General features: G+C 31.3%; 849 protein-coding genes, 23 tRNA genes, 2 other RNA genes, 3 pseudogenes and 1 riboswitch (1 of these 878 only partly in view). Of the genes and pseudogenes, 429 read left to right on the top strand and 448 right to left on the bottom strand.

Annotated elements, in window-relative coordinates; all coding sequences use genetic code 11:
* From H0I30_RS09710 to H0I30_RS09695, 4 genes are all read left to right on the top strand, one after another.
* Nucleotides 1–1,535 carry the end of a class I tRNA ligase family protein gene (locus tag H0I30_RS09710; protein ID WP_218771665.1) on the top strand. It extends 1,780 nt beyond the left edge of the window, so only the last 1,535 of its 3,315 coding nucleotides appear in the window; its start codon lies beyond the left edge, outside the window; it ends in the stop codon at nucleotides 1,533–1,535.
* A gap of 104 nt (nucleotides 1,536–1,639) precedes the next feature.
* Nucleotides 1,640–2,599: a hypothetical protein gene (locus H0I30_RS09705; protein ID WP_218771664.1), complete on the top strand. Its 960-nt coding sequence runs from the start codon at nucleotides 1,640–1,642 to the stop codon at nucleotides 2,597–2,599.
* 49 nt (nucleotides 2,600–2,648) lie between these two features.
* Entirely contained in the window at nucleotides 2,649–3,839 is a 1,191-nt protein-coding gene (locus H0I30_RS09700) for a GNAT family N-acetyltransferase (protein ID WP_218771663.1), read from the top strand.
* Nucleotides 3,840–3,853: 14 nt separating this feature from the next.
* Nucleotides 3,854–4,720, top strand: coding sequence for an acyl-CoA thioesterase II (locus H0I30_RS09695; protein WP_218771662.1), 867 nt, complete (start codon nucleotides 3,854–3,856; stop codon nucleotides 4,718–4,720).
* A gap of 65 nt (nucleotides 4,721–4,785) precedes the next feature.
* Here the strand turns inward: H0I30_RS09695 and H0I30_RS09690 are convergent, their stop codons facing one another.
* The 5 genes from H0I30_RS09690 to H0I30_RS09670 form a co-directional block, all read right to left on the bottom strand.
* Nucleotides 4,786–7,035, bottom strand: coding sequence for an inorganic phosphate transporter (locus H0I30_RS09690; RefSeq protein WP_218771661.1), 2,250 nt, complete (start codon nucleotides 7,033–7,035; stop codon nucleotides 4,786–4,788).
* 73 nt (nucleotides 7,036–7,108) lie between these two features.
* On the bottom strand, nucleotides 7,109–8,311 hold the full coding sequence (locus H0I30_RS09685; RefSeq protein ID WP_218771660.1) for a porin: 1,203 nt from the start codon (nucleotides 8,309–8,311) through the stop codon (nucleotides 7,109–7,111).
* 235 nt (nucleotides 8,312–8,546) lie between these two features.
* Nucleotides 8,547–9,431 carry a metallophosphoesterase gene (locus H0I30_RS09680; protein WP_218771659.1) on the bottom strand — a complete coding sequence of 295 codons (885 nt, stop codon included), beginning with the start codon at nucleotides 9,429–9,431 and terminating at the stop codon, nucleotides 8,547–8,549.
* A gap of 73 nt (nucleotides 9,432–9,504) precedes the next feature.
* On the bottom strand, nucleotides 9,505–11,466 hold the full coding sequence (locus H0I30_RS09675; RefSeq protein WP_218771658.1) for a DUF5689 domain-containing protein: 1,962 nt from the start codon (nucleotides 11,464–11,466) through the stop codon (nucleotides 9,505–9,507).
* Nucleotides 11,467–11,478: 12 nt separating this feature from the next.
* A complete protein-coding gene (locus H0I30_RS09670) occupies nucleotides 11,479–14,262 on the bottom strand; it encodes a TonB-dependent receptor (RefSeq protein ID WP_218771657.1) in 2,784 nt (927 codons plus the stop codon).
* Nucleotides 14,263–14,416: 154 nt separating this feature from the next.
* On the opposite strand from H0I30_RS09670, the gene H0I30_RS09665 reads away from it, so the two are divergent.
* Nucleotides 14,417–15,463, top strand: a complete 1,047-nt coding sequence (locus tag H0I30_RS09665; protein WP_218771656.1) for an endonuclease/exonuclease/phosphatase family protein — start codon at nucleotides 14,417–14,419, stop codon at nucleotides 15,461–15,463.
* Nucleotides 15,464–15,472: 9 nt separating this feature from the next.
* On the opposite strand, the gene H0I30_RS09660 is transcribed toward H0I30_RS09665, so the two are convergent.
* The 3 genes from H0I30_RS09660 to H0I30_RS09650 all read right to left on the bottom strand — a co-directional run bounded on the left by H0I30_RS09660 (nucleotide 15,473) and on the right by H0I30_RS09650 (nucleotide 18,099).
* Entirely contained in the window at nucleotides 15,473–15,817 is a 345-nt protein-coding gene (locus H0I30_RS09660) for a hypothetical protein (RefSeq protein ID WP_218771655.1), read from the bottom strand.
* A gap of 56 nt (nucleotides 15,818–15,873) precedes the next feature.
* A complete protein-coding gene (gene recJ / locus H0I30_RS09655) occupies nucleotides 15,874–17,559 on the bottom strand; it encodes a single-stranded-DNA-specific exonuclease RecJ (protein WP_218771654.1) in 1,686 nt (561 codons plus the stop codon).
* Nucleotides 17,560–17,673: 114 nt separating this feature from the next.
* Nucleotides 17,674–18,099: an OsmC family protein gene (locus H0I30_RS09650; protein WP_218771653.1), complete on the bottom strand. Its 426-nt coding sequence runs from the start codon at nucleotides 18,097–18,099 to the stop codon at nucleotides 17,674–17,676.
* 108 nt (nucleotides 18,100–18,207) lie between these two features.
* Between H0I30_RS09650 and H0I30_RS09645 the strand changes: the two genes are divergently transcribed.
* Nucleotides 18,208–18,798 carry a carboxymuconolactone decarboxylase family protein gene (locus tag H0I30_RS09645; RefSeq protein WP_218771652.1) on the top strand — a complete coding sequence of 197 codons (591 nt, stop codon included), beginning with the start codon at nucleotides 18,208–18,210 and terminating at the stop codon, nucleotides 18,796–18,798.
* A gap of 67 nt (nucleotides 18,799–18,865) precedes the next feature.
* Here the strand turns inward: H0I30_RS09645 and mscL are convergent, their stop codons facing one another.
* From mscL to H0I30_RS09630, 3 genes are read right to left on the bottom strand one after another with little or no spacing between them, the layout of a single operon-like run.
* Nucleotides 18,866–19,276 carry a large-conductance mechanosensitive channel protein MscL gene (mscL, locus tag H0I30_RS09640; RefSeq protein WP_255554362.1) on the bottom strand — a complete coding sequence of 137 codons (411 nt, stop codon included), beginning with the start codon at nucleotides 19,274–19,276 and terminating at the stop codon, nucleotides 18,866–18,868.
* Between the two features lie 45 nt (nucleotides 19,277–19,321).
* On the bottom strand, nucleotides 19,322–20,422 hold the full coding sequence (gene alr, locus H0I30_RS09635) for an alanine racemase (protein ID WP_218771651.1): 1,101 nt from the start codon (nucleotides 20,420–20,422) through the stop codon (nucleotides 19,322–19,324).
* Nucleotides 20,415–21,026: a thymidine kinase gene (locus H0I30_RS09630; protein ID WP_218771650.1), complete on the bottom strand. Its 612-nt coding sequence runs from the start codon at nucleotides 21,024–21,026 to the stop codon at nucleotides 20,415–20,417. Before H0I30_RS09630 ends, alr begins: the two co-directional genes overlap by 8 nt.
* A 100-nt stretch (nucleotides 21,027–21,126) precedes the next feature.
* On the opposite strand from H0I30_RS09630, the gene H0I30_RS09625 reads away from it, so the two are divergent.
* The 6 genes from H0I30_RS09625 (at nucleotide 21,127) to H0I30_RS09600 (ending at nucleotide 28,598) form a co-directional block, all read left to right on the top strand.
* A complete protein-coding gene (locus H0I30_RS09625; protein WP_218771649.1) occupies nucleotides 21,127–22,032 on the top strand; it encodes a hypothetical protein in 906 nt (301 codons plus the stop codon).
* Nucleotides 22,033–22,117: 85 nt separating this feature from the next.
* Complete coding sequence (locus H0I30_RS09620; protein WP_218771648.1) at nucleotides 22,118–23,131, top strand: DUF3089 domain-containing protein; 1,014 nt, start codon at nucleotides 22,118–22,120, stop codon at nucleotides 23,129–23,131.
* A gap of 238 nt (nucleotides 23,132–23,369) precedes the next feature.
* Nucleotides 23,370–23,831 carry a ribosome assembly cofactor RimP gene (gene rimP / locus H0I30_RS09615; RefSeq protein ID WP_218771647.1) on the top strand — a complete coding sequence of 154 codons (462 nt, stop codon included), beginning with the start codon at nucleotides 23,370–23,372 and terminating at the stop codon, nucleotides 23,829–23,831.
* A gap of 12 nt (nucleotides 23,832–23,843) precedes the next feature.
* The gene (nusA, locus tag H0I30_RS09610) at nucleotides 23,844–25,100 is read left to right on the top strand and encodes a transcription termination factor NusA (RefSeq protein ID WP_218771646.1); all 1,257 of its coding nucleotides are present in this window, start codon (nucleotides 23,844–23,846) and stop codon (nucleotides 25,098–25,100) included.
* Nucleotides 25,101–25,231: 131 nt separating this feature from the next.
* On the top strand, nucleotides 25,232–28,093 hold the full coding sequence (gene infB, locus H0I30_RS09605; RefSeq protein WP_218771645.1) for a translation initiation factor IF-2: 2,862 nt from the start codon (nucleotides 25,232–25,234) through the stop codon (nucleotides 28,091–28,093).
* 85 nt (nucleotides 28,094–28,178) lie between these two features.
* Nucleotides 28,179–28,598 (top strand): hypothetical protein, encoded by a 420-nt coding sequence (locus H0I30_RS09600; RefSeq protein WP_218771644.1) that lies wholly within the window; start codon nucleotides 28,179–28,181, stop codon nucleotides 28,596–28,598.
* 51 nt (nucleotides 28,599–28,649) lie between these two features.
* Here the strand turns inward: H0I30_RS09600 and H0I30_RS09595 are convergent, their stop codons facing one another.
* The 3 genes from H0I30_RS09595 to H0I30_RS09585 form a co-directional block, all read right to left on the bottom strand.
* Nucleotides 28,650–29,846 carry a multidrug transporter gene (locus H0I30_RS09595; RefSeq protein WP_218771643.1) on the bottom strand — a complete coding sequence of 399 codons (1,197 nt, stop codon included), beginning with the start codon at nucleotides 29,844–29,846 and terminating at the stop codon, nucleotides 28,650–28,652.
* 35 nt (nucleotides 29,847–29,881) lie between these two features.
* Complete coding sequence (locus H0I30_RS09590; RefSeq protein WP_218771642.1) at nucleotides 29,882–32,698, bottom strand: TonB-dependent receptor; 2,817 nt, start codon at nucleotides 32,696–32,698, stop codon at nucleotides 29,882–29,884.
* A gap of 208 nt (nucleotides 32,699–32,906) precedes the next feature.
* Nucleotides 32,907–35,234 carry a TonB-dependent receptor gene (locus H0I30_RS09585; RefSeq protein WP_218771641.1) on the bottom strand — a complete coding sequence of 776 codons (2,328 nt, stop codon included), beginning with the start codon at nucleotides 35,232–35,234 and terminating at the stop codon, nucleotides 32,907–32,909.
* A 109-nt stretch (nucleotides 35,235–35,343) separates the two neighbouring features.
* On the opposite strand from H0I30_RS09585, the gene H0I30_RS09580 reads away from it, so the two are divergent.
* The 12 genes from H0I30_RS09580 (at nucleotide 35,344) to H0I30_RS09525 (ending at nucleotide 48,698) form a co-directional block, all read left to right on the top strand.
* Nucleotides 35,344–36,000 (top strand): metal-dependent transcriptional regulator, encoded by a 657-nt coding sequence (locus H0I30_RS09580; protein WP_218771640.1) that lies wholly within the window; start codon nucleotides 35,344–35,346, stop codon nucleotides 35,998–36,000.
* Between the two features lies 1 nt (nucleotide 36,001).
* On the top strand, nucleotides 36,002–36,913 hold the full coding sequence (locus H0I30_RS09575; protein ID WP_218771639.1) for a metal ABC transporter solute-binding protein, Zn/Mn family: 912 nt from the start codon (nucleotides 36,002–36,004) through the stop codon (nucleotides 36,911–36,913).
* 1 nt (nucleotide 36,914) lies between these two features.
* Nucleotides 36,915–37,652, top strand: coding sequence for a metal ABC transporter ATP-binding protein (locus H0I30_RS09570; RefSeq protein ID WP_218771638.1), 738 nt, complete (start codon nucleotides 36,915–36,917; stop codon nucleotides 37,650–37,652).
* A 47-nt stretch (nucleotides 37,653–37,699) separates the two neighbouring features.
* Nucleotides 37,700–38,077: a four helix bundle protein gene (locus H0I30_RS09565; RefSeq protein WP_218771637.1), complete on the top strand. Its 378-nt coding sequence runs from the start codon at nucleotides 37,700–37,702 to the stop codon at nucleotides 38,075–38,077.
* A gap of 12 nt (nucleotides 38,078–38,089) precedes the next feature.
* Nucleotides 38,090–39,214: a metal ABC transporter permease gene (locus H0I30_RS09560; protein WP_218773510.1), complete on the top strand. Its 1,125-nt coding sequence runs from the start codon at nucleotides 38,090–38,092 to the stop codon at nucleotides 39,212–39,214.
* Nucleotides 39,207–40,367 carry a metal ABC transporter permease gene (locus tag H0I30_RS09555; protein ID WP_218771636.1) on the top strand — a complete coding sequence of 387 codons (1,161 nt, stop codon included), beginning with the start codon at nucleotides 39,207–39,209 and terminating at the stop codon, nucleotides 40,365–40,367. The genes H0I30_RS09560 and H0I30_RS09555 overlap by 8 nt, the downstream gene beginning before the upstream one ends.
* Before the next feature lie 69 nt (nucleotides 40,368–40,436).
* A complete protein-coding gene (locus H0I30_RS09550; protein ID WP_218771635.1) occupies nucleotides 40,437–43,562 on the top strand; it encodes an exodeoxyribonuclease V subunit beta in 3,126 nt (1,041 codons plus the stop codon).
* 65 nt (nucleotides 43,563–43,627) lie between these two features.
* Nucleotides 43,628–44,821 (top strand): glycine C-acetyltransferase, encoded by a 1,194-nt coding sequence (gene kbl, locus H0I30_RS09545; RefSeq protein ID WP_218771634.1) that lies wholly within the window; start codon nucleotides 43,628–43,630, stop codon nucleotides 44,819–44,821.
* Nucleotides 44,822–44,940: 119 nt separating this feature from the next.
* Complete coding sequence (locus tag H0I30_RS09540) at nucleotides 44,941–46,299, top strand: OmpA family protein (protein ID WP_218771633.1); 1,359 nt, start codon at nucleotides 44,941–44,943, stop codon at nucleotides 46,297–46,299.
* Between the two features lie 181 nt (nucleotides 46,300–46,480).
* On the top strand, nucleotides 46,481–47,992 hold the full coding sequence (gene atpD / locus H0I30_RS09535) for a F0F1 ATP synthase subunit beta (protein ID WP_218771632.1): 1,512 nt from the start codon (nucleotides 46,481–46,483) through the stop codon (nucleotides 47,990–47,992).
* 39 nt (nucleotides 47,993–48,031) lie between these two features.
* Entirely contained in the window at nucleotides 48,032–48,325 is a 294-nt protein-coding gene (locus H0I30_RS09530) for a F0F1 ATP synthase subunit epsilon (protein WP_218771631.1), read from the top strand.
* A gap of 94 nt (nucleotides 48,326–48,419) precedes the next feature.
* Entirely contained in the window at nucleotides 48,420–48,698 is a 279-nt protein-coding gene (locus tag H0I30_RS09525) for a twin-arginine translocase TatA/TatE family subunit (protein WP_218771630.1), read from the top strand.
* 6 nt (nucleotides 48,699–48,704) lie between these two features.
* Here H0I30_RS09525 and H0I30_RS09520 read toward each other — a convergent pair whose 3' ends face one another.
* From H0I30_RS09520 to H0I30_RS09500, 5 genes are all read right to left on the bottom strand, one after another.
* A complete protein-coding gene (locus H0I30_RS09520) occupies nucleotides 48,705–49,346 on the bottom strand; it encodes an O-methyltransferase (protein ID WP_218771629.1) in 642 nt (213 codons plus the stop codon).
* An 82-nt stretch (nucleotides 49,347–49,428) separates the two neighbouring features.
* On the bottom strand, nucleotides 49,429–49,689 hold the full coding sequence (locus H0I30_RS09515; RefSeq protein ID WP_218771628.1) for a hypothetical protein: 261 nt from the start codon (nucleotides 49,687–49,689) through the stop codon (nucleotides 49,429–49,431).
* 6 nt (nucleotides 49,690–49,695) lie between these two features.
* Nucleotides 49,696–50,268 (bottom strand): sigma-70 family RNA polymerase sigma factor, encoded by a 573-nt coding sequence (locus H0I30_RS09510; RefSeq protein WP_218771627.1) that lies wholly within the window; start codon nucleotides 50,266–50,268, stop codon nucleotides 49,696–49,698.
* Nucleotides 50,269–50,283: 15 nt separating this feature from the next.
* Nucleotides 50,284–51,207, bottom strand: a complete 924-nt coding sequence (locus H0I30_RS09505) for a hypothetical protein (protein WP_218771626.1) — start codon at nucleotides 51,205–51,207, stop codon at nucleotides 50,284–50,286.
* A 1-nt stretch (nucleotide 51,208) separates the two neighbouring features.
* Nucleotides 51,209–51,682: a nuclear transport factor 2 family protein gene (locus H0I30_RS09500; RefSeq protein WP_218771625.1), complete on the bottom strand. Its 474-nt coding sequence runs from the start codon at nucleotides 51,680–51,682 to the stop codon at nucleotides 51,209–51,211.
* Between the two features lie 171 nt (nucleotides 51,683–51,853).
* Between H0I30_RS09500 and panB the strand changes: the two genes are divergently transcribed.
* Genes panB through H0I30_RS09475 form a run of 5 tightly spaced genes read left to right on the top strand, consistent with a single transcriptional unit; the run spans nucleotide 51,854 to nucleotide 54,873 of the window.
* Nucleotides 51,854–52,672, top strand: a complete 819-nt coding sequence (panB, locus tag H0I30_RS09495) for a 3-methyl-2-oxobutanoate hydroxymethyltransferase (RefSeq protein WP_218771624.1) — start codon at nucleotides 51,854–51,856, stop codon at nucleotides 52,670–52,672.
* 46 nt (nucleotides 52,673–52,718) lie between these two features.
* Complete coding sequence (locus H0I30_RS09490) at nucleotides 52,719–53,696, top strand: 2-hydroxyacid dehydrogenase (RefSeq protein ID WP_218771623.1); 978 nt, start codon at nucleotides 52,719–52,721, stop codon at nucleotides 53,694–53,696.
* A gap of 25 nt (nucleotides 53,697–53,721) precedes the next feature.
* On the top strand, nucleotides 53,722–54,180 hold the full coding sequence (locus tag H0I30_RS09485) for a DUF1801 domain-containing protein (protein WP_218771622.1): 459 nt from the start codon (nucleotides 53,722–53,724) through the stop codon (nucleotides 54,178–54,180).
* Nucleotides 54,180–54,569, top strand: a complete 390-nt coding sequence (locus tag H0I30_RS09480; RefSeq protein ID WP_218771621.1) for a VOC family protein — start codon at nucleotides 54,180–54,182, stop codon at nucleotides 54,567–54,569. The genes H0I30_RS09485 and H0I30_RS09480 overlap by 1 nt, the downstream gene beginning before the upstream one ends.
* 34 nt (nucleotides 54,570–54,603) lie before the next feature.
* Complete coding sequence (locus H0I30_RS09475) at nucleotides 54,604–54,873, top strand: TM2 domain-containing protein (protein WP_218771620.1); 270 nt, start codon at nucleotides 54,604–54,606, stop codon at nucleotides 54,871–54,873.
* 84 nt (nucleotides 54,874–54,957) lie between these two features.
* Here the strand turns inward: H0I30_RS09475 and bioB are convergent, their stop codons facing one another.
* From bioB to H0I30_RS09455, 4 genes are all read right to left on the bottom strand, one after another.
* Nucleotides 54,958–56,058 (bottom strand): biotin synthase BioB, encoded by a 1,101-nt coding sequence (bioB, locus tag H0I30_RS09470; RefSeq protein ID WP_218771619.1) that lies wholly within the window; start codon nucleotides 56,056–56,058, stop codon nucleotides 54,958–54,960.
* A gap of 507 nt (nucleotides 56,059–56,565) precedes the next feature.
* Nucleotides 56,566–57,984, bottom strand: a complete 1,419-nt coding sequence (locus tag H0I30_RS09465; protein WP_218771618.1) for a flotillin family protein — start codon at nucleotides 57,982–57,984, stop codon at nucleotides 56,566–56,568.
* A 9-nt stretch (nucleotides 57,985–57,993) separates the two neighbouring features.
* The gene (locus H0I30_RS09460) at nucleotides 57,994–58,566 is read right to left on the bottom strand and encodes a hypothetical protein (protein ID WP_218771617.1); all 573 of its coding nucleotides are present in this window, start codon (nucleotides 58,564–58,566) and stop codon (nucleotides 57,994–57,996) included.
* 57 nt (nucleotides 58,567–58,623) lie between these two features.
* Entirely contained in the window at nucleotides 58,624–59,766 is a 1,143-nt protein-coding gene (locus tag H0I30_RS09455; protein ID WP_218771616.1) for a beta-ketoacyl synthase N-terminal-like domain-containing protein, read from the bottom strand.
* Between the two features lie 66 nt (nucleotides 59,767–59,832).
* On the opposite strand from H0I30_RS09455, the gene H0I30_RS09450 reads away from it, so the two are divergent.
* Complete coding sequence (locus tag H0I30_RS09450) at nucleotides 59,833–60,300, top strand: cytochrome c oxidase assembly factor Coa1 family protein (protein ID WP_218771615.1); 468 nt, start codon at nucleotides 59,833–59,835, stop codon at nucleotides 60,298–60,300.
* On the opposite strand, the gene bioA is transcribed toward H0I30_RS09450, so the two are convergent.
* The 10 genes from bioA to H0I30_RS09400 form a co-directional block, all read right to left on the bottom strand.
* Nucleotides 60,286–61,551 (bottom strand): adenosylmethionine--8-amino-7-oxononanoate transaminase, encoded by a 1,266-nt coding sequence (gene bioA / locus H0I30_RS09445; RefSeq protein WP_218771614.1) that lies wholly within the window; start codon nucleotides 61,549–61,551, stop codon nucleotides 60,286–60,288. The two genes, H0I30_RS09450 and bioA, sit on opposite strands and share 15 nt — an antisense overlap.
* A 245-nt stretch (nucleotides 61,552–61,796) precedes the next feature.
* Entirely contained in the window at nucleotides 61,797–62,000 is a 204-nt protein-coding gene (locus H0I30_RS09440; RefSeq protein WP_370624092.1) for a GIY-YIG nuclease family protein, read from the bottom strand.
* Nucleotides 62,001–62,129: 129 nt separating this feature from the next.
* Nucleotides 62,130–62,747: a dethiobiotin synthase gene (gene bioD, locus H0I30_RS09435; protein ID WP_218771613.1), complete on the bottom strand. Its 618-nt coding sequence runs from the start codon at nucleotides 62,745–62,747 to the stop codon at nucleotides 62,130–62,132.
* Nucleotides 62,748–63,125, bottom strand: a complete 378-nt coding sequence (locus H0I30_RS09430; protein WP_218771612.1) for a DUF2007 domain-containing protein — start codon at nucleotides 63,123–63,125, stop codon at nucleotides 62,748–62,750.
* Between the two features lie 9 nt (nucleotides 63,126–63,134).
* Nucleotides 63,135–64,277: a pyridoxal phosphate-dependent aminotransferase family protein gene (locus H0I30_RS09425; RefSeq protein WP_218771611.1), complete on the bottom strand. Its 1,143-nt coding sequence runs from the start codon at nucleotides 64,275–64,277 to the stop codon at nucleotides 63,135–63,137.
* A gap of 431 nt (nucleotides 64,278–64,708) precedes the next feature.
* Nucleotides 64,709–65,401 carry a M48 family metallopeptidase gene (locus H0I30_RS09420; RefSeq protein WP_218771610.1) on the bottom strand — a complete coding sequence of 231 codons (693 nt, stop codon included), beginning with the start codon at nucleotides 65,399–65,401 and terminating at the stop codon, nucleotides 64,709–64,711.
* Nucleotides 65,394–68,570 (bottom strand): type I restriction endonuclease, encoded by a 3,177-nt coding sequence (locus H0I30_RS09415; protein ID WP_218771609.1) that lies wholly within the window; start codon nucleotides 68,568–68,570, stop codon nucleotides 65,394–65,396. Before H0I30_RS09415 ends, H0I30_RS09420 begins: the two co-directional genes overlap by 8 nt.
* 2 nt (nucleotides 68,571–68,572) lie before the next feature.
* Nucleotides 68,573–69,886 (bottom strand): restriction endonuclease subunit S, encoded by a 1,314-nt coding sequence (locus H0I30_RS09410; RefSeq protein ID WP_218771608.1) that lies wholly within the window; start codon nucleotides 69,884–69,886, stop codon nucleotides 68,573–68,575.
* Entirely contained in the window at nucleotides 69,883–71,445 is a 1,563-nt protein-coding gene (locus H0I30_RS09405) for a class I SAM-dependent DNA methyltransferase (RefSeq protein WP_218771607.1), read from the bottom strand. The genes H0I30_RS09410 and H0I30_RS09405 overlap by 4 nt, the downstream gene beginning before the upstream one ends.
* A gap of 7 nt (nucleotides 71,446–71,452) precedes the next feature.
* Nucleotides 71,453–71,653, bottom strand: coding sequence for a helix-turn-helix transcriptional regulator (locus H0I30_RS09400; protein WP_218771606.1), 201 nt, complete (start codon nucleotides 71,651–71,653; stop codon nucleotides 71,453–71,455).
* Nucleotides 71,654–72,012: 359 nt separating this feature from the next.
* On the opposite strand from H0I30_RS09400, the gene H0I30_RS09395 reads away from it, so the two are divergent.
* On the top strand, nucleotides 72,013–73,410 hold the full coding sequence (locus tag H0I30_RS09395) for a helix-turn-helix domain-containing protein (protein WP_218771605.1): 1,398 nt from the start codon (nucleotides 72,013–72,015) through the stop codon (nucleotides 73,408–73,410).
* A 345-nt stretch (nucleotides 73,411–73,755) separates the two neighbouring features.
* Nucleotides 73,756–73,965 (top strand): hypothetical protein, encoded by a 210-nt coding sequence (locus tag H0I30_RS09390; RefSeq protein ID WP_218771604.1) that lies wholly within the window; start codon nucleotides 73,756–73,758, stop codon nucleotides 73,963–73,965.
* Here the strand turns inward: H0I30_RS09390 and H0I30_RS09385 are convergent.
* From H0I30_RS09385 to H0I30_RS09375, 3 genes are all read right to left on the bottom strand, one after another.
* Entirely contained in the window at nucleotides 73,951–75,165 is a 1,215-nt protein-coding gene (locus tag H0I30_RS09385) for a site-specific integrase (RefSeq protein ID WP_218771603.1), read from the bottom strand. The genes H0I30_RS09390 and H0I30_RS09385 overlap by 15 nt on opposite strands.
* Nucleotides 75,166–75,428: 263 nt before the next feature.
* Nucleotides 75,429–75,502, bottom strand: a tRNA-Asn gene (locus H0I30_RS09380).
* 68 nt (nucleotides 75,503–75,570) lie between these two features.
* A tRNA-Asn gene (locus tag H0I30_RS09375) sits at nucleotides 75,571–75,644 on the bottom strand.
* A gap of 270 nt (nucleotides 75,645–75,914) precedes the next feature.
* On the opposite strand from H0I30_RS09375, the gene H0I30_RS09370 reads away from it, so the two are divergent.
* Nucleotides 75,915–78,641, top strand: coding sequence for a 2-oxoglutarate dehydrogenase E1 component (locus tag H0I30_RS09370; protein ID WP_218771602.1), 2,727 nt, complete (start codon nucleotides 75,915–75,917; stop codon nucleotides 78,639–78,641).
* 159 nt (nucleotides 78,642–78,800) lie between these two features.
* Complete coding sequence (odhB, locus tag H0I30_RS09365) at nucleotides 78,801–80,015, top strand: 2-oxoglutarate dehydrogenase complex dihydrolipoyllysine-residue succinyltransferase (protein WP_218771601.1); 1,215 nt, start codon at nucleotides 78,801–78,803, stop codon at nucleotides 80,013–80,015.
* A 545-nt stretch (nucleotides 80,016–80,560) separates the two neighbouring features.
* On the opposite strand, the gene H0I30_RS09360 is transcribed toward odhB, so the two are convergent.
* From H0I30_RS09360 to H0I30_RS09315, 10 genes are all read right to left on the bottom strand, one after another.
* Complete coding sequence (locus tag H0I30_RS09360; protein WP_218771600.1) at nucleotides 80,561–81,274, bottom strand: DUF547 domain-containing protein; 714 nt, start codon at nucleotides 81,272–81,274, stop codon at nucleotides 80,561–80,563.
* A 133-nt stretch (nucleotides 81,275–81,407) separates the two neighbouring features.
* Nucleotides 81,408–82,721 (bottom strand): Fe-S cluster assembly protein SufD, encoded by a 1,314-nt coding sequence (gene sufD / locus H0I30_RS09355; protein ID WP_218771599.1) that lies wholly within the window; start codon nucleotides 82,719–82,721, stop codon nucleotides 81,408–81,410.
* A gap of 5 nt (nucleotides 82,722–82,726) precedes the next feature.
* Nucleotides 82,727–83,479: a Fe-S cluster assembly ATPase SufC gene (gene sufC / locus H0I30_RS09350; RefSeq protein WP_218771598.1), complete on the bottom strand. Its 753-nt coding sequence runs from the start codon at nucleotides 83,477–83,479 to the stop codon at nucleotides 82,727–82,729.
* Between the two features lie 6 nt (nucleotides 83,480–83,485).
* Complete coding sequence (locus H0I30_RS09345; RefSeq protein WP_218771597.1) at nucleotides 83,486–84,337, bottom strand: N-acyl homoserine lactonase family protein; 852 nt, start codon at nucleotides 84,335–84,337, stop codon at nucleotides 83,486–83,488.
* Between the two features lie 16 nt (nucleotides 84,338–84,353).
* Entirely contained in the window at nucleotides 84,354–85,802 is a 1,449-nt protein-coding gene (gene sufB, locus H0I30_RS09340; protein WP_218771596.1) for a Fe-S cluster assembly protein SufB, read from the bottom strand.
* A gap of 15 nt (nucleotides 85,803–85,817) precedes the next feature.
* Entirely contained in the window at nucleotides 85,818–86,147 is a 330-nt protein-coding gene (locus H0I30_RS09335) for an iron-sulfur cluster assembly accessory protein (RefSeq protein WP_218771595.1), read from the bottom strand.
* 106 nt (nucleotides 86,148–86,253) lie between these two features.
* On the bottom strand, nucleotides 86,254–87,312 hold the full coding sequence (locus H0I30_RS09330) for a cytochrome-c peroxidase (RefSeq protein ID WP_255554360.1): 1,059 nt from the start codon (nucleotides 87,310–87,312) through the stop codon (nucleotides 86,254–86,256).
* Nucleotides 87,313–87,321: 9 nt separating this feature from the next.
* Nucleotides 87,322–88,080 (bottom strand): MbnP family protein, encoded by a 759-nt coding sequence (locus H0I30_RS09325; protein WP_218771594.1) that lies wholly within the window; start codon nucleotides 88,078–88,080, stop codon nucleotides 87,322–87,324.
* 2 nt (nucleotides 88,081–88,082) lie between these two features.
* Nucleotides 88,083–89,399, bottom strand: coding sequence for a hypothetical protein (locus H0I30_RS09320; protein ID WP_218771593.1), 1,317 nt, complete (start codon nucleotides 89,397–89,399; stop codon nucleotides 88,083–88,085).
* Complete coding sequence (locus H0I30_RS09315; RefSeq protein ID WP_218771592.1) at nucleotides 89,400–90,617, bottom strand: choice-of-anchor B family protein; 1,218 nt, start codon at nucleotides 90,615–90,617, stop codon at nucleotides 89,400–89,402. It abuts the gene before it with no gap.
* A 130-nt stretch (nucleotides 90,618–90,747) separates the two neighbouring features.
* On the opposite strand from H0I30_RS09315, the gene thiL reads away from it, so the two are divergent.
* The 12 genes from thiL (at nucleotide 90,748) to H0I30_RS09255 (ending at nucleotide 102,553) form a co-directional block, all read left to right on the top strand.
* Nucleotides 90,748–91,794 carry a thiamine-phosphate kinase gene (thiL, locus tag H0I30_RS09310; RefSeq protein WP_218771591.1) on the top strand — a complete coding sequence of 349 codons (1,047 nt, stop codon included), beginning with the start codon at nucleotides 90,748–90,750 and terminating at the stop codon, nucleotides 91,792–91,794.
* Between the two features lie 158 nt (nucleotides 91,795–91,952).
* A complete protein-coding gene (lysM, locus tag H0I30_RS09305) occupies nucleotides 91,953–92,423 on the top strand; it encodes a peptidoglycan-binding protein LysM (protein ID WP_218771590.1) in 471 nt (156 codons plus the stop codon).
* A gap of 163 nt (nucleotides 92,424–92,586) precedes the next feature.
* Nucleotides 92,587–93,483, top strand: a complete 897-nt coding sequence (locus H0I30_RS09300; RefSeq protein ID WP_218771589.1) for a DMT family transporter — start codon at nucleotides 92,587–92,589, stop codon at nucleotides 93,481–93,483.
* A gap of 33 nt (nucleotides 93,484–93,516) precedes the next feature.
* Entirely contained in the window at nucleotides 93,517–94,383 is an 867-nt protein-coding gene (locus H0I30_RS09295; protein ID WP_218771588.1) for a YicC/YloC family endoribonuclease, read from the top strand.
* Nucleotide 94,384: 1 nt separating this feature from the next.
* Complete coding sequence (gmk, locus tag H0I30_RS09290) at nucleotides 94,385–94,969, top strand: guanylate kinase (RefSeq protein WP_218771587.1); 585 nt, start codon at nucleotides 94,385–94,387, stop codon at nucleotides 94,967–94,969.
* Between the two features lie 31 nt (nucleotides 94,970–95,000).
* Nucleotides 95,001–95,585 (top strand): nicotinate (nicotinamide) nucleotide adenylyltransferase, encoded by a 585-nt coding sequence (nadD, locus tag H0I30_RS09285; RefSeq protein WP_218771586.1) that lies wholly within the window; start codon nucleotides 95,001–95,003, stop codon nucleotides 95,583–95,585.
* Nucleotides 95,586–95,632: 47 nt separating this feature from the next.
* Nucleotides 95,633–96,496, top strand: coding sequence for a M23 family metallopeptidase (locus H0I30_RS09280; RefSeq protein WP_218771585.1), 864 nt, complete (start codon nucleotides 95,633–95,635; stop codon nucleotides 96,494–96,496).
* Between the two features lie 78 nt (nucleotides 96,497–96,574).
* A complete protein-coding gene (locus H0I30_RS09275) occupies nucleotides 96,575–98,068 on the top strand; it encodes a GH3 auxin-responsive promoter family protein (protein ID WP_218771584.1) in 1,494 nt (497 codons plus the stop codon).
* Nucleotides 98,069–98,335: 267 nt separating this feature from the next.
* Nucleotides 98,336–98,815, top strand: a complete 480-nt coding sequence (locus H0I30_RS09270) for a hypothetical protein (RefSeq protein ID WP_218771583.1) — start codon at nucleotides 98,336–98,338, stop codon at nucleotides 98,813–98,815.
* A gap of 67 nt (nucleotides 98,816–98,882) precedes the next feature.
* Nucleotides 98,883–100,517, top strand: a complete 1,635-nt coding sequence (locus H0I30_RS09265; protein ID WP_218771582.1) for a sensor histidine kinase KdpD — start codon at nucleotides 98,883–98,885, stop codon at nucleotides 100,515–100,517.
* Nucleotides 100,518–100,784: 267 nt separating this feature from the next.
* Nucleotides 100,785–101,528 carry a LytTR family DNA-binding domain-containing protein gene (locus H0I30_RS09260; RefSeq protein ID WP_218771581.1) on the top strand — a complete coding sequence of 248 codons (744 nt, stop codon included), beginning with the start codon at nucleotides 100,785–100,787 and terminating at the stop codon, nucleotides 101,526–101,528.
* A gap of 467 nt (nucleotides 101,529–101,995) precedes the next feature.
* Nucleotides 101,996–102,553 carry an MOSC domain-containing protein gene (locus tag H0I30_RS09255; RefSeq protein WP_218771580.1) on the top strand — a complete coding sequence of 186 codons (558 nt, stop codon included), beginning with the start codon at nucleotides 101,996–101,998 and terminating at the stop codon, nucleotides 102,551–102,553.
* Here H0I30_RS09255 and H0I30_RS09250 read toward each other — a convergent pair.
* From H0I30_RS09250 to H0I30_RS09235, 4 genes are read right to left on the bottom strand one after another with little or no spacing between them, the layout of a single operon-like run.
* Nucleotides 102,550–104,115, bottom strand: coding sequence for a S41 family peptidase (locus tag H0I30_RS09250; RefSeq protein ID WP_218771579.1), 1,566 nt, complete (start codon nucleotides 104,113–104,115; stop codon nucleotides 102,550–102,552). The two genes, H0I30_RS09255 and H0I30_RS09250, sit on opposite strands and share 4 nt — an antisense overlap.
* Nucleotides 104,102–104,533: a dCMP deaminase family protein gene (locus H0I30_RS09245; RefSeq protein ID WP_218773508.1), complete on the bottom strand. Its 432-nt coding sequence runs from the start codon at nucleotides 104,531–104,533 to the stop codon at nucleotides 104,102–104,104. Before H0I30_RS09245 ends, H0I30_RS09250 begins: the two co-directional genes overlap by 14 nt.
* Nucleotides 104,534–104,589: 56 nt before the next feature.
* Nucleotides 104,590–105,171: a HupE/UreJ family protein gene (locus tag H0I30_RS09240; RefSeq protein ID WP_218771578.1), complete on the bottom strand. Its 582-nt coding sequence runs from the start codon at nucleotides 105,169–105,171 to the stop codon at nucleotides 104,590–104,592.
* A 9-nt stretch (nucleotides 105,172–105,180) separates the two neighbouring features.
* Nucleotides 105,181–105,642: an Lrp/AsnC ligand binding domain-containing protein gene (locus H0I30_RS09235; RefSeq protein ID WP_218771577.1), complete on the bottom strand. Its 462-nt coding sequence runs from the start codon at nucleotides 105,640–105,642 to the stop codon at nucleotides 105,181–105,183.
* Between the two features lie 236 nt (nucleotides 105,643–105,878).
* On the opposite strand from H0I30_RS09235, the gene H0I30_RS09230 reads away from it, so the two are divergent.
* The 6 genes and pseudogenes from H0I30_RS09230 (at nucleotide 105,879) to H0I30_RS09205 (ending at nucleotide 109,402) form a co-directional block, all read left to right on the top strand.
* Complete coding sequence (locus tag H0I30_RS09230; RefSeq protein ID WP_218771576.1) at nucleotides 105,879–106,394, top strand: DUF2975 domain-containing protein; 516 nt, start codon at nucleotides 105,879–105,881, stop codon at nucleotides 106,392–106,394.
* A gap of 194 nt (nucleotides 106,395–106,588) precedes the next feature.
* Nucleotides 106,589–106,900, top strand: a pseudogene (locus H0I30_RS09225) (DUF2975 domain-containing protein); the annotation flags it as partial.
* Between the two features lie 3 nt (nucleotides 106,901–106,903).
* Entirely contained in the window at nucleotides 106,904–107,467 is a 564-nt protein-coding gene (locus tag H0I30_RS09220) for a DUF2975 domain-containing protein (protein ID WP_218771574.1), read from the top strand.
* A gap of 2 nt (nucleotides 107,468–107,469) precedes the next feature.
* Nucleotides 107,470–107,676 (top strand): helix-turn-helix transcriptional regulator, encoded by a 207-nt coding sequence (locus H0I30_RS09215; protein ID WP_218771573.1) that lies wholly within the window; start codon nucleotides 107,470–107,472, stop codon nucleotides 107,674–107,676.
* 27 nt (nucleotides 107,677–107,703) lie between these two features.
* Complete coding sequence (locus H0I30_RS09210; RefSeq protein WP_218771572.1) at nucleotides 107,704–108,960, top strand: Y-family DNA polymerase; 1,257 nt, start codon at nucleotides 107,704–107,706, stop codon at nucleotides 108,958–108,960.
* Between the two features lie 4 nt (nucleotides 108,961–108,964).
* The gene (locus tag H0I30_RS09205; RefSeq protein ID WP_218771571.1) at nucleotides 108,965–109,402 is read left to right on the top strand and encodes a LexA family transcriptional regulator; all 438 of its coding nucleotides are present in this window, start codon (nucleotides 108,965–108,967) and stop codon (nucleotides 109,400–109,402) included.
* Between the two features lie 53 nt (nucleotides 109,403–109,455).
* Here H0I30_RS09205 and H0I30_RS09200 read toward each other — a convergent pair whose 3' ends face one another.
* The gene (locus H0I30_RS09200; RefSeq protein ID WP_218771570.1) at nucleotides 109,456–109,869 is read right to left on the bottom strand and encodes a BrxA/BrxB family bacilliredoxin; all 414 of its coding nucleotides are present in this window, start codon (nucleotides 109,867–109,869) and stop codon (nucleotides 109,456–109,458) included.
* A 117-nt stretch (nucleotides 109,870–109,986) separates the two neighbouring features.
* On the opposite strand from H0I30_RS09200, the gene H0I30_RS09195 reads away from it, so the two are divergent.
* From H0I30_RS09195 to H0I30_RS09170, 6 genes are all read left to right on the top strand, one after another.
* Nucleotides 109,987–110,745 (top strand): TerB family tellurite resistance protein, encoded by a 759-nt coding sequence (locus H0I30_RS09195; RefSeq protein WP_218771569.1) that lies wholly within the window; start codon nucleotides 109,987–109,989, stop codon nucleotides 110,743–110,745.
* A 111-nt stretch (nucleotides 110,746–110,856) separates the two neighbouring features.
* The gene (gene ileS, locus H0I30_RS09190) at nucleotides 110,857–114,255 is read left to right on the top strand and encodes an isoleucine--tRNA ligase (protein WP_218771568.1); all 3,399 of its coding nucleotides are present in this window, start codon (nucleotides 110,857–110,859) and stop codon (nucleotides 114,253–114,255) included.
* Nucleotides 114,256–114,259: 4 nt separating this feature from the next.
* Nucleotides 114,260–114,637 (top strand): TraR/DksA C4-type zinc finger protein, encoded by a 378-nt coding sequence (locus tag H0I30_RS09185; RefSeq protein WP_218771567.1) that lies wholly within the window; start codon nucleotides 114,260–114,262, stop codon nucleotides 114,635–114,637.
* Between the two features lie 82 nt (nucleotides 114,638–114,719).
* Entirely contained in the window at nucleotides 114,720–115,343 is a 624-nt protein-coding gene (locus tag H0I30_RS09180) for a hypothetical protein (protein WP_218771566.1), read from the top strand.
* Nucleotides 115,344–115,386: 43 nt separating this feature from the next.
* A complete protein-coding gene (locus H0I30_RS09175) occupies nucleotides 115,387–115,971 on the top strand; it encodes a lipoprotein signal peptidase (protein WP_218771565.1) in 585 nt (194 codons plus the stop codon).
* A 63-nt stretch (nucleotides 115,972–116,034) separates the two neighbouring features.
* Entirely contained in the window at nucleotides 116,035–116,637 is a 603-nt protein-coding gene (locus H0I30_RS09170; RefSeq protein ID WP_218771564.1) for a DUF4230 domain-containing protein, read from the top strand.
* On the opposite strand, the gene H0I30_RS09165 is transcribed toward H0I30_RS09170, so the two are convergent.
* Both H0I30_RS09165 and H0I30_RS09160 read right to left on the bottom strand, forming a co-directional pair.
* Nucleotides 116,634–117,047 (bottom strand): YeeE/YedE family protein, encoded by a 414-nt coding sequence (locus H0I30_RS09165; RefSeq protein WP_218771563.1) that lies wholly within the window; start codon nucleotides 117,045–117,047, stop codon nucleotides 116,634–116,636. The two genes, H0I30_RS09170 and H0I30_RS09165, sit on opposite strands and share 4 nt — an antisense overlap.
* A gap of 1 nt (nucleotide 117,048) precedes the next feature.
* Nucleotides 117,049–117,609 (bottom strand): YeeE/YedE family protein, encoded by a 561-nt coding sequence (locus H0I30_RS09160; RefSeq protein ID WP_218771562.1) that lies wholly within the window; start codon nucleotides 117,607–117,609, stop codon nucleotides 117,049–117,051.
* A gap of 343 nt (nucleotides 117,610–117,952) precedes the next feature.
* Between H0I30_RS09160 and H0I30_RS09155 the strand changes: the two genes are divergently transcribed.
* Nucleotides 117,953–118,945, top strand: coding sequence for a Stealth CR1 domain-containing protein (locus H0I30_RS09155; RefSeq protein ID WP_218771561.1), 993 nt, complete (start codon nucleotides 117,953–117,955; stop codon nucleotides 118,943–118,945).
* 77 nt (nucleotides 118,946–119,022) lie between these two features.
* Here the strand turns inward: H0I30_RS09155 and accC are convergent, their stop codons facing one another.
* The 6 genes from accC to pdxA all read right to left on the bottom strand — a co-directional run bounded on the left by accC (nucleotide 119,023) and on the right by pdxA (nucleotide 123,935).
* On the bottom strand, nucleotides 119,023–120,360 hold the full coding sequence (gene accC, locus H0I30_RS09150; protein WP_218771560.1) for an acetyl-CoA carboxylase biotin carboxylase subunit: 1,338 nt from the start codon (nucleotides 120,358–120,360) through the stop codon (nucleotides 119,023–119,025).
* A gap of 65 nt (nucleotides 120,361–120,425) precedes the next feature.
* Complete coding sequence (gene accB / locus H0I30_RS09145) at nucleotides 120,426–120,914, bottom strand: acetyl-CoA carboxylase biotin carboxyl carrier protein (RefSeq protein ID WP_218771559.1); 489 nt, start codon at nucleotides 120,912–120,914, stop codon at nucleotides 120,426–120,428.
* 27 nt (nucleotides 120,915–120,941) lie between these two features.
* The gene (locus H0I30_RS09140) at nucleotides 120,942–121,937 is read right to left on the bottom strand and encodes a beta-ketoacyl-ACP synthase III (protein WP_218771558.1); all 996 of its coding nucleotides are present in this window, start codon (nucleotides 121,935–121,937) and stop codon (nucleotides 120,942–120,944) included.
* A 151-nt stretch (nucleotides 121,938–122,088) separates the two neighbouring features.
* On the bottom strand, nucleotides 122,089–122,283 hold the full coding sequence (gene rpmF, locus H0I30_RS09135; protein ID WP_218771557.1) for a 50S ribosomal protein L32: 195 nt from the start codon (nucleotides 122,281–122,283) through the stop codon (nucleotides 122,089–122,091).
* Between the two features lie 8 nt (nucleotides 122,284–122,291).
* Entirely contained in the window at nucleotides 122,292–122,828 is a 537-nt protein-coding gene (locus H0I30_RS09130; protein ID WP_218771556.1) for a DUF177 domain-containing protein, read from the bottom strand.
* A 72-nt stretch (nucleotides 122,829–122,900) separates the two neighbouring features.
* Nucleotides 122,901–123,935, bottom strand: a complete 1,035-nt coding sequence (gene pdxA / locus H0I30_RS09125; RefSeq protein WP_218771555.1) for a 4-hydroxythreonine-4-phosphate dehydrogenase PdxA — start codon at nucleotides 123,933–123,935, stop codon at nucleotides 122,901–122,903.
* 63 nt (nucleotides 123,936–123,998) lie between these two features.
* On the opposite strand from pdxA, the gene H0I30_RS09120 reads away from it, so the two are divergent.
* Nucleotides 123,999–124,586 carry a riboflavin synthase gene (locus tag H0I30_RS09120; RefSeq protein ID WP_218771554.1) on the top strand — a complete coding sequence of 196 codons (588 nt, stop codon included), beginning with the start codon at nucleotides 123,999–124,001 and terminating at the stop codon, nucleotides 124,584–124,586.
* A gap of 41 nt (nucleotides 124,587–124,627) precedes the next feature.
* Here the strand turns inward: H0I30_RS09120 and H0I30_RS09115 are convergent.
* Together H0I30_RS09115 and H0I30_RS09110 are read right to left on the bottom strand one after the other, a co-directional pair.
* Nucleotides 124,628–124,701 (bottom strand) — tRNA-Ile (locus H0I30_RS09115).
* Nucleotides 124,702–124,753: 52 nt separating this feature from the next.
* Entirely contained in the window at nucleotides 124,754–125,725 is a 972-nt protein-coding gene (locus tag H0I30_RS09110; RefSeq protein ID WP_218771553.1) for a polyprenyl synthetase family protein, read from the bottom strand.
* A gap of 125 nt (nucleotides 125,726–125,850) precedes the next feature.
* On the opposite strand from H0I30_RS09110, the gene H0I30_RS09105 reads away from it, so the two are divergent.
* The 5 genes from H0I30_RS09105 to H0I30_RS09085 all read left to right on the top strand — a co-directional run bounded on the left by H0I30_RS09105 (nucleotide 125,851) and on the right by H0I30_RS09085 (nucleotide 133,006).
* A complete protein-coding gene (locus H0I30_RS09105) occupies nucleotides 125,851–126,459 on the top strand; it encodes a TetR/AcrR family transcriptional regulator (RefSeq protein ID WP_218771552.1) in 609 nt (202 codons plus the stop codon).
* Nucleotides 126,460–126,464: 5 nt separating this feature from the next.
* Complete coding sequence (locus tag H0I30_RS09100; RefSeq protein ID WP_218771551.1) at nucleotides 126,465–127,805, top strand: TolC family protein; 1,341 nt, start codon at nucleotides 126,465–126,467, stop codon at nucleotides 127,803–127,805.
* A gap of 11 nt (nucleotides 127,806–127,816) precedes the next feature.
* Nucleotides 127,817–128,983, top strand: coding sequence for an efflux RND transporter periplasmic adaptor subunit (locus H0I30_RS09095; RefSeq protein WP_218771550.1), 1,167 nt, complete (start codon nucleotides 127,817–127,819; stop codon nucleotides 128,981–128,983).
* A 21-nt stretch (nucleotides 128,984–129,004) separates the two neighbouring features.
* On the top strand, nucleotides 129,005–132,466 hold the full coding sequence (locus H0I30_RS09090; protein ID WP_218771549.1) for an efflux RND transporter permease subunit: 3,462 nt from the start codon (nucleotides 129,005–129,007) through the stop codon (nucleotides 132,464–132,466).
* Nucleotides 132,467–132,541: 75 nt separating this feature from the next.
* Nucleotides 132,542–133,006, top strand: a complete 465-nt coding sequence (locus H0I30_RS09085) for a regulatory protein RecX (RefSeq protein ID WP_218771548.1) — start codon at nucleotides 132,542–132,544, stop codon at nucleotides 133,004–133,006.
* Here H0I30_RS09085 and H0I30_RS09080 read toward each other — a convergent pair.
* Nucleotides 132,999–133,523 carry a hypothetical protein gene (locus H0I30_RS09080; RefSeq protein ID WP_218771547.1) on the bottom strand — a complete coding sequence of 175 codons (525 nt, stop codon included), beginning with the start codon at nucleotides 133,521–133,523 and terminating at the stop codon, nucleotides 132,999–133,001. The genes H0I30_RS09085 and H0I30_RS09080 overlap by 8 nt on opposite strands.
* Before the next feature lie 180 nt (nucleotides 133,524–133,703).
* On the opposite strand from H0I30_RS09080, the gene H0I30_RS09075 reads away from it, so the two are divergent.
* From H0I30_RS09075 to H0I30_RS09065, 3 genes are all read left to right on the top strand, one after another.
* Entirely contained in the window at nucleotides 133,704–134,672 is a 969-nt protein-coding gene (locus tag H0I30_RS09075; RefSeq protein WP_218771546.1) for an NAD-dependent epimerase/dehydratase family protein, read from the top strand.
* Nucleotides 134,673–134,778: 106 nt separating this feature from the next.
* Complete coding sequence (locus H0I30_RS09070) at nucleotides 134,779–135,369, top strand: thioredoxin family protein (protein ID WP_218771545.1); 591 nt, start codon at nucleotides 134,779–134,781, stop codon at nucleotides 135,367–135,369.
* Between the two features lie 90 nt (nucleotides 135,370–135,459).
* The gene (locus tag H0I30_RS09065; RefSeq protein WP_218771544.1) at nucleotides 135,460–135,954 is read left to right on the top strand and encodes an ABC transporter ATPase; all 495 of its coding nucleotides are present in this window, start codon (nucleotides 135,460–135,462) and stop codon (nucleotides 135,952–135,954) included.
* 102 nt (nucleotides 135,955–136,056) lie between these two features.
* On the opposite strand, the gene truB is transcribed toward H0I30_RS09065, so the two are convergent.
* The 5 genes from truB to mce all read right to left on the bottom strand — a co-directional run bounded on the left by truB (nucleotide 136,057) and on the right by mce (nucleotide 139,142).
* Nucleotides 136,057–136,752, bottom strand: coding sequence for a tRNA pseudouridine(55) synthase TruB (gene truB / locus H0I30_RS09060; protein WP_218771543.1), 696 nt, complete (start codon nucleotides 136,750–136,752; stop codon nucleotides 136,057–136,059).
* 1 nt (nucleotide 136,753) lies between these two features.
* Nucleotides 136,754–137,548, bottom strand: a complete 795-nt coding sequence (locus H0I30_RS09055) for an undecaprenyl-diphosphate phosphatase (protein ID WP_218771542.1) — start codon at nucleotides 137,546–137,548, stop codon at nucleotides 136,754–136,756.
* A 2-nt stretch (nucleotides 137,549–137,550) separates the two neighbouring features.
* On the bottom strand, nucleotides 137,551–137,793 hold the full coding sequence (locus H0I30_RS09050) for a DUF3098 domain-containing protein (RefSeq protein WP_218771541.1): 243 nt from the start codon (nucleotides 137,791–137,793) through the stop codon (nucleotides 137,551–137,553).
* Nucleotides 137,794–137,799: 6 nt separating this feature from the next.
* Nucleotides 137,800–138,678 (bottom strand): ABC transporter permease, encoded by an 879-nt coding sequence (locus H0I30_RS09045; RefSeq protein ID WP_218771540.1) that lies wholly within the window; start codon nucleotides 138,676–138,678, stop codon nucleotides 137,800–137,802.
* 62 nt (nucleotides 138,679–138,740) lie between these two features.
* Nucleotides 138,741–139,142 (bottom strand): methylmalonyl-CoA epimerase, encoded by a 402-nt coding sequence (gene mce / locus H0I30_RS09040; protein ID WP_218771539.1) that lies wholly within the window; start codon nucleotides 139,140–139,142, stop codon nucleotides 138,741–138,743.
* A gap of 236 nt (nucleotides 139,143–139,378) precedes the next feature.
* Between mce and H0I30_RS09035 the strand changes: the two genes are divergently transcribed.
* Genes H0I30_RS09035 through H0I30_RS09010 form a run of 6 tightly spaced genes read left to right on the top strand, consistent with a single transcriptional unit; the run spans nucleotide 139,379 to nucleotide 143,761 of the window.
* A complete protein-coding gene (locus H0I30_RS09035) occupies nucleotides 139,379–140,062 on the top strand; it encodes a hypothetical protein (protein ID WP_218771538.1) in 684 nt (227 codons plus the stop codon).
* A gap of 6 nt (nucleotides 140,063–140,068) precedes the next feature.
* A complete protein-coding gene (locus H0I30_RS09030; RefSeq protein ID WP_218771537.1) occupies nucleotides 140,069–140,683 on the top strand; it encodes a hypothetical protein in 615 nt (204 codons plus the stop codon).
* Complete coding sequence (locus tag H0I30_RS09025) at nucleotides 140,656–141,405, top strand: sensor histidine kinase (RefSeq protein WP_218771536.1); 750 nt, start codon at nucleotides 140,656–140,658, stop codon at nucleotides 141,403–141,405. Before H0I30_RS09030 ends, H0I30_RS09025 begins: the two co-directional genes overlap by 28 nt.
* Before the next feature lie 50 nt (nucleotides 141,406–141,455).
* Nucleotides 141,456–142,103, top strand: a complete 648-nt coding sequence (locus H0I30_RS09020) for a response regulator transcription factor (protein ID WP_218773507.1) — start codon at nucleotides 141,456–141,458, stop codon at nucleotides 142,101–142,103.
* A gap of 21 nt (nucleotides 142,104–142,124) precedes the next feature.
* Nucleotides 142,125–142,520 (top strand): 30S ribosome-binding factor RbfA, encoded by a 396-nt coding sequence (gene rbfA, locus H0I30_RS09015; RefSeq protein WP_218771535.1) that lies wholly within the window; start codon nucleotides 142,125–142,127, stop codon nucleotides 142,518–142,520.
* Between the two features lie 38 nt (nucleotides 142,521–142,558).
* Nucleotides 142,559–143,761, top strand: coding sequence for an ABC transporter permease (locus H0I30_RS09010; RefSeq protein ID WP_218771534.1), 1,203 nt, complete (start codon nucleotides 142,559–142,561; stop codon nucleotides 143,759–143,761).
* Nucleotides 143,762–143,763: 2 nt separating this feature from the next.
* Here H0I30_RS09010 and dusB read toward each other — a convergent pair whose 3' ends face one another.
* A complete protein-coding gene (dusB, locus tag H0I30_RS09005; RefSeq protein ID WP_218771533.1) occupies nucleotides 143,764–144,765 on the bottom strand; it encodes a tRNA dihydrouridine synthase DusB in 1,002 nt (333 codons plus the stop codon).
* Nucleotides 144,766–144,867: 102 nt separating this feature from the next.
* Here dusB and lepA point away from each other — a divergent pair, with 102 nt between their 5' ends.
* On the top strand, nucleotides 144,868–146,664 hold the full coding sequence (lepA, locus tag H0I30_RS09000; protein ID WP_218771532.1) for a translation elongation factor 4: 1,797 nt from the start codon (nucleotides 144,868–144,870) through the stop codon (nucleotides 146,662–146,664).
* Between the two features lie 92 nt (nucleotides 146,665–146,756).
* Here lepA and H0I30_RS08995 read toward each other — a convergent pair whose 3' ends face one another.
* A complete protein-coding gene (locus tag H0I30_RS08995; RefSeq protein ID WP_218771531.1) occupies nucleotides 146,757–147,455 on the bottom strand; it encodes a zinc metallopeptidase in 699 nt (232 codons plus the stop codon).
* Between the two features lie 96 nt (nucleotides 147,456–147,551).
* On the opposite strand from H0I30_RS08995, the gene H0I30_RS08990 reads away from it, so the two are divergent.
* The 6 genes from H0I30_RS08990 (at nucleotide 147,552) to H0I30_RS08965 (ending at nucleotide 151,866) form a co-directional block, all read left to right on the top strand.
* On the top strand, nucleotides 147,552–148,583 hold the full coding sequence (locus H0I30_RS08990) for an asparaginase (RefSeq protein WP_218771530.1): 1,032 nt from the start codon (nucleotides 147,552–147,554) through the stop codon (nucleotides 148,581–148,583).
* A gap of 242 nt (nucleotides 148,584–148,825) precedes the next feature.
* Complete coding sequence (locus tag H0I30_RS08985) at nucleotides 148,826–149,539, top strand: MotA/TolQ/ExbB proton channel family protein (RefSeq protein WP_218771529.1); 714 nt, start codon at nucleotides 148,826–148,828, stop codon at nucleotides 149,537–149,539.
* Nucleotides 149,540–149,547: 8 nt separating this feature from the next.
* Complete coding sequence (locus H0I30_RS08980; protein ID WP_218771528.1) at nucleotides 149,548–149,985, top strand: hypothetical protein; 438 nt, start codon at nucleotides 149,548–149,550, stop codon at nucleotides 149,983–149,985.
* 6 nt (nucleotides 149,986–149,991) lie between these two features.
* Nucleotides 149,992–150,618 carry a biopolymer transporter ExbD gene (locus tag H0I30_RS08975; RefSeq protein WP_218771527.1) on the top strand — a complete coding sequence of 209 codons (627 nt, stop codon included), beginning with the start codon at nucleotides 149,992–149,994 and terminating at the stop codon, nucleotides 150,616–150,618.
* 18 nt (nucleotides 150,619–150,636) lie between these two features.
* Nucleotides 150,637–151,107 (top strand): biopolymer transporter ExbD, encoded by a 471-nt coding sequence (locus H0I30_RS08970; protein WP_218771526.1) that lies wholly within the window; start codon nucleotides 150,637–150,639, stop codon nucleotides 151,105–151,107.
* 90 nt (nucleotides 151,108–151,197) lie between these two features.
* Nucleotides 151,198–151,866, top strand: coding sequence for a porin family protein (locus H0I30_RS08965; RefSeq protein WP_218771525.1), 669 nt, complete (start codon nucleotides 151,198–151,200; stop codon nucleotides 151,864–151,866).
* Here H0I30_RS08965 and H0I30_RS08960 read toward each other — a convergent pair.
* The 12 genes from H0I30_RS08960 to H0I30_RS08905 form a co-directional block, all read right to left on the bottom strand.
* Complete coding sequence (locus H0I30_RS08960; RefSeq protein ID WP_218771524.1) at nucleotides 151,861–152,460, bottom strand: hypothetical protein; 600 nt, start codon at nucleotides 152,458–152,460, stop codon at nucleotides 151,861–151,863. The two genes, H0I30_RS08965 and H0I30_RS08960, sit on opposite strands and share 6 nt — an antisense overlap.
* The gene (gene rpoN, locus H0I30_RS08955; protein WP_218771523.1) at nucleotides 152,460–153,920 is read right to left on the bottom strand and encodes an RNA polymerase factor sigma-54; all 1,461 of its coding nucleotides are present in this window, start codon (nucleotides 153,918–153,920) and stop codon (nucleotides 152,460–152,462) included. The genes H0I30_RS08960 and rpoN overlap by 1 nt, the downstream gene beginning before the upstream one ends.
* An 83-nt stretch (nucleotides 153,921–154,003) precedes the next feature.
* Nucleotides 154,004–155,437 (bottom strand): asparagine--tRNA ligase, encoded by a 1,434-nt coding sequence (gene asnS, locus H0I30_RS08950; RefSeq protein WP_218771522.1) that lies wholly within the window; start codon nucleotides 155,435–155,437, stop codon nucleotides 154,004–154,006.
* 78 nt (nucleotides 155,438–155,515) lie between these two features.
* Nucleotides 155,516–157,879 carry an RND family transporter gene (locus H0I30_RS08945; RefSeq protein WP_218771521.1) on the bottom strand — a complete coding sequence of 788 codons (2,364 nt, stop codon included), beginning with the start codon at nucleotides 157,877–157,879 and terminating at the stop codon, nucleotides 155,516–155,518.
* Nucleotides 157,880–157,975: 96 nt separating this feature from the next.
* Nucleotides 157,976–158,530 carry a ribosome recycling factor gene (frr, locus tag H0I30_RS08940; RefSeq protein WP_218771520.1) on the bottom strand — a complete coding sequence of 185 codons (555 nt, stop codon included), beginning with the start codon at nucleotides 158,528–158,530 and terminating at the stop codon, nucleotides 157,976–157,978.
* A gap of 42 nt (nucleotides 158,531–158,572) precedes the next feature.
* A complete protein-coding gene (gene pyrH, locus H0I30_RS08935; RefSeq protein WP_218771519.1) occupies nucleotides 158,573–159,283 on the bottom strand; it encodes a UMP kinase in 711 nt (236 codons plus the stop codon).
* Between the two features lie 115 nt (nucleotides 159,284–159,398).
* The gene (tsf, locus tag H0I30_RS08930; RefSeq protein ID WP_218771518.1) at nucleotides 159,399–160,367 is read right to left on the bottom strand and encodes a translation elongation factor Ts; all 969 of its coding nucleotides are present in this window, start codon (nucleotides 160,365–160,367) and stop codon (nucleotides 159,399–159,401) included.
* 80 nt (nucleotides 160,368–160,447) lie between these two features.
* Entirely contained in the window at nucleotides 160,448–161,233 is a 786-nt protein-coding gene (rpsB, locus tag H0I30_RS08925) for a 30S ribosomal protein S2 (RefSeq protein ID WP_218771517.1), read from the bottom strand.
* Nucleotides 161,234–161,385: 152 nt separating this feature from the next.
* Nucleotides 161,386–161,772, bottom strand: coding sequence for a 30S ribosomal protein S9 (rpsI, locus tag H0I30_RS08920; protein ID WP_028888420.1), 387 nt, complete (start codon nucleotides 161,770–161,772; stop codon nucleotides 161,386–161,388).
* Nucleotides 161,772–162,227, bottom strand: coding sequence for a 50S ribosomal protein L13 (gene rplM / locus H0I30_RS08915; RefSeq protein ID WP_028888421.1), 456 nt, complete (start codon nucleotides 162,225–162,227; stop codon nucleotides 161,772–161,774). Before rplM ends, rpsI begins: the two co-directional genes overlap by 1 nt.
* Before the next feature lie 100 nt (nucleotides 162,228–162,327).
* Nucleotides 162,328–164,289 (bottom strand): LTA synthase family protein, encoded by a 1,962-nt coding sequence (locus tag H0I30_RS08910; RefSeq protein ID WP_218771516.1) that lies wholly within the window; start codon nucleotides 164,287–164,289, stop codon nucleotides 162,328–162,330.
* Between the two features lie 97 nt (nucleotides 164,290–164,386).
* Nucleotides 164,387–165,235 carry a flagellar motor protein MotB gene (locus H0I30_RS08905; RefSeq protein ID WP_218771515.1) on the bottom strand — a complete coding sequence of 283 codons (849 nt, stop codon included), beginning with the start codon at nucleotides 165,233–165,235 and terminating at the stop codon, nucleotides 164,387–164,389.
* Between the two features lie 135 nt (nucleotides 165,236–165,370).
* On the opposite strand from H0I30_RS08905, the gene H0I30_RS08900 reads away from it, so the two are divergent.
* A complete protein-coding gene (locus tag H0I30_RS08900; RefSeq protein ID WP_218771514.1) occupies nucleotides 165,371–166,345 on the top strand; it encodes an FAD:protein FMN transferase in 975 nt (324 codons plus the stop codon).
* On the opposite strand, the gene H0I30_RS08895 is transcribed toward H0I30_RS08900, so the two are convergent.
* From H0I30_RS08895 to gpmI, 5 genes are read right to left on the bottom strand one after another with little or no spacing between them, the layout of a single operon-like run.
* Nucleotides 166,342–167,112 carry a class I SAM-dependent methyltransferase gene (locus tag H0I30_RS08895; RefSeq protein ID WP_218771513.1) on the bottom strand — a complete coding sequence of 257 codons (771 nt, stop codon included), beginning with the start codon at nucleotides 167,110–167,112 and terminating at the stop codon, nucleotides 166,342–166,344. The genes H0I30_RS08900 and H0I30_RS08895 overlap by 4 nt on opposite strands.
* The gene (locus H0I30_RS08890; protein WP_218771512.1) at nucleotides 167,113–167,310 is read right to left on the bottom strand and encodes a gliding motility protein GldL; all 198 of its coding nucleotides are present in this window, start codon (nucleotides 167,308–167,310) and stop codon (nucleotides 167,113–167,115) included. It abuts the gene before it with no gap.
* A 13-nt stretch (nucleotides 167,311–167,323) separates the two neighbouring features.
* Nucleotides 167,324–168,127, bottom strand: a complete 804-nt coding sequence (map, locus tag H0I30_RS08885; protein WP_218771511.1) for a type I methionyl aminopeptidase — start codon at nucleotides 168,125–168,127, stop codon at nucleotides 167,324–167,326.
* Between the two features lie 30 nt (nucleotides 168,128–168,157).
* A complete protein-coding gene (locus H0I30_RS08880; RefSeq protein ID WP_218771510.1) occupies nucleotides 168,158–168,688 on the bottom strand; it encodes a thioredoxin family protein in 531 nt (176 codons plus the stop codon).
* Between the two features lie 10 nt (nucleotides 168,689–168,698).
* Nucleotides 168,699–170,216, bottom strand: coding sequence for a 2,3-bisphosphoglycerate-independent phosphoglycerate mutase (gene gpmI, locus H0I30_RS08875; protein WP_218771509.1), 1,518 nt, complete (start codon nucleotides 170,214–170,216; stop codon nucleotides 168,699–168,701).
* A 145-nt stretch (nucleotides 170,217–170,361) separates the two neighbouring features.
* On the opposite strand from gpmI, the gene H0I30_RS08870 reads away from it, so the two are divergent.
* The gene (locus H0I30_RS08870) at nucleotides 170,362–170,856 is read left to right on the top strand and encodes a hypothetical protein (RefSeq protein ID WP_218771508.1); all 495 of its coding nucleotides are present in this window, start codon (nucleotides 170,362–170,364) and stop codon (nucleotides 170,854–170,856) included.
* Nucleotides 170,857–170,921: 65 nt separating this feature from the next.
* On the opposite strand, the gene H0I30_RS08865 is transcribed toward H0I30_RS08870, so the two are convergent.
* Both H0I30_RS08865 and H0I30_RS08860 read right to left on the bottom strand, forming a co-directional pair.
* A complete protein-coding gene (locus H0I30_RS08865) occupies nucleotides 170,922–171,176 on the bottom strand; it encodes a hypothetical protein (protein WP_218771507.1) in 255 nt (84 codons plus the stop codon).
* Nucleotides 171,177–171,331: 155 nt separating this feature from the next.
* Nucleotides 171,332–172,105 carry a M48 family metalloprotease gene (locus tag H0I30_RS08860; protein ID WP_218771506.1) on the bottom strand — a complete coding sequence of 258 codons (774 nt, stop codon included), beginning with the start codon at nucleotides 172,103–172,105 and terminating at the stop codon, nucleotides 171,332–171,334.
* Between the two features lie 109 nt (nucleotides 172,106–172,214).
* Here H0I30_RS08860 and H0I30_RS08855 point away from each other — a divergent pair, with 109 nt between their 5' ends.
* On the top strand, nucleotides 172,215–173,957 hold the full coding sequence (locus H0I30_RS08855) for an aromatic amino acid hydroxylase (protein ID WP_218771505.1): 1,743 nt from the start codon (nucleotides 172,215–172,217) through the stop codon (nucleotides 173,955–173,957).
* Nucleotides 173,958–173,971: 14 nt separating this feature from the next.
* The gene (locus H0I30_RS08850; RefSeq protein WP_255554359.1) at nucleotides 173,972–174,286 is read left to right on the top strand and encodes a rhodanese-like domain-containing protein; all 315 of its coding nucleotides are present in this window, start codon (nucleotides 173,972–173,974) and stop codon (nucleotides 174,284–174,286) included.
* Nucleotides 174,287–174,295: 9 nt separating this feature from the next.
* Here H0I30_RS08850 and H0I30_RS08845 read toward each other — a convergent pair whose 3' ends face one another.
* Nucleotides 174,296–175,252, bottom strand: a complete 957-nt coding sequence (locus H0I30_RS08845) for a GSCFA domain-containing protein (protein ID WP_218771504.1) — start codon at nucleotides 175,250–175,252, stop codon at nucleotides 174,296–174,298.
* 112 nt (nucleotides 175,253–175,364) lie between these two features.
* On the opposite strand from H0I30_RS08845, the gene H0I30_RS08840 reads away from it, so the two are divergent.
* The 15 genes from H0I30_RS08840 (at nucleotide 175,365) to H0I30_RS08770 (ending at nucleotide 187,848) form a co-directional block, all read left to right on the top strand.
* On the top strand, nucleotides 175,365–176,258 hold the full coding sequence (locus H0I30_RS08840; RefSeq protein WP_218771503.1) for a MerR family transcriptional regulator: 894 nt from the start codon (nucleotides 175,365–175,367) through the stop codon (nucleotides 176,256–176,258).
* A gap of 133 nt (nucleotides 176,259–176,391) precedes the next feature.
* Complete coding sequence (locus H0I30_RS08835) at nucleotides 176,392–177,855, top strand: NAD(P)/FAD-dependent oxidoreductase (protein WP_218771502.1); 1,464 nt, start codon at nucleotides 176,392–176,394, stop codon at nucleotides 177,853–177,855.
* 1 nt (nucleotide 177,856) lies between these two features.
* Complete coding sequence (locus H0I30_RS08830) at nucleotides 177,857–178,699, top strand: phytoene/squalene synthase family protein (RefSeq protein ID WP_218771501.1); 843 nt, start codon at nucleotides 177,857–177,859, stop codon at nucleotides 178,697–178,699.
* Nucleotides 178,699–179,145, top strand: coding sequence for a sterol desaturase family protein (locus H0I30_RS08825; RefSeq protein WP_218771500.1), 447 nt, complete (start codon nucleotides 178,699–178,701; stop codon nucleotides 179,143–179,145). Before H0I30_RS08830 ends, H0I30_RS08825 begins: the two co-directional genes overlap by 1 nt.
* Nucleotides 179,142–179,843 carry a lycopene cyclase domain-containing protein gene (locus H0I30_RS08820; RefSeq protein ID WP_218771499.1) on the top strand — a complete coding sequence of 234 codons (702 nt, stop codon included), beginning with the start codon at nucleotides 179,142–179,144 and terminating at the stop codon, nucleotides 179,841–179,843. The genes H0I30_RS08825 and H0I30_RS08820 overlap by 4 nt, the downstream gene beginning before the upstream one ends.
* A complete protein-coding gene (locus tag H0I30_RS08815; RefSeq protein WP_218771498.1) occupies nucleotides 179,830–180,303 on the top strand; it encodes a TspO/MBR family protein in 474 nt (157 codons plus the stop codon). Before H0I30_RS08820 ends, H0I30_RS08815 begins: the two co-directional genes overlap by 14 nt.
* 4 nt (nucleotides 180,304–180,307) lie before the next feature.
* Nucleotides 180,308–180,961, top strand: a complete 654-nt coding sequence (locus tag H0I30_RS08810) for a TetR family transcriptional regulator C-terminal domain-containing protein (protein ID WP_218771497.1) — start codon at nucleotides 180,308–180,310, stop codon at nucleotides 180,959–180,961.
* Complete coding sequence (locus H0I30_RS08805) at nucleotides 180,958–182,268, top strand: AarF/ABC1/UbiB kinase family protein (protein ID WP_218771496.1); 1,311 nt, start codon at nucleotides 180,958–180,960, stop codon at nucleotides 182,266–182,268. Before H0I30_RS08810 ends, H0I30_RS08805 begins: the two co-directional genes overlap by 4 nt.
* Nucleotides 182,268–182,879, top strand: coding sequence for a flavin reductase family protein (locus tag H0I30_RS08800; protein ID WP_218771495.1), 612 nt, complete (start codon nucleotides 182,268–182,270; stop codon nucleotides 182,877–182,879). Before H0I30_RS08805 ends, H0I30_RS08800 begins: the two co-directional genes overlap by 1 nt.
* A 1-nt stretch (nucleotide 182,880) precedes the next feature.
* A complete protein-coding gene (locus H0I30_RS08795; protein ID WP_218771494.1) occupies nucleotides 182,881–184,299 on the top strand; it encodes an SDR family oxidoreductase in 1,419 nt (472 codons plus the stop codon).
* A gap of 33 nt (nucleotides 184,300–184,332) precedes the next feature.
* The gene (locus H0I30_RS08790) at nucleotides 184,333–185,010 is read left to right on the top strand and encodes an SDR family NAD(P)-dependent oxidoreductase (protein WP_218771493.1); all 678 of its coding nucleotides are present in this window, start codon (nucleotides 184,333–184,335) and stop codon (nucleotides 185,008–185,010) included.
* A gap of 2 nt (nucleotides 185,011–185,012) precedes the next feature.
* The gene (locus H0I30_RS08785) at nucleotides 185,013–185,543 is read left to right on the top strand and encodes a CIA30 family protein (protein WP_255554358.1); all 531 of its coding nucleotides are present in this window, start codon (nucleotides 185,013–185,015) and stop codon (nucleotides 185,541–185,543) included.
* A gap of 27 nt (nucleotides 185,544–185,570) precedes the next feature.
* On the top strand, nucleotides 185,571–186,086 hold the full coding sequence (locus H0I30_RS08780; protein WP_255554357.1) for a glutathione peroxidase: 516 nt from the start codon (nucleotides 185,571–185,573) through the stop codon (nucleotides 186,084–186,086).
* Nucleotides 186,087–186,572, top strand: a complete 486-nt coding sequence (locus tag H0I30_RS08775; protein ID WP_218771491.1) for an SRPBCC family protein — start codon at nucleotides 186,087–186,089, stop codon at nucleotides 186,570–186,572.
* Nucleotides 186,562–187,848 carry a deoxyribodipyrimidine photo-lyase gene (locus H0I30_RS08770; protein WP_218771490.1) on the top strand — a complete coding sequence of 429 codons (1,287 nt, stop codon included), beginning with the start codon at nucleotides 186,562–186,564 and terminating at the stop codon, nucleotides 187,846–187,848. The genes H0I30_RS08775 and H0I30_RS08770 overlap by 11 nt, the downstream gene beginning before the upstream one ends.
* 52 nt (nucleotides 187,849–187,900) lie before the next feature.
* On the opposite strand, the gene H0I30_RS08765 is transcribed toward H0I30_RS08770, so the two are convergent.
* Nucleotides 187,901–188,266, bottom strand: a complete 366-nt coding sequence (locus H0I30_RS08765) for a TM2 domain-containing protein (protein WP_218771489.1) — start codon at nucleotides 188,264–188,266, stop codon at nucleotides 187,901–187,903.
* 48 nt (nucleotides 188,267–188,314) lie between these two features.
* On the opposite strand from H0I30_RS08765, the gene H0I30_RS08760 reads away from it, so the two are divergent.
* A complete protein-coding gene (locus H0I30_RS08760; RefSeq protein ID WP_218771488.1) occupies nucleotides 188,315–189,202 on the top strand; it encodes a hypothetical protein in 888 nt (295 codons plus the stop codon).
* A 100-nt stretch (nucleotides 189,203–189,302) separates the two neighbouring features.
* Here the strand turns inward: H0I30_RS08760 and alaS are convergent, their stop codons facing one another.
* Nucleotides 189,303–191,930: an alanine--tRNA ligase gene (alaS, locus tag H0I30_RS08755; RefSeq protein WP_218771487.1), complete on the bottom strand. Its 2,628-nt coding sequence runs from the start codon at nucleotides 191,928–191,930 to the stop codon at nucleotides 189,303–189,305.
* A 152-nt stretch (nucleotides 191,931–192,082) separates the two neighbouring features.
* Here alaS and H0I30_RS08750 point away from each other — a divergent pair, with 152 nt between their 5' ends.
* The 6 genes from H0I30_RS08750 to H0I30_RS08725 are packed head-to-tail and all read left to right on the top strand — an operon-like array spanning nucleotide 192,083 to nucleotide 196,142.
* The gene (locus H0I30_RS08750) at nucleotides 192,083–193,051 is read left to right on the top strand and encodes a M23 family metallopeptidase (RefSeq protein WP_218771486.1); all 969 of its coding nucleotides are present in this window, start codon (nucleotides 192,083–192,085) and stop codon (nucleotides 193,049–193,051) included.
* 18 nt (nucleotides 193,052–193,069) lie between these two features.
* On the top strand, nucleotides 193,070–193,399 hold the full coding sequence (locus H0I30_RS08745) for a MerR family transcriptional regulator (RefSeq protein ID WP_218771485.1): 330 nt from the start codon (nucleotides 193,070–193,072) through the stop codon (nucleotides 193,397–193,399).
* A 13-nt stretch (nucleotides 193,400–193,412) separates the two neighbouring features.
* Nucleotides 193,413–194,021: a LemA family protein gene (locus H0I30_RS08740; protein WP_218771484.1), complete on the top strand. Its 609-nt coding sequence runs from the start codon at nucleotides 193,413–193,415 to the stop codon at nucleotides 194,019–194,021.
* Nucleotides 194,022–194,023: 2 nt separating this feature from the next.
* On the top strand, nucleotides 194,024–194,464 hold the full coding sequence (locus H0I30_RS08735) for a TPM domain-containing protein (RefSeq protein ID WP_218771483.1): 441 nt from the start codon (nucleotides 194,024–194,026) through the stop codon (nucleotides 194,462–194,464).
* Between the two features lie 6 nt (nucleotides 194,465–194,470).
* Entirely contained in the window at nucleotides 194,471–195,280 is an 810-nt protein-coding gene (locus tag H0I30_RS08730; protein WP_218771482.1) for a YgcG family protein, read from the top strand.
* A 10-nt stretch (nucleotides 195,281–195,290) separates the two neighbouring features.
* Complete coding sequence (locus H0I30_RS08725; protein ID WP_255554356.1) at nucleotides 195,291–196,142, top strand: hypothetical protein; 852 nt, start codon at nucleotides 195,291–195,293, stop codon at nucleotides 196,140–196,142.
* Here H0I30_RS08725 and H0I30_RS08720 read toward each other — a convergent pair.
* The 13 genes from H0I30_RS08720 to msrB all read right to left on the bottom strand — a co-directional run bounded on the left by H0I30_RS08720 (nucleotide 196,135) and on the right by msrB (nucleotide 210,038).
* Nucleotides 196,135–196,500: a DUF423 domain-containing protein gene (locus tag H0I30_RS08720; protein WP_218771481.1), complete on the bottom strand. Its 366-nt coding sequence runs from the start codon at nucleotides 196,498–196,500 to the stop codon at nucleotides 196,135–196,137. The two genes, H0I30_RS08725 and H0I30_RS08720, sit on opposite strands and share 8 nt — an antisense overlap.
* A 16-nt stretch (nucleotides 196,501–196,516) precedes the next feature.
* Nucleotides 196,517–200,173, bottom strand: coding sequence for a metallophosphoesterase (locus tag H0I30_RS08715; protein ID WP_218771480.1), 3,657 nt, complete (start codon nucleotides 200,171–200,173; stop codon nucleotides 196,517–196,519).
* A 27-nt stretch (nucleotides 200,174–200,200) separates the two neighbouring features.
* A complete protein-coding gene (locus H0I30_RS08710) occupies nucleotides 200,201–200,782 on the bottom strand; it encodes an NTP transferase domain-containing protein (protein ID WP_218771479.1) in 582 nt (193 codons plus the stop codon).
* 116 nt (nucleotides 200,783–200,898) lie between these two features.
* Entirely contained in the window at nucleotides 200,899–201,918 is a 1,020-nt protein-coding gene (locus H0I30_RS08705; RefSeq protein WP_218771478.1) for an XdhC family protein, read from the bottom strand.
* A gap of 3 nt (nucleotides 201,919–201,921) precedes the next feature.
* Nucleotides 201,922–204,066, bottom strand: coding sequence for a molybdopterin cofactor-binding domain-containing protein (locus H0I30_RS08700; RefSeq protein ID WP_218771477.1), 2,145 nt, complete (start codon nucleotides 204,064–204,066; stop codon nucleotides 201,922–201,924).
* Nucleotides 204,067–204,069: 3 nt separating this feature from the next.
* The gene (locus H0I30_RS08695) at nucleotides 204,070–204,549 is read right to left on the bottom strand and encodes a (2Fe-2S)-binding protein (protein ID WP_218771476.1); all 480 of its coding nucleotides are present in this window, start codon (nucleotides 204,547–204,549) and stop codon (nucleotides 204,070–204,072) included.
* A 2-nt stretch (nucleotides 204,550–204,551) separates the two neighbouring features.
* Nucleotides 204,552–205,163 carry a hypothetical protein gene (locus H0I30_RS08690; protein ID WP_218771475.1) on the bottom strand — a complete coding sequence of 204 codons (612 nt, stop codon included), beginning with the start codon at nucleotides 205,161–205,163 and terminating at the stop codon, nucleotides 204,552–204,554.
* 36 nt (nucleotides 205,164–205,199) lie between these two features.
* On the bottom strand, nucleotides 205,200–206,765 hold the full coding sequence (locus H0I30_RS08685; RefSeq protein ID WP_218771474.1) for a YdiU family protein: 1,566 nt from the start codon (nucleotides 206,763–206,765) through the stop codon (nucleotides 205,200–205,202).
* Nucleotides 206,766–207,058: 293 nt separating this feature from the next.
* Complete coding sequence (locus H0I30_RS08680) at nucleotides 207,059–208,282, bottom strand: bifunctional alpha/beta hydrolase/OsmC family protein (RefSeq protein WP_218771473.1); 1,224 nt, start codon at nucleotides 208,280–208,282, stop codon at nucleotides 207,059–207,061.
* Nucleotides 208,283–208,284: 2 nt separating this feature from the next.
* Nucleotides 208,285–208,800 carry a peptide-methionine (S)-S-oxide reductase gene (locus H0I30_RS08675; RefSeq protein ID WP_218771472.1) on the bottom strand — a complete coding sequence of 172 codons (516 nt, stop codon included), beginning with the start codon at nucleotides 208,798–208,800 and terminating at the stop codon, nucleotides 208,285–208,287.
* Complete coding sequence (locus H0I30_RS08670) at nucleotides 208,779–209,021, bottom strand: glutaredoxin domain-containing protein (protein ID WP_218771471.1); 243 nt, start codon at nucleotides 209,019–209,021, stop codon at nucleotides 208,779–208,781. Before H0I30_RS08670 ends, H0I30_RS08675 begins: the two co-directional genes overlap by 22 nt.
* Nucleotide 209,022: 1 nt before the next feature.
* Nucleotides 209,023–209,562: a peptide-methionine (S)-S-oxide reductase MsrA gene (gene msrA, locus H0I30_RS08665; RefSeq protein ID WP_218771470.1), complete on the bottom strand. Its 540-nt coding sequence runs from the start codon at nucleotides 209,560–209,562 to the stop codon at nucleotides 209,023–209,025.
* A 29-nt stretch (nucleotides 209,563–209,591) separates the two neighbouring features.
* On the bottom strand, nucleotides 209,592–210,038 hold the full coding sequence (gene msrB, locus H0I30_RS08660; RefSeq protein WP_218771469.1) for a peptide-methionine (R)-S-oxide reductase MsrB: 447 nt from the start codon (nucleotides 210,036–210,038) through the stop codon (nucleotides 209,592–209,594).
* Between the two features lie 171 nt (nucleotides 210,039–210,209).
* Here msrB and H0I30_RS08655 point away from each other — a divergent pair, with 171 nt between their 5' ends.
* On the top strand, nucleotides 210,210–211,418 hold the full coding sequence (locus H0I30_RS08655; RefSeq protein ID WP_218771468.1) for a Pycsar system effector family protein: 1,209 nt from the start codon (nucleotides 210,210–210,212) through the stop codon (nucleotides 211,416–211,418).
* A 21-nt stretch (nucleotides 211,419–211,439) separates the two neighbouring features.
* Here the strand turns inward: H0I30_RS08655 and H0I30_RS08650 are convergent, their stop codons facing one another.
* The 3 genes from H0I30_RS08650 to der all read right to left on the bottom strand — a co-directional run bounded on the left by H0I30_RS08650 (nucleotide 211,440) and on the right by der (nucleotide 218,134).
* Nucleotides 211,440–213,833 carry a GAF domain-containing protein gene (locus H0I30_RS08650; protein ID WP_218771467.1) on the bottom strand — a complete coding sequence of 798 codons (2,394 nt, stop codon included), beginning with the start codon at nucleotides 213,831–213,833 and terminating at the stop codon, nucleotides 211,440–211,442.
* A gap of 138 nt (nucleotides 213,834–213,971) precedes the next feature.
* On the bottom strand, nucleotides 213,972–216,743 hold the full coding sequence (locus H0I30_RS08645) for a TonB-dependent receptor (RefSeq protein WP_218771466.1): 2,772 nt from the start codon (nucleotides 216,741–216,743) through the stop codon (nucleotides 213,972–213,974).
* 86 nt (nucleotides 216,744–216,829) lie between these two features.
* A complete protein-coding gene (gene der, locus H0I30_RS08640; RefSeq protein ID WP_218771465.1) occupies nucleotides 216,830–218,134 on the bottom strand; it encodes a ribosome biogenesis GTPase Der in 1,305 nt (434 codons plus the stop codon).
* Between the two features lie 101 nt (nucleotides 218,135–218,235).
* On the opposite strand from der, the gene H0I30_RS08635 reads away from it, so the two are divergent.
* Nucleotides 218,236–218,742, top strand: coding sequence for a GTP-binding protein (locus H0I30_RS08635; RefSeq protein WP_218771464.1), 507 nt, complete (start codon nucleotides 218,236–218,238; stop codon nucleotides 218,740–218,742).
* Here the strand turns inward: H0I30_RS08635 and era are convergent.
* Nucleotides 218,739–219,620, bottom strand: coding sequence for a GTPase Era (gene era, locus H0I30_RS08630; RefSeq protein ID WP_218771463.1), 882 nt, complete (start codon nucleotides 219,618–219,620; stop codon nucleotides 218,739–218,741). The two genes, H0I30_RS08635 and era, sit on opposite strands and share 4 nt — an antisense overlap.
* Before the next feature lie 138 nt (nucleotides 219,621–219,758).
* Between era and H0I30_RS08625 the strand changes: the two genes are divergently transcribed.
* Nucleotides 219,759–219,831, top strand: a tRNA-Met gene (locus tag H0I30_RS08625).
* Nucleotides 219,832–219,868: 37 nt separating this feature from the next.
* On the opposite strand, the gene H0I30_RS08620 is transcribed toward H0I30_RS08625, so the two are convergent.
* Genes H0I30_RS08620 through H0I30_RS08595 form a run of 6 tightly spaced genes read right to left on the bottom strand, consistent with a single transcriptional unit; the run spans nucleotide 219,869 to nucleotide 223,830 of the window.
* Nucleotides 219,869–221,350, bottom strand: a complete 1,482-nt coding sequence (locus H0I30_RS08620) for a cryptochrome/photolyase family protein (RefSeq protein ID WP_218771462.1) — start codon at nucleotides 221,348–221,350, stop codon at nucleotides 219,869–219,871.
* On the bottom strand, nucleotides 221,347–221,475 hold the full coding sequence (locus tag H0I30_RS08615) for a DUF2256 domain-containing protein (RefSeq protein ID WP_218771461.1): 129 nt from the start codon (nucleotides 221,473–221,475) through the stop codon (nucleotides 221,347–221,349). The genes H0I30_RS08620 and H0I30_RS08615 overlap by 4 nt, the downstream gene beginning before the upstream one ends.
* Before the next feature lie 8 nt (nucleotides 221,476–221,483).
* Nucleotides 221,484–222,953, bottom strand: coding sequence for a cryptochrome/deoxyribodipyrimidine photo-lyase family protein (locus H0I30_RS08610; protein WP_218771460.1), 1,470 nt, complete (start codon nucleotides 222,951–222,953; stop codon nucleotides 221,484–221,486).
* Nucleotides 222,954–222,956: 3 nt separating this feature from the next.
* Nucleotides 222,957–223,247, bottom strand: coding sequence for a TIGR03643 family protein (locus H0I30_RS08605; RefSeq protein WP_218771459.1), 291 nt, complete (start codon nucleotides 223,245–223,247; stop codon nucleotides 222,957–222,959).
* Between the two features lie 7 nt (nucleotides 223,248–223,254).
* Nucleotides 223,255–223,656: a DUF2452 domain-containing protein gene (locus H0I30_RS08600; protein ID WP_218771458.1), complete on the bottom strand. Its 402-nt coding sequence runs from the start codon at nucleotides 223,654–223,656 to the stop codon at nucleotides 223,255–223,257.
* Nucleotides 223,657–223,665: 9 nt separating this feature from the next.
* The gene (locus tag H0I30_RS08595; protein WP_218771457.1) at nucleotides 223,666–223,830 is read right to left on the bottom strand and encodes a Lacal_2735 family protein; all 165 of its coding nucleotides are present in this window, start codon (nucleotides 223,828–223,830) and stop codon (nucleotides 223,666–223,668) included.
* Between the two features lie 167 nt (nucleotides 223,831–223,997).
* Here H0I30_RS08595 and H0I30_RS08590 point away from each other — a divergent pair.
* The 3 genes from H0I30_RS08590 (at nucleotide 223,998) to H0I30_RS08580 (ending at nucleotide 226,660) form a co-directional block, all read left to right on the top strand.
* A tRNA-Met gene (locus tag H0I30_RS08590) sits at nucleotides 223,998–224,070 on the top strand.
* Between the two features lie 141 nt (nucleotides 224,071–224,211).
* Nucleotides 224,212–224,658, top strand: coding sequence for a protein-disulfide reductase DsbD domain-containing protein (locus H0I30_RS08585; RefSeq protein ID WP_218771456.1), 447 nt, complete (start codon nucleotides 224,212–224,214; stop codon nucleotides 224,656–224,658).
* Between the two features lie 22 nt (nucleotides 224,659–224,680).
* Nucleotides 224,681–226,660 carry a protein-disulfide reductase DsbD gene (locus H0I30_RS08580; protein WP_218771455.1) on the top strand — a complete coding sequence of 660 codons (1,980 nt, stop codon included), beginning with the start codon at nucleotides 224,681–224,683 and terminating at the stop codon, nucleotides 226,658–226,660.
* A 49-nt stretch (nucleotides 226,661–226,709) separates the two neighbouring features.
* Here H0I30_RS08580 and H0I30_RS13080 read toward each other — a convergent pair whose 3' ends face one another.
* On the bottom strand, nucleotides 226,710–226,913 hold the full coding sequence (locus tag H0I30_RS13080; protein WP_370624111.1) for a DUF3781 domain-containing protein: 204 nt from the start codon (nucleotides 226,911–226,913) through the stop codon (nucleotides 226,710–226,712).
* Between the two features lie 513 nt (nucleotides 226,914–227,426).
* On the opposite strand from H0I30_RS13080, the gene H0I30_RS08570 reads away from it, so the two are divergent.
* Complete coding sequence (locus H0I30_RS08570; RefSeq protein ID WP_218771453.1) at nucleotides 227,427–228,392, top strand: type IX secretion system membrane protein PorP/SprF; 966 nt, start codon at nucleotides 227,427–227,429, stop codon at nucleotides 228,390–228,392.
* Here H0I30_RS08570 and murI read toward each other — a convergent pair.
* From murI to H0I30_RS08530, 8 genes are all read right to left on the bottom strand, one after another.
* Nucleotides 228,389–229,183 carry a glutamate racemase gene (gene murI, locus H0I30_RS08565; protein WP_218771452.1) on the bottom strand — a complete coding sequence of 265 codons (795 nt, stop codon included), beginning with the start codon at nucleotides 229,181–229,183 and terminating at the stop codon, nucleotides 228,389–228,391. The two genes, H0I30_RS08570 and murI, sit on opposite strands and share 4 nt — an antisense overlap.
* Before the next feature lie 70 nt (nucleotides 229,184–229,253).
* The gene (locus H0I30_RS08560) at nucleotides 229,254–229,763 is read right to left on the bottom strand and encodes an OmpH family outer membrane protein (RefSeq protein ID WP_218771451.1); all 510 of its coding nucleotides are present in this window, start codon (nucleotides 229,761–229,763) and stop codon (nucleotides 229,254–229,256) included.
* Nucleotides 229,764–229,803: 40 nt separating this feature from the next.
* The gene (locus H0I30_RS08555) at nucleotides 229,804–230,601 is read right to left on the bottom strand and encodes an OmpH family outer membrane protein (RefSeq protein ID WP_218771450.1); all 798 of its coding nucleotides are present in this window, start codon (nucleotides 230,599–230,601) and stop codon (nucleotides 229,804–229,806) included.
* A gap of 60 nt (nucleotides 230,602–230,661) precedes the next feature.
* Nucleotides 230,662–233,214, bottom strand: coding sequence for an outer membrane protein assembly factor BamA (gene bamA / locus H0I30_RS08550; protein WP_218771449.1), 2,553 nt, complete (start codon nucleotides 233,212–233,214; stop codon nucleotides 230,662–230,664).
* Nucleotides 233,207–233,959, bottom strand: a complete 753-nt coding sequence (locus tag H0I30_RS08545; protein WP_218771448.1) for an isoprenyl transferase — start codon at nucleotides 233,957–233,959, stop codon at nucleotides 233,207–233,209. The genes bamA and H0I30_RS08545 overlap by 8 nt, the downstream gene beginning before the upstream one ends.
* Before the next feature lie 2 nt (nucleotides 233,960–233,961).
* Nucleotides 233,962–234,642, bottom strand: coding sequence for a DUF6089 family protein (locus H0I30_RS08540; RefSeq protein ID WP_218771447.1), 681 nt, complete (start codon nucleotides 234,640–234,642; stop codon nucleotides 233,962–233,964).
* Nucleotides 234,643–234,748: 106 nt separating this feature from the next.
* Complete coding sequence (locus H0I30_RS08535; protein ID WP_218771446.1) at nucleotides 234,749–235,645, bottom strand: NAD kinase; 897 nt, start codon at nucleotides 235,643–235,645, stop codon at nucleotides 234,749–234,751.
* A 33-nt stretch (nucleotides 235,646–235,678) separates the two neighbouring features.
* Nucleotides 235,679–236,338 carry a CBS domain-containing protein gene (locus tag H0I30_RS08530; RefSeq protein ID WP_218771445.1) on the bottom strand — a complete coding sequence of 220 codons (660 nt, stop codon included), beginning with the start codon at nucleotides 236,336–236,338 and terminating at the stop codon, nucleotides 235,679–235,681.
* A 58-nt stretch (nucleotides 236,339–236,396) separates the two neighbouring features.
* Between H0I30_RS08530 and H0I30_RS08525 the strand changes: the two genes are divergently transcribed.
* On the top strand, nucleotides 236,397–237,110 hold the full coding sequence (locus H0I30_RS08525; RefSeq protein WP_218771444.1) for a pyridoxine 5'-phosphate synthase: 714 nt from the start codon (nucleotides 236,397–236,399) through the stop codon (nucleotides 237,108–237,110).
* A 1-nt stretch (nucleotide 237,111) separates the two neighbouring features.
* The gene (locus H0I30_RS08520) at nucleotides 237,112–237,879 is read left to right on the top strand and encodes an alpha/beta fold hydrolase (RefSeq protein ID WP_218771443.1); all 768 of its coding nucleotides are present in this window, start codon (nucleotides 237,112–237,114) and stop codon (nucleotides 237,877–237,879) included.
* A gap of 29 nt (nucleotides 237,880–237,908) precedes the next feature.
* On the opposite strand, the gene truA is transcribed toward H0I30_RS08520, so the two are convergent.
* The gene (gene truA, locus H0I30_RS08515; RefSeq protein ID WP_218771442.1) at nucleotides 237,909–238,703 is read right to left on the bottom strand and encodes a tRNA pseudouridine(38-40) synthase TruA; all 795 of its coding nucleotides are present in this window, start codon (nucleotides 238,701–238,703) and stop codon (nucleotides 237,909–237,911) included.
* Between the two features lie 99 nt (nucleotides 238,704–238,802).
* A complete protein-coding gene (locus H0I30_RS08510) occupies nucleotides 238,803–239,384 on the bottom strand; it encodes a Crp/Fnr family transcriptional regulator (protein ID WP_218771441.1) in 582 nt (193 codons plus the stop codon).
* A 100-nt stretch (nucleotides 239,385–239,484) separates the two neighbouring features.
* Here H0I30_RS08510 and H0I30_RS08505 point away from each other — a divergent pair, with 100 nt between their 5' ends.
* The 4 genes from H0I30_RS08505 (at nucleotide 239,485) to clpX (ending at nucleotide 243,422) form a co-directional block, all read left to right on the top strand.
* Entirely contained in the window at nucleotides 239,485–239,832 is a 348-nt protein-coding gene (locus H0I30_RS08505) for a phage holin family protein (protein ID WP_218771440.1), read from the top strand.
* Nucleotides 239,833–239,916: 84 nt separating this feature from the next.
* Nucleotides 239,917–241,239: a trigger factor gene (gene tig, locus H0I30_RS08500; protein ID WP_218771439.1), complete on the top strand. Its 1,323-nt coding sequence runs from the start codon at nucleotides 239,917–239,919 to the stop codon at nucleotides 241,237–241,239.
* Between the two features lie 190 nt (nucleotides 241,240–241,429).
* Nucleotides 241,430–242,089: an ATP-dependent Clp endopeptidase proteolytic subunit ClpP gene (gene clpP / locus H0I30_RS08495; protein WP_218771438.1), complete on the top strand. Its 660-nt coding sequence runs from the start codon at nucleotides 241,430–241,432 to the stop codon at nucleotides 242,087–242,089.
* Between the two features lie 94 nt (nucleotides 242,090–242,183).
* Nucleotides 242,184–243,422, top strand: coding sequence for an ATP-dependent Clp protease ATP-binding subunit ClpX (gene clpX, locus H0I30_RS08490; protein WP_218771437.1), 1,239 nt, complete (start codon nucleotides 242,184–242,186; stop codon nucleotides 243,420–243,422).
* Between the two features lie 114 nt (nucleotides 243,423–243,536).
* Here the strand turns inward: clpX and H0I30_RS08485 are convergent, their stop codons facing one another.
* Nucleotides 243,537–244,877, bottom strand: coding sequence for a leucine-rich repeat domain-containing protein (locus tag H0I30_RS08485; protein ID WP_218771436.1), 1,341 nt, complete (start codon nucleotides 244,875–244,877; stop codon nucleotides 243,537–243,539).
* A 127-nt stretch (nucleotides 244,878–245,004) separates the two neighbouring features.
* Between H0I30_RS08485 and dnaG the strand changes: the two genes are divergently transcribed.
* Nucleotides 245,005–247,011, top strand: a complete 2,007-nt coding sequence (dnaG, locus tag H0I30_RS08480; protein ID WP_218771435.1) for a DNA primase — start codon at nucleotides 245,005–245,007, stop codon at nucleotides 247,009–247,011.
* Between the two features lie 204 nt (nucleotides 247,012–247,215).
* On the opposite strand, the gene nadE is transcribed toward dnaG, so the two are convergent.
* On the bottom strand, nucleotides 247,216–248,004 hold the full coding sequence (nadE, locus tag H0I30_RS08475; RefSeq protein WP_218771434.1) for an NAD(+) synthase: 789 nt from the start codon (nucleotides 248,002–248,004) through the stop codon (nucleotides 247,216–247,218).
* Between the two features lie 95 nt (nucleotides 248,005–248,099).
* Between nadE and gldB the strand changes: the two genes are divergently transcribed.
* The gene (gldB, locus tag H0I30_RS08470; RefSeq protein WP_218771433.1) at nucleotides 248,100–249,062 is read left to right on the top strand and encodes a gliding motility lipoprotein GldB; all 963 of its coding nucleotides are present in this window, start codon (nucleotides 248,100–248,102) and stop codon (nucleotides 249,060–249,062) included.
* Nucleotides 249,062–249,397 carry a gliding motility protein GldC gene (gldC, locus tag H0I30_RS08465; RefSeq protein WP_218771432.1) on the top strand — a complete coding sequence of 112 codons (336 nt, stop codon included), beginning with the start codon at nucleotides 249,062–249,064 and terminating at the stop codon, nucleotides 249,395–249,397. Before gldB ends, gldC begins: the two co-directional genes overlap by 1 nt.
* Nucleotides 249,398–249,428: 31 nt before the next feature.
* Here gldC and folK read toward each other — a convergent pair whose 3' ends face one another.
* The 6 genes from folK to H0I30_RS08435 all read right to left on the bottom strand — a co-directional run bounded on the left by folK (nucleotide 249,429) and on the right by H0I30_RS08435 (nucleotide 258,319).
* The gene (folK, locus tag H0I30_RS08460) at nucleotides 249,429–250,559 is read right to left on the bottom strand and encodes a 2-amino-4-hydroxy-6-hydroxymethyldihydropteridine diphosphokinase (RefSeq protein WP_218771431.1); all 1,131 of its coding nucleotides are present in this window, start codon (nucleotides 250,557–250,559) and stop codon (nucleotides 249,429–249,431) included.
* Between the two features lie 290 nt (nucleotides 250,560–250,849).
* Nucleotides 250,850–253,084, bottom strand: coding sequence for a polyribonucleotide nucleotidyltransferase (locus H0I30_RS08455; protein WP_218771430.1), 2,235 nt, complete (start codon nucleotides 253,082–253,084; stop codon nucleotides 250,850–250,852).
* Between the two features lie 185 nt (nucleotides 253,085–253,269).
* Nucleotides 253,270–253,539: a 30S ribosomal protein S15 gene (gene rpsO, locus H0I30_RS08450; protein ID WP_218771429.1), complete on the bottom strand. Its 270-nt coding sequence runs from the start codon at nucleotides 253,537–253,539 to the stop codon at nucleotides 253,270–253,272.
* 151 nt (nucleotides 253,540–253,690) lie between these two features.
* Nucleotides 253,691–254,548, bottom strand: a complete 858-nt coding sequence (accD, locus tag H0I30_RS08445; protein ID WP_218771428.1) for an acetyl-CoA carboxylase, carboxyltransferase subunit beta — start codon at nucleotides 254,546–254,548, stop codon at nucleotides 253,691–253,693.
* 160 nt (nucleotides 254,549–254,708) lie between these two features.
* Nucleotides 254,709–255,776: a class II fructose-bisphosphate aldolase gene (fbaA, locus tag H0I30_RS08440; protein WP_218771427.1), complete on the bottom strand. Its 1,068-nt coding sequence runs from the start codon at nucleotides 255,774–255,776 to the stop codon at nucleotides 254,709–254,711.
* 92 nt (nucleotides 255,777–255,868) lie between these two features.
* Nucleotides 255,869–258,319: a BamA/TamA family outer membrane protein gene (locus H0I30_RS08435; RefSeq protein WP_218771426.1), complete on the bottom strand. Its 2,451-nt coding sequence runs from the start codon at nucleotides 258,317–258,319 to the stop codon at nucleotides 255,869–255,871.
* A gap of 73 nt (nucleotides 258,320–258,392) precedes the next feature.
* On the opposite strand from H0I30_RS08435, the gene H0I30_RS08430 reads away from it, so the two are divergent.
* Complete coding sequence (locus H0I30_RS08430) at nucleotides 258,393–259,127, top strand: RNA methyltransferase (RefSeq protein WP_218771425.1); 735 nt, start codon at nucleotides 258,393–258,395, stop codon at nucleotides 259,125–259,127.
* Here H0I30_RS08430 and H0I30_RS08425 read toward each other — a convergent pair.
* The 3 genes from H0I30_RS08425 to H0I30_RS08415 are packed head-to-tail and all read right to left on the bottom strand — an operon-like array spanning nucleotide 259,119 to nucleotide 262,061.
* Nucleotides 259,119–259,733 (bottom strand): deoxynucleoside kinase, encoded by a 615-nt coding sequence (locus H0I30_RS08425; protein ID WP_218771424.1) that lies wholly within the window; start codon nucleotides 259,731–259,733, stop codon nucleotides 259,119–259,121. The genes H0I30_RS08430 and H0I30_RS08425 overlap by 9 nt on opposite strands.
* A 56-nt stretch (nucleotides 259,734–259,789) precedes the next feature.
* Nucleotides 259,790–260,470 carry a response regulator transcription factor gene (locus H0I30_RS08420; protein WP_218771423.1) on the bottom strand — a complete coding sequence of 227 codons (681 nt, stop codon included), beginning with the start codon at nucleotides 260,468–260,470 and terminating at the stop codon, nucleotides 259,790–259,792.
* Nucleotides 260,463–262,061 carry a sensor histidine kinase KdpD gene (locus tag H0I30_RS08415; protein WP_218771422.1) on the bottom strand — a complete coding sequence of 533 codons (1,599 nt, stop codon included), beginning with the start codon at nucleotides 262,059–262,061 and terminating at the stop codon, nucleotides 260,463–260,465. Before H0I30_RS08415 ends, H0I30_RS08420 begins: the two co-directional genes overlap by 8 nt.
* Before the next feature lie 122 nt (nucleotides 262,062–262,183).
* Between H0I30_RS08415 and H0I30_RS08410 the strand changes: the two genes are divergently transcribed.
* The 4 genes from H0I30_RS08410 to H0I30_RS08395 all read left to right on the top strand — a co-directional run bounded on the left by H0I30_RS08410 (nucleotide 262,184) and on the right by H0I30_RS08395 (nucleotide 267,065).
* On the top strand, nucleotides 262,184–262,531 hold the full coding sequence (locus H0I30_RS08410; protein ID WP_218771421.1) for a hypothetical protein: 348 nt from the start codon (nucleotides 262,184–262,186) through the stop codon (nucleotides 262,529–262,531).
* Nucleotides 262,532–262,533: 2 nt separating this feature from the next.
* Entirely contained in the window at nucleotides 262,534–263,364 is an 831-nt protein-coding gene (locus H0I30_RS08405; RefSeq protein WP_218771420.1) for a GLPGLI family protein, read from the top strand.
* Nucleotides 263,365–263,436: 72 nt separating this feature from the next.
* Nucleotides 263,437–264,276 (top strand): GLPGLI family protein, encoded by an 840-nt coding sequence (locus H0I30_RS08400; protein ID WP_218771419.1) that lies wholly within the window; start codon nucleotides 263,437–263,439, stop codon nucleotides 264,274–264,276.
* Between the two features lie 20 nt (nucleotides 264,277–264,296).
* Nucleotides 264,297–267,065: a TonB-dependent receptor gene (locus H0I30_RS08395; protein WP_218771418.1), complete on the top strand. Its 2,769-nt coding sequence runs from the start codon at nucleotides 264,297–264,299 to the stop codon at nucleotides 267,063–267,065.
* Between the two features lie 64 nt (nucleotides 267,066–267,129).
* On the opposite strand, the gene H0I30_RS08390 is transcribed toward H0I30_RS08395, so the two are convergent.
* Complete coding sequence (locus tag H0I30_RS08390; protein ID WP_218771417.1) at nucleotides 267,130–271,911, bottom strand: GEVED domain-containing protein; 4,782 nt, start codon at nucleotides 271,909–271,911, stop codon at nucleotides 267,130–267,132.
* A gap of 81 nt (nucleotides 271,912–271,992) precedes the next feature.
* On the opposite strand from H0I30_RS08390, the gene lipB reads away from it, so the two are divergent.
* The gene (gene lipB, locus H0I30_RS08385; protein ID WP_218771416.1) at nucleotides 271,993–272,697 is read left to right on the top strand and encodes a lipoyl(octanoyl) transferase LipB; all 705 of its coding nucleotides are present in this window, start codon (nucleotides 271,993–271,995) and stop codon (nucleotides 272,695–272,697) included.
* A gap of 47 nt (nucleotides 272,698–272,744) precedes the next feature.
* Here lipB and H0I30_RS08380 read toward each other — a convergent pair whose 3' ends face one another.
* The 14 genes from H0I30_RS08380 to trxA all read right to left on the bottom strand — a co-directional run bounded on the left by H0I30_RS08380 (nucleotide 272,745) and on the right by trxA (nucleotide 285,665).
* A complete protein-coding gene (locus H0I30_RS08380; RefSeq protein ID WP_218771415.1) occupies nucleotides 272,745–273,389 on the bottom strand; it encodes a YceI family protein in 645 nt (214 codons plus the stop codon).
* Between the two features lie 67 nt (nucleotides 273,390–273,456).
* Nucleotides 273,457–274,173, bottom strand: a complete 717-nt coding sequence (locus H0I30_RS08375; protein WP_218771414.1) for a ThiF family adenylyltransferase — start codon at nucleotides 274,171–274,173, stop codon at nucleotides 273,457–273,459.
* Nucleotides 274,170–274,814 (bottom strand): TatD family hydrolase, encoded by a 645-nt coding sequence (locus H0I30_RS08370; RefSeq protein WP_218771413.1) that lies wholly within the window; start codon nucleotides 274,812–274,814, stop codon nucleotides 274,170–274,172. The genes H0I30_RS08375 and H0I30_RS08370 overlap by 4 nt, the downstream gene beginning before the upstream one ends.
* Before the next feature lie 11 nt (nucleotides 274,815–274,825).
* Nucleotides 274,826–275,278, bottom strand: coding sequence for a D-aminoacyl-tRNA deacylase (gene dtd, locus H0I30_RS08365; RefSeq protein ID WP_218771412.1), 453 nt, complete (start codon nucleotides 275,276–275,278; stop codon nucleotides 274,826–274,828).
* A complete protein-coding gene (rsgA, locus tag H0I30_RS08360; protein ID WP_218771411.1) occupies nucleotides 275,279–276,244 on the bottom strand; it encodes a ribosome small subunit-dependent GTPase A in 966 nt (321 codons plus the stop codon).
* A gap of 425 nt (nucleotides 276,245–276,669) precedes the next feature.
* Entirely contained in the window at nucleotides 276,670–277,752 is a 1,083-nt protein-coding gene (locus H0I30_RS08355) for a bifunctional 3-deoxy-7-phosphoheptulonate synthase/chorismate mutase type II (protein ID WP_218771410.1), read from the bottom strand.
* A 102-nt stretch (nucleotides 277,753–277,854) separates the two neighbouring features.
* Nucleotides 277,855–278,703, bottom strand: coding sequence for a prephenate dehydrogenase (locus H0I30_RS08350; RefSeq protein WP_218771409.1), 849 nt, complete (start codon nucleotides 278,701–278,703; stop codon nucleotides 277,855–277,857).
* A gap of 67 nt (nucleotides 278,704–278,770) precedes the next feature.
* Nucleotides 278,771–279,913, bottom strand: a complete 1,143-nt coding sequence (locus tag H0I30_RS08345) for a pyridoxal phosphate-dependent aminotransferase (protein ID WP_218771408.1) — start codon at nucleotides 279,911–279,913, stop codon at nucleotides 278,771–278,773.
* The gene (locus tag H0I30_RS08340; protein ID WP_218771407.1) at nucleotides 279,910–280,737 is read right to left on the bottom strand and encodes a prephenate dehydratase; all 828 of its coding nucleotides are present in this window, start codon (nucleotides 280,735–280,737) and stop codon (nucleotides 279,910–279,912) included. The genes H0I30_RS08345 and H0I30_RS08340 overlap by 4 nt, the downstream gene beginning before the upstream one ends.
* Nucleotides 280,738–281,084: 347 nt before the next feature.
* Nucleotides 281,085–283,889: a pitrilysin family protein gene (locus H0I30_RS08335; protein ID WP_218771406.1), complete on the bottom strand. Its 2,805-nt coding sequence runs from the start codon at nucleotides 283,887–283,889 to the stop codon at nucleotides 281,085–281,087.
* 214 nt (nucleotides 283,890–284,103) lie between these two features.
* A tRNA-Asp gene (locus H0I30_RS08330) sits at nucleotides 284,104–284,177 on the bottom strand.
* A 44-nt stretch (nucleotides 284,178–284,221) separates the two neighbouring features.
* Nucleotides 284,222–284,295 (bottom strand) — tRNA-Asp (locus H0I30_RS08325).
* A 58-nt stretch (nucleotides 284,296–284,353) separates the two neighbouring features.
* Complete coding sequence (locus tag H0I30_RS08320) at nucleotides 284,354–285,277, bottom strand: DUF58 domain-containing protein (RefSeq protein WP_218771405.1); 924 nt, start codon at nucleotides 285,275–285,277, stop codon at nucleotides 284,354–284,356.
* Nucleotides 285,278–285,347: 70 nt separating this feature from the next.
* Entirely contained in the window at nucleotides 285,348–285,665 is a 318-nt protein-coding gene (gene trxA / locus H0I30_RS08315; protein WP_218771404.1) for a thioredoxin, read from the bottom strand.
* Nucleotides 285,666–285,979: 314 nt separating this feature from the next.
* Here trxA and metK point away from each other — a divergent pair, with 314 nt between their 5' ends.
* Nucleotides 285,980–287,236: a methionine adenosyltransferase gene (gene metK, locus H0I30_RS08310; RefSeq protein ID WP_218771403.1), complete on the top strand. Its 1,257-nt coding sequence runs from the start codon at nucleotides 285,980–285,982 to the stop codon at nucleotides 287,234–287,236.
* Between the two features lie 64 nt (nucleotides 287,237–287,300).
* Here metK and sppA read toward each other — a convergent pair whose 3' ends face one another.
* On the bottom strand, nucleotides 287,301–289,046 hold the full coding sequence (gene sppA, locus H0I30_RS08305) for a signal peptide peptidase SppA (RefSeq protein ID WP_218771402.1): 1,746 nt from the start codon (nucleotides 289,044–289,046) through the stop codon (nucleotides 287,301–287,303).
* 53 nt (nucleotides 289,047–289,099) lie between these two features.
* A complete protein-coding gene (locus tag H0I30_RS08300) occupies nucleotides 289,100–289,507 on the bottom strand; it encodes a DUF6146 family protein (RefSeq protein ID WP_218771401.1) in 408 nt (135 codons plus the stop codon).
* Between the two features lie 99 nt (nucleotides 289,508–289,606).
* Between H0I30_RS08300 and H0I30_RS08295 the strand changes: the two genes are divergently transcribed.
* The 3 genes from H0I30_RS08295 (at nucleotide 289,607) to H0I30_RS08285 (ending at nucleotide 293,258) form a co-directional block, all read left to right on the top strand.
* On the top strand, nucleotides 289,607–290,167 hold the full coding sequence (locus H0I30_RS08295) for a DNA-3-methyladenine glycosylase I (protein WP_218771400.1): 561 nt from the start codon (nucleotides 289,607–289,609) through the stop codon (nucleotides 290,165–290,167).
* 45 nt (nucleotides 290,168–290,212) lie between these two features.
* On the top strand, nucleotides 290,213–292,255 hold the full coding sequence (locus tag H0I30_RS08290; RefSeq protein WP_218771399.1) for a dipeptidyl peptidase 3: 2,043 nt from the start codon (nucleotides 290,213–290,215) through the stop codon (nucleotides 292,253–292,255).
* A gap of 82 nt (nucleotides 292,256–292,337) precedes the next feature.
* Entirely contained in the window at nucleotides 292,338–293,258 is a 921-nt protein-coding gene (locus H0I30_RS08285; RefSeq protein WP_218771398.1) for an ion channel, read from the top strand.
* Here the strand turns inward: H0I30_RS08285 and H0I30_RS08280 are convergent.
* Entirely contained in the window at nucleotides 293,255–293,470 is a 216-nt protein-coding gene (locus tag H0I30_RS08280; protein WP_255554355.1) for a hypothetical protein, read from the bottom strand. The two genes, H0I30_RS08285 and H0I30_RS08280, sit on opposite strands and share 4 nt — an antisense overlap.
* 103 nt (nucleotides 293,471–293,573) lie before the next feature.
* Here H0I30_RS08280 and H0I30_RS08275 point away from each other — a divergent pair, with 103 nt between their 5' ends.
* Entirely contained in the window at nucleotides 293,574–293,954 is a 381-nt protein-coding gene (locus tag H0I30_RS08275) for a nucleoside triphosphate pyrophosphohydrolase family protein (RefSeq protein WP_218771397.1), read from the top strand.
* A gap of 60 nt (nucleotides 293,955–294,014) precedes the next feature.
* Here H0I30_RS08275 and H0I30_RS08270 read toward each other — a convergent pair whose 3' ends face one another.
* Together H0I30_RS08270 and H0I30_RS08265 are read right to left on the bottom strand one after the other, a co-directional pair.
* Nucleotides 294,015–295,049: a TlpA disulfide reductase family protein gene (locus H0I30_RS08270; RefSeq protein WP_218771396.1), complete on the bottom strand. Its 1,035-nt coding sequence runs from the start codon at nucleotides 295,047–295,049 to the stop codon at nucleotides 294,015–294,017.
* 56 nt (nucleotides 295,050–295,105) lie between these two features.
* On the bottom strand, nucleotides 295,106–296,155 hold the full coding sequence (locus H0I30_RS08265) for a branched-chain amino acid aminotransferase (protein ID WP_218771395.1): 1,050 nt from the start codon (nucleotides 296,153–296,155) through the stop codon (nucleotides 295,106–295,108).
* A gap of 119 nt (nucleotides 296,156–296,274) precedes the next feature.
* On the opposite strand from H0I30_RS08265, the gene H0I30_RS08260 reads away from it, so the two are divergent.
* The 4 genes from H0I30_RS08260 to H0I30_RS08250 all read left to right on the top strand — a co-directional run bounded on the left by H0I30_RS08260 (nucleotide 296,275) and on the right by H0I30_RS08250 (nucleotide 298,362).
* Nucleotides 296,275–296,772 (top strand): DUF4920 domain-containing protein, encoded by a 498-nt coding sequence (locus tag H0I30_RS08260; protein WP_218771394.1) that lies wholly within the window; start codon nucleotides 296,275–296,277, stop codon nucleotides 296,770–296,772.
* A 10-nt stretch (nucleotides 296,773–296,782) separates the two neighbouring features.
* Entirely contained in the window at nucleotides 296,783–297,442 is a 660-nt protein-coding gene (gene mnmD / locus H0I30_RS08255) for a tRNA (5-methylaminomethyl-2-thiouridine)(34)-methyltransferase MnmD (RefSeq protein ID WP_218773502.1), read from the top strand.
* A 68-nt stretch (nucleotides 297,443–297,510) separates the two neighbouring features.
* Nucleotides 297,511–297,642: a hypothetical protein gene (locus tag H0I30_RS13040; protein ID WP_255555814.1), complete on the top strand. Its 132-nt coding sequence runs from the start codon at nucleotides 297,511–297,513 to the stop codon at nucleotides 297,640–297,642.
* A complete protein-coding gene (locus H0I30_RS08250) occupies nucleotides 297,643–298,362 on the top strand; it encodes a tRNA1(Val) (adenine(37)-N6)-methyltransferase (protein ID WP_218771393.1) in 720 nt (239 codons plus the stop codon). It abuts the gene before it with no gap.
* A gap of 9 nt (nucleotides 298,363–298,371) precedes the next feature.
* Here H0I30_RS08250 and H0I30_RS08245 read toward each other — a convergent pair whose 3' ends face one another.
* The 3 genes from H0I30_RS08245 to H0I30_RS08235 all read right to left on the bottom strand — a co-directional run bounded on the left by H0I30_RS08245 (nucleotide 298,372) and on the right by H0I30_RS08235 (nucleotide 302,054).
* Nucleotides 298,372–299,223, bottom strand: coding sequence for an alpha/beta fold hydrolase (locus tag H0I30_RS08245; protein ID WP_218771392.1), 852 nt, complete (start codon nucleotides 299,221–299,223; stop codon nucleotides 298,372–298,374).
* Between the two features lie 249 nt (nucleotides 299,224–299,472).
* The gene (locus tag H0I30_RS08240; RefSeq protein WP_218771391.1) at nucleotides 299,473–300,576 is read right to left on the bottom strand and encodes a DUF748 domain-containing protein; all 1,104 of its coding nucleotides are present in this window, start codon (nucleotides 300,574–300,576) and stop codon (nucleotides 299,473–299,475) included.
* Between the two features lie 107 nt (nucleotides 300,577–300,683).
* Nucleotides 300,684–302,054 carry a saccharopine dehydrogenase family protein gene (locus tag H0I30_RS08235; RefSeq protein ID WP_218771390.1) on the bottom strand — a complete coding sequence of 457 codons (1,371 nt, stop codon included), beginning with the start codon at nucleotides 302,052–302,054 and terminating at the stop codon, nucleotides 300,684–300,686.
* Between the two features lie 81 nt (nucleotides 302,055–302,135).
* On the opposite strand from H0I30_RS08235, the gene H0I30_RS08230 reads away from it, so the two are divergent.
* The 15 genes from H0I30_RS08230 to H0I30_RS08160 all read left to right on the top strand — a co-directional run bounded on the left by H0I30_RS08230 (nucleotide 302,136) and on the right by H0I30_RS08160 (nucleotide 316,308).
* The gene (locus tag H0I30_RS08230; RefSeq protein WP_218771389.1) at nucleotides 302,136–302,510 is read left to right on the top strand and encodes a DUF423 domain-containing protein; all 375 of its coding nucleotides are present in this window, start codon (nucleotides 302,136–302,138) and stop codon (nucleotides 302,508–302,510) included.
* Nucleotides 302,511–302,604: 94 nt separating this feature from the next.
* Nucleotides 302,605–304,215: a phosphoenolpyruvate carboxykinase (ATP) gene (gene pckA / locus H0I30_RS08225; protein ID WP_218771388.1), complete on the top strand. Its 1,611-nt coding sequence runs from the start codon at nucleotides 302,605–302,607 to the stop codon at nucleotides 304,213–304,215.
* 76 nt (nucleotides 304,216–304,291) lie between these two features.
* Nucleotides 304,292–305,911, top strand: a complete 1,620-nt coding sequence (ade, locus tag H0I30_RS08220; protein ID WP_218771387.1) for an adenine deaminase — start codon at nucleotides 304,292–304,294, stop codon at nucleotides 305,909–305,911.
* 103 nt (nucleotides 305,912–306,014) lie between these two features.
* Entirely contained in the window at nucleotides 306,015–306,569 is a 555-nt protein-coding gene (gene ruvC / locus H0I30_RS08215) for a crossover junction endodeoxyribonuclease RuvC (RefSeq protein WP_218771386.1), read from the top strand.
* Between the two features lie 6 nt (nucleotides 306,570–306,575).
* Entirely contained in the window at nucleotides 306,576–307,778 is a 1,203-nt protein-coding gene (hemW, locus tag H0I30_RS08210; RefSeq protein ID WP_218771385.1) for a radical SAM family heme chaperone HemW, read from the top strand.
* A 7-nt stretch (nucleotides 307,779–307,785) separates the two neighbouring features.
* Entirely contained in the window at nucleotides 307,786–308,535 is a 750-nt protein-coding gene (locus H0I30_RS08205; protein WP_218771384.1) for a cyclase family protein, read from the top strand.
* A 342-nt stretch (nucleotides 308,536–308,877) separates the two neighbouring features.
* A complete protein-coding gene (locus H0I30_RS08200; RefSeq protein ID WP_218771383.1) occupies nucleotides 308,878–310,095 on the top strand; it encodes an MFS transporter in 1,218 nt (405 codons plus the stop codon).
* 93 nt (nucleotides 310,096–310,188) lie between these two features.
* On the top strand, nucleotides 310,189–310,515 hold the full coding sequence (locus H0I30_RS08195) for a nucleotide pyrophosphohydrolase (RefSeq protein WP_218771382.1): 327 nt from the start codon (nucleotides 310,189–310,191) through the stop codon (nucleotides 310,513–310,515).
* Nucleotides 310,516–310,764 carry a hypothetical protein gene (locus tag H0I30_RS08190; RefSeq protein WP_218771381.1) on the top strand — a complete coding sequence of 83 codons (249 nt, stop codon included), beginning with the start codon at nucleotides 310,516–310,518 and terminating at the stop codon, nucleotides 310,762–310,764.
* 3 nt (nucleotides 310,765–310,767) lie between these two features.
* Nucleotides 310,768–311,040 (top strand): hypothetical protein, encoded by a 273-nt coding sequence (locus tag H0I30_RS08185; protein WP_218771380.1) that lies wholly within the window; start codon nucleotides 310,768–310,770, stop codon nucleotides 311,038–311,040.
* 65 nt (nucleotides 311,041–311,105) lie between these two features.
* Entirely contained in the window at nucleotides 311,106–312,338 is a 1,233-nt protein-coding gene (locus H0I30_RS08180; RefSeq protein ID WP_218771379.1) for a 3-phosphoshikimate 1-carboxyvinyltransferase, read from the top strand.
* Between the two features lie 64 nt (nucleotides 312,339–312,402).
* The gene (gene queA, locus H0I30_RS08175) at nucleotides 312,403–313,452 is read left to right on the top strand and encodes a tRNA preQ1(34) S-adenosylmethionine ribosyltransferase-isomerase QueA (RefSeq protein ID WP_218771378.1); all 1,050 of its coding nucleotides are present in this window, start codon (nucleotides 312,403–312,405) and stop codon (nucleotides 313,450–313,452) included.
* A 70-nt stretch (nucleotides 313,453–313,522) separates the two neighbouring features.
* Nucleotides 313,523–314,563, top strand: a complete 1,041-nt coding sequence (gene rlmN / locus H0I30_RS08170; protein WP_218771377.1) for a 23S rRNA (adenine(2503)-C(2))-methyltransferase RlmN — start codon at nucleotides 313,523–313,525, stop codon at nucleotides 314,561–314,563.
* Nucleotides 314,563–315,306 carry a hypothetical protein gene (locus tag H0I30_RS08165; RefSeq protein ID WP_218771376.1) on the top strand — a complete coding sequence of 248 codons (744 nt, stop codon included), beginning with the start codon at nucleotides 314,563–314,565 and terminating at the stop codon, nucleotides 315,304–315,306. The genes rlmN and H0I30_RS08165 overlap by 1 nt, the downstream gene beginning before the upstream one ends.
* Before the next feature lie 24 nt (nucleotides 315,307–315,330).
* The gene (locus H0I30_RS08160; RefSeq protein WP_218771375.1) at nucleotides 315,331–316,308 is read left to right on the top strand and encodes a polyprenyl synthetase family protein; all 978 of its coding nucleotides are present in this window, start codon (nucleotides 315,331–315,333) and stop codon (nucleotides 316,306–316,308) included.
* Nucleotides 316,309–316,334: 26 nt separating this feature from the next.
* Here the strand turns inward: H0I30_RS08160 and H0I30_RS08155 are convergent, their stop codons facing one another.
* From H0I30_RS08155 to miaB, 8 genes are all read right to left on the bottom strand, one after another.
* On the bottom strand, nucleotides 316,335–318,716 hold the full coding sequence (locus tag H0I30_RS08155; protein WP_218771374.1) for a hypothetical protein: 2,382 nt from the start codon (nucleotides 318,714–318,716) through the stop codon (nucleotides 316,335–316,337).
* Between the two features lie 443 nt (nucleotides 318,717–319,159).
* A complete protein-coding gene (gene groL / locus H0I30_RS08150; RefSeq protein WP_218771373.1) occupies nucleotides 319,160–320,788 on the bottom strand; it encodes a chaperonin GroEL in 1,629 nt (542 codons plus the stop codon).
* A 42-nt stretch (nucleotides 320,789–320,830) separates the two neighbouring features.
* Nucleotides 320,831–321,106 (bottom strand): co-chaperone GroES, encoded by a 276-nt coding sequence (gene groES, locus H0I30_RS08145; protein ID WP_218771372.1) that lies wholly within the window; start codon nucleotides 321,104–321,106, stop codon nucleotides 320,831–320,833.
* 164 nt (nucleotides 321,107–321,270) lie between these two features.
* Nucleotides 321,271–321,615, bottom strand: coding sequence for a preprotein translocase subunit SecG (secG, locus tag H0I30_RS08140; protein ID WP_218771371.1), 345 nt, complete (start codon nucleotides 321,613–321,615; stop codon nucleotides 321,271–321,273).
* A complete protein-coding gene (locus H0I30_RS08135; protein WP_218771370.1) occupies nucleotides 321,615–322,346 on the bottom strand; it encodes a hypothetical protein in 732 nt (243 codons plus the stop codon). The genes secG and H0I30_RS08135 overlap by 1 nt, the downstream gene beginning before the upstream one ends.
* A gap of 4 nt (nucleotides 322,347–322,350) precedes the next feature.
* A complete protein-coding gene (locus H0I30_RS08130; RefSeq protein WP_218771369.1) occupies nucleotides 322,351–322,857 on the bottom strand; it encodes an LptE family protein in 507 nt (168 codons plus the stop codon).
* A gap of 46 nt (nucleotides 322,858–322,903) precedes the next feature.
* On the bottom strand, nucleotides 322,904–324,133 hold the full coding sequence (locus H0I30_RS08125) for a sigma 54-interacting transcriptional regulator (protein ID WP_218771368.1): 1,230 nt from the start codon (nucleotides 324,131–324,133) through the stop codon (nucleotides 322,904–322,906).
* A gap of 75 nt (nucleotides 324,134–324,208) precedes the next feature.
* Nucleotides 324,209–325,663, bottom strand: a complete 1,455-nt coding sequence (gene miaB, locus H0I30_RS08120; RefSeq protein WP_218773501.1) for a tRNA (N6-isopentenyl adenosine(37)-C2)-methylthiotransferase MiaB — start codon at nucleotides 325,661–325,663, stop codon at nucleotides 324,209–324,211.
* A 198-nt stretch (nucleotides 325,664–325,861) separates the two neighbouring features.
* On the opposite strand from miaB, the gene topA reads away from it, so the two are divergent.
* The 7 genes from topA (at nucleotide 325,862) to H0I30_RS08085 (ending at nucleotide 335,323) form a co-directional block, all read left to right on the top strand.
* Complete coding sequence (topA, locus tag H0I30_RS08115; RefSeq protein ID WP_218771367.1) at nucleotides 325,862–328,360, top strand: type I DNA topoisomerase; 2,499 nt, start codon at nucleotides 325,862–325,864, stop codon at nucleotides 328,358–328,360.
* 38 nt (nucleotides 328,361–328,398) lie between these two features.
* Nucleotides 328,399–329,559 carry a formimidoylglutamase gene (locus H0I30_RS08110; protein WP_218771366.1) on the top strand — a complete coding sequence of 387 codons (1,161 nt, stop codon included), beginning with the start codon at nucleotides 328,399–328,401 and terminating at the stop codon, nucleotides 329,557–329,559.
* 99 nt (nucleotides 329,560–329,658) lie between these two features.
* The gene (gene gldK, locus H0I30_RS08105) at nucleotides 329,659–331,038 is read left to right on the top strand and encodes a gliding motility lipoprotein GldK (protein WP_218771365.1); all 1,380 of its coding nucleotides are present in this window, start codon (nucleotides 329,659–329,661) and stop codon (nucleotides 331,036–331,038) included.
* A 46-nt stretch (nucleotides 331,039–331,084) separates the two neighbouring features.
* Nucleotides 331,085–331,735 (top strand): gliding motility protein GldL, encoded by a 651-nt coding sequence (gene gldL, locus H0I30_RS08100; RefSeq protein WP_218771364.1) that lies wholly within the window; start codon nucleotides 331,085–331,087, stop codon nucleotides 331,733–331,735.
* A 48-nt stretch (nucleotides 331,736–331,783) separates the two neighbouring features.
* Nucleotides 331,784–333,313: a gliding motility protein GldM gene (gene gldM / locus H0I30_RS08095; protein ID WP_218771363.1), complete on the top strand. Its 1,530-nt coding sequence runs from the start codon at nucleotides 331,784–331,786 to the stop codon at nucleotides 333,311–333,313.
* Nucleotides 333,314–333,331: 18 nt separating this feature from the next.
* Entirely contained in the window at nucleotides 333,332–334,195 is an 864-nt protein-coding gene (gene gldN / locus H0I30_RS08090) for a gliding motility protein GldN (protein ID WP_218771362.1), read from the top strand.
* Between the two features lie 78 nt (nucleotides 334,196–334,273).
* Nucleotides 334,274–335,323, top strand: coding sequence for an NAD(P)/FAD-dependent oxidoreductase (locus H0I30_RS08085; protein ID WP_370624086.1), 1,050 nt, complete (start codon nucleotides 334,274–334,276; stop codon nucleotides 335,321–335,323).
* Here the strand turns inward: H0I30_RS08085 and H0I30_RS08080 are convergent, their stop codons facing one another.
* The gene (locus tag H0I30_RS08080; protein WP_218771361.1) at nucleotides 335,324–335,719 is read right to left on the bottom strand and encodes a DUF983 domain-containing protein; all 396 of its coding nucleotides are present in this window, start codon (nucleotides 335,717–335,719) and stop codon (nucleotides 335,324–335,326) included.
* A 41-nt stretch (nucleotides 335,720–335,760) separates the two neighbouring features.
* On the opposite strand from H0I30_RS08080, the gene H0I30_RS08075 reads away from it, so the two are divergent.
* The 3 genes from H0I30_RS08075 to H0I30_RS08065 all read left to right on the top strand — a co-directional run bounded on the left by H0I30_RS08075 (nucleotide 335,761) and on the right by H0I30_RS08065 (nucleotide 339,674).
* Nucleotides 335,761–337,677, top strand: a complete 1,917-nt coding sequence (locus H0I30_RS08075; RefSeq protein WP_218771360.1) for an ABC-F family ATP-binding cassette domain-containing protein — start codon at nucleotides 335,761–335,763, stop codon at nucleotides 337,675–337,677.
* 255 nt (nucleotides 337,678–337,932) lie between these two features.
* On the top strand, nucleotides 337,933–338,880 hold the full coding sequence (locus H0I30_RS08070) for a 1-aminocyclopropane-1-carboxylate deaminase/D-cysteine desulfhydrase (RefSeq protein WP_218773499.1): 948 nt from the start codon (nucleotides 337,933–337,935) through the stop codon (nucleotides 338,878–338,880).
* Nucleotides 338,880–339,674: a glucosaminidase domain-containing protein gene (locus H0I30_RS08065; protein ID WP_218771359.1), complete on the top strand. Its 795-nt coding sequence runs from the start codon at nucleotides 338,880–338,882 to the stop codon at nucleotides 339,672–339,674. The genes H0I30_RS08070 and H0I30_RS08065 overlap by 1 nt, the downstream gene beginning before the upstream one ends.
* Nucleotides 339,675–339,750: 76 nt before the next feature.
* Here the strand turns inward: H0I30_RS08065 and H0I30_RS08060 are convergent, their stop codons facing one another.
* Nucleotides 339,751–340,875, bottom strand: coding sequence for a vWA domain-containing protein (locus H0I30_RS08060; protein WP_218771358.1), 1,125 nt, complete (start codon nucleotides 340,873–340,875; stop codon nucleotides 339,751–339,753).
* Between the two features lie 257 nt (nucleotides 340,876–341,132).
* Between H0I30_RS08060 and H0I30_RS08055 the strand changes: the two genes are divergently transcribed.
* Genes H0I30_RS08055 through H0I30_RS08045 form a run of 3 tightly spaced genes read left to right on the top strand, consistent with a single transcriptional unit; the run spans nucleotide 341,133 to nucleotide 344,575 of the window.
* Entirely contained in the window at nucleotides 341,133–343,319 is a 2,187-nt protein-coding gene (locus tag H0I30_RS08055; RefSeq protein ID WP_218771357.1) for a histidine kinase, read from the top strand.
* A gap of 2 nt (nucleotides 343,320–343,321) precedes the next feature.
* Nucleotides 343,322–344,053: a LytTR family DNA-binding domain-containing protein gene (locus H0I30_RS08050; protein WP_218771356.1), complete on the top strand. Its 732-nt coding sequence runs from the start codon at nucleotides 343,322–343,324 to the stop codon at nucleotides 344,051–344,053.
* A gap of 6 nt (nucleotides 344,054–344,059) precedes the next feature.
* The gene (locus tag H0I30_RS08045) at nucleotides 344,060–344,575 is read left to right on the top strand and encodes a gamma carbonic anhydrase family protein (protein WP_218771355.1); all 516 of its coding nucleotides are present in this window, start codon (nucleotides 344,060–344,062) and stop codon (nucleotides 344,573–344,575) included.
* Nucleotides 344,576–344,750: 175 nt separating this feature from the next.
* Here H0I30_RS08045 and H0I30_RS08040 read toward each other — a convergent pair whose 3' ends face one another.
* Complete coding sequence (locus H0I30_RS08040; RefSeq protein WP_218771354.1) at nucleotides 344,751–345,218, bottom strand: hypothetical protein; 468 nt, start codon at nucleotides 345,216–345,218, stop codon at nucleotides 344,751–344,753.
* A 100-nt stretch (nucleotides 345,219–345,318) separates the two neighbouring features.
* Between H0I30_RS08040 and H0I30_RS08035 the strand changes: the two genes are divergently transcribed.
* Nucleotides 345,319–346,296 (top strand): endonuclease/exonuclease/phosphatase family protein, encoded by a 978-nt coding sequence (locus tag H0I30_RS08035; protein ID WP_218771353.1) that lies wholly within the window; start codon nucleotides 345,319–345,321, stop codon nucleotides 346,294–346,296.
* An 82-nt stretch (nucleotides 346,297–346,378) separates the two neighbouring features.
* Here the strand turns inward: H0I30_RS08035 and H0I30_RS08030 are convergent.
* A tRNA-Phe gene (locus tag H0I30_RS08030) sits at nucleotides 346,379–346,451 on the bottom strand.
* 58 nt (nucleotides 346,452–346,509) lie between these two features.
* A tRNA-Phe gene (locus H0I30_RS08025) sits at nucleotides 346,510–346,582 on the bottom strand.
* Nucleotides 346,583–346,692: 110 nt separating this feature from the next.
* Here H0I30_RS08025 and H0I30_RS08020 point away from each other — a divergent pair.
* From H0I30_RS08020 to H0I30_RS07990, 7 genes are all read left to right on the top strand, one after another.
* A complete protein-coding gene (locus H0I30_RS08020) occupies nucleotides 346,693–347,424 on the top strand; it encodes a type III pantothenate kinase (protein WP_218771352.1) in 732 nt (243 codons plus the stop codon).
* Complete coding sequence (locus tag H0I30_RS08015) at nucleotides 347,417–348,673, top strand: hypothetical protein (RefSeq protein WP_218771351.1); 1,257 nt, start codon at nucleotides 347,417–347,419, stop codon at nucleotides 348,671–348,673. The genes H0I30_RS08020 and H0I30_RS08015 overlap by 8 nt, the downstream gene beginning before the upstream one ends.
* Before the next feature lie 19 nt (nucleotides 348,674–348,692).
* Nucleotides 348,693–350,003, top strand: a complete 1,311-nt coding sequence (locus tag H0I30_RS08010) for a hypothetical protein (protein ID WP_218771350.1) — start codon at nucleotides 348,693–348,695, stop codon at nucleotides 350,001–350,003.
* 9 nt (nucleotides 350,004–350,012) lie between these two features.
* Complete coding sequence (lptC, locus tag H0I30_RS08005; protein WP_218771349.1) at nucleotides 350,013–350,579, top strand: LPS export ABC transporter periplasmic protein LptC; 567 nt, start codon at nucleotides 350,013–350,015, stop codon at nucleotides 350,577–350,579.
* Between the two features lie 5 nt (nucleotides 350,580–350,584).
* On the top strand, nucleotides 350,585–350,782 hold the full coding sequence (locus tag H0I30_RS08000; RefSeq protein WP_218771348.1) for a hypothetical protein: 198 nt from the start codon (nucleotides 350,585–350,587) through the stop codon (nucleotides 350,780–350,782).
* Nucleotides 350,782–352,074 (top strand): hemolysin family protein, encoded by a 1,293-nt coding sequence (locus H0I30_RS07995; protein WP_218771347.1) that lies wholly within the window; start codon nucleotides 350,782–350,784, stop codon nucleotides 352,072–352,074. Before H0I30_RS08000 ends, H0I30_RS07995 begins: the two co-directional genes overlap by 1 nt.
* A 110-nt stretch (nucleotides 352,075–352,184) precedes the next feature.
* A complete protein-coding gene (locus H0I30_RS07990) occupies nucleotides 352,185–354,305 on the top strand; it encodes a peptidylprolyl isomerase (RefSeq protein WP_218771346.1) in 2,121 nt (706 codons plus the stop codon).
* A gap of 359 nt (nucleotides 354,306–354,664) precedes the next feature.
* Here H0I30_RS07990 and lpdA read toward each other — a convergent pair whose 3' ends face one another.
* Entirely contained in the window at nucleotides 354,665–356,065 is a 1,401-nt protein-coding gene (gene lpdA / locus H0I30_RS07985; RefSeq protein ID WP_218771345.1) for a dihydrolipoyl dehydrogenase, read from the bottom strand.
* A gap of 175 nt (nucleotides 356,066–356,240) precedes the next feature.
* Here lpdA and H0I30_RS07980 point away from each other — a divergent pair, with 175 nt between their 5' ends.
* A complete protein-coding gene (locus H0I30_RS07980) occupies nucleotides 356,241–357,470 on the top strand; it encodes a glycosyltransferase (protein ID WP_218771344.1) in 1,230 nt (409 codons plus the stop codon).
* Between the two features lie 86 nt (nucleotides 357,471–357,556).
* Here H0I30_RS07980 and H0I30_RS07975 read toward each other — a convergent pair whose 3' ends face one another.
* The 4 genes from H0I30_RS07975 to H0I30_RS07960 form a co-directional block, all read right to left on the bottom strand.
* On the bottom strand, nucleotides 357,557–359,578 hold the full coding sequence (locus H0I30_RS07975; protein WP_218771343.1) for a M3 family metallopeptidase: 2,022 nt from the start codon (nucleotides 359,576–359,578) through the stop codon (nucleotides 357,557–357,559).
* Nucleotides 359,579–359,655: 77 nt separating this feature from the next.
* Nucleotides 359,656–360,135: a 5-(carboxyamino)imidazole ribonucleotide mutase gene (gene purE / locus H0I30_RS07970; RefSeq protein WP_218771342.1), complete on the bottom strand. Its 480-nt coding sequence runs from the start codon at nucleotides 360,133–360,135 to the stop codon at nucleotides 359,656–359,658.
* Nucleotides 360,136–360,226: 91 nt separating this feature from the next.
* Complete coding sequence (locus H0I30_RS07965; RefSeq protein ID WP_218771341.1) at nucleotides 360,227–361,384, bottom strand: 5-(carboxyamino)imidazole ribonucleotide synthase; 1,158 nt, start codon at nucleotides 361,382–361,384, stop codon at nucleotides 360,227–360,229.
* Between the two features lie 65 nt (nucleotides 361,385–361,449).
* Nucleotides 361,450–361,860, bottom strand: a complete 411-nt coding sequence (locus H0I30_RS07960) for a Rieske 2Fe-2S domain-containing protein (RefSeq protein ID WP_218771340.1) — start codon at nucleotides 361,858–361,860, stop codon at nucleotides 361,450–361,452.
* Between the two features lie 109 nt (nucleotides 361,861–361,969).
* On the opposite strand from H0I30_RS07960, the gene greA reads away from it, so the two are divergent.
* From greA to H0I30_RS07945, 3 genes are all read left to right on the top strand, one after another.
* Entirely contained in the window at nucleotides 361,970–362,443 is a 474-nt protein-coding gene (gene greA, locus H0I30_RS07955) for a transcription elongation factor GreA (protein WP_218771339.1), read from the top strand.
* Between the two features lie 138 nt (nucleotides 362,444–362,581).
* Nucleotides 362,582–362,974, top strand: a complete 393-nt coding sequence (locus H0I30_RS07950) for an HIT family protein (RefSeq protein WP_218771338.1) — start codon at nucleotides 362,582–362,584, stop codon at nucleotides 362,972–362,974.
* A gap of 1 nt (nucleotide 362,975) precedes the next feature.
* A complete protein-coding gene (locus H0I30_RS07945; protein ID WP_218771337.1) occupies nucleotides 362,976–363,173 on the top strand; it encodes a hypothetical protein in 198 nt (65 codons plus the stop codon).
* Between the two features lie 86 nt (nucleotides 363,174–363,259).
* Here H0I30_RS07945 and H0I30_RS07940 read toward each other — a convergent pair whose 3' ends face one another.
* Nucleotides 363,260–364,408, bottom strand: a complete 1,149-nt coding sequence (locus H0I30_RS07940) for a HAMP domain-containing sensor histidine kinase (RefSeq protein WP_218771336.1) — start codon at nucleotides 364,406–364,408, stop codon at nucleotides 363,260–363,262.
* A gap of 76 nt (nucleotides 364,409–364,484) precedes the next feature.
* Here H0I30_RS07940 and H0I30_RS07935 point away from each other — a divergent pair, with 76 nt between their 5' ends.
* Entirely contained in the window at nucleotides 364,485–365,345 is an 861-nt protein-coding gene (locus H0I30_RS07935) for a flavin reductase family protein (protein WP_218771335.1), read from the top strand.
* Nucleotides 365,346–365,353: 8 nt separating this feature from the next.
* Nucleotides 365,354–365,719 carry a DUF3127 domain-containing protein gene (locus H0I30_RS07930; protein ID WP_218771334.1) on the top strand — a complete coding sequence of 122 codons (366 nt, stop codon included), beginning with the start codon at nucleotides 365,354–365,356 and terminating at the stop codon, nucleotides 365,717–365,719.
* Nucleotides 365,720–365,938: 219 nt separating this feature from the next.
* Here the strand turns inward: H0I30_RS07930 and H0I30_RS07925 are convergent, their stop codons facing one another.
* From H0I30_RS07925 to H0I30_RS07915, 3 genes are all read right to left on the bottom strand, one after another.
* A complete protein-coding gene (locus H0I30_RS07925; RefSeq protein WP_218771333.1) occupies nucleotides 365,939–366,178 on the bottom strand; it encodes a DUF1456 family protein in 240 nt (79 codons plus the stop codon).
* Between the two features lie 22 nt (nucleotides 366,179–366,200).
* The gene (locus tag H0I30_RS07920) at nucleotides 366,201–366,830 is read right to left on the bottom strand and encodes a YqaA family protein (protein WP_218771332.1); all 630 of its coding nucleotides are present in this window, start codon (nucleotides 366,828–366,830) and stop codon (nucleotides 366,201–366,203) included.
* 77 nt (nucleotides 366,831–366,907) lie between these two features.
* The gene (locus H0I30_RS07915; RefSeq protein WP_218771331.1) at nucleotides 366,908–368,464 is read right to left on the bottom strand and encodes an NAD(P)/FAD-dependent oxidoreductase; all 1,557 of its coding nucleotides are present in this window, start codon (nucleotides 368,462–368,464) and stop codon (nucleotides 366,908–366,910) included.
* A gap of 999 nt (nucleotides 368,465–369,463) precedes the next feature.
* Between H0I30_RS07915 and aat the strand changes: the two genes are divergently transcribed.
* Entirely contained in the window at nucleotides 369,464–370,087 is a 624-nt protein-coding gene (gene aat / locus H0I30_RS07910; protein ID WP_218771330.1) for a leucyl/phenylalanyl-tRNA--protein transferase, read from the top strand.
* Between the two features lie 102 nt (nucleotides 370,088–370,189).
* On the opposite strand, the gene H0I30_RS07905 is transcribed toward aat, so the two are convergent.
* The 4 genes from H0I30_RS07905 to H0I30_RS07890 all read right to left on the bottom strand — a co-directional run bounded on the left by H0I30_RS07905 (nucleotide 370,190) and on the right by H0I30_RS07890 (nucleotide 377,192).
* Complete coding sequence (locus tag H0I30_RS07905) at nucleotides 370,190–370,897, bottom strand: hypothetical protein (protein ID WP_218771329.1); 708 nt, start codon at nucleotides 370,895–370,897, stop codon at nucleotides 370,190–370,192.
* Between the two features lie 295 nt (nucleotides 370,898–371,192).
* Nucleotides 371,193–372,641, bottom strand: coding sequence for an NAD(P)/FAD-dependent oxidoreductase (locus H0I30_RS07900; RefSeq protein WP_218771328.1), 1,449 nt, complete (start codon nucleotides 372,639–372,641; stop codon nucleotides 371,193–371,195).
* Nucleotides 372,642–372,643: 2 nt separating this feature from the next.
* A complete protein-coding gene (locus H0I30_RS07895) occupies nucleotides 372,644–374,569 on the bottom strand; it encodes a CocE/NonD family hydrolase (RefSeq protein ID WP_218771327.1) in 1,926 nt (641 codons plus the stop codon).
* Between the two features lie 115 nt (nucleotides 374,570–374,684).
* Nucleotides 374,685–377,192 carry a zinc-dependent metalloprotease gene (locus H0I30_RS07890; RefSeq protein ID WP_218771326.1) on the bottom strand — a complete coding sequence of 836 codons (2,508 nt, stop codon included), beginning with the start codon at nucleotides 377,190–377,192 and terminating at the stop codon, nucleotides 374,685–374,687.
* Between the two features lie 184 nt (nucleotides 377,193–377,376).
* On the opposite strand from H0I30_RS07890, the gene H0I30_RS07885 reads away from it, so the two are divergent.
* A complete protein-coding gene (locus H0I30_RS07885; RefSeq protein ID WP_218773498.1) occupies nucleotides 377,377–379,344 on the top strand; it encodes a YgiQ family radical SAM protein in 1,968 nt (655 codons plus the stop codon).
* A gap of 101 nt (nucleotides 379,345–379,445) precedes the next feature.
* Here the strand turns inward: H0I30_RS07885 and H0I30_RS07880 are convergent, their stop codons facing one another.
* The 8 genes from H0I30_RS07880 to H0I30_RS07845 all read right to left on the bottom strand — a co-directional run bounded on the left by H0I30_RS07880 (nucleotide 379,446) and on the right by H0I30_RS07845 (nucleotide 389,859).
* Complete coding sequence (locus tag H0I30_RS07880) at nucleotides 379,446–379,955, bottom strand: DUF3124 domain-containing protein (protein ID WP_218771325.1); 510 nt, start codon at nucleotides 379,953–379,955, stop codon at nucleotides 379,446–379,448.
* A gap of 94 nt (nucleotides 379,956–380,049) precedes the next feature.
* Nucleotides 380,050–380,589, bottom strand: a complete 540-nt coding sequence (locus tag H0I30_RS07875; protein ID WP_218771324.1) for a sigma-70 family RNA polymerase sigma factor — start codon at nucleotides 380,587–380,589, stop codon at nucleotides 380,050–380,052.
* 386 nt (nucleotides 380,590–380,975) lie between these two features.
* Nucleotides 380,976–381,425, bottom strand: coding sequence for an FKBP-type peptidyl-prolyl cis-trans isomerase (locus H0I30_RS07870; protein ID WP_218771323.1), 450 nt, complete (start codon nucleotides 381,423–381,425; stop codon nucleotides 380,976–380,978).
* A 28-nt stretch (nucleotides 381,426–381,453) separates the two neighbouring features.
* Nucleotides 381,454–383,067 carry an amidohydrolase gene (locus H0I30_RS07865; RefSeq protein ID WP_218771322.1) on the bottom strand — a complete coding sequence of 538 codons (1,614 nt, stop codon included), beginning with the start codon at nucleotides 383,065–383,067 and terminating at the stop codon, nucleotides 381,454–381,456.
* Nucleotides 383,064–383,426 carry a DoxX family membrane protein gene (locus H0I30_RS07860; protein WP_218771321.1) on the bottom strand — a complete coding sequence of 121 codons (363 nt, stop codon included), beginning with the start codon at nucleotides 383,424–383,426 and terminating at the stop codon, nucleotides 383,064–383,066. The genes H0I30_RS07865 and H0I30_RS07860 overlap by 4 nt, the downstream gene beginning before the upstream one ends.
* A gap of 3 nt (nucleotides 383,427–383,429) precedes the next feature.
* Nucleotides 383,430–384,866, bottom strand: a complete 1,437-nt coding sequence (locus H0I30_RS07855) for a M20/M25/M40 family metallo-hydrolase (RefSeq protein ID WP_218771320.1) — start codon at nucleotides 384,864–384,866, stop codon at nucleotides 383,430–383,432.
* 151 nt (nucleotides 384,867–385,017) lie between these two features.
* Complete coding sequence (locus H0I30_RS07850) at nucleotides 385,018–386,799, bottom strand: hypothetical protein (RefSeq protein ID WP_218771319.1); 1,782 nt, start codon at nucleotides 386,797–386,799, stop codon at nucleotides 385,018–385,020.
* Nucleotides 386,800–386,838: 39 nt separating this feature from the next.
* Entirely contained in the window at nucleotides 386,839–389,859 is a 3,021-nt protein-coding gene (locus tag H0I30_RS07845; RefSeq protein ID WP_218771318.1) for a tetratricopeptide repeat protein, read from the bottom strand.
* 125 nt (nucleotides 389,860–389,984) lie between these two features.
* On the opposite strand from H0I30_RS07845, the gene H0I30_RS07840 reads away from it, so the two are divergent.
* The gene (locus H0I30_RS07840; RefSeq protein WP_218771317.1) at nucleotides 389,985–390,671 is read left to right on the top strand and encodes a cell division ATP-binding protein FtsE; all 687 of its coding nucleotides are present in this window, start codon (nucleotides 389,985–389,987) and stop codon (nucleotides 390,669–390,671) included.
* A gap of 211 nt (nucleotides 390,672–390,882) precedes the next feature.
* On the opposite strand, the gene mdh is transcribed toward H0I30_RS07840, so the two are convergent.
* The 7 genes from mdh to asnB form a co-directional block, all read right to left on the bottom strand.
* Nucleotides 390,883–391,809, bottom strand: a complete 927-nt coding sequence (gene mdh / locus H0I30_RS07835; RefSeq protein WP_218771316.1) for a malate dehydrogenase — start codon at nucleotides 391,807–391,809, stop codon at nucleotides 390,883–390,885.
* Between the two features lie 123 nt (nucleotides 391,810–391,932).
* Nucleotides 391,933–392,685, bottom strand: a complete 753-nt coding sequence (locus H0I30_RS07830) for a hypothetical protein (RefSeq protein ID WP_218771315.1) — start codon at nucleotides 392,683–392,685, stop codon at nucleotides 391,933–391,935.
* Between the two features lie 104 nt (nucleotides 392,686–392,789).
* Nucleotides 392,790–393,830, bottom strand: a complete 1,041-nt coding sequence (locus tag H0I30_RS07825) for a DUF6588 family protein (RefSeq protein ID WP_218771314.1) — start codon at nucleotides 393,828–393,830, stop codon at nucleotides 392,790–392,792.
* Nucleotides 393,831–393,922: 92 nt separating this feature from the next.
* On the bottom strand, nucleotides 393,923–395,860 hold the full coding sequence (gene gyrB, locus H0I30_RS07820) for a DNA topoisomerase (ATP-hydrolyzing) subunit B (RefSeq protein WP_218771313.1): 1,938 nt from the start codon (nucleotides 395,858–395,860) through the stop codon (nucleotides 393,923–393,925).
* A 279-nt stretch (nucleotides 395,861–396,139) separates the two neighbouring features.
* Nucleotides 396,140–396,901 (bottom strand): hypothetical protein, encoded by a 762-nt coding sequence (locus H0I30_RS07815; protein ID WP_218771312.1) that lies wholly within the window; start codon nucleotides 396,899–396,901, stop codon nucleotides 396,140–396,142.
* 198 nt (nucleotides 396,902–397,099) lie between these two features.
* Nucleotides 397,100–400,552: a pyruvate carboxylase gene (locus H0I30_RS07810; protein ID WP_218771311.1), complete on the bottom strand. Its 3,453-nt coding sequence runs from the start codon at nucleotides 400,550–400,552 to the stop codon at nucleotides 397,100–397,102.
* Nucleotides 400,553–400,682: 130 nt separating this feature from the next.
* Complete coding sequence (gene asnB / locus H0I30_RS07805) at nucleotides 400,683–402,347, bottom strand: asparagine synthase B (protein ID WP_218771310.1); 1,665 nt, start codon at nucleotides 402,345–402,347, stop codon at nucleotides 400,683–400,685.
* Nucleotides 402,348–402,688: 341 nt separating this feature from the next.
* Here asnB and H0I30_RS07800 point away from each other — a divergent pair, with 341 nt between their 5' ends.
* From H0I30_RS07800 to trpA, 8 genes are all read left to right on the top strand, one after another.
* Nucleotides 402,689–403,957 (top strand): aryl-sulfate sulfotransferase, encoded by a 1,269-nt coding sequence (locus tag H0I30_RS07800; RefSeq protein ID WP_218771309.1) that lies wholly within the window; start codon nucleotides 402,689–402,691, stop codon nucleotides 403,955–403,957.
* A gap of 254 nt (nucleotides 403,958–404,211) precedes the next feature.
* Complete coding sequence (locus H0I30_RS07795; RefSeq protein ID WP_218771308.1) at nucleotides 404,212–405,603, top strand: anthranilate synthase component I family protein; 1,392 nt, start codon at nucleotides 404,212–404,214, stop codon at nucleotides 405,601–405,603.
* A 180-nt stretch (nucleotides 405,604–405,783) separates the two neighbouring features.
* Complete coding sequence (locus tag H0I30_RS07790; RefSeq protein WP_218771307.1) at nucleotides 405,784–406,362, top strand: aminodeoxychorismate/anthranilate synthase component II; 579 nt, start codon at nucleotides 405,784–405,786, stop codon at nucleotides 406,360–406,362.
* A 94-nt stretch (nucleotides 406,363–406,456) separates the two neighbouring features.
* Nucleotides 406,457–407,446, top strand: a complete 990-nt coding sequence (gene trpD / locus H0I30_RS07785) for an anthranilate phosphoribosyltransferase (RefSeq protein ID WP_218771306.1) — start codon at nucleotides 406,457–406,459, stop codon at nucleotides 407,444–407,446.
* Nucleotides 407,447–407,515: 69 nt separating this feature from the next.
* Nucleotides 407,516–408,304 (top strand): indole-3-glycerol phosphate synthase TrpC, encoded by a 789-nt coding sequence (gene trpC / locus H0I30_RS07780; protein WP_218771305.1) that lies wholly within the window; start codon nucleotides 407,516–407,518, stop codon nucleotides 408,302–408,304.
* Nucleotides 408,305–408,306: 2 nt separating this feature from the next.
* Complete coding sequence (locus tag H0I30_RS07775) at nucleotides 408,307–408,975, top strand: phosphoribosylanthranilate isomerase (protein ID WP_218771304.1); 669 nt, start codon at nucleotides 408,307–408,309, stop codon at nucleotides 408,973–408,975.
* A gap of 16 nt (nucleotides 408,976–408,991) precedes the next feature.
* Complete coding sequence (gene trpB / locus H0I30_RS07770) at nucleotides 408,992–410,176, top strand: tryptophan synthase subunit beta (RefSeq protein WP_218771303.1); 1,185 nt, start codon at nucleotides 408,992–408,994, stop codon at nucleotides 410,174–410,176.
* A gap of 93 nt (nucleotides 410,177–410,269) precedes the next feature.
* A complete protein-coding gene (gene trpA, locus H0I30_RS07765; RefSeq protein ID WP_218771302.1) occupies nucleotides 410,270–411,037 on the top strand; it encodes a tryptophan synthase subunit alpha in 768 nt (255 codons plus the stop codon).
* 77 nt (nucleotides 411,038–411,114) lie between these two features.
* On the opposite strand, the gene H0I30_RS07760 is transcribed toward trpA, so the two are convergent.
* Together H0I30_RS07760 and H0I30_RS07755 are read right to left on the bottom strand one after the other, a co-directional pair.
* Nucleotides 411,115–411,543 carry a peptidylprolyl isomerase gene (locus H0I30_RS07760; RefSeq protein ID WP_218771301.1) on the bottom strand — a complete coding sequence of 143 codons (429 nt, stop codon included), beginning with the start codon at nucleotides 411,541–411,543 and terminating at the stop codon, nucleotides 411,115–411,117.
* 210 nt (nucleotides 411,544–411,753) lie between these two features.
* Nucleotides 411,754–412,374 (bottom strand): TonB-dependent receptor plug domain-containing protein, encoded by a 621-nt coding sequence (locus H0I30_RS07755; protein ID WP_218771300.1) that lies wholly within the window; start codon nucleotides 412,372–412,374, stop codon nucleotides 411,754–411,756.
* Nucleotides 412,375–412,496: 122 nt separating this feature from the next.
* On the opposite strand from H0I30_RS07755, the gene H0I30_RS07750 reads away from it, so the two are divergent.
* Both H0I30_RS07750 and recQ read left to right on the top strand, forming a co-directional pair.
* Nucleotides 412,497–415,667, top strand: coding sequence for a S41 family peptidase (locus H0I30_RS07750; protein ID WP_218771299.1), 3,171 nt, complete (start codon nucleotides 412,497–412,499; stop codon nucleotides 415,665–415,667).
* 99 nt (nucleotides 415,668–415,766) lie between these two features.
* Nucleotides 415,767–417,881, top strand: coding sequence for a DNA helicase RecQ (gene recQ / locus H0I30_RS07745; protein WP_255554354.1), 2,115 nt, complete (start codon nucleotides 415,767–415,769; stop codon nucleotides 417,879–417,881).
* 675 nt (nucleotides 417,882–418,556) lie between these two features.
* Here recQ and H0I30_RS07740 read toward each other — a convergent pair.
* Nucleotides 418,557–419,180 (bottom strand): hypothetical protein, encoded by a 624-nt coding sequence (locus H0I30_RS07740; protein WP_218771298.1) that lies wholly within the window; start codon nucleotides 419,178–419,180, stop codon nucleotides 418,557–418,559.
* Nucleotides 419,164–419,646 carry an RNA polymerase sigma factor gene (locus H0I30_RS07735; RefSeq protein ID WP_218771297.1) on the bottom strand — a complete coding sequence of 161 codons (483 nt, stop codon included), beginning with the start codon at nucleotides 419,644–419,646 and terminating at the stop codon, nucleotides 419,164–419,166. The genes H0I30_RS07740 and H0I30_RS07735 overlap by 17 nt, the downstream gene beginning before the upstream one ends.
* Nucleotides 419,647–419,766: 120 nt before the next feature.
* Between H0I30_RS07735 and H0I30_RS07730 the strand changes: the two genes are divergently transcribed.
* Genes H0I30_RS07730 through H0I30_RS07715 form a run of 4 tightly spaced genes read left to right on the top strand, consistent with a single transcriptional unit; the run spans nucleotide 419,767 to nucleotide 421,401 of the window.
* Nucleotides 419,767–420,273 (top strand): GbsR/MarR family transcriptional regulator, encoded by a 507-nt coding sequence (locus H0I30_RS07730; protein ID WP_218771296.1) that lies wholly within the window; start codon nucleotides 419,767–419,769, stop codon nucleotides 420,271–420,273.
* Nucleotides 420,274–420,311: 38 nt separating this feature from the next.
* Nucleotides 420,312–420,683, top strand: coding sequence for a hypothetical protein (locus tag H0I30_RS07725; protein WP_218771295.1), 372 nt, complete (start codon nucleotides 420,312–420,314; stop codon nucleotides 420,681–420,683).
* Nucleotides 420,680–421,024 (top strand): hypothetical protein, encoded by a 345-nt coding sequence (locus H0I30_RS07720; protein WP_218771294.1) that lies wholly within the window; start codon nucleotides 420,680–420,682, stop codon nucleotides 421,022–421,024. The genes H0I30_RS07725 and H0I30_RS07720 overlap by 4 nt, the downstream gene beginning before the upstream one ends.
* Nucleotides 421,025–421,026: 2 nt before the next feature.
* A complete protein-coding gene (locus H0I30_RS07715; RefSeq protein ID WP_218771293.1) occupies nucleotides 421,027–421,401 on the top strand; it encodes a hypothetical protein in 375 nt (124 codons plus the stop codon).
* Between the two features lie 68 nt (nucleotides 421,402–421,469).
* On the opposite strand, the gene H0I30_RS07710 is transcribed toward H0I30_RS07715, so the two are convergent.
* The 4 genes from H0I30_RS07710 to H0I30_RS07695 all read right to left on the bottom strand — a co-directional run bounded on the left by H0I30_RS07710 (nucleotide 421,470) and on the right by H0I30_RS07695 (nucleotide 427,005).
* Complete coding sequence (locus H0I30_RS07710; protein ID WP_218771292.1) at nucleotides 421,470–422,105, bottom strand: peroxiredoxin-like family protein; 636 nt, start codon at nucleotides 422,103–422,105, stop codon at nucleotides 421,470–421,472.
* A 134-nt stretch (nucleotides 422,106–422,239) separates the two neighbouring features.
* Nucleotides 422,240–425,674, bottom strand: coding sequence for a methylmalonyl-CoA mutase family protein (locus H0I30_RS07705; RefSeq protein WP_218771291.1), 3,435 nt, complete (start codon nucleotides 425,672–425,674; stop codon nucleotides 422,240–422,242).
* A 70-nt stretch (nucleotides 425,675–425,744) separates the two neighbouring features.
* Nucleotides 425,745–426,068, bottom strand: coding sequence for a hypothetical protein (locus H0I30_RS07700; RefSeq protein ID WP_218771290.1), 324 nt, complete (start codon nucleotides 426,066–426,068; stop codon nucleotides 425,745–425,747).
* A 52-nt stretch (nucleotides 426,069–426,120) separates the two neighbouring features.
* Nucleotides 426,121–427,005, bottom strand: a complete 885-nt coding sequence (locus H0I30_RS07695) for a LysR family transcriptional regulator (RefSeq protein ID WP_218771289.1) — start codon at nucleotides 427,003–427,005, stop codon at nucleotides 426,121–426,123.
* 79 nt (nucleotides 427,006–427,084) lie between these two features.
* Here H0I30_RS07695 and hutH point away from each other — a divergent pair, with 79 nt between their 5' ends.
* The 6 genes from hutH (at nucleotide 427,085) to H0I30_RS07665 (ending at nucleotide 432,529) form a co-directional block, all read left to right on the top strand.
* A complete protein-coding gene (gene hutH, locus H0I30_RS07690) occupies nucleotides 427,085–428,572 on the top strand; it encodes a histidine ammonia-lyase (RefSeq protein ID WP_218771288.1) in 1,488 nt (495 codons plus the stop codon).
* 14 nt (nucleotides 428,573–428,586) lie between these two features.
* Nucleotides 428,587–430,611, top strand: a complete 2,025-nt coding sequence (locus H0I30_RS07685) for a urocanate hydratase (protein WP_218773496.1) — start codon at nucleotides 428,587–428,589, stop codon at nucleotides 430,609–430,611.
* An 11-nt stretch (nucleotides 430,612–430,622) separates the two neighbouring features.
* Nucleotides 430,623–431,153, top strand: a complete 531-nt coding sequence (locus H0I30_RS07680; protein ID WP_218771287.1) for a DUF4136 domain-containing protein — start codon at nucleotides 430,623–430,625, stop codon at nucleotides 431,151–431,153.
* Between the two features lie 87 nt (nucleotides 431,154–431,240).
* The gene (locus H0I30_RS07675) at nucleotides 431,241–431,405 is read left to right on the top strand and encodes a DUF5522 domain-containing protein (protein ID WP_218771286.1); all 165 of its coding nucleotides are present in this window, start codon (nucleotides 431,241–431,243) and stop codon (nucleotides 431,403–431,405) included.
* A 64-nt stretch (nucleotides 431,406–431,469) separates the two neighbouring features.
* Nucleotides 431,470–432,171, top strand: a complete 702-nt coding sequence (locus H0I30_RS07670) for a DUF4197 domain-containing protein (RefSeq protein WP_218771285.1) — start codon at nucleotides 431,470–431,472, stop codon at nucleotides 432,169–432,171.
* A 160-nt stretch (nucleotides 432,172–432,331) separates the two neighbouring features.
* Nucleotides 432,332–432,529 (top strand): Lacal_2735 family protein, encoded by a 198-nt coding sequence (locus H0I30_RS07665; protein ID WP_218771284.1) that lies wholly within the window; start codon nucleotides 432,332–432,334, stop codon nucleotides 432,527–432,529.
* Here H0I30_RS07665 and H0I30_RS07660 read toward each other — a convergent pair.
* The gene (locus tag H0I30_RS07660) at nucleotides 432,512–433,303 is read right to left on the bottom strand and encodes an ABC transporter substrate-binding protein (protein WP_218771283.1); all 792 of its coding nucleotides are present in this window, start codon (nucleotides 433,301–433,303) and stop codon (nucleotides 432,512–432,514) included. The two genes, H0I30_RS07665 and H0I30_RS07660, sit on opposite strands and share 18 nt — an antisense overlap.
* 4 nt (nucleotides 433,304–433,307) lie before the next feature.
* Nucleotides 433,308–434,120, bottom strand: coding sequence for an orotidine-5'-phosphate decarboxylase (gene pyrF / locus H0I30_RS07655; protein WP_218771282.1), 813 nt, complete (start codon nucleotides 434,118–434,120; stop codon nucleotides 433,308–433,310).
* Nucleotides 434,121–434,183: 63 nt separating this feature from the next.
* On the opposite strand from pyrF, the gene H0I30_RS07650 reads away from it, so the two are divergent.
* The 11 genes from H0I30_RS07650 (at nucleotide 434,184) to H0I30_RS07600 (ending at nucleotide 458,979) form a co-directional block, all read left to right on the top strand.
* On the top strand, nucleotides 434,184–435,260 hold the full coding sequence (locus H0I30_RS07650) for an ABC transporter permease (RefSeq protein ID WP_218771281.1): 1,077 nt from the start codon (nucleotides 434,184–434,186) through the stop codon (nucleotides 435,258–435,260).
* A 1-nt stretch (nucleotide 435,261) separates the two neighbouring features.
* Nucleotides 435,262–435,744 (top strand): thioredoxin-like domain-containing protein, encoded by a 483-nt coding sequence (locus H0I30_RS07645; protein WP_218771280.1) that lies wholly within the window; start codon nucleotides 435,262–435,264, stop codon nucleotides 435,742–435,744.
* Nucleotide 435,745: 1 nt separating this feature from the next.
* Nucleotides 435,746–436,237, top strand: a complete 492-nt coding sequence (locus H0I30_RS07640; RefSeq protein ID WP_255554352.1) for a TlpA family protein disulfide reductase — start codon at nucleotides 435,746–435,748, stop codon at nucleotides 436,235–436,237.
* A 44-nt stretch (nucleotides 436,238–436,281) separates the two neighbouring features.
* On the top strand, nucleotides 436,282–436,773 hold the full coding sequence (locus H0I30_RS07635; protein WP_218771279.1) for a thioredoxin-like domain-containing protein: 492 nt from the start codon (nucleotides 436,282–436,284) through the stop codon (nucleotides 436,771–436,773).
* Between the two features lie 25 nt (nucleotides 436,774–436,798).
* A complete protein-coding gene (gene tpiA, locus H0I30_RS07630; RefSeq protein WP_218771278.1) occupies nucleotides 436,799–437,557 on the top strand; it encodes a triose-phosphate isomerase in 759 nt (252 codons plus the stop codon).
* A complete protein-coding gene (prmA, locus tag H0I30_RS07625; RefSeq protein WP_218771277.1) occupies nucleotides 437,557–438,390 on the top strand; it encodes a 50S ribosomal protein L11 methyltransferase in 834 nt (277 codons plus the stop codon). The genes tpiA and prmA overlap by 1 nt, the downstream gene beginning before the upstream one ends.
* Before the next feature lie 5 nt (nucleotides 438,391–438,395).
* Nucleotides 438,396–438,671, top strand: coding sequence for an ATP-dependent Clp protease adaptor ClpS (locus H0I30_RS07620; RefSeq protein ID WP_218771276.1), 276 nt, complete (start codon nucleotides 438,396–438,398; stop codon nucleotides 438,669–438,671).
* 1 nt (nucleotide 438,672) lies between these two features.
* Complete coding sequence (locus tag H0I30_RS07615; RefSeq protein ID WP_218771275.1) at nucleotides 438,673–438,945, top strand: hypothetical protein; 273 nt, start codon at nucleotides 438,673–438,675, stop codon at nucleotides 438,943–438,945.
* Nucleotides 438,946–439,392: 447 nt separating this feature from the next.
* Nucleotides 439,393–456,060 (top strand): gliding motility-associated C-terminal domain-containing protein, encoded by a 16,668-nt coding sequence (locus H0I30_RS07610; protein WP_218771274.1) that lies wholly within the window; start codon nucleotides 439,393–439,395, stop codon nucleotides 456,058–456,060.
* 33 nt (nucleotides 456,061–456,093) lie between these two features.
* Entirely contained in the window at nucleotides 456,094–457,020 is a 927-nt protein-coding gene (locus H0I30_RS07605; protein ID WP_315945330.1) for a type IX secretion system membrane protein PorP/SprF, read from the top strand.
* 12 nt (nucleotides 457,021–457,032) lie between these two features.
* A complete protein-coding gene (locus H0I30_RS07600; protein ID WP_218771273.1) occupies nucleotides 457,033–458,979 on the top strand; it encodes an OmpA family protein in 1,947 nt (648 codons plus the stop codon).
* Between the two features lie 119 nt (nucleotides 458,980–459,098).
* On the opposite strand, the gene H0I30_RS07595 is transcribed toward H0I30_RS07600, so the two are convergent.
* The 4 genes from H0I30_RS07595 to H0I30_RS07580 all read right to left on the bottom strand — a co-directional run bounded on the left by H0I30_RS07595 (nucleotide 459,099) and on the right by H0I30_RS07580 (nucleotide 461,078).
* Nucleotides 459,099–459,172 (bottom strand) — tRNA-Arg (locus tag H0I30_RS07595).
* Nucleotides 459,173–459,252: 80 nt separating this feature from the next.
* Nucleotides 459,253–459,477, bottom strand: a complete 225-nt coding sequence (locus H0I30_RS07590) for a putative signal transducing protein (RefSeq protein ID WP_218771272.1) — start codon at nucleotides 459,475–459,477, stop codon at nucleotides 459,253–459,255.
* A gap of 13 nt (nucleotides 459,478–459,490) precedes the next feature.
* Nucleotides 459,491–459,643 (bottom strand): SsrA-binding protein, encoded by a 153-nt coding sequence (locus H0I30_RS07585; protein WP_218771271.1) that lies wholly within the window; start codon nucleotides 459,641–459,643, stop codon nucleotides 459,491–459,493.
* Nucleotides 459,644–459,740: 97 nt separating this feature from the next.
* Entirely contained in the window at nucleotides 459,741–461,078 is a 1,338-nt protein-coding gene (locus H0I30_RS07580; RefSeq protein WP_218771270.1) for an SPFH domain-containing protein, read from the bottom strand.
* A gap of 521 nt (nucleotides 461,079–461,599) precedes the next feature.
* Between H0I30_RS07580 and H0I30_RS07575 the strand changes: the two genes are divergently transcribed.
* Nucleotides 461,600–462,538, top strand: coding sequence for a calcium/sodium antiporter (locus H0I30_RS07575; RefSeq protein WP_218771269.1), 939 nt, complete (start codon nucleotides 461,600–461,602; stop codon nucleotides 462,536–462,538).
* A 224-nt stretch (nucleotides 462,539–462,762) separates the two neighbouring features.
* On the opposite strand, the gene H0I30_RS07570 is transcribed toward H0I30_RS07575, so the two are convergent.
* Nucleotides 462,763–463,788: a glutamine synthetase beta-grasp domain-containing protein gene (locus H0I30_RS07570; protein WP_218771268.1), complete on the bottom strand. Its 1,026-nt coding sequence runs from the start codon at nucleotides 463,786–463,788 to the stop codon at nucleotides 462,763–462,765.
* A gap of 188 nt (nucleotides 463,789–463,976) precedes the next feature.
* Here H0I30_RS07570 and H0I30_RS07565 point away from each other — a divergent pair, with 188 nt between their 5' ends.
* A complete protein-coding gene (locus tag H0I30_RS07565; protein ID WP_218771267.1) occupies nucleotides 463,977–466,160 on the top strand; it encodes a glutamine synthetase III in 2,184 nt (727 codons plus the stop codon).
* Between the two features lie 219 nt (nucleotides 466,161–466,379).
* Here H0I30_RS07565 and H0I30_RS07560 read toward each other — a convergent pair whose 3' ends face one another.
* From H0I30_RS07560 to H0I30_RS07550, 3 genes are all read right to left on the bottom strand, one after another.
* The gene (locus tag H0I30_RS07560; protein WP_218771266.1) at nucleotides 466,380–466,649 is read right to left on the bottom strand and encodes an STAS domain-containing protein; all 270 of its coding nucleotides are present in this window, start codon (nucleotides 466,647–466,649) and stop codon (nucleotides 466,380–466,382) included.
* A 146-nt stretch (nucleotides 466,650–466,795) separates the two neighbouring features.
* Nucleotides 466,796–466,960: a hypothetical protein gene (locus tag H0I30_RS07555; protein WP_218771265.1), complete on the bottom strand. Its 165-nt coding sequence runs from the start codon at nucleotides 466,958–466,960 to the stop codon at nucleotides 466,796–466,798.
* A 735-nt stretch (nucleotides 466,961–467,695) separates the two neighbouring features.
* Nucleotides 467,696–468,037, bottom strand: coding sequence for a hypothetical protein (locus tag H0I30_RS07550; protein WP_218771264.1), 342 nt, complete (start codon nucleotides 468,035–468,037; stop codon nucleotides 467,696–467,698).
* Nucleotides 468,038–469,865: 1,828 nt separating this feature from the next.
* On the opposite strand from H0I30_RS07550, the gene H0I30_RS07545 reads away from it, so the two are divergent.
* Nucleotides 469,866–470,042: a hypothetical protein gene (locus H0I30_RS07545; RefSeq protein WP_218771263.1), complete on the top strand. Its 177-nt coding sequence runs from the start codon at nucleotides 469,866–469,868 to the stop codon at nucleotides 470,040–470,042.
* Nucleotides 470,043–471,688: 1,646 nt separating this feature from the next.
* Here the strand turns inward: H0I30_RS07545 and H0I30_RS07540 are convergent.
* Nucleotides 471,689–471,892, bottom strand: a complete 204-nt coding sequence (locus H0I30_RS07540; protein ID WP_218771262.1) for a hypothetical protein — start codon at nucleotides 471,890–471,892, stop codon at nucleotides 471,689–471,691.
* Between the two features lie 433 nt (nucleotides 471,893–472,325).
* On the opposite strand from H0I30_RS07540, the gene H0I30_RS07535 reads away from it, so the two are divergent.
* The gene (locus tag H0I30_RS07535; protein WP_218771261.1) at nucleotides 472,326–473,504 is read left to right on the top strand and encodes an AIR synthase related protein; all 1,179 of its coding nucleotides are present in this window, start codon (nucleotides 472,326–472,328) and stop codon (nucleotides 473,502–473,504) included.
* A gap of 55 nt (nucleotides 473,505–473,559) precedes the next feature.
* On the opposite strand, the gene H0I30_RS07530 is transcribed toward H0I30_RS07535, so the two are convergent.
* Together H0I30_RS07530 and H0I30_RS07525 are read right to left on the bottom strand one after the other, a co-directional pair.
* Nucleotides 473,560–474,141, bottom strand: coding sequence for a hypothetical protein (locus H0I30_RS07530; protein WP_218771260.1), 582 nt, complete (start codon nucleotides 474,139–474,141; stop codon nucleotides 473,560–473,562).
* Nucleotides 474,142–474,196: 55 nt separating this feature from the next.
* A complete protein-coding gene (locus tag H0I30_RS07525) occupies nucleotides 474,197–474,775 on the bottom strand; it encodes a hypothetical protein (RefSeq protein ID WP_218771259.1) in 579 nt (192 codons plus the stop codon).
* A 158-nt stretch (nucleotides 474,776–474,933) separates the two neighbouring features.
* Here H0I30_RS07525 and H0I30_RS07520 point away from each other — a divergent pair, with 158 nt between their 5' ends.
* Nucleotides 474,934–475,797 carry a winged helix-turn-helix domain-containing protein gene (locus H0I30_RS07520; protein WP_255554351.1) on the top strand — a complete coding sequence of 288 codons (864 nt, stop codon included), beginning with the start codon at nucleotides 474,934–474,936 and terminating at the stop codon, nucleotides 475,795–475,797.
* Here H0I30_RS07520 and H0I30_RS07515 read toward each other — a convergent pair.
* From H0I30_RS07515 to H0I30_RS07505, 3 genes are all read right to left on the bottom strand, one after another.
* Nucleotides 475,783–476,943: a DUF3095 family protein gene (locus H0I30_RS07515; RefSeq protein WP_218771257.1), complete on the bottom strand. Its 1,161-nt coding sequence runs from the start codon at nucleotides 476,941–476,943 to the stop codon at nucleotides 475,783–475,785. The two genes, H0I30_RS07520 and H0I30_RS07515, sit on opposite strands and share 15 nt — an antisense overlap.
* A gap of 98 nt (nucleotides 476,944–477,041) precedes the next feature.
* The gene (locus tag H0I30_RS07510) at nucleotides 477,042–477,467 is read right to left on the bottom strand and encodes a hypothetical protein (RefSeq protein ID WP_218771256.1); all 426 of its coding nucleotides are present in this window, start codon (nucleotides 477,465–477,467) and stop codon (nucleotides 477,042–477,044) included.
* Between the two features lie 12 nt (nucleotides 477,468–477,479).
* Nucleotides 477,480–478,136: an ATP-binding cassette domain-containing protein gene (locus tag H0I30_RS07505; protein WP_218771255.1), complete on the bottom strand. Its 657-nt coding sequence runs from the start codon at nucleotides 478,134–478,136 to the stop codon at nucleotides 477,480–477,482.
* A gap of 376 nt (nucleotides 478,137–478,512) precedes the next feature.
* Here H0I30_RS07505 and prfA point away from each other — a divergent pair, with 376 nt between their 5' ends.
* Nucleotides 478,513–479,589 (top strand): peptide chain release factor 1, encoded by a 1,077-nt coding sequence (gene prfA, locus H0I30_RS07500; RefSeq protein ID WP_218771254.1) that lies wholly within the window; start codon nucleotides 478,513–478,515, stop codon nucleotides 479,587–479,589.
* 88 nt (nucleotides 479,590–479,677) lie between these two features.
* Here prfA and H0I30_RS07495 read toward each other — a convergent pair whose 3' ends face one another.
* The 5 genes from H0I30_RS07495 to H0I30_RS07475 all read right to left on the bottom strand — a co-directional run bounded on the left by H0I30_RS07495 (nucleotide 479,678) and on the right by H0I30_RS07475 (nucleotide 484,866).
* Nucleotides 479,678–479,941, bottom strand: a complete 264-nt coding sequence (locus H0I30_RS07495; RefSeq protein ID WP_218771253.1) for a hypothetical protein — start codon at nucleotides 479,939–479,941, stop codon at nucleotides 479,678–479,680.
* Between the two features lie 4 nt (nucleotides 479,942–479,945).
* Nucleotides 479,946–480,914, bottom strand: coding sequence for a deoxyhypusine synthase family protein (locus tag H0I30_RS07490; RefSeq protein ID WP_218771252.1), 969 nt, complete (start codon nucleotides 480,912–480,914; stop codon nucleotides 479,946–479,948).
* A gap of 67 nt (nucleotides 480,915–480,981) precedes the next feature.
* Nucleotides 480,982–482,514, bottom strand: a complete 1,533-nt coding sequence (locus H0I30_RS07485; RefSeq protein ID WP_218771251.1) for a bifunctional GNAT family N-acetyltransferase/carbon-nitrogen hydrolase family protein — start codon at nucleotides 482,512–482,514, stop codon at nucleotides 480,982–480,984.
* Nucleotides 482,515–482,523: 9 nt separating this feature from the next.
* The gene (gene speB, locus H0I30_RS07480; protein WP_218771250.1) at nucleotides 482,524–483,462 is read right to left on the bottom strand and encodes an agmatinase; all 939 of its coding nucleotides are present in this window, start codon (nucleotides 483,460–483,462) and stop codon (nucleotides 482,524–482,526) included.
* 12 nt (nucleotides 483,463–483,474) lie between these two features.
* Nucleotides 483,475–484,866: an arginine decarboxylase gene (locus H0I30_RS07475; protein ID WP_218771249.1), complete on the bottom strand. Its 1,392-nt coding sequence runs from the start codon at nucleotides 484,864–484,866 to the stop codon at nucleotides 483,475–483,477.
* Between the two features lie 661 nt (nucleotides 484,867–485,527).
* Here H0I30_RS07475 and H0I30_RS07470 point away from each other — a divergent pair.
* Nucleotides 485,528–486,796, top strand: a complete 1,269-nt coding sequence (locus H0I30_RS07470; RefSeq protein WP_218771248.1) for a phage integrase SAM-like domain-containing protein — start codon at nucleotides 485,528–485,530, stop codon at nucleotides 486,794–486,796.
* 169 nt (nucleotides 486,797–486,965) lie between these two features.
* Here H0I30_RS07470 and H0I30_RS07465 read toward each other — a convergent pair whose 3' ends face one another.
* Nucleotides 486,966–487,385: a prepilin-type N-terminal cleavage/methylation domain-containing protein gene (locus tag H0I30_RS07465; protein WP_218771247.1), complete on the bottom strand. Its 420-nt coding sequence runs from the start codon at nucleotides 487,383–487,385 to the stop codon at nucleotides 486,966–486,968.
* Between the two features lie 87 nt (nucleotides 487,386–487,472).
* Here H0I30_RS07465 and H0I30_RS07460 point away from each other — a divergent pair, with 87 nt between their 5' ends.
* Genes H0I30_RS07460 through H0I30_RS07440 form a run of 5 tightly spaced genes read left to right on the top strand, consistent with a single transcriptional unit; the run spans nucleotide 487,473 to nucleotide 492,394 of the window.
* Complete coding sequence (locus H0I30_RS07460; protein WP_218771246.1) at nucleotides 487,473–488,195, top strand: hypothetical protein; 723 nt, start codon at nucleotides 487,473–487,475, stop codon at nucleotides 488,193–488,195.
* Between the two features lie 2 nt (nucleotides 488,196–488,197).
* Complete coding sequence (locus H0I30_RS07455; protein ID WP_218771245.1) at nucleotides 488,198–488,554, top strand: hypothetical protein; 357 nt, start codon at nucleotides 488,198–488,200, stop codon at nucleotides 488,552–488,554.
* Nucleotides 488,555–488,560: 6 nt separating this feature from the next.
* A complete protein-coding gene (locus H0I30_RS07450; protein WP_218771244.1) occupies nucleotides 488,561–490,693 on the top strand; it encodes a type II secretion system protein GspD in 2,133 nt (710 codons plus the stop codon).
* Nucleotides 490,693–491,883 carry a PilN domain-containing protein gene (locus H0I30_RS07445; protein ID WP_218771243.1) on the top strand — a complete coding sequence of 397 codons (1,191 nt, stop codon included), beginning with the start codon at nucleotides 490,693–490,695 and terminating at the stop codon, nucleotides 491,881–491,883. The genes H0I30_RS07450 and H0I30_RS07445 overlap by 1 nt, the downstream gene beginning before the upstream one ends.
* Nucleotides 491,876–492,394, top strand: coding sequence for a hypothetical protein (locus tag H0I30_RS07440; protein WP_218771242.1), 519 nt, complete (start codon nucleotides 491,876–491,878; stop codon nucleotides 492,392–492,394). Before H0I30_RS07445 ends, H0I30_RS07440 begins: the two co-directional genes overlap by 8 nt.
* Here H0I30_RS07440 and H0I30_RS07435 read toward each other — a convergent pair.
* Genes H0I30_RS07435 through H0I30_RS07405 form a run of 7 tightly spaced genes read right to left on the bottom strand, consistent with a single transcriptional unit; the run spans nucleotide 492,391 to nucleotide 497,918 of the window.
* On the bottom strand, nucleotides 492,391–493,524 hold the full coding sequence (locus H0I30_RS07435; RefSeq protein WP_218771241.1) for a type II secretion system F family protein: 1,134 nt from the start codon (nucleotides 493,522–493,524) through the stop codon (nucleotides 492,391–492,393). The two genes, H0I30_RS07440 and H0I30_RS07435, sit on opposite strands and share 4 nt — an antisense overlap.
* Complete coding sequence (locus tag H0I30_RS07430) at nucleotides 493,524–493,988, bottom strand: type II secretion system protein J (RefSeq protein WP_218771240.1); 465 nt, start codon at nucleotides 493,986–493,988, stop codon at nucleotides 493,524–493,526. Before H0I30_RS07430 ends, H0I30_RS07435 begins: the two co-directional genes overlap by 1 nt.
* Nucleotides 493,975–494,331 carry a hypothetical protein gene (locus tag H0I30_RS07425; protein WP_218771239.1) on the bottom strand — a complete coding sequence of 119 codons (357 nt, stop codon included), beginning with the start codon at nucleotides 494,329–494,331 and terminating at the stop codon, nucleotides 493,975–493,977. The genes H0I30_RS07430 and H0I30_RS07425 overlap by 14 nt, the downstream gene beginning before the upstream one ends.
* Nucleotides 494,319–495,560: a hypothetical protein gene (locus tag H0I30_RS07420; RefSeq protein WP_218771238.1), complete on the bottom strand. Its 1,242-nt coding sequence runs from the start codon at nucleotides 495,558–495,560 to the stop codon at nucleotides 494,319–494,321. Before H0I30_RS07420 ends, H0I30_RS07425 begins: the two co-directional genes overlap by 13 nt.
* Nucleotides 495,560–496,015: a hypothetical protein gene (locus H0I30_RS07415; RefSeq protein ID WP_218771237.1), complete on the bottom strand. Its 456-nt coding sequence runs from the start codon at nucleotides 496,013–496,015 to the stop codon at nucleotides 495,560–495,562. The genes H0I30_RS07420 and H0I30_RS07415 overlap by 1 nt, the downstream gene beginning before the upstream one ends.
* Nucleotide 496,016: 1 nt before the next feature.
* Complete coding sequence (locus H0I30_RS07410) at nucleotides 496,017–497,435, bottom strand: GspE/PulE family protein (protein ID WP_218771236.1); 1,419 nt, start codon at nucleotides 497,433–497,435, stop codon at nucleotides 496,017–496,019.
* Complete coding sequence (locus tag H0I30_RS07405; RefSeq protein WP_218771235.1) at nucleotides 497,436–497,918, bottom strand: hypothetical protein; 483 nt, start codon at nucleotides 497,916–497,918, stop codon at nucleotides 497,436–497,438.
* 334 nt (nucleotides 497,919–498,252) lie between these two features.
* Here H0I30_RS07405 and H0I30_RS07400 point away from each other — a divergent pair, with 334 nt between their 5' ends.
* The 3 genes from H0I30_RS07400 to H0I30_RS07390 are packed head-to-tail and all read left to right on the top strand — an operon-like array spanning nucleotide 498,253 to nucleotide 506,436.
* Nucleotides 498,253–501,510 carry a hypothetical protein gene (locus H0I30_RS07400; RefSeq protein WP_218771234.1) on the top strand — a complete coding sequence of 1,086 codons (3,258 nt, stop codon included), beginning with the start codon at nucleotides 498,253–498,255 and terminating at the stop codon, nucleotides 501,508–501,510.
* 5 nt (nucleotides 501,511–501,515) lie between these two features.
* Nucleotides 501,516–505,991: a DUF6443 domain-containing protein gene (locus H0I30_RS07395; RefSeq protein WP_218771233.1), complete on the top strand. Its 4,476-nt coding sequence runs from the start codon at nucleotides 501,516–501,518 to the stop codon at nucleotides 505,989–505,991.
* A 7-nt stretch (nucleotides 505,992–505,998) separates the two neighbouring features.
* Nucleotides 505,999–506,436 (top strand): hypothetical protein, encoded by a 438-nt coding sequence (locus H0I30_RS07390; RefSeq protein WP_218771232.1) that lies wholly within the window; start codon nucleotides 505,999–506,001, stop codon nucleotides 506,434–506,436.
* A gap of 220 nt (nucleotides 506,437–506,656) precedes the next feature.
* Here the strand turns inward: H0I30_RS07390 and H0I30_RS07385 are convergent, their stop codons facing one another.
* On the bottom strand, nucleotides 506,657–507,142 hold the full coding sequence (locus tag H0I30_RS07385; RefSeq protein WP_218771231.1) for a hypothetical protein: 486 nt from the start codon (nucleotides 507,140–507,142) through the stop codon (nucleotides 506,657–506,659).
* An 80-nt stretch (nucleotides 507,143–507,222) separates the two neighbouring features.
* On the opposite strand from H0I30_RS07385, the pseudogene H0I30_RS07380 reads away from it, so the two are divergent.
* Nucleotides 507,223–507,347: pseudogene (locus H0I30_RS07380) on the top strand (YegP family protein); the annotation flags it as partial.
* A gap of 524 nt (nucleotides 507,348–507,871) precedes the next feature.
* Nucleotides 507,872–508,225: a hypothetical protein gene (locus H0I30_RS07375; RefSeq protein ID WP_218771230.1), complete on the top strand. Its 354-nt coding sequence runs from the start codon at nucleotides 507,872–507,874 to the stop codon at nucleotides 508,223–508,225.
* Between the two features lie 92 nt (nucleotides 508,226–508,317).
* On the opposite strand, the gene H0I30_RS07370 is transcribed toward H0I30_RS07375, so the two are convergent.
* From H0I30_RS07370 to H0I30_RS07360, 3 genes are all read right to left on the bottom strand, one after another.
* A complete protein-coding gene (locus H0I30_RS07370; RefSeq protein ID WP_218771229.1) occupies nucleotides 508,318–513,120 on the bottom strand; it encodes a BT4734/BF3469 family protein in 4,803 nt (1,600 codons plus the stop codon).
* A 177-nt stretch (nucleotides 513,121–513,297) separates the two neighbouring features.
* The gene (locus H0I30_RS07365; protein WP_218771228.1) at nucleotides 513,298–513,573 is read right to left on the bottom strand and encodes a helix-turn-helix domain-containing protein; all 276 of its coding nucleotides are present in this window, start codon (nucleotides 513,571–513,573) and stop codon (nucleotides 513,298–513,300) included.
* A gap of 80 nt (nucleotides 513,574–513,653) precedes the next feature.
* On the bottom strand, nucleotides 513,654–514,757 hold the full coding sequence (locus H0I30_RS07360) for an RteC domain-containing protein (RefSeq protein ID WP_218771227.1): 1,104 nt from the start codon (nucleotides 514,755–514,757) through the stop codon (nucleotides 513,654–513,656).
* Between the two features lie 623 nt (nucleotides 514,758–515,380).
* Here H0I30_RS07360 and H0I30_RS07355 point away from each other — a divergent pair.
* Entirely contained in the window at nucleotides 515,381–516,148 is a 768-nt protein-coding gene (locus tag H0I30_RS07355) for a helix-turn-helix domain-containing protein (protein WP_218771226.1), read from the top strand.
* Nucleotides 516,149–516,237: 89 nt separating this feature from the next.
* Here H0I30_RS07355 and ssrA read toward each other — a convergent pair.
* Nucleotides 516,238–516,633, bottom strand: a transfer-messenger RNA (tmRNA) gene (ssrA, locus tag H0I30_RS07350).
* Nucleotides 516,634–516,828: 195 nt separating this feature from the next.
* On the opposite strand from ssrA, the gene H0I30_RS07345 reads away from it, so the two are divergent.
* The 4 genes from H0I30_RS07345 (at nucleotide 516,829) to H0I30_RS07330 (ending at nucleotide 519,988) form a co-directional block, all read left to right on the top strand.
* Nucleotides 516,829–518,037, top strand: a complete 1,209-nt coding sequence (locus H0I30_RS07345) for an NAD(P)-dependent oxidoreductase (protein WP_218771225.1) — start codon at nucleotides 516,829–516,831, stop codon at nucleotides 518,035–518,037.
* Nucleotides 518,038–518,152: 115 nt separating this feature from the next.
* Entirely contained in the window at nucleotides 518,153–519,364 is a 1,212-nt protein-coding gene (locus H0I30_RS07340; RefSeq protein WP_218771224.1) for a mechanosensitive ion channel family protein, read from the top strand.
* Nucleotides 519,365–519,396: 32 nt separating this feature from the next.
* Complete coding sequence (locus H0I30_RS07335) at nucleotides 519,397–519,618, top strand: DUF3820 family protein (protein WP_218771223.1); 222 nt, start codon at nucleotides 519,397–519,399, stop codon at nucleotides 519,616–519,618.
* Between the two features lie 19 nt (nucleotides 519,619–519,637).
* Nucleotides 519,638–519,988: a DUF1801 domain-containing protein gene (locus H0I30_RS07330; protein WP_218771222.1), complete on the top strand. Its 351-nt coding sequence runs from the start codon at nucleotides 519,638–519,640 to the stop codon at nucleotides 519,986–519,988.
* A gap of 1 nt (nucleotide 519,989) precedes the next feature.
* On the opposite strand, the gene H0I30_RS07325 is transcribed toward H0I30_RS07330, so the two are convergent.
* Nucleotides 519,990–520,943, bottom strand: a complete 954-nt coding sequence (locus H0I30_RS07325; protein ID WP_218771221.1) for a transglutaminase domain-containing protein — start codon at nucleotides 520,941–520,943, stop codon at nucleotides 519,990–519,992.
* A gap of 153 nt (nucleotides 520,944–521,096) precedes the next feature.
* Between H0I30_RS07325 and H0I30_RS07320 the strand changes: the two genes are divergently transcribed.
* The 3 genes from H0I30_RS07320 (at nucleotide 521,097) to H0I30_RS07310 (ending at nucleotide 524,338) form a co-directional block, all read left to right on the top strand.
* A complete protein-coding gene (locus H0I30_RS07320) occupies nucleotides 521,097–522,077 on the top strand; it encodes a M20/M25/M40 family metallo-hydrolase (protein ID WP_255555796.1) in 981 nt (326 codons plus the stop codon).
* Between the two features lie 177 nt (nucleotides 522,078–522,254).
* Nucleotides 522,255–523,733, top strand: a complete 1,479-nt coding sequence (locus tag H0I30_RS07315; RefSeq protein WP_218771219.1) for a S8/S53 family peptidase — start codon at nucleotides 522,255–522,257, stop codon at nucleotides 523,731–523,733.
* Nucleotides 523,734–523,822: 89 nt separating this feature from the next.
* On the top strand, nucleotides 523,823–524,338 hold the full coding sequence (locus H0I30_RS07310) for a DUF4136 domain-containing protein (RefSeq protein WP_218771218.1): 516 nt from the start codon (nucleotides 523,823–523,825) through the stop codon (nucleotides 524,336–524,338).
* A gap of 55 nt (nucleotides 524,339–524,393) precedes the next feature.
* On the opposite strand, the gene H0I30_RS07305 is transcribed toward H0I30_RS07310, so the two are convergent.
* Together H0I30_RS07305 and H0I30_RS07300 are read right to left on the bottom strand one after the other, a co-directional pair.
* Nucleotides 524,394–524,840, bottom strand: coding sequence for a hypothetical protein (locus H0I30_RS07305; protein ID WP_218771217.1), 447 nt, complete (start codon nucleotides 524,838–524,840; stop codon nucleotides 524,394–524,396).
* 54 nt (nucleotides 524,841–524,894) lie between these two features.
* Complete coding sequence (locus H0I30_RS07300) at nucleotides 524,895–531,317, bottom strand: alpha-2-macroglobulin (RefSeq protein WP_218771216.1); 6,423 nt, start codon at nucleotides 531,315–531,317, stop codon at nucleotides 524,895–524,897.
* Between the two features lie 175 nt (nucleotides 531,318–531,492).
* Here H0I30_RS07300 and murC point away from each other — a divergent pair, with 175 nt between their 5' ends.
* Nucleotides 531,493–532,848, top strand: coding sequence for a UDP-N-acetylmuramate--L-alanine ligase (murC, locus tag H0I30_RS07295; protein WP_218771215.1), 1,356 nt, complete (start codon nucleotides 531,493–531,495; stop codon nucleotides 532,846–532,848).
* On the opposite strand, the gene H0I30_RS07290 is transcribed toward murC, so the two are convergent.
* The 8 genes from H0I30_RS07290 to trkA all read right to left on the bottom strand — a co-directional run bounded on the left by H0I30_RS07290 (nucleotide 532,841) and on the right by trkA (nucleotide 542,655).
* A complete protein-coding gene (locus H0I30_RS07290; protein ID WP_218771214.1) occupies nucleotides 532,841–533,896 on the bottom strand; it encodes a nucleotidyltransferase family protein in 1,056 nt (351 codons plus the stop codon). The genes murC and H0I30_RS07290 overlap by 8 nt on opposite strands.
* Nucleotides 533,886–534,995 carry a hypothetical protein gene (locus H0I30_RS07285; RefSeq protein WP_218771213.1) on the bottom strand — a complete coding sequence of 370 codons (1,110 nt, stop codon included), beginning with the start codon at nucleotides 534,993–534,995 and terminating at the stop codon, nucleotides 533,886–533,888. The genes H0I30_RS07290 and H0I30_RS07285 overlap by 11 nt, the downstream gene beginning before the upstream one ends.
* A 64-nt stretch (nucleotides 534,996–535,059) precedes the next feature.
* A complete protein-coding gene (locus H0I30_RS07280) occupies nucleotides 535,060–535,230 on the bottom strand; it encodes a hypothetical protein (protein WP_218771212.1) in 171 nt (56 codons plus the stop codon).
* A gap of 11 nt (nucleotides 535,231–535,241) precedes the next feature.
* Nucleotides 535,242–538,748, bottom strand: coding sequence for a T9SS type A sorting domain-containing protein (locus H0I30_RS07275; protein WP_218771211.1), 3,507 nt, complete (start codon nucleotides 538,746–538,748; stop codon nucleotides 535,242–535,244).
* A 144-nt stretch (nucleotides 538,749–538,892) separates the two neighbouring features.
* Complete coding sequence (locus H0I30_RS07270) at nucleotides 538,893–539,480, bottom strand: phage tail protein (protein ID WP_218773493.1); 588 nt, start codon at nucleotides 539,478–539,480, stop codon at nucleotides 538,893–538,895.
* Nucleotides 539,481–539,541: 61 nt separating this feature from the next.
* Entirely contained in the window at nucleotides 539,542–539,730 is a 189-nt protein-coding gene (locus H0I30_RS07265) for a hypothetical protein (protein WP_218771210.1), read from the bottom strand.
* A 79-nt stretch (nucleotides 539,731–539,809) separates the two neighbouring features.
* Nucleotides 539,810–541,309 (bottom strand): TrkH family potassium uptake protein, encoded by a 1,500-nt coding sequence (locus tag H0I30_RS07260; protein WP_218771209.1) that lies wholly within the window; start codon nucleotides 541,307–541,309, stop codon nucleotides 539,810–539,812.
* Nucleotides 541,309–542,655, bottom strand: coding sequence for a Trk system potassium transporter TrkA (gene trkA / locus H0I30_RS07255; protein ID WP_218771208.1), 1,347 nt, complete (start codon nucleotides 542,653–542,655; stop codon nucleotides 541,309–541,311). Before trkA ends, H0I30_RS07260 begins: the two co-directional genes overlap by 1 nt.
* Before the next feature lie 98 nt (nucleotides 542,656–542,753).
* Between trkA and radC the strand changes: the two genes are divergently transcribed.
* The 4 genes from radC to H0I30_RS07235 are packed head-to-tail and all read left to right on the top strand — an operon-like array spanning nucleotide 542,754 to nucleotide 546,248.
* A complete protein-coding gene (gene radC, locus H0I30_RS07250) occupies nucleotides 542,754–543,440 on the top strand; it encodes a DNA repair protein RadC (RefSeq protein ID WP_218771207.1) in 687 nt (228 codons plus the stop codon).
* 24 nt (nucleotides 543,441–543,464) lie between these two features.
* The gene (locus H0I30_RS07245; RefSeq protein WP_218771206.1) at nucleotides 543,465–544,769 is read left to right on the top strand and encodes a polysaccharide deacetylase family protein; all 1,305 of its coding nucleotides are present in this window, start codon (nucleotides 543,465–543,467) and stop codon (nucleotides 544,767–544,769) included.
* 29 nt (nucleotides 544,770–544,798) lie between these two features.
* Entirely contained in the window at nucleotides 544,799–545,476 is a 678-nt protein-coding gene (locus tag H0I30_RS07240; RefSeq protein ID WP_218771205.1) for a YjjG family noncanonical pyrimidine nucleotidase, read from the top strand.
* Nucleotides 545,477–545,504: 28 nt separating this feature from the next.
* Nucleotides 545,505–546,248: a hypothetical protein gene (locus tag H0I30_RS07235; RefSeq protein ID WP_218771204.1), complete on the top strand. Its 744-nt coding sequence runs from the start codon at nucleotides 545,505–545,507 to the stop codon at nucleotides 546,246–546,248.
* 49 nt (nucleotides 546,249–546,297) lie between these two features.
* On the opposite strand, the gene H0I30_RS07230 is transcribed toward H0I30_RS07235, so the two are convergent.
* The gene (locus tag H0I30_RS07230; RefSeq protein ID WP_218773492.1) at nucleotides 546,298–547,569 is read right to left on the bottom strand and encodes a replication-associated recombination protein A; all 1,272 of its coding nucleotides are present in this window, start codon (nucleotides 547,567–547,569) and stop codon (nucleotides 546,298–546,300) included.
* A gap of 76 nt (nucleotides 547,570–547,645) precedes the next feature.
* On the opposite strand from H0I30_RS07230, the gene H0I30_RS07225 reads away from it, so the two are divergent.
* Nucleotides 547,646–548,356 (top strand): rhomboid family intramembrane serine protease, encoded by a 711-nt coding sequence (locus H0I30_RS07225; protein ID WP_218771203.1) that lies wholly within the window; start codon nucleotides 547,646–547,648, stop codon nucleotides 548,354–548,356.
* Nucleotides 548,357–548,391: 35 nt separating this feature from the next.
* On the opposite strand, the gene rlmB is transcribed toward H0I30_RS07225, so the two are convergent.
* The 6 genes from rlmB to H0I30_RS07195 form a co-directional block, all read right to left on the bottom strand.
* Entirely contained in the window at nucleotides 548,392–549,129 is a 738-nt protein-coding gene (gene rlmB, locus H0I30_RS07220) for a 23S rRNA (guanosine(2251)-2'-O)-methyltransferase RlmB (RefSeq protein WP_218771202.1), read from the bottom strand.
* Nucleotides 549,130–549,207: 78 nt separating this feature from the next.
* Nucleotides 549,208–549,942 carry a hypothetical protein gene (locus H0I30_RS07215; protein WP_218771201.1) on the bottom strand — a complete coding sequence of 245 codons (735 nt, stop codon included), beginning with the start codon at nucleotides 549,940–549,942 and terminating at the stop codon, nucleotides 549,208–549,210.
* Nucleotides 549,943–550,015: 73 nt separating this feature from the next.
* Nucleotides 550,016–551,482 (bottom strand): RagB/SusD family nutrient uptake outer membrane protein, encoded by a 1,467-nt coding sequence (locus H0I30_RS07210; protein ID WP_218771200.1) that lies wholly within the window; start codon nucleotides 551,480–551,482, stop codon nucleotides 550,016–550,018.
* Between the two features lie 17 nt (nucleotides 551,483–551,499).
* The gene (locus H0I30_RS07205; protein WP_218771199.1) at nucleotides 551,500–554,706 is read right to left on the bottom strand and encodes a SusC/RagA family TonB-linked outer membrane protein; all 3,207 of its coding nucleotides are present in this window, start codon (nucleotides 554,704–554,706) and stop codon (nucleotides 551,500–551,502) included.
* Nucleotides 554,707–554,898: 192 nt separating this feature from the next.
* Nucleotides 554,899–556,386, bottom strand: coding sequence for a SusD/RagB family nutrient-binding outer membrane lipoprotein (locus H0I30_RS07200; RefSeq protein WP_218771198.1), 1,488 nt, complete (start codon nucleotides 556,384–556,386; stop codon nucleotides 554,899–554,901).
* A gap of 17 nt (nucleotides 556,387–556,403) precedes the next feature.
* The gene (locus H0I30_RS07195; RefSeq protein WP_218771197.1) at nucleotides 556,404–559,571 is read right to left on the bottom strand and encodes a SusC/RagA family TonB-linked outer membrane protein; all 3,168 of its coding nucleotides are present in this window, start codon (nucleotides 559,569–559,571) and stop codon (nucleotides 556,404–556,406) included.
* A gap of 303 nt (nucleotides 559,572–559,874) precedes the next feature.
* Here H0I30_RS07195 and rpsL point away from each other — a divergent pair, with 303 nt between their 5' ends.
* The 37 genes from rpsL (at nucleotide 559,875) to H0I30_RS07010 (ending at nucleotide 583,424) form a co-directional block, all read left to right on the top strand.
* Complete coding sequence (rpsL, locus tag H0I30_RS07190) at nucleotides 559,875–560,249, top strand: 30S ribosomal protein S12 (RefSeq protein WP_028887479.1); 375 nt, start codon at nucleotides 559,875–559,877, stop codon at nucleotides 560,247–560,249.
* A 32-nt stretch (nucleotides 560,250–560,281) separates the two neighbouring features.
* Nucleotides 560,282–560,758, top strand: coding sequence for a 30S ribosomal protein S7 (rpsG, locus tag H0I30_RS07185; protein ID WP_218771196.1), 477 nt, complete (start codon nucleotides 560,282–560,284; stop codon nucleotides 560,756–560,758).
* 3 nt (nucleotides 560,759–560,761) lie between these two features.
* The gene (gene fusA, locus H0I30_RS07180; RefSeq protein ID WP_218771195.1) at nucleotides 560,762–562,879 is read left to right on the top strand and encodes an elongation factor G; all 2,118 of its coding nucleotides are present in this window, start codon (nucleotides 560,762–560,764) and stop codon (nucleotides 562,877–562,879) included.
* A gap of 12 nt (nucleotides 562,880–562,891) precedes the next feature.
* On the top strand, nucleotides 562,892–563,197 hold the full coding sequence (rpsJ, locus tag H0I30_RS07175; RefSeq protein WP_024740605.1) for a 30S ribosomal protein S10: 306 nt from the start codon (nucleotides 562,892–562,894) through the stop codon (nucleotides 563,195–563,197).
* Between the two features lie 286 nt (nucleotides 563,198–563,483).
* Entirely contained in the window at nucleotides 563,484–564,101 is a 618-nt protein-coding gene (gene rplC / locus H0I30_RS07170) for a 50S ribosomal protein L3 (RefSeq protein ID WP_218771194.1), read from the top strand.
* On the top strand, nucleotides 564,101–564,730 hold the full coding sequence (gene rplD, locus H0I30_RS07165) for a 50S ribosomal protein L4 (protein WP_218771193.1): 630 nt from the start codon (nucleotides 564,101–564,103) through the stop codon (nucleotides 564,728–564,730). Before rplC ends, rplD begins: the two co-directional genes overlap by 1 nt.
* Nucleotides 564,731–564,738: 8 nt before the next feature.
* On the top strand, nucleotides 564,739–565,029 hold the full coding sequence (gene rplW, locus H0I30_RS07160) for a 50S ribosomal protein L23 (protein ID WP_218771192.1): 291 nt from the start codon (nucleotides 564,739–564,741) through the stop codon (nucleotides 565,027–565,029).
* 11 nt (nucleotides 565,030–565,040) lie between these two features.
* Nucleotides 565,041–565,865: a 50S ribosomal protein L2 gene (gene rplB / locus H0I30_RS07155; protein WP_218771191.1), complete on the top strand. Its 825-nt coding sequence runs from the start codon at nucleotides 565,041–565,043 to the stop codon at nucleotides 565,863–565,865.
* 3 nt (nucleotides 565,866–565,868) lie between these two features.
* Nucleotides 565,869–566,147 (top strand): 30S ribosomal protein S19, encoded by a 279-nt coding sequence (rpsS, locus tag H0I30_RS07150; RefSeq protein WP_028887472.1) that lies wholly within the window; start codon nucleotides 565,869–565,871, stop codon nucleotides 566,145–566,147.
* Nucleotides 566,148–566,156: 9 nt separating this feature from the next.
* The gene (rplV, locus tag H0I30_RS07145; RefSeq protein WP_218771190.1) at nucleotides 566,157–566,561 is read left to right on the top strand and encodes a 50S ribosomal protein L22; all 405 of its coding nucleotides are present in this window, start codon (nucleotides 566,157–566,159) and stop codon (nucleotides 566,559–566,561) included.
* Between the two features lie 11 nt (nucleotides 566,562–566,572).
* Nucleotides 566,573–567,295, top strand: coding sequence for a 30S ribosomal protein S3 (rpsC, locus tag H0I30_RS07140; protein WP_218771189.1), 723 nt, complete (start codon nucleotides 566,573–566,575; stop codon nucleotides 567,293–567,295).
* Nucleotides 567,296–567,317: 22 nt separating this feature from the next.
* Nucleotides 567,318–567,749, top strand: coding sequence for a 50S ribosomal protein L16 (gene rplP, locus H0I30_RS07135; RefSeq protein WP_218771188.1), 432 nt, complete (start codon nucleotides 567,318–567,320; stop codon nucleotides 567,747–567,749).
* A gap of 11 nt (nucleotides 567,750–567,760) precedes the next feature.
* Entirely contained in the window at nucleotides 567,761–567,952 is a 192-nt protein-coding gene (gene rpmC / locus H0I30_RS07130) for a 50S ribosomal protein L29 (RefSeq protein WP_218771187.1), read from the top strand.
* Nucleotides 567,953–567,970: 18 nt separating this feature from the next.
* On the top strand, nucleotides 567,971–568,228 hold the full coding sequence (gene rpsQ / locus H0I30_RS07125; RefSeq protein ID WP_068703444.1) for a 30S ribosomal protein S17: 258 nt from the start codon (nucleotides 567,971–567,973) through the stop codon (nucleotides 568,226–568,228).
* A 1-nt stretch (nucleotide 568,229) separates the two neighbouring features.
* Entirely contained in the window at nucleotides 568,230–568,598 is a 369-nt protein-coding gene (gene rplN / locus H0I30_RS07120) for a 50S ribosomal protein L14 (RefSeq protein ID WP_218771186.1), read from the top strand.
* Between the two features lie 12 nt (nucleotides 568,599–568,610).
* Nucleotides 568,611–568,919 (top strand): 50S ribosomal protein L24, encoded by a 309-nt coding sequence (gene rplX, locus H0I30_RS07115; protein WP_218771185.1) that lies wholly within the window; start codon nucleotides 568,611–568,613, stop codon nucleotides 568,917–568,919.
* Nucleotides 568,920–568,921: 2 nt separating this feature from the next.
* On the top strand, nucleotides 568,922–569,473 hold the full coding sequence (gene rplE / locus H0I30_RS07110; RefSeq protein WP_058885425.1) for a 50S ribosomal protein L5: 552 nt from the start codon (nucleotides 568,922–568,924) through the stop codon (nucleotides 569,471–569,473).
* A gap of 3 nt (nucleotides 569,474–569,476) precedes the next feature.
* Nucleotides 569,477–569,746: a 30S ribosomal protein S14 gene (gene rpsN, locus H0I30_RS07105; protein WP_218771184.1), complete on the top strand. Its 270-nt coding sequence runs from the start codon at nucleotides 569,477–569,479 to the stop codon at nucleotides 569,744–569,746.
* Nucleotides 569,747–570,109: 363 nt separating this feature from the next.
* Nucleotides 570,110–570,508 carry a 30S ribosomal protein S8 gene (rpsH, locus tag H0I30_RS07100; protein ID WP_218771183.1) on the top strand — a complete coding sequence of 133 codons (399 nt, stop codon included), beginning with the start codon at nucleotides 570,110–570,112 and terminating at the stop codon, nucleotides 570,506–570,508.
* A 12-nt stretch (nucleotides 570,509–570,520) separates the two neighbouring features.
* Nucleotides 570,521–571,066: a 50S ribosomal protein L6 gene (gene rplF / locus H0I30_RS07095; protein WP_218771182.1), complete on the top strand. Its 546-nt coding sequence runs from the start codon at nucleotides 570,521–570,523 to the stop codon at nucleotides 571,064–571,066.
* 18 nt (nucleotides 571,067–571,084) lie between these two features.
* Nucleotides 571,085–571,435 (top strand): 50S ribosomal protein L18, encoded by a 351-nt coding sequence (rplR, locus tag H0I30_RS07090; protein ID WP_218771181.1) that lies wholly within the window; start codon nucleotides 571,085–571,087, stop codon nucleotides 571,433–571,435.
* Between the two features lie 8 nt (nucleotides 571,436–571,443).
* Nucleotides 571,444–571,968 (top strand): 30S ribosomal protein S5, encoded by a 525-nt coding sequence (gene rpsE, locus H0I30_RS07085; protein ID WP_275315300.1) that lies wholly within the window; start codon nucleotides 571,444–571,446, stop codon nucleotides 571,966–571,968.
* A gap of 11 nt (nucleotides 571,969–571,979) precedes the next feature.
* Nucleotides 571,980–572,162: a 50S ribosomal protein L30 gene (gene rpmD, locus H0I30_RS07080; protein WP_218771179.1), complete on the top strand. Its 183-nt coding sequence runs from the start codon at nucleotides 571,980–571,982 to the stop codon at nucleotides 572,160–572,162.
* Nucleotides 572,163–572,173: 11 nt separating this feature from the next.
* Nucleotides 572,174–572,623: a 50S ribosomal protein L15 gene (gene rplO, locus H0I30_RS07075; RefSeq protein ID WP_218771178.1), complete on the top strand. Its 450-nt coding sequence runs from the start codon at nucleotides 572,174–572,176 to the stop codon at nucleotides 572,621–572,623.
* A 14-nt stretch (nucleotides 572,624–572,637) separates the two neighbouring features.
* On the top strand, nucleotides 572,638–573,957 hold the full coding sequence (gene secY / locus H0I30_RS07070; RefSeq protein ID WP_218773491.1) for a preprotein translocase subunit SecY: 1,320 nt from the start codon (nucleotides 572,638–572,640) through the stop codon (nucleotides 573,955–573,957).
* A gap of 1 nt (nucleotide 573,958) precedes the next feature.
* Entirely contained in the window at nucleotides 573,959–574,174 is a 216-nt protein-coding gene (infA, locus tag H0I30_RS07065; RefSeq protein WP_104808455.1) for a translation initiation factor IF-1, read from the top strand.
* 12 nt (nucleotides 574,175–574,186) lie between these two features.
* Nucleotides 574,187–574,303: a type B 50S ribosomal protein L36 gene (gene ykgO, locus H0I30_RS07060; protein WP_073316873.1), complete on the top strand. Its 117-nt coding sequence runs from the start codon at nucleotides 574,187–574,189 to the stop codon at nucleotides 574,301–574,303.
* Entirely contained in the window at nucleotides 574,303–574,668 is a 366-nt protein-coding gene (gene rpsM, locus H0I30_RS07055; RefSeq protein WP_218771177.1) for a 30S ribosomal protein S13, read from the top strand. Before ykgO ends, rpsM begins: the two co-directional genes overlap by 1 nt.
* Nucleotides 574,669–574,747: 79 nt before the next feature.
* Nucleotides 574,748–575,134: a 30S ribosomal protein S11 gene (gene rpsK / locus H0I30_RS07050; protein ID WP_028887452.1), complete on the top strand. Its 387-nt coding sequence runs from the start codon at nucleotides 574,748–574,750 to the stop codon at nucleotides 575,132–575,134.
* A gap of 137 nt (nucleotides 575,135–575,271) precedes the next feature.
* Nucleotides 575,272–575,877 carry a 30S ribosomal protein S4 gene (gene rpsD, locus H0I30_RS07045; protein WP_218771176.1) on the top strand — a complete coding sequence of 202 codons (606 nt, stop codon included), beginning with the start codon at nucleotides 575,272–575,274 and terminating at the stop codon, nucleotides 575,875–575,877.
* 95 nt (nucleotides 575,878–575,972) lie between these two features.
* A complete protein-coding gene (locus H0I30_RS07040; protein ID WP_218771175.1) occupies nucleotides 575,973–576,965 on the top strand; it encodes a DNA-directed RNA polymerase subunit alpha in 993 nt (330 codons plus the stop codon).
* Between the two features lie 60 nt (nucleotides 576,966–577,025).
* Nucleotides 577,026–577,499, top strand: a complete 474-nt coding sequence (gene rplQ, locus H0I30_RS07035) for a 50S ribosomal protein L17 (RefSeq protein ID WP_218771174.1) — start codon at nucleotides 577,026–577,028, stop codon at nucleotides 577,497–577,499.
* Nucleotides 577,500–577,598: 99 nt separating this feature from the next.
* Nucleotides 577,599–578,714 carry a glutamine-hydrolyzing carbamoyl-phosphate synthase small subunit gene (carA, locus tag H0I30_RS07030; protein WP_218771173.1) on the top strand — a complete coding sequence of 372 codons (1,116 nt, stop codon included), beginning with the start codon at nucleotides 577,599–577,601 and terminating at the stop codon, nucleotides 578,712–578,714.
* Nucleotides 578,715–578,828: 114 nt separating this feature from the next.
* Nucleotides 578,829–580,118, top strand: coding sequence for a phosphopyruvate hydratase (eno, locus tag H0I30_RS07025; protein ID WP_218771172.1), 1,290 nt, complete (start codon nucleotides 578,829–578,831; stop codon nucleotides 580,116–580,118).
* An 88-nt stretch (nucleotides 580,119–580,206) separates the two neighbouring features.
* Nucleotides 580,207–580,791, top strand: a complete 585-nt coding sequence (locus tag H0I30_RS07020) for a hypothetical protein (protein ID WP_218771171.1) — start codon at nucleotides 580,207–580,209, stop codon at nucleotides 580,789–580,791.
* A gap of 333 nt (nucleotides 580,792–581,124) precedes the next feature.
* Nucleotides 581,125–582,411, top strand: coding sequence for a citrate synthase (locus H0I30_RS07015; RefSeq protein WP_218771170.1), 1,287 nt, complete (start codon nucleotides 581,125–581,127; stop codon nucleotides 582,409–582,411).
* Between the two features lie 56 nt (nucleotides 582,412–582,467).
* Nucleotides 582,468–583,424 (top strand): arginase, encoded by a 957-nt coding sequence (locus H0I30_RS07010; RefSeq protein ID WP_218771169.1) that lies wholly within the window; start codon nucleotides 582,468–582,470, stop codon nucleotides 583,422–583,424.
* 59 nt (nucleotides 583,425–583,483) lie between these two features.
* On the opposite strand, the gene H0I30_RS07005 is transcribed toward H0I30_RS07010, so the two are convergent.
* A complete protein-coding gene (locus H0I30_RS07005; protein WP_218771168.1) occupies nucleotides 583,484–583,768 on the bottom strand; it encodes a hypothetical protein in 285 nt (94 codons plus the stop codon).
* 271 nt (nucleotides 583,769–584,039) lie between these two features.
* Nucleotides 584,040–584,134, top strand: a riboswitch (TPP riboswitch).
* Nucleotides 584,135–584,179: 45 nt separating this feature from the next.
* On the opposite strand from H0I30_RS07005, the gene thiS reads away from it, so the two are divergent.
* The 8 genes from thiS (at nucleotide 584,180) to moeB (ending at nucleotide 592,335) form a co-directional block, all read left to right on the top strand.
* On the top strand, nucleotides 584,180–584,383 hold the full coding sequence (thiS, locus tag H0I30_RS07000) for a sulfur carrier protein ThiS (protein ID WP_218771167.1): 204 nt from the start codon (nucleotides 584,180–584,182) through the stop codon (nucleotides 584,381–584,383).
* A 33-nt stretch (nucleotides 584,384–584,416) separates the two neighbouring features.
* Nucleotides 584,417–586,276 carry a phosphomethylpyrimidine synthase ThiC gene (gene thiC, locus H0I30_RS06995; RefSeq protein WP_218771166.1) on the top strand — a complete coding sequence of 620 codons (1,860 nt, stop codon included), beginning with the start codon at nucleotides 584,417–584,419 and terminating at the stop codon, nucleotides 586,274–586,276.
* Between the two features lie 292 nt (nucleotides 586,277–586,568).
* Complete coding sequence (locus H0I30_RS06990; protein ID WP_218771165.1) at nucleotides 586,569–587,171, top strand: thiamine phosphate synthase; 603 nt, start codon at nucleotides 586,569–586,571, stop codon at nucleotides 587,169–587,171.
* Nucleotides 587,172–587,859: 688 nt separating this feature from the next.
* Nucleotides 587,860–588,615, top strand: a complete 756-nt coding sequence (locus H0I30_RS06985; protein WP_218771164.1) for a hydroxymethylpyrimidine/phosphomethylpyrimidine kinase — start codon at nucleotides 587,860–587,862, stop codon at nucleotides 588,613–588,615.
* 1 nt (nucleotide 588,616) lies between these two features.
* Nucleotides 588,617–589,264, top strand: coding sequence for a thiamine phosphate synthase (thiE, locus tag H0I30_RS06980; RefSeq protein WP_218771163.1), 648 nt, complete (start codon nucleotides 588,617–588,619; stop codon nucleotides 589,262–589,264).
* A 14-nt stretch (nucleotides 589,265–589,278) separates the two neighbouring features.
* The gene (locus H0I30_RS06975) at nucleotides 589,279–590,049 is read left to right on the top strand and encodes a thiazole synthase (protein WP_304650865.1); all 771 of its coding nucleotides are present in this window, start codon (nucleotides 589,279–589,281) and stop codon (nucleotides 590,047–590,049) included.
* Nucleotides 590,050–590,158: 109 nt separating this feature from the next.
* Complete coding sequence (gene thiH / locus H0I30_RS06970) at nucleotides 590,159–591,280, top strand: 2-iminoacetate synthase ThiH (RefSeq protein ID WP_218771162.1); 1,122 nt, start codon at nucleotides 590,159–590,161, stop codon at nucleotides 591,278–591,280.
* Nucleotides 591,280–592,335: a molybdopterin-synthase adenylyltransferase MoeB gene (moeB, locus tag H0I30_RS06965; protein ID WP_218771161.1), complete on the top strand. Its 1,056-nt coding sequence runs from the start codon at nucleotides 591,280–591,282 to the stop codon at nucleotides 592,333–592,335. The genes thiH and moeB overlap by 1 nt, the downstream gene beginning before the upstream one ends.
* An 84-nt stretch (nucleotides 592,336–592,419) precedes the next feature.
* Here the strand turns inward: moeB and H0I30_RS06960 are convergent, their stop codons facing one another.
* From H0I30_RS06960 to H0I30_RS06945, 4 genes are all read right to left on the bottom strand, one after another.
* The gene (locus H0I30_RS06960) at nucleotides 592,420–593,466 is read right to left on the bottom strand and encodes a M28 family metallopeptidase (protein WP_218771160.1); all 1,047 of its coding nucleotides are present in this window, start codon (nucleotides 593,464–593,466) and stop codon (nucleotides 592,420–592,422) included.
* 67 nt (nucleotides 593,467–593,533) lie between these two features.
* Nucleotides 593,534–594,331, bottom strand: coding sequence for an ABC transporter ATP-binding protein (locus H0I30_RS06955; protein WP_218771159.1), 798 nt, complete (start codon nucleotides 594,329–594,331; stop codon nucleotides 593,534–593,536).
* A gap of 2 nt (nucleotides 594,332–594,333) precedes the next feature.
* Nucleotides 594,334–595,365: a FecCD family ABC transporter permease gene (locus H0I30_RS06950; RefSeq protein ID WP_370624080.1), complete on the bottom strand. Its 1,032-nt coding sequence runs from the start codon at nucleotides 595,363–595,365 to the stop codon at nucleotides 594,334–594,336.
* Complete coding sequence (locus H0I30_RS06945) at nucleotides 595,366–595,944, bottom strand: non-canonical purine NTP diphosphatase (RefSeq protein WP_218771158.1); 579 nt, start codon at nucleotides 595,942–595,944, stop codon at nucleotides 595,366–595,368.
* A 201-nt stretch (nucleotides 595,945–596,145) separates the two neighbouring features.
* Between H0I30_RS06945 and H0I30_RS06940 the strand changes: the two genes are divergently transcribed.
* Nucleotides 596,146–596,907, top strand: a complete 762-nt coding sequence (locus tag H0I30_RS06940) for a helix-turn-helix domain-containing protein (protein WP_218771157.1) — start codon at nucleotides 596,146–596,148, stop codon at nucleotides 596,905–596,907.
* Nucleotides 596,908–596,984: 77 nt separating this feature from the next.
* On the opposite strand, the gene H0I30_RS06935 is transcribed toward H0I30_RS06940, so the two are convergent.
* Together H0I30_RS06935 and rlmH are read right to left on the bottom strand one after the other, a co-directional pair.
* Entirely contained in the window at nucleotides 596,985–597,827 is an 843-nt protein-coding gene (locus H0I30_RS06935; protein ID WP_218771156.1) for a hypothetical protein, read from the bottom strand.
* Nucleotides 597,828–597,944: 117 nt separating this feature from the next.
* On the bottom strand, nucleotides 597,945–598,418 hold the full coding sequence (gene rlmH, locus H0I30_RS06930) for a 23S rRNA (pseudouridine(1915)-N(3))-methyltransferase RlmH (protein WP_218771155.1): 474 nt from the start codon (nucleotides 598,416–598,418) through the stop codon (nucleotides 597,945–597,947).
* Nucleotides 598,419–598,479: 61 nt separating this feature from the next.
* On the opposite strand from rlmH, the gene nadC reads away from it, so the two are divergent.
* The 10 genes from nadC to H0I30_RS06880 all read left to right on the top strand — a co-directional run bounded on the left by nadC (nucleotide 598,480) and on the right by H0I30_RS06880 (nucleotide 611,787).
* Nucleotides 598,480–599,340 (top strand): carboxylating nicotinate-nucleotide diphosphorylase, encoded by an 861-nt coding sequence (gene nadC / locus H0I30_RS06925; RefSeq protein WP_218771154.1) that lies wholly within the window; start codon nucleotides 598,480–598,482, stop codon nucleotides 599,338–599,340.
* Between the two features lie 15 nt (nucleotides 599,341–599,355).
* Nucleotides 599,356–601,461: a M3 family metallopeptidase gene (locus H0I30_RS06920; RefSeq protein ID WP_218771153.1), complete on the top strand. Its 2,106-nt coding sequence runs from the start codon at nucleotides 599,356–599,358 to the stop codon at nucleotides 601,459–601,461.
* A gap of 184 nt (nucleotides 601,462–601,645) precedes the next feature.
* Nucleotides 601,646–602,215: a pentapeptide repeat-containing protein gene (locus H0I30_RS06915; RefSeq protein ID WP_218771152.1), complete on the top strand. Its 570-nt coding sequence runs from the start codon at nucleotides 601,646–601,648 to the stop codon at nucleotides 602,213–602,215.
* Nucleotides 602,216–602,386: 171 nt separating this feature from the next.
* The gene (locus tag H0I30_RS06910) at nucleotides 602,387–603,316 is read left to right on the top strand and encodes a YihY/virulence factor BrkB family protein (RefSeq protein ID WP_218771151.1); all 930 of its coding nucleotides are present in this window, start codon (nucleotides 602,387–602,389) and stop codon (nucleotides 603,314–603,316) included.
* Nucleotides 603,317–603,474: 158 nt separating this feature from the next.
* A complete protein-coding gene (gene hisS / locus H0I30_RS06905; protein WP_218771150.1) occupies nucleotides 603,475–604,839 on the top strand; it encodes a histidine--tRNA ligase in 1,365 nt (454 codons plus the stop codon).
* Nucleotides 604,840–604,907: 68 nt separating this feature from the next.
* Nucleotides 604,908–605,576, top strand: coding sequence for a GTP cyclohydrolase I FolE (folE, locus tag H0I30_RS06900; RefSeq protein WP_255554347.1), 669 nt, complete (start codon nucleotides 604,908–604,910; stop codon nucleotides 605,574–605,576).
* Between the two features lie 188 nt (nucleotides 605,577–605,764).
* A complete protein-coding gene (locus tag H0I30_RS06895) occupies nucleotides 605,765–608,617 on the top strand; it encodes a TonB-dependent receptor (protein ID WP_218771148.1) in 2,853 nt (950 codons plus the stop codon).
* Nucleotides 608,618–608,688: 71 nt separating this feature from the next.
* Nucleotides 608,689–609,951 carry a DUF5690 family protein gene (locus H0I30_RS06890; protein ID WP_218771147.1) on the top strand — a complete coding sequence of 421 codons (1,263 nt, stop codon included), beginning with the start codon at nucleotides 608,689–608,691 and terminating at the stop codon, nucleotides 609,949–609,951.
* Nucleotides 609,941–611,098 carry a TIGR03364 family FAD-dependent oxidoreductase gene (locus H0I30_RS06885; RefSeq protein ID WP_218771146.1) on the top strand — a complete coding sequence of 386 codons (1,158 nt, stop codon included), beginning with the start codon at nucleotides 609,941–609,943 and terminating at the stop codon, nucleotides 611,096–611,098. Before H0I30_RS06890 ends, H0I30_RS06885 begins: the two co-directional genes overlap by 11 nt.
* A gap of 5 nt (nucleotides 611,099–611,103) precedes the next feature.
* Nucleotides 611,104–611,787: a phosphonatase-like hydrolase gene (locus H0I30_RS06880; RefSeq protein ID WP_218771145.1), complete on the top strand. Its 684-nt coding sequence runs from the start codon at nucleotides 611,104–611,106 to the stop codon at nucleotides 611,785–611,787.
* A 5-nt stretch (nucleotides 611,788–611,792) separates the two neighbouring features.
* Here the strand turns inward: H0I30_RS06880 and H0I30_RS06875 are convergent, their stop codons facing one another.
* Nucleotides 611,793–612,368, bottom strand: coding sequence for a helix-turn-helix domain-containing protein (locus H0I30_RS06875; protein WP_218771144.1), 576 nt, complete (start codon nucleotides 612,366–612,368; stop codon nucleotides 611,793–611,795).
* A gap of 172 nt (nucleotides 612,369–612,540) precedes the next feature.
* Here H0I30_RS06875 and H0I30_RS06870 point away from each other — a divergent pair, with 172 nt between their 5' ends.
* The 4 genes from H0I30_RS06870 to H0I30_RS06855 all read left to right on the top strand — a co-directional run bounded on the left by H0I30_RS06870 (nucleotide 612,541) and on the right by H0I30_RS06855 (nucleotide 613,840).
* Nucleotides 612,541–612,732: a cold-shock protein gene (locus H0I30_RS06870; RefSeq protein ID WP_218771143.1), complete on the top strand. Its 192-nt coding sequence runs from the start codon at nucleotides 612,541–612,543 to the stop codon at nucleotides 612,730–612,732.
* 243 nt (nucleotides 612,733–612,975) lie between these two features.
* The gene (locus H0I30_RS06865; protein WP_218771142.1) at nucleotides 612,976–613,167 is read left to right on the top strand and encodes a cold-shock protein; all 192 of its coding nucleotides are present in this window, start codon (nucleotides 612,976–612,978) and stop codon (nucleotides 613,165–613,167) included.
* Between the two features lie 195 nt (nucleotides 613,168–613,362).
* Nucleotides 613,363–613,554, top strand: a complete 192-nt coding sequence (locus H0I30_RS06860; protein ID WP_218771141.1) for a cold-shock protein — start codon at nucleotides 613,363–613,365, stop codon at nucleotides 613,552–613,554.
* Nucleotides 613,555–613,639: 85 nt separating this feature from the next.
* On the top strand, nucleotides 613,640–613,840 hold the full coding sequence (locus tag H0I30_RS06855) for a YwbE family protein (RefSeq protein WP_218771140.1): 201 nt from the start codon (nucleotides 613,640–613,642) through the stop codon (nucleotides 613,838–613,840).
* 221 nt (nucleotides 613,841–614,061) lie between these two features.
* Here H0I30_RS06855 and H0I30_RS06850 read toward each other — a convergent pair whose 3' ends face one another.
* Genes H0I30_RS06850 through mtaB form a run of 4 tightly spaced genes read right to left on the bottom strand, consistent with a single transcriptional unit; the run spans nucleotide 614,062 to nucleotide 617,558 of the window.
* Nucleotides 614,062–614,961 carry a lytic transglycosylase domain-containing protein gene (locus tag H0I30_RS06850; protein ID WP_218771139.1) on the bottom strand — a complete coding sequence of 300 codons (900 nt, stop codon included), beginning with the start codon at nucleotides 614,959–614,961 and terminating at the stop codon, nucleotides 614,062–614,064.
* A gap of 37 nt (nucleotides 614,962–614,998) precedes the next feature.
* Nucleotides 614,999–615,664: an alpha/beta hydrolase gene (locus H0I30_RS06845; protein WP_218771138.1), complete on the bottom strand. Its 666-nt coding sequence runs from the start codon at nucleotides 615,662–615,664 to the stop codon at nucleotides 614,999–615,001.
* Nucleotides 615,664–616,185, bottom strand: a complete 522-nt coding sequence (locus tag H0I30_RS06840; RefSeq protein ID WP_218771137.1) for a DUF6438 domain-containing protein — start codon at nucleotides 616,183–616,185, stop codon at nucleotides 615,664–615,666. Before H0I30_RS06840 ends, H0I30_RS06845 begins: the two co-directional genes overlap by 1 nt.
* 38 nt (nucleotides 616,186–616,223) lie before the next feature.
* Complete coding sequence (gene mtaB / locus H0I30_RS06835) at nucleotides 616,224–617,558, bottom strand: tRNA (N(6)-L-threonylcarbamoyladenosine(37)-C(2))-methylthiotransferase MtaB (protein WP_218771136.1); 1,335 nt, start codon at nucleotides 617,556–617,558, stop codon at nucleotides 616,224–616,226.
* 127 nt (nucleotides 617,559–617,685) lie between these two features.
* On the opposite strand from mtaB, the gene H0I30_RS06830 reads away from it, so the two are divergent.
* Genes H0I30_RS06830 through H0I30_RS06815 form a run of 4 tightly spaced genes read left to right on the top strand, consistent with a single transcriptional unit; the run spans nucleotide 617,686 to nucleotide 620,611 of the window.
* Nucleotides 617,686–618,183 (top strand): GNAT family N-acetyltransferase, encoded by a 498-nt coding sequence (locus tag H0I30_RS06830; protein WP_218771135.1) that lies wholly within the window; start codon nucleotides 617,686–617,688, stop codon nucleotides 618,181–618,183.
* Nucleotides 618,180–618,497: an antibiotic biosynthesis monooxygenase gene (locus H0I30_RS06825; protein ID WP_218771134.1), complete on the top strand. Its 318-nt coding sequence runs from the start codon at nucleotides 618,180–618,182 to the stop codon at nucleotides 618,495–618,497. The genes H0I30_RS06830 and H0I30_RS06825 overlap by 4 nt, the downstream gene beginning before the upstream one ends.
* Before the next feature lie 10 nt (nucleotides 618,498–618,507).
* Nucleotides 618,508–619,020 carry a DUF4442 domain-containing protein gene (locus H0I30_RS06820; protein ID WP_218771133.1) on the top strand — a complete coding sequence of 171 codons (513 nt, stop codon included), beginning with the start codon at nucleotides 618,508–618,510 and terminating at the stop codon, nucleotides 619,018–619,020.
* A complete protein-coding gene (locus H0I30_RS06815) occupies nucleotides 618,983–620,611 on the top strand; it encodes an ABC transporter substrate-binding protein (protein WP_370624097.1) in 1,629 nt (542 codons plus the stop codon). Before H0I30_RS06820 ends, H0I30_RS06815 begins: the two co-directional genes overlap by 38 nt.
* Nucleotides 620,612–620,681: 70 nt before the next feature.
* Here H0I30_RS06815 and H0I30_RS06810 read toward each other — a convergent pair whose 3' ends face one another.
* Nucleotides 620,682–621,821: a geranylgeranyl reductase family protein gene (locus H0I30_RS06810; protein WP_218771131.1), complete on the bottom strand. Its 1,140-nt coding sequence runs from the start codon at nucleotides 621,819–621,821 to the stop codon at nucleotides 620,682–620,684.
* A 155-nt stretch (nucleotides 621,822–621,976) separates the two neighbouring features.
* Between H0I30_RS06810 and H0I30_RS06805 the strand changes: the two genes are divergently transcribed.
* Complete coding sequence (locus H0I30_RS06805; RefSeq protein ID WP_218771130.1) at nucleotides 621,977–624,481, top strand: M14 family metallopeptidase; 2,505 nt, start codon at nucleotides 621,977–621,979, stop codon at nucleotides 624,479–624,481.
* Between the two features lie 71 nt (nucleotides 624,482–624,552).
* Here the strand turns inward: H0I30_RS06805 and H0I30_RS06800 are convergent, their stop codons facing one another.
* On the bottom strand, nucleotides 624,553–627,327 hold the full coding sequence (locus tag H0I30_RS06800; protein ID WP_218771129.1) for a T9SS type B sorting domain-containing protein: 2,775 nt from the start codon (nucleotides 627,325–627,327) through the stop codon (nucleotides 624,553–624,555).
* 134 nt (nucleotides 627,328–627,461) lie between these two features.
* Here H0I30_RS06800 and H0I30_RS06795 point away from each other — a divergent pair, with 134 nt between their 5' ends.
* Nucleotides 627,462–627,617, top strand: a complete 156-nt coding sequence (locus tag H0I30_RS06795; RefSeq protein ID WP_218771128.1) for a YqaE/Pmp3 family membrane protein — start codon at nucleotides 627,462–627,464, stop codon at nucleotides 627,615–627,617.
* A gap of 261 nt (nucleotides 627,618–627,878) precedes the next feature.
* On the opposite strand, the gene pafA is transcribed toward H0I30_RS06795, so the two are convergent.
* Nucleotides 627,879–629,525 (bottom strand): alkaline phosphatase PafA, encoded by a 1,647-nt coding sequence (pafA, locus tag H0I30_RS06790; protein ID WP_218771127.1) that lies wholly within the window; start codon nucleotides 629,523–629,525, stop codon nucleotides 627,879–627,881.
* Nucleotides 629,526–629,641: 116 nt separating this feature from the next.
* Between pafA and H0I30_RS06785 the strand changes: the two genes are divergently transcribed.
* The 9 genes from H0I30_RS06785 (at nucleotide 629,642) to H0I30_RS06745 (ending at nucleotide 637,416) form a co-directional block, all read left to right on the top strand.
* Nucleotides 629,642–630,382, top strand: coding sequence for an ABC transporter permease (locus tag H0I30_RS06785; RefSeq protein ID WP_218771126.1), 741 nt, complete (start codon nucleotides 629,642–629,644; stop codon nucleotides 630,380–630,382).
* Nucleotides 630,382–631,146, top strand: a complete 765-nt coding sequence (locus H0I30_RS06780; protein WP_218771125.1) for an ABC transporter ATP-binding protein — start codon at nucleotides 630,382–630,384, stop codon at nucleotides 631,144–631,146. The genes H0I30_RS06785 and H0I30_RS06780 overlap by 1 nt, the downstream gene beginning before the upstream one ends.
* A gap of 131 nt (nucleotides 631,147–631,277) precedes the next feature.
* Nucleotides 631,278–631,350: transfer RNA gene (locus H0I30_RS06775), tRNA-Lys, on the top strand.
* 50 nt (nucleotides 631,351–631,400) lie between these two features.
* Nucleotides 631,401–631,483, top strand: a tRNA-Tyr gene (locus H0I30_RS06770).
* Nucleotides 631,484–631,960: 477 nt separating this feature from the next.
* Nucleotides 631,961–632,033, top strand: a tRNA-Lys gene (locus H0I30_RS06765).
* A 51-nt stretch (nucleotides 632,034–632,084) separates the two neighbouring features.
* Nucleotides 632,085–632,167: transfer RNA gene (locus H0I30_RS06760), tRNA-Tyr, on the top strand.
* Between the two features lie 118 nt (nucleotides 632,168–632,285).
* Nucleotides 632,286–634,679 (top strand): TonB-dependent receptor, encoded by a 2,394-nt coding sequence (locus tag H0I30_RS06755; RefSeq protein WP_218771124.1) that lies wholly within the window; start codon nucleotides 632,286–632,288, stop codon nucleotides 634,677–634,679.
* A 62-nt stretch (nucleotides 634,680–634,741) separates the two neighbouring features.
* Complete coding sequence (locus H0I30_RS06750; protein ID WP_218771123.1) at nucleotides 634,742–635,857, top strand: C1 family peptidase; 1,116 nt, start codon at nucleotides 634,742–634,744, stop codon at nucleotides 635,855–635,857.
* A 113-nt stretch (nucleotides 635,858–635,970) separates the two neighbouring features.
* Nucleotides 635,971–637,416 (top strand): DUF389 domain-containing protein, encoded by a 1,446-nt coding sequence (locus H0I30_RS06745; RefSeq protein ID WP_218771122.1) that lies wholly within the window; start codon nucleotides 635,971–635,973, stop codon nucleotides 637,414–637,416.
* A 68-nt stretch (nucleotides 637,417–637,484) separates the two neighbouring features.
* Here the strand turns inward: H0I30_RS06745 and H0I30_RS06740 are convergent, their stop codons facing one another.
* From H0I30_RS06740 to pdxH, 3 genes are read right to left on the bottom strand one after another with little or no spacing between them, the layout of a single operon-like run.
* Nucleotides 637,485–638,378 carry a Ppx/GppA phosphatase family protein gene (locus tag H0I30_RS06740; RefSeq protein WP_218771121.1) on the bottom strand — a complete coding sequence of 298 codons (894 nt, stop codon included), beginning with the start codon at nucleotides 638,376–638,378 and terminating at the stop codon, nucleotides 637,485–637,487.
* 11 nt (nucleotides 638,379–638,389) lie between these two features.
* Nucleotides 638,390–638,878 carry a histidine phosphatase family protein gene (locus H0I30_RS06735; RefSeq protein ID WP_218771120.1) on the bottom strand — a complete coding sequence of 163 codons (489 nt, stop codon included), beginning with the start codon at nucleotides 638,876–638,878 and terminating at the stop codon, nucleotides 638,390–638,392.
* Nucleotides 638,879–638,908: 30 nt separating this feature from the next.
* On the bottom strand, nucleotides 638,909–639,556 hold the full coding sequence (gene pdxH, locus H0I30_RS06730) for a pyridoxamine 5'-phosphate oxidase (protein WP_218771119.1): 648 nt from the start codon (nucleotides 639,554–639,556) through the stop codon (nucleotides 638,909–638,911).
* Nucleotides 639,557–639,780: 224 nt separating this feature from the next.
* Between pdxH and H0I30_RS06725 the strand changes: the two genes are divergently transcribed.
* The 7 genes from H0I30_RS06725 to proC all read left to right on the top strand — a co-directional run bounded on the left by H0I30_RS06725 (nucleotide 639,781) and on the right by proC (nucleotide 646,286).
* The gene (locus tag H0I30_RS06725) at nucleotides 639,781–641,937 is read left to right on the top strand and encodes a TonB-dependent receptor (RefSeq protein ID WP_218771118.1); all 2,157 of its coding nucleotides are present in this window, start codon (nucleotides 639,781–639,783) and stop codon (nucleotides 641,935–641,937) included.
* Between the two features lie 123 nt (nucleotides 641,938–642,060).
* The gene (locus H0I30_RS06720) at nucleotides 642,061–642,858 is read left to right on the top strand and encodes an alpha/beta hydrolase (protein WP_218771117.1); all 798 of its coding nucleotides are present in this window, start codon (nucleotides 642,061–642,063) and stop codon (nucleotides 642,856–642,858) included.
* A gap of 83 nt (nucleotides 642,859–642,941) precedes the next feature.
* A complete protein-coding gene (locus tag H0I30_RS06715) occupies nucleotides 642,942–643,361 on the top strand; it encodes a DUF2141 domain-containing protein (RefSeq protein WP_218771116.1) in 420 nt (139 codons plus the stop codon).
* Between the two features lie 6 nt (nucleotides 643,362–643,367).
* A complete protein-coding gene (locus H0I30_RS06710; RefSeq protein ID WP_218771115.1) occupies nucleotides 643,368–643,994 on the top strand; it encodes a M48 family metallopeptidase in 627 nt (208 codons plus the stop codon).
* Between the two features lie 55 nt (nucleotides 643,995–644,049).
* Entirely contained in the window at nucleotides 644,050–644,712 is a 663-nt protein-coding gene (locus H0I30_RS06705; protein ID WP_218771114.1) for an HAD family phosphatase, read from the top strand.
* A gap of 527 nt (nucleotides 644,713–645,239) precedes the next feature.
* Complete coding sequence (locus H0I30_RS06700; RefSeq protein ID WP_218771113.1) at nucleotides 645,240–645,431, top strand: hypothetical protein; 192 nt, start codon at nucleotides 645,240–645,242, stop codon at nucleotides 645,429–645,431.
* 48 nt (nucleotides 645,432–645,479) lie between these two features.
* Complete coding sequence (gene proC, locus H0I30_RS06695; protein WP_218771112.1) at nucleotides 645,480–646,286, top strand: pyrroline-5-carboxylate reductase; 807 nt, start codon at nucleotides 645,480–645,482, stop codon at nucleotides 646,284–646,286.
* Nucleotides 646,287–646,312: 26 nt separating this feature from the next.
* Here proC and H0I30_RS06690 read toward each other — a convergent pair whose 3' ends face one another.
* From H0I30_RS06690 to H0I30_RS06640, 11 genes are all read right to left on the bottom strand, one after another.
* Complete coding sequence (locus H0I30_RS06690) at nucleotides 646,313–647,263, bottom strand: XdhC family protein (protein WP_218771111.1); 951 nt, start codon at nucleotides 647,261–647,263, stop codon at nucleotides 646,313–646,315.
* Nucleotides 647,264–647,346: 83 nt separating this feature from the next.
* Nucleotides 647,347–647,721 (bottom strand): hypothetical protein, encoded by a 375-nt coding sequence (locus tag H0I30_RS06685; RefSeq protein ID WP_218771110.1) that lies wholly within the window; start codon nucleotides 647,719–647,721, stop codon nucleotides 647,347–647,349.
* Nucleotides 647,722–647,891: 170 nt separating this feature from the next.
* The gene (locus H0I30_RS06680; RefSeq protein ID WP_218771109.1) at nucleotides 647,892–650,147 is read right to left on the bottom strand and encodes a xanthine dehydrogenase molybdopterin binding subunit; all 2,256 of its coding nucleotides are present in this window, start codon (nucleotides 650,145–650,147) and stop codon (nucleotides 647,892–647,894) included.
* Nucleotides 650,147–651,547 (bottom strand): FAD binding domain-containing protein, encoded by a 1,401-nt coding sequence (locus H0I30_RS06675; protein ID WP_218771108.1) that lies wholly within the window; start codon nucleotides 651,545–651,547, stop codon nucleotides 650,147–650,149. Before H0I30_RS06675 ends, H0I30_RS06680 begins: the two co-directional genes overlap by 1 nt.
* Nucleotides 651,548–651,630: 83 nt before the next feature.
* Nucleotides 651,631–652,644 (bottom strand): endonuclease/exonuclease/phosphatase family protein, encoded by a 1,014-nt coding sequence (locus H0I30_RS06670; protein WP_218771107.1) that lies wholly within the window; start codon nucleotides 652,642–652,644, stop codon nucleotides 651,631–651,633.
* Between the two features lie 4 nt (nucleotides 652,645–652,648).
* On the bottom strand, nucleotides 652,649–653,506 hold the full coding sequence (locus tag H0I30_RS06665) for a rhomboid family intramembrane serine protease (RefSeq protein WP_218771106.1): 858 nt from the start codon (nucleotides 653,504–653,506) through the stop codon (nucleotides 652,649–652,651).
* Between the two features lie 38 nt (nucleotides 653,507–653,544).
* A complete protein-coding gene (locus tag H0I30_RS06660; protein WP_218771105.1) occupies nucleotides 653,545–654,270 on the bottom strand; it encodes a rhomboid family intramembrane serine protease in 726 nt (241 codons plus the stop codon).
* Nucleotides 654,271–654,279: 9 nt separating this feature from the next.
* Nucleotides 654,280–656,139 carry a DNA mismatch repair endonuclease MutL gene (mutL, locus tag H0I30_RS06655; RefSeq protein ID WP_218771104.1) on the bottom strand — a complete coding sequence of 620 codons (1,860 nt, stop codon included), beginning with the start codon at nucleotides 656,137–656,139 and terminating at the stop codon, nucleotides 654,280–654,282.
* Nucleotides 656,139–656,423, bottom strand: a complete 285-nt coding sequence (locus H0I30_RS06650; RefSeq protein ID WP_218771103.1) for a riboflavin synthase subunit beta — start codon at nucleotides 656,421–656,423, stop codon at nucleotides 656,139–656,141. The genes mutL and H0I30_RS06650 overlap by 1 nt, the downstream gene beginning before the upstream one ends.
* Nucleotides 656,424–656,601: 178 nt before the next feature.
* Entirely contained in the window at nucleotides 656,602–657,108 is a 507-nt protein-coding gene (gene ribH / locus H0I30_RS06645) for a 6,7-dimethyl-8-ribityllumazine synthase (RefSeq protein ID WP_218771102.1), read from the bottom strand.
* Nucleotides 657,108–657,890: a tol-pal system YbgF family protein gene (locus tag H0I30_RS06640; protein ID WP_218771101.1), complete on the bottom strand. Its 783-nt coding sequence runs from the start codon at nucleotides 657,888–657,890 to the stop codon at nucleotides 657,108–657,110. Before H0I30_RS06640 ends, ribH begins: the two co-directional genes overlap by 1 nt.
* A 114-nt stretch (nucleotides 657,891–658,004) precedes the next feature.
* On the opposite strand from H0I30_RS06640, the gene H0I30_RS06635 reads away from it, so the two are divergent.
* Nucleotides 658,005–659,084 carry a DNA replication/repair protein RecF gene (locus tag H0I30_RS06635; RefSeq protein WP_218771100.1) on the top strand — a complete coding sequence of 360 codons (1,080 nt, stop codon included), beginning with the start codon at nucleotides 658,005–658,007 and terminating at the stop codon, nucleotides 659,082–659,084.
* A gap of 82 nt (nucleotides 659,085–659,166) precedes the next feature.
* The gene (locus tag H0I30_RS06630) at nucleotides 659,167–659,466 is read left to right on the top strand and encodes a DUF721 domain-containing protein (RefSeq protein ID WP_218771099.1); all 300 of its coding nucleotides are present in this window, start codon (nucleotides 659,167–659,169) and stop codon (nucleotides 659,464–659,466) included.
* A gap of 80 nt (nucleotides 659,467–659,546) precedes the next feature.
* On the opposite strand, the gene H0I30_RS06625 is transcribed toward H0I30_RS06630, so the two are convergent.
* Nucleotides 659,547–659,966, bottom strand: a complete 420-nt coding sequence (locus H0I30_RS06625; protein ID WP_218771098.1) for a nucleoside-diphosphate kinase — start codon at nucleotides 659,964–659,966, stop codon at nucleotides 659,547–659,549.
* Between the two features lie 93 nt (nucleotides 659,967–660,059).
* On the opposite strand from H0I30_RS06625, the gene H0I30_RS06620 reads away from it, so the two are divergent.
* The 5 genes from H0I30_RS06620 (at nucleotide 660,060) to H0I30_RS06600 (ending at nucleotide 664,037) form a co-directional block, all read left to right on the top strand.
* A complete protein-coding gene (locus H0I30_RS06620) occupies nucleotides 660,060–661,088 on the top strand; it encodes a bifunctional oligoribonuclease/PAP phosphatase NrnA (protein WP_218771097.1) in 1,029 nt (342 codons plus the stop codon).
* On the top strand, nucleotides 661,078–661,602 hold the full coding sequence (gene gldI / locus H0I30_RS06615) for a gliding motility-associated peptidyl-prolyl isomerase GldI (protein WP_218771096.1): 525 nt from the start codon (nucleotides 661,078–661,080) through the stop codon (nucleotides 661,600–661,602). Before H0I30_RS06620 ends, gldI begins: the two co-directional genes overlap by 11 nt.
* 13 nt (nucleotides 661,603–661,615) lie before the next feature.
* Complete coding sequence (locus H0I30_RS06610; protein ID WP_218771095.1) at nucleotides 661,616–662,341, top strand: FKBP-type peptidyl-prolyl cis-trans isomerase; 726 nt, start codon at nucleotides 661,616–661,618, stop codon at nucleotides 662,339–662,341.
* A gap of 89 nt (nucleotides 662,342–662,430) precedes the next feature.
* Nucleotides 662,431–663,474 carry a peptidylprolyl isomerase gene (locus tag H0I30_RS06605; RefSeq protein ID WP_218771094.1) on the top strand — a complete coding sequence of 348 codons (1,044 nt, stop codon included), beginning with the start codon at nucleotides 662,431–662,433 and terminating at the stop codon, nucleotides 663,472–663,474.
* A gap of 2 nt (nucleotides 663,475–663,476) precedes the next feature.
* Entirely contained in the window at nucleotides 663,477–664,037 is a 561-nt protein-coding gene (locus H0I30_RS06600) for a phosphatase PAP2 family protein (protein WP_255554345.1), read from the top strand.
* A gap of 180 nt (nucleotides 664,038–664,217) precedes the next feature.
* Here H0I30_RS06600 and H0I30_RS06595 read toward each other — a convergent pair.
* Nucleotides 664,218–664,302, bottom strand: a tRNA-Ser gene (locus H0I30_RS06595).
* 334 nt (nucleotides 664,303–664,636) lie between these two features.
* On the opposite strand from H0I30_RS06595, the gene aroC reads away from it, so the two are divergent.
* A complete protein-coding gene (gene aroC, locus H0I30_RS06590) occupies nucleotides 664,637–665,698 on the top strand; it encodes a chorismate synthase (RefSeq protein ID WP_218771093.1) in 1,062 nt (353 codons plus the stop codon).
* A 793-nt stretch (nucleotides 665,699–666,491) separates the two neighbouring features.
* Here aroC and H0I30_RS06585 read toward each other — a convergent pair.
* From H0I30_RS06585 to H0I30_RS06570, 4 genes are all read right to left on the bottom strand, one after another.
* Nucleotides 666,492–668,126 (bottom strand): pyruvate dehydrogenase complex dihydrolipoamide acetyltransferase, encoded by a 1,635-nt coding sequence (locus H0I30_RS06585; protein WP_218771092.1) that lies wholly within the window; start codon nucleotides 668,124–668,126, stop codon nucleotides 666,492–666,494.
* 3 nt (nucleotides 668,127–668,129) lie between these two features.
* Complete coding sequence (gene pdhA, locus H0I30_RS06580; RefSeq protein ID WP_218771091.1) at nucleotides 668,130–669,125, bottom strand: pyruvate dehydrogenase (acetyl-transferring) E1 component subunit alpha; 996 nt, start codon at nucleotides 669,123–669,125, stop codon at nucleotides 668,130–668,132.
* 141 nt (nucleotides 669,126–669,266) lie between these two features.
* A complete protein-coding gene (locus tag H0I30_RS06575; RefSeq protein WP_218771090.1) occupies nucleotides 669,267–669,947 on the bottom strand; it encodes a hypothetical protein in 681 nt (226 codons plus the stop codon).
* Between the two features lie 129 nt (nucleotides 669,948–670,076).
* Complete coding sequence (locus H0I30_RS06570) at nucleotides 670,077–670,739, bottom strand: M15 family metallopeptidase (RefSeq protein WP_218771089.1); 663 nt, start codon at nucleotides 670,737–670,739, stop codon at nucleotides 670,077–670,079.
* Between the two features lie 185 nt (nucleotides 670,740–670,924).
* On the opposite strand from H0I30_RS06570, the gene H0I30_RS06565 reads away from it, so the two are divergent.
* A complete protein-coding gene (locus H0I30_RS06565; protein WP_218771088.1) occupies nucleotides 670,925–671,212 on the top strand; it encodes a hypothetical protein in 288 nt (95 codons plus the stop codon).
* Between the two features lie 86 nt (nucleotides 671,213–671,298).
* Here H0I30_RS06565 and H0I30_RS06560 read toward each other — a convergent pair whose 3' ends face one another.
* The 5 genes from H0I30_RS06560 to H0I30_RS06540 all read right to left on the bottom strand — a co-directional run bounded on the left by H0I30_RS06560 (nucleotide 671,299) and on the right by H0I30_RS06540 (nucleotide 675,294).
* Nucleotides 671,299–671,820, bottom strand: a complete 522-nt coding sequence (locus tag H0I30_RS06560) for a hypothetical protein (RefSeq protein ID WP_218771087.1) — start codon at nucleotides 671,818–671,820, stop codon at nucleotides 671,299–671,301.
* Nucleotides 671,821–672,014: 194 nt separating this feature from the next.
* Nucleotides 672,015–672,521 (bottom strand): nuclear transport factor 2 family protein, encoded by a 507-nt coding sequence (locus H0I30_RS06555; protein ID WP_218771086.1) that lies wholly within the window; start codon nucleotides 672,519–672,521, stop codon nucleotides 672,015–672,017.
* Nucleotides 672,522–672,536: 15 nt separating this feature from the next.
* A complete protein-coding gene (locus H0I30_RS06550; RefSeq protein WP_218771085.1) occupies nucleotides 672,537–674,510 on the bottom strand; it encodes a PspC domain-containing protein in 1,974 nt (657 codons plus the stop codon).
* Complete coding sequence (locus H0I30_RS06545; RefSeq protein WP_218771084.1) at nucleotides 674,503–674,847, bottom strand: PadR family transcriptional regulator; 345 nt, start codon at nucleotides 674,845–674,847, stop codon at nucleotides 674,503–674,505. Before H0I30_RS06545 ends, H0I30_RS06550 begins: the two co-directional genes overlap by 8 nt.
* An 18-nt stretch (nucleotides 674,848–674,865) precedes the next feature.
* On the bottom strand, nucleotides 674,866–675,294 hold the full coding sequence (locus tag H0I30_RS06540) for a DUF4870 domain-containing protein (protein ID WP_218771083.1): 429 nt from the start codon (nucleotides 675,292–675,294) through the stop codon (nucleotides 674,866–674,868).
* Between the two features lie 237 nt (nucleotides 675,295–675,531).
* Between H0I30_RS06540 and H0I30_RS06535 the strand changes: the two genes are divergently transcribed.
* From H0I30_RS06535 to H0I30_RS06525, 3 genes are all read left to right on the top strand, one after another.
* Nucleotides 675,532–676,806: a pentapeptide repeat-containing protein gene (locus tag H0I30_RS06535; protein ID WP_218771082.1), complete on the top strand. Its 1,275-nt coding sequence runs from the start codon at nucleotides 675,532–675,534 to the stop codon at nucleotides 676,804–676,806.
* A 281-nt stretch (nucleotides 676,807–677,087) separates the two neighbouring features.
* Nucleotides 677,088–677,543: a DUF4442 domain-containing protein gene (locus H0I30_RS06530; protein WP_218771081.1), complete on the top strand. Its 456-nt coding sequence runs from the start codon at nucleotides 677,088–677,090 to the stop codon at nucleotides 677,541–677,543.
* A gap of 62 nt (nucleotides 677,544–677,605) precedes the next feature.
* Entirely contained in the window at nucleotides 677,606–678,406 is an 801-nt protein-coding gene (locus H0I30_RS06525) for a TIGR00266 family protein (protein WP_218771080.1), read from the top strand.
* Nucleotides 678,407–678,471: 65 nt separating this feature from the next.
* On the opposite strand, the gene H0I30_RS06520 is transcribed toward H0I30_RS06525, so the two are convergent.
* From H0I30_RS06520 to H0I30_RS06510, 3 genes are all read right to left on the bottom strand, one after another.
* A complete protein-coding gene (locus tag H0I30_RS06520; protein WP_218771079.1) occupies nucleotides 678,472–679,863 on the bottom strand; it encodes a TlpA disulfide reductase family protein in 1,392 nt (463 codons plus the stop codon).
* A gap of 140 nt (nucleotides 679,864–680,003) precedes the next feature.
* Nucleotides 680,004–681,389, bottom strand: coding sequence for a TlpA disulfide reductase family protein (locus H0I30_RS06515; RefSeq protein WP_218771078.1), 1,386 nt, complete (start codon nucleotides 681,387–681,389; stop codon nucleotides 680,004–680,006).
* Between the two features lie 183 nt (nucleotides 681,390–681,572).
* Nucleotides 681,573–684,125: an ATP-dependent Clp protease ATP-binding subunit gene (locus H0I30_RS06510; protein ID WP_218771077.1), complete on the bottom strand. Its 2,553-nt coding sequence runs from the start codon at nucleotides 684,123–684,125 to the stop codon at nucleotides 681,573–681,575.
* Nucleotides 684,126–684,422: 297 nt separating this feature from the next.
* Between H0I30_RS06510 and gyrA the strand changes: the two genes are divergently transcribed.
* Both gyrA and H0I30_RS06500 read left to right on the top strand, forming a co-directional pair.
* A complete protein-coding gene (gene gyrA, locus H0I30_RS06505) occupies nucleotides 684,423–686,945 on the top strand; it encodes a DNA gyrase subunit A (RefSeq protein WP_218771076.1) in 2,523 nt (840 codons plus the stop codon).
* Nucleotides 686,946–686,962: 17 nt separating this feature from the next.
* A complete protein-coding gene (locus H0I30_RS06500) occupies nucleotides 686,963–688,198 on the top strand; it encodes a tetratricopeptide repeat protein (protein WP_218771075.1) in 1,236 nt (411 codons plus the stop codon).
* A gap of 74 nt (nucleotides 688,199–688,272) precedes the next feature.
* On the opposite strand, the gene H0I30_RS06495 is transcribed toward H0I30_RS06500, so the two are convergent.
* Together H0I30_RS06495 and H0I30_RS06490 are read right to left on the bottom strand one after the other, a co-directional pair.
* The gene (locus tag H0I30_RS06495; protein WP_218771074.1) at nucleotides 688,273–689,043 is read right to left on the bottom strand and encodes a C40 family peptidase; all 771 of its coding nucleotides are present in this window, start codon (nucleotides 689,041–689,043) and stop codon (nucleotides 688,273–688,275) included.
* 18 nt (nucleotides 689,044–689,061) lie between these two features.
* Nucleotides 689,062–690,237, bottom strand: coding sequence for an acetyl-CoA C-acyltransferase (locus H0I30_RS06490; protein ID WP_218773439.1), 1,176 nt, complete (start codon nucleotides 690,235–690,237; stop codon nucleotides 689,062–689,064).
* Between the two features lie 105 nt (nucleotides 690,238–690,342).
* Here H0I30_RS06490 and H0I30_RS06485 point away from each other — a divergent pair, with 105 nt between their 5' ends.
* The 4 genes from H0I30_RS06485 to H0I30_RS06470 all read left to right on the top strand — a co-directional run bounded on the left by H0I30_RS06485 (nucleotide 690,343) and on the right by H0I30_RS06470 (nucleotide 692,770).
* On the top strand, nucleotides 690,343–692,394 hold the full coding sequence (locus H0I30_RS06485; protein ID WP_218773438.1) for an HD family phosphohydrolase: 2,052 nt from the start codon (nucleotides 690,343–690,345) through the stop codon (nucleotides 692,392–692,394).
* 99 nt (nucleotides 692,395–692,493) lie between these two features.
* Nucleotides 692,494–692,577, top strand: a tRNA-Ser gene (locus H0I30_RS06480).
* A gap of 15 nt (nucleotides 692,578–692,592) precedes the next feature.
* A tRNA-Pro gene (locus H0I30_RS06475) sits at nucleotides 692,593–692,667 on the top strand.
* Nucleotides 692,668–692,696: 29 nt separating this feature from the next.
* Nucleotides 692,697–692,770 (top strand) — tRNA-Arg (locus H0I30_RS06470).
* Nucleotides 692,771–692,949: 179 nt separating this feature from the next.
* Here the strand turns inward: H0I30_RS06470 and H0I30_RS06465 are convergent.
* The 4 genes from H0I30_RS06465 to H0I30_RS06450 all read right to left on the bottom strand — a co-directional run bounded on the left by H0I30_RS06465 (nucleotide 692,950) and on the right by H0I30_RS06450 (nucleotide 696,000).
* Complete coding sequence (locus tag H0I30_RS06465; RefSeq protein ID WP_218773437.1) at nucleotides 692,950–693,828, bottom strand: metalloprotease; 879 nt, start codon at nucleotides 693,826–693,828, stop codon at nucleotides 692,950–692,952.
* Nucleotides 693,829–694,259: 431 nt separating this feature from the next.
* Nucleotides 694,260–694,682 carry a DUF2147 domain-containing protein gene (locus H0I30_RS06460; RefSeq protein WP_218773436.1) on the bottom strand — a complete coding sequence of 141 codons (423 nt, stop codon included), beginning with the start codon at nucleotides 694,680–694,682 and terminating at the stop codon, nucleotides 694,260–694,262.
* Nucleotides 694,683–694,730: 48 nt separating this feature from the next.
* Nucleotides 694,731–695,258 carry an HAD family hydrolase gene (locus tag H0I30_RS06455; protein ID WP_218773435.1) on the bottom strand — a complete coding sequence of 176 codons (528 nt, stop codon included), beginning with the start codon at nucleotides 695,256–695,258 and terminating at the stop codon, nucleotides 694,731–694,733.
* Nucleotides 695,242–696,000 carry a Rossmann-like and DUF2520 domain-containing protein gene (locus tag H0I30_RS06450; RefSeq protein ID WP_218773434.1) on the bottom strand — a complete coding sequence of 253 codons (759 nt, stop codon included), beginning with the start codon at nucleotides 695,998–696,000 and terminating at the stop codon, nucleotides 695,242–695,244. Before H0I30_RS06450 ends, H0I30_RS06455 begins: the two co-directional genes overlap by 17 nt.
* 73 nt (nucleotides 696,001–696,073) lie before the next feature.
* Here H0I30_RS06450 and H0I30_RS06445 point away from each other — a divergent pair, with 73 nt between their 5' ends.
* The 3 genes from H0I30_RS06445 (at nucleotide 696,074) to H0I30_RS06435 (ending at nucleotide 698,075) form a co-directional block, all read left to right on the top strand.
* Nucleotides 696,074–697,219: a PLP-dependent aspartate aminotransferase family protein gene (locus H0I30_RS06445; protein ID WP_218773433.1), complete on the top strand. Its 1,146-nt coding sequence runs from the start codon at nucleotides 696,074–696,076 to the stop codon at nucleotides 697,217–697,219.
* 8 nt (nucleotides 697,220–697,227) lie between these two features.
* On the top strand, nucleotides 697,228–697,944 hold the full coding sequence (gene bshB1, locus H0I30_RS06440) for a bacillithiol biosynthesis deacetylase BshB1 (protein ID WP_218773432.1): 717 nt from the start codon (nucleotides 697,228–697,230) through the stop codon (nucleotides 697,942–697,944).
* A gap of 55 nt (nucleotides 697,945–697,999) precedes the next feature.
* A tRNA-His gene (locus H0I30_RS06435) sits at nucleotides 698,000–698,075 on the top strand.
* A gap of 58 nt (nucleotides 698,076–698,133) precedes the next feature.
* On the opposite strand, the gene H0I30_RS06430 is transcribed toward H0I30_RS06435, so the two are convergent.
* On the bottom strand, nucleotides 698,134–699,045 hold the full coding sequence (locus H0I30_RS06430; protein ID WP_218773431.1) for a lysophospholipid acyltransferase family protein: 912 nt from the start codon (nucleotides 699,043–699,045) through the stop codon (nucleotides 698,134–698,136).
* Nucleotides 699,046–699,136: 91 nt separating this feature from the next.
* Here H0I30_RS06430 and H0I30_RS06425 point away from each other — a divergent pair, with 91 nt between their 5' ends.
* Entirely contained in the window at nucleotides 699,137–699,778 is a 642-nt protein-coding gene (locus H0I30_RS06425; RefSeq protein ID WP_218773430.1) for a rhomboid family intramembrane serine protease, read from the top strand.
* 36 nt (nucleotides 699,779–699,814) lie between these two features.
* On the opposite strand, the gene H0I30_RS06420 is transcribed toward H0I30_RS06425, so the two are convergent.
* The 4 genes from H0I30_RS06420 to H0I30_RS06405 all read right to left on the bottom strand — a co-directional run bounded on the left by H0I30_RS06420 (nucleotide 699,815) and on the right by H0I30_RS06405 (nucleotide 700,628).
* Nucleotides 699,815–699,887 (bottom strand) — tRNA-Gly (locus H0I30_RS06420).
* A gap of 43 nt (nucleotides 699,888–699,930) precedes the next feature.
* Nucleotides 699,931–700,003: transfer RNA gene (locus H0I30_RS06415), tRNA-Gly, on the bottom strand.
* Between the two features lie 40 nt (nucleotides 700,004–700,043).
* Nucleotides 700,044–700,119: transfer RNA gene (locus H0I30_RS06410), tRNA-Gly, on the bottom strand.
* 116 nt (nucleotides 700,120–700,235) lie between these two features.
* Nucleotides 700,236–700,628 (bottom strand): GNAT family N-acetyltransferase, encoded by a 393-nt coding sequence (locus H0I30_RS06405; protein ID WP_255554344.1) that lies wholly within the window; start codon nucleotides 700,626–700,628, stop codon nucleotides 700,236–700,238.
* 138 nt (nucleotides 700,629–700,766) lie between these two features.
* On the opposite strand from H0I30_RS06405, the gene H0I30_RS06400 reads away from it, so the two are divergent.
* Nucleotides 700,767–701,660: an MBL fold metallo-hydrolase gene (locus H0I30_RS06400; protein ID WP_218773429.1), complete on the top strand. Its 894-nt coding sequence runs from the start codon at nucleotides 700,767–700,769 to the stop codon at nucleotides 701,658–701,660.
* Nucleotides 701,657–702,088, top strand: a complete 432-nt coding sequence (locus H0I30_RS06395) for a GNAT family N-acetyltransferase (RefSeq protein WP_218773428.1) — start codon at nucleotides 701,657–701,659, stop codon at nucleotides 702,086–702,088. Before H0I30_RS06400 ends, H0I30_RS06395 begins: the two co-directional genes overlap by 4 nt.
* Nucleotides 702,089–702,124: 36 nt before the next feature.
* Here the strand turns inward: H0I30_RS06395 and H0I30_RS06390 are convergent.
* A tRNA-Met gene (locus tag H0I30_RS06390) sits at nucleotides 702,125–702,198 on the bottom strand.
* A gap of 102 nt (nucleotides 702,199–702,300) precedes the next feature.
* Here H0I30_RS06390 and H0I30_RS06385 point away from each other — a divergent pair.
* Both H0I30_RS06385 and H0I30_RS06380 read left to right on the top strand, forming a co-directional pair.
* Nucleotides 702,301–702,684 (top strand): START-like domain-containing protein, encoded by a 384-nt coding sequence (locus H0I30_RS06385; RefSeq protein ID WP_218773427.1) that lies wholly within the window; start codon nucleotides 702,301–702,303, stop codon nucleotides 702,682–702,684.
* Between the two features lie 97 nt (nucleotides 702,685–702,781).
* The gene (locus H0I30_RS06380; RefSeq protein ID WP_218773426.1) at nucleotides 702,782–703,612 is read left to right on the top strand and encodes an aminotransferase class IV; all 831 of its coding nucleotides are present in this window, start codon (nucleotides 702,782–702,784) and stop codon (nucleotides 703,610–703,612) included.
* Here the strand turns inward: H0I30_RS06380 and H0I30_RS06375 are convergent.
* From H0I30_RS06375 to H0I30_RS06335, 9 genes are all read right to left on the bottom strand, one after another.
* The gene (locus tag H0I30_RS06375; RefSeq protein WP_218773425.1) at nucleotides 703,609–704,166 is read right to left on the bottom strand and encodes a YqgE/AlgH family protein; all 558 of its coding nucleotides are present in this window, start codon (nucleotides 704,164–704,166) and stop codon (nucleotides 703,609–703,611) included. The genes H0I30_RS06380 and H0I30_RS06375 overlap by 4 nt on opposite strands.
* A gap of 90 nt (nucleotides 704,167–704,256) precedes the next feature.
* A complete protein-coding gene (locus tag H0I30_RS06370) occupies nucleotides 704,257–705,006 on the bottom strand; it encodes a LytTR family DNA-binding domain-containing protein (RefSeq protein ID WP_218773424.1) in 750 nt (249 codons plus the stop codon).
* A 1-nt stretch (nucleotide 705,007) separates the two neighbouring features.
* Nucleotides 705,008–706,999, bottom strand: a complete 1,992-nt coding sequence (locus H0I30_RS06365; RefSeq protein ID WP_218773423.1) for a histidine kinase — start codon at nucleotides 706,997–706,999, stop codon at nucleotides 705,008–705,010.
* Nucleotides 707,000–707,107: 108 nt separating this feature from the next.
* The gene (locus H0I30_RS06360) at nucleotides 707,108–708,193 is read right to left on the bottom strand and encodes a hypothetical protein (protein WP_218773422.1); all 1,086 of its coding nucleotides are present in this window, start codon (nucleotides 708,191–708,193) and stop codon (nucleotides 707,108–707,110) included.
* 28 nt (nucleotides 708,194–708,221) lie between these two features.
* Entirely contained in the window at nucleotides 708,222–708,437 is a 216-nt protein-coding gene (locus H0I30_RS06355; RefSeq protein WP_218773421.1) for a hypothetical protein, read from the bottom strand.
* Nucleotides 708,438–708,585: 148 nt separating this feature from the next.
* Nucleotides 708,586–710,760 (bottom strand): PepSY domain-containing protein, encoded by a 2,175-nt coding sequence (locus H0I30_RS06350; protein ID WP_218773420.1) that lies wholly within the window; start codon nucleotides 710,758–710,760, stop codon nucleotides 708,586–708,588.
* Between the two features lie 18 nt (nucleotides 710,761–710,778).
* On the bottom strand, nucleotides 710,779–711,210 hold the full coding sequence (locus tag H0I30_RS06345; protein WP_255554386.1) for a DUF2271 domain-containing protein: 432 nt from the start codon (nucleotides 711,208–711,210) through the stop codon (nucleotides 710,779–710,781).
* Between the two features lie 67 nt (nucleotides 711,211–711,277).
* Nucleotides 711,278–712,762 carry an ankyrin repeat domain-containing protein gene (locus H0I30_RS06340; RefSeq protein ID WP_218773419.1) on the bottom strand — a complete coding sequence of 495 codons (1,485 nt, stop codon included), beginning with the start codon at nucleotides 712,760–712,762 and terminating at the stop codon, nucleotides 711,278–711,280.
* Nucleotides 712,763–712,771: 9 nt separating this feature from the next.
* Complete coding sequence (locus tag H0I30_RS06335) at nucleotides 712,772–713,674, bottom strand: DUF6607 family protein (RefSeq protein WP_218773418.1); 903 nt, start codon at nucleotides 713,672–713,674, stop codon at nucleotides 712,772–712,774.
* Between the two features lie 100 nt (nucleotides 713,675–713,774).
* On the opposite strand from H0I30_RS06335, the gene H0I30_RS06330 reads away from it, so the two are divergent.
* Genes H0I30_RS06330 through H0I30_RS06320 form a run of 3 tightly spaced genes read left to right on the top strand, consistent with a single transcriptional unit; the run spans nucleotide 713,775 to nucleotide 718,039 of the window.
* Nucleotides 713,775–715,829, top strand: a complete 2,055-nt coding sequence (locus H0I30_RS06330; RefSeq protein WP_218773417.1) for a TonB-dependent siderophore receptor — start codon at nucleotides 713,775–713,777, stop codon at nucleotides 715,827–715,829.
* Between the two features lie 32 nt (nucleotides 715,830–715,861).
* Complete coding sequence (locus tag H0I30_RS06325; RefSeq protein WP_218773416.1) at nucleotides 715,862–716,488, top strand: HmuY family protein; 627 nt, start codon at nucleotides 715,862–715,864, stop codon at nucleotides 716,486–716,488.
* Nucleotides 716,489–716,521: 33 nt separating this feature from the next.
* Entirely contained in the window at nucleotides 716,522–718,039 is a 1,518-nt protein-coding gene (locus H0I30_RS06320) for a hypothetical protein (RefSeq protein ID WP_218773415.1), read from the top strand.
* 105 nt (nucleotides 718,040–718,144) lie between these two features.
* Here H0I30_RS06320 and uvrA read toward each other — a convergent pair whose 3' ends face one another.
* Nucleotides 718,145–720,931 carry an excinuclease ABC subunit UvrA gene (gene uvrA / locus H0I30_RS06315; RefSeq protein WP_218773414.1) on the bottom strand — a complete coding sequence of 929 codons (2,787 nt, stop codon included), beginning with the start codon at nucleotides 720,929–720,931 and terminating at the stop codon, nucleotides 718,145–718,147.
* A 236-nt stretch (nucleotides 720,932–721,167) separates the two neighbouring features.
* On the opposite strand from uvrA, the gene H0I30_RS06310 reads away from it, so the two are divergent.
* Nucleotides 721,168–721,755 (top strand): RNA polymerase sigma factor, encoded by a 588-nt coding sequence (locus tag H0I30_RS06310; RefSeq protein WP_370624079.1) that lies wholly within the window; start codon nucleotides 721,168–721,170, stop codon nucleotides 721,753–721,755.
* A gap of 237 nt (nucleotides 721,756–721,992) precedes the next feature.
* On the opposite strand, the gene nth is transcribed toward H0I30_RS06310, so the two are convergent.
* On the bottom strand, nucleotides 721,993–722,649 hold the full coding sequence (gene nth, locus H0I30_RS06305) for an endonuclease III (protein WP_218773413.1): 657 nt from the start codon (nucleotides 722,647–722,649) through the stop codon (nucleotides 721,993–721,995).
* A 34-nt stretch (nucleotides 722,650–722,683) separates the two neighbouring features.
* On the opposite strand from nth, the gene bcp reads away from it, so the two are divergent.
* Complete coding sequence (gene bcp / locus H0I30_RS06300) at nucleotides 722,684–723,136, top strand: thioredoxin-dependent thiol peroxidase (RefSeq protein ID WP_218773412.1); 453 nt, start codon at nucleotides 722,684–722,686, stop codon at nucleotides 723,134–723,136.
* 29 nt (nucleotides 723,137–723,165) lie between these two features.
* Here the strand turns inward: bcp and H0I30_RS06295 are convergent, their stop codons facing one another.
* Genes H0I30_RS06295 through H0I30_RS06280 form a run of 4 tightly spaced genes read right to left on the bottom strand, consistent with a single transcriptional unit; the run spans nucleotide 723,166 to nucleotide 727,961 of the window.
* A complete protein-coding gene (locus H0I30_RS06295) occupies nucleotides 723,166–724,077 on the bottom strand; it encodes a sterol desaturase family protein (RefSeq protein ID WP_218773411.1) in 912 nt (303 codons plus the stop codon).
* A gap of 56 nt (nucleotides 724,078–724,133) precedes the next feature.
* Nucleotides 724,134–724,772, bottom strand: coding sequence for an alpha/beta hydrolase (locus tag H0I30_RS06290; RefSeq protein WP_218773410.1), 639 nt, complete (start codon nucleotides 724,770–724,772; stop codon nucleotides 724,134–724,136).
* A gap of 1 nt (nucleotide 724,773) precedes the next feature.
* Nucleotides 724,774–726,033 (bottom strand): dihydroorotase family protein, encoded by a 1,260-nt coding sequence (locus tag H0I30_RS06285; protein WP_218773409.1) that lies wholly within the window; start codon nucleotides 726,031–726,033, stop codon nucleotides 724,774–724,776.
* Complete coding sequence (locus H0I30_RS06280; RefSeq protein WP_218773408.1) at nucleotides 726,030–727,961, bottom strand: BatA domain-containing protein; 1,932 nt, start codon at nucleotides 727,959–727,961, stop codon at nucleotides 726,030–726,032. Before H0I30_RS06280 ends, H0I30_RS06285 begins: the two co-directional genes overlap by 4 nt.
* Nucleotides 727,962–728,144: 183 nt before the next feature.
* On the opposite strand from H0I30_RS06280, the gene H0I30_RS06275 reads away from it, so the two are divergent.
* The 3 genes from H0I30_RS06275 (at nucleotide 728,145) to rlmF (ending at nucleotide 731,559) form a co-directional block, all read left to right on the top strand.
* Complete coding sequence (locus H0I30_RS06275; protein ID WP_218773407.1) at nucleotides 728,145–728,810, top strand: class I SAM-dependent methyltransferase; 666 nt, start codon at nucleotides 728,145–728,147, stop codon at nucleotides 728,808–728,810.
* On the top strand, nucleotides 728,811–730,397 hold the full coding sequence (bshC, locus tag H0I30_RS06270) for a bacillithiol biosynthesis cysteine-adding enzyme BshC (RefSeq protein ID WP_218773406.1): 1,587 nt from the start codon (nucleotides 728,811–728,813) through the stop codon (nucleotides 730,395–730,397).
* Between the two features lie 304 nt (nucleotides 730,398–730,701).
* Entirely contained in the window at nucleotides 730,702–731,559 is an 858-nt protein-coding gene (rlmF, locus tag H0I30_RS06265) for a 23S rRNA (adenine(1618)-N(6))-methyltransferase RlmF (RefSeq protein ID WP_218773405.1), read from the top strand.
* 90 nt (nucleotides 731,560–731,649) lie between these two features.
* Here the strand turns inward: rlmF and H0I30_RS06260 are convergent, their stop codons facing one another.
* The 4 genes from H0I30_RS06260 to H0I30_RS06245 form a co-directional block, all read right to left on the bottom strand.
* Nucleotides 731,650–732,729, bottom strand: coding sequence for an NADH:flavin oxidoreductase (locus tag H0I30_RS06260; protein ID WP_218773404.1), 1,080 nt, complete (start codon nucleotides 732,727–732,729; stop codon nucleotides 731,650–731,652).
* 86 nt (nucleotides 732,730–732,815) lie between these two features.
* Nucleotides 732,816–733,475: a DsbA family oxidoreductase gene (locus H0I30_RS06255; RefSeq protein ID WP_218773403.1), complete on the bottom strand. Its 660-nt coding sequence runs from the start codon at nucleotides 733,473–733,475 to the stop codon at nucleotides 732,816–732,818.
* A gap of 85 nt (nucleotides 733,476–733,560) precedes the next feature.
* The gene (locus H0I30_RS06250; RefSeq protein ID WP_218773402.1) at nucleotides 733,561–734,124 is read right to left on the bottom strand and encodes a carboxymuconolactone decarboxylase family protein; all 564 of its coding nucleotides are present in this window, start codon (nucleotides 734,122–734,124) and stop codon (nucleotides 733,561–733,563) included.
* Nucleotides 734,125–734,207: 83 nt separating this feature from the next.
* On the bottom strand, nucleotides 734,208–734,771 hold the full coding sequence (locus H0I30_RS06245; protein ID WP_218773401.1) for a TetR/AcrR family transcriptional regulator: 564 nt from the start codon (nucleotides 734,769–734,771) through the stop codon (nucleotides 734,208–734,210).
* A 493-nt stretch (nucleotides 734,772–735,264) separates the two neighbouring features.
* Between H0I30_RS06245 and H0I30_RS06240 the strand changes: the two genes are divergently transcribed.
* Nucleotides 735,265–736,233: an IS110 family transposase gene (locus tag H0I30_RS06240; protein WP_218772907.1), complete on the top strand. Its 969-nt coding sequence runs from the start codon at nucleotides 735,265–735,267 to the stop codon at nucleotides 736,231–736,233.
* A 76-nt stretch (nucleotides 736,234–736,309) separates the two neighbouring features.
* On the opposite strand, the gene H0I30_RS06235 is transcribed toward H0I30_RS06240, so the two are convergent.
* The 48 genes from H0I30_RS06235 to H0I30_RS06000 all read right to left on the bottom strand — a co-directional run bounded on the left by H0I30_RS06235 (nucleotide 736,310) and on the right by H0I30_RS06000 (nucleotide 782,392).
* Complete coding sequence (locus tag H0I30_RS06235) at nucleotides 736,310–737,191, bottom strand: hypothetical protein (RefSeq protein ID WP_218773400.1); 882 nt, start codon at nucleotides 737,189–737,191, stop codon at nucleotides 736,310–736,312.
* 163 nt (nucleotides 737,192–737,354) lie between these two features.
* Complete coding sequence (locus tag H0I30_RS06230; protein WP_218773399.1) at nucleotides 737,355–737,858, bottom strand: hypothetical protein; 504 nt, start codon at nucleotides 737,856–737,858, stop codon at nucleotides 737,355–737,357.
* 653 nt (nucleotides 737,859–738,511) lie between these two features.
* Nucleotides 738,512–739,054 carry a hypothetical protein gene (locus tag H0I30_RS06225; protein ID WP_218773398.1) on the bottom strand — a complete coding sequence of 181 codons (543 nt, stop codon included), beginning with the start codon at nucleotides 739,052–739,054 and terminating at the stop codon, nucleotides 738,512–738,514.
* A gap of 3 nt (nucleotides 739,055–739,057) precedes the next feature.
* A complete protein-coding gene (locus tag H0I30_RS06220; protein WP_218773397.1) occupies nucleotides 739,058–739,351 on the bottom strand; it encodes a barstar family protein in 294 nt (97 codons plus the stop codon).
* Between the two features lie 331 nt (nucleotides 739,352–739,682).
* Nucleotides 739,683–739,874 carry a PLDc N-terminal domain-containing protein gene (locus H0I30_RS13075; RefSeq protein WP_218773396.1) on the bottom strand — a complete coding sequence of 64 codons (192 nt, stop codon included), beginning with the start codon at nucleotides 739,872–739,874 and terminating at the stop codon, nucleotides 739,683–739,685.
* 173 nt (nucleotides 739,875–740,047) lie between these two features.
* Entirely contained in the window at nucleotides 740,048–740,554 is a 507-nt protein-coding gene (locus tag H0I30_RS06210) for a hypothetical protein (protein ID WP_218773395.1), read from the bottom strand.
* A 723-nt stretch (nucleotides 740,555–741,277) separates the two neighbouring features.
* Nucleotides 741,278–741,907, bottom strand: a complete 630-nt coding sequence (locus H0I30_RS06205; protein ID WP_218773394.1) for a hypothetical protein — start codon at nucleotides 741,905–741,907, stop codon at nucleotides 741,278–741,280.
* Nucleotides 741,908–742,527: 620 nt separating this feature from the next.
* Nucleotides 742,528–742,965: a hypothetical protein gene (locus H0I30_RS06200; protein WP_218773393.1), complete on the bottom strand. Its 438-nt coding sequence runs from the start codon at nucleotides 742,963–742,965 to the stop codon at nucleotides 742,528–742,530.
* 164 nt (nucleotides 742,966–743,129) lie between these two features.
* Entirely contained in the window at nucleotides 743,130–744,149 is a 1,020-nt protein-coding gene (locus H0I30_RS06195; protein ID WP_218773392.1) for an FRG domain-containing protein, read from the bottom strand.
* A gap of 153 nt (nucleotides 744,150–744,302) precedes the next feature.
* The gene (locus tag H0I30_RS06190) at nucleotides 744,303–744,998 is read right to left on the bottom strand and encodes a hypothetical protein (protein ID WP_218773391.1); all 696 of its coding nucleotides are present in this window, start codon (nucleotides 744,996–744,998) and stop codon (nucleotides 744,303–744,305) included.
* 1,036 nt (nucleotides 744,999–746,034) lie between these two features.
* Nucleotides 746,035–747,012: a putative phage abortive infection protein gene (locus tag H0I30_RS06185; protein ID WP_218773390.1), complete on the bottom strand. Its 978-nt coding sequence runs from the start codon at nucleotides 747,010–747,012 to the stop codon at nucleotides 746,035–746,037.
* The gene (locus H0I30_RS06180) at nucleotides 747,002–748,033 is read right to left on the bottom strand and encodes a hypothetical protein (RefSeq protein ID WP_218773389.1); all 1,032 of its coding nucleotides are present in this window, start codon (nucleotides 748,031–748,033) and stop codon (nucleotides 747,002–747,004) included. The genes H0I30_RS06185 and H0I30_RS06180 overlap by 11 nt, the downstream gene beginning before the upstream one ends.
* Before the next feature lie 209 nt (nucleotides 748,034–748,242).
* Nucleotides 748,243–748,854, bottom strand: a complete 612-nt coding sequence (locus tag H0I30_RS06175; RefSeq protein ID WP_218773374.1) for an AbiV family abortive infection protein — start codon at nucleotides 748,852–748,854, stop codon at nucleotides 748,243–748,245.
* A 176-nt stretch (nucleotides 748,855–749,030) separates the two neighbouring features.
* A complete protein-coding gene (locus H0I30_RS06170; RefSeq protein ID WP_218773373.1) occupies nucleotides 749,031–749,489 on the bottom strand; it encodes an RDD family protein in 459 nt (152 codons plus the stop codon).
* A gap of 160 nt (nucleotides 749,490–749,649) precedes the next feature.
* The gene (locus tag H0I30_RS06165) at nucleotides 749,650–750,804 is read right to left on the bottom strand and encodes a hypothetical protein (RefSeq protein ID WP_054851014.1); all 1,155 of its coding nucleotides are present in this window, start codon (nucleotides 750,802–750,804) and stop codon (nucleotides 749,650–749,652) included.
* A 231-nt stretch (nucleotides 750,805–751,035) separates the two neighbouring features.
* Nucleotides 751,036–752,304, bottom strand: coding sequence for a Shedu immune nuclease family protein (locus H0I30_RS06160; protein WP_218773388.1), 1,269 nt, complete (start codon nucleotides 752,302–752,304; stop codon nucleotides 751,036–751,038).
* 1,956 nt (nucleotides 752,305–754,260) lie between these two features.
* Complete coding sequence (locus H0I30_RS06155) at nucleotides 754,261–755,070, bottom strand: HNH endonuclease (RefSeq protein ID WP_218773387.1); 810 nt, start codon at nucleotides 755,068–755,070, stop codon at nucleotides 754,261–754,263.
* 562 nt (nucleotides 755,071–755,632) lie between these two features.
* Nucleotides 755,633–756,103 (bottom strand): hypothetical protein, encoded by a 471-nt coding sequence (locus H0I30_RS06150; RefSeq protein ID WP_218773386.1) that lies wholly within the window; start codon nucleotides 756,101–756,103, stop codon nucleotides 755,633–755,635.
* A gap of 147 nt (nucleotides 756,104–756,250) precedes the next feature.
* Nucleotides 756,251–756,784 (bottom strand): hypothetical protein, encoded by a 534-nt coding sequence (locus H0I30_RS06145; RefSeq protein ID WP_218773385.1) that lies wholly within the window; start codon nucleotides 756,782–756,784, stop codon nucleotides 756,251–756,253.
* A 635-nt stretch (nucleotides 756,785–757,419) separates the two neighbouring features.
* Entirely contained in the window at nucleotides 757,420–758,100 is a 681-nt protein-coding gene (locus H0I30_RS06140) for a hypothetical protein (protein ID WP_218773384.1), read from the bottom strand.
* 153 nt (nucleotides 758,101–758,253) lie between these two features.
* Nucleotides 758,254–758,988: a hypothetical protein gene (locus tag H0I30_RS06135; RefSeq protein WP_218773383.1), complete on the bottom strand. Its 735-nt coding sequence runs from the start codon at nucleotides 758,986–758,988 to the stop codon at nucleotides 758,254–758,256.
* 137 nt (nucleotides 758,989–759,125) lie between these two features.
* Nucleotides 759,126–759,641 (bottom strand): hypothetical protein, encoded by a 516-nt coding sequence (locus H0I30_RS06130; RefSeq protein WP_218773346.1) that lies wholly within the window; start codon nucleotides 759,639–759,641, stop codon nucleotides 759,126–759,128.
* Between the two features lie 172 nt (nucleotides 759,642–759,813).
* Entirely contained in the window at nucleotides 759,814–760,290 is a 477-nt protein-coding gene (locus H0I30_RS06125; protein ID WP_218773382.1) for an SRPBCC family protein, read from the bottom strand.
* A gap of 154 nt (nucleotides 760,291–760,444) precedes the next feature.
* Entirely contained in the window at nucleotides 760,445–760,900 is a 456-nt protein-coding gene (locus tag H0I30_RS06120) for a hypothetical protein (protein ID WP_218773381.1), read from the bottom strand.
* A 169-nt stretch (nucleotides 760,901–761,069) separates the two neighbouring features.
* A complete protein-coding gene (locus tag H0I30_RS06115; protein ID WP_218773380.1) occupies nucleotides 761,070–761,681 on the bottom strand; it encodes an outer membrane beta-barrel protein in 612 nt (203 codons plus the stop codon).
* A 189-nt stretch (nucleotides 761,682–761,870) separates the two neighbouring features.
* Entirely contained in the window at nucleotides 761,871–762,155 is a 285-nt protein-coding gene (locus tag H0I30_RS06110; RefSeq protein ID WP_218773379.1) for a hypothetical protein, read from the bottom strand.
* The gene (locus H0I30_RS06105) at nucleotides 762,155–762,622 is read right to left on the bottom strand and encodes a type II secretion system protein GspG (protein ID WP_218773378.1); all 468 of its coding nucleotides are present in this window, start codon (nucleotides 762,620–762,622) and stop codon (nucleotides 762,155–762,157) included. The genes H0I30_RS06110 and H0I30_RS06105 overlap by 1 nt, the downstream gene beginning before the upstream one ends.
* A gap of 226 nt (nucleotides 762,623–762,848) precedes the next feature.
* Nucleotides 762,849–763,934, bottom strand: coding sequence for a hypothetical protein (locus H0I30_RS06100; protein WP_218773377.1), 1,086 nt, complete (start codon nucleotides 763,932–763,934; stop codon nucleotides 762,849–762,851).
* Between the two features lie 710 nt (nucleotides 763,935–764,644).
* Nucleotides 764,645–764,788, bottom strand: coding sequence for a hypothetical protein (locus H0I30_RS06095; RefSeq protein ID WP_218773376.1), 144 nt, complete (start codon nucleotides 764,786–764,788; stop codon nucleotides 764,645–764,647).
* Between the two features lie 53 nt (nucleotides 764,789–764,841).
* Entirely contained in the window at nucleotides 764,842–765,087 is a 246-nt protein-coding gene (locus H0I30_RS06090) for a hypothetical protein (protein ID WP_218773375.1), read from the bottom strand.
* Nucleotides 765,088–765,448: 361 nt separating this feature from the next.
* A complete protein-coding gene (locus H0I30_RS06085) occupies nucleotides 765,449–766,060 on the bottom strand; it encodes an AbiV family abortive infection protein (RefSeq protein ID WP_218773374.1) in 612 nt (203 codons plus the stop codon).
* 176 nt (nucleotides 766,061–766,236) lie between these two features.
* Nucleotides 766,237–766,695, bottom strand: coding sequence for an RDD family protein (locus tag H0I30_RS06080; RefSeq protein WP_218773373.1), 459 nt, complete (start codon nucleotides 766,693–766,695; stop codon nucleotides 766,237–766,239).
* 610 nt (nucleotides 766,696–767,305) lie between these two features.
* Nucleotides 767,306–768,844 carry a leucine-rich repeat domain-containing protein gene (locus H0I30_RS06075; protein ID WP_218773372.1) on the bottom strand — a complete coding sequence of 513 codons (1,539 nt, stop codon included), beginning with the start codon at nucleotides 768,842–768,844 and terminating at the stop codon, nucleotides 767,306–767,308.
* Between the two features lie 292 nt (nucleotides 768,845–769,136).
* On the bottom strand, nucleotides 769,137–770,870 hold the full coding sequence (gene merA, locus H0I30_RS06070; protein ID WP_188604425.1) for a mercury(II) reductase: 1,734 nt from the start codon (nucleotides 770,868–770,870) through the stop codon (nucleotides 769,137–769,139).
* Between the two features lie 52 nt (nucleotides 770,871–770,922).
* Nucleotides 770,923–771,531, bottom strand: coding sequence for an organomercurial lyase (merB, locus tag H0I30_RS06065; RefSeq protein WP_026775753.1), 609 nt, complete (start codon nucleotides 771,529–771,531; stop codon nucleotides 770,923–770,925).
* Nucleotides 771,532–771,591: 60 nt separating this feature from the next.
* Complete coding sequence (locus tag H0I30_RS06060; RefSeq protein WP_051931089.1) at nucleotides 771,592–772,221, bottom strand: DUF2652 domain-containing protein; 630 nt, start codon at nucleotides 772,219–772,221, stop codon at nucleotides 771,592–771,594.
* A gap of 117 nt (nucleotides 772,222–772,338) precedes the next feature.
* Entirely contained in the window at nucleotides 772,339–773,307 is a 969-nt protein-coding gene (locus H0I30_RS06055; RefSeq protein ID WP_218773371.1) for a hypothetical protein, read from the bottom strand.
* 20 nt (nucleotides 773,308–773,327) lie between these two features.
* Complete coding sequence (locus H0I30_RS06050; RefSeq protein ID WP_218773370.1) at nucleotides 773,328–773,729, bottom strand: hypothetical protein; 402 nt, start codon at nucleotides 773,727–773,729, stop codon at nucleotides 773,328–773,330.
* Nucleotides 773,730–773,751: 22 nt separating this feature from the next.
* Nucleotides 773,752–773,979, bottom strand: a complete 228-nt coding sequence (locus H0I30_RS06045) for a hypothetical protein (protein ID WP_218773369.1) — start codon at nucleotides 773,977–773,979, stop codon at nucleotides 773,752–773,754.
* A gap of 87 nt (nucleotides 773,980–774,066) precedes the next feature.
* Nucleotides 774,067–774,417: a heavy-metal-associated domain-containing protein gene (locus H0I30_RS06040; protein ID WP_009780796.1), complete on the bottom strand. Its 351-nt coding sequence runs from the start codon at nucleotides 774,415–774,417 to the stop codon at nucleotides 774,067–774,069.
* Nucleotides 774,418–774,428: 11 nt separating this feature from the next.
* Nucleotides 774,429–775,025, bottom strand: a complete 597-nt coding sequence (gene merTP / locus H0I30_RS06035) for a mercuric transport protein MerTP (RefSeq protein ID WP_009780795.1) — start codon at nucleotides 775,023–775,025, stop codon at nucleotides 774,429–774,431.
* Nucleotides 775,026–775,036: 11 nt separating this feature from the next.
* On the bottom strand, nucleotides 775,037–775,408 hold the full coding sequence (locus H0I30_RS06030; RefSeq protein WP_009780794.1) for a metalloregulator ArsR/SmtB family transcription factor: 372 nt from the start codon (nucleotides 775,406–775,408) through the stop codon (nucleotides 775,037–775,039).
* A 334-nt stretch (nucleotides 775,409–775,742) separates the two neighbouring features.
* Nucleotides 775,743–776,438: a hypothetical protein gene (locus H0I30_RS06025; protein WP_218773368.1), complete on the bottom strand. Its 696-nt coding sequence runs from the start codon at nucleotides 776,436–776,438 to the stop codon at nucleotides 775,743–775,745.
* Nucleotides 776,439–777,514: 1,076 nt separating this feature from the next.
* Nucleotides 777,515–778,390, bottom strand: a complete 876-nt coding sequence (locus H0I30_RS06020) for a bacteriophage abortive infection AbiH family protein (protein WP_218773367.1) — start codon at nucleotides 778,388–778,390, stop codon at nucleotides 777,515–777,517.
* A gap of 250 nt (nucleotides 778,391–778,640) precedes the next feature.
* A complete protein-coding gene (locus tag H0I30_RS06015) occupies nucleotides 778,641–780,119 on the bottom strand; it encodes a protein kinase (RefSeq protein WP_218773366.1) in 1,479 nt (492 codons plus the stop codon).
* Nucleotides 780,120–780,171: 52 nt separating this feature from the next.
* On the bottom strand, nucleotides 780,172–781,023 hold the full coding sequence (locus H0I30_RS06010) for an IS3 family transposase (protein WP_218773467.1): 852 nt from the start codon (nucleotides 781,021–781,023) through the stop codon (nucleotides 780,172–780,174).
* Nucleotides 781,023–781,394, bottom strand: coding sequence for a transposase (locus H0I30_RS06005; protein ID WP_218773020.1), 372 nt, complete (start codon nucleotides 781,392–781,394; stop codon nucleotides 781,023–781,025). The genes H0I30_RS06010 and H0I30_RS06005 overlap by 1 nt, the downstream gene beginning before the upstream one ends.
* Nucleotides 781,395–781,582: 188 nt before the next feature.
* Complete coding sequence (locus tag H0I30_RS06000; RefSeq protein ID WP_218773365.1) at nucleotides 781,583–782,392, bottom strand: hypothetical protein; 810 nt, start codon at nucleotides 782,390–782,392, stop codon at nucleotides 781,583–781,585.
* A 953-nt stretch (nucleotides 782,393–783,345) separates the two neighbouring features.
* Here H0I30_RS06000 and H0I30_RS05995 point away from each other — a divergent pair.
* From H0I30_RS05995 to H0I30_RS05935, 13 genes are all read left to right on the top strand, one after another.
* Nucleotides 783,346–784,563, top strand: a complete 1,218-nt coding sequence (locus tag H0I30_RS05995; RefSeq protein WP_218773364.1) for a site-specific integrase — start codon at nucleotides 783,346–783,348, stop codon at nucleotides 784,561–784,563.
* A gap of 3 nt (nucleotides 784,564–784,566) precedes the next feature.
* Nucleotides 784,567–786,615, top strand: a complete 2,049-nt coding sequence (locus H0I30_RS05990) for a hypothetical protein (RefSeq protein ID WP_218773363.1) — start codon at nucleotides 784,567–784,569, stop codon at nucleotides 786,613–786,615.
* Between the two features lie 101 nt (nucleotides 786,616–786,716).
* A complete protein-coding gene (locus tag H0I30_RS05985; RefSeq protein WP_115840001.1) occupies nucleotides 786,717–787,001 on the top strand; it encodes a helix-turn-helix domain-containing protein in 285 nt (94 codons plus the stop codon).
* A 5-nt stretch (nucleotides 787,002–787,006) separates the two neighbouring features.
* A complete protein-coding gene (locus tag H0I30_RS05980; RefSeq protein WP_218773362.1) occupies nucleotides 787,007–787,900 on the top strand; it encodes a hypothetical protein in 894 nt (297 codons plus the stop codon).
* 109 nt (nucleotides 787,901–788,009) lie between these two features.
* Nucleotides 788,010–789,611, top strand: a complete 1,602-nt coding sequence (locus H0I30_RS05975; RefSeq protein ID WP_218773361.1) for a type I restriction-modification system subunit M — start codon at nucleotides 788,010–788,012, stop codon at nucleotides 789,609–789,611.
* Nucleotides 789,612–789,614: 3 nt separating this feature from the next.
* A complete protein-coding gene (locus H0I30_RS05970; protein WP_218773360.1) occupies nucleotides 789,615–790,829 on the top strand; it encodes a restriction endonuclease subunit S in 1,215 nt (404 codons plus the stop codon).
* Between the two features lie 34 nt (nucleotides 790,830–790,863).
* Complete coding sequence (locus H0I30_RS05965) at nucleotides 790,864–791,445, top strand: hypothetical protein (protein ID WP_218773359.1); 582 nt, start codon at nucleotides 790,864–790,866, stop codon at nucleotides 791,443–791,445.
* Nucleotides 791,432–791,932, top strand: coding sequence for a helix-turn-helix transcriptional regulator (locus H0I30_RS05960; protein WP_218773358.1), 501 nt, complete (start codon nucleotides 791,432–791,434; stop codon nucleotides 791,930–791,932). Before H0I30_RS05965 ends, H0I30_RS05960 begins: the two co-directional genes overlap by 14 nt.
* Nucleotides 791,929–792,366, top strand: coding sequence for a hypothetical protein (locus tag H0I30_RS05955; RefSeq protein WP_218773357.1), 438 nt, complete (start codon nucleotides 791,929–791,931; stop codon nucleotides 792,364–792,366). The genes H0I30_RS05960 and H0I30_RS05955 overlap by 4 nt, the downstream gene beginning before the upstream one ends.
* Complete coding sequence (locus H0I30_RS05950) at nucleotides 792,367–795,219, top strand: type I restriction endonuclease subunit R (RefSeq protein ID WP_218773356.1); 2,853 nt, start codon at nucleotides 792,367–792,369, stop codon at nucleotides 795,217–795,219.
* Nucleotides 795,220–795,311: 92 nt separating this feature from the next.
* Nucleotides 795,312–796,244 (top strand): Abi family protein, encoded by a 933-nt coding sequence (locus tag H0I30_RS05945; protein WP_218773355.1) that lies wholly within the window; start codon nucleotides 795,312–795,314, stop codon nucleotides 796,242–796,244.
* A gap of 1,019 nt (nucleotides 796,245–797,263) precedes the next feature.
* On the top strand, nucleotides 797,264–797,719 hold the full coding sequence (locus H0I30_RS05940; RefSeq protein ID WP_218773354.1) for a hypothetical protein: 456 nt from the start codon (nucleotides 797,264–797,266) through the stop codon (nucleotides 797,717–797,719).
* A 122-nt stretch (nucleotides 797,720–797,841) separates the two neighbouring features.
* On the top strand, nucleotides 797,842–798,483 hold the full coding sequence (locus H0I30_RS05935; RefSeq protein WP_218773353.1) for a DUF6266 family protein: 642 nt from the start codon (nucleotides 797,842–797,844) through the stop codon (nucleotides 798,481–798,483).
* A gap of 214 nt (nucleotides 798,484–798,697) precedes the next feature.
* On the opposite strand, the gene H0I30_RS05930 is transcribed toward H0I30_RS05935, so the two are convergent.
* The 16 genes from H0I30_RS05930 to H0I30_RS05855 all read right to left on the bottom strand — a co-directional run bounded on the left by H0I30_RS05930 (nucleotide 798,698) and on the right by H0I30_RS05855 (nucleotide 818,572).
* A complete protein-coding gene (locus H0I30_RS05930; RefSeq protein ID WP_218773352.1) occupies nucleotides 798,698–798,967 on the bottom strand; it encodes a hypothetical protein in 270 nt (89 codons plus the stop codon).
* A gap of 277 nt (nucleotides 798,968–799,244) precedes the next feature.
* Nucleotides 799,245–800,054 (bottom strand): HNH endonuclease, encoded by an 810-nt coding sequence (locus H0I30_RS05925; RefSeq protein WP_218773347.1) that lies wholly within the window; start codon nucleotides 800,052–800,054, stop codon nucleotides 799,245–799,247.
* A gap of 252 nt (nucleotides 800,055–800,306) precedes the next feature.
* Nucleotides 800,307–802,946 carry a DEAD/DEAH box helicase gene (locus H0I30_RS05920; RefSeq protein WP_218773351.1) on the bottom strand — a complete coding sequence of 880 codons (2,640 nt, stop codon included), beginning with the start codon at nucleotides 802,944–802,946 and terminating at the stop codon, nucleotides 800,307–800,309.
* Nucleotides 802,947–802,949: 3 nt separating this feature from the next.
* Nucleotides 802,950–804,593: a site-specific DNA-methyltransferase gene (locus tag H0I30_RS05915; RefSeq protein WP_218773350.1), complete on the bottom strand. Its 1,644-nt coding sequence runs from the start codon at nucleotides 804,591–804,593 to the stop codon at nucleotides 802,950–802,952.
* A gap of 1 nt (nucleotide 804,594) precedes the next feature.
* Nucleotides 804,595–805,563, bottom strand: a complete 969-nt coding sequence (locus H0I30_RS05910) for a 5'-nucleotidase (protein ID WP_218773349.1) — start codon at nucleotides 805,561–805,563, stop codon at nucleotides 804,595–804,597.
* On the bottom strand, nucleotides 805,564–805,761 hold the full coding sequence (locus tag H0I30_RS05905; RefSeq protein ID WP_218773348.1) for a helix-turn-helix domain-containing protein: 198 nt from the start codon (nucleotides 805,759–805,761) through the stop codon (nucleotides 805,564–805,566).
* Between the two features lie 300 nt (nucleotides 805,762–806,061).
* On the bottom strand, nucleotides 806,062–807,015 hold the full coding sequence (locus tag H0I30_RS05900; protein ID WP_121052018.1) for a Fic family protein: 954 nt from the start codon (nucleotides 807,013–807,015) through the stop codon (nucleotides 806,062–806,064).
* A 227-nt stretch (nucleotides 807,016–807,242) separates the two neighbouring features.
* Nucleotides 807,243–808,037 (bottom strand): cation transporter, encoded by a 795-nt coding sequence (locus tag H0I30_RS05895; RefSeq protein WP_167919739.1) that lies wholly within the window; start codon nucleotides 808,035–808,037, stop codon nucleotides 807,243–807,245.
* Between the two features lie 152 nt (nucleotides 808,038–808,189).
* Entirely contained in the window at nucleotides 808,190–808,762 is a 573-nt protein-coding gene (locus H0I30_RS05890; protein WP_218773535.1) for a hypothetical protein, read from the bottom strand.
* A 159-nt stretch (nucleotides 808,763–808,921) separates the two neighbouring features.
* On the bottom strand, nucleotides 808,922–809,584 hold the full coding sequence (locus tag H0I30_RS05885) for a hypothetical protein (RefSeq protein ID WP_218773345.1): 663 nt from the start codon (nucleotides 809,582–809,584) through the stop codon (nucleotides 808,922–808,924).
* 1,058 nt (nucleotides 809,585–810,642) lie between these two features.
* Nucleotides 810,643–811,452, bottom strand: coding sequence for an HNH endonuclease (locus tag H0I30_RS05880; RefSeq protein WP_218773347.1), 810 nt, complete (start codon nucleotides 811,450–811,452; stop codon nucleotides 810,643–810,645).
* A 149-nt stretch (nucleotides 811,453–811,601) separates the two neighbouring features.
* Entirely contained in the window at nucleotides 811,602–812,117 is a 516-nt protein-coding gene (locus tag H0I30_RS05875; protein WP_218773346.1) for a hypothetical protein, read from the bottom strand.
* 175 nt (nucleotides 812,118–812,292) lie between these two features.
* Nucleotides 812,293–812,955 (bottom strand): hypothetical protein, encoded by a 663-nt coding sequence (locus H0I30_RS05870; RefSeq protein WP_218773345.1) that lies wholly within the window; start codon nucleotides 812,953–812,955, stop codon nucleotides 812,293–812,295.
* 178 nt (nucleotides 812,956–813,133) lie between these two features.
* On the bottom strand, nucleotides 813,134–814,321 hold the full coding sequence (locus tag H0I30_RS05865; protein ID WP_218773344.1) for a tyrosine-type recombinase/integrase: 1,188 nt from the start codon (nucleotides 814,319–814,321) through the stop codon (nucleotides 813,134–813,136).
* Between the two features lie 102 nt (nucleotides 814,322–814,423).
* The gene (locus H0I30_RS05860; protein ID WP_218773343.1) at nucleotides 814,424–816,868 is read right to left on the bottom strand and encodes a carboxypeptidase-like regulatory domain-containing protein; all 2,445 of its coding nucleotides are present in this window, start codon (nucleotides 816,866–816,868) and stop codon (nucleotides 814,424–814,426) included.
* Nucleotides 816,869–816,880: 12 nt separating this feature from the next.
* The gene (locus tag H0I30_RS05855; protein ID WP_255554343.1) at nucleotides 816,881–818,572 is read right to left on the bottom strand and encodes a M23 family metallopeptidase; all 1,692 of its coding nucleotides are present in this window, start codon (nucleotides 818,570–818,572) and stop codon (nucleotides 816,881–816,883) included.
* Between the two features lie 151 nt (nucleotides 818,573–818,723).
* On the opposite strand from H0I30_RS05855, the gene H0I30_RS05850 reads away from it, so the two are divergent.
* The 4 genes from H0I30_RS05850 (at nucleotide 818,724) to rny (ending at nucleotide 821,093) form a co-directional block, all read left to right on the top strand.
* Nucleotides 818,724–819,014, top strand: coding sequence for a hypothetical protein (locus tag H0I30_RS05850; protein ID WP_218773342.1), 291 nt, complete (start codon nucleotides 818,724–818,726; stop codon nucleotides 819,012–819,014).
* A gap of 12 nt (nucleotides 819,015–819,026) precedes the next feature.
* Nucleotides 819,027–819,314, top strand: coding sequence for a cell division protein ZapA (locus H0I30_RS05845; protein ID WP_218773341.1), 288 nt, complete (start codon nucleotides 819,027–819,029; stop codon nucleotides 819,312–819,314).
* 55 nt (nucleotides 819,315–819,369) lie between these two features.
* A non-coding RNA gene (ssrS, locus tag H0I30_RS05840) (6S RNA) lies at nucleotides 819,370–819,478 on the top strand.
* Between the two features lie 49 nt (nucleotides 819,479–819,527).
* On the top strand, nucleotides 819,528–821,093 hold the full coding sequence (gene rny / locus H0I30_RS05835) for a ribonuclease Y (protein WP_218773340.1): 1,566 nt from the start codon (nucleotides 819,528–819,530) through the stop codon (nucleotides 821,091–821,093).
* A gap of 55 nt (nucleotides 821,094–821,148) precedes the next feature.
* Here rny and H0I30_RS05830 read toward each other — a convergent pair whose 3' ends face one another.
* On the bottom strand, nucleotides 821,149–821,847 hold the full coding sequence (locus H0I30_RS05830; RefSeq protein WP_218773339.1) for a hypothetical protein: 699 nt from the start codon (nucleotides 821,845–821,847) through the stop codon (nucleotides 821,149–821,151).
* 238 nt (nucleotides 821,848–822,085) lie between these two features.
* Here H0I30_RS05830 and H0I30_RS05825 point away from each other — a divergent pair, with 238 nt between their 5' ends.
* Nucleotides 822,086–822,580 carry a DinB family protein gene (locus H0I30_RS05825; RefSeq protein ID WP_218773338.1) on the top strand — a complete coding sequence of 165 codons (495 nt, stop codon included), beginning with the start codon at nucleotides 822,086–822,088 and terminating at the stop codon, nucleotides 822,578–822,580.
* 5 nt (nucleotides 822,581–822,585) lie between these two features.
* On the opposite strand, the gene H0I30_RS05820 is transcribed toward H0I30_RS05825, so the two are convergent.
* The 17 genes from H0I30_RS05820 to H0I30_RS05740 all read right to left on the bottom strand — a co-directional run bounded on the left by H0I30_RS05820 (nucleotide 822,586) and on the right by H0I30_RS05740 (nucleotide 840,504).
* The gene (locus H0I30_RS05820) at nucleotides 822,586–823,698 is read right to left on the bottom strand and encodes a gliding motility-associated C-terminal domain-containing protein (protein WP_218773337.1); all 1,113 of its coding nucleotides are present in this window, start codon (nucleotides 823,696–823,698) and stop codon (nucleotides 822,586–822,588) included.
* Between the two features lie 47 nt (nucleotides 823,699–823,745).
* Nucleotides 823,746–824,939: a hypothetical protein gene (locus tag H0I30_RS05815; protein WP_218773336.1), complete on the bottom strand. Its 1,194-nt coding sequence runs from the start codon at nucleotides 824,937–824,939 to the stop codon at nucleotides 823,746–823,748.
* Nucleotides 824,940–825,063: 124 nt separating this feature from the next.
* Complete coding sequence (locus H0I30_RS05810) at nucleotides 825,064–825,768, bottom strand: hypothetical protein (RefSeq protein ID WP_218773335.1); 705 nt, start codon at nucleotides 825,766–825,768, stop codon at nucleotides 825,064–825,066.
* A 34-nt stretch (nucleotides 825,769–825,802) separates the two neighbouring features.
* The gene (locus H0I30_RS05805; protein WP_218773334.1) at nucleotides 825,803–826,738 is read right to left on the bottom strand and encodes a hypothetical protein; all 936 of its coding nucleotides are present in this window, start codon (nucleotides 826,736–826,738) and stop codon (nucleotides 825,803–825,805) included.
* Nucleotides 826,739–826,854: 116 nt separating this feature from the next.
* Nucleotides 826,855–827,910: a D-alanine--D-alanine ligase gene (locus H0I30_RS05800; protein ID WP_218773333.1), complete on the bottom strand. Its 1,056-nt coding sequence runs from the start codon at nucleotides 827,908–827,910 to the stop codon at nucleotides 826,855–826,857.
* Between the two features lies 1 nt (nucleotide 827,911).
* The gene (locus H0I30_RS05795; protein WP_218773332.1) at nucleotides 827,912–828,151 is read right to left on the bottom strand and encodes a DUF6095 family protein; all 240 of its coding nucleotides are present in this window, start codon (nucleotides 828,149–828,151) and stop codon (nucleotides 827,912–827,914) included.
* Nucleotides 828,144–828,959 carry an N-acetylmuramic acid 6-phosphate etherase gene (murQ, locus tag H0I30_RS05790; RefSeq protein ID WP_218773331.1) on the bottom strand — a complete coding sequence of 272 codons (816 nt, stop codon included), beginning with the start codon at nucleotides 828,957–828,959 and terminating at the stop codon, nucleotides 828,144–828,146. The genes H0I30_RS05795 and murQ overlap by 8 nt, the downstream gene beginning before the upstream one ends.
* Before the next feature lie 86 nt (nucleotides 828,960–829,045).
* Nucleotides 829,046–831,271, bottom strand: a complete 2,226-nt coding sequence (locus H0I30_RS05785; RefSeq protein ID WP_218773330.1) for an NADP-dependent isocitrate dehydrogenase — start codon at nucleotides 831,269–831,271, stop codon at nucleotides 829,046–829,048.
* Nucleotides 831,272–831,966: 695 nt separating this feature from the next.
* Nucleotides 831,967–832,314 (bottom strand): 50S ribosomal protein L19, encoded by a 348-nt coding sequence (rplS, locus tag H0I30_RS05780; protein ID WP_218773329.1) that lies wholly within the window; start codon nucleotides 832,312–832,314, stop codon nucleotides 831,967–831,969.
* 146 nt (nucleotides 832,315–832,460) lie between these two features.
* A complete protein-coding gene (locus H0I30_RS05775; RefSeq protein ID WP_218773328.1) occupies nucleotides 832,461–833,870 on the bottom strand; it encodes a glycosyltransferase family 39 protein in 1,410 nt (469 codons plus the stop codon).
* Between the two features lie 4 nt (nucleotides 833,871–833,874).
* Nucleotides 833,875–834,624, bottom strand: coding sequence for a glycosyltransferase (locus H0I30_RS05770; protein WP_218773327.1), 750 nt, complete (start codon nucleotides 834,622–834,624; stop codon nucleotides 833,875–833,877).
* Nucleotides 834,617–835,294, bottom strand: coding sequence for a tRNA (guanosine(37)-N1)-methyltransferase TrmD (gene trmD, locus H0I30_RS05765; RefSeq protein ID WP_218773326.1), 678 nt, complete (start codon nucleotides 835,292–835,294; stop codon nucleotides 834,617–834,619). Before trmD ends, H0I30_RS05770 begins: the two co-directional genes overlap by 8 nt.
* 30 nt (nucleotides 835,295–835,324) lie before the next feature.
* Nucleotides 835,325–836,185, bottom strand: a complete 861-nt coding sequence (locus tag H0I30_RS05760) for an RluA family pseudouridine synthase (protein ID WP_218773325.1) — start codon at nucleotides 836,183–836,185, stop codon at nucleotides 835,325–835,327.
* On the bottom strand, nucleotides 836,186–836,608 hold the full coding sequence (locus tag H0I30_RS05755; RefSeq protein WP_218773324.1) for a VOC family protein: 423 nt from the start codon (nucleotides 836,606–836,608) through the stop codon (nucleotides 836,186–836,188). It abuts the gene before it with no gap.
* A gap of 81 nt (nucleotides 836,609–836,689) precedes the next feature.
* Nucleotides 836,690–838,381, bottom strand: coding sequence for a gamma-glutamyltransferase (ggt, locus tag H0I30_RS05750; RefSeq protein ID WP_218773323.1), 1,692 nt, complete (start codon nucleotides 838,379–838,381; stop codon nucleotides 836,690–836,692).
* A 4-nt stretch (nucleotides 838,382–838,385) separates the two neighbouring features.
* On the bottom strand, nucleotides 838,386–838,973 hold the full coding sequence (locus H0I30_RS05745) for an ACP phosphodiesterase (protein WP_218773322.1): 588 nt from the start codon (nucleotides 838,971–838,973) through the stop codon (nucleotides 838,386–838,388).
* A 67-nt stretch (nucleotides 838,974–839,040) separates the two neighbouring features.
* A complete protein-coding gene (locus H0I30_RS05740; RefSeq protein WP_218773321.1) occupies nucleotides 839,041–840,504 on the bottom strand; it encodes an aminoacyl-histidine dipeptidase in 1,464 nt (487 codons plus the stop codon).
* A 93-nt stretch (nucleotides 840,505–840,597) separates the two neighbouring features.
* On the opposite strand from H0I30_RS05740, the gene recR reads away from it, so the two are divergent.
* Nucleotides 840,598–841,215 carry a recombination mediator RecR gene (gene recR, locus H0I30_RS05735; protein WP_218773320.1) on the top strand — a complete coding sequence of 206 codons (618 nt, stop codon included), beginning with the start codon at nucleotides 840,598–840,600 and terminating at the stop codon, nucleotides 841,213–841,215.
* Nucleotides 841,216–841,247: 32 nt separating this feature from the next.
* On the opposite strand, the gene H0I30_RS05730 is transcribed toward recR, so the two are convergent.
* The 4 genes from H0I30_RS05730 to H0I30_RS05715 form a co-directional block, all read right to left on the bottom strand.
* Nucleotides 841,248–841,838, bottom strand: a complete 591-nt coding sequence (locus H0I30_RS05730) for a CopD family protein (protein ID WP_218773319.1) — start codon at nucleotides 841,836–841,838, stop codon at nucleotides 841,248–841,250.
* Between the two features lie 93 nt (nucleotides 841,839–841,931).
* Nucleotides 841,932–842,951: a ferrochelatase gene (gene hemH, locus H0I30_RS05725; protein WP_218773318.1), complete on the bottom strand. Its 1,020-nt coding sequence runs from the start codon at nucleotides 842,949–842,951 to the stop codon at nucleotides 841,932–841,934.
* A 2-nt stretch (nucleotides 842,952–842,953) separates the two neighbouring features.
* Entirely contained in the window at nucleotides 842,954–843,475 is a 522-nt protein-coding gene (locus H0I30_RS05720) for a TrmH family RNA methyltransferase (protein ID WP_218773317.1), read from the bottom strand.
* Nucleotides 843,476–844,363, bottom strand: a complete 888-nt coding sequence (locus H0I30_RS05715) for an AraC family transcriptional regulator (RefSeq protein ID WP_218773316.1) — start codon at nucleotides 844,361–844,363, stop codon at nucleotides 843,476–843,478. It lies immediately after the preceding gene.
* Between the two features lie 209 nt (nucleotides 844,364–844,572).
* Here H0I30_RS05715 and hemA point away from each other — a divergent pair, with 209 nt between their 5' ends.
* From hemA to hemF, 9 genes are all read left to right on the top strand, one after another.
* Nucleotides 844,573–845,841 (top strand): glutamyl-tRNA reductase, encoded by a 1,269-nt coding sequence (gene hemA, locus H0I30_RS05710; protein WP_218773315.1) that lies wholly within the window; start codon nucleotides 844,573–844,575, stop codon nucleotides 845,839–845,841.
* Nucleotides 845,825–847,411, top strand: a complete 1,587-nt coding sequence (hemC, locus tag H0I30_RS05705; protein ID WP_218773314.1) for a hydroxymethylbilane synthase — start codon at nucleotides 845,825–845,827, stop codon at nucleotides 847,409–847,411. The genes hemA and hemC overlap by 17 nt, the downstream gene beginning before the upstream one ends.
* Before the next feature lie 122 nt (nucleotides 847,412–847,533).
* A complete protein-coding gene (hemB, locus tag H0I30_RS05700) occupies nucleotides 847,534–848,502 on the top strand; it encodes a porphobilinogen synthase (RefSeq protein WP_218773313.1) in 969 nt (322 codons plus the stop codon).
* Between the two features lie 138 nt (nucleotides 848,503–848,640).
* Nucleotides 848,641–849,930 carry a glutamate-1-semialdehyde 2,1-aminomutase gene (gene hemL / locus H0I30_RS05695; RefSeq protein ID WP_218773312.1) on the top strand — a complete coding sequence of 430 codons (1,290 nt, stop codon included), beginning with the start codon at nucleotides 848,641–848,643 and terminating at the stop codon, nucleotides 849,928–849,930.
* Between the two features lie 11 nt (nucleotides 849,931–849,941).
* The gene (locus H0I30_RS05690; RefSeq protein WP_218773311.1) at nucleotides 849,942–850,385 is read left to right on the top strand and encodes a protease complex subunit PrcB family protein; all 444 of its coding nucleotides are present in this window, start codon (nucleotides 849,942–849,944) and stop codon (nucleotides 850,383–850,385) included.
* A gap of 1 nt (nucleotide 850,386) precedes the next feature.
* A complete protein-coding gene (gene hemE, locus H0I30_RS05685; RefSeq protein ID WP_218773310.1) occupies nucleotides 850,387–851,412 on the top strand; it encodes a uroporphyrinogen decarboxylase in 1,026 nt (341 codons plus the stop codon).
* A 26-nt stretch (nucleotides 851,413–851,438) separates the two neighbouring features.
* Entirely contained in the window at nucleotides 851,439–852,056 is a 618-nt protein-coding gene (locus H0I30_RS05680; RefSeq protein ID WP_218773309.1) for a thioredoxin family protein, read from the top strand.
* Nucleotides 852,057–852,129: 73 nt separating this feature from the next.
* Entirely contained in the window at nucleotides 852,130–852,876 is a 747-nt protein-coding gene (locus H0I30_RS05675; RefSeq protein ID WP_218773308.1) for an EI24 domain-containing protein, read from the top strand.
* A 28-nt stretch (nucleotides 852,877–852,904) separates the two neighbouring features.
* Complete coding sequence (gene hemF, locus H0I30_RS05670; RefSeq protein ID WP_218773307.1) at nucleotides 852,905–853,807, top strand: oxygen-dependent coproporphyrinogen oxidase; 903 nt, start codon at nucleotides 852,905–852,907, stop codon at nucleotides 853,805–853,807.
* 19 nt (nucleotides 853,808–853,826) lie between these two features.
* On the opposite strand, the gene H0I30_RS05665 is transcribed toward hemF, so the two are convergent.
* Nucleotides 853,827–856,463 (bottom strand): DEAD/DEAH box helicase family protein, encoded by a 2,637-nt coding sequence (locus tag H0I30_RS05665; RefSeq protein ID WP_218773306.1) that lies wholly within the window; start codon nucleotides 856,461–856,463, stop codon nucleotides 853,827–853,829.
* 323 nt (nucleotides 856,464–856,786) lie between these two features.
* Here H0I30_RS05665 and H0I30_RS05660 point away from each other — a divergent pair, with 323 nt between their 5' ends.
* On the top strand, nucleotides 856,787–858,085 hold the full coding sequence (locus H0I30_RS05660) for a dihydrolipoamide acetyltransferase family protein (protein ID WP_218773305.1): 1,299 nt from the start codon (nucleotides 856,787–856,789) through the stop codon (nucleotides 858,083–858,085).
* A 104-nt stretch (nucleotides 858,086–858,189) separates the two neighbouring features.
* Nucleotides 858,190–858,927, top strand: a complete 738-nt coding sequence (locus H0I30_RS05655; RefSeq protein WP_218773304.1) for a DUF6263 family protein — start codon at nucleotides 858,190–858,192, stop codon at nucleotides 858,925–858,927.
* Nucleotides 858,928–858,974: 47 nt separating this feature from the next.
* On the opposite strand, the gene H0I30_RS05650 is transcribed toward H0I30_RS05655, so the two are convergent.
* Genes H0I30_RS05650 through H0I30_RS05640 form a run of 3 tightly spaced genes read right to left on the bottom strand, consistent with a single transcriptional unit; the run spans nucleotide 858,975 to nucleotide 861,527 of the window.
* Nucleotides 858,975–859,652: a GNAT family N-acetyltransferase gene (locus H0I30_RS05650; protein WP_218773303.1), complete on the bottom strand. Its 678-nt coding sequence runs from the start codon at nucleotides 859,650–859,652 to the stop codon at nucleotides 858,975–858,977.
* Nucleotides 859,645–860,535 carry a TIGR01777 family oxidoreductase gene (locus tag H0I30_RS05645; protein WP_218773302.1) on the bottom strand — a complete coding sequence of 297 codons (891 nt, stop codon included), beginning with the start codon at nucleotides 860,533–860,535 and terminating at the stop codon, nucleotides 859,645–859,647. The genes H0I30_RS05650 and H0I30_RS05645 overlap by 8 nt, the downstream gene beginning before the upstream one ends.
* Complete coding sequence (locus H0I30_RS05640) at nucleotides 860,532–861,527, bottom strand: carboxylesterase (RefSeq protein WP_218773301.1); 996 nt, start codon at nucleotides 861,525–861,527, stop codon at nucleotides 860,532–860,534. The genes H0I30_RS05645 and H0I30_RS05640 overlap by 4 nt, the downstream gene beginning before the upstream one ends.
* Before the next feature lie 201 nt (nucleotides 861,528–861,728).
* Between H0I30_RS05640 and H0I30_RS05635 the strand changes: the two genes are divergently transcribed.
* The 4 genes from H0I30_RS05635 to H0I30_RS05620 all read left to right on the top strand — a co-directional run bounded on the left by H0I30_RS05635 (nucleotide 861,729) and on the right by H0I30_RS05620 (nucleotide 866,686).
* Nucleotides 861,729–862,379, top strand: coding sequence for a DUF4331 family protein (locus tag H0I30_RS05635; protein ID WP_218773300.1), 651 nt, complete (start codon nucleotides 861,729–861,731; stop codon nucleotides 862,377–862,379).
* A gap of 101 nt (nucleotides 862,380–862,480) precedes the next feature.
* Nucleotides 862,481–863,050 carry a DUF4331 family protein gene (locus H0I30_RS05630; protein WP_370624096.1) on the top strand — a complete coding sequence of 190 codons (570 nt, stop codon included), beginning with the start codon at nucleotides 862,481–862,483 and terminating at the stop codon, nucleotides 863,048–863,050.
* A 95-nt stretch (nucleotides 863,051–863,145) separates the two neighbouring features.
* Nucleotides 863,146–864,441, top strand: coding sequence for a lipopolysaccharide assembly protein LapB (locus tag H0I30_RS05625; protein ID WP_218773298.1), 1,296 nt, complete (start codon nucleotides 863,146–863,148; stop codon nucleotides 864,439–864,441).
* A gap of 16 nt (nucleotides 864,442–864,457) precedes the next feature.
* On the top strand, nucleotides 864,458–866,686 hold the full coding sequence (locus tag H0I30_RS05620) for a TonB-dependent receptor (RefSeq protein WP_370624107.1): 2,229 nt from the start codon (nucleotides 864,458–864,460) through the stop codon (nucleotides 866,684–866,686).
* A 434-nt stretch (nucleotides 866,687–867,120) separates the two neighbouring features.
* Here H0I30_RS05620 and H0I30_RS05615 read toward each other — a convergent pair whose 3' ends face one another.
* The 4 genes from H0I30_RS05615 to H0I30_RS05600 all read right to left on the bottom strand — a co-directional run bounded on the left by H0I30_RS05615 (nucleotide 867,121) and on the right by H0I30_RS05600 (nucleotide 870,300).
* Nucleotides 867,121–867,918, bottom strand: coding sequence for an anti-sigma factor domain-containing protein (locus tag H0I30_RS05615; protein ID WP_218773297.1), 798 nt, complete (start codon nucleotides 867,916–867,918; stop codon nucleotides 867,121–867,123).
* On the bottom strand, nucleotides 867,918–868,445 hold the full coding sequence (locus tag H0I30_RS05610; protein WP_218773296.1) for an RNA polymerase sigma factor: 528 nt from the start codon (nucleotides 868,443–868,445) through the stop codon (nucleotides 867,918–867,920). The genes H0I30_RS05615 and H0I30_RS05610 overlap by 1 nt, the downstream gene beginning before the upstream one ends.
* Nucleotides 868,446–868,531: 86 nt before the next feature.
* Nucleotides 868,532–869,857, bottom strand: coding sequence for a M28 family peptidase (locus H0I30_RS05605; RefSeq protein WP_218773295.1), 1,326 nt, complete (start codon nucleotides 869,855–869,857; stop codon nucleotides 868,532–868,534).
* Between the two features lie 95 nt (nucleotides 869,858–869,952).
* Nucleotides 869,953–870,300, bottom strand: a complete 348-nt coding sequence (locus H0I30_RS05600) for a DUF6249 domain-containing protein (protein ID WP_218773294.1) — start codon at nucleotides 870,298–870,300, stop codon at nucleotides 869,953–869,955.
* 135 nt (nucleotides 870,301–870,435) lie between these two features.
* Here H0I30_RS05600 and H0I30_RS05595 point away from each other — a divergent pair, with 135 nt between their 5' ends.
* Nucleotides 870,436–871,020 (top strand): RNA polymerase sigma factor, encoded by a 585-nt coding sequence (locus tag H0I30_RS05595; protein ID WP_218773293.1) that lies wholly within the window; start codon nucleotides 870,436–870,438, stop codon nucleotides 871,018–871,020.
* Entirely contained in the window at nucleotides 871,007–871,414 is a 408-nt protein-coding gene (locus tag H0I30_RS05590; RefSeq protein WP_218773292.1) for a hypothetical protein, read from the top strand. Before H0I30_RS05595 ends, H0I30_RS05590 begins: the two co-directional genes overlap by 14 nt.
* A gap of 70 nt (nucleotides 871,415–871,484) precedes the next feature.
* Here the strand turns inward: H0I30_RS05590 and H0I30_RS05585 are convergent, their stop codons facing one another.
* From H0I30_RS05585 to htpG, 4 genes are all read right to left on the bottom strand, one after another.
* On the bottom strand, nucleotides 871,485–873,275 hold the full coding sequence (locus tag H0I30_RS05585) for a DUF885 family protein (protein ID WP_218773291.1): 1,791 nt from the start codon (nucleotides 873,273–873,275) through the stop codon (nucleotides 871,485–871,487).
* Between the two features lie 101 nt (nucleotides 873,276–873,376).
* Nucleotides 873,377–873,787 carry a GNAT family N-acetyltransferase gene (locus H0I30_RS05580; protein WP_255554341.1) on the bottom strand — a complete coding sequence of 137 codons (411 nt, stop codon included), beginning with the start codon at nucleotides 873,785–873,787 and terminating at the stop codon, nucleotides 873,377–873,379.
* Nucleotides 873,788–873,911: 124 nt separating this feature from the next.
* A complete protein-coding gene (locus tag H0I30_RS05575; protein ID WP_370624074.1) occupies nucleotides 873,912–874,271 on the bottom strand; it encodes a VF530 family DNA-binding protein in 360 nt (119 codons plus the stop codon).
* Nucleotides 874,272–874,476: 205 nt separating this feature from the next.
* Nucleotides 874,477–876,390 (bottom strand): molecular chaperone HtpG, encoded by a 1,914-nt coding sequence (gene htpG / locus H0I30_RS05570; protein ID WP_218773290.1) that lies wholly within the window; start codon nucleotides 876,388–876,390, stop codon nucleotides 874,477–874,479.
* A gap of 193 nt (nucleotides 876,391–876,583) precedes the next feature.
* Here htpG and H0I30_RS05565 point away from each other — a divergent pair, with 193 nt between their 5' ends.
* Together H0I30_RS05565 and H0I30_RS05560 are read left to right on the top strand one after the other, a co-directional pair.
* On the top strand, nucleotides 876,584–877,591 hold the full coding sequence (locus tag H0I30_RS05565; protein ID WP_218773289.1) for a 3-oxoacyl-ACP synthase III family protein: 1,008 nt from the start codon (nucleotides 876,584–876,586) through the stop codon (nucleotides 877,589–877,591).
* A 373-nt stretch (nucleotides 877,592–877,964) separates the two neighbouring features.
* Entirely contained in the window at nucleotides 877,965–878,327 is a 363-nt protein-coding gene (locus tag H0I30_RS05560; RefSeq protein WP_218773288.1) for a CoA-binding protein, read from the top strand.
* Here the strand turns inward: H0I30_RS05560 and H0I30_RS05555 are convergent.
* From H0I30_RS05555 to pyrR, 5 genes are read right to left on the bottom strand one after another with little or no spacing between them, the layout of a single operon-like run.
* The gene (locus H0I30_RS05555; protein ID WP_218773287.1) at nucleotides 878,324–879,265 is read right to left on the bottom strand and encodes a ribonuclease Z; all 942 of its coding nucleotides are present in this window, start codon (nucleotides 879,263–879,265) and stop codon (nucleotides 878,324–878,326) included. The two genes, H0I30_RS05560 and H0I30_RS05555, sit on opposite strands and share 4 nt — an antisense overlap.
* A complete protein-coding gene (locus H0I30_RS05550; protein WP_218773286.1) occupies nucleotides 879,266–879,583 on the bottom strand; it encodes a T9SS type A sorting domain-containing protein in 318 nt (105 codons plus the stop codon).
* A gap of 32 nt (nucleotides 879,584–879,615) precedes the next feature.
* A complete protein-coding gene (locus H0I30_RS05545) occupies nucleotides 879,616–879,948 on the bottom strand; it encodes a hypothetical protein (protein WP_218773285.1) in 333 nt (110 codons plus the stop codon).
* Between the two features lie 2 nt (nucleotides 879,949–879,950).
* A complete protein-coding gene (locus tag H0I30_RS05540; protein ID WP_218773284.1) occupies nucleotides 879,951–880,883 on the bottom strand; it encodes an aspartate carbamoyltransferase catalytic subunit in 933 nt (310 codons plus the stop codon).
* Between the two features lie 24 nt (nucleotides 880,884–880,907).
* Nucleotides 880,908–881,465 carry a bifunctional pyr operon transcriptional regulator/uracil phosphoribosyltransferase PyrR gene (pyrR, locus tag H0I30_RS05535; protein ID WP_218773283.1) on the bottom strand — a complete coding sequence of 186 codons (558 nt, stop codon included), beginning with the start codon at nucleotides 881,463–881,465 and terminating at the stop codon, nucleotides 880,908–880,910.
* A 145-nt stretch (nucleotides 881,466–881,610) separates the two neighbouring features.
* On the opposite strand from pyrR, the gene H0I30_RS05530 reads away from it, so the two are divergent.
* Entirely contained in the window at nucleotides 881,611–883,503 is a 1,893-nt protein-coding gene (locus tag H0I30_RS05530; protein ID WP_218773282.1) for a SulP family inorganic anion transporter, read from the top strand.
* A gap of 35 nt (nucleotides 883,504–883,538) precedes the next feature.
* Here H0I30_RS05530 and H0I30_RS05525 read toward each other — a convergent pair whose 3' ends face one another.
* Entirely contained in the window at nucleotides 883,539–884,480 is a 942-nt protein-coding gene (locus tag H0I30_RS05525; RefSeq protein WP_218773281.1) for a LysR family transcriptional regulator, read from the bottom strand.
* A gap of 116 nt (nucleotides 884,481–884,596) precedes the next feature.
* Between H0I30_RS05525 and H0I30_RS05520 the strand changes: the two genes are divergently transcribed.
* The 3 genes from H0I30_RS05520 (at nucleotide 884,597) to H0I30_RS05510 (ending at nucleotide 888,562) form a co-directional block, all read left to right on the top strand.
* A complete protein-coding gene (locus H0I30_RS05520) occupies nucleotides 884,597–885,067 on the top strand; it encodes a Dps family protein (RefSeq protein WP_218773280.1) in 471 nt (156 codons plus the stop codon).
* 186 nt (nucleotides 885,068–885,253) lie between these two features.
* Nucleotides 885,254–886,774 carry a PhoX family protein gene (locus H0I30_RS05515; protein ID WP_218773279.1) on the top strand — a complete coding sequence of 507 codons (1,521 nt, stop codon included), beginning with the start codon at nucleotides 885,254–885,256 and terminating at the stop codon, nucleotides 886,772–886,774.
* Nucleotides 886,775–886,948: 174 nt separating this feature from the next.
* Nucleotides 886,949–888,562, top strand: a complete 1,614-nt coding sequence (locus H0I30_RS05510; RefSeq protein WP_255554340.1) for a cytochrome-c peroxidase — start codon at nucleotides 886,949–886,951, stop codon at nucleotides 888,560–888,562.
* Nucleotides 888,563–888,566: 4 nt separating this feature from the next.
* Here the strand turns inward: H0I30_RS05510 and H0I30_RS05505 are convergent, their stop codons facing one another.
* From H0I30_RS05505 to H0I30_RS13035, 3 genes are read right to left on the bottom strand one after another with little or no spacing between them, the layout of a single operon-like run.
* Nucleotides 888,567–889,337 carry a sulfite exporter TauE/SafE family protein gene (locus tag H0I30_RS05505; protein WP_255554339.1) on the bottom strand — a complete coding sequence of 257 codons (771 nt, stop codon included), beginning with the start codon at nucleotides 889,335–889,337 and terminating at the stop codon, nucleotides 888,567–888,569.
* Between the two features lie 13 nt (nucleotides 889,338–889,350).
* Complete coding sequence (locus H0I30_RS05500) at nucleotides 889,351–890,085, bottom strand: helix-turn-helix domain-containing protein (protein ID WP_255554338.1); 735 nt, start codon at nucleotides 890,083–890,085, stop codon at nucleotides 889,351–889,353.
* Nucleotides 890,075–890,269 (bottom strand): hypothetical protein, encoded by a 195-nt coding sequence (locus tag H0I30_RS13035; protein ID WP_255554337.1) that lies wholly within the window; start codon nucleotides 890,267–890,269, stop codon nucleotides 890,075–890,077. Before H0I30_RS13035 ends, H0I30_RS05500 begins: the two co-directional genes overlap by 11 nt.
* Nucleotides 890,270–890,752: 483 nt before the next feature.
* Here H0I30_RS13035 and H0I30_RS05495 point away from each other — a divergent pair, with 483 nt between their 5' ends.
* The 11 genes from H0I30_RS05495 to H0I30_RS05445 all read left to right on the top strand — a co-directional run bounded on the left by H0I30_RS05495 (nucleotide 890,753) and on the right by H0I30_RS05445 (nucleotide 901,855).
* Nucleotides 890,753–891,853, top strand: coding sequence for a sensor histidine kinase (locus tag H0I30_RS05495; RefSeq protein ID WP_218773277.1), 1,101 nt, complete (start codon nucleotides 890,753–890,755; stop codon nucleotides 891,851–891,853).
* Nucleotides 891,854–891,856: 3 nt separating this feature from the next.
* Nucleotides 891,857–893,182: a sigma-54 dependent transcriptional regulator gene (locus tag H0I30_RS05490; protein WP_218773276.1), complete on the top strand. Its 1,326-nt coding sequence runs from the start codon at nucleotides 891,857–891,859 to the stop codon at nucleotides 893,180–893,182.
* A 174-nt stretch (nucleotides 893,183–893,356) separates the two neighbouring features.
* Complete coding sequence (locus H0I30_RS05485) at nucleotides 893,357–893,548, top strand: hypothetical protein (protein WP_218773275.1); 192 nt, start codon at nucleotides 893,357–893,359, stop codon at nucleotides 893,546–893,548.
* An 8-nt stretch (nucleotides 893,549–893,556) separates the two neighbouring features.
* A complete protein-coding gene (locus H0I30_RS05480) occupies nucleotides 893,557–894,852 on the top strand; it encodes a Glu/Leu/Phe/Val dehydrogenase (RefSeq protein ID WP_218773274.1) in 1,296 nt (431 codons plus the stop codon).
* 55 nt (nucleotides 894,853–894,907) lie between these two features.
* On the top strand, nucleotides 894,908–895,288 hold the full coding sequence (locus H0I30_RS05475) for a hypothetical protein (protein ID WP_218773273.1): 381 nt from the start codon (nucleotides 894,908–894,910) through the stop codon (nucleotides 895,286–895,288).
* 235 nt (nucleotides 895,289–895,523) lie between these two features.
* Nucleotides 895,524–896,096 carry a Crp/Fnr family transcriptional regulator gene (locus H0I30_RS05470; RefSeq protein ID WP_218773479.1) on the top strand — a complete coding sequence of 191 codons (573 nt, stop codon included), beginning with the start codon at nucleotides 895,524–895,526 and terminating at the stop codon, nucleotides 896,094–896,096.
* A 59-nt stretch (nucleotides 896,097–896,155) separates the two neighbouring features.
* Nucleotides 896,156–896,881: an acyl-CoA desaturase gene (locus H0I30_RS05465; RefSeq protein WP_218773272.1), complete on the top strand. Its 726-nt coding sequence runs from the start codon at nucleotides 896,156–896,158 to the stop codon at nucleotides 896,879–896,881.
* Between the two features lie 90 nt (nucleotides 896,882–896,971).
* The gene (locus H0I30_RS05460) at nucleotides 896,972–898,738 is read left to right on the top strand and encodes an ABC transporter ATP-binding protein (RefSeq protein WP_218773271.1); all 1,767 of its coding nucleotides are present in this window, start codon (nucleotides 896,972–896,974) and stop codon (nucleotides 898,736–898,738) included.
* A gap of 136 nt (nucleotides 898,739–898,874) precedes the next feature.
* Nucleotides 898,875–899,627, top strand: coding sequence for a DUF6503 family protein (locus tag H0I30_RS05455; RefSeq protein ID WP_218773270.1), 753 nt, complete (start codon nucleotides 898,875–898,877; stop codon nucleotides 899,625–899,627).
* A gap of 111 nt (nucleotides 899,628–899,738) precedes the next feature.
* Nucleotides 899,739–901,394 carry a sodium:solute symporter gene (locus H0I30_RS05450; protein WP_218773269.1) on the top strand — a complete coding sequence of 552 codons (1,656 nt, stop codon included), beginning with the start codon at nucleotides 899,739–899,741 and terminating at the stop codon, nucleotides 901,392–901,394.
* Between the two features lie 2 nt (nucleotides 901,395–901,396).
* Complete coding sequence (locus tag H0I30_RS05445; RefSeq protein WP_218773268.1) at nucleotides 901,397–901,855, top strand: GNAT family N-acetyltransferase; 459 nt, start codon at nucleotides 901,397–901,399, stop codon at nucleotides 901,853–901,855.
* A 5-nt stretch (nucleotides 901,856–901,860) separates the two neighbouring features.
* Here H0I30_RS05445 and H0I30_RS05440 read toward each other — a convergent pair whose 3' ends face one another.
* Nucleotides 901,861–903,048: an NAD(P)-dependent oxidoreductase gene (locus H0I30_RS05440; RefSeq protein WP_218773267.1), complete on the bottom strand. Its 1,188-nt coding sequence runs from the start codon at nucleotides 903,046–903,048 to the stop codon at nucleotides 901,861–901,863.
* A 115-nt stretch (nucleotides 903,049–903,163) separates the two neighbouring features.
* The gene (locus tag H0I30_RS05435; protein ID WP_218773266.1) at nucleotides 903,164–904,003 is read right to left on the bottom strand and encodes a DUF2911 domain-containing protein; all 840 of its coding nucleotides are present in this window, start codon (nucleotides 904,001–904,003) and stop codon (nucleotides 903,164–903,166) included.
* A gap of 107 nt (nucleotides 904,004–904,110) precedes the next feature.
* On the opposite strand from H0I30_RS05435, the gene H0I30_RS05430 reads away from it, so the two are divergent.
* Nucleotides 904,111–904,770 (top strand): aquaporin, encoded by a 660-nt coding sequence (locus H0I30_RS05430; RefSeq protein WP_218773265.1) that lies wholly within the window; start codon nucleotides 904,111–904,113, stop codon nucleotides 904,768–904,770.
* Entirely contained in the window at nucleotides 904,760–905,524 is a 765-nt protein-coding gene (locus tag H0I30_RS05425; protein WP_255554336.1) for an NAD(P)-binding domain-containing protein, read from the top strand. The genes H0I30_RS05430 and H0I30_RS05425 overlap by 11 nt, the downstream gene beginning before the upstream one ends.
* A 131-nt stretch (nucleotides 905,525–905,655) precedes the next feature.
* Here H0I30_RS05425 and gldG read toward each other — a convergent pair whose 3' ends face one another.
* Genes gldG through H0I30_RS05400 form a run of 5 tightly spaced genes read right to left on the bottom strand, consistent with a single transcriptional unit; the run spans nucleotide 905,656 to nucleotide 909,690 of the window.
* On the bottom strand, nucleotides 905,656–907,299 hold the full coding sequence (gene gldG / locus H0I30_RS05420; protein WP_218773264.1) for a gliding motility-associated ABC transporter substrate-binding protein GldG: 1,644 nt from the start codon (nucleotides 907,297–907,299) through the stop codon (nucleotides 905,656–905,658).
* On the bottom strand, nucleotides 907,292–908,002 hold the full coding sequence (gldF, locus tag H0I30_RS05415; protein ID WP_218773263.1) for a gliding motility-associated ABC transporter permease subunit GldF: 711 nt from the start codon (nucleotides 908,000–908,002) through the stop codon (nucleotides 907,292–907,294). Before gldF ends, gldG begins: the two co-directional genes overlap by 8 nt.
* Nucleotides 908,002–908,526, bottom strand: coding sequence for a GNAT family N-acetyltransferase (locus H0I30_RS05410; protein WP_218773262.1), 525 nt, complete (start codon nucleotides 908,524–908,526; stop codon nucleotides 908,002–908,004). Before H0I30_RS05410 ends, gldF begins: the two co-directional genes overlap by 1 nt.
* Nucleotides 908,526–908,822, bottom strand: coding sequence for a putative quinol monooxygenase (locus tag H0I30_RS05405; RefSeq protein WP_218773261.1), 297 nt, complete (start codon nucleotides 908,820–908,822; stop codon nucleotides 908,526–908,528). The genes H0I30_RS05410 and H0I30_RS05405 overlap by 1 nt, the downstream gene beginning before the upstream one ends.
* Before the next feature lie 4 nt (nucleotides 908,823–908,826).
* Nucleotides 908,827–909,690 (bottom strand): S-adenosyl-l-methionine hydroxide adenosyltransferase family protein, encoded by an 864-nt coding sequence (locus tag H0I30_RS05400; protein ID WP_218773260.1) that lies wholly within the window; start codon nucleotides 909,688–909,690, stop codon nucleotides 908,827–908,829.
* A gap of 119 nt (nucleotides 909,691–909,809) precedes the next feature.
* On the opposite strand from H0I30_RS05400, the gene H0I30_RS05395 reads away from it, so the two are divergent.
* From H0I30_RS05395 to H0I30_RS05340, 12 genes and pseudogenes are all read left to right on the top strand, one after another.
* On the top strand, nucleotides 909,810–910,763 hold the full coding sequence (locus H0I30_RS05395; RefSeq protein WP_218773259.1) for a PhoH family protein: 954 nt from the start codon (nucleotides 909,810–909,812) through the stop codon (nucleotides 910,761–910,763).
* A 1-nt stretch (nucleotide 910,764) separates the two neighbouring features.
* Complete coding sequence (locus H0I30_RS05390; RefSeq protein ID WP_218773258.1) at nucleotides 910,765–910,950, top strand: hypothetical protein; 186 nt, start codon at nucleotides 910,765–910,767, stop codon at nucleotides 910,948–910,950.
* 54 nt (nucleotides 910,951–911,004) lie between these two features.
* Nucleotides 911,005–912,456 (top strand): bifunctional UDP-sugar hydrolase/5'-nucleotidase, encoded by a 1,452-nt coding sequence (locus tag H0I30_RS05385; protein WP_218773257.1) that lies wholly within the window; start codon nucleotides 911,005–911,007, stop codon nucleotides 912,454–912,456.
* A gap of 100 nt (nucleotides 912,457–912,556) precedes the next feature.
* The gene (locus H0I30_RS05380; protein ID WP_218773256.1) at nucleotides 912,557–913,504 is read left to right on the top strand and encodes a phosphoribosylaminoimidazolesuccinocarboxamide synthase; all 948 of its coding nucleotides are present in this window, start codon (nucleotides 912,557–912,559) and stop codon (nucleotides 913,502–913,504) included.
* Entirely contained in the window at nucleotides 913,497–913,907 is a 411-nt protein-coding gene (locus H0I30_RS05375; RefSeq protein ID WP_218773255.1) for a glyoxalase, read from the top strand. The genes H0I30_RS05380 and H0I30_RS05375 overlap by 8 nt, the downstream gene beginning before the upstream one ends.
* Nucleotides 913,885–915,072: an enoyl-ACP reductase FabV gene (gene fabV, locus H0I30_RS05370; protein ID WP_218773254.1), complete on the top strand. Its 1,188-nt coding sequence runs from the start codon at nucleotides 913,885–913,887 to the stop codon at nucleotides 915,070–915,072. Before H0I30_RS05375 ends, fabV begins: the two co-directional genes overlap by 23 nt.
* An 82-nt stretch (nucleotides 915,073–915,154) precedes the next feature.
* The gene (locus tag H0I30_RS05365) at nucleotides 915,155–915,625 is read left to right on the top strand and encodes a hypothetical protein (protein WP_218773253.1); all 471 of its coding nucleotides are present in this window, start codon (nucleotides 915,155–915,157) and stop codon (nucleotides 915,623–915,625) included.
* 143 nt (nucleotides 915,626–915,768) lie between these two features.
* Nucleotides 915,769–917,682: pseudogene (gene acs / locus H0I30_RS05360) on the top strand (acetate--CoA ligase); the annotation flags it as partial.
* A 65-nt stretch (nucleotides 917,683–917,747) separates the two neighbouring features.
* Nucleotides 917,748–918,209 carry a (2Fe-2S)-binding protein gene (locus tag H0I30_RS05355; RefSeq protein ID WP_218773251.1) on the top strand — a complete coding sequence of 154 codons (462 nt, stop codon included), beginning with the start codon at nucleotides 917,748–917,750 and terminating at the stop codon, nucleotides 918,207–918,209.
* 10 nt (nucleotides 918,210–918,219) lie between these two features.
* Nucleotides 918,220–920,439, top strand: a complete 2,220-nt coding sequence (locus H0I30_RS05350; protein ID WP_218773250.1) for a xanthine dehydrogenase family protein molybdopterin-binding subunit — start codon at nucleotides 918,220–918,222, stop codon at nucleotides 920,437–920,439.
* Nucleotides 920,440–920,576: 137 nt separating this feature from the next.
* Nucleotides 920,577–921,827: an aminotransferase class I/II-fold pyridoxal phosphate-dependent enzyme gene (locus tag H0I30_RS05345; RefSeq protein WP_218773477.1), complete on the top strand. Its 1,251-nt coding sequence runs from the start codon at nucleotides 920,577–920,579 to the stop codon at nucleotides 921,825–921,827.
* A 103-nt stretch (nucleotides 921,828–921,930) separates the two neighbouring features.
* On the top strand, nucleotides 921,931–922,668 hold the full coding sequence (locus tag H0I30_RS05340; RefSeq protein ID WP_218773249.1) for a DUF4294 domain-containing protein: 738 nt from the start codon (nucleotides 921,931–921,933) through the stop codon (nucleotides 922,666–922,668).
* Nucleotides 922,669–922,746 lie beyond the last annotated feature (78 nt).

Genomic DNA, 922,746 nt, shown 5'->3' with positions numbered 1-922,746 from the left:
TTGGTTTTGGTAAAATAAACTACCGTTTACGCGATGCTGTATTTAGCCGTCAGCGTTATTGGGGAGAACCTTTTCCGGTGTATTATAAAGACGGAATGCCACAAATGATTGATGCTAAACACTTACCAATCGTTTTACCAGAAGTAGAAAAATATTTACCTACAGAAGATGGGAAACCACCTTTAGGAAATGCTACTGAATGGGCTTGGGATTCTCGCGCAAAGAAAGTTGTATCGAATGATAAGTTAAAAAATAAAACAGTATATCCGTTAGAGCTAAATACAATGCCAGGTTGGGCAGGTAGCTCATGGTATTTTAACCGTTATATGGATGCTACTAACGATGGTGAATTTGTAAGCAAAGAAGCTGCTGATTATTGGAAACAAGTAGATTTATATATTGGTGGTTCTGAGCATGCAACAGGGCACTTATTATATGCTCGTTTTTGGCAAAAATTCTTGTTTGATAAAGGAATTGTTCCTGTTGATGAGTTTGCAAAAAAGCTAATCAACCAAGGAATGATTTTAGGAACATCAGCACTTGTTTATGAAGCATTGTTTGACGGAAAAAAGAATAACTTATATATTTCATCTGATTATTTTCAAGGACATGATGCTATAACGGGTGTAGATGAGAAATTATGGTCTAGATTACAAAAGAAACAGAAGGAAGCCGGTCTTACTGAAGAAAATGAAACAACTTTATCTTACAGACCTATTCATATTAGTCTAAGTGCAATTGAAGGGGATACAAATGTAAATATTGATAAATTAAAAGAGTGGAGAGATGAATTTAAAACGGCTGAATTTGTTTTTGGAAGAGATAATAAATTTTTATGCCATCGAGAAGTCGAAAAAATGTCGAAGTCTAAGCACAATGTTGTTAATCCAGATTTAATTTGTGAAGAATTTGGTGCAGATGCATTGCGTTTATTCGAAATGTTTTTAGGGCCTTTAGAACAAACAAAACCTTGGAAAACTTCAGGTATTTCAGGCGTATATTCTTTCTTAAAGAAATTATGGAAGTTATATGTTGGCCAAGAAGGTGTACTTGTTACTGATGCTGAACCAGCAAAAGAGGAGTTAAAAGTTTTACATAAAACCATTAAAAAAGTAGAAGAAGATATTGAGAATTTCTCATTTAACACATCGGTTTCTACCTTTATGATTGCGGTAAACGAACTAACTGCTTTAAAGTGTACTAAACGTGCAATCTTAGAACCTTTATTAACATTAATTTCACCATATGCACCGCATATCGCAGAAGAGTTATGGAGTCAGTTAGGACATGAAGGTTCAATAGCAACTATTGATTTCCCTAAGTTTGAAGCTTCTCATTTAGTAGAAAGCTCTAAAACGTACCCAGTTTCTTTTAATGGAAAAATGCGTTTTACGCTAGAGTTGTCTTTAGATTTAAGTAAAGATGAAATCGAAAAAATAGTAATGGCAGATGAACGTACAATTGCACAATTAAAAGGGCAAGAGCCTAAAAAGGTAATTATTGTACCAGGAAAAATTATTAATATTGTAGGATAGTTTTTTATCAATTATATAATTAATACCCTTGTTTATTGTAAATAAATAAGGGTGTTTTTTTGGTTAAAAATCAAAAAAAAACGCAAATTTGTAATAAAAAGAATATGAAAAAATTACCTTTTAAAAGCTTCTGGCTTTTTCTATTAATTCCTTTCGGTGTTGTGTTTTTTGTGGTAATACCAGAAATTGAAAAAAACTATGAGCGATATAATAATCACCAGATTACACTTCAAAAAGATATTCATACTTTAGATTCTTTAAAGCAATCAGAAAAACTAAGCTCAAAAGGGAAACATTTACTTCAAAAATTAGAAATCACAGTGCCAATTCATACAAAGGTTTATGGTGGTGAGAAATTTATGTTCTATAAAACAGGTGGAATGCTTGTTGTTTTAGTATTTATGGGTGTTGGTATGGTTGCAACAAATTATATATCTAATAAAAAGAAAACTTCACCAAAAAATAAACAAGTAGATTTTGTTTTTGAAGATCCAACAACTGATGTAATTGGGCAAAAAATATCTTGGGGAGCTCTAGAGAATTCTGCGAGTAATTTTGCAAGCGAAGTTTTAAAAAAAACAGCACAAGGTTACAAAATAACGGCTAGCTCGTTAACCAAAGTATTTGCTTGGAGTTTTTTCTTAATGGGCTTAAATTATGTAGTAATTTCATTTTACGAATACTATCAAGTTTATGATATTCCACTTACTTTTATGAAAGGAGGAAAGTTGTTTTTTACTTCTGGAGGACCTTTTTTATTAATAGGATTGGTTTTATTATTTGTGTTTTCTCCTAAAGTATTTATACATGTTCGAAAAAGAAAAATTATTATTGGCGGTGAAACTTTGCAATATCAGCAAGTATATGCTTTGCAGGTATTAGAAAAGTTTTCGTCGGGAGGCAGTTCTTCAAGCGGATATTTTTCATATGAGTTAAATTTGATAACAAATAAAGGAGATCGATTCAATTTACTAAACCATGGAGATAAGATGTATATTTTAAGTGATATGATGAAAATAAGTAAAATATTAAAAGTGCCAGTTTGGAATAACGGAGTTGTATAATTACGTTTACATAAACTTTTAGTAATTTAGACCCAAAATAAAAGGGAATTTGGTTTTTTCATCTTGCAATAAACATACTTTAAAGGTTACATATTTTAATACGGTTAGTGAAATATCAAATGATGTTTGGCAACAGTTAAATTGTACACATAATTTGTATTTCCATCCGCAGTATTTAGAAGCACTGCAGCAAAATAATCCGAAGATACAATTTTCTTATATCGTTTTGTTTAATGAGAAGGATGAAGCAGTGGCTTTGGCAACAATTCAAATAGTCGATTTTTATTTAGATAGTGTTCAGAATGAAATGCAATCTGTTGTAGAATGGGTAAAGTGTTTGGGAAGAAAACTACGAGTTATAACACCAGAAAAAGTGTTTAAAGTACTTACTTGTGGAAACACTTTTGTTAGTGGCGAACATGGAATTTTTATCAGTAAAAATCAAAATAAGAAGTTAATTTTAGCTAGAATTACTAAAGCTGTAGTGGATTTATCGAACTCGATAAATGATGTAGATGCATTTATGTTAAAAGATTTTGAAAACGAATCATTATTCATAACCAATAAACTTTATGAAGAAGGTTATAATTCATTTAATGTAGAACCTAATATGGTGTTACATTTAGAGAGTGATTGGTATAGTTTAGATGATTATTTAGCTGCTTTAAAAACAAAGTTTAGAGTAAAAGCAAGAAAAGCTCTAAAGCTTAGTGCAGTCTTACAGGTAGAGAATATTACAGCGAGTAGACTTAAAGATTTATTGCCAGAAATGACAGCTCTTTACAAAACTGTATCAGCAAAATCGAGTTTTAATTTAGGGGATTTTAATTTACAAACCTATAAATCGTTGAAAGATAATTTAGGGGATGCTTATTTTTTAAAAGCATATTGGTTAGAAGATAAGTTGGTAGGTTTTTTATCAGGTATTTTTAATCAAGAATCGTTAGATGCTCATTTTGTAGGTATAGATTATGTACACAATAGAGATTACGCAATATATCAGCGTATGTTATATGATTATATAGCTTTAGGGATACAAAAGAAAGTAAAAACAATAAACTTTGGAAGAACAGCAAGTGAAATAAAAAGTTCGGTTGGCGCCAATCCAGAGAATTTAACTATTTATTTACGCCATAAGAAGACAATACCAAACCGTATTTTAAGTTTGTTTTTAAAGCGAATTCAACCATCAGAGTTTAAACAAAAACATCCGTTTAAAAATAAAAAATTAATAGCATAAGTTAATTTGTAATAATGAAAAACACTCAAGAATTATTAAATATACTAACCTTAGAAGATTTAGGTAATAATAACTTTAACGGCGTTAGTAAAGATATTGGAAGTCCGAATGTATTTGGGGGCCAAGTTTTAGCGCAATCTTTAAATGCAGCTTATAGAACTATATCAAACAATAGAATTTTACATTCGCTACATTCTTATTTTTTAGAAGCAGGAGATTTAGATTTGCCCATAACCTATAATGTACAGGTTATTCGTGACGGAGGTAGTTTTTCTACGCGTAGAGTAACGGCGCATCAAAATGATAAAAATATTTTTATTTTATCGTGTTCTTTTCATAAGGAAGAGGAAGGGCATGAGCATCAAATACCTATTAAAAAGCATATAAAACAACCAGAAGAGTTATTTAGTTGGACGGATATGTTAGTTCAGTTTGGCGATTTTTTACCTAAAAAGTTAAAAGCTTTTTTAAGTGTGGAGCGACCAATAGAGTTTAAACCTGTTGAAATTGTAAACCCTTTAGAAAAAAAGGATGTACAACCGTTTGTAGATGTATGGTTTCGACTAAAAGGTGATCCTGTTGATTTATCTTTAGCGTTAAAACAGCAAATTCTTACGTATATATCTGATTACAATATTTTAACAGCCTGTTTAAATCCAAATGCGAGCGTTGCTAATTTTGGCAATACTCAAATGGCAAGTTTAGATCACTCAATGTGGTTTTACCGTGATTTTGATTTTAACGATTGGATGTTATTCTCTATAGAGAGCCCGAATACCTTTGGTGCACGTGGCTTTGCTTGTGGTAATATTTATACGAGAGAAGGTAAGTTAATAGCTTCAGTAGCACAAGAAGGATTAATGCGCCCAATGAAAAAGTAAATTAATTATTATAAATAAAAAACCCCAAGTGAATTTCACTTGGGGTTTTGTTTTGTTAAGTAATGTTACGCATTTTTACTACTTATATGAAACTCTTCATAAGTTTCTAGTAAACTCATAAGAGCCGAAACTAAATCTTGTGTTTCAATTAGTACACTAAAGTATAAAGTAGTGTTTTTAGGGCTTGTTTCGTCTGTTCTAATACGAGCAACTTGTTTTTCGATAGAAGTAGCAACATCTTTTAATAACTCTTTCTTTTCGTTAATAATAGGTGTTAAATTATCAAAACTTCTGTTTTCGAAAGTACTACTAATATCATCTAACAATTTAGAAAGTGTGTTGTCAATATGTTTTAAATCTTTTAACTGACCTTTCTTTAAATTCTTATGATTGTTATTTACGTGCTTAAAACTTGCTCTAGATATATAACTAATAGATTGTGCTACATCTTGTAAGTATCCTAAAACTAAAATATAAAATCTACTTGCTTGTACCGAAGTATCATCTAAAGATTTAATAAAGTAGAAAACACCATCTTTTAAGCCGTCAATTTCATCATTTAACTTTCCTACGTGTTTATCTGTTTTACGTAATTTATTTAAATCATGATTAGCTAAATCGTTAACAACACTTGTGTATAATTTATTTACACGCGTTGCAACTTCTGCAATATGATCTGCACTTTCTTCAATTACTCCATTAATCGTAATTAATTCAGCTCTTTCGAAATGCATTTGTTTTTTAACTTCTTTTGATTTTTTTCTATGGATTAATGTATTTCTTCCTATTAAAAGTGCAACCACTAATAATAAAACAGGAATCATAACCATGTTAAAGCTAATTAAGTAAGCTACTACTGCAGAAGCTAAAAATGCCGTTAAGGCAGTTAAAAACCATCCACCAATAACATTAATTACACCAGCTACTCTATAAACAGCGCTTTCACGTCCCCAAGCTCTATCTGCTAAAGAGGTACCCATAGCAACCATAAACGTTACATAAGTTGTTGATAAAGGCAATTTCATAGATGTTGCAATAGATATTAAGATACCAGCAACAATTAAGTTAACGGCTGCTCTTACTAAATCGAAAGCAGGCATTTCATAGGTTTTGTCTTTTGGTAATTCAATTACAGGTTTCTGAAACTTAGCATCTACAAAAGCCAATGTTTTTGCAGGGAAAACTTTACGAATACCAACATTAATTCCCATGGCAGTTCTTACTACGATTCTAGATAAAGGATTTGGTTGAAATTTTTCATGTCCTTCACCTTGTCTAGATAAATCAATACCTGTTTTAATTACGTTCTGGGCTTTACTAGAAGTCCATAAGGTAACTACCATAATAGCACCTGCGAATAATAATAAATAAACATTTGAAGGTACTTTTTTAGCTAAAATACCCATAGAAAAAGCATCGGCAGAAACACCTGATACTTCCCATGCTTGGTAAGAATTCCATGCAGCAATTGGTACACCAACAAAATTTACTAAATCGTTACCAGAAAAGGCCATTGCTAAAGAGAATGTACCAACCCCAATAATTAATTTTAAAACATTTACTTTAAAAGCACTTATTAATACTTGAGAAATTAAACTCCAAGCAACAAAACTACCTGCAATAATTAATAATGTATTTCCTTCAATTAAGTGTTTAATATCTTTATAAAAAGGAGTTCCTTTCATTCCTTTTATAATAATAAAATATGTAATTGCTGTAATAGCAAAGCCACCAAATAAAGCATTGATATAAGTAGCTCTTTTTTCGAAATTAAAAGAATAAATTAATCTAGATACAAACTGAACGAGTGCACCTACAGAGAACGCAACGACTACAGAGAGTAGTATTCCGTTTATAATTTGAATTGCTTTTTTATGATTGATGTAATTCCAAATATCTGAAATTGATTGCGTATCACTAGAAGAGATCTTAATTAAAGAGATACAAACAGCAGCTCCTAATAATTCAAATACAATTGAAACTGTGGTAGAGGTTGGCATACCTAATGAGTTAAAGATATCTAATAATAAAATATCAGTAATCATTACTGCCATAAATATGAACATGATGTCTTGAAACATAAACATATTTGGATTAAAAATACCTTTACGCGCAACTTCCATCATTCCACTAGAGGTAATGGCTCCAAAGAACACACCTACACTCGCAATAATCATAATGTTTCTAACCTTAATTGCTTTAGAACCAATAGCCGAGTTTAAGAAGTTAACAGCGTCATTACTAACACCAACAACTAAATCTACAACAGCTAAAATAGCTAAGGCAACAAGCATTAAAATATATGGATCTCCCATTTTATTGTTTTTTAATTTTTTGCAAATCTACAAACACTATTCTAGTGTTCATGTTAGGTTTACGTTATTTTTTTTAAAAGTGAATATCAACTTGCAAACGATACATTAATTCATTAGTGCCACCAACTAATTCTAAGTAACTTACATCGGTTTGTACTTTTAATTTATGCCCCACAATGTATTTTGATAATCCTAAAGTGTATTGATTTTCTCTTGATTTATTTGTTATTTCTTTATCTAAGTTGATGTTTGTAAAACGGCCAGAAACTTCCCAGCTTTTACCTAATAAATAACCTGTTTGTAGGTTTAATCCGTTACCAACTTGCACAACGTCTCCTGTTAAAGTTCCATCAGAATTTTTTGCGATAGGGTCTTTAGCATCTCTATATGCGTATTCTACCATAAAAGAAAATCCTTTATATTTAAACATCGCGTCTACAAAAAGGGTGGTAATATTTGTTTGATAAAAGCCAGTATCATTTTTCATGTAAGAACCCTGATTACTTCTGTTTTTAACAGCATTATTGTTAAAATCATAACTAGTACCAATGGCTAATTTTGGTGTTTGTTCCTTTTTTAAATCACTTCCCTTATAATCACCCTTACTTGTAAAGTTACCAAAAGGTAAAAATTCTATTCGGGCTGTATATTCGTGACCTCCAAGATTTCCTGTAGTTACATTTCTTCCTTCACCTTGCGCAATTGATAAAGCTTCACGAACAATAAAATTATCAGATATATTAAAATGGTGTCTTAATTGTAAGCCCATATCTCTATCGATATTAAATCTACTATTCAATAAAGATCTATCTACCATTTGAAGGTTACCTGAAGAAATTACTCGTTCTCTGTTTCCTGGTAGTTTAGTTTGCCCTACCCATAATTCGAAGTTTTCGTGAAAATTCCATTTTATAACGGCATCTAAAATATACCTAGGAGCATTGTTTGTAAATTCTGAAGCACCACCAATATCTCTATTCGTTAAGCCTAGTTCTAATTTGTATTTTAATTTAGGAGAATACGCAAAACCGCTAAATTTTAAACGAGCTCTTCGTACTAAAAATGAAGTTTCTGGGTTAGAAAGCCCGTCACTATTAGAATCCCATTGGTGAGTACCTAAAAATTGCATTCTAGCGCTAATATTCATAGCCCAAGTACTGTCTTGTCCTACTAAGTTAAATAATCCTTTACCGAATTTAGGAGCATTTGTTTGCTGTGCGTATGTATAGCATAGCACAGACATACTTACAATTGTAAGTGCAGTTTTAAGATTCATTAGTTGTTATTTATTAGTTTTTGTCGCTGCAAATAACCAACACTAATGTTAATTTATTGTTAATAGTATGTTAAGTTAGAAAAACTACCTCGTAAAGAGGTAGTTAGCCTAATAAAATAGTTGACAAAAACTAATAGTTATCTAATGGCTTTACTTCTCATGATAATATTTATCAAAAGTATTCATTGATGTTTATTTTAATATTAAGAACGTTTTAATAAACTGTTATATAAACTTAAATAAATAAAGACAGAGGTTTTGGTCCTTCTAAGATAGTACGAGTAATTTGCATTGTTCCATCTTCCTTTGTAACAACGTGCCATTTAATAAGAGTAATTTCATTACTTTGTATTTCAAGACCTGTAATGCAGCGAGGATGCACACAGCTACCATCATTAAAGTGAGGTAATTCGTTTTCAGAAGGAAACCTTGGTCGATGTGTATGACCTGTAACCATCATTTGATTTTTATTTGCTTTTATCCACTTTTCAAGACGGCTTTCGACTTTTATAAACTCTTTAAAATTTTGAGCAGGACTTGTTGGATCATCTATGCCTATTAGTTGTAACGGACGCCATAAAATTCTCACTAAAAACCTACTTAATTTCCAAAAAGTGTAATTAAACCAATCTGCTTGATGGCCGTGTAAAAGAAAAATAGATTTCCCGTTTTCTTGCTCTAATTTAATCGCTTCAGAAAAAGAAATATTTATCATGAACTCTTTTTCTTTACCATCGGTAACATCATAATAGTAATTTAAGTTTTTACATACTTTTTTTTGGTTTCGATAATCCATATCGTGATTTCCCCATATTAAATGTAGTCGATTTTTATCATGAAATTGCTTTAAAAGAAGATACACGTCTTTATTTGCGTTAAAAATATTTACAAATTTGTTTTCCCATAATTCATCTCCATCACCTAGTTCGATATATGTAAAGTCTTTTTGTAAATACTGTGACAAAGCATAATGAAACACCTTGCGGTTGTGAGAAAAATCATCAGCAAAACTATTGTCTCCTCTATGGCAATCGGAAAATAAGATATATTTAGAATCCTGATTTAAAGGTAGTTTTTTAGCTTGATTAAAAGCCCTAGTAATTCTACTGTTTGACGACATATATGCTATTTATAGGATAAATATGCGTAAAAAAACCGAGCTTATAAAACTCGGTTCTTCATAAAGAAATAATTTATCGATTTCCTACGGATGAAAAATCATCTTTGTCTTTAACTTCCCATTCCGAATTAGAAGTATTTGTACCTACGCTTACTGTCCAATCGGTATTTCCTTTTATAATGGCTGATTTTCTAATTAAGGTATGATCTTTAGTTGCTTCAGTAGTACCTGCAACTTCCCAACCAACTCCGGGATCTTCACCAATTTTACCAACAACATCTATTATCATATCATTTTTTAATAGTGCAATAGCATCATCACCATTAAAAAAAATAACACCAGAGGCAAAATCACCTTCATTTTTAATAACATCATTCGCGCTAGCATTATATATGACCAATATTTCGCCGTTAGCTAAAGTTGTATTTGGAAGTGTACTTAAAGCTAAATTTCTAGTGGCTGTAACAGAACCGTTACCATACAATTCAATTTTATATGTAGATAAATCTACCGATACACCAGTTCCGTTATATATTTCTATGTACTTATTATTACTAGAACCTTCTGCATATTCAGAAAAAAACAAATCATTGCCAGAACCACCTCCGCCAGTAGGAGAACAAGCGTAGGTTTCAGTAAAGTATACATCAGTCTCGCCTCTAATGTAAAGATAAATTCCGTTTGCTTGTGTCATAACACCTGTAATTGTTCCTTTTTTATCGCTTACTTGATTGTTTGCAAATGTAGCTTCTGGTTTAACGGGAAGTATTTTTAGTTCATTCGCACAATCCGAGGTTAACGTATTGGCACCAACATACACTTTTGTAATATCTTTAAACTGAACGTCTTCAATTTGCACCAATTTACTTTCATAGTCGCCCGATAATGCTTGAGAAAGAGAAACTATTTCTGGAGCAGGTAACGTACCAGTTGTTGTGTTTAATATATTTGAAGCAGCTAAGTTTAATTGTAGTAATCCGTTGTTTTCATTTAGTTTTAATCCGCCTACTGCAATTTCTATTTCATCCCCTAAGTTTAAATTGTGTGTATCGCTAAAGTTTAACGATATGCCAGCCAAATTGTCTTGAGCAAAAACATTTTGATTAGAAATGTTTCCTTTAGAAAGATCGGAAGTAACAATTACTTTTATTTTTGAATTTTGAGTAATCGTAGTTTCACTTTCAGTAAACAACGCTTTAATATCAGTTAAAGATGTTTCTGTTGGATTTTGATAACAGCCATATTCTTCTGTTAAATCAACATCATTTGTACCTCTAATAAATAGTTGATAATCATTTTCTAATTTATTTAAAATAGCAGTTATGCTTCCTTTTTTATTTGGAATAGGCAACGCTTTAAAATCAGCAAAACCACTTGTTGTTAACGTTATTGTTTCGAAAGAATCACAGCTAGTAAAAATTCTATCTACAGGATCGGTATTAGAAGAATTCGCGTAGGTTAATCCTTGTGTTTCTGATTGTAGGTTGTTAATTTTTATTAAGGTATTAATATGTGCGTCTGTTAATTGAGTTGTTTTTAATTCGGTTGGAATAACAGTTGCAATTTCAGAAGACCTATCAATAAAATAAACATAATCGTTTGGCCCGATTTGCGTAACGCCATTTCGAAAAGTGTTTTCAGCGCCGATTTGATAAGCTCCGTTCTTTCTATTTAAAAACAAACCTTTTAGTTTGATAAAAATTTTTCTACCTACAGTATACCTTGCATTTAAGTTAAAATCATCTATTAAAACTTCAAATCCTATAGATGGATTTTCTGGTGAGTCCTGAATAATAATACTTTTATAGAAGTTACCTTCTTTATCATTAGAAACCACATATCCGAAGGTTGTAATGTCTTCTTCAAAATCAACTAAGCTGCCTTGGTATAAATCAGCAATTTCTGTTAACGGTTTTATAGTTGCATATTCTTTATCGTATCCCAATGTAGGGATCGTAAAATCGCCATCTTCTACACATGCATAAAAAGAGAAGAAGATAAAAAGTATTGCTCCGAATTTAAATATATTTTTCATTTTCAATGTTTTTTAGAATCTATAATTAACGTTTAAGAAATAGGTAGCACCTCTACCGTACCAATATTTACTGCCAAAATTTGGAGTTCCGTTTGCGTTATCTTCACTTTCTAATCCGTAATTAGCAGTTCGTCCTTGCTCGTATCCTCCAGTTTTATATTCTTTATTAAGTAAATTACTTGCACTAGCAAAGAAGCCTATGTATTTGTTTTTGCCAATCCGCCAGGTTTTACCGCCAATAGCATTTAAGGTGAAATAACCATCAAATTTTTCTTGAGTTAATAATTGTCGCGCTACATCGGGATCGAAATTTGGGAAAAGCTGGCCATCATCAGAAATAAAAGAAGTTGTTCTTTTTATAGGGGAAGGATCAACATAAGCATTGTCTAAATAATTTCCCGTTACACTTACAAACCAATAATCAGGATCTCGATATTCAAAACCAAAGGAATAGGCTGTTTGTGGTCCTGAAGCTATTTTATAATTTTTAAGATTTGCTGTGCCGTAATCTTTTATTCCTCTTTCATCAAATCCAGCATTATTAGATTCGGTACTAATTTCTGAAGCCAATGATATATTAGGATTATTATCATACGTATATTGCCCGACGTTAGCTGCAGCTTTTAATTTACATGTTGATAATACTTGTGCTTCGATACCTAATTCTGCACCAAAGTGTTTTTTAGCGATTCCTGTTACAATTTCTTGGATAAAAAGGTTGTCTGCACCCGTAAAATAAAAAGCAATATCTGTAGCATCTTGTATTTTTGTGAAATACCCTGATAATTTTGCCATTACAAAAGGTGTTCTTAAAATATAGCTAGCATCAAAAGACATCATTTTTTCATTCAATAAGCTACTTACATCAGCAACAGTTAAGTTGTTAGATCTTGAGTTGGCAAAAGAATTACGAATAAAAGGCGCTTTGCTAATATAGCCTGCGTTAAAATCGATTAAATGCCGACCGGTAACTTTATAAGTAAGTCCTCCTTTAACACCATAACCTAAAAATGATAATTTTTTAGATTTCCCAAAAGAATTAGGTATTTCAGAATTAGAATCATCACCAGGGAAAATTCCGTTTTTATAGAGGCCTTCTCTTTGGTGTGTGGTGTTATTTACAGAAGCACTAATGTGGTAATCTATTTTATTGTACTTAAATAATAATTGCCCAAAACCACCGTAAACACTCGATGTTAATTTGTAGTTATATTTAAATCTATCTCCTTTTTTTGCGATGCTATTAGGATTTAATAAATCGTTTTGAAAATCATCTTCAAGCGGATTACCAAACTTATTAATATCTAAATAGCCAGTAGCGCCCAATAAATCTATTACACTAGCAAAATTTTCTGAAGCCAATGTTTTGTACTCTAAATTACCACTTAAAGTAATGTTTTCGGTTAACTGAGAATTTAAAATAGTGTTCATACTTATTTGTTTATCGTCATTACGATCTTCATATAAAACAAACAAACCATTGTCGCCTCTATTTTCATTAGCGATATATAAATCGAGCCAATTTAATTGTCCGTCGTTTTGAAAATTGGTTAAGGCTTTATAGGCATTTTCATAATCGGGACCGTAGGAATCGTTTAGAAAAAAATTAGGCAATTTTCTGTAATAAGTTGGGCTAGGATCACTACCGCCATTAAAATCAATTCTACTATTACCTATTTTACCAAACTGATAAGTAATACCTGTATTTAAAGTAGTTTTATCACTTATATTCCAATAATGATTTAACATAATTATGGGTTCGTCGACTCTTTTTATACGGGAATTTCTGATTTTTCCATTTTGATACCCCCAATAAGGATTGTATTTAATTCCCTTAATATCATAAACTTCTTGGGTATTTGCGGCAGATTTACCTCTATTATTTTCAGCTTTAATAGCTGTAATATTTAAGCTGTGTTTTTCGTTAAGTTGTTTTTCTATAGAGAGAAACATCGAGAATGCATTATAAGAAGCCCCTTCTGTAAAACCTTCATCGGCATACCTTTTGCTTACAGAACCTGTAAACGCCCAACCGTTTTTTATGAGTCCAGTTGCATACATCGCCATTAAACGGTGAGAGTAACTTCTGTTAGATGAAGCGTAGGATACTCTTGCCCCTTTTCTATATTCTGAAGCACGTGTATTCATATTTGTAGACCCTAAAACGCCTCCAAAAGTAAAATTAGAAGGAGCTAAACCGTTACTAAACTCCTGATTTCTTAAGGCGTCATTTAAACCATCCCAATTACTCCATTGTGGACGACCGTTGTAGAGCTTGTTCATTTCAATTCCGTTAATTAGTATTTTTCCGTTATCAGAATCCAGTCCTTTAATTCTGTAAAAGGAGGAACTCCATTCAAAGGCTGCAGCACGCAAATACGTGTCTTTGGCGGATTGTAATAATCCAGAAATATTATCAGCGCTGTTAGATTCATCATTTAATTCATCATCAGTAAGTGTAATAATACTTAAGTCTTGGTATTCAGAAATAGCTTCATACATTAATATAGTGCCTAAATCGATGGTAGACCCAGTCAGATTAACAGGGAAACTTTGAGTTACAAATCCTTTTAATGAAACAATTACAACTTGCTTTCCTGCAGGTAGGTTATTTAATAAAAAAGCACCAGTAACATTGGTTGAGTTATAAGTATTAATTCCTTTTACATTTACTAAAACGTTTTTTAGGGGCTTTTCTGAGTTACTGTTAATTATGGTTCCTTTTACACTGTTTTGAGCATTTATAGCAAAGAAACTACAAAGCACCAACAACATTGTTATTGTGATTTTTTTCATAGAATTTTAGTTAAAAAATAGGGTAACTATCTTTATTTTAGCATTTTATATAAAGTTAGTGTTTTTATTTTAAATCAATATTTAGTTTTTTTTTTCTTCGGATACTATTTTTAGGTATAGAATTTGTTTTACTTTTACCAACAAATATTGTAAAATGAAAAAAGTAGCAACTCTTATATTTATAGTACTTATTACAGCATCTTCATATGCACAAAAAACATATAAAATAAGAACGATTGGTTTTTATAATCTAGAAAACCTTTTTGATACGGTTGACGATGTTGAGAAGAATGATGAAGCTAGTCCTATGATGGAAATTAAAGAAAATAGGGGAGAAGTATATAAAGATAAATTAGAAAAATTATCTGATGTTATTTTACAATTAGGCTCAGAAAAAACAAAAACGAGTCCGGCTATTATTGGTGTTGCTGAGGTTGAGAATAAAAAAGTATTGGAAGATTTAATACATACGGATAAATTAAAAAACAAAGATTACGGAATTATCCATTTCGATTCCCCTGATAAAAGAGGTATTGATGTCGCTTTATTATATCAAAAAAAATATTTTAAACCAATTCATTTCGAAGTGTTTAATCCGAATATTTATAAGGAAAATAAAAAGGTGTATACGCGAGATATCTTATGGGTATCTGGTTATTTAGATGATGAATTAATTCATGTAATCGTAAATCATTGGCCATCGCGAAGAGGCGGTGAGAAAAAAAGTAGACCATTACGAGAAAAAGCAGCTTATAAAGTAACTCAGATTATTAAAAACATTAAAGAAAACGATCCGAACCCGAAGATATTAGTTCTTGGTGATTTTAATGATGATCCTATAAATTCGAGTTTTAAAACGGTTTTAAAAACTAAAGCGAAAAAGAGTGATGTTACAAAAGATGATCTTTACAATCCGTATGAAAATATGTTTCGTCGCGGATTTAACACATTAATGTACCGGGATAATATTAATTTATTTGATCAAATTGTAATAACTTCATCGCTGTTAGATAAAGGGAAAAAAGAGTATTCTTCTTTTAAAATGTTTAAAGCAGCAATTTTTAATAAACAGTTTTTAACGGAGAAAAAAGGACGCTATAAAGGATATCCTTTTCGTAGTTTCTCTTACGGAAAATATACGGGTGGTTATAGCGATCATTATCCCGTTTATATGTATTTGATAAAAGAAAAACTAAATTAAAAAATAGTTTTAATTTTTACATAAATCATCTAAATAGTTATTCATGCGCATTTGAAACAGCGTTCCCTTAAGTAAATCATCTATTTGAGACAATTCTACCATTGATACAGCCATGCTTACTTTGTTAGAGGGTGTTTGTAATAAAATAGATTTACAATTTTCTCCTTCGATGCAGGTAGGGCAATTTTTTTGACTTTTTGAGTCAATTACTTTTTCTAAAAAACTTTCAATTTCGTTTTCATTTAAATGAAAACCTGTATCTCGAAATATAATCTGAATTAAATTAGTACTTGTGTCTTTCCAGCAAAATGAAACACCAATTTTGTTGTCGTATATTTTAATAATATTTTCCATATTCAATTGTATTATGGAAACAAATATATAATTTATTTAGAATAGTTCTAAATAAATTATTTTAAATCTTTTAGCATTAATTGAATTGTAGTATTACCGTTCCAAGTATTTTCATCTAATGCATAAACAATATCAAATTCATTCTGAACAACAGCTAATTTTTTACCTAAATTAAAACCAATAGCATTGTATGTTCTTTTATCTGAACCGTAAATAATATTTAGTTTTAAATGTGTTTTATCTGCTCCAACTTGTTTTCCGTAGCCATTATCTCTAACTGATGAGGTTGAAAAAGTAGGTTTCATATTTAACGGACCAAAAGGCGCCATTTGCTGTAATATTCTATAAAATTTTGGAGAAATTTCAGATAAATCTAATTCAGCATCGATACTAATTTCAGGAATCAATAAATTTTTATCGATAGTTGCTGCAACAACTTCTTCAAATTTATTTTTAAAACCTTCATATTGTTCGGGCAATAAAGTTAAGCCCGCGGCATATTTATGGCCACCAAATTGTTCAATAAACTCCGCACATTGTTCTAGCGCATTATATACATCAAACCCTTTTACCGATCTAGCAGAAGCAGCTAATTTATCGCCACTTTTAGTAAAAACTAAGGTTGGTCTGTAATAAGTTTCTATTAAGCGAGAAGCTACAATCCCGATAACACCTTTGTGCCAACTTTCATCAAAAACAACAGAAGTAAATTTTTCAGTTTCTTCGTTTTTTTCAATTTGAAGTAAGGCTTCTTGCGTAATTTTTTTATCGAGTTCTTTTCTGTCTGAATTGTATTTTTCTATAGAGGAGGCAAAATCAACAGCAGTCTCAAAATCCATTTCAGTTAAGAGTTCAACAGCATGATTACCGTGCTTCATTCTACCCGCAGCATTTATCCGCGGAGCGATAATAAAAACAACATCGGTAATGGTTAATACTTTTTTATCTAATTGATGAATAATTGCTTTAATTCCGTTTCTTGGCTGCGAATTAATTACCTGCAAACCCCAATAAGCTAGCGTTCTGTTTTCGCCCGTCATCGGAACGATATCTGCTGCAATTGCGGTGGCTACCAAATCTAAATAACCTACTAAATCATCAATAGTTTGATTTCTTTTTGATGCCAATGCTTGAATCAATTTAAAACCAACTCCGCAACCACATAATTCATCATACGGATACGAACAATCTACTTGCTTCGGATTTAAAATGGCAACAGCTTTTGGCACTTCTGCTCCTGGTTTATGGTGGTCACAAATAATAAAATCGATATTTTTTTTAGACGCATACGCAACCTTATCGATGGCTTTTATTCCGCAATCTAAAGCAATAATTAACGAGAAATCATTGTCTTGTGCAAAATCAATTCCCATGTAGGAAACACCATAACCTTCGGCATATCTATCGGGAATATAAGTGGCAATATTTGGGTGAATTGTTTTTAAATAAGACGACATTAAAGAAACGGCAGTGGTTCCGTCAACATCATAATCGCCAAAAACTAAAATATTTTCGTTGTTGGCAATTGCTTTTTCAATTCGTTCAACCGCTATTTGCATGTCTTTCATTAAGAACGGATCGTGTAAATCGTTTAATGAAGGTCTAAAAAACTGTTTTGCTTTATCAAAAGTGTCAATATTTCGTTGCACAAGAATTTTAGCCAAAGTTTTATCGACAGATAATTCTTTAGCTAATTGATTTACTTTTTTAGAATCGGGTGCTGGTTTTAAAGTCCAACGCATATTTTTAATTTAAAACGAAAGGATTACATGAATTAATCCTCAGTTGTTTATTGTAAGTATTTGATTATGAAATAAATTCAGAATCACGTAAAGATTATAAATTAAAGCGAATGTTTATTGCTTATGAAAGTGATTTGTAGTTTTTACATCCGCAAATTTTCTAAACATTTCCATAACACCACAATATTTATCTACTGATAATTTTACTGCTTTATTAATTTTTTCTTCATCTAAATCTGTTCCGTAAAAGTGATAATCAACCGAAACTTTATTATAATACTTAGGGTGTTCTTCTGTTAACTCGCCAGTAACTTCCATTTTAAAATCGACCACAGAAGTTCTCATTTTATTTAATAAAGAAATCACATCTAAACCAGAACAACCTGCTAAAGACGATAACATCATTGCCTTTGGTCCTAAACCAGAATTGTTTCCTCCGTTTTCTTCAGAAGTATCAATTAAAACTTTATGTCCGCTTGGATTATCAGTTTCGAATTGCATATTTTCTTTCCAAACTGTTGTAACTGTATGTGATGCCATAATTTGATTATTTTTTTGTTTATTGCGTATGCAAATTTAAAAAAGAAGCAACGAGATGTTGCGCTCTTTTACAAAACTACAGTAAAAAATCATCAAAAAATAAAACATATGCCATTAGTAACACCATTATCTGCCGATCATGATAAAGAAACAAAAGAATTAGCCGAATTTTTTAATGAAACACTTGGGTTTTGTCCGAATTCGGTTTTAACAATGCAAAGGCGTCCTGCCATTTCAAAAGCTTTTATCAACTTAAATAAAGCAGTTATGGCAAATGAGGGTAAGGTAACATCAGCTTTAAAAAGAATGATTGCTTGGGTTTCTAGTAACGCTACAGGTTGTAGGTATTGCCAAGCGCATGCTATTAGAGCTGCTGAACGTTATGGAGCAGAACAAGAGCAATTAGATAATATTTGGGAATATAAAACGCACGCTGCTTTTTCTGAAGCAGAACGAGCTGCGTTAGATTTTTCATTAGCTGCTTCTATGGTTCCGAATATGGTTGATGATAAGATAAAAGCCGAATTGTATAAATATTGGGATGAAGGAGAGATTGTAGAAATGTTAGGTGTTATTTCTCTCTTCGGATATTTAAATAGGTGGAACGACTCTATGGGAACTTCGATCGAAGAAGGAGCAGTAGAAAGCGGAGATCAATATTTAGGAAAACATGGTTGGGAAAAAGGGAAACATATTTAAAAGATAGCACAATAAAAAGCCGGTAAAAATTAAATTTTACCGGCTTTTTTGTATTTGTAATTAGCTGTTATTTATTTTTTAATAAATCTCTAATTTCACCTAATAAATCTTCCTGACTCGGTCCTTTTGGAGCAGCAGGAGCTGGTTCTTCCTTCTTTTTCATTGCGTTTATCGCTTTTACCACCATAAACATTACAAAAGCTACGATAATAAAGTCGATAACATTGGTTAGAAACTCACCATATAAAATAGCAACTTCACCTGTTATTTTTCCGGCTTCGTCTGCGACTCCTTCTTTAGCAATGTATTTTAAATCTTTAAAATCGGCATTAAATAATAAGCCAATTAAAGGAGATACAATACCGCCTGTAAAAGAAGTTACTACTTGTTTAAAAGCTGCACCCATAACAAAACCAACAGCAATGTCGACTAAGTTACCTTTCATTGCAAACTCTTTAAATTCTTTAAGCATTCCCATATTTTTGAGTTTTAATAGTTAATTGAGTAGAAAAGTAAATAAAATTTAGCTTTTAACCAATCTTTTTATACGTTGAGATATTGCGGTAAGTATTTCATACGAAATAGTTTCGCACTTATGAGCAATATATTGAATGTGTTTTTGATGGTTAAAAATAATAACTTCATCACCTTCTTTACAGTCAATTTTTGTAACATCAACCATAATCATATCCATACAAACATTTCCGATGATAGGAGCAGGTTGATTATTGATAAATACAAAGCCTTCTTTATTTCCTAGTTTTCGCGAAATACCATCTGCATGTCCGATAGGAATAGTTGCGCTACGAGTTAGTTTACTAGCAACAAAAGCCCTACTGTAACCTACAGTTTCGCCAGGCTGAACTATATGTATTTGCGATATAATAGATTTTAAGGTATGGGTATTTTTTAATTGAGAAGTTTCATATTCGTTGTTTCCAAAACCATACAAGCCGATGCCTATACGAACCATATCAAACTGAGCTTGTGGGTAATTAACAACGCCAGAAGTGTTTAGGATATGAATCATAGGTTTGTAACCTAAATGCTGATATATTTCTTTTATAATATAAGCAAAGTTGTTTATTTGCCCAATTGTAAAATCTTGCTCATTGGCATCTTCACTCGCGGCTAAATGAGAAAAAATTGATGCAACTTTTATATTGTTAGATTTTTTTAATTGAGTAATAAGCATCGGAGTATCGGTGTGCCAAAAACCTAATCTGTTTAAACCTGTGTTAAATTTAATGTGAATAGGGTAATTCATTAGTGGCTTTTTATCCGCTAATTGTAAAAAAGCCTCTAATATTTTAAAGTTATACAGGTTTGGTTCTAGTCGGTATTTTGCAATATCCTCTAAATTCTGAATCTGTGGATGTAAAACTAAAATAGGTGTTTTAATACCAGCATCACGTAAAATAATTCCTTCGTTAGAATAAGCAACCGCAAAATAATCTATTTTATCTTGAAGTGTTTTTGCTATCTCTGTAGCTTCACTACCGTAACCAAAAGCTTTTACAACAGCTAAAATTTTGGTTTTTGGATTTAATTTTTGCTTAAAATAAGCAAGATTATGATGCACAGACGCTGCATCAATTTCTAAAACAGTAACATGATTATTCATCCGATAGGTTTTCTTTCTTTTTGTTTTGCACTTGCATTGCTTTGTAATAGGCGGCTCTACTTAATGGTTCGTATTCTTGGGTTTCGCCAAGTAAAACCAAATCGTCATTTAACGCTTTTCTATAGCTATAGTGAGCTAAGTTACCTGTATGAGTACAAACGGCATGTACTTTTGTTACATATTCGGCAGTTGCCATTAGTGCAGGCATCGGTCCGAAAGGGTTTCCTTTAAAATCCATATCTAAACCCGCAACAATAACTCGCACGCCTCTGTTGGCTAAATCGTTACAAACAGCAACGATTTCATCGTCGAAAAACTGTGCTTCATCAATACCAACAACATCAACATTATTAGCTAATATTCTAATATTTGATGAGGACGGAACTGGTGTTGATCTAATTTTGGTGGCATTATGAGATACCACTTCTTCATCATCGTAACGAGTATCTACTGAGGGTTTAAAAATCTCTACGCGTTGCTTTGCAAATTGCGCACGTTTAAGTCTGCGAATTAATTCTTCGGTTTTACCCGAAAACATTGAGCCGCAAATTACCTCAATCCAACCAAATTGTTCTATATGATTTACTGTATTTTCAAGAAACATTTTGTAATTTTAAGCGCTATTATTGATTTTTGTGTTACTTTCGACTAAGCAACAAATTTATTAAAATTTAACAGCAAAAATTAAAATCAAAGAACAACTTATGCACAAAAAACTAGCATCAGATTTAACCAGTTTAGCACACAGCATTTTACGAATGAAAAATAAAGATGATGTGTTTGAGTTAAAACAGAAGGCTCATGAGGTTTATGAAAAACTTTCGGTTTTAGCATATATAGAAGAATATATAAATAATACCCATAATCCTTTAAAGACAAAAGAAGAATTATTAAGTGATATTTTGTTGGCAGAAGAAAAGAAAAGCAAAGAAAGTAACGCTGAAGATTCTTTTAAAACAACAAATAAAGTTATACACCAACTAGAAGAAGAGGCTGAAGAAAAAATTACAGAAGTAGAAGTCGTCGCTGAAGTTACAAGCGAACCTGTTGCAGAAATAGTAGAGGTTGTTGAAGTTACTGAAATTGAATCTGTTAAAGAGGTCGTTGAAATTACCAAGGTTGAAGCTGTTGAGGAAGTTACTGTAGAAATTGAAGAGGAAATAATAAGTTTAGAAGAGGTAAAAGAGATTGTAGAACAACCTTTTGATGAGATTGAGAATTTATTATTTACAGAAGAAGAGATAGTTGAAGATGATGAAGAAGAGATTAAAGATGTGAAAAAAGGCACTCTTGAAGATGAGTTAGAAGGAACAATTTCAGTTGACGTTATGGCTGATTTATTTGAAAAAGTTGATTTAAGAAAGTCATTAAATGATCAACTGCAAAATACTATTCAAATAGATTTAAACGATAGAATTGTTTTTGTAAAGCATTTGTTTGATGGAAATCAAAGTGATTTTAATAGAGTAGTTTCTCAGTTAAATACATTTAAAACAGAGAAAGAGGCTAAAAAATTCATTAATAAAATGATTAAACCAGATTATGATTGGTCTAATAAAGAAGAATACGAAGCGCGCCTATTTTCAATAATTGAAAGAAGATTTGTTTAAAATGAATTCAGACCTAATAGTTATATATACGCATTTTGGAATGAAGTGTTCAAAAAAAAATGATTTACTAAGAAAAATGTAAAAAATGAAAAGTGTTAAGATTGTAATAGGTGTGTTTTTGTTAGTCATTTTTGGTAGTTGTAAATCAACTTACAATACACAAATGTTTAGCGATAAAAATAGTCCTTCAAAGCCAAATTATGAGTTAGAAAGCTCATGGGCAGTTTTACCATCTACATACCCAAAAGGTTTTGCTAAATACTTACCTTCTCAAAACACCACTTTAAAAGCAGATGTTTTTTATATATATCCAACTTTAAATACGAGTAAAAAAGATGATCGATGGAATGTTCCTATAACCGATAAAGAACAGAATGATAAAGTGTTAAACAAAGTTGTTTTATATCAGGCTTCAGCCTTTGCAACATCTGGGCAAATGTATGTGCCTTTTTATAGACAAGCACATTACCGGTCTTTTAATAAAAAGCATAAAAAAGGAGGCAATAAGGCTTTAGGTTTAGCGTATGAAGATGTGAAAAATGCTTTTCAAGTATATTTAAAAAAGTATAACAATGATCGACCTATTATAATTGCAGGTCATAGTCAGGGTTCTAGGCACGCAATTCGATTATTAAAAGATTTTTTTGATGAAAAACCACTCCGAAACAGGTTAGTAGCAGCTTATATTCCTGGGATGCGCGTAGCACCTAACGAGTTTAAAACAATTAAGCCGATGGATTCTCCAGAAGAAATAGGAGGTTTTGTTTCTTGGAATACTTTTAAGAAAGGGAATTTCCCTAAAAATAAAGATTGGTATAAAGGAAGCGTAACAACAAACCCAATAAATTGGGATGCATCTAAAACTACAGCGTTAAAAGAGCATAAAGGTTTTTTATATAGCAATGGTAATTTATATTGTCAAGCATTAAAAATTGAAATTACAGACGGTTTAGTTTGGTCTACAAATCCTAAATTTCCATTGCGTTTTTTTATGTCATTTCTTAAGAATTATCACGCAGGAGATATTAATTTATTTTGGTTAGATGTAAAAAAGAATAGCGAATTAAGAGTGCAAAATTGGCTAGATACTAACCAATAAGTATATTAAGTGTTTTAGCTTTTGATTTTTAAGGAACAATAAAACGCATCGTAATTTATAAAACTGAGTCTTTTTATCATGATAGCGGTATATTTAAGTAGATAATTCTTTCTGTTTACGTGAAGTATTTTGAAGAAGAAGATATTTGCGTGTTAATGAATAACTTACTATCTTTGCAGCAAATTTATTAATTAGATGGATGGAAGGGGACGAGAGTCCCCTCTTTTTATACCTCAGGATGAATCAAGAAAAAGTAAAAGAATTATTACAGGAAGCTTTGCAAGAGAACGAATCGTTATATTTAATCGATTTGCAATTTTTAGCGAACAGTAAAATAAAAGTGATTGTTGATGGTGATTCAGGAGTACCTTTAAATGAATGTATGCGTATTAGTAGAAAAATAGAGCATAATTTAGATAGAGAAGAAGAAGATTTTTCTTTAGAGGTTACAACACCAGATATTGCACATGCGCTTACAGTGAAGCGTCAGTATAAAAAGAATATTAGTAGAATTCTAAAAGTTAAAACAGCAACAGAAGAATTTGAAGGAACGTTAACCGAAGCAACTGAAGATACTATTACATTGTTTTGGAAAGCGAGAGAACCTAAACCAATTGGTAAAGGAAAACATACGGTAGAGAAAACAATGGTTTTATTGTATGAAGAGATTAAAGAAGCAAAAGTGAAGATCATATTTTAATAAGAGAATGAAATGGAAAATATTGCGTTAATTGAATCATTTTCAGAGTTTAAAGATAATAAAAGTATAGACAGGGTAACACTAATGTCTATCTTAGAAGAAGTATTTCGTGCAGCATTAAAACGTAGGTTTGGATCTGATGATAACTTTGATATAATTATTAATCCAGATAAAGGGGATTTAGAAATTTGGAGAAACCGTGTAGTAGTTGCTGATGGTTTTTCAGAAGATGATAATGAAGAAATAGAGCTTGCAGAAGCAAGAAGAATTGAACCAGATTTTGAAATCGGTGAAGATGTATCAGAAGAAGTAAAGTTAATCGATTTAGGAAGACGTGCTATTTTAGCATTACGCCAAAATTTAATTTCTAAAATACACGAGCACGATAGTACAAACATCTTTAAGCAATTTAAAGAGTTAGAAGGTGAAATTTATAGTGCTGAAGTGCACCATATCCGACATAATGCAGTAATTTTGTTAGACGATGAAGGAAACGAAATCGTTTTACCAAAAAGTGAGCAAATTCGTTCAGATTTTTTCAGAAAAGGAGATGCTGTTCGTGGAGTTATAAAGACGGTAGAATTAAGAGGTAATAAACCTGCTATTATATTATCAAGAACTTCACCAGCTTTCTTAGTAAAATTATTTGAACAAGAAATACCAGAAGTTTTTGACGGATTAATTACTATTGAAGGTGTTGCAAGAATACCTGGTGATAAAGCAAAAGTAGCGGTAGATTCTTATGATGATAGAATTGATCCTGTAGGAGCTTGTGTTGGTGTAAAAGGATCTCGTATTCACGGTATTGTTCGTGAATTAGGAAACGAAAACATCGATGTAATCAATTACACTAAAAACGAGCCGTTATTTATAGCAAGAGCATTAAGCCCTGCAAAAGTAACATCGGTAGATATTAAGCCTTACGAGGAAGAGAAAAATGGTAAGAAAGGACGTGTAAGTGTTCTATTAAAGCCAGAAGAAGTATCTAAAGCAATTGGGCGATCAGGAGTAAATATTCGTTTAGCTAGTGAATTAACAGGCTACGAAATAGATGTGCAGCGTGAAGGTTTAGAAGAAGAAGATGTTGAGTTAACAGAGTTTTCTGATGAAATTGAAGCTTGGGTAATTGCAGAATTCAAAAAAATAGGTTTAGATACAGCAAAGAGTGTTCTTGAGAAAGACGTTTCGATGTTAGTACAAAGAACCGATTTAGAAGAAGAAACAATATTAGATGTTCAGAGAGTTTTAAGAGAAGAATTCGAAGAATAAAAGAAAGTAAAGGAAGTCAGTCTCCTGCAAAATTGATGATAATCAATACAAAATCTGACATTAAAAGAAAAAGAACGTAACTATACGAAAGTATAAAGTGTGTTTTTTGAATATAAAGTATAAAATAATTTATGGCTGAAGGCAACAAATTAAGACTCAATAAAGTATTAAGAGAATTAAACATTTCTTTAGATAGAGCTGTAGAACACTTAGCTAAAAGTGGTCATGAAATAGAAGCTCGTCCTACTACTAAAATTTCTGATAAAGAATATCAAATATTATTTGATGGTTTTCAAACAGATAAATCTAAGAAAGTAGCCTCTAAGGAAGTAAGCGAAGAAAAGCGTAAAGAAAAGGAAGCTATTCGTCTACAAGTAGAAGAAGAGCAAGAGAAGAAGAGGGTAGAAGACGAAGCTAAAAAGCAAGAAGTTTTAAAAGCTAAAGCTAAAAAATTAGAGCTTAAAACTGTAGGTAAGATTGATGTGAAAACTGGTAAAGCAGTTGAAGAAAAGCCATCACCTACAAAAGAAGCTCCGAAAAAGGTTGAAGAAACACCTAAAGAAGAAACTCCTGTTCAAGAAGCTAAAAAGGTTGAGAAATCAACTGAAAAAGTGGTTGAAAAGAAAACTAAAGCACCTACAGCTAAGATTGAAAGAAAAGAGCCAGTAAAAGCAAAGTTTAAAATAGTAAAGGAGGCTCCGAAAAAGGTTGAAGAAAAACCAACTGAAAAAGTAGCAGAGAAAAAAGTGGAAGAAGTGAAAGAAGAGAAACCAGTAGAGGTTACTCCAGAAAACGCTGAGAAACTTAAAACTCAGTATAAAAAACTTGACGGTCCTAGAATTACAGGTCAAAAAATTGACTTAAAGCAATTTGAAAGACCTAAGAAGAAAAAACCAGATGCTAAATCTGACGCTGATAAAAAGAAGCGTAAAAGAATTAGTAAGCCGGGAACTGCAAAACCAGGAACATCAGCAAGACCTTCTACAAGAGGTGGTGGTGTTGGTCGTCCAACAGGAAGAGGTGGTGTTGGTCGTCCAGGAGGAAGAGGAAGACCAGGACAAAGATCGGCAGTTGTTAAAAAAGAAGAACCTACAGAAGCAGAAGTACAAAAACAAGTACGTGAAACTTTAGAAAGACTTCAAGGTAAATCTAAAAAAGGTAAAGGAGCTAAATACCGTAGAAATAAAAGGGATGCACACAGAGAGCATACTGAAGCGGAATTAGAAGCTCAAGCATTAGACAATAAGATCTTAAAAGTAACTGAATTTGTTACTGTAAGTGAAGTTGCTACAATGATGGATGTTCCTGTAACAAACATTATTTCTTCATGTATGATGTTAGGAATGATGGTAACAATGAATCAGCGTTTAGATGCTGAAACATTAGTTATTGTTGCTGAAGAATTTAATCATAAAGTAGAATTTGTTGGCGCTGAGGTAGAAGAATCTATTGAAGAAGTTATAGACAAGCCAGAAGATTTAATAACACGTGCACCAATTATTACGGTAATGGGTCACGTAGATCACGGTAAAACATCATTGTTAGATTACATCCGTAAGGCGAATGTAATTGAAGGTGAATCAGGAGGTATTACTCAGCATATTGGTGCATATTCAGTGAACGTTGGAGATCAACAAATAGCATTTTTAGATACACCAGGTCACGAGGCCTTTACAGCAATGCGTGCGCGTGGAGCTCAAGTAACAGATTTAGTAATTATTGTAGCTGCAGCAGATGATGATGTAATGCCACAAACAAAAGAAGCTATTTCTCATGCTCAGGCAGCAGGTGTGCCAATTATTTTTGCTATTAACAAGATTGATAAACCAAATGCAAATCCAGATAATGTGAAAACACAATTATCGCAGATGAATTTATTGATTGAAGAATGGGGAGGTAATATTCAGTCTCAAGATATTTCAGCTAAAACAGGGGAAGGAATTCCTGAGTTATTAGAAAAGGTATTACTTGAAGCAGAAATTTTAGAATTAAAAGCAAATCCAAATAGAACTGCAACAGGAGCAGTTGTTGAAGCATTACTAGATAAAGGTAGAGGATATGTATCTACAATTTTAGTACAAACAGGTTCATTAAAAATTGGAGATTATATTTTAGCAGGTAAGCATAGTGGTAAAGTAAGAGCTATGTTTGATGATAAAGGAAACAAAGTTTCAGTTGCCGGACCATCTACACCTGTATCAATATTAGGATTAGACGGTGCACCACAAGCAGGTGATAAGTTTAATGTGTTTGAAGATGAGCGTGAAGCAAAACAAATTGCAGCAAAACGTTCTCAATTACAAAGAGAGCAATCTGTAAGAACTCAAAAAACATTAACATTAGCAGAAATTGGTCGTCGTATTGCGTTAGGAGATTTCAAAGAATTAAACATTATCTTAAAAGGAGATGTAGATGGTTCGGTAGAAGCCTTAACAGATTCATTCCAGAAATTATCTACTGAAGAAATTCAAGTAAATATTTTACATAAAGGAGTTGGAGCAATTACAGAATCTGATGTATTATTAGCAACAGCATCTGATGCCATTATTGTAGGATTTAATGTACGTCCGCAAGGAAATGCACGTGTAGTAGCAGATAGAGAAGAAGTAGATATTAGAACATATTCTATTATTTATGATGCTATTAACGATCTTAAAGATGCCATGGAAGGAATGTTATCTCCTGATATGAAAGAAGAAATTCTTGGAAATATTGAAATTAGAGAAGTTTATAAAATTTCTAAAGTTGGTAACATTGCAGGTTGTATGGTAATGAGTGGTAAAATAACAAGAGATTCTAAAATACGTATTATTAGAGACGGAATTGTTGTTCACGATGGTGTATTAACTGCATTAAAACGTTTCAAAGATGATGTTAAAGAAGTAACAAAAGGGTATGATTGTGGTGTTCAAATAAAAGGATACAATGATATTGCTGAAGGAGATGTAATTGAAGCTTATACTGAAATAGCAGTTAAGAAGAAGTTGAAGTAAATTTAAACCTACTATATAATTTTAAAAGACACCTTATTTAAGGTGTCTTTTTTTATATTTACATGTGGCCTTAAAATTTAAACAAATGAAATATTTAAAAATAATTATACCTTTTTTTATGCTATTAACCATGAGTTGTGCCTCACAAAATATAGATAAGAGTTTTGATAGTATTAAGTATGAAGCTCGAACAAGAGGAAGTATGACATTAATTAATGTTGATGCTAAAGAGGTGTCTTATAAATTACCCAAAAAAGAAGGTGTATATGAGCTTTCTAAGAAACAATTAAGGAGTTTAAATGAGTTGGTAAGTTTAATAAAGCTAGCTGAAATAGCCGATTTAAAAGCACCAACCAATAATAGAGCTACTGATATGGCTTTAATAGGTAAAATGACTATAGTACTAAAAGGTAAGGAATATGTATCATCAAGTTTTGATGCTGGTAACCCACCTAAAGAATTAAAAAAACTAGAAGATTTATTATACAGTTTGATAAAAAATTAAAAGCATAAAAAAACCGAGCAATTGCTCGGTTTTTTTTATTAAAAATAAAAATTATTTTCTAGTCCAACCTGCTCCCCATGTAGCATAATCTGTACCTGTAGCAGCTGCGTTTTCAGTCATAAAGTCTGCTGTCGTAAAAGCAACACCTGTATCATTTTTTACTTTAACAGTAATATCCTCAAATTTTACATCAGTAGCTTTTAAATTACCTTCTGTAACTCCTTTACCAGTTGGGTTATCTGTGTTATCACCATCAAGATCAAATCCTTCAGCAAAACCTACTAATAAAACATTGTTAAATATACCTTGTGTACCAGCTCTTAAACGGATAGCTTCATTTTCAGTACCAGAGCCTAAACCTTCAATAGTTACGTTTGTTACAGTAGGCTTAGAAAAGAAGTTAGTGCTAGATAAGTTTCCTATATCTGTATTATAACCATCGCATTCAAATCCTTTATCATGATCAGTTCCGTGCTTTACATAAGCATTTGTAATGGTTCCTGAATATCCTTCTGTCCAGTCGATAGAATCATCTTCTGCATTTACTACAGAAACATTACTTACGTTTACAGTACCACCAAAGAATTCAACTCCATCATCTTTTCCCTCAAACATTTGAATATATTCTACAGTAGTTGCATTACCGACTCCATAAAAAGAGAATCCGTTGTTTTCTGAAGACCCATCAGCTTTACCACCAGAATATTCTACTCTTACATAACTTAATTTTCCAGAGTTATCATCAGCAATATTTCCACCGTAAGGTAAACTTGCAATTTCTGAAGTAGAAGTAGCAGTACCACCAACTACAGAGTTTATAGGAGCCTTTCCTAATAAAATTAAACCACCCCAATCACCGGCATTTGGTGTATTTGCACTTGATGTAAAAATAATTGGTTGACTAGAAGTACCTTCGGCCATTATTTTAGCTCCTTGTGCAATTGCTAAATATACATCAGCACCTGTAGCAGCTGCTTTTATAACTGTACCAGCTGGTATTGTTAATGTTGTACCATCTTCAAAAATTGTTGGTCCTGTTATCGTATAGTTTTTAGAAGCATCTAAAGTTAAATCATTTGTATAGTTTCCTCTTAATTCAACATTTTCACCGGTTGTAGGGTTTGTACCACCGTTGTTGTTGTTTGTTATGCTGTTGTCGTTTATAACGATGTCAGCAGTACCATCCTCACCACATGATGTTAATAATGTAGTTGCAATTGCTAATCCTAATAAAAAATTGTTTTTCATTTTTTTAAAGTTTAATAAGTGTTTTTATTTAGTTGTTAAAATTTGTATTTAAGACCTAAGCCTATATTCGTTCCTCTTTTATATTCAGATAAAATAACATCTCCTATAGAAGTGTTTTCTCTAACTCTTTTTATTGATGGGTCTAATAAGTTTTTAGCTTTTAAGTTTACTTCCCATTTTTCACCAATTTTATTCTTCCAAACAAAATCTAAAGTTGGTACTCCTTTTTCGATAATGTTTCCTAATGCACCAGCTCCTAAAGCGTCTATTCTGTCTGAAAAATAAGAGAAAACGATCGAGGTAATTGGCTTGTAGTTTTTAAAACTTATCGGACTATAATTAATGTTTGCGTTTATTAAGAAAGGAGATGCACCCTGAAGCTCATCACTATCTCTATTAAAGGTTGTGCTGTAGCGAGAAAGACCTGAGATGTTTTGTTTTAAATCTTGTTTTGTGTGCATGTAAGTAAAGTTAAAACCAGTAGAAATTACTGTTTCATCATCTTCATTTTTTATTAAGTTTTTACGTACCTCTAGCTCTACACCTAAAACAGTAGCTTTATCTCCTGTTCTAAAATAACGTTGGTTACCTGCTGCACTATTCGCTATTACAAGGTTTACAGGGTTGTTAATTTGTTTTCCGAATGCAGCGATAGATACTATTTCATCTCTAGAAATAAACCATTCATATTTTAAATCGATGTTAAATACTTTAGAAAATGATGGGTCGTCTAATAAATCAGGATTACCACCAACTCTTTGTCCAATACCTTCGTATATAAAAGGAGCTACTTCTTTAAACTCTGGAACAGATACAGTTTGACTAAAGTTAAAACGTAAGTTTTGATCTTCGTTTAATGCGTATTTAAGGTTTAAACTTGGTAAGAAAAACGTTTCAGAAGCGCTTCTGTAACCAGGGTCATTCGGGTTAATATTAATAACATTATAATTAATATTTTGATTGAAAGATTCAAGTCTAATACCAGGTACAATCACCCATTTTTCTCCTGCGCTTATTTCAGCAGAAACATAACCTGCATGTATTTTTAATTGACCATCATAGGTGTTTTCGTTTAAACCAGGTAAACTAGCAATGTTACCATTTTCATATCCAGGGATGTTTCTAAAAGCATCTAGTTTAAATATTTTACCTGTTTGGTCTTTAAATATTTGGGCATTATTTATGTTAAAAATAGCATTAAGATTATTAACATCTGTTACTTCAAATTGTTTGTTTAAAATGTCGTAGCCATATCTAATATTTTCAAAACTTCTTTCTTTAATTCTTCCGTTATACCCAAAGTTTAAAGCTAGGTTTTCTGAAGTTTTATAAGTTAAGTTTATTCTACTATTTAATTCCTCATCAATAATTTTTTGAAAATAACGTTGGTTATCAAAAGAGTTATTAGTAAAGAAAACAGGGTTTGTATTAGGGTCATTGTCTAGAGAATATTGAAAGTTCTCTAAGCTTATTCTTTTTCTATCTGGTTCGTGAGCAAAAACATTATTGTAACCAATACCCCAGGTTAATTTTAGTTTGTCATCCTCAAATTTATGATCACCGGTTACTTGATTTACAAAAACAAGATCTTGGTTATATTGCACATTCATTTGATAAAAACCTTCATCAGTATTTCTTAAAGCATCTCTGTTTTCACCTAAACCTTTATAACCATAGTAACCAACTTCATCACCAGAATTGTTTAAGAAAAGAGAGGTGAATTTTAATTTATGGTCGCTATTAATTTTATAAAAAGCACTTAACATTGCTGTTGTAGAAGTTGAGTAAGAGTATTCTTGTGCGTTAGGATATTTCTTTTTAAATACATTAGAAAAATCTACAACAGGTCCTTCTCTATATTCAAAATTTCTACTAAATGATGCGGTTCCAAAAAGGCTTAATCTAGATTCGTCATTAAAATCAAAAGATTTACCAGCATTAATACCAATAGAATTGTTAATAGGGCTGCTAGCATTTATAGGATCTACACCATGAGAAAGCACAACTGCATACGGATTGTGTTTAAACCTATTATAATAACCAAAATCACCAGTTCCTTCGCTCTTTTTAAAATCTTGCCCCATTGCTCTAGAGTTTACACCAGAACTAAGATTTACCTCTACAAATCCGTTACCTTTATATTCTTTTGAAGAAACATCGATATTACCTGCAGCAAAATCTCCATAAAAAGTAGAAGAATAAGCTTTACTGATAGATACGTTTTGGATAATATCAGAAGGAAATAAATTTAAATCGATGTTTTTCTTAGCAATGTTGTTTGATGGTAATGATAAACCATTCATTGTGGTATTTAAATAACGATCTCCTAAACCCCGAACATATACATTGCTTGAACCTTCTTGCTTAGAAACTCCAGAAATTTTAGAAACCGCTCCTGCCGCATCAGATATTCCTTTTGATGATAGCTCTTCAGCGCCAATACTTTCTTTAATAACAACGGCCTTTTTTTGTTCAAGTAATAAAGCACTTGCTTTATCTTTACTTGTGCTACCTTTAATTTCAATTTCATCTAAAGCAACACCTTCGTTTGCTCCTAATTGTTGGTTAACGGTTATTGTTTGATTGGCTTTAACAATAATTTGTTTTTCTATGGTTTGATAACCAACAAAACTAAAAACTATTATTTGATTTCCGACAGGAGCATTAAGTGTATACTTACCATCAAAATCTGTAGTTCCTCCAACAGTTGTTCCTTTAATAAAAACATTGGCAAATGGCAATGCTTCATTGTTCATCTCTTTATCTGTAACAAGACCACTAACGGTTCCTTTATCTTGTGAATAAACAAAACTGCAAAGGCCTAAAAGAGCTATTAATATTAAATTTTTCATTCTAATTAACTTACGTTTTAAATACAATGCAAATCTGACGTTATATTGTAAAGCGAATGTTACAGGTAAATTATCCTTGTTTTATTAGAATGTTTCTTAAATGTTAATAAAGGCTTGTTTTGTTACGAGAATATTAACTGTAGATTATGAAAAAGCCGAAAAGCTTACATAAGCTTCCCGGTTTCAGTATATTGTATGTGTTAATAGGTTATTTAAATATTTTAAAGCCTAATGTGTAAGTTCTTGGGTTTGCAGGACCATAAATAAAGTTACTATCACGTTCCTTGCCTACGTCGAAATTTGTTTGATAAGCATCAAAAAGGTTTTTAACACCTACAAAAAATTCGATATTACTATCTAACTTTTCTAATTCAAAATTATAGCTTGTTTTAATTCCTAGATTAAAGAAGTTTGGTGATTTAAAATATTCGTCATTCGCTAAGTTTAAATCAGAAGCTAAGTGTAATACATCCATTTTACCTGTATACACTAAATTTAAAGCGGTCTTAAATTTCTGATTAGGAGTGTATGTTGCTGTTGCATATCCGTAAGTAGTTGGAGTGCGTAAAAATTCTTTTTTCGGATTTAAAGCATCGGAATTATTAACGGCAGTATTGTATTTACTCGATTGATATGTGAAACCAGCGTCAAACTGAAAAATTCCATCGTAGTTCAATCTTGTTTCTAAAGTTATTCCTTTTACAATAGCGCCATTACCATTTCTTTTTTCAAAAACTTCACCAAATTCATCTTCACCTATCGCTTCTAAAAAGAAAGCATCTTTTAAGTTGGTATAAAAGCTTTCAACCGTAAAGCCGTATATATAATGTTCGGTTGGTTGATCGTAATTAAAAGAAACGGTATAACTATTAGAGCGTTCTCTTTTTAAATCATTAGCAAGTTGTACTCTCGATATTCCACCACCTGCAAAAGCAATGTGTAAATCGGTATCAAAAGCTTGTGGTGCTCTAAATCCTGTTCCCCAAGTGGCTCTTATTTGTGTTTTCTCAAAAGGTTTAAAAAGTAAAGAAACTCGTGGACTTGCCACGTTGTTGGTGATTAATTTTTTGGTTCCGTCTCTTTTTAAAGCATCTAATTTATGATGATCGTAACGAACACCTGCAAGTAAATTCCACTTTTCGTTTATTTCCCAATCACTCTGAAAAAAAAAACCGTAGTTTTTAGTAATCTGATCAACAACATATTTGTAAGCAACAATTTCGTCATACACATCATCTTGTACAAATTCACCACCAATAGTTAATACATTATTTCCTTGTAAGAAATCTTCTAGTTTATGATTAAACTGAATTCCACCTTGAAACGTAGTAGTTTCTGAATTTCCATAAGGCGGATTTGCTAAATGAACTGTATCTTCTTGAGTTCCTATTTCTGGGCGAATACCTGTGTAATGATCTCTGGCGGTGTATTGAGAAGCAAAATAGGTAATTAATGAGCTTTTATCTTCATTAAAATTAATTTGATAATCAATATTACCAACATATACATCATGTGTTCTTTCTTCGGATTGTAATGCAAAATGCGGTGCGTTTTTAATCATTTCGCCGCCATAACGATATTCATTCATTTTACTGAAGTTAATTTCTAACTTCTGATTTTCTGTTGGTAAGAAAAACAAATTAGTACCAAATGAGTTGTTTTTTAATTGTGGTAATTCAGAGAAGTTATCGCCATTATGATCGTAAATTTCTCGAGCTCTATTATTTATGAAAAAAGAAATTCCAGCATTTTTAGCATCATTAACAACGGTTGCATTACCAGCAATGATATGATCTGAAGCGCCTTTAAAATTTTGATAAGTGTATTGAATACTATAATCGTCTTTTTTAGGAACATTAGTAATCACATTAACAGTACCACCAATAGCGCTCGATCCGTATAATGCAGAGCCGCCACCGCGAACAACTTCAATACGATCTATCATATTGGTAGGTATTTGCTCTAAACCATATAAACCGGTTAGTGGACTAAAAATTGGTCGTCCATTTATTAATATTTGAGAATAACCACCTGCCAATCCGTTCATACGTAATTGCGTGTAATTACAAGTTTGGCAGTCAGTTTCTACACGTAAGCCGGTCTGAAATTTTAAACCTTCAGATAAGTTGCATGCTTGTACGTCTGCTAAAGTTTCACTGTTAATTACGTTTACAATTACAGGGTTTTTAGTACTTCGCCTATCCGTTCTTGTTCCTGTTACAGTAACTTGATCTAAAATCTCAGCAGTTTCAGTTAAAATAAAATCTACTTTTTTTTCTTCTGATGATTTTAAGTTGATGTTTTTTCTTTCTGATAAAAACCCAATAGAAGAAGTAATTAAAACAAATTTATTTTTTGATGTTTCTATCGTGTAATTTCCGTTTTCATCAGTTGTTGTTCCAATGTTTGTTCCTTTTACGAGAATGTTTACAAAAGGGATTGTCTCTCCCTTTAGGTTGGTTGTTTTTCCTGTAATTATTTGTGCTTTTATAAAGGTGGTTGCAAATAGAATAATTAAAAAAACAGCATTTTTCATGGGTACTTTATTTATTATTTTTCTACAAAGGTAAAATAATTTTTAGATAAGACTAAAAATTATTTTATATAAATGAAAATTTATATATTTGTAAAGTCAAAAAAATACAATGTTTAGTCAGTCAGAAGAAAATTATATAAAAACCATTTATCACCTAGCAGCAATATCTGATAAAGGAATTAGCACAAATGCTATTGCTAAGCGGTTAAAAACAAAAGCTTCTTCGGTAACAGATATGATTAAAAAGCTATCTGATAAAGAAGTGGTTGTTTATAAAAAGTATCAAGGTGTTACGTTAACCGAGCTCGGAAAAAAAACTGCGGCTAGCATTATTCGTAAACATCGATTGTGGGAGGTTTTTTTGGTAGAAAAACTTAATTTTTCTTGGGATGAAGTGCATGAAGTAGCAGAGCAATTAGAGCATATAAAATCGCCAAAACTAATAGACGAGTTAGATGCCTTTTTAGGACATCCTAAAAGAGATCCACATGGAGATCCAATTCCTGATAAGGATGGGAATTTACCTCAAATAAAAAAAAGCTTGTTAGCTACATTGCAAAAAAACGAAAAAGGAGTTTGTGTAGGTGTAAATGATACTTCTTCTGAGTTTTTGCGTTTTTTAGACAAGCAAGAAATCGGATTAGGACTCAATATACAAGTGTTAGATAAAGAACCTTTTGATGACTCTTTTTTAGTGAAAATCAACGAGAAAGAAATGACGATTTCAAATAAAGTAGCAAACAATATTTATATACAAAAAAATTAAGATGAAAAGAATAGCATTATTATTTGTAATCTTATTAGCAGTAAGTTGTGGTAAAAAAGCAAAAAACGAAAACGGTAAATTAAAAGTAGTTACAACCACTACGATGATTACCGATTTAGTAAAGAATATTGGAGGCGATAAATTAGAGGTTAAAGGTTTAATGGGTGCAGGAGTAGATCCGCATTTGTATAAAGCTAGTGAAGGTGATGTTTCAAAATTATTTAATGCTGATGTTGTTATTTATAACGGATTACATTTAGAAGGGAAATTAGAAGAGGTTTTTGAGAAAATGCAACATCAAAATAAAAAAACGGTTGTTGTTTCTGATGTAATTAATAAGAAGAACTTGATAAGCTCAGCGTTATTCGCTTCAAATTACGATCCTCATATTTGGTTTGATCTTAATAACTGGAGGAAGATAACATCGTATGTAACAGAAAAATTAGCAGCAATTGATGCCAAAAACGCTGCTTTTTATCAGCAAAACGCGAAAGAATATTTAGAGAAACTAGTAGCTCTAAGCAAAGAGGTTGAAAGCAAAATAAACGAATTGCCAATAGAAAAAAGAATTTTGGTAACTGCACACGATGCTTTTAATTATTTTGGAAATCAGCATCAATTTAATGTTGTAGGCTTACAAGGATTATCAACAGCAACAGAAGCTGGTGTTCAGGATGTTCAGAAGTTAGCAAAATTTATCATAGCAAATAATGTAAAAGCAATTTTTGTAGAAAGTTCTGTTCCAAAACGAACTATTGAAGCTTTACAGGAAGCTGTAAAATCTAAAGGACAAGATGTTGTAATTGGCGGAACATTATATTCTGATGCATTAGGAAATGCAGGAACAAAAGAAGGAACTTATATAGGTATGTATAAAGCAAACGTGAATACGATTGTTAACGCATTAAAATAATATGGAAACAAAATACGCAGTAACGGTAGATGATTTAACAGTTGCTTATAATTACAAGCCAGTACTTTGGGATATTGATTTAGCCATTCCTGAAGGAGTTTTAATGGCGATTGTTGGGCCAAATGGCGCAGGAAAATCTACCTTAATAAAATCTATTTTAGGAATTATAAATCCCATTGCAGGAAGTGTTTCTATTTATGGGAAACCATATGATAAACAACGAAAATTAGTTGCTTATGTTCCGCAAAAAGGAAGTGTAGATTGGGATTTCCCTACCACAGCTTTAGATGTTGTTATGATGGGAACCTATGGAAGTTTAGGTTGGATAAAACGCCCAGGGAAATCACAAAAAAAAACAGCATTAGAAGCACTTGAAAAAGTGGGGATGTTAGCTTTTAAAAGCAGGCAAATCTCTCAGCTTTCAGGAGGTCAACAACAACGTGTTTTTTTAGCCAGAGCATTGGCACAAGACGCATCCATCTATTTTATGGATGAACCTTTTCAGGGAGTAGATGCAACTACAGAAATCACCATTATCAATATTTTAAAAGAATTACGAAAAGCAGGAAAAACAGTGGTTGTAGTGCATCACGATTTGCAAACCGTTCCTGAATATTTCGATTGGGTAACTTTTTTAAATGTAAAGAAGATTGCAACAGGTCCTGTAAAAGAAATTTTTAACGATGATAATCTAACGAAAACTTACGGAATTAACTATAAAGTAAGTGTACAGCAATAAGTTTTTTGGATTTTAGTGAATAGAGGTTAGAAAAAAAATCAATAAAAATGAGAGAAATAAAATTCAAGTTTGAAGATTTGAAAGTGTATCAAAAAGCACTTGAATTTGTCGATTTTTCTTATGAAACATCAAATAATTTTCCAGATACAGAACGTTATGGGTTGAAATCTCAATTTAATAGAGCAGCTGTTTCTATTGTATTAAATATTGCTGAAGGTTCAGCAGATACAGACAAACAGTTTAATAGATTTTTGCAAATAGCATTAGGTTCTACAAATGAATGTGTTGTTTGTGTTTCTATTGCAAAACGACAAAATTTTATTTCTGAAGAATCTGAAAATGAAATTCGTGAAAAATTAGTAGAACTTTCAAAGATGATTATAGGTCTACAAAAATATTTGCGTAACAAAAATACTAACCTCTAAAAACTAACTACTATCGACTTTTCTGAATATTTTAGACTCGTTTTTACAGATTATACACTTCGAACAATTACTATTGGTACTGCAATTTTAGGCGCTATTTGTGGTATGCTAGGTAGTTTTGCAGTGTTAAGAAAACAAAGTTTATTGGGCGATGCAATTTCACACGCATCATTACCTGGTATTGCCATTGCATTTTTAATTACAGGCACAAAAGATACTAATATTTTGTTACTAGGAGCTTTGATAAGTGGATTAATAGGAGCTTTTTGGATACGCGGAATTGTAAAAAACACACACTTAAAAACAGATACTGCTTTAGGTCTTATTCTTTCTGTTTTCTTCGGATTCGGAATGTTACTTTTAACTTTTATTCAGAAATTACCAAACGCAAATCAATCAGGTTTAGATAAATTTCTATTTGGTCAGGCAGCAACATTGTTAATTAAAGATGTTTGGTTTATGGCTATAGTAACGGCTATTTGTTTAGTGGTATTATTACTTTTTTGGAAAGAATTTAAACTCTTATTATTTGATGCAGATTATGCAAAAACCTTAGGTTTTAATATAAAATTTATTGATGCTTTAATAACCTGTTTCATCGTATTAGCAATTGTTTTAGGATTGCAAACAGTAGGTGTTGTTTTAATGAGTGCTATGTTGTTGGCGCCAGCAGCAGCAGCGCGTCAATGGACAAATAGTTTAAGCACGATGGTGGTTTTAGCAGCTGTTTTTGGTTTGCTTGCTGGAGTTATTGGTACAGGAATTAGTGCAAGTGAATCTAATTTATCTACAGGACCTGTAATTGTGTTAGTTGCCGCAGTATTTGTAGTGTTTTCATTTATATTTTCACCTTCAAGAGGATTGCTTTTTCGTCAAATTCGTTTTTTAAAAAATAGAAGAGATTTACAATTACATAAAACCCTGTCTTTTATGTTTGATTTGGTAAAAACACACGAAGATAAATCGCATCCGCATGCGGTGAAAATATTAAACAACTTTCAAGGGTATACCAGAGGTACTTTAAAAGAATTAGAAGAAAAAAAATATATAAAAGTGCAAGGTAAAATGTGGTCGATGACGGAGGAAGGATACCAGTTTGCAGGTAATTTGTATAATCAACATGTAGAAAATGAGTAGTGCTCAGATAGAAATACAATTAATAGCAAGTTTAGTAGCAGTAGCTTGTGCAATACCTGGTGTGTTTTTGGTATTACGGAAAATGGCCTTAATTAGCGATGCTATTAGTCACTCGATTTTACCTGGTTTGGTAATCGGTTTTTTTATTACACACGATTTAAATTCTCCTTTATTGATTTTAATGGGAGCCTTATCAGGAATTTTAACCGTGGTATTGGTTGAGTATATTCAGAAAACAAAATTGGTAAAAGAAGATACGGCAATTGGTTTAGTTTTTCCGGCATTGTTTAGTATTGGTGTACTTTTAATAGCCAAAAACGCAAACGATGTTCATTTAGATGTAGACGCTGTTTTATTGGGTGAATTGGCTTTCGCACCGTTTGATAGATTAATAATTAACGGAACAGATATCGGACCTAAATCATTATGGATCATAGGAACAATATTGGTAATTACCTTAGGCCTTTTAATCGCTTTTTTTAAAGAGCTAAAAATAAGCACGTTCGATGCTGGTTTAGCAACTGCCTTGGGCTTTTCGCCAATTGTAATTCACTACGGGTTAATGAGCGTGGCATCTATAACAACCGTCGGAGCTTTTGATGCAGTCGGAGCAATATTAGTTGTAGCTTTAATGATTGCGCCAGCGGCAACCGCTTATTTATTAACGAATGATTTAAAGAAAATGTTAGTTTTTTCAGGGTTATTTGGCGTGTTTTCGGCTATTTCGGGTTATTGGGTAGCGCATTGGCTAGATGCTTCAATATCTGGATCTATGATTAGCATGCTTGGTTTAGTTTTCTTCTTTGTGTATTTATTGGCTCCCAAAAGAGGGTTGATTTCAGTAATTTACAGAAACAGGCAACAACAAAAAGAAGTGCAATTGCTTACTTTTTTGTTGCACTTAAATAATCATACTGAAAAAAGAGAAAGACATATTAATCATTTAAATGAGCATATAAATTGGCATAAAATAAAAGCAAAATCCGTAGTAGATTTAGCTAGAAAAAATAATATGATTGTTATAGAAAATCAAATTATATCACTTACCAAAAAAGGGAGGGCTTTTACCGAAAAGGCAATAGATTATATTATAACAAACGACGATTCTAAGATCGAATCAATGAAAAAAGATTTCTTTTTATTTAGAGGGTAAGTAACAATATTTCTGTTCTCTTCTTTCTTTTTTTCTTTAAATAGGTTACTTTGCATAAAAAAATAACCTGTGCAAAATTCTTCTAATTTTGAGGTGTACAATGCTTCTGCTGGTAGCGGAAAAACGTTTACACTTGTAAAAGAATATCTAAAAGTTTTATTGAGTTCTGATGATATTTTTACTTTTCAGAAAATATTAGCGATTACATTTACCAACAAAGCAGCTGGTGAAATGAAAGAGCGTGTGTTAGAAAATTTGCAAGAATTCTCTGAAGGAAAAGAAAACGATTTGTTTGAAATTATTATCAATGAAATTAAAATTGATAAACAAACTGTTATAAGTAGAAGTAAAAAAATATTAGATGCTGTTTTACAAAACTACTCCGCTTTTTCAATTACTACGATTGATAGTTTTACCCATAAAATAATTAAAAGTTTTGCGTACGATTTAGGATTGTCGCTAAATTTTGAGGTTGAAATGGATGCTGTTTCTTTATTAAATGAAGCTGTTGATGTATTGATTTCTAAAATTGGAACTGATAAAGATTTAACGAAATTATTAATTGATTTTTCACTTGATAAAGCAGATGATGATAAATCGTGGGATATTTCGTTGGAGCTTAATGAGTTTTCTAGAATTTTATTAAATGAAGACGATACGAATCATTTTAGAAAGCTGGCGGATAAAAAGCTAGCTGATTTTACCAACTTAAAAACTAAACTTTCTAAATATCAAAAAGAGATAAAAAAGCGATTTATAGAAATTGGGAGTCAGGGAATAGCGATTATAGAAACGGAACAAATAAATCATAAAGATTTTTATCGCTCTATGTTGCCGAATCATTTTTTGGCGTTGTCTCAAAATCCAGAGAAAGCAAAGTTTTTCGAAGATTCAAAGCTTCGCGAACGTATCGAAGAAAATAATTTTTATGCAAAGTCAAAATCAGACGATATAAAAAATGCCATTGAAAGCATTTTGCCTGAATTGTTGAATTTATACAGTCAATCAGAGGAATTGTATCAGCAATTTTTAATGAACAAATTGGCATTAAAAAGTATCATTCCGTTAGCTGTTTTAAATCATATTAATTTAGAGTTAACACATATAAAAGAAGAAAATAATATTCGATTAAATGCTGAGTTTAATCAATTAATTTCTGACAATATTAAAGATCAACCAGCGCCGTTTATCTATGAAAGAATTGGGCAACGGTTTATGCATTATTTTATTGATGAAATGCAAGATACATCAGTGTTACAATGGCAAAATATAATTCCGTTAATCGACAATGCATTAGCACAAGAAAAAAGTAATTTATTGTTGGTAGGTGATGGTAAACAAGCTATTTATCGCTGGCGTGGCGGTAAAGCAGAGCAGTTTATTTCTTTAGGATCGGATGTTGAGAATCCGTTTCATGTTCCGAAAGAAATAAAAACACTAGAGACTAATTATAGAAGTTATACAGAGGTAATTGATTTTAATAATCAATTTTTTCAGCACACGTCAAATTTTCTTCAAAATGAAAATTACAAACAATTATTTATTGAAGGAAATAAGCAGTTAACAACTGCAAAGAAAGGCGGATACGTTTCGTTGTCTTTTTTAGATAAGGAAGAAGAAAAAGAGGATGAGGCTTTAAAATATCCGAAGAAAATATTAGAAACCATTAAAAGTTTAGAAGCCGATTTTTCTTTAAATGAAATTTGTGTATTAGTCCGTAAGAAAAAAGACGGAATTGCAGTGGCAAATTATTTATCTGAAAACGGAATTAACATTATTTCTTCAGAAACGTTGTTGTTGCAAAATAGCTCGAAAGTAAATTTTATTGTTGCTGTTTTACAGGTAATTCAGCATCCGAATGATAAAGAAGCATTGTTAGAGGTTTTGTATTTCTTACACGATCATTTAGAGCTGAAAACGGAAAAACATGCTTTTATATCAGCAATGATTCATCAGCCGAATGATGCAATTTTTAAAGAGTTATTAAGTTATCAAGTGTCTTTTGAGTTGACACATTTTCATCAATTACCGTTTTATGAAAAAGTAGAGGAAATCATCCGAAGTTTTAAATTGATAAATTCTTCAGATGCCTATGTGCAATTCTTTTTAGATGTGGTTTTAGAGCAACAACGAAAAGGAACGAGTATTCAGGAGTTTTTAGATTTTTGGGAAGATAAAAAAGCAAATTTAAGCATTGTGGCTCCCGAAAGTGGAAACGCCGTTCAGGTTATGACGATTCATAAATCGAAAGGACTAGAATTTCCGGTGGTTATTTTTCCGTACGATTTAGAAATTTATCGACAAATAAATCCGAAAATTTGGTTAGATGATTTACCTGCCGACTTTGAAAATTTTAAGGAATTATTAGTGCCGTTTAATAAAGATTTAAAAGCTATAAACGATCGAAGTTTAGAAATATACGATCAACAAAGAGAAGAATTAGAATTAGATAATTTTAATCTTTTGTATGTTGCTTTAACGCGTTCTGTAGAGCAGTTGCATATAATTACCGAATATAAAATTACGGCTAAAGGAGAAGAGAATGTTAATTTTTATTCAGGAATATTTATCAATTATCTAAAAGAAAAAAATCTATGGAATAATGATCAGTTAGAATACTCTTTTGGAAATTTAACAAGAATAAGTGAACGTAAAGAAATCACTTCTTTAGCAGCGATTCAGGAAGAATTTATATCTACGCCTTGGCAAGAGCACAATATTCATATGTTGGCAAGTGCTTCAAAACTGTGGAATACCGAGCAAGGAAAAGCAATTGAGTTTGGAAACTTGATTCACGAAATGATGGCGAAAATTACAACCCAGCGCGATGTAGAAAAAATAGTGAATCAATACGAGCAACAAGGTGTAATAGATAAAGAACAAGCAAAAACGATTAAAACAGATATTAATAAAATAGTAAATCATTCAGAATTGCAGCATTATTATTCACAAGAAGTAACTATATATAATGAGCGTGAAATTGTTGATGTTGATAATCAGATTTTAATTCCCGATCGATTGGTGCTTGATACGAATAATGCAGTAACTATTATCGATTATAAAACAGGAAAACCATCCAAGAGTTATCATCAGCAATTATTACGATACGAACGTGTGTTAAAATCGATGAATTTTAAGGTTGATAAAAAACTACTTATATATATTAATGAAGAAATTTTGGTTGAAGAAGTTTAACAATTAACTTTGACCTTTTAAATATAAATACCACATCGATTGTAGATGTAAATAAAATATAAATTATGTACGGAAAAATAAAAGAACAACTACAACAAGAAATTCAAGAGATTAAAGACGCCGGATTGTATAAATCAGAACGTATTATTACATCTTCTCAAGATGCTGCTATAAAAATAGCCACAGGGGAAGAAGTAATTAATTTTTGTGCAAATAATTATTTAGGATTGTCAAATAACCCAGAAGTAATTCAAGCAGCAAAAGACACTATGGATACGCATGGTTTCGGAATGTCATCTGTTCGTTTTATTTGTGGAACACAAGATATTCATAAGGAGCTTGAAGCAAAAATTGCAGAATTTTATACAACAGAAGACACTATATTGTATGCTGCTGCTTTTGATGCAAATGGTGGAGTTTTCGAACCGTTGTTAACAAAAGAAGATGCTATTATTTCAGATAGTTTAAACCACGCCTCTATTATAGACGGAGTTCGTTTGTGTAAAGCAGCTCGTTACCGTTATGATAATAATGATATGAGTTCTTTAGAAGCACAGTTGATTGAAGCAAATAAACAAGAACACCGCTTTAAGATTATTGTTACTGACGGAGTTTTCTCTATGGATGGAATTGTAGCAAAGCTTGATGAAATTTGTGATTTGGCCGATAAATACGATGCAATGGTAATGGTCGATGAATGTCATGCTACAGGTTTTATCGGTAAAACAGGTCGTGGTACTGTTGAACTTAAAAATGTAATGGATCGTGTTGATATTGTAACTGGTACTTTAGGAAAAGCACTTGGTGGTGCAATGGGAGGTTACACAACAGGAAAAAAAGAAATTATAGAAATATTACGTCAGCGTTCACGTCCGTATTTATTCTCAAACTCATTAGCGCCATCTTTAGTAGGAGGTGCATTAAAAGTTTTTGATCTAATATCAAACGATACTTCTTTAAGAGATAAGTTAGAGTGGAATACCAATTACTTTAGAACAGAAATGGAGAAAGCAGGTTTTGATTTGGTTGGAGCAGACGCGGCAATTGTTCCAGTGATGTTATACGATGCAAAACTTTCTCAGAATATGGCAAATAAATTATTAGAAGAGGGTATTTATGTGATAGGTTTTTTCTTTCCGGTTGTGCCGAAGGAAAAAGCAAGAATACGCGTGCAATTGTCCGCAGCACATGAAAAAGAACACCTAGATAAAGCTATAAAAGCTTTTATAAAAGTAGGGAAAGAGCTGGGAGTGATTTAAATATCTTAAACGAAATCTTGCACTTATTGTAAGTTTTTGTAGATTTGCTTTTGTAAATAAGTTTTAACAACTTACATTTGCTAAATATATAAACGAACTTTTAATTTAAATTTTTTATAATGAAACAAATCAAATTAGCTGTGATAGCTTTGTTTACGTTCGCTACTTTAGGGACGGTAAACGCACAAGATTCTGACAACCCATGGGCTGTAGGATTTGGAGTTAACGCTGTAGACGTTAGAATTCCTTCTGAATTTTCAGATTATGCAAAAGATTACATTGGTACTAGTGACTGGAATGTACTTCCATCAATATCTAGAATTACTGTAGGAAAATACTTAAACGAAGGTTTTACTTTAGAATTAGCAGGATCTATAAACAAGATTGAAACATTCGCTAGTGAAAATGATATGGATGAACTTTACTGGGCTATTGATGCTAACGTAAAGTATGACTTAAATAACTTAGTAGGTGAAACTTCTTGGTTTGATCCTTATGTATATTTAGGGGGTGGTTACACTTCTTTAGCTGATCAAGGTGAAGGGATGTTAAATGCAGGTTTTGGTTTCAATACTTGGTTTAACGATAACTTAGGTTTAAACTTTCAAACTGGTGGTAAAAAAGAATTTAGTGATAATGTACAAGACCATTTCCAACATTCAGTTGGTTTAGTGTTTAAATTTGGTGGTACTGATACTGATGGTGACGGTGTTTTCGATAAAGATGATGCTTGTCCAGAGGTTGCAGGATTAAAAGAATTTAACGGATGTCCTGATACTGATAATGACGGAATTAAGGATGCAGATGATGCATGTCCAGAAGTTGCTGGTTTAGCAGCTTTAAACGGATGTCCTGATACTGATGGTGATGGTATTGCTGATAAAGACGATGCTTGTCCTACAGAAAAAGGAACTAAAGCTAACAACGGATGTCCTGATACTGATGGTGACGGTGTAGTTGATGGTAAGGATAAGTGTCCTGCAGTAGCAGGTCCTGCAGCAAACGCAGGTTGTCCTTGGCCAGATACTGATGGTGATAGCGTTTTAGATAAAGACGATAAATGTCCTAATGTAGCAGGTGTTGCTTCTAACAACGGATGTCCAGAAGTATTAATTACTAAGGAAGCTGAAAAGAAATTAAATGATTTCGCAAGAGCTATTTACTTTAACTCAGGAAAAACATCTTTTAGAGCTGGAGTTTCTGGTAAATTAGATTTAATTGCTGCGATCATGAAAGAATATTCTAAAGCTAAATTTAGTATTCAAGGTCACACAGATAGTCAAGGTAGAGCTGCTAGTAACAAAAAATTATCAGAAAGAAGAGCTAAGGCTGTTTTAGATTATTTAGTTGTGAAAGCTGGTATTTCTGCTGATAGATTAGTGTCTGCTGGATTTGGTGAGGACTATCCAATCGCTGATAACAAAACAAGAGCTGGAAGAGCTCAAAACAGACGTGTTGAAATTAAATTAACAAAATAATTTAGTTAAAACGTAAGTTTTATAAAATGCCTCACAAATGTGAGGCATTTTTTTTGTTCAATATTTTTAGTAAAAATAGCGTGAAACGTTTTTTAAATTCCACTAAAAAAATTACCTTTGCACTTTGAAAAATGAGCTAAAGCTTACATAGCAAATTAAATAACTTTAATTACATATAGTAATGTCTACAATAACAGGTAAAGTTTCTCAAATTATTGGTCCAGTTATCGATGTTGAGTTTAATACAGAAAATGCTGAATTACCAAAAATTTACGATTCATTAGAAATTAAAAAAGCTGATGGTTCAATTTTAGTATTAGAGGTTCAACAACATATAGGTGAAGATACAGTTCGTACCATTTCGATGGATGCGACAGATGGTTTAAGTAGAGGTACAGAGGTGATCGCTACAGGAAGCCCAATTCAAATGCCTATAGGAAGCGATATTTATGGTCGTTTGTTTAACGTAACAGGTGAAGCTATTGACGGATTAGGTAATTTACCTAAAACTGGTGATGCAGGATTATCAATTCACCGTCAAGCACCAAAATTTGAAGACTTATCAGTGTCAACAGAAGTGTTGTTTACAGGTATTAAGGTAATTGATTTAATTGAACCGTATGCAAAAGGAGGTAAAATTGGATTATTTGGTGGAGCAGGAGTAGGTAAAACCGTATTAATTCAGGAGTTAATTAACAACATCGCAAAAGGGCACGGAGGTTTATCTGTATTCGCTGGTGTAGGCGAAAGAACTCGTGAAGGAAACGATTTACTAAGAGAGATGTTAGAGTCAGGAATTATCAAGTATGGTGATGACTTTATGCACTCTATGGAAGAAGGAGGATGGGATTTATCTAAAGTAGATAAGCCAGGAATGAGAGACTCTAAAGCTACTTTCGTATTCGGACAAATGAATGAGCCGCCTGGAGCACGTGCACGTGTTGCTTTATCTGGTTTAACAATTGCAGAATATTTCCGTGATGGAGCAGGAGAAGCACAAGGAAAGGACGTTCTTTTCTTCGTAGATAATATCTTCCGTTTTACACAAGCAGGTTCTGAGGTATCGGCATTATTAGGTCGTATGCCATCAGCAGTAGGATACCAACCAACATTAGCTACAGAAATGGGAGCAATGCAAGAACGTATTACTTCTACTAAGAAAGGTTCTATTACATCTGTACAAGCAGTTTATGTGCCTGCAGATGATTTAACAGATCCAGCACCAGCAACAACGTTTGCTCACTTAGATGCAACGACAGTATTATCTCGTAAAATTGCAGAATTAGGTATTTATCCTGCAGTAGATCCATTAGATTCTACTTCAAGAATTTTATCTGCTGAAGTTTTAGGAGCTGAGCATTATGATACAGCAACAAACGTAAAAGAAATTTTACAACGATATAAAGAATTGCAAGATATTATTGCGATTTTAGGTATGGAAGAATTGTCTGAAGAAGATAAATTAGTAGTTCACAGAGCACGTCGTGTACAACGTTTCTTATCTCAGCCTTTCCACGTAGCTGAACAGTTTACAGGTATTCCAGGATGTTTAGTAGACATTAAAGATACTATTAAAGGGTTTAACATGATTATGGATGGAGAATTAGATAAATATCCTGAAGCAGCGTTTAACTTAAAAGGATCAATTCAAGAAGCAATTGATGCGGGAGAGAAAATGTTAGCTGAAGCATAATTCAAGTAACAATTAACAATAATTAATTCTATTGAAATTATGTTTTTAGAAATTGTAACTCCAGAAGCTATCTTGTTTTCATCAGAAGTAGATTCTGTTACTGTACCAGGTATTGACGGTGAATTTCAGATGTTAAATAATCACGCACCAGTTGTGTCTATTTTAAATAAAGGAACCGTAAAAGTACACGTACATACGCAAAATCACTTAGTTTTTGATGATTTACATGGCAGTATAGTAAGTTTACCAGAAGATGATAAAGTGTTAACTTTAGCTATCAAATCTGGAACTTTAGAGATGAAAGATAATAAAGTAATTATCCTAGCAGATTAATTACTTAAACATCATAAAAAAAAGCCAAACGTAAAGTTTGGCTTTTTTTGTTTTATAAAGAATTTTACTATCTATTTTAATTACCTTTGTACTAATGAATACAGTATTTTTATTTATAGGAGGTCCAGAGATTTTTGTAATCTTGTTATTAGTCGTTATGTTATTCGGAGCAGACAAAATTCCAGAAATAGCTAGAGGATTAGGAAAAGGTATACGTCAAGTTAAAGACGCTACAAATGATATAAAAAAGGAAATAAACAACAGTGCCAAAAATCAAGGTATAGATACCGACTTCGTAAAAGATATTAATAAAGAAGTTAATAAAGTTAAAGACAATATTGATGATTTTACGGGACCTATAAAGCGTAGGTAGTAAAAATTATTTAACTCTACTTATTGTTAAGCCATCTCTTATCGGCAATAAAACAGTTTCTAAGCGGCTATCTTCATTAAGCTTCTTATTATATTCTAAAAGAATTTTAGTGTCAATATCTTTGGGGTTTAATTCTTCAACTACCTTTCCACTCCAAAGTACATTGTCAGATAAAATAACACCACCGCTATTCATTTTCTCAATAATTAAATCGAAATAATTTAGATAATTTGATTTATCAGCGTCAATAAAAACCAAATCGAATTTAGTGTCTAAAGTCGGGATAATATCAATTGCATTTCCAATATATTGATGGATCTGATTTTTGTAATCTGATTTTTGAAAATAAGTAGTTTGTAGCTCTTCTAATTCTTCATTCTTATCAATAGTATAAAGATTTCCATTTTTTGCTAAACCTTCAGCTAAAGACAGTGCAGAATAGCCCGTGTAAGTACCAATTTCTAAAATAGACTTCGGGTTAATTAATTTTGAAATCATCGATAATACTCTTCCTTGAAAAGCACCGCTTAACATTCTAGGGTTTAATACTTTTTGCCAAGTTTCTTTAGTTAATTCTTGTAATATTTTTGGCTCTTGCTGTGAGTGATTAACAACATAAGTATCAATTTTTTCAGGAAGAAAATGCATGCTTTTATTTTTTAGTTCAAAGGTATAAAAAAACGGAACTCATTATAAAATAAATTCCGTTTCAATCTTAAAAAGAATTGTATCAATTTAACTGACGTAATTTTTCTTTAAGTATGTCTTTATCTTGGTTTGATAAACACTTTGTTTCACTTTTACAATTAGCAGCTTTCATTTTAAAAAGATCTGACATTTTACTATTTTGCGTAGTATATGTTTTGCATATTTTACAAACTATTAGGTGCCAATTAAGCTGTATTTTTTCATAAAATGATGCTTCTCCATATTGTGCTTTATCACAAATTGTAGTTGCTTCATTACATGTTAATTTAAATTTTTTAAACATTACCTCTTACTTGTTAAACCAATTTGTTTCCATACAGCTCCTTAACTGCGTTCTTGCTCTGTGGATGATTACCCATAAATTTGACGGAGTGATATTTAGTTCCTTACAAATTTCCTCAGTCTCAAATTCTTGTATGGTTTTCATTCTGAAAACCATAGCATATTTTTCCGGTAATTTATCTATACAGCTATCTAATTGAGATTTCAATTCAACGTTTTCAATACTTTTATCAATCTCATTATCCCAAGATTGTGGTACACGTTCTTCAATCCAATCTCCTTCATTTTCACCATTTTCATAAAAATTCATCCTAACTTCAGCTTGTCCTTTTTTAGAATTTATTTTTCGATAATGATCTATTACCTTTCTTTTTAATATAGAAACCAACCAAGTTCTTTCACTAGCTTTACCTTGAAAGTTTTTAGCAGATTTAAGTCCAGCAAAAAATGTTTCTTGAACTAAATCTTTAGCGATATTAGAATCATTTACACGTGCAACAGCATAATTAAATAAATAATCAGCATAAGCATCTACCCAGTTATTTGGAGATAAAGTGTTGGATTTGTTTGTTTGGTTCATTGCCCCAAATATAAGTTATTTTTTATTTAATGAAACCTCATATATTCTGCTTAATCCATTAGCGTTACTATTTATAAAATTAATGGTTTCTTTCATCGTTTTTCTTGATTTAAAGCTTTTTGGGATCGTACTTTTACTTGTAGTGTAGTATAGCATATTAGTGTTTGAGTCAACAAACGGACAGTAATCTAATTTTTTACTATTAATTTCTTTTCCTAAATGTTTTGCAGGCAACCAATTGTTATTATTATCTTTTCTACTGATGTATAAATCGCCTTGACCTAAATCGTCTTTTCTTCCGTACGATGTAAATATAATATAGCTTTCATCTGGAGCTACAAAAGCATTGAATTCATATTTTTCTGAATTTACATTAGTACTTAATGAAACAGGTGTTGTATATTTATTATCAATAAACCTACTTACATAAATGTCTTCTTTTCCTTTTGAGCTAGCGTAAGAAGCAGTAAAAAACAAATCACCATTATTTGTAACCGACGGATAAAATTCATCCGCTACAGTATTAATTACTTCGCCAACGTTTATAGGTTTAGACCAGTCATCAGTTATTGATTTCCTTACAACATACCAAATATCAATATCTTTTTTAATTTCATTTGAAGTATTATTTTTTCTGTTGGAAGCAAAAAATAATCTTAATCCATCTGGTGATAAAAAAGGTTCTAAATCTTTATATTTCCCTGAAAAAGCTACCGTTTCAGGTTCAGTCCACAAATGATTTATTTTTTTTGAAAATGCTATAAATGAGTATTCTTTGGTATAGCTTTCTACAGTAAAATAAAATTCATCACCAGTATTATTTAGAGAAAAATCCCTAACATTAGGTAATCCGTTAAATAATTTAGGTAAGAACATTTTAGCTTCTTGAGCATTGATGTTTTGAAAAAGTAATAGAAAGATAATTAATATTTTTTTCATTTTATTTTTTTAAAGATTTGCAGTCGGTTTTTCGTCTCATATCTACCAAGTAAATTATCTTCCATTTTCCGTTATCATTGAATAATTGAAAAGAGTTTGCGCCACAATGGCTAAATTTATCATTTAAATAAAATTCATAATTAATCCAAACAGAAGCTAAATTACCATCAATATGAATTTGCCAAGAAAGAATTTTTTCTAAATAAGTATGTTCACTTTTTTTATTCGCAATTCCTATTAGTAATTTTTCTCTACTATTGGTTACTAATTTTTTATTTTCCTCTTTATCCGTAAAAGTAGTCTGTATTTTAATTGTTGAATGTAAGGTTGAACTAACTAAAGTACTATCACCCTGATGAAGTCCGTCAAAAAAAGTTTCAATAGTCTTTTTTATAGCGATGTTTTCTGTGGTGTTTTGGGCGTTAACAACGGTAGTAAGAATAAAAATAATAAATAGTGTAATTATCTTAGGCATGATAGTTTGGCTTTTAAAAAAGTGAAATTATTAAAAACGAACTCAGTTATAATATAATTAACAGAAGATTAACGACTTCAGTAAATATTATCTAATCTCTTAGGAACTTAAATTTAAGAGATAATTCAAGCGAATAATTGCGTATTTTTACAATCAAGAAAATTTAAAACAATGTCAGTAGCTAAAAAACAATATAAAAGAGTAACAACGAAGTCTTTAGTGGATATGAAAGCAAACGGAGAAAAAATCTCTATGCTAACTGCTTATGATTATACGATGGCAAAAATTGTAGACGGAGCGGGAATTGACGTTATTTTGGTAGGTGATTCGGCATCAAACGTAATGGCGGGACATGAAACAACCTTGCCTATCACTTTAGATCAAATGATTTATCATGCAAGTTCTGTGGTAAGAGCTATTGAGCGTTGTTTAGTGGTGGTAGATTTACCTTTTGGTAGTTACCAATCAGATCCTAAAGAAGCATTGCGTTCTGCCATTAGAATCATGAAAGAGTCGGGAGGGCATTCAATAAAATTAGAAGGTGGTAAAGAGGTAAAAGATTCTATCAAACGTATTTTAAATGCTGGTATTCCGGTAATGGGACATTTAGGATTAACACCTCAATCTATCTATAAATTCGGAACCTATACAGTAAGAGCAAAAGAAGAGGAAGAAGCAGAACAATTAATAAAAGATGCTTTAATGTTAGAAAGAATAGGGTGCTTTGCGCTTGTTTTAGAGAAAGTGCCAGCTGGTTTGGCTAAAAAAGTAGCGGATGCGCTTACAATACCTGTTATTGGTATTGGAGCCGGAGCAGACGTAGATGGACAAGTATTAGTTACTCATGATATGATTGGAATGACACATGAATTTAATCCGCGTTTTTTACGTAGGTATTTAGATTTATACTCAGAAATGACAGGCGCTTTTCAAAATTATATAGCCGATGTGAAATCGCAAGATTTCCCTAGCGAAAAAGAACAATATTAAACTGAAAAGCCTTCTGAAAAGAAGGCTTTTTTTTATCAGATAAAAAATGAAAATACTTCACTTAGATTCAAATCACCCTTTGTTATTAGAGCAGTTAAGTAATGCAGGTTTTACGAATGAAGAAGATTATAAGTCTACAAAATCAGAAATTGAAGCCAAAATTCATCGCTATGACGGAATCATCATCCGAAGTAGATTTTCTATTGATGCCACTTTTTTAGATAAAGCAACCAATCTTAAGTTTATTGGTAGAGTAGGTGCTGGTTTAGAAAATATAGATTGTGACTATGCCGAGAAAAAAGGCGTGTATTTAATTTCGGCTCCCGAAGGAAACAGAAATGCCGTTGGTGAGCATACTTTGGGAATGTTATTATCACTTTTTAATAAGTTGAATAAAGCAGATAAAGAAGTTAGAAATGGTAAATGGTTGCGAGAAGAAAATCGCGGAATTGAACTCGACGGAAAAACAGTTGGTTTAATTGGCTATGGTAATATGGGGAAGTCTTTTGCAAAAAAACTTCGTGGTTTTGATGTAGATGTAATCTGTTACGATATTAAACCCAATGTTGGTGATGAAAATTGTAAGCAAGTTTCATTAAAAGAATTGCAAGAAAAAGCAACTGTTTTGAGTTTGCATACTCCACAAACAGCTTTAACGATGAACATGGTTAATGCTGATTTTATCAATGCTTTTTCGAATCCTTTTTGGTTATTAAATACGGCAAGAGGAAAATCGGTAGTTACAGCCGATTTAGTGGATGCTTTAAAATCTGGTAAAATATTAGGTGCAGGCTTAGATGTTTTAGAATACGAAAAAAAGTCATTCGAAAATTTATTTCAAAAAAATGTAATAACTAATAGGTCATCTCGAGCGGAGTCGAGAGACGAGATGCCAGAAGCATTTAAATATTTAATAAAATCAGAAAATGTATTGCTTTCTCCACATGTAGCAGGTTGGACAGTTGAAAGTAAAGAAAAACTAGCACAAACAATTGTAGATAAAATAAAATCAAAATTTTGTTAACTTGTAGCTTTTAAAATCAGATAGCATGAAATACGAAGCCAATTCACCTGAAGAATATATTGCACAAGTTCCTGAAGAGCGACAAGCAGTTCTAGAAAAATTACGAAGCACTATTAAAAACAGTCTTCCCAAAGGTTTTGAAGAAGGTATGAGTTATAACATGATTGGCTATTATGTACCGCATGCCCTATATCCAGATGGTTATCATTGTGACCCTAAATTACCACTGCCGTTTATAAGTATTGCTTCACAGAAAAATTCAATCAATTTATATCATATGGGTTTGTATGCTAAACAGGAATTATACGATTGGTTTGTTGCTGAATATCCGAAGCATTGTAAACGTAAATTAGATATGGGTAAAAGTTGTATTCGATTCAAGAAAATAGAAGAAATTCCGTTTGATTTAATCAAAGAACTCTGTACAAAAATGACCGTTAAAGAATGGATTGCTATTTATGAATCAGCTATAAAAAAGAAATAATGAAAAAAGGTAAAGTTTTAGGAATAGGCGGTGTGTTTTTTAAAACCGAAAACGTATCAGAAACCAAAGATTGGTATAAAAACAACTTAGGTTTTAATACAGATGATTGGGGTTGTACTTTTTGGTGGAAAGATAACGAAGGAAAAAAAGCATCTACACAATGGAGTCCGTTTACAAAAGACACTAAACATTTTCAGCCATCAGATAAAGATTTTATGTTCAACTATCGCGTAGAAAATTTAGTAGAATTATTAGAAGAGCTAAAAACAAAAGGAGTGCAGGTTTTAGGCAAGATAGAAGAGTATGATTATGGTAAGTTTGGTTGGATTATAGATTTAGACGGAAATAAAATTGAACTTTGGGAGCCAAAAGACGAAGCTTTTTTATAAATTCGGCATCAACTAATTATTAAAAACAAAAAAAATGAATGTAATTGATGAAAATGGAAAACCAGTTCCAACTCAAGAAAGTAAACGAATTTTAGCAGGTATTCTAGCAATAGTAATTGGATCATTAGGTATTCATAAATTTATCTTAGGGTATACAAAAGAAGGTATTATTCAAGTTGTATTAACGTTTGTAACTTGTGGTTTTGCTTCTTTAGTGCCTTTTATAGAAGGAATTATCTATTTAACAAAATCTGATGAAGAGTTTATTCAAACATACCAAGTAAACCAAAAAGGTTGGTTTTAATCTAAAAAAGAAACACTTTATTTAGATTATAAAAAATAAAAAGCGCCAATATTGGCGCTTTTTTATGTTTAATGAAAATTGTAATTATTTTTTTCTAAAAGCTAATGCTTCTTGCTTTTTTTCTTCATTACGCTCAATTTTATGGTCAGGTCTTGTCCATTTAGGTTTTTCACCTAAGTTTTCAAATTTAGAATCTTTTGCTTCAACCGATTGTGGTTGTACTTTTTTAGTAAATGGTTTTTGAGGATTCATTCCTAGCATTTCAAACATTTTCATGTCTTCATTTACATCAGGATTCGGTGTAGTAAGTAACTTGTCACCTGCAAAAATAGAATTTGCTCCTGCAAAGAAACACATTGCTTGTCCTTCTCTACTCATTTGTGTTCTTCCTGCCGATAAACGTACTTGCGTTTCTGGTAAAACAATACGTGTAGTAGCTACCATACGCACCATATCCCAAATTTCTACAGGCTTTTCATCTTCTAACGGAGTTCCTTCAACAGCAACTAATGCGTTAATTGGTGTAGATTCTGGTTGCGGATCTAAAGTAGATAAAGCAACTAACATTCCTGCTCTATCTGCTGCGTTTTCTCCCATTCCAATAATTCCACCCGAACAAACCGTTACGTTTGTTTTACGAACATTACTAATTGTATCTAAACGATCTTGGTAACCACGTGTAGAAATTACTTCCTTATAATATTCTTCCGATGAATCTAAATTGTGATTATAGGCATATAAACCAGCTTCTGCCAAACGTTGTGCCTGATTTTCGGTAACCATACCTAAAGTACAACAAACCTCCATATCTAGCTTGTTAATGGTTCTTACCATGTCTAAAACTTGGTCAAATTCTGGTCCGTCTTTTACGTTTCTCCAAGCAGCTCCCATACAAACACGAGAACTTCCGCCTGATTTTGCTCTTAAAGCCTGTGCTTTTACTTGTTGAACCGACATTAAATCGTTTCCGTCAACATTGGTGTGGTAACGTGCCGCTTGCGGACAGTATCCACAATCTTCAGAACAGCCACCAGTTTTTATAGATAACAGTGTAGAAACCTGCACCACATTAGGATCATGACTTTTTCTATGCACCGTTGCAGCTTCATATAAAAGCTCCATCATCGGTTTGTTATATATCTCAAGAACTTCTTCTTTCGTCCAATTATGTCTTACTTCACTCATAAATTCAAGTTGTTTGTGTTGTCAAAAATAAAAAAACTAATTGGCTTTTTATTTCTTTTTAGAAGCTATTTCCTGCTTTCGCTACTCGCTTTTTTTAAAAAAATAAAAAAGAGCTCAAACAAACCGCTCTATCAGGGCTAAACTTGTTTGTAAAGAGAGAGTAATTTCTATGTCTTAATAGTTAACCTCCATTCTTTATTGTCAAATTTAGCGGAGTCGAAATTGTTTTAAGCTTAACGAGTTCTCGACTCCGCTCGAACAGACAATTAATAGATCGTGTTTTGATAATAATATCTAAGTCAACGAACTTGTTTTAGGTTCTCATAATGAGTCAACACTGTTTGTTGTAAAGATGCGATTCTGAAATAAATTCAGAATGACGCGCTTGTATCGAGTTCTGAATCAAAACAGTTATTTATTAACTATTTTTATCCGTAGAAAGTAAAGAATTGCTAAAAACAAAAATTCCGCTATGAAAGCGGAATTTTATATTTATTATTTTAAAGTTTAAGAAGGCGAATTATCTTCTTTAGCTTCTTCAATATTTGTAGTCGGTAATTCTTTACCTTTTAAATACTCAGGCAATTCCATACCAGCCATATTAAACATTTCTTGTAAAGGTGGTACTGCTTTGTACATTCCAGAAATAAAGTTAGACGTTGATGATTTACCGTCTTTTCCGCCACCGTTTTCCCAAACAGTAATTTTATCAATCTTAATATTTTTAATAGCTTCGGCTTGTGTTTTAACCAGTTCTGGTAATTTATCAGCAATTAAAAGTAAAACCGCGTCTTTAGAGCTATTACCAGCTGCTTTTACAACCTGATCTAAACCAGCTGCTTGCTTTGTTAAAACTTCATATAAACCTTGTGCTTCTGCTTGTGCTTTAAATAAAATGGCATCGGCTTCACCTTTTGCAATTCTTCTAATATTTTCAGCTTTTGCTTCCGCATCAATTTCAACTTTTCTTTTATCAATTTCGGCAGGAACAATAATATCTGCTAATTGAGAAGAGCGTTCTCTTTCTGCCCTAGCAACTTCTGCATCTTGCTCTGCAGCATACGATTCTTTTAATGCGTTTGCTGTTTGTACTTTTTCTGATGCAATTGCGGTACGTTCTGCTTCTGCTTCACGCTGTCTACGTAAAGAATCTGAATTAGCTACGGCAATCTTTGCTGTGTTTTCTCCTTCTACAGCTTTTGCATTTGCAGCAGCTACCTGACTTCTTTCGTCTTGTACAGCATTTGCTTCACCAATAGAACCATCTCTTGTTTTTTCGGCAACAGATTTACGAGCGGCGTTAATTGCATGTGCAGCGGCTTCTTTACCTAAAGCTTCAATATAGCCAGATTCATCAACAATATCTGTAATATTTACGTTGATTAATTTTAATCCTACTTTCTTTAATTCTGTTTCTACAGACTGAGAAATATTGGTTAAAAACTTATCTCTATCATTGTTAATTTCTTCTATATCCATAGAAGCAACAACTAAACGTAACTGACCAAAAATAATTTCTTGCGCCAAATCTTGAATACTATCTTGATCTAAACCTAACAATCTTTCTGCAGCATTCTGCATAATTCCTGGCTCTGTAGAAACTCCAATTGTAAATCTACTTGGTACATTTACACGAATATTTTGTTTAGAAAGTGCGTTTACTAAATTTACTTCTATCGAAATAGGTGTTAAATCTAAAAATTGATAATCTTGAATTACCGGAAAAATAAATGCGGCTCCACCATGAATACATTTTGCCGATTGGCCACCACCAACTTTACCATAAACTACTAAAATTCTGTCTGAAGGACATCTTTTATAGCGTTTAATTAGAGTGATAAATAAGATAAAAATAAATAGAATCGCAATAATGATTCCGATAGGTCCTGCAAACCCATCAATTTGTAATAATGTTCCTTTTAGCATAGTCAATTTTTATTTTTGAGGTTCAATAATTAATAATCCGTTTGGTGTTACTTCAATTACTTTTATCACAGTTCCCTGTGTTAAATCTGTATCGCAATTTGTAAGCGCCTCTAATTCTCTTAATGAGTTTTGTACTTTAACGTGTACTTTTCCTATTTTAGATTTTTTAGCTCCTACGGTTAAATACACTTCGCCAATAGCGTTTAGCGCATTTTCCATTTTTAAAGTTCCGCTAGAAGTTAATTTACTGATGTAGTAAAATAATGCTGCCATTGCTGTCATCATTAATAATCCACAGAAAATAGAAATAAATAAGGTAATACCTTTTGAGTTTCCTGCATCGATACTTGCAATTCCGCTCCATCCAAAAATGGTGAAAAAAGCAACCATGTTTTTAAAGGTGAAAAATTGAAATCCGGCACCAGTATCGGCATCTATTTCAGCATCAACATCACCTATATCATCAGTATCAGCTCCCACAAAAGTACTTATAAGAACTAATAAAAATATTATGGTTGAACCAATTGTAACAACCCAATACATTTTCTGAAAAGAAGTTAATTCAATAAACCATTCCATCATAAAGCAATTATTTTAATAAGTTACTAAAAGTAAATAAATTGACTGAAAGAAGCACTATTATTTCGTCAATAAAACAGAAACGGCATTCCCGCCAAAACCAACTGCATTTACTAATACTTTAGTTATTTTTTTTGGTTGATTTTGTTTTTTTGCAAACGGAACTTCAATTGCTTTTTGATATTGCAATATAAAGACGGCTAATTCTAAACTAAGTAAGCCAGAAGTACCGAAAGTATGCCCTACTTTCCACTTATTAGTAGTTAAGAAAGGTGTTTTGTTACTAAAAACTTTTTGGATGGCGTTAATTTCTGATGAATCTCCTTTAATAGTTCCTGGTGCGTGCATTACAATAACATCAATTTCATCAGGAGAAATTGTACCTAAAGCCATTTTCATAGATTTCTGAAAACAATCTGCATTTGCGGTAACCGAAGTGTTGTGTTTTAAAACTTCTGTAGCATAACCTACACCTTTAATAAGTGCAACTGCATTTTCTTGAACTCCTTTTTCTAAACAAAAAACGGCTGCAGCTTCTCCTAAAACCATCGTGTTTCGTTTCTTTTCTAAATCAAAAGCTTTACACGGATATTCATCAGTTTCTTTCGAGTACACTTTTAACGCTTGCATTTGGGCAATCGTAAAATTAGTTAAAGAAGCTTCACTAGCACCAATCATAAATTTTTCTGACATGCCTGATTGTAACCAAGCAACGCCGTTTAACAAAGAGTGCAATCCTGTAGAGCAGGTTATTGAATGCGAAATTTCAGGTCCGTTACTTTGTAAATCATGTGCAATCCAAGAAGAAATATTTCCTAATGTAGTGGTTGGCGAACTTAAGGTTGAAGATTTACCGGTTTCTAAAAATTCTTTGTGATATTTCTCAAATAAAGAAGTTGCTCCTCTCGACGAACCAATATTAATTCCGAAGTTATCTTCAGAATTCCAATTTGTTTTTTCAATAGCCTTTCTTGCTACATATAAAGTGTATATAACCGAATCGTCTAAGTTTTTATATTTATTATCTGAATTTCTTATTGCTGTAATAGCAAGTTTATCTTGTTGATTCAAGCTACCTGTCCAAACATTTTCTCTTAGCGTTAAGAAATGTTTTGTATTTAAATAGTTTTCCCAAATTTGCTCAGGAGTACTTCCTAAAGCAGAAATGGAAGCAAAAGAGGTAATAGAAATTGGTTCTTTCAACGTATTAAAGTTTTCACAAAAATAATGGTAAAATCAAGCATTACGAAATAAATAAATATTTATATTGTGAAAAAAAGAGAACAAATGGAAGTGCAAGAACAAAAAAGTTGGTTTGGTAGAAATTGGGGGTGGGTAGTGCCTGTTGGTGGTTGTGGCTGTGGATGTATCGGACTTATTTTATTATTTGTTTTTGGTATTGGCGCTGCGTTTTTTGGTATATCAGAAATGATTACAAATGCTACGCCTGTAGAGTATGCTATAGAACAAGCTTCTAAGAATAAAGAAGTACTTCGTTATTTAGGAGAACCAATTGAAAAATACGGAATTCCATCAGGAAATATATCTATAAACAATGATGAAGGAGATGTTGATTTCTCAATTCCGATTTCGGGACCAAACGGAAAAGGAACATTAATTATTCGCGGAATAAGAACTAATGGCGAATGGATTTATGAAGATTTATATGTGCGTATTAAAGAAACACAAGAAGAAATTAATTTATTAGTTAAAGAAAAGGTTTTAGAAGATATCTAAAACCTTTTCGATAGTGGTGTATACTTTTTGTAACTGCTCTTTTGTAATTACATAAGGCGGTTGAATATAAATGGTATTTCCTAACGGACGTAAAAACACGCCGTCATTCATAAAGTGTTTTAATAATTGGTCTCGTAAAGTACCGTAACGATTCGCATTGGTTTTTAAATCGATTGCTAAAATTACACCTTTAGTTCTTGTAGTTGTTACTTTTGGGTGCTTTTTAATACGTTCTTCAAACGTTTTGTGAGAAGTTATAATAGTTTGAATGCTTTCTTGAATTTCTTTAGATTGTAGTAATTCGATACTAGCCAAAGCAGCGCTACAAGCAATAGGATTTGCTGAATAGGTGTGGCAATGAAAAAAACCTTTTGCAATATCATTGCTTAAAAAAGTACTATAAATTTCTTCAGTACAAGAGGTAATTGCCATTGGCACTAAACCAGCAGTTAAAGCTTTACTTAAACAAATAATATCTGGTTTTGTAGCAACTTCATCCGAAGCAAAATGATTTCCTGTTTTTCCGAAGCCAGTCATCACTTCATCAGCAATCATTAAAATATTATTTTCTTTGCAGAAATTTAAAATCTCGTTTAAATCTTCTGCTTCATGAATTTTCATTCCGGCAGCACCTTGCACTAAAGGTTCGTAAATAAAGCCGGCGATATCATTTTTGACAACGATTTTTTCTAACTGATTTAAAATTTCTTGATTGTTTTTCCCGTTCGGAACAGGAATACGCTCAATATCCATTAAAAAATCTTCAAACGGCCCGTTGTAAGCCGATAAGCCAGAAACCGACATGGCACCGAAAGTATCACCATGAAAACCATCTTCAAAAGCAATGAAAGTAGTTCGTTTTTCGCCTTTATTAAAATAGTATTGCAATGCCATTTTAATAGCCGCTTCTACAGCTGTTGATCCGTTATCGTTAAAGAAAATTCTATTTTGATTATCAGGAAGAATTTTAATCAGTTCTTCGGATAATTTCACAGCAGGTTCGTGTGTAAAATCACTAAACATTATTTGATCTAATGTTTGCATTTGCTGGTAAACACGACTCGTAATAAAATCGTTACAATGCCCAAACATACAAGTATACCAAGATGAAATAGCATCGATATATTCATTGCCATTTTCATCAGTTAAAATACATCCTTTGGCTTTTACAATTCCTAAACTATCTGGATGTGTTTGGTGTTGTTTTAACGGATGCCACAAATGCTTTTTATCTCTTTCTTGAAGTGTCATTTTTTATTTTTTCTTTATACTGATAATAAGTTTAATACTAAATTAGCAAGTATACTTCTTTTTATTATACGACCCTGAAACAAGTTCAGGGTGACGTTATGTTGGTATTTGTGTCTAATTTATTATATGTTTCGTCATGCTGAACTTGTTTCAGCATCGCATCAAAAGTAGTTAATAATCTAATGTTTTTAAAGTAGGATTTAATTCTTTAATTAAATTAAGTTTCCATTCTTTATGCCAATTTTTTAAATGTTTTCTCTAGCAATAGCTTGATTGATATCAGAAAATTCTTCGAAATAAATTAAATCAATAACGTTATATTTTTTAGTAAATTTTGATGCTACGCTTTCTTTATGTTCAATGATTCTTTTAGATAAATTTACTGTAACTCCAATATAAAATGTAGTTCGATATTTATTCGCTAATATGTAAATATAACTTTGTTTCATTGTATTGTGTGACCCTGAAACAAGTTCAGGGTGACGTTACGTTGGTGTTTTTGTCTCGTTTATTGTGTGTTTCGTCATGCTGAATTTATTTCAGCATCGCATGATATTGAAATAAGTTCAGTGTGGCGTTTATAAATTCAATAGCTTTTCTTTAAAAAGCTCGGCGTATTCTCTAACTACATTTTTATCAAAATAAGGTTCTTCATCAATGCGCCCGATTACAGAAACGTTTGTCATTTTTGTGATAATGTCTTCTGTGGTTTTATGTTCATTTCCAGAGAAAATAATAGCAATATCAAAACCTTTTTCTTTTAATAGATTCACTGTTAATAAAGTATGGTTAATGCTCCCTAAATAATGACGAGAAACAATAATTACTTTATAATCGGGTTTGATAATATCTAAAATGGTATCCGAATTATTTAACGGAACTAATAATCCACCAGCGCCTTCTATAACTAAATTGTTATCAGTTTTAGGAGCTGTTATTTTTGATAATTCAACAGTAATTCCGTCTATTTCTGCAGCTGCATGCGGACTCATAGGCGTGTTTAATGCATAGGAGTTTGGGTGAATTATAGTAGCTGAATTAGAAATTAGCTGTTTTATTTTGTGTGAATCTGAAGTTTCTAATTCTCCTGCTTGTATCGGTTTCCAGTAATCGGCTTTTAATGCTTCGGTTATAATTGCAGAAGCAATGGTTTTTCCTACTTCAGTAGAAATTCCGGTAATAAAATATTTTTTCATTTAAAAGATTGTTTTACAATCATTACAAATTAATTTTCTGCTTTCAAAAAAAGGAAACAACATATAGAAAAAGCTTTTTCGTTGTGGTGGAGCAACTAGTATTTTAGAAGAATTGCAGTTTGCACAGTGAATAGTATTACCGTTTTTATCTTTTTCATATACTCTAATTTCATTATAAATAGTTAATGCTTTTTCTAAATCATCATTATGTACTAATAGTTTTACTCCGCCTATTGCTTGACTTATTAAAGGATCAGAATCAATCGTTTTTTCATCCATCAATAAAGTTCTGATGTTATCTGAGTCTAATTTAGATTTAACAAGATGAGCTTCAGTAGAATATTCAAAAACAGTTAAAATAGTGTAATTATCGCGCATAATGTTTTTTTAAACAAAAATAGCAAGATGTTCTAAAACATTGGTGATTTCTAGCCTAGAATTATAAGCATGTAAACAGAAACGTAATCTTTCTTCTCCTTTTGTTACTGTGGGAGATAAAATTGGCTTTACCTCGAATCCTTTTTCTTTAAGCTGTTTAGCTACATATTTTACTTTTTCATTACTAGGTATTATGCAGCAATGAATTGCAGAGTCACTATTTATAAACTTTAAATTAAGTCGTTTTGTTTCTGATATAAAATGCTGAATATTTTGATGTAATACTTTTGAGTTCTCTATTCCGTTAGAACTCTCAAGCTCCTCGTAAACACAATGTACGGTTGCCAATGAATGTGGCGGTAAGCCTGTGGTATAAATAAAACTTCTAGCAAAATTAATTAAGTATTGTTTCAGTTCACCGCTCCCTAAAATTACGGCCCCGTGACAACCTAATGCTTTACCGAAAGTTATAATTCTAGCAAAAACATCATTTTCTAAATTCAGTTTTTCAACAAGTCCATTGTTAAATACACCAACAGCGTGTGCTTCATCTACAATTAAATAAACGTTGTGTTTTTTACAAGTTTCAACTATGGCAATTAAATCAGGCGAGTCGCCATCCATAGAAAAAACAGTTTCGGTAACAACATAAATTTCTGATTCTTGATTTTTAGATTCCGCTTTAATACCTAGGATTCTATTCTCTAGGTTTTCTATATCATTATGCTTAAACTTATAGCTTTTTGCGTTTGATAATTGAACACCATCGCGAATAGAAGCATGAATAAATTCATCATATAAAATAATGTCACCTCGTTGAGGTACAGATGAAAAGAAACCAATATTGGCATCGTAGCCAGAATTGAAAATTAAAGCAGCCTCTGTATTATGGAATTCAGTGATTTTTTTTTCAACGCTGATATATAGTTTGTGATTTCCAGAAAGTAAACGAGAACCAGTTGCTCCGTTCTGCTTTATGTTTTTATCAATTAAAAATTGATGTGTTTTATCGAAAATTAAACCAGATTTAGCGTAGCCTAAGTAATCATTTGAAGAGAAATCTATTAAATGAGTTCCAGTACCAAGTGACCTGAGAGAAGTATCTTCTTTACGTGATGATATTTTTTGGATAAGTTTTTTAGGAAATCGCATAGTGTAAAAATACAAAAAGACTTACACGAATGTAAGCCTTTTTTGCTCCTCCTTTAGGACTCGAACCTAAGACCCTCTGATTAACAGTCAGAAGGCGCACCATGCAAAAGGTGAGTAAAATAAGACGTTACAGCGTTTTGATGAAATCACGTGCAAGTTATATGCAAGTTTTTAGCTGATTTTCAAATTATCTAATTATAAGAACAAAGATATCATTTTCGAGCAGTTCTACCTACTACGTAATATTTATAATAAAAGAAATTATGACTGTTCAAGACCTCAACGATAAAATAAATTTAAAAAATACCGAATTACGAATGACTGACGACTCTACCAAAAGGCAGAAGCTTCAAAATGATATAAGAGTATTGCAATACCGAAAAGAAATTGAAGTAATAAAAGAGAAAATACGATTGTTATCTTGAGCTGGTTTACAGTTTCATTCCATACATGCGTTCGTCCAATTCTTTCCAGTTCTGAATGTGTTTTGATAGTTCCGCCCAAAATTCCTTCGAGTGGCTTTTTACTTTGGTATGTACTAATTCGTGCACAATTAAATAATCTATCAATGAAAAAGGCAACTTTATAGCATCAACATTAATAATAATATTATTGGATGGTGTACAGCTTCCCCAGCGTTTTTCGAGCTGCCTAAATTTCAGCTCGTTAAACTCCAATCCCGTTTTTTTAGACCATTTTCGTATTCGTGGTGCTATTTTTTCTTTGGCTTTGACAATTATAAAATCATTGAATGCTTTTTTAATAGCTTGCTGGTTATTTAAATGCTGAGGTATATATACTTTAAATTTCGATTCCGTAAAATCTATCGTAATTACCTCAGCATCTTCTTTTTTTATAACCTCAACATAATACTTACGACCTAAATATTGAATTCGAGTTCCAGTTACGATATCTTCATCACCAATTGAGCTGACCAACTCCAATTTATCTAAAATCCACTTGGCTTTTTTTAGAATGAGTTGCTCGGCAGAAATTTCGGATATCAGTTTACCTTTCAACACTACACCAGCAGCTTTTTCTACGGTAATATAATGCGATTTTAGCTGTTCTTTTTCAAGAATAGTATAATCAATGGTTTTATGTCCGTAGGTAACGCTAGGCATCTTTATTTTTTATTAATACGTCCACCATTTCTTTGGCTTTTGTCTTTGCTTCGTTGCGCTCTAATTTTATTTTTAGAAAACGCATAATTTTATTTTCAATATCTTTTTGTACTCTACCTTTAGCTTGCCAGCCTACAATATCCAATTCACCTTTAATTAAATCGAACAATGTTTTTGTAGCATCTTCGGCATCTTCATTAAACAACACTTTCATAGAGTTGTAAACTGCTCGTTGCTGCTCGGTATAAAAACCTTTAGCTTCACCCTCAGTTTGTTCTTCAATAATTTCATCTTGCATTGATGTCATTGCTATAAGAAATTCTGTTTGCGTGATACGCTCATCTTTTTTCATCTTTAGTAATTCATCTAAGCGCTGTGCTAATGGCTTGTAAAAATCGGGATTCTTATCCATTCCAACTTTAATAGTATGCTTTAAATTATTTCGCATTTTCAGCTCTTTAGTTGCTGGTGATGCGTTCATAATTTCTTCCTTAAACTTTTCTTTGTCAATAATAGAAATTGGTTCTTCTAGTAAATTTTCAACACCTTCGGCTTTTAAATGGGTGTCAATCATACCTTGCAGCATCTTACTTTCGTCTTTGCTAATTTTTAGCTCATCATCATCTGGAAACGCATTTTTAGCTCGTAGTTTTATTTCATTGTACAGCTTAAAATCACCTTGGTATTTCATTGCTTTTGTGTTTGGTAACACAATGTTAATCGACTTGTTAAAGTCTTTTAAAAGGGCTTTAAAATCGTCACGTTTATTAATAGGTTCAATGAAACGAACCGCAGCATCAATATAAGAATCACGCTTGTAGTTTCTATCAATTTTCATTGGTTTAAAGAAATCTACCAACTTGGTATGATTCATTGCTAGCTTTGGTAATTCTTCGTTGAGGTTCTTTAAAATATCGTCTGGGCGAATATCACCAGAAAATATTTCTAAGGCTTGTACTAAGTAGGCAGTAATACCATTATAATCAACAATAAAACCGCCACTTTTACCTTCTTTTGAGCGATTTACACGTGCAATGGCTTGCAGTAAATTATGTTCTTTTAACGGTTTATCTAAATATAAACACGATGTAATTGGTGCATCCCAACCCGTAAGCAACATATCACTTACAATAATAAAAGCGGTATTATCGTATTGTTTCTTTCCCGATTTTTCGGTATCATTTTCATTACCAAAAGGCAATTTAAAATTGTCGGTTGCATCTTTAATATCTTCTGGTGGTACTACCCAAACTGGCTTTTTGTTTGTTGGGTTGTTTTTGTTCCATTCTAAAGTTTCGTAGTATTCTTTTGCAATGGCATCACTTTTTGGTGAGCCAATACTTACCACTACTTTCGATTCGAAATTATGTAAACCTTCCTCTTTTAATTTGTGTAATACTTGCTGGTATTTTATAGCTGCTTCACGACCGCTACAAACTATCATTGCCTTATGGCCGTCTGGATAAATTTTATCGCTGTAATGATTTACCATGTGCTTACCAATGGCGTTGATACGCTCGGCAGATAGTTGGTATTTGCGCAGTGCTTCTTTTTTTAGCTTGTCTTTTTTATCTTCATGAGCATCACCAAACTTTTCTTCAAACTCTTTGTCTAATGCTTCTTTTTTAACATCTAGCTTGGCAATACCTTCATCATAATATAATTCTACAGTTGCACCATCGGCAACGGCCTCGGTAATAGTATAAACATCTATATATTCGCCACCGTAAAATTCGCCTAATGTAGATTTATCTTCTTTAGATATTGGTGTTCCCGTAAAGGCTACAAATTTAGCGTTTGGTAATACGGTACGCATAAACGAAGCTAAAAATCCGTAGTGACTTCGGTGTGCTTCATCTACTAAAATGTATAAATTTTCTTTTTTAGATAGTTCTTCTAGTTCAATTTCTTGTCGTTCAACCTCAACCCACTTTCCTTTTTGAAGCTCTTTAATTATTTTAATAAGCTTCTTATCTTCCAAGTGTTTTTCAATAAGCAAATTACCACGTTCTTCCAGTTCGGTTTGGTCACTCGTTGCTGTGGTTTCTTTATCGGTTTCTTGAAACTTTTGTAAAGTGGTGGTTATAATACCACCGTAATCGTTGCGTAGTAATTTATCTAAATGCACTACCGAACTGGCTTGGTTTACATTTTTTAAACCTACGTTTCTAAAGGTTGTGGTTATCTGACGGTCCAAATCTTTACGGTCGGTCATAACCATAACGGTAGGATTGTTAAATCCGAATTCTTGGGCTTGCAACTTTCTGGTTACATAGGCCATCGTTAAACTTTTACCGCTTCCTTGTGTATGCCAAACTACACCACCTTCGCCCGCTTGTAAGCGTTCTATAGTTTTATTGGTAGCTCTTATTTGCTGGTATCTTGGTAGCTTTTTAATAGTTCGGCCTTCATCTAATTCAAACAGTACAAAGTGCCTAATAATATCTAGTAAGCGCTCTTTTTTAAATAAGGCAAGTAATAATTTATCTTGTTCACGTTTGGCTTGTGCTAGTATTTCGGTATCATCTTTTGATGTTTTAAATACCGAATAAAATTGCTGAGGTGCATTGATAGCGCCATACTTACCACCAACATCCCAAAGACCAGCGTTTATTTGATTGAAATGAAATAGTTTTTCTGAATTCTTCTGGTAATATTCTAAATCACTAAATGCTTTATCCCATGCGTTTTGAGCTGTAGGCGATTTACACTCGATAACCGAAATTGGTAAACCATTTAGATACACTACCAAATCTGGAATAGAATTCTGGTATTTACCGTGGTATTTCATCTGGTTTACCACCAAAAAATCGTTGTTTGTTGGATTGCTGTAATCTATAAAATGTACGGGTTTAAATACCTCAACACCGTTTATCATTTGTTTTACAACATAATTACCACCATGTAATAGCTCCCAAATTTTTTGGTTTATTTCCATGAGTGAAGCACCATTAACAGTAGTAAGCTCTAAAAATGCTTTGTTTAGGTTGTTGTCGTTTATCCACGGATTAATACGCTTAATAGCTGCTAATAATCTGTTTTTTAAAACTACTTCGGTAATAGCTTCACGTTCGTCTTGTTTGCTAGCATCGTAATACTGGTAGCCTAATTGTTGTAACAATTGTATGGCTGGTAACTCGCTATGTATATACTCTGGTGACTGGCTCATAACTACACAACTTCTTTAATTAAACCCGTTACCCGAACCTTACCTGTTAATAACTGCTGCATAAGGCCTTTTTTAAGTTCTTGGTAGTGTATTTTCTTGTTTTGTAAAACATCTAGTTTACTATCTACCGTACTTAATATGTTGGCGATTTGGGTTTGTTCTTCTTTTGGTGGTATGGCAATTGGAATTAATTTCAAATCTTTTAGACCAATCCTAGCTCTTGTCGTTCCAGTGCTTTTAGCTTCTGCTTCATTTCGAAATTTTCTAGAGTTTAAAGCTTGATAAATGAATTCATTATCATATTTACTTTTATCTACAGATAATCTAATTCCATCAGACCCCATTACATATCTTTTATCTAAGAATGGCATTTTACAACATCTTGCAACTGGTGCCATTTTTGCCAAAATTATATCATTAGGATATATATTACATGAAACTAATTCATCCGCTTTTTCATATGAGGTGTAAATTTTTGCCTTATCAACGAAAACACCTTCACCAATATTTTGAAGTTGGATGATTCTAACGCCAGTTTCAGTATAATGCTCAGACTTCAAGTCAGAACCAAAAGGACCTCCAGTAAATGAATATCTATCAGTTTTATTCCTTAATTCATAAATAGGTGTCACCTCCCAACTTTTAGGAATTTCCCCAAGCGGTGACTCTTTAAAGGCGATATGCCCAATGCCTTTGGTTAACAAACGCTGCATGAGCCCTTTTTTAAGGTCTTGGGTTTGGGCAATGCGTTGGGTAATGAGGTTTATTTTAGCATCTACCGTGCTTAATATGTCTGCTATTTTTTGTTGTTCTGGTAGGGGTGGGAGTGCTAAAACAACTTTTTTTAAGTGAACTGGACCGAAATTAGGTTGTGCTCCTCCAGTTATCATAAAGTCTATTTGCTCTTTAAATAATTGTGATTTTAAAAATTGATTTAAATAGTTGTAGTTAATTGAAGAGAGTGGTTTGAAACGAATTACGCTCGTATTCATAACTAATGGCAAATCTTGTTTCCTCACAATTGCATGTTTACAATATGAATTTCCACTACTAGCAATTACAATATCGTTCTCTTGGCATTCAAAATGAGTGTAGGTCGAGTTAAATTCCTCCAAACTGATATGTCTAGTTGTTTTAGATAAATCTAAAACACCATTAACCATATTTGTAATATTAATAACTTTAATACCTTCGTCTTTGAATTGCCATTTTCTTAACCCTGGTCCTTCTTGAAACCACGAAAAGTCTGGCATTTTTTTCTCAGACCAACCTTTTGGAATACTCCCAAGTTTCTTGATTAAATATCCTTCTTTCATATCCCCAACTCCTTTAAAAATTCGTTCAATTTGGCATCAATATCAGCTTCTTGTTGTTCTAAATCAGCTAAAACAGCTTGTACCGCTTTTACATCAATAATGGGTTCGGGTTCGCTGGTGTCTATATAGCGGCTAATGTTTAGGTTGTAATCGTTTTCGGCAATTTCATCTAAAGTAACAATACGCATGTATTTGTCTACTTCAGTATTGGCATCATACGCAGCTACAATTTTAGAAACATGTGCTGGTAATAACTCGTTTTGGTTTTTGCCTTCTTTAAAATCGCTGCTGGCATCAATAATAGTCACCTTTCCTTTTTGGGCTTCGGTTTTATTTTTGTTTATCAACCAAATAGCAGCGGGTATGCCCGTATTGTAAAATAAACCACTTGGTAGGCCTATAATCCCTTCCACCAAATCGGCTTCTAACAGTGCTTGCCTAATTTTACCTTCGGTAGAGCCTCTAAACAGTGTACCGTGTGGTAAAACCACGCCCGCTTTTCCGTTTTCTTTTAAAACGGCAATCATGTGTTGTATAAAAGCTAAATCGGCATAGCCACGTGGCGCAATTCCGTATTGAAAACGTCCGTACGGGTCGCTCACTTCTTTTTTATAGTTGGGAGTTACTTTTTTCTCTTTTCCGTTTTTATCGAGCTTTACAACAATATTAGCTTCTGCTGGGCTCCACCAACCATCCATAGAAAAAGGTGGGTTTGCAATAACACGGTCAAACAATTGCAGTTCGTTGTCGTTATTGCGGTGTTTTGGGTCGGTTAGGGTATCACCTTTGCGTATATCGGCATCTGTAAAATTATGCAGTAACATGTTTAATTTACCAATGGCCCACGTACCTAAGTTTTTTTCTTGTCCGTTTAAGCTTACATTAATGTTGTTACCCACTTTTCCGTTGGGTTGTTGTGCTATATAACGTGCCGATTCTATTAACATACCACCAGAACCACAAGTGGGGTCGTAAATACTATGTTTTGATTGCGGCTTTATAAGATTTACAATAAGCTGCACTACGCCACGAGGGGTGTAAAATTCGCCTCCTTTTTTACCAGCATCGTCTGCAAATTGTTTGATGAGGTACTCGTAGGCGTCCCCTAAAAGGTCGTTAGATTTTAAATGTGCATTGGCTAACGAATGTTGGTTAAAATGGCGTAATAAACGCTGTAATAGCTCGTCACTTAGTTTTTCTTTATCACCAAACTTGGTGGCAGTCATTACGCCTTCTAAACTGGTGTTTTCTCGCTCAATGGCTGCAAAGGCCTTGTCTAATACGATACCAATATTCTCGGTTTGGCTTTTTATGATTTCCCAGCGAGCTTCTGCTGGTAGTTGAAAATACGTTTCATCTTCGGCATCTTCACGAGAAATACCATCACGTTGTATAATAGCTTCTACTTCTTCTAAAAATACATCGTTAGAACGCTTTAAGAATAGGAGTCCGAATATGTAATTTTTAAAATCGGAAGAATCGATACTTCCACGTAATATGTTTGCCGAATCCCATAGCCAAGATTCGAGTGTTTCTAAAGTTAGTTTATTTTCGGTCATTTTATTTTTAAGCAGTTTTTTTATTATCAATCAGTAAATCCTTCACGCTGATGTTTAAAATATCAGCAATTTTGTATAAGGTTTCTACACTTGGTTGTCGCCTATTGGTACTATAAGAAAGCACCATATTATAGCTTTTTCCCAGTTCTTTAGAGAGCCAAATTTGTTTTAATCCCTTCTGGACCAACACCTCTTTTATTCGATTCATAATTATGTGAATTTTGCTTTTCGAATATAGTTAAAAACTATCATTAAACGATAGTTGGTTTACGTATAAAAAACAGCGGTGAAGAAGATTTAAAACAAAAAATTATAACTGATTGGTTTTTGGGTGATTACGGTGGTTTTTACTTGACAATACGGAAAAAAAATGCGATATTTGGGTATATAACCTTACCAGTAGTGTTGTGTTCTGTATTTTCTAAAGAACACGAACAACAAACAAACCATACATAAAATTCGGCCGATTTTTTCGGTTGTAACAACAATACACCTTCGGAAAGTCCGAAGGTTCTTTAGTTGTGGTCCATACCGCAGCTATGGATTAATTAGATAAAAAAGAAAATTATGGAAAAGAAAAAAGGGCTTGAGTTTTACAAGTTATTTCACCCTCTAGCCGAGGATAATAGGTTAACTGATTTAGAAAAAATTGTAGCGATGTATATTTTTACGCTGCATAGTTTTAATATGAAATGTTTTGCCAGTAATAAGTACATGGCTAGCGTTTTAAAAGTGTCATCGAGCGGAGTAGATACAGCGATTAAAAAATTGCAATGCGTTGGTTATATTGAAGATTTACGTAGTGAACCTTCGGTTAAACATTTAAAAATATGTGCTACTAATGTGACTAATGCTAATTTTTATAAATTTTATAAAGTGTTATTGGTGTCTAAATTAAAATATAGTACTAAATTTTTACTGACGTATATTTTATCGTACACCAATAGCAATAGAAGGTTTTACGATACGAATGCGAATATTTTAAGGAAAATTGGGCTTGGCAAAGAGGCTGTTGCAACAGCTAAACGAGAGCTAAGAGTACAAGGTTGGTTAACTATTAAAAGTCCACGAAGCAAATGGCGAGAGTTTTTAATTACAGCGAATAGAAACCCAATTGCAGAGCTTACAGCGATTGAAGCTAAACAATTAGCTGCTGCTTTGCGCCCAGAAACAAGCATTGCTAGCACAAATAACGGTAACGCTAGCCCAAAATTAAGCGTTGTTAGCCCAGAAAGCAGCCACAATAAGATAATAAATAATAAAATTAAAAAAGAAAATAGTAATAATAGAATATATAATAATGTAAGTGAAAATATGGTTACTGCTTCGCAGTTAGAAACTTTTTTAGATTTAGATTATTCATTTAATTTTTATGATATACCAATTGAAAGTTTAGATATTTTAGAAAGTTCAACCAGCGTAAACGCTGACCAACTTGAAATTTATTTAGATGCTGGTTTAACTTTAGATGAGTGGCTAGCGTTAAATATATCACCAACTGCTGGTAACAGCACAGATGAAATTGTAGAAACTGATAATCTACCAACTAGCGCAAGCGTTAAAGAAATTAGTACTGAAACGGTAGCAATAGAAACAGTAACCACCAACATAGCGGAAGCTACAGAACCAAGTATGGCCGAGTCGTTGGCCGAAGCTGTTAGCATGAACAAAATATTTACCAAGGAAGGGCAACCCATTCTAGAAGTGTTAACGTACATAAAACGGAACGATACGGTAAGCGTAACCGATTTTTTAATGCAGTTATATTTTGAGGTAGGTGCAGATTTAAACGTTGCCAACATCGTGAACATTCAGCATCATATAAATCAAAGTCATTGCAGCGTTGCCATTATAATAAAAGGGCTAACTCGTATTTATAAAGAAAACTTGTATATTAATAAAAGGTATAAAGATGTTGAGGTTCCCAGAAGCATGCTGACGTACCTCAGCGATATTCATAAATAAAAAACATTGGTAATGGTGGCTTTCGGGCTGCCAATAACCAGTTTATATATACCAAAAGGGCTTTTATTAGCACGTATTCGTTGGGAAGGTTTTTCTAAAAAACGGTTAAATGGATGCGTAAGGGGGCCTCTCTATAAGGTGCTTCACACACTACCTATGAAATTTTATTTTCTATTTACTGTGACCTTTCTTTTATATAGCAATAACATCAATTTTAAAATTGGTATTGATGTGCTTCGCTAAAATTTTTTATAATTTTTTTTGATATTAGTTTTAGAAACACTTTACTTTTTTGGTTTTGATAGTATATTCTATTTATAATAAAACTTTAAAAATCATATAATTATGAACGAAGAATATCAACATTTATTTACCGAAGGACCACTAAGTGAGGCAATGGCAGAATACCTATCAGTTAATTACGAGGAAGCCGCAGATTACAGTGAAGATGCTATGATTAGCGAATACATATACCTCAAAGATAACGGTCAGTTGAACCTCATCTTTGAAGCAGTACAGCTACATAATAAAACCAAGACGCTAGCTATTAGCTAAATTGATTAATCGCTCGTTAGCGTGGTCAATAGTTTTGTTACCATAGCTTTCTAGGTAAATGCCAGTTACGGCATTACCGTAGTTGTGGCCCAGTGCTTCGGCAATTAAATCTTTACTGTAGCCATTTGCTTTGGCAATGTTGGCCCAGCTATAGCGAGCCACGTAAGTGGTTAGCGGTATGTCTAATTGCAATTGATACCCAAGTTGTTTAAGATACCTATTTGTAGATTTTAATCCTAAGTTTACATGGTGTCTTATCTTGGCTTCGGGTGCATTATCTAAACCAAATTGTGGTAATAAATAAGAACTGTTAGTGGTTTTATAATGATTTAAAATATCTTGAACCGTTGGTGATAATTTAATGCTATATAATTTTCCAGTTTTGCGTCTTTTATAAATAACCCGCCCATTTTTAATGTTGCTCTTTTTAAGAAGTATAAGGTCCATGAAAGAAATGCCAATCATCCCAAAAATCAGCATGAACATATTTTTAGCATGAAAGTGTTTAGAATCTTTATCTAGTTCAATTTGTGCAATTTTTCTAATAGATTCTAAAGGTATCGCTCTTGATATTGTTTTTTGCGACCTAATTTTAAAGCTTCGGAACGGGTATTGTGCCATGTTATATACATCAAGCTTTCCAGCACGATTTAATAAAGCACGCAGCGCCCGCATATATACCGCAGCGCCATTTACACTTACACCAGAAGCTGATAAATGGGCGTCATATTCTAATACAAATGCATAATTTATATCCGATAACTTTAGTTTCTTATTTCTGTAGTTGATAATACTGTTGGTGGCTGTTTTGTAGGATTGTGCATTGCCGTGGCGACCTTGAATATTTAGTTTTTTAATTTGTTCAATGGCAAAATCATAAAACAGCATTTCGTTAACATCATACGATACGGTTAAGGCGTATTTTATATCGGCTAAACTTGCGTTGGGTTTGTATGATAAAATAGCCAGAAGTTTCTTCTCATAATGCAATATTGTCTTCTTTAAATGAAGATTTAGCTCCAAGTAACTTGCACGCTTTTTATTTACACGTAGTTTTTTTTCATCCCATTCGTTCGGTGAAATCTTAATTCCAAGATGAATTGATGTTGTTTTTTTATTGGCTGTAAGCCTTAATATTAAAGGGATTCTCCCATCTGCATAACTTCTTCTTTTGTCTAATGTAAGTTTTAAAGTACTCATGTTTTTTAGTGTTGCGCTAAAAACATTTTTATGCACGTGCACTTTTTGGCCTAAAAAGGGGTTCGTGCAAGTTATGTGCAAGTTTTTGACCTATGACTTCCGTTTTTCGGGCACAAAATTCAGCTGCTTTATGCAGTAATTTTGATGCTTTCAAAGAATGTTGATTTTTTTTATTCCTCCCTTAGCCCAGTTGGGTAGAGGATTTGACCCGCATTACTGCATAAAAAAAGTCCAACATTGCTGTTGAACTTCTTCTTTTATTGCTCCTCCTTTAGGACTCGAACCTAAGACCCTCTGATTAACAGTCAGATGCTCTAACCAACTGAGCTAAGGAGGAATGTTCATGTAGAACAAATATATGTGTTGTAGCAATTATCGGCTGCTACGATGCCTTCGTTTGTTTTGCTCCTCCTTTAGGACTCGAACCTAAGACCCTCTGATTAACAGTCAGATGCTCTAACCAACTGAGCTAAGGAGGAATTTAAAGCGGACTTGCTTTAAAAGCGAGTGCAAATTTAAGGGCTTTTTTCATATTTGCAAACATTTTTTGATAAAAAATAAAATAAAAAATGCTTACACCTGATTGTCAGTAGTTTGTTTTAGGTTTGGATTGGTTTGTGTGGAGGCTTGTTTACCTTTCTAGTATAATTGTTTGGCTGAAATTTAGCATAAAAAAAAGTCTTGTTTTTAGTAAAAGTTGTATTTTTGTCATCATTATTCTTATTGATAGAAAAGCATAGTAAATATATATGGACAAGTTTTCGTTCTTGAACGCAGCACATACAAGTTTTATAGGAGATTTATACGAACAGTATCAAAAAAACCCAGATGCAGTAGAACCAAGTTGGAGAAGTTTTTTTCAAGGATACGATTTAGCAAACGAAGATTATTCGTTGACTGATGAAGAAGTTTCTGTTGAAATCCCAGAGAAAGTACATAAAGAGTTTTTAGTAATTGATTTAATAAACGGTTACCGAACTAGAGGGCATCTTTTTACAGAGACAAACCCAGTTCGTGAGCGTAGAAAATATTCTCCGACATTAGATGTTGAGAACTTCGGGTTAAATCAATCAGACTTATCTACCGTTTTTAACGCAGGAGGCGTTTTAGGTATTGGAGCAAAAACATTAGAGGAAATTATTAAACACCTAAAAGCTATTTTTTGTGATAGTATTGGTGTTGAATATATGTACTTACGCAACCCCGATGAATTAAAGTGGTGGCAAAGTCGTTTAAATAAAAATGATAATCAATCTAATTACAGCGTTGAATCAAAAAAATATATTCTTACAAAACTAAATCAAGCTTCAGTTTTCGAAAGTTTTTTACAGACAAAATACGTAGGTCAAAAGCGTTTTTCTGTAGAAGGTGGAGAAACTTTAATACCAGGAGTAAGTGTTGCACTTCGTGATGCGGCTGAAAAATATGGTGTTGAAGAGTGTGTTTTAGGAATGGCCCATCGTGGTCGTTTAAACACGTTAGTAAATATCTTTAAAAAACCTGTTCGTGATTTGTTTAGCGAATTTGAAGGTAAAGACTTTGAAGATCAGGATATTGGTGGTGATGTAAAGTATCACTTAGGGTTAACCTTAAGTAAAGCATACAAAGGCGGACAGAAAATGAAGATGAATTTGGTTCCAAATCCATCACATTTAGAAACTGTTGGAGCAGTAGCAGAAGGTATTGTTCGTGCAAAAGTAGATTTAGATTATAACGGAGACGACAGTAAAATATTACCAATTTTAGTGCACGGTGATGCTGCAATTGCAGGTCAGGGAATCGTGTATGAAATTGCGCAAATGATGACCTTAAATGGGTATAAAACAGGTGGTACAATTCATATTGTAGTAAATAATCAAGTTGGTTTTACAACGAATTACTTAGATGCTCGTTCTAGTACTTATTGTACAGATGTAGCCAAAGTAACATTGTCGCCAGTATTACATGTAAATGCAGATGATGCAGAAGCTGTATGTCATGCAATGGAAATGGCTGTTGAATATCGAATGAAATTCAAAAAAGACATTTATATTGATTTATTAGGATATCGTAAATATGGTCATAACGAAGGTGATGAACCTCGTTTTACACAGCCAAAATTATATAAAGCAATTTCTAAGCATAAAAATGCAAAAGAAATTTATACAGAAAAACTAATTAAAGAAGGTAGTGTTTCAGCAGAGTATGTACAGCAAATAACGGACGATTTTAAAGCGCATTTAGAAACTGAGTTTACAGAATCTAAAAAGAACTCAACTTCTAAAATTCAAGAATTCATGCCAGCGGTATGGGAAGGGTTTGTTCGTAAGCAATTACAAGATATGTTAAAACCGGTAGATACTACCTACCCGGTTGAAGCATTAAAAGGTATTGCTAAAGTGATTTCTAATACTCCTAAAGGTCATAAGTTTGTTCGTAAAGCAGAGCGTATTTTAAAAGGTCGTGAAAAAATGGTCTTTGAAGATAATACTTTAGATTGGGGTACGGCAGAGAATTTAGCATACGGAACTTTACTTGAAGAAGGATTTAATATTCGTATTTCAGGAGAAGATGTAGAAAGAGGAACTTTCTCTCACCGTCATGCTATTATGCGAGATGAAGAAACTTTAGAACGTGTAAATTTATTAAACACGAATCCGAATAATAAAGGAGAAATGACAATTTTTAATTCTCATTTATCTGAATACGGTGTTTTAGGCTTCGATTATGGTTATGCAATGGCAGCACCAAATACATTAACTATTTGGGAAGCTCAGTTTGGAGATTTTGCAAACGGAGCACAAATTGTATTTGATCAATATATATCTTCAGCAGAAGATAAATGGAAATTGCAGAACGGATTGGTAATGTTATTACCTCACGGATATGAAGGGCAAGGACCAGAGCATTCATCAGGTAGAATTGAGCGTTTCTTACAATCGTCTGCAATAGATAATTGGACGATTGCAAATTGCTCTACACCTGCAAATATATATCACATATTACGTCGTCAGATGAAGCGTGATTTTAGAAAGCCATTGGTTATTTTTACACCTAAAAGCTTGTTGCGTTTACCAAAAGCAGTAAATACTATTGAAGATTTAGGTAACGGTGCTTTTAAAGAGGTAATTGACGATACTGTTGATACAGCTAAAGTGAAAAAAATGGTGTTTTGTTCAGGTAAATTCTACTATGATTTATTAGCAGAGCGTGAACAATTAGATAGAGAAGATATTGCTTTGGTAAGGATAGAACAATTATTTCCGTTACACAACGAGCAAATAAAAGAAGTGATGGATAGATATCCAAATGTAGAGCGTTATGTTTGGGCACAAGAAGAACCTAAAAATATGGGGTCTTGGAGTTACATGTTAGAACGTTTTGAATTAGCGAAGTTAGAATGTGCATCGAGAGATTACCATTCGGCACCAGCTGCAGGTTCAAGTGCACGTTTTAAACGTCGTCACCAAAGAGTATTAGATATGGTTTTTGATTAATATCAATTACTAAAAAGTATATGCGTTAGGGATTGAAACGACATCCTTTTAATTTGTTTCTTCGAGCGAAGTCGAGAAGTAGTCAAATTAAAAGATATAGTGAAAAGCCCGCTCGAACGCCCAAAAAAATAAAATATTTCCGAATAAAAATAAAGAAACATGAGTGTTTTAGAAATGAAAGTTCCTTCTCCGGGAGAATCAATTACAGAAGTAGAAATAGCAACTTGGTTAGTTGAAGATGGTGATTATGTTGAAAAAGATCAGCCTATCGCCGAAGTAGATTCTGACAAAGCAACGTTAGAATTGCCTGCGGAAGAAAGCGGAATTATTACTTTAAAAGCAGAAGAAGGTGATGCTGTAGAGGTTGGAGCGGTTGTTTGTCTTATAGACATGAGCGCCGAAAAACCAGCAGGAGGATCGGCTACTGAAACAAAAAAAGAAGAAGCTCCTAAAAAGGAGGCTCCTAAAAAAGAAGAACCCAAAGCTGCAACTTATGCAACTGGTACTGCTTCTCCTTCAGCTAAGAAAGTTTTAGCTGAGAAAGGAATCGATGCTGGTTCGGTAAAAGGAACTGGAAAAGATGGTCGTGTAACAAAAGATGATGCCGTAAATGCTGTGCCTTCTATGGGAACGCAACCAACAAATGGTTCTCGTGGTACAGAGCGTAAAAAAATGTCGATGTTACGTCGTAAAGTAGCACAACGTTTAGTTGCTGTTAAAAGCGAAACTGCAATGTTAACTACGTTTAACGAAGTGAACATGCAACCAATTTTCGATTTACGTAAGCAGTATAAAGAAGATTTTAAAGCAAAACACGGTGTTGGATTAGGTTTTATGTCTTTCTTTACTTTAGCGGTTGTTAGAGCTTTAGAAATGTATCCTGATGTAAACTCTATGATTGATGGAGATTATCAAATAAAAAATCATTTTCAAGATATTTCTATTGCAGTTTCTGGTCCTAAAGGATTAATGGTACCTGTAATTAGAAATGCCGAAGATTTATCTTTTAGAGGTGTTGAAAGTGAAGTGAAACGTTTAGCTTTACGTGCTCGTGACGGACAAATAACTGTTGATGAAATGACAGGTGGAACATTTACAATCACAAACGGTGGTGTATTTGGATCTATGTTATCTACACCAATTTTAAATCCACCACAAAGCGGTATTTTAGGAATGCACAATATTGTTAATCGTCCGATGGCTGTTAATGGTGAAGTGGTAATTCAGCCAATTATGTACGTTGCGTTATCTTATGATCATAGGGTTATTGATGGTCGTGAATCTGTTGGATTCTTAGTAGCCGTTAAAGAAGCGTTAGAAAATCCAGAAGAATTATTAATGGGTAATAACATTAAGAAAGCATTAGAAATGTAGGTAACAATGTTGCCGTATAAATATAAAAATCCTATGCGAAAGCATGGGGTTTTTTGTTTGTAACTGTTTCCTGATTTCTACTATATCTTTTTCTGTTTGTCTTTACCAGTTTTTTTGTTTTTATGTAAATACTGGTAATATTTAGCGCTTTAAATGAGTCAGAAAAAGGATGTCGTTATAATCAGGGCTATATTTGTTTCTTGTTTTTCTTGTAAGCTTACCTTTTTTCTTTAAAAGGGTATTATAAAAATAAAGGAATTAAAAAGTCTTATGAACAAATTAGAATTATAGATGTGTTGCGATCTTAAATCCTGCCTGAGTAAATCTAGATCTAAATTATTAAAAAAATGAAAGATAGTAAGTAGGTAAATTGAGTTATGGGTTAACTCAATAATTATCATATTTTTAAAAGCTAGTAGATGAATTAACTAAATGAAGAGAAATAAAAAAGTTATGAATATTAAATCGATAAATTAGGTATTAATATTATAAGCAGGTGATAAAAAAAAAGGGGGATTGGGGGGATTAAGTGATAGATATAGAAGTTACTGTAAGCCGTTTAAATGCCAATCATATTCTAGGAAAGTTACCTCGGCGTTATCATTTACTTTTACAGTAGAATATTTATTTATATACTCTATTAAAGTGCTTTTTTCTGTAAAATCTCCTTTATACCATTCAAACATCTTAGAAACTTCAATTTTAGTAATTGTTATTTTATTTTTAGAAGAATCGTTTATAAAGTTCTTCATCAATAACTCTAACGTACTATTTAAATTCTTTGCAGTAAAAGCGTAGTTAGGGAATCTAGGACCAGATTTAGAGGCAGCATTTATTCCAACATGAACTCTAGGGTCATTATGCCATCTACGTAGTATTTTGTGCTCTATATAATCTAAAGAGTAGGTTTCTTTACCAACTACTGCAAAAGGGATTTTCCAAGCATTTCTACCTTTTCTTTTTATATCAGTAATCTTTTTTAAAGGATAACTGTCTAATATTAGTTTAATAGTATAGGCATTGTATGCATTCATCCAAAAAGCCTTTGCTTTATTCTGAGACCAGTTTCTACCAGGAATTTGATTCTCTAAATGATTTAAGTAGATATCTAGTAAAGCTCTGTTTTTTCTTAGGCCTTTATAATCGATATTTCCTTCAGTATCAACATAGGTTTTTAAAAGGGCATTAAATACATCGGTTTGTGAATAAGATTGAACGCTAATAAATAACAGAACAAGTAGTGTAATTGTTTTTTTCATTTGTTTATAGTTTTTACATTTCTCTATTTTTGACGAATATTTTTATGAATCATTACAAATAACAATTTTTTTTAATAACAAAGGTCATTCAATATTGAACGACCTTTGTTATATTTGTGTGAAAATAAGTGTTTTACAAATCAAAACCTATATTTATACCTAATTTATTTGCGATTAACTTGTTAATTCGTGTCTTTACTTCTGGTATTTTTACACTTTCTAATACCGTATTTGCAAAGGCATACATTAGTAATGCTTTCGCTTCTTTCTTCGGAATTCCACGTTGTTGCATATAAAATAAAGCATCTTCATCTAATTGACCAATCGTACAACCGTGAGAACACTTTACATCATCAGCAAAAATCTCTAACTGAGGTTTTGCGTTGATGGTTGCTTTATCGCTTATTAGAATGTTGTTGTTTTGTTGATACGCATTTGTTTTCTGAGCTTCTTTTTCAACAACTACCTTTCCGTTAAAAACTGCTGTAGAGCGGTCACTATAAATACCTTTGTAATCTTGATGAGATTCACAGTTTGGCTCAATATGATGCACCAATGTATGGTGATCTACATGTTGCTTTCCTTCAGTAATAGTAATTCCTTTTAAGATAGAATCGATGTGTTCTCCTCTTTGATAAAAGTTTAGATTGTTACGTGTAATATTTCCTCCGAAAGAAAAAGTATGCACAGAAACAATACTATTTGATTTTTGCTCTATGTAAGAATTATCTACTAAAGAAGCATTTTCATGATCATTCTGAATCTTATAAATATCTACCGTTGCATCTTTTGCAGCATACACTTCTGTTACGGCATTTGTTAAAACCGAATTAGAAGTTAAACTTTGATGACGCTCTATAATTTGAACATGTGCATTTTGTTCTGCAACAATTAAATTACGAGGTTGTGTCATGATAGCCTCTTCAGTACCTGTAGTAAAATAGATAACCTGAATTGGTTTATCTACTTCTACATTCTTAGGAATGTTAATGTAAGCTCCCTCTTTTGCAAATGCAGTATTTAACGATGTTAAATTATCTTGCTTTGCAATTTTATTGAAGTAGTTTTCAATAACAGCTTTGTATTTTGGTTTTGTTAATGCCGATGACATTAAACAAACATCAATTTTATCATGTGTAGTTTCAGATAAGAAAGAACTATATTTTCCGTCGATAAATACAATTTTATAAGTATCTATATCGTGGATGAAATATTTCTTAACATCTGCTAATTCTATAGCGTTTTCCGAAGTAGGAAAAATACTATAGTCTTGTTTCAATACAGCATTTAAAGAGGTGTATTTCCAAGCTTCTAATTTCTTAGTAGGAAAACCTAATTCTTCAAAATTCTGTAGCGCTTTTGTTCTAATATCGTGTATATCCGAATTGATATCCACTCCATTTTCAAAAGCGACGTACGACGTGGTTAATTTATCTTTTAATTCCATTTTTCTTAAGAATTAACTTCTTCCTTAATCCAATCATATCCTTTTGCTTCTAACTCTAAAGCTAAAGAAGCATCACCTGTTTTTACGATTTTACCATCGTATAATACGTGTACAAAATCAGGAACTATATAATCTAATAAACGTTGGTAGTGTGTAATTACAACTACAGCATTGTCTTTAGATTTTAATTTATTTACACCGTTAGCTACAATACGTAACGCATCGATATCTAAACCAGAATCTGTTTCGTCTAAAATAGCTAATTTAGGCTCTAACATAGCCATTTGAAAAATCTCGTTACGTTTCTTTTCTCCTCCAGAAAAACCTTCGTTTAAAGAACGCGATAAGAATTTACGGTCTATCTCTAATAATTCAGATTTCTCACGAATCATTTTTAACATGTCTTTTGCAGGCATGTCTTCTAAACCTTTAGCTTTACGATTTTCGTTAATAGCTGTTTTGATAAAGTTAGTTACCGAAACACCAGGAATTTCTACAGGGTACTGAAAAGATAAAAATACACCGTTGTGTGCTCTTTCATCAGGACCTAATTCGCTAATATCTTCGTTATTTAACTCTATTGAGCCATCTGTAACTTCGTACTCTTCTTTTCCTGCAATTACGTTCGCTAACGTACTTTTACCAGCACCGTTAGGACCCATTATTGCATGAATTTCACCTGCTTTAACCTCTAAATTCAATCCTTTTAAGATTGATTTATCTTCTATGTTAGCGTGTAAGTTTTCTATTTTTAACATTACTAGTTACTTTTTTAATAGATTTTGTAATTTCTTGAAAGCTTTTGGTGAGTGTTGAATGATCACCTCAGCATTTTTTTCTTTAGCGAAAGCTTCAAATTTTTGCATGCTTTCTATAGTTTGCTCAACATTATAGTTGAATGAAGGAACACCTTTGTTGGCTCTGTTCTCTTCAAAATGATATAAATCACCCGTTAATAAAACTGGTTTTTCAATACCTGATACTTTTACATATAAAGCTTGATGGCCAACTGTATGACCTGGCATGTATTTTATAACAACAGTATTGTCGCCAAAAACATCGTAATCACCATTTATTTTTTTGACATTTTTTAATGCTGCTACCGCAGGATTTTTCTGTTTTAAAGAGTCTCCAGCAACCGAATTATATTCGTTTTCTTGTACCAACCAAGTTGCATCTTTCATGTAGTTTGCATGCCCTGTATGATCAAAATGAGAATGAGACATTGCAAAATATTTAAAATCTTCAATTTTAAAACCAATTGTTGCTAATTGATTCGCTAATGAGTCTGCTCTTTGTACTGTAAATGTTCCGTCACCAGGAGTTACAGCTTCTGGTAATACTAAGTTTTCTGGTAAGCCAGCATCCCACATTAAGTTTCCTTTCGGGTGAGAGATTACATAGTATGCATCACTAAATTGTTTTGTTTGTCCTGTATACGTAGTGTCTTGAGAAAAAACTTCTAATTTGTTAACCAATATCGATCCACCATTTAAAACATATAGTTTTACGGCCGTTTCTTCAGTAGTCGTTTTATCAGCATTCTCTTTTTTATCAGTGTTTTTACAACTAATAACTGTAATTGCGATAAGTGTAAGCAAAAATATTTTTTTCATCATTTTATGATTTAAATTATCCAACACTTCCTTCTAAACTAATTTCCAATAGTTTTTGTGCCTCTACAGCAAATTCCATTGGTAACTTATTTAATACTTCTTTACTAAAACCATTAACAATTAACGCAATTGCTTTTTCAGTATCAATACCACGTTGGTTACAGTAAAATAATTGGTCTTCACCAATTTTACTCGTTGTAGCTTCGTGTTCTATTTGTGCTGATTTGTTTTTAGTCTCGATGTACGGAAACGTGTGTGCGCCACATTCGTTACCCATTAATAAAGAATCACACTGAGAGAAGTTACGAGCATTTTCTGCACGTGGTCCTATATGAACCAATCCTCTGTATGAATTTTGTGATTTACCTGCAGAAATTCCTTTCGAAATAATAGTCGACTTGGTGTTTTTACCTAAGTGAATCATTTTCGTTCCGGTATCAGCTTGCTGGTAATTATTAGTTACAGCAATTGAGTAAAATTCTCCAACAGAGTTGTTTCCTTTTAAAATACAACTTGGGTATTTCCAAGTAACTGCAGATCCTGTTTCAACTTGTGTCCAAGAAACTTTTGCATTGGTTTCGCAAATAGCTCTTTTGGTTACGAAGTTGTAAACACCACCTTTTCCTTCTGCGTTTCCAGGATACCAGTTTTGTACTGTTGAGTATTTAATTTCAGCATCATCTAATGCAATTAACTCAACAACTGCGGCGTGTAATTGATTTTCATCTCTACTTGGTGCAGTACAACCTTCTAAATAAGAAACGTAACTACCTTTATCGGCAACAACTAAAGTTCTTTCAAACTGACCGGTTCCTCCTTCGTTAATTCTGAAGTAAGTTGATAATTCCATTGGGCAACGAACGCCTTTCGGAATGTAACAGAAAGATCCATCAGAAAAAACTGCCGAATTTAATGCTGCATAAAAATTATCGGTAGTAGGAACTACGGTTCCTAAGTGTTTTCTTACTAATTCTGGATGTTCTTGAATAGCTTCAGAAATAGGCATAAAAATAATACCTTTTTCTCCTAGTGTTTCTTTAAAAGTTGTAGCAACAGAAACTGAATCCATTACAATATCAACAGCAACATTAGCTAGTTTTTTTTGCTCATCTAAAGAAATACCTAAACGCTTAAAAGTATCCAATAATTCTGGGTCAACTTCATCTAAACTGTTTAATTTTGGCTTTTCTTTTGGTGCAGAATAGTAAGCAATTTCTTGAAAGTTAGGTTTCTCGTAATGAACATTTGCCCATTCTGGTTCTTCCATTGTTTGCCAAACTCTAAACGCTTCTAAACGCCATTCAGTCATCCATTCTGGTTCGTTTTTCTTTTTAGAAATTGCACGAACCACGTCTTCATTCAAACCTTTAGGAAAGGTTTCGCTTTCTATTTCAGTATAAAAACCATATTCATATTCTTTGGTTTTTAACTCTTCTCTTAAATCATCTTCTGTATACTTGCTCATAATTGAGTTGTAATATTATAGTGAAAAACTTTCGCCACATCCACAGGTACGGTTTGCATTCGGATTGTTAAATACAAATCCTTTACCGTTTAAACCTCCAGAATATTCTAATGTTGTTCCTACTAAGTATAAAAAACTTTTTTTATCAACAACGATTTTAACGTTGTTCTCTTCGAAAATTTTATCGTTTTCTTGTGTGCTTTTGTCAAAAGTTAGGTCGTAAGATAAACCTGAACAACCTCCGCTTTTTACACCAACACGTACAAAATCTACTGTAGCATCAAAACCGTCATCAGTCATTAACTCGATAACTTTGTTTTTTGCTGTGTCTGAAACTTTTATCATTACTTAAGTGGATTAACTCTAAATAGTTTGCAAATATACAATATAAGTATCAGTTTAGTACATAACTTGGCATTGTGTTTTTCGATAGGTTTATTTGATTTTCTGATTACTCTTGAAAATCTAAATTATTAACAAAATCATTATCAGATAGTGAGAGTAAAAATGCTTTTAAGTCAGATTTATCCTTTTCTGAAAGATTAACACCACCTTCATTTACTTTTTTCATCAAAGGATCAATCGTTGATGAAGTTTTTAAACCTGTTGAATAATGATTAATAACTTCATCTAAAGTAACAAAACGACCGTCGTGCATATAAGGGGCAGTAAATTTTAAATTACGAAGAGAGGGAGATTTAAATTTACCATTGTCATTTGGATCGCCAGTAACTTTAGCTAATCCTAAATCAGATAAAACAGCATCTAAACCGTTGTTGTGAAATTTATTATCGGTCCAAAGTGGATTGTTATTACTTCCATGGCAATGAAAACAATCGCCGCGAGCTTCATCCATAAAAACATCAAATCCGTTTTGTTCTTGCGGAGTTAATGTTGTTTTTCCGAGTAAAAATTGATCGAATTTAGAATTTCCAGAAATGAGTGTTCTTTCGAATTGAGCGATTGCTTTGGTAATTAAAATAGAATCTATTTTGGTGTTTCCGAAAGCTTGTTGAAATAATGTAGGATATGCTGGGTGGTTTTTAATGCGTTCTGCAACATTCGTCCATTTGCTATGCATTTCTATTGGGTTTCGAACAGGTTCTAATGCTTGTCGTTCTAAACTAAGTTCTTTCCCGTCCCAAGTAAAACGCTCATCGAAATTCCAAGCTAAATTGAATAAAGGCATCGAGTTTCTCTTACCAAGTAATCCATCTACACCTTCACTAAATTGCGTGTTATCTGTAAAGGCTTTTGCAGGATTATGGCAAGTTGCACATGATTGTGAGTTATTTTGTGATAATATTTTATCGAAAAACAATTTTTTACCTAAAGCAATTCCTTCTTCGGTTAACGGATTGTTTGTGGGGATTACTGGTGCAATTATTTTTTGTTGAAATAATTCGGGAATTTCTAAATTTACGGGTACAGGAGTATATATATTATTTTCTTCTTTTGATGAGCAACTCATTAAAAGTAATAGTAATAAAATGTATATACTTTTTTCCATTATTTAGTTTTATTGTGAAATTTTCCCTAAACTAAAAACGCCACTTTGTACATTTTCATGCATTTGTTTTTGAGCTCCATAATCCATCATTAAATTAATGTTTTTATCATTTAAATCCCAATCATTCGGAGATTTAAACCAACCTGCAATATTCATTTTAACCTCTATATTAGCATTTTTTTTAATGTTTACGCTTCCTAAATTTACAAGGAAAGAAGTATCTTCGGGTATTGATGTTGTTGTGTTGTAAGCCCTAATTACATGAAAGTTGTAAGGGTTTTCATTAGGAACATCATCTTTGTATTTTCCATCTAATTGCATAAAATGATAACCGCCACCTAACATCATTGGAACATTCCAAGAAGCGGTATTTAAATCGGCATACTCCCCGTCTATATTATCATCGTTATTAAAACCAAAAGTTATGGCTAAACTATAATTTCCTTCAGTTATTTTTAATGACGGATTAAACACTAAGCTTTCTTCATCGCTTAAATCGATTAATTTATAACCTTCAAAAATAGTAGCTTTATCGGCTGCATCTGTTAAAGTGATTTTTGATACTAAATAACGTAATTTATCAATAGTAAGTTTAGTCCCTAATTTATTGGTGAGTTCTGTGTTGCTTAAATCTGATTTCTCAAAAGAAGCACCATCCCAATTTTGGGTAAAATTTATTTTAACACTAACTTCTTTTATAGGTTCGTCACTGTCTGAACTACATGAGAAAAGTAATATGCTTAAGAAAAGGACTATATATTGTTTCATTTTTATTTTAGTTTGATAATCAATAGGTCAGAAAAACCTTTGTTTGTTGCTATATCTTGATTGTTACTACTGCTTTCGCCTACAGCGATAATATTTCCGTTAGTAAGCTCTATTGCATCGTAACAAAAATCTATTTCGGTGCCACCAATAGTTTTTTGCCATTGCTGATTTCCGTTTGCATCAATTTTAAGAATTAAAGCATCGTTTTGCCCTTTGTTGGTAAATCCGTTATCAGCACTTCTTGAGCTTCCTGAAATAAGAAAACCTCCATCAATGGTTTTGCGAATAGAACGGCCAACATCAAAACTAGTACCGCCGTAATTTTTTTGCCATATCAAATCACCATCCGAAGTTATTTTTATCGCCCATAAATCTGCTCCTCCATTGTTTTGTGTTACATCTTTGTTAGCGCTACGTGTGTCTCCAATAATTATAAAATTACCATCATCGGTTGTTGTAATTGCTCTAGCTTCGTCAATTTCATCACCGCCAAATGATTTCTCCCAAAGTAAGGTTCCAGCTTTATCAGTTTTTACGACCCAAAAATCATAACCACCCTTGTTATTTGTAATGTCAACATCATCACTATCAGAAGAACCAACCATTAAATAACCGTCAGAAGTTTCTGTTATATCGTAACAAGTATCGGTATTTGTGCCACCAAAATATTTACGCCATTCAATTGTGCCGTTGGTATCTAATTTTATTCCCCAATAATCGCCACCAGCATGTTTTGCGGCTGTTTTTACGTTTCCTAAACCTCCGGATGCTGTTACGTCTAATATGCTTGCAATAAAATAACCATTGTCTGAGGTTTGAATTAAGCTAAAACCTTGATCTGTGCCTGAAAATCCTGTGCTTGTTTTCCAAAGAATATTTCCTGATGCGTTTAACTTTAAAATCCAAACATCTTCAAATCCTTGGTTAGAATTTAAATCTCCATCATCACTTTTGCTGTAGCCAATAACAGCAAATCCGTTATCGTTGGTTTGAATAATTTTGTAGGCTTTCTCATCGTTTGAACCTCCGTATGTTTTTTGCCATTGCAATTCGTCATTTGCATCGAACTTTAACAACCAATAATCATATTGAACAGTCGTTTTTGTTGTGATAATATCTCCATCAATACTTTGTGTGAAACCTAAAACAATATAGCCGCCATCAGAAGTTTCAACAACGCTTCTTCCGCTTTCATTTTTTGTGCCACCATAAGTTTTTACAAAATCAACTTGTGCTGTTTTTATAGGTAATTGTATGCTAGTATCATTGCTACAACCATACATCACTATGAGTAATATAAAGAAGGTTTTTTTTAGCATTTACTGTTTTTTTATAATGAATAAGCCTTTGTTGATGTCACTTACTACTATTTTACCACTGCTAAAATAAGGGTATACATTCCAAACACCATTAAAATTAGCGCCGTTATTACTTGGGTAAGTGTCGAAAAAACCAGTTTCTGTGATGTTTTTACTTTCTATGTTAGAAATATCAATAAAACGTACGCCTGCCGTGTAATTAGCAAGATAAAAAGTATTGTCTTTAACATATCCGTTATGATCTATTGCAGCAGTTGGACCTGTGTAAGTAAAATGTTCTTTAGGGTTTTCTAAATCAGTGAAATCAAAAATAATATTTCTTGTTTTGTTTCCAAAACGTTGTTCATCTAATTCATCTCCTAAAATAAAATATTTTGCATCTTCAGTAAACCAACCTTGGTGTGTGTAACCTACGTTTGCGTATGATATTCTAGAAATATTTACGGGGTTTGCTTTGTCACTTATATCAACTATAACAACTTCATTTTCATTGCTTCCTATTAAAATTTCTTTACCAATATACCTAGCATCCGGACCGTTGTAGTTGATTACTTGCGCATCGTGACTGTAATTATCGGTTCCCCATCCGCCTTCGCTTTTAGGGTTTTTAGGATCTTGTATGTTGATAAATAGAGGGCCTCCTTTATAAGTTCCTGTTTTACTAGTTCCTACAGGGTAAGCGTAACCAGAATCTTCATTGATAACGATGTTGTGTGCGCTACCAAATTCAGTAAAATGTGTGTCTGCAGTAAAATTAGCAGGAGGATTTGCAACATTTCTTAGTTTTGCTAAATCAAAAACTTGCATTCCGTGATTTGTTGCTTCGCTTACAATAAAAGCATGGTCTTTGTAAACTTTTATATCATGCCAAGGACTACTTACGGTTGCTGTAGATAATTTACCTAAATATACAGGGTTGTTAGTGTTTGTTATATCTATAAAAACAGTTCCGTTTTCTACGCCCATTATTGCGTACTCTTTATTGTTTGTAGGATCTGTCCATCCCCAAGAATCATTGCCTTCTGTAGCTCCAAAAGTACTGAGTGGTATGTTTAAAAGTAAATCGTAATTATTACAAGGATATATTCCTGCCATACCAGATACACAAGGTATTTTGTTTCCCATAGGAGGTTCTTTGTCAATATTCTCATTTGAAGTACAAGAAAATAATAGTAATAAAAAAGAGAATAAAAGAACAGGTTTAATCTTATTAATCATAATGAATTTTTTTTTAAAAGTATAAAGTTAAAGAATAACTACTTATAAAACAGTAATAAATAGTTAAACCCTATATTAATTTAAAAATTGTTTGGTTTTGTTTAAAAACTATGTTTAGTACCTTTGCAAAATGTTAGAAGATAAAAATCAAGAAAGAACATCATTAGCTGAACTAGGAGAGTTCGGATTAATAAACCATTTAACGGAACATTTTAAAATATACCATTCATCAACTCAAAAAGGAATTGGTGATGATGCAGCAGTTATAAGTTCGTCAGATAAAGAACTATTAATAACGACTGATTTGTTAATAGAAGGTGTGCATTTCGATTTAAGCTATATGCCTTTAAAACATTTAGGTTATAAAGCTGTAATGGTAAATTTATCAGATGTATATGCTATGAATGGTGTTGCAGAGCAAATTACCGTATCAATAGCTGTTTCTAATCGCTTTCCGTTAGAAGCATTAGAGGAATTATATGCAGGAGTGCAATTAGCTTGCGATAGCTATAAAGTAGATTTAATTGGAGGGGATACAACATCTTCAACTAAAGGAATGTTAATTTCTGTTACAGCAATAGGAGCTGCAAAAAAAGAGGATATTGTATATAGAAACGGCGCAAAAGCTACTGATTTAATAGTTGTGTCGGGAGATTTAGGAGCTGCATACTTAGGCTTGCAAGTTTTAGAAAGAGAAAAACAAGTATTTCAGGTAGATCCTCAAAATCAACCAGATTTAGATAAATACACCTATTTAATTGAGCGTCAGTTAAAACCAGAAGCACGTAAAGATATTTCTGAATTGTTAAAAGAATTAGATGTAAAACCAACAGCAATGATTGATATTTCTGATGGATTGTCATCTGAAATAATGCATATCTGTTCACAAAGTAAATTAGGGTGTAAAATTTATGAAGAAAAATTACCCTTAGATCCACAAGTTATTTCTACTTCAGAAGAATTTAATATGGATAGTACCATGATTGCTTTAAGTGGAGGTGAAGATTATGAATTGTTATTTACAGTGCCACTTGCTGATTTTGATAAAATAAAGGCAAATCCTAATTTATCAATAATCGGTCATATGGTTGAAGAGAATCAAGGTGTCAATTTAGTAACTAGAGCAGATCAAGAAATAGCATTAAAAGCACAAGGTTGGAATTCTTTTGAAGAATAAATTTTATACTTAATATTATTTTAAAAAACCATATTTCATTGAAGTATGGTCTTTTTTTGAATAAAAATTAATGATTACAATAAAGGTTAAAATCATATAATATTGTATATTAGTAATCAGAAAGTGAATTTATTAATTAACGAAAAATCAAAAGAATAATGGGAATTTTTTCATTTATTAAAAATGCAGGTGCTAAAGTATTTGGTATCGGAAAAACAACAGAGGAGGAAGCTTCTGAAAAATCAGCTAAACTTATAGACGCAGTAAATAAATTAGAGTTTTCTGTAAAAAATTTATCAATAGATATTGAAGAAGATAAAGCAACGGTTTCTGGAGAAGCCTCTGATTTAGCTACTAAAGAAAAAGTAGTTTTAGTTGTGGGTAATACAAATGGTATTGCATCTGTAGAAGATAATATGACTATTACCGAGGTTGAAGAGATTGATGTCGAAGCAATGGCTAAGTTTCATACTGTAGTAAGTGGTGATACTTTAGGTAAAATAGCAAAAGAATTTTATGGCGATGCAATGAAGTATCCTGTAATTTTTGAAGCAAACACACCAATGTTATCACATCCAGATAAGATTTATCCTGGGCAAGTATTAAGAATACCACCATTAGTAGACTAATTACTCGTAAAAAACACTTTAAAAAGCACTGCAAACGCAGTGCTTTTTTTATGAAAATTATACATTTTACTTTAATCGGTTAAACATTTTTACTTAACTAAAAAATAACCAAAAAGAAGCAGAATATTTTTCATCTTTGCTGTTTAATTATAGTAAATAAAAGATGAGTCAAAGAACGCTAGCATTAATAGCAACGTCAATAGCTACACTTATTTATGGTGTTACATTTACAGTTGCAAAAGAGGTAATGCCTCTATATATAAAGCCGTCTGGTTTTATCTTAATTCGTGTAGGATGTGCGGCTATGGTTTTTTGGTTATTAGGTGTTTTTGTAAAAGCAAAGCCAATAGAGAAGTCAGATTATAAGAATATTATGATAGCTGCTTTTTTTGGAGTAGGGTTTAATATGCTTACCTTTTTTAAAGGACTTAGTTATACAACGCCAATTAGTGCTTCTGTAATGATGGTTACATCGCCTATTTTAGTGCTAATATTTGCAAGTATTCTCTTAAAAGAAAAGTTAATTTTCAGAAAAATAGCAGGAGTGATTATTGGCTTAATAGGAGCCGTAGTCTTAATAGCTTATGGTAGTTCGCCTAATGTAGATGCTAAAAATATGATGTTAGGTAATTTTTTGGTGTTTATTAATGCTGCTTCTTACGGAATGTACTTAGTAAAAGCAAAGAAGTTAATAGAAAAATACAATCCAATAGTATTTGTAAAGTGGTTGTATTTGTTTGGTTTGCTTTTCGTAATTCCTTTTGGTTTTTCAGAATTAACTGAAGTTCAGTGGCACTTAATGCCAACATCAATTTATTTAAAAGTTGGGTTTGTTGTTTTGTTTACAACTTGTATAACCTATCTTTTTAATTTATTTGCATTGTCTAAATTAAAGCCAACAACGGTAAGTGTTTTTATTTATTTACAACCCGTTATTGCATCAATTTATGCTTTAATTGTAGGTAGCGATAGTTTAAGTATGGTAAAAATAGCAGCTACTCTTTTGATCTTTTTAGGTGTCTTTTTGGTAACTAAACAAGTAGTAGCTAAAAATAAATAAATGTATCTTTGCTTTTTCTTTTAAATTGACAATATGATACAGTCTATGACGGGTTATGGAAAATCCGTATTACATTTACCTTCTAAAAAAGTAACCATTGAAATCAAATCTCTTAATAGTAAGAATTTAGATTTAAATACAAGAATGCCATCTTATTATAAAGAAAAAGAATTAGCTGTTCGTAAGAAGCTAGCTAGTAACTTGGTAAGAGGTAAAATAGATTTCTCTATCTATGTCGAAACAACAGCAGAAGTAACTTCAACAAAAGTAAATAAAGCAGTTGTTGAAAATTATGTAGCTCAGTTAAGAAATGCAATGGCTATCGATGCTGCTGCTGATATTGAGTTGTTGAAAATGGCAATAAAAATGCCAGATGCTTTAAAAACTGAGCGTGAAGAGTTAGATGAAAATGAATGGACTCAAATTGATACTCATATTGATGAAGCTTTAAAGGAAATTATAGCTTACAGAACAGATGAAGCTAAATCTTTAGAAGACGACTTTAAATTAAGAATAACAAATATTGAAGTTGCTTTAGAAGAAGTTAAAAAGCTAGACGGAGAAAGAATAGAAAACGTAAAAGAACGTTTGCAAAAAGCTTTAACAGAATTAAAGGTCGAAATTGATGAAAATCGTTTCGAACAAGAGCTTATTTACTACTTAGAAAAGTTAGATATAAACGAAGAAAAAGTTCGTTTAGGAAATCATTTAGTATATTTCTTAGAGCAATTAGATACTGCCGATTCTAACGGAAAAAAATTAGGTTTTATCGTTCAGGAAATTGGTAGAGAAGTAAATACCATGGGGTCTAAAGCTAATTTTGCCGTGATGCAAAAAATCGTGATCCAAATGAAAGATGAGTTAGAAAAAATAAAAGAACAAATTTTAAACGTTTTATAAAATGTCTAAAGATTTTAAAGGAAAATTATTTGTGTTTTCAGCACCTTCAGGATCAGGGAAAACAACTATTGTTCGTCATTTACTAAAAGAGCAAAAATTTAATTTGGAATTCTCTATATCAGCAACATCAAGAGAGGCAAGAGGTTTTGAGGTTGATGGTGAAGATTACTATTTTATATCTACAAGAGATTTTAAAGATAAAATTAAAGCAGATGAGTTTTTAGAGTGGGAAGAAGTATATAGAGACAACTTCTACGGAACTTTAAAAACAGAAGTAGAGCGTATTTGGGCTTTAAATAAACACGTTATTTTTGATATTGATGTAGTTGGCGGTTTGCGTATAAAGCATAAATTTCCAGAAGAAACATTAGCTGTTTTTGTAAAGCCACCTAGTGTTGATGAACTTAAAATTCGCTTGAAGAAAAGAAGTACCGAAAGTGAAGATAAAATTAACATGCGTATTGCTAAAGCATCTGTAGAGTTGGCAACAGCACCTCAGTTTGATAAAATTATAAAAAATTACGAATTAGAAGTTGCTTTAAAAGAAGCTGAAGATTTAGTAAGTAATTTCTTAGAATTAAGTTAAGCAATTTTTCAAAAAACGTTTTTAAAAAGGTATGAAAAATATCGGATTGTATTTCGGAACTTTTAATCCTGTTCATATAGGGCATTTGATTATTGCAAATCATATGGTTGAAAATTCGGATTTGGACGAAATATGGATGATTGTTACACCTCATAATCCGTTTAAAAAGAAAAGTTCTTTGTTAGATAATCACCACCGGTTAGAAATGGTGTATTTGGCAACGAAAGAATATCCGAAGATTAAACCATCTGATATTGAGTTTAATTTACCACAACCGAATTATACTATAAATACATTAGCGCATATTTCAGAAAAACATCCAGATTATAATTTCAATTTAATTATGGGTGAAGACAATTTAAAAAGTTTTCATAAATGGCGAAACTTCGAAGCTATTTTAGAAGACTATAATATTTATGTGTATCCGCGAATATCAGAAGGAATCGTTGACAATCAATTTAAAGAACACGCTAAAATTAATAGAGTAGCAGCTCCAATCGTACAAATATCATCTACTATGATTAGAAAAGGAGTAAAAAATCAAAAAAACATACAGCCGTTGTTGTCTGCAAATGTTTGGACTTATATTGATGAGATGAATTTCTATAAAAAATAGTTTCGAAATTTTTTCGTTGTATATTTGAATCTCAAATTAGTATTAAGGTGGCTAAAATTCAAAATAAGCGAAAGCTTAAACAAAAACTTATTGATAAATACCGATTGGTAATTTTAAATGAAAACACTTTTCAAGAAAAGTTTTCATTAAAATTATCGCGATTAAATGTGTTTGTTTTCGGAGGTTTGTTTTCTGTATTACTTATTGTATTAACATCATTATTAATAGCCTTTACAGGTTTACGAGAATACATACCGGGTTATTCATCTACAGCGTTAAAAAAGAAAGCAACTAGATTAATCTATGAAGCAGATTCTTTAAAAACAAGACTAGCAATTATAGAGCGTTATACCGAAGCATTAAGACCTGTTTTAACGGGTGAAATAGCTCCTGAAAAAATCGATTCGATAAGAACAGATGCTCAGAGTTTTGTAATTGATGAGAGTAAGTTAGAAGCCACAAAACAAGATTCTTTATTTAGAGCAAAAGTTGATAGTAAAGATCGATTTCCTTTGTTAGAAGGTGGTATAGGAAGAGCCAAAGTTGTGTTTTTCTCTCCATTAACAGGTAGCGTTTCACAAAGCTTTAGTATGGATGATAAACATTACGCAATAGATATTGTTGCCCAAACAGGTATTCCTGTAAAGGCAATTGCAGACGGAACTGTAATTTTAGCAGAATGGACAGCTGAAACAGGTTATGTAATAACCATACAACATCCTAATAATTTTATATCAGTATACAAGCATAACGGAACATTGTTAAAGCAACAAGGTGATATTGTAGAATCAGGAGAGGCAATTGCAAGTGTTGGTTCCACGGGAGAGTTAACAACAGGTCCGCATTTACACTTCGAATTATGGAACAACGGGTTTCCTGTTGATCCAACAGATTATGTAGATTTTCAATAGTAAAAATAGAGGAGGTTAAGCGATTATTTTTAATGTAGATAATTGAATTTATTGAACCTAAAATATTAAAAAATTAAGATGAGTATCAAATCTATCCTAGCAATTCCTTTTGCAAAACAAGTACGAAGGCAAGTTTATAAATGGGCCAATAAACCTCATGAAACGCAAGAAAAAGTTTTTCAGTACTTGGTAACAGAAGGTTGTAAAACAGCCTTTGGTCAAGATCATGATTTTATTTCTATCAATAATTATGAAGATTTTAAAAAACGCATTCCAATAAACGATTATGAAGGGTTGCGTACTTATGTAGATAGAATGGTTGCTGGAGAGGAAAATATATTATGGAAAGGAAAACCGTTGTATTTTGCTAAAACTTCAGGAACAACATCTGGTGCTAAATACATTCCTATTACAAAAGAATCTATGCCAACGCATATTAAAGCTGCACGAAATGCTTTGTTGTTTTATGCAGCAGAAAAAAACGATGCTAGTTTTGTAAACGGAAAGATGATTTTCTTACAAGGAAGTCCGGTTTTAGAAGATATGAACGGTATAAAATTAGGTCGCTTAAGCGGAATTGCAGCGCATTATGTACCTAATTATTTATTAAAAAACCGCCTGCCAAGTTGGGAAACTAATTGTATTGAAGATTGGGATACGAAGGTTGATAAAGTTGTTGAAGAAACAATAAATGAAGACATGTCTGTAATTAGCGGAATTCCGTCTTGGGTACAAATGTATTTTGAGAAATTAATTGATAAAACAGGAAAAACGATATCAGAGTTGTTTCCGAATTTTAATTTCTTCGTATATGGTGGTGTAAATTTCGAGCCTTATAAAAATAAATTTGAAGCTTTAATCGGAAAAAAGATTGATTATATAGAACTGTATCCAGCATCCGAAGGTTTTATAGCTTATCAAGATTCACAAACTGAAAAGGGAATGTTATTACAGTTAAACTCGGGTATTTTTTATGAGTTTATACCGGCAACTGAGTTTTTTGATGAAAATCCAACACGTATTTCTTTAAAGGATGTAAAATTAGGTGTTAATTATGCCATTATTTTAAATACATCTGCAGGTCTTTGGGGATATAATATTGGCGATACTGTTGAGTTTACCTCTTTAAAACCATATAGGATTAAAGTAACCGGTCGTATAAAGCATTTTATTTCTGCCTTTGGCGAACATGTAATTGGTAAAGAAGTAGAAACAGCATTAAACGATGCAATTGTAGGAACTAATGTAAATATAAGTGAGTTTACAGTTGCACCACAAGTAAATCCGGAAAGCGGATTGCCATATCACGAATGGTTTATTGAGTTTGAAAATGAACCTGATAACCTAAAAGAATTAGCGGCTAAAATAGATGCTTCTATGCAAAGCCAAAATGTATATTATTTCGATTTAATCTCTGGTAAAATATTACAACCGTTAATTATTAGAAAGGTTAAGAAAGGCGGATTTCATGAATACATGAAATCGATAGGGAAATTTGGAGGACAGAATAAAATTCCGCAATTATCCGATAATCGTAAAATTGCTGATGTTTTAAAAGAGTTTTTAATTTAAACGTTATTGTGAACGAAGCGAAGCAATCTGTCTAAGGTTATTTCTAAGGCTAGAAATAGATAACTTGGTCGTTTCTTCTCGTAATGACGTGTTATTTGTCATTACGAGGTACGAAGTAATTTGCCTAATGTTATTTCTGCTCTGCAAAGAGATTACTTCGTCATTCTTCCTCGTAATGACGTTTGTATTTTTATTAAATTTAATAAAGAAAACTTTATTCTATTATTTTTTGTTGTAGATTTAAACCCTAACCAAACAAAAAATAAAATGAGTACAACAACTAACGGGGTAACATTAAACTTAGTTCAATTTTTAGAATTTGATACGAATATTCCTGCTGCAAATAAGCCATCAGGACCATTAGTAAATATTTCAGATGTTGAAGGTGGTAACGATACACCATACATGATGACAATATTAGCTTACTTACCAAGTAATACATTAAATCCATTAACAAATACAAATGGTTTGCAATTAAAAGGGGATATCATTTATTTAAATTATTATGGTATTACAGCTACATCTATCTTAAAGAAAGATGGGACTACTGGAACTATAGATTGTAGAGATTTTTGTGTAGAATTTAATTGCACAGAAGAAACTACCGAATATGATTTATATTATGTGCAGTTTACCTATCAAATTAATGATGGAACTTCTGCGGATGCAATTTTAGTAAGAGATGAAGATGAAGATCCAGAAACTGATAGAGGTACTGTAACTATACCAGCGAATGGAGGTCAATAGATTTTTACTTTTTTGTTTTTTTTTAATAAGAATCGTTAGTTTTTCACAAGAAATAAAAACTAACGATTTGGATGCCTTATATAAAAAAGGAAAGGAAATATCTAGTTTAACAGAAAATAAGGCTTTTGTTAAAGCATATAAATATTATAGAGAAAAGAAATATGACTCATGTTATTCGTACAGTAGCAAAGCTTTTTTGAGTTTTCATTCAAAAGATGAAAAGAATATTTTAAATTATATACAAGGTGTTAGTGCAATAGAAAAGTCACTATATAAGAAGGCGTTAGGGAATATGTTGCTTGTTTCTGATAAAAGATATGAAAATTTAAAACAACAAAAGTTAGGAAGAATTTACCTTAGTTTAAAAGAATACGATAAAGCGATATTTCATTATAAAACATGGAATAAGAATTCTATAAATGAAACTTTAGATTTAAAAATAGCAGCATATCATAATTTAGGTTTATGTTATATTCATAAAAAAAAATATAAAAAAGCTAAAGAATATTTTAAAAAAGAAATTTCATTAATCTCGGCTATTGATACATTGGCTATAGTGAGAGCTAAGACCGAGTTAGCAAATGTATATTACAATCAATATTTAGATGATGATGCTATTCCTTTATTTAAAGAGGCATATAGTTTAGCAAAATCCTTTTCAAATATTGAATTAAAACAATATGCAGCCAAGAATATGGCTGTAGTAGAAAAGAATAGAAAACGCTTTAAAGAGAGTGTCGATTATTATATAGAATATGGTAAATGGAAAGATTCTATTTGGAGTAGAGATCGAATTTGGGAGCTTACCGAGAAAGATAAAAAAATAGCAGTTGCACAAAAACAACAAGAAATAGCAGTGCAAGATGAGCAAATAAAACGTCAGAAAGTAGTTCAAAAAGGGTTGCTTTTAGGAGCTTCTGGCCTGTTAGTGTTCTTGGGAGGGCTGGCTTTTTTTTATAGGAAATTACAAAGTAAAAATAGGCTTATTACCCAACAGAAAGAGGCTTTAAATGTAGCTAATAATACTAAGAATTATTTATTTTCAGTGGTATCACACGATTTACGTTCGCCTATAAATAGTATAAAAAGGCAGCATCAAAAACTAGCGAAACATATTGTTAATAACGATTTGCCTGCAATTAAGGAAGCTACGAAATCGGCTATTGCAGTTACCGAAAGTACGAGTCATCTATTAAATAATGTATTGCATTGGTCGTTAGAACAAAGTAATATGTTGAATTTCTCTGAAGAAGAACATGTGTTACAACCTGTTATAGAGCATGTGTTGTTCGATTATGAAGATTTAGCAGAAGCGAAAGATATTTTAATTTCTAGTAATTTAGAAAGTGATATTGTTGTTTTGACAGACAAAGAATCATTGAAAATAGTAATTCGGAATTTAATTGACAATTCAATAAAATATATGGATGGTTCTGGGGGTATTTCTGTGAAAACGGAGAAACATTCAGCAACTCATGCATGTATTGAAATTAAAGATTCAGGTATTGGAATATCTGAAGAAAAACTTCAAAAAATTAATGCGTTAAAAGATTTATCTATCGATAAGATAGATCGTTCTAAAGGAATCGGATTAGGTTTGCTTTTATGTCAAACACTAATTAAGAAAAATAACGGAACGTTATTCTTTAAGAGTAAAGAGGGAGCAAGTACCACAGCGATTATATTGTTGCCTTTAGTTTAATTTTATTGTAATACACGTGGTGAAAAAATCATTAGTATTTTTTCACACCTTTTTTGAATTATTTCGTCATTTAAGATGAACCATCCGTCATTGCGAGGCACGAAGCAATCTGTATTTTGGGAGTTCTAAATATTAAGATTGCTTTGTAATTCTTCCTCGTAATGAGCTGACGCTAGTTATTGTGAGCGGAACGAAGTATTATTTTTAGTGAAAATTTAGCATCAGAATAAGTATCTTCGTAAGCGAATACTTTAAACATAAAAACTGATGACTAATTTACGGTTACTACTTTTAGAAGATTTAGATGAGGAGGCTACAGAGATTATTGATTTTTTAGAAGATAATAATTACGAAGTTATTCATGTTAAAAATGCTACTGAAGCTGAAAAAGAAATAAAAAACAGGTTTTTTGACGTTATTCTTCTTGATATTATGATTGACGGAAAACCGGAAGGAATTTCGTTAGGACATCGCTTGAATAAGCAAGGTATAGAAGCCCCTTTTTTATTTTTAACAAGTATGCAAAGTAAATTAGTGTTTGATGAAGCTAAACTTACTAAGCCATATACCTATTTATTAAAACCATTTAACAAATTAGAGTTGTTATATTCATTGGAGTTAGCTCTAGAGAAGTTTCATGAACAGTCAAGTAGTATTAGTTTAAATGATAAAAATGCGATTATAAGTCCGTCTTTTTTATTCGTAAAAAAGAAACGAAGTATTATGAAGGTTGATATACAATCTATTATTTATATAGAAGTAAAAGAAAAATACTGTAAACTGGTTTGTGATGAAGATGATTATCTAATAAAATTATCGTTAACCAAAATTAAAGAATTACTTGGTGATATCGATTTTGCGCAAACTCACAGAAACTATTTGGTGAACACAGCAAAGATTAAAGAGATTTATTTTGAAGATAATTTATTGGTTTTACAAAATAATCACAAAATATTATTTAGTGAACGCTTCAAGAATCAGTTTATAAAGAATAATACTATTTTTAGATAAGAAAGCAGTAAAAAACACAATGTATTTCTCCCCGAAATTAGTTATGTTAATTACCGCTTTTAACTATTTCAAAAGTATACTTCTATTAAGTTTTTTTGTAAAGTAAATCTTTAAATGAATACTATTTAAGTATAAGCGTGTATAGAAATGATATAAACGTTTTTGTTTAAATAATAGTAGAGAAATAAAAAAAAGGAGGTGTAAAATATAATCTCCCCTTTATGGATTATATCTTAAAGCTCCTTTTTTTGAACGTTTTTATTAAGAATGTCACCCCTACGTGTATTCTTAATTAGTCAGTTAAAATAATCCCCTTATTATATCTTAACTGATGTAAATATAATTAGTTATAGTTATTTGTTTGAAACATAATTCTTTAGTGGGTTTAAATAGGGGCGTAACGTGTGATAAAAAGGTATGAGTGTTTTGAGGGGAGAAAAGCTTTTTTTAAATAAAAATGACATTAAATGAAAATTGTATCTACAAATATCGGCGATAAAAAGGAAGTTAATTGGAAAGGAGAAATCATTACTACAGGGATTTTTAAATACCCAGTAACTGCACCTATTTTTTTAGATATAGAAGACGTTGTTGGCGATACTGTATGCGATAGAGAAAACCATGGTGGAATCGATCAGGCGGTCTACGCATATTCTTTAAAGCATTATGAGTATTGGAAAACAATACACCCAAATTTAGATTGGCAATTAGGAATGTTTGGCGAGAACCTAACGATTGATGATTTAGATGAATCGAAACTTCATGTAGGCGATATCTTTAAGGTTGGTGAAACTATTTTAGAGGTAACAAAACCACGCTTGCCTTGTTTAAAATTAGGCGTTCGATTTAATGATATGAAAATGGTAAAACAATTTTGGAAACAAAATTTTCCAGGTCTTTATTTTAAAATAATACAAACTGGTTTTGTGAAAATAGGAGATAAATTTGTGCAAATAAAATCTTTTCCTGAGAATTTAACAATTACGGCTGTTTATCAAAATAAAAGAGTAGAAAAAGAAGTTTAATTCTCTTTTTCTAATTCAAATACTTTTTGAAGCATTTTGTCATCTATCTCGTTTACCTTATATAAACCTTCGTCGCTAAAAAGTTCGCGAGCAATTAATGTTTTTAAGTTTCTTTTAAGTTGATTTTTTGTTTTTTCAGAAAGTCGATAGCTTTTAAGTTTGGCTAAAAATTCATTAGACACTTCATTATTTGTGTCAAAATTATCAATAAAATCGCTAACAGTTGTGTTCTCTAGCTTTTTGCGATTTGTATCTACGTAGGTAAATGCGAAATTATTTAAAGGTCTAAAAAATATGGTAGGAACATAAGTAGAGGTGTCAACAGCAACAAAATGATCGGGAATTATTCCGCCTCCACCAAATACTATTTTACCTTTCGGAGTTGTAAATTTTAAGCTATCAATAGTTTTTATACTATCTCTGTTAAATAATTCACCGTTAGAATACCTATTCTCTAAATCGTTTGCATAAATAGAAGAAGGTGCTTCTTTTGTGTATGGTTTCTGAATAGATCTACCAGTTGGAGTGTAATAGCGAGCCGTTGTTAAACGAACAGCAGAACCATCACCTAAATCCATTTCTTGTTGCACTAATCCTTTACCAAAAGAACGACGCCCGATGATAATTCCTTTATCGTTGTCTTGTAAAGCACCCGCAACAATTTCTGAAGCCGAAGCAGAGTTTTCATCAATTAAAACATACAAACCACCTTTTTCAAAATCACCTTTATTGGTAGCAAAAGATTCATTAATGTCTCCTTTATTATTTTTTGTGAAAACGATTAATTTATCATCTTCTAAAAACTCATCAACAATACTATTAGCAATATCAATAAATCCACCACCATTTCCACGAAGATCGAGTACTAAATCGGTCATTCCGGTTTCTTTAAGAGCATCTAAAGATGTTTTAAATTCTCGGTAAGAATTACGTGCAAAACGGTTTAACTTTATGTAGCCAACACTGTCGTTTAGCATGTAGGCAATATCAACACTTTTAATATTTACTTTGCCTCTGTTTATGGTTACATTAAAAATACTATCAGTTGTTTTTCTATAAATCTGAACGTCTACTTTCGTATTTGGTTTGCCTTTTAGGGCTTTCATTATTTGAGGAGTTTGTAGGTTTTTACCATACAAAGTATCTTTATTTGCCATTAAAATCCTGTCACCAGCTTTAACACCTTCTTTAATACTTGGTCCTCCTTTAATTGGTGAAATAACGGTAATAGTATCGCCAATTACACGAAATTGCACACCGATTCCTACAAAATTACCTTGCATGTTTTCGGTAATTAGCTGTAGATTTTCTTTTGGAATATATACTGAATGCGGATCTAACTTGCCTAGCATTTCGGTAATTGCTCCGTCTAGTAATTCATCAGTATTTACATTATCAACATAATCACTCTGAATATAATCAATGAGTCGTTTTATCTTTTTTTCGCTGGATGAGCTTTTGCCAATAAAATTAGTTGAGCTTCCGTTGCTAAAAAAAGTTCCGATAAGAATACCGAAAACTACGGCGATTGAAAAATATATAGGGAGGTTATTCTTGTTCATAAGGTAAATTGGTTAAATCAACACCTGCTTTTTCTAAAAAATCGACTCCAGAAGAATCTTTGTAAGCTTCAGCATATACAACACGTTTTATACCTGCTTGGTGTATTAATTTGCTGCATTGTTGGCAAGGAGAAAGTGTAATGTATAAAGTAGCTCCTTTGCATGATTGTGTAGAGGCAGCAACTTTTAAAATAGCATTGGCTTCGGCATGTAAAACATACCATTTTGTATAGCCTTCTTCGTCTTCACAATAATTTTCAAATCCTGATGGCGTACCGTTGTATCCGTCAGAAATTATCATACGATCTTTAACAATTATGGCACCTACTTGTTTACGTTTACAATGCGATAATTTACCCCATTCTTGCGCCATTTTTAAATAGGCTTTGTCGTATTTTAATTGTTTTTTGCTCAAAATTAAAGTTGTGTGAAGTGCTAATATAGGTAGATTAAAAAAGGTGTATGGTTAAACTTTTACCAAAAAACGCGGTTTACCATCATTTGAAAAGCAAAACCAATAACGATTGATGAGATAATTAAAATCCAATCGCGACGATTTACACCAAATATAGATTGCGCTAAGGTTCCTATCAATAAAATGATTAAAACGATAATAATCTGTGCAGCTTCTACACCAATTGCGAACTCTAATAAAGGTACAAGTTTATCGGAAGTTTTACCTATCATTATTTTAAAGTAATTCGAGAAACCGAGCCCGTGAATTAATCCGAAGAAAAGGGCAAAAAATAAATTCTGATTTTCTTTTCCTACAGATGCTTTTTTAGCGGTTAATACGTTCATTAAACCGGTTATAAAAATGGTTAACGGAATTAAAAACTCCACCAAATTACTATTCACATTTAAAATTCCGTAAGCCGATAAAGCTAAGGTTATAGAATGCCCAATGGTAAATAATGTGATAAGCCATAATACTTTTGTCCATTGTTTAAATAAGTATACAACGGCAAGTACTATTAAAAATAAAATATGATCGTAAGCTCTAATATCAAGTACATGAAATAAGCCCATTTTAAAGTAGAAAATAAATTCGTTCATTCGGGGTTTTTAAATTTTTATTTGTCGGTCTATTTGTTGGTCTAAAGATATAAAAGTTTCTGTTCTTGAAACCCCTTTTATGTTCTGAATATCTTTATTTAACAAATGCATTAAATCTTCGTTGTTTTTACATAGTATTTTAATAAAAATAGCATAGTTACCAGTTGTATAGTGGCTTTCAACAATTTCAGGAATTTCTTTTAAACGTTTTATTGCTGATGAATACATGCTAGATGAATCTAAAAAAACACCTACAAAAGCAGTTGTGTTATAACCTAAAGCTTTAGGATTTAGCACCATTTTATAACCGTCGATTAAATCGGAAGCTTCTAGTTTTCGTAAACGTTGATGAATTGCAGCTCCTGAAATTCCTACTTCACGAGCAATGCTTAAAATAGGCGTACGAGCATCTGCAACCAATCGTTTGATAATGATTTTATCAATTCCGTCAATCTTTAATTTCTTAATCATACGGCAAAAATAAGAAAAGTTTAATTATCAATAAAAAACAATAAATTATTGTTTTTCGATAATTTTATTATATTTGCAGTGTAAATGAATTTAGGACTAAATGTTAATCCGTCATTCTGAATTTATTTCAGAATCACATTCTTATAGTAAACTGTAGTTTTGATGTGAACCTGAAACAAGTTCAGGTTGACGTAATCTAAATTATTAAAACGGATATAGAATCAAAAAAATATAAAATGAAAACAAATCAATTATTAAAAGCGATGAAATTTATTTCTTGGGCAGTATTTATCGGCTTATTGATAAAAGCCGGAACTATGCTGTTTTTATACTTTTTAAGTATTGGTACTCCTGAGGTGTCAAGAAATTTATTTGAAGGACTAAACTTAAACGAATACTACAATTATAGTTTTTGGCAATACACGCTTATTGTAAGTTATAAAGTATTGTTGTTTGCAACCGAAGCTTACATCGCGTTTTTAGTGATTAAATTATTGAGTAGTTTAAATTTACAAAACCCTTTTAACGTAGCGGTTTTAATGTTGATGAACAGAATTAGTTATACCATTTTTGGCTTATGGATTTTAGCAATAATACACAATACACATGTTCAGTTTTTAGCAAAACGCTATGATTTTACGATGGACTTATTTTCGAGTGATTTTATCTTTTTAGCAGGAATCATTTTCATTTTTGCACAAATTGTGAAAAGAGGAATTGAAATTCAATCAGAAAACGATTTAACAATATAAATTATGAGAAAATTATACATTCTAAAAAGCTTGGTTGACTTTCTTTTTATTAGCAGAAGTTGCGTAGTTCCTTTTTTAATTTTAGGAATTCCAGCGGTTTTTATACTGTCAGAAAATATTACAAGTGATTTTTTAAAGATAGATATCGCCGAAAGTGTAACGATACTACACAAAGTTTTTCTTGCTATTTTTTACTTTCTTATCTGTTGATTTATTACACAGTTTATAAATTCAGATTGGTGTTAAATGAATTTGTTTGCGCTCGAATTTTTACAGAAAAAGTAATTGCAAACTTAAAATCAGCAGGAAATATTTTAATGATAGCAGGTTTATTAATGATTATAAGTGAAGTTGGGTTAAAACTAGTTATTGAATCTAGAATAAGTTTTGATTTCGGAATTAGCGCACATTATTTATGTATTTGCTTCGGGTTGTTTTTTGTGGTGCTTTCAGAAATTTTTAAAGTATCTAAAAACATGAAACAAGAAAACGACCTAACCATATAAATTATGAAAACGACATTAAATATTTTAAAGGTTTTTTGTACCTTATTAGTAATAAGCGCATTTTTAGATTTTGTAAAAAGATTACATAAAGTGCTGTATTATTTTTTTAATAATGATAGTGAACGATTGTTATTATTCAATATGCAAATACCCGAAAATTGGTCTGATACTGTTTATAATATTTTAGCGGTTATTTCTTTAGGTTTAATAACTTATATGGTGCTGCTATTAGTTGATTTTAGACACGTAATTTTTAATTTTTCAAAAGCAAAAGTGTTTACAGAAGAAAACAGTAAAAAACTTAGAGCAATAGGAAAAGGATTAATTATTTACGGAATCGTAATTGCAAGTTTAGATATTATATTAGGTGTGTTAATTTCCGATTCGTCATATAGTTTAACACCAGGTAATTCTCCTTCTAACTCAGGCTATGAGTTCGGGCATATTATAGGAGTAACAATAAGTAAGCGTTTACCTATATTTTTAGTAGCATTATTTATTCAGTTTATTTCTTTTATTTTAGTTAAAGGAAATGAGTTGCAAGATGAAAACGATTTAACAATATAAGTATGCCAATAATTGTAAACTTAGATGTAATGCTTGCTAAACGCAAGATGAAAAGTAAGGATTTGGCAGAAATTGTGGGAATTACTACGGCAAATTTATCCATCTTAAAATCAGGAAAAGCTAAGGCAATTCGGTTTTCAACTTTAGAAGCAATTTGTAAAGCTTTAGAATGTCAACCAGCAGATATTTTAGAATTTGTAGAAGACTAAAACCACAGATGTATTACTTTTACAAACATGTATGCACTTGTAGATTGTAATAATTTTTATGCCTCTTGCGAACGGGTTTTTAATCCGAATCTGAAAGGAAAACCAGTTGCTGTTTTAAGTAATAACGATGGCTGTGTAATTGCGATGAGCGACGAAGCTAAAAAATTACAACTTCCGTTTGGTGCGCCAATTTTTAAATGGAATCAGTTTTGTAAGAATAATAATATTACCGTATTATCGTCTAATTATCCGTTATACGGAGATATGAGTGCGCGGGTTATGAAAACACTCGAGCAGTTTTCTCCAGATATCGAAGTATATTCTATCGATGAAGCTTTTTTGCAGTTTAAAGGTTTTGAGAATTATAATCTACAAGAATACGGAACGCAAATTAGAAGTAGAGTTTTACAATGGACGGGTATTCCGACCTGTGTAGGTATTGCACCAACCAAAGCACTAACTAAAATAGCGAATAAGATTGCGCGTAAATATCCGAAGGAAACAAAGGGAGTGTATGTAATAGATTCTGATGAAAAAAGGATAAAAGCGTTAAAATGGACGGCGATAGAAAACGTTTGGGGAATAGGAAGTCGCTTAGCAAAAAAACTACAAGCAAAAGGTTGTATAAAAGCCTATGATTTTACACAGTTAGATGATAATTGGGTACGCAAAAACTTATCAGTTACGGTTTGGAAATTGAAAAAAGATTTAGAAGGTATTTCTAAAATAATATTAGATGAACCGGTTACCAAAAAAGCAATTGCGACCACCCGAAGTTTCGAGTATACTTTTTCGGACATTGATAATATAAAAGAACGAATTTCTACGTTTGCAACAAGTTGTGCCGAGAAATTACGAAAACAAAATTCAAGTTGCCACATGGTTATGGTTGTGTTGCACAGCGATCGTCATAAAAAAGATAGCGAACAACATCGTGCAAGTAGAACGGTTGTTTTTTCATATCCAACAGATTCCACTTTAACTATCAGTAAAAGTGCGGTAGAAGCCGTAAAAACTATTTTTAAAAAAGGCGTAAAGTATAAGCGAGCAGGAGTTATTGTAACAGGATTAGTGCCTTCAGATAATTATCAAATAAATATGTTTGAAACTGAAAATCCGAAGCATAAACCACTAATGCAAGCTATTGATAAAATAAATCAGACTTTTAAGTCAGATAAGGTTAAATTAGCAAATCAAGATTTACAACGAACTTGGAAAATGCGCCAAGAGCGATTGTCGCCAAAATACACCACAAATATTAACGATATTATTACGGTAAAATAAATTTATGAACACATCAGAAACATTAACTTTTTTTTCACCTAAAGAAATGGGTAAAACAGCAGGTACAATTTTTAAGGATATTGGTATTTCTGCTGGATTTCCTTCTCCTGCGGATGATTTTAGAGAAACGCGTATTTCGTTAGATGAAGAGTTGATACGAAATAAAGAAGCTACTTTTTTTGCAAAAGTTAGTGGCCAATCTATGATTGGTGCCGGATTAGATGATAATGATTTATTGGTAATTGATAGAAGTATAGCGCCAGAAAATAATAAAATAGCAGTCTGCTTTTTAGATGGCGAGTTTACTGTAAAGCGATTAAGAGTAGAAAAAGATGAGGTTTGGTTACAACCCGAAAATCCGAATTACCCAATAATTAAAATAACAGCAGAGAATAATTTTGTTATTTGGGGAATTGTTACCAGCGTAATAAAAAAAGTATAACAAAAAAATCCAGCAAATTTGCTGGATTTTTTTATTGACTCTAGTGCGAATTATTATTCACAAAATTCATCATAAGCACCTGCTAAGTTCTGAGCAATAGCTTGTGCTGAGTGTCCTTCGATATGGTGACGCTCTAACATGTGTACTAAGTTACCATCTTTAAACAAGGCAATTGCAGGAGATGACGGAGGAAAAGGAACCATAAGTTCTCTTGCTCTAGCAGTAGATTCTTTTTCTACACCTGCAAAAACAGTTGTTAAGTTAGTAGGAGTTTTATCAGCTCCTAAAGAAGCAATTGCTCCTGGTCTTGCAGTACCTGCTGCACAACCACAAACAGAGTTTACCATTACTAAAGTTGTTCCTTTTTTTGCTAAAGCTGTATCAACATCTTCGGCAGTATATAAAGCGTCAAAACCAGCATCGATTAATTGGTCACGCATCGGTTTTACTAATTCTTCTGGGTACATAATTTTTTATTAAATAATTTAAGCAAAGATACTTTATTTAAAAGCAAGAGTCAAGCCTAAACAAATCGGCTTTTTTGTAAGTAGTTAATAGTATATTTACATCTTTAAAATTTAAGAATGGGAAAGTTTGCAAAGTGGCTTGGAGCCGGAGCAGGATTTACAATGGGTGGTCCGATAGGAGCGATTATAGGATTTGCTGTAGGTAGTTTTATTGATGGTGTATCTGTTGAAGACTTTATGCAGGAACAACAAGAATACCAAAAACAATCTAAACCACAACAAAGAGGAAGGGCGACGTCTGGTGATTTTGAAATTACATTGCTAATTTTAGCATCTGTTGTTATTAAAGCAGATGGTAAAGTTGATAAGCGAGAGTTAGATTATGTGCGCATGCATTTCGTAAAAATGTACGGAAAAGAACGTGCAAATCATGCGTTTAAATTGTTTAACGGAATTATTAAAAGGAAAATATCAACGCGTCAGGTGTGTATGCAAATCCGTCAACACATGTCGCATTCTTCACGTTTACAATTATTGCACTTTTTATTCGGAATTGCTAAAGCAGACGGACAAGTAACAGCATCCGAAGAAGAAGAAATAAGAAAGATAGGAAGTTATTTGTATATTAACGATCATGATTATTCATCAATAAAAGCAATGTTTTATGATGAAACAGATAGTGCTTACAAGATTTTAGAAATAACTAAAGAAGCGACTAATGATGAGTTGAAAAAGGCTTATAGAAAAATGGCTAAAAAATACCATCCAGATAAGTTAGAAGGCTTAGGAGAAGAACATAAAGAAGGGGCAAATGAAAAATTTCAAAAAATTCAGGCAGCCTACGAACAAATTAAAAATGAAAGAGGAATTTCTTAAAAGGATTGCGCTAAATTTTAAACCCTATATTAATAGGCTTTTTTTAAGTGTCAACTACTACAATTACAAGAAAATACGTAATTTCGCGAATTCAATTAATACAATTACAAAATGAGTACGAAGTTTACTGAATACAAAGGGCTTAACTTGCCAAATGTTGCTGATGAAATCCTTAATTATTGGAAAGAAAACAACATTTTTGAAAAAAGTATAACTACCCGTGATGATAACAAACCGTTTATCTTTTTTGAAGGACCACCTTCAGCAAATGGTTTACCGGGTATTCACCACGCAATGGGACGTACGATTAAAGATATTTTTTGCCGTTACAAAACCTTAAAAGGATTTCAAGTAAAGCGTAAAGCTGGTTGGGATACCCATGGTTTACCTGTTGAGTTAGGGGTAGAAAAAGAATTAGGAATTACCAAAGAAGATATCGGAACGAAGATTACGATAGAAGAATACAATATTGCTTGTAAAAAAGCAGTAATGAAGTATACTGATATTTGGAATACACTTACCGAAAAAATGGGGTATTGGGTAGATATGGAAGATCCGTATGTTACTTATAAACCAAAATATATGGAAACCGTTTGGTGGTTGTTAAAACAAATCTATAACAAAGATTTGATGTATAAGGGATATACAGTTCAGCCTTATTCACCAAAAGCAGGTACTGGTTTAAGTTCTCACGAAGTAAATCAGCCAGGAGCATATCAAGATGTTACAGATACAACGGTAGTTGCACAATTTAAAGCAATTACTAAAACCTTACCAAATGTTTTACAAAACGGAAGTGATGTTCATATTTTAGCATGGACAACAACTCCTTGGACGCTACCAAGTAATACAGCTTTAACAGTAGGGCCAAAAATTGAGTATGTGTTGGTAAAAACATTCAATCAATATACATTCGAACCTACACAAGTTCTTTTAGGAAAAGCTTTATTGGGTAAACAGTTTGCAGGAAAAAAGTTTAAAGCGGTTGAAAATGAAGCTGATTTAGCTTCTTATAAAGCAAATGATAAACAAATTCCTTATTTGGTAGTTGCCGAATGTAAAGGAGCCGATTTAGTAGGTGTTAAATACGAGCAATTATTACCGTACGCATTACCATACGAAAACCCAGAAGAAGCTTTTAGAGTAATTCCTGGAGATTTTGTTACTACGGAAGACGGAACAGGAATTGTACACACAGCACCAACTTTCGGAGCAGATGATGCGTTGGTTTGTAAAGATGCAGGTATACCGCCAATGTTGGTAAAAGACGAAAATGATAATTTAGTACCTTTAGTAGATTTACAAGGTAAATTCACCAAAGAAATGGGTGAGTTTGCAGGAATGTATGTAAAGAATGAATATTATGCTGATGGTGAAGCGCCAGAAAGATCAGCAGATGTTCAGATTGCAATTAAATTAAAAGAAGAAAATAAAGCCTTTAAGGTAGAGAAATATGTGCACAGTTATCCGCATTGTTGGAGAACAGATAAGCCTATTTTATATTACCCATTAGATTCTTGGTTTATAAAAGTAACAGACGTTAAAGAACGTATGCACTCTTTAAACGAAGAAATTAATTGGAAACCTGAATCAACAGGTACGGGTCGTTTCGGAAATTGGTTAAAAAATGCCAATGATTGGAACTTATCTCGTTCTCGTTTTTGGGGAATTCCATTACCAGTTTGGAGAACCGAAGATGGTAAGGAAATCAAAGTAATGGGTTCTGTAGCTGAGTTAAAAGAAGAAATGGCATTAGCTGTAAAAGCTGGTGTAATGGCTGAAGATATTTTTGCTGATTTCGTATCAGGAGATATGTCAGACGAAAATTACGATACGGTTGATTTACATAAAAATGTAGTTGATAAAATTACATTAGTATCAGCATCAGGAGAACCGATGAAACGTGAAGCAGATTTAATTGATGTTTGGTTCGATTCGGGTTCTATGCCATATGCACAATGGCATTATCCGTTTGAAAATAAAGAATTAGTAGAAGAAGGTTGGAAAACAGCCGATTTTATTGCCGAAGGTGTAGATCAAACTCGTGGTTGGTTTTATACATTGCATGCTATTGCAACCATGGTTTTTGATGATAAAGCCTATAAAAACGTTGTTTCTAATGGATTGGTGTTAGATAAAAACGGACAAAAAATGTCGAAGCGTTTAGGAAATGGAGTAGATCCGTTTACTACGTTAGATAAGTATGGGCCAGATGCTACGCGTTGGTACATGATATCGAACGCAAATCCTTGGGATAATTTAAAGTTCGATTTAGACGGAATAACAGAGGTTAGTAGAAAGTTTTTCGGAACACTTTACAACACTTATTCATTCTTTAGTTTGTACGCAAACTTAGATAATTTCAATTATAGCGAAGCTGAGGTTCCTTTAACCGAAAGACCAGAAATTGATCGTTGGATTTTATCAGAATTAAATACTTTGGTTCAGAAAGTAGATGTTTTTTATGCAGAATATGAACCAACAAAAGCAACGAGAGCAATCTCTGATTTTGTGCAAGACCATTTAAGTAACTGGTATGTGCGTTTATGTAGAAGACGTTTTTGGAAAGGAGAATATGCACAAGATAAAATATCAGCATATCAAACCTTATATACTTGTATGTTAACGGTTGCTAAATTAGCATCGCCAGTAGCACCATTTTTTATGGATAAGTTATATAAAGATTTAATTAGCACAACGAATATCGAAGGATTTGAAAGTGTGCACTTAGCAGAATTTCCAAAATACGATGCTAATTTAATTGATAAGTCTTTAGAGCGTAAAATGGAAAATGCGCAAACAATATCTTCATTAGTTTTATCGTTAAGAGCTAAAGAAAAGATAAAAGTACGTCAGCCATTACAAAAAATCATGATTCCGGTTTTAGATGCGACTCAAAAAGAAGAAATTTTAGCAGTTGCTGATTTAATAAAATCAGAAGTAAATGTTAAAGAAATAGAGTTGTTAGATGATGCTTCAGGTATTTTAGTAAAACAAATAAAACCAAACTTTAAAGCTTTAGGGCCAAAGTTTGGTAAAGATATGAAGTTGATTGCGAATGAGATACAGAAATTTACGCAAGAAGATATCATAAAAATAGAAAAAGAAGGAACTATTTCTGTTGAGATTAATGATAAAATGATTAATTTAGAAACCGCAGATGTAGAGATTTTATCGAAAGATATTGAAGGTTGGTTAGTAGCAAATGCAGAGGGTTTAACCGTTGCTTTAGATGTTACAATAAACGAAGATTTACGTAAAGAAGGTGTTGCAAGAGAATTGATAAATAGAATTCAGAATGCACGTAAAGAAACCGGTTTAGAAGTAACAGATAAAATAAAATTAACCATTTTAAAATCTAATGATTTACAAGAATCTGTAACTGCAAATGAAAATTATATAAAAGCAGAAACATTAACAAATGAGCTATTATTTGTTGATGACTTAAAAGATGGTATAGAAATTGAGTTTGATACCATAAAAAGTAAAATGTTAATAGAAAAAGCATAACATTATGGACGAGGTTAAAATGAAATTTTCGGATAGTGATTTACAAGAGTTTAAAGAAATCATATTAAAGAAAATACAACATTCAGAAGAAGATTTAAAACTAATTCAATCTTCTTACAAAAATGGTTCAGATAACGGTACGGATGATACTTCACCATCATTTAAATCGTTTGATGACGGTTCAGATACGATGGCAAAAGAAGCAAATACGCAATTAGCTATTCGTCAAGAGAAATTTATACGAGATTTAAAAAACGCACTAGTTCGTATCGAAAATAAAACATATGGAATTTGTAGAGTTACGGGTAAATTAATTCAGAAAGAACGTTTAAAATTAGTTCCTCATGCTACATTAAGTATTGAGGCGAAACGTAAACAATAACGTTTTGTATAATTATAACAATAATAGGAAACCTCTTTTTAGAGGTTTCTTTTGCTTTAGACCTTTTTGTGTAATTATTTTCTTGTTCGCCAATTTAACTTTCTTCGCACAAGAAAAATTACTTAAAAAAAGCACTTTTCAATCAGAAGAAATAGAAATAATTACGGATGGACTGGATGATGTAACTATAGAGAATTCATTAAGCAATCAGATAGAAGTTGTTTTGTTAGATGAAAACCCGAATACGCATACCATTTTTATAAACGAACAAAGTGGCGTTTTAAAAGTAAGTTTTAAGCTTAATTTTAATATATTTAAGGAACCTGTTTTTAGAAAGTATATTACGCAACGACTGCAAAGAGCTACTACTATAATTAAAATTCCGAATCATAAAACCGTAAATATCTACGGAAAAACAATTGATATTACTTCTAAGGATTATAAAGGGGATTTAAAAATTTACATAGACAACGGAAACGTGAAGCTAAACGAAATAAAGGGAAATACTGCTGTTAAATTGTTTTCAGGTAACGTTTACGGTAGGATAAAAAAAGCCACTGCTATAAATATAGAAACGAATAATGGAGAAATTCATGTAAATAAAAATAACTATAACAAGCAATTTTATTCTAAAAGTAATCCAAAAGCTATTCGTAAACTCAATGTGCGTTCTATTAACGCTAATGTTATCTTAATAACAGAATAAAAACGAATACTTTTCTTATTTTAGCTGCTGTTAAATTTATAAAATGTCTAAAAAAAATATCGCAATACTTACTGTAGTTTTGGCAATTTTAATTGATCAAATTAGTAAAATATATGTTAAAACTCATTTTCAATTAGGCGAAGAGGTAGTAGTTTTTGGTGATTGGTTTAAAATCCATTTTACTGAAAATAATGGTATGGCTTGGGGTTTTGAGTTTGGAGGTAGAGCAGGTAAATTATTTTTAACATTGTTTAGAGTTGTTGCGGTTTCTGGTATTATCTACTGGTTATGGCAAACTATTAAAAGGCAGGCTCATACAGGTGTTGTTATCGCTATTGGTTTGGTTTTAGCAGGTGCAATAGGTAATATTATAGATTCAGTTTTTTACGGAGTAATTTTTGATAGCTCGTATCATAATGTAGCAACATTATTTTCAGACAAACCTTACGGCGATTTGTTTTATGGAAAAGTTGTAGATATGCTATATTTTCCGATGTATGAAGGAGAAAGTTTTACTTTCTTTAATGCAATTTTTAACGGTGCCGATTCTTGGATAACTATTGGCGTTGTGTTGTTGTTTATATTTAATAAAGAGGCTTTTCCGAAAGAAGAAGAAACTACTGCCTAAATTAAAACGCTACAAATCTTTCGTTTAATATACTTTTTTCTATATTTATGAAAAAAGAAAATTATGCGTCTTCTTAAATACATTGCTGTTTTTTTATTGGGTTTTTTGATTGCCAAGTTATGGTATGAAAAGAAAGAAGAGAAGCATCAAAAAGAAGAAATAAAAGTAGTTTTAAGTGGCATACAAAATTTAAGTAAATTAGTAGTTTCGGAAGGTGTTTTTTCTGAAATGTATAGTTTTTCTGACACCAAGAAGTATTTATACAATTACCTTTCTTTCGAAAAAAAAGCGATACTATCGGTTAGTGCCAAGGTTGAGGTTGGTTATGATTTATCTAAATTAGAAATACAAATAGACAGTATAGGTAAACAAATAATTATTAATAAAATTCCTAAAGAAGAAGTTTTAATTTCGCCAGATATTAAATATTTCGATTTACAACAAAGTCAATTCAATGCCTTTTCGAGATCAGAATTAAATATGCTTAATGGTAGAGCTATCGAAAAGATAAAAGCGACTATCACTGTTTCAGACCTTCAAAAAGACGCTAAGAAACGTCTATTTGAAGAGCTGTCTAAAATATACCAACTCTCTAAAATTTATAATTGGAAAGTGGTTGATAATACGAATTCAAACTTATTAGAAACTATTTTATTGCAGAATTAATTAGGTAATTTTTTACTTAATAATCCGTAAATAAAAGCACCTAACATAGCGCCAAGTAAAACAATAATTATTGGTAATATACCATGGCCAATTAAAACAAAAATAGGTGCGGGGCATGCACCTGCAAGAGCCCATCCTAATCCGAAAATGGTTCCACCAACAAGTGTTCTTATAAAGCCTTTTTTCTTTTCTTTAATGTTTATTTGATTTCCTAAGTAATCTTTAATTTTTCCGTTTTTAAAGAAATGCATTAATACCATAGAAATTACTACCGCCGATCCTATAATACCATACATGTGAAACGATTGAAATTTAAACATTTCGTATATTCTATACCACGAAATAGCTTCAGATTTTGTCATGATAATTCCGAAGAAAATACCTAATACTAAAAATTTTATATTTTTCATCTTATCCGAAAATTAAAGGAAATATTATCCAAGTCATTACTAAACCACCTATAAAAAAGCCAATTACCGCAATTAATGATGGTAATTGTAAACTACTTAAACCAGTAATTGCGTGTCCAGAAGTACATCCGCCTGCGTATCTGGTTCCGAAACCAATAAAAATTCCTGCAATTAGTAAAATAGAAAACCCTTTAAGAGTAAGCATGTTTTCTAAGCTAAAAATTTCATTTGGCACGAAATAATTACCTGCATTGGCAAAACCTAACTCAGCTAGTTCTTGTACAGTTTTAGGGTTTAAATCAATAGTGTTTGTTGCTGATAAATAATTAATGGTTATAAACCCACCGATAATTAATCCCGCTAAGAATACAAGCGCCCAATCGCGTTCTTTCCAATCTTTTTTAAAATAATCAGAAACTTTACCGGCACCTGCAATAGTACACATTGTTTCTAGGTTTGTAGATACACCAAAGTTTTTTCCGAAGTAAAAAAACAAGAAAAGTACAAAGGCGATCAATGGGCCAGATATGTACCAAGGCCAAGGCTGTAATATGATATCCATTATAAAGTTTTTTTTATATAATCTATTATAATTTTAGTTGCACCAACGTTTTTTGCTATATATTTTTGGTTTGTGCTTCCTAATTTATTTCTTAAAATACGGTTGTTTTTAAGTATGGTAAAAGTACTCGAAAATTCCTCATTATTTGTAACAATTGTAACACTACCTAAATCTAGTAAATCAGTAGGTTATATATATTTATTCAGAATCTAATTTTTCACCATATTCTAATGATATTGAATTAATAGATATCCTTTAATTCTTAAGTAATTTCACTATATTTATATTGAAAATAACTTACTTTTGAAGCTTAAAAGGATTCGTTTAATTTTATATATAAGAGATGGGAATAGATTTTGTTGTTACTTGGGTTGATATGGATGATCCTAAATGGATTAAAGAGTTTTCAAAGTATTCTAACAAAATAGACAATTCTGTAAATGAACTTTCAGAGGCGCGTTTTCGTGATCATGGGTTCTTAAAATATTGGTTTCGGGGTATTGAAAAATTCGCTCCTTGGGTTCGAAAAATTCATTTTGTTACAAGTGGTCAAAAACCAGATTGGCTTGATGAAAATCATCCGAAAATAAATTTAGTAAATCATTCAGATTATATTCCAAGCGAATTTTTGCCTGTTTTCAACTCTAATTTAATAGAGATATATATGCACAAAATACCAGACTTGTCTGAGAAATTTGTGTATTTTAATGATGATTTTTTCATTATAAATAATGTTTCTGAAAATAGATTTTTTGAAAACGGATTACCTAAAGATATAGCTACTTTTAGGAAAAACACAGGTATTTCTCAATTCGAAAAAATGCTTAAAAATAATATACGGCTTATTAACAAGCATTTTGATAAGAAGGAAGTTTTTAAAAGAGATCATGATAAATGGTATCATCCCTCTTACGGTAAAAGAGGAAGGTTAACCAAATTATTAAAATATTATAATGAATTTATAACACTTCGCACGCCTCACAACGCGCAACCTTTTTTAAAATCTACTTTTGTAGATGTTTGGAAGCATTGCAATGAAGAGCTTACAGAAATGTCTAAGCACAGGTTTAGAAGTAATGATGATTATACTCCTGAATTATTTAAAACATGGCAAATATGCAGTTCTAATTTTGTGCCTTACAACACCTATCAAGACACTAAAATGTTTCCATTGCTAATTAAGTCAAAGAAAGCAATAAAAGCTGTAAGAGAACAGTCGTATAAACTAGTTTGCTTAAACGATAACATACATATTAGAAACTATAATAAAGTTATGCAAGATATAAGTGATGCATTTGATAGTATATTACCAGAAAAATCAAGTTTCGAAAAGTAACTAATTATACTACTAATATTGTTAGAAATAAAAAAACCTAATATGCTTTAAAACATATTAGGTTTTTTAATTCAATATTATTTCATTTCAAAATCTTCCATGAATTTCGTGGTATAGTTACCAGCAATATAATCAGGGTGATCCATTAATTGCCTATGAAAAGGAATTGTTGTTTTTATTCCTTCAATAATATATTCATCTAATGCACGTTTCATTTTATTAATTGCTTCTTCACGTGTTTGTGCAGTAACAATTAGCTTAGAAATCATAGAATCGTAATTAGGCGGAATCATATAACCTGCATATACATGCGTATCTATACGAACTCCGTGGCCTCCTGGTGCGTGGTAAGATGTAATTTTACCTGGTGAAGGTCTAAAGCCATTATAAGGGTCTTCAGCGTTAATTCTACATTCGATAGAGTGTAATTGAGGTAAATAATTTTTACCTGAAATAGGTACACCTGCTGCTACTAAAATTTGTTCACGAATTAAATCGTAATCCACTACTTCTTCAGTAATAGGGTGTTCTACCTGAATACGCGTATTCATCTCCATAAAGAAGAAATTACGGTGTTTATCTACTAAAAACTCAACAGTTCCTGCTCCTTCATACTTAATAAATTCAGCAGCTTTTACAGCAGCATCTCCCATTCTAGTACGTAATTCATCCGTCATAAACGGAGAAGGTGTTTCTTCTGTTAATTTTTGGTGACGACGTTGAACTGAACAATCTCTTTCTGATAAATGACATGCTTTACCGTAAGAATCTCCAATAATTTGAATTTCGATATGACGAGGCTCTTCAATTAGCTTCTCCATATACATATCATCATTACCAAAGGCAGCTTTAGATTCTTGACGAGCAGAATCCCACGCGTCTTTTAAATCTTCTTCTTTCCATACAGCACGCATTCCTTTTCCACCACCACCTGCAGATGCTTTTAACATAACAGGATAACCAGTTTCTATAGCTGTTTTTTCACAATCTTCAAAAGTTTCGATAACCCCTTCACTACCTGGTACACAAGGTACACCAGCAGAAATCATGGTAGATTTAGCATTTGCTTTATCTCCCATACGGTCAATCATATCAGGTGACGCTCCAATAAATTTTATGTCGTGTTCTTGACATAATTTAGAGAATTTAGCATTCTCTGATAAGAAACCATAACCAGGATGAATTGCATCTGCATTTGTAATTTCTGCAGCAGCAATAATACGATCCATTTTTAAATAAGATTCACTACTTGCAGCTGGTCCAATACAAACAGCTTCATCAGCAAACCTTACGTGTAAACTTTCAGTATCTGCTTTAGAGTATACAGCCACTGTTTTTATTCCCATTTCTTTACAGGTTCTAATTACGCGTAGCGCAATTTCACCTCTATTGGCAATTAATATCTTTTTAAACATACGTTCTAAAAATTTTAAAACTCCAAATAAAGAAGTATATACTTTTATTTGGAGTTATATGTTACTTAAGATGGATCTACTAAAAATAAAGGTTGATCAAATTCTACCGGAGAAGAATCATCTACTAATACTTTAACTACTTTACCTGAAATTTCAGATTCAATTTCGTTAAATAATTTCATTGCTTCAATAATACAAACTGTATCACCTACTTTTACTTCTGTACCTACTTCTGCAAAGTTTGGTTTGTCAGGAGAAGGCTTTCTGTAAAAAGTTCCGATTATTGGAGACTTAATTGTAATATATTTAGAATCTTCTTCTGTATTCGAAGCTTCATTAGAAGGTGCTGCTTGTGCTGCTGGTTGAGCAACAGGAGCTTGTGCCATCATTTGAGGAGCTACACCCATTGGGTTTGCTGCTTGAATAAATGTAGTTTCAGGAGTTTCGCTTCCAGTTTTAATGGTGATTTTGATATCTTCCATTTCTAACTTTACTTCACTTGCACCTGATTTTGCTACAAATTTTATAAGACTTTGAATTTCTTTAATATCCATATTCCTAATTTTAGTTGTTTGGTTTTTTTATGAATTGTATGCCCATTTTAAATAGATAGCTCCCCATGTGAAGCCTCCACCAAATGCTGCAAAAATTAAATTATTTCCTTTTTTTAGATCCTTTTCATAATCTGCAATTAATAAAGGTAAAGTAGCAGAAGTGGTATTCCCATATTTATGGATGTTTACCATTACTTTTTCTGACTCTAACCCAACTCTATTTGCTGTAGCTTCAATAATTCTGTTATTCGCTTGATGTGGAACTAACCAATCAATATCATCTTTAGAGAGATTGTTTCGTTGTAGTATTTTTTCAGAAACATCAGCCATATTAGAAACAGCGTATTTAAATACGGTTTTTCCTTCTTGATGCACAAAGTGCTGACCATTTTTAAGTGTTTGCTCTGAAGTTGGTAAAATAGAACCACCAGCTTCAATTTTAAGAAATTCTCTACCAATCCCGTCACTTCTTAAATATTCGTCTTGTAAACCAAGTCCATCAGTGTTTGGTTCAAATAATACAGCACCAGCCCCATCACCAAAAATGATACATGTAGCTCTGTCTGTATAGTCAATAATTGAAGACATTTTATCGGCTCCTATTAACAATACTTTCTTATAGCGACCACTTTCTATATACTTAGCAGCTGTAGACATTCCGAATAAAAAACTAGAACATGCAGCTTGTAAGTCGTAAGAAAATGCATTTGTAGCTCCGATTTGAGAAGCGGTATATGCAGCAGTAGATGCAACAAGCATATCTGGAGTTGCTGTGGCAACAATTACCAAGTCAATATCTTTAGGATCTATATTTGATTTTTTAAGTAAATCTTTAGCAGCTTTAATAGCCATAAAAGAGGTTCCTTTACCCTCTCCTTTTAAGATTCTTCTTTCCTTGATACCGGTTCTACTAGTGATCCATTCATCATTAGTGTCTACCATTGTTGCGAGCTCCTTATTGGTTAAAATATACTCAGGAACAAATTTTCCTACTGCGGAAATCGCTGCAGTTATTTTAGTCATAATTGTTTGTTTTGTAATAAAACTAGTTGTCAAAAGTAATGAAAATTAGTTGACCTTTTTAAAGAAAAAACATCAAAAAAGTTATTTTTTAACAAAAAAACATAAAAAAACCCTCAAAAAGAGGGTTTTTTTATGTTGTAAAAACTAGTGTTTATGCCTCAGCAACTGCATTTTCTAATACTACTTGACCTCTGTAGTATAATTTTCCTTCATGCCAGTGAGCTCTGTGGTATAAATGAGCTTCTCCAGTTGTAGGATCAACAGCTATTTGAGGTACAGAAGCTTTATAGTGAGTTCTTCTTTTATCTCTTCTAGTTTTCGATATTTTTCTCTTTGGATGTGCCATTTTATGTTTTATTTATCTGTTAGTAAATCCTTTAATTTATCCCACCTTGGGTCTGCTGACGTTTGTTCAACAGTTTTTTCTTCGTTTATTCTTAATTCGTTTAATCTATCTAAAGCGTCAGATTTCATCGTGCCGTTTAAAACATCTGGATGAATTCTTTTACTAGGAACTGATAAAACAATTAACTCATATATATATTGAGCAACGTTCATTTCGTATACTTCGTGTGGAAGTATTAAAATTTCATCATGTTCGTCGTTATATTCAGGTCCAAATTTAACTATTAAATCTAAAACACCATCAATTTTTAAGTCGAATGGTTCCCCGGTGCTATCACAAGGTACGTTTACGGTACCTTTTATTGTAAAAGTAAGCTCAAATAATGTGCTTTTTTTTACAAAATTAATATCTGCGGTTAGGTTTGCGTCGTTAAATTCATCAAACTGAAATGCTTCAAAGAACTTTTCTCCAATTTGATACTGAAATAAATGACTTCCTTCTTTTAAACCTACAAAAGGTATATTGAATTCTTTTATGTCTTTCATCTGTAAGATCAATTTGAGCGTGCAAAGATATAAAAAATGTTTATATTTTTATATTTTACCTAAAAAAAAATACTATTTAACTTTTAAAGTATTTTTTGTTAGTTCTGCATGCTGTTTTCTATTCTTAAATATTTGTAATGAGGTAAATAAAGCTTCTTTAAATGATGATGGATTTGCTATGTTTTTACCTGCAATATCAAAACCAGTTCCGTGATCAGGAGAGGTTCTTACTTTGTTTAGGCCGGCTGTAAAATTTACACCGTTACCAAAAGAAAGTGCTTTAAAAGGAGCAAGTCCTTGATCGTGATACATTGCTAAAACACCATCGAATTGCTTATAGGTTTCAGAACCGAAAAACCCGTCAGCAGCATAAGGGCCAAAAACTAATTTCCCAGATTCTTTAATTTCTGCAATTACAGGGCGGGTAATTTCATCATCTTCTTTTCCTATAATTCCGTTATCACCACAGTGAGGATTTAATCCTAATATGGCAATTTTTGGTTTATTAATGCTAAAATCTTGTTTTAAAGAAGTATGCATGATTTCAACTTTTTCCTTAATTAATTCAGGAGTAATTGTTGCTGCTACTTCAGAAATAGGAATATGACCCGTAATTAAACCGATTCGTAATTCATCAGTCATTAAAACCATTAAACTTTTACCTTCTAAGTTTTCTTCTAAATACTCTGTGTGCCCTGGAAAGTTAAAGTCTTCAGATTGAATATTTTCTTTACTTATTGGTGCGGTAAGTAAAACATCAATATGGTTACTTTTTAAAGCATTTGTAGCTGATTCAAGTGACTTGTAGGCGAATTTACCACCTGTTTCAGTAGTTTTTCCTATTTCAATCTTAACTTCATCAGTCCATGAATTCATTAAGTTGATTTTATCGTGCGAAATTTTATCAATAGAATTAATACCATAAATATTAGTGTTTAGCTTTAAGTTTTTCTTGTGATAAGAAATCAGCCTAGTTGAAGCAAATAAAACAGGAGTGCAAAACTCAAGCATACGTTTGTCTTCAAAAGTCTTTAAAATAATTTCAATCCCAATTCCGTTTATATCTCCAACTGAAATTCCAACAATAATTTTGTTTGTAGTATCCATAGTTACTTTCGTACGTAAAAGTTGTATTTTTGATGTTAACAAAAGTAACTAAAATTTAGGAGAATGTTTACGGGAATAATTGAAACTCTTGGAATTGTTAAGAGATTAGAGCAAGATAAAGAGAATTTACATATTACTGTTTTAAGTAATATTACAAATGAGTTAAAGATCGATCAGAGTGTAGCTCACAACGGTGTTTGCTTAACTGTGGTTGGTATTTTTAATGATGAATATACTGTTACGGCTATTAAGGAAACACTAGATAAAACCAATATTGGTGATTTAAAAGAAGGAGATGAAGTAAATTTAGAAAGAGCAATGAAGTTAGGCGCTCGTTTAGATGGTCATATTGTACAAGGACATGTTGATAGAACGGGAGTTTGTAAGGAGGTTAAGGATCAGGACGGAAGTACGGTTTTTACTTTTTCTTATGATTTTGAAGGAGATAATGTAACTATAGAAAAAGGGTCTATTACGGTGAATGGAGTAAGTTTAACAGTTGTAAACTCTAAAAAAGATGAATTTAGTGTAGCTATTATACCATATACCTTAGCGCATACCACTTTTAAAAACTTTAAGGTTGGTAGTAAAATTAATTTAGAATTTGATGTGATTGGTAAATATGTAGCAAGATTAACCCAATTAAAATAAAAAAAACCACTTACATTTCTGTAAGTGGTTGAATTTAAACGTGGTCCCACCAGGACTCGAACCTGGGACCACCTGATTATGAGTCAGGTGCTCTAACCAACTGAGCTATAAGACCGGTTAAATTAGGACTGCAAAAATAGTAACTTTTTTAAATAAAAAAACTTTTTTTACACTTTTCTGCTCATTAAATTTTCACCGAACAAACGTAAGCCCTCTTTGGCTTCGTTAGAAATGTTTAGGTATGCTAAACTCTCGAAAGACTTATTAGTGTAGTACTCAATAAGTTCGTGTGTAAATTTAGGGATGTCATTTTTCGAAAATATAGCAGAAACAGTACTTATTTTGGTTGAAATATTTTCTTGTTTTTCGTTGTAAAGAATACTTAATTTCTCCTTATCGTCGTCATTTGCGACTTCTAAAGCTTTTAAATAAAGAAAAGTTTTCTTGTTTTCGATGATGTCACCACCAACTTGTTTCCCAAAAGTTTCAGGGTTACCGTAGGTATCTAAATAATCATCCTGTAATTGAAAGGCAATTCCTAAATTTAATCCGTAATTATATAAATGTTGTGCTTGGTCATCGTTAACTTCGGCAACAATGGCACCCATTTTTAAAGCAGCGGCAACTAAAACAGATGTTTTTAGGGTAATCATTTTAATGTACTCTTCGATAGTAACATCATTTCTTGTTTCAAAATCAACATCTAGCTGTTGACCGTCACAAACCTCAAGAGCAGTTTTACTAAATAACTGTGCTAGTTTTTGAAAAACAACAGGGTTGTAGTTCTCGAAATGTTGATAAGCGAGTATAAGCATTGCATCTCCCGATAAAATACCTGTATTAATATCCCATTTTTCATGAACAGTTTTGTGTCCTCTTCTTAAAGGAGCGTCATCCATGATATCATCATGCACTAGTGTAAAGTTGTGAAAAACTTCAACGGCTAAAGCTGCAGGCATTGCTTTTTTATAATCTCCAGAAAAAATATCTGAAGCGATAAGGGTTAGTATTGGTCGAATTCTTTTACCACCTATTTGAAGGATATAGTCTATCGGTTCATAGAGGTTTTTGGGTTCTCTTATTATCTTTTTAGATTCTAAGTATGATAAAAAGTCTGACTGATATTGTAATATGTCCAAATCTTAATTTTTTTGTAAAAATAAGATAATGAATAATTTTATTGTCAATAGAATTAAAAAAATAATAAATACTTAGGAAACTTTTTTTGTTTCTAAAGTTTCCTAAGTATCTTTGTGCCCGAATTATGAGAGATAAAATAATAAATAAAGCAGGAGAGATGTTTTTAAGCCTTGGGTTTAAAAGTATTACTATGGATGATATAGCTAAAGAACTGGGTATATCTAAGAAGACGTTGTATAAGTACTTTTCAAATAAAGCAGCTTTGGTTGATGCTAGTACCGAGGCAGTTCATAACACTATAAATGATACAATTAATAAAATTAAAGAGCATGGTTATAATGCGATAGAAGAAGAATTTGCTGTAAAAGCTATTTTTAAAGAAATGTTTAAAAATGCAAAAACGTCACCAATGTTTCAGTTAAAAAAATATTATCCAGAAACGTATACAAGTTTAATTGAGCGTGAGGTATGTATGTTTAGAGATTGTAATGTAGATAATCTTAAAAAAGGAATTGCACAAGGGTTTTATCGAGGTGGTTTAAATATTGATTTGATAGTAAACTTCTACTTTACCTTAATATTTGGTGTTTTTGATAGTGAAATGTATGGTGGTGAAATGCAAGAATTAATAAAAATTGAATATCAAATTTTAGAGTATCATATAAGAGCAATAGCAACAGATAAAGGATTAGAAGAGTTAGAAAAACAATTAAAAATAATAAATCAAAATTAATAACAATGAGAAAATACATATATAGTGTATTTATATTCTTTTGTACAAGCTTTCTGTTTGCGCAAGAAGAACTTAAAATATCAATGCAAGAAGCTATTGATTATGCAATAAAAAATAATTACGACAATAAGGTTGCTGTAAATAATATTGAAGCAGCTAAAGAAAGAAAATGGGAAACAACAACAATAGGTTTGCCTCAAATAAGTGGTAAAGTAGATTATCAAAATTGGTTGAAACAGCAAGTGTCTTTATTACCTGCTGAGCTTTCAGGAGGAACTCCAGGTACTTTTACTCCGGTTAAATTTGGAACAAAACAAACCATGGATGCTTCTGTAACTTTAAAACAATTAATTTTTGATGGGTCTTATTTAGTGGGATTGCAATCGGCTAAAACTTATTTAAAGATATCTGAACAGGCTAAAGAAAAAACTGAGTTAGCAACAAGAGAAGCTGTTATTAATTCTTACGGAAACGTATTAGTTGTTGAAAGAAATATCGAAATATTAGAGAATAACAGAGATGTTCTTAAAAAGAATTTAGAAGAAACTCAGAAAATTTATAAAAACGGATTAACAGAGTTAGAAGATGTAGAGCAGTTACAAATTACTCTTGGTACTATTGAAAATAATTATAACAATGCTAGAAGAATGAAAAGCATAGCTTATAAAATGTTAAATGTAGCATTAGGTAATTCTATAGAGAAGAAAATTGTTTTAACTGATAATTTAGATAATTTAGTTTTAGCAAACACCGATTTAAGTTTGCTTATAAAATCCTTTAATGTAAAGAGCCATATAGATTTTAAAATGGCTGAAAACGATAAGGAAAGTAAAGCGTTGTTAATGAAATTAGAGCAAAGTAAAGCATTACCAACATTATCAGCCTTTGTAAATTATGGGGCAAACGCAAATGCAAATGACTTTGATTTCTTAAAAGGATCACAAGAATGGTTTGATTATTCATTGTTAGGAGTAAGTTTAAACGTGCCAATATTTAGTAGTTTCGGAAGACGCTCTAAAACAGCAATGGCAAGGATAGAGTTTGAAAATGCGGAGATTAAAAGTGAAAACGTTAGGCAAAATTTAATGTTACAATCAGAAACTGCAAAAAGTGATTATCAATTAAGTATTGAAAGCTTTCAAACGGCAAAGAAAAATTTATCATTAGCAGAAAGAATAGAAAAGAAACAACAGATTAAGTTTTTTGAAGGACTTTCATCAAGTTTCGATTTATTACAAGCGCAAAATCAATTATACACACAACAAAATAATTATGTGCAATCAATGCTTAACGTAATAGCAAGAAAAGCACAGTTAGAAAACGCATTAAACATTCCAATAAAATAAAGTAATAAATAATGAAAAATATATATTCAATTCTTGCAATAACACTTTTCTTAGTTTCTTGCGGAGGTAGTAAAAAGCAATCACTAGAAGACGTAATAGCCTCTAATGATTTAGAGAAAATGCGCGCTAAGAAAACAACATTAAGCGCAGAGGTAAAAGCGTTATCAGAAGATATTAAAACCTTAGATGATAAAATAGCTACCTTAGATAAAACTAAAAAAGTACCTCTAATAACTGTTTTGTCGGCAAAACAAACGGTATTTAATCATTATTTAGAACTACAAGGAGATGTTAAAACAAAACAAAATGTTTTAATATATCCTGAAATGGCAGGGCAACTGACAAAAATTTACGTAAAAGAAGGACAATACGTAAAAGAAGGGCAGGTATTAGCTAAAATTGATGACGGAGGATTGTCTAGTCAATTAGCTCAGATAGAAGTAGAAACTGAATTAGCAAAAACTACTTTTCAGCGTCAACAACGATTATGGGATCAAAAAATAGGTTCAGAAATACAGTTTTTGCAAGCTAAAACTAAATACGAAGCGCAACAAAATGCTGTAAGTCAGTTAAAAAAACAATTAGGTAAATCAATAATAAAAGCACCTTTTACCGGTGTTATAGATGATGTTATAAAAGAACAAGGAGTTGTTGTATCTCCAGGAATGGGAGCAGAGGTTTTTAGAATTGTAAACCTTTCTAATATGTATATAGAAACAGCTGTACCAGAAACGTATATAACATCTATTAAAAAAGGAAAAAGTGTTGATATCGAGTTTCCAATTTTAGGAGAAAAAATCAAATCAAAAGTTCGCCAAGCGGGTAACTTTATAAACCCTGCGAACCGTACTTTTAAAGTAGAAATTGCTGTAGATAATAAAGCAGGTAATATAAAGCCAAACTTAAGTGCTAAACTAAAAATTAACGATTATACGAATGAAGAAGCATTATTGGTTCCTCAAAGCATTATTTCAGAAAATGCAAAAGGTGAACAGTATGTGTATGTTGTTACAGGTTTAAAAGATAAAAGAGGTAAAGCAAAGCAAGTAATTATTGTTACAGGAAAAACACAGGGAGATGTTGTAGAGGTTTTAGAAGGTATTAAAGCCGGTGACCAAATTATTAAAGAAGGAGCTCGTAGTGTTCAAAACGGTCAAGAAGTACAGGTTTTAAACTAATTCACCCATAAAATTATAAATATGTCTAAAAAGAACAAACAGGTGGATAAAGAATTTGGATTATCCTCTTGGGCAATTAATAACAAAACTACAATGTATGTAGTAATGGCTGTTATATTTTACTTAGGTGTTTCTGCTTTTTTTGAAATGCCACGTGAAAGTTTCCCAGAAATTAAAGAAACAAAAATATATATAAGTACTCCGTTTTTTGGAAACACAGCTGAAGATATTGAAAAACTGATTACAGATCCGTTAGAAGAAAAATTAAAAACGGTAAGTAATGTTGTAGAAATAACATCAACATCGCAAGAAGATTACTCGATGGTAATTGTTGAGTTTGATGAAAATATTGAGGTAAAAGACGCCAAACAAAAGGTAAAAGATGAAATAGATTCGGAAACATCTGGTGAAGATTGGCCAACATTTAACGGAGCTAAGGTAGAACCAAATGTTTTTGCTTTAAGTATGAGTGAAGAAATGCCAATACTTAATATTAATATTTCTGGTGATTATCCTATAGGAAAGTTAAAAGAATTTGGTGAATATCTTCAGGATGAAATAGAAGGGTTGCAAGAAATTAAACAAGTAGATATTCGTGGTGTACAAGACAAAGAAGTTGAAGTTGCTGTAGATATTTATAAAATGCAAGCAGCAAAAGTTAGCTTTAGTGATATCATAAATACAATTAACGGTGGTAACTCTACAATGTCTGCAGGTAACTTAATTACTAGTGGGCAGCGCCGTACGATTCGTATTCTAGGAGAAATAGATAAACCATCTGATTTAGAAGACTTTGTTGTAAAATCAGAAAAAGGGAACCCTATTTATTTAAAAGACGTTGCTGAGGTGTTTTTTAAAGAAAAAGACGTTACAACCTATGCAAGACAGTATGGGGAGCAAGTTATTATGCTAGATGTTAAAAAGCGTGCTGGTTCTAATATGGTTGCTGCTGCAGAGCAGATTCAAAAAATGGTAGAAGATGCTAAAGAGAATGTATTTCCTAAAGATTTGGAGGTTGCTATTGCTAATGATCAATCTTCGGTAACAATTGCTGCAGTTGATGACTTGGTGAATAATATTATTTTCGGAGTTATTTTGGTGGTAATCGTCTTAATGTTTTTCTTAGGATTTAAAAACGCCATTTTCGTAGGTTTTGCAATTCCGATGTCGATGTTTATGTCGCTTATGATTTTAAATATGTTAGGCTATACATTAAATACCATGATTCTTTTCGGATTGATTATGGGATTAGGAATGCTAGTAGATAACGGTATTGTAGTTGTAGAAAACGTATATCGTTTAATGGATGAGGAAGGAATGAGTAGAACCGAAGCAGCTAAAAAAGGTATCGGAGAAATTGCTTTTCCTATTATTATATCAACAGCAACAACGGTAGCCGCTTTTATTCCTTTAGGTTTATGGCCAGGAGTAATGGGAGAGTTCATGAAACTTTTACCAATAACCTTGGCAGTTGTATTAACTTCATCATTAGTAGTAGCCATCTTTTTTAACTCTGTTTTAGTTTCTAACTTTATGAGTACAGAAGATAAAGATATGCCACTAAAGAAAATAATTACAATGACAGTAATTATAGCTGTAATTGGAATTTTAGTATTCATTATAGGGGGAACGTATAGAGGTTTAGGAACATTAATGTTTTTTACAGCAATAATGCTTTGGGCATATAGATTGTTTTTACGTAATTGGGCAAACTCTTTTCAAACAAAGGTTTTACCGCGTTTAGAAAATTGGTATGAACGTCAGTTGCGTAGAGCTTTATCTAAATCGGCACCATATTGGCTAATAGGAGGTACGTTTGCATTGCTTATTATCTCTTTTATTGCTTTCGGAGCTTCATTAGCTTCGCAACGTACTAAAGTTGAGTTTTTTCCTGATAATAAGCCAAATCAAATTATTGTTTATATCGAATATCCGCAAGGAACAGATATCGAAAAGACAAATAAAATTACCAAGCAAATAGAAAAAAAGGTTGCCGTTGTTTTAAATGATTCGCAATATACAGATGGTGATTATAACTTTCTAGTAGAAAGTACCGTTTCCCAAGTTGGTGAAGGTGCCGGAAACCCAGCAGTTGATGCCGGTTCTAGTGGAGAGTTGCCTCATAAAGGAAAAATAACAGCTTCTATGCGAGAATTTAAATATCGTAGAGGAGCCGATAGTGAATTGTTACGTCAAAAAGTGCAAGAAGCGCTAGTAGGTATTTATCCAGGGGTTTTAATTTCTGTAGAAAAAGATGCTAATGGGCCACCAGCAGGGGCGCCAATAAATATTGAAATTGAAGGAAATGATTATAGCGAGTTAATTGCTGTTGCAGAAAGAATGAGAGATTTTATAACTTCTAAAAATATTCCAGGAGTAGATGAAATTAAGATAGATGTAAATAAAGATAAACCAGGAATGCAAGTTCTTGTAGATCGAAAAAAAGCTGGTGAATTAGGTGTAAGTGCATCACAAGTAGGGCAGCAAATTCGTAATTCTATTTTTGGATCTAAGGCAGGTATTTATAAAGAAGATGGTGAAGATTATGACATATATGTGCGTTTTAATGAAGCAAACAGGTATAACACAAGCGCTATCTTTAATCAAAAAATTACATTTAGAGATAATACGGGTGGTTTAAAAGAAATTCCAATATCTGCAGTAGCAGAACATAGTAATAACTCTGGATTTAGCGCTATTAAGCACAAAGATTTAAAGCGAGTTGTAACTGTTTATTCTCAGTTGTCACCTGGTTTTACAGATGCAGGTGCAATTGTAAACCAAGTGCAAAACGAAATGAAGTCTTTTGAAGGAATGCCAAAAGGTATTAAAATAGATTATACAGGGCAAATTGAAGAGCAAAACAAGCAAATGGCTTTTTTAATGGGGGCATTATTAACAGGTTTAGGTTTAATTTTCTTCATATTAATTTTCCAGTTTAACTCAATTTCAAGACCAACCATTATTATGATTTCAATATTGTTAAGTCTTATCGGTGTATTTGGAGGAATGGTAATTACAGGATCGGCATTTGTTATTATGATGACCATGATGGGAATTATTTCGTTAGCAGGTATTGTAGTAAATAACGGAGTGGTATTATTGGATTATGCACAGTTATTAATTGATAGAAAGAAAAATGTTTTAGGTTTGGATGAAGATTCTTACCTAGAAAAAGAGGATTTATTTGAAGCAATTGTTAAAGCGGGTAAAGCACGTTTACGTCCGGTGTTATTAACGGCAATTACAACTGTTTTAGGTTTAATTCCGTTAGCAATCGGACTTAACATTAATTTTTTCTCGTTGTTTGCAGAATTTGACCCTAAGATATATATGGGAGGAGATAACGTTGTTTTCTGGGGCCCATTAGCATGGACTGTAATATATGGTTTGTTAATAGCTACTTTTTTAACGCTAATTGCAGTACCAATATTATTATTCTTAATTATCCAATTTAAAATGTGGACAAAGAGAAATATATAACTTGTTTTTTAGTTTTTGTTAATCAAAAAGAGATGAAAGTATTTATACTTTCATCTCTTTTTTTATTTTTGAGCTATGGATAAAAAAGTTTTTACTGTTGATGAGGTTAAGCGAAAAATGGAACATTATTGCGCCTACCAAGATCGCTGTCATAAAGAAGTAGAAAATAAATTAAGAGAATACAGTATAATTCCAGAAGCCATAGAAATGATTCTTTTAAGTTTGTTAAAAGATAATTTTTTAAATGAAGAACGCTTTTCTAAAAGCTATGCGAGAGGGAAGTTCAGAATTAAAAAATGGGGAAAACAACGAATTGTTAGAGAGTTAAAATATAGAAACATATCAGCATACAATATAAAAACAGCATTAAAAGAAATCAATGAACAAGAGTATATTACAACTTTATACAGTTTATTAGATAAAAAAAATGATTTAGTAACTGAAGCGAATGAGTTTAAGAGAAAAAAGAAAATAGCAGATTACTTATTGTATAGAGGTTTTGAAAGTAACTTAGTATATGAGGCTTTAAAAACTATTTAAAATTAAATAAGCTATCTAATTTTATAGCTTTATCGAATCTTTGTTTTGCGTAAACAGTATTTATTTTGGTATTCATACTACCATAAAGCGAAAACACTTTTGCTAGTTGCGTATTTATTTCAGTAGCTGTAATCGCCGGAATATAAGTCATATCAGCCAATCTTAAAACTTCATTTTCAAAAACATTCACACGGGCTTTAAAAGCAGGTGTTTTAAGTGTTTTTATATTTAAGCTATCCTTTAGTTGCTTTGTTAGTTTTTTTAATTCAATAGCATTGTTTAATGCTTCAACAGGAGTTGTTTTTTCTAGTTTCTGCAGGAAATCAGCAGTTATAAAATATTCTTTCCATAACTTTATTTCTTTCGAAGAAGCATCATCTAAACGTGCGTATTTAGAGTTATTAATAACAACATCCATTGTTGGTTTTTTAACAGCTTCATTTTTTTTAATATCTTTTTTCTGGCAAGAAAAAGAGATTAAAAAAAAAGAAAAGAAAATAAATAAAAAGTATCTCATCACTAAAAATTGAAGTGATAAAAGTACATATTTTACTTGGTTTATGAATAAGAACAAAATTATAAGTTTGTAATCAGAAGTTTATGTTGTTATTTTGTTGATAATTAAAAAAGTAGAAATATTTTTTACGAATTATGAAATTTAATAACTTTGCAATCCTATATTTTTGAACTTTTAAGAATGAATGATACTATATTAATTTTAGGTGCTTGCGGGCAAATCGGAACAGAACTAACGCAAAAGCTACGCGCTCTTTACGGAAGAGACAATGTAATAGCTTCTGATATTAGAGAAGGAAACCAAGAAATGATGAGTTCTGGACCTTTCGAAATTATTGATGCTACAAGCAAAGAACGAATTTTTGAAGTCGTTGAAAAATATAAAGTAACGCAAGTGTATTTAATGGCAGCAATGCTATCTGCAACTGCAGAGAAACATCCTTTAAAAGGATGGGATTTAAATATGACGTCTTTATTAGCTGTTTTAGAGCTGGCAAGAGAAAAACATATTCAAAAAGTATATTGGCCAAGCTCAATGGCTTCATTTGGTCCTACATCACCAAAAATTAATACGCCTCAGCAAACAATTATGGAGCCGTCAACAGTTTACGGAATCAGTAAAGTGGCTGGTGAACATTGGTGTAATTACTACCATGAAAAATATGGAGTAGATGTTCGTAGTATCCGTTATCCTGGTATTATTAGTTGGAAAACGTTGCCTGGAGGAGGAACAACAGATTATGCAGTTGATATTTATTTTGATGCCATAAAAAACGGAACTTATGAATGTTTTTTATCAGAAAATACACGTTTACCAATGATGTATATGGATGATGCTATTAACGCAACCGTTCAAATTATGCAAGCTGATGCAGATAAGATAAAAACAAGAACATCTTATAATTTAGCCGCAATTAGTTTTACGCCAAAAGAAATTGCCGCTGAAATTAAAAAACACATTCCTGAGTTTGAAATTAGTTATAAACCAGATTTTAGACAAGCAATTGCTGATAGCTGGCCTCAAATTATAGACGATTCTCACGCAAGAAAAGATTGGGGATGGCAGCATAAGTTCGATTTAACTTCTATGACAAATGATATTGTTACGAGTTTAAAAACGCTAGAAAAACAAAAGCTAGAGGAAGTGTAAGTTTTTAAAGTTAAGAGCGTCTATAATATCGCTCTTTTAAGTATTGTAATCTAGGTTGCAAGGTCTTTAAAAGAGAACAAAGCATTTATATTATAAGATAAGCAAGATGAAAGAAATTATAGAAAATAGTTTAGAAAAAGCCATTTCATATTCAGAATATAGAGTTTTAGTAAAAAACTTATTAGATGAAGGTAAATCAACAGGACCAAAACAGTCTGACGATTTATTAAATTATAGTTTGTTAAACGATAAACGAATGAAGCGTTTAGATAAAACTATAAAAATTTCTGAGAATACCGCAGCTAAGCTTAAGGAAATTAAAGAGCCTCAAACTTGGTTGGTTTTAACAGAAGGTTGGTGTGGTGATGCTGCTCAAAACTTACCTGTTATCAATAAAATTGCTGAAGAAAATTCAAATATTCAATTAAAACTTGTTTTAAGGGATGAAAATCTTGAGCTGATGGATGAGTTTTTAACCAACGGCGGTAGATCGATACCTAAATTAATAGCTTTAAATAAGAATAATGAAGTTATTGATACTTGGGGTCCAAGACCAGTTATTGCTACTAAAATGGTAGCTGATTATAAGGCGAAACATGGTAGTTTAGATGCTGATTTTAAAAAAGACTTACAGGTTTGGTATAATAAAAATAAGGGTGAAGATGTTCAGGAAAATCTTGTTTCATTTTTAAAATAACAATCGTTTTTTATAAATAATAAATCTCCTTTTTGATTCTCAAGAAGGAGGTTTTGTTTTCTGTATATTTGTGGTTTAGAAAAAATAAATATGTTAGTAGATTTTAATAGTTTATCAGAAGATGCAAAGGTTTGGATTTATCCTTGTAGTAGAAAATTTTATCCGAAGGAAATAGATGGATTAAATGAGCAGTTAAAAACTTTTACTGAAAACTGGAAATCAGATGATGAGAATTTTAAAGCCTCATTTGATGTAAAATATAATCGTTTTATTATTTTTTCTGCGGAAGAAGATGTAGACTTGTCTAATGCAGATATTGATACACAAGTTGGTTTTATATTGCAATTACAACAACAATACGAGGTTGAATTGTTAGATAGAATGAATGTGTGTTTTAAGCAAGGTGAATATACGCAGTATAAAGAGCTGAAAGACTTTAAAAAGTTGATTAAAAATAGAGCGGTAACAGAAAAAACAATTGTTTTTGATAATTTAATTCAAACAAAACAAGAGTTAGAGAGCCATTGGGAAGTGCCAATTTTAGAAAGTTGGTATAATCGATTTTTAAAGAAGAAGAAGTCATAATACACTTTTATCTATCTTAATTAATTGAAAAAAGACTTGAATATCAATTTAATAAATATTGATATTCAAGTCTTTTTTTATGATGTTAATTTGGTGCGAGCTCTATTCAGCTTCTAAAGACTTAATAAAAGCATCTACACTTACTGCGTTTTCAACATGAAAATCACCAATTTTAGTTCTTCTTAATGCTGATAAATGAGCTCCTGAATTTAATGCAACTCCAAAATCGTATGCTAAAGAACGAATATAGGTTCCTTTACTACAAACAACTCTAAAATCAAGATTGTTAGCATTAATATTTGTTATTTCAAATACAGGGATCGTAACTTCTCTCGATTTTATTTCGGTAGTTTCACCTTTTCTTGCTAGCTCGTATAAACGTTTTCCTTCTTTTTTTATTGCAGAAAAAATAGGTGGTTTTTGCTGAATTACTCCTGTAAACTGTTTAGTTGTTTCGTGAATTAATTCATCAGTAATATGATCGGTAGCAAAGGTTTCATTTATCTCAGTTTCTAAATCATAACTTGGTGTTGTTCCGCCCAAAGTGATAGTGCCTGTATATTCTTTTATTTGACCTTGATACGTATCAATTATCTTCGTTTTTTTACCTGTACAAATAATTAGTAAACCAGTTGCTAATGGATCTAAAGTACCTGCGTGCCCAACTTTTATTTTTTTGATATTATATCGTTGTCTTATTTCCCAACGCAGTTTATTAACCACCTGAAAAGAAGTCCATTTTAATGGTTTATCAATCAATAAAACTTGTCCGTTTTTGTAATCTTCTTCCGTTTTCATATTAGTTTAATAAAGAGTATCCGATAGCGATTAATCCTACAATCGCACAGTAAATAGAAAAGTATGATAATTTGCTTTTTTTAACGAGTGCAATCATCCAATTACAAGCAACTAAACCTGCTAAAAAAGCAGCGATAAACCCTGCTGATATTGGAGCGATTTCAGAAGATTGAAAATTAATATCTCCGCTAAGTAAGTCTTTTGCTATTTTACCGAAGATAAGTGGCACTACCATTAAAAATGAAAATCGAGCTGCTTTACTACGATCAATACCAAGTAAAACAGATGTAGAAATAGTTGCTCCTGATCGAGAAATACCAGGTAACATTGCAATAGCTTGAGAAATACCTATAATTAATGAGCTATTAAAAGATACTTCCTTGTTGGTGTTCTGAGCTTTATCAGCAAATAATAATAACACAGCAGTAACTAATAACATAATACCTACAAATAGTATTTTCCCACCGAAAAAAGATTCTAATTGTTCTTCAAATAATAATCCGATAATTACGGCCGGAATCATAGAAAGAATAATTTTTAATGAAAATTTCATTTCTTTATTCCATTTAAATTGGAACAATCCTTTAAAAATCTCAGCAACTTCTTTTCTAAAAACAACTAAAGTACTTAAAGCAGTAGCAAAATGCAGTACAACAGTAAATGTTAAGCTTTCTTCGGGTACAGATGTATCTCCTAAAATAGCTTTAGCAAGTTCTAAATGCCCACTTGATGACACTGGTAAAAACTCGGTAAGACCTTGAATAATTCCAAGAATAATAGCTTCTAATAAATCCATGCTTATTTTTTAGGGTTGGCAAAAATAGCATAAATTTCGATACCTAAACCAATAAGAACTAAAGTTGGTGCCAAACGAATTCTACGCCAATTATAAATTTCTTTATTAAACACATTTGGGTCGTCGCTACCACCACCGGCCATTAAAATAAAGCCTAAAGCAATAACAGCTAAACCTATTAGCATAAAGATGTAATTTCGTTTGCCGAATAAAAATTCTTGTTTCGGTGTGTTTTCTTTTTTCATATAATCTTAGTAATACAAATCGTTCGTTTGTAAGTTTAAAAAACGTTGTGTGGCAAAAAAGGTACTTATCCATGTAATAAAAAAGGCTGTGAATAAAACACCACCAGCTACATAGGTTAAAGAAACATAATCGGTTAATAACTCTAAAGACGGTATGTATTTATTGGTATAATAAATTACAATCGCCAAGCCGATTAAAGAAATAAAAGCACCTAAAACACCTAGTTTTATACTTTGCCAAATAAAAGGTTTACGAATAAAGCTTTTGGTAGCACCAACCATTTGCATGGTTTTAATATTAAATCTTTTTGAGTATATAGATAAACGAATAGAGCTATTGATTAAGATTATAGCCACTAAAGCAAAAAAACCGCTTAAAACTAATAACCAAAAGCTGATTTTTTTAATGTTTTTTGTTAGTAATTGAACCAAAGGTTTGTCGTAATTTACTTCTCCAACAAATTTATTTTTATCAAACGATTTTTTAATTTCATCCATTTTTTCAGGAGTAACAAAAGCAGCTTTTAAATAGATGTCTATTCCGTTTTTAAGAGGGTTATCTCCTAGAAACTTTAAAAAATCTTCCCCTAAATCTTTTTTGTAGGTTTTAGCGGCTTCATCTTTAGTTATATAAACTACTTTATTAGTGAAGTTTTCTTTTTTAAGTGTTTCCTTAAATTTAGTTACTTGCTTTTCGGTTACATCATCTTTTAAGAATAAGGTCATCACAACTTTTTCTTTAAAATGATTTGCTACTTTGGTGGATTTTAGTAAAATTAAACCTAAAATTCCCATCATAAAAAGTACCAATGCAATACTTACAACTACAGAAACATACGATGATTGTAAACGGCGTTTTTGAAAAGAATCAAAAGAGTTTGTCATTGTTTAATATGCTTTTTAGACTTTGCAAGATACAAATATTTAGGAAGTTTTAAATGAATGGATTATTCGATTTCTTGACATAATTCAATTAAAACTCCATTTGTTGTTTTAGGGTGTAAAAAAGCAACTAATTTATTGTCAGCACCTTTTTTAGGAGTTTCGTTTAGTACCGTAAAACCCTCTTCTTGTAAGCGCTTTATTTCTGCCTTAATATCACTAACAGCAAAAGCAATGTGGTGAACGCCTTCACCTTTTTTCTCTATAAATTTAGCTATTGGGCTATCTGTCTTTGTGGCTTCTAATAATTCTATCTTGTTAGGACCAGATTTAAAAAAAGAAGTTTTTACACCTTCACTAGCTACTTCTTCGGTTTTATAATGAGGTTTTCCGAAAAGAGCAGCAAATAATTCATTTGATTTTTCTAAATCTTTAACGGCAATACCAATGTGTTCTATTTTATTCATTTGGTAAAAATAATAAAATCTATTGGTTATAAGAATAATGATAAAACAAGAGTGTATCGTATGAAAAATAAATGGTTTAATCATTGGTCTTCTTAAGGTGTTTTTCCTGTTTATTAAAAATAAAATTTTAATAATATGTTGATTTGTTGCTGTTTGTAAGCTCTGTATTGTGTTAAGAACCCCTTTGTTAAAAAATAACACACTATATTTAAAAAGTATTTAGAAATTTATTTATTATGAAGAAAGCTAGTTTATTAAAGTTATTTATTCTTGTTTATGCATTGATTTTTATAGCCTGTATGATTTCTTGTGAAAAACATGAATGTAAATGTGAGCATGAAGGTGATCAAACACCAGAAGGTACTTTTTGTTATATTGATGAAGGAAGAACAAAAGAGATGTTAAACTATACAGAAATTGTGGCAATGTTAAAAAGCTATGATACTACACGTATTGCACCTTTAGAAAAAGCGCTAGGATATGAAGATTCTCGTATTAATAATTATAATTTTATTCAGTTTAAAAAGTATTTAGGAAGAATTGAAAACTTAAGTAAAAAGGCTAAAATAAATATAACAGGTATTAGTTTTATAGCAGCAGCCAAATCAAACTACAGTAATACAGGTAAAAGTTATCAAGATTTAATTTATATACCTACTACAACTGTTAATGGTAAGCAAATAGCTTTTGATCCTGTGCAGTCTGCTAAACAAGGTAAGTTAGTTACATTTAAAGAAATGCTTGCTTTAAATGGTTATAAATGGATTTATGATACAAAAGATGACTTTGAAGCAGGAAAAAGAAAAAATTATGATTATGGTTTAAAAACATTAAATAAAAATAAAGAAAGTACGCTATTAGGAGAAGACGAGTTAAGTGGAGTGGGAAATAAAGGAACCCTAACACCTCCTTTTAATTAAACAAAAATGGATTTATTAAGTAGTTTAAGTTTACTATCGCAATATATAACTGCCATACTAAGTATAATGTTTTTTTTGCAAACAAAAAAAACATTTGCAAAGTGGCTTGCCTTACTTTTAATAATAACTGTTATTGTAGAGTCGATAGGTGCTTATTGTATTATTACAGAGAAACCTGTTTTTTTACACCATCAGGTATATATATTATTAGAGTTAATAATAATTCGTAAAATGTATAATGGTTTAATTAAAGATAAAGCATGGTTAAAATTATCTAATTTTTTTTTAATAGCTTTTTTAGTGATTTGGTTTTTAATACTGTATAGGAAGAACTTCTTTTATACTGCTATAATTATCGGAGCAATTAATATAGGCTTGTTAGTTTTTCTTTATCTAAGAGAATTGTTACTGTCTGATGAAATTTTAAATTATAAAAAAATGCTTTCTTTTTGGGTTTCAGTAGGTTTTTTAGTTTTTTATTTACCTTCAATACCTTTTTTTAGTTTAGTTGGTTACATGAAAAGTAGAGATTTATTTCCTGTTTTAAATATTTTAATTATTATTATGAATATTATTATTTCATTTGGTTTAATATGGAGCAAGAAGAAGGAAGAATATTAGTAATTACAACTCTTGTTTTAATGGCAATTATAATCTTTGTAATTGTTTTATTTACAGTTTTTCAACGTCGTAAAAATAAATTATTATTAGAAAGAGAAGAGGATAGAAAACGCTATGAAAAAGAAATCGCAGAAACTCAAATAGAAATACGGGAAGAAACTTTGCGGAATATTAGTTGGGAATTACATGATAATATCGGGCAGCTTTTAACTTTAGCAAAGATACAAATGCAGCATGCTTCTCCTGAAAACATAAGTGAAATATCAGATACTATCACAAAAAGTTTAGCAGAAATAAGAGCGTTGTCTAAGTCAATCAATCCAGATTTTATAAAAAACATAAAATTAATGGAAGCTTTAAAATTAGAAATAGAACGATTTAATCGATTAAATTATATAGAATCAAGTTTAACGATTACTGGAAAAGAAACAAGAATAAATCAGAAGCATGAAATTATAATTTTTAGAATGCTACAAGAATTTTTTTCAAATACGATAAAACACTCTAAAGCCTCTAAGCTAGATGTTTCTATATCTTATGGCAAAGATGTTATAAAAATTATTTCTAAAGATAATGGTATTGGTTTTGAAGCGAATAAAAACGGGCTTAAAGGTATTGGTTTACAAAATATAAAAGCCAGAGCTAAATTAATAAAAGCAGAAGTTAAAATGGAATCAGAACTTAAAAAAGGAACAAGTTTAATAATAAATTATTATATTTAGAGAACCAAGTGTAATTTCCCCTACAACATACTACTAACGAAACCTACGTAATTATGAAATACTCAGTCGTAGTTGTAGACGATCATACGTTATTGTCACAAGCTATTGAAGGAATGGTAAATACTTTTGATAAATTTAAAGTATTATACACCTGCAAAAACGGTAAAGAAGTTGCCGATAAATTTTCAACATCACCTAAGAATATACCCGATATTGTTTTAGTAGACGTAAACATGCCTATTATGAATGGTATTGAAACTACAGAGTGGATTGTAGAGCATCACCCAGAGGTACATGTAATGGCATTGTCGGTAGAAGATGCAGATAATACTATTTTAAAGATGCTAAAAGCAGGAGCTGTTGGATATTTACTTAAAGATACTCAAAAAGGAGTGTTAGAAAAAGCATTATTAGAAATGATGGAAAATGGTTTTTATCATACAAAAAACGTAACAACATTATTATTAGATTCTGTTTCAGGAAAAAATGGAAAAAACAATGTGTGTTTTAAAGACAATGAGATGAAGTTCATGAAGTTAGCTTGTTCTGAATTAACTTATAAAGAGATTGCCGAAAAAATGTTTTTAAGTCCAAAAACTATCGATGGTTACCGTGATAGCTTATTCACAAAACTTAATGTTAGAAATAGGGTTGGCTTAGTAATATACGCCGTGAAAAATAAAATTTACACTCCGTAATTTTATCCGTAAATTTGCAACATGGAAGAAACTAATAGACAACGAAAAATTGCAGGAGTATTGCAAGAAGATTTGGTAGATGTTTTACAACGTGCTGCACAAGATGGAATGAAGGGTGTAATAATATCTGTATCTAAAGTTTCGGTTACTGCCGATTTAGGAGTTGCAAAAGTATATTTAAGCGTCTTTCCTTCTGATAAAAGAGATGAAATTGTTGATGGAGTAAAATCTAATACACCATTAATTCGTCATGAAATGGCGAAAAGAACAAGACATCAATTAAGAAGAATGCCAGAATTATTGTTTTTTGGTGATGATAGTTTAGATTATATCGAAGACATTGATAAGTCTTTAAAAGGTGATGATGTAGATCCTATTAAAAATCCAGATGTTTTACCACGTCGTCAAAAACGGTAATAAATTTTATTTAAATTATTAATTAAGATTTATTAAAATTGAAATTCTCCTTATACATCGCTAAAAGATACTTGTTTTCTAAAACAAGCACCAATGCCATAAATATAATTACATTTATTGCAGTTTTTGGTGTTGTTGTTGGGGCTTTAGCTTTGTTTGTTATTTTATCGGGGTATTCAGGTTTAAGAACCTTTAGTGATTCTTTACTTAAAGTATCAGATCCTGATATAAAAATAACAGTTGTAAAAGGGAAATCTTTTAAGTATTCTGATGAAATTCATCAAGAGTTACTTCAGAATACTCAAATAAAAGCAATTTCAAAAACAATAGAAGAACGTGTTTTTTTACAATATAAAGATAAAAATCAAGTTGCTTTTATAAAAGGTGTTGATGAAAATTATAAGGATATAATCCCTATAGATACTTTGTTAGCGCTGGGAACTTGGGTAGATCCTGAGTTTAAAAATACAGCCGTTATAGGTTACGGAATTTCATATAAACTCTCACTTAATGTTGCAAATTTTGGTGAGCCATTACAAATAATGGTGCCAAAACCAGGTAAAGGGTTTGTAAATGTAAACAATGCCTTTCGTTCAATTTCTACACAGGTAATTGGTGCCTATTCCGGGCCAGAAGAATTTCAGAATAAATACGTTTTTACAGAGTTGTCTTCTGCGCAAGAGTTGTTGAATTATGATGAAAATCAAATTTCAGGAATAGAGCTCAAGTTAAAAAAGGATGTTAATTCAGATGATTTTCAAGAAAAATTACAAGATGATTTAGGTGCTACTTTTAGTGTTAAAACAAGAGCGCAATTAAATGCCTTGTATTATAAAGTAATAAATACCGAGCGATTTATTTCGTATTTAATTTTTACTTTAATACTCGCAATAGCCCTATTTAATGTAATAGGATCAATAATTATGATGATTATTGATAAAAGAAAAAACCTTAAAACATTATTTAATTTAGGAGCAAGTATCGATGATATAAAAAAAATATTTGTGCTACAAGGTTTTTTGTTAACAATTGTTGGTATGATAGTAGGTGTCGCTATTGGTGTTTTACTGGTGTTAATACAGCAACGTTACGAGCTATTTATGATTACAGAGAGTTTAGCTTACCCAGTTGAATTTAGATGGACGAATCTATTAGTTGTAATATTTACAATTTCAATACTGGGCTTTATAGCATCTAAGGTAGCAAGTTCAAGAATCTCTAAAGATTTTATAGAAAAATAAATTTACCTTATTTCAGGGATAATCATATTACCAAACTTAGCTTCCACTTCATCAAAAGCAGCAAAAACATCTTTTGCGTCATCAGAAGTTACCATTTTCATACGGTATTCTTTAAAATGTGGTATTCCTTTAAAATAGTTAGTATAATGTCTTCTGGTTTCAAAAACGCCCAATACAGGTCCTTTCCAATCAATAGCCATTTGTAAATGTCTACGAGCGGTTTGTACTCGTTGTGCAATGGTTGGTTTTGCTAGGTATTCACCCGTTTTAAAATAGTGCTTTACTTCATTAAAAAACCAAGGATAACCAATAGAAGCCCTGCCAATCATACAGCCGTCTAAGCCATATTTATCGCGCATTTCCATAGCTTTTTCTGGCGAAGTAACGTCGCCGTTTCCAAACACAGGAATGTGCATTCTTTGATTATTTTTAACTTGAGCAATTGGTGCCCAATCGGCATCACCTTTATACATTTGTGCACGCGTACGACCGTGAATGGAAATTGCAGCACAGCCAACATCTTGTAAACGCTCGGCAACTTCTATTATTTTAATAGAATCATGATCCCAACCTAAACGTGTTTTTACGGTAACAGGCAAATTGGTGTGTTTTACCATTGCCTCAGTAAGAGAAACCATTAAATCGATATCTTTTAAAATTCCTGCACCAGCACCTTTAGAAACTACTTTTTTAACAGGGCACCCGAAGTTAATGTCAATAATATCAGGGTTCGACTTTTCTACAATTTCAACCGTTTTTAACATTGATTCTAAGTTTGCACCGAAAATCTGAATTCCAACAGGACGCTCTTTTTCGTAAATATCTAACTTCATTACGCTTTTTGCAGCGTCGCGAATTAGTCCTTCCGAAGAAATAAACTCAGTATAAACAACATCAGCACCGTTCTCTTTGCACAATGCTCTAAACGGTGGATCACTCACATCTTCCATCGGCGCTAATAATAGCGGAAAATCAGGAAGTTCTATATTACCAATTTTTACCATGCTGCAAAGTTACTTTTTATTTTTTATTGAATAAATATTTAATTGTACAACGTTTTTCAATAAAGTATCTTTGTCAGTCATAAGAGGCTAGAAATACGACGCATGAAGAAAATAAGAAATTTTTGCATTATTGCACATATTGATCACGGTAAGAGTACACTTGCCGATAGATTACTAGATTATACAGGAGCGGTAACAGAGAGAGAAAAAAAATCGCAGTTATTAGATAGTATGGATTTAGAGCGTGAACGTGGTATTACCATTAAGTCGCACGCAATACAAATGGAATATACGTTTGAGGGTGAAGATTATATTTTAAATTTAATTGATACACCTGGGCACGTAGACTTTTCTTACGAAGTATCTCGTTCTATAGCAGCTTGTGAAGGTGCTTTGTTAATTGTTGATGCAGCCCAAAGTATTCAGGCACAAACAATTTCTAATTTATATTTAGCTTTAGATAATGATTTGGAAATTATTCCGGTTTTAAATAAAGTTGATTTACCATCTGCAAACCCAGAAGAAGTTACAGATGATATTGTAGATTTATTAGGTTGTGAGCCAGAAGATGTAATTCACGCAAGTGGAAAAACAGGTTTTGGAGTTGAGAACATTTTAGAAGCAATTATTAAAAAAGTTCCGGCACCAACAGGAAATCCTGATGCACCACTAAAAGCATTAATTTTCGATTCTGTTTATAATTCTTACAGAGGAATTGAAACTTATTTTAGAGTTATTGATGGTTCTATTAAAAAGAACCAGCGTATCAAATTTATGTCTACCGAAAAAGAATACGGTGCGGATGAGGTTGGTACTTTAAAATTAGAACAAGTTGTAAGGCAAGAGGTAAAAACGGGAGACGTAGGGTATTTAATAACAGGAATTAAAGCAGCTAAGGAAGTAAAGGTAGGAGATACAATTACAGATTTTGAAAATCCGACAACTGATCGTATTGATGGGTTTGAAGATGTAAAACCAATGGTTTTTGCTGGAATTTATCCTGTTGATACTGAAGATTACGAAGAGTTACGTAATTCAATGGAAAAGTTACAGTTAAATGATGCTTCTTTAGTTTTTCAACCAGAAAGTTCGGCAGCATTAGGTTTTGGTTTTCGATGTGGGTTTTTAGGAATGTTACATATGGAAATTATTCAAGAGCGTTTAGAACGTGAATTTAACATGACTGTAATTACGACAGTGCCAAACGTTTCTTATCACGCATACACAAAGAAAAATCCGACGGAAATAGTTTTGTTAAATAATCCAACAGATTTACCAGATCCGTCTAGATTAGAGAAAGTTGAAGAGCCTTTTATTAAAGCATCAATAATTACAAAATCTGATTTTGTCGGACAAGTAATGTCACTTTGTATAGAGAAAAGGGGGGAAATCGTAAATCAAACTTATTTAACTACAGAAAGGGTAGAGTTAATTTTTGATATGCCTTTGGCAGAAATTGTTTTCGATTTCTATGATCGATTAAAAACTGTTTCTAAAGGATATGCATCATTTGATTATTCTCCGATAGGAATGCGTACTTCTAAATTAGTTCGTGTAGATATTTTACTAAATGGTTCTCCGGTAGATGCTTTGTCAGCATTATTACACGCCGATAATGCCTATACAATTGGTAAAAAAATAGTAGAAAAACTAAAAACTTTAATACCAAGACAACAGTTTGATATTCCGATTCAGGCTGCAATTGGAGCAAAAATTATAGCAAGAGAAACTACCAAAGCTTTGCGTAAAGATGTAACAGCAAAATGTTATGGTGGAGATATTTCTCGTAAACGTAAGTTATTAGAAAAGCAAAAGAAAGGTAAGAAAAGAATGCGTCAGGTTGGTAATGTAGAAATTCCACAAGAAGCATTTATGGCAGTTTTAAAGTTGAATGATTAAGTTTTAAGGCTACATATATAAGTATAAAAAATGCTCTCGGTTTTCCGAGAGCATTTTTTATTTAGAAAGAAATACAAAAGCATTTAAGATGCTTAATCTCTACTACCTAAAATACGTAATGCCCAATATAAAAGCATTGCTAAAGAACCTAGTGCAGCGACTAAGTAGGTTCTTGCTGCCCATTTTAAAGCGTCTTTAGAACCCGCAAGTTCTTCATGAGTTACAATATGCTTATTTTCTAGCCATGCTAGTGCTCTGTTACTGGCGTCATATTCTACGGGAAGTGTAATAAAACTAAATAAGGTACCCATTGCCATGAAAATAAGTCCGCCAATAGCAACCATTTGTCCAATTCCTGGCTGACCAGCACCAGCACCTAAAATAAGACCTCCAATAATCATCCATTGAGAAAAACGAGAAGAAATACTAACAATAGGAACTAATTTAGATCGCATTGTTAGCCATTGGTATGCTTTTGCATGTTGTACGGCATGTCCAACCTCGTGAGCAGCAACTGCAGCAGCCGATGCGTTTCTTTGATTGTAAACACCTTCACTTAAATTTACTGTTTTATTTTGCGGATTGTAATGATCGGTTAACATACCTGGTGTAGAAATAACTTTTACGTCGTTAATACCATGGTCATCCAACATTTTTTGAGCTATTTCTGCTCCGCTCATACCATTACGTAGATGAACTTGCGAGTATTTTTTAAACTTTCTTTTAAGTGTATTACTTACTATCCAGCTGAATAAAGAGATAATACCTATTAGAATATAAAATCCTATCATAATTTATTTGGTTTTAAAATTTTGTGTCAATTTTGTTTGATAAATTTACAACATAAATTATTCCATTATTAAATTACCTATAATAAAAGTGTCATAATGTCAAATAAGCCAAAAATTTTAATAGTATATACAGGAGGAACCATTGGTATGGTTAAGGATTATAAAACCGGAGCGTTAAAAGCGTTTGATTTTAGTCAGATATCTAGTAAAATTCCAGAATTACAACAATTACATTGCGATATTTCTACTATTTCTTTTGATGAGCCTATTGATTCTTCAAACATGAATGTAAATTATTACATTGATATCGCAGAAATTATTGCTAATAATTATGAGAAATTTGATGGTTTTGTAGTGCTTACAGGTTCTGATACGATGTCGTATACATCATCAGCAATTAGTTTTATGATAGAAAATTTACAAAAGCCAGTAATATTTACGGGTTCTCAGTTGCCAATAGGAGATTTAAGAACCGACGCAAAAGAAAATTTAATTACTTCGATACAGGTAGCTTCAACGTACGAAAACGGAAAACCAGTAATTCAGGAAGTAGGGTTGTATTTTGAGTATAAATTATACAGAGCAAATAGAACGACAAAAATAAATGCAGAGCAATTTGAAGCATTTGCCTCTATGAATTATCCGCCTTTGGCTGAAAGCGGTGTTCATTTAAATTTTAATTACCCAGTGTTGTTTCGGTCAATTAAAGAAGAAGATAAACTTGTTTTTAGGAAAAACTTAGATAATAATGTTGCTATTTTAAAACTGTTTCCTGGTATAACAGCGTCGGTAGTAGAAAGTTTTATGAATATACCGAATTTAAAGGGGGTAATTTTAGAAACATACGGTGCAGGAAATGCACCTACAGAAAAATGGTTTATTGATTTATTAGAAAAAACCGTTGCGAAAAATATATATATAGTAAATGTAACCCAATGTGCAGGAGGAAGTGTAATTTTAGGGCATTATGAAACAAGTTCAGACTTAAAACGTATCGGAATTGTAGATGGAAAAGATATAACAACCGAGACGGCAGTGGCAAAAATGATGTATTTACTAGGAGAAAAGTTGTCAAAAGAACAATTTAAGCATTATTTTGAAACTTCTTTAAGAGGAGAAATTAATTAAATTGAGCTTTTTTTATTAGATTTACAATCATAAGTGCTTGAAATAGTATTAGAAAGAAGAAAATGACGTAAAACCTCTCGTTTTTTTTTAATGTCCCAACATTTTTTTGTTACTTGGCAGTCTGAAAAATAAAAAAGTGTAATAAGTACAAGTAAAGAATTACTTATTGTTAAAAAAGTAAGTAATTTATAGTAAAATTTGTATTTTTAACCCGTTAACTATTTAAAATTAATTATAACAAAATGAAAAAAGTAGTAAATTTCCTAACTGTTGCAGGATTTATGTTTTTAGGGGCTATTCAGTCAACTCATGCTCAAGAAGCAGAAAAAACTTTTCACCAAGAGTTAAAACAACGTTTTATTGAAGGAGATCCTCAGTTTATGGGTATCGTATTGGTAGCTTTAATTTTAGGTTTAGCAATTGCAATCGAAAGAATCATTTATTTAAACATGGCAACAACGAATACTAAGAAATTAGTAGCAAGTGTTGATGATGCTTTAAGTTCAGGTGGTATTGAGGCTGCTAAAGAGGTTTGTAGAAATACAAAAGGACCTGTTGCTTCTATCTTTTACCAAGGTTTAGAAAGAGCAGACGAAGGTTTAGAAGCTGCTGAAAAAGCTGTAGTAGGTTATGGAGGTGTACAAATGGGGTTATTAGAGAAAAATGTTTCTTGGTTATCTTTATTTATTGCATTAGCACCGATGTTAGGTTTTATGGGTACTGTAATTGGTATGATTGAAGCTTTTGATAAGATCGCAGTAGCAAATGATATTTCTCCAGCAGTAGTAGCAGGTGGTATTAAAATAGCGCTTTTAACAACTGTATTTGGTCTTGTAGCGGCAATTATCTTACAGATTTTTTACAACTACATCGTTTCTAAAATCGATAGTATTGTAAACAACATGGAAGATGCTTCTATTTCTTTAATCGACTTATTAGCTAAGTATAAAAAATAATCAATTATATGAATAATAAAATATTAACATTACTAGTAGCTTTAATATCATTAGTAGGTATTGGGTTATTCGTAAACGTTGTAAGAATAGATCCAGAGAACTTAGAGGCTCTTAATAGTGCTGTTTCTCCTTTAGTAAGTTATTCATATTATTTACTAATTGTAATAGTAATTGTTGCTGTAGTAATCTCTTTATTAGGGATGTTTAAGAATCCAGCTGCTTTAAAGAAAACCTTACTAGGTGTTTTAGCTTTAGCTGTACTTTTTGTAGTGTCATATATGTTGTCTTCAAACGGACAAGTAATTGGTGCTGATGGAAGTGAGTTAGTTGCAGTAGGAAGTGTTTCTAAATGGGTAGGTACTGGTATAAGTTTTACCATGATTTTAGGAGCTATTGCAGGAGCATTTTTCGTAGTTGATTTATTAAAAGGAATCGTTAAATCGTAAGTTATTATGGCAAGAAGAGACAACCCAGAAATTAATGCAGGTTCGATGGCAGATATTGCATTCTTGCTACTTATCTTTTTCCTAGTAACAACAACAATGGATGTTGATTCAGGTATCCCTAAAAAGTTAGCTGAAAAAACAGATGTTAAGCCACCAATTGTAAAAGAGAAAAACATTTTTCAAGTTAGTATTAACAGAAACAATCAGTTACTTGTAGAAGGTGAAGGAATGGAGTTAGTAGACTTAAAAGATGCAGCTATCAAATTTATTGATAACGGTGGAGGTATTGGTAATCCAATGCCAGGAAAAGAGGCAGGAGCATCTTGTAACTATTGTAAAGGAGCGAAAGATCCTGAATCATCAGATCATCCAAACAAAGCAATTATCTCTGTTGAAAGTGATAGAGGTACCGAGTTTGGTACATATGTATCTGTTCAAAATGAGTTATTAAAAGCATATGATGAATTGCGTAATAGATTTTGCCAGGAAAAATATGGTATGAGCTTTACAGAATTAGAAAAAGCTTTTATAGCTGGTGCAAGAAAAGATGACGCATTAAGAAAAAAAGTAGAAGATGTTAAGAGTAGTTATCCTCAGATTATATCAGATACTGATCCAACTAATGTTCAATAGTATAAAAACAAGTTAAGTATGTCTAAATTTAATAAAAAGAAAAAAGAGATGCCAGCAGTGAATACATCTTCACTACCTGATATTGTTTTTATGTTATTATTCTTCTTCATGGTAACAACAGTAATGCGTGAAAACGATTTAGCGATCGAAGCACCGCGTTTACCTAGTGCTACAGAAGTAAAGAAATTAGAACGTAAGAGTTTAGTAAGTACTATTTATGTTGGTAAAGCAAAAGATAGTAAGTATGGTACTGGTTATAATAGAATTCAGTTAAACGATAAGATTGCTACACCAGATGATGTACCTTCATTTATTTTCTTAGAAAGAGGAAATGTATCGGAAGCTGAAGTTCCTTTTATGACAACTTCTTTAAAAATGGATAAAGAGTCGAGTGTTGGTACATTAGCTGATATTCGTGAGAAATTAAGAGACGTAAATGCTCTTAAGCTAAGTTTATCTACACACAAAGGAAGTGCTATTAAAAAGTAATCACTTTTTTCGAATAAATAATAAAAAGAGCAATCATACGATTGCTCTTTTTTTATACAAATAAACTATATTTAGCAATAGTTAAGTGTTATGGCAAATAGATTAATTTTCGTTTTATTTTTTTTATCAATAAATATATATGCTCAAAAAGATTCTTTACAAGTAGGGGATTCTTATTGGGAAGATCAGTTATATATTAATGTTTCTTATAATATATTAGATAATCAACCTGAAGAAGTTTCTAAAAGCGGATTTTCATTTGGTTTTTCAGGAGGTTATATAAAGGATATTCCTTTTGTTAAAAGCGGAAAAATAGCCTTTGGTATTGGTTTAGGATATGGATTTGATTCTTATAATCATAGATTAAAAGTTGTTGAAGGAGAGCCTGCTAATTTTCAGATAGATAATGGTATTACTAACAATAAATTAGTGCTACATAATATTGAAATCCCTGTTCAGTTTCGATGGAGATCATCAACGGTTAATACCTATTCTTTTTGGCGTTTTTACACTGGTATTAAGCTAAGTTATAATATTAGTAATAATTTTACATATGATGAAGCAGGAGTTAAGATTGATATATCAAACTTTACAGAATACAATAAGTTTCAAACAGGTTTAATACTTTCGGCAGGGTACGGAACTTTTAATTTTCACATGTATTATGGTTTAACGCCTATATTTAAGAATGCTTCCTTAAATGGCAATAAAATTGATACAAATATTATTCGCTTCGGGTTAAGTTTTTATCTTTTATAATATGTAATACGCTAAAAAAGGAGACGCTAAGCCAATAAAAAAACCAAGATACACTTCATTATATGTGTGAGCTTTTAATTGAAGTCTAGCGTTCGCTAAGATGCCTGAGAGCAATATAAAAACTATGATTAACGGAATTATATATATATTATGTATTTGTTGAAATAATAGAAAATATCCTGTTGCAGCACCGATAGAAAGTAAATGTAAACTTGTTTTTATTTTTGCAATAAATAAGGTGTAAATTAATCCCAACCCAAATACTACACCAAAAAATAAATAACTTAGGTCTTTAATAATTGTTATTTCAGAAAAAAATTTACCCAAAAAAAACAAAAGGGTCATCATAAAAAACAACGGTATTTTTCGTTCTTCAATACTATGTACTTGGTATGATTTTATAACGCCAATTGCCTTTAGTAAAACTAATAACAGCACAGGTATTACATATGTAGTAATAAAAACAACAGCTAGCATGCTATATTGCTGTTGTTGGTTTAAGTTAACAGGTGTTAAAATAAAATAAAGTATTATGCCAATTGTAGGTATTACAATTGGGTGTAAAATGGTGGATATGAATTTATACCAACGCATTATATTTCTTTACGTAAGCGTGCAACAGAAATATCTAACTGTTCACGATATTTTGCAACGGTTCTCCTTGCAATAGGATATCCTTTTTCTTTTAAAATCTTAGATAATTTATCATCAGTAAGTGGCTTTCGCTTGTCTTCCTCCTGAATTACAGTCTCAAGTATTTTCTTAATTTCTCGTGTTGAAACATCTTCTCCTTGATCATTTTTCATCGATTCAGAGAAAAACACTTTTATCAGTTTTGTACCGTATGGAGTAGAAACATATTTACTGTTAGCAACTCTAGATACTGTTGAAACATCCATGTGTATTTCGTCTGCAATATCTTTTAAAATCATCGGTTTCAGCTTGCGTTCATCACCCGTTAAAAAATAAGCTTCCTGCCTATGCATAATAGCATTCATAGTAACCAATAATGTTTGTTGGCGTTGCTTTATGGCATCAATAAACCATTTTGCTGAATCTAATTTTTGCTTAATAAAAAGCACGGCATCTTTCTGACTTTTACTTTTTGTTTTAGCATCACTATAACCTTTTAACATGTTGTTATACTCGCGTGAAACATGCAATTCTGGCGCGTTACGAGAATTTAAAGTAAGTTCTAAAACACCATCAATAATTTGAATAGAAAAATCAGGAACAATCTGTTCTGCTATCTTATTATTACCAGCATATGAGCTACCAGGTTTTGGATTTAATCTACCAATTTCTGTAATTATTTCTTTTAGCTGCTCTTCATCAATCGTAAACTTCTCTAAAAGTTTTTTGTAATGCTTTTTTACAAAATGATCAAACGCGTTTTCAAGAATATTAATAGCTAAAGCTCTTGTTTCTTTTTGCGGTTTTGATTTTAATTGAATAATTAAGCACTCTTTTAAATCACGCGCACCTACACCAACTGGATCTAATTTTTGAACTACGTTAAGTAAAATTTTTTCTACTTCAGCTTCGGTGGTAAAAACATTTTGTGTAAAAGCTAAATCATCTACTAAGTCGATAATTTCTCTACGAATATATCCGCTATCATCAATACTACCTACTAAAAAATCGGCAATAGCACGCTCTTCTTCGTTTATTCTAAAAGTATTTAATTGACTATTTAATGATTGATGAAAACTTGTTCCTGCTGCATAGGGAACTTGTTTGTCTTCATCATCAGCCGAATAATTGTTAACTTGCGTTTTGTAACTTGGGTATTCATCATCACTTAAATACTCATCAATATTTATATCGTCAGTATCTATTTTTTCGTTTCCTTCGTCATAATCCTCATCATTTGTTAAAGTGTCCTCAAAGTTTTCTGGTTCTTCTTTACCAGTATCTAAAGCAGGATTATCTTCAATTTCTTGCTCTAATCTTTCTTCAAAAGCTTGTGTAGGTAATTGAATTAACTTCATCAACTGAATTTGTTGTGGAGATAATTTTTGAAGTAACTTATAATGTAAACCTTGTTTTAACATACTTACAAATATAAGAAATAGGTTAAAAAGAAATCGTCATTCTGTGAGGAATGACGATTGTAGTATATAATTTTATGATTTCTTTAAAATTCTGCGTTTTGCGGCGTTCTAGGAAAAGGAATAACATCACGTATATTACTCATACCTGTTGTGAATAAAACTAAACGCTCAAAACCTAAACCGAAACCAGAATGAACAGCTGTTCCGAATTTACGAGTATCTAAATACCACCATAATTCTTCTTCGTCTATATTTAATTCTGCCATTTTAGATTTTAAAACATCTAAACGCTCTTCTCTTTGCGATCCACCAACCATTTCTCCGATTCCTGGAAATAAAACATCCATTGCGCGTACTGTTTTACCATCGTCGTTTAAACGCATATAAAAAGCTTTAATCGTAGCTGGGTAATCAAATAAAATTACCGGACATTTAAAGTGCTTTTCAACTAAATAACGCTCGTGTTCTGATTGTAAATCAACACCCCATTCTGTAATAGGAAACTGAAATTTCTTCTTTTTATTTGGTTTACAATTACGTAGAATATCAAAAGCTTCCGTATAACTTACTCTTTTAAAGTTATTCTCTGCAACAAAGTTTAATTTCTCAATTAATCCCATGTCACTGCGTTCAGCTTGTGGTTTTGATTTTTCTTCTTGTGTTAAACGATTGTCTAAAAATTCTAAATCGTCTTTACAGTTTTCTAAAACATAACCTAAAACAGATTTGATAAAATCTTCTGATAAATCCATATTTGCATCTAAATCATTAAATGCAACCTCAGGTTCAATCATCCAAAACTCAGCTAAATGACGCGTTGTGTTTGAATTTTCGGCTCTAAAAGTAGGTCCGAAAGTATATACTTTCCCTAATGCCATCGCATAAGTTTCAGCTTCTAACTGACCAGAAACTGTTAAGTTGGTTTCTTTACCGAAAAAATCTTTAGTATAATCTATATTCCCTTCTTCGTTTAACGGTGCTTTATTTGTTTCGAAATTTGATACATGAAACATTTCTCCTGCACCTTCAGCGTCAGAACCTGTAATTATAGGAGTATTAACGTAGTTAAATCCGTTTTCTTGAAAGTATTTGTGAACTCCAAAAGACAGGGCAGAACGAACTCTCATAACTGCACTAAATGTATTTGTTCTAATACGTAAATGTGCATTTTCTCTTAAAAACTCTAAGCTGTGCTTTTTAGGCTGAATAGGATATTCATCTGGATTAGAATCTCCTAATATTTCTAATTTAGTAACCTTAACCTCTACGCTTTGTCCTTTACCTTCACTTTCAACTAAAGTACCTGTAATACTAACAGCAGCACTTGTAGTTATTCTTTTTAAAAGTTCTTCATCTGTATTTTCAAAATCTACAACACATTGAATATTATTAATGGTAGAGCCATCATTTAAAGCAATAAAACGATTGCTTCTAAAGGTTCTAACCCATCCTTTTACATGTACTTCTTGTAAAAATTTATCAGAATGTAATAATTCTTTAACGCTACTTCTTTTCATCTTCTAAAAAATTGAGAAGCAAAGATACTTTATTACAAAGAATTGAGCAATCTAGATATTTAAAATGCAGAGAAACTTTTAGTCTTCTTCTTTTGGTGGTAAAATTTTAAAGTTAGTTTCTTTTAAGACCTTTTTGTTTGCTATTTTCTTTTCGAAAGATAATAGGAGAGAAGGTAGTAATAACAAGTTAGATACCATTGCTAATAGTAACGTAACTGAAACTAAACCACCCAAAGCAATTGTGCCCCCGAAACTAGAAAGTGTAAAAACTAAGAAACCAAAGAATAATACGATTGATGTATAAAACATACTTACACCGGTTTCTTGTAATGCAGAGTAAACAGCAGGTTTTACTTTCCAATTATTAGCAAGTAATTCTTGTCTGTATTTTGCTAAAAAGTGAATTGTATCGTCTACCGAAATACCAAAGGCTATACTGAAAACTAAAATTGTTGATGGTTTTATAGGGATGCTAAAGAAACCCATTAAACCAGCCGTAATTAATAACGGAAGCATGTTTGGTATTAATGATATAAAAATCATTTTGTAAGAACGGAACATCCACGCCATAAAAATAGAAATCAATAGTATAGCAAGGGATAAAGAAATTACTAAGTTCTTAATTAAGTAATTTGTTCCTTTTAAGAAAACCAATGCTTTCCCTGTCATAGAAACAGTAAATTTTTCTTCAGGAAATTGTTTTTTAATAACGGCATTTAGGCGGTCCTGAATAATGTCCATTTTATCGGTACCAACATCTTTCATGAAAGTTGTAATACGCGCATAACGCCCAGTGCTATCTACAAAGTTTTTCAGCATGCCCGAATTACTGTCAGAGTTTTTGGTGTAAGCGAAAATATATGCTTTTTCCTGACTCGTTGGTAATTGATAATATTTCGGATTTCCTTTATAGTATGCTTGCTTAGAGTATTTAACTAAATTGGTGATAGAAATAGGTTTTGATAACTCAGGAAAGGTTTCAATGGTTTCATTTAACTTTTCCATCTTTTTTAAGGTAGAAAGTTTCATCACACCTTTTTCTTTTTTAGTGTCAATCAGAATTTCTAACGGCATAATTCCGCCAAACTCAGTTTCAAAAAACTTAATGTCTTTATAAAACTGCATTCCCTTAGGCATATCTTCAATTAAACTACCCGAAACGCGAATTTGAAATAAGCCAATCATACTTAATATAATTACAATAACCGTGGTAATATATATAGTAATTCGTTGTTTTTTAACCATACGTTCCATCCAGGCAACTACATTTCCCATCCACTGTTTTTCTAGATGATTTAAATGTTTTTTTTCAGGGCGAGGCATGAAACTGTATATAATCGGAACGATTAAAAGTGCTAAAATAAAAATACTGATGATGTTTACTGAAGCTAAAATTCCGAATTCTCTAAGTAGTTGACTTTTTACAAAAACGAAGGTTGCAAAACCAGAGGCTGTTGTAATATTTGTCATTAAAGTAGCATTACCAATCTTAGAAATTACACGTTGTAATGACTTTGCTTGGTTACCGTGTTTTTTTATTTCCTGTTGATATTTATTGATAAGAAAAACAGCATTTGGCACACCAATTACAATAATTAACGGCGGAATTAAAGCCGATAATACAGTGATTTCATATCTAAATAAACCAATAAACCCGAAAGCCCAAACAACACCAATACCAACAACTAATAATGTAATGAAGGTAGCTCTAAAAGAACGGAAAAAGAAAAAGAATATAACAGCTGTAATACCTAAAGCTCCTAATACAAAGAGCTGCATTTCATCAATTATATTCTGAGAATTTATGGTTCGTATGTATGGCATTCCAGATAAACGCACATCTATTTGATGTTCTTTCTCAAATTTTTCTACAGTAGGAATTAAAATTTCAACAATAAAATCTCTTCTTGCTGGTTTGTTTACAATATCTTTATTTATATAAATAGCCGTTTGTAAGGTGCCTTGTTCGTTGTATAATAAGTTGTCGTAAAAAGGAAGTTTTTCAAATAATTGTTTCTTTATTCTATTTACTTCTTCGTTTGTGGTAGGCGCTTTATCAAAAAGTGGTTCAAGAACAAATTTTCGTTGTTTTCTATCAGCTTTTAATTCTTTAACATCAGCAATAGATAAAGTGAAATCTACTTGTTGTACACTGTCTAGATCTTTTACAAGCTTGTTCCATGCATTAAATTTGCTAGGAGTAAAAATTGTAGAATCTTTTACACCTAAGATAACTAAATTGCCTTCTTCACCAAAAATATCTAAAAACTGATCATATTGTATGTTTGCTTCGTGATCTTTAGGAAGTAGATTAGCTTCTGTGTAAGAGAAGCGCATATATTTCATTTGAGAGACTAAAAGTCCTGTAATAATAGCAATAGCAATTAAAACCAAGTATCGGTTACGTAATATAAATCCAGCGATTTTAGTCCAAAAAGTCATTCAAATATTTTTTACAAAGTTATGTTAAATGAACCAATTAAACGAAAAAAAAAGAGTGCCATAAAGACACTCTTTTTTAATATTTATTAGAAATAATTAAACTGTCATTATCTCTTTTTCTTTTACGGATACTTTAGCATCAATATCTTTAATAAAACTATCTGTTATTTTTTGAACTTCAGCTTCTGCATCTTTTTTTGCATCATCAGAAATATCAGTTTTTTTAATGTCGTTGTTAGCATCTTTACGCGCATTACGAACTCCTACTTTTGCATGTTCAGATTCAGCTTTTGCTTGTTTCGCTAAATCTTTACGGCGCTCTTCTGTTAATGCTGGTACGTTAATAATAATATTATCACCGTTATTCATAGGGTTAAAACCTAAGTTAGCAAGCATAATAGCTTTTTCTATTTCTTGTAACATGTTTTTTTCCCAAGGCTGAACTGTAATTGTTCTAGCATCTGCAGTACTTACATTTGCTACTTGTCCTAAAGGTGTTGCAGAGCCGTAATAATCTACTTGTACGTTTGCAAGCATTGCTGGTGAAGCTTTACCAGCTCTAATAGTACGCAATTCTTTTTCTAGATGCGCTATAGCATTGTTCATTGCCTCTTTGGCCGAATCTAAAATAAAATCTATCTCTTCGTTCATTTTGTTCGTTTTAATGCCTCTAAAAAAAGAGGTTTTTTTAATTTATTCGTTATTAACTATTGTTCCAATTTTTTCTCCAGAAACTAATTTCAGTAAATTTCCTTTTTTATTCATATCAAAAACAATAATAGGTAATTTATTTTCTTCACTTAAAGTAAAAGCAGTCATATCCATTACTTTTAAGTCTTTTTTAATAACATCCTTAAATGTTATCTTTTCATATTTTACAGCGTCTTTATCTTTTTCAGGATCTACGTTGTAAATACCATCAACACGTGTACCTTTTAATATTGCATCTGCATTTACTTCAATTGCTCTTAATACAGCTGCGGTATCAGTTGTAAAATAAGGATTTCCTGTTCCTCCACCAAAAATAACCACGCGTCCTTTTTCTAAATGACGATTTGCACGACGTTTAATATAAGGTTCTGCTATTTCTTTAATTTCAATAGCTGTTTGTAAGCGCGTATGAATTCCTTCGTCTTCTAAGGCACTTTGTAAAGCTAAACCATTAATACAGGTTGCTAACATTCCCATATGGTCACCTTGTACGCGGTCCATACCTTGACTAGCACCAGCCACTCCTCTAAAAATATTTCCACCACCAATAACGATAGCAATTTCAACATTTTTTTCTAGTACTTGTTTAATTTCTTGTGCGTATTCTTTAAGTCTCTTTGGGTCGATACCGTATTGACGGTCTCCCATTAATGATTCGCCACTTAATTTTAAAAGGATTCTCTTGTATTGCATAGTTTTGTTGAAAGTTATGCAAAACTACGTTTTTTTTTTGAGTTTAAATTTTGATAAAATAAAAAAAACCATCCAAAAAATTGGATGGTTTTAATTATAAAGATATTGGTAAGAATTATCCTAAAGTGATTCTTACGAAGTTTTTAACTTCTACGTCACCAAAAGAAGAAACATATTCTGCAACAGTTTTCTTTTCGTCTTTAATAAACTTTTGATCTAATAAACATTGTTCTTGATCTAAAGTTGTATTATCAGAAATAAATCTTTCCATTTTTCCTGGTAAAATTTTATCCCAAATTTTCTCTGGTTTACCTTCTGATTTTAATTGTTCTTTAGCTTCTTCTTCAGCTTTAGCTAAAGCAGCATCAGTTAATTGTAATCTAGATACATATTGAGGAACGTTCTTTAAAGTTTTACCTAAACGAACTAATTCTTCATTGTCTTTTACGATAGCAGCAATTCTTGCTTCAGTTTCAGATTCTACATAAGCAGGATCAAAACCTTTGTAAGATAAAGAAGTTGCTCCCATAGAAGCAGCTTGCATAGCTAAGTCTTTTGATAACTCAGCAGCTTTATCTATAGATTCAGATAAACCAACCATAGCAGCAATTTTACCGATATGAGTATAAGCTCCTACATAAGGTGCTTCAAGTCTTTCGAAAGAAGTAATATCGATTTTTTCACCGATAACTCCTGTTTGCTCGATTAACTTCTCAGCAACAGTTACTCCACCAAAATCAGCAGCTAAAAATTCTTCTTTACTTTTAGTATTAAAAGCAATAGCAACAAATTGAGAAGCTAAATCTTTAAATGAATCATTTTTAGATACGAAATCTGTTTCACATGCTAATACAATAGCAACACCGTAAGTATTGTCATCACTAATTTTAGTGATTGCAACACCTTCAGTAGACTCTCTATCTGCTCTTTTAGCAGCTATTTTTTGTCCTTTTTTACGTAAAACATCAATTGCTTTATCAAAGTTCCCTTCAGCTTCTACTAATGCATTTTTACAATCCATCATACCAGCTCCGGTAGTTTCTCTTAATTTTTTTACGTCTGCAGCGCTAATTTTTACTGACATTTCTGTAGTTATTTTTAGTTGTAAATATATTGTTGTAAAAAATTTAAAGGTTTCAATTTAATGAAACCTTTAAATTGAAATTATTTAGTTTCTTCCTTAGCAGGTGCTGCTTCGGTAGCTACTTTTTCTTCTTTAGCTTCTGTTTTAGCAGGCGCTTTTTCTACTTTTGTCTTTTCTTTGTCAGCTTTTCTTTCAGTTAAGCCTTCATTGATAGCATCAGTAATATAAGATAATACTTTATCAATAGATTTTGAAGCATCATCGTTTGCAGGAATTACAAAATCAACTGGTCTTGGATCAGAGTTTGTATCAACTAATGCAAAGATTGGAATGTTTAATTTTTGTGCTTCAGCAACAGCAATGTGCTCTTTTTTTACATCAATTACAAAAACAGCTGCAGGTAAACGAGTCATATCAGAAATAGAACCTAAATTCTTCTCTAATTTAGCTCTCTGACGGTTGATTTGTAATTTTTCTCTTTTTGATAATGCATCAAAAGAACCATCTTGCTTCATTCTATCAATAGTAGCCATTTTCTTAACAGCTTTACGAATAGTTACGAAGTTTGTTAACATACCACCTGGCCAACGCTCAGTAATAAAAGGCATGTTAATGTTTGTTGCTCTTTCAGCTACGATATCTTTCGCTTGCTTTTTAGTTGCAACGAATAAGATCTTACGACCAGAGCTTGCTATTTTTTGTAAAGCTAATGCAGCTTCATCAATTTTAGCAGATGTTTTATACAAATCGATGATGTGAACACCATTACGCTCAGTATAAATATAAGGAGCCATGTTAGGGTTCCATTTTCTAGTTAAGTGACCGAAGTGCACTCCACTTTCTAATAATTCTTGAATATTTGCCATTTTAATAAAATGTGTTTACGTTCTGTTTTCACAATATTTCAGTAGTTATATTAAGTCTGAAATATTTAGATACTAAACTGTTAAAAATTAATTTATAACAGTCTCTTTTTGAAAATACAAAACCAAAGCTTTTTGCAAAGCAGTGATAAATATTAACGCTTAGAGAACTGAAATTTCTTACGTGCTTTCTTCTGACCGAATTTCTTACGTTCAACCATTCTAGGGTCACGAGTTAATAAACCTTCTGGCTTTAACACAGCTCTGTGCTCTTCGTTAATAGCTACTAATGCTCTAGTAATTGCTAAACGAATTGCTTCTGCTTGACCTGTAATACCACCACCATATACATTTACTTTAATGTCATAAGACTCTAAGTTCTCAGTTAACATTAAAGGTTGTTGGATCTTGTATTGTAAAGTTCCTGTTGTAAAGTAGTTTTTGTACTCTTTTTTATTTACAGTAATGTTTCCTTTACCTTCTGAAAGATAAATACGAGCAACAGCTGTTTTTCTTCTACCTATTTTGTGTACAGTTTCCATTATTTAAGATCGTTAAGGTTAATAGCTTTTGGGTTTTGAGCAGTTTGTTGGTGCTCAGTACCTGCATAAGCATACAAGTTTTTGTATAATGCACTACCTAATTTGTTTTTAGGTAACATTCCTTTTACTGCTTTTTCGATTAATCTTGTAGGATCTTTTTCGAACATTTCTGTAGCAGTTAATGATCTTTGTCCACCTGGATATCCTGTGTGACGGATGTAAGACTTGTCAGTCCACTTTTTACCAGTTAAAACAATTTTTTCTGCGTTGATAACAACCACGTTGTCTCCACAATCTACGTGAGGAGTATAATTTGGCTTGTACTTACCTCTAATTAGCATTGCTATTTTAGAAGCTAGACGACCCAACGTTTGCCCGTCCGCATCAACTAAAACCCACTCTTTATTAACAGTGTTTTTGTTTGCTGATACCGTTTTGTAACTTAATGTGTTCATAATTACACGATTAGTTTTTGTTTATTAATATATTTATTTATCCTTAAAAAAGGTCTGCAAATGTACGGTTAATTATTTGATTGACAAATAGCGTGTTAGTTTAATTTTTAACTTTTAATTTTCCGTTTTTAAATAGGTCAAAAGCGGCTTGATAATAGGAGATTGTTTCGTTTAAGAATAAAGAATCTGTTTTTGTTGGTGTGATTTCATTTTTATCTTTATTCCAACGGTACGATTTATGTTTTTTGTTGGTTTCTAATAGTAATAACTTCTCTTTTTTTAATAAACCTACCTTACGATGATTTCCTATAAATGCGCGTTCATCTTCTGGCTGCATTTTATTGATGTCTGTTCCGAATAACTTCGTGTTGTAAGACCAATTTAAATACCCGAATAGGGTTGGAAATATATCTATTTGAGAACTTAATTTATCTATTTTAATTGGGGTTTGGTTTTTTAGATTGGTAATGAAAGCAGGAATATGATGATTTCTTACGTTTATTTCAGTTCTACCAGCACTAAAACCACAGTGATCAGACATAATAACAAATACTGTGTTTTTATACCAAGCTTTTGTTTTAGCTTTTGTTAAGAATTCATTTAAACTTTTGTCTAAATATTTTATGGCTCCTTCTACGTTTTTCCCTGAAGGAACATCAACAACATTATCAGGATATGTATAGGGTTTGTGATTTGAGCTTGTCATGATAAAACTAAAAAAAGGCTGCTTACTTTTTGCTTTTTCGTCAGTAACTTTTAATACTTTATTAAAAAGATCTTGATCACAAACTGCCCAAGCATTTTCAAAAGTCATTTCATCATCTTCAATACGTGTTCTATTAGTAGGTAGTTCTTCTTTTAAACGATGTGATTTTCTTCTGTCAACAATATCAAATCCGTTGTAGCTAAAATAATTTGTCATATTATCAAAATGACCATCACCTCCATAAAAGAAAGTTCTGCTATACCCTTTTTGTTTAAAAACATCACCAATAGTAGCTAAATTATCATTGTTTTCGCGTTTAACAATACTTCGGCCAGGTGTTGGAGGAATAGCTAAGCTGATAGCTTCAATACCTCTAATAGTTCTTGTTCCTGTAGCATATAAACTTGTGAAGAATACTGAATTATTAGCTAGTGAATCTAAGGTTGGAGTCCAGTTTTTTGTACTTGTAAAGCTTTGCATAAAACGAGCATTGATACTTTCTAAGCCTATGAAAATTACATTAGGTTTTAGTTCTGTGCTGTCGTTTTTTGTATATCGGTATATGTTATCTTTTGCTAGTAAGCTGTCGTTAGATGCTTTTATGTTTTCTGAAAGTAATTTGTACGTTTTTTTCTTCGGAAGTGTTGCGTAAAACTCGTTATAGTCCAGTTCATTACTTTCATAAGCAGCGAAAAATGAATACATGCCAGATTTAGCGAGTTCGTTTTCATTGATGCTTGTAAATACTTCTGCATTATTATTTGTAATGTAGTTATGGCAAAAACCTAAACTAATTAATATGATTAATGTAGGAATAAGCTTCGATTTAAAAGTGTCGGAATTATTAAAAGTGTTTTTGTAAGCGTTTCTCTTTGATGCGAAACGAATACTAAAAACCAATACTAAAACAATAATCCCAATCAATAAGGGTAAAGGGAACGATTGATGAATGTTTTCAATAACCTCATAGGTGTATAAAAGGTAATCAACGGCAATAAAATTATAACGTCTTTGGTATTCGTCCCAAAAAGGAATTTCAGCTAAAAAAGAAAAAATAAAAACAAATAAGAAAAGTCCGTAAGAGAATTTGGTAATGATTTTATCGAGTAAACTCCCGTGAAATTTTGAAGGAATAATTAGTAGGTATATTGCATAGATACTAATTAAATAAAGTAGATTATTGATGTCGAAAAATAAGCCAATAAAAAATATTTTTATTAGTTTTATTAACGAAAAATCGATGTGTTTAAAAGCTAAAATGTATAAAACAAATCGAACTATAAATGCAAAAAATAAAATAGTTAAACTAAATGTTTTTAATAGTTGAAATCTCTTCGGTAAAATAATATTTAGCATGATAAATTTGGTTCTAGAACACAAAGAACGTTACTTTTTTTGAATAAAAAAAGACTACCCGTTAGAGTAGTCTTTTTAATATTATGAGAGTTTGTGATTACTCAGCTTTTTGCTCTAACAATTCAAAAAATTGATTTAAACGAGGAAGAATAATGATTTTTGTTCTTCTGTTTTTTGCTTTATTTTCAGGAGTGTCGTTTGTAGTTAAAGGTACATAACTACCTCTACCTGCTGCGATTAATCTGCTAGGTGCTACGCTGTATTTGTTTTGTAATTCACGAACAATAGAAGTTGCACGTAAAACACTTAAACCCCAATTATCTTTGATGCTAGATCCTTTTGATACTGGTGTGTTATCTGTGTGCCCTTCAATCATTACATCCATTTCTGGCTGACCGTTTACAACTGTAGCTACTTTTTCTAAAACTTTTGAAGCTTTCTCTGAAATAGTATAGCTTCCGCTTTTGAATAATAATTTATCAGAAATAGAGATGAAAACCACTGTTTTCTCAACATTAACTTGAATATCTTCATCATCAATACCCTGTTGTAATTCCTTCTTTAAATGAAAAGCAACCACTAAGTTTAATGAATCTTTTTTAGAGGCAGCAGCTCTAATTCTATTAATGTATTTATCTTTTTTACTTAATTGAGTTAATGTTTCTTTAATATTATCATTAGCTCCTTTTGTTAAAACAGTCAAGTTTTCTACTTGTTGAAGTGTGTTTTGTTTATCCGCTTTTAAATCACCTACAGATGATTTTAATGTAGAAACTTTGTCTTCGCAGCTTTCTTTTTCAACCAAACACTTTGTTAAGTTCGCTTTTACAGCTACCAACTCTTCTTTTGTTTGTTCATGTTTTGCTTTTATAGCTTCTAATTCTTTGGTAGAAGCACAAGATGTTATTAAAAATGCGGTTGTAAGAAATAAAAATATTTTTTTCATTTTTATATTGTTTTTTAGTGTGAGGGTTATTTGTGTAATAGTAAGACAAATTTATAAAAATGAAGTTACAAAAAAGAGAATTAACAATCTTTTATGAAGTAATAATCGATTATTTTTGTCAACAAATTTAAAAAGATGATTAAAAAAATATTTTCCGCCGCTGCAGTAATAATCGTTTTATTAACAGCTTGTAAACAAGAAAAGAGGGTTGGTGAAGTTAAGTTAGAAGGTTTCGTTTTCGGAACAACTTATCATATTACTTATTTAGACGGTGTTGATTATCAAAAATCGATTGATAGCTTATTTTATTTGGTGAATAAATCACTATCAACATATATGCCTACTTCTGATATTTCTAAAATTAACAAAGGAGATTCAACTATTGTTGTTGATGCTATGTTTATAGATGTTTTTGATAAAGCGAAAAGAATATATAAAGAGACGGATGGTTATTTTGATCCTACAATAGGCAAATTAATCAATGCCTATGGTTTTGGTTCAGGTAATGAAATTAAAAATTTATCATCCGAAGAAATCAATAATCTGATGATTGGTGTTGGTTTTGATAAGGTAATACTTAAAAATAGTAAAGTATATCGTGATTCAAATCATATTGAATTTAATGTGAATGCTTTTGCTAAAGGATATGGTGTTGATGTTATTGGTTGGTTTTTAGAAAGTAAAAAAGTGACTAATTATTTGATAGAAATAGGAGGTGAGATAAGAGCAAGAGGAAAAAAGAATTCAAAATTATGGAAGGTTGCTATTGAAAAGCCTAATGTAGATGGAACTCGATCAGTTCAGAAAGTGATAATGCTAGATGATGAGTCAATGGCTACTTCTGGGAATTATAGAAAATTTAAAGTAAATGCAAAAGGAGAAAAAATAGTGCATACCGTAAATCCGAAAACAGGATTGGCTTCCGAGAGTAACTTGTTAAGTGTTTCCGTTCGTTTAAAAGGAGATTGTGCTGACGTAGATGCATATGCAACTGCTTTTTTAGCAATGGGTTTGGAAAAAACAAAAATATTTTTACAAAAACACCCAGAGCTAAAAGTGGTTTTATTGTACAATGATGAAAATAATGAATTAAAAGAGTTCGTGAATTAACCTTTAAAGCACACAGGCAAAATTTCGCCTTTCATTAAAGCAAATCGTTCTAGTTTTTCTGGAGCGATTTTTTTTGTGAAATCAACTTCATCAACTTTAAAGCCTATAGAACGAAGTTTGTTGAAATAATCGCGACCATATACACGAACATGATCGTATTGACCGAATATTCTTGCACGTTCTTTACGATCGGTAATAGTATCGTCTTCAAAAGTTTTTTCTCTTGATAAGTCTTGCGGAATCTGAAAAATACCGAATCCGCCGCTATTTAATACACGATATAATTCTTGCATTGCTTTGGTGTCATCCGTAATATGTTCTAAAACATGATTGCAAAACACCACATCAAACTCATTGTCTTTAAAAGGTAAATCGCAAATATCAGCCTTTACATCAGCAATTGGCGATTCTAAATCAGAAGTAATATAATCTAAGTTTTTCTGGTTTCTAAAAATGTCTAAAAAACATTGTTCAGGCGCAATATGTAATACTTTTAATTTTTTATCCGAAGAAAAAAAATTAGTGTCATTTTGTAAATACAACCACAATAAACGATGTCTTTCTAAAGATAATGTAGAAGGAGAAAGTGCATTTTCTCGTTGCACGCCATAACCATAAGGTAATAATTTACGAAACGATTTTCCATCAATAGGATCGGTAAATTTATCGCCTTTTAACCACCAAGCAATCATAGGGCGAACCCAATAACTTGCTTTAATTAATAAAGGTCTTGGAACGGTGTTTAATATGGATTTAAAAACTTTCAATTATTGATTTAAAGTGTCTTTAAATTTTTTGTTGGTAAATAATTTTATGATAAATAAAATGAGAGCAATTATTTGTAAAATTGTTCCAGCTGTAAGTAACTCTACTGCTAACATTAAATGGAGTACTTTAAATAAAGCGCCAATTGTTATTAGTATAATTCCTACAATGAAAACAAAAATAATGTACTTTAATTTCATGCTTTTTTAGTTTTTACGCTCTAAATTCATCCTCTTCATTACTTTCAATGCCTAAAGCATCGTAAATATATTTAAAGGTTGATAATAGTTCTGGTTTACCGTTAACGATAGCAATATCATGCTCGAAATGCGCAGATGGTTTACCATCTAAAGTAGTAATTGTCCAACCATCATCGTGTTGTAATATTTTATGAGTTCCTAGGTTTGTCATTGGTTCAATGGCAACAACCATACCTTCAATAAATTTTTTTCCACGACCTCTACGACCGTAATTTGGCATTTCAGGATCTTCGTGCATTACACGTCCTAGACCATGACCAACCAACTCTCGAACAACTCCATAGCCATGTTTTTCACAGTAATTCTGAATAGCAAAACCTACATCACCAACGCGATTACCTACCTTAAGTTCACGAATTCCTTCGTATAAACTTTGTTTAGTTACGTCTAATAATTTTTTAGTATCAGTAGCAATTTCACCTACGGCAAATGTGTAAGCGTGATCTCCGTAAAAACCATTTTTAATAGCGCCACAATCAATTGATATAATATCTCCTTCTTTAAGAGATTCTTTATTTGGCATTCCGTGTACAACTTGCGAGTTCGGACTCATACAAAGTGTATTCGGAAAATCATATAATCCTAAAAAACCAGGAATAGCTCCTTGCTCACGAATAAAATCTTCAGCAAGTTTATCAAGATATAAAGTAGAAACTCCTGGTTTTACTTCTTTAGCAAGCATTCCTAATGTTTTTGATACTACTAAAGCACTTTCGCGCATTAATTCTATTTCTTCTCTAGTTTTGGCTATGATCATCTTAAAAAATATTGAGGCGCAAATTTACGTTTATTTTTGATATGGATGTGTATATGGCTTACCAGAAACTATTTTTAAAATATCTTCTTCAATCGAGCTACCATCTATAGGGTGTTCTACAAAACGACCAATTTCTTTTCCGTCTTTATAAAAGATAAAAGTTGGTACTCTAAGTACATTAAAACCTTCTTCTAGTCCGTTTGCCTTTTTTGTGCGATCAACAGTTATTAATTCTAAATTTTTGTAATTAAATTCTGATTGATCTAATAATTTATAAAAATTAGGAATTTCTCTTTGGCTGTCGCCACACCAAGTTCCCATAAAACCTTTAATGGTAATGTCTTTTAAGTATGGTTTTAATTGTGTAATAGTGTTTTTATCTGTTTCGTAATAACCATAAAAGTCATTAAACCATTCTGATCCGTACGGCTCTTGCTGAAAATCTTTCTTTGTTGCAATTCCCACTAAATTACCATCTTTATCTTTCGTGGCAAGATTTTTAGGTACAGAAGCACATGAAAGAATAAATAAAGTAATTAATGTGTATATAATTTTTTTCATCATTGATATTTTAAATAAGTGAGTTTTGGGTCATTTCTTTAGGTTTTACTACATTCATCAGTCGTAAAATAGTTGGTGCAATATCACCCAATACACCATTTTTTATTGATTTTATTTCTTTGTCGATTAAAATCATAGGAACCGGATTTGTAGTGTGTGCTGTATGAGGTGTTCCGTCTGGATTCATCATCGTTTCGCAATTACCATGATCGGCAATTAAAATAGTTGTGTACTCATTTTCTAAGGCTATTGTAATTACATCTTTCACACAATTATCTACAGTTTCACAAGCTTTTACAGCCGCATCAAAAATACCAGTATGACCAACCATATCGCCGTTGGCAAAATTTAAACATACAAAATCTACATCTCCTTTTTGTAATTCGGGTACAATGGTATCGCGAATTTCATAAGCACTCATTTCGGGTTGTAAATCGTACGTAGCAACTTTTGGCGACGGACATAATAGGCGCTTTTCTCCTTTAAATTTTTCTTCTCTTCCGCCGGAAAAGAAAAATGTTACGTGTGGGTACTTCTCCGTTTCAGCAATCCTAATTTGACTTTTTCCTGCGGATGCTAAAACTTCTCCTAAAGTATTTTCAATATTATTACTGTTGTAAATCACTTTGATATCCTTAAAAGCTTCTGAATAGTTTGTCATGGTAACAAAATACAAAGGCAGTTTTTTCATTTGAAAATCTGGAAAATCTTTTTGGTTTAAAGCTTCGGTTAGTTCACGACCTCTATCTGTTCTGAAATTGAAGAAAATAACAACATCATCTTCTTTTATAGTCGTTTTCGGTTTCTTGTTTTCATCAACCATAATAATTGGCTTTATGAATTCATCAGTAATTTTTTCATCATAACTTTGTTGAATACTTTCTATAGCATCCGAAGAAAAACTTCCTTTACCATTTACCAAAGCATCGTAAGCTAGTTGAACTCTTTCCCAACGATTGTCGCGATCCATAGCATAATAACGACCAGTAACAGAAGCGAGTTCTCCGGTAGTTTTTTGCATGTGTTCTTGAATATCATTGATGAAGAATTTCCCCGATTTCGGATCACAATCTCGTCCATCAGTAAAAGCATGAAGAAATACGTTTTCTAATTCATGTTCATTTGCTGCTGTTAGCAACCCTTTTAAATGACTAATGTGTGAATGAATTCCGCCATTAGAAACCAAGCCTAAAAAATGTACATTTTTATGATGTTTTTTAGCGTGAGCAAAAGCGTTTAGAAGTTCTGTTTCTTTTGCTAACGTATTTTCTTTAACAGCTTTGTTAATCTTTGCAAGGTTTTGATATACAATTCTACCAGCGCCTATATTCATGTGACCAACTTCAGAATTGCCCATTTGTCCTTCAGGTAAACCTACATGTTCTCCGTCTGTGCGTAATTCAGCATGAGGGAATTTATCATATAATGAATTTATAAAAGGTGTTTTAGCATTATATACGGCAGATACTTTTGGGTTTTGGGTGATTCCCCAACCATCTAGTATCATTAAAATTACTTTCTTGTTCATATTACAAATTTACTTTTTTTGGTTACAATACACATAATGATTGTTTGTTAAAAGTAAAATTCATTTGAGTTAAGATTTTTTTTAAAAGAGATAATGTAAAGTGTAAACCTAACGTAGTTTTGCAGTGTAATTAAAAACAAAGAACATGAAGAAAGTAATTTTATTAGTACTAGCAATAACGAGTTTTTCAATAGCAAATGCACAAGTAGGGGAGGGAACAAATTGGTTAAAAATAGGTGTTCACGGTGGTGTGCCAGTAGGAGATGTATCAGATGTTTCTAATTTTGCATTGGGATTTGATTTAAAATATCAATTTTTAAATACCGAAAGTTTCGCAATAGGTGCTTCTACAGGGTATACAAATTATTTTGCTGAAGATGGATTTGAAGATTTCGGAATTATTCCATTAGCGGGTTTATTTAGATATTACCCAACTGAAAACTTCTTTTTAGGAGCAGATTTAGGATATGGTTTTTTAACAGAGGGAGATGAAACAGGTGGGTTTTATTATAGACCAGAGGTAGGATACCATAATGATTCTTGGAATATCTTTGCATATTATCAAGGGTTATCGGTTGATAATTTTTCACCAGCATCTGTAGGTGTAGGTGTTAATTATAACATTATTCAGGGTAAATAATAAAAGCAATGCTTTTTAAATATATATAAACTGAGTCCATTAATTTGGATTCAGTTTTTTATTGTTCACAATAATAAGTAACTAAATAAAAGAATTACAGCTAATAATAAAAGTCCTTTTTTAGTTATATTGATTAGGTTTTCTTTTTTTAACTGAGTTTTTATTTCTTGCAACTCCTTTTTAGTTGCTGTATTATTAAAATGTAATTGATCGTTATTTTCTTTTTGAAATCGTTCTAGTTTTTCAAAAGTATTTTTTCTGTTTCTCTTATTGTTTTTTATGCTAGTAATCATACTAGAAACTGCGCCTCCAAAACTCATAGCTATTAATTTAGGATTATACTTATAGGTAGCTTTTTTATTATAAATGTTACAGAATTATTCTCTAATATATCATTGCGAGGTGTGAAGCAACCTGTAAATATTAATTAAATAAGCTTAAGATTACTTCATTTTGTTCGTAATGACGTTGGTAGTTATTTACGGTACTTACGAATTGCTTCTTTAATTTTTTCGACTCTGTTTTCAGGATCTGGATGTGTGCTTTGAAACTCGGGAGTTCTATTCGGTCCTGCAGCTTGTTTTAAAATTTCCATCACGCCAATTAAACTTTCAGGGTTATAGCCTGCATCTATCATTAATTTTACACCTAAATCATCACTTTCAAGCTCGTCATCTCTACCATATTTCATGTTAACAACATTTGCTATGGCAGCCATTCCCTCGGTAGTGCTGGGATCAAAACCAACAGAAGCACCAGAAAGTAATCCTTGCGTTAATTCTTGTTTTGCCATACGAGCAGCCGAATGACGACCAATAACATGGCCAATCTCATGCCCTAAAACACCAGCTAATTGATCTTCTTTTTTTAATTTAGAAAACAACGCAAAAGTGATAAATACTTGTCCGCCAGGTAAAGCAAAAGCATTAATGGTTTTTTCATCTTTTAATAAATGAAAATCAAAAGGATATCCAGTTTTATTTGCAATACTATTTTTTAATAATTTCTTACCAGTATTATCTACTAGGTCCTGATATTTTTTACTAGGATACAAACCACCATGTTGTTGCGTCATTTGTGGGGCACTGCTTAACCCAATAGCAATTTCTTGTTTTTTAGAAATAGAAATATGTTGTGTTTTGCCTGTATAAGTATTTGTTTCTGCGCTAGAACAATATTTTACTAAAGCGAATAGAGCAATAGCAACACCAATTAAAAGCCTAATTTTTAAACTTCCGCGATTTCTCATAGTTTTAAATTTATGATAAAAGTAAAAATACAAAATATATAATTTAACGGATTACGATTTTTTGTGAACTATAAAAAACTTAAATTTACCCAGCAAAACAAACAATAATATGGAATCTCATTTTGAGCTAAATGAAGTGACTAAAAAGTTACCGAAACACTTACATAAATTTGTAGTTAAACAACCGTATCACGAATATACGGCCCAAAACCAAGCGGTTTGGCGATATGTTATGCGTATGAATGTTGATTATTTAGGTAAAGTTGCACATGCTTCTTATTTAGAGGGCTTAGATAAAACAGGTGTTTCTATAGAAGATATTCCTTACATGGCAGGTATGAACCGTATTTTAAAAGATATTGGTTGGGCTGCGGTTTCGGTTGATGGTTTTATTCCGCCAAATGCATTTATGGAGTTTCAGGCTTATAATGTTTTAGTGATTGCTTCTGATATGCGAACCATAAATCATATAGAATATACTCCAGCACCAGATATTATTCATGAAGCAGCAGGGCATGCACCAATTATTGCAAATCCAGAATATTCAGAGTATTTACGTCGTTTTGGAGAAATAGGTTCTAAGGCAATTTCATCATCTAAAGATTATGAAATGTATGAAGCGATTAGATTGTTATCTATTTTAAAAGAGAATCCGAACTCAACTGAAAAAGAAATAAACGAAGCACAAGAAAAAGTAGAATGGCTGCAAGATAATATGGGGGAATTATCTGAAATGGCACAAATAAGAAATTTACATTGGTGGACAGTTGAATATGGTTTAATTGGTAAGCTTGATGATCCTAAAATATACGGTGCGGGTTTATTGTCATCTATAGGAGAAAGCATGTGGTGTATGAAAGACGAGGTTAAAAAAGTGGCCTATTCTATAGAAGCAGCTACTGTAAGTTTTGATATTACAAAACCACAACCACAGTTATTTGTAACTCCAGATTTTGCCTATTTAAGTATGGTTTTAAATGAGTTTGCGAACTCTATGGCACTTAGAACAGGTGGATTAAAAGGTGTTAAGAAATTAATTGATTCTAGTAATTTAGGAACGATTGAATTAAGTACTGGTATTCAGGTTTCGGGTGTTTTTACAAATGTTATTGAAGATAGTAAGGGTAATGTAGCTTATTTACAAACAGCAGGGCCAACAGCTTTAGCAAGTAGAGATAAAGAGTTAATTGGTCACGGAATTATATATCATGCAGAAGGTTTTGGTAGCCCTGTAGGGAAATTAAAAGGAATCAATTTGCCTATTGAAGATATGAGTCCGCGTGATTTAAAAGCCTACGGAATTTATGAGGGTGAAGCAATAACATTAGAGTTTGAAAGCGGTGTTGTTGTTGATGGAAAAATAATTACTGGAACTCGTGATTTAAGAGGTAAAATTTTAATTATATCTTTTAAAGATTGTACGGTAACATACCAAGATCAAATATTATTTCAGCCAGAATGGGGAGTTTATGATATGGCAATTGGTAAAGAATTAGTTTCGGCTTATTCTGGGCCAGCCGATGTAAGTTCTTTTGGTGATATGGGTAAGGTTTCTGAAACAAAAACAACTAAAATCGAATATACTCCTTCTCAAAAAGAATTATATAACTTATATGATGAGGTTAAAGAAATGAGAAACAAAGATGTTGTTTTAGAAAACGATATTTTAACAATTTTCACGAAGTTGCAAAATGATTTTAAAGATGATTGGTTGTTATCTTTAGAGTTGTATGAATTAGCATTAAGTAAGGATTTTAAAGTAAAAACAGCATTAAAAAACCATTTAGAAGAATTGAAAGGTAACAAGAGTTACAGTACTTTAATTGAAAACGGATTACATTTGCTGTCTTAATAATAACAAAGCGAATGGGATTATTTAATTTATTTAGAAAGAAAAACATGACAAACGAAATACAAGAATATTTAGATAAAGATGCTGTGATTTTAGATGTGCGCACTTTGGCTGAATGGAACGAAGGGCACTCTGATGTAGCAAAGCATATTGTTTTAACAGTAGTGCCTTTAAATGTAGAAGAAATAAGATCTTGGAATAAACCAGTAATAGCCGTTTGTAAGAGTGGTGGAAGAAGTGGACAAGCAATGCAATTTTTAGCAAGCCACGGAATAGATGTAATTAACGGTGGACCTTGGCAAAATGTAGATCAGTATTTGGTTAAATAAGATTAAATATTAAAATTTCATAAAAGGAAATGCTTTAATAAGTGTTTCCTTTTTTTGTTGAAGGTTGTTTAAGAATTTTAAATGCGCTTCAGAAGTTGGATTAAAAGAGCGATGTGTTATGCCTTTTTGAACGGTTTCTACTTTATTCATTGTTTCTTTGGTTTGCTCAGAAAACCAAACATCAGTAAATCTTTCCCAAATATAATCTACAGCAATTTTGCTAGGATGAATCATATCTTCAGTGTAAAAACGATAATCACGAAGCTCATCCATCATTATTTCATAAGAAGGAAAATAATTTATTTTGTCACTTTGAGCGGAGTCAAGAAGTTGGTGAATTGCTGCTAATAAATGAGATTTACTACGTTGGTTTTCTATAAATCCGTCTTTTAAATGTCTAACAGGTGAAACTGTAAAAGTAATCGTAACATTCTTGTTTATAGAGGTAATTAATTTAGTTATGGCATCGATACTTTCTGTTATTTCATCAACAGTTAAAATTTCTTTTAAAAATTTTTTTTGCGGAATTTTATGACAATTCGCAACTATAGTATCTGTTTCAATAAAACGATATACCCACGAAGTTCCTAGGGTTATTATAATATGTGTGGCGTTTTTTAATTGCTGAAGTGTTAGGGTGTTTGCGGTATTTAAATTATGTATTAGCTCGTTTTTATCTGAAGAACTTAAGTTAGAATGCGCGTTGAAAGAATGCCATTGTTCATTGTTAAAAATAATATCTTTGGTAGTGTGTTTTTTTTCATTGATAGCCATCGTTATTAGTGTTTCAATAGCTTTTGGGTGGAATAAAATACCAAACGGATTCGTAGTTGATTGAAACTTGTAGTAAGCTAATTTTTTCCCTATGTTCTCTGAAAAACAAGAACCTATTAATAGTAATTTAGAATTGTAATCAACTTTATGGAACTGCTGCTTTTTTAAAGGAATTGTAGTTTGAAGAATCATAGAAGAAATATAAATAGCTGTCCAAAAATAAAGATAAAACCCTTATAAATAATTATTAATCTTTTTTTATGTTTAAAAAAACATATCTTTGTTTAATAAAAATCAACATAAATTGAACAATATTAAAAAATCTTTTACAATTAAAGACCTTGAGAATATTTCGGGGGTAAAAGCACATACGATCCGTATTTGGGAAAAAAGATATGATTTGTTAACACCAGAAAGAACAGATACCAATATTAGGTATTATTCTTCAGAGAATCTTCAGAAGTTATTAAATGTTGTGTTGTTGTATAATAACAACAACAAGATATCTAAAATAGCTCAGATGTCTAATGATACTATTATTGTTAAGGCAAGAGAATTGGCTTTTAAAGCAGCGGTAAATGATGAGGCAATCAACTCTTTTAAGTTGGCGATGTTTCAATTTGATAAGGTTTTGTTTAATAACACTTATAATAAGTTACTAAATAAAAAAACGTTTAGAGAAATTTTTAAAGACGTTTTTGTACCTTTTTTAAGTCATATAGGTTTATTATGGCAAACGGACACTTTGTTGCCAGCACATGAACATTTTATATCTAATTTAATTTCTCAGAAAATTCAAATTAGTACAGAAAGATTAGAGTATACTACTACAAATTCTAATATTACATATGTGCTTTTTTTACCTGAAAATGAAATACACGAATTAGGATTAATGTATTTGAATTACGAATTAGTTTTAAGAGGTAATATGACTATTTATTTAGGGCAGAGTTTGCCGTTAAGTAATTTAAATTATTTTTTCGAAAGCGAGACAGAAGTTCGTTTTATTACGGCATTAACTATTCAGCCATATGATGATAAAATTGTTGATTATTTTCGTGAAATTGAAAATGTTTTAACAGGTACAAAACATCAATTAATAGCTGTAGGATCTAAGACTGAAAAAATAAAAGACCTCGATTTTAACGCTAATATTACCATTTATTCTTCTGTTATTGAATTGTTAAAAACATTATAAATTAAAATGTTTAATCTTTTTGCTTATTTATTAAACAAAAATTCGTAAATTTGATTAAGTCATTTTTTTTGCTTCACCTTTAAATTTTTATATATTTAACAACGAAGCTAATAATCTTTTTAAAAAAGTAAAATTGAAAAAAAAAATATCAATAATAGGTTCAGGTTTTTCTTCTCTAGCAGCATCATGTTATTTAGCGAAAGCCGGTTATGAAGTCGTAGTTTTAGAAAAAAACGCAACAGTAGGTGGTAGGGCTAGGCAGTTAATTAAAGACGGTTTTACTTTTGATATCGGTCCGACTTGGTATTGGATGCCAGATGTATTCGAAAAGTTTTTTGCTGATTTTGGTAAAAAACCTGCCGATTATTATGAGTTAGAAAAATTAACTCCGGCTTATCAAGTATACTTCGATGCTTTAGATTCAATAACAATTCCCGGGAGTTTAGAAGAAATATACGAGGTCTTTGAAAAAGAAGAAAAAGGTAGTTCAAAGCACTTAAAGAGTTTTTTAAAATCAGCAGAATATAATTATGATGTTTCTATAAACGATTTAGTGTACAAGCCAGGAGTTTCTCCTTTAGAGTTGGTTACGCCAGTTACTATAGGTAAGATTACTCAGTTTTTTTCAACAATAAGAACACAGGTAAGAAAGAAAATAAAAAGCAAAAAGTTAATACAGATTCTAGAATTTCCGGTGCTATTTTTAGGGGCAAAACCAAGTAATACCCCGGCTTTTTATAATTTCATGAACTATGCAGATTTTGGTTTGGGTACTTGGCATCCAAAGGGCGGAATGTATAAAGTAATTGAAGCGATGATTACGTTAGCAACCGATTTAGGAGTTAGTTTTAAAACTGAAGCAAATGTAGATGAAGTTACTGTAAACGATATAGGCGAAGCAAATGGGCTAATGGTTAATGGAGAGTTTGTTTCATCAGATATAGTTTTAAGTGGTGCAGATTATCATCATACAGAAACTTTATTGCCCAAAAAGTACAGGCAATATTCAGAGAAATATTGGGATAAGAAGGTCTTTGCTCCATCATCATTACTTTTTTATGTAGGTTTTGATAAAAAGCTAGCAAATGTTTGTCACCACACATTATTTTTTGATACAGATTTTGATTTACACGCAAAAACGATTTACGATACACCTAGTTGGCCTAAAAAACCATTGTTTTATGCGAGTTTTCCTTCAATAACTGACGACTCTTTTGCGCCAACAAATAAAGAAGCAGCAACTTTTTTAATTCCGCTTGCCCCTGGCTTAGAAGATACTCCAGAGATAAGAGAAAAATATTTTAATCTTATTCTTGAAAGATTAGAAAAATTAACCGGTCAATCGGTTAAAGAAAATATATTATTTAAAGAAAGTTTTTGTGTAAATGATTTTGTAAAAGATTACAACTCATACAAAGGTAATGCTTACGGATTAGCAAATATTTTAACACAAACAGCTTTTTTAAGACCAAAAATAAAAAGTAAAAAAGTTAAGAATTTATTTTTCACGGGTCAATTAACAGTGCCAGGACCAGGAGTTCCGCCAGCATTAATATCTGGTAAAATAGCATCAGATTTAATTTTAAAAAACCACTAAAATGAAACAATTATTTGATGAGGTTTCTTACTCGTGTAGTAAGTTGGTAACTCAAAAATATAGTACATCTTTTTCCTTAGCAACAAAAATGTTGTCACCAAAAATTAGGGGAGCCATTTATAATATTTATGGTTTTGTTCGTTTTGCTGATGAGATTGTAGATTCTTTTCATGAGTATAACAAAGAAGATTTGTTAGCGCGTTTTGAGAATGAGTATTATGCAGCTAAAAAAGAAGGTATCAGTTTAAATCCTATATTAAATTCATTTGTTTACACAGTAAATACGTATGGTATTTCTGATGATATGGTGCAAGCTTTTTTAAAAAGTATGAAAGCGGATTTGTTTAAAACCGAATATAAAACTCAAGAAGAATATGATGCCTATATATACGGATCTGCCGATGTTGTTGGTTTAATGTGTTTAAAGGTTTTTGTTAACGGAGATGATCAAAAATACGATGAACTTAAAGCTGCAGCAATGCGTTTGGGTTCAGCATTTCAAAAAGTAAATTTTTTGCGTGATTTAAAAGATGATTTTGAGCTGTTAAATCGTTCATATTTTCCGAATGTAGATCTTAAAAAGTTAGACGAAACATCAAAAGAGATAATTATTAAAGATATTGAAGCTGATTTTGAATATGCGCTTACAAATGGAATTTTAAAATTACCAGTTGATGCTAAATTCGGAGTTTATATGGCTTATAGATATTATAAAAAATTATTAAACAAGTTAAAAGCTACTCCGTCAGCTAAAATTATGGATACTAGAATTAGAATTTCTAATCCGATGAAAATAAACTTGTTAGCAAGAAGTTATGTTAAATATAAATTAAAAATGATATAATGTTATTTACAGTTATAACGATTTTAACCTTTGTAACTATGGAAGGTGTTACATGGTGTACTCATAAATATATAATGCACGGTTTTGGTTGGTTTTTACATGAAGATCATCATCAACCTGGTTACCCAAATGTTTTCGAAAAAAATGATGCTTTTTTCGTTGTTTTTGCTATACCAAGTATTTTGTTATTCTATTTCGGAATTAGACCCGAGTTGAATTATTTGTTTTTTATTGGTTTAGGTATTTTGTGTTACGGAATCGCTTATTTTTTAGTGCACGACGTTTTAATACACAGACGATTCAATTGGTTTAAGAATACTAATAATCAATATTTAAAAGGATTAAGAAAGGCGCATAAAATTCATCATAAACATTTAGGTAAACCAGATGGAGAATGTTTTGGAATGCTGTTTGTGCCCTTTAAATATTTTAAGAAAAGACAATGAGTCAATACTTATATCTCATATTAACATTAGGTAGTTTAAGCATTCCGTTATTGTATAGTATAATTGAAAAAAAATTTCATTTTATTCAATACTTTAAAGAAGCTTTTATAAGTATTTTATTGGTTGCAATTCCTTTTTTAATTTGGGATGGGTTGTTTACAAAATATGGAGTTTGGGGATTTAATTCAACCTATCATTTATCGATAGAGATTTTTAGAATGCCTATTGAAGAATGGTTGTTTTTCTTTTGTATTCCCTACGCTTGTTTGTTTACTCATGAAGTCTTAAAATATTTAGCCCCTAAGTTTAAATTATCAAAAGGAGCGGTAATAATTACCAGTTTTTTATTGATTCTTATAACAGGAATTTTATTGATTTTTAATTTCGGAAAACTATATACAACAATAAATTTTATACTCTTTTTAGTATTACTTTTTTACGGATTAAAATATCATCTAACAACATTGCAAGAATACTTTCCTAGTTTTTTAGTCATCTTAATTCCGTTTTTAATCGTAAACGGCATACTAACAGGAAGTTTTATAGATGAACCAGTTGTTTGGTATAATAATAAAGAGAACCTAGGATTTAGGTTATTTACAATTCCGTTTGAAGACGTTTTTTACGCATTTACCATGTTGTTTTCAGCACAATTAATATTCAACTATTTAAAAAATAAAAAGTTTGAAAATAAATAAATACATACGGTTTTTAGTATTCTTAGTGTTTAATTTTTTGGTACTAGGAATAGGTACTTTATTGATGGAAGACGGCCCTCAAAAGGAGTGGTATCTTTCGTTAAATAAAGCACCTTGGACGCCTCCTGGCTGGATTTTTGGAGCAGCTTGGACAACGATAATGTTATTGTTTTCATTTTATATGACCAAGTTAAGTTTCGAGTATAAATTTTTAGATAAAAAATTACTCTCACTGTTTATAGCTCAATGGATGTTAAATGTAAGTTGGAATTACTTTTTTTTCAATCAACAATTAACAGTTGTCGGATTAGTTTCTATTACATTGTTATGGCTGCTAATAGGTTATTTTACTTTCGAGCATTTAAATAAATTAAGAATGTTCACATTACTAATACTTCCGTATTTAATATGGATGACGATTGCAACAAGTTTAAACGCATACATCGTATTTTATAATTAAAATTATGGCAAAAAAAAAGAATATTACCCAAGAGAAAATAGTAGAATGGTATATGAATTCGGTTTTAATTTCTGGCAAGCCAACTTCGGTATACTCATTTGCGCATGAAAATAATTTCGAAGAATCAGATTTTTACAAGCATTATTCAACTTTCGAAAGTTTAGAGAAGTCAATTTTTGCAATTTTCGCGAAAGAAACAATCCATTTACTACATAAAACAGAAGCTTATAAAGATTATTCATCAAAAGATAAATTACTAAGTTTTTATTTCACTTTTTTCGAATTATTAACAGCAAACAGGTCTTATGTTTTAATGCAATTAAAGGATATAAAATCTGATTTTTCTAAGTTATCAGTTCTAAAAAAACTACATACCGAGTTTATACATTTTGTAAACGGAATTAGTTTAGAAAAAATTGATTTTAAAAATGATAAAATTAATAAAATTCAAGATAAAACAATTTCAGAAAGCTATTGGTTACAATTATTAATGGTAATGAGATTTTGGATAGATGACGAGTCATCAAATTTTGAAAAAACAGATGTTTTTATAGAGAAATCTATCAAAGCCAGTTTTGATATTCAGCAAATCGCACCGGTAAAAAGTGTAATTGATTTAGCAAAGTTTTTGTGGAAAGAAAAAGGTACATCATTATGAAAACACTAAATAAAATACCTACATCAAAAATAGAAAGAGCAACAAAGCTTGTAACTACAGGGCTTAAGGTTGGTGTTAATTATGCTAAATATTACGGTAATAAGATAACAAAAACAGAAGAGGAAGCAAGAGAGCAGCTAAATGAAGACAATGCGACAGATATTTACGACGGATTAAAGGAGTTAAAAGGATCGGCATTAAAAGTTGCGCAAATGCTAAGTATGGAAAAGAGTTTGTTGCCAAATGCTTATGTAGAGAAATTTTCTTTATCACAATTTTCGGTTCCGCCACTTTCAGGGCCATTAGTTGTTAAAACATTTTTAAAATATTTTAAAAAAACACCAGATGAAGTTTTTGATACATTTACGGTAGAGTCTGTAAATGCGGCAAGTATTGGGCAAGTTCATAAAGCTACTGTGAATAATAAAACATTGGCAGTTAAAATTCAATATCCAGGTGTTGCAAACAGTATTTCTACAGATTTAGCAATGGTTAAGCCTATTGCAATGAAAATGTTTAATATAAAAGGAGAAGGATCTGATGAATATTTTAAAGAAGTTGAAAGTAAATTACTAGAAGAAACTAATTATATTTTAGAGCTAAAACAAAGTAATGAGATTGCAAATGCTTGCAGTAAAATTCCGAATTTAAAATTCCCTAAATATTACGAGGAGTTTTCTTCTGATAGAATTTTAACGATGGATTGGATGGACGGAATCCATCTATCTGAGTTTACTAAGAAGCAATTAAATCAAGAAACTTCAAATAAGCTAGGTCAAGCTTTATGGGATTTTTATATGTATCAATTACATGTATTAAAAAAAGTACATGCAGATCCGCACCCAGGAAATTTCTTAGTATCACCAGAAGATGACTTAATAGTTATTGATTTTGGATGTATGAAAGAGGTTCCTGATGATTTTTATGTGCCTTATTTTGAGTTGGCAGTTAAAGAGAATATTGATAACCCAGCTTTTTTTGAAAGTAAATTATATCAATTAGAAATTCTAAAAAAAGAAGATAGCCAAGAAGAAATTATCTTTTTTAAAGAATTATTTTATGAAATGCTATCGTTATTTACACAGCCATTTCAGCAAGAAGAGTTTGATTTTTCGGATGAGAATTTCTTCGGAAAAATAGCTGAATTAGGTCAGAAATATTCTAAAAGTACAGAGCTTAAAAAGATGAATGGAAATAGAGGCTCAAAGCACTTTATTTATATTAACAGAACATTCTTTGGGTTGTATAATTTAATGCACGACCTAAAAGCAACAAATATTAAAATTAATAATTATAAAAATATATAATGCATTTATCTAGAGCGGCAATAGATGAGATGGATCATCTATATAAAATAAATTTAATGAACAGTATTTCTGGTTATAAATCGGCTAATTTAATAGCTACAAAATCAGAAGACGGAATATCAAATGTTGCCGTTTTTAGCTCCGTGGTTCATTATGGCTCTAGTCCTGCAATATTAGGTTTTGTATTGCGACCAACTACGGTGGCAAGGAATACCTATGATAATATAAAAAAAACAGGATTTTATACTATAAATTCAGTTAGTGAAAACATCATAGAAGATGCGCATCATACCTCTGCTAAATATGCACCAGGAATATCAGAATTTGATAAAACTGATTTATCCGAAGAATATAAAGGAGGTTTTTACGCGCCTTATATTACAGAATCACCATTAAAAATTGGATTAAAATTTTTAGAAGAGTATCATATAAAAGCAAACGGAACTATTTTGGTTTTGGGCGAAGTAACAGATTTGTATTTTAAAGACGAAATGCTTTCTGAAGACGGGTTTTTAAATTTATCCGAAGCAAAAATTGCAGCAATAAACGGTTTAGATACCTATATAATATCAGGCAAACAAAAACGATTATCATACCAAAGACCAAAATAAAATGAAAATTCTAATCACAGGAACCACAGGTTATATTGCCAAACGATTGGTGTTAAAGCTGCAAGAAGCCGGGCATCAACTAGTTTGTTGTGTGCGTGATTTACAACGAATTCCTGATGAGATAGAGCACAAAAAAAACATTGAATTTATAAAGGTAGATTTTTTAGATACTGAAGAAATAGTATTGCCAAATGATATTAATGTGGCTTATTATTTAATACATTCAATGGCTACAGATGCTGTTAATTTTGAAGATTTAGAACAAAATTGCGCTAAAAACTTTAAAAGTTTAGTAGAAAAAACAAATTGTAAACAAGTAATTTATTTAAGTGGTATTGTAAACGATAGCTCTTTGTCTAAACATTTAGCATCCCGTTATCAAGTAGAACAAAACTTACAATCAACAAAATATGCACTTACTACATTCAGAGCAGGTATTATTGTAGGTAGCGGAAGCGCTTCTTTTGAAATTATTAGAGATATTGTAGAGAAATTACCGGTAATGGTAACTCCTAAATGGTTAAATACAAAATCACAACCAATTGCCATTCGTGATGTATTAACTTTCTTAGAAAGAGCTGTGGCGAATGATAAGTTATATGATAAATCTTTTGATATTTGTGGTACTGAGGTATTAACATACAAGCAAATGCTTTTACAATTTGCAGAGGTAAGAGGTTTTAAAAGGTACATTTTAACATTGCCTTTATTATCTCCAAAATTATCTTCTTATTGGTTGTATTTTGTTACTTCTACATCATTTAATCTAGCGCAGGCTTTGGTGGATAGTATGAAAGTAGAGGTAATAGCCAAACCAAGTGATATCAATCAAATTTTAAATATTCAACCTATTTCTTACAAGGAATCTGTTGATTTGGCATTTCAGAGAATAGAACAAAATACAGTTATTTCAAGCTGGAAAGACGCGATAAGTAGTGGCGTTTTTCAAGATCAGCTATCTGATCATATTCAAATGCCCGAATATGGTTGTTTTAAAGATATCAGATCGATTAAAGTTACTGATGAAGATTTTACATTAAATAAAATCTGGTCTATTGGTGGTAAAAATGGTTGGTATAGTTTTAACGGATTGTGGAAAATAAGAGGTTATGTTGATAAAGTTTTTGGAGGTGTAGGATTACGTAGAGGTAGAACTCATGATACTTATTTAGAAGCAGGAGATCCGTTAGATTTTTGGCGTGTTTTATTAGCTGATAAAAAAGAAAAAAGATTATTACTGTTTGCAGAAATGAAGTTGCCAGGAGAAGCTTGGTTAGAATTTAAAATAGTAAAAGGTAAATTATATCAAAAAGCTGTGTTTAGACCTAAAGGCGTATTAGGGCGTTTGTATTGGTATTCGGTTTTGCCATTTCATTCTTTTGTTTTTAAAGGGATGATAAATGCATTGGTTAAAAAATAAAATTAGAAACAAACTATAAACTAAAAAGAACAGATGAAAACAATTTTAGTAGTAGGAGGAAGTAAAGGTATTGGAAAATCTTTGGTTGATGTGTTAAAGGACACTCACAAGATTATCAATATAAGTAGAAATGAAATTGAAGCTCACGAAAATATTACACACTATTCTTTAGATGTTTTAAATGATGAGTTGCCAGATTTAGAAACTATTAACGGATTAGTTTACTGTCCAGGAAGTATTAACTTAAAACCTATAGGTCGCTTAAAATTAGACGATTTTCGTGAAGATTTTGAAATTAACGTAGTAGCTGCGGTAAAAATTATCCAGAAATATATCAATCCGTTAAAAAATAATAACGGTAGCGTTGTGTTGTTTAGTACAGTGGCAACAAAAATGGGAATGCCTTTTCACGCTAGTGTTTCAGCAAGTAAATCGGCAGTAGAAGGCGTTGTTAAGTCTTTAGCCGCAGAATTCGCTACAAAAATTAGGTTTAACTGTATTGCGCCAACTGTTACAGATACAACTTTGGCAGAAAGATTGTTACGAAATGAGAAGCAGCGAGAAGGAATGAAACAACGTCATCCTCTTCAAAAAATATTAGAACCTACCGAAGTTGCTAGTCTTGCAGCATATTTATTGTCAGATGTAGCATCATCAATTTCAGGACAAGTTTTTCCTATTGATGCAGGAATCGTATCTTTAAAATTATAATCATGAAAGTGTTAATTAACGTCTTGTTAATTGCCTTTTGTATAACAGAAATTATGGTGTTTGATTTTAGTAAAAAAGAAAATATAAATAATTGGAGTATTACCAATGATAATGTAATGGGCGGATTATCTTCTTCTAAAATGGTTATTAATGATCAGGGTGAAGGTGTTTTTTCGGGATCGATTTCTACTGATAATAATGGTGGTTTTGCGATGACGCGGTTACCTGTAGATATAACATTATTGGAAAATACGGCTAAGCTTGTGATTAAATTAAAAGGAGATGGTAAAAAATATCAATTCAGAATTAAATCAGAAAAAGAGCAACGTTTTTGGTACATACAGTCTTTTCAAACATCAACAGAAACAGAGAAAATAGCATTACCTTTAAATGCTTTTTATGCATCATTTAGAGGCAATAAATTAGATATTGAAAATTTCTCTGCAAAAGAAATAAAAGAAATTGCGATTCTTATAGGAAATAAAAAAAACGAAGAATTTAAATTAAAGATCAACAACATAACACTTCAATAAATGAGAACATTAAAAATAACTTTACTTATGGCATTATTTAGCTTTTTAGGAAACGCACAAACAGTAACACCTAAAGAATCTTTATACGATATTAAAATAGAAGGAATAGACGGTAAGAATCTAGACCTGAATCAATATAAAGGAAAGAAAATATTATTTGTTAACGTGGCATCTAAATGCGGATTTACAAATCAGTATGACGGTTTGCAAGAATTGTACACTAAGCACGGCGATAAATTGGTGGTTATAGGTTTGCCTTGTAATCAATTTGGTAGCCAAGAACCTGGTGCAGAATCAGAAATTAAATCTTTTTGTACGCTAAACTTTGGTGTTGAATTTCCGATGACAGAAAAATTAGACGTAAAAGGAGATAATCAACATTCTTTATATAGTTGGTTAACAGATAAAGAAAAAAATGGTAAAATGAATTCTTCAGTAAAATGGAATTTTCAAAAATACTTAGTAGATGAAGAAGGTAGGTTAGTGGATGTTTTTTACTCTACAACAAAACCGATGAGTTCTAAAATTACGAAACTTCTATAAATGATAAATTTTAAAAAACATTCAGGAATTTATACGTTAGAAACGCAGCAAGAACTAAAAATGTCTTTAGATAAGGCTTGGGATTATTTTTCTTCACCAGAAAATCTAGCTAAAATAACGCCTCCGAAAATGGGTTTTAACATTACCTCTAAAGTCGATAAAAAGGCATATCAAGGTCAGATAATTACCTATAAAGTATCTCCGGTTCCGTTTATAAAAACAAATTGGGTAACCGAAATAACTCAGGTTAAAGAACAACAGTTCTTTGTAGATGAACAGCGTTTTGGTCCTTATGCTATGTGGCATCACGAACATTGGTTTGAAGAATTAGAGAACGGAAATACGTTAATGAAAGATAAAATATCGTATAAAATACCTTTTGGGTTTTTAGGACATATAGCGCAAGCGTTGTTTATAAAAAAGCAATTGCAAACTATTTTTGAATACAGATATGTAATTTTAGATAAAGCTTTTAATGGAAAATAAGATTGCTGTTTTTTGGTTTCGAAGAGACTTGCGTTTAGAAGATAACGTAGCATTACATAACGCATTAAAATCAGGAGGTAAAATACTTCCTGTTTTTATTTTTGATGAAGAAATAATTGATAATTTACCAAAAGACGATGCTAGAGTTTCTTTTATTTATCAAACGTTACATCAGTTAGATACAGAATTAAAAAAAGAAGGTTCATCACTATTAATTAAAAAAGGAAATCCTCTTAAAATTTGGGAAAGTTTAATAGCTGATTATAATATTACGGCAGTTTATACAAATAAAGATTACGAGCCGTATGCTATAAAAAGAGACCAGCAGGTTGAGGCATTTTTAGGTTCAAATAACGTTGGTTTTTACAGTTATAAGGATCAAGTTATTTTTGAGAAAGATGAGGTTGTAAAAAAAGACGGCTTGCCATATACGGTTTATACGCCATATAAAAATAAATGGTTGCAACAGTTTAATACCGAAATTGATACGAAAGAATTTGTTATTAATTTTTCTGATTTTTATCATTTTACAGCAGATTTTCCAACTTTAAAAGCAATAGGGTTTGAAAAGGGTTCGATAAAGGTAAAGCCATATAATTTATCGAGTTTATCGAATTATGATGAGATACGAGATTTCCCTTTTCAGGATAAAACATCGTATTTGTCGCCTTACTTTCGTTTCGGGTTGGTTAGTGTTCGTAAAATGGTTCTTTATGCTTTAAAAACAAACGCGACGTTCTTAAACGAATTAATATGGCGAGAGTTTTTTATGCAAGTGCTGTTTCATTTTCCTAAAGTTGTTACTAATAACTTTAAGCAAAAATATGATGCCATTCCGTGGAGAAATAATGAGGAAGAATTTAAAAAATGGTGTAGAGGAGAAACTGGTTACCCAATGGTTGATGCTGGTATGCGACAATTAAATAAAACAGGTTACATGCATAATCGTGTGCGAATGGTTACTGCTGGTTTTTTGTGCAAACATTTATTAATAGATTGGCGTTGGGGAGAAGCTTATTTTGCTGAGAAATTATTAGATTATGAATTATCTGCTAATAACGGAAACTGGCAATGGGCTGCAGGAACCGGCTGTGATGCAGCACCGTATTTTAGAGTTTTTAATCCCGAATCTCAGTTAAAGAAGTTTGATAAAGATTTAGAGTATATTAGAAAGTGGATTGAAGATTTTGATGAATTAACATATCCAAAACCAATGGTTGAGCATAAATTAGCAAGAGAAAGAGCTATTTCAACTTATAAAAAAACATTAAACTAAAAAAGGCTCAAAGAAATTAATCTTTGAGCCTTTTATGTACTAAGTTAATTTATTAAAATGTTTTAGAATAACTTCCGTTCTTAGGTGTTAAATCACCAGTAATGATTCTAATAAAATCAATAAGTGTCCAAATACCTAAACCACCAAGAGTTAAAATTTGAACAACACCTTGCCAAGTGTATCCTAAATAAAATCTGTGAACACCAATAATACCAACAACCCAACATAAAATAAGGGCAACGATTTGGCTTTTACCAGATGACATAGCCATTGCAGGTGCATTGCTTTTTTCGATTTTCTCTCCTTTAACAACTTCAATGTTTTCTTTGTTTTTCTTTACAGGAAAAGAAGCTTCTGCTGTAGATGTAAATAAAAAGAAAGAAAAGATAAAGCTTAAAATAGTAATAGATTTTTTCATAGTATGAATTTTTTTAGTTTTAAATTCGCACGAATTTAAAATAATTTTATGAAAAGTAAACTAATATTTTTTTTGTTTTTTAACTTTTTTGCTTCTATAGTTTTTTCTCAAAAAGCAGAGAAATTTGATTATGAATTTTTAGGGGTTTTAATGTTGAATAAAACACAGTTATATTCATATAAATTAGAATTTAATATAGATAAGGATAGTATAAGAGGATATTCTTATACTGATATTGAGGGTGATAACGAAACAAAGTCTTATGTTTTTGGAACCTTTGATGAAAATACAAATGAACTAGTGTTTGAAGAAAAAGATGTTTTATATACAAAATCAGATGTTTTAACAGACGAATTCTGCTTTATCAAATCTAGAGGTAAATTAAAACTTAGGAGTGCAAAAAAATCATTTGATTCTGATTTTGAGGGAGTTTATCCAAATGGAGAAGTTTGTGCGTCAGGTAAAATTAAAATAGTTGGAACCAAGTTTGTTCAAAAGAAATTAAAGAAAATATATAAGAAAGTTAAAAAGAAAAAAAGGATAGATTCTGTTGTTAAAGAAAAATTAAGACCAGATAAAATTTTAACCAAATTCGGAAAAACAAACCTTAATGAAGATGAAACAATAACTATTTTTCTAAATAAAAACCAAGCAAAGTTTGAAATTTGGGATTATGGTAAAGAAGATGGTGATGTTGTAGATGTTTATATAAATGGCAAAAAAGTATTAGCCAACTTAAAGCTAAAGACAGAGAAAAAACATCTGCTAATTAACTTAAAAAAAGGAAATAATACAATAGAAGTTAAGACAATTAACTCTGGAAAAATTAAAACTAATACCGCGAAAATTAAAATCTATGAAGCAAATAGATTCTACGAATTTTTATCTAATATAAATAAAGGGAAATCTGCTAAAATCAATATCGTTGTAAAGTAATATTGATTCATAAAAAAACACCTCTATAGAAATATAGAGGTGTTTTTGGTTTTATATATCACAACTTATATTATTATATTATAAAGTGACAATAGATATACTATGCAATATAATCTTTTGCTTTTTCTAAAGCTTTCGGAATTCCACCTGGGTTTTTACCTCCTGCAGTAGCAAAGAAATTTTGTCCACCTCCACCACCGTGAATTAGTTTTCCTAGTTCTCGCACAACTTTTCCTGCATCATAACCACGTTCTGCAGCTAGTTCTTTAGAAATATAACAAGTTAACATTGCCTTGTCTGCTTTTTCAGAAGTAGCAAAAAACAAGAATAAATTATCAAACTCTTTACCTAAAGCAAAAGCTAAATTTTTAATTCCGTTTGCATCTAAATCTACTTTAGTTGCTAAAAACTGAACACCATTTATTTCTTGTAATTGATTTCTTAATTCGCCAGATAAATTTTCAGCCTTGTCTTTTAATAACTGTTCTATTTGTTTCTTTAAAGCTGTATTTTCATCTTGTAAGCTAGTTACAGATTTTACAACGTCCTTTGGGTTTTTTAATAACTGCTTTACCAAAGTTAAATTACGATCAACATCTTCAAAATAATCACCAACGGCAGCATTTGTAATCGCTTCGATTCTTCTAATTCCTGATGCAACTGCGCCTTCAGATTTTATTTTAAAGTACCAAATATCACCTGTTTGCTTTACGTGCGTTCCACCACATAATTCCATAGATTGGCCAAATTTAATAGCTCTTACAGAATCTCCGTATTTTTCACCAAATAAAGCAATAGCACCTTCATCGATAGCTTGTTGCATTGGTATATTTCTTTTTTCAATTAAAGAAAGGTTTTCACGAATACGTGCATTTACAAAACCTTCTATTTCTTGTAATTTATCTGCATCTACTTTAGCAAAGTGAGAGAAATCAAAACGTAAGTGTTTTGCACTAACCAACGATCCTTTTTGCTCTACATGTGTTCCTAAAATAGTGCGTAAAGATTGGTGTAATAGGTGTGTGGCAGTATGGTTACTTGCTGATAAATTTCTAGTTTCTTCATTTACAACAGCTTTAAATTTTTCTGATAAATTTTCAGGTAAATTTTTAGTGTAATGAATAATTAGATTGTTTTCTTTTTTAGTTTTTAAGATATAAATTACATCACCGTTAGAAGTTTCAATATAACCTACATCACCAACTTGCCCTCCTCCTTCAGGATAAAAAGGTGTCATGTTAAATACCAATTGGTATTGCTCACCATCTTTTTTAGTTGATATTTTTCTGTATCGTGTTAACTTAACATCAGCAGCCAAAGTATCATATCCTACAAACTCTTCTTCATCATCTTCAATTAAAATATTCCAGTCATCGGTTTCAATAGCAGTTGCTTCTCTACCTCTGTCTTGTTGTTCTTTTAAAGCTTTGTTATATTCTTCTTTGTTATAATCTAATCCGTTTTCAGATAAAATTAAAGCAGTTAAATCTTCAGGAAAACCATACGTATCTTTTAGTTCAAATACTTTTCTACCCGAAATTACCTTGTCAGAAGCATTGGTGGTTATTGTGTTTAATAATAATAAACCTTGTTCTAATGTTTTTAAGAAAGAATGTTCTTCTTCTTTAATTACATTGTGAGCTAGTTGTTCTTGTGCTTTTATTTCAGGAAAAGCATCTCCCATTTGTGCACTTAAAGTTTCTACTAATTTGTAGATAAATGGTTCTTTTTGATTTAAAAAAGTAAATCCGTAACGAATAGCTCTCCTTAAAATTCTTCTAATCACATAACCAGCACCTGTGTTACTAGGTAACTGACCATCTGCAATAGAAAAAGCTACCGCTCTTACATGATCTGCAATAACACGAATTGCAATGTCTGTTTCGTCTCCAGCTACTTTTGGATCTTCATATTTTACACCAGTAATAGTTTCGATTTCTCTAATTATCGGAGTAAAAACATCCGTATCATAATTAGATTGTACACCCTGAAGTGCCATACATAAACGTTCAAAGCCCATACCAGTATCAATATGTGTTGATGGTAAGTTCTCTAAGCTTCCGTTAGCCTTACGGTTGTATTGCATAAAAACTAAATTCCAAACTTCTACAACATGCGGATGATCTAAATTTACTAGTGATGCACCAGATACTTTTGCTTTCTCTTCCGCAGAGCGGATATCTATATGAATTTCAGAACATGGTCCGCAAGGTCCTTGCGCTCCCATTTCCCAAAAATTATCTTTTTTATTTCCTAATAAAATACGGTCTTCAGCTATGTATTGTTTCCAAATGTCATACGCTTCGGTATCTTTTTTTAAGCCTTCTTCTTCATCACCTTCAAAAATAGTAACATATAAAATATCCTTATCTATTTTATATACTTCGGTAAGCAGTTCCCAAGCCCAGGCTATTGCTTCTTTTTTAAAGTAATCTCCAAAACTCCAGTTTCCTAGCATTTCAAATAACGTATGATGATAGGTATCTTTACCTACTTCTTCTAAATCGTTATGTTTTCCTGAAACACGTAAACATTTTTGAGAATCAGCAACTCTAGTATTTACTATTTTTTTTTGACCTAAAAAAAACTCTTTAAAAGGAACCATACCTGCGTTAACAAACATTAAAGTAGGGTCGTTTTTTAACACCATTGGTGCAGATGGAACGATTTTATGGTTTTTAGATTTGTAAAATTCTAAAAATTTTGATCTTATTTCTTGAGATTTCATACGGTTAGCGCTCGAAATTTTGTTAAATAATTATTAAAAAACAACTTAACAAAAGTAGTTTTAAAACATTTTGTAAATTTGTGTGTTGTCAAACAAAAGTTCTTAAGAGTTTTTGCTTGTTTAACGTGCACAAAAATAGTATATTTAGTATTATGGCGAAAGTAAAATATTATTACGATCCTGAGACGTTATCTTACCGAAAAATAGAATCAAAAAAAAGCGAGAAATATAAAAAGTCCTTTTTAGGAATTGTTAGTGCTTTATTGGTTGCATTCTTTGGTTTTATAGGGTTTAGTCAGTTTTTAATGTCACCTAACGAAAGAGCTCAAAAAAGAGAAATAGAGAATTTTAAGTTGCATACAGAACTAATGTCTAAAGAATTAGTTGTGTTGTCAGAAAGATTATCTGAGCTACAAGAAAGAGATGATAATATATATAGAGCGTATTTTGAAGCAAGTGCTATACCACAAGAGCAGCGTAAAGCAGGTTTTGGAGGTGTGAATAGGTACAAGCATTTAGAGGGGTTTAAAAATAGTGCAATGATTACCAATGCAACAAGAGAAATAGAAATACTATCGAAGCAGATGGTTGTGCAATCAAAATCACTAGACGAAATTGTTAGTTTGGCAAAAGAAAAGGAAAAAATGTTAGCCTCTATTCCTGCCATACAACCTGTGAAAAATCAAGATTTAAAACGTATGGCATCTGGTTATGGTATGCGTATGCATCCAATCCTTAAAACGAGAAGAATGCATAATGGAATGGATTTTACAGCTCCAAAAGGTACACCTATTTTTGCTTCTGGTAATGGTGTTATAGCTAAAGCTCATAGAAGTTCTACTTTTGGTAAAGTAGTATATATAGACCATGGATATGGGTATAGAACTATTTATGCGCACATGAGTAAAATTATAGCAAAAAGAAAGCAAGAAGTAAAACGTGGTGATATAATAGGCTATGTTGGTAATACGGGGCGCTCTATGGCATCACATTTACATTATGAAATTCATAAAGATGGTAGACCTGTAAATCCTATTTATTTTTATTATGGAGATTTAACTCCAGAAGAATTTATTGCAATGCAAAAAGCATCACAAGAAAACGGACAATCATACGATTAATTAGAACTTACTAAGGAAATGTATGTAGAACTACCTGATAAAAGATACTATAAAATAGGAGAAGTATCTAAAGCTTTTAACGTAAATGTTTCACTAATCCGTTTTTGGGAACAAGAATTTGAGGTTATTAAGCCTAAAAAAAACGCAAAAGGAAATCGGTTATTTACAAAAGAGGATATTGAGAATTTTAAGTTGATATTCAATTTAGTAAAAGAAAGAGGTTTTACTTTAGATGGCGCAAAACAAAAGCTTAAAAAAAACCCGAATGATGTAGTTAATAATCATGAAGTTATTAGTAGGTTAGAAAGAGTAAAAGCAGAATTAAAAAAAATTAAAAATCAATTATAGAAAATCAATTATTATGAAAAAATGGTTAGTGCCTTTAGTTATTATTGGAGTATTAGTATTCGTAGTCTTTAAATGGGTTGTAGGATTTAATAATACAGCAGTAAGATTAAATGAAAATATTGCGGAATCTTGGGGTAATGTAGAAACTGCATACCAAAGAAGAAGTGATTTAATTGGTAATTTAGTTAAAACGGTACAAGGAGCTGCTGATTTTGAAAAATCGACACTTACCGAAGTAATCAACGCAAGAGCCAAAGCAACATCAATAAATATTGACCCATCAAAAGTAACACCAGAACAACTAGCACAGTTTAATAAAGTTCAAGGTGGTTTAAGTGGTGCCTTAAAAAGTTTATTAGTAACAGTAGAGCGTTATCCTGATTTAAAAACAAATCAGAATTTCTTAAAGTTACAAGATGAATTAGCAAGTACTGAAAATCAAATTTTAACAGTTAGAACTCGATTTAACGAAGCTGTAAAACCTTATAACAATCATGTAAAAGTATTTCCTAATTCTATTTTAGCAGGGTGGTTTGGTTTTGAAGGTAAACCTTATTTTGAAGCGGAAGCTGGTGCAGAAAAAGCTCCGGATGTTAATTTCGATTTTGGAACTAAAAAATAAAAATGTCTAAAGTAGAAGATTTTCTCACTAAAGAAGAAGAGCAAGAAATAATTTCAGCTATTAAAATAGCCGAATTAAATACCTCTGGCGAAATTAGAGTACATATAGAAGCATCATCTCGTAAAGATGATGCTTTTAATCGTGCTTTAGAAGTGTTTCATTCTTTAAACATGAATATAACAAAACAACAGAATGCTGTTTTAATTTACGTAGCTGTTGAAGATCATAAATTTGTAATTTATGGTGACCAAGGAATAAATAAAGTGGTACCAGCCAATTTTTGGAATACTACAAAAAACACGATGCAAAACCATTTTAAAGAAGGCAATTTCAAAAAAGGAATTGTTGAAGGAGTTTTAAAAGCAGGAGAAGAATTAAAAACTCATTTTCCTTGGCAAACTGATGATGAAGATGAATTGTCTAACGAAATATCTAAAGGATAAAGAATCTTGAAGAAAACCACACAAATTTTATTTTTTATAATCGGATTGTTGTTTGTCCAAACAACATTTTCTCAAGGATATAAAATTCCGGATAAACCAAAAGAACAAACAAGTGTTTATGATTATGTTGGTTTACTTTCTGATGCTCAAAAAGCAACTTTAGAAAATAAATTAATTAAATATTCAGATACAACTTCTACTCAAATAGTGTTAGGAATTATCGATTCTACAAACGGTGAAAGTATCGGAATCTTAACTCCGAGATGGGCACATGAATGGGGTATTGGGCAAGCTAAAGAAGATAACGGTGTTTTTATTCTTTTAGCAAAAAACGACCGAAAAATATGGATTTCTCCAGGATATGGAGTAGAACATAAATTAACAGCCGGAATTGTAGGTGAAATAACCAGGAATTACATCATTCCGCAATTTAAAAGAGGCGATTTTTATGCTGGATTAGATGACGGATCTAACGCTATTTTTAAAGTTTTAAATGGCGAGTATAAAGGAACTCGCAAAAAATCTAAAAAAGGTAAAGATTATAGTTTCATCATCTTTATTATAATTGTAGTTATCTTTTTTATCGTTATTTCTAGAGGGAATAAGGGAAATGGAGGTGGAGGAAAACGAAATTATAGAGGCTCAACATCAAGAAGTATTTTAGAAACCATTATTTTAAGTAATGCAGGTCGCGGAGGTTTTGGCGGCGGCGGCGGTTTTGGTGGTTCTTCTGGCGGTGGATTTGGTGGCGGAGGCTTCGGAGGAGGTTTTGGCGGCGGCGGATTTAGCGGTGGTGGTGCTGGTGGTAGCTGGTAAAATAATTGTTATGATACAAAGAAGCTTCGTTTTAATATCTTTTTTTTTAATAGTTAGTTGCCAGAATTTTGGTCAACTAAAAGTACTTGCAGATTTACCAAATTCTTTAAAAGAGGTTTCAGGAATAGAAAAGATAAAAAATGCTGAATTATTATGGATGCTAAATGATAGTGGAAATAAGCCTGTTATATACGGCGTTAATACCAACGGATATATTATAAGAGAAGTTGTTGTTAATGCTAAGAATAACGATTGGGAAGATATAACATCCGATGAAAAAGGGAATTTATATATTGCTGATTTTGGAAACAATAATAACAAACGAAAAAACTTAAAAATACTTAAAATTTTTCATCAAGATTTAATAGAGAAAGATGCTGTTGAGGTAACAAAAATTAAATTCTCTTATCCAGATCAATATAAGTTTCCGCCGAAAAAGAAAGATCGTTTTTTTGATGCAGAAAGTGTATTCTATCACAACGGATTCTTATACGTTTTTACAAAGAGTAGGGTGAAAGGAAAGTATGGTAAAACGACTTTGTATAAAATTCCCGCAATAAAAGGAAATCATGAAGCAAAGTACATTTCAACTTTCGAAAATTGCGCTGATATACACTGCTCGATAACGGCTGCAACGATATCTCCTAACGGAAAAAAAGTAGCCTTGTTAAATCATCAATCGGTTTTTGTATTTACCAATTTTAATGAGGATGATTTTTTCTCAGGAGATGTAAAAGAATTTGCATTAGAACATGTTTCTCAGAAAGAAAGTCTCAGCTTTAAAGACGATACAACACTTTATATCGCCGATGAAAAAACAAAGTCGTTAGGTGGTAAATTATACGAGTTTACGATTAAATAAACTCGAGTAATAACATGATCCAGCCTGCAACTAACAGTAAGCCACCTAAAGGGGTGATTGGTCCTAAAAACTTCATTTTTTTACCTTTAGCATCCGATAAGACTAATCCGTAAATACTAAACGAAAAAAGAACAATTCCGATTATGAAAGACCAAGCCATAAGTTGATTTGGTATAGAAAAAGAACTCCCTATAAATAATAAAACAATTGCGTGATACATTTGGTATTTTACGCCTGTTTCAAACGATTTTAATTGATCTTCGGATAATATTTTCTTTAAAGCATGTGCACCAAAGGCACCGAAAATTACAGCTAATCCGCCAAATAAGGCGCCAGATATTAATACTATTTGTTGCATCTTTATTATATTTATATTAAAAGTTGAATCCCATTGCAAACGCGATTCTTAAACCATCATCACTATTAAAGGCAGAAAGGTTACCTGTCATCATATTAGCAGCATTAAAGAAAATTCCACCACCAATAGAAGTATTCCAGTTTTTAGAATCTACGTTTTCAAGCCACACTTTACCATAATCAAAACCACCATAAACACCAATATGTAATGGTAATAAACCTGTTTTTAATTTTCTTAAGTTTAAGCGAATATCAGTACTTTGGTAAAATGCATCTTTACCTATAAAACGTTCGTTTCTGTAACCTCTTAAGCCATTATTACCACCTAAATTTGCACCTTGATAAAACTCATATTCATTACCAAAAGTAACATGACCTTTAAACTGCGTAGCGAATACGATTTGCCCGCTAGAAACTAATTTATAATCAAAAGAAATAGAAGGGATAACGTATGTAAAATTGTTATTGTTTGTTAAATTAGAAGTGTAACCAACCTGTAAATTTGTTTTCATTCCCATAGTTGTAAAAGCTGCATTGTCTGTGTTTTCGAAAGAATAACTAGCTTCTGCGTTTAAGAAATTTTGACTATTAAAATTAATAGGTTGTGTTGAAATAAAACGATTAGGAGTTTTGTCGACTTTAAAAGATTGATAATTTAAACCTAATGTTATTTTAGCGCCGAGATCTCCTACCCAATAAACAGATGATCCTGCTATGATCTTTCTTATTTTCACTCGGTTGTAATCTCTGTCTTCAATGCCATCAGCTTCTAAATTTATTGAGTTGTTACCAAAATCAAAGAAGTTTACAGCATAGTTCGGACTTGTATACATTGCATTAAAACCTAAGTTCCAACGACCAATAATATTAGCAAACTCACTAGAGTAATTTATTTCAAATCCGTTTGTTGCAAAATAGTAAGCGGCAGATATTTCATGCTCTGAAGTAAAAGGGTTTCTTTCAAAACCAAAGGTGGTATATGTGTTTGAAACACCTATTTTAAGACCATCGTCTGGATTAAAACCTACATACGGAGTAAATACATTGGCGTTGTTTTTTAACTTCTTATAATCGTAAACATTAGTTTCGTAATCGTCTGTTAATTTTACAGCACCTTTGTTGGTAAGAAAGGTGTTTTTCTTTGTTTTATGATCGTATATTTTTACTTTTTTACCATTAATAATATTGTAGATATCGTTGTTCTGGCCTCCAATAATTCTAAGTTTAATTAAATCTTTACCAGTACCTTTTACAACAAATACATCATCATCATCTAAACCATAAATCCAAATTTCTTTAGTTTGTGAATAGCTGTATGTTTTTTGATGAAAAACAGTTCCTTTTTCACCTTTTTTTATTCTGTATGCTGTAACTTTTGTTTTTCCGCTATGAAACCTTTCTATTTCAAATAAATCATCTTTATGAGTACCTTTTATTACTTGAAACTTATTGATATCCCCATAATAAGTGTCGGATATTTTTTGTAAATTTTTTCTTCTTCCTTGTAGTTTTCTTTTAATAGTGTTTATAGTTTTACCCTTTACTTCATCCGGAAAATTAGTAAAAGCTTTATCTATAATTTTATCTGTAATATTAGAAGTGATATGTTTTACTTGTGCATCCCAAGCGCTTTTGTCTGATTGGCTTATTAAAAACATATCTAAGGGATACGGCTCTAAATTAAACCATTTAGGGCTTTCGATATCTTCTTCATAAGCTTTCATTAAACGCAAGGTCGGAATCATTTCTGTTGCTAAACTTAATATAAGACCATCTCCCATAATAGAAAAAGCTTGGTCTCTATCTCTAGGAACAGGTCGATAAATAGTGTGTTCACCTTCTTCAAAAACAGCCCAGCGCCATTGGTCTTCATGCCTGTCCCAATCACCAATTAACATATCAAATAGACGAGCTCTGATATAAGAAGCTTCATCTAATTGGTGTTTTTCGTTTTTAGCTAGTTTTTTTAATAAATCGTCTGTACTTATTATTTCATTAGAGAAACCAAAACTAGCTTTGTCTCCATGACCAGAAGCAGCACGTTCTTCTATCATATATAATTCGTCGCCAAATTCAGTATTAAAAGAACCTAAAGAGTTTTGTTTTGGCACATAGTATAAAACAGGGTTTGTATGATAAACGCCAACAGCATCTGCTAAAGTTCCGATAACAAATGGTGCGTATGGATGCGAACCCGTAAAAGCATCTAGCAATAAACCTTCTGTATACGTTTCGTCGAATTGACCTTGTATGTATTGGTCCCTAAAAGCTACAGCCTGTAAGTATTGTACAGCATTCTTTCGCAAGGCGCGCATTACATATTCTCTACCTTCTTTATCATGTAAACGCAACGATTTAGATTGGTTTCCACCTCCTTTTCTTACAGGTGTTAATCCTCCAAATAAGGTATCTAATTTTATAGTTGGTACGGTTACTTTTGTACTAAAAGATTCACGATAACGTTCTCCCCAAAAATGCTTATAAAATCTGCTTTTGGTTGTTTCTTTATCGGTATAAACAGCTGCTTTTTTTTCTGTTATTTTAAGAGTAGGATATGTCGTAAATTTTTTGTTTTTATCTGCAGGTAATACTTCCGTTTCATAAACAATTTTATCATCATTCACAGCATAAAAGCGCACACTTGAAGAACCGTCTTTATAAACATCTAATTTAGCAAAACCCTGACTTCCATAAGTAAATTTTGCACCGCCAGTTAATTTAGTAGCAGTAGTTTTAGAACCCGAACCACTTATTATTTGCGGAATATTATCTTCAACAATGTATTGCAAACTATGCTCATGACCCGAAACAAAAATAGTCTTATCGTTTTCTTGCGCTAATGTTACAATATGTTTTTTTAACTCGTTGTATTTTTTGTTTTGTAAATCGGTATTTGTGATTCCTGTTGTTTTCCTTAAAAGATTTTTTAAAGTTCCTAAAACGGGTAGCGGTGTCATATGACTAACAAGAGAGTAGTAACCCCCATGAGAACCGTTAGTAAACATTGGGTGATGCATAGCAATAATGGTTGTTTTACCTCTTGCTTTTTTTATCAAGCCTTTAAATTCTTCAAAAAACTTTACCCTTGTTTTTATTTCGCAATTATCGTTTATTTTAGGATGATTATCCCAATTAGTAACGTACCAATGGGTATCAACAATAATTAAAACAACATCTTCAGATATTTTTACTTTTTCTAAAGGGCAACCACTTTCTGGTAAAAAAGAATTTTTACCTAATGCTTTTTCAACTAATTTCTCCTCTCTTTTTAATCCGTCTAAACCATTATACCAATCATGATTACCAGGAATAAAAATAGATCTTCCTGCAAATTTTTTAGCAATAGCTGTTTGCGCTTCAATTCTGTGTTTTGCTAAAAGGTATTTTTTGTTTTTTTTAGAAGGAATACCTGTTTCATAAACATTGTCTCCTAAAAAAAGTAATGTAGCATTTTCGGTTGCGTTACTTATGTGCTTCTCTAAATATGCTAAGGCAGGCGATACAGAGTCTAATTCAGAATTTCCGGCATCACCAATTAAATAAAAAGAATGGGCAATTTTCTTGTCAGATTTTGTTTCTTTATTTTTTTCCTTAGTAGCATATTGAGCTTTAAATGTAGCACAGCCGGTTATTAAAAAAAGAGTGGCAAAATATAGAAAATATCTAAAATTCATAAAGTGATTAATTGAACTGTAAAAATACTATTTATTGATTAGTTTCTGATAATCTTCCTTAGTATCAATGTCAATTAAATTAAAAAGAGGCATTTTTATAGTTTCAGGTACATTATTGTTTAGAAAAAGTGAAGCGCCTTTATCTCCTTTTAAATTTAATAATTGATTAAAATGTTTTTTTGGAAAAATTGCAGGTACACCTCTTTTTGTTTCATAATTAGATACTATTATTTTCTTCGGATTTTCTTTAGATGTAATTATCAATTCATCTAAATACTTCGGGTTTATATTTGGTTGATCGGCTAGCGTAATTAAAACGGAATCGAAATTTTTAGCAATTATATGGTTTACTCCAGCTACAATGCTTGTGCTTAGTCCGTTTTTAAAATCAGCGTTAAAAATGGTTTCAATTTTATATTGATCAATTTTTTCTTTAATTATTGCTTCCTTTGCCCCTAAAACACAAAAAATGGCGTTCGCTTTTGATGTTTTTGCTTGTTCAATTGTCCAACCTAATAACGTGGTTTTTTTATACGGAAGTATTTGTTTTGCGATTCCCATGCGAGAAGAACTTCCTGCAGCAAGTATTAGTATTGCAATTTTTTGCATTCTTGATTAGTATTATTTTAAACGGAATTTCAATTTTTACTATCATTACGAGTAAAGTAATCTGTTTTATTTAGTGAGAGATTGCTTCATTACATTCGCAATGACGTATTTTGAAATCAGGTATGAATTTTTCCTGTAATTTTTTTTAAAGAAAAAACTTCCTTTTTACGAACTACAGATAAGATTTCAGCTAAAATAGATAAAGCAATTTCTTCCGGAGTTTCTGCACCAATATGTAAACCGGCAGGTGTGTGTATTTTGTCTAAAAATGTATCGCTTATTTCAGGAGCGAAATCAAATAATTCATTTAGTAATTTTTCACGTCGTTTTGCAGCACCTAAAATTCCGATATAAACAGGGTTTTGTTCTTGTAATTTTACGAGCCAACGTAAATCATACGTAAAATTATGATTCATTATTACAATTGCTGTGTGTTCATTAATATCATCTAAATCAATAATTTCTGGTGTTTGTGCTACTACCGATTTTGCTGTTGGAAAATCTACTAATTCTTTTGGGTCGTTAATAGAGGTAACCACATCTACCTCCCAACCTAGTTGTGTTGCTTGTGAGCATAATTTTACAGCATCGTGCTCTCCACCAATAATCAATAAGCGAAATAAAGGTTTTAGTGTTTGTTCGAAAACGAGTGATTCATTTTTTTTAGTTGATTTAAAATCTTTGTGAAAAGTAAATTTACAGTTGCTATTAAACTGAATTATAGAACCAAAATCTCCAAAAATTTCATCTTCTTTTTTGTAAAAAGATTCAATTTTAAATGATTTTCTATTGGATAAACTATCAGAAAAAGCATTTATGAACGTTGTTGAAATTTTAATAGGTTCTAATAAAATATATAAAACACCTTCGCAGCCTAATCGATAACGCCCATCGTAGGTTATAACTTTTGATTTTTGATCTCTAAAAACCGATTGCGCTCTTCGTTGTACTTCCTTTTCTACACAGCCACCACTAACGGCTCCAATCATTTTTCCGTCGTCAGATAGTAGCATTCTAACCCCGGGTTTTCTATACGAAGAACCGTCTAAGTCAACTACTGTAGCTAATACGTTTTGTATTCCGTTTTGTTGATTTAAAATAACCTGCTGTATAATTTCTTTGAATTCGTGGGTCATGTATTAACTTAATTTTAAAGGTAAAGAAGTTAATCGTTTTCCTGTTAGTCGATAAACAGCGTTTGCAACTGCTGCAGCAATTGGACCTAAAGGAGGTTCGCCAACTGCGCTTGGTTTATCTATACCTTGCAGCAAAATAACATTAATTTCTTTAGGAGCATGTTTCATTAAAGCCATATTATAAGGGCCATAAATTGTTGGGCGTAATTGACCTTCTTCTACAAACATTTGTTCATGCATAGAAGCACTCATACCCATTATAATTGCACCTTCACATTGCGCTCTTACTTGATCCGGATTTACTGCGATTCCGGGATCCATAGCACAGGTAACTTTATGTACTTTAATTTGATTGTTCTCTATAGAAACTTCAGCAATTTGTGCACAAGGTGTTCCTGCATCTGTAGAGGCGGCGAAACCCATTGCACGACCGTTTTCTGCTTCATTTTTATAATTAGCACTTTTTTTAGCCGCTTTAATAACTGCTTTTAATCGTTTTCCGTTTTCATCATCCTGAATATGAGCTAAGCGGAAATCAATAGGGTTTTTATCTGCTTTTTCTGCTAAAATATCCATCATACTTTCCCATGCAAAAGTATTTGCTAATAGTCCTAAACTACGCCACCAGCTAGTTGCAAAAGGTAGTTTTACATGCCAAGAAACTGCACGGATATTGGGTATTAAACCATATTGGCAAAACCCACCACGAATAGCACCAATATCGGCACCTAAAATAGTATTTACAAAACCTGGTAGTATTGCCGAATCTATAGCAACATCTCCACTAGAAAAATCGTGACGTATAGCTTTTATCATACCATCAGAATTTAAGGTTCCTTTTACAACATGATGTGTTGGCGGACGAAACATATCGTGCTGAAACTCTTCTTTTCGGGTGAAAAAATACTTTACAGGCTTACCAACTGCTTTCGACATTACAGCTGCCTGAACAGCATGTGGCGTGTGTAATCTGCGTCCAAACCCACCACCTAAATAAGTGGGGATTACATTAACATTTTCTTCATTAATATTTAAACGAGCAGCAACTTCTTTTCGAGTAATAGCCACTACTTGTGTAGAGATTTTAATAGTTGCTTTATCTCCTTCAACAAAAGCTAAAACTCCGTTAGGCTCCATTTGTGCATGTGCTCCAATCGGACTTTTAAATTCCATCGAAATACTTGCTTCATCCTCTATATCATCGCCTATTTTTTGAATGATAGTTGGATTTCCTTTACCAACTTTCATCATTTCTTCAATATTTTCAGTGTTTAAAGTGTTGTTATATTCCCATTTAACCTTAATAGCGTTTTTAGCATTTAAAGCTTCTATGTAAGAATTAGCAACTACACCTACAAAATCATCTTCTTTAATAATTTTTATAACTCCTGGTAATTTTTCAGCATCAGTAGTATCTGCACTTATAAATTTTGCTCCAATATGTGTTGCGCGAACAACAGCACCATGTAACATATTTGGCATTTCTGCATCCATTCCAAAAATCGGATTTCCAAAAACTTTTGCATTTAAATCTATACGTGGTATTGGTTTTCCTACAAATTTATAGTCACTAATATCTTTTAGTTTTGGTGTGTCAGGAATTTTCCAATCGGTAAGATCTTTAGTGGTTTCTAAAAAAGACATTGTTTTATTTCCGTCAGAAAAAACACCTTTATTTGCTTTTAAAGTACTAGCTTCAATACCTAATTTTTTAGCAGCTTCTATCTTTAGCATTTCGCGAGTTGTAGCTGCTAATTCACGCAGTGGTTGCCATAAACTAGCAATAGAAGTACTTCCGCCTGTGGCGAAAGAATCTAAATTACCAGTAGCAGTTGCTGCATGCACAACATCAATTTGTTTTATAGAGACACCTATTTCATCAGCTGCAATTTGCGCCAAACCGGTAAAGGTTCCTTGTCCCATTTCTACCTTTGGAGAATGTAAAATAATGGTGTTGTTTTTTGTAATTTCAAACCATATCATTGGTTCCATTCCGCTTCCTGAATAAGGAGATTCTGCCGAATTTAAATATCCTAAAACTTCTCTACGTATAGGGTTTCTGAATAAATAGGTTCCTACAGCAACAACACCTATAGTACCTAGAGCTCCTCGAACCAAAAATTTACGACGTGATAATTTAGCACTCATAATTTATGATTTTAAAAGATTAGTATTATTTAATTCTGCTGCACGATGAATTGCTTTTCGCATTCTGTAATACGTAGCGCAACGACAAATATTTACAATGTTTTTGTCGATATCATCATTTGTAGGGTTTGGATTTTCGTTTAATAAAGCGGCAGTTGCCATCATAAAACCAGGTTGACAATAACCACATTGAGGAACAATTTCTTCTACCCAAGCTTGTTGAACGGGATGAGGATTTTCTTCGGTTCCTAAACCCTCAATAGTCGTTATTTTTTTACCTTCTGCAAATTTAACCGGAAAAGAGCAAGAACGAACAGCTTCATCATCAACACGTAAGGTACAGGCACCACAAGCGGCTTTACCACAACCAAATTTGGTTCCTTTTAAGTTAAGCATATCTCTAATCACCCAAAGTAAAGGTGTATTGCCATCATCAATAGTAATAGTTTTTGATTGGTTATTTACTTCGAATGTTATTTTCATAATTATTTAGTTGGTTTATTAGGAATTATGGCTCCGTCTTTAAACCATTGTTTTACGGTTTTTTTATATTCTTCTAATGAAACAGGAGGTAATTCTCTTTGAATTCCCTCGGCATTTACACCAGGGTTCCATGCCCACAAAACGAGCTCATGTTCAGTTAAATGATGCATTGTTTCGTTAGGTGTTCGACCACCGTTTCGTTTAGGATCCATCATTGATGTTGCAATTTGATATCTATCTAACCCTTCCCAAAACATTTCAGGAGGAGCTAAAGACCATTCAGGTGCACCTGGAACTCCAGAATATTTATTGTTTTCTGTTTGATGACAAGTTGTACACTTTGTGGCTTCGAAACCTAAGTTATTGGTTCCTCTAGACATACCAAAGTAATGAGGATGGGAATCTTCACCTTGTTTTGGTATATTGTCATTAGGATGGCAATTCATACAGCGTTTGTGCGTAAGGACATCCATCATTTTATTAAAGTTATCTTCGTTTGTAGTGGTCGAAGTTACTGCGGTGTATTTAGGTTGAGGTTTTTTTAAATTTGCGGCGATAACAAAACTTGTTATAATTAAGAGTAAGGCCACAAACCATTTGCTTTTAAGTTTCATATAAAAATTATAAGTCGACCTAAAGTTACTCTTTTTTTAAGAACTACAGCTTAAAGCAGAACAGCCAACTTTATGGCGTGCCCATTCTGGTCGTTTTGCAAACCATTTTTTATGTTCTAATTGCTCTGAATACGGATTTTTTAATAATTCATATAATTCATCAATTAATTTATAGTCCCCTTTATCAGCGGCGTCAATTGCTAATTGAGCCATGTAATTTCTAAGTACATATTTTGGGTTTACTAAATCCATTTTTTCTTTTCTTTCTTGGTCAGAAAAAGTTTCTTGTTGTAGTCTTTTTAAATAACGATTAAACCAATCTACCCAATGATTTTTAATTTCATCTTTTACTTCATCAATTGTATAAAAAGCAATTTCAATTTTTTTAATAGCGCTTTCGAAATCATCTTTTGTAGTAATAGTTGATAGATTTCTAAAGAAAATAGTCATGTCGGTTTCTGTTAATTGTAAAGTTTCTTCTAACCTGCCAATTAACTCTTTGTCGTTTTCATCATCAGAAAATAAACCTAATTTAGATTTCATCATTTCGTGATATTTCGCATTATAAATATCAGAATATACATCTAAAATATCTTGTAAAGGAGCTACTTCTTCAATAAGCGGATACAAAGCATTTGCGAGTTTAAATAAATTCCATAGTCCGATTTGCGACTGATTTCCGTAGCGATATCGCTTGTGTTGATTGTCTGTTGTATTAGGTGTCCAACCAGAATCATAGCCTTCTAGCCATCCGTAAGGTCCAAAATCGATTGTTAATCCGAGAATCGACATGTTATCGGTATTCATCACTCCGTGTACAAAACCAACGCGTTGCCAATCCACAATCATATCGATGGTTTTATTTCTTATTGCTGTTAAGAAATCGAGATATTTTTGTTTTCCTTCGGATGTAATTTCAGGATAAAAATGTTTGATAGTATAGTCTGCCAATTTTTTTAAAGTAGGATGGTTTTGTCTTGCAGATAAAATTTCAAAGTTACCAAAACGAATAAAATTTGGTGCCACACGAGCTACAATTGCTCCTTTTTCATACGCAGGATTTCCGTTGTATAAAACATCTCGTAAAACTTCATCACCAGATAAACTTAATGATAGTGCGCGGGTGGTTGGAACGCCTAAATGAAACATGGCTTCGCTACACAAATACTCTCTAATTGAAGAGCGTAAAACGGCTAAGCCATCTGCGGTTCGAGAATACGGAGTTTCACCAGCGCCTTTTAATTGAATTGCCCAACGTTTATTATTGTGTACAACTTCGGTCAAATTAATAGCACGACCATCGCCCAACTGTCCTGCCCAATTACCAAACTGATGTCCGCCATAACACATCGCAAACGGATGCGTGTTTTCGAACACTTTATTTCCTGTAAAAACTTTTAGAAAATCATCAGATTTTGTATCTTCTTCAGATAAACCAACGGCTTCTAACATTTCTTTTGAAACGTGAATTAATGTTGGATTAGCTGTTTTTGTAGGTTGAACATACGAAAAGCAAGCGTCTAAAACTTGTCGGCGTTCACTTCCTATAATTTTATCAGCAGGTAATTCGTTATTAAAAGTGTCTTGAATATTTAGTTTCATTGGGCAAAGATAATTGGATGAAAATTATTAATGTGAAATTTTACAAGTTTCAGATACTAAAGCATCTTCTTTTAATGTGGTTTTATTTGATTTTTAGCAACTTCGTTTATGAAATTGTTATAAATATTATGTGTTAGAGTACTATTATAGACTTTGATTTTAGAAAAAACCTATTTCTTCTTTTTTCTAATAGTTAAGACAAATCTTTTCAGGAGCTTTTAAGGCTTTATTTCCTTTAGATTTTGACTTCAGGTAGTTTTAAAATCTTAAATAATACTTATGGTTGCATTTATTTAATGTTCGATAATACTTGTATCGAAAATAACTTCACTAGCCAAGGTTTTGTGAACAGGACATTTAGAAGCTATTTCTGTTAAGCGTTTTTGCTGCTTTTCGTCTAAATTACCAACAAACTTTAATTTTTTACTAATATGATCTAAATAAGTTGGTTTTTCGGTTTCAATACCTAAATCATCACTGTGTTTTCGTGAATGTGTTACGTAAACAAAAACCTCTTGTAAATCCCATTTTTTACGTTCTGCATACATTTTTAACGTCATAGCGGTACAAGCTATTAGTGCTGTATTTAAATATTCGTAAGGAGAGGGACCAGAATTATCTCCTCCAACTGAAGCCGGCTCATCGGCAATTAATGTGTGGTTTTTAGATTGAATATTTGTCGTAAAATTATTTTCATTCAAATTTAAATGTCCAACTAATTGTTCTCCGTTAGTTTCTAACATTTTATTCTCCTGTTTAGGAAAATAATGTTCAGACCAAGTACCAATTAAGTTACCAGCATAAATACTGTCTTTTGAGTTTGATAGTAAATGATCGGCATCATCTAAGCTTATAAAACTTTTGGGATGATGCGCACTTAAATACAATTCTTGTGCATTATTAACACCAACAATAGTATCGACAGGAGAGTGTAATATTAAGATAGGTTTTCTTAAGTTTTTTGTTATTTCAGGTAGATTAGTTTTATCAAAATCAGACACAAATTCTTGATTGATTTTAAAAGGTCTTCCACCAATGTTTACTTCAACATCACCAGCTGTTTTTATATTTTCAATTCCATGAGAAAATAAATGTTTAACATGACTCACGCTAGAAGGAGCACCAATAGTTGCAACTGCTTTGATGTTATTTAATTTAGAAGCAGCTACGATTGCAGCTGCACCGCCTAACGAATGACCAACCAATAAACAAGGAGCGTCATAATGTTCGGTCATGTAATCATTTACAGATATAAGATCATCAACATTTGCAGAAAAATGACTTTCAGAAAACTCACCTTCGCTGCGACCTAAACCTGTAAAATCGAAGCGTAAAACACCAAAACCATGTTGCGTTAAAGAGCGACTAATATTTTTAACAGCACCTAAAGTACTGCTACACGTAAAACAATGTGCAAAAATCACATAGTAATTAGGTTTTTGATTAGCAGGCAATTCTAAATAAGCTTGTAATTTATGCCCTTTTTTATTGATGATATTTAGTTTTGTGTTTTTCATAATTAGGCAGTTGTAATATTTAATTTTTTTGTGTTTACTAGTTTAGAAAAATGAGTTCGTAAAAATTGTAGTTTTGGATTGATAAATGTTTCACAAAACGGTTTTTCTGGATTAGAATAGTAATAATTTTTAAACTGATTTTCTGACGATTTAAATTCTTTAAATTCTAATATTTGTGTAATGATTTTTTGTTGAAAATCAGCTTGTAAATTATCAATTATTAGCTGAATTTCCTTTTTTTTATTTTCAGGAAATACATAAATAGCAGAACGATATTTTTTTCGCATAGAATGTTGCGAAGTACTTTTATGAGTGTGTAAATGAATTTCTACTAATGTTTTTACTGTAATTTTATTAGAATTAAAAGTAACAATAACAGCTTCTGAAAAGGTGTTGTTTTTATTAGTAGAAGCAACAAAACCTTGAGCTACCTTTTCAACGCCAATTAACGATTGAAATACTGCTTCTGTGCACCAATGGCAGCCCCCGCCAAATGCTATTTTAGTTTTTCTATCCATTTATTTAACTCTTTATCTGTCGGGTTCCGAAGTCTTTTCTTATCAATTGTAATTGTTGGAAAATTAAGCTTTCTGCTTTCGTACAGATTTTTTAATTCTTCTGCAAAAATTTCATTTAACTCAACATCAAAAAACGCGTAACTTATATTACGCGTTTTAAAAAATGTTTTATAATGTTGTGTTTTATGGCATCTTTCTGCACCATATAACTTAATAAGCATATTACTTTAGTTTATCAGCATGTAGCTTACGTAATCTTGCAAGCTTTGGTTCAATTACAAAACTACAATATCCTTGTTTTGTGTTCTCTAGATAATAATTTTGATGCTCTTGAGTAGCTTCATAAAAATTGGTGTAAGCACTTAGTTCTGTAACGATTGTATTCTCGTAGTATTGCTGTATTTGTTTTAAAACTTCAGTAGCCATTACTTTTTGCGAATCGTTATGATAAAAAATTACAGATCTGTATTCAGTTCCACGATCTGCTCCTTGTTGGTTTAAGGTTGTAGGGTCGTGTGTTGTCATAAAAATAACTAAAATATCTTCGTAAGAAATAATAGCAGCATCAAAAGTAACTTGTATAACTTCTGCATGGCCGGTTAAGCCCGAGCAAACCTCACGATAGGTTGGGTGACCAGGAACATTTCCGCCAGCATAACCCGACACTACTTTTTTAACTCCTTTTACTTTTTGAAAAACAGCTTCGGTACACCAAAAACATCCACCACCTAAAGTGGTAGTTTGCATATTTTTAATTGTCATTTTTTCTTCTTTTTTATTAAGTAGCGTAATTATTTTTCACCTATTTGCATAGATTCGGAGTTAACACAATATCTTAATCCACTAGGTTCTGGTCCGTCAGGAAAAACATGTCCTAAATGTGCATCGCAAGTATTGCATAAAATCTCTACTCTAACCATTCCTAGTGTATTATCTTTATGGTATTTGATTGCATTTTCGGTAATAGGTTGTGTAAAACTCGGCCAACCAGAACTTGAGTCGTATTTAATAGTAGAGTCAAATAAAGGAGTGTTGCAACAAATACAATTGTATTGGCCTTCATCATAAGTAGTACATAATTCACCTGAAAAAGGGCGTTCAGTTCCTTTTAATCGCGTAACTCTAAATTGTTCTGGAGTTAATAATTCTTTCCATTCAATTTCAGTTTTTTCAACCCTTTTTGTTGGAGTTGGGTTTTTACTTACAGCAAAATGAATAATTTTTTTCCAGTTTAACATAATAGTTTTTTTATTTAGATTTAGACAAAAAATATAGCACAGAATCAATTTGTAAACTGACTATGTACTATATGTTAATGGAACTTAACAAGAGTATAGTCGGTTTTAAGTCTTCAAACTTACACTTAATAATAGTTAAAAATTATCTTTAATTTAGCAAAAACCTTTTTGATGGAAAATTTATTAAAAGAAGCAGAAAATTTTGTTACGAATCTATTAAATGAAGAATTAAATCCATCATTTGTATATCATAGTGTATTTCATACGCAACATGTAGTAGATAAAACAAAAGAAATAATAGAGGGTCTTGAAATCGAAGAAAAATCAGCTCATAAATTACTATTAGCAGCATGGTTTCATGATGTTGGATACATAAAATCTATTGAAAATCACGAAGAAGAAAGCGTGAAAATTGCTGAAGGTTTTTTACAGAAACAAAAGGTTTCTGAGATTGAAATTGCTGAAATTTCTAAAATAATTTTGGCTACTAAGGTGGGGGTACAACCAGAATCTGAACTAGAGAAAATAATTTGTGATGCTGATTGTGCTCATATAGGAAGCAAGAATTTTACGGATTATACTTCTTTATTAAGAAAAGAGTGGGAGCTAACTAAAGATTATATAATCTCTGATTCGAAATGGAATACAGAGAACATTCTTTTTTTAACAAGCCATAAGTATTATACTGTTTATGCAGCCAAGAATTGGGGTAAAGCTAGAGGTAAAAATTTAGCACAACTATTAAAAAAACAGAAAAAAAGAACTCAGGAAAACAAAAAAATAAAACAAAAAAAGGCTGCATTAGATTTTAAAAAAAATAAAGTAGCGTTACCAGAACGAGGTATAGAAACAATGTTTCGTGTGGCTTTAAGAAATCATATAACTTTAAGTGATATTGCAGATACTAAGGCAAATATTTTACTGTCGGTAAATGCTATTATTATTTCTATGGCGCTGTCTACTTTAATTCCGAAATTAGATAATACCTCTAATCATTATTTAATTATTCCTTCGTTAATTTTTATAACATTTACTGTTGCTTCTATTATTTTATCAATAATGGCAACACGCCCTAATGTTACAGAAGGTAAATTTACTAAGGAAGATGTAGCGAATAAAAAAGTAAACTTATTATTCTTCGGAAATTTTCATCAAATGAATTTGCAAGATTTTGAGTGGGGGATGGAAGAGATGATGAAAGATCGTGATTACCTATACGGTTCTCTTACTAAAGATTTATATTTTTTAGGGCTTGTTTTAAACAGAAAGTATAAGCTGTTAAGAACAACTTATACTGTTTTTATGATTGGTATAATTGTAAGTGTAATTGCTTTTGCAGTAGCCTTTAAAATACAAGATACTAGTGTTGGTTTGTTATAAGAGATTAAGAAAATAGATAATTTATTGTTTAAATTCCTGCATCAATTCATCAATAGATATTGTTTTTTCGCTATTAAAATTTTCTTGATAAATAACCTCAACACGCAAAGCTTTAAGCCCAGATACACCTTGTAAATCTTCTAACTCTAGTGTTTCTACTTTTCCGAGTAATTTTTTAGATTGTAAAAAACTAATGTACTTCATATATTCTACTGCATCTTTATCTTGCGAGTATACGATTGCTATTTTACCAGGAATAGTTAGGCGTTCTTTAGTTTTTTTAATGTGTGCTTTATCAATTCGTTTTTTTATAATCTCATACCTAATATTGTAAGCACCATCTACGTCGAATTGTTTTTCATCCATTCTAAATTTTATAGATAATGGATTGCTATGAACTAATATTAAAGAAGCTACTTGCAAGTCATGCTGCATAGATTTACGAGCTGTATTCGCAACGTTTTCCATCTCGCACATTATTTGTAATTGCCATAAGCGAAGGTTGTAAAGATAAAGCTCGTCGAACTTCTTTTCTTTGGTTAAAGATTGCCCGATATACATATTATATTCAACACCATCTGTTTTATAACGTTCAAAATAATGGGGAAACATAGCTTGCGCATTCTCTTGTTTTAAATCGATGAATTTTGCTAGTTTGTCATTTAATAGCGTTACGCTTTGCTCGTAAGCTTTTCGTTTTTCGTATACAACATGTAAGTTGTCATCTAAACGATTTATATAAGTGCCTACAATAGTTGTTAAATGACTATTGATTTCTTTAATGTGTTTAAAAACAGGGTAGATTTCACGTTTCATGAAATCTAGTATGCCAACTTCATCACCAGCCTTTAATCCTTTAAGAACATCGGTTATGTATTCGTTTAAACGAAACATTAACTCATTGTATATTGGTAGTCTTTCTGATTCACATGCTTTTTTAAGTACAGATATAGCTAATGTAAGTTGTGTTATTAAATCTTCTTTAATGGCTTCGTTTCTAGCGAAGGATGATCCTTTTATGTCTGATTGACCATATAAAGGGTATATGTCTTTAAATACGATTTGTTCAATCTTTACATGTTCTTTTTTAGAATAAAGATCGTATTGATATTGCTCTGCAGCCTCATAAAATTTCCACTTTACAGTTGGGTGTAAAGAAGTGTAATGCTTTTGAATTGTAGCTTCTAAAATATTTATATATTCTTCGGATGAGCGATCTATGGCGGCTTTAAAAACTGGAATAATATCTGTTAGTTTTTGTTGATTAACAGAGTTTAATTCATACGCTCTAGGAGAGGCAATTTCTAAAAGTGCTAAATCATTACTATCACTTGCTTTTATAGGAATTAGTAAAACACTTCCTATGTTTTTTTCTTTTAATCGTTTAGAAAAAGGATTGTTTTTTGTAGCTTCTCCATAGTTTTCGACATCAGAAATAGCAATTATTTCTTGAGCTTTAAAAATTTTAGAAACTATAGAGCTACAAAAAAAAGTATCACATGAAATTCTTTTTTCATGATCTAATAGAATAATACTTTCAGATTTTTTAATACGTGTGGATTGTAAAGATAAATCAGAAGTATCGAATACAGAAAAACCAACTTTTAGATCTTTAATATTATAAAATTCACTTAAATCTTTACGAAGTTTTTCAACAATACTGCCATCGTCTTTTTGCAGTAAACTGGTTCTTATTGATGAAATATTTTCATCGGCAGTTACATCAAATAAATTCATAATGCCAAAGCCTTTAAAAATGTAGCTTTCAGGAGGGAATTTTTCTTTCCAAACATCAATATTATTATAATTATCTAAAAGAACTTTAATATCGCTTTGAGTAATTTTAGGAGCAGTATTAGTAGGAGAAATATCCATAAAATCACCATTAAAGGCAACTCTGTAATGTTTTATTAAATTGTTTTCCTTATCAGGAATATCAAAGAAAAAAGGACGTTTTAGATCTATTGGGTATTGATATACGGTGTTTAAAATAAACGTACATGCCATTATGTACATTTTATCATCATCTAGGTCTCTAACTTTTAATTCATAATCATTTCCTGCATTTTTAAGTATATTCTCTAGGCGTTTTGTGAATTTAAAAGTTGTAAAAGAAAAAGGTATTGTGGCAGCTTTAATTTCATTTAAAGTTAATATTTCGGGAAATAAAGCCTCTAATAGAAGATCAATAATAGCTTCGTGTTTTTTTAATAGCGTTATATCAGAAAATCCCGAGATGAGCTCTGGATTTTTCTCAACTTGTTTTATGATTATTTTTGCAGACGCATTAAAAGGATGTTCTTTGAAGTCATGGCTAGCATATTCTTTAAGCATATTATAAATTTTCTCAAAACTAATATTTAGCTGTAAAGGTAAATTGATGTTTTTAAACGCTTTTAATGCTCTAACTTCCATGAATTGTTTATTAAACTATTGCAAATTTACAAAATTGTACTGAGTTAGTAGTTTTTGGTTACTACCGCTTTCGTTAAACAATGAGTATAAAAAAAGTCCTTGTTAAAATAAGGACTTTTTTGTGATGTATTTCTTTGATTAAAAACGCATATTATAATCTCGTATTTTTCCTTTTTTACCTAAACTATTAAATTTCCAACTAAAGCCTAGCATAAAATATCTTTCTAACACAGTACTTTCAGAATCTTCAATATAATTAGAAGTGGCTCTACGTTGTGCATTTGTATTTTGACTTAATAAATCATATCCTTTTAAACTTATAGTTCCTTGGTCTTTTAGTACAGAGTACGCTAATGTAGCATTCCAAAACCAAGCAGATTTATTAAAACCAACAACATTAGGGTTGTAAGTGTATTTAACATCGTTTCTCCATTCTAATTTTTTTGGAAAGTTTGTTTTTGTTCTTATGGTTAAAGAATGGCTTGTGAAATTTTGATTTTGATTGGTGTTTATATCATATTTAGTTTTAGAAAAAGAAACATCATAACGTGTTTCGATAGAGATAAGTTTGTTCCAATCTAAAGTTACACCTAAGTTAGGTCTTAAAGCACTTGTTTGCGCTCCTTCTTTTATGTTATTTACAATGTTAAAGTTTTTAAAGACACTAATATTAGAGCCAGCTCTTAGTTTTAATGTGGTAATAGAATCTAACTTTACTTTTTTACTATAACTACCACCTCCCCAAAGATCATATCCACCATCAGTATTTTCGTAAGTTGAGTTTCTTATAAATTCATCAGAAATAGATGTGTTAGAAATAATTTGATTCTTAAACATACTACCACTAACATATAAATAAATACCTGTACTAGCTTGCCAATTAAATTTGTTGAAATTAATATAAGCTCTGTGATTTTGTGCTGGTTTTAATTCTGGATTACCAGTAATTATATTTGATGGATTACTAACGTTTTCGAAAGGTTGAATTTGGTTAATACCAGGTACTCTGTTTGTTAAACGGTAATCTAAATATATAGAAGCTTTCGAGTCAAATCGGTATCTAAAACCAGCATCTAAAGCGATGTTATTAAACTTTTTGTTTAAACTTAATTCAGGACGTAATTTGTCGTTGTTCTCTAAAGTTCTGTTTACAAAGCCTGTCTCGAAATTAAAACGCCATTTTTTTGTTTTATAAATTAATTCTAGAGAAGGTGTTTTTGCGATGTCATTATACGTAAAATCCGAACTTAAACTTTCATTAAAATCGGTATACTGTTGCGAAGAATTATTAAAATCATATGTATCTTGCTTATTCTCTCTTTCATCACTTTGATAACTGTATTTAGCGTCTAAAAAGAATTTCTTTGCAACTAAAGGAAAACGATATGTTACCATGGTGTTTAAGCCTACTAAATTATCTGATATGGTACTTTCTTGATCTCTAGTTTCAGAGCTTGGGTTACTTCCAAACACTTCAATAGTTGATTTGTTTATTTCATCAGTATTAGATTCATCTATTTGATTTGTAATCGAAGCCTTAATAAACGCACCTTTTGAGCCTAATTTTTTGGTAATATCAATAGTATTTTTAAAATTATTGGCACTAGATTTAGCAAATGAATTACTCGTGTAATTGTTGGTAAGAACATTGCTTTCACTTAAAGATTCTTCCTCTCTACGATTATTTCCTTCTCTTTTGTTAAAAACAAAAGAAGGACTTATGTTAATTAAAAAAGTTGAATCTATTTCGATATCGAATTCCGTACTAACACTATGGTTATGATTTTCATCATTTGATGTAGAGGTTGCATTCGTAAAATATTTTCTATCAGGAAGCGTGTATTCTTTATTGCTTTTAGAAGCGTCATTAGAAGAACTACCTGAGTAAAAATAGTTAGCATTTACATCAACTCCTTTTCCGTATTGATCAGCATATGTTGCTCCAGCAGTTTTAGATTTTACAATTCCGCTACCTCCACCAAAACGTCTACCGTTAATGCTAAAGCTACCGTTGCCACCAATCCAGTTATTTCCACCGCCAAACATTTTTTGAATTTCACCAAAACTAAATCCAGGTGAATTTATATTGTTTGTACTTGCCAAAACACTAAAACGTTGATCGTTGTCAAAGCGATTTACCATTGTTGCTCCTTCGTAACGTTTATCGGTTCCTGCACCACCAGATACTCTACCAAACCAACCTTTATTATTTTCTTTTTTAATGGTTAGATTTATCGTTTTGTTGTTTGCATCTCCTTTTTCACCAGAAAAAGCTTCAGATTTTGATTTTGTATCTGTAATCTGAACTTTTTCAATAATATCTTTTGTCAGATTTTTTGTAGTAATACTAGGGTCATTTCCAAAAAAAGGTTTCCCGTTTACTAAAATCTTATTTACATCTTTTCCGTTAACGGTAATTTTACCGTTTTCATCAATTTCTACGCCAGGTAGTTTTTTTAATAAATCTTCAACGTTAGCATCTTTCTTTGTTTTAAAAGACTTTACATTAAACTCTAACGTGTCTGTTTTAATAGTAATAGGAGCTCTAGAGGTAACAACAATTTCATTCAGTAAATTACTTTCTTCTTCTAAGTTAATATTTCCTAACTCGAAAGTTGATTTTTTATCTAATGAAATAACTTTCGTAAAGGTATTCATTCCGATATATGATATAAATAACTTTAAATTTTTGTTATATGATTTTCCTTCTAAAGAAAAATTTCCGTTGTCATCTGATATTGTGTATGAAACAACTGTACTGTCTTTTACTTTTTCTATATGAATTGTAGCAGCCTCAATTGGCGTTTTTTCTTTTTTTGAATTTATCTTACCGGATATTTTAAATTGATAAGATTGTGCTAGCATGTTTGTAGCAAGTAATAGGGTGAAAAGTAAAAGTAGTTTTTTCATCTTTCTTTAATAGCGAGTTAGTTTATTAACAGGCAAAGAAAATGAAAAAACTACTTTGAAAATAGTTAATATATGTTAAAAATATTTTATTTCTGTCTAAAATATATGGTAATAGGTACACCGTTAAAATTATAACGCTCACGTAATTGATTTTCTAAATAACGCTTGTATGGGTCTCTAATGTACTGAGGTAAATTAGCGAAAAATGCAAACTGTGGAGTATACGTTGGTAATTGCATACAGTATTTAATTTTTACGTATTTCCCTTTAATTGCTGGAGGTGGATTTTGAGCCAAAATCTCTAACATAGTTTCGTTCAATTTGCTTGTTTGAATACGACGTTTTCTATTTTCAAAAACCTCAACAGCAGATTCAATTGCTTTAAAAATACGTTGCTTTGTTAATACTGAAGTAAATATAATAGGAACATCACTAAAAGGAGCAATTGTTTGTCTTATTTTAGCTTCAAAATCACGCATGGTGTTTGTTTCTTTCTCAATTAAATCCCATTTATTGACAAGTATAACAACTCCCTTTTTGTTTTTCTCTGCTAGCCAAAATATTTTTTCATCTTGCCCTTCAAAATCACGAGTTGCATCAACTACTAAAACAGCAACATCACAGTGTTCAATTGCACGAACAGCTCTCATAACAGAGTAGAATTCTAAATCTTCTTTTACTTTCGATTTTTTTCTAATTCCAGCAGTATCTACTAAATTAAATTCAAAACCAAAACGATTATATTTTGTGTCAATAGAATCTCTAGTTGTACCGGCTATATTAGTAACGATATTTCTATCTTCTCCTATTAAAGCATTAATAAATGAAGATTTACCAGCATTAGGACGACCTACAATGGCAAAACGAGGAAGTTCATTCTCTTCAATTTCTTCTTCTTCAGGAATCTCTTTGGCAACAGCATCTAACAATTCACCTGTTCCACTTCCGTTTATAGAAGAAATGGTGTGGTAATCACCTAAGCCAAGGTTGTAAAATTCAACAGCATCAGCATCACGCATTGCATTATCTACCTTATTAACAGCCATAATAAGAGGCTTTTTAACTTGGCGTAAAATTTTTGCAACTTCAGCATCCATAGGCGTAATTCCTTGCTCAACATCAACTACAAAAATTATAATGTCAGCTTCATCAATAGCTAACTGTACTTGTTTGCGTATTTCTCCTTCAAAAATATCATCCGACCCGACAACATATCCACCAGTATCAATTACAGAAAATTCCTTTCCGTTCCATTCAGATTTTCCGTAGTGTCTATCTCTTGTAACTCCACTTACAGAATCTACAATAGCTTCACGACGTTGTACTAAACGGTTAAATAAAGTGGACTTACCTACATTAGGTCTTCCAACAATGGCAACAATACTACTCATTATGCAAAAATTTGTGCAAAGATACAACTTACGTTATGAAATTAAGCGAAATTTTTAATAGTATAGTATTTTTACTACATTGTGGCGAATATTATAAAAATATGAAGGATCAATTATATAATCAGATTTTTTTAAAACCTAGATTTCAAATTGATTTTAATATGAATTCGGTAGTTTTATTAAGTGAAATTAAAAAACATTTATCGGATGTATCAATATATGAAATGAGAATGGTAGGCAATCATGTAATTATTGATGTGCCTAAAAAAGAAACTCATTTTTGGTCACCTCAGTTATACCTCGAAATAGAAGAACTGTCTGAAACAACTTCTTTAGTTAAAGGCTTATTTGGGCCGAAGCCACAAGTGTGGACATTTTTTATGTTTTTACACTTCGTTGTGGCTATTGCTTTTTTAATTTTCGGAGTAATAGTATACAGTAATTGGTCTTTACAAAAGGTTTCTGTATTTCCTGTTGTAATGCTTGTTGTTTTGCCTATTATATGGGTAATATTTTACTTTGTAGGACGTTTAGGGAAAGCTACAGGTAAAAAACAAATGGATAGTTTAAAAAAATTCACAAAATTATTATTACAAAAGATAAATTAATCTTTATATCCGAAACGTTTTAATTGACGCTCATTGGATCTCCAGTTTTTATTTACTTTTACATAAAGTTCTAGAAATACTTTTTTATCAAAAAAGACTTCTAAGTCTTTGCGTGATTCTGTTCCTACACGTTTAAGTGCTGCACCTTTATGCCCAATTATAATACCTTTTTGAGTGTCACGTTCAACCATAATAATAGCGCGAATTTTTATAATGTCTTCTTCTTCTACAAATTCTTCAGTTTCTACTTCTATAGAGTATGGAATTTCTTTTTTGTAGTGTGTTAGGATTTTCTCTCGTATTTTTTCGTTTACAAAAAAACGTTCTGGCTTGTCTGTCAATTGATCTTTCGGATAAAAAGCAGGGCCTTCTGGTAATAACTCTTTAATTTTGGTAAAGACAGAATCGATATTGAATCTTTCTAAGGCAGAAATTACATATACAAAGGCATTTGGTACTTTGTTTTTCCAGTACTCAATTTTTTCTTCAACCTCTTCTTGTGATGATTTATCAATTTTATTTAATAATAATATGACAGGGATTTCACTGTGAATTATCTTATTAAAGAAAGCTTCGTTTTTTAATTCCTTTTCACCAACTTCAACCATGTAAATTAACACATCGGCATCATCAAAAGCAGCTTTTACAAAATCCATCATAGAATGCTGCAGCTCATAAGCAGGTTTAATAATTCCTGGAGTGTCAGAAAAAACTACTTGATGATCATCGTCATTTACAATACCTAAAATACGATGCCTTGTAGTTTGGGCTTTAGAAGTGATGATTGATAATTTTTCGCCAACCAATGCGTTCATTAATGTTGATTTACCAACATTTGGGTTCCCGATGATGTTTACAAATCCTGCTTTATGTGTCATGAGGCAAAGATAAGCTGTTTCAATTAAATAAGAATTTTTTTATGTAGCTGTTATTGTTGTAGTTAAGAAAAAGTTTGTTTTAAAAAGCTATTTTGTTAGGATAGAAGGAATAAATAGCGGTATATTTGCACTCGAAATCGCGGGATAGAGCAGTAGGTAGCTCGTCGGGCTCATAACCCGAAGGTCACTGGTTCGAGTCCAGTTCCCGCTACTGTAAAACACCTTACTTTATAAAGTAAGGTGTTTTTTTATGCTCTTAAGAGGTAGTTGTTTGCTGCAGTAAGATGGTTTTGTTGTTTTTCTTCAGGCATTTTATCAAACATATGAACTAGCATTCCTAATCGAGGATTTGATAAAAAGAAATCACGATGTGTATGCATAAAACGCCAAAAAAGCCCATCCCAAGTTTTTTGCCACTCACCTTTTTTATAATTACTCATTTTTAGTATATAATTACTGCCACTTATGTATGGTTTTGTAGCCATTAAACCTCCATCGGCATATTGGCTCATTCCGTAAACATTTGTAACCATTACCCAATCATAAGCATCAATAAAAAGCTCCATAAACCATTTGTAAACTTCATTTGGATCAAATTCACACAACATCATAAAGTTTCCTAAAATCATCAGTCTCTCAATGTGGTGGCAATAACCTGTTTGTAATACTTTTTTTATAGTTTTATCAATTGGTAAAATACCTGTAGTACCATTGTAAAAAGAAGCGGGTATTTTCTTTTTAAATTTCCAGAAATTAGTAGTTCTTTCGTCCCTTCCTCGGACTTCATAAACGCCTCTTATAAATTCTCGCCACCCAATAATCTGACGAACAAAACCTTCTGTTGAGTTAATAGGTATTTTATTTTCTATAGCGTATTGTAAGCAAGCATCAATAATTTGTTTGGGTGTTATTAAACCTACGTTTAACATGGGAGTTAATACACTGTGGTTTAGTATTGAGTTTTCTGCGACAATAGCATCTTCATAAGTGCCAAAATCCATAAAACGATGTTCGAAAAATTGGTACAACCATTGCTTTGTAGTTTTGTAATTTGTGGGATATAAAGAATGTTCAGTAAGATTGCCTAGATTGTTTGAAAAATGTTTAGCTACATATTTTTGAGCCTCTATGTAATATGAGTCTGCATCTGGGAAATGTATTGTTGGTGGTGTTTTTTTGGCAGGATATTTTTTTCTGTTTTCAGTATCAAATGTCCATTTGCCTCCAACGGGATTGTTATCTGAGTCTATAAGAATTTTACGGGCTTTACGTTGGGCGATGTAAAAAGGTGTTTGATGATATTTTTTATTATCCTTAGTAATAAGTGCAGAAATCTCTTTTTTAGTGTTTAAAAAAAGTGGTGAATTGTATTTTTTGATGGAGATATCATTTTCTAAAGAACCTTTTTCTATTCTTTTTTGAAGCCAATCGTCAGTAGTGTCTATATAATTTATGTGTGTTATTCCTTGTTTTTTTAAAAAAGGAATTAAAGTTCTTATATCTGATTTTTTATCTATAGCTTCAATATAGTTAACCTCTATGCTTTTGTCTTCTTTAAGAAAATCAGCGTACTTTTTCATTGTTGCTCTATGAAAAGCTATTTTTTGCTTATGAAAGTTGTAGTGTTTGAAAAATAAAAACTCTTCAATTAAATAGGTTGAAGCTTCTGTATTGAAAAGTGGTGATTTTTCAAATAATTGATGAGGAAATATAAGGTTTGCTTGTTTCATTTGTTTTTTCGGCAGCGTTGACTGCAGTATTTTACATCTTTCCAGTTTTTTTTCCATTTCTTACGCCAAGAAAAAGGGAGCTTACAAACGAGGCATGTTTTTTTAGGAAGATGTTGTTTTTTCATTTTAGAAATTAAAACTTTTTAGTTTTTTTGTTAACGTGGATGTTAAGAATTCTATTTTTTTCTTCTTGTACAGCAGGGTGTTTTTTATGTGCCCATATTTTATCTCTAGCAGTACGGGCGCTTTCTTGTAGGTTTACGATTGGCAACGGATAGTCTTCACCTATAAATGTTCTACAAAAAACCTGCTCTATATATGTCATTTTCCATGGCTCGTGAATATTGGCTGTAGGAACATTTGATAGTTCTGGAATCCATTTTTTTATAAATACACCTTGCGGATCATGTTCATAAGAGTTCTTTACAGGGTTGTATAATCGAACTGTGTTGATACCTGTTGTACCTGCTTGCATTTGAAATTGAGGATAATGAATACCAGGTTCATAGTCTAAAAAATACCTTGCTAAATGATAAGTTCCCTCTCTCCAATCTTGATCGAGATTTAGAGTTAAAAACGACACAAGCATTGCTCGCATTCTAAAATTAATCCATCCAGTTTCCTCTAAAGCTCGCATGCAAGCATCAATTAAAGGATAACCAGTAGTTCCTGTTTTCCATGCCTTAATGTAGTCGGTGTTTTTTTTATGCTCTAATAATTCATAACCTTTATTTATACAAAGAGTCTCATAACTACATTCAACCTCAAACTTTTGAATAAAATGACAATGCCAATGTAAGCGTGTTAACATTCCGCTAAAAGCTCTATCGTTTTTAGTTCCGTTAGGGTGTGTGCCTATAAATTGAAAAACTTGTTTGATACTGATATTTCCCCAAGCTAAATAAGGAGAGAGTCGGCTACACGCCATTCTGCTTTCCGTGGGTTTTGATATGTGTTTATGGTAATTAAAACCTCTTTTTAATGTAAATGATTTTAAGTAGTGCCATGCATTTTGCTCCCCAGCAGGTTGGAGGTGTGAAGGGTAGTTTTCTAATTTTGCTTTTAACTCCTTAGGTATTTTAAAAGGATGCGTTATGTTGATGTTTGTTTTATTAGAATACTGATTGTTAATAACGGGTTGGTGCATTGTTTTATGCCATTCATTATTCCAATTTTTCCTATTCTTAATGCCTCTTAAAATACCATCACGCTGATATTGTTTCCAAAATATTGAATTTTTTTCACAAAAAAGAGCTACTTTTTTATCTCGTTCCCAGGTTATTTTGGTACCACTTTCTTGGTAGCTAAATATTTTGTTTATATTAAAATTAGTATTTAAGTAAGTGAAAATAGTTAGGCTATTTTCATAAAACAAATGCACACTTTTATTGTGTTTTTTTAAAGTAGTGTTAAGTGCTTTTATAGAGTGGTATATAAAGCTAAGATGTCGTAGGCTAGTATCAGGGTGCTCAATAATTTTAGGCTCAAATAAGTAGATAATTATATATGGAATGTCTGATTTTTCAGCATTAAATAAAGGCTCGTGATCTAAAGAACGTAAATCGCGCTTTAGCCAAACAATATTTATAGTATGCTTATCCAAACTTTATCTCTTGCTTATTTTATTGACAGAAATAGCTTTCTGACGAGAGCATTTAAACCTAGTTATGTCTGAATTACGTTTTTTTAAATGTTTTTGACTTACGCCGCTATTTACACGTTTTCGCCATCGCTTAAAACTAGATTCTTTTAAATTCCCCCTCATTAATTTAATAACCTCTTTTTCGGGTAATTCAAACTGAAATAAAATAGCTTCAAAAGGAGTTCTGTCTTCCCAAGCCATTTCTATAATTCTATTTAGTTCTCTTTCTGTAAATTTATGATTGTGTAGTGCCATACTAAAATTAAATTTTTTCCCAAATTTGATCTACATTCAAGTAAAAACTACCTAAAGAATTAAAGTTACATTCATTAGGTGATATGATAGATAAAAAATTTTCATTATCATTTCTTTTGTACAAATGGTATACTTGACCGATAATAGGTTCAAAAGAAAATTTAGCAGCAAATATTAAGTTATTATACTCAAACTGTTGCATCATCTTTTCATATTCATCTTTAAGTGCTAGATATTTGGCAGCTACTTTATGATTTATTTTATTAATACTTCTGTTCTTCCATGCAATTGTATCTGTAGTTGTAATTACTGGTGCACCAACTGATGTTGCATATGGCTTAAGAGCTGCGTCGTATTTTTGAGTTTCTGTATTAAAAACTACATTATCAGGTTTTTTATCTTGTATCATAAAAAAAGGTTAATTCAGTTTTTCTATTTGTTTCATTATTTCTTCAGCTTCCATGGTCTTTTGATCACTCATTTTTCTGTTAACCGTAGATAAAATATAGGCTTCTTTTAAAAGTTGTTTATATTGATCTTGTAATTTTTCTTTTGACGATTTTTTTTTAAACAATCCAAACATACGCGCAGTTTTTTGTGAGAATGGCAAATAATATTTTGTAAAGATACAAAATGTTTAACAAATATAATTATTGATTAAACAAAAGGACTTGTTTATGTTTTTTTTGATAAATAAATTTATATTTTTTGTTTTAATGTAATTAAAAGTAGTACATTTGCACTCGAAATCGCGGGATAGAGCAGTAGGTAGCTCGTCGGGCTCATAACCCGAAGGTCACTGGTTCGAGTCCAGTTCCCGCTACTACAAAAGAGTAATCAGAAATGATTACTCTTTTTTTTTGTTCGAATATTTAAAAAGTTAAACTTTTTAAATGTAACCGAATTTAATATAGAAAGGTGTTATTTTTACAAAAATTAGAACAACCGTATTAATTGTATAATAATGAAGAAATTAGTATCAGTATTACTATTTATAATAAGTCTTGTTTCTTATGGGCAAATTCACAGCCCAGTAAAATGGACAACATCAGTAAAAAAGATATCAAATCAAGAAATAGAATTAATTGCCACAGCTATACTTGATGATGAATGGCATATCTATTCTCAGGAAATACCTAAAGGAGGTCCTATACCTACATTATTTTCATTTATAGGAGATAAAAGATATTTAAAAAAAGGAAATACAAAAGAAGACGAAGGACATGTTGTAGATGATGAAATGTTTGATATGCGTATTAAATATTTTGATGAAAAAGCAGTTTTTAAACAACGTATTAGGTTAAAAACACAAGAGAAGTTTATTATTAAAGGTACTGTAGAGTATATGGTTTGTTCAGATGAAAATTGTTTACCCCCTAAAGAAGAAGATTTATCTTTTATGATTAATTAAATAATACATCAATATAATTTAGATGAAAAAAATAACGCTACTACTGCTGGTTTTGTTAATCAGCACAATAACAGTAAGAGGTCAGATATTTAATCCTATAAAATGGACAACAAAAGTTGAGAAAATATCAGATTCAAAATATAAATTAATTACAGAAGCTACTATAAAGGAAAACTGGAGTCTCTATTCTCAGGAAGTACCAAAAGGCGGTCCAATACCAACCACTTTTACCTATGATGATGATGGCGGTAATTTAAAGTTAGTAGGAAATACAAAAGAGCCTAAAGGAAAAGTTAAATTCACAAAGCTTTTTAATGAGGAGGGAATGAATATTAAGTCATTCGCTTATAAAGCTGTTTTTGAACAAGAAATAGAATTAGTAGACTTAAAAGTTAAAGAAGTAATTGCATTTGTTGAGTTTATTGCATGTACAGACGAAAAGTGTTTGCCTCCAAAAGAAATCGATTTAGTTTTTGATTTGACAAATAGCGTTTCTAAGAGCAACGCGATTGCTAACAAAGCTAAATCTGATAATGACTCTGAAAAAAGTAAAAAAGGATTATTAAGTATTTTCTTTATTGCTTTTTTATCTGGTTTTGCAGCATTGTTAACACCTTGTGTTTTTCCGATGATTCCTATGACAGTAAGCTTTTTTACAAAACAAAGTAAAAGCAAAGCTAAAGGAATTAAAAATGCCATTATTTATGGGGTATCGATTATTGCAATATATGTTTTATTAGGTACAGTTGTAACCGGTGTTTTTGGGGCTGATGCATTAAACGCACTATCAACTAATGTTTGGTTTAATATTTCATTTTTCTTGATATTAGTAATTTTTGCTGTATCTTTTTTAGGTGCTTTTGAGATTACCTTACCAAGTTCTTGGGCTACAAAAGTAGATTCGCAAGCAGATAGGGGAGGTTTAATTGGTATCTTTTTCATGGCGTTAGCTTTAGCAATTGTATCATTTTCTTGTACAGGGCCTATTGTAGGTACATTATTAGTTGAGGCAGCATCAAAAGGAGGTTTAGCACCTATAATTGGTATGCTAGGGTTTTCTTTAGCCATTGCATTGCCATTTGCATTATTTGCAGCGTTTCCGGGTTGGTTAAATTCATTACCAAAATCTGGCGGATGGTTAAATACAGTAAAAGTTGTTTTAGGGTTTTTAGAATTAGCATTGGCATTTAAATTTTTATCGAATGCCGATTTAGTAATGCAATTACACTTATTAGAAAGAGAAGTTTTTATTGCAATATGGATTGCTATATTTGGTGCTTTAACATTTTATTTATTAGGTAAAATACAATTACCTCACGATAGTCCACAAAAGCATATTTCTGTAGGAAGATTATCTTTAGGGTTGGTTGTAGGAGCATTTACTATTTATATGTTGCCTGGTTTATGGGGTGCGCCTTTAAACTTAATAAGTGCTTTTCCGCCACCGCAACATTATAGCGAATCGCCATACGGAGTAGGGTATACAAAACAAAATTCAATTACTGTTTCTAGTAGTAAAACAGATACTCATAGTAATTTACCTGAAGGGGCTCATTTAATGCCACCTCACGACATTGTTTCTTTTCATGATTACGATAAAGGCCTTGCATATGCAAAGAAAATTGGTAAGCCGGTAATGATAGATTTTACGGGTCATGCTTGTGTTAATTGCCGTAAGATGGAACAAAATGTTTGGGTAAAACCTAAAGTGCTTGATGTTTTAAAAAATAAAGTTGTTTTAATTTCTTTATATGTTGATGATAAAAGAGCTTTAAACAAAGATGAGGTTGTAGATTCTAAATTGAATCCTGGTAAAAAGTTAAAATATATAGGTCAAAAATGGAGTGAATTACAAACCTTAAAATATAAAGCAAACTCACAGCCATTTTATGTATTAATGGCTCATGATGAAACAAACTTAATAGATCCGGTTTCTTATACACCAAATGCTGATGAATATTATAATTGGTTAGAAAAAGGAATTGGTAATTTTAAAAAATAGCTTTTTTAAAAAAAACACTTTAGGTTTCTCTAAAGTGTTTTTTTTGAGTTTATATGTTATTGTTATAAATTTTATCAACGGTTATAATTCTATAAGTAGCAGAATTTACTGTAATTTTTATATTATTTGTACTATTTGAAATATAGAAATTCTTGCCAATCTTTTCAAAACACTTCAAATCAGCTTCTTTTATTGATTCGTATATCAAGGTTTCTATTTCTTTTTTAGAAAAATAAAGTAGACAATTTTTTATTTATTCTCTGATAAACTAATGCTGTATAGCAATGTTTCTTTAAAATAACACTTTTATTTATTAGCATTTTATTTTAAGTGATACAATTTTTTATTTATTTTAAAGTTATTTAAATAACACGCACTTATAGATTTTTGCAAAAATCTCTTTATGGTTTTAAAAAACCTTCTGAAGAAAAGAATATGTGTAAAGTGTAAATTGAGGCACCAGTTTGTTTAATTTATTAGAAAAAACCCTTCAAATTTCTTAAAATTAAAAAAAAACGAAACTGGCACTTTTTCAATTTCTTTTTCTACCACAAAAGTAAAATTAGTTTCGTTAATTCCCTTAAATTAATTGTTAAATTTTATAGTATATGTCGTGGTCTTGTAAAGTTTTAGTTAAGAGATATATAGATATCTAATAGCTTTTTTACAAAGTTAATTTATTAAATAATGCACTTACTTTTTATATATTAAGAGTATTTCTTGTTTCACTTGTTTATATTTGAGGGCTATTAGTAAATTAAAACTTATGAAAAGAATTGTAGTCTTGTTTTTTTTAATTTTTTTATCTAAAACATACGGTCAGGAAACATTACCAATCTATGCAGATTATTTATCTGATAATGTTTATTTATTACACCCAACCGCAGCAGGTATTGGTGATTGTGGTAAGTTGCGTTTAACAGCCCGTCAGCAATGGATTGGAGTAAAAGATGCTCCTTCTCTACAAACAGCAAGTTTTCATGCTAAGTTTAATGAGAATTCTAACGCTGCTTACGGATTTATACTTTTTAATGATAAAAATGGATACCATTCGCAAAAAGGTTTACAAGCTACTTATGCTTATCACCTAAACTTAGGTAACGAAAATTTATTTAAACAGTTATCATTTGGTCTATCTATGTCTGTTGTTCAAAACGAAGTTGACCAAACAAGGTTTGTAAATGACCCCGCTGTCAGTCAAATTATACAAAGTGATTTTTATTTTAATGCTGATTTTGGACTTTCTTATCATCATAAAGGTTTTTCATCTTATTTTACAGTAAAAAATATTATGCTTTCAGCAAAAAATGATTTGAACCCCGATTTTGAATCTCTTAATTTGAGAAATTATATTGTCGGTGCTGGTTATTTTTTCGGAGATGAAGATAAACTACAATTCGAACCATCTGCAATGTTACAATATAAAGAACAAACAGGTGAAAAGATTGCTGATGTAAACTTTAAAATTTATAAAAAATTAGAAACAACTCAGTTGTGGGCAGCACTTTCGTATCGTAGGAGTTTAGATAGTAGTGTATTTGGTAATGCTCATTATATAACTCCAATAGTTGGGGTAAATTATAAAAATTTAATGTTTGCCTATACTTACACGCAACAAAGTGGTGATGTTGTTTTCTCTAACGGTGGATTTCACCAATTATCTTTTGGAATAAATGTTTTATGCCGAAAGCGTAGAGGGTCAGCTTGCCCTAATATAAACGGAAGCTTTTAAAAATCTAAATAAGCCACAGTTGCTCTTTTATAGTCCTCTAAAATAAGATCTAAAACGGTTTTGTCTTTATTGGTGTAAAAAATATTCTCAATATCAACATTTGAATTTGAAATAAGGTTTTCTCTTATTAAAATATTTTTTGTTTGTCTTGCAACAGCCTCACCAGAATCAATAATACGCACAGTATTTCCTACTATTTCTTTTATTTGAGGAATAAGGTATGGGTAATGTGTACAGCCTAAGACAATATAGTCACATTTAGAATAAAGCATTGGTTTTAAGTGTTTCTTTAGTAAATTTGTCATTTCTGTTGAATGAATTTTACCATTTTCAATAAGTTCAACAAGGCCAGTTCCAATTTGTTCTATAATCGTGATGCTATTACCTATCGTTGCAGACGTTTGTTCAAATAGTCTGCTATTAAGTGTTCCTTTGGTGGCTAAAATACCAATAATACCTCTTTTGGTTTGAATAGAAGCAGGCTTAATTGCTGGCTCAATACCTATAATCGGTAAGTTATAATTATTCCTTAAATAATCTATTGCATTTGTGGTAGCAGTATTACAAGCTACAACGATAAGTTTACAGCCTTTGTTTATTAATAATTCTGTGTTTTTAATTGATAAATCTAAAATCTCTTCCTTTGTTTTTTGCCCATAGGGAGCGTTTTTACTATCAGACAGGTATATCGTACTTTCGTTTGGTAATAGAGCGTTAATTTCCTTCCAAATAGAGGTGCCTCCAATTCCAGAGTCGAATATACCAATAGGTTTTTGATTGTCTTTTTTCATAATATAACAAAAATAAAAATCCTGCTGAATTCAGCAGGATTTTTATAACATATTTTTTTAGGTTTTATATTTAAAATCCTAATTTAGCTTTAACAGCATCATAAATGTTTTCACCTTTATCATAAACGATTAAACCTTTACCTGGTGCAGCGTCAAATACATAAATAATTCCTTTAGCAGCAGCAACATCTTTAATTGCTTGCTCAGCTTTCTTTAAGATAGGAAGTGTTTTTTCTTGATATTTCTTTTGCATTTCTTGTCCAGCAGCCTGTTCAGCTTGTTTGATTCTTTGAGAATCTTGCTGAATCTCTAAACCTCTTTTTTGATTTACTTCTTGTGTTTGGCTCTTACCTTCCGCTTCATATTTCTTCATTTTAGCTTGTACTGTTTTGTACATAGCTTCGATATCGTCACGGTAAGTTTTGTTTAATTTCTCTAACTCAATCTTCATTGCTTTGGTTGCAGGCATTTCAGATAATAACTTATCAGTGTTTATATGTGCAGTTTTTTGTGCATTTGCCACACTACCTAATCCAATTGTGAAAATTGCAACTAATACTAACGTTTTAAAATGTTTCATCTTTGTTTTTTAATTTAATTTATTGTTCTTTATTCTTGATTTATTTGTTCTTTTTTGCTTCAGCCTCTTTTCTTGCTTCCTCTTGAGCTTTTCTTAAAGCATCTTTCTTTTCTTTTAATAACTTTCTTGCGTCAGCTCTTTGCTTTAATTTAGCTTGTCTTTTTTCTTCAATTTGCTTAATTTTAGCAAACCTATCATTTTGCTTTTTCTTTCTAAGCGCTTCTTTTTGAGCTATTTTATCTTTTTGAGAGTCAGTTAAACTTTCGTTTTTAAGCAATGCTTTCTTTTCAGCTATTTTATCACTCCTCTGTTGCTTTTTCTGGTCAATGTTTATTATTTTAACAATAAGTTCGCTAATATCGTGTTTTTTGTTGGAATACAACATAACAAGCTCACTAGATTTATCAAAAACGAAATCATATTTTTTTCTAGAAGCTATAGATTGCACTGCATTATAAACTTGATCTTGAATAGGTTTTATTAATTGCTTTCTTAAATTATACATATCTCCCTTTGGGCCAAAGTATAACGATTCTAACCTGCGCAATGATTCTTGTTTAATAGTTATATCTTCCTCACGTTCTACAACCAAATCTGTTGTTAAAATTGCTTTTTCGTTAGTTAAGTCAGTTTTTAAAACTTCTATAGCCCTCGCTTCTTTATCTAATTTAGTTTTCCATTTTTCAACTTTAGCATCTAAAGAATTTTGAGCTTCTAAATATTCTGGGATATTTTGAAGAATATATTCCATATCAATATATGCAATACGCTGACTTCTTTGCCCAAGAGCAATAGTTGTAATAAATAAAAGAACGATTGATAAAATACTTTTTTTCATGTTACTATAATGTATTTAGAAAAAACCGTGCCAAAAAACGATTATTAGAATTGTAAGTTTTTAGAACTGTCTTCCGATGATAAAATGTGTTTGCCATCCAGATTTTTCAGATTGTCCTGGTAATGGATCAAACCCGTGGGCAAAATCGATACCTAGTAATCCAAATGCAGGCATAAATATACGAATACCCATACCAGCTGAACGCTTTAATTGAAACGGATTAAATTCACTAAAATTGTTATAAGAGTTACCAGCTTCTAAAAACCCTAAAGTATATATTGATGCAGAAGGCTTGTCTGTTATAGAGTAGCGTAATTCCATTTGAAACTTGTTGTATATTGCTCCACCATCAACAGATGAGATTCTATTGTTCTCATAACCTCTTAATCCAATAGTTTCTCTACCATCTAATTGTCCTTGAGCAATACCATCACCACCAACAAAATATCTCTCAACAGGCGTTAAACCTAATTCACTGTTATAGCTTCCTAAATACCCCATTTCAAAATTAGACATTAATACTAATTTATTGTTTGAAGATAATGAAGTGTACCATTTTCCTTTTGCAGATAATTTATAGTACTCTAGCCATCTATATTTGTCGGCCAAATATGCTTGCCTCTGGTCGTTAGTTGGGTTTTCATCCTCTGTATAATCTTTTCCATTAACTAATGAATAAGGAAATGTAGCCTTTGCTTTAATAGTAAACTCAGAACCATAACTAGGAAATATTAAACTAGGCCCTGTAGAGTTACGACTAAGCGCAACACTATACGCTAGGTTATTTAAGTTTCCATCGCTAATAACATCGTTAGAGGACCCTACTCTATAACCGTAGTTTTGTAGGTCGATTCTTTGGTAACTTATGTTTTGAGATAGAGAAAAATAATCATCAGGCCAACTTAAACGTCTTCCTAAACCAATAGAAGCTCCAATAATACTTAAACTCTGATCTTTATCTACTCTATTGGTTTGAAAATCGTATCTATATTGATTAGATAAATAAACAGAAAATGATAAAGATTGTGGTTTTTTACCACCTAACCATGGCTCTGTAAAAGAAAAACTATAAGTATTATAAGTTTGACTAGCCTGTAAGCGTAATGATAGTTTTTGACCGTCACCCATAGGTAATGGTTTGTAGGCTTCTTTATTAAAAATATTTCTAAAAGAGAAGTTATTAAAAGATAGTCCTAGTGTTCCTATAAATGATCCACCTCCATAACCACCTTGTAGCTCAATCTGACTTCCACCTTTTTCTACAACAGAAAAATCAATATCAGCCGTTTTATCTTGGTAGTTTGGTTTAACATCTGGAGTTACATTGGCGTCAAAGAAACCTAACTGACCAATTTCACGTATAGATCTAATAATATTTTGACGACTAAATAAATCACCTGGCTTTACACGTAGTTCTCTATAAATAACGTGGTCATTTGTTTTTTCGTTTCCACTAACCGTTACTTTTTTAATGGTAGCTTGTTCGTCTTCACGAATACGAACTTCTACGGTAATAGAATCATTATCTACTTTAGTTTCTATAGCGTTTATTTGAGAAAACAAATATCCATTGTTGTGATATAATGTTTGAATATCTTGAGAATTTGGAGTTCCATCACCTGAAATGCGTTCTTTTAAAACTTTTCCGTTATAGACATCTCCTTTATCAATACGTAATAAATTTTGTAAGAATTTATCAGAATAGGTTTTGTTTCCTATGAATTTTATTTCGTCAAAACGGTATTGACGACCTTCTTCTAATGTAATATCAAGGTTAATTGTATTGTCTTCATTCCAGATAAGTTTATCAGACAAAATACGTGCATCACGGTATCCGTTTTCACTATATTTTTCAAGAATATTTTCTAAATCTTCTTTATAGTCATCTAATATGTACTTAGATGATTTCCAAAAACGACCAAAAATTTTACGTTTGGTGTTTTTCATAATTCCACGCAAGGTACTGTTAGACATTGCTTCGTTACCTATAAAGTTAATTTCTTTAATTTTGATACGACTTCCTTTGTCTATAAAAATATCCATACTAACAGTGTTTATGTCAGATGTGTCTTTTTTTGTATTTAAAGAAACCTTTGTTTTTAAAAACCCTTTATCGGTATATTTCTTTTTAATATAATTTCTTGTAGTTACGATTAAGTTATCTGTAACCATAGCTCCTTTTTTAAGTTCAGTATCTTTTTTAAGTTCTTTTGCTTTAGACTTGCTAATACCCGAAACAGAAATGTCTGTTAGTTGAGGAAGTTCTTTAACATCAAATAAAAGATAAACAGTTTCACCATCTTTTTTAGATAGATAAACATCTACTTCATTAAACTGCTTACTTTCATAAAGTTTTTTAATAGCGCTGGTAAGTTTGTCTCCAGGTAGTTTTATAGACTGACCATCAATTAGACCAGTGTAAACTCTTATTGTTTGCTCGCTAAACTTCTGTAAACCCGTAACAGTTATTCCGCCAAGTATATATTGTTCTCCTTTTTTATAAGGAATAACATTACCAGTGGATGTGCTATCTTTAGTTATGGTGTTTTGTGCTTGTGTATTCGCCGATAAAAAGGCGATTAAAAATACTACTAAATAAGAATATTTATTCATTGGTCTCAATCTGTTCACTTGTTTTTCCAAACCTTCTTTCTCTGTCCTGGTAATCTATTACAGCGTCAAAAAGATTTTCTCTTCTAAAATCTGGCCATAATACTTCTGTAAAATATAATTCGGCATATGCTATTTGCCAAAGTAGAAAATTACTAATTCGTTGTTCGCCACTTGTACGTATCATTAAATCAACGTCGGGCAAATTAAATGTATATAAATGGTTATTTATAATTTTTTCGTCTATTTTTTCAATATCGAGCTCGTTATTAACAACTTTTTTAGATATGTTTTTGATTGTGTTAACAATTTCTTCTCTAGAACCATAACTTAAAGCAAAAGTTAAGGTGATTTTAGTGTTGTTTTCTGTTTCGCTAATAACTTTTGCAAGTATTTTTTGCGCACTTTTAGGTAAACTATCTATGTTACCAATAGCATTAATTTTTACGTTTTTACGCTGAAAATCTGGTAGTTCTTTTTTTAACGTGCTAACAAGTAGGCTCATTAAAGCGTCTACTTCTAGTTTGGGTCTGTTCCAGTTTTCTGTAGAAAAAGCATATAATGTAACAAATTTCACCCCTATTTCAGATGCTGCATCGGCCGTTTGCCTTATTGCGGTAAGTGCGTTTCTATGACCAAAAACACGTTGCATTCCTTTACCTTTAGCCCATCTACCATTACCATCCATAATAACAGCAATATGATTTGGTACTTTTTGTAAGTTGATACAGTGTAATTTGTCTTTCATATTTATTCTGCTAAACCTTTGTAACAAGGTGGTCTTCCAAAACTATAAACAATAGAAATTCCAGTAAACATATACCAGTCATTACCAGTACCACCAAAATTAAAATCATTTATCTTGTCTGTAGTAAAATCTATATCATCAACTATTGTAATTCTTACACCTGTTTCTAAAGCTATTGCTAAGTGATCGTCTAAACGCCCTTTAATACCTACACCTACTGGCAAAGAATAAGAGAACTTGTTTTTTAAGCGAACAGTAGTAGGTGAAGTTCTTTCTACAGGACTTGCGTAATTAAATGCAGCAATTTCAGCTAGTATATATGGAGTAAACGTTGTTTTGTAATTACTAATATTGTAATCGAAGAAGTTAAATTCTATCCCCGCAGCAAATTCATGTAAATTGTTAGAGAAATTATTGCCTCTGTTTTGGCGGAATAAATTTTCAGAGCTTTTATCGTCGCCAGAAACAGGAATATAAGTGTAGGTACCTCTTAAAGCTATTCTTGGATTTAAGTTGTATTTGTAAATTAAACCACCACCTAATTCATTAGGATATATGTAGCTACTTCGACCTATATCTCCAACATAATTTGTTCCCCCTACGAAAAAACCTATTTCGTGAGTCTGAGATTGTATTGTGATTGCTGTAAAAGCAAATAATATGAATATAATAGTGTTCTTCATAAGAAAAATAGCGTGCAAATATAGTAAAATGAATTTGCTTTAAAAAGTTAATAATCTGTCTTTTTGATTAACTTTTTTTTATTGAATTTATTGTGATACAGTGCAATTATAAAGATTCGTTTCTGGTGTCTTCTCCCCATAAAAGTTTACCTCGTAGAGTTCTTAAATGCGATTGGTGGTCAAGTAAAATGCTTTTTATGGTGAAGGACGCTTTTTGTATTCTAATTTTTGTGCCTTCCGAAACCGTGGTGATTCTAGAATCTAACGAGATTAGGTAATCTTTTTCACGAGCGCTAACTTCTAGATCGATTATTATGTCGTCAGGTATTACCATTGGCCTCGCATTTAAGTTATGTGGAGCGATAGGTGTAATAACAAAACTTTTAGAGTCGGGCAAAATGACAGGACCGTTACAACTTAATGAATAGCCTGTAGAGCCTGTTGGAGTTGATATAATTAAACCATCGGCCCAGTAATTTGTTAAGTACTCTTTGTTTAAATAGGTTTTTACGCCAATCATTGATGTGGTATTTCTACGGGCTATAGTTATTTCGTTTAGAGCAAAGTCAAGTTCAGTAAATTCCTTTGCTTGCGGAGAGGTTTCTATTTGTAGTAATGATCTATCTTGAGTTATGTAATTTTTATTTAGTAATAAATCAACTGCTTCGTTAATTTGATCTTTTTGAACTGTTGCTAAAAAGCCTAATCTTCCTGTATTTATACCTAAAGCAGGTATGTTTAAATCTCTGATGTAAGTAACGGCTCTTAAAAAAGTTCCATCACCACCAATAGTAAACATCATATCAAAAGAATTTGATAAGTCATTAAAATGTGCATAGGTAGGATACTTTTTTGATAAAGAATTGTTTGCAACTAATAAGTCATAAAACTCTTTTTCAAAAAAAATAACAATTTTGTTTTTTTCTAATGCCGATACTAATATTTTAATTTCTTTTTCAGCAGAAATTGTATAGGCCTGACCGTAAATAGCTACTTTTTTCACTTGTAATAATGTTTTATGGTATAAATATGTAAACTACATATCTAAGTATTTTTTTAAATAAGAAGCTCTATCTTTTAGTTCTTCTAAATAAAAATCATCTTCATGTTTTGTGATAACATTGTAGTCATATCTTCGAAAAGTTTGAATGATTTCGTTTATTTCTTCAGTATTAATTTTTAAAGTAACCTGAATATTATCCTGATTTTCAGAAGAGGTGTAAAGACCTAGTAATTTTCCGCCGTTAGTTTCTACTATTTGAGCAATTTCACCCATAGAAGTATCATTTTTGTTCTTTTCTATGATTAAAGTTTCACTTTCATTGTGTAAAAAAGGGCTGTCGGCAAAAGCATCTAAGATGTCGCTTAATTCATAATAACCAACATAATTCATGTCTTTGTCTAAAACCGGAATTAAATTACAGTCGTTATCAGCAAATAATACAATTAAGTCTAAAAGCGTTGTTTTTTCATTAGAGTAAAAATGATCTAGTAAATAAGTGTATTCACTAAGTAAATCTTCTTTGTTTTCAATCGTATGAACATCACTTTCGGGTAAACAACCAATTAGTTTACCGTTTTCAATAATAGGAATATGAGTTATAGGTAGATCTTTACATACTTTTAAAGCGCTTTTTACAGTGCTTTTTAAAGTAAGTGCTTTAATTTCTTTAAGTATAAATTCGTTCACATTCATTACTACGAATATAGTTTAAAATGTTTTAATGATTATCTTTGTAGCCTAATTTTATGAGATGACAAAGTTAAGTGTAAATATTAATAAAATTGCTACGTTACGTAATTCTAGAGGTGGAAATACACCTGATTTATTAAAGGTAGCAGCCGATATTCAGGATTTTGGTGCAGAGGGAATTACGATTCACCCACGACCAGATGAACGACATATTCGTTACCAAGATGCTTATGATTTAAAATCGGTTGTAACTACCGAATATAATATTGAAGGAAATCCGATTGATCAATTCATGAAAATGGTGTTAGCAATAAAACCAACACAAGTAACCTTGGTGCCAGATAGTGTAGATACTTTAACATCAAATGCCGGTTGGGATACTGTAGCGAATCAATCGTATTTACAAGAAGTTATTTCGGAATTTAAGAATAACGGAATTAGAACTTCAATTTTTATTGATACAGATTTAAAGTTGATTGAAGCCGCGGCTAAAACAGGTGCAGATCGTATTGAATTATACACCGAAGAATTTGCAACTCAGTTTGATTTAGGTAATAAAAATGCTATAAAACCATATGCAGATGCTGCAATTTTAGCACACGAATTAGGTTTAGGTATTAACGCAGGACATGATTTAAATTTAGAAAATATCAAGTTTTTTAAGCAAAATATTCCAAATTTAGCCGAAGTTTCAATAGGGCACGCGCTTATTTCTGAGTCGTTGTATTTAGGTTTAGAAAACGTGGTGAATATGTATTTACACAGATTACAATAAGATGCAAATTTTACATTCTAGAATAATAGGAGAAGGAAAACCGTTGTTAATCTTGCACGGTTATTTTGGTATGGGTGATAATTGGAAAAGCCATGCTAGCAAATTAGGGGAAGACGGATTTGAAGTACATTTAATAGATCAAAGAAATCATGGTCGTAGTTTTCATTCTGATGAATTTAATTACGAAGTAATGGTAGCCGATTTATATAATTATATACAACATTATAATTTAGAAAAGGTAGCTTTATTAGGGCATTCTATGGGCGGTAAAACAGTAATGTTATTTGCTACTGAGTATGCTGATTTGGTTAGTAAATTGGTGGTTGCTGATATTTCACCAAGAATGTATCCGCCACATCATCATGATATTTTAGAGGCTTTGAATTCTGTTGATTTTACGATTCAAGATTCACGAAGCTTGATAGATGAAAAACTGTCAGGATTAATTCCGGAAGTTGGCGTGCGACAATTCTTATTAAAAAGCGTGTACAGGAAAACGAAAGATCAATACGGATTTCGTTTTAATTTGAAATCGTTGACTGAGAATAATAACGAAGTAGGTGAAGCTTTACCTTCGTTTACCGTTTTTGAAGGTGAAACCTTGTTTTTAAAAGGAGAAAACTCAGGTTATATTTCGGTAAATGAAGAACCGATTATCAATGCGCACTTTCCGAATTCGACCATAAAAAAAATAACGAACGCAGGGCATTGGCTACATGCTGAAAATCCGAAGGATTTTTATACAGCGCTTATCGGTTTTTTAAAGTGATTTTTTGATGCGTTTCTGTTAGGTTTTAATTACTCCAATCCAACGCTCAGTATTTTTACCAAATTATATGAGTCATCCAATTTTAAAAAAGGATATTCCACCTTGCTGAGAAAAAGACCGTTTGGGTGAGCGGAATACTTAATTTTTAGTTCTTTTTTTAGATTCAAAATTTCGGTAAATTCAGCTACTGTAATTTTACAACGCCCGACTTCTAGCAAATAATACACACAAATTCTTACCATGCCGCGCAAAAAACGACTACCAGTAATCGTAAAGCGCATGCGTCCTTGTGCTTCATCAATAAACAATTCGCAATTACTTATCTCACAAAGTGTATTATCGTATAAATGTGGTTGTTTACACAGCGCCTTAAAATCTTTAGTTTCACGAATAAGAGCCACAGCTTTTTTCATTAATTCGAAGTCTAGTTTTAAATTTTCATAAAAAGAACTATTGTGAAATAGTATTGGGTTTTTCTTCCAATGTATAAAATAATCGTAGGTGCGTGATACTGCACCATAACGGGCATATTGATCTTCGTTGACTTCAAATATTTCAAAAATGGCGATGCTATTAGGTAGATTCTTATTTAGCCTAAATTTTAAGTCGAAATTAGGTGGTTCATCAAGATTGATGTCTATAACATATTGACTAGCATGCACACCTGCATCGGTTCGACCGCAACCATAAACGCTTATTCTTTTCTTAAAGAGTTTAAAAAGTGTTTGTTCTAAGGCTTCTTGAACCGTGTTTTGGGTGCTGTTTTGTCTTTGCCAACCACTGTAATCGGTGCCATCGAATCCTAAGTGTATAAAATATCGCATTTGTGAGTTAGAAAAAGAGTGATTTTAGTTAGCGAAGTTACTAGAAAACGTCTTAGGAATCAACCTAATTTTTAGACATTAGGTGGAAGTGTATTTGTGTTATTTTAAAGAGATTTCTTTTCTGATTCTACTTAACGAAGTGTCAGTAATACCTAAATAAGAAGCTAAAATTTTTAAGGGTACGTTTTTAAGGATTTCAGGCTGCTGTTTCATTAATTTTAAATAGCGTTTTTCGGCAGAATCTTTTATCATGCCAAACATGCGATCTTTAAGATTCGAATAATTCATAATCAACATCATTCTTCCAAACTCTCTAAACTCTGGTATGGTATGAAAGCTTTCTTGTACATCATTATATTTCATTTTCCATAAAACACAATCCGTAAGGCTCTTAAAGTTTTCACTGCTTGGTTTTTGTTTGAAAAATGATAAAAAGTCGTTTGCAAAACAAAAAGGAGAAAAAATATTGGTAGTAATTTCATCACCGTTACTATTAACGGTGTACGATCTAACGAGTCCGGATTCTAATATGTAAGTCGCTTTCGGCGTTTTGTTTTCGGCCAAAATAGCAACATTGCTTTTAATTTCAACTAACTCGAACCTCGCTGTTAATAATTTAGCTTTTTCTGTGGGCATTGGCAAGATAGATTGTATATATTTTTCTAAATTTTCTTTAGTCATTGTTTGGTTTTTGTGAGTAGTTTTATTTTTAAGACTGACAAAACTGCAGGTTTTTGGTTTTGGTATGATTATCGCTTTTTATCTGTAAAACATAAAAGTAATGAAACTATTTTTAAAATTATTGCTAACTGCGTTGGCAGTTATCATATTAGCAAGTGTATTACCAGGTGTGGTTGTAACAAGTTATGTAACAGCAATAATTGTAGCTGTAGTAATTTCGTTATTAAACATGTTTGTACGTCCGTTATTAGTGTTTTTTACATTGCCTGCAACTATTGTAACGTTAGGGTTATTTTTATTTGTAATTAATGCCATTATTATAATGCTAGCAAGTAGCTTAGTTACTGGCTTTGCAGTAAGCGGATTTTTTACAGCACTTTTATTTAGTGTGCTGTTATCAGTATTCAGATCGTTCTTGTTTTCGTTACTAGATGAAGATAAGATGTAGCTGAAAACGAAAGAGTTAAACCTTTTGCAGAAAAGGTAAAAATAAACTAATTTTGCACCCGATTTTAAAGAAACAGATTTTAAGATGAATATTACAAAACAAAACGTAGATGCGTTAAACGCAGTTATAAAAGTTGATATAGTTGCTGAAGATTACCAAGCTACAGTAACAAAACAATTAGAAGATTACCGTAAAAAAGCAAACATTCCAGGATTTAGAAAAGGTCAAGTGCCAATGGGAATGGTTAAGAAGCAATACGGGAAATCAATAATGATTGATGAAGTAAACAAGCTTTTACAACAATCGTTAAATAAATATTTAGCAGAAGAAAAATTAGATATTTTAGGAAACCCATTACCAAGAGTAGAAGATAATTTTAACTGGGATGCAGAGAAGTTCTCTTTTGAATTCGAATTAGGATTAGCTCCTGAGTTTGATGTAAACTTAAAGCCTAAAAATAAGGTTACGCAATATAATATCATCGCAACGGATGAGTTATTAACTAAGGAAATTGAAAATATTCAAACTCGTTACGGTAAGATTTCACCTATTGATGCAGCTACAGAAGAAGCTAACATTACTGGTACGTTTGTAAACGAAGCTGAGGAGATTAATAAAAAATCAACAATTTCTGTAAAAGATATTAAAGGTAAAACAAACTTAAAGAAGTTTGTAGGTGCTAAAGTTGGTGATGTTTTAGAATTAAAAACAAAGAGTTTATTTGAAGATGAGCACAAATTGCAAGATGCTTTAGGTGTTGCTCACGAAGCGGTTCATGGTTTAGATGTTGCTGTTACTTTTACAATAGAAGAAGTTACAAAAATAGAAGCTGCAGAATTAGATAAAGAATTATTTGATAAACTATTTGCTGACGGAAGTGTAAGCACAGTATCTGAGTTAAAAGATAAAATTAAAGAAGATGCTGAAAAGCAATTTCAACAACAAGCAGATCAGCAATTATTAAATGCAATTACTGAAAACTTAGTAGAGAATACAAAATTTGAGTTGCCTACTGAATTTTTGCAAAAGTGGTTACAAACTGCAGGAGAAAAGCAATTAACTGCTGATGAAGCTGTAGCAGAATATAATAAATCTGAAAAAGGTTTACGTTACCAATTAATCGAAGGAAAGGTTATGAAAGATAACGATATTAAGATTGATTATAAAGAATTAGTGGATTATGCAAAAGGGTTTATCCGTTCGCAAATGGCACAGTTTGGTAACATGAATCCAGAAGAAAAAGAGTTAGACGATATCGCTGGTAGAGTATTACAAAACCAAGAAGAAGCTCAGAAATTACAATCTCAATTAATTAGCCAAAAATTATTAGGTTTCTATAAAGAGAATATGAGTTTTGATTCGAAAGAACTTTCTTACGAAGATTTCATCAAAGAAGTATATAAATAAATGTCATTGCGAGGAACGAAGCAATCTATTTATTAAAAACTAGATTGGTTGAATTAATTATGCCTCAGTAAAGATAAAAAACATAAGAAACCTGAATGTGAATTCAGGTTTTTTTAGCCATAAACGGTAACAATATACTAACGAAATAGTTCTTATATTTACACCATATAACCCAAAAAACATTTTTAAAATGGATTACGGAAAAGAATTTGAAAAATACGCAACAAAACACCACGGAATAAACAGTACATATTTAGGTAAAATAACAAGTAGTTTAACGCCATATATTATGGAAGAACGTCAGATGAATATTACCCAAATGGATGTTTTTTCTCGTTTAATGATGGATAGGATTATCTTTTTAGGTACAGGTGTTAACGACCAAGTAGCCAATGTAATTCAAGCACAATTATTGTTCTTAGAAAGTGTTGATGCTAGTAAAGATATTTCAATTTACATTAACTCTCCAGGTGGAGGCGTTTATGCAGGTTTAGGAATTTATGATACCATGCAATTTATAAAGCCAGATGTAGCAACAATATGTACAGGTATGGCAGCATCTATGGGAGCTGTTTTAATGTGTGCTGGTGCTAAAGGAAAGCGTTCAGCATTACCACACTCTCGTATTATGATTCACCAACCAATGGGAGGTGCGCAAGGGCAAGCGTCTGATATAGAAATTACAGCAAGAGAGATTTTAAAATTAAAAGATGAGTTGTATACTATCATTGCAAATCATTCAGGGCAAACAGTTGACAAAGTAAATAGAGACTCTGATCGTGATTATTGGATGAAAGCCGACGAAGCAAAAGCTTACGGAATGGTAGATGAAATTTTAACAAGAAAATAATACATTACTGTTATTACGAACAGAGTAACGTAATTTCTCTTTTAGAAAGAGATTACGTTGTAAAACTCGTTATGACGTTATAAAGTAACATAAAATGTCGAAAGAAGAAAACTTACAATGTTCCTTTTGTGGGCGTAAAAAGCCAGAAACTGATTTATTAATCGCTGGTATGGATGCCCATATTTGTGATAAATGTATAGAGCAAGCTCACGGTATTGTAGAGGAAGAAGTAACTGAAGCTAAAACAGATGGTTTATCGAAAGATTTAACATTAAAAAAGCCAAAAGAAATTAAAGCTTTTTTAGATCAGTATATAATCGGGCAAGACCAAACAAAAAGAGGAATGTCGGTAGCTGTATATAATCACTATAAGCGATTGTTACAAACTAAAGACGAAGAAGATGAGGTTGAAATAGAGAAGTCGAACATTATTTTAGTGGGTGAAACGGGTACCGGTAAAACATTGGTAGCACGTACAATTGCTAGAATGTTAAACGTACCTTTTTCTATTGTAGATGCTACAGTTTTAACACAGGCAGGATATGTTGGTGAAGATGTTGAAAGTATTTTAAGTCGCTTATTACAAGCCGCAGATTACGATGTAGAAAAAGCACAACGTGGTATTGTTTTTATCGATGAGATAGATAAAATAGCTCGTAAAGGGGATAATCCTTCAATTACTAGAGATGTATCTGGTGAAGGTGTTCAGCAAGCTTTATTAAAACTATTAGAAGGATCTGTAGTAAATGTAGCTCCTAAAGGAGGAAGAAAGCATCCAGACCAGAAGTTTATTGAGGTAGATACCAAGGAGATATTATTTATTGCAGGTGGTGCTTTTTCAGGAATTGATAGAATTATCAGCAAGCGTTTAAATATGCAAGCTGTAGGTTATAGCGCTTCAATTGATGAAGACAAGGTTGATGAAAGTAACTTGTTACAATACATTATTCCTTCTGATTTAAAATCATTTGGATTAATTCCAGAAATCATCGGTCGTTTGCCTGTATTAAGCTACATGAATCCTTTAGATGCAGAAACATTGCGAGCTATTTTAACCGAGCCTAAAAACTCTATTATTAAGCAATACACAAAGTTGTTTGCTATGGATGATGTTGAGTTTACCTTAACAGAAGAAGCATTAAATTATATCGTTGATAAAGCAATTGAATATAAACTAGGTGCTCGTGGATTACGTTCATTGTGTGAAGCTATTTTAACCGATGCAATGTTTGATATGCCAAGTTCAGATGAGAAGGAATTAAAGGTAACCAAAGAATATGCTGAATCTAAAGTAACAAAATCAGCTTTAAAGAAATTAAGAGCAGTTTCGTAATTTATGTTAAAAGCATATATTAGTACTATCATCAGAATTAATAATTATTGATAAAACAAAAAAAAGACCACATTTTAATAAATGTGGTCTTTTTTGTTTTAGGTAAAAGTATTTTTAGTGCGATATAATTTTACTGTGTTTCTTAATCCATTGATTAAGTTGTTCAGTAGTCAAATTATATTTTTGTTGTATTTCGCTTCTTTTATTTTGAATGTGTGTTGCATTTAAAACAGCGTATTCATATTCTTTAGCTACTGATTTTTGAAACTTCTCGTAATAACTTTTTGCAGTTTCTTGTGGTTGTGTAGTTTTAGGTTTAAGAGCAGAATCACCTAGTAAATTAATCCACTGCGTAAATTCTTCAGCATTTAAATTATACTTTTTTTGCACTTCTTCTTTTTTACTTTGTAAATAAGAAGGTGTTAAAATTGCTTTTTCATATTCTTCTACAGCCGATTTCTTAAATTTAGAATAATAAGCAACAGAATGTTTTTGTGGTAAGCCAACATCTGTACTTTTAACTACATTGTTATTAGAAACTAATAAGCTAGAGTATTTATTAATCCATTCAGTTAACTGAGCTGGATTTAAATTATATTGTTGTTGTAATTCGTCCTTTTTACTTTGTATATGAGCAGCTGTTAAAACTAATTTGTCATACTCAGTAACTACAGAAAGCTGAAACTTTTCATAATAATTAGAAGCTGTTTGTTTAGTAGTATTATTTTGTACAGGTAGAGCTTTTTTTACTACAGGTTGCGTTACCGTTGGTTTGCTTTTAGGTGTAGGAGTAGCTACGGTGGTAGTTTCTGTATAACCGGCATTGTTTGTATATGCAGCTGTTTCGTCTTTATACCATGCTTGTGGAATATTGTTTAGCTGTTTGTCATTTACAATAATAGCATCAATTTCATTACTAGTAGTGTCTAAACTTTCTAATTTCGTACACCCTTTAACATCTAAGTTGGTTAAACGATTAAAACTGCAATATAGGCTTTCAAGATTTTTGTTGTCTCCAAGAATAAGTTCTGTTAACTCATTATTATCACAACTCACATAAATTAACTCAACATTATTACGAAGGTCAAGACGCTCTATTTGGTTATCACTACAGTTTAAAAATGTAATAGAGGTACTTTTAGATAAATCTATTTTAGTAATATTATTACCAAAGCAATCGATACGTTTTAAATTAGGAAAACTTTCAAGACCTGTTAAATCTTTAATTTTCGAATGTACATTAGGTAAAAGTTTATTTGTTATCGGGTCGTTTACATTTAAGTTAACAACATGTCTTGCGTCACTAACCAAAATACTTCCGTTTAAACCGTTAGAGTCTATTCCTAAATCGATTAGACATTCTTCCAAACCAATATCAGGAATGATAATAGTTTCTTGTGCAACTACATTTAAAGTTAACAGTAATATAATATATAAAGATGTGAATTTTTTCATAAAAGGTAAATTTGTGGCAAAATTATATATTTATATGATTTAGACAAGTAAAAAGAGTAAGAGATTTCTGTATTAACATAAACGCATTTAAAACTAGTATATTTGCTAGCTGTATTTAAAGTCCTATATGATAACCCAACAAACCATAGAAAAAGTTTTTGAAGCCGCCCAAGTAGCCGAGGTGATAGGTGAATTTGTGCAATTAAAAAAATCAGGAAGTAGTTTTAAAGGCTTAAGTCCGTTTACAGATGAGAGAACTCCGTCTTTTATGGTATCGCCTGTAAAACAGATATGGAAAGATTTTAGTACAGGAAAAGGAGGGAACGCAGTTTCTTTTTTGATGGAACATGAGCATTACACGTATCCGGAGGCAATTAAATGGTTGGCTAAAAAATACAACATCGAAATTGAAGAAACCGAGCAGTCTGACGAGCAAAAAGAGCAGCTGAACGAAAGAGAAAGTATGTTTTTGGCATCTAAATTTGCTAAAGATTACTTTCACGATGTATTAATGAACAGCCAAAAGGGGCGTGCAATCGGATTGTCTTACTTTAAAGAAAGAGGTTTTAGAGAAGATATTATCGAAAAATTTGATTTAGGATATTGTAAGGATGAATGGACTAATTTTACTGATGTAGCATTAGCAAAGGGCTATGATTTAAAGTATTTAAAATCTACAGGTTTAACAATTGTAAAGGAAGGCGGGCCACAAATCAAAAAATTTGATCGTTTTAAAGGTCGTGTAATGTTTCCGATACACAGTATGTCGGGGCGTATTTTAGGTTTTGGAGGTAGAATACTTACCAACGATAAAAAAGCAGCAAAATATTTAAACTCTCCAGAGAGTGATATTTACCATAAAAGTAAAATTTTATACGGAATTTATCATGCAAAGAAAGAGATAGCAAAACAAGATAACTGTTATTTGGTAGAAGGATATACTGATGTTATTTCTTTTTATCAATCGGGAGTAGAAAATGTGGTTGCTTCTTCTGGTACTGCGCTTACTTCCGATCAAATTCGATTGGTAAATCGATTAACTAAAAATATTACCGTATTATTTGATGGCGATGCAGCCGGAATTAGAGCTTCTATTCGTGGTATCGATTTGATTCTTGAACAAGGAATGAATGTAAAAGTAGTTTCTTTTCCTGAAGGCGAAGATCCTGATAGTTTTGCAAAAGCACATTCTACAGAAGAATTAAAACAATATTTAGACGAAAAGTCACAAGACTTTATTGAGTTTAAAGTGTCTTTGTTAATGGAAGATGCAGCGAATGATCCTGTAAAAAAAGCAGGATTAATTCGTGATATTGTTACCAGTATTTCTAAAATTCCTGATGGCATTCAGCGAGAAGTATACGTGCAAGAATGTGCGCGTATTATGGATATTTCTGAACGTGTTTTGTTTAGCGAATTAGCACAGTTGATAAGTAAAGGATTAGCTAATTCTAATAAACAGAGTCAAGGTAGTAGTTCTTATCAACCGCAAGCGGAATATTCATCACAACAAGAAAAAGCTTCGTTAGGTCTTGTAAAAGGAGGAGGAAAAGGTCGTCAGAAAATTGATCAACTTAATATTTTAGAAAAAGAAATTATAAGAATATTGTTGTTGTACGGAAATGAAGTAATCGATTTTGTAAATTGGGTTGATGGCGTTGATGAAAAAGGTCGCCCAGTCATGGAAAAAGAAGAATATCAAAATACGGTTTCTAATGAGCTTTATTTAAATTTACAAGAAGATGAAATTGAGTTTGCCAACGAAATTTTTAAATTAACTTATTATCAATTAGTGCATCAGTTAAATCAAGATGAAAAAATTTCTATCGATCAATTAATAATGCATGAAAATCAAGAAATATCAAATTTAGTAACCAATATTTTAATGGATGAAGAAAAATATTCTTTAAGCGATTGGGAGCGAAAAGAGATTTTTGTGACAGAAACGGTAAAAATATTGCCTAAACTAGTTTCAGATGCTGTGTTAAATTTAAGAAGGGTTTTAATTGAAGAAAAAATTAAAGAGATAATGCACGAAGTACAAACGCAAAATGCAGTTCTCGATTTAGAAGAAATTTCTAATTACACCGATTTAAAAAAGCGATTATTCGAGAAACTTAACAGAGTGGTTTAGATATTAATATATAAGTGTTTCTCCTTTTTATAATATCATTTATTTTTAGTAATTTCGTTACGAAAAAAAGAAAAAGATATTATGAAAAAATTGCTAAATTTTTTTGAACTACTAAGGTTGATTTTACTGTTGCCGTTTAAAATTTCGAACGGACATAAAAAACATGCCTATCAAAAGATTAAACGACAAATGCTGTTGGTTAATTTACTTTAGGTTACTAGGTATTTCGCAAACAGGAATAGGGACCATTTTGTGCTGATTAATTCGATTAAGACGAGTGTATATTTTAAACACTTCTAGTTCTCTGTCAGAAAAATCAGCATTGGTTTTACCTTCGTTTTGCATTTGCATTGCCCATTCTAATTCATCATACGACGCACCTATTTGATCTTCGTCTGTTCTGCTGTCACCGAATAAACCATCTGTAGGTTGTGCTTTTTGAATTGATTGTGGCACTTCTAAATATGCAGCTAAGTCAAATACTTCAGATTTAACTAAATCTGCAATAGGACTTAAATCAACACCTCCATCACCATACTTGGTGTAAAAACCTACGCCAAAATCTTCTACTTTATTACCAGTTCCGGCTACTAATAATCCGTGTAAACCTGCAAAATAATACAAAGTAGTCATGCGTAAACGCGCACGTGTATTTGCTAAGGCTAAATCGGTTTTTGCTGATTTTTCAACTTTAGGAACCACGGTTTTAAAATCTTCAAAAGTACTGGTTAAATTTACTTCTGCTTCCGTAACATTGCTAAAACGTTCTTTTAATTGTTTAATATGTTCATTTGCCCTGTTTATTTGACTTTCTGCCTGATGAATTGGTAACTCGACACATAAAGTAGGTAAACCCGTTTTAGCACATAAAGTGGAGGTTACAGCACTATCTATACCACCAGAAACACCAACTACAAATCCGTTAACATCAGAATTTGTTGCGTATTCTTTTAGCCATTGTACAATATGTTCTGAAACTTTAGGTGTATTCATAATCAGATAGATTTTATAAAGGTTTATATAAAAAGGATATAAACTATTTTAGTAATTTCGACGTTGTAATGTTGAATGTAAATATACTAAAGTTCATGAGAAAAATTTTAGCACTTTGTGTTTTAGTTTCTGGTTTAATGTCTTGTAAAAAAGAGGCAGCTATTAATTTTAAAGTTGATGTTTCTAATATTGATGTTGTTGTAAATATAGATCGGTTTGATGTTGATTTTTATACAACGACTCCAAATAATTTAAATCAAACAAAAAAAAAATATCCGTTGTTGTTTCCGCCACAACCTGATAGTGTTTGGGTGAATAAAATAAATAACGAGGATGAAAGAGAATTGTTTAATGAAACTCAAAAAGTTTATAAAAGCATAGATACTTTAAAGGCTGAGTTAACATCACTTTTTAAGCATTTAAAATATTACAATCCGAAGTTTAAAAGCCCGAGAGTAATTACAATGTTAACAAATATCGACTATGATAATCGCATTGTATATGCCGATAGTTTATTGTTAATTTCTTTAGATGCTTATCTTGGGGAAAATCATCGGTTTTATAATGATTATCCGGTTTATGTAAAGCAAAACAATGATAAAAAACATATTATTGTAGATGTAGCAAAAGCAATCATAAATGCACAAGTGTTTTCGGGGAAACAAAGAAGTTTTATTGATAAGATAATTCAAAAAGGAAAAAGAATGTATTTGTTAGATACCTATTTACCTATGGTTTCTGATGATCAAAAAATAGGCTATTCTAAAGTTAAATATGATTGGGCAAAAAGTAATGAAGAACATATTTGGAAATATTTTATTGAAAAAGATATGTTGTATAGTACCAATAAAGAATTAGATAAACGCTTTATAGATATAGCCCCTTTTTCTAAGTTTTATATGGAGCAAGACAATCAATCCCCAGGTAGAATAGGGGAGTTTATTGGTTGGCAGATTGTACGTTCGTACATGCAAAAGAATGACGTATCTTTGCAAGAATTATTACAAAAAAACGAAGAGGAAATCTTCAAGAATTCAAAATATAAACCAAAGAAATAATGGCGATAGAGCACACTTCTAAAATAACATTTAAGGTAGGGTTAGACGAGAATAAAGTTCCTGAAGAAATTTCATGGAATGCCGAAGATGGCGGAATTGATAACGAACCTTCTAAGGCAATCATGTTATCGGTTTGGGATCATAAGAAAAAAGATACTTTGCGTATGGATCTTTGGACAAAAGACATGCCTGTTGATGAGATGAAGCAGTTTTATCATCAAACATTAGTGTCTATGGCAGCGTCATTTGAAAGAGCTACAGACGATGCTAAAATGGGGGCAACCATGCGAGATTTTTGTGATTACTTTGCAGAAAAATTAGAATTGAAAAAATAATAAAAAAAGCGAGCTATTAAGCTCGCTTTTTTTATACGGTATGGTTTTTTATTTTATTAATGATAAGGTCATAATCTTCAGTGTTGTTCACAAAATCTAAATCAGAAACATCTATAATTAAAATATTTAAATTGGGTTCTGTTTTTATAAAGTTGCTGTAACCATCGTGTATTTTTTGTAAATAACTAGCTTCTATATTTTGTTCGTAATCTCTTCCTCGCTTTTTAATGTTTTCTAATAAACGTTCTGTATTTTGATATAAATACACATATAAATCAGGTTTAGTGATTTCTTTGTACATTAAATCGAACATTTTACGGTATAATTTATACTCGTCTTTTTGCAAGGTAACTTGGGCAAAAATTAAAGATTTAAAAATGTAGTAATCAGAAACAATAAAGTTTTTAAATAAATCAAATTGTGCTAAATCATCTGTTAATTGCTGATATCTATCCGCCAAAAAACTCATTTCTAACGGAAAAGCATAACGCTCATTATCTTCATAAAATTTTGGTAAAAACGGATTATCAGCAAAACGTTCTAACACGATTTTTGCGTTAAATTCGTCAGACATCATATTAGCTAATGATGTTTTTCCTGCTCCAATATTTCCTTCTATAGCAATGTAATTATATTTTTCGGTAATAGGAGTTGGTCTTTTTAATTGCTCTTTAACAAGTGTGATTTCTGAATTGTCTATACAATTTTCTAAACAAATATATAAATGCTTTTTTTCTATTGGATGAATGGTATTTCTAGCAATTTCTACTAAAGGAACCAATACAAACTTTCGATCTAACATCCGCGGATGCGGTACAATAAGATTTTTAGAGAAAATAATTTCATCTTCAAATAAAATAATATCGATATCAATAATTCTGTCTGCATAACCTCCTGTATCTTTCCTAGTTCTTCCTAATTCGCTCTCTATTGCAAGCAGACTTTTAATTAAGCTTTCGGGTGGCAAATAAGTAGAAACTTTAATACAGGTATTGTAAAAGTCGGCACCATCAAAACCTAATGAAGGTGTTTTATATACGGAAGCAATTTTAAGGACAGCACCAATTTTATCAGCAATTATATTAATTGCATTCTGAATGTTTTCGAGCTTATCACCTTTATTGGTTCCTATTGATAAATATGTTATTCGTTGTATTTTCATGTGTAGATTGCAAAGAAAAATAAAACTAGAACAACATAAGTAAAAAAACATGCTTTTTTTATTTTAAATAAGGTAGGGTAAAGCTCATTAGATTTGTTTTATATATGGATTTCTTTATAGAGTATAGTTTTTATTATGATTATTGGGGAATGGTCAAAAACAAAACTCTTGAAATATTGCTAGTTTTAGTGTTTTTTTTAGATGTTTATAACTCTAAGATCTCCCTGTTAATAAGGTAACAAAAAAGGCAACCATATGGTTGCCTTTTTTTAATTTTATAGGAAAGATTTTTACTCTTCTTTTCTAGGTTCTCTTGGTTTTCTGTCATCACGCCCGCGGTTATCTCTGCTTCTGTTATCACGTCCGCCAGAACGTTTATCATCTCTTGGTGGTCTTGCAACAAAACCTTCTGGTTTTGGTAACAATGCTTTACGAGAAACTTTTTCTTTACGAGTTCTTGGATCCTGACCGAAATACTTCACATCAAAAATATCACCCATATTTACTACATCAGTAACGTTTTCTGTACGTTCCCAAGCTAATTCACTAACGTGTAATAAAACTTCGTTTCCTGGAGCATCCATATATTCTACAACTGCACCAAAATCTAACATTTTAATTACTTTAACCTGGTAAGCACTACCTACTGTTGGCTTGAAAAGCATAGACTCGATACGAGTAATAACTTCTTCTATTCCTGCAGGATCAGTTCCTAAGATTTCAATAATTCCTTCTTCAGTTACAGCGTCTTCAGTAATTACAATTGTAGTTCCTGTTTCTTTCTGTAATTCTTGAATATGTTTACCTCCTGGTCCAATAAATGCACCAATCATATCATTAGGAATACGTCTGTTAATCATTTTAGGAGCGTGCTCTTTAACTTCTTCGTTTGCTGAAGCAATCGTGTCAGTTAATTTCTCTAAAATATGTAAACGACCGTCACGAGCTTGTTTTAGTGCATTCACTAAAATTTCGTAACCTAAACCTTTTACTTTAATATCCATTTGACATGCAGTAATTCCTTCCGAAGTCCCCGTTACTTTAAAGTCCATATCACCTAAGTGATCTTCGTCACCTAAAATATCAGATAAAACTGCGTAACGATCACCATCAGAAATTAATCCCATAGCAATACCAGAAACTGGTCTTGTCATTTTAACACCCGCATCCATTAATGCCATCGTACCAGCACAAACTGTAGCCATAGAAGAAGAACCGTTAGATTCTAATACTTCAGATACTACTCTTACTGTATAAGGACAATCGTCTGGAATCATTCCTTTTAATCCACGTTGCGCTAAGTTACCATGACCAACTTCTCTACGAGACGTTCCTCTTAATGGTCTTGCTTCACCTGTACAAAAAGGAGGGAAGTTATAATGTAAATAGAAATTCTCTTCACCTTCGTAAGATGGCATGTCTATTTTATTTGCATCTCTTGATGTTCCTAAAGTAACAGTTGCTAATGCTTGCGTTTCTCCACGAGTAAAAATTGATGAACCGTGTGTAGAAGGTAAATAATCTACCTCACACCAAATTGGTCTAATTTCATCAGTCTTACGACCGTCTAAACGTAATCCTTCAGCTAAAGTTAATTCACGAACAGCAGCTTTTTGAGATTTATTGAAATATTTTCCAACTAAATCACCATAATCTGCTAATTCTTCTTCAGTAAAAGCAGCTTTTACTTCTTCTTTTACTTCAGCAAAAGCAGCAGAACGCTCTGCCTTAGACGTTCCTTTTTTAGCGATAGCATAACACTTATCGTATGCAAGGTCATTTATTTTTGCAGCAACTTCTTCGTCTTCTCTTTCTCCTTCGTATTCTCTTGTTTCTTTCTTACCGAAAGCTTCTGCTAAACGTACTTGAGCAGCACACTGAATCTTAATAGATTCATGAGCAAATTTAATTGCATCTGCCATTTCTTCTTCAGAAATCTCATCCATTTCACCTTCAACCATCATTACAGAATCAGCTGATGCTCCAATCATCATATCGATGTCAGATTCTGCTAATTGTGCTCTGTTTGGGTTGATTACAAATTCCCCATTTACTCTAGCAACACGTGCTTCAGAAATTGGGCATTCGAAAGGGAAATCTGATAATTGAATAGCTGCTGATGCTGCTAAACCTGCTAATGCATCTGGCATAACATCTTCATCATGAGACATTAATTGGATCATTACTTGTACTTCTGAATGGTAATCTTTTGGGAATAATGGACGTAAAACACGGTCTACAAGACGCATTGTTAATACTTCACCATCACTTGGTCTAGCTTCTCTTTTAAAGAAACCACCTGGATAACGACCGGCAGCTGCAAACTTCTCTCTATAATCTACCGTTAATGGCAAGAAATCAACTGTTCCTGCCTTGTAGCTAGATACTACAGTACATAACAACATTGCTTTTCCCATTTGAACAACAACCGAACCATGGGCTTGTTTTGCTAACTTACCCGTTTCTAATGAGATGGTTCTTCCATCTCCAAGGTCAATGACCTCTCTAAATACTTTTGGAATCATAAATTTTAATTCTAAATTTTTAAATTGTTTGTTGTTGTGTTGTTATTGTTTGTTGTTGCAATGGAAATTCAAAATTGTTGTTAAAAATCTTGAGTTTTTTATATAAATTTCTATTAGTTAGATAGAAATGAACTTTTTTTAAAATAAAAAAGAGGCACGTTTATAGAGCCTCTTTTTTGTGAGAATTATTTTCTAATTCCTAATTCTACGATAATCGCACGATATCTGTTGATTTCTGTTTTCTTTAAGTAATCTAGTAAACTTCTACGCTTACCTACCATCTTTACTAATGAACGCTCTGTATTAAAATCTTTACGATTTCTTTTTAAGTGCTCAGTTAAGTGGTTGATTCTAAATGTGAACAATGCAATTTGTCCTTCCGAAGTACCAGTATCAGCTTTACCTTTACCGTGTTTTTCGAATAATCCTTCTTTTACTTCTTTTGTTAAATACATTCCAATATTATTTAAATGATTTTTATGTACACCAATAATGTTTTTATTGATGCTGCAAATGTACAAATATTTTTTTATTTGAAATGTATAGAAATGAGTGTTTTTAAGCAGGATGAAAACAAAAAAAAAGCTAGCGTTAGCTAGCTTTTTTTTATGCTCTTATAGGTTGATTCTGAATCAAGTCTATATATAAATTTACTTGTTTTTTTAGATTTTTACGTTCGTAAATCCCGTCTAAGAAACCATGTTCTAATACAAATTCAGATCGTTGAAAACCTTCAGGTAATTCTTTACCTGTTGTGTCTTTTACAACACGTGGCCCCGCAAATGCAATTAAAGCATTAGGTTCAGCAATATTAATATCACCCAACATTGCAAATGAAGCTGTTGTTCCTCCAGTAGTTGGATCGGTACATAATGATATGTACGGAATTTTAGCATCTGCTAATTGTGCCAATTTAGCTGATGTTTTTACTAATTGCATTAAAGATAATGATGCTTCCATCATACGTGCTCCTCCAGATTTTGAAATCATTAAAAAAGGAAGTTCATTTTTTATAGCATAATCAATAGCTCTTGCTATTTTTTCTCCTACAACACTACCCATAGATCCACCGATAAAAGCAAAATCCATAGAAGCAATAACGATATTGTTTCCGTAAGATTTACCTACAGCTGTACGAACAGCATCTTTTAAACCAGTTTTCTTTTGTGCCGCTTTTAAGCGATCTGGATATTTTTTAGTGTCTTCAAATTTTAAAGGATCTTTTGATGTTAAAGTTGTATTTAATTCAACAAAATTATTGTCATCAAAAAAAAGTTCGAAATACTCATGACTTCCAATACGAACATGGTATCCATCTTCTGGACTTACATATAAGTTTTTCTTTAGTTCATCAGTATCTATTACTTTACCACTAGGTGTTTTATACCACAAGCCTTTAGGCGTGTCTTTTTTCTCTTCGGTTGGGGTTTGAATCCCTTTGTCTGTACGTTTAAACCAAGCCATAGTTTAGTTTATATTTTGTTGTTTGTTTTTGGTTAACTCTTTATATTTTAAGAAAAGAGCTGACGACAAATGTAAATGATTTTTGTGAACTTTACTTTTGATAAATAAAAAAAAAGCACTTAGATTATTCTAAGTGCTTGTTTTTTAGAAGTTATGAATACTATAAAGTGTTTACATTATTTAAATCTTCAAATGCTTTTTTAAGACGTGTCTTAAATGTTAACTCGCCTTCTCTTAGCCATTTACGAGGGTCGTAGTGTTTTTTATTAGGTTTGTCAGCTCCATCAGGATTACCAATTTGAGTAGCCAAGTATTCTTTTTTATCTAAAACATAATCACGTACACCTTCGGTAAAGGCATACTGTAAATCAGTATCAATATTCATTTTTATAACTCCGTAACCAATTGCTTCTCTTATTTCTTCTAAAGTAGAACCTGATCCGCCATGAAAAACAAAATCAATTGTATTATGAGGAACATCATACTTTTTTGAAATATATTCTTGAGAGTTCTTTAAAATTTTCGGTGTTAATTTCACATTACCCGGCTTGTAAACTCCATGAACATTACCAAAAGCAGCAGCGATTGTAAATTGATCGCTTACTTTCATTAATTCTTCATAAGCAAAGGCAACTTCCTCTGGCTGTGTGTATAACTTAGAAACATCAACATCAGAATTATCTACGCCATCTTCTTCACCACCAGTTATTCCTAACTCAATTTCTAAAGTCATACCTATTTTACTCATACGAGCTAGGTATTTTTTACAAATTTCAATATTTTCCTCAATAGGTTCTTCAGATAAATCTATCATATGAGAACTATAAAGAGATTTTCCTGTTTCTTTATAAAACTGCTCACTTGCATCTAATAAACCATCAATCCAAGGTAATAATTTTTTAGCAGCATGATCTGTATGTAATATTACAGGAATTCCATAAGCTTCAGCTAATAAGTGCACATGTTTTGCTCCTGCAACAGCCCCAGCAATAGCAGCTTTTTCATTTTCGTTTGATAAACCTTTACCTGCATTAAATTGAGCTCCACCATTAGAAAACTGAATTATTACTGGTGAGTTTAATTCTTTTGCAGTTTCTAAAACAGTGTTTACGGTATTAGAACCTACAACATTTACAGCAGGTAATGCAAAATTTTTATCTTTAGCTAATTGAAATATTGCTTGAACTTCTTTACCGGTAGCAACACCAGCCTTAATAGTATGAGCCATTTTATTTGTTTTTAGTTGTGTTTAGCGCATCAAAAATAAGAAATTTTCAACGTATTAATAAGAAATAACAGCAAGTGAATTGATAATAAAAATTAAAAAGGGTAATTAATTCCTATATTTAATACAGAGCTAGAGAAATCGAAGTTCTTAAACCACTTATTATTCTCTAAATAAGGTTCATGTACTTTAAAGCCTAAATCTAATCGTGCTATTAAAAACTTAAAATCATAACGAAGTCCGAAACCAGAACCAACCGCCATATTAGTTAAAGATTTTATATTTTTAAACTTAGTACTTTCTTCAGTGAATTGAGAATTAGTAATGTCCCAAATATTTCCTGCATCAACAAATAAAGCTCCTTTTAAAGAACCTAATACATTAAATCGATATTCAAAACTCGATAAAAATTTTAAACTACCAATATTATATTCTAATCCTGGTTTTCTAGTTCCTGGTCCTAAATCATATGTTCTCCAAGCTCTAATATCGTTTGACCCTCCTGCAAAATAACTACGAGAAAATGGAATGTTAGATTTGTCGTAGGTTATAATTGCTCCTAAAAAAGTTCGATGTGCTAAAACAGTGTTGTTACCAAGATTCCAATATTTCTTATATTCTATATCTGTTTTAAAATATTGAGCAATAGGAATTTTAAAAACTGTTCTTTGCCCTCTGTCGTTTGTTTCGTTTGATAATAAACCCATAATGTTTCCTGAATTGGCAATTCTTAGCTTTAGAAAAGAAAAGTTTGCGTCTTTAGCATTTTCTTGGTTATTATACGTGTAACTATAAGCTATTTCAGGAATTAAAAAATCAGAAGTAATTATGTTGTAGCGATTAAAAATATTAAGGTTGTTTTGATATTCTGCAGGATTTGTGACTGCAAAAGAATTATCTTGGGCAACGTTTCTAATAAACTGAAGAATATCTGCAGAGTTACTAGAATTGTTAGCAGGCAGCGTGTATGCAGCTGTAGCGTCATCTACAGTTTTTAATTTAGAGTATTCTGAAGCATATATATTAAAATAATTATCAATATTTAAGTTTCGGATATATTGTGTATTAAAAAATTCTAACTGAATTGTTTTCTGTTCATTGTATTTCCATTTATAATCAATACCCACAGAAATATTTTGATTATCAAGACCTATATTTTTTTGAATACCACCACCCACAAAAAACTTTGTTCTAGGAAACATTTTTTTAGGCACAAGTTTATGTAACCCAAAAGGAGCCATAAAACGAGGTACTTCTAAAGAAAGATCAGCACCAACTTCCCAACCAGGTCCGTTATTTGAATTAAAGTAAGATCCGAAAGTCGATAGTTTAAAAATTTCAGCACCTTTAAAAGTATTTCTGTTTGTAACTGAAAACTTTAAAGAAACATCAAAATTTCTAATATTAGATCGAGAAAGTTCAGTATCTAAACCTAAAGTGTATTTTTCAATCGGAGTTAAAAAAACATCCGCTTCTAATTCATGATCATTTAATTCATTATAACGAATAGAAGTAGCTTTAAAGTTCTTTAACCCTCTTAAATGTGTACGTGTTAAATTTCTAGAAACATCATCATAAACGGTGTTAGGTTTAATAAATAACGATTGTGATAAGAACTTAGGATTGTATTTTAATTTTTTATGTGCATAAAAATTAATACCTTCATAGGAAGCAGAATCTTTATGAACGGAATTTCTTTCGTTATAAGTGTAATCGGTGTAGACGTTTATTTTTTTTATTTTTTGAATTTTAAAAGGAACAACTCTATCAGAAATGTTAATATCAACATCTGCTTTTTGATAGTTTTTTAGGGTGTCTATTTCAAAAGAAATATAATTTTCATTAAAATGGAATACTCCTTTATTTCTAAATAAATTAACTAATCGATTTGCCTCTTTAATAAAATTACCATCCTTGTATTGGTCTCCTGATTTAAGAAAACTTTTTTCTTTTAAGTCTTTATATATTACATCAAGAACAGGAGAAGATATTTTTGTGCTAATTGTGTCTAAAAAAGAAGGTTTACCTTTTGATATATTATAAGATATGGCTCCCTTTTTATTACCTACAGAATCTTTTTGAGAAGAAACACGCGAACGGAAATAACCTTCGGTTTGAAAATAAGCATTTAAATTGGCTACTGTTTTTCTTGTTTTTTTATCATTAATAACAACAGGAGCTTCACCACTATTTAAAAACCAATTATTAAAGCCAATAAAGCTTTTAGCAACAGAGATACTTTGCTTTTCAGAAAAAGCACTTTTTAAGAAGGAATATGTTTTTGGTTTTTGTTTACCCCATTGTGTAGGCGTTTGTGGGCCTTCTGGGTTTCCTAAGTTGTAAAAATATAGCGATAAGGGGATGCCTAAAGCTTTCGCGTTAGGTCGTTGTATAAGTAATTCAGTAATGTTTTCGTCTGAGTTTTTTTCACTATCAACATAAATAGTGTTTTTTGTTAGTAATAACTCATTTTCTTTTACATATTTTATCGTATTACACGAACTGAATAAGACTACTAATAAAAAGAAGAAAGAAAGTTTTTTCATTAACTTTACGCCTCGTATTTTAAAGATCAAAAATACTAATTTTTAGTGGTTATAATGTGTTAAAAAAGATTTAATGAGTTTATCTAAAAGCAACCTGAAGTTAATAACAAGTTTACAGCAAAAAAAGTATCGCCAAAAGCATAAATTATTTGTAGCGGAGGGAATAAAGGTTGTAAAAGAATTATTAAACTCTTCTTTAGAAGCTTCGCATATTTTTACGGTAGATGAATCTTTTGTTGTTACGAATGAAATAGTGTGTACTGTTATATCAGATAATGAATTAAAAAAAATTAGCACTTTAAAAAATCCGAATAAAGTTTTAGGGTTATTTAAAATACCCGAAGCAAAGCAAACTAATGAAACAGGATTAATAATTGCTTTAGATGAAGTGAATGATCCTGGTAATTTAGGAACCATTATTCGATTATGCGATTGGTTTGGAGTATCAGAGCTTGTTTGCTCTAAAAACACGGTGGATTGTTATAATCAGAAAGTAGTGCAATCTACCATGGGTTCTTTAACGAGAGTGAATGTTTCTTATGTTGATTTACCTGATTTTTTATCTAGTACACAATTGCCAACTTACACGGCAGATATGGACGGAAATAATGTGTACAAAGCATCGTTGCCAGAAAAAGCTGTTTTAGTAATGGGGAATGAAGCAAACGGAATTTCAGCAGAAATATCAGCAATTGTAAAGCACAAATTAACCATTCCTAGGTTTGGTGAAATTCAACAAACAGAAAGTTTAAATGTTGCTACAGCAACTGCTATTTTATTAAGCGAGTTTAAAAGAGGTTTAGAATAATCCGTTAATTTGAGCGTCTATTCTATCGATAATAGAACCTAAATCTTCTTGATTTTTAACGAAATCTAAATTATCAACATCTATAATTAATAGTTTTCCTTTGGTGTATTTACTAATCCAAGCTTCGTAACGTTCGTTTAATCGACTTAAATAATCGATGCTAATAGAGTTTTCATACTCTCTACCACGTTTGTGAATTTGTCCTACAAGTGTAGAAATATCGGCACGTAAATAAATTAATAAATCTGGCGGAGTTACCAAATTTTCCATTAATTCAAATAAAGAAGAGTAATTGCTATAATCACGATTTGTCATTAAACCCATTGCATGTAAGTTGGGTGCAAAAATGTGAGCATCTTCATAGATTGTTCTATCTTGAATAATTTTTTTACCAGATTGTCTTAATTCTAAAACCTGACGAAAACGGCTGTTTAAAAAGAAAACTTGCAGATTAAAAGACCAACGTTCCATCTCAGCATAAAAATCATCTAAATAAGGATTTTCATCTACCGATTCGAAATGTGGATCCCAATTATAATGTTTTGCTAATAATTGTGTTAATGTTGTTTTACCTGCGCCTATATTTCCGGCAATTGCTACATGCATATTTTTAGATATTTCAAGATGGTAAAATTACATAAAAAAAGGGATTTCAAAAGGTTTTAGCACATCAATTTATATCCGTATCCTCGTACATTTACAATTTGAATATTTTCATCGTGTTTTAATTTCTTACGTAATTTAGAAATAAATACATCCATACTGCGTGCGTTAAAAAAATCGTCATTACCCCATAATTTTTTCAATATAAAAGAACGATCTAATATTTCGTTTTTCTTTTGATAAAGATGAAATAACAATTCAGATTCTCGGTGGGTTAGTAATTCAGGTTCTGAATTAAAAAATAAAGTTTGTTTGCTGTGATTAAAAATGAAGTTACCAATTCTTAATTTATCAGAAGTTGTTTTTAACTGAGTTCTATTTAATAAAGAATGAACACGAACAATAAGTTCTTCCATAGAGAAAGGTTTTTTCAAATAATCGTTGCCTCCATGTTCAAAACCTTCTAAAACATCTTTCGTTTGTGATTTAGCTGTTAAAAAAATAATAGGAATATGTTTGTTTTCTAAACGGATTTCTTTGGCTAAAGTAAAACCATCTTTTTTTGGCATCATAACATCTAAAACCAACACATCTGGCAGCTCTTTTTTATATAAACTAAAGGCCTGTTCGCCGTCTTGGGCATGAAAGACTTCAAAATCTCTCGTTTCTAAACTTTCTTTTATAATTTGCCCTAAACTAGGCTCGTCTTCTGCTAACAATAATTTTATTTTTTTACTCATTTGGCAACGTAATTTTAAAAGTAGTTTCTTTTGAATTTGAAGTTAAAGAAAGGAAGCCGTTGTGTTTTTCTATGATTTTTTTAGAATAATATAAGCCAATTCCAAAACCTTTTACGTCGTGTGTGTTTCCTTTCGGAACTCGATAAAATTTTTCGAATATTTTTTCTTGTTGATTTTTCTCAATCCCTATTCCATTGTCAGTAATCGAAATTTCGATATTGCTTGGTACAAATACTATATTTATTTGTATCGTATCTCCTCCATATTTTATGGCATTGTCGATAAGGTTAGAAACTGCATTTTCAAGATGAAATACATCTATTTCTGTAGTTAATGTAGCAATATTTGTTGAGAAATAAATGTTTTTATCAATCAATATTTGCTGTTGCTTTTGGGATATTTTCTCAACTAAATCAATAATATTTATCGGCTCCTTTTGCAACATTAAATTCTCACTATCTAAAGTGGCTGTTTCTAATAATTTCTCTACCATTTGATGTAGTTTTTTAAGTTGAACCGAAGAAATAGAAAGGTATTTTTTAGTTTTCTCTTTATCGTCAATCATATTAAAATTATCAATAGCTTCAATAGCAGTAGAAATTGTTGTAATGGGCGTTTTAAACTCGTGCGTAATGTTGCTTATTAGATCGTTTTTAATTTCAGCTAATTCTTTTTGTTGATTGATGACCTTTAATAAATAGAATAAGCTAGAAATTACAGCAAGCGATAATAGTAGGGACAAAATGATGCCTGTAGAGCTTCTTTTTAAAGCCTCGTATGTTGGGTTTTTATAATAGAGGTTAAATTTTTCATCAGCTTTTAAATAGGTAGATTTTGATTCAGCTTTAAGAAACGATTTTGTCGTGTTGGTTTTGTTGCTGTAAAAAAGTGTGTCTTTTTTTAAGTGATTAAAATAATATTTAGTGTTAATTCCTTTACTAATAAGTTCTTTTGATAGAATCGAATCAATATTTTTATAATTTATAGTGTCGTTTTGTATCGCTATAAAAATAGTTTGTAACCCTTTTATCAATTTTAAACTATCAGTTGCTTTTTTGCCTAAGAAAAGTTTAACTTTTTCATCTTCACTTTTATGAAATTTTATTGTTTTTTTTCTTTTTTTTGACTTTAAGTAAATGTTATTTGATATTATAATTGAATCATTTTGTTGTTTAGAAGTTTCGTCTTTAAAAATGGATTCTATAAAAGAAGAATCCATTTTTTTAAAATCGGTTTCATCAGTATTTATTTCAATAGATGTTATTTTAAATGAAAGACTGTCTTTTTTCTGCTCTAATTTCTTGTTTTTTTTAATGCCAGATTTTTTGAATATGTTTTTCCAAATTTCATCTTTCTTTAATTCGTCTGATAGAGTAAGTTTTTCTGGTTCTACAATTGCAAAATGATTCTTTTTAGAAAGGTTTACGTAGTAAGCTTCAATTGAATTGTCTAAACTTAGTTGAATTTCATTTAAAACACGCTGTTTATTTTGTTCATAATTTTTATAGTTCCAATACAACTGTACACTAACGGTGGTTAGTATTGTTATAATGATAAAATATAAAATCCAACGATGTTTTTTGTTTTCCATGTTTCAAAGATAAGTAGTTAGCTGTAATTACAATAACGGCTTAACACTTGTTAACATTGGTTAACTTAAAGTAAGTATTAATCTGTTCATATTTGTAGTATAGAATTTAAAAGATAACTAACATGAAAAAAATTATTACCATATTATTAATTAGTCTCTCTAGCATTATATATTCTCAAGAAGATAATACAGCAACAGCAGAGATAAAAGAAAGTAACATAACAACATTAGTGTTTACTGTTGATTCTATTAAAGAGTTAAAAAATATCAATTGGGATGATGTAAAAGAAATATTTAACGAAAATACAGATAAAGAAGAAAAAGTAATTTTAGGTTTTAAGGTTAAGAATAACAAAAAGGACTCCAGTTTAAAATACAAACATAGTTTTCAGGTAGAGGGAAAATTGTCTGATTTAAATGAAACAATTAAAGTAGTAAAGAAAACAATTAAAATATTAGAAAATTTATAAAAATGAAAAAAGCAATAGCTATAATAACACTGTTTTTAAGTATCTCAATTTATGCACAAGGTTTTCAAGGAAAAGCAACTTATAAAACGCATAGAAAGGTAGATTTTAAAATGAAAGATAAAAAAGGAAATAATTCAGATTTTCAAAAACAATTACAAGCACAATTGTTAAAACAATTTCAAAAAACATATACATTAAATTTTAGCAAAACAGAATCTACTTATAAACAAAATGCAGCATTATCTGCTCCACAGGCTCAAAACGGAGTAAGCATTAAAATTATGGGTAATGGTGGTGGAACCGATGTTTTATATAAAAATATTGCTGATAAACGATTTGTAAATAAAACTGAAATTAGTGGGAAGCGTTTTCTTATTAAAGACAAACTATCTGATTTTGATTGGGAAATGACAACCGAGACCAAAAACATAGGTAATTATACTTGTTATAAAGCAACAAAGAAAAGAGAAGAAAAAAGAACTTCTTTTTCTATGACTGATGGAGAAAGAGAAGAGAAAAAAGAAAAAGTAACCATAGAAACTGTTGCTTGGTATACACCACAAGTGGCAGTAAGTAACGGTCCTGGGAGTTTTTGGGGATTGCCAGGGTTGATTTTAGAAATTCAAGACGGAAAACAAACAATAGTTTGTACAGAGATTGTTATGAACCCATCAGATAAAGTTCAGATTAAAGAACCATCAAAAGGAAAAAAAGTTACTCAGAAAAAATTTGATAAAATAATGGAAAAGCATTCTAAAGAAATGATGGAACGTTTTAAAAGTAAGCGTAAAAGTAAAGATGGCAATTCATTTAGCATAGAAATACAGGGTTAAAATTAAACCTTTTCAGTTTTGTTAAGTCTAACACTTAATTACAATTAAGAGTTATAAAATTAAAAAGCAAAAATGAAACAATTTACAACCATCTTTTTTCTGTGTATTTCTATTACGATTTTTTCACAGGCTAATTTTCAGGGTAAAGCAGTGTATCAATCCAAAACAACAATGAATAGCGATTTTGGAGGAAGACAAATGTCTGAAGAACGAAAAAAACAAATTATGCAACGTATGAAAAGTATGTTGGAAAAAACATTTGTTTTAAGCTTTACCAGAGAAGAATCAATTTATAAAGAAGAAGAAAAATTAGCAGCACCAACAACAGGAGGAAGGGGTTCAAGATTCGGTGGTTTTTCAGGTGGAGGAACAAAATATAAGAACGTAAAGGAAGGAGTCTTATTAGAATCGACAGAGTTTTTTGGTAAAAACTTTTTAATTTCTGAAGCTGCCAAAAAACCAAACTGGGAATTAGGAAGTGAAACGAGACAAATAGGTAATTACACTTGTTATAAAGCAACTTTAGTTAAAGAAAATGATGCTTTTGATTGGAGAAGTATGCGAAGACCTAGAAGAGATGAGGCTAAAAAAGATTCAACAAAAGTTGAAAAGGAATCACCAAAACAAACATTAGTTACCGCTTGGTATACACCACAAATACCTGTTAGTAACGGTCCTGGAAATTATTGGGGTTTACCTGGTTTAATTTTAGAGATTAATGAAGGTAGAACAACAATTTTATGTTCAGAAATAACAATGAATCCGTCTGAAAAAATAGAAATTGAAAAACCTGAAAAAGGAAAGAAAGTTACTAGAGAAGAATATACTAAAATGATGAAAGAGAAGATGGAAGAAATGAGAGATCGTTTTAGAGGTGGAAGAAGAGGCGGCGGAAGAGGCGGTCGATTCTAAAAAAACAAAATAATATACACATGAAAAAAATATTACTAATAGTCATTTTATTGACTACATGGATTACTAATGCCCAAATAACACTTAAAGGAGTTGTTAAAGATAGTATTGGTAGCCCTTTAGAAATGGCAAATGCAATAGCGATTAATACGGTTACTAAAAAATTAGATTCATATGGTTTTACTGATGCTAACGGAAACTATAAATTAAACCTTAAAAAAAACACAAGCTATAGTATAAAAGTAAGTTATATTGGTTTTAAAACAGCTGATGTATTTGTGAAAACTGAAGATGTTGATGTTGTTAAAGATATCAGCTTAGGAATAGATGATAGTTTAGATGAGGTAAATGTTACCTATAAAATGCCCGTTACAATTAAAGGAGATACGATTGTTTATAATGCAGATAGTTTTAAAAACGGAACAGAAAAAAAACTAGGAGATGTCTTAGAAAATCTTCCAGGGGTTGAAGTAAATGATGATGGTGAAATTGAGGTAGAAGGTAAGGCTGTTAAAAAAATTATGGTTGAAGGAAAAGATTTCTTTGATGGTGATACAAAAATAGCAACAAAAAATATTCCTGCTGATGCTATTGATAAAATTGAGGTTTTAAAAAATCACAGTGAAGTTGGGCAAATGCGTAGTGTAACCGATAATGAAGACAACATTGTAATCAATATTAAATTAAAAGAAGGTAAGAAAAACTTTTGGTTCGGAGAAGTAACAGCAGGTTTGGGTGTAGGAATGACTGATAACAGATACATAGCAACACCAAAGTTATTTTATTACAATCCAAAATACAGTGTAAATATTATAACCGATGTAAATGACATAGGAGAAGTGCCATTTACAATGAGAGATTATTTTAAATTTACTGGTGGTTTTAGAGGTTTAAGCGAAAATAACGGAACAAATTTTAATGTAGGTTCTAGTGATATTTCGTTTTTAACACTAAGAAATAATAGAGCAAAAGAAATTGAATCTAAATTTGGTGCGGTGAACTTTAGCTATTCTCCAAAGAAAACATGGGATCTAAGCGGATTTGCAATTTATTCAGGCAATGAAACAGATATGGAAGAGGCAACAAGCAGTGTGTATTCTAATGCAGGAGTAGACAGAAATAATGTGCCAGCTTATAACGAAAACGATCCGTCATCTATTAAATATATTGATACAGAACAAACAGAAAACACCACTAATCAAACAAGTGATTTAGGATTGTTTAAAATAAGCTCGAGCTATAAACCTAATAGCGATAATCAATTTGATTATGATATTTTTGCTAAAATATCTAAGCAAAAACAGTTGCAAAACACCTTGTCATCTAGAACTTATTTAAATGCTGATGATGAAATAGTGCCTATTAATCAAATTTCAGAACAGAGTCCGTTTTCTATCAATCAAAATTTAAAATATTATTATACTTTAAATGAAAAAAATATTTTTGCTTTTGAAGCGCTGCATTTATGGCAAGATGAAGATCCTTTTTACAATGCAGAATTAGAAAAATTATCTTTTGCTAATTTAATAGGTGCAGATATAAATGCAAATCCGTTTAATTTAGGTCAGAATAAGAGAATAAAAACTAATAAATTTGATGCTAAATTAGATTACTTTTATATTATAAACCCTAAAAGTAATTTAAATATCACTTTAGGTACCACGCAAAGTAACCAACAATTTAATTCAGATATTTTCGAAATTTTAGGAGGTAACAAAAATACGATTAGTCAAATTACTAGTCAAAATGATGTAGATTTTACATTTAGTGATATATACGCAGGTTTACATTATAAATTTATAACAGGTATTTTTACTTTTGATCAAGGTTTTACAGCGCATAATTACATTTCTAAAAACACACAGTTAGGTTCTGAAGTAAAAAATAGTTTCACGAAAATTTTACCTGATGCTTCGATAAAAATTAGCTTAAAAAAATCTGAAACTTTACGATTAAGATATAATATGCAAACGAATTTTACAGATGTAAATCAGTTAGCAGAAGGTTATGTATTTAATAATTACAATAGTTTATATTCGGGTAATAGAGAGTTAGAAAATTCTTTATATCACAATGTAAGTTTGAATTATTTTAGTTTTAATATGTTTAATTACACTAATATTTTTGGTTCTATTAATTATAGCAAACGTATAGATGTAATAAAAAGTAATATACAGTTTATTGATGTAAACAGTGTTAGAACATCTGTAAATTCTGCTTTTCCTGATGAAACAATTTCTGCGAGAGCAAATTTTCAAAAAAGTTTTAGAAAGTTTAAAGTGCGTTTAGGTGGTAATGTATCACATGCTAAGTCGAACAGTTTAATTACCAACCGTCAAACGAGTGTAGCTGCAAACCGATTAACAAAAACCTTATCACAATCATATACATCAAGGTTTAGTACAAACTTTAAAAATGCACCAAATTTTGATGTAGGTTATAACGTATCAATAAATAACTCTGATATTGGAGGAATTAAAAATTCGTTTACCACACACAGTCCTTATGCGAACTTAGATATATTCTTTTTGAAAGAGTTTATCTTTACATCTAAGTATACTTTTAATAAAGTAATTAATGAAGGAAGAACTATTGATGAATATGGGTTTTTAAGAGCTGATTTAACCTATCAAAAAAAAGATAGTAAATGGGAATATAAACTAAGTGCTACCAATTTATTAGACTCAGCCGGATTAAATCAAAACAGTAGTAACGATATTTTTGTAAGTAACTCTACTTATGTAATTCAACCAAGAATAGCGATGTTTACCATAAAGTATAATTTATAGTAATCCATTTTATTACAAAGAAAAAGCGAGCTATTAAGCTCGCTTTTTTTATTTGTAGTAATAATTACTTAATTATTATTTTTCTAGTTATTAATTTCCCATCATTTTGAACTTGTAGTAAATACAAACCACTACTTACTTTAGGAAACTGAACTTCTTCATTGAATTTACTTGAAATCGTAGAGAAACTTTGACTGTCTAATAAATTACCTGCGAAATCGAATAACCTAACAACAGTTAATTCTTTAGCTTTTACTTTAAAATCAACAGTAATTGTTCCTTCAGAAGGTACAGGATATAGGTTTAAATCGGTAAATAAACTTTTATCTGTAGCAAAACTTTCTTCAATATTTATCGTATAATCTTCAACCTCTCCATTAAAATCTAATTCACAAGACCTTGCAAATTCATTTAATTTTGCTGAAACTCTTAAGGTGGTTGAACCAATTAAGGCGTCGTCAGGAACTGTTATTGCTTCTCTGTTAGATGTGATGTCGTAAGCTTCATCAGTATCAAATAAACAGTTCTGATTCCAGTCAATCCAAGCATATGTTTTTACATCACTATTTCCGTCTGAATTAATAGTTGTGTTTATATCATAGCTTTCTCCTCTAACAGCACCTGTAGCTATTGATGTAAAATCAGAATATCCAGTTGTTTTAGTTGATATATTATCAATTTCACCAAAAGTAACATTGGTTATACTTATTTGAGATGCTGTATTACCAGATGATTTACAAAGATTATCATTAACGTTTAATACAATATCAATCGATTTAGTTATTGATGAAGTTCCTGTTAATTTAAAAATATAATCTCCTTTTTCAACATTATTTAAATTAGTAATAGTTACGGTAATTGTATTATTAGTATTAGTAGTTGCTGTGCTTAGGGTTGCACTTGCATTTGCAGGAAGTTCAGAGGTTGTAAAAGTAACCGTTTCATTAAAATTATTAAATGTTTTATAATCTATCGTGTAAATAAATTCATTGGTTGCTTTATTACAAACAGAACCACCACCTGTTGTGTTTTCTATAGTAAAATCTGGGGTAATTGTAATTGTATAATCTTCAACTTCACCATTAAAATCTAATTCACAAGAACTAGGATCGCCCTCGTTTGCAGATTTTGTAGTAACTCTTAAGGTTGTAGTTCCTGCTAAAGCATCTTCAGGAATTGCAATTGCCAAGCCGCTATTACTAGTTGCTGTATTGGCATTTGTAACAGTTCCTAAGTCATATTGTTCACCAGCGTCAAATAAACAGTTTTGGTTCCAGTCTATCCAAGCAAATGTTTTTGTAGTATTATTACCGTCTGAATTTGCATTAACAGTTAAATTATAGCTGTTTCCTATTATTACTTCTGTAGCTATTAATTTAAAATCAGAATATCCAGCTGTTTTTGCAGAACTGTTATTTATAGTTCCAAAATTAACAAGAGTTGTACCGATTAAAGAGCTTGTATTTCCTTCGGATTTACAAATAGTATCATTTACATTAAAAATAATATCGATAGATTTTGTAACAGAAGTTGATGTTGCTGTTACCGTCATGGTATAATCACCAATAGTTGCATTGTTTAAATTAGAAAGTGTTAAATCTATAGAACCACTAGTATTTACAGATGTTGGACTAAATGAGCTCGTAGCACCTGTTGGAATACCTGTAACAGAAAAACTAACATCTTCGTTAAAACCAAACAATGTTTTATAATCAATAGCAAAAACTTGTTCGTTTACAGCTTGATTACAAATAGATAAATTACCGGTTGTATTGGTTAAGGTAAAATCTGGTTGTGGCTCTTCTTCAACTATAATAGTATAGTCTTCAGTTTCTCCCCATTCACTTGTATGATCAGTATCACAAGCACCTTCACCATTAGGAGCACCATCTTGGTAATATTCAATAATAACCCTCATACGAGTTTCCCCCAGCACAGCATCATCAGGAACTGTTATGTTTAAGGCTGCGGTGGCAACATCTTCTAATTTGTTACCTAAATCATATCTTTCTGTATCATTATCGAAATTATAATCTTGGTTCCAGTCAATAAAAACATAACAATGATCTTGATAACCAGCGGTGTTAAATGTAACATTAACTTGGTGACTTTGGGTTCTTTTAACAGCTGTAGATATAGAAGTAAAATCTTCATAACCATCTACAGTATCATTTCCAGAATTATTATTAATACTATTAAAAGTTACATTTGTTATGTGCTCTGCGCCATTTGCTTCATCCGTAAATGTAGAAGAACAATAAGAGGGTGTTTCTGTTGTAAATTCATTGGTAGCAGAGTAAGCACCTTCGCCACACTCATTTATAGGTTTTACTCGCCAAAAGTATTTTGTAATACCGCTTAAAGGTGTTGAAGGAATATAGGTGTTAGTTGTTACTGTTTCGTTAATTACGGTTGATGTAAAACTAGCATCTGTAGCAACCTCAATATTATAAGAAGTAGCATTCGCATCGGCTACCCATTCAAAACTAGGATTCACACTTATGTCTGTAGCAGTATTTGTAGGAGTTGATAAAGATATTGTAGAAAAATCGGTTCCAATTATTTTTAAGGCGGCATTGACTGTTTGCGTAACAGTAGTAGATTCAGCATTTACAACCACAGTGTATTCTTGTTGAGCTGTTCCGTCTAGGTTGTTAATAGTCATAACAACATTTCCGTCAGTACTAATAGTAGTAGGAGTAAAAATAGCATTAGACCCTGTAGGTAGGTTTGTAGCAGATAAAGTAGTCGTTTCAGAAAAACCATTAATAAACTGAAAGTTTAATGTATATTCAGCAGTGTTACCTCCAGTATTACAAACTGTTTGTTGATTGGTTTCATTTGATACTAAAAATGTAGGTCCTGCATCATTAATTGTAAAATTGGTTGTATTTACGTTATAAAAAATATTATCAGCAGCTTCTACAAGTATACGCGCAGTAGTTGTTGGGTTATTTGGTATGGTAATATCTTCAGAGCCATCATTTGCTATGTTTTCTTTTAATAAAATAGGGAAAGTTACTCCGCCATCGGTAGAAAGTCTAATGTTAACAATGCTACAGTTTATAGGAGATTGGTTTGTTGTTCCTTGATTCCAAGTTATTCTTTGCGAAGAGCCAATACCCCAAGTAACATTAGTATTGGGTGCGGTAACTGTGAAAGCTTCAGCGTTTGTTACTGTAACCTTCATATCATCTCTATCAGAATTACCACCACCAGCATTATTATCTCTAACAGTAAGTGCAAACTTTAACTCCCTTGCAACAGAAGGAAGAGATTCCCATGTCGACAGGTTTACAGGAGTGGTACTACCACTTCCCGTAACAGTTATTAAAGAAGGCATATATCTATCAGGTGATATGCTTGAAGGTAAAGATCTAAACGCAGGTCCTGCTGTACTTGTAGACTCTAAAGGAATACTAGCAGACTCTGTATCTATCTGTTCCCAGTTGTATGTTAAACTAGCCAATCCTTGAACATCTGTAGCTGTAGCTTTTAATATAAAGGGAGTAGATTTTGGAATACTAAAGTTTGCACCAGCATTAGCAACAGGAGCATCATTATTGGTATCTGTTTGAGTAGCACAATTACCTCTGTTTTGTATGTGTGCCCACATTTGAGCAATGCTTACCGCGTGAAAATAATCATCACTATTGTTTTGTACGTTTTGTGGTGAACAAATACCTGCATATGCCATTATAGTTGTACCACTTCCAGGTTCTACAGAGGTAGCACCGATATTACCACCACAATTACCTGCTGTTCCATTAAATGTATGTGTTGCTCCGAATTGATGTCCGATTTCATGCGCTACATAATCAATATCAAAAGGGTCGTCAATAGGTTGCCCTCTTCCGGTAATACCACTAGCCTTAGCTCCAGTAACACATACAGAGCCTAATGATGCTAATCCACCACCACCAGTACTAAATGTGTGGCCAATATCATAGTTAGGATTACCAATTATATTATCACATTTTTCCTGACTTTCATCAATTAAATCATCAGAGTTATCATTTGTTAAATCATCCGTAGCAGCATCTAAAAATATTAATTTATCGTTGTCGTTTACAATAATCATCCTAACAGCTAAATCTTTTTCGTAAACAGCGTTTACTCTGGTTATAGTTGTATTCATAGCAGATAAAACGGTTGCTTTTTTTACAGCGTCAGTCGCTGTATTTGGTACACCTTCCCTATTGATATGAAACTGTGAGTATTCACCAGTAGCTGCAATTGCAATTCTAAAAGTTCTTAATTGACCGTCGTTTGCATTTCTTTTTAAGTTTGTTGATGCGACTATTTTATTAGCAGATGTTTTAATTTCACAAGAAAAATCATTTTTAGTAGAAATTAAATCTTCTCGCTTATAAACAAGATATTGTTTTTGATCTTTCGTAAACGGGTCTATATATATGGTGCTTTCTTTTCCTGAATGAATTAACGCATGAAAACCATTGGTACCAATACTAATTTTAGCAACTGCAGTAGGATCATCAATTCCTTGAGCAGAATATGATTTAATCATCGGGAATTTTGCAGCTAATCTAGGCGCTAAATATGATGTTTCTTGAATTAAAAAACGCTTTAACACTCCTTTAGAATTAGGAAGTGTAATTATGTTTTTACTACTTTTTGATTTTAAATTAACTAAATGATTTTTAAAGCCATCTAAGTTTAAAGATGCTAAAGCATATTTTTCAGGGTTGTCGTCTCTAGCAAGAATTTCGTTCTTTTGAAAAGAACTGACTTTTTGAGCGGTGCTATTCCAATAATTTTGAGAGAATGAATTACTAGCAAAAAAAGTGAAAAATAATACTACTAAAAGTGTGGTTTTTTTAATCATAATTATTTAGTTAATCGGTATGAATATAACAGCTTAAAGCTAATTTTCCCTACCTTTGGGGACTTGTTTATATACAAATTTATGAATAAAAAAATAAGAGTCAGTGATTTAGGCCAAAAAGATTATAAAGATACTTGGGATTATCAGGCTCAGCTGTTAGATGAAATTGTTTCTTTAAAAAGGCAAAAAAGAAATAATGTTGATGGAATTATAACACCAAATCATTTTTTGTTAGTAGAACATCCGCATGTTTATACATTAGGTAAGTCTGGCGATATGAGTAATTTATTGTTAAATGAAGAAGGGTTAAAAGAAAAAAACGCTACTTTTTATAAAATTAATAGGGGAGGAGATATAACATATCACGGTCCCGGGCAAATAGTAGGTTATCCTATTATTGATCTTGAGAATTTCTTTACAGACATACATAAATACTTACGTTTACTAGAAGAAGCAATTATATTAACAATAGCAGAATATGGCTTGAAAGGGGAACGTAGTGAAGGTGAAACGGGAGTTTGGCTTGGAGTTGGAACACCATTTGCTAGAAAAATTTGCGCTATGGGAATTCGTGCAAGTAGGTGGGTTACCATGCATGGTTTTGCTTTAAATGTAAATGTGAACTTAGGATATTTCGATAATATTATACCTTGTGGAATTAGAGGTAAAGCGGTTACTTCGATGGAAGTTGAACTCGGTAAAAAAATATCAGAAGAAGAAGTAAAAGAAAAAATATTAAAACATTTTAAAACACTCTTCGAGGTTGAAGAATATATTAAAGCATAAAAAAAGGGTTGACATTGTCAACCCTTTTTTTATGTGGAATTCTAAAATTATTTTTGAGCTTTAATATCAAAAGAAAGTTCCATTAAGTCGTTAATGAATTTATCTTTTAAAGCAGCGTCAAACTTTTTAGAACTATAAGTTACTCCAAAATCAGTTCTGTCAATACTAAAAACATCACTTTTAAAAGTAGCAGTACCTTCGTTTTCAGTTACTGTTGCAGGAATTGTAATGCTTTTTGTAGTTCCTCTAAGTGTTAAATTACCAGTTACATGTAATTTACCATCTTTTGTTTCTGAACTAGCAACTACAAATTTAGCAGTAGGAAACTTCTCAACATCGAAAAAATCAGCATTTTTTAAATGCCCTTCTAATTTTTCTTTACCGTTACCAGCTTCTAAATCTAAACAAGAAATAGAGTTCATGTCAATAACAAACTCACCTGAATTAAGAACACCGTCTTTAATATCAAATAAACCTTTTTCGATACTAACAACTCCGTTATGAGAACCTGTTGGTTTGTTTCCTTTCCAAGTAACAGTAGATTTAGCAACGTTTGCTTTGTAAGAATTAATTACATTTTCTACTTTCTTAACGTCTTTAACTTCTTCGTTAGCAGTTACTTTATTTTTTTCTGATTTACAAGAAACAGCAGTAATTGCTATAAGAGCAATGGCTAAAATTGATTTTTTCATTATGATTGATTTTTAATTATTGATTTTATTGACAACAAATGTAATTAAAAAATAGTTTCCGTGGAAGTTATTTTTTTGTTAAGATTTTATTTATAACAAACGAACTTGCTTGTAAACCAAAAGCAGCAGGCATATAACTAATGGTTCCGTAAAAAGATTTTTTAAAATTTGTACCGTTTGTAAGTTGTAAACTTTCAGGTATTTGAACTTCTTCAGAATAAACAGCCATTACACCTTTGTTAACATTTAGTTCTTTTAACCTCTTTTTTAGTGCGCGCGCCATTTTACAGTTCTTAGTTTTGCTAATATCTTTAATAACCACCTTGCTTGCGTCTAACTTTCCACCGGCACCCATGGAGCTTATTAGTTTTACTTTTTTTCTTCTAGCCGCAACAATTAAATTAATTTTAGGTGTAATACTATCAATACAATCTAAAACATAATCGTATTCCTTGTTGATTATTTCAAAAGCCCTGTCTGGTGATAAAAACTCCTCCAATACCTTTAGTTCTATTTCAGGGTTTATATCTTTAATTCTTTCAGCTACTAAAGCAGTTTTCGATTTACCAATGGTGCTTTTTAAGGCGGGAAGTTGCCTGTTTATATTTGTTTCATCAAAAGCATCACCATCTACAATTGTCATTTTACCAACACCAGCTCTTGCTATAAATTCTGCAGCAAAAGAACCAACACCACCCAAGCCAACAATTAAAATATTTGCATTATGAAGCTTTTCAATACCTTCTTTCTGAACTAATAATTCCGTTCTCTCTAACCAACTCATTTTATAAATATTGTATTAAAATTTTGATGTATTTTTCTTGTTAATTCTTCAACTTTTAGCTCTTTTATTGAAGCTGCTTTTTGGTAAATAGAAATAATATCAATTTCATCGGAATCAGTTTCTAAAAAAACAGCATCTAAAGAAATCTCTTTAAAAGTTTTTTGCAATTTAGTAACAGTAGTTAATGCTTTTCCGAAGGATACATAACAACCATTTTTTATAAGAGATAAAGCTACTTGACCGTTTTTGTTAAAACCATGGATAATCCATTTTTGTTGAGGTTTTAGTGTCTTTTTTAAATGAAATATCTCTTCAAATGATTTTACACAATGTATGATTAATGGTTTTTGATATTTTTCTGATAAATGAACCTGTTTTTTAAAAATGGTTAATTGAAGTTCATAATCCGTTTTACATAACTTATCTAAACCACATTCGCCAATAGCAAAACAGTTTTTAAGTTGTAATTGTTGTTCGATAAAATTAATTTCAGGATCAATTTTTTCCTCATTAATATTCCATGGATGAATTCCGATAGAAAAAGGAATGCTAAAATCTATTGATTTGGGCTCACAATTTAAAATTGATATCGTTGAATTGTCATTAGATTTATGATGCGTATGTACGTTGATAAATTTCATAATCAACATTTTTACACCTTGTCTTTAGTATCGATAATAATAGTAACAGGACCATCGTTTAATAATTCAACTTTCATATCGGCACCAAACTCACCTGTTTGTACTTTTTTACCTAAATTTTTTTCAAACTGATGTATGAATTCTTTATATAAAGGTATTGCAATTTCTGGTTTTGCAGCTTTTATATAGCTTGGGCGATTGCCTTTTTTAGTAGAAGCTTGTAAAGTAAATTGACTTACAATAATAGCATCACCTAAGCTATCAATTAACGATTTATTCATAACGCCATTAGCATCATTAAAAATACGAAGATTGTTTATCTTTTTAGATAACCAATCAATATCTTCTTTCGCATCCTCATTCGTAATACCTATAAGAATAAGTAGTCCGCTTTTAATATCGGCAACTTTTACACCTTCAATAGTTACGTTTGCTTTAGATACTCTTTGAATAACTGCTTTCATTTATTCTTGATCTTTTTCCCAAATATCAGTACGATAATGTTCTTCTTCTCCTTCTAAAATTTGCAAATAACTTTTATAGCGAGACCATGAAACAGTATCTTCTTCTAAAGCATCTTTTACAGCACATTTTGGCTCGTTTACGTGAATACAATTATTGAATTTACAATCTTGCTTTAACGCAAAAAACTCAGGAAAATAATCACCTAATTCTTCTTTATCAATATCAACAACACCAAAACCTTTAATACCTGGCGTATCAATAATTCTTGCATCTTGTGAGTTTTCGAGATTTAAATCGAACATTTCAGCAAATGTAGTGGTGTGTTTTCCTTGATTATGTTGATCAGAAATTTCTTTGGTTTTTAAATTTAAAGAAGCATCAATAGCATTTACTAAAGTTGTTTTTCCGACTCCCGAATGCCCAACAAACATAGATGTTTTTTCGAGCATCATTTTTTTAATCAGATCAACATTTGTGTTTTCTTTAGCAGATACTTCTATACATTTATAACCGATAGTTTCGTAAATATCTTTTAAGTATAAAATCTCTCCACGTTCTTCTATTTCGTAAGAATCTATTTTGTTAAAAACTAAAATAGTATCGATTCGATAAGCTCTTGTTGATACCAAAAAACGATCAATAAAAGTGGTAAAAGTAGGAGGGTTGTTAATGGTAATTAATAAGAAAACCTGATCGATGTTAGAAGCAATAATATGGGTTTGCTTTGATAGGTTAACAGATTTACGAACAATAAAGTTATCACGTTCGTAAATATTGGTAATTACACCGGTTTCTTCATTGTTTTTGGTTTCAAGATCAAAATCTACCTTGTCGCCAACAGCAATAGGGTTCGTACTTTTAATGCCTTTTAAACGAAATTTACCTTTAATACGGCATTTGTATAAAACCTGTTCACTCTTAACTAAATACCAACTTCCTGTAGATTTATATACCGTTCCTGTCATATTGCAAAGATGAGAAATTTTTAAAAAATAATGGTGACACTTCTATTGATTTTCAATTTTATAACAAAAAAAATGATTGTATGTAATTTATAATAACTCACTTTACTTTAACCGGAACTTGTTTCAGGTTTTCGTTAAAATTTATTGTTTATTATATGGATGTGATTCTGAAATAAGTTCAGAATGACGCATTAATATCAGATTATGAATCCAAAAGAATATTTATAAAAAACGATGAAGTTGTGATAAGAAAAAGATCCTTTAGGTTTTTTATGCCTAAAGGATCTTCTTCATATTAAAAATTTACGTTGTTAAAAAGTGTTACGCGTTAAGGATTGAGTGACTTGTCTGAGCTCTTTTTTGTTTGTTTAAAAAGCAAAAAAAGCGAGTAACGAAAGCCTGACCCTTGTGGTAACGCCCTAAAACTATCCTTTAATAATTTTTTCTTGATGATTGATAGATTCTTGGTGAATTGCCTTAAACATTTTTAAAACAAATTCTTCACTTAAACCTCTTGTTTCACCTTCTAAAATCATTTTTCCTAAAATTTCATTCCAACGTCTAGATTGTAAAACGGCTACATTTTTCTCTTTCTTTAAAAGTCCGATTTTATCAGCAACCTTCATTCTTTTACTCATCATTTCGATAAGCTGATCATCGACAACATTTATTTGAGCTCTTAAATTATTTAAAGATTCTCTGTAAGAAGAGTCAGTTTCGGTTTCTTTACGGATTTTTAAATCTTCCATAATATCCTTTAATTTAGCAGGCGTTACTTGCTGAGCAGCGTCCGACCAAGCATTTTCAGGGTCGAAATGTGTTTCAATCATTAAACCATCAAAATTTAAATCTAAGGCAGTTTGCGAAACATCAAAAATCATATCTCTGTTACCCGTAATATGCGAAGGATCGCAAATTAAAGGCAAATCAGGAAACCTATTTTGAAATTCGATAGCCAATTGCCATTCAGGAATATTTCTGTATTTTGATTTCTCGTAAGTAGAAAATCCTCTGTGAATTGCCCCTAAATTTTTAATTCCGGCAGTATATAATCTTTCAATTCCTCCTAACCATAAGGCTAAATCGGGATTTACAGGGTTTTTAACCAAAACAATTTTATCTGTTCCTTGTAAAGCATCCGCAATTTCTTGCATGATAAAAGGTGAAACGGTAGATCGTGCTCCGATCCATAATAAATCGATATCGTGCTCTAAAGCTAATTTTACGTGTGCAGCATTTGCAACTTCAGTACAGGTTTTCATACCTGTTTCTGCCTTTACTTTTTGTAACCATTTTAAGCCTAGTGCACCTACACCTTCAAAGTTTCCGGGTCTAGTTCTTGGTTTCCAAATTCCAGCACGAAAATAATTTACATCAGAATCTTTTAATTCGTGAGCAATTTTTAAAACTTGTTCTTCAGTTTCTGCACTACAAGGTCCTGCGATTACCAATGGGTGCGCAAGTTTCATGTCGTTTAACCAGGTTCTTAACTCTTTTGTGTTTTCCATTCTAATTAATTATTTGTGCTGCTTTTTTAAGCAAATTTTGTTTTTTGAATCAAAGTATATTAGACTCAAAAGAAAGCTCAAAATTACAACTATTTTGGTCTTTTATTTTATACCGTTTAATATTTTTTTTATGTGATTTGTACTTTCCATTTCATTATAAATTTCAGTAAAATCGTCTTGTAACATCAATTTTTTAAATTGCTGTAAATTGTTAATATATTCATCTAATGTTTCAATTACATTCTCTTTGTTTTGTTTAAAAATGGGTGTCCACATGGCAGGTGAACTTTTTGCTAAACGAACGGTAGAGGCAAAACCCGAACCCGCCATGTCGAAAATATCACGTTCATTTTTTTCTTTCTCTATCACAGTTTTTCCTAGCATAAAAGCACTTATGTGTGATAAATGCGAAACGTAGGCGATGTGTTTATCGTGCGATTCTGCATCCATATATCGAATACGCATTCCTAATTTTGAAAATATTTCTAAAGCAATTTCTTGCAGTTTAAAAGCTGTTTTCTCAACCTCACAAATGATATTTGTTTTTTGTTGAAATAAATTTTCATGAGCAGCTGTTGGTCCTGAAAATTCGGTTCCGGCAATAGGGTGGGTTGCTAAAAAATTCCTTCTCTTCGGATGATTTTTAACAACTTCACATACTTGAGCTTTTGTAGAGCCGACATCTAAAACCAAGCAAGTATCAGAAATTGTATCTAATATTGTAGGGAGTATCTCTAGCTGAACATCAACAGGAACAGAAATAATTACAATAGCCGCTTTCTTTAAATCGTTAAATGTTGCTTTGTGGTTAATTACACCAATTTCTTTGGCCTTGTTTAAATGGTTTTCGTTCGCATCAATTCCGTAAATAATAGCTTGAGGATATTCTCTTTGAATATCTAAAACCATGCTTCCGCCAATTAAACCAACACCGATTACAAATACGTTCATTTTTTTATTTTTTTTTCGACTACGCTCGAAATGACATTTGAATTGTCAGGTAGCGTATCGTTGACAGCTAGATTCTTTTGATAGCTTCTTTAATTATTTCTTTTGATACACATAATGAAAATCTTATGTAGCCTTCTCCTTGAGAACCAAAAACGGTTCCGGGAGCGATAAAAATATCTTTTTGATATAAAATTTCATCAGCCATTCCTTCGGATGTTTTTCCTTCAGGAATTTTTGCCCAAACAAATAATCCTGTTGAGTTTTTGTTATAAGTACAGTTTAATTTATCTGCTAGTTGAAATACTAAATCTCGGCGTTCTTCATAAATTTTATTTTGTTCTGAAAACCAATCATCAGATAACTGTAAGGCTTCAATTGCTCCTTTTTGAATTCCGAAAAACATACCAGAATCCATATTGCTTTTTACTTTTAAAACCTGATTGATAAAATTAGCGTTTCCTAAAACCATACCAACTCGCCAACCGGCCATATTAAAGGTTTTGCTTAAAGAATTTAATTCTAAAGCAGTTTCTTTAGCGCCATCAATTTGTAAAATACTAAGAGGTTTATTATTTAAAATAAAACTATACGGATTGTCGTTTACAATTAAAATTTGATGTTTTTTTCCAAAAGCAATGAGTTTTTTAAAAGTTGCTATAGTTGCGTTTACGCCTGTTGGCATATGCGGATAGTTTACCCACATAATTTTTACATCAGCTAAATCTAACTTTTCTAGTTCCTCAAAATCTGGCTGCCAATCATTCTGATCACTTAAATTATAAAAAATAGGTTCGGCGCCTATTAACTTTGTGACAGAAGTATAGGTTGGGTATCCCGGATTCGGAATTAAAACTTTATCGCCTTCATTTAAAAAAGCCATAGAAATATGCATCACACCTTCTTTACTTCCCATTAAAGGAAGTATTTCGTTTTCGGGATTCAAAGCAACTTTAAACTGCAGTTTGTAGAATTTACTAATTGCATTTCTTAACTCTGGTAAGCCTTGGTAACTTTGATATTTATGTGCAATTTCATCATTAAAACTTTGTTGAATTGCAGTTATAACTTTAGTTGGTGGTTGTAAATCCGGACTTCCAATTCCGATATTAATTATGGGTTTTCCGGCAGCAGCTAACGCTCTAACTTCTCTTAATTTTTTAGAGAAATAGTATTCCTGAACGGTTTCTAATCTTTTTGCTGGTTGAATCATTTTCTTCCGTTTTTGTAGGTTCCTAATACTTTTGTTTCTAATGCCATAATTTTTATAATAGCGATTGCTTTTTGGTAATCTTTATAATCATTAAAAGTAACATCAACAAAGAATGAATATTTCCATGGTGATTCTATTACCGGAAGCGATTGTATTTTAGTTAAATTCATTTTGCAGTCGCTCAATACATTTAAAATGGCTGCTAAACTTCCTCTTTTATGATCTAACTGAAATTTTAAAGAGGCTTTGTTTATTTCATTTATTCCATTATTAGGAGCAGTTGTTTGTATGATTACAAATCGTGTAGCATTGTCTTTTATAGTCTGAATTTCATCTTCGATAATATGTAAATCAAAAATATCGGCTGCAATTTTTGGAGCAATAGCAGCAATTCCTTTTAATTTATTCGTTGAAATTCTTTTAGCAACTTCAGCTGTATCTACATCTTCTACTAATTTTATATGTGGATATTTTTTAAAGAATTCCTTGCATTGTAATAATGCCATTGGATGCGAACAAACTTCTTTAATATCTGTAATTTTTTGATTAGGAAGCGCCATTAAATGATGATGAATGTTTAAATATTCTTCTCCGATAATGTGTAAATTATTTTTATCAATTAAAGCGTAGTTTGGAATTATAGAACCAGCAATTGTGTTTTCTAACGCCATAATACCAATAGTGGCTGTTTTATTTAATAAGCTATCCACCAAAAAATCAAAAGACATGCATTCTTTTAATTGAATTGTTGTACCGTAAAAATTGCGAGCAACTTTATGATGATTAGATCCTTCTGCTCCTTGAATAGCGATTGTTTGTTTCATTTTTTATCAAAAAAAAAGCCTCGATACATCGAGGCTTTATAATTTATATTGTTTGTTGAAAATATGGTATAAAGTCTCAGCTCTTATTTAAAAAATAAAAGTAAAAATAGAAACCTTGCCAAGTATTTTGTAATATCATTTTTGTATTTCTTGTACGAAACAAATCTAAAGATTAAAATGAGAAAAACAAATATTTAATTCAAAAAGTATTTTTATTAAGAACCTTGAATGTAGCGAGATGATGTTTTTCTGCAAGTGTAAGTTGATTTTTAGAGGGGTCAATAGAAAAATATAGACATAAAAAAAGCACCTCAATTATGAGGCGCTCTTTCTAAAATAATTATTTTTTACTTTTTAGGTTTAAAAACAATTTCGTAAGATTTGCTATCTTTCAATAACTTCTTTGTGATGTTTTTTAAATCTTTAATAGTTATCGACTTTACAATGTCTTCATAGTTTTTAGGATCATTCATGTTATATCCTTCTAACACAGAGTTTTTTAATAAACTCATTTCAAATCTATTGTAGTTTTTGCTTTCTTCTCGAGCTTTTAAGAAGTTAGCAAGTGTTTTGTCTAAATCAGCTTGTTTAATATCACCACTTTCTAGTGCTTTAATTTCTTTGTGAACAATCGCGATTAACTTTTCAGCTAAGTCAGGATTACAATCAAAATTTACAGATATTGTAGCTTCTTGAGTTGGTCTTCTAGAAATAGAACCTCTAGTTCTAGCACCATAAGTTCCTCCTTCTTCTTCTCTTAAAGATTCTGTATAACGTAATTGTAACACATCTCCCATAGCTCTCATTAAAATTGAGTTTTTTAAAGAATATTTCATGTCGTTTTTAATTACTACACGAACAGAAGTTTTAGGGTCTTTCATTTCTAAAAATACATCCTTATCAATTTTGTTATTAATCCAATCTACCGAATTGTCTTTCCATTCTTCTCTTTCATTGGTTGTAGGTATGCTAGCAATGTATTTTTCTAATAAAGGTTTTATAGTTTCTTTACTTACATCTCCTACGATAAAGAATTTAAAATCTCCAGCGTTTCCAAATCTACTTGTATAAATAGCCTTCATTTTGTCAAAAGACATTTCAGACATTAATTTTTTATCAAATAAACGTTCAGTAGGATGGTTCTTTCCGTATAAAATAGTTGTTACACTATCTTGCATTTTAGATTGAAGTTGTTCGCTCTTTCTAATTAAAAAGGCATCAACTTGTTGCATTAACACTTTGTAAGAAGTTTCGTCAAAACGAGGTTTTGTAAAACGTAAGTTTACCAATTGCATCATTGTTTCAACATCTTTTGTAGAAGAAGATCCTGATACACTTTCTGAGGTGTTTCCAACACTTGTTCTAGAGCTTGCTTTTTTACCTGCAAGTACTTTTGGTAAATCAACCGCTGAAAACTCACCTAAACCAGACATTTGAATAACATTACCTAATAATACTGTTGATGGTAAGTCTTCTTCATCTAATAAAGATTGACCTCCGTAACTAACAGCACTTAAGTTCACGTCATTCTTGTTTTTATCAACAAATTTATAGTGAACCTGAATTCCGTTACTTAATGTAAATATAGTTGAACCAATTTCTTTATCTTCTTCTTCAGAAGTAATAGAACCAGCAACTAAATTAACACCAGACATTAAAGGTTTTACATTTGTTTCTTCAGCGTATCCCTTTAATTTTTTGTCATTCTCAACAGTAGTAATGATTTTAAGAGCTTCTTCTTTAGTTAAGTTTTTGTTTCCTTTAACTCCTGTAACAACAATAGATCTGTTATTTTTAAGATATAATTTTTGAATTTGAGCTAACAGTTCTTTTTGAGTTAATTGACCAAAAATTACTTTAGCAATTTCAAATTCTTTTTTGATATCTGTAATATGAGAATTCTCTAAGTAATTAGTTTGAATTCCTCTTACTATCTGAGCATGACTTCTGTTTCCGAAACCTGCAATTTGGTTTTCGTAAGAACTTGTATACTGAGCAATAATTCTGCTTATTTCAGCTTTTGTAAATCCGAATTTAACAGCTCTGTTAATTTCAGAAATAACCAATTCAAATGCTTTATGTTGCATGTTTGGTTTTGGTACAATACGAGCACTAAACTCATTGTTTAATCTAGAAAGACTACCGTAACGTACAGAAGCAAATAAAAGAGGTGAATCTGGTTTTTGGTTGATTTCGTTTAATCTTGTAGAAATAATAGATGTTGCCATACCGTTTAAAAGGCTTTCTTTTAAATCGGCAATAGTTTCATTTTTTAAAGACTTGTCATGACGAATACCGAAAGCAATACTAGAAGAAGTAACTTCTTTGTCCATTGCCATATCATAAATAAGTTCTTTGTTATCAGAAATACGAACTTCTGTACGTTTGATAGGGTTTTTTACAGCAGGTATAGTTGAAAATAATTTTTTAATTTTAGCTTCAATTTCATCAACATTTACATCACCAATAATAGCAATAGCTTGTAAATCTGTTCTGTACCAGTCGTGATAAAAATCGCGTAAAGCTTTATATTCAAAACCTTCTATAACATCCATTTTACCAATAGGTAAACGCTCTGAATAGATAGAGTTGTTAAACATTGTACCAATAGTTTGCTGTAATACACGCATACCACCATTTTGGCGCGTTCTCCATTCTTCTTTAACAACACCTCTTTCAGAATCAATTTCTTTTTCAGTTAAAGATAAATAGTTAGACCAGTTATGTAGTATAGATAAACCAGTGTCTATTAATTCAGGTGTTGTAGGTATATTATTTACATTATAAACAGTTTCATCAAAAGAAGTGTATGCATTAATATCTCTACCAAATACAAGTCCGTGTTCTTGCATTTTGTCTAAGATTCCTTTTCCAGGAAAGTCTTTAGTTCCGTTAAAAGCCATGTGCTCTAAAAAGTGAGCCAATCCTTGTTGATTATCTTTTTCTAAAACAGAACCTACATTTTGTATGATGTAATAACTAGCAACATCTTTAGTAACGGTAGTTTTGTGAATATAGTAGGTTAGTCCGTTTTCTAAAACGCCTTTTTTAATACTCTGTTCTTCAGGTAAAGGGGTTTCTAAACTCATGCTTTGGGCTATTGCATTGTAATTGAAGGCAATGCATAAAGCCAGTAATAAAATTTTCTTCATTTTTAATTTTTTATATGATTATTGATGTTCTTTTTTAAGCTGTTTTTAGTAAACATCAAAATACTAAGAACACGCTAATATAAAAAAAGCATTAAAGTTATTAACTAAATAGTTAGTTTTAATTGAAAAGAAATAAATTAAGTTGTAGTTGGTATTGAAGTGTAGAGTGTTTTTAAAACTAAAAAAGCTTCTCAAATAAATGAGAAGCTTTTTGCGGTCTGGACGGGACTCGAACCCGCGACCCCCTGCGTGACAGGCAGGTATTCTAACCAGCTGAACTACCAGACCGTTGCTTGTAGCATTGTACTATAATTATTGCTTAGATAATTTTGCGGTCTGGACGGGACTCGAACCCGCGACCCCCTGCGTGACAGGCAGGTATTCTAACCAGCTGAACTACCAGACCGTTGCTAATTGCTCTAAGCGGTTGCAAATATAAGACCTTTTATTAAATAAAAAAGAAATTAATTATATTTTTTTTGTCTGCTGATAAGATAAGCAGTTAGTACTTTATTGTACCCTTCATTTATATCAACAGGTATATAATCTATTTTATATTGTAAGCATTTGTTTTTTAGATTATTGAAAAATTTAGAGCTTAAATTTGTGTAATCTTCTTGTACATTCTCGGCATGTAAATTTATTTCATCTCCAGTTTCTACATCAATAAATTTTTTAGGTTTATTGTCGAAATTGAATGAAAATTCTGTTTTTTTATCATAAGTATGAAACAATATCACTTCGTGTTTGTTAAATTTTAAGTGTTTTAAGGCATCGAAAAGTTCTTCGTCATCTTTTGATGTTTGAAACATATCTGTAAAAAGAAAAATTAAAGAACGTCTGTGAATGTTTTCTGCAATTTCATGCAAATACTTATAGGTTTCTGTTGATGCTTTAGAATTGGAGGTAAGTAAACTTTCTAATTGGTTTAATAACATCTTACGGTGACGCTCGCTTCCTTTTTCTGGAGCATAGTATTCGTAAGTGTCAGAATAAATACTTAAACCTACCGCATCTCGTTGTTTTTTTAAAATTTCTATTAACGATGCAGCAGCAACTGCAGAAAAACCAATTTTGTTTAAATTATGTATAGATTGGTTTTTTAGAATAGGGTAGTGCATCGAGGCAGAATTGTCTATAATTAAATGACAACGTAAATTGGTTTCTTCTTCGTACTTCTTAATATATAGTTTTTCGGTCTTTGCAAATAACTTCCAATCTATATGGCGGGTGCTTTCTCCTTTATTATATAGTTTGTGTTCTGAGAACTCTACAGAGAATCCGTGAAACGGACTTTTATGCATTCCAGTAATAAAACCTTCAACAACTTGTTTGGCAAGTAGCTCTAAGTTTTTTATTTCTGATGAAGTATTGTTTAAATCAATCATATAGCTCTAAAATAAAAAAAGGTTTAGCGTTAGCCAAACCTTTTTTAATAATATATTATGAATGCACTATTTATATAGCGGCATCAATTTTATCAGTATATGCTTTTTTAGGAGCTGCACCAACTTGCTTGTCTACAACTTCTCCGTTTTTAAAGATTAATACAGTAGGTATGTTTCTAACACCATATTTAGCTGCAAATTCTTGATTGTTGTCAACATCAACCTTACCAACAACTGCTTTACCGTCGTATTCAGTATGAATTTCATCTACAATTGGCCCAACCATTCTACAAGGTCCACACCAAGCTGCCCAAAAATCAACTAATACTGGTTTGTCTGATTTTAATACTACTTCTTCGAAGTTTGCATCTGTAATTTCTAATGCCATTTTGTTATGTTTTAATTAAGTTAATGTCTTATTTTTTACATTACAAAAGTAATCAAAAAAATCACCAAAACAATTTTACGAAAATTACTTTTTATTATTGTAGCATCAATAGTTTCTATTTCCTTAGCCGTTTGTTTTTCTGTTTGTTAAATAATGCATAACTTTGCAGTATAATTTTGAGGAAAAATTTGACTGATTGCAACCTCTTTGAACGCGAGTTCATAAATAAAATGCTAAAGCAGTAATTATCTACTCCTTTAAGCGACCAAGCAATCCAAGTTTTTCTTTTATTTAATTTTTTAAAAAGAATTTTTATGTCATATTTATTTACTTCAGAAAGTGTTTCTGAGGGACATCCGGATAAAATAGCTGATCAGATTTCTGACGCTTTAATCGATAATTTTTTAGCTTTTGATCCTACATCGAAAGTTGCTTGTGAAACATTAGTTACCACAGGCCAGGTAGTGTTGGCAGGAGAAGTGAAATCTAAAACATATTTAGATGTTCAGCAAATTGCAAGAGATGTAATTAACAAAATAGGGTATACCAAAAGCGAATATATGTTTGATGGTAGTTCTTGTGGAGTTTTTTCTGCAATTCATGAGCAATCACCAGATATTAACCAAGGTGTTGTAAGAGCAAATCCAGAAGATCAAGGAGCAGGAGATCAAGGAATGATGTTTGGTTATGCAACCGATGAAACTGAAAACTATATGCCATTGGCATTAGAATTGTCTCATCGTTTGTTAATTGAGTTAGCTGAGTTGCGTAGAGAGAATAGCGATATTACTTATTTACGACCAGATGCGAAATCTCAGGTAACTATTGAGTATTCTGATGATAATGTGCCGCAAAGAATTGACGCGATTGTTATTTCTACACAACATGATGATTTTGATGAAAATGATGATGTAATGTTAGCTAAAATCAAGTCTGATATTGTGTCAATCTTAATTCCAAGAGTTGTTGCAAAATTACCAGCTAATATTCAAAAATTATTTACTGATAGTATTACGTACCACATTAACCCAACAGGAGTTTTTGTAATTGGTGGCCCTCATGGAGATACTGGTTTAACAGGACGTAAAATTATTGTAGATACTTATGGAGGAAAAGGAGCACACGGTGGTGGAGCATTTTCAGGAAAAGATCCATCTAAAGTAGATCGTTCTGGAGCTTATGCAACACGTCATATTGCAAAGAATTTAGTTGCTGCAGGATTATGTAAAGAAGTTTTAGTGCAAGTTTCTTATGCTATTGGTGTTGCAAAGCCAACAAGTATTAATGTAGAAACATATGGTACTGCAACGATTGATAAAACAGACGGAGAAATAAGTAAAATAGTAGAAACTATTTTTGATATGCGTCCATACTTTATCGAACAACGTTTAAAGCTAAGATCACCTATTTATTCAGAAACTGCTGCTTACGGGCACATGGGAAGAACACCAGAAAAGAAAACAGTAACATTTTCTAACCCAATGGGAGAAACTGTTGAGCGAGAAATTGAAACATTTACTTGGGAAAAGCTAGATTATGTAGCGAAAGTAAAAGAGAGTTTCGGTTTATAAAAACCATTAGGAATTACTTATAATAAAAAAAGCCTTGACAATGTCAAGGCTTTTTTTATTAAGCTTATTTTATTTGAAGTATATAAGGCATTCTTGCTTGAATTCCTTTTAACTTTTTCATCTGATTGACGTTGTTGTATAGTTGGTAATTTTCGTCACCTAATGTTTCTTTTAAAATTTCCTCTTTAGATACTTTAGCAAAAGGAGAAAAGCTAAAAGCTTCTTTTAAATCTTTTTTGTAATTAGGATAATTACGAACTTTATATGTTTCTACTTTTGCTAATTCAGCTGCAATTTTAATCGCGTCATTTAGGTTCCCTAATTTATCAACTAAACCATTTTCAAGCGCTTCTTTACCTGTCCAAACTCTTCCTTGTGCAATTTCATTTACTTGTACGAAAGTCATGTTACGACCAGTTGCAACACGGTTTACAAAAGTAGTATAGATTTGTTCTACACCTTCTTTGGTAACGTCATAGAATTTTTTATCCATAGGTTCAAAAACACTATAGTTAGGGTTGTTGTTTGTAGATACTTGCTCGGCATTAATACCAATGTTGTCTGCAAATTTGTTAAAATTTGGAATGGCTCCAAAAACACCAATAGAACCGGTAATTGTAGTAGGTTCTGCTAATATTTTATCAGCATTACAAGCAATATAATATCCGCCAGAAGCAGCAACGTTACCCATAGAAACTACTAAAGGTTTTTCTTTTTTTGTTAATTCTAATTCACGCCAAATTAATTCAGAAGCTAAAGCGCTACCTCCTGGTGAATTAACACGTAAAACAATTGCTTTTACATTTTTATCTTTTCTAGCTTTTCGTAATGCTTTGTTTATAATTCCTTGACCAATAATATTTTCATTTCCTTCAGCATACATTATTTCTCCTTGTGCATAAATTACAGCAATTTTGTTTTTTGCGGTATAAGAAATTCGTCCTTTTCCAGATTTAATATAATCAGCTAAAGAGATTGTGTTTATTTTTTTATCAGCATTTAAAGCTAGTTTTGCTTCGTATTCATCTTCATAAATAATTGCATCAATTAATTTATGATCTTTAGCCATTATTGCATTTCTACCATTGGCGTTATCAGCAATTAAATTTAATTGTTGGGTAGTTATGTTTCTACTTTTGCTAATATCGTCTGTAATTTCTGACCAGATAGATTTTAAAAGCGAAGTAGTTTGCTCTCGGTTAGCATCACTCATCTTATTCGTTAAATATGGCTCAACCGCACTTTTGTATTTTCCGTGACGAATCACTTCCATTTTAATTCCGTATTTATCTTCAAAATCTTTATAATATAAAACTTCGGTAGATAAACCTTTAAAATCAATAGCACCAACAGGGTTTAAAAATAAACTATCGGCAACCGAACTTAAATAATAGTTTTTTTGTGAATATACATCGTTGTAGGCATACACAAATTTACCACTCTCTTTAAATTCTTCAATTTTATTTCTGATGGCTTGCGTTTGTGCTACACCAGCGTTTACTAATGCTGTTTTAATACTGATTCCTTTAATATTACTATCTGTTTTTGCATTTTCAATAGCATTGATTATTTTATTTAAAGCTAATTTTTCATCTGTTAACTCTAAAATTTCTGCTAATGGATTGTCATCTTTTGGAGCATAATCTTTTACGATTGCAGATAAATCTAATTCTAATACTGAGTTTGATTTCACAACGATTTCTTCGTCAGAACCAACAACAGAGGCAATGGCAATAAAAAAGGCAAATATTAAAAAGATGGCTATAAAAAAACCAAGAATTGATGCTAGTAAATTTCGTAAAAACTTCATATTGTGCTGTTAATTTTTTGGCAAATATACATTTTTACAATATCATTTATTTTTTAACGTAAAGTCATTCGGTATTTACGTTGTGCAAACTCAAAATAATTAAAAAGTTTATAGTTCACATCATAGCCGTAATTAACATTTTGGTTATAGTCAATGATGTTCTCGTAGATGTTGGTGTTAAAATTAAAAGGGTTGTTAACTCTAGAATTCCATACAGAAACATACAAACGGTTTTTGTTTTCTAAGTAAAACTGAGAATGAAATCCTGGCGGCCTTGCAATGGTATTTAAATAAGTTGTAAAGCCAATGTCAATAATTGTAATTTCATACTCTAAGCTGTCATTTTTAATAACAACAGGTGCTTCTTTTACGGTAGTTTTATTTTTTATAGATGAAGATCCACAAGCATAAAAGGAAATTATTAAGATGATTACTGTCGAAAAATATTTTAAAGTTTTCATAATCTGTAAATTAGATACCTATAAAGTTGCAAAAATTATTCCGTTTTTCATTGATTTTTAGTTTGTTTAACAGTAATTTTCAACTTTAAAGACAAGAAAATGAAGAAAAGATGTTTTTGGGTGAGTGATGATCCGTTATATATAGCGTATCACGACAAAGAGTGGGGCGTTACCGTTTACGATGATAAAGCCTTATTTGAGTTTTTGATTTTAGAAACTTTTCAGGCAGGTTTAAGTTGGATTACCATTTTAAAGAAAAGAGAAAATTTTAGATTAGCATTTGATGATTTTGATTATAAAAAAATTGCAGTTTATAATGAAGATAAGTATAACGAATTGTTGCAAAATGTTGGAATTATAAGAAATAAATTAAAAATTAAATCGGCAATTTCTAATGCGAAGCTTTTTATGGAAGTCCAAAAAGAATTTGGTTCTTTCTCGAAATATATTTGGGGATTTGTTGATGGCAAGCCAATTAAAAATACTTTCGATAAGCGAGAAGATGTACCTGCAACATCAGCATTGTCAGATAAAATATCAAAAGATTTAAAAAAACGCGGATTCAAGTTTGTAGGCTCTACGGTTATGTATGCTTATATGCAAGCTACTGGTATGGTGAACGATCATACAACCGATTGTTTTAGACATAACGAAATTTAAAATTTGTACATTTATCAACTGAAAAATCAATTTAAAACTATAAAAATGAAATTAAGAAAAATGCTTTATACTGCAACTGCAGTTAGCTTATTGGTTTCTTGTGGAGTGGAAAATAAAAAAGAAGCTAAAGAAACAAAAGAAGAGGTAAAAACGGAAGCGAAGTTTAACCATGAGGTTGAGCAATTTGCGGATATAAAAGTTTTAAGATATCAAATTCCGGGGTTTGAGGAATTAACCTTAAAAGAAAAAAAGTTAGTGTACTATTTAACGCAAGCTGGTTTATCGGGTCGTGATATTATGTGGGATCAAAACTACCGTCATAACTTAGAGATTAGAACTGCTTTAGAAAACGTAAACACTAATTATAAAGGAGATAAAAGCTCGGAAGACTTTAAAAAATTTACCACTTATTTAAAGCGTGTTTGGTTTTCAAACGGAATTCATCACCATTATTCTAACGATAAAATTAAGCCTACTTTTTCTAAAGATTATTTAGTTGGTTTATTAAAAGAAGTGAATGTTACTTTATCTGCAGAAGCATTAGAAGTTATTTTTAATGAAAAAGATGCTAAAAAAGTAAATAAAAAGGCAGGAGTTGATAATGTGTTAGCGTCAGCAATTAATTTTTACGGACCAGATATTACAAGTAAAGATGTTGAAACTTTTTATAAAACAGCATATAAAGGACCAAAAGGACAACCGATAGAAGCTGGATTAAACTCTAAATTAGTTCGTGAAAACGGAAAATTAGTAGAAAAAGTATGGAAATCGGGCGGAATGTATGGAACTGCGATCGATAAAATTGTGTATTGGTTAGAGAAGGCTCAAGGTGTTGCAGAAAACGAAAAGCAAGCAGAAACTTTAGGGTTGTTAATAGAATACTACAAAACAGGAAGTTTAGATGTTTGGGATAAATATTGTATTTCTTGGGCTACGTCAACAGAAGGAAATATTGATTGGATAAACGGCTTTATAGAAGTGTATAATGATCCTAAAGGATATAGAGGTTCTTACGAAACAGTTGTGCAAATTAAAGATTTTGACATGTCTAAAAAGATGAAAGTTTTATCTGACAACGCGCAATGGTTTGAAGATAATTCTCCGTTAGATGAAAATCATAAAAAGAAAAACGTAGTAGGAGTTTCTTATAAAACAGTAAATGTTGCAGGTGAAGCTGGTGATGCATCGCCAAGTACACCAATTGGAGTGAATTTACCAAATAATAATTGGATTCGCCAAGAGCACGGTTCTAAATCAGTTTCATTAGGGAATATTATTGGCGCTTATAACAATGCTGGTGGTTCTGGTAGATTAAAAGAGTTTGCGTATAGTGAAGAGGAAGTGAAATTAGAACTTGAACACGGAAAATTAGCAGATAAGTTACACACTGCTTTACATGAGGTAATTGGTCATGCTTCGGGTCAGATAAATGAAGGAGTTGGACAACCAAAAGAAACATTAAAAAACTATGCATCTACAATGGAAGAGGGTAGAGCAGATTTAGTTGGCTTGTATTACTTAATGGATCCTAAATTGCAAGAATTAGGTTTGGTAAGCGATTGGGAAAAAGTAGGTAAAGCAGCTTATGACGGGTATATTAGAAATGGGTTAATGACTCAATTAATTCGTATTAATTTAGGTGATGATATTGAGGAAGATCATATGGTAAATCGTCAATGGGTTTCAGCTTGGTCTTTTGAGCAAGGAAAGAAAGATAATGTAATTGAAAAGGTTACTAAAGACGGTAAAATATACTTTGTTGTAAATGATTATATGAAACTTCGTGAAATTTTTGGTCGTTTATTAAAAGAAGCACAAAGAATTAAATCGGAAGGAGATTTTGAAGCAGCCAAAGCATTAGTAGAAGGCTATGGTGTTAAGGTAAATAAAGATATTCATAAGGAAGTGAAACAGAGAAATGAGAAATTTCCTGACGCAGCTTATAGCGGATTTGTAAACCCTGTTTTAGTAACAGAAGTAGATGAAGAAGGTAATATTACAAATGTAAAAGTTACACAACCAAAAACTTTTGAAGAGCAAATGAAATTTTATGCTAAGAATTATAATTTTTTATCAGTAAAAAACTAAGTAATTAGTTTAATTAATTCATGAAAAACCGATTCTTTAATAAAGAATCGGTTTTTGTATTTTTACAAAGTAAAATAATGTAATGGCAAGAAAAATTAAAGATCCAGGATTGGGTTATAATTCCCAAGAAAACAGTAGAGGTCTTATTAATAAAGACGGAAGTTCTAATGTAGTTCATGTAAACAAAAATGTTAATATAGATGATTTATACACCTATTTTGTTGAAATGTCTTGGGGTAAATTCTTCTTTTTAGTTTTTTTAGGTTACACCTTTTTAAATGTTTTCTTCGGTCTCGTTTATACTTTAATAGGTATTGAGGAAATTACTCAGCCAGATGAATTTTTTTTATATGATTTTTTAAATGGATTCTTTTTTAGCGCACAAACATTAACAACTGTTGGTTATGGTGGTATTGCTCCGCATGGAGTAGCATCTAACATGGTAGCTTCTTTCGAAGCAATGTTAGGTTTGTTATCTTTTTCTTTTATTACAGGACTATTATATGGTCGGTTTTCTAAACCAAAAGCAGCTATCCGTTTTAGTGATAATTTAGTGTTAAGAGATTTTAAAGAACACAAAGCATTGATGTTTCGATTAATGAATAACCGAAAAACTGTAATGATTGAGCCAGAAATTAAAGTTACTTTGGTTTTAAATGAAGAGAATAAAAAAGGAAATTATAAACGAGAATTTTATGAATTAAGATTAGAAAGAGATAGTATAATGTACTTACCAACAATTTGGACAGTGGTACATGAAATAAGCAAAGAAAGTCCGCTATATAAATACACAAAAGAGCAAATAAAAGAAATGGATGGACAAGTATATATATTACTTAAATATTACGAAGAGTCTTTTGGGCAAAAAGTATATCAAGCAACCTCATATAATTTCTCTAATTTAGAAATAGACATGAAATATGCCTCTTCTTCTTATTTTGATGAGGAAGGTTATACAATTTTAAACCACGATAAATTAAGTGAAGTGCAAAAAATGGATTAACCTTTAATCAAAAATTTAGCAAGAAATAAAAGAACGATTAAACTCAATATTCCTATAGCTACATAAATAGCAGCATTTTTGTAATATTTTTTATTGTTTTTTGCATCTTTTTTGTAGCTATAAATCATTAAAATGATAAAAGCGATAACAAATATACTAGCAAAAACAATTCTGCCAGGAGTAAACATTTTTGCGGCGATAAGATTAAACATAAAATTATATTTTTAGCAAAGTTAAAGAATGATTTTATAATGAAGAAAATTAAACTAGTTATTCGAGCGTAATTAAAATATAAAAGAACTAAAGTTATTTAAAATGAAGAACAAAATAAAAGCAGTACACGAATTTCATTCAGCGTTTAAATTAAATATTCAAAATAAACCAACAGTTGCTATTACTGATGACAGAAAGCAGTTGCGATTTGAGTTAATGAAAGAAGAGAATGAAGAGTATTTAGAAGCTGCTAAAAACAATGATTTAGTTGAGGTTGCTGATGCTTTGGGAGATATGCTATATATTTTATGCGGAACGATTATAGAACACGGAATGCAAGATAAAATAGAAGAAGTTTTTAATGAAATTCAGCGAAGTAATATGAGTAAGTTGGATGAAGATGGTAATCCTATTTATCGTGAAGATGGTAAAGTTTTAAAAGGTCCAAATTACTTTAAACCAAATATAAAAGAGATTTTATAATAACAAAAAAGTTCCTCATTTTTAAATGATGAACTTTTTTTTGCAATATTATATAGTCCGTTACTTACCTAAAATACGTTCTAATTCTGACGTTAAGGTTTTTACATTGTTAACCATTTTAATAATAACACCGTTAGCATCTACAATAAGGTGTGTTGGGTATTGTTTTACTTTTAATTTCTTAGCCATGTACTTTTTTTGATTTGGTACAGTAACATATTTAAAAGGTTTTGTTTTTAGGAATTCAATTAATTTATCTTTTTCATCAAAAGCTAAACTAATAAACTCAATATTGTCGTCTTTATATTTATCTACCAAATTGTTTAGCTGAGGAAACTCTTCAACACAAACTTTACAGGTAATAAACCAACATTTTAAAACAACTATTTTTCCTTTAGTATCTGCTTTGTTATGAGATTTACCTTTTAAATCAACAAAATCATAACTAGGAAGTTTTTTACCTTCCATTTTAAAATACTGATGCGCAATTGTAGCTTTACTTACAATTGATTTTTTTATTTTTTCCTGATCATCTCCTTCAATATTTGTTAATTGATATTGAATCTTCCCTTCCTTTTCAGATTTAACAGCAATATAGCCACCTGTTCTTAACAGTGTTAAAAACATTCCTTTATCCATAATAGCTCCCATATTATCAAGAGGATTAAAGGTTGACATTAAGTCGATGTTTCTTTTGTTGTAACTATTCCAGTTGTCAAAACTGTTCTGAATATCATCTATGTTTATAGTTTCTAAAGGCGTGCTTTCATCTTCTGTAGCACTATCTGTTTCTACAACTTCATCTTCTGTTTCGATTTCTGTAGGCGCTTTATCTTTATTTTCAGTTTCGATATCAATAGCAGCCTCGTCTTCACTCTCAGTATCTATAGTTGATTCATCTTCAATTACTTCACCTTCATTTTCATCCTCTTCTATAACAGCTTCTTCTTTAGGCTCTTCTATTGTTTCGGTAACTGTTTCTGGTTTATCTACTTTTTCAGTTGTATTGAAATAAGTATTTAAAACAAAAAAAGACAAAACAAAACCTACAATAATAGATAATAAAGCTGGTATAATATTTTTAATTCCTCCCATATAATTTTTTAAAAATCTGATTCTGAATTACTAAGATAGTTTTTTTTTGATGAAACTTAAATCTTAACTCTCCAGTTGTGCTTGTCTTCGGCTTTATTGTATTGTATATCTAAAAGCTTTTCTTTAAAAAGAGTAGCATAAGAATCATTAATACTAGGTAGTTCAAACACATCTTCTTGGTGTTTAAATCCTTTTATAGGGTTTATAACAGCGGCAGTTCCTGAACCAAAAATTTCTTTTAATTCACCTAAACGAGCAGCTTCTTTAATTTCAGCGACAGATACTCTACGAACCTCTACTTCAATATTATTGTCTTCAGCTAGCTGTATGATAGATTTACGAGTAATTCCGTCTAAAATACGATCATTAGTAGGTGTTGTAATTAACGTATCACCAACTCTAAAAAAGATATTCATGGTACCAGCTTCCTCTAAATACTCGTGCGTATCAGCATCTGTCCAAATTATTTGTTGAAAACCTTCTTTATTTGCCAATTGTGTAGGGTAAAACTGTGCAGCATAGTTACCTGCAGCTTTAGCGAAACCAACACCACCGTTTGCAGAACGGCTATATTCTTCAGCAAATAATACTCTAACCTCACCAGCATAGTATGATTGAGCAGGCGAACATATAATTATAAATTTATATTCGTCGGCAGGTGAAGCTGCGATAGCACCTTCGGTAGCAATTATAAACGGACGTATATAAAGAGAATTACCTAATCCTTTTTTTATCCATTCTTTATCTAACTTTAAAAGAGCGTTTAATCCTTCTAAAAACACCTCTTTAGGTACAGATGGCATTGCTAAACGATTTGCAGAAGCATTTATTCTATCAAAATTATCTTCAGGTCTAAACAAAAAAACATCATCATTATCATCCTTAAAAGCTTTCATACCTTCAAAAACAGCTTGTCCATAATGAAATACTCTAGCCGATGGTTCAAACAACATTGGGCCATAAGGCTTTATTGTAGGGTTTTTCCATTCTCCATCAGAAAAATCACAAACAAACATGTGGTCCGAAAATGTGCGACCAAAAGTTAAGTTGTTAAAATCTACTGAAGCTATTTTTGTTTGTGCTATTTGCTGAATATCTATGTTCATAAAATCCTGTTTTTGCAGTACTGCAAAGATACAAAAACAAGAACATAAAGATTTGTTAAAAGTAACCACTTCACTAATTATAATTATATTTGCTATAAATTAATTTTAATCTTTTGATAATGAAAAGAATACTAACTTATTGCCTGTTTTTAAGTTTCTTATTAATAGCTTGTAAAGCAGAAAAGAAACAAGGAGTAAAAGAAAATGAAACCGTTAAAACTGGATATGCATCGTTTGGTGAAAAAATAGAAAGTGCCAATACGCTTTCAGAAGCACAAATGTCTGCAAAGTTTGATGCTTTAAAAATAGGAGACACTATAAATGTAAAGTTTGCTTCTAATATAGATGAGGTGTGTACAAAAAAAGGATGTTGGATGGTTTTGCCTGCGGCGGATAAAAAAACAATGGTAAAATTTAAAAATTATGGTTTTTTTATGCCTTTAGATAGCCAAGGAAGTGAGGTTATTGTTGAAGGAAAAGCATTCGTAAAAGAAACACCTGTTGAAGAATTACGTCATTATGCAGAAGATGCAGGTAAGACAAAAGAAGAAATAGAAAAAATAACAACACCTAAAAAAGAATATGCTTTTTTAGCGCACGGAGTATTAATGAAATAAATATTTTATTATTAAACGAGAAATTATAATTACCTCAGATGGATCTACAACGATCCATTTACCAGACTGGAACGAACATTATCATTCTAAACATGGTGCAATACAAGAAGCGTATCATGTTTTTATAAAAAGCGGATTGGCGCTGCAAAATAAATCAGAAATTTCTATTTTAGAAATAGGTTTTGGAACAGGTTTAAACTGTTTTATCACTTTTTTAGAAAGTGATAAAACAGTTAATTACGTTGGTGTAGAAGCCTACCCAGTAGTAAGTGAAGAAGTTGCAAAGCTAAATTATGTTATAGAGTTAACGGCAACAAGTAAACAAGCGGTTTTCGATAAAATGCATTCGCTATCTTGGGAAGATAAACATGAAATTACGAAAGACTTTTATTTAACAAAGCGTCAGCAGTTTTTTAAAGATATAGAAGATGAAGAAGCTTTTGATTTAGTATATTTTGATGCATTCGGAGCAGAACATCAACCAGATTTGTGGACAGAAGATATCTTTAAACGTATGTTTGAAGCTTTAAAAGAAAACGGAATTTTAGTTACTTATTCAGCAAAAGGAAGTGTGCGTAGAGCAATGCAAGCGGTAGGGTTTACTGTTGAGCGTTTGCCTGGGCCTCCTGGAAAAAGAGAAATGTTGCGAGCAACAAAACCTACTGTGTAATTAGGTTTTCTCATTTTAAGAGTAGAGTAGATTGATAAAACTTTTATTCATCATAAAATATAATAAAAATGAAATTTAAAAGACGGTTTGGTAAGAATAGAGAAACAAAACCCAAAAAAGGATTGTACTTAATGCTAGTTTTAGTTGTTGTGTTGTACTTGTTTTTTAATGCAGATAAAATAATCGGAAGATTTTTCTAAATGAAACCATTTAAATTTAAAGAATTTACAGTAAATCAAGATAAAACAGCCATGAAAATTGGTACAGATGCCGTTTTACTAGGTGCTTGGTGTTCTTTAGGAGAATATCCAGATGCTATTTTAGATATCGGATCAGGCACTGGTGTTATTGCGTTAATGTTAGCACAACGAAGTGATGCAATGACTATTGATGCGGTTGAAATCGATGAAAATGCTTATGAGCAAACAGTAGGGAATTTTGAGCAATCAGATTGGGGAGATCGTTTGTTTTGTTACAGCGCCTCTTTTAATCATTTTGTAGAAGAAATGGAGGAAGAAGAAGAGCAGTATGATGTTATTGTTTCTAATCCGCCGTTTTATACGGATGATTTTGAGACTGAAAACGAAGCTCGTAATAAAGCCCGCTTTACTTCATCCTTAACTTTTGAAGAATTACTAATTGGGGTTTCTAAAATTTTATCTAAGCAAGGTGTTTTTTCTGTTGTGATTCCTTTTAAAGAAGAAGAGAATTTTGTGAAACTTGCGAATACTTGCAGCTTGTTTTTAAGTAAAGTTTGCCATGTAAAAGGTAACGAAAATACCGAAGTAAAAAGAAGTTTACTGTCTTTCTCTTTTGAGCAAAAAGAGATAATAAAAGAAAATTTAGTTATAGAAAAAGAAAGGCACCAGTATACTGATGCCTATATGAATCTTACCAAAGATTTTTATTTAAAAATGTAATTTTTACAATTAGTTTTTATCGCTGTAATCAAAATCGTTTGTTAGAAATTTCTCAGCTATTTCATTAAAATTTTTTGCACTATTACGAGGTATTCCATGGTTTGCACCTGGAACAATACATAATTGAGATTTTTTAATATTATTAAAAATCTCAACAGCGTGTTGATTTTTAATAATATCTCTATCACCGATTGTTATCAATACAGGTGCCGTTATTTTTTGTAAATCAGCGTGACTAATATCAGGTTGATTTAAAAGTAATTCATCTAATAGTAATTCTTTTTTCCAGTTTTTAGAAGTGTCGCCCTTTTTTATCATTTTTAAGGTTTCAGCATGCATGTCTTTAACTTGCTGAATAGCCCAGTCGTTAACGGCAGTTTTATCGAATCTTAAATTCGGCCCCATAGTAACAATTTTGTTAATTTTCACTTTATTTCTAATCCCCATTTTTAAACCAATAATTCCACCATCACTCCAACCAAGAATGTTTATAGAAGTTAAGTTTAAATGCTTGGCAAGACCTTCTAAATCTTTTGCCATTTTAAGATATGTTAAAGTCTTTGTTTTTAATTCTGATTTTCCTTGTCCTCTACTATCAGCAGCAATTACTCTGTATTTGTCTTTAAAATAATCAATTTGATATTCCATCGCTTTAATATCGGTACCACAACTATGTATTATTAATAACGGTTCTCCTTTTCCGTATTGTTCATAATAAATTTTAGCGCCATTTATTTTAACATATTTACCAACTTCTTTATTGTTACCATAAGGAGTTTTAAAATTGTTTTGTGCAGTTGTTGTTTTAGGTTGAAAAATTAAAACAAAAATAGTGATTAAGAAAAGTGTTGATTTTTTCATTATTGATTTTAAAAATTTAATTAAATGGTGTTAAGGGTTTGATATTGTTTTAATTAATGAAAATTAGGGGGTGCAAAACTAACTTTAATATATTTAAAAATCAAGTTATATTTATTACTTAATTTTTTGATGTTAAATGAAAAGGCATCTATATATTGATGTCTTTTTTCTAATTCTTAGTGGAGTAATCCTTAATTACTTTCTGTAAAGTGTAGCTTATAAAGATTATTTTTCATTTTCATTTTTTTCTTATGAAGAAGGCTCTTTATCTTCTTTAAAAGCGTCTTTAAACTCTATAGAGCCATCAGTTTCTCCTTTAAAGGCGTTAATCCAAGCATTCTTGAAGATACCTCCAATAGTGGGGAAAATTCCGGCTTTAACATTATTTAAGTCACCTTCAATCGGAATTTCTGTAGCAATTGTATCTGTGCTGTGGTTTTTTAATATGGTTTTAAAAAAGACAACAAAACCTTCCCATAGTGTTTCTAGAAAACCATCTTCTTTGCCTATAAACTTGCTATTTGTAAGAAGTGGCTTCATGTACCCTTTTAAATATCCGTCTGCGATTGCTATTTCACTATATAGTTCTGCTTTACCACTTTCAAAGTCTATGCCGGCATAAAAATTTGTAAAATCATTTAATGCTTTAGCATCTGCATTTTTAAGAGAAAAAGCGATATCCATATCTGGTATCTCTTTTATAATATTCATTTTTCCATCAAGTTTTAGATCTCCGCCACCAAATGAAACTCCTGTAATATTTATGGTCGATGGTAACGTTCTTCCTTTCTCGGCAACATTGCGTAGATTTTTAGCTGTAAGTTCAACTTTACTAATTGATAAATCAATGTTTGGGTCTGCGGATAATTGTACAAAGGCAAACTTTCCGTTGTGCATTTCAAAACGATTTATTTTTAAAGGAACTAAATCTGTTAAAACTTTAGTCCAATCATCTAAGTCTGCTATTCCTTCTTCAGGAGTTGTTTCTTGATCTTCGAATACATAGATAATTTCTGCATTATCCATTATTATTTCTGCTACAATTTCTCCTTCAAATAAAGATTTCCACTCTACAGAAATATCAGTTTTTAGGAATTTTAAAAAAGGTACTTGTGTTTTGGCGTTTACTTTATTTAAATATAATCCATGAATAACATAAGCGCCGCGATATAAAGAAATATCGATTTCTTTAACCTGACCGTAAAAACCAGGTATTTCTGCTAAATTTTCATTGACATAGTTTTTAACTAATGTTGGTAAATAGAGTCTAAAACTTATCAATAATACAATTAAGGTTGCAGGAATTATGTAACGTTTTCTTTTATGAATTGGTTTTTTTACTTTGTTTTTCATTTTCAAATAATATTAAGGGCTTTAATGATATGGCGAATTTTAATTCGCCATATCATTAGTAATAGTTAGCTAAGTTATTAGAAAATAAATACAGTATCAAGTTTAATTTATCCCTTTATAGTTTCTGGGTTGTAGCCTAGATAGGGCACTTTTTTCTCTACAAAAGTAATTCCGTAGTCCTCTAGTTCCTTTAAAATAGGCGCATATACTTCTTTTGTAATAGGTAACTGAACCCCAGGAGTTGTAATGTCACCATTTAAAATACGTAAAGTAGCCATTGCAACAGGTAAACCAACAGTCTTTGCCATTGCTGTATAAGTTTGATCATCACCTTTAATAACCATACTACTTTCTATTTGATATCTTTCATTGTTAAGTTCATAACCAAATTTATGGTGCATTACAATCATATCTTTATCGGCAGCTTCAAGCGTCCATTTTTCTGATAATATTTCCTGTAATATCTGGGCAGGAGTTGCGTTTGAAAGACTTACTTTTTTATCAGCATTAAAAATATCTAACTCTAAAAATTTATCCCACATGATATCATCTTGATCTATTTTTAGATAAGAACGGAATTTTAATTCAACAGAATCCGTAGGAGAATACGCTAAAAATAAATTAGTAAAATCGCGATAGCTTAAGTTCTTAGAGTCTTCAATAGTGTAAGAATCATCTGTCATACCTAGCTGAACAAATACATTCCAAGCTCTAGAAAAACCAACTTTTCTAATCGTACCTCTATACATTGTTGGTACGTTTTCTAAATTATAAATACTTCTGTATTTTAAAGAATCTCGGTTTGCATAGCCTTCAAATTTCCCGTAACCATCAATGTTTAAAAATTCGGTTCTTCTAAAAAGTTTGTGATATGGTATGTATTTATAGGTGTTTTCTTGAATAAACATTGCGGCACCTCCTTGCCCTGCTAATACAACATTTCTTGGGTTCCATGTAAATTTATAGTTCCATAAATTAGTGTCACTTTCAGGGGCAACTAATCCACCAGTAAAAGATTCGAAAAGTAGCATTTTTGCACCTTCATCATGTATTTTATCGATTATTTGCATTGCGCTCATATGATCAATCCCTGGATCTAAACCGATCTCATTCATAAATACTAATCCTTTTGCTTTAACATCGGTATCTAAAGCTTTCATTTCATCAGAAACATACGAAGCTGTAACCATATGTTTGTTGTGAGTAACACAATCTTTTGCTACTTCGATATGAAAACGAGCAGGAAGCATCGAGATAACGATGTCGGCATTTTTAATAGCATCAACACGTTGTGCTGCATTAAAAACATCTAATACAACAGCCGTTGCATTTTTATGGTTGTTAATTTGGTTTTTAGCATTTTCTATAGAAACATCACCAATAGTTATATGTAGGTTTTCTTGTGTAGATTTATCTAATAAATATTTTATAAGAGATGAACAAGATCTACCAGCGCCAATAATTAATATTTTTCTCATTTATAATGTACTTTTGTTGTCTTAAAAATTTAAAAGCACAATATCGCTAAAAAAGTTTAATTTTAAACAAAAAGAACGTAAATGTATAAAAATTTAACAATAGCATCGGTGTTAGGAGGCATCGCAGTAATTTTAGGAGCTTTTGGTGCGCACGCATTAAAAGCAACATTAAGCGAAGAAGCAATGCAAAGCTTTGAAACAGCAGTAAGATATCAGTTTATTCATGTTTTATTATTACTGTTTATAAATACGTTTAAGGAGTTTACATTAAAACAGAAAAACGCTATTAGTTTATTTGTAATTGGTGGAATATTGCTTTTTTCAGGCTCAATTTACGCAATACACTTGTTAGATGTGCCTGCAAAATCAATTTGGTTTGTAACTCCGTTAGGAGGAGTTATGCTAATTATAGGTTGGTCTTTGATGGTTTTTCATTTCTTAAAAAAAAGTTATTAATCAATAATAGTTGATAAAACTTTTCAATGAGGAATGATTTTAATCAAAAAGTTCTATTTTTGTGAGAAATTAAACACAACTAAATTAATTTAAGATGACAAATATTGATAAGAAAACGATATCATTAGATAACTTAGGTATTAAGGACGCTACGATTCGTTATCAATTAACTTCAGACGAATTACAAGATACTACTATAAAAAAAGAACAAGGTGTAAATACTAGTTTTGGTGCATTAGCAGTTAAAACAGGAGAGTTTACAGGTCGTTCACCAATGGATCGTTTTATCGTTAAAGACGATATTACAAAAGATGAAATTTGGTGGGGAGATATAAACATACCTTTCGATTCTGCAAAATTCGATAAACTTTACGATAAAGTAACGAACTACCTTTCTAATAAAGAGGTTTTTGTGCGTGATAGCTATGCATGTGCAGATGAGGATTATAAGCTAAATATTAGAGTTGTAAACGAATATCCTTGGAGTAACATGTTTGCTCACAACATGTTTTTACGTCCAACTGAGGAAGAATTAAAAGATTTTTCTCCTGAGTGGACTGTAATTAATGCACCAGGTTTTATGGCAGATCCAGCAGTTGATGGAACTCGTCAACACAATTTTGCTATTTTAAACTTCGAAAGAAAGGTTGCTTTAATAGGGGGAACCGGTTATACTGGTGAAATTAAAAAAGGAATTTTTTCTGCATTAAACTTTATCTTACCGGTATTTAAAAATACGTTACCAATGCACTGTTCTGCAAACGTTGGTGAAAAAGGTGATACAGCTATTTTCTTCGGATTATCAGGTACAGGAAAAACAACTTTATCTACAGATCCAAAACGTAGTTTGATTGGTGATGATGAACATGGATGGACTTCTGAAAACACTGTTTTTAATTTTGAAGGTGGTTGTTACGCAAAAGTAATCGACTTATCTAAAGATAAAGAACCAGAAATTCACGCAGCGATTAAAAGAGGAGCAATCCTAGAAAACGTTGTAATGGATGTTGAAGGAAATGTAGATTTTCATGACACGTCAATTACACAAAATACACGTGTAAGTTACCCGATACATCATATCGAAAATATTCAAACACCATCAACAGGAAAAAATCCTAAAAATATATTTTTCTTAACTGCAGATGCTTTCGGAGTATTGCCTCCAATATCTAGGTTAACACCAGGTCAAGCAGCATATCACTTTATTTCTGGTTATACAGCTAAAGTTGCAGGTACAGAAGCAGGTGTTACAGAGCCATTACCAAGTTTTTCAGCTTGTTTCGGCGCACCATTTATGCCGTTACACCCAACTCGTTATGCAGAAATGTTAAGCGAAAAAATGAAGGCGTCAGATGTAAATGTTTGGTTGGTAAATACTGGATGGACAGCAGGTCCTTACGGTATTGGTCACAGAATGAAATTAAAGTACACGCGTGCTATGATTAATGCAGCATTAAGCGGAGCTTTAGGAGATGTAAACGAAGAAAACTACCACACACATTCAGTATTTGGTTTAGCACAACCAAGACAATGTCCAGGAGTGCCTTCTGAAATGTTAAGCCAAAGAAAAGCTTGGGATAATGATGAAGAGTATTATAAAACAGCACACAAATTAGCAGATTCATTTAGAGAAAACTTTAAGAAGTTTGAAGAAAATGCAAACGCTGAAATTTTAGCAGGAGGACCACCAAATGTTAAAAAATAAATAATTAAAAGCATCCGAAAGGATGCTTTTTTTATGCGCAAATACTACCTATTTTTGTAGCTTTAAAACCAATAGCATGATTGTACAAGGAAATATAGTTGACATACAAAACAAACGAATCTACAAAGGAGAAGTTGAGGTTGAAAACGGGAAGATAACAGCAGTAAGGGAAAAAAATAACGCTGTAGAGAATTATATTATTCCTGGTTTTGTAGATGCACATATTCATATTGAGAGTTCAATGTTAGTACCTTCAGAATTTGCTAAAATAGCAGTTGTTCATGGTACGGTTGCCACTGTTTCTGATCCGCATGAAATAGCAAATGTTTTAGGGGTAAAAGGAGTAGATTTTATGATTGAAAACGGAAAGAAAGTTCCGTTAAAATTTAATTTTGGTGCACCAAGTTGTGTACCCGCAACATCTTTTGAAAGTGCAGGCGCAATTATCGATTCTGAGGATATTAAATTGATGATGGAAAATCCTGATATCAAATATTTAGCAGAAATGATGAATTATCCTGGGGTTTTGTTTGATGATGAAGAGGTTTTAAAAAAGATTCAGCATGCAAAAAATAATAATAAACCTATTGACGGTCATGCGCCAGGTTTAAGAGGTGATGATGTTACTAAATATATATCGGCAGGAATTTCTACCGACCACGAATGCTTTAGTTATGATGAGGCTTTAGAGAAACTTCAAAAAGGAATGAAAGTAATTATTCGTGAAGGGAGTGCTGCTAAAAATTTCGAAGCATTGATTGATTTATTACCTCATCATTACGAAAATATGATGTTTTGCTCTGATGATAAACATCCAGATGATTTATTAGTAGGTCATTTGAATGAGTTATGTGAGCGTGCGGTAGCAAAAGGCATTGATGTTTTTAAAGTTTTACAGGCAGCTTGTATAAATCCTGTAAAACACTATAATTTAGATGTTGGTTTGTTAGAACAAGGGGATGATGCGGATTTTATTGTAGTTAAAGATTTAAAGAGTTTTAATGTTTTACAAACCTATATTAACGGAGAGTTGATTGCTGAAAACGGAAAATCGTTTGTAAAGTCAGTTCCTTTTAAAGTGTTGAATAATTTTAATACAGATAAAAAGGAAGTAGTTGATTTTGAATTTAAATCTACCGCAACAAAAATTAGAGTTATTGAAGCTTTAGATGGTGAACTAGTAACGAATGAAGTTGAAGCGGATGCTTTGATAAAAGAGGGTAATTTAGTTTCTAACACAGAAACTGATGTATTAAAAATGACGGTTGTAAATCGTTATAAAAATGCTGAGCCATCAATCGCATTTATAAAAAACTTCGGATTAAAAGAAGGAGCAATTGCTAGTTCGGTTGGGCACGATTCTCATAATATAATAGCAGTCGGTGTTTCTGATGAAGCTATATGTAAGGCCGTAAATTTATTGATAGCTAATAAAGGTGGAGTTTGTGCAGTAACGGCATCCGAAGAAAAAATAGTTTCATTACCTGTAGCGGGAATCATGTCTGATAAACCCGCAGAAGAAATAGGTAAAGCGTATGCAGAATTAGATACAATGGCAAAACAAATTGGAAGTAAATTACGAGCACCATATATGAGTTTATCTTTTATGGCACTGTTGGTAATACCAGCGTTAAAACTATCTGATAAAGGATTGTTTGACGGAAATACATTTAAGTTTACTTCACTGGAAGTTTAGTAGTTTTTAGCATCATTCTGAGCTAGTATTAGAACTACACCTTACTTATTATGATGATCACTTAATATTTAATTGATTAGTTTAGTGTTATAGAAATTAAAATTTGAAGACAGAGAAAATTATTTTAGGAATTGACCCCGGAACTTCTATCATGGGATTCGGAATTATAAAAGTGGTGGAAAAAAAAATGGAATTCGTTCAAATGAATGAGTTAATTTTAAAAAAATACGACGATCATTACTTAAAACTAAAGTTAATTTTTGAACGTACAATTGAATTGATAGATACGTATAAACCTGATGAAGTAGCTTTAGAAGCACCTTTTTTTGGTAAAAATGTACAATCGATGTTAAAGCTTGGACGCGCACAAGGAGTTGCGATGGCAGCAGCATTGTCACGCGAAATACCAGTAACAGAATATGCACCACTAAAAATTAAAATGGCAATTACAGGTAACGGAAAATCTAGTAAAGAGCAAGTTGCTTTAATGCTAAAATCCTTATTGAATTTAAAGACCTTACCTAAAAATTTAGATGCAACTGATGGTTTAGCCGCAGCGGTTTGTCATCATTATAATTCAGGAAGGGTTGTAGGTGGTAAAAATTATACTGGTTGGGCAAGTTTTGTAAAGCAGAATGAAAAAAGAGTAAAAAAGTAATTTATTTTGGCAGGAATCTATCTACACATACCGTTTTGCAAGCAAGCATGTTTTTATTGCGATTTCCATTTTTCTACTTCTTTAAAAAGGAAAGATGACTTGGTTTTGTGCATGGTAAAAGAGCTTGAAATCAGAAAAGAAGAATTAGCAAACGAAACCATAGAAACTATTTATTTTGGTGGCGGAACTCCGTCTTTATTATCGAAAGAAGAAATAGAAACCTTGTTAAAGGCAGTTCATCAGAATTATAAAGTAATAGAAAACCCCGAGATTACTTTAGAAGCCAATCCGGATGATTTATCTGATTTGTCCGTTCGAGCGGAGTCGAGAACTATTTTTGAAGAATACAAATTAGCAGGAATAAACAGATTAAGTATTGGCGTGCAATCTTTTTTTGAAGAAGATTTAAAAAGTATGAATCGTGCGCATAAGGCTAAAGAGGCAAAAGAATGTTTATCTATGGCGACCCGCCATTTTGATAATATTACGGTCGATTTAATTTACGGTGTTCCGAATATGAGTAACGAACGATGGAAAGAGAATTTACAAATAGCGTTCGGTTTTGGCGTGAATCATATCTCAAGCTACGCATTAACAGTTGAGCCAAAAACAGCAATGGCTAGTTTTATTAGTCAAGGAAAATATCCAGCACCTGATGAAACGGTAGCAAAAGAACATTTTGATATTTTAGTAGCAGAAACAGCTAAAAACGGATTTATACATTACGAAATTTCAAATTTCGGAAAAGCGGATTACTTTTCGAAACACAACACAAGTTATTGGTTGGGTAAAAAATATATTGGTATCGGTCCGTCTGCGCATTCGTTTAGTAAAACGCATCGTAGTTGGAATGTCGCTAATAACGCAAAATATATAAAGGAACTTCAGCAAGGTAATCTTCCGAATGAAGTAGAAGAATTATCAAAAGAAGATCAGTTTAACGAATATTTAATGACGGGCTTACGAACTATTTGGGGCGTATCGTTAAATAAAATTGATGAAGATTTTAAAGAGGAATTACTAATCTCGTCAAAAAAGTTTATAGATGAAGGTTTACTCGTCATTGCGAGAGAAACGGAGCAATCTTTAGGTTTTAATCAGATTACTTCGTCGTTGTCTCCTCGTAATGACGACAGGGTATTAAAAACAACTCCAAAAGGAAAGTTTTTGGCAGACGGTTTGGCTTCAGAATTATTTATAATTAAATAATAAAAACATGATTGCAGAGATAACTTACAATTCAGAAAAACATAGAATAGATTTATCAAAACCTTTAGATATTTCTATTTCAATAGATGTTTTAAAAGAAAACATCAATGCATGGTATGTTGGTGAACCAGAAATTAAGCCAGTAAAAGAAGGTAATTGGGTTGGTAGTGTTTCTAAAGGGGCAGATGTTAATTTTAATAATATCTCTTTTAATCCGCATGCGCATATAACACATACCGAGTGTGTTGGGCATATTACAAAACAAGTACATTCTGTAAATAAAAATTTAAATAAATTCTTTTTTTTAGCTGAGGTTATTACAATAACCCCAAAGGAGTTAGAACATGGAGATTCTGTAATTACAAAAGGTCAATTACATGCAATTTTAAAAAATAAAGTAAGAGAAGCTGTTGTAATAAGAACATTGCCAAATTCTGATAAAAAAACAAGCACTCGATATTCAAATACAAACCCGCCTTACTTATTAGAAGCAGCCGCTGCTTATTTAAAAGAAATAGGAGTGAAGCATTTATTAATAGATTTACCTTCGGTAGATAAAGAAAAAGATGAAGGTAAATTATTAGCGCACAATGCTTTTTGGAATACCGCAAATGAAATTCGTTTTGATGCAACTATTACAGAATTTATCTATGTAAAAGAATCAATAAAAGACGGAGCATATTTTTTAAATTTAATGATTGCCCCTTTTGAAAATGATGCAACTCCAAGTAAACCTATTTTGTATAAAATTCAATAAGAATAAATTTATAATAGTTGTCAGTTCGAGTGGAGTCGAGAACTACTTTGAAACGAACAAGTAATTAAGAGTAATTTATTTAGAATCAATATGAAATAAGGTTTTAAAATAGTGTTTTGTAAAACCTATTTCTTTTTTTTATAGTTTTACGCTTCAATTAATACTAAAATGGCAATTTTTAATACATATAAGCAATGTAAATGGACCGTGAGATACGGAACATGTCGGGCTACTTATGTATTATGATTATTCAAATATAAAATATATCAATTATAAAAAGTCCGACTTCACAGTCGGATTTTTTTGTTTTTAAGAGCATCAATAACTACTAAACCAAACAGTATGAAAAAACTATATTTTAATTATTTAGAGACGTTTAAAGGGCTTTCAACCGAAGTTTGGTGGCTTGCTCTAATTACACTAATAAATAGAGCAGGTACGATGGTAATTCCGTTTTTATCATTGTATTTAACCAAAGATTTAGACTTCACACTAAAAGATGTAGCTTGGATTATGAGTTGTTTTGGTTTAGGTTCTGTATTAGGATCTTGGTTAGGAGGAAAGCTAACTGATAAAATAGGTTCGTACAAAGTAATGAAAACAAGTTTGTTTTTAACCGGTTTAATGTTTTTAGCCTTGCAGTTTGTAACTACATTTTACGGTTTTTGTATTGGTATCTTTTTGGTGATGTTAGTTGCTGATGCTTTTAGGCCCGCAATGTTTGTAGCTTTAAGTGCTTACAGTAAGCCAGAAAATAAAACACGTTCGGTAACTTTAATCCGTTTGGCAATTAACTTAGGTTTTTCTGCTGGGCCAGCAGTTGGCGGAATTATAATTACTACTTTAAGTTATAGTGGTTTGTTTTGGGTTGATGGTATTACGTGTATTCTAGCAACGTTATTACTTATAAAAGTGTTGAATCCTAAAAAGGCAAAAGTTTTAGATGAGGTGAAAGTTGATAATCCGGTTTCGGTGTTTTCTGACAAGGCTTTTTGGGTGTTTTTTGTAGCGATGTTTATCTTCGGATTTGTGTTTTTACAATACTTTTCAACAATGCCATTGTATTATGAAAACGTTCATGATTTATCTGAGTTAGAGATTGGTTTGTTAATGGGAATGAATGGTTTTTTAATCTTTTTATTGGAAATGCCATTAATTAAGTGGTTAGAAGAAAGTAAGTATTCAAAAGAACGCTTAATGTTTGTAGGTTTATTTTTAACAGGGATAAGTTTTTTAGTACTAAACTTAACAGGTTGGATTGGTATTTTAGTAATAGGAATGTTATTTATGACTATTGGCGAAATGATTGCTTTCCCGTTTTCTAATGCTTTTGTAATGGAGCGTGCAAAAAAGGGAAATCAAGGAGAATATATGGCATATTATAGTATTGCTTTTTCTTTGGCACATATTTTTGGACATAATTCAGGAATGCAATTAGTAGCTGCTTTGGGATTTGATAAAACATGGTGGATTATTACTTTTATGTCGATAATAGGGTTGTTTTTCTTATTGATGTTAAGCAGCGTTGTTAAAAAAGAAAAGTTAGAAGGATTAAATTAAGTTAAAGCAGGAAAGAATAGAAAAAATCCGCCATGGCGAATTAATTAGCCCAAAAGAAATATTTATATTTGAATTTTAAACTCTGAAGTAAAAATGAATATACAAGACGCTCAAAAAGAAGTTGATAATTGGATTAAAAATCATGGAGTTCGTTATTTTAACGAATTAACAAACATGGCGCAATTAACAGAAGAAGTAGGAGAAGTAGCAAGAATTATCGCACGTCGTTATGGCGAACAAAGTGAAAAAGAGAGCGATAAAAATAAAGATTTAGGAGAAGAATTAGCAGATGTTATGTTTGTGGTACTGTGTTTAGCAAATCAAACAGGAATTAATCTTCAAGAAGCTTTCGATAAAAAATTAGATATAAAAACAAAACGTGATCACGATCGTCATCACAACAACGAAAAATTAAAATAGATGAGTCTTATTAAAAATATACAAAAAGGATCTTTTTGGATTAATGTACTTAAAGTGGGTATTCCTTTTTTAGTGGTTGTCGCAATATTTTCATTATTAGTAAATAGTGGAGGCGCTTTGTTTTCTGCGGATTTTGAAACTGTACTTACTATTAATTTTTCAGAAGGAAAATGGAAACGTTTTTGGTTAACCAAAGTAACTGTTAGTATTTTTTATGCCATATATGTGGTAAATAAAAGAACAAAATAGATAATGGGTTTAGAGAAGCTAGAAGATAAATTAAATAAAAATATTAACGAAGAAACGGAATTGATTCACAAAGTATCATTAATTAAATATGTGTTAATTTACGTTCCAGTATTGTTTTTAATGTTTGCTATCACCAATTTTATTGCAAGTTTGCTATTTGAAGGAATATCTTTCGATTGGAGAAGAATTTTAATTCAAGCTTTCGTTTTTGGTTTCTTTTTTAGAATTTTTCATGCTGTAAGAAAAGGCTGGAATAATGCTTGGGAAAATAAATAGTATGAATGTTAAATTCAATATCAAAAGTCATTTTCAATCGATATAAAATAAGGAAGTCTACATAAATGAACTTACAATTAGCAACAAAAAAAGGTACTAAAATTAATGCCGAAATAACTATTTCGGGTTCAAAAAGTGAATCTAACAGGTTATTAATTTTACAACAATTATATCCGAATATTACAATTCATAATTTATCAGATTCTGATGATACACATCATTTACAAGAAGCGTTGTCGTCAGAAAATGAAATTGCAGATATTGGTCATGCAGGTACTGCAATGCGTTTTTTAACTGCTTTTTTTGCAAGTAAAAAAGATGCTGTGAAAGTTTTACAAGGATCCGAGAGAATGCATAATCGACCAATCAAAATTTTGGTAGATGCGCTGCGCGATTTAGGAGCTGATATTGAGTATTTAGAAAAAGACGGCTATCCACCAATAAAAATTACAGGGAAAGAATTATTGATAGCTAAAGTTGCTATTGATGGCAATGTAAGTAGTCAGTATATTTCTGCTTTAATGTTAATTGCACCGAGTTTAAAAAACGGATTAACAATTGAATTGAAAGGAAATATTACTTCTGTTCCGTATATAAAAATGACATTAACCTTGTTACATCAAATAGGTGTTTATGCAAGTTTTGAAGGGAATATTATTACTATTATAAACCAATCTGAAGTTTCTACTCAAGATATCGTAGTAGAATCAGATTGGAGTTCTGCTTCTTATTTTTATTCGTTAATTGCATTGAGTGAAATAGGATCGTCTGTAAAATTATCAGCCTATAAAAAAGATAGTTTACAGGGTGATAACTGCTTAGCAAGAATTTATAATCATTTTGGAGTTGTAACTACGTTTCAAGAAAATACCATTGTTTTAACGAAAGAAGCACTACATAATACAGCCATTTTAACGGAGAATTTGAAAAATGCGCCAGATATTGCTCAAACAATTGCAGTAACTTGTTTTGGATTAGGTGTTGCTTGTGATTTATCAGGGTTACATACCTTAAAAATAAAAGAAACCGATCGGTTAGAGGCTTTAAAAGAAGAATTAACGAAGTTAGGTGGAGATATATCTGTAACCAACGAAAGTTTGCACTTAAAAACATCCGAAGAAATTAAAAAAAATATTGAGATTGCTACTTATAACGATCATAGAATGGCAATGGCATTTGCACCGTTAGCATTAAAGACGCCAATTGTTATTTTAGAAGCCGAAGTGGTAACTAAATCGTATCGTAATTTTTGGAAAGATATGCAACAAGTAGGAATAGAAACGATTAAAGGAAAATAAAAGGAGAATCACTTGACAAGGCCTATGTCCAAATCGTATATTTGCACATACGAAAAAAAGATTTATGAAGTTATCGAATTTTAGTTTTGAATTACCAGATGAATTATTAGCAGAATATCCATCAGAGCATAGAGATGAAGCACGTTTAATGGTGTTACACAGAGATACTCAAAAAATTGAACATAAATTATTTAAAGATTTAATCAATTATTTTGATGAAGGAGATGTAATGATGCTAAACAATACAAAGGTTTTTCCTGCTCGTATGTACGGGAATAAAGAAAAAACTGGAGCTCGTATTGAAGTGTTTTTATTACGTGAGTTAAATGCTGAAAACCGTTTGTGGGATGTATTAGTAGATCCAGCAAGAAAAATAAGAATCGGAAACAAATTGTTTTTTGGCGATGACGAAAGTTTAGTAGCAGAGGTTATTGACAATACAACATCAAGAGGTAGAACTTTACGTTTCTTATACGACGGACCTTACGAAGAGTTTAGAGAAAAATTAGTGAAGTTAGGGGAAACACCATTACCTAAATATATAAAGCGTGAGGTAGAGGCTACAGATGAAGATCGTTACCAAACAATCTACGCAAAGCATGAAGGAGCTGTGGCAGCACCAGCAGCAGGTTTACATTTTTCTAAACATTTAATGAAACGTTTAGAAATTAAAGGAGTAGATTTTGCAGAAACTACGTTACATGTAGGTTTAGGTACTTTTAATCCTGTTGAGGTTGAAGATTTATCAAAGCATAAAATGGATTCTGAAAAGATAAATGTAACGCAAGCTACTGCAGATATGGTTAACAGTGCTTTAGATAAAAAGAAAAGAGTTTGTGCTGTTGGTACAACTGTAATGAGAGCAACAGAATCTGCAATTACATCTAAGCGTAAGTTAAAGGAATTTGACGGTTGGACAAATAAATTTATCTTTCCTCCATTTGATTTTAGTGTTGCAAACTGTATGATTACAAACTTTCATACACCAAAATCAACATTAATGATGACTGTTTCTGCCTTTGCAGGACACGATTTTATGATGGAAGCATACCAAGAAGCAATTAAAGAAAAATATAAATTTCACTCGTACGGAGATGCGATGTTGATTTTATAATAGTATAGATTTAAATGAATTATAAAACCTCACAAGATTACTTGTGAGGTTTTGTGTATTTTTGCACCCAATGGAAGTTAAGAAAAAAGACATACGCGCATTATCAAAAGAACAATTACGTGATTTTTTTGTAGCAAACGGAGATAAAGCATTTCGTGGTAATCAGATATATGAATGGTTATGGAGCAAATCGGCACATTCGTTTGATGATATGACCAATTTATCGAAAGACACTCGTAAAATGCTAGACGAAAATTTTGTTATCAACCATATTCAGGTTGATAATATGCAACGTAGTAAAGACGGTACTGTAAAAAATGCAGTTCGTTTACACGATGGTTTAGTGGTCGAATCTGTTTTAATACCAACAAAAACACGAACAACTGCTTGTGTTTCTAGCCAAGTTGGTTGTAGTTTAGATTGTCGTTTCTGCGCAACATCGCGTTTAAAAAGAATGCGAAACTTAAATCCAGATGAAATTTACGATCAAGTAGCAGCCATTAACAAAGAAAGCCTATTGTATTATGATAGAAAACTATCTAATATTGTTTTTATGGGAATGGGAGAGCCATTGATGAATTACAATAATGTAATTAAATCAATCGATAAAATTACGTCTCCAGAAGGTTTAGGAATGTCTCCTAAACGTATTACAGTTTCTACATCAGGCGTTCCTAAAATAATTAAAAAAATGGCAGATGATGAGGTGAAGTTTAACTTAGCTGTTTCATTGCATTCAGCTATTGATGAAGTTCGTACGTCTATCATGCCGTTTAATGCTACTTTTCCTTTAAAAGACTTAAAAGAAGCGTTAGAGTATTGGTACGAGAAAACCGAGAGAATGATTACGTACGAATATGTAGTTTGGGGAGGAATTAACGATAAAAGAGAGGATATTAATGCCTTAATTCAGTTTTGCAAATACGTTCCTTGTAAGGTTAATTTAATAGAATATAACCCTATTGACGATGGAGAGTTTCAACAAGCTAGCCCAGAAGCAATCAACAATTATATATCTAATTTAGAAATGCATGATATTACGGTAAATGTTCGTCGCTCTCGCGGAAAAGATATCGATGCAGCTTGTGGACAATTAGCTAATAAATCGTAATGAATTCAAAAACCCTATTAGGTCAAACGTTCCAGTCTTTAGGCTGGATTCTTTTTATCCTTTTCTTAGGGCTATTTTTTGATAGTGGTTATTTTTCAAAAAATTATTTTGAACACTCTCAATGGATTAATACTGTCTGTGTAATTTTAGTTTTTATTTATTGTTATTATAAAGGCACATCAAGAACTAGAGAACAACTTATTTATGCATTATTTATTGGCGTAATTGGAGAATATTTTTTTTCATTAATTTTAGGGATGTATTCATACAGGTTGTATAATGTACCACATTATACTCCTTTTGGACATGCGTTAGTGTTTTTAGGAGTATATAGCTTTTCAAAAAAATCTAAAGTAAAATTAAATGCAAAAAAAATAAACCTTTTTCTAACCATCTTCATAGCTGTATATGCATTCGTTTTTTTAGTATTTAAAAAAGATGTCTTTGGCTTTGTTATGACACTTCTGGTTTTCTATTCATTACGAAAGTATCCTAAAGAAAAATTGTTTTATTTAACAATGTATGTTGTAGTTGTGTATGCAGAACTTATAGGAACCTCATTAAATACTTGGTCTTGGCCAAAAATTGCGTTTAATACTTTTGAGTTTTTGCCAAGTGGAAACCCGCCTTCGGGAATTTGTTTATTTTATTACGGATTAGACAGAGGAACTATGTCTTTTTACAAAAGAAGGCATAAATTAGCTTGGGCTAGATTAAAAAGAATTAGAGCTATTGAAAACTAAAAAAAATCTTACTTTTGATAAACAATGAAGCCAGTAGAACAAATTAAACTTCCTATTAAAAATGAAATGGAACTCTTTGAAACTAAGTTCAAAGATTCGATGTTATCAAAAGTTCCCTTATTAAATAGAATTACGTATTATATTGTTCGTCGAAAAGGAAAACAAATGCGACCGATGTTTGTTTTTTTAGTAGCCAAAATGGTTTCTGATGGTGGTTTTGACGAACGAACTTACCGAGGGGCTTCAGTAGTAGAATTAATTCATACTGCAACTTTGGTACATGATGATGTGGTGGATGATAGTAATCGTCGCCGTGGATTCTTCTCTGTAAATGCACTTTGGAAAAATAAAATAGCTGTTTTAGTAGGTGATTTTTTATTGTCAAAAGGATTGTTATTGTCTATTGATAATGAAGATTTTGATATTCTTAAACTGATTTCTATCGCAGTGCGTGAAATGAGTGAAGGTGAATTACTGCAGATAGAGAAAGCACGAAAACTAAATATTACCGAGGAAATTTATTTTGAAATTATCAGACAGAAAACAGCAACTTTAATTGCTGCTTGTTGTGGTATTGGAGCGGCATCAGTAGGAGCAAGTAATGATGTTGTGCAGCAAATGCGAAAGTTTGGAGAGTATATTGGAATTGCTTTTCAAATTAAAGATGATTTATTTGATTATACTGAAGATAAAATAGGAAAACCTACAGGTATTGATATAAAGGAACAGAAGATGACCCTTCCTTTAATTTACACTTTAAACAACTGTTCTAAAAAAGAAAAATCTTGGTTGATAAACTCTGTAAAAAAGCATAACACTAATAAAAAACGTGTAAAAGAAGTTATAGCTTTTGTAAACACGAATGGCGGCTTAGAGTATGCAACAACTAAAATGCATAGTTATAAAAATAAGGCATTAGCAATATTAAATAACTTTCCGGAATCAGCATACAAAAGCTCACTACAACAAATGATTGATTATGTTGTAGAACGTAAGATTTAAAATCCTACGTTCTACATAGTGTAAAATTATTTTAATATTATTTCTTCAGAGATTACTTTTCCTTTTTCAGACATTCCTTCGATAAACATTTTTATTTTCTTTTGTTGATTTTTAGGTATCTTAAAACTGATACTAGAATTAGCTGGTATTTTTATGTTTGATTTCCAATATACAGCGCCAAAATGCTGATATGTTTTGTTAGAATAAGAAGGGTATTTCGGGTTGTAATATTCTTTGTCATTACTAAAGCCATAAGGTAATTTTACGGTACTCATTTTTGTTTTCTTAGTTTTAAGCTGCAAAGGAGTAAGTGTTTTAATATGTACTTCGGTAGCAGCACTAGGAGAGCTGTTACCAAATGAAATTTCTTCTACATCTTCTAAGAGCATTCCTTCAAGTATTGAAGGATCATGACTCCTGTTATTACCATTTATTATTACTGCTAAATCTAATAAGCTTCCAGGCATTGCGTTTGCTCTTTCTTTGGCACGAGCTTCTAAGTGTCTAGTTCTTGAGCTCTTTTCTACTATTTGCCCTTTGCTGATGTTTTCCTCTGTTTTAGTAGTGAGAGTTCCCGCTATGTCATTAATGGTATTTAGCCTTTTTCCAGTTTTATAAGTGATGAAATCCATTACCGTTTCTCCCGATCCAATCATAATATCTTTCATTTTAAAACTGTTAAATAATGAGTTTGCTAAATAAACATTACTATTGGTTTTTCTTTTATTAGCCTTAACCATAACTTCGTTTAAGAATTCAAAATCATTAGGTAAATATTTAAATGAAGAATAGTCTAATTCAGAGTTTTCGGTCTTGTAATTGTAATTTAAAGACTCTTTTAAAGAGTTTTTAGAGTAAGATAAAATAGGAGTAGTTTCAAAAATATTGTCTTGACTTTTTATACCGAATTTGATAACGCTATTCTTTTTAATAAAAGTATTTTTTAAAACATAAGGTGTTTTAAGAGATTTAATTTCTCTTACAATTTTATTTTCTGGAGAATACATTAAAACAGGGTTGTTACTTTTTGTATTTGATTTCAAAATAATGTTAATTCCGTTTTCGAAATTAAATTTTGTTTTAGGGGTGTTATTAAAAATATCATTCCAGTTATATTTTGTCCATCCTTGTGTGATTAACAGTAAATCGAGGTCTCTAAGTTTTTTTTGATTAATATTAGTTAAGTAATATTTATAATTTTGAATGTCACCTTTAATAAAAGGTTTAAAAAATGTACTAGTAACAATACTGTTTTGTGGGGCATAAGCTTTTGTAATTAATGGTAAAAAAGATGTGCTTAAATGGGTTGTTTCATTTGTAGTGTTTTTTAAATTTATCTCTAAAGAGTCTGAATTAATAGTGGTGTTTTTTGTTTCTATTTTAGAAAATAAAGATTCATTATTAATAAAAATTAATCTTTCTAGTATAGGTTTGTTGTTGTTAAATACAGTTATTGTATTAAGACCAAATGGTAATTCGTTTTTATTAATAAGTAAAGCATATTTATGACTTTTTTCATTAATTTTTATCTTGAATTTCTTGTATTTATTTGTGTTGTGAATAAAAACAGTAACATCAGACTGAATAAGTTTAGGAACGCTATTTTTATTTGTTTTTAAGTTAATTGATAAAAATTTAGGGTTAGAGTTAACAACTCTTAAGTTTAATCCATTTTTTTTAGATTCTGGAGGTGCAGCTTTTATAATTATTCCGTTTTCAAGCATAGCTTCAAATTCATAACTTTCATTTTTCTTAAAAAAGAAATTAACATTACCTAAACCAAATGAATTTGTTTTAAAAGTAGTAATTATTTTTTTTGACTTATTCTTAATGTTTCCGCTCTTAATTTTTATACCATTACCATTTTTATCTTTAATTAATATACCAAGATTATTAATAGTATTTTCAAGAACATGCCCGCCTTCAGGGAGTATTTTAAATTCGTAAAAATTTTCTTCATTAATTAATTTTTTATCTTTTTTAGAGGATGAAATAATTTTAATTTTTTGATTATATGAATTACTTTCCTTAAAGTTTTTCATCCAATTAGTAGATGCTTTTATATAGTAATTTCCTTCTGTAAATGTTGAATCTAAAGTAATGCTACCTTTTCCTATTCCCTTTTTAATATGAATTAGAAACTGATCTTTTATTTGTTTTTGATCATTAAATATTGAAACATAGAGGTTTGAGGTCGTTTTGTGTAATTTTTTGGAGTTTTGTTCTATTACATAGGCTTGAAACCATATTTCTTCGCCTTTTAAAAAAGAGGTTTTATTTAAATGTAAATAAGGTGTTTCTCTCGTGTTTTCAAAGTAGCTTACATAAGCTGAATCAATTTTATGAATATTCTGACTAAGAATATTAAACGAACTTAATAGTAGTATTAGTATTGTAATTTTTTTCATGTTTTTTAGCAATTTTTGTTTTGATTTTTTTTAAGTAAACCCATCAAAATTGTGTTTAATGGTTTTGTTGGAAGTTGGTTCTTAGTTATGTTTTTTTATATAGATTTTTAGGGTTTTTGTTTTCATATCAATATTTTTTTTAAATAATTAATGAATATTTAACAAGTATTGTACCGAAAAGTTAATTATTTCTTAATTTAATTGTTTTTTTTTAAAGAAGTTCACTTAATTTACTAGAATAGAAGTTGTTATCTTAAATAAAAAAAACCTCGAGAAGTTTCTCGAGGTTTTTTTATAAAGTTATAGGTACTCTTATTTAATGAAAAATGAGAGCCTTTAAATATTAAGTCTCAATAATCATAAAAAAAATATAAAAAAGAAAAAACCTCGAAGCATTAACGTTTCGAGGTTTTTTAAATATTTAGGTGTCGAGCTTCTCGCCATTACATCATTCCAGGCATCCCACCACCCATTGGAGGCATTGCAGGAGCATCTTCTTTAATATCTATTAAAGCACATTCGGTCGTTAAAATCATACCAGCAACAGAAGCTGCATTTTCTAACGCTACACGAGTAACTTTTTTAGGATCAATAATTCCAGCTTCTAGCATATCAACATATACTTCAGCTTTAGCATCGTAACCAAAATCTTTTTTACCCTCTAGCACTTTATTAATAACAACAGATCCTTCGCCACCAGCGTTTTCAACAATTGTTCTTAAAGGCGCTTCAATAGCTTTATTAACGATTTGTACACCTGTAGTTTCGTCTAAGTTTTCAGTAACTAATGATTCTAGTACTTTTTTAGCACGTACTAAAGCAACACCACCACCAGCAACAATACCTTCTTCTACAGCAGCACGAGTTGCATGTAAAGCATCATCGACACGATCTTTCTTTTCTTTCATTTCTACTTCAGAAGCAGCTCCAACATATAAAACAGCAACTCCACCAGCTAACTTCGCTAAGCGCTCTTGTAATTTCTCACGATCGTAATCAGAAGTAGTAGTTTCAATTTGTGCTTTAATTTGGTTTACACGACCTTTAATTAGCTCTTCATTACCAGCACCGTTAACAATAGTAGTATTGTCTTTATCGATAGTTACTGTTTCAGCAGTTCCTAATAGATCTAAAGTAGCGTTTTCTAAAGAAAAACCTCTTTCTTCAGAAATAACAGTTCCACCAGTTAATATAGAAATATCTTCTAACATTGCTTTTCTACGATCACCAAATCCAGGAGCTTTTACAGCAGCAATTTTTAAACCACCACGTAATTTATTAACAACTAAAGTAGCCAATGCTTGTCCGTCAACATCTTCAGCAATAATTAATAAAGGTCTTCCAGATTGAGAAACAGGTTCTAATATTGGTAGAATTTCTTGTAAGTTAGAGATCTTTTTATCAAATAATAAGATGTAAGGATTCTCTAAAGTAGCCACCATTTTATCAGCATCAGTTACAAAGTATGGAGATAAATATCCACGGTCGAATTGCATTCCTTCCACAACGTCAACATAAGTCTCCATTCCTTTAGCTTCTTCAACAGTAATAACACCTTCTTTACCAACTTTACCGAAAGCGGTAGCGATTAAATCACCAATAACTTTATCGTTGTTTGCCGAGATTGAAGCAACTTGTTGTATTTTTTCTGATGAGTTACCAACTTCTTGAGATTGCTTTGCTAAATCCTCAGTAATTGCAGTAACAGCTTTGTCAATACCACGTTTTAAATCCATAGGATTTGCACCTGCAGCAACGTTTTTTAAACCTTCTTTAACAATAGCTTGTGCTAATACGGTTGCGGTTGTAGTTCCATCACCAGCTAAATCGTTAGTTTTAGAAGCAACTTCTTTTACCATTTGAGCTCCCATATTCTCTAAAGAATCTTCTAACTCAATTTCTTTTGCAACAGTAACACCATCTTTAGTTACATGTGGTGCGCCGAAAGATTTAGAAATAATTACATTTCTTCCTTTAGGACCTAGAGTTACTTTTACTGCATTTGCTAATGCATCTACTCCACGTTTTAAACCGTCACGAGCGTCTACATCAAATTTTATATCTTTTGCCATTTTATGATCTATTTTTTATTAATTATTAGGTGAGTGAATAAATTATATGATAGCGAAAATGTCGCTTTCTCTCATAATTAAATAATCACTTCCTTCATATTTTAATTCTGTACCTGCATACTTTCCGTATAAAACAGTATCACCAATTTTTACCGTTAAAGGTTCATCTTTGGTTCCATTTCCTATGGCAACAACAGTACCTTTTTGTGGTTTTTCCTTGGCGTTATCAGGAATAATAAGTCCTGATGCTGTCTTGGTTTCTGCAGCAGCTGGTTCTATAAGAACTCTATCTGCTAAAGGTTTAATATTTAATCCCATTTTTATATAAGTTATGATTAAGTAGTTGTTATTATTGGTTAAAAATAGTCAGAAATTATGCCATTAAAAATTATATGCCACTTTTTCTAAATCAACGAAAAATATGTGCAAAAAAAATGCCAACGTGTCATTACGTTGGCATTTGATATTATATGTTGTTAAGATTAGTTTACACTATCTTTTGTAGTATCGTTTGTTGTAGGAGCTGCAACAGGAGCTGTAGTTTCTACATTTTCTAAAGTACTATCTAATTGAGGAGCATCTGCTGAATTTCCTCTAGGAATAGCGAAGTTAGCTAGTAAAATTAAAGCAAACATTGTAATTGCTAAAGTCCATGTAGTTCTGTCTAAAAAACTATTAGTGTTTTGTACTCCACCAATGTTCTGAGCACCACCACCTCCAAAAGAAGAAGATAATCCGCCACCTTTAGGGTTTTGAACCATTACGATTAAGATTAATGCTATTGCAACAATCAATATTAAAACTAAAAGTAAAGTATACGTAGTCATTATTTATTTTTTTGTAAAATTTGTATTCTCTTAATTTGGTCTGCAAAGAAACCACTTTTTTCTGGATATTTCAAACTTAATATTTTATAAGCTTGTATTGCGCTTTCATATTTTTTTTGTTCTAGATAAACCTTGGCTAGTGTTTCGGTTGCTAATTGAGAATTTTGCTTACTTAAAGTGGTTTTAATCTCCGATGGGTTTGTTTTACTTGGACGAGATATTTTAGGTGATTTCTCAATAAAACGATCAATAATTGCGTTTTTTTCTAAGTTTATAGGAGTAATAACCTCTTTTTTGCTTGAAATAGCATCTCTTGTTATTACATTTTTAGAAGAGAGTTGTAGCCATTGATTAAATGAAAATGATTCACTTTTAGTAAAAGCTAAAGGTTTACCTATAGCTAAATCTTTCTCAATATTTGTAGTTTCTTTTTTATTAGGAAGAAGGATTTCTTTTAAACTCGCTTTTTTCTCTTTCAGATTCGAAATTTCTTTAAAAGACTTAGAGGTGATAAAATCAAATAAAACACTACGATCTATGGTGTAAGCTGCTGTTATTTTTAATTCGTTATTGTATTTAAAACTGTCTTTATTTTTTAAAGTTTTTAACTCTAAAGTTCTTGCTGATTGAAAATAAGGATATTGTTGGATAACATTTTTAAGCTCAGTACTAATTTCTTGCGAAATAGCACTTGGCTTCTTTAGAACATGTATGTATTTTTTTTTATCCAATTATTTACCACTTAGCAACAGATGCATTGAAAATATCTTGTGTGATTCTTTCTAAAATTTCTTTTAAAGCAGTATCTAATACACCGCCAGACAGTTGTTGTGTAGCTCCGTAATCGTAGTAAAAAGAAAAACGTTTTTCGAAATTATCTTTTTCTTCTAACTTGTTTTCATAGATAACATTTACAGAAATTGTTAATCGATTTTGTGCTGCAGTTTGATTTGCGGTAGCACTCATAGGTGTAATTCGATAATCGGTTATTTCTCCAGAAAAATGCAAGTCTCCGTTAGAGTTAACTAAGGTTAAATTTGTTTGACGTGTAAATAAATCGCGAAGATTTTGTGTAAATTCCTGACTTAACGTTGGTTCTATTAAAGGAGCCTGATTCGGAAAGAAATCAATCTGAATGGTTTTAGCATTACCGGTATTTCCTCCAGTAAATGAATAGGCGCCACAACTTATTAATATAATTGATGTGGTAATAAAAAGAATATTGTAAAAAAGTTTTTTCATAAAATCAAAAGTAAACAATTCAAAGAGTATAATTTTAACGAATATTTTATAAATCGTATTGTTTTATTTTTCGGTATAAAGTTCGTTCAGAAATACCTAATTCTTTTGCAGCTAACTTACGTTTGTTGCTGTTTTTTTCTAACGATTTTCGAATCATTTCAATTTCTTTTTCTTGTAATGATAAGTTTTCGTCTTCCTCAATTGTTTCAGCATATTCGTAATTATTTTGAGTAGATGATGATTGCGGAATTTTAACAACCTCGAAGTTATGATCTTCTGGTTTTTCTGTTTCTTGATAAATACGTTCTATTAATCCGTGATTTTCTTCTTTCACTTGTTCAGCGTCTCCGTTTTGCATTAAATCTAAGGTTAATTTTTTTAGATCGTTAATGTCGTTACGCATATCAAACAAGATTTTATACATAATATCTCGTTCGTTCGCAAAATCAGAATTGCTAGATTGTTTACCGATTACTGCAGGAAGGTTTCCATTGTTCTTTGGAAGGTATTGCACTAGTTTTTCGGCAGTAATTAAACGACTTTCTTCTACAACAGAAATTTGTTCGGCTAAGTTTCTTAACTGACGAATGTTACCAGGAAAACGATAGTTTAACAATACTTTTGTAGCATTATCATCTAAACGAATTGTTGGCATTCGGTACTTTTGAGCAAAATCAGAAGCAAATTTTCTAAAAAGCAAGTGAATATCTTCATTACGGTCGCGTAAAGCAGGTAAGTCGATTTCAATGGTACTTAAACGATAATATAAATCTTCTCTAAATTTTTCTTTTGAAATAGCTTGTTGCATGTTTACATTGGTAGCTGCAACAATACGAACGTCAGTTTTTTGTACTTGTGATGATCCTACTTTTATAAACTCACCATTTTCTAAAACACGTAATAAACGTACTTGTGTTGTTAATGGTAATTCACCTACTTCATCTAAAAAAATGGTTCCGCCATCCGCAACTTCAAAATACCCTTTACGAGCAGCAGTGGCTCCTGTAAAAGCGCCCTTTTCATGACCGAAAAGTTCACTGTCAATCGTTCCTTCAGGAATTGCTCCACAGTTAACAGCAATGTATTTAGCGTGTTTTCTGTGTGATAATTGGTGAATTATTCTAGGAATACTTTCTTTACCTACGCCACTTTCTCCAGTAACTAAAACTGAAATATCAGTTGGGGCTACACGAATAGATTTTTCTATAGCACGGTTTAATTGTGTATCGTTACCGATAATACCAAATCGTTGTTTTATTGCTTGTAGGTTTTCCATATTTTTTCTTTAGAATAGAGAAAAAAGAATAAGAGAAAAGGGTTGATGTTTTCTCTTGCTGCTCTTTTCTAAAAATTAATTATTATCTGAATACCCAAGCACAGTTCCTTTTAAGGTAGCCGAAGTACAATCTTCTATTTTTATCATTACAAACTCACCTAATTTATAATTTTCTTTAGGAAAAACACATACGGTGTTCTGCGTATTTCTAGCTTTCCATTCATTCGGGTTCTTTTTAGAAGTTCCTTCAATTAAGAATTCTTCAGTTTTTCCTAAATGTTGTTGTGTTCTATATAAAGCGTGTTCTTGCTGTAAATCGATAATTTCTTGTAAACGTCTTTTCTTGGTGGCAAATGGTACATCGTCTGGCATTTTCTTGGCAGCCAATGTTCCAGGTCGTTCAGAGTAAGCAAACATAAAACCGAAGTCGTATTTTACATACCTCATTAAATCCAAAGTATCTTGATGATCTTCTTCTGTTTCACCACAAAAACCAACAATCATATCTTGTGATAAAGACATTTCTGGAATTATTTTAAAGATATTGTCAACCAATTCTTTGTATTCTTCACGAGTGTGTTGACGGTTCATGGCTTTTAACATTGCATTACTTCCACTTTGCACAGGTAGGTGAAGGTATTTACAAATGTTTTTATGTTTTGCCATGGTGTGAATTACGTCTAAACTCATGTCTTGCGGATTTGAGGTTGCAAAACGGAACCTCATTTTAGGAAACTCAGTAGCACACATGTCTAGTAACTGAGCAAAATCTACAGCAGTAGCTTGTGCTATTTCAGAAGCTTTAGTAAAATCTTTTTTCAATCCACCACCATACCATAAATAGCTATCTACATTTTGACCAAGTAAAGTAATTTCTTTAAAGTTTTGATCATGCATCGATTTAATTTCCTCTAAAACACTTTTAGGATCTCTACTTCTTTCGCGACCACGTGTAAACGGAACCACACAAAAAGTACACATATTATCGCAACCACGCGTAATAGATACAAAGGCAGAAACCCCGTTAGAATTTAAACGAACCGGAGCAACATCACCATAAGTTTCTTCTTTAGATAAAATTACGTTTATAGCATCTCTACCAGCATCAATCTCCTCTAATAGGTTTGGTAAATCTCTATATGCATCTGGTCCTACAACCAAATCAACGATTTTTTCTTCCTCTAAAAATTTTTCTTTTAAACGTTCGGCCATACAACCAAGAACACCAACTTTCATCGTCGGATTTGTTTTTTTAACAGCGTTGTATTTTTGTAAACGTTTACGAATTGTAGTTTCGGCTTTCTCTCTAATAGAACATGTATTTACTAAAACTAAATCGGCTTCTTCTAGAACTTGTGTGGTGTTAAAACCTTGTTCTGCTAAAATAGAAGCTACAATTTCGCTGTCGTTCATGTTCATTTGACAACCGTAACTCTCTATAAATAATTTTTTAGTGTTCTCTTTTTTCGTCTCAGTAACAAGAGCTTGCCCTTGTACTTTTTCATCTATAACCTTCTCAGTGTGCTCCATATTCATATTAAAAATGGAGGCAAAGATACAACCAAAATATAAAAATTATGACAAATTGGCAGAAATTTATTGTTAATTTAGAATCGATTTTAAACCTTAAGTGCAACAAAAAGTTTTTTTTTAAAAAAAACATTCTACTTTTGCAAATTCCAAGCATCATTATATATCTGATGTAAAAAGAGATAATTGAAAAGAGATATGGCAAAGAATTTAGTTATAGTTGAGTCACCTGCAAAGGCAAAAACAATTGAGAAATTTTTAGGTAAAGATTTTCAAGTAGAATCTAGCTATGGTCATATCGCAGATTTACCATCGAAAGAATTAGGAATTGATGTTGATGGCGATTTTAGTCCGAAATACATTGTTTCTGATGATAAGAAGCCCGTTGTTAAGAAGTTAAAAGCTTTAGCAAAAAAAGCAGAAACTGTTTGGTTAGCGAGTGATGAGGATCGAGAGGGTGAAGCAATTGCTTGGCATTTAAAAGAACAATTAAAATTAAATGATGACAATACAAAACGTATTGTTTTTCACGAGATAACAAAAAATGCCATTTTAAAAGCAGTCGAAAATCCAAGAGATATAGACTATAATATGGTAAACGCACAACAAGCGCGTAGAGTTTTAGATAGGCTTGTTGGGTACGAATTATCGCCTGTTTTATGGCGTAAAGTAAAAGGTGGTTTGTCTGCAGGTAGGGTACAATCTGTAGCAGTTCGTTTAATTGTAGAAAGAGAACGAAGTATTCTTGATTTTAAATCAGAAACTCATTATAAAGTAGTTGCTCAGTTTTCTAACACAGAAGGTAAAACTTTTAAGGCTACAATTCCGAAGAATTTTGATTCAAAAAAACTAGCAGAAGATTTCTTAAAGTCTTGTTCAGATGCCGATTTTTCTATAGCTGATTTAACTAAAAAACCAGCAAAAAAATCTCCAGCAGCACCATTTACAACATCAACACTACAGCAAGAAGCTTCTAGAAAATTAGGTTTTCCTGTAGCGAAAACAATGCAAGTAGCACAGCGTTTATATGAAGCCGGTTTAATTACTTATATGAGAACAGATAGTGTGAACTTATCTGTAGACGCAAGAAATGCTGCTGAAGAAGAAATTAGTAATTATTACGGAAAGGAATATAGTAAGCAGCGTGTCTTTAAGTCGAAGGCAAAAGGAGCTCAAGAAGCCCATGAAGCAATTCGTCCTACTGAGATGAAAAAACACTCTATAAATAGTGAGTACGATCAAACAAGGTTGTATGACTTAATATGGAAAAGAACATTGGCTTCTCAAATGAGTGATGCACAATTAGAGCGTACCAACGTTAAAATAGAGAACTCAGGAAATAAAAAGATATTCACTGCAAACGGTGAAATGATAAAGTTTGATGGTTTCTTAAAAGTATATTTAGAAGGAACAGATAACGAAGAAGAAGAGCAGGCAGGAATGCTACCAAATTTAAAGACAGGTGAAAGCTTAGAATATATATATATAAACGCAACACAGCGTTTTACAAGCGCACCTTACCGTTTTACAGAGGCATCTTTAGTAAAACAATTAGAAGAGTTAGGTATTGGTAGACCATCAACATATGCACCAACAATTTCTACCGTTCAACGAAGAGGTTATGTAGAAAAAGGTGATAATGAAGGGGTAGAGAGAAATTACGAACAAATGATTTTGTCTAAAGGAACTGTAGAAAGTGAAATGTTGACGGAAAAAACAGGTTCAAATAAAAACAAATTAGTACCTACAGATATAGGGAATATTGTGAATGATTTCTTAGTTGCAAATTTTTCAAATATTCTTGACTTCGGATTTACAGCAAGAGTTGAAAATTCTTTTGATGATATTTCAGAAGGAGATGAAGACTGGATAGAAATGATAAAAGGTTTCTATACTAAATTTCATGAAAACGTAGAAGATGTAAAGGAAAATGCAGAAAGAGAAAGTGGAGAGCGTATTTTAGGAAAGCATCCAGAATCAGGAAAAACAGTTTTAGTACGTTTAGGTAAGTTTGGGCCAATAGCACAAATTGGAGCTCCCGAAGATGAAGAGAAGCAATTTGCAAGTTTAAACAAAGATCAAAACCTTGGTACAATAACCATGGAAGAGGCATTAGAATTGTTTTTGCTTCCGAAAAACTTAGGAACTTTTCAGGATGAAGAAGTAATTGTTTCTAATGGTCGTTTTGGACCGTATATTAAATTCGGCGCAATGTTCGTGTCTTTAGATAAAGGCGAAAATCCGATGGAAGTAGATTTGCCAAGAGCTGAAGAATTGATTGTTGCAAAGCAAAAAGCAGATGCGCCAATTTATTATTACGAAGATTTACCAGTTCAAAAAGGAGTAGGTCGTTTTGGTCCATTCTTAAAATGGAACTCAATTTTTATCAACGTAAGTAAAAAATACGATTTCGATAATCTTTCAGATGAAGATATTATTGAGTTGATTGAGGTTAAAAAGCAAAAGGAAATAGATAAAGTTCTTCATAACTGGGAAGATGTTGGTATTCGAGTAGAAAAAGCTCGTTGGGGTCGTTTTAATGTGATTAAAGGTAAAATTAAAGTTGAATTACCGAAAACTACAGAGATCGAGAAGATGAAGAAAGAAGAAGCAGTGAAGTTAATAGAGGCTAAAACACCTAAAAAGAAAACTGCGAAAAAGAAGGTCGTTAAAAAGAAAGTAGCGAAAAAGAAATAAAGTTTAGTATATTGCCAATTCCCTAGTCCCCAAAAAAGATGAGTTTTAATTTTTTTACACCTATTAAAAATACCGTGGTTGCACATCTAATGTCGCAATCTGCATCATCTTTAGGGCATAAAATTGAGGTCTACACTTTAGAAAATGGATTTCCTGATTTATCGGGTGTCAATATTGCTGTCATAGGTGTTAAAGATGGTAGAGGAGCTAATGAGAATGAAGGTTGTGGAGAGGAGTTACAATATATTCGTGAAAAACTATATGAATTATTTCCTGGTAATTGGCATACTAAAATAGCCGATTTAGGAAATATAGAACAAGGTAGCACGCCAAAAGATACTTGTTTTGCCGTAGCATCATCTATAGAAGCTTTATTAAAGAAAAATATAATCCCGATATTAATTGGTGGGAGTCAAGATATAACGTACGCAAACTATAGAGCTTACGATTCTTTAGAACAAACCGTAAACTTAGTGTCTGTAGATAGTCGATTTGATATTGGTTCTATAGATGAGGAGTTATCTTCTAAATCATTTTTAAGTAAAGTGATTATGGAGCAGCCAAATAATTTGTTTAACTATAGTAACATAGGCTATCAAACGTATTTTAATTCACAAGACGAAATACAACTACTTGATAAATTATATTTTGATGCTTTTAGGTTAGGTGAAGTAAAAGATGTAACTTTAGTGGAGCCTATAATGAGAGATGCAGATATTGTTAGTGTAGATATTGGCTGCGTTCGTCAAAGTGAAGCGCCAGCAAATAATAACGCATCACCAAACGGTTTTTATGGAGAAGAAATCTGTGCAATCGCAAGATATGCAGGGATTAGTGATAAAGTAACTTCATTTGGAATTTATGAGTATAATCATAGGTTAGATTCAAACAATCAAACAGCAAGCTTAATTGCTCAAATGATTTGGTATTTTATTGAAGGAGTTAATGCCAGAGCAAAAGATTATCCGTTTGTAACAAAAGAAAATTATCAAAAATTCACGGTACTTTTAAGTGATGATGATCCTATAAACTTTTATAAAAGTGATAAAAGTGGTCGTTGGTGGATGGAAATAAATTTAATTTCGAATAATAAACACAAAAGACATGCGTTAATACCATGTAACTATAAAGATTACGAGCAGGCGTTAAAAAGAAAGATGCCTGATAGATGGTTTAAAGCACAGCAAAAGCTTGTTTAAAACCTATTTATATTTGTTTTTGAAAAAATTATAACACGTAATTGTTTTTTAATAAAAAAAATAATAGGTTTACGACCTCTTTTATAAGAAAGGAATAATATGAAAAAAATAGTAATATTTGCATTGTTAGTATCTCTGATTTACGCTTGTGGTTCAAGTGGAGACAGAGGAGAGTTAGTGGGAGAGAAGTCGAAAAGAAAATGGTTTGCAGAAAAACCTTTCGGAATGGCTAAGATCCCTGGAGGTTCTTTTACGATGGGTAAGCAAGATGAAGACCCGTTAGGAGCTATGAATGCACCAACTAAAACAGTTACAGTGCAGCCTTTTTATATGGATGAGTCTGAAATTACTAATAGTGAATACAAGCAATTTGTGTTTTGGGTAAGAGATTCTATCACAAGAACAAAGTTAGCGTACCAAGCTGAATTTGCATCAGGAGGAGACATAGACCCAGCTAACGCAGGTAAAAATGCAGAAGGGATTCAATTATATGCATTTGCTTCTGCGGATACCATTAACGAATCACCATATGCAAAATATATGCGTGAAAACTATTATGAATTAGGAGAAGGAATGGATTCTTTAAAGCCATTAAATTGGCAAGAAGAACTTATATGGGAACAGCAAGAATATCCTGATGTTGATTATGTAGAAGTGATGGATTCTTTATACCTTAAAAAAGATGAAGCTTTAAACGGAATAAGAACATTTAACACAAAACTATTAAACTATAGATATTACTGGTTCGATAACGAACAAGCTGCTAAAACAGGTAAAAATAGAAAAGACTTCATGAAAGATGAAGTTATTAATGTATACCCGGACACTACAGTGTGGATTAAAGATTTTAATTATTCATACAACGATCCAATGCACCAAGAATATTTTGCACACAAAGCTTATGAAAATTATCCTGTAGTTGGTGTAACTTGGAACCAAGCAAAAGCATTTTGTCACTGGAGAACACAAACAAAAAATAACTTTCAGCGTTCTAGAAAGAAATTAGGATTAGTTCCTTCTTTTAGATTACCAACTGAAGCAGAATGGGAATATGCTGCTCGTGGTGGATTAAACTATGGTAAATACCCTTGGGGTGGGCCAAGTACAACAAGTGATAGAGGTTGTTTTTTAGCTAACTTTAAACCCGTTAGAGGAGATTATGCTGCAGATGGAGCTTTATATACTGTAGAAGCTGTTTCTTTTAATCCGAATGAATATGGATTGTATAATATGGCTGGTAATGTTGCCGAATGGACAAACACAGCATATAATCAAATGTCTTACTACATGGGATCAACAATGAACCCTAATGTAGAGATTAAAGAAAATCGAAGAAAAATTATTCGTGGCGGTTCTTGGAAAGATGTGGCATATTTTTTAGAAGTAAGTTCTCGTGATTGGGAATATGCTGATACTGCTAGAAGTTATATCGGTTTTAGAACTGTACAAGATTATTTAGGTACAAATAAGAGCAAGTAATCAAACAACAATAAATATAATAATCCCCAAAAAAAATCAAAAAATTATGTCACAATCAAAATCAACTAAGAAAATTTTTAACATGGTCTACGGTCTGGGAGCAGCTGTAGTAATTATAGGAGCTTTATGTAAAATTCAGCACTTTTCATTTGGTCCAATTACAGGAGGTATGATTCTTACCTTAGGTCTTGTTGTAGAAGCATTAGTTTTTGCTATTTCTGCATTTGAGCCTGTTGAAGACGAATTAGATTGGACAAAAGTTTATCCAGAATTATCAGATGGACAATCTTTAGGTAAGAAAGGTAAAGAGTCTTCTCCTGAAGAAGCACAAAGTATGTTGTCTCAAAAATTAGATGGTATTTTAAAAGAAGCAAAATTAGATGCAACTTTAATTTCTAGTTTGGGAGATAGTATTAAAAACTTCCAAGGAGCAGCAGAAGGATTAACAGCTACTTCTAAAACAGTATCTTCTACGAATCAATATAATGAGCAAATGTCTATGGCAGCTGCAAAATTAGAATCTTTAAACGGGTTGTATACTACACAGGTAGAAAATGCAGGTAAACAAGCTGATTTAAATTCTGCTTTAGTTGAAAATTCTCAACGTTTACAAGAACAAATGCAATCATTAGCAACTAACTTATCTTCTTTAAACGGAGTATATGGTGGAATGTTAACTGCAATGTCAACTAAATAATTAATTAGTTTATCTAATTTTTTTATTAACTAAACAAACTAATTAAAGATGGCAGGAGGAAAACAGTCACCAAGGCAAAGGATGGTAAACTTAATGTACCTTGTATTTATTGCAATGTTAGCAATGAACATGAGTAAAGAAGTTCTATCAGCATTTGGATTAATGAATGAGAAATTATCGGAATCTAATATTAGAGCAACCGAGAAAAATAAAGCATCGTACGATCTTTTAGCACTTAAAGCAGCTGAACAAGCAAAGCAATATGGTGAAGCTAAAGAGAAAACAGATAAGCTTAGAGCTATGGCTGATGAGTTTTTTGTCTATATAGGAGATTTGAAAACTCAAATGACTACAGAGATAGAGGATAAGAAAGCTTATGAATCTATGGATAAGTCTGGTTTCTTAGATCAATACTTTTTCGCAGGTGGAAAAATCACCGCAAAAGGAAAAGAATTTGTAGATAAAATGAATCAGTTTAGAGAGCAATCTTTAGTTGTTTTAGGTGAGTCTGAATTATCTAGCGTAGTTGCAGCTCGTTTTAAAACTGAGGATGTAAAAACTCAAGGAGTAACAAAAAATTGGTTAAAGTATAACTATGAAGGTTTTCCTTTAATAGCATCATTAACCAAATTAACACAGATTCAGGCAGATATTAAAACTACTGAAGCGGATGCTTTAACAGCATTGTTACAAGGTGAGTTAGAAAGTGCAGTATCAATGACTAACTATGATGCCATGGTTATTTTTGATAAAAACGCTTACTACCCTGGTGAAAAATTATCTGGTAGAATTGTTTTAGGAAAAAATGATCCTAACTTAACGGCAGAAAAAGTTATCGTTAACGGTGAAGAAATGCCAGCTGATAAAATTCAAGCAGGTCAAGTTATCTTAGATGGGCCAGCAGGTTCTGTAGGTGATAAGGAATTAAAAGGAGAGTTTCAGTTTATGGAAAACGATTCTTTAGTAACCATTCCTATTTTAGGAGGTTATTCAGTAATTCCTAAACCAAATGAAGCAGTTGTTTCTGCTGATAAAATGAATGTTGTGTACCGTGGGTTATCTAATCCATTAACAATATCAGTACCAGGAGTTTCAGGAAATAAAGTTTCTGCATCTGCACCAGGTTTAAGAAGAGTTAAAGGAGATAAATATGTAATGAATCCAGGTAAAGGAACAGAAGTAACTATAAGGGTTTCTGCAACATTACCAGGAGGAGGAAAAATAAGTACTCCTAAGAAATATAGAATTAAAGATATACCACCAGCAGTTGGTATGGTAAGAGGTCAGTATGGTACAGTAAAAATGCCTAAAGCAAGTGTTGCTAGAATTAGCGTTGCAGCTGGTTTGCCAGATTTCTTATTCGATTTAAAATTAAATGTATCTAGTTTTAAAATTAAAGTTCCAGGGCAGTTAGCTATTGCAGTTAACGGTAGAACTTTAACAGCAAGAGCAAAACAAGCGCTTAACAAAGCTAGAAGAAATGATGTAATTACTATTTACGATATTAAAGCATCAGTTTCAGGTTCTAACTACAAGATTAAGAAAGTATTACCTGTAAGTATTGAGATTACTAATTAATAAGTAAAAATTTAAAGTATGAATTGGAAGCGTTTTTATATGGTTTTATTTGCCCTTGCAATAACAAGTTTTGCGAGTGCACAAGCTAACCTCTTAAATTCTCAAAAGGTTGAAGAGATTGGATTTAAATCTGAAGCCCAAATAGCTTCAGAAGATGATAAACCACTTCCTTATGGCTATATAAGCGATAGAGATGTGTTATGGTCTAAAGTGGTGTGGGAATATGTAGATTTAAATCAAAAAATTAATTTACCTTATTATTACCCAATTGATACTACAAGTGCTGGTTTAACGAGACGTTCATTATTTGACACTTTATTAAAAGGTATTAGTAATGGCGAAATTACTGAAGTATACAGTGATTCTTACTTTACAACCAAAATAGCAATGGAGGATATTGATAAAGTTACTTCTAACCAACGTGATGATGGTTATGGTAATGTTGATACTTATTCAATACAATCAGCTGATATTAAAGGATATTTAATTAAAGGTCTTTGGTATTTCGATAAACGTGGAGGAGAATTAAAGTATCGTATGCTTGCATTAGCTCCTATGGGACCAGATGTACAAGTATTAGGTGTTGAAGAGATTGATGATAAAGAAAATGTGTATGAATTATTCTGGGTGTTTTTTCCAGATGCTAGAGAAACATTACATGATTCTAAAGTTTTCAATCCAAAAAACTCAGCACATCCATTATCGTATGACAACTTGTTAAACGCTAGAAGATTTACTTCTACAATAATGAAAGAAGAGAATATTTACGGAGACAGATCTATTAAAGATTATGTTAGAGGTAATTCTTTATTTCAATTATTAGAAGCGGATAGAGTTAAAGAAAGTATTCGTGACCGTGAAATGGATATGTGGAATTACTAATTTCATACTTCTTATAAAATTTAAAAAGAGCTTGCATTGCAAGCTCTTTTTTGTGGTAATAAATAGTATTTTTGAAGTATGAATATTGATGTAGATTATATTATTGTAGGTTTAGGCTTGGCAGGAATCGCTTTTGCAGAAGAATTACAGAAAGCTAATAAATCATTTGTGATTTTTGAAGATAATTCGCAAACTTCTTCTTTAGTAGCTGGTGGAGTATATAATCCTGTTATATTAAAACGTTTTAATGCAGCTTGGAACGCTCATAATATGATACAAACGGCTTTACCATTCTATAAAGATTTAGAGCATAAGTTAAAAGTAAAATTAGATTACAAATTCGCGATTAAAAAAGCTTTCTCTAGTATTGGAGATGAGAATAATTGGTTTGCAGCTATGGATAAACCAACGCTATCACATTATATGAACCCAACAGTTAAGAAAGATAAAATAGAAGGTGTTGTAGGTGATTTTGGTTTTGGAGAATTAACAGGAACAGGGAGAATAGACACAGAAACACTCGTTAATTCATATAGAGATTATATAAAAAAATCAAATAGATTGATTGAGCAGTCCTTTGAATATAATCAGTTAGATACGTCAAAAGGAAAGGTTCAATATCAGCATATCAATGCAAATAAAATTGTTTTTTGTGAGGGATTTGGAATAAAAAAGAACCCGTTTTTTAATTACTTACCGTTAAGTGAGGTAAAAGGAGAATCGATAGTAATACATGCACCAACCTTAAAAATTGATTTTTTGTTAAAATCAGGTTTCTTTGTAATGCCAATAGGCAATGATAGCTATAAAGTTGGCGCTACTTTTAATTGGACAGATAAAACATGTGATCCGACAGCAGAAGCTAGGCATGAATTAGAAGAAAAATTAAAGAAAATAATTACAGTGCCTTATACCATAAAAGATCATACAGCAGGAATTAGACCAACTGTAAGTGATAGAAGACCAATGATAGGTGTTCATCCAAAACATAACCAATTAGTTGTTTTAAATGGTTTGGGAACACGAGGTGTTATGATTGGTCCAACAATCGCTAAGAACTTATTTAATCATTTAGAAAGCTCAGAAGAGTTAGATAAAGAAACAGATATTAAAAGATTTGTTGATTAATTACCTTTCAGACTGTAATTCTTTTGCTTTTTTATTGTAACTAATAAACATATTTATCCAAATAATTCTAGATAAACGTAATGTAAAAGGTATCAATAATAAAGAAACTATAATGATAGAGATAAAGCTTTGCAGTATTGTTAGCCCAAAAATCATTTTAGAAATAATAAAAACAGCTACAAATAAGGCAACTGATAAGCCGTAGTTTACATACATGGCACCAAAGAAAAAAGAAGGTTCCATCATATATTTTAAATTGCAACTCGGGCAGTTATCATGCAATTGTGTTATTTTTTTAGGGTTAATTGTAATGTTATACTTAAAGAACTCCCCTTCGTTACAACGTGGACATTTACCTTTTAAAACACTGTATAACTTTGTTCCTTTTCTAATCATAATTTAAGTAGCTTTGCGCTTTTCAAATTTACGCAAATAATATGTTAAACGTACACAATTTATCAGTCTCTTTTATGGGAACTGATTTGTTTTCAGGAATTACTTTTAAATTAAATAAAGGTGATAGAATCGGATTGATTGGTAAGAATGGAGCCGGAAAATCTACACTTTTAAAAGTACTTTCTAAAGACATAGAAACCAGTGGTGGTACGATGGCTTTTGATAAAGATATTCGAATGGGGTTTTTACGTCAGGATATTGATTTTGTAGAAGGAAGAACCATTTTAGAAGAAGCATACCAAGCGTTTGAAGAAATTAAAGAAATTGAGTTAAAGTTAGATGATATTAACAATCAGCTAGCTACAAGAACCGATTATGAAAGTGAAGAGTATAGTCAGCTAATTATCGATTTAACGGATCTTACAGAGCGATATGAGCTTTTAGGAGGATATAATTATCAAGGAGATACCGAGAAAATTTTACAAGGTTTAGGTTTTCAGCGTGAAGATTTTGATAAGTTAACCAATACTTTTTCTGGTGGATGGAGAATGCGTATAGAATTGGCAAAATTGTTATTGCAAGATAATGATATTCTGCTTTTAGATGAGCCAACAAATCATTTAGATATCGAATCAATTATTTGGTTAGAGAACTTTTTAAAATCATATTCTGGCGCTATTGTATTGGTTTCGCATGATAAGATGTTTTTAGATAATGTAACCAACCGTACGATCGAAATTTCTTTAGGTCAGATTTATGACTATAAAAAACCCTATTCTGAATTTTTGGTTTTAAGAGCTGAAATTAAAGAAAAACAATTACAAGCGCAGAAAAATCAAGAGAAAGAAATTAAGCAAAAACAACACTTAATCAATAAGTTTAAAGCAAAAGCAAGTAAAGCTTCGATGGCACAATCGCTAATGAAGCAGTTAGATAAAGTAGAACTTATTGAGGTTGATGGAGATGATAATGCGGCAATGAATGTGCGTTTTAATATTTCTAAAGAACCAGGTAAAATTATTGTTGAAGCTGATGGTTTAAGTAAAAGTTACGGAGATAAGCATGTTTTAGAGGATGTAGATTTAATGATTGAGCGTAACAGTAAAATTGCTTTTGTTGGTCAAAACGGACAAGGGAAATCTACTTTAGCAAAAATGATGGTTGGTGAAATTCCGTTTATAGGAAATCTAAAACTAGGACATAATGTAGAAATAGGATATTTCGCACAAAACCAATCAGAAGAATTACCGCCGGAGAAAACAGTTTTAGAAATCATGGAAGATGCTGCTTCGGATACAAACCGAATGCGTGTTAGAGATATGTTAGGGTCGTTTTTATTCGGTGGAGATGCTGTAGACAAAAAAGCAAAAGTATTATCGGGTGGAGAACGTAACCGTTTAGCTTTATGTAAATTATTATTATCACCTTTTAACGTGTTAATAATGGATGAGCCAACAAACCACTTAGATATCGCCTCTAAAACAGTATTAAAAACAGCTTTAAAAAACTTTGACGGAACTTTAATTGTAGTTTCTCACGATAGAGATTTCTTACAAGGATTAACATCAACTGTTTACGGATTTAAAGACAAGGTTATTAAAGAGTATTTAGGAGATATTGATTATTTCTTAGATCAGCATAAAATGGAAAACCTTAGAGAAGCTGAAAAAAGAACAGTTGTTAAAGTTGAAAAACCAACAGCCAAAAAAGAAGCACAAGAGTTATCTAGAGAGCAAGAAAAAGAGTTAAAAAAATTGAAGAATAAACTTTCTAAAACAGAAAGAGATATTGCTGATTTAGAAAAAGATATTGAAAAAATAGATTTAGAATTAGCAAATAATTATGATGAAGTTTCTGCTCGTCCTAATTTCTTTGAGAAATATAAAGCAAAAAAAGCAAGTTTAGAAAAATTAATGACTGATTGGGAAAAAATAGAAGAACAGATTTCTGATTTTTAGCAGTTTATTCATTTTTTATTCTAATAGTAACAGCGGTTTTGTTTTTTAAACAAAACCGCTGTTACTATTTAAAATTATTATAGAGCTCAAAATAACTTATTTTGTATACAGCTAAAGTAACTAATTTTTGAAAAGAGTTTAGAGATATTATTAACTATAATGTGTTTTTCTGTTGTGAAATCAACTTTAAATTAGTTGTTTATTAATAAACCTTTCTCTTATTTTTACACCATTAAAATTTATGTATTGAACGATATTAATAATCTTTTATTTAATCAGGTTTTTAAAACTGAAAATCAACAAATTTTTCTTCCTATTTTAGAAGAGAAAAAAGTGGCGTTGTTTATAAAACGAGAAGATAAAATACATCCATTTGTTTCAGGAAATAAGTTTCGTAAATTGAAATATAATATTGAGGCTGCAAAAAATCAACATAAAAAAGTGTTGTTAACTTTTGGAGGCGCTTTTTCTAATCATATTGTAGCAACGGCAATAGCCGGGAATTTATCAGGTTTTAAAACTATCGGGATAATTCGCGGAGATGAATTGGGTAAGAACCTCGAAAAAACGTTGGCAGGAAATTCAACCTTAAAAGAAGCCTATAAAAACGGAATGCATTTTAAGTTTGTTTCGAGAGAAGCATATCGAAATAAAACATCCGAAGAATTTATAAATGACTTGAAAAATGAGTTTGGTGATTTTTATTTAATTCCTGAAGGCGGAACAAATGAGCTGGCAATTAAAGGATGTGAAGAGATCTTAACAGAAGAAGATAAGAATTTCGATTATATTTGTGCTGCAATAGGAACCGGAGGAACAATTTCTGGATTGATAAATGCAGCAAAAAAGCATCAAGAAGTAATTGGTTTTCCTGCATTAAAAGGTGATTTCCTACAAAAAGAAATTGAACAATTAATAATAAATAAAGTTAATTGGAGTTTACAAACCGAATATCATTTTGGAGGTTATGGAAAATATAATACAGATTTAATTCGTTTTATAAACGAGTTTAATGAGCTAACAAAAGTTCAGTTAGATCCTATTTACACGAGTAAAATGCTGTTCGGAATTATAGAAATGATTAAAAAAAATGAGTTTCCAGAAAATAGTAAAATTGTAGCAATTCATACAGGAGGTTTACAGGGAATTACAGGATTTAATCAGAAGTTGAAAAATAAAAATCAAGCATTAATAAAAATTTAATGAAAATAAAATCAGTTTTATACATAGCAATAAGTACTCTTTTTTTAGTGAGTTGTGGTTCTAACAAAAATATGGTTACTAAAAACCGAAAAAAAGTGGTGTTGCAAGAAAGAGAAGAAGTATATCCTGTAATACCTCAGCTAGAGCAAGTAAATAAACCTTTAAAAACAAGCTCTAATCACACAGTTGCATACATTGAAAAATTTGCACCAATTGCAGTAAAGAAAATGTATGAGCACAATATTCCTGCCAGTATTACCTTAGCGCAGGGAGTTTTAGAATCGGGTAGTGGTAGAAGTGCTTTGGCAATTAGATCTAATAATCATTTTGGTATAAAATGCCATAAAGGTTGGCAAGGAAAAAGTGTAACTCATGATGATGATGAAAAAGGAGAGTGTTTTAGAAAATATAAATACCCGCAAACATCATACGAAGATCATTCGCAGTTTTTAATCACAAGAAGTCGTTATGCAAGTTTATTTAAATTAGGGCACACTAATTATAAAGGTTGGGCTTACGGATTAAGAAAAGCAGGTTATGCGACAGATAAACGGTATCCACAAAAATTAATATCGATTATTAAAAAATATAATTTAACAAAATACGACAGAATTAAGCTTAAGAATACTACTATAACCAAAAATACAATAGAAAGTGATTACCATAAAGTACAAAAAGGTGATACTTTGTATTCGATATCAAGAAGATATGATTTATCGGTAAGTGAGTTGAAAAAAATTAATGAACTAAGTACGAATGAAATTAGTATTGGGCAAAACTTATTAGTAAAATAAAAGGATTGTCTTTTATGACAAAAAAGCATCATTCTTAGCGTTTAACTAAGAATGATGCTTTTTTATTTAGTAGCGTTTACCAAGAGTATTTTTTCTTTTTAGCCTGTTTTTTTATTGCTTTAATCATTACATTTTCCAATTCGTTTTTAGTCTTGTTCTCTCGTTGTTTTTTAGCAACATATTGTTTTCTTTTTTTATCTAATAACTGAATTTCTTGTTGAATATCATTACGTTCTTTACGTTTACTATCAACATAATTTTTTATTTCTTTAGCTGATTTTTCTTGTAGGTTTTTTGGCAATTGCTTTTTCTTTAATTTACTATAATCCATTTCTTTTTCTTCAGAAGCATCAACCAAATCCCATTCGGCATTATTATATAATTTAGAACTTTTACTAACGGCACGTTTTACAACAACAACTTCATCTAAAGTTTCGGCATTAGCATCTTGTTTAGCCTGATTTGTGTATTTAGAATACCCAGCACTACCATAATGAATGTACGTTTTGTTTAATCGCTTATTTAAAATAATAATATCGTTATCGTATGGTGTTACAATGTGTACAATATTCTTTGTATGATTAATAGTCATATAATCTCCACCACCGTAAACTGCTCCGTCTTGCCACATGCCAGAAACACCTTGGTTGTAATCACCACAAAAAATAGTATTCACCGTAATGTCATTCTCTTTAGCGCTGGTAATGGCATCTTTATAATTTAATTTTCCTTGTGTAAAAGGTTCGTTTCCTGCGATAAAAATCATTTTTAAATCACGTTTATTGTTTCCCCATTCTAATTCATTTAAAGAAGTCTGAATTACTTGTCCGCAAAACTCGCTACCACCATTGGTAGTTAAAGAAAATAAATGTTCAGATATATCATCTAAATCACTTGTGAATTGTAAAACCTGACGAATATAACCTTCGCTAGAAGAAAGTTTGCTGTTGCCATATTCATACAAAGCGATTTCTAATATAGGAGTTATTCCTTCGCATTTAGCATGCGATAATTCGTTTATAATTTCCCATAACTGTGCTTTTGCTTGGTTTATTAGTCCGTCCATACTACTACTTGTATCTAGTAGTAAAGCAACTTTGGTTGTTTGTTTCTTAATGTCTTTCTTAGTATTAGTAGCATAACTTCCTATTGATATTAAAAAAGTAAAAATGAAAACTGTTTTTAAGATGTAATTTTTCATGATTTTATGTTTTAAATTGTTTATTTAATTTCAAAACAACAGGTATAAAAAATAGTAGCTTGTCGTTTTACACTGTCAAATCTACAAGCAACTTCCTTCTTAAAAAACAGCGAATGAGTATGTGGGTAAAATGAATGAGTGAAGTGGTTTTTAAAATGAGTAAAAGCAATTATTTAGTGTTTTTCTATGTTGTTATTTAAGGAGCCTCATTTTTTGAACTCAGTTTTTGTGTGTATGTTTACAGTAATATATAAAAGATGAATAGATTTTTTAAAATAGTATTTATAGGATTTTTATTTACGTTATCTTCTGTTTTTTCTCAAGAAATTAAAGAAAGCGAACAGGAGTTTATAGTAGAAGTTCAGGTGGTAGATAAAAATATGAGAGCGCAAATTAAAGATGCGAGAGTTACGATAAACGGACGTGTTTTTAAGTTTTCAAATACAAAAGGCAGGTATCTTGTAGAAGCTAAAAAGGGAAGTGAATTAGAAGTGTCACATGTTGGTTTCGAAACTGTTTATTATACAATTATAGATAATGAAGATGTTAAGGTGTTGGTGGAAGATTTTAATGAGAAGAAAAAATCAAAAAGAAATCCTTATAGTCGAAAAATAGTAGACCTATATCCGAAATATTTAGATTCTGTAAATTTTTACAAGAAAAAAGATATAGATAAAAGTTTAACAGCTGTAGAGAAAATGCTTTTAAATTCATCTTCTAAAAGCCGAAAAGCAACTACTTATAAAGAGTTGGGAGATGTTTATTTTTACTGGAAACAGTATGATTTAGCGGTAGAAAATTATAGCGTGTCTTTAAGAGAAGATAACAAAGCAAGTGTTCGGTTGTTATTAGCTAAAACACAGTTTTTAGTTAATAAATTTGATGATAGTGAAAAGAATTATCAAGAAAGTTTAGAAGGCGGATTAACCAATTACGAAAAGTTAAAAGGCTATGAAGGCTTGGGTGATGTGTTTATGGCAAAGAAAAATTATACGAAAGCTACTACTAATTATACCAAAGCCTTAAAAATTGCAAAAAACGATTATGTAACACCTAAAATAACAGATTTAAACTCGAAGTTAGCAGAAGTTTTTGCAGCACAAGGTAAAACACAAAAAGCAAATGGTTATTTTCAGAACTCTTTAAAATTAGCATCCAAAGAAAATAAAAAAAGAGCTTTAAAAGAACAGCAAAAAGTAGCTGATTTTTATAATGAATCCCGAAGGTATGATGATGAAATTCAATTACGAAAGCAAAGTTTAGTAGCCGCAGATGATATTGTTATAGAAACGGAAGAAAAAGAATCGTTGGTAGATTCTATTACCTCTCAAAAAATAAATTACAAAATAGGAAACGCTTATATTCAAAAAGAATCTTATAACGAAGCTATTCCTTTTTTAAAGAAAAGTATAAAAGACGCCAATAGTAAAGAAGATTTAATTATCGAAAAAGATGCAACGCGTAAACTATCAGAAGTGTATGCAACTGTAGGAGATTATACAAAAGCGTTAGAGAGTTATCAAGATTATGTGAAGTTGGTGGATACGTTGTATTCTAAAAAAGAACAAGAAATTCAACAAGTAAAAAGATTCGGAAAAAAAATTGCAAACAATCAAAACCGAATCCGAAGTCTAGAAAAAGATAAGCAATTAAGCGATAGTAAAATTAGCTTGGCATATAAAGATCAGCAATTAATACAAGAAAGTAATAAACAGCAAAAACTGATTATTTATTCATTAATTGGAGGTTTCTTTTTAATGAGTTTGTTGGCGTATTTTATGTTTCGAACCAATAAGCAACAAAAATTAGCGAATAATTTATTGGCATTAAAATCGATGCGATCTCAAATGAATCCGCATTTTATATTCAATGCTTTAAACTCGGTAAATAATTTTATAGCTGTGAATGATGAACGAAGTGCGAATCGTTATTTATCTGAATTTTCAGTATTAATGCGGTCAGTTTTAGAAAATTCTGATGAAGATTTTATTCCGTTAGCAAAAGAAATAGAACTGTTAGAATTGTATGTGAAATTAGAGCATAATCGATTTAAAGACAAGTTTGATTATGTAATGTTTGTTGATGAGAAAATCAAAAAAGAAAATTTTTCTATTCCGCCAATGTTATTGCAACCTTATATAGAAAACGCTATTTGGCATGGACTCCGTTATAAAAAAGAAAAAGGGAGTCTAGGAATTTCTATGCGTCAGCAAACAGCGAATACGATTTTAATAACTGTGCAAGATGACGGAGTTGGTAGAAAGAGATCGATGGAAATGAAAACAAAACATCAGCTAAAGCAAAAATCGAAAGGAATTAGTACTATTGAAAACAGAATTGCTATTTTAAATAGTATGTACAAAGATAAAATTGATGTTACAGTTTCGGATGTTTTTGAAGATGGTAGCGGAACAAAAGTCGAACTGATTTTAAAGAAAAATTAAAGATGAAGTTAAAAGCAATCATTATTGAAGATGAAGCTATTGGTAGAGATATTTTGCGGAATTATATAACAAAATATTGCCCAAATGTTCAATTGCTAGGAGAAGCGGATAATATAAAAGACGGACAAACATTAATAGAAGAACACGAATTAGATTTGGTGTTTTTAGATGTAGAAATGCCTTACGGAAACGGATTTGACTTATTAGAAAAAATAGAAAATCAAACCTTCGAAACCATTTTTGTAACTGCCTACGATCATTATGCAATAGAAGCTTTAAACAATCAAGCAACGTATTATTTATTAAAACCTATTTCGATAGATGAATTAATTAAAGCAGTAAACTTAGTTGAAGAAATTAAAACCAAAGAACAAACATTAGAAAGCACGGTTTTAACGACTAAAAGCATTGCGGATTTAAATAAGATAACGATTCCGCAACAAGATGGATTTGAGGTTGTTTCAGTTGCAGATATTCTGTTTTGCAAGGCAGATGATAATTATACCGAAATCTACTTCGAAAACACCAAAAAAGTAGTTAGTAAAACCTTAAAACACTTTGACGATCTTTTAAAAGAAAGTGGTTTTGCGCGCGTACATAAATCGTATTTGGTAAACGTAAATGAAATTGTAAAATATAAAAAAGGTAAGGGCGGAAGCGTACTTTTATCCAACGGAAAAGAAGTAATGGTATCCGCATCAAAAAAAGCAAATTTATTATCATATTTTAAATAAATACAAATGAAAATTATAAAAGGAGTAAACGGTAAATCGCCCCAAATTCCAGCTGATTGTTACATAGCAGAAAACGCCACAATTGTAGGCGATGTGCAAATGGGAAAAGAGTGTAGCGTTTGGTTTAATGCCGTAATAAGAGGCGATGTACACTACATAAAAATGGGTAATAAAGTAAATATTCAAGACGGTGCCGTAATCCATGCAACCTATCAAAAATCACCAACTACAATCGGTAACAATGTTTCCGTTGGGCACAATGCCATTGTACACGGTTGTACTATTTACGACAATGTCTTAATAGGTATGGGAAGCATTATTATGGACGATTGTATTATTGAATCTAACTCGATAATTGCAGCCGGAGCGGTGGTTTCAAAAAACACCATTGTAAAAAGCGGAAGTGTTTATGCCGGTGTGCCAGCTAAAAAAATTAAGGACGTTTCTAAAGAATTAATTTCAGGAGAAATTGATCGAATAGCTAATAATTACGTAAAATATTCAAGTTGGTTTAAGGAATAATATTTGGGCGTTACCTAAAGGTCGGGCTTTACGTTGTATCTTTTTTTCGTGCCTCAAAAAAAGGATGTCACTTCAATCCCTAACGCCAAGCCTCACAAAAATTCATAAAAAAGCTCAGTTTTGTTTCCAAAACTGAGCTTTTAATCAAAACTAACCTACTATCAATCAATCAATACTATTTTTCTTGGTTATCACTATGTTCTTCTTTTAAACCTTTTCTGTGCTTCATTTTCTTTTTAGCTTTATGCTTTTTCTTTGCGCTCATTTTTTCGAAACGTTCGTATTGTTGTTTGTTTAAAATACGTTTCATTTCGGCTTTAAAAGTAATTTGAGCATCTAAAGCATTGCTTTTCTTATTAAAACGGTCATCAGCAGATAGTTTAGCTCTTTTTTCACCACTTTCCTTCATTGCCTTTCTTTTCTGATGCATTTCTTTACGTTTTATAAATTTATCAGTTAATAAGGGAGTGATATCTCGCTGCTGAGAAGTTGTTAAATCTAGCTTTAATGTCATTTTTTTTACAGCTAACTCAGTTTGTTGTTCTACAGTTAGCATTTCTAAGTTATTTCTTTTTCCTTTTTGAGCTTGAGTTGTTAATGTAAACCCAATTGCTAAAACCAATACTGTTACTAATTTTTTCATATTTATAAAATTTAAGTTTTTTAATTATTTATACATCTATGACTATGCTTCTTTAAAAAAGTTTAAATTTGAAAGTAACTTTAACATTTCTTTAATTTTTATGAAAAATACAGTCAGATTTTTGTGGAAGCTGCTTTTATTAATGTTTGTAGGCTTTGTACTCTTTTTTTTCTGGGCATCATCACCATCAATTGATGAAAAAGAGTATAGTAAATTAATAGAAAGAGAAAACTCCCTAGTTGTAAAAAATGATTCAATATATAGTATTGTAACTTATAATGTTGGTTATTTAAGTGGAATGACAAATAATTTACCGGTAGCAAAACCAAAAGAGTTGTTTGATAAAAACCAGCAAAAGGTAGAAAGTGAACTTAAAAAAGTAAATCCGGATATTATTGCTTTTCAGGAAATTGATTATAAGGCTTCAAGATCTTATAACGTAGATCAGGAAGAAGCGTTTATGAATTTAGGATATAATTATGCCGCAAGAGGTGTAAATTGGGATGAGCGCTATGTGCCTTTTCCGTATTGGCCACCAAGTATGCACTTCGGAAAAGTAATCTCGGGTCAATCAATTATTAGTAAATATAAATTAAAAGAGTACGAGCGCATTGTTTTAGAACGTGTACCAGATAATCCTTTTTATAGAGATGCTTTGTATCTAGAAAGGTTGGCGCAAGTTGTAAAAGTTATTTTAGAAGGGAAAGAAGTGGTGTTAATAAATATCCATTTAGAGGCTTTTGACAAAGATACTAGGGTTCGTCAGTTTGAGTATATTTTGGAGCTGTTTAGTCAATATAAGGATAAATATCCAACAATATTATTAGGTGATTTTAATTCAAGCGCGAGAGATGAGAATTCAGCAGTTCAAAAAATATTTAAAATGAACGGAGTAGGAAACGCTGCTTTTAACGCTGTAGATCCTTCAAATACATTTAATAGTAAAAATCCTTTCGAGCGAATAGATTATATTTTTTATACAGAAAACTCTATTGAATATATAGGCGGAAAAGTATTGAATGATTTTGAGCAAGCCTCAGATCATTTACCCGTAGAAATGAGATTCAGATTAAAATAAAACTTAAAAACTCATTGCTAAAACAATGAGTTTTTTATGTTGTAAAAACAAAAAACCCGAACAAATGTTCGGGTTTTTTCGGTGGTGCCTCCAGGAATCGAACCAGGGACACAAGGATTTTCAGTCCTTTGCTCTACCAACTGAGCTAAGGCACCGTTGAATGCTTATTTAAGTAACAAAATAAAATTCACAATTAGATTGAGAAAATTATAGTGGTGCCTCCAGGAATCGAACCAGGGACACAAGGATTTTCAGTCCTTTGCTCTACCAACTGAGCTAAGGCACCAGTTTGCTACTTTCGTTAAGCGGATGCAAATATACAACCGTTTTTTAATTATACAAAGTATTTGTTTTAAAAAAAATGTATTGTAAATTTGAATTCTAAGAAATGTAAAGATGAATTTAATTATCGATGTTGGTAATACAAGAGTTAAAGCAGCTGTTTTTGAGTTGAATACAATCAAAGAAATTTTTGTTTTTAGCAAGGCAGAAATTGTATTTGAAGTGAAAAAAATTATTAAAAATTTTTCTATTTCAAGCTCTATTGTGTCTTCTGTGTCTAATATATCAGAAAAAACACTAAAAGAAATCACTGATTTATTAAATCCGATTTTTTTAAATTCCGATATTAAAGTTCCTTTTATAAATAAATACGAGACCCCAAAAACTTTAGGTGTTGACAGAATAGCACTCGCAGCAGCAGCTACAGGAAAATACCCGCAAAAAAACGTTTTAATTATTGATGCAGGAACCTGTATTACTTTCGATTTTATCAATAATAAAAACGAATATTTAGGAGGTGCAATTTCTTTAGGTATTACAATGAGGTATAAGGCATTACATGATTATACGGCTAAATTACCATTGCTAGGTTTAAGTGAAGTATCTAGTTTTATAGGCACAAACACAAACACATCAATACATTCGGGTGTTGTAAACGGCGTAATTAATGAAATTGAAGGCGTTATTAATCAATATCAAAAAAAGTATGGAGATTTAACAATTGTTTTAACAGGAGGAGACACATATTTCTTGGCTAAACAATTAAAAAGTGGCATATTTGCCCATCCAAATTTTGTTTTGGAAGGATTACATACCGTTTTGACATATAATTTAACGAATGATTAAGAGATTTATATTAGGAATACTTGTGCTTAGCGCAGTAACAATATCAGCACAAAGAAACAGTGCGTCACCTTATTCTTATTTTGGAATTGGAGAAAATTTTGAAGCAGTTACTGTAGAGCAAGCATCTATGGGGGGTATTGGAGTTGCTTTAAAAGATACTCACCACTTAAATTTCACGAATCCGGCTTCAAATGCAGATTTAAGAGCGGCTACATATGGTATAGGTGGAAATATGAGTTTCCTAACAATAAAAGAAGGAAATACATCACAATCTGGTAAGTCAACAAACTTACGTTATATCTCTTTAGGTTTTCCGTTAGGTAAAAAAGCAGGGGTTTCTGTTGGGTTACAACCTTTTTCTTCAGTTGGTTATTCTTTATTAAATAACCAAAACGATGAAGAGGTAACTTTGTTTAGAGGAGAAGGAGGAACAAATAAAATATATGCCAGTTTTGGAATGTATGTTTTAAAGGGGCTTTCAGTAGGTGTCGAAGCAGGATATATTTTTGGTAATCTAGATAATAGCATCATAAACCAAAGGGCTGATGTTGCTTTAGGAACAAAAAATGAAGAATCTGTAAATATTAGAGGAGGGCAATTTAAATTAGGTGCTCAATACAAAAGAGAGTTGAAAAATAATTTAAACTTTTTTACTGGAGCTTCAATAACTTTAAATAGCGATTTATCTGCAAACGGAAATGAAAGAATGTATTCTTTTTCAGGACAAGATATTCAAAGAGATGAGCTTTTTAATAGAACGGTAAGTGGAGATATAAACATTCCTGTAAAAACTGTTTTCGGAGTAGGTTTAGGAAAAGAGAACAAATGGTATGTAGGTATTAATCAGCAATATCAAAGTGCTTTAAGTAGTAATAGTTCATTAATTTCAGATGGCGGGGGCTATAAATACGATGATTCAAATAAATTATCAATAGGAGGTTATTATATTCCGAAGGTGAATTCAATATCAAGTTATTGGGATAGAGTTACTTATAGGGCTGGTTTGCGATTCGAAGATACAGGTCTGTTAGTTAAGACCACAAATGATTTTACAGCAATTAAAGACTTTGGCATAAATATTGGATTAGGATTGCCATTGCCAAGACAATTGTCTAATGTAAATATTGGATTTGAATATGGGCAAAAAGGATCATCAAGTAGTAGCTTGGTAAAAGAAGAATATTTTAATGTTAGATTAAGTTTATCATTAAATAGTCTTAAATGGTTCCAGAAAAGAGAAATAGATTAATAAAAAAAACTGATACAAGATGAAAAAAATTACGTATTTACTAACAGGATTATTTTTGTTCGTAGCCGTAAATGGTGTTAAGGCACAAGCGAGTCAAGAATGTAACATAAAGTATAACCTTTTTAAAGGAGATGCATCTACAGGGAAGTATGCTGAAGCTAAAGGGAACTTAGAATATCTATTAACAAATTGCCCAAAGCTATCAGTTAATATTTATAAATATGGAGCTAAAGTAGCAGATAAATTAAAAGACCCTGTATTAGCAAAAAAAGTATATGAGAACAGATTAATTAATTTTTCAGGAGATAGACCTGCTAAAATACATAGTGATTATGCGAAGTATTTAATAAAAAATAAATTAGCTACCGATGCTGAGGTTTTTGAAATATTAAAAAAAGCATATGATATTTCTCCTATTGATATGAGTGTAACAAATATCTTTAGATACTTTAAGGCTATTGCCGAACAAAATAAAGATACTGACCCTCAGAAAGTATTTGATACTTATGATGATGTAATGGAATCTGTAGAGGTTAAGTTAGAAGACTATAATAAAAAAATAGCAAAACTTCAGGTAAAAGACTCTTTAGGAACAGCATCAGCAAGAGAAAAAAGAAATTTAAAAGCTTTTACTATTAACTCTGGTTCTTTAGGACAGGTTGAAGGTGGTTTAGATGCTATGATTTCTAAAATAGCTACTTGTGAACGATTAATTCCTATTTATACTAGAGATTTCGAAGGTAAAAAAACAGATGGTGTTTGGTTAAAAAGAGCAGTTTCTAGAATGTATAATAAAGGTTGTCAAACAGATCCTTTATTTGAGAAGTTAGCAAATGCTTATGCTGAAACTACACAATCTTCTGATGCTTACAACTTCTTAGCTGGAGTTTTGGCTAAAAATGGAGATAGAAGTGGTGCTGTAGAAATGAAAAAGAAAGCTTTTGATTTAGAAACAGATCCTTTTGTAAAGGCAAAGTATAAATTAAGAGAAGCGCAGAATGCTAGCGGAAGTAGAGCAAGATCTTTAGCTTACGAAGCATTAAGATATAACCCAAACATGGGTAAGGCGTACTTATTTATTGCAAGTTTATATCAAAAGAGTGCAAACTCTTGTGGTAGTGATGAGTTTGAAAAGAGAATGGTGTACGTAGCGGCTTTAAATAAAGCATTAAAAGCTAAGAGAGTAGATCCAGGTTGTGGAGCCAATAGATATATTTCAAGTTATACTAAAAATGTACCATCAAAGAAATTAATATTTCAAAAAGGTATTGCTTCAGGAGCTAGCCATAAAATTGGTTGTTGGATTGGTGAAACAGTTCGTGTACCATAATAGGGTTAGATGAAATTATACTCTATAAATATACATAAAAGCATTGCTGCCATTTTTTTGGTGGCAATGCTTTTTTCTTGTGTAAATTCAAAGCAAGAAGTGCGAGATTTTTTAGCGGATAAAAATATGCCTGTAGGAACGGCAATAAATATTTATCATATAAAAAAAGACTCAGGTAAAATTACTTCAAAAACAAAAGCATCTCTTTTTTATGATTTTTCTAATAGAGAGGAGCATCCGTATAGCGAGTTCCCTAAAGGAATAAAAATTGTTTCTATTGATCAAACAGGAAAGGATTCTACTACAATCACAGGTAACTATGCTTTGTCATACAGTAAAACAGGTGTTTCTGAAATTAAAGGAAATGTGGTAATCTTAAACCATTCTGGAAACAGAAAGTTAGAAACCAATCAGTTATTTTGGGATCAAAAAGAACATTACTTTTTTACTGAAGATGGCTTTAGGTTAACAACATTAAGAGGTACTGTTAACGGTTTTGGTTTTGAGTCGAAAGAGGATTTATCTAAATATATAGCTAAAGACATTACAGGAGAAATTCAAACAAATCAAAAATAAATACAATGAATACATTTTGGAAGTATTTACAGTACGGTTACTTAGTTATTGGGGCATTGTTTTTTGTTGAAGGTGTTTTTCAATGGAGCACAAGCAAACAAGATGCGCTTATTCGATTTGGATTTGGTATCTTTATTACTTTAATTTTCTTCTTTAAACGTCATTTTAGAAGAAAAGTTGAAAAGAGAAATCAACAACGTTAATGGAATTTGAAATCATTATAATTCTTAGCTCTATACTATTTTCGGCCTTTTTTTCAGGTATGGAAATAGCCTTTGTTTCTGCCAATAAATTACATATTGAGCTAGAAAAAAAGAGAGAAGGTTTTTTACCTAAAATATTAGCGATTCTTACCCGAAAATCATCAAAGTTTATAACAACAATGTTGGTTGGTAATAATGTAGCATTGGTAATATATAGTTACTTTATGGGACAATTGTTAATGAATTGGTTTCAAACAGCATTGCCAACAGATTTTACATTTATAAACTATTTATTAGATGATTTAAACCTTTTAACACAAACAATAGTATCTACACTTATTATCTTAGTAACGGCAGAGTTTTTACCTAAAACCATATTTAGAATTTATGCAAACGAAATGTTAAAGCTTTTCGTAGTGCCGGCATATATTTTTTATTTATTATTTTACGGAATAACTTGGATTATCACCAAAATTTCAGATTTTTTCTTATTCATTTTTTTCAGAATAAGAGAAGCAGAAGCTAAAAAAGAATTTAGTAAAGAGGAATTGGGGAATTATATTTCTGAACAATTAGATGGAGGAAATGACGAAGATAAAATCGATTTAGAAATCCAAATTTTCCAGAATGCATTAGGATTTCACAAGGTAAAAGCCAGAGAAATTATGGTGCCTCGAACAGAAATTATGGCAATTGATATACACGAATCTGTCGAAAATTTAAAAGAGATGTTTATCGCAACAGGTTTATCTAAGATTTTGGTTTATAAAAATTCTTTTGACGATATTTTGGGGTATGTAAGTGCTTTCGAATTATTCAAAAATCCAGTTTCTATCAAGTCGATTTTATTACCGGTAGAATTTGTGCCAGAATCGATGATTATTAACGATGTTTTAAACAGTTTGATAAAGAAAAGAAAAAGCATTGCAATTGTTGTAGATGAATATGGCGGTACATCAGGAATTATAACTGTAGAAGATGTTGTAGAAGAATTATTTGGTGAGATTGAAGACGAACATGATAGTCAAGAGTTACTAGAAGAACAAATTAGCGACCAAGAATTTAAATTTTCAGCACGATTAGAAGTCGATTATTTAAATGAAGAATACGATTTAAATATACCTAAAGAAGAAGCTTACGAAACGTTGGGTGGTTTTATTATAAATCATACTGAAACGATACCCGAACAAGACGAAGTTTTACACATCGATAAATTCTATATTAAAATACTAAAAGTAAGCGCTACTAAAATTGATGATTTGTACTTAAAAGTCATCGATATAGAAGATTAAAACGTACTTTTCTGCATAGATTCTCAATCAAAAAAAAACAGCTTAAAAAAACATTGCTTTGTTTACTATGAAATTGTATTTTCGCTCACTGTAAATAAAATAAATAACGTATGGCAATTTTATCGAAAATTAGAGAACGTTCAATGTTCTTAATTCTTGTAATTGGTTTAGCACTTTTTGCTTTTGTATTAGACCCTTCTACAATATCAGATTTTTTTAATGCAAGTAAAGTAAATGAAATAGGTGAAGTAAACGGTGAAGCTGTTTCACGCCAAGAATTTGCAGAAGCTTTAGATGCTTATAAAGCACAAACAGGCAATAGCGTTTCTGAAATGCAAGCAGCAAAAACTGTTTGGAATAACATTATCAGACAAAAAATATACAAAACTCAGTTAGAAGAAGCAGGAATTACTGTTGGTGATGCTGATATAATGAATAGATTGTATGAAACTCCGTTTATTCAAAACGACCCAAGATTTCAAAGCGCAGGTCTTTTAGATAAAAATAAACTTAAAGAGTTCTTAGCAACTATTAAAGAAGAAAACGGAGCTGATTGGAGTAATTGGCAAAACTACATGTTTTCTTTAAAGAACGAACTTGAAAAAGCAGCATACGATAATTTAGTATCTGCAGGTTTAGGAGCTTCTTTAAAAGAAGGTGAAGCACAATATTTAACAGAAAACACAAAGGTTTCAGGTAAATATGTTTATGTACCTTATACTACAATTGCTGATGATTTAGTTGTTTTAAAACAAAGCGACATTAAAAATTATATTAGTAAATACGAAAATCAATTTCAAGTAACAGCCTCTAGAGATATTAAATTTGTAAAGTTTGATATTAAGCCTACGGCTGAAGATGAAGTAGCTGTTAAAGCAGAAGTTGCTAAGTTAATAGAAGATTCAGTAACTGGTGCTAACATAGCTGTTAAAGGATTAAAGAACACTAGTAATTATGCTGAGTTTTTATCAGAAAATGATTCTGATATCGCTTTAGACAACAATTACAAGTTTAAGGTTCAAGTACCACAAGTAATTGCTGAGCAAATTTTTAATGGTAAAGAAGGCGATGTTTTCGGACCATATAAAGACGCAAACCACTTTAAATTATCTAAAATTACAAAAGTAGTTCAATTACCAGATTCAGCTCAGGCAAGTCATATCTTAATTCCTTTTGTGGGTTCTGCAAGTGCAGATGCAACAGTAACACAAACAGAAGAAGAAGCTAAGAATACTGCAGATAGCTTATTAACAGTTTTAAAAGCTAACAAATCTAAATTTGCAGCTTTAGCAAAAGAGTTTTCTTCAGATAAAGGTTCTGCTGAAAAAGAAGGTTTCTATGATTGGTTTGGTTACAACAGAATGGTACCAGCTTTTAGAGACTTTGCTTTTGAAGGGAAAAAAGGAGATATGGGTGTTGTAAAATCTCAATTTGGTTTTCACGTAATGAAAGTTGATGGTCAGAAGAACTTTCAAACAGTTGTAAAATTAGCAACTTTTGGACGTAAGATTGAGGCATCAGAAGCTACAGAAAATACAGTTTTTCAAAATGCTGAAACTTTTTCTTTAGATTTATCAAACGGTAAAAACTTTGATGAAGTTATAAAAGAAAAGAATTTAGTATCTCAACCAGCAGTTGGTTTAAAACCTTTAGATGAAGTTGTACCAGGAATTGGTAATGAAAGACAAATTATTACTTGGTCTTTTGACACAGAGGTAAACGAAGGAACTTCTAAACGTTTTGATATTGATGGAGGATATGTAGTTGCTGTTTTAACAGGTAAAACTGAAAAAGGTTTAATGCCAGTTGAAAAAGCAATTTCAAGAGTTCGTCCTATTTTAACAAACCAAAGAAAAGCAAAATTAATTGAAGCTAAAATTAGCGGAGCTACGTTAGCAGAAATAGCTAAATCGGTAGATGTAACTGTTAAAAATGCTGCAGATGTAAACTTACAATCACCAACAATTTCGGGTGTAGGGTTTGAGCCTAAAGTAGTAGGAGCAATGTTAAACGCTAAAGAAAACACTGTAGTTAAAAACGTAGCAGGAGATAAAGGAGTATTTGCTTTTGAAGTAACATCAAAAACATTACCAACAGCTTTACCAAACTACGATTCTTACAGAAAGCGTTTAGTAAACGAAAGAAAAAACAAATCTTTTCAAATGTATGAAGCAATTAAGAAAGCTTCTAACATTGAAGATAACATGAGTTCTTTTTACGGAATTCAGTAATCAGAAAAGTTAAAATATAAAAAATCCGAACTCATTGAGTTCGGATTTTTTTTGTGCTTTATTATAAAGGTATAACTTATCTATTTCAGGAGCTCTTCTTAGCTAATAAGCCTTAATAAGCCTTAATTAGCCATCGCTTTACCCAAAGCTTCTCCAAGGTCAAAAACATAACCAGTTATTAACATAATGGCTATAAAAACGATTAAAACATACCAATAATTTATTTTTTTAGTTTTCATAACTCAATTTTTATAGTTTGTAACAATTTATTTATTGGCAATAATAATAATAATAATAAACCAAAAAAAAGCAATCTCAAACGAGATTGCTTTTTTTAAAATATATTTTAAAGCTTTGTATTAAGCGTTTAAAGGTTTTCCGTCCCAAGCAGCTTTTGCAGCTTCTTTAACAGCTTCTGAATATGTTGGATGTCCATGACATATTCTTGCTAAATCTTCAGCAGAAGCTCTAAATTCCATTGCTACGGCAGCTTCCATAATTAAATCGGCAACACGTGCACCAACCATATGAACTCCTAATACTTCATCCGTATTTTTATCAGCCAATACTTTAACAAATCCGTCAGTATCTCCACTTGCTCTAGATCTTCCTAAGGCACGCATAGAAAATTTACCCGCTTTGTAAGCAACACCAGCATCTTTTAACTCTTGTTCTGTTTTACCAACAGCGGCAACTTCTGGCCATGTATACACAATACCAGGAATTAAGTTATAATCGATATGAGGTTTTTGTCCTGCTAAAAATTCAGCAACAACAACACCTTCTTCTTCAGCTTTGTGTGCTAACATTGCTCCACGAACAACATCACCAATAGCAAAAATATTAGAAACACTAGTTTGTAAATGTTCATTTACATCTACCATTCCTTTATCAGTAAGCTTAACGCCTGCTTTTTCTAATCCTAATCCTTTTGTAAAGGCTTTACGACCAACAGCAACTAAACAATAGTCTCCATTAAAAGTAACTTCTTCACCTTTTTTATTGGTTGCTTTTACAACAACTTCGTCTCCGTTTCTTTCTACAGAAGTAACACCGTGACTTGTGTTAAACTTCATGCCTTGTTTCTTTAAAACTTTTTGAAGTTCTTTAGAAATATCAGCATCCATGGTAGGTGTAATTTTCGGAGCATATTCAATTACCGTTACATCAGCACCTAAACGTTTGTAAACAGAACCTAACTCTAAACCGATTACTCCACCACCAATTACTAATAAATGTTTTGGTACTTCTTTAAGTTTTAAAGCTTCAGTTGATGTTATAACGCGCTCTTTATCTAAAGTGATAAAAGGCAATGTAGATGGTTTAGAACCTGTAGCAATAATAATGTTTGTACCTTCAATTACTTCAGAAGTTCCGTCGTTTTTAGTAACCTTTACATGTGTTGCATCTTCAAAAGAACCTAAACCTTCATGAACAGTAATATCATTCTTGTCCATTAAATATTTAATTCCGCCTGTAGTAGTTTCTACAACATTAGCTTTACGGTCTACCATTTTTCCGAAATCGAAAGAAGGCTTTTCAACAGTAATTCCGTGCTCTTCAAAATGATGCACAGCATCGTAATAATGATGAGAAGAATCTAATAAAGCTTTAGAAGGAATACATCCTACGTTTAAACAGGTACCACCTAAAGTTGAATATTTTTCGATGATAGCTACTTTAGATCCTAATTGAGCGGCTCTAATGGCAGCAATATATCCACCTGGACCAGAACCAATAACGATTAAATCGTATTTCATAAGTCGTGTTTTTATTGTTTATGTATATCTGATAAAAATTAACGTTTTATCAGTTTATATTTTGTTTTTCAGAATAATAAGTGCAAAATTACACATAAAAGTTGATTTGCTGAAGTATGTTTTCGATTACTTTTTATCAATAAGTATCATTAATTATTTTAACTTTGAAACCATTATGAAACAACTATTAATTATCGGGTATGTTTGGGTAGAACCAAATTCTTCTGCCGCAGGAAGTAGAATGTTGCAATTAATTGAATTGTTTTTAAAGAATAATTATAAAATAACATTTGCTTCGCCAGCACAAAAAAGTGAAAAAGCAATTCATTTAACTGAATTGGGAGTAGATGAAAGATCGATTGAATTGAATAATACTTCGTTTGATGATTTTATATCTGATTTAAATCCGTCTATCGTGCTGTTTGATCGTTTTATGATGGAAGAACAGTTCGGTTGGCGAGTAGCAGAAAATTGTCCGGATGCTATAAGAATTTTGGATACTGAGGATTTACATTTTTTGCGTAAAACCCGTCATCAACAATTAAAAAAAGGCGAAATTTTTTCTACGGATTCTTTGTTAAACTCTACGGATGCTAAACGAGAAATAGCTTCGATATTGCGATGCGATTTAAGTTTAATTATTTCTTCTTATGAAGTAAAATTACTTAAAGAAGTTTTTAAAATTGATGAAAACTTACTCTGTCATCTTCCTTTTTTATTAGATAAAATTGATGAAAAGGTTATTGAAAAGTGGAAGTCTTTTAAAGAACGTGAGCATTTTGTTTTTATAGGTAACTTTTTTCATCAACCAAATGTAGATGCTGTTTTACAACTTAAATTACTATGGAAATCGATTCGGAAGCAACTACCGAAAACAGAAATTCATATTTACGGAGCCTATACAACGCAACAAATAAATCAGTTGCATAATAAAAAAGAAGGTTTTATCGTAAAAGGATTTGCTGAAGATGCCATGCAAGTTGTGAGAAACGCCAGAGTTGTTTTAGCGCCTATCCGTTTTGGAGCAGGAATAAAAGGGAAACTTACCGAAGCGATGCTATGCGGAACGCCAAGTATAACATCAAATATCGGAGCAGAAGGAATGCATGATGGTTTTAATTGGAATGGTTTTATAGAAGATGATTTTGAGGCATTTTCTAACAAAGCGATTACATTGTATTCTGATGAGAAATTATGGGAAGAGTTTCAATTAAGCGGAATAGAAATTATCAATGCTATTTATGATAAAGAAAAAATTGAGAAACCTTTTGTTGAGCGCATAAAAAAAATCCAAGAAAATATAATTGAACACCGTCAAAATAATTTTCTTGGAAGTTTGTTACAACATCAAACTTTACAAGCTACAAAATACATGAGCAAGTGGATTGAAGCTAAGAACAAGTAATTATAAATTAGTGTCAGTTCGAGCGCAGTCCAGAACTTTTAATGTTACAGTTGTAAAATTAGTTAAACAGCGCTCAAAGTTACATTTTATGCTAAAAGTCCAGCACGTTTTAAAAGCGCATCTGGTTTTGGTTCTTTTCCTCTAAAGCGTTTATATAACTCCATTGGTTTTTCGGTTCCACCTTTAGAAAGTACATTGTTTTTAAATTTATCGGCAACTTCTTTGTTAAAGATTCCTTCTTCTAAGAAATACTCAAAAGCATCAGCATCTAAAACTTCTGCCCATTTATAAGAATAGTATCCAGCAGAATATCCTCCTTGAAAAATATGAGAAAAAGCAGTACTCATACAATTTTCAGCAACATCAGGATATAGTTTTGTGTCAGCAAAAGCTTTTGATTCAAATTCTTTTACAGAAGTAATTGTTTCAGGCGATTCGCTTCCATGCCAATTCATGTCTAAGAGTCCAAAACTCAGTTGACGCAAGGTTTGCATACCTTCATGAAAACTAGCTGATTCTTTTATCTTTTTAACATATTCCATCGGAATCGTTTCTCCAGTTTCATAATGTTTTGCAAACAACTCTAAAGCTTTTTTTTCGTAACACCAGTTTTCTAAAACCTGACTAGGAAGTTCTACAAAATCCCAAGAAACAGATGTTCCAGATAAACTATTATACGTTGTGTTTGCAAGCATTCCGTGTAATGCGTGACCAAATTCATGAAATAGCGTTGTAACCTCGTTAAAGGTTAATAATGACGGTTTTGTTTCGGTAGGCTTAGTAAAGTTACAAACAATAGATACTTGCGGGCGCTCATTAACACCATTTTTAATTTGTTGCGATTTGTAAGAAGTCATCCATGCACCATTTCTTTTTCCTGGTCTAGGATGAAAATCTGCATAAAAATGTGATACGAAATTTCCTTTTGTATCGGTTACATTGTATGTTTTTACGTCTTCGTGGTATTTATCAATCGAGTTGATTTCTTCAAACTGTAAGTCGAATAATCTACTTGCAATTTCAAAAACACCGTCAATTACATTTTCTAATTTAAAATAAGGTTTTAGCAATTCTTGATCTAAAGAAAATAATTCTTTCTTTAATTTTTCTGCGTAATAAGCACCGTCCCATTTTTGAAGTTGCGTTATACCATCCAATTTTTTAGCGTAAGTAGCTAAATTATCAAATTCACGTTTTGCGGCAGGTTTTGCTTTTGCTAATAAATCGTTAGAAAAAGACAAAACTTTCTCAGGTGTTTCAGCCATTCGTTCTTCTAAAACAAAATGAGCGTGTGTTTTATAACCTAATAAATTGGCTCTTTTATGACGAAGGTTTACAATGTTTAAAACCGTTTCTTCGTTATTGAATTCGTTCTGTTGAAATCCTTTTTTACCAGCAGCAATTGCTAATTTTTTACGCAGTTCTCTATTGTCTGCATAGGTCATAAACGGAATATAACTTGGGTAATCTAAAGTGAAAATCCATCCATCTTTCTCTTTTGATATTGCTATTTCCTTAGCCGCTTCTTTTACACTTTCTGGTAAACCCGATAAATCATTTTCATCAGTTAAATGCATTTCAAAAGCATTGGTTTCTGCCAATACATTTTCTCCGAATTTTAATGAGAGTTTTGATAGTTCAGCATCAATACTACGTAATTCAGTCTTGTCAGTCTCATTTAAATTGGCTCCGTTTCTAGCAAAACTTTTGTACTGTTTATCTAGTAACATATGTTGTTCAGGAGATAATTCTAAAGAAGGTATATTCTCAAAAACAGTTTTTACTCTCTTAAATAATGCTTCATTTAATGTGATGTCATTTCTGAATTCACTCAGCCAAGGAGAAATTTCTTGTGCTATTTTCTGAATTTCATCATTAGTTTCTGCTGAGTTTAAATTAAAGAAAATTGAGGTGATTTTATTTAGTTTTTCGCCTGTAAAATCTAAAGCTACTGTGGTATTATCAAAAGTAGGAGCTTCAGTATTATTTACAATTGCATCAATTTCTGCTTTGGCTATTTTTATTCCTTCTTCAATGGCAGGTTTATAATCTGTATTTGCAATTTTAGAAAAAGGAGGTGTATTAAAGTCTTGTAAAAGTGGATTCATTTTTTAATGTTTGTGTCAGGTCGAGCGCAGTCGAAATCTAAATAGAACCTCTCGACTGCGCTCGAGGAGACAAATGATTATTTTCTTACTCTTTCTGAAGCTTGTTCAACTTTTAATTTTAAACCTTCCTTGTATGCAATGATTTTATCTAATACACACTTATCAGAAGCACCAATAATTTGAGCAGCTAAAATACCTGCATTTTTTGCACCATCTAAAGCAACAGTTGCTACTGGAACACCGCCTGGCATTTGTAATATTGATAAAACAGAATCCCAGCCATCAATAGAATTTCTGCTTTTTACAGGAACTCCGATTATTGGTAAAGGGCTCATGCTTGCTACCATTCCTGGTAAATGAGCAGCACCACCTGCGCCGGCAATAATTACTTTTACACCACGAGTATGTGCGTTTTTAGAATAGTCGACTAATTTTTCTGGTGTTCTATGAGCAGAAACAATATCTACTTCTATTTGAATATCGAAACCTTCTAAAATATCAATTGCTTCTTGCATGATTGGAAGATCTGAATCGCTTCCCATTATAATTCCTACCATAATTTATGTTTTTAAAATGAGACTCTAAAATTTGTTTCTGAATCTCATTAATTTGGGTGAGAAGCTGAAATGAATTCAGCTTGACGAGTAATTATTTACTAATTACTCTAATTGTTTCTTTTACTTGTTGCGCTATTTTTCGCGCCTCATTAATGTCTTTATTAACAATAGTTACGTGCCCCATTTTTCGAAAAGGTTTGGTTGTTTTCTTTCCGTAAATGTGTGGTGTAACTCCGTCTATTTTTAAGATTTCTGTCATGTTTTCGTAAACGACATCGCCTGTATAACCTTCTTCGCCTACTAGGTTTACCATAATCCCGGCAACTTTACTTTCTGTATTACCTAAAGGAAGGTTTAAAATACTGCGTACATGTTGTTCGAACTGGTTTGTATAACTAGCTTCAATTGAATAGTGTCCAGAGTTATGTGTTCTTGGAGCTACTTCGTTAACAATGATTTGATCATCATTAGTTTGAAACATTTCAACAGCTAACAATCCGACGAAGTCGAAATCACTAGCTACTTTTAACGCTATTTCTCTTGCTTTTTCCGCTACTTTAGAATCTATTCTTGCAGGGCAAATTACATATTCAACCTGATTTGCTTCTGGATGAAATTCCATTTCAACAACAGGGTATGTTCTTACAGATCCATTAGAATTTCTGGCTACAATAACGGCCAATTCATTTTTAAAAGGAATTAGTTTTTCAGCAATACATTCTCCTTCTGGTAATGATTGTAAATCTTCATAAGTACGAACTACTTTTACACCGGTACCATCATAACCAAATTGTGCAGATTTCCATACAAAAGGAAACTCAATAATATTGTTTTCATATGAGTGTTTTAACTCTTCTAGAAAAGCATAATGAGAAAAATCGGCAGTAGGAATTTGATGATCTTTGTAAAATAATTTTTGACGTGCTTTGTTTTGAATTATCCTCAAATTAGCAGGTTTCGGGTAAATAGTTAAGCCTTCGGCCTGTAGTTTTTCGAGTGCATCAATATTTACATTTTCTATTTCGATGGTTAGTAAATCTACCTTTTTACCGAAGTTGTAAACTGTATCAAAATCAAATAAATCTCCTTGATGGAACTCATTGCATATTTGTGCGCAAGGAGCCTCTGGATTCTTATCTAAAATTAAGGTGTAAATATCAAATTTTTGAGTTTCGGTAAGTAACATCCTACCTAATTGTCCGCCACCAAGAACGCCCAATTTAAAGTCTGAAGAAAAATAATTTTTCAAGATAAATATTTTAGTGTGTTGTTGTTATCGCAAAAATAAGAATCTAAAGTATAGTATAAATACAATTAACGAGATATTCTTAATTGCGAAGCGCTAACTTTAGTAACAAGATACATTAGGGCAGAACAGCCTTCATTATCAATTGGTGCGCCATCTGCTAAATAGTTATATTGTTTATCGTCGCAAGGGCATGTAATTTGCACGCCGTTAAAAGTCATTAAAGAGTTACAAGTAGTTTCAGGACACTGCTGATCGAAAGCTTTATAACCATTAATACCTGTTCTGAAAAGGAAAACATTACGACCCTGAATTGTGTTTTGAGAACTACCACTAGGAACTAATAATCCTTGAAACTCGGGTAATGTTAAATCGACAATAGCATTCATATCTATTCCTCTAAAACAATTATTAACAGGTGTATTATCACTACAACCCAATGTAATTGTTATAATAAATAGGTAAAGTATTTTTTTCATTATTTTAAAATAGAGTTATATAGGTAACGGTACGAATTTACAAATATTTTGTATATTTGTAGAGCAATCTCATTCCTAATCGGAATGAGATTTTTAAAGTTTAGAAATTATGAGTGAAGTATCATATTATACTGCAGAAGGATTAAAAAAATTAAAAGACGAATTATCACATTTAGAGCATACTGAAAGACCAAGAGTTTCTCAGGAAATTGGTGACGCTATAGATAAAGGAGATTTAAGTGAGAATGCAGAGTACCATGCAGCAAAAGAAGAGCAATCGTTATTAGAAACTAAAATTGCGCAACTTAAAAATGTAGTTGCGAATGCCCGTATTATTGATGAAAGTCAATTAGATACATCTAAAATATTGATTCACTCTATCGTGAAATTAAAAAATACGACTAATGGTATGGAGTTTACCTATACTTTGGTTGCAGATTCTGAGACAGATATTAGAAACGGAAAATTATCAGTAAATTCACCTATAGGAAAAGGATTATTAGGGAATAAAGTAGGTGATATCGCAGAGATTAAAGTGCCTAACGGAATTATGAAATTTGAAATCATAGAGATATCTAGATAATCTCTTTAAAAATATTTATTGATAAAAGCGTTGCGTTTGCAACGCTTTTTTTATTTTTACTTTATATTGTTAGGTTGAGTGCAGTCGAGATTTAATTTAATCATCGGTTGTGTTCTAGAAAACATTAAAACAAAAGTTATGGCAAGTATTTTTACCAAAATAATTTTAGGAGAAATCCCTTCATATAAAATCGCAGAAGACGAAAATTTTATCGCTTTTTTAGATGTGAATCCGAATGCAAAAGGACACACTTTGGTAGTTCCTAAAAGAGAAGAAAATAAACTTTTTGATTTGTCAGAAGAAGAATATAACGGATTGATGTCTTTTTCTTACCGAGTAGCAAAAGCGATAGAAAAAACGATTCCTTGCAAACGTGTTGGAATGAGTGTAATTGGTCTTGAAGTGCCGCATGTACATGTGCATTTAATTCCTTTAAACACAATGGCTGATATTCAATTTATAGAGAAAGAAAAATTAACAAATGACGAGTTTGTTACCATAGCAAAAAACATTTCTAATAATTTCAGTTAATATGAAATTTCAAAAATGGCACAAAGTGGGATTAGGCTGGGGAGTGTCTATGTTTATAACAATGACATTTATTTGGCCTTATTTTGATGGCGAAGAAATAACATTAAAAAGTGTGTTAGTGGGTTTTGTTTTTTGGATGCTTTTAGGGAGCTTCTTTTTTGGGTTGTCAATGAAAAAAAGATTAGAGAAAGAAGATTAAACTTTATTTATATCAATGTTTTTTTGAGTATTGAAGTAGTTTATTAGTTAAATAGATTGCTTCGTGACTCGCAATGACATAGAAGGCTAAACCTTGTTTAGCTGAATTTCGAAAGCAGTTCCTTTATTTATTTCAGATTTTAAAACATGTATTTTCCCGTTATGGTAATCTTCAATAATACGTTTAGATAACGACAAGCCTAATCCCCAGCCACGTTTTTTTGTGGTAAAACCAGGTTTAAATATTTGTTTGAACTGCGATTTTGCAATTCCTTTACCAGAATCGGTTACTATAATTTTTATAAACTTACTAGTTTCTTTAATTTCAAGAGAAATATTTCCCTTTCCTCGCATTGCATCAATAGCATTTTTAATTAAATTTTCAATTACCCAACCATATAACTCGATATTTAAGAAGGTTGAAAGTGTTTCTTTATCCGAAGAAAAAGAAAAATTAATTTGTTTAGAGCTTCTAGATTTTAAATAATTAAATGCTGCTTGTGTTTCTGATACAATATTATATTTCTTTAATTTAGGAAGAGAGCCAATTTTAGAAAATCGATTGGCAATGGTACTTAAACGATCAACATCTTTTTCAATTTCAACAATATATTCTTCGTTTACATCTTCAGATCTTAAAATAGCAATCCAACCTAATAAAGAAGATAACGGTGTGCCAATTTGATGAGCAGTTTCCTTAGCCATACCGGTCCAAAGTTTATTTTGTTCGGCAACTTTACTCGATTTATACACCATATAAACAATGGTTAAAAAAAGACCTAGTATTAAAAGTAATGCTAGCGGATAGTATTTAAGCTTGTATAATAAATCGGAATTTCGATAATAGAGATATTGTGTAATTCCGAAATACTCAATAACAATAGGCTCGTTCTGATCTTTCATGAGCGCTAACTGTTCCTGAAGATATTTAAGATTTTTAGACTTAACAATGTCTAAATTTCTATATAAATCAATTGTTCCGTCTTTATTTACAAGAATCGTAGGAATGTTTTCTATAGTTTCATAAACCTTATTAATTAAGTTTGTGTTTTCGTTTAAATCAGGATTAGAAGCTAGCTCTTTAAAGGCGACTGCAAATATTTCTATTTTACCACGTTCTTCTTCCTTAAATTTCTGAAAAAAAACATAGGTATTCCATAAAATAAACGAAACGATTAATATAGATACTAAAACAGTAAGGCGTTTTATCCAATAAGTATTCTTAAAAAATGTCATTAGTCAAATATAAACTATTCTATACAATAACTTAATTTGTAAAACGGTAGTATATTTACATCTAAAAAGAATATATATGTTATCACTCGATCCTAAAGAATTACCTGTAGGTAAATTACATAGTTATTTATTAGGCGCTATAGCACCAAGACCTATTGCTTTTGCAAGTACTATTGATGAAGAAGGAAATCCGAATTTATCACCGTTTAGTTTTTTTAATGTTTTCGGAGCCAATCCACCAATGTTAATTTTTTCTCCAGCACGAAGTGTAAGAGGTAATAAAACAAAACATACGTTAGATAATGCTGAAGAAACCAAAGAAGTGGTTATTAATGTGGTGAATTACGATATTGTACAACAAATGTCGTTAAGTAGTACGATGTATCCGAAGGGTGTAAATGAGTTTGAAAAAGCAGGGTTTACAATGTTACCTTCTGATGAAGTAAAGCCTTTTAGAGTAGCAGAATCGCCAGTACAATTTGAATGTAAAGTAATCGATATTATTTATACAGGAACCGAAGGAGGCGCAGGGAATTTAATTGTTTGCGAAGTGGTTAAATTACATATTAACGAAAATGTTTTAGCGGAAGACGGAAGCATAGATCAACATAAAATAGATTTAGTTGCTAGGGCAGGAGGAAGCTACTATTCTAGAGCAAGAGACGGTTTTTTTGAAATTCCAAAACCAATTTCGACTTTAGGAATTGGTGTAGATCAAATTCCTGTTGAAATTAGAAATAGTGCTGTTTTAACAGGTAATAATTTAGGAATGTTAGGTAATGTAGAACAGCTACCAAATGAGGAAACTGTTAATAACTTTGCGAAAGAACACCCAAAATATGTTTCGCTTTCAACTGAAAAAAAACATACATTTGCACAAGATTATTTAAAGAGTAATGATGTAGAAAGTGCTTGGAAAGTGCTTTTAATTAAATAGATAAGAATATGGAAGTTATAGGGAAGATTAAATTAATTAACGAAACACAAACATTTGGAGCTAGCGGATTTAGAAAACGTGAATTAGTTGTGACTACAGATGAGCAATATCCACAAATGATTATGATTGAGTTTGTACAGGATAAATGTGATGTTTTAAATAGTTATGCTGTTGGTCAAGATGTAAAAGTATCTATTAATTTAAGAGGTAGAGAGTGGATTAATCCAGAAGGAGTTGCAAAATACTTTAACTCTATTCAAGGATGGAGAATTGAGAATTTAGCACAAGCTTCTGCTCAAAATACACCACCTGTAGATCAGTTTCAACCAGCACCAGATTTATCTGCTAACGAACCAGACGATTTACCTTTTTAATATAAAAGGATTATATATACAAAAAAGAGAGCCACCGGCTCTCTTTTTACGTTTTACGGAAATCCACTCTTTTAAATGCGGATATCCCTTTTGTAGCTCTGCCAGATTAAAATATATTTGTACTATCATTTATTAGCTAGAGACTAAAGATGTATTAAGGGAAAAAAGCCTTCTGATATTGTTATCAGAAGGCTTTTATTATGTTGTATTGTATCGTTTTTATTTTTCCTTTTTAGGCATTGGTCCTCTTAAGTGAATTACTAATCCGTTTAAAAAGTTTCTAAGAATTTGATCGCCACACTCCATATATTTAGGATGCTCTTCATTTCTGAAAAAAGCACCTAACTCACCTTTAGAAACTTTAAAGTCAACCAAAGCACAGATTTCAATAATATCAGTATCACGAAATTTGTGAGCTACTCTTAATTTTTTAAAAATATCGTTGTTCGTTAATCCCATAGTAATAATATATTTTATTGTTTTAGTTAACCATTTTAAAAATAGCCCAAGCGTAAATGGCAAAACGTAAAAAACGAAATAGTCCAAATAGTACTACGTTTTTAAACGGATATTTAATCATACCAGCGGTTAAACAACTAATCGCAAAAGGTAATGGTAATAAGGCACCAACTAAAATTAAAAAACCACCCCATTTACTGGTGTTTTTAAGGTTTTTAGCCATTTTAACTTCTAAATAAAGTTTTACAGAAGCAATTTTTAAGGAAGCTCTACCTATAAAATAAGCAGTTAATCCACCAAAATAAGATAAGGTTGCTAATAGCGATAAGTTTAAAACAGGATCTGCTGTTTTTTTAGACCAAGCGATAAAAATCTCTGGCGGAATTAAACCCAGTATTGTTTCAGAAATGAAAAAAGTAGTTAATACACCTAGTCTAGAAAAAGTTTCGGTAACTGTTTGTAAACCGTCATTAATATTGTAAACATATTTATTAAATAAAAATATACCTACAACTGCACTCACTATTGGCCAAAAAGCTTTTTTTAAACTTTCCCAAATAAACATGTAAAAACCGGTACGTTGGTAGTAGTTGTGTAACCGCTTAACGTGTGGCTTTACATTCTTTTTATTTCTTCTTTTCTTAACTTTCATTTCCTTGTTTCTCTGGGCCTCTTTAGAGAATGCAAAAATACAAGGTAATTGGAAATAAATCAAAGAAATATTGTTAATTATAAGTTAGCGGTTGCAGCTTCAGCACAGCGCTCTCCATCCATTGCGGCAGATATAATTCCGCCTGCATAACCACCACCTTCCCCACAAGGAAATAAACCCTCTATTTGTGGGTGTTCTAAACTTTCTTTTCTAGGGATATTAACCGGAGATGAGGTGCGAGATTCTACTCCAATAATATTTGCTTCGGCAGTATAATAACCATGCATTTTTTTACCAAAAGCATCAAAACCTTTACGCAATCTACTACCAATAAACTTTGGCAATAAAGAATGCATTGGTGCTGAGTTTAAACCTGGCTGATAAGAAGTTTCATTTAAACTAGCCGATAATTTACCTTCTACAAAATCGGTTAAACGTTGGGCAGGGGCAACCTGACTTTTTCCACCAGCGTTAAAAGCTAATTTTTCTAAATCCTTCTGATATTCTAAACCTTTAAGCGCTCCGAATTTTTCATATTTGTATAAATCTTTATCGATATTAATTTCAACAACAATTCCCGAATTGGCAAATTTATTATTTCTACGAGAAGGCGACATTCCGTTTACAACAACCTCTCCGTTTGCCGTTGCAGCTGGCACAATAAATCCGCCCGGGCACATACAAAACGAATATACACCTCTGTTATTTGCTTGATGTACTAAACTGTATGATGCAGCTGGTAATAACTCATCTCTTTGGCCTGTGCAACTATATTGAATTTGGTCTATAATTTCTTGAGGATGCTCTACACGAACTCCCATTGCAAATGATTTTGCTTTTAATAAAATATCTTTTCTGTCAAGCAATTCGTAAATATCTCTAGCGGAATGCCCAGTTGCTAAAATCACTGAATTCACAGTCATTTCATTTCCGTTTTGCAATTGTATAGCTTGTAGCTTGCTGTTTTTAATAACAAAATCGGTAACGCGCGTATCAAAATGAACTTCACCACCATATTTGATAATATTCTCACGAATATTCTGAATGATTTTAGGCAATTTATTAGTTCCGATATGCGGATGCGCATCAATTAAAATATCTTCAGCAGCACCATGGTGTACCAAGTTTTCGAATATTTTACGAACATCGCCACGTTTTAAGCTACGGGTATATAATTTTCCGTCAGAATAGGTTCCGGCACCACCTTCTCCAAAACAGTAATTAGAATCTTCATTTACAAAATGCTCCTGATTAATAGCACGTAAATCTCTACGGCGATCTTGTACATTTTTACCACGTTCTAAAACAATTGGCTTGTAACCAAGTTCTATACAACGAAGCGCGGCATACATTCCTGCAGGTCCGAAACCGATAATATGAACTTCTTTAGCGTTAGATACATCTTGATAATCAAAAATATAGTCAGGAGTATCAGGTAAAGGTTCGTTAATATAAACCGCTACTTTATAATTAAAAACCACGTCTTTTTTACGCGCATCGATAGATTTACGTAATACTTTTACCGTAGTTATGTTAGTAATAGCGATGTCTAATTTTCTAGAAGCTTTCTTTTTTAAGATGTCTTCTTTCTTTTCTTCTATTAAATTAACGCGTAGTTGAAGTTCTTTTACCATGGTGCAAAATTATGCAAAATTGAATTGATACGTTTTTATTTCTGCAAGAATTATAAAAAATGAAATCAAAGCAGTTTTTTTATCTGTTATTCTGATATTAACTATGCTATCTTTGCAGCTATAATTAACTTAATTATGATGTTTTATGAATGTCAGTTCGAGTGATTTTATAAAGTGTAACGGAATAAAATAGTATCGAGAACTATTATGTGAAATCATTATTCTCGATACAAATTTCACTTATTTTAATCGTGAAATTCACTCGAATTGATAGCTGTTTATTATAATGCATAATGAGTTAATTACGATAGTTTTTAGTACTGTCAGTTCGAGTGATTTTATAAAGTGTAACGGAATAAAATAGTATCGAGAACTATTATGTGAAATCATTATTCTCGATACAAATTTCACTTATTTTAATCGTGAAATTCATTCGAATTGATAGCTGTTTATTATAATGCATAATGAGTTAATTACGATAGTTTTTAGTACTGTCAGTTCGAGTGATTTTATAAAGTGATAACGGAATAAAATAGTATCGAGAACTAGTTTTTAAGTATGATTCTTATTCTCGATATAAATTTCACTCATTTCAATCGTGAAATTTACTCGAATTGACAGCGATTTATTATAATGCATAATGAGTTAATTACGATAGTTTTTAGTACTGTCAGTTCGAGTGATTTTATAAAGTGATAACGGAATAAAATAGTATCGAGAACTAGTTTTTAAGTATGATTCTTATTCTCGATATAAATTTCACTCATTTCAATTGTGAAATTTACTCGAATTGACAGCGATTTATTATAATGCATAATGAGTTAATTACGATAGTTTTTAGTACTGTCAGTTCGAGTGATTTTATAAAGTGTAATGGAATAAAATAGTATCGAGAACTAGTTTTTAAGTATAATTCTTATTCTCGATATAAATTTCACTCATTTCAATTGTGAAATTTACTCGAATTGACAGAATTTATAAAAATTTACAATTATATATATGATTTGGTTACCTGAAGAAATAGTATTTCCGCCTTATGAATTCGCAAATGAAGAGGGTGTTTTGGCATTTGGAGGCGATTTATCTGCCAAACGGTTAATACATGCGTATAAAAACGGAATTTTCCCATGGTTTAATGAAGGCGAACCTATTGTTTGGTATTCGCCACCAGAACGCATGGTGTTGTTTCCGCAAGAAGTAAAAGTTTCTAAATCGATGCGCCAAGTATTGCGAAAAGGAGGTTTTACAGTTACCAAAAACAAAGCGTTTAAAGATGTTATTTTTAATTGTCGCCATATTGATAGAAATGATCAGTTAGGAACGTGGATTACCGACGATATGGAAGATGCTTATATTAATTTACACGAAAAAGGAATCGCAAAATCTATTGAGGTTTGGATTGATGATAAACTCGTTGCCGGTTTGTACGGAGTTGATACCGGAAACGGTATTTTTTGTGGCGAAAGTATGTTTAGCAAAGCAAGCAATATGAGTAAAGTAGCTTTTATTCACTTAGCCAAAAATGGTAGATACAAACTCATCGATTGCCAAGTGCATAACGAACATTTAGAAAGTTTAGGCGCTCGTAAAATTGATAGAAATGATTTTTTGAAGATGTTGTAAATAGGTTTTTTTGTGCTATTTGATTAGTTGTGTTTTTTTGTGCTAAAAATTGGTGAATTGGCTAAAAGCAATAATTAGTTTTACAGGTTTTGGCAGTAAGTATTATTCTTGAGAACCAATCCATAAATCAAATTCAAAATATTTTTTTTTCGAAATTCCCGGATATTCATAAGTAACACCCATGTTTAGTAAAATATAAGTAGTGGTTATTTCTAATATATCTATTCCAGCTCTATATCCTTGAACAGTAATGAATGGCGGTTTTTTAAACTTAGGTAAAGTTTCCCCATGAATTGTTTTCATTTTAGAGAATTCAAATTTTATTTCACCTGAGCCTTCAGGGTAACTCAATTGATTAACAATGTAAATTTTTGGATTATATTTAAATGATTTGTTAATACTTGAAACTTTATTATTTATTCTTTTCAAGTCTGTATCATTTAGTTCTATTAAGTTATTAAGTTGATTTTTGAATTCAACTATAGAATCAATACTTTTTTTATAGTTTTCTAACGTTTTGTCCATTTTTGTGATTTTTTCTCTTTGTGTTTTTAGAGAACTATTAAAATTTTCAGACATTTCTTTTTTGAAGTCATTAAAACCTGAATAGCCAATGAAACCAAATATAAATAGTAGTATAGCTGAGATTGACTTTAGTAGATTTAAATGATATTTAAGTTCAAAGTATCTCTCATCAATGTTTGTTTTGTTCTTTTTCTTTAGAAGCTTAAGAATCTTTTTAAGATAGAATAAATCCCCTATTAAAAGTATCAGTATTATAATTAAAAGTATAGTTGCAAATAAATTCATTTTATATCAAAATTAGTTCAGTAATTTTTCATTTACTGCAAATTGTTAAGAAATACACAATTATAAATGAAATATGTTTTACAACAACGAATTTAGTCGTTTTGTAACATAAATCAAACTAAATAACAGCGCGTCATTCTGAATTTATTTCAGAATCACATACTTACAAGAAACTATATATTATGATGCGAACCTGAAACAAGTTCAGGTTGACATAATTGTATAAAATAAACCTCGTAATTTTAATTACGAGGTTTAGTAGAAAAGTATTATTTATGCCAGTTTAAGCATGATGTTAATCAAACTTTAAAGTATCATCTTTAACCGATTTTACACGTAATGTGAAATAATCGTAAATCCAATTTTGATATAATTTCCACGGAAATTTACTTCCTTGTTTAGGTAAGTTTGCTGTAGAACGATGAATATAACCAGAGTTTAAATTAATAAGTGGTACGGTTTCCATATTCATGTCACTAACTTTAGGCACCACAACTTTATGTCCTTTTTTATCCATTAAATGAATAAGTCGGCTTGCATATTCGCTTGTTAAATCGCTTTTTAATGTCCAAGAAGCATTGGTGTAACCCGCAAAAAAGATAAAGTTAGGCAGGTCATTTAACATCAAGCCTTTGTAAGTTAATTTATCCGAAGGATTAAAAGGAATGTTTTCAACGCTAATTTTAGCATCACCAAAAGCAACTAATTGCAAACCTGTAGCGGTAATAATAATATCAGCTTCAAGTTCTTTTCCTGATTTTAAACGCAATCCGTTTTCGGTAAAACATTCAATATGATCGGTTTCTATAGATGCTTTTTTCTCTCTTATGGCTTTAAATAAATCGCCATCAGGCGCCACACAAAAACGTTGATCCCACGGATTGTAGTTTGGTGTAAAATGCGGCTCGACAGGAAAACCTTTTAATTGCTTTTTTGCCCCTTTAATGATAAAGTTTCTCATGAAATTCGGAAACTTTTTAGAGGTGTTGTAAAAAGCAATCGAAAAAAGAATGTTTTTAAAACGAATTACTTTGTGAGCTGTTTTTTTAGGCAGTGCTTTTTTTAGATAACTAGCAACTTTGTCTTTATTAGGTAACGCACCAATATAGGTTGGCGAGCGTTGTACCATAGTAACATGCGCTGTTTTTTTAGCCATTTCGGGCACTAAGGTTACAGCTGTTGCTCCGCTACCAATAACAATTGCTTTTTTGTTGGTATACTCTAAATTTTCTGGCCATTGCTGCGGATGAATAATCGTTCCTTTAAAATTAGTGATGCCTTCAAAATCTGGCGTGTAGCCATTTTTGTAGCTGTAATAACCACTGCATGAAAATAAAAAACTAGCAGTACAAGTATGTTCTTCGTTACTTTTTTGATGCTGAGTAATTACCGTCCAAATTGCTTTTTTAGTATCAAAATTTACAGAGATTACTTTTTCGTTATAACATATTTTATCACGGACTTTATATTCGTCAGTAGCTTCGTTTAGGTATTCTAAAATAGAGGGCGCATCGGCAAAAGATTTAGAAGCGTCCCATGTTTTAAAAGAATATCCGAAGGTATACATATCTGAATCAGAGCGAATTCCTGGGTATTTAAATAACGACCAAGTTCCGCCTAATTCGGCTCTCATTTCAAGAATTTTATAACTCTTGTTAGGGTTTTTTCTTGATAGGTGACAAGCGGCTCCAATACCTGATAATCCGGCACCAATAATTAATACGTCGGTATGATTTGTAGCCATCATTATTTTTTTAAGACCGTAAATTCAATGCTAGAATCGGTAAAAACTGAATGTGTTTGTGTTTTAAAATCCTTCTCATCTGCTTTGTAAATGTTGTCTACATAGGTTTGCGGATTCAAATCGATTAAAGGAAACCACGTACTTTGTACTTGAATTTGTAATTTATGTCCCTTTTTAAAGGTGTGAAATACATCTTGTAATTTAATATTTACATCCGTTTTTTTGTTAGGTGTAAACGGTTCTGGATTCGAAAAACTATTTCTAAAACGCCCACGTAAAACTTCGCTACGAACCATCATATGGTAATTGCTTAGTTTTAAGTGCGATTGCATTTCTTTGTTGTCATTTTTTAAATCCGCAGGATGCACATCAATAACTTTAACAATCCAATCGGCAGCAGAACCTGTTGTTGCTACTTTTAATTTTGCTAAAATATCACCAGCTAACGTAAAATCATCTGTTAAAACATCAGTTTCATAAACTAAAACATCTGGTCTACGTGCAGCAAAACGCTGATCATCGGTCATGTATTTTCTTGGTGTGAATACGGTTTTAATATCTTCAGAATAGGGAACAGGTCTTTTAATATCACTGATGAAATCAACTTTAGAATTGTCTTTCTTTGAAGCTGTTAATTCTTGATTTTGTGATAAAAAAAATGATTGCTTTTTTGCTTCTTTTGGAGGCCAAACATCGTATGATTTCCATTCTTTTTTACCGCTATCAAATACATAGGCTTCAGGTAATCCGCTATTTTTAGAACCGTCACCTTTTAAGAAATGATTAAAAAACTTAGTTTCGATATTCTTTTGAAACTTTAAAGAAATTGAATCTCCAAAATAATAGTTTCCAACTTTGTTAGCTACTTTATTTCGTGCCCATCCGCCGTGATCCCAAGGACCGAAAACTAACGTATTGTAATTGTTAGGTTGATTTTTTTCTATGTTTTTATAGGTTTCTAAAGGTCCGTATAAATCTTCAGCATCAAATAAACCACCAACAATCATGGTTGCTACAGTAGACGGAACTTTATCTAAATGTTGAATAATTCCTTTGCTTTGCCAAGTTTCATCATAATTTGGATGTTCTACTATTTCTTTCCAGAAAAAATCATCAATACGGTCTTTGTTTTCAGTTTTAGCAACATCTAATTTATCGTATTGAAAATATTCGTTGAGGTTTTTTAAAGGTCCTTTATCTAAGAAAAATTGATATTGATCTTGCGTATCCATTTTAGGAAAAGAATACCAAGCAGAATCCGTTGGTTGATCTTTGTAAGTTCCGAATAACGAAACAGCTCTAAAATAACTCAATAAAAAAGCACCGTTGTGGTGAAAATCATCAAAAAAGAAATCGCCAATACAAGCTTGTGGTGAGGCTGCTTTTAAAGCCGGATGTGCATCAATCGCAGAAACGGTAGCGTAGTGCCCAGGATATGAAATTCCCCATGTACCAACTTTTCCGTTATTGTTAGCAACGTTTTTTACTAACCAATCAATTGTATCATAGGTATCGGTAGTTTCATCGGCTTGTTTAGGTGTTTTGTTAGGAATATAAGCACGCATATTATCATACACGCCTTCGCTCATCCAACGACCACGAACATCTTGATATACCACAATATTTCCTTCTTTCATTAAAATGGTATTCGGACCAATTTTGGTTTTAAATTTACCGTCTCCATAAGGCCTAGAACTGTAAGGTGTTCTTTGCATTAAAATAGGGTAGGTTTTACTCGTGTCTTTAGGGGTGTAAATAGTAGTATGTAATTTAACACCATCTCGCATGCTAATAGTTACTTCTTTTTTTGTGAAATTATCCTTAACATAAGTGTCTTTAGGGGTTTGAGCAGTTGTTTGTTTTAAATCTTTTTTAGTACAGCTTACTATAAAAAGTAGTAAAAAAGCAAGTTTTAAAAAGTGTTTCATACGGTTTTGTTGATTAATAAAGAGTTATAAAAATAGCGATTCTTTTTTTAAGAATAAAAAAACACCAGTAATACATATTACTGATGTTTTAATAAAAGTCGGGGGGTAATACCTACTATTTATTAGGATTTAAAATAGTATTAACCCTGTCAGCAGCATCCTGTAAGTGGTAACGTGTAATTGTGTTACGAGCGTTAGGAATACTTCTTTTAATATCTTTTTGGATTCTTTTTAATTCGCCTCTAACGACTGCTTTAATATCAGACTGACTAATATTTACAGCAGTTTGTTTAAAATATCCACCGTTTCTTCTTACACCATTTTGATTTTTAGCTTTGTTTAATAAAAAGTCTAAACGATCTAAATGAGCTCTTTGTAAATTTCTTCTGTAACCATCAATTGTTTTGTTACTGTATAATTCAGACCAAACACCTTTTCTAAGATCACTCATCATATTTACAATACTATAAGCTTTGTTACCGTTTAAAATTTCATTTTCAATTAAACGAGTTAAACGACCGGTCTTTAAAATTTTATTTAAAGTACGTACTTGTAAACTTCTAATTTCATCTACAGAACCAGAATATTGTGTTTTAGAAATAATGTTTTGATCGATTAACCAAGTAGGCGTTTTAAACAATTCGTTGTTCACAAAAGTTAACGCTCTTTTTTGATGTTCTTTTGGTGTATGCGTATAAACAGCGCCTTCTTGATCGGCAGTTTTAAAGTTTTCGTAAACTCCACCAATATTAGAACTTACATGTCCCATATATCTGTTAAACTGACCAACTAATTGACCATACATTGTTTTTAACTCTTGATAGTCTTCACCGTTTTCGGTAGTCCATTCTTCTAACCTAGGTAAAATACGCTGTAAGTTTTTAATACCGTACGCACTTGCTTTCATAGCATCATCACCTAAATCTTCAGTTTGTGAACTAGGATCGATAGTATTTCTTGATTGTTGATGACCGAATCTATAAATAGGATCTCCTTTTTTGTCGGTAATCCATTTATTTAAGATTTCTTTTTCATCCTTAGCAGTTGTATTTAAAATAGGACGGTAACCCCAGCTCATTGCATACTTATCATAAGGCCCGATGTTTGGCATTAAAGCAACACCTTTATCTTCTGGTTGTGCAACGTAGTTAAAACGAGCATAATCCATAATAGACGGAGCAGTACTAAATTTTTTAGTAAAACTAGCAGAACGTAAAGAGTCTACTGGGTAAGCAGCAGAACTACCCATGTTGTGAGGTAAACCTAAAGTATGACCAACTTCGTGAGAAGATACAAAACGTATTAAACGCCCCATAATTTCATCTTTAAACTTGTTTTTTCTAGCTTCAGGATTAATGGCTGCAGTTTGAATAAAATACCAGTTATGTAATAACGTCATTACATTATGATACCAGTTAATATCAGATTCTAAAATTTCTCCCGAACGAGGATCACTAACGTGTGGTCCGTTTGCATTCGGAATCGGAGACGCTAAATAACGAACAACAGAATAACGAACATCTTCAGGACTCCATTCTGGATCTTCCTCTTTCGTAGGTGCATCCTTAGCAATAATTGCATTTTTAAAACCTGCAGCTTCAAAGGCAACTTGCCAATCTTCTATACCTTCTTTTATGTATTTACTCCATTTTTTAGGCGTAGCTCTATCAATATAATAAACGATTTGTTTTTTAGGCTCTACTAATTCACCTCTTTTAAACTTCGCTAAATCTTCATCTTTAACTTCTAAACGCCATCTGTCTAAATAAGTAACAGATTTACTTTTTTGAGTATCTAAACCATAATCTGTTTGTGAGCTTGTAAACCAACCAACACGTTCATCGAAATAACGACGCTTCATAGGTACTTTAGGAAGTAAAATCATAGAATTACTTAACTCTAAAGAAACGGCACCAACACTTGAGTTTGATGGTGCTTTACCTGCAACATATGTTTTTACATGGCGAACTTCAATGTTTTGAGGGTAACTACTCATACGTTCGATGTACGAACGATCTTTATCCATTTTAGTAATCTTGTAAGCTTTTCTTCTAAACTGAGGAAATCCGATTGCTTTAACATCCGAAGAAAATAGAGGAGTCGCATCAATAACAGTGGCAGTAGAATCTTTACTAAATGCTTTTATAGGGAAAGCATATAAAATAGGCTCGAAGTTAGAGTTTGTAACTGCTTCATGAATTGGTAAGATAGAATCGGCGACAACATTATGAGAAACTACGCGTAATAATATTTTTTTTTGCTTCTTCTCCCAACGTAAAACTTGTGTGTTTTGCTTACCTCCACCAAAACCAATTCCGCTTGCGGTTTTAGCAATCCTGGTAACCATTAACATTTCTCTATTTAAAAGAGAATCTGGAATTTCAAATAAATAATTGCTGTCTTTTGAGTGAACTTTAAATAAACCTTCGTCAGTTTTATGTTTTTTTGTAACAACCTTGCTATAAGGTTTTATGGCATTTTTATCTGGTTTGCTTTTAGGTTTTGCTGTTGAAGTTTTTTTGTCGTTTTTCTTCTTCTTTTTCTTTCTTTGAGCTTCTGAATTTACAGTAAAACCTAAGAAAAAGATTACAATCAATATTTTTGAAAGTAGTTTTTGTGTCATTTTTATTATGCTTGAATTATGAAATCCGAAATTAATTAAATCAAATTATTGTTATTCTTAATTAAATGTTAAAGAATAAGTGTTTTTTTTAGATATAAGATTGAAAAAAATGAATAAAACGAAACGTTATTACTTGTTTAAAAGTGAGGACTTTATTCCTAAAAACCTTGTACCTTTGCAGCGCATGGGAATAAGACGAGTTTCAGATTGGTTACCGACTACAAATAAGGAGGTTAAGTTAAGAGGATGGGAAGAATTAGATGTAATTCTTTTTAGTGGAGATGCATATGTAGATCATCCATCATTTGGTCCTGCAGTAATTGGGCGTATACTAGAAAGTTACGGGTTGCGTGTTGCAATTGTGCCACAGCCTAGTGTAAACGATAATTTACAGGATTTTGAGAAGTTAGGGAAACCAAGATTATTTTTTGGAGTAACAGGAGGCTGTATGGATCCGATGGTGAGTAATTATACGGCAAGTAAACGTCGTAGAGATAAAGATGCGTATACACCAAACGGAGATAAAGGTTTTAGACCTGATTATGCAACTTCAGTATACTCGAAAATATTAAAAGATAAATTTCCTGATACACCTGTATTAATTGGAGGTATTGAAGCTTCTTTAAGAAGAGTAACACATTACGATTATTGGTCAGATAAATTGTTGCCAACTATTTTAGAAACTTCTAAAGCAGATATGTTGGTTTACGGAATGGGAGAACAACCTTTACGTGAAATAGTAGAGTTATTACAAAAAGGTGTTCCGTTTTCGAGCTTAAAAACGATTAAACAAACAGCTGTTTTTGTTGATAAAGGAGAGGATATTCCTAAAAATAAAAACTGGGAAGATATAGAGATTAATTCTCACGAGGCTTGTTTAAAGGATAAAAAAACATTTGCATCTAACTTTAAAGTAATAGAGCAGGAGTCTAATAAATTAAAGGCACGTCGTATTTTTCAGAAAGTAGGAGATAAGAGGTTGATGATAAATCCGCCTTACCCTACAATGACTGAAAAGGAAATAGATGGATCTTTCGATTTACCTTTTACACGTTTGCCGCACCCAAAATATAATAAAAGAGGGCCAATTCCGGCTTTTGAAATGATAAAATTTTCTATTAACATTCACCGTGGATGTTTTGGAGGGTGTAGTTTTTGTACTATTTCTGCACACCAAGGAAAATTTATAGCAAGTCGTAGTCAAGAATCTGTTTTAAGAGAAGTTGACAAGGTTGCTGAAATGGATGACTTTAAAGGTTATTTATCTGATATTGGTGGGCCATCTGCCAATATGTATAAGATGAAAGGTAAAATACAATCTATCTGTGATAAATGTGTTGCACCTTCTTGTATATCGCCAGTAATATGTAGTAATTTAGATACATCTCACAAGCCATTAACAGAATTATATCAAGCCGTTGATAAGCATCCGAAGATAAAAAAATCGTTTATTGGAAGTGGAATTCGACATGATATGTTAGTGCCTGAATTTAATAAAAATGCAGATCCGAAAGAGTTAGATGCCTACACCGAAGAGGTGATGACAAAGCATATTTCTGGACGATTAAAAGTAGCGCCAGAACACACATCTGACCCTGTTTTAAAATTGATGCGTAAACCGTCATTTAAATATTTTCACATGTTTAAAGAGCGTTTTGATCGTATTAATATAAAGAAAAAATTAAAATTACAGTTAATACCTTACTTTATATCTAATCATCCTGCTTGTGAAAAAGAGGATATGGCAAATTTAGCTGCCGAAACAAAAGAGATGGGATTTCAGTTAGAGCAGGTACAAGGTTTTACGCCAACGCCAATGACTGTTGCAACGGTAATTTACTATAGTGGTTTTCATCCGTACACTTTAAAGCCAACGAAAACACCTAAAACAGCTAAAGAAAAAGAAGATCAGCACAAGTTTTTCTTCTGGTATAAGAAAGAAAATAAAGATTGGATTCGTAACACACTTAACAAAGTAGGAAGACAAGATTTATTGAAAGTTTTATTACCTGAAAACAATTCTTGGAAGAAAAATAAATCAGCAAAAGAAACAAAAAATACTTTTGATGACGCTGTTCCTTTTAATCAGCGTAAAAGTAAAAACTATAGAGCGCCTAAGGCTAAGAGTGGTTCTAAGAAAAGAAGAAAATAAGCTTAATAAAGATATTTAGATAAAACTTAGTGTGTAAAAGCACTAAGTTTTTTTGTTTAATAAATAAGCTATTGACACCTTTTAGCAGTATCGTTATTGACTTATTTTATTCTTTTTGATTGTGTTGTGAAAGATAAACCTTGTTGTCCCATGGTTGAGTTCATTACGCCTTCAAACAAAGGTTCAGGACAGTTTTTTGGAATTTTCCATTCGATTATAAAGTTAGATCCTGTTCCTCCTTCAACATCTATCTCATCAATTATTATTTCGGTAGTTTCCATCGGGCTCAAATAAATTGGTTTATCAAAATAGGTGCGAATAGATTTACCGTGGGTATCAAAATATTCTGACTTTAACAAGTATATAGTATCAGTATCACTGGTATTTCTCATACTTATCATTGCTGTTAAATTATGTGTTTTGTGTTCTGAACTACTATAAATTTGTGAATAAATAGATAGGTATGATTTTCCGTATTCAAGAGAGTCTTTGGTACTTATATCTACATATCTTTTCGACCAATTCTCTGGGTTTACAGAACTGATTGCTTTTTTTTCATTACAACTAAAAATTAAAAAACTTATGAATAAAAGTAGAATGTATTTTTTCATTTTGATGCGGTATTATTGATTGTTAACAAGAGGAGCAGTATTTGCTAAATTAGTAGTAAAGTTATTAAAAAAAGAGTTAAAATAGTGCAATTTCCTATCCACAAACTTTACAATCATCTTTGTCTTGTATTTCACCAACTAACTTGCCGTTTTCGTTTAAAACAAATCCACAGCAATCCATAAAACCTTGTGCTATTAGTTTACGAGCACGTTGAATTTGTGATTTAGTTGTAGGTAAACTCTGTTTTAAGGTATCAGCAACATCTTGTTGTTTTAAGCCTTTAATGTCTGATAAGAATAACGGATTTCTATATTTTTTTGGTAAACTTTCTAAGATGCCAAGTAAACAATCTTTTTCGGTATGCGAGGTTGTTTCTAAGCTTGTTTCAGTTTCGGAATTAGCCAATTCAAAAGTCTTATTCGCACTCTTAAAATAGTCTATGATAGCGTTTCTAGCAATGGTAAATATCCAGGGCTTTAGTTTAGTAATGTCTTTTAGCGTATGAAGTTTGGTGTGTATTTTAATAAAAGTGTCTTGTAAAACATCTTCAGTAACCGTTGCATCCTTTACCTTACTTAAGATAAAATATTTAACGTCATCAGCATATTTTATGTAAACTTGATTTGTTGTCATTCTATAAATTTACAAAAATGTTATTACAAAGCTGAAGGTATTTTAAATAGAAAAGACTACAGCTTTGTAATAACAAAAGTTAACATATATATTACTAACAATTACAGTTGTTGCAAGAACAGTTTTCGCAGGTGCAATTAGAGCAGTTACCTGTTTTACAACCGTCGCAATTACAAGTACATTGATTTTTATGTTTCATGATTTTTAAGTTTTATGTTCATATAGTAGACTTTTAAATGTTTAAAAAGATGCATTTATTTACCATTTTTTTCTAAAGAAAAAATAATCTTATGTAAACGCTAAAAAGACGCTTAAAACAAGTAGTTGTTTTAAGCGTCTTTTTTATTTAAAATTAGATGAACTCTTAATGAAAAGAATGATAAATGTTATTCAACACTTATAAGTTCGATGTCGAATATTAAAACAGATCCACCAGGTATTCCTGGCCTTCCATTGCTTCCGTATCCTAATCTTGAAGGAACTAGTAAAACACCATTACCACCTTCTTTAAAATAAGTGATTCCTTCTGTCCATCCTTTAATAACTTGTTGTAAGTTAAAAGAAATACCAGCGCTATCACTTTCATCAAATGTTTTACCATTTAAAAAATAACCTTTGTACGCAACAGTTACGTTAGAGTTGCTTACGGGGCTTGTTCCAGAGCCTTCATTGTTTATAACATAGTATAAGCCGGAATTGCTTTTTTTAGCATCTAAATTGTTGTCAGCGATGTACTCAATAATATCAGCTTCGTTTTTAGTGTCGTAGTCAATAGAATCTTCGCTACACGATATAAATAATAATGCAATTAAGGTTGCATAAAAATAAGATTTCATAAAAGGGTTTTTATAGTTTGATAAAAAATTAATTTACTTTTTCTCCATTTACAAAAGTTTCTAAAACTTTCGTGTTTGGTATTTTGTCGCCGTTAACAGTTACAATATCATTTTCTAAGATGATAAAATCGGCAAGTTTACCTACTTCAATACTTCCTTTTTCGGCTTCTTCAAAATTAGCAAAAGCATTCCAGATAGTCATCCCTTTCAAGGCATTTTCTCTAGATAAAGCATTGTTCATTTGATATCCTTTTTCTGGATATCCTTTTAAATCTTTTCTGATAGTTGCAGCGTAATAGGTATGCAACGGACTTACGTTTTCGATAGGGAAGTCGGTTCCTAAAGCAACCATGCCATGTTGTTTTAATAAATCGTTATAAGCATAAGAACCTTTAATTCTTTCAGAACCTACACGTTCTTCTGCCCAGTACATATCGCTTGTAGCATGTGTTGGTTGAATAGACGGAATGATATTTTTAAATAAATGAAAATCTTTTAAATCAACAATCTGAGCATGTTCAATTCTCCAACGACGATTGTCTTTGTTTTTTAAGAATTTATTATAAGCTTTAAGCATTACATAATTAGCAGAATCACCAATGGCATGGGTGTTCATTTGATATTCAGAACTAGCAATTCTTTTTGCTAAACGTTGAAGGTCATCGTACGAATTTACTAAAGCACCAAAATGCCCTTTTTTATCAGAATACTCTTCTTTTAAAGCACCTCCACGAGAACCTAAAGCTCCGTCTGCATATACTTTTACCGAACGAACATGTAATTTATCAGTTTTAACAACACCTTTATTAAGGTAGTAATCTAAGTTTTTTTTATTGTTAGAAATCATTGCGTAAATACGCATTTTTAAATCACCGGTTTGTTGTAAACTATCAATCAATTCAATTACTTGTCTATCTAAACCAGCATCATCAACGGTTGTTAACCCTAAGTCAAAACAGATTTTTTCAGCGTCTTTTAAAGCCTGAATTTGTTCTTGTTTATTCGGTTTTGGCACTTCAATGAAATTCATTGCATTGTCAATTAACACACCTGTAAGTTTTCCATCTTTTTTAAAGAATTCACCTCCATCAATTTTAGTGTCAATTGTAATACCTGCTAAATCGATTGCAGCTTGATTTACCAACATTGCATGACCGTCAATTCTACGAACTGCCACAGGAATACTAGGAAATAAAGCATCTAGTTTCTCTTTAGTAGGAAATTCTTTTGTTTCCCAATCATTTTGATCCCAACCACGACCAGTTATAAAAGTGGTGTTTTTTTCTTTTTGAAATTCAACTAACTTCTGTAATACCTCATCGTAACTTTTTGTACCGACTAAGTTTACTTTTTGCTGTTGTAAACCTAATCTGTAAAAATGACAATGTCCATCAATAAAACCAGGATATATAGCTTTATTTTCAGCATCGATAGTTTTTGATGAGGTGTATTTATCTTGTATTTCTTTATTAGTTCCTATAGCGATAAATTTACCGTCTTTAATCGCAAAACTTTCAGCCTTATCGAAATTAGAATTAACTGTATATGTGTTTGAGTTAATAACAATCGTGTCTACTTTTTCTTGTTGTTTACAAGAGGTAATAGCGATTGAAACGGCAATAATTAATAATGATTTTCTCATGAATTTGAATATATTAAATAAGCGATATATAAAAGTAAAAATTGTATTGGTAAGCGTATAATGGCAATTTTTTTAGATCCTATAGCAGGTTTTTCTTTAAATAAATCCCATATATGTAATGGTAAAAAAACGACCATTAGCACAAAAAAACCGATGGCAGCATTTTTTGCAGTAGCATTAAATAAAAGACCTATTCCGATTACAACTTCTATAAAACCTGCAACATAGTTTACAGCTAGTTTAGGAAGTGGTTTGGGAATAAAACCATTAAAAAAACGTGGTTTTAAAAAATGCATAACACCTATGTAAGCAAAGAATAAACCAAAAATTATACGAAGAATTAATACTAAAATTGTCATCCGTTATGGTTTTATGGTTTCGTTATTATATAAATACTTATCCATTAAATATACGATACTTGCCATTGACGCACTTCCTAACTCTAGTTCACGTTTGTTAACTTTATCGAAAGTATCGCTAGCAGCATGGTGATAATCAAAATAACGTTGAGAATCTGGTCGGTATCCAACCAAAGTAACATGATCGTCTTTTAGAGGACCAATATCAGCGCCACTTCCACCTGCTGTAATATCATGTAATCCGTAAGGAGCTAATAATTTTTTCCAGCTTTGTAATAATTGAAGGTTCTTGTCATTAGCATCGATAGAGAAACCTCTAGGTGTGTGACCTCCAGAATCAGATTCTAAAGCACCAATATGATTTTCGTTATTCAGTTTTGCTAAACGGGCATATTCTGTAGCACCACGCAAACCGTTTTCTTCGTTCATGAAAAATACAATACGAATAGTATTTTTAGGTTTAATGTTGTTCTTTTTTAATAAGTAAGCTACTTCTAATGATTGCACAATTCCTGTTCCGTCGTCATGAGCGCCATCACCTAAATCCCAAGAATCTAAATGCCCACCAATAACCATAATTTTATCAGGGTTTTCACTTCCTTTAATTTCTCCTACAACATTGTGTGACGGAGCATCTGGTAGTGTTTCACAGCTTTGTTTTAAGTAAAACTTAAGTGTTGGATTCTCTTTTAAATGCTTGCTTAAGTTTTCGGCAGCTCTAGAGCTAATTGCTGCAGAAGGAATATATTCTGATTTAGGAATATCTCCATACCCCATTGATCCGGTATGAGGATAATCATCTATTCCGTTTGTCATTGAGCGAACGATAACTGCTTTTGCGCCGAATTTACCAACTGCTGCTGCTCCGCCAAAACGCTGACCGACACATCCGCCGTAGGCTTTAAAAGTGTGAATTAAAGTATTATCAAAAGCACCATTAAAGAAAACGATTTTACCCTTGGCTTTATCTCCTAATTTTTCAGCTTCTTCTAAGCTTTTTACTTCAATAACTTCTGCTGTAATTCCGCCAGTTGGTGTTGCAATAGAACCTCCTATAGCACAAACAGGAACATTAATTTCTACTCCGTTAAAGCTATAATTTGCAACTTCTTTTTCTCCACGAACCCAATGTGGTACCATAACTGGTTGTAACCAAACAGAATCTAAACCAACTTCGTTCATTAATTTTTCACTCCAAACAACAGACTTTGCTGCTCCTTCTGAACCAGATAAACGGCTACCTACATTTGTAGTTAAGTCTCGTAACCATTCGTACGATTTCCCTTCGGTTAAGGCGGCGTTGAATAAGTGTTTTATTTGAGTTGAATCTATTTTTTCTTCAGTAGAAAAAACATTAGAAGTTAAAGGTGTTTCTTTTTTTTCTGTATTACAAGAAATTACAAACAACCCTGAAATTAATAAGAGAGATAATTTTTTCATTTATGATACTGTTTTAAAGTGCCATAAATGTAAGTTTTATATTTTTAATCGTAAAGTGATCGTCAAGATTTTGATTTGTAGTTGTTTGATTTAAGTTACGCCTAACTATTCTTTGTAAATAGTTAGGCGTAATTATATTTAGATTGTTTTTTTAGAAAAGTGAATCAAATTTCCAAGTTAAACCTCCCATTGCTTGGAAACCTTGTACATTAAAATTATTAAATCTTTGGTAACTGTTATTTAGCACATTATTAAGGTTTAAAAACACAGAAAACGAGTCGTTAAAATGGTATCCACCATTAAAGTTAATGTCAAAATAACCATCCAAGTCTATAGTTGAGAAATTTTGCGAAGGCAATACTTCGTATAATTTTCCTTTTCGTTGGCCGACAAAAAAGAAGTTAGCACCTGCAAACCATTTTCTTGTTTTATACGTTCCGAAAAGTTCTCCTTTTATTTTTGGAGCGTTCCATGCTTCAAGCTCATTAGTTAATGTAAACTTATTAAATTGACCGTTTAAGCCTACACTTAAGTTTTTAATTCCGTCGAAAGCAATTTCACCAAAGAAAGAGACTTGTTTAATATCGTCGTACGCCGTGTTAAATGAGTTTCCGTAATCATATCCGAAGAAAGAAAAAGCATCTGTTCCTGCAATATTATTTCCGTTAGATTTTGATTGGTTTAAAGTAAAAAAAGCATTGTTTTCAATATCGGCATAACTTGCTTTTAAATTATAACTAAACTGAAAATCTAACTTACCTCTTATTCCTGCAAAGAGATCGTATTTCTTGTTGGTTTGCTGTATGTTTTGAGTAGGAGAGACGTACGGATTTTTTGTTGATAATGATTTGTAAGTGTTTGTTTCTAAACCTCCTGAAGCACCAATAAAAACGCTTGCAAAATCGTTTACAATAGGATAAGAGATTTCTAGATCGGGATACACAAAGAAGTTAGTATCGTTGTTCTCTAAATCTAAAGAGACATACGTTTTTACTCCTATTTTTATAGCTAAATCTTGTACTTTAAAATTATACGTTGGGTGAATACCTGCAGTAGCAAAACTATGTTTTAACTCGGTTTGAGTTTCGTAGTTTTTTTCGAATTTAGTACCTAAATAACTTAATGTTGTGTTTATATATAAATCATTTAACTGACGGTGAAAATTATTTAAAGGAAATTTAAATTTCGCATTTGCATCAATTAAAAACTCATTACTACTTAATGCATCTGTAAAAAATGAAATACTACCATTTGCTTCATCAAGATAAGAATCATCAAATTTAATGGTCCCAAAAACCTTAAAGTAAGTATAGGCTTGTTCTTCTTCAATATTGCTAATAGTAGCGTTAGTAAAAGGTATGTTTGTTGGTAAACCATACCAATTGTGCTTGTTTCGTTCAGCGCTTATGCCTGTTTTCCAATTTAAATAACGTTCTTGTTGTGCATAAAATAAGTTTAAACTCATATCGTAATATGTACTACTAAGAGCTGTGTTTTCAACAGGGTCTGCAGATAGAAGAAATTTTAAATGCGCTCCGAATTCACTATCGTAACTTTCGTTTCTTCTAACATAAGCTTCCAAAAAAGGAGTTATTTTATTACCGAAACCAACAGATAAGTAATTAGGGTATAATAGTTCTCTTTTACCTAAATCTACTTTTTTCATCACACCACTTTTTGGAATAAAAGTAGAGGCAACAGGGACTGAAAATATTTTGTATTCTAATTCTTTTTTCTGTGTTTCTTTTGTGTGTTTAATAATAGGTTTTTGCTTTATTTTAAAAGCATCGGTAATTTTAGGAACGTATGATGTAACTACATTAACTACCTCTGTTTTTATAATAGTGTCTTTTGCTTTTTCTGTGGTTTTCTTTTCTTGTGCATTTGCAATTGATATTGCAAATAAAACAAATAAACCTAAGTGTTTCTTCATTGATATAATCATTGAACTCTTTTTTGTATTTAACAAATTTTAGTTTTGGGTAGTTACCGATTCGTTTGTTTTTGCTTCTTTATTTTTTATAGAACGAAGCTCGTTTGTAGCTTCTTCTGTAACATCTTTGTATTGCGTAAAGTTTTTAATAATGTTTTCTAAGATGTAGGTTGCTTGGTAAGCATCTTTTAAAGCATAATAATTTTTAGCCATTACAATGTAACTTTTAACTCCCCAGTATTTGTAAGAAGAATAGTTGGCTATTAAATTTTGCACTGCTTTGTTAGATGCTTCATAGTCTTTATTTTCATTTAAAAAGAATGCATTATAGTACAAGCTTTCAGCTTTTAGTTCGCCAGTAGCTTTTTTACTAACTTCATTAAAAAACTCTTCAGCGGTTAAAAAGTCATTGGTTTTATAAGCGGAACGCGCATAGATTATTTTTGCATCTTCTGCGACGTTTGTGTCTATTTTATCGGTTCCTAAAACCTTTTCGGCATAGGTAATAGCGTTGGCATATTCTTTTTTATTATAATACCCTTTCATTAAATTACTTTGTGCAAATATTATATTCTGCGGATAATTAGCTACGGTTTCTAATTGCTTTAAAAGTTGTATTCCTTTATCCCAATTTTCTTCTTCTAAATAGATATTAGAAAGTTTGGCTAATGATTCTTCAGAAAATTCACTTTTATTTTGATCTACAACATAGGTGTAGTGTGGTACTGCATTTTTAAATTGCTTGTTGTTATTATACGATTGCGCTAAATAGAAATGAGATTTTAAAGCATGTAATCCGTTAGGGAAAGTTAAAAGATATTTATTGAATCCTTCAATGGCTTTTGCGGTATCGTTTTCTAAAAACTTGTTTTCTGCAGATTGATAAGTAGCATTGTCTAATTCTGCATCTGTAACATTTATAAATTTTACGTTTTTAACCCAAACAGCATATTCATCTACTTTACCAATATCAATATATACATTTTTAACATTGGTAACAGCCTGTTTTGCTTCTTTAGAGTTAGGGTGCTTCGCAACAACTTCTTTATATTTTTCTAAAGCTTTTTTATTTTGATTACTGTTATAGTACAACAATCCTTGACGTAACAGCACATTAGGAATATAGTTGCTATTAGAATGTTCAGATAATAAACGATTGTACGTTTTTTGAGCTTTTACAGCATTGTTTGTTGCAGTATAGGTTGTAGCTAACTGAAACAAAGCATCATCTTGTAATTGAGAACCTACGTAATCGTTAACAAGCGTTTGTAAGTTTTTAATTTTTGTGTCATTTTGCCCCATAAATCCATAACTCATAGCTGTTTGGTATTGGGCGTAATCTGCACCTACACCGCCTTCATTAATTACTTTTTTATAAGAGTTAATTGCTTTTAAGTAGCTTTTAGAAGCATAAAAAGAATCTCCTAATCTACTTGAAGCATCATCATTTAAATTATTGTCATCTAATTTTATCGCTAAAAATTGTTGAAAATGTTTTGCAGCATTTTCATAGTTTTTTTGTTTAAAATAAGTGTAAGCAATATTATAATCTAATTTTTTTGTGTCTTCTAAATCTTTATTTGTAATTAATAAAAAACTGGTTAAGGCTTTGTCATAATTACCTAATAAGTACTCTGTTTCAGCTAACCAAAAATTCCCTTTATTATTAATTACGGAGTTTGCAGAAAGAGTTGCTTTGTAAAAATAAGGTTTAGCAGCAGCTAATTTATTTTCATTAAATAATTGAATACCTCTGTACAATGATACTTCATTTGCAATGTTGTCGTTTTCTAAAGATTTTACACTACTTAAATAATCTAAAGCGCCTTGGTAGTCTTGTTGATGTAAATAAGAGGTAATTAATAATTCGTTTATTTCAGATGCATTTGGTGAGTTTGGATATTTTGCTAAAAAACCTTTTAAAACATCCGGAACACTCTCATAAGGGTTTCCTTGTTCGTAACTCAATTTTGCATAACTTAACGAAGCACTTTCAGTTATTTTAAGATCAAATTCCATTTCGCTTGCATTTTTAAATGCATTTAAAGCTGCTGGTTTTTTTTGCAATTCTAAATAACATTCACCTAAATGATAGTAAGCATTCTGAGCAACTTTATTGTTACCGCCAATAATTTTATTAAAATTACCAATAGCCTCTTCATAGTTTTTTTGCTGATAATAAGCGTAACCTAAATAATAATAATCGGTATTAATCCACTTCCCATTTTTACCTTCATAGGCTGTTAAGTAAGGAATTGCCTGATCGTATTTTTTAAGATTAAAATAGCTCTCACCAATTATTTTAGAAACCTGAGAAATTTCTTTTTCATCTTTTGATTCTTTTAAAAGGTTTTCTCCAATTTTCACAGATTTATCAAAACGCCCAGCTTTAAAACTAATATCTAAAATATAGTAATTTGCTTTTGCTTGGTAAGTAGCATCGTTTGCTAGCTGACTTAAATTATCTTCGGCTTCACCAAAATTTTCTTGTTTGTAAGCAATATACCCGAAGTAATAACGCGCATCGTTACCATAAATAGGGTTTCCAAGTAATGTTTGAAAACGAGATTTAGCATCTTTTAAATAATTAGATACCAATAAAGCATAACCCATTTTATAATTTAACTCATCTCTTTCTGGTTGACTTAATAACTTGTCATTTACTTTTTGATACCATTTTAACGCGTGTGCAGCTTTTCTGTTAGCAAAATAATAGTTACCCACATTTATAAAAGCCTTCTCTTTTTTGTTATTATAAGGGTGGTTTTCTACAAATTCTAATACTTTATCATCTGCATTGTCTTGTGTTAATTTTATAGCACACATTGCATCATAATAATCGGCATCAGCTTTTCGATTTTCATGTTGATTAGCACTTCTAGAAACTTCGCTAAACAATTCTTGCGCAGCAGCGTACGCTTTGTTGTTGTAAAGTTTTATAGCTTTGTGGTAATCAGATGTAATTTCTGAATTAATAGCAGACTCTTGTGCCGTTATGGTTATTGAAAAAGCGATTAAAAATAGTGAAAAACAACTTTTTTTTAAACAAATAAATCTCATATATCTTAGTTCTCTAAAAGGTATAACGTACCTTTTCTGTTTTTGTTGGTAAACAATGCATCAAAAATAAGAAATGTTATAGAATTAAGTAATAAAATTTTAGATTTGTAAAAACGAATCGATATATGGAAAGACCTGTTTTACATCTTGAAAATGCTGATATTTATCAGCAAGACAACTTAGTATTATCAAAAATTAACTTCAGATTAAATAAAGGTGATTTTTATTACTTGATAGGAAAGACAGGAAGCGGAAAAAGTAGCTTGTTAAAAACCTTGTATGGCGATTTGCGTTTACAAAGAGGTTTGGGTGAAATTGTAGGTTTCGATTTAAAGAAAATGAAAGAAAATGATATTCCTTTTTTAAGGAGAAAATTAGGGATTGTTTTTCAGGATTTTAAACTTTTAAATGATAGAAACGTTTTTGAAAACTTAGAATTCGTTTTAAAAGCTACTGGATGGAAAGATAAAACCGAAATGAAAGATAAAATCTACGAGGTTTTAGATAAAGTAGGAATGAAAGAAAAATACTACAAAAAAACATTCGAACTTTCTGGAGGTGAACAACAACGAGTTGCAATTGCAAGGGCATTGTTAAATGATCCTGAGTTAATTTTAGCAGATGAACCTACGGGTAATTTAGATCCTAAAACATCGCTTGAAGTAATGAATTTATTAAATGAAATTCATAAAAGCGGAAAAACCATATTAATGGCTACGCACGATTATCAGTTAATTGTAAAGTTTAAGCAAAAAACTCTTAAGTGTGAAGGCGGAGAGTTGTTTGAAGTACAACAACAACAAACAGTTTAGTTTTAAATAAAAAACCCACTTCACGAATGAAGTGGGAAAATTGCTATGAAAAACTATGAAAAAGAAACACTACTAAATGCTTCCTTATAATTAAAGACGCTATCTTTTAAAGAACCTTACACGTTTGTCATAAAATTTAAATTTTTTTTAAAATAAAACCCTGAGTAGTTTAACTACTCAGGGTTTATATATTAAAGAGCTTAAAATTATTTTACAAATTTAAAGCAGTATTGTTGTTTTTAACAGCTTCTGCAGATGCAGTTAAGTGTACTTTTTCAGCATCAGATAAATTAATCTCAACGATACTTTCAATTCCGTTTTTACCTAAAACAACAGGAACTCCGATACATAAATCAGACAAGCCATATTCACCATCTAATAAAGTAGAACAAGGGAATATTTTTTTGGTATCACAAGCAATAGCTTGTACCATACCAGAAACTGCAGCACCTGGTGCATACCAAGCAGAAGTACCTAATAAACCAGTTAATGTAGCACCACCAACTTTAGTATCTTGCATAACTTGCTCTAATCTTTCTTCTGATAAAAATTCAGAAACAGGAACAGAGTTACGAGTAGCTAAACGCGTTAAAGGAACCATTCCTTTGTCAGAGTGACCTCCAATAACCATTCCATCAACATCAGATATAGGAGCGCCTAAAGCTTCCGCTAAACGGTACTTAAAACGAGCAGAATCTAAAGCCCCACCCATACCTATAATTCTGTTTTTAGGTAATCCAGTGGCTTTGTGTACTAAATAAGTCATTGTATCCATTGGGTTAGAAACCACAATGATAATAGTGTTAGGAGATTGTTCTACTAAGCTAGCCGCTACCGACTTTACAATACCAGAATTGATACCTAATAATTCGTCACGAGACATACCAGGTTTACGAGCAATACCAGAAGTAATTACACAAACGTCAGACCCTGCAGTTTTACTATAATCTCCTGTAGTACCTGTTATTTTTGTGTCAAAACCATTTAAAGAAGCTGTTTGCATTAAATCCATTGCTTTACCTTCAGCAAAACCTTCTTTAATATCTACTAATACAACTTCTGATGCGAAATTTTTAATAGCAATGTACTCTGCACAACTTGCACCTACAGCACCTGCTCCTACAACTGTTACTTTCATTTTTTTTATATTTTTAATTGTGATGAATTAATTTAAGTTGCACAAAAATAACGATTTGACTATGGATATAAAAACAAAACCCCATTGAAATTTCAATAGGGTTTTGTAGGTGCTTAGTTGAGATTATTTTTTAGACATCATTTTTGTGTATTCTAAAATATATTCACTAAAATATCTCCATTTAATATCTTTTAAAGGATACTTTTTAACAAACTCTTCGCAATCTCCAAAAAGCTTTTCGTATCTAACATCTAATTCTCTTTTATGCATCCAGTAAATAACACCGTCTTTCTTAATGTAATATGACTTAGCAAGACCTCCTGCAACATTAAATCCAGCAAAACCAAGCTTTGTTGTTTCTTTAGCAAAAGGATCTCCAAAAACTTCTAAATACTTACTAAACGTTGGGTTGATTAGCTGCATCATATATTCTCTTTTTTTCTTTTTATTTTTTAAAGAAACTTCTTGGTTTTTAAAATATATATATCCTTGGTTAATAATTTCGTTATCTAAATCTGTTCTTTCCCATTGTCTTACATCATAAATGTGTCTAAAAGATTTAGAAAATTTTTCTATACCTCCAGGAAATAAATACATTTCTTTTATTTGGTCAGAATCAAATTTTAACTTTTTCCCTGTTTGTTCGTCTTTAATTTTTATGTAATAAATCTGACCTTTTTTTCTGTCGACATCTTTTTTGTACCCTTCTATTCTTTTTCCATCTTTTAAAACAACAACTGAAAGCTTTTTACCTGAATAACTATTATATACTTTGTCAAAAAGATCTTTCCCTTCTAATTTATCAGAAGTTTCGTTTTGAGCATTTGTAATGAGGCTGCAAGTCATAATTAATAAAATAAAAATTTTTCTCTTCATAATTTTTGTGTGTAAATTAACTTCAGATTCGAAAGTATAAAAATAAAAAAGAATCTTATTTATAAATAAGATTCTTTTTTTGATGTTTATTTTATGAATAAAGATTATCTAAAGCTAAAAGCGATACCTGCGTTTACAGAATTATATTCTTGCATTGTATAACTTCCAAATATTTTAAAGAAACCTAAGCTTAAGCGAGTTCCTATAGTTGCATTAAAGCCACTAGTACTTGTGCTTAATGATAATGGGTTTTTACCAAGGTCTTCCCTAACAATAACTGAAGGTATGGTTGAAGACTCATAGTTGGCAACAAAGCTGTCACCTTTTAAATCTAAATCAGTACTTCCTCCGTTGTATCCAACTCCTCCATAAAAATTAATAATAGGAAAATTAATAGAAGCAATTGCTTGAACAGTATACGAGTTTAATTTAAACTGAGTGATACCATTTCTAACCTCTATATTACCATCTACATCACCTATTGTGTAATCTACATTCATATTAGTGTATGCAGCTAATAAAGAAACATGTAAAGGCAGTTTATCTAAGGGGCCAAACCAACTTGTAATTTCTTTTTTTAATCCAATACCAAATAAGCTACCCTTAACATCATCAGAACCAACTTCTGGTACATAACGAACCATTGCTTCTAATTTAAAAGGAAGTCCTAAACCAACTTGTATAGAAGGTGCAGGTACAGCACTGGCAGGTAAATCTTCTTTTACTCCGTTAGGCATTGTAAAATCAGCAGAAACTGTTTGTCCGTTTACCGTAGTTTCATATCTTAAATCAGCAGGTGTAATATCTTCACTCCCCGCAACGGTAGGAGATGAGGTAACACCGTTTGTAACTGTTGTGTTACTTGATAGGTTTAACTTAGCAATGTTAAAAATTTCATCTTTTGAAGGAATAAAAGAAATGTTAGCTCCTATTGTTATATCGAAACCAAATTTTTTATGAACCTTAGCGGTATGGTACCAACCATTATTCATGCTGTAAATAAATCCTTTCATGGCAGGGTTTAAATAAGCGTTCGTTAATTTTGCAGCATCTTCTTTTGCTAAAAGAATTGATTCTAATTCTTGTGCTTTTACGTTTAAGGCTAAAGTTAAAAGAGTTACTATAGATAAAATTATTTTTTTCATTTTACTAAGTTATTAATTAGTTTGAAGCAAATGTATGAAAAAAGCTCAATCTTTTAAGATTGAGCTTTTTATAGTTTTATAATAAAAAAATGTTATACATCGATATTTGCATATTTCGCATTACGTTCGATAAAATCTCTACGTGGTGGTACTTCATCTCCCATAAGCATAGAGAAAACTCTGTCTGCTTCTGTTGGGCTGTCAATAACAACTTTACGTAAAGTTCTAAATTCTGGGTTCATGGTTGTGTCCCATAATTGGTCTGCATTCATTTCTCCAAGACCTTTATAACGCTGTACGTTTACAGAGCCTCCCATGTTTTTAGCAATAACATCACGTTGGTTATCATCCCAAGCATATTCTCTTTTTTGTCCTTTTTTTACTAAATATAAAGGAGGTGTTGCAATATAAATATAACCTTGCTCTACCATTTCTCTCATATATCTAAAAAAGAAGGTTAATATTAAGGTAGCAATATGCGAACCATCTACATCGGCATCACACATAATAACTACTTTATGATAACGAATTTTAGATAAGTTTAAAGCTCTTGGGTCTTCTTCTGTTCCGATAGAAACTCCTAAAGCCGTAAACATGTTTTTGATTTCTTCGTTTTCAAAAACTTTATGTTGCATTGCTTTTTCAACATTTAAAATCTTTCCACGTAGTGGCAAAATAGCTTGAAAATTACGATCTCTACCTTGTTTTGCTGTTCCACCTGCCGAATCTCCCTCAACTAAGAAAATTTCACATTGTGCTGGATCTGTTTCAGAACAATCTGATAATTTACCAGGCAAACCACCAATACTCATTACGGTTTTACGCTGCACCATTTCACGTGCTTTACGTGCTGCATGACGAGCATTGGCTGCTAAAATTACTTTCTGAACAATGATTTTTGCATCATTAGGATTTTCCTCTAAGTAGTCCGTTAACATTTCTGAAACTGCTTGAGAAACAGCAGCGGATACTTCTCTGTTACCTAATTTTGTTTTTGTTTGTCCTTCAAATTGTGGTTCTGCTACTTTTACAGAAACAATGGCTGTTAATCCTTCACGGAAATCATCACCAGCAATTTCAAATTTTACATTTTTAAGTAATCCAGATTCGTCAGCATACTTTTTTAAAGTGTGTGTTAAACCTCTTCTAAAACCAGATAAATGTGTTCCTCCTTCGTGCGTATTAATATTGTTTACATAAGAATGTAAGTTTTCTGAATACGAAGTGTTGTAAACCATGGCAACTTCTACAGGGATACCATTTTTTTCACCTTCCATAGAAATAATCTTGGCAGTTAACTGCTCACGAGTAGAATCTAAATATTTAATAAATTCAGGTAAACCTTCATCAGAATGAAATACTTCTGAAATAAAATTACCTTCATCATCTGTTGTTCTCTTATCCGTTAAGGTAATTGTAATCCCTTTGTTTAAGAATGATAACTCGCGCATACGAGTTGCCAATGTTTCGTAATTAAAGTCTGTAGTTTGCTTAAAGATTGATTTGTCTGGTAAAAAAGTTACAATCGTACCTGTAAAATCAGTTTCGCCTATTGTTTTAACAGGGTATAAGGCTTTTCCTTTAGAGTACTCTTGTTGCCAAATTTTACCTTCTTTATGAACTGTAGCTGTTAAAAGGTCTGAAAGTGCGTTTACACAACTTACACCAACACCATGCAATCCACCAGAAACCTTATAAGAATCTTTATCGAATTTACCACCAGCACCAATTTTTGTCATTACAACTTGTAATGCAGAAACGCCTTCTTTTTTGTGAATTCCTACAGGAATACCACGACCGTTATCTTTGGTTGTAATAGAGTTGTCTTCATTAATTGTAACATCAATTTTATCACAATAACCTCCCATTGCTTCATCAATAGAGTTGTCTACAACTTCGTAAACTAAGTGGTGTAAACCACGAATACCAACATCTCCAATATACATTGAAGGACGCATTCTTACATGCTCCATTCCTTCAAGCGCTTGAATACTGTCAGCTGAATAATTATGTTTTTTTTCTTCGCTCATGATAAGTGAATTAATTAAGTTTTAATTTTAATAAACAGTCTTTAGAAAGGAAAGTTTAACCTAACAAACTTACGTTTTTTTAAGGTAAATTAAAAGGTTTTAAGCGTTTGATGATGATTTTTTATGAGTTTAAGGAAGGTTGAAGAAAAGGGCTTAAAATGACTGTAAAGTGCTTTAGTGTTAGTTTTTGTTTTTTTTAAGGTTGAATAAAAATATGTTTAAACAGAAAACCTCGCAAAAGGGAGGTTTTTGAATTGTGATTTTCATAAAAAAGATCTTTTAGCGCAAATTAATGGTCTTTTGAGCAACAGAAAGTCCTTCTAAAGAAATAATTACTTTGTGAATGCCTGGTGTTATATTTTTTCTGTCCACCTCTATAAATGAAACAACATCTAATGGTTCATTTTTATAATCTATAGTTAATTTACTGCTATATGTATTTGCTGTACCTTTAGCACCTTTAATAATAACGATATTATTTTTAGAGTCTAAAACTTTTATGGAAATTCGTTTTTTTCCTTTATTAGCTATTTCATTTTTTAAAACATGAAAACTAATTTTAAAAGCATCTATTTTATTTTTATTTGTCGTTGTTGTAAACTTACTATTATTTCTTTTTCTCATAGTAAGCACTTCAACAATATTTAGTTTTAATAATTTAGCTTTATCAACTTTAGTAGCTAAAGAATTAATTTTAGTTGACAGTTTTTTCGTTAAATGCGTTTTTTTTGCAAGTGCTTTTTTGTCTTTTTTTAAGTCGCTATCTAATTCATCTACCGAATCTTTTAGGTTGATGATTTTATTAATTTCTAAAATTACTCTTTTAGATAATTTCTTGTTTTTTGCGCTTAATTTTTTGTAGTTGGCGGTTGTTTTTTCTAGCTTTTGTTCTAACTCTTTTTTTTCTTCAATGGATTTTTTAAGTCTAGAGCTTACCATTTTGTAATCGTAGTTTTTATTAAAAGCATAGGAAAAGGAGAGTGCTGTTGCTATAAATAATAATACAAGTAAAATTTTCTTTTTAATTTTTTGTGTACTCATTTTCTTTAGGGGGATTAGTTTTTAGAAAATATGCCTAAATATAAATAACTAACAATTATAAAAAAAATAAATAGTTGATTTTCATTTATTTATAGTGATGGTAAATACTTTTTAAACTAAGAAAGAAGGATGTTGTACGTTAATAACGTAAAAACCTCGCTTTTTTGCGAGGTTTTTTTGCTTTGTAATAATAAATTATCACGATAATCTAATTACTAAATCTTCAGAGTTAACCATTACTCCAGGTTTTAAAACGGTTTGTTTTATAGTTGTATCTTCTGTAGCTGTAATTGTAGTTTCCATTTTCATAGCTTCAATAATAAATAAAGGCTGGTTTTTAACCACTTTTTCACCTTCTTTTACTAAAATAGCAGATAACATTCCTTGTAATGGAGCGCCTATTTCTTTTGAATTACTTTTATCAGCTTTAGTGTTAATGATCTTATTTACTTTTATAGATTCATCTTTTATTTGCACTGCTCTTCCTTGGCCATTCACTTTAAAATACACGGTAACCATTCCATCTTCATTTGGTCTTCCAACAGAATCTAGAGTAATTAATAAAGTTTTTCCTTTATCTAATTCAACAACAATTTCTTCGCCTCTTTCCATTCCGTAAAAGAAATTCTTGGTTGGTAGGTTTAATAAACTGTCGTATTTTAAATGTTTATTAAAAGCATCCGTAAATACTTTTGGGTATAATTTATAAGATAAGAAATCTGTAAAATCTATAGGCCTGCTTAAGTCGTTTTCAAATATTTTTTTAAAGTCATTATATTCTTTATCGATATCTAAAGGCTCAATATGAGCATTTGGTCTGTCTGTGTATGGTTTTTGATCTTTTAAAATTAATTTCTGAAGATCTTTAGGAAATCCGCCAACTGGTTGTCCTAAATCTCCTTTAAAGAAACTAACTACCGATTGCGGAAAAGAAATTGTATCACCACGTTCTAAAACATCCTGAACCGTTAAGTTATTACTTACTAAATACTGTGCCATGTCACCAACTACTTTAGAGCTTGGTGTAACTTTTACAATATCACCAAAAAGGTGATTTACATCGCCATACATTTTGGTAATTTCATGAAAACGATCTTCTAATCCTAATGCTTGTGCTTGTGGTTTTAGATTTGAGTACTGACCACCCGGAATTTCATGTTTAAAAACTTCACCAGAACCTGATTTTAAACCAGATTCAAACGGATAATAATACTCTCTTACTGTTTCCCAATAGTTAGAGTATTCATTTAAAGAATCAATATTTAAATTACTTTCTCTATCATTAAATTTCATCATTTCTACAACCGAATTAAAATTAGGTTGTGATGTTAACCCTGATAATCCGCCAAGGGCGACATCCACCACATCAACTCCGGCTTCAATAGCTTTTAAATAAGTAGCTGATTGAATAGACGAGGTGTCGTGTGTGTGTAAATGAATAGGAATATTTACTTCTTGCTTTAATGCTGAAACCAACTCGAAAGCTGCATACGGTTTTAATAAACCAGCCATATCTTTAATTGCTAAAATATGTGCACCGGCATTTTCGATGTCTTTGGCTAAAGTGGTATAGTATTTAAGGTTGTATTTTGTATTCTTCGGATTTAAAATGTCGCCTGTATAACAGATTGATCCTTCTGCTAAACCATTCGTTTTATTACGAATATGCTCGATGCATGGCGCTATAGATTTCATCCAATTTAAAGAGTCGAAAATTCTAAAAATATCGACTCCTTTTTCCCAAGATTGTTGCACGAAGCTTTCAATTAAATTGTCAGGATACGCCGTGTATCCAACTCCGTTAGAACCTCTAATTAACATTTGAAGCAATACGTTTGGCATCGATTTACGTAACAATTGTAAGCGTTCCCACGGATTTTCTTGTAAAAAACGCATACAAACATCAAAAGTTGCGCCTCCCCAAACCTCCATACTAAAAATACCTGGGTTGTTTTTTGCGTAACCTTCTGCTACTTTTAACATATCAAAAGTTCGCATTCTGGTAGCTAATAAACTTTGATGTGCGTCTCGCATTGTGGTATCTGTAAAATGAACCTTCTTTTCATTTTTTAACCACTGAGAAAATTTTTCAGGACCTAATTCTGTTAATAAATCTTTTGTTCCTTTAGGGAAGCTAGCATTTGCATCAAACTTAGGAACAATAGGTTTTACGAATGTTTTTGTTGGATCTATTTTTTTAACGTCCGGATTCCCATTTACAATAACGTCTCCTAAATAAGTAACTAATTTCGTAGCCCTATTTCTTGGAGCTTTAAAAATAAATAAATCAGGTGTTTCTTTGATGAAATTAACAGTTACTTCTCCTTTTCTAAAGGTTTCATGTTTTAGAATGTTGTCAAGGAAAGGCATGTTTGTTTTTACACCTCTAATTCTAAATTCGGCTAAAGCTCTACGAACTTTTCTACAAGCACCATCTAAAGTTCTGCTATTTGCTGTAACTTTTACAAGCATCGAATCGAAAAATGGCGAAATAACTGCGCCTTGATAAACACTACCAGCGTCTAAGCGAATTCCGAATCCAGACGCACTTCTGTAAGTCGTAATTTCTCCGTAATCTGGTTTAAAATCGTTTTGTGGGTCTTCAGTTGTAATTCTACATTGCAGGGCATAGCCATTTACTTTTACGGCTTCTTGGTTTGGTATTTTTATTTGTTGATCAGCTAGTTTATATCCACCAGCAATAAATAGTTGAGTTTTTATTAAATCTATATTTGTTACCACTTCGGTAACCGTATGTTCTACCTGAACTCTTGGATTTACTTCAATAAAATAGATGGCGTCATCATCGTCAACCAAAAATTCTACAGTACCAATATTATTATAATCAACAGCTTTACAAATATCGATAGCATATTTATAAAGCGCATTTTTTATTTCTTGTTTTAAATCAAATGACGGCGCAAATTCAATTACTTTTTGATAGCGACGTTGCACAGAGCAATCGCGTTCGAAAAGATGTACTGTGTTTCCGAAATTATCGGCAACAATTTGAATTTCTATGTGTTTCGGATTTTCTACAAATTTCTCTAAAAAAACGGTATCATCTCCAAATGCATTTAGTGCTTCACGCTTACTTTCGTTAAAAGCTCTTTTTAATTCGTCGGCTTTTCTAATAACACGCATTCCTCTTCCGCCACCACCAGAAGCAGCTTTTAACATAATTGGATAGCCAATTATTTCAGCTTCACTTAAAGCAACATCAATATTTATTAAAGGCTTTTCGTTACTTCTTATTACGGGAATGTTATTTGCAACAGCAACCTCTTTTGCTGTAATTTTATCTCCTAAAGATTTTAATACAGACACTTTGGGTCCAATAAAAATAATACCATTATCCTCACACTTCTGAGCAAGATCTGCATTTTCAGATAAAAAACCATAACCAGGATGCACTGCATCGGCACCACTTTCTAATGCAACTCTAATAATTTCATCAATATTTAAATACGGTTTTAGTGGCGCATTATTTTCTCCTATTTGATAAGACTCATCTGCTTTATATCTGTGTAATGAATATCTATCTTCAAAGGTGTAAACACCTACTGTTTTAACATTGATTTCTGTACAGGCTCTAAAAATTCTGATAGCAATTTCTCCTCTGTTTGCGACAAGTACTTTTTTTATTTTCATTCTTATTGTGATGTGTTTAGAAAGCGGTTAACGAACGTTCGCTATAAATGTAATAAATGCTAATGAGATTATCAATTAATTTTTGAATTAGAATATTATAGTTTGTTAACTATCAACTTAAAAACTGATTTTAGTACGCGTCGTCATGTACACTCATTATTGCTCTTCCCGATGGTTCGTTCATGTTTTTAAAAGCCTCATCCCATTCTAATGCAATTTTTGTGCTACAAGCAACACTTGGCTCTTGCGGAACACTTAGTGCAGCGGTATCACTAGGAAAATGGGCTTCGAAAATAGTTCTGTAATAAAACTCCTCTTTGTTTTGTGGCGTTTGTATCGGGAACCTAAATTTAGCATTTGCCAGTTGCTCATCTGTAACTTCTTTATCTACTACTTCCTTTAAAGTATCAATCCAATCATAACCTACACCGTCAGAAAATTGTTCTTTTTGTCGCCAAGCAACGCTTTCTGGCAACATATCTTCAAATGCCTTTCTAATCACCCATTTTTCCATACGTTCTCCGTTAATCATTTTGTCTTTCGGATTGATACGCATAGCAACATCTATAAATTCTTTATCTAAAAACGGCACACGACCTTCAATTCCCCAAGCCATTAAACTTTTGTTAGCTCGTAAGCAATCGTACATGTGTAATTTATCTAATTTACGAACCGTTTCTTCATGAAATTCTTGTGCATTTGGAGCTTTGTGAAAATATAAATAGCCTCCAAAAATTTCATCGGCTCCTTCTCCAGATAATACCATTTTAACGCCCATCGATTTAATAACTCTCGCCATTAAATACATTGGTGTAGAAGATCGAATAGTAGTTATGTCGTACGTTTCGATGTTATAAATTACATCTTTAATAGCGTCTAATCCTTCTTGAATAGTGAACTTTATTTCATGGTGTACCGTACCAATATGATCGGCAACTTTTTGAGCTGCCGCTAAATCTGGTGAGCCTTCTAATCCAACAGAAAAAGAGTGTAATTGAGGATACCAAGCTTCCGATTTATCGTCTGATTCTATTCTTTTTTGCGAATACTTTTTAGCAATTGCTGATATTACAGAAGAATCTAATCCGCCTGAAAGTAAAACACCATAAGGCACATCACTCATTAATTGTCTGTGTACAGCAGCTTCTAAAGCTTCTTTAACTTCTGCAATACTAGTTTCGTTTTCTTTTACAGCTTCGTACTCTGACCAGTCTCTTTTGTACCATTGTACAAATTTTCCGTCTTTACTCGACATATAATGCCCTGGAGGAAATAATTCAATTTTAGTACAAACACCTTCTAAAGCTTTTAATTCAGAAGCAACATAAAAAGTTCCGTTTTGATCCCAGCCAACATATAAAGGAATAATCCCCATGTGATCACGAGCAATAAAATACTCATTTTTTTCCATATCGTACAAAGCGAAGCCGAAAATCCCGTTTAAATCATCAATAAAATCAACACCTTTTTCTTTATACAATGCTAAAATTACTTCACAATCAGAAGCTGTTTGAAACTCATAAGAACCTGTAAGGTTTTTAGCTAATTCTCTGTGGTTATAGATTTCTCCGTTTGCGGCTAAAATTAACTTTTTATCAGCACTAAATAACGGTTGTTGTCCAGAAGCGGGGTCAACAATTGCCAAACGCTCATGTGTCATGATAACTTTAGCATCACTATAAATTCCGCTCCAATCTGGCCCACGATGTCTAATTTTTTTAGACATTTCTAATAGCTGAGGTCTTAAACTCTCAGGAGACTCTTTTAAATCAAACGCACATACAATTCCACACATAATTTTATATTTTTATTCCTCAGTTAAATTGAGGTTTTTAGTTCTTATTTATATTGCAAATCACGGTATTTTGTTTTTTTTTATAAATAGTTTTGTTTGAAATGATTACATATGTAATTTATTTGTGTTGTTTTTTTAATTTTAATTAATAATTTTAACTACTTTGTTTTTTTTTAGATATAAAAACAACTGAGAGTAATTTTTTGGTTGCAATTTCATTGTGTTTTGGTAGTTGTTTTTTATAGGTTATAAATATATAAAGCAAATAAGATTTTAATTGAATTAGATGTGGTTGTTTGATAATTAATTAACTTTACGTTCTATTAATAAAAAAAAGTTTTATGAAAAAGTTATTGGGTTGTTGTTTTTTTTTGTGTGTAATTTATAGTTGTGGTAAGTCAGAAGATCAACAAGAAGATGTTCTTTTAACGTCAAATATAGAAGTTTATGAAGAAGGTTTAATAGACGATAGCTTAGTGTTGGCTGTTGAAAACGGAGCAGATAAATCTTATTTATTAGACAAAGCAGGAAATAAAATTAAAACTTGGGATTTCGATTTGAAATTAGGTAATGATTTAGAAATTATGTCTGATGGGAAGTTGTTGGGTATGTTTAAGGTTGATGATCCTGCTTTTTCATTTGGAGGTGGCGGCGGAATCATTAGAGTTCTAAATATTGACGGAAGTGTTGATTGGGAATATAAATATGCAACAGAAAATCATTTAGCACACCATGATGTCGAAATGTTACCAAACGGGAATATTATTTTTCTTGCTTGGGAAAGAATAACGAAATCAGAAGCTAAACTAAATGGCGTTGAAACAGAGGGAGATATATTTCCAGAGGTGTTGGTTGAGGTAAATCCAAATACAAACACTATAGTATGGGAATGGCATAGTTTTGATCATATAATACAAGATAAATTGCCTAGTAGTACATTGACATATGGTGTGTTAAGTGAGAATCCTCAGAATATTAATATTAACTATTATTCTATAGATAATGGTGATATTATGCACGCTAACGGAATAGATTATGATGCCGAAAAAGACGTAATTTATATTAGTGTTAATTATTATGGAGAAGTATGGGTTGTCGATCATAGTACAACATTACTTGAAGCAAAAACGAGTTTGGGAGGTAATTATGGCAAAGGAGGTGATTTGTTGTATCGTTTTGGTAATCCTAAAGCTTATAACAGTGTTTTTGGTGAACGCATGTTTTCTAGAAATCATTTTCCTAATTTTTTAGAAAAAAATATACCAGGAGCAGGCAATGTTTTGGTTTATATGAATGGAAATGATGTAGGTCAGTCTACTGTTTATGAATTAAAAATGCCTGAAGTTTTTGAATTAAAAACCGAAGAAAGTAATGAACCAAATGTGGTTTGGAGCTTTACTGATTCGGAGTTATTTTATGGTAAAATTTCTGGAGCAACAAGATTGAAAAATGGTAACACATTAATTTGCGAAGGAGATTATGGTTTTTGGGAAATAACTCCAGAGAAGGAAGTTGCATGGAAGTATAATGGAGGTAAGGTTTCTTTTTGGAGAGGTTATCCATATACTTGGGATTCTCCAGAAATCAAAAGTTTAAAATTAAAAAAATAATTTTGCAGAATCAAAAATCTGTCATACATTTGTGGTATAATGATGAAACAAAACAACATATGGTGGTGGAACTCTCTTAATAGTTAAGTGAGAAGATACCTATATGTATATACTATAAAGGAAAGGCTTATCTCACGATAAGCCTTTTTTGTTTTTTAACAATTAAATTATTGTCTCCTCGAGCGCAGTCGAGAGGTTATAGACAAGAAAAGAGATTAAATTGGTCTCGACTGCGCTCGACCTGACAAGTTAATATGGAAAAAATAAAATTTAACACAATAACAAAAAGTAAAATTTCTGATACAATAACACCTGTAGGTTTGTATTTGCGTTTTAGAGATAAATATGCTAACACTTTATTATTAGAGAGTTCAGATTACCATAGTAAAGAAGAAAGTTTTTCTTTTATAGCTATCGAACCAGTAGTTACAATGAAGGTTGAGGATCATAATTTTACTGTTTCTAAACAAGGAAAAACAATTTCAGAAAGTAAAATAGATAAGAACTTTTACAGCTTGTTTGATGGTTTTTCAAAGTCGATGGCTTTAGATTGCCCCCCAGCACTAAAATCATTTAACGGTTTATACGGATATTCAACCTATGATAGCGTTCAATATTTCGAAAACATACAGTTAAATGTAAAAGATGCGCCGTCTAAGATACCTGTAATGCAATACAGTTTTTACCGATTCATTATAGCAATCAATCATTTTAATGATGAAATGACATTGATTGAAAACATTGAAGAAGGAACGGAGTCGAGAATTTCAGAAATTGAAACTATAATAGAAGCGCAGGCTTTTAATACGCAAAAATTTGAAATTAGCGGAGAAGAAACCTCAAATTGTACCAATGATGATTTTAAAGAATATGTAGTAAAAGCAAAAGCACACTGTAAGCGTGGCGATGTTTTTCAGTTGGTATTATCACGCCAGTTTCAACAAAAATTTAAAGGAGATGAATTTAATGTGTATCGAGCATTACGTTCTATAAATCCGTCGCCATATTTATTTTATTTCGATTATGGTTCTTTTAAATTAATGGGATCTTCACCAGAAGCTCAAATTAAAATAAATGAAGGAAAAGCCATTATAAATCCAATTGCCGGAACTTTTAGGCGTACCGGAGATATGGCAGAAGACATAAAACTAGGTAAGCAATTATCCGAAGATAAAAAAGAAACTGCAGAACATGTAATGTTGGTAGATTTGGCAAGAAATGATTTGAGTAAACATGCCGGCAATGTAAAAGTTGAGGTGTTTAAAGAAGTGCAATATTTTAGCCACGTAATTCATTTAGTATCTACCGTAAAAGGGAGTATTACAGGAAACCCGATAGAAATTGTAGGAGATACTTTTCCTGCCGGAACTTTAAGTGGAGCACCAAAATACAAAGCGATGCAATTAATTGATACTTACGAAAATCAATCTCGCGGATTTTATGGTGGGGCAGTCGGAATCATCGGTTTAGATGGTTCGGTAAATCTTGCCATCGCAATTCGCTCTTTCGTTAGTAAAAATAACGTACTGTATTATCAGGCTGGTGCAGGAATCGTAATTCATTCCGACGAAGAAAAAGAATTACAAGAAGTAAATAATAAATTAGCAGCACTAAAAAAAGCGTTGACTTTAGCTGAAAATATTTAGGGCGTTTTAACAGGCTTTCCACTATATCTTTTTATTGAAAAAAATAAAAAGGATGCCGTTTCAATCCTTAACGCAAAAATAAATTTTAAGTTTTTACAACGAAGTAATCTCTTAATTAATAAACAAACAGATTGCCACAGCAAAAGAATAAATTTGCTTGGCAATGACAACTAGAAAAAAATGAAAATATTAATACTAGATAATTACGATTCGTTTACCTATAATTTGGTGCACATGATAGAAGATATTACAGGTAATTTACCTGATGTGTATCGAAATGACGAAATTTCTGTAACTGAAATAGATAGGTACGATGCCATTATTTTATCACCAGGACCTGGAATTCCTGATGAAGCGGGTATTTTAAAAGAGGTTATAAAACAATACGCAGGTAAAAAACCTATTTTTGGTGTTTGCTTAGGTTTACAAGCAATTACAGAAGTTTTTGGAGGAAGTATAGAAAACATGGGAGAAGTTTTTCATGGCGTTGCCACAGAAATGGAAATTGTGAATAAAGAGGCTGTTATTTTTAAAGGAGTTCCGCAAAAATTTCAAGCGGCAAGATATCATTCTTGGATTGCTTCAAATGAAAACTTCCCATCAGAAATTAATATTACAGCTGTAGATGAAGATGGCGGAATTCAAGCAATTGAACACAGTGTATTTAATATGTCGGCAGTACAATTTCATCCTGAGTCAATCTTAACAGAAGTTGGTGAGCAGATTGTTAGAAATTTCTTAGAGAATATTAAAAAATAAAATGTCTCCTTGGGAGGAGTCGAGAGGTTACTATTTAAATCTCGACTCCGCTCGATCTGACAAAAAAAATACTGAAAAATTAATTCAGCATATAATGAAACAAATATTAAACGATTTATATCAACATAAAAGATTAACAAAATTACAAGCAAAGCAGGTTTTGATTGATATTGCTTCGGGCAAATTCAATGAAGCGCATTTGGCTTCTTTTATGACCGTTTTTATGATGCGCCCTATTTCGGTTGAGGAGCTTTCGGGTTTTAGAAATGCGTTGATAGAATTAGCCATAAAAGTAGATTTTTCTGAGTATAACACCATTGATATTGTTGGTACAGGTGGCGACGGAAAAGATACTTTTAATATTTCTACCTTAACGTCTTTTATTGTTGCTGGTACCGGACAAAAAGTGGCAAAACATGGTAATTATTCGGTGTCATCTCAATCAGGTTCGTCTGATATGTTAGAGAGTTTCGGATATGAATTTACCAATGATGAAGCTGTTTTAAAATCGCAATTAGAGCAAGCTAATATTTGTTTTTTACACGCACCAAAATTTCATCCAGCAATGAAAGCGGTAAGCGCAACTAGAAAAGCATTAGCATTAAAAACGTTTTTTAATATGTTAGGGCCTTTAGTAAATCCTAGTTCACCTAAAAATCAATTATTAGGAACTTTTAATTTAGAAGTTGCCCGTTTGTATAATTATATCTTGCAAGAAGAAGGTACAAATTACGGTATTGTTCACGCCTTAGATGGTTATGATGAAATATCTTTAACAAGCGGTTTTAAATTGTTTACCAAAAATGGAGAACAATTAATTAATCCAGAAGATATAGGGCAGAAAAGGATAGAACAATCAGCTATATTTGGAGGAGAATCTGTTGCTGATGCCGCAAAAATATTCAAAAGTATAATTGAAGGAAACGGTACCGAGGCACAAAATAGTGTGGTGTTAACAAATGCAGCATTTGCCTTAAAAATTGTTGATGACAAGAAGAGTTTTCAAGAAGCTTACGAAGAAGCAAAAGATTCTTTATTAGGATTAAAAGCATATCAAACATTAAATAAACTAGTAAATATATAATGTCTACTCGAGCGCAGTCGAGAGGTTTTAGATCTCGACTGCGCTCGACCAGACAAATTTAAAATAGAAATGACAATACTCGATAAAATAATAGCGTTTAAAAAAACAGAAATAGCCAAGATTAAAGCAGAAGTTCCTGTAAGTAAATTGGTTGAAAGTCCGAATTTTAAAAACGCACCGTTTTCATTAAAAAAAGAGCTATTAAAAGTAGGTTCAACAGGTATAATAGCTGAATTTAAACGTCAATCTCCTTCAAAAGGAATCATTAACGATAAAGCTACTATCTTAGAAGTTACGGAAGGTTATTTAGATGCAAATGTAGCAGCACAATCAATTTTAACAGATACTTCTTTTTTTGGAGGAACCATGGCTGATTTATTGGAGGCTAGAACGGTAAACCAGTTACGACCAATTTTAAGGAAAGATTTTATTGTTGACGGATTTCAAATTGTTGAGGCTAAAGCAATCGGTGCAGATGTTATCTTATTAATTGCAGCTTGTTTAACAAAGCAAGAACTTAAAAATTACGGTCAGTTAGCAAACGATATAGGTTTAGAGGTTTTGTATGAAGTTCATACACAAGAGGAATTAGATAAGATTAACGATTTAGATAATAAGATTATCGGAATTAATAATCGTAATTTAAAAACTTTCGAGGTAGATTTAGAACATTCTATAAAACTGGCTAGTCAAATACCAAATACAGCAATTAAGGTTTCTGAAAGCGGAATTTCTGATTCAAGAATTATAACTGGATTAAAAGAACATGGTTTTCAAGGTTTTTTAATTGGTGAAACTTTTATGAAAACCGATAATCCGGGATTAGCTTGTAAAGAATTCATTGATCAAATACGATAACTATGAAACTGAAAGTTTGTGGAATGAAATACATAGAAAATATCCAACAAGTTGCAGCATTGCAACCTGATTATTTAGGGTTTATTTTCTATGAGAAATCAAAAAGAAATTTTGAAGGTATCATTCCTGATTTGCCAAAAGAAATAAAAAAAGCAGGTGTTTTTGTAAATGAAATTCCAGAAATAGTAGTTTCATTAGTAGAAGAGTATGGTTTAAATATGGTGCAGCTTCATGGCGATGAATCACCAGACTATTTACAAAAGTTAACAGCAGTTTTTAAAGAAAGTATTGCAGAAAAACATCAAAAGGCAAAATACAAAATGCCTGAGCTGGTGAAAGTTTTTGGAATTAAAGATGCGTTTGATTTTGATTCTTTATATCCATATTTAGAAACTGTTGATTATTTTTTGTTTGATACAAAAGGAAGAGAACGAGGAGGAAACGGAGTTACTTTTAATTGGCAGGTTTTAGAGAATTATCCTTTTGAAAAACCATTCTTTTTAAGTGGCGGAATTGGACTAGAAGAAACATCAGAAATTAAAAAATTACAAGCAACAAACTTACCTATTTATGCTTTAGATGTAAATAGTAAGTTTGAAAGTGCACCCGGAATTAAGAAAGTAAAAGAATTAAAAAAATTTAAAAATAACGTTTTTGCAAACTCGCAATAACAGAATAACAGAAAATATGAAATCAAAATTTCACCCAGATAAGAATGGATATTTTGGACAATTTGGAGGGGCTTTTATTCCTGAGTTATTACACCCAAATGTAAAAGAATTAAAAGATAATTACATTCAAATAATAGAATCTAAAGAGTTTCAAGAAGAATATAAGTCTTTGTTAAAAGATTATGTTGGTAGACCAACACCATTATATTTAACAGAACGTTTATCTGAAAAATACGGTGCACATATTTATTTGAAAAGAGAAGACTTATGTCACACAGGAGCGCACAAGGTAAATAATACCATTGGGCAAGTTCTAATTGCTAAGAAATTAGGTAAAACCAAAATCATTGCGGAAACTGGTGCAGGACAGCATGGTGTTGCAACAGCAACAGTTTGTGCATTAATGGGCTTAGATTGTACTGTTTTTATGGGTGAAAAAGATATTGTTAGACAAGCACCAAATGTAGCAAGAATGAAAATGTTAGGAGCAAAAGTTATAGCAGCGACTTCTGGTTCAAAAACATTAAAAGACGCTACAAATGAAGCGATAAGATATTGGATTCAAAATCCAGAAACGTTTTATTTAATTGGTTCTGTAGTTGGCCCGCATCCACATCCTGATATGGTTGCTCGCTTACAGGCGGTAATTTCTGAAGAGATGAAATGGCAATTAAAAGAAAAGACTGGGAAAGAAAATCCGGATACTATTATTGCTTGCGTTGGTGGAGGTAGCAATGCCGCTGGAGCTTTTTATCATTATCTTGATGACGAAGATGTTGAACTAATTGCTGTTGAAGCTGCTGGTTTGGGTGTTAACTCTGGTGAAAGTGCTGCAACTTCTCAATTAGGAGAAGTGGGTGTAATTCACGGAAGTAAAACTATTTTAATGCAAGATGAATATGGCCAAATTGTGGAACCTTATTCAATTTCAGCAGGATTAGATTATCCCGGAGTTGGTCCTTTACATGCTTATTTACATGAATCAAAACGAGCAAAATTTATGAACGCAACTGATAAAGAAGCGTTGGATGCAGCTTATGAATTAACAAAAATAGAAGGTATTATTCCTGCTTTAGAAACAGCACATGCTTTGGCTGTTTTACCTAAAATGGATTTGAAAAAAGACCAAGTTGTAGTTATTAATTTATCTGGAAGAGGAGATAAAGATTTAGAAACATATATCAAGTATTTAGAAGATTAAATTTTAAAATCGTCGTTACGAGAAGGAATAACGAAGTAGTCTTTTTAGGAGATTACTTCACTACGTTCGCAATGACAGAATGAAGTATAAAACATGAATTCAATAAAAAAAGTTTTTCAAAATCAAAGTCAAAATTTATTATCTATTTTCTTCACGGCAGGTTTTCCGAAGTTAGATGACACTGCAAAAATTGTTGCTGATTTAAGTAATAGTGGTGTAGATTTTATAGAAGTAGGTTTGCCTTATTCAGATCCTTTAGCAGATGGTCCGACGATACAAAATAGTAGTTCGGTTGCGTTAAGTAACGGAATGAATCTTGATATAGTTTTTGAGCAGTTATTAGCCATAAAGGATACAAATAAAACGCCATTAGTTTTAATGGGATATTTGAATCAGATTATAAAATATGGTGAAGATAAGTTTTGTGAAAAAGTAAAAGAAACAGGAATTGATACTGTAATTATTCCGGATTTACCAATGATTGAATATGAAAATCATTATCAGGAATTGTTTAAGAAATACGGAATAACAAACGTATTTTTAATTACGCCAAATACATCAGAAGAAAGAATTCGTAAAATAGATTCGTTAACAGAAGCTTTTATTTACGTAGTAGCATCAGCTTCAATTACTGGAGCAAAAGGGGAGATTTCATCACAACAAATCGATTATTTTAATCGAATTAATGCCATGAAATTACAAAGTAAATTAATTGTTGGCTTTGGTATTTCTGATAAGAAAACATTTACAACGGCTTGTAAATATATGAATGGAGCAATTATAGGTTCGGCCTTTGTTAAAGAACTAGATGCAAACGGAATTGCAGGAGTTGGCAATTTTATAAAATCAATTAAAAAATAATATATCTTATAAATATAAACCGCCTATTGTTTTTAATAAGCGGTTTGTTATTTTACAAAGATGTTAATCTTTTGTTGTTAGTTAATAGCAACAACTTCAAGATCAAAAATAAGTTCTTTACCGGCTAAAGGGTGATTACCATCAATAATAACACTCTCTTCTTTAACTTCAGTAATAACTAAGTTGAATTCTTGTCCGTCAGGAGATTTAGAGACAAGTCCCATACCTACTTGAGGAGCCATATCCTGAGGAAGATCAGTTTTATTTACTTCCTGAATCAAACTTTCGTTAACATCACCATATGCTTCCTCTTTAGCAATTGTAATGGTTTTCTTTTCGTTTAATTTCATATCAATTAAACCTTTTTCAAAACCAGGTATTAATCGTCCTTCTCCTAAAGTAAATTCTATAGGCTCTTTTCCTTCAGAACTATCAAAAATTTGTCCGTCAGATAATTTACCTGTGTAGTTTACTTTAACTGTGTTGTTTTCTTTTACTTGACTCATACTTATGATTGTTTAATTTAAAAAAATACTCCTTTACATAATTCTTATGCTGTAAGTATTTTAATACCTTATACTAGTAACCACTAAAACCAAGCCAAAGCTGAAAAAGCAGCATTTTTTTTAGTTATAAAATATATTATCTATAATAAGAGAGAACTAAAATATTATTATTTGCCTTACTAAACGCTGTAAGTGTTGTTTTTAGGGTTATTAATTAGTTGTAACTTCAATAACACCATTTGCGCCTCTAACACCGTAAATAGCTGTGTCAGTTCCTTTCAATACTTTTATACGTTTTATGTCAGCGGGTGAGATGTTTGCAAAAATCTCTTGTGCTACTTGCATCTTGTTTACAACAAATAAAGGTATTGTAGATCCATTAATAGAATTAGATCCTCTAACCGTAATTGTTTTATTAATTACGGTTACACCAGGAACTTGCCCATTTATATAATCATAAATGTCTTTGTATTGAAATGAAGACATTGAGTTTTGGACGATTACATTTGATGGTTTTTGAATTGTAACATTAGCGCGTTGGCTTTTTATTATAATTCGATTGTATTTTTTTCCATCATAATTTATAGTATTGATTCCATGAAGAGGAGAAAAGGCCGTCATTTTTTTTATATTTTTTTTGCTTGTGCCTTTAAATATTCCTTTAGAATCTGTTTTAGAAGTTTGTTTTACATCATCAAAGAGGACAACAGCGTTTGGAATAGGGTTGTTATTACTATCTTTAACGACAATAAATACATTTTTTTCTTGTTGAGAAAACACTGTGTTAGATAAAGATAGTGTTAAAATTAAAAGGAGATTGATAGTTTTCATGATTGTTTTTTTTATAAAGATATGGATTAATTTCTTTTTTTTTTGAAAACACTGTTAAAAAGTCTTAAAGTTTTCTGATAATAATACGAATACTTTAATTTCGTTTACATAAAAATAATCGGATGTCTAAAAAAAATCTATTTCTACTCGCAATGCTATTTAGTTTTGGTGTTGCAATTTCTCAAAATTCTTTAATTCGAAAACCTGCTATTAGTAATGATGGTTCAAAAATGGCATTTAGTTATTATGGAGATATTTGGATGTACAACTTAAATAGTAAGCAATCAAAAAGATTAACAATTCATAAAGGATATGAAAGTAATCCCGTGTGGAATATTGATGATACCGAAATCGCATTTTCATCAAACAGAAAAGGAAATGACAACGTATTTATAACGTCTCTTAACGGTGGTGTGCCAAAACAGTTAACGTATTATCCAACGGCCAATATTCCTACAGATTGGACTTCAGAAGGTACAGTTGTATTTACAACAGGTAGAGTTTATCGCGGTCCAGAATGGGATAAACAAATGTATACCGTAAATGAAAACGGCGGAACACCAGAGCGATTATTAACAGCTTACGGTGAGTTAGCTTCAGTTTCTCCTAACGGAAAATTAATAGCGTTTACCAAGGGTGCTTGTCGTATTGCTCGTGAAGACTATTCGGGTTCTGCACAAAGAGATATTTGGATTTATAACACAGATACCAAAAAATACAATCAAATTACCACAAGTAACAAAAACGACCATTCTCCTAAATGGGATGCTGCCGGAAACTTATATTATATAGGCGCAAAAAGCGGACGATATAATGTATATAAACAAGCTATTTCATCAAACGGAACGGCTAATGGAAACGCAACCCAATTAACATCAGAGAAAAAAGATGGAGTTAGAGAGTTTTCAGTGAGTAGTAACGGAGCATTTATTTACTTAAGTGGTGTAAATTTATTTAAGGTTGAAGATGGTTTGGCACAAAAAATAACCTTAAACCTTTCTTCGGATAATCGTTTTGAAGAAGAGATAACAAAAACAGTTACAAACGGAATTAGTAGTTACGCAGTTTCACCTAACGGAAAAAGTATTGCACTTGAAATTAACGGTGAAATTTTTGTAAAAGAAAACAATAAAGAAAAGAAACGTTCTAATAACGTAAGTAAGCATTTATTTAGAGATCGTAATCCGCAATGGATAAATGATAAAACAGTTGTTTTTTCTTCGGATAGAGGTGGGGTTTATCAATTATATAGCGCAGTTTCTACAGATACATTAGTTGGTTTACATCGTAGCTTAAAAACAAAGGTGACGAAATTAACGAATCATAAAGAAGATGTAATGGGATCGTTAGTATCACCTGACGGAAAAAAAATTGCCTATCAAGTTGGTCGCGGAATTTTAATGATTGCTGATTTAAAAGACGGAAAGATTATAAAGGCGAAAGAATATTCTAATTCTTGGGCTGCTACCGAAGATGTTTCATGGAGTCCGGATAGTAAATATATTGCGTATTCTCAGGAAGATTTAAATTTTGATAGCGAAATTTTCATTCAGTCGATTGCTGATAAATCTAAAAAAATGAATGTTTCTATGCATCCACGAAGTGATGCAAATCCGGTTTGGAGTGCAGATGGTAAAAAATTAGCATTTTTATCGAACAGAAGCGGAATGAACTATGATGTTTGGATGGTTTGGTTAGATAAAACGGATTGGGAGAAATCGAAAATTGATCACGAAGAAGGAAGTTATTATCCAGCGGAAAAAGAAAAAAAGGAAGATAAGTCTGACAAAAAGGATAAGAAAAAGAAGAAAAAAATAGTTGTTGTTAAAATAGATCAAGATAAAATTTACGATCGTTTAGTACAAGTAACTTCTTTGCAGGATAATGAATACAGTCCGATGTTTAGTGCCGATAGTAAATTTATTTATTTTTCAGCAACAGATCCTGCAAGTAAAAAAAGAAGCACTTATAAAGTAAAGTGGGATGGAAGCAAGCCAAAAGCGATTAAAAGTGTAAGCGGTGCAAGAGGAATATCAGAAAATAAAGGGAAAGTTTATTTTACTTCAAGAGGAAGTTTAAATCAGTTAGATACCAAATCAGATAAAGTAACGAAGCTACCACATTCTGCAACTTATACTAAAAATAGTAAAAAAGAATACGAGCAGGTTTTTGAAGAAGGTATTAGAGTGTTAACAGCTGGCTTTTACGATCCAGAATTTCACGGCTATGATTGGAGTAGCTTAGTAAAAAGATACAGACCTTGGGTTTTATCAGCAACAACACATCAAGATTATACATATATGTATAATTTATTGTTGGGGCAGTTAAATGCGAGTCACATGGGATATAGAGGCTCAGCTCCTAAAACCGTAAACGACAAAGTAGGTTTACTGGGTTTAGATGTCGTAAATACCAAAGATGGCGTAAAAGTGAATTATATTCTACAAAATACGGTTGCCGATAAATCGAAAAGTACTTTAAAGGTAGGCGATGTTATTACTGCTGTAAATGGTTATGAAATCGCTAAAAACACTAACTTTTATCAGCTGTTGAAAAATACACAAGGTAACGAAGTATTATTGAGTTTAAAGAACGGAAAAGATATTGTGTTAAGACCGCAACGATCTATTAGGAGTCAACAATATGAAGCTTGGATAACGTCTCGTAAAAAATTAGTTGACGAATACTCAAACGGGCAATTAGGATATATTCATATTCAGGGAATGAATATGCCAAGTTTCGAGCGTTTTGAACGTGAGTTAAAAGCAAGTGGATACGGAAAAAAAGGAATTGTAATTGATGTACGTTATAACGGTGGTGGTTGGACAACCGACCGATTAATGGCTGTTTTAAATGTAGATCAACATGCGTATACGGTACCAAGAGGCGCCGCTAAAAGTTTAAAGAATAATAAAAAATTCAATACAAATTATCCGTTTAACGAACGTGCAATTTTATCAGTAAATACAAAGCCAGTAGTTGCTTTATGTAACGAAAATAGTTATTCGAATGCTGAGATTTTTTCACATGCATTTAAAAACTTAGGTTTAGGTAAATTAGTAGGGCAACCAACATTCGGAGCCGTAGTTTCTACAGGATCTGCAAGATTACAAAACGGATCTATTCGTATGCCGTTTAGAGCTTGGTTTGTGAAGAAATCAGGAAAGAATATGGAGAATGAAGCACCTGCAGTTCCAGATTATTTAGTGAAAAATGCTCCGGGTTGGAAAGAAAGAGGAGAAGACGCTCAATTACAAAAAGCAGTTGAGGTTTTATTACAAGATTTAAAGTAACTGTTCGTTATCTATTATAAATAATGTTGAAATAGCACTAAAAACAAAATGAAGCATAGAAATTATTTTCTATGCTTTTTTTATGATTATTTTTGCAATATGATGCAGCTTACAGAAATAGACTTACTTGTAAAATTAAAAGCAAACTTTGGTTACGATAGCTTTCGGTTACAGCAACAAGCAATTATCGAAAATGTTTTAAACAATAAAGACACTTTGGTAATTATGCCAACTGGTGGAGGAAAATCGATATGTTTTCAATTACCAGCATTATTTTTTGAAGGTATCACCCTAGTTGTTTCTCCGTTAATAGCCTTGATGAAAGATCAGGTAGATAGTTTAAAAGCGAACGGTATTGCAGCTACTTATTATAACAGTAGTCAATCACCCGAAGAACAACAGCAGGTTTTTGATTCGGTTATAAATAAAACTGTAAAGTTGTTGTATGTGGCTCCAGAAAGTTTATCGTTGCTTCAAAATATTTTAAATTCAAATTACGTTAGCTGTATTGCTATTGATGAAGCACACTGTATTTCTGCTTGGGGTCACGATTTTAGACCGTCGTACAAACAATTATCATTCTTAAAAAGAACATTACCAAATGTTCCTATTGTGGCGTTAACCGCAACGGCAGATAAAGCTACACAAGAAGATATTTTAGAGCAATTAGCGGTTCCGCATGCTACTAAATTTGTAAGTTCTTTTAATAGAGAAAACATCAGTTTAGAGGTTCGTCCTGCAAACGATAGAGTTCAGCAGATTATTAAATTCATCAATAAAAAACCGAATGAAGCTGGTATTGTGTATTGTTTAAGTAGAAAGGCTACGGAACAATTAGCAGGTAAATTAAAGCAGCAAAATATAAATGCGAAAGCATATCATGCAGGATTAAATTTTGAGGAACGCGCCAAGAATCAAGAAGATTTTATTAAAGACGAAGTTCAAATTATTTGTGCAACGGTTGCATTTGGAATGGGAATCGATAAATCGAATGTGCGTTGGGTAATTCATTATAACATGCCCAAAAATATCGAAGGATATTATCAGGAAATCGGTCGTGCTGGGCGTGACGGATTACCAGCACAAGCATTACTTTTTCATAGTTATGCGGATGTAATTCAGCTGCGTCAGTTTATTGCAAATACAAGTAATAAAGAAGTTCAGGAAGCAAAGTTAGATAGAATGAAGCAGTTTGCGGAAGCAACTGTGTGTAGGCGAAAAATATTGTTGAGTTATTTTGGAGAACTGATTGAGAAAAATTGTGGTAATTGTGATGTTTGTAAAAATCCGGTACAGTTTTTCGATGGAACAATTATAGCGCAAAAAGCTCTTTCTGCTATTTATCGTCTGCAAGAAAAAGAAGCCATGGGTACGGTGATTGATGTTTTACGTGGCGCAAAAAATGCGGCGGTTTTAGATAAAAATTATCAAAATTTAAAAACATACGGAATAGGAAATGATATTTCTTGGCAACACTGGCAACATTATATTGTTCAATTGATAAATCAAGGGTATTGCCAGATAGCATTTCACTTAAACAATACGTTACACTTAACAGATTTTTCTAAAAAAGTACTTTTTGATAAAGAAAAAATTCAACTAACAACTCCAGTAGAAATCAAATCTACTGAAAAAGCTATCAAAGCAAAAGGTAAAAAAACATCTAAATCAGTCGTAAAAGATACTTTATTTGAACGTTTACGTAAACTACGATACAGAATTGCACAGGAAGAAAATATTGCTGCATATTTAGTTTTTAGTGATGCTACTTTACGTGAGTTAGAAAATGAGCGTCCGCAAACAGATAATGCCTTTTTAGCAATTAGTGGAGTAGGGCAGCGTAAATTAGAAGTGTATGGTGGTGAATTTATGGAAGAGATTAAAACTTTTGTAAAAGAGAAAAAGAAAGGAAAAAAAGATACAACACTCGAAACTTATAATTTATACAAAGAAGGTTTTTCGATTGATGAAATAGCAGATAAGCGAAACTTAAAAGCACAAACTATATTTTCGCATTTATCTAAATTGTATTTAGAAGGTAAAGATGTGAGTTTAAATGAATTTATTGATGCGGCAACTATTAAGCTAATAGCAAATGCTAAAAAAGTATTAAAAAACGAACCGACTTTAAAGCCTTATTTCGAGTTTTTAGGAGAGAAAGTGCCATATGAGCAAATACGAATTGGATTGACGATTTTACAGAAGAAACGATAAGTATTTTTAGTTGTGTTTTGTGTAAAGTAATTGTGAATTTAGCACGAAATAAAACTTCAGTTCGAGTAATTTTAATGTAGTGAAACGGAATGAAAATTGTATTGAGAACTAATGAACAACTTCTCGATACAAAATTATTTTCCATATTCATTCCAATAATTTTACTCGAAGTGACAGCTGTTAGCAGTTGGTTTTTGCTATGAAAAAGTTAGATTATTTTATGTCAGTTCGAGTAATTTTAGTGCAGTAAAACTCAATTAAAATGTATCGAGAACTAGTAAGTACCTTCTCGATACAAAATTATCTTTCATTTGCATTCCAATAATTTCTCTTGAAGTGACAGATGTTTATCAGTTAGTTTTTGCTATAAAATAGTTAGATTATTTTATGTCAGTTCGAGTAATTTTAGTGCAGTAAAACTCAATTAAAATGTATCGAGAACTAGTAAGTACCTTCTCGATACAAAATTATTTTCCATTTGTATTCTAATAATTTCACTCGAAGAGACAGGTGTTTATCAGTTGGTTTTTGCTATAAATAGTTTGGGTTATATTATGTCAGTTCGAGTAATTTTAATGCAGTGAAACGGAATTGAAATGTATCGAGAACTAATGAATAGCTTCTCTATAAAATATTGTTTTATATTCTAATAACTATATACATAATATACTTTAGCTATTCTTCATTTTTTAAGTCTTCCATTTCTATAATAACTGCATCTAATTTAGAAATTAATCCGGCATATAAGATTTTAGTAGAAATAGTATAAACGACTCTTCCAATAATTGAAACGACAACAGCAACTAGTAACCCGACGGCTATAATTTTTAAGAATGAAGTATCCGAAGAAATAAATTTAGATAAAAAACTTTTTTCTTTAATAGTAAAAGCAAGTGCAAAAATTGACAAAACAGCTAGCGGTATTGCAAATACAAATAGCTTTTTAGTGGCTTTCAGTATTATATTTATAATGCTTTTATATTTTTTTAAATATGTTAGGTTGTCAGATTTAACATCAATAGTTTTAAATTTTTTCAATAAATTGTTATTAAAAAAATAGAGACATAAAATTAAAAAAGCACCGTAAAACCCAATAATTGCTTCTGAAAATAGTGTCATACCAATAGCAACTATTATGGCCATAGGAATTAATCCTTTGTTATCAATTTCGTAAGTTCTTTTAATTTTTGCTATTATTGATTTAGATTTTTGATTGTATAAATTATTTATTTTTGGGGCAATTAAAGTTTCTTCTTTAATGAAGGCTTCATTCCATATTTTTTCAATTGATTTTTCCATCTAATATTACTTTTAATTGTTTTTTAATTCTGTTAATACGAACGGCAATGTTATTTGAGCTCGTTCCAATAATTTCTGCAATTTCTTTGTGCGGATTTTCTTCTAAATGCAATAAAATTACCGCTCTGTCGACTTCAGATAATTTTTTAATAGCATCGTACAACAAGTTTAAACTTTCATTTTGAAAAGCAGCATTTTTCTCAGATTCCTCATGAAGAATTTCAATAGTATTGTGCTTGCGTTTGTTCTTTTTAGAAAGCGTTAAGCAAATGTTTAGGGTAATTCTATAAATCCAAGTACTCCATTTAGATTTTTCTTGAAAAGCATCTCTACTTTTCCAGATTTGTAAACAGGCTTCTTGATAAAAATCTTCAAAATCCTCTTGAGAGTCCGTATAAGCTCTACATATTTTAATTATAATACCTTTATGAGGTACAATAGATGTTGCGTAAAAATCGTTACTCAAAATTGTGTTTTATTAATTAGTATTCGCTTAATTAAAAGTATTACAAGATAATTGATAAAATTTAAATATTTTATTTTCAATAATTATTGAAAGTTTAATAATTAGTTGTATATTTGCCTTATGAATTTAGATGACGCAAAATTAAAATACATTCATACTTGGGGAAGTTTAGCTACAAGTTGGGGAATTAATAAGACAATGGCACAAGTACACGCCTTATTGTTAGTGTCAACCAAACCAATGTCTGCAGATGCTATTATGGAAACTCTAAAAATATCTAGAGGAAACGTAAATATGAATGTAAGAGCATTGATAGATTGGGGAATTGTAAGTAAAGAGTTTGTAATAGGAGAGCGTAAGGAGTTTTTTGTAGCTGATAAAGATATTTGGGAATTGTTTAAGCAAGTAACCAAAGAACGCAAAAAAAGAGAGATTGAACCAGTTTTAAAAGTTTTAGACGAGTTACAAAACGATGTAAATGATAACTCTGAAGATGCATTGCAGTTTAAAAAAGTAATGAAAGATTTAGCTACCGTAACAAATACAGTTAATACTATTCTTGATAAAACAATTAAGGCCGATGAGCATTGGTTATTATCAAACTTTACCAAAATGATAAAAAAGTAAAAAAATTTAAAATAAAACTTTCAAATATTTCTGAAACTATGAAAATAAATATCTTAATTACAACATGGATTAATAGAGTTTTAATGGTTCCGTTTTTAATGCTCTTAGTTTTATCAATTTTAGAAAACGATTTACTCTCTTTAGCGGCTATTTTGGCCTTTGTTATAGGCGTTTTTCAAGTGTTTTCATTCATGTTTACCTTATTTTATTCGGGTAGTATTAACAAGTTGGAACGAAAATTAATGTTTATTTATGGTATAGCAGTTGTACTTTATTTTGGTGCTTGTTTTTTTGTTGGTGAATATAATGGCAATAAGAATCATATTGTTTATTACATATTATGCGCTATACCAGTAATCTTATCAATTCATTGGACTTATATTTTAGAAATGATAAAAAAAGAAATATGAGTCAATTCACATATATAATATACCTATTGCTATCAAGTGCAATTGTTCTTAGGGTAGGAGAGGCTTGTTATAAAAACGGACAAGTATATATTCTAAATTATTTTCCTGATAGAATCAATTTTGGAAACGGTATAAATAATCTTTTAAGAATAGCTTATTATTTATTAAACATTGGTTTAATCGTTTGGAGTTTAAATACAATGAATCATATAAATAGTTTAGAAGAAGTAATACTAGAAATAACAAAGAGGTTGAGTTATATGATTCTTATAATTGCCTCACTCCATTTTATTAATATTTATACAGTTTATTTAATTCACAAACACTTTAAAAATCAATAACTATGAACACTTCATTAGAATTAGTCGCCTACATTATTTATTTACCAATAGCAATAGGATTAACAACGTTTGTATCATATCACCTTTTTAAAAATAGTAAAATATTTATGCTGGATATTTTTCATCAAAAGGTAGAGATTGCAATGGCTACAAATAAACTTTTTAAAATTGGTTTTTATTTATTGAATGTTGGTTTTGCGCTACGTATTTTAGAAATATATAGTTTATCTAGTTATAAAGATTTGGTAGAAACTTTAAGTGCTAAAATAGGAGGGTTCTCTATTTATTTAGGAGTTGTAATGATCTTTTTTATCCTCTTCTTTTTAAAAGGAAGAAAAGCAAGTAAACAAGCTGCTTTAGAAATTGAAAATAAATAACAATTAAAATAGATTCTTTTAACAGAAAAAAATCAGCTCAAATACTTGAGCTGATTTTAAATTTTAAATTATAATGCAGCAATAATATCTAAAGGCTCTGCTCTTAATTTATAATCTTCTGTAATAAAACTATAGGTTATTTTTTTATCAGTTCCAATAATATAGGTCGCTGCAATAGGTAATTCATTCGACTCATTTCCTTGACTTTCTAATAAATCTATTCCGAATTTTTTATACAAAGCAGCTAACTCTTCTGGTAACTTATAAGTTAAACCTAATGACCTTGCTAGTTCGTTATTCTTACTTGTTAAAATTTCGAAATCTAATTCGTTTTTCTCTTTAATAGTAAGTGTATTATCTGGTGTTTCAGGTGTAATAGCAACTAATGTTGCATTTTTCTCTTTAATTTGAGGCACTATATCTTGTAATGCTTTTAAAGCAAGATTACAATAAGGACACCAACCACCTCTATAAAAAGTAAGCACCACTTGTCCTTTTTTAAGAAGTTCTTCAAGAGATGTTAATTCTCCCTTTGCATTCGGTAAAGAAAAATCAGGAAAATGCTCCCCTTTTTTTGTTGCATTTTTTATAATATCGGTATCTTCTAGTTTTTTAATACCAGCTTGCATGATTTTTTTTGCTTCTTCTGGCATGTTTTTCGCACTATTATCAGCGTACTCTTTTAATTGATCTGTAAGGTCCATGAATTTATTTTTTAAGTTGGTCTGTTTTTTATAGGAAACATTACAAGTTATAGGAGAAAAGGAACCTAAAAAAATCAATAAAAAAACCTCATAAATTAATATGAGGTTTATAGTTATTTGTAGACATTGTTTGCTTACATGTTTCTTCTATACTGTCCACCAACTTTAAATAAAGCTTCAGTAATTTGCCCTAAAGAACAAAATTTGGTAGCTTCCATTAACTTATCAAATAAGTTTTCATTCTGAACCGCAGCTTCTTGTAAAATTGCCAATTGTTCTTGCACTTTTCCGTCGTTCGCTTTGTTTAAAATGCTTTTTGTTTTTATTTGATATTGCTTTTCTTCTTCCGTTGCACGGATAACTTCTGCAGGTTGTACTGTTGGAGAACCTTTAGAGCTTAAGAAAGTATTTACACCAATAATTGGGAATTCTCCTGTGTGTTTCAATGTTTCATAATACAAGCTTTCTTCTTGTATTTTAGAACGCTGATACATCGTTTCCATCGCTCCTAAAACACCACCACGTTCGGTAATTCTATCAAACTCTAACAATACTGCTTCTTCAACTAAATCGGTTAACTCTTCAATAATAAAAGCACCTTGAATAGGATTTTCATTCTTAGTTAAACCTAATTCTTTGTTGATAATTAACTGAATTGCCATTGCTCTACGTACCGATTCTTCAGTAGGTGTTGTAATTGCTTCATCATACGCATTGGTGTGTAATGAATTACAGTTGTCGTTAATAGCATATAAAGCTTGTAATGTTGTACGGATATCGTTAAAATCAATTTCCTGCGCATGTAAAGAACGACCAGAAGTTTGAATATGATATTTTAACATTTGTGCTCTTGAATTAGCACCATATTTATGTTTCATGGCTTTTGCCCAAATTTTACGAGCTACACGACCAATTACCGAATATTCCGCATCGATTCCGTTAGAGAAAAAGAACGATAAATTTGGTCCGAATTTGTTGATGTCCATACCACGGGATAAGTAGTATTCAACATAGGTAAATCCGTTTGATAATGTTAACGCTAACTGTGTAATTGGGTTGGCACCAGCTTCGGCAATATGATACCCAGAAATTGATACTGAATAAAAATTACGAACTTGTTCTTTAATAAAATATTCTTGTACATCTCCCATTAAACGCAAGGCAAATTCTGTAGAAAAAATACAAGTATTTTGTGCTTGATCTTCTTTTAAAATATCAGCCTGTACGGTACCACGAACTTGCGCTAAGGTTGTTTTTTTAATTTCTGCATATACATCCGCAGGTAAAATCATATCACCTGTTAAACCTAAAAGCATTAATCCTAACCCGTCATTTCCTTCAGGTAATTTGCCTTGATAAACAGGTCTTTCTAAATCTTTTGAATCGTAAATTTCTTTGAATTTTGCTTCAACTTGTTTTTCTAACTTGTTTTCTTTGATGTATTTCTCACAATTCTGATCGATAGCAGCATTCATGAAAAAACCTAACAACATTGGTGCAGGCCCATTAATTGTTAAACTTACAGATGTTAAAGCATGCGTTAGTTCGAAACCAGAAAATAATTTTTTGGCATCATCTAAGCAGCATATAGAAACTCCTGCGTTACCAATTTTACCATAAATATCAGGTCTTACTCCTGGGTCATTACCGTATAAAGTAACAGAATCGAAAGCAGTCGATAAACGCTTTGCAGGCATTCCTAAACTTACGTAATGAAAACGTCTGTTCGTACGTTCTGGTCCACCTTCACCAGCAAACATTCTTGTTGGGTCTTCACCAGTTCTTTTAAACGGATACAATCCTGCGGTATATGGAAACTCTCCAGGAACGTTTTCTTGTAAATTCCAACGTAATAAATCTCCCCAAGCTTGGTATTTTGGTAAGGCTACTTTCGGAACTTGTGTATGTGATAAAGTTTCACTGTGTGTATCTATATTTATAACTTTATCTCTTACTTTAAAGCTATAAACAGGGTCTTTATATTTTTTTACTTTATCAGCCCAGTTTAAAATAATTTCCCAGTTATGAGGATCAAGATTTAATTTTACTTTGTCGAATTGAGCTATTAGTAATTTCAAGAACTCTTTGTCATCTCGAGCGGAGTCGAGAGACAGAATCGCATCAGCATCTAATCCAATTTTAGAAATGGCAACATTCGAATTTGTAATAGATTCGATAGTTTTATAAATACCATATAATTTCTGAGCAACGATAACCTGACTATCTACTTTTTTATCATAAGCCCTGTTGCTTTCTGATATTTCAGATAAATAACGAACTCTACTTGGCGGAATTACAAATATCTTTTCAGACATTTCTTTGGTAATTTCCATCTTCGATTTTAAATCAACTCCAGTTTTTTCAATCAATTTATCCATAATACGTTTGTATAGCGTATTCATTCCTGGATCATTAAATTGAGAAGCAATGGTTCCGAAAACCGGCATGTCATCCATATGAACATCCCAAAGGTTGTTGTTACGCATGTATTGTTTCTTCACATCACGGATGGCATCTAAAGCACCACGTTTATCAAATTTGTTAAGAGCCACTAAATCAGCAAAATCAAGCATGTCGATTTTCTCCAACTGCGTTGCTGCTCCAAATTCAGGTGTCATCACATATAATGATGTATCAGAATGTTCTATAATTTCGGTATCCGATTGCCCGATACCAGAAGTTTCTAAAATAATTAAATCAAACTCAGCAGCTTTTAAAACTTGTACTGCTTCGTTTACATATTTAGATAATGCTAAATTAGATTGACGTGTTGCTAACGAGCGCATGTATACACGATCGTTATTAATTGCATTCATACGAATACGGTCTCCTAATAAAGCACCTCCTGTTTTTCTTTTTGATGGGTCAACAGAAATTAAACCAATTGTTTTTTCTGGAAAATCAATTAAAAATCGACGAACTAACTCATCAACTAAAGATGATTTTCCTGCTCCACCAGTTCCGGTAATTCCTAAAACCGGCGTTTTAGAATTTTTATTTTTTTCATGAATTGCGGCTAAAGTTTCTTTTGCTACTTCAGGGAAGTTTTCTGCCGAAGAAATAATACGTGCAATGCTTCCGATTTCTTTATTGGCTAAATGATCAATTTCATCGTTTAAAACATCACCAATTGCAAAATCAGAAGTTTTAACTAAATCGTTAATCATTCCTTGTAAACCAAGTTCACGACCGTCATCAGGAGAATAGATACGAGTAATTCCATAATCCATCAATTCTTTGATTTCTTCAGGAAGAATTACACCACCACCACCACCAAAAATTCTGATGTGGTTAGCACCTTTTTCTTTTAATAAATCATACATGTATTTAAAATACTCATTGTGTCCTCCTTGGTATGATGTAATTGCAATAGCATTTGCATCTTCCTGAATTGCACAATTAACTACTTCTTCAACACTTCTATCGTGCCCAAGATGAATTACTTCTACTCCTGTAGATTGAATAATTCGACGCATAATATTTATTGCGGCATCATGGCCGTCAAATAATGCAGCAGCAGTTACAATTCGTACTTTATGTATAGGTTTATAGGGTGCTATTTGTTCCATTCGTAAATTTTATAAAAAATTGGTTGTGCAATTTACGAATTTCTTAAAAGATATAAGAATTGTTTATGGATTATAAATAGTTAAGAAAAGCCCAAAACTTTCTTTTTTCTATATAGTATAAATTATTTTCATTTAGATAAGCTTCACGTTCAAAGCTTAAATTTTTGTAGGCTTTTAATTTGTCTTTATATTTTAAAAATTTAATAAACCATTCTATAAAATAGAATAGAAAAAAGAAGATGATAAAAAGCTCTCGCTGTTGCTCTAAATGTATTTTTTCGTGATTTACAAGTTCAGCATTATGCTTTAAATCTTTTCTTTTTAAAAAGATAAAAGGATATAAGGTTACACCAACAAACCCTTTAGGAACCATACGTTTAGAAACGAGAATCATCAATAATTATGAGAATTTTGAAGGTAAAAATACTCATTTATATCGTAACTATTTATGAAGTAATCTTATTTAGAAGTGATTTTAGAATCGGGTTCCTATTATTTTTGTCCCAAACTACCGATAAAGTGGTACGTTGCGGTATGTTTTTCAGTTCAATAAATTTTACCTTCATATCATACCCGTGTTGTAAGGATTTTGGAACAATTGATAAGCCAAAATTATTTTCTACTAGTTTGTAAATAGATGCAGCATGAATTGTATTGTGTGTAACAAGGGGAGTAAAATTACTATCATCGAAAATTTGCATTACTTTTTCAAAATAAGACGGACTGTAAGAGGCATCAAAGAGAATGAAAGATTCATTTTTTAATTGATACAATCCTTTAAAATTATTTTCATTTACGGGATGATTTTTAGGTAAAACCAAACAAAAAGATTCTTTTAAAAGAGGTTTTATTGCAAGTCCTCTTGGTACACGATCTAGCCTTACAAAACCTACATCAATATCGTTAGAAAGTAAACTGTCTATCTGTTTTTTATTGTCCATTTCCTTTAACCCGAACTGAACATTGGGGTATTCTTTTTTAAACTCAACTAATAAATTAGGAATAATATTTTGCATTGCAGAACCAACATAACCAAAGTTTAAATGCCCGTCTTTTCCGTCTTGTAATAGTTTAGCATTCTCAAAAATATGGTTGAGGTTTTTTAAACTCTGAGTAAGTTCGGTTTTGATATATATACCTGCTTCGGTTAATGCTACCTTTCGATTATGACGAACAAATAATTGAATTTCTAAATCCTCTTCCATTTGTTTTATCTGTCTACTCAAACCTGGTTGAGAAATAAAGAGTCTTTCAGCAGCTTTTCGAAAGTGTAAATCTTCAGCAACAGCTAAAAAATAGCGGATATGTCTTAATTCAATTTGATTACTCATAGTTATTAAATGATGATTATTTAAGTCTTATTGGTTATCAAAAATAAAAATAACTTTGTTAAAAAGATAATAGAAACCGATGTTTAAATACGGAATAGATAAATTAACTGTAAATAAGGTAATTGCAATTGCAAAAGGTACTTTAAAAGCATTGATTACGAGCGATGCAGTTAAGGCAATAAATGAATGTAGAAGAAAGGTAGAGGTAATGGCAAACTCTAATGTTGCTACTTATGGTATTAATACAGGTTTTGGCCCTTTATGTGATGTGCAAATTACACCGGCAGAAACCAGTAAGTTACAAGAAAACTTATTAATTACCCATGCTGTAGGTGTAGGGAATCCTATTGATAAAAAATTATCTAAAATTATGATGATTTGTAAAGTGCATGCACTTTGTCAAGGTTTTTCGGGTGTACGATTAGAGTTAATAGAACGTATTATTTATTTTATAGAAAATGATTTATTGCCAATTGTGCCAGAACAAGGATCGGTTGGAGCATCGGGAGATCTAGCGCCGTTATCGCACTTGTTTTTACCATTGTTAGGTGAAGGAGAATTTTGGCAAGAAGGTGAAATCATTCCAGCAAAGGAAGTCTTGAAAAAGCACAATTTAGCACCGTTAACTTTAATGGCTAAAGAAGGTTTAGGATTAATTAACGGAACGCAATTTATTTTAGCCCATGCTATTTTAGGGTTGAATAAAATGGAGTATGTATTAGATTTAGCAGATGTTGCCGGAGCAATGACATTAGAAGGTTATTCAGGAAATGTGTCGCCATTTAAAGATGAGTTACATCAAATTCGTCCGTTTAAAGGGAATTTAAAAGTAGCAGAACGTATGCGTATGTTATTAAAAGATTCTGAAAATGCTGACGATAATAGTTTCCCAAGAGTGCAAGATCCATATTCAATACGGTGTATTCCACAGGTACATGGAGCGTCTAGAAACGCGTACGCGCATTTGTTTGAATTAGCCGAAATAGAAATGAATTCGGTTACCGATAACCCAATTGTATTAAGTGAAACAGAGGCAATATCTGGAGGTAATTTTCATGGTCAGCCATTAGCGATGGCATTAGATTATACCTCAATTGCAGCATCAGAGTTAGGAAATATAGCAGACAGGCGTTGTTATTTATTATTAGAAGGAAAACACGGTTTGCCAAGATTGTTAACAGCAGCAGGTGGTTTAAATTCAGGGTTTATGATTCCGCAATACACTACCGCAGCTTTGGTTACAGAAAATAAATCGTTATGTTTTCCGCCTTCGGCAGATAGCGTTCCAACTTCATTAGGACAAGAAGATCATGTTTCTATGGGAAGTATTTCAGGAAGGAAGTTCAATCAGATTTTAGGAAATATTGATAAAATTTTGGCAATTGAATTAATGTATGCTGCACAAGCGATGGATTTTAGAAGACCCAATACGTTTTCTTCAATAATAGAAGAAAACTTTAAAATAATTAGAAATAAAGTAGATAAATTAGAAGAAGATCGTGTACTTAAAGATGATATTAATGCATTGATAAGTATGGTTAAAAATCAAGAATTTACAGTTCGTTAAAAAAAGAAATTATGATGTCATTTAAAAAACAAATAAAACAAGGTATTCCAAGCGAGTTACCAGAAATGCCAGTTTATGATTCTTCAATAAACAGAGCGCCAAAACGTAAAGATATTTTAACGGTTGAAGAAAAAAAATTGGCATTAAGAAATGCTTTGCGATATTTTGATAAAAAACATCACGAAGTTTTATTACCTGAATTTGCTAAAGAATTAGAAGATTATGGTAGGGTTTATATGTACCGTTTTCGCCCAACATACAAAATGTATGCACGAGATATTAAAGAATATCCAGGGAAATGTACTCAGGCAAAAGCAATCATGTTAATGATTCAGAATAATTTAGATTATGCGGTGGCGCAACATCCACATGAATTAATAACTTATGGTGGTAATGGAGCTGTTTTTTCTAACTGGGCACAGTATTTATTAACCATGCAATATTTGTCTAAAATGACAGATAAACAAACGTTAACTATGTATTCAGGACATCCGATGGGATTATTTCCATCACATAAAGATGCGCCAAGGGTGGTGGTTACAAACGGAATGATGATTCCGAATTACTCGAAACCAGATGATTTAGAAAAATTCAATGCGTTAGGCGTTTCTCAATATGGGCAAATGACTGCTGGTAGTTACATGTATATTGGCCCACAAGGAATTGTGCACGGAACAACAATAACCGTTTTAAACGGATTTAGAAAAATAAATAAAGAGCCAAAAGGAAACTTATTTGTTACTGCAGGTTTAGGTGGAATGAGTGGAGCACAACCAAAAGCTGGTAACATTGCTGGTTGCATTACGGTTTGTGCTGAGGTAAATCCAAAAATTACGCAATTACGCTTAGATCAAGGTTGGATTGATGAAAAAATTACTGATTTAGACACATTAGTTGCTAGAGTAAAATTGGCAAAAGAAAGTCAAGAAACAGTATCAATCGCCTATTTAGGTAATATTGTTGATGTATGGGAGAAATTTGATGAAGCAAATGTTCATGTAGATTTAGGTTCAGATCAAACATCGTTACACAATCCTTGGGCGGGAGGTTATTATCCTGCAGATATTTCTTTTGAAGATGCCAATGAAATGATGGCAAACGAGCCAGAATTGTTTAAAGAAAAAGTACAAGAAACATTGCGTCGTCATGCAAAAGCGATTAATAGACATACTACAAAAGGAACGTATTTCTTCGATTACGGAAATGCTTTTTTATTAGAAGCAAGTAGGGCAGGAGCTACAGTACATTTAGATGAGAAAGATGATTTTTGCGCGGCAAGTGAGTCGAAATTAGGTAGCGAAGCTTTCGCCTATCCGAGTTATGTGCAAGATATTATGGGACCTATGTGTTTCGATTATGGTTTTGGGCCATTTCGTTGGGTTTGCGCAAGTGGGAGCCCAGAAGATTTAGCAAAAACAGATGCGATTGCATGTAAAGTTTTAGAAAAGATAAAAAAGAATTCACCAGAAGAGATTCAGCAACAAATGGCTGATAATATTCAGTGGATTAAAGGAGCTCAAGAGAATAAATTAGTGGTGGGTTCGCAAGCACGTATTTTATATGCAGATGCAGAGGGGCGCACAAAAATTGCAGAAGCTTTTAACAAGGCAATTAAGAAAGGTGAAATAGGAAATGTAGTATTGGGACGTGATCATCACGATGTTTCTGGTACCGATTCACCCTATAGAGAAACCTCTAACATTTATGATGGTTCTCGTTATACAGCAGACATGGCCATACAAAACGTAATTGGCGATAGTTTTAGAGGTGCTACTTGGGTTTCTATTCATAATGGAGGTGGAGTAGGTTGGGGTGAAGTTATTAACGGAGGATTTGGCATGCTTCTTGATAGTTCTAAGAGTGCATCAAGACGCTTAAAATCAATGCTTTTCTGGGATGTTAATAACGGAATAGCAAGAAGAAGTTGGGCTAGGAATGAAGAGGCTGTTTTTGCTATAAAACGAGCAATGAAAGCCGAAAATGACTTGCAGGTTACCCTTCCTAATTTAGTAGATGATGCATTATTAGATAATTTATAAATCCTAAGAAAATGAAGATATCAAAATTACTTTTTTTGCCAATCATCGCTTTAATTATTACGTCATGTAGTTCTGTTAAAGTAACAACAGATTATGATACGAAAGTAGATTTTAATCAATACAAAACTTTTGCTTTTTATAAAAAAGGAATCGATAAAGCCGCTATTTCAGACTTAGATAAAAAACGAATCATGCGTGCTGTTGAATCAGAATTGATGGCAAAAGGAATGACAAAATCAGCCACTCCAGATATTTTAGTGAGTCTGTTTACAAAATCGCGTGAAAAAATCAATATAAACGATAATATGTACGGCGGATTTTATTATCCATATTATTACGGTATGAATCGTATGAGTGTTTCTCAGTATACAGAAGGAACATTGTTTGTTGATTTATTAGATGCGAAAAAGAAAGAGCTAGTTTGGCAAGGTGTTGGTACGGGAGCGTTAAAGACGAGTAATGTTGAAAAAAGAGAAGCTCGCGTTAAAGAATTTGTGAATGAAATAATGGCTAAATATCCGCCAGAAAAAGGAAGAAAATAAATAATTTTTCCATAAAAAATAAAGAGATACATTAAATCAACAGTTAATAAATGCTGATTTAATGTATCTTTTTTTGATATTTGTACTATGAGAAATGAAATTTTAAGGGCAACTCCTGATGAGTATTATATTAACGAAGACGGATATAGGGTTTTTAAAGAAACCTATCACTTAAGGCGAGGTTACTGTTGTAAAAGTGGTTGTAAACATTGCCCATATAGTTATGATAAAAAAACAGATAGCTTTCAATAAAATATTAAATAATGTGACAATTACAAATTAATTGTTTCTAAAAGATATATTAAATCAAACAAACATGAAAAAAATTATAGCATTAGCATTTGTTGTTTTACTTACAGGATGCGCAGAATTACAGAAAGTTGTAAACCAATTACCACAAGGCGGCGCATTGTCACAGCAACAAATAGGAAACGGTTTACGCCAGGCATTAGATAACGGAATCGAAAATCAGGTTTCTAAACTAACAGCAAAAGATGGTTTTTATAGAAACAAACTAGTAAAAATTCTTTTACCAAAAGAATTACAAGCGGTAGATAAAGGGTTGCGTAAGATTGGTTTAAGTAATTTAGCAGATGAAGGTTTAAAAGCAATTAACAGAACAGCAGAAGATGCCGTTAAAACAGCAACGCCAATTTTTGTAAACGCAGTTAAAGAAATAAGTTTTAATGATGCTAAAAACATTTTATTAGGTGAGCAAAATGCAGCAACAACTTATTTAAAAGGAAAAACAAATACAGCTTTATATAATCAATTTAATCCGGTCATTAAAAATTCTTTTGCAAAAGTAGGTGCAGATAAAATTTGGTCGAACTTAATTAATAAATACAATAGTATCCCTTTTGTTAAGAAAGTGAATCCAGATTTAACAGATTATGTTACAGGAGAAGCTTTAAAAGGTGTTTTTACGATGATAGCTGTCGAAGAAAAAGGTATTCGTGAAAAAGCAGGTTTGCGTAATACAGCTTTATTACGCCAAGTATTTGCATTGCAAGATTAGTAAGTTATTTATCTTAAAAAAATCTAGTAAAAAAAGCCTCACAAATTTGTGAGGCTTTTTTTTAGAACAGTAAAAATATTTTTTTTTAAAGTAGGTTGTTTTTATATGGTTGTAATTCAAATATTTATGTATATTTATGAACAGCATAACCAAATTTAAAATGTCAAGAATTAATCAACTACAAACATATAGGAAGCACCTAGAAGAAAGGTATCGTAAATTGGTTGAAAGAGCGAATGATTATAAGTATGAAGACGAATGTAAAAGTGATCGATCGGCTTTTAAAGCAATGCAAGTGTTAGAAAAATTAAATAGAGTTAAATATTTAGATAAAGATACATCAAGTTATATTTTGTAGTTCTTTAAAATAATTAAAAGACTTTAATAATCTACTGCCATACCACGAAAACATTTCGCCATCAACTAAAATAACTTTAGCGCTCTTACAGTGTCTTTTTAGTTCTTCAATATGTTTTTCTTTAAACGGGTATGGTTCCGATGAAAGTAATATTAAATCAGGTTCACCATTTTTAACAAGCTCCTGTAAATCTATTTCTGGGTAACGCTCCTTATTAGTGTAAATATTATGAAACTTATTTAGCTCTAAAAGGTTGTTGATAAAGGTATTATTTCCTGCAACCATCCAAGGTTTTCTCCAAATAAAATAAGCTACTTTTTTAGTTGTTTTAGTTTTGGTGAATAATTGAAAATCATTCAATTTATCGTTTAATTCTTTCGTTATTCTATTTGCTTGAGTTTCACAAGAAAGAATTTCTCCGTATTGAAGTATAAGTTCTTTTGAGTCGTTAAGTGTGAAAATATCAGAAACATGTGTTGGTGCAATTTTCCCACAAGCTTCTACGATTTTTTTGGTGTTCTCTTCTTTATTACAAAGAATAATATCAGGCTTTAAGGCCTTAATTTTATTAATATTTATGGTTTTTGTGCCACCAACAACTGTTTTGTTTTTTCTTAAATAAATTGGATGAACGCAAAATTTTGTAACACCCACTATAAATTCATCTAAGCCTAAATCAACCAATAATTCAGTTTGACTAGGGACTAGAGAAATGATTCTTTTTGGAGTTTCTGGTAATTCAAAAACTCTATTTATTTGGTCTTTGAATTCCATATTTTTAGTTTAAGATAGCACTCATTTGTAACTGTAATTCTGCTGCTTTTTTAGCAGCTTCACTTGCAAATTTTTCGTTGTTAGATGCGTAAATAATTCCGCGAGATGAGTTTATTAACAAGCCAATATTTTTGCTCATTCCGTATTTACAAACATCCTGTAGATTTCCGCCTTGTGCGCCAACACCAGGAACTAGTAAAAAACTATCAGGAACAATTTTTCTAATTTCTTTAAAGTATTCGGCTTTGGTGGCACCCACAACATACATTAAGTTTTCTGAGTTTTTCCAGTTTTTTGATACCTTTAAAACTTCTTTATATAATTCATTATTATTAACGCTTAGCGTCTGGAAATCGAATGCGCCTTGGTTAGATGTTAGTGCCAACATAATGGTATGTTTATCTTTAAAAGCTAAAAAAGGCTCTACAGAATCTTTTCCCATATAAGGAGCCACTGTAACTGAATCGAATGCTAAATCTTCAAAAAAAGCTTTTGCATACATCGTTGAGGTATTGCCAATATCACCACGTTTTGCATCCGCAATAGTAAAAATTTCAGGATGCTTTTTGTTTAAGTATTTTATTGTTTTTTCTAAAGATTTCCAACCTTTAATTCCGTAAGCTTCATAAAAAGCAGTGTTCGGTTTATAGGCAACGCACAAATGATGCGTTGCATCAATAATTGCTTTGTTAAAGGCAAAAATAGGATCTTCTTCTTTTAATAAATGTGGTGGTATTTTGGTTAAATCGACATCTAGACCGATGCATAAAAACGATTTTTTTCTTTTAATTTCGTTAACTAATTGTTGTGTAGTCATGTGTTGTTGTAAAAGTTACACAAAAGTACACTTTTTTAACACTTTCTTTTATCTTTGTTATATATGTTTCAATATATAATTAATAAAATTTTCTACGGATTCTTAACTTTATTTGGAGTCGTTACAGTTATTTTCTTTTTGTTTAATGTGTTGCCAGGTGATCCGGCAAGAATGATGTTAGACCAGCGAGAAGATACTGAACAGCTACAGAATATACGACAAAAGTATGGTTTTGATAAACCGGTATTTACACAGTATTTGTATTATTTAAACGATGTTTCGCCGTTGTCGTTACATAGCAGTAACACTGACGATTATACTTTTTTATCCGAAGGGAAATATAGTGGACAAAAATTATTTACGATAGGTAAAGTGAATCTGGTGATTAAATATCCGTATTTACGACAATCATTTCAAAAAAACGGAAAGAATGTATCCGAAGTAATTGCAGAAACATTACCAAATACCGCAGTTTTAGCAATTTTTGCAATTGTAATAGCGTTGCTGTTAGGAATCGTTTTAGGAATTTTATCAGCCTTATATAAAGATACTTTTTTCGACAGAATTATAGCAGTAATAAGTACATTAGGTATGAGTGTGCCGTCTTTTTTCTCGGCAATTTTATTTGCTTGGTTTTTCGGATTTGTATTGCATGAATACACGGGTTTAGAAATGACAGGTAGTTTGTATGAAGTTGATGATTTCGGAGAAGGAATGCGTATTCAGTGGAAAAACTTGTTGTTGCCAGCAATTGTATTAGGTATTCGTCCGTTAGCGGTAGTAATACAATTAATGCGTAACTCGTTGTTAGAAACGATGAATCAAGATTATATAAGAACCGCCAAAGCAAAAGGATTAACCATGTATCAGGTAATTCGTAAACACGCGTTAAAAAATTCGTTAAATCCAGTAGTAACTGCAATTTCTGGTTGGTTTGCATCGATGTTAGCAGGAGCCGTTTTTGTGGAGTATATTTTTAACTGGAATGGCTTAGGTAAAGAAATAGTAAACTCGCTAAACACGTTAGATTTACCTGTAATTATGGGAAGTGTGTTAGTCGTGGCAACATTATTTATTTTGATAAATATATTGGTTGATGTTATTTACAGTTGGTTAGATCCACGAATTAAATTAAACTAAAATGAGAATATTTTTATTTTTAATAGTCCTTTTAACGCTGAATAGTTGTGCTGTTTTTCAGCCTAAGTCTTTTAATAAAGAAGCTTTAGATGAAAAATTGGTAACAACAGAAAGAGATTCTATTACATTAAGAACAGTTTTGACAAACAATAAAGGAACGAAACAATTTGTACAAGTTTTTGCAACGTATTGTCCGGTAAGTCAAGATAGTTTTGATGATGTTGCTGCGGTGCAAAAAGAAAATCCATCAATTAAATATGTTTTTTTGTCAGTAGATCATTCTTATTTCGACTGGAAAAGAGGACTTGAAAATTTGAGTATAAAAGGTCAGCATTATTACATTCCGAAGAAGGGAAAAGGGAAGTTAGGAGCTTTTTTAAACTTAAAAACAATTCCGAGGTTTATGATTATTGATGAAAAAGGAGATATTAAACTTTTTAAATCATCAAAAGTGTCTAATAAAATTAAAAATAAGATTAAATAGTATGAAAAAAAGTATCGTATTCGTTTTTATAACAATGCTGTTAGTAAGTTGTTCTGTTGAAAACCCTACGGAGTTTTCTGAAAAAGCACTAAATGATGTTTTTACTTCTATAAATAACGAAGAAGTAAAGTTTAAAGAAATTTTAGAAAAAAATAAAGGTAAAAAAATAGTGATTGATGTTTGGGCTTCTTGGTGTAAAGATTGCCTTGAAAATTTACCAGATGTTAAAAAACAGCAAGAAGAAAATAGTGAAGTTGCTTATTTATACCTGTCGCTAGATAGAGATTTAGATTCTTGGAAAGAAGGAGTTAAAAGATTGGAGTTAAAAGGGCAACATTATTTTATGAAATCTGGTTGGGAAGGTAGTTTCGGGAAGTTTTTGGCGTTAAGTTGGATTCCTCGTTATTTAGTGATTGACAAAGAAGGAAAAATAGCAGTCTTTAACAAAACAAAGATCACGGATAGTGCAATTATTAAGGAGTTAAAAAAATAACGTATTTTTAGCTGTTAAATTTCACCAAAATTTTAAATAAAATTATGAAAAAAATTATTTATGTATTCGTTTTTGTTTTACTTGCATCATGTAATGGGAAGAAACCAGCTGCTTTTTCACAAGATGTTTTAAATGAGAGGTTTTTAACCTTAGATGAGGAATCAATCACGTTTAAAGAGATTTTAGCAAAACATAAAGGAAAAAAAATAATGTTCGAGCTTTGCGCGTCATGGTGTGCTGAGTGTATTTCTGGAATACCAGATATTAAAAAATTAAAAGCAGAAAATCCAGATGTTGTTTTTGTATTCTTATCAATAGATAAAACAGTCGAGCAATGGAAAAAAGGAAAAGAACGATTTTTTAATATAGAAGGTGATCATTACTTTTTACCAGCAGCTCTTAAAGGTGGCTATGCAAAAGGTTTAGGGATAAAAGATGTGCCAAGTTATATGGTTGTAAATGAAAAAGGAATTACAGCTTTGGGTCATGTAGCAGAATCTATCGATCCGAGGATGAAAGCGGCATTAAGTAAGTAATAAAAATATAAATTATATAGTAATTTTGAGAAAAAAAATAGTTGCAGGTAACTGGAAAATGAATAATAACCTTGATGAAACTAAAACGTTAATCAAGCAGATAAAAAAAGGAGTAAAAAAGCAAATAGGTGATGATACGCGAGTAATCATTGCACCTAGTTTTGTGAATTTGAATACCGCAATTAAAAGAACTAAAAAATCTGAAATTGAAGTAGCAGCACAAAACATGCATCAATCTAAAAATGGTGCTTTTACAGGAGAGGTTTCTGCAGATATGTTAACTTCTTTAGGCTTAAATTTAGTGATTCTTGGTCATTCTGAACGCAGAGAGTATTTTGGAGAAACAAATGAGCTTCTTGCTGAAAAAGTAACCACAGCCTTAGAAAATGGTTTAGAAACAATTTTTTGTTTTGGAGAGGTTTTAGAAGATCGAAAATCAGAAAATCACTTTAAAGTTGTTGATAATCAGTTAAAAGAAGGATTGTTTCATTTAAAAAAACGCGATTTTTCTAAAATCATATTAGCTTATGAACCAGTTTGGGCAATAGGAACTGGAGAAACAGCATCGCCAGAGCAAGCACAAGAAATGCACGCTTTTATAAGAACAACTATAGCGAATGAGTATGGAGGTGAAGTGGCTGAAAAGATTTCAATTTTATATGGTGGTAGTGTAAAGCCAGCAAATGCAAAAGAAATTTTTTCTAAACCAGATGTTGACGGAGGATTAATTGGAGGAGCAGCTTTAAAAGCGGATGATTTTGTAGCTATAATTAAATCAATTTAATGGATAATATTTATATAGAGTATATTTTTGAAGTATCACCTAAAGAACCAACAACAGAAATTTTAATAGCTGAATTAGGTGAAGTTGGTTTTGAAAGTTTTGTAGAGAATGAAAACGGAGTTACCGCATACATTCAGAAAAACGATTGGAAAGAAAATTTATTAGAAAACGTTTTTATTTTGAAATCAGACGCATTTTCAATCAATTTTAAACACAGCGAAATCGAACAAACAAATTGGAATGCCGAGTGGGAGAAAAATTTTAATCAAATTCAGGTTGACGACTTGGTAAGCATTAGAGCACCATTTCATGAAAACCCTAATTTAAAGTACGATATCGTTATAGAACCAAAAATGAGTTTTGGTACAGGTCATCATGAAACAACACATATGATGGTACAACATTTAATTAATTTAGATGTAACCAACAAAAAAGTGTTAGATATGGGCTGTGGAACCGGAATTTTAGCAATTTTTGCTGAAATGAAAGGTGCTAATCCAATAGACGCTATAGATATTGATGCTTGGTGTTACGAGAATTCGTTAGAGAATGTTCAGAGAAACGGGTGTAAAAACATTACCGTTTATGAAGGAGATTCTTCTCTTTTAGCGAATAAAAAGTACGATATTATTATTGCAAATATTAATCGTAATATTTTGCTGAGTGATATGAAAATATATGCAAGTTGCTTAAATAAAAACGGCGTTTTATTGTTAAGTGGATTCTATAAAGAAGATATTTCTATTATAGATGCCGAGGTTTCTAAGCACGGTTTAACATTAAATAAAACAATTAACAGAAATAATTGGGTAGCTTTGCAGTATCAAAAATAGCGTAGATGAGTACAATAGAAAAAATACAAGAAGAGCTAGATGTCTTAATTCAGGAAACAAAAAAGCACGAAATTATTTTACATAATGACGATGTAAATACTTTCGATCATGTAATTGATAGTTTAGTAGATGTATGTGATCATACTTTAGAACAAGCAGAACAATGCTCTTTTTTAGTTCATTACAAAGGTAAGTGTGCCGTAAAAACAGGTGAATATAAAGAGTTAGAGGCTATGTGTTCTAAATTATTACAATTAGGTTTATCTGTAGAGATCGTTTAGTATGGAAAATGTTTTTAGATACTATGAATTTTCTGATTTTATAAAAGACGAATCGGAAGCTTTTTCAGGAAATGAAATATGTTTTACGATATTAAATGAAGAACATTTTTTGATTTTCGAAAAAAATAAAGAAACCTATAATTTATATGTTTCAAGGTATAAATCAAAAAAAGAAGTTGGTTTAAAACCACCTGAAATATTAGAATTATTGATAAATGATTACGATAAATCATTGCCAGAACATCGCATAATTTTAAGAAAATATGTAGATTAAAAAACCTCAAAAAAAACTTTTTTGAGGTTTTTTTGTTTTTGATGTGACTTTTAATAAAAAGAGGTGTCTTAATTAATAACAGTATGTATAAAACAACTTTAATACGCTATAAGTATGGTGTTGAATTATATAAATTAAGAGTAGAGTAATTCCCTGTAAAGGTTTAAAAATAGTAGGAATTAGTTTTTTTATAAGTTGGTTTGATTAAAAAGTCTTAAACATTAGTTTAAGACTTTTTTTTAAACGTTAAAAAAAGCATAAAATTTTGTTTTTTTTTGTTATATTTGGTAGTAAATTACAGGTTGTTTTTAAAAAAATAGATTAGAGAGTACTAAAATAAGTAATTATTTATTTTAGTTTTTTAAACCAAAAAGTATTATTTATCGTATTTATTATAGTGTAATGCAAAGCACTGTTAGAGGTTATTATAATTTAAATTGCGTTTTTATGAAAAAAAATTACATTTATTCTTCGAAGAATGTAGTGCCTATGTTTTTTGTTTTTTTATTCGCTACTATATTTTCTTATGGTAGCCCTATAGATCCTATTAAAGTTACAAACGCTAATTGGTGGGAAGGGTATTTCGATAGGTTAATACCAAACACACCATCAGTAAATACTTCTTTAAGAAGTTATTCTTCGGCAATGTTTGCTGCACCTACTATAGATTTAAATAGTAATACTTCTGGTAATAATCACGATTTTCAAGTTCAGCCAGTGTATTTTTCTATTTACGGAACAAGTGTTTCTCCTATTGTAACATCAGATGGAAATGAAATTACTTCTGCGACTATAAGTTTAAGTGGAGTAGTTGATGAGTTTGAATTGATATATATAAATAACGCAGAATTTACCGACGGGGCTGCAGGAGCCCCATATGAGTATAGATTTACTACCCCAAATGAAACACATACCCATACATATAGTGGTGTTCAATTAACATTAACGAGAACAAATAGTTCTTTTTCTGTCGTTAGATCTGGCGGAGGAAATATACCTAATAGTGTTTTTTTAGAATTATTAAATGATTTTAACTACGGGAATGATAATGATGGAGTAAATAATTCACCTGTATACACGGATGGTATAAGAACCATGGATGTTACGGTGACAGATACATCAGGTGATACAGCTAGTGCTCAAACAATAATTAGGGTGTTTACAACACTGCCAACAGTTATAGATGATACAAACTCAGTAGCCGCTAATAATACAGGTACTATTTCTGGTGATGTATTAATCAATGATTCAACAACAAATGCGCCATTACTAGTAGATGATATTAATTTATATCAATCTTCTGTAGGTGTTGCTTATACAACTCTTTATGGTAGTATAATAATACAGCCAGATGGTAGTTATATATATGATGTTGATGAAACAAATACAACGGTTACTGGTTTAAAAGATACAGAAACAATACAAGATATTTTTTCATATACAGCAATTGATAATTTAGGGATTACAGATACAGGTATTCTTTCTATAGATATTAATGGGGTTACAGAGCCACCAGTAGCTGAAGATAATTTTGATACTATTACCGTAGATGTTAACAATACAATTAACGGAAACGTGATTACAGATGATGGTCCTGATGGTGCAGATGCTATTGATAGAGGATTGTCGCATTTAATTTGGGAAGATGAATTTATCGATGGTGAAATAGTTACTGGAAAATCTAAGACTATTAATGCTACAGATTTAGATTTTACAACAGAAGATATTAGTAGTATTGGTACAACAGATGATCAAAAGGTATTCACTACTGCTCAAAACGGTGGCCATACTGGGTATTTGTATTTCAATATAGATCCAGCAACAAATATACCTGGTGCAACTACAGATTTGGTTATCGATTTTGATAAACCAGTATTTAACTTGGGTTTTTTATTAGTAGATATTGATTATTCACAAGGAGATACCTGGCAAGATCAAATAAGAATAGAAGGAACAACAGCCGCAGGTGCTGTTATCTCTTCTTTTAATTATATAACAACAGAAGATGTTATTGCTACAGGGAACCCTACTTTTTACGGAACAGGGTCAGCACCAACAACAGAAGCTACAGGAAATATAAATGTTTTCTTTACAGAACCAATAGAAAAATTAAGACTAAGTTATGGGTATGGACCAGCTGTAACAGCAGTTGATCCAGGATTTCAAATAGCAGGTGTTTCAGATATATATTGGCAAGATGAGGCATCTGTTTCTGTAATTACTTTAGAAGGTAATTTAGTTCCGCCAGGAGGCTTGGTTTATGCAGGAACCTATGGTACAATAACAATAAACCCTAATGGTACATATACGTACGTTTTAGATACAGGTAATCCTGCGGTTAGTAGTTTATTAGTAGGACAAACATTAACAGAAACGTTTAATTACTTAATATCAGATACATTTACATCAGATGATGCTAACTTGATTATAACAATTAATGGTAGTGCTTGTACAGTTTCTGCAGCTTCTAGTACAGAAACGGTATGTATAAACACAATTTTAACAAATATTACTCATAGTACAGCAGGTGCTACAGGTATTTCTAATAACGGTGTTTCGGGAGCAAATGGTTTACCAGCAGGAGTAAGTGCTTCATGGGCTTCCGATGAAATAACTATTAGCGGTACACCAACTGCATCAGGAACTTTTAACTATAGTATTGAGTTAACAGGTGGTTGTAATCCTGCGGTTAATGCTACAGGAACGATAACGGTAACACCAAACAATACAGCAGCCGCGGCAAGTACAATGCCAACGTTATGTATTGATACAGCATTAACAGATATTACGATTGCAACTAGTGGAGCTACAGGTATCGGAGCAGCAACAGATTTACCAGCAGGAGTAACCGCTTCTTGGTCATCAGATGTTATTACAATAACAGGAACTCCAACAGCATCAGGAATATTTAACTATAGTATTCCATTAACAGGAGGCTGTGGAACAGTAAACGCTACAGGAACGATAACGGTAACACCAAACAATACAGCAGCCGGGGCAAGTACAACGCCAACGTTATGTATTGATACAGCATTAACAGATATTACGATTGCAACTAGTGGAGCTACAGGTATCGGAGCAGCAACAGATTTACCAGCAGGAGTAACCGCTTCTTGGTCATCAGATGTTATTACAATAACAGGAACTCCAACAGCATCAGGAATATTTAACTATAGTATTCCATTAACAGGAGGCTGTGGAACAGTAAACGCTACAGGAACGATAACGGTAACACCAAACAATACAGCAGCCGGGGCAAGTACAACGCCAACGTTATGTATTGATACAGCATTAACAGATATTACGATTGCAACTAGTGGAGCTACAGGTATCGGAGCAGCAACAGATTTACCAGCAGGAGTAACCGCTTCTTGGTCATCAGATGTTATTACAATAACAGGAACTCCAACAGCATCAGGAATATTTAACTATAGTATTCCATTAACAGGAGGCTGTGGAACAGTAAACGCTACAGGAACGATAACGGTAACACCAAACAATACAGCAGCCGGGGCAAGTACAACGCCAACGTTATGTATTGATACAGCATTGACAGATATTACGATTGCAACTAGTGGAGCTACAGGTATCGGAGCAGCAACAGATTTACCAGCAGGAGTAACCGCTTCTTGGTCATCAGATGTTATTACAATAACAGGAACTCCAACAGCATCAGGAATATTTAACTATAGTATTCCATTAACAGGAGGCTGTGGAACAGTAAACGCTACAGGAACGATAACGGTAACACCAAACAATACAGCAGCCGGGGCAAGTACAACGCCAACGTTATGTATTGATACAGCATTGACAGATATTACGATTGCAACTAGTGGAGCTACAGGTATCGGAGCAGCAACAGATTTACCAGCAGGAGTAACCGCTTCTTGGTCATCAGATGTTATTACAATAACAGGAACTCCAACAGCATCAGGAATATTTAACTATAGTATTCCATTAACAGGAGGCTGTGGAACAGTAAACGCTACAGGAACGATAACGGTAACACCAAACAATACAGCAGCCGGGGCAAGTACAACGCCAACGTTATGTATTGATACAGCATTAACAGATATTACGATTGCAACTAGTGGAGCTACAGGTATCGGAGCAGCAACAGATTTACCAGCAGGAGTAACCGCTTCTTGGTCATCAGATGTTATTACAATAACAGGAACTCCAACAGCATCAGGAATATTTAACTATAGTATTCCATTAACAGGAGGCTGTGGAACAGTAAACGCTACAGGAACGATAACGGTAACACCAAACAATACAGCAGCCGGGGCAAGTACAACGCCAACGTTATGTATTGATACAGCATTAACAGATATTACGATTGCAACTAGTGGAGCTACAGGTATCGGAGCAGCAACAGATTTACCAGCAGGAGTAACCGCTTCTTGGTCATCAGATGTTATTACAATAACAGGAACTCCAACAGCATCAGGAATATTTAACTATAGTATTCCATTAACAGGAGGCTGTGGAACAGTAAACGCTACAGGAACGATAACGGTAACACCAAACAATACAGCAGCCGGGGCAAGTACAACGCCAACGTTATGTATTGATACAGCATTAACAGATATTACGATTGCAACTAGTGGAGCTACAGGTATCGGAGCAGCAACAGATTTACCAGCAGGAGTAACCGCTTCTTGGTCATCAGATGTTATTACAATAACAGGAACTCCAACAGCATCAGGAATATTTAACTATAGTATTCCATTAACAGGAGGCTGTGGAACAGTAAACGCTACAGGAACGATAACGGTAACACCAAACAATACAGCAGCCGGGGCAAGTACAACGCCAACGTTATGTATTGATACAGCATTAACAGATATTACGATTGCAACTAGTGGAGCTACAGGTATCGGAGCAGCAACAGATTTACCAGCAGGAGTAACCGCTTCTTGGTCATCAGATGTTATTACAATAACAGGAACTCCAACAGCATCAGGAATATTTAACTATAGTATTCCATTAACAGGAGGCTGTGGAACAGTAAACGCTACAGGAACGATAACGGTAACACCAAACAATACAGCAGCCGGGGCAAGTACAACGCCAACGTTATGTATTGATACAGCATTAACAGATATTACGATTGCAACTAGTGGAGCTACAGGTATCGGAGCAGCAACAGATTTACCAGCAGGAGTAACCGCTTCTTGGTCATCAGATGTTATTACAATAACAGGAACTCCAACAGCATCAGGAATATTTAACTATAGTATTCCATTAACAGGAGGCTGTGGAACAGTAAACGCTACAGGAACGATAACGGTAACACCAAACAATACAGCAGCCGGGGCAAGTACAACGCCAACGTTATGTATTGATACAGCATTAACAGATATTACGATTGCAACTAGTGGAGCTACAGGTATCGGAGCAGCAACAGATTTACCAGCAGGAGTAACCGCTTCTTGGTCATCAGATGTTATTACAATAACAGGAACTCCAACAGCATCAGGAATATTTAACTATAGTATTCCATTAACAGGAGGCTGTGGAACAGTAAACGCTACAGGAACGATAACGATAACACCAAACAATACAGCAGCCGGGGCAAGTACAACGCCAACGTTATGTATTGATACAGCATTGACAGATATTACGATTGCAACTAGTGGAGCTACAGGTATCGGAGCAGCAACAGATTTACCAGCAGGAGTAACCGCTTCTTGGTCATCAGATGTTATTACAATTACAGGAACTCCAACAGCATCAGGAATATTTAACTATAGTATTCCATTAACAGGAGGCTGTGGAACAGTAAACGCTACAGGAACGATAACGGTAACACCAAACAATACAGCAGCCGGGGCAAGTACAACGCCAACGTTATGTATTGATACAGCATTAACAGATATTACGATTGCAACTAGTGGAGCTACAGGTATCGGAGCAGCAACAGATTTACCAGCAGGAGTAACCGCTTCTTGGTCATCAGATGTTATTACAATAACAGGAACTCCAACAGCATCAGGAATATTTAACTATAGTATTCCATTAACAGGAGGCTGTGGAACAGTAAACGCTACAGGAACGATAACGGTAACACCAAACAATACAGCAGCCGGGGCAAGTACAACGCCAACGTTATGTATTGATACAGCATTAACAGATATTACGATTGCAACTAGTGGAGCTACAGGTATCGGAGCAGCAACAGATTTACCAGCAGGAGTAACCGCTTCTTGGTCATCAGATGTTATTACAATAACAGGAACTCCAACAGCATCAGGAATATTTAACTATAGTATTCCATTAACAGGAGGCTGTGGAACAGTAAACGCTACAGGAACGATAACGGTAACACCAAACAATACAGCAGCCGGGGCAAGTACAACGCCAACGTTATGTATTGATACAGCATTGACAGATATTACGATTGCAACTAGTGGAGCTACAGGTATCGGAGCAGCAACAGATTTACCAGCAGGAGTAACCGCTTCTTGGTCATCAGATGTTATTACAATTACAGGAACTCCAACAGCATCAGGAATATTTAACTATAGTATTCCATTAACAGGAGGCTGTGGAACAGTAAACGCTACAGGAACGATAACGGTAACACCAAACAATACAGCAGCCGGGGCAAGTACAACGCCAACGTTATGTATTGATACAGCATTAACAGATATTACGATTGCAACTAGTGGAGCTACAGGTATCGGAGCAGCAACAGATTTACCAGCAGGAGTAACCGCTTCTTGGTCATCAGATGTTATTACAATAACAGGAACTCCAACAGCATCAGGAATATTTAACTATAGTATTCCATTAACAGGAGGCTGTGGAACAGTAAACGCTACAGGAACGATAACGGTAACACCAAACAATACAGCAGCCGGGGCAAGTACAACGCCAACGTTATGTATTGATACAGCATTAACAGATATTACGATTGCAACTAGTGGAGCTACAGGTATCGGAGCAGCAACAGATTTACCAGCAGGAGTAACCGCTTCTTGGTCATCAGATGTTATTACAATTACAGGAACTCCAACAGTATCAGGAATATTTAACTATAGTATTCCATTAACGGGAGGCTGTGGAACAGTAAACGCTACAGGAACGATAACGGTAAATGCCTTAGACGATGCAAGTTTTAATTATAACGCAGCATCTTATTGTCAGACTGGAGTAGACCCAACACCAACTATTGGAGGATTAGCTGGTGGAACATTTACTAGCTCACCAGCAGGCTTAAATATAAAGCCCGGTAATGGTGGTATTGATTTAGATGTATCAACACCGGGTACATATACAGTGACTTATACCACATCAGGAGCTTGTCCTAATAGTTCGGACGTATCAGTAACTATTAATGATTTAGAACATTCTAGTTTTAATTATAGCACAGGAGCATATTGCGCAGATGCAACAGATCCAACACCTACAATAACGGGAGATACTGGAGGTAATTTTACAAGTACAGTAGGACTTATAATTAATGCTTCTTCAGGAGTAATTGATGTTAGTGCATCAACACCAGGAGCATATACCGTAACATATATTACAACAGGTCCTTGTCCCGATAGTTCAGATGTATCAGTAACAATTAATTCTGTTCCAAATGCTCCTGGTATAACAGGAGATAATCTTCTTTGTAATGGGGAAATGACTACTTTATCAACAACAGCGATTGGGACTATCGTTTGGAGTTCTGACACTCCTGGAGTCGCTTCAATTAACACTAGTACAGGAGAAGTTTCTGCTGTTTCTGCAGGTACAACGAATATTACTTACACAGTAACAGACGGAAACGGTTGTTCTACTGAATCTTCATCATTTACAATTACAGTTAGTTGTATCGATGCGGTAGTAGATGATTTCACAGCAACCCCAGTAGATGGAGCAGCAGGAGGAACCTCAGGCGATGTGACCGCAAACGATACTTTAAACGGAGTAGCAGTTGTAGATTCAGAAATCAATATCACCTTAGATAACGATGACGGATCAGGAATCACAATAGATGGCAACGGAAACGTTGTTGTACCAGCAGGTACAGATTCAGGAAACTACACATTAACGTATACTATTTGTGAGATAGCAGTACCAAGTAACTGTGATACAACCACTGTAGATGTAATTGTAAACGGAACAATCGATGCGGTAGTAGATGATTTCACAGCAACCCCAGTAGATGGAGCAGCAGGAGGAACCTCAGGCGATGTGACCGCAAACGATACTTTAAACGGAGTAGCAGTTGTAGATTCAGAAATCAATATCACCTTAGATAACGATGACGGATCAGGAATCACAATAGATGGCAACGGAAACGTTGTTGTACCAGCAGGTACAGATTCAGGAAACTACACATTAACGTATACTATTTGTGAGATAGCAGTACCAAGTAACTGTGATACAACCACTGTAGATGTAATTGTAAACGGAACAATCGATGCGGTAGTAGATGATTTCACAGCAACCCCAGTAGATGGAGCAGCAGGAGGAACCTCAGGCGATGTGACCGCAAACGATACTTTAAACGGAGTAGCAGTTGTAGATTCAGAAATCAATATCACCTTAGATAACGATGACGGATCAGGAATCACAATAGATGGCAACGGAAACGTTGTTGTACCAGCAGGTACAGATTCAGGAAACTATACATTAACGTATACTATTTGTGAGATAGCAGTACCAAGTAACTGTGATACAACCACTGTAGATGTAATTGTAAACGGAACAATCGATGCGGTAGTAGATGATTTCACAGCAACCCCAGTAGATGGAGCAGCAGGAGGAACCTCAGGCGATGTGACCGCAAACGATACTTTAAACGGAGTAGCAGTTGTAGATTCAGAAATCAATATCACCTTAGATAACGATGACGGATCAGGAATCACAATAGATGGCAACGGAAACGTTGTTGTACCAGCAGGTACAGATTCAGGAAACTACACATTAACGTATACTATTTGTGAGATAGCAGTACCAAGTAACTGTGATACAACCACTGTAGATGTAATTGTAAACGGAACAATCGATGCGGTAGTAGATGATTTCACAGCAACCCCAGTAGATGGAGCAGCAGGAGGAACCTCAGGCGATGTGACCGCAAACGATACTTTAAACGGAGTAGCAGTTGTAGATTCAGAAATCAATATCACCTTAGATAACGATGACGGATCAGGAATCACAATAGATGGCAACGGAAACGTTGTTGTACCAGCAGGTACAGATTCAGGAAACTATACATTAACGTATACTATTTGTGAGATAGCAGTACCAAGTAACTGTGATACAACCACTGTAGATGTAATTGTAAACGGAACAATCGATGCGGTAGTAGATGATTTCACAGCAACCCCAGTAGATGGAGCAGCAGGAGGAACCTCAGGCGATGTGACCGCAAACGATACTTTAAACGGAGTAGCAGTTGTAGATTCAGAAATCAATATCACCTTAGATAACGATGACGGATCAGGAATCACAATAGATGGCAACGGAAACGTTGTTGTACCAGCAGGTACAGATTCAGGAAACTACACATTAACGTATACTATTTGTGAGATAGCAGTACCAAGTAACTGTGATACAACCACTGTAGATGTAATTGTAAACGGAACAACCGATGCGGTAGTAGATGATTTCACAGCAACCCCAGTAGATGGAGCAGCAGGAGGAACCTCAGGCGATGTGACCGCAAACGATACTTTAAACGGAGTAGCAGTTGTAGATTCAGAAATCAATATCACCTTAGATAACGATGACGGATCAGGAATCACAATAGATGGCAACGGAAACGTTGTTGTACCAGCAGGTACAGATTCAGGAAACTATACATTAACGTATACTATTTGTGAGATAGCAGTACCAAGTAACTGTGATACAACCACTGTAGATGTAATTGTAAACGGAACAATCGATGCGGTAGTAGATGATTTCACAGCAACCCCAGTAGATGGAGCAGCAGGAGGAACCTCAGGCGATGTGACCGCAAACGATACTTTAAACGGAGTAGCAGTTGTAGATTCAGAAATCAATATCACCTTAGATAACGATGACGGATCAGGAATCACAATAGATGGCAACGGAAACGTTGTTGTACCAGCAGGTACAGATTCAGGAAACTACACATTAACGTATACTATTTGTGAGATAGCAGTACCAAGTAACTGTGATACAACCACTGTAGATGTAATTGTAAACGGAACAATCGATGCGGTAGTAGATGATTTCACAGCAACCCCAGTAGATGGAGCAGCAGGAGGAACCTCAGGCGATGTGACCGCAAACGATACTTTAAACGGAGTAGCAGTTGTAGATTCAGAAATCAATATCACCTTAGATAACGATGACGGATCAGGAATCACAATAGATGGCAACGGAAACGTTGTTGTACCAGCAGGTACAGATTCAGGAAACTACACATTAACGTATACTATTTGTGAGATAGCAGTACCAAGTAACTGTGATACAACCACTGTAGATGTAATTGTAAACGGAACAATCGATGCGGTAGTAGATGATTTCACAGCAACCCCAGTAGATGGAGCAGCAGGAGGAACCTCAGGCGATGTGACCGCAAACGATACTTTAAACGGAGTAGCAGTTGTAGATTCAGAAATCAATATCACCTTAGATAACGATGACGGATCAGGAATCACAATAGATGGCAACGGAAACGTTGTTGTACCAGCAGGTACAGATTCAGGAAACTATACATTAACGTATACTATTTGTGAGATAGCAGTACCAAGTAACTGTGATACAACCACTGTAGATGTAATTGTAAACGGAACAATCGATGCGGTAGTAGATGATTTCACAGCAACCCCAGTAGATGGAGCAGCAGGAGGAACCTCAGGCGATGTGACCGCAAACGATACTTTAAACGGAGTAGCAGTTGTAGATTCAGAAATCAATATCACCTTAGATAACGATGACGGATCAGGAATCACAATAGATGGCAACGGAAACGTTGTTGTACCAGCAGGTACAGATTCAGGAAACTACACATTAACGTATACTATTTGTGAGATAGCAGTACCAAGTAACTGTGATACAACCACTGTAGATGTAATTGTAAACGGAACAATCGATGCGGTAGTAGATGATTTCACAGCAACCCCAGTAGATGGAGCAGCAGGAGGAACCTCAGGCGATGTGACCGTAAACGATACTTTAAACGGAGTAGCAGTTGTAGATTCAGAAATCAATATCACCTTAGATAACGATGACGGATCAGGAATCACAATAGATGGCAACGGAAACGTTGTTGTACCAGCAGGTACAGATTCAGGAAACTATACATTAACGTATACTATTTGTGAGATAGCAGTACCAAGTAACTGTGATACAACCACTGTAGATGTAATTGTAAACGGAACAATCGATGCGGTAGTAGATGATTTCACAGCAACCCCAGTAGATGGAGCAGCAGGAGGAACCTCAGGCGATGTGACCGCAAACGATACTTTAAACGGAGTAGCAGTTGTAGATTCAGAAATCAATATCACCTTAGATAACGATGACGGATCAGGAATCACAATAGATGGCAACGGAAACGTTGTTGTACCAGCAGGTACAGATTCAGGAAACTATACATTAACGTATACTATTTGTGAGATAGCAGTACCAAGTAACTGTGATACAACCACTGTAGATGTAATTGTAAACGGAACAATCGATGCGGTAGTAGATGATTTCACAGCAACCCCAGTAGATGGAGCAGCAGGAGGAACCTCAGGCGATGTGACCGCAAACGATACTTTAAACGGAGTAGCAGTTGTAGATTCAGAAATCAATATCACCTTAGATAACGATGACGGATCAGGAATCACAATAGATGGCAACGGAAACGTTGTTGTACCAGCAGGTACAGATTCAGGAAACTACACATTAACGTATACTATTTGTGAGATAGCAGTACCAAGTAACTGTGATACAACCACTGTAGATGTAATTGTAAACGGAACAATCGATGCGGTAGTAGATGATTTCACAGCAACCCCAGTAGATGGAGCAGCAGGAGGAACCTCAGGCGATGTGACCGCAAACGATACTTTAAACGGAGTAGCAGTTGTAGATTCAGAAATCAATATCACCTTAGATAACGATGACGGATCAGGAATCACAATAGATGGCAACGGAAACGTTGTTGTACCAGCAGGTACAGATTCAGGAAACTACACATTAACGTATACTATTTGTGAGATAGCAGTACCAAGTAACTGTGATACAACCACTGTAGATGTAATTGTAAACGGAACAATCGATGCGGTAGTAGATGATTTCACAGCAACCCCAGTAGATGGAGCAGCAGGAGGAACCTCAGGCGATGTGACCGCAAACGATACTTTAAACGGAGTAGCAGTTGTAGATTCAGAAATCAATATCACCTTAGATAACGATGACGGATCAGGAATCACAATAGATGGCAACGGAAACGTTGTTGTACCAGCAGGTACAGATTCAGGAAACTATACATTAACGTATACTATTTGTGAGATAGCAGTACCAAGTAACTGTGATACAACCACTGTAGATGTAATTGTAAACGGAACAATCGATGCGGTAGTAGATGATTTCACAGCAACCCCAGTAGATGGAGCAGCAGGAGGAACCTCAGGCGATGTGACCGCAAACGATACTTTAAACGGAGTAGCAGTTGTAGATTCAGAAATCAATATCACCTTAGATAACGATGACGGATCAGGAATCACAATAGATGGCAACGGAAACGTTGTTGTACCAGCAGGTACAGATTCAGGAAACTACACATTAACGTATACTATTTGTGAGATAGCAGTACCAAGTAACTGTGATACAACCACTGTAGATGTAATTGTAAACGGAACAATCGATGCGGTAGTAGATGATTTCACAGCAACCCCAGTAGATGGAGCAGCAGGAGGAACCTCAGGCGATGTGACCGTAAACGATACTTTAAACGGAGTAGCAGTTGTAGATTCAGAAATCAATATCACCTTAGATAACGATGACGGATCAGGAATCACAATAGATGGCAACGGAAACGTTGTTGTACCAGCAGGTACAGATTCAGGAAACTATACATTAACGTATACTATTTGTGAGATAGCAGTACCAAGTAACTGTGATACAACCACTGTAGATGTAATTGTAAACGGAACAATCGATGCGGTAGTAGATGATTTCACAGCAACCCCAGTAGATGGAGCAGCAGGAGGAACCTCAGGCGATGTGACCGCAAACGATACTTTAAACGGAGTAGCAGTTGTAGATTCAGAAATCAATATCACCTTAGATAACGATGACGGATCAGGAATCACAATAGATGGCAACGGAAACGTTGTTGTACCAGCAGGTACAGATTCAGGAAACTATACATTAACGTATACTATTTGTGAGATAGCAGTACCAAGTAACTGTGATACAACCACTGTAGATGTAATTGTAAACGGAACAATCGATGCGGTAGTAGATGATTTCACAGCAACCCCAGTAGATGGAGCAGCAGGAGGAACCTCAGGCGATGTGACCGCAAACGATACTTTAAACGGAGTAGCAGTTGTAGATTCAGAAATCAATATCACCTTAGATAACGATGACGGATCAGGAATCACAATAGATGGCAACGGAAACGTTGTTGTACCAGCAGGTACAGATTCAGGAAACTACACATTAACGTATACTATTTGTGAGATAGCAGTACCAAGTAACTGTGATACAACCACTGTAGATGTAATTGTAAACGGAACAATCGATGCGGTAGTAGATGATTTCACAGCAACCTCAGTAGATGGAGCAGCAGGAGGAACCTCAGGCGATGTGACCGCAAACGATACTTTAAACGGAGTAGCAGTTGTAGATTCAGAAATCAATATCACCTTAGATAACGATGACGGATCAGGAATCACAATAGATGGCAACGGAAACGTTGTTGTACCAGCAGGTACAGATTCAGGAAACTATACATTAACGTATACTATTTGTGAGATAGCAGTACCAAGTAACTGTGATACAACCACTGTAGATGTAATTGTAAACGGAACAATCGATGCGGTAGTAGATGATTTCACAGCAACCCCAGTAGATGGAGCAGCAGGAGGAACCTCAGGCGATGTGACCGCAAACGATACTTTAAACGGAGTAGCAGTTGTAGATTCAGAAATCAATATCACCTTAGATAACGATGACGGATCAGGAATCACAATAGATGGCAACGGAAACGTTGTTGTACCAGCAGGTACAGATTCAGGAAACTATACATTAACGTATACTATTTGTGAGATAGCAGTACCAAGTAACTGTGATACAACCACTGTAGATGTAACTGTAAACGGAACAATCGATGCGGTAGTAGATGATTTCACAGCAACCCCAGTAGATGGAGCAGCAGGAGGAACCTCAGGCGATGTGACCGCAAACGATACTTTAAACGGAGTAGCAGTTGTAGATTCAGAAATCAATATCACCTTAGATAACGATGACGGATCAGGAATCACAATAGATGGCAACGGAAACGTTGTTGTACCAGCAGGTACAGATTCAGGAAACTATACATTAACGTATACTATTTGTGAGATAGCAGTACCAAGTAACTGTGATACAACCACTGTAGATGTAACTGTAAACGGAACAATCGATGCGGTAGTAGATGATTTCACAGCAACCCCAGTAGATGGAGCAGCAGGAGGAACCTCAGGCGATGTCACCGCAAACGATACTTTAAACGGAGTAGCAGTTGTAGATTCAGAAATCAATATCACCTTAGATAACGATGACGGATCAGGAATCACAATAGATGGCAACGGAAACGTTGTTGTACCAGCAGGTACAGGTTCAGGAAACTATACATTAACGTATACTATTTGTGAGATAGCAGTACCAAGTAACTGTGATACAACCACTGTAGATGTAATTGTAAACGGAACAATCGATGCGGTAGTAGATGATTTCACAGCAACCCCAGTAGATGGAGCAGCAGGAGGAACCTCAGGCGATGTCACCGCAAACGATACTTTAAACGGAGTAGCAGTTGTAGATTCAGAAATCAATATCACCTTAGATAACGATGACGGATCAGGAATCACAATAGATGGCAACGGAAACGTTGTTGTACCAGCAGGTACAGATTCAGGAAACTACACATTAACGTATACTATTTGTGAGATAGCAGTACCAAGTAACTGTGATACAACCACTGTAGATGTAATTGTGTTTTTAGACACTGATGGAGATGGAATTGTAGATGCAGATGATATAGATGATGACAACGATGGTATACCAGATGCAGCAGAAGGAAATGGCGATACCGACGGAGATGGAGTACCAGATAGTTTAGATTTAGATAGTGATAATGACGGAATTTTAGATGTTGATGAAGGCGGAAACGGTGATTTAGATACTAATAGCGACGGAGTTATCGATACAAATGATGGCGCATCAGGAGCCGATACAAATGGTGATGGTCAAGCAGACGCATCAGTAGATGCAGATGAAGAACCAGATACCGATGGCGATGGTGTACCAGATTATCAAGATTTAGATAGCGATAACGACGGAATCAATGATGTTATAGAAGATGATAATATCGATGCTAATAACGACGGAATTGCAGACGGAATAGATGCCGATGGCGATGGAATCGTAGATAGTGCAGATGCAGATGATGCAAACTTCGGAGAAGGTAATGGAGGAGAACCTGATAATACGGACAGCGATGGCGATGGCGTTCCAGATTACCAAGATTTAGATAGTGACGACGACGGAATCAATGATGTTGTAGAAGGCGGAAATGATGATTCAGATGCTAATGGAGACGGAATTGTTGATGGAGATGATAGTGATGGCGATGGAATTTTAGACGAAGTAGATGATGACAACGGAAACTTTGGAGATGCAGGAAACACAGACGTAAACGATACCGATCCAACAGATCCAACCGATGGCGGAAACGGAACAGTCGGTGATAGTGGAACCGATGCAGATGGCGATGGAATTGCAGATAGTGTAGATGGTGATGATGCCAACTTCGGAGATGCAATCGACACTGATGGCGATGGAATTGTAGATGCAGATGATATAGATGATGACAACGATGGTATACCAGATGCATTAGAAGGAAACGACGATACAGACGGCGATGGCGTACCAGATAGTTTAGATTTAGACTCGGATAACGATGGGATTTTAGATGTTGATGAAGGCGGAAACGCTGATTTAGATACTAATGGCGACGGAGTTATCGATACCAATGATGGCGCATCAGGAGCCGATACAAATGGTGATGGTCAAGCAGACGCATCAGTAGATGCAGATGAAGAGCCAGATACCGATGGCGATGGTGTACCAGATTATCAAGATTTAGATAGCGATAACGACGGAATCAATGATGTTATAGAAGATGATAATATCGATGCTAATAACGACGGAATTGCAGACGGAATAGATGCCGATGGCGATGGAATCGTAGATAGTGCAGATGCAGACGATGCTAACTTCGGAGAAGGTAATGGAGGAGAGCCTGATAATACCGACAGTGATGGCGATGGCGTTCCAGATTACCAAGATTTAGATAGTGACGATGACGGAATCAATGATGTTGTAGAAGGCGGAAATGATGATTCAGATGCTAACGGAGACGGAATTGTTGATGGAGATGATAGTGATGGCGATGGAATTTTAGACGAAGTAGATGATGACAACGGAAACTTTGGAGATGCAGGAAACACAGACGTAAACGATACCGATCCAACTGATCCAACCGATGGCGGAAACGGAACAGTAGGTGATAGTGGAACCGATGCCGATGGCGATGGAATTGCAGATAGTGTAGATGGTGATGATGGTGTTTTTGGAGATGCAGAAGCATGTATAAAAATATTTAATGAATTTACACCTAATGGTGATGGAAATAATGATGTTTTTGTAATCGATTGTATAGAGAATTACCCTAACAATAGCTTAGAGATTTATAACAGATGGGGAAACACTGTTTATAAAGCTTCAGGTTACAATAATACTGATGTTTCATTCAAAGGAATATCTAACGGTAGGGTGACAATAAATGAAGAAGGTAAGTTACCTGTTGGAACTTATTTTTATGTGTTAGATCTTGGAGATGGTTCTGAACCTACATCTGGATGGTTATATATAAATAGATAAAATAATTAAATCGTAAAATGAAATACTTTAAGTATGAATAGAATAAATTTTCATATAAAAATAACATTACTATTGTTATTAAGTTTATCAGGAGTTGTTTACTCACAGCAAGATCCGCAGTATACTCAATATATGTATAATACAATGAGTGTTAACCCTGCTTATGTAGGCTCTAGGGGGCATACAACAATAACTGCACTAGGTAGAACTCAATGGGTTGGTTTAGATGGTGCGCCAGATACCCAAACATTAAGTTATGACACTCCTTTGGGATATAGTGGAGTAGGATTGGGGGTTAATTTAACAAATGACAGAATTGGGCCTTCAAATGAAATTTATTTAGATGCTAATGTTTCGTATACAATACGTACAGGTGATGAAGGAAATTTAGCATTTGGATTAAAGTTAGGAGCTAGACATTTAAGTATTGACTGGAGTAAAGGGCTTTCACAAAATCCAGATGCTCTTTTGTCTGATAATGTTAGTGAGTTTTTACCAACTATTGGAGCAGGTGTATATTTTCATAAACCAAAATGGTATGTTGGTTTAGCGGTTCCTAATTTATTAAGAACAGACCATTATGATGATACAGTAAATGGAGGAGATGTAGCTGAAGAACGTTTACATTTCTTTTTAATAACAGGTTATGTTTTTGATATAAACGAAGATTTAAAATTTAAACCAGCGGCCTTGGCAAAAATTGTAAAAGGAGCTCCTTTGTCTATAGATGTTTCTGCAAATTTCCTATTTCAAGAAAAGTTTACTGCAGGATTAGCATGGAGGTGGGATGATTCGTTAAGTGCTTTATTAGGTTTCCAAGCAAGTAGAAGTATGTATATAGGATTTGCATATGATTTAACGACTTCTAATTATAGTAATTATAATTCAGGGACTTATGAATTAATGCTACGTTACGAGATTTTTAAACAACAAACAATGAAGTCGCCAAGATTCTTCTAAATATAATAACAGATGAAAAAAACAATACTATTAGTATTCTTAATTACCAGCGTTGTTAGTTTTGGACAACGAAAATATGCAGCAGACAGATACTTTAAAGAGTTTGCTTATAAAAAATCTGCAGAGCTTTATGAAGTTTTGTATCAAAAAGGAGATACATCACAAGTAGTTGTAAGTAGGTTAGCTGATTCATATTATTATAATGCAGAGTTTCTGAAGGCAGAGGTGTGGTATGAAGAATTAATGCAGAATTTTGAAAATAAAGAAACAACAAAACACTTTTTTAGATATGCACAGGTATTAAAAAGTAACGGTAAAGTTTCTGAATCAGATAAATGGCTTCAAAAAATAAAAAAAATTGAAGCAACAGATAGTAGACCAATTGCATTAGATGAAAATCAAGATTATTTTGTAGAATACACGAATAAAGAAAAGATTTATATAAATGTTCATAATGTAGCTACAAACACAAAATATTCAGATTTCGGTGGTTTTATATTTGATAACAAATTATATTATGCCTCAACTAAACCTTTAAATATTAAAAAAGATGTTAAGTTATATGAATGGAATAATCAACCTTTCTTAAACATATATAGCTCTGAATTAAAAGATATAGATACTGATAAAATCCTTGATATTTCTGAAGCAAAAAGGTTAAAAGAATTATCAACAAGTTATCACGAGTCAAACACTATTATCACTAAAAACGGTAAAACAATGTATTTTACTAGAGATAATTTTGACGGTGAAGAGCTAAAAGGAGATGATAATCGTACAACTCATTTAAAAATTTATAAAGCAACTAATGTTGATGGTGAATGGTCAAAAGTAAGAGAACTACCTTTTAATACAGATAATTATTCATATGGACATCCAGCATTAAGTCCTGATGAAAAGACATTATATTTTGTTTCTGATATGCCAAATGGATTTGGAGAAACAGATATTTATAAAGTAGCTATATTAGAAGATGATAAATACGGAGAACCTATCAATTTAGGAAAACAAATTAATACAGAAAGTAGAGAGATGTTTCCTTTTGTAGGTGTTGATAATACTCTTTATTTTGCCTCAGATGGTCATATAGGGCTAGGAGCTTTAGATGTTTTTGAATCGAAAATAAAAAACAGTAAATTTTCAAGACCAATAAACTTAGGGGCACCCGTAAATGGCCCTTTAGATGATTTTTCTTTTGTAATAAATAATCAAAGAAGTAAAGGTTTTTTCTCGTCAAATAGAAAAGGGGGTAAAGGAGATGATGATATTTATAGCTTTTTAATTTATGACTGTAAAGAAGATATAGAAGGTGTTGTTACTAATTCTCGTACAGGTAACCCAATGTTTAATGTAGAGGTTAGATTGATTGATTCAGAAGGCAACCCTATTTCAAAACAGATAACAAAAGAAGATGGAAGGTATGTTTTTAAAAGAATAGATTGTGAGAATAATTTTACAGTAGTAGCTTCTAAAGTAGATTTTAAAGATACACAAAAACAAGTACAAACAGTAGATGTAAATAATAAGTTAATTAATGCAAATTTAACACTGGAGTCTCTTATTGTAGAGGATCAAATAGTAATTAAACCTATTTATTTTGATTTTGACTTATCTAATATTAGAGAAGATGCAGAATATGAATTGGAGCATATCGTATCTGTGATGAAAAATCACCCCGAAATGGTTATAAAAATAGAATCACATACCGATAGTAGAGGAACTAAAGAGTATAATAAGCGTTTATCAACTAGTAGAGCTATTTCTACGAAAGATTATATTGTTTCTAGAGGTATTGCATCAAACAGAATTAAAAGTGCTTTAGGATTTGGAGAAAGTCAATTATTAAACGACTGTGATGATGCAAATCAAAGTAAATGTAGTAAAGAGGAGCATCAAAAGAATAGACGTTCTTATTTTTATATTTTAGATGGAGGAAAAAACGTAAAGGTCAATAATTAATGTGCTTTACATAGTCATAAAAAAACCTCGAAGTTATCTTCGAGGTTTTTTTATGACTGTATTTTACGCTATTTATTAAAAGCAAAAAAACCACATAAATTAATATGTGGTTTTTTTAGTGACCTCGGCTGGATTCAAACCAGCAACCTCTTGAGCCGTAATCAAGTGCGCTATTCAGTTGCGCCACGAGGCCGTTTTGCGGGTGCAAATATACAGATGTTTTTTAATTAAAAAAGCAAAAAAACATTTTTTTTTGCTTTTTATTTTTTAAAATTAATTAACCTCTTGCTTAAAATTATCTATTATTTCCTGAGCATGCTCAGAATCAGATTTGTAGATGAATAATTCACAAGAATCTCCAGTTGATCCAAAACCAGCTAATCTACCAGATTCTTTACTGTCTTTAATTAAAGTTGCTATGTTAGCTTCGTCAAGTAAAAAAGCTAGTCTGTTTGTTAAAATAGTGGTTCCTGTATATACTTTTATATGCTCTTTCATAATTATAAGTTTTTTAGTCTAGTGAGTTTATTGTTACAAAAGCACGCCATCCAATAATTGCTAATTGAAATTTAGTAGCTTTAGAAATGTCTAACTCTTTTTGTGTAAAAGAGGGTAGTATCATTTTATTTAACTTTGCTAAAAATTTAAAAAATTGTTTTTTCATTATAAGTTTGATTCTATATCAAAAATACTGAAAAATAATTTGTTAAACTGAGTGAAGTGAAAAAGGATTACTCCACTCAATTTAATAAATATGATGTTTACTTTTTACTTTCCATCATTTTCTTGGCGAGATCTGCTCCAATTAGCGATTGTAACAAGTTTCCGTCATTCCCGTTCTTACTCCCTTCAATATATGTAGATGGTAGCTGTAAATCTTTTATTTGGCCTGCTACTCCAACTGCTGTTTTGTATTCCCACTCAGCCTTTTCTTGCGGAGTTAAACCAGCGCTAACTAGTTTAGAATTTTCGTAATACATTGCATCAGCAGCAACTTTTTTACTTTTTGCTTTAAACTGTTCAACTTCGTATTGTTTTTTTTCTTTGATTAAGTTAAAACCAGCAACTTTTGCTTCGGTTTCAGCTTCAATGGTTTGCTGAATTTGAATTTTCTCTAAACGAGCTCTTTCTTTTGCTTTTTCAGACTCTCCTTTTGCAACTTCTTTTTTAGCTCTATAATATTCGCGTTCTGCTTGTTGTTTTTCAAGTTGTGTTTGTGCAACTTCATTTTTTTGTAAATCTAAGCGTTCGTCAAAAGAAGCTTCCCAATCGATACCCGTTACTTGTGCTTGGTATATTTTTAAACCATATTGTTTTAAGGTATTAGAGTTGTCTCTAACAATATTACCATTGTCATTTCTTTTTATTCTGAACTTTTTTTGCTTACTAGATTTACCAACCTTTATTTTTCTGATGGTAGTGGTATCACCTACAATTTCATTCATATTTTCAGCTTCATAATATTGCTCTACTTGATACATTCCGTTTTCTAATTGATCTCTAAAATACCTGTCAAAATCAGATGCTTGACCAGAAATGTAATCTTGGGCATCCATTAGTTTACATGTATTTTTAATCGCTGCGTCAATATTCGGTAAAACTCTTCCGTATATTAATTTAGATTCACTCCTGTTTCTGTCGGCCATATTTAAAAATACTTCCTCGTCGTTAATGTTAACTCCTACAATTACAGAAGTGCTTATCTCCGCTTTAATAGCATCACTGAATTCCCATTTCTGAGCTTTTCGGTTATAAATTCCTTGATCACTTTTAGGTAATTCACTTTCATCATCAACAATAATATCTTTTATTGATGTTTCGTATGAAAGCGGAATAATTCTTCCCCACCATTTAAGTTTTAAACCTTGTGTGGTAATCATTTTATCACCACCAGAAACATATTGTACGGCATAGGCTGTACCGGCATCTGCGTAAAAAAACATTCCTGTAATAATACTCATAAGAGCACCAAGTATGGTTAGCTGAATGCTTCTTTGTAGGGTGAACCAGTTTAGTATTTTACTGTTTTTAAAAATTGAATTTAATACAATGGTAATTAACCCTGTAATAATTAATAATACTCCGATAAATGTTAGCATAATATATAGTTTGGTTTTAAAATTTGATTAGTATAATAGTGTTATAATAGTTGCAATTTTTACTGCAATAGTAATTATTTTAGTAGTAATAGTTATCATGAATTTTAATGTTTTTAATAGATTAATATTGATTGATTCCGGAATTGTTTTATCAATATATATCAAAGAGAATCATACTTCCAAAAACTTAAGTATAAATTAATCTGTTTGTGTTTTATTATTAATATAAAAAAATGCATTGTGTTTTAATCTGAAACTAAAATTACTTGTTCTTTGTTTTAGTTATTAACTTTTTAGGTTGTTTTGTGTTTTAATATGTAATAAAATAAAGAAGTTTTTTAAATGAATACTTAAAACTAAAGCAAAAAGTGTTTAAATAGCAGCTTTTTTTAGTTGTTTGATTATTGAAAACTAAATAAAAAGTGTTGTTTTAAAAATTAGGTGAAGGTATTTTTTGATGTATTTGAAGGTTGTAATTTTTGAAATCAAAGCAGTATCTTCGCAAAAAATAATAATATTACATGAGTGTTGTATATATAATAATAGGATTGATTTTGTTGGTTTTTGGAGGGGAGTTTTTAGTTCGTTCTTCTGTGGGATTATCTTTTAAATTGAATATATCTAAAATGGTAATTGGTATGACGGTGGTTTCTTTTGCAACTTCAGCACCAGAACTATTAGTTAGTTTGCAGGCAGCTTTAGATGGTTCTCCGGCAATTGCCATAAACAATGTTATTGGATCTAATATTGCTAATATCGGAATGGTTTTAGGTATAACAGCGTTAATTGGTCCTATTGCAATAAGTAAAGATTTTTATAAAATAAATTGGCCAGTGATGATGTTGTTTTCTCTAGCTCTTTGGGGAATGTTGAGCTATAACAATGATTTAAATGCTATTGAAGGTGGTGTTTTATTGATTGGTTTAGCGTTGTTTTTAGTTTATTTAATAAAAAATGCAAAATCAGATCAAAGCAGTGAAGAGGTAGATGATGCACTGGCGGCGGTAAGTTATTTTAAAATAATCATTTGGTTGTTAATCGGTGGATTGGCATTGTATTTTGGTTCTGAGTTATTGGTTGATGGCGCAAAAACATTGGCAAGAAATCAAGGAATTAGTGAAGGGGTAATATCTGTAACGATGATTGCTATCGGAACTAGTGTTCCGGAATTAGCAGCTTCAGTAATAGCGGCAATAAGAGGTGAAAAGGCAATATCATTAGGGAACTTGTTAGGGTCTAATATTTTTAATATTGCTTCTGTATTGGGTTTAACTTCTATGATAACAACTATAAAAGTAACCGAGCCACAAATATTAAGTAAAGATATATTCTGGATGTTAGGTTTCGCTTTTGTTTTATTACCGATGGCTTATTTTTATAAGAAAAATGAAATAGGAAGAATCAAAGGTTTTGTGCTGCTAATAGGATATGTTTCTTTTATCTATTTAGCTTTTAAATAGAATTATAAAGCTGTTTTTTATTTTTGATAAAACTTTATCAATTGAGTGAGTAAAATTTATTACTTAACCTTTAGTTTAGAATAGTTTTCGATGTGGTTCTTTATCAGAAATTATTCAAATTAGAATACATAACAGATACTGTTTAATTATATAAAACAGAAAAGCCTTTAAATTAATTTAAAGGCTTTTTAGTTGTTGTTAGTGTGTGTTGTTATGGAAATTATTTATTTGAATTGTTCGCTTACTGGTTTTACTGTTTTAATAATTCTCGCTGCAATTTTATAAGGATCACCGTTAGAAGCAGGTCTTCTGTCTTCTAGCCATCCTTTCCAGCCTTTTTCTACAGTAATTATTGGTATACGTATTGATGCTCCTCTATCTGAAACACCAAAACTAAAGTCTGTTATAGAAGCTGTTTCGTGTAAACCTGTTAAACGTTCGTCATTGTAAGCTCCGTAAACAGCAATGTGTTCTTTAGTTACAGGTCTAAATGCTTCACAAATAGTTTCATATATTTCTTGAGAACCACAAGTTCTTAATACTTCATTAGAAAAATTGGCATGCATTCCAGAACCATTCCAGTCTCCTTTTACAGGTTTAGGGTGGTATTCTATGTAGTAACCATATTTTTCTGTTAATCTATCTAGTAAATATCTAGAGATCCAAATTTCATCACCCGCTTTTTTTGCTCCTTGTGCGAATAATTGGTATTCCCATTGTCCTGAAGCAACCTCTTGGTTAATTCCTTCAAAATTTAAACCTGCTTCAATACATAAATCAGCATGTTCTTCAACGAAATCTCTACCATGTGTATTTCTTCCGCCTACAGAACAATAATACATTCCTTGTGGCCCTGGGTAACCGCCTATAGGAAACCCTAAAGGTAGTTGAGTTGCGGTATCCATAATAAAATACTCTTGCTCAAATCCAAACCAAAAATCATTATCATTATCATCAATAGTAGCTCTTCCGTTAGTTTCGTGCGGCGTACCATCTGCATTCATAACTTCTGTCATAACTAAATAACCGTTAACTCTTGCAGGATCTGGATAAATTGCCACAGGAACCAGTAAGCAATCTGATGCTCCACCAGAAGCTTGTTTTGTAGAAGATCCATCAAAAGACCAATTTCCTATCTCTTCAATTGTTCCTTGAAAATTATCGTGTTCTTCAACCTTTGTTTTGCTTCTTAGGTTTTGTGTTGGTTTATAACCGTCTAACCAAATGTACTCTAACTTAATTTTTGCCATGATAATATCGGAATGTGTTTATAATCAAATTCAATGCAAAAATGAATATTTTATATTTAATATTAAAATTTATAGGGGTAAAACTTTGAAAATTAACTTTAATTTAATTTTGACCCTATTTTTTAGGGGGTCTTATTCAGAATAGATTATATTTTGTATTTTTGATATCGAATTTTACACCATATATAATGTCAACTTTAAGATTTAGCGCTTTAAAAGAAACTTTACATAGAAAACCAGTTTTTATAGAAGAAAAAGGACGTCGCTCTGAATTGTTCGGGAAAAATGTTTTTAATGAACAAGCCATACGTCAGTATATGACTAGAGATGCTTATCAGAGTGTTAAGGACGCAATTGAATTTGGAAGTAAAATAGATAGAAAAGTTGCCGATCAAATAGCGGTCAGTATGAAAGATTGGGCGTTGTCTAAAGGAGCAACACATTATACACATTGGTTTCAGCCGTTAACGGGTGCTACAGCTGAAAAGCACGATGCTTTTTTTGACACCATTGAAGGAGGTGGTGCAATGGAGCGTTTTGATGGAGAGCAATTAGTGCAGCAAGAACCAGACGCGTCTAGTTTTCCGCATGGCGGAATTAGAAATACATTTGAGGCCCGTGGTTATACAGCTTGGGACCCAACATCGCCCGCATTTATATATGGTACAACATTATGTATTCCAACTGTTTTTGTAGCGTATACAGGTGAAGCTTTAGATAATAAAGCTCCCTTGCTTAGGGCTTTGCAGGCTGTGGATACAGCTGCAACGGCGGTTTGTAAGTATTTCGATAAAAATGTATCGAAAGTAAATGCTACTTTGGGCTGGGAGCAAGAATATTTTTTAATAGATACAGCTTTAATGTCTGCGCGTCCTGATTTAATGATGACTGGTAGAACTTTGTTAGGACATTCACCTGCAAAAGGACAACAATTAGATGATCATTATTTCGGGTCTATTCCTGATAGAGTGATGAGTTTTATGCGTGATTTGGAGCAGGAATGTATGTTGTTAGGAATCCCTGTAAAAACACGCCATAATGAAGTTGCTCCGAACCAGTTTGAATTAGCACCAATTTTCGAAGAAGCAAATTTAGCAGTAGATCATAATTCGTTATTAATGGATGTGATGGAAAAAGTATCGCAACGTCATCAATTTAAAGTACTATTTCACGAAAAACCATTTAAAGGAATTAATGGTTCGGGTAAGCATAATAATTGGTCTTTGGCAACAAATACCGGAATTAATTTATTGAGTCCTGGTAAAACACCAATGAAAAATTTACAATTTTTAACCTTTTTTGTAAACACTATAAAAGCAGTTCATGATTACGAAGAATTAATAAGGGCTTCAATTGCAAGTGCGAGTAATGATCATCGATTAGGGGCAAATGAAGCTCCGCCAGCAATTATATCTGTATTTATAGGTTCGCAATTGTCTGAAGTTTTAGATGAGTTAGAAAATGTTACAAAAGGAAAGCTGTCACCACAAGAAAAAACAGACTTGAAGTTAAATATCGTAGGTAAAATTCCTGAAATATTATTAGATAATACAGATAGAAATAGAACATCTCCTTTTGCTTTCACTGGAAATAAATTCGAACTACGAGCTGTTGGTTCTTGGTCTAATTGTGCTGGGCCAATGACAGTTTTAAATACGATTATAGCGAAACAGTTAAAAGAATTTAAAATAGAGGTTGATGACTTGATAGATACTAAAAAGTTGAAAAAAGATGAGGCTGTTTTTAATGTGCTGCGAGAGTATATTAAAGCTTCAAAGAAAATTAGGTTTGAAGGTGATGGTTATGGTGAAGCATGGGAAAAAGAAGCTTTAAGAAGGGGTTTAAGTAATAATAAAACGACTCCTCAAGCTTTGAAAGCTAAAGCTTCTAAAAAAGCAATAGCACTTTTTACAGAAATGAATGTGATGAATAAAGTAGAGGTAGCTGCTCGTCACGAAATTGAATTAGAAGAATATGCTAAGCGCATTCAAATAGAAAGTAGGGTTTTAGGAGATATTGCAAGAAACCATGTAATTCCTACTGCAATTCAATATCAAAATACATTGATAGAAAATGTAAAAGGGTTAAAGGAAATTTTCGGAAAAGGGTTTGAGAAATATGCTAAAGAACAGATTGATTTAATTAAAATAATATCGATTCATATAGCGGAAATTAACTCGAAAATTGAAAAAATGACCGAAGAACGGAAAAAATCAAACAAACTCATTGGTCAAGAAAATGCAGATAGTTATTGCGATAAAGTAAAACCTTTTTTTGCTGAGATTCGTTATCATTGCGATAAGCTAGAGCTTATGGTTGATGATAATTTATGGCCTTTAACAAAGTATAGAGAATTGTTATTTACGAAGTAAGAAAAACTCTTTTTTTGCAAAAAGAATTCCTTTGCACAACAAGGGTGTTTTCACTCTTTTTTAATTTTATAGAAAAAGAAAGCTGCGCCCTTTATTTTAGTTGTTTTTATTATTTTTTTTATAAAAAAAACACTGTTTATTAGTTAGTTACCCTTTGTAATAGAAATGAATCTATGATCAGAAAATAAGTATAGATAAGCTATTAAAACATTAGAATAATTATGCTAAATCAAAATGATCATAAATGTCTCTAGCTCCACGACCTACAGTGAAAAATTTATTTTTGTTTCTAAGAGCAATTTTCATCAATTTTTTTATACCATTAAGGCCATCAGAATCAATCTCTTTAATTTTATCGATGTTTATAATTGTTTTTTTGTTCCTTGAAATATAGTGTTCAAAATGAGTAATAAAAGATTTAACCGTCGAACAATTAATTTTACCTTTTAAGTGAAAAATTCCTTTTTTATTTGAGATTTGTAAAGCCATGATTATGTGTTTTAATTGTTAATGTTTTGTAAATATCTGATTTAAATAAACTTGTATGTGTTTCTTTAGATTAACTACATTTTTATGTAGGTAAGTGGTAGAAGTTAATTGATAATTAAAAACTTGTAGATATGTTTCTGGTTTGTTTAGTTGTAAGGATATACAAGGAATTTATATTCATCTGGTTTGTTTGATATATTAGTGTAATAGTCTTTATCAACAGTTATTTTAAGTTTAAGTATTGGGAATTTAAGAATGTATTTATTACCTAATACTTTAATAAGTCTTACTAATGTCGGTTTAGATTTCATAATTATGTTATTTATTCTGCAATGTAGTTTGTGACATTAATAATTATATTTTTTTTAGATAAACACAAATAAAAGTTTAGATGAAATGGGAAAAACTAAGGGTTAATTAAAGTAGGAAAACATAAAATGAGAAACAGCTAAATATATGCCCTAAATAAAAATTAATAGAATTTTAACTGCAGAATGAGAGATATAAAAAAGCGAACCTAAGTTCGCTTAGTTTTAGATACAGCAGCCAGATGCATAATGGTATTGACAGCTAGTAGCATAGGTTTCTCCACAAGATGAATTATTTTGAGCTAGATTAGAAGTGGTCCAACAATGTAAGTTTGGGTCATAACATCTTTGTAGGCTGCCAGGACGATTACTTCTATTAATTTTTTTTTCTGATTTATTTAGAATAGGATTTTTTTTTCAGCATAATGTAAGTCTCAAGCTGTTAAAAATTAAGTTTTAAATTTAGTTAGAGAGGAAAAAATCGTAATAAAAGTAAGGTAAAATCATAAATTATAAAAACAGTAGATTTTCAGATGCTTTAAAATTTAAAGAAGTTTATAGACATAATTGTACTAAGTAAAAATATTTTTATAAAGATTATTTATTTAAGTTATAAAAAATATGATAATTATATCTGCTATCTATAAATGATTTATATTGATAAATAAAAAAATAGAAGTCCCTTCGATAAATTTAAACTTAATAATACTCTAAAAGTTATGTATAGATTATATGGCTCTAACTAGGTAATTTCCCTGTAATATATGCTACTATTGCATTATTAACTGTTCCCTTGGTAGCGTTTACAACATATCCACTAAATGTGATAACGTATGCATTTAAATTTTTATCTTCAATTAATTTAAAGTATCCAGATCCATTTGTAATTGTTCCTACTGATATATGTTTATTTAAATCTTTAGATGTAAATTTATAGACAGTTTCACCATTAGTAATAGTTACGGTGATTGTGTTTTCGCTTATTCTTTTTTCTGCTGAAAAGACTAATGTTGCCTGAGGTACAGTTGTATTGGTTTTACTAATAGATAAACTTAATGGATAAATTGATAGTTGTTTCATATTTATATAATTTAAAATGACCTACTCTATTTAAATTAGGTTTTTCGGATTCCACCTTTAATAAAAAAAAGGATAATAGCTATTCAATTAAGCATTATATTTTTCTAATTACGTTATAAAATTGAGGAATTAGTGACTGTAATTTTGAGAGAATTTAATAAGGTTCAGGTTTTTAGGTACAAGTGTAGTAATACCTATCATTAAATAATAAATAGTTGAATGAAATTTACCACAAGATCTTCAAATTGAAGCTCATTTTTATTGTCAAAAATTTTAGAAAACGAATATTAAAATAATTGTAGATATTCCAGTCAACCAAAGAATGAAAAGGCGTTTTATGCACAGTTGTCTGGAGTACTTAAATTAGAACTAAAATATGATTAAAAACAGTAATAAAAGAGATATGAAATTAAAAACAAACACAACAAAAGATTTAGGAAGATATCCTATAAATGTTTATAGACTTAACAGAATATCAAAATAATTGTAGTAAAAAGGAAAAGAAGCATTCCATCAAAGTAATGCTTCTTTTTAAATCAAATAACCAACTAAACTATATAAACGAAAAATCAAATTTTAAACTATGCATTAAATATAATTTAAGAAGATGGTTGAATTTTTAAAAATTAGATAAATGGTATTTAAGTGTCGATAAAAAAACAAAGAATAAGGATAAGCAAACAGTGGGTACTTCAGTCAACAAAGTAGAATTAAAACTGTAGAAACTATTATAAACAATATAACAGTTAGATAAGTATTAGAAGAATATTTTGAAGAAGAATTTCCAAAATGTAAAAAACTAAATGGAGACGATTATGTATTTGAATTCAATAACTTACTTCAGCTAAATTGCGTAAAGTATATTTAACAACAAGATATAAGGTAACTAAGTACTTTAATAAAGATCACATAAATGTTATTGAAGTATTTTCTTTAATTGTCGTAATTTTAAAATAAATTTAGAGTAACAATTGAAGGGGCTACAATCATAGTAAGACGAATAAAAAGTGTAGAATCATCTATTAGTCACAGAATACTTTTATTCAAATTAGATATTTATGGTAGGTTTATTTTTGCTAAAACCGCAAATAACCTTCTAAACTTAAAAAAAGATGAACCCGATAGTTTTAGAAAAGGAGAGAGAAAATATGGGGCAATGCATTTTACTCTTAGGTCTTTATTGGTTCATTTCAGAGGTTGCTTTAAAATACATTTAGAAAAAAAAACATTTTCTTTTATCATAACCGAATAATAGAGTTGAATTAACACAACAAACTGTAGGTTTTATAAGAAGAAAAACTCTTCGTAAAAGGGCTTGACTATGTTAGAGGTGCTAGTTTTTTAATTTGGATGGTACTAGAAGTAAGTAAATGTTTTTAGAAATAAAAAAGAAAATGAACCATTACTGATTCCCTTTAATACTCAAATATAAAGTCCCCCGAATTTATATAGAATTAAACATTAGATGAAAAGGTTAATAAAACTTACAAACTATAATAACTGTAGTTTATGGGTAACGAAAATTTATTAGCAGATATTAGAAACAAACTTTCTCCTACAAGCAACATAATAGCATTGGCACAGGAATTAATTAACGTCCCTAATAGAAAAAATAGGGAATAAATAATTAGCTATATGAAAGAGGGGGTTACCACAAGCTAAAGAAAGTATTGAGCACGTAAGAGAATTTAAACTGTAGGTTTTCAGAACCTTTAAAAATAAAAAGTTCATTGACATAATTGTGTTAAGTGAAAAGAATATACTTATATCTTAAAAGAGAAAAAAACTTCAAAAATTTAAATAATATGTTTTTGTAATTGGCGTTATATTGTTTACAAGTACTTATGTTTTTACAAGACCATTTATTTTAAAAAATTTTAATTTTAGTGAAACAGGACAGATTGGAGATGCAATTGGAGGAATAACAGCGTCAATAATAAATTTAATAGGAGCAGTATTAGTTTACATTTCTTTTAAAGAACAAATAAAAGCTAATGAAACATAATCCAGATTACTTGAGAATGAAATTGACAATCAAAAATATGATAGAAATTTTCAAATAGCACTTGATCTATTTAAATCCCTTAAAGAGGATTACAGAGAAATAAAGAAAGGTAAAACACAGGTAAAACAGCATTAATAGATTTTGTTAATGTAATATTTGAATACAAAGATCCGGAAGATTTTAAAGATAATAATTTTAATAAATCTCCCAATTTATTCTCAATGGAAATTTTTAATAGTAGAGTTTGACATAATTTATTCACACCTTGAGCAATCAAAATTTAGAAAAGTTGAATACATTAATAAAAAACTATTATAAAATTCAACTTGAACCTCAAATTAATTTTATAAAGAAAATATTAGAAAAGTATGATCATGATTTAGAATTGATAAAAATAATTAATAATATAATTAAGGATTAACTAAAAAGCTATTACATAAAAAATATTACTTAGCACAAAGCAACTCCCACAAGGTGTTGTTTTTTTATATCCAAGACTTGAGTAAATGAGTATTATTAAACCTGTAGGTTTTAAAACAAAAAAAGCTCCTGCGGGAGGAGCCATAAAAACAAAACTGGGGATTAATATTTTAAGGGGGAAGTCAATGACTTTATAAATTTTAATTTAATTATTTTTTTCAAAATTTAGAGGTAATTGTTAAAAAGGGATAAAATAACTTTTACACTATTGAGACACGGTTATTTATAATAAGTCACAAATAAAGAGGAAAAGAAAAGAAGCCGTCCTTTCTGATAAATCCCATTCAAGATAATTAATTCAAACTTAAACTATGCCATAAAGAGAATTTAGTAAGAGAGGCTAGTTTTTGAATGTGAGATAAAGAGTATTAAAGTATTGATTAAAAAAAATAAAAAGTAAGGATAAATAAACTGTAGTAAAATAATTTTAAATAAAGGTTTTAAGTATCAAATTATGATTCAAAGTACAGAGTGCAACAGTTCATATAGTGTCAAAATTTAAAAAAATAGATTTTAATTGGTTTTCGAAATTCATATTCCGTCTAATTGGTATCGTATTTTAGTTTATCAAAAAACAACTTTCATAAAAGAGGAATTTACAAGAGAGCATCTATGGGAGTTGTTGAAAAAAATAACTATATAACAATTAAAAGAAAGTATTAAATAACAGTAGATTTTAAATAAAAAAATGACCCCTGGGGAGGAGTCATAAAAACAAAAAGGGGAAATAAATTTTATTGTCAAATAACCCTTCAAAAGAAAATTTAACTATAAAACGAAAATCAAATTTTAAACTACACAATAAAGATAATTTAAGGAGATTACTAATTTTTAAAAATTAGATTATTGGTGTTTAAGTATCGATGAAAAGAAAAATAGTATAGGTAAACAAACTTTAGATAAGAAGAATAAAAAAAGAAACCTTTACATCTCCTTTTAATATTCAAAGTATAAAGTCACCTGAATTTATATAAATTGATCAGGTTTTTAGACTAAATAGCTTGAAATTAAAAAACAAACTGTAGTTTGGTAAACTAAATTGATAATGATAATTAATATAAAGTTAATAAAGGCGCTTATGAATGAGTTAACAATGCTTCATTCATATTTCAAATAGGTAAGATGAACAAGGTTCAGGTTATTTAAACTAATCTAGGTGGTTTTTATCAGTTTAAAAGTAGAGTGATATATTTGTTTTCTTTATTTAAAAATGTAAATTTATGATGTGACATCACTTTATATTCCATGATTTTTTTAGAATACGCGTCTGTTATTAAGGCAAAATAACTTGGGTTTTTGTTTTTTCTGATAAGAATCTTAAACTCTTTATTGGTAAAATCTATCATCATATCAAATATAATTACTTTCATACCATCTCTGACGGCTAAATATTTAGCTCTGTTCTTTTTGCTTCTCTAACAACCTAACTTATTATTCTAATTCTAAAAGATGCTGTGCTGGTGTTTGGAATATGCATTTGTGAATTGTAAAATTGATAATCAAAATCACCGTATTTTTTTAATCAAGTTCTAACTTTAGAGTTTACTTGAATACCACACTTATTTAATGCTTTGGTTTTAGTTAGTAGACCTTATTCAGACTTTTGTAGAATCTTTAGATTTAAACTATAAATCCTTTTTGGTAGGCTTTCTGTAGTTTGATTCCATTTTATAATGTTGAGTATAACAATATATCAGGATGGGACAGTAAATCAATAAAAAAAGCGAACGTTAAAAAACGTTCGCTTTTTTTATTGATTTAAAATATAGATAAACTAAATTTGCAGTAACAACAACACAACACATGAGTAACGAAGTATCTAAACGCTACGCACAGCGCGGAGTATCAGCATCTAAAGAAGATGTGCACAATGCAATTAAAAATATAGACAAAGGCTTGTTTCCAAAAGCTTTCTGTAAAATTGTTCCAGATTATTTAACAAATGATGATGATTATTGTTTAATTATGCATGCAGATGGTGCAGGAACAAAGTCTTCTTTGGCATATATGTATTGGAAAGAAACAGGAGACATTTCTGTTTGGAAAGGAATTGCACAAGATGCACTAATTATGAATATTGATGATTTATTATGTGTAGGCGCTACAGATAATATTATGTTATCATCAACTATTGGACGTAATAAAAGTAAAATTCCTGGAGAAGTTTTATCAGCAATTATTAATGGTACAGAAGAATTAATCGAAGATCTAAAAGATTTCGGAGTAACTATTCATTCAACCGGAGGTGAAACTGCAGATGTTGGTGATTTGGTTCGTACAATTATTGTAGATTCTACTGTAACAGCACGTATGAAACGTACCGATGTTATTGATAATGCAAATATTAAAGCCGGAGATGTAATTGTTGGTTTAGAATCGTTTGGACAAGCAACTTACGAAACTGAATATAATGGAGGAATGGGATCTAACGGATTAACATCTGCCCGTCATGATGTTTTTGACAACTATTTAGCTGCTAAATATCCTGAGAGTTATGATGCAGCAGTTCCTGCAGATCTCGTGTATTCTGGTAACGCAAAATTAACTGATGAAGTAGAGGATTCGCCTATAGATGCAGGTAAATTGGTATTGTCGCCAACAAGAACGTATGCGCCAATTATTAAAGAAATTTTATCAAAATTTAATACAGATACTGTTCACGGAATGATTCATTGTTCTGGAGGCGCTCAAACTAAAATTTTGCATTTTGTGGAGGAATTACATATTGTAAAAGACAATATGTTTCCGATTCCGCCTTTATTTAAGTTGATACAAGAACAATCTAGAACTGATTGGAAGGAAATGTATCAGGTATTTAATTGCGGGCATAGAATGGAATTATATGTATCACCAGAGGTAGCTGAAGATATTATTGCTATTTCTAAAAGCTATAATGTAAATGCGCAGATTGTTGGTAGAGTGGAAGCCTCTGAAACTAAAAAACTGACTATAAATAGTGAGTTTGGAACTTTTGAATATTAAACTAAAAAGTATTTCATATTTAAAAACCTCAGTTATTATGCTGAGGTTTTTTGTTTTAATTTAAAACAGAAGTATGTAGTTTTATTTCATTAAGTGTTTTCCATACTTTATGATTAAACTCTTTAGGCGAGAACTTAAATAGAATAACTGTTTTTTTTTCTTTTTTGCAATAATTGCTTTCTATTAAAACATTTAGAGTAATTAACTTATTGGTAGCAAAACGATCAAAAGTATTAATATATCCTTTGAAAAAAGTAGTTGATTTGGTCTTTTTTATACTAGTTATTTTAGCAGACGCATACTTTTTATCAGCTGTAGCATTCATATCAACTTTATTTAAGCTATTAAAATATTTTACTAAATCGAGTGTTAGTTCTTCTTCGGTAATTTTTCTATTTACATTAATATTCCAAGCATATGTGTATGACCAAAAAAACGTGTGCTCTGGCTTTATCCAACCTTTAGGAGGGAATCTTATATCGCCTACACCAATATAATTCATATGTCTTGCGGGAAAACGAAGAACTTCTTGTCCCCAGGTAGAATCTAGTGCAATCAAATTAAATTCATCCTTTTGAGAAAATATAGTTGTAATGCTAAATAGTAGAGTAATAAGTGTAATAATTTTATTATTCATAGTATTAGTTTTTTTATTGAATATGATAACTGTTGTAATGTATCGTATGTCTAAATTAACAACCAAATAATTCTACACTCATTTTACCATTTACTTGTTTTATGATAAATGATATTTTTTCTAAAGTACATCGTGGTTCAATAGTAAATTGAATGTATCCTTTTACTTGAAAGTTTTTAGTTGAGTTTAGTTTTATTTTCTGACGATATGTGGTGTTTTTTCTAACCCAATTAACTGTGCCGTTCGTAAACGGATGCTCATCATATTCTTCAACAGAAAGCGGTTTTTCAATAAGCTTACCTAATAAACTAAATTTATCAGTAGTGTTAAAAACTACTTTAAACTTTCCTTTAAATTCACGTTTAGCATTCGGAGATATAAAATGAGCATTATCAAATAATTCCATTGAGATTGATAAGTCATATTCATTATTTTGTAATTTTTTTGAAGCTAATTTTAATTTGTAAGGCTCAGGATTTTTTCTTTTTTGGCTATCAAAATAGTTTAAAGGAGTTTGTGTAGTTGTATATTGAGTTGCTACATTGTTAGCGACTATTAAATTTACTGGAGTAACACTTTGTTTTTTACAGCTTATTGTAAGAATTAGACAACAACATATTATTGTATTTTTCATTTTATAGAGATTTAAAAATTACTATTGAATAGAAATTTACTATTATATTAAGAACATGATAAAAGTAAGGTTAGCAATTGCAAAGAGTGTCAAAAAAATGTAAAAGAAGTGTGAATGGTAGTAAAAAGTCATAAAAATGTATGTTATTTACCAGGATTATGAACAAGAACAAAATTTATATATATTGTGGCTTTGCTTTTTTTCTCCTTTTAGGATGGTTTTTTTCTACTACAAATAGTAGTAAAGATTTTACAGAAAGAGTAAAGGTTTCTTTGCGAGATGTAGGTAATCAATTATTGCTTTCTGATAAAGATTCAACATCTTTAGTTTTACCAATTATCGAATTAGAAAATAATAAGTATGAATTGTCTTTTCAAAAGAAGTTTTCTTTTGAGCCAGACAATTTAGTTACTTTTATAAATACTAGTTTTAGTAAAGTAAAATTACCAAATGATTATAGGGTAGAAGTATTGCGATGTTTAAATAGTGAAGTAAGTTATAGTTATCAAAACAGCGCTTTAAAAAAGAGTACAATAATACCTTGCAGAGAGCGTGTTTTGCCTAAAGGATGTTATGTTATTCAGGTAGTGTTTTTTGCGTATGAAATTTCTTTTTGGCATAGTAATTTCTTTTTAATTGGATTACTTCTTTTGGTAATCGTTTTTATAATTCATATACTATTTTCTGGAAAAAAGGAAGTTGTTAATACAAGCGAAAATATTAAAGAGTATACTAAAATAGGAAGCTTTCAGTTTTACCCAACACAAAATAAATTGGTAAAAAAAGCAACAGAAATAAGTCTTTCTAAAAAAGAATGTGAAATTCTTGCAATCTTTGTGGCAAGTCCAAATCAAATTATAAAACGAGAAGATCTTACTAAAAAAGTATGGGAAGATAACGGTGTTTTTGTGGGTAGAAGCTTAGATACGTATATATCTAAATTACGAAAAAAATTAAAAGAAGACAGTTCTATTAAATTAACCAATGTGCATGGTGTTGGTTATAAGTTAGAGGTTTTTTAGTTTTATTTTAAACATTTTAGCAGCAGAGGTATAACCACCTTCGGTGCCATCTACAAAATGAGAGTGTTTTGTTTTTCTATCTAATACATAGCATGACATAACAGAAGCATGGGTTATATGAATACCATATATAATTTTTTTATCTCTTTCTAGTTCGTCTAAATACTTTACAAAAGGTTTAATTTTGTCTTCATCAGCAATAAAAATAGTGTTTATCATACCGTCTAACATAAAAGTATGTGATAATTGACTAATTTGCTTTAAATATTGTTTCCCATCATGAGAAAGGTTCAAGTAAAATTTACCTATAAGAGTAGAAGTCCATTTTTTTAATAAATAGGCTAAACTTTTATCAGCTAAACTAATTTTCATTTCTTTCCATATTTTAGAAATATTAAAGTTTAACTTTAAATTAGTCGCCACTATAGGTTGTCTGTCTTTAAAAGAACCAAAACTTAAATCCATTTTAGCAAGCACGTTCCTGTAAACTTCTCTTTGATTAATTTCAGTTATAGAATCTAGTAGTAAACAGATAACCTTTTGTTTGTTTTGATTCGGTTTTATTTGTTTCCATCTACACTCCATGCCTTCTAAATTTAAAAGGTTTTCATTAAAACTGATAGCATTTTTTTCTTCGAAAGTTTTTTTAATATATTCTTCAGCTTTCTTTAAACTGTTTCCTAATACAACCGGAATAGTTAGTTGATTTGTTAGTTGATGTTTTGCAATCTTTAAATTATGTTTTTCAGAAGCTAGTTTATTAACAGAAATATGACCAACCCTAAGTGTTAGGTTCGTATTTCTTTTAATATGAAGGCTATAGTTTTCTAAGATGATTAAAATAGGTTTTAAGATAGTTTTAGGTATAATAAAAGTAGCTCCGTCGCCGCCAAAAAAATAAGGTATTTCAATATTTTTTTTCTCTTTTCTAATGGTGTTTAAAACAGAGATAATTGCTCCGGTAGCCGTTAAGTTTACCTGGTGGTGCTTTCCTTCGTTAACAGCTTTTGTAGAATTTTCAATATCAACCACTACCACATACCAGGTTTTTGGTATGTCAGAAAAACACGATTCATCAGTTAGAAGGTTAACAAGAGTATCTTCATATTTTTTTAAATTATTGTAGTATTTGATGTTTTCTGCCATTAGTACATATTATAGCTTTGTTTATATATTATTTTAGTATATTTTTTTAAAAAAAAGAGATTATAAAAGGTGAATTTTATTTAAAGGTAGCTATTTTCTTATTGTTTGTTAAAAACAAAATCTATAGAAAATTCCTCATTAGATATTTTACATTTTAATTGCTGATTGTCTAAAAAATAGTAAATCTTTTTAGGAAACTCATTCTCTTGGTTTTCGCATACAAAAGAAGTGTCAGTTTGTTGGGTAAACTTAAATAAAGTAGGTTTTTCGTTTACACCTTCAACTTTTAAATGTAAAGTGTCCTTAATAGTTACGATGCTCATTATTTCTTTAAAAATAGTATCCGATTCTTTTAAAGTAAAGCCGATCGCTGTTAGATCTTTGTTCCAAAAATCGAAGGTGCTTTTGCCCGGTTTTTCATTTACACGTTCCCATTTACCAACGAGCCAATTAGGTTGTGGTTTTTGTGCTTTTTTACAAGAAAATAATGCAATAGCAAAGAGTAAAAGGAAGTATTTTTTCATAAATTTAGATTTTTATAAGGCGTTTATATAGTTGTATTGAATTAATTCTTCGGGAGATTTTAATAATCTACTCCAACCATCTTTTAGTAAATACATAGTGTCGGAAATATCTAAAATATCTTGATATAAATGATCGGTAATAATAATTATTTTATGCTGTTTTTCAATCTCTAGTACTTCTTTTAGTTTTTTAATATAAAGCGGTGCTAAATGAGAAAAAGGTTCATCAAATAGTACAATTTTTGCATCAGATTTTAGAATGATGTACGTTTCTATCAATCTTTTTTCTCCTCCAGAAAACTCCGAGAAGCGATGCTGTTTCTGAGATTTAAAATGAGGGAAATCAGTTAAGAAATCAGTAAAAGAAGCATTGAAAAATTTAAAACCTTCTTGCAAAGAAATAGTATTAGGTATGATATGAAACTGTGGTAAATATTTAACAATCCTTTTTTTGTAAAGTGGCGTTAAAATAGGTTTGCTATCTATTCTAAGTAGTTTGCTTTTTGGTAGTAGTTCGCCAAAAATTATTCTTAATAAAGATGTTTTTCCGGATCCGTTGCTTCCTAAAACACCTGTGATTTTTCCTTTTTCGGCTTTAAAATATATGGCTTTTAAAATTTCGGTAGTACCAAAATTTAGTTCAATATTATCAATTTCTAAACAATCCATTTCATGCAAATGTTTAGTGTTATGGTAATGATAAGATTGATGAAAAACATGAAAGCGTATAATTTAAGTTCTGTAATACCCATATTGTAGTAAAAATATAGTTTTTCTTTTTTTCGATCATTAATAAAATTCTGATAAAACCAAACTAATAAAGAAGCTATAAATAAGGTAAGTACAGCCAATGGCATCATTTTGAACTTAAGTACCACAAAAAAAGTAAGCGCTAAGGGAAGGAAAAACTTAGTTTTATAAAAAAGAAAATAAAGCTGCAATGTTTTCATTATTGATGAATCAGTTTTAAATCAAATATAGTTAATTGAATTTTAAAAATAATTCCGATAAAAAACGTAAATTCGCAAACCAGAAAAGTTAGAAGATGTTAGATAAAATTAGAATTATAAAACAACGTTATGATGAGGTTTCGGATTTAATTATCCAACCAGATATTATAATGGATCAAAAACGTTACGCTAAATTAAGTAAAGAATATAAAGATTTAGGTAAGGTTGTAGAAAAAGGTAATGAATATAAAAGTCTAACAGATTCAATTGAAGAGGCTAAGGAAATTATTGCAGACGGAAGTGATGCAGAAATGACTGAAATGGCTAAAATGGAAATGGATGAGGCTAAAAAGCGTATTCCGGTTTTAGAAGATGAAATTAAATTCATGTTAATACCTAAAGATCCAGAAGATGCCAAAAATGCCGTTGTAGAATTGAGAGCTGGTGCAGGTGGTGATGAAGCAAGTATTTTTGCTGGAGAATTATTTAGAATGTATACTAAATACTGTGAAGGTAGAGGTTGGAAAGTAAGTACAGTAGATTATTCTGAAGGAACTAACGGAGGATTTAAAGAAATTCAGTTTGAAGTTTCTGGAGATGATGTCTACGGAACGTTAAAGTTTGAAGCAGGTGTACACCGTGTGCAACGTGTGCCGCAAACAGAAACACAAGGTCGTGTGCATACATCGGCAGCTACTTGTATGGTTTTTCCTGAAGCAGAAGAGTTTGATGTAGAGATAAATCCAAAAGAAGTAAGAATCGATTTTTTCTGTTCTTCAGGTCCAGGAGGTCAGTCGGTAAACACAACTTATTCGGCAGTACGATTAACGCACATTCCTACTGGATTAGTAGCGCAATGTCAAGATCAAAAGTCGCAGCATAAAAACAAGGAAAAAGCTTTTAAAGTATTACGTTCTCGTTTATACGAAATGGAATTGGCTAAGAAAAATGCCGAGGATGCTTTAAAAAGAGGTACGATGGTTACTTCTGGAGATAGATCTGCTAAGATTAGAACGTATAACTTTCCACAAGGTCGTATGACGGATCACAGAATTGGATTGACATTATATGATTTATCGAATATTATAAATGGAGATATCCAAAAAATTATTGATGAGTTAATGATGGCAGAAAATACCTCTAAACTAAAAGAGTTAGGAGAATCTATTTAAGCATTTTCTGTTTAATATGATAAAGAATAAAAAAAGCAACCAAATTGGTTGCTTTTTTAGTATTGTAAAAAAAGATATTTAATAGGTACTACTCAAATTCTTCGTCGAAATTAATCTCATCAAAAGAATCTTCATCGTCAGCATAATCTTCCATTGTTTGCTCTAGTTTAGAGCTGATTTTGACTAAATATAAAGTGTCGTCTGTTTTAACCTCTACAGCTTTAATAGTCTCGTTTTTGGCATTTTTAAACGAAATAATATCACTGTGATCGTATCCGTTAGGATATTCTTCAATTAACAAATCTAAAATACTAGCTGTTAATTTTTCGTAGTTTACAATAACTCTTTTCATTCTTTTACATTTTTAATAGATAGGCAAAAATTAACGGAGCAACAATAGTAGCATCACTTTCTATAATAAACTTAGGCGTATCAATATCTAATTTACCCCAAGTAATTTTTTCATTTGGTACCGCACCAGAGTATGAACCATAACTTGTTGTAGAATCAGAAATCTGACAGAAATAACTCCAAAATGGTGTTTCTGGTTTTTCCATATCTTGGTACAGCATTGGCACAACACAAATTGGGAAATCACCAGCAATACCACCACCTATTTGGAAAAATCCAATTCCGTTTTCAGAATTATTTGTATACCAATCGGCAAGGAAAGTCATGTATTCTATACCTGATTTTACCGTACTTGCTTTTAACTCACCTTTTAAAACATAAGAAGCAAAAATATTCCCCATGGTAGAATCTTCCCAACCAGGACAAATAATTGGTAAGTTTTTTTCTGCAGCAGCATACATCCAAGAATCTTTAATGTCTATTTCGTAATATTCTTCTAAAACTCCAGATAACAATAATTTGTACATATATTCATGTGGCAAATAACGTTCACCTTTTGCTTCTGCATCTTTCCATATTTTTACAATATGCTCTTGAATTCTTCTAAAAGCTTCTTCTTCAGGGATACAAGTATCGGTAACACGGTTTAACCCTTTTTCTAATAAATCCCACTCATCTTGTGGCGTTAAATCGCGGTAGTTAGGTATGCGCTTGTAATGAGAATGCGCTACTAAATTCATAACATCTTCCTCTAAGTTGGCACCAGTACATGAAATAATATGTACTTTATCTTGACGAATCATTTCTGCAAAAATCTTACCTAATTCAGCCGTGCTCATTGCACCCGCTAAAGAAACTAACATTTTAGAACCTTTTTCTAATTGTGTTTCGTACCCTTTGGCAGCATCTACTAAAGATGCTGCGTTAAAGTGTAAAAAGTATTTTTCTATAAAATTTGATATTGGTTTGTTCATTTTTATTTTTTTGTTCTCGATACGATTTTTCAGAAATTTTGTATCGAGATGTTTTTTATATTTTAAATTATTTTTTAGTAAGTTTTCTTACTTCAAATATATCTGTTCTTCTATCTTTTAAATTTCGTACGCTACCAAACTGGTTTAAATCCTTTAGTAAATCTAAATCTACATCAGCAATTAAAATCATTTCAGTATTTGTGGTTGCTTCTGCTTTTATTCCGTTTGCAGGAAAAGAAAAATCGCAGGGTGTAAAAACCATAGATTGTGCGTACTGAATATCCATATTATTTACTTTTGGTAAATTACCAACACTACCTGCAATTGCAACATAACATTCGTTTTCTATTGCTCTGGCTTGCGCACAATGACGTACTCTTGAATATCCGTTTTGAGTATCTGTTAAAAACGGAACAAACAAAATATCCATTCCTTCTTCTGCTAAAATTCTACTTAATTCAGGAAACTCAGAATCATAACAAATTAAAACACCAATTTTACCACAATCTGTATCAAAAGTTTTTAGCTCATTTCCGCCTTGCATTCCCCAAACTTTAGCTTCATCTGGTGTAACATGTAATTTTTCATAGCGATCTGTAGAGCCATCTCTTTTGCATATATAACCAGCATTGTATAACAGTTCATCTTTAATTTCTGGCATACTACCAGTAATAATATTAATGTTATACGTAATTGCCAATTCAGAGAATTTCTGAACAATTTGCGGTGTATATTTAGCTAACTCTCTAATTGCTTCCGATTCTGGCAAGTGATTATTATCTGCCATTAAAGGCGCATTAAAAAACTCGGGAAATAATGCAAAATCAGATCTGTAAGCAGAAACTGCGTCTACAAAATATTCTGCTTGCTGCATTAATTCTTCCAAATCTTTATACAAGCGCATTTGCCACTGAATTAATCCTAAACGAACAACCTTTTTCTTTGTTGCTGCTTTTTTAGATTTTTTTTCATAGTAAATATTATCCCATTCTAATAAAACGGCAAATTCACCCGAATTTTCATCGCCTTCTAAATATCCTTTTAAAATTTTTGAAGGATGAAAGTCATTCGAAATTTGAAAGTTTAAAACAGGATCTTGAATTTCTTTACGTTTTACGCTTTCTATATATTCTTTTGGTGATAAAGTTGCCGCATATTTATGATAATTCGGAATTCTACCTCCAAACGCAATTCCTCTTAAATTTTGTTTTTCAGCCAATTCTTTTCTATAATCATAAAGTCTTCTGCCTAAACGTAAGCCTCTGTATTCCGATTTTATAAAAACATCTATTCCGTATAATACATCACCATTTTCATTATGAGTGTTAAATGTATAATTGCCAGTAATATCTTCGTAGGTATGCTGGTCATCGAAACTATCATAATCTAATTTGATAGAAAGTGCACAGCCTGCCAAATCTCCGTTTATTTTTATAACAACTTGCCCTTCAGGAAATTTGTTGATTAACGATTTAATTTGATCTTCTTTCCAATAAGAATCCGGCATACTTGAGTATGCCTGGATCATGGCTTCTTTTAACTGTTTATAATCAGTTAACGTTAAATAATGAAGCTCAATATTTTCGATATTTTTTAACATCTTACAGAATTAAAAATCGTCATTATCATTGTCTTTAAACTTAGAAACAGTAGCACGATTCTCTTTTTTGTTGTCAATATCTTCCTCATCATCTGTATCGTTAGAAAATTTATAGCTTAACATTTTATAGTAAAGTTTAGCTGCTAAAAAGTCTGATGATTTTTCAGACGGATTAGGGCATAACTCAACAATATCAAAACCAACAACGTTTTTGGTTGTAAAAACTTTCTTTAAAAACTCTAATGTTTCATAGTAAAATAAACCACCCGGTTCTGGTGTTCCAGTTGATGGTAATAAAGAAGGATCGAAAGCATCTAAATCGAATGTGATAAAAACGTTATCTGTTAATTGATCAACAACATCGTCCATCCAATCTTCATTTACGGCCATATCGTGTGCAAAAAACACTTTGTCTTCATTTATTTCCTTTCGCTCAGAAACATCCATGCTTCTAATACCAACCTGAACTAAATTAGTATTCTGATTTGCTTCATAAACAGCACAAGCGTGGTTACAGGAAGAACCTTCGTATTCTTTTCTTAAATCGGCATGCGCATCAATATGTAAAACAGTTAAGTTGTTAAAACATTCATCAAAAGCTCTTATCGTTCCGATAGAAATAGAATGTTCACCACCAAAAAGGGTTACAAATTTTTTCTTATTGATAAACTTTTTAGTTGCTGCATGAACTGCTTCTACCATTGCTTCTGGCGATGATTTTTCTGTTACAGCATCCGCTAAATAAATACCTTGTTTATAGACTTCGGTATTTGTTTCGATATCATACAGCTCCATGTTTTCTGAAGCTTCTAAAAATGCATCAGGACCTTTATCAGCTCCTTTTTGCCAAGTACTAGTTCCGTCATAAGGAACTGGAATTAATACGATTTGTGCATTTTCTAGTTTTGCGTATTGATCTGGAATTCCTGCGTAATTTTTATTTTTCATTATACTATATTGTTAGTAACCAAGAATTGATAAGAATTCTTCGCTTTTTTGTTGGTCTTTAAATAATTTGGTAACAATGTTTCCTTCTTCGTCTTTTGATATCAGAATGTGTTTAGGTGCTGGTATTAAACAGTGTTGTAAGCCGCCAAAACCACCAATTGTTTCTTGGTAAGCTCCGGTATTAAAGAAACCAACATACAGCGGATTCTCTTTTTCATATATCGGTAAATAAATACCATTAACATGTTGCTCTGAGTTGTAATAGTCATCACTATCACAAGTTAAACCACCTAATAAAACACGTTCATATCTATGATTCCATTTATTAACAGGAAGCATAATAAAGCGTTTGTTAATAGCCCAAGAATCTGGTAATGTTGTAATGAAAGATGAGTTAATCATGTTCCATTTTTCACGATCGTTTTGCTTTTTTTGATACAATACTTCGTACACAGCACCGCCAGCTTCACCAACAGTAAAACTACCAAATTCAGTAAAAATATTAGGAACTTCTACTTCAGCTTCATCACAAGCAGCTTTAATTTGATTGATAATTTCATCAACCATATATTCATAGTCATAATCAAACGCTAGTGAGTTTTTAATAGGAAAACCACCACCAATATTTAAGCTATTTAAAGTAGGACATACCTTTTTTAATTTTATATATACCGTTAAACATTTTAACAACTCGTTCCAATAGTAAGCGTTATCTCTTATACCTGTGTTGATAAAAAAGTGAAGCATTTTTAGCTCTACTTGTGGGTTTTTAGCAATTTCACGCTCGTAAAAAGAAACAATATTTTTGTAACCAATACCTAAACGGCTGGTGTAAAACTCGAATTTAGGTTCTTCTTCAGAAGCAATTCTAATACCTACTTTAAACTTACTTTTAGTTTCGTTTAATAAAAGATCTAGCTCCTCATAATTATCTATAATGGGAATACAGTTTTTATGCCCGCCATCAATTAAACTTACAATGTTCTCAATATATTTATCGCGTTTAAAACCATTACAAAGTACATAAGCATCGTTACTTAGTTTGCCAGATTTTTTAAGTGCTTTTACAATATCAATATCAAAAGCAGAAGATGTTTCAATATGAATATCATTCTTTAAAGCTTCATCTAACACATATTTAAAGTGTGAGCTTTTAGTACAGTAGCTGTAGTTGTAGCTACCGTTATATTGGTGTTTTTTTATTGCTTTTGCAAACCAATTTTTAGCATTGTTAATGTTTTCGGATATTTTAGGTAAATAGGTAAACTTTAACGGCGCACCGTATTGTTTAACCAGCTCCATCATATCTATATCATGAAAAAATAAATTGTTTTTTTCTGTACGAAATTCCGCTTGTGGAAAATCGAAAGTTTGTGCTATTAAATCTTTATATTTAGTATTCATTTTGTTTTTTAATGTAACCCTGTAAATGTTGTGTACAGAGAAGTTGTTTAAAAAATAGATACAACGAAATCGTATATCTTTTTTAAAATAATGCGTAACAAATTATAGGCTATATTTTATAGCAGATTTGTTAAAAACTAAAATGTATATGAATATATCAGACTCTTAGAGCCAAACAGTCACCGCACTGATTGTCGAAATTCAGTGGTAAAGAGTAGTTATTTGAAAAAGAAGAAACCTTAATTTTTTCGCTGTGTTTCCAAAACACCAAACAGCTTTTTATCTTCTCATAAAAGTTGTTTACGAAATAAGTAGAACGATACATTAAACCTATCTAATAAGATGCGGTAAATGTAAACTATTTTTTAAAACAACAAATTTTTTTTTATTTTTTTTCGAAAAAAAATATACAAGAAGTATTTCTAGTTGCCTTAAAAATAAAAAACCCTGTAAATATAACACTTACAGGGTGATAAAGTGGAGACGCCGGGACTAGAAGTTTTTACGTCATTATATGATGCTTCTTTTAGAAGTTTCAAAAAGGCTTTAAAAACGATGGTTATAGAGGTTTTTTATTTTCTGATGTAAAATAGTGTATAATGGCATATAAGAAAGGCTGACTAAATGCTGACTAAAAATTTTTATCTTTGTAAAAAAGAATATGGCTAGGATTAAGTTTATTTTGCAAGGTAAAACTTCTAATTCTCAAATTTATTTAAGATTGTCTTTAAGTAAAACTATTTCTTATAAAAGGAAAACAGGTTACTCAATAGATTATAAAGATTGGAGTAAATCAACAGGCTTTCCGAAAACGAATAATCCATTTAATAAGAACTTGAAAGTTGACCTTAAAAATATTGAGGTATTCATAGAAAAGGAACTTAATAACAGTAATACGGATGGAATAGATATTACTTCTGTTTGGCTTAAAGATTCAATTGCTAAATGTCTAGGTAAATCAGATAGCAAAGAGCTTAATTGCTTGATTGATTATACTAAAAAGTACATTGATAGTCTTAAGTATAGTGCTAATGGTAATAAAGGAGTGTCTGAAGCTACTATAAAGAAAAGAATAACAATTCTTAATAAGTTAGTTAGGTTTCAAGCAAAAGTGAAAAGAAAGTTGAAGGTTAAAGATGTTGATTTAAAATTTAGAGAACAATTTATAGATTTTTTAGATGAAGAAGAAAAATTGTCTGAAGGAACAATAGGGAGATACTTAAAAGAAGTGAAAACTATTTGTACTGATGCTCAAAAAAACAATATAGAAGTTAGCCCACAGTTAATACATTTTAAAGGGTTTACTTCTAGGTCCTATAAGATAACATTGTCTTTCAAAGAAATAAAGCAAATACAGGAAACAAAATTTGAAGATAAGTATTTAGAAGTAACTAAAAATTGGTTAATAATAGGATGCTTTACAGGGCAAAGAGTATCTGATTTAATGAGGATGAATAAATCCATGATAGAAGAACATCATGGATTTAATTTTATAGTATTAACTCAGAAGAAAACAGGAAAAATAGTTCAAGTACCAATACATGAGGAAGTTAAAGTTATTTTAGATTCTCTAGGGGGTAACTTTCCTTCTACTTTTAGTGAAAATGAGAGTAGTAACTCAGCTTTGTTTAACAAATATCTTAAAACAGTCTGCAAGCAAGCTAAATTAACATATCTAACAGAGGGTAAGCTTAGAAACGAAGAGACAGAGAGATTAGAAATAGGTAAATACCCTAAATATAAATTAGTATCTTCTCATATTTGTAGAAGGTCTTTTGCGACGAATTTTTATGCACAGAAAAAATATCCAACACCATTGTTGATGAATATTACAGCTCATGGAACTGAAAAAATGTTTTTAAGTTATATAGGGAAGAAGCCTATTGATTATGGAGTGCAATTGGCAAAAATATGGGCAGAAGATAATTAGTATCTGTGTAGATTAAAAGATGTTTAGTGTCCGATAGAAACTTTTAAAACCACTATAAATCCCTGTATTTATAGTGGTTTTTATTTTTTAGGGGAATAAATAGGGGAAATAAAAACCTTTGTAATGATGTCTTTTTAATAAAGTAGAACAAAAAACAGGTTTTAATATATTAATCTTTAACCAATTCCTTTAAATTCTGATCTTGGTCAATTTGCCAAACATTGAATATACCGTTGCCATCAAAGTCGGTAATAGCTGTTGCTTTAGCTTTAAACGAACCACTAGTTGCTTCAATTATTTCATAAGAGTAATTAGAGCGTCCACCTTCGTTGACTGTCTTAGGCGCTATAAAATCAATTGTATTTAAATCATTAGAATATTTAGAGTGCATAAAGAAATAACTTCTCTGCATATTATATAATTGAGTAAGGTTTCCTTGCGCCTCAATACTTTTTGCTTTCGATATAAGTGGCATTAATTTAGGCAAAGCAAGCAAAATTAAGATACCAATAATCATTAATACCACTAATAATTCTTGAAGGTTAAAGGCATTTACCTTTTTTAATAATATTTTTTCTTTTTTAATCATCGTTTTCAGAGCTTTAAATGCCAAAAGTAAAAATAATTGTTACTTTTACCACTAATTTTTTACTCAATAAAAATATTGCTATTAAAAATGAGAAAATTGCTATTCATTATCACACTTTTTTTATGTGTGTTATATACTTCTTGTGGAGTTTTACCTCAGAAAAACAATTTTTATACTACGGATTCTAAAATAGAATTAGGAGTTATTGGAGAAAAACAAAAATCAATTCGAAAAACTACTTTTGAAACTTTTGGGAATCCCAAATATGGAAATAATATAAAAGTAGGTGTTTCTGAAAAACTATTTACTGAACGAATATATAAAAAGTATAAAGAATCAACAAAAGGAAGAAACAATTCAAAAGATAGTCTTGTTTTAAAATCATCTTTTATCACTCTTCAAATTGAAAATAAGGTTGCTGTTGTAAGTGCTTTAAACAATTCAAATGTTGAAGTTTTTAACTATTTAAAAAAAGCTCCTAATGCATCATTAGTTAATTCATTGTGGTTTATTCCAACTGAAAATTGTTTAAGCCTTTTAAAAAAGTCAGATGCGGTTTATTTAAAAACAGACAAACAGACCAAACAACGATTACTTGTTTATAAAAACGAAAAAGAAATTGGAAATATTGATATGTCAAAACAATTAATATTTGGATATGAATTATCATCATTTTGTTGGAGAACAACATCAAAAAGAAAGATGAAAATAGCAACTATTTTAAACGAAGACCAAAATTGTAGTAGTGCGACTAAAAGAAACCCTGAAGAATTAGAGAAACAATTAACTAAAAGTAGTTTTAAATTTTAAAAATGAAAAAATCATTACTATTAATAACTGTTCTTCTTTTAATAATAACTTCTTGTGAAGCTGTTTTTATTGAAAATATATCTAATAAAACTGTAATTTTAATTTCCCCTTCTGATAAAGTAGAAGTACCGACTGGAGAAGTGAATTTTAATTGGAATATTATAGAAGACGCTGATGTTTATCAATTACAAATAGCAACACCTAATTTTGAAACTCCAACGCAAATTCTATCGGACACTATTACTGATAAAATAATTTTCAAAAAAGAGTTGGTTATAGGGGAATATGAATGGAGAGTGAAAGCCAAAAATAGTGAGTATGAAACATCGTATTCAACTAATATTTTTACAGTTAAATAAATAAAAATGCTAAAAAGATATAAAGCAGTAATAACTATTTTTTTACTGCTAGGAACAATAAAAAGCTTTTCTCAAGAAATAACATTTAAAGAAAAGCAACGAATCCAAAAACTGGAACAGGTTTTAGATAGTATGGAATCTTCTATAAAAGGATTAACACAGACAGTTGATTTTAATGTTAGTGAGACGGAATTACCTGTTTTTATAAGAGCAGTTGGAAAAGCAAAAAAAGTAAATTTAAGTGTTGATACTAAGCTTGAAAACATCACTTTGTCTCATAATTTTTCGAATGCAAATGTAAAAGACATTCTTTTATACTTATGTAAAGAGTACAAACTTACGTTTGATATCACAGGGAATATTATTTCTTTAAAAAAATACGTCCCTCAATTAGAAAAAAAGAGTTTACTAAAAGAAATTCCTATCACTTATAATTTAGATAAAGATTTGTTTTTTATTGATCTAAAAAAGGATACTTTATCTGTAGTTTTTAAAAAAATAACAAATATAACGGGTAAGAATTTAGTTTTTTCTCCTGGGTTAGAGAATAAAAAAATATCAGGATATATAAAAGAAAAATCTTTTGAAAGCGCTATGGATAAATTGGCTTTCTCTAACAACTTGTTAATTACTAAAACTAGTGATGATTATTACTTGTTTGAAAGTGATGACAATCAATTAACAACAACATCTAGTAAGCAAAGACCTTCACAAAGACCAAAACGATATAAAAATAAAAATTTCTTTTTCAAGGTTCTTGATATGGATACTCAAGAGTTAGAGGTTGATTTTGAGAACACACAAATATCATCTATCATTAGAGATATTGGGTATGATTTAAAAATAAATGTATTTACTAATGCACCATTAAACAATATCGGAACAGCATCTGTAAAAGCTTCATCTATTTCATACGACGATTTGCTAACTAAAATCTTAGAAGATTCTCCTTTTACCTATAAGAAAAAAGATGGTGTTTATTACTTTGGGAAAGAAAAACAAGCTTCTTTAAGAAGTTCGGTTGTAATTCCTTTAATGTATCGTTCTATTGAAATTATGAACCAACCAATCGGTGGTAGAAATCAAAGAAATTTTAATTCAAATAATAATTCAGGGAGTAATTACAATACTAGCCGCAACAATACTAATCAAAACTTTAATAATAGTAATCAACAAAATAACTTTAGTAGTCAGCAACAAAGATTAGATACAAGGAATAATCAATCATTTGGGAATTATAGCTCAAAATCTGAAGCATTAGTTAATATACTACCTGAAGATGTTAAAAAGGATTTAGAAATTATAACAGATATTGAACTTAATTCTTTTATTGTAAGTGGAGAAGCTCAAAAGATAGAAAAATTTAAAAAATTTATTAGTAAGATAGATAAAAAAATACCTTTTATTTTAATAGAAGTAATGATTTTAGAAATAAGTAAAAACGCAACTGTTAATGCTGGAATTGATTTAGGGCTTGGTAAAGAACCTACAAAAGATATTGGTTCTTTATTTCCTTCAGCAAATGTAACTTTAGGAGCCACGACTATAAATAAGATTATTGGTGGATTCAATGGTATGGGACCTGTAAATGCAGGAAAGGTTGTGCCTAACTTTTTCGCTAAAATTCAGTTAATGGAAACCAATGGTGATATTAAAATTAGATCAACACCTAAATTATCAACTTTGAGTGGTCATCAAGCAACTCTATCAAACGGAGAACGTTCATATTACAAAATAGAAAGAACAGATGTAATTGGCACACAAAATCCACAAACTGTTATAACGAATGATTATGTACCTATTGATGCTGATTTATCAATAAGTATTCGTCCAATGGTGTCAGGAAGCGAACAGATAACATTAAGTATTAACGTAAATCAATCGAGTTTTAATGGAAAGAAGATTGATGCTAGCGCACCTATTGGAATGAATTCTAGAGAATTTACTTCTACGATTCGAGTTCAAGACCAGGATGTTATTATTTTAGGAGGGCTAGAAGAAAACGTAAAGAATGATTCTGGTTCTGGAGTTCCTTTACTAGCAAGAATACCTGTAATTAAATGGTTGTTTAGTAAAAAAACAAGAACAAATTCTAAAACAAAATTATCAGTATTAATTAAACCTACGATTATCCGTTAATGTTAAAAACAAGAATAACATATGGGCTAACGTATACAGCTATTGAGCAGAATACAGATAATAGTAAAGAAGTTTTTTCTCTTTTACAGTTAATTAAAAAGAGAAAAGAATTAATTATAAAAGACAGGAGTATTTTTTCTGATTTTAATAAACTTCTTTCATCTTTTAAGAATCAGCAGCATATATTTTTAATTATAAATAATGATCAAGTACTTTCAAAAGAAATTACCTTTACTGATGATTCTTCTGAGCGTATTGTAAAAAAAGCATTTCCAAATATTGTTTTAAAAGATTTTTACTATGAGGTTTACTCAACTGATACAACTTCATTTGTTTGTGTTTGCAGAAAACAATACATCGATACTTTAATTAATAGCTACAAGGAGCATCAAGTTTCTGTTGTAGGGTTTTCTTTAGGTAATTTAGCAATACAGAATTTACTTTCTTTTGTTGATAATAAAGAAATACAAACATCAAATTCGAAATTAAAAATTGAAGACAATCAATTAAAAGGCATAGAGAAAACAATTGATAATCCCGTTTTTACTTACACCATAAACGATCTTGAAGTAACAAATAGAGAGTTATTACCACTAGGAGGCGTACTTACTTATTATCTACAAAAAAACAATCAATTAGGTTTAAGTAAAAAAACGAAGGAACTAAGAGATAACTATTTTCAAAAGCAATTGTTTTCTTTGGGTTTAAAAACAGGGCTTTTTTTTCTGTTTTTAGCACTACTACTAAATTTTCTTTTCTTTAATTATTACCATACACAAAATAATGGGCTAATAGCAGAGGTTCAATTAAATGAAAGCTATAAGAGCCAATTAGTGAAGCTTCAGGCACAAATTGATCAAAAAGAAAAAGTAATTGCCAATTTAAATTCAGTTTCTCAGTCTAAAGTTTCGTTATATCTTGATGAATTAGTAATGTTAATTCCAAATTCAATTACTTTAACAGATATAAAATATCAACCTTTAACCACAAGAATAGAAAAGGATAAGCAGATAGTTATCTCTAAAAATCAATTACAGGTAAAAGGAATTGTAAATAATAATGAAGATTTTACAACTTTTATAAGTTCTTTGAAAAAGAAAGAATGGGTAGATAATGTGATTATCATTCAGTTTGGAAAAGAAAAAAAGACAACTTCTTTTGAAATTTTAATTCACACAAACCATGAATAATAAGCAAAAAAACATTGGGTTATTAGTAGGTTTTTTAGTGAGTATCTTTATATCTTATCATTTTGCAATTAAACAGACAATAGAAGTAAAAAAAAGAAATGTAGCTCTTTTAAAAGAAAAAAACTTAGTAGACAATGCAGCAACTAAAATTCAGTATTTACATCAGAAAAATAATAATTTAGCTACTTTTTTAACCTCTAATAATGTTTCTATTGAAAGTTCATTTCAACAAATATTATTAGAAAAAATCACTAAATTTTCAAAAGGAAAAAACATTACTATAATAGCTTTTGATCTGCCTCATAAAGTTGAAAATAATCAAACGACAATAGAAACGTATTCTTTTGAATTAAAAGGTGATTTCGTTAGCCTTTTAAAATTAATAAATTACTTAGAACATCAGCAATTGGGAGAGTTAATTTCAATAAATTTTGAGAAGAAAAAAAACTACAAAACAAATCGAAACTATTTAACTGCTACTGTTTTTTTACAAAAAACGAAGAATGATTAACTAATAACAGTACTCAATTGAAACATCGGTAAATACATTGCTATTAAAATAACAGCAACAACACATCCTAAGAGCAGTATAATAATAGGTTCTATAGTTGCACTAATCATTTTAGATTTATATTCTATTTCTTGATTGTATTGATAAGTTAAACGATTAAATATAGTTTCTGTTTGATTGGTTTCTTCAGCGACTCTAATTAAAGAAGCCATTTTTCTATCAAAAAAAGATTGGCTCACAATACTTTTATGTAGACTTTTACCTAATAAAATGTCGTTCTCTATTTGCGCCAAAGAAATTTGTAAGGGGTAAAAGTCAATCATTTTTCTTGTCAATTGAATCCCATTTAAGAGAGGAACTTTAGCACTTACTAATAGTGAAATTGCTTGTGTAAATTGAGCTATTCGTACTTTTCGAACAAAGTCTCCAACAAAAGGAATCTTTAATAATATTGTTGAGAATAATTTTCTATACCAAGTTTTTCTTTTAAAATATTTTATAAAAAAGATAATAGAAATAATAATTAAACCGCCTACCCAATAATAGTTAGCAAAACCATCAGAAAAATTAATAATCTGTTGTGTAAGCCAAGGTAATTCTACTTTATTCTGTTTAAAAATATCAGCAAACATTGGTACTACAAATTGCAACATAAAAAGGATTGCTAAAAAGGCAGTACACAATACCACTATTGGGTATGAAAGTGCGTTTAAAAGTGTTCTTCGTTGTTCATTTTTCCGTCTAAAAAATAATCCTAACTCTTCTGTTACTTTTTGAAGTGTTCCTGTTTTTTCACCTATTTGGATTGAGTAATATTCATACTCAGAAAAACATTTTTGTAAATGAATGGCATCAGATAAATTTTTACCAGAAATAAGCTCGTTTACAATATTTTTAAAAAGCTCTTTATCGACTTCTTTTTTTTGTTCAACACCTATTAATTCTAAGGTGTCTTTTAATTCTAATCCAGCTTGTAATAAAACTGCTAGTTCTGTATAAAAAGCTTCTTTTTTCTTATTAGAAAAAGAAGTGCCAAATAAATTAATTTCCTTTTTTAAAAGTGAATTTATATCAAAAGAATCATTTTTGCTCTTTTTATTTTCCTGTATGTTATCTAATTGAAAAGCCATTATTTATTCAGATAAAAGGTTGCATCCTTAGATGTGTAAATAAACATCTTTTTATTTCTGTAAAAAGGAGTCGTTTCAATCTTTATAGCATCTATGTCTCCTGATGCTACTTTTTCCCCATTCAAAAATAATTCTTTATTTACTACTTGAACAAATAAAGTATCCTTTCCTCTGGTTACATAATCTTTGAAAAAAGAATATGTGATTGAATCTAAAGGGTTCGTTAATAATAAAATATCCTTTTCTTTTTGATAAGTAATTGAGTATTTATTAAAATCTTGCCAGAGTATGCGGTCAAAAAAGTTTATTTCGTGCTTCTGATTCATATTTACTTGTATGATCCGAAATTGTTTTTGAACCATTGTTAATATTAAAAAAGCTGATGCTATAACAATGCTAGAAATAACCAATACAACTAGCATTTCACTTAAAGTAAAAGCATTTATTTTTTTAGTTAACTTCAAGTGCTTTACTTTTTTTAAGGATTATTTTTTTGGATAGTTTATGAGTTGCTTCGAAAAGAACCAGGATTTGTTTCTCTTCGGTTGTTTTTCCAACAGAAATTAGCCAATCATCTGTTTCGTCATTATAAGGCAATATTATTTTTCCATGTTTATATAGATATTGTAATTCGTATAATTCTGTTTCAACTTGATGCGTGTCTTTATTAACGGAACTCTGTAAAGTTGTATCAAGTGCTGTAACAGCAATTCCAAATATTATTAAAATAAGTACAGAAGCCACAAGAACCTCGGCTAAAGAAGATGCTTTTACTTTTTGTTGGAGTAGCTTTTTTAATACAACCATTTTGCTACTTTTTTAGATGTATTATTTATCCATAACCCACAATATTGCTCAGGCAACTTTTGATAATTTACGGCTCCATTATAAATATGATTCACATATGTACTTCCTGACTGTTTTGCTATAAAATTATTAGTATATATAGAACCGTATACACTTCCTAATAACTCTAAATTTTGATTACAATACACTTCTCCAGTAATAATTGTTTTTTCTGAAAGGACAATTTGTGAATCAAAGTTTGGACTATCCTTTTCGTTATAGTAAACGATTACTCCTTTTATATTAGTGTTTTCGCCAATTTTAATCTGATTTTCTTTTTCTGCTTTTTGATTCTGAATCAATACTAAAGCGGATGGGTAATTCAATTTACAATTCTCTTCTGCCAAAATCATATCAGTAGCAAAAGCTTGGAAATTCCCAGTTACTTTTTTTAATATTTTTATAGTAGGAGCTATTAAAATAATGTCCTCTAGTTTTGCAGTAGCATCTATCGTAATGGTGTTTTCTGAATGTATAATAATGTTTCCTTGTAATGCTATATCAGATAAATGAATGTTATCTTGAGTATAATGAATAGCCGTTGGTTGACTAAATAATTGTGTATGTTTTAAACCATTTTCTAACTGAAAGTACTTAACACTATCATTCATGTAGTTTCGCTTAAATAAACTCTTTATATATGCTATATTGTTTATCGAAGGTAACGAAGTGTTGCTTGTTTTTTGACTTCCATAAATTAGCTGATTTCCATAATAAGAATTACCTGAAATATTACCACTCTTCACTCCTTGCTTTGGTAAAGATACATTTCCTTTTATTTTTGCATGACCTACAACGACTAAAGGAGTATTGTTATCTTGAAGGTATAGAGCCTCTCTTTGATTATTTTGATTCCCTATTAACCCAATTTTCTGAAAATATTCATTTTTAATTGATGAAGAAACGCTTACAATATCAAAGATTCCCCAATAACTTCTTAAAAAAGTAGTCTTTTCAAGTTCATTTTCTGAAAGTCTTGTTTCTATTGGTTTATCATAAGGAAGATCACTAATATAATTAAATCCTAATTGTACATTCTGAATAGTCTCTTTATAAAATGCATTCTTTATTTGTAATTTTTGTTGTAAGTAAATCAAAGAAATAAACGCAAAAAGAATGAATGCAATAATTACAGAGATAACTAACACATATTGTAATGCTCCTGCTTTTTCTTTTTTTAAAAACCACATTATTGTATTGAAATTCTTTTAATTACACCTTTAAACTTAATTTTTGCTTCTTTACTATTGGCTTGTAAAAGAGTAATACTCTCGAAAGTTTGATTAATTTTCAAGATCTCTTGTTTGCCGTTAACAGTAATTATGTAAGATTTTTTTTGAGCTCCTTCAATAATACCATTATAAGTAACAGAAGGAAAAGGAATGGTTTCCTTTTGAGGAGTAATTTTTTTTACCTTCCTTTTTTTTGTAGCGTAAAGTTTGCCTAAAAAAGGATCTCGGTAATTTGCTTTTACAAAATATTTTTCTTGCTCAATTTTAAGTTTAGGAACATATTTTAAATTTTCACTCTTTACGGGTAAAATGTTTTCTGTTGGGCTTAATTGGCTAAATATTTGGTAGCCGATTACTCCCCAAACAGCTAGTACTCCAGCTAACAATAGATATGTTTTTTGTTGTTTTGACATGTTAAGAAATTAATAAAGAGTATATTTCATCTATAGATGTGGTTCCGTTTTTTACTAAACCTAGCGCGTTACTTTGCAAGGTAGCAATCTTATTTTTCATAAGGTATTCTGAGATGTCTAATTCTTTTTCTTGAATGTTTAGCACTAGTTCTTTTGTTATAGGAATAATCTCATAAATAGCTTTTCTTCCTTTATATCCTGTTTGATAACATTCAGAGCAACCAGTAGCTACATAATGATTTTTTATTCTATGTTGTCTTTGGTGTTCTATTGACAGCTTATTGTTAGATACTTCTTCCGCTTTTTTACAAGAGTTACATAGTTTTCGAATCAATCGTTGTGCTACGCTTATGTTTAAAGTACTCGCTATTAAAAAAGGAGGAATTCCCATATCAATAAGTCGAGAAATGGTTGCCCAAGCAGAGTTTGTATGTATAGTTGATAATACCATATGACCAGTTAAAGCTGCTCTAATAGCCATATTTGCAGTAGCTACATCTCTGATTTCTCCAACCATTATAATATCTGGGTCTTGTCTTAAAAAAGTACGTAAAGTACTTGCAAAATCTAAACCGATATTTTCTTTTAGTTGCACTTGATTTACTCCTTCTAATGTATACTCTATAGGATCTTCAATTGTAAGTATATTAGTGTCATTAGTATTTAACAACTTTAAAGTAGCGTATAAAGTTGTGGTTTTCCCTGAACCTGTAGGCCCCGAAATTAAGACAATACCATTGGGTTTTTTTATTGCTTTTTTATAGGTTTCTAATTCCGTCTCAGTAAAACCTAAGCTACTTAAACATGCAGTTAAATTACCTTTAGATAAAATACGCAGCACTAATTTTTCTCCGTGTAAAGTGGGCAAAGATGAAACACGAATATCAAAATCTTCATTATCCGAAGAAAGATTGATTCGTCCATCTTGTGGTAATCTTTTTTCAGAGATATCTAAACCACCCATAATCTTAATTCTGTTGATTATTTTCGGGTACTCGTTATTTGAAATAATATAACGTTCTAATAATTTACCATCTATTCGAAACCGAACTCTATTTTGCTCTTCAAAAGCTTCAAAATGAATATCACTACTACCTAGTTCCTTTGCCTCATGAATGGTGTTTAACAAAAAATCTTCCGAATATTGTAACGTTGTGGTCGAGTTTGTTCTTTCTCTTTTACGATAGTTTTTTTGTAAAAAAGCTTCAATAATTTCAGATCTCTCTTCTTCTAGAAAAATTTCCTTACCTAATATGATTTTTAATTCTTGTTGCAAAGAATTAAAATTAGAGTTGTCTGTTAAAAAAGTAAATGAACTATCTGTGTTCTTTACAGGAACTATTCTGTAACTGTGAGCTAACTCAGCAGTTATAGATTGAATAATCTCGGTAGGTGTTTCTTGCAATTTTTTCTTTTCCATTTATAGTGCATAAATATCGACAAAATTAAAAAACCAATTTAGAATTAACACTAAACTTATAAAAAATGCTTGTAAACCAGCTAATGGTAGCGTTTTTATCTTTAAACTTGATTTTAAAATTAAAAATAGTAATAATGAAAAAATAAGTGAAGTTGAAAAAAACACTAAAAAAGCAATTGAGGGAAAGCTAACAGCAAGTAATAAGAAAAATAAAAAATCTCCTAAACCGATTGTTTCAAGCAATTTTTTATTCAAAAAAAACTTTGTGTATAAAAAAAGAATCAAATAAATTATAATTATGACGACAATATTGATTACAATATTGATTAAGAATACTTGAGTTAAACTGTTTATATAGTGTGCGAATCCACCAAGAATTATCCCTAAAATAAAGAGAAGAAATGTTACTTTTCTTTCCTTTATATCTTGATAGAAAATCAGTAATAAAACAATAATAAAAATTATTTTAAAAAAAACTTCCATATTATTCAGCTGCTTATTTATAGCCTACAATAATACAAACAAATGATACGATATTTATAATAAATGAAAAGTAAGAGGCTAGAATAGTACAACTTTAAAGCAAATTAGAGCTAGTGTGATTACAAATTGGTTAAAAAACAATAATGTTAGAAGAGTACAGTTTTTAGCTGGGCATAAGAGAATTATGTCAACTGAATTCTACAAGAAAGACCATATTGAAAAGCTACAAAATATGATAGATAAGTTTCATCCGTTGGGGTGATTAAAAACTAATAAATAAAATGTATTTTCGTTCTCGAAAAGAAAAAAATTGCTAATTTAATTACTACATTTTATGAAAAAATTACTATTAAGTATTGTAATGATACTATGCTTTGTATTAGGGTATGCTCAAGAGTTACCTACTATTATTCCTCCTTCGCCAGAGGCAGTTTCTTTAGCGAAGTTTATTGAAACACCTGTTAGTCATTATACAGGAACAACTAATGTCACAATACCAATTTACACTATTAAAGATCGAGATATAGAGATTCCTGTTGCTCTAAATTATCACACACGAGGTGTGAAAGTAGAGGAGGTGGCCTCGAGAGTAGGACTCGGTTGGGCGTTAAATTACGGAGGGTCTATTTCAAGACAGATTAGAGGTTCTGCAGATGAAAGCCGTCATGGGTATTTTAGTAATTCTAATAGTCTTAAAACTTTTTTTTCTGATGTAGATACCAGAAATTATGTTAGAAATACATATGCTAATCACTCAGAATACGACCATTATCCAGATAAATTTTTGTTTAATGCGAATGGAAGCAATGGTAGTTTTATCTATGATTATAATAACAATAGTCCACTTTTACAAGGCTATAAAGACATAAATATAGTTACATTATGGAATCACACTAATGCAACAAGAAATTTTAAGGTTTCAGGATTTGTAGTTACAGATAGTAAAGGGGTCAAGTATTATTATGGTATATCGAAAGACGGAAGTAGGTCAGCTATTTCATATAGTCAAACAGTTAATAATGGTAAGTATTTATCAACAACAAATAGTATAAGTTTTAGTGCATCAACTAGTGATATTTTTCCTACTTCGTGGGAATTAATGGATGTTGTAAGCCCTTTAGGTTCTCATGTGAAATTTTATTATTCATCAATCCCATCTTCATATTATCAAAAAGGTTATGATGAAGAAGTTGATAATAATGGCATAGAAACACATTTTAACAAAAGAATTAATTATGAAAATCAATTAAAAGAAATACATTTTAATAGAGGTAAGTTGTTTTTTAACCCTTCCCAATTAAACAACCCGAGAGAGGATATAAATGATGGTTATTGTTTAGATAATGTAGTATTAGAAGATTTAAACAAAAATAAAATAAAAGAAACAAAACTAAACTACATATATACCGAAGCCCCTACTAGTTCCAATCAGTTAAATCATCTCCGTCAAATTGATCCTAAAGCTAGTAAAAGAATGTTTTTAAAATCAGTGATTGAATATGATACTAAGGGAGTTAGTTTACCTGGTTATAAGTTTGGCTATAATAGCCAAATACTTCCAAGTCGTTTTTCAACATCACAAGATGTTTGGGGGAATTATAATGGAGCAAATAATGGAACTCAAATGAGTTTTTTTGATAACAGTAATAGAAAGGTTGATACTATAAAATCTCAAGCAGGTATACTTGAGGAAATAACTAACCCAACAGGGGGTAAAACGAAACTTATTTATGAGCATAATAGGGGCCTTTTTTCATCAAAATCAAGCGGAATTTTAATGAAAGCGATAAATCCTGAGTTGGTAAAAATACTAAAGTTTACAAAAAAGGATTTTATTTTTAATACAACATCAGGTAAATATGAATTAAATAATTTAATAATACCAAAAGGTTATGCTAGTTACAGAGTTACTTGTCTTCATTTTCAAAATTTAAATGACCCAATTGTATATCCTGATTGTGTTTTTGATTTTTCAATGAAAGGAAACCATAATATTAATCCTTACTGGATGGAAACAGGAAAATTGGTAGAGTTTTATTCTGGTAATCGATTTGATTCAAGTACTTTAAATTTACCTGGAACCTTTTCATTTTGGGCACACCCTAAGGTTATTCCAGGAGTACGCAATCCGCATAAAAATAGAGATTTTGATTTTGAATTAAGAATAGAATATTTAGAACAGATAAAGGGACCTATTTATGCCGAAGGAAAAAGAATAAAAAGAATAGAAAAGTATAATTCTAATAATGAACTAGAAACAGGGAAGGAGTATTCTTATAAAATAGAAGATGATTCATCAGGAAGTATTAATGGTTTTCCTCATTTTTTATCAAAGAATGATGAAGGTAAAATATATAGGTGGGGTAATATGCCTGGTAGTCCTTTAAGTTCATTTAATGGGAATAGTATAGGGTATTTACGAGTACAAGAGTATTTAGGAAGTAAAGAAAATAATAAAGGAAAAATTAAATATTCATTTACTTTTACAGATGATGGTGGATCATATTATGAGTTTCCTTACCATATACCAAATAGCACGGAGTGGTTAAGAGGTAAGCCTTTAAGAATAGAATATTACAGAAGTGATTCAAACGAATATAAGTTACAAAAAAAAATAGAAAACACATATTTATATGGAAATGAAACAGAACATAAATTAGGCTCAGGCTTCATCTCTTCAAACTTTATTTTTAAACCTGAAAGTAATACTCTTCCATTAGGGACTTCATTATCTGGTGTTGAAAACATTTACACAAAAAGTAATACATTATTTCGCATGCCTTTATTCAGATTTACAGGAACTCATGGAGAAACTACTTATAAGGTATATTATTTAACTGGGGGTACGGTAGATTTGTCAAAAACAGAAGAAACCAACTATTTTGATTCAGGAAACTTAACAAGTATTACAAATTATTTTTATGATTATGACAAGCATTATCAATTAGCAGGTTCAGAAACGACCAATAGCAAAGGAAAGTCATATAAAACGAATAATGAATATGAAAAATCATTGATTCCTTTCCGTGTACTTCCTTCTGAAACAAAGACCTATAAAAATGATATTTTATTATCACATCAAAAAACGGTATACACGGATAATCATAACCCTGCTAACTTATACTTACCAAGTAAAGTTCAAACCTCAAAAGGTGCAAATGCCTTAGAAGACCGCGTAGTATATCACAGTTATGATGATAAAGGAAACCCCACAGAAGTAAGCAAAAAAGATGGTACTCATCTTGTTTATATCTGGGGGTATCATCAGACACAGCCAATTGCTAAAATAGAAAATGCAAAATTGTTAGATATACCAGTTGAAACAATTACTAGCTTACAAAGAGGCTCAAATAATGATCTAGATACAGCAAGTGAAACTACTTTACGAACAGCATTACAATCATTAAGAGTATCTCTTCCAGATGCTCAAGTAACGACTTACACTTATGATCCATTAATAGGGATTACGAGTATTACAGATCCACGAGGACAGACTATTTATTATGAGTATGATGATTTTAATCGCTTACACTTAGTAAAAGACAAAGACAAAAATATTTTAAAAGAAAATAAATACAATTATAAAAACTAAGCGCTATGAAAAAGTTATTATATGTATTACTGTTTTTGCCAATGATTGTCATTGCTCAAACAACCAGCGAGAATTACGTAGTAAGTAAGATTTATAAAAAAGCTACTACAAGTCCAATAATAGGAAACGATAAAGACAAAGTAAACACAACCATACAATATTTTGATGGTTTAGGAAGAGCTAAACAAAGTGTTGCTGTACAAGCAGGAGGGGTGTTAGCCAATGCAAATGAACTACCTGTAGATTGGACATTAAACAATACAGGCTCAACCAATTTTTACAATACTATTTCTGGAGATGAAAGTAAAATAGTTTCAGGAACCACTCCTTTTGGAGCTACCGATTTGTTATGGGAATGTAAACCAGATGCTACAAGCAATGCAGATGGAGGTTGGAATACACAATATTTTGAGATAGATAATACTAAGACCTATCGCTATACAATTTGGGTAAAGCGTACAGGAAGTCAAGCAGGAAGCACCTATCATGGAACTCAAAATGTAAATAATTTAAATGGTACGGCTAATGGCAACCCTTATTTCTGGGCTGGAGATTTACCACAGCTAAATACTTGGTATTTGATGGTAGGTGTAGTGCATCCATATAATTATACAGGAGGAAATACAGGAGTAAGTGGAGTCTATGATATCAATGGAAACAAAGTATTAGGAGGGACAGAATTTAAATGGCGTTTAGATAATACAAGTACACGATTGAGAGATTATTTATACTATTGTACAGATACTTCAGTTCGTCAATATTTTTGGAGTCCATTATTTCAACAGGTTAACGGAAGTGATTTAACTATTGATGAATTAATAAATTCAGAAAGTGCTATTACTTCACAAACACCACCAAAAGACATTATTACGCATTACGAATATGATGGCTTAGGACGACAAGTAAAAGAATATTTACCGTATGCAACAGCAACCAATAATGGAGGTATTATAACAGGTGATGTAGCAACAGCAACGAAGTCTTATTATCAAGTAAAACATGCTGATGATTTTGCAGGTGTTAATTTACCAAATATTAATGCATATTCAGAAAAAGAATTTGATAATTCGCCACTTAATAGAGTATTGAAACAAGCTGCTCCAGGGAAAGATTGGAAATTAGGAAGCGCACATGAAATTAAACTTGATTATCAAACCAATACAGCTACAGAAGTAAAAATCTATGGGGTAACAACCTCCTTTGCTAACAACACCTATACTCCAACCTTAATAGGTAGTAGGAATAATTATCTAGTTGGTGAATTATACAAAACGATTACTAAAGATGAAAATTGGCAAACTTCAGATGTAAATAATCATACCACCGAAGAGTTTAAGAACAAGCAAGGTCAGGTAATTTTAAAACGCACGTATAATGCAGGAGTTAAACATGACACGTATTATGTATATGATGATTTTGGTAATTTAACCTATGTGTTACCTCCTAAAATGGATGCTAGTACAGTTACGTTAAGTGCCATTAACAGCAAATTAAATGATTTAGGGTATCAATATAAATACGACCATAGAAACCGTTTGGTAGAAAAGAAAATACCAGGGAAAGGATGGGAATATATTGTGTATGATAAATTAGATAGACCTGTACTTACTCAAGATGCTAACCAAAGAAAGATAAACACACCTAGTTTAAGTACTGACCAATGGTTGATAACAAAATATGGTGTATTAGGTAGAGTTGTGTATACAGGTTATATGAGTAATAACAATAATCGAGTAGTATTGCAGAATGCTGCTAATTCAGTAAGTTATACTCAGTATGAAGTTAGATCAGCCATAAAAACAGATGGAGTTGCAACTATTTATTATACAAAAACAGCGATTCCAAATGGTGTAACTAAAATACATACCATCAACTATTACGATACTTATATAGATTTACCAGTCGGGTTAAATAATACAGTAACTACAAGTTATGGTATAACATCAACAACCAATACCAAAGGTTTAGTAACTGTAAATAAAACAAGGGTTTTAAATACAAATAATTGGATAACTACCGTGAGTTATTACGATGAGAAAGCACGACCTATTTATATATATTCTAAAAACGAGTACTTAAACACTGTTGATATATTAGAAAGCAAACAAGATGATTTTACAGGAAAGGTTTTAGAAACAAAAGCTACTCATAAAAAAGAAGGTAAAGCAGATATTGTAACTGTAGATAGTTTTGAATACGATCATATGGATAGATTGATTAGTCAAACTCAAAAAATTAACAATCAAATATCTAATAGACTTGTAAAAAATAATTACGATGAATTAGGTCAGTTAGAAGCTAAATTAACTGGTAACGGAACTAAAAATGGATACAAAGATGTAACTTCTGGAATCTCTATTAGTAATGATGTAATTACTAAAGTAATTAGTAGTGGTTGGGATGTAGGATTGGCAACGTTTGGGAGTTTTCAAACAGATGGATATGTAGAATTTACTGCAGGAACTAATAATAGAAATCATATGGTTGGTTTATCTAATTCTAACCTTAATGCTAGCTATGTTAATATTCAGTATGCCATTTATTGTCGTAGTAACGGTATTATATCTATTTATGAATCAAAAGTTCATAAGGGATATTTTGGGAGTTATCAGATCAATGATATTTTTAAAGTAGAGCGTATCGGAACAGAAATACATTACAAAAAAAATGGTAAAACCTTTTATATTTCTCTAACTCCATCAACGGGTACTTTATTGGGGGATATTTCTATGTATAGTAATGGAGCAAAAATCAAAGACTTGAAAATTGTAGATAACAGCAAAGGTTTACAAAAAGTAGATTACGCTTATAATGTACGAGGTTGGTTAAAAAATATCAATCAAGATGGAATAGATGATAATGATTTGTTTAATTTTAGTTTGAAATATAATGATCCAACAAGTGGAGATGCTTTATTTAATGGAAATATTAGTCAAATCAATTGGAATAGTTTAAGTCTAAACCCTACTGGAAATGATATTAGTAATCAATATACTTACACGTATGATGCTTTAAATAGAATAACAAAGGCTATTGATAATACTGGTAAGTATAGTCTTGGTAATATAACTCCAATAGGTTATGATAAGAATGGTAATATTGGAAATATGCAGCGTAAAAGAGTAATCGATGCAGATGATACTTTTACTTATAATTATCAAAAAAGTGGAATTTATACGAATCAGCTACAAAGTTTATCGGGTACAACATCAGGTTCGTTTACTTATGATGTAAATGGAAATATGAAAACTGACACTCGTAAGGGAATTACCAATATTGTTTACAATCATTTAAACTTACCTACACAAGTTACTATTGGAGGTAAACATATTAAATACACCTACGATGCAACAGGAGTTAAGCTTAAAAAAGTAGTAAACGGTACAACAACTGATTACGCGGGAAATTACATTTATGAGAATAACACTCTTCAATTCTTTAACCACCCAGAGGGGTATGTATCACCTGTAAATGCTAGTGATTTATCACAAGGGTTCAAGTATGTATACCAATACAAAGATATTTGGAGAAATACTAGGTTAAGTTATAGTGATACAAATAATGATGGTGTGATTGACCCAGCTACAGAAATATTAAGAGAACAAAATTATTACCCATTTGGACTTGAGCACAAAGGTTATAACGGGGCTATAGTTGGTGTTAAAAACAACTACAAACAGTATCAAGACCAAGAATATACTGAAGACTTAGGGCTTAATACCCATGAATGGAAATATAGAGTAAGTGACCCTGCTATTGGTAGATTTTGGCAAATAGACCCATTGGCTGAAGATTATATGTATAATTCAACTTATGCATTCCAAGAAAATAAGATGGGAATGGGGATAGAATTAGAAGGATTAGAAATGGTTCCATTTCCTGTCAATAATATAGGAGATGGTATTGTTAATGCTTTCAATTCTATGTTTAAATCAGATTCAATGGATAAGCAAACTCAAAAGAATATTAATAATGCAATGAACGGGGCTAGTAACCTAACTATGGGGACACTTGGTACTGTTGGTTCAGTTATTTATATTGCAGGTACTGAGGGAGCAGGAGCTGCATTAGGAGGAGGGACAGCTTTAACACTTTCTTTAGGTGAAATGAGTATAGGTGCTACTCAAATAATGGATGCTTTTTCTAATGACTCTGGTAATGAAAACCTACATAAAGCTAGTTCACTCCCAGGTTTAGCTGCTTATGAAAATGGTAGTGAAAATGCTGAAATGATTGATGCTTTAGGACAGTTTATACCTGGTGCTTTAACTGGAGGGAATATTAAAACAGTTATAGATGAAGTTCCTAATTTATTAAAAGGAAATAGTACTTTACTTAGTGCTGGTAGTGCTTATGATGCAGCTATGGATACAAAAGGAGTTGTTGATGCAGCAATGAATAAAGTAAATCAAAACAGTACTAACTCAGACAATACAGTTCCTTTTTATTTAGCTCGTCCAGAAGAGACTAAAAACCAATAGTATTACTATGATAGAATTTAAAAATAAAGCAACTAATATTATAACTAATATAGTATTAGTTGCTGCATTTATAATTGCTTTATTTTCCCTAAAAGGGGAATATGATAATCTTTTTTACTTAGTTTTAATTTTTGTTTTAGGGTATGTTTTCAATTTAATTTTCTCAAAAAAAAGAGTAGTAAGAATAGTAGTATTTGAAGATTTAAAAAGTATAGATATTTACTTTAGAAAATATACTTTTAAAAAAAGTAAGGAAAGCTATCTTATTAAAGATTTAGATATTGAGCATACTAATAAAAGAAATATTAGAGGGGTGAATAAAGAACAATTAGAAATAAAGAAAATAGGTTCTGATATATCTATCTTGTTAATGATAGCTGATTTTGACGGTTGGTCAGAAAAAAAGCTAAAGGAGATACATGATACTATTGTTAGGTTAAAATAGGAGGTGGTAAATTTTTAGACCTCCTCTTATTATTAAGATTATTCCTCCAATTAAAAACAAGTATTTGTATTTTTTATAATATAGCTCTTGCTTTTCTTTAGTAAAAGGTTTGTATACTTTTAACCCTATTAACAGCCCTATAAAACCAATTAGTATATTGAATAAAGGAAAAATTATCTTGTCAAAATTTTCAGTCATGTTTATAAAATTGAATCTTTATTTATTCTTTGCAAATTATTCCTTTCTGTGAAATTTCTTTCCCTTCGGTTGTGGTAATTGTGGCTTTATAAGACATGCACTTGTCTTCTATCTTTATTTTAGAAACTAAGATTCCATTGTTTTTATTTATCCATTTCATATTAGTATTTAAATCCATTTTAGAAGAATCGTATGTTAAACGGTATGAACAGTCATTAATCCATTTGATTAATTCATATTGAGGATTTCCTCCGTTAATTCCGTTTGGGAACTCAGTTTGAGTATCTTTATCTCTAATAATGATAATGTTTTTTATCTCTGGTTTTAACTTAAAAGAGTTTTCTGCTATACTATCTCCTGATTTTATAGAATATTTTTTCAATTCTTTGTTAATAGGAATAAAGAATTTTCCTGTTTTGAAGTCAGTACAAGTTAAATCCTGTGACCATATAATACTAGTAAATAATAAAAATATAATAGATGCTAAATTACATTTTAATCTTGTCATAATAATTCTTTTATAAGCAATATTACAAAGTTAATAAACTATATTAAACTTAACTCTATTTTTAGTTTTTTATAAGAAAGTTCAATCTAAAAGCATCCAACGAACAAATCATTGGAACCAGTGAAATGTATTCAAGTAATGATGCAATGGAATAGCTTCTGTTAAAAATAATGCACCAAATGCTACTGTAGAAGATAATTCTTAGTAGTTTATTAAATAGTTAAAACACGAAAAGATGAGTCCTTAGGTTCATCTTTTTGTTATTTAAGAAAGTCGTGTTGCTTTATCAGAGTTAAGCTTCTATAGAGCTTTCTATTACTTCTCCTTGTGAATGTTGATCTATCAGGATATCTAGTAGATCTCAGGTGTTTTCATTTAATCAGATAACCTCATCTAAAGTCAGGCATCATAAATTTTAAAAATTACGTGTACCAGTTGGGGATTTATGTTTCTTTTCTATAATAACAACCCATTTCCCCTAACTGGTACACCATAACAAACATAAAATGAATAACAAGTGTTATTACTTTTCAATCTATACATAGGCTTAATCCAGATAGATTTACATCTAAGTTTTAAATTAAAAACATACAAATGTGGGGCGAGTTTCAATTAAATTGAATGTAAAGTTTTGACATTTCCCGACTATAGCTTGTTGTAGTTTTTCTACGATTAAATACAACCTTTATTTTACGAAATGACCTTATGGTAAACTTAAAATTTACTATTATGGCTAAAAAGAGTAAAAAGAATTTCTTGGAAAATTACAGCTCATTTCCGAATTTCCATAAGAAACTATTAAAGCAAGGAAATGTGGAGTGGAATAGACTTAAGGAGCATCCTCAAGATTATTATACAGCGAACAGCGGATCTGTTTCTGGTATGATTTATTACAAAGACACAGTGGCTTTCGCTAAAAAATATCATTTGTCAATATTGCAAATTTTAGATGAATTTGAATGTGATTGTGGTAAATTAGAAAACAAACCAAGTCCACAAGATGAAACCCAATATTTTAATTGGTTAACTTGGTTTGCGTGGGAAAGTATGATGAGCGAAATTATTTCTTTTTTGGAGAGATGAAAAAGAAAAACAACAAGAAACATTAATCGTTTCTTGTTGTCTTACTCTCTAACTAAAGATTAATTATAATTGATAGCTTCTTCTAGAAAAAATTAGGCAATTTTCTTTTTATTTTTTGGTGCTTTTTTTAATCTATCTAAATGATCTCTGTAGTCTTGAATATTGACGTCAAATACTATTATACTATAATTTGCAATTGATTTACTTTCAGAACTATTAGAGTAATAATCTCTTTTAAATGTATCAGAATTATAAATACCTTTATTAAAACTTTTAGGAGGAGTACTTCCATCTTTCATTACAAATCTGTCATTGTCAAAAGCATGTTGGCATAAAAATTTACAAGCTTTGGTAAGAGAGAAGTCTGAATAAATGATGTCACCTTTTTTGTTTAGAACCACATAGGAAGTCTTTGTAGTATTTGAATTTAGAGTAACTCTACTGGAGCCCTCTCTTAATCTTGTTTTTCTAGCACCTTTAAATAGCTTAGATTTTTTTTTCAAAGAATTAAATACATCTTTTTCATTTAAATCTAGAGTGAACTTATTGTCTAAGCTCTCTAATTTGAATCCTTCTTCACAGAAAAATGTTTTATGAATAAAAGGTATATATTTTAAATTTTTAAGTTTCAAATAACTGGTGTATTCAGAAGTCTTAAAAGAAGTTAATAATAAACCATCCCATTTGCTAAAATCAATTTTTAATTTGTTGAGAATATTAGACTCACCTAAAAAATTAGGTACAATAGGGTTTTCAATTAAATTATCTACATATTCTATGGAGCTATAAATGTCTTTATTTTTTAATTTATCTTCAAGAGAATTAAATATATCTTGTATGTAATTATTGTTTGATTTCAATAATGGTTTTACGTAAGATTTCAACTTTATTAAATTATTGTTACAAAACTTAGTCAACTCATCTAAATTATCTTTAGTGACGGATAATTCAGGCTCAACAAATTCGTTGATTTCTATATCCATATCAGATAGTAATTTTTTACTTCTGAGAACTCTAGGTATAATTATAGTCTCTAAGGTTTTAAGATTTTCTGTTTTAGAATACTTTAGGGAAGTGTAATTAGATAATTTATCTAATTGGGTTTCTAATTCCTTTAAATCAGGTATTTTTATTAACTCCGTATTCGAATAATATTTTTTAAGTTCTTCCTTTTCCTTAGAATTAGAGACATCTAACTTATACATGGTGTCTTCATGTTGCTGTTTAGCCCACATGTTTTTAAGATCTTTTACTAAATCCACATTAGGAATTGTATACGATATGTAAGTAGGTTTAACTTCTTTGATAATTCCTAATTTTTTCTCTGATAGAAAGTCTAAGGCTTTTATATAATTTATGCCTTGAATCAGTTTGCTGTTTTGAGTGGCATTACAAGAGTTTATATATTTATTAATATTTTTGAGGTAACTTGAGTTTTTGGAAATTAATAAGTCTGCCTCTGGGTTTATTAAAAAACGTAAGATTTTAATAGCCTTGTCGGAACCATATAGATAACATAATCTTAAATGGTGTATTATTAACTTATTTACAGCTCTTTCATGAGAAAAATGAAAATCACCTTGAATAATATAGCGATCGTTAATCGATTCTATAGTAGTGAAATTTCCAATATTTGTGCTAAGAGGATCTGATATCTTGTCAGAAGCTTTTACATATATTCTTCTCTCTGGATCTATTTGGTTTTCAAGATAATCCATAGCTCTTTCATCATTCAATAAATTACTTATAAGTTCGTTTTCTAAATCTATTTGATCTTCGGTCATTTCCTTAAGGGGTTCACCAATATTTTTATGTTTAATAATAGAATTAAATCCTGCATCTTTAGCTAAAAGATGATATCCATCTAAAGAGCAAAACCAATCCTCATACATTCTTCCTTTTTTACTGATACTATCTATTACAAGCTTTTTATTATCTTCTTCTTGAGTAAATATTGTAATATCTTTTAGTGTTACTTTTTTAGGATTTTTTCTTACTTCTCCTAATAAATGGACTTTCTCTTTTTCTTCCTCTTCTACTATCTCGTTGGGAGTAGCGTTTTTATTAGTACTTAGTAAATGATAGTTATACTTGTTGATTCCAAGAAGTGTTTTTCCTGCATTTCTAAAACTAAACTTTCTTGAAGAATTCTTGGGGTCTGGTTTAAATATTTTTGGTAAGAATACTGTGCTGTGAATTAGTCTATTTCTAAATCTATTAATTGCTTGAATTGCATTTATAGCACTAATTTTAGTATGAAAAACTCCTAAATCTATGATCACACCATATTTTTGAGTAGAGATTCCCCCTTCTTTTGTAAGTCCATCTTTATTTATGTTAATACCATTTATGAAAAAAGTTGTTGCAAGAACTATATCATAATCTCCAAATTTACCTGATAATATATTTTGTGTACATTTTCCTTCTGACCCTGAATAAAATACCCCAACTTTAATATCAGAAGATAATTTGGTTTGAATCTCTCTGATACAATCGTCCATTTTAGCTTTGTTGTTAAAAATGTGACATACTTTTCTTTCTTCTTTTAAATATTTATTCATTTGATTTACAACCTCATCAAATCTTTCAGAAGAATTATTTGTATCTAAATGAGTTAAATGTATAATCGGTTTCCTTTCGTAATTTTTATCAACTATAATTCTTTGGAATAGTGATTTTATATGATAACGCTCCATTAGCTCTGGTATAACATGGGTTTCAACATTAGGAGTTCCAGACATGAAAATAACTTTAGTTTTACACTTTATTTTTTTTGCAACAAATTCAATAATGTGATGTATGAGCCTAGAAATAACATCAGCTCTATAGTCAAGTCCATCAGACAATGTATGAGCTTCATCAATGAAGATATAATCGAAAGTAGTCATCTCTTCATGACTTATATTCAGTACTTGATTATAAGTGCAATGAACAACTAAGTTATCCGATTTTGGGAGTTCTTTTCCTCTTAAGGTTTTTTCATAATTGACTCTAATAACTTCTGTATCTTTCTTTTTGAAACTTTTAAGAGTATTTTCAATATTGGAATTGACAAAAACTTGATCAGGTCTGTTTTCTTCATCCCATGCTTCTTTAGCAATCTGATTTTGAATCGCCATAAATGGTTCACTTAATATAGTCCTACCTTTCATCTTGAAATCTGGATGACCAGCAATGCTGTTTTTTCCTGTGCCACATTGACTTCGAAGGCAAAAGATTCTTTTGTCAGCATATTTATTTTGAAATAAATTGTGCATAACATCTTTATCTAGATAGTCATTATATCCTAAAGTAATCTCAGCAGGAATAGTCTCTAATTCTTTAATTAAAGGCAATCTTACTTTCTTTTTATCAATATAATTGGTGATTTCATCTAAAAACTCGGATAAATCAGCTTTGTTATCATCTTCTTCGTATAATCCTTTATTTCTTGTATAGGTTTCGTAATAATCATTAAGTAGTTTAAAATCGGTTACTTTACCTGAAGATAATCTATACTGTTCTGAAAGAAAATCTTTTACACCTTCCAATTTTCTAACCAATTCGTAAAATACTCCAAGTGATAATGAACTTAACTGTTCTTCAGTATAACTATCTTTTGATCTGATTGCCCAACGATAATCATTATGATCTTCATCTAATTTATTAGATCCTTCAGGAATTAGTCTTTTTAATTGTTCAATTGCTAAATCACCAAATACTCCATATAGTACCCAGCATAACTTGTTTAATGCGTGATAATCGTTAAATTTTTCGTGTACCCAATTAGAAACTCTATCATCTTTAAGTGATAAATCTTCTATAAAATCTATTACTTTAATAAATTTATCTGTTTCGTACTCTAAATCAAAATGATGAGATTTATTCTTTATTAAAAGATGATAAGCATCTACTTCAGATTTTATATTCTGAGCTTTCATGATCTTGTCTACCTCAGCCTTGTTTTCAGAGATCTTCTTAAGGAGTTCCTTACGAACTTGTTCCTTTTCAATAGTTACAATTTCTGAGTAGTTGGAAACTTGAGAGAGGTTATATTTGAAGTTGTTAGCTTTATCTGCTATGAAAGGCAAGTAAGTTAGACGTTGAGGATCGTTAGTAGATATATCAATTTTGTCTTCTAGTTCTGGAAAAGCTGCTGCTAATTCTTTTCTTGCACCTTCATACCAAACCTTATGATGTCTCATAACACTTTCTCTTTCTTCTAAGCTAAAATCATTTTGAAAATCAGGATTTGAAAGATCTACTTGACAGAATATTTTAAATCCTTTAGCCCTTGGGGATATAAACCCCATGTATGGCTTTACATTTTTGGTGCCTTTCCATACTTTATTCATCCATTTAATAGCTTCTTTGGAGTCTTCTAGTTTATCGAAGTCAAAACAAAATTTACCTGTATGTTTGAACTTCATAATGGCTTTGTCTCTTGTATTGGTTTCAAGCGATATCATAATTGCAGGTAAGAAAGGTTTTACTTCGGATAGGTCTCCTCCTGAAGAATCTAATAACTTTTTAATTGATCCATTTGGATTCGTCATTTCTTCAATCAATTCCTCTTCAGTTATTCTTTCTGCTCTTTTCCCAGAGTTCTTTCCAAAGGATCTGGTACTAGCACCCCATTGAAAATGAAATTCTAAATATTCTGCAAGGAAATATTTTAAGGAAGCTCCTTTAAGTTTCTTTAATTCGTAGAGTTCGCTCTTGTGTTTCATTATGAATCTAGAACAGTAATCTATAGGACTTTCTGTTGCTTCTCCTTTTGGATATTGCTTTACCAATATATCTAGCAAATCTCTAGTGTCTTCGTCTAATGTCTTGTACGTTGCGCCAGCTTCCAAGCGATTGTATATCTTTGGATTAAGCGTATGGGGTGAAAAGTAATAATACTCGTTATTCATATTATATTTGTTATGGTGTACCAGTTAGGGGAAATAGGTTGTTATTATAGAAAAGAAACATAAAGCCCCAACTGGTACACGTAATTTTTAAGATTTATGATGTTTGACTTTATGTAGAATTATCTGTGTAGGTTCTATAACGCTACAGATTTTGATATGATTTTTTTGAGCTAATTATTAAATTAGTTTAATAATCGAATCTTCTACTTCTGATCTGATATAGAGAATTCTACCAGAAATTTGGTGTTTTTGTAGGATTCCCTTTTTGCTCATGTTGTGAACACTAGAGATGTCCATTGATAGCATTTCTGCTACTTCATGTCTAGTTAAATATTTAACTGGTTCTTTGGGTTGACACAGTTTTTTTAATTCATCGATTTTTTTATCGATATACCTAAAGATAGGCAGGTGGTGTTCTTCTTGGGTGATTCCGATTAATTGCACTTGGTTCATTTTTTTAAGTATTTATTTTGATACTTTGCAAAAATGCGGCTACTGTTCAATATCTGAAGGATACTACTAGGGTACTACTGTTAGTTTTTTTCGTTAAAATACCTTTTCAAGGTTAAGCTTAAGGTGTCAATGAATGGGGTTTTATTATTGGCTTTTATCTCTTGAATTAATTTATTTGGACTTTGTATTTTAAAATTTAGAATATCTGTAAGGCTCTCAAAAATGGCTTTTTGATTTTTTTTATTACTTATAACACCTTCTTTTTCTATTTTAATGTTTCCGTTTTCAATAAGTGCTTTTATCAATTCAGCTAATTCTATGTCTTTTCCAACCCATTTTAAATTGCTAATATTAGAGTTTTTTTGATAAATATTTTCTTCACTGTTATCTTCTTCTTTATTATTTTTTTCTTTTTTATTAAAATATTCTTTTAGCCTTGAGCTTAAACTATCGAGAAATTTGGTTGTAACATCGTTATTACGATTTTTAATATTTTGAACAAATTTGTCTGGCTTAGATATATTAAAGTTTAGAATATTTGTAAGGCTCTCAAAAATAACTTTTTGATTTTTTTCATTACTTATAACACCTTCTTTTTCTATTTTAATGTTTCCATTTTCAATAAGTGCTTTTATTAATTCAGTTAATGATGTTTTTCCTCCAATCCATTTTAATATACTGCTATTAGAGTTTTTTTGAGGGATCTTTTCTCCCTTGGTCTTTTTAATTTGCTTTACCTTATCAATTTCATCGGTTAAAAAAAAACTATATTCTAGAAGAATAGCTCTTTGAATAAAGCTTTTAATAGGATCTAACTCTTGTACTTCTCGATACATTTTAGGATCTAAAAAGTTTATCCCCGACTTGTGTTTATAAGCACCAAAAATGGAACTTATTATAAAAGTTTCAACAGCATCTCTTCGTAAATAATCATTATAAGGATCCTTTAATAGATATTCAAGATATTGATCTATTCCTCTTCTTGATTTATAGGTTACGCTATTTATAGATTCACTTAATTTTAACTTTTCTTTTGAAATATATTTTAATATTAATTTTTTGTTATGGAATACTGATGTAACTAGTCTATAATCCATTATTTTTTTTCTTAATGAATCATCAATATCCGATGAAATATTAGTAATCAGAATTTCAGTTTGTTCTTTTTTGTACTTTTCTATCATTTCTAAATCCTAGGTTGTAATTTGTTTTAATAAAAACATTACTTACGACTAATGTAAAAATTTCACATTATAAATATCAATTTAATCGGATGATTATTTTGGTTCTATTTTATTGATTTCCTGTAAATTTTTAAATTAAAAACATACAAATGTGGGGGGAGCGTTCTTGTTCTATTATAAACATGCATAATCCCCCACATTTGTAAATAAATAAACTTGATTTTAGGTCTATTTCACATGAATTACACCTTATATTAAAATTATTCTATAAGAGTAGAATAGTTAAGTGTTAATCCGCAATAGAGTAAAAGTATAGAAACTTATGAAATTCTCATTCATTAAGATTTGAATCATCATCTATTATCTGATGCTTTATTGCATAATTTTTATGTAAAATGTCAACTATTAAATTTAACTTAAGTAAGAACTTTATACCATTAACTTTTAAATTTTCACATAGACTTGGAGAATCAATAATTGACATAGTTGTTAATCTGAAATTTAACTATAGAAGGGGGTAAGGAATAATTTAAAGTAACAAGAAGAAACCTTATTGGTTTCTTCTTTCTTTTCATGTTATTTTTTAATCAATTGTTTAGCTTTGTCAAATAATATCGATAAAGATGGAACTGTCAAAAAAAATAAATGAAATTAATAATATCGTTTATCACGATAATAAATTCAGTTTTTATGAACATGATAATATTGATAAATGGTTTCCTCTTTATGTAGATTTAGAAAAGTATATAAATTCTAAGACAATATTTCCTACTTATTTCAGTCATGTATATTGTGAGTTATTACATGATTTATGCAAGGCTTTAAGTATGTCTTATATCTTCACTCTTAGTCCTGTTGAGTTTAACATGAATAATGGTGTGTTTTTAGGAGAGAAAACAAAGAAAATTAAGAACAAGCATCTATTGATTAAGCAAAGTGCATATTTACAGCATATAGTTAAAACTTTTGAGGATAATGGATATGATGTTTTCAATCCTAAATCTGTTCACTCAATATTTGAATATGATGATGTTGAGGTAATTGAAGTTGTAAGAAGTGTTTTGTTAGAGTTTTTAATCAAAAGTTCAAGTGAGGGAATATCGGAAGGTTTAAAAATATTTGAAGAGAATACTAAGCGTACTCTTAAGTTGTTGAAGAAAAGAAATAAAATCGTAAAACAAGATAAAACGGATTTGTCTTCAGAAAAAGTTGAAACTTCAGAAAAGAATGATGAACTTCTAACAATAGAAGAAACAGCAACGCTTTTTAAGGTTAAGAGACAAACTGTTTATAATTGGAAAAATAATGGTTTAATACAAGCTTATTCTATTCAAGGTAGAATATATTATAAAAAGAATGAATTATTAAAAGCTATTAATGAATTAAAGTAGTGTTAATTTGATAAAGCTGTCTAAATGCTGACTAAAACAAAAATAATTAAACCTCAATTAATTGACTTGCAATTAGTTGAGGTTTTTAATTGTGGAGACGCCGGGAATCGAACCCGGGTCCAAACAAGCAGCTCAAATGCTTTCTACATACTTATTTCTTTCTTAATTTTCGACTTATAACTGATTAAGAACAATCTGTTAAAAGCTTATCTTCTTTAGCTTCAAAAACCTGTCGAAGCAGCAAGTTTTCTATATTTACTTTTACGATATCCAAAAGTGAAGCGCCGTAAATCAAGGCTATCCGTGGACATAAAGCTTGCACACCTTGTGTGCCTAGGCCAATCCTACTATGATTCGGATTAAGCAGCTAAAGCGTAGTTATTCTCGCCGTTTAAAAAGTTGAAAAAAAGTTTAACGAGTGTATCTCTTCGCTCCTCGGTATGCTTACATTATCACTGGCCTCGCTGTCAAAACCAGTCGTCCCCATTATGTCAAATAATTAGTCAAAAACTATACCAATCATTTGGGCGTTCGGGCGGGCTTTTCGCAGTCGCTCTTTTCAAGGAGCTTCAACAAATGCTTCAATCCCTAACGCGGTCGGCAAAGATAATAAAAACAAGGTTGTACAAACCTATAAAAAAGAGTAAATTCGCAGGGCTTCAAAAAAATAAAATATAAGTATGAAATTTGCAATCATAAAAGAACGTAAAAACCCACCAGATAGGCGTGTCGTATTTTCACCACAAAAATTAAAAGAATTTAAACAACAATTTCCACAAGCTGAAATAGTTGTAGAAAGTTCTGATATTAGAATTTTCACAGATGAAGACTATCAGAAAGCTGGTTTTGAAGTGGTAAAAGACGTTTCAGATTGCGATGTTTTATTAGGAGTAAAAGAAGTTCCTGTAGAGAGCTTAATTCCTAATAAAAAATATTTTTATTTTAGTCATACCATCAAAAAACAACCATATAACCGTAAGTTGTTAAAAGAAATGTTGGCAAAAAACATTGAAATGTTTGACCATGAAACAATTGTTAAAGAAAACGGAGCGCGTTTAATCGGTTTTGGTCGTTACGCAGGTTTAGTTGGTGCTTATAACGGATTTAGAGCAATTGGTTTACGAGAAAATACGTTTACCTTACCTAAAGTAGAAACATTGGCAGATTTAAACGCTGTAAAAGATGCGTTAGATAAAATTAAACTTCCGAATTTTAAAATATTATTAACAGGAACAGGTAAAGTTGCATACGGAGCTAAAGAAATTTTAGATTATTTAGGTATAAAGCAAGTTTCTGATGCCTTGTATTTGACATCAACATTTACAGAACCGGTATATTGCATGGCAGATGTTATGGAATATGCAAAGCGTAAAGATGGTAAGGTAGGGGATAAGGCAGCTTTTTATAAAGATCCTACAGGTTATGAAAGTAATTTTATGCCATACGCAAAGGAAACAGATTTCTTTATTGCTGGTCATTTTTACGGAAACGAAGCACCTTATTTATATACAAGAGAAGATGCTAAATCAGCAGAATTTAAGATAAAATATGTGGCAGACATTTCGTGTGATGTTGATGGCCCAGTTGCATCGACAATAAAAGCATCTACAATTGCCGATCCCATTTATGGTTATGATCCGCAAACAGAAAAAGAAGTCGATTTTAAAAGTGCTGAAGCAATAACGGTAATGGCGGTAGATAATTTACCTTGTGAATTACCTAAAGATGCCAGTGAAGGTTTTGGTGAGATGTTTTTAAAACATGTTATTCCGTCGTTTTTTAATAATGATAAAGAGGGTGTTTTAGCAAGATCAAAAATGACAACTAGCAAAGGGGAATTAGCAGCGCGATATTCGTATTTACAAGACTACGTAGACGGAAAAGAATAACTAAAAACCCCCTGCTTAACGGGGGTTTTAGTTTGTATAAAATTACGAGTAATAAAGAGGTTAATGACTTTCTTTTTAAAAATACTCATTTTTACATCTAACACTTTTAAAAAACATGATTTTAAGTTATACATATTTTGGAGTGTCTATTTTAGGAATTTTCCTGTTTTTTTATTTACTAAAAAAACTTTTCAATTGGTTTCAATCTAAGTTAGATAAGTTAGATCGAAATTTCTTTTTTAGAAAAATCGAATTAGTTAATTTCTTTAAGTTTATAACACCAAGAAGAGAAAAACATATCTTAAAATTTGTAACAAAAACCTTAAGATATGCAATAAGTATTTTGTTTTTAATCTTTTATTTACCGCTTGTTTTTAGTTTTATACCAGAAACAGAAGCGTATGCAAAAAAAGCTTTTGAGTATTTATTAAAGCCAGTATACTTTATAGTTGAAGGTTTTTTAGATTTTATACCTGGCTTGTTCTTTATAATTGTGATTTTTTATGGTACCAAATACCTATTAAAGTTTTTAAAGTACTTAACGAGTGAGTTGGAGCGTGAGGCTGTAAAATTAGATGGTTTTCATGCAGATTGGGCCAAGCCAACTTTTAATTTATTAAGAGTGGTTATAATTGCTTTTGCTGTAATAATTTGTTGGCCATACATACCAGGTTCTCAGTCTGATGGCTTTAAAGGTGTTTCTATCTTTTTTGGAGTCTTATTCTCTTTGGGCTCAACAGCAGCAATATCTAATATTGTTGCCGGTATTGTAATTACTTATATGCGCCCTTTTAAAGTTGGTGATCGTGTAGAAATAGGAACTACTATTGGTGATGTTACCGAAAGAAGTTTATTGGTTACAAGAGTTAAAACAATTAAAAATATTGATGTTACCATTCCTAATTCATCAATTTTAGGGAATCATATCATCAATTTTAGTAAAAATGCGACAGAAGATGTTGGGGTAATTTTGCACACTTCTGTAACTATTGGTTACGATGTGCCTAGTGGAGAGGTGATAAAGGCTTTAGTTGAAGGAGCAAAAAATACTCCGATGATTTTAGATAAACCTGTGCCTTTTGTGTTAGTGAAAAGTTTAGATGATTTTTATATCAATTATGAAATAAATTGTCATACTAAAAATCCAGAAAAAGCTGCTGTAATATATTCTCATTTACATGAAAGTATTAAAAATGAGTTACACAAAGCAGGTATCGAAATACTATCTCCGCATTACAATGCTGTTAGAGATGGTAATGTGTTAACTGTTCCGCCAGAAAATGTGCCCAAAGGATATGTAAAACCAGGTTTTAAGATTGATAATTAATTTTTTATCAATATAATTTTTAATACTATTAAATGATACCAGATCAACAATTTTTAATAGATACCGCCAAAATGCGAATGCCATTTGGTAAATATAAAGGAGTTTATTTAGTAGATATTCCTGAGTATTATATAGTGTGGTACAAAAACAAAGGTTTCCCTGACGGTAAGTTGGGTAAAATGATGGGATTGGTTTATGAGCTACAACTAAATGGTTTAGAAGATATTCTTAAGAAGATAAAAGCAAATTTTTAAAATTTAATTATTTTAGAAGATGAAACCAGCAGAAGAGTATATTATAAAACAAGAAGAATCATTAAGGTCAATTTTGTTATACCTTCAGGTTTTAATAGAAGCGAACTTTAGTGAAGCAGAATTGTTGTATAAATGGAAACTTCCGTTTTATTATTTAAATAATAAGCCTTTGTGTTATTTTAATGCAACTAAAAAAGGATTTGTTGATGTTGGATTTTATGCTAAAACAAATCTTAAAAAATACAATAAATTTTTAGTGTCAGAGAAAAGAAAAGCAGTAAAATCTCTTCGGTATTACCGAGTAGAAGATATTAATGAAGAAATATTAGTTTGTGTTTTATTAGAGGCTTATAATATAAGGTTATTGTAATTTATTTTAACAGGTACTCTAGCACGACTTCTTTATCAATAATTAAATAAATCTCTTTACTGTTAGCGGGAGGTATAATACTAATAGTTGCTGTGTTTTTATTAAAGGTAACTTTAGGTTTTTTAGCATATTTAGAATTTCTAAATCCGCAATAAATAGATTGATTGGATTTTACATTTTTAAGCGTAAAACTAACAGTTTTATTAGGTTTTCGGTATACAATGCCAGATGTTGGTGTAACTACTTCATAGTCGTTTTTAAGAAAGTAAGAAGTATATATCGGTTGATTAAAATACTCTTTTAAGCTCATTCGTTTTACACGTAATTGCCATAGTACATCTTCAGGAAAGTGAGTGAAGAAATATTTTTCTTTCGGTATGTTGTAGTAATAATTATTAAAGTTGCGTTGCCATTTTCCGTAAGTCACCGATCCTGCTGCCCAAGTAGCATCAATATACATCCATTTGTTATTTAGCTTTACAGCATTCCAAGCGTGATTTGTACGATTGTTTATTTTGCCGATATCGCTAGAGGAATTTCTTACATGGCCTTTTATTACTTCATTTTCAATATTTAAAAGAGAACAAATTTTGCTAAATGTTTGTGCATAACCTTCACAAACAGCACTCCTACTTGAAAGTGTTTTGTTTATAATAGTTTCTTTTATAGCTTTAATTTTGGCTTGTTTTTCATTTTCCGTTCTATATCTAAAGCCAATTTTTTTTTGACTAGGATTATAAAACTCTTCTAAATCATACCTAATATTAAATGCTAGCCACGAAAATACAGCCCTCACTTTTTCTTGATCAGAATTAAAATCAGCAGTAATTTTATTCGCTAATTTATCTGCGGTAATTATTTTAGGATACGTTTTTACTTTGGTATCAACAGAAGAAAAATCTTGAGCAGATAATGATGAAAACGTTAAGAAAAAAAGAAAATAAAGTTGTTTCATAGATGTAGTTATAACAACTTTATTTATCAAAGATTGTGCCTATAAATTATTTGCTATAGAGGTAAAAATACTAAAAAATTAAATTGGCTATATTTAGCCTTTCAAATTAAATAACAAATAGAATTAAATAATCAGATGAGAAAAATAATATATATGTCTACAGTGGTAACATTATCTATGTTATCATGTAAAACAGTACAAAATGATAGTAAAAAATCAATAGCTGCCAAATCAGTAGTTTCATCAAAAACTGAAAAAAGTGTAATTAATATTGATTCATCTCTTGTTAAAAATCATTTATATACATTGGCTTCTGATGAAATGGCAGGTAGAAAACCTGGTACAGAAGGTATTGAAAAAGCTGCAAAATATATTGAAAATGAATTCGAAAAAATCGGATTGAAAAAATACAATTCACTACCAACTTTTCGTCAGAACTTTGAATATAAGGGGATTAAAATGTTCAATGTAATTGGCGTTTTAGAAGGAAAGAGTAAAAAAGACGAATATGTGGTAGTTTCTGCACATTACGATCATTTAGGTACAAAAAAAACAGGAGAAGGAGATTTAATTTTTAACGGAGCAAATGACGATGCATCTGGTGTAACGGGCGTTTTAGCCTTGGCAAGGTATTTTAAAAATAAAGAACAAAACGAAAGAACAATCATTTTTGTAGCTTTTACAGCAGAAGAAATGGGGTTAATAGGTTCTACACATTTTGGTAAAGGGATTGATGCGAGTAAATTTGTTGCAGGAATTAATTTAGAAATGATAGGGAAAACGCCAAGTTTTGGACCAAACACAGCTTGGTTAACAGGTTTTGAACGCTCTGATTTTGGTAAAATTATTCAGAAAAACTTACTGGGTACAGGATACCAATTATTTCCAGATCCATATAAGAAATTCAATTTATTTTTTAGATCAGATAATGCTTCTTTAGCTCGTTTAGGAGTGCCTTCACATACGTTCTCTACTACGCCAATTGATGTGGATAAAGATTATCATAAAGTTTCAGATGAAGCAGAAACTTTAAATATGACGGTAATTACACAAACGATACAGGCAGTAGCAAAAGGAACAGAAAGTATTATAAATGGTAAAGACACCCCTACAAGAGTAGTCCTTGAAAAGTAATTTTCAACCAAGTAAAACAAGAAAAGAGCCTTTTTTTAAAGGCTCTTTTCTTGTTTTACGAAAAATTTAAAAATTATTGAAATCTTTATTTTATGTCTTGGTATTGTGATTTGTGTTAAAATATTATTAAAATTTTACTATATTCGCAACGATTTAATCTAAACCCTTCAAAGTAAGATGAAAAAAAGAATATTAAGTTTGGCTATTGTTTTAGCAATGTTTTCTTGTTCTAGTAACGAAACATTAGAGATGCAAGAAGAGCAAAATGAATTGCTTTCAAAAAAAGAAATTAATTCAATTATTAATACCTCACTGCAAACTACCGGTGATTTTAATTGGACAACACAAAGTGCTCATACAATTTGGAGTGCTGTAAAACATGGAGAGAATATTTTAACCATTGGTTATGGAAACTCTAAAAATCAATTTGCAAGAACTACTGAGACAAGTAATATTAAAAATGATTTAATTCAACTTGTTCATAGCCTAGAAAAAACATCTGCAAAAGGAGCTAGTGAATTACATGTTGATGAGATTATTAATGTTATTGACATAAGAGTTACAAATAAAGAAACGATAGCAACATTATTAAAAGATAGTAGGGTGCGTTATATAGAGCCTGGAGGATATAATTTCTTAGATTCAGATAATCAAGCTCGATCAGAAGGCGGTTCAGGTTGTGGATATGGAAGTACTACATTAAGTACAAATGATTACCGTACAGTATCGCCAGGAGCAAGAGTGCCTTGGTCTTTTGATGCACATAATATTCCTGCTGCATGGAACTATAGTACAGGTGCAGGAGTAACGGTTGCTATTATCGATTCAGGTTTGTCGCTTCAACAAAAATGGATGAATCAATATTTTAATGATGGAGATTCTTCAGGAAGAACTGTTCAGAAGTATGGAACATTTGTAGATTCTTGGTGGGCATGGTCTAATAGTTACGATGGTGTTAACGATAAATGTGGGCATGGAACTAAAATGGCAGCTGTAGCAACAGCACCAAGAAATAATGATAATTTACCAGTAGGTGTAGCATACAACTCTAATTTAGTAACATATAGAGCTGTAGAGAATGTTATTATTAATGATTATCATGAAAAAAGAGGAGTTGTAGAAGCATTAACAGCTTTAGCTAATAGAAGTGATGTAAAAGTAATTTCAATGTCTATAGGATCTCCTTTTAATATCGGTAATGTCTCTGATGCAATTAAATATGCACATAGTAAAGGGAAAATGATTTTAGCAGCAGGTGGTACTTCAACTTCATTTACAACTTGGTATGGTGTTATTTTTCCGGCAAGTATGTCAGAAACAGTTGCTGTTACCGGAGTTAAAGAAGGTGAGTATGATAAGTGTGATGTTTGTCATACAGGTTCTAAAATCGATTTTACTATTCAAATGCAAAGAACTAACGGTACAGATAATAAAATTCCGGTATTAAGTTATTATGACGGACAGTCTAATTACATCGGTGGTTCATCTGTTGCGACAGCAACAACAGCAGGAATTGCATCTTTAGTATGGTCTAAAAATCCATCTTGGTCTCGTGAACAAGTATTACAAAAAATGAAAGAAGCAGCAGATTTTTATCCAAATAAACACTCAGAATACGGATATGGGAATATTGATGCGCTAAAAGCTGTTCAATAAAAAAATCAACTAACTTACCTAATAAAAACCTCGAATATTCGAGGTTTTTTGTATTTTTATAAAAACCGGATTATAGAAATTATAATATTATGAGACCATTAAAATATCTTTTTTTAATCTTTATCGTTGGATGTTCTTCTACCAATGTAGTATATGATTATGATAGTAAAACTGATTTTAAAGCATATAAAACATTTAATTTTTTTGAAGATGCAGGTGAAGGCTTAAATGAATTAGATGTTAAGAGAATTACGAACGAATTAACCAGCGGATTACAACAAAAAGGAATGAAATTATCTGAAGATCCAGATATGTACATAAACATCTTATCAAAAGAAAGTAAGAAAATTGATAGAAGTACCATTGGTATTGGTATGGGAGGTGGACGAAATGTAGGTTTTGGGATTTCTGGAGGAATACCTATTGGAAGCAAAAAAATAAATCAAAGGTTAATTATTGATTTTGTAAAGAGTGAAAACGATGAATTATTGTGGCAAGGAATATCAAACGGAGCAATAAAAGAACGAACAACGCCAGAGGAAAGGCTGATACATTATAAAAAGATAATTGAAAAAATGTTAATGAATTATCCGCCTAAGAAATAGTATTATAAATAGAAAAACCTCCAATTATGGAGGTTTTTTTTATGTTGTAAGTTGATTAAAATTGGTAACGAAGACCTAATCCGAAATCAGATTGAAAACCGTCGTAAAAATCGCTAAAACCTACTTCTGGTCTAAAATCTAAAGAGATCATTAAAGGAATATCAAAGTTATATTCAACACCAACAACCCCAGCTCCGAAAATAGCACTATTACTGTTTGCAGAAGCAATTCCACCTCCAAAACCAGCATACCAATTAAATTGGTCTTCTAAAGCCCATACCCATTGGTATAACCCTGTAGCTTTAAAAGCATCTCCTTTTCTTAGGCCTAAATCAATTTCTAATCTATTATTGCTCCCTAAAGCTCTTTGGTATGAAATTTCACCTCCAAAACCATTATTTCCTCCAAAACGAACACCAATAGCATTTTTAGAAATGTCTTGAGCATTTGCAGAAAAAACGCCTATAAATAATATGGCGATAATAAAAAATGTTTTTTTCATAATTTTAAGTTTTAATTATTGTTAAAAGTAGTTTATTATAAATTGGAAGCAAAGTTACTTAATAACTAATCGTTTTCCTTTTGAATAACTACTAAATTCAGGCGCATACATACTTTGTATTGTTGTAATTCCGTTACTAAAATTCCCTGAGTTATTTACTCGTACATCATATTCGAAAATATAAACCCCTTTAGGTAAACGATCAAAAAAGAAATTTGTTGCAGCATCTTTTGTTGCTTCATAATACCCTAAGCCGTCTTGCCATTTGTATTGCGAAATCACATTTATTGGTTCTACACCAGAAGCTCTCATATCTTTCATATGGATAAACTCCATGTCTCTGTCGGAGCGAAGCTCAATTCTTACTGTAATTAAATCCCCAACTTTTAAATCAGTTGTATCAGTAATCTCAATAAGTTCTTTACCTGTGTCTGTATTTACTTTTTTAAATAGTTTTTTAAATAATTTTAGCGGAGTTTCAGCACTTGTAATTTTATCTAAATCTTCAAAATATTGCCAATACAATCCTCCCCAAGCAATTCCTTTTCCTTTTTTAGAAATCCTTACTTCTGCCATAGTTGGTTTTATATCATTTCCATTCCATGAGGTTTTAAAATAACCTGTTCCAGCTTCAATTTTTACGTTTTTTAGCTTCGCAGGGTCAATTTTTTGATTTCCTATTTTAATAGCAACCATATCGGTTATTGAAAGCCAATCACTTCCATTTAATAATAAAGCATATACCGCTTCTGTAGTTGCTTTGGTTGTTTGCCAACGATTGGTTTGCTTGTTTTTTAATAACCATATTTTTAGGTTATCAATTGTTTTGGTGTCATTTTCAATTTCAGAAAAAGCTTCAATTAATAAAGCTTGTGTTTCAATAGGAGCTTCATAATTATAATATCCTGCAACATTACTTTTCCAATACATACCTAATTCATCAGAAGTAATACTATTTTCTTTTAAAGATTCGATAATTTTAGATGCTATAGTTTTATGGTTATTTCTAAATTGAATTAGAGCAATCTGACCTTTTGCATATAAATTATAGGCATTCCAATAAGTAGCAGTTTGATTTTTATAATATTTGATTGCGCTTTTAGTGGTGTCTGATAAAGCAATTTCAGGATAAAAACTACGCATGTATAAATACTGAATTGTAAAATAACTTAAATGATTTTTACTTAGATATTCTTCATATTTAATAACGCCTTTTGTTTCTTTTATCTTATTGGCTTGCTTTAATAAATAAGTATATTCTTCTTCTATTTCTTCATCTAAAAAACGAATTGCTTTTTGAAGCATATCGGTTGTTGAAGTATCAAAATTATGTACACCTAATTTTTTTAAATGACCAAATCCACTAACAACGTGTTGCGTTATATATGTATTGGCATAATCACTTCCTTTAAACCAAGGGAAACCTCCAGTATTCAATTGCATTTTTTTTAGTTTATGGATGCTTTTTTGCTGCTCGTTTTTCATTTTATTTAAATCAAATAACAAGGCAATACGCTTTTTTTGTTCGGTTTCAGAATGCGCATCTCGTAACCAAGGGGTTTCTTGAATAATCAGCGATTTTAATTCCTGATTTTTTTCTAAGTTACTTACTAAAGCATCCGAAGACTTCCATTGTTTAAAAACTTCCTGAATTCTTGGGTTTGAATTAGCAATATGATTCGCTAATGTATTTGCATAATAACGTGCAAAAGTTTGTTCGCTACATTCGTACGGATATTCCATTAAATATGGCAATGCTTGCACAGCATACCAAGTCGGATTAGATGTTACTTCTAACGTTAGTTTGTGGTGTTTTAAGCTTGTAGAGGTATTGTTTTTTAGTTTATCTAACGTAAATGTTTTTGTTTGATTAGAACGCGCCCACATTGGCAGTGTTTCAGTAATCAACATTCGGTTAGATAAAACTGGTAAAACATTTTGCTCTCCGTCAGAAAAATCACCGGCTTTGGCTATAATTTTATATTGAACGCCTTGTACAGTATTTGGAATAGCCAAATTCCAAGAAACATTTGTATTTCCGTTTGTATCAACTTTAAAAGATTGATTTTTTGTTGCGTTTTCTAACAGATTAATCTCTTTACCTGTAATCGCATCCGTTAAAATTAATTGAGATATCCCTTGCAGGTTTTTATTTGACAGATTCGAAATTTTAGCACTCAACGTTATTTTGTCACCTTCTCTTAAAAATCGTGGAGCATTTGGTATAACCATTAACTCTTTTTGAGTAACCGTTGTTAATGTTTTTGTAGCCGATTGCGCTTTTTTAGTATGTGCTAATAATTGTAATTTCCATTTGGTTAACGCTTCGGGAGTTGTAAAACTAAACGTAATATTTCCGTTTTTATCGGTTGTTAAATGCGGATAAAAGAAAGCTGTTTCTTGTAAGTTTTTACGAACTTGAATTCCTTTTAAGGCTATTTTTTCTTGGTTTTCTTGGTTTTTTTGAATGTTTTCAGATGAGCTTACTTCTGATTCATCAGCTTCATTACTTTCAATATTGACTCCAGATACTTTTCCAGAAAGAGCCATACGAGCTGTTCCTGTAAATGCTTTTTTTGTACTCGTTCCATACCCCATAACAACAACTTCATCTAGAACACTATCATTAATCATCCATATATTTATAGATGAAAAATCACCAATAACTTTTTCAATAGTTTGCATACCAACAAAACTGAAAACTAAAACATCTTCTTTTTTAGCTTTGATTGTAAAATTGCCATCAAAATCTGTTTCAGTACCTTCTGTACTTCCTTTTATTATAATAGTTACGCCAGGTAAAGGACCAGACTCATCAGAGATAATACCTTTTATTGTTCCTGAGTATTTTCCCGAAGTTTTAATTTTATCTCTTTGGTTTAATTTTTTCAGGTATCTTTCATTTGTCCAACTATGATTATTTAAACTAAACCCAAACCAGTTAAATTTATCATATTGTTGAGGTTGATAACGGTTATTCGAATAACTACGGTTATAAATTCTAAAACTATTATTACCAAAACTTTGGCGAGCGTTTGCAGTATTTCCGTATGAATAATAATTGGAGGTTGTTATTGGGTTAAATTGCCAATTATGAGGTTTAAACTCATCTAAAGAAGCATCATACATACTTGCTAAAACTTCGGCAGTTACTTTATTTTTTTGATCATTTTTAATGGTGAAACTCCATTTTTCAGAAGTACCTGGTTTTAGTTTATCTCTAAAAGTAGTGGTTTCAATAGTAATAAGTTCTTCTTTTTTAGGAACCGAAATAGTAATAACTCCGCTGCCAAAAGAATTATAGTTTACAAAGTAGTATTTAATTGCAAAGCCGCCAATATCTTCTTTATTTACAGGGATTTCAATTGATTTTACGTTATTATTTAAATGGACTAATTGAGTGTTTACAATTTTGTGATTTTTTTCAACCTGAACAATTACTGTAATATCTTTTGACGCAGAAGCAAGTTCTAAACAAACCATATCGTTTACCGAATAATTAGTTTTATCAGTGCTAATAAAAAATAAATTATTATCAGCAATTTTTTTCTCACGAGCACTAGTAACAGTAAAATTAACTTTGTCGGTTACTTGCTGTTTAAATTTATCTTGCGTAGTTAAAACGGCAATATATTTACCTGAAGTCCAACTTTTGATGTTTTTAAAAATAAGCTCTTTCGATTTTTTAGTATCAAACTCTTTTTCAAAAACCAATTTCCCTTTCTTCCAAGAAGTTTCATTTTGTTCTTCTTTAGTATAAGCATCATGCGGAAATAATTTTCTAAACTCATCTTCTGGAATATCTTGATAATCGGGAGTATTCCAAGGTCTTTTTCGTAACGGATTTTTAGGAGCTTGTAACTTGTAAATTTTTACAGTTCCGTTAGCAGCAGCAAACTCGTTGTTTAAGTTTTCGGTGTTAACTTTTATTGTATGCTGTTTATCTTCTTTATCAATAATCGGATTGATATGTAAAGAAGCCGTTAATGCATGATAACCTACTTTTACGATTGTGGTAGCACTTCGGGTTTCTCCATTAATATCGGTAACATCAGCCGTAATTTCATAATTAAAAATTGGTAAATCTATTTTAGAAACATTCTCGTCTGGAAGTGCTTTAAATTTGATAGAAAAATTACCTGCTGCATCGGTGGTACTTTCTCCGTGTGTAATTTCTTGTGCTTCAGACGATGAATTTGGTCTGCGCCAATACCACCAATTAGGATATTGTACTTTTCTATGAACACGATACACTACTTTAGCATCAGTAATATTTGCTCCAGAAAAAGCTTTTGCAAATCCGTTTACGGTAACACTATTATTTAGTTTAAAAGTTTCGATAACTGGTTTAAAATCGGTTTCAAATTTTGGTCGCTTGTATTCTTCAACTGAGATTGAATGGTATCTACTATTAAGATAATAATTTTCATATTTACTTTCATCGGTTTTGTCACTTCCGTCAATTTCAAAAGAGTATTCACCAGTTAAACCGTTATTAGGTAATACTATTTCGCCAGATGTTGAGCCAAATTCATTTAATTTTAATTCAAGTTTTTTTACTTGTTGTCCGTTTACATCATTTAAATTGATTTCAATATATTCATTGGTAAAAGGTGTCTGTTTTTTTCCTTCCTTCTGAATGAAAATAGCTTTAAAATACACGGTTTGTCCAGGTCTGTAAATACTTCTGTCGGTAAAAATAAATGGAGTTATTTGTATTTCTTCATTTTCGCTAATAGTGTTTTTGTCGTAATATTTATAAAAGTTACGATTCCCAAAAACAGCCGAATCATCTTTGTACTTAACAGTAATAGTTACGTTTAAGTGCTTGTAAGGAGTTGTAAAAGAAGTAAATCCATCTTTATCTGTAATTATTTTTTTATCAATAGTAACACTATTTCTGTAGTCTGATTTGTAGTTTTTTAAGTGAACAGAAGCATTTTTAATCGGTTTACCAGTATTTCTATCAACTACTTGGTACGTTTTTATATTATTATCTGTGCTTTCAATTAAAGCCAAATTACTTACCTGAATATTGGCAGTAGCAAACAAGTCAGTTGTATTTAAAGTTTCGTTTTCATGGGCAACAATTAAATAATTCCCTTGTGCAAGTTTAGGAACGATAACTTCGGTTGAGTGCGATAAATAATCAGCTTCGTTTCTTAACTTAGTATTCCAAGATGTTGCTATTGTTAGCTTTTTTATAAAATTTATGCGTTCCTCTTCCTTATAAATATTATTTAGTTTTTCAATTTGAGTTCTACTTATTTTATAAGCTGAAAAATATAATTTATCAATATTATTGTAGGTTATTAATAAACGAGAAGCAGTATTTATTGGGCTGAATTTTTCTGATAAAATTGAAAGCGCTTTTGTTTTTATTTGCTGCTTTAAAGCTTCACATTTTTTAGCGCCAATACTTTTAGGAAACTGCGTAATTACACGATTACAAAAGGTAAGTGCTTCTTTGTTTTTAAAACGAAAAGTTTCATTTTTGGTTGCTTTGTAATTGCTTGCTTGTTGTTTGTAAATTTCAGCAATTTTGTAACTATACAATCCAGCTATTTCTTGTTTTTTATAGTTGTTTTCAGTTGATTTTAATGTTTTTAAAAACAGTTCTTGCTTATCATTAAAAGTAGCATGTTGATTCACAAAATTTAAGCGTTCTAAATCTACCGTAGCTAAAGCTTTTAAATTGTTGTTTTTTAAATGAAAACTTATGAGTTCTTGATAAATTTTCAACGCATTTAATTGAAGTGAAACAGTATCTTTTGAAGTTAAGTTGATAGTAGAAAAACTGACTATATCACTTATCAATTTAGGATTATCAATTTTAAATTGATACGCAGGTTTTGTAATGTTTGTTTCAGAAGTTTTATAAAATTTTAGTGCATTGTGAGCTAAGAAATCGAATAATGTAGGTCGATATTCTTTAGAGTCTTTAGCTATATGTAAAATTTCACTAAATTCAGAAATATCCGTTTGTTGTAATAACAATCCGTTTGCTAATGATTTCTGATAAAAATTGTGAATTTCTGCGAATAAAGTATCTAAATCCCAAGTTCTAAAATCGTTTTCATCAATTTTTTCGGATGTTTTGGTGCGTTGATAAAACTTCCACCTATTTTGATTAAAATATTGCCAATACAAATTAGCTAAAACATTTTCTAAAACGTTTTTTGTAGGGAAACTACTTTTATCAATATGTTCTTTAAATTGATTGATGATTTTTAATTGTGCATCTTCTTCTAAAGTTAACGAAAACTTACTTTTATAAAATAATGCTTTAATAATTTGTGGCGAATTCTTAGCGACTTCCGCTTTAGCGTAAATAATATTTACAATTTTTAAGGCAGATTTTGGTAGGTTGTCTTTTTCAAATTTCTGAACTTCATCCCAAAGGTTTTTATAATTTTCTTGGGCATGTATAACAGATGAAAATAAAATTAGTAGTAAAATAGATGTCAATTTTTTCATAGCGGAATTCGTTTATAAGATCAAAACACTTAAATTATCTTAAATATAACAACCAAAACTTTGTGAAATTAGTATTTGAATGCGTGAACATAACTTTTCAATGAGTTTCGATTTAAAGATACTTAAATTATAACTTGGTTTTGTATTTTTGCTTTATACTAGAGATACCTAAAACATGAAAATTCATTTTATAGCCATCGGTGGAAGTGCAATGCACAATTTAGCAATTGCTTTACACCAAAAAGGATACCAAATTACAGGAAGCGACGATACAATTCACGATCCTTCTAAATCTCGTTTAGCAAAATGTGGATTATTACCAGAAAAATTTGGTTGGTTTCCAGAAAAAATCAATACCGATTTAGATGCTATAATTTTAGGAATGCATGCCAAGAAAGATAATGTTGAGTTGTTGAAAGCCCAAGAGTTAGGAGTTAAAATATATTCATATCCAGAATTTTTATACGAGCAATCTAAAGATATAACACGTGTAGTAATTGGTGGTTCTCACGGAAAAACTACCATTACTTCAATGATTTTACATGTGTTGAATTATCATGAAAGAGAAGTTGATTACATGGTAGGAGCACAGTTAGAAGGCTTCGATACCATGGTGCATTTAACTGAAGAAAATGAGTTTATTGTTTTAGAAGGAGATGAGTATTTAAGTTCTCCTATAGATATGCGTCCGAAATTTCATTTATACAAGCCAAATATTGCGTTGTTAACAGGAATTGCTTGGGATCATATTAATGTATTTCCGACGTTTGATAACTATGTAGAGCAGTTTAAGATCTTTACAGATTCGCTTACCAATGGCGGAATAATGGTATATAATGAAGAGGATACTATTTTAAAAGAGGTTGTAGAGAATTCGAACCATCCGATAAAAAAATATCCATACAAAACACCTACTTATTTTATTGATAACGGAATTACGTATTTAGATACTCCGGATGGAGATTTGCCTTTAGAAATTTTTGGAGATCATAATTTACAAAACTTAGCAGGAGCAAAGTGGATTTGTCAACATATGGGTGTTGATGAGGATGATTTTTATGAAGCGATTGCTAGTTTTAAAGGAGCAAGTAAACGATTAGAAAAAATTGCAGAAAATAAAACATCAGTAATTTTTAAAGATTTTGCACATAGCCCAAGTAAAGTAGCCGCAACAACAATAGCTGTAAAGAAACAATATTCAGAAAGAACAGTTTTAGCGTGTTTAGAATTGCATACATACTCTAGTTTAAATGCTGAGTTTTTAGCAGAGTATAAAGGTGCTTTAGATAAAGCAGACAAAGCAGTAGTGTTTTATTCACCGCACGCAGTAAAAATTAAACAATTAGAAGAAGTTACAGAGCAACAAATTGCAGATGCTTTTAAACGAGATGATTTAATTATATATACGAATCCTGCTGAGTTTAAAGAGTACTTATTTAATCAGAATTTAGAAAATACTGCTTTATTACTAATGAGTTCTGGTAATTATGGAGGATTGGATTTTGATGAAGTTAAGAGGTTGGTTAATTAAATAATCTTTTGAGTAAATATGTTCTGTATTCTTTTAAATATATAGCTTTTAAAATAACAGAAAAACGATGATGATATAGAAAATATAACTCCCACTTTTTTTGATTAAAAGCACTTTTTTTTGGATGTTCTATAAAATATAGTTGTTTTTTTACATAGTTTTCAGACTGATTTGTTTTAACATATTCTAAAGAATTTGGCTGGTTAAAAAAATGATAAGTGCTGGCTACGAAGTTTGTAAAGAAACTTATTTCTGGTTTTTTTGTAATAGAAAGTATTTTGTTAACTTTTGTTAACTTAGAGAGTAAGTATAAATCATAAGAATTCCTAAATGAAATATTTTTTGTCCACTGTCCTTTGTCGTTAACTTGTTTGTTAAAGCTCGTTAAAAGTAGTTGATTTTTAAAAGAAAGGACTGTAGTTGTATTTGGTAGTTTTTTAATGCTGGTATATATATAGTTATAATTAAACCAATCATTGTTTGTAACCATTTTATAGTGTATTTCAATAGCTGCAGTTTTCTTTTTTTTTGTCATTTTAGGGTAATGACGATTAAGAATTGTGTTATCAATATTTTTTTCGTTTTTTTGAGAATACCCGCTTTTTTTTAAGATGTTTACAGTTCTTTTAAACTCCTTTTTATCAACCAAAAAATCAATATCCCCAACCATGCGCTCTGCAATATCTTCGTAAAGGTTATCAAGTAAGTTCCCTGTCCCTTTTAAAAATATAGGTGTGATATTATTTTTAAGAAGTAACTCATTTATTTCTTTGGCTTCAGCTATAATTTCAGAATTTCTAGTGCGGTTTAAAGCTGTTATATGCTGCATGTAAGCAACCAAATCATTAGGTAAGTAATGTAAAAAATCAGTCCGTTTTAAATTACAGTACAAAGCAGGGAAAATATAATGAGATGTGCTTAATTTTACCACATTGTCCCAATTTACATTTCCTGTTTTTAATAATTGCTCAACTAATTCACGATTGTGTTTTTCATGTGTAATTGTAAGGCATTTACCAACGAATAATAATGTTTCTTTATAAGTCATCATTAAAAATTTTAGTGACTGTATTTATCATTTTTGTATTATCAGAATAAGTAAGTTGGTAGCAAGGAATTTTTAGAAACCAATCTAAAAAAATACTTGCATTTTCTATTTTAGGTGAAAGCCATGAATCGGGTACTAATTGCTCTAAAGCATTTAGGTTAGAAATTTTAGAAATAGCTATATCGCTATCTTTTTTATATTTAATAAAAACCAATGCTTTACAAGGTAAGTTTTGCTTGTAATCATTGTTGTTAGGTACAATGTAGCGAACAATTTTATTCAATCTTTTAAAATGATATTCAGCAGAATTTTCTAGCTCAGGATATATTGGTAATAGTGTTTGTAAACTATTTTTTTTAATAGAAATTGCAGAAGGAAAACTATATATATGTTTATTTTTAGCAGCAACAGGAACAAAGTCATCTGCTAAGCAAGTAAAACCGTTTGCTTGTAACAACGCTAAAGAAGTACTTTTTCCGTTGCCAGAATCGCCTAAAAAAAGCATTGAAGATATACCATTACTAATAGCAGATGCATGAAAAACACCAAGCCATTCATCTTCTATTTTTTGATGCATGTGTTCTACTATTTTCATGGAAAATTTTCCCTGAAAAAAGTGAACATCTTTTAATAGCCAAGTTTCTATAACTTCATTATTTATAGAGAAAGAAATATGCTGGTCGTTACTATACACATGAAATGAATCTATTTTACCTTCAGGTTTACTAGTTTCTAAGTGTGCAAATTTTGGATGTACTAAAAATCGTTCATATTCGGTAGAATAGTGAACGTGAATAATAACATCATTAATTTTATAATAAGATTGGTGTTGAAATAGTTGAGGTTTTTTAACTAAATAATTATTAGGTTTTTCCTTTGACGGTGTGGTTAATAATTTAGAAATATCATCTATAATAACAGATAGTTTATGGTTTGTGGTGCTGTTTTTATCAGATAAAGCAGTTATGATTTCTTCTTTAGTAACTTGATTGTTTAAAAGAGAAATAATCTCAGCAACAATAGGTTTTACTATTAAGTATTGGTTGCTTTTTTGAAGCCATAAGATAGTTTTGTTTTCTAGTGTTCGCTGTAAAATCATAGGTAGTAAAAATAATAAAACCCCGATACAATCAGGGTTTTATTGTTAAAAAAATAAAAAGATATTAAAAGCCTTCTCCTGGAGCTCCAGGGCTTTGTGCTTGTGCTTTTTGTGGACTTAAAATAAGATAAGTTCCTAAAGCGGTTAAAGCTGCATACTTACCATAACCACCTATTTTTTTTAGAGCCTCTTTTCTAGAGATGTCTTCACTATTATTTTTAATTTGTTTTTTCATGATGCTGTATATTATTCTAAAATAATTTTCTTACTAATTTTACCTAAATCTGATTTTAATTCTACAATGTAAACTCCCTTAGATGTTTCTGGTAATTTAATTATATGAACTCCTGTAGATTTAAATTGTGTGCTAATTATTTTTTTACCCAAAATAGAGTAAATGTTTAACGATGCATTATCAGTTTGTAAACCAGCAACAGTTAAGGTATTGTTAGTAGATCTATAAATACTTACATTTTGTAACTCTTGTGTAGTAGGTATATTCTCTAATTTTTTAGAAGTAGTATGAATATAAAACTGCCCAGTTGATTTACTAGTGTTCTTTACAGTTATTTTATAATTACCCTGAGAAAGATTTGTAAAAGTATTTGCAATTCTATCTTCTAAATATACATCCATTCCTTCAGGAAGGTTTTTAGAGCTAACAGAAAATGTTAATTCCTTTCCAGCTTCAGTAGTTAACCCAATAGGTATTACCATTGTTTCTAAATTAGTATTTGGTAAGGTTTGAATAGCTAGTTTTTTACCTTTATTGTTTTCTAACAACTCAGTATATATAGTAAAATCTTCTTTTACACCACTAAATATTTTAGAATCATAGCCGTTATCAAAACCAGTAGTCTTGTTAGCTACGTAAAATACTTTAGTTGATTTTTTACTTGCATCATTTTCTACAAATAGCTCAAAAGAAGTTTTTGGAGTTTGTCTCATAAAAGTATCAGTATTTTGATGACTTCTATTACTTGTGCTATATAAAACAGTATTATTAGTACTGGCCTCAACAAAGAACCCTTGCGCAGGTGCAATTTCTATAGGACTAACAGCATTATATGTTACATATTGCGTTCCATCCCATAACCAAATTGTTTCCTCTGTAAGAACAGTTGTATTTGTGGTAGTAAAGGCAGCTGAATTTATATATGAAGTATAAGGATTACCTAATAAGTTAAAGTTATCTCTAGTTCCTTGATTAACAGGAAAGCTAACATTAGATGTGTTTATACTACCTGTGATAGATACATCACCAGGTACAGTTAATTTCATAGAGATTCCAACTCCTGAAGGAATAGCTCCTGTAGAAGCAGCAGTAGAATATATCCAACTTGGTCCGGTATTATTTAAGTATCCTCCAAGACCAATATTACTTCCTGTTCCGTTCGCAAAAGTATGGCTTGCAATAACGTCTTGTTGCGTTTCACCATTAACCGGTGCCGCAACTAAATACCAGTTAGTATTAGGTAAGTTTCTTTTATAAGTAACAGGCCCTGTAACAGTACTGTTTGGCTTAAAAGTAGCTCCTGAATTAATAGTTAATGAATTAAATGTTACCGCAACATTGGCTGTAGGGTAATTATTTAAACCACTAGGAATAATAATATCTGCATTTGTAGATGGTACTGTATTCGTATTCCAGTTTAATGCCGTAGCCCAATCGTTGCTTGTACTTCCTGTCCAAGTAACATTACTTGAGGTAATTGTTACAGAAACGTTAGAGCTATTAGGACAAGACCCAGTAGTTGTATATGTTATTGTATACGTATTGGCTGTAGAAGCTGAAACATCAATAGTACCAGTTGCAGCATTTATACTTAAACCAGCAGTAGAACTAAAAGTACCGCCACCTAAGCCTGTTATTGTTGGTGTTGGATCTGAATCGTTAGTAGTATAGTTTCCTGCTCCATAACTAAAACTTGCATCATCTATAGCATTAACGGTAATACTTGTTGTTTTTGTTGCTGAGCATAAACCAGGAGTTTCATAGCGTACCATATAGGTGTTAGGGGTGCTTGCCGAAAGATCAATTGTTCCTGTATTAGAATTAATACTTAAGCCAGCAGCTGATGAAAACGTACCTCCTGATACACCTGTAATAGTAGGTGTTGGGTCTGCCTCATCAGCACAATATGCAGAAGCGTTATAACTAAATGAAGCATCTTCTCTTGTTGTCGTTGTAATGGTTACTGTTCCACATGTACTAGGAGTAACACAACCTCCCTCTCCTCTAATATAATAGGTTGTTGTTCCGACAGGTGGTGTTACTATAGCTGAACTAGAAGTAGTTGTGGCAACAAGTGTACCACCACAAGAACCTGTATACACATGCCATTGTATAGCATCATTTAATGTACCTGATATTGAAATTAAAGCAGAATTTCCATCACAAATTATACCAGGAGCATAAGTTACTGATGGGATAGTTGGAGCTGTACACGTGCTAACTAAAACATTTGTAGTTGCCCCAACACTATTTAAGGTAGTGTTAGCATTAGCGTTTCCTGAATCAGCTAAAGTACCACCATTGGTAGCTAAAGTACCAATAGCAATACCATCTGTATCTAAATCACCACTTTGCACGGTATATCTAAATAATAAAGTACTAGACCCGCTACCACTTATATACGCTGCTTGATTTACAGTAGCGCCAATAGTAATTGCTATCTGAGGAGTACCACCTGTAGTAACAGCGGTTATATTTTCATTAAAGTTAACAGTGAAATCTAAATTTTGTCCAAGTGCATAAGTACCATTAGCAGGTACAGCTACACTACTAACTATAGGGCTTACTGCACTTGAAATTACAGTAGTTGCAGTATCAGTATCAGTATCAGTGCCGTCATTTATAACTACTGTGAATGTTGTAGTTTCTGAGGTACTTGTTCTGTTATCTGTTGGATCATAAGATAAAACTCTTAATTTAGCTTGTAAATCTGCAGGAGTAGTACTTGCAATAGCGTAAGGACCAGTACCAGTTAATCCTGTACCAGATAACACACCTTTTGCATTATCATCTAAAGTAATAGTTGCTGAAAGATTATCTCCATCGGCATCAGTTGTTGTTATAGCAGAAAAAGGTAATATTGTAGCATTATCATTTACTACTTGACCTGCTGATGTACCAGCGATTAATGGAGCAGTGTTTGATACTGCGGCTGTTATAATAATAGTATCTAATGACCATCCTCCAATAAAAGGAGAAGAAGGTGTTAATACTAATTCATCAATATCTAAGAAAGATCCTGTTGTTGGGTTTGTTAAATCAACATTAATTAGAGTATTGTGTCCTACATTAATAAGCTTTGTACCTACTTCTATCCCATTTTTTTTTCCTGATGCGGTAAATGATAAAGTTGAAGCTCCAGAATTATATTCGTATGCAAAATCAAAACTTGTAATGCCTATTTCTCCACCTGAATCGGTAGATAAAGTGGATGAATTTGTTGTTCCTGAAGAATCACCTCCAAAAAACAAAGAAGCCTCAGCTCCTCCAGCTGTAGAATTTGTTCCTGCTCCATTTCCTGATAAAGCAAAAGCAATAATTCTTGAATTTGAAGAAGTCATAGATACATCAAATCCGTTTAATAAAGGATTTGTACTTTGATCAGCACTTGGATTTAGTGCATTAACTATAACTGTAGTTGAGGTACCAAATTCCATTGTGCTTGGAGTCTGTGCATATAATTGCATTGATAAAGTAAAAAGTGGAATTAATAAAAGTTTTAAGTAATATTGTTTCATTTTTTATTATGTATTTGGTTAAGTATTTTAAATATAGTTAGAAAATATTTCTTAACATGAAGATTTTCAACCTATTTAATAGGAGGTACTAATTAAGACTCTAATGAAATTCCATTAGAGTCTTAGTTAATATGGTAAAGTAATTTAATTTCTAGAAGGAAATATTCCTTGTAAAGCTATTATATAATTTACTGCTATATATGGTTGTCTGTTATCAAAGGCTTGGTTCCCACCGTTATTTAAAATAGTTAAACCAGCATTACCACTAATGGGTTGTCCGTTTACAATATTTCCCGCACTAGGAGGGCCAAAAGATTTCACTTTTGTAGCACTTAAACCATTACCATATTCTGCAGCAGCAGGTACATCTCCAGCTTGAGGTGTTTCGTTTACAGCATTTTCAGTGCTCAATAAAATGTGCTGATTGCCATTAGTAGTGTTAGTTGTTAAGTGGTTGTGAGATGGCATTTGTGCTACAGTTAGTGTTCTGGTTTCAGCACCTCCCCTTTGCCCCCATCTATAAGTAGATAACCCTGGTCCGCTTCTAGGTCCAAAAGGAACTCTACCACGTAAATCTGGTAAAGCAAAAGTTGATCTTCCATCTCCACCATAAGTAGTTCCTAACAACGAAAACAATGCCTGGTTTTGAGAGATAGATAATAATTGTCCATCACAAAAAGCCCATCCTCTAGGAGCAAAGTTCCCAGCAAATATTTTAACTTCACCTAGCATTGCTTCTTGCGCTTTACTTGTTGTAGTTGAAAGTAAGTAAATAAACAATAGCCCTAGAAATTTAATTTTTAGTTTCATAATCTGTAAAATTTAGTTTATTAATATTTTTTTTCTCTAAAGACATTGATGTTAATCTCTTTACTATTAAAGTAAAAAAGAATATGTTGTGTACGTGTCTTCTGTACTCAAATTTAGGAATAGAGGTAATAGAAATAGTAAAAAATTCCTTAAGCGTATAAATTATAGGCATAAAGAATAATATAAAAGGTATAGGAAAAACGTTTTATTTAAAGAAAACATTTTACAAAGAAAAAAACTAATAAGCGTAATTAACTTTTACGCCAGAAGAATGGGGTTAATAATATTAATACAGTAAAAAGCTCTAAACGACCAATTAACATTAGGAAAGAGCAGAACCATTTTGCTCCGATAGATAAATGATTAAAATTATCAACGGGGCTTACAGTTCCTATTGCAGGTCCGATATTACCCAAAGACGATGCACATGCACCTAAGGCTGAATAAAAATCTAAACCAAAAAAAGTTAATACTACTGTACCTGATATAAAAATAAGCATGTATACAACAAAGAACGAAAGTATGTTAAATACAATGGTTTGTTTTACGGCTTTACCATCATAACGAACGGGGATAATAGCATTAGGATGTAATGATTTTTTAAATTCTAAAAAGCTGTTTTTAAGCATTACAATATGGCGAACAATTTTTACACCACCAGAAGTAGACCCTGCTGATCCTCCCAAGAAGAATAAAGAGAAGAACATTGCTGTTACAAAAAAGCTCCACATTGTAAAATCGGCAGTTACAAATCCGGTTGTAGTTACAACTGAAATTACAGAAAATAACGCATGTCTAACAGCACTTTCTACCTTTCCGAAAACCATTGGGTGATCGATAGAAGTTTGTAAAGCCGGATCTTGATAAAAAATAATCATAACCGCAATAATTGCAGATATGGTTAATGTACCAAATAAATAATATTTAAATTCTTCACTCTGAATTACTTTCCTGAATTTTCCTTTTAAAGCAAAATAAGTTAGTACAAAATTAGTACCTGCTACAAACATGAAAAATATAATAATATATTGAATTAAAGGAGAACCATTCCAATGAGCAACACTTGCGTTTTTAGTTGAGAATCCACCAGTACTAACCGTTGCCATAGCATGGTTAATGGCATCAAACCAATTCATACCTGCTACTTTTAAAAGTAAGAGTTCAACAATAGTAAGTAGTACATAAATTTGCCATAATCGTTTAGCAGTGTCTGTAATACGTGGGTGTAATTTATCTGCCGACGGTCCTGGAGCTTCCGCCATAAATAATTGCATTCCTCCAATACCTAATAAAGGCAATATTGCAATGGTAAGCACAATAATACCCATACCACCAATCCAATGTGTTGCACTACGCCAAAAAAGAATTCCTTTAGGCATAGATTCTATATCTGTTAAGATAGATGAACCTGTTGTTGAATAACCAGATATTGTTTCAAAGAAAGCATTTGTAATACTAGGAATACTACCAGATAATAAATAAGGTAGCATACCTGTAATAGACAGCGTAAGCCATCCGAAGGTAACTATAAGATACCCTTCTTTTTTTTGAATTTTTTTATTATCAGGCTTGTTAAAAAAATAGAGAATTGAGCCAATCGCAATAGTAATAACACCCGCATTTAAAATTCCCCATTTACAATTTTCATCATAATAAAAGCTAAAAGGTAATGAAAGCCACATGAATAAACCGTTAAGAATAGCGGTTACACCTAAAAAACGATAAATTAATTTTCGATTAAGGTTTTCCATTATTTAAATAAGTCTTCTACTACTGATATTGCCTCTGGTAAACAAAAAACGATAGCTTTATCTCCTCCTTTTAATTGAAAATCTCCAAAAGACATATGAGGTTTACCATCTCTAATTACACCTCCAAAAACTGCTTCTCTCGGAAAACGTAAATCTTTAATAGGCTTTTCTGTTACTTTAGCATTTGATGGTACTTCAAACTCAAAAACTTCGGCATCAATATTATGTAAATTAGCTAAAGCTAATATATCTCCTTTACGGATGTGACGAAAAATGCTACTAGCAGCAATTAATTTTTTATTAATAAGCGTATCTATACCTATAGTTTGCGATATGTTTATATAATCCATATTTTCAACTAAAGCGACTGTTTTTTTAACACCTTTAGATTTTGCAACTAAACAAGACATAATATTGGTTTCAGAATCACCAGTAACGGCAACAAAAGCATCCATTTCTCGAATATTTTCACCTTCTAAAAGTTCTATATTTCTACCGTCACCATGAACAACTAACGTATCCATTAAATCTTCAGCAAGGCTTAATGCCTTTTCTCTTTTACGTTCTATTAATTTTACTTTAAAATTATCTTTACAAAGACTTCTTGCTGTTTTTCTACCAATACTACTACCGCCAAGAATCATAACATTTTTAATGTTAACATGTTCTTTTCCAATAATAGGATATAGTTTAGATATACTATAATTTGGTACTGAAAAATAAACTTGATCGTTCATTTTATAGGTAGTATCACCACGAGGAATAATAGTTTGTGCTATTCCTTCTCGCTTTATTGCAATGGTAATAAAATCGACTAAACTAAATTTTTCTTTAGCTTCTCTAACCGTTAGATCTAATATTTTTGATTTATAACCAAGGGCAGTTCCCATAATATTAAAGACACCATTTTCAAAGGCAACAGTATCATTAAAAGAGGATTGATTTAAAAGTAATTTTATTTCTTCAGCAGCTAAAGCTTCTGGAGAAATCATGAAATCTACTCCAAAATCTTTAAAATTGATACTATCATTTTTTAAAAACTCGGGGTTGTTTATTCTTGCAATTGTCTTTTTTACACCTAATGCTTTACCTATTACAGATATGGCGAAGTTGGTGTTTTGACTCTCGGTAACAGCCAATAATAAATCAGCAGAACCAATACCAATTTCTTTTAATAACTTAATAGAAGTTGCATCTCCTTTTTTGGTAATTACATCTAAATGATTATTGATATAATTCAGCTTTTCGCCGTCAAAATCAATCACAAAAGTATCTTGAGATTCGTAAGAAAGGAGTTTAGCCAAGTGAAAACCTACGCTTCCTGCTCCGGCTATTATAATTTTCATATGTAAGTTTGAAAAATGATAGAATGCAAAGATACTGTGCTTCTTTTGGTTGTGCAAAAAATGAATTATATTTATCTATAATTCTGATACTGTAATAGATGAAAAAGATATCAATTAAATCTTGGGCTTTAGATGATAGGCCTCGTGAAAAATTAATGCTAAAAGGTAAATCTGTTTTATCGGATGCAGAGTTAGTTGCTATTTTAATAGGTTCAGGTAATAGAGAAGAAAGTGCGGTTGCGTTATCTCAAAAAATATTAGCCTCCGTAAATCATGATTTAAACACTTTAGCAAAATTATCTATTGAAGAATTAATGGAATTTAAAGGAATAGGGGAGGCAAAGGCAATTTCAATAATAACAGCCTTAGAGTTCGGGAAAAGAAGACAGTTTAAAGAAAGTAATACGGTTTCAAAAATAAAAAGCTCATTAGACGCCGCTACCATATTACAACCGTTTTTAGGAGATTTAGAACATGAAGAGTTTTGGGTGTTGTATTTAAATAATTCAAATAAAATATTAGCAAAACATCAATTAAGTAAAGGAGGTTTTACGGCAACTTTGGTAGATGTACGATTGTTATATCAAAAGGCATTAAAGTTATCAGCAGTAGGTATTATTGTATCTCATAATCATCCGTCAGGAAAATTAAGCCCTAGTAAATCAGATATTGAACTTACCAATAAAATTAAAGAAGCTGGAGCTACTTTAGATATAAAACTCTTAGACCATTTAATAATTACTGAAAAAACGTATTTTAGCTTTGCAGACGAAGGTATACTATAGTAGTTTGCACATATCTTTAATACTATGATACTTATTTATACTCATAAAATTACGCCTCGTGTTCGGTATGTTTTTAAGCATATTTTTACACGCATACTGCAAATTCCTATCGATTTTACAGGTAAAGTAGAAGAGTTTGTTGCGTATAATGGACCTAAGTTTTCGTATACAAACGTAGCTTTAGGAAAAGAGTTTTTTGTAAAAAGTAACGAATTATTGTTTCAGCAAGGAGTGAAAGATTTTGAAGTGATTTTTAAAAAATGGGATGATATTCCTTGCTTTTTTCCAACAGACGAACAATCAGAAATACCTTTTGATATTTTTGCTGCAAGCTTTTATTTGGTATCTAGATATGAAGAGTATTTACCACAAGTAAAAGATGAACATGGACGATTTACGGCAAAAAATAGTATTGCTTTTAAACATGGTTTTTTAGAAAAGCCAGTAGTTGATATTTGGGCATATAAATTTTTAGAAACTTTAAAAGTTAAGTTCCCCGATTATGAGCATTCTGTAAGAAAATATCAATATATCTCTACAGTTGATGTAGACAATGCTTTTGCATACAAGTATAAAAGTTTTGTTAGAACTGTAGGTGGGTTTTTAAAAGATGCATCACATTTAAAAATATTTACAATTTGGGATAGGTTAGCAGTTTTGTTTAATATAAAAAGAGATCCTTTCAATACTTTTAAATCAATAATAGAGTTAAAAAAAATATATGAAGTAAGAACTATTTTTTTCTTCCTAATAGGTGATTATACTACTTTTGATACCAATGTATCAGCATCAAAAAGAAAGTTTAAGCTCTTAATAAAAGACACGGTAGATTATGCTCGGGTAGGTTTACACCCATCATATTACACTATGAATAATAGTGATATGTTAAAGAAAGAAAAAGAACGGTTAGAAAACATTATAAATATGCCAATACGCCGTTCACGACAGCATTATTTACGATTATCTTTGCCTGAAACATATCAGAATTTAATCGATCTAGAGATAGAGGAAGATTATTCGATGGGATATGCAAGTCATACTGGTTTTAGGGCAGGAACCTGTACTCCTTTTTATTTTTACGATTTAGAATTTGAAATTCAAACACCTTTAAAAGTATTTCCGTTTGCTTTAATTGATACAACTTTAAATGATTACCTGAAGCTGACACCGAAACAGTCATTAGGTAAAATTAGAGATCTTAAAAACGAAGTGAAAACTGTAAACGGACTTTTTATTACCGTTTTTCATAATGAAAGTTTAGGTAATTATCAACGATGGAAAGGTTGGAGGCGGGTATATAGTTCGATGCTTAAAATAGTTAGAAATTAATTAAAACCCTTTTTGGGCACTATATTAGTATGAATATAAAACATATTTTTTTTGATTTAGATCACACACTTTGGGATTTTGATAAAAATTCAAAACTAACCTTTAAACAAATTATTGAAGAGCAGGGTGTAAAATTGAAGGTAGATGAATTTTTAAACATTTATTTACCTATTAATTTAAAATACTGGAAGCTATATAGAGATGAAAAAGTATCTAAATCAACTTTAAGATATGGTAGGTTAAAAGAAACTTTTGATGCTTTAAACTATAAAATATCAGACGATTTAATTAGTATCATTTCTGAAGATTATATTAAATACTTACCTAATTATAATCATTTATTTGAAGGAACTGTGGAGGTTTTAGAGTATTTAAAACAAAAATATGAATTGCATATAATAACGAATGGTTTTGAAGAAGTTCAAAATTTAAAGATGCAAAAAGCAGGAATAGATACATATTTTAAAGAAGTTATTACTTCGGAAAGTGTGGGTGTTAAGAAACCAAACCCTAAAGTATTTGAGTTTGCCTTAATGAAAGCAGAAACAATAGCAAAAGAAGCTATAATGATAGGAGATAGTTATGAAGCAGATATTTTAGGTGCTTTAAATTGTGGTATGTTAGCGATTCATTTTACAAATGAAACTACACCTAAAAAAGGAGTGGTAAATATTAAATCATTATTGCAATTAAAACAATATTTGTAAAATAATTTTTATATAATTTATAATAAACATGAATAAATTACTTTTTATTTTTTTGATGCTATCAGCATCAATCTTTGCTCAAAAAAACATTAACAATTATAAGTATGTAATTGTGCCTAAGAAATTTGATTTTGTTAAAAAAGAGGATCAATATCAAACAAGTTCATTAACCAAGTTTTTATTCAATAAATATGGTTTTACGGCTATTTTATCGGATGAGAAATTACCTAAAGATTTGTTTAAAAATAGATGTTTGGCCTTAACAGGAGATGTAAAGAATGAGTCTGGTTTGTTTTCTGTAAATACGATTATTGAATTACGTGATTGTTTTAATAATATTGTTTTAACATCTACGAAGGGAAAAAGTAAACAGAAAGATTACAAGAAGGCATATCATGAGTCTATAAGAAATGCTTTTAAATCTATTGAAGCTATAGAGTATAACTATGTTCCTTTTAAAGGTGAAGAAGTTGATGAATCTGTTATAAGAACAAATGAAACTAAACCTAAAGTTATAGAGCTTAAAATAGCTGTAGAGAATAGTGTTAATGAAACAAAAGCAATAAGTTTATATGCGCAATCAATCCCTAACGGATTTCAATTGGTAAACACAAAACCAGAAGTTATGTTTCAAATATTAAAAACAAATGTGAAAGATGTTTTTATTTTGAAGGATAAAAACGGAGTTTTATACAAAAATAATGGTATTTGGATTGCTGAATATTATAAAGAAAGTATAAAAGTTATAGAGAAATACGAAGTTAAGTTTTAATTTCTATTTAAAATTAGATTAAAAAAGAGCGCTATTTTAGCGCTCTTTTTTAATAATTATATCTATCCTTCCAGCGTTGTTTTAATAATTCTCTAAACTGATTTTCTCGAGCATTATTACCAGGTTCATATAGCTTTGTGTTTTTTATTTCGTCAGGTAAAAATTCTTGATTCACAAAGTTACCAGCATAATTATGTGAATATTGGTACTCTTTACCATAATCTAAATCTTTCATTAGTTTTGTGGGAGCATTTCTTAAGTGCAACGGAATTGATAAATCTCCTGTTGTTCTTACTAAGTTCTGAGCTTCGCCAATTGCCATATAAGAAGCATTACTTTTTGCAGAATTAGCTAAGTAAATAGCGCATTGACTTAATATAATCCTAGATTCAGGATAACCAATTACAGACACAGCCTGGAATGTATTATTGGCCATAATAAAGGCAGTAGGGTTTGCATTACCAATATCTTCTGAAGCAGCAATAAGAAGCCTACGGGCAATAAATTTCACATCTTCGCCACCTTCAATCATTCTAGCCAACCAATACACAGCACCGTTAGGATCGCTACCTCTTATCGATTTTATAAAAGCCGAAACAATATCGTAATGTTGCTCGCCAGTTTTATCGTAACGAACGGTATTTTTCTGAATTTTAGATAAAACTAATTCATTTGTAATTTCAATCTCATCATCAGCCGCTACTAATAATTCAAAAATATTTAATAATTTACGAGCATCTCCACCTGATACTTGCAATAAGGCATCGGTTTCTTTTAGTGTTATCTTTTTTTGTGATATAAGATCGTCTTTTTTCATCGCTCTGTTCAAAAGAGCTATTAAATCATTTTTATCAAAAGAATTTAAAATATATACTTGGCAGCGAGAGAGTAGGGCAGGTATCACTTCAAAACTAGGGTTTTCAGTTGTTGCGCCGACTAAAGTAACCCATCCCTTTTCTACGGCGGCTAAGAGAGAATCTTGCTGAGATTTACTAAAACGATGAATTTCATCAATAAATAGAATAGGATTTTTTTGTGTAAACAATCCACCACTTTTTTTAGCTTTTTCAATGACTTCTCTAACATCTTTCACGCCCGAACTTATTGCACTTAAGGTGTAAAAAGGACGGCCAGATTCATTGGCAATAATATTTGCTAATGTTGTTTTTCCGATACCAGGAGGTCCCCAAAGAATTAAAGAAGGAATGATGCCTTGTTTAATATGATTTGTTAAAATTCCGCTTTCTCCAACCAAGTGTTGTTGACTAATATAATCTGATAATTTTTGTGGACGTATTCTTTCTGCCAAAGGTTCATTCATGATGTAAAAATATAAAAGATTTATGACAGATGTTCCGAAATTGTTGTTTGGATTTGTTTTTGTTATTTTCATACCGATGAAAACAGTTACTCAATTAAAATTTTCGAACAACATTTTTCTTATTCCGTTTATTTTTGTTTTTCTAATATGGTTTATTTATTGGATAGAAATTACTTTCGGTTTAAATTTTAATAAATACGGTGTAGCACCCAGAAAAATTTATGGTCTAAGAGGTGTTTTAGCATCTCCATTTATACATAGTGATACTAGTCACCTTTTTAATAACTCGGTTCCTTTATTTGTGCTTTCTACTTGTCTTTTTTATTTTTATAATAAGGTAGCGCTAAAAGTTTTAATTTCAGGAGCTTTATTAACAGGTTTTTTAACTTGGATTATTGCTACTAGTTCATACCATATTGGTGCTAGTGGAATCGTTTATTTGCTTTTTAGTTTTGTTTTTTTTAGTGGAATAATAAGAAAACACTATCGATTGGTAGCAGTATCGTTAATTATAATTTTTCTCTACGGAAGTATGATTTGGTATGTATTACCAATTAAAGAAGGTATGTCTTGGGAAGGTCATCTTTCTGGTTTGATATCCGGCCTTATTTTAGCTGTTTTTTATAGAAATATAGGTATAGTAAAAGAGAAATATCAGTTTTCTAAAACTGATTTTGACGATTTGTTTGATGAAGAAGGTAATTATATGCCACCTGAAATTAACGAAGAGGTTGAATTAACTAAACTACCAGAAATACATTATAAGTGTTTTTATAAAGAAGAATAAAAAAAACCTGCTATACAGCAGGTTTTTTATTTATATTATTGTCGTTGTCTTAGTGTTTCATATAGAAATACACCACAGGCAACTGAAACATTTAAAGATTCAATTTCACCAAGTAAAGGCAATTTGGCTTTGTAATCTACCATTTTTAAAACAGAAGAACTTACACCTTTGTGCTCAGAACCCATTATAATTGCCATTGGTTGGTTTAAATCAACATCAAAAACAGAATCTTCTGTTTTTTCGCTAGCAGCAACCATTTTTATATCTGCCGCTTGTAATTGAAACATAGCATCTTTAATATGATCTACTTTACAGATAGGTATTTTAAAAGCTGCACCAGCTGATGTTTTTATAGTTTCAGCATTTACAGGAGCACTACCACTTTTTTGAATGATAATTCCGTTAACACCAGTACATTCAGCAGTTCTAATAATAGCACCAAAATTACGTACATCAGATACCTGATCTAACAGTAAGAATAAAGGCATTTTATCAGACTCTAAAGTAGTTTCAATTAATGTTTCTAAATCATGAAAATCTACTGGAGAAATTTTAGCAACAGCTCCTTGATGATTGCTGTGCTTAGACAATCTATCAAGTTTTTCTATAGGAACAACACTAGTTGATACTTTGTTTTTTCGTAATAACTTATCTAATTCAAAAAATAACTCGCCTCTAAGTCCTTTTTGTAGATATACTTTGTTAATTGATGCATCACTTTCAATAGCCTCAATAATTGCTCTAATACCAAAAATAGTAGTGTTTTCTTCCATGCTGCAAATGTAGTTGAATTTATTGTAAAAAAAAACCACCTCGTTAGAGGTGGTTCTTTCGCTTAAATATTTAAAATATTATAAAGTAAAAGCTATAGCTGCAGAACTTGTAAAACTATCTTGCGCTATTGTTGCGATAGTAGCCCCGTTGGCTTTAACGCTGTAACCATGACCTCCATCACCATAAGAATCATATACTTCTAGTGTATAATCTCCTTCAGGTAAACACCCAGCAGCAACAGAAATACCGTCTTCTAAATCAGCATATGCACCATAACCGAATGGAGTAGCACTTGCTATTACAGTTGCTCCTGTAGCATCTAAAATTCTCCAAGCAATTTCTTCAGGATAACCATCATCAAAAGTAATATCCATTGCAAGTTTTACAGTTCCTGCACCACAAAGTCTAGAAACATTGTAAGTAGCAACTTGACCAACTGCGTATTCATCTGAAGTTAATCTTAACATGATAGTTTGGTCTGTATCTAACCAAGTCCCATCAGTTATAGAAATTGAAATCATCCCTTTATTAGATCCTCCTGGAACTGTCACAGTAGAAGGTATAGAATAAAACCCTGCATCAGCAGTACTAGCTTCCAATACTTCTATATTAAACGTTTTATCGCTAGAAGATTTATTTGTAGTGTAGAAATAAAATTCTTGAGAAGCTTCTGTCCCTTCAGATACGTCAAAAGAAACATCAGTTTTTCCAAAAGAGATATATTTTAAATCAGATGTTTCAATTTGTTCTTCACAACTAGTAAAGGTTAAAAAAGAGATAGAAAGTAAAAATAAAAATAAATATTTTTTCATAATTATTGGTTTTCAAAAAATATAATTATAGAAAGCTTTCTGTAATTATAGAAAGCTTTCTAAATATATATTATTAGTTAATAAAAGGGTTATTTTGAACTTCTGAACGTGGAATAGGATAAGTTAATCTTTCATCTGTATGAGGAATAGATAATCCAGAAAGAAAAACATGATTAGTACCTCTAGTCATCATTTGCTTATTCCTTTTCATAGATAAATAACTCTTTCCTTCACCCCATAATTCTTTTCTTGTTTCTAAAATAACTTCATCTAATAATGCACTACCAGCTAATGCATCAACATAAGCATAATCAGCAGCATTAGTATATCTTTTTGATAATAATTGCTTTAAAGTACTTTTAGCATCACCATCCATACCTTCTTTAGCTGACATCTCAGCAGATAATAAATACATTTCAGCAACTCTCATGAATACATAATCATCTTCAATGTTCCTTTGTCCACCAATAACTCTAGCACCATTATAAAACTTGTTTCTAGGTTGTAAGTCGTTAGTAGGATCAAATTGAGTTTTTCTAATGTCGTTAGCATCTATAGAAGCATATAAAACATCATCCATTCCTTTTTTATCACCAGCCCATTGGTAACTGTATGTAAATACATCCATTTGACCCCACCATGAAACTAAATCTAAACCGTTAGCTAAAGTAACATCAAATCCCCAGATCCATCCTGGTGTACCAACGTTATTAAAACCTCCAGTAACTTCACTAGCATCCATAAGAGGATAACCTGCAATTACTTCATTAGCTAAGTTTTTAGCTTTAATGTTTGAAGCGCTATCGCCTTTAGCAGCATAAGCATATGCTAGTAATCCTTTTGCGACATCGGCATTTACAGCAGATTTTGAAGTTCTTGAAAAACCATCTAAAAGAGTAATAGCAGATGAAAGATCGCTAATAATTTGATCGAACACCTCACTCATTGGAGCTTGAGGTTCCACGTCTTTTACCTCTGTATATAAAGGTAATATAGCTTCAGAAGCATTATACTCTGCTTGATACAATTGAGATAAGTAAAAATATGCGTAAGCTCTTAAAGCTTTTGCTTGACCTAAAGAGTGTCTTGCAGATTCAGAGTCAGGAATTGCTGTATTACCTCCAAGAGAAGCAATGATTAAATTACTAGACTTAATAACTCTATAATAATATCTCCAAGGAATATAGTTATCATTGTTAGAGAAATCTAAGGTAGATTGTAAGTTAGCAAAATCACCATATCTATTATAGTTGTTTGCAGTTAAAGCTAAATCACCAGATAAAAAATCTGTGTATATATCATATCCTTTTTGACCAAAATCACTATGGTCAGTAGTACCTCCAGTAAAAGCATTTACCATCATAGAGTAAACACCATTAAGTGTAGATTCTAAAATTACAGGATTTAATGCACCAGAAGCACCTGCATCATCAACATTTATAAATTGAGTAGGGCTTTTGTCTAAGAGCTCATCACCACAACTAAATAATGTTGTAATTACAGTAAGAGCAAATACTGTTTTGATTAAATTACGTTTCATTTTTTAAATTTTTTAAATTAAATTTTTATACGAACACCTAATGTGAATGTAGATAATGGGTTGTATCTGTATCTTGCAGAAGATCCTACTAATGAAGTAGATGGGTTGTATCCTTCTCTAGCGCTTAATAAGAAAAGATTATCACCAGCTAACCATATGTTAACTCCAGAAACACCAGTGTTGTTTAGGAAGTTAGACGGTATAGTATAACCAATCCTTACATTATTTAATGCTAAATAATCAGATTTTGTTAAAAAACGAGTAGATTGACTAGTAACTCTGATATTTTGGTTACTATATAATCTTGGTACATTTGTTACATCTCCTGGGTTTTGCCATCTATCTCTGATGTCTATATGGTAGTTGTTACCACCTGCTTGATCATTACCCATAACGCTTGCGTAGTTACCATCATAACCATAACCACCTAAACTATAAGCGAATTGAGAGCTAATGTCAAAATCATGAATTTTAGCAGATAATCTAAATGCTCCTCTTACAGTAGGAATAGCAGATTTACCAACAAATTTATTTGAAGCTTCAGTATAGTCACTCGTAAGAGCTTGTTCTATTGTAGCGTCAGGGTTTAGTACTTTATATTCATATAGTTCTAAAATTTCTTCTCCAGAGTCAAACGCCCCGTTACTATTGGTATCTACATAGTTTGTTTCCCATAAAGGATTACCGTTAGAAGCATCTACACCTGCCCATACTGGCATGTAGTAATCAAATCTACTTCTTCCTTCAGTCCTACCAAAGTTACCGTCTATATCAATTATTTTATTTCTTCCTGCTGGTGTATCAAAAGGCATTTGAGTTATTTCATTTTCTAACATTTCACCATTAACAGATAAATCTAATTTAAAATTCTCTTTATTTATAATGTGACCAGTTAAATCAAATTCAAAACCTCTGTTTACAATTGATCCATCATTTTTAGTTAAAATAGCATCACCTGCTGAGATTGGAATACGAACATCAAAAAGTAAATCATCAGTATCTTTAATGTAGTAATCTAAAGAACCATCAATAATGTTATTAAATAGTCTAAATTCAGTACCTACTTGGTACATATTACTAGATTCCCATGTTAATTCTGGGTTTTCAATAGCTCCAAGAATTAAAGAAATATTACCATCTAAATTATCAATGTTATAATTGTTTTGTCCAGAATAGAAACCAGCACCACCTTGATCACCAGTTATACCGTAACTAGCTTTTAATTTTAAATAGTTTACAAAACTAGCATTACTCATGAAGTTTTCTTTACTCATAATCCATGATGCACCTGCAGACCAGAATGTACCCCATTTGTTTTTAGCAAAACGAGAAGAACCATCACGTCTAATAGTACCTGATAAGAAGTATTTATCATTATAACTATAATTTACTTGTGTAAAATAACTTTCTAAACCTGTCTCTTCAGTATATCCTTCTGGATTAGAACCCACGTTAACATAGTTAGTTGGGTTGTCTAAACCGTTAACTAAATTAACTACAGTGTTTTTACTTATAAAAGTACGATCTCTCTTCCATTCATTACTTTCATGTGCTAATAAAGCAGTTATGTTATGGTTTCCAAAACTTTTACTGTAGTTAAACATTTGTAAAAAGTTTTGTGTTAAAGCTTGACGTTGTTCTTTAAATAAACTACCACCTTGTCCTGCAGCAGAACCATAGAAAGGGTTGTTGATACTATCGTCAATAAAGCTATAATAGTTAGCTCCATATTTAGCAGTGAAAGATAAATCTTCTGTTAGGTTAAATTTAAAAGAGAAATTACCATTTATAGAATGACGCTTATTTTGACTTAGATCATAGTTAGCGTCAGCAATAGCATTTGTTAAACCTCCAAAACCTCTATTCTGACCATAATCATATTGATTACCTCCATAAAAAGGATCTTTAACGATAGCCCCATTAGCATCACGTAAAAATAAAGGATAAATAGAAGGTATATTATCTGTAAACCAAAAAATTGATCCAGAATCTTCAGATTGTCCGTTAGCAGTTTGCACTGCATAAGAGTAGTCCATATTAGCGTTAGCTTCGATCCATTTAGCAGGCTTATGCGTTACATTTAATCTTGTGCTGTAACGTTGAAAATCAGAATTCACCAAATATCCAACATCATCTAAATAACCAAATGAAGAGAAATATGTAGTTGAATCATTACCGCCACTCATACTTACGTTAGCTTCAGTTCTTATAGAAGATTGAAACCCATAATCTGACCAGTCTTCTGGAGTATATTTACGAGTAACACCAGGTCTAACTTTACCAGTAGTAGGGTCAATAAGTTCACTTACACTATTAACATTCCACATATTGTAGTCAGGGCTAATTCCAGCTCCTGAGAATAAATTAGCATTTGCATAAGCAGCCGGATCAGAACTTCCTAAGAAGTCTCCTGTGTTTCTTAATGACTCCCAAGAAAGTCCAATAAATTCATCTTGAGATTTTACAACTTCATACGCAGGTAATAACCTCATGTTAACACCTGTTTTAATATCAACAGAGATATTAGAAACTCCGTTTCTACCTTTTTTAGTTGTTATAACAATAACACCATTAGCACCTCTAGAACCATATATAGAAGTTGCAGTTGCATCTTTTAAAATAGTAGTTGATTCAATATCAGCAGGGTTAATATTACTTATACTGTTTACATAAGGTACACCATCAACAACATATAAAGGAGCACTACTACCATTAATAGTACCAAAACCTCTAATTCTAATTGTAGCAGCACTACCTGGTTGACCAGAACCGTTAACAACGGTAACACCTGCAACTTCACCTGCCAAAGCTTGTGAAACGTTAGATACAGATTTAGCTTCTAAGTATTCACTCTTAACAACTTTTGCTGTACCTGTAAACGCTTGTTTTGTAGAAGTACCGTAACCTGTAACAACAACTTCTTCTAATAAATTGTCAGTTTCTAAAATTACATTAATAGTACTATTAGTACCAACAGATTTCTCTGCAGGTTTCATACCCACGAAAGTGTAAACTAATACATCTCCAACATTTGCTTTAATAGTATAATTACCATCAAAATCTGTTTCAGTACCTATTGTTGTACCTTTTTTAATTACTGTAACCCCAGGTAAAGGACCCGATTCATCAGAAACGGTACCTGAAATTGTTTTGTCTTGTGCAAAGGATATTTGCACAACCAACGCTAGCAAAAGCGTTAAAATTCCATTAAACTTTGTTCTCATTGTATAATTATTTGAATTAATTAGCTGCTAAAGTCCTAATTTTATCTTAAATAAACAATTTTTTAACACAATATGTTTGTTTTATTGGTAGTTGCAGGTGTTTTTTTTGAGATATTTTTGTTCTTATAGATAAAAAAACACCCAGTCCTTAATGAACTGGGTGCAATTATTGTAAAGAGATAATAGATGTATTTAGTTTACGTCCCACCAAAGTTTGGTGAATAAACCATCTGGGCCTTGAGCAGCGACAGCAGCATCATAATTAGCTTTATTCTGAGATACTTCTGCAGTAGGATAACCATGTCTTACAGGTATAGAAGTACCGTTTAAAGGATTAACTGCAGGTGATAAATTAGGGAAATCTAATCTTCTCCATTCAGCCCAAGCTTCATAAGGTTGGTAAAATAATGCTAACCATTTTTGTTCAGCTATCTGATTCATCGCTGAAGCAGCATTGTATGCAACATCTGCTTCTAATAAATAAGCATCTGCATCGGCAGAATCTACAGACCATTGCACCATAGATGCTTTTACAGCGTCTTCATAAAATGTTTGAGCACTTCCTGGAATCCAACCTAATAAAGCTGCTTCAGCTTTGTTAAATGAGATTTGAGAATAAGTAAACATTGGTAAATCTCTTTCACTATTCTTAATTAGATCATCGTTCATAAAAGATACATCAGCATTAGGAATAGTACCTGACTGAGACCATCCGTAAAGTAAACCAACAAAGGTTCCTGTAGATGCAGCTGGTTCACCAAATTTAGGTAAACGAGGATCGTTTAAACCTAACATTCTATCAACAAGAACATCACTTAAACATTCATCTGTTCTTCCTAAATCAATATAATCATCCTGGTAAGGATTGTCATATGCATCATTAGCAATAGAAGGGAACATAATATCTTCAGAATTAGATGATATAGCACCTGCCATAGCTTCGTTGAACTTTGTTGCAGCATAACCACCTGCAGCAGGATATACTTTTGCTAAACGAATAGCCATATTCATTTTTAAAGTGTTTCCAAATTTAGTCCATTTAGCCATGTCTCCACCAAATAAAATATCTCCTTGTGGTGCATCACCTGAATCCATTTGAGCTAACGCTTCATCTATTTTATTAAATAAATCCTTGTAAATATCCTCTTGTGAATCATATTTAGACTTTGAAGAAGATACTGCTCCAAATGCTTCACTGTAAGGTAACATACCCCAACGGTCTGTTGCCCATTGAAAATAATAAGACCACATTAACTTTGCTACAGCTATTTGATTATTGTTAGAACCATAAGCTGATGCAGCAACTTTTGTGCTTGCATTAGTGTTTAAATCTATTATTTGTAATAAGTTAGGAAAGACTTTGTTGTAAAAGTTTACACTACCATCTACTCCTGCACCGCTACCAACAACATTCCAATTGAAGTTTATTGTTTGGTACCTTGACTCTTCAGTGTACTGCGTTTGAGATAAATGTTGTACATATAAAGAAGGAGTAGCAGTTGAACTTAAACTTACAGTTCCTACTATTTTCGACTGAGCTCCTGTTAAAAGTGACGATGGAACCGCTACTACAGGATTATTTTTGTCTACACCTGTATCACCAAAGTCGTAACTTTCACAACCTACTAATAAAACAGAGGCAGCTACAGTAGCTAACAAGCTTTTGAATTTTTTATTCATTTTCTTAATGTTTTTAATTAAAATTTAACTTTTACGTTTATTCCGAAAGAACGGCTACTTGGTAACTGACCACCTTCTTCCCAACGTAATCCACCAGCAGAAGTATTTTCTAGCTCAGAAGGATCTACTCCTTCTACGCTTGAATATATCAACCAAAGGTTATTAGCAAAAGCATTTAAAGAAATACTTTCGATAAAAGAATTTTCAAATACTGTAGAAGGTAAATCATAACCTAAAGATACTTGTCTTAACTTAACGTAAGATGCATCATATAACCACTTTTCATGTAAAGCGAATAAACTACCATAATAGGTTTGAGGTTCAACATAATAAGAAACAGGCTGACCAGTTGTAGAATCAACTCCGCTAACTAACACACCTCCTGTGTTTGCATTTGCTGAATCACCAAATATTACATTGTCATTAGTTGCAGTAGGATCTGCATCTGTAGGAGCAGGAACATTAATACCACTAATTTCATTTCTTACTGGGTTGCCAGCAGCATTATTGCCAACAGTCGATGATAATAAACCAGAGTAGTTTCCAAACATTTGCGATACTGAGAAGAATTTACCACCACTTTGGAAATCAACATTAGCACTTAATGTAAAGTTTTTATATTTAATTCTGTTAGATAAACCTCCAGTAAAATCAGGAAGTAAATTACCTAAGTATTGGTTCTGTTCAAACTGAATTTCACCTTGATTATTTAATACCTGGTTACCATCTTCATCCCTAGTGATTTTTCTACCGTAGATAGCTCCATATTCTTCACCTACTCTAGATTCAATATTAATACCTCTCCAAGTAGTGTCTAAAATTTCATTTTCAATAGCTTCATCTGTATCAGGATCTACATATAACTCATCAGTAGTTTTTTCTAATGTAGCAAAGTTAACACCAATGTTCCATTCAAAATTTTCATTCCTAACAGGTGTTGCATTTAAAGCAATCTCAAGACCTTTACTAGTAAATTTACCAGAGTTTACAGAAGCTCCAAAATAACCAGATGCTGGAGATAATGGCACATCAATAGCTAAGTTTTTGTCTTTTCTATTAAAATAAGTAAAATCTACACCAAACCTATTTCTGAAAAATTGTAATTCAGTACCTACTTCAAATTCTGTTCTTACACCACCTTCAATGAAAGGATTAGCTTGATTTGTGTTGTTATAAAAAGGAACAACTCCATTGTTGTTAGAACCTAACTGGTATGTTTGAGTCGTACTTCCAAATCTAGGAAAATCAGGGGCCTGAGCATAACCAACTCTTAATTTACCAAAAGAAAAAGCTTCTGATTCAATTAGTTTGCTAAATAAGAAACTTCCAGAAAGACCGTAAGTTATTACTCTGTTTTTTTTAGAATAAGCATTAGAGTTCCAATCACTTCTTAAAGAACCGTCTAAATATAACATGTCTTTATACCCTAAAGATGCTGTAGCAAATAAACCATTGTTTTTTGTTTGAGAATTGAAAGCTGTATATGTAGGTCTATCTTTTGAAGACGCAATTGTAAAAATACCAGGTATTGTTAAACCACCGACAGTTGTAGCAGTTGTTCTCCTTTCTTTATCAGATCTAAGTTCTGTACCTAAAGTAGCAGTTAAATCTAAATCTTTAGTTAAATCTTTTTGATACGTTGCTGCAGCAAAAAATTCAAAAGAAGTTAAAGTGTTTTCCTGTTCAGTAAATTGAGTTTGGTTTAAACCACCAAATCCAACCCTAGCATCACTTTTAAAAGTGTTAACTGTTCTTCTTAATTCTACATTTAATCTTAAGTTATCATTAACTTCATAATTTAAACCAAAGTTACCAAAAGTAGCATCTTTTATTTGGTTTTTATTATTGTTTTCTACTTCGAAAAAAGGAGAATCCCAGTATAATGGACGTGGATCAGCAGTACTTCTAAGGTTCCAAGAATACCATTGACCATTCTGGAAATCATTTTTTCTTATTCTGTCCATATCTAATTGTCTTTGCCACCATTGGTTAAAACCAGACCCAAGACCATTGTAACCACCAACAGGGTTGTTAACTGTTGTTCTGTTTTGATAGTTAATATTAGTGTAAACATTTAACCTTTCACTAACATCAAAATCAGCTTGAACACTAACTTGGTTAAGTTGTCTCTCAGAGTTTGGCATAACTCCTTCAATATCAACATTCCTTAAAGATGCTTTTACATTATAACCATCTCCTCCTTTAGAAAAAGCAATGTTAGTGTTTCTTGTTACTCCAGTATTAAAGAAGTTTTTAACATTATCAGCATTAGGAGACCAAGGTCTTAACTCTCCAAATTCATCACTATTAGGAATCCAGCTATCCCAGTGTCTAACTAGTCGTCCGTCTAATTTAGGACCCCATGAAGCATCAGCAGCATAGTTAGGTATGTTTTGACCATTTAATGTAGAAAATTCTTGAGAATAACCTCCACCGTATTCGTTTTGATAATCAGGCAAAATATATACGTTAGAAACTTGTACAGATTGATCTAAAACAATTGAAGACTTTCCATTTTTTGCTTTTTTAGATGTAATTACAACTACACCGTTTTTACCAATAGGACCGTAAAGTGCTGTTGCAGCACTACCTTTTAAAACACTTAAATTTTCAATGTCATCTGTGTTAATATCTGCAGAACTAGAAACTTTTACACCGTCTACTACGTATAATAAGTCTTGTTCACCTCTTAACCTTACCAATGCGTTACCAAAACCAGTACTAGGAGCACCAAGTATTTGAACACCAGCAACTCTACCAGCAATAGAATTGTTAAGATCAACCTCTCTTGTTTGAGTAAGTTGTTCAGCTTCTACAGTTTGTTGGGCAAAACCTAAACTTTTCTTTTCTCTTTTAATACCTAAGGCCGTAACAACTACTTCGTCAAGTACATTACCACTTTCCATTAATAAATTAAGTTGATTTGAGCTCCCAACGGTTTTTTCAGTTGTTTTCATACCAACAAAACTGAAAATAAGTACGTCTCCGTTTTTAGCAACGATTGAGTAATTACCATTGAAGTCTGATTCTACACCAACAGTAGTTCCTTTTTTAATTACGTTAACTCCAGGCAGAGGACCTGTTTCGTCAGAAACAACACCTGAAATTGTTCTTTCTTGCGCGAATGTTACTTGAACAAGTAGCGCTAAAAAGAAAGTTAAAATCCCATTAAATTTCGTTTTCATTTTATAATTGTTTGAATTAATTGTTCAAAAATCTTAAATAATTCTTAATTAAACAACATAAAAGTTAATTATTTCTTAATAAAACACATAAATTATTATGTTCGTTGTAAGTGTGTTGGGTGTAGGGTATACTGAAGGTTTTTAATTTTTGCTTCTACTTGTAAGAATTTTTATTTTTTGCAGGGGAATCTGTTTTTTAAAAATAACTCATTGATATTTGAATAATTAGAAAATAATTGTACATTTGCACACTCTTTTAAAGAGAGTAATTTTTAGTACAAATTAAAAACAAGTAATAATAGTATGCCAACTATTCAACAATTAGTTCGTAAAGGAAGAACCAAAATAACTAAGAAGAGTAAATCGGCTGCTTTACAAGCTTGTCCTCAGAGACGTGGAGTTTGTACGCGTGTGTATACCACTACACCTAAGAAACCTAACTCAGCAATGAGAAAGGTGGCTAGGGTAAGATTAACAAATGGTAACGAAATTAACGCGTATATTCCAGGAGAAGGGCACAACTTGCAAGAGCACTCGATAGTATTAGTTAGAGGTGGAAGGGTAAAAGATTTGCCAGGAGTTAAGTATCACGTAGTACGTGGTGCATTAGATACTGCAGGAGTTGAGGGTAGAACCCAACGTAGGTCTAAGTACGGTGCAAAACGCCCAAAGAAGTAAAAATAATCAATTAACTTTTTTAATGTAAAGACATGAGAAAAAGAAAAGCGAAAAAAAGGGTTCTTTTACCAGATCCAAGGTTTAACGACCAATTAGTAACACGTTTTGTAAACAACTTAATGTGGGACGGTAAAAAATCTGTAGCTTTTAAAGTATTTTACGATGCAATGGATATCGTAAACGAAAAAAAGACTGACGAAGAAAAATCAGCCTTAGAAATTTGGAAAGATGGTTTGTCAAATGTAATGCCACATGTAGAGGTTCGTTCTCGTCGTGTAGGTGGAGCAACATTCCAAATTCCAATGCAAATTCGCCCAGACCGTAAAGTGTCTATGGCTATTAAATGGATGATAACATATACGCGAAAGCGTAATGAGAAAACAATGGCACAGCGTTTAGCTGCTGAAATTTTAGCTGCGGCTAAGGAAGAAGGTGCTGCTGTTAAGAAGCGTACAGACACTCATAAGATGGCTGAAGCTAACAAAGCATTCTCACACTTTAGATTCTAAGAAATGGCTAGAGATTTAAAATTTACTAGAAACATTGGTATTGCTGCGCACATTGATGCTGGTAAAACCACTACGACAGAACGTGTATTATATTATACAGGTGTTAGTCATAAAATAGGTGAGGTACATGATGGTGCCGCAACTATGGACTGGATGGAGCAAGAGCAGGAAAGAGGTATTACAATTACTTCTGCTGCTACTACTTGTGAATGGAAATTCCCATTAAACAATGGTGAATCTACAGATGAAACAAAAGGATATCACTTTAATATTATTGATACTCCAGGTCACGTTGATTTTACAGTTGAAGTAAATCGTTCATTAAGAGTACTTGATGGATTAGTTTTCTTATTTAGTGCAGTTGATGGTGTTGAGCCTCAGTCTGAAACTAACTGGAGACTTGCTGATAACTATAAAGTGCCACGTATCGGTTTTGTTAACAAAATGGATCGTCAAGGATCTAACTTTATGGCAGTATGTCAGCAAGTTAAGGATATGTTAAAGTCAAACGCAGTGCCAATTGTTATGAACATTGGTGATGAAGATGAGTTTAAAGGTATTGTAGATTTAGTGAAGAACCGTGCTATTGTATGGCATGATGCTACACAAGGAGCTACATTTGATGTTATTGATATTCCAGAAGATTTAAAAGAAGAAGCTGCTGAATTAAGAGGTAAACTTATTGAAGAGGTTGCTGCTTATGATGAAAATCTTTTAGAGAAATTCATGGAAGATGAAGACTCTATTACTGAAGAAGAAGTGCATGCTGCGCTTCGTGCTGCAGTTATGGATATGTCTATCATTCCTATGATTTGTGGATCAGCGTTTAAAAATAAAGGAGTACAGTTCTTATTAGATGCTGTTTGTCGTTATTTACCTTCTCCAATGGATAAGGAAGCAATCGTTGGTACTAACCCAGATAATGGTGAAGAGATTTCTCGTAAGCCAGATGTAAAGGAGCCTTTCGCTGCTTTAGCATTTAAAATTGCTACTGATCCTTTCGTAGGACGTTTAGCATTCTTTAGAACATATTCTGGTCGTTTAGATGCAGGTTCTTATGTTTTAAACAACCGTTCAGGTAAAAAAGAACGTATTTCTCGTATCTACCAAATGCACGCTAACAAGCAAAATGCTATCCCTTTCATTGAGGCAGGAGATATCGGTGCGGCAGTAGGTTTTAAATCTATTAAAACAGGAGATACTTTATCTGATGAAAAACATCCTATTGTTTTAGAATCTATGGACTTCCCAGATCCAGTAATTGGTATCGCGGTTGAGCCTAAAACTAAAGCAGATGTTGATAAATTAGGGATGTCTTTAGCTAAGTTAGCAGAAGAAGATCCTACGTTTACAGTAAGAACAGATGAAGCTTCAGGGCAAACTATTATCTCAGGAATGGGAGAGTTACACTTAGATATTATTGTTGATCGTTTAAAACGTGAATTCAAGGTAGAAGTTAACGAAGGTCAGCCTCAGGTAGAATATAAAGAAGCAATTACAGCAGCAGCTGAACATAGAGAAGTTTTTAAAAAACAATCTGGTGGACGTGGTAAATTTGCTGATATAGTATTTACTATGGAGCCTGCTGATGAAGGTGTTCAAGGTTTAGTGTTTGAATCTGTAATTAAAGGTGGTAACGTTCCTAAAGAATTTGTTCCTTCTGTAGAGAAAGGATTCAAAGAAGCTATGAAGAACGGTCCTTTAGCTGGATACGAAATGGATTCAATGAAAGTAACTTTAAGAGATGGATCTTTCCACCCTGTGGATTCTGATGCATTATCTTTTGAGTTAGCTGCAAAAATGGGTTATAAAGCTGCTGCAAAAGCTGCTAAAGCCAGAATTATGGAGCCATTAATGAAAGTTGAAGTGTTAACTCCTGAAGAAAACATGGGAGATATCGTAGGAGATTTAAACAGAAGAAGAGGTCAGGTTAACGACATGAGTGATCGTGCTGGATCTAAAGTTGTAAAAGCATTAGTTCCATTATCTGAAATGTTCGGATATGTAACAGCTTTAAGAACAATGTCTTCTGGTAGAGCTACTTCTACTATGGAATTTTCTCACTACGCAGAAACTCCATCAAATGTTTCTGAAGATGTAATAGCAAAATCTAAAGGTTAATAAGATATTAAGATGAGCCAAAAAATTAGAATTAAATTAAAATCTTACGATTATAACTTAGTAGATAAGTCTGCTGAAAAAATCGTAAAGACAGTAAAGTCAACAGGAGCTGTAGTTAACGGTCCTATTCCTTTACCAACAAATAAAAAGATTTTTACAGTATTACGTTCACCACACGTAAACAAAAAATCTAGAGAACAATTTCAATTATCTGCTTACAAAAGATTATTAGACATTTATAGTTCTTCTTCGAAAACTATTGATGCTTTAATGAAACTTGAGTTACCAAGTGGAGTTGAAGTTGAGATTAAAGTATAAGTAATTAACTAACTTTCGGTTTAATTTTTTTAAACCGAAAGTTTTTTATACTTTTGCGCACCGGAATTAACGTTTCGTGGTGTAAAAATGCTGATTTGTTCAGTGTTTAACATGTCCTGAGGGTTTCGCGAAGGAAAAATGGTAAAAACAAATTCAGAGTGAAGATGTTTTTCGCTCTTTTTTTTGTGTGAAATTTAAAAGGAAAAAACTGAAACATTTGTTTCAAAAAATTTTTATTAATAGACGCGCTGGATAAATAAAATCTATCGTCTTAAAATTAACAAATATGTCTGGGTTAATAGGTAGAAAAGTAGGTATGACCAGCTTATTCGATGAGAACGGGAAAAACATTCCTTGTACTGTAATCGAAGCAGGGCCATGCGTGGTTACCCAAGTCAGAACCGAAGAGGTAGACGGCTATAGTGCGTTACAACTTGGTTTCGATGACAAAAAAGCAAAAAGCTCTAATAAAGCTTTAGATGGACACTTTAAAAAAGCTGGTACATCTGCTAAGAAAAAAGTCATTGAATTTCAAGGATTTGACGGAGAGTATAAATTAGGTGATTCAATTACTGTTGAGCACTTTGCTGAAGGAGAATTCGTAGATGTTTCTGGAGTTTCTAAAGGTAAAGGTTTTCAAGGTGTTGTTAAACGTCATGGATTTGCCGGTGTTGGTCAAGCAACTCACGGTCAGCATAACCGTTTAAGGGCTCCTGGTTCGATTGGTGCTGCATCATATCCTGCAAGAGTATTCAAAGGAATGCGCATGGCAGGTCGTATGGGTGGAGACAAAGTAAAAGTTCAAAATTTAAAAGTATTAAAAGTGGTTGCTGATAAGAATCTTATCGTAGTTAAAGGAGCAATTCCTGGTCACAAGAATACTTTTGTAACTATCGAAAAATAATGAAAGTAGCAGTTTTAGATATTGCAGGAAAAGATACCGGTAGAAAAGTTGAACTTTCTAACGAGGTATTTGGTATTGAACCAAACGATCACGCAATTTATTTAGATGTAAAGCAGTACTTGGCTAATCAAAGACAAGGAACTCATAAGTCTAAAGAAAGAGCAGAAATCGCTGGTAGTACAAGAAAGATTAAAAAGCAAAAAGGAACAGGTACCGCACGTGCTGGTTCAATCAAATCTGGAGTTTTCAGAGGGGGTGGACGTATGTTTGGACCAAGACCTAGAAACTACTCTTTTAAATTGAATAAAAACTTAAAGCGTTTAGCACGTAAGTCTGCTTTAAGTATTCAAGCAAAAGAAAGCAATTTAGTTGTTGTTGAAGATTTCAATTTTGAAACTCCAAAAACTAAAGAGTTTATCAATGTTTTAAAAGCTTTAGAGTTAGACTCTAAAAAATCTTTATTTGTATTAGGAGAAGAAAGTAATAATGTTTACTTATCATCTCGTAACATAAAAGGATCTAAAGTAGTAAACGCTACAGGAGTTAATACTTACAGTGTTTTAAACGCTAACAAAGTAGTTATTTCTGAAAGCTCTTTAGAAGGAATTCAAATTAACTTAAGTAAATAGGGAAAGATATGAGTATTTTAATTAAACCTATTATTACGGAAAAAGCAACTAAAGATAGCGAAGTATTTAATCGTTATGCATTTGTTGTGAATAGTAAGGCTAATAAATTGGAAATCAAAGGAGCTGTTGAGGCAACTTATGGTGTAGCAATTAAGTCTGTTAAGACCATGAACTACCCTATTCAAAGAAATACTAAGCACACAAAAAAAGGTTTAGTAACAGGGATAACTAGTGGATACAAGAAGGCAATCGTTCAGCTAGCTGAAGGAGAAACTATTGATTTTTATAACAATCTTTAAGAAAAGACAGAATGTCAGTTAGAAAATTAAAACCAATAACACCAGGTCAGCGTTTTAGAGTTGTAAATGGGTTCGACACCATAACAACTGATAAGCCGGAGAAAAGTTTACTTGCTCCGAAAAAACGATCTGGAGGTCGAAACAACCAGGGTAGAATGACAACACGTAATATCGGTGGTGGTCATAAACAAAAATACCGTATTATTGATTTCAAAAGAAACAAACAAGGTATCCCTGCAACAGTAAAAACTATAGAGTACGATCCAAATCGTACGGCATTTATTGCTTTACTTAGTTATGCTGATGGTGAAAAGCGTTATGTAATTGCACAAAACGGTTTAAAAGTAGGTCAGGTAATCGTTTCAGGTAAAGGATTAGCTCCAGAAGTGGGGAATGGTTTATACTTAAGCGAAATTCCTTTAGGAACAACTATTTCTTGTATTGAGTTACATCCAGGTCAAGGAGCTGTTATGGCTCGTTCTGCTGGTTCATTTGCTCAGTTAATGGCAAGAGATGGTAAATACGCTACAGTTAAGTTACCTTCAGGTGAAACAAGATTAATCTTGTTAACTTGTATGGCAACTATCGGAGTTGTATCTAATTCAGATCATCAATTACTAGTTTCTGGTAAAGCAGGTAGATCTAGATGGTTAGGTAAACGTCCAAGAACAAATGCTGTTCGTATGAATCCAGTTGATCACCCAATGGGTGGTGGTGAAGGACGTTCTTCAGGAGGACATCCAAGATCAAGAAACGGTATTCCAGCTAAAGGGTTTAAGACTAGATCTAAAACTAAAGCTAGTAATAAGTATATTTTAGAACGTAGAAAGAAATAAACCATGGCAAGATCATTAAAAAAAGGACCTTTCGTTCACTATAAGTTAGAGAAAAAAGTGTTAACTAACGTTGAAACTGAGAGTAAGTCAGTTATCAAAACTTGGTCAAGAGCAAGTATGATTACTCCAGATTTCGTTGGGCAAACAATTGCTGTTCATAACGGACGTCAGTTTGTACCAGTTTACGTTACTGAAAACATGGTAGGTCATAAATTAGGCGAATTTTCACCAACACGTTCTTTTAGAGGACACGCTGGTGCAAAAAATAAAGGTAAAAAATAGTAGGAAATTATGGGAAGTCGTAAACATAACATGGCAACACAGTTAAAAGAAGCAAGAAAGTCTAAAGCTTTCGCTAAAATAACTAATTGTCCTACATCACCAAGAAAAATGCGTTTGGTAGCAGATTTAGTAAGAGGAGTAGAGGTTGAAAAAGCTTTGCAAATCTTAAAGTTTAGTCCAAAAGAAGCATCAAGAAACTTAGAGAAATTGTTAATGTCTGCAATAGCAAACTGGCAAGCTAAGAATGAAGATGCTAGTATCGAAGATGCTGGGTTATTCGTTAAGTCTATTTTTGTAGATAGCGCAGGTATGTTAAAGAGATTAAGACCAGCTCCACAAGGGCGTGCACACAGAATTCGTAAGCGTTCTAATCACGTTACTTTAGAGCTAGGAGCTAAAAATAAAAGTAATTAATCAAAGTAGAAATGGGACAAAAAACAAATCCAATAGGAAATCGTTTAGGAATTATCAGAGGATGGGAATCTAACTGGTATGGTGGAAATGACTACGGAGATAAATTAGCTGAAGACTATAAAATAAGAGAGTATATTAATGCTCGTTTATTTAAAGCAAGTGTATCAAGAGTAATTATTGAGCGTACGCTTAAACTTGTAACCGTTACTATCACTACTGCACGTCCAGGTATCATTATTGGTAAAGGAGGTCAAGAGGTAGACAAGTTAAAAGAAGAGCTTAAGAAAATTACAGGAAAAGAAGTTCAAATTAATATTTTTGAGATTAAGCGTCCAGAATTAGATGCTACATTAGTAGCGGCTAGTATTGCTCGTCAAATTGAAAATAGAATTTCTTACAAGCGTGCTACAAAAATGGCTATTACTGCAGCAATGAGAATGAATTCAGAGGGGATTAAAGTCCAAATTTCTGGTCGTTTAAATGGAGCAGAAATGGCACGTTCTGAGCATTATAAAGAAGGAAGAATTCCTCTTTCTACTTTTAGAGCAGACATTGATTATGCACTTGTTGAGGCACATACACAATACGGAAGATTAGGTATTAAGGTATGGATCATGAAAGGTGAGGTTTATGGAAAACGTGAATTATCTCCATTAGTAGGATTATCTAAGCAAAAAGGTGGTGCTAATAAAGGTGGTGGAAACAAACGTCAACAACCTCGCAGAAGAAAATAATTTTTAAAATTAGAAATTAAAAATGTTACAGCCAAAAAGAGTAAAATACCGTAAGGTACAGAAGGCGAAAGGAAATATGAAAGGTAACTCTGGTAGAGGTGCTCAACTTTCTAACGGAATGTTTGGTATCAAATCATTAGATCAGAATTTACTTACCTCTCGCCAAATAGAGGCAGCTCGTATTGCGGCAACTCGTCACATGAAGAGAGAAGGACAGCTTTGGATTAAGATATTTCCAGACAAGCCTATTACCAAGAAACCATTAGAAGTACGTATGGGTAAAGGTAAAGGTGCTCCTGACCATTTTGTGTCAGTAATTAAACCAGGTAGAATTTTGTTTGAAATTGGTGGTGTACCAATGGATGTTGCAAAAGAAGCTTTACGTTTAGCTGCACAAAAACTTCCAGTAAAAACGAAGTTTGTTATTGCAAGAGATTTTGATTTTAACGCTTAATTCTATATACTATGAAACAATCAGCAATTAAAGAATTAACCACAACTGACTTACAAGGAAGGTTTGTGACGTTAAAGAAAAATTATACGGATCTTAAGATGGCTCACGCCATAACTCCATTGGAAAACCCAATGCAGATTAAAAGCTTAAGAAAAACTGTAGCAAGAATTGCTACGGAGTTAACTAAAAGAGAATTACAATAATTCTAGTCAGTTTTAAAGATGGAAAAAAGAAATCTTAGAAAAGAGAGAATAGGTGTAGTATCTAGTAGCAAAATGGAGAAATCTATTGTTGTTAATGAGGTAAAAAGAACTAAGCACCCAATGTACGGTAAATTCGTATTAAAAACGAAAAAGTATGTTGCACATGACGAGAATAACGACTGCAACGAAGGAGATACAGTTAGGATAATGGAAACACGTCCTATGAGTAAATCTAAACGTTGGAGATTAGTAGAAATCTTAGAAAGAGCTAAATAATATGTTACAGACAGAATCAAGATTAAGAGTCGCAGATAACACTGGAGCAAAAGAAGTTTTAGTGATAAGAGTTTTAGGAGGAACAAGAAAGCGTTATGCTAGCGTTGGAGATAAAATTGTAGTAACTGTAAAGTCTACATCTCCAAACGGAAGTGTAAAAAAAGGTCAAGTATCTCGCGCAGTTGTTGTTCGTACTAAAAAGGAAATTAGACGTAAAGACGGATCATACATCAGATTTGATGATAATGCTTGTGTACTTTTAAATCCTACAGAGGAAATGAGAGGAACTCGTGTATTTGGTCCTGTAGCCCGTGAATTACGTGATAAGCAATTTATGAAGATAGTATCATTAGCACCTGAAGTGCTTTAAATCGACATTAAGATGAAAAAGTTCAAAATCAAATCAGGAGATACTGTAAAAGTATTAGCAGGAGATCACAAAGGATCGGAAGGTAAAGTTTTACAAATCTTTAAGGATAAAGATAGAGTATTAGTTGAAGGTGTTAACATGGTGTCTAAGCACACTAAGCCATCTGCAGCTAATCCTCAGGGAGGAATTGTAAAAAAGGAAGCTTCTTTACATATATCAAACTTAGCATTAATCGAAAACGGTGAAGCTGTAAAAGTTGGATATAAAGTAGAAGGAGATAAGAAAGTTAGATTTTCAAAAAAATCAGATAAAGCAATATAACAATGAGTTACGTACCAAGATTAAAAGAGGAGTACAAGAGCAGAGTTATAAAAGCTCTTACTGAAGAATTCGGTTATAGTAATGTAATGCAAGTACCTAAATTACAGAAGATTGTTGTAAATAAAGGTGTTGGGGCAGCTATAGCAGATAAGAAATTAATAGAATACGCTATTGACGAGTTAACTACAATTACAGGTCAAAAAGCAGTTTCAACCATCTCTAAGAAAGATGTTGCAAACTTCAAATTACGTAAGGGAATGCCAATTGGTGCAAAAGTTACGTTAAGAGGAGTTAAAATGTACGAATTTTTAGACAGATTAGTTACTGCTTCTTTACCACGTGTAAGAGATTTTAACGGAATCAAAGCTAATGGTTTTGATGGTAGAGGTAATTATAATTTAGGAATTACTGAACAAATCATCTACCCTGAAATTAATATTGATCAAGTAAAAAAGATTAGTGGAATGGATATTACTTTTGTAACATCTGCTAACACTGATAAAGAAGCTAAATCATTATTAACAGAATTAGGTTTACCATTTAAAAAGAACTAAGACATGGCTAAAGAATCAATGAAAGCGCGTGAGCGCAAAAGAGCTAAAGTGGTAGCAAAGTATGCAGAGAAGAGAAAAGCTTTAAAAGAAGCTGGAGACTACGAAGCATTACAAAAGTTACCAAAGAATGCATCACCAGTTAGAATGCACAATCGTTGTAAATTAACAGGTCGTCCTAAAGGATATATGCGTCAGTTCGGAGTTTCACGTGTTACTTTTCGTGAAATGGCTAACCAAGGATTAATTCCAGGTGTTAAAAAAGCAAGCTGGTAAACAGCACTTTTTATTAAAGTTTAAAAAAGCGTATCACATTTTTGTGGTATGCTTTTTTGTTTATAAAACAGTACAATTTTGTGTTTTTTGATGGCTGATATATTTAATTTTTTCACCAATAAATTAAGACTCAAAATGATAAGGTATTAAATGCTTGATTTTTAAAAAGTTTATGTATATTTGCACACTGTTTTTACAGGGTATGTTGTGTCTTGTAGGTAAATACTGTGTAACAGTATAATGCTTATGATATTTTATCCGAAAAGCAAAAAATAAATATTAACTGGTTTCAGGTTCGTTGGTAGTTGATTTTCATACTGGAAATAACTATAAATGAAAACCAAAACCGAAATTTAATTAATTATGTATACAGATCCAATCGCGGATTTTCTTACTCGTGTTAGAAATGCTATCGCAGCAAATCACCGAGTAGTCGAGATTCCTGCTTCAAAATTGAAGAAGGAAATGACGAAAATTTTGTTCGATCAAGGTTATGTTTTAAGCTACCAGTTCAATGACGATAAAGTTCAGGGAACAATCAAGATAGCTTTAAAGTATGATCGTGAAACGAAAGAATCAGTAATCAGAAAAATTCAAAGAATTTCAACACCAGGTTTACGTAAATACGTTGGTTCGAAAGAGATGCCAAGAGTATTAAACGGTTTAGGTATTGCTATTGTTTCTACATCTAGAGGTGTAATGACAAACAAAAAAGCAAAACTTGAAAACGTTGGTGGAGAAGTATTATGTTACGTTTATTAATCACTTTGTACAATGAGTAGAATAGGAAAAAATCCAATCGCATTACCACAAGGTGTTGAAGTTAAAGTAGACGGAAATGTGGTTACAGTAAAAGGTAAATTAGGAGAATTAACTCAAGAGTTAAAATCTGAAATTACTGCAGAAATTGAAGATGGTGTTTTAACAGTTAAAAGAACATCAGATAGTAAAGACCATAGAGCAGCACACGGTTTATATCGTGCTTTAATCAATAACATGATTGAAGGTGTTTCTAAAGGTTATACTAAGGAATTAGAATTAGTAGGTGTAGGTTATAGAGCCTCTAACCAAGGGCAAAAATTAGATTTAGCTTTAGGTTTTTCTCATAACATTGTTTTAAACTTAGCTCCAGAAGTAAAGATTGAAACAGTATCAGAAAAAGGTAAAAATCCTATCATTAAGTTATCTTCATTTGACAAACAATTAGTTGGTCAAGTTGCAGCAAAAATTCGTTCTTTCCGTGCTCCAGAGCCATATAAAGGAAAAGGAATTAAGTTTGTAGGAGAAGTATTAAGAAGAAAAGCAGGTAAATCTGCATAATAAATAAGAGATATTATTATGGCATTATCAAAGCTTGAAAGAAGACAACGAATTAAGTATAGAATTAGAAAAGTTGTTACAGGAACTACTGCTAAACCTAGGTTATCAGTTTTTAGAAGTAACAAAGAAATCTATGCTCAATTAATTGATGACGTTGCTGGTGTAACATTAGCATCTGCATCATCAAGAGATAAAGAAATTACATCTGGTTCTAAATCAGAAGCTGCAAGTGCAGTAGGTAAAGCAATTGCTGAAAAGGCTGCTGCAAAAGGTTTTGAAGCTATTTCTTTTGATAGGAATGGATTTTTATACCACGGTAGAATTAAGGTGTTAGCAGAAGCTGCTAGAGAAGCTGGTTTAAAATTTTAAGAAATTATATTATGTTAGGATATAAAAACGTAGAAAGAGTAAAACCAAGCGGATTAGAGCTTGTAGATAAATTAGTAGGTGTACAACGTGTAACCAAAGTAACAAAAGGTGGTAGAGCATTTGGTTTCTCTGCAATCGTAGTAGTTGGAGATGGTAACGGAGTTGTAGGTCATGGATTAGGAAAGTCTAAAGATGTTGCTTCAGCAATTGCAAAAGCAATTGAAGATGCAAAGAAAAGTTTAGTGCGTATTCCTCTTTTAGACGGAACTTTACCTCACGAACAAAAAGGTAAATTTGGTGGAGCAAAAGTATTCATCAAGCCAGCCTCACATGGTACGGGAGTTATAGCCGGTGGTGCAGTACGTTCAGTATTGGAATCTGTTGGTATTAAAGACGTATTATCTAAGTCTCAAGGATCATCAAACCCTCACAACGTAGTAAAAGCAACTTTTGATGCTTTATTACAATTACGTAGCGCAGCAACAATTGCTAAGCAAAGAGGAATTTCTTTAGAGAAAGTTTTTAACGGTTAAAATTTAAGACGATGAGTAAAATTAAAGTTACACAAGTAAGAAGTAAAATCGGTCGCCTTAAAAGTCAAAAATTAACCTTAGCGGCTTTAGGTTTACGTAAGATGAATCATACTGTAGAACACAATGCAACAGCATCAATTTTAGGTATGGTAAAAACAGTTTCACACTTAGTTTCTGTAGAAGAAATTAAATAAGACAATATAAGATGAGTTTACACAACTTAAAACCTGCAGCAGGATCTACTAAGAGCGGAAAAAGAATCGCTCGTGGTGAAGGATCTGGACATGGAGGTACCTCTACAAGAGGTCATAATGGTCAGAAGTCTCGTTCTGGTTATTCTCGTAAAATAGGATTTGAAGGAGGACAAATGCCTCTTCAAAGACGTGTACCTAAATTTGGTTTCACAAACATTAATCGTAAAGAGTATGTTGGTGTTAATTTAGATAAATTACAAGGATTAGTAGAGAACGGAAAAATTACAGATACAGTTACTTTAGAGGTTTTAGTAGAAAACCGTTTAGCTCGTAAAAACGATTTAGTAAAAATACTAGGTGGTGGTGAGTTAAAGGCTAAATTAAACATAACTGTACATAAATTTACTGCAACAGCAAAAGCGGCTATTGAAGCTGCAGGAGGTGAAGTAGTTACATTATAAGAAAATTGTAAATGATGAATTTTATAAATACGTTAAAAGACATTTGGAAGATAGAAGAGTTAAAAGAGAAATTACTTTTAACTTTAGGTTTAATCGCTGTTTACCGTTTTATGGCAGCAGTTCCATTACCAGGAATTGACCCGACACAGTTATCAGCTTTACAAGACAGTACTTCTAGTGGACTTTTAGGTTTATTAAACGCATTTACAGGAGGGGCATTTGCTAGAGCGTCAGTAATGGCACTAGGTATAATGCCTTATATTTCTGCATCGATTGTAGTACAGTTAATGGGTATCGCGGTACCTTATTTACAGAAGTTACAAAAAGATGGAGAAAGTGGACGTAAGAAGATTACACAAATAACAAGATGGCTAACAATTGCTATTACATTGTTTCAAGCACCAACCTATATTGGTATTATTCAAAACCAAATGGGATTAGGACCTGAAGCATTTTTAGTAACAGGAGCTACATTTTGGGTATCATCAATAATCCTATTATCTGCAGGAACAATTTTTGCAATGTGGTTAGGAGAGCGTATTACAGACAAAGGAGTTGGTAATGGAATTTCATTATTAATTACTGTAGGTATTATCGCTAACTTTCCAGCTGCATTTATTCAAGAATTAGTTTCTAAACAAACAGCAGGAGCAGGAGGTATTATGATGATTCTAATCGAATTAATAGTTTGGTTTGTAGTAATTTTGTTAACCGTTTTATTAGTTACAGCAGTACGTAAAGTAGCAGTTCAATACGCACGTCGTACAGCCGTTACAGACATTAAAGATGTTGACGGTGCTCGCCAGTACATTCCATTAAAATTGAATGCATCTGGTGTAATGCCAATTATTTTTGCACAAGCTATTATGTTTTTACCAGTAGCATTAGGTCAGAAATTTCCAGCATTAAACAGTTTAACTGATAACTTCGGATGGCAGTATAACCTTATATTTGCTCTTTTGATAATCATTTTTAGTTATTTTTATACGGCGATTACGATCCCTACAAACAAAATGGCTGAAGATTTAAAAAGAAGTAATGGTTTTGTTCCAGGTTATAAGCCAGGAGAAGAAACTGCAGATTATTTAGACTCTGTGTTATCGAAGATAACATTTCCAGGTTCTTTATTTTTAGCAGCTTTATCTATATTACCAGCAATTATTGTAAAGTTTGGAGTTACTCAAAACTGGGCAATGTTTTTTGGAGGTACATCTTTAATCATTATGGTTGGTGTAGCAATAGATACCATACAGCAAATTAACTCGTATTTATTAAATAGTCGTTATGACGGTTTAATGAAATCAGGTAACAGTAACAGAAAATCATTAAAATAATATGGCTAAGCAATCAGCAATTCAGCAAGACGGAACAATAACAGAAGCATTATCTAATGCAATGTTTCGTGTAGAATTAGAGAACGGCCATGTTGTAACGGCACACATTTCTGGTAAAATGCGTATGCATTATATCAAATTATTACCTGGAGACAAGGTGAAATTAGAAATGAGTCCGTATGATTTATCAAAGGCAAGAATTACTTACAGATACTAAAAACACACACTGATGAAAGTAAGAGCATCATTAAAGAAAAGAAGCGCCGAGTGCAAGATTGTACGTAGAAAGGGCAGATTATATGTAATTAACAAAAAGAATCCTAGATTTAAACAAAGACAAGGGTAATGGCAAGAATAGCAGGTATTGATATTCCAAAGAATAAAAGAGGTGTTATCGCTTTAACTTACATCTTTGGTATAGGAAACAGCAGATCTAAAGAAATTTTAGCAACTGCAAAGGTAGACGAAAGTATCAAGGTTCAAGATTGGACTGATGATCAAATTGCAGCGATTCGTGAGCAAGCAGGAACATTTACTATTGAAGGTGAATTACGTTCAGAAGTTCAGTTAAGCATTAAACGTTTAATGGACATTGGATGTCAAAGAGGTATTCGTCACAGATTAGGTCTTCCTTTAAGAGGTCAAAGAACTAAGAATAACTCTCGTACTAGAAAAGGTAAGAGAAAAACTGTAGCTAACAAGAAAAAATAAGTTAGATAAGTAATAAAGATCTAATAGTAGTTTTAAAACTATAAGGTTAGAAAACTAAATTACTAAAACTATAATAATCATGGCAAAGTCTAAAATAACAAAAAAACGTAAAGTTGTAATAGAATCAGTAGGTGAAGCTCACGTTACTGCATCATTCAACAACATTATTATTTCTTTAACAAACAAAAAAGGTGACGTTATTTCTTGGTCATCTGCAGGTAAAATGGGTTTCAGAGGTTCTAAAAAGAACACTCCGTATGCAGCTCAATTAGCAGCAGAAGATTGTGCTAACGTGGCAAAAGAAGCAGGTTTACGTAAAGTAAAGGTGTATGTTAAAGGACCTGGTAACGGTAGAGAATCTGCAATCAGATCTATCCACAATGCTGGAATCGAAGTAACTGAAATTATTGATGTTACACCTATTCCTCATAACGGATGTCGTCCACCAAAAAGAAGAAGAGTATAAGTTGAATTAATTTTCAGCTTATATTTTTATTTTGTGTACTTTTGTGCGCGCAAAAAATAAAATATTTTAACTAAAGTAGGAATCAGGTTATCGAAGGATTAAGCCTTAATTCATAACCCCTGCTAAAACAATAAGAAATGGCAAGATATACAGGACCAAAAACTAAAATTGCTCGTAAGTTTGGCGAGGCAATTTTCGGAGATGATAAAAACTTCGAAAAGAGAAATTACCCTCCAGGACAGCATGGAAATGCAAGAAGAAGAGGTAAGAAATCTGAATATGCAACTCAGTTAATGGAGAAGCAAAAAGCGAAATACATGTATGGTATTTTAGAACGTCAATTCCGTAACTTATTCAAAAGCGCTCAGGCTGCTGGAGGTGTTACTGGTGAGGTTTTATTACAATTATGTGAATCTCGTTTAGACAACGTAGTATACAGATTAGGTGTTTCTAACTCTCGTAGTGGAGCACGTCAATTAGTATCTCACCGTCATATTACTGTAAATGGAGAAATAGTAAATATTCCTTCTTATAGTGTACAAGCAGGTGATGTTGTTGCAGTAAGAGAAAAATCTAAATCATTAATCGCTATTGAAGATGCTTTGGCATCAAACAGTAACGTTTATGAATGGTTAAGCTGGAACTCTGATTTAAAATCTGGAACTTTTATTAAAGCACCAGAGAGATTACAAATTCCTGAAAACATTAAGGAACAGTTAATCGTAGAATTATATTCTAAATAATAAATTATTCATATTGGTATTTAGCCAAAGGGTTTATGTGTACATCTTCGAACTAATAAACCGCGCAACTAAATAACAATTAAAAAGAAGATAAAATGGCAATTTTAAATTTTCAGAAACCAGATAAAGTAATAATGGTTGAATCTACTGATTTTACAGGTAGATTTGAATTCAGACCCCTTGAACCAGGTTTTGGATTAACAATTGGTAACGCTTTAAGAAGAGTATTATTATCTTCATTAGAAGGGTTTGCAATTACATCATTACGTGTTGACGGTGTAGATCATGAGTTTTCAACAATTCAAGGAGTTGTAGAAGATGTAACAGAAATCATCTTAAACTTAAAACAAGTTCGTTTTAAGAAACAAATTGAAGAAACTGATAGAGAAACAGTATCTATATCAGTATCAGGTCAAGAACAATTGACTGCAGGAGATTTACAGAAATTTACCTCAGGTTTTCAAGTATTAAATCCAGATTTAGTAATTTGTAACTTGGATAAATCAGTAAGTTTTAATGCTGAAATCACTATCGAAAAGGGTAGAGGTTTCGTACCAGCAGAAGAAAATAAAAGAGCAGGTGCACCTTTAGGAACAATTTTTACAGATTCTATTTACACTCCTATAAAGAATGTAAAGTATGCTGTTGAAAATTTTCGTGTAGAACAAAAGACCGATTATGAAAAATTAGTTTTTGATATCGATACAGACGGTTCTATCAACCCAAAAGATGCCTTAACTGAAGCAGCTAAAATTTTAATCCACCACTTTATGTTATTCTCTGATGAGCGTATCACTTTAGAGGCAGATGAAATTGCTCAGACTGAAACATATGATGAGGAATCATTACACATGCGTCAGTTATTAAAGACGAAATTAGTTGATATGGATTTATCAGTTCGTGCTTTAAACTGTTTAAAAGCTGCGGAAGTTGATACTTTAGGAGATTTAGTATCATTCAACAAAAGCGATTTAATGAAATTTAGAAACTTTGGAAAGAAATCATTAACTGAATTAGATGAGTTAGTGGCAAACAAAAACCTTAATTTCGGAATGGACTTAAGCAAATATAAATTAGATAGAGATTAACCTTTCATATTTTGCTCCCCAAAATGGGTTGTAGCAAGATGAAAGCCAAAACCAAATGTCATGAGACACGGAAAGAAATTTAATCATTTAGGAAGACAAACAGCGCATAGAAAGGCGATGTTAGCAAATATGGGTTGTTCTTTAATAGAGCACAAACGTATAAACACTACAGTTGCTAAGGCGAAAGCTTTTCGTACGTTTATCGAACCTATAATTACTAAGTCTAAAACAGATACTACTCATAATCGTCGTACAGTATTTAGCTATTTACGTAGTAAAGATGCAGTAACGGAATTATTTAAGGAAATTTCTGTGAAAATAGCTGACAGACCAGGAGGTTATGTTCGTATTATCAAATTAGGAAACCGTCAGGGAGATAATGCTCCTATGGCAATGGTAGAATTAGTTGATTACAATGAATTATACAACCCGAAAGGAAACAAAGCTAAGAAGAACACTCGTCGTAGCCGTCGTGGTGGAGCAAAAACTACTGATGCAGCAGTTGAAACTCAAACTTCACAAGAAGAAGAATAAAAATGAAAATTTTTATAATTTATATCAAAGGGATAAACATTTAATGTTTATCCCTTTTTTTATATATTTTTGCAAAACAAACTACACAACACACACTAAATGAAATATCAACAACGTAAAAAAGCATTAGTTCTTTTAGCAGACGGGACCATTTTCTACGGTAAGTCTATTGGAATAGAGGGAACATCAACAGGAGAAATTTGTTTTAACACTGGTATGACTGGTTATCAGGAAATTTTTACAGATCCTTCTTATTATGGGCAACTTATGGTAACAACCAACGCCCATATTGGTAATTATGGAGTAAATAATAAGGAAGTAGAATCTGAGGGTATAAAAATAGCAGGCTTAATTTGTCGTAATTTTAGTTTTACACACTCTCGTGTAGATTCTGATGGAAATTTATTTGACTGGTTTAAAGAACATAATTTAGTTGCTATTTCTGATGTAGATACGCGTGCTTTGGTTGCTTATATTAGAGATAACGGAGCAATGAATGCTATTATTTCTACGGAAGTTGATAATATTGATGCTCTTAAAAAACAATTAGCAGCGACTCCAAATATGGAAGGCTTAGAATTAGCATCCAAAGTATCAACTAAAGAACCTTATTTTATAGGGGATGAAAATGCACCAATTAAAGTATCTGCCTTAGATATCGGTATCAAAAAGAATATTTTAAGAAACTTAGTAAAAAGAGGAGCCTATATAAAAGTATATCCTTACAATGCTACTTTCGAACAGATGAGCGATTTTAATCCTGATGGCTATTTTATTTCTAACGGACCTGGAGATCCTGAGCCGTTAGTGGATGCACAAAACACCGCAAAAGAAATCATTAAAAGAAATTTACCATTATTTGGTATTTGTTTAGGACACCAAGTTATTGCATTGGCAAACGGAATTTCTACATACAAAATGCACAATGGTCATAGAGGAATAAACCATCCTGTTAAGAATTTAATTACAGGTAAAGGGGAAATTACTTCTCAGAACCATGGCTTTGCTATTAATCGTAAAGAAACAGAAGCACATCCAGATGTTGAGATTTCTCATGTACACTTAAACGACCATACGGTAGCAGGAATTAGAATGAAATCTAAAAATGTATTTTCTGTTCAGTACCATCCAGAAGCAAGTCCTGGGCCACACGATGCAGAATATTTATTTGATGAGTTTATAGAAAACATCAAAAAAGCAAAAGTTGAAGCGTAATTAATTATTGATTAATATACCAAAATCAACCACAATTAGTAAATTAGCAACTATATAAATTAGTATTCCCGTGAATTGAAAAGTCACGGGTTTCTGTATTAAAAATAAAGAACTATGAGTATTATAATCAACATTCATGCACGTCAAATTTTCGATTCAAGAGGTAATCCAACTGTAGAGGTAGATGTAACTACAGAAAACGGAGTTATGGGAAGAGCAGCAGTTCCTTCAGGAGCTTCTACTGGCGAACATGAAGCTGTAGAATTACGCGATGGCGGTAAAGATTATATGGGTAAAGGAGTTTTAAACGCGGTTAAAAACGTAAACACTTTAATAGCACAAGAATTATTAGGTGTTTCTGTTTTTGAACAAAATATGATTGATCAAATAATGATCGATTTAGACGGTACATCAAACAAATCTGTTTTAGGAGCTAACGCTATTTTAGGTGTTTCTTTAGCGGCAGCAAAAGCAGCAGCTAACGAGCTAGGTTTACCTTTGTATAGATATGTTGGTGGAGTATCAGCAAATACGTTACCAGTTCCGATGATGAATATCATTAACGGAGGTTCGCATTCTGATGCACCAATTGCATTCCAAGAATTTATGGTAATGCCGGTAAAAGCTAAAAATTTTACTGAAGCAATGCAAATTGGGTCTGAAATTTTCCATAACCTTAAAAAAGTTTTACACGACCGTAATTTATCAACAGCTGTTGGAGATGAAGGAGGTTTTGCTCCAACTTTAAATGGTACTGAAGATGCCATTGAAACAATTGCATTAGCGACTAAAAATGCAGGTTATAAGTTCGGAGAAGAAGTAATGATTGCTTTAGATTGTGCTGCTGCTGAATTTTTTGTTGATGGTAAATACGATTACACAAAGTTTGAAGGCGCAAAAGGAAAAGTACGTTCTAGTAAAGAACAAGCTGATTATTTAGCGGAGTTAGCAGCTAAATATCCAATTATTTCTATTGAAGACGGTATGGATGAAAATGACTGGGAAGGTTGGAGATATTTAACTGAAATTTGCGGTGATAAAGTACAATTAGTAGGTGATGATTTATTTGTAACCAATGTAGAGCGTTTATCAAGAGGAATTGAAAACGGAATAGCAAATTCAATTTTAATTAAAGTAAACCAAATAGGAACGTTAACTGAAACTATTGCAGCGGTTAATATGGCACACAATGCAGGTTATACATCTGTTATGAGCCATAGATCTGGTGAAACAGAAGATTATACAATTGCCGATTTAGCGGTAGCTTTAAACTGTGGCCAAATAAAAACAGGTTCGGCTTCTCGTTCAGATCGTATGGCAAAATACAATCAATTATTGCGTATTGAAGAGCAATTAGATGGTGTTGCTTATTATCCGCAAGAAAAAGCGTTTAAAATAAAGTAATTTAAAATTTACGATTTAAATAAATATAAAAACCTTGTTATTTAGATAACAAGGTTTTTGATTTTAGAGAAAGCACAAAAATAATCCTATGAAAAAGATACTTGCCTTACTAATAGTTATAACCTTTACAGCATGTCACTCTACAAAGTACACACATTCAGGAAATGTAAATTCACGTTTAGATTTCAAAAAAGGTAAATGGTTGTTGTATACTATTGATGCTCCAAAAAGTATAAAAGAAAGCTTAACGAATATAGCGACCGAAAAGTTTACTGAGTTATTAGGAAATCGTTTTTCTGATTCGTTTACAACTAGAGGTATATTATTGCCAAGCAATATAAATAACGATCTAATTAAAGCTGATTTAAAAGATATTAAAAACGGAACCGGTTCTGATTTTTTTATAAAGATTAACGCTGCTGTAATTTCAGATGAAGTTGGTGTTTTAGGACAAGGAAATATAATGTCTTCATCTGAAAACAGAGGGGAGGTAACAGTAACTATTTACGATTTAAATTTACTTGAAGAAATGTATTCTCAATCAGTTGTAGGTAATGTCTTTGTTCCAGAAAACTATGATAATTTGGCTTTAACAAAAAGTGCAGGGAGTATAATTATAAAAGGATTGGAAAGAATCATGAAAAACATTCATAAAAATCAGATTAAAAACTAAATGAGCCAATTTTTAGATAGGTTTTTAGTTTGAATTATAACTTAATTATCAGAGCGTCATTCTGAATTTATTTCAGAATTACATTCTTTTAGTTATCAGTTTTTTATGGTGTTAATTTAAAGCGTATTTAAGTTTGTGTAAAACAATTTTTAATTAAATTTATATCCTATAAAAACCTTATAAAAGTATGTTTATGAAGTTTTGTTTTTTTAAGTGATTTATAATAAACTATTTCTATTTTCTGATATTAAAAATCTATCAAAACCTATTTTTAAAATACTACAAAAAATGGTATCTTCGCAACTCAGTTCAATCATAAAATTCAAGATATAAATGGCAGATATAGCAAAACTACAAATTGGTGATAAGACGTATGAGTTCCCTATAATAGAAGGAACAGAAAAAGAAAAAGCGATTGACATTAAAACGTTAAGAGGTGCAACCGAAGGTGTTATTACTATAGATCCAGGATATAAGAATACAGGTTCTTGTCAAAGTGCTATTACATTTTTAAATGGAGAGGAAGGAGTTTTAAGATATAGAGGATATGCTATTGAAGAATTAGCTGAAAAAGCAGATTTTTTAGAAGTAGCTTACTTATTGATTTTTGGAGAATTACCATCTAAAGATAAGTTAGAAAAGTTTCATAACGATATTAGAGAAAAAGCAATTGTAGATGAAGATATTAAAAAAATCATCGAAGCTTTTCCTAAGAATGCCCATCCAATGGGAGTTTTATCATCATTAACAAGTGCATTAATAGCATTTAATCCATCTTCAGTAAATGTTGATTCGGAAGAAGAAATGTACAATGCAATCGTTAAGATTTTAGCAAAGTTCCCAGTATTAGTTGCTTGGGCAATGCGTAAAAAACAAGGATTACCATTAAACTATGGATCTAAAAAATTAGGATATGTAGAGAATATTATGAAAATGATGTTTGAGCAGCCTAATGAAGAATATACCATAAACCCAATTATAAAAAATGCACTAGATAAATTGTTAATCTTACATGCTGATCACGAACAAAATTGTTCTACATCAACAGTAAGAATTGTAGGTTCGTCTCATGCAGGTTTATTTGCATCTCTTTCTGCAGGAATTTCTGCACTATGGGGACCATTACATGGTGGTGCAAATCAAGCAGTATTAGAAATGCTTGAAGCTATTAAAGAAGATGGTGGTGATACTAAAAAATACATGGCAAAGGCAAAAGATAAAAACGATCCTTTCCGTTTAATGGGATTCGGACACCGTGTTTATAAAAACTTTGATCCAAGAGCAACGATTATTAAAGTAGCAGCTGATGAAGTATTAGCAGATTTAGGAATTAATGATCCTATTTTAGAAATAGCTAAAGGGTTAGAGCAAGAAGCTTTAAATGATCCTTATTTTGTAGATAGAAAATTATACCCAAATGTAGATTTCTATTCTGGTATTATTTATCGTGCAATGGGAATTCCTGTAGAGATGTTTACAGTAATGTTTGCATTAGGTCGTTTACCAGGTTGGATTGCTCAATGGAAAGAAATGAGAGAAAATAAAGAACCAATTGGTCGTCCTCGTCAAGTTTATGTAGGTGAGAACCTTAGGAGCTTTGTAGACGTAAATAAAAGATAAATCAACAAAAAATGCCATTTAATATTTAGATGGCATTTTTTTATTAAATATAATTGATGATGAAAGAAATTAAAATTATCAAAAACAGATCAGACATTGGTGCAGGAACACGTGGATCTGATATGGGAATTGATGCTATTGAAATTGCAGCAATTAATCAGAATAACGATTTTTTTAACCGTTTCGACTCTGAAGATGTAATAACAGAAAACGAATCGGTTTACAACAAAAAAAACAATTCATTTGGTAAGCAAATAAATAGTGTTTTTAATCAATGTAAAAGATTAAGTAACCACGTAAAAGTAAATTTACAAGAAGGTAAATTTCCGATAGTTCTTTCAGGAGATCATTCGTCTGCTTTAGGAACTATAAGCGGAGTTAAAGCAGCGAACCCTAATAAAAAAGTTGGCGTAGTTTGGATTGATGCTCACGGAGATTTACATACACCTTACACTTCTCCATCAGGAAATATTCACGGAATGCCATTAGGAGCAGCAATTTCAGATGATAACTTAGATTGTCAGATTAACGATGTAAGTAGAGAAACTGCCGACTTGTGGGATAGAATGAAAAATATCGGAATGCCAGGTCAAAAAGTTTTACCTGAGGATATTGTGTTTTTCGGAGTTAGAGATACTGAAGAGCCAGAAGAAAAACAAATGGCAAAATATGGTATTAAAAACTACATGGTGGCCGAAGTTCGCTATCGCGGATTAGAAATTTGTGTAAACGAAGCGTTGGAAAAATTAACTGATTGTGACATTATTTATGTGTCTTTTGATGTTGATTCGATGGACTGTGATATGATTTCTTATGGTACAGGTACACCAGTTCCAAAAGGATTTGATGATAAAGAAATCGTTGAAATTATAAATGGATTATTAGCAAGTAAAAAAGTAGCTTGTGTAGAATTTGTAGAAGTAAACCCGTTGTTAGATTTAAAAGGAAATAAAATGGCAGAAACGGCATTTAAAGTACTTGAAGAAGTAACGAAAGAAATACAGAAGTTATAAAAATAAATTTTATAAAGAAAATCCTGTCTTTTAATTGTAAAAGACAGGATTTGTTGGTTTTATAACCTAGTAATACCAGTAATGTGAGCTTTGCCATCTAAAGGTTGATAAATTTCAACAATAGCTTCCCAAATAACCTCAGAAGGAGGTATTGAAGCTGAACATTTAAAACGGTAATTTACCCCAGCTACAACTTGTGTTGATACTTGATTAGGAGTGTAGCTTACACCTACAAACCCCTTTAAAGCTTCATCAAATACTTTACGGTCTTCAGTCGTTAATGCATGGTAGGCAGTCCATCCTCCTACAAATGTTTCTTTTTTTGTTAAAGTTTCAGTATTCATAATTAATTTGGTTATTTTACCTACTCATAAGGCTTTTCGGATACCGCCTTCTATAATTTATTCTATAGAAAAAATCGTTTTTTTAGTGGTTTCTGCTCCACATATATGTCTTTTAATCTGATAAGTCAAAGTTATAAGAAAAAAATAGTAGTATTTTAAAAAAGTCCTTAATCGTTTGTTTTTTAGGTATAAGCGAAAGGAAATTAAAGAAAGAGTGCAAAAAAATAATTTTAAAATATACGTTTTCTAAAAAATAATAATACATTTGTTTTGTAAACTTTAGGAGTAGCTATTAAATTAGTTTGAGAAACATCCTTAGAACCTGATTTGGTTAATACCAGCGTAGGAAAAAGTTATGTTCGATACCATATCGAAATACTACCATTTGGTTTACAGTAATATTTTATAAATATGATTACTATAAAAGTAAACCAAGAAAACCACCAGTTTTTAGAAACCTTAACATTACAAGAACTCGTTGAATATTTAAAAATTCAAACGAATGGTATTGCTATTGCTATAAATAGTACTGTGATAAAAAGAGCTGATTGGTCTTTAAAGTTGCTTCAAAATAATGATGATATTTTAATAATAAAATCTACCCAAGGAGGATGATTTTGTTTTAAAACCTAACGTATTAATTATCTTATGAAGAATAAAGACACTGCACCAAAGCAAAACGGAATTACAAGAAATCCGTTTCCGAATTCGCAAAAAATTTATGTAAACGGTAAAATTCACCCGCAAATTAAAGTTGCCATGCGTGAAATTACCTTAAGCGATACGGTTGATTCTATGACGAAAAAGAAAACACCAAACGAATCTGTAACTGTTTACGATACTTCAGGGCCTTATACCGATCCTAATAAAGAAATAGATGTACATAATGGTATTGAAAGAATTCGTGAACAATGGATTAAAGATCGAGGAGATGTTGAGCAATTAGATAACTATTCATCAGAGTATTGTAATGAGCGTTTAAACGATAAAAGTTTAGATCACATGCGCTTTAAGTTGCTTAAAAAGCCAATGCGCGCTAAAAAAGGGCAAAATGTAACACAATTGCATTATGCTAAAAAAGGAATGATTACGCCAGAAATGGAATACATCGCTATTCGTGAAAATCAACGAATAGATGAAATGACAGAGATTAGAAAACAACATAAAGGCGAGCATTTTGGTGCCAATATTCCTGATAAAATTACACCAGAATTTGTGCGGTCAGAAGTAGCAAGAGGTAGAGCTATTATTCCGTCAAACATAAATCACCCAGAAGCAGAACCTATGATTTTAGGTAGAAATTTCTTAGTGAAAATAAACGCTAACATTGGTAATTCAGCTGTTACATCATCTATTGAAGAGGAAGTAGAAAAAGCAGTTTGGGCATGTCGTTGGGGAGCAGATAATATTATGGATTTATCTACCGGAGAAAATATTCATGAAACACGTGAGTGGATTGTTCGTAACTCGCCAGTTCCAGTGGGTACTGTGCCAATTTATCAAGCATTAGAAAAAGTAAACGGAGTTGCAGAAGATTTAACATGGGAGATTTTCCGTGATACTTTAATTGAACAAGCAGAACAAGGTGTAGATTATTTTACCATTCACGCCGGAGTTTTATTGCGTTACGTGCCAATGACGGCAAAACGTGTTACAGGTATCGTTTCTCGTGGAGGATCAATTATGGCAAAATGGTGTTTAGCGCATCATAAAGAAAGCTTTTTATATACGCATTTCGAAGATATTTGCGAGATTTTAAAACAATACGATGTTGCTTTTTCTTTAGGAGACGGGTTACGACCAGGTTCGGTTGCTGATGCAAATGACGAAGCACAATTTGCTGAACTAGAAACGTTGGGAGAGTTAACGCAGATTGCTCGTAAGCACGAAGTTCAATGTTTTATTGAAGGACCAGGGCACGTGCCAATGCACATGATAAAAGAAAATATGGAGAAGCAAATAGAACTTTGTGACGAAGCTCCTTTTTATACTTTAGGCCCTTTAACTACCGATATTGCACCAGGTTACGATCATATTACTTCAGGTATCGGAGCGGCAATGATTGGTTGGTATGGTTGTGCAATGTTGTGTTACGTAACACCAAAAGAACATTTAGGGTTGCCAAATAAAGAAGATGTTAGAGTAGGAGTTGTGACCTATAAATTAGCTGCACATGCTGCCGATTTAGCAAAAGGGCATCCAGGTTCTCAGCACAGAGACAATGCGTTGAGTATGGCACGTTTTGAGTTCCGTTGGGAAGATCAGTTTAATTTAGGTTTAGATCCAGAGCGTGCTCGCGAGTATCACGATGAAACTTTACCTGCAGCAGGAGCAAAAATTGCACATTTTTGTTCTATGTGTGGTCCAAAATTCTGTTCTATGAAAATTTCACAAGAAGTTCGCGATTTTGCAGCCGTAAATGATATTGTAGATAATGAAGTGATTGCAAAAGGAATGGAAGAAAAATCGAAAGAGTTTAAAGAAAAAGGTTCAGAAGTGTATTTATAAAATAAAAGTAAGAAGAAGAGGAAGGAAATGAAGAAGAAGGAGGAGGTTCCTACGCCTTGAAAAAAGGCGTAGTCGGGCTTTCCGTTATATCTTTTGTAAGTTCTCGATATAAATTTATTTCGTTTTACTACATTAATTCACTCGAACAAAAAGCAAAAGGATACCACTGCAATCCCTAACCCGAAAAATAGTAACCGTAATAACAAGGAGTAAACGATAAGGTAAATCTGCTATTTCAAGATTAAATTAGGTTATTTTTACACCAAATTAATAGCGACTAAATTAAACGAATATGATTGTACTTATAGCTCCAGAAAAAGATGTAGCAAACGAAATTGAAATACTACATCAATTATTTGAAGCAGGTTTAGAATACTATCATTTAAGAAAACCGTTTAAAGATTTAGAAGCGCATGTTTCGTATTTAAATAAAATTGATAAAAAATATCATAATAAGATAATCGTACATTATTTTCATGAATTAACGAATGAATTTAATTTAAAAGGAATCCATTTTCAAGAACAAAAAAGACGAGATGCTTTAGAAAACGGAAACAGGTATTTTATAGGATTAAATATGTTAGGAAAAACAATGAGTAGTTCTTTTCACGAACCTAAAGATATAGAAGTTTGTGATATTGAATTCGATTATCATTTATTGAGTCCAGTTTTTTCATCCATTTCTAAAAAAGGATATGAAGGAAGAGGTTTTAATGTAAATAATATCGATAAATCAATCGTAGGAATGGGCGGAATTAATAAAGAAACCATTGCACAAACTATCGAGTTAGGTTTTAAAGGAATTGGTGTTTTAGGTGGCGTGTGGAATGCAGAAAATCCTGTTGAAAGTTTTACAGAGATAAAGCGTCATTACCAGAAGGAAACGACGATGTAATCTATTAGAGTAATAATAGATTGCTTCATTTCATTCGCAATGACGAATAAAAAGTTCTTATGAAGAACACATAATAAAGTAATTTTATTGATTTGTCAGTTCGAGCTCAGTCGAGAACTAAATTTCAGAACGAGAGTTTAGAACGACGATGTAACCTTTTAGAGTAATAATAGATTGCTTCATTTCATTCGCAATGACGAATAAAAAGTTCTTATGAAGAACACATAATAAAGTAATTTTATTGATTTGTCAGTTCGAGCTCAGTCGAGAACTAAATTTCAGAACGAGAGTTTAGAACGACGATGTAACCTTTTAGAGTAATAATAGATTGCTTCATTTCATTCGCAATGACGAATAAAAGGTTGTTATGAAGAAGACATAATAAAGTAATTTTATTGATTTTTCAGTTCGAGCGCAGTCGAGAACTAAATGTCAGAACGAGAGTTTAGAACGACGATGTAATCTATTAGAGTAATAATAGATTGCTTCATTTCATTTGCAATGACGAATAAAAGGTTATGATGAAGAACATACAAAGAAGTGATTTTATTCGTTTGTCAGTTCGAGCGCAGTCGAGAACTATATGTCAGTTCGAGTGTTTTTATGAAGTGATAACGAAATAAAAAAGTATCGAGAACATTTTTATATTAACTATTGTTATCAGAAACAAATCAAAATAAATAGCATATTGAGTAAAAAAAACTACATACTAACCATTGCAGGTTTAGATCCATCAAGTGGCGCAGGCATCACTTCAGATATTAAAACATTTGAAGCACATGGTTTATACGGATTATCAGTATGTACAGCCGTAACTATTCAAAATGACATTGATTTTAAAAGTTGTGTTTGGATTGAAAAAGAAGTTATTCTTTCGCAAATAACAACGCTTTTTGAACGATTTTCAATATCCGTAGTAAAAATAGGAATTATAGAATCTTGGGAAGTTTTATTAGAAGTAATTCAAACTTTAAAACAATTAAATCCGAAGATAAAAATAGTTTTAGATCCGGTTTTAAAAGCGAGTGCAGGATTTAATTTTCATACAAATCAAAATTTAGAAATTTTAGAAAAAACATTAAATTTCTGTGATTTTGTAACACCCAATTACGAAGAGATACATGCACTTTTTCCGAATAAAAATATCGAAGAAACAATTGATTTTATATCCGAAAAAACAAATATCTATTTAAAAGGCGGACACAGAAAAGATAAAAAAGGATGGGATGAAGTGTATTATAGTAAAATTGTAAAACTAAATATTCCGCCTATTGCAAATACTGTTTTCGAAAAACACGGAAGTGGTTGTGTTTTATCATCCGCATTAGCGGCTAACTTAGTGTTAGAATTTTCTTTAGAAGATGCCAGTAAAAACACAAAAAAATATACAGAACAATTTTTAAACTCGAACGATTCCTTGTTAGGAACGCATAAATATAAATAAAATGATAAGTAAATTACAGTACATAACACAAGGAGAAACACCTCAAGATCATTTAGATAATATTCAAAAAGCATGTGCTTCGGGAGTAGAGTGGGTACAACTGCGATTAAAAAAGGTAGATCCTAAAACGTTGTTAGAAACAGCCAAAAAAGCGAGAGAAATTACAAGTCATTTTCAAACAAGATTAATTATAAACGATCATTATAAAGTAGCCAAGGAAGTAAATGCAGATGGTGTTCATTTAGGTGCTTCAGATGCTTGTCCTTTAAAGGTTCGTGAATATTTGGGTAAATTTTATAGTATTGGTGGAACAGCAAATACGTTAGAAGATTGTAAAAAATTAATTGAAAAAAAAGTAGATTATATAGGTTTAGGTCCTTTTCGTTTTACAGAAACTAAGAAGAATTTAAGTTCGGTTTTAGGAGTAGAAGGTTACAAAAAAATACTAACAGCACTACATACTGAAACGCCAATAATTGCTATTGGTGGTATTACTTTAGATGATGTTGCAGCAATTGTACATTCAGGTATTTATGGTGTTGCAACGTCTGGAGCAATTACCAATGATTTTACAAGTATTCCTGTTTTTCATAAAATTTTAAGTGCACCAAGTACACAAGAGCAAGTGTATAAAATGAACGATAAGTAGTTTAAATAGAAAGAATGAATAGCATATTAAAAATAGCAGATAAAGAATTTAACTCAAGATTATTCACAGGAACAGGAAAGTTTAGTTCTTCAGAATTAATGAGTGCTTCTTTATTAGCATCCGAAAGCGAATTAATTACCGTTGCTTTAAAAAGAGTAGATGTTAAAGATAAAAATGATGATATTTTAACACATTTAAACCATGCACATATTAATTTATTACCGAATACATCTGGAGTAAGAACAGCAAAAGAAGCGGTATTTGCGGCAGAATTATCTAGAGAAGCATTAGGTACGAATTGGGTAAAACTTGAAATTCACCCAGATCCACGATATTTATTACCAGATGCTATTGAAACTTTAAAAGCAGCAGAAGAATTAGTTAAACTAGGTTTTGTGGTAATGCCTTATATTCATGCTGATCCTGTTTTATGCAAGCGTTTAGAAGATGTAGGAACACAATGTGTAATGCCATTAGGCGCACCAATAGGAAGTAATAAAGGATTACGAACTCAAGATTTTTTAGAAATTATTATCGAACAATCTAATGTTCCTGTAATTGTAGATGCTGGTATTGGTGCACCATCGCATGCTGCCTATGCAATGGAATTAGGTGCGGATGCGGTTTTAGTAAATACTGCAATAGCCGTTTCTAAAAAACCAGTAGCAATGGCAAGAGCATTTAAAATGGCAGTTGAAGCGGGGAGAATGGCGTATGAAGCAAAACTAGCACCTGTTCAAAAACAAGCCGCAGCAAGTAGCCCATTAACATCGTTTTTAAATTAATGTAATTACGAGGAGGCACGACGAAGTAATCGTTTACAATAGTATGCAGATTGCTTCATTCCATTTTATTTCATTCGCAATGACGATAACAGCATTAAAAAATTAAATTATGAGTAATTTTAAAGAACTTTTTGATACTTATAATTGGGAAGATACTTTACAAGGTATTTTCAATAAAACAGCGGTTGAGGTTGAAAGTGCTTTAATGAAAGACAAAATCGATTTAGAAGATTTTAAAGCGTTAATATCTCCTGCTGCGCGACCGTATATCGAGCAATTAGCTCAGAAAAGTAGTATGCTTACTAAAAAACGATTTGGCAATACTATACAAATGTATGCGCCCATGTATTTGAGTAACGAATGTCAGAATATTTGTACGTATTGCGGCTTTAGTATGACCAACAAAATACCCAGACGAACGTTAACAGATTCAGAGATTTTAAAAGAAGTGGCTTTCTTAAAAGAAAAAGGCTACGATCATATATTATTAGTTACCGGTGAAGCGAATAAAACAGTTGGTGTTAATTATATTAAAAATTCAATTGAATTAATTCGTTCTCAGTTTTCAAATATTACGATTGAAGTACAACCTTTAGATCAGGATGAATACGAATCGTTAATTGAAGCAGGATTGTATGCTGTATTAGTTTATCAAGAAACGTATCATAGAGATGAGTATAAGAAACATCATCCGAAGGGAAAAAAATCTAATTTTAATTATCGTTTAGATACACCAGATAGATTAGGGAAAGCAGGGATTCATAAAATAGGTTTAGGTGCTTTATTCGGATTAGAAGATTGGCGTGCCGATAGTTTTTTTACAGCCTTGCATTTAAAATATTTACAAAAAACGTATTGGAAAACGAAGTACTCTATTTCTTTTCCGAGGTTACGACCACATTCTGGCGGATTAGAGCCAAAAGTAGAGATGACTGATGCAGATTTGGTGCAGTTAATTTGTGCTTTTCGTTTACTTGACGAAGATGTAGAACTGTCGATGTCTACCAGAGAAAGTGAAATTTTTAGAAATAATATTGTTAATTTAGGAGCTACATCAATCAGCGCAGAATCTAAAACGAATCCCGGAGGCTATACCGTAGAACCACAATCGTTAGAACAGTTTGAAATTTCTGATGAACGAAGCACAGCGGAAGTGGTAAAAATGTTAAAAGATAAAGGTTTAGAAGTCGTTTGGAAAGATTGGGCACATTTTGAGTCAATAGAAAAATAATGAATTTAACCAACGAAGAACAAAAACAATATAATCGTCATCTTATTTTAGATAAAATAGGAGAAACAGGTCAATTAAAATTAAAGCAAGCAAAAGTTTTGGTGATTGGTGCTGGCGGATTGGGTTGCCCTGTATTACAGTATTTAACAGCAGCAGGTGTTGGAACAATCGGAATTATAGATGACGATATTATTGATCAAAGTAATTTGCAGCGTCAAATTTTATATACCATTGATGATATTGGCTTGTCGAAGGCTGAAACAGCTGCAAAGCGATTATCGAGGTTAAATCCGTTTGTAAACTTTAAAGTATATAAAGAAAAATTAACCAACAAAAATGCCATTTCTTTGTTTGAAAAATATGATGTTATTGTAGATGGAAGTGATAATTTTTCTACCCGTTATTTAACAAACGATGCCGCTGTAATTACCAAAAAACCATTGGTGTACGGCGCTATTTTTAAGTTTGAAGGGCAGGTTAGTGTATTTAATTATCAAGGAAGTGCTACGTATAGATGTTTATATCCGACACCACCAAAACCAGATGAGTCTCCAAACTGTTCTGAAATTGGAGTTTTAGGTGTGTTACCAGGGATTATTGGTAGTTTGCAAGCAAATGAAACTATTAAGATAATTTGCGAAATAGGAGAGGTTTTAGCCAATAAATTATTGATGTATGATACGTTGACTATGCGTCAAATGATTTTAAAATTTCAGAAATCAACCAATATAGCGGTTACAGCATTAGAAAAAGATTATGATTTTTTCTGCGGAATAAAAGCAGTTAAGAATGAAATTACTTTTGATGAGCTTCAAAAGAATTTACCGAAGTATAATTTATTAGATGTGCGTGAAAATTGGGAGCGAGAACAACATCATATAAACGGACAGCATATTCCTTTAGGAGAATTACAAAATCGATTTAAAGAGTTAAATATTGAAAAACCTTTAGTTGTGTATTGTAAATCAGGAATACGAAGTAAAAAAGCAATAACCTTTTTAGAAGAGGAATTTGATGAGGTTATTTTTATCAACCTAAAAAACGGAGTTAAATAAAAGAAATACAGATTCATAATTCAAAAAAGTATAAAAACAAAAAACTCACCAATTTGGTGAGTTTTTTATACTAAAATATGTTTTTTACTTTGTTGTTTCTCCTTTATCAACAATTACACGATTCTCGCGATTTGCAAGTTCCCATGCTGTATGAAAAACCAAACGAGTTCTGTTTTCTAACATCTCGTAGTTAATCTTATCAGGAGTATCTGTTGGCTGGTGGTAATCATCATGTGTACCGTTAAAATAGAAAATAACAGGAATGTTATTCTTAGCAAAATTATAATGGTCTGAACGATAGTAGTAACGATTCGGATCTTTTTCGTCGTTATATTTATAGTCTAAAGCTACATTTGTGTATTTATTATTCATTGCTTCAGAAATGTCATGTAACTCAGTACTTAACTTATCAGCACCAATTAAATATACATAATTAGGATTTCCTTTATGACGGTCATCAACTCTACCAATCATATCAATATTTAAATTAGTAACGGTATTCGCTAAAGGGAAAATAGGATTTTCAGTATAATACTTAGAACCTAATAAACCTTTTTCTTCACCTGTAACATGTAAAAATAAAATAGAACGTTTTGGTTTTTTACCTTCGTTATAAGCTTGTTTAAAAGCTTCAGCAATTTCTAAAATGGCAACTGTACCTGAACCGTCATCATCTGCACCATTATAAATTTTTCCGTTTTTAACACCTTCATGATCTAAATGTGCAGAAATTACTAAAATCTCTTCTGGTTTTTCTGTTCCTTTAATAAAAGCAACAACATTTTCAGAGTCATTTAATTTCATTCCTCTACGATTATTACTTAAGTAAGCAGAAGGAACTTTTTGAAAATAGTTATCATTTTCTAAAGGAGATACAATTCCTTCGCTTTTATAAAAGTCTCTTAAATAGTTAACAGCTTTTTTCTGACCAGGCTCACCAGTATTACGCCCTTCAAATTCATCAGAAGCATATATAAATAAATGTTTTCCTAAATCTTTAGCTGTAATAGTTTTTGCATATTTCGCTGCATAATCTATAGTAGTGTCATTAGTTTCGGTGCTAGCGGTATCTTTACTTGCTCCACAAGCTACAAATGCAAAAGCACTTGCTAAATAAAGTAGTTTTTTCATTAATATTTAATTAAGATTTTGGTTTGATTAGTATCTAAAAGTAACGAAATGTTACAGAAATTCAAATTTAATTTTTCTTTATGACGAATTGTTCTAATGTTTTGTTAAAACTTATCAATTCTTTAGGAAATAATTGCTCAAAAGCATTTTGATTGATTAATTCTTTAGATGTTCCGCTGTAAATTTTATTTTCAGAAAGTAAAATAAACTCATCAGCTAACTGAATAGCAAGGTTTACTTCGTGAGTAGAAATAACAATAGTTTTTCCTGTTTTTTCGACTAACTGTTTTAAGAGTGAGAATATTTTAATGGTATGATGAATATCTAGATGAGCAGTTGGTTCATCTAAAATAATGATGTCAGTATCTTGAGCCAATGCACGAGCGATAAGCACACGTTGTAGTTGCCCATCACTTAGTTCATAAAAACGTTTATCTTTTAAATGCTCAATAGCTGTTTGTTCAATTGCCCAAAGAATTTTTTTGAGATCTTTGGCTGATAATTTATCTATCCAATTTGTGTATGGCTGACGTCCTAAGGCGATTAATTCGAAAACCGTTAATTGGCTTTGAGGTAAGCGCTCTGTTAAAACCAAGCTTAAAGAAGTAGCTAGTTCGTGATGTGAATAATCAGAAATGTTTTTTTGATTAATTTTTATACTTCCACTTAATGGTTTTTGAACTTTAGAAAGTGTGCGCAGTAAGGTAGATTTTCCAATTCCGTTTTTACCCAATAAAGCTACAAACGTTCCTTTTTCTACAGAAAAATTAATGTCAGAAGCAATTACAGTTTGTTGCTTTTTTGTTTGATAACCTATTGCAAGGTTTTCAATATTAAGAACGATATGTTTTTTAGAATCAGCCAAATTTATACATATATTTTCTTTTTTCGTACCAACAGCCAAATAACTACAGGAGCACCAAATAAAGAGGTGATTGCGTTTATAGGTAAAGTAAACTCGCTTGTAGGTAGCTGAGCAATAGCATCGCAAATTAGTAACACTATTGCTCCTAAAAGAGCTGTTGCGGGTAAAAGTGTTTTATGGTTAGAAGTAGAAAAAATCATTTTAGAAATATGAGGAACTGCTAAGCCTATAAAAGCAATTGGACCCGAAAAAGCAGTAATAACACCGGTTAATAAACTGGTGATTAATAAAATAATATTTCTACTTTTTTTAATATTGATACCTAAGCTTTTTGCGTAATTTTCACCTAGCAAAAAACTATTTAAAGGTTTTATAATACTAAATGTGCCTAAAATACCAATGCTATAAATAATTCCGAAAACAGTAAGTTCTGTCCAAGTTAAATTACCTAAGCTACCAAAACTCCAAAACATGTATTGTTGAATTTGTTCGGCTTCACTAAAGTAAGATAAAACACTTATTACTGCAGAGGTTAATGAGCCAAACATTAAACCTATAATTAATATAGACATCGTGTTTCTAACTTTGTTAGCTGCGATAATTACAGCAAATAAGACAAAGAAAGAACCTAAACTAGCAGCGATTGCTAACGCCCAATTAGAAAAAGCGATTGAAACAAAAATACCGCCAAATAAGCCAGAGCCCAAAATAAGTAAAGCTACGCCAAAACTTGCACCCGAAGAAATACCTAAAACAAAAGGGCCAGCCAATGGGTTTCGGAATAAGGTTTGCATTAGTAATCCGCAGATTGACAAACCAGAACCAACCATAATCGCTGTAACAGCTTTAGGTAGTCGGAAATTTAAAATAATGGTTTGCCAACTGTCTTTAGAGGCAACACCACCAGTTAATGCGTTAAAAATATCATCAATAGGAATTGATACTGATCCTAAACTAATATTTAAGAACAAGAAAAAAATCAGCATAACTGATAAGAAAATAAAATATTTTGTGTGTTTTTTAGAAGACGTCAATTAGTTGATTGATTTTAAAAATTCAACTAATTTTTTAATGGCTAATCCACGGTGACTAATAGTGTTTTTTTCTTCAGAACTCATCTCTGCAAATGATTGCTTAAATCCTTCAGGTTGAAAAATAGGATCGTATCCAAATCCTTTTTCTCCTTGCTTTTTAGTTAAGATACTCCCTTTACAAATACCATTAAATAAAAACTGTTTGCCGTTTAAATTTAAACATATTGAGGTTCTAAATTGTGCTGTTCTATTTTCTTTTCCGTTTAACTCAGTTAGCATTTTTTGCATGTTGTTCTCTGAATTACTTGGTTCACCTGCATAACGAGCAGAATATACACCTGGGGCTCCGTTTAAGCTTTCAACTTCTAGACCAGTATCATCAGCAAAACAATTAAAGTTAAATTTACTGGTAATATGATCTGCTTTTATTTTTGCATTACCATCTAAAGTGGTTGCAGTTTCTTCAATGTCATCAAAACATTGAATATCGTTTAAAGATAATAGCTCAATATTTTTAGGAAGCATTTTTTTAACTTCCGCTAGTTTGTTTAGATTATTTGTGGCAAAAACAAGTTTCATTAATCAATTTTTAATGTAAACAAATGTATTGTTTTTTATCATCTTTGTAATTAATATTTTTATTTTTATCAAAATAACAAATCTCTGTAGGTGTTGTTAATAAAGGAACGTCGTGTAAATGTCGGGTTAAAATCAATTAAAATGTTTCATAAAAAAGAAAAGCTAAAGTAAGATTGTATGGAAAATAAAAATTTACTTATTATGAAACAGCCAGCATTAGGAAAGAAAATTTCTGAATTAAGAAAACAAAAAGGTTTAACTCAAGAAGAGCTAGTAGAAAAATGTAATATCAATGTGCGTACGATTCAAAGAATAGAAGCCGGAGAAACCTCTCCGAGAAGTTTTACTATTAAAACAATTTTAGAGGCGTTAGAAGCAGATTTTGATATAAGTAGTTTTACAAATGATATAGAAATTAACGAGTATGACAGAAAGGTGTTAAACACAGCTTGGATTTTTGGAATTATATATCTTGTGTTTGGTTTTATTGAAACAACTATAGACCTGTATAGTTATATTGAAGGCGAAATTTATACTGGTGTAGTAATATATACAAGTATTAAAATAATTTCATCAATAACATTTGTAATATTTTTTAGGGGGTTTTTAAAAATAGCAAAATTATATTCATATAAGTTATTAGAAATTATTGTTTACATTTTTATGTTAGCATACGTTTTAGCAGAGTTGTATGATATTTTTTTAATATATTTTTCTGATGGATTAATAGTTACAATAACTGTTGTTGAGTTGTTAGTTTTTGGAATAATTCAAATAATATTTGGAGCTAGTCTATTGAAGTTAAAAACTAAATTAGGTACTTTAATTCAGGTTAATGGAGTTTTAGAGATAATACTAGGTGTTTGTTTGGTTACATTATTTTTAGCGGGTGTGGGCGCTTTTTTACTAATACCAACAACCATTTTAGATATAATTGTTATTTATAGATTGGTAAAAAAATAATAAATTAAGTATAATAAAAAAGCCGAAATTTAGATGTTTCTAAATTTCAGCTTTTTTAAAGGAATAATTAAGAGTTCTTAACCTTTTAATTTATTTAGTTCTAATTTCTTAGCATTAATTTCTTCTTGTATTTTAATTAAACGATCTTTAATTTTAACTATAATAGCTTCTTTACGAGCAATACTCTCTTTAGAAGTAGATGGGTCTTTTTTAGCTTTTTCTAATTTAGCATTCATTCTAGCTAAACCTTCTTTTCCGCTTGTTAAAATTTCTTCATTAATACTAATATCATCTTCGTAATCACTAATTAAAGTTCCTTTTTCTTTAACGATAGATTTTTCTTCAGCCTTAATTTGGTTGTCTAATTGTTTTAATTTTTCAGCCTCTAAACGTAACGATTCTTGTTGTTTTAAATAAGCAATTTCTTTTGCTTTACGATCATTTTCTAACTTTAAACGAGCGTCTTCTAATTGTTTTTTACGTAAAGCTAATTCGCTTACTGTGTTGTTTACACTGTTATTTACAACGGTTTTTTCAGTAACTACCTTAGCTACTTTCGGAGAGCTCTTTCTAGTTTTTCTTTCTAGTTTTCTTTCAATAGCAGCTAAATCATCTTTTTGCATGTCGATTTGAGCATTTAACCTAGTTAACCTACTTTGCATGCTTGAAACAATCTTTTCTTTTCTTTTAATCTCTTCTTTAGTAGTGTTTTTACCTTTCTTGAAGTCTTCTAAATTAGCAGTTACACGTTTTAAAGCTCTAACACCACTAACTAAAACTTCTTCGTTAGCGTCAATTTGATCTTTTTTGTCTTCTACTTGTGATTTTAATAATTTAATTTCGTTTTGAGCATTTACTTGTTGTAAACTAGCGAAAAAGATGAAAAAAACAGCGGTTAATAAAAATTTTAATGTTTTCATTTTGATTTATTTATTGTAATATTTAATACACTTTTTTGGGGCGACAAAATTACAAAAATTTAAATAAAAAAATAGTTGTTTTTTTAAGAACTTTATGGTCCCGAAAAAGTAGCTTAATTACTCATGATGATAGGGTTCATTCTTAAGAATAGTAAAGCCACGATAAACTTGTTCCACAATAAATAAACGTATCATTTGATGCGAGAAGGTCATTTTAGATAAAGATAACTTCCCATTTGCTTTTTTGTATACCGCATCCGAAAATCCGTAAGGCCCACCAATTACTAAAACTAATTGTTTAATACCTGAATTCATCTTTTTTTGTAAATATTGAGAGAATTCAATAGATGTAAAATGTTTTCCTTTATCATCTAATAAAACAAGTTGATCGGTGTTTTGAAGTTTAGCCAAAATTAATTCACCTTCTTTTTCTTTTTGTTGAGATTCACTAAGATTCTTAACATTTTTAATGTCAGGTATAACCTCTAGTTCAAACTTAACATAATGTTTTAATCTGTTTTGATAATTATCAATCAACTGAATCAAATTTTTATCATCAGTTTTACCAATGGCTATTAGTTTTATTTTCATGCTGTAAAATTATGAATTATGCACTACGAATTAGTATTTTTACGTCAGAATTATTGAAAACATGATATCAAAAGAACAATTTAATAAAGAACTAGATTTAATTATTGTTAATGCTATTCGCGAAGATATTGGCGATGGAGATCATACATCACTTTCTTGTATTCCTTCGGACGCTACTGGTAAAGCAAAATTATTGGTTAAAGATGACGGAATTATAGCTGGAGTAGAATTTGCCAAAATGGTTTTTAATTATGTTGATGCTGATTTGCAAATAGAAACATTAATTAACGACGGAGATGAAGTAAAATACGGGGATGTTGTTTTTTATGTGTCAGGAAAATCACAATCTATTTTAATGGCAGAGCGTTTGGTGTTAAATGCAATGCAACGTATGAGTGCCATTGCAACGAAAACGAAATTTTTTGCTAATTTATTAGAAGGAACAAAAACAAAAGTTTTAGACACTCGTAAAACAACGCCAGGTATTCGTGCTATAGAAAAATGGGCAGTTAAAATTGGTGGCGGAGAAAATCACAGATTTGCATTGTATGATATGGTAATGATAAAAGACAATCATATCGATTTTGCAGGCGGAATTACACCAGCAATTACTAAAACAAAAAAATATTTAGCAGAGAAAGGTTTAGATATTAAAATTATAGTAGAAGCGCGTAGTTTAGAAGAAATTAAAGAGATTTTATCGAACGAAGGAGTGTATCGTATTTTAATAGATAATTTTAATTATGAAGATACACGTAAAGCGGTTGCCTTAATAGGTAATACTTGCTTAACAGAATCTTCTGGCGGAATTAATGAAGAAACAATTCGTGAGTATGCTGAGTGTGGTGTAGATTTTATATCATCAGGCGCCTTAACACATTCGGTTTATAATTTAGATTTAAGTTTAAAAGCAGTTGATTAATTTAATTTTATCAAAATGAAAAAACATATAATTATACTAGCAACCTTAGTATTGGCAATTTCATGTAATACTAAAGAAGCTAAAAAAGAAACAAAAACGAATATGGCTGTAGAAAATCCGTTATTAGTTAAAAGCACATTAGATTATGGTGCGCCAGATTTTACGAAGATAAAAAATGAACATTTTATGCCAGCTATTTTAGAAGGTATGAAATTGCAAAATGAAACAATTAAAGAAATTGTTGAAAATACAGAGACAGCAACTTTTAAAAATACTATTTTAAGTTTAGAAGAAAGTAGTAAAACTCTAGATAGAGTTACCGCTGTTTTTTATGGATTAGCAGGAGCTAATACAAACGATACAATTAAAGAGATTCAGAAAGAGTTAGCGCCAAAATTTTCTAAACACAATGATGATATTTTACTAAATACCGCATTGTTTGCTAAAATTAAAACTGTTTATAATAATGTAGATAGTTTACAATTAGATGCTGAATCTAAACATTTGGTAAAAGAATATTATAAGAATTTTTCTAAAGCAGGAGCTGATTTATCAGAAGATAAAAAAGAGAAGTTAAAAGAAATTAACTCAGAAATAGCAAGCTTGGCAAATGATTTTGGTAAAAAATTATTAGATGCAAGTAAAAAAGGAGGTGTTGTTATTACTGATAAAGAAAAGTTAAAAGGATTTTCTGAAGAAAAAATTAAGTCGTTAAATAAAGACGGTAAATATGAAATTCAGTTAATTAATACAAGTCAACAACCATCATTACAAACTTTAGAAAACAGAGAAGTTCGTAAAGAGTTGTTAGAAAAATCTATTCATAGATCAGATGCTGGTGAATATGACACAAGTGAGTTGGTTAAAAAAATGGTTGCTTTACGAGCAAACAAAGCGCAGATTTTAGGTTTTAAAAACTATGCAAGTTGGAGTTTACAGGGAACAATGGCAGGAACACCAGACGAGGTTTTTAAAATGTTTAGCGGATTAATTCCGGGTGCTTTAGATAAAGTTGCTTCAGAAACTAAAGAAATTCAGGCTGAAATTAAAAAAGAAGGAAACGATTTTAAATTAGCGGCTTACGATTGGAATCATTACGCTGAAAAAGTGCGTAAATCTAAATATAATCTTAATGAAGAGGAGGTAAAGCCTTATTTTGAAGTAACAAATGTATTAGAGAAAGGTGTTTTTTATGCAGCTACTAAGTTATACGGAATTACATTTAAAAAACGCACCGATATTCCGGTTTACCATCCAGATGTTGTGGTGTATGAGTTGTTTGAAGAAGATGGATCTAAGTTAGGATTATATTATGGAGATTTCTTTGCAAGAGATAGTAAACGTGGTGGCGCTTGGATGAGTGCTTTCGTAAAACAATCTAAGTTACGCAATCAAAAACCAGTAATATATAATGTATGTAATTCGCCAAAGCCAGCAGCAGGTGAACCGGCTTTAATTAGTTTTGGTGAAGTTGAAACTATGTTTCATGAATTCGGACATGCATTACACGGTTTATTCGGTAATCAACAATATGCATCAATTTCAGGAACAAGTACAGCGAGAGATTTTGTTGAGTTCCCATCTCAGTTTAACGAAAACTGGTCAACACATCCAGAGATATTAAATAATTATGCGGTGCATTATAAAACAGGAGAAGTAATACCTGCTGATTTATTAAAGAAAATTAAAGATGCCGGAACTTTTAATCAAGGATATTCGATGATAGAAAACTTATGTTCTTCTAGTTTAGATATGAATTGGCATACTGTTTCTGCTGATGAAAAGATAGAGGATGTTGCTAAGTTTGAAGAAGATGCTTTAAAAAAGATGCAATTAAAAATAGCAGAAGTTCCGCCAAGATATCGTTCTACATATTTCGCACATGTTTTTAGCGGTGGCTACGCAGCTGGTTATTATTCGTATTTATGGACAGAGATGTTAAGTCACGATGCTTATGATTGGTTTAAAGATAACGGATTGTTAACGCGTGAAAACGGACAGAAATTCCGCGAGCAAGTTTTATCAAAAGGAAACACGATGGATTACGCTAAAATGTATAATACTTTTGCAGGAAGAAATCCAAAAGCGGCTCCAATGTTAAAAGCTAGAGGATTACAATAGTTTGGTTGTCACATCGAGTAAATCTTAGGTAATGAATGATTTTTTGCAGAGATTTTTACTCAGTGTTTAAAAAAAAAAATGATATTTACAATTGTGAGGTTGTCACATCGAGTAAATTAAGAGGAACGAATAAATTTGTATCGAGATGTTTTAGTGCTCATAAACACTCTAAGGTTATTTTAAAATGAACGATTACTTCGATAGCGAAACATTTACAAAAATTGATTTTAACGAAACAAAAATCAAAAAGGGGGAATACGATAATTGTACGTTCGAGAACTGTAGTTTCGAAAACGTACATGCGTCAAATATCCAATTTGTAGAATGTGAATTTATCGATTGTAATTTTAGTAATACCATTGTAACAAATAGCGCTTTTAAGGAAGCGTCTTTTGTAAAATGTAAAATGATTGGTGTAAAATTTAATGAATGTGATTCGTTTTTATTGCAGTTTAGTTTTAAAGACTGTCAATTAAATTTCTCATCATTTTATAAGTTAAAAATACCAAACACAAAATTTGTAAATTGTAATTTGCAAGAGGTTGATTTTACAGAAACAGATCTTACAAATTCATTTTTTGATACGTGCGATTTAAAAAGTGCCATATTTGATCGCTCAATATTAGAAAAGGTAGATTTTAAAACCGCCTTTAATTTTAGTATTGATCCTGATAATAATAAGCTTAAAAAAGCAAAGTTTTCAAAAGAGAATGTTATAGGATTGTTACAAAAACATAATATTGTTATTGAATAGTTTTAGTGAGAACTTGATTCAGGTTAAGACTACTCTTTATTTTTTAATGTGCTTTTGAGGTAAACCGAGAGAGACATATCAACTATTAAAGTAAATAATGCATGCTTTTACCAAAGTTTAAAGCGGAATAGTAATTAATAAAAGAACTTTAAAATCTTCGAAACTTAATAAATGACAAAACAAATAGAAGATAATTTAGAAAAAGTACCAGTATTAAACTTGTTAGTAGTTTTTGGAAAAAAAATTAAAATACCAGGGTTAGAAGGAATGTCTTTATATGACGTGCTAGAAATGTATGTTATTGGTATTGTAAAAGGTGCTTTAACTACTAGAGCTGGTGGTATTGCTTTTAGTTTTTTTATGGCAATTTTTCCTTTTATGCTATTTATCTTGTCGTTAATACCTTACATACCTATTGATGGGTTTCAGGATAATCTCTTTTGGTTAATTCAAGAAATGCTGCCTCCAGAAACCTTTGAGGCTGTAGATTTGGTATTAAAAGATATTATTAACAACCAGTATGGTGGTTTATTATCATTTGGATTCTTAGCGTCAATTTTTTTAATGACAAACGGAGTAAATGCCATTTTTGGCGGATTCGAATATTCATACCATGTAACAGAATTTAGAAGTGTTTTTGTAGCCTATATTGTATCGCTAGGTGTTTCGTTATTGATGTCTTTTTTCTTGATAATAACGGTAGTTGCTATTATTTTTTACCAACTAGCATTGTCTAGAATCAATGAAATAGGATGGTTAGAGACGAGTGATTTAGATTTTTTTTATTGGGGTAGAGGTTTATTATTCTTAATAATGATTTTTACAATTGTTTCGTTACTCTTTCGTTTCGGAACCAAACAAGGAAGGGAAGTGAGGTTCTTTTCGCCAGGAGCAATTTTAACCACAGTGTTATCTTTATTTTCTTTTTATTTATTCGGAATTTATGTGGTAAAATTCGCAACATATAACCAACTTTATGGTTCTATTGGTACATTGTTAATCTTAATGTTGTTTGTGTGGTTAAACGCAATTATACTGCTTTTAGGGTTTGAATTAAACGCAGCTATTTATCGATTAAAACGCGTAAATAAAACTTTATAATTCGCCTATAAATTCAGATATTTGTCAACTAAGTTAGATTAAGTATTTTACTCTTGTGAAAACTTACTTTTAAGTAACAGAATACAAACGTTTAAAAATTACAGATTTTAAGTTTTGAGAAAAACTCACGATTTATAATCCACAATTCATAATTAACTATGAAACCATCAATCCCAAAGGGAACCAGAGATTTTTCATCAAGTGAAGTAGCAAAAAGAAATTACATATTTAATACGATCAAACACGCGTTTGAAAATTTCGGATTCCAGCCTATCGAAACACCAAGTTTCGAAAACTCATCAACCTTAATGGGAAAGTATGGAGAAGAAGGAGATCGTTTAATTTTTAAGATTTTAAATTCTGGAGATTATTTAAAAAAAGTAGACGAAGCTTTATTAACAGAAAAAAACAGTCTTAAAACGACTTCAAAAATATCTGAAAAAGCTTTGCGTTACGACTTAACAGTGCCGTTTGCACGTTACGTGGTACAGCACCAAAACGATATTACGTTTCCTTTTAAAAGATACCAAATTCAACCAGTTTGGAGAGCAGATCGTCCGCAAAAAGGACGTTTCAGAGAGTTTTATCAATGTGATGCGGATGTAGTAGGAAGTAAATCATTATTGCAAGAAGTAGAATTTGTACAGTTATATGATACTGTTTTTAGTAAGTTAGGTTTAAACGGTGCGACTATAAAAATCAATAACCGAAAAATATTATCTGGTATTGCTGAGGTAATTGGCGCAAAAGATAAATTAATCGATTTTACGGTTGCTTTAGATAAGTTAGATAAAATTGGTAAAGAAGGTGTTGTAAAAGAAATGCTTGAAAAAGGAATTTCTGAATATGCTATTGTAAAAGTAGATCCGTTATTTAATTTTTCAGGAACTAATCAAGATAAGTTAGCGTCTTTGCAAGAAATGTTACAAGCTTCAGATGAAGGATTGGCAGGTGTACAAGAATTACGTACTGTTGTAGAGATGATAGAAGAAATAGGGTTGGCGTCTGCTTCGTTAACGTTAGATGTAACTTTAGCTCGCGGATTAAATTATTACACAGGTGCCATTTATGAAGTAGCACCACCAGAAGGTGTAAAAATGGGGTCTATCGGTGGCGGAGGTCGTTATGACGATTTAACAGGAATCTTCGGATTAAAGGATGTAAGTGGCGTAGGTATTTCTTTCGGGTTAGACAGAATTTACTTGGTAATGGAAGAATTAAATTTATTTGAAGAGGTTGAGTTGCCAAAACCAAGAGTGTTATTTTTAAATTTTGATGAAGCAGAAAATCTATCGAAGATAAAAGCTATTAAGAAATTAAGAGCGCATAACATAAAATCAGAGTTGTACCCTGATACCGCGACAAGCAATAAACAAGAGAAAAAACAATGGAAATACGTTGGTAGTAGAGACATACAATATGTGGTAACTACTATTAAAAACGATATGTTTGTTTTAAAAGATATGGTAAACGGAGAGCAAACTACTTGTTCTTTAGATGAATTGATAAGTAAAGTACAGTAAATTAACAACTAATTTGTAAATTTGCGCCCTAATAATTGAAAGAAATGTTTGAAGTGAGTAGCAACAAAATGAATGACGAGAGAATAGAAGAGATAGGAGAGAATCACATAAGTACATCGGCAGAATCACCAATACGTGCGGATGCTTTTGATATTTCTGATGAAGAAAAAATAGAAAAAATTCAAGAAAGTGTTAAAGATATTTTAATCACTTTAGGAATGGATTTAACAGACGATAGTATGCAAGGTACACCAAAGCGTGTAGCAAAAGCATTTGTGAATGAAATATTTATGGGCTTAAATCCTGCAAATATGCCAAAAGCATCTACGTTTGATAATAATTACAATTACGGTGAAATGTTGGTAGAAAAGAATATCGTTGTATATTCTACCTGCGAGCATCATTTACTACCAATAATTGGTCGCGCACATGTTGCTTATATTTCTGATGGAAAAGTAATTGGACTATCTAAAATGAATCGTATTGTAGAGTATTTCTCAAAACGACCACAAGTACAAGAGCGTTTAACAATGCAAATAGTTCAGGCAATGCAAGAAGCTTTAGGAACACAAGATGTAGCTTGTATTATTGATGCAAAACATTTATGTGTTAACTCTAGAGGTATAAAAGATATAGAAAGTAGTACTGTTACTGCCGAATTTGGCGGTAAATTTAAAAATAAAGAAACAAAACGTGAGTTTTTAGATTACGTTAAAATGGATACAAAATTCGATTAATTTTATTACTATTTTAATCAAAAAGCAAAAAAACCTTAACTATTTAGTTAAGGTTTTTTTATTGCTTAACAATTTTATTACACTAAAATAGCATTATCAAAAAGTTTTCTTAATATTCAAAAGTTTACAAATAGTAAAAAAATAACGTGATTTGCGTCAGGTAATTTAATTATTGTAAAACTAAACAAATGAATAATTTTAAAATTTTATTGAATACGATACTAGTTCTCTTTATTAGTAATGCTGTTTTTTCACAAGAAACTGTTATTACAGGGATTATAACTGATGGTAATTTTCCGTTACCAGGAGCAAGTATTTCAGTAGCAGGAACAACAAAAGGTGTATACACTGATTTTGATGGAAATTTTGTGATAAATAAAGTTGAACAAGGAAATGTAGTATTAGAGATCTCTTATATCGGTTTTCAAACAAAAATAGTAGATGTTTCTATTGTTGGTAGTGCTAGTAAAAATATAGGAGTAATTGCATTGTTACCTTCTTCGAATGCATTAGAAGAAGTTGTAATTAATGGAGGATCAAGAAGAAATAGTGAAGCGAAAGCTTTAAGTATTCAAAAAAGATCAATGAGTATAATGAATGTGATTGCTTCTGATGGTATTGGTAAATTACCCGATCGAAATGCAGCGGAAACAGTACAACGTATTCAAGGATTATCTATTGAAAGAGATCAAGGTGAAGGACGTTTTGTATCCGTAAGGGGATTGCCTCCGTTTTGGACATCGACTACCATTAACGGAAATAGAATTCCAACTGCAGAAGAAGAAACGACTTCACGTGCAACAGCTTTTGATTTTTTTCCATCAGAATTAATTTCATACGTACAAGCAGCAAAAGCATACACGCCTGATATGGAATCAGACGGAATCGGTGGTGGTGTAAATTTTATTACACAAACAGCACCAAGCAAACAACTTTTAAATGTAAATATTGGTGGAGGTTTTAATGAAAAATCTGGTAACCCAATTTACAATGCTTCTTTAACCATTGGTAACAAAAGTAAAGACGGTAAATTCGGGTATATCGTAAACGGTTCGTATTGGAATAGAAGTTGGGGTACTGATAATTTTGAAGCACGTAGAAAAGGAGACGAAGGTGTTTTTAGAATGGAATTAAGAGATTATAACGGTGTAAGAGTTACCATGGGATTAAACGCTGCGATGGAATATAATTTTACACCTGCTCATAAAATTTATTTTAGAGGAGTTTATGGAACATTATCGGATATTGAAGAGCATTATAAACATAGAATTCGTTTTGATAAATTCGATTCAGTAACAAGTACCACAAGAGTAGAGTTGCAAAATATACATAACGAATTAATTACAGAGCTTTTTGGAAAAGAAATAGGAGGAAGACATCTTACTGAAAATGGAAAATTCGATTGGAGTATTGCTTCTTATGCTAATGAATTTAAATATGGGAATACTCCGACAGCACAAGATAAAAGCTATTTTGTTGTAAAGTTTAAACAAGATGGTATTGGTGTTAATGCAGATTATTTAGATAACAGACCAAAAATAATTGGTGGAGCTGGAGATGATAGAGCTTATTGGAAAGCAGATGGCGGAAAATTAGATTATAATGATACCGATGCTTTATTTGGTTTTTTTAGTGATGATAAATTTAAGATGGATGCAACACAAATGAAATTCTCAGATTTAGAATTATATAAAATATCAATAAAAGAAAGAGATAATATAGTAGCCTCATTAAACTATGAACATACGATTAATGATAACTTAAAAATTAAAGTAGGAACAAAATATAGAGATAAAGATCGTAGAGCAACTTTTGAAGATTTATACTACGGATGGAATGGTGCAGGAGAAACTCCAACGTTATCAGATTATTCTCAATATGTTATTCAGCAACCAGGTCGTGCAGATTATTTAAATGAAATGGGATCTAATATTCAATCAACTTTTGGGCCTGTTTTATCTACCGAAGGAATGAATCATTTTTGGACATCAAACAAAGAAAATTTAAGTGTTTTAGAAGATGATTCATCAGCTTTACAATATAATAGTGGATTAGGAAGAAATTTTGATGTTGATGAAACTCATTTATCATTTTACGGTATGGGAACTTTAAAAGCTTCTGAAAAGTGGACTATTTTAGGAGGATTAAGAGCTACGAAAACCGAAACAAAAGTATCAGGATATGTTGTTGAAAATGATGTTTTAACAAAGTCGATAAAAAATAAAAATTATTGGGCAGTATTACCAATGTTACACGTTAAGTATTCTCCTAAAAGAGATTTAAATATCCGTTTTGCCGCAACAAGAAGTTTTTCAAGACCTAATTTTGGAGACATTTCTCCATCAGGAACTTTTATATCTTTTGATAACGAATTTAAAGGAGGTAATCCTGATTTAAATCCAACGTTTTCATGGAATTTTGATTTATTAGGAGAATATTATTTCCAAAATGTAGGTGTTGTAAACGCAGGTGTTTTTTATAAATCGATTACAGATATTATTTATAATGATACCTATCAAGGAACTTACAACGGTAAAGAAGGTGTTGAATTCAGTACTCCTGTAAACGGAGGAGCAACATCATGGATTGGTGGTGTAGAGTTAGGAATTAACAGACGTTTTGATTTCTTACCAGGATTTTTTAAATATTTTGGAACACAATTAAATGCTACGTTTATGGATTCTGAAATGACAAAAGCAAGTGGTAGAAAAGTAGCGATGGCTTATCAAGCGGGAAGTTTGTTTAATGCACAATTATTTTTTGAAAAAGGCGGATTTAATACAAGGATAGCTTTTAATCATAAAGGAAAATATGCCATTGCTTACGGAGAAAGAGATATTGATGATGTGTACTACGGAAGATATAATACGTTAGATTTTTCAGCATCTTATCAAATAGGGAAAAAATGGACAATCTATACTGATTTCAATAATATTTTAAATAATCCCCTGATTTATCATTATGGTAAAAGCCAAGACCGCCCAAAACAAGTAGAATATTACGGAGTTAAAGGAAACATTGGTATTAAATTTAATCTTTAAGTATTTTGAATTAAACGCGGAAGTAGGCTCTCAAGAAATTGAGAGCTAATTTCTGTCAAAAAAAAGAACTCATGCGTTTACGTTTTTTATTACAAGCTTCTATTGCTGCATTTGGTACTTATTTTTGTATGTACGCTTTTAGAAAGCCGTTTACTGTAGCCACATTTGAAAACTTAGCTTTTTGGGGCATAGATTATAAAATTTTATTAATAGTAGCTCAAGTGGTTGGCTATACGTTATCAAAATTTGTAGGTATAAAAGTAATTTCAGAAATGAAATCGCATACAAGAATGCTTTATTTGGTTGGTTTTATTTTTTTAGCAGAATTAGCGTTGTTGGGTTTTGCAGTTACTCCAGCACCTTATAATATTCTCTTTTTATTTTTAAACGGATTACCCTTAGGAATGATTTGGGGAATTGTATTTTCTTATCTAGAAGGAAGAAAAGCTACCGAATTATTAGGAGTAATCTTATCCTCTAGTTTTATAGTTTCCTCAGGAGCTGTTAAAACAATAGGTAAAATGGTATTAGATAAGTTTCATTTTGATGAATATTGGATGCCCTTTATTACAGGACTATTTTTTATACTTCCATTATTGTTTTTTGCGTGGTTGTTAGAGAAATTACCACCGCCAACGACAGAAGACCAACTATTAAGAGCCGTAAGAAAGCCTTTAAATAAACAAGAAAGAAAGCTGTTATTTAAAAAATACGCACTGCCTTTAACTTTAATAGTATTTTTCTTTATGCTGTTAACATCAATTAGAGATTTTAGAGACAATTTTGCTAGAGAAATATGGGATTCTTTAGGGTATACAGATGCCTCTATTTATAGTATTTCTGAAATACCAATAGCTATTATTGTATTAGTTGTTTTAGGGATGATAGGTAGTATTACTAAAAATTATAAAGCTTTTATGTATTACCATTATGTGTTGATTATTGGATGTATTTCAATTTTGGTATCAACATATTTATATCAACAACAAGTTATTACGCCATTGGTTTGGATGGTAGTTTCAGGAATAGGATTATACAGTTGTTACGTACCTTTTAACGGAATTTTCTTTGATAGAATGATTGCGACTTTTAAAATTAACGGAAACGTAGGTTTCTTAATTTACATAGCCGATGCCTTCGGATATTTAGGAAGTATTTTGATTCTTCTTTATAAGAATTTTGGAAAAGGAGATATCTCTTGGCTTTCATTTTTTACACAAGCATTATATTTTTTAGCATTTATAGGATTAGTAATAACAATTTATAGTTTTCGTTTTTTTAAGAATAAATATAAGAAACCAGTACAATTAAAAGAATTAGTATATGAACAATAAGTATGATTTAATCGTTGTTGGAGGTGGAGTTTTAGGAACTTTTCACGCTTATCACGCAGCAAAAAAAGGATTATCAGTAGCAATTTTAGAAAGAGATAATAAGCCACAAGGAGCAACGGTTCGTAATTTTGGACAAGTTGTGCCTTCAGGAATGAATCAAAAATGGCAAAATTATGGAAGAGAAAGTTTAGCTATTTATAAAGATATTCAAAGTCAGTTTGATGTAACAATTCGTCAAAATGGTACGGTTTATTTAGCTTCTAATGAAGAAGAAGTTCAGTTAATTGAAGAATTGCATCAAATTAATAAAAACAATAATTATACTTCAAACCTATTAACGAAAACACAGTGTTTAGATAAATATGCAGGATTACGTGCGGATTATTGTAAAGCAGGATTGTTTTTTCCTGAAGAAGTAACCGTAGAACCAAAAACGATGATTCATCGCTTGCATTCTTTTTTATCCGCAGAAAAAAATATTGAAATTAATTATAATACAACTGTGATTAATACAGAAGAAATAAATAATCAGGTTGTTGTAACAACTTCAATAGGCGTGTTATATAAAGCATCAAAAGTTATTATTTGTAACGGAGTAGATTTTAAAACGTTGTATCCATCAATTTATAATAATAGCGATTTAGTGGTTTCTAAGTTGCAAATGATGCAAACCAAACCTCAAAAAAATTTCACTTTAGATGGTTCTATTTTAACAGGTTCTACAATCCGAAGGTACGAGGCTTTTGAAGAATGTGCTTCATGGAATGAGATAAAAGCAAAAGAAGATCCTGATAGTTTTCAGAAAAAATATGGTGTTCATATTTTATTTAAACAAGCTACGGATGGTTCGATAATTTTGGGTGATTCGCATGAATATGCCACTGCAAAAAATAGCGATGATTTGGGTTTTGACTTAAATGAAGATATTGACAATTATATGATTACAGAAGCTAAAAAAATAATAGAGCTACCAACTTATGATATTCAGTATAAATGGGCAGGTTTTTACAGTCAATGTAAAGAAAAAGATATTTTTGAATATGCCGTAAGTGATAATGTTCATGTTGTAACGGGTATCGGTGGAAAAGGAATGACGGGAAGTGCAGGGTTTTCAAAAGAAAATATCAATAAAATATTTAATAAATAATGATGATGAGCGAAACAAAGAGAGAAATAGAAATGGTTGTTTTTGATATGGCAGGAACAACAGTAGATGAGCAAAACGTAGTTTATAAAACATTACATAAAGCAATACAAAATTTTAATGTTGAAGTTTCTTTAGAAACTGTTTTAGAATATGGTGCAGGAAAAGAAAAGCACAAAGCAATTAAAGATGTTTTAACACATTTAAAGTCTGATAAATTAAAAGAATCTCAAATTATTTTCGAAAATTTTAAAAGTTTATTAGATACAGCTTATATTAATTTAGTGGTAAAACCTATTAAAGGGGTTGAAAATGTTTTGTTAGGTTTGCGTGCCGATGGTATAAAAGTAGTTCTAAATACTGGCTATGATAGAAAAACAGCGACTTTATTATTAGATAAGTTACAGTGGAATAAAAAAACACATTATGACGCTTTAATTACAGCAAGTGATGTTGTAAAAGGACGTCCGCATCCATATATGATATTTCAAGCAATGGACTTATTAAATGTAACAGATGCATCAAAAGTTTTAAAAGCAGGTGATTCTGCTATTGATATTGAAGAAGGAAAAAATGCAGGCTGCGGAATTACTGTGGGTGTTTTGTCTGGTGCACAAACAAAAACACAATTAGAAAAACCACAACCAACCTATATTTTAGAATCGTTGGTAAATCTAAAAGATGTTTTATAAGAAATTTAACCAGCATCAATAAAAAAATACAGCACAAGCATTGTGCAATCTTGTGCTGTATGATTAAATGGTACGTGAGGTATTTTTCCATTAAAATACAATGAATCCCCTTTATTTACAATAATTTTATCTTCGCCAATATAATAAGTGCAACTACCGCTAATAATATACTTGAATTCCCAAGCATCAGTAACTACTTTTTCTCTTTTTGAATTAGGACTTATGTTTAAGATAACAGCTTCAAAACCTATAGCAGATAAACTTTTATTAAATATATGATGGTACGTGAAACCTTCAGCATCTACTTCCTTCTCTATTAATTGTTGTTCTTCTTTTGATATATGAATATATTTTTTGGTTTGAGCATTTTCTACATCCTTAAAAAAATTACTTGGATCAATTTTTAAAGCCGCTATTAGTTCTAATAAAACAGGTAAGGAAGGCATTGTTCTACCATTCTCTATTCTAGAAATTAAACCATTAGATACGCCCGCATTTGAAGCAACTTCGCTAATAGTTAATTTCTGTTCTTTTCTGATAATTTTGATTCGCTTACCAATTCCTATTAAAAAATTATTCATCCATAAATAAGTTTAACAATATAAAAATATACAAAATGTATGGTTTCTTTTGAGTTTTGAAAATAAATAAATAAAAATTTTTTTTTAAGCTGATATTAATATTTTTGGTGTTAAATTTGCGGCTTTAATAAACTTAGCTAGCACTTAAGTTAGCGACACATAATTTTTTATAATGAATAAAGGTATCGTAAAATTCTTCAACGAATCAAAAGGATTCGGATTTATCACAGAAGAAGGAAACAACAAAGAGCATTTTGTACATGTATCAGGATTAATTGACGAAGTTCGTGAAAACGACGAAGTTGAATTCGAATTACAAGATGGAAGAAAAGGATTAAACGCTGTAAACGTAAGAGTATTATAATATATATTATTACCAGAGTAAACTTTTTAATAAAAAGCCTATCAATTATTGATAGGCTTTTTTGTGTTAAAAAATGTTTTAAACTTCTATAGTAATGCGTGTTTGTTACATGAAATTTTCAAGAATTATTTTTTTAATTGTAATAAAATCAATTATTTAGGTGTATTTAAAATATTTGGCATTACATTTGCAATACAATAAACGTTGTTAGCACTTAAGCAAACAACAAATTAATTTTTTATTATGAGTAAAGGTACCGTAAAATTCTTCAACGAATCAAAAGGATTTGGATTTATCACAGAAGAAGGATCAAACAAAGAACATTTTGTACATGTTTCTGGATTAATCGATGAAATTCGTGAAAACGACGAAGTTGAATTTGAATTACAAGAAGGAAAAAAAGGATTAAACGCTGTAGACGTAAGAGTATTATAATATATATTATTACCAGAGTAAACTTTTTAAAGAAAGCCTATCAATTAATTGATAGGCTTTTTTATTTTTAATATTTATTTTTAAGATAATTGTAATAAAATCAATTATTTAGGTGTATTTAAAAAAAATGGCATTATCTTTGCAAAACAATAAACGTTGTTAGCACTTAAGTTAACGACAAATTAATTTTTTATTATGAATAAAGGTACCGTAAAATTCTTCAACGAATCAAAAGGATTTGGATTTATCACAGAAGAAGGAAACAACAAAGAGCATTTTGTACATGTTTCAGGATTAATCGATGAAATTCGTGAAAACGATGAGGTTGAGTTTGACTTACAAGATGGAAAAAAAGGATTAAACGCTGTAAATGTAAGAGTATTATAATATATATTATTACCAGAGTAAACTTTTTAAAGAAAGCCTATCAATTAATTGATAGGCTTTTTTATTTTAATGAAAAATATTTTAAATGAAAGACGGTAGAAATAGAAATCACATTCGTATTGGTATAGAGGTTGAGGTTGTTCAAAAAAGTCATCAAAGATCGGGCGAGTTAACGATAGGTATTGTAAGTAGAATTTTAACAAACTCAGCTAATCATCCTCACGGAATTAAAGTGCAATTAGAATCTGGAATTGTAGGAAGGGTAAAAAACATAAAAGAAGATTAGATACTCTAATCTTCTTTGCTTTGTTTCAACCTCTTTATTCCGTCTATTAAAAACCAACTTGCAAATAAAACTCTTACAAGTAAGAATATATACTTGCTTTCGGTTCTGAAACTTAAAAGGACCCGATAACTTTCTTGATCTTTAAAAAACTGAGAGAAAGTGACTATTAAAATAAATAGCCCAATTACAATATATATAAAAGGAAGTACTTTTTTCATTTGTTAGTTGGGAATTTTAATTTCGTATAGTTTACGACTTTTATTATTTAGTTTATTTTCTCTTAACCAAGAGTTGTGTAGTTTAAGATCTTTATAGGTGGTACCGTACTTTTTAGCAAATAAAGCTATGTTGGTAATAGCGGTGTCTACTTTAACTGTGTATGTAGATGGTAAAGTGTATAAATCTTCTTTATCAAATTCAAAACCATATTTCTCAGGATTCGAAATTATTTCTTTTAAAGCTAAGATTCTAAATACATAACGTTCTGTTTCATCAGGTAATAAAACGTCGTAGTAGCTAGTTACACCTTGAGTTTCCAATCTTCTTCCTACACCATAATTACCAGCATTGTATGCAGCAGCAGCAAGTGTCCAAGAATTAAAACGGCTATATGCTTTCTTTAAGTATTCAGCAGCTACTTCAGTTGATTTTTCTATATTATAGCGTTCATCCACATTGTCGTTAATTTCTAAACCGTATTCACGACCAGTACTTTTCATAAAATGCCACATTCCGGCCGCGCCTACAGATGAAGTTTCATCAATAAATGCACTTTCGGCCAAAGCTAAAAATTTAAAATCATCAGGTAAACCATGTTTAGCTAATAAAGGTTCTAGAATTGGAAAGTATTTGTTGGCACGTTTTATTAATAGTAATCCGTTTGATTGCCAATAAGTGTTTACAAGTAGCTCACGATCCATACGTTCTTTAATGTCTGCTTTTTCTAAAGGCACACGTTCACCAGCTAACTCCATGTTTTTAGGGAGTTTAACAGCTTTAATTTGATAGCTTTCTGCTACATTCTTAATGACAGGTTCGTTAGATTGGCTTATTGTATTTGTAAATAAAATAGCAACAAACACAACTGTTAGTATTGATAAAAAACGCACGGATTTATTCATTTTCTTTTAATTTTTTTATTATAATTTATTACCATCTTTAATCCATCAAAAAGCATTCCTTTTCTAAGATTTTAGAAATAGTTTTTGCTTTATTTAAAATCATAATATGAGTCCCTTTTTCTATTTTGATATAATTTTTTATATGTTTTGCAGTAAAAACTTCATCATCATTGCCATGTATGTGAATTATATTTTTCAATGGTTCTTTTTGTTGCCAATGCAACACGTTGTATATAGACCATTGTAAATATTTTTTATCTCTTATCGATAAATATACTTTATACAATTCCGCTCTTTTTTTTAAATAATCGTTAAAGAAATAATGTTCGTAACTTTCGATATTCGCTATTATTTTTGAAGGGAAAAGTTTATATGCTCCTGTTATTTGGGCTAATTTTAAACGCTTAGGAAGTTCTTTATTACTTTTGATACTAGAAATAATAATTACTTTTTTACAAGGAATAATTTTACTCATTTCTTGTACCATTATTCCTCCAAAAGAAACACCAACCAATATCGGGTTTTCGTGTTTAATAATTTCGCACATTCGTGCAGCATACTTTTCAATGCTTTCATTTATTGATGTAGGCAATAACCAATCTATAAAATGAAGCTGAGCGTTTTTTCTAGGCAAAGAAATATGCTCAAATATTTTAGTATTTGCAGCTAAACCTGGCACAAAATACACATGAGTTTTTACCATTATTCAATAAGGTTCTTATCTAATAAAAGTTCTTCAATATACTCGTGAATATTAATTAATTCATCAGGAATATCTTTCCACAAACGAATTTTTATTTGTTTGTTATTATGGGTTATAAATGTGCTTGGTAAATCAGAGATTTTTGTGTTGTCGTAAACAGTTTTAAACGAATTAAAACCATTTGTAGTAAACATATCATTAAGTTTTTTAAAATCTTTATCAGAAAGCTTAAAGGTATGAATTCCTTTTTCAAGCACATATTCGATTCCGTTAAAGGTAACATTACCTTTTTTATCAATAGTAACATTGTAAACGGCACAATCTCCAAAACAAGGCGTTTTTCGAATATTTACAAGATTGTTCTCTTTAATTGGTTCGCTTTCTAGTTTTTTAGTTTTATCAATTGTTTTTTCTACGATTATTTCTTTCTCGATAGGTTTAGAATCTTTTTTTAATTCCTTTTTAGGAACGCTACAAGTTATAATAGTTAAAGCGAAAAGTAATACTAGTGCGAATTTCATAATTTTTATTTTAAAGTAGATAAAAAACTATTCACAATTTAAGCAATAACTTCGTTTTTAACAAAGTTAAAACGAACTAAACCATCCTCGTCAATTTCGGTTAAGGAAACAGTATGTATTGTGTTTACCAACTCCGGATTCCAAGGTGTTTTTACTTTTACATAATTCTGTGTAAAACCGTGAATATAGCCTTCTTTATTTTCACTTTCAAAAAGCACCGTTAATGTATTTCCGATTTGAGTTTCATAAAAAGCCCTACGTTTTTTAACAGATAAGCCACGTAACATTTTACTTCGTTTTGCACGTACATTTTTGGCAACTACGCCATCCATATTAACAGCTTCTGTATTTGGTCTCTCAGAATAGGTAAATACATGTAAATACGAAATATCCATTTCGTTTAAATAGTTGTAGGTTTCTAAAAATAATTCATCTGTTTCTCCAGGAAAACCAACAATAACATCTACACCAATACAAGCGTGTGGCATTACTTCTTTTATTCTAGTAACTCTATTTGTATAGGTTTGCGTTAAATAACGACGCTTCATTTTTTTTAACAATTCATCAGAACCAGATTGCAACGGAATGTGAAAATGCGGAACAAAAGTATTAGATTTAGAAACAAAATCAATTGTTTCGTCTTTTAATAAATTAGGTTCGATAGACGATATTCGCAAACGGTGAATACCATCAACTTTATCTAATTCTTTAACCAATTCTAAGAAAGTATGTTCGTGTTTTTTGTTACCAAACTCACCTTTACCGTAATCACCAATATTTACACCTGTTAAAACGATCTCTTTAATTCCTCTTTCTGATATTTCTTTGGCATTTTTTAAAACGTTCTCTAAAGTATCAGATCTAGAAATGCCTCGTGCTAACGGAATTGTACAATACGTACATTTATAATCACAACCATCTTGTACTTTTAAAAAAGCACGGGTACGATCGCCAATAGAATAGGCGCCAACATAAGAATCGGCTTCTTCAATTTCGCACGAATGTACTTCGCCGATATCATTTTTAGTTAAATCATTGATGTAACTAGTAACGTTAAATTTTTCGGTAGCACCTAAAACTAAATCTACCCCATTAACATTGGCTAATTCTTCAGGTTTTAATTGCGCATAGCAACCTACACCAATTATAAAAGCATCCTCGTTTTGTTTTAAAGCTGACTTTACTATCGATTTAAAACGTTTATCAGCATTATCAGTAACCGAACATGTATTAATTACATATATAGCTGCTTTTTCATCAAACTCAACACGTTCAAAACCTTCAGAGGCAAAATTTCTAGCAATTGTTGAAGTTTCAGAAAAATTTAATTTACATCCTAAAGTGTAAAAAGCTACTTTTTTATCTACGTTCATTCTTTTAATATCCTTAATAAAAAACAAAAGGCTTGTGTAAGTCTTTAATTTTTTAGAAGTTCGTATGGTGTATTTTTATAAATCTGTTTTATACAGTATTTATCAACTGCAAAATTACAATTTATTCATGATTTTTGAAACCGAAAGATTACGCATTAGAAAACTTCTTTTAACTGACTTAAAACCTTTTTTTAAGTTAGAAAGTAATCCCGAAGTTTTACAATATGCAACAGGTGATATTAAAACAATTGTTGCGTGTGAAATAGAGCTTAAATATTTGATGAATAGGTATGATAAGCCTAAAAATGATTTTTGGATTTATGCGATAGAACGAAAAGTTGATAAGAAGTTTATAGGAACTGTTGCTTTGGTAAAAGACAATGTAGATGATGAAATAGGATACCGATTTATTCAAGAATATTGGGGTAAAGGATATGCAACTGAAATTTGCAAAGGACTAATTTCTTATTGTAGATTTGTAGGAATGAAAAAAATTGTAGGTTATGTAGTTGATGAGAATATAGCTTCAGCTAAAATATTAAAACGATTTAATTTTACCGAAGTAAAAAAGTTTATAAGTGAAGATATTGGCTTGCCAGAAACAAAATACGAATTAATTTTATGATTGAAGATTCATTAACTCCGCCATATTACGCGGTTATTTTTACAACTATATTGTCTGATGATCAAGAAGGATATGAAGACATGAACAACAGAATGGAAGAGTTAGCAAAAAAACAAGAAGGTTATTTAGGAATTGAGTCAGCCCGCTCGGAAGTTGGAATTACAGTTTCATATTGGCGAAGTTTAGAGGCAATTACACAATGGAAAAATAATTTATTACACATAGAAGCTCGAGAAAAAGGAAGAGAAAAATGGTACACAAAATACCAACTCCGAATTTGTAAAGTAGAGCGTGAATATGGGTTTGAAAAATAAGAGTAATTAAATGTACGCAACAATATCTAAGGTTTTAAGTACTTTTTTAAAACAAAGTACTATTTTTAAATACGGATTTAATATTTCACCAATGTATCGTAGATCTACAGGTAAAATTATTGAAGTATCTGACGATTTGTATAATGTAAAAGTTAAAATTCCTATTAGTTATAAAAACAAAAACTATGTAGGATCTATTTTCGGAGGAAGTTTATTTTCGGCAACAGACCCTGTTTTTATGATTCAGCTAATGAATATTCTAGGCAACGATTATGTAGTTTGGGATAAAAGTGCCAATATTAAGTTTAAAAGACCTGCAAAATCAAATTCGTATGCTGATTTTATTTTTTCTGAAGAGGAGATTCAGCAAATAAAAGAACGACTAAAAGATGCGCAAGAAATAGATTTACAAAAAGATATTAAAATAACAAATAAAGATGCTTCAACGATATATGCTGAAGTTTCTAAAATCATATACATTGCAGATAAATCATATTATAAAAATAAAAGGAAGAACAAGTAAGTTTTTTGTTTTAGTACTTCTTTTTATCGGTTTTTATTCTTGTGCTAAAGAGACTAGTTCTTTTTCTGAAACTCAGGTTTTTCGTTATAATGAACATTCGAATATTACTTCGCTGGATCCTGCTTTTGCAAAAGATCAACGAAATATTTGGGCGGTAAATCAGTTATTTAATGGTTTGGTGCAGTTAGATGATAGTTTACATGTACAACCCGACATCGCTAAAAATTGGACGCTTTCTGAAGACGGAAAAAAATATAAGTTCAACCTACGAAAAGATGTGAATTTTCATAAACACTCATTGTTCGGAAAAGATTCAACGAGAAATGTTACTGCCAATGATTTTGAATATTCATTTAGTAGGTTATTAGATAAAAATGTTGCCTCTCCAGGAGGTTGGGTTTTACAAAACGTAGCAAATTTTAAGGCTGAAAACGATTCGCTTTTTACAATCAATTTAAAACAGCCATTTCCACCTTTTTTAGGGTTGTTGGCTATGAAATATTGTTCGGTAGTTCCGAAAGAAGCGGTAACTTATTTTGGCAACTCTTTTAGAGCAAATCCGATTGGTACAGGTCCTTTTAAATTTAAATTATGGGTAGAAAACACAAAATTAGTATTACGTAAAAACAAGATGTTTTATGAAAAAGATATAACAGGGAATTCATTGCCTTATTTAGAAGCTGTTGCAATTACTTTTTTACCTGATAAGCAGAGTGAATTTTTACAATTTATACAAGGAAATCTCGACTTTATGAAAAGTCTTGACGCTTCTTATAAAGATGATATTTTAAATACAGACGGAACTTTAAAAGAGAAATATGTAAGTGAGATTAAGATGGAAACAGGCGCATATTTGAACACTGAATATTTAGGGATTTATTTAGATGGTGAAAATGAAGAACCAACAAAATCAAAATTAATAAGGCAAGCTATAAATTATGGATTTGATCGTGTAAAAATGATTAAATTCTTGCGAAACGGAATTGGTACACCTGCCACAAGTGGATTTATACCAAAAGGATTGCCGTCGTTTAATAACCAAAAAGGATATTCTTATCAGCCAGAAAAAGCGGCTGCGTTGGTTTCTGAATACATAAAGGTGACAGGAAATATAAATCCAGAAATTACGATTACTACGAATGGTAATTATTTAGACTTATGTGAATTTATTCAGCGTGAATTACAAAATATAGGCTTGCAAACTAAAGTAGATGTAATTCCGCCTTCAACCTTACGACAAGGAAAGTCAAGTGGAAAACTACCTGTTTTTAGAGCAAGTTGGATTGCTGATTATCCAGACGCAGAAAACTACGTATCGTTATTTTATAGTAAAAATTTTACGCCCAACGGACCAAATTACACGCATTTTAAGAATGAGAAATTTGATAATTTGTATGAGAAATCAATAAAGGAAATCGATGTTAAAAAGCGTTACAAATTGTATCAACAAATGGATAGTATTATTATAGAAGAAGCTCCGATTGTTCCGTTATATTATGATGAAGTAATTCGTTTTAGTCAAAAAAATATTCAAGGATTGGGTATAAATCCGGTTGATTTACTAAATTTAAAAAGAGTACGTAAAGAGTAAAATCAGTTATAAAATGAAAAGACACCGTTTATATAATCTAAACGGTGTCTTTTTTTCTATAAATCTTCGATTAAGAAACCAACGATTTTATTTTGTTTTTTATAGTCTGTTTAATGTCTTTTGGGTAAGAGCGTTTTCCATGAAAAACGTCTGCCATTGCTTCGCTAAAACGTTGCCCATATTTTTTTAATAAAAGATTACGGATCGTTTTTTGCTCATAAAACCACTTAGAAAGCCATAAACCAGTATTAAGTTCTGGTAGTAGTTTTTCACTTATTTTAGCAAGGTATAATTCCTCTGCAAGTTTCTCATTTAAGTTGCTTTCACTTATTGCTTCAGCAGCTAATTTACCGCTATAAATAGCATTTGAAATACCTTCAGCAGTAACAGGATCTGCAAAACCAGCAGCATCTCCAATTAAAAACACGTTGTTTTTCACAAATCCATCAGTTCTTGGTGCCACAGGAATTTGGAATCCGTGTTGAGATTCATTAATTACATTAGTAATACCAAGTGTTTCCATATACTCTTGGTAAAATTTCTTTAAATTTATTTTTGTTCTTCTTGCAGATGCAACTCCTATTGATAAATGATTTTTCTTAGGGAAACTCCACGCGTAACCGTAAGGTATAGCATCAATATCAAAACGAACTTCGTCTTTTAAGCGATTAAAATCGTCGTCAGAAACCTCTACTTCATATTCTAAAGCGGGTATTAATTTTCGAGTATCTTCTTTCCATCCAGCCATTTTTGCGGTAGGACTTAAAGCACCGTCTGCAGCAATTATAAATTTAGCAGAAAGTTCTCCTTGAGATGTTTCTAAAGTGATTTTATCATCAGAAAAATGTAATTTATTTAACTTATGATTCTCTAATAAAGTAACACCAAGCTCCTTCGCTTTTTCTACGATTAAATGATCGAAAGAATCTCTCATAATCATAGTAACTGTAGGGTCTTCTCTTTGTGTTTTAAAATGTAGTTTTTCACCTAAATATATATCGATCGTGTTAAATTCACGCTCAACAACAGAAGAGATATCAAAAGGTAAATCTTTACGGCCTCTAAAAACAAATCCACCACCACAAGTTTTATAGCGAGGTAATGTTTCTTTCTCTATTATAACAGTTGAAATTCCTTTTTTAGCTAAATGAAAAGCAGTTGAAGCCCCAGAAGGACCACTACCAATAATAGCTACATCAAAATGTTGCATAAGTTGTTTTTTTAAAACGCAATATACGTATTACTTCCAATTTATAAGAAGTGTTAGGAAAGGGTTTTTTAATAGTTGAAAACGAATTATTTGCTATTGGAAAAAAAGCATTTTTAGATTTAATATATTTGTTAGCTTATTAAACAACATAACAAATGAAAAAAGCTTTTTTACTACTATTGATAATGGTATCAATCTCTGTAACTGCACAACAAAAATTAGATTTATCGTATTACCTACCTAATGATGTTTCTTATGCTAAAAATATACCAACACCAAAATCGGTTATAGGTCATGAAGTAGGAGAGTGGCATGTAACACACGATAAGTTGGTAGAATATATGAAAGCTTTGGCAAAGGCTTCTGATAGAGTTTTTATTGAAGATAGAGGGCAAACCTATGAAGGAAGACCTTTATTATTATTAACAATTACTTCGCCTAAAAATCATGAAAATTTAGAGCAAATTAGAAAGCAACACATAAAAGCGACTGATGATGCTTCGGTAAATGTTTCGAGTCAACCTATAGTGGTTTATCAGGGTTTTTCTATTCATGGAAATGAACCTAGTGGAACAAACTCTGCATTAGCATCGGCTTATTATTTAGCAGCTGCAGAAGGAGCTAAAATTGATGAGTTATTAGAGAATACAATTATATTGTTCGATCCATCTTTGAATCCTGATGGTTTACAGCGTTTTGCATATTGGGTAAATACAAACAAGGCGGACAATATAAACCCTGACCCTAATGATAGAGAATATCATGAAGTTTGGCCTGGCGGAAGAACAAATCACTATTGGTTTGATATGAACCGTGATTGGTTGCCAGTTCAGTTACCTGAAAGTGCTGCAAGAATAGCTTCTTTTCATAAATGGTTACCAAATATTTTAACCGATCATCATGAAATGGGAACCAACTCGAGTTTCTTTTTTCAACCGGGAATTCCGAGTAGAACAAATCCGTTAACGCCGCAGATGAACCAGGATTTAACCAAAGAAATTGCAACCTACCATGCAAAGGCTTTTGATAAAATAGGATCAACGTATTATAGTGAAGAAAGTTTTGATGATTTTTACTACGGAAAAGGCTCAACATTCCCAGATATTAACGGAAGTATCGGTATTTTGTTCGAGCAAGGAAGTTCTCGTGGACATGCACAAGAAAGTGAAAACGGAGTGTTAACTTTTCCGTTTACAATTCGCAATCAATTTACAGCTACTTTATCAACTTTAGAAGCAGCTAAAAATATGCGTGTAAAAATCTTAAAATATCAACAAAGTTTTTATGAGAAATCTCGACATTCAGGAGATAATAAAGCGATTGTTTTTGGAGATGAAAAAGATGCTGTAAAAACCTATCATTTAGCAGCAGTTTTAAAAAAGCATCAAATAAAAATACACGAATTAAAAACTGATTTTACATCAAAAGGAAAAAATTTTAAAAAAGGGTATAGTTATGTTGTACCAATGAATCAGAAGAATAACCGATTGGTAAAAGCAATGTTTGATGTACGAACTACTTTTAAAGATAGTTTATTTTACGATGTTTCTGCATGGACATTCAATCATGCCTTTGGAGTAGATTTTGCTGATAATATTTCTTTATCAAAAGCAGGGGAAGAGATTGTTGATTTAAAGAAAAAAGAAGGAACAATTAAAAATAAAAGTAGTGTTGGGTATTTGTTTTCTTGGAATGAATATGAAACTCCGAAAGCTTTAAATACGATTTTAGAAAAAGGATTGCGTGCAAAAGTGGCTATGAAGCAGTTTAAAAATAATGGAGAATCGTTTGATTATGGAACTATTTTTATTCCAGCTCAAAATCAGAAATTAAACAACTCAGAATTATATGAGTTTTTAAATAAAATTGCGGTTAAGAATCATATTAACCTAAAAGGTGTTGCTACGGGGTTAAATGAGGGAATTGATTTAGGGAGTAGGAACTTCAGAGTAATAAAACCACAAAAAATAGCGATGTTAGTTGGTAGCGGGATGACGAGTTATGATGCTGGTGAAATTTGGCATTTATTAGATCAGCGTTTTGAAATGAAATTAACCAAGTTAGATGTTTCGTATGCTTCAAGAATAAACTTAGATAAGTATACAACGATTGTTGTGCCTAATAGTTATTCGGTTGATAAAAGATTAGAAGACAAGTTAAAAGTTTGGGTACGAAACGGTGGTGTTCTAATAGGATATAGAAATGCAGTTAATTGGTTGTCTAATAAAAAATTCATCGATTTAAAATTTAATAAAACAAAGATAGATACAGTTGAAAATATATCGTTTGAAAATAAATCGTTACAATCAGGTGCACAAGTAATCGGTGGTGCAATTTTTGAAGCAAAAACAGATCGTTCGCATCCTGTAAATTTCGGATACAAGAGTGATAAAATCGCTTTATTTAGAAATACACGTCAGTTTATTCAGGCAGACAAAAAGAGTTATAATAATCCGATACAATATACCGACAGCCCTTTATTGAGTGGTTATGTCTCTAAAGAAAACTTGAATGTATTAAAAAACACGGTTCCGTTTAAAGTTAATAGATTAGGGTCTGGTAAGGTTATTGTTTTTACAGACAATACAAACTTTAGAGCTTTTTGGTTTGGAACAAACAAATTGTTAATGAACGCTATTTTCTTCGGGAAATTAATGTAGATTTTAACAGGTTCTAAAAAAAAGTCTCCTTTATAATTTATAAAGGAGACTTTTTTATGAAGTAGAATTACTTAATATATTAAAGAGAAATGCGATTTAACCTGTTGCTTTATTCCATAATCATTAGTGTAAGTTAATATAAACCAATAGTCGTTTTTAGGCATTCTTATACCGTTATAAAAACCATCCCAGCCTTTAGATCCTTTTGTTAATGTAAATAATGGTTTACCAAACCTGTTAGCTATTTGAACTGTTGGGTTTGTTAGATATTCTATTCCTATGATTTGCCATGTATCGTTAGATCCATCGTTGTTAGGAGTAAAGAATCTTGGGTAATCAATAATAGTTTTACTGATACTTGTTTCACCACAACCGTTCTCATCTAAAACATAAAAAGTATTAAAACCAGCAGGAACATTTTCAAAAACTGGGCTTTCTTGAAAAGGCTCATCATTAAGTCTGTATATGTAATTTCCGCTACCAAGGGCATTTATAGTTATTGTGTGATTGTTAGCAAATAATTCTGAATTTAAAAATAAATCTAATTTATCTGGTTCTCCAGAAGGGATAACTTCAGCTTCTTCGGTAATAGAGCATCCTGTAGTTATTGTAGTTGCTTTTACTTTATATGTCCCTGCTGTATTAATAAAAATGTTAGGTGTTGTTTCAGGTAATAAAACATCATTTAAATACCATTGAAAAGTATATAAACTATCATCTAGGTTTGTGTCAATTTCGGGCGTTATAAAGTTGTCATCTGTAGTTTTACATAAAAAAAGATCTTCTATTTCAAAATTAGCAGGAGTATTTATAAGTATTATAAAAGGTTCTATCTCATAACAACCTGTTGTATTGTTTTTAATTTTAGCAAATAAAGAATAAGTAGGTATACCAGTAGTGTTATAATTGTTTTTATCAAGATCTATACTATTATTTGCATTATCTATAGAAGAATGATAAGATACTGAAAATTCAGAAGAGCTTAAAACACCTAATGCAATATTGTCAACTACGCTAAGTTGAATATTGGTTATAAAGTCAAAATTAATATCACAAAAAGACTGATCGGGTATGTTTGTTGTAGTAAAAGGAGTTGTACCATTTAAAACAATAATATCACTTGGAGTTCTAGAGCAACTTGAAGAGATATATTCTAAACTAAAATCTGAAAAAGTACCATTTGAAAGGTTATTTAGTGCTATTTCACCAGCACTATTAGGTGCGTAAATTGTTTCAGGAGCAGCTGTTCCGTTTACTTTGTAGTTAATTACTGTTTGCTCACCATCTGTTAGTCCAGAAATAATAATAGTACCATCATCTCCATTACAGTTTGTAGGGTTTACGCTGCTAAATACGGGGTTTAAGGGTGTTGGAGGGCTTAATGTGTGAGTTGAACTAAGTTGTGTAACGCAACTCTTATAAGTAATTTTAAAGTCAGAATAATCGCCTTCTATTAAATTAATAATCTCAATTTCACCTAAACTATTTGTAGTAAAGGTTGCATCAGGGATTAATATTCCATTTTTAATATAGCTAATAATGTAATTTTCATTAGCATTTAAATCGGTTAAAATTATACTTCCATCGTTTCCATCACATTTCGTAGGGTTTTTAGTTAAAAATGTAGGATTTAACGGAGCAGGTGGATTTAGGGAGTAGGTTGTGTCTAATTTAGAAGTACAGGTTGTGTCTCCTATTTTAAAGTCAGAATAATCACCCACTATTAAGTTAGCTATTTCAATATTTCCTAAATTATCAGTTGTATATGTTTTTTCTGGAATTGGAGTTCCGTTTTGACTATAGCTAATTGTATAATCTTCATTAGCGTTTAAACCAGATAAAAGTAAACTCCCATCATTTCCGTTACATTCTGTGGGATTAGATGTAGATATGTTTACAATTATAGGAACAAATGTTTTATCTACTTCTTTTAAGAAATAGTAGTAAACAAAATTTTTAGTTTCTTTTGGAGCAATATTTCCTATATTAAAAGAGATAGACATGGCAATGTCATCGAAAGTTGTTGCCCCAATAGTATTTGTTACAGTTGTACCATTCCAAATATTACTAGCACTCCTGTTAGAAAAGCCACCAAAACTAACTTTAGCTCTTTTATCATTTGCATAAAAACTAACAGCAGATCCGTCAGTATCTTCAACACCACCAACAGCATCTTGAGTTGCCATAACAAGTGCTATATCATCACTGGCACTAGGTTGACTTAATATTTCTAAATTAGTCGCGTAAACAGAAGAAAGAGAAACATTATTGTCAGGATCTACATTGTGCATAAAAAAAACATTCTTTTTTATGTCATTTGATGTATTACTGATTGAAGTGATCATTTGAATAAACGTTCCGTTTTCAGTAACACTGTAAGATCTTTTTATTTGCAAACCATCTACAGAACCTTCCCATATAATTTGTGCTAAACTTTCGAAGCAGTCAGATTCTATTTTTTTACTACTAACTATTCCTCCCATAACACCATCAAAGAAGGAAACATTATTGTTATTGTGATTTATACCATCTATTTCAATAGAAAAACCTTCTTCTGCTTCACCAGGGGTAAAGAAGTCGCCATCATAATCTACCCAATTATCTTTCTTAGGATTTGCTATAAAACCAAATAATAAATTACTAAATTCTCTGTTTTCATGAAATGATGTAGGTTTGTTATTCTTTTTAGTACCAAAAACACCTTTTTCATTAATACCTATTTCAACATAATTACCTTTAACCCAACCTTGGTTTTCGATTAAATGGGCTTCTAATTGAGCAAATAAATTTAAAGAAGATAAAAGAAGTAAAGTGTAAATTAACTTTAGGGGTGATAAATTTTTCAAAGCTTTTTTTTACAAATATAAACTGTTGAATAATCACAGACAATGCTTAATTAGAAATATTTTGTATTATAATATTTGTAACAATTTTTAAGAACAGTAGTCTTTATTATATATTAAATTAACTAAAAATTAAAATGAGTTTATTAAGAGTTTTATTGGCTGTTTTTTTTCCGCCATTAGCAGTAATAGGAAAAGGCTGTGGTTCAATTATAATAGTATTTCTACTAACTTTATGCGGTTGGGTACCAGGTGTTATTGCAGCACTTATAATATTAAATAATCCAAAATAAATAAAAATGTGACTTTTTGTGAAATTATGTTTTTAACTAATTAGAAAACAAATTTATAACAATATGATTTACATTTTTATTATACTACTTACTGTCATTTTTTATAATTATATAATTAAATCAAATAATAGAAAAATGAGTAAGATATACTGTAAGGTTAAGAATAAAAAAAATAGTTAAATAAATACATATATCTACCTCTTCTGTGTTATAGTTCTATATCCTATTTAAATTAAAAAAAGCGCTCTATGAGCGCTTTTTTTAATTTAAAACTTCTTCTATAATTTTACCTGTTGAACCGTTGGGAAATTCAATTTGTAATAGGTTAGAGATTGTAGGAGCAATATCTATAATTTCATATTTCTTTTTAGAAGCACCTTGTTTAATTCCGTTACCATAAAAAATAATAGGTATGTGAGTATCATAAGAATATCCTGAACCATGTGAGGTTCCACCATCTTTGTAATAAGTACTTAGTGTAGACGGATTAGGAATTAATAAAATATCTCCCGAAAATTTTTGATTATAACCGTTTTGTAATGAGTTTAAAATTCCAGAAGTAAAAGAAGTAGTTTGTAAAGTTCTTGCAGTTACTGATTTATATATCCCTTTGTAATTAATTACTTGATCAGTAATTCTCTGAACTACTTCATTAGCGTTAAGCTTTAATTCTTCAATTTTTTCTTTATCTAAGAAAATTTGAAAGTTAGAAATATTTTCTACTAATTCATCAGACTTAAAATATTTCAAAGTAATATTGTTTACATACTCTTTAAATTTTTTGTAGCTAAAATAGTTGGCAGGAATTTTAACCGATTTTAAAAACTTAGGAACTTGAACAGCTGCGTGATCTGCAGTTAAAAATAAGGTGTAATTACCTTCGCCAACTTGTGTATCTAAAAACTGAAAAAAGTTAGCCAAGTCTTTATCTAAACGTAAATAAGTATCTTCAACTTCTTTGGATGCAACACCAAATTGATGACCAACATAATCAGTAGAAGAGTAACTAACGGCTAAAAAATCAGTGTAATCCGATTTGCCTAAATTCTCTCCTATGATAGCTGCTTTTGCAAAATCGGTAGTCAAAGAGTTTCCAGCAGGAATTGCTTTTATAATACTATAATTATTGTTTTTATCTTTTAATTTTGGAATATCGTGAGGGAAAACTGGTTTTTCTTCTCCTTTAAAAGACATTTCAAAGTTATTATCGTCAGCAATACTTTCCGTATAAGTATTAATATCATAAAGAGTTTCCCAGGGTTGTGCTAGGTAATTATCAACAATTTTAGAGTTATTAAACTTTCGCACCCAATTAGGTAATTTATTTAGGTAGTATGACGAAGTTATCCAATCGCCTTTGCTACCTCCATCAAACCAATAGGCAGTATTAGCTGTATGACCAGCGGGTAAAATAGCAGAACGATCTTTAATTGCAATACCAATAGTTTTTCCGTTCATGTTTTGTGCCAATCTTAATTGATCTGTAACGGTAGTAGTAAGCATTCTTTGAGGTGATTTTTCACCACCATTACCATCATTTCCAACAGTTTTGTAATTGCTGTCATCAACACAATAAATAGTTTCTTTTAAGTATTTATCATACCAATTGTTACTAATTATGGCGTGATTTACAGGGGTAGTACCTGTGTAAATTGATGCATGCCCAACAGCCGTATAAGTAGGTATGTAGTTATAGTGAGCGTTTTCGAGTGAAAAACCACCATTTAATAAACGATTAAAGCCATCTTTACCATATTTACTAGCAAAACGAGTAAGATAATCATAGCGCATCTGATCGATAACAATACCTATAACTAGTTTCGGTTTTTTAGGGTCCTTTTTTTTAATAGGGGTAAAACTATATAAACCAAACAAGGCAATGGCAGCTAAAGTTATTAATTTTTTCATTTTGATTTTTAAAAATTATAAAATCAAAGGTAAGTAAATGCGTACTAAAATAGATAATAAAGCAAAGAGTTAATGGTTTTTTAATACTTTAGCAAAAAGAAAAATAGATTAGTTTAATGAACTACATTGAGCATATAGGTAAGTATTTTGGAATGCTAAAACAAGTATTTACAAAACCACAGAGAGCACGTGTTTTTAGAGAAGCTTTGTTTAGAGAGATAGATGAATTAGGTCTTAAATCTTTAGGTATTATTGCTTTTATATCTTTTTTTATTGGTGGAGTAATAGCATTGCAGACAGCTTTAAATTTAGAAAGTCCGTTTATACCAAGGTCTTTAATAGGTTTCGCAGCCAAAAGATCTATCATATTAGAATTTGCTCCTACGTTTTGTTCTATTATTTTGGCAGGGAAAGTAGGTTCATATATTACTTCAAGTATCGGTGCAATGCGTGTTACCGAACAAATTGATGCCTTAGAAGTAATGGGGATTAATTCATTAAATTATTTAGTATTGCCTAAAATAATAGCTACGGTATTCTTTTACCCTTTTTTAATAGTTCTTGGAATGTTCTTAGGAATTTTCGGAGGATGGTTAGCAGGTGTGCTATCAGGATTGTTTTCTGGAGTAGATTATATAGCAGGTGTACAGATGGATTTCAATCCGTTTTTACTAACCTATGCAATTATAAAAACATTAATTTTTGCCTTTTTAATAGCTACTGTGCCCTCTTATCATGGGTATTATGTAAAAGGTGGTTCGTTAGAAGTGGGTAAGGCAAGTACGCAATCTGTTGTTTGGACAACCGTTCTTATTGTTATCGCTAATTATTTATTAACTCAAATGTTGCTAACCTAATGATTGAAGTAAATAACTTACATAAAGGGTTTAATGGTGTTGAAATTTTAAAAGGAATTTCAACTTCATTTTCTCCAGGAGAAACAAGTTTAATTATAGGACAAAGTGGTTCTGGTAAAACAGTTTTTTTAAAATCATTAATTGGGCTTCACATTCCTGAAAAAGGAAGTATCGTATATGATGGTCGCGTAAATAATGAAATGTCTATAGAAGATAAAAGAGACTTTAGAAAAGAGCTAGGAATGGTTTTTCAAGGAAGTGCACTGTTTGATTCACAAACTGTAGAGGAAAATGTAATGTTTCCTTTAAAAATGTTTACAAAGCAGCCAGAAAGCGAAATGCTAGATAGAGTTAACTTTGTTTTAAAACGAGTGAACTTAGAGAATTCAAATAAAAAATTTCCAGCAGAACTATCAGGAGGAATGCAAAAACGTGTTGCAATAGCACGTGCTATTGTAATGAAACCTAAATATTTGTTTTGTGACGAACCAAATTCAGGTTTAGATCCGCAAACATCAATTGTAATCGATAATTTAATTCAAGAAATTACAGACGAGTATAAAATAACAACGATTATTAATACGCATGATATGAATTCTGTGATGGAAATAGGAGATAAAATTGTTTTTCTTAAAGATGGAATAAAAGCATGGGAAGGCTCTCATAAGGAAATTTTTAAAACGGATAATAAAGCAGTAGTAGATTTTGTATATTCATCTAATCTGTTCAAAAAAGTACGTCAAGCATATTTATCAGAAAAATAATTTTAGTGTTAAATTATTGTAAAACAAAGAACTAAAATAAATATTGATAAATCGGTTATTTTTTTGATAAAAAGGTTTTGTAGAAGTAAAAAAGGAGTGTATATTTGCACCCGCTAAGGAGAAAAATAAATGACCTGGTAGCTCAGTTGGTAGAGCATCTCCCTTTTAAGGAGAGGGTCCTGGGTTCGAGCCCCAGCCCGGTCACAAAAAGCTTTTCTTATTTAAGAAAAGCTTTTATTTTTTTCTAAAGCTTTGGGGAGATACCAAAGCGGCCAACTGGGACGGACTGTAACTCCGTTGTCTTACGACTTCGCAGGTTCGAATCCTGCTCTCCCCACAAAAACCTCAATCTATTTAGATTGAGGTTTTTTATTGTTCGTATTTTGTTTACTTACAGGTATTTAGCAAGCTTTTATTCAGTGTTATGTCAAAAAAAAGGCCATTTACACATAATCGAATACCATTTATACATTAGTTGTTTAGCAGAGTATTGTTTCTAATACACAAGGGTTTATTATTGATGAATTGGGGGATTAATCAATAATAGCATAAAACAAAAAAGCATTACTAAAATTTTAGTAATGCTTTTTTGTTTTATGCCGTATTTGGATGATGTAGAAATAAGTTTTAAAGTCGTAGCTTAATCATATGAAAACTTAAAAATTGTTTTTTTATAAAATATTATTTCATCTAATATTCAGATAATCAGTCTTGTTTAATTTTTAGTTTTATTTAAGTAGTTTTTTTTTTATAAAAAAGTTTGTGGATGTGAAAAAGGAGTGTATATTTGCACCCGCTAAGGAGAAAAATAAATGACCTGGTAGCTCAGTTGGTAGAGCATCTCCCTTTTAAGGAGAGGGTCCTGGGTTCGAGCCCCAGCCCGGTCACAAAAAGCTTTTCTTATTTAAGAAAAGCTTTTATTTTTTTTCTAAAGCTTTGGGGAGATACCAAAGCGGCCAACTGGGACGGACTGTAACTCCGTTGTCTTACGACTTCGCAGGTTCGAATCCTGCTCTCCCCACAAAAACCTCAATCTATTTAGATTGAGGTTTTTTACCTTTAAAATACATTTTGTTTATCTTTTTTTATTTTTAATTAAACAATATTGTATTTTTGTTAAAATATTAAGGATTCCAATTATGAAAAAGTTAGTACTATTTATTTTATTATTACAGGCATTTGTATCCGTAGGTCAAGGAATAATTACAGGTAAAGTAATCGATCAAAAAACAAGAGAAGCACTTCCTTTTGTAAACGTATTAATTTATGGAACATCTATTGGAATGGCATCTGATGAGGAAGGTAATTTTAAAATATCTAACGTTCCTTTAGGTTACAATAAATTACAGGTTTCTTTTATTGGCTACGAAACATTAATATCAGACGAGTATTTGGTTACGAATGATAATGCACCCTTTATTATTATCAAATTAAAAGAAAGTAGTACTAACTTAAAGGAGGTAGAAGTTAAGGCTAGCTTGTTTAAAAAATCAATAGAAAGTCCGTTATCATTACAATCTTTGGGGGTTGCTGAGATAGAGAAAAATCCAGGGGGAAATAGAGATGTTTTAAAAGTGATTCAATCATTTCCAGGAGTAGCTTCAAATCCAGGTTTTAGAAATGATATTATAATAAGAGGAGGAGCAACATCAGAAAATAAGTTTTATTTAGATGGAATTGAAGTTCCGGTAATAAATCATTTTCAAACACAAGGAGCTACCGGCGGACCAGTAGGAATCATAAATGCTGATTTAATTCGTAAGGTTGATTTTTATTCAAGTGCTTTTCCGGCAAATAGAGGTAATACATTAAGTTCGGTAATAGAATTTACACAAAAGAAAGGAAACCCTACAGCCCTTAATACAAGAGCAACTTTAGGAACTTCGGATGCAGGTATAACTTTAGATGGTCCTATAGGAGATAAAACTACCTTTATGCTCTCTGTGCGTCAATCTTATCTTCAGTTATTATTTAAGTTAATTAAATTGCCTTTTTTACCAACTTATAATGATTTTCAGTTAAACGTTAATTCGCAATTATCTAAAAATAGTGAGTTATCTATAGTGGCGTTAGGAGCCATTGATGATTTTGAATTAAATACATCAGTTAATGATGGTGAAACAGATGAAGAAACAATAAAAAGTAATAAAGTATTTTTAAATACGGTGCCTGTAAATAGTCAGTGGAACTATACAGTAGGAGCGAGTTATAAGTATTTTGCAGATGATGTTACTCATTTATTTGTTTTAAGCAGAAATGAGCTTAAAAATAAGGCTGTGAAGTATTTTATGAATGAGGAAACACCACAGAACTTATTATTAGATTACGATTCTAAAGAAATAGAAACTAAATTTAGGTACGAGAGTAATTTTAGTACTAAAAATAATTATAAAGTTAATATAGGTGCCAATTTAGAAAAAGCGACTTACATTAACAATACCTATAGAAAAGTAGCTAATTCAGATGGTGTTTTTGAGGATGTATTTAATTCAGAAATTGATTTTATAAAGTATGGTGTGTTTGGTCAGGTTTCTAAAGAATATTTAAATAATAAACTAGGAGTTTCTTTTGGATTTAGATTAGATGGAGTTGATTATAATAGTGAAATGAAAAATCTTTTAAATCAATTTTCACCAAGACTTTCTTTAAGTTATAGCCTTAATGATAAGTTATCTTTAAATTCATCAGTAGGTCGTTATTATCAATTACCATCTTATACTGTTTTAGGTTTTAAAAATAATGCTGGTGACTTTGCTAATAAAAAAGGTTTGAAATACATACAATCAGATCACTTTGTAAGCGGATTAGCATATAGGCCAAACACGAGTTCTAAAATTACTTTAGAAGGTTTTTATAAAGCGTATAGTAAATATCCTTTTTCAGTAAGAAATCAAATAAGTTTGGCAAATTTAGGAGCAGATTTTGGTGTAGTAGGTAATGAAGAAGTTGTTTCTAATTCTAAAGGAAGAGCATACGGATTTGAAGTGCTTGCGCAAAAAAAATCATATAATGGTTTGTACGGAATAGCATCTTACACCTTTGTAAGAAGTGAATTTAAAAATACACTAGGTAATTATATTCCGTCTACTTGGGATAATAAACATCTGGTAACGATAACTGCAGGTAAAAAATTAAAAAGAAACTGGGAAATAGGTTCTAAGTTCAGATTAGTTGGAGGTAGGCCTTATACACCTTACGATAGGGATGCTTCTTCATTAAAAGAAAATTACGATGTTGTAAACAGTGGTATTTTAGATTACACAAAGTTAAATGGTCAACGTTTTGATAGTTACACACAGTTAGATGTTCGGGTAGATAAAACATGGTTCTTAAAAAAAGCTGCTATTAATTTATATGTTGATATTCAGAATATTTATGCAAGTAGCTCAAATCAGCAACCGTATTTATTGCCAATAGAAGATGAAAACGGTAGGGTTTCAGATCCTAGTGATAATTCGAGGTATGTGTTAGAAGAAATTGAAAACACCTCAGGAAGAGCTTTGCCAAGAATAGGCGTAATTGTAGATTTTTAGCAGGTTGAAATTTTTAAAGTCATTATAAAAACTGTAAATTGCTCTATTAATAAAATTCAAACATGAAAAATTTATTTATAGGAGCCGCTTTTAGCGTTTTAAGTATCGGTGCTATTACAGCTCAAGAATATGAGTTTAAAACCATAAAAGATATCGAAAACACGCAAGTAAAAAGCCAAGGAAATACTGGTACTTGTTGGAGTTTTTCTACAACATCATTTTTAGAATCTGAAATTATACGGTTAACAGGTAAAAACATCGATTTATCAGAAATGTATACCGTTCGTAATACGTATTCAGATAAAGCTAGTAATTATTTATATCGTCAAGGAAAAGCGCAGTTTAGTGAAGGTGGTTTAGGTCATGATGTTATTAATTCTGTAGCGAGATACGGATTGGTTCCTGAGCAAGTTTTTTCGGGATTAGATATGGGGCAACAAACTCATAATCACGCTGAGGTTGTAGCTGTTTTAAAATCGATGTTAGATGCGTATATTAAAAATCCGGCTAAAGAATTAAGTCCGAAATGGAAAAAAGCAACAGAAAGTGTTTTAGATGTTTATTTAGGCGAGAATAAAGAAAAGTTCGAGTTTGAAGGTAAAGAATATACGCCCAAAAGTTTTGCAGAGTATGTAAAAATAAATCCGTCAAACTACGTAACAATTACTTCTTTTAAACATGCTAAAATGTATGATGATTTTGTTTTAAATATTCCTGATAATTTTTCAAACGGATCATTCTATAATGTTTCTTTAGATGAATTGGTTGCTGTTACAGAAAATGCTTTAGAAAAAGGCTTTACGATTGAACTAGATTGTGATGTTTCAGAAAAAACATTTTCATCAAAAAACGGAGTAGCGTTTATACCTGCAAGTGTTTTAGATAGTGAGAAGGGATTAAAAGAAATTATTAAAGAAAAAAATATAACGCCAAGTTTTCGTCAATCAGAATTCGAAAACTTTAATACTACTGATGATCACCTAATGCACATTGTAGGCTTGGTTAAAGATCAGCAAGGGAATAGGTATTTTAAAGTGAAAAATTCTTGGGGAACAAAGCAAGGAAACAACGGATATGTATACATGTCTATTCCTTATTTTAAATTAAAAACTATTTCTGTTTTAGTTCATAAAGATGGTCTGTTAAACGATTTAAAAAAGAAGTTAAATATCAATTAAATGATGATGTAAATGCATCGTTAAAAAGCTCAAAGAAACATCTTTGAGCTTTTTTTATTTTTATAAAATAAATAAGGAATTTTGTATCTTTCGCAAGTTATAAAACAACATAAATGGAAGAAAAACTAAATCAAGATGAAAGTGTAGAGCAATCTAAACAAGCTATTCAAGAAGATGCGAAAGGTTTGTGGGAGAGTTCTAAAAAATTTATTGTTGAGTTATTAGATTTTCGTGAAGACACCGATCAAGAAGCAACAATTGAAGCCATAAAAGTTGATATTCCGTTTAAAGGAGCAACAGCTTGGATTTTAATATGTTCGATATTTGTGGCTTCTATAGGTTTAAATGCAAACTCTACAGCAGTTGTAATTGGAGCCATGTTAATATCGCCTTTAATGGGGCCAATTTTAGGAATAGGAATGTCTATTGCTATAAACGATATTGATACGTTAAAGAAGTCATTGGTCAACTTAGCAACGATGATTGGGTTGAGTTTATTAACAGCATTTTTCTTTTTCTTTCTATTTCCATTAAAAGAAGATACGTCTGAGTTATTAGGTAGAGTAAAACCAGATATTAGAGATGTATTAATCGCCTTTTTTGGAGGTTTGGCTTTAATTATAGCACGTACAAAAAAAGGAACAATAGCTTCTGTTATTTTTGGTGTTGCAATTGCAACAGCCCTAATGCCGCCTTTATGTACAGCTGGTTATGGTTTGGCAATTGGTAATTTCGATTACTTTTTTGGTGCTATGTATTTATTTATTATTAACACCATATTTATAGCATTAGCAACATTTTTAGTTTTAAAATTATTAGGGTTTACAATGATTCGTTATGTAAATTCAGTAAAAAGAAAACGAATTGCACGTTTAGCATCTGTTGTAGCTTTTTTAGTTATGGTGCCTGCGGTATTTACATTTATTAGTGTTTATAAAGAAAGCGTTATAAATGCAAGTTATAAGAAGTTTTTAAAAGAGAAAATAGAGTCTAATAAAGATTTATGGTTGCAAAGAGAAAAAATTCATAGAGATACTAAAAAAGTAAACTTGTTCTTTAACGGAGATGTAACTGATGCTACAGAAACCTTTTTAAGAAATGAATTAAAAACCTATGCAAAGTTAGATACTTACGAGCTTATAATAAATGAAAATAAAGCACGTAGTGTAGATAGGGTAGTAGATGCTTATGATAGAGCAATTACAGATTTAGATTTAAAAGACAATATAATAAAAGGATTACAGCGTGAAATTGAAGATCTGAAAAGTACAATTTCAACCTTGAATACTAATATTGAACAAAACGCTTTGGATAGAGATAAAAATAGTGTACCATTTAGCAAAGTGGCAAAAGAAGCTAAAATTAGATTTAATGATATTAAAGAAATCAGTTTTTCTAAAAAATTATCTTCTAAAGATTTTATAAAGGTTGATACAATTCCTGAGTTATCAGTAATATGGAATCCTAAACTGGCAGATTCGATTGTAAAAAAGAACGAAAATGAACTTAAAACATGGTTGCAAAAAGAACTTAAATTAAAGATTACTATAGTGAAGTAAAAGCAATCTATTTCAAACAAAAAAACCGAGCATTTGCTCGGTTTTTTTGTTTTTATTAAAAGAAATATCTATAATTTATTAAGGTATAAGCTTTTTATAATTCCATCAGAAAGTCCGATTTTAGGAACAAATATTTTTCTAGCTCCACTCCATTTCATAGCAGAAAGGTAAATTTTTGTAGCCGGAACAATAACATCTGCTCTATCAGGATTTAAACTTAGTTCAGAAATACGTTCTTTATAGCTCATATTCTTTAAAAACTGATATTGAGCATTTAGGTATATGTAAGAGATTGGTTTGCCAATATCTCTACCCGACATTTTAAATATTTTATTAATGTTTCCGCCAGAACCTATTAAAGAAATACGTTTGTATATTTTAGTATTGCCTTCAATCCATTCTTGTACTTCTTTAAAAATAGCTTTGTTTTCTGTTTTTTTATTGTTGATTAATCGTACGGTACCTATTTTAAAAGATTTCGATTTAATAATTCTTCCTTTAGAAAACAAGGTGAATTCTGTACTACCACCACCAACATCAACATAAAGATACGTTAGGTCTGATTCTATTAATTGATTTAAATCGGTTGCAAATATAATAGCAGCTTCTTTTTTACCATCAATAACATCAATTTCTATATTGGTTTTCTTAAAAATGGTATTTACAACTTCAGTTCCGTTTTTAGCTTCTCTCATTGCTGAGGTAGCACAGGCTTTGTATCTTTCAACACCATGAACTTTCATCAGTAATTTAAAAGCCTCCATAGCATCAATCATTCTGTTGGTGTTTTCTTCAGAAATAACACCGGTAACAAAAGAATCTGTTCCTAAACGAATAGGAACACGAACTAATGAAGATTTTTTAAATTGAGGTTCTTTATTTTTTTCTTCAATAACATTTGCTATTAAAAGTCTTACAGCATTCGAACCTATATCTATCGCACCGTATTTTTTAATTTTCAAACTATATAGATTTATCGATGGTTTTTAGGAAATTCTACTAAACATGTACTTCCTTTTTTTATGTTTTTCCAATGTTTTTCATCAAACTGAATACCAATTACACCGCAAGTAGATACGTGAGCAATAGGTTTATCGCCAAATTTATTTACAAAACTATTAATACCATGGTCATGGCTAAATATAATAGCACTGTCAAAACTATCATCTAAAGCTTTTACAGTTTTTACTAAGTACCCATCGCTAAAACTATATAACTGACGTTTTATTTTAAGGTTTGCAAGCGGGTATTTAAAGTTTTCGCAAAAAATAACAGCAGTATGTAAAGCCCTGTTTGCACTACTAGATACAAATACATCGGGTCTTTTTATTTCTTCTGATAGGTATTTCGATAAAAGATGCGCGTCGTTTATACCGCGTTCTTTTAAGGGTCTATCAATATCTTCTATACTTTCGTACTTCCATGAAGATTTTGCGTGGCGAACAATATAAAGTGTTTTCATTTAATTTTTTATAGCTGTGTAAATATAAAACTAAGGAGCTAAACGTTCAAGTTTCCAAGAGAAATCTTTTTGCAAGGTATATCTTATACGATCATGCATTCTGTTAGGGCGTCCTTGCCAAAACTCAATAGATATTGGTTTAACCATAAAACCGCCCCAATGTGGTGGTCTTACAATTTCTTTACCATTAAATTTTTCTGTTATTTTTTTTAGTTGCTCATCAAGTTCGTTACGAGAATTAACAACATCACTTTGGTTAGATGCCCAAGCGCCTAACTTGCTTCCATCAGGTCTTGATTCAAAATAACCATCCGATAAGTTTTCTGATAACTTTTCAGCTTTTCCTTTTATAATTATCTGCTGTTCTAAACCAGCCCAAAAAAACGAAAGGCATACATTATTGTTATTCAAAATAGCTTTTCCTTTTTCAGAATTATAATTGGTGTAAAAAATAAAACCTTCCCAAGTGTACTTTTTTAACAATACAATTCTGCTTTTAGGAAAACCATCTAAGCCTATTGATGCAATGCTCATTGCGTTAGCTTCATCTACCATTTCAGATTCGTCGGCAGTAAAAAACCAATCTCTAAATAATTCAATTGGATTTTCTGGGCAGTTTTCTTTTAAAAGTTCTTGTTTTTCGTAAGATTTTCTATGGTTGCTTAAATCGTGTGACATTGTGATTTTTTAGACTATGTAAAAATACAGTTTTAATGAGTTTTACAGTGCTTTATAGTCTTAAATTTTACGAACCCATATAAATAAAAGAACCTATTTTTAAGAGGATACTATTTAATTTCTGATAAATGAACAATTGGTCATTAAATTTATACAGTTGAGTGTGTCTTTTTATGTTAAGTTTTAAAAAGAAAGCAATTTTGTACTATCAAATAACAAAAACAATGAAACAATTATTATTTATTTTATGCTTATTAATTCAGGGTTATGTGGTTGCACAAACAATTATTTCAGGAAATGTAACAGATAACAAAGGAAATCCGATTGAAGGAGCAAATGTATATTTAGACGGAACATATGATGGCACATCAACAGATAATAACGGAATTTTTTCTTTTTCAACATCAGAAGTAGGAACAAGAACATTAATAGTTTCTTTTATCTCTTTCGAAACATTTTCGAAATTAGCAGATGTAAAAGAGTTTAATAAGTTAAAAATTAAATTACGTGAAGATGTAAATACTTTAGATGCTGTAACTATAAACGCTGGAACTTTTGAAGCAGGAGACAATGCAAAAGTAACTGCTTTAAAACCGTTAGATATTGTAACAACGGCAAGTGCATTGGGCGATTTTGTTGGCGCTTTACAAACCTTACCAGGAACATCAACTGTTGATGAAGATGGGCGACTTTTTGTTCGGGGTGGTGATGCCGAAGAAACGCAAATTTTTGTAGACGGAATTAGAGTTTTTAAACCGTACTCGCCATCAGCAAATAATATTCCTTCTCGTGGTCGATTTTCTCCATTTTTATTTAAAGGAATCACTTTTTCTACCGGAGGTTATTCTGCAGAATACGGACAAGCATTATCGAGTGTATTGTTATTAAATACAACGGATGAAGTTGTTGAAGAAAAAACAGATTTATCTTTTATGACAGTTGGTTTAGGGGTTGGTAATACACAGGTTTTTGGCAAAAATTCATTAAGTGTTAATGCATCGTATATTAATTTAGCACCGTATCAATCGGCTTTTCAAGACAGAAATACGTGGCATAAACCAGTGCAATCGTTTAGTGGTGAGGCAGTATATCGTTTTAAGTTTAAAAACGAATCGCTATTAAAAGTGTACGGAGCGTTTAGTTATACTGATTTCGATTTAACCCAAGAAGATATAAATTATGAAGAAGATGTGCGTTTTGGATTAACAAACAGAAACTTATATTTTAATAGCTCTTATAAAAATAGTTTTGGTGATGGATGGAAAATTGCCACAGGTGTAAGTTTTACAAATGATCAGGCTATTATTAAAGTTGTTGATGATGAAATTACTGATGAAGAAAACTCAGCACATTTTAAAGTAGCTATGAAGAAACGTTTTTCGAATCGATTTAAATTAAATTTCGGAGCAGAGTATTTTGTCACCGATTTTAAAGAAAATTATAAGAACGTAACGAACGAAGCTTATAAATACGGATTTGATAATAATATTTTAGGAACTTATGCAGAGGCTGATATATTTTTCTCTAAAAAGTTAGCATCAAAAATAGGTATTCGTGGCGATTATTCTGAATTGTTAAACGAGTTTACCTTTTCGCCAAGAGCATCTATTGCTTATAAATCAGGAAAAAACGCACAGTTTTCTTTTGCGTACGGACGCTTTTTTCAGAACCCTAAAAATGATTATTTAAAATTTAATACTGATTTTAAAGCAGAAAACACGTCGCATTTTATAGCGAATTATCAATATGTAAAAAACAAACAGATTTTTAGAGTAGAAGGTTATTATAAAAAATACCAAGATTTAGTAAAATATGATACAGGTTCTTTTTTACCAACCACTAATTATTCGAATTTAGGAAATGGTTATGCTAAAGGAATTGATGTTTTTTGGAGAGATAATAAAAGTGTAAAAAACACCGATTATTGGGTCTCATATTCGTTTTTAGATACCGAAAGAAATTATAAAAACTATCCAACAACGGCTACACCAAATTTTGCATCGGCACATAATTTATCAGTGGTAGGAAAACACTTTATTAAAGATTTAAAAAGTCAGGTAGGCTTTAGTTACAATTTTGCTTCTGGTAGAAATTACACGAATCCTAATAAAACAGGATTTTTGAATAACAAAACTAAAAATTATAATTCGGTAAGTGTAAATTGGGCGTATTTAATTAGTCAGCAAAAAATATTGTATTTCTCAGTAAACAACGTTTTAGGGCATCAGAATGTATTTGGTTATAATTATAAAAACACACCGAATATGAACGGTGTTTTTGATAGGCAAGCAATTGTGCCTAATGCAGATCGGTTTTTCTTTGTTGGTTTCTTTTGGACAATCAGCGATAATAAGAAAGATAATCAATTAGATAATTTGTAATTAAAAGAAAGTAAGAAAAAACATTACAGTTCAGTCGTGAAAACGAACAACTGAGTAACATGTTTTGGCGAGCTCTGTTTAAATAAAAGATATTTGAAGTATAATACATAAATAATGAGAACGATGAAAATTACCATGACAGTTTTATTACTATTTGTTTTTCAGTTTGTAAATGCGCAATTTGAAGACAAATTTTATTATCCTAAAAAAGAATGGAAAGAAATTAAAACACCTTTTTCAGAAGATTTTATTTCAGTAGAAAAAGATACAATTCACACCGCTTTTTTTCAGCCAAAAACACCTCCGAAGGCAACAATTTTATTTTTTCATGGAGCCGGAGGAAATATATCAACTTATATGTACATGATTAAACCTATGATAGCTAATGGATACCAAGTGTATGCGGTTGACTTTAGAGGTTATGGTAAATCAACCGGAAAGTCAACACATAAAAACGTACAGGAAGATGTAATTATTGTCTTTAATAAAATGAAAGAAAATAAAGACATAAAAGGCACAAAATTAATTGTATTAGGAGCGTCTTTAGGTTGCCAAATTGCTACAAACTTTACTAAAAATCATCAAGAAGAGGTTGATGCTTTAATTTTAGATGGCGGTTTTTCATCTTTTGCAGATGTAGCTAAATTGTATGCGCCAAAACCAGCACATACATATATAGAAAGTGTTTTAGGCAAAGTATATCCATCTAAAGAAGAGATCAAAGCAATTAAAAACTTGCCTAAATTAATAATACATGGTAAAGTAGATAAAACGATTCCCATAAGTCATGCACAGATTGTTTTTAAAAATGCACAAGAACCTAAAACTTTTTTTACTTCTGATAAAGGACATTTAGAAGCTTTTAGTCAGGAAACAAAAAAGATATTTATAGAAATTGATAAACTTTTAACGGTTGAGTAATAAAATACAACAATTCGGCGCTATTCTTGATAAAAATAGAAAGAAAGTCAAGATATTTGAATCATCAATAAAAAATAAAAACAATGAAAAAAATAGTTTTAGCATCAATATTTATTTTAAGTGGAGTTTTAAGCGCTCTAGCTCAAGAAACACAAACCGTTACTATAGAATTTAACGGAATGAAATCAGACAAAGGAGATTTATATATTGCTTTATATAATTCTGAAGATTCTTTTTTAAAGAAACCTTTAAAAGGTACAATTGCAAAAGTTATTGATAAAAAAGCAACAGTAGTATTCAAGGATATAGCAATAGGAACTTACGCAATTTCTGCTTTTCATGATGCAAATAATAATAAAAAAATGGATACTAATTTTTTCGGAATTCCAAAAGAACCAATAGGTATTTCTAATGATGCAACAGGTTTTATGGGGCCACCAAAATATAAAAATGCAAAATTTAAAGTATCAAAAAATATAAAATTATCAATTAAGATAAACTAAAAAAACATGAAAAAGATAATCACATTACTAGTATTACTATTAGCTATAAACTTATCAGCGCAAAGTAAATATGAAAAAGGTATGACCAAAGGTTTTGAGCTTTGGCAGTCAGATAAAACAACAGAAGCTAGTCAGTTATTTGAGCGTATTTCTAAAGCCGAAAAAGAAAACTGGTTACCTCCGTTTTACGCAGCAACGATTGAAATTGTTGGAAGTTTTGGCGTAAAAGACGAAGCTGTTTTAAAAGCGAAACTTAACAAGGCACAAGAATTTTTAGATACAGCAACAGCTGTTTCACCAAATAACCCAGAAATTTTAATAACACAAGCATTGTTAAATACGGCTTACATGGCTTTTGACGGACAGAAATACGGGATGTCAATGTCTATGAAAAACGGAGCGTTATATTCAAAAGCATTTAAATTAGCTCCTAACAACCCAAGAGTTATATTAAGTAAGGCACAAGCAGATATGGGAGCGGCTAATTTTTTCGGACAATCTACAGCGCCTTTTTGTAAAGATATTAAAAGAGCTATTGAACTAGGCAAGACAGAAAAAATAACAGAAAAGTTTTATCCTAAATTTATGTTAGATAGGGCAGAAGAAGTATTAAAACAATGTCAGAAAAAATAATAGCTAGCTAAAGAGGCAATTGCTTATTTTTGTAAAACAACACAAACTAAACACAATGGCTTTAAAAGCAGTTTTATTCGATATGGATGGTGTAATTGTAGACACCGAACCATTACATAAACAAGCATATTTTTTAATGTTTGCTAAAGTAGGAATCGAAGTTTCTCAAGAATTATATAATGCTTACACAGGGCAATCAACCATAGATATTTGTAAAGATTTAGTTAGCAAGTTTAACTTATCTATAGCAGCTACCGAATTAGTTGCTTACAAAAGAGCTTTTTTTAAAGAGCTCTTTTTTTCTGATAAAAATGATTTGCAATTATTAGAAGGTGTTTTAGATTTAATTAAAGATTATTACGCAAACAGAATAACACTCGTTTTAGCATCGTCTGCCTCTATGGTGACGATTGATAATGTTTTTAATAAATTTGATTTAAATCAATATTTTAAAGGAAAGATTAGTGGTGCAGATTTAAAGGCTTCAAAACCGCATCCAGAAATTTTTTTAAAAGCAGCTGAAATTGCAGGTTTTAAGAAAGAAGAATGTTTGGTTATAGAAGATTCTACAAACGGAATAAAAGCTGCTTATGATGGCGGAATTTATTGTGTAGCGTATAAAAGTGAGCATTCTAAAGCGCAAGATTACACATTAGCACAGAAAATAATCTCTAATTACAACGAAATTAAATATAATTTAGTAAAAAACATCGTTTAGTTTTTATCAATTATTACTACATAAAATAATTGGTTTAATAATTTTTAGGTATATAATTATGTTATTTACAATAATAGTAGCTTATAATTATTAGTGTAATAATTCATAGGTAAGTGTTTTGTTTTTAAATATTTAGCTTTATAATAATCTTAACAAAGAGTATTTGTTGGTGGTTGTTTGTTTTTGTAAATTTGCACCATGGTACAGAAAAATACTGAACAACAAAATTCACGAGTATTAACTTTTAATTATCTGGTTTTTAGAAATCAATCAGATAAATTCATACCTCCTGCTTCTTAGTTTACAAGCCAAGTCTTGTAACAATTTTTTTCTGTTAAGAACAGTCGGCCTTTAATTAGGCTATCGCTACATACTTTAAAAATATTGCAATATTACCTATTCAACTTATTAAGTTAAGTAAGAATAGGTGTAAAAGCAATTTGTTACTTTTCTATATGTTTATGGCTATTAATTAGCTATAACAGCATGATTCCTTTATAAAAATAATATTAATTAAAAACAATTATATGAAACTGATATACATCAAAAGAAAAACTATTCAAGAAAAAAGATACAGTATCCCTATGGGTGAGCTAACAACAAAAGTAACATACATTAAAAAATATTTACTTGGGTTACCTCTTAAAACTGTACATAAATATAGAGAAACGTATTATGGAGAAGTAAAAGATTGTGAAGACTGTATGTTATTCGTATAGTACATTTATAAATTAACAATCTAACTTATTCAAAAAATATAAAAACACATGAAAGTACTTGTAATTGGTGCAGGAAATATGGGGTTAACCTATGCAGAAGGAATGTCTAAATCTAAACTTCTTAAGAAAAAGAATATTATGGTTTTAGATAAATCTGAAGAAAAACTTAAAGAGCTTCATAAAATAGCACATTTTGATACTTTTGAGAAACTAGAAGATTGTGTTCCTAAGGCAGATATTATTTTTATCGCTGTAAAACCACACCACGCAATAAATGTGTTTAATACTATAAAGCTACTTGTGCAAAACGAGCAAATAATAGTATCTATAATGGCAGGTGTTACTATAGAGTCTATTGAAGAGTTAACAGGCTTAAAAAAGATTGTTAGAGCAATGCCAAATTTACCAGCACAAATAGGTAAAGGTTTAACCTCTTTTGTGGTTTCTGATGAGGTATCTAGAATAGAAATGCTAACGGTGGAAAGTTTATTGGCTACTACAGGTAAATCTATTCAGGTTTCTAGTGAGAAATTAATTGATGCTTCTACGGGAATTTCAGGAAGTGGACCTGCCTATGTTTTTTACTTTATGCAAAGCATGATGGAAGCAGCATTAAAAATGGGTTTCTCGAAAAAAGATTCTACAGTATTAGTTACTCAAACTTTTGCAGGAGCTATCGAACTTTTTAATCAGTCGAATATTTCACCTAATTCTTGGATGGAAAAAGTAGCTTCAAAAGGTGGTACAACGCGTGCAGCATTAGATTCTATGGAAGATAATAATGTGAATGAGTTGATAAAAGAAGCAGCTTTTGCAGCATTTAGTAGAGCGGTAGAATTAGGAGAAGAGCATTAAAAATAGTTTAATACATTTTTTTAAAATTATTTATTTAGGTTTTTTAGCTGAATAATTTGAGCAGCGATACTAATGGCAATTTCTTCTGGAGTTTCACTTTTTATTGATAAACCAATAGGAGCATAAACAGCATCTAACTCTTTTTGCGAGTGTTTTTCGTTTCGTAAAACCTCCCACATTGTTTCTAATTTTGCCTTACTGCCTAAAACACCAATAAATTTATAATCGTTTTTAAGTAGTTTACTTAAAACCAATTTATCATCGGTGTATTTGTTGGTCATAATAGCTATATAACTTATTTTTCCTTCAGGAATATGGTTGTTGATATCATTATAATCAACAACTAATTTTTTATGTGCGAAATTATTATTTTCGAGAGTGTTGAGGTTTTCTCTATTGTCAAAAACAACTACATAAAACCCAAGTTTTACAAACGTTTCTGAAACAGCTACTCCAACATGCCCTCCGCCAACAATATATAAAGTTTCTTTATAACCTATATATTCATTAAAATACCAATCAGAATTTGAATTAATTTGATAATTAAATTGATTTTCTTGTTGTTTTTTTGAAAAACAGAATGAGTTAGGCGTTAAATTTAATGTTCCGTTTTGTCCTGTTTGAATACAGCTTAAAATACTTTCAATTACAGATATCTGCTTAAAATCTAAACAATGAAAAGCAATTGTTTGTTCACCAGAACAGATCATTCCAGATCCGTTTTCTATAGTACCTTTATGAATCTGTTTTTTTATAAATACAGGTGAATCTTCATTTTGTAAAAGATTTTGAACCTCTTCAACCAAAGTAAACTCCATTACACCACCGCCAATAGATCCAAAAATAAATCCATCTTGTGCAACTAACATTTTAAAACCTTTTCTTCCAGGAGAACTCCCGAAGTTCTCAATAACTGTTAAGACATATACTTTTTGATTGTCTTTTATTTTAGCTAATACGTATTTCCAGAATCCCATTGATTGTTATTACTGTCATAGCGAATAAGTATGATGAAGTTATCCTTTAAAGAAGACTACAACATCTTATTCTTAATGATTAGTTAATTAAAAATTGTTTCACTTAAAGCGTAATAAATAGCCATTAAAGCAGAGAAAATTGCACTGGCTATAAAACGCCAATTTAAATGTATTTTATTTTGGATGATAAAATTAACAGTAAATGATATTGGAATATTTACCGTAAAAGATAACAGTGCAATCATTAATAAATCTTTGTTTATTTCATCGTAATTTCCTGAAAATAATTTAATAAAAGCTAAGTGCCTAAAAACCCATATCGGATTAAAATAAGCGATAGCCAAACCTGTTTTTGCTACCGTTTTTTTTATGCCGGTAAAAGCAGCTGTTTTTTTATCAATCCAAATAAAATAATTAGGAATTTCAAAAGCATATATGGTTGCTCCGATCAACATCATTCCGAGTAACCGATATATAGAAAAATCGTTTAATAAAAGTGCTGCAATCGTATCTCCAGTGCTATAAATAATAGCGCCTTTTAATATGTTTTGTTTGGTGTATTGTAGTTTGATTGATTTTTTATTTTTAGAGTTTATAGGTAAAAGAATCTATAAATATTAAATAACTGTTATTGGTTTTCGTACAAGCCCATTAATACTTTTTCTGGCGTAAAAGGCGCGTGAAATTTTAATTTATAATTAGGATTAAATTCTTTAACAGCTTCCTGAATCGCAAAATAAGCACCAATTCCGTACATTAAAGGAGGTTCACCTACCGCTTTCGATTTTTGTATAGCCATATCATTTCCTGTTGTTTTAACAGGAATCGTTTCTACTATTTTCGGCGTAGAAAAAATATCAGGAACTTTATACGTAGATAACGCATTCGATAATAAACGCCCGTCAGAATTGTAGGCAATTTCCTCCATAGTCATCCATCCAATTCCTTGCGCTAAGGCTCCTTCAACTTGACCGATATCAATTCCCAAATTCATAGATTTACCAAAATCGTGCACAATTTTTACGGCATCAATTTCATAAGTTCCTCTCAAACAATCTACCGTTGTAGTAGTAATTGCTGTTCCGTATACATGATACGCAAACGGATGCCCTTTTTCTTTAGATTTATCAAAATGAATAATAGGTGTAGCGTAATGAGCGTTTTCAGTTAAAGCAACACGTTGCACCATGGCTTGACTAATTACATCTTCCCATGAAATAGTAGATTTTTTACCATCAATAAAAACAAAATCCTCTTGAAAAGAAATGTTTTTTTCTTCGGATGAAGTTAATGTAGTAGCAACTTCAGTTAATCTTTCAATTAATGTATTACAAGCCATTTCAACTGCTTTTCCGTTTAAATCTGCAGTAGAGCTCGCTGCAGAAGGCGAAGTATTTGCAACACGAGTTGTATTGGTAGTTTCTAGCTTTAATTTAGCAGCTGAAACGCCTAAAACAGTTTGTGCAACTTGCAGCATTTTAGTGTTTACACTTTGTCCCATTTCTACAGCTCCTGTAGAAATTCCCACACTACCGTCTTGATAAATATGAACCAATGCACGTGCATGATTCATTTGTGTGTTTGTAAATGAAATACCAAAAGTAATTGGCATTAATGATATTCCTTTTTTGAATCTATTATTCTCTTTATTAAAAGAAATTTTTTCAGCTTCTAATTGTTCTAAATCAAAAGTATCTTTAGCAGTAAACCAGGTGTTTTTAGCCTCTACTTGTGTTGCAATTTGTCCGTATGAAAACTCATCATTTTCAGCTAACAAATTAACTTCTTGTATTTGTTTTTTATTGATGCCTATTTTATCTGCTGCATCGGCAATGGCACTTTCTATAACAAACATTCCTTGTGGCCCGCCAAAACCACGAAAAGCAGTGTTGGGTGGTAAATTAGTTTTACAACTAAATACAGTAGTGCTTACATTCGGAATAAAATAACTGTTAGTGGCGTGAAATAAAGTTCGTTCTGCAATTGCTGGAGATAAATCGGCAGCAGCACCAGAATTTTGTAAAAACTCAACTTCAAAAGCTTTAATTTTTAAATCTTTTGTCAATCCTATTTTATAGAAAGAAGAATATGGATGGCGCTTACCAGTCATACGTATATCGTCATGACGATTCAACATATATTTTACTGGGCGATTTAAATGTTGTACAGCAACAGCTGTCATAACTGCCCAAGGAGTTGCTTGATCTTCTTTACCCCCAAAACCACCACCTAAGCGAATAACATCTACTTCAATTTTATGCATCGGAATTCCCAATACTTTAGCAGCTGTTTTTTGTACTTGCGTTGGTCCTTGGGTAGAAGAAGTTAGCTTTATGTTTCCGTTTTCTAACGGAACAGCGTAACAACCTTGTGTTTCTAAATATAAATGTTCTTGTCCGTTAGAGAATGTTTCACCTTCAAAAACATATTCACATTCAGAAAAAGAACCAGATGAATCACCAAGTTTAAAAGAGCGAGGTGCGTTGATAAAACTATTTTTTTCTTTAGCCTCTTTTGCTGTTGTAATAACAGGAAGCTCTTCAATATCAATGGTAATTAAAGCTCTTGCTTTTTTAGCAATAGCCTCTGTTTTAGCAACAATAAAAGCAATTGGTTGTCCCCAGAAATGTACTTCATTTTCTGCCCATAGCGGTTCGTCAGGAATAATTCCTCCGATTTGATTTTCTCCTAAAACATCTTTGTAGGTAAATATTTTCACAACACCTTCTAAGGCTTCTGCTTTAGAATAATCTACCAATTTTATTTTTCCATGCGCTTTTGGCGAATCAAAGCATAGGCCTATTAAAGCATCTTGGCGGAGCATTAAATCATCTACAAATAACGATTCTCCTCGAACATGTGTATAACTATCTATGTTTTTCATTAGGCAATTAGTTTTTTTAGTTCGATTAGATTCGGAAATAATTCGATAAAATGGGCAAAGAATAATTGTTTAGCTAATAAACGTTTGTATGCTGATGTTCCTCTTACATCACTAATTGGTGATATTTCTGATTGAAGTATTTCTTGTGCTGCTATTATAGTATCAGCATTCATCTTTTTTCCGATTAAATAATCATTCGTTTTGTATAGGTATTTCGGAATAGCAGCAACGCCACCTACTGAAAAATGAGCTCCTATAATAGTACTCTTTTCTATTGATATTCTACCAGCAGCATTAACACTCGCAATATCTAAATGGGTACGTTTGCTTACTTTTTCAAAATTAAAAGCTTCATTTTTTTGAAGAACTTTAAAGGAAATAGCCTTTAAGACTTCATTTTCTTTTAAATCGTATTTTTTGTAATCTTGATGAAATTCTTGAAATAAAATATGACGTTCTGATTCGTCTTCTTTAATAATTGTTAAAGTAGCATTTAAGGCTAAAAAGAAAATAGACATATCGCCAATTGGAGAAGCATTAACGAAATTACCGCCAATGGTTCCCATATTTCTAATTTGTTCCGATGAAATTAATTTCATAAACTGCTTTAACTTCGGAAACAACGTTTGTAGCTTTTTATTTTCTGCAATTTCAGTAACCGTTGTATTCGCACCTAAAGTGCAAATTCCTTCAGAAAAAGAAATACCAGATAATGTTTTTTTACCTGCGAGTAAATAAACCTCTTCGTCAGCCATTTTATCCGCAGAGCGAACATATAAATCGGTTCCGTTAGCAACTTTTATTCCTTTTGTTTGTTCAGAAGATTTTGCCCCTATTTTTTTTAATTGATCAGGAATCGTTTCAAAGTAATTAGGAATAAAACCTTCTTTAATCAACCAATCTATTTGATGATTGTCGTCTTTATTAGCTAACTTTTCTTCAACTTCTAAACCTGCTTTTTCTATAGATTTATAACCGGTGCATCTACAAATATTACCACTAATGGCATCATTACAAGTAGTGTTATTATTGTTGCTTAAAGCAAAACCAGTCATAGAAACTACAAAACCAGGCGTGCAAAATCCGCATTGAGTAGCGTAATTACTAGTCATCGCTTCTTGAACGGTATTTAGGCTCTTAGGCAAGTTAATTCCTTCTATAGTAACAATGTGTTTACCATTTACGTTCCCTAAAGGAGAAATACAAGAAGTAATACTCTTGTAGTTTACATTATCGCCTTCTACTGTGCCAATTAAAACAGTACAAGCTCCGCAATCGCCTTCGCGACAACCGATTTTTGTACCTTTTAACTGTTGATGATCTCTAATGAAATCGAGTAGCGTAATACCTGAATTAACAGGTGTTTTAATAATCTGATTGTTAAGTATAAATTGTATCATATGCAAAGGGCAAGATACGAAATAGTATGAAGTGTTTGGTTAGTATTTATAGTTTTAAAAAAAGAACTATAGGGTTCTTAAAATTACCAATGTAAACGTGTCATAATAGGGTAGTGGTCTGATAATTTAATATCACTATATGTTTTGTAGTAATTTATAGTTGCTTTGTTGTCAGTAAAAATAAAATCTATACGCATAGGGTAGATATATCTAAAAGATTTACCTAAGCCAATACCAGCATCTAAAAAAGCATCTTTTTTGTTTTTAGATAATTTGTTGTAAACCCAAGAATATGCTGTGTTGTTAAAATCGCCACACACAATTTTTTTTCCTTTCCATAAGGTTTCATGTTGTAAGATAAGTTCAGCTTGACTTACTTGTTTTTTAAAACCGTTAGATAAACGTTTAAATAAGCGTTCGGAATCTTTCTCTCCGAAATTTACTTTCTCCGGATTTACTTTCAAGGATTCTAAGTGTACATTATAAACGCGAATTGTGTCTTTATTTTTTAAAATATCAGTAAAAATAGTATTGTTAGCACTGTTTTTAAAGTTTAAAGAGCCTGAGTTTATAATCGGGTATCTCGAGTAAATAGCTAGTCCGAATTTATTAGCTTTCGACTTGGTTTTAATGTATTTATAAGGAAGATTTATGTTTAATGATTTAGATCTGTAAAACTCTTGCATTACAAGAACATCGGGATCTTCATTATCAATAAAATCATAAATCTTTTGTTCGGTAGTGCTATCTTCTAAATGTTTATAATGATTGAATAATCGCACATTATAACTCATCACTTTTAAGTCGTTATTTAATATGAATTCTTTATTAGAAAATTTTATTAAAGGCGGAGAAATGAAATAGCCAACTACTAATATAAGTAGTGATAATAAAGCGTTTTTATGTAGTTTAAGTAACCAGTATATAAAAAAAGCAATATTTAAAATAACTAATAAAGGAACAAATAAACTAAAAACGGCAAGTGCAGGGATTGTTTTTGGAGATAGAAAAGGTAACACATAAGAGAGCAACAAAACAGTTGCAAAAACTGAATTGATAAAGAACATCAACTTATGGACAAGTGAATATTTTTTCATTTGATTATTTACCTTGTTTAAATAAAAAGTCTTTCTCACTTTTTGTTAAAGTATCATAACCTGATTTACTTATTTTATCTAGAATATTATCTATTTCAGCTTGGTTTTCTGATTTTTTGTAGTTGTTTTTTGATGGTTTTTTTCCAGATTTATAAACTGTCTTTAAAGGTTTTTCCTTTCTCTCAAAAAACTTTTTTAGCGGTTCTAAAATCTCTAACTCTTTATTGCTGGCTCTTACAACATATAAAAATCCAAATATAGCACCGCCAATATGTGCAATATGGCCGCCAGCATTACCGGCAGGTATTTGTATAATATCAATAGCTACCCAAATACAAGCTAAAGTCCATAATTTCACAAAACCAATTAAAGGAAATTTTAATTCGTAATTAGGTATATAGGTTGCAATACCTATAAAAATTGCTGAAATTCCTGCTGATGCTCCAAGTAAAACACTAATATTAGCTTCTTTTAGTAATACAGGAAAAATAGCATAACTAATTAAAAACAAGATTCCGCCAAATAAGGTTCCTAGAAGGTAAAAATTTAGTAATTGTTTAGAGGTGAAATATTGTTTAAAAAGATGGCCTATATAAAATAAAGCTACTAAATTTAATAGTATATGAAGAAAACTAGTATGTAAAAAACCGTAGGTAATAATTGTCCACGGTTTGTATAAAAACTCATCAAAGTTGGCAGGTAAAGAAAACCATTCAACCAATAAGTTGTTATTAGATTGAAATAAAAATCCAAAAGTATTGGTAATAAAAACCAATAAAAAAACAGCAAGGTTTACGTAGATAAGTTGCTCTACAATACCTGCATTTTTAAAACGATATTTTAAGTTATCTAAAGTATTCATCAATTTTCTTTTTCTTTCAAGGAATCTAATATACTACATTAATGAGTTTTGAACTGATTTTTTTTCCAATACCAAGCAATAATAAAACCAATAATAGCACCTCCAATATGTGCAAAATGTGCAATATTACCAATTGAGTACTTCGTAACACCAAAAAATAAATCACTAGCAATCATTAACGGAATAAAGTATTTTGCTGCAATTGGCACTGGGAAAAAGATCAATGCTAGTTTTGCATTCGGAAACGTTAATCCGAAGGCAACTAATATACCATAAACAGCACCAGAAGCACCAACGGCAGGCGTGTGGTACAAGCTGTAAAACTCGCTCATTGTTCTGTTAGAAAGCGTTATTATATTTTCATTGTACTGCCCTGTAGTTAAAATGTTTTGTATTTCGGAAGGAGAAACACCTAATGCTGCTATTTGCTCGTAAATACCATTAAATTGGTAGTAATTTACAAGTGTATATATCAACCCCGCACCGATACCTGCAGAGAAGTAAAAAAATATAAATTTATTTCTACCCCACATCTGTTCTAAAGGAGTACCAAAAGCCCATAACGCATACATGTTAAAAAGTAAATGCATTGTTCCGCCATGCATAAAAGTATGCGTAACGTATTGCCAAACACCAAAATGCTCGTTTTGTGGATAATGTAAAGCAAATATATTTGTTAAGTCTAAATTTAAAAATTGCGGCGCAAAATACATAATCACGTTAATGATTATTAGATGTTTTATAGCGTCAGTTAATTTTCCCATGTTTTTATTTTATTTATTAAAAATGGTGTCAATTTCGTTTAAAGTCAATGTTTTAAACGTTGGTTTACCAAGAGGCGATGCATTTGGTTCTTTACAAGAAAATAGATCGTCCACTAAGTTTTCTTGTTCCTTAGTTGATAGTACTGTTCCTGTTTTTATAGCCAATGATTTTGCAAAAGATTTTGCCATGACATCAAAATGGCTAAAACTAGTATCAGGCACTTCTAGCTTAATATCGTCTAATAATTGTTCTAAAATTAAAGTGATTTGACTTTCACTTATTGATGTTGGCATTCCGCCAATAACAACACTTTCTTTCGTAAATTCATCAAACATAAAACCAGCACTTTCTAAATCCGATTTTATCGTATATATCATTTCAATATCCGCTTTAGAGAAAGAAATATTTACAGGAAATAATAATTGTTGACTACTAGCTTCTTTTACGGTGATATTCTCTAAAAATTCTTCGTATAAAATACGTTGATGTGCTAGTGATTGATTGATTAAAACAACACCAGATTTTATAGAACTTAATAAATATTTTTTTTGAATCTGAAAAGTTTTACCAGTTTCAGTTTCTTGATGACTTTCAAAAAGCTGTTCTTGTTTTACAGTATCTAACGGTTCTGTATTGGTATATAAAGCTTCCCAGTTACTGGTGTCTTTTTTGAAACTTGATTGATAACTCACCGATTTAGAACCCTGTGAATCGTTTGAGTTATTTGATTTTGACTCGTAACTAGTTTCTGTTTTAAACGGATTAAATGTAGGATCTACACTAATCGGAGGAACAGAGGATGAGGTCCTTTTGTTTTTACTGTAATCGTATGGGGTATCAAGCGTAGCATCTCTGTTAAAATCTAAGACCGGTGCAACATTGTATTGCCCCAAACTGTGTTTTACAGTAGCACGTAAAATAGCATATAATGCTTTTTCATTATCAAACTTAATCTCAGTTTTTGTTGGATGTATATTTATATCGATACTATTTGGCGGCACTTCTAAATATAAAAAATAAGACGGATGTGAACCGTGTTCTAGTAAACCTTCAAAAGCATTAGAAACGGCATGATTTAAGTACGAACTTTTTATAAATCGGTTATTTACAAAAAAGTATTGTTCACCTCTTTTCTTTTTAGCAAACTCAGGCTTAGCAGTAAATCCGTTTATAGTAATAATATCGGTTTGCTCAGAAATAGGAACTAATTTCTCGTTCATTTTTGCGCCAAAAATAGCCACAATTCGTTTGCGTAAATTACTTTTCTTTAAATGATAAACCTCTGTATTATTGTGATGTAATAAAAATGCAATGCCAGGATGTGCTAGTGCAACTCTTTGAAATTCATCTACAATATGACGGGTTTCAATAGTGTCTGATTTTAAGAAATTTCTTCTTGCTGGGATGTTGTAAAACAAGTTTTTAACCGCAATACTTGTACCTTTAGAAGTTGAAACAGGTTCTTGAGAAACAATTTTACTTCCTTCTATTTTTATTTGAGAACCTAATTCTTCCTCTTCTTGTTTTGTTTTTAGCTCAACATGCGCAATCGCAGCGATAGAAGCCAGTGCTTCACCACGAAAACCTTTGGTGTTTAGGTTAAATAAATCTTGGGCATCTTTAATTTTCGAAGTAGCATGACGCTCGAAACTTAAACGTGCATCGGTAGCACTCATTCCTTTACCATCGTCGATTACTTGAATTAAAGTTTTACCGGCATCTTTTATTAAAAGTTTTATAGAACTAGCACCTGCATCAATCGAATTCTCTACCAATTCTTTAACTACAGAAGCGGGTCTTTGTACTACTTCACCTGCTGCAATTTGATTTGCTACATGATCAGGAAGCAATTGTATAATATCTGACATTAGTTGTTTTTAGATAAAAATATAGAAAGATCAAATTCGATAAAAAATAAAAATAATAGCAGTAAAATAGCAATTATAATTAAGATTGTTGGGTTGAATCCGCCATTTTCAGAGTTTTTAAATTCATTAATTGCAGCAGTAAATTTTCCTTTTAAATTTTTTGATTTACCAACAGTCGTGCGGTATTTATCAAATTTATGTTTTACTTGATACGGATTTCCTTCGCCTTTGTAATAGGTAGGCTTGTAATCGAACTTTTTATTTTCTCTTTTAATAAATCCCATAAAATGCTGTTGTTTTGAATACTATAGTGTAACAAAAATCACACCAAATTAAGACGAAATTCAAAGTTACTGAATTATGAATAAGTGGTCAAAAGTTATGACTAAATTAAAGTTAAAAAAAGAACCAAAATGATAAACATCTTGGTTCTTTATATTTTAATTGTAATTTTTGTGATCTTTAAAATCCTAAAGAACCTTTAGGTCTTTCTAAGTTTTTAATAGCAGCCATTTTTACAGCAGCTACGGCACATTCAATACCTTTGTTACCTAATTCTCCTCCAGAGCGATCTAAAGATTGTTGTTTTGTGTTGTCTGTTAAGACACAGAAAATAACAGGAACATCGTATTTAATGTTTAAATCTACAATTCCTTGTGTTACTCCTTCACAAACAAAATCGAAGTGCTTTGTTTCTCCCTGAATTACGTTTCCAATTGCAATAACAGCATCTACTTTTTGAGATTCTATCATTTTTTTACAACCGTAAACTAATTCGAAGCTTCCAGGTACCTCCCAAGAAATAATATTCTCTTCTGTTGCACCGCAATCTAAAAGTGTTTCGATAGCACCTTTTTGTAAGTTGCCAGTAATTTCAGGATTCCATTCTGAAACAACAATCCCAAATCGAAAAGATTTCGCATTTGGGATTGAAGCTTTATCGTAATATGATAAATTTGTTGTTGCCATTATTGAGCATATTTTGCGCTATTGATATATTTTTCAATATCTCTACCTTGATCAGTAGTAGCGTATTTTTCTTTAATGCTTGTGTATAATTTTTCAGCAGTACCATATTCCTTTAAGTCCATAGCAATTTGAGCTGCTTTGAATAAAAATAAAGGAGATGTAAAGTCATTGTCTTTTTTGTTGGCAGCTTTTTGATAATAAGCTAAAGCATCTTCTGGTTGGTTAATATCAGCAAAAGCATCACCGATAGCACCTAAAGCAGTTGGGCCTAATAATTCATCATCAGAATTAAAATCACTTAAATATTCTATTGCTTTTTCGTATTTTTTCATTTTTAAGTAAGAAATACCAGCATAATAGTTTGCTAAGTTCCCTGCTTTAGTTCCGCTAAAATCAGCAGCTATATCAGTAAAACCATATTTCCCGTCACCACCAGTTAATCCTAAATTATATAAAGAATCAGCTGCAACTCCTGCAGATATTGTAGCCTTTGCAAAGAAAGTTCTTGGGTAAGCTAATTCGTTAGAAGCTTCTTGTTCGTTAGGTTCTGCAACAAACTTAGTGTATGCTAAATATCCTAAAATTAAAGCAGCAACTGTTACCAACCCGTAAAATAAAGGCTTGCTGTTTTTCTCAATCCATTGTTCAGATTTGTTGGCTGTATCGTCTAAAGTATTAAATACTTCGGCGGTAGTACTTTGAGATTCATCAAAGTTTTCTACTTCTTCCTGTGCAAACTTTTCTTTTTTAGGTTTATAACCTCTTTTCTTGTATGTAGCCATAATTGCTTAAAAATTAGTGGCGACAAAAGTATGTTTTTAAATTGGATTTTAAAAATCGGTTATTCGTAAAAAAAATGATAATTTGCGCTTTCTTTTTCGAAATAATTCTCATTCATGTATTTGCAGAAAATATCACTAGTAAATTTTAAGAATATAGAAACGCAAACCTTTGATTTTCAGAAGAAAATAAATTGTTTTGTAGGTAATAACGGAATTGGTAAAACCAATGTCTTAGATGCTATTTACTATTTATCTTTTGCAAAAAGTTATTTTAATTCGGTCGCTGGACAGAATATTCGTCATGGTCAAGATTTTTTTATGATCGAAGGAGATTACTTATTAGGCGACAGAAATGAGAAAATTTTGTGTTCTTTAAAAAGAGGTCAGAAAAAAATGCTAAAAAGAAACGGAAAGGCTTATGAAAAGTTTTCTGAGCACATCGGTCAGTTACCCTTGGTAATTATTTCACCTGCGGATAGAGATTTAATTGTAGAAGGAAGTGAAACTCGTAGAAAATTTATAGACGGCGTTATTTCTCAGCAAGATAAAAGCTATTTACAAGGGTTAATTTCGTATAATAAGATAATAAGTCAGCGTAACGCTTTGTTAAAGTATTTTGCAGCAAACAGAATTTTTGATGCATTAAATTTAAAAGTGTACGATGAACAATTAGTTGAATACGGAACCGTTATTTATGAGAAGAGAAAAGCTTTTTTAGAGGAGTTTGTGCCTATTTTTAATGAAAAGCATCAAATTATATCGGGCGCTAAAGAAGAAGTGAATTTGCGTTATAAAAGTCAGTTACACAATTCTTCCTTGACAGATTTGTTTTCGCAAAGCTTAGAGAAAGATAGGTTATTGCAATACACGTCATCAGGAATTCATAAAGACGATTTAAATTTTGAAATAGGAGAGTATCCGATTAAAAAATTTGGCTCTCAAGGGCAACAAAAATCATATTTAATAGCTTTAAAGTTAGCGCAGTTCGAGTTTATAAAAAAACAATCTAATGTAACTCCGATTTTATTATTAGATGATATTTTTGATAAATTAGATGAAAATCGTGTTGCACAAATAGTAGATTTGGTAAATAATGATGCTTTTGGACAAATTTTTATTACCGACACGCATTTTGATCGTACCGAAAGTGTTATAAAAAAGAGTAATCAAGAATATCAGATTTTTAAATTATAAAGTAATTACAGGAAAGAATGTTAAAGTAATTAATTAAAGGTTACTTTATTTTGTTCACAATTACATATTATCATAATTAATTATGGCAAAAAAAAGAGAAAATGATAGTCTTTCAATGAAAGATTTGTTAGGTAGTTTTATAAAAGAAGGAAACTTAAATAAAGGTTTTCAGAAAATACACATAGACGAGGCTTGGGGTAAAATGATGGGGCCAGGAGTGGTGTCATATACAAACGAAGTAAAATTGCAAAACGGAACTTTAATAGTTAGTTTAACTTCGTCAGCGTTAAGAGAGCAATTAAGTTACGGAAAAGATAAAATCATAACTATGATTAACGAAGAAATGGGCGAAACATTGGTGAAGAAATTAATGTTGGTGTAGTTTTTTGTCTACAATAAAAAGCACAAAAAACTCGTTACGATTTAGTAACGAGTTTTTTTATATTTTAAGAAAGTGTGTTCTTAGAACATCTCTCTACCAGAAAAATGGAAAGCACCTTCAATAGCAGCATTTTCATCAGAATCAGATCCATGAACAGCATTTTCACCAATAGATGTAGCAAACATTTTACGAATAGTTCCTTCAGCAGCATCTGCAGGGTTAGTAGCACCGATTAAAGTTCTAAAATCTTCAACAGCGTTGTCTTTTTCTAAAACAGCAGCGATAATTGGTCCGCGAGTCATAAATTCAACTAATTCACCAAAGAAAGGGCGTTCGTTATGCACAGCATAAAAAGCTTCAGCATCACGCTTAGTCATTTGCGTTTTTTTCATTGCTACGATTCTAAAACCTGCAGCATTAATTTTGTCTAATATTGCACCAGTATGTCCGTTTTCAACACCATCTGGTTTAATCATTGTAAAAGTTCTATTTGTTGCCATCTGTATTTGTTTTAATAGTTGTACGTGTGAACGTCACACAAAATCGGCGCGAAATTACACAATTTTTTTAATTTAATTGTATATTCGCCACTTATGATTTTAAAACACTTTACAGAACTCAAAGAATTTTTATCGCAACCTAAAAATATTGTGATAATAGGTCATAGGAATCCCGATGGTGATGCCGTTGGCTCTACTTTAGGATTAAAACATTATTTAGATAAAAAAGGACATACCGCTCAGGTGGTTATGCCTAATGAATATCCAGATTTTTTACATTGGATTCCTGGGTCGGATACCGTTTATCGTTTTGATCGTCAGAACAAGCAAAGTGTTCGGTCTTTAAATAATTCAGAAATTGTATTCCTTTTAGATTTTAATGCATTGCACAGAGTAGGAGGCGATATGCAGAATACTTTAGAGCAATACAAGAATGATTTTGCATTGATAGATCATCATCAACAACCAGACGATTTTGAGTATATGTATTCAGATACTACTATGTCATCTACCTGTCAAATGGTATATAACTTCATTGAAATGATGGGAGATGTTGCTTTGATTGATGAAAATATAGCAACTTGTTTATATACAGGTATTATGACCGATACAGGTTCTTTCCGTTTTAGATCAACCACAAGTACAACGCACCGTATTATTGCAGATTTAATTGATAAGGGAGCTAAGAATGATGAGATTCATAGTAATGTACACGATGCAAATTCATACAGCCGTTTGTTACTGTTAGGGCAAGCTTTAAGTAATATGAAGTTGTTGCCAGAGTATAAAACAGCTTTTATAACTTTATCCGAAGAAGAAAAGAAAAAGTTTAATTACGAAAAAGGAGATACAGAAGGTGTTGTAAATTATGCACTTTCTTTAAAAGGAATTGTATTTGCAGCTATTTTTATTGAAGATAAAGAACAAGGAATAATTAAAATGTCACTTCGTAGTAAAGGGAAGTTTTCTGTAAATCAGTTTGCTAGAAATCATTTTTCAGGTGGTGGACATGACAATGCAGCTGGAGGTAAAAGTTTAGAGTCGATGGAAGATACGATTGCAACATTTACAGCGTTATTACCTAACTATCAAAAAGAATTAGAAGCATCTTATGAAGTTTAATATAGTTTTTTTCTTACTAGTTGTTTTAAGTATAAGTTCTTGTAAAGAGCCTGAAGCAAGAAGGCCAAAAAAACAAGGAACCGTTAACTTTTATAAAGAGGTTATTGCTAAAAATAAAAAACTAAATGCTTTAGAGAAAGAGCGATTAGAAAACTTTATTTCTAAAGATACAATTCATAAATATATAGCTTCAGAAAGCGGATTTTGGTATACATACATTGTTAAAGATACTTTAAATACCGTAAAACCTAAATCAGAAGACCTTGTTTTATTGAGTTATGAAGTTTCTGATGTACAAGGAAATGTTATTTATCAGAAGAAAGAAAGAAATTATAAAGTAGATAAAGAAGATTTTATTCCGGCATTACAAGATGGAATAAAGTTGATGAAAAAGGGAGAAACAATTACATTTGTAATTCCGTCATACAGAGCTTTCGGAGTTGTAGGAGATGGAAATAAGATTGTTGTAAATCAACCAATAAAAAGTACAGTAACATTAATCGAAATTAAATAACAAATAAATAAAAATGAAATTAACTAAAATTTTAGCAGCAGCAGTTGTAACCTTATCAATCGTATCATGTGGTAATAGCCAATTTGAAACAAAAAAATCATTAGCAACAGAAATAGATTCTGTAAGTTATAGTTTAGGTTTAGATATGGCGAATAAGATTAAAACAAATTTTGATGATATAGATCAAGGTTTATTCGTTCAGGGATTTAAAAACGGAATGGATTCTACCAATTTATTAGTTGAGTCTAAAGATATAAATAATGTTTTAAGAGCGTTTTTTCAGAAAAGACAAGAAGAAAAAATGAAGGAGCAACAAGCGCTTCAATCAAAAAAAGCAGAAGCTGAATTTGGAGATCATAAAAAAGCAGGTGAAGATTTCTTAGCTGAAAATAAAACAAAAGACGGTGTAAAAACAACAGCTAGTGGTTTGCAGTACATTGTTTTAAAAGAAGGAAATGGAGATGCACCAACTGCAACTTCACGTGTAAAAGTTCATTATCACGGTACATTAACAGACGGAACTGTTTTTGATAGCTCTGTAGATAGAGGTGAGCCAACAGAATTTGGAGTAAACCAAGTTATTAAAGGTTGGACAGAAGGTTTACAATTGATGAAGTCTGGAGCAAAGTATAAATTTTTTATTCCTCAAGATTTAGCTTACGGAGCGCAACAAAGAGGTGCTACAATAAAGCCTTTTTCTGCTTTAGTGTTTGATGTAGAGTTACTTGAGGTTAAGTAATAGCAATATAAAAGACTAAAATGCAATTAGGTTAGTACTTGTTACTAACCTAATTGATTGTTTATAAGAGAATCTTAAAATAATAATAAATGAAGTTTTATAAAGTTTTAATAGCAGTAATGGTATTGTTTTCAGCTTGTAAATCTGTTAAATATCCAGATTTAGAAAACGGATTGTATGCAGATTTACAAACTAATAGAGGGGATATTTTAATAAAGCTATACGAACAAGAAATGCCAATGACGGTTGCTAATTTTGTTTCTTTAGCTGAGGGAAATAATCCTAAAATGACAGACTCTTTAAAAGGGAAGCCTTATTATGATAAAACAAAATTTCATAGAGTTATTAAAGATTTTATGGTTCAGGGAGGAGATATTACTGGTACAGGTGCTGGTAATGCTGGTTATAAGTTTGGAGATGAGTTTCCTATGGATGAAAACGGACAATTAATTTACAAACATGATTCGCCAGGTGTATTGTCGATGGCAAATTCAGGAAAAGCAACAAATTCCAGTCAGTTTTTTATAACACATAAAGAAACACCTTGGTTAGATGGTTTACATTCAATTTTCGGTAAAGTACTATTTGGTCAAAATATTGTTGATGTAATTAAGAAAAATGATTACATCAATCATGTAGCGATAATCAGAGTTGGTAAAGAAGCTAAAAAGTTTAAAGCAGCTGTTGTTTTCGAGCATGAATTAACCAATGTAGCAAAGCGAGAAGCTGAGCGTAAGAAAGCTGTAGAGGCTGCGAAACGTAAGTTTCAAGAAGAAAAAGGTATTAACGATGCTGTAGAAACAGATTCTGGTTTAAAAATTTTAAAGTTACAAAAAGGTAACGGTAAAAAGGTTAACCCTGCATTACCAACTACGGTGCATTATACGTTATATTTAGCAGATGGGAAAAAAATAGACTCTAGTTTAGATAAAAAACCATTCACTTTTACAATCAACAATACAGAAAAACCATTAATACCAGGTTGGAAAGAAGGGGTAAAAACAATGAGAGAAGGAGATAAATCAACATTTTTTATTCCTTATTATTTAGGGTATGGTGAAGCTGGTTTAGGTCCAATCATAGGTAAAGCTGATTTAATTTTTGAAATAGAAGTATTAAAAGTAGGTAAATAGTTTTGATAGAAAACATTATACAAAAAGACAAGCAACTCCTTATTTATTTAAATAATTTAGGAAGTGAGCAATGGGATGGACTTTGGTTAGCGATAACGAATCAGTTTAACTGGATTCCTTTATTCGTTTTTATGCTTTTTTTGATATTTAAGCATTATGGATGGAAAAAAGGATTGTTTACCATGGTATTTATAGCAGCCTTAATTACTTTTTCAGATCAAATTACAAACGTTATAAGAGGGGTTTTTGAAAGGTTAAGGCCAAATAATGATCCTGCTATAAAAGATTTGCTAAGAACGTTAATAAGACCGCAGAGTTTTAGTTTTGCTTCTGGTCATGCAACAACATCTACAGTAGTTGCTGTTTTTTTAATTATGCTTTTAAAAAATCATGTACGTTATATTAGATTCCTACTTCTTTTTCCGTTAGTCTTTGCCTATAGTAGATTGTATTTAGGTGTTCATTTTCCTATTGATATTTTATGTGGCTTTATAAACGGAACCGTAATAGGTTTTTCTGCTTATGCATTATATACGGTATTAGTTAAAAAAATATTTAATTAGTTATAATTCTCTAACAAAAAAACGATCCATTTTATATAAAATGGATCGTTTTTTTGTTAGAGATAATTCAGGTTTTTCAATTTATACTGCAGGAGTAGTTTTTATAAATCGAAAAAAGCTTACAAAGTAAGTTTTTTCTTTAATCCCCTAAAAAAAGCCGAAGCGTTAGCTTCGGCTTTGCGGAGAAAGAGGGATTCGAACCCCCGGTCCTGTTACAGACAACGGTTTTCAAGACCGCCGCATTCGACCACTCTGCCATTTCTCCTGACATGCTAATCAAGTATTCCCTGATTGCGGGTGCAAATATAGAACCTTTTTTTAGTTCTAAAAAAATATAATGAACTTTTTTTTAATGTTTTTTAGATAAAAAGTGAGTTGTGTCTGCAATTGTTTTGTTATCAGGTAGTTTGCTTTTTTGTGAAAAGAATTTTTTTTTATAAAAATATCATTGAGGCACATTTATTTTTAAAAACGGGATATTTAAATAGATTAGAAAGCGAAAACCATTTAATTTTAATATCGTTTTTAAGATAATTATAGTTTAAAAGCGATAGTTTTTCATTTCAAATAAATTATTTTTGTTTTAAAATAGATAAAGCATGTTTAATTCATTTGGGAATATTTTAAAACTAACCACTTTTGGTGAATCACACGGAATTGCAATAGGAGGAGTTATAGATGGTTTTCCGGCAGGGATGGAGGTAGACTTAAATGCCGTTCAAAAAGAATTAGATCGGCGTAAGCCAGGACAATCTAAAATTGTAACCCAGCGTAAAGAACCAGATACTGTCGAGTTCCTATCTGGTATTTTTGAAGGTAAAACAACTGGGGCATCTATTGGTTTTCAAATAAAAAATACCAATCAAAAAAGTAAAGATTATAATCATAATACAAATGTATATCGCCCTTCGCATGCAGATTATACCTATGATAAAAAATATGGAATAAGAGATTATAGGGGTGGTGGTCGTACATCCGCACGAGAAACTGCTAATTGGGTAGTTGCTGGTGCTTTGGCAAAACAATTAATTAAGCATATTAATATAAATGCGTTTACTTCATCTGTTGGCGATGTTTTTATGATGAAACCTTATCAGGATTTAGATTTTACGAAAACAGAAAGTAATGCTGTTCGTTGTCCTGATGAAGCTTCTGCAGAAAAAATGATTACTAAGATTAAAGAAATAAAAAAAGCAGGCGATACTATTGGTGGTACAATTACTTGCGTAGCTCAAAATATGCCTATTGGTTTAGGGGAGCCTATTTTTCATAAATTACATGCAGAGCTAGGTAAAGCAATGTTATCTATTAACGCTGTAAAAGGCTTTGAATTCGGAAGCGGGTTTTGTGGCGCTAAAATGCAAGGTTCTAAGCATAATGATATTTTTAATGAAGATGGTACTACACAATCAAATTTATCAGGAGGAATTCAAGGAGGTGTTTCAAACGGAATGGATATTTATTTTCGAGTAGCTTTTAAGCCAGTTGCTACTATTATGCAAAATCAACAAACGATTAATTCACAAAATGAATTAACAGAAATACAAGGTAAAGGTCGGCATGACCCTTGTGTGGTTCCTAGAGCTGTACCTATTGTAGAGGCGTTAACAGCTTTAGTATTGGCAGATTTTTGGTTGATGAATAAGACTCGAAAAGTTTAAATAAATATACAAGATAAATAGATGCTAATTTATTTTCGTTGTAAATGGTTTTTTAAGAGTTTTTATTGAAGATAAAAAAGAAAAACATAAATTCGTTATGGGTGTGTGTGCTCAATAATTGTGGCATTATATTGTTCTTTTGTAGTTGAAATTCAATTTCATATTTAAGATTATCAGCTAAATAACGCTTTAATATAGTTATAGAAGTAAAATTAAAAGAGAAGGATAGGATGTTGTACGGTTTTTCTTATCAGTAGGTAAAAAGAGTTTGCAAACACTCTTGTTGCTTTTACTAAAAGGATAAAGAACTATTATAGAATTAACTACATCAAAAATCAGAAGGTAAATCTAGATAAGTATTTGTAGGTATGGAGTATTTTGTAATACAAAAAAAAGTAAGATTATCAACTCTAAGAAGCAATCAGACCCTAATTTCAAATCAGGTTATTTAGGTAATAATTTGGGTTAGACATATTATCCGAAGAAAGTATGAAAACAATTAATACTTTTAAGAGTAAGAACCCGAAGTATTCTGCATTAAATGTAAATGATGTTTTAACTTGTTTTATAGCGTTTCAAAACAGAATTATTAATACTACTTAAGTTTGCTAAGAAAGTCGATTTAACAGCTGTAAAAACAGCGATAAGATTGCTTGTTTTAAAGTTTAAACATTGAAATTATTTTCAATTTATAGTTTACTATAGCGAACCACATGTAGTACAAGCGAAAAAAAGTATTAAAATAAAAAAGCTCGCAAATTGCGAGCTTTTTTTATAGAATATTATTGAAAAACTATGCTAACATTGTAACAGGGTTTTCAATAAATGTTTTTAATGTTTGTAAAAACTGAGCACCAACTGCACCGTCAACCGTTCTGTGGTCGCAAGCTAAAGTTAATTTCATCGTGTTACCGACCACAATAGCACCGTCTTTAACAACAGGTTTTTGTACAATGGCTCCAACAGATAAAATTGCTGAGTTAGGTTGATTTATAATAGAAGTAAAGCTTTCGATACCAAACATTCCTAAGTTAGAAACCGTAAAAGTACTTCCTTGCATTTCAGCAGGAGTAATTTTCTTATTTCTTGCTTTACCAGCTAAATCACGAACCGAAGACCCTATTTGAGTTAAGCTTAAAGCATCTGTGTGTTTTACAACAGGTACTACTAAACCTTCATCAACAGCTACTGCAACGCCAATGTGAATATGACTGTGAAATAACGTATTGTTATCTGTCCAGCTAGTGTTTACATTCGGATGTTTTTTTAATGCCATAGCACACGCTTTTACAACCATATCGTTAAATGATACTTTGGTATCAGGAATCGAATTAATTGTTTTACGAGAAGCCATTGCGTTGTCCATATCTACTTCAATATTTAAGTAGAAATGAGGTGCAGAGAATTTAGAATTTCCTAATGCTTTAGCTATTGCTTTACGCATTTGAGAATTTTTAACTTCTGATGTATTTTCTTCTCCGGCAACAGCAAAGTTTCTTACTGCAGATGGATTAGAGGTGTTAGTATTCGTTTTAGTTGTGGCAGATGGAGTGTAATTTTCTACATCTTTTTTAACGATACGTCCGTTTTCTCCAGAACCTTTAACATCAGCTAAATTAATTCCTTTATCTGTTGCTATTTTTTTAGCTAGTGGAGAAGCAAATATTCTACCTCCAGAAGGAGTTGTTGCAGTTTCAGGAACTACATTTTTTTCCTCTTTTTGATCGGCTTTTTTTTGATCGGCTTTTTTGTTCTCTTCTTTAGGAGCAGCAGTTGTATTTCCTGATTTCTGAGAAGCTAATACAGCATCAATATCTGTACCTTCCTTACCAATAATAGCAAGTAAAGTATCTACAGGGGCAGCTTCACCTTCTTGAACACCGATGTGTAATAAAACACCTTCGTTAAAAGATTCAAACTCCATTGTAGCTTTATCAGTTTCAATTTCAGCTAAAATATCACCCTCTTCAACTTTGTCTCCAACGCTTTTTAACCAAGAAGCTACAGTACCTTCTTCCATGGTATCACTTAGTCGAGGCATGTTAATAACAATTGCACCTTCAGGAGTTGCTGTTGTTTCGTTCTCGCCAGCGTTATTTTTGTTATCGCTTTCCTCTTCTTGCTTAGGAGTTTCTTCCTTTTCTTCTTTATCGGCAGTGTTTTCGTTTAATAAAGAAGTAATGTCTTCACCTTCTTCACCAATAATAGCCAATAAACTATCAACAGGAGCGCCTTCACCTTCTTGAACACCAATGTGTAATAAAACACCTTCGTGAAAAGATTCAAACTCCATTGTAGCTTTGTCGGTTTCAATTTCGGCTAAAATATCGCCTTCTTCAACTTTGTCTCCAACGTTTTTTAACCAAGAAGCTACCACTCCTTCTTCCATCGTGTCGCTTAAGCGAGGCATGTTTATAATTGTAGCCATGGTTTACTTAGATTTTATAAATGGATAACCTTCTTGTTCGTATACCATATCGTGTAATTGGTTTATTTCAGGATATGGAGATTCATCAGCAAACTTTTCACATTCTTTTACTGATTCTTTTACTTCTTTTTTAATAGCTTCTATTTCTTCTTCAGAAGCATATTTGTTTTCTTTAATGATCTCTAATACTTGCGAAATAGGGTCAATCTTTTTATACTCTTCAACTTCGTCTTTTGTACGGTATTGTTGTGCATCAGACATTGAGTGACCTCTATATCGGTATGTTTTCATTTCTAAGAAAGTAGGTCCTTCACCACGACGAGCTCTTTGTACAGCTTCATCAACAGCTTCGGCAACTTTAATAGGGTTCATTCCGTCTACCGGTCCACAAGGCATTTCGTATCCTAAACCTAACTTCCAGATATCAGTGTGGTTAGCAGTTCTTTCAACAGAAGTTCCCATTGCGTAACCATTGTTTTCAACGATGAAAATTACTGGTAACTTCCAGTTCATAGCCATGTTAAAAGTTTCATGCAATGATCCCTGACGTGCAGCTCCATCACCAAAGTAACAAAGAGTTACGGCATCATTACCTTTGTATTTGTCTCCAAAAGCTAATCCTGCTCCTAACGGAATTTGACCACCAACAATTCCGTGACCACCGTAAAAACCAAATTCTTTTGAAAAAATGTGCATAGAACCACCCATACCTTTAGAGGTACCTGTAGCTTTACCATATAATTCTGCCATTACACGTTTAGGATCTTCACCCATACCAATTGGTTGTACGTGGTTACGGTATGCAGTAATCATTTTATCTTTAGTTAAATCCATTGCATGTAATGAACCAGCTAAAACAGCCTCTTGACCGTTATATAAGTGTAAAAAACCTCTTACTTTCTGTTGAATGTAAACAGCTGCTAACTTATCTTCAAACTTTCTCCAAAATAGCATGTCTCTATACCAATTGATATAGGTTTCTTTGGTTATTTTATTCATTATATATTAGTTGTTTATTTAAAGTTTGTTTGTTTTGCGTATTTTAAAACGTAACTACAAAAGTAAGTAGTTTTTGGTAATTTTAAAAAAGTTCTTGTTAAAAGTTATAGCAAGGTTTTTTTGTGCTAAAATCTTTGAACTCTAATCTTTTTGCTTTGCTATAATAATTGATGCTTTTGCACCTGTAGCCAAATTCCATTGATTAGATGAAATAAGCATACCTGCATCATTAAAAATTTTAAATCCTGCGGTGTTAGGGCCTGAACTTCCTTGATTTAAGGCTATGATTTCAATCGTATTTATACCTTCATCTAAAGGGATGTTAAAAGATTGGTAGTTTTGTTTAAGTGTTAAATTACTAACTACCGGAATATTATTTACAAGGATCATTACCTGATCTCCGTCTGGATACTGAAAATCTCTGCAAATAATATTTACATTTTTAGATTTTGTACTAAAACTCCCTAAATCTTGATCGATAACAGGGTAGTTGTACATTCCGTTTATTTTTTGGAAAGATTTTAGGTATTGCTGCTCTGCTATTTTAGCTTTGGTTAAAATACCTTTATTCTCTAAATCTCTTTCAGCTTGTTTCTTTTTAAGATCCTTTTGTTGTTTAGTATGTGCCGTTTTAAAACCATCATTATTTTTAAAATCTAACGATGTTGGTTTTTTAACGTCTTTAGATGTGGCAGGTATATTGCCAAAAGAAGAAGAGTTATTATTTTTTTTATTGCCAAAAGAACCATCAAGTTGCGCAAAATTATATGAGCTTATACTTAACGTAATAATAAATAAAAAGAAGTGCAGTTTTTTTGTCATTTCAAATAAATATAGGCAAATATAATGCCCATTTTTTTTCTTTGTCTAAACAAAGCGTTAAAACTTACTTGTTATGTAAGTTGTTTTAGTAGAGGTGATTACTTTAGAAGTATGTTTAACAGTTGTTTCTTAATGAATAGGAAACTTAAAATAAGTTGAAGGAAAAGGTTCATTTCTTAAAGTAAAATGCCACCATTCTTTAGAATAAGGTCTAAAATTATATTTACGCATTATAGTTTGTAGTAATTGTCTGTTTTTTTGTTGTTGTTTGGTTAATTTAGGATATACAATATGTGAAGAGATTCCGAAAAAATCATAAGGACTTCCCATATCTAACTCCTTATTTGTTTTTAAATCGATAATAGTTAAATCGACTGTGCTACCTCGAGAATGACCAGATTTTGACGATATATATCCTTTTTTAAATAACTGCCTTTTCTTAACATTCGGATAGTATTGCTGCTTCATTACTGTGTCATTCATAACACGTGCCCATTTCACAAAATGATTTACGGCAGTTTGGGGTCGATAAGCATCAAAAACTTTCAGGCTCAATTCTTTTTTTAGTAACTCGCCTTGTACTTTACTTAATGCTTTGGCTGCTTTTGTAGTGATAATAAGTGTGTTTTCTTGATACCCATTAATCGCAGTACCTACAAAATTATTATCAGAGCAATATCTAAGTTCTTTTTTTATAGAAGGAACTATTTCTTGTAAATAAGAAAACCCTTTTGGTAGCTGCTGAGATTGAACAAATAACGAGAATAATAATATTAAAACAGTGTATTTCATATCGTAAAAATAAGGAAATGGTTTTTAAATACGGATTGTATAGAATATGTGTTATTTATATTGTTTAATTAGTTAATAGTGTTTATTAACATATGTTTACTGTGAAAAGTGTAGTTATTTGTTATTTTTGGTAAATATTATGTTTTTCATGTGTATTAGTAAATAACCTATAATTCCCCAATTATATGATACCAATTAGCGATGTTCAAATTATTGAAAAAGAACAAATTAAATTTTTAAATTTTTCGAAAGCAGAAGTTTTAGGAAAGAAAAATGATCAACTTAACCGTTTTATAGATTTAAAGAGAGCTTTGGCTCTTGGTAATCTAGAAAAAGGAAAAGTAAGAATTACCTTTGTAGATGATACTGGTTTAAAAATGGTAGAAACTACTATATGGGGACTGACAGAGAAGTCGGTCATCTTAAAAAAATCAACAATTATTCCGCTTCAAAGAATTTTAGGAGTAGCGTAAACAACAAAAACCCACACTTTATAAAGTGTGGGTTTTTGTTGTTATGAATTGTTTTTTTAAGGTAGTTTGTCTTTAGTGCTCAGGATTTATTTCAATGTGAATGATTTGAAAATTGATAAAGCATCATAATAGTATTTCTTTTGAAATCTTTCATCAGAAGAATAACTAAATAAATAGTAATTATTTTTAACCTTAAAATAATATGTTATTACTTCATAATTAGTTAGGTTCCAACTGTGTTTATATTGATGGATATAGGTTGTTCCGAATTGAGTTTTATCTTTAATAACCTGTTGAGAATTTATTTTTATTACTTTTTTTAGCTTTTTTATTTCGGCATCTATTATTTCCTTTAGAGACGTTTTTTCTTTTTGAGCGATTTTAAATACTCTAACAGTATTTTTATGAAAAATATCATTTAAATCTTTAGGTGTATAACTTATGAAATCATGATCAATTACAGTCTTCCAATGATTAGGTATTTTTAGAGTATAATTTTGTGAGTTAGTAAAAATCTCTATTTTTTTCTTTTCAGATGAGTTTTTAGTCTCTTTAAGGGAACTACAACTTATCAATATTAGAAAGAGTATAAAAGATGTTTTTTTCATAAATTTTTTCTTTTGCAATTTATATTTATCAAAGATAAAAGCTTTATTAAATAAATTAAGAATTAATCAAAGTTATTAAAAATAAAAAAGCCAAAGCAATTAAGCTTTGACTTAGTAAACTAATAAAACCAAGTATTAGTGTCATTGGAGTTAGCTATAACAAATGAACTAATGTTTTTAGTGTGAACTATATTTTAATGTAGGCTAATAACTTTTGTTATTTTCCATTGTTTGTTTTCTTGTTTCCAAATAACAATAAATTTACTAGGAACTGATTTTTCGTTAGGTTCTTGATTATTAGAAAACTTATGATAACCAATTTGAATTGCGCCGTAATTTTTTATCGGATATACTTCAATACTTCCTTTTATTAAAGTTCGGTTTACTTTGCCACATATGTTTTTCTCTAAGGCTTTTAAAAGATCACTTTTAGAAGTTGATAAACCTCCTTTGTCATGAAAAAACTCTAAATCTTCATCATACAACTTTGCTTGGGTTTTCATGTCACAAGTATTGTATGCGGTAAAATAAATGCTATCCATTTTTACAATTTCATTATGTAAATTAGCATCTACAGCTTTGTAATTCGGAATTTCATCTACTTGTGCATTTGTTATCAATGAGAATAATAAGGCATACAAAAGTGTGATGAATTTAAAGAAAAAATTACCTTTAAAGAAAAAATCGAAAATAGCTCCCATAGTTTTTGTTTTTGATTACCAAGTTTTAAAGGCTAAACCTCTGTGTTCTTGATTATAAGTTCGTCTAAAACCTTTAGAAATATCATTTAAAGTATTGCTAGAGATTGTTAATTCGCCTCTATAACCATCATTGCAATTTATTCTTAGCGTAACTTTATCTATTTGGTTACTGTTATTATATTTAGAATCCACAATATTAATGTCAATATTTTTTTTATTTTTAAACCATGTAACTAGCTTTTCTAATTCTTTTTTAGTGGTTTTTTTACTGATAATAAATTCAGCTTTTAAATCGTTAATAGTGCTGTCGAATAAAAAACTTACATCTTCGTCGTTGTCAGAATTCCAGTTATTATCTTGATTGTTGTTCGTTGTATCATCATCACAATCGGTACATTCAAAACCTTTTGTTGTCATTTTAAAATGATGATTAGCCATATCGCGGTCATAAATATCTTTCGTGTTTTTAACATCATTTAAGAACCTGCGAGAAGATCCTTCAAAATATACTGTTGTTCCTTCTGGTATGAAAATGGTAGCTTTTACCTCTTCATCTTTCCAGATGTTTTTGTATTCGCTTAAAAAGAAAGCATCAAAAACAATGGTGTTATTTGCTGATTTAAAATTGTACTGAATCGCTTTAGCATTATCATTTGCCTTATTACGTTTTCTACCTTCTGATGTTTTTTTAATTTCGATATAAGCATTACCAGTTTCACTTTTACGAACATCAATATTTATATCGTTAGAGTATTTTAACTCAGTATTATTAACGGAAACTCCAATCGAATTATTTCTGTTGCGTAGGTTATGGTTATAATAAATATTATCATCGTTAACTACTCTAATTTTTAGAGGTTCATTTATAGCGTAACTAATACTGTGTTTACTAATATTTGCACCATTATAAGCATGTGTTGTAGCAAACTCGATACCTGAAAAACCGATTGCTAATAAAGATACTAACCAAATTCCTGATAAGGTTAAGATAGCACCGGTACTTAGTTTTTTAATATTTGGTGATAATATTCGTAACCCTAAAATGAATAATACGATAAACGGAATTCCGATTAAAACAAATAATGAAATAGACAGTAACCACCTAGGTAAAGTCGATTCGTAAAAGAAAGGCGGATAATGCACAAATTCACTATCAACATTTAAAAACTCTAAACTTCCTATAGAAAATATACCTAGCAGTAAAGAAACAATAGTTATACCAGCAATAAATATTAATAGTACTCCTATAAATTTACCAAACACTTTAAAAAGTGTTAGTAAAATTTTACCCATAGTGTCTATAAAATCCTGAAAACCAGATTTTGTTTGCGCACGCATTTTTTCGTAATCTGCGCTCGATATTTTTTCTGAAATACCAGTTGCTCCATCTTTTATTTTTGTTGAAAAAGACTCAAACTCGTCACGAATTTTTTTTTCAATATTATCAATATTTACAGCTTCACCTTCCATCTGTAATTTCTCTGAAGTTGTTTTTGCTTCGGGTAATAAAATCCAAAGGATTATGTAGGCTAACGGAGAGAAACCAGAGGCTACTAAAACAATAAAAGCAATACGAATCCAAATAACATCCAGGTTAAAATAATGTGCAATACCAGAGCAAACACCTCCTAAAAATTTATCATCACCATCTCTAAATAATTTTTTAGATGATCGGTTAGTTGATCTTGAGTTGTATGAAGAGTTCTCGTTGTAGTTGTCTTCAGCTTCAGCATAATCTTCGGGTTGCCCCATAATAGCGATAACCTCTTCAATATCGTTTTCGTTTATTACTTGGCGAGCATCTGTAATTCTTTCAGATAAAAGTTCGCTAATACGAGCTTCAATATCTGATATTATTTCGTTTTTTCCCTGCGGGTCATCGCTTAAAGAACGCCCAATGGCCTCTAAATAGCGCTTTAATTTCTGATAAGCAATTTCATCTATATGAAAGAAGAATCCACCTAAGTTTATATTTATTGTCTTATTCATCGTTAGTTGATTTTGTACTTGTTACTAGGTTTACTGCGTTTACTAAATTACCCCATGTTTTGTTTAGTTCTTTTAAAAACATGCCACCGTTTTCGGTTAAAACATAGTATTTTCTTGGCGGACCTGAGGTTGATTCTTCCCATCTATACGTTAATAATCCAGCGTTTTTTAAACGAGTTAATAGCGGATAAATAGTTCCTTCAACCACAATCATTTCAGCACTTTTTAATGTCGAAAGTATTTCAGAAGTATATGCGTCATCATTTTGTAAAATTGATAAAATGCAATACTCTAAAACTCCTTTACGCATTTGTGCTTTTGTGTTTTCTATCTTCATATAATGCGGTTTATGAGGTTATTTTATAAAATTAATTGTAAAAGGGTATGTGTAATTTTCTCCTTTATTTGCTTTCATGGCAGCGATAATTATTAAAGCTATTTTAATAAGTGAAACAACACTTACTAATGAGGCGATTCCAATAAAGCCAAATAAGCCATTGTAAGAATGATGCCCACCAAAATCAATATCTATTCCATTAAAAATATCTAAAAAACTTCCAAAAAAGAAAGAGAAAAACGAAGCACTTAATATAAAGATGTACAAACCAAAACTGATATTAAAGTTTACGGCTTCTTTACCATGATTGTCTAAAAACTGACTTTTATCCTTTAACGTTTGCCATAATATTAGTGGAGTTATAATACTTCCTAAAGGGAATAAGTATCCCGCAAAAGCGGATATGTGTATTAAGAAAGCGTTGGTGTTTTCGTTATTTTTTTGCATGATTAGATAATTTATATAATACTGTACTATGCAAATATATATCTTTAAAAAGGTATTATGCAATACATAGTACTGTAATTAACATTTATTTAACATTTATAGAGAAGGAGGCAGTAGTGTTTTATTTTCGTGTTTTAGATTCAGATAGCCCTGTTTTGCTGGTTTAAATAAGGGAATAGTCCGAGTATTATTTGTAAATTGAGCAACAAAATAAATTAGCTAATGTTACCTGAAAAGATGTTAAAGTATTTTCTTATTACAAAATATGAGGATTTAGAAACAAATCAATACCAAGTATTAAAGGATAATTATTTTACTAATCCAAAAGATAGTTGGTATGAAGAGAAGGAGGTTAATGGAAGTAAAGAGAAAATATGGGATAAAAATAAAGTTACAGAGTTTTGGCAATTGATAAGGCGACATGCTATGAAATTCGGTAGACTAGAAAAATATTATAATTTTTCTGATTTTATTTTTCCTGAATTTGAAGATGTAAGTGATAGGGTAACAAAAGAAGATAAATTAAATTACTCAGAGAACTTTTGGAATGCAGGAGAGGTAAGGAATTTTTCGGAAGATGTAGAATTTCAATTAGCTCAATTTTTAGGGCAAGCGGATTTTAGTGAATCATCTTTTATGAAATACGCAGGATTTGGTAATGTTAAGTTTTCTGAATTAGTTAATTTCAATAAAGTCATTTTTTCGAAGGATGTTATTTTTGCTTATTCTGAATTTTTAGGAAAGAGTGATTTTGTACATTCAATTTTTATGGGACAGGTTAATTTTGAAAAAGCTAAGTTCAGAAGTGATAGTTTTATTCATCATACTACGTTTTCTAAAGAGACTTATTTTAATAAAACTCAGTTTTTAGGTTCGACGACTTTTGATGCTTCTAGTTTTTTAGGAGTCTCTAGTTTTATAGATACGTGGTTTAAAAAAGGTGTTTCATTTGGAGGTGCGGAATTTTCAAAAGAAAATGAAACTTTGTTTAAAGGTTTAAAAGGAGATCAGCAAGGTATTTTGCAACTTGACTTTAGTATGGTGAATTTTCCAAAGAGTGTTGTTTTTAGAGAAGTAAATTTAAAAAATACATTTTTTAATGAATCAGATATTACAGAGGTAAAGTTTAAAAATTGTATTTGGAATGAAGAAAAGGGAAGAATTATTTTTGACAATGAGTCAGATGTTACTAAAGTAAAGTTCGAAAATGGTTTTTGGGATAAACAGAAACGTATGTTTGTTCGTAAAAATAAATTGCCATTTAATAATGAATCACCTTATAAAGAACAAGAGAATCTATATCGAGAACTTAAAATAAATTTTGAGAATTCTAAAGACTGGGAGTTGGCAGGAAAGGCTTACGTTAGTGAGATGGAGATGCGTAAAAAGACTTTTTATGATGAGTTTGTTAAGAGTATTAAAAACTTTCGAGTATTAAAAGCTGTTATAGCCTTTATAAATTATTTTTTATTTAACTTCTATAAGTATTTAGGAGGGTATACTCAAAACTAGATTAGGCCATTATTCTTTTTTATAGGGTTATTTCTTGTTTCTTTGTTTATTTATTCAGATTGCTTTTCGTTAAATGATTATTGTGAGTGTAGTTTTATATCTTGGAAGGAAGCTATAGATGCTAGTTTACCTTTTTTTAAACCAAGTAATAATTCAGAGCATTTAAAATGGATATATTTTCAAAAAATATTTTCGTCTATTCTTTTAACTTTTCTTATTCTTGGGCTAAGAAAAAGATTTAAGCAATAAAAAAAAGAACATTACCCATAAACACTAATAAAATGAAGTTTACACCTCGAAAAATTAATTTTTTCACCTTATTTAAATTGCCTTCTGCATATATCTGTGGAATTAAAGTAAAGTCTATTACTGAAGAGAAATCGATGGTAACGGTAAAGCATAGATGGATTAATCAAAATCCTTTTAAGAGTATGTTTTGGGCAGTACAAGGAATGGCTGCAGAATTAGCTACAGGTATTTTGGTAATGCAAGCTATTGATAAATCTAACAGAAAAGTATCGATGTTGGTAACAAACATGAATGCTACTTTTACTAAAAAAGCAACAGGCAGAATTGTATTTGAGTGTAATGATGGTTTGGCTATTAAAGCGGCAATACAAAAATCAGTAGAAACAGGCGAGGGGCAAACAGTTTTGGTAACTTCAGAAGGTATAAATAAAGACGGAGTTTCAGTATCAAAATTTCAATTCGAGTGGAGTTTGAAAGTGAAACCGTAACCGTAACCGTAACAAAAAATAATTATGAACGTCTAATTTATTAAATACTAAAACCAAAAAAGATGAACGCGCACGAAATAGATTATCGCATTTTCGGAGAAGAAATGCAGTATGTAGAAATTGAATTAGATCCACAAGAAGGGGTTGTTGCCGAAAGTGGAAGCTTTATGATGATGGAGGCTGATGTGAAAATGAGTACTATTTTTGGTGATGGTTCTAATCAAGAAACAGGTTTGTTAGGTAAGATATTTTCAGCAGGTAAAAGAATTCTTACTGGTGAGAGTTTATTTATGACCGTTTATACTAACCAAGGAAGTGGCAAAAAACAAGTTTCGTTTGCTTCACCATATCCAGGAAAAATTATACCAATCGATTTATCAGAATTTGATGGTAAGTTTATTTGTCAGAAAGATGCTTTTTTATGTGCAGCGAAAGGAGTTTCTATTGGTATAGAATTTTCTAAGCGGTTAGGTAGAGGTTTGTTTGGAGGAGAAGGTTTTATAATGGAGAAACTAGAGGGAGATGGAATGGCTTTTGTGCATGCTGGAGGCACAATGGCAAAAAAAGTATTGCAAGCAGGTGAAATTTTAAAGGTAGATACGGGTTGTATTATTGGTTTTACAAAAGATGTGGATTATGATATTGAGTTTGTAGGAGGAATAAAAAATACGGTGTTTGGTGGCGAAGGTTTGTTTTTTGCGAAACTTCAAGGTCCTGGTACGGTTTATATTCAGTCTTTACCATTTAGCAGATTAGCTGGTAGAGTTTTAGCAATGGCGCCACAAAATGGTAAAGGAGATAAAGGAGAAGGAAGTGTTTTAGGTGGTTTAGGAAATATTTTAGACGGTGATAATAGATTTTAAACGTATATAATCAGCATAAAAAAAACCGCCAATTGGCGGTTTTTTTGTTTTAAAATATAATTACATTATATTTTTAATTCATCAAAGATATTAATTAGCCTTTCCCCTTGAGATGGTACAGGCGCATTAGGGTTTACAATATTACCATCAGGATCTATAATGATGAATTTAGGCAATCCTTTTATTAAAAACTTCTGAGCCCATTCTAAATCTGCTAATTCTTTTCCGCTAAATAGTTGTATTCCTGTCATTTCACGATCAACAATAGTTTGTTTCCACTTGTCATAATCATCATTAGCATCAACACTAATACTTACAAACTCTATGTTTTTTCCGTGGTATTCTTCTTCTAGTTTCTTTAATAAAGGGATTTCTCTTTTACAGTAAGCACACCAAGTAGCCCAAACATCAATATATAAATATTTTCCTTTACCTAATAAATCATCTAAAGACGTGTTTCCTCCATTATAATTTTTAAAATCTTTAAATTTAGGAGCTGGTTGCCCTTTAGCGGTAGTTTTTAAAATGTTATAGGTATTAGATATTTCTTTTTTATGATTTTTATTGGTAGAATATGCCATGAATTTATCACGAAATTCTTTTAAATTATCAGTGTAAGTTATACCATCTTTAGCGTTTTTGTATAATAAATCATTTTTTGCAATGGTGTCATTTACTTCAGTTTGTACGGTTTCTAAATACGTTAAATAGTAATCTTCTCCTTCTTTATTTTTTTCTTGAGATATTTTCTTTATCTGGACTCCTAACATTTTACGGTAAGAATATGAATTTACATAATCATCACCACTACTGTAATTAAAGTCTTTTAAAGGGTCAGGAAAATCTTCTGATACTTTAAAATCGGCATTGCCAGTTAAAGTTCCATAATAACCTTCATAATTACTTAAGTTTCTTAAATATTCAAAATCAATGTTTTTTACTTCACTCTTTAAGAATTCAGTAGGTAAATTGTTAGCAATAGATAACTCCGTTAAAGCATCTTTATATTCGTCCATTTTTTCTAAAAATGCTTCTTCTTCTAAAGAGAATAATTTATTAGCATTTATTAAAATTTCAGAAAATTTTTTCTTTTTTTGAACAAAATAGCTGTTAATGTTTGCATTAGTTCCTTTAAAACTAATTTCAGCTGCTTTTTTATAATCAAGCTTAATTGCTGTGTCTACAGTGTCATTGAGATATAAGTTTAAAGACACTCTTCTTTCTTGAAGTATAAGCGTGTAATATCCGTCTCTATTAATCCTAATAGTATCTGAAAATGAGGATGTTTCCTTGTTAAATTTTATTTTTTTAGTAAAATTAAAGCCTTCTAAAGTAATATTTCTTTTTTTGAAGTTCTCTATGTTACCAGATAAAATAAGGTAGTCTTTTACTGGTTTTTCTTTTTTACATGAAAAAAAAGCAACACATGCAATACATAATAGGATTAGTTTTTTCATTTCTTCTCAATTTTAAGGGAAATTACTTTTTTTTATTCGGTTCTCAAAATTGCAATTTAATTAATAAATTTTGAAGCATAAAAAAACCGCCAATTGGCGGTTTTTTTATGCTGATTATATTATTATATTATTATATTATTTTATATTTTTAATTCATTAAAAATATTAATTAATTCTTCTCCTCCAGAAGGTGCAGGAGCGTTAGGGTTTACAATATTTCCATTAGGATCTATAATAATAAACTTAGGTAATCCTTTAATTAAGAATTTTTGAGCCCATTCTAATTCAGATTGTTTTTTTCCACTAAATAATTGTATTCCTGTCATTTCACGATCTACAATTGTTTGTTTCCATTTTTCATGTTGGTTTTTATCATCAACACTAATACTTACAAACTCAATATTTTTTCCGTGGTATTCTTCTTCTAATTTCTTTAATAAAGGAATTTCTCTTTTACAAAAACCACACCAAGTAGCCCAAACATCAATATATAAGTACTTTCCTTTGCCTAACAAATCATCTAAAGAAGTCGTTCCACCAGCATAGTTTTCAAAATCTTTAAATTTAGGAGCTGGTTGCCCTTTAGCTGTAGATTTTAGCGTATTGTAACTAATTGAAATTTCTTTTTTATTCTCTTTGTTTGTAGAGTAAGCCATGAATTTATCATGAAATTCTTTTAAGTTTGTCGTAAAAGTAATACTACTTTTCGCACTTTCATATAATAGATCATTCTTTGCTAAAGTATCATTAACTTCTGTTTGAACAGTTTCTAAATATGTTAAATAATAATCCTCTCCTTCTTTATTTTTCTCTTTAGTTAAAGCCTCAATTTGAGTTTCTAACATTTTACGATAAGAATAAGAATTTACATAGTCATCACCACTACTGTAATTAAAGTCTTTTAATGGGTCAGGGAAATCTTCTGAAACTTTAAAATCTTTATCTCCTGTTAAAGTTGCGTAAAAAACTTCATAATTACTTAAGTTTCTTAAGTACTCATAATCAATGTTTTTAACTTCACTCTTTAAGAATTCGGTAGGTAAATTATTAGCGATAGACAGCTCTGTTAAGGCATCTTTATATTCATCCATTTTTTCTAGGAAAGCTTCTTCCTCTAAAGAGAATAACTTGTTAGCGTTTATTAAAATTTCAGAAAATTTTTTCTTTTTTTGAACAAAATAGCTGTTGATGTTTGCATTGGTCCCTTTAAAGCTGATTTTGTCTGCTTTTTTGTAATCAAGTTTAATTGCTGTATCTACAGTATCATTAAGGTATAAATTAATAGGTTTTTTATTAACGATTAAAGTATAATAACCGTCTCTATTAATTTTTAAAGTATCAGAAAAAGAACCTGTTTTTTTATCGAATTTTATTTTCTTGCTAAAACGAAAACTTTCCAAAGTAATATCTCTTTTTTTGAAGTTCTCTATATTACCAGATAGAATAAGGTAATCTTTTACTGGTTTTTCTTTTTTACATGAAATAATGGTAACTCCTATAAGTGCTAAAAGTACTAGTCTTTTCATTGTTTAATATTTTTGTTAATAAGGGATTTAGGGGCCGAAGTTACTTTTTTTAGAATTTTTATCAAAGAATTTAACAAAATATTTACTATTTTTTGGGTCTTTAGTGAAAAATTACTTATAAGTATCTTGTGTTTTTTGAAAAAATAAAACTCCCAAACACAGTGTTTAGGAGTTTTGTATGTTTTACTCGCCTATTTCAGTGCGAGATTCTGTAGGTTTTTCTCCTTTTTCTATTTTGATGATTAACTTGTTGTCTTTTTCATCTAAATCCATAAAAATAGTATCACCTTCATCTAGTTTAGAGTTTACAATCTCTTCAGCTAAAGCATCTTCAATGTATTTCTGAATTGCTCTTTTTAAAGGTCTTGCACCATACTTTTTATCGAATCCTTTATCTGCTATATAGTCTTTAGCTTTTTCGCTTAACATTAATTTATAGCCTAAATCAGCAATACGCGTTAAAAGTTTTTCTAATTCGATGTCGATAATTTTATGAATATCTTCTCGTTCTAACGAGTTAAAAATGATAACATCATCAATACGATTTAAAAATTCGGGAGCAAATGATTTTTTTAAAGCTCCTTCAATAATACTTTTTACATGTGCATCTTCTTGATTTTTTTTAGAAGCAGTACCAAATCCAACACCAGCGCCAAATTCTTTTACTTTACGAGCTCCAATATTAGAAGTCATAATAATAATAGTGTTTCTAAAATCGATTTTTCTACCCAGACTATCCGTAATATGCCCGTCGTCTAAAACTTGTAAAAGCATGTTAAAAACATCTGGATGTGCTTTTTCAATTTCATCTAAAAGTATTACCGAATATGGTTTTCTTCTAACTTTTTCTGTTAACTGTCCGCCTTCTTCATAACCTACATATCCTGGAGGTGCACCAATTAAACGAGAAATAGCAAATTTTTCCATATACTCACTCATATCAATTCTAATTAAAGAGTCGCTAGAGTCAAATAATTCACGAGCCAGTACTTTTGCTAATTGAGTTTTTCCAACTCCAGTAGACCCTAAGAAAATAAAAGAACCAATTGGTTTATTGGGGTCTTTTAAACCTACACGATTACGCTGTATGGCTTTTACTACTTTGGTTACAGCATCATCTTGACCTATAACTTTGCCTTTAATCATGTTAGGTAAATCGGCTAAACGATGACTTTCTGCTTCGGCAACTCTGTTAACAGGTATTCCTGTCATCATAGAAACAACTTCGGCAACATTATCTTCGGTAACAATTTCTCTATTTAGTTTAGCGTCTTCTTCCCATTGGTTTTGAGCAGATTCTAGCGCTGTTTCAATATTTTTTTCGTCGTCACGTAGCTTTGCTGCTTCTTCGTATTTCTGGCCGCTTACAGCTTTTGTTTTTTGTTCGCGAATTTGTTCCAGTTTAGCTTCTAGTTCTAATATTTGTTGCGGAACAACAATATTGGTTATATGTATTCTAGATCCTGCTTCATCTAAAGCATCGATAGCTTTATCTGGTAAAAAGCGATCTGTCATGTAGCGATTCGTTAATTTTACACAAGCATCAATAGCTTCATCAGTATATGATACTTGGTGATGAGTTTCGTACTTAGCTTTAATGTTATGTAAAATTTGTACTGTTTCTTCAACCGTTGTAGGTTCTACAATTACTTTCTGAAAACGACGCTCTAAAGCACCATCTTTTTCGATGTTAGTTCTAAATTCGTCTAAAGTAGTGGCACCAATACATTGAATTTCTCCACGGGCCAAAGCTGGTTTAAGCATGTTAGAGGCATCTAAAGAGCCTGTAGCACCACCTGCGCCAACAATAGTGTGAATTTCGTCGATAAATAAAATAATGTCGTCATTCTTCTCTAATTCGTTCATTAGGGCTTTCATGCGTTCCTCAAACTGACCTCTATATTTTGTTCCGGCAACTAAGCTGGCTAAATCTAAAGAAACAATCCTTTTATCGAATAAAATACGAGATACTTTGCGTTCTACAATTCTTAACGCTAAACCTTCTGCTATGGCAGATTTACCAACACCAGGCTCTCCAATTAACATTGGATTGTTCTTTTTACGTCGACTTAAAATCTGAGAAACACGTTCAATTTCTTTTATTCGACCAACAACTGGGTCTAATTTGCCAGTGGTTGCTAATAATGTTAAATCGCGCCCGAAATTATCTAAAACAGGAGTTTTAGATTTTTTAGCTTGTTTTCCTTTAGGTGTTTGTTGCCCGAAAGGATTTGATTTTTCATTACTAAATTCATCTTCAGAAGGTGTTTCGGCAGTAGGAGAAGAAAAAGTATCTTCTACATGGAGTTCCTTGTAAAGCGCTTTTGCTTCTTCGTAGCCTACATCATATTTTTGAAGTAGTTTAGTAGTTGGGTCATTTTCGTTACGTAAAATACATAACAACAAATGAGCAGTGTCTATAGAGTTACTTTGATATAATTTAGCTTCTAAAAACGTTGTTTTTATTGCTTTTTCAGCTTGTCTTGTAAGGTGCAAACTCTTTTTTTCGATGTTTGCTATTGATGGGGTGGTTGGGTTTAATTTCTCTAATTTATTGCGCATTAAATCCAAATCTACATCGTAAGTAGTTAGTATTTCAATAGCTTTACCGTCTCCTTTCCTAATCAAACCTAATAACAGGTGTTCTGTTCCAATAAAATCATGCCCTAGTCTTAAGGCTTCTTCTTTACTGAAAGTAATTACATCTCTAACTTGTGGTGAAAAATTATCGTCCATAAATTTAATTTGTATAAATGTAAAGTTAGTAAGTTTTTTTCTTAAAAATTACAAAAAAGATGCCAATAGTTTTAAGCAGACATAATGGCAAGATCAATATATGAAAATAAATGTTAAAATTGTTGATAAGTATGATTAAAACAGTAAGTTTATTTTTTGTGTAAAAGCAGCCATTATAGTATCTTGCAATGTTTTAAGAGGTACAGCTAATTTTAGTGTATTTTAGGAGTGAGTTTTATCAAGTGTAAAATTCACTTTTTTAACGAAATTGAGAATTAATATTTTAAAAAAATATATATGGCAGATGGCGAAAAGTTGATCCCTATCAACATTGAAGAGCAAATGAAATCAGCGTATATCGATTATTCGATGTCGGTTATCGTATCAAGAGCATTACCAGATGTAAGAGATGGTTTAAAACCAGTTCACAGAAGAGTTTTATATGGTATGCATGAGCTAGGGATTAAAGCAACAGGATCATATAAGAAATCAGCAAGAATTGTAGGGGAAGTACTGGGTAAGTATCACCCACATGGTGATACCTCTGTATATGATTCTATGGTTCGTATGGCACAGAGTTGGAGTGTACGTTATATGATGGTTGATGGGCAGGGTAACTTTGGTTCTGTTGATGGAGATTCTCCAGCAGCAATGCGTTATACCGAGGTTAGAATGCAGAAGATATCAGAAGATATGTTAGCTGATATTGAAAAAGAAACTGTTGATCATCGTTTAAACTTTGATGATACTTTGCAAGAACCAACGGTTTTACCAACACGTATTCCAAACTTATTAGTAAACGGAGCGTCTGGTATTGCAGTAGGTATGGCAACAAATATGGCACCGCACAACTTAACAGAAGTTGTAAACGGTACGATTGCTTATATCGAAAATAGAGATATAGAGATTGATGAGTTAATGCAGCACATTAAAGCACCAGATTTTCCTACGGGAGGAACTATTTATGGTTATGATGGTGTAAGAGATGCTTTTCATACAGGTAGAGGTCGTATTGTAATGCGTGCCAAAGCTACTATTGAAGAGGTAAAAGGAAGAGAATGTATTATTGTTACTGAAATTCCTTATCAGGTTAACAAAGCAGAAATGATTAAAAAAACTGCCGAGTTAGTAAATGATAAAAAATTAGAAGGAATTGCCAATATACGCGATGAGTCTGATAGGAACGGAATGCGTATTGTATATGTCTTAAAACGTGATGCGATACCTAATATCGTCTTAAATAAATTATATAAATATACACAATTACAAACATCGTTTAGTGTAAATAATATTGCGTTAGTAAAAGGCCGTCCAGAGCAATTAAACTTAAAAGAATTAATTCATTATTTTGTAGAGCATAGACATGAAGTTGTTGTTCGTAGAACAGAATTTGAATTAAAGAAAGCAGAAGCAAGAGCACATATTTTAGAAGGATTAATTATTGCTTCGGATAATATTGATGAAGTAATTAAAATTATTCGTGCTTCTAAAAATGGAGATGAAGCTAGAGAAAGTTTAATTGAACGTTTTGAATTGACAGAAATTCAGGCCAAAGCAATTGTAGAAATGCGTTTGCGTCAATTAACAGGTCTAGAACAAGATAAGTTACGTGCAGAGTTTGACGAAATTATGTTAACAATTACGGACTTAAAAGATATTTTAGCAAACGAACCAAGACGTTACCAAATAATTACAGATGAGTTAACGCTTATTAGAGATAAATATGGTGATGAGCGTCGTTCTGAGATTCACTATGCTGGTGGAGATATGCGTATCGAGGATATGATTCCTGATTCTAAAGTTGTAGTAACTATTTCTCATGCAGGTTATGTGAAACGTACCAATCTTGATGAGTACAAAGTTCAGAATAGAGGAGGACGTGGGCAAAAAGGAGCAACAACTCGTAACGAAGATTTCTTAGAACATTTATTTGTAGGAACAAATCATCAATATATGATGTTCTTTACTCAAAAAGGAAAAGTGTTCTGGATGCGAGTTTATGAAATTCCAGAAGGAGGAAAGAATACCAAAGGTAGAGCAATGCAAAACCTAATTAACATCGAACAAGATGATAAGGTAAAAGCGTTCTTAGTTACTGAAGATTTAAAAGATGAAGAGTATATTAATAATCACTTTGTGATTATGGCTACTAAAAAAGGGCAAGTTAAAAAGACGCCTTTAGAGCAATATTCTCGTCCAAGAACTAATGGTATAAATGCAATTACAATTAAAGAAGGCGATGAACTATTAGAGGCTAAATTAACAACTGGTGATAGCCAAGTGATGTTAGCTTTAAAGTCAGGTAAGTCTATTCGTTTTGAAGAAGCAAAAACCCGCCCAATGGGAAGAACTGCATCTGGAGTTAGAGGTATTACATTACAACACGATAAGGATGAAGTTGTAGGTATGATTGCAGTAAATGACATGGATAGTAATATTCTAGTTGTTTCTGAAAAAGGATACGGAAAAAGATCTAAACTAGAAGATTATCGAGTTACAAACCGTGGAGGAAAAGGAGTTAAAACTTTAAATATTTCAGAAAAAACAGGTGAATTAGTTGCAATTAAAAATGTAGATGATTCAAATGATTTAATGATTATTAATAAGTCTGGACTTACAATTCGTATGGCTGTTGAAGATTTACGTGTTATGGGACGTGCAACGCAAGGTGTTCGTTTAATTAACATAAAAGACACCGATAGTATTGCTGCCGTTGCAAAAGTTATGCGTGAAGAAGACGATGATGAAAATGAAGAAGAAGAAAATGGCACGGAAATTGAAAATGAAGATATAACAAACGAAGATCAAGAACAACAATAAATAAAACAGTAATTAAAATGAAAAAACAAATTTTAACCTTTTCTTTAGGATTGATGACATTAGGATTAATGGCTCAAAAATCTGAATTAAAAGCAGCTGAGAAAGCTATAAAAAAACAAGATTATTCAACAGCAATTTCTACTCTTAACTCAGTTGAAGAACTAGTAATGGCAGAAGGAGAAGATAAATATAAATCTAAATTTTATTTCTTAAAAGGTAAAGCTTTAGCGGCAAAAAAAGATTATAAAAATTCTGCAGAAGCTTTTCAAATATTATTAGCAATGGAGGATAATAAGTATTCTGAACAAGCTAAACCATTATTGAATCAATTAGTTCAGGAAGTATCTAACAAGGCTGTAGATTTATACAATAATAAAAAGGATTACAAAAACGCAGCCGAAAACTTTTACTTAACATATATGTTAAGTCCAACAGATACTTCTTTTGTGTATAATGCAGCTATATCAGCAACACAAGCAAAAGATTATGATACAGCAATTAAGTATTATAAAGAACTAAGAAAAGTTGGTTATACAGGTGTTGAAACTCAATATGTAGCAACAAATAAATTAACAGGTAAAGTTGAAAACTTAGGTTCTAAACAGCAAAGAGATTTAATGGTTAAATCTAAAAAGTATATTAAGCCTAGTATAAAATCTTCTGAATCTAAAACAGCTATAATTGTTAAGAATATTGCTTTACTATTAAAAGAGCAAGGGAAAACTGATGAGGCTATTGAGGCTTTAGCAGAGGCAAGAAAAGCAAACCCAAAGGATTTAAATTTATTACTCAATGAAGCTGATATGTATAGTAAGCTTAAAAGAATGGATAAGTTTGGAGAGTTAATGAGTGAAGCAATTGCTTTAGATCCAGAAAACCCTACATTATACTATAATTTAGGAGTAGTTAACTTTAATGAAGGAAAAGTTGATGATGCTAAAAAATATTATAGAAAGGCAGTTGAATTAAAGCCGGACTATGCTGATGCTTATATGAATTTAGCGGTTGCTGTTTTAAATAAGGATAAGAAAATTGTAGAGGAGATGAATAAAAATTTATCAAACTTTAAAAAGTACGATGAGTTAGCTTTACAACAAAAAGAAGTTTATAAAGAAGCGTTACCTTACTTAGAAAAGGCAGATTCTTTAAATAGAAATATGGATACTGTAAAGACTCTTATGAACTTATACGAGGTTTTAGAAAATGAAGCGAAAGCAACAGAATATAGAGACTTATACAAGTCAATGAAATAAGATTATATCAGAAACATAAAAAAACCGAAACTTAAAAGTTTCGGTTTTTTTTGTACTTGTATTTTAAGGAAATTCTAAATAAAACGTTTAATTACTCTTAATTTATGAGTGTGTTTATTGGTGTCTATATTATAAATACCGCTATGATCTAACTTGTCAATTCGTACTTTACCATGCGCATGAATAATATTATAATCATTCATAATAATACCAACATGGGTAATATTGCCATCTTCATTATCGAAAAAGGCTAAATCACCAGGTTCACTTTCTTCAATAAAACTTAAGACTTCACCTTGTTTGGCTTGCTCTTTGGCATCACGAAATAAATTGTAGCCACACAATTTATATACTGTTTGTGTAAAGCCAGAGCAATCAATACCAAAAGGCGATTTTCCGCCCCATAAATATGGCACATTTAAAAATAGAAAAGCAGTATCGATAATAACAAATTTAGCTAGTTTCGTATTACATACTTTCCCTTCGTAAGAATATAAAGTTTTATTAATATTGATATTCTTGTCTTTGTAAAACGGAAGTCTAGCTCCCATAGGGATTGTAGTTAAATTATGATTGTTATCAGTAATAAAATCAATTAATTCACCTGCATAGCTTTTGTTTTCTTCGGATAAAGAATTATAAACATCCTCTGTAATTTCTTCATATTGCTTATTGTCGATAAAACCTTCGTAGTTATCGAAAGCTAAACGAATTTTACTCCATTTTTTAGATTTTTCTAAAACCATAAAATGCTCGCCAAAAACTACTTGATTTACCATTTCTGATCGGTCAGCAGGTTCAAGACGAAGAGGTACAATACTTAAATTACAAATTCCGAAAGACATTGACTAGTTAATTAAAGATTAAACTCTTTCGATTACCATTGCGCTAGCACCTCCACCACCGTTACAAATACCGGCAGCACCTATTTTAGCATTATTCTGTTTTAAGATAGACGTTAAAGCGATAACAATTCTAGCTCCAGAAACTCCTAATGGATGTCCTAAAGAAACAGCTCCACCATTTACATTTACCTTATCTGCAGATAAACTTAAAATTTTCATGTTAGCTAAACCTACAACAGAAAACGCTTCGTTTAATTCAAAGTAATCTACATCATCAATTGCAACTCCAGCTTTCGCTAATGCCTTTGGCAATGCTTTAGCAGGTGCAGTGGTAAACCATTTAGGTTCGTGAGCAGCATCTGCATATCCTTTTATTTTAGCTAAAGGAGTTAAGTTTAATTCAGCAGCTTTTTCAGCAGACATTAAAATTAAAGCAGCTCCACCATCATTAATTGTTGATGCATTTGCAGCAGTAACTGTTCCGTCTTTAGTAAAAGCAGCGCGTAAAGCAGGAATTTTCTCCATTTTCACATTTTTATATTCTTCATCTTCAGAAAAGACAACAGGTTCGCCACGACGTTGAGGTATTTCTACCGGTACAATTTCATCAGCATATTTTCCTTCACTCCATGCTTTAGAAGAACGTTTGTAAGATTCGATAGCAAAAGCATCTTGCTCTTCTCTAGAGAAACTATATTCAGTTGCACATTCATCAGCACAAACTCCCATCGCTACTTGTTCATAAGCATCAATTAAACCGTCTTTTTGTAAACCATCTTCCATTTTAATAGGACCGAATTTAGAACCAGTTCTTGCATGTTGATAATGAGGAATCATACTCATGTTTTCCATACCACCAGCAACAACAACATCAGCATCACCTAAAGCAATTGCTTGCGCAGCTAACATGATAGATTTCATACCAGAAGAACAAACTTTATTTACAGTAGTACAAGGTACAGTGTTAGGAATTCCTGCAAAAATTGCAGCTTGACGAGCTGGTGCTTGACCAATTCCGGCAGAAACCACATTTCCCATAAAAACTTCATCGACCATTTCTGGCTTTAAGTTAATTTTCTCTAAAGCTCCTTTTATTGCTACAGCACCTAACTTAGGTGCAGGTATAGTTGATAAACTGCCTAAAAAACTACCGATTGGTGTTCTAGCAACTGATACAATAACTACTTCTTTCATATATTTGAATGTATTGTGTTAAGATTTGTTTTGCGAAAATAACCATTTTATAACCAATACTCAAATAATAGAGAAAGGTTATATTTACATTTTTAAACATATAAAATGAACGATTTCATTAATAAGTTATATAAGAATAATGCTATTATTTATAAAGTATTATTATTTTTAATTACAGTTGTATCAATTGTATACCTCTTCCCTAAAGAAGGACAATTTAAATATGATTATCCGCAAGGAAAACCTTGGCAGTATGATAATTTTTATGCGCCATTTGATTTTGCTATTCAAAAAACTGCAAAAGAAATTGATGCGGAAACACGCGAAATCAGGTCTAATATTAAAAAATATTTTGTTTATAATGAAGAGGTAGAAACACGAGTTTTAAATTCTTTTGAAGCTAAATTAGCTCTTTCCGATTCTTTATCAGTTAAAGATTTAAGTGCTTTAAAAAAGGAAGGAGAACTTGTTATTAAGAAAATATATCATTACGGTTTTTTAGATGATGCGAGTGTAACAAGAGGAAACCCAGGAGAACTTATAATTTTACGTAAAGGAAATTCGATAGATGATATTTCTTTTTCTATGTTATTACAATCAAAAGATGTGCTTAAGTTTATTTCAAAAAACACCAATAAGCTTGATGTAAGTAAACAAAACATACTTTTAAACCTTTTATCAGAAAGTCTTAGACCAAATGTTATTTATGACACTAAATATAGTAGTAAAGAGTTAAATGAAGCTTTAAGAAATATATCACATGTAAAAGGAAAAGTTTCTAAAGGAGAGTTGATAATATTAAAAGGCGATGTTGTTGTTGGAAGAAAATTCAATATTTTAAAATCATATGAAACTGCTTCAAGTTCGCAACTTTGGACAAAATCTAATTATTATTGGATTGTTTTTGGATATACAATTTTAGTAGCCTTAGCACTGTTAATGCTATTACTTTTTTTACAGAAATATAGGTTCGAAATTTTTAACGACAACAATAAAGTAACCTTTATTTTCTTTAATGTTTTTTTAATGATTTTTGTGCAAACATTGGTTGTTAAATACAATTCTGAATACCTTTATGTTGTACCGTTAAGTATTTTACCAATAGTTTTAAAAGCTTTTTTTGATGCTAGACTTGGATTATTCACACATGTGCTAACGGTTCTTTTGTTAGGATTTATTGTGCCTAATAGTTTCGAGTTTATCTATTTACATATTATTGCAGGTATTGTAACAATATTAACAGTTTCTGAGCTGTATAAAAGAGCAAGTTTATTTATGTCGATAGGACAAATTACTCTAATTTATATGGTTACTTATTTTGCTTTCTCAATATTAAAAGAAGGAAATGCAGATAAAATAAATTGGTTGTATTTCGGATTGTTTGCAGCAAACGGATTATTATCCTTCTTGGCAGTATTCTTTATTTACTTTTACGAGAAGTTGTTTGGTTTGGTTTCTGATGTTACTTTGTTAGAATTGTCTAATACAAATTCGAAATTATTAAGAGACTTAAATGAAAAAGCGCCAGGAACCTTTCAGCACTCAATGCAAGTGGCAAATTTAGCAGAAGCTGCAGCAAACGAGATAGGTGCTAATTCAATGCTTGTAAGAACAGGAGCACTGTATCATGATATTGGTAAAATGGCAAACCCAATGTATTTTACAGAAAACCAATCTACAGGTGTAAACCCTCACAACGAATTATTACCAAAAGATAGTGCCCGAATAATTCTAGACCATGTTATAAAGGGAATAGAAATAGCAAAGAAAAACAAACTGCCAGACAGAATAATAGATTTTATTAGAACACACCACGGAACGAGTGTTACTTATTACTTTTATAAGCAAGAATTAAAGAACACTATAGAAGGAGAGGAAGTAGATATTAAAAAGTTCCAATACCAAGGCCCAATTCCTTTTTCTAAAGAAACAGCTATTTTAATGATGTGTGATGCAGCTGAGGCAGCTTCTAAAAGTTTAAAAAACCCAACAGCACAATCAATAGATAATTTAATAGATAAGATCATTGATAAGCAAAAAAACGACAATCAGTTCACAAATTCGGATATTACCTTTAGAGAGATAGAAAAAATAAAAAAAATTATTAAGAATAAGTTGATGAGTATCTATCACTTACGAGTTGAGTACCCTGATTAGTGTAATTTTTTTTAAAAAATACTTGTGAAAGCACTTAAGTGGTTGTATATTTGCACTCGCAATTTAAAACTCTTATTTATTAAGTAGTTTAAAGTTCGAGGAGAGGTGCCAGAGTGGTAATGGAGCAGATTGCTAATCTGTCGACGGGTAACTGTCGCCAGGGTTCGAGTCCCTGTCTCTCCGCAATTAAATTGCACTCGGGGTGTAGCGTAGCCCGGTCATCGCGCCTCGTTTGGGACGAGGAGGTCGCAGGTTCGAATCCTGCCACCCCGACACTGTTTTCGTAGAAACATAAAAACTACGGGCTCTTAGCTCAGCTGGATAGAGCACCTCCCTTCTAAGGAGGCGGTCGGAGGTTCGAATCCTCCAGGGCTCACTTAAAGCTTCACTAGAAATAGTGAGGCTTTTTTGTTGTTATTAGGTTTATGATAGTTTAGAATAATATACCATTTCTTGTGATTAGACTATGATTATATGGATCAACATATAATAAAAAAAAGAGAGGTTTTTAAAACCTCTCTTTTATAAAATGATCAACCCTTATTTAATATTATTTTAGTTATTACTTAGGTTAGCATATTCTTCTTCAGAGATTTTTCCTGAATGAATATCGTTTAACTCTTTTATTTTAGTTAACATGAATTCATGTAATCCTTGATCTATTTTTTTAGGCTTTTCAATATTGCTAGATTTTAATTTACCAGGTAAAATATAGCTGTTATAGTAGTAGAAAAAGTTATAATCAAGATTAGCATTAGATAAAGTACCGTTATTAGCGAGTAACCATCCTAACCTTACAGAAGAACGTCTTTGCGCTGCAGTTCCATGAGATGAACCGTTAGAGCCAGCAATAGATTGAGAAAAATTATATGCAGGAATAACATCAGACCAATTAGATGTATAGCTTCTTCTTAAAAAATATCCAGCAAAACCATCTGCCTCTAACTCTGTATTAGAAGCGCCTCTTACTGAAGGGTACCCTTGCCTGAATTGTATTTGATGCGCTACTTCATGAGCAACAATATATGCTACGGCAGATCTTCCGTAGTTTAATGCGCCACTCAGCATTTCTTCACCCCAAATAATATAATTGTTAGGAGGTCCGTAAGAAAGTGCATTAAATGTACCGCTTCCTGCTGCAAAATAAAGAGGAACATTTGATATTCCAAACAGATTTGAAGCGTTATTGTTTTGTTGTTTTAAAAAATTTGTTTCACTTGTGTTTACAAGTGTGTTTGACCAATAAGAATTTGGTCCAAATTGAGATACTGTTGCGCAGTTGTGCGCTGTGTTATGATTACCTAATTCATTAGGTAGGACACCAGTTTCTGGAGAGTTAGCATTTAAAGCTATGTCTTTTTCTATTTCTTGTTTGTCGCAACTTTGTAACGAAACTAGAATAGCTAACGTCATTAATTTGATAATTTGTTTCATTTGTTTGAAGGATTTGAAGGTTGATCAAATTAAAAACGGAAGTAATTGTGTATTATTGTTTATTTGTGTAAATAGTTAAAAAACAACAAGAAGTGTAATTTATTAATGTAGTAGTTATTTTTTTATGTGATATTAAGTTTTTATTTTGTAAATATGCTAAATAAGTGTAATATTTAAGAGGTGTTTAGCTAGTTTTTTATGCTAGAGTCAATTCATTTAAATTATACCTTTTTAGATATATGATTAGCTATCTGTTATGTTTGTAGTCAGAGGTTTTAAATCTTTTTTTAATATTTGATTGTTATATAAGTTTTAATAAAAGGCACACTTTTCGGGTACCCTATATTAAATTGAAAAGTGATATTAAAAAAAAGGGAATAAAAAAACTCTAACTAGCGAGTAGTTAGAGTTTTTTATGGAAAAGAAAAAAATTATTTTTTACGATACCAATATGAAGTTCTACCAAAGGCAGCAAACCCAAGATAACCACGTACTTTTAATTTATTACTAGAGTCTAACTGAATGTAGCATTTGTATTCTTTTCCGTTTTTAGGATCTAGTATTTTTCCACCGCTCCATTCATCACCATCTTTTTCTAAACCAGTTAAAATATTCATTCCTAAAATAGGAGTGTCTTTACGTTTACCGCTACATTCTGTACATAAAACATCTTGTCTGTTTTTGTCTGTGATTTCTATAATTTTAGCAAAAGCTTTGCCGCCTTTTTCATAAACTTCAATTACAGAATCTACCTTATTGGTTTCTTCATCACGGTTTTCCCATTTACCAAAAATAGTTTGAGCACTTATAGAAGAGCTAATAATTAATAAAAAAATTAAAATAGTGTTTTTCATTTTTATTGTGTTTTTAATATAGTATTTAGTTTTCAAAAATTGTTCCATTTAATCGTATTGAGCATCAAAATTGTTGTTCCATTTTCCTTGAACCCTTAATACTTGTTCTATAACATCGCGAGCACAGCCATTTCCACCAGTTTTATCGGAAATATATTTAGATACTTGCTGAATTTCTCTTGCAGCATCATTAGGGCAACATGGCATTCCAACCAGTTTCATAACCGCATAATCAGGAATATCATCACCCATGTATAACACGTTTTCTGATTTTAAATTGTACTTTTCTATAAGTTCGTTAAACTGTTTAATTTTATCATGCGCGCCTAAATAAATATCAGTAATGCCTAAGTTGGCTAATCGAGTACGAACTCCTTCATTTTTTCCTCCAGAAATAATACAAACCTTAAAACCTGCTTTTACAGCTGCTTTTAAAGCGTATCCGTCTTTAATATTCATTTGGCGCACTAATTGTCCGTCAGGAAAAACGGTTACGATTCCGTTTGTTAAAACGCCGTCCACGTCAAAAATTAAAGTATCTATTTGAGGTAATATTTCTTTATAACTTTTTTCCATTTTTTTGGATTGAATTTGTAATAAGTTGATACATTTCTTGTTGTTCTTTATTGAGTAACTCTAAATGATTCTGAATCGTTTTTTGATCGTTTCTCTTCGCAGGTCCAGTTTGAGCTTCTTCTGGATTTAAGGAGATAATTTTCCTTGCTGTTTCCTGAATTAAAGGTTGTAAAATTTCAAAAGGAACTTGATGTTCTTTGCAAATATCTTCACCAATTTTGTAAAAGTGATTTGTAAAGTTATTTACAAAAACAGCAGCTACATGTATTGTTTTACGTTGCACGGAATTAATAGAATATATTTTTTTTCCGATAGTCTTGGCAATTGTTTTTAGCGTAGTTAAATCTTCTTCGTTTTCAGCCTCTAGGCAAAACGGAATTTCACTAAAATCAACAGCCTTGTCTTTAGAAAAACTTTGCAAGAGGTAAAAAACACCTTTTCTACCTTTGTTTTTTAGCGAGTCTAATGAAGCACTTCCAGAGGTGTGAACAATTAGGCTATCTTTTTTATTAATTTTTGATGAAACTTCAGTTATAGCATCATCAGAAACAGCAATGATATAAACATCGGCATCTTTTAATAAACCTAAGTTATCTGTTACGCTAACTTCTTGCTTTAAAAACGCAATTTGCTCAATATTTCTGGCATACACTTGCACTAAAGAAACTTCTTTAGTTTTATTAAAAGCACTCGCTAAGTGTGTTGCTACATTTCCGCCTCCAATAATGGCAATTCTAATCATAAGTACGAAGATATCGATATTTTATTTCAAAACGAAAATGGATTTAGTAAATTAGCTGCTAAATTTCGTAAAGATGAAAAAAAACAGTGAACTAGGTATAAATACTATATGTACGCATGTAGGAGAAATAAAAGACGAGCAATTTAAAGGAGCCATTTCGCCTATATTCATGTCTACATCTTATGAATTTGATGCGGTAGATGTAAAAAGATATCCACGTTCATTTAATACGCCTAATCAAGAGTATTTATGTAAGAAGATAGCAGCTCTAGAGAAAACAGAAGGAGCTTTAATTTTTGGATCAGGAATGGCAGCAATAAGCACAACAATGCTTGCTTTTTTACAAAAAGGAGATCATATTATATTGCAAGAAACATTATATGGAGGTACATATAATTTTGTTGTTGAAGAGTTTGATAAATTCGGAATTGAATATTCTTTTACGAAAAGTTTAAATATTGAGGATTTTAAAAAAGAGATAAAGCCAAATACAAAGGTTATTTTTATTGAGACTCCATCAAACCCATTATTAAAAATTGTTGATATAAAAGCAGTGGCTAATTTGGTTAAGGAAAATAAGCTTATAACAATGATTGATAATACATTTGCATCGCCAATAAACCAAACACCTGCTGATTTTGGTATTGATATTATGCTGCATTCGGCAACCAAATATATGGGAGGACATTCTGATATTTTAGCAGGAGCCGTAGCTGCATCAGATAAGCATATTGATAGAATTTGGAATCTTGCCAAAAACTTAGGAGGAAGTTTAAGTGATTTTACGGTGTGGATGTTAGAACGTAGTTTAAAAACGTTAAATTTAAGGGTAAAGCATCAAAGTGAAAATGCTTTAAAAATGGCGACTTATTTAGAGAGTAATAAGCAAGTATCAAAAGTATATTATCCGGGTTTAAAATCTCATGAAAATCATGAGCTAGCAGTTTCTCAAATGAAATACTACGGAGGGATGCTTTCTTTTGAGTTAAATGAAAGTTTAAACGCGATGGATTTTATGAATAGATTACAATTAATAAAGCCATCAATGAGTTTAGCGGGTATTGAAAGCACGATGTTAAGTCCTTCTGAAACTTCTCACTCTTTATTATCATCCGAAGAAAGAGCAAATCAAGGAATAAAGGATGGTTTAATTCGTTTTTCAGTAGGTATAGAAGAAACAGAAGATTTAATAGAAGATATAGAGCAAGCTTTAAAATAATAAAATAGATGAAATTAAATATATTGGCGTTCGGAGCGCATCCAGATGATGTTGAATTAGGTTGTGGCGCTACGATTGCGAAAGAAATATCATTAGGTAAAAAAGTAGGTATTGTAGATTTAACTAGGGGAGAACTTGGTACAAGAGGTTCTGCTGATATTAGAGATAGGGAAGCTGCAAATTCTGCTGAGATTCTAGGAGTTTCCGTTCGTGAAAATTTAGGCTTTGCTGATGGTTTTTTTATTAATGATAAAGAGCGTCAATTGGCTATTGTAAAAATGATTCGTAAGTACAAGCCAGACATTGTATTGTGCAATGCAATTGATGATAGGCATATTGATCATCCGAAAGGAAGTAAAGTTGTTTCTGATGCTTGTTTTTTAAGTGGTTTGATGAAGATTGAAACTGAGTTAGATGGTGAGCTACAAGAAAAATGGCGACCGAAACAAGTATATCATTACATACAATGGAAAAATATTGAGCCAGATTTTGTAGTTGATGTAACTGGATTTATGGATAAAAAAGAAGCTTCAGTTTTAGCATACAGTTCTCAGTTCTTTGATCCGACAAGTAATGAACCAGAAACGCCAATAACAAGTAAGAATTTTACAGATAGTATAAATTATAGAGCAAAAGATTTAGGAAGATTAATAGGTGTAGATTATGCAGAAGGTTTTACCTCAGAGCGTTACGTTGCTGTTGAAAATTTAAGTAAATTAATTTAAAAAAAAGTTTTGCAGAAGTTAGAAACTGTTGTATATTTGCACCCGCAAGTTACATGGTGGTTGTAGCTCAGTTGGTTAGAGTATCGGTTTGTGGTACCGAGGGTCGCGGGTTCGAATCCCGTCTTCCACCCAAAAAGTCTTCTCATTTGAGAAGACTTTTTTAATTTAAAGCAAAAAAAAACTTCTCAATTATTTTTGAGAAGTTTTTCTGATTTTTAACCATTCGTCGTATTTGTCTTTGTGCTTAAAGCGTTTGTGAGACCATAAATAGCACTCTGGTTGTTTATTTATATTTCTTTCTGTTATTTCTAAAAACTTATCTGTTATTTCAAAATTATCAAAACTTTTAGGGTTGTCTGTTATTAGTTCAAATTCAGTTTCAAAATATCCTCGTTTAATCTTTGTGGTATTCATGTTAACAACTGTTAAGTCGTATTTTTTAGCTAAGATTTCAGCGCCAGTATGTACAGGTACTTTTTTATTTAAAAAATGAGACCAATATCTTGTTTTACGTACTTTAGGTGATTGATCACTTAGTAAAATATAAAGAGTTTGTATTTTTTTTGCTTCTCTGCTACTAATGGTTTTATTAAATTCAATTGTAGGAACTCCTTCGAAACCAAATTTGGTTCTTGAAGTTTTTATCTTTTTTTCAAAATATGGATTTTGTATTTTCGTATAGGCTCCGTAACAATTAATATCTAAGAATTTAGGCATTGCAAAAGCCCATTCCCAATTTGCTTGATGAGCGCCAACTAGAGCAATACTTTTTCCTTGTTTTGTTAATTCGTTTATCAATTCAGGGTTTTTGTATTTGTATCTTTTTAGTATTTCTTTTTCACTAATAGTAAAAGATTTAATGCTTTCAAAAATTAAATCAACAAAGTGTCTAGAGAATTTTCTTGATAATTTATTTATCTCTTTTCTTTTTTTATTAGGAAAAGCTGTGTTTAAATTACCTATAATAGTTTTTTTTCTATAACCAAGAATATGGTATAATACAAAAAAGAAAAAGTCTGAAAATAAATATAAAATTCCCATAGGTAATCTTGATAGTAACCATATAAAAGGGTAGGTAATGGCAAATGTAAAAAACTTCATATTGTAAATTTAAAAATGCAAATATCGCATTAAATTATTAATCATTTGCTTTATTAACTTTTGATTATTTTTGTGGTATTAAATATAAAATATGAGTCAAATTATTTTAATACTAATAGTCGCAAACGTTTTAATTTCTTATAAAGGTTTTAATGATCTTGTTTTTTTTGATAAATACAAGTTTCAAGTACAGAAGATACTAAGCGGCGATAAATTACGAATGCTAACATCGGGTTTTTTACATGTAGATTGGATGCATTTAGGGTTTAACATGTATGCTTTGTATCTTTTTGGAAAAGTAGTGGTTGTTAATTTCGGAACTCCTTATTTCTTGCTGATTTACGTTGGTAGTTTGGTTTCAGGAAGTCTGTATTCATTATATCAACATAAAGAAGAATTATATTATAGTGCTGTTGGTGCTTCGGGAGCTGTATCTGGTGTTATTTTTTCATCAATAATGCTCTATCCAGATATGGAATTAATCATGTTACCAATTCCTATTCCTTTGCCAGGTTATATTTTTGGTATTGGGTATTTACTGTATTCAATCTACGGAATGAAAAACCAAGTAGGTAACGTTGGGCATTCTGCACATTTAGGGGGTGCAATAGGAGGTTATGTGTTAACAATATTGTTAAAGCCGAGTGTTGTGGGGAATAATACTTTAATGATCGGAATTATCGGAGCGATTATAGTGGGGTTGTTCTTATTTGGAGATAAATTAAAGAAGTAAAATAAAAAAAGCCGAAACAAATGTTTCGGCTTTTTGAGCGAAAGACCAGGTTCGAACTGGCGACATTCAGCTTGGAAGGCTGACGCTCTACCAACTGAGCTACTTTCGCATTGGTAAATAAAGATTTTAGAGTCTATCTTTTAAAGACTTTGAGCGAAAGACCAGGTTCGAACTGGCGACATTCAGCTTGGAAGGCTGACGCTCTACCAACTGAGCTACTTTCGCATTGGTAAATAAAGATTTTAGAGTCTACCTTTTAAAGACTTGGAGCGAAAGACCAGGTTCGAACTGGCGACATTCAGCTTGGAAGGCTGACGCTCTACCAACTGAGCTACTTTCGCATTGGTAAAGATTATTGCAATTACTTGCTGTGCTTTTAAATAAAAATAAGTTCTATTGTAAAGCGGTTGCAAATATAAAATAGTTTCTAGAATTTACAATGGTTTTTTACATAAAATTAATAAAATTTTTGATCTTCTCTCATAACTTTCACGAAATGAAAATCATAGATCTCAAATCCTTCATTATAATAAAATTTATGTGACTTCCTATTGCCTGTATAAGTGTTTAATTCGGCTGCTTCACATCCTTTAGCTTTTGTATAATCGTAAATCCATTCAAAAAATAGCTTTCCTAAATTTTTACCGCGGTATTTTTTATCAATAATAACATGATCTGGTTCTACACTTTTTCCCAGGTAATGACGCATACTATACCAAAGGCCAGAAATACCAATTAATAAATTATCATCAAAAATATTAACACACTCGTATGTGTTATAAGTAGCCATTTCTAATACACGTTCTTTTAAAAGATTAGTAGAAGTAGTTGTATTTATCTTTTTTATCAATAGGTTTAAAGCTGATATTCATTAATAGTTTAAAATTTTATAGAATATTAATAAGAGTTTCGTTTCTTGTAATTATATGGTAACTTACTTCTTGTAATTACAAAGTTCGTTAATAGTTGTGTATTTAAAATTAAAATCATGAAATTTAAAAAAGTAATAGCAGTAAGTTTATTAGGTGTATTTAGTTTAGGTGTTTTTTCTCAAAAAAAAGAAGTGAAAATTTCTTCTGAAAAAATAACAGAAAATATTTATATGTTGCAAGGTCAAGGTGGAAATATCGGAATTTTTGTAGGAAAAGAAGGTGTTTTTATGATTGATGATCAGTTTGCGAACTTAACAGATAAAATTATCAGTAAAATCAAAGAAATTACAGATAAACCAATAAAATATTTGGTTAATACACATTGGCATGGAGATCATACAGGAGGAAATGAAAATCTAAAAAAAGAAGGTGTTTTAATATTTTCGCAGGAAAATGTTAGAAAAAGAATGAGTATGGATCAGGTTGTAAAAGGGAAAAACAAAAAAGCAGCACCAAAAGAAGCATTACCTGTAATAACCTTTTCTAAAGATATGATGTTTCATATAGATGATGAAGATATTTTAGTGTCTCATGTTCATAACGCACATACCGACGGAGATTCTCATGTGTATTTTTTAAATAGTAATGTAATACATATGGGAGATACTTATTTTCAAGGAAAATTTCCTTTTATAGATATAGAAACGGGTGGAAGTATTGATGGTTATATAGCGTCTATAGGCAAGGTTTTGATGCTTGCAGATGATAAAACAAAAATTATTCCTGGACATAGAAGTGTTTCTAATAAGAAAGAGTTACAAATTTATAAAAACATGTTGGTAACTTTAAGAAGTCGTGTGCAAGAAGCTTTAAATGAAGGAAAGTCGTTTGATGAAGTATCTAAAGATAGTAATATTACCAAAGAGTATAAGGATGAATATGGAGCATGGTTTATATCTGCTAAAAAATTTCGAGAAACTATATATAAGAGTTTAAAGGATAAGAAATGATTAATATTAAAGAAATTAAAGCAGAAGATACCTACGAGATAAGATTATCTATTTTACGAAAAGAAATTGATTTACCGTATAAATTTAAAGAAGATTTTGATGAAAGTACTTTTCATTTGGGCGCCTATCATAATAATGAGTTAGTAGGAGTTGCAAGTTTTATTAAAAATAAAATGGAGGGTTTTGAAGAGGATCAATACCAATTAAGAGGAATGGCTACAGTCTTAAAAGTGAGAGGTAAAGGTTATGGTAAAAAGATAATTAATGAATCAAAGAATATTTTAGGTCAAAAAAACACACATATTTTATGGTGTAATGCTCGTAAAGAGGCAGTTTCTTTTTATGAAGAGTTAACTTTTAATAAAGTAGGAGCAGTATTTAATGTTGATAAAGTAGGTGAGCATTTTAAAATGTTTACTAAAATTTAGGTAAAAAAAAACTCAAACCGTTAAGTTTGAGTTTAGTAGCGAAGAGCAGATTTGAACTGCCGACCTCAGGGTTATGAATCCTGCGCTCTAACCAACTGAGCTACCTCGCCTAATGCGGGTGCAAATATACAAGATATTTGGTTTTAAGCAACAAAAAATGAAATTTTTTTTTAAAAAATAAAGATATATATTGCCACCTCAAGAAAAAAAAAATGAGTAAAGTAAAGTTCGAATTAGAATTCCCGATACATGCATCACCAAGTATGTTATATAATAGTTTAGCAACTCCTTCAGGATTAGAGGAATGGTTTGCTGATAGAGTTAATTCTCGAGGAAAATTAATCACTTTTATGTGGGATGATTCTGAAGAAGAAGCAAAAATATTAGCTAAAAAGAATAATGAACGCATTAAATTTAAATGGGAAGAAAGTGAAGATGATGAAAGTTATTTTGAATTTAGAATAGAAGTAGATCCTTTAACTAAAGATGTAGTGGTAATTGTTACCGACTTTGCAGATGATGAAGATGCTGTAGAAGAAGCAAAAATGTTATGGGAAAGCCAAATAGAAAGTCTAAAAAACAGTATAGGAGCTTAATCTTTTATAGTAGCTATTAAAAACTCGACATTTTGTCGAGTTTTTTTATGGCTACTAATTACCTAAGCTGTAAATTTGCAATCAAATTTTTTGAGAGATGCTAAATTTTAACGGGAAAATAATATCAAATAAAGAATTACAATTATCTAACAATAATAGAGCCTTTAAATATGGTGACGCTATTTTTGAAACGGTAAGAGTACTTAATGCTAAAGTTGTTTTTTTCGAGGATCATTATTTTAGGTTAATGGCATCTATGAGAATGCTACGTATGAAAATACCGATGGAGTTTACGTTAGAATTCTTGCAAGAAGAAATTTTAAAAACTACAAAAGAACTTCCAAAGGCAGATAACTATAGAGTTAGATTAACTGTTTACCGAAAGGATGGAGGATTGTATAAACCTGAGTCAAACGAAATTGATTACTTAATAGAAGCATCTGAGTTTACTTATATAGAAAAATCTAGTTATAAAGTAGATTTGTTTAAGGATTTTTATAACTATTCAGGGTTGTTATCAACTATAAAAACTTCTAATAGGATGTTAAATACATTGTCTGCTGTTTTTGCAGATGAAAATGATTTAGACAATTGTATATTATTAAATGAAAGAAAAGGGGTTGTTGAAGCAACGAATGGAAATATTTTTATAATAAAAGATAACATAATAAAAACTCCGGCCTTAACAGAAGGATGTATAAAGGGAATTGTTAGAAAGAAAGTAATTGAAATTCTAGAGAAAAACTCAGAATACATTATTGAAGAAACTACAATTTCTCCGTTCGAATTACAAAAAGCAGATGAGGTTTTTATAACCAATGCAATTATAGGTATTCAAACGGTAACTAATTATCGTAAGAAAGAGTTTACCTCAAATATCACTAATAAAATTAAAAGTAGTTTAAAATTAGTAACAATAACAGGTTAATTCATTTGAATATCACTTGGTGCATTTGCCCAAATTTTATACTTACCGCCTTTTTGCAGCAGCTTTTCTTTCCACAGGTTTTTGTCGTTTGTGGTTAAAATATTTGTGTAATCATTTTCTGAAATAAACCAAGAATCAGTGTTTAATTCATCTTCTAACTGATCTGTTTCCCAACCAGAATATCCTAAAAAGAAACGTATATCAGTTGATTTTAATTTATTGCTTGTTAAAAGTTCCTTTAAAAGCTCAAAATTACCTCCCCAATAAATACCATTTGCAACTTCAATACTATTAGGTATTAAATTTGGTACTTTGTGTATAAAGTATAAATTATCTTCCTCTACCGGACCTCCTTGGTATATTGTGAAATCACAATCTATTTCGGGCACTAAATCACTTAGTACGTAATTTAAAGGTCTGTTTAATATAAAGCCAACAGAGCTTTTTGACGTGTGTTCTGTTAATAAGATAATAGTTCTCTTAAAAGAACAATCATTTAAAATAGTAGGCTCTGCAATTAACAACCTGCCTTTTTCGAGTTTAAGTGCAACCATATACTTAATTATTTACATCACTAAAATAGGTAAAATTTTAATAAAAATTTAACATAGTTGTTAAAATATATAGTAAATAGTAAAAAAAGTTTATATTTTTTCTAAAATATGAATAACTTCATTTCGTTTTCGAACAGAAACAGGTATTGTAATTTTGTTTTTTAAGACCAAATATCCTCCGTCAGATTTAATGAACTCTTTGATATACTGTATGTTAATTAAGTGACTTTGGTGTACTCTAATAAATTCAAATTCTTTTAACATGTCTGCAAAGTACTTGAGTGTTTTACCAACTAAAATTTTTTGATTATCGATTAAAAAGAACTCTGTATAGTTATTATCGGACTTGCAACGCACAATATCATCTAAGTTTACCACAATAATTTTATCAGAAGTGCTTAAAGAAATCTTTTTTGGGCGCAAGTTAGGTTGCTTTATAGATTCTTGTAAAACAGTTAATTGTTCCTTATCTGGTTTAATTTGAGTTTTAGCTTTATCAATGGCATTAAATAAATCTTCATTCGTATATGGTTTTAATATATAATCGATGGCAGCGAACTTAAAAGCTTTAATAGCGTACTCATCACTTGCGGTAACAAAAATTATTTTTGATGATAAATTAGGGTGAATTTCAAGAACATCAAAACCAGTGCCGTCACCAAGCATAATATCTAAAAATAAAATATCGGGTTGTTTTTTTCTTAATAAGATGGATGCTTCTACAACACTTTTTGCGGTACCGATTATTTCTATTTCTTTGTAGTTATTTAAAATGTCGTTTTGTAACATTTTTAAAGCAGATGGCATATCATCAACAATAATAGCAGTTAATTTACTCATGTTAAAAATCAGTTTTTAAAGGAATTCTAAAAGATACTTTTGTTCCGGTAACCTTATTTTTATGGATGATTTCATCAATATTAAATAGGCTTTTTTTAGACAAGGCTCTAATACGTTCTTCAGTGATTTTAATAGCAACTGAATTATGAGAATTTGCGTTAGTGTCTTTTTTTGATTGATGAATTCCGATGCCGTTATCAATAATAGTACATACTAAAAACTGATTCTTAATAGAGAAATCAATCGTAATTTTACCTTCTGATGTTGTTTTAAAAGCATGTTTAATACTATTTTCGACAAAAGGCTGAATTAGCATCGGCGGAATTAATATTTCTTCAGGATCTAGTTTTAAATCGGTGTTGATTTCATATTTAAAAGTATTTGAACTTATCTGTTGTTCTAGCTCTATATAGTTTTTTAAGACTGATATTTCTTCAGTTAAACTAATTTCTTCTTGTCTAGAATTATGTAGAATTCCACGTAACAACGTTGCAAATTTACTTATTGTTGTATTGAGTTCTGCAGATTTTCTGGTAGTGCCTAAAGCTTTAATTCCGTTTAAAACATTAAAAATAAAATGCGGATTCATTTGTAACTGCAGTGCTTTTTGCTCTAGCGACAATAAATGATTTTCTAACTGTAGTTTTTTAACTTTAGCTTTGTTTTTAGCTTTAATTTTTCGAATATAAAATAAAGTTACCACTGTTAATAAAAAGAATATTAAAGTGATGCTTGCCCATATAAACCATTTTTTTTGATAAATAGGTGTATCAATAAAAAATTGAAAATGTATTGGCTTGCTTATTTTTTTAGCACTTTTTGATTGTACCGAAAAAGTATAGTTTCCGTAGTTTAAATACGGAAAGTCAACGGTATTTTTAGAAGTCCAATTACTAAATTCATTATTTAATTTATAGCGGTATAAAACATCTTTCGGATTGTTAATGTTAACCGTTTTATAAGTAAATGAAATATGGTTTTTAGTAGGTTTTAATTGTAAGGTTTTTTGGTAGTTGTTAATATCTATGCTGTCTAATGATTTGTAAACCACTTCAATATTTTGAAAGGTAATTACAGGTTTTTTTTCTGTAACATTCTTTCCTTTTAACTTATAAATACCTTTGTTTTTTGTGGCAATCCAAATATTTTTTTGCTGATCCTGAAAAACAGTATTTATTTTATTTGTTGTAAATGTATTGTATTTGTTGATGTTTTTTTCAAAGTTAAAATTCTCATTAAGTATTTCAATTCCGTCATTTTCAGAAATAATCCAAAATTGATTGTTAATAAATTTAATATCAATTATGTTCATTAAAGAGCTAGTAATTGTCTTAACCTGGTCGTTATTAATTAATTTAATGCCGTTGTTATAAGTAGCTGCAATTGTCTTTTTTTTATGAAAGATAATAGAAGTGTAATTACCTAAGTCTATTCTTTTTAAAAGAGTCGGATTAATTAATTTATCTAGTTTCCATAATCCTTTGTTGGACGCAATCCAAAAAAAAGAACCGTCAAATTTTAAATTGTTTATTTTATTTAAATCAATCTGAAAATTGGTTCGAATATTAGAAAGGAAATCCTCACGAACTCTTAATATGCCTTTATCTGTACCTAAAAAAGTACCAATATTAGTAGTTAGTATACAGTTGATTTTTTTTTCATCAAAAGAACTAAATATATTATTATTTCTAATACTTAATCCGTTATTACTACCAATATAAAGAGTGTTTTTCGTAGTAGTAACAACTGTTGATTTATCAGTTAGTAATCCGTCTTTTTTGCTAAAGTTTATAAACTCATATCCGTCAAAACGAGAGATTCCTTTATTAGAAGTAAACCATAAATAACCAATTTCATCTTGTATAATATCAGTAATAGTTAAACTAGGTAACCCATCATTTAAATTATAATTTTTTAGCGTGTTTAACTGTGCAACTGTATTTGTAACAGTTAATGAAAAGATAAAAATAAATACATATTTAAGTAACTTCATAATAACAAACTTAACCAATTTAAACGTCATCGCGATAAAGTATAAGAAGTAATCTTTTTAAGATAAATACTGCTACTTTATTAGCGATGACGTTCCCCAAATATTAAATTATTTCATAGCGTATAAGCGTTTATTATTCGTGTCGGGTTTAATGTGTTCTAAGTCGCCAAAAGGTTTTGTAAGTGGCTTTAATACACACAGCACAGATGTTTTTCCTTTAATAAGTAACTTGCTATCTTTTATTTTATAGGTCCATCTAAATTTTTCAACAGGAATATTTAGTTTATTCATCTTTTTCATTAAATCTTCATCATTAGCAATAAAATCCATTAATTCTTCTTGCATTACAAAAGTTGGAATTTCTTCATCTGAATGTAAATAATCAACCTCTAAACTTACAGGCACACTAAATTGTTTTGTATATGGCTCGCCTATGTAACGCTCTCTTTCGTTTGTTAAAGCAGCAAACCAATCTATGTCTCTTTCCTTCGGATATTTTTTAGCAATTTCTTTAGATAAATCTACTTTTCCTGGCGAATTTGCTGTCGGATAAAATACGTAATATGGTGCTGCTAAATAGTGATTCGTAAACTCGCCTCCGAATATATTAAAGTAAGGTGAAGCTGCAACTTGCGGAACTTCATCCGTAGAAAAAGCTTGTTTTAAACTATTTAAAAGTGCTTCATTTTTACCTAAGCCGTTTGAATGAAATACAATTTTAGTGTTTATATTAATTCCTTTTTTTAGTGTTGGTAAATTACCTTTAGAAATACTTTTTTGTAAAGATTCTGTTGTAATTTTTTCTCCGTTTACAACCGTTTCAAGATGCATTCCTTTAAATGGGGTACTGTAGTTAACAATATGAATATCGCCGTACGGATTTTCAGTAGCGTTTTTATTCATCCATGTAATAATTTCTTCTAATGAATATTCCTCATTTATAACACGGTATTTTTTGTCTTTAAAATAAACTCTAGCGCTATCATAAAATTTACTATCGCTTTTGTCATATCCAGCAATAAATACAATTGGTTTTCTTGAATTTAAATTAATCTTGTTTACCGTTTCTTCTTTTTTAGCAATGTTTCCCAGCTCTTGAGTGTTGCTTTTTCTTGTTTTATCACAGCTTGTAAATGTTCCGATTAGTAGTAGTAATCCCATTACTATTCCTACTTTTAAAATGTGTTGTTTCATAGGTATTGTTTTTAAGGTTATTATTTTATTATTGTTGTAATATGATCGTCACGTTCTTCTCTAAATTAAAATTTGTAGATAATTTATTTAAAATGTTTGGCAAGTTTCTGTCACTAATCCATTGACCATTTTTTTGCTTCTCAACAGAAGCTATTAATCCGTTGTTGTTTATCTGTAATTTTAAGCTGTTATATTTGCTTAAATACATTTTTAATACTGATGAGTAATTGTTGTTTGACCACATAATATTTGTTTTATATGTTCAAAAGTAGGAAGGAAGTAAGGAGTAATTTTAAGCTAATTAGAATTCGTAGTATATAAATTAGAATTCGTTGAAAAAGGAAGTGTTCTAAAAATAACTTCTTATCTAAATGAGTAAATAAGAAGTTATTTTAATAACAATCAGTTTTAATTTGATTTGCTTTTTGAAAAGTACTTAACGGAGTGTTTAATTGATGCAAAGAAATTCTTTCTAAAACTTTTATAACACCATTCATCATACTAATAGAACCGCAAATCATAATGGTTCCATTATTTTTTAATGTGGATGCAATTAAGGCTTGCTCTTTTAAAATAAGATCTTGTACATATTGTCTCTTTTGTTCTTGTGAATAGGCAATGTAAATATGTGAGTTAGGTACGTTTTTTAAAAATGGATTATACATTTTTAAAGATTCTTTAGTTCTTCCTCCCCAAAATAAATGAGTTGTAGAAGGTGAATTTAACATTCCTAAAAATGGAGCAATTCCTGTTCCGTTAGCTATTAAAATGGTGCTTTTAGATTTTTTAGAAAAATGAAATCCCTTATTTTTTTCAATTCTAGCAAGTAAAGTATTTGCTGATTTAAGATTGAAAAGTAAATTTGAACAAACACCTAATTCGTGTTTTTTTATACTTAATAAAATATCATTGTCTATTTTACCTACAGAATATAGGCGTGTAATGTTGTCCTTTTTAGGAGTGATTGCTAGTAAATCACCCGATGAAAAGCGCATTTTTTTAAGAGGTCTTAAACGGATTAAAAAAGAAGCATCTGTATTTAATTCAGTAGTATTTATTACCGAAAAAGCTTGCTGTTTTTTAGGTTTAGCTAGTTTTTGTTTTAGTTGTAAGTCGATATTTGTTTTTTGACTCCATTGTGTCCCCCAGGTTTTAAAATCATTAAAATTTTGATTGTTAATTTTATAAAGAGGTAAAGTAGGAGAGAAGTGCTTTTTCTTTTTAAATACGTTATCAATATCAAAAGCAAACTTGCAATATTCAGGATATGCTAATGAGCCAAAACCAACTACAGCATAATTTATGGGATTTTTCTGTTTAATTTTTTCTGCTAATGTTAAAAAGTTACTCGCATTTGAAGGAGGTTGCCCTTCGCCATAAGTAGCCGTTAAAACAATTAATTGGGTAGCTTTATTATAAGATGTGTAGTTGTTTAAATGGTCTATATAAACAGTTTTTTTATCAGTAATTAAAGCATCATATAAAGAAGATGCAATACTAAAAGTACTGCCTGTTTCTGAACCAACTAATATAATAATTTCTGAATTTTCTTTTTTAAACTTGTTCTTAGGTAATGAGTTTTTACGTTTTCTTTCTAAAGTCATGGCGAAACCAGAATAGATAAAAAATAAAATAGCAAGACAGGATAAAAGTAGCATTATTGCCCAAATAATAGTACCACGACCGGTATGTAAAAACAAACTCCAATCTGATAAAATATAAACCCACGACAAGTTTTTATCGCTAATTATTTCACCAGAATATTGATGAACAATCAGCTCTTTGGTTTTTAATTTTAAGAAAAAAAAATCTTCGGCATCATCAGAAAAAGGAAATTCAATACTTTTAACTTCATTTAATTGAATGTCTTTAAAGATAGAGAACTCCTCAGCGGAAATTTTTTTATCCAAAGAAATCTCTGAAAAATCAAAAGTATGGTTAATGTTGTTTTCTGGTAAAAGAGAAAATTTTTCTAGAGATAAGTATACAGCGGTTACTGTAATTATTACTATAGGAATTAAGGTAAATCGACCAATAATTACATGATAATATTGATTAAAACCTTCCTTAACAACTTTAGTGAAGAAACGTATAATTCCGCCTTGCCTTTTAATGATAAGAATGCTTCCTGTAATAGTAATTAGCAATAGGAGGAAAGAGAAAAATCCAACTAAAAAACGACCGGTAGATTTTAAAAATAATGAACGATGTAAATTGGTTGTCCATTTAAAAATAGATGATTTAGAAACAATACTACTTATTTTTTTACCTGTAATAGGATTAATGTAAAAAGTTTCATTTTTTCCGTTTTTAGTAATTACGGCAGCGGTAACAAAATTATGTTCATTAACATCTATAGTTATTACCTCTTTGTATTCTTTTTTTAAAGAAGAAATTGTTTGAGAAAGGGAAAGGTTATCAGTAGTTATTGCATAAGGTTTTAATTGATTCGAAATAGGTTCGAAACTTAAAATTATACCGGTTACAGCAGCAATAAGTATAAAAATAGATGAAGATATAGCCAGTGTTAAATGGCTATACCTCCATACATAAGTAGTTAATTTCATTAAATATTATTTTACTAATTATTGCGGAATCATGCGGATGTAACGTATAAACCCTTTTCCTTCAACCTTGGTTTTTACGTTTTCTGTAGTAAGTTCGAATTCAACATCATCTTTATAGTATTCTTGATCCTCAACGGCAGATTCAAATCTAATTTTATAACCTTTATTTAATTTACTTTCCGGAATTTTAAGAATACTAATAGTTCTATTACCTCCACTAACTGTAGCTCCTGTTATCGCATCTATATCAGCTCTTTTTGTACCTTGAAACTTCCACCATTCTGTTATATCAGAATACCAATCTTCATCATCACCTTGTACATATAGCGTTTTTTCATATTCGCCATCTGGGTTTAATAAAGAAACTGTAATATAAGCACCTTCGCCTGTATAATTTTTTAATTGAATCATACATTTATAAGTAGCATCATCAGAAGTAGTAAAAGCCATCGCTCCGAAAGCCAAGAATAAAATTATAAGTGTTTTTTTCATGTTATTTATGTTTAATTACTTGAATTTATTTTAAAAAACTGATATCGGTATTTTTTAGATTTTCATTTTCTTTAGCTAAATCATATAAAGTTTCATCAAAATCTGTTTTTACATTTTTATTAGCTCCTTTGCTAAGTAAATGTTTTATGATTTTATGATCTTTAGCAATTAAGACAGCTTCCTGTAATGCTGATAATCCTTTTTTGTTTTTAGCATTGATATCAATTTTATAATCAGCTATAAAATTTAGCATAGCAATACTTTGTTTTCTAACAGCAAGGTGAAATAAAGTATTTTCGTCTTTTTGTATCTCTTCAATATTTAAACCTTTAGTTTTTAAAAGCGTTAGTTTTTGTTGAAATTCTTCCGTCTTCTTAGCGTTAAAGGTTTTAAATAAATAATAGTTTAAATAATTTCCTTTAGCATCAAAAATACTTGTTTTTGCTCCTTTTTCTAATAAAAATTTAACAACCTCTAAATTGTTGCTCAAGCTGTTTGTAAGGGCAGATTTTCCTTCTTTATTAGTGTGGTTAATGTTTTTAGTTTTTGAAGCTAATAACTTAATGACCTCTAAAGAGTTCCTTCTAGCTGCATTTATTAAAGGAGTATTTCCATTAACATCAGCTTTATTAATAGCTATTCCTTTTGATATAAAATAATTGAAAGTAGCGATGTCTTTATTTCCATAAGCTAAATTATGAATAGGGTTTTTACCTTCGCTATTAGTTATGTTAGGGTTGATGCCTAAGTTTTCTAAATATTTAAAAAAAGCCAAAGAGTTGTAACCACTTCTAGAACCTCTTGAAGCTAACAAAAATGCATTTCCACCATTTTTATTTAGGTTTTTATATGGGATTTCTTTTTTTAATAATAATTGAGCTATTTTTTTATTACCATTTTTAGCAGCATAATTAAACGCTCCGTTACCATCATTATCTAAACTATTAAGAGACAATCCTTTTGCAGTAAAATAATCAACCAAGGCGAAATCTTTTAAATTAGGAATTACTAGTAACAACGCATTAGCACCATTTTCGTTTACATCATTTTTAATATCGATACCGTTTTTAATAAGTACATCGTATATTTTTGTGTTGGTTTGTCCTGCTGCCGCAGCAAAAGTTAACGGTGAAAAATTATGAGAATCTTTTAAATCTAGTCGAGCTTTATTATCAATAAGATGTTTAACTAATTCTAAATTTCCTTTATAAGCAGCCCAAAACACATAGGTTCTTTTATCATGTGTTAGCTTATTTACACCATTATCTTTTTGTTTAAGCAGGTGTTTTATAGTAGTATTTGGTGCTTCAGCTAAAATGGCATTGGTAACAGCATCAAATCCATTAGATGTTAATGCGCTAGGATTGTTGTTTTCTTTTATTTTTTGATTAATAATAGCAACAGTTGGTTTTGTTTTCCAGAAAGCACGATCAAAAAAGACGTTTTTTGTTTGTGCCTGTAGCATACTTACTAAAAAAGCAAATACGAACGTAAGTTGTAAGTTTTTCATGTGTTTTATTTATTTTTTAACGAAAGATTCAATCGTTTTATCTATTTGTTGTTGCTCGGTTATTTGGTCTGAAAATAAGTGTTTATATAGTGGTTTGTTCTCTACTTTTTTTTCTAGAGAAAGATTGTTGTTTCTTCCATAAACTTCATCCCATTTATTTCTAACTAATTGCCATTTGTTGGTGTTTTTTTTCCACCAATCTTGCGATGCTTTACATCTAGTATCAGCAACTTTAACATAAGTGTTGTAGCCTTTTTCATGTGCTAATACAATATCTTTAGTGCCTGCTTTTCTAATTATTTTCTTGTTGTCTTGATCGTGTATCCATCCGTAGTTAGTAATTTCATGGCGGTTTCCTCTTTCGGTTACATTATAGTCACTTCTTTTAGTGTATTCTCTACGTGGTAAAGGCGCATCTGTTGTGTTTTCCCAATAGCTTTTTCCATCTACATGTACCCACGTTCCTGAGCCTTCGTAACGAGGACTATCATCTACTTGATATACTTTTTGTGTCCATTGTTTTTTCACATCAGCTTTTGATTTGTTTTCATATAACCAATTATTATCTCCGTTATACATATAAAAATCTTGATTTTGATATGCCCAATCTTGTCGCCAATGTTTTACAATATGGGGACTAACAGGATTACCAACTTGAAGTAAATGTTGAATAGAGATATCATTTTTGCCATCTTCAATTAATTGTGCCCATTCTAAACCTTTTGCAATTTTTGTTTTTGATGGCTTATATAAAGAATCTTTACTGTTATTAAAAGTTTCCGCAAAATTGAAAGTCACTTCAAAACAGCCACACATTTTTTTTATAGCTGCTTTGTCTTTTGTCTTTTTACTCTGAGCATTTATTGTCAAAGCAGTTAATAATAACATGCTTCCTAATAATACTTTTTTCATTTTATGATTTATTTTTAGTTGAATTAATTTTTTGACAAAAATATAAATTTTATTTAGATTGATTTAAAATAAAAGATATATTTTCCGAAAATTATTAAGAATGTTTCTAAATAGAAAAATATTAGGTTTTTTCACTTTTATAAGTTTAACTGTTTTTTCGCAAGAAAAAACAGTGCAAAATGATGAAGCTCTAGAAATAAGCGAGTTAGAAGAGGTGATTGTTACAGCAACAAGAACTAAACGACAGTTATCATCAATACCAATGCCTGTTACGCTAATATCTAAAGAACAGCTTGTGAAATCGGGAGCAATACGTTTAAAAGATATTTTGCTAGAACAAACAGGAATCGCTTTAGTTTCTGACTTTGGAGGCTCAGAAGGAGTTCAGCTACAGGGTGTTGCGGCTGATTATACTTTGATTTTAATTGATGGTGTTCCGATTGTAGGAAGAACCTCTGGAAACATCGATTTAAATAGACTTACAGTTAATAATATTAAGCAGATAGAAATTGTTAAAGGACCATCATCATCTTTATATGGTTCTGAAGCAATAGGTGGGGTAATTAATATAATTACCGAGCAACCAAAAAATGATAATTTAAAAGGAACTGTTAGTTACTTTGTAAAAGGTGGAGCTACAAATGAGTTAGATATTAATACAAACGTTTATGTGAAAAGGAAGGGTTTTGGATTGGTTTCGGGAATAAATTTAAACTCCAGCAATGGTTTTGATTTATCACCTGAAACTACTCCAAAAACAACAGAAGCACACCAAAATTTTACTGGACATTTAAAGTTGAGTTACGATTTTTCTAATCAATTAAAAGTTAGTGTAGCGAATCGATTTTATCAACAAAATCAGCATAAAAGTAAACAAACCGATTGGAATGTTAATACCACAATTAATCATAAAATAACCGACAAATGGCAGTTAGATTATAATTTTTATACCACAAAGTATAAGGCAGAAAGTGTATTTAATAATGATGAAACATTGTATAAACAAACTTTGTTACGACCAGAAATTAAATCGACAAATAAATTTAATTACGGAACTTTAATTGCAGGAGTAGGAGCTAATTTTGATGCTTTAGAAAGAACCGAGTTCAATGGTGTTAAAAAATACGATACACCTTATGTGTTTGGACAGTTTGATTTTAATCCAACTCATAATTTAAATGTAATTATAGGCGCTCGATTTGAAAATAGTAATCAATACAAATCAGCATTTACACCCAAAATATCATCAAGCTATAAAATTAATAATTGGCTCACGGCAAAGGTATCGGTAGGTTACGGATTTAAAGCACCTGATTTTAGGCAACTATATTTTAATTTTAGAAATTCAGCAAGCGGATACGTGGTTTTAGGAACCCAATCGTTACATGATTTGTATGGTAATCTACCAGAAATACAATCAATTGATAAAGAATTAAAACCAGAAAGTTCGGTTGGTTATAACTTCGGATTTGAATTAAAACCATTACCAAGCTTAAAACTAAATATTAATTTATTTAGAAATGATATTAAAGACTTGATTGATACGTATGACACTCAATTAAATGCTTCAATATTAGGGTTACCCGCCGGAGCACGTACATTTTCATACAGAAATACAAACAAAGTATACACACAAGGAGTAGAGCTAGAGGCGAATTATAAACTATCCTCAAATTTTAACATTTTAGGAGGGTATCAATTTTTGGATACAGGCGATAAATCGCAAGAAGATTTAATAAAGTCAGGTAAGGTTTTTTACAGAAGAACACCGTTGTCTTCATCAGAAAAAATGACAATTTCAAATTATTATGGGTTGCCAAATCGATCAAAGCACATGGCAAACTTTAAAATATTTTACGAAAATTATCAGCATGATTTTTCAGCAAATATTAGAGCAGTGTACAGAAGTAAATATGCCTTGTTTGATACGAATAACAGTCAAGGAATTATTGATGAGTATGATGATTTTGTTGTAGGCAATACACAGGTTAATATAGCAGCCTCAAAAACATTTTTCAATTTGATGAATGTTCAACTTGGTGTTAATAATATTTTCGATGAAAAAGGAACAGAAAATAAAAGCACCTTTAAAAATAACGATAGTGTTTTGCGCTTAGGAAGCACTTATTATGGTAGAGTCCAATTTAATTTTTAATATAAATCAAATAAATATAAATCAGTAAAAAAATGAGAGTTTTAAAATCAATCTTTTTAATAGCAATATTTGCTTTAGTAGGAATGTCATGTTCAGAAAATGAAGATCCTATTGTACAATCTGTAGAAGCTAAAACTGTTTCAAATTTGTATGCACCACAGCAGCAATCTGGACATGGTCAACCGATTTCTGGAGGATTTACTAAATTTAGTTTTAAAGAAGGAAAACAAGTAACGGGAGATAATTGGGATGTTGCTTTTAGAGGTCTTAGAGTTATTGTTAATGGAGGTAGTAAATATGGTTTAACAGATGAACCAGAAAGAACAGGAAATGCTTCTTTAGCTGTCGTAAAAAATGTATTTAAAGATGCAATAGAAGCACCAGCTGCTGATACTTTTAAACAAGATGCATCAGGAGTTTATGCAATTACTGCTGACGGAGGAGACGATTGGTATACTTATAGTAGTGGAATTGTTAAAGCCAATGCAGGTACTATTATAGTTGTAAAAACTATTGAAGGTAATTATGCAAAAATGGAAATTAGAAGTTATTATAAAGGTGCACCAGCAGACAAAGATATAACTACTTCAAGCGAAGGGCGTTATTATACTTTTAATTATGTGTACAACCCAATTGTAGGAGATAAGAGTTTAAAATAAACTATAAATATTAATTAACTAACCTTAAAAATTATGAAAATAGAAACTATGATTAAAAAAATATTTTTAACATCTGTAGTAATATTAATAAGTCTTTTATCATTCAAAACTTTTGCACAAGAAGAAAGAAAGTTAATAGAAGAAAAAGAATTAAAAAAATTCAACTCTCATCATAGAGTAACAGTTACGCATGTAGAATATGCTAACGGTAGTAAAATCCCAGCAGGTTCACCAATAGAAATACCATTAGGAGGTACTGTAGATTTAAAAATTAGTGTTTTAGTATTTAACGCTACTAGTGTTTTTCAAGGATACTCACAGTTATTGTATAAAAAAAGTCAAAATAAAAGCTGGTCAAATTTAGGGACGGCAATTTACCGCCCTAATTCTTTTATGACCAATTGGGTAAGAGAGTTTAAAATTACATTAACTAGTAATATGTTTGAGCAGGGACAGACAGGCTATTTATCAGCTAAGTTTGGGACTAATCATGGTAATCAATGGGTAGGAGAAAATTCATATAAGGTAATTATTGGTTCTCCAACTCCTGTTTCAAAGAATGTTATTTGTTGTGACCAAACATTAGAATTTGATGAGATTCCAGCAACTTTAACAGGGACAGGTCCTGTCAACGGCAACGAAAATTATACTTATAATTGGGGTGTCCGAACTAAATATTTTGGAGATAACGATTATGGAACTTGGGTAAGAATAGGTAATATTGTATCAAGTGATGTTAATCAAAATCTTAAATTTACTAGATCGCATAATGATGTTACAGACAAGCCATATTATATTCAATATAGAAGATATGCTCATTCTTCAAGAACAGGAAAAAGCAGTTACAGTAACATTATTACTATTAAACAGAATCCAGATAATCTTGGTATTAGAAATAATACAATATCTACTATATCTGGATCAAAGTTTTTTAATGGTAGCGCTCCAGCAGGCGGAAGTGGTGTTTATACCTATCAATGGTATTTTACATTTGAATGCCCTTCTCAAAATGATGCACATGCTTATAACGAACCTATAACGGGAGCTACTGCAAAAAATTATTCTGTGTCCTTCCCTTGGTTTGATAGTTTTTCTTGTAAAGAGAATGTATTTTTTCATAGGTTAACTAAGGATTCAGGAGGAAAAACTCAATATACAAATTCAATTAATATTTATGGTGATGACATATCTGTTTATTTTAGTAATAGAAGTGCTTCAACAGACACAAAAAAGAAAAAAATACTAGAATTATCAATAAAAAGTACTGTAAATACTCCTGAAAGAAAAGTAGTTGATGAAAATTTTAATGTATTCGTAGATAATTCATCTGAAAAGCTAATAGTGAAATCAAGAATAACTGAGAGTACAAATCTTACTATTTCTTTAACATCTATTTTAGATGGGAGGACTTATAAAGTTTTTGAAGATAAAGTTAAAAAAGGAGATTGGAAATTTGAATGGGATAGAACGAAAGGTGTAAGAAAAGGAATTTATGTTTGTAGAATGGTAAATAATGGTAAAATTTTCACTAAAAAGATAATTATTAAATAAGAAGAGTTTCAGTAATGTAATTATTGAATTTTGTTAGTTTTTGTTACGTTGAAACTGTCTAACTCGAAAAGAGTTAGGCAGTTTTTTAGTTTAAGATTTAAAAAATTATAACTTCTCTTGTAAATACTTAGCGGTATAAGATGCTTTATTTTTAACTAACTCTTCAGGCGTTCCAGTAAAAATTAAATTCCCGCCATTTTTACCACCTTCTAAACCAAGATCGATAATATAATCGGCACATTTAATTAACTCGATATTATGTTCAATAACAATTATCGAATGTCCTTTTTCGATTAAAGCATTAAACGATGCTAATAGTTTTTTAATGTCATGAAAATGCAATCCAGTTGTAGGTTCATCAAAAATAAATAAAGCTTTGTCCTTAGTATTTCCTTTTATTAAAAACGAGGCTAATTTTATACGTTGCGCTTCTCCACCAGATAAGGTTGAAGACGATTGCCCTAATTGCACATACCCTAAACCAACATCTTGCAAAGGTTTTAATTTTTTAGCAATTTTAGGTTGCTCGTGTTCTGAGAAAAAAGCAACAGCATCGTCAATAGTTGAATTTAAAATGTCATCAATAGATTTCCCTCCAAAAGTAACTTCTAACACTTCTTTTTTAAAGCGTTTTCCGTTACAGGTATCGCACTGCAAATGCACGTCGGCCATAAATTGCATTTCAATCGTAACTTCACCTTCACCTTTACAAACCTCGCAACGACCACCTTCTACATTAAAAGAAAAATGTTTAGGTTGGTAATTTCTTATGTTAGATAGTTTTTGATCTGATAACAATTTACGAATGTCATCGTAAGCTTTAATATAAGTAACAGGGTTTGATCTTGAAGAACGCCCAATCGGATTTTGATCGATAAATTCAATATGTTTTAAAGTATCAAAACTTCCTGTTATGTTGGTGTATTGGCCAACTTTATCTCCATATCCGTTTAGCTTTTTCTGCATTGCAGGATATAAAATTTTCTTAACCAACGTACTTTTTCCACTACCTGAAACTCCTGTAATTACCGTTAAGTTGTTTAAAGGAAAAGAAACATCTACATTTTTTAAGTTGTTTTCTCGTGCACCAATAATATTAATGGTGTTTTTTGATGTTCTGCGAGAAGTTGGAATATCAATTTTTAATTCTTCGGATAAATATTTAGCCGTTAACGAATCTGATTTCATAATAGCATCAAAAGTACCTTCGGCAACTACGTGTCCGCCATAAGTACCTGCTTCTGGGCCGATATCAATAATATAATCAGCTTCTTTCATAATATCTTCATCATGTTCAACCACAATAACGGTATTCCCTAAATCACGTAAATCTTTAAGAACCTCAATTAGTCTTTCTGTATCTTTTGGATGCAAACCAATACTTGGCTCATCTAAAATATACATAGATCCTACGAGCGAACTACCTAAAGAAGTGGCTAAATTTATACGTTGACTTTCACCACCAGAAAGCGTGTTAGAGGTGCGATTTAAGGTTAAGTATTTTAAACCAACATCAGTTAAAAAAAGCAAACGATTGTTAATTTCGGTAAGCAATCTTTTTGCAATGTTTTTATCGTTTTCATTTAAGTTTATGTTCTTAAAAAAAACAGCCAATTCATCTAAAGGAAGTGTAACTAAATCAGAAATTATTTTATCGTGTACTTTTACGTAGTTGGCTTCTTTACGTAATCTTTTACCGTTACAATCGGTACAGGTTGTTTTTCCGCGATAGCGAGAAAGCATTACTCTGTTTTGAATTTTATAGCTTTTTTCTTCTAGTTTTTTAAATAAATCATGTATTCCTTCAAACTTATTTGTCCCGTTCCAAATAAGCTCTTTTTGTGCTTCAGAAATTTCAAACCAAGGTTTATGAATAGGAATACCAAATGTTTCTGCATTAAGTATTAGTTCTTCTTTATATATTCTGTAAGCATCAGTTTTAAAAGGAAAAATAGCATCTTCAAAGATTGATAATCCGGTATTCGGAATCACTAAATCTTCGTCAATACCAATTACGCTTCCGTAACCTTCACAAGTAGGGCAGGCTCCGTATGGGTTGTTAAAACTAAATAAATGCGTGTTCGGTTCTAAAAAAGTAATACCGTCTAACTCAAATTTATTACTAAATTCAGTAACAACCTTCGTATTTAGGTTTTCTATTAAACAGAACCCCTTTCCTTCAAAAAAAGCAGTTTGAATAGCATCTCCTAAACGATTGTAAAAATCTTCTTCGTGTTTTAAAACAATTCGATCAACCACTAAAAATAATGCTTCATTATTATAATCTTCAATAGGAAAATCATCAATTCTTAAAACAGTATCATTATATTTTAATCGCGCGTAACCTTGTTGCGTTAATACTTGTAAAACAGTTTTTAAATCTCTATTTTCATTAATGGTAATTGGCGCAAGTAATAAAAGTTTAGTGCGCTCTTCGAAATTTTTAACGAAAGTAAGCACATCAGAAACGGTATGCTTTTTTACTTCATTACCAGATATTGGCGAAATAGTTTTACCAATACGCGCGTATAATAGTTTTATATAATCGTAGATTTCGGTTGAGGTACCTACAGTTGATCTTGGATTTGTTGAGTTTACCTTTTGTTCGATTGCAATTGCCGGAGCAATCCCTTTTATATAATCTACTTTAGGTTTGTGTAATTTCCCTAAAAACTGACGTGCGTATGAAGATAAACTTTCTACATAACGACGCTGTCCTTCGGCATACAAAGTATCAAAAGCTAAAGAAGATTTTCCAGAACCAGAAAGGCCTGTTATTACAACTAATTTATTTCGAGGAATAACAACATCAATATTTTTTAAATTGTGCAGTTTTGCCCCTTTTATAATAATGTTTTCCTTAGGATTAACGGTAGAAATATCTGTTTTCATCTATAAAAAAATAATGTATAAAAATACCATTTTTGTAAATGAATGAAGAAGATAATTTGTTCTTTTTTTTTTAAATAACTTATAAAATTAATTTAATACTTGTATTTGTTAATAAAAATAACAATATTTGTAACTAGTTACTAATCAATAAATAAAAAGCCTATAGCTCAATAATTACTTTTTAAAGATATACCCTTAACGAAAGAATGTTTAACGACGTTCTTAAAAAAGTAATTATGATGCATAAAGATGTTGTAAGCGATAGCGCTTTAGTAAGAGACTACATTAATGGAAAAGAGTTAGCAATAGAGTTGCTAATTAAACGCCATCAGAAAAGATTATATAGCTTTATATATAGCAAAGTACAGAATAGAGATACTACAGAAGATATTTTTCAAGACACTTTTATTAAGGTGATAAAAACACTTAAAAAAGGACGTTATAACGAAGAAGGTAAGTTTTTGCCTTGGGTTATGAGAATTTCTCATAATTTAATTATCGATTTTTTCAGAAAAAATAATAGAATGCCTACTTTTAACAATACAGAAGATTTTGATATTTTTTCGGTACTAACTGATGGTGCTTTAAATGCTGAAAATAAAATTATAAAAGAACAAATTTTATCTGACGTTAGAGATTTAGTAGAAGAATTGCCAGAAGAGCAAAAAGAAGTTTTAAAAATGCGTATTTATAACGATATGAGTTTTAATGAGATTTCTGAGAATACAGGGGTGAGCATTAATACGGCTTTAGGGAGAATGAGATATGCATTAATTAATTTAAGGAAAATAATAGAGAAAAATAAAATAATTTTAGTAAATTAGACAATATTAGTAAAAATGCGTCGTTAAATACTTGATAACAAAATATATAAAGGGAATATATGATGCAAACTTACTCACAGAGATCTTCGGATTTCATTATGAAACCTAAACAAGAAACAATTCAATTTTTGATTAATTTTTCTAAATCTTTACAAGTAGTTAAAACCAAATCAAACTATCTCATTGAATTGAATTTGAATTAAGAGAGGAAAAGCTTCAACACTGGTTGAAGCTTTTTTATGCGCGTTTTTTATAATATTCATCTAAAACAGTTTTTCTCCCTATTGTTTTTGTAATAATATCATTTTCTAAATCCCAACCACGAGCAGGAGAATATTCACGTCCGTACCAGATTATTTGCAAGTGAAGATCATTCCAAATTTCTTTAGGAAATAAACGTTTTGCATCTTTTTCTGTTTGAGCTACATTTTTACCGTTCGTTAAATTCCAACGATACAATAATCTATGAATATGAGTATCTATTGGAAAAGCAGGAACACCGAAAGCTTGACTCATTACTACTCCAGCAGTTTTATGGCCTACAGCAGGTAATTCTTCTAAAAACTCAAAACTCTCAGGAACTTCTCCGTTATGTTTTTCGATTAATATTTTAGATAAACCATAAATTCCCTTCGATTTCATAGGTGACAATCCGCAAGGCCTAATGATTTCTTTAATTTCTTCTACAGTCATTTTTACCATATCGTAAGGATTATCTGCTTTAGCGAATAAAAGAGGTGTAATTTTATTTACACGAACATCAGTGCATTGCGCAGACAATAAAACGGCAATAAGTAAGGTGTATGGATCTTTATGATCTAAAGGAACTGGTATTTCTGGATACAATTTCTCTAATGTATCTATCACAAATTGAACTTTGTTTGCCTTGGTCATTTTCTTTATCTTTATATCGACAAAAATACAAATTATGACAACATTAAAAATAGGAGATAAAGCACCAAATTTCGAATCTGTTGATGAAAAAGGAAATACAGTAAAACTTACAGATTACAAAGGTAAAAAGTTAGTTTTATTTTTTTATCCCAAAGCAAGCACACCAGGTTGTACAAATGAAGCGTGTGATTTGAGAGATAATTATCAGGCTTTTTTAGCAAAAGGTTACGAAGTTTTAGGAGCAAGTGCAGATTCTGCTAAACGACAACAAAACTGGATAAACAAACATGAGTTGCCTTTTCCATTATTGGCAGACGAAACTAAAGAAGTAATTAATGCTTTTGGTATTTGGGGTCCAAAAAAGTTTATGGGAAAAGAATATGATGGAATTCACAGAACGACTTTTGTAATTGATGAAAACGGAATTATTGAAGATGTAATAAGTAAAGTAAAAACAAAAGAACACGCTAAACAGATTTTAGGATAACAAAAAACCGAGCTTAAAGCTCGGTTTTTTTATTTTTGTTTAGCTGATAATTCAGCTTGTAATTCTTTACTTGTTTTAGAGCTGTTATCGTGACTCCAACCTGGAGGCATAAAAACATATTTAAGTCGAGTACCTAGCGGTAAATGTTTTTTTCTATTAAAGAAATCTTTAAAAATCTCTTTCCATTCATGAAAAATAATATTGATAGGACCTTTGTCTTCTAGCGGAGAAGTTAATCCGTAACGTAGTTTTTCGTAAGTTACTTCATCTTCTTCAGCTTGAAATGTTCCGAACATACGATCCCAAATAATTAAAACCATTCCCATGTTTTTATCCAAATATTTGGTGTTTGAGGCATGATGCACTCTATGATGTGACGGAGTTACAAAGAAAAATCCCCATAGACCTAATTTACTTTTTATGAAATTTGTATGACACAAAGTACCGTAAATTTGATTCAGTGCATAAGCAAACATAATATGTAAAGGTTCAACCCCTAAAAAAGCTAAAGGTAAAAAGAACATATAACGAAATAAAGGCTGTAATACTGGTGAACGAAAGCCTGTTGAAATATTATAATATTCAGAGTTGTGATGTGTTACATGAACCGCCCAAAAAAACCTTGAATGATGATCTACATAATGATGTATGTAATATAAAAAGTCTTGACCAATAAAAGCAAATAACCAATAAGCTATACCTAAATATTCCCAATCTACAATTCGATAATAATAGCAAATTCCCATTACACCAAAAGAGATTACTTTCATTAATATGTCTAAACTAAAGTTAATTAGTGCAAAATAAACATTCGTAGAAGTATCTTTAAAATCGTAGTTTTTCTTCTTCGACCTGTAACTAAAATATATTTCAATTAAAATTATTGAAATAAAAAATGGTGTGCTCCAAAAATATAGAACATCTTGATTTAATAAACCCATACTAATTCTTTAGAATGCAAAAATATTCCTTTTTACTTAAAGATACTAATTAATTTTTATAAACGATTTTCGATCCACTTTTTAAAACTATAAAAGTTTTGAGGAGCCACTCCGTGGCCTACCGGATATTCTGAATATTCGCTTTGTAATTTATTGTCAGATAAAATTTGTGGCGCTTTTCTAGCCCAATCAATAGGTAGTACCTGATCTACGGTTCCATGAGAAATATAATAATCTGTAGTAATCGTATTAGGTATTTCTTTAGGTAGTAATTCTTCGTTAATATAACCACTTAAAGCAATTACATGTTGTACTTTATTCGGATAATTAAAACTTAAGGCATAACTTAAAATAGCTCCTTGACTAAAACCTAAAAGAAATGTTTTATCAGGATTGGTATTGTATTTGTTTTTAATTTCATCAATAAATAAAGCAATTTCATCAACAGATTCTTTTGCTTGCACTAAGTCAGAAAACTTTCCGTTAACAGCATCAAAATTAATAGCATACCAAGCATAAGCTCCCATACCCATACTGTGTGGTGCCTGCGCACTAACAATTAATAAGTTATCAGGTAATTCTTCTGCAAACGAAAATAAATCTTGCTCGTTACTACCGTACCCATGTAGTAAAATTAATAAAGGCGGATTTGTAGTTGTGTTCTTAGGTTCTCTTAGGATGTAATGTAAACTCATATTATGAATTTAAAATTAATTGATTGTTATTGTAAATACCGTATACTTTTCCTTTTAGTTCTTTATCTAAAAAAGCACTATTTTTTGATGTAGAAAAGATGTTTTCTTCAGAAAATGTATAAGATCCATCAGGATTAAAAATTGATAGATTTGCTTTCTCATTTTCTTTAATACTTGCTTTCTCTAGTTCGAAACGTTCTTTTGGGTTGTTAGATAAACAGTTTACAATAGTTTCTAAATCTAATACTGAATTTAAAACGCCAAAAGCACTTTCTAAACCAATCGTTCCGTCTTTTGCTTCTGAAAATTCTACTTTTTTATGTTCGATGTCTATTGGGTTATGATCTGACGTTATCATGTCAATCGTTCCGTCTTTTACTCCTTTTAATAATGCTTTTATATCGCTTGATGTTCTCAGCGGTGGATTTACCTTTTTATTACCATCAAAATCATGCAATTCATCATCTGTTAAAAATAAATTATGCACCGCTACACTACACGTAACATCTAAACCTTTCTTTTTAGCGTCTTTAATTAATTGTACCGATTTTTTAGTTGAAATTGTAGGAATATGTAGTTTCCCACCGGTATATTCTAATAAAAATAAATCACGTGAAATTTGAAGTTCTTCTGCCAAAGCAGGAATTCCTTTTAAACCTAAAAGCGTACTGTTTTTACCTTCATTAACAACACCTTCACCAGCAATCGAATTGTTTTTAGGAAAACTCATTGCCAAGCCATTAAAATTCTGAGTGTATAATAAAGCTACTTTTAATAAATTATCGTTAGCAATAGGTTTATTATAATCTCCAAAAGCAATAGCACCAGATTGTTGCATGTCGTACAATTCTGCCATTTCAACACCTTTACTTTGTTGCGTTAACGTACCAATAGGATATAGGTTCGTAGCAAATCCGTTTGCTTTATTAATTAAAAATTCCACAGCAGATTTATTGTCAATTACCGGGTTTGTATTCGGGTTTACGGCAACAGCTGTAAAACCGCTTTTAGCGGCTACTAATAAACCATGTTTAACTGTTTCGCGCTCTTCATAACCAGGTTCACCAAAAGAAACACTCGTATCAAACCAACCTGTAGATACATGTAAATTATCAAGTTTTAAAACTTGATATTCTTTTTTAGAAGTAATCGTATCGTTAATCTTGGTAATAATTCCATCAGTAATTAAAATGTCTTTAGTTTTTTGGTGATAAGGACTAGAGGCATCAATAATTGTAGCCGATTTTAGCAGCGTTGTCATGGTTTAAAGAATTTTAAGATCAAAATTTCTATAAGCAAAGATACAATGGCTAAGGCTAAAAACCATTTCCAAAGCCATTGAATTTTATTTTCACTATTAATATTGTTTAAGGTATTTTTAACCGAATTAGCTGTGGTTTTTGAGTTTAAGTTTTCTGAGTCTAAGAAATTTAATAAGCTTTCTTTCTTCGGATAATTAAAAGCACTATTCTTTAAAATACTAGCTTCTTGTTTTATTTGATAAAACCCGGCAACTAAAGGTTGATCTGTAGTTGTAATTTTCACACTGTTTTGAAGTGTTTGCTGCAGCGGTATAAAGGACGTTTGGTTATTCGAAATAGTTACTATTTCATCTTTACCTAATTGTTTATTAATATCAATAACCGAGGGCTCACCAATCGTATAATATAATTTAGAAAGTTGTAAACTGTATTTACCAATATTATAAAAAACTGGCACTACCAAAGGCGAATTTATAAAATTACTATTCTCTTTACTAAGCGGAGCCGCTACCCAATAAATAGCCGAATTTGTTAAGTTTACTTGTTGTATAAAGCCTTGTTTGTTTTCGAAAGAAACAACAGTACTCGCGTTTAATAGTTGCGTATTATAAGCGGTTTTTACAAACGGATATTGAAAATTACTCACATTTTTTTCAAACACATTTTTTAAAATCGGATGTTTGTAATTTATAGTTGTAATTTTTAAATTATCAGTTTTTTTAGAGAGTAGTTTTCCTATTTTAAGTTTGTTAAATAAACTGCTGTAAGACGAAATGGTTAAATCTCTAGAAGGTATTACAACCAAATTTCCACCATTTTTAGTGAATTCAATTAAACAAGCAATAAGATTTTCTGGAATATTATCAATTTCATTTAAAACAATTAAATGCTGTTTCTGAATTAAATTGTACTTCAGATTTTTAATAGTAGAAGATGTAAAGTCAAATGCTTCTTTTGTATAAATTCGGTTTAAAAAACCAGCAGGTTCGCCAATATTTAAAACAGCAGTTTTAGTGTTGGAGTTTATGGCGAAATAAAAGGAATTATCAAAAGTATAAGTGTCTTTAAAATTTAGTTCAATTTTCCCCGAAAAATCAGTTGTTTTTAAGATTGAAAAAACCACTTTTTGGGTTTTATTTTCTTCAATAGAAAAAAGTTGTTTATTGATTAACTTCTCTTTATTGTAAATAGCAATTGGTACATTTTTTTTAAAGATACCTTGATTTTTAACAAGAATATTTACTTGAAAATTTGTTGTTCCGTTGTCACTTATAAAAACACTATCTATTGATAAATTACTTTTTTGCTGCGGATTTAATTTTACAAAAGAAGTATTCTTTGGAGAACTTAATAACTCTTCTTTTTTTACGTTCTGAAAATCAGAAATAATAATGTTTTCAGAAAGTATATTTGTTTTGTTTTCGGTCGATATTTTTAATAAAACATCTTTTAATTCCGTTTTTTTAGCGGTATTTTTTACTTTTAACAAAATATCTTTTAAATCAGAAGCTGTTTTATTTTTATGAAATTCATCGTTTGTAATTAAAGAGTAAGTTGCTTTTTCTGATATGTTTTCTAGAATTTCTTGGCTAGCTAGTTGTAATAAGTTCCCTTTTTCGCCATCGGTATTTGTACTTAAAGAATTATCTAAATAAATTAAGAAATGTTGTTGTTGATCGCTTTTATGATTGCTAAAATAAGGTTGTGCAAAAGCGATAATTAAGGCCGAAAATAATAGTAAGCGCGTAGCTAAAATCAACCATTTTTTTATGCGAGAACTTTTACGAGTTTGTAGTGCTAATTTTTTTAAAAAGGCAACGTTGGTAAACGGAACTTTAACAAATCGCTGTAATTGAAATAGGTGAACTATAATAGGAATTAGTAAAAGTACTAAGAAGTATAAATTTTCAGGATGTTTAAACTGCATAGTTCATTTTTTGCTCACTAAGTGAGATTTTAAGTGATTTAGCTTTCGTTAAAATGTTTTTACAAGTTAACTTATTAACTGTAAAAATAGCCAAATTGATGATTTAAAAAAGAATGTAGTTAAAAATCTGTTAGAAAAGTGTTTTGTTTTCGACAAGATGTCAAATTTCACTATTTTTGAACTATGACTACAAAAGAGAGTGATTGTAAAAGCCCAGCGAAAATTGAATATAAAAATCACTGGAATACTGCATACACAAAAAACACAACCGAGAAGTTAGGTTGGTTTGAAGAAAAGGCAGCACAAACAATGTCTTTAATTTCTAAATCAGGATTAAAAAAAAACGCAACTATTTTAAATGTAGGTGTTGGTTCTTCGGTTTTAATAGACGAATTATTGGCTGATGGTTACACGAATTTAATAGCAAGCGATTTATCTGAAAAAGCACTAACTACTTTAAAAGACCGCTTAGCTGAAGAAGCAGTGAAAGTAACTTTTATTGCGGATGATTTAATACAGCCTGAAAAATTAAATAAGCTAAGTAATATTGATTTATGGAATGATAGAGCTGTATTGCATTTCTTTTTAAAAGAAGAAGAAAAAGCAGCTTATTTTAATTTGTTAAAGCAAGCTGTAGTTAAAGACGGATTCGTAATTATTGCAGTTTTTGCTTTAGATGGCGCAGAAAAATGTTGTGGCTTAGAGTTGCAGAGATACAATAGCGAAATGTTGCAAGAGCGTTTAGGAAATCAGTTTAAATTAATATCAGAATTTAATCACACATTTGTAAATCCGTATGGTGGAAAAAGACCTTATATTTACACATTGTTTCAAAGAATAAATAAGTAAATGAAAGTTACACATATTCCTTTTAAAAAGACCGGTTTTTTCTCTAAAACAATGATCGATTATTTAGAGAAATCAGAAAAACTACAACCATTTTATAAAAACTTTCCATCATTAGAAAGTTTTAAAAATCAGATAGAAAGCAAAAATTTTTCAACAGCAGCAAGAAAAACTTTAGTTACTGTTTTAAAAAAACAATATACTACGATAAAAACATCAGAAGCAACAAAGCAAAATATTGATGATTTATTATTAGAGAATACTTTCACGGTAACTACTGGGCATCAGTTAAATTTGTTTACGGGACCCTTATATTTTCTATATAAAATATTTTCAACTGTTAATTTGTGTGAAGAACTAAGAGCTAATTATCCGCAACAAAACTTTGTGCCAATTTATTGGATGGCAACAGAAGATCATGATTTTGAAGAAATAAACTACTTTAATTTTAAAGGGAAAAAAGTACAATGGAACTCTAACCAAACAGGAGGTGTAGGACGTTTTTCTACAGAGGGATTAGAAGATGTTTTAGAGGTGTTTTCGAACCACTTAGGAACTTCAAAAAATGCACAATATTTAATCAACCTTTTTAAAGAAGGATATATAAAACACAGTAATTTAGCTGATGCAACAAGATACATAGCGAATGAATTGTTTAGTGAATATGGATTGGTAATTCTTGATGCTGATAACCGAGAATTAAAGCAAGAGTTTATTCCGTTTATTGAGCGCGAATTAAAAGAAGAGATTTCACACCAAAAAGTAACCGAAACTATAAAGCGTTTGGGTGAAGAGTATAAGATTCAGGTAAACCCAAGAGAAATTAATTTATTTTATTTAACAGATGAAATTCGTGAACGTATTGTTTTTGAAGATGATGTGTATAAAGTAAATAACACTAGTATTTATTGGGAGTTAGACGCGTTGTTAAAAGAAGTTCATGATTTTCCAGAAAGATTTTCACCAAATGTAATTATGCGTCCGTTATTTCAAGAAGTGGTTTTACCAAACTTATGTTATATCGGTGGAGGAGGAGAGTTGGCTTATTGGATGCAGTTAAAAGATTACTTTGATGAAGTTAAAGTATCTTTTCCTATTTTATTGTTGCGTAATTCAGTGCAGATAATTTCTGAAAAGCAAGCTAAGAAACTAGATAAACTAGATATTTCATTAGAAGAGTCTTTTCAAGATCAAAACAGCTTACTAAAAGATAAAGTATTAGAAACCTCAGAAGAAAAAGTTGATTTTACGAGTCAAAAAGAATTTTTACAGCAACAGTTTGTCGATTTAAGAGAATTGGCTAAAAAAACAGATGTATCATTTGTAGGTGCTGTAAATGCTCAAGAAAAAAAGCAATTAAAAGGATTAGATAATCTAGAAAAACGTTGGTTACGAGCAGAAAAACGAAGACAAAAAGATTTGGTAGATAGAATTGTATTATTGCAAAACGAAATATTACCAAACCAAAGTTTAGAAGAGCGACAACGAAATTTTTCTGAGTATTATTTAGAGTACGGAGATACTTTAATTAAAGCGTTAAAAGAAGGTTTACAGCCATTGCAATTAGAATTTACAGTAATAGAGATTTAAATTAAAATCCTTGGTTTTTATATTTTTGATAACTTTTTTCGTTTAGTTTATAGGAAATGAAATAAGCAAAAATAAAATAGATAACCATGTTGATAAAAAAGAACAGTGGGAATTTATAAAAGAATTTTTCAGAAAAACCAACTTCCCAAAAAATAAATATAAACGAAAAAGGAAGTGCAAAACTAAGGGCTCTTTTAAAGGTAAATAGTGATTTGTTATTTCTTTTAGTTTTCCAGTTTTTTACAAACAAAGAAGTTTTCTTTTTATAATACGCATTTGAATTCGGTTTCATAAACAAAAATTAATGAAAGACAAAGAAAGTAAATTACATAAAAATAACAAGCATAAAAACGGATATGATTTTACATTGCTAAAAGAAAAGTATCCGAAAATAGAAGGGTTTGTTATCGAAAAATTTGATAAAGAAACAATCGATTTTTCTGATCCGATAGCGGTAAAAGAATTTAACAAAGCATTGCTAGCAGCACATTATAATATAAAAGATTGGAATTTTTCTGATGAAAATTTATGTCCGCCAATTCCTGGTAGAGTAGATTATATTCATCATTTAGCGGATTTAATTGGTGATGCCAAAAACGTAAAAATACTTGATGTTGGTACGGGAGCAAGTTGTATTTATCCGCTTTTAGGAACTGTAGAGTATGACTGGAATTTTGTAGCTACAGATATCGATTTAGATTCGTTAGATTATGCACAAGATATTATTGACGACAATGATTTAAGTGATAAAATTGAATTACGTCAACAGTTTAATGAAGCATATATTTTAAAAGATATTATAGAGGAAGGAGATTCTTTTTCGGCAACGATGTGTAATCCTCCGTTTTATAAATCGGCAGAAGAAGCAAGAGGAGCAAACCGAAGAAAATCTAGAAACTTAGGTAATAACACGGTTCGTAATTTTGCAGGAAATTCAAATGAACTTTGGTATGTTGGTGGCGAAAAAGCATTTTTACACACCTATTTATATGAAAGCTCATTACAGCCTACAGCAAGTAAGTGGTTTACTAGTTTAGTGTCTAAAAAAGAGAATGTAAAGAGTTTAGAAGATTCTGCTAAAAAGCTAAAAGTAGCAGAATTTAAGGTGATACCGATGAGCCAGGGAAATAAAGTTACACGTATTGTGTGTTGGCGATTTTAAATATATTTATAACAATAAAAACAGCGTCTTAAAAGTAATTTTAAGACGCTGTTTTAGTTAATTTAAAATCGAAATGTAAGTAGTTACTTTCTAATCTTCTTTAACAAAATCGGGCCATCTTTTTAAGTATTTTATAAACGTTTTGCTTACACCTTCTTTTAAAAGGTGTTCTTCTGAAACGGGTGTTGAAACAGGTGTAAAATTAGAATCGTTCATCACTAACCTCGGAAAATTGTGATGTAATATAGCTGAGGTTCCTATTGATACAAAATCTACACCAGCATCTAATATTTTTTGAACATCAACAGCTTTGCTAATTTTACCAGCAACTGTCCATTTAACATCTTTAAAATCTAAACTTTTAAAGTGATCTAATAAGCTATTTTCTTGATATTTTTCATCATTAGGCATTTTAAAACAATCCCATAAAGAGATGTCTAAAAAATTAATGTTTCCTGCATCAATTAATTGTTGGCAAACAATTTTCACCTCACCAATATCCATTCCAAACCTTTCAGGCGATAAACGAACACCGACTAAAAATTCTTTTCCGCATTGTTCTCTAATGCCGTCTACAATTTCAAAAATTATTCGAGTTCTGTTTTCTAGCGAACCACCATATTCATCTGTTCTATGATTTATTTCTGAGCTTAAAAATTGTGTTAAAATATAACCATGTGCGCCATGAACTTCAACACCATCATAACCGCATTCTTTAGAACGAACAGCTGCAGTAATAAAATCATCTCTTAATTGTTTTACTTCTGTAAGTGTAAGGCCTCTTGCATTTGTTTTTTCATTATCAGAAGAAGAAACAGGTTTTTCGTTTATCAATTCATATGGCGTACGCATTCCTGCATGATGTAATTGAATAACAGCTAAACTTCCTTTTTCTTTAATGCTTTGGGTTAGTTTTTTATGCCCGTCATTTAAGTCGTCTCTAAAAATACCTAATTGTCCAGGAAAACCTTTACCTATTTCTTGCACGTGAGAAGCACACGTCATCACTAAACCAAATTCACCTTCAGCCCTCAATTTTAACCAATTTAATTCATCATCAGAAAGCTGACCGTTTTCATGACTTTGTCGGTTGGTTAAAGGAGCTAACATGAATCGATTGTTCATTATTGAGCCGTTAGAGAATTTTATTGTTGCGTTTGCTTTAATCATAAGGTGTTATTAAAATTTTGATTTCAAATTTAAATAGAAAATTAAGATGTTTAAAATTAAATACGTCTTTGTTTCTACTCTCTTAATTAATTTTTATTTGATGGCTGATTAATTAATTCAGTTAAAACTTGTTTAAGTGAGTCTAAAGGTTGTGCTCCTGTAATTGCACTTTTTTTGTTAAACACAAAAGTAGGAACAGACTTTACACCTAAGTTTTTCCAATAGTTTTGTTTATTTCTTACTTCGTAACGGGCATTTTCATCATCTAATTTAGCCAAGGCTTCATTAGCATTTAAACCAACATCTAATAAGGCTTCTTTTAATACAGCATTATTAGAAACATCTTTTTGACCACTAAAAAAAGCAGTTGTTAATCGCATTTTTAATTCGGTTTGTTTTCCAAAATCTTTAGCATACTCTAATAAAACATGCGCATTAAATGTATTTACCATTCTCATGTCATCAAAATAATTGAATTTAAAACCTAACTCTGCACCAATTTCTGTCATTTGTTGTTTAGACTGATTTTGTTGTGCTACGGTCGAACCATATTTTTCAGTAAGATGCTCAATAACATTTTGCCCTTCTGCAGGCATATTAGGATTTAGTTCAAACGGTTGCCATTCAATATCAATTTGATCTTCGATACCAAGTTCTTTAATCGCTTTTTCTAATCGCTTATAACCAATGGTGCACCAAGGACATACCACGTCTGATACGATATCTATTTTTAGTTTTTCTTTCATAATTATTTTATTTCGATTTTATTAATTATACCATTATGTAAATATAGAAATCTAAAGTATTAATCGAGTTCTCTTTTTGTAAGTCTTAAGAAACAACATCGTTCTTAGACCATGCATATTTTTTAAAAGGTGCATCTACAGGTGTATTTGCAATACGGTTTGTATAGTTACTTATTACTTTTTGAGATAAACCTAAAATAACTTCTAAAACTTGTTTTTCTTCATAACCAGCAGCATAAAAAGTGTTTAGATCATCTTGTGTTACGTTACCGCGATTACGTGTAACCTTTAACGTAAACTCATGTAATGCCTGTAGTTTTTCTGTAGGCATAGACGTTCCGTTTCTTAAAGCATCTGAAATGGCAGAGTCTACTTTCATTGCTGCGGCAATTGCTGTGTGGGCAGGTACGCAATAATGACATTCGTGTTCTACATTTATAGTTTGCCAAACCACTGTTAACTCTTCATTGTTAAAAGATGATTCTGTAAATAATTTGTGTAATGTTTGGTACGCTTCAAGTATCTCTGGTGAACTAGCTAAAACTCCATGTAATCCTGGAATCATTCCGTAAGATTTATTAGATGCTTCCAATAAGTTTTTACTTTCTTTTGGAGCTGTTTCTATATTGTGAATTTTTAATGTTGTCATAATTATATATTTGAGTTTATGTTTATTATTATTGAATTTGCCCTTACCTAAACAATCGTTTAGTTAATAGCTAAAAAAAATGATTATAAGTTTTTGAAAGTCATTTCAATATAATCTTCTATTTCTTTTTTACTATTAACTCTTGATGCTGCAGCTAAACCATGTTTTGCTAATAGTAAATAATTAGCTTGCTTTAATATAGTTTCGTCGCACTTATCAGAATTTATTTTTAACTTTAGAATGAATAAATCTTTTAAATCAGACATAAAAGAATTCATTTGATCATTAATTATTTCATCCTCTTTGTTTAAAAATTCGTTATAAGTATTTGTAACCAAACAGCCATTTTGATTACCAGCGTCACTGCAAATTTTTATTGAATTATAGAAAAAGTCTTTAATATCTTCAATTCCATTGTTCGATTTTTTTAAATCTTCGAAAATCAAGTTTATTTTTTTCTTGTAATTCTTTAAACTTTCTAAAAACAAACCATGTTTATTTCCGAAGCTAGCATATATAGAGAACTTATTAATGCCCATTTCTTTTTCAAGCATTTGCATAGATGTCGTTTCATAGCCATTCCTCCAGAATAGATTCATTGCTTTTTCTACGACTATATCTTCATTATATTCTTTTTTCCTTGCCATTATTTCTAATTACTTTACAAAACTAAACAATCGGTTAGTAATAAAAAAATATTTTTATTTATTATTGTGTTAAAGTAATATGTCTTCGATTGTTTAACTAAAAGTGTTTAATATTATGTAGCCTTTATTCAGGGCTGCATTTTATTATTGCCAACGGTTTTGTGTATGATTTCGTTGCGTATTTAAGGAACTAAATTAGCAAATAGATCACAGATAGAAAATCCGTGAGGATTTTCGTAAGTAGGCTAGAACTAGCAATTATTTTTATACGTCTTAAGTTAGCAATTTAATAAAAAGGTTAAATTTAAGAGATATAAATCAGAAAGAATAAAAGAGAGAATTAAGGTTAATATATACGGTGAAGCATTGACTTCGACAACATTGATAATCCTCTCTCTTTTCTACTAAAAATCACGTTCAGTTCTGTGAGACCTAGATCTCGATTTCAATTTGTTGTGAGTCAAGTAGCTTATTCTTTCATAAAACAGTTCTTATGAATAAATATAAGGAAATTTTTGGAGTTGACATAAGTAAAGATGTATTTGATGTTCATGGAAGTAAAAGCGGCCATGATCAATTTAAAAATGATGCCTCTGGTTTTAAGGTCTTTCTAAAAAACCTTCCTAAAGAATCATTAGTTATAATGGAAGCTACGGGTTATTATCATTATCGGCTAGCTCAGTTTTTATTTAAACAAGGTATTTTAGTTTCGGTAGTGAATCCTTTATCGGTAAAGCGTTTCATTCAGATGAAATTATCTAAAGTAAAAACAGATAAAAGTGATGCCAAAGCCATTTGCGAATATGGACAAATAAATGAGGTTCCTTTATATACAGCTCTTACAGATGTACAAAGTGAATGCTTGCAATTGTTTCGTTTAATGGATAGTTTTATCAAGAAACGCACAGCAACCAAGAATAAAATACATGGAGAAGAAGTTTTAGGCATTCCTTCAAAATGGGTTTATCGTTCTTTGAAAAGAGACAAAAAACATTTAGATAAAGAGTTAAAAGGAATTGAAGAAAGGTTGTTATCTTTAGTAAAACAAGAGCAGCAGTTTCAGTTAACCTTATTAACCAGTATTCCAGGGATCGGACTTAAAACCGCCTTATTTATGCTAGTAATTACCGATGGTTTTACCAAGTTTGAAAACTCAAAACAACTTTGTAGTTATGTTGGTATAACACCTATAATACGAGAGTCTGGCAGTAGTGTAAGAGGTCGAAGTAGGATTAGTAAAGTTGGTAATAGAAAGTTACGTAATCTTTTGTTTTTGTGTTCCTTTAATGCCTGCAAACATAATAAGGCATGTAAAGATATTTATGAGCGTATTGTAAACAAAGGAAAGAGTAAAAAACTAGCATTAATAGCTGTTTCAAATAAGTTAATAAAACAAAGTTTTGCTATTGCAAAATCGGGTTTACCTTATGATGAAAAGTATATTTCGGTATTAGCTAAATAAGTAGTTATTATACATGAAATAAAAACTTAAAATACCAAGTAATAGCATTTTGAGTCTAGAATATTATTGTGTAAATTTAATAAAGAAAAGGTTTGTTTTTTACCTCAGTTCTTTGTTGTAGCCAGTATTTTTTTCTTAAACTGCTTAATTTCAATTTGTTTTTGCACTTATTATTTTCAAAGTCAGAATAGAATTCATCTTGAAATAATTTCAGATTATCCCAATTCGAAAAACTCTGATAGTCTTTATTTGAATAATAATCCTTATTAACTTTTAATTGCCCAATTTTTTCAAATTCCGTTTCCGATTTTTTGAAAAGTTGAGCATAATACCAACTAATTTGTTCCTTTGGTTTAAACTCTTTGTTTATTTGCTGTTCAAGTCTAAATAATAGTTTTGCATTCTCAAAATCTTTTTCAGTTGGTTTTTCCGATTGTTTAATGTCAGTTACAACAATTAAATTCAGTCCGAATTCCGTTTCTTTTTCTGATTCCAACACGAAAACTCCACAATAATCTCCATCACTTAATTTAAAAACTAAACAATCTCCTTTTTCGAAAATCGCATTTCGTGATTTTTTTACTTTCCGTTTGCGTTCTGTCTTTTTTTCGGTTGATATTTTCTTTAAAAACCCGTCTAAAACTTTTTTTCTTTTAGTCAAATCAGATTGTGACGAGTCAAGTTCTTTCCACAATTCAATATCCTTTCCAGATTCGACAATATCTTTAATTCGATTAAAAATTTTTGGGTCAAGAGATTTACATTCCCATTGGGATTTTGCGATAGTTATCCAAAAATTATTTTGGTCTTCGTGAGAATCAACCAGTTCTTTATTTTCCTGAATTAACTTTTCAGTAATCGCAGAAACTTCCATTCCTTGATTATATAATTCAAAGAATTCATAATTAATATCTTCGTAAATATCGTTTGAAGAAATTCCTGTTCCCCAAGTTCCCATAGGCGTTTTCTTATATTGGCTACAACGTTGTTGTATAAGGTTAGTTGCGTGTTTCAAGCAACTAATTTACTAGATTAATCACGAACGGCGAAATTCCGAAGGAATTTCCCAAGTGAGCTAAAACTAGCAATTAATTTTATACGGTGTTGTAAACAGGCTTTTTTCATTCTATAATTCCGCTAAATGTTTTTGATTCGTTATAAACAGTAATTCCAAAAAGATTCCATTTTAAAATTCCATTAGCAATAAATTCCGCTTTTCCATTCATATTCAAATTGTTCGTATCTATTGACTTAAATTCCCACATATAACCGCTCACAATTCCAGTCAAATAACTGTTACTTTCAATTGGGATATATTCATTCTGTTCTATAGAATATTTTACAAGCATATTTATATCAAAAGTCCAATTATCTTCCAATTTCACTTGTTTAATTTCCGAGTTATTTTTTCTCTCATAGTTTTCTGTTATTGATATTCGGTTTGAGTTTTTTCTTGAATTAGATGCGGAAATTATTTGTACAATTCCGATTACCATTATAAAGATTGAGACAAATTTAAATTGTGGTTTAAATATTTTTTTTCCTTTAGCTATAAATCCAACAATTAGATAAAGAAAGTAAAGAACAATCATTCCGTTTATTATAGACCAAATCAAATGTATCATAGTTTTCGTTTTTCAGCTTGTTTACAACGGTTTTTTGTATAGAAAGTTGCTTTTTAAGAGCTCGGCGAATTTTCCGCAGGAAAATTGGACTTAGTAAAAAAGCACAGCCTATTTAGTTTAGCTAAAATAAAGCAATTTTTATATACAAGTTGTTAGCAAATGCGTTTTTTTCGGTTTACCATTCCTTTTTTAAGCTTTCTAATAGTTTCAAAATTCAGAGTTTGAGTAAACAATTCCGCAAAGGTTTTCAATTCCGCAAAGTTGCTAAATTCCGCAAGAGTGATTTTTTGCGTTCAGTTCTGTTGTTGTCAATGTTTAGAATTCCGTTTGAGTAAGAATTCCGTAAAGTTGCTCTTAACTTTTGTTTGTTATTTTTCCAATGTTATGAAAAGAAAATTATTGAATAATAAATTTAAGATTTTTAACTCAAAATTAGTTCCGCCTGAGTGATTTCTAAAGTTTTTGCTAACGTTAAATATATGGCAAGTTGGGCAGAAAATAAGCGATTACTTTTGGTTTTGTCACAAGCCCAATCTTTTGCATTTTGTTTTAATTTTTCTCTTTTAATACCAAATCAAAAGATTTGGCGACTATTGCAAATAGACAACAACCTTTGGGTTAAACACTAATCCCCCAATTTGCTATATATAGTGTTATGTGCTTTTTTCTTTTCTCTTTCGGTCAATGTTGTCGCAAATAATTCTTTCAATTTTATATTGTTCATCACATTGGTTTCCACTAGCACTAAAATCACATCTAGGACAATCAAAACTTAATCCAAATGTAGAATTAGAGTGGTCAATCATAGGAGTGTCGCAATTTGGACAGCGAGCCTCCATATCTGAAATAATCCAAGCGTTTTTACTTTGATTCCATTTCCACTTCCAAGTCCATTTCCATTGTTTAATTCTGTCTTCGGTATATGAGTAGAAATCAGGTTTAAAAGTTTCTTCCTTTTTGAATTTATCAATTATATAGAGGACGAAAATAAAAATTCCAATTCCTGCTATAATCCACCAAACTTTTAGATTAAAATTTAGAATTGATATTACTAAATCCCAAATCCAGACGATTACACTCCAAACAGTTGAAAGAATTGGTTTCTCTTTAGAATAATCATATCCCATTGTCAAAAGCAAACTGAAAATTGCAGTACCAATACTTATACCCCAAGGTGATTTAATCCATCTATTCATATTTTACGAAAACATTGATATTATTAAAACAGGCTCTTCTTCTGCCTCAATTCTTCTAAAATTAACAAATGCAGAACATTCATTAATAGAATTTATTATTTCAGGTTGTTTATTTTTTAATTCACGACAATCTCCAAAATCTATTAATGTTAATTCAGTTGTTAATTCATCCATACAGTCAATCCAAGCGTTAATATTTCTTCCATAATAATCTGGAAAGTTGAAAATTTCTGAGAATACATTGTGAAATGAATCCCAATCAGAAATTTTGGATGAATTTATTTTTATATGTTTCATTTCTTCTAATTGCACATAACGTTGTTGTATAAGATTAGTTGCGTGTTTGTATGTGAGGATTTTCCGAAGGAAAATCAGAAGCTAGCAAACGAGCAACTAACTTTGGTTTAGCTAAAACTAGCAATTTTTTTTATACGGTGTTGGCTTTTAGTGCATTTTTGTCCGTTTAATAATTCTTTCGGATTTTCTTTTCATTCAGTTTCAATTCCGCAAACTGGCTCAAATTCCATTGTGATATTTATTCGGTTAAATGGAAGTCAGACATTTTTTTGCATACAGTTCGGTAATCAGCTTTTCAGCATTTTATCAAATTCCGCAGATTGATTCACCTTTAGTTTTTTTTCTTACCGATTATAAAATAGGTAATTGTCCCAAATATGTTGAATAATAAAACTACAAATACCCAAAAAATTTTATCGTTTCTATTTAACTTACTTTTTGTAATATCAATTATTGATACTGTTAGAGTTATAAAAACTAAAATTAATGTTGTTAATAAGACTTTTGATAAAAATGGATTCATATTATTTTATTTTTGTTCAATTTAGGCATTAAAGCCAACGGCTTTGTGCTTATAGTTTGTTGCGTAAATCTAGCGAAAAAATAATAAATTGAACACAGTCTTTTACGTTTGCGAGGTTTTTCCGCAGGAAAAACTGTTTAGCAATAAATTATGCGCATTGTTGCCTGCTGGCTTTAACAAGGTGACCAATATTCAAACCGGATTAGTTTTCCATTTTTTAATTCAATTCTAATTCCGCTATCATATTCTTTGTGAGGAATAATAATTCCACCACTTAAATCATTGTCAAAATATTTAATTATTTCTTTTCCGAAAATTTTAGTCAATTCAGTAAGTTCAGTTTCACAAGTCAATTTATATTCTCCATAATTTAGAATAATTGTATTGTCATTTTCAAAATTAATTTGCTCTAAAACATATTTTTCATTTTCATTTCCAGTAAATTTTATCTTATTATATTCAAGTGTGAAGTAATCTTTACCTTGCTCACCACTAGATAAAAAACCACATTCATAATGTGGTTCAAAAGTCTTATTTGGATTCCCAAGCTTTTCAATTATTTCTGTCTTAGTAGAAAATAAATTTAATCCTTTATAAGTTATTAAATCATAATTCACATTTTGGCCAAAACTTATTTGTCCAAAATATATTAAAATCAGTACTGTTAAATTTATTCTCATAATTCAATTTTATGCTTGCTGGCAACGGCTTTGTGCATGGTTTCGTTAAGGAAAAGAGCGTAGCACTTTTCCGAATTTGAACGAAAGATAATAAAAGTGCGAGGAAATTCCGCAAGGAAGTTCCACCTTAATGAATTATGCACCTTGTTGGGTTTTCGTTTTATGGTTTTTCCGTTCTATTTTAATTTTCAGTTATTATTTCCGCAAAGATTCTAATTCCGCAATTATGATTTCCACGTTTTGGTATTCAACTCAATTTTCAAAACTTCTCAAAACTCTCAAAGTTTGTAATTTGATTTCAAAACTCTCCAGTTTTAGATTTTTATTTAACGAAACAATTCTAAACTGAAATTTTTCTATTTGTAAAAAATTGACTTAAAAAACTAAATTGTTCAAGCTACTTTTTTTGAGTTGTAATTAAATTCCAAAATAGCTTTTATGTAAATTTTTCCACCATTGTAAAAATTCACTTTAAAAGCTAAAAATGTTCAATTTTAACGGTTTCCGCTAATGAAACCCAACGTTAAATATATGGCAAGTTGGGTAGAAAATAAGCGATTACTTTCGGATTAGCCACAAGCCAAATCTTTTGTATTTTGTTTTAATTTTTCTCTTTAATACCAAATCAAAAGATTTGGCGACTTTATAAATAGACAACAATCTTTGGATTAAACACTAATCGCCCAATTTGCTATATATAGTGTTACAAGCTGGCTTTTTTGCTTACCAAAATTTCCACCAAGGTTTTTTCACGTTATCTTTTGTCTTTATTTCTATCCTATTTTTCATTTCAAGATTGGGATTGTTATCTAGCATAATTCTAAAACATCCTCCTTTAATTTCTTTTGTCAATATATTTAGAGAAAACTCACACCATTCTTTTTTCGAATTTGTGGGGTCAAAAGTTAGTCCAGATATAATATCATCTTCAAATTTCAAGTCTCTAAATCCATCCCAAGAAATCCTTTCACTTTCCCAAATTTCACCATTAGCATTGTCAAGGATTTTTACTCCGATACCATCTACACAGATTAAACTTCCGTTTTTGCTTTGAAAAACATCACTTATCGTTATTCCAAAGTTTCCTATTGGTTTTTCAGTATTCGGGTCAATTATATAACCAAGTCCTCCTGCAAAAACAATTATTCTCTTCTTTTCAGGGAAATCAAATACTTTATTCAATTTAGTCCAGCCCTCTTTGAAGTTTCCAACCCAATCAGTTCCGTCATCCTTAAAAAAACGAACAACAAAACCTTCAGATGAGAACGGTTCATCAGAATCCGTAATAGGGATATACATCGGACCATAAGCAGGTAATGAATTTAAAATTTCATATTGTTTTTTTTCTGTCAATTTCCGAGTATTTGCTTGCTTGTAACGGTTTTTTGTATAGAAAGTTGCTTTGTAAGAGCTCGGCGAATTTTCCGCAGGAAAATTGGACTTAATTAAAAAGCACAAACTATTTAGTTTAGCTAAAATAAAGCAATTTTTATATACAAGTTGTTAGTAAATGCGTTTTTTTCGACAAGTAATTCTGTTTTATGATTTCCGATATTTTCAAAATTCAACGTTTGAGTAAATAATTCCGCATAGATTTTCAGCTCCGCAAAATTGCTAAATTCCGCAAGAGTGATTTTTTGCGTTCAGTTCTGTTGTTGCTAACGCTTAAAATTCCGTTTGAGTAAGAATTCCGTAAAGTTGCTCTAAACTTGGGAATGTTATTTTTCTAGTGTTGACAGAAAAGGTAATTGTAAACTAGAATTATTCCACAATAAGTTTCATGATTTTAATACAGAATTGTTTCCGTCTGAGTGATTTCTAAAGTTTTTACTAACGTGTTTGTACAAGATTAGTTGCTGTGTTTAAGCACTAAATTTACTAAAAAATTACTGACAAAGAAAATCCACGAGGATTTTCGTAAGTGAGCAAAAAGCAAGCAATTAATTTTGTACGGTGTTGGCAAATCGGTTTTTTTATCCGAACAATAATTTCGCTCGTTCATTTCCGATTTTATTTAATTCCGATTCAGTTTGTTTATAATTCAATTCGCTAAATATAGTTTTTAATTCAGTCAGATTATTTACAAACAATTCACTTTCTTGCTCCAAATTCAGCCGTTTTGATAAGTCAGATTTTCCAAACTTTGGTTTTTCCAAATCTGTTTTATTTTTCCGATTTAAATAAGCATTTATCAAATCAAAGTCATAAAAATTTTCAGATTTGAGTGATGAAATCCGAGTTTCAATTATTCCTCTGTCATTTACAATGTCAAAATTCAGCCAACTATTTTTAAAGCGATAAATTCCTCCCATTCCGCTAATATCAGATTCAGTCAATTCAAATCCGTTCTTATTCAGAATTCCAATATAATATTTGTTCAGACTGTTATCTAAATATTCTTTTATTCCCATTTTTTCATTCTGGTTGCGTTTTCCTCAACTGTTTGCCAACGGTTTTGTATAAGATTAGTGGCGTGTTTAAACACCTAATTTAGCAAATAAAAACCGAATAGAAAATCTGCGAGGATTTTCGTAAGTAGGCTAGGTCTAGCCATTAATTTTATACGGTGTTGTGCTTAGTGATTTATTTTTTTTCTTTCAACTTCTTTTTTTATTCCATCTAAATCTGGTTGAATTGTCATCCAATTAATATTTAATATTTCAAGTCGTTTAAAAACTTGCCAAGCTACTCTATGTGATAAAGTAAACAAACTTGGTTTTCCAATTTTTTCATTTATTAATCTTTCGTTCTCAGAACTCTTATCATAATCAAATAAATAGTTATCTAGGGATTTTATTTTACCTTCCTTATTAAATAGTTTTTCGTCAATTGACTGACCTTTAAAATAATTAATGAATAGTCCTTGTTGTGCGACCATATTGTTATTTTGAAATCCTTCAACAAATATTCTTTTTAGGTAAAAGTCTTCTTGACATATTTCAATTAATCTTTCTGGAATTGCCCAAATTCCAATTTTAGAATTATCCTCTTTTTTTGGATGTTTTATTTTCTCAGTCGCAAAAAATATTGCCTTATTTGGATTAAAAGTAAAATCTAATAATCTAGTATGGACACCATAATGTTGAGCTAAAGCTAATTCTTTTAGTTGTCCTAATTTTGGAAATTCTTTTATTAAATCAAATGCTTTAAATCTATCATCAATTAGAGTTGAGTTAATTAATTTAAAGGAATCATCTTCAATTTTGTAACCTAAACTATTTAAACCTCTGGTAAAATTTATAAAATCTGTTATTTCTGGTAACCAATGACCATTTCCTGATTTTAGTACATTTAAACTATTTGTTTCTTCATTTGAATTTAAATCTCGAAATGCAGATGGTATTAATTTCCATTTAAAGTCTCGATGTCCTCTAAATATATATTTTGCTTTAATATTAGAATAGCTAGTCTCATATAATTCTGAAAATGGGTCGTTAAAACACTCAAAAAAAGCATCACAATTTTCATCGAAGTCATAAACCCAATGAGAAACTTCATCAACAGGTTTGATACCTCTAATTATTTTTCCATCAGGATTTATTTTAGGTTCGTGCTGAATTCTTAATTCTATTGGTAATTCTTTCAAATGATTCATTTTTTCCTCATTAAGCACAACGTTTTTGTGTATGATTAGTGGCGTGTTTTAGCACCTAATTTAGCAAATAAAAACCGAATAGAAAATCCGCGAGGATTTTCGTAAGTAGGCTTGAACCAGCCATTAATTATACACGTTGTTGTAAAATCGTACTTATTTTTCATTATCAATTAACCAAGGTTGCTTAAATTCCTTTGTTTTGGTCAATTCCTTTTTTAATTTTTCTCGGTCTAATCTCAATTCAGAATATTCTGCTCTTTCAAAAAGTAGGTTATAAGCTGATTGATGAAATCCGTATTTTTTTAATATATCAAAATCCGATTTTGCTTTTTCGGAATTCAGATTTTCATTGTCAAATTCAATTTTTAAAAGAGTAACTAATGTGTCATTTACAAACTGCTTTTCATAATTCAGTTTTTTTTTGTCCAATTTCACAGAGTTTAATTCTTTAAGAATTTCATAAACGATTGAGTCATTTTTATCCGCTTTTCTACGATTCCAAAATTCAGCGTAATATTTGGTTTGTATTTCGGGTTTGTTGTAAGTCAGTTGCAAACTGTCCATTAAATTCTCAAAATTTCGTTTTATGTAAATATCTTGGATTAAGAATTCATTGTCACTTTTAAAAATCAGATTTTCCAGTTTGTCGTAACCGAACTTTTTCAATGATTCGTGAATTGTTCTTAAATTTTCAGGTTTTCTAATCCACGTGTTTTTTGTCCAATCAGAGTTCCTTAAATCGAAAAATGAAGTTTTGTTTTCTGCATAAAATTCCGATTCGCTTTTTTCTTGATTAACGCAAGAAACGAGTAATAAAATCAGAATGTTTAATGTTAGCAGTTTGTTCATTCGTATGTTTTACAACGCTTGGTATATGAAAAGTAACGTGTTGATTTAGAGCTACTTTCGGGTTAGAGTTGTGTTAATTAATGTTCACAAATTTTAGGATGTGAACTTACCTAGTTGTTTTTTATATATGTTGTTGGCAAATCGTTATTTTTATTTGTAATTAGTTTTTGAAATCCCATTATTTTAACATTTCCTTAACGTTTATTTTAACATATTAAATTTGTTTAATATAAAAAATTAGTGTATGTAAATTTTCATTATTTTTGTAAGTGTTGGACAAGTCAACAAATGATAATCTAATCTATCAATATATGTGAAAGGAAAAAATAAGTAAAAGTTATATTGGAAACAATTATATGCTTTATGATATTACTCATTGTACTACTGGTGGTCAGTAGGCACGTATCTGAGTAATATCAGCACCAATTAAAGAGAACAAAAGTGACTGCTCCGAAGAGGTTGTCTTACCGTCTTTTGTTCGACTATCTAGGTAAGGAATTTCAAAATTAGAGTGTATGTTTTAACGGACTGCACTCTTTTTTGTTGTAACAAAGATAAGAATTTTATCTAAGACTATAACTTTTACTTATTTTTTTAACATTTCAATGAACTTTTCTAACTGTTTTAATTATCATTATGATAAACTCATTAGTGATTGGGTAAAAAATGCTCGATAAATTTCTTATCTAATTCTGTTAGGTCTTCTTTTATCTTGTAGTCTATTAGAAGAGGAAAACCTGAATCAGCTATAAACTTATCCAAGGAATTTGTTTGTCTTTTCACTTCTTGTGCTATTGAGTAACCATTCTTGTTTTGTCAATATGAATTTTTTTAGAGCTTGATTCCGCATTTTCTTTAGTATCCATTATTATATTTTCTTTTTTACAACTCTTAATTTCATATAGCTTCGATTCAATGTTTGCCAACGGTCTAGTATAAGAATAGTAGCGGATTTACATACACTAGCTTTTCAGATAAACACAGACCTTTTTTACATTTACTTACTTTCGTTTTAGCGATTAAACCGCTATTATTTTTATACATTGTTGGCAACAGTATTTTCTTCATATTCGAATATCATTTCAGGATATAATTCCTTAATATCGATTTCCTTTTTAGGGTCAAAAAAATCTTCTGGGATATTTTTAATCAGACGATATGTTTTAATTAAGTTTTCATCTTTCCACGGTTTTCCGAGTTTAGAAATTGAATTTAAAAATAAAAGAGCCTGTTCGTGATTTGAGAGTTGAGCTCTAATTAATTTAATATACTCGTATTTATCAATGTCAATTTTTTTATTGTGACAATAGGCAATCGATTGAAACAAATGGCGATAATAATGACCTAATCTTGATTGATGTCCTTCAAAAGGCACGTAATTAAATTTTCGTTCTTTTTTTACTTTTTGTTTTTGTGATTGTAGTTCATCAGTCAATTTTTTCACTTTTGTTTTATCATAATTGGAAAGTGAATTTTTTAATATCCTTGTAGAATTTGGTCCAATACCGTAAAAAAATGCCAAATATGAAATTTCAATAATTTGTTTTTTTTCTAGCTTGTCATTTTTAAAAACGTCTTTGACAATTTTCATTATTTCCCTAAACTCTCGAATAAATAGCACGAAAATTTTTTTCCCGTTTTGTGTTTTAAGAGTTATTTCTTGAACATTATCCCTATGAAGTCTAATCAGTTCAAAAAAGCGTGTTTCAAATTTCTCAATTTCGGAAGTTCTCCTTTGGTCTCTCAAAGTTGTATATAGAAAAATAACACTTACTAGAGCAAAAAGAGTTCCCATATATCCACCAATGAAGCTCCCAAATTCGCTCGCATTGGTGGAATTTAATTCATTACCATTAAACGCTTTAAAAAGTAAAAAAATATGAATAATAATTACACCAACCGCTATTGTAACTAGTTCAATCCAATTTCGTTGCCACCAATTTCTAGGTTTGTAATCTGGTCTTAAATAAGGTTTTACGGGTTGTTTTGTTTTCGTAGACTCTTTATTTTCCATAAAACTTTTTTTCAGCTTCAATTAATGGTTTGTGCCATTCCCACAATTCTTCAAGGGTTTTAAAATCATCGGGTATTTGATTTCCATCTTGAAAGGCTTCATTAGGTGTCATAGGCATTGCCCAATGATGATAACTCTCTACCGTTCTTCTTGGATGTAAAGCCAATGAGGAATCGAAATAGTCATTACAGTAGTGATAATGATGTGTGTGAATAAATGTATCCCACGATTTTAATAATTTTTTCTCCTCTTGAATATCTATCAATTCAAATTCTTCCATTGCTCTATCCTCAACATTTCCCCAAGCTTTTTGAAGTAAGTCGATTGCTTCTACATCACTTACTGGTGCAGAATAACCAAAAACGGAAACTCTTTCTGCTTCTTTTAATCTATTGCCAAGTGCTTCCCATTGTCCGCTTATATAAGTGTCACTATTATAATCTTTTTTGTCTACAGGATATAATAATTTAGTTGGCTCAAAATCACGCAATGTTTTTTTAGAAGTCCAACCAGCAGGACCAACAGTTCCATTTGATTTGTCAAATCCTAGAGAAACACAACCGTGTAAATGTAAAATCCCAGGACTTTCTACGAATTCACTATTTCTTACGTATGCTTTATAAAGAAATGGATCCCAATTAAACGTTGCAATTATGTCTTTCCTATGTCTCAAAGAAAGTATAAGATGGTCATATATTGTAGGCTCATCAGGTAATTCCAATTCGCTAAAGTATTGGTATACTACTTTTTCTATATGTTCTCTTTCGGCTTTAAATTTATCATCCTTTGCCAATAAACTATATAGTTTTTCAAAATCCTCTTTTAAAAGTTGGTATTCTTTTGGTAACTTGTTAACCACGTTAGTCAATCCTACAATGTCAACTACATTCCACATTAAAGGAAGTGCTTTTCCATTTTTTTCAGGATTTCTTAATGTCGAAGCATAAGTAGCTCCAGCTCCAAGAATTACAACGTGTGTTCCTTTTCCGTGTACGATTTCTATTTCTTCTTCTTTGGTCATATTGTTGCCAACGGACTTGTGTATGGAACGTAGCGTGCAAAAAGACACTAGTTTTTCCGATTAACACAGAGCCGAATTTTTATATTTTGTTTTTAATTTTTCTCTTTTTAAAAGCCAAATTAAAAATTTGGCGGACTTTATAAATAAACACAAACCTTTCGGTTAAGCACTTATTAGCTATGTTTTATACACCGTGTTGTAGGTAGTTTTTATTTTTGGTTTAATTCAGTTTCTATTTTAGAATAATACTTGTTTAATTCATCTGAAATTTTAGAAGCTAATTCGGTTAATCCCCAAAATTTATCGTCAATCATTTCAATTGCGATTAAGAGTGTTTCATATGATTTTTTTTCATCGATTATTTCATTCGGTATTATAAGCTTTTCATTATTTCTCTCAAAATAAAGGCAATTCTCTCGAATTTCTATGAATTTTCCAGACTGTAAGTTTTTGAAAATTTCGATTAATCTATCCTCGCCAATACTCTTTTTTAATCTTTCTCCAATTAATATTATTGGGTTAGCAGAAATTTTATGTTTCGAATAATGATTAAATAAAGGGTCTTTTCTCCGATTAACTTTTGTTCTTTCATTAAACCCTCGATAAACACAAATTTCAATTTTCGCAATTTCTTCAATTGCAGTAATTGTCAAAAATAATGATTGATTATAAAATTTGTTTTCTAATAGTAGGATAGAACTTTTAATTAAATGTTTTACGTGAAATAGAGATTTTTCAAACTCCTCTGTAGATTTAAATCCGATTAATTTTTCAGATGATATTTTAATTGAATCATTTATTAATTCGTACGTTTTCTCCAATTTTCAAAGTGTTTTGTGTAATTACCTACAACGTTTATGTATAAGAATAGTTGCGGGTTTGTATGCGAGGATTTTCCGAAGGAAAATCAGACGTTACAAACACGCAACGACCTTTGATTAAGTACTAAACCGCAATTATTTTTATACGGTGTTACCATACGTTTTTATTCAGTTTGTTATTCAGTCAGATTTTCATTCCGCACGACAATTGTGTTTCCCCAAATGTCTCCCAATCTTTGATTTTTATCTGTATTTTTTATTGTTACTATTCCAATTAGTCCAAAAAAGAACATATCAATTGGGTCAAGTAAATGTCTTTTAAAAGATTCACCAAAAGTTAGTTTTCGGTTAATTCCGCTTTTTGGAATTGCTTTTATTCCTGCGAGTGAATTTCCGAGTGTTGCTCCGAGTCCGATTTCAAGTCCGACAGTCATAATTCCCCAAAAGATTATTGGCAAAAGTGCTGGTAATCCATTTACAGAATATTCACCTTCCGCATTTGGTTCTCCAAACGCATAGATATAGATAAAAAAGAATACGTAAATTATTAGATAATCTATAAATCCGGCTAAAATTCTTTTTCCAATATTTGGTTCAGTTCTTAATTCTGAAGTAGTAATGTTTGTTTCTGTCATCGTTTTTCTCAAATGTATGGTAACGTGTTTGTATATGGTTTGTTGCGTGGTTTAAGCAACTAATTTAGTAAATAATTACGAACAAAGAAAGTCCGAGAGGACTTTCGTAAGTAGGCGAGAAGCCAGCAATAAATTATATACGGTGTTGTAAACAGTACTTTTAATTCAGCCATTCTTTTGATATTCCGAAAATTTTATCAAAATCATTTCCATCTTTACTAATAATTTGATTTCCATTAACATAATTATAGATTAGATTAAGTTTTTCAAAATCAAATTTGTTTTCTGCAAATGGATTTTCAAAAAGCCAATAATTAGCATTTGGAATATTTGATGGAAATACTTTCGTGACCACAATTCCGCTAACATTAGTTAATTTTGCTTTTCCTGAATTATAAAATATTCCATCTCTTTCTCTGGTCATTTTTCCGTCCCTATTTTCAGGATTTGTAGAGAAAGTATATTTTAAAGAACCCCAAATTACATTTTCAATGTCTATTTTTCCTGATGTTTTTTTTCCTAAAGCATTTATACAAATTAGATATGGAATTTCGAATTTCCCATAACGTTTAGCTTTTTTGAGAATAGATTGTCGAATGGAATTTTCTCCACCTCCCCAAAAAGTTTCGATAGGAAACATACCAATAGGATTTTTACTGATTTTATCTTTTTGAGATTCAATTAAAGGCATTGGTTGAACTCGAATTTTTAAATCTTTATTTTCAAAGTCAATATTAGGACATCCATCAAAACCAAATTTTTCCATTCTTTCAGTAATTTCCTTTGGCTCAAGTTTACTAACTTCTAATTCAATTTTGGAAATTAATTCTTTTACTCTAGGTTGCTTTTGAGTTTTAAAACTTAACTCTTCAATTCTCAATAAAAATCCTTTTATTCTTACTTTACTTAATTTGTCATAGAATTCATTTTGACGTTTTTCAAAAGCCATTTCTGTTTCTGTTTTATCAAAACAAATTTTGGCTTCTACATACGCTTGAAAGTCATCTTTAGATATTAAAAAATCTGGTCTTTTGTTAGTGTCTTTAAGTTGAGGGTGAATTTCAATATTGAAGCCTAATTTATTAAATAGTTCAAATAGAAAAAGTTCGTAGAAGGCTGAGTCTAAATCCTTTTTAAAACGATTTTTCAGTTCTAATTTCTCTAATTCAGGATATTCTGAAAACCATTTTTCTAGAGTTTCTCTAATGATTTGAATATCCTTGCGATTGCTTTTATGATAGTAATTAAATGAATTTTCATTATTACTAGAAGGACCAACTATAATTTCTGTTGTTTTATCAAAAAGCTTAATCAATTTCGTGAGTTTTTGGGTATTGTTTACAACGGTCTTGTGTATGAAACGTAGCGTGTAAAAAGACACTAACTTTTCGGATTAACACAGAGCCGAATTTTTATATTTTGTTTTTAACTTATCAATATTAAAAGCCAAATTTAAAAATTTGGCGGACTTTATAAATAAGCACAAACCTTTCGATTAAGCACTTATTAGCTATGTTTTATACACGTTGTTGCCAGTAGTACTTTTCTAAAATGGTAAATCATCATAGTCGTTTTCTACTTGTTTTTTTTCTTCGGTTTCCTCGCTAACTGTTCCGTCATTTACAATGAACTGTGCTCTTTCTAAAAGTTCATCGTAAGTTATTATTTCTATGTTTCTTGAATTTCTTCGATACAATTCAAATGTTTTTTTCTTAATCAAGTCCGTTTTTGTCGAACCAGAAAATTGATTGGTGTTTCCGATTATTAAAATTGTTTTTGGGTCAACTGTATCTTGTTCAATTTTATTTCCATTTTCATCGAATTGTTCTGTTTGAGCTTTTATTTCCCATTCTGCTTTTTGAGAAAGAATTTGAGATACGGCATAAGTCAAATCCTTTGAAAGTTTCCACGATTCAGAACGATTTTTGTCTTTTTCAAATAGAGGCGTGTCAGGTCGTTTTAATTCAACAATAATGGTGAAATTTTTGTCGCCAAGTAAATAGTCCAATTTAACTTCGTTTTTCCCATCCAAATCAGTTGAAGAAACTGAAGCTTCTCTTTGTAAAATACTTAAAAACCTATAATCTAATCCATAACCGAAAATCCAAGAATTCTGTTTAAAGAATATCTGCCATTCAGGTTCTGTAATATTTTTCTTAAAAAGCTCTTTGAATATTTCTAAACCATCTTTTCTACCTGAAAGAATATTTAAATCTTGTTTTGTTAAAACATTATTTCTTAAAGTTTCCAAAACAGATTCTCTTTTGTCTTTATCTAAGTCAGATAATTTATCAACTAATTCTGCTAAATCTTTATCAACTAATATCTTACTTGTGTCAGGTTTTGTTAAGTTTAATAGGATTTTTCTATTTGGTAAAGTTCCTTCTTCTATTACAAATCTATCTTTATTTGAAAAGTCTAAAAACTTTAAGTCACTCAAGAATTTTAGTAATTCGGTAAATTCATCTTGACTAAAAGAAAAAGCAGTTTCTTGAATTGGTTTAGAAATTCCTGTTTCCTGATTTTCGGTAAACTTTTGTAAAGTAAATTCTAAAAGATTTGTGTCTTTAATTGAATAAACAATTGCACTAACTTGATATTTATTTTCAAAAATCCCAGTTTCTCGAAGTACAATTTCTCCTTTAACTTCGGCAAATTCATTAATAGTTTCTTTTTTGAATACTTTTTTGACAAACCTTTTTTCATTTGTAAAAATGCCTCTAAATTTCAAATAAGGGAATGATTTACTTACATATATTCTTGAAGAATTACGTTGTTTAAAATAATCAAGTTCCTTACTTATGTTTTTTCGCATTTTTTGTTTTCGGTATTACTGGCAACGGCTTTGTGCTTATAGTTTGTTGGGTAAATTTAGCGAAAAAATAATAAATAAAGCACAGACTTTTACGCTTGCGAGGTTTTTCCGCAGGAAAAACTGTAACCGCAATAAATTATGCACATTGTTGCAAATTGTAGTTTTTATTTCGATTTATAGTTCCGTTTTAGGTTTTTTTATATTTTCAAAATTCAGCGTTTCAGTAAACAATTCCGCAAAGATTTTCAATTCCGTAAAGTTGCTAAATTCCGCAAGAGTGATTTTCTACGTTCAGTTCTGTTGTAGCTAATGCTTAAAATTCCGTTTGAGTAAGAATTCCGTAAATTTGCTCTAAACTTGGGAATGTTATTTTTCCAGTGTTGACAGAAAAAACGTAATTTAAATTAGAATTATTCCACAATAAATTTGATGATTTTAATTCAGAATTGTTTCCGTCTGAGTAATTTCTGCTATTATTTGCAACGGTTTTGTGCTTATAGTTTGTTGCGTAAATTTAGCGAAAAAATAATAAATAAAGCACAGACTTTTACGCTTGCGAGGTTTTTCCGCAGGAAAAACTGTAACCGCAATAAATTATGCACATTGTTGCCCACAGTAGTTTTTTTCGGTTAATAATTCCATTTTTTGCTTTCTAACATTTTCAAAATTCAGCGTTTGAGTAAACAATTCCGCAAAGATTTTCAAGTCCGCAAAATTGCTAAATTTCGCAAGAGTGATTTTCTACGTTCAGTTCTGTTGTTGTCAACGTTTAAAATTCCGCTTGAGTAAGAATTCCGTAAAGTTGCTCTAAACTTGGGATTGTTATTTTTCCAGTGTTGACAGAAAAACGTAATTTAAATTAAAATTATTCCACAATTAATTTCTTGCTTTTTAACTCAGAATTGTTTCCGTCTGAGTGATTTCCGCTATTGTGGGCAACGGTTTTTTGTATAGAAAGTTGCTTTTTAAGAGCTCGGCGAATTTTCCGCAGGAAAATTGGACTTAATTAAAAAGCATTGCCTATTTAGTTTAGCTAAAATAAAGCAATTTTTATATACAAGTTGTTAGTAAATGCGTTTTTTTCGACAAGTAATTCTGTTTTATGATTTCCGATATTTTCAAAATTCAACGTTTGAGTAAACAATTCCGCATAGATTTTCAGCTCCGCAAAATTGCTAAATTCCGCAAGAGTGATTTTTTGCGTTCAGTTCTGTTGTTGCTAACGCTTAAAATTCCGTTTGAGTAAGAATTCCGTAAAGTTGCTCTAAACTTGGGAATGTTATTTTTCAAGTGTTGACAGAAAAGGTAATTGTAAACTAGAATTATTCCACAATAAGTTTCATGATTTTAATACAGAATTGTTTCCGTCTGAGTGATTTCTAAAGTTTTTACTAACGGTTTTTTGTATAGAAAGTTGCTTTTTAAGAGCTCGGCGAATTTTCCGCAGGAAAATTGGACTTAGTAAAAAAGCACAGCCTATTTAGTTTAGCTAAAATAAAGCAATTTTTATATACAAGTTGTTAGCAAATGCGTTTTTTTCGGTTTACAATTCCTTTTTTTAGCTTTCTAATAGTTTCAAAATTCAGAGTTTGAGTAAACAATTCCGCAAAGGTTTTCAATTCCGCAAAGTTGCTAAATTCCGCAAGAGTGATTTTTTGCGTTCAGTTCTGTTGTTGTCAATGTTTAGAGTTCCGTTTGAGTAAGAATTCCGTAAAGTTGCTCTTAACTTTTGTTTGTTATTTTTCCAATGTTATGAAAAGAAAATTATTGAATAATAAATTTAAGATTTTTAACTCAAAATTAGTTCCGCCTGAGTGATTTCTAAAGTTTTTGCTAACGTGATTGTATATGGTTTGTTGCGTGGTTTAGCACGTAATTTAGCAAATAAAAACCGAATAGAAAATCCGCAAGGATTTTCGTAAGTAGGCTAGAACTAGCAATAAATTATATACGGTGTTACCTGATGGCTTTATTCCGTTTTTCTTTTATTTCCTCAATTGTAAATGGTACTTTTCTTTTATGAATCATTGCGTGACAATTTGGGCAAACTGGTCTTAAATCATTTATTGGTTCAATCTTATATTCTTTTCCGATGTCAGCTACTTGTTTTAAATGATGTACGTGAATAAAATCTTTTCCTAATTCTCCATATTCTTGCTCAAAATTAAATTCGCATACTGAACAAGATAACCCATAATGTTCGATACAAGCCTTTCTTGCGTGAGGATTTCGTTCGTATTTAGTTATTCGTACTTGATTTGGTGTTCCTTCCGTGTAAACATTCTGTTCCGAAGATTCGTTTTCTTTGAAAGGATTTAGTCTAATGTTTTGAGTAATTAAAAAGTCAAACCAAAGTGCTTCAAGTTCATCTGTAACTTCTGGATTAATTTCAACTCCTGAAGATTGAGGTGTCCAATTAACTTTTCCTAAATTTCCTTGTTTAAGTAAATCTAATTTTAATAACGGTTCCTCTTTTGGGTTTAAAATCATTTCAAAGTCAATCATTACTCTATTGACTAATTTTCCTGAACCATTCCAATGAGGTGATAAGAAAGGGTCAGAAGTAACAAATCCAGCTCCCATTATTCCTTTCGGCTCTTGTCCTAAACGCATTAAAAAAGCTCTGTCTCCAGCTTTAATCTTTTTGTGACTTATTACACTCCATTTTTCATTCGCTCGTCCAGTTTTTTCGATTTGGTCAATACTCTCCTCAAGAGTTGTCCAATTCCATTTTTTTGGGTTCCACGCGAAAAGATATGTTTTCATAAGTTCGGTTTTTCAGCTTGCAGGTAACGGTTTTTTGTATAGAAAGTTGCTTTTTAAGAGCTCGGCGAATTTTCCGCAGGAAAATTGGACTTAGTAAAAAAGCACAGCCTATTTAGTTTAGCTAAAATAAAGCAATTTTTATATACAAGTTGTTAGCAAATGCGTTTTTTTCGATTAATAATTCCATTTTAGTTTTTCAATATTTTCAAAATTCAGAGTTTGAGTAAACAATTCCGCAAAGGTTTTCAACTCCGCAAAGTTGCTAAATTCCGCTAGAGTGATTTTTTGCGTTCAGTTCTGTTGTTGTTAATGTTTAGAATTCCGTAAAGTTGCTCTTAACTTTTGTTTGTTATTTTTCCAATGTTATGAAAAGAAAATTATTGAATAATAAATTTAAGATTTTTAACTCAAAATTAGTTCCGCCTGAGTGATTTCTAAAGTTTTTGCTAACGTTGTTGTATAAAGAAAGTTGCGGTTTTGTCAGCGAGGAATTTCCGAAGGAAATTCAGAAGTTGATAAAAATGCAACTGCCTTTGGTGAAGCACTAATTTAGCAATTTTTTTTATACGGTGTTGGCAACTGTTTTTTTATTCATCAAAAATATTATTCCCAATATAACGAGTTGTAAAATTGGAAGGAATGCGAGATAACCTCGTAATATTAAACTTCCTTTATTTCCTTTCACATAATTCTCAAATTCTGCTGAATATTTTTCCATCAAAAAGTCAGTTCCTAAATAACTGAACAGAAACTGTAATATCAAAATTCCAAATAATATAGCTATTAAAGATTTCAGAGTTTTTTGTATGTCAATTTCAATTGGTCTGTTGTATTTTTTTATTCCCCAAATAACGATCATTGTAAAAAGTAAAAGACTCACTATTTCAGGTAACCAAATTGTCGTTATAGGTTTTATTCCGGAAATTATTAAAACGTTCTCAAATAAATATTCGATTAATCCACAAAATTCACTAATAGAGATATATGCAAAAGCTCCAATTCCTAATTTGCTAATAAAGTCAGTTTCTTTCAAATTTTAGTTTTTCAGATTATGAGTGAGTAATAGTTGCCAACGTGTTTGTGTATGGTTAGTGGCGTGTTTAAGCAACTAAGTTAGTAAATAAAAACCGAATAGAAAATCCGCGAGGATTTTCGTAAGTAGGCGAGAACTAGCCATTAATTATACACGGTGTTGTGGTGTCGTTTTTTTTATTTTTATTGTCCAATTAGTTGTGTTTAATTCCATTGTTTCATTTCTTTCGTAATTGGCAATTTCAGTACATTCAAATTCCAGAATATTTCCATTCCAACCTTTAAATTCTATCATATCCATTTCAAAGGGACTTTTGATAATTTGCATATCATAAAGTGAATTTTCCAATTTATAAATGTCGCTATATTCTGAAAAGATAAAAGTTCCATTTGGCGTTACGTCCAAGTTTCCATAATCAACTTGTTTTTCCGATTCGATAATATTCAATTCGTTTGAATCCAAACGAAATGCACAGTCAGAAGTCAAAACAACAATTTCATTTTTTGGTTTAGATACTTTTACGTCTTTTGGAAATCCGCGAAACTGTCCGACTTTTTCAATTCCGCTTTCGTCCGTAAACTTTATCCAAGTCCAAGATTGGGAATTCCACACGTTTTCTACGTCATAAATTCGTTCTTCAAATTCGCCAGAGTAAGGTTGATTTATTATTTCAGCTTTCACTTATTTTCTTTTTTCCTCAATGTTTTTCTTAAATGCACCACAACGGTTTTTTGTATAGAAAGTTGCTTTGTAAGAGCTCGGCGAATTTTCCGCAGGAAAATTGGACTTAATTAAAAAGCACAAACTATTTAGTTTAGCTAAAATAAAGCAATTTTTATATACAAGTTGTTAGTAAATGCGTTTTTTTCGACAAGTAATTCTGTTTTATGATTTCCGATATTTTCAAAATTCAACGTTTGAGTAAATAATTCCGCATAGATTTTCAGCTCCGCAAAATTGCTAAATTCCGCAAGAGTGATTTTTTGCGTTCAGTTCTGTTGTTGCTAACGCTTAAAATTCCGTTTGAGTAAGAATTCCGTAAAGTTGCTCTAAACTTGGGAATGTTATTTTTCTAGTGTTGACAGAAAAGGTAATTGTAAACTAGAATTATTCCACAATAAGTTTCATGATTTTAATACAGAATTGTTTCCGTCTGAGTGATTTCTAAAGTTTTTACTAACGTTGTTGTGTAAGATTAGTTGCGTGTTTTAAGCACTAAAATTAGTAAATAAATCACAGATAGAAAGTCCGCGAGGACTTTCGTAAATTGGCTAAAAACCAGTAATTAATTTTACACGGTGTTGTGCGTAGTTTTTTTAATACATTTCTTGTTCATTCTCAACTTTAAATAATTCCAAATTTATTTTTTGTTCAATTTCTAATTCAAATTCTTTTTTACAGCCTAATAAAATTGGTGCATTTTCAGCTGTTGTTAAACACCAGTTTAAATTATTATCAAATAAACAGGTGTCCAATTGAAAACTATATAATTCTTGTATTTCAAAATATTTTTCCAACGTGATATTTGTATATTCTTTTTGTAAATCAGCAGTATAATAATCATATTCTTCATTTTCAAAAATGAGTAAATTCAGATTTGAGTTTTGAGAAAGTCTTTTCAAAGATTCTTTGAGCTTACTTATGCTTAAATCATCCAAGTAGTGAATTCCAGGGTTTTCAGGAATTAATTCCACCGTTTTTTGTGAATACTCTACGTTAAATTTATTCGCTAGATTTTTAATTGAAATTGGTTCATAAAGTTCATCTTTTTTCAGTAAAACATTAAATTCTTTTTCAATTTTAACACGTATATTCATTTCTTCAAACGTCTCGTTTTTCATAGGATATTTGTCAAATGGAAAATTTTCTATTATTCCATAAACCCAATGAACAATAAATTTTGTGTCAAAAAAATCTGGTATATAATGCTTTGCAAAATTCCAATTATCAGAATTTCGATTATTATAAAAACTTCTAATGTTGTTAAATAGTTCCATTTTTTAATTACGCACAACGTATTTGTGTATGATTTGTGGCGTTTTCAAGCACTAAATTTAGTAAATAAATACCAGATAGAAAATCCGCAAGGATTTTCGTAAGTAGGCGAGGAGAAGCCATTAATTATACACGGTGTTACCATACGTGCTTTTTTATAATGTTCCTCCATCAGGCCAATTTCTCCAATGATTATTTGATTTTTTTGTCGGTTTATAAAATTCCTTTTTTCCAGTTTCTAAAACTTTCGAAATTTGCTTAAAATTTTCGTTTTTACTCGGAAGTTCAGAATCAGCACAGTCAGGATGATTCCATTCAGTCAGTTCCATAATTTTCGGTAAATCCGTTGGAATTCGTTTTCGTATTTCCTTTTCGGTAGCCTCAAAATCATTATTATATTCTGGTTCTAAACCTCTCAAAAATTCCCAAACGAAAATTTTATCTTTTTCCTCAAGTTCAATTTCTTTAGTCGAGTAGAATTCTCGATTATGATTAATGACGATTTCTTTATCTCTCAATACCATAGTTTTGGCATTTGGATTTAAACTTTCAAGATATTCTTCATCGAAAGTTGGAAAATCAGAACTATTATCTGTAAAATATAAAAAATTTGAATTGTTAGTTCCTGGTTTTATGTCAATACAGTTTCCAAAAATATGCAAACAATTACTAATTCCATCGTGTCCACCACCGCGATAATTAAATCCGATTACTTCAATTATTAAAGCCCAACGTTTGTCATCTCTGTATGCACTCAATTTAGAATGAACAGGATAAATATATCCATTATCAAGCATAGGAAAGGTATAATCTTCCGCGCACTTGTCAAGTTGTTTTAAAATATCCTTTGCTGAATATTTCTGCTTTTTGTTAAATCCGAAAATCTTCATTCGTATGTATGGTAACGTATTTGTGCATGATTTCGTTAAGGAAAAGAGCGCAGCACTTTTCCGAATTTGAACGAAAGATAATAAAAGTGCGAGGAAATTCCGCAAGGAAATTCCACCTTAATGAATTATGCACGGTGTTATGTGCTGGCTTTTATTTCCGTTTTTAATTTAATTCCGTAATTCAAATTCTCAAAGAAACTCAACTGTCGCTCAAATAAATATCCGTTTGCAATGAAATCCATTTCATAATCAGTCGTTTTGATATTCAGTTCCATTTGGTCAATTGAATATTCGTGAAGTCTAAATCTAAAATATCGAGCGTATAATTTAGAAACTCCGAGTTTTAAAAAAAACCACATTGGCGAGAGAAAAAATGGGTCAATATTTTCTTTTCCACGCTTTAGAGTAATTTCGATTATATTTTCATTTGTAATGGGAATGGTCGTTAATTTATTGGAATAATTCGCACGTAATAAAATTCCGCCAGTTCGCTTTTCAAAGTTGCATTTCGATTCCAATTTTAGAGATTCGTTCTCGGGATTTTTAGTTTTAAATGACTTTAAATAAAATCCTGTACTTCCAATCGCTTTCGGTTTTCGTAAATCGATTTCAGCAGGTTTTCCAATCTGTTTTATTATTGATTGTTCAGTCATTTTGTCGTTAGTTCGAATTTTTCTTCAGCTTGCACATAACGTTTATGTGTATGATTAGTGGCGTGTTTAAACACCTAATTTAGCAAATAAAAACCGAATAGAAAATCCGCGAGGATTTTCGTAAGCAAGCTCAAACTAGCCATTAATTATACACGGTGTTACCATACGTACTTTATTCAGTTATTACTTCTTTCCACCTTTCAGATTCCGCAAACTGCTTTACAATTCGATTCCGTTCAGTTAGTAATTTAGTCATATATTTTTTAAGAAACAGCTTGTCAGCTATTTTACCTACAATTCCAAAAGGTGATTGATAATCAAAAAAGTCAGTCATCAAAGTTCCGCCATTCAATTCCGCAAAGTGGTGTTCGTGTTTGAATTTTTTGAAAGCTCCTTTTACCATTTCGTCCGCAAAGTATTTTGGTCGGTCATATTCCGTGATTTTGGAAGTCAGATTTTGATAAATTCCAAAGTGTTTTGCTCTCCAAGTTACGCTTTCGTTCATTCCGATTAATCCGCTTGTTTTTCCAGCGATTGCTTCTTCATTCGTATGTTCAGTCGAAATTTTATGTAAATCGATACTTCGCGAAAGGTCAAATACTATATTTCTTTCGGCTTTTATTTCAGTTTGAAGTTCAATTCTCGGCATTTTTGGGTATGTATGGTAACGTTTATGTATAAGGAAAGTTGCGTGTTTGTGTGCGAGGATTTTCCGAAGGAAAATCAGAAGCTAGCAAACGAGCAACTAACTTTGGTTTAGCTAAAACTAGCAATTTTTTTTATACGGTGTTGGCAAACGTATTTTATTTTTCTAAAAGTTTTATTATTTCGGGAGTTAATTTTCTTATCGACTTTCCGCCTGTTATTTGTCTTTTAACGTTCCCTAAAAACGAATTTGGTATTTTGTCCTCGACTACGTAAAGTTCTTTTTCTTTAAATTCAGTCGGATACATAATTCGAGTTTTCCAATCCGTAATATTTGTCAATTGAGCATTTAAATCCGCATTAAGTTTTTTCCCTAAATCAGTTAAGAATTCCGTCATTCCGTCGGTATACATTGGAATTTCAATCCATTCATTTTCTGTTATTAATGTCAGAAACCAATCGTCAATAAATGGTCCATTCGCGGTTGTAAATTCGCCAATAACTAACAAGTCAGAAGAATTTAATTCTAATGGATTTAATCCGCCAATAACCTTAATAATTTTTTTAGAGGTTAGTTTAATTTGACCGTATTCTTCCTTATTTGTTAGAGTCATCTTATATGTTTGCCAACGTGTTTGTATATGGTTTGTTGCGTGTTTTAAGCACTAAAGTTAGCAAATAAAAACCGAATAGAAAATCCGAGAGGATTTTCGTAAGTAGGCTAGAACTAGTAATAAATTATATACGGTGTTGCCAGTAGGTGTTAATTCGTACTTTCTATTTTTAAATTTTAAAAACAGCACCAATATTAAAACTCATATAAAAATTCTTTCCACCTCTTTGTTCGGTAGTGTCCGTTAGTCCAATTAGATTAGAATTTTCAACGACTATTAAAAGGTTAGGCGATATTTTGAATTTATATCCAATTCCTCCATTAATACCAAATTGAGTTAAATTTGCCAAGTTATTTATGTCAACAAATCCATTTCCGTCATTATAATTTGCTTCAGCATTAGTCAAAAATCCGACACCTATTCCATAATTCACGTACCAGTTACGTTTTGCTCCAAAATGATAATTTACAGTAACAGGAACAGTAATGTAATTTGTTCTTTCGGAATATTCATTCGTAAAAATTGAAAAGTCAACATTGTTAGTTCCCATTTTTTGATATAACAAACCTGTGCGCAAACTCCATCTGTTATTAAAAAAATAATTCCCATAAATTCCTAATTGAATTTCAGAAACTGATGATGAGCCAAAAAGGAATGAGTCTAATTGGTAAGAATCACTATATCCAATTATTGGTGTTAATTCGATATTTCCTTTCTCTCTCGTTTGACTATTACATAATAAACTACTTATTAATAGTCCAAAGCAGATTAGATATTTCATATTTTATTTTTCGATTTTCAAATGTGTGTTCCTCGTCCTCACTTACTGGCAACGGTTTGTGTATGATTTGTGCGGCGAAAATCTGTTAGGATTTTCAACTGAAACAAATCAGATGTTAAGATAGATTATTTTTGAATGAAGTACAAAAGCAAGCATTAATTATACACGTTGTTGTAGCACGTTTTTATTTTAGGCAACACTAAAAATATTTATTAATCCTCCAATGGTTATTAAAACTACCATTGTCAAGTAACTTTGGTTATTGGATATTTTTCCGTTCATTAATTTTATTCCAAAGTATAAGTTTATAACACTTAATAATACATTTAAAAATAGAACCCAATTTGGATACATAAAAGCAAAAAGAATATCTGTATAATGATATTTATAATAAAGTAAAATCATTTGATATATCCAGTAAACAGATAATACCATTTGAATTAAACCTAAAACTGTATTAATTTTGTTTTTCATTAGTTAGACTTAATATCGTCTTCCGTTTCAAATTTTCCGTCAGAACCTGCTGAAACAATTAAGAATCCTTTTCCATTTTCAGTTATAGAATATTGGTAAGGTCGATCCCATGAGTCTTTTTTCCAATCTTGTCTTATAGGACTGTTTCCAATCAATTCATTCAAGTCTGTTGGGTATTTTCCATACTTTTCATTCCACTTTTCCATTCTGTCACTCATTTCCGCTATTTCTTTTTCAGTTTTTTCTGGGAAAATCGAAGTTCTTTGGTAACCGAAAAATAGGAATGCACTTATACTTCCAATAATCAAAACAGAAATAACCATAATAGAACTCGGTTGTAAAAAGTATCTTTGAAAAGGTCTTTTTATTCCGTCTTCTTTTTCCTTTTTGGTGATTTTTCTATGGTGTTTAAAATCCTCACGTATAAGTCCAAATTCCGCTAAAGTCGAAAGTATAAATTCTATCATTAGTGAGCTTTCTCAAATGTGCTACAACGGCATCGGCTAAGGTTAGTACGGGATTAAATTAGTATTTAATTTCGGATTAAGCGATTAGCCAAAACTTTTTATTTTGTTTTATCTTTTTCTGTTCTAAAGCCAAATCAAAAGATTTGGCGGACTCTATAAAAATACACTAAACTTTGGGTTTAACACTAAAACCCGTATTAATTTTAGCCATTGTTAGCTGTAGACTTTACATAAATTCATAGAGTACTTTTTTAACAGCCCTGTGTAAATTTAATATGTGCTTTCTATTGTCTTCGATTATAGATGCTTTTTCCTTGTTTTCAATTTTTAGATGATGATTAAACTTTATAATACTTTCTAATTCTTCGATAATGTTTTTAGTTATTTTTTTGTTGAAAGAAGTGAGCTCTAAATTGAATATTTTACCGTCTACTATTATTTCATCATCTTCGTCTAATTTTAGTATTTTTTTTACATTACTGCTATAATAATAAATACTACTTCTGTTACTGTATTCATCTGACATATTTGATTTGACATAATTATTAATGAAATCTTGGGGTAAGTTTTCTGAGTCAATTATTGCTTGATAAAAAGTAAATGATGGCTTTATAAAATTAGTATTGATAATAGGAGTAGTAATTTTATTATTTCCTTTTTTTGGGTTGAAAACATCGGCTCTTGAATCTTCGTCAATATCGAAATATTCAAAGTATGGAAAACCTAAATTTTCGCTTATCAAAAAATCTTTTGAATAGTTAATGAAAAAATAATTATTAATGCGAAGTCCATAAACACAAGGAGCGAATTGAAAAGCTGGTGTGTTAAATCCGTGAAAATTTATTCCATCACTCGCTTTTGATAGTTTATAAACATATAAAGCTCTGTCTTTTTGTCCAATTCTATTATTTATATAAAATTTAGGATTAACATCATTTTTAATTTTATCTAAAGTTATACTGCCTAACCATAATCCGATTCTAACTTTGTCAAACCAATCAAGCAATGTGTTGATTTCATTATTATTAATATAGTCTCCAGCTAATATTTTTTTAATGACAAATGAAGAGTTAGTTTCTAATTCAGAGTATTCGTTATTGCAAGAAGAACAAGCAGGAAATTGAAAGCTATTAAAAGAAAAATGTCTAATATTTAAATCGACATCTCCAGTTTCAAATATATGATTGAAATTAACTCCTAAACTAATTGTTCTATTAGGGTCCCCCGTTAGTCTTATCAACCATTGTGGAATTATATGTTCTTTAGTTTTTTTATCAGGTTTTTCTCCACAGAAGACACAAAATTTCGACATTCTTTTTTGGGTTTACAGCTAACGGGTGGGTATAAGATTAGTGGCGTGTTTAAGCGACTAATTTAGTAAATATAAACAAACCATAAACAATAACAAAAATTTAATAAACAAACAATAACTAGCCATTAATTTTATACCGTGTTGGCAACCGTTTTTTATTTAACTTTAACATTTTACATTCAGATTATGAAAATCAAATTAGATTTAAGCTTATTAGAAAAACTAAATATTGAAAATCTCGAAAGAGTAAAGTCGGAAGCCGAATTAAATCTTGACGATTTATCAAGTTCTGAAGATATTATTACAAATAAGTCAAACACTCTTTTTCAGGTTATAGTGGTTATTTTCACGACTATTGTTGGTTATTTAGTTAGTCAAATTAATAGTTTTGATATTAATTCAATTCTAATCCAAATCAGTATTATTTTCTGTTTAAATTTCGGATTCGTTTTATTCCTCCTAATTAAAGTCATATACCCGAATAGAATTGCATTGAAAGGTTCGTCACCAAAAAATTTGATTCACGATTCTATTTTTAATAAAAAATCAGATAAAAATCAGACAAAAGCAATCTTAAGAAGTAGAATTTACTCCTTAAATATTGCAATAGAAAGCAATAAAGAAAATCTCAAAAAACGAGTTCGTCTATTTGATTTTGCGAATAAATCAATTCTTATCGGTTTAATAGTTGTATTGATTTATTCAATTGTTTATTTCTTTATTGAATCGTCTTGTCTTTCAGTTCTTTCAACATAAGTATTGTTATCACGATAAGGTGTTGAATTACCTGAATTACTATTTGAATCAGATTCGGTTGATGATGAATTATTGTTGTCTTCGTTTTTATCACTCATAATGTTTATTTTTAATCGTTATGTTTCTCAAATGGTTGCCAACGGCTTTGTGCTTATAGTTTGTTGCGTAAATTTAGCGAAAAAATAATAGATAAAACACAGACATTTACGCTTGCGAGGTTTTTCCGCAGGAAAAACTGTAACCGCAATAAATTATGCACGTTGTTGGCAAATGCGTTTTTTCGGATATTTTCAAAATTCAGGGTTTGAGTAAACAGTTCCGCAAAGATTTTCAAGTCCGCAAAGTTGCTAAATTCCGCAAGAGTGATTTTTTTTGCGATCAGTTCTGCTTTTGTCAATTTTTTAAAACTCCGTTTGAGTAATAATTCCGTAAAGTTGCTCTAAACTTGTGTTTGTTATTTTTCCAGTGTTGGAAGAAAAGCGTAATTTAAATTAGAGTTATTCCACAATATTTTAATACAGAATTGTTTCCGTCTGAGTGATTTCTAAAGTTTTTGCCAACGGACTTGTGTATGGAACGTAGCGTGCAAAAAGACACTAGTTTTTCCGATTAACACAGAGCCGAATTTTTATATTTTGTTTTTAATTTTTCTCTTTTTAAAAGCCAAATTAAAAATTTGGCGGACTTTATAAATAAACACAAACCTTTCGGTTAAGCACTTATTAGCTATGTTTTATACACCGTGTTGTAGGTAGTTTTTATTTTTGGTTTAATTCAGTTTCTATTTTAGAATAATACTTGTTTAATTCATCTGAAATTTTAGAAGCTAATTCGGTTAATCCCCAAAATTTATCGTCAATCATTTCAATTGCGATTAAGAGTGTTTCATATGATTTTTTTTCATCGATTATTTCATTCGGTATTATAAGCTTTTCATTATTTCTCTCAAAATAAAGGCAATTCTCTCGAATTTCTATGAATTTTCCAGACTGTAAGTTTTTGAAAATTTCGATTAATCTATCCTCGCCAATACTCTTTTTTAATCTTTCTCCAATTAATATTATTGGGTTAGCAGAAATTTTATGTTTCGAATAATGATTAAATAAAGGGTCTTTTCTCCGATTAACTTTTGTTCTTTCATTAAACCCTCGATAAACACAAATTTCAATTTTCGCAATTTCTTCAATTGCAGTAATTGTCAAAAATAATGATTGATTATAAAATTTGTTTTCTAATAGTAGGATAGAACTTTTAATTAAATGTTTTACGTGAAATAGAGATTTTTCAAACTCCTCTGTAGATTTAAATCCGATTAATTTTTCAGATGATATTTTAATTGAATCATTTATTAATTCGTACGTTTTCTCCAATTTTCAAAGTGTTTTGTGTAATTACCTACAACGTTTATGTATAAGAATAGTTGCGGGTTTGTATGCGAGGATTTTCCGAAGGAAAATCAGACGTTACAAACACGCAACGACCTTTGATTAAGTACTAAACCGCAATTATTTTTATACGGTGTTACCATACGTTTTTATTCAGTTTGTTATTCAGTCAGATTTTCATTCCGCACGACAATTGTGTTTCCCCAAATGTCTCCCAATCTTTGATTTTTATCTGTATTTTTTATTGTTACTATTCCAATTAGTCCAAAAAAGAACATATCAATTGGGTCAAGTAAATGTCTTTTAAAAGATTCACCAAAAGTTAGTTTTCGGTTAATTCCGCTTTTTGGAATTGCTTTTATTCCTGCGAGTGAATTTCCGAGTGTTGCTCCGAGTCCGATTTCAAGTCCGACAGTCATAATTCCCCAAAAGATTATTGGCAAAAGTGCTGGTAATCCATTTACAGAATATTCACCTTCCGCATTTGGTTCTCCAAACGCATAGATATAGATAAAAAAGAATACGTAAATTATTAGATAATCTATAAATCCGGCTAAAATTCTTTTTCCAATATTTGGTTCAGTTCTTAATTCTGAAGTAGTAATGTTTGTTTCTGTCATCGTTTTTCTCAAATGTATGGTAACGGTTTTTTGTATAGAAAGTTGCTTTGTAAGTGCGCGGCGAATTTTCCGCAGGAAAATTGGACTTGGTTAAAAAGCACAGACTATTTAGTTTAGCTAAAATAAAGCAATTTTTATATACAAGTTGTTGGCAAATGCATTTTTTTCGATTAATAATTCCATTTTAGTTTTTCAATATTTTCAAAATTCAGAGTTTGAGTAAACAATTCCGCAAAGATTTTCAATTCCGCAAAGTTGCTAAATTCCGCAAGAGTGATTTTTTGCATTCAGTTCTGTTGTTGTCAATGTTTAAAATTCCGTTTGAGTAAGAATTCCCTAAAATTGCTCTAAACTTGGGATCGTTATTTTTCCAGTGTTGACAGAAAAACGTAACTTAAATTAGAGTTATTCTACAATTAATTTCTTGTTTTTAACTCAGAATTGTTTCCGTCTGAGTGATTTCCAAAGTTTTTGCCAACGTATTTGTATAAGATTAGTTGCGTGTTTCAAGCACGAAAGTTAGTGAATAAAACACAGATTTAAAGTTTGCGAGAACTTTCGTAAATAAACTAAAACTAGCAATTAATTTTATACGGTGTTAGCAAATGTTTTATTCTATAATTGTCTCCTGTATTTTTAACGGGTTTCCTTTTTTCACAATCCAAATTTTATTTTTGAAATTAGGAATACTTTTTAACTTATTGTTTTTTACATCTAAAAAATTTAATTTTTCAAGATTAGTAATGGATTTAGGAAGTGATGCAATTTTATTGTTGGAAAGTCTCAATTCTTTTAATGAACTTAAATTAGATATACATTCAGGAATTTTGTTAATATTATTATTGGACAACATCAAGTAAGTTATACTTTTTAAATAACATATTTCATTCGGGAAACTTGATAATTTATTTTCAACTAATTCTAAATATTCAAGTTTAGTTAAATCTTTAAAGGAACTAGGTAGATTAATTAATTTATTTCCACTCAGATAAATTGTAGTTAAATTAGAGAGATTACCAATACTTTCTGGAAGTTTTATAAGTTTATTATTTTCTAATGATACTTTTTTCAAATTAATCATTTTTCCAATAGATTCGGGCAAGAACTTAAGCTCGTTATTATTAAAATTTAATTTTTTGAATTTTATGAAATCACCAAAATTATTAGGTAAATCTATAAGGTTGTTGTTCTCTAATGTTAAATAATCAAGTTTAGTTAATTTAGTTATTGAATTAGGTAGATGAGTTAAATTATTATTACTAAGGTAGATTTCTGTAAGACTTGGTAATTTTCCAATATTTTCATTAAGGTAGTTTATTTCATTTTTACTCAGACTTAATGAAGTTAATTTTTTTAAGTTTTCAATGGAATTTGGAATGAGTTTTAATTTATTATTAGTTATATATAATTCTGTTAAATTTTCTAGATTCCCAATAGATTCAGGTATTTTGTTAATTCTATTGTGGCTTAATACTAGTTTGTTTAGGTTTATCAACTGCCCTATATTCTTAGGGATTTCTTCTATTTGATTTTTACTGATATCGAGTGTTGTTATTTTTTTTAAGTTACCTACTGAGTTTGGAATATTTTTTAATTCATTGTTATTTAATGATATTTTTTTCAAATTAATTAAGTTTCCAATAGATTGAGGTAATTCAGTTAATTTATTTTTTTCTAAAGTTAGAAACATAAGTTTATTTAACTTTCCTATCGATTCAGGTAGACTGTTGATTGCATTATGACTTAAGTGTAATAGATTAAGTTTATTTAAATTCCCAATAGATTTTGGTATTTGAACTAGTTTATTTTTATTAAGCGTTAAGTAATTTAGATTTTCTAACTCACAAATAGAATTAGGTAGTTCAACCAGCTTATTATTGTTAAGCGTTAAATGTTCTAGTTTTTTTAAATCTCCTAAATTTTCAGGAAGTTTTTCTAATTCATTATTATGAAGTTCTAGTCTTTTTAAATTTTTAAATTTAGTTATAGAATCGGGAATTTTTTTTATTTTTTTATGATTTAGGAGTAAGTAAACTACATCATTTGGGTTTGCAGCAAATGCATCATTTAATGACTCAAATAATTGAGTTTGAGCATTAAGTTTAAAACTCAAAATCATTAATAAGGTTATTAGTTTAATTGTTCTCATGATGTTTTTTTTAATATTTGCTAACGGTCTTGTATATGAAAAGTAGCAGATTTGTATGTGCAATTTTTCAGTTGAAAACAAAGATAGCAGAAAAGAACCAAACTTTTAGTTTAGCTCTTAACTGCTATTTTTTATATACGTTGTTACCCACTGGCTTTATTCCGTTCTGCTTTTCAATTCCGATATTTTCTTAAATGTTCGGATTGAGCGTTGGCAAGACATACTCTTTTGCAATTTTTGATGGCGTGGTGGCTTTGAGCGAATTGCAAATGTGTATGGCTTTTAGTAGGGATTAACTTGCACAACAACTCAATTTAGAAACATCCTTACCAAAAGTAATGGCTGCCAGTTTAACAGCTTCTCCCAAAGTCAAGTATGGATAAAAACTTTCAGCCAAATCTTTTACTGTAATTCCAAATTTAATAGCCATACTTAATTGTTGGATGAGTTCACCACCTTCTGGTGCTATTACTCTTGCTCCAATTAATTTATCCGTTTCCGTATTACGAATCAACTTTATAAATCCTCTGGTATCTTGTGCAGCTAAAGCTCTTGGTACATGTGTTAGATCTAATTTTGATACTTCAAAAGGAATGCCTCTTGATTCAGCTTCAATTTCATCCATACCTGCTCCCGCAATTTGAGGGTCTGTAAATACTACCCATGGTAATGATGCATAATCTACACTTTGTTTTGATAATGAAAATGCATTATTAACGGCTGTACTGCCTTCGGTTGCTGCTGTATACACAAATGGCGGTGTATTAGTGACATCACCAGCTGCATAAATATTGGAAATATTAGTTTCCATTTTTTCATTAACCACAATATGCCCTCTTTCTGATAATTTTAGGTCTATTTTTTTTAGACCTAATTTAGACGTGTTTGGCGTGGTTCCTGTAGCAACAACAATATGTCCTTTTTCAACAATTTGTGTTGTAGAACCATCAGGACAGTTACAATGAATAATAGTATCGTTGCCCTCTTTTTCAAATTTAAAAGCTCTAAAATTTGGAAGAATTTCAATCCCTTCACTTTTCATTTGTTCAACTAAAACATCAGTAATGTCTTCGGTTTGACTTCGTAAAGGCCTATCGGTAAATTCTATGATACGTACTTTTACTCCTAAACGATTATATGCCATTGCCATTTCCAATCCGATATAACCTGCGCCCATTATGGTCAAGCTTTTGGGTTTTTCTTCCAAATCGAATAAGGACACATTAGTTAAATACCCAACTTCATTTAATCCTTCAATATTTGGAATATTCGTGGTTGCACCTGTTGCTATAACAACGTTTGTTGCAGTGTATGTGTCTTTACCATCAACAATAATGGTGTTGTTATTTACAAATTCTGCCCATCCTTTTAGCATCGTTAAGTTTTCAAAATCACTCACAACATCCATATACTTTTGCTGTTGCAGGGCTGCAACCAATGCTTTTTTGTCTTTTATTATTTGAGCAAAATCAATGTCAGCACCTTTTGGTTTTATTCCTGCAAAATTAGAATGTGTTGTATGGTAAGCCGTTTCAGCCGCACGGATTAAATTTTTGGAAGGTACACAGCCAACATTAACACAAGTGCCACCAAAATCTAATCCACCATTAACCATTAGTGTTGTGAGTCCTAAACTTTCAGCTTTTATGGCTGCTGAAAATGCAGCAGAACCACCTCCAATTACGATTAAATCGAATTGATTTTTTCCTTTGTTGGACGCTTTATCTGTCGTGCTATCCGAAATTGAATCACAACAATCCTCTTTTTCATTGCCTTTAACAACCGTATACTTACCAATGCTATTTACAGCGTTAATCAATTCCTCTTTATTCAACTTGGCAGTATCAAAAGTAAATTCTCCTTTACCAGTTTCGTGGTTCACAGAACTGATTAGAATACCATCTTTTTTATTGATATCCTTTTCGATATGTAATGAACAGCCACTACAGGTCATTCCTTCTATCTGTAATGAAACAGTTTCTGTTTTTTGAGATAACTCGTTTTTCTTTTTAAATAAATTCTTCATATTAAAAATGATTTGTTTTTATGTGGTGCTTAATAAATATAGGTGATTATTTTTAACAACATTTTAAGCCAATTTTATTCGATTCAAATAAATCTTCCATGGTTAATATCTTGCCATTTACATTGCTGTCAAGCCATTGTTTTGCGGTTTGTTCGCTTGCAAAAAAAAAGACGTGATTGCAAAAGGAACCTCTGATATTGCAAGAGTCCATTTTTTCAATCAAAGAGAGAAATATTGGATATGGATTAGATGATATCAAATGATCGCATTCAATATTCAACTCAATTATAGAATTGTCAATTGGGTCTTGAGATATAATTTGGGACGAAACATCCAGCCATTCGGTAAACAATATAGCGTCTAATGCACACCAAGTATAAAGTGTTTTGCCTTGCACTATAAACTTGTGGTTGGTAGGTGTAATCGACAAACCAGAAAAGGCTGTAATTTGGTTATTTTCATTTAGCTCTCCTAATAATTCCAACAGTGAATCAGCTTTCTCTTTAGTTGCATCGATAAGTGCATAAAATGTTGTTTTTGGCAGTGGATTGCCTTTAAGTAATTCCCTTTGGACATTCACGATAAAATTATTATCATCAAGTTGAATTTCAGATAACATGGTGTTTAATTGTTTGCCCAAATATTGCTTTGCTGTTTTCATTTTGTATATAATTTAGATTATGTTTATTTCATTTTCCGCACGAAGAAAATGCTGATCATTTTAACAAGTCGTACCTTGTCTGTTCTTTAAACTTAATGCCTTCAAATCGAAATAAGTAATACCAATATCACCGATGTCTTCTAAATTGAAAATGTCGTTGACCAATTCCGTATGGTTATCAAGATGAGTGCCTATAAGTGGAAATTGATTGCTAAAATTTTCCGTGAAAAGTATGTACTCATTTGAGCTAATTTTGTTTTTAAGAAGCCGATGTGCTATTATTAAATCTTTACCAAAGAGTTTACAATAGTCTTTTACCATTACAGAGCCAAGTTGTCCAAAATGAAGCACAAATTTTAGTGAAAGGTTATATAGATTTTGGCAAGACTCACACATACATTTCGATCGTTTAAATTCATCTATTCTTTGATGAAATTTGTCGAACATCAATTGACATTGACTAATTATTTCCGCTGCGGAAAATGGAAAATCATAACTGTAAAATAATATAGCATCACCTTCAATTTCAGAAATTTTAAATTTCAGGGAATTGTTTTCCAATAAGGATTCCAACAGCAATGCAATTTTATCTTGGCTATGTTCTATATTACACGAAGCAACATACTTTGTGAATCCGCTGATGTCCGGAATAAGAATTAGAGACTGTTTACTTGTGTGACAAACTTCCATTTTGGCGAAATGTTTTAATTTATTTAAAAGTTAAATGACTATACCGATATAGTTTAATTAAAAGACTGGCTACATAAGCTTCAATTCTTAACCATCGTTTATTTGCCTCTATTCAAATTAATTTTTAGCAGTATTATTGTTTAAAAATGGCAATTCGGCTTTGTTAGAAGCCAAGTCGAAATTTTTTGTAACGTAAAACGATGCAGAAGCCGTATTTCCCAGTTGTGTTCCGTTATAATATCTATAAACTGGGATGTCTACAAGCAACGAAAAATTCCATTTATTTGTAGAGTAATTTAACTGTGGTGACAGGAAAACCAAATGACCTCCTGTGGCATCGAGCTTTGTGTCTTCAAAAGCATCTTTTCCTCTAAATTCGTGTCTTATCTGGGCAATTCCCGTATAATTGGATTGTTCCAAATTATAAGAGAAAAAGAATGCTGAAATCAATGCGGGTCCAAATTTATAATCTTTATAATCTTTGTAATTAATCTCTATTCTATTAATTAAGAATAATTGAATGCCATTAATAGGATAGCCTTTGTATAAAAAAGATTGACCAATAATTCCCATTGCATGTGATGATGTTTGAACATCCCTTGGCAATACTACATTGTTTTCTCTTGCATAATCTAAAATAAAAGGGAACTTAACACCTGATGAAACAGTCCACTCAAAAGGATTGTTTAAATTTGCTAAAACATTATACTTTGCAGAAATTATACCATTGCTAATACCTTGGTTTTTGGTGTTTACATCAGATTGAAAATCATATATTTGAGATTTATCTAAATAATACCCAAATTCTGTTTCCACTGTGAGCTTATTAAATAAGCCATAAGACAAAATAGTTCCAACGTATTGATAGCTTGCTCTTTTTACAAGATTAAATATAGACTTATCGCTACCAGACCAATACCCAGCAGATTCACTATAACTAAAAAAAGAAGTGAAACGAAAATTATTCTTTTCAAGTATCCCAATATTTGTGCTCCCTCCAACTGGTATTCCTGCAGAACAACATTGAGCATTGACACTTTGGTACATAAACAATAAACTTATAAGTATAAAAATTAATTTCTTCATTTAATTAACTGTAATAGTCACTAAAAACTAACTTCAATAGTCACTGATTTGTGCTTCCAAGTATTCAGATTATCTCTAATAGAACATGTTATGGTATTACTCCCTTCACAACAAAATGCAGCTGTATAAGTTATTTGCTCACCGCTACCAACAATATCACCAAGGCTGGCAGACCAATAATATTCTAGTCCTTCTCCTGTAGCAGTTGCTGTAATAAGCGTACTCTCTCCAGTAGGTAAGGTTGTTTCATCTGCTATTAAGCTTGTATATTCAATTGTTGAGTTTGGGTTATCATCTCCGTTATCATTCCCATTCTCATCTAAAGCTTGCTCTTGAATCTGTTCATCATCATAAATTGTACAACCAACAGTGAAAGCTGATACTAACGTTATGACGACGAATAAGATTATTAATTTTTTCATGATTTTTAGATTTAGATTAACATTATCTATTATCATTTTTGGTTTCAAAACCTATTTTCTTTTTAAATTTTATAACTAATTTTTCTTTAGGTTTAAGAAACTCTTCAATAATTTTCTTACAATCACTGATAGGCTTTCCAATTAGTTTATCTATCAGTTCCTGTGGCGGATTTTGCAATTCGCAATCGCCAATCTCTATGCAACAATTCAAGTGGTCCGGATTGAAAACTTCCTTCTTTGACTTTTTCATAGGAACAATTATTTAATTAAATACTTAAATACAGTTTGAAAAAAATTGAGGTATTATACCCCAACTTTTTTTGCGACTTTAGTTTCCCTAGCTTTTTGGCTCCATCAAACTTGCCTTATAAGGTGTTTTATTAATGGCTTCAATAATGGCTTCTACTGTAGTTAACTTTGGATTGAAAGTCACAACCGCTCTATCCTCTTTATACTCGACCAACGGTTCTATAACTCCCTCTACTTTTTCTAAAGCCTTCATTACATGGTTTGAACAAGACATACAAGTCATGCCTGTAACTTTTAAAGTAACTGTTTTAGTTTCTTGCATATTGATATTGGCTTTCTCTACCTTTTTGTCATTTTTCGGCAAACAACACGATTGTGCTTGTGCATTAAATGAAAATAATAAAAGGAATAATCCTGATATAACTAATAATTTTTTCATAAGATTTATTTTTATTTATTAATAACTTTATAACCCGTTGAATTTATAGCTTTTTCTATATCTTCTTTAGATGTTTTTGTATTGTCAAACTCCACTTCGGCATTAGCTTTCTCATAAGAAGCAGCTACATTAACAATACCTTCTAATTCGTTAACAGCGTGCTTAACGTGTTCTTCACAAGAAGCGCAAGTCATACCTTTTACATCAAAATTTACAGTTTGAATGTCTGATTGATTTACGACAATAACCTCTTTTTTGTTATCTGGATAAAATATATGAGAATAATAAGGAAAGCTAATTGAAATAGCTGCAAACAATGTAATGCCTATTAAAAAGCCTTTGGTTTGATACCATTTTGGTTTTGCATCAACTTCGCAACAGTCATCGGCTTTTTTGGGTTTTAAGTAAGCATACCAAGCATAGCCAATAGCTATTACAGCTAAACCTATTAAATAGGGTCTAAAAGGTTCCATCCAAGATAGTGCAGATGCACTTCCTCCAACGCCAGCTATTAATGCTATAACAGGTGGTATGCAACAAGATGATGCTGCTACAGCAGCAAATAAACCTGTGTATGCTGCATTTTTTGATGTTTTTTCTGTTTTCATTTCTTTATAAATTATGCTGTTTTTCTAATTAATTCGATAGATTTAAAAATGCTAATAAATATCTCTGTTTCATCTTTATTTAATGAATAATAAAGTGTTTGACCATCTCGTCTTGAATTGATTATTCCTGCATCTTTGATTTTACGTATATGTTGTGAGATCGCAGGAACACTCATTTTTAGTATATCAGCTAAATCACAAGGACATAGTTCATTTTCTAAATTCAATAAATAAAGAATTCTCAATCTTACATCGCTTCCTGCAATTGATAAAAGTTTTGTCATTTTTTGAAAACTCCCTTCCATATTATCCAATGCCTCCATACAGTTTTGTAACTGCTTATGGTTGGCTTCCGCTCTTGTACAGGTTATTTCTAATTTCATTTGTGTATATATTTTTATTAAAGTTATTTGCTTTGTCGTACAAACATATAATTAATTACGTATATAAGCAAATACTTAAATACATAATTACGAATTTTGGGAAAGTTTTAGCTCTTTTGGTTTTTAGAGCGTTGGATTTATGTGTTGGGAAAAACCGAAAGTGCTAAAATATGCGGCTGGTTTTCAGCTTGTGGGTAACGTGTTTGTATATGGTTTGTTGCGTGTTTTAAGCACCTAAATTAGCAAATAAAAACCGAATAGAAAATCCGAGAGGATTTTCGTAAGTAGGCTAGAACTAGCAATAAATTATATACGGTGTTGTGCAACGTACTTTTTAGCATAATGTTTCTTCAATTTCGTCCGCTCGCTTTTCTTTATGTCTTTTTGAACATTTAGCTATCTGTTCTTCATTTGGTTCAATTTTGAATTCAAATCCGAGTTGTGGTTCTGCATAAATTTTATTTTTCTTAAACTCGTTAATCCACTTTTCAAAGTCCGATAGTAAATCTGCATTTTCAATTCGTAAGTGTCCTTGATTTTTTTTGATAATCCGTTTTAAATTTTCGGGAATTATCCTTGGCTCTTCTCCGAAATAATAAAATTCAGTAGATAATAACGAGTTATTTCCGCTCAAATCTCTTTTCACATTTGATTCGTTGTGGACACCTTTTCTTAAGTTCGGTTCTGTCTGATTTGAATAATCATAAATACAATCTCCCATTCGTCTTCGCCAATCTTTATTAAACCAAGATGGAATTTTTTCTTTTAGATTTTTCGTACAAAATTGGTCATATTGTTCAAGAGTAAGTTTATTCGTTATTTTCATAGCATAAACTAAACTATCTGAAAGGTCATATTTTTTTCCGTCTTTTAGTTTGGAATTTTTCGAACCTGTTCCGATTACCCAATCTCCAATTCTCGCTGTTCGTCTAATCGCTGGTTTGCAGATTGTCAATGTACAAGTTCCCCAAAATGGATTTGGTGCTCCTCCGTCATCAAATCTCAATACATATGAATAAATTCTTTTCAAATTCCAATTGGTTTTTATAAATTCTTTAAAATAAATAGGCTGTCTTTTTAGACAGCCTATAATTAGTAGCAGACCGAGGAATCGAACCTCTTAACCCGTCCCTAGGTTTCATAAATGTTAGAGCTTTCAAGAAATTTCTGTTTGGATGCGTCTGCTGTTCGGGATGGTCTGCCCACCAAATAGAATTAACGTTATTAGAATTACTGGAATTATAATAAAGGTTAGACCTTTTACGATATTATTGAATCTTTTTCTCATATGACTTATTTTTTTAATTATAGAATCACAGATTAATCGAACAATAACTCCTTGAGTTAAGCTATAAACCCAACTATTTAATTCACCAAGATTTTAAAGAGCGTATTATTATTTATCAAAAATCATTCCTAAATATAATGCGGAATAATTGGTTTTCGGTATGTTGCACAACGGTTTTTTGTATAGAAAGTTGCTTTGTAAGTGCGCGGCGAATTTTCCGCAGGAAAATTGGACTTAATTAAAAAGCACAAACTATTTAGCTAAAATAAAGCAATTTTTATATACAAGTTGTTAGTAAATGCGTTTTTTTCGACAAGTAATTCTGTTTTATGATTTCCGATATTTTCAAAATTCAACGTTTGAGTAAATAATTCCGCATAGATTTTCAGCTCCGCAAAATTGCTAAATTCCGCAAGAGTGATTTTTAGCGTTCAGTTCTGTTGTTGCTAACGCTTAAAATTCCGTTTGAGTAAGAATTCCGTAAAGTTGCTCTAAACTTGGGAATGTTATTTTTCTAGTGTTGACAGAAAAGGTAATTGTAAACTAGAATTATTCCACAATAAGTTTCATGATTTTAATACAGAATTGTTTCCGTCTGAGTGATTTCTAAAGTTTTTACTAACGTTTAGGCTATGGTTAGTACGGGAATTAAAAGTAGTGAACTTTCGATTAAGCACTTAGCCAAAACTTTTTATTTTGTTTTATCTTTTTTGTTCTAAAGCCAAATCAAAAAGATTTGGCGGACTCCATTTAAAGCTCTAAACTTTAGGTTAAGCACTAAAACCCGTATTAATTATAGCCATTGTTGTAGTGTCGTTTTATTTATCTTTATTTAGATTATTCATTGTAATCATTACCATTTGAGATTTTTTCACCCCGATTCCTTTTAATTTAGAACATAGATTTTCTTGCTCAAGAATATTATAATATGAAATACACCATTTAGCCTTTTTATTACTCTTATGTATGACTTCAAAGTATGGTAAGTCAACATCTGCTAGTGAATGTCCAAGAACATAAATTTTTTCGATATTTTGATATCTAGTAAATCTATCTGAGTTTTCTTTTATTATCTTATCTGTTTTTTTTCTGAATTGGTTAAGTGGTAGTTTAGCAAATCTCAATGCTTCTTCACACCATTCTTGTTCTGTCGATGGCATGCCAGTTCCATCACTGTAATTGTATTCAATTTTTTCTTTTTTTTCATGACCAAAGATTAGATCAGAGTCAGTACTAGCTCCATGTATATGCCAAATAGCACTTTCGGGTATCTCATAGATATATTGGAGAGTTTTGGTGTAGTTAAAGGTTATGTATTCAGCATTTTGAGTCAGTTTTACTTTTTTAGTAATAGGCTCAAGTTTTATGTCTTTAACCCAGTCTATGAAGCAATTAGTAATGCCTTCATATAGTTTTTGAGTTTCTGAGCTACACTTTTCAGCGATATACTGACAACCCCTATCTGTTTGTGAAAACTCTTCATACATTTTTTTACTATTGTAAGTAGATAAATCGTTTTCAAAGTCACTCCATTTATCGTTTGTTATTTTGAATTCCCAAAAACGATGTATTTCGTGATACATAAGCTTTGACCAATTTTCCATAAACTTTTCAAAATAACCATAAGAAGTAGGGAGATTGTGGTGTAAATCGAATCCATTACCGATAATGTATAATAGGTTACTTTCAATCATTACTTTTTGGGATTTTGTTATTTAGTAGATTCTATTTTTTCAAATGCACTACAACGGTTTGTATAAGAATAGTAAGGGCTTAAAATGCACTTAATTTCGGATTTAGCACTTAGCCAAATTTGCAATTTTACTGTTAACTTTCTTTTCATTTAACCGTCAAATTGTAAATTTGGCGGACTTTGTAAATATGCATTAACTTTGGGTTTGGCACTTAACCCTTATTATTTTTATACTTTGTTGTGTGTAGTTATTATATCTTATGTGTTAATTGTTTACCTGTTACTTTTCCATTTTCATCTCTAATATAATATGCTCTATATCCAATATCGACAAGTTTTTTTATATATTTTCTAAACTCTTCAGCTCCCATTTCCCCGTGTCTTCCATCATATGTTGAAGGAGTTAAATTATAAGATGATGTTTTTCTGAAAATAACTAAATTACCTTCTGTTAATCTAATAATACTTCTGTGTTTTTCAGGTCTATGGTTATATCCATCATCATATTTTTCATAATAGTTTTCGATATAATCATATTCTTTATATTCTAATGGTTCTAATTCTACTATTTGTTCAGAACCAGAATACTCACTATATATAGGCTCAATTTTTTCAAGTTCTAAATAAAAATAATTCCATTCAAAATCGCTATTAAAAGAATTGAACATTAGTCTTTTTGGTTTTAATAAATAAGGAATTCCGCAATCAAGCTCTATTAAACCTAGCTCATTTGATAATTTTGCTCCTTCCATATCTAAGCCACCACCATTGTCAAAAAACATATGATTTAAAGCTTTAATACCACCTAAAATGTTTAGAATATTAGTAATTGTTTGAACATCTGTCCATTCGGCATATTCAGGAATATTAGAAGGAAATAATTTGTATTGAACTGTTTTCCAGTCTAAGTCATTTCGTTGATAAAAACTATTTTGAATTTCTATCCAAGAACTTAATATTTCTATGAATTTGTCAATTGACGGTCTTTGTTTTGGGTCGTTTTCTGTTGATATTACTAATAAATCTTCTAATATTGTTAAGTAAATGTCTGGAACATAGTTTGACAAGCCAATTGAGCCCGTAGGAGAATATTGACCTTCAAACCCTTTTTCAATACCTGTTAAAGTAATCCAAAGTGTTTTTGTTAAACTGTATACATCTGCGGGAATTCCATCTGATTTTTCAGGGTTACTTCTCATCTCAGGTGCAATTGTCCATCTTGGTCCTAATGCGCTTCCAATTATTGTTAAGTCATTTTCTTTATCAGGATAATCCACCAATCCAAAATCTCCGATATAAAAGGTTTCATTGAAAAATAGATTTTGAGGTTTAATATCTCTATGTGAAACTTTTCGAGAATGAATTTGGCTTAATATTTTTGCAATTTCTAATATCCCTTCTACTTTATTTATTGACGGTTTATTAACTAAGTGTCTTTTAAACGTTTCCATTTTTGGCATAACATACCATAATACTTCTGAATCTTTTACGGAAGTATCTAAGATTTTCATAATTCCATCAATATCTTGATTCTCTGTAATTATTTTTATTTCATCTAAAAATCTTAATCGTGCTGTGTCGTGTGTTTTCTTTAATAATTTTATCGCTTTTGTCTCTTTTAACTTTGCGTTTTCAGCTAACCAAACAGAACTATTCCCTCCATATGCTAAATTTTGGATTAACTTCCAATCACCAAAAATTTGTTCTTTTGAAAATGTTAGTTTTGCCATTATTTTTTTTTAATGTCTTGTCCTGAAATATGGCTACAGGTTAAAATTGATTTTAAGCTGATAATTGATATACCATATTAGGTGTTTTATAGTCTAAAGATAAGTGTAATCTTATTTCGTTGTATAAATTAATTGCATTTTTTGCCGCTCTCTTTGCTTGTGCCACGTTATCAAAGGTTTGGTCTAGATAAAATTCATCTTTTAAAATACCATTTATGCGTTCGGCTATCGCATTTTCATAACAATGATTTTGTTCGGTCATACTAATACTTATCTTTTTTCTTTTGAGTATTTGTGTGTATACATTACTACAATACTGTATTCCTCTGTCTGAATGATGAATAAGTTGTTTAATGTTTTTAGCTTGATAAATAGCCTTATTAAGAGCTCTTACACATCCTTTTAACTCCAAACTATCACTTAGGTCGTAACCTACTATTTTTCTAGAATGCATATCAGTTATTAAAGCCAAATAGCAAAACCCTTTTACGGTTCTAATGTATGTGATATCAGATACCCAAACTTGGTTATTTCTAGTAACTTCCAGGTCTTTTATGATGTTGTTATATTTATAAAAACGATGATAAGAGTTCGTGGTTCTAGCATTTGTTTTTCTTCTAAGGGTTAACATTTGATGCTTTCTAAGCACCTTAAATAAAGTATCTCTGCCAACTTTAATATTAGCTTTATTAAAATCTATATTTAACGATTTTACGAGTTTTCTTACACCTTCTCTAGGAAGGGATTTGCGTCTTTTTTTAACGATGTTAATAATTTGTTGTTCTAGTTTTAAACGTTTATCAGCTCTAGATTTGTATTTATAATACGCGTCACGCTTATGACCAAAACAATGGGTTATAGTCTTTAAAGAAGCAAATCCCTTAGATTTTTCTTTAGCTTTAATTAAGGCTTTATACTTAACTTTTTTTTTAGTTCAGCGATAGATTTATAGCCTAAATCTTCAGCAGCTACTTCAAGATAGGATTCTTCTACCATAGCATCGATATCTTTTTTTAGGAGTAGTTTTTTAAGCTGTTCAACCTCTTTTTGAAGTGCTTTAATTCTAGATATTTCGTCTTTAGTTTCCACTTTTACTCTGGTATTCATTAAGTCTTTACGATTGTACTTCTTAATCCACACATTTACTGTTGTAGGAGCAATAGAGTAGAGTTTACAAAGTTCGCTCTTTGTGTGTTTTCCGATGGCAAGTTCGGCTAATATTTTTAATTTAAAAGGTTCACTGTAACGTCTAATTACTTTGTCATTTCTGTACATAATGTTTAATATTATGTAGCCTTATTTCAGGACGGGTCATAATTACACACAACGTTGTTGTGTATGGTTAGTTGCGTGTTTTAAGCACTAAAGTTAGTAAATAAAACACAGATAGAAAGTCCGCGAGGACTTTCGTAAATTGGCTAAAACCAAGCAATTAATTATACACGGTGTTGGGTGTAGTTTTTTTAATTGTTCTGCTTTTTATTTTTTGTTAATTCATTTATTTCATCTATTCTTATCGTGTAATCAATTAACTGTATACATTTAGATATAGAGAAACCATAGACTAATTTAGTTCCAGTAGCTACCTTACAAGCTATTGCTACAACATTTCCAAGTGAATCAATAATTGGAGCTCCACTGCAACCTTCAAATTCTTCTTTTTCTTTTATTATTGTGGGAAGTAAAAACTTGTGGAAATCTCCAAAAGTTTTATGATATTTTAAATTATTCACTAATTTTGGCGAAGAAACTAAATTCACTCCTTTGTAATGATGTCCAATGTTTCCAAAAACACCATAACTATTGTCAGTATTAGGTTCTGAAATATGGTTTTCATCAAGAGTTATTTTGATCCCTTTTTCCACTTTAAATGCTCCGAAATCTATTCCTTTCTGCATTAAAGGACCCATTTTTTCTGGTATGTATTCAGAAAAAGCGATGTCAATTATTTCACCAGGTTCTGTTAATAATTCTTCAAGTCCTTCTGCAGATATATTTGGAGAAGCCTTTAATAGGTTAAATGAATAAATTCCACCTATTGGTTGCAGAGATTGCTTGTTATCTTTAGGAGGTAAATTAGTTTCTAAAAAGGTTTCGACTTCATCTCTTATAACGTGAAATACGGTAATGAAAAAATATTTATTCTTGTGATTAATAATAAACCCAGAGCCAAATCCTGACGGATTTTCCTCTTTGTTTACCATTGTATATACTTGAATAGATGAACGAATAAGTATTTCTTCAAATGTGTCTATTTTTATTTCTTTTTTCATTTTTTTCAAATTACACCCAACGTTTTGTATATGATTTGTTGCGTTTTTGAAGCACCTAAAATAGTAAATAAAAACAGAATAGAAAATCCGCCAAGGATTTTCGTAAGTTTGTAAATCACCAGCAATAAATTATATACGGTGTTGTATTTAGCGGTTTTGAGTTCTAAATAATCTTTCTACTTGAAATTTTATTCCGCTCTTTTTTCCCGCTTCAAAGCTCAATATTTTTCCCGCTTTCAATGCTCAAATTTCCTGTTTCCTGTTTTCTGCTTTAAATTCCGCTGTTGTGCTAAAATCTTTTCTCTCCACAGTTTTTTTCCAGCTCAAATTTTATTTTTAAATGATTCTTTAATTTTTCCGTTTTATTCAATTTTTAGATCTCCGCCGTTGCGCTAAAATCCTTTCTTTCCACAGATTTTTTTCCCGCTCAAATTTTAAGTTTTAAATGAATCTTTAATTTTTCATTCTATTTCTAAACTAGTCTTAAATAATTTTTAACGGTGCAATTTTCTCTTAAAATGGAGGAGAATATATTTTCATTTTTAGCTTTTGAGTATTTCTTTTCGGCGTATAATTATGTTAATTTACTTTTTAGAACTCCTAAAACACAAATTAGGAATTTCTGGCTGAAATTCCGCCGTTAAATACAACGTGTTTGTGTATGATTAGTGGCGTGTTCAAGCACCTAATTTAGCAAATACAAACCAAATAGAAAATCCGCGAGGATTTTCGTAAGTAAGCTAGAACTAGCCATTAATTATACACGGTGTTGTCTAGCTATTATATCCTATTTCTTTTAATTTCACTTAAACCCTTATAAATAAAGGGTTTTGTTGTTTTGTGTAATGCAAAATAATGTAATAAAATACAATAAAAAGCATTGTTTGTTGTACCTATTGTTGTACTTTAGTATTCGTTTGCATCCCATTGCACCTATTCTAAATCAATAAGTTATGGCTTCAATAAAATTAATATTAAAAAAATATAAAGTCGATAAGTCTGGAAAAGCACCTTTATATTTAAGAGTGATAAAAGACCGAAAAACTAAATTTATTTCTTTAAGCTTAAAATTAGAGCCTAACGAATGGGATGAGGATAAGCAAAAAGTAAAGAAAAATCATAGTAATTCTACACGACTAAATAAATACATCTCTCAAAAGGTTGCAGATGCTCAGGGGCAAATAGCAGATTTAGAAACTAAAAATCAATCAACATCGGCAAGAAAATTAAAAGAAGCTATCAAGGGAAAACCTTTAGTTAATTTCTTTGAGTATGCATACAACCGATGCGAAAAACAAAAAGACACTTTAGCACTATCAACATATAACAACTACAAGAACTATCTTAAAAAGTTTGAAAAGTTTATAGGTCATAAAGAATTAATGTTCGATGATATTACGGTAACCACATTAAAAGATTATGCAGGTTACTGTAGCACTACTTTAGGTAACAATAACACGACGATAAATTTTTCTTTAAAGATTCTTAACCTAATGTTTAAAGAAGCGCAGAGAGAAGATTTAATACCGTTAAATCATTTTCCTTTTAGTAAATTTAAAGTCAAGAAAGCAAAAAGCACAAAACGTTTTTTAACTACCGAACAATTAGAAGCTTTTATTAAATTAGAGGTTTCAGATAAAGCAAAGGCACAAATCATAAAAGATATGTTTCTGTTTTCTGTCTTTTCAGGTGGTTTAAGGTTTGGCGATATAATAGAATTAAAGTGGAATAATTACAATGCTAAAACGCATAAAATAACTAAGACAATACGCAAAACAAACAGACAGCATAGTCTTAGAATTGGGCAAATTGCAATTGATATTTTAGAAAAATATAAAACTGAAAATGTAAATCAAAACGATATAATATTTCCTTTCGCAAATATTGATAACGATTATTTTACAGACAGAGAACAAAGAGCAAAAGTAGTAAGACAAGCAATAGCGTTAAGCAATATGTATTTAACTAAAATGGGTAAAACTTTAGAATTACCGTTTTCTTTAACCTTTCATATTAGCAGACATACATTTGCTACCAGAGCATTAAATAATGGTATGCGAATAGAACACGTATCTAAATTAATGGACCATTCCGATATTGGAATAACACAAGTATATGCAAAAATTATAAGTAGTGAATTAGATAATGCAGTAGATAAATACATCAATTAAAATATGTTTAATAAACCAATCAATACTATTTTAAAGGCTCAATTTGATACCATTCATTCTGAAGCAGTACAAACAGCAGAACAAGATTTTAAAACTAACGTTTTAAATAAGATTGAGAACCTCGAACACTTTGACGAATTTAAGTTTCTAATATCTGAAGAAAACAGAATTGAAGATTTAATTGATAAAAATAAACATCCATATTATGTAAAAAATCACAGCTCAAAAGATTGGTTGCTTTCACAATTTTCAAGTAGATATTTTTTATTGAATGTAGATGAATTTGCCGAATTAAAAGAAGCTATTTATTTAGGTAAGATTAATTATTTAATACATAAAAGGGTTCGTGATTTAAGAAAACAAATACCAAAGTTTACTTATAATGATTTTTTATCTGGTAAAGAATGTAAATATCTTATTACCTACGATAACCAGTATAATATAGAAAAAGAGGACTATTATAAAATGGTTACTTGGCAATCTGATAGACTTATAAAAGTAGTTTCTTATGAGGTTGAATTATTAGTAAAAAATCATCAAGAATATTGTTCTAAAATAGATGAACCTTTAGAGTTTCTTAATCAGCAGATTCAAATACTTGAAGAAGAATTAATAGAATCATTAAGCGATGCTAAAGAGATAAAAAGAATACTATCTAAACTCTTTGCTTTTAAAGGTTTTGATATAGATAATTTTAATGATGAATTATTATTATATAATTACCCATCTTTTTTTAACGACAGAATAGAGTTTAGACGCTTAAATCCATCAACAGTAGGTAAAGTGTTAACTAAGTTGTCAAGTGAGCCAAAAACGCTGTTTAGTAATGAATATATAGTGTTTTACACGCTTGACGTGTTCTTATCTTGGTTAAAAGATATTGTTAAAGGTAAATCTATTCAAGAGCCTTTTAAATATCCTGTTTGGGAAGATTTGTTAAATCAAAAAATAGCAGAAGCAGAAAAAGAACTACAACCTATAATTAATGAGATACAAGATTTTGTATTTGATTCAGCGCAAAGCAAAAAAGAGATTCGTAAGTATTTAAGAAATGAGTTTGAAAAGCAAATAGATAAATATAACACCATTGACAATAAGCAAATTTTTTATCTATTAAGGGATGAAAATAGAAATCCGCTTATATCAGATTTTAAAATAAATGCATTATTTAATAATGAAGAAGAAGCATATTTAAAGAATCTAAAAGAAGCCTATATTTTACAAAATATCAGTTGGCATATTTCTTTAACGTTTAATGAGGTGTTTGCTACAAAAACTATCTACTTCAAAAAAGATACGACTTCACATTTAATGATTTTATCCTTAACTAACGATATGGTATTAGATAAAGACTTGTCAATTGAATTAGATGAAGCAATGGATTCTTTTTTTAAAGAAATGTATAGCACTTCATTGCCTTTAGATATTCATTTTTATAATCATCGTGAAAAGTATAGTAGAATATTTGAGAAAAGTATATCACGTTTGCAAGATGTTTTAGATAATGCAGAACCAAACAATAAAGTATTATATATACAAAGTAAATTAAAAGAGTTAAGGCATAGAGAATTGAAGTTTAGAACTTTAGTTGATAGAAAAAAGGATTTTAAAGAAAAAGAAGATAAATACCCAAATCTATTTAAAGAGTTTTTATTCATAGAAGCAGAATTTATAAAAGAAACAGTACAAATTAGTCCTGTCACTTTATTACCCAATCATACAGAACCTTTATCGTTAGAAAAAGAAACGGATAGTTTTAAAACATTTGTAAATCAAGAGAAGCAGGATTATATTCTAAAAATACTTGAAGATTTAGCAATTACAAAAGATGGTGTGTATAATTTAGGAGACAGAAGTAAAGGCACGGTAAGAGGTGTAATAGAAGCATTAAGAGAAGAGCATATTATTCCAAAATTGAGTTTAAAAAGATTATGTGATATAATAGCCAATCAAATTAACTTAGAATTAAAATCAAAATTAGATTGGTCAAAAACATCAGATGACTATCATAAAAAGGCAAAACAATACATAAAAGACAATCCACTTCATTAAAATACAGTCAATAAAAGGTCTTATAAGGTCAGCCTTATAAGTACCTATCCAGAGCTTAATATTTGTTACAGAAATAATTAGTAACATTAAAAATTAAGTAAATGGAAGCAGTAATTTTAACAAAAGAACAGTACAACAATTTAGTATCAAGATTAGACAAATTAAATTCTACTTTAGAATCTAATCAAAAACCATCACACGAAACCTTTCTCGATAATCAAGAGTTTATCCAGCTAATGAATATTAGCAAACGTACAGCTCAAACTTGGCGAGACGAAGGCAAAGTATCATTTTCTCAAATAGGTAGTAAAATTTACTACAAGATGAAAGATGTAGAAGTCTTACTGGATAAAAACTACAATAAAGCCTTTAAAAATAAAAGGTAGTCGTTTTGTACGACACACTTAAATTAAAACATCAAGTAACACAATTACCTAAAGAAGTTATAGAGCAACAAGAAAGTCCATTTTTTTGGAAAGGCTTAAAATGGACACCTATTTTCAATAAAAAAACAAACCAAGTAAAAGCTTATGAAACCACAGTAAGCAACTTGAGGCTTGAATTAAAAGGAAATATAATCTCTTGTAATAACTCATTACAAAAATGGTATATGGGTAATAATTACGAGTTGTTTACCTATTCACAAGTCGTTAAGGCATTAGTGAAATTAGATAGTGTTTTGCCATTCAATGTTTATAATGCTAATATTCATTATTTAGCAGTAGGCACAGTTATAGAAGAAGAAGCGCAACCAATTCTAAATACTTGGTTAAGCTTAAACGGTAAACAACCAATTCCGATGTTAGGTGAAAATAAGCAATACGGTAAAAAATTCTATCTTACAGATTATAACGTTAAAGGATATGATAAAACTTTTGAAGTAAAAACGCACGAACGAATAAAAATAGGAAAGCAAATATTTAGATTCGAATTAGAAATCTACACACGAAATTTAAACAAACGTAAAAATTCCATTGGAATCTACACGGTGAATGATTTAATTGATAAAGCTAAATATCAAATGTTAGCAGATGAGTTATTGGGTAAGTATGATAAAATAGAAAAGCAACAAAGTATTCCATTATCGCAGCTTAATAACAAGGAAAAAGAAGTATTAGCATTATTTCAAAATCAAGAAATATTACAACATTATAAAATAGACCATTCTGAAACATTTAGCAATCGTAGAAAGGTGTATAATAGAATCAAAAAGTTGTCAAACGATAAATATCTAATTCACTTAAAAGAGCGATTAAAAACAAGTATAGAACACACGCTATTTTAGTACTTGTAATATAACATAAAACAGGGGTAAAAAGTAAATGAGGAAATCCTTATTATTTAACCAATATATATTTATATTTTTAACAATTCAAAATACACTACCAAACTAAATGTCAGAAGAACAAAAAAAACTACTTGAAAAACAATTATGGGCTATTGCCAACCTCTTACGTGGCAAAATGGATGCAGACGATTACAGAAATTACATCTTAGGCTTTATATTCTTTAAATACCTTTCAGAGAAGTTACACTTATACGCTAATAAAATATTAGCACCAGATGGTTTAACTTATGAGCAGTTAGATGAAAATTCAGAAAATGGTAAAATATATGTTGAAGCAGTTAAAAAAGCCTGCGTAAAAGAGTTAGGTTACTTCCTAAAACCAAGTGAATTATTTACCTCTATTGCTCAAAAAGGAAACAACCTTTCAGAAATAGTAACCAACGATAATGACGAAGCAAAGCAATTCTTTATCATTGAAGATTTAGAGCGTATTCTTACCAATATTGAACAAAGTACAATGGGTACAGAATCTGAAGATGATTTTGTAAAACTATTTGAAGATTTAGATTTAACTTCTGGTAAATTAGGAAGAACTGTAAAAGCACAAAATGAAACCATTGCTAAAATTATTACACATTTAGATGAAATTGATTTTAGATTAGAGGATAATGACAGCGATTTATTAGGTGATGCTTATGAGTTTCTAATTGGGCAGTTTGCTGCAAGTGCAGGAAAAAAAGCAGGGGAATTTTATACGCCTCAAGAAGTATCTATCATATTAGCAAAAATAGTAACTACTCGAAAAAAACGTTTAAAATCAGTATATGACCCAACGTGTGGGAGTGGCTCGTTGCTCTTGCGTGTAGCTAAAGAAGTAGACGATGTTGGTATGTTTTACGGTCAAGAATTAAACCGTACAACGTATAACTTAGCACGTATGAATATGATACTACACGATGTAAATTATCGTGAGTTCGATATTAAACAAGAAGATACCTTAGAAGAACCACAACATATGGCTATCGACTTAAAAGCCGAAGCTATTGTAGCAAACCCACCATTTTCGGCAAAGTGGTCTGCTAAAGGTATTTTTAGCACAGATGATAGATTTAGTCAGTATGGTAAATTAGCACCTAAAACAAAAGCAGACTTTGCATTTGTACAGCATATGATTCATCATTTAGATGAAAATGGTATAATGGCAACCGTATTACCTCACGGTGTATTATTTAGAGGGAGTTCAGAAGCTCATATTAGACGTTATTTAATAGAAGATAGAAACTATATAGATGCTGTAATTGGCTTACCTGCAAACATCTTTTTTGGTACTGGTATTCCAACGTGTATTTTAGTAATAAAAAAATGTAGAGAAGTTAACGAAGATGTATTGTTTATTGATGCTTCTAATCATTTTGAAAAACAAGGAAAAGACAATAAGCTACTACCAGAGCATATCAACCAAATTGTAGAAACATATACAAATAGAGTTGTTACAGATAAATACAGCCACAGAGCAACTTTGAAAGAAATAGCTGATAATGATTACAACCTTAACATCCCACGTTATGTAGATACTTTTGAAGAAGAAGAACCTATTGATATTAATGCGGTTGCAGATGAAATAATAGCATTAGATATAGAAATTGCAGAAACAGATAAGCGTATTGCTTCATATTGTAAGGAGTTAAATATTAAAACACCTTTTTAAATTATGGAAAAACAATTAATACCACAATTGAGGTTTCCGTATTATAATGATGATTGGGATAAAGTAGTTTTAGAAAAAATCACTACAAAAATTAGTGATGGTATTCATTCGACACCAAATTATGACTTAAATGGAGAATATTATTTTGTAAATGGTAATAATCTTGTTAATGGTTCAATTAGCATAAATGAAAATACAAAAAAGGTATCATTAGAGGAGTTTAAAAAACATAAAAGACCCTTAAGTAAAAATTCTATTTTACTATCTATAAATGGTACAATTGGCAATCTTGCGTTTTACAATAATGAAAATATTGTTTTGGGTAAAAGTGCTTGTTATATAAATCTTCAGAAGGATTTACCTATAAATTTCTATTATTATATTCTTCAAACACCAAAGATTAAGAAATATTTTCTTTCAGAATTAACAGGTAGTACTATAATGAACTTATCATTAAGGACTATTAAAGCTACAAAGTTGATAGTTCCACCCCTAACAGAACAACAAAAAATAGCATCATTCCTTACAGATGTAGATGATAAAATTACCAAACTAACCAAAAAGAAAGAACTTTTAGAACATTACAAAAAAGGTGTAACGAAAAAAATATTTAATCAGGAACTAAGATTTAAAGATGATGAGGGTAATGAGTTTCCTGTTTGGGAAGAGAAGAGGTTGGGGGAAATAGGTTCGATAGTAAGTGGTTTAACATATAGCCCTAACGATATAGATGAAAATGGCGTTTTGGTATTACGTTCTTCTAACGTGAAAAAGCGATTAATAGCTTTAAATGATAATGTTTTTGTAAATGTTGAAGAAGGTAAGTTTAATCCAGTAAAATTAAATGATATTTTAATTTGTGTTAGAAATGGTAGTAAAAGATTAATAGGCAAGAATGCTATCATAAAAGAAGAACATATTGGTTTAGCATTTGGAGCATTTATGACAGTTTATCGAAGTAATTATAATCGATTTTTATTTCATTTTTTCGACAGTCAATATTATAAAAAAGAAGTTCATAAAAATTTAGGCGCTACTATTAATTCTATTAATGGAGGTGATTTAAAAAAGTTTAAAGTTCCTTTTCCTTGTATAGCGGAACAAATTAAAATAGCCAATTTCTTATCAGATATAGATGTAAAAATAAAAGCCTTAAATACCAAAATAGAAAATAGTAAGAGCTTTAAAAAAGGATTATTGCAAAAAATGTTTGTTTAAAAAATGTTAATAAGTAAACCTACAGGTTGATTATATGAAAATAGTTGATATATTTGCAATAGTAAATGACAGTTTATATTCTGTCCAATATGATGGAAAACCATATGATGAGTTTAAAATGCTATTTGACCAATGGCAAGATATAGAGTATTTAGAAGGTTTTTTTGAAAATAACAAAAAGGATTTAGCAGAAGGATTTTATAAAGATGTATCAATTGAAGACGCCATCTTAAGAACAACTAACGAAGCGTCTAAGTTTGAACAAAAAATTAGAGAATCTGCTGAAAATAGTATTTGCAATCCAGATGAAGAAAATACCTTAGAGAAAGTAGTATTTAAATCTTTACATAAAGATATTTTAAATAATGATTACATTGAAAGTAAAGCATATGGAGTAAAACATAAATCTTGGCTTAGAATTTATGCAATAAGATTAATCGAGAATGTATATTTTGTTTCTGGTGGTGGAATTAAACTAACTAAAGATATGACACCAGAACATCTAAAAGATGAACTAAAAAAGTTAAAAGCAACAACCGAATACTTAAAAGAAAACTTCATCGTTGATGAAGATGATTTAGGTTATATAGAATTAGGAAGTTATGGAGAAGAATAGAAAAGAAATCATAGCAAAATTAAATACTTTAACTAAAGGAAATAAAAGCCAATGGTTAGAAGACGCTAAGTATAGAGCCGATAATCAAGAATGGTTGAAAAAATCTCAAGCTATCGCTCTTAAAATATTAAGAAAATTAAGAGAGAATAAAACAAATCAAATTGCACCTTCAAATCAAGCACAGTTAGCTAGTCAATTAGGTGTGTCTGCCCAACAAATTAGTAAGTGGGTAAAAGGTAAAGAAAATTTCACTTTAGAAACAATATATAAACTAGAAGCAGTATTGTCTATTAGTTTGATGGAAACAACTAAAGCACAAACAAAAATTTTAAAACGTACATCTTTTATTGAAAGAGTAATAATGTATCATAGAAAAGGTAAAGTTGAGTATAAAAAAAGAACACCGAAAAAAGAAGCTAAGCTGATTCCTTTACATAATAAGTCAACATCATTAACAAATACTAATAAATACGCTCTTCAATCATGAAAGAAGTTGGTTTTGCATTAAGAAAAATTAATACAGAGGAATTTGCTACTATTGATAAGGAAATTATAGAAGAAAACGAACTAGATGTTCAACTTAATATTAATAATGGTTTTGGTATTAATGAAGAAAATAGGTTAGTAGCATGTTTCTTTCATTTGCAATTTGAGTTAGAGAAATCTCCTATTATTATTTTAAAACTTAATTGTGAGTTTGAAATAGAGGAAAATGCTTGGAAAGGTTTTATAGGTGCAAAAAATAAATTAAAGTTTAAAAAAGGTTTTTTACAACATTTAGGTGTAATAACATTAGGGACCGCTAGAGGTGTTTTACACTCAAAGACAGAAAATACACCTTATAATAAATTTTTCTTACCGACAATAAACGTCATTGATATTATAACAAAAGATGAAAGTTTCGATTTAGAAAAAGAATAAATGACAACACAACCAGAACAAGTTTTAGAAAACAATTTAATAACTCAATTAATTAGTTTAGGCCATAAATCAGTTGTTATAAAAACAGAAGAGGATTTATTAAGCAATCTAAAATCACAATTAGAGAAGCATAATAAAATAACCTTTACTGCTTCCGAGTTTGAACGTATATTAATACACCTTTCTAAAGGTAACATTTTCGATAAAGCTAAAACTTTAAGAGATAAATATGTATTACATAAAGATAACGGTGAGAAGGCGTATATAGAGTTTGTTAATCAAGACTTCTGGTGTCAAAATCAATTCCAAGTAACCAATCAAATTACAATTAATGGTAAAAGAGAAAATCGTTACGATGTGACTATTCTTATCAATGGTTTACCATTAGTACAAATAGAATTAAAACGTAGAGGGATTGAACTTAAAGAAGCATTTAATCAAATACAGCGTTATCAAAAAGAGTCTTTTGCATCTAATAATGCCCTGTTTAATTATGTGCAAATATTTGTAATTAGTAATGGTGTAGATACCAAATACTATGCAAATAGTCAAAAGCAAAGTTTCAAGTTTACATCTTTTTGGAGTGACGAAAAGAATAAAAAAATCACACAATTAGATAAGTTTACAAGCATCTTTTTAGAGCCTTGTCATATTGCTAAAATGATTACAAAGTATACTGTTTTACACGAAAGTGATAAAAAGCTAATGATACTTAGACCGTATCAGTATTATGCAGTAGAATCAATTATAGATAGAGTTAAAAATTCTGATAAAAACGGTTATATATGGCACACCACAGGTTCAGGTAAAACGTTAACGTCATTTAAGGCAAGTCAGATATTAACAAATAATCCTAAAATTAAAAAAGTAGTATTTGTAGTAGATAGACAAGATTTAGACGACCAAACTGTTAGAGAATTTCAAGCATTCGACAAAGAGAGTATTGATGGTACAGAAAACACCAAAATGCTTATCAATCAATTTTTAGATAATAACAGACCTTTATTAGTTACAACAATTCAAAAACTAAATAGTGCTATTTCAAAAGCAAAATTTAGAAAGCAGATTGAAGCTTTAAAAGACGAAAAAGTAGTTTTTATATTCGATGAATGTCATCGTTCTCAATTTGGTGATACACACAAACGTATTGTGAATTTCTTTACCAATCATCAATTATTTGGTTTTACAGGAACACCAATATTTGTTAAAAATGCGATTAGTAAAAAGAGTATCAAACAAACAACTGCAAACCTATTTCACGAGTGTTTACATCAATACGTAATTACAGATGCTATTAGAGATGAAAATGTATTAAAATTCTCAATAGAGTATTACAATGTATTTAAATCTAAAGAGGGTGTAGATGATACCAAAGTAGAAGATATAGATAAGCAAGAAGTCTATGAAAGTGATGATTATTTAAATGCTATTACAAATTATATAATAGCAAATCACAATCGTAAAACACATCACAGAGCATTTACAGCAATGTTTTGTGTAAGTAGTGTAGATATTCTAATAAAATATTACGAGTTATTAAAGGCTAAAAAAGAAGCAGGAGAGCACCGTTTAAATATTGCAACTATCTTTTCTTATGCAGCCAATCCAGAAGATGCCGATGCTAACGGCGAAATTGTAGAGGAAGATTTTCCAGATATGATGATGGCAGCAGAACCAACAGCGAATTACGGAAGCATACCTCGTAAGGATAAATTAGACGAGTATATAAACGATTATAATAAACAATTTGGTTCAAAACATTCGGCAAGAGATGGTAACACTTTTCTTAACTATAAAAAGGATATTTCTAAACGTGTTAAAAACAAGCAAATTGATATATTATTAGTCGTTAATATGTTTCTTACAGGTTTTGATAGTAAGTCCTTAAATACGCTATATGTAGATAAAAACTTAAACTATCACGGTTTAATACAAGCGTATTCTCGTACTAATAGAATCTTAAACGAAAAGAAATCACAAGGTAATATTTTAGCATTCCGTAATCTAAAACAGAACACAGACGATGCTATCGCTTTGTTTTCTGATAAAAACGCTCAAGAAACTATAATTATAGCACCATACGATGAGCAAATAGCGAAATTTAATGAAGCTTATAAAGTATTAATGGCTATTGCACCAACTGTAGATAGTGTAAACGATTTAGTTACTGAAGAAGATGAATTAGAATTTGCAAAAGCATTTAGAGAAATAATGCGATTAAAAAATATATTATCATCATTTGTAGAATTTTCATTTGATGATACCTATATGAAAGACCAAGAGTTTGCAGATTACACAAGTAAATATTTAGACCTTTACGATAAGATAAAAACAAATAACCAAAAGGAAACAGTATCTATTTTAGATGAAATTGATTTTGAATTAGAGTTAATACATCGTGATGAAATTAATGTTGCTTATATAATGAAGTTGTTAGCACAATTAAAAGATGCTAAACCAAAAGACCAAGCAAAACAGAAAAAACAGATTATAGATTTAATAGCTGGAGAATCTGAATTAAGAAGTAAACGAGTTTTAATAGAGAAGTTCATTCAAAATAATCTACCTAAAATAAACGATAGTGAAGCTATTGAAGATGAATTTAAAAACTATTGGCAATTAGAAACTAAAAAGGCTTTACAAGATTTAAGTAAGGCAGAAGCGTTAAAACAAGATAAAGTAGAAGACATCATAAACGATTTTCTATTCACAGGTAGAATGGCAACCGAAGATGAAGTTATTGAAGCATTAGAAAAGCAACCAAGTGTCCTGCAAAGAGAATCAATAAGCACCAGAATAACCGAAAAAATAAAAGACTTTGTAAAAACTTTTATTAATGGTGTAGATAATTAAAATTTTTTTGTAATTTTGCAGCAACATACTTACCCCGCTTCCCATTAGAACAGCGCGCTCAGGGTGAGTTTTTTTTTGCCTTATATTTAACTATGACTAAGGAAAATTACTCAAAACCACCATTATCATATCAACAACAATTTGAGCGTTTATCTTCGAGAGGATTATCTTTTGAAGGTTGTGAAGAAAAAGCATTACATCTTTTAGAAAAATTAAGTTATTACAGGTTATCTGGTTATTGGTATACACTGCTAGCTAATCCTAAAACAGACCACAGGTTTAAGGCTGATGCTCACTTTAATCAAGCATTCGAGTTGTATAAATTTGATCGTGAATTACGTCTTTTAATTTTAAATCAAATTGAAAAAATTGAAGTAGCTATACGAGCAGTTATTTCGTATGAATGTTCTCATAGTTGGGGTGTTTTTTGGTTATCCGATACAAATAATTTCAAATCTCATTCACAACATACCCGTGATATAAGCAAAATGTTTAATGAGGTTAATAGAAGTAATGAGTTGTTTATAACTAATTATAAAAATAAATATATAGAAGAACTACCACCTAGTTGGATGGCTTTAGAGGTTTGTTCTTTTGGTAGCTTATCATATATTTATTCTAACCTTAAAGGAGGTCGAACGAAAAGAAATATTTCTCAAAAATTTGGCTTAAGGGATGATGTTTTTGTCACTTGGCTTCACACATTAGTTTATATTAGAAATACTTGTGCACATCATAGTAGGCTATGGAATAAAAATTTAAAAATAAAAGCTACTGTTCCAGAGCAAACCTCATTAGATTGGATTGTTAATTGTTATAATATGGATACACGTACGCAGAATAGAGTTCATATAAAAAAGCGCACTTATTTTGTTTTATGTATGTTAAAATATCTTTTACAATCCGTTAATCCTATGAATTCTTTCAAAGAAAAATTAGACGATTTGTTTACTCAATATCCATTAGTAGATAGAAAAGCATTAGGTTATACTGATGATTGGGAAACAGAACCTTTATGGCAATAAAATCCCCACAACCCAAAACCCAGCATTTTGCAAAAAAGCAAAAATCCTCTGTCTTTTGTGTTGTTCCGCGCGCCACCACATAGTTGGTTTTATGTCACAATAGTTGTAGCCAACGCTATAATAGCACATTGCTTCTTTTATTTAAAAGTATCTATTTTAATAAATTGGTACAATAAAAAAGCAAAGAGCTATTGCCAACGCTCAAAACAACTATTCCGCCACAAAACCAACCCAAAGCTAAGTTACATAACGCGTAGTTATACCCCTCTTTCGTAAACTACAGGGTTTATAACGGTCATTATGTAAAATAGCCGCTAAACAGCCGCATACAGTCAAACACAATAACAATAGTTGAGGTGTTTTACAATAATTCCAACCCTATGCATTAATTTTATAAGTGTTTTTTTAGTAATATAAAAGCAAGTATTTAGTATTGCTTGGTAAGTATAATTACTATTAAACAAATCGTTATAACACCTATAAAAATAAAAACCATCCAAATAAGAGTATGCTTATTTACACTAACATATAAGCAAAAAAACACAACTTTAAATTAAAACGATAATCAAGTTAAAACAGTGGTAGCAATTAATAAATAAGCACACACATATTTCCGCTACTGCCAGCGCACTACGTATTTTACTATTGTTTTTATTTCTTAGCTCATTCAAGCTGCACAAAACCATCGTTAAGTCAAGTATTCCTTATCTCAAGTCTTTGTTTGTTTCACTTCATTAAAAAATAAAAAAGGTAACAACTGTATTTGCAACAAAAAAGAATAAAAAAGGCAGCAAATATAAGTGCCTAGCTTTAGCCAACGCTTTAAGGCTATAAAGGTCAAGCCCTATGGGTTTTGGATAAAACTTTTTTCACAATATTCTTCTTTAAAAGTAAACAGTCAATCCTAAAAACTTTTACCCAAAAACCTTGACAGCCTTACCCAAGGCACTTTTCGGTAGCACATCTTTTTTTTCAATTTCAAAATTAATAGCGCGAAGCGAATTTTAAATTGGATAGCTATGTCAACTTTTGAACTGAAAACACACCGCATCGGAAAAACCTACTCAAACCCTCATTTTTTCATCCTAAATAAAGGTCTAAACAGCGGAAAACCGCTCTTAAAATCTTGTCCTAATTGTTTTGTAGTCACTACTGCAACCGAAGAAGTAAAAAACACATTGTTTCACTTATCTATGATGTTGCAAATAGGTGGTTTTTACGCTTATTATTTAAAAGGGAGTGTTATTCCGTTTATTACAATAGATGATTGTAGAAACACGCTTAAAAAAGGTTTTAACTCAGTCATGAGTACTACTAATAAGCTGCAAAAGCATATCAAGATTGTTGAGGTAATCAGTAAAAAAGAAAAAGAGTTACAAAATGTCATTGATAAAATGGCAGTTTTAAAGGTTGCCTACATACGTAATTGCATCGAGTTAAAGCAAACCAATGAAGCAAAATGCAAAGGCATCTAAACGATTAAAAGTAAGTACAAGGTGGCATAATTTTCGTTATATTATAGAGGTAAACAAAGTTTAAAAGCAATATCAAGCCCGTACCAAATCCGAGAGAGTATTAATTTTAAATTTATATAGTTATGGGGAAAATATCCCAAGGAATTTTAGGAGGCTTATCAGGAAAGGTAGGTAACGTAATTGGTGGTAGTTGGAAAGGTATTGACTACATCAGAATTAAGCCATCAAGCGTGGCAAATCCTCGTACAGAGGGGCAAGTGAATCAACGTAATAAGTTTAGTGCTACGTTGGAATATTTACAGCCAAATAAAGCATTTTTAAAAGTTGGTTATAAAGCGTTTGCAACAAAGAAAACAGAATTTAATGCTGCGATGTCTTATGTGTTAAATAACGGAGTAGGGGGTGTTGCACCAGATTTTGTAATAGATTATGCTAACGCATTATTAAGTAGAGGTTCATTATCCATTCCATTAAATCCATCAGTTGATTTATCAGTACCAGGTCAAGTATCTTTTGCATGGGATGATAATTCAGCAGAAGGTAATGCAAGTACAGTTGATAAATCAATGGTTTTAGTTTACAATCCAAGTAAAAAAGAATCGATGTATATTTTAGAGGGAACAAGAAGAATTATAGGTTCAGAAGTAGTAAATATTCCAGCTACTTATGCAGGTGATGCAGTTGAAATGTTTATGGCTTTCGTTTCAGACGACGGAAAGCAAGTATCGAATAGTGTGTATTTAGGCTCTGGTACGGCAGCTTAATAACTTTTAAGCATAAGTACATACAATAAGAAACCGTTACAATGTGTTTGTAACGGTTTTTTTATGCTTTTAGGTCATTGTTTTTACTTCTCAATTTTATAGTTTAAAAGTTGTACCTATGTTGTACCCTTTTTTAATAAATCTTTTTATTACTATTAAAATAAAGGTACATAGAGTGTTATCTACACAACACGGTGTTGTAAGCAGTATTTTATTACGTTAAATTTTTAATCAAAGTTAGAATATATTCCGCGTTGAATATTTTCATTTTTTTATTCAGTTCGTCACAGTCTTTCTGTTCCGCTTTTCTCAAATTTAGTTTTTCACAAATTGTGTCAATCAGTTCAATATCATCTAAATCCTCAATTCCGTATATTTTGTGAATATCATCTTCTGGGTAAATAGAGAAATCATTCATTTGAATAAATTCTCGAATTTCGTCGTGAACTATTTCAACCAGTTGCTTGTCAAATCCGTTTTTCACAAGTCGGCTTATGTATTCCGTTCGTGTAAGTTTCGGTCTGCTTTCGTTTAATTTCCGCAATCTTTTTTCATTCCTCTTATTTTGAATAAATCCGAAAATCACGAAGAGAAAAATGATTATTCCAATTATGATTATCGTTTTGCTCATATTGCTTACAACGGTTAGTATATGAAAAGTAGGCGATTTCGAAGCACCAAACTTTCAGTTAAACCTGAACTTTGATACAAGCTAAAACCCTTGATTTCACTACTATTTCGCCTATTTTTTATATACATTGTTACCTGCTGGCTTTTTTCATTTTTTCTTTCAGTTCGTCAATCGTGTATGGTTCTTTTCGTTTATGAATCATTGCGTGGCAGTTCGGACAAACAGGTCTCAAGTCCTTAATTGGGTCGATTTTATATTCTTTTCCAATGTCTGCGACTTGTCTTAAATGGTGAACGTGAATAAAGTCTTTACCTAATTCTCCGTATTCTTTTTCAAAGTTAAATTCGCAAACTGAACAAGAAAGTCCGTAATGCTCAATACAAGTTTTTCTTGCGAATGGATTTCGTTCATATTTAGTTACTAAAACTTGATTTGGTGTTCCTTCTGTGTAAACTTTCTGTTCGTCCTTTTCAGTTTCTTTGAAAGGGTTATGTCTGATTTCTTGAGTTGTCAAAAAGTCAAACCATACGGCTTCTAATTCGTCCGTTACATCTGGATTAATCTCAATTCCTGAAGATTGCGGTGTCCAATTTACTTTTGCCAAATTGCCTTGATTTAAGATATCAAGACTCAATAGCGGTTCTTTTTCGGGATTTAAAATTACTTCAAAGTCAATCATTACACGATTCACTAATTTATCTTCTCCGCTCCAATGTTTTGATAAAAATGGTGGTGTCGCAACAAAACCGGCAGCCATTATTCCTTTTGGTTCTTCGCCAAGTCTCATTAAGAATGCTCTGTCTCCTGGTTGGATTTTTTTATGACTTATTACACTCCATTTTTCTGTCGCTCGACCTGTTTGTTCGATTTGGTCAATGCTCTGTTCAAGAGTTGTCCAATTCCATTTTTTCGGATTCCACGCAAATAGGAATGTTTTCATATTGTCGTTTTTTTAGCTTGCAGGTAACGTGTTTGTGTATGATTAGTGGCGTGTTTCAGCAACTAATTTAGCAAATACAAACCAAATAGAAAATCCGCAAGGATTTTCGTAAGTAGGCGAGAACCAGCCATTAATTATACACGTTGTTAGCCACTGGCTTTATTCCGTAAACTTGCTAGCGTTGGCGTGAAAGCTCTTTTAAATTTGTGAGGCACGAGCAAACTTTAAATGTGCTTGCACTAGCGTTGGCTTTTACATTCCGCTTATCAATTCCTTTGCTTTGTCCAATGTAAATGCTCCATCAACTTCCTTTTTGTCAAAAATCATAAAATAAGAAAAGTCGTGTCCAGCTTGTTTTTCCCATTCGTTTCCGAGTCTGCATTTACCTTCGCTGTCTGAACCATCTAAATGGTCTCCTTTCGTTTCTATTAAAATTGTTTTTCCAGATTTAGTTCTCAAAATAAAGTCAGGATAATGATTGGCTTTAAATCCGTTGATGTAAAATCCTTTCCCTCTTTCTAAATTTCTATGCCAAAACTCAATATTAGAAGAAGTTCCGATTTCCATTATTACTCTTTCCTCAAAGTTGTTCATTGTTCCTTCTTTTTCATACAATGAATTTCCGATTGAAGAACCAACATTTCCAGGAACAATTTCCTTTGCTAATTTCCAGTTTTCTTTTGCAGTTATTCGCTTTGATTTAATTAAATCCATAAATCTAGTTTCTGCATAAGCATCTGATAACTTTCTAATATGTGCCTTTATTTTGTCGGTATAACTCCATTTTCTAACTAAAATGTCACGCATTTGTTCTGCGTTCATTCCGTTTAATATTCTACCAACATAAACTTTTATTTCTTGGTCTGGAATTGGATACATATTTCCAATAATCTGCATTATTTGATGCGTTATATCGCTTATTTGGGCATCTTTTGGTTTTGCCAAAATGTATTCTGCAATTGGGTCTTTTACTTGACTTTCTTCAATTTTTACCCAATCTGGTGTATAATTATCTTTTACAGTTTCTGTTAAATCTACTTTGTATAAATCAGATGAGATTTTGTCAAAGTCAATTTTTATATCTTCATCAGAAAGTTTGAAATCTTTTAATAAAGATTCTCGGTTTAATAATTCTTGGTCTGTTCCAAAAATGTCACTTGCTGCTACTTTTAGAAAAAATTGAGGAAAATCGATTTTATCAATAATTTCTTTATTCGCTTCTTTTACTCGATAACGTTTAACTTTATCTCCCATTTCTTGAAAAATATTTTCGTCAACAGGTTGTTTTTCTTGTTCCTGTATTTGCTGTTCTAATTCCTTGTTTTGTTCTTCTGCCATTGTTTCTATTTCTGTAATTACAGAAGTATCTTCAATGTCTTCTTCTTTTGCATTTGGGTCAAAAGAAATACGTCCTTTATCAATTGTTTCTTCTTCGGTTTCTTTTTGTTGTTCTGGAAATAGAAAAGAATCAACAGGATTTACAACTTCTGTTTGTTTTTCTTCTTCTGTCATTTTATCAGAAACTCTATGTTCATTTCCACTAAATCCAGATGCTTTTAAACCTTCAACAATGCTTTGTAATGTGTCATTAAATTTTGCCGAAGCTGTTAATACATAGGAAAGATTTAACTGAAAAGCTTTATGTTTTTGAACGTAAGGTTGACGAAGTACACGACCTAAAATTTGCTCAACATCTACTGCACTCGATTTGTCAGCCAAAGACGCTAAAATGTATGCAAAAGGACAATCCCAACCTTCTTTTAAAGCATTTATTGTAATTATGTAACGAACTTCACAATCTTTACTTTGTAAATCTGGAATGCTTTTAAGTTCATCAATATTCGCTGTTTTGATTTTTATTTGATTTTCGGGAATACCCAAACTCAATAATTGTTCTTTTAATTTCTCAAAAGTTGTATTGTCGTTTTTTGTTTTTGGTTGTGCTTGAAATAAAACGATTGGTCGAATGTATTTTCCACCATCTTTTTCTTGCTTTATTGCCAAGTTTTCCAATTTGCGTTGTAAATGCAAAGCATTGTTAATGACTTCTGTTTTATCGTGATTGTTGTAAACGATAACAGGAAGTTTAACCATATGTTCCTTTTTTAACTCTATTGCAGGAACAAGACTTACAATGTTGCTATTGTCTTTTGGTGTTGCTGTTAAATCTAAAATGAAAGATGGATTTAAGTTTTTAAGCATATCTACGCTCAAATCACTTTCTGCATTATGACTTTCGTCAACTACCAAAACAGGATGTAAACTTCTAATAACATTAATTAATGCTGTGTCGTCAACATCATCTAAAAGATGTTTTCTATTTGCGTATTGTGGAACAAAAGATTCCAATTGTCCGTTTTCTTGATATACTTTTCTATCTTCTTTGTTTCTTGCTCTTAAACTGGCAAAACTCAAAACAAAGATGCTCAACTGTTCTTTTACTACAGTTGGATTGAAATTTGAACCTTGTAGTAAATCTTCTTTTTGGTAAATCTCAACTTTGTGGTTAAAAAGTGCGTTTAGTTTTTGGCGATAAGGATGCTCTGGATTTGATAAAGCATTTACGGTTTGTTGTAATAAATTACTCCAAGGAACTAACCATATAACTGCTTTTGTTTTACTTGTATCATAAGCAGAAAAAATGGAACGCAAAGCGTTTACAGCAATAAAGGTTTTACCACCAGCAGTTGGTACTTTTATACAAACGTGTGCCGAATTTGGGATGTTATTTTTATAAGGTTGCATTCCTGTATTATCCAAAGGATTATATCGTCCAATTTTATCTTCCCAATATTGATTAAATGCAGTAGATACATTTTTATGCTCTTGAACATATTGTAAATATTCTTCAAGATTTTCTATTACTTTTTGTTGGTAGCTTTTTAATTCCATAATCTAAAATCTTGTAATGTCTCTTGGTATTTTTTTGAAAATGATGTTGTTTTTTGCCATAAAGTCTTTAGGTAGTAAACAATTATCTGCATAAATAACATATTGTTCTCCTTTGGTTTTTACGAGTTCTAAAGCATCAAAATCTAAAGTTGTAAGTTTATCTTTTTCGTAAATGAAGTAATAAACTGATTCGTCTTTTTTACCTAAAAAGTAATTATTTTCTTTTGTCTTTTTAAATGGTGTTCTCGTTTCTGAAAACCAGATGTATTCACGTATTTTTTCTGTTTCAACTTTTTCGTTAAGGTTTTGGTTATCATCGAAAAGAGGTAAGCCTAATTCGTAAAAGTCAAATGCTCCCCCAAGTTTTTCAAAATTTACAGTTTTTGTTTTGAAACCTTTAGAGACTCTTTTTATCCTTTCTGCGGTAACTTCTTCTGCATAATCTTCAAGTTCAATTAAGATGAATTTACGGTTAGAGTTATCTTCTTTGTTTAATTCCAAAGTAGCCTGACCAGTAGTTCCTGTTCCAGCAAATGAATCAAGAATAATATCATTTTTTTCAGTAACTAGCTTTAATAAGAATTTTATTAAAGCTGAAGGTTTTGGAAAGTCAAATTTATTTGGTCCAATTATATTCGTTAATTCACTACTACCAGTTTTAGTATTTGCAATGCCTCTTAAAACAGTTGGTGGGTTGGTTACTGATTTTTCTTTGATATAAGTTAGAACTCCACTTTTGTTAAAGTAAAATTCTTGAAGCTTTTGCCCTTTGGTATCATAAGTATTTTCTGGGTCTTCATAGAACCAACTCTGCATTTGTGATTTCATCGCCCAACCAGCACTCAAAGTAACAGGTTTAGATAATTTTCCTTTTACAGATTTCATAGTGCCTGACACCAAGGTTGTTTTTTCTGAACCACCCCAATTTTTTTCTAATATTGTGTTATCTGGTGCATCAAATCTAGTTCCAACCGGAAATGTAAATTCGCTTTCTGGATTCTTATAACTAATTTTTTTAAGTGCGGAATGTTTAATTATTCCTTCTCCTCCTTTAAAATTTGGCACTAAATCCTTGTTTTTAGCATAGACTAAAACGTATTCGTGAGCCCTAACAAAATGACCTGCTTGAGTTCCAGTTCCTAAATCCCAAATAGATGTTGCAATTTTATTTTTTATTCCAAATATTTCATTTGTTAGAGAAAGTAAATTATGATATTCGTAATCATCTATTGATATGAATATAATTCCATCTTTAGCCAATAATTTGTGAAGTAGTTTTAGTCTGGGATACATCATACACAGCCACTTATCGTGACGACTCAAATCATCTCCTTCTTTACCAACTACTTCTCCTAGCCATTTTAATATTTTTGGATGATTTACATTGTCATTATATGCCCAACCTTCTTTTCCAGTGTTATATGGTGGGTCAATGTAGATACACTTTACTTTTCCTTCGTACTCTGGCAGTAGACTTTTTAGAGCTTCTAAATTGTCTCCGTGAATTATTTTGTTTCCGCTTTGAGTTGGTTCGGTTTGTTCTTCTTTTTTAGCAGTAAAACCGTATTTATGTTCCAAAACTCTATAAGGTACATCTTGATGATGACTTATAACTTTGTCTTTTCCTATCCAATTGAGTGTTGGCATATTAGTTTTCTTTTTCTTTTTTTGGTTCTACAATAATTTCTTTTTCGTAATTCTTTAAAATGGAATTTGATTTATACAAAACCCTACCACAAGGAATTTTTTTACTGGAATCACTTAAATGTGTATGTTGGTCATCAAAAAAGATATGAGCTCCGAATGCTTCTAGAACTTTTTCTTTAGGTAAACCACCCAAAAAATAGGCTTCATCAACATAGACATTCCATTTTCTTAAAGTTTTAATAACTCGCATATGACTTGGTGCATTACGAGCAGTAACTATGGCTATTCTCAATGGTGAAAGCTCTTTTTCGATAGGAAGAAAATCTTGAATATCTGACAACTTTCTTAAAAGCACAGCAAACGGACCATCATTTAAAGGAACATCTTCATTTTCTTTTTCGTGTTTATGAAAAGCCTCTATGTTTTTGGTTTTATAAATTATTTCAGATTCCTCTGAAAAAACAACTGCATCAGCATCAAAAGCGAATTTCACTCTGTCTGTTTCAGGTTCAAAATTCTCTGGTGGGTCATAAATTAATGCTGTAGCACAATTTGTAGTATCAATTATTTTCTGAACATCACTTTCATCTCGCGAAAGAAATAAGTCAATATCAAAAGCATCTATAAATGGTGAGAGTGGTTCGCCACCAGAAAATGCCCATCTTGTTATTGGTAGATTGTAATGTTCGATTGCTTTTAATACTCTTACGCCTGTTTCTGGGCTATTTCTGGACATTACAACAACTTCGACAATTGGACTTTTTTTGTCTACGTGTGTGTTAAGTTTTAATAAAGCTTCAACCAATGGAAATGCAGTTCCTTTTTCAAGTAACTTGTCTTCGTTTGCTAACTGAAATTCTCGAAAACCACGAATGTTTTTATCCTTAAAAATCTGCTCTTCTTCTTCTAAATTGAAGAGTGCCCTAGATGATACACCAACTACTAATATTTTTGAAAAGTCTACAGGCATTTATTTTTCTTTATTTGATATTATTAATTCTTTCACGTCCACATCTAAAATATTGGCAATTTCCATTAAGGTTTCCAATCTCGGTTGTTGTCTGTTTTGAGCATAAGCATTTACCATATTGTAGCTTTTGCCTAGTTTTTCCGCCAACCAAGTCTGCTTTATTCCTTTCTGTTCCAACACTTCCTTAATTCGGTTCATTTCAGATGTTTTTTCAATCCACTAATTTACATTTATATCTCAAAAAACTGTGTATTAAATCAAAATATTTTCGGGCGGTGGTGGGAAAAGGCAAGCTCTTTTTATTTTGTGAGGCACGAGCAAAATAAAATGTGCTTGACTGTGTGGTGGCTTTTCAGAGCTTGTGGCTAACGTGTTTGTATATGGTTTGTTGCGTGGTTAAGCAACTAAGTTAACAAATAAAAACCGAATAGAAAATCCGCTAGGATTTTCGTAAGTAGGCTAGAACTAGTAATAAATTATATACGGTGTTGTGCCCAGTTATTTTAAACGGTAGATTGTCTTATTTTTTTCTCCTATTTTTTCAAATAAATTTAATTCAACTCCTTTTTTTAAATCTCTACTTGCAGTTGCTGAAGAAATGTCTTTAAAAACATCCATATAATCTTTTCTTGTAAATTCAATTTTGTTTAATGAAACATAATATTCTAATCTATCTTTTTCATTTAAAGTTCGATTATTAAAATCTAATAATTGACTTATTGAAATGTCAATTACGTTAAGCATATATTCAATAAACTTAGTTGACTTTCCAGATTTATCACTTTCAGCTAAAGCTTTGTAATATTTTTCCTGGTCATTACTGATTAATGTTTCAAAAGGTAAAAACTCAAATATTGGATATTTTTCCATTAAAATTAAAGTTTGCCATAATCTTCCCATTCTTCCATTTCCATCCAAAAATGGATGTATAAATTCCATTTCGTAATGAAAAACACAACTTTTAATTAATTCAATTTCATCAGAATTTTTCAAATATTCAAAAAGGTCTTTCATTAAGAATGGCACATTTTCAAATGGTGGTGCTAAATGCTCAATTTTAGAGCCTTTTACAATACCGACACTCTGAGTTCTATATTTCCCTGAATTTTCGATTAAACCTTCCATTAAGTTTTGGTGTGCTTTTAAAAAAGATTTTTCATTAGAAGGATTGTAATCATCTAAATTTTCATAGATTTTGATTGCATTTAAAACTTCAATAACATCTTTTTTAGGTCCAATAACTCTTTTGTTTTCAAGAAGTGCAGTAATCTGTTCCTCTGTAAGTGTGTTTCCTTCTATTTTTAACGAAGAATGAATAGTTTTGATTCTATTCTGTTTTCTCAATTTAGGTGAAGGTCTATTTAATAAATTAGCATTTACTTCTCCTATTTTCTCTGAGATAGAAGTTATTAATTTTAAAATAGAAGATGTTATTTCGTAAGGTGGTTTCATTTTTTGATACTATCATTTGATACTATCAAAGATACAATCATTTAATCTGAATAATGTTATGAAACGGATTTTTTAATTGGGCACAACGGTTTTGTGTATGATTAGTTGCGTGTTTAAGCACCTAATTTAGCAAATAAAAACCGAATAGAAAATCCGCGAGGATTTTCGTAAGTAGGCGAGAACCAGCCATTAATTATACACGTTGTTGTAAGTAGTGCTTTTTTAGTTCACTTACTTAATTTCAAAATCCGAAATGCTCCTTGAATTACCAATGCAAAAACAATTGTTCCGATAATCAAATCAGGTTTATTAGAACTCAAATAATGCACTAAAATTCCTGCAATAATTACTCCCAAATTGATAATCACGTCATTCGAAGTGAAAATCATACTCGCTTTCATATGTGCTTCTTCTTTGCTCTTTGACTTTTGCAAAATATAAAGACAAATTCCGTTTGCAATAAGTGCAAAAATCGAAACTATAATCATTGTTGAAAAATCGGGAAGTTTCTCGTTTCCGAAAAATCTTCTCAAGACTTCTACAAATCCAATAATCGCAAGTATTATTTGAAAATATCCAGCAAGTTTGGCAATCCGTTTTTTCTTTATTACTGTTCCGCCAACCGCAAACAAACTAATTCCGTACACAAAACTGTCCGCAAGCATATCTAAACTATCGGCAACAAGTCCCATAGATTTTGAGATAATTCCTGTTGTCATTTCAATAATGAAAAAAGCAAAATTTATGGCAAGTACAGACCAAAGTAGTTTTTTCTGATTTTCGTTTTCTTTAAATTCCGTTTGGTCGGTTTGTTCCGTTGAGATTTTTTTTCCACCTAAATTCAATTCGATAACGGACTTTTCGATTTGGTCAATTTCTCCGCTGTGAAAAACGGTCAATTTTCGATTCGGAATATCAAAGTCCAAATTCGCAATGCTTGAAATTCCGTCCAATTTCATTCGGATAAGATTTTCCTCTGAAGGACAATCCATTTTGGTAATTTCAAATATTGTTTTATTCACTTGGTTTCTGGGTTTTTCGGCATTACTTACAACGTGATTGTATAAGATTAGTTGCGTGTTTTAAGCACTAAAGTTAGCAAATAAAACACAGATAGAAAGTCCGCGAGGACTTTCGTAAATAGGCTAAAACCAGCAATTAATTTTATACGGTGTTAGCTACAGTATTTTTCCGTTTTTTCAATATTTTCATTCAGTTTTCTATTCGTAATTATAAAACGAAAAATAATTATTCCATAAAATACTAAAATAGGTAATTTCATATAATTCCAATATGGGTTATTATTGTCAAAACCCATTTGCCAAATTCCCATAATCAAAATCAAGATTGCTAATACTATGACGCTCCAATTATTTTTAAATCTATTATTAAGTTTGTCAATCATTTTTTTTAATTCACTATTAAGTTTATCAATTCCATTAAATTCAGGTTTAGAATTTATTTTTTTCAAATGATTTAATAGTTTAAGTTCATATAATTCATTTGGAAGATTTAATACAAAACTTAAACTTAAGATAGCTAAAAGTCCAGTTTTTTCCCATCTAAATATAGTGTAACCAAATAATTCAGAAATAATTGATGAAATTAGAATTCCACCACATAAAAGAGTAAGTACTAAATTCAAAATACTCATTCCTTTCAAATATTGTATTCTCTTCTCAATTCCTTTTTTTCTTTCTCCATAATTTGATTTAAAAGAAATTATTATATTTTTTCTATCATTCATTTTTTCGTTCATATTGTAGCTAACGTGTTTGTGCATGATTTGTTTGCGTGAATTTAGCGAATAAATAGTAGACAATTACAAGCCTTTGAAGGCCGCGAGGTTTTTCCGTAGGAAAAACTTTGTAAGCAATGAATTATGCACGGTGTTGGGCACAGTTATTTAATTTTCAGCTGTTGATTCAAAATTCGGAATTATTTGTTTTCCAATATTTTCAATGTTACTTATTCCGTCATAAATTCCTTTATGATATTCCTCGACCTCTGAATATTTTATTGTTTTAAATATCCATTGATGATTTTCGTAAAAGCCAAATTCGATTTCGTCAAGATGGTTTGCAGTCTTTCCTTCTTTTGTCATTTGGTTAACTTTTTTTCTGATTTTCTCAGAATATTCGGGCGATGAATTTAATACAGAATGAGCGATATTGTTTCTGAATGAAATTAACTTGTCAATTTTTTTCAAATTTGATTGTTCCGTTTTCCATATTTTGGGTTGTTGGGTTTTAAGAATGTTTTTTAAAGTGTTCAGTTTTCTTTGTAAGTCCATTCTATCAAAAACCATTGAATTGAGTAATTCTTTTTTTTCATCTTTTGCAAAATATTGAGATAATAATTTTGCTAAAATTAATTCAAGATAAATGCTCATTTCTACAACACGACCTCTGTATCTTGCTGATTCGGTATGTAAAGTTCTATTAGCGAGAAATAGATTTAATCTATCTTTGGCTTTAGAATCTAATTTTTTCATTTCCGACATAACTTTTGGAAAGTCGTCTGAACTAATTAAATTAAGAATTCTATCAAATGTTTCTTTTTCTTCCACTTTTTTTTAATTGTGCCCAACGGCTTTGTGCATGGTTTTGTTAAGGAAAAGAGTGCAGCGCTTTTCCGAATTTGAACGAAAGATAATAAAAGTGCGAGGAAATTCCGCAAGGAAGTTCCACCTTAATGAATTATGCACCTTGTTGGGTTTTCGTTTTATGGTTTTTCCGTTCTATTTTCATTTTCAGTTATTATTTCCGCAAAGATTCTAATTCCGCTGTTTTGATTTCCACGTTTAGGTATTCAACTCAATTTTCAAAACTTCTCAAAACTCTAAAAGTTTGTAATTTGATTTCAAAACTCTCCAGTTTTAGATTTTTATTTAACGAAACAATTCTAAACGGGAATTTTTCTATTTGTAAAAAATAGACTTAAAAAACTAAATTGTTCAAGCTACTTTTTTTGAGTTGTAATTAAATTCCAAAATAGCTTTTCTGTAAATTTTTCCAACATTGTAAAAATTCACTTTAAAAGCTAAAAATGTTCAATTTTAACGGTTTCCGCTAATGAAACCCAACGGTTTTTTGTATAGAAAGTTGCTTTTTAAGAGCTCGGCGAATTTTCCGCAGGAAAATTGGACTTAGTAAAAAAGCACAGCCTATTTAGTTTAGCTAAAATAAAGCAATTTTTATATACAAGTTGTTAGCAAATGCGTTTTTTTCGATTAATAATTCCATTTTAGTTTTTCAATATTTTCAAAATTCAGAGTTTGAGTAAACAATTCCGCAAAGGTTTTCAACTCCGCAAAGTTGCTAAATTCCGCTAGAGTGATTTTTTGCGTTCAGTTCTGTTGTTGTTAATGTTTAGAATTCCGTAAAGTTGCTCTTAACTTTTGTTTGTTATTTTTCCAATGTTATGAAAAGAAAATTATTGAATAATAAATTTAAGATTTTTAACTCAAAATTAGTTCCGCCTGAGTGATTTCTAAAGTTTTTGCTAACGGTTAGTATATGAAAAGTAGGCGATTTCGAAGCACCAAACTTTCAGTTAAACCTGAACTTTGATACAAGCTAAAACCCTTGATTTCACTACTATTTCGCCTATTTTTTATATACATTGTTACCTGCTGGCTTTTTTCATTTTTTCTTTCAGTTCGTCAATCGTGTATGGTTCTTTTCGTTTATGAATCATTGCGTGGCAGTTCGGACAAACAGGTCTCAAGTCCTTAATTGGGTCGATTTTATATTCTTTTCCAATGTCTGCGACTTGTCTTAAATGGTGAACGTGAATAAAGTCTTTACCTAATTCTCCGTATTCTTTTTCAAAGTTAAATTCGCAAACTGAACAAGAAAGTCCGTAATGCTCAATACAAGTTTTTCTTGCGAATGGATTTCGTTCATATTTAGTTACTAAAACTTGATTTGGTGTTCCTTCTGTGTAAACTTTCTGTTCGTCCTTTTCAGTTTCTTTGAAAGGGTTATGTCTGATTTCTTGAGTTGTCAAAAAGTCAAACCATACGGCTTCTAATTCGTCCGTTACATCTGGATTAATCTCAATTCCTGAAGATTGCGGTGTCCAATTTACTTTTGCCAAATTGCCTTGATTTAAGATATCAAGACTCAATAGCGGTTCTTTTTCGGGATTTAAAATTACTTCAAAGTCAATCATTACACGATTCACTAATTTATCTTCTCCGCTCCAATGTTTTGATAAAAATGGTGGTGTCGCAACAAAACCGGCAGCCATTATTCCTTTTGGTTCTTCGCCAAGTCTCATTAAGAATGCTCTGTCTCCTGGTTGGATTTTTTTATGACTTATTACACTCCATTTTTCTGTCGCTCGACCTGTTTGTTCGATTTGGTCAATGCTCTGTTCAAGAGTTGTCCAATTCCATTTTTTCGGATTCCACGCAAATAGGAATGTTTTCATATTGTCGTTTTTTTAGCTTGCAGGTAACGTATTTGTGCATGATTTCGTTAAGGAAAAGAGCGCAGCACTTTTCCGAATTTGAACGAAAGATAATAAAAGTGCGAGGAAATTCCGCAAGGAAATTCCACCTTAATGAATTATGCACGGTGTTATGTGCTGGCTTTTATTTCCGTTTTTAATTTAATTCCGTAATTCAAATTCTCAAAGAAACTCAACTGTCGCTCAAATAAATATCCGTTTGCAATGAAATCCATTTCATAATCAGTCGTTTTGATATTCAGTTCCATTTGGTCAATTGAATATTCGTGAAGTCTAAATCTAAAATATCGAGCGTATAATTTAGAAACTCCGAGTTTTAAAAAAAACCACATTGGCGAGAGAAAAAATGGGTCAATATTTTCTTTTCCACGCTTTAGAGTAATTTCGATTATATTTTCATTTGTAATGGGAATGGTCGTTAATTTATTGGAATAATTCGCACGTAATAAAATTCCGCCAGTTCGCTTTTCAAAGTTGCATTTCGATTCCAATTTTAGAGATTCGTTCTCGGGATTTTTAGTTTTAAATGACTTTAAATAAAATCCTGTACTTCCAATCGCTTTCGGTTTTCGTAAATCGATTTCAGCAGGTTTTCCAATCTGTTTTATTATTGATTGTTCAGTCATTTTGTCGTTAGTTCGAATTTTTCTTCAGCTTGCACATAACGTGTTTGTGCATGATTTGTTTGCGTGAATTTAGCGAATAAATAGTAGACAATTACAAGCCTTTGAAGGCCGCGAGGTTTTTCCGTAGGAAAAACTTTGTAAGCAATGAATTATGCACGGTGTTGGGCACAGTTATTTAATTTTCAGCTGTTGATTCAAAATTCGGAATTATTTGTTTTCCAATATTTTCAATGTTACTTATTCCGTCATAAATTCCTTTATGATATTCCTCGACCTCTGAATATTTTATTGTTTTAAATATCCATTGATGATTTTCGTAAAAGCCAAATTCGATTTCGTCAAGATGGTTTGCAGTCTTTCCTTCTTTTGTCATTTGGTTAACTTTTTTTCTGATTTTCTCAGAATATTCGGGCGATGAATTTAATACAGAATGAGCGATATTGTTTCTGAATGAAATTAACTTGTCAATTTTTTTCAAATTTGATTGTTCCGTTTTCCATATTTTGGGTTGTTGGGTTTTAAGAATGTTTTTTAAAGTGTTCAGTTTTCTTTGTAAGTCCATTCTATCAAAAACCATTGAATTGAGTAATTCTTTTTTTTCATCTTTTGCAAAATATTGAGATAATAATTTTGCTAAAATTAATTCAAGATAAATGCTCATTTCTACAACACGACCTCTGTATCTTGCTGATTCGGTATGTAAAGTTCTATTAGCGAGAAATAGATTTAATCTATCTTTGGCTTTAGAATCTAATTTTTTCATTTCCGACATAACTTTTGGAAAGTCGTCTGAACTAATTAAATTAAGAATTCTATCAAATGTTTCTTTTTCTTCCACTTTTTTTTAATTGTGCCCAACTCGTTATATAGAGAAATAACTTCCTCTTTTTTAATATATAGTTCCCGATAAAAGGAACTTTTGTTCTTGTTTATCAGCTCTTAAAAAATGCATTTCATAGCAATAAAATGTTTTTTTAAGAGCTACTAATATATAAAAATAATTGGCATTATTTTTCTTAAACCTTTCTAGAGTTTAAAAACTGATCTGATTCTGAAGTGTTTTTTTGTAGGCTCAATAATATAGTGTCTAGCGGACTCTTTATTTCTAATAAATCCTTTTTAGCTACGTGTGTATAAATCATCGTCGTTTCTGGCTTTGCATGGCCTAATAATTCCTGAATATGACGTAAACCAATACCGTTTTCTAATAAATGTGTAGCATAACTGTGCCTTAATGTATGCGGAGTAACATGTTTTTTTATGTTGGCAAGTCGGGTAGAGGTGTGCAAGAATTTTCGAATGCTACTTTCAGAATATTTTGTTCCGGTTGGGCTTTCAACAAAAAAACGTTTCGGCACATAAGTGCTAATATAGTTTTGTAATAAAGGTAAAAAACTGTCTGCTAAAATTACATACCGGTCTTTTCTTCCTTTTCCGTTTTGTACAAATAATTGTCTTCTAGTAACATCAATATGTCTTAACTCGAGTTTGGTTAATTCTCCAATTCGTAATCCGGCAGAATATAACATTGCCAAAATAGCACGGTGTTTTAAGTTTTTGGTAACTTGTAATAAGGTTACAACTTCTTGTTGTGATAAAACGGAAGGTAATTTCCTCGAGGTTTTAGGTCTTTCTAAAGTAAGTGACTCAATATTACATTTAGGATAATAAACAACAAACAATTTTAAAGCACTTATAAATTGTCGCTGCGAGCTTATACTGTAGTTCCTGGTAATAAAAATGGCTTCAATAAATAGCTCAACATTCTTATTGGTGAGTGATTCGATTGGTGCAGGCTGACTAAAATCAATAAAATCAGCAATAAAAGTAAAATACGTAAGCACCGTGCTTTCACTGTAACGTTTACCTCGCAAATATTTCACATAATTCCGAATAATTTCTTTGTTCGCGCTTGTAAGTTTACGTTCGGTTTTTACACCTCTGTGATATAGTTTTTTAGTAACCGATTCATCTACTTTAATATCAGCAATATCACTTAAAAGATGTTGTATGTCAGAAAATGTTTTATCAGTAAAAGGGCTAACCCATCCTTGTAGAGTTTTACTCCAAGTAAATTTTTTTAAACTCCTAATATGGTTAATTATAACATCATCATATTTAAAAGTTAGTAATAAAACTACTTTTTTTCTATGCAATGTTTTTTTTACAGAAATTACTTTTTTTGGTGTTGATTCAGTTTTCATATACTACCAAATATACAAAATGATTGATAATATATGTAGTTAATTTTAGTTAAGTTGTTTTAAATCAGTAGTTTGTTTTTTTGTTGGATGGTTTCAAGAATATTAAAACTGCATTCCTATTTTTAAGTTTAAAACTCTACCTGTCATGTAATTCGGAATTCCGTATTGTTGTTTGCTGTAGGCGTCACGAACCCAGGTATTGGTTATCGAATTTCTGATATCAAATAAATTAAAAAGTTCTAAACCAGCAGTTAGTTCTTTAAAATTACGCAAAAAACCAGTCGGTCTTTTTTTGTTGGCGTCTGTAAATACGTAGGATATTCCTACATCAGCACGTTTGTAATCATTTAATCTATTTTGATATTGATATACATCTGAATAAGCAGGAGCGCCACCCGGAAGCCCTGTATTATAAACAATATTTAAATAGGCTTTTAAATCAGGTATATTAGGCACATAATCCTGAAATAAAACACCGAATTTTAAGCGCTGATCAGTTGGTCTTGCAATATATCCTTGATTGTTGATGTTTTCTTCGGTTTTTAAGTAACCAAAACTTACCCAACTATCGTTACCAGGTACAAATTCTCCGTTTAAACGAATATCTAATCCGTAGGCATAAGCATCAGTTACATTATCCGCTCTATAACGAATACGAACATTGTCTACCGAATACGAATTTACATCAGATAAATCTTTATAATACAACTCGGTTGTTAGTTTAAAAGGACGTTGCCACATGGTAAAACTGTACTCATTACCTGCAACTAAATGAATTGATTTTTGGGCTTTTACCTTCGGATTAATTTGACCGTCATAACCTCTTAACTCTTTATAAAACGGAGGCTGAGAATACCAACCACCAGAGATTCGAAACAACATATCTTTATCCCAATCTGGTTTGATAGCAAACTGAGCTCTTGGACTAAATATAATTTGATTTTCAGCGCTTTCGTTAGCGGTTTTTACACTCCAATTATGAGCGCGTACACCAACATTCATCCATATTTGATGATTTTTCCAATTACTTTTTCTGCTGAATTGTAAAAAACCCGAAACACGATTAATATCTACATCATTATTTGCTCTAACAGTATTAAATGGTTCGATGGGTCCTGCAAAAGGTTCGTAAGGTTGATTGTTACCAGTAAGGTTTGGCGGACGTACGGTGAAACCTAAAGAATCTATCATTTCCCATTCACGTATGCGATCTTTTATATTTTCTGTTTGATATTTTACGCCTGTTTTCCATTCGTTTTTACCATCTTTTAAAGTGGCTTTAAGTTGAATATTACTTATTAAGGCATCTAAATCGTTGCGGGCATGGTTAATTTGCGACCCGATTCCTTGTGAAAAAGCGACCTCTCCAAAATTTTCAGATCCAATATTACTATCCACTTCTCCTAAATTATAAGAAGCGGCAATATCAAAATATTCTTCTTCTTGCGTATTAAAAGAAGAAATGGTTCCTGTAATTTTTAAGTTATCATTTACTTGATAATCGGTAGAAAAAGCACCAAAAAGTGTTTTAAATTGATCTTTTTCTTGCCCTTGATAAAAAACAATTAATTCTAACGGATTTACCAACGTACCAAAACGTGTTTTTCTTGTTAATGGTTCGTAATTATAATTATTTAAAGAAAAGTTACTTAAAAAATTGAAAGTAACTTTATCGGTTGCTTTGTAGGTTAAAAAAGATTGTACGTCGGTAAAAGTTGGTTTAAAATTTACATCTACTTGCTTACTGTTAACAAACAAACTGTTATCGCGATAACGAACACCAACAATGGCACTTAACTTATTATTTAAAAAAGCATGTTCTATCGTAAAACTTCCGCCTAATAAACTAACATCTAGTTGCGCACCAAATTCCGTTGGTTTGCGATACGTGATGTCTAAAACAGAAGAAAGTTTGTCGCCGTATTTTGCTTGAAATCCGCCTGCGGAAAAATTAATATTTTGCACCATTTGCGGATTGATAAAGCTAAGGCCTTCTTGTTGCCCCGAACGTATTAAAAACGGACGATATACTTCTATGCCGTTTACATATACTAAGTTTTCATCAAAATTACCACCACGAACATTATATTGAGTACTTAATTCGTTATTATTGCTAACACCTGGCAGGGTCATTAAAATATTTTCTACACCTGCGTTGGCACCTAAAATTTTCTTAACTTTTTTTGTGTCGATTTTTGTAATTCCTTGTGCTTCCTTTTTTAGGTTTTTAAGACTAACCTCTTCTAATTGTTCTGTTTTAAAAGTAAGAGAAGGAGAGAAGTTAAATGTTTTTTTACCTCTCGAAGTAAATTTTTTTGTAATCGTTTTGTAGGAAACGTGACTAAATGTTACGGCAACCGTTTTACGCATGGGTATGGTAAAAGTATAATCTCCGTTGGCGTTGGTTGTAGTTCCTCCAGATAGGTATGTAATGGCCACACCTTCTATAGGAATGTTAAATTTATTAGTTATGGTACCTTTTACAATTGCTGTTTTTTGAGCAAAAATTAATGAAGGGAATAGCAGTAAAAAAAGTAGTTTTTTCAAGGGTTTTATAGTTTATTTTTTGAAGAATGTTGCGGTAACAGTCTTTATATTTCCAACATTGTCAGAAACTACAAGTTTAAAAAGATGTTTGCTACCAACCAACTTTTTATCTGTAAAATCGTACGTAAGAATTCCTTTTTTATGGTTGTATTCCATTAATACCCAGCTACCATCTATGGTTGCACGGTAATTTTTTATACCAGAATCGCTGTCTTTAATTTTTACTTTTAAAGTTTTGTTTTTTGATATCCACTGTTTGTCATTAAAATTGTACAACTTAATGGTGGGCTTTTCAGTATCATAAAGCAATGTGTAATCTCCTAAAATTTTCGTGGTAGTATATATTTTATTGATATTTTTTCTTGTAGAAACATACCTGGGGTATTTGGTGTTTGTAACATTGGCAATATATACTTGCTGTTTTTGTTGCTCGTTTAAAAAAGAGGTTTCGAAAGTTAATGTGTAGCGCTTGTCTATTGGTTTTGTTTTGTTATGAATTTTAGCAATACCGTCCTTAAAAGAAAAATCGATAAAACAATCTTCGTAAAAAGTGTTTTTAGGAAAAGCAACGGTTACATTGTTAAGCGTAAATTTTTGAAAGTTTTTAGCAACAATTTTATAATTTGTAGTGTCTTTTTGTTGATATACTAAATTACTTTCTACACCTCTTACAGGTATTTTAACAGAGGCAGTATTGTTTTTAAAATCTTTAGCAATAATTTCAACATTATAGCTTGCGTTTTTTTCAACAAGTATTTTACCATTGTTTATTAAGTTTTCATATAAACTTAATTTGTTGGCATCTACCTTATGTGTTTTTTGCACTTTACTTCTGTACGTTTTGTAGTGTTTATAATCAATTAATAAATTGATGTATTTGCTTTCAGAAAAAGAAAAAGTTTCAACATCGTGATAATAAACTCTGCTACCATTTACTTTCATCTCTAAACTGTAAATTCCGTTTTTGTTTAAAGCGCCATTTAATCTATCAAAAACACTAATTCCGAAACCAATAATTCCGCTAGCAGTAATACTTTCGCTAATAAAATTATTTTCACTGATTTTTTTAAATGATAAAACCGATTTTAAGCTAGAATTATTAATTCGTGACTGTTCGTTTAAAGGATAAGCCATTATTTTTTTAATACTAGGCGACGTATCATCAGTTACAGTTATTCCGAAATGTAAAGGGTTTATAATACGCTCTGTTTTAGTATCTCTAATTTCGTAATGCAAATGTGGTCCGCCAGAGCCGCCAGTGTCACCACTATAACCAATAATTTGGCCTTTGCTAACAGGAAATTGATCTTGCTTCGGAAATAAGTTACCCGTTTGATAACTCTTTTTCTTGTACTGAATTCCTTTAACGTATTTCTGAATAACAGGTTTAAAATTTTTAAGGTGCGCGTATACAGTTGTATATCCGTTAGGGTGTTTAAGGTATATTGCTTTACCAAAACCATATTGCGATACTTTTATGCGAGAAACATATCCGTTTGCGGCTGCGTAAATTGGTAAACCTTCTTTACCTTGAGTTTTAATGTCGATACCCGAATGAAAGTGGTTACTTCTTAATTCACCAAAAGTACCTGATAAAACAATCGGTATTTTTAAAGGAGAAGTAAAGTAATTTTTAGGGTATTGCTTTTGTGCATTAACTGTATAATAGAATACTAAAAAAATAATAGAAAAATAAAATTTCAAGATATAGCGGTTTTAAAACAAAAATACTAAAAATAAGCTAAAACACTTAGATGTCTTATAATCAGTAGTGTTGTTAAAAAAACATTAAAATAGTTGTTATTTAAGTTCTATATTGATAACTTTGTAAGTATAGTTTTATTCTCACAAATAAATGAGTAACCCTTTAGAAGCAATTCATTTACTGGAAGATAAGTTAAAAAATCTACTTTCGAGGTATGAATTTTTAAAAGAAGAAAACCAAGTATTGCTTCAAAATAATGCAGAGTTACAAATTTTATTACAAGAAAAACAGCAAGAATTAAATAAAGAGCAAGAAGAATATAAATTGCTAAAAATTGCTAAAACTATAGAAGGCAGTAACGAAAATACAAGAGAAACAAAACTCAAAATAAATACATTAGTTCGAGAGATTGATAAATGCATTACTCTTTTGAATTCATAAAAAGTTCTTTACATGGCAAAGATTAAAGTTAATGTAGTAATTGCAGGAAGAACGTACCCGTTGAGTGTAGAAAACACAGATGAAGAACAAGGGATGCGTAGTGCAGCAAAAAACATTAACGATTTAATTGCTAAGTTTGAACAAAGTTATGCAGTATCAGATAAACAAGATGTATTGGCAATGTGCGCATTGCAATTTGCATCGAAATCAGAAATAGTATCTTTAACCAATACTAAAGAAAATACTGAAGTAATAAATAAAATAAATGATTTAGCTAACTTGTTAGATAAGCATTTGTAACGTTCTTTAAAATACATTATTAATATACTGCCTACATTAGTACATTGTTTGTTAAACTCAACACTATTTATTTAGAAAGGATGAGTCTTGGTTCGTAAAGCAAGCCGATTTTAGATCGGATCCTTGATAAGCCAGTTAGTCCTAAACCTGTTTTTTCGGAGTTTATAAAACCCATATTAATGTAGGCTTTTTTTATACAATCAAATTAAAATTATGGATGGAATATTATTTCCTGTATTAGCAGGAATTATAGGTATAGCAATAGGTTTTGTAATCGCTAAGGTATTAGAAAAATCGGCCGCTAATAAATTAATACAAGAAACAAAAAAGCAAGCGAGAAATATTGTAAAAGAGGCCAAAGTAGAGGCTGATGCAATAAAAAAAGATAAAATATTACAAGCCAAAGAAAAGTTTATAGAGCTAAAATCAGAGCATGAAAAGGTAATATTTTCTAGAGAAAAAAAGATGTCTGATGTTGAGAAGAGAATTAGAGATAAAGAAAGTCAAGTTTCTTCTGAATTAGATAAAAATAAAAAATTAAACAAATCTGTAGAGAAGAAAGAAGCAGACTTTGATTATAAATTAGATTTTTTAGATAAAAAAGAATCTGATTTAGAGAAACAACACAAACGTCAGGTAGATATGTTAGAGCAAATTTCTGGCTTATCAGCAGAAGATGCGAAAACAGAGTTAGTTTCATCTTTAAAAGATGAAGCAAAAGCAGATGCAATGTCGTTTGTACAAAACGCTGTTGAAGAAGCTAAAATGACAGCGCAACAAGATGCTCGTAAAATTGTATTAAATACAATACAAAGAGTAGGAGTAGAGCAAGCTGTAGAAAACTGTGTATCTGTTTTTAATTTAGAATCAGACGATGTTAAAGGTAGAATTATTGGTCGTGAAGGACGTAATATTCGTGCTTTAGAAGCCGCTACCGGAGTAGAAATTATTGTAGATGACACACCTGAAGCAATTATTTTATCTTGTTTTGATCCTGTTCGTAGAGAAATTGCTCGTTTATCAATGCATAAATTAGTAACAGACGGAAGAATTCACCCAGCAAGAATTGAGGAGGTTGTTAAGAAAACAGAAAAACAAATTAGTCAAGAAATTATAGAAGTTGGTAAACGTACTGTTATCGATTTAGGAATTCATGGTTTACATCCTGAATTAATAAAAATAGTTGGACGTATGAAATACCGTTCTTCTTATGGTCAGAATTTATTACAACACTCGCGTGAAGTAGCAAATCTTTGTGGTATTATGGCATCAGAAATGGGCTTAAATGCTAAAGCAGCTAAACGTGCAGGTTTATTACATGATATTGGTAAAGTGCCAGAAACAGAAAGTGAATTACCGCATGCTTTATTAGGAATGCAATGGGCAGAGAAGTTTGGTGAAAAACCAGATGTTTGTAATGCCATTGGAGCTCACCACGACGAGATAGAAATGAAGAGTTTATTATCACCTATCGTTCAGGTTTGTGATGCTATTTCAGGAGCAAGACCAGGCGCACGTCGTCAGGTATTAGATTCTTATATTCAACGTTTAAAAGATTTAGAAGATATCGCCTTCGGATTTAGTGGTGTGCAAAAAGCATATGCTATACAGGCAGGTCGTGAATTAAGAGTAATGGTAGAAAGTGCTAAGGTAAATGATACTAAAGCAGCTGAATTATCATTTAATATTTCACAAAAAATACAGAATGATATGACGTATCCAGGGCAAGTAAAAGTTACTGTGATTCGTGAAACAAGAGCTGTTAATGTTGCTAAATAATGGCAATAAATACTATTAAAAAATCCTCATCATAATTGATGAGGATTTTTTGTTTTTATCTATTCCTTTTAGACCTTCCTTTTTGCTCAGGAGTTGTTCTCTTTTTGTGATATTTTTTTGAATAATTTTTATTTTTACGCCTCTTTATAAGCTTACCTCTTTTTCCGGTTTTTGCATTAGGAACGGCTCTGTAATAAAAGAATTTTTTATCTTCTCTATACTTTCTGTAATTCTTTCTAAAGTCTCTTTTGTAAAAATACGCATCGTTATAATTAAATATGCTACCAATGTTAATATCAATATCTATACCTCCGTTGCTGTAATATACATCATCATTATAATGATTATTATACCTTACGTTTCCATAAAAACGAGGATTGTTCCAACGATCATACTTAATATTTAAATTTCCAACTTTTGATAGTTTTCCATATCTATAATCAATATAAATACTACCAATTCGTTTTACATTTCCTCTAGAATCATAATTGATAAAAGCATTACCAACTCTTCTTACTTTTCCGCTACGATCTCGCTCTATACGTACACCATTATATCTTGTGTTATTATAGTGTGTGTCAAAATCAAAATCTCCATTTAAAAATACGTGAAACTGTATATCTCTTTCGATAAAGGTAACTGCGTCGTTATAACGATTTACAGATTCAACTTTATTTGTTGATGTATTTATGTTTTCAGCACTCACTGATGCTAATGACATAATTGCTAATATTAAAAGTATCCCTTTTTTCATAATTAATAAATTTAGGGTTTCGCTTACTCTATTTGCTTTTCGGCTTCCGCATTTGATTGATATTTTTCAAAGAACGTGCCAAAAATATATTTTCCTATTTGTAATTAAGTATTAGGATTTGTTTTTTTAACGGTATGGTGTTGTTTTTCAGTGTGTTATGTGATAGTTGTGAAATACTTTATTTTAGACTTAAAAAAGTCTATATTTATAGATATTACTATTAAACCCCTAGTGAAAAATGATTGAAGCTATTGATAAAAATCTGCAAAGAGGAATAAAATTATTAAATGCTATTTCTGATGAGCAATACAGTAATAAATCAATTGCTCCATACTATTCGAGTATTGGTGCTAATATGCGGCACGTTTTAGATGTTTTTGCTTGTCTTTTTAACGGATTAGAAGATAATATTGTTGATTTTTCAGATAGAGAAAGAAATCAGTTAGCAGAAGAACAAACTAAATTCGGAATTGAATATTTTAACGATGTACTTAGGCAATTACATACTTTAGAAATTACAGATTATGATATTATTATAGCTGTTACAGATGATTTAGGAACAGGTAAAATTACGGCAAATTATACTTTAGCAAGTGCATTAATACAAGCACATACCCACGCGGTACATCATTTTGCTAGTATAGGTTTTATAATAAGTCAATTAGAAATAGAGTTGCCTGATGCAGATTTTGGATACAATCCAACAACACCAAAAAAAGCATTTATAGAGTAATAGTTTTACCTATGAATATACACCCAACCTCTCTGTATTTTAGATAGACTATCATCACCAAACCTTAAACGATAAAAATAAGTACCTACTGGTAAATCATTATTGGCTTTTATAGTTGCTCTACCAAAAGACTTTCCGTTCCAGTTATTCTTGTAATTCGTTTTTTTGTATACAATATTACCCCATCTATTGTATACTTCAAGTGTATTTTTCTTGTACTGATCTAAACTTTCAAATACTAAAGTTTCGTTTGTGGTATCTCCGTTAGGTGTAAATATAATGTTTACATTGTCTAGGTTACCATCAGAAAAGTTAGAACCTATTGTAATTACATCGTAATTATCGGGTATAAAATTATTAGAGGTTACCTGCCCTTTAGTAACACTACCTGATACAGCGATACGACCAAGATCTACCCATTTATTTATTACACTACTCCAGCCAACAACACGTAAATTTTCGATGTTTTCTGTCATGCCAGGTATGTTACTAAAAACATCCCAAGTTAATGTTATAGTAGTTTCAGTAGCTCCGTCTAGGTCCCAAAATTCATTTGTATTTATATTTTCAATGAATACTTGCTTCTGATCTGTTAAAAAAGAAGTACTAAATGTTATGGGAGCGTTAGGATCTTCATAAAAATAGGCTCCTTTAAATGTAGTATTCTGATTTTGTTCTGGTAAAATCATAGGCCTTATTCGATTATCATCTCCTATAGGAAATGTAAACTCATTTAAGCCTTCAACTTGAGAATAGCCATCAACATACCTATCATCATCTTCACCAGCATAAAAATTGTGGTTTATAAAATTTAAAGAAACAGATAAATCGTTTTTATCCGTTAATATTTTACCGTTTATAAAACTTAATTCATTAGTAACTCCCATAGAAATTTGAAGCTCTAAATCATTATAGGTATTTATATCAACATCATAAAAAACAGGCATGTTATTTCCCGTAACAACTCTAGTAATGTCATCACTGTAAAAACCAGTGAGTCCTTTGTTGTTATTAAAAGTTCCGTTGTTTATTAAATCGGTATGAAAACCTATTTTAGCATTGTTATGCAATTGTATATCGCCAAAGTTTTGAAACGCAGCTTGAGCTGAGCATAGCATACTTATGCTCACTAAAAATAGGAGTATGATATGTTTTCTCTGTTTTATCATTTAATAACTAAAACAATATTAAATAATACTGATGTTGAAATAATTGGTATTGAAGAGTTTATTGTCATAACCCCATTAGTATCTATGGTTACTGAACTGATAAGACCTGCACTATTATCATATGATGTCACATAATAATATAATTCATCGCTATTATACGCGTGGATCTGACTGGGGGCTCCTGAACTAACTACTTCTGGAGTACTAAATTGATCTAAATATTCTGAATAAATATTTACAGTAGTAGTTGATGTAAGTGGTTGAATATTTATTTCAATCGGTGGTAAATAAAATGTCTTAGCCGCTTTGATTGGTGTTATTTGGATCCAAGCGCCGTCGTTATATATAAAAATATCTTTATGGTTACCAGATGCAACAGAATATATAAAAACATCAGCCTCTACAGCTGTATAATCTACAGGAAATGCAAAAGTAGCAGGTGTTCTTGCGGTTACATTTGTAGATTCTGTTACGGTGTTAGGTGTATTCGTATTATCAATCCAATCAGTACCAGTAGCTGTTGATGATAGTATTTGGCCAGCCGTTCCTGCATTGTTATTAATATCTAATAAAGTACCATCTAATTCTAAGTTTTCTTTAATCGTAACTTTTGTTACGTTAGAGGTCTCTTCAATGTTTATAGCTTCAATTCCGCCTACAGCAAAACTTATGTCGTCTTGAAAGGGGCTATACATTCCTGTGTCAGTGTCGTCATTAAAACGATAAGCAGGTTCTCCTACATTACCATCTGAGTTTAACATTCCAGCGGATCTAATTGCACCTGAAACTTGAAGTTTATTTGTTGGTGTATTTGTTCCGATTCCAAATCGATTATTAGTATTGTTAAAAAAAAACTGAGAATTATTTTCAGTTGGTGTGCCATCGGTATTTGCAAAAAAAACGGAACCTGTGGCACCTGTATGGGTATTATCAATAGTTATTGATCTCCATTCTGTATTATCTCCATCCCAAATTTCTATTAAAGTAGGGTTGGGATATGTATCAAAATATATATCACCGGTAACCGCGTCAGTATCTGCCGGTTTTGTACCCGTAAAAACACGTGTATTCTTTATATTACTGATGGTTCCTTTATTGTCAATAACCTTAACTTCTTGTGCGAAAGATGAAGAAACAAAACAGAATAATAAGATAAAAAATGAGAATATATGTTTTAAATTTTGAGACATTTATACGATGTATATTAAAATAATTATTAGTTCATTGGTAGGAAGTTATAATAGAAAAGTTGGTTGGTGTTTATAACCAACTTTTCTTTATTTAACTTTAAGATAATTTTCGGTAAAAAATTAATTATTTATAATATTGAACTTCTATAATGTCACCTGCATATACAGCCCAAGCACCACCTACACTACCAGTAGGGTCAAGTGTAACTGTACTAGCAGCTACTGTGTAATCTACACCTGCAATTAATTTAGCCCCATTTCTATAAACCCACACTTTACTGTATTCAGGTAAAGGGATTTGAGCCCCAGTCATTGTTGGTGTGGCAGTTACTGCAGAAACATCATATGTAAGTTGGTTATTAGCAGCAGTAAAATATGTTTGACCACTGGTAATAAGATCGGTAACCAGTAGTTTTTTCATTTCTCCTGTAGCTTCGTCTCTCACAACTAAGGTATATCCAGTTGCATCATATGCCGTAGCAGCCGCGTCAGCTGATGCATCAGCAGTACCAGTAATAGCAAATGTCTGACCATTAGTATCAATAATAGTACTTTCAGTTAAAGTACCTCCAAGTTGCCAAGTTGTAACAATACCTCCATCTGGAGCGTTATCAGTAAACATTGTAATACCGTTATTTGAAGTAAGAAATTTTTTTGTTCCTTTGTTATCAATAACTCTAACATGCCCTCCTTGAGCATCAGCTATAGCTTCATTTCCTTTTCCAAGAGAAGTAGTTGCACCTCCTGCAGTTTGTGCATTTACTGCACCAAAGCTTATAAAAGCGATTGCAGCTAGAGCTAATTTAAAATTGTTTGTAATTTTAGTCATAATTAATTATTTTAAAGTTAATAATTTGGTTTAGTTAATAATATTGTATGATTCTTATTTGATCACCTAGGTAACAAGTAGCCCCAGGTTCAATTTGTATGGTATTTGTATTTATGACAGTGAAGTCAATACGAACACCATTTCGGTATACATTCACTTTTTTAGCATCTTCAATAGTTAAAGGTGGGCTGAACTGTACTTGTCCATCAAAGGCAGTAATTTCAGAAACTTCTTCATTAAATAATCGTGAAGAAGGCACTTTTCTTAAAGTACCATTTGCTCGATTAACTGTAATTACTTCATCTTCATTTAAGTTTCCGTCTTTTAAACCTGTTATGGCTAGGGTGTTTATAGTATTGGTTTCTATAGTTGTAGGTTTAATTAGTACACCACCTAATTGTACAGTATTGCTACTATCTATAAATAATCCGTTATTTGCCATTAGTGTGAAGTATGAATTTACCCAGTTAGCACCATCAAAGGCATATATATAACCTTTAGTATTATCTACGTATACATCACCAGCAATTGGGTTTACAGCTGATGCTGCATTCGGAGGTCCCGAGCCTCTCCTAGGGTTGTTGTCTATCGAGATCCAATTTGAGCCGTCCCAAATACTTGTTAAGTTATTCTCTGAGTCGTTAATCCAAAAATCACCAATGTTATTGTCTGTTGGTGGAGTAGTGTTTGTGGTAACTTTTATATTAGAGTTACACAGATTTTTCCAAATTAATCCATCAAATAAAAACACGCAGTTTGCATTGGTATTAAATACCAATGCTCCTCTAAGTGGAGACATAGCATTCATTTGTACCTCTGACATTCGACTTATAACTAACGCTTTATTAGTACTTTCTAATTCTAAAATAGAATATGAGTCAATCAAAGATGGATTATCACCTACTTTTACCTGGCCATAAATAGTGATATTAATTAAAAGGAAAAAGAGTAAAAATAGTTTTGTCTTCATATAATTACTTAGGTGGTTAGCTACACAATAATAATGATAATTTGAAGAAAATAAAATTTTATTTTTTTAAAAAAAATAATATAAGAGGTTGTCTTGTAGTGTTTTGTGTTATTTTTTTAGGGTTTTTGGGTGTTTTTTATTTTTAAAATATATTTTTTAAGTGCTAACATTTCATAAGTAAAAAGTATAGAGTTCTTATAAGGAGTGTTAAATTTTTTATTATTTACGGTTGCTATTTCATAAATGCTTTTCCAATGATCTCTTATACATTTAAGAGCTTTAAAATAGGTGTAATTTTCAGAATCGTAAATATGTGTAGGTTCTGCTAGTATTCCGTTTATTTCAATAATTTTAAAATCATCACCATTTTCTAGAGCAGAAAAAGAGTTGTATTTTAAATCGATACGGCCATAATACCAACCAGGAATAGCGATGCTTAGTTTATCGAAAGTTTTTATTAATTTCTCATTAATTAAGTGATTTCCGTTTAAAAAATGCGTTCCTTTAGAGTGGTTTCCTATAGCAGTTAGTTTTACTACCTCTTCTTTTTTAGGAATTTCAGCTAGCTTTTCTTGATGAATTTCGCTGAATAACTCTATATATAACCTAGCTCTATCATCATTTAAAATTAGTTCTTTTAATGATGATTTTCCATCGCCTGTAACCGCTAAAAAACGCTTTAGAGTTAAAGAAGTAATATGGCCTTGATTATTTTGCGGATTACGGTGATAAAAAACACCACATTCATTTTCGAAATCAAGAAATTCTTGAATAATGATATTGATTTTATACTTGTTTAAGTATTCTTTCAATTCAGCTTCAGAATATATTTTCTTTACTAATAAACCTCTAAAACCAATGTCTGGTTTTGCTATTAAAGGGAATTGAATTTGTTGCTCTTTTATTTTAATTAAAACAGTATTGAATTCGCTATTAGGTTTTACTAATATCGATTTAGGTCTGTACCTTTCAGGAATCAACATGGTAGTTTCGTACTTGCTCTCGGTACCATTTCCTGAGCTTTTTATGGCAGGATTTACAGCACTAAAAAAGGCAAGGTGTTTAGCTTTAAAAGCTAAATAAAAAGCATACGGTAAATTAGGAACATAAAACATAGCCGTTGGCCAGTGTTCCCATTTTGTAAGTCTCTCTATAGTAGTATTTTTTCTCAAGTTATTTTTGAAATAAATAGTCTAAAAACGCTTTTATTGTTTTAAATCCGAAGTATACAGTAAATAAAATTAAAAAAGTACCTAAAGTTAATAATACATAAGCAATATAAGTTTCAGGCGCTTCGGTGTAAATTCTAAAAGCTTTAAAACCGAAACTTAATACAATAGGAGACAGTATTAATAGCCCTAATAGAAAAACAAATTTTCTTACAACAGTATCAAATGTTTTTGTCTTATTCATTCGGATAGTTTTTAATTACAGTACGTACGTTTCCGTATTTTTTTAATAGTTTACTAGCTGTTTCTTGGCTGATATTTAATTCGGATACTAGCATTTTTTCTCCTCTATCTATTAATTTTTTGTTTGATAACTGCATGTCAACCATTTTATTGCCTTTTACCTTGCCTAGTTGAATCATAGTAGCGGTAGATAACATGTTTAATACTAGTTTTTGAGCAGTACCAGCTTTCATACGTGAGCTTCCGGTTACAAATTCCGGGCCAACAACAACTTCTACCGGAAATTGTGCTGTTAAAGCTAACGGACTGCCTTCGTTGCAAGTAATACATCCTGTAATAATGTTGTTTTTATTGCATTCTTCTAAAGCTGTAATTACATACGGAGTAGTACCTGAGGCAGCAATGCCAATAACTACATCTTTATTTGATATGTTATGTTCTTGTAAATCTATCCAACCTTGGTTTGTTGAGTCTTCGGCATTTTCTACAGCTTTTCTTATGGCAATATCTCCACCAGCAATAAGCCCGATAACCAATTCATGAGGAACTCCAAAAGTAGGAGGACATTCGCTAGCATCTAAAATTCCCAAACGACCACTTGTACCAGCGCCAATGTAAAACAATCTGCCGTCTTCTTTTAATTTGATAACAATTTGTTTTGTCAATTCTTCTATTTGAGGCAATGCCTTTTGAACAGCTAAAGGAACTGCTCTGTCTTCGGTATTTATGCTTGATAATAATTCAGAAATACTCATTTTTTCTAAATGATTGTATTTCGAAGATTGTTCTGTAGTTTTAGTAAAGCTCATAAATCAAATTTAATGAATTTTATATTTTGTATCACAAAAAAAGCAGGTGATTTATCACCTGCTTTTATAATATATTACTTTAAAAATTAAATACTTTGTAAAATAGTATTTAAAGTAGTACTTGGTTTCATAATTGCATCAGCTAAATTATCAGTTGGTTCATAATAACCACCAATTAGAGCTTCTTTTCCTTGTACAGTGTTTAACTCGTTAACAATAGCAGTTTCGTTTGCTGCCATTTTATCTGCAATAGGAGTAAACTGTGCTTTTAAATCAGCATCTTTAGTTTGAGTAGCTAACGCCTGTGCCCAATACATTGCTAAGTAAAAATGAGAACCTCTATTGTCTAACTCACCAGTTCTTCTAGAAGGACCTTTTTTGTTGTCTAATAATTTATCAGTAGCATCATCTAAAGTTTCAGCTAATACTTTTGCTTTAGTATTACTATTCGTTTCACCTAAATGCTCTAAAGAAACAGCTAAAGCTAAAAATTCACCTAAAGAATCCCAACGTAAATGGTTTTCGTTTACTAATTGTTCAACGTGTTTCGGAGCAGAACCTCCAGCACCAGTTTCAAATAAGCCACCACCATTCATTAAAGGAACGATTGATAACATTTTAGCTGAAGTACCTAATTCTAAAATAGGAAATAAATCAGTTAAATAATCACGTAATACATTTCCGGTTACAGAAATGGTTTCTTCACCTTGTTTAACTCTTTCTAAAGTAAAAGTAGTTGCTTCTGGAATAGACATAACAAAAATATCTAACCCGTTAGTATCGTGATTTCCTAAGTATTTTTCTACTTTTTTAATGATTTCAGCATCATGCGCTCTGTTTTCGTCTAACCAAAAAACAGCAGGTGCTTTAGTTGCTCTAGCTCTAGTAACAGCTAATTTTACCCAGTCTTCAATTGGAGCGTCTTTTGTTTGACACATTCTCCAGATATCACCTTGTTCTACTTCGTGAGAAATTAAGGTGGTTCCGTTTGCGTCAATTACATCCACTGTTCCGTTTGATGTGATTTCGAAAGTTTTATCATGTGATCCGTATTCTTCAGCTTTTTGAGCCATTAAACCAACATTAGGAACTGTTCCCATTGTGGTAGGGTCGAAAGCACCATTTTCTTTACAGAAATCTATAGTGGCTTGGTATAATGAAGCGTAAGAACTATCAGGAATTACAGCTTTTGTATCTTGTTGCTTACCAGCTTTGTTCCACATTTGTCCTGAAGTACGAATCATGGCTGGCATAGAAGCATCAATAATTACATCCGAAGGAACATGTAAGTTCGTGATTCCTTTATCAGAATCAACCATTGCAACATCAGGATTATTGGTGTATATAGTTTCTATATCTGCTAAAATTGCTGCTTTTTTATCTGCAGATAACTCTTCTAGGTTACTTAATAAGTTACCGAATCCGTTATTTACATCAACTCCTATTTCTTCGAAAATAGCGTTGTGTTTAGCGAATAAATCTTTAAAGAAAATACGAACTGCATGTCCAAAAATGATAGGGTCAGAAACCTTCATCATTGTTGCTTTCATATGTAATGAAAATAACAATCCTTTTTCTTTTGTATCTGCAATTTGCTCTGATAAGAAGGCTAATAAAGCTTTTTTATTCATTACAGATCCGTCTATAACTTCACCATCTAATAAAGAAACTTTTTCTTTTAAAGTATTTTTTGTTCCGTCAGTATCAGTATGTACAATTTTTACATCTGTAGCATTGGTTATGGTAACTGATTTTTCGGTATGTGCAAAATCTCCACTAGTCATTGTTGAAACATGTGTTTCTGAACTAGAGCTCCAAGCTCCCATTGAATGTGGATTCTTTTTTGCGTAATTTTTTACTGCTTTTGGTGCTCTACGATCTGAATTTCCTTCACGTAAAACAGGGTTTACAGCAGATCCTTTAATTTTATTATAACGTGCTAAAATTGCTTTTTCTTCATCAGAATTAGCTTCTTCAGGAAAATCTGGTAAAGCATATCCTAAAGCTTGTAATTCTTTTATAGCAGCTTTTAATTGAGGTACAGAAGCAGAGATATTAGGTAATTTAATAATATTAGCTTCTGGCTTCTTTGCTAAGTCTCCTAAAAAAGCCAAAGCATCTTCTACTTGTTGCTCTTTTGTAAGAAAATCAGAGAAATTAGCAAGAATACGTCCTGCAAGAGAAATATCCTTTGTTTCTATTTCTATGTTAGATGATTTTGTAAAAGCTTTTACAATAGGTAAAAACGAACGTGTAGCTAATGCTGGAGCTTCATCCGTTTTAGTGTACATGATTTTAGCAGTCTTGCTCATATATTAGTTGTTTTAAGGTGGTATTATTTAAAATACACACAGTAATCATTAATTTTATTTTTGAAGTATTGCAAATTTAAGAATTACCGATGAGTTTTTACATGGTAAAACGTTATTAATTAAGGTGTTTTATTATGAATTTGATAAATAATGGAAGGCTTGGTAGCTTATTTTTATTAAATGTAAAAGCCATATTAAACAATTTCTTGTAATAATATGGCTTTTTTAAAATAGTAATCGTATTGATATGTGTTACTGTCCTTATCAAATAGAACAATGTTCTATGCTTCTCTTTATGAAAAGACTACTTTCCTATTTTAACTGAAACATATCTTTAAGGTTATATTTAAACTTCTCTTACTTGTTATCAATTATATCTAATAAATAATTGTAAATAATAAAACAACTTGTATTATATTCAAATTAGATAAGCGAATTAAAAGTGTTTAAAAATAATATACAAAAAGAACATTTCTTTTTGTGAGTTTATAGTAATGTTACTTATTAGAGTATGAGCTAATAATAAGATATTTATATAAACTCTTTTGTAAATATAAATAATTATTTCTTGTTTTAATAACGTTTAACGATTTAGATATCAACACGATATAAACTGTGGTTGTTAACAATTGTGAATAAAAAAAGCGTTGTGAAAATCACAACGCTTTTTTATAAGTCGATTTAAGAAGTAAATCTTAACCTCTTCTTTCTTTAATTCTTGCTTTCTTACCAGTAAGACCTCTAAAGTAAAAGATACGTGCTCTACGTACAACACCTTTTTTGTTTACTTCAATTTTCTGAATAGCAGGTAAGTTTACAGGGAAGATACGTTCAACTCCTACAGTACCAGACATTTTTCTGATTGTAAAAGTTTCAGAAGCACCAACACCTCTTTTTTGTATAACAACTCCTCTAAAGAACTGTGTACGTACTTTTTCGCCTTCTCTAATTTCGTAAAACACTGTAATTGTGTCTCCTGCAGAGAATTGTGGTAATTCGTTTCTTGTTACAAATTCGTCTTGAACAAACTTTACTAAATCCATTGTAATGATATTTATATGATTTTATAAAACAACGTTCACGATATTTTCGTCAGAGGTTAATTTATGGCTGCGAAATTAATCAAAATATTATAAAATATGCACTTTTTGTTTCATAATATTCATCACTTTATAAAACCATTTTATAATTAATTGTTTTTTGGACTAAAAAGATAGAGTTTTTTCTTTTTATTACTGTCTATTAAACTGTAATTTAGGTTGCTATCTATGGTTGTTTTTTTAGAATTCTTTTTTGATATTATTAAATAAAACGGATTTTCACTTTTTAAAACACGTTCAAGTTCTTCTGATTTTATAGATTTTACTTTTCCTTTAGAATAAAACTGACTAGAGTAACTTTTTGTTTTGTGATGATAAATCTGAATACCTTTTTTGCAAGAATCCTGAATAAAATATTTATCAGAATTTGCATAGGTTTCCATATTGTTATTCATCAAACCAAATCCATAAACGAAAATAGTAGCAATTGGTACGATTAAACTAATGGTTATTATCGTAGTTTTTTGTTTGATGTCTTTCCAAAAATGAACAGCTAAAAGAGCAATCGGAATTAATACAGGTAATATATATGGGTGAATTAAACTTTTAGAGACAGTAAAGAATAAAGGTGTCCATACTAACCAAGCACTTAAAAATAATATCCATTTGTTAGAAAAGAACGATGTTCTGTTTTTCCATAATTTTCCAATGATTACTTGAATCCATGGTAGGGCAAATAATAAAAGAAAAATCCAAATCATTCCTAAAGGTTGTTGTTTTGGAAATCCATATTTATCACCAGACCAACTACTATCAAAAAATCGACTAAAGTGTTCACCAACGATAAAATAGTCGATAAATCCTGGTGTCTTTTGTTCAGCTAAATAATACCACGGAATTGCAATTATTCCTATTATTAAAACTCCTAAAAGAATAGGGAATGTTTTAAATACCTTTTTAAACGATTTTGAAATTAGCGTCCACATAAAAATAGGAGGCAGGGTTAAAATAAAAATAATAGGTCCTTTAGCTAATAATCCCAATCCGAAACCAACAAAAATTAAATATTTCCAAATAGGTTTTTCTGGGTGATGCATGGCTTCCCAAAAAGAAAGCATTACTAAGGCAACACTAAAAGCTAACGATGTATCAGTTGATACAACTCCGGCATGAATCAAAAACTCTGGAATGGTTAGCGCGATAAATCCTGGTAAAAAAAACGGAAGTTTTTCTCTTTTAGCATATTTACCAATCAAGAATATCATTAAAATACTTAATAATAAGTAAGGTAATCTTGCGGTAAACTCCGAAACTCCCAAAATATCAAAACTTAAAGCCGATAACCAAGTAGAAAGTGGTGGTTTTGCCCAAAACGGAACTCCGTAATCTATTTGTGGCGTTATGTAGTCGTTTGTTTCTGCCATTATTCTGGCAATCTCTGCATACCGAGCTTCTGTTTTGTCCATCAAAGGAACTACAGCGTTTAAAAAACCTCTCCATAATATTAAGAGAAGAACAGCTATTGAAAAAAAGTTTTTCTTATTGATTAGTTTACGCATTTATTTAAGATTTGTATCGTTTTTTTATAGAAAGTAAATCAAACCAAAGTTTAAAGAAATAAGTCATTTTTACCCGACTATCGTCAGCATCAATCCAAGATTTTAAAGGGATTTCTCTAGCGATATCTTTCATGTTTTCTTTTTTGAAAATGAAAATTAAACGATGAAAAATTTCTACATCAAACAGCCATTTTGAAATAAAATCTTCTTTAAAAATTTTAGAAGCGATTTCTTTGTTGAAAATTTTACATCCGCATTGCGTATCATAAACCTTTAAATCTAATTGTTTAGATATTAAAGTGGCTATAAAACGGCCAATAAAAAAACGATGTTGTTTACGTTGAATATTTGTATCTATTTTTGAAATCCTAGATCCGAAGGCAAACTGAACTGTTGTGTTTATTGCTTTACTTATACTATGGCATTCCTCTAAAGTAGTTGCTAAATCAGCATCTAAATAAGCAATTTTCAAAAAAGAATTATTGGCTTCACAGAAATTAAAACCAGCTTTAACAGCTCCTGCTTTTCCTACGTTTTTATCTAAAGAAAGTAATTTTACATTTTTAGGATAAATAGTTGCTAAACTTTCTATAACGTCATCCGTCTTATCCGAAGAACCATCGTTTACAAAAAACAACAGCACATCAGAAGTTGTATCTAAAAACTGTTTAAACTGATTTACAGGTAATCGATTTTCCTCATTATAACAAGGAATAACAATAATTAAATCGTGATGTAGTTTTTGATTAGTCATCTAATAAATCGGGTCTTATATTCTTAGTATGTTGATATGCTTTTTCATTTCTCCATTCATCAATTTTTGGGAAATTTCCCGACAATAATACTTCAGGAACTTTCATTCCGTCATATTCCGCAGGTCTTGTATAAACTGGCGGAGATAATAAATCATCTTGAAAAGAATCGGTTAAAGCAGATTGCTCATCACCTAAAACACCCGGAATTAAACGAACAACAGCATCACATAAAATTGCTGCGGCCAATTCACCACCTGTTAAAACATAGTCACCAATAGAAATTTCTTTGGTAATAAATCGGTCTCTAACACGTTGATCTACTCCTTTATAATGACCTGTTAAAATGATAATGTTTTCTTTTAAAGAAAGTGTGTTTGCGATAGATTGATTTAATGTTTTCGCATCAGGCGTCATATAAATAATCTCATCATACGTTCTTTCTGATTGTAATTTAGAAATACAATTATCAATTGGTTCAATCATTAAAACCATGCCAGCACCACCACCAAATTGAGTGTCGTCTAGTTTTTTGTAAGAACCGATTCCGTAATCACGTAAATTGTGAAAATGGATTTCAGCTAAACCTTTATCAATGGCACGTTTCATCATAGAATGTTCAAACGGGCTTTTTAGTAAATCTGGTGCTAGGGTAATAATATCTATTCGCATAACGGCAAAGATATATTTTTTAAAGGATACTTAAGATGGAAATATTTTTTTGAATTTCTTCGGAAGCTCTTTTGTTACATTAATAATTTCTTTCGTAAACGGATGCTCAAATTTTAAAGTAGATGCGTGTAAATACAATCCTTTTCCGTTTAAAATTAATCCGTCTATAAAATGTTCTTTGTCACCTAATATCGGATTACTAATAGCTAATAAATGTTTTCTTAATTGATGTTTTCTGCCTGTTTTTGGTGTTAATTCAACTAAGTTTAAAATATTAAAACGCTCAGAAATAACGGTTTTTAAAACTTGATATGAAGTAAAAGCGTTTTTTGCATCAACAGGGAAGTTAATTTCTCCTTTTTCTTCCATCTTACCAATGCTTATGGCATGATATGTTTTTTGAATTTCCTTATTTTCAAATAACTGATTCAAAGCAATAATACTCGAGCTTGTTTTTCCGATTAACAATAATCCGCTTGTTGGGTAATCTAATCGATGTACGGGTCTTGGTTGCACAGCATCAAAAAGGGTGCTCTTTGTTATGTTTTGCAGTAAAGCATTATCTATCGTTGCAAATGAGTTTCCGCTAACTAAAATCCCCGAAGGTTTATAAATTACCGCTAAATAATCATCTTCAAAAAGAATATCTAAGTCAAACTCAAATTGTTTAAACATAGTATCGTTTCCTTTTTTATATAATTCGATAAGTTCATTACCATTTATAAATAGGGCAGTAGTGGCAATTTTACAATCTACTAAAATCAATTCTTTTTTAAGTGCTTTTTTTAAACCAGATTTAGTCGGAATCGTTTTAAAAATACCAACTCCGTATTCTTGTAAGCGAATCGATTTTTCTAACTTCGGAACCTTATGTGTTTCTGATACGGTCATTTATTTAGCAAACAATTGCGACATGTCTTTAAAAGCTTTAAATTCTAAAGCATTATTTTCTGGATCATTAAAAAACATCGTTGCTTGTTCTCCAACCAATCCTTCAAAGCGAATAGTAGGAGCTATAATAAATGTAGTGTTATTCGTTTTTAATCTTTCAGAAAGTGCGATCCAATCATTCCATTTTAAAACAACACCAAAATGCGGAACAGGAACATCGTGCCCATCAACAGGATTTGTAATTGAATTTGTTGGTTGATAACCTTCCTTTTGGTGGATAACTAATTGATGTCCGAAGAAATTAAAATCTATCCAATGATCCGAACTTCTACCTTCTTCGCATTGTAAAATATCTCTATAAAAAATTCTGCTTTTTTCTAGGTTCTGAACAGGAATTGCTAAATGAAATGGTTGTATTTGCATTAGTTTTAAAGTTGATGTTTCTCGACTGCGCTCGAAATGACATTCATTAATTTTTCATTTTTACTAACTACTAACTACTAATTAAAATCCATCAGCTTTATCATCACCTCTAGGATCGGCACCACCTTCTAAATTCCCATCAGGTAATACTAAAATACCGGCTACTTTACCAATAACAGGACTGTCTTTTTCATTTAAAAGATATCCTAATTCTTGTAAATCTTGTTTAACAGTAGCATCGAATTTATTAGGTTCCATCATAATAACATCTGGAAACCATTGATGATGAAATCGAGGTTGATTAACGGCTTCTTGCATACCCATTTTAAATTCGTGCACATTTAAAATAGTTTGTAATACCGAAGTTATAATTGTAGATCCGCCAGGCGTACCAACAACCATCCATAGTTTTCCGTTTTTTTCAACAATAGTTGGTGTCATTGAGCTTAACATACGTTTTTCTGGAGCAATTTCATTTGCTTTTGCGCCAATTAATCCAAACATATTTGGTTCACCAGGCTTGCTACTAAAATCATCCATTTCATTATTTAAAAAGAAACCTAAATCGGCACAATATAATTTAGAGCCATAAGCGCCATTAATTGTAGTGGTTACGGAAACTGCATTCCCGAATTTATCAATAATAGAATAATGCGTTGTTTCGTCGCTTTCAATCATTTCAACGTTACCATGAGAAACATCTTTGGATAAAGTAGCTTTATCAAAAGAAAAATCCTTCATCCGGTATTTGGTATATCTTTTACTGATTAAAGTGTCTAGTAAAATATTTACAAAATCAGGATCGCCTAAAAAGAAACTCCTATCTGCATAAGCACGTCTTTCTGCTTCTGTAATAACTTGAATCGTTTTTGTGGTGTTATGACCAAATTTATCTAATTCATAAGGTTCAATCGCATTCATTATTTGCGCTAAACAAACACCGCCGCTAGATGGGGGCGACATAGAAATTACACGCAAGTCATCATATTTAAAGGTAACTGGAGTTCGCCATTTAGCTTCGTATTTCGCCAAATCTTCTCCAGTCATAATTCCGCCATTAGCTTGCATAAATTTCACCAAACGTTTAGCTGTTTCACCTTTGTAAAACTCATCCCTACCGTTTTCTAAAATACGTTGTAAAGTTGCTGCTAGCGCAGGATATTTAATAGTGTCGTTCTTTTTCCAATGTTTATTAAAAAGAATCGTGTCTTTATTTGCTTTTAAAAATGATGGTTGGTGTTTTTTTATGCGATTTTCTTGTTTTTGTGTAACGATAACACCTTTTTTAGCCAAAGCAATAACCGGTGCTAAAATATCCGTAATAGGTAAAGTTCCAAATTTTTTATGAGCAGCGAAAACTCCGGCAACTGTACCAGGTATTCCAACAGCCATTGCGCCAAGTGTGCTTTTGTTTTTAACAACATTACCAAGACTGTCTAAAAACATGTTTTTAGCCGCCGCGAGTGGTGCTTTTTCACGATAATCTAACGCGCCAATTTCTCCTGTGTTTTTACGATATACCATAAATCCGCCACCGCCAATATTACCAGCATACGGATATGCTACCGCTAATGCTAATTCTGTAGCAGCCATTGCATCGAAAGCGTTTCCGCCTTTTTTAAGAATGTCAACACCTATTTTAGAAGCTTCTTCTCTGGCAGAAACCACCATTGCTTTGGTTGTAATTAATCCTGTGATTTTTTCTTTTGGAGTCGCTTTTTTACAACTTGCTAGAATAATTGAAAAGAAAATAAGTAAGAATATATTTTTCATGAATTTAAGTTGTAAGGTTGATTTTTGAATTACAATATTCTCGTAATTCTTTAAAGAATAAGGTAAAGTCTTCTTCAAATAATTGATAGTGGATTAATAAATCTTCAGAGGCTAAATTCATTTGAGAGATTCCTTTAGTTCGTTTGTTCATACCGTTTAAAACTTCTTGAATTCCTTTTGCAAATTGATAATTATATAACCAATCATACTTAGTTAAATATGGAAGGATTTCTTTTGTTTTTTCGGGAAGAATATCAAAATTATCTTCTAAAAGTTTATAAACAGACTTTACGTAAACACCCAAAGGAATTTCAGAATAAGTACTCCAGTTTTTAGCTAAAAAGTGATCGAAAAAAATATCGATAATTACGCCGTCATAATGTCGATAACGTTCATGTAATCGTCTTTTACTTTTTCTAACAATATGGTGGGCGTCTGTAAAAGTATCTATTTGACGATGTAAAAGAATTCCTTTTCTTATTTCTTCTTTATAATGTGAAAATTTATTTCCTTTAATATGATCAGCAATAAAATTACCAATCATTAAGTCTGTATTATTCCCAGATAAATATAAATGTGCTAAAAAATTCATTTGATAAAAGTAAACAAAAAACCACAACTTGTAAGTTGTGGTTTTAGTATTTATTTTAATATAACTATTAATTCTTACTAGGAATATTCTTTAAAACCTCTAATAAAAATTTCCAATATTTTTGAGTAGATGAAATCTGTGCGCGTTCATCAGGTGAGTGTGGTCCTCTAATGTTTGGCCCAAAAGAAACCATATCCATTTCAGGGTAATTCTGACCTAAAAGACCGCATTCTAAACCTGCATGACAAGCAGCTACATTTGGTTTTTCATGATGTAAATCTTCATATAGTTTTGCAACCATTTTTAAGATTTCAGAATCTAAATTCGGTAACCAACCAGGGTAGCTTCCAGAAAATTCAACATCAAAACCTGCTAATTCGAAAGCTGAACGTAACGAATTTGCTAAGTCCCATTTATTGCTATCAGAAGAAGAACGTGTTAAACACCCTATTTTAATTTTTCCTTTTTTTACTATAACTCTAGCGATATTGTTAGAAGTTTCAACTAATCCTTCAATATCCGGACTCATACGATACACACCGTTCAAAGCAGTGTATATAGATTTTATCAAGCCTTCTTGAACACCTAAATCCATCACTTTATTAGGAGTTTCTATAGTTTTTAATTCAATTGATAAATTTGGTTCAAGTAAAGAAAATTCAGCTTTAATACTGTTAATTAATTCTTGAATTTCGAATAAAAATGGCTCTTTAGAAACAGTATCTATAACTACGGTAGAAAAGCTTTCGCGAGGTATTGCATTGCGCAAGCTACCACCATTTATTTCAGCAACACGTAATCCGAAGTTTGTAAAACCATCAAATAATAAACGATTCATTATTTTATTAGCATTTCCTAAGCCTTTATGGATATCCATTCCAGAATGTCCTCCGTTTAAACCTGTAATAGAGATCTCAAAAGCAGTGGTGTTATCAGGAGTAGTTTCTTCATTGTATGTTCTAGTAGCAGTAACGTCTACACCACCAGCACAACCCATGCTAATTTCATCATCGTCTTCTGTGTCTAGGTTCAATAAAATCTCACCTTCTAAAATTCCGCCTTCTAATCCCATTGCACCAGTCATACCTGTTTCTTCATCAATAGTAAACAAGGCTTCAACGGCAGGGTGTGCAATATCAGTAGATTCTAAAATAGCCATAATCGACGCTACTCCCAAACCATTATCGGCACCTAAGGTAGTTCCGTCTGCCTTTACCCAGTCACCATCAATAAACATTTTAATTCCTTCTGTATCAAAATCGAAAACAGTATCAGAATTTTTTTGATGTACCATATCTAGGTGGCTTTGCATCACAATCATTTTACGATTTTCCATTCCAGAAGAAGCTGGTTTGCGAATAATTACGTTACCAACCTTATCAACCATCGTCTCAAGATTAAGGCTTTTACCAAAATCAACCATAAATTGAATAACTCTTTCTTCTTTTTTTGATGGACGAGGTACTGCGTTTAAAAGCGCAAAATTCTTCCAAATTGCTTTAGGTTCTAAGTTTTTTATATCTGAATTCATTGTAAAATGTTTGTTTAAATTTAAAGAGCAAAGATACTTTTTTAAAGTGAGATATGTTAGTGTGCTGTGTTTGAAAAATTGTAAATTTGCAGCATGGATTTTTCATCAAAATTATTAGAAAGGGCGGTAGATGAAGTGAGTAGGTTACCAGGTATTGGTAAACGAACTGCACTTCGTTTGGTATTGCATTTATTAAAACAACCTACAGAGAATACAAAGTATTTAACAGGGGCTTTAACTGATTTACGAACTGATGTGAAATCATGTAATAAATGTCATAATATTTCTGATACTGTTTTGTGTGAAATTTGTAATAACCCGAACAGAAATGCCGAAATAGTTTGTGTTGTTGAAGATATTCGTGATGTTATGGCGATTGAAAATACTGCTCAGTTTAGAGGTGTATACCATGTGTTGGGCGGGAAAATTTCGCCTATAGAAGGAATTGGGCCACAAAACTTACAGATAGATTCTTTAGTTAATAAAGTAAAAGATGGGGAGATTAAAGAATTAATTTTTGCTTTAAGCTCTACTATGGAAGGTGATACAACGAACTTTTATATTTACAAGCAAATTGAAAAATGCAATATACAAACCTCTACAATTGCACGAGGAATTTCGGTTGGAGATGAATTAGAGTATGCCGATGAAGTTACGTTGGGTAGAAGTATTGTAAATCGTATTCCTTTTGAGCAATCTATAAAAGGATAAAAAAAAGGTTGTCTTTTTAGACAACCTTTTTTTTAAAACTCTAATTCTTCATCCTTTTCAATCAATTCTTTTTCGAATTTATCCCAAGATTTTTTTGCTCTTACTTTTTTGTAAAAACGAATTCCAATCATTAATAAAATCCCAAAAAGAACAATACCTACAACTCCCCAAATCCAATTAATAGCACTTTTTAACACCACTAAAAATACTACGGCAAATAAAATCACGGTTGGCGCTTCGTTAAATATTCTCAGTTTTGTAGGTGAATAGTTAATTTTATCACGTTGTAATTCTTTATATATTTTGTGGCAAAATCCGTGGTAAAAATATAACGCTAAAACAAATGCTAGCTTTACATGCATCCAAGGCATTTGTAAATAAGCAGGGTTTTTATAAAGCATCCAAAAAGCAAAAAAACTAGCTAAAACTAAAGAAGGCCATGTAATGATATACCACAAGCGTTTTGTCATTAATTTGTACTGAGTTTGCAAAATAGTTTTAGCAGGTTCGTCTTTTTCTTCGGCTTCTACATGGTAAATAAATAAGCGACCTATATAAAATAAGCCAGCAAACCAAGTAACTACAAAAATAATATGTAATGCTTTTACGTATAAAAAATCCATTTTTTTAAGTTTATGTCTCTAAGAGTGCATTCGAGAAGTTTTTAGGTCTCGACTGCGCTCGACCAGACAATTTATATTTTTATGAACTACGAGTTAAAATTTATTAATCCATCCAGCTAAAACATCTGTCCACTCATCATTATCATTAATACAAGGTACGGTGTAAAATTCTTCTCCACCGGCTTCTAAAAACTCATGTTTTCCTTCCATGGCAATTTCTTCTAATGTTTCTAGGCAGTCAGAAACAAAAGCAGGAGTAACAATGGCTAATTTTTTAATTCCGTCTTTTTCGGCTTTATTTACAATTGTTCTGTCGGTGTAAGGCTGTAACCAAGGATCAACACCTAAGCGAGATTGAAATGAGGTAGAAACCGTATTTTCATCTAAACCTAATTCAGTAATAACATTTTTTGTGGTTTGATAACATTGGTGTCTGTAGCAAAATTCATGTGCTTTAGATTTTTTTTCGCAACAACTATAGTTACCGGGTTCAGGATTACAATGAGATTGTGTTACATCTGATTTGCGAATATGACGTTCTGGAACTCCGTGGTAAGAGAATAATAAGTGGTCGTAATCCTTATCAGCTAAATAATCCTTAATACTGCTGGATAAAGCTTTAATATATTCAGGTTTATTGTAAAACGCAGGAACATCTGTTATTTTCATTTCAGGAAAGAACTCTTTGCGAATTTCTTCAGCTAAAACCACAATAGTTTCGGTAGTTGCCATCGCAAACTGCGGATATAAAGGAATTAACATAACTTCTGTAACGCCTTTATCGTGTAGTTCTTGCAATCCTTTTTTTATGGTCATTGTACCATAACGCATTGCTAAGGCAACAGGAAGCTCCGTTTTTTGTTGCACCTTTTTTTGTAGTCGTTCAGAAAGAACAATTAAAGGCGAACCTTCTTTCCACCATATTTTTTTATAAGCAGCGGCAGATTTTTTAGGCCTCGTGTTTAAAATAATTCCTTTTACTAAAAACGAACGAAACCAATAAGGAACATCAATAACGCGTTCATCCATTAAAAACTCTCCTAAATATTTTTTAACATCCTTAGGATCTGTGCTCTCTGGTGATCCTAGGTTTACTAATAAAGCTCCTTTCATTTCTATTTATCTATTAAGATGTTATTGTTTAACTGGTTTGTTGTTTCATATAAAGCAATACTTAAACTGTGTATTACATTCATAGATGAATTGCGGCCGTACATTGGTATTGCAACAGTTGCGTCTAACAAATCTGTATTTTCAATTCCATTTCTTTCGCTACCCAAAAGTAAAACTATTTTTTCTGTTGAGGTGAAATCAAAATCCTGAATATTTATACTGTTATCAGTAATTTCAATACCAATAATAGTATTTCCTTCTTTTTTTAATTGATTTATCAACAAGTTGAAGTTACTGTAAGTAGCGTGTTCAACCTGATTTATGGTGTTTCTAGCAGTACGAGATACATTTCTGTTCTTTATAGAAGGGGAACTGTCGTGTAAAAATATTTTTTGCACACCAAAACTTTCAGAAATGCGAAAGCACATACCAATATTTTCGGGAGTTCTTATAGCGTCACAAACAATAGTTATAGGGTATTGTTGTTGCTTGTTTTCGATGTCGTAATGTGTAAGTTGTTTCATTTAGTTATTTTGTAAGCTCATTACGTATTGTTTTGGTGTGGTACCAAACTTCTTTTTAAAGGCTGCAATAAAATGACTAGATGTACTGTAGCCAACTTGTAAGCCAACTTCATTTACATTGTATTGGTTGCTTTCTAAAAGCTTACGAGCATGTTCCATTTTATAATCAAACAAAAAGCTGTAAACAGTATCGCCATATATTTGTTTAAAACCTTCTTTTAACTTCTTTAAGTTTAAACCTACTTCGTTTGCTAATTCTTGTAGGGTTGGTGGTTCGCTCATTCTTGAGATAATAATGTCTTTAGCTTGCCTGATTTTTAATATTTCACGATCATCAACTAAAAACGGACAGTATTCATTTTCTGTATTTTCGCCAGTATCAAAATGAAGACTCAGTAGCTCGTATGTTTTTCCTTTAATATAAAGGTCTTTCATTGAGCTATGATTTTGGGCTGTTAAAATTTGCTGCAAGGCCATTAAAGTGTTTGAGCTTATTGCTGTATTATCGTAATATTTTTTATTCTTGTTGTCATCACTTAAAAAAGGAATATAGCTAGCTTCTTTAGAGAATAGTGCATGAAATTTTTCGATAGTGATTAAAACAGATACCAAAGATGTTTTTGGTAAAATCTCTAAATTTATTGGTAGGTTTTGCTGTGGATTGTATAAAAATATAGCGTGTTTATCTAATACATTAAAGGTGTAGCTGTTTTCATTAAAATGGAACTTGCAATTTCCTTTTACACAATAATGTAGCTGTATATAAGAATTATCGATATCTCTTTTATAAACTTCTGTTTTGTTAGAATTATTTTGAAATTTTAAGACAAAAAAACCTTTTTCTAACAATACTTCTCTAAACGTACTTTCTGCGATGTTTTTTGACATAGATCAAAATAGATTTAAAAACAATTTATTTAGAATGACTCTAAATTGAAACACTACCAATAGCTGATTTCATTGCAAAAATACACTTTATCTGTGTTTTAGAGATGTTTTTAGTTTAAAAAACTGATAACGACATTAAAAGTTCTTTCAGCGACATTTTTTTATATTTAATCTTTATATTTTTGACCCACCTTATTGAAGAAGACTGAATGACAGCGGATACACATAATAAGAATTTATATAACATAGGCGTTAGTTACAAAAAGGCTGATGCTACTATTAGAGGAAAGTTTAGTATTTCTAAGGAAAATCAAATACAACTTTTAGAAGACGCAAAGCAGAGTGGTGTTGATGGTATTTTTGTGTTATCAACCTGTAATAGAACTGAAATTACTGGTTTTGCAGAACACCCTTTTCAATTAATTAGTATGCTTTGTAAATATTCAAACGGAGCTGTTGAAGAGTTTGCAGAAGTTTCTAACGTATATAAAAACAACGAAGCAATTACGCACCTTTTTAGGATGGGTACTGGTTTGGATAGCCAAATTTTAGGGGATTACGAAATTGTAGGTCAATTGCGTCAAGCGTTTAAACTAGCAAAGGAGGTAGGAACTACCAACGCATATTTCGAGCGTTTGTTAAATCATGTAATGCAGGCAAGTAAGCGTGTAAAGAATGAAACGAAGTTAAGTTCAGGAACCACATCGGTTTCTTATGCCGCAGTGCAATACATTATTAAAAATTCACCAAATTACAATTCGAAAAATATTTTAGTTTTCGGGTTGGGAAAAATGGGGAAACATACTTGCAAGAATTTAGCTGAATATACTCAAAATAAAACAGTAAGCTTAATTAACAGAACCGAAGAAAAAGCGGAGGAGTTTGTAAAAGAACATCCATCTATTAAAAAAGTTAAATATAACAATTTAACGAAAGAAGTAGCAAATACAGATATTTTAATCGTTTCTACAGGTGCTTCTGAAGCGACCATCAAAAGAGAACATATTTTAACGACCAAAGAATTGCTGATTTTAGATTTATCGATGCCAGCAAATGTTTCGAAAGAAGTAGCAGAATTAGAAAACGTTACATTGATAAATGTTGATGAGTTATCTAAAATTACAGATGAAACATTAGCAATTCGTCAGCAAGAAATACCTACAGCCGAAGCGATTATAGAAACTCATAAAGAGGAATTTGGTGAATGGCTACATCACAGAAAATTTACACCAGCTATTACGGCGTTAAAAGAATCGTTAAAAACAATTCAACAAGACGAAATAGCTTTTCATAAGAAAAAAATAAAAGACTTTGATGAATCTCAGGCAGAAGTAATTACTTCTAGGTTTATTCAAAAAATAACTACACAATTTGTAAAGCACTTAAAAGCAGAAGAAACCTCTGTAAGCAATAGTATAGAGGTAATGGCTAAAGTGTTTGGTGCAAATTTAGAAACTATCCATGCAGAAGACAATTAGAATAGGTACACGTGATAGCCAATTGGCTATGTGGCAAGCAAACAAAGTTCGTAAAGAACTAGAAGAATTAGAGTATAAATGTGAAATAGTGCCGATTAAATCTGCTGGAGATCTTGTTTTAGACAAGCCTTTGTATGAATTAGGAATCACAGGAATTTTTACTAAAAATTTAGATATCGCAATGTTAAATGGCGATATTGATGTTGCAGTACATTCTTTAAAAGATGTTCCAACAGTTTTACCTGAAGGAATTATTCAAGCAGCTGTTTTAAAGCGTGCCAATTACAATGATATTTTAGTTTTAAAAGACAACGAAGAGTTTTTTGGGCAACCTAACGGTGTAATAGCAACGGGTAGTTTACGAAGAAAAGCACAATGGTTAAATCGTTACCCAACACACGAAGTTGTTGGTTTACGAGGAAACGTAAATACGCGTTTAGAAAAGTTAGAAAATAACGAATGGGACGGTGCAATTTTTGCAGCAGCCGGTTTAGAGAGGTTAGGAAAAAGACCAGAAGGAGCAATTAATCTTTCTTGGATGATTCCTGCGCCAGCACAAGGAGCTATTATGATTACAGCTTTAGAAAATGATGATTTTTCTAGAGATGCTTGTGAGCAATTAAACCATTACGAATCGCAAGTTTGTGTGGGTATAGAACGCGAATTCTTAAATTTATTAGAAGGCGGATGTACAGCACCAATAGGAGCGATTGCTTATGTTGATCCTAAGACAGAAGAAATAAACTTTAAAGGTTTATTATTAAGTAAGGACGGTAAAAAGAAAATATCAGTAACAAAAAATGCAAAAGTAGGACGTCATCGTTTTTTAGCAAAAGATTGTGCCGATTATGTAATTAATCGAGGTGGAAAAGAATTAATGGCAGATGATGTTGAGGTAGAAAAAGAGTTTTCTATCTACTCAACTAAGAAGCTATCAGAAATTCAAAAAGACTTATTGCCAGCATCTGTTAGTATTACAGATAGTGATTTTATTAAAATTCGTTTTAACAGAATTGCACCTAAGGTAATTAAGAATGAGATTGAAAATGTAATTATTACGAGTCAAAACGGCGTAGAGGCAATCGCAAACTCTTTTACTGCGGATGAGTTAAAATTCAAGAATATTTACTGTGTTGGGCGAAGAACCAAAAAGTTAATCGAACAAAAAATAGGAAAAGTAGTAAAATCTGAAAGAAATGCTGTTAAGTTAGCAGCTTATTTAGCTAACGAAATAAAAGGACAAGAAGTAACTTATTTTTGTAGTGATTTGCGTTTAGATACTTTACCAAATGCTTTAAAAGTAAACGAAATTACGGTAAACGAAGTAGAGGCATACAAAACAATGTACAGTCCGTCTAAAGTTGATGAGAAAGTAAACGGAGTGTTGTTTTACAGTCCATCAGGGGTTGAAAGCTATATGCAAGAAAACGTTGCTGGTAAAGTAGCTTTTTGTATTGGCGAAAGCACCGCAAAAGAAGCAAGAAAACATTTTGATGATGTACAAGTAGCTAATTTACCAACGGTAGAAAGTGTGGTAGAATTAGTGAACTTACATTTTGTTAAGAAATAATAAAAGTCACCTCGAGCATTACTTTCTGCAAAATGTATGTTACAGAAAGTAATGAGTGCGGCTCATAAGAGAGGGTTTTATAATGAGGTCTCGACTGCGCTCGACCTAACAAGTGACAAATTATGTTTAGAACACGTAGGTTAAGAAAAACAGAAGGCATCAGAAGATTGGTAAAGGAAACAAAACTATCTGTAGACGATTTTGTTTATCCTTTATTTATAGAAGAAGGAACGGGAATTGAAAAAGAAATAGTTTCAATGCCTGGCATTAAACGTTTTTCTTTAGATACAATTTCTAAAGAATTAGATGAGGTTGTAGCATTAAATATCCCCGCTGTTTTATTATTCGGAATTCCATCTGATAAAGATGATGAAGGAACAGAAACATGGAACGATAACGGAATTATGCAACAAGCAATCCGTTTTATTAAAAAGAACTATCCAGATTTATACGTAATCACAGATGTTTGTTTTTGCGAGTATACTTCACATGGTCATTGCGGAATTATTCACGACAACGATGTAGATAATGATGCAACGTTGGTAAATTTAGCAAAACAAGTTATTTCTCATGCAAAAGCAGGAGTAGATATGGTTGCACCGTCAGGAATGATGGACGGAACGATAGATATGGTTCGCCAATCATTAGATAATACAGGTTTTGTAAACTTGCCAATTATGGCGTACTCAGTAAAATATGCTTCAGCTTTTTATGGGCCGTTTAGAGATGCAGCAGATTCTGCGCCTACTTTTGGCGATAGAAGAACCTATCAAATGGATCCTTCTAATAGAGATGAAGGAATGCGTGAAGCTACTTTTGATGATCAAGAAGGAGCAGATATTTTAATGGTAAAACCAGCATTATCGTATTTAGATATTATTAGAGATTTAAAAAATAATTTCGACCGACCAATTGCATGTTATAATGTAAGTGGAGAATATGCAATGGTAAAAGCTGCAGCTGAAAAAGGTTGGATTGATGGTGAAAGAGTAATGATGGAAAGTTTACTGTCTATGAAAAGAGCAGGAGCTGATATTATTATTACCTATTTTGCAAAAGAAGCAGCAAGAGTATTGTTGAGAAAAAAGTAACACGTACTGTCACATCGAGTGAATTTGTGAAGCATAAACAAATTTGTATCGAGATGATTAATTAATAAGTTCTCGATACATTTTTATTTCGCAAAAGCTACATAAAAATACTCGAACTGACATTGAAAATATTAAAAGATGGAATTTAAAAAATCACAAAAATTATATAAAAAAGGATTAAAGCACCTTGTTGGAGCAGTAAATTCTCCGGTAAGAGCATTTTCTTCAGTAGGAGGGAATCCGTTGTTTATCAAAAAGGCAAAAGGAAGTAAAATTACAGATGTTGATGGTAATACATTTGTAGATTTAGTATTGTCTTACGGACCAATGATTTTAGGTCACCGTCATAAAAAAGTTCAGAAAGCTATTGATAAAGCTTTAAAGAATGGTTATACTTTTGGTGCATCAACAGAAAACGAAATTAAATTAGCAAAAATTGTTTGTGATGCTTTTCCTGGAATGGATAAAGTTCGTTTTGTTAATTCAGGAACAGAAGCCGTTTTAAGCGGAATCCGTTTGGCAAGAGCATTTACAGGAAAAGATAAAATTATAAAATTTGCAGGTTGTTATCATGGGCATCAAGATGCTTTATTAGTAGCAGCAGGTTCTGGTTTAGCAACCTTAAGTTTACCAGGCTCTAAAGGAGTTCCTGAAGGGGCAGTTAGAAATACATTAATAGCAAAATATAACGATTTAGAAAGTGTAAAAGCACATTTTGAAGAACACGATGATATTGCCGGAGTTATTTTAGAGCCAATTGCTGGTAATATGGGAGTTGTAATTCCACAAAATGATTTCTTAAAAGAGTTAAAAACATATTTAGAGTCTAAAGGAGCATTATTAATTGTTGATGAGGTAATGACAGGTTTTCGTTCTAAATTTGGTGGCGCACAAGAATTATTAGGTGTAGAAGCAGATATTACATGTTTAGGTAAAGTTGTTGGTGGTGGTTTTCCGGTGGGAGCTTACGGAGCGCGAAATGAAATCATGCAAGAAGTAGCACCTTTAGGAGGGATGTATCAAGCAGGAACTTTAAGTGGAAATCCGATTGCTATGGCAGCAGGAATTGCTACTTTAACAGAGTTAAAGAAACAAAATCCGTATGAGAAATTTAACGAGATTGCTCAAATTATTGAAGTATTCTTATTAGAAAAAGCGAAGAAACACGGTGTAGAAATTACGGTTAATAGATTTGGTTCTATGATTAATCCATTTTTTACGAATGTTACCGTAACTAATTTTGAAGAAGCACAAACTTCAGATACTAAAAAGTTTGCTACTTTCTTTTGGGAAATGATGCATAACGGTGTTTTCTTACCTCCATCTCAATTCGAAGCATGGTTTTTGTCATCAGCTTTAACAGAAAAAGATATTCAAAAGATTGCTAAGGCAATTGATAAAGGAATGGAAGCGGTATCTAAAATGTAAAACAGCTATTTATGAAAATTATTCTAACCATTTTTTTTAGTTTTTTAATGAGTTCATGTCCTAGTAATAATAACCAAGAAACGGATGCAATAATTTCTATATATCAAGGCAGTTTAAAAGGTGATGGATCTGAAGGATTTGCAAAACAAAATATTGTAATTAACTCTTCAGCAGAATGGCAAGATTTTTTAGCTAAAACAAATGTTGATAATCAATTTAAAGATGCTATTGATTTTTCAAAAAAAACAGTTTTAGTTGCTATCGATAGCAAGAGAAATACAGGAGGATTTTCGATAGAGGTATCAGAAATAATAAAAAAGGAAGGTAAGTTTCAAGTTACAATTTCGTCTGAAGGACCAAAGCCAACAGATATGGTAACAATGTCGCTTACACAACCAATACATATTGTTAAAATTAATAAAACAAGCAAAGAAATAGTCTTTGTAACGAAATAGTATGATTAAAAACGACTTATTTTTAAGAGCATTAAAAGGTGAAACTGTAGATCGTCCGCCAGTATGGATGATGCGTCAAGCAGGAAGATATTTGCCAGAATTTCAAGTAATAAAAAAGAAATACGATTTCTTTACCCGTTGTAGAACTCCAGAATTAGCATCTGAAATCACTGTTCAGCCAATTCGTAGATACGGAATGGACGCAGCTATTTTGTTTTCAGATATTTTGGTGATTCCACAGGCAATGAATATAGAGGTACAAATGAAACCTGATTTTGGACCTTATTTGCCAAATCCAATTAGAGATCAAAAAGGATTAGATACTGTAGTTGTTCCTGATGTTCATCAAGAATTAGGTTATGTAATGGAAGCTATAAAAGCAACTAAAGAAAAGTTGAATGATGAGGTTCCTTTAATAGGTTTTGCAGGGTCTCCATGGACAATTTTATGTTATGTGGTACAGGGTCAGGGATCTAAAAATTTCGACAAAGCAAAAGAACTTTGTTTTACAAAACCAGTTTTGGCACACCAATTGCTTCAGAAGATAACAGATACCACTATTGCTTATTTAAAAGCAAAAGTAGAAGCAGGTGTAAATGCTGTTCAGGTTTTTGATTCTTGGGGAGGAATGTTATCTCCAACAGATTATCAAGAATTTTCATGGCAATACATTCAACAAATTATTGATGCATTAAAAGATGAAGCACCAGTAATCGCTTTCGGAAAAGGTTGTTGGTTTGCTTTAGATAAAATGGCAAAATCAGGAGCTTCTGCTTTAGGTGTAGACTGGACGTGTTCAGCAAGAAATGCACGTTATTTATCAGGAGGAAATATAACCTTACAAGGTAATTTTGACCCTTCTAGATTATTGTCTCCACCGGCTGAAATAAAAAAAATGGTACACCAAATGATAAATGAGTTTGGTAAAGATAAATATATTGTTAACTTAGGGCACGGAATTTTACCTAACATTCCGCTTGACAATGCGAAAGCATTTGTAGATGCGGTAAAAGAGTATAAGGTTTAAGACTTAATCCCCTTAAAATATTGAAAATGAGAAAATTATTACTGTTATTAACCCTTTTATTAGTTACGAAAAGTTTTTCGCAAAAGAAAATATATTATAAAGATATTGTAGACGATTGTATCTCAATAGCCAGCAATGATGCAGCTATGTTAGACGATATTGTGTATAACTGCATAAAAGATAAATATATTTCTAATTATGATTTTACATCAATAACAGGAGAAACTATTAGTACAGATAAAATAGATACGCCTATTGTTTTATTAGCCGCAGCCACTTGGTGCGCTCCGTGTTGGGGAGAAATTCCTGCATTAAATAAAATGGTAGAAAAGTATGACGGTAAAGTAAAATTTATAATGTTATTTTGGGATTTAGAAGCTGGTGTAGAAAGAATGGCTAAGAAGTTAGATAAAAGAATATTCTTAGTGCCATCTAAAGAAAAAAATGGGAATAGATCTTCGATAAGAACAGCTGGTTTTATCCATAAATTAGATTACCCATCTGCATATTTAATTACGAGTAGTAAGAAAATTTTAAACTTTAAGAGAGGTGCAGTATCACCAACAAAAGAAATGGGTTGGGATGAAGTAAATGCAATAAACGAAAAAGAATTAGATGCCTTTATTAGTCCGGTAATCGAATAATATTTACAATAAATTATAAAAAACCTCTTTCCTAACAGAAAGAGGTTTTTTACTTTAGTAAAAAAAAATAAAAATGATAAAGGGTATTTTAAAAGGAATACAAGCATACTTTGGTGCGTTTCAAATAATATCAAAATTAAAATTGTGGAAATATTTTACAATTCCAATATTAATTAGTGTTTTAACGGCTGTTTTAATTGGTTTATCAGCCTATGCTTTATCAGATAACATAGGTTATTATGTTGCCGGAATTTGGAAATGGGAGTTTGGAAAGCAAGCCTTTGAAATGCTTAGTACTTTTTTTAGCGGACTGTTAATCGTTGTAATTGGTTTACTCTTATATAAACATATTGTAATGGCATTATCGGCACCATTTATGAGTCCGGTTTCAGAAAAAATAGAACATTATTTAACAGGAGAATCGCATCAACATAGAAAAACTTCTTTTCAAGAACAATTGATAAGAGGTGTTCGAATAAACCTAAGAAATCTTTTAAGAGAACTGTTTTTTACGATTCCCATTTTGCTAGTTAGTTTTATACCTGTTATAGGTTTCTTTTCTGCAATTTTGCTATTTATTATGCAAGCATATTATGCAGGTTTTGGTAATATGGATTATACCTTAGAGCGTCATTTTAAATATAAGGATAGTATCAATTTTGTAAAGAAAAATAAAGGTACAGCAATAGGAAACGGAATTATATTTATGCTGTTTTTATTAGTACCTGTTATTGGAGTTATACTGGTATTGCCATTATCGGTAACAGCAGCAACAACGGAAACTATTAAGAATATTCAACTAAAAAAAGCAATAGAATAAGTATTTTTGCTTCTCAAGAATTAAACAAATGAAAGATCAGTTTTACGCATATATTCAACAATTACAAGATACAATTACGGCTAAATTAGAAGCAGTAGATGGAGGAGCAAAGTTTAAAGAAGATAACTGGAAACGTACAGAAGGCGGTGGAGGAAGAACTCGTGTAATAGAAAATGGAAACATTTTTGAAAAAGGAGGCGTAAATATTTCTAAAGTTTTTGGAGAGTTACCAGAAGCTTTACGCAAACAATTTGGTGTTGAGAGCGGTGATTTTTTTGCCTGTGGTTTAAGTTTAGTATTGCACCCTAAAAATCCGTTTGTACCAACAGTACACGCAAATTGGCGTTATTTTGAAATGTACGATGGCGATGGAAATATCGTTACACAGTGGTTTGGTGGTGGACAAGATTTAACGCCTTATTATTTGTTTGATGAAGATGCGATACATTTTCATTCGGTTTGTAAAGAAGCTTGTGATAAACATAGCAAAGAGTTTCATCCGAAGTTTAAAGAAACGTGTGATAATTATTTTTGGAATGCTCATAGAAATGAAGCTCGTGGAATTGGTGGTTTGTTTTTTGATTATTTAAAGCAAACGGAAGAGTTCTCAATGCAAGATCGTTACAACTTCGTAACAGAGGTAGGTAATAGTTTCTTAAACTCTTATGTACCTATTGTTGAAAAAAGAAAAGATATAACATATAATAAAGAACAAAAAGATTGGCAAGAAGTTAGAAGGGGGCGCTATGTTGAATTTAATTTAGTGCATGATAGAGGTACTTTATTTGGATTAAAAACAAACGGTCGTATCGAGAGTATTTTAATGAGTTTACCACCTGTAGTGCAATGGGTTTATAATCAAGAGCCAGAAAAAGGAAGTGAAGAAGCTAAATTATTAGAAGTTTTAGCAAAACCTAAAAATTGGGTTTAAATAACTTAAAGCTTAGAGGTTATTTCCAAATTATATTTTTCCTTGTAATTTCATTGTGTATGTTATGAGCATGAAATAATCTTGCTCTTAAAAGATGTTTTCGTCCACGAATACTTCTAGTGTAAATAAGTTTAGACTTACCAAGTTGATGATTCCAATGTTTTTGAAATAGTAACGCTTGTTCTTTTCTTTTGCTTAAAATATCAGGAACAGGATAAAAATTTTGAGTGTTTAATTTTTTACGAAACCAATTGGTTTTAATTATTAAATATTTGGGATTGTCAATAGGTTGTAACAGCTCTTCTAAGGTCTTAATAAATAAATTGCTTTCGTATCTATTAGCACCATTAATAGTACAAGTAACATCGCCCATAGAGAGTAAATCTACAACGATGTTAATTTCTTTTTTTGGAGTGGTTATTTCTTCTAATTCATATAAAGAGTTTAAAATAGCATAAGCCATTTTATGTGTTTTTTTATGAACAAGGCCATAGTGAAAATACATTTTAAAGGTTTTATACAGTTTATAACCAAACGATAAACCTAGGGTAGTTAGTAAAGAATATAAAAAATAGTAAAAACCTTTATACGCTATTAAATTAAAGTTTTTGAAGATAAATTGAGGAAAAAATAATGCGAGACTAATTAAAAGTTCAAGAATTGAATACTTAACAAAATCGTTTAAATAGGTTTTTTTTTGTTTTAAAAAAGATTGATCTTTTTTATGATACAGCTTTATTTCGTGAGCAACTTCTTTTTTAAAACGGACAGTATTTTTCCATTTTTCTGATATTAAAGACCTGTTTTTAGAAATAGTTTTAGCGTTATCATTTAGTATGTTTATGTTTTCATCAAGAATAACATTGGGTAAACTTAAACGGTCAATTCCGTTAGAAATAATGTTTTCATCATTGTTTGAAATACCTATAAAAGCATCAAAACGTTTTTTAAGTATCTCTAAATCTTTTCCGCCATAAATATCAGAAGTATCAATACATGCCAAATGCCATATAATTCCGGTTTTATTAGGTTCGTTATTATCGATTCTGATAGCTCTACCACGCATTTGATTAGAAGTAACGAAAGAACCTACTACAGAAGCTAAAATTAAACTATTAATAGCGGGTGCATCCCATCCCTCACCTAATAAAGATTTAGTTCCCACTAAAATTTTAATATGACCTAATTGAAATAATTTTGTAATAGTTGCTACTAACGTGTTTTTAGAAGATGATTTTGATTGTATAATTACAAACTCCGTATCAGAGTTTAAAGGAGTTTGTATGTAGTTTGTTATCGAATCGATTAAATCTAATTTAGCAATACAACTACAGTGAATAATTATCAAACTACCAGACAATACAGCTAAGTTTTGTTTATTTTTTGTACTTATTCTAATATGATGAAAAATTGGTATGACACCTAATTTTTCAATACTTTTCACTTCGGTAGCAGTAATATCAAGATATTCTTTTCTGATATAATCAGATAATACAACACAGCGTAGTTGCTCTTTTAAATTGATTTGTTCCTGTTTTACAATAGCAACGATACTCTTTAATTTACTAGGGCTATTGCTAAGTGATTTATATAAAAAAGTATTTCCAATTAAATTAACTTTTTTATTACTGTATAGAGATAGTTTTCTTAGTTTTTTCTCTAAAGAATTAATGTAAGTTTCATGCACAATTAATTCGTTTCTATCGATAACAAGAATATGCTGAAATAGAATTTCAATCCATTTATGTGTTATTTTAGGGAACTCAACAAACTCATTTTTTTCAAAACCTAATATTGATAATTTCTCTCTTGAAATAACAATGCCAGCTTCATTTAAAAAAATAAGTATTGCAGAAAAAAAAGCAGAAAACTTATAAATTTCGTTTATGTTTTCTTCGGTTTTGGTATAAAACCGATGCTGTTTTATAAAGTTAATAAACTCTTTATTTTTTAGTAGATTAGTAATAAAATGAGCTGTTTTCAACCTAAAATCAACAATAGTATTAATCTCTTTGCTTTCGGGTTTAGAAAAGTAAATGATATCTTGATGTGGACATAAATTATTTTCTCTTACTAAATCTGGTACCAGAATTTCATCGTCAATTTCACCACATAAATTAAAATATTTTTGAATTTCAGAAACCTCACTATCGTATGGTGGCGTTGCGGTAAGCGCAATTACTGTTTGTAAATGTTGCTGTTTTAATTCATACAAACATTTCCACCATTCACTTTTTAAATGATGTGCCTCGTCTAGCAATAATACCTCAATATTGTTTTTGGTGAAGAATAAAAAGTAATCTTCTTTATTATCAAATGTTTTGTAAAAAGAATATAAACCTTGGTAAGTTGAGAAGGTAATATCAGCAGGTTTTTTTATATCAAAAGAGAATTCTTTAAAATCACAATCTTCCGTAAAAAACTCTTGCAATCTATTCTCCCATTGATTTCTAATTGTTAAAGTTGGTGCTAATACGATCGTTTTTTTACCTATTCTTTTTAAAATTTCAATACCTAAAATAGTTTTTCCAGAACCAGGCGGAGCAACAATATGAAAATGATTATCTTCTATATGCTTAGAAAAATTAGATAGTATTTTATCTTGGTAAGGACGCCAAGTATGTAAAAAGCTAAGTTGTTTAATTGATGCAGACAAAAAGAGATATTGTTGTTTATAATTAAATTATTGAAGCAAGTAAAAGTAATAAATTAGTACTTAAAACAGTATTTAATACTATTTCTATTCTTTTATTAATTAATTGTAAAAGGTATTATTAATTTTAAATAAGCCATTTTTAATTAACAAATCGATAATTATATAAGAGACTTGTTGTTTTTAAAAACGGAATACTTTGTTAAATCGACTTTTTATTGTGAATAGTTTAAAGTAATTGTTTTTTTTTGTAAATATTTTAATGCTAAAAACTCAATAAAATGCTAGCTTTTTAGTAACTTCGCAAGCGTTAAAAAACTTATACTATGGCTAGATACGAATTGAAGTTACCTAAAATGGGTGAAAGTGTTGCAGAAGCAACGATAACTTCTTGGGTTAAAGAAATTGGAGAGACTATTGAGATTGATGAAACTGTTGTTGAAGTAGCTACAGACAAAGTAGATAGTGAGGTACCTAGTGAAGTTGAAGGAACCTTAGTAGAAATATTATTTGGTAAGGATGATGTTATTCAAGTAGGGCAAACTATTGCCATTATTGAAACAGAAGGTGGTGATACCCCTTCAAACGATGCACCAAAAAAAGCAGAAGTAAAAGAAGCTGTGGTAGCAGTTGAGAAAACAGTGGAAGATGCTAAGGAAGAAGTTTCTGGAGCTATTGATACTTTATCTAGTGATCGTTTTTATTCTCCTTTAGTAAAAAATATAGCAAAAACAGAAGGGATTTCTTTCTCTGAATTAGAAACTATAAAAGGAACAGGAAAAGAAGGAAGAGTTACTAAAACAGATATTTTATCTTATTTAGAAAATAGAGGTAATCAACCTAAAGATGTTGTTTCTCCTGCCAAAGCTGAAAAGCCTAAAGCAAAAGCGCAAGCAGCACCAGTTACTTTAAGCGGTCAAGACGAGGTTATCGAAATGACACGTATGGGTAAATTAGTTGCCAAACATATGGTAGATTCTGTTCAAACATCTGCACATGTGCAGTCGTTTATAGAAATAGATGTTACCAATATTGTTACCTGGAGAAATAAAGTAAAGAACGCATATCAACAAAGAGAAGGAGAGAAGTTAACCTTTACGCCAATCTTTATGCAAGCCGTTGCTCAAACAATTAAAAAACATCCGATGATTAATATTGCTGTTGATGGCGATAAGATTATTAAAAGAGGAAATGTTAATTTAGGTATGGCAGCAGCTTTACCTGATGGTAATTTAATTGTACCGGTAATTAAAAATGCAGATCAGTTAAGTTTAGTAGGAATGACTAAACAAGTAAATGATTTAGCAGGTCGTGCTCGTGGAAATAAATTAAAGCCAGACGATATTCAAGGAGGTACTTACACTGTTACAAATGTAGGTAGTTTTGGAAGTATTACAGGAACACCAATTATAAATCAACCGCAAGTAGCTATTTTAGCCTTAGGAGCAATTGTTAAGAAACCAGCTGTTATTGAAACTCCAGACGGTGACTTTATAGGAATTCGTCAAAGAATGATTGTTGCTCATTCTTACGATCATAGAGTTGTAAATGGAGCTTTAGGTGGAATGTTTATTAAAACATTAAAAGAAATATTAGAATCTTGGGATGTAAATCAAGATTTTTAAATAACAACATAGTATAGTAAACAAAGGCTTAGGAAATTTTTCTAAGCCTTTTTTGTTTTTGTGTATATTCGCTATTAGAATAATTAAAAAATAAAATTTAAAAGATGAAAAATTTATTAGTTGTATTGTTATTAGGTATAACAATGGTAAGTGTAGGTCAAGAGAAAGTATTACTTCGTTTAAACTATGAAAAAGGCGATGTTTATGAAATGAAAATGGAAATAGCTCAAAAAATGGGTGCAGGTTTAATGACTATGAATACAGAAATGACAATGCATCAAGAAATTAAAGCAGTTTCTGATAACACTTACGAAAGTGATATGAAAATTACTAATATGGTAATGAATGTTGCACAAGGAGGTCAATTTATGTCATATGACTCTAGTAAAAAAGAGGAAGAATTAAGTCCTACAGATGAAGTTATGAAGGCTCAAATGGCACCAATGATGAAGGTGTTAATAACAACGAAAGGAGATAACTTAGGTAAGGTTATCGAAACAAAAATTGAACCTAATGTTCCTGGAGCAAATAATTTAACACAACAATCTAGTAATGTAGTTTACCCTGAAAAAGAAGTTTCAGTTGGTGATACTTGGTCTATGAATAAAGATGCAAACGGAATGAAATTGAATTTCGTTTATAAAGTAAATTCAATTACTGCTAAAAATGTACTGTTAGATATTTCTGGTAATGTAGAAGGAGTTGGAACAGGTAATATTACAGGAACCATGAATATTGATAAAAAAACAGGTGTGGCTTTAACATCTAAAATAGAAATGTTAATGAAAGTTCAAGGACAGGATTTAACAACAAGTATGAATATGAGTATTACTAAAAAGTAAATACTATTTTCTTCTAATAAAAGCTCAGACAGTACTGTCTGAGCTTTTTATTTTTTATGAAAAAGCCACCAATTCATTTCGCGAGTTAATTTATAACCTAACTTTTCATATAGGCTTATAGCGGTGTTTCCTTTTGTGGTATGTAAAATAGGATGTTTGTTTGCTTTTAATATTTCTTTAGTAACATGAGTAGTTAGTTGTTTAGCAAAACCTCTACCAGTATAATCAGGATGTGTAACTACAGCGCTTACTTCAATAAAATCGTTGGTTTGCATTCTTTGTCCGGCTATTGAAACGAGTTTGTTGTCTTTAAAAACACCAAAGTACTTACCCATTTCAAAAGTTCTTTTTTTAAAGTAGCCTGGCATAACTAACCAAACTAAATCATAAACTTCATTGATGTGTTTAGATGTAAGTGGTATAATTTTCTCCGTAATTGCCATCTCAATTAAATCTTGCAACACCATTTGACAGCCTTCTATTTTTCTATCTAAAGTAACGAAGTTGGTATCGTGAATTGGAATTTCATTTTCTGTAACTAAGAAAAAACTCTCTGTAAGTTTAGCATATTCATTTATAGCAGCAGTTATTTTTAAGTGATCGGTAAAAGCCCCAAAAGGGCAAATTTCAGGATCGTAAAATTGTACGCCATCATATTTAATAGCTATGTTTTTATGAGTTTCATTTAAAGAATACCAAACCGGATTTTTTAGTTTATCATTCATTATGATAAATGTTTTTTAAAGCTGATTTTAAATCAGTAAAAATAAAAGAATAAATAGCAGATGTTTTTACAGAAGATACTCTGCTGCCTTTTAATAATATAGAAGACATTTCCCCTAATACTATTTTTAAAACAAATGATGGAGCATTAAGAGGAAATATAGGTTTACCAATAGTTTTTGATAATTTTTTAGTAAAACTTTTATTCGTTTCATGTTCAGAAGCTGCAGCATTATATATTCCTGTAAAACGAACATCTTCAACCGATTTTACATACATGTTACATAAATCATCAATATGAATCCAAGGCATGTATTGCTTGCCAGTACCTAAAGCAGCTAAAAACAAAGGCGTATTTATTTTGGGTAAAGCACCGCCTAACTTTGTAAGTACAATACCAGTTCTTAAAATAGTAACCGAAGTGTTTAGTTGTTTAAATTGATGAGCGGCATTTTCCCATTCGACACAAACTTTAGAAATAAAATCATTCTCAGGAGCATCGTCTTCCGTAAATATTTTGTTAGAAGTAACAGCGCCATAATAACCAATTCCTGAAGCAGAAATAAAACCTTTTAAATCAATTTTTAAATCTTTTATTTTTTTAAAAAGCAAGTTAGCAGATTGTACACGGCTATTAATAAGTTCTTTTTTGCGTTTAGCGGTCCATCTTTTATCAGCAATACCAGCTCCTGCTAAATGAATAATATGTGTAACGTCTTTAAAAGCGTTATCATCAATATATTCTTTAGAGATGTCCCATTTAAATTCATTTTTTAAAGTCGGACTTCGGGTAAGTACAACAACACTATGGTTTTTTTCTTCTAGTTTTTTTTGAAGTTGTTTTCCAACTAATCCTGTTCCACCAGTGATAAGAATCTTACTCATTTTATTTTTAATTTTAAAACTGTATCAGCAAAATAATATATTTCTTTTTCTACGGTTTTATATTCTTCAGTGAAAAATTTAGAAGCAATAGAATGATTTTTTGCTTCCGGAATTGCCACTTGATATTTGTTTTTGTCAGTAGTAGAGATTTGATTATACATTTCTTTCATACGTTTTACAGAAACGGTTTTATCCTGCTCTTCTTCATTTTTATAGTAATACGCCATGAACAAGGGTTGTTTTATTTTTTCAAAAACGTTCTGTTTCATTGTAGCTCCTATTAATAGTTTCAGCTGAACAATAGCTTCAATTCTATATTTTGCATACCAATATTTTTCAGCGCCATTTGGTGGTTGCCAAGTTTGATAATTACCACCCATTACTAATTTTAAAATTTGTTTTCCCCAAGGCTTTGTAACTAAATTAGAGTTGGTGTCATAAACATCAATATTAGGAGAGGATAATATTAGTGCTGCAATTTCTGGGTTTTCAGAAGCTAAAAACAAACCAGCAGTAGCACCAGTACTCACACATATTAATATTACTTTTTCACCTAATTGTTTACCAATAGCAATTGCTTTTTTTGCTGATTCTAAATATCCTTCAGCAGTAAAATTTAATAGAGGCTCTTTGTCTTTTAAACCGTGCTTAAATAAACGAGGAGCATATAAATTAGCTCCATATCGTTTTGCAAAATTGGTGTAAATAATTTCAGTTTCTGCAGGGCTTGCAGAAAATCCGTGGAGATATACTACTGAATATTCTGTTTTCTTCGGAATGCTATCTGCCCAAATTAACCGAGAATGATTACCTAATCTAATACTTGCGTTATCATTCTCATCGTAAACAGCATTTTGTATTTCTAACAAACTCATTTTGTTAATAGGTAATTGAGTTGTTAAGGTTGGTTTTTCGGCTTTAGGACCAATGGCATACAGCATAAGAAATAGAACTAGAAGAGCTCCTAAATATTTAAGTATTTTTTTTGTCATTTTTTTAAAATCAACCAAAGTTTATACCGTAAAATACAAAATATATAATAGCTATTTGTTATTCATATAAAAAAATAATGTGTGCTTATGTGTTGTATTTATAGAGCTTTATTTTTTAAAAAAACAATAATAAATAAAACCGTAAGAGAGATTTTCTCGTAAGTAAGAGCGAATGAATAATTAACTAATAAATTTATAATCATGAAGAAAATAAAATTAATTATCGGAGCAGGAGCTTTTGCTTTAATAGGATTGATACTTTTTGCAGCAGATCATATTGAAGCTCCAGATGTAAAAGGAGGTTCAAGTGATATTACAGATTTTTATGCATTCCAAGCAGAAGACACAGATAATTTAGTCTTTGTGGCAAATATTCAAGGTTTATTAAGTCCAACAGCAACAAGTACGGCTAAATTTGATGAGAATGTTTTAATTGAGTTTAATATTGATACTGATTTAGATTATATAGAAGATTTAGTAATTCAAGCAATTCCAAGAAATGGAAAAATGTATTTCTTTGGTCCTTATGAACCATCGGCAACAGGTTTAAATAGTTCATTACCACAAGATGGTTCTGAATATGGTGTGTCAATAACACCGTACGGTTCTAGCCCAATGATAGGTGCTAAAGGAGCAATGAAGTTTTTCGCAGGACCTAGAGATGATCCTTTTTTTATGGATTTTGCTAAATATGGAGAAATTATTGGTGGTACGGCAAGTGGATTTGATAATCCAGGTTCTGATACTTTTAAAGAAACAAACGTATTATCTGTTGTTGTAGAGCTACCTAAATTGATGGTTGGAGGATCTGGAACTATTAATACTTGGGTAGAAACTAAAGCTAAGCAATAATCATTAATCAAATTTTAAATTCTACAATTATGAAACTTAAAAATATAAAAAACATAGCAATTTCAATTCTATCAATCTTTATTTTAACAAAGCCTACAAGAATGAAACTTAAGCCTATAAGAATAGTAACAATATTAATGTTATCGTTTTTAACGCTAACAAGTTGTAGTGATGATGAAGATAATATGGATTATGATGCTCCAATTAGCTTTTCAGGAACTTATGCACAGAAAGACCAAATGGGAAGACCAGCTATTAACACTGTATTTGTAGATAGTGATAAAAAAGACATGTTTAATGTAACAATACCTTCTAATCAGGGAGCTGCATTTGCAACAATGTTTGAAACAAATTTAAAAGCTTTAAGTCCTGCTTATTTTAATGAAGGAGATGAAAACGCATTAGGTTTTGATGCAGCAGCATTTGCAGGTGTATTAGCAACAGATGTTTTAACAGTGTCTTTAGATGGTAAAACAACATTTTATGACGGGTCAAATGTATTAACAGGTAGAGCTTTAGCTGATGATGTAATTACGGTAGAACTAATTTTAATCTTCGGAGGTGAAACTGGTTTAACAATGTCTGAGAATCCAACTTTATCAGACGATAATGTAAGTGCTAATGATAAAGAGTTTTTAACGTCTTTCCCTTACTTAGCTAGCCCTTGGTAATAATATTAAAATTAATGAATTCCCCTTAATGAAAATTGGTTGCTGATTAATTGGCAGCCAGTTTTTTAAAAATTGATATTTAATCCTTCTTGATTATGAAAACATTAAAAACAATTCTTTCGTTCGCTATTTTAAGCATATTAGTAAGTTGCTCAACTTCTAAAGAAGTAAAAATAGCAAAAGAGTTAGATTATAATATTTTTTTAAATAATACAATAAACGTATCTGATTTTTTAGCCCAAAAAGAACTTGATTTTTGGCAAAATAAATTAAACAATCAACCTTCCCAATACCCTTATTTAACAAAGATTGCAAGTGCGAACACAATGCTTTTTTCATCAAAAGGTAATATCTCTTACCTAATAGAAGCAGAAAATAAATTGCTTCAAATAAACATAAAAACTAATTTTAGTAACTCATCGAGTTTACGAGCATTAGCAAGAAATTACATATCACAACATAGATTTAAAGAGTCGTTAGAGTTATTAAAAAAAGCAGCAATAAATGGTGATAATTTAAATAGCACTAATAAAATGCTTTTCGATGTTTACTTAGAACTCGGTGATACAGAAAAAGCATCTAAATATTTGTCTGAAATAGAAGATTATTCAGATTTTGATTATTTAATAAGAGTTTCTAAATGGCATGATCATCAGGGAGATTTAACTTCTGCAATTCGTTTTATGGAAAAAGGAATGAAAAAAGCCGAAGAAGCTAATGATAAAGCTCTTAAAATATGGAGTTATACGAATTTAGCTGATTTTTATGGTCATAATGGTCAAATAAAAGAATCTTACAATTTATATTTAAAGAGTTTAGCGTTAGATAATAACAACGCGTATGCGAAAAAAGGTATTGCTTGGATTGTGTTTTCGCATGATAGAAACCCCAAAGAAGCATTGCGAATTTTAGATATTATAAGTGATAAACATTTTTCGCCAGATTACTTTTTATTAAAGTCTGAAATAGCAGAGTTTCAAAATGACTCTATATCTAAAAAGAATAATATAGATCTTTATTTATCAAGTATAAAAAATGTCCAATATGGTGTAATGTATAATCAACATTTAGCGAAATTATATCTTGAAGAATTTAATGATTCTGAAAAAGCATTCCCTTATATAAAAAAAGAAATAAATAGTAGGCCAACTCCGCAATCGTATGATTTATTAGCTTGGTATTATTATAAAAATAAAGAGTATAAAAAGGCATTACAAATTGTAAATGATAGTGTATTAGGAAAAACTTTCGAACCATCAGTTCAGTACCATATTGCAGAAATATATAAAGCAAATGGTATAGAAGAAAAAGCAAAAAAAATAAGAAAAGAACTTTTGGAAAGTTCTTTTGAATTAGGACCTTTGATGGAGAAGAAAATTTTAAATATCTAATAAAAAATCTATCATTTTGAAAACTAAACTACTATTATTTGTAACTTTTTTAAGTTGCTTTAAGATGTTCTCACAAGAGTTTATTGGCAAAGTAATGAATAAAAATAACAAACCTTTAGAGAACGTATACGTCTATAATGTTACTAGTAATAGCCATACGCATACCGAATTAAATGGAAAATTTGTGATTGATAAAGCGAAAGATGGAGATTTTGTAGAGTTTCGTCTTTTAGGATACGAAAAAAAAATAATACAATTAACCAAAAAAGACTTTAACAAAGCAAATGTCATAACCTTATCGATGAAGAGTTTTATGTTAGATGAAATGACATTGTCGAGTAAGCAAGACCCTTTGCAAAATTTTGTTAGAATAGATTTAGATAAGAAACCAGTAAGTTCTTCACAACAAATTTTACAAAAAGTACCAGGCCTTTTTATAGGCCAGCATGCTGGAGGAGGAAAGGCAGAGCAAATATTTTTAAGAGGTTTTGATATTGATCATGGTACCGATTTAGCATTATCTGTAGACGGAATACCAGTAAATATGGTTTCTCATGCGCACGGACAAGGATATAGCGATTTACATTTTTTAATTCCGGAAACAATAGAAAAAATAAACTTTGGTAAAGGACCATATTATGCTAGTAAAGGTGATTTTAATACTGCCGGTTATGTAGATTTTAAAACAAAGTCGTATTTAGATGAAAGTCAAATAGAAGTAGGAATAGGGCAGTTTAATACCTTTAGAACATTAGGAATGTTTAACCTTTTAGATAAGAACAGTACAGATAACGCTTATGTAGCGATAGAGTATTTGTCAACTGATGGTTTTGTAGAATCTCCTCAGAATTTTAGCAGAATCAATCTTTTTTCTAAATACAAAACGTTTTTAAAAGATAATAGCAGTTTGTCATTATCAGCATCGCACTTTACAAGTAAATGGGATGCATCGGGTCAAATTCCGGTAAGAGAAGTTGCTAATGGAAATATTACTCGATTTGGAAGTATCGATGATACTGAAGGAGGAACAACTTCTAGAACAAATATTAATTTAGAACATTCTAAAGTTTTAAAAAACGATGTAAATGTTATTTCTAACGTTTTCTATTCAAACTATAATTTTAACCTATTTTCTAACTTTACTTTTTTCTTAGATGATCCTATAAACGGTGATCAAATTAAACAAACAGAAAATAGAGATATTTATGGATTTAATACACAGTTTAAAAAGAAAACAAAGCTTTCTAACACACCTGTAACTGTAACTTTCGGAACAGGTTTAAGAGCAGATATAATTAATAATTTAGAGCTGTCACACACCTTACAAAGAAAACAAGTTTTAGATGAAATTCAGTTAGGAGCAGTGCATCAAACAAACTATTATTCTTTTTTAAATAGTGAATTTGAATTAGGTAAGTTTATAATAGCACCTGCTTTGCGTTTAGATTATTTAAATTTTTCATACAATGATTACTTGTTAGATGAATATAAAACATTTTCAAAATCAAAAGTAATTGTAAATCCTAAAGTAAGTATAACGTATACTCCCAGTGCTAAAACTCAGTGGTTTTTAAAATCAGGAATTGGGTTTCATACAAATGATACTAGGGTAGTAGCTAAACAACCAAATAGAAAAACATTACCAAGAGCATACGGTTTAGATATAGGAAATGTATGGAAACCTACATCAAAAGTAGCAATAAACACCGTCTTATGGTTTTTATTATCTGAAGATGAATTGGTGTATGTTGGTGATGCGGGTATTATAGAACCTTCAGGAAAAACAGAACGTTTTGGATTAGACTTAGGGTTTAGATACCAAATAAACGAATGGTTGTATTTAAATAGTGATGCTACATTGACTAATGCAAAAAGCTTAGGAACACCATCAGGTGAAGATAATATACCATTGGCACCTATAGTTACTGTAACAGGAGGATTATCAGTAAATAATTTTAATAATTTTTCTGGAGGTATCGATTATAGATATTTAGGAGATAGACCTGCAAATGAAGATAATTCGATTGTAGCAGAAGGTTATTTTGTTGCAGATGCAAATATTAGTTATAAGATGAATGATATAACGCTTGGTTTGTCTGTCGAAAATTTATTTAATGTAGCCTGGAACGAGACGCAGTTTGCAACAGAATCTAGATTACAGAACGAACCTAATTCAGTAGAAGAAATTCATTTTACACCTGGGACACCTTTTTCAGTAAAGGCATCAATAAGATATTCATTTTAAAACATATAGTTGTTCGGGGGGACAATTATTAGCTGTTATCATTTTTTTTTAGAAGGATTAGTGATAACAAAACATAGCCGCTTTAAGCGGCTATGTTCATTTTATGAAGTATATAACTAGTGTATTGTTTTAACAATTATTAATATTTTAAGTAGCCCAAAAACATCTTAAGTTCATAGCCTATATTAGTAAATAAAGGTTTTTAGACTATAATAAAACGATGTAATACTAGAAGAAATCAACAGAATACTAAAAGGAAAGATAGTTGTTGTGTAATTAAATACAATTAAGTGAAGGCAAATATGGAGTTATATACATTACTGTCTCTATAATTAAGCTATATAAGCAGGGTATTACTTTAATGTACATAAGTTTGTTGTAAATAAATATAGCCGCTTTTAAGCGACTATATTTATGATGTATGTAAAGATTAATTAAACAGCTCCTAGCGTATATAATTGCTCTAAATTAGGAGATATACTACCACCTGCAGGTTCTAATGTAATACCAAATGCTTGAGATTCATTAGGATTGCTTATTGTAAACACTTTGTTTTTACTAGCTGTAAAATTATCTATAGTTCCTAAACTAGTAGGAGATAAAGGATCAAGTTTTAAAGACCATACTTGATATACTTTTCCTTTAGGAGGATCTGGTAATCCTTGTACATCTAAGTAAATGTTTTTTGTGTTTTTGTTCCAGTAAACCTTTGCATATGCTTCAGGAAGTACTTTTTGCCCTTGTAAAGGCACAGTAACAATATCTTTATCTCTTATTACTTTTAATAAGCTTTCGTTTTGCGCTAAATACGTATTAGATTTTTCTAATTGAATTTCAAACTGATCCTTTGCTTGATTAATTGTATCTAACTCGGCCTGTAAATTATTGTTTTTGTTTATTGATAAAAGTAAAGTGCTACCAATAATTAAAGTTGCTGCCCAACCAGCATAAGTAAGCCAATTATTTTTCGAAGTATTTAGCGGAATAACTTTGGTTGTGCGCTCTTTTTCTTGTAACATTTTAATTAAAATGTCTTTAAAAGAGTTCTTAGTTTCTTTCGGAGCGACATGGGCTGTAAGAGAAGAAATTGATTTCTCTATTTCTCTTACTTCCTTTAAAATTTCTGGATGCTCCATTATTAGTTTATATACTTGCTCATTTTCTTTTTCAGAAAGAGCACCAGCAATATAAAGTTCTAATATACCAGATTCTATGTGTTTTTTTGCTTCCATTATTTAAGCATTATTCTTAATTCATTAATACAATTTCTGTTTCTCGTTTTAACGGTTCCTAAAGGCATGTCTAAGCTCTCTGAAACTTCTTTTTGCGTAAAACCCTTAAAATAAAGTAATTCAATTACCTTAACACAAGTGTCTTTTAACTTGTTAACAAAGTTTTTAATACCAATGGTATCAGTTCTTGAGTCTAAACTATCGTAAGTTTCTAATATATCTACGAAAATTTGAGCGTCAAGGTTTTTAGAACTGTTCTTAAAATTTTTAGATCGCGTTTTATCAATCGCGGCATTACGAGCAATATTGATAATCCATGTAAAGAAACGTCCTTTTTTTTGTGAATAAGAATCTACATTATTCCAAGCTTTAATAAAAACATCTTGTGTTACTTCTTCAGCAATTTCTCTATCTCTTACAATATTAAAAATAACACCTTCTACACTTTTATTATACATTTGATGCAGTTTTTCAAAAGCCTTTACATCCTTTTCTTTAAATTTTATAACAAGTTCTTCTAATTGCATTTTGTTGTTTTTTTAAGAGTTTTCTAAGGTACTTAAATTTAATTATTATCTATAACTTATTTAATAACGATATAGTTTTTTAAATATTATCGCATAATTTTATTAGGAAAAACAACAACGCTTTCATGCCCGTTTTGTCCTACAGATGCTACACCGAAGAAGAAGTTATCAATTACAATTCCGTCTAAAGTAAATTCAGTAGTCTCTACATATCTAGCATTATCCCAAGTAGGAGATGTGGTGTCTCTCCAATAAATTTTATAACCTTTAGCACCCTTAACTTTATTCCATTTTAATTTTGCAGAAGCTTCTACTATTCCGCCTATAGCAACTTCCTTCGGGCTAGGTGGAGCCAACGCTAAATTAGCCATTGTAATTGCGTTTACTGCGGTTAGTTTTTTTGCGTAACCAAAGTTTACATGTTTAAAAGTATCGCCATATTCTATGCCTTTTTCGGTTCTTATATCTTGGTGTTGTTGTGTGTAGTTTTCATGAGCTTCCATAATTCTAATTCCTGCAAAACCTAAATCATTAAAAGGCCTGTGATGCCCGCCACGACCAAAACGATCTAATCTATAAATCATCATCGGATTCATTTCGGGCATATAGGTTTTTGTTGTTTTATGAATATATCTAGCTAATTGACGCGAAATACCATCAACCTCACCACCATAAAAACGACGCATTTTTCGTTGTCTTTCGGTTTCATTAGCAGGTACTGGTTCAGAAAAAATTCTAAAACTACGATTGTCAATTACGCCATCCACACCGGTAATATTACCAATCATATCATTATTTAAAACACCAATAATATCCCAACCTTGCTTTTTAGCATATTTAGCCAATCCTGCACCACCAAAAAGGCCTTGTTCTTCACCAGAAAGACCAACATACACAATACTACTTTCAAATTGATATTTACTTAAAACTCTAGCAGCTTCAATTGTACCAGCCATACCAGATGCGTTGTCGTTTGCACCAGGAGCATCGGTTGTAAAATCCATTGTATTACTTGCGCGCGAATCAATATCACCGCTCATAATAACATAGCTGTTAGGGTATTTTGTTCCTTTCTGTATTGCTACAACATTTACAATCCAAGCATCATGAGGAACTCTTCTATTGCCTTCTTTGGTAACGAAATCTTTCTGATACATTGTGTTTATGCAATTGTTACAATCGGTAGATATTTTATCGAATTCAGATTTTACCCAACGTCTTGCTGCGCCAATACCACGCGTGTTAGAAATGGTATCAGAAAAAGTATTTCTTGTACCAAACTCTGTAAGCGTTTTTATGTCCGCTTTAATTCTATCCGAAGAAATAGTATTTATAATATCGTAAATTTTAGCATCTGTTTGTGCTATTAGTGTTGAGGTAATTATAAAAAATAATAATGTTAGTTTTTTCATTTCAAATAAAAATTTAGGTTACTAAATTACAAAAACAAAAAAGAGAATGAAACATTGTTTCACTCTCTTTAAACATTATAAGATATTATATAGGTTTACTCGTTATCTAATTTTTTAGTAATGTTAAAGCCTGCAAATAAACCTACACCTGCCATAAGAAAAATCATTGCAGGGTAAACAGCGTCTTCATTAATAGATGTGTATGTATCGATTATTAATCCGAAGAAAATACCTAAGCCAATACCCATTAATAATAAGGCTAAGTTTAAAACGATGATTCTACCTGTTAATGTTGATTTTTTTCGTTCTCCTTGCATAAATATTTTTGCATCCACACCTTTTTCTATTAAAGCCAAGCGTTCTTTATTACGTGTTGAATAGAATAAATAAAAGATTCCGAATATTATTGCGAATAAGAACATAAATACAACTGCTACTTCCATATTTTTAATTTTAAATGATTATTTTTAATGTGTTTGCAAGTATGACCGTGTTATTAAAAAAAGGTTACAGAAAAAATAAAAAACTTTTTTAAAATTTATGTAACCTTTTAAAAGAATGCACTGTCAAAGAATAAAATGACTACTAACAACGACCAAACATATATTGATAAAGTATTAAAGGGTGATGCCAATGCATTTTCTACCTTAGTAGAGAGGTATAAAAATATGGTGTTTACTTTGGCTTTAAAAATGGTAAAGAATAGGGAAGAGGCCGAAGAGATTTCTCAGGATACGTTTATTAAAGCTTATAAAAATTTAAATAAGTTTAAAGGAGATTCAAAATTTTCTACCTGGCTTTATAAAATTGGTTACCGAACTTCTTTAGATAATTTAAAGAAGAATAAGGGTAAATATAATATTGACACGATAGATGAAATTACCATTAATAAAATAAAATCTACAGAAGGTATTTTAGAGAGCATTGAACGAAAAGAACGAGCAGAGGTAATAAATATTTGTATGCTAAGTTTACCTGAAGATGAAAGAGCTATTTTATGGATGTTTTATTTTGATGAATTAAGTTTAAAAGAAATTATTGAAGTAACAGATTTTTCGGAAGCAAACGTAAAAGTAAAATTACACAGAGCTAGAAAAAGTTTATTAAATATAGTAGAAAAGAAAGTAGAACCCGAATTAATTAATCATTATGGGAGAAAATAAAGACATAAAAAATCTTGATGCTTTTACTAAAAAGTACATAAAAGAAATAGAAATAGAGCGTCCGTCTGTAAGTTTTACAGCTAATTTGATGGATATAATATTGCAAAAAGAAAACATAGAGGTTTATAAACCTAAACCTTTAATTTCAACTAAAATATGGTTTGTTCTTGTAGGTGTTTTAACGGCAAGTATTTTATATGTATCAAGAGGAAGTTCATTAAAATCGATTAAAATGCCTGAAATTAATTTCGGTTTTTTATCAGAAGTACAGATGCCAAACTTATTTGAAGGTCTTACCGTTTCTAATACAATGTTATATGCTTGTTTCTTTTTTACGATAATGTTTTTTGGACAAGTTTATATGCTTAAAAATTATTTTACCAAAGAATTGTAATTAGCATAAAAAATCCGCTTTGAGTTTTTCAAAGCGGATTTTTTTATGATTTATTTTAATGTGCTAAAAACTACTTACTTTTAGCAATCCAAGTGTTAATTTTACTTTCTAATAAAGCTAAAGGAATACAGCCTGTTTCTAAAACCTGATTATGAAATTCTTTAATATCAAATGAAGTTCCTAACTTTTTTTTAGCTTTGGCACGTAACTCGCGTATTTTTAACTGTCCGATTTTGTAGGACAATGCTTGCCCCGGATTGGCCATATAACGCTCAATTTCAGATATAATACTTGCTTCACCTTCAGCTTCGTTATCTAATGAATATTGAATCGCTTTTTCACGACTCCAACCTTTTGCGTGCATTCCTGTATCAACAACCAAACGAATGGCTCTGTGCATTTCCATTCCTAACATTCCGAAATATTGATAAGGATCGGTGTATAAACCTAACTCTTTTCCTAAGTTTTCAGTATATAAAGCCCAACCTTCTCCATAAGCGCTATACCATAATGTTTTTCTAAAATCTGGTAAATCTTTATTTTCTTGTGTCAACGAAATTTGATAATGATGCCCCGGAATCGCTTCATGTAAAAATAATGCTTCATCAGAAAATACATTGTATTTTGTAGCATCCGGAATCGGTGTATAAAAAACACCAGGACGTGTTCCGTCTAAAGAACCTGGGTTATATTCTGCACTCGCAGAAGCTTCTCTAAATTTTTCGGTTTGTTTTACGATAAAGGCTGTTTTAGGCTTATTACCAAATAGTTTTTCTAATTGCGGTTTCATTTTATTATGAATCGCATTAAAATTAGCAATAATTAGCTTTGGTGTGTTATAAGGCATTAAGGCTTTGTTTTCACGAACATCGTTAAAAAACTCCTTTAAAGTTCCTTTAAAACCAACTTGTTTTTTTACTTTTTCCATTTCAGATAAAATCCTTGCAACTTCAGTTAAACCTAAGTTATGAATTTCATCAGGGGTCATTTTTGTAGTTGTATAGTTTTTTATAGCATGTTGATAGTAAGCAATTCCGTTTGGTATTTCAGAAATTCCGCTACTTGCTCTACCTGCTTCTAAATAATCTGTAGCTAAAAAAGTATGCATTTTTTTAAAAACAGGAATCAATTTGTTTTCAAGAGTATTTATATATGCTTTTTTTAACATTTTTTTATCCGCTTCAGAAAATTTTGGTGGAAAATTTTTAATTGGTGTATAAAATAAATGCGCTTCAATTTTAGTTTCTGCTAATGATTTAAACTGCGGAATCACTTTTTTAATCAATGATTTAGGTAAAACATAACCCTCTTTAATTCCTTGTTGCATATTTTTTATAGCAGTTTGCAACCACTCATGAAAACCATTTAGCCTACTTAGCCAGTTCTCGTAATCTTTGGCTGTATCAAAAGGTTGTGCGCTGCTACCACTACCTAATTGCCCCATCGTTAAATTGATAGTCCACATTTGATTAATAGGCATTAAAGCATCATTTTTAAAACTATTTTGAGCTAAGGTCATGTCGCAATCCCAATCTAAAACAGCTTTACTCATTTGCTGACTTTTAGTTAAAGAATTGTCTTTAAAACTTACTAGTTTAGATTTGTACTTTTGATAAAAAACAGTGGTTTTTGTTTGGTGATTTTCAGATAAGGTATTCGGAAACTGATCATTAAAACGATTGTCACCAGCAAAAGTAGCATCGATTGGTTTTAATTCTAGTTTTCCTTCATTGTACTCTTTTAATAAGGTATTAAAAGCGCTGTTTTCTTTAACAGGGATTGTAACTGAGTCTTTTTTATTTTGTTTACAAGAAGCAAGTAAAGTAGTAACAATTAAGATTGTTAAAAGAACCTTTTTCATAAATAGTTGTTTTTTTTGATTGTGAACAAATATACTTAATAAAAAAAGTTAGCAAAATAACATATGTTTATGAGAGTTGTTATAAATAAATTGGCTGGAGTTTAAAACTCTAAATACATAATATGATTCGGGTTTGAGTGTGTTGCAGATATTTGAAAATCAGTTTTTCCTATTATTTTAAATCCTACTTTTTCATAAAACTGAATCGCTTTTTTGTTTTCTACCCAAACGTTTAACCAAATTCCTGTTTGATTATTTTCCTTGCATAAGGCTACATTAAAATCAAATAATTTTTTACCGAGTCCTAAACCATAAAATTCCTCAAGTAAATAAAGCCTACTCATATAAGTGATGTTTTTAGCAACAACATCTTCACAGGTTTTATTGAAGATTATTTTAGAATAGCCTGCAGTTTTGCTTTCATACTCTAACAAATAATATTCATTTTCTGCAGTCTCTAGTTCTTTTATAAAATCACTTTCTTTAAAGTTGTTAGCTACATAAGCATCCATGTCTTTAGGCGGAGCAGAATGACCATGTGCAGTTAAAAAAGAAGGAACACTAATTTTAGAAAAAAGTTTTGCTTGTGCGGTGTTTGCTTTTGTTATTTTAATGATTTCTATTTTTTAAATTATATTATTGCTGTTGTTCTTCTAACATATCTAAATAAACATCTTCAACATGTTCACGAGCCCAGCGAGTTTTTCTTAAAAACCCTAAACTCGATTTCATGGTAGGATCGTGTTTAAAACAACGAATATTTACACGTTCAGCCAAATATTTCCAACCATAATGATCAACTAAACGTTCTAGAATTTGCGCAAGTTTAACACCATGTAACGGATTGTTGAGTTGCTCTTCAGTAGCCTGTCTTCTGTTTTGCCTGTTAGGATTTTCTATATTTAATTGCTCGTTAGTTTTTGGCTTAAAATGGGTATTTATAAGCTCTTCAGATAGTGTTGCTTTATTAATTGGATTGCTTTCTGTATCAATCACTGTTGTTTTATCTTAATACTGAACTACAAAAATAGAAACTTGTATTAGTAATTAAACTAGTTTAGTAGAATTTTTAAGAAGATTTACAAAAAAAACCTCTTTGAGTAAACAAAGAGGCTGTTATGTTCTCGATACATTTTATTTTTAGCAAAAGCTTCAAAATAAAATACTCGACTGATATTAAGGTTATATGTAACTATAAATTTTACTTAATTAATTCGTAAGAACGCTTAATAAAGTTGGTTAAATCTTCACCATGTAAAAGGTTTTGAGATAACTTAGCTAAATCGAAAGCTTGCGTAATTAATCCTTTTTTCTTGTCTTCATCTGCATTTAAGATTTCAGAAACTAATGGGTGATTTGTATTTACAACTAAGTTATACATTTCAGGTAAATTACCCATTCCCATCATTCCACCTCCACCACCAGAAGCTTGCATTTCTTTCATACGACGCATAAACTCTGGTACAGTGATTAAGAAAGGAGAAGAAGAGGAATCCATAGATTCTAATTGAACAGTATATGTTTGAGATGCAATTACACCTTCAATAACTGGTTTTAACGTTTCTTTTTCTTCATCAGTTAATTTAGAGATAACAGCTTCGTCTTTTTTGATTAAATTATCAATAAAATCAGAATCTACCCTTGTAAACTGAACTTTAGATTCACCTGAAGTTTCTAGTTTTTGCATTAAGTGAGATACAATAGGAGAGTCTAAAACCACTACCTCATATCCTTTTGCAGTTGCATCCTGAATATAACTGTGTTGTGCTTCTTTATTTGAAGTGTATAAGATTATGTGATTACCATCTTTGTCAGTTTGAGCATCTTTTGTCTTCTCAATTAATTCATCAAAAGTGAAAAAAGTATCTGCAACTGTTGGGTATAAAGCAAATTTCTTAGCTTTATCAAAGAATTTATCTTCTGATAACATTCCGTATTCGATAATTACTTTAATATCGTTCCATTTTTGCTCAAAATCAGCACGATCTTTTTTATATAAAGAAGCTAATTTATCACCTACTTTTTTAGTAATGTAACCAGAAATTTTCTTCACTGCTCCGTCTGCTTGTAGGCCAGAGCGAGAAACGTTTAATGGAATATCTGGTGAGTCAATAACACCTTTTAACATCTGTAAAAAGTCAGGTACAATTCCTTCAACATTATCCGTTACATACACTTGGTTTTGATACAATTGGATTTTATCCTTTTGCATATCTAAGTTCTGTGTTAACTTAGGGAAGAATAAAATTCCTGTTAAGTTAAACGGATAATCAACATTTAAGTGAATATGAAATAAAGACTCTTCAAATTGCATTGGATACAATTCTCTATAGAAGTTTGTATAATCTTCATCATTTAAATCTGCAGGAGCTTTCGTCCAAGCAGGGTTTGTGTTATTGATGATGTTGTCAACCTCAATTTGTTTGTGAGGCTCAGTAGTTTCTTTACCTTCAGCATCGGTTGTTGTTTGTGGAGTAAAATCAGGATCGTTAACTTGTTTCGTTCCAAATTTAATTGGCACTTGGTTAAAACGATTGTATTTGTTAAGTAAACCACCAATTTTAGCCTCTTCTAAAAATTCTAAAGAATCTTCAGCAACATGTAAAATAATTTCAGTTCCTCTATCAGTTTTATCGTGAGCTTCTAAATTAAATTCAGGAGAGCCATCACATGTCCAATGAGCAGCAGGGGCATCTTTAAATGATTTAGTAATTAACTCAACTTTTTCAGCAACCATAAAAGCAGAGTAAAAACCTAAACCAAAGTGTCCAATTACACCAGTTTCGTTTTTACCATCTTCATATTTATTTAAAAATTCTTCAGCTCCAGAAAAGGCGATTTGATTGATGTATTTTTCTACTTCATCAGCAGTCATACCTAAACCTTGATCTTTAATCGTAATGGTTTTTGCTTCTTTATCAATACTTATTTCGATTTTAGCATCACCTAATTCGGTTTTTGCCTCACCGATTGCAATTAAATGCTTTAATTTAGTTGTTGCATCTGTTCCGTTAGATATTAACTCACGTAAAAAGATTTCGTGATCAGAATACAAGAATTTTTTAATCAGTGGAAATATATTTTCTACCGACACATTAATACTTCCTTTGCTCATAATTATATATTTTGTTTGATATTTTTTCTATTAAAGTATATAGTAGTCAAAAAAAATACCAAAATAAGTTTTGTGACAATATGGCATTTTTGTGTTAATAATGACTATCTTTTAAGGTAGTTTTATATCAAAGTAAAAATTACTATTTTTACAAGCTACAAATAAACAAACAACAAAAAGAATAACATAGCATATGTATAATTCAAAAATAACAGGATTAGGTTATTATGTGCCAGATAATGTGGTTACTAATAATGACTTAAAAGAGTTTATGGATACTTCGGATGAATGGATCCAGGAAAGAACAGGTATTAAAGAGCGTCGTTGGATAGACCCAAAAACAGGAGATACGACTGCTGTTATGGGAGCAAAAGCTTCTAGAATTGCAATTGAAAGAGCTGGGTTGACTAAAGATGACATCGATTTTATCATTTTTGCAACTTTAAGTCCTGATATGTATTTTCCTGGTGGGGGAGTACAAATACAAAATATGTTAGATATGCCAACTATTGGTGCGTTAGATGTGCGTAACCAATGTTCTGGTTTTATTTATGCAATGTCTGTTGCCGATCAGTTTATAAAAACAGGAATGTATAAAAACATTCTTGTAATTGGTGCAGAGAATCATTCAGGAGGTTTAGAAAAATCTACAAGAGGTAGAGGAGTTACTGTGATTTTTGGTGATGGAGCCGGAGCAGCAGTAATGTCTAGAAGTGAAGAGGAAGGAAAAGGAATTTTATCTTCTCACTTACATTCTGAAGGTAAACATGCGGAAGAATTAGCATTAATGGGACCTTCTACTAGTAGATGGGTACCTGAAATAATGGAAGCAAATGATCCTGAAGATGTTTCTTACTATCCGCACATGAATGGTCAATTTGTATTTAAACATGCTGTAGGTCGTTTTTCTGAAGCTATTATTGAAGGTTTAGAAGCAAACGGATTAAAGAAAGAAGATATTGATATGTTAATTCCGCATCAAGCAAACTTACGTATCGCTCAGTTCATTCAAAAGAAGTTTCAATTGAGTGACGATAAAGTACATAATAATATTATGAAGTATGGTAATACTACCGCTGCTTCTGTAATTATTGCTTTAACTGAGGCTTGGGAGAAAGGAAAGATTAAAGAAAATGATTTAGTTGTATTGGCAGCCTTTGGTAGTGGATTTACTTGGGGATCGGTAGTGATCCGTTGGTAATATTAACTAATTATTGATAACAAAAAAACCGAAGCTAGTAGCTTCGGTTTTTTTGTTATTTAAATATTTTTTTTGCTTTTATGAGCTTCGTTTATTTAAAAAACCATTATAATAAGTAATAGCGCTATTCAAAATTTTAAAGGAAGAGTTATTATATGAAAATAGTTCGTTTGTTGTAAAGTCGATTATTTTACCCGAAATAACGCTTGGTTTTGGTAAACTACTTTGAAATTCGGTAAATAAATTGTATTATTATATAATAAAGATAAGTAATAGTTTTTTTGTTTTTCAATCATATAAATGTCTTAATAGATATACAATTCCTTATTTTTTTCCTTGCCTTAAAATTAATTTAAACTAATCTTCAACATTTATGAAACAACATACATTAGTTATCGGAGCTTCTTTAAATCCTACAAGATATTCAAATATTGCTATTAAAAGATTGGCTGATAAAGGAATAAAAACATCAGCAATTGGTTTAAGAAGTGGCAGTGTAATCGGTGTTGCTGTAGAAACAGAAAAAGTACCATTTAAAGCGATAGACACTGTTACATTATATTTAAATTCAGAAAGGCAGAAAGAATATTATGAATATATAGTATCTCTAAAACCACGTAGAGTTATTTTTAATCCAGGTACTGAGAATACTGAATTTTATAAACTTTTAAAAGAAAACGAAATCAAATCGGAAGTAGCTTGTACATTGGTTTTATTATCAACCAATCAGTATTAATTTAAAATTGAAACAGGAGCCGTATTTGTAGAATATAACTTACCAGCTTCGGCTAATTCTACATTTTTAAAAATAGTTTGTGCCTCTTTTTTAAAGTCTTCTATGTTTGGGTATCTACTAGAATAATGGCCAACAATCAACTTGGCAACATTTGCTTGGTTGGCTATAGAAGCTGCTTGCTCTGCAGTAGAGTGTTTGGTTCTTTCACATAGATCTTCTCTGTTTTTTAAAAATGTAGCTTCATGATATAGTAAATCAACATTTTTAATAATAGGAACTATGTTTGGTTTGTAAACAGTATCACTACAAAAAGCAAAGCTTTTGGATTTAGGAGGATTTAACGTTAATTCTGAATTTGGAATGATTTTACCCGTAGATAACACAAAATCTTTTCCTGCCTTAATATTATGATAATCACAAGTGTCTATTTCCTTGTACTCCTCTATTTTACCTATGTGTAATTTTCTTGGTTTTTCTTTTTCTCGGAACAAAAATCCGTTAGTATAAACTCTGTGATCTAAAGGAATAGTGTGTACAGAAACTTTATCATCTTCAAAAATTAATTCACTTTCTTTAGATACCAATTCGTGAAAATGAATATGATATTTTGTCCAAGATTTAGATAGCTTTAACTGAAGCGTAGTAACTTCTTTGATTCCTTTTGGACCATAAATATGCAGGTCTTTCTCTCGGTTTAAAATACCAAAAGTAGAAATAAGGCCTATAAGGCCGAAAAAATGATCACCGTGTAAGTGAGATATAAAAATATGATTGATTTTAGAAAAACCAACTTTATATTTTCGCATTTGTCTTTGTGTACCTTCACCACAATCGATTAAAAAATGACGATTGTTAATTTCTAAATATTGGGATGTAGGGTGTGCATTTACTCTAGGAGTAGCAGAATGACAACCTAAAATAGTTAAATTTAAACTCATTTATTTAATTACAAAGCGTTTAGAAATTACTTCTTTGTTACTTTGAATTGCATATATGTACATACCTGATTTTAAATCATTACGTTGAAAGGGAATAGAATTACGCCCGTTACGAACTTTAATTTCTTTCGAATACACAGTTTTACCTAGTACATTTCTAATAGTTAAAATTACAGTTTGATTTACTTTAGAATTAACAAAAATAGTAGTGTTGTTAATAAAAGGATTTGGAGAAGCAACTAATTTATCTATAGATTTTTGCTGAGAAAAACTAGATAATGTCACTAATAAGAATAGAAAGAGTACTTTTTTTACCATATGTATTCATTTAGGGGGCAATAAATATAAGGTTAAAAACCTAAATCGCGTTGTATATTTTCCATTTCAATAACATCTTCGGCTTCAATTAATGTAGGCACAATGTTAAATGTTTCTGGATAATCATCAATATTTACATCCTTTAGTACTATTACAAAAGATGTACCATTTTTTTGATGTTCATCAGCGAATACCAAAAATAGCAAAATATTTTCTCTAGTAATGCTAAAATTATGCGAAATTTGAATAATAAGGTGTTTTTCCCCGTATTTAATATGTTCTTTTTTAAACTCAGAGAAGAATTCTAAAAAAGTGTTCTCGTCAGAATTAATTAAAATATAATTAATTTTATCTTCTATTTTCATTCTTATCTTTTTATTTGTTGCGCTAATAAATATATAACGGCCATACGCACTGCAACTCCGTTTTCTACTTGATTTAATATAATAGATTGGTTACTATCGGCAACATCACTTGTTAATTCTACACCACGATTTATAGGTCCTGGATGCATAATTACAATTTCTTTATTAAGGCTGTTTAGTATTTCTTTATTGATACCAAAAAGTTGTGTGTACTCTCTTGTTGATGGAAAATATTTAATATCCATTCGTTCATGTTGTACGCGTAAAACATTGGCTACATCACACCATTCTAGGGCTTTTTTTAAGTTTGTTTCAACCTGAACACCTAAGCTAGAAATATATTTAGGAATTAAAGTAGTTGGTCCACAAACTTTAACCTTAGCGCCTTGTAATTGCAATGCAAATATATTAGAAAGTGCTACTCGCGAGTGTAAAACATCACCAACGATTACGATTTTTTTACCTTTTAGATTACTGTTTAAAGCTTCTCGCATAGAAAAACTATCTAACAATGCTTGTGTTGGATGTTCGTGAGTTCCGTCACCAGCATTAATAATTTTGGCATCTACATGCCTTGATAAAAAAATACCAGCGCCAACACTTGCATGACGCATAACAACAATATCAACTTTCATGGCTAATATATTGTTAACAGTATCTATTAAAGTTTCTCCTTTTTTTACAGATGATTGCGCTGCAGAAAAGTTAATTACATCGGCTGATAAACGTTTTTCAGCTAATTCGAAAGATAATTTTGTACGTGTACTATTTTCAAAAAATAAATTAGCAATTGTAATATCTCGAAGAGAAGGAACTTTTTTAATGGGTCTATTTATAACTTCTTTAAAATGAGAAGCAGTTTCAAAAATAAGCTCTAAATCAGTTTTGTTTAGGTATTTTATACCTAATAAATTTTCAACACTTAACTGCTTCATCTTAGTTTGTTTTTATAATCATAACTAATCATCAAGCTTAGTAGGCTTGGTTTCTAGATATATTGTATCTTTTTTGTGAGTCTCTTGCCAATTAACAACAACTTTTTCTTCATTAATAGCATCTACTTGTCTACCTCTATAATTAGGTTGAATTGGTAAATGGCGACTAAAACGACGATCTATTAACACTAGCAATTCAATATTCTCTGGCCTTCCATAGGACTGAATTGCAGTTAAAGCACTTCGTACACTTCTACCAGAATATAATACATCATCAATAATAACTACTTTTTTATCTTCAATTAAAAAATCAATTTGAGTAGAGGTTGCTTCTAATGGCGCATTTCTTCTACGAAAATCATCACGATAAAAAGTAATATCTAACAAACCTAGTTTAAGGTCTTTAATATTGTATTCTTCGGTTAATAATTTTGTTAATCGTTTTGCTAAAAAAGTACCTCTAGGTTGTAGACCTATCAAAACGGTATTAGAAAAGTCGTTGTGGTTTTCGATTAACTGACAGGCTAATCGATGCAGAATAATTTCAATTTCTTTTGAAGTAAGTAGTGTTTTCCTGCTCATGTTTTGCTATCAAATTGGTATGATAGTTCATTGTTCAAAAATAAAGTAAAAAAAACAGCGAACAAAATTAAACTTGATGAAACATAAAACTATATGAATAAAATTATCTTTACATTTGCCAACTTTTACAATAGCCGAAAATATTATGATGAAATACCTTAAGAATAAGAAACTTAACATTAAAGACGATACCTTAGCAGGTATAACAGTTTCTTTAGCAATGATACCAGAAGTAGTAGCTTTTGCATTTGTTGCCCAAATTAGTCCAATAGTAGCATTATTTGGTGCATTTGTGGTAGGAATAATCTCTGCCATTTTTGGTGGTAGACCAGGACTTATTTCTGGGGCAGCAGGAGCTGTAGCAGTTATTTTTGTAACGATGATACAAGAAGGACATGCAAAAGGTCTTTTATTTGATAATCCTGTAGAAAATATGGGATACTTCTATTTGCTAGCAGCTGTGGTTTTAATGGGAGTCATACAGGTTTTAGCAGGAGTTTTTAAACTTGGTAAATTTGTGCGTTTAATTCCGCATTCTGTAATGATGGGATTTGTAAACGGATTGGCAATTGTTATTTTTATGGCGCAATTGGGAATGTTTACTGAAAACAAAAAAGATTTTTTCGGACAAAATATGCGTAAAACCGAATCGAAAGAGTTGGTTTATAATGTAACAGATAATCAAGTTAAGGATTTAAATTCCGATACTATTTTATTTACTATTGATGGAAATTCAGTAAAAAATAATAATACAAACGAACAAGCTTTTTTCATTTCAGAAGGTCAGGTTTTTGATACCAAAACAAAAAAGGTTGTTTTTAATGTATCAGAAGAAGGGTTTTATTCTGTAAAAGATAGCGGAGTTGTAAAATCAACCATGCAAGGAGAAAAACTTTATACAATGATTGGGCTCGTTTTATTAACGATGCTTATTGTATGGGGATTACCAAAACTAACAACTAAAATACCAGCAGCATTAACGGCAATTTTAATTGTTACATTAATATCAATCTTTAGTGGTTTAAGTTCTATTAATGTTGGTGATTTTATTAGAGATGGTGGTGGCGCCGGTTTAAATGGTATTGATGAAATATCAAAAAAACTAAATCTATTAGAACTTTGGAGTAACCTTCCTTTTAATTTAGATACGCTTAAATTTATAGCACCTTATGCCTTTTTAGCAGCATCTGTTGGTTTGATAGAAACTTTAATGACTATGAACTTAGTAGATGAGTTAACAGATAGTAGAGGTAACGGAAATAAAGAATGTGTTGCACAAGGAGCAGGAAATATTGTAAGTGGTGTATTTGGTGGAACTGGAGGTTGTGGTATGATTGGTCAAACAGTTATTAATATCAACGCTGGTGGTAGAGGAAGATTATCAGGAGTAATGATGTCATTAACCTTATTAACCTTTATTTTATTTGCTGATAAATATATAGAGCAAGTGCCAATTGCAGCTTTAGTAGGAGTAATGTTTATGATGGTTATTGAAACTTTCGCATGGTCTAGCTTTAGAATTATGAAAAAAATTCCGGTTTCAGATGCATTTGTATTGGTAATCGTATCTGCAGTTACGGTATTTTTCGATTTAGCAATAGCTGTTTTTGTAGGGGTAATTATATCAGCTTTATCTTTTGCCTGGACAAGTGCTAAGAAAATTAGAGCTAGAAAAAGAATGAAAGCAGACGGAACAAAAGTGTACGAAATATGGGGACCTTTATTCTTTGGAAGTATTACAGCTTTTAACGGTAAATTTGATATTAAAAATGATCCTGAGAAAATAGAAATTGATTTTGTTGAATCTAGAGTTTCAGATCATTCGGCAATTGAAGCTATTTTTGGTTTGGTTGAAAAGTATCAAGCGGCAGGTAAAAAAGTTACTTTAAAACATTTAAGTGAAGATTGTAAGATATTGCTTTATAAAGCGAGCCCTATTTTTACAGGAGTTATAGAAGAAGGTGTTGAGGATCCTCGTTATCATTTAGCGGCGAATCCAGAAGATTTTCCGAAACCTTTATCAGAATATAAATTCTAAATAAAAAATCCCGCAATTGCGGGATTTTTTTTGAACTAGTTTTTATTTATCGGGCTAATAATATCAACATCACTAAAAGCAATAGCACCTCTTATTACACCATCTATAGTGCTTTTTAAAGCTTCTATTAATTGCATTTTAAGTTGCGATTTATGATAAATTAAACTTACTTCCCTTGCAGGAGGAGGTGTTTCAAATTCTCTTAAATGTAGTTTGTCCTTATCATTTAAGTCAAGTGTATTTAAGTATGGTAATAAGGTCATTCCTAAACCATCTTTAGATAGTTTTATAAGCGTATCGAAACTTCCGCTTTCTAACTGAAAATGGTGCGCTGTATTTTTCTTATTAGCTCTACATAAGTTTATAATACTGTTTTTAAAGCAATGACCATCTTCTAGTAATAAAATATCATCAAGCTCTAAATCTTCAACTTTTATCTTTTTTTGATCGTACAATCTATGCTCATTAGGTATTAAACCAACAAAAGGTTCGTAGTATAAAACACGCTCTTTTATAGCTTCATTTTCTAGTGGAGTTGCGGCCAAAGCAGCATCGATATGGCCATCGGTTAATTTTCTAACAATTTCTTCAGTAGTTAATTCTTCTATAATTAACTGAACCTTCGGATAGCTTTTACTAAATGTCTTTAAAAACATTGGTAGTAGAGTTGGCATAACCGTTGGTATAATACCAAGTTTAAATTCACCACCTACAAATCCTTTTTGTTGATGAACAATATCTACAATACGATTGCTTTCATCAACAATAACCTTAGCTTGTTCAATAATTTTTTTACCAACCTCGGTTAACTCGATAGGTTTTTTAGAGCGGTTAAATATTTTAGCATCTAACTCGTCTTCTAGCTTTTGTATTTGCATACTTAAGGTAGGTTGCGTAACAAAACAATGCTCGGCAGCTACTGTAAAATTTTTATATTCAGCTACAGCCAGCGTATATTTTAACTGTGTGATTGTCATTGCATCAAATTTTTTGATAAAGATATTAAAACTATCAATAACAGTTATAGTTTTTGGGATTTATTTATGTCTATTTTTGAGGTATAGAAATAAGAACAATTAAAAATATAAATACAATGAATACAACTGTTTTAGGATTAGATAAGAACAAATCGATAGCTTTAGTAAAGGAATTAAATACTTTATTAGCGAATTTTCAAATATATTATCAAAATGTAAGAGGATTACATTGGAATATCAAAGGGAAAAACTTCTTTGAGTTACATGTTAAGTTCGAGGAGTTTTATACAGACTCTCAATTAAAGGTAGATTTAATTGCTGAAAGAATTTTAACATTACAAGGAACACCATTACATACTTTTGATGATTATATAAAAGCGGCTAAAGTACCTGTAGGAAAAAATGTAAGTAAAGATGTTGATGCAGTAGAATTAGTAGTTGAATCATTGGCTGAATTATTAAAAATAGAAAGGGAAATTTTAGTGTTATCAGACAATGCAGATGATGAAGGAACAAATTCTATGATGAGTGACTTTATTGCTGAGCAAGAAAAAACAATATGGATGTTAAATGCTTGGTTAGGATAAGCCTAGTTAATTTAAGAATAAAAAGGTGCGCTAATTTAGCGCACCTTTTTATTTAGAATAATTCTATTTGTTTAAGTTCTCTTAATAAAATTTACATTTTAATGATGTGTTATTAAAATAGCATTGATATAAGTTTTACAAACGCGCCTTTAATTTGAGGAATTAAAAAAACTAAAAAATATTAAAATGAAAAACCTAAAATTAAGTGTATTAACATTATTAACTGCCTTTATTGGTTTAACTACATTTACTGCATGTCAGGATGGTGTTGACGGAGCAAACGGTATAGATGGAGTTGATGGGAGTAATGGAGCAGATGGTAATAATGGTAGTGATGCAACCGCTTCCTTAAATACTTCTAAAACTCCTAATTTTTTAAAAGTAAGAGGTGAGTTTGTAGGCTTAAAAATAACACCAATATTATCATCAGAAGATGTGATACCAAACTCGCCTGATTTTGTTTATGGATCTATGGCAGATGGTGCAGGATTATTGCCAGAATCAGATGGAACATTTACGTTAATTAATAATATAGAAGCAGATTATGCCATTGCTAGAATTAAACTAAATGAAAATTTAAAACCATTATCAGGAGAGTATATTTTAAATGCAAGTGCAACCGGAGAAACAGCGCAATGTTCTGGTTCTATGATTTCTCCAGAAGAGCATGGTTTTGGACCTTTGTATTTATCAGGTGGTGAATGGGGTGGAGCATCAAAAGGTGTTTTTGTAACAGATCCTTATAAGTCACCTACAGATGCAAGTGCAGGGAATATGTTACCAGCATTTGGGCAATGGTCTACAGAGAATGCTGTTCTAATTGGTAAAGATGCTTATTCAGATAAAACAGTTGCTTTTATTGGAGATGATAATTCGGATAATAATGTGCCATCGGGTCAATTAGGAATGTATGTTGGTGATAGAGGTGATTTAAATGGAGGTAAATTATATGGTTTAAAGGTAACATCTCCAGGTGTTACTTATGAAGTAGATATGGCCGAAGGAACGGAATATGATGTAGAGTTTGTAGAACTTGAAGAAAAAGAAATTAATGCCTTAGATACAGAATGTAAAACAAAAGGTGTTATGGGATTCTCTAGATTAGAAGATATTGATTGGAGAAGAGGTTCTGCAGCAAATAATAGAGAGATTTATTTTGCCGTAACCGGTCGTAATAAACCAGGTTTAGTAGGTAAAGGTTCTATTTTAGGTCGTGTTTATAAAGTGGTTTTAAATGATACAGATCCAACAGGAAACGCAAAAATTACCTGTGTGTTAGATGGAGATATTGTAGGAGGAAAAGCTGACGGATTTCACTCGCCTGATAATATTTTAGTTACCGAAAACTATGCTTATATTCAAGAAGATCCTAACGGATACGCATCTGTAAATCCAAATATTATAGGATATTCTAAATTATACCAATACAATTTAACAACCGGAGCTATAAAAACCGTGTTAGAGTGTGATCAAGAAAGAGCAGCTTCTTTAGGATACGGAACAACTTCAAGAAATTGGGAAATTACTGGAATGATTGATGTAACTGATATTGTAAATAATGGTAAGAACTCATTTTTAGTAATGACTCAAAATCATGGTTGGGAGCCTGCAGATGGAACATCATTCACAGATCCAAAAGCAAACCCTAATTTAGAAAATAGAAAAGAAGGTTCTGTTTTACATTTAATTACAGGTTTAGAAAGATAAAAAATGAAAGACTTCTTAAGTCAAGCTAAGACATACCTTTGTGTATGTCTTTTGCTTGTAATAGTATCGTGCAATCAAAAAACAGAGAAATATAAATCTGTTACGGTAATTTCTAGCAGTGTAAATAAATTATACCTAAACCAGCTATCTAATGCTATTAACAATTTAGATAGTATGAAAGCTAAATCAATTAAAGCGCAGCAAAAATATTATGTGCTAGCAAGAAAGCATTTTAAATTACTAGAGCCAATTTTAGCTTTTTCTGATAAGGATAACTATAAATCATTAAATGCACCAAATATAATTAGTGTTAAGGGAGAGACGAGTAATGATACAAGAGTTATAAAGCCGATAGGCTTTCAGGTTATAGAAGAGTCTCTTTATGATGAAAATATTGATCAAGCGGTTTTAAAAAGAGCTATACGCGTTACAAGCAACCGATTAAAATTAATAAGAAAAAATAGTATTCTTAAATTAAAAGACCATCATATTATATGGCTATTAAGAGATCAAATTACCCGTGTAGCTGCAACGGGTATTACAGGTTTCGATTCGCCAGTTTTAAATCAATCCCTATTAGAAAGTTCATATACTTATGAAACAGTATTGAAAATTATTAAACTTAATGAGGAGAAGTTTAAATCAAAAGAATTATTAGTAAAGTTTGAAGAAGCAATTATAAATGCTCAAAAATTTTTAAAACATGATTTTGATAGTTTTGATAGATTTAATTTTATAAAAAAGCATACGAATCTTCAATTAAAAATGTTGGTTGAAATTCAAAAAGATTGGAATGTTAAATTCCCTTTTGAAATGGCGTTATCCAACACGATGAAAACCTTATTTTCAGAAGAAGCATTAAATGTTAATTATTTTTCAGATCATTTAAGTGATACCACTCAATTGGCAAAAAAAATAATTTTAGGAAAGCAGTTATTTAACGATACATCGCTTTCTAAAGATTATAACATGGCTTGTGCAACTTGTCATGTTAAAGATTTAGCTTTTACAGATGGTAGAAGAGTATTTGATAAAAATCAAACAAGAAATACACCAACAGTAGCTTATTCAGCATATCAGAAAGGTTTTTTTATGGATGCCAGATCAGGAAGCTTAGAGGGGCAAGTTGTTGGAGTTGTAGAGAATCATAATGAGTTTGATATGTCGATGGATTCTGTTGTACAACGTGTGTTAAAAAATGAAAACTATAAAAAGTTAATAGCAAATTTATATGATAATAAACGAGTGAATTTTAATATTCGACATGCAATAGCATCATATATAAGAACCTTAAATACATTTAATTCTAAATTTGATAGAAATATTCGTGGAGAAGAAGAAACCTTAACAGTAGATGAACAAAAAGGCTTTAATTTGTTTGCAGGAAAGGCAATGTGTGCAACGTGTCATTTCGCACCTGTTTTTAACGGAACTGTTCCACCAAATTATAACGATACAGAATTAGAGTTTATTGGTGTTCCGATATCTGCAGATACTATAAATGGTGAAATTTCATCAGACTTAGGACGCTATAATCTATATAAAACACCAGAGCGTAAACATTTTTTTAAAACACCTACTATTAGAAATATAGTAAAAACAGCACCTTATATGCATAACGGTGTTTATGAAACTTTAGAAGAGGTAATGGATTTTTATAACAAAGGCGGAGGAGCAGGTTTGGGTATTCATAATGAATATCAAACCTTACCTTTTGATAATTTAAGTTTATCAGAAAAAGAAATAACTCAAGTTATCGATTTTATGAAAACACTTACCGATGAGTAATTGCTTAAAACAAATATTTTATTAAAATACGAATACTAACAAAGGCAATCAAAATAGCGGTTGCCTTTTTTAATTGAATCGGGCTAAAGAATTTATGGCTCATTCTACTACCAATTTGCCCACCAAAAAACACTGTTACTAATAAAATAGAAGTTAAATTCCAATCAATTATAAAATTAGGGTTTATGTATTGACCAAACAAACCTGCAATAGAATTTACCAAAATAAAAACACTTGATGTAGCCGCTATTTTTTTTGGAACCTCCCAGTTTTTAAGGTGAAGAAAAGGAGCTAAAAAAATACCGCCACCTATTCCTACCATTCCAGAAATAAAACCAATAACACCACCATAAATAGCATTTTGGCTGCTGTTTATTTTGTTTTTTTGAACACTTAATGTGGTTTTTTTAGAAAACCACATGGTAATTGCAGCAATTAATAGCGTAATACCTAAAAGAATAAAAAAGATAGTTTGGTTTATTTTTAAAATTCCGCCTAAAAAAGCTAAGGGAACACTAAATAAAACCAGGGGAATTATTTTGTGCCAGTCAAGTAGTTTTTCTTTATGAAACAATAATACGTTACTAAAAACAACAACAATATTACATATTAATGCTGTTGATCTTATTTGTGTATAAGCAATACCGGTTAAAGCTAATACCGCTAAATAACTAGAGCCACCACCAAAACCAACAGAAGAGTATAGCATAGCGATAACAAAAAAAAGCAATATTATAAGCCAGTTTAAAGTAAAAGTATCAATTAAGAAATTCAATATTTTTAGTAAATTAATCCCTCAAAGATATTTTAAATTGTTGAGGTGTTAAAAGTTCATTCTTCTTAAAAAGGCGATTAAAATAACTTACATTGTTAAAGCCTGTTTTGTAGGCAATATCACAAATGTTTTCATTAGGATTATTCTTAATTAACTTTTTCGCAAATTTAATTTTTTCAGAATTTATATAATCTACAGGTGTAATGCCTAAAGTACTTTTAAATTTCTTAAAAAAATGTGATTTACTCATACATGCTTTTTCAGATACTTCATCTAAAGTTAAGTTATTGTTGGTTAAGTTTTCTTTTATGTATTTTACAGCATAGCCTATACGTGTATCATTAAATAGATCGTCAACATTATTTAAAATAAGTTTTCGAGCTTTGCTTTGTAGTAAACGAATAATTAATTCTTGAATCATTAAATCTAACAGTATATCCTTAGATTTTGTGTTTTTAATAAATGTATTAGTTAGCCTGTTTACTAATATATTTAGTTCATTATTATTGTTTAGATGAGATGTCTTTTTTTTAAAATCCCATTTGTCGTTTTCTCTTTCAATAACGGTATCTTCATTAAAATTATAAACAACCTCATTTATTTTATTTTGATCAATAACTAGGCCTAAGCATGACGTAGGATTATCTAAAGAAGCATCAGGAAAATCAATATTCATACTATTGTTTTCGGGTATAACTAAAGATTCACCAGGAACAAAAGAAAAAGGATCAGTTTTATCAAAATGCATAGTTTTTTTTTCCTGTTAACATACTGGCAATAACAGTAGAGTCGAAATTTAAGAATACATTTTTAGTAGCTTCAAAGGTTTCAAATATATTTAATTCAGCATATTCAGAAGAGTACATTGTTCTGTTTTCAATAAGTGTGGAGAGTTTCCTTTCTTTAAAATATTGGTGGTCTAAAGATATCATAGTTTTTGTTTTTCGAAGAGTAATATAGTGCAATTATTTAAGATAATAGTTCAATTATTTTTATTTTTTTAACTGTAAATTTGATTATTGTTAAGAATTATTAAGCCTTAATTTTTTCACTGTTATAAAGAAAAAGAGTTCCCCCAGAAACTCTCTTTTTATTTAATTGCAATCAAAAAGAGAAAGAAAACTAGCATCTTAAAAAGTGCTAGTTTTTTTATTAGAACAAAGCAAGCTGTTGATTAAGTGTTTTTACGTAATTTAATAAAACCTTTTTTTAAACTGATAGCTTAGTTTTTAAGTAGTTCTTAGGTCAGTTAAAAAGATAATATTTATATAAAAGTTTAGTTTTTTGATGTTATCAACCCTTAAAAGAGAACAGTATTTTTTTGCTAAAAAATTGTTATTTTAAGTATAAATTATGTTTTTTTTTAATTGAAAAAAAAGTATAAAATTTAAATTTGTTGTTTGTAATAAATACTTATGGAACAACCGGTCTCAATAGAAGAAAAATTAAAAGAAAGGGTTAAGGAATTAACTTGTTTGTATAACGTTAGCGCCTTAATAAGAAACAGTAATTTTTCTGATACAGAAAACCTTCTAAGAGGAATTGCGTCTAATGTAAAAGAATCTATCCGTTACCCTGACGCTGCTTTTGTAGAAATTCAAACGAATAAAAGCAGTATTGTAGAAGGAAAGCAAAACCAAGATGCTATTTTTATCGTTTCAGCAATAAAAGTATTCAGTGAAATTTTTGGGTCTATAAAAGTGGGGTACTCAAAGGTGAAGTTTTCTCAAAATGCTTTTTTAGAAGAAGAAGAGTTTTTACTTAATAAAATAGCTTCTGAAATAGGAGATTTTTTTGAGCGTAAACAAATTAAAGAAAAAGAGGTTCTTGCTAATAGACAAATAGAACGCATAGATAGGTTGTCTATTCTAGGAGAAATTACCGCAGGAATAGCACATGAGTTAAACACACCTTTAGCTAATATTTTAGGTTTTACAGAGTTGCTAAAAGAGCGATATAAAACTGATGAGGTTGGAACAAAAGATTTACAAAAAGTAATAAATAGTGCTATTTATTCTAGAGAAGTTGTAAAGAAATTAATGTTTTTTTCTTGTGAGATGCCTCAGCAGATGGAGGTTATAAACTGTGTACCAATTATAAAGGAAGCTATTGGTTTGTTGAATCCAAATTTTATAAAAAAGAATATTAAAAGTGAATTATTTTTCAATAAAGAAAATATTCAGTTAAAAGCTGATAAAATTCAACTAACTCAAGTAGTTTTTAATTTAGTAATCAATGCAATTTATTTCTCGCCTGTTAACGGAAAAATTAAAATTTCTGTCGAAGAAAATAAAGAAAATATACAATTAAGTATATCAGATGAGGGAGTTGGAATTCCATTAAATTCAGCAGCAAATATTTTTAATCCTTTTTTTACAACAAAACCTATAGGAGAAGGTTCTGGTTTAGGATTAAGTGTTGTTCACGGAATTGTAAAAAGTCATAAAGGAGCTATAAAGCACCTACCTAACTTACCTAAAGGAACTATTTTTGTAATTAATTTTCCTAAAAAATAACAAATGCTACACAAAGAAAATATCTTGATTGTTGATGATGATATTCATATTTTAGAACTTATCCAACGTCATTTACAATCATTAAATTATCACGCCTACAAGGCGGTCTCAGTAAAAGAAGCATTGCAAATTTTAAAAGACCAGTCGATCGACTTGTTAATTACCGATTTACAAATGCCTGGAGTTGATGGCTTAGAATTGATAAAATACGTTTCAGAACATTTTCCTGAAATGCCTAAATTAGTAGTAACAGGTTTTCCATCAATTGATGGTGCATTAGAAGTTATGAAATCTGGCGCAGCAGATTATATCACGAAACCATTTACAAAAGAAGAATTAAAAACAGCGGTACTAAAGTCTTTAGAGCATGCTCCAGTAAAGATAAAACAGGTCAAAGTAGCTAAAGAGCCAAAAGAAAACGTTTACGGAGAGTTAATAGGAAGTTCTCCTGCAATGCAAAAAGTTACAGATGTAATTGAACGACTTAAAAATAATAAAGCAACAGTTTTTGTTTCAGGAGAAAGTGGTACAGGTAAAGAGCTTGTGGCACGTTCTATACATTATATGGGTAAATTTTCTAAAGCACCTTTTGTAGCAGTAAACTGTGGTGCAATTCCAGAAAATTTGTTAGAGTCAGAGTTGTTTGGTTATGTAAAAGGCGCTTTTACAGGAGCAGATTCAAATAGAGCAGGTTTTTTTCAGGCAGCAAACAAAGGAACGTTGTTTTTAGATGAAATAGGAAATGCTTCCTTGGCTACACAATTACGTTTGTTAAGGGTATTACAAGAGAAAGAAATAGTAAGAGTAGGTTCTCAGAAAACAGAAAAAATAGATGTTAGAGTAATTGCAGCAACTAATATCGATTTACAAGAACTAATTAAAAAAGGAAAGTTTAGAGAAGATTTATATTACCGATTAACGGTAGTACAAATAGAGGTGCCTAAATTATCTGAACGAATTTCAGATATTCCTTTATTAGTAGAGAAGTTCCTTTTTAAATATGGAATAGAATACAAAGATCGATTTATAAAAATAAGTCCAGATGCTATAGAAATATTACAAAGGTATCATTGGCCAGGTAATATTAGAGAGTTAGAAAATGTAATTCAGCGTGCTGTAATTATGTGCGATAAATCAGTAGAAGTAGTACATCTTCCAGATTATGTAAAATATCAAATAGACTTTCCTAAAAACCAAGAATTAATATCTTTAAAAGAACTTGAAAAAAATTATATCATTAAGGTTTTAGCTGCTACAAATAATAATAAAACTAAAGCGGCAGAGATTCTTAAAATAGATAGAAAAACACTTCGGGAAAAACTAAAATAAATATCGAGTAAAAAAGTATCAAGCGGGTAATTATCACCCGTTTTTTGTTTTTGTGGAAATGGAGTTTTAAAGTTTAAGTATTTGTTATATAGTGTTTTGTGTTTTTATTTTATTTGATGGTTTTTTTTGGTACACCTGTTGCCAATATAGTAACATATTCAAATATTATGATTTATGAACGCTTATAAAAGAAGTTTGTGTAGTACTTGTATTCATGTTAATTCTTGTAGTTTAATATCAAATAACGCTTTTATTTGGTCTTGTAGTGAGTTTGATCAAGAAGAAACATCAGAAGGAAACATTGTTACTCTCACTGCTAAAGATTTTGATGAAATCGGCAGTAAAAAAGAATTAGAACTTATTTAATTAACAAAATGACTTTAACAAAAGAATTAAAACAGCAAAAGGAACCAAAGCAAGGAATGTTGCATAATGTTATGAAGCAGTTTGATGCTGCATCTGACTTGGTAAACTTAAACCCAAATATTAAAAAAATATTAGGGATCACCAATAACGAGTTAATTATTCATTTTCCAGTTCGTATGGATAACGGTGAGGTAGAAATTTTTAAAGGATATCGAGTGCAGCATAACAATGCATTGGGGCCTTATAAAGGTGGATTAAGATATCATCCAACGATAGATATTGATGCTGTAAAAGCATTGGCAATGTGGATGACATGGAAAACTTCATTAACAGGTTTGCCTTATGGTGGTGCAAAAGGAGGGATTCAAATGGATCCTAAAAAGTATTCACAATCAGAGTTAGAACGTATTACAAGGCGTTTTACGTATGCTTTGGGAGATAATATTGGCCCAGAGCATGATATTCCAGCTCCTGATGTAAATACCAATTCGCAAACTATGGCTTGGATTGCAGATACATATATGTCTACAAAAGCACCAGCAGAAAGATCAAAAAATCAACATGTTGTTACCGGAAAACCAATTGGTTCGGGAGGCCTAGAAGGAAGGGATAGAGCAACAGGTTATGGAGTTTTCTTGAATATAAAATTTTGGGCAGAACAAAGAAGTTTAGATCTTACAGATAAAAAGTTTATAGTTCAAGGTTTTGGAAATGTAGGTTACTGGGCAGCGCATTTTCTAGAAAAAGAAGGAGCCATAATGGTTGGAGTTCAGGATGCTTTTGGTGCGATTACAAATTCAGACGGAATTAAAGTAAAAGCCTTATTTGAGTACACAAAGTTTAATAACGGAAGTGTTGTTGGATTTTTAAATACCGCAGAAGTAAATCCTGAAGACTTTTTTGGTTTGGATTGTGATATTTGTATTCCAGCAGCTTTAGGTAATCAAATAACTAAAGATAATGCATCAAGAATAAAAGCTTTTTTAATTGCTGAAGGAGCAAATGGTCCTACAACTGTCGAGGCAGAAAAAATATTGTTAGAAAAGGGAGTAGAAATTATTCCAGATATTTTATGTAATTCTGGTGGTGTAATAGCAAGTTATTTTGAATGGTTACAGAACAGAAATGGTGAGTTATGGGAGCTAGATGAAATTATGGCGAGACTTGATAAAAAAATGAGAGAAGTTTTTATTAGAGTTTTAAATATGTCTGCAAGCAAAAAGCTAGATATGAGGTCTGCAGCATATGTAATAGCAATAGAACGTATAGAAAGAGCTTATTTACAAAGAGGTATTTTTCCATAGAAAGGGCTTTGTGAAAGATTAGAATTTAGTGATTTAAATTAGGAATAATAAGATTATGGAATTAAATACTTATACAGATTACAATACCGAAACAGAGGTTATTCAGAGAAGAAGTTTTAGAGAGTTAGATATGTGGATTTCTCATGTAAGTTATTTAGCAAATGAGTGCGATAACTTAGCTAAAATAGCGTCTAATTTAATTAAAAAAAGAGATTTAAGAGATGAATTATTATTAATGCTTTTAGAAAACTCAAAGATTTTAACTCAACTATATAATGCTAGGAATGAAACTGAAAAACTTAATGAGTGTGATGATGTTGCATGTGAGTTGTTTTATTTAAATGAGCATGAAACTACAAGGTCATTATATTTAAAACATATTAAAAACTATAGGAAGGTTAAACAGCAAGTTTTATATAATCTCTTAACAGTATAACTTAATAAGTTCATTTATAGTAGAATAATGTAGAGTTTTTAACTAAAAACACCGTATAGCAATTGTCTATTATGGTGTTTTTTTTGATAAAATAACTATACCGTAAAGAATTTAATAAGGTAAAATTTAGCGTCGTATCTTGCACAAAATTGTACATAATGAAATAAGTAATTAAAAAATGATATTATTTCATTAATCCAACAAGTTCAGCAAAAGATTATAACGTAGTATGAGTATTGTAAATATTAGAACATATCTAGAAAAATCACTTATAATTAATGATAGTGACTGGGAGTTTTTTACATCTAAATTAAAATCGAGGAGTGTAAAAAAACGTACAAGACTTTTAGAGTTAGGTGCCATAGAAAAACATATATCTTTTCTAGATAAAGGAATAGTTAGGTTTTTTATTCCAAATGATGATAAAGAAAAAGAAACAACTTTTGGTTTTTGTTTTAACAATGAGTTTGTAAGCGCTTATGATTCTTTTTTAACACAATCGCCTTCATTATATGAGCTAGAAACACTTACAGATGTAGAAATGTGGAGCATGTCTTATGAAGATCTGCAAGCGGTTTATAAAGAAACAAGTATAGGAAACACATTAGGGCGCCTATCTTCTGAACGTTTATTTTTAATAAAATCTAAAAGAGAGCAATCTTTATTAAACGAAACAGCAGAAGAACGTTACCTTAATTTATTTGATGAACGCCCAAAGCTAATTAAAGAAATTCCACTAAAATATATTGCCTCATATATAGGTGTTACAGCCCAGGCTTTAAGCCGAATTAGAAGGCGAATTACTTAACTTAAGTTCATTTTTTTTACCACACTAAAATCAGTTCTTTGTAGGCTAAATATACAAGAATGACAATAGTAATTTTCATAATAATTTTATGGTATTCAGGTTTATTTTTTCAAACCTTCTTTTTACATAGATATTCAGCACATCAAACCTTTAAAATGTCGAATTTTGGAGAAAAAGTTTGTTTCTTTTTAACTTGGTTAACACAAGGCTCTAATTACTTAAGTGCTTATGGTTACGGGGTAATGCACCGAATGCATCATGCGTATGCTGATACAGAAAAAGACCCACATTCACCTAAATATGATGAAAATCTGTTTAAAATGATGTGGCGTACTAAAAACATCTATCAAGATATCAATAATCAAAGAGTCGCAATTGAAGCAAAATTCACTAAAAATGTACCACAATGGAAAAGCTTTGACAACTTCGCAAGTTCAAAAATTTCTAGATTAACTTGGGGTGCTTTATATGTTGCATTCTTTATGTTTTTTGCAACAGCTTGGTGGCAATGGTTGCTTTTGCCAGTAGCTTTTTTTATGGCGCCAATACACGGCGTAATTATTAACTGGTTTGCACACATTTATGGGTATGTAAATTTTAAAGTAAGCGACACTTCTAAAAACTTATTACCATTCGATTTTTTAATGATGGGAGAAGGGTATCATAACAATCACCATGCTAATGGTGGTCGTGCTAATTTCGGTGGTGTAAGATGGCACGAAATTGATGTAACTTATTGTATTATGGTGGTTTTAGATAAGGTAAAATTAATCAAGCTTAAATAAAGAGTACTTTTAAATTGTGTTTTGTAATTGTGTCATATTTACTATCTATGGCATATGTTTTGACGATAAATAGTATCTTCAATAAAAAATATGCAGCAATATACATCATCAAAAGAAAACAAAAAGAAACCTAAAGTATCAATAGGAAAAGCATTTAAAACGATTATTTGGCCCCGTAAAAACTTGGTTTTAATAGGTTTGGTTTTAATTGTAATAAGTAGGTTGGCAAGCTTGGTAGCTCCGTTAAAAATTAAATCATTGTTAGATGATATAATTCCTAATAAAGATTACAATGCACTTTATAGTTTATTATTTGTTGTTGGAACAGCGATTTTAATACAAGCGGTAACGTCATTTTTACTAACACGTATTTTAAGTGTACAAGCACAATATTTAATTTCAGAATTGCGTGCAAAAGTGCAAAAGAAAGTATTGTCTTTACCAATTAGTTTTTTTGATAATACAAAATCGGGCGCATTAGTTTCTCGAATTATGAGTGATGTTGAAGGTGTGCGTAATTTAATAGGAACAGGATTGGTGCAATTAGTAGGAGGAACAATAACAGCTGTAATTTCTTTAATTTTATTGATAAACATCAGTTGGTCAATGACATTGTTTGTGTTGATTCCTGTAGTTGTTTTCGGATTAGTTGCTTTAAAAGCTTTTAAGTATATCAGACCCATATTTAGAAATCGAGGTGTAATTAATGCTGAGGTAAAAGGGCGTTTAACAGAAACGTTGGCTGGTGTAAGAGTCATAAAAGCATTCAACGCAGAGCAACAAGAAAACGAATCTTTTGAAAAAGGGGTAGCTCTTTTATTTCAAAACGTAAAAAAGAGTTTAACTGCAACGGCAATAATGACAAGTTCATCAACTTTCTTATTAGGAATTGCGTCTACAGGAATAATGGGAATTGGTGGTTACAAAATTATGGTTGGAGAATTAACCGTGGGTGATTTCTTATCATTTACATTTTTATTAGGTTTAATGATTGCACCTATTGTACAAATGAGTAATATCGGAAGTCAATTAACTGAAGCTTTAGCAGGTTTAGATAGAACCGAAGAGTTGATGAACATGGAAGCTGAAGAAGATAATGAAGAAAGAGTTATTGAGTTAGATAATGTTGAAGGAGCGTTAGTTTTTGATGATGTTTCTTTTTCTTATGAAGAAGGTAAGCAAGTACTAAACAATATCAGTTTTCAGGTGCCTAAAGGAACAGTAACCGCTTTGGTTGGGAGTTCTGGGTCAGGAAAATCGACCATTGCAGGATTGTCAGCAACTTTTTTAAATCCGAAATCAGGAACAGTAACGATTGACAATCATGACATGTCAAAAGTTAAATTAAATAGTTACCGAAAACATTTAGGAGTTGTTTTACAAGATGAGTTTTTGTTTGAAGGAACTATTAGAGAAAATATTTTATTTCCAAGGCCAGATGCAACGGAGCAAGAATTACAAAATGCAGTAAAAGCAGCGTATGTAAATGAATTCACCGATCGTTTTGATGATGGATTAAATACATTAATAGGTGAAAGAGGTGTAAAGCTTTCTGGTGGGCAACGTCAACGTTTGGCAATTGCAAGAGCTATTTTAGCAAATCCGAAAATTATTATTTTAGATGAAGCAACTTCTAGCTTAGATACTGAAAGTGAAGCGTTGATTCAAAAAAGTTTATCAGAATTAATAAAAGAAAGAACAACTATTGTAATTGCGCATAGATTAAGCACGATTAAACAAGCAGATCAAATATTAGTGATTGAAGCTGGTTCGATAGTAGAACGAGGCACACATGATGAGTTGATAAAGAAACAAGGAAGATATTTTGAGTTGTACACTTATCAATCAAAAATTTAAAAGCCATTAATAATAAATCAATAGTAAAAAAGCATCCGAATTCGGATGCTTTTTTATTTTATAAATTCATAGAAGTTGTGTAAGTTTACTGTTCTTACTCGACTGTATTTTATAGTAATAAAACATCCATAAAAAAATGAGAAAAGTAGTCTTATTAATAGTAATTGCAGTAGTTTCTATTGCTTGTAAAAATGAAGCAAAAAAGGAAGTTGTACAAAAAGAAACAATTTCAGAAAAATACCCAAAAGCTTTGGCTGCTGTTTTTGATAAACATGGAGGTATTGATAATTGGCAAAAAATGAAAACATTGTCGTATACTTTAAAAAATGAAGAGCATACTACGGATTTACATTCACGAAAAACAGTTATAAATGCTAAAGAGTATTCATTAGGCTTTGATGGTAAAGATGTTTGGGTTTCAGATACTTCGGTTTATAAGAAAGATGCTAAGTTTTATTATAACTTATATTTCTATTTTTATACAATGCCTTTTGTTTTGGCAGATGACGGAATTGTGTATTCAGAAACAAAACCATTAGAGTTTGAAGGAAAAAAGTATCCAGGGTTTAAAATTTCATACAATGAAAATGTTGGTTCATCACCAGATGATAATTATTTTATTTATTATGATGAAACTACCAATGAAATGAGTTGGTTAGCTTATACGGTTACGTACCACAGTAAAAAAGTATCAAATAAAAAGAGTATTATTAGATATAACGATTGGCAAAACGTTAGCGGGTTTTTATTACCTAAGTCTTTAACTTGGTATAAGAAACACGAAAATGGTAATCCTACTGAGCCAGCAAGAGAACCTACCAAATTTGTATTACCTTTATTAAGTGAAGCATCATTTGATGCTGACTTTTATGCAAAACCAACAAAATAAATGGATTCACAAAAATATACTTGGAAAAAAGAATACACTGCAGTATTAATAGCAAACGTAGTTTATATCGCAATATTTTATATTATCACAAACTTATATACTAACTAGAATATGCAGGTAATCGATTGGATTGTACTTTCGTTAACATTATCATTTATTGTTTTTTACGGAGTTTGGAAAACTAGAGGGAGAAAAAACGCTGAAGATTATATTAAAGGAGGAAGTGATAGTAAATGGTGGACGATTGGTTTGTCTGTAATGGCAACACAAGCAAGTGCCATCACGTTTTTATCTACACCAGGACAAGCATTTCATAGCGGAATGGGGTTTGTACAATTTTACTTCGGATTGCCAATTGCTATGGTGATTATCTGTTTGGTATTTATTCCTATTTACCATCGATTAAAAGTATATACAGCCTACGAGTATTTAGAAGGTCGTTTTGATAGAAAAACAAGAACCTTAACCGCTATTCTATTTTTAATACAAAGAGGATTAGCTGCAGGAATCACTATTTTTGCACCCGCAATTATTTTGTCAGCCGTATTAGGATGGGATTTAATTACATTAAATATAATTATTGGTTTTTTGGTAATTATTTATACTGTTTCTGGCGGAACAAAAGCCGTAAGTGTTACTCAGAAACAACAAATGGCAGTAATTTTCGCAGGAATGTTTATTGCGTTTTATTTGATATTACAATATTTACCTGACGGAATTACCTTTACAAAAGCGTTAGAAATTGCAGGAGCATCTGATAAAATGCAAGTGTTAGATTTTTCTTGGGATTTAAACAATCGTTATACTGTATGGACAGGTATTTTAGGAGGGACTTTCTTAATGCTTTCTTATTTCGGAACCGATCAGAGTCAAGTGCAACGATATTTATCAGGAAAATCTGTTCGAGAGAGTCAATTAGGATTAATTTTTAACGGATTATTAAAAGTGCCAATGCAGTTTTTTATCTTATTGGTTGGGGTAATGGTATTTGTTTTTTATCAATTTAATACATCTCCTTTAAATTTTAATCCGAAAGCCAGTGAAGTTGTTGAAAACTCTCAATACGCCTCAGAATACAAGGTTTTAGGAGAGAAACATATCCAGATAGAAAATCAAAAGAAAGCTTTAATTTTTGAAGGTTTAACGGATGCGAATAAAAAACAATTACAAGCGTTAAACGAGCAAGATAAATCAATAAAAAAGCAAGCTAAAGCAATAATTACAAAAGCAGATGCTTTAGTAGAAACAAATGATAAAGATTATGTTTTTATTCATTTTATTTTACACAATTTACCAAAAGGTTTAATCGGTTTATTGCTAGCGGTAATTTTATCGGCAGCAATGTCATCAACAGCATCTGAGTTAAATGCGTTGGCATCAACCACTGTTATCGATTTATATAAAAGAAATCAAAAGAAGGATAGGAGTGAAGAGCATTATGTTAAAATGACCAAATGGTTTACTTTAGGATGGGGGCTTTTAGCAATTTCCGTTGCTTGTGTCGCCAATTTATTCGACAACCTTATTCAGTTGGTCAATATTATCGGTTCTATTTTCTACGGAAATGTATTAGGAATATTCTTATTAGCATTCTTCTTTAAATTTGTGAAATCAAACGCGGTCTTTATAGCCGCAATTATTACTCAGTTAATTATTATTTATGTTTGGAAAGCAGATTGGCTACCTTTCTTATGGCTAAATGCTTTAGGTTGCGGATTGGTAATTTTAATAGCTTCTTTATTACAACCATTTTTAAATAAGAAATAAGAATGATTTCAACTAGAACAGCCACTTTAAAAGATTTACCTATTCTTTTAGAGTTTGAACAAGCGCTTATTAATTTCGAAAGACCTTTTGACGTTACTTTAAAAGACGAGAAAATATCATATTATGATATTAAAGCAATGATTTTGTCTGATGAAGTAGAAGTTATTGTGGCTGTAGATGAAGAAAATGTTGTAGGCGCTGGTTATGCCAGAATACAATTGGCAAAACCATATTTAAAACATCAAAACTTGGGGTATTTAGGTTTTATGTATGTTAAAAACTCTCACAGAGGTAAAGGAATTAATAAACTAGTTATTGATGCTTTGCATACTTGGGTAATATCTAAAAACACATTTGAAGTTCGTTTAGATGTATATGCTGATAATCCTGGAGCTATTAAAGCTTATGAGAAAGCAGGGTTTAGCAAACATTTAATTAATATGAGAAGAAGCCTAAAGTAATAGGCTTATTCTTTTTCATTTAAATGTTTCGCAATAGATGCTCCCATACTAAAACAGGCTTGCAATAAATAGCCACCGGTAGGCGCGTTCCAATCTAACATTTCACCGATGCAATAATTATTTTTGAGTTTTTTTAACTCGAAATTTTCGTTGACTTCGCTTAAAGGAATTCCGCCAGTAGTTGAAATAGCTTCGTTTAAAGGAGCAGCACTTTCAATAACAAGAGGTAGTGCTTTTATTTTTTCTGCAATACTGTTTTTGTTGATGTATTCTTCTTTTGTTAAAACAGTTTTTAAAAGAGCAATTTGAGGTGCACTTAACTTTAATATTTTTTTAAGAATATCGGTTGTTCTTAAATGAGAATTATTTATTTTTTTAGCAACTTCAGTAAAAGTAAACATCGGTTTTAAATCTAAATAAATAACGGGTTTTATATTAGCAGATAGTTGCGATTGTATTTGCGGACTCAGTGCATAAATAGCATTTCCTTCTAACCCGAATTTAGTAATAACCAATTCTCCTTTTTGTTTTTTATCTAAACAAGAAAGCGCAATGTTTTTTAAAGGCTGTCCTTCATTTTTAGATATAAAATCACTTTTCCAATTAATATTATAAGCACAATTAGCAGGTAAAAACGGAAGTGTATTTATATCTTTTTCCTTAAAACTATCCGTCCAATTACCTTCTGATCCAGTAATTTTCCAACTAGCGCCACCTAAAGAAAAAATAGTGTAATCAACTTTATTAATTTTATTTTCATTAAAAATCAACTCACTTTTATCATTCCAACCTTTCCATTCATAATTGTATACAAATTGTATATTTTTATGGCTTAAAAACTGTTTGATGTTGGTAAGAACTGTAATAGGTTTAATTCCTTTTTCAGGATATATACGATTACTACTTCCTACAAAAGTTGGAATAGCAATAGATAATAACCAGTTACGTAAATCATCATTCGTAAAGTTTAATAAAGCATTTTTAAGAAATGAAGTAGGTGTGTAGCGCGTAATCATTTTATGAATAGCTTCTCCGTGGCTAAGGTTAAATCCGCCATCACCAGCAACTAAGAATTTTCGTCCTAACGATTTCTTTTTTTCGTAAATGGTAACATCAAATTTGTTAGTATCTAAAAAAGCTGCAGCAAATAACGCAGAAGGACCTCCGCCAATAATGGCTATTGATTTTTTCATAGCACAAAGTTAGTATTTGTTTTTTAGGATAATAAAAAAAAGGGTATAAAACAAATAATGTCTGCAACCGAAGTTGCAGACATTATTTTATATAAACGTTTTTACTTTAAATGAATTACATTTTAGCTAAAAACTCTTTGTTCATTTTAATATAATCAGCGTTACCTGCTTTTTCAGCACCTGCTAAAGATGCTTTAGCAGCTTTAACAGCTCCTTTTTTATCTCCAGCTTTCGCTAAGATTAAAGATTGCTGACGTAAATACCAAAAACGAGGCTCGTCTTTAGTCATATCTACCGCTTTGTTAATCCAAGTTGCGGCTTTTGTAATGTCTTTATCACTCTGTAAATAATATACAGCAGCAGAATAAAAATCACCAGCAGATGGTCCTTGCATTGTAGCAACAATACTAGCTTCTACAGCTTTATCAGTAGGCGTATTAAATTTTACCCCAACATAAGCGTTTTCCCATAACATTCCTAAAACAGCAGAGTTGTTAGTAATATCATCAATACTAATTGTAAAAGTTTCTATTTTCATAGGCATCATATCAGCCTTTACAGTGGTAGATAAAGCTACCTTACTAGCATCCCATTTTTGTGGAGTTCCCCAGTTTGTTGCATCCGTATAAAAAATTACTTCCCAAGCATCTTTTCCTGGTTTTGTATATAAAGCATATGTTCCTTTCTTTAATTCTTTTCCGTCGATAGTAACGTCAGTACTAAAAGTAACTTTCGTGTTTTCGTTAGCTCCAGTTCTCCATACTTTGTCAAAAGGAACTAAGTTTCCGAAAATTGCTCTATCTCTCACTCCTGGTCTAGAATATTCAACTGTTACATCAGATAATCCAACAGCTTGTTCTAATTTAGAAACAGGACTAGGAGCAGGTGTTTTTATTTGTGCGTTTGTAGTTAACGTAAGTGCAGCTACAAATAGGCTTAAAACTATTTTTTTCATGATAATTGATTGTTTTAAATTTAGATGTTAAAATTACAAGGAATAATTCAGTTAAATGTTAATGAAAACTTAAAATAAACATCATTTTTTTAGTTGATATTTGCATTATGAAAAAATATATTTCAGAATTAATAGGAACTTTTGCCTTAGTTTTTTGTGGTACAGGTGCCATGACAGTTAGTGAAATAACTGGCGGAACCGATTTAACGCATACAGGTGTTGCTATAACCTGGGGTTTAATTGTAATGGCCATGATTTATGCTTTTGGAGAAATATCTGGAGCACATTTTAATCCAGCAGTAACAATTGCTTTTGCCTTTGCAAAAAAGTTTTCATGGAAAGAAGTTCCGAAATATATTATAGCGCAATTATTAGGTGCAATATTGGCAAGTTGTATTTTATGGGTGTTGTTTCCCTCAAGTGAATATTACGGAGCTACGATTCCGTCTTTCGAACCATGGCGTGCTTTTATTTTAGAGTTATTGCTTACTTTCTTTTTAATGTTAACGATTATTAATGTTTCTAGCGGAAGTAAAGAAGTTGGTGTAATGGCAGGAATTGCAATTGGAGGTGTGGTTTTGTTAGAAGCTATGTTTGCAGGACCAATGACAAAAGCATCTATGAATCCTACACGTTCTATTGCACCAGCTTTAATTTCTGGTCATTTAGAACATTTATGGTTGTATATATTAGCGCCAATTTTAGGGGCTTTTTTAGCGGTAGTTTCATTTAATTTAGTTAAAAACGATACTCAAAGTGATTCATAATATTAGTATTTTAGGTTGTGGTTGGTTAGGAAAGCCTTTGGCTTTATACTTAATAGAAAAAGGGTATTTGATAAAAGGATCAACAACTTCTATAGAGAAGTTAGCTATTTTTAAAGAAGTAGGAATTCAGCCTTTTATAGTTGATATAACTAAAGATGATAACGAAGAACTTCAATCATTTTTAACTGCGGATGTTTTAATCGTTGCCATTCCTTCTAAGAATGTTTTAGGTTTTAAAAACTTGATAAAAGAGCTTGAGAAATGGGCTATAAAAAAAGTAATTTTTATAAGTTCAACTTCCGTGTATCCGAGTTTAAATAAAGAAATGAATGAGAATGATACAACTGTAGACTCTACTTTAGTTGAAATAGAAAATGTTTTTAGAACGAATAGAAACTTCGCTACAACGGTTATTAGATTCGCTGGATTGTTTGGAGAAAATCGAAATCCAGGGAATTGGTTTAAAGACAAAAAGATACCACAACCAAATGGTTTTGTAAATATGATACATCAACAAGATTGTATCGGAATTATTTATCAAGTAATAAAACAAAATGTTTTTGGAGAAGTTTTTAACGCCTGTTCTAATCATCATCCATCTCGAAAAGAATATTATATAAACGCGAAGAAAGTATTAAAAACAGCACCACCAGTTTTTGATGATTCTTCTCCTTTAGAATATAAAATTATCAATTCAGATAAAGTACAAAAGCAATTGAATTATACTTTTGTTTATGATAATTTGTTAGCTTAAAATTAAAGTGCCATTCATAATTTATTTCAGAATCACATAGCACAACAAACGAATAAGCATGAGAACTTGAAATAAATTTGGGTTGATTTAAATAGCGTTGTGTTTAAATATATGGAACTATTAATAATTTACTATTTAGAATATTTCCGCTTCCTTAAATAATTGAAACCAAACCCAAACAAGGCAAGTAAAATTAACGGAACTCCAATGTTTATAAATTGCCAAAAACGTTTTTCGGTAAAAGCTTTCTGTTTGTCTAATAAATTAATGGTTACTGTTTTATTACGAAGATTTATTAAACCAGAATCATCCAATAAATAATCGATTGTATTGATTAAGAAATCTTTATTTCCGAATTGCTCACCTGTCCATTTATCTAAAGCTAAATCGTGTGGTTTCCCTTTTAAAATCTGATTTTTGGCAATATCTCCATCAGCAATAACCACCATTTTATTTGCCTTACTTTCTGCTTTAAAAAGTGGTGTTTTAAAAGGTTTCGTTCTGTTTTTATAAGCTGAATTAAAACTACCTTCTAATAATACTCCTAAAAGCTGCGGGCCACTATTAAATTCGTTTTCTACAGGTTGCTTTGCAATACTTTGTAACTCAACAAAATTAGGCGTTCCTATTTTTTTTGTAAGTACAGAAGTTATTAATAAAGGTGTTTTTTTTAAGTTTCCTTTTAAAGTATCTATTTGTGTGGTAAAACGAAAACGAACAGGAGCAAGGTTTTTAGTAATCGGATGATTCGGATTTCCGTTTACCAACGGATGATAAAACCAATTTAAATGCTGAAATTGTGCTTGGTTTCCTACATTTCCGGTAGCTAAAGGAATTTTAGCAGAATACAAATCTTGAATTAACTTGTTGTTTACACGAACTTGGTAGCTAAACAGTAAATCGGTTAAGTTTAAATCACGAGGAAAAGCTAACATCTTTCCGTTGTTATATAAACTATCAGTATCAGCATAATTTTGATCAATCATCCAAAGAGATTTTCCTCCATTGGTAATAAATTGATCTAAGGTAAATTTTTCTTCTTCTGTAAAACGTTCCGTAGGTTTGGCTATAATTGCCAAATCGTATTTTGCTAAGTCGGTTACTGTTTTCTGCGGATTAGTTGCTACGTTATTTAATGAAAACTTTGCTAAACGGTATTTTTTACCGAGTTCGGTTAGTAAACTGTATAATTGAATATCTTCTAATTGACCATTACCAGCAATTACGGCTATTTTTGGTTTTGTTGCTTTGGTGATGTTATGAATTGCGTTCGCAAAAGAATATTCTAATTTTTCAATAGCGTTTTGCAATTGGTTTTCTTGTGTTTTGGCCAATGAGTTTGGTAATAAAGAAACCAACTCCGTTTTTTTACCAACACCAATTTCTGCCCAAGGAAAAATAATAGCTTCTGATAAATCACCGTCTTCTTCAACAGTTAATTGACTAGGCATCATTCCTTTTTTAATCAAACGTTCACGTATAGTTTTCGGATTGATAAATCGAAATCTAACATTAGAATTGACAGCTTTTAGTTCTTCTAAAAACTGACGTGTTTCTGTTTGTAAACGCTTAAATTCTGCAGGAAAATCACCTTCTAAATACACGTTTATTAAAATAGGAGCATCTATTTTTTCAAGTAAACTATAAGTAACATCAGAAATTGTGTATCGTTTATCTTGTGTTAAATCGAATCGTTTATAAACAGCATTAGAAAGGTAGTTTATCAAGATTAATCCGATAAATGCAAAAGCAATATGTTGTAGCTTCTTATTCATTTTTTAATTGTTGTTTGGTGATGAATAAAAAGAAAATAGTAACGCTTAAAAAGTAAATAACATCGCGCGTATCAACCACACCGCGACTAATACTTTTAAAGTGTTCGTTAATTCCGAATTGTTGTATCGAATTACCTAAAGTGTCACTTACGGCATCAAATCCGTAGAATAAAATAAAAGTAATAAATATACTTAAGATAAAAGCGACAATCTGATTTTTAGAGAGTGTAGACGTAAATAAACCAACCGCGGTATAAGTGGCAGCTAAAAAAAGTAATCCTAAATACGAGCCAATTGTACTACCAATATCTAAATTACCAATAGGGTTTCCTAGCAAATAAACGGTATATACATACGTTAAAGTAGGTAGCAACGCAATGCATACTAAAAGTAAAGAAGCGGTGAATTTACCAAGTACAATTTGCCAATCGGTTACAGGTTTGGTTTTTAAAATCTCGATGGTTCCGCTATTTAACTCATCAGCAAAACTTTTCATGGTAATTGCCGGAATCAGAAATAAAAATAACCACGGCGCTAAATAAAAGAAAGAACTTAAATCTGCAAAACCAGCATTTAAAATATTGAAATTGTCTTTAAAAACCCATAAAAATAATCCGTTTACGAGTAAAAAAACACCGATAACTAAATAAGCTATTGGTGATGCAAAAAATGAGTTAAATTCTTTTTTTAGTATGGCGTACATTATTCTTGGTTTATATCGAGGCGAAAAATAGTATTGTCGTCAAATAAATCCTCATCATCTAAAATAAACTGATGTTTTTCTAATAACGTTGTTGATGCAGTATTATTTTGATGTGTAAAAGCTTCAATGGTGTTTAGTTCTAAAACCGATTTACCATACTCTAAAACAGTAGCCATGGCTTCACTCATAAAACCTTCATTTTGAAAATCGGGATTTAATTCATAGCCAATTTCTGCATAATTATTTTCGGCATTGATATTATGATAAACAATGGTACCAATTATTTGGTTGCTTTCTTGATGTTGAATAGCCCAAAAAATTCGATTTCCTTTTTCAAATTCATCCAAACAAGTTTGAATAAAAGAATCAGCATCATTTAAGTTTTTAGGCGTATCTCTAACAATCAATTTATTGATTTCTTTGTTAGAACGCAGTTTAAAAATAGTTCGTTTATCGTTAAAAGATAATTGACGTAATGTTAATCTTTCTGTAGATAATTCAGGGAAAATAGTAGGGTAGTTCATTATGGTAGGCTTACGGTTTTGTCAACACTCCACGCTAATGGTTTGTCGTTAAATAATACTTTTGTTTGTGCCCAAACTCCTTTAAATAAATCAGAGTTTCGGTAGTTTTCTAAATCTTGTTCGGTTTCCCAATAGCTGTAAGTAAAAAAGATATCAGAATTTGTTTTGTCTCTATACAATTCTAATAAACGGCAACCTGGTGAGTTTCTAATAAACTCTTTTTTGGTGTTAAAATTAGCTAAGAATTCTTCAATTTTTTCTGAATGAAAACTCATCTTTACAATTCGTACAAACATATTTTTAATTTATTGTGGTAAAATCGGGTGTTTCAATAGTTTCAAATTCAATAGTAATAGTATCTCTATATCCAAGGCCTAATAAAGACGATGCACCACCAACGGTGTTTAGGTTGCTTCTGTAAATAGCAATTTCTAAAAAACCTGCCGAATTAAAAATAGCAAGCTTTTCTCCGTCATAACGTCTTTTATCCTCAGGAACAGTATAGTCTACAATTTCATTATATCGATTGTAAATTTTATTAAAAAAAGATCGTTTTGCTGAAACTTTAAAATCTCGACCTTTTCCTATAGTATTAAATAGTTTTTTGTGGATGTTTGTAATTACATTTCCGTAATTATCTATATAAATAACACCACCAATAATAACAGTTTGTGCCTGATTTACTTTTGGCTGTATCTCAATAATTTTCTTATAAGAAGTTATTTCTTTACCAATAACATTTAAACTACCGCCACGAGCAATATGCGAAGCTACTTGCACAAAAACATCTAAAACAGGAAAACTAGTTTCTATGTGATTATGAATATTAATTTCTACAATCTTGGTAGGATTAATTTCTGATGTAATCATTGATATTAAACCGTTATCCGGACAAATAAAATAATGATTATCTAATTCTATAGCAATGTGTTTGTTATCTACACTTAATTCCGAATCTACACCAACAATGTGTATTGTTTTGTCTGGAAAACTCTTGTAAGTGTTTTTTAAAATATAAGCAGTTTCGGTAATGTTAAACGGCGTAATATGATGTGTAATATCAACAATTTTAGCCTCTGGTAACTCACTATAAATTGCTCCTTTTACAGCACCAACAAAGTGATCTTTTATTCCGAAATCGGTGGTCAATGTAATTAGAGACATTAGTATAAGTACTTGTTAATTAGTAGGTTGAAAAAATAGGCTAAATTTTATGGCAAAACTACATAAATCAATAAAAATAATCATTATTTTTAATGTGAATAAATTAAAACTTTTATCAATTGAACGAACGTATCATTGAAATAACAGAAATTGACCCAAATGAATTTTTTGGCGCTCAAAATAGTACGATAACAGAGTTGAAAAAGTATTTTCCGAAAGTTAAAATTGTAGCTAGAGGAAATAAGCTTAAGATTTATGGTGAACCCGAAATTTTAGATGAGTTAGAAAAACGGGTAGTGATGCTAATGAAATACTTTAATAAGTATAATAAATTAGATGAAAACAGTATCGAGCGTGTTTTAACATCAACCGGAAAAGAAGAAGAAATTCAAAAGTCAGGAAAAATAGAAGGTGTTTTAGTCCATGGCGTTAATGGTAAATTAATAAAACCGCAAACAACAAATCAACGTAAAATGGTTGATTTAATGGGTAAAAACGATATGCTATTTGCTGTTGGACCTGCAGGTACAGGGAAAACATATACAGCAGTAGCATTAGCTGTAAAAGCATTAAAAGAAAAAGAAGTTCGTCGAATAATTTTAACAAGGCCAGCGGTAGAATCTGGCGAGAATTTAGGTTTTCTTCCGGGTGATTTAAAAGAAAAACTAGACCCGTATATGCAACCTTTATACGATGCATTACGTGATATGATTCCGCATGAGAAATTAGAATCGCACTTAGAAAAAGGAATTATACAAATTGCTCCTTTGGCATTTATGCGTGGTCGTACGTTAGACAATGCTTTTGTTATTTTAGATGAAGCACAGAATACAACGCACAACCAAATGAAAATGTTTTTAACAAGAATGGGAATGCATGCAAAATTTATTATTACTGGAGATCCTGGTCAAATAGATTTACCTCGTAAACAAATTTCTGGATTAAAAGAATCGTTATTGGCTTTAAAAGATATTAAAGGAATTGCGATGGTGTATTTAGATGATAAAGATGTAGTGCGTCACCGATTAATTAAAAGTATTATTAAAGCCTATAAAAGTATAGAAACTGAATAATATGAAAAAGAAAGTAATAGCATTATTAGGGCTTTTAATATGCATTATTGGAGCAACTATTTATTTTTTAGAGTATAATAATCCTATTCTTCCTTTTTTCTTAAAAGGAACAAGTTTGTTTATTATGCTTTTAGGATCATCAGTTGCTTTTTTTTATTCTCTTTTTGATAAAAAAATAAAACAATAATTATTATCATCAATAATTCATCAAATTAATAAAACGATTAAAATCATCAATAAAATGAAAAATAAATTGCCTTTGTATTTTCTTAATATAATCTCTCTTTTAATACTTTTTTCATGTTCACCAAAGACAGATAATAATAATGTAGATGAAAATACAGAAAAAAATATAACACTTTTCTTTGTAAATGACCAGCATGCCCGACTAGACAATTTTGCTAAGATTAAATATATAATTGATAAGGAAAAAGAAAATAATAGTGTCATCGTTGCGTGTAGTGGCGATATGTTTTCTGGAAGCCCAGTGGTTGATAATTATACAGACAATCAAGGATACCCGATGATTGATGTTATGAATAGAGTGGGATTTGATATTTCAGTTTTAGGAAATCACGAATTCGACTACGGTGAAGAAACATTGAAAGATAGAATAGATCAATCTAATTTTAAGTGGGTTTGCGCAAATGTTGATATGTTAGAGACCAATGTGCCGCAACCAAACGAATATTATACGGTTTTAAAAGATGGTTTAAAAATTACGTTTTTAGGTTTGGTAGAAACAAACGGAAAAGACAACGGTACAATTCCGTCTACACATCCATGGAAAGTTGAAAACTTTGCTTTTCAAAGACCAGAAGCTGTTGTAAGCAAATATAAAGATGTTAAAAAGTCTGAAGATTCAGATCTTTTTATCGCATTAACTCATTTAGGACACTCTACAAATAAAGGGTTAGGAGATGTACAATTAGCAGAACAATATCCGTATTTCGATTTAATAGTAGGCGGACATTCTCATCAAGAAATTAATACGGTTGAAAACGGAATTCCAATTTTTCAATCAGGATCTTATTTAAAGAATTTAGGTAAAATTGAAATATCAGTAAAAAATAAAGCAATTACGAATATTAAATATACACTTATCAATCTTGATGAAGTAACAGAATATGATCAGAATTTAAAAGATATTATTGACGGTTATAACGATTTACCAGAATTAAAAGAAGTAGTTGGTGAGTCATTAATATATCACGAAAAACATAAAGTAGGTTGTTTTTATGCGGATGCGCTTAAAAGTGCTATGAATGTAGATGTTTCTTTTCAAAATTCAGGCGGAGTTAGAAGTTCTTTAGATAAAGGAGATATTACGAAGGAAGAAATATATACAATAGAGCCTTTTAATAACGGAACCGTAAAATACGATATGAGTGTTCAGCAAATAAAAGACTTTTTAATAGGTTCAGCGTCTGGTTTTTATTATTCAGGAATTACTATTGAACAAGTAGGAAATGAAGTTGAAATTAAAGATGCAACCGGTAATTTAATGAACGATAATACGATACTTTCGGTAGGTTTAAACGATTACATTCCTGCTGTTCACGATGAATATTTTCCTGAAGAGAATAAAGTACAAGATCTTTCGGCAGCAGAATCAATAATGTCTTATTTGCAAAATACCAATTCAGAGGTTAATTACCCTAGTTGTGCTAATTACTTTAAATACACTATTTAGTTTTTTTACAAAAGCTGATTTAGGTAATTAAAAAGAGGTGTTAAATAAAAAAGAAGAATAAATAACATATTTTTGTAGTCAACAACACAACAAACAAAAAATGAATACAATTAACGAAACCAATTTTCAGTTTCCAAAACAAAAGTCGGTTTATAAAGGTAAAGTACGAGAAGTTTATAATATAAATGACGAGTTATTAGTGATGATAGCTTCAGATAGATTATCTGCTTTCGATGTAGTTTTACCACGTCAAATTCCTTTTAAAGGTCAGATTTTAAATCAGATTGCTACCAAAATGATGAATGATACAGCAGCTGTTGTTCCGAATTGGTTACATGCAAACCCTGATGAAAACGTAGCAATTGGTCATTTATGTGAACCTTTTAAGGTAGAAATGGTAATTCGTGGTTACATGTCTGGTCATGCAGCGCGTGAATATAAAGCAGGTAAAAGAGTTTTATGTGGCGTAACAATAGCAGAAGGAATGAAAGAAAACGACAAGTTTCCTGTTCCTATAATTACACCATCTACCAAGGCAGATAATGGTGATCATGATGAAGATATTACACGTGAAGAAATTTTATCTAAAAATGTAGTTTCTGAAGAAGATTACATCGTTTTAGAAAAATACACTAGAGCATTGTTTCAAAGAGGAACTGAAATTGCAGCTTCTCGCGGATTAATTTTAGTAGATACTAAATATGAATTCGGAAAAACAAAAGAAGGTGAAATTGTATTGATTGATGAAATTCATACGCCAGATTCTTCTCGTTATTTTTATGCTGAAGGATATCAACAAAGACAGGATAAAGGAGAAGCTCAAAAGCAATTATCAAAAGAATTTGTGCGTCAGTGGTTAATTGAAAATGATTTTCAAGGAAAAGACGGACAACAAATACCTGAAATGTCTGACGAAAAGGTTATCGAGATTTCAAACAGATATATCGAATTATACGAACAAATTACAGGAGAGAAATTTGTAAAAGCAAATACAACAAACGTATTAGATCGTATAGAAAAAAATGTAGTTAATTTTTTAAATGGATAGTAACAAAATAAGTATTCGTCCGGTTTTAAATTTATCCTCTGAAATTCCTGTAGAAGATTTTCAGAATAAAACAATACGGCCAATTTTAAAGTTACAACACGAGCTGCTTTTACAATTTTTTGTTTTCTTTTGTAAGAATCAAAAGGTAGATATTTTAAATGTCGAAAAAGAGAAATTTAATAAAGCGGTGAACAATATCACCAAAAAAAACATAAATTTAAAAAATCAGTTTTTAGGTTTAATTATAGGTCAATTTACCGTTGGTGAATTTGAATTTTATAAAGAAAACAATACTGATATTAATAAAAGAATTTTAACGATGATTGGGCAACGAATTAAAGATAGCCAATTGGAAATTAAAGATTTTAAAACAAACAACAATGATAATAGAACCAAGAACTAGAGGGTTTATTTGTTTAACATCTCACCCAATAGGATGCGAGCAAAACATAAAAGATCAAATAGCATACGTACAATCTAAAGGTAAAATAGAAGGCGCTAAAAAAGTATTAGTAATAGGTGCATCAACAGGTTTCGGATTGGCATCAAGAATTTCAAGTGCCTTTGGTTCTGACGCGGCAACAATCGGAGTTTTCTTTGATAAGCCAGCAACGGAAGGAAGACCAGGATCGCCAGGTTTTTACAATACTGCAGCTTTCGAACAAGAAGCAACAAAAGCAGGCTTGTATGCAAAAAGTATCAATGGAGATGCTTTTTCTAACGAAATAAAAGAACAAGTTGTAAACTTAATCAAAGAGGATTTAGGTCAAATTGATTTAGTAATTTATAGTTTAGCATCACCAGTAAGAACACATCCAATATCAGGAAAACGCTTTAAGTCGGTTTTAAAACCAATCGGAGAAGTTTTTACGAATAAAACAGTTGATTTTCATACAGGAAAAGTATCAGAAATATCTATAAACCCTGCCGAAGGTGAAGATGTTGAAAATACAGTAACGGTAATGGGAGGTGAAGATTGGAAAATGTGGATGGACGCTTTACAATCTGAGAACTTATTATCAGAAGGTGCTACAACAGTTGCTTATTCTTACATTGGTCCAGAAGTAACAAAACCAGTATACAGAAACGGAACAATTGGTGCAGCAAAAGACGATTTAGAAGCAACAGCTTTTAAAATTACAGATGATTTAAAATCATTAAACGGAAAAGCATACGTTTCTGTAAATAAAGCATTGGTAACGCAAGCTAGTTCTGCAATTCCGGTAATTCCTTTATATATTTCTTTATTATTTAAAGTGATGAAGGCAAAAGGAATTCATGAAGGATGTATCGAGCAAATTCAACGTTTGTATAGCGAACGTTTATTTGGTGGTGATTTAAATTTAGATGCTAAAGGAAGAATTAGAGTTGATGACTGGGAAATGCGTGAAGACGTGCAAGCAGAAATTGCAGAATTATGGCAAAAAGCAACTACAGAAAATCTAGCCGAAATAGGAGATTTAGAAGGATATAGTAAAGAATTCTTTAAGTTATTCGGTTTTAAAGTTGACGGAGTAGATTATAATGTTGATGTGAATGAATTAGTTAATATTCCGAGTATCCAATAAGTCGATAAAAAAATAAATTGAAAACCTCATAGATATTAAGTCTATGAGGTTTTTTAGTTATATTTAATTTTTAAATTATATTATGGAAACAGCTACAGTAAAAGTATTAAAAGATGAATTAAAACATAAAAATTCTAACGAATTGTTAGAGCTGTGTTTAAAATTAGCGCGTTTCAAAAAAGAAAATAAAGAATTACTTACTTACCTGTTATTTGAGTCTCATGATGAAGAAAGGTATATTTTAGGTGTAAAAAATGAAATAGATGTATTATTTGAAGGTATTAATACAAAAAGTTATTTTTTTATCAGAAAAAGCGCGCGAAAAATATTAACAATTACTAAAAAATACATTCGTTTTTCAAAGAAAAAAGAAACAGAAGTCGAATTACTCTTGTATTTCTGTGTAAAACTTAAAAACTTTAAGCCTTCTATAAAAAGTAGTCCGCGTTTACAAAATATATTAACGACGCAAATAAAGTTGATAGAGAAACTAATAACAACACTGCACGAAGATTTACAATATGATTATCGTTTAGAGTTAGAGAAGTTATAGCGTTGAAAAAAAGATTTTTTCATAAAATATATTAAAGCTAGGATTTGAGTTTAAATAGAGTAATTGTTGTTTGAAAATGTACAAAAGTAAAAGGTTTTTTTTATTTCCATAAAAAAGCTAAATTTAAAACAAATTACAATGAACTAAACCACATGAGTAACTACCATATAAAACATTTAGAAGAATATTTTCAGGTATATAAAAAATCAGTCGCTTCTCCAGAGAAATTTTGGGGAGAAATTGCAGAAGAACATTTTCTTTGGAGAAAAAAATGGGATAATGTACTAAGCTGGGATTTTAAGAAACCAGAGGTAAAGTGGTTTGAAGGAGCTAAATTAAATATTACAGAAAACTGTTTAGATCGTCATTTGTTAACAAGAGGCGATAAAACAGCGATCCTATTTGAGCCAAATGATATAAATGAAGAAGCACAGCATATAACATACAGAGATTTACATCAAAAAGTATGTAAAATGGCAAATGTGTTAAAAGATAAAGGGGTTAAGAAAGGAGACAGAGTTTGTATTTATCTGCCTATGATTCCAGAATTAGTATATACCGTTTTAGCGTGTGCACGAATAGGAGCAATACATTCAGTAGTCTTTGCTGGGTTTTCATCAACGGCTCTAGCAACAAGAATAAATGATTGTGATTGTAAAATTGTAATAACAAGTGATGGCTCTTTTAGAGGAAGTAAAACAATAGATTTAAAAGGAATAGTAGATGAAGCATTAGAGAGTTGTTTGGGTGTTAAAGCTGTTTTAGTAGTTAAAAGAATCCAGTCTAATATTGCAATGAAAAAGGATAGGGATTTTTGGTTAGCAGCTCTTTTAGAAGGAGCATCAGCAATGTGTGAACCTGAAATTATCGATGCTGAAGATCCGTTATTTATATTGTATACTTCAGGTTCAACAGGAACACCAAAAGGAATGCTACATACTACGGCAGGCTATATGGTATATTCGGCATATACTTTTAAAAATGTATTTAATTATACAGAGAATGATGTGTATTGGTGTAGTGCAGATGTGGGTTGGATAACAGGTCATAGTTATATAATATATGGACCATTGGCAAACGGAGCAACGTCTGTTTTGTTTGAAGGAGTTCCTAGTTACCCAAATTATAGCCGTTTTTGGCAAACAATAGAAAAGCATAAGGTTACTCAGTTTTATACAGCTCCAACAGCCATAAGAGCATTAGCTAAAGAGGGTATTGGTCACGTAGAAAATTATGATTTATCATCACTAAAAGTTTTAGGAACGGTAGGAGAACCAATAAATGAAGAAGCTTGGCACTGGTATGATGATAATATCGGTAAAAATCAAGCACCTATAGTAGACACTTACTTTCAAACAGAAAATGGTGGAATTATGTTAACGCCAATTCCTTATGTAACACCTACAAAACCAACATATGCAACATTGCCATTTATAGGTATTCAGCCAGCTTTAATGGATGAAGAAGGTAAAGAGATAGAAGGGAATCAAGTAAGCGGACGTTTATGTATTATATTCCCATGGCCTTCGATTGCCAGAACTATTTGGGGAAACCATAAAAGATATAAAGAAACTTATTTTTCTGCATATGAGAATAAATATTTTACAGGAGACGGAGCTTTAAGAGATGAAGTAGGTTATTACAGAATTACTGGAAGAGTAGATGATGTAATTATTGTTTCAGGACATAATCTAGGAACTGCACCTATTGAAGATGCGATTAATGAACATCCTGCTGTGGCAGAATCAGCAATCGTAGGATTTCCTCATGATATAAAAGGAAACGCATTGTGTGGTTACGTAATTTTAAAAGAAACAGGCGAGTCTAGAAATCAAGATAATTTAAGGAAAGAAATAAATCAAATTATAACAGAACAAGTAGGTGCGATTGCTAAATTAGATAAAATACAATTTACCAAAGGATTACCAAAAACAAGATCAGGAAAAATAATGAGACGTATTTTGCGAAAAATAGCAAATAAAGATATTGATAATTTAGGGGATATAAGCACATTGTTAAATCCAGAAGTTGTAGCAGATATTATTAAGCAATCTTAAAAGAAAGCTTTTTTTTATGAAAATAAGTAATTTATTGTACCTTACAGATAATAAAAACAATCAATATGCCAAATTATACTTTAAAAATTAACGGAAAATCACGCTCTTTTTCAGCGGAAGATGATACACCTTTATTATGGGTTTTACGAGATGAGTTAGATATGGTTGGTACCAAATTTGGTTGTGGAATTGCACAATGTGGTGCCTGTACAGTGCATGTAGACGGAACAGCAATGAGAAGTTGCCAGTTAAAAATGTCTATGTTAGATAAAGAAGAAATTACAACAATTGAAGGTTTATCAGAAAATGCAGATCACCCGTTACAAGAAGCTTGGAAAGAAGTTGATGTTCCGCAATGCGGATATTGTCAAGCAGGGCAAATAATGACTGCTGCTTCATTTTTAAAGGACAATCCAACACCGTCAACAGAAGAAATTCGCGAAGCAATGCATGGTAATTTGTGTAGATGTGCATCGTATGTTAGAATTGAAAAAGCTGTAGCAATTGCTGCTAAAAAAATGTCTTAAAAAATAAACTATGAGCACACAAGAAAATAAATTTACGTTTAGTAGAAGAAATTTTTTAAGAATATCAGCATTAGCGAGTGGCGGAATTATAATTGGTTTTAATCTTTTTACAGCGTGTAAACCAAATGTAACTCCATCAATCGATATAGAAAACTTAAATTATAACGATTTTAACGCTTTTATTAAAATTTCTGAAGAAGGGTATGCGACGATTTATTCTCCAAATCCCGAAATAGGGCAGGGAGTAAAAACATCAATGCCAATGATTATCGCAGAAGAGTTAGATATCGATTGGGATAAAGTACACGTAGCACAAGCTCCGTTAGATACTAAAAATTATAAACGTCAGTTAGCAGGAGGAAGTCAGTCAATACGTTTTGGTTGGGATGCATTAAGGCAAACAGGAGCTACTACAAAACAGATGTTAGTAAATGCAGCTGCCGTAAAATGGGGAGTGGATGTAACAACATGTAAAGCATCAAAAGGGGTTATTACAAATGCAAAAGGAGAAAATTTAGGTTACGGAGATGTTGTAAAAGAAGCAGCTGTTTTAGAAGTACCTGAAAATGTAACATTAAAAAAACCTTCTGAATTTACCATTATAGGAAAGAGTGCAACCAATGTAGATTTAGAAAAAATAGTAACAGGTAAACCTTTGTTTGGCTTAGATTATAAAGCTCCCGGAATGGTATACGCAACAGTATTAAGACCGCCGGCATTTGGCCAATTATTAGCTTCTTTTGATGCATCCGAAGCAAAAAAAGTAAAAGGTGTAATAGACGTTATAACTATTGGAGATAAAGTTAGAAGTTTTTTAGATTCAGGTAAATCTAATTGGACTTTTAAAATGTCTGAAACAGATAAAGTAGTAGTCGTTGCAGAAAATACTTGGGCAGCTATTAAAGGAAAAAAAGCCATAAAAGCTGTCTGGAAAACGAATAATAAAGAATTAGAAAATACAGAAGCTCATGATAAAACGCTAAATGATATTTTAGATGCTAAAGATTTTGATGTACGTCGTGAAGATGGAGATATTGAAAAAGCATTTGCAGCAGCAGATAAAATAGTTGAAAGAACGTATCACTCACCTTTTTTACCTCATAATTGTTTAGAACCAATGAATTTTTTCGCCAATGTTACTTCAGAAAAAGTTGATTTAATTGGTCCAGTACAAACTCCAGAGTTTGCAGCGATGGTGGTTGCAGAAATGTTAGGTAGAGATTTAGCCGATGTTCAAGTGCATATGACTAGAATGGGTGGCGGATTTGGTCGTCGTTTATACGGTGATTTTGTATACGAGGCAGCCGAAATTTCTAATACAATTAAAAAACCAGTAAAAGTTATATCTACCAGAGAAGATGATATGACTACAGGTGTTTATCGACCAGCAATAAAATACCGAATTGCAGCATCAATAAAAGACAATAAAATTACAGGATATCATTTAAAAGAAGCAGGAGTAAATAGTAATATGTACGGATTAATTCCGCACTTTTTCCCTGCGGGATGTATTCCAAACTATAAAGTTTCTACGAAGAATTATCAAAGTGATATTACTACAGGAGCTTGGAGGGCGCCGTACACTAATTTTTTAGCTTTTGCAGAGCAATCATTTTTTGATGAATTAGCAACGGGGTTAAACATCGATGCTGTTCAGTTACGACTTGATTTACTTCAAAATGTAAAAAACACAGAAGATAAAAAAATAGAATATTCCGGTAAACGAATGGAAGATACTATCAAGCTAGCAGCAGAGAAAGGTGGTTGGGGAAAAGCGAAAGAAGGTGTTTTTCAAGGTTTTTCTGCATACTATAGTCATAATACTCATGTAGCCGAAGTTGCTGAAATTGTTTTAAAAGACGGGTTGCCTGTGGTTACAAAAGTAATTGCAGCGGTAGATTGCGGAATTGTAGTAAACCCTACAGGAGCAATAAATCAGGTGCAAGGTGGTGTAATTGATGGAATCGGACATGCAATGTATGGTGATTTAACTTTTGATAACGGAAAGCCTTCTAGCAAAAATTTTGATACCTATCGATTAATAAGAATGAATGAAACTCCTAAAGTAGATGTGCATTTTGTTGAAAATCAACTATCACCAACAGGTTTAGGAGAACCAGGTTTACCACCAGCTGGTGGTGCTGTTGCAAATGCAATTTATAAAGCACTAGGACAAAGATTATATAAACAACCTTTTATCAAAGAATTAGACCAATCTATAAAAGGGTAAGTTAATAGTTTCATGCCAAAAGATGTCATATTAGTAAGGCATCTTTTTTATAGATGTTTAATGAAGAAAACATCAATTTTGAAAATCTGTTAAAAAGCATTAATTTCGCCACATATAAAATTACAAAAGTAATAATGATAAAAGATTTATTTGAAAGAATTAAAGAAGATAAAGGGCCTTTAGGAAAATGGGCAGATAAAGCAGAAGGGTATTTTGTGTTTCCTAAGTTAGAAGGACCAATTTCAAACAGAATGTCTTTTAATGGTAAGAAAGTAATTACTTGGAGTATCAATGATTATTTAGGATTAGCAAATCACCCAGAAGTTTTAAAAGTAGATGGAGAATCAGCTTCAACTGATGGATTAGCATACCCAATGGGAGCTCGTATGATGTCTGGTCATACAAAATATCACGAACAATTAGAGCAAGAATGTGCTGAGTTTGTTGATAAAGAAGCAGCATATTTGGTAAACTTCGGTTATCAAGGAATGGTTTCGGCTATTGACGCTTTGGTAAATAAAGATGATATTATTGTATATGACATGGATACGCATGCATGTATTATTGACGGAGTTCGTTTACACTCAGGTAAGCGTTTTGTTTACCGTCATAACGATATCGAAAGTTGTGAGAAAAACTTAAAAAGAGCTACAAGGATGGCTGAGAAAACTGGAGGAGGAATTCTATTAGTTTCTGAAGGTGTTTTTGGTATGAGAGGTGAGCAAGGTCGTTTAAAAGAGATTGTAGCTTTAAAAGAAAAATATAACTTCAGACTTTTGGTTGATGATGCTCATGGTTTCGGAACATTAGGTGAAGGAGGTAAGGGAACAGGTTTTGAGCAGGGAGTTCAGGATGGTATTGATGTGTATTTTGCAACATTTGCAAAATCTATGGCAGGTATAGGAGCTTTTTTTGCCGGAGATAAAGATGTAGTTCAGTATTTACAGTACAATATGAGGTCTCAAATGTTTGCAAAGTCATTACCAATGCCAATGGTAAAAGGAGCATTGAAGCGTTTAGACATGATGCGTACAATGCCTGAGTTAAAAGAGAATTTATGGAAAATAACAAACTCTTTACAATCTGGTTTACGTACTGCTGGTTTCGATTTAGGAACAACGCAAACATGTATTACACCGGTGTTTTTAAAAGGAGAAATTCCAGAAGCAATGGCAATGGTACAGGATTTACGTGAAAATCACGGTGTATTTTGTTCAATTGTAGTGTATCCAGTAATTCCTAAAGGGTTAATTATTTTAAGATTAATTCCAACAGCAAGACATACACAACAAGATGTAGATGAAACAATTGTTGCGTTTACAGGAATAAGAGAAAAATTAGAAAACGGAACTTATAAAAAAGTTGCAGAAGCTATAATGGCTGAGTAATAAATTAAAGGTTAAAACAAAAAAACTCATGAAAATTTCATGAGTTTTTTTGTTTTAAAAAAGAAAGGAATACATTTGGAATCCTTTTTGATAATTATAAATGATGAAAAAGTTTTTATACATATATATAATGCTATTTGTTGCTGTTACGATGGGACAAATAAAGGATACGCTTCCAAATTTCAATAACGAATATTTTTTAATAAAAGAAGGTGATAGTTTAATGATTACATTAAGCGAAGTTGCTATTTTGCCAAAGAATAAGTATAATGAGAAATCAGATGTACGTTATTATTATTGGTTTCGGCGTAAAGTTTTTAAAGCTTATCCGTATGCTGTATTAGCAGTAAAAAAAATAGATAGTGTTGATGCTCATTTAGCACAAATAAAATCAAAAAGAAAAAAAAGACGATTTGTAAAAAAAACTCAAAAATATTTAGAAGAGGAATTAACAAAGCCTTTAAAAAAATTAACGAGAACAGAAGGGAGAATATTATTAAAGTTAATACACCGTCAATCTGGCAAGACAGCATTTAATAATGTAAAAGAATTACGAAACGGTTGGAAAGCTTTTTGGTATAATGCAACAGCCAATATGTTTAAGTTGTCATTAAAATCAGAATATCTACCAGAAAAAGAGAATGAAGATTTTTTAATAGAAGATGTCTTGCAGCGTGCTTTTATCGAAGAAAAATTAGAATATCAAGAACCAAAATTAAAAAAAGACTATTTATCTATAGTATCAAAAGGTAGAGGAGCTGTAAATGTAGAATTCTATAAAATAATGTTTGCAAAGCAGCAGAAAAAGCGTGCTAGAAAAAATAAAAGCAATAAAAAATAATTAAAGAGGTTTGTTATGAAGCTTAAAAAGTTTTATGGCGTGTCAATTTCTATAAAATTGTCGGGCTTTCACTACTCG

This window comes from Tenacibaculum sp. AHE14PA (assembly GCF_019278465.1).
GTDB classification, from domain to species: Bacteria; Bacteroidota; Bacteroidia; order Flavobacteriales; family Flavobacteriaceae; genus Polaribacter; species Polaribacter bernardetii.
This window is presented reverse-complemented; position numbering and strand designations above follow the sequence as displayed.

Bases quoted from the DNA above. Each gene is read 5' to 3' on its own strand.
- rpsJ (WP_024740605.1), top strand. From the start codon at position 562,892: ATGAGCCAAAAAATTAGAATTAAATTAAAATCTTACGATTATAACTTA.
- pyrF (WP_218771282.1), bottom strand. From the start codon at position 434,120: ATGACTACACAACAATTAGTTAACGAAATTAAAAGAAAAAAATCGTTT.
- lipB (WP_218771416.1), top strand. From the start codon at position 271,993: ATGAATAAAAAAATAAGAGTCAGTGATTTAGGCCAAAAAGATTATAAA.
- H0I30_RS06515 (WP_218771078.1), bottom strand. From the start codon at position 681,389: ATGAAAAGACTAGTACTTTTAGCACTTATAGGAGTTACCATTATTTCA.
- rplW (WP_218771192.1), top strand. From the start codon at position 564,739: ATGAGTATTTTAATTAAACCTATTATTACGGAAAAAGCAACTAAAGAT.
- H0I30_RS06200 (WP_218773393.1), bottom strand. From the start codon at position 742,965: ATGGGAATAAAAGAATATTTAGATAACAGTCTGAACAAATATTATATT.
- H0I30_RS09230 (WP_218771576.1), top strand. From the start codon at position 105,879: ATGAAAACAAATCAATTATTAAAAGCGATGAAATTTATTTCTTGGGCA.
- H0I30_RS09030 (WP_218771537.1), top strand. From the start codon at position 140,069: ATGGATTTATTAAGTAGTTTAAGTTTACTATCGCAATATATAACTGCC.
- H0I30_RS07520 (WP_255554351.1), top strand. From the start codon at position 474,934: ATGAACAAGAACAAAATTTATATATATTGTGGCTTTGCTTTTTTTCTC.
- H0I30_RS07200 (WP_218771198.1), bottom strand. From the start codon at position 556,386: ATGAATAAAAAATTCAAAAGCTTGTTAGCTACTGTAGCTGCCTCTGTT.
- rplX (WP_218771185.1), top strand. From the start codon at position 568,611: ATGAAAAAGTTCAAAATCAAATCAGGAGATACTGTAAAAGTATTAGCA.
- gmk (WP_218771587.1), top strand. From the start codon at position 94,385: ATGTCTAAAGATTTTAAAGGAAAATTATTTGTGTTTTCAGCACCTTCA.
- H0I30_RS07290 (WP_218771214.1), bottom strand. From the start codon at position 533,896: ATGACTTATAAAGAAACATTATTATTCGTTGGTAAATGCCTTACAATT.
- mdh (WP_218771316.1), bottom strand. From the start codon at position 391,809: ATGAAAGTAACAGTTGTAGGAGCAGGTGCTGTAGGTGCAAGTTGTGCA.
- H0I30_RS08195 (WP_218771382.1), top strand. From the start codon at position 310,189: ATGAATATACAAGACGCTCAAAAAGAAGTTGATAATTGGATTAAAAAT.
- H0I30_RS08620 (WP_218771462.1), bottom strand. From the start codon at position 221,350: ATGAAACAAGCAAACCTTATATTTCCTCATCAATTATTTGAAAAATCA.
- H0I30_RS08785 (WP_255554358.1), top strand. From the start codon at position 185,013: ATGAAAGTGTTAATTAACGTCTTGTTAATTGCCTTTTGTATAACAGAA.
- groL (WP_218771373.1), bottom strand. From the start codon at position 320,788: ATGGCAAAAGATATAAAATTTGATGTAGACGCTCGTGACGGTTTAAAA.
- trpA (WP_218771302.1), top strand. From the start codon at position 410,270: ATGAATTCAATAAAAAAAGTTTTTCAAAATCAAAGTCAAAATTTATTA.
- H0I30_RS08765 (WP_218771489.1), bottom strand. From the start codon at position 188,266: ATGAAAAAATCTATTACTATTTTAAGCTTTATCTTTTCTTTCTTTTTA.
- H0I30_RS06710 (WP_218771115.1), top strand. From the start codon at position 643,368: ATGAAAAAGATAATCACATTACTAGTATTACTATTAGCTATAAACTTA.
- H0I30_RS09205 (WP_218771571.1), top strand. From the start codon at position 108,965: ATGAACACATCAGAAACATTAACTTTTTTTTCACCTAAAGAAATGGGT.
- H0I30_RS08570 (WP_218771453.1), top strand. From the start codon at position 227,427: ATGAAAAGAATTGTAGTCTTGTTTTTTTTAATTTTTTTATCTAAAACA.
- H0I30_RS07225 (WP_218771203.1), top strand. From the start codon at position 547,646: ATGAAAACAGTTACTCAATTAAAATTTTCGAACAACATTTTTCTTATT.
- H0I30_RS05900 (WP_121052018.1), bottom strand. From the start codon at position 807,015: ATGAAACCACCTTACGAAATAACATCTTCTATTTTAAAATTAATAACT.
- trpD (WP_218771306.1), top strand. From the start codon at position 406,457: ATGAAACAAATATTAAACGATTTATATCAACATAAAAGATTAACAAAA.
- accB (WP_218771559.1), bottom strand. From the start codon at position 120,914: ATGGATATTAAAGAAATTCAAAGTCTTATAAAATTTGTAGCAAAATCA.
- H0I30_RS08065 (WP_218771359.1), top strand. From the start codon at position 338,880: ATGAAAATAAAATCAGTTTTATACATAGCAATAAGTACTCTTTTTTTA.
- H0I30_RS06840 (WP_218771137.1), bottom strand. From the start codon at position 616,185: ATGAAATTCGCACTAGTATTACTTTTCGCTTTAACTATTATAACTTGT.
- H0I30_RS07720 (WP_218771294.1), top strand. From the start codon at position 420,680: ATGAGTCAATTCACATATATAATATACCTATTGCTATCAAGTGCAATT.
- rplB (WP_218771191.1), top strand. From the start codon at position 565,041: ATGTCAGTTAGAAAATTAAAACCAATAACACCAGGTCAGCGTTTTAGA.
- gyrB (WP_218771313.1), bottom strand. From the start codon at position 395,860: ATGAGCGAAGAAAAAAAACATAATTATTCAGCTGACAGTATTCAAGCG.
- H0I30_RS05625 (WP_218773298.1), top strand. From the start codon at position 863,146: ATGAAAACATTAAAAACAATTCTTTCGTTCGCTATTTTAAGCATATTA.
- H0I30_RS09695 (WP_218771662.1), top strand. From the start codon at position 3,854: ATGAAAAACACTCAAGAATTATTAAATATACTAACCTTAGAAGATTTA.
- H0I30_RS08585 (WP_218771456.1), top strand. From the start codon at position 224,212: ATGAAGAAATTAGTATCAGTATTACTATTTATAATAAGTCTTGTTTCT.
- H0I30_RS06220 (WP_218773397.1), bottom strand. From the start codon at position 739,351: ATGAAACATATAAAAATAAATTCATCCAAAATTTCTGATTGGGATTCA.
- H0I30_RS09210 (WP_218771572.1), top strand. From the start codon at position 107,704: ATGTATGCACTTGTAGATTGTAATAATTTTTATGCCTCTTGCGAACGG.
- H0I30_RS08900 (WP_218771514.1), top strand. From the start codon at position 165,371: ATGATTAAAAAAATATTTTCCGCCGCTGCAGTAATAATCGTTTTATTA.
- H0I30_RS09515 (WP_218771628.1), bottom strand. From the start codon at position 49,689: ATGTTTAAAAAATTTAAATTAACATGTAATGAAGCAACTACAATTTGT.
- H0I30_RS09345 (WP_218771597.1), bottom strand. From the start codon at position 84,337: ATGAAAAAAATATTTTTGCTTACACTTATCGCAATTACAGTTATTAGT.
- H0I30_RS05785 (WP_218773330.1), bottom strand. From the start codon at position 831,271: ATGAGCAAGACTGCTAAAATCATGTACACTAAAACGGATGAAGCTCCA.
- hemE (WP_218773310.1), top strand. From the start codon at position 850,387: ATGATTAAAAACGACTTATTTTTAAGAGCATTAAAAGGTGAAACTGTA.
- H0I30_RS07235 (WP_218771204.1), top strand. From the start codon at position 545,505: ATGAATAAATTACTTTTTATTTTTTTGATGCTATCAGCATCAATCTTT.
- aroC (WP_218771093.1), top strand. From the start codon at position 664,637: ATGTTTAATTCATTTGGGAATATTTTAAAACTAACCACTTTTGGTGAA.
- accD (WP_218771428.1), bottom strand. From the start codon at position 254,548: ATGGCTTGGTTTAAACGTACAGACAAAGGGATTCAAACCCCAACCGAA.
- H0I30_RS08165 (WP_218771376.1), top strand. From the start codon at position 314,563: ATGAATTCAAAAACCCTATTAGGTCAAACGTTCCAGTCTTTAGGCTGG.
- proC (WP_218771112.1), top strand. From the start codon at position 645,480: ATGAAAGTACTTGTAATTGGTGCAGGAAATATGGGGTTAACCTATGCA.
- H0I30_RS06920 (WP_218771153.1), top strand. From the start codon at position 599,356: ATGAAAAAACATATAATTATACTAGCAACCTTAGTATTGGCAATTTCA.
- H0I30_RS07505 (WP_218771255.1), bottom strand. From the start codon at position 478,136: ATGGATTGTTTAGAAATTGATAATATTGAACTAAATTTTGGTACTACC.
- H0I30_RS06555 (WP_218771086.1), bottom strand. From the start codon at position 672,521: ATGGGAGCTATTTTCGATTTTTTCTTTAAAGGTAATTTTTTCTTTAAA.
- H0I30_RS06945 (WP_218771158.1), bottom strand. From the start codon at position 595,944: ATGAAACTTGTTTTTGCCACAAATAATCTAAACAAACTAGCGGAAGTT.
- secG (WP_218771371.1), bottom strand. From the start codon at position 321,615: ATGACTACGTATACTTTACTTTTAGTTTTAATATTGATTGTTGCAATA.
- H0I30_RS08015 (WP_218771351.1), top strand. From the start codon at position 347,417: ATGATTAAGAGATTTATATTAGGAATACTTGTGCTTAGCGCAGTAACA.
- H0I30_RS05825 (WP_218773338.1), top strand. From the start codon at position 822,086: ATGATTGAAGCTATTGATAAAAATCTGCAAAGAGGAATAAAATTATTA.
- H0I30_RS09370 (WP_218771602.1), top strand. From the start codon at position 75,915: ATGGACAAGTTTTCGTTCTTGAACGCAGCACATACAAGTTTTATAGGA.
- H0I30_RS07340 (WP_218771224.1), top strand. From the start codon at position 518,153: ATGATTTTAAGTTATACATATTTTGGAGTGTCTATTTTAGGAATTTTC.
- H0I30_RS08355 (WP_218771410.1), bottom strand. From the start codon at position 277,752: ATGGAAAACACAAAAGAGTTAAGAACCTGGTTAAACGACATGAAACTT.
- H0I30_RS08830 (WP_218771501.1), top strand. From the start codon at position 177,857: ATGAAACAATTATTTGATGAGGTTTCTTACTCGTGTAGTAAGTTGGTA.
- merTP (WP_009780795.1), bottom strand. From the start codon at position 775,025: ATGAAAACAGAAAAAACATCAAAAAATGCAGCATACACAGGTTTATTT.
- H0I30_RS08525 (WP_218771444.1), top strand. From the start codon at position 236,397: ATGACAAAGTTAAGTGTAAATATTAATAAAATTGCTACGTTACGTAAT.
- pyrR (WP_218773283.1), bottom strand. From the start codon at position 881,465: ATGAGCAGGAAAACACTACTTACTTCAAAAGAAATTGAAATTATTCTG.
- H0I30_RS08250 (WP_218771393.1), top strand. From the start codon at position 297,643: ATGAAACCATTTAAATTTAAAGAATTTACAGTAAATCAAGATAAAACA.
- H0I30_RS06975 (WP_304650865.1), top strand. From the start codon at position 589,279: ATGAATAGCATATTAAAAATAGCAGATAAAGAATTTAACTCAAGATTA.
- H0I30_RS08290 (WP_218771399.1), top strand. From the start codon at position 290,213: ATGAAATTAAGAAAAATGCTTTATACTGCAACTGCAGTTAGCTTATTG.
- H0I30_RS06055 (WP_218773371.1), bottom strand. From the start codon at position 773,307: ATGAAGAAATTAATTTTTATACTTATAAGTTTATTGTTTATGTACCAA.
- H0I30_RS05775 (WP_218773328.1), bottom strand. From the start codon at position 833,870: ATGCGTAAACTAATCAATAAGAAAAACTTTTTTTCAATAGCTGTTCTT.
- H0I30_RS08775 (WP_218771491.1), top strand. From the start codon at position 186,087: ATGATAAATTTTAAAAAACATTCAGGAATTTATACGTTAGAAACGCAG.
- H0I30_RS07995 (WP_218771347.1), top strand. From the start codon at position 350,782: ATGGAATTTGAAATCATTATAATTCTTAGCTCTATACTATTTTCGGCC.
- H0I30_RS05820 (WP_218773337.1), bottom strand. From the start codon at position 823,698: ATGCTATGCTCAGCTCAAGCTGCGTTTCAAAACTTTGGCGATATACAA.
- H0I30_RS08285 (WP_218771398.1), top strand. From the start codon at position 292,338: ATGGCAAGAAAAATTAAAGATCCAGGATTGGGTTATAATTCCCAAGAA.
- H0I30_RS05460 (WP_218773271.1), top strand. From the start codon at position 896,972: ATGCAGCAATATACATCATCAAAAGAAAACAAAAAGAAACCTAAAGTA.
- H0I30_RS06865 (WP_218771142.1), top strand. From the start codon at position 612,976: ATGAGTAAAGGTACCGTAAAATTCTTCAACGAATCAAAAGGATTTGGA.
- H0I30_RS09595 (WP_218771643.1), bottom strand. From the start codon at position 29,846: ATGAAAAACAATTTTTTATTAGGATTAGCAATTGCAACTACATTATTA.
- H0I30_RS09320 (WP_218771593.1), bottom strand. From the start codon at position 89,399: ATGCTAAAAAAAACCTTCTTTATATTACTCATAGTGATGTATGGTTGT.
- H0I30_RS07915 (WP_218771331.1), bottom strand. From the start codon at position 368,464: ATGGTAAAAGAACTTCAACTACGCGTTAATTTAATAGAAGAAAAGAAA.
- rpsK (WP_028887452.1), top strand. From the start codon at position 574,748: ATGGCAAAGTCTAAAATAACAAAAAAACGTAAAGTTGTAATAGAATCA.
- H0I30_RS07755 (WP_218771300.1), bottom strand. From the start codon at position 412,374: ATGAAAACTATCAATCTCCTTTTAATTTTAACACTATCTTTATCTAAC.
- H0I30_RS06140 (WP_218773384.1), bottom strand. From the start codon at position 758,100: ATGGAACTATTTAACAACATTAGAAGTTTTTATAATAATCGAAATTCT.
- H0I30_RS08040 (WP_218771354.1), bottom strand. From the start codon at position 345,218: ATGAAAAAATTAGTAACAGTATTGGTTTTAGCAATTGGGTTTACATTA.
- rplO (WP_218771178.1), top strand. From the start codon at position 572,174: ATGAGTTTACACAACTTAAAACCTGCAGCAGGATCTACTAAGAGCGGA.
- H0I30_RS08155 (WP_218771374.1), bottom strand. From the start codon at position 318,716: ATGAAAAAAATTACAATACTAATACTACTATTAAGTTCGTTTAATATT.
- H0I30_RS07285 (WP_218771213.1), bottom strand. From the start codon at position 534,995: ATGATTTTACAGCGAACACTAGAAAACAAAACTATCTTATGGCTTCAA.
- H0I30_RS07760 (WP_218771301.1), bottom strand. From the start codon at position 411,543: ATGAGTCAAGTAAAAGAAAACAACACAGTTAAAGTAAACTACACAGGT.
- H0I30_RS08110 (WP_218771366.1), top strand. From the start codon at position 328,399: ATGAGTTTTAATTTTTTTACACCTATTAAAAATACCGTGGTTGCACAT.
- H0I30_RS05810 (WP_218773335.1), bottom strand. From the start codon at position 825,768: ATGACTAAAATTACAAACAATTTTAAATTAGCTCTAGCTGCAATCGCT.
- H0I30_RS08180 (WP_218771379.1), top strand. From the start codon at position 311,106: ATGAACTTACAATTAGCAACAAAAAAAGGTACTAAAATTAATGCCGAA.
- H0I30_RS07565 (WP_218771267.1), top strand. From the start codon at position 463,977: ATGTCAACTTTAAGATTTAGCGCTTTAAAAGAAACTTTACATAGAAAA.
- H0I30_RS08380 (WP_218771415.1), bottom strand. From the start codon at position 273,389: ATGAAAAAATCAATTTTAGCCATTGCTCTTATAGCAATTACTGCTGTT.
- H0I30_RS09385 (WP_218771603.1), bottom strand. From the start codon at position 75,165: ATGAGTACTTTAAAACTTACATTAGACAAAAGAAGAAGTTATGCAGAT.
- trxA (WP_218771404.1), bottom strand. From the start codon at position 285,665: ATGGCATTAGAAATTACAGATGCAAACTTCGAAGAAGTAGTATTAAAA.
- dusB (WP_218771533.1), bottom strand. From the start codon at position 144,765: ATGGTAAAAATTGGTAATATAGAACTTCCTGATTTTCCGCTATTATTA.
- H0I30_RS05755 (WP_218773324.1), bottom strand. From the start codon at position 836,608: ATGCAAATACAACCATTTCATTTAGCAATTCCTGTTCAGAACCTAGAA.
- H0I30_RS05935 (WP_218773353.1), top strand. From the start codon at position 797,842: ATGGGGAAAATATCCCAAGGAATTTTAGGAGGCTTATCAGGAAAGGTA.
- sufD (WP_218771599.1), bottom strand. From the start codon at position 82,721: ATGGAATTAAAAGATAAATTAACCACGTCGTACGTCGCTTTTGAAAAT.
- H0I30_RS13075 (WP_218773396.1), bottom strand. From the start codon at position 739,874: ATGAATCCATTTTTATCAAAAGTCTTATTAACAACATTAATTTTAGTT.
- merA (WP_188604425.1), bottom strand. From the start codon at position 770,870: ATGAAGAATTTATTTAAAAAGAAAAACGAGTTATCTCAAAAAACAGAA.
- pyrH (WP_218771519.1), bottom strand. From the start codon at position 159,283: ATGCAATACAAGAGAATCCTTTTAAAATTAAGTGGCGAATCATTAATG.
- H0I30_RS07510 (WP_218771256.1), bottom strand. From the start codon at position 477,467: ATGAAAAAATACTTCCTTTTACTCTTTGCTATTGCATTATTTTCTTGT.
- H0I30_RS08890 (WP_218771512.1), bottom strand. From the start codon at position 167,310: ATGAAATTAAAGTACATTATTTTTGTTTTCATTGTAGGAATTATACTA.
- rpoN (WP_218771523.1), bottom strand. From the start codon at position 153,920: ATGTTAAAACAAGGTTTACATTATAAGTTACTTCAAAAATTATCTCCA.
- H0I30_RS09505 (WP_218771626.1), bottom strand. From the start codon at position 51,207: ATGAAAAAAATATTAATTATCTTTCTATTACTTTTTCAAAACATCAAT.
- H0I30_RS07715 (WP_218771293.1), top strand. From the start codon at position 421,027: ATGAACACTTCATTAGAATTAGTCGCCTACATTATTTATTTACCAATA.
- H0I30_RS07230 (WP_218773492.1), bottom strand. From the start codon at position 547,569: ATGAATGAACCTTTGGCAGAAAGAATACGTCCACAAAAATTATCAGAT.
- H0I30_RS09270 (WP_218771583.1), top strand. From the start codon at position 98,336: ATGAGTACAACAACTAACGGGGTAACATTAAACTTAGTTCAATTTTTA.
- H0I30_RS08390 (WP_218771417.1), bottom strand. From the start codon at position 271,911: ATGATTAAAAAAACCACACTTTTAGTAGTATTATTTTTCACTTTTTTT.
- H0I30_RS06750 (WP_218771123.1), top strand. From the start codon at position 634,742: ATGAAAAATTTATTTATAGGAGCCGCTTTTAGCGTTTTAAGTATCGGT.
- H0I30_RS08945 (WP_218771521.1), bottom strand. From the start codon at position 157,879: ATGACTTTTTGGACTAAAATCGCTGGATTTATATTACGTAACCGATAC.
- H0I30_RS06325 (WP_218773416.1), top strand. From the start codon at position 715,862: ATGAGAGTTTTAAAATCAATCTTTTTAATAGCAATATTTGCTTTAGTA.
- gldI (WP_218771096.1), top strand. From the start codon at position 661,078: ATGAAGTTTAATATAGTTTTTTTCTTACTAGTTGTTTTAAGTATAAGT.
- H0I30_RS07890 (WP_218771326.1), bottom strand. From the start codon at position 377,192: ATGACACAAAAACTACTTTCAAAAATATTGATTGTAATCTTTTTCTTA.
- H0I30_RS05355 (WP_218773251.1), top strand. From the start codon at position 917,748: ATGCCAAATTATACTTTAAAAATTAACGGAAAATCACGCTCTTTTTCA.
- rpsN (WP_218771184.1), top strand. From the start codon at position 569,477: ATGGCTAAAGAATCAATGAAAGCGCGTGAGCGCAAAAGAGCTAAAGTG.
- H0I30_RS06330 (WP_218773417.1), top strand. From the start codon at position 713,775: ATGTTTCTAAATAGAAAAATATTAGGTTTTTTCACTTTTATAAGTTTA.
- H0I30_RS06195 (WP_218773392.1), bottom strand. From the start codon at position 744,149: ATGAATCATTTGAAAGAATTACCAATAGAATTAAGAATTCAGCACGAA.
- H0I30_RS07210 (WP_218771200.1), bottom strand. From the start codon at position 551,482: ATGAAACGTAATTTAATCAAAACAGTATTTGCTCTTACTGTAATTACA.
- H0I30_RS07345 (WP_218771225.1), top strand. From the start codon at position 516,829: ATGAAATTTGCAATCATAAAAGAACGTAAAAACCCACCAGATAGGCGT.
- H0I30_RS07560 (WP_218771266.1), bottom strand. From the start codon at position 466,649: ATGGCTTTACAAATCTCAAATAAAAAAGGAATTTTTCACTTAAAAGGT.
- H0I30_RS06455 (WP_218773435.1), bottom strand. From the start codon at position 695,258: ATGGAAAAAAGTTATAAAGAAATATTACCTCAAATAGATACTTTAATT.
- H0I30_RS07300 (WP_218771216.1), bottom strand. From the start codon at position 531,317: ATGAAAAAATTGACATCTATTTTACTACTAATTTTATTTTCATCTGTT.
- H0I30_RS08505 (WP_218771440.1), top strand. From the start codon at position 239,485: ATGAAACTATTTTTAAAATTATTGCTAACTGCGTTGGCAGTTATCATA.
- H0I30_RS07020 (WP_218771171.1), top strand. From the start codon at position 580,207: ATGAAAAAGATACTTGCCTTACTAATAGTTATAACCTTTACAGCATGT.
- H0I30_RS06960 (WP_218771160.1), bottom strand. From the start codon at position 593,466: ATGAAAAAACTACTTTATTTAGCAAGTGCTTTTGCATTTGTAGCTTGT.
- H0I30_RS05585 (WP_218773291.1), bottom strand. From the start codon at position 873,275: ATGAAAAAGGTTCTTTTAACAATCTTAATTGTTACTACTTTACTTGCT.
- H0I30_RS09465 (WP_218771618.1), bottom strand. From the start codon at position 57,984: ATGCTAAAAGGAACATTATTACAAATTGATGGGTTTGCAGGACCTATC.
- H0I30_RS05555 (WP_218773287.1), bottom strand. From the start codon at position 879,265: ATGAGTTTAAATTTAACTATTTTAGGTTGTCATTCTGCTACTCCTAGA.
- H0I30_RS08020 (WP_218771352.1), top strand. From the start codon at position 346,693: ATGAATTTAATTATCGATGTTGGTAATACAAGAGTTAAAGCAGCTGTT.
- H0I30_RS06190 (WP_218773391.1), bottom strand. From the start codon at position 744,998: ATGAACAAACTGCTAACATTAAACATTCTGATTTTATTACTCGTTTCT.
- H0I30_RS09625 (WP_218771649.1), top strand. From the start codon at position 21,127: ATGCACAAAAAACTAGCATCAGATTTAACCAGTTTAGCACACAGCATT.
- H0I30_RS08425 (WP_218771424.1), bottom strand. From the start codon at position 259,733: ATGCATGTAGCAATTGCCGGAAATATAGGCGCAGGTAAAACAACATTA.
- H0I30_RS08960 (WP_218771524.1), bottom strand. From the start codon at position 152,460: ATGCGTTGGTATAAATTCATATCCACCATTTTACACCCAATTGTAATA.
- rplQ (WP_218771174.1), top strand. From the start codon at position 577,026: ATGAGACACGGAAAGAAATTTAATCATTTAGGAAGACAAACAGCGCAT.
- H0I30_RS05795 (WP_218773332.1), bottom strand. From the start codon at position 828,151: ATGAATAAGACAAAAACATTTGATACTGTTGTAAGAAAATTTGTTTTT.
- H0I30_RS06465 (WP_218773437.1), bottom strand. From the start codon at position 693,828: ATGAAACAAATTATCAAATTAATGACGTTAGCTATTCTAGTTTCGTTA.
- H0I30_RS08675 (WP_218771472.1), bottom strand. From the start codon at position 208,800: ATGGATAGAAAAACTAAAATAGCATTTGGCGGGGGCTGCCATTGGTGC.
- H0I30_RS06335 (WP_218773418.1), bottom strand. From the start codon at position 713,674: ATGAAAAAAGTATTATTAGGAAGCATGTTATTATTAACTGCTTTGACA.
- H0I30_RS06235 (WP_218773400.1), bottom strand. From the start codon at position 737,191: ATGGGAACTTGGGGAACAGGAATTTCTTCAAACGATATTTACGAAGAT.
- H0I30_RS07260 (WP_218771209.1), bottom strand. From the start codon at position 541,309: ATGGAAAACCTTAATCGAAAATTAATTTATCGTTTTTTAGGTGTAACC.
- H0I30_RS09235 (WP_218771577.1), bottom strand. From the start codon at position 105,642: ATGATTAAGAAATTAAAGATTGACGGAATTGATAAAATCATTATCAAA.
- H0I30_RS07710 (WP_218771292.1), bottom strand. From the start codon at position 422,105: ATGGACCTTACAGATCAATTAAAAGAGTACGCTGATAATAGTGCGAAA.
- H0I30_RS06130 (WP_218773346.1), bottom strand. From the start codon at position 759,641: ATGACTGAACAATCAATAATAAAACAGATTGGAAAACCTGCTGAAATC.
- H0I30_RS09055 (WP_218771542.1), bottom strand. From the start codon at position 137,548: ATGGATTTATTAGAAGCTATTATTCTTGGAATTATTCAAGGTCTTACC.
- nadC (WP_218771154.1), top strand. From the start codon at position 598,480: ATGATATCAAAAGAACAATTTAATAAAGAACTAGATTTAATTATTGTT.
- murC (WP_218771215.1), top strand. From the start codon at position 531,493: ATGAAAATTCATTTTATAGCCATCGGTGGAAGTGCAATGCACAATTTA.
- H0I30_RS08280 (WP_255554355.1), bottom strand. From the start codon at position 293,470: ATGTTTAATCTTATCGCCGCAAAAATGTTTACTCCTGGCAGAATTGTT.
- H0I30_RS08350 (WP_218771409.1), bottom strand. From the start codon at position 278,703: ATGAACGTATTTGTAATCGGTGTTGGTTTAATTGGCGGAAGCATGGTT.
- H0I30_RS05365 (WP_218773253.1), top strand. From the start codon at position 915,155: ATGGAAACAGCTACAGTAAAAGTATTAAAAGATGAATTAAAACATAAA.
- hemL (WP_218773312.1), top strand. From the start codon at position 848,641: ATGGAATTTAAAAAATCACAAAAATTATATAAAAAAGGATTAAAGCAC.
- H0I30_RS06290 (WP_218773410.1), bottom strand. From the start codon at position 724,772: ATGAGTTTACATTACATCCTAAGAGAACCTAAGAACACAACTACAAAT.
- H0I30_RS06670 (WP_218771107.1), bottom strand. From the start codon at position 652,644: ATGAAAAAATATTCACTTGTCCATAAGTTGATGTTCTTTATCAATTCA.
- H0I30_RS05955 (WP_218773357.1), top strand. From the start codon at position 791,929: ATGAAAGAAGTTGGTTTTGCATTAAGAAAAATTAATACAGAGGAATTT.
- H0I30_RS08680 (WP_218771473.1), bottom strand. From the start codon at position 208,282: ATGAAAAACACAAAACTAAATATCATCAATAAAAAAGGGCATAAATTA.
- H0I30_RS06210 (WP_218773395.1), bottom strand. From the start codon at position 740,554: ATGAGAATAAATTTAACAGTACTGATTTTAATATATTTTGGACAAATA.
- H0I30_RS06155 (WP_218773387.1), bottom strand. From the start codon at position 755,070: ATGAAAACATATCTTTTCGCGTGGAACCCAAAAAAATGGAATTGGACA.
- H0I30_RS09665 (WP_218771656.1), top strand. From the start codon at position 14,417: ATGAAAAAAGTAGCAACTCTTATATTTATAGTACTTATTACAGCATCT.
- H0I30_RS07385 (WP_218771231.1), bottom strand. From the start codon at position 507,142: ATGACAAGATTAAAATGTAATTTAGCATCTATTATATTTTTATTATTT.
- H0I30_RS06060 (WP_051931089.1), bottom strand. From the start codon at position 772,221: ATGGAAGTTTGTCACACAAGTAAACAGTCTCTAATTCTTATTCCGGAC.
- rlmB (WP_218771202.1), bottom strand. From the start codon at position 549,129: ATGGAAGAAAACACTACTATTTTTGGTATTAGAGCAATTATTGAGGCT.
- H0I30_RS08160 (WP_218771375.1), top strand. From the start codon at position 315,331: ATGAAGCCAGTAGAACAAATTAAACTTCCTATTAAAAATGAAATGGAA.
- rpsB (WP_218771517.1), bottom strand. From the start codon at position 161,233: ATGGCAAATATTCAAGAATTATTAGAAAGTGGAGTGCACTTCGGTCAC.
- htpG (WP_218773290.1), bottom strand. From the start codon at position 876,390: ATGAGCAAAGGAAGTATTAATGTGTCGGTAGAAAATATATTTCCACTG.
- H0I30_RS05590 (WP_218773292.1), top strand. From the start codon at position 871,007: ATGGGAGAAAATAAAGACATAAAAAATCTTGATGCTTTTACTAAAAAG.
- H0I30_RS09630 (WP_218771650.1), bottom strand. From the start codon at position 21,026: ATGTTTCTTGAAAATACAGTAAATCATATAGAACAATTTGGTTGGATT.
- H0I30_RS09510 (WP_218771627.1), bottom strand. From the start codon at position 50,268: ATGAACCAAACAAACAAATCCAACACTTTATCTCCAAATAACTGGGTA.
- H0I30_RS06395 (WP_218773428.1), top strand. From the start codon at position 701,657: ATGATTAATATTAAAGAAATTAAAGCAGAAGATACCTACGAGATAAGA.
- H0I30_RS07680 (WP_218771287.1), top strand. From the start codon at position 430,623: ATGAAGATATCAAAATTACTTTTTTTGCCAATCATCGCTTTAATTATT.
- H0I30_RS08645 (WP_218771466.1), bottom strand. From the start codon at position 216,743: ATGAAAAAACTACTTTTACTTTTCACCCTATTACTTGCTACAAACATG.
- H0I30_RS06045 (WP_218773369.1), bottom strand. From the start codon at position 773,979: ATGAAAAAGTCAAAGAAGGAAGTTTTCAATCCGGACCACTTGAATTGT.
- accC (WP_218771560.1), bottom strand. From the start codon at position 120,360: ATGTTTAAAAAGATATTAATTGCCAATAGAGGTGAAATTGCGCTACGC.
- gldK (WP_218771365.1), top strand. From the start codon at position 329,659: ATGAAAAAAATAGTAATATTTGCATTGTTAGTATCTCTGATTTACGCT.
- rny (WP_218773340.1), top strand. From the start codon at position 819,528: ATGGATGGAATATTATTTCCTGTATTAGCAGGAATTATAGGTATAGCA.
- H0I30_RS06880 (WP_218771145.1), top strand. From the start codon at position 611,104: ATGAGCGAAACAAAGAGAGAAATAGAAATGGTTGTTTTTGATATGGCA.
- H0I30_RS08670 (WP_218771471.1), bottom strand. From the start codon at position 209,021: ATGCTTATTAAGTTATATGGTGCAGAAAGATGCCATAAAACACAACAT.
- H0I30_RS07495 (WP_218771253.1), bottom strand. From the start codon at position 479,941: ATGAAAAGAGTTATTGTAAACTACGAAAAATTAACAGCTAGTATTTTA.
- recR (WP_218773320.1), top strand. From the start codon at position 840,598: ATGGATTTTTCATCAAAATTATTAGAAAGGGCGGTAGATGAAGTGAGT.
- H0I30_RS07485 (WP_218771251.1), bottom strand. From the start codon at position 482,514: ATGTTAAAAAATATCGAAAATATTGAGCTTCATTATTTAACGTTAACT.
- metK (WP_218771403.1), top strand. From the start codon at position 285,980: ATGTCATATTTATTTACTTCAGAAAGTGTTTCTGAGGGACATCCGGAT.
- H0I30_RS09120 (WP_218771554.1), top strand. From the start codon at position 123,999: ATGTTTACGGGAATAATTGAAACTCTTGGAATTGTTAAGAGATTAGAG.
- H0I30_RS09520 (WP_218771629.1), bottom strand. From the start codon at position 49,346: ATGCATTTTCTTCCTGAAAAAATTGATACTTATGTTGTTAATCACTCA.
- H0I30_RS06690 (WP_218771111.1), bottom strand. From the start codon at position 647,263: ATGGGATTCTGGAAATACGTATTAGCTAAAATAAAAGACAATCAAAAA.
- H0I30_RS05880 (WP_218773347.1), bottom strand. From the start codon at position 811,452: ATGAAAACATTCCTATTTGCGTGGAATCCGAAAAAATGGAATTGGACA.
- H0I30_RS09620 (WP_218771648.1), top strand. From the start codon at position 22,118: ATGAAAAGTGTTAAGATTGTAATAGGTGTGTTTTTGTTAGTCATTTTT.
- H0I30_RS06355 (WP_218773421.1), bottom strand. From the start codon at position 708,437: ATGTGGTCAAACAACAATTACTCATCAGTATTAAAAATGTATTTAAGC.
- kbl (WP_218771634.1), top strand. From the start codon at position 43,628: ATGTACGGAAAAATAAAAGAACAACTACAACAAGAAATTCAAGAGATT.
- H0I30_RS06345 (WP_255554386.1), bottom strand. From the start codon at position 711,210: ATGGCTTTTACTACTTCTGATGATGCTACTTATAAATGTATGATTCAA.
- H0I30_RS08700 (WP_218771477.1), bottom strand. From the start codon at position 204,066: ATGAGTGCTAAATTATCACGTCGTAAATTTTTGGTTCGAGGAGCTCTA.
- H0I30_RS08335 (WP_218771406.1), bottom strand. From the start codon at position 283,889: ATGAAGAAAATTTTATTACTGGCTTTATGCATTGCCTTCAATTACAAT.
- H0I30_RS09045 (WP_218771540.1), bottom strand. From the start codon at position 138,678: ATGACAAACTCTTTTGATTCTTTTCAAAAACGCCGTTTACAATCATCG.
- H0I30_RS08605 (WP_218771459.1), bottom strand. From the start codon at position 223,247: ATGGCACTACACAATCATAAATTTACAGAAAGAGAACTAAATAGAATT.
- rplN (WP_218771186.1), top strand. From the start codon at position 568,230: ATGTTACAGACAGAATCAAGATTAAGAGTCGCAGATAACACTGGAGCA.
- H0I30_RS08375 (WP_218771414.1), bottom strand. From the start codon at position 274,173: ATGAGTTGGTTAGAGAGAACGGAATTATTAGTTCAGAAAGAAGGTATT.
- H0I30_RS09565 (WP_218771637.1), top strand. From the start codon at position 37,700: ATGAGAGAAATAAAATTCAAGTTTGAAGATTTGAAAGTGTATCAAAAA.
- H0I30_RS05390 (WP_218773258.1), top strand. From the start codon at position 910,765: ATGAAAAAGAAAGTAATAGCATTATTAGGGCTTTTAATATGCATTATT.
- H0I30_RS08245 (WP_218771392.1), bottom strand. From the start codon at position 299,223: ATGAAAAAATCAACACTTTTCTTAATCACTATTTTTGTTTTAATTTTT.
- moeB (WP_218771161.1), top strand. From the start codon at position 591,280: ATGAATTTAACCAACGAAGAACAAAAACAATATAATCGTCATCTTATT.
- H0I30_RS08580 (WP_218771455.1), top strand. From the start codon at position 224,681: ATGAAAAAAATAACGCTACTACTGCTGGTTTTGTTAATCAGCACAATA.
- H0I30_RS08080 (WP_218771361.1), bottom strand. From the start codon at position 335,719: ATGATTAGAAAAGGAACAAAGTTATACAGTGTTTTAAAAGGTAAATGT.
- H0I30_RS07940 (WP_218771336.1), bottom strand. From the start codon at position 364,408: ATGACATTTTTTAAGAATACTTATTGGATAAAACGCCTTACTGTTTTA.
- H0I30_RS06105 (WP_218773378.1), bottom strand. From the start codon at position 762,622: ATGATAGAATTTATACTTTCGACTTTAGCGGAATTTGGACTTATACGT.
- H0I30_RS08880 (WP_218771510.1), bottom strand. From the start codon at position 168,688: ATGAAAAAAATTATATACACATTAATTACTTTATTTATTCTTTCATGT.
- H0I30_RS06095 (WP_218773376.1), bottom strand. From the start codon at position 764,788: ATGAGTGATAAAAACGAAGACAACAATAATTCATCATCAACCGAATCT.
- H0I30_RS08060 (WP_218771358.1), bottom strand. From the start codon at position 340,875: ATGAAAAATTACATCTTAAAAACAGTTTTCATTTTTACTTTTTTAATA.
- rpsH (WP_218771183.1), top strand. From the start codon at position 570,110: ATGTATACAGATCCAATCGCGGATTTTCTTACTCGTGTTAGAAATGCT.
- rplS (WP_218773329.1), bottom strand. From the start codon at position 832,314: ATGGATTTAGTAAAGTTTGTTCAAGACGAATTTGTAACAAGAAACGAA.
- H0I30_RS08530 (WP_218771445.1), bottom strand. From the start codon at position 236,338: ATGAATGTGAACGAATTTATACTTAAAGAAATTAAAGCACTTACTTTA.
- H0I30_RS05595 (WP_218773293.1), top strand. From the start codon at position 870,436: ATGACTACTAACAACGACCAAACATATATTGATAAAGTATTAAAGGGT.
- H0I30_RS06910 (WP_218771151.1), top strand. From the start codon at position 602,387: ATGACAAAACAAATAGAAGATAATTTAGAAAAAGTACCAGTATTAAAC.
- H0I30_RS07860 (WP_218771321.1), bottom strand. From the start codon at position 383,426: ATGACAATTTTAGTATTAATTCTTCGTATAATTTTTGGTTTATTCTTT.
- H0I30_RS07470 (WP_218771248.1), top strand. From the start codon at position 485,528: ATGGCTAGGATTAAGTTTATTTTGCAAGGTAAAACTTCTAATTCTCAA.
- H0I30_RS05605 (WP_218773295.1), bottom strand. From the start codon at position 869,857: ATGAAAAAACTAACATTATTATTTTTTATAATTACCTCAACACTAATA.
- infA (WP_104808455.1), top strand. From the start codon at position 573,959: ATGGCTAAGCAATCAGCAATTCAGCAAGACGGAACAATAACAGAAGCA.
- H0I30_RS07960 (WP_218771340.1), bottom strand. From the start codon at position 361,860: ATGAAAAAAATACTTTACCTATTTATTATAACAATTACATTGGGTTGT.
- secY (WP_218773491.1), top strand. From the start codon at position 572,638: ATGAATTTTATAAATACGTTAAAAGACATTTGGAAGATAGAAGAGTTA.
- H0I30_RS05405 (WP_218773261.1), bottom strand. From the start codon at position 908,822: ATGTTTGTACGAATTGTAAAGATGAGTTTTCATTCAGAAAAAATTGAA.
- H0I30_RS08745 (WP_218771485.1), top strand. From the start codon at position 193,070: ATGTATGTAGAACTACCTGATAAAAGATACTATAAAATAGGAGAAGTA.
- panB (WP_218771624.1), top strand. From the start codon at position 51,854: ATGTCAGTAGCTAAAAAACAATATAAAAGAGTAACAACGAAGTCTTTA.
- H0I30_RS07615 (WP_218771275.1), top strand. From the start codon at position 438,673: ATGGAAAATGTTTTTAGATACTATGAATTTTCTGATTTTATAAAAGAC.
- H0I30_RS06715 (WP_218771116.1), top strand. From the start codon at position 642,942: ATGAAAAAAATAGTTTTAGCATCAATATTTATTTTAAGTGGAGTTTTA.
- rpmC (WP_218771187.1), top strand. From the start codon at position 567,761: ATGAAACAATCAGCAATTAAAGAATTAACCACAACTGACTTACAAGGA.
- H0I30_RS06625 (WP_218771098.1), bottom strand. From the start codon at position 659,966: ATGGCAACAAATAGAACTTTTACAATGATTAAACCAGATGGTGTTGAA.
- H0I30_RS06385 (WP_218773427.1), top strand. From the start codon at position 702,301: ATGAGTAAAGTAAAGTTCGAATTAGAATTCCCGATACATGCATCACCA.
- H0I30_RS05925 (WP_218773347.1), bottom strand. From the start codon at position 800,054: ATGAAAACATTCCTATTTGCGTGGAATCCGAAAAAATGGAATTGGACA.
- alaS (WP_218771487.1), bottom strand. From the start codon at position 191,930: ATGAAATCTCAAGAAATAAGATCAAAATTTTTAGAATTTTACAAATCT.
- H0I30_RS05480 (WP_218773274.1), top strand. From the start codon at position 893,557: ATGACTTTAACAAAAGAATTAAAACAGCAAAAGGAACCAAAGCAAGGA.
- H0I30_RS05455 (WP_218773270.1), top strand. From the start codon at position 898,875: ATGAGAAAAGTAGTCTTATTAATAGTAATTGCAGTAGTTTCTATTGCT.
- recQ (WP_255554354.1), top strand. From the start codon at position 415,767: ATGATGCAGCTTACAGAAATAGACTTACTTGTAAAATTAAAAGCAAAC.
- lpdA (WP_218771345.1), bottom strand. From the start codon at position 356,065: ATGAAATACGATTTAATCGTTATTGGTTCTGGTCCAGGTGGATATATT.
- H0I30_RS07830 (WP_218771315.1), bottom strand. From the start codon at position 392,685: ATGAAGAGAAAAATTTTTATTTTATTAATTATGACTTGCAGCCTCATT.
- H0I30_RS06240 (WP_218772907.1), top strand. From the start codon at position 735,265: ATGAATAAATATAAGGAAATTTTTGGAGTTGACATAAGTAAAGATGTA.
- H0I30_RS06530 (WP_218771081.1), top strand. From the start codon at position 677,088: ATGAAGTTTACACCTCGAAAAATTAATTTTTTCACCTTATTTAAATTG.
- purE (WP_218771342.1), bottom strand. From the start codon at position 360,135: ATGGTAGGAATTATAATGGGAAGCGATTCAGATCTTCCAATCATGCAA.
- H0I30_RS07635 (WP_218771279.1), top strand. From the start codon at position 436,282: ATGAAAAAAATTATTTATGTATTCGTTTTTGTTTTACTTGCATCATGT.
- H0I30_RS06745 (WP_218771122.1), top strand. From the start codon at position 635,971: ATGGAAGAAAAACTAAATCAAGATGAAAGTGTAGAGCAATCTAAACAA.
- H0I30_RS08780 (WP_255554357.1), top strand. From the start codon at position 185,571: ATGGCATTATTTAGCTTTTTAGGAAACGCACAAACAGTAACACCTAAA.
- nth (WP_218773413.1), bottom strand. From the start codon at position 722,649: ATGACCAAGGCAAACAAAGTTCAATTTGTGATAGATACATTAGAGAAA.
- H0I30_RS08415 (WP_218771422.1), bottom strand. From the start codon at position 262,061: ATGGAAAACAAAAAACATCGTTGGATTTTATATTTTATCATTATAACA.
- H0I30_RS06005 (WP_218773020.1), bottom strand. From the start codon at position 781,394: ATGTACAGAAATGACAAAGTAATTAGACGTTACAGTGAACCTTTTAAA.
- H0I30_RS05890 (WP_218773535.1), bottom strand. From the start codon at position 808,762: ATGAATGATAGAAAAAATATAATAATTTCTTTTAAATCAAATTATGGA.
- H0I30_RS07670 (WP_218771285.1), top strand. From the start codon at position 431,470: ATGAAAAAAATTATAGCATTAGCATTTGTTGTTTTACTTACAGGATGC.
- msrB (WP_218771469.1), bottom strand. From the start codon at position 210,038: ATGTTAAACTGGAAAAAAATTATTCATTTTGCTGTAAGTAAAAACCCA.
- H0I30_RS06280 (WP_218773408.1), bottom strand. From the start codon at position 727,961: ATGCAGTTTAAACATCCTGAAAATTTATACTTCTTAGTACTTTTACTA.
- thiS (WP_218771167.1), top strand. From the start codon at position 584,180: ATGATTACTATAAAAGTAAACCAAGAAAACCACCAGTTTTTAGAAACC.
- H0I30_RS08045 (WP_218771355.1), top strand. From the start codon at position 344,060: ATGAAAATTATAAAAGGAGTAAACGGTAAATCGCCCCAAATTCCAGCT.
- H0I30_RS08000 (WP_218771348.1), top strand. From the start codon at position 350,585: ATGAATACATTTTGGAAGTATTTACAGTACGGTTACTTAGTTATTGGG.
- H0I30_RS09395 (WP_218771605.1), top strand. From the start codon at position 72,013: ATGGAAAAGAAAAAAGGGCTTGAGTTTTACAAGTTATTTCACCCTCTA.
- H0I30_RS07620 (WP_218771276.1), top strand. From the start codon at position 438,396: ATGAGTACAATAGAAAAAATACAAGAAGAGCTAGATGTCTTAATTCAG.
- H0I30_RS06225 (WP_218773398.1), bottom strand. From the start codon at position 739,054: ATGAATAGATGGATTAAATCACCTTGGGGTATAAGTATTGGTACTGCA.
- H0I30_RS05965 (WP_218773359.1), top strand. From the start codon at position 790,864: ATGAAAATAGTTGATATATTTGCAATAGTAAATGACAGTTTATATTCT.
- H0I30_RS07700 (WP_218771290.1), bottom strand. From the start codon at position 426,068: ATGATTCTCGTTTCTAAACGTATGGTTCCTAAAGGGTTTGTTGGTGTA.
- miaB (WP_218773501.1), bottom strand. From the start codon at position 325,663: ATGGAGCACACTGAGAAGGTTATAGATGAAAAAGTACAAGGGCAAGCT.
- H0I30_RS05615 (WP_218773297.1), bottom strand. From the start codon at position 867,918: ATGGAAGCAAAAAAACACATAGAATCTGGTATATTAGAACTTTATATT.
- H0I30_RS07640 (WP_255554352.1), top strand. From the start codon at position 435,746: ATGAAAAAAAGTATCGTATTCGTTTTTATAACAATGCTGTTAGTAAGT.
- H0I30_RS06525 (WP_218771080.1), top strand. From the start codon at position 677,606: ATGAACGCGCACGAAATAGATTATCGCATTTTCGGAGAAGAAATGCAG.
- H0I30_RS09500 (WP_218771625.1), bottom strand. From the start codon at position 51,682: ATGCCTAAGATAATTACACTATTTATTATTTTTATTCTTACTACCGTT.
- recJ (WP_218771654.1), bottom strand. From the start codon at position 17,559: ATGCGTTGGACTTTAAAACCAGCACCCGATTCTAAAAAAGTAAATCAA.
- H0I30_RS06735 (WP_218771120.1), bottom strand. From the start codon at position 638,878: ATGAAAACACTTTATATTGTTCGCCACGCAAAATCTTCATGGAAGTAC.
- H0I30_RS07865 (WP_218771322.1), bottom strand. From the start codon at position 383,067: ATGAGAAAATCATTATTAATTATTGCCGTTTCAATCGCTATTACCTCT.
- H0I30_RS09525 (WP_218771630.1), top strand. From the start codon at position 48,420: ATGAATACAGTATTTTTATTTATAGGAGGTCCAGAGATTTTTGTAATC.
- H0I30_RS06990 (WP_218771165.1), top strand. From the start codon at position 586,569: ATGATTGTACTTATAGCTCCAGAAAAAGATGTAGCAAACGAAATTGAA.
- H0I30_RS05675 (WP_218773308.1), top strand. From the start codon at position 852,130: ATGATAAAGGGTATTTTAAAAGGAATACAAGCATACTTTGGTGCGTTT.
- H0I30_RS06700 (WP_218771113.1), top strand. From the start codon at position 645,240: ATGAAACTGATATACATCAAAAGAAAAACTATTCAAGAAAAAAGATAC.
- H0I30_RS07330 (WP_218771222.1), top strand. From the start codon at position 519,638: ATGAAACCAGCAGAAGAGTATATTATAAAACAAGAAGAATCATTAAGG.
- rsgA (WP_218771411.1), bottom strand. From the start codon at position 276,244: ATGACAGGAACGGTATATAAATCTACAGGAAGTTGGTATTTAGTTAAG.
- H0I30_RS08540 (WP_218771447.1), bottom strand. From the start codon at position 234,642: ATGAAGAACACTATTATATTCATATTATTTGCTTTTACAGCAATCACA.
- H0I30_RS09035 (WP_218771538.1), top strand. From the start codon at position 139,379: ATGAAGAAAGCTAGTTTATTAAAGTTATTTATTCTTGTTTATGCATTG.
- rimP (WP_218771647.1), top strand. From the start codon at position 23,370: ATGAATCAAGAAAAAGTAAAAGAATTATTACAGGAAGCTTTGCAAGAG.
- topA (WP_218771367.1), top strand. From the start codon at position 325,862: ATGGCAAAGAATTTAGTTATAGTTGAGTCACCTGCAAAGGCAAAAACA.
- H0I30_RS05340 (WP_218773249.1), top strand. From the start codon at position 921,931: ATGAAAAAGTTTTTATACATATATATAATGCTATTTGTTGCTGTTACG.
- der (WP_218771465.1), bottom strand. From the start codon at position 218,134: ATGAGTAGTATTGTTGCCATTGTTGGAAGACCTAATGTAGGTAAGTCC.
- rplE (WP_058885425.1), top strand. From the start codon at position 568,922: ATGAGTTACGTACCAAGATTAAAAGAGGAGTACAAGAGCAGAGTTATA.
- H0I30_RS06895 (WP_218771148.1), top strand. From the start codon at position 605,765: ATGAATAATTTTAAAATTTTATTGAATACGATACTAGTTCTCTTTATT.
- dtd (WP_218771412.1), bottom strand. From the start codon at position 275,278: ATGAAAGCAGTTATTCAAAGAGTATCTAAAGCAAACGTAACTATTGAA.
- H0I30_RS06260 (WP_218773404.1), bottom strand. From the start codon at position 732,729: ATGATTAAAGCAAACGCAACAATAAAATTCTCTAACGGCTCAATAATG.
- H0I30_RS08370 (WP_218771413.1), bottom strand. From the start codon at position 274,814: ATGAAATTTATCAACGTACATACGCATCATAAATCTAATGACAATTCA.
- H0I30_RS06535 (WP_218771082.1), top strand. From the start codon at position 675,532: ATGTTAAAGTATTTTCTTATTACAAAATATGAGGATTTAGAAACAAAT.
- H0I30_RS08870 (WP_218771508.1), top strand. From the start codon at position 170,362: ATGAAGAAAGTAATTTTATTAGTACTAGCAATAACGAGTTTTTCAATA.
- radC (WP_218771207.1), top strand. From the start codon at position 542,754: ATGAAAAAGATATCAATTAAATCTTGGGCTTTAGATGATAGGCCTCGT.
- H0I30_RS07695 (WP_218771289.1), bottom strand. From the start codon at position 427,005: ATGAGTAATCAAATTGAATTAAGACATATCCGCTATTTTTTAGCTGTT.
- H0I30_RS07590 (WP_218771272.1), bottom strand. From the start codon at position 459,477: ATGAAAGAGCATATAAAAGTATATACAGGAACCACTATTTTAACAAAC.
- H0I30_RS09275 (WP_218771584.1), top strand. From the start codon at position 96,575: ATGAGTATCAAATCTATCCTAGCAATTCCTTTTGCAAAACAAGTACGA.
- H0I30_RS05610 (WP_218773296.1), bottom strand. From the start codon at position 868,445: ATGCAATTAGAAGAACTTGTTATAAAATTTAAAGAAAAGGATGTAAAG.
- H0I30_RS07875 (WP_218771324.1), bottom strand. From the start codon at position 380,589: ATGACAACAAATCAAGTTTACATAAAATATGCTGATGACGTTAAATAT.
- H0I30_RS08455 (WP_218771430.1), bottom strand. From the start codon at position 253,084: ATGATTCCAAAAGTATTTAGAGAGGTCATTGACCTTGGAGATGGAAGA.
- mtaB (WP_218771136.1), bottom strand. From the start codon at position 617,558: ATGAACGTAGATAAAAAAGTAGCTTTTTACACTTTAGGATGTAAATTA.
- H0I30_RS06120 (WP_218773381.1), bottom strand. From the start codon at position 760,900: ATGACTCTAACAAATAAGGAAGAATACGGTCAAATTAAACTAACCTCT.
- pdhA (WP_218771091.1), bottom strand. From the start codon at position 669,125: ATGAATAAAATAACCAAAGAAACCTATATCAATTGGTATAGAGACATG.
- H0I30_RS08655 (WP_218771468.1), top strand. From the start codon at position 210,210: ATGGAAAATTTATTAAAAGAAGCAGAAAATTTTGTTACGAATCTATTA.
- H0I30_RS05715 (WP_218773316.1), bottom strand. From the start codon at position 844,363: ATGTCAAAAAACATCGCAGAAAGTACGTTTAGAGAAGTATTGTTAGAA.
- H0I30_RS05740 (WP_218773321.1), bottom strand. From the start codon at position 840,504: ATGAATTCAGATATAAAAAACTTAGAACCTAAAGCAATTTGGAAGAAT.
- H0I30_RS07555 (WP_218771265.1), bottom strand. From the start codon at position 466,960: ATGAAATCTAAACCGACATTAGTAAGACTTATTAAAGTATTAGGTAAT.
- H0I30_RS09660 (WP_218771655.1), bottom strand. From the start codon at position 15,817: ATGGAAAATATTATTAAAATATACGACAACAAAATTGGTGTTTCATTT.
- H0I30_RS09415 (WP_218771609.1), bottom strand. From the start codon at position 68,570: ATGAGCCAGTCACCAGAGTATATACATAGCGAGTTACCAGCCATACAA.
- H0I30_RS09600 (WP_218771644.1), top strand. From the start codon at position 28,179: ATGAAATATTTAAAAATAATTATACCTTTTTTTATGCTATTAACCATG.
- rpsG (WP_218771196.1), top strand. From the start codon at position 560,282: ATGAGAAAAAGAAAAGCGAAAAAAAGGGTTCTTTTACCAGATCCAAGG.
- H0I30_RS09485 (WP_218771622.1), top strand. From the start codon at position 53,722: ATGAAATACGAAGCCAATTCACCTGAAGAATATATTGCACAAGTTCCT.
- bshC (WP_218773406.1), top strand. From the start codon at position 728,811: ATGAAAGTTACACATATTCCTTTTAAAAAGACCGGTTTTTTCTCTAAA.
- H0I30_RS06545 (WP_218771084.1), bottom strand. From the start codon at position 674,847: ATGAAGATAGAAAACACAAAAGCACAAATGCGTAAAGGAGTTTTAGAG.
- H0I30_RS06500 (WP_218771075.1), top strand. From the start codon at position 686,963: ATGAAAAAACAAATTTTAACCTTTTCTTTAGGATTGATGACATTAGGA.
- H0I30_RS09025 (WP_218771536.1), top strand. From the start codon at position 140,656: ATGGAGCAAGAAGAAGGAAGAATATTAGTAATTACAACTCTTGTTTTA.
- H0I30_RS06400 (WP_218773429.1), top strand. From the start codon at position 700,767: ATGAAATTTAAAAAAGTAATAGCAGTAAGTTTATTAGGTGTATTTAGT.
- pafA (WP_218771127.1), bottom strand. From the start codon at position 629,525: ATGAAAAAATTAATAACTTTAGCTGCCATTGCCTTGTTTGGTTTATAT.
- H0I30_RS07645 (WP_218771280.1), top strand. From the start codon at position 435,262: ATGAGAATATTTTTATTTTTAATAGTCCTTTTAACGCTGAATAGTTGT.
- H0I30_RS05805 (WP_218773334.1), bottom strand. From the start codon at position 826,738: ATGAAGACAAAACTATTTTTACTCTTTTTCCTTTTAATTAATATCACT.
- H0I30_RS09335 (WP_218771595.1), bottom strand. From the start codon at position 86,147: ATGATAAAAGTTTCAGACACAGCAAAAAACAAAGTTATCGAGTTAATG.
- H0I30_RS09675 (WP_218771658.1), bottom strand. From the start codon at position 11,466: ATGAAAAATATATTTAAATTCGGAGCAATACTTTTTATCTTCTTCTCT.
- H0I30_RS09170 (WP_218771564.1), top strand. From the start codon at position 116,035: ATGCGTCTTCTTAAATACATTGCTGTTTTTTTATTGGGTTTTTTGATT.
- sufC (WP_218771598.1), bottom strand. From the start codon at position 83,479: ATGTTAAAAATAGAAAACTTACACGCTAACATAGAAGATAAATCAATC.
- rpmF (WP_218771557.1), bottom strand. From the start codon at position 122,283: ATGGCACATCCAAAGAGAAAAATATCGAAAACTAGAAGAGATAAAAGA.
- H0I30_RS08075 (WP_218771360.1), top strand. From the start codon at position 335,761: ATGTTAAACGTACACAATTTATCAGTCTCTTTTATGGGAACTGATTTG.
- H0I30_RS05500 (WP_255554338.1), bottom strand. From the start codon at position 890,085: ATGCATTTTGATAAAACTGATCCTTTTTCTTTTGTTCCTGGTGAATCT.
- H0I30_RS06040 (WP_009780796.1), bottom strand. From the start codon at position 774,417: ATGAAAAAATTATTAGTTATATCAGGATTATTCCTTTTATTATTTTCA.
- H0I30_RS06825 (WP_218771134.1), top strand. From the start codon at position 618,180: ATGATTGAAGATTCATTAACTCCGCCATATTACGCGGTTATTTTTACA.
- H0I30_RS07370 (WP_218771229.1), bottom strand. From the start codon at position 513,120: ATGAATAACGAGTATTATTACTTTTCACCCCATACGCTTAATCCAAAG.
- H0I30_RS07460 (WP_218771246.1), top strand. From the start codon at position 487,473: ATGAGAAAATTGCTATTCATTATCACACTTTTTTTATGTGTGTTATAT.
- H0I30_RS07440 (WP_218771242.1), top strand. From the start codon at position 491,876: ATGAATAATAAGCAAAAAAACATTGGGTTATTAGTAGGTTTTTTAGTG.
- H0I30_RS08860 (WP_218771506.1), bottom strand. From the start codon at position 172,105: ATGAGAAATCGCGGAAGTTTAAAAATTAGGCTTTTAATTGGTGTTGCT.
- rpsM (WP_218771177.1), top strand. From the start codon at position 574,303: ATGGCAAGAATAGCAGGTATTGATATTCCAAAGAATAAAAGAGGTGTT.
- H0I30_RS07945 (WP_218771337.1), top strand. From the start codon at position 362,976: ATGAAATTTCAAAAATGGCACAAAGTGGGATTAGGCTGGGGAGTGTCT.
- H0I30_RS06805 (WP_218771130.1), top strand. From the start codon at position 621,977: ATGAAAAAAGCTTTTTTACTACTATTGATAATGGTATCAATCTCTGTA.
- H0I30_RS05650 (WP_218773303.1), bottom strand. From the start codon at position 859,652: ATGAATGATAAACTAAAAAATCCGGTTTGGTATTCTTTAAATGAAACT.
- H0I30_RS06845 (WP_218771138.1), bottom strand. From the start codon at position 615,664: ATGGTAAAAACTCATGTGTATTTTGTGCCAGGTTTAGCTGCAAATACT.
- H0I30_RS09250 (WP_218771579.1), bottom strand. From the start codon at position 104,115: ATGAACAAGAATAACCTCCCTATATATTTTTCAATCGCCGTAGTTTTC.
- rlmN (WP_218771377.1), top strand. From the start codon at position 313,523: ATGGAAGTTAAGAAAAAAGACATACGCGCATTATCAAAAGAACAATTA.
- H0I30_RS08800 (WP_218771495.1), top strand. From the start codon at position 182,268: ATGCATTTATCTAGAGCGGCAATAGATGAGATGGATCATCTATATAAA.
- H0I30_RS08485 (WP_218771436.1), bottom strand. From the start codon at position 244,877: ATGAAAAAATTCACATCTTTATATATTATATTACTGTTAACTTTAAAT.
- nadD (WP_218771586.1), top strand. From the start codon at position 95,001: ATGAAAAATATCGGATTGTATTTCGGAACTTTTAATCCTGTTCATATA.
- H0I30_RS08990 (WP_218771530.1), top strand. From the start codon at position 147,552: ATGTCAAATAAGCCAAAAATTTTAATAGTATATACAGGAGGAACCATT.
- H0I30_RS06255 (WP_218773403.1), bottom strand. From the start codon at position 733,475: ATGAAAGAAAAACTAAAAATAGATATCGTATCAGACGTGGTATGTCCT.
- trpC (WP_218771305.1), top strand. From the start codon at position 407,516: ATGACAATACTCGATAAAATAATAGCGTTTAAAAAAACAGAAATAGCC.
- H0I30_RS06675 (WP_218771108.1), bottom strand. From the start codon at position 651,547: ATGATACAATTTATACTTAACAATCAGATTATTAAAACACCTGTTAAT.
- H0I30_RS05520 (WP_218773280.1), top strand. From the start codon at position 884,597: ATGAATACAACTGTTTTAGGATTAGATAAGAACAAATCGATAGCTTTA.
- H0I30_RS09165 (WP_218771563.1), bottom strand. From the start codon at position 117,047: ATGAAAAATATAAAATTTTTAGTATTAGGTATTTTCTTCGGAATTATC.
- H0I30_RS07880 (WP_218771325.1), bottom strand. From the start codon at position 379,955: ATGAAAAAATACATTCTACTTTTATTCATAAGTTTTTTAATTTTTAGT.
- H0I30_RS05985 (WP_115840001.1), top strand. From the start codon at position 786,717: ATGGAAGCAGTAATTTTAACAAAAGAACAGTACAACAATTTAGTATCA.
- bcp (WP_218773412.1), top strand. From the start codon at position 722,684: ATGACAACATTAAAAATAGGAGATAAAGCACCAAATTTCGAATCTGTT.
- H0I30_RS05550 (WP_218773286.1), bottom strand. From the start codon at position 879,583: ATGGTAAAAAAAGTACTCTTTCTATTCTTATTAGTGACATTATCTAGT.
- H0I30_RS05660 (WP_218773305.1), top strand. From the start codon at position 856,787: ATGGCTAGATACGAATTGAAGTTACCTAAAATGGGTGAAAGTGTTGCA.
- H0I30_RS06565 (WP_218771088.1), top strand. From the start codon at position 670,925: ATGATACCAATTAGCGATGTTCAAATTATTGAAAAAGAACAAATTAAA.
- H0I30_RS07685 (WP_218773496.1), top strand. From the start codon at position 428,587: ATGTCATTTAAAAAACAAATAAAACAAGGTATTCCAAGCGAGTTACCA.
- H0I30_RS08275 (WP_218771397.1), top strand. From the start codon at position 293,574: ATGAAGAACAAAATAAAAGCAGTACACGAATTTCATTCAGCGTTTAAA.
- H0I30_RS13040 (WP_255555814.1), top strand. From the start codon at position 297,511: ATGAAATTTAAAAGACGGTTTGGTAAGAATAGAGAAACAAAACCCAAA.
- H0I30_RS06720 (WP_218771117.1), top strand. From the start codon at position 642,061: ATGAAAATTACCATGACAGTTTTATTACTATTTGTTTTTCAGTTTGTA.
- frr (WP_218771520.1), bottom strand. From the start codon at position 158,530: ATGAACGAAGAGATAGATTTTATTTTAGATTCGGCCAAAGAGGCAATG.
- rpsI (WP_028888420.1), bottom strand. From the start codon at position 161,772: ATGGAAACTGTACACAAAATAGGTAGAAGAAAAACAGCTGTTGCTCGT.
- H0I30_RS07895 (WP_218771327.1), bottom strand. From the start codon at position 374,569: ATGAAACACTTTTTAAAACTTGCTTTTTTACTACTTTTTATAGTAAGC.
- H0I30_RS07275 (WP_218771211.1), bottom strand. From the start codon at position 538,748: ATGAAACAATATTACTTAAAACTTTTATTAATTCCACTTTTTACTTTA.
- H0I30_RS06450 (WP_218773434.1), bottom strand. From the start codon at position 696,000: ATGATTAGAATTGCCATTATTGGAGGCGGAAATGTAGCAACACACTTA.
- H0I30_RS09410 (WP_218771608.1), bottom strand. From the start codon at position 69,886: ATGAAAGAAGGATATTTAATCAAGAAACTTGGGAGTATTCCAAAAGGT.
- H0I30_RS08430 (WP_218771425.1), top strand. From the start codon at position 258,393: ATGAGTTTATCTAAAAGCAACCTGAAGTTAATAACAAGTTTACAGCAA.
- H0I30_RS05815 (WP_218773336.1), bottom strand. From the start codon at position 824,939: ATGTCTCAAAATTTAAAACATATATTCTCATTTTTTATCTTATTATTC.
- msrA (WP_218771470.1), bottom strand. From the start codon at position 209,562: ATGACAATTAAAAATATGCAAACTACCACTTTAGGTGGTGGATGTTTT.
- H0I30_RS07845 (WP_218771318.1), bottom strand. From the start codon at position 389,859: ATGAGATTTATTTGTTTAAAAAAAAGTTGTTTTTCACTATTTTTAATC.
- H0I30_RS07215 (WP_218771201.1), bottom strand. From the start codon at position 549,942: ATGAAAAAATATTTATTTTTATTTTTACTTTCTATCTCTTTTTTAACC.
- lptC (WP_218771349.1), top strand. From the start codon at position 350,013: ATGAAATTATACTCTATAAATATACATAAAAGCATTGCTGCCATTTTT.
- H0I30_RS06850 (WP_218771139.1), bottom strand. From the start codon at position 614,961: ATGAATAAATCCGTGCGTTTTTTATCAATACTAACAGTTGTGTTTGTT.
- H0I30_RS07010 (WP_218771169.1), top strand. From the start codon at position 582,468: ATGATGAAAGAAATTAAAATTATCAAAAACAGATCAGACATTGGTGCA.
- H0I30_RS09105 (WP_218771552.1), top strand. From the start codon at position 125,851: ATGAGAGATAAAATAATAAATAAAGCAGGAGAGATGTTTTTAAGCCTT.
- rplF (WP_218771182.1), top strand. From the start codon at position 570,521: ATGAGTAGAATAGGAAAAAATCCAATCGCATTACCACAAGGTGTTGAA.
- H0I30_RS05865 (WP_218773344.1), bottom strand. From the start codon at position 814,321: ATGAAAACTGAATCAACACCAAAAAAAGTAATTTCTGTAAAAAAAACA.
- H0I30_RS07980 (WP_218771344.1), top strand. From the start codon at position 356,241: ATGAAACAACTATTAATTATCGGGTATGTTTGGGTAGAACCAAATTCT.
- H0I30_RS06180 (WP_218773389.1), bottom strand. From the start codon at position 748,033: ATGACCAAAGAAGAAGAAATAGAAATCGTACACGGAAAAGGAACACAC.
- H0I30_RS07575 (WP_218771269.1), top strand. From the start codon at position 461,600: ATGAGTGTTGTATATATAATAATAGGATTGATTTTGTTGGTTTTTGGA.
- H0I30_RS06650 (WP_218771103.1), bottom strand. From the start codon at position 656,423: ATGGGATTTATTAAAAGAGAAAATAAAAAGTTCGATTACAAGCCTACC.
- H0I30_RS07650 (WP_218771281.1), top strand. From the start codon at position 434,184: ATGTTTCAATATATAATTAATAAAATTTTCTACGGATTCTTAACTTTA.
- H0I30_RS09645 (WP_218771652.1), top strand. From the start codon at position 18,208: ATGCCATTAGTAACACCATTATCTGCCGATCATGATAAAGAAACAAAA.
- truB (WP_218771543.1), bottom strand. From the start codon at position 136,752: ATGAAAACGGAAGAAGATTACAAAAACGGACAAGTTTTATTGATTGAT.
- H0I30_RS06320 (WP_218773415.1), top strand. From the start codon at position 716,522: ATGAAAATAGAAACTATGATTAAAAAAATATTTTTAACATCTGTAGTA.
- H0I30_RS09460 (WP_218771617.1), bottom strand. From the start codon at position 58,566: ATGATGGAATGGTTTATTGAATTAACTTCTTTTCAGAAAATGTATTGG.
- dnaG (WP_218771435.1), top strand. From the start codon at position 245,005: ATGATAACCCAACAAACCATAGAAAAAGTTTTTGAAGCCGCCCAAGTA.
- H0I30_RS06610 (WP_218771095.1), top strand. From the start codon at position 661,616: ATGAAATTAACTAAAATTTTAGCAGCAGCAGTTGTAACCTTATCAATC.
- H0I30_RS06705 (WP_218771114.1), top strand. From the start codon at position 644,050: ATGGCTTTAAAAGCAGTTTTATTCGATATGGATGGTGTAATTGTAGAC.
- H0I30_RS08770 (WP_218771490.1), top strand. From the start codon at position 186,562: ATGGAAAATAAGATTGCTGTTTTTTGGTTTCGAAGAGACTTGCGTTTA.
- H0I30_RS07325 (WP_218771221.1), bottom strand. From the start codon at position 520,943: ATGAAACAACTTTATTTTCTTTTTTTCTTAACGTTTTCATCATTATCT.
- H0I30_RS06000 (WP_218773365.1), bottom strand. From the start codon at position 782,392: ATGAAAAAAGAAATAAAAATAGACACATTTGAAGAAATACTTATTCGT.
- H0I30_RS05845 (WP_218773341.1), top strand. From the start codon at position 819,027: ATGGCAAAGATTAAAGTTAATGTAGTAATTGCAGGAAGAACGTACCCG.
- H0I30_RS08750 (WP_218771486.1), top strand. From the start codon at position 192,083: ATGGCGAAAGTAAAATATTATTACGATCCTGAGACGTTATCTTACCGA.
- H0I30_RS06495 (WP_218771074.1), bottom strand. From the start codon at position 689,043: ATGTCTTTCGGAATTTGTAATTTAAGTATTGTACCTCTTCGTCTTGAA.
- H0I30_RS09685 (WP_218771660.1), bottom strand. From the start codon at position 8,311: ATGAATCTTAAAACTGCACTTACAATTGTAAGTATGTCTGTGCTATGC.
- H0I30_RS08050 (WP_218771356.1), top strand. From the start codon at position 343,322: ATGAAGTTAAAAGCAATCATTATTGAAGATGAAGCTATTGGTAGAGAT.
- lepA (WP_218771532.1), top strand. From the start codon at position 144,868: ATGAAGAAAATAAGAAATTTTTGCATTATTGCACATATTGATCACGGT.
- H0I30_RS06125 (WP_218773382.1), bottom strand. From the start codon at position 760,290: ATGCCGAGAATTGAACTTCAAACTGAAATAAAAGCCGAAAGAAATATA.
- H0I30_RS08695 (WP_218771476.1), bottom strand. From the start codon at position 204,549: ATGAAAATAACATTCGAAGTAAATAACCAATCAAAAACTATTACTATT.
- atpD (WP_218771632.1), top strand. From the start codon at position 46,481: ATGTCTACAATAACAGGTAAAGTTTCTCAAATTATTGGTCCAGTTATC.
- H0I30_RS09300 (WP_218771589.1), top strand. From the start codon at position 92,587: ATGAGTCAAAGAACGCTAGCATTAATAGCAACGTCAATAGCTACACTT.
- H0I30_RS05680 (WP_218773309.1), top strand. From the start codon at position 851,439: ATGAGAAAATTATTACTGTTATTAACCCTTTTATTAGTTACGAAAAGT.
- H0I30_RS09590 (WP_218771642.1), bottom strand. From the start codon at position 32,698: ATGAAAAATTTAATATTAATAGCTCTTTTAGGCCTTTGCAGTTTTGTT.
- H0I30_RS08555 (WP_218771450.1), bottom strand. From the start codon at position 230,601: ATGAAAAAAAGTATTTTATCAATCGTTCTTTTATTTATTACAACTATT.
- hemC (WP_218773314.1), top strand. From the start codon at position 845,825: ATGCAGAAGACAATTAGAATAGGTACACGTGATAGCCAATTGGCTATG.
- rplP (WP_218771188.1), top strand. From the start codon at position 567,318: ATGTTACAGCCAAAAAGAGTAAAATACCGTAAGGTACAGAAGGCGAAA.
- fusA (WP_218771195.1), top strand. From the start codon at position 560,762: ATGGCTAGAGATTTAAAATTTACTAGAAACATTGGTATTGCTGCGCAC.
- H0I30_RS05995 (WP_218773364.1), top strand. From the start codon at position 783,346: ATGGCTTCAATAAAATTAATATTAAAAAAATATAAAGTCGATAAGTCT.
- H0I30_RS05435 (WP_218773266.1), bottom strand. From the start codon at position 904,003: ATGAAAAAAATAGTTTTAAGCCTATTTGTAGCTGCACTTACGTTAACT.
- H0I30_RS07405 (WP_218771235.1), bottom strand. From the start codon at position 497,918: ATGGAAGTTTTTTTTAAAATAATTTTTATTATTGTTTTATTACTGATT.
- rplR (WP_218771181.1), top strand. From the start codon at position 571,085: ATGGCATTATCAAAGCTTGAAAGAAGACAACGAATTAAGTATAGAATT.
- H0I30_RS08865 (WP_218771507.1), bottom strand. From the start codon at position 171,176: ATGAGTTTTGGAGGCGCAGTTTCTAGTATGATTACTAGCATAAAAAAC.
- H0I30_RS06890 (WP_218771147.1), top strand. From the start codon at position 608,689: ATGCGTTTACGTTTTTTATTACAAGCTTCTATTGCTGCATTTGGTACT.
- H0I30_RS09175 (WP_218771565.1), top strand. From the start codon at position 115,387: ATGTCTAAAAAAAATATCGCAATACTTACTGTAGTTTTGGCAATTTTA.
- nadE (WP_218771434.1), bottom strand. From the start codon at position 248,004: ATGAATACACCTAAAGTTTCAGAACATATTGTACAATGGCTAAAAGAA.
- H0I30_RS05545 (WP_218773285.1), bottom strand. From the start codon at position 879,948: ATGAAAATAGAAGATAAAATTAATTATATTTTAATTAATTCTGACGAG.
- H0I30_RS08300 (WP_218771401.1), bottom strand. From the start codon at position 289,507: ATGAAAACTTTAAAATATTTTTCGACAGTAATCATCTTAATAATTTCC.
- H0I30_RS06620 (WP_218771097.1), top strand. From the start codon at position 660,060: ATGATTTTAAAACACTTTACAGAACTCAAAGAATTTTTATCGCAACCT.
- murI (WP_218771452.1), bottom strand. From the start codon at position 229,183: ATGAAAAAAGACAATCAAAAACCTATTGGTATATTCGACTCTGGAATT.
- H0I30_RS08965 (WP_218771525.1), top strand. From the start codon at position 151,198: ATGGCAAATAGATTAATTTTCGTTTTATTTTTTTTATCAATAAATATA.
- H0I30_RS06350 (WP_218773420.1), bottom strand. From the start codon at position 710,760: ATGAAATTAACTACTTATGTATGGAGGTATAGCCATTTAACACTGGCT.
- H0I30_RS07515 (WP_218771257.1), bottom strand. From the start codon at position 476,943: ATGGCAGAAAACATCAAATACTACAATAATTTAAAAAAATATGAAGAT.
- H0I30_RS05905 (WP_218773348.1), bottom strand. From the start codon at position 805,761: ATGAACCGAATTAAGGAAGTGTTGGAACAGAAAGGAATAAAGCAGACT.
- H0I30_RS07410 (WP_218771236.1), bottom strand. From the start codon at position 497,435: ATGGAAAAGAAAAAATTGCAAGAAACACCTACCGAGATTATTCAATCT.
- prfA (WP_218771254.1), top strand. From the start codon at position 478,513: ATGTTAGATAAAATTAGAATTATAAAACAACGTTATGATGAGGTTTCG.
- ggt (WP_218773323.1), bottom strand. From the start codon at position 838,381: ATGAAAAATATATTCTTACTTATTTTCTTTTCAATTATTCTAGCAAGT.
- H0I30_RS06170 (WP_218773373.1), bottom strand. From the start codon at position 749,489: ATGACAGAAACAAACATTACTACTTCAGAATTAAGAACTGAACCAAAT.
- H0I30_RS08720 (WP_218771481.1), bottom strand. From the start codon at position 196,500: ATGCAACAAATAGTATTAATATCTGGCGCCTTATTTGGCGGATTAGCT.
- H0I30_RS06370 (WP_218773424.1), bottom strand. From the start codon at position 705,006: ATGAGTAAATTAACTGCTATTATTGTTGATGATATGCCATCTGCTTTA.
- clpX (WP_218771437.1), top strand. From the start codon at position 242,184: ATGTCGAAAGAAGAAAACTTACAATGTTCCTTTTGTGGGCGTAAAAAG.
- H0I30_RS05410 (WP_218773262.1), bottom strand. From the start codon at position 908,526: ATGAACTACCCTACTATTTTCCCTGAATTATCTACAGAAAGATTAACA.
- H0I30_RS06685 (WP_218771110.1), bottom strand. From the start codon at position 647,721: ATGATGTTGATCGGAGCAACCATATATGCTTTTGAAATTCCTAATTAT.
- H0I30_RS06295 (WP_218773411.1), bottom strand. From the start codon at position 724,077: ATGGGTTTATTAAATCAAGATGTTCTATATTTTTGGAGCACACCATTT.
- H0I30_RS05565 (WP_218773289.1), top strand. From the start codon at position 876,584: ATGTATAATTCAAAAATAACAGGATTAGGTTATTATGTGCCAGATAAT.
- H0I30_RS05690 (WP_218773311.1), top strand. From the start codon at position 849,942: ATGAAAATTATTCTAACCATTTTTTTTAGTTTTTTAATGAGTTCATGT.
- H0I30_RS06245 (WP_218773401.1), bottom strand. From the start codon at position 734,771: ATGGCAAGGAAAAAAGAATATAATGAAGATATAGTCGTAGAAAAAGCA.
- H0I30_RS08790 (WP_218771493.1), top strand. From the start codon at position 184,333: ATGAAAACAATTTTAGTAGTAGGAGGAAGTAAAGGTATTGGAAAATCT.
- hemF (WP_218773307.1), top strand. From the start codon at position 852,905: ATGAAAGATCAGTTTTACGCATATATTCAACAATTACAAGATACAATT.
- queA (WP_218771378.1), top strand. From the start codon at position 312,403: ATGAAGTTATCGAATTTTAGTTTTGAATTACCAGATGAATTATTAGCA.
- H0I30_RS06490 (WP_218773439.1), bottom strand. From the start codon at position 690,237: ATGAAAGAAGTAGTTATTGTATCAGTTGCTAGAACACCAATCGGTAGT.
- bshB1 (WP_218773432.1), top strand. From the start codon at position 697,228: ATGAAATTAAATATATTGGCGTTCGGAGCGCATCCAGATGATGTTGAA.
- H0I30_RS06185 (WP_218773390.1), bottom strand. From the start codon at position 747,012: ATGGAAAATAAAGAGTCTACGAAAACAAAACAACCCGTAAAACCTTAT.
- H0I30_RS07420 (WP_218771238.1), bottom strand. From the start codon at position 495,560: ATGTGGTTTTTAAAAAAAGAAAAAGCAGGAGCATTACAATATGTGTTA.
- H0I30_RS07390 (WP_218771232.1), top strand. From the start codon at position 505,999: ATGATAGAATTTAAAAATAAAGCAACTAATATTATAACTAATATAGTA.
- H0I30_RS07950 (WP_218771338.1), top strand. From the start codon at position 362,582: ATGGCAAGTATTTTTACCAAAATAATTTTAGGAGAAATCCCTTCATAT.
- H0I30_RS05525 (WP_218773281.1), bottom strand. From the start codon at position 884,480: ATGACAATCACACAGTTAAAATATACGCTGGCTGTAGCTGAATATAAA.
- rplV (WP_218771190.1), top strand. From the start codon at position 566,157: ATGGGAAGTCGTAAACATAACATGGCAACACAGTTAAAAGAAGCAAGA.
- H0I30_RS07415 (WP_218771237.1), bottom strand. From the start codon at position 496,015: ATGTCAAAACAACAAAAAACATATCTATTGTTAGCTGGAGTACTAGCT.
- H0I30_RS05760 (WP_218773325.1), bottom strand. From the start codon at position 836,185: ATGACCGTATCAGAAACACATAAGGTTCCGAAGTTAGAAAAATCGATT.
- H0I30_RS09430 (WP_218771612.1), bottom strand. From the start codon at position 63,125: ATGCGCGATAATTACACTATTTTAACTGTTTTTGAATATTCTACTGAA.
- H0I30_RS06250 (WP_218773402.1), bottom strand. From the start codon at position 734,124: ATGACAACATTAAAAATTCACAATATAGAAACAGCTCCAAAAGAAAGT.
- H0I30_RS06340 (WP_218773419.1), bottom strand. From the start codon at position 712,762: ATGAAAAACTTACAACTTACGTTCGTATTTGCTTTTTTAGTAAGTATG.
- H0I30_RS05350 (WP_218773250.1), top strand. From the start codon at position 918,220: ATGAGCACACAAGAAAATAAATTTACGTTTAGTAGAAGAAATTTTTTA.
- H0I30_RS08975 (WP_218771527.1), top strand. From the start codon at position 149,992: ATGGCAAGAAGAGACAACCCAGAAATTAATGCAGGTTCGATGGCAGAT.
- nusA (WP_218771646.1), top strand. From the start codon at position 23,844: ATGGAAAATATTGCGTTAATTGAATCATTTTCAGAGTTTAAAGATAAT.
- H0I30_RS08265 (WP_218771395.1), bottom strand. From the start codon at position 296,155: ATGAACATAGATATTCAGCAAATAGCACAAACAAAAATAGCTTCAGTA.
- rpsD (WP_218771176.1), top strand. From the start codon at position 575,272: ATGGCAAGATATACAGGACCAAAAACTAAAATTGCTCGTAAGTTTGGC.
- H0I30_RS07395 (WP_218771233.1), top strand. From the start codon at position 501,516: ATGAAAAAGTTATTATATGTATTACTGTTTTTGCCAATGATTGTCATT.
- H0I30_RS08125 (WP_218771368.1), bottom strand. From the start codon at position 324,133: ATGGAAAACCTACAAGCAATAAAACAACGATTTGGTATTATCGGTAAC.
- H0I30_RS07360 (WP_218771227.1), bottom strand. From the start codon at position 514,757: ATGATAGAAAAGTACAAAAAAGAACAAACTGAAATTCTGATTACTAAT.
- H0I30_RS07320 (WP_255555796.1), top strand. From the start codon at position 521,097: ATGTCTACAGTGGTAACATTATCTATGTTATCATGTAAAACAGTACAA.
- H0I30_RS09195 (WP_218771569.1), top strand. From the start codon at position 109,987: ATGGGAAAGTTTGCAAAGTGGCTTGGAGCCGGAGCAGGATTTACAATG.
- H0I30_RS06810 (WP_218771131.1), bottom strand. From the start codon at position 621,821: ATGCAACATTTTGATGTAGCTATTATTGGTAGTGGTCCTTCTGGGGCT.
- H0I30_RS07585 (WP_218771271.1), bottom strand. From the start codon at position 459,643: ATGAAAAAACAATTTTTTAAATTTTTAGCAAAGTTAAATAAAATGATA.
- gyrA (WP_218771076.1), top strand. From the start codon at position 684,423: ATGGCAGATGGCGAAAAGTTGATCCCTATCAACATTGAAGAGCAAATG.
- H0I30_RS05630 (WP_370624096.1), top strand. From the start codon at position 862,481: ATGAAACTTAAGCCTATAAGAATAGTAACAATATTAATGTTATCGTTT.
- H0I30_RS09390 (WP_218771604.1), top strand. From the start codon at position 73,756: ATGAACGAAGAATATCAACATTTATTTACCGAAGGACCACTAAGTGAG.
- H0I30_RS09575 (WP_218771639.1), top strand. From the start codon at position 36,002: ATGAAAAGAATAGCATTATTATTTGTAATCTTATTAGCAGTAAGTTGT.
- H0I30_RS06430 (WP_218773431.1), bottom strand. From the start codon at position 699,045: ATGAAGTTTTTTACATTTGCCATTACCTACCCTTTTATATGGTTACTA.
- H0I30_RS08260 (WP_218771394.1), top strand. From the start codon at position 296,275: ATGAAAAGAATACTAACTTATTGCCTGTTTTTAAGTTTCTTATTAATA.
- H0I30_RS07855 (WP_218771320.1), bottom strand. From the start codon at position 384,866: ATGAAAAAATTATCTCTCTTATTAATTTCAGGGTTGTTTGTAATTTCT.
- H0I30_RS07310 (WP_218771218.1), top strand. From the start codon at position 523,823: ATGAGACCATTAAAATATCTTTTTTTAATCTTTATCGTTGGATGTTCT.
- H0I30_RS07540 (WP_218771262.1), bottom strand. From the start codon at position 471,892: ATGAAAGTAATTATATTTGATATGATGATAGATTTTACCAATAAAGAG.
- H0I30_RS07425 (WP_218771239.1), bottom strand. From the start codon at position 494,331: ATGGTTGTATTAAAAAAGCTACTCCAACAAAAAGTAAAAGCATCTTCT.
- H0I30_RS06520 (WP_218771079.1), bottom strand. From the start codon at position 679,863: ATGAAAAAACTAATCCTATTATGTATTGCATGTGTTGCTTTTTTTTCA.
- asnB (WP_218771310.1), bottom strand. From the start codon at position 402,347: ATGTGTGGAATTGTATGTGCGTTTGATTTAAAAGAGTCTCCTGAGAGT.
- H0I30_RS07795 (WP_218771308.1), top strand. From the start codon at position 404,212: ATGGAAAAAATAAAATTTAACACAATAACAAAAAGTAAAATTTCTGAT.
- map (WP_218771511.1), bottom strand. From the start codon at position 168,127: ATGATCATAGCCAAAACTAGAGAAGAAATAGAATTAATGCGCGAAAGT.
- H0I30_RS06640 (WP_218771101.1), bottom strand. From the start codon at position 657,890: ATGGCTACATACAAGAAAAGAGGTTATAAACCTAAAAAAGAAAAGTTT.
- H0I30_RS08685 (WP_218771474.1), bottom strand. From the start codon at position 206,765: ATGAAACTAAATATTCAAGACACTTTTAATAACGAATTACCTGCTGAT.
- hisS (WP_218771150.1), top strand. From the start codon at position 603,475: ATGAAACCATCAATCCCAAAGGGAACCAGAGATTTTTCATCAAGTGAA.
- H0I30_RS05640 (WP_218773301.1), bottom strand. From the start codon at position 861,527: ATGACAAAAAAAATACTTAAATATTTAGGAGCTCTTCTAGTTCTATTT.
- H0I30_RS08520 (WP_218771443.1), top strand. From the start codon at position 237,112: ATGCAAATTTTACATTCTAGAATAATAGGAGAAGGAAAACCGTTGTTA.
- H0I30_RS08340 (WP_218771407.1), bottom strand. From the start codon at position 280,737: ATGAAACAAACAATCGCTATTCAAGGAGCAGAAGGATCTAATCATCAT.
- H0I30_RS05600 (WP_218773294.1), bottom strand. From the start codon at position 870,300: ATGGAAGTAGCAGTTGTATTTATGTTCTTATTCGCAATAATATTCGGA.
- greA (WP_218771339.1), top strand. From the start codon at position 361,970: ATGAGTGAAGTATCATATTATACTGCAGAAGGATTAAAAAAATTAAAA.
- H0I30_RS06870 (WP_218771143.1), top strand. From the start codon at position 612,541: ATGAATAAAGGTATCGTAAAATTCTTCAACGAATCAAAAGGATTCGGA.
- H0I30_RS09540 (WP_218771633.1), top strand. From the start codon at position 44,941: ATGAAACAAATCAAATTAGCTGTGATAGCTTTGTTTACGTTCGCTACT.
- H0I30_RS06560 (WP_218771087.1), bottom strand. From the start codon at position 671,820: ATGAAAAAAACATCTTTTATACTCTTTCTAATATTGATAAGTTGTAGT.
- H0I30_RS06015 (WP_218773366.1), bottom strand. From the start codon at position 780,119: ATGGCAAAACTAACATTTTCAAAAGAACAAATTTTTGGTGATTGGAAG.
- H0I30_RS06915 (WP_218771152.1), top strand. From the start codon at position 601,646: ATGAACGATTACTTCGATAGCGAAACATTTACAAAAATTGATTTTAAC.
- H0I30_RS05950 (WP_218773356.1), top strand. From the start codon at position 792,367: ATGACAACACAACCAGAACAAGTTTTAGAAAACAATTTAATAACTCAA.
- H0I30_RS06785 (WP_218771126.1), top strand. From the start codon at position 629,642: ATGAACTACATTGAGCATATAGGTAAGTATTTTGGAATGCTAAAACAA.
- gpmI (WP_218771509.1), bottom strand. From the start codon at position 170,216: ATGAACAAGAAAGTAATTTTAATGATACTAGATGGTTGGGGAATCACC.
- groES (WP_218771372.1), bottom strand. From the start codon at position 321,106: ATGGGATTAAATATTAAACCTTTAGCAGATAGAGTTCTTATAGAACCA.
- H0I30_RS07445 (WP_218771243.1), top strand. From the start codon at position 490,693: ATGTTAAAAACAAGAATAACATATGGGCTAACGTATACAGCTATTGAG.
- H0I30_RS05445 (WP_218773268.1), top strand. From the start codon at position 901,397: ATGATTTCAACTAGAACAGCCACTTTAAAAGATTTACCTATTCTTTTA.
- gldL (WP_218771364.1), top strand. From the start codon at position 331,085: ATGTCACAATCAAAATCAACTAAGAAAATTTTTAACATGGTCTACGGT.
- prmA (WP_218771277.1), top strand. From the start codon at position 437,557: ATGGATAATATTTATATAGAGTATATTTTTGAAGTATCACCTAAAGAA.
- H0I30_RS07245 (WP_218771206.1), top strand. From the start codon at position 543,465: ATGATACTTATTTATACTCATAAAATTACGCCTCGTGTTCGGTATGTT.
- rplM (WP_028888421.1), bottom strand. From the start codon at position 162,227: ATGAACACATTAAGTTACAAAACGGTATCAGCAAACAAAAACACTGTT.
- H0I30_RS07730 (WP_218771296.1), top strand. From the start codon at position 419,767: ATGAATTTAGATGACGCAAAATTAAAATACATTCATACTTGGGGAAGT.
- H0I30_RS09160 (WP_218771562.1), bottom strand. From the start codon at position 117,609: ATGGATATCATATTACAGCCTTGGCCTTGGTACATATCTGGCCCATTG.
- H0I30_RS06485 (WP_218773438.1), top strand. From the start codon at position 690,343: ATGAACGATTTCATTAATAAGTTATATAAGAATAATGCTATTATTTAT.
- H0I30_RS06360 (WP_218773422.1), bottom strand. From the start codon at position 708,193: ATGAAACAACACATTTTAAAAGTAGGAATAGTAATGGGATTACTACTA.
- H0I30_RS07270 (WP_218773493.1), bottom strand. From the start codon at position 539,480: ATGCTAGGTGAAGTTAAAATATTTGCTGGGAACTTTGCTCCTAGAGGA.
- H0I30_RS06635 (WP_218771100.1), top strand. From the start codon at position 658,005: ATGTATTTGCAGAAAATATCACTAGTAAATTTTAAGAATATAGAAACG.
- H0I30_RS08650 (WP_218771467.1), bottom strand. From the start codon at position 213,833: ATGGAAGTTAGAGCATTAAAAGCGTTTAAAAACATCAATTTACCTTTA.
- H0I30_RS06020 (WP_218773367.1), bottom strand. From the start codon at position 778,390: ATGATTGAAAGTAACCTATTATACATTATCGGTAATGGATTCGATTTA.
- H0I30_RS07705 (WP_218771291.1), bottom strand. From the start codon at position 425,674: ATGGAACAAATAGCACCCTATAAACCTATACATAAAGTACGAATTGTA.
- H0I30_RS07280 (WP_218771212.1), bottom strand. From the start codon at position 535,230: ATGAAAAAACAAATTAAAAATAATAGTGAAGACATCTCTAGAAAAGAG.
- H0I30_RS09650 (WP_218771653.1), bottom strand. From the start codon at position 18,099: ATGGCATCACATACAGTTACAACAGTTTGGAAAGAAAATATGCAATTC.
- H0I30_RS08085 (WP_370624086.1), top strand. From the start codon at position 334,274: ATGAATATTGATGTAGATTATATTATTGTAGGTTTAGGCTTGGCAGGA.
- H0I30_RS09085 (WP_218771548.1), top strand. From the start codon at position 132,542: ATGGATAAAAAAGTTTTTACTGTTGATGAGGTTAAGCGAAAAATGGAA.
- H0I30_RS07455 (WP_218771245.1), top strand. From the start codon at position 488,198: ATGAAAAAATCATTACTATTAATAACTGTTCTTCTTTTAATAATAACT.
- H0I30_RS08810 (WP_218771497.1), top strand. From the start codon at position 180,308: ATGGCAAAAAAAAAGAATATTACCCAAGAGAAAATAGTAGAATGGTAT.
- H0I30_RS08320 (WP_218771405.1), bottom strand. From the start codon at position 285,277: ATGATTGATTTAAACAATACTTCATCAGAAATAAAAAACTTAGAGCTA.
- hemH (WP_218773318.1), bottom strand. From the start codon at position 842,951: ATGAAAGGAGCTTTATTAGTAAACCTAGGATCACCAGAGAGCACAGAT.
- H0I30_RS08595 (WP_218771457.1), bottom strand. From the start codon at position 223,830: ATGTTTGGATTGTTTAAAAAAAAATCGTCAAAAGAAAAATTACAAGAT.
- H0I30_RS09555 (WP_218771636.1), top strand. From the start codon at position 39,207: ATGAGTAGTGCTCAGATAGAAATACAATTAATAGCAAGTTTAGTAGCA.
- H0I30_RS09405 (WP_218771607.1), bottom strand. From the start codon at position 71,445: ATGACCGAAAATAAACTAACTTTAGAAACACTCGAATCTTGGCTATGG.
- H0I30_RS07475 (WP_218771249.1), bottom strand. From the start codon at position 484,866: ATGAATACTAAATATAAAGATTTAATAGCACAAACTTTCGATTTTCCA.
- H0I30_RS08410 (WP_218771421.1), top strand. From the start codon at position 262,184: ATGAAAAAAATTATTACCATATTATTAATTAGTCTCTCTAGCATTATA.
- H0I30_RS05915 (WP_218773350.1), bottom strand. From the start codon at position 804,593: ATGCCAACACTCAATTGGATAGGAAAAGACAAAGTTATAAGTCATCAT.
- H0I30_RS09140 (WP_218771558.1), bottom strand. From the start codon at position 121,937: ATGACTAAAATAACTGCAGCGATTTCCGCAGTAGGAAAATTTGTTCCT.
- folE (WP_255554347.1), top strand. From the start codon at position 604,908: ATGAATGACGAGAGAATAGAAGAGATAGGAGAGAATCACATAAGTACA.
- H0I30_RS06755 (WP_218771124.1), top strand. From the start codon at position 632,286: ATGAAAAAGTTAGTACTATTTATTTTATTATTACAGGCATTTGTATCC.
- H0I30_RS06230 (WP_218773399.1), bottom strand. From the start codon at position 737,858: ATGATACATTTGATTTGGTCTATAATAAACGGAATGATTGTTCTTTAC.
- sufB (WP_218771596.1), bottom strand. From the start codon at position 85,802: ATGAGCAAGTATACAGAAGATGATTTAAGAGAAGAGTTAAAAACCAAA.
- H0I30_RS05510 (WP_255554340.1), top strand. From the start codon at position 886,949: ATGAAAGCTAAATCAATTAAAGCGCAGCAAAAATATTATGTGCTAGCA.
- H0I30_RS05475 (WP_218773273.1), top strand. From the start codon at position 894,908: ATGGAATTAAATACTTATACAGATTACAATACCGAAACAGAGGTTATT.
- H0I30_RS06605 (WP_218771094.1), top strand. From the start codon at position 662,431: ATGAAGTTTTATAAAGTTTTAATAGCAGTAATGGTATTGTTTTCAGCT.
- H0I30_RS08420 (WP_218771423.1), bottom strand. From the start codon at position 260,470: ATGAGTAAAAAAATAAAATTATTGTTAGCAGAAGACGAGCCTAGTTTA.
- rpsS (WP_028887472.1), top strand. From the start codon at position 565,869: ATGGCAAGATCATTAAAAAAAGGACCTTTCGTTCACTATAAGTTAGAG.
- H0I30_RS08035 (WP_218771353.1), top strand. From the start codon at position 345,319: ATGAAAAATACAGTCAGATTTTTGTGGAAGCTGCTTTTATTAATGTTT.
- H0I30_RS05875 (WP_218773346.1), bottom strand. From the start codon at position 812,117: ATGACTGAACAATCAATAATAAAACAGATTGGAAAACCTGCTGAAATC.
- H0I30_RS08345 (WP_218771408.1), bottom strand. From the start codon at position 279,913: ATGATTCAACCAGCAAAAAGATTAGAAACCGTTCAGGAATACTATTTC.
- H0I30_RS07605 (WP_315945330.1), top strand. From the start codon at position 456,094: ATGAATAGAATAAATTTTCATATAAAAATAACATTACTATTGTTATTA.
- H0I30_RS06575 (WP_218771090.1), bottom strand. From the start codon at position 669,947: ATGACAAAAAAACTGCACTTCTTTTTATTTATTATTACGTTAAGTATA.
- H0I30_RS06510 (WP_218771077.1), bottom strand. From the start codon at position 684,125: ATGGACGATAATTTTTCACCACAAGTTAGAGATGTAATTACTTTCAGT.
- H0I30_RS07925 (WP_218771333.1), bottom strand. From the start codon at position 366,178: ATGGGATTAACGAACAACGATATTTTTAAAAAATTAAGAGTAGCTCAC.
- H0I30_RS13035 (WP_255554337.1), bottom strand. From the start codon at position 890,269: ATGATATCTTTAGACCACCAATATTTTAAAGAAAGGAAACTCTCCACA.
- H0I30_RS09090 (WP_218771549.1), top strand. From the start codon at position 129,005: ATGTCTAAAAAGAACAAACAGGTGGATAAAGAATTTGGATTATCCTCT.
- H0I30_RS06275 (WP_218773407.1), top strand. From the start codon at position 728,145: ATGACTACAAAAGAGAGTGATTGTAAAAGCCCAGCGAAAATTGAATAT.
- H0I30_RS08715 (WP_218771480.1), bottom strand. From the start codon at position 200,173: ATGAATTTTAGATATTTTCTATATTTTGCCACTCTTTTTTTAATAACC.
- H0I30_RS07570 (WP_218771268.1), bottom strand. From the start codon at position 463,788: ATGGCAAAAATTAAGTTAGAGTACATTTGGTTAGACGGTTATAAACCA.
- H0I30_RS06160 (WP_218773388.1), bottom strand. From the start codon at position 752,304: ATGCGAAAAAACATAAGTAAGGAACTTGATTATTTTAAACAACGTAAT.
- rpsL (WP_028887479.1), top strand. From the start codon at position 559,875: ATGCCAACTATTCAACAATTAGTTCGTAAAGGAAGAACCAAAATAACT.
- odhB (WP_218771601.1), top strand. From the start codon at position 78,801: ATGAGTGTTTTAGAAATGAAAGTTCCTTCTCCGGGAGAATCAATTACA.
- H0I30_RS06540 (WP_218771083.1), bottom strand. From the start codon at position 675,294: ATGCAAAAAAATAACGAAAACACCAACGCTTTCTTAATACACATATCC.
- H0I30_RS07005 (WP_218771168.1), bottom strand. From the start codon at position 583,768: ATGAATACTGAAACTTTAACAAAAAAAGAAACATTTGTAGGAGGATGG.
- H0I30_RS06050 (WP_218773370.1), bottom strand. From the start codon at position 773,729: ATGAAAAAATTAATAATCTTATTCGTCGTCATAACGTTAGTATCAGCT.
- H0I30_RS07435 (WP_218771241.1), bottom strand. From the start codon at position 493,524: ATGGCTTTTCAATTAGATAACATACAGGAAAATAAAAAGAGCAAAAAT.
- H0I30_RS07600 (WP_218771273.1), top strand. From the start codon at position 457,033: ATGAAAAAAACAATACTATTAGTATTCTTAATTACCAGCGTTGTTAGT.
- H0I30_RS08295 (WP_218771400.1), top strand. From the start codon at position 289,607: ATGAAGAAAAGATGTTTTTGGGTGAGTGATGATCCGTTATATATAGCG.
- H0I30_RS09220 (WP_218771574.1), top strand. From the start codon at position 106,904: ATGAAAACGACATTAAATATTTTAAAGGTTTTTTGTACCTTATTAGTA.
- H0I30_RS08735 (WP_218771483.1), top strand. From the start codon at position 194,024: ATGTCTAAAGTAGAAGATTTTCTCACTAAAGAAGAAGAGCAAGAAATA.
- rlmF (WP_218773405.1), top strand. From the start codon at position 730,702: ATGAAAGACAAAGAAAGTAAATTACATAAAAATAACAAGCATAAAAAC.
- H0I30_RS07315 (WP_218771219.1), top strand. From the start codon at position 522,255: ATGAAAAAAAGAATATTAAGTTTGGCTATTGTTTTAGCAATGTTTTCT.
- rpsC (WP_218771189.1), top strand. From the start codon at position 566,573: ATGGGACAAAAAACAAATCCAATAGGAAATCGTTTAGGAATTATCAGA.
- H0I30_RS09400 (WP_218771606.1), bottom strand. From the start codon at position 71,653: ATGAATCGAATAAAAGAGGTGTTGGTCCAGAAGGGATTAAAACAAATT.
- H0I30_RS07825 (WP_218771314.1), bottom strand. From the start codon at position 393,830: ATGAAAAAAATAATTTTATCTATAGTAACTCTTTTAACTTTAGCCTTA.
- ribH (WP_218771102.1), bottom strand. From the start codon at position 657,108: ATGGCAACAACAAATTTATCATATTACGATAAAGCTTCAATCCCAAAT.
- H0I30_RS09330 (WP_255554360.1), bottom strand. From the start codon at position 87,312: ATGGAAAAAAGTATATACATTTTATTACTATTACTTTTAATGAGTTGC.
- H0I30_RS08980 (WP_218771528.1), top strand. From the start codon at position 149,548: ATGAATAATAAAATATTAACATTACTAGTAGCTTTAATATCATTAGTA.
- H0I30_RS06780 (WP_218771125.1), top strand. From the start codon at position 630,382: ATGATTGAAGTAAATAACTTACATAAAGGGTTTAATGGTGTTGAAATT.
- H0I30_RS07530 (WP_218771260.1), bottom strand. From the start codon at position 474,141: ATGAATAATAAAATTATTACACTTATTACTCTACTATTTAGCATTACA.
- H0I30_RS09325 (WP_218771594.1), bottom strand. From the start codon at position 88,080: ATGAAACAATATATAGTCCTTTTCTTAAGCATATTACTTTTCTCATGT.
- H0I30_RS07870 (WP_218771323.1), bottom strand. From the start codon at position 381,425: ATGAAATCTTATTTTTATGCAACCTTAATTGCATTATTATTTATATCG.
- H0I30_RS09200 (WP_218771570.1), bottom strand. From the start codon at position 109,869: ATGTACCCAGAAGAATTAGTAAAACCGATGCGTGACCAATTAATCGAT.
- H0I30_RS06100 (WP_218773377.1), bottom strand. From the start codon at position 763,934: ATGTCGAAATTTTGTGTCTTCTGTGGAGAAAAACCTGATAAAAAAACT.
- H0I30_RS05450 (WP_218773269.1), top strand. From the start codon at position 899,739: ATGCAGGTAATCGATTGGATTGTACTTTCGTTAACATTATCATTTATT.
- H0I30_RS08600 (WP_218771458.1), bottom strand. From the start codon at position 223,656: ATGATACAAGATAAAAAACCTGATAATGTAGTTTTTAATACAGAAACT.
- thiE (WP_218771163.1), top strand. From the start codon at position 588,617: ATGATAAGTAAATTACAGTACATAACACAAGGAGAAACACCTCAAGAT.
- H0I30_RS09080 (WP_218771547.1), bottom strand. From the start codon at position 133,523: ATGAGATACTTTTTATTTATTTTCTTTTCTTTTTTTTTAATCTCTTTT.
- H0I30_RS06080 (WP_218773373.1), bottom strand. From the start codon at position 766,695: ATGACAGAAACAAACATTACTACTTCAGAATTAAGAACTGAACCAAAT.
- H0I30_RS07810 (WP_218771311.1), bottom strand. From the start codon at position 400,552: ATGAAAATAAAAAAAGTACTTGTCGCAAACAGAGGAGAAATTGCTATC.
- H0I30_RS06855 (WP_218771140.1), top strand. From the start codon at position 613,640: ATGAAAGACGGTAGAAATAGAAATCACATTCGTATTGGTATAGAGGTT.
- H0I30_RS08205 (WP_218771384.1), top strand. From the start codon at position 307,786: ATGATTGCAGAGATAACTTACAATTCAGAAAAACATAGAATAGATTTA.
- H0I30_RS06630 (WP_218771099.1), top strand. From the start codon at position 659,167: ATGGCAAAAAAAAGAGAAAATGATAGTCTTTCAATGAAAGATTTGTTA.
- H0I30_RS05560 (WP_218773288.1), top strand. From the start codon at position 877,965: ATGAAACAACATACATTAGTTATCGGAGCTTCTTTAAATCCTACAAGA.
- H0I30_RS09490 (WP_218771623.1), top strand. From the start codon at position 52,719: ATGAAAATACTTCACTTAGATTCAAATCACCCTTTGTTATTAGAGCAG.
- H0I30_RS06885 (WP_218771146.1), top strand. From the start codon at position 609,941: ATGAACAATAAGTATGATTTAATCGTTGTTGGAGGTGGAGTTTTAGGA.
- H0I30_RS09585 (WP_218771641.1), bottom strand. From the start codon at position 35,234: ATGAAAAATGCTGTTTTTTTAATTATTCTATTTGCAACCACCTTTATA.
- H0I30_RS08805 (WP_218771496.1), top strand. From the start codon at position 180,958: ATGAAAACACTAAATAAAATACCTACATCAAAAATAGAAAGAGCAACA.
- H0I30_RS08760 (WP_218771488.1), top strand. From the start codon at position 188,315: ATGAAAAGTAAACTAATATTTTTTTTGTTTTTTAACTTTTTTGCTTCT.
- H0I30_RS06860 (WP_218771141.1), top strand. From the start codon at position 613,363: ATGAATAAAGGTACCGTAAAATTCTTCAACGAATCAAAAGGATTTGGA.
- H0I30_RS07015 (WP_218771170.1), top strand. From the start codon at position 581,125: ATGGCAGATATAGCAAAACTACAAATTGGTGATAAGACGTATGAGTTC.
- H0I30_RS06425 (WP_218773430.1), top strand. From the start codon at position 699,137: ATGAGTCAAATTATTTTAATACTAATAGTCGCAAACGTTTTAATTTCT.
- H0I30_RS06310 (WP_370624079.1), top strand. From the start codon at position 721,168: ATGATGCATAAAGATGTTGTAAGCGATAGCGCTTTAGTAAGAGACTAC.
- H0I30_RS07040 (WP_218771175.1), top strand. From the start codon at position 575,973: ATGGCAATTTTAAATTTTCAGAAACCAGATAAAGTAATAATGGTTGAA.
- H0I30_RS08130 (WP_218771369.1), bottom strand. From the start codon at position 322,857: ATGAAAAAACTTTTTTACAATATTCTTTTTATTACCACATCAATTATA.
- H0I30_RS08970 (WP_218771526.1), top strand. From the start codon at position 150,637: ATGTCTAAATTTAATAAAAAGAAAAAAGAGATGCCAGCAGTGAATACA.
- H0I30_RS06445 (WP_218773433.1), top strand. From the start codon at position 696,074: ATGAAAAAAAACAGTGAACTAGGTATAAATACTATATGTACGCATGTA.
- H0I30_RS09255 (WP_218771580.1), top strand. From the start codon at position 101,996: ATGAAAATTGTATCTACAAATATCGGCGATAAAAAGGAAGTTAATTGG.
- H0I30_RS08820 (WP_218771499.1), top strand. From the start codon at position 179,142: ATGAGTCAATACTTATATCTCATATTAACATTAGGTAGTTTAAGCATT.
- H0I30_RS07205 (WP_218771199.1), bottom strand. From the start codon at position 554,706: ATGAGAACAAAGTTTAATGGAATTTTAACGCTTTTGCTAGCGTTGGTT.
- H0I30_RS08545 (WP_218771448.1), bottom strand. From the start codon at position 233,959: ATGAAAGACAAATTACACTGTATCAACTTACAAAAAGTACCAAATCAT.
- H0I30_RS05645 (WP_218773302.1), bottom strand. From the start codon at position 860,535: ATGAGTAAGATTCTTATCACTGGTGGAACAGGATTAGTTGGAAAACAA.
- H0I30_RS08395 (WP_218771418.1), top strand. From the start codon at position 264,297: ATGAAAAAAATATTACTAATAGTCATTTTATTGACTACATGGATTACT.
- carA (WP_218771173.1), top strand. From the start codon at position 577,599: ATGAAATATCAACAACGTAAAAAAGCATTAGTTCTTTTAGCAGACGGG.
- H0I30_RS08435 (WP_218771426.1), bottom strand. From the start codon at position 258,319: ATGAAAAAACTTTCTTTCTTCTTTTTATTAGTAGTCTTATTCAGTTCG.
- H0I30_RS07375 (WP_218771230.1), top strand. From the start codon at position 507,872: ATGGCTAAAAAGAGTAAAAAGAATTTCTTGGAAAATTACAGCTCATTT.
- bioD (WP_218771613.1), bottom strand. From the start codon at position 62,747: ATGAAAAAATATTTTATTACCGGAATTTCTACTGAAGTAGGAAAAACC.
- H0I30_RS06460 (WP_218773436.1), bottom strand. From the start codon at position 694,682: ATGAAAAACACTATTTTAATTTTTTTATTAATTATTAGCTCTTCTATA.
- H0I30_RS07740 (WP_218771298.1), bottom strand. From the start codon at position 419,180: ATGGAAAAATCAATTGAAAAAATATGGAATGAAGCCTTCATTAAAGAA.
- H0I30_RS09260 (WP_218771581.1), top strand. From the start codon at position 100,785: ATGACTAATTTACGGTTACTACTTTTAGAAGATTTAGATGAGGAGGCT.
- H0I30_RS05940 (WP_218773354.1), top strand. From the start codon at position 797,264: ATGTCAACTTTTGAACTGAAAACACACCGCATCGGAAAAACCTACTCA.
- H0I30_RS08710 (WP_218771479.1), bottom strand. From the start codon at position 200,782: ATGCAAAAAATTGCAATACTAATACTTGCTGCAGGAAGTTCTTCTCGC.
- H0I30_RS09425 (WP_218771611.1), bottom strand. From the start codon at position 64,277: ATGCGATTTCCTAAAAAACTTATCCAAAAAATATCATCACGTAAAGAA.
- H0I30_RS08905 (WP_218771515.1), bottom strand. From the start codon at position 165,235: ATGAAAAAAATATTTTTATTTCTTACAACCGCATTTTTAATAACATCT.
- ileS (WP_218771568.1), top strand. From the start codon at position 110,857: ATGAGTACGAAGTTTACTGAATACAAAGGGCTTAACTTGCCAAATGTT.
- H0I30_RS06875 (WP_218771144.1), bottom strand. From the start codon at position 612,368: ATGAATAATTTTTTAATAGGAATTGGTAAGCGAATCAAAATTATCAGA.
- bioB (WP_218771619.1), bottom strand. From the start codon at position 56,058: ATGAGTGAAGTAAGACATAATTGGACGAAAGAAGAAGTTCTTGAGATA.
- H0I30_RS05400 (WP_218773260.1), bottom strand. From the start codon at position 909,690: ATGTCTCTAATTACATTGACCACCGATTTCGGAATAAAAGATCACTTT.
- trkA (WP_218771208.1), bottom strand. From the start codon at position 542,655: ATGAAAATTATAATAGCCGGAGCAGGAAGCGTAGGTTTTCACTTGGCT.
- infB (WP_218771645.1), top strand. From the start codon at position 25,232: ATGGCTGAAGGCAACAAATTAAGACTCAATAAAGTATTAAGAGAATTA.
- H0I30_RS07675 (WP_218771286.1), top strand. From the start codon at position 431,241: ATGAGAAATGAAATTTTAAGGGCAACTCCTGATGAGTATTATATTAAC.
- H0I30_RS09065 (WP_218771544.1), top strand. From the start codon at position 135,460: ATGTTAGTAGATTTTAATAGTTTATCAGAAGATGCAAAGGTTTGGATT.
- H0I30_RS06680 (WP_218771109.1), bottom strand. From the start codon at position 650,147: ATGAAAAACATAGATAGTTATACACATGTTCGAGGAGAATCGTTATTT.
- H0I30_RS09295 (WP_218771588.1), top strand. From the start codon at position 93,517: ATGATACAGTCTATGACGGGTTATGGAAAATCCGTATTACATTTACCT.
- H0I30_RS08230 (WP_218771389.1), top strand. From the start codon at position 302,136: ATGTATAAAAATTTAACAATAGCATCGGTGTTAGGAGGCATCGCAGTA.
- H0I30_RS08690 (WP_218771475.1), bottom strand. From the start codon at position 205,163: ATGAAACTTAAAAGCAAATGGTTTGTGGCCTTACTCTTAATTATAACA.
- H0I30_RS05830 (WP_218773339.1), bottom strand. From the start codon at position 821,847: ATGAAAAAAGGGATACTTTTAATATTAGCAATTATGTCATTAGCATCA.
- H0I30_RS07305 (WP_218771217.1), bottom strand. From the start codon at position 524,840: ATGAAAAAAACATTTTTTATTATCGCCATATTATTTATAGGCGTTTTT.
- era (WP_218771463.1), bottom strand. From the start codon at position 219,620: ATGACACATAAAGCAGGATTTGTAAACATCATCGGGAACCCAAATGTT.
- clpP (WP_218771438.1), top strand. From the start codon at position 241,430: ATGGATTACGGAAAAGAATTTGAAAAATACGCAACAAAACACCACGGA.
- H0I30_RS08185 (WP_218771380.1), top strand. From the start codon at position 310,768: ATGGGTTTAGAGAAGCTAGAAGATAAATTAAATAAAAATATTAACGAA.
- fbaA (WP_218771427.1), bottom strand. From the start codon at position 255,776: ATGGCTCATACTATTAAGGCTGGTGTTGCTACCGGTAAAGAAGTTCAA.
- H0I30_RS08635 (WP_218771464.1), top strand. From the start codon at position 218,236: ATGAAGGATCAATTATATAATCAGATTTTTTTAAAACCTAGATTTCAA.
- folK (WP_218771431.1), bottom strand. From the start codon at position 250,559: ATGAAAATACAACGAATAACATATTTATCAATAGGAACCAATAAAGGT.
- H0I30_RS05970 (WP_218773360.1), top strand. From the start codon at position 789,615: ATGGAAAAACAATTAATACCACAATTGAGGTTTCCGTATTATAATGAT.
- H0I30_RS05540 (WP_218773284.1), bottom strand. From the start codon at position 880,883: ATGAAGCAGTTAAGTGTTGAAAATTTATTAGGTATAAAATACCTAAAC.
- H0I30_RS07240 (WP_218771205.1), top strand. From the start codon at position 544,799: ATGAATATAAAACATATTTTTTTTGATTTAGATCACACACTTTGGGAT.
- tsf (WP_218771518.1), bottom strand. From the start codon at position 160,367: ATGTCAGTAAAAATTAGCGCTGCAGACGTAAAAAAATTAAGAGAAACT.
- H0I30_RS07930 (WP_218771334.1), top strand. From the start codon at position 365,354: ATGGAAGTTATAGGGAAGATTAAATTAATTAACGAAACACAAACATTT.
- H0I30_RS05720 (WP_218773317.1), bottom strand. From the start codon at position 843,475: ATGAAACAACTTACACATTACGACATCGAAAACAAGCAACAACAATAC.
- H0I30_RS07790 (WP_218771307.1), top strand. From the start codon at position 405,784: ATGAAAATATTAATACTAGATAATTACGATTCGTTTACCTATAATTTG.
- H0I30_RS09705 (WP_218771664.1), top strand. From the start codon at position 1,640: ATGAAAAAATTACCTTTTAAAAGCTTCTGGCTTTTTCTATTAATTCCT.
- lysM (WP_218771590.1), top strand. From the start codon at position 91,953: ATGGGAATTTTTTCATTTATTAAAAATGCAGGTGCTAAAGTATTTGGT.
- rpsQ (WP_068703444.1), top strand. From the start codon at position 567,971: ATGGAAAAAAGAAATCTTAGAAAAGAGAGAATAGGTGTAGTATCTAGT.
- H0I30_RS08235 (WP_218771390.1), bottom strand. From the start codon at position 302,054: ATGAGAAAAATATTAATTATTGGCGCTGGTAGATCTTGTTCATCTCTT.
- gldF (WP_218773263.1), bottom strand. From the start codon at position 908,002: ATGTACGCCATACTAAAAAAAGAATTTAACTCATTTTTTGCATCACCA.
- H0I30_RS05910 (WP_218773349.1), bottom strand. From the start codon at position 805,563: ATGCCTGTAGACTTTTCAAAAATATTAGTAGTTGGTGTATCATCTAGG.
- mce (WP_218771539.1), bottom strand. From the start codon at position 139,142: ATGAATAAAATAGAACACATTGGTATTGCCGTTAAAGATTTAGAAAAA.
- H0I30_RS09315 (WP_218771592.1), bottom strand. From the start codon at position 90,617: ATGATTAATAAGATTAAACCTGTTCTTTTATTCTCTTTTTTATTACTA.
- H0I30_RS09050 (WP_218771541.1), bottom strand. From the start codon at position 137,793: ATGAAAAAAGAAAACACACCGAAACAAGAATTTTTATTCGGCAAACGA.
- H0I30_RS06725 (WP_218771118.1), top strand. From the start codon at position 639,781: ATGAAACAATTATTATTTATTTTATGCTTATTAATTCAGGGTTATGTG.
- H0I30_RS05990 (WP_218773363.1), top strand. From the start codon at position 784,567: ATGTTTAATAAACCAATCAATACTATTTTAAAGGCTCAATTTGATACC.
- hemA (WP_218773315.1), top strand. From the start codon at position 844,573: ATGACAGCGGATACACATAATAAGAATTTATATAACATAGGCGTTAGT.
- H0I30_RS07775 (WP_218771304.1), top strand. From the start codon at position 408,307: ATGAAACTGAAAGTTTGTGGAATGAAATACATAGAAAATATCCAACAA.
- mscL (WP_255554362.1), bottom strand. From the start codon at position 19,276: ATGGGAATGCTTAAAGAATTTAAAGAGTTTGCAATGAAAGGTAACTTA.
- hemB (WP_218773313.1), top strand. From the start codon at position 847,534: ATGTTTAGAACACGTAGGTTAAGAAAAACAGAAGGCATCAGAAGATTG.
- H0I30_RS09185 (WP_218771567.1), top strand. From the start codon at position 114,260: ATGGACGAGGTTAAAATGAAATTTTCGGATAGTGATTTACAAGAGTTT.
- H0I30_RS09570 (WP_218771638.1), top strand. From the start codon at position 36,915: ATGGAAACAAAATACGCAGTAACGGTAGATGATTTAACAGTTGCTTAT.
- tig (WP_218771439.1), top strand. From the start codon at position 239,917: ATGAATATTACAAAACAAAACGTAGATGCGTTAAACGCAGTTATAAAA.
- H0I30_RS08850 (WP_255554359.1), top strand. From the start codon at position 173,972: ATGGGATTATTTAATTTATTTAGAAAGAAAAACATGACAAACGAAATA.
- H0I30_RS06585 (WP_218771092.1), bottom strand. From the start codon at position 668,126: ATGGCTACAATTATAAACATGCCTCGCTTAAGCGACACGATGGAAGAA.
- H0I30_RS08855 (WP_218771505.1), top strand. From the start codon at position 172,215: ATGGAATCTCATTTTGAGCTAAATGAAGTGACTAAAAAGTTACCGAAA.
- H0I30_RS07195 (WP_218771197.1), bottom strand. From the start codon at position 559,571: ATGAAAACGAAATTTAATGGGATTTTAACTTTCTTTTTAGCGCTACTT.
- H0I30_RS08825 (WP_218771500.1), top strand. From the start codon at position 178,699: ATGTTATTTACAGTTATAACGATTTTAACCTTTGTAACTATGGAAGGT.
- H0I30_RS09070 (WP_218771545.1), top strand. From the start codon at position 134,779: ATGAAAGAAATTATAGAAAATAGTTTAGAAAAAGCCATTTCATATTCA.
- trpB (WP_218771303.1), top strand. From the start codon at position 408,992: ATGAAATCAAAATTTCACCCAGATAAGAATGGATATTTTGGACAATTT.
- H0I30_RS08200 (WP_218771383.1), top strand. From the start codon at position 308,878: ATGAAAAAACTATATTTTAATTATTTAGAGACGTTTAAAGGGCTTTCA.
- H0I30_RS06110 (WP_218773379.1), bottom strand. From the start codon at position 762,155: ATGAAAAACAAAATTAATACAGTTTTAGGTTTAATTCAAATGGTATTA.
- pdxH (WP_218771119.1), bottom strand. From the start codon at position 639,556: ATGTCACACGATTTAAGCAACCATAGAAAATCTTACGAAAAACAAGAA.
- trmD (WP_218773326.1), bottom strand. From the start codon at position 835,294: ATGCGAATAGATATTATTACCCTAGCACCAGATTTACTAAAAAGCCCG.
- H0I30_RS08985 (WP_218771529.1), top strand. From the start codon at position 148,826: ATGAAAAAAGTAGTAAATTTCCTAACTGTTGCAGGATTTATGTTTTTA.
- truA (WP_218771442.1), bottom strand. From the start codon at position 238,703: ATGCGATATTTTATACACTTAGGATTCGATGGCACCGATTACAGTGGT.
- H0I30_RS05380 (WP_218773256.1), top strand. From the start codon at position 912,557: ATGAATACAATTAACGAAACCAATTTTCAGTTTCCAAAACAAAAGTCG.
- rpsO (WP_218771429.1), bottom strand. From the start codon at position 253,539: ATGTATTTAACAAAAGAAGTAAAAGAAGGATTATTCGAAAAACACGGT.
- H0I30_RS07850 (WP_218771319.1), bottom strand. From the start codon at position 386,799: ATGAAGAAACACTTAGGTTTATTTGTTTTATTTGCAATATCAATTGCA.
- H0I30_RS07665 (WP_218771284.1), top strand. From the start codon at position 432,332: ATGTCAAGAATTAATCAACTACAAACATATAGGAAGCACCTAGAAGAA.
- H0I30_RS08725 (WP_255554356.1), top strand. From the start codon at position 195,291: ATGATACAAAGAAGCTTCGTTTTAATATCTTTTTTTTTAATAGTTAGT.
- H0I30_RS06115 (WP_218773380.1), bottom strand. From the start codon at position 761,681: ATGAAATATCTAATCTGCTTTGGACTATTAATAAGTAGTTTATTATGT.
- H0I30_RS07725 (WP_218771295.1), top strand. From the start codon at position 420,312: ATGAAAATAAATATCTTAATTACAACATGGATTAATAGAGTTTTAATG.
- H0I30_RS09130 (WP_218771556.1), bottom strand. From the start codon at position 122,828: ATGAAAGACATAAAAGAATTCAATATACCTTTTGTAGGTTTAAAAGAA.
- H0I30_RS07365 (WP_218771228.1), bottom strand. From the start codon at position 513,573: ATGAACCAAGTGCAATTAATCGGAATCACCCAAGAAGAACACCACCTG.
- H0I30_RS09360 (WP_218771600.1), bottom strand. From the start codon at position 81,274: ATGAAAAAAACAATTACACTACTTGTTCTGTTATTTATTAGCGTTCAA.
- mutL (WP_218771104.1), bottom strand. From the start codon at position 656,139: ATGTCAGATATTATACAATTGCTTCCTGATCATGTAGCAAATCAAATT.
- H0I30_RS05960 (WP_218773358.1), top strand. From the start codon at position 791,432: ATGGAGAAGAATAGAAAAGAAATCATAGCAAAATTAAATACTTTAACT.
- H0I30_RS06285 (WP_218773409.1), bottom strand. From the start codon at position 726,033: ATGACAACGCTGCTAAAATCGGCTACAATTATTGATGCCTCTAGTCCT.
- H0I30_RS09155 (WP_218771561.1), top strand. From the start codon at position 117,953: ATGGGAATAGATTTTGTTGTTACTTGGGTTGATATGGATGATCCTAAA.
- H0I30_RS09480 (WP_218771621.1), top strand. From the start codon at position 54,180: ATGAAAAAAGGTAAAGTTTTAGGAATAGGCGGTGTGTTTTTTAAAACC.
- H0I30_RS05920 (WP_218773351.1), bottom strand. From the start codon at position 802,946: ATGGAATTAAAAAGCTACCAACAAAAAGTAATAGAAAATCTTGAAGAA.
- H0I30_RS06135 (WP_218773383.1), bottom strand. From the start codon at position 758,988: ATGAAGATTTTCGGATTTAACAAAAAGCAGAAATATTCAGCAAAGGAT.
- H0I30_RS06375 (WP_218773425.1), bottom strand. From the start codon at position 704,166: ATGGTTGCACTTAAACTCGAAAAAGGCAGGTTGTTAATTGCAGAGCCT.
- H0I30_RS07535 (WP_218771261.1), top strand. From the start codon at position 472,326: ATGAGTAACGAAGTATCTAAACGCTACGCACAGCGCGGAGTATCAGCA.
- H0I30_RS05945 (WP_218773355.1), top strand. From the start codon at position 795,312: ATGACTAAGGAAAATTACTCAAAACCACCATTATCATATCAACAACAA.
- gldB (WP_218771433.1), top strand. From the start codon at position 248,100: ATGAGAAAAATTTTAGCACTTTGTGTTTTAGTTTCTGGTTTAATGTCT.
- H0I30_RS07355 (WP_218771226.1), top strand. From the start codon at position 515,381: ATGGAACTGTCAAAAAAAATAAATGAAATTAATAATATCGTTTATCAC.
- H0I30_RS08740 (WP_218771484.1), top strand. From the start codon at position 193,413: ATGAAAAAATGGTTAGTGCCTTTAGTTATTATTGGAGTATTAGTATTC.
- H0I30_RS05385 (WP_218773257.1), top strand. From the start codon at position 911,005: ATGAAAAATAAATTGCCTTTGTATTTTCTTAATATAATCTCTCTTTTA.
- gldM (WP_218771363.1), top strand. From the start codon at position 331,784: ATGGCAGGAGGAAAACAGTCACCAAGGCAAAGGATGGTAAACTTAATG.
- H0I30_RS05635 (WP_218773300.1), top strand. From the start codon at position 861,729: ATGAAGAAAATAAAATTAATTATCGGAGCAGGAGCTTTTGCTTTAATA.
- H0I30_RS07800 (WP_218771309.1), top strand. From the start codon at position 402,689: ATGAAAAAGTTATTGGGTTGTTGTTTTTTTTTGTGTGTAATTTATAGT.
- ade (WP_218771387.1), top strand. From the start codon at position 304,292: ATGATTGTACAAGGAAATATAGTTGACATACAAAACAAACGAATCTAC.
- H0I30_RS08270 (WP_218771396.1), bottom strand. From the start codon at position 295,049: ATGGGAGGAATTAAAAATATTATACCAGCTTTATTATCTATTATTGTA.
- H0I30_RS07610 (WP_218771274.1), top strand. From the start codon at position 439,393: ATGAAAAAAAATTACATTTATTCTTCGAAGAATGTAGTGCCTATGTTT.
- H0I30_RS05580 (WP_255554341.1), bottom strand. From the start codon at position 873,787: ATGGATGCTTATGTAGCTAACAACTTTAAAGAAAGTGATTTTATAAAA.
- H0I30_RS05495 (WP_218773277.1), top strand. From the start codon at position 890,753: ATGGAACAACCGGTCTCAATAGAAGAAAAATTAAAAGAAAGGGTTAAG.
- H0I30_RS08705 (WP_218771478.1), bottom strand. From the start codon at position 201,918: ATGACCCACGAATTCAAAGAAATTATACAGCAGGTTATTTTAAATCAA.
- sppA (WP_218771402.1), bottom strand. From the start codon at position 289,046: ATGAAGTTTTTACGAAATTTACTAGCATCAATTCTTGGTTTTTTTATA.
- H0I30_RS09690 (WP_218771661.1), bottom strand. From the start codon at position 7,035: ATGGGAGATCCATATATTTTAATGCTTGTTGCCTTAGCTATTTTAGCT.
- aat (WP_218771330.1), top strand. From the start codon at position 369,464: ATGATTTGGTTACCTGAAGAAATAGTATTTCCGCCTTATGAATTCGCA.
- H0I30_RS05485 (WP_218773275.1), top strand. From the start codon at position 893,357: ATGAACGCTTATAAAAGAAGTTTGTGTAGTACTTGTATTCATGTTAAT.
- H0I30_RS05850 (WP_218773342.1), top strand. From the start codon at position 818,724: ATGAGTAACCCTTTAGAAGCAATTCATTTACTGGAAGATAAGTTAAAA.
- H0I30_RS06830 (WP_218771135.1), top strand. From the start codon at position 617,686: ATGATTTTTGAAACCGAAAGATTACGCATTAGAAAACTTCTTTTAACT.
- H0I30_RS08055 (WP_218771357.1), top strand. From the start codon at position 341,133: ATGAATAGATTTTTTAAAATAGTATTTATAGGATTTTTATTTACGTTA.
- H0I30_RS05430 (WP_218773265.1), top strand. From the start codon at position 904,111: ATGAAAAAATATATTTCAGAATTAATAGGAACTTTTGCCTTAGTTTTT.
- H0I30_RS08615 (WP_218771461.1), bottom strand. From the start codon at position 221,475: ATGAAAAAACAACATCTTCCTAAAAAAACATGCCTCGTTTGTAAGCTC.
- H0I30_RS07490 (WP_218771252.1), bottom strand. From the start codon at position 480,914: ATGAACAAACCAATATCAAATTTTATAGAAAAATACTTTTTACACTTT.
- uvrA (WP_218773414.1), bottom strand. From the start codon at position 720,931: ATGAAAACAGATATTTCTACCGTTAATCCTAAGGAAAACATTATTATA.
- H0I30_RS05530 (WP_218773282.1), top strand. From the start codon at position 881,611: ATGATGAAATACCTTAAGAATAAGAAACTTAACATTAAAGACGATACC.
- rplD (WP_218771193.1), top strand. From the start codon at position 564,101: ATGAAAGTAGCAGTTTTAGATATTGCAGGAAAAGATACCGGTAGAAAA.
- H0I30_RS09530 (WP_218771631.1), top strand. From the start codon at position 48,032: ATGTTTTTAGAAATTGTAACTCCAGAAGCTATCTTGTTTTCATCAGAA.
- H0I30_RS06550 (WP_218771085.1), bottom strand. From the start codon at position 674,510: ATGAATAAGACAATAAATATAAACTTAGGTGGATTCTTCTTTCATATA.
- H0I30_RS08010 (WP_218771350.1), top strand. From the start codon at position 348,693: ATGAAAAAAATTACGTATTTACTAACAGGATTATTTTTGTTCGTAGCC.
- H0I30_RS05465 (WP_218773272.1), top strand. From the start codon at position 896,156: ATGACAATAGTAATTTTCATAATAATTTTATGGTATTCAGGTTTATTT.
- H0I30_RS07550 (WP_218771264.1), bottom strand. From the start codon at position 468,037: ATGAAACAACTATCAATTTATCCATTAAGTTTATCTATTAGTAAAACC.
- H0I30_RS07660 (WP_218771283.1), bottom strand. From the start codon at position 433,303: ATGGAATTCAAAGACCAAATAAATAGAGTTTTTGAATTACCAGAAACT.
- H0I30_RS07905 (WP_218771329.1), bottom strand. From the start codon at position 370,897: ATGAATTTATTTGCAACTATACTTTTAATTATAATACTGATACTTTTA.
- H0I30_RS06940 (WP_218771157.1), top strand. From the start codon at position 596,146: ATGAAACAGCCAGCATTAGGAAAGAAAATTTCTGAATTAAGAAAACAA.
- H0I30_RS05770 (WP_218773327.1), bottom strand. From the start codon at position 834,624: ATGACTAATCAAAAACTACATCACGATTTAATTATTGTTATTCCTTGT.
- H0I30_RS05490 (WP_218773276.1), top strand. From the start codon at position 891,857: ATGCTACACAAAGAAAATATCTTGATTGTTGATGATGATATTCATATT.
- H0I30_RS06030 (WP_009780794.1), bottom strand. From the start codon at position 775,408: ATGAAATTAGAAATAACCTGTACAAGAGCGGAAGCCAACCATAAGCAG.
- H0I30_RS06935 (WP_218771156.1), bottom strand. From the start codon at position 597,827: ATGAAAACATTAAAATTTTTATTAACCGCTGTTTTTTTCATCTTTTTC.
- H0I30_RS05745 (WP_218773322.1), bottom strand. From the start codon at position 838,973: ATGAATTTTTTAGCACATTTATATTTATCTGGGAATAATACAGACTTA.
- rplC (WP_218771194.1), top strand. From the start codon at position 563,484: ATGTCTGGGTTAATAGGTAGAAAAGTAGGTATGACCAGCTTATTCGAT.
- gldN (WP_218771362.1), top strand. From the start codon at position 333,332: ATGAATTGGAAGCGTTTTTATATGGTTTTATTTGCCCTTGCAATAACA.
- bamA (WP_218771449.1), bottom strand. From the start codon at position 233,214: ATGAATAAATATTCTTATTTAGTAGTATTTTTAATCGCCTTTTTATCG.
- H0I30_RS07815 (WP_218771312.1), bottom strand. From the start codon at position 396,901: ATGAGTACACAAAAAATTAAAAAGAAAATTTTACTTGTATTATTATTT.
- H0I30_RS08510 (WP_218771441.1), bottom strand. From the start codon at position 239,384: ATGACTAAAGAAAATTTAGAAAAATATATACAATCTATCTTGCCAATG.
- H0I30_RS07580 (WP_218771270.1), bottom strand. From the start codon at position 461,078: ATGCTAACATTTATCGGAGTATTATTAATTATTACAGGGTTAATTACC.
- H0I30_RS06365 (WP_218773423.1), bottom strand. From the start codon at position 706,999: ATGAAGTTACTTAAATATGTATTTATTTTTATCTTTTCATTAACTGTT.
- H0I30_RS09420 (WP_218771610.1), bottom strand. From the start codon at position 65,401: ATGCCTAGCGTTACCTACGGACATAAAACCATTGATTATACTATTCTT.
- H0I30_RS07450 (WP_218771244.1), top strand. From the start codon at position 488,561: ATGCTAAAAAGATATAAAGCAGTAATAACTATTTTTTTACTGCTAGGA.
- H0I30_RS09475 (WP_218771620.1), top strand. From the start codon at position 54,604: ATGAATGTAATTGATGAAAATGGAAAACCAGTTCCAACTCAAGAAAGT.
- gldG (WP_218773264.1), bottom strand. From the start codon at position 907,299: ATGAATAAGAAGCTACAACATATTGCTTTTGCATTTATCGGATTAATC.
- H0I30_RS06795 (WP_218771128.1), top strand. From the start codon at position 627,462: ATGAGTTTATTAAGAGTTTTATTGGCTGTTTTTTTTCCGCCATTAGCA.
- H0I30_RS08190 (WP_218771381.1), top strand. From the start codon at position 310,516: ATGAGTCTTATTAAAAATATACAAAAAGGATCTTTTTGGATTAATGTA.
- H0I30_RS07990 (WP_218771346.1), top strand. From the start codon at position 352,185: ATGGCAATTTTATCGAAAATTAGAGAACGTTCAATGTTCTTAATTCTT.
- H0I30_RS07840 (WP_218771317.1), top strand. From the start codon at position 389,985: ATGGAAAGACCTGTTTTACATCTTGAAAATGCTGATATTTATCAGCAA.
- H0I30_RS07465 (WP_218771247.1), bottom strand. From the start codon at position 487,385: ATGATTAAAAAAGAAAAAATATTATTAAAAAAGGTAAATGCCTTTAAC.
- H0I30_RS08240 (WP_218771391.1), bottom strand. From the start codon at position 300,576: ATGAAAAACAAAGTAAAAAAACCAATTCATAAAAGAAAACGTTACATA.
- asnS (WP_218771522.1), bottom strand. From the start codon at position 155,437: ATGAAAAGAAGTAGCGTTAAAGAATTATTACATTCTGATAAATTTTTA.
- H0I30_RS09440 (WP_370624092.1), bottom strand. From the start codon at position 62,000: ATGAAACAAAGTTATATTTACATATTAGCGAATAAATATCGAACTACA.
- thiH (WP_218771162.1), top strand. From the start codon at position 590,159: ATGAGTAATTTTAAAGAACTTTTTGATACTTATAATTGGGAAGATACT.
- H0I30_RS09215 (WP_218771573.1), top strand. From the start codon at position 107,470: ATGCCAATAATTGTAAACTTAGATGTAATGCTTGCTAAACGCAAGATG.
- H0I30_RS05375 (WP_218773255.1), top strand. From the start codon at position 913,497: ATGGATAGTAACAAAATAAGTATTCGTCCGGTTTTAAATTTATCCTCT.
- H0I30_RS05515 (WP_218773279.1), top strand. From the start codon at position 885,254: ATGAAAAACCTAAAATTAAGTGTATTAACATTATTAACTGCCTTTATT.
- H0I30_RS07265 (WP_218771210.1), bottom strand. From the start codon at position 539,730: ATGCCTATAATTTATACGCTTAAGGAATTTTTTACTATTTCTATTACC.
- rlmH (WP_218771155.1), bottom strand. From the start codon at position 598,418: ATGAAAATAAAACTAATAGCCATTGGTAAAACTGATGATAAAAATTTG.
- H0I30_RS08795 (WP_218771494.1), top strand. From the start codon at position 182,881: ATGAAAATTCTAATCACAGGAACCACAGGTTATATTGCCAAACGATTG.
- H0I30_RS09670 (WP_218771657.1), bottom strand. From the start codon at position 14,262: ATGAAAAAAATCACAATAACAATGTTGTTGGTGCTTTGTAGTTTCTTT.
- H0I30_RS08400 (WP_218771419.1), top strand. From the start codon at position 263,437: ATGAAACAATTTACAACCATCTTTTTTCTGTGTATTTCTATTACGATT.
- H0I30_RS08845 (WP_218771504.1), bottom strand. From the start codon at position 175,252: ATGATTCTTCAAACTACAATTCCTTTAAAAAAGCAGCAGTTCCATAAA.
- H0I30_RS07750 (WP_218771299.1), top strand. From the start codon at position 412,497: ATGTCTAAAAAAAATCTATTTCTACTCGCAATGCTATTTAGTTTTGGT.
- murQ (WP_218773331.1), bottom strand. From the start codon at position 828,959: ATGAGCTTTACTAAAACTACAGAACAATCTTCGAAATACAATCATTTA.
- H0I30_RS09580 (WP_218771640.1), top strand. From the start codon at position 35,344: ATGTTTAGTCAGTCAGAAGAAAATTATATAAAAACCATTTATCACCTA.
- merB (WP_026775753.1), bottom strand. From the start codon at position 771,531: ATGAAAACAGCAAAGCAATATTTGGGCAAACAATTAAACACCATGTTA.
- H0I30_RS09095 (WP_218771550.1), top strand. From the start codon at position 127,817: ATGAAAAATATATATTCAATTCTTGCAATAACACTTTTCTTAGTTTCT.
- thiC (WP_218771166.1), top strand. From the start codon at position 584,417: ATGAAGAATAAAGACACTGCACCAAAGCAAAACGGAATTACAAGAAAT.
- H0I30_RS05440 (WP_218773267.1), bottom strand. From the start codon at position 903,048: ATGAAAAAATCAATAGCCATTATTGGCGGAGGTCCTTCTGCGTTATTT.
- H0I30_RS06075 (WP_218773372.1), bottom strand. From the start codon at position 768,844: ATGAGAACAATTAAACTAATAACCTTATTAATGATTTTGAGTTTTAAA.
- eno (WP_218771172.1), top strand. From the start codon at position 578,829: ATGAGTATTATAATCAACATTCATGCACGTCAAATTTTCGATTCAAGA.
- H0I30_RS07885 (WP_218773498.1), top strand. From the start codon at position 377,377: ATGGGAATAAGACGAGTTTCAGATTGGTTACCGACTACAAATAAGGAG.
- H0I30_RS06820 (WP_218771133.1), top strand. From the start codon at position 618,508: ATGTACGCAACAATATCTAAGGTTTTAAGTACTTTTTTAAAACAAAGT.
- H0I30_RS06665 (WP_218771106.1), bottom strand. From the start codon at position 653,506: ATGAATACTTTAGATAACTTAAAATATCGTTTTAAAAATGCAGGTATT.
- H0I30_RS08910 (WP_218771516.1), bottom strand. From the start codon at position 164,289: ATGCTAAATATTATTTTACCGAAGAGATTTCAACTATTAAAAACATTT.
- H0I30_RS09240 (WP_218771578.1), bottom strand. From the start codon at position 105,171: ATGAACGAATTTATTTTCTACTTTAAAATGGGCTTATTTCATGTACTT.
- alr (WP_218771651.1), bottom strand. From the start codon at position 20,422: ATGAATAATCATGTTACTGTTTTAGAAATTGATGCAGCGTCTGTGCAT.
- H0I30_RS07935 (WP_218771335.1), top strand. From the start codon at position 364,485: ATGTTATCACTCGATCCTAAAGAATTACCTGTAGGTAAATTACATAGT.
- H0I30_RS07920 (WP_218771332.1), bottom strand. From the start codon at position 366,830: ATGAAAGTTAAGAAAAGAAGAAATAAAAAGAATGTAAAGCCACACGTT.
- bioA (WP_218771614.1), bottom strand. From the start codon at position 61,551: ATGACACTTCAAGAAAGAGATAAAAAGCATTTGTGGCATCCGTTAAAA.
- H0I30_RS07335 (WP_218771223.1), top strand. From the start codon at position 519,397: ATGATACCAGATCAACAATTTTTAATAGATACCGCCAAAATGCGAATG.
- pckA (WP_218771388.1), top strand. From the start codon at position 302,605: ATGACAAATATTGATAAGAAAACGATATCATTAGATAACTTAGGTATT.
- H0I30_RS06380 (WP_218773426.1), top strand. From the start codon at position 702,782: ATGCTAAATTTTAACGGGAAAATAATATCAAATAAAGAATTACAATTA.
- H0I30_RS05975 (WP_218773361.1), top strand. From the start codon at position 788,010: ATGTCAGAAGAACAAAAAAAACTACTTGAAAAACAATTATGGGCTATT.
- rbfA (WP_218771535.1), top strand. From the start codon at position 142,125: ATGGAAGAAACTAATAGACAACGAAAAATTGCAGGAGTATTGCAAGAA.
- fabV (WP_218773254.1), top strand. From the start codon at position 913,885: ATGATAATAGAACCAAGAACTAGAGGGTTTATTTGTTTAACATCTCAC.
- pdxA (WP_218771555.1), bottom strand. From the start codon at position 123,935: ATGGATACTACAAACAAAATTATTGTTGGAATTTCAGTTGGAGATATA.
- H0I30_RS07975 (WP_218771343.1), bottom strand. From the start codon at position 359,578: ATGAATCCACTTTTACAAGACTTTAATACACCTCCTTTTTCTAAAATT.
- hutH (WP_218771288.1), top strand. From the start codon at position 427,085: ATGTTTAAATACGGAATAGATAAATTAACTGTAAATAAGGTAATTGCA.
- H0I30_RS08560 (WP_218771451.1), bottom strand. From the start codon at position 229,763: ATGAAACATTTTAAAACGTTAGTATTAGTTGCAATTTTCACAATTGGA.
- rpmD (WP_218771179.1), top strand. From the start codon at position 571,980: ATGAGTAAAATTAAAGTTACACAAGTAAGAAGTAAAATCGGTCGCCTT.
- ykgO (WP_073316873.1), top strand. From the start codon at position 574,187: ATGAAAGTAAGAGCATCATTAAAGAAAAGAAGCGCCGAGTGCAAGATT.
- thiL (WP_218771591.1), top strand. From the start codon at position 90,748: ATGTTAGAAGATAAAAATCAAGAAAGAACATCATTAGCTGAACTAGGA.
- H0I30_RS05730 (WP_218773319.1), bottom strand. From the start codon at position 841,838: ATGGATTTTTTATACGTAAAAGCATTACATATTATTTTTGTAGTTACT.
- H0I30_RS07400 (WP_218771234.1), top strand. From the start codon at position 498,253: ATGAAAAAATTACTATTAAGTATTGTAATGATACTATGCTTTGTATTA.
- H0I30_RS09100 (WP_218771551.1), top strand. From the start codon at position 126,465: ATGAGAAAATACATATATAGTGTATTTATATTCTTTTGTACAAGCTTT.
- H0I30_RS06570 (WP_218771089.1), bottom strand. From the start codon at position 670,739: ATGAAATACACTGTTTTAATATTATTATTCTCGTTATTTGTTCAATCT.
- H0I30_RS07900 (WP_218771328.1), bottom strand. From the start codon at position 372,641: ATGGCTACAAATCATACCGACGTATTAATTATTGGTGCCGGATTATCA.
- H0I30_RS08995 (WP_218771531.1), bottom strand. From the start codon at position 147,455: ATGATAGGATTTTATATTCTAATAGGTATTATCTCTTTATTCAGCTGG.
- H0I30_RS05655 (WP_218773304.1), top strand. From the start codon at position 858,190: ATGAAAAATTTATTAGTTGTATTGTTATTAGGTATAACAATGGTAAGT.
- H0I30_RS09075 (WP_218771546.1), top strand. From the start codon at position 133,704: ATGAATGATACTATATTAATTTTAGGTGCTTGCGGGCAAATCGGAACA.
- gldC (WP_218771432.1), top strand. From the start codon at position 249,062: ATGGCGATAGAGCACACTTCTAAAATAACATTTAAGGTAGGGTTAGAC.
- H0I30_RS09680 (WP_218771659.1), bottom strand. From the start codon at position 9,431: ATGTCGTCAAACAGTAGAATTACTAGGGCTTTTAATCAAGCTAAAAAA.
- H0I30_RS06660 (WP_218771105.1), bottom strand. From the start codon at position 654,270: ATGGGAAAATTAACTGACGCTATAAAACATCTAATAATCATTAACGTG.
- H0I30_RS08405 (WP_218771420.1), top strand. From the start codon at position 262,534: ATGAAAAAAGCAATAGCTATAATAACACTGTTTTTAAGTATCTCAATT.
- speB (WP_218771250.1), bottom strand. From the start codon at position 483,462: ATGAAAAATAAAAATTACGCAGGAATTCCAGATCAATACGCAAAACTA.
- H0I30_RS07525 (WP_218771259.1), bottom strand. From the start codon at position 474,775: ATGAAAAATACAATAATATGTTGTTGTCTAATTCTTACAATAAGCTGT.